Origin of the sequence: Leisingera thetidis (genome assembly GCF_025857195.1) — a bacterium.
Lineage (GTDB): Bacteria > Pseudomonadota > Alphaproteobacteria > Rhodobacterales > Rhodobacteraceae > Leisingera > Leisingera thetidis.
Genome location: NZ_CP109787.1, coordinates 1,411,040 through 2,305,188, shown reverse-complemented (window position 1 = coordinate 2,305,188; position 894,149 = coordinate 1,411,040). Strand labels below are relative to the sequence as shown.

Genomic DNA, 894,149 nt, shown 5'->3' with positions numbered 1-894,149 from the left:
TGGCTGAAAATTCGTACTCGTTCTCCGGATGCGGCGGGACGCCATGAGTGCGGTTCCAGAATGCCGGTCCCCCGCGGCGCAGCCACAGCGGCAGGCACAGGATCAGACCGACCGCAAAGCCGCCGGCATGGGCCCAATAGGCCACACCGCCCTGGTCGGGATCGGCGCCGAGGCCTCCGAAGAACTGCATCGCCAGCCACACGCCCAGCATGACAAAGGCGGGGATCGAGAAGATGCGGAAAAAGACGATCAGTATCAGCAGGATATCGACGCGCGCCTTGGGGAACATCAGCAGGTAGCCGCCCATCACACCGGCAATGGCGCCGGAGGCGCCGACCGTGGGCACCATGGAGCCGGGCGCCGACAGAACATGGATCAGCCCGGCGCCGATGCCGCTGGCGAGGTAGAACAGGAGGAAGGGGACATGGCCCATCTCGTCCTCCAGATTGTCGCCGAAGATCCACAGGAACAGCATGTTGCCGCCCAGATGCATCAGCCCGGCATGGATGAACATGGACGTGAACAGCGTGCCGTAGCCGTAGCCTTGGCTGACCTCGGCCGGAACAACGGCAAAGGCGTCATAGAAATAGGCCAGCGCGCGGGGCGAGGCGTAGCTGGCCGTGTAGTAGAAGTAGCCCAGGATATTCACCGCCATCAGCGCATAGACGACATAGGGCCTGCGGCCGGACGGGTTGTGGTCGCGGATCGGAAACATGGGGAAACGCTGGGCCGGAAAGGGCCCAGCGTCAAGCACTTATCCCCTGAGATTCAGGCGTTGCCGCCGAGCAGGTCTGCATTGCCGCCCGAGGCGGTGGTGTCGACGCAGACGTGGCGCTCGGCCAGGACGCGGGCGCGGTCGGGCTTGCCGGGGATCAGCGGGATGATCGGGCCGGCGCGCTTGGCCAGCCATTGCTCGATCTCGCGCCCCGTTGCCTCGCCGCCCCACCACAGCACGCCGGCTATGCCCTGGATCGCCTCCAGACGGTGCAGGTCGAACATGCCGTGCGCCTCGATCGCGGTGCCGCCGAGGCTGATCACCTCCTTGGCCTGTTCCGCGGCGGCCTCCGGTCCCGGCCCCATGCACAGGAGCGGCGGGCGTGCGGAAACTGTCAAGCGGTTCGATTCCCCGGTCGGGCCGGGCAGGGAGGTGGTGACGGGGCGCGCAGGCACGCCGCTGGCTCCCGGCAGCTCGGCAAAGGTGGTCTCCCACTCCCCGCTGACCTGCTGCCGGTCCGGCGCGCAGAACCGGCTGAGGTAATAGGGGCCGCCCGCCTTGGGGCCGGTGCCCGACAGGCCCTCGCCGCCGAAGGGCTGGCTGCCGACTATGGCGCCGATCTGGTTGCGGTTCACATAGATGTTGCCCGCGTGGAGCCGGTCGCAGACATGCTGCACCCGGTCGTCGATGCGGGTGTGCAGCCCGAAGGTAAGGCCGTAGCCGGTTGCGTTGATGTCGGAAATCACCTGATCCAGGTCCTGCGACTTGAACCGCGCGACATGCAGGACGGGGCCGAAGATCTCCTCCTCCAGCGCGCCGATGCCGGGAACTTCGATCATCGTGGGCGCAACAAAGGTGCCGGCTTGCGGCGCGCGCATTTCCTTCAGCACACGGCCTTTGGCGCGGGCCTTGTCGATATGGGCCAGGATGCCCGCACGGGCGCCTTCGTCGATGACCGGACCGCTGTCGGTGGACAGGTGCCAGGGATCATCCAGGTGCAGGCAGTCCATCGCGCCTTTCAGCATCTTCAGCACGGTATCGGCAATGTCGTCCTGCAAGTAGAGGCAGCGCAGCGCCGAACAGCGCTGGCCCGCCGACTGGAAGGCGCTTTCGATCACCGACTGCACGGTCTGTTCCGGCAATGCGGTGGAATCGACGATCATTGCATTCAGGCCGCCGGTTTCGGCAATCAGCGGCGCGCCCGGCTGCAGGTTGGCGGCCATCGCCTTGCGGATGCGCAGCGCGGTATCGGTGGAGCCGGTGAAGGCAACCCCGTTGACCCGCGGGTCCGAGGTGATGGCCGCGCCGACAACGCTGCCGCGGCCCGGCACCAGCTGCAGAGCGGCGCGCGGCACCCCGGCCTCATGCATCAGCTGCACGGCGCGATGGGCGATCAGCGGCGTCTGGTCGGCGGGTTTGGCCAGCACCGCATTGCCCGCAGCCAGCGCCGCCGAGACCTGGCCGCTGAAGATCGCCAGCGGGAAGTTCCAGGGCGAGATGCAGGAGAAGATGCCTGCCGCCGGCGCCTCCGGGATGCGGGCGGCGTAGTAGCGCAGGAAGTCCACCGCCTCGCGCAGTTCCGCCACCGCATCGGGAATGGTCTTGCCGGCTTCGCGGGAGAGGATCGCGAACATCTCGCCGAAGTTTTCCTCGTAGAGGTCTGCCGCCTTGTTCAGGACCGCAGTGCGCTCCGCTGCCGGGGCATCCCAGGGATCGGCCAGCGCCAGCGCTAGTTCGATATCCTCGGCGCTGCACTGGCTGACGGTTCCCACCACGCTCAGGTCGGAGGGGCTGGTCACGTCTTTTGCCGCCTCGGGCTGGGCATCGCCGGCCAGCAGCGGACCGGCCTGCCACTGATGCGTGCGCCAGGGCGCGCGGGCCTCCTCGATTTTTGCCAGCGTCGGTGCATGGCCAAGGTCGAAGCCCTTGGAGTTCGGGCGTTCCGGCAGGAACAGCTCCGGCCCGGTCGGGATCTTGCGGGTGATGCCGGCCACGGCGGCGAACGGGTCTGCCGCCACTGTTTCCGGCGGCACATTCTCGTCCACAATCTGGTTCACGAAGGAGCTGTTGGCGCCGTTCTCCAGCAGGCGGCGCACCAGATAGGCCAAGAGGTCGCGGTGGGCGCCCACAGGCGCGTAGATCCGGCAGTTGGTCTTGTTCTGCTCCAGCACCATCTGATGCAGCGTTTCTCCCATCCCGTGCAGGCGCTGGAATTCAAAAAGGCCCTTATCCATGCCCTCGGCCATATGCAGGATGGCAGAGACCGTATGCGCATTATGGGTGGCGAACTGCGGATAGATCCGGTCCGTCAGCCCCAGCAGCTTGCGGGCGTTGGAGATATAGGACACATCGGTCAGCGGCTTGGAGGTGTAGACCGGGAAGCCATCAACGCCCTCGACCTGGGCGCGCTTGATTTCGGTGTCCCAATAGGCGCCCTTGACCAGCCGAACCATGAAGCGGCGGTCGTATTTTTCGGCCATTTCATGCAGCGCGCCGATGGCCAGGCCGGTGCGGGGACCGTAAGCCTGCACCACCACGCCGAAACCGTCCCAGCCCGCCAGCGCCGGATCGGAGACCACGGCCTCGATCACCTCCAGCGACAGCGACAGGCGGTCGGCTTCTTCGGCGTCCACGTTGAGGCCCATTCCGGCGGCCTTGGCGAGCAGGGCCAGCGCCTTCAGGCGCGGCACCAGATGCTCCATCACGCTGTCGTCCTGCGCCAACTCATAGCGCGGGTGCAGCGCCGAGAGTTTCACCGAGATGCCGGGGTTCTTGCGGATGTCATCGCTGTTGCAGGCGGCGGCAATGGCCGAAATCGCCTTGGAATAGGACAGGTGGTAGCGGGCGGCGTCGGCCTCGGTGCGGGCGGCTTCGCCGAGCATGTCGTAGGAATAGGTATAGCCCTTGGCTTCCATCCCGGCGGCACGGTTCATGGCGCTTTCGATGGTTTCGCCGAGCACGAACTGGCGGCCCATCTCCTTCATCGCGCGGCTGACAGCGGTACGGATCACCGGCTCGCCCAGCCGTTTGATGGCGCCGCGCAGAGCACCGATCGGGCTTCGTTCCTCATCCAGCACCTTGCCGGTCAGCATCAAGGCCCAGGTGGAGGCGTTGACCAGCGGAGAGGTGGACTTGCCCAGGTGCTTGCCCCAGTCCGATGGCGCAATCTTGTCCTCGATCAGCGCGTCGATGGTGTCGGCATCCGGCACCCGCAGCAGTGCCTCCGCCAGGCACATCAGCGCCACGCCCTCTTCGGTCGACAGCCCGTATTCCGCCAGGAACACTTCCATCAGCCCCGGCGCCGAATGGCCGCGGATGTCGCGCACCAGCGCGGCGGCGTTGGCACAGATCCTGGCGCGGTCGGCCTCGGACAGGGCAGCTTGGGAAATCAGCTGGTCGCGCATGGCGGTCTGATCGGCATAGGTGCCGGCATCGATACGGTAGCGCAGCTTGGGTTGGGTGGTCATGCAGGGAACTCCACAGAAGGCATGCAGGGCTTTTGTCAAGGATACACCTTTTTGGGAGGGACAATTGCCTGAAAGTCTGCAATTGATAGTCCAAATGGGAGACGTGTCGACAGATGGCAGTCCAAATGAACTTTTCCGATCTCGACCGGTTCGACCGCGCGATTCTGAATGTGCTGGCCGAGGACGGCCGGATTTCCATTGCCGATCTGGCCCGCCGGATCGGCCTGTCGAAAACGCCGACCCAAACCCGGCTGCGGCGGCTGGAGGCGGAGGGCATCATCACCGGCTACCGCGCCCTGGTCGATCCGATCCGGCTGGGGCTGGACCACGTTGCCTTTGTCGAGGTGAAACTGGACGACACACGGCAGGCGGCGCTGGTCAAGTTCAACGCGGCTGTGGCCAAGCTGCCGGAGGTCGAACAGGCCTATATGATGGCCTCGCATTTCGACTATCTCCTGAAGGTGCGCACCCGCTCGATGACCGATTACCGGGCGGTGCTGGGCGAGAAGATCTCGTCGCTGCCGCATGTCTCCTCGACCTCCACTTATGTGGCGATGGAGGCGGTGAAGGAGGATGGCGCGCTGGGGCCGCTTTAAGGCGTTGCAGATGCGGCACGCGCGCAGTTGACTTGATCCTGACCATAAATGTGCCAGCATATATGGCATGCTGTACCCTGCGTTCCGAGCCCCGCATTTTCCGGTCAAGTGTGTTCTGGCGGCTGCTGCCTGCCTGCTCGCGGCCCCGGCCGGCGCGGCGGACTGCCCGGCCGCGCCGGACCACAGCACCCCGCTCGACGGGCTGCTGCGCCAGGTTCAGCAGGCCGATAGCGAGGCGCAAGCGCGCGAGATCGCCAACCTTATGTGGGAATTCTGGGCCGATGCCCCGGATGAGCGCGCGCAGGAGATCCTGAACCGCGGCATGACCCGGCGCTCGGCCTTTGATTTTCTCGGCGCGCTGGCAGATTTCGACCAGCTGATCGCCTATTGCCCGGACTATGCCGAAGGTTACAACCAGCGCGCCTTCGTGCATTACCTGCGCCGCGATTTTGCCGCGGCGCTGCGCGATCTGGACCGGGCGCTGGAGCTGTCGCCGCGCCATGTCGCGGCGATGAGCGGGCGGGCGCTGTCGCTCTATGGCCTGTCCCGGCTGGAGGAGGCGCGGGATGCGCTGGCCGAGGCCCTGGAACTGAACCCCTGGCTGCCGGAGCGCTATCTGGCCGACCCGGGCGGGCCGCTGGCGCCGCCGGGGGCCGGGGATGTTGAGCTGTAGCAGCGCGCTCAAGACCGGAAAAATTTGCCGCAAACACCGAAAAGCGATTGTCCGCCTGAAATCAGGAAGCTAGACCTGCTGTTGTGGCGCTGCCCGGCGGTGCCATTGGCGGACGTGGTGGAATGGTAGACACCGGAGACTTAAAATCTCCTGGCCTTTTGGCCGTGCGGGTTCGAGTCCCGCCGTCCGCACCAGCTTGGTTTCCTGCAGAAACAGCACCGTTGCAAGCTTGCCCTGTCCGGGCATGCGGCGATCCGCCTGCACGGCGGGATGTCCAGCGGAATCGCGCAAAGATTGCGTTGCTGTAACGGTGGTTTTGTGCAAGATATTGCGCGGAATGTGAAAGATCTTTGACATATGGCGCTGATCCACGAGAAAATTTCCGCCCTTCTTGCGGATATGAACCTGTCCAACCGGCAAGCGGCGCTGAAATGCGGTATTCCTTATGGCGCCTTCAACAGCGCACTGAAACATGAGCGTGAGATCGGCTGGAGCACGCTGGACGCGCTGTCGCGCGGACTGGGGGTGTCGTTCCGCTATTTCTCCTCCGATACCGCCGGGCTTGAGATGCTGCCGGACCGCCATGCCGGTGCAAACGGCAGCAAGGCCTTTGATATCCTGAACGCGCAGATGCAGGCCGCCGCCCGCACCCGCCAGTACCGCGGCTGCGATGTGTCGCTGCAGGATTTCCTGGACTGGTGGTTTGCCAACAGCGGCCGGCTGGAGGGCTTCGGCCAGCTGCAGCACACGGTGGATATGTTCGAGCCGCCGGACCCGGAGAAGAACCGCATCCAGCCGATCCAGTCCGGTCCGCACAGCCTGGCCTCCATCTGCTTCGAGGTGTCCAGCAGCGGCCAGCTGCGGGATACGCTGAACGGCTTCAGCGACAAGCTGAACGCCGATCTGGTGATGGCCCACAGCGAGGCGATCAGCCGGGGCGAACCGGTGATCACCCACCCCTCGATCGACGTGAAGCTCTTGAACGGCCGCCGCTTCACCCGCCAGTACCGCCGGGTACTGGCGCCGGTCTATCTGCCCGACGGCAAGCTGCTGGTGGTCAATTTCTCACAGGACATCAAAACCGGCTAGGTCGCTCTGCAGCATGTGCTCCATGTCCAGCCGCGAGGAGCCGACAAACCATTCGGAGCTGCTGCGCACCTCCGGTTCCGGGTCGCGCCATTTCTGGGCGCGCGGAATCGCCCGGGTGAAGCCATAGACCAGATCCAGCCGCGCCTGCATGTGGCGGTCGGGGATAAAGGCATAGATCCAGTCCACATCCCATTTCTGGATTGCCAGAATCTGGAAGATCCGCATGAAGGGCTCCAGCCGCTCCGCCCGTTTTCCGCGGCGGCCGGGCAGGAAATTCAGCTCGCCGATATAGGCCAGCCGCCCTGTGACTTCGCGGGCCAGCGGTTCGGCCACGCTTTCGACGCCGCCGCCCGCCTCATTGGGGAATTGGTGGCGGGAGGTGCGCAGCAGGAAGCCGGCCAGGGTTTCCCGGCCCAGGTCCTGCAGCATGGCCGCCGCGCCGCCGATATATGCGCCGTCTTCCTTGAGAAACAGCCAGAAGGCCGAGTTCTGGGTGTGGTCTGCGCGGTCGATGGCAAAACCCGGCATCTGGAACCGGCGGCCTGACAGGGCGGCGGTTTCCGGCACTCTTTCGAAATCCGTGAACATTTCAACCTGGAGGCCAGCCTGCGCAAGCGTATTCAGATACCCCGAAAGCGTTTTTCCCAAGTCCAGCGAATTCATTAAGGCCCCCGTCGCAATAGTTACACTTCGAATAGCCCGAAATGCTCCCTGGTGCCGCCAAAGAGTGCAGGTTGCATAAAATCTTAATTATTTTTACGGCAAATTAGCGGGATTTGCAGGTGCCTGGGAATGCACCTTTGGGGCGTGGCAGAACGGTCTGTACGCCCAAAAGGCGACTCCGCCCGGCAGCAGGAACTGCAGGGCGCAGTGCGCGGAAAAGTCGGGGCAAGCCGCGGTCAGCCGCGGCCGCGGTAGGGGGGCACGCCCTGATCCGGGATCCAGACGCCTTCGGGCATCGGGCCGGTCTGCCAGAACACGTCGATCGGGATGCCGCCGCGCGGGTACCAGTAACCGCCGATGCGCAGCCATTGGGGCTCCAGGAAATCCGCCAGGCGACGGGCGATGGAGACCGTGCAATCCTCGTGGAAGGCGCCGTGGTTGCGGAAGGAGGTGAGGAAGAGCTTCAGCGATTTGCTCTCCACCAGCCATTTGCCCGGCACATAGTCGATCACCAGATGGGCAAAGTCCGGCTGGCCGGTCATCGGGCAGAGCGATGTGAATTCGGGCGCGGTGAACCGCACGTTATAGGCAACGTCGGCCTGCGGGTTCTGCACCCGCTCCAGTTCCGCCTCTTCCGGGCTGCTCGGCACGATGGTATCGCCGCCCAGCTGTTTCAGGTTGCTGTAGATGCTGTCGGACATGTCAGGGTTCCTACTCTTCAGACGCCGCGCTTGTTGCCCCAGACCAGCACATGCAGCTGGGGCAGGACGCGGGGGGTGAACCAGCCGTCACCGGTCACTTTTTCAATCAGCCACAGCAGCCGGTCGGTGGCCTGCTGCAGATCAACCGGCTGCTCCGGGTCGACCTCCGGATTGCCGGGCTGCAGGTACAGCGGCAGGTCCGGGTGGCGTTCGGCGGCAGCCTTGGCCCAGGCGTAATCCTTGTCGTCAAAGATCACGATCTTCATCACCGCCTGGCCGCAGCCCCTGGCGGCCTCCAGGCACTGGTCGAACGCCTTCCAGTCCACCGTTTCCCCGCTTGAGGGCGGTTTCGGGCTCAGCACCAGGGTGTCGAGATCCGCAAACCAGGGCTTGCTGACCGACCCTTGCGTCTCGCAGGCAAAGCGGTAACCCTCGGCCTTGCCATAGGCGATCACCGGGGCGAAGTCCTGGATCGCCGGGTTGCCGCCGGAGATCGAGACGGTCAGCGGCTTGCCGCCGGACAGGCGGCGCACCTCCCCCATGACCTCCTCGGGCGCCATCACCGCCCAATCGTGGCGGTAGGCGCTGTCGACTGCATGCATGCTGTCGCACCAGGAACAGCGGTAATCGCAGCCGCCTGCGCGCACAAACACCGTGGGCTCCCCGATCAGGGCGCCTTCGCCCTGGATCGTGGGGCCGAAGATTTCCGCAATGCGCAAAGTCATGGCCGGTATTCCGCCCAGGTTTTGGGCGTCTCCGAGACTTTCACGGCGGACACTTCCGGCCAGCGCGCATGGCACCAGTCATAGAAGTGTTTCGCCATGTTCTCGGCCGTCGAATGCCCCTCCAGCACATCGTTCAGATGCCGGTGGTCGAAGGTATCATCTATATACGCCTTCAGCGGCTTCAGCTCGTGATAGTCGCGCACAAAACCGTCCGCGTTCAGCTCTTTGGCTGCCAGCTCCACCACCACGACATAGTTGTGCCCGTGCAGCCGGGCGCATTGGTGATCGGGGGGCAGGTGCGTCAGCTGGTGCGAGGCGGAGAAGTGGAACTCCTTGGTGATCCGGAACATCAGGCGCCGTCCTTCCCGGCGATGGCCTGCTGCCAGAAATCGGGATCAGCGTATTCTGTCGGATCCTCGACGCCCGCCAGATGGAAGGCCTCGCGCCGCTCCACGCAGGTGCCGCAGCGGCCGCAATGCTTGTCGCCGCCCTTGTAGCAGGACCAGGTCTCGGCAAAGGGGGTGTTGTGCTTGGCGCCCGCAGTGACAATGTCCCCTTTGGAGCGGTGCACAAACGGGGTGTAGAGCCGCACGTCGGCATAGCCGTCCAGCGCGGCGCGCTGCATGGCGTCAAATGCCTCGGTGAAGGCGGGGCGGCAGTCCGGATAGATGAAATGGTCGCCGCCATGCACCGCCGTGGCCACCGCCTCATCGCCGTTGGCGGCAGCAATGCCATAGGCGATGGCGAGCATGATGGCATTGCGGTTCGGCACCACGGTGACCTTCATGGTCTCTTCCTCGTAGTGGCCGTCCGGCACGTCGATGTCGTCGGTCAGGGCCGAGCCTGAAAGGGCTGCGCCGATACCCCTCATGTCGATGATGTCATGCGGCACGCCCAGACGGCGCGCGGCGGCGGCGGCATAGTCCAGTTCCTTCCTGTGGCGCTGGCCGTAATCGAAGGAGACAAGACGGGTCAGCTGATGTTCCTCAGCGACCATATGGGCAAGCGAAACGGAATCCAGCCCGCCCGAGCAGATAACGATAGTTTTCATTTTTGACCCTTGTTTTGGTGACCGGGTAGGCTGCGACCGGTGCCGCGCGTTTAGCAGCAAGCAGCAAATGGCGCAAGGTGCGGGCGTATTGCGAACATTCTGCAGGACTTGTCAGGAAAAGTTGAAAATAGTCATAGGGGCGGGCCAACGGCCCGGCCCGTGCCCGACCCTCCCCCCGGGAGGGCGCTTCGCACCCACCCAGGCTCAGGCGCGATCCTCATGTTTCGCTCTACACTGGCGGCAATTCACCCTCCAGCCACTCCAGGAACGCCCGCGCGGCAGGGGTGCTGGCATGGGTGGGCGGCGGCATCAGGAAATAGTTCTCCAAAAGCTCCGCCGAATGGCCGCTGGGTTTGACCAGCTGGCCGCTCTCCAGCAGCCCCTCCGCCAGCGTATCGTGCGACATCGCTATCCCGGCGCCATGCACCGCCGCGGTCATGGCAATCACGTAAGTGGAGGCTAGATTGATCTCGTGATTGCGCTCGAACGGCATCTCCTGCGACTTGAACCATGCCCCCCAAGAGTCTGTCACACCGCCGCAATCCAATAGGGTTGCGGTCTCAAAATCCACCGCGCCGCCTTGATAACCCGGCGCGCAGACCGGGTAGAAGCGGTCGCGGGTCAGCCGGATTGCAGCCGCTGACATGTCGTTTGGACGTCCAAAGCGGATTTCGGTCCCGGCATTGACTGCGTGCCGCTCAGGGTCCCAGATCGGCGTCACGATGTTCAGCACCAGCCAGGGAAACTTTTCATAAAGCCGGGGCAGGCGCGGCGACAGCCAGAACACCGAAAACGCCATATTGCATTGCAGCACCAGATGCCGCCCCTGATCGCCGCCGGTAAAGGCCTGGGTGCCGGCCGCAATCAGGTCAAAGGCTTCGCGCACGATGGGCATGTAATTGGCGCCTGCCTCGCTCAACTCCAGCGCGCGGGTTTTGCGGATGAACAGCTCGCGCCCTAAAAAGTTCTCCAGGCTGCGCACATGCTGGCTGATGGCTGATTGCGTCAGGTTCAATTCACCGGCGGCGCGGGTGAAGGACAGGTGCCGGGCGCTGGCCTCGAAGGCGCGCAGCCAGGTGAGCGGGGGCAGGGAGGTTGAGGACGGGCCGGGGGCTGACATGGACGCATGACCTATGCATTAATTCAACTAATGCATTACCGCTGAATCAATTGTTTGTCAGCTGACAAACCGGCTGGCACCAATAAAGAAACGACATTCCCGGAGGCGCCAGAATGAACAAGCAAGCGGATCTCAGCCCGAACCTCACCCATTGGCAGGAGCGCGTCGACATGGCCGCGGCGTTCCGCTGGACCGAACGGCTGAACATGCACGAGGCGGTGGCCAATCACTTCAGCCTGGCAGTGAACGAAGACGGCAGCCAGTTCCTGATGAACCCGAACCAAGTGCATTTTGCCCGGGTGAAAGCCTCGGACCTTCTGCTGCTGGACGCCAATGACCCCAAGACCATGGAGCGCCCGGACGCGCCGGACCCGACAGCCTGGGGGCTGCATGGCTCGATCCACCGGCTGTGCCCGCAGGCGCGCTGCGTGATGCATGTGCATTCGATCCACGCGACCGTGCTGGCCTGCCTGGCCGACAGCACCCTGCCGCCGATCGACCAGAACACCGCCACGTTTTTCAACCGCTATGTTGTCGACAATGACTTTGGCGGGCTGGCATTTGACGACGAGGGCGCGCGCTGCGCCGCGATGCTGACAGATCCCAAGGTCAAGGTAATGATCATGGGCAATCACGGCGTGCTGGTGATCGGTGACAGCGTCGCGGATACCTTCAACCGGCTCTATTACTTCGAACGCGCCGCCGAGACCTATATCCGCGCGCTGCAGACCGGCCGGAAACTGCGGGTGCTCAGCGATGAGGTCGCCGAGAAGACCGCGCAGGAGCTGGAGGATTACCCGGATCAGGCGGAGCGCCACCTGGCAGAGCTGAAGGCGATCCTGGACGACGAGGGCGCGAACTACGCAACCTGAAACCGGGGCAGGAGGCAGACCCATGGACGGCATGATCCGCGACCGCGAAGCCGAACGCTGGCATTACCACCCCAAGGGGCCGGTGCCGCTGAACCCGCTGTTCAGCTGGCCGCCGCGGCCTGCGGCTGTCTGGGCCTGGTACCGCGGCGCCTGGCTGGAGATCACGGCGCTGACCGTCTGCTTCCTGCTGGCGCTGGCCATTTATGCCTGGCTGCTGCCGCCGCTGGCGGCAATGGCCGCCTTCCGCCCCGGCTGGATGCTGCAGGTGTGGCTGGCCAACCTGCTGCCCCAGGCCGCAGTGGCCGGAGGGCTGCACTGGTGGCTCTACATGCGCAGGGGCCAGGGAATGCAGAAGAAGTTCGACAGGCGCGACCTGTCGCGCGGCAACGGCGCTTTCACGTTCAAGAACCAGGTGCTGGACAATATCTGGTGGACGCTCGGCTGCGCCATCACGGTGGCGACCGTCTATCAATGGGGCATCTACTGGCTGATGGCCAACGGCTGGGTGCCGGTCGTGACATTTGCCAGCGCGCCGGTGTGGTGTGTGGTCTGGATGCTGCTCATCCCGATGTGGTCCGGTCTGCATTTCTACTGGGTGCACCGGCTGGAGCACCACCCGCGGCTCTACCGCCATGTGCACGCGGTGCACCACCGCAACGTCAATACCGGACCGTGGTCGGGGATTTCCAACCACTGGTATGAAAACCTGCTCTACTTCACCACTTATTTCATCCATCTGATCGTGCCGTCGCATCCGCTGCACCTGGCGTTTCATGCGATGTTCCAGCAGATCAGCCCGGTTCTGTCGCACTGCGGATTCGAGCGGGTGATGGCCGGGGAAACCGAAGCCGCCAAGGCCGGGGATTTCTTCCACCAGCTGCACCACCGCTATTTCGAGTGCAACTACGGCACCTCGGAGATCCCCTTCGACAAGTGGTTCGGCACCTATCATGATGGGTCTGCGGCGGCGACGTACCGGACGCGGGCCTTCAAGAAGCAGATGTACACCCGCTAGCCCCGCCCGGCGGACCGGGCCAGGGTGCCGGACGGGGCCTTCAGGCGTTCAGGAAGACCCGCGCGGCGGCTTCGAACTCCCGCGGCTTCTCGGCGTGCAGCCAATGGCCGGCGCCGGGCAGCTTGGCAAAGCGGGCGGCGGGAAAACGCGCGCGGATTTCATCGCGGTGCCCGGGCAGCACATAGTCCGACTCGGAGCCTGACAGGAACAGCGCAGGCCCATCCCATGACGCGTCCGTCTGCGGGAAGGACATGATGTTGGGCATCTGCTCCGCCAGCGTGTCCAGGTTCAGTTTCCAGCGCTTGTTGGGGATGTCCAGCGACTGGGTGAAGAAGCTTTGCAACGCGGGCTCCACCCCGGCCTCGGCCAGCTGCGCGGCGGCCTCAGGGCGGCGCTGCAGCGTTTCCAGGTCAACCGACCGCATGGCGTGGATGTACTGGATCTGGGTGTGGCCATAGGCAACCGGCGCGATATCGGCAACCACCAGGCGGCGGACGGCGCCGGGGTGGTTCAGCGCCAGCATCATCGCAGCCTTGCCGCCCATCGAATGGCCGATCACATCCATTTGCCCGCCGTGCGCGGCGATCACCCCGGCCAGATCCTCCGCCAGCTCCGGGTAGGTGTGGCTGTCCGTCCGCGGGCTGTCGCCGTGGTTGCGCATATCGGCTGCCACCACCAGCCGCTCATCCGACAGGCGCTTGGCGATGACCCCCCAGTTGCGGGCCGAGCCATAGAGGCCATGAGCAATCAGAAGCGGCGGTTTGCCGGTGGCGGAGCCATGAGTGATCGTATTCAGCATGGCGCCTTGATAGCCGGGCAGGCGGAGGCTTGCCAGCCCCATTGAGGACACCAGGGCAGCAGGCTAGGGTGGCGGGCACAAGGCAGCTGAGGGGGAGTGCCGGAATGGCCGCCAGCCTGGACCAGGACATCGAAGAGATCCGCGCGCTTCTGAAGGAGCGCGAGCACGCTTCCGGCGACCTTGCCGCCGCGCTGAAACGCACCCGCCGCCGTCTGCCGCGCCGGATCTACAAGCAGGGCATGAAAATCGCCGACGCCCTGCCGCTGCTGGAACACCCCAAGCTGCGGCCGACGGTGGATGAAAAACCGCTGCGCGGCGCCGCCCGCGAGGTCAAGGCGCATCTGCAGAAGATCGACCTGGCCGACCGGCGCAAGGGCTTCTGGCTGGGGGTGCTGGGCAGCATGGGGTTTTCCGTGCTGATGGTGCTTATCCTGCTGATCGTGGTCCTGCGCTGGCGCGGCCTGGTCTGATTTCCCGCTTTACGCCGCTGCCGGCTGCAGTATTTTGAACGCGGTTCAAAACTGTTGGAGGCCCCATGGCAGGCAAGGCAGAAGCGCGCAAGGCGGCGCTGCGGGAAAAACTGGTGCAGGCGGCAGAGATCCGCATGGCCCGCGACGGGGCAGGGGCGCTGCGGGCCCGCGATCTGGCCCAGGATGCAGGCTGCGCGCTGGGGGCGATCTATAACGTCTTTGACGATCTGACGGCGATCATCATGGCGGTGAACGGCCGCACCTTCCAGAAACTGGGGGCGGCGGTCCAAGCTTCTGTCGCCGGTGCCGAAGCTGAGCCGCCAACCCGCCGCCTGATCCTGATGAGCAACGCCTACCTGCATTTTGCGGTGGAAAACACCAATCTGTGGCGGGCGATGTTCGACCTGAAAATGACGGCGGATGGGCCGGTGCCGGATTGGTATCTGGCGGCGCTGGAGGGGCTTTTTGCCAATATCGCCCGCCCGGTGGCAGAGCTGTTCCCGGACAAGAGCGCGGAAGAGGCCGGGCTGATGGTGCGGGCGCTGTTCTCCTCGGTGCATGGCATCGTGCTGCTGGGGCTGGAGCGGCGCATCTCCGGCGTGCCGCCGGAACAGATCGAACAGATGATCGCCCAGGTGCTGGGCCGGATCGGGCCGCGATAAGTGCTGTGAACACCGTTCATGATTTTTCTTGAACGGTGTTCAGTCAGGTGCTATACGATTCTTCATGAACAATGTTCAAGTTTGTGGAGGAAGAGATGTTCACCACTCTTAAGACCCTGATAACCGGCGCCAATGCCCGGGCGGAAGAACAGCTGCGCGAGACCTTCTCGATTGAGCTGATCACCCAGAAGATCCGCGAGGCGGACGGCAACCTGAAGGCGGCCAAGCTGACGCTTGCCGGCCTGATCCAGCGCCAGCGAAGCGAGCAGCGCCAGGTGGAGACCCTGGAAGCACGTATTCAGGACCTGATGGCCCGGGCCGGTGAAGCGCTGGAGGGCGGCCGCGAGGATCTGGCGCACAGTGCCGCCCAGGCGGTGGCCGACATGGAAAATGAGCTGGCAGTGCGCCGCCAGACCCTGGACCGGCTGGACACCCGCATCCTGCAGCTGCGCCAGTCGGTGGAGGCGGCCAGCCGCCGCCTCACCGATCTGAAGCAGGGCGCCATTGCCGCCCGCGCCACCCGGCGCGAGCAGGACATCCAGCGCGGCCTGCGCAAACATGCAGGCGGCGACAGTCCGGCGGAGGAGGCCGAGGCGCTGATCAGCGAGGTCCTGCAGCGCGGCGACCCGTTTGAACAGGGCGAGATCCTGCGCGAAATCGACAGTGAACTGACCAACAGCTCAATTGCCGATGACTTGGCCGACGCCGGTTTCGGCCCCCGCAGCCGCAGCACCGCCGCCGATGTGCTGAGCCGCCTGAAAGTCAAAAACTGACCGGGTTTTGCCCGAACTTGCCCGGCGCGCCGGGGAATGACGATCCATTTCAGAATACTGGAGACAAAACATGTTTACCGACAGCACAGACAACAAACTGATTATCCTGCTGAATGCCGCCGGCGTTGCCATCGCCTATGCAATGCTGGGCATTTCCCTCTGGCTTTCGACCGAAGTGCCGCTGGCCACCAAGGGATACTGGGGCATGGGCGTGCTCCTGCTGACACTGAGCCTGATCAACGTGGTGAAATACCGCTTCGACCACCGCTCCAGCGAGGACCGTATCCGCAAGATTGAAGACGCCCGCAACGAAAAGCTGCTGCAGGACGCGCTGCTGGACCCCAAGCTGGACCTCTGAAACTGCGCCCCCCTTACCCCGGCGCCCGCCCCTTACAGGCGGGCGCCTGCCAGGTGCCGGGCCGGCACCGCCGCAGGCGACAGCGCCTCGCGGAACACCAGCGTCACGGTCACGAAGCTGACATAAAGCAGCAGGTACCAGGATCCCATCTTGGCCAGGCTCACCCAGTCAGCGCTGCTCTGACCATTGTACAGCCAGGTTTTGGTGCTGGTGCCCACGTTCTCCGCCAGCCACAGAAAGAAGCTCGAAAAAAATGCCGCCAGCGGCAGCGGCATCCAATAATAACACTCGCCAATGCGGAACCAGATGCGGGTGCGCGCAAACAGCAGCACGGTAGCGGCAAACAACCCCAGCCGGATATCGGGCAGAAAGTGATGCGCAAAGAAGTTGCCATAGATGGCAATGGCCAGAAGCACGGAGGCCCAGAACGGCGGGTAGGGGGCAAACTGCATGTCGAACAGCCGGATCACCCGCGCCATGTAGGATCCGACCGCAGCGTACATGAAGCCGGAAAACAGCGGCACTTCGTACACTTTGATCAGGCCCGCACCGGGATAGGCCCAGCTGCCGGCCTGCACCTTGAAGATCTCCATCGCGGTTCCGGTCAGATGGAACAGCAGGATGACGCGCACCTCGCGCCAGCTCTCCATGCCGGAGGCCAGCAGCAGCACCTGCAGCATCAGGGCATAGGCCAGCAGCGCATCATAGCGGGCCAGCCCCCAGCCAGGCTGCCATATCCAGCCGGTGACGATCAGTCCGCCCAGAAGCAGGATTCCAAAGATTGCGGCCCATCCCTGTTTCAGGGTGAACATGATGAACCCGCTGAGTGCCGGCGGCAGCCGCCCGCGCATCCAGTCGCCCAGGCGGCGCTCCAGGCGCCGGGTGCGGTTTGGCAAGGGGCCGCTCATTGGCGGAGATACGCGGCGGAGGCGGCGCCGCCGGGCCGGACACGGTTTTCTGGCAGGAGGCCCGCATGCCCGTCCGCCTGCCTGCGCGCGGCGTCGATGCTGAGAACCACAGGTTTGCCTTGGCGCGTACCGGCCCTGCGGACGGTTCCGGCGTCTGGCGATAGACGGGCATGCTGACGCTGCATTGGCTTCAGCCCTTGGGCAAGGAGTGCTGCCTGCTTGTGTTCCGCTGACCCATGAGTCTGCATTTCAGGCGGCCGGCAGGGCGCCAGCGGCGGGCCGGCGGGGAACGAATGGCCCTGGCCGGCGCGGCTGCGGGGACCGCCGGTGGGAATGGAGAACCGCCGCTTACTGCTTGTCCGCACGGCTTTTTCGATCAGGTCGCGGGTGATGGGGGAAGCCGCCCCGGCTGCAATGCTTTCAACCGCCACCCAGCCTTGCGGATCCATTTCAAGGCCGAGGGCATCAGGAGTGTGCCGCGGAAGGCAACGGAGAAATTTGCTGAGCTGTATCAATTCATCTTTTGGCATGCTGCCAATATCCGCAATTAAGACCCACCCGTCCAGAAGCCGGGTTCTCCCGCCCCTTTGGGGCCTGCCTTGGCAGTCCCCAAAGCGTTGGGCGTGGCGCCGTGCGGGGGCACGGCGCGGGCAGCGCCCCGCAGGGGCGCTGCCGGGTCCAAGGCCCGTGCCGGGGCATCTTCGATGCACAGGCGGGGCGCGGGAGCTCCGCCTGTGCGGCAAAGGAAAACCGCCGCAGCCTCGCGGGCCGCGGCGGTGGTTCTTGCGCAGGCCGGAAGCGGCTTACAGGTTCGGGTACAGCGGGAAGCGGGCGCAAAGGTCCGCCACCTTGGCGCGCACCGCGGCTTCCACGTCCGCATTGCCCTCTTCGCCGTTGGCGGCCAGCCCGTCGATCACCTCGATGATCAGGTCCGCGATCTGGCGGAACTCAGCCTCGCCGAAGCCGCGGGTGGTGCCTGCGGGCGTGCCGAGGCGCAGGCCGGAGGTCACGGTGGGCTTTTCCGGGTCGAACGGGATGCCGTTCTTGTTGGTGGTGATATGGGCACGCCCCAGCGCCTTGTCGGCGATGTTGCCGGTGACGCCCTTGGGGCGCAGGTCGACCAGCATGACGTGGGTGTCGGTGCCGCCGGTGACGATGTCGAGGCCGCCCTGGATCAGCTGGTCCGCCAGCGCCGCCGCGTTCGCCCTGACCTGCTGCTGGTAGGCCTTGAACTCCGGCTTCAGCGCCTCGCCGAAGGCCGCCGCCTTGCCGGCGATCACATGCATCAGCGGGCCGCCCTGGATGCCCGGGAAGATCGCCGAGTTCACCTTCTTGGCGATCGCCTCGTCGTTGGTCACGATCATGCCGCCGCGGGGCCCGCGCAGGGTCTTGTGGGTGGTGGTGGTGGCGACATGGGCGTGCGGGAACGGCGAGGGGTGCTCGCCCGCAGCGATCAGGCCCGCGATATGGGCCATGTCGACCATGAAATAGGCGCCAACGCTGTCCGCGATTTCCCGGAACCTGGCAAAGTCGATCTGGCGCGGGATGGCCGAGCCGCCGGCGATGATCAGCTTGGGCTGATGCTCGGCCGCCAGTGCCTGGATCTGGTCGTAGTCGATCAGGTTGTCGTCGCGGCGCACGCCGTAGGCAACCGCGTTGAACCACTTGCCGGACTGGTTCGGCGCGGCGCCGTGGGTCAGGTGGCCGCCGGAGGCGAGATCCATGCCGAGGATGGTGTCGCCGGGCTGCAGCAGCGCCTGGAACACGCCCTGGTTGGCTTGCGATCCGGAGTTCGGCTGCACGTTGGCGAATTCGCAGCCGAACAGCTGCTTGGCGCGGTCGATGGCGAGGTTTTCGGCAACGTCGACATACTGGCAGCCGCCGTAGTAGCGGCGTCCCGAGTTCACCTTCTTGGCGATCGCCTCGTCGTTGGTCACGATCATGCCGCCGCGGGGCCCGCGCAGGGTCTTGTGGGTGGTGGTGGTGGCGACATGGGCGTGCGGGAACGGCGAGGGGTGCTCGCCCGCAGCGATCAGGCCCGCGATATGGGCCATGTCGACCATGAAATAGGCGCCAACGCTGTCCGCGATTTCCCGGAACCTGGCAAAGTCGATCTGGCGCGGGATGGCCGAGCCGCCGGCGATGATCAGCTTGGGCTGATGCTCGGCCGCCAGTGCCTGGATCTGGTCGTAGTCGATCAGGTTGTCGTCGCGGCGCACGCCGTAGGCAACCGCGTTGAACCACTTGCCGGACTGGTTCGGCGCGGCGCCGTGGGTCAGGTGGCCGCCGGAGGCGAGATCCATGCCGAGGATGGTGTCGCCGGGCTGCAGCAGCGCCTGGAACACGCCCTGGTTGGCTTGCGATCCGGAGTTCGGCTGCACGTTGGCGAATTCGCAGCCGAACAGCTGCTTGGCGCGGTCGATGGCGAGGTTTTCGGCAACGTCGACATACTGGCAGCCGCCGTAGTAGCGGCGTCCCGGGTAGCCCTCGGCGTATTTGTTGGTGAGCACGGAGCCCTGGGCTTCCATCACCGCGGCGGAGACGATGTTTTCGGAGGCGATCAGCTCGATCTCGTCGCGCTGGCGGCCCAGCTCGGCGGTGATCGAAGCATAAAGCTCGGGATCGCGCTCGGCGAGGGATTGGGTGAAAAAGCCGGGGTCACGGGTCGCTTCAGTCATGGTGGCTCCGTAAAGCAGGGGTCAGGTTCGAGCGATTTCCTATCGGAAACTTACTTGCGCCGGAAGCCTGTAAAGCGACATTTCCCTGCGACAGAACGGCAACTATGGTCTTTGCCGGAAAGCTGTGATTGTTTCGGAACCACATGCCTAATACCGGAAACAGATTTGATGGGTTTGAGAATCGCCTTTCTGGCCAGCGAGGTTGACGTCGCCCAGGAGGCCTTGGCCGAACTGAGCCGCCGCTACGGCCATGTGCCGCCTGAGAGCGCCGATATCGTCGTGGCGCTTGGCGGTGACGGGTTCATGCTGCGCACCCTGCACACCATGGTCGATCACCCGGCCCCGGTCTATGGCATGAACCGGGGCACGGTCGGCTTCCTGATGAACGAATACCGCGAGGACGGGCTGATCGAGCGGCTCGAGGAAGCGGTGCAGGAAATCATCAATCCGCTGTCGATGACCGCGATGGACCGGCGCGGCGCAGTCCACAAGGCGCTGGCCATCAACGAGGTGTCGCTGCTCAGGGCGGGGCCTCAGGCGGCGCGGCTGCGGGTGTCCGTGGACGGGCGGATGCGGATGGAGGAGCTGGTCTGCGACGGCGCGCTGGTCTCCACTCCGGCGGGGTCCACCGCCTACAACTATTCGGCCCACGGCCCGATCCTGCCGATCGGCGCCGATGTGCTGGCGCTGACCGCGATTGCCGCCTTCCGGCCGCGGCGCTGGCGCGGCGCGCTGCTGCCCAGCAACGCGATGGTGCGCTTTGACGTGCTGGAGGCGGACAAGCGCCCGGTGATGGCGGACGCGGACTCGGTTTCCGTGGCTGATATCGACTGGGTGGAGATCCGCACCAATCCGGAGATCCGCCACAAGATCCTGTTCGATCCCGGCCACGGGCTGGAAGAAAGACTTATTTCCGAGCAGTTTACGTAAGCGTTTTAACGGAAGGGTCACGTATTTGTGAACTTGCCGGTAACGATTCTGTGCGATGTTTTACCGGCAAGCAGATGCGGATGGCATCTGCCCGGGGGCAGATGTGCCAGAGCGCCGGACCGGCGTGTTTTGTAAGGTCTGTTAGTTGTTTTCTGCCGGTCATGCCCGCGGAACCTGCGCCAGCAAGGCAGGTGCACGGTTTGCGGCGGGGCGCGCGTGGTTTGTAGTGAGTGACCTGGTTTTGGAAGTTCCCCGGGGGCGGGTCGTTCCCTTCCCCGGGACCTTATGTGCGACCTGGCGGATGGCGGCGCCTGGCGGCGGCGATTGACCGGAAACATTGACCGGACACCCTGTCACGGTGATCCTTGCCCTTCGGAACCTGCGAGCATAGTCCTGTCTGCTGCGCGCAGTCCGGTTCGCGGAACAGCGGTGCGGCGGGCGGACCGGTCAGGACGTGCCGCCCGCCTGCATCTTCTCCCACAGCGGCAAGCACATGCGGCCTGCACGCGCTTCGATCGCAGCGCTGGCGTCCACAGCCAGATCCTCGCGCCAGCGGCGGGCAGCGATCTGCACATTGATCGGCTGCGGCCCGTCCGGCAGCTGCGCCAGCCGGGCCGGAACCGAGGCCGCGGGCAGGCCGAGGAAATTCATCGCATAGGAATAGACCGCGCAGCCCAGCACCTCATGCACGCCTGCCGCGCCTTCGGTGTCGCGGTCCGGCCGGAAGAAGGGCTGCGGCAGGAACGGGCTGAGAACCAGCGGATAGTCTTCCATGAACAGCGACCACTGCCGCGCGTAATGGGTGCGCCCGGCCATCACCTGCAGGAGCTCATCACCGGCAAACGGCGGGAACTCCTGAAAATAGACCGCAAAGATGTCGCGCACGGTCTGCGAGCCAGCGGCATCCACATCGGCCTTCATCAGCGCATAGATCTCGCCCATCAGGGCGCGGTAGCCGGCGCGCCCGGCCTCGAACACATGCGGCGGCTCCACCTCTTCGACGGAGTAGCCCGCATCCGACAGCGCATCCCGGGCGAAGTCCAGCGCTGCCTCGACCTCCGGATGCAGCTCATAGCCGTGGGTGTTTTTGGTGAAGGCCACCTTGATGGGGCCGTCCAGGGCCTCGCCGTACCAGGGCATCGGCACATGGAAGGGATCCCGCGGGTCGGGTGCAATCAGCGCGGGCATCGACAGGTGCAGATCCTCCGCGCAGCGCGTTATCAGCCCCTGCACCGACATCAGTTGCGCCAGCAGCCCGCGTTCGGCCGTTTGGCTGGGGTTCCAGGCCGGAACCCGCCCCAGCCCCGGCTTCACCGTTACCGCCCCATTGGCCGCCGCCGGAAACCGCAGCGAGCCGCCGATATCATTGCCATGCGCCAGCGCGCCGATCCCGACCATCACGGCGGCACCGGCCCCGCCGGAAGATCCCCCGGGCGAAATATGGCGTCCCCAGGGGTTATGGGTGCGCCCGAACAGCGGGTTGTCGGTGTCGGCGCGGAAGGAGAACTCAGGCGTATTGGTGCGTCCGATCACCACTGCGCCCGCCTTTTGCAGGTTCTCCACCACCGGCGCATCGCCCGGCGCAATCAGGTCCTTCAGCGCCGTGACGCCGTTGGAGGTCGCATGCCCCTGCTGATCAACGTTGATCTTGATGGTTACCGGGACGCCGTGCAGCGGGCCGGGCGCGGCACCGGCGGCGCGCGCCGTGTCCAGCGCGCGGGCGCGTTCCAGCGCTTCGGCGCTCAGATCCTCGACGACGGCATTCAGCGCCGGATTCACTGTGTTCATACGGGCGAGGGAGGCACTCACCGCTTCCTCTGCGCTCAGTTCCCCAGTGCGGGTCAGGGCGGTCAGCCCGGTGGCGCTGAGGCGCCAAATCTCATCCTGCGTCATTCTGGTTGCCTCCTGTGCAGCAGCCTAGGCGGGATGCCGGGGGATGCAAGCGGGATGTCGCGGATGCCGCGGTTTCGCGACGGCACGGCGGGCAGGCAAATGTGCTACAGTATCGGGCAGCAACCCGGGGGAGCGCGCGATGAGCAGCAATGACAAAGTGTTCCAGGGGGCAATTCCCGACTACTATGACACCTATCTGGTGCCCTTGATCTTTGAAGGATTTGCAGACGATCTGGCCCGGCGGGTTGTGGCGGAGCCGGTGGCCGATGTGCTGGAAACCGCCGCTGGAAGCGGTGTCGTGACCCGCGCTCTGGCGCCGCGGCTGCCTGCCGGAGCCAGCTACTGGGCGACGGACCTGAACCCGCCGATGCTGGACAGGGCCAGGGCCCGCCAGCCGGCGCGGCCGGAAATCAGATGGAAGCCCGCGGATGCGCTGCAGCTGCCCTTTCCGGATGGCAGTTTTGACGCAGTCTGCTGCCAGTTCGGCGTCATGTTCTTTCCCGACCGGGTGCGCGGCTATGCCGAGGCGCTGCGGGTGCTGCGTCCTGGCGGCCGGTTTCTGTTCAATGTCTGGGACAGCCTTGCCCACAACGAGTTTGCCGAAATCGTGACCCGTGCCGGACGGACAGTGCTGCCGCACAGCCCGCCCGGTTTTCTGGAGCGCACCCCGCATGGGCATGGCGACCCCGGCAGGATCAGGAGCGAGCTGGAGGCGGCCGGTTTCCGGTCGGTGGAGATTGAGAAGGTGACCGCTGCCAGCACGGCGCCGGATCCGTCGCATCCGGCGATTGCCTATGCGCGCGGCACTCCGATGCATGGCGAGCTGGCGCCGCACGGCGAAGACACCGTGCAGCGGGTGATTGAGGCCGCAGCGGAGGAAATACGGGCACGGTTCGGGCCCGGCGAGGTGAGCGGCAGGATCCAGGCCTATGTGATCTCTGCCCGCTGACCGCCGCGGGGAAGGTCGACCGGGCGGAACCCCGCCCGGCTGCGGCCTGTTACCGCGCGTAGCCGATGCTCTGCAGGGCTTCCCTGATCTCGTCCAGGACCGCCGGATCATCGATGGTGGCGGGCATTTTCCACGGCGTGCCGTCGGCGATGTTCACCATGGTGCCGCGCAGGATCTTGCCGGAGCGGGTCTTGGGCAGCCGGTCGACCACCACCGCCAGCTTGAAGGCGGCCACCGGGCCGATCTTCTCGCGCACCAGTTTCACCACTTCCGATACCACCTCGCCATGATCGCGGTCCGTACCCGCGTTCAGGCACAGGAACCCCACCGGCATCTGCCCCTTGAGGCTGTCCGCGACACCGATAACGGCGCATTCAGCGACATCCGGGTGGCCGGCCAGCACTTCCTCCATGCCGCCGGTCGACAGCCGGTGGCCCGCCACGTTGATCACGTCATCGGTGCGCGCCATGATGTAAAGGTATCCGTCCTTATCCTTCATGCCGGCATCGCCGGTCTCGTAATAGCCGGGGAAGGTGGTGAGATAGCTTTTCCTAAACCGCTCTTGCGCATTCCACAGCGTCGGCAGGGTGCCCGGCGGCAGCGGCAGCTTCACTGCAATCGCGCCCAGTTCTCCCGCTGGAACCGGATTGCCGCTTTCATCCAGGATATCCACTTCGTATCCCGGCATCGGCACCGCAGGCGAGCCAAGCTTGACCGGCAGTTCCTCGACCCCCAGCGGATTGGCCGCAATCGACCAGCCGGTCTCGGTCTGCCACCAGTGGTCGATGACCGGCACCTTCAGCTGTTCCTGCGCCCAGGTGATGGTGTCGGGATCGGCGCGCTCGCCCGCCAGATAGACCTGCTTGAGGCAGCTCAGGTCGTATTTCTTGACGAATTCGCCCTTGGGATCCTCCCGCTTCACCGCGCGGAAGGCGGTCGGGGCGGTGAAGAAGCTCTTGACCTTGTGCTCGGAAATCACCCGCCAGAAGGTGCCCGCATCGGGCGTGCCCACCGGCTTGCCCTCGAACACGATGGTGGTGTTTCCGTGGATCAGCGGGCCATAGCAGATATAGCTGTGGCCCACGACCCAGCCCACATCGGAAGCCGCCCAGAACACATCGCCGGGATCGACATTGTAGATGTTCTTCATGGTCCAGTTCAGCGCCACCAGCTGCCCCGCTGTGTGGCGGATCACCCCCTTGGGCTGCCCCGTGGTGCCGGAGGTATAAAGGATATAGGAGGGGTGGTTGCCCTCTACGGCGACGCATTCCGCCGGTTCCACACCATACTGAAAACCGTGCCAGTTCACGTCGCGGCCCGGGATCAGCTCCGCCACTTCCTGCTCGCGCTGGAAGATCACGCAGAACTCCGGCTTGTGCTCGGCCAGGTCGATGGCGCCGTCCAGCAGCGGCTTGTAATGCACGGTGCGGCCCGGTTCGATGCCGCAGGAGGCGGCGATGATTGCCTTGGGCTTGGCATCGTCGATGCGCACAGCCAGCTCGTTGGAGGCAAAGCCGCCGAACACCACTGAATGCACAGCCCCAATGCGGGCGCAGGCCAGCATTGCCTCCAGCGCCTCGGGGATCATCGGCATGTAGATGATGACGCGGTCGCCTTTCTCCACGCCCTTGGCGCGCAAGGCGCCGGCCAGGGTGGCGACACGGTTGCGCAGCTCGACATAGGAGATTTCACGCTTGGTCTGGGTGACCGGGCTGTCATAGATGATCGCGGTCTGCTCGCCGCGGCCCTGTTCGACGTGACGGTCCAGGGCATTGTAGCAGGTGTTCACCTTGGCATCGGCAAACCATTCATACAGGCCGTCCCCCTTGTCGAACAGCGCCTGCCTCGGGGCGTCGTCCCAGCTGATCGCCTTGGCGGCCTCCATCCAGAAACCTTCCGGGTCACGCTGCCAGCCGGCGTAAATGTCCTGATATCCCATGGTGTCTATCTCCTCCTGCCATCTGCGTAGGCGAGAAACTGGCAAACGGGCAAGTTTCCCGGCGTCTGCAGCCAAGGTTCGTCAAGAAGTTTACAGGTTTCAGGCAGGAATTCGGGGGTAATTTACAGAATTTACACGCCGCACACGATTTGCAGCCAAGCCGCTTTGCAAACAGCCCTTTGCCGCAGATTGTTCAGGAAATCCCTGCAGGAATTGCAAAACTGCAAACCATGATGCCTCAAGCCCGGGACCCGCGGGGAATCACCCGCCGGAGTATTTGGCGTAGCGGGGCAGGGTGTCTTTCAGCTCGAGCCAGGTCACGTGGTCGGAGTGGAAGACATGAAACTTCGGCGGCATGTCGCCCGGGCATTCCAGCGTTGCCGTGTAGAGGTGGATGTTGACCCGGTCCCGGGAGGTTCGATAGGCCATCTGGCTGCCGCAGGCGCCGCAGAACAGCCGGTCGACCCCCTCGGAAGAGTTGTAGACCTTCGGACTGGCGCCGGACCAGTCCACCGCCTCATGCGGCAAGGCGAAAAACGCGGTGACAGGTGCCGCGCAGATGCGGCGGCAGTCGGCGCAATGGCAATAGCAGCTCCAGGCCGCCTCGGCCTGGCTCTCCCAATGCACGGCGCCGCAATGGCAATGCCCTTTCATTCTGGCCTCCCTCTCCTGGCCTCCCTGGATGGGCGGCCAGCAAAGGAAGCCGCCGGGATTAACCGTAGTGTGCCACCGGGGTTCCGGCAATGGCGGCCATGTTCAAAAGCCCCCGCGCGGTGATCGAGGGCGACACGATATGGGCGCGGTTGCCCATGCCCATCAGGATCGGCCCCACCTCCAGCCCGCCGGCCCGCATCTTGAGGATGTTGCGCACCCCCGAAGCGGCATCGGCATGGGCAAAGATCAGCACGTTGGCCGGGCCTTCCAGCCGCGAGTTGGGGAAGATCCGCTCGCGCAGCTCCGGATCCAGCGCGGTGTCGATGTTCATCTCGCCCTCATAGGCAAAATCACGGCGCTTGCCATCGAGGATCTCCAGCGCATCCCGCAGGCGGCTGCCGGTGTCGCAGGCGATATTGCCGAACTGCGACTGCGAGCAGAGCGCGATCTTCGGCTCGATCCCGAAGCGGCGCACATGGCGGGCAGCGCCCATCACCGTTTCGGCGATCTGCGCGGGCGTCGGCTCGATCCGCACATGGGTGTCGGCGATGAACAGCGGCCCGTCCTCCAGGATCATCATCGACAAGGCACCGTGCGGCGCATAGCTGTTGCCGCCCAGCACCTGCTGCACATAGTTCATATGCCAGCGGTACTCGCCGAAGGTGCCGCAGATCAGGCTGTCGGCCTCGCCGCGGTGCACCATGATGGCGCCGATGGCGGTGGTATTGGTGCGCATGATCGCCTTGGCCAGATCCGGCGTCACCCCGCGGCGCTGCATCACCTTGTGGTAGCTGTTCCAGTAATCGTAATAGCGCGGGTCGTTTTCCGGGTTCACCAGCTGGAAGTCCCGCCCCGGCCGCACATCCAGCCCCAGCTTCTCGCAGCGCCGTTCAATGACTTCCGGGCGGCCGATCAGGAGCGGGGTTTCGGTGGTTTCCTCCAGGATCGCCTGGGCGGCGCGCAGCACCCGCTCGTCCTCGCCCTCGGCAAACACGATGCGGCGGGCGGCGGCGCGGGCGGCCTCGAACACCGGCCGCATCAGCAATGCTGACTTGAACACCGTCTGGTTCAGCTTTTGTTTGTAGGCGGCAATGTCCTCGATCGGCCGGGTGGCGACCCCGCTTTCCATCGCTGCCTTGGCGACCGCAGAGGACACCACCGCCACCAGCCGCGGGTCGAACGGCTTCGGGATCAGGTAGTCGGCCCCGAAGGTCAGCTGTTCGCCCTTGTAGGCCGCGGCGGCCTCGGCACTGGTGGTGGCGCGGGCCAGCTCGGCGATGCCGTCGACGCAGGCTATCTGCATCTGGTCGTTGATTTCGGTCGCCCCCACATCCAGCGCGCCGCGGAAGATGAAGGGGAAGCACAGCACGTTGTTGACCTGATTGGGGAAATCGCTGCGCCCGGTTGCGATGATCGCATCCGGCGCCACCTTGCGGGCCTGCTCCGGCATGATTTCGGGCGTCGGGTTGGCGAGCGCAAAGATGATCGGCCGCTTGGCCATCTTGCTGACCATCTCCGGCTTCAGCACGTTCGGGCCGGACAGGCCCAGGAACAGGTCGGCGCCATCCATCACCTCGTCCAGCGTGCGCTTGTCCGAGGCCTGGGCAAAGGCGGCCTTTTGCGGGTTCATGTCTTCTTCGCGGCCCTCGTAGACCAGCCCGTGAATGTCGCACAGCCAGATGTTCTCGCGCTTCACGCCCAGCTTCAGCAGCATGTTGAGGCAGGCAATCCCCGCCGCGCCGCCGCCGGTGGAGACGATCTTGATCTCCTCAAACGACTTGCCGGCCACATGCAGCGCGTTCTTGGCGGCAGCACCAACCACAATCGCGGTGCCGTGCTGGTCGTCGTGGAAAACCGGAATGTTCATCCGCTCGCGGCAGAGCTTCTCCACCACAAAGCAATCCGGCGCCTTGATGTCCTCGAGGTTGATGGCGCCGAATGTCGGCTCCAGCGAACAGACGATATCGGCCAGCTTCTCCGGGTCGCTTTCATTGACCTCGATGTCAAAGCAGTCGATGCCAGCGAAGTTCTTGAACAGGACCGCCTTGCCCTCCATCACCGGCTTGGAGGCCAGCGCGCCGATGTTGCCCAGCCCCAGCACCGCCGAGCCGTTCGTCACAACCGCAACCAGATTCCCGCGCGAGGTATAGCGGGCGGCATTGGCTTCATCCGCCTTGATCTCGATGCAGGCCTCCGCCACGCCGGGCGAATAGGCGCGGGCCAGATCGCGCCCGTTGGCCATCGGCTTGGTCGCCCGGATCTCCAGCTTACCGGGGCGGGGAAACTCGTGATAGTTGAGTGCGGCTTGGCGCAGGTTCTGTGAATCGGACATCTGGCGCTCCTGAAATTCGATATTGTTTAGTGTTAAACCATTTTTTTCGCCGGAAACATAGCTCAAACTGACGTAAATGGGCGCAGTGGCGGACGGGCGGCGGTTTCTTGCATGAATCCTGCACTGCGGCTTGAGTTCGCGCAAAATGAAAAGGGAGTGAAAAATCGCCGCCGCACGCTCAACGGGACATTCCTGCGAAAGAGTTTCGAAGGGATTTTCCGTTTTGTCCCAAATGCTTGGGGTAAAAAGGGAAGGACGCCGCGTGCAGGCGGTCTGCGTGTTGTTGTGCTTTCGGCCGGATCCTGCTGCTGCGGTTGCGCATGGCAATGGCACAAACTCCGGCACAATCCGCATTCTGACTGAAGGTGCTGATGGATTTGCCGAACGGCAGCGGCGGCTTGTCGTGCCGCCAGCGCGGAAACCACCGCCCGCCGCTTGAAAGAACAGCTGCCCTTGGCCACCGGCGGTGCGGGACTGAACGTCCGTGGCCTGCCGCGGTGGAGAACTGCCGGAGGTGTGCGGCAGGGGGGCTGGAGAGCGCCAGGGAATTGCACCCGGGGGCTTCCGCTGCCCCGTGCATATCAGCTAGGCTGCAGCATTCTGACCAGATGATCAAAAACCGGAAAAACGCACATGAGCCTGAAAACCGCCGCCGCTGCCGTCCGTGAAAACGCCCACGCGCCTTACTCAAACTTCAAGGTCGGCGCCGCTGTCCGCTCCGCCTCCGGCCAGATTTACGTGGGCTGCAATGTCGAAAACGTCGCCTACCCGGAGGGCACCTGCGCCGAGGCCGGCGCCATTGCCGCGATGGTGGCGGCGGGCGAGACCGAACTGGCGGAAGTCTATGTGATCGCCGACTGCCCCTCGCCGGTCCCGCCCTGCGGCGGCTGCCGTCAGAAGCTCAAGGAGTTTGGCGGCGGCGAGGTCAAGGTGACCATGGCCACAACCGATGGTGCAGAGACGGAAACAACCATCGGCGACCTGCTGCCGGGCGCCTTTGACGCGGACTATATGGAGCGCAGCTGATGGACGCCCGCGCCATCATCGCCAAGCTCCGGCGCGGAGAAACCCCCGGCGAGGCGGATCTGCGCTGGTTTGCCGAAGGGCTCGCCAGCGGCGCGGTTTCCGATGCACAGGCCGGGGCCTTTGCCATGGCCGTCTGCCTGCGGGGCCTCAGCGTTGAGGGCCGCCGCGCGCTGACGCTGGCGATGCGCGACACCGGCGATGTGCTGAAATGGGATCTGGACGGGCCGGTGCTGGACAAGCATTCGACCGGCGGGGTGGGGGATTGCGTCTCGCTGCTGCTGGCCCCGGCGCTGGCCGCCTGCGGTGCCTATGTGCCGATGATCTCGGGCCGCGGCCTGGGCCATACCGGCGGCACCCTGGACAAGCTGGAGGCGATCCCCGGCGTTTCCACCCAAGTCAGCGAAGACCATATGCGCCGGATGATGCAGGACATGGGCTGCGCCATTGTCGGCGCCACGGCGCAGATCGCACCTGCGGACAAGCGGCTTTATGCCATCCGCGATGTAACCGCGACGGTCGAAAGCCTCGACCTGATCACCGCCTCGATCCTGTCCAAGAAGCTGGCCGCCAGCCCGGATGCGCTGGTGCTGGACGTCAAGATCGGCTCCGGTGCTTTCATGAAAACGGCGGATGAGGCGCGCGCTTTGGCGCAATCCCTCTGCGATACCGCCAATGCGGCGGGCTGCCGGACCTCGGCGCTGATCACCGACATGAACCAGCCGCTGGCGCCCGCCCTGGGCAACGCGCTGGAAGTGGCAGAGGTGATGCGGGTGCTGACCGGCAGCGCATCCGGCCCGCTGGCGGAGATCTGCGCGGTGCTGGGCGGCGAGCTGCTGGCCCACGCCGGATTGGCCGCGGATGCCTCCGACGGCGCGTTCAGGATCACCGCCGCCCTCACCGATGGCCGCGCGGCGGAGCGTTTTGCCCGGATGATAACAGCCTTGGGCGGGCCTGCGGATTTTGCCGCCAAATGGCAGGATCATCTGCCCGGTGCCGAAGTCATCCGCGAGATCAAGGCGCCGTTAGCGGGTCATGTCTCCGCAATGAACGGCGAAGCGCTCGGGCTGGCTGTGGTCAGCCTTGGCGGCGGCCGCATGGTGGAAGGCGACCGCATCCACCCGGGAGTCGGGATCTCGGACATCGTCCGCCTGGGCCGGCAGGTCGGGGCAGGGGAAACGCTTGCCCGCATCCACGCGGCCAGCGATGATGCGGCAGAGATGGCGGAGGCGGCCTTCCTCGCGGCCGTCTCCATCGGCAAGGCGCCGGACACCCTGCCGCCGCTGGTTCACGAAAGGATCTCCTGATGCCCCGTGCCTTCCTTGTGGTGATGGACTCCGCTGGTATCGGCGGCGCGCCGGATGCCGGGAAATTCTTCAACGGCGACCTGCCCGACCTTGGCGCCAACACACTGGCCCATATTGCCCAGGCCTGCGCCGCGGGGGAGGCCGAAGCGGGCAGGAGCGGTCCGCTGCAGGTGCCCAGCCTGGAGCGCCTCGGCCTTGGCGCGGTGATGCGGCTGGCGTCCTCGGTGCCGTTCCCGGGGCTGGATACCGAACCGCAGGGCCTGTGGGGCTGCGCCCGCGAACTGAGCCGCGGCAAGGATACGCCATCCGGCCATTGGGAGCTGGCGGGCCTGCCGGTGCCCTGGGACTGGCATTACTTCCCCGATCAGGCGCCTTCCTTCCCGGAGGCGTTGACGGCTTTTGTTGCGGAGCAGGCCGGCACCGGCGGCATCCTGGGTAATTGCCATGCCTCCGGCACCGTGATCCTCAACGATCTGGGCGCCGAGCACATCCGGACCGGCCAGCCGATCTGCTACACCTCCGCCGACAGCGTTTTTCAGATCGCCGCGCATGAGGAGACATTCGGCCTCGACCGTCTTCTGAAACTCTGCGAGGCCATCGCCCCGCGCCTGCACGCGATGAAGGTGGGGCGGGTCATTGCGCGCCCCTTCCTGGGTTCGGCGGATCAGGGCTTCACCCGCACCGCCAACCGCCGCGACTATGCCATTGCCCCGCCCGCGCCGGTGCTGACCAACTGGGTGCGGGAGGCGGGCGGCAAGGTTCACGCCATCGGCAAGATCGGCGACATCTTCTCAATGTCCGGCATCGACACCCTGAAAAAAGGTCCTGATGCCAAGCTGATGGAGCATCTGTTTGATGCGGTGGACACGGCTGAAGAGGGCAGCCTGACCTTTGCCAACTTCGTCGAGTTCGACAGCCTGTACGGCCATACCCGCGACATTTCCGGCTATGCCCGCGCACTGGAGTGGTTCGACGGGGAAACCGGCCGCCTGCTGTCCAAGCTGCGCAAGGGCGACATGCTGGTGCTGACCGCCGATCACGGCAATGACCCGAGCTGGCCCGGCAGTGACCATACCCGCGAACAGGTGCCGGTGCTGATCGCAGGGCTTGACGCGGGCACCATCGGGCAGGTCAAATTCGCCGATGTGGGCGCCTCCATTGCGGCCCACTTGAACGTCCCGGCTGAAGGTCCGGGCAAGAGTTTTCTTTGACCTGTTGGTCAAAACCCGCTTGCCTGTCCCGGCCAAGCCCGTAAAAGCGCTGCAACCAAATCTGAGGAGTGCCCCATGACCGACCACCTGACCGTTGTTGATCACCCGCTTGTGCAGCACAAGCTGACCCTGATGCGGGACAAGGGCACGTCCACCGCGGGCTTCCGCCGCCTGCTGCGCGAGATCACCCAGCTGCTGGCCTATGAAATCACCCGCGAAATGCCGCTGACCACCACCAACATCGAAACCCCGATAGAGGAGATGGAGGCGCCGATCCTGGCCGGCAAGAAGCTGGCGCTGGTGTCGATCCTGCGCGCGGGCAACGGCATGCTGGACGGGGTGCTGGAGCTGATCCCCTCGGCCCGGGTCGGCTTTGTCGGCCTCTACCGCGACGAGGAAACCCTGGAACCGGTGCAGTATTACTTCAAGGCACCGGAAGGGTTGAAGGACCGGCTGGTGATCGCCGTCGATCCGATGCTGGCCACCGGCAACAGCTCCGCCGCCGCCATCGACCTGCTGAAAGAGGCCGGCGCCAACAATATCCGCTTCCTGTGCCTGCTGGCCTCGCCCGAAGGCGTCGAGCGGATGAAGGAAGCGCACCCGGATGTGCCGATTGTCACGGCTTCGCTGGACCGCCAGCTGAACGACAAGGGCTATATCCTGCCCGGGCTCGGCGATGCCGGCGACCGGATGTTCGGCACCAAGTAATGCGTTTGGCGCCAGGGCGGTGCTGAACGCCTTGGCGTCCCTTCGGCGGTACCTCCGAACAGGTGCCAAAAAATTTCAATTTGCGCAAAAGTTTCCCGGTTACGGCCTTATTGTTGCCGCAGAATCTTTACTCACAGGCCAGTTTCGGGCATCCTGCAGCCATATTTTGTGGGGCTCAGGAATGAAAATAACTAGAATTATTGCACTGGCCATCATCGCGGGGACAACTGGCGCAGCAGGTATACAGGCACAAACCCTGCGCCCGACCAGTCCGCCCGCCGAGTATCCGCCTGCCTCCTACAAGGGGCGGCAATTTGTCGACAGCCGCGGTTGCATCTATATCCGGGCAGGGATCGACGGCAATATCACCTGGGTGCCGCGGGTGACCCGGTCGCGCAAGCAGGTTTGCGGCTACCAACCGACCGAACTGGCCGGCGCAACCCGCCAGCAGCAGCGGGCCGCGGCGCCCGAACTGATCACGCTTGAGCCCAGTCAGCAGCCCGCGCAGACGGCGGCAGGCAAGCCGGCGCCGGCCCAGCCCGCTCCGGCCCAGACAGCGCCGGCGGCGGCCAGCCCTGCCCCCAAGGTGGTCACCACGGCCAAGCCGCGCCGCACACCGCAAACCACCAGCGCCCGGACTGCGCCGGCGGCGGCCGCCCCGGCGGCCAAACCCGCCGCCAAGCCGGCCGCCAAGAAGGTGGTGCGCACGGCTCCGAAACCGGGCCCGGCACCGGCTGCGGCCGCCCAGAAGCCGGCAGGCAACAGCGCCTGTGCCGGCCTCTCCGATATCAGCCGGCAATACACCAATTCCCCAGGTGTGCGCTGCGGCCCGCAGGACTCCTCGCCAGTGACCTTCGGCGGCCAGGACATCGGGCCGCAGTCCTCGGTCCGGCTCACCCCGAATACCCGTGTGGTGCAGACCCACATCTACCAGGACCGCCGTCTCAGCAACAGTTTCACGGTTCCGCAGGGCTACCGCCCGGTCTGGACCGATGGGCGGCTGAACCCGAAACGGGCGGTGCGCACGGTGCGGCCCGCGGTGGTGACCAGCTTTTCCCAGGCCCCGGCCGGTTATCTGCGGGTCGAGCGGGAAGACGGCCGTCTGAATCCGCAGCGCGGGCTGCGCACGCCGGAAGGCGACGCGCAGATGGCGCAGATCTGGACCAACGGCGTGCCGCGCCGCCTGGTGCAGCTGCCGCTGGACCGCCCCGCCGTGAAGCTGCCGCGCAACGTCCGCCGCAGCCCGGCCGAGGCGCATCCGTCCGGGCTGCACCTGTCCACCCGCTCTGCGCCTGACGCAGAGGCGCCGCAGCAGGCAGCGGCCCAGCGGTATGTCCGTGCCGCAACCTTTGGCGATGAGGGGCAGGCCAAAGCCGCCGCCCGCAGGCTTGCCGCCACCGGGCTGCCGGTGCGCCTTGGCACCGTCAGCCGCAAGGGGCAGCCTTACAAGGTGGTGCTGGCCGGACCGTTCCGCCAGCCCGCCGCGGCGGCCGCTGCGCTGGTCAAAGTGCAGAACGCGGGATTTTCAGGCGCCAAGCTGAGCAAATAAAGCCGGACCTGGCCAATTCGGAATAAGCCGGGGCTTGCCCCGGCTTATTCTGTTTGCAGCGCAGGCAGGTCAGCCGGCCTCAGCGGCGGAGGCGGAGCTGGAATGCGGAACCGGGAAAGCGATGTCATAGCCCCAGTTGAAGACGAAGGCATAGACGAGATAGAAACCGGCAAAGCCGACGTCCACCACAAAGGCCTCGTACAGGGAGATATCCAAGTACCAGGCGAGGAAAGGCATCAGCGCCAGCAGCAGGCCAAGTTCAAACACAACTGCGTGCAGCACGCGCAGGGAAATTGTTTTCCGCGTGCTGCCCGCCAGGTGCTGCAGGGTGCGGTCGAAAGCCATGTTGTACACATAGTTCCAAACAGTTGCGAGCGTGGCGCAGACCAGGGCAGCCACTCCGAAATGCTGCATCGGAATATCAAACAGCCAGGCGCCGATGGGCGTCGCAAGCAGCAGCCCGATGACTTCAAACGAAATTGCGTGACGGATCCGGTCTTTGGCGGTGCGCATGGCCCATCCCCTCAGATTTTTCCGGGCCGTCCCGGAGTGCAGTCCCTGAATGGGGGAGGCCGTCCTCGCTTCCCGGTCAAGATATTGAACTGTGCAGGGTTTTCAAGGGAGCACGTTCAGCTGCAGATGTTCTGCAGCTGCACCCAATCGCGGTCATTCAGCACCGGCTCCAGCTCGCGGCCTGCCATCGGGTCCGCCTCGATCAGCCCCAGCACCGTCTCGCCAGTGATGTCCAGCGCATAGGCATAGGGCGAGGAGGGCAGGGCGGCGCGGGCAAATTCCGCCAGCAGCTGCTGATCCGGCAGGGACGGGCGCGGGCTGGCCAATGTGGTCTCGGAGTAGGCATCCAATGCGGCCCGGTCCAGTTCGCCGGTTGTCAGCAGCTTGAAGGTGGCCAGGAACCCGCCGGCTTCCAGCAGCTCGGTCATCGGGTCGCGGGCGGCAGCGCGGGCGCGCTCGGCCAGGATTGCACCAGCCGCCACCGCCGGATCTTCGAAATCCTCCACAAAGCTGCGGTTCAGCAGCACGATGCCGCCGGGCAGATGCAGGCTGCCGGGGATGCCGGACCGCAGAACGGCCAGTTGCCGCACCCCGGTGCGCTGCGCCAGCTTTGTCAGGATCGGTGCGGCTTCGGGCGTGGCGCAGGCCGGGCCGGAAACCCGCTCGATCCGCCCCAGCAGTGCCTGGCCGATGGCTTTGCGCTTGATGTCAGGAACCACGCTCACCGCATGGCGGGTCACCGCCCCGGGCAGCCAGAGAACCAGCAGTGCCAGCACCAGCGCCAGCATGCCCAGGATACTGACGGCCCGCAGCCGTCCGGGGCGCGCCCGGGAGCGGCCGATGGCGGATTGCACGCGGGCAATTGCCTCCAGCATGGCGGTTTCGTCTTCGGCAATTTCCAGCGTTTCCCCGGGGTCGCCGTCAGGGTGGAACAGGGCCGGGAATTCCCCTGGATTGGCGCGTTCAACGGCAGCCAGCGACCAATGCGCCAGAGGCCGGTCATTCATGCTGGCAATGGTCAGCGTCGCATCCCCGAGCGAGATGATCACATCCCGCCGCTGCGCTTGCAGGTCCGCGCGCCACAGGCCCGCAGCCTCCAGCCGCTCGAATTCCCTCAATGCCGTCATGCAGCCAGCCCGGCTCCTGTTCTTATCGTTGCGGCCAGAATAATCACATAAAACAGGGGCAGCAAATTGCTTTGCCGCCCCCGGATGCTGATTCATCGTGAAAAGTCACAGGGTCTTGGCGATTTTCCTCAGCTCGAACTTCTGAATCTTGCCGGTGGAGGTTTTCGGCAGCTCCTGAAACACCACTTTCTTGGGCGCCTTGAAGCCCGCCAGCGTCTCGCGGGTGAAGGCGATCAGCGCTGCGGCGTCTTCCCGCGCGCCCGGTTTCAGTTCGACAAAGGCGCAGGGCACCTCGCCCCATTTCTCGTCCGGCATCGCGGCGACGGCGGCGAGCAGCACATCCGGATGCGCCATCAGCGCGCCCTCCACCTCGACCGAGGAGATGTTCTCGCCGCCCGAGATGATGATGTCCTTGGCCCGGTCGGCGATCTGGATATAGCCATCGGGATGCTGCACGGCGAGGTCGCCGGTGTTGAAGTAGCCGCCCTTGAAGGCCTCGGCCGTGGCCTCGGGGTTCTTCAGATAGCCCTTCATCACCACATTGCCGCGCAGCGCGATTTCGCCCTGGCTCTGGCCGTCCTTGGGCAGCACAGCGTGGTCGCTGCCGCGCACCACCACCGGCTCCAGCATCGGCATGGCAACGCCCTGGCGGGATTTCTTCGCAGCGATCCCGGCCTTGTCCAGCCCGTCCCACTGATCCGCGTTCCAGTAGCATTCCGTAACATGGCCAAAGGTCTCGGTCAGCCCGTAGACATGGGTGACGTTGAAGCCGAGGTCTTCGATCTTGGACAGCGTCGCCGGGGCGGGCGGGGCGCCCGCGGTGAAGACCTCCACCGTGTGGCCGAATGTGCGGCGTTCCTCATCCAGCGCGTTGACGATCATGTTCAGCACAATCGGCGCGCCGCCGAAATGGGTGACGCCCTCGTAATGGATGGCGTTGTAGATGTTCTGCGCGGTGATATCGCGGCAGCAGACCAGGGTGCCGCCGACCAGCGGCATCATCCAGGTATGGTTCCAGCCGTTGCAGTGGAACAGCGGCACGATGGTCAGATAGACCGGGTGCAGCACCATCCGCCAGGACACCACCGTGCCCATGGTCATCAGGTAGGCGCCGCGGTGGTGGTAGACCACGCCCTTGGGCCGCCCGGTGGTGCCGGAGGTATAGTTCAGCGCCAGGCTTTCCCACTCATCCTCGGGCATGATCCACTGGAACTCCGGATCGCCGCTGGCCAGCAGCGCCTCGTATTCCATGTGCCTGCCGGTGGCGTGCCAGCCGGCCTGATCATCCGCAACCTCGATCAGAACCGGGGCCGGGCCTTCCATCTCTTCAATGGCGGCTTCAGCCAGGTCCAGGAACTGCGGATCGACCAGCACCGCCTTGGCCTCGCCGTGGCCGAAAATGTAGGAGACCGTGCCCACATCCAGGCGGGTGTTGATGGTGTTCAGCACCGCGCCGCAGGCCGGCACGCCGAAATGCGCCTCGGCCTGGGCGGGGATGTTGGGCAGCAGGGTCGCGACCACATCGCCGGGCTTCACCCCCAGCTTGACCAGGCCCGAAGCCAGACGGGTGCAGCGCGCATGATACTCAGCATAGGTCTTGCGGTGCTTGCCATAGCTTACGGCCAAATGGTCCGGAAACACCTGCGCCGCCCGCTGCAGATGCGACAGCGGCGACAGCGGCACATAATTCGCGGCGGTCTTCTCCAGACCGGTTTCATCCGCCATCCACCCCATCAGTTTCCTCCCCTGAATCACTTTGGTGTCGCTTAGAGGACAGATATTGCGGAAAGTTGCGGGCAATGGAAAGGGCATGAAACATACAGCAACCTTTCCCGCGGATCACGGCCGCCAGACGGCTGCTGCGCAGTCCATGCTTGCTGCGATGCTGATTATCGGCATTACCGACAACGCCGTGCCGCTGATGGCCGAGAAGATCGGGCTGGGCCAGTTCTACCTGCTGCGCACATTTGTCGCGCTGCCATTCCTGTGGCTGATGGCGCGGGCGGGGCTTGGCGGGCTGGCACCGCGCCGGCTTGGCGCGGTGCTGCTGCGCGCGGTGCTGGTGGCGGTGTCGATGGTGTTCTATTTCTCCGCCGTCGCACTGATGCCGATTGCGCAGGCGCTGGCGGGGCTGTTCACCTCGCCCATCATCATCGTGGTCATTTCCGTGCTGTTTCTGAAGCTGCGGATCGGCTGGATCCGGATCGCGGCGGTGCTCTGCGGTTTTGCCGGGGTGCTGCTGGTGCTGCAGCCAAACCCTGCCGATTTCAACTGGCTGATTCTCGTGCCTGTCGCGGGCGGGCTGTTCTATGCGCTCGGTTCCCTGGCCACCGGCCTGTACTGCCAGGGTGAAAGCACCGTTGCCATGCTGTTCCTCTATCTGCTGGTCCAGGGCGGACTCGGCCTGCTGCTGCTGCTGGGGCTCGAAGTCTGGCCGCAGGCGGTGCCGGATGGCGCAGAGGGCTTTGTGACCCGCGGCTGGGTCTGGCCGCTCTGGGACATCACCCATCTGATCCTGCTGCAGGGCTGCGCAGCCGTAGGCGGCGTGTTCCTGATCACCAAGGCCTACCAGCTGGGCGAGGCGTCCTTTGTTGCGGTGTTCGAATATTCGGTGATGATCGTCGGCCCCGGCGTCGCCTGGGCCTACTGGGGGCAGGCGCTTGGCATCTGGCAGGTGCTGGGCATTGGCCTGATCATCGCGGCCGGCGCCACCATTGCTCTGCGTTCCCGGTAACCGGAGCAGGGGCGCTGCCCCGCTTGGCCCCGAAGGGCCAATTCACCCTGGAGTATTTTCAAAAAGCTGAAAGCGGCCGGGAGGCGCGCAGCAGCAGGCGGAACTCCCGCGTTTTCAACTGCGGAACAATATCCTAGGGTCGGCGCATGATCCTGTCGCAAGGCCGCCAATACGTCTTTATCCATATCCCCAAGACCGGCGGCACCGCGCTGGCGCTGGCTCTTGAGGCGCGTGCCATGGCGGATGACATGATGCTGGGCGACACGCCGAAAGCACGGAACCGCCGCCGCCGCCTGAAGGATGCTCAGACCCGCGGGCGGCTGTGGAAGCACTCGACGCTGGCGGATATCGAAGGGCTGGTGCCGGATGAGGAATTGCGTGCGCTGTTTGCCTTTACCCTGGTGCGCAACCCGTGGGACCGGGCGGTAAGCTACTATCACTGGCTGCGCGGGCAAAGCTTCAGCCACCCTGCGGTCGAATTGGCGCAGAGCCTTGAGTTCCGGAACTTCGTCCAGGATCCGCAAATCATCGCAGCCTTCCGCGGCAGCCCGGCTGCGTCCTACCTGCGCCATGCCGACGGTGCGGAGCAATGCCGGCTTTATATCCGGCTGGAACATTTCCAGGACGATGCCCAGCCCTTGTTTGCCCATCTCGGTTTCCCGCTTGATCTGCCGCGGGTGAATGAATCCGGGCGGCAGCGCGATTGGCGGCCCTACTACGATGATGCTGCTGCCGAAGCCGTCGCAGCGGCCTGCGCGCAGGATATCGGGCAATTTGAATACTCTTTTAACGATTTCCGCCTATCCAAGTGACATGAAGCAGCCCTGGTCTGCCCGTTCCGGCGACAATCCCGGCGCGGGTACAACGATTGGCGCGGCAATGTGAACAAAGATCATTTACTTGCCTTCGGCCGTGCCCGTACCGCCGTGGCCGACGGCAAAAGACGGAATTGGACCAAGGCTTCGCTGCCTGGGCCGCAGGAAAGGAACGCGGATGCTGGATTGGCTTCTGAAACGCTCGCAGGGTGCGCCGGGGCAGGCGATGAACAGCGGATTTTCCCTGGTCCCGGTGGGGCAGGGCGGGTTTCTGGCGGGCACCCATGTTGCCTCCAACCTCGGCTGGCGCCCGGTCGAATCGCTGGCCGCGGGCGACAAGGTGCTGACCTTTGATCATGGCATGCAGGTGATTCTGGAACTGCACCGCGAAACGCTTCTGCCCGGCGAAGGGGAGCTGGAACCGGCCCGCTGCCCGCTTTTGGTGCCGCGCGATGCGCTGATGAACCGGGTGCCCTTGTGGCTGATGCCGGACCAGGGCGTGCTGCTGGAGAGCGATCTGGTGGAGGACGCCCAGGGCGATCCTTTTGCAGTGGTGCCTGCCTGCGCGCTGGAGGGCTACCGCGGCATCCGCCGGATGCATCCGGGGGCGCAGCTGGATCTGGTGACGCCGCGTTTTGCCCAGGATGAGGTGATCTATCTGGAGGCCGGGATGCTGGGCTATGCCGCCGCGCCTAGCAATCTGATGTGCGGCCGCGTGTTCCAGGAGGAAGGCGCCTACAGGGTGCTGCCGCCGGAGGAGGCGCGCGGGCTGGTGCTGTCGATGATGGCCGAGGAAGAGCAATGGGCTGTCCCCGGTGCCGGCATGGCCCGGGCAGAGTGCCGGCCGCCGCTCAGCTGAGCCGCGGCACCTGCTGCTGAAATGAAAACGGCCGGGGCATGCTCCCGGCCGTTCTGTTTTTCCAGGGCAGCCGTCAGGCCGCTGCGGATTTTTCCGGCGCAAAGCGGCTGTAGAAGCTCTGGCCTTTTTCTGCCATCTCGCGCAGCAGCGCCGGGCAGGTGAAGCGGTCGCCGAATTTCGCCGCCAGACTGTCGCAGCGCTGCGCCGCATAAGGTGTGCCGAGGATGTCCAGCCAGCTGAGCGGCCCGCCGGACCAGGGCGCAAAGCCCCAGGCCAGGATCGCACCGACGTCACCCTCGCGGATGTCCATCAGCACGCCTTCCTCCAGCGCGCGCACCGCTTCCAGCACCTGCGCGAACATCAGCCGCTCCTGCACCTCGATCAGATCGGGCTGCTCATCCGCCACCGGGTATTTCTCCTGCAGGCCCTTCCAGTACTCGACGCGTTTGCCCTTGTCGTCATACGCGAAGAAGCCGGCGCCTGCCTTGCGCCCCAGACGGCCCTGTTCCTCCATCCAGAAGATCAGATCGTCCGCCGGGCTTTCCGGATAGGCATCGCCCATCGCCGCCTTGGTCGCCCGCGCGATCTTCGCGCCCAGATCGATCGAGGTCTCATCGGTCAGCTGCACCGGCCCCACCGGGAAGCCCAGCTGCCGCGCGGCATTGTCGATCAGCACCGGGCTGACGCCCTCGGTGATCATCCGCATGCCTTCGTTGATGTAGGGGATGATGCAGCGGTTGGCGTAGAAGAAGCGCGCGTCGTTCACCACGATCGGCGTCTTGCGGATCTGGCGCACGTAATCCAGCGCCTTGGCCACCGCGCGGTCCCCGGTTTCCTTGCCGTTGATGATTTCCACCAGGAACATCTTCTCGACCGGCGAGAAGAAATGGATGCCGATGAACTGCTCCGGCCGGCTGGAGGCCTTGGCCAGTTCGGTGATCGGCAGGGTGGAGGTGTTGGAGGCAAAGATGCAGTCCTCGGGGATGATCGCCTCGACCTTTCGGGTCATTTCGGCCTTGACGCCCGGATCCTCGAACACCGCTTCGATGATCAGGTCGCAGCCCTTCAGCGCGTCCAGATCCGGGGTGGCGGTGATCTGCGCCAGCAGCACCTCTTTCTTTTCCTCGGTCGCCTTGCCGCGCTTGATGCCCTTGTCCATATAGGCGGCGGAATAGGCCTTGCCCTTGTCGGCGGCGGCCTGATCCCGGTCGATCAGCACCACCTCCATGCCCGCCTGGGCCGACACCAGCGCGATGCCCGCACCCATCATGCCCGCGCCCAGAACACCGACCTTTTTGACCGACTGGTCCGGTACGTCCTTGGGCCGCACGGCACCCTTCTCCAGCGCCTGCTTGTTCAGGAACAGGCTGCGGATCATGGCAGAGGAAGACGGGTTCATCAGCACATGGGTGAACCAGCGCGCTTCGATCTTCAGCGCGGTGTCGAAATCGACCAGCGCGCCCTCATAGATCGACGACAGCAGCGCCTTGGCCGCCGGGAACGCGCCCTGGGTCTTGCCGTGCACCATGGCAGAGGCACCAACGAAGGTCATGAAACCTGCCGGGTGATAGGGCGCGCCGCCCGGCATCTTGTAGCCCTTGGCGTCCCAGGGCTTCACCAGATCCGCGGGTTTGGCGTTCAGCACCCATTCCTTGGCCGCGGCCAGCGGATCCTCAGACACCGCGTCGATCAGCTGCGCGCCCTTGGCCTTTTTCGGCTCCATCATCTTGCCTTCCAGCAGCACCGGTGCCGCCGCCATCGCGCCGACCATGCGCGAATAGCGGGTGGTGCCGCCGCCGCCCGGGAAGATGCCGATCATGATCTCCGGCAGGCCGATCTTGGCCTTGGGGTTGTCGGTCATCACCCGGTGATGGCAGGCCAGCGCGATCTCGGTGCCGATGCCCGCACAGGTGCCGTTGATGGCGCAGGCCACCGGCTTGCCGCCCTTCTTGGTCTTGAGGTCCATGCCTGCGAGCTCGAGTTTGCGCAGGATGCGGTGGCCGCCCATGGTGAAGTCGAACAGCCCCTGCGCCGGGTTGTCGCCGGACTCCTCGCGGATGGTCGCCAGCACATTGAGGTCCATGCCGCCGGCAAAATCCTTCTTGGCCGAGGTGATGACGATGCCCTTGACGGCGTCGTCCTCCAGCGCCCGGTCCACGTATTCCTCCACCAGGCCAAAGGCCTCGCGGGTGAGCACGTTCATGCTCTTGCCCTCGGCATCCCAGGTGATGATGGCGACGCCGTCCGCGTCCACGTCGTATTTGAAATCGCTCATGAGTTCTCTCCAGTCTGGTCAGCCGTCAGCGGGCTGCCGTCCTTGCGGGTGAAATCGAAGGTGCGGCCGGTCACGGTCACCTTCATGTCCATATCGCTGTAAAAGGCGGTGTCGGTCTCCGTGCGGGTGCCCACCACCAGAAAGGCGGCGGGCGCATCCGAGCGGTTCACCAGATGGTGGCCGTTCGCATCTCCCGCCGGAAAGGCGGCGCAGTCGCCGGGCAGCATCTCGTGGGCTCCCTGGTCGTCGATCAAGGTGCAGACGCCCGCAGTGACCATGACGAATTCGTCCTGCTCCATGTGGTAATGCCGCAGCGACGACATCGCGCCCGGCGCCAGATGGATCAGGTTCGCGCCGAACTGGGTCAGCCCGCCGGCATCGCCCAGCCGCTGGCCGGTGCGCCCTGCCATTGCGGCGGCCAGCCGGCCGGGGTAGCCCGAGCCGCCCCTGGCCTCGATGCGGGATAGGTCCAGCTTCGGCATCAGACCCGCTCGATGATGGTTGCCGCACCCATGCCGGAGGCGATGCACAGGGTGGCAAGACCGCATTGCTTGTCCTGCCGTTCCAGCTCATCCAGCAGCGTGCCGATGATGATCGCCCCGGTCGCGCCCAGCGGATGCCCCATGGCGATCGAACCGCCGTTGACGTTGACCAGCTCCGGATCCACATCGAACGCCTGCTGGAAGCGCAGCACGACAGAGGCGAAGGCTTCATTCACCTCGAACAGGTCGATGTCGCCGATGTTCATGCCATTGTCGGCCAGGATCTTCTCGGTCACCGGCACCGGGCCGGTCAGCATGATGGTGGGATCGGTGCCGATCTTGGCGGTGGCCTTGATGCGCGCGCGCGGCGTCAGCCCGTGGCGTTCGCCGAACGCCCTGTTGCCGATCAGCAGGGCGGCAGCGCCGTCCACGATGCCCGAGGAGTTGCCCGCGTGGTGGATGTGGTTGATCCGCTCCAAGTGCGGATACTTCAGCATCGCCACCTTGTCGAAGCCGGGCATCTGCTCGCCCATCATCTGGAACGCCGGGTTCAGCGATCCCAGCGCCTGCATGTCGGTGCCGGGGCGCATGTATTCGTCATGCTCCAGGATCGGCAGGCCGTTCTGGTCGCGCACGGTGATCACGGATTTGTCGAACCGCTTCTCTTCCCACGCCTTGGCGGCGCGGCGCTGGCTCTCCATCGCCAGCGCATCCGCCTGATCGCGGGTAAAACCGTATTCGGTGGCGATGATATCGGCCGAAATGCCCTGCGGCACGAAATAGGTCTCCATCGCGAGGGTCGGATCGACCGCGATCGCGGCACCGTCGCTGCCCATGGCCACACGGCCCATCATCTCCACGCCGCCGGCGATATAGCCGTCACCCGCGCCGCCCTTCACCTGGTTTGCCGCCAGGTTCACCGCCTCCATGCCGGAGGCACAGAAGCGGTTGATGGCGAGACCCGGAATGCGCTCGTCCAGATCGGAGGCGAGAACAGCGGAGCGCGCCAGGCAGCCGCCCTGTTCCATCACCTGGGTCACGTTGCCCCAGATCACGTCCTCGACGGCGTGGCCCTCCAGGCCGTTGCGCTCCTTGATCGCGTTCAGCGTCAGGGCGCTCAGCCGCACCGAGGTCACCTCGTGCAGGGCGCCGTCCTTGCGGCCCTTGCCGCGCGGCGTGCGCAGGGCGTCATAGATATAAGCTTCGGTCATCTTGGTCTCCTCAAGTCCGGTCCGACGGTTTGCCGGGCATCAGGTCATAGGGGTGTTTCCAGCCCGGCACTTCGCTGATGCGGGTGAGCCAGGCGTCGATATTGGGCCAGTCGGCGCGGTCAAAGCCGAAGGGTTCGGGATAATAGAGGTAGCTGCAGCAGCTGATGTCGGCGTTGGTCAGCCCGTCGCCGACCAGCCAGCCGCGTCCTTCCAGGTGCGTCTCCAGCGTCTGATAGGCTGCCTTCAGACGGCCCTGCATAAAGGCGATCACCTCCGGCGGCCGGTGCTTTTCCGGCAGGAAATTGATCAGGAACCGCGTCATGCCGGCCTGGCTGGACATCTTGTGATTGTCCCACAGCACCCAGCGCAGCACCTCGTACTTGTCCTGCGGCCGGCCGCCGAACCTGCCGGTCTTGTCGGTGATGTACTGCTGGATGGCGCCCGACTGGCTGAGCGTCACATCGCCGTCCACCAGCACCGGCGCTTCGGCCATCGGGTTGAAGCCGCGGAATGCATCGGAGCGCGCAGCGCCGCCGAAAAAGTCGACGAACACCGGCTCCCAGGCAAGGCCCGAGAGTTCCAGCGCCAGTGCTGCCTTGTAGGAGTTCCCGCTTTCTCCGAAGCAGTGGAGTTTCATGGTCATGTCCGGTTCCCTGTGTCTGGCGGAAGAGGGGGGGTTTCACACCCCCGCACCCCCGTGGAGTATTTTCGGCAAAGAAGAAGGGGCAGGTTCACTCTTTCTTAACCAAGTTCCGTTGCACTCGTCCTGCGGTACAGGCTGGAGAGCCGATGACCGCCAAAGGAGAAGCCCTGCTTTCCGGTCTGGCGCCGCCGGGCCGAGGCAGGGTGGATCTTGAGCTTCTTCTTTGTACAAATACTCAAAACCCATCATCAGCCTCCCGCGGTTCCTCTGCGGCTCCTGCGGCTACAGCGACCGCGCAATCAGCTCCTTCATGATTTCATTGGTGCCGCCGTAGATGCGCTGAACCCTTGCGTCGGCCCACATCTCCCCCACCGCGTATTCTTGCATGTAGCCGTAGCCGCCGTGCAGCTGCAGGCATTCATCCAGCACCTCGCCTTGGGTGTCGGTGAGCCAGTATTTTGCCATCGCTGCCTTTTCGACGGTCAGCTTGCCCTGCAGGTGTTCGGCGATGCATTCATCCAGGAAGGCGCGCGCGACCTTGGTCTTGGTCAGGCATTCGGCCAGTTTGAAACGGGTGTTCTGGAACTGCACCAGCGGCCCCCCGAAGGCTTCGCGCTCCTTGCAGTAGGCGATGGTGCGGTCCACCGCGCCCTCCATCGCGCCGACCGCTCCGCAGGCGATGATCAGCCGTTCCTGCGGCAGCTGCTGCATCATCTGGTAGAACCCCTGGCCCTCGGCACCGCCCAGGATGTTCTCCGGCGGGATCTCCACATCGCTGAAGAACAGCTCGGAGGTGTCCGCCGCATGGCAGCCGATCTTGTCGAGGTTGCGGCCGCGGCTGAAGCCTGCCGCGCCATCGGTCTCGATTGCCACCAGCGAGATGCCCTTGGCGCCTACCGCCGGGTCGGTCTTGGCCGCCACCAGGATCAGATTGGCGTGCTGGCCGTTGGTGATGAAGGTCTTCTGGCCGGTCAGCCGGTAGCCATTGCCATCCTTCACCGCCTTGGTCCTGATCGCCTGCACGTCCGAGCCGGTGGAGGGCTCGGTCATTGCCAGCGCGCCCACCAGCTCGCCTGTCACCATCTTCGGCAGCCAGCGCTGCTTCTGCTCTTCGGTGCCATAGGAAAGGATGTAATGTCCGACGATACCGGAATGGATGCCCTGGCCCCAGCTGGCCAGGTTGGCGCGGCTGCCCTCCATCAGGATCACAGCCTCGTGGCCGAAATCGCCGCCGGCACCGCCGTAAGCCTCGGGAATGGAGGGGCAGAGGAGGCCGAGGTCTCCTGCCTGGTTCCAGGTCTCCCGGTCCATCATGCCCTGCTTGCGCCAGGTTTCGAACTTGGGCGCCCATTCATTGGTGATGAACTGGGCGGTCATCTGGCTGAGCATCTGATGCTCATCCGTCATCCATGCGGACTGCGTGCTGGTCATGTCTCTCCCTTTGGCCGCGTGCGGGCCCTATCGCTTGCGCGCCTCCAACTCGGCGTTGAACAGCCGCAGCCGGTGGCTCAGGTTCTCGTGGTCTGTCACACTGTCGAAATGCTCGAACAGGAATGACAGCGCCTCTCCTTCATCCAGCCCCGCTTCCTGGGCAAACTTCTTCAGTCTGCGGTAGCCGTCCTCGGTCATCGCGACGGGGAAGCGGCGGGTCAGGCGGAAACGTTTCGGCATCAATCGGTCCTTTGCATGTTCAAAGCACCGGCCGGGGCTGCGCCGGGCGCCCCGCAACGGGGCGCCCGAGAGCATCAGAAGGCGTCCGCGTCTAGCGCCATCACCGGATCCGCCCCGCTTTCGATGCGGGCCAGGTGCAGTTTGGTCGCGGGCAGCCGCCGTGCCATATAGTACCGGCCGGTTGCGAGTTTCGTCTCATAGAACGCCGCGTCAGGGGACCCCGCGTCAAGCGCTTCCTGCGCCGCCTTGCCCATCTTTGCCCACATCAGGCCCAGGCAGACCTGCCCGAACAGGTGCATGAAATCATAAGACCCCGCCAGCGCATGGTTCGGGTTCTTCATGCCGCTTTGCATGAAGAACATGCCCGCCGCCTGCAGGTCCTTGGAGGCCGCCTGCAGGGGCTTGATGAAGTCCTTGGTGTAATCCTCGGAAATGTCCTTGTTTTCCTGACAGAAGGTTTTGACCAGATCAAAGAAGGCGAGGACGTATTTGCCGCCGTGCTGGCCCAGCTTGCGGCCCACCAGGTCCAGCGCCTGCACGCCGTTGGCGCCTTCGTAGATCATCGCGATGCGGGCGTCGCGGGTGTATTGCGACATGCCCGTTTCCTCGATGTAGCCGTGGCCGCCATAGATCTGCTGCGCCTGCACGGTCATGTCATAGCCCTGATCGGTCAGGAAGCCCTTGATCACCGGCGTCATCAGGGAGATCAGCCCGTCGGCGTCCATGTCGCCGGCACGGTGCGCCTGGTCGATCAGCGTGGCGCCCCACAGGAGGAACGCGCGCGCCCCTTCGGCAAAGCTTTTCTGATCCATCAGCGAACGGCGGATGTCGGGATGCACGATCAGCGGGTCGGCCGGGCCGTCCGGGTTTTTGGCACCCGTGACGTCGCGGCCCTGCAGCCGGTCCTTGGCGTATTCCACCGCGTTCTGATAGGCGGCGTCGGCCTGCGCCAGACCCTGCATGCCGACGCCGACACGCGCTTCGTTCATCATGGTGAACATGGCGCGCATGCCCTTGTGCTCCGCGCCCAGCAGCCAGCCGGCCGCGCCGTCATAGTCCATCACGCAGGTGGAGTTGCCGTGGATGCCCATCTTCTCCTCGATCTTGCCGACCGAGACGCCGTTGCGCGCGCCCAGGGAGCCATCCTCGTTCACCAGGAACTTGGGCACGATGAACAGGCTGACACCCTTGATGCCCTCCGGGCCGCCGGGGATCTTGGCCAGCACCAGATGCACGATGTTTTCGGCCATGTCGTGATCGCCGGAAGAGATGAAGATCTTCTGCCCGGTGATCCGGAAGCTGCCGTCGCCCTGCGGTTCCGCCCTGGTGCGCATCAGGCCCAGATCGGTGCCGCAATGGGGCTCCGTCAGGTTCATGGTGCCGGTCCATTCGCAGGAGACCATGTTGGGCAGATAGGCGGCCTTCTGCGCGTCCGTGCCATGCGTCAGGATCGCCGAGGCGGCGCCATGGGTCAGGCCCTGATACATGGTAAAGGCCTGGTTGGCGGCGGAGAAGAACTCGCCCACCGCGGTGCCGATCACATAAGGCATGTTCTGGCCGCCGAACTCTTCCGGCATGTCGATGCCCGGCCAGCCGCCTTCCTTGACCTGCTCGAACGCGTCCTTGAAGCCCTTGGGGGTGTAGACCACGCCGTTTTCCAGGCGGCAGCCCTCGGTGTCGCCCGCCACGTTCAGCGGGTGCAGCACTTCGCTGGCGATCTTGCCGGCTTCTTCCAGCACGGCGCCGGTGAACTCCGGCTCCAGTTCGCTGTATCCGGGGATGTCCCGGCCCGAGACCTTGAGGACATCATGCAGAATGAACTGGGCGTCTTTCGCGGGGGCTGTATAGGAAGGCATTGCGGTCCTCTTCAGGGGTCTTGTTGCACATGGTCATTGCCGGGCGGGCCGGCGGGAAGGGCGGGGCGGCGGCCTATTCGGCGGCCTCCTTTTTGGCCCGCATCGAGGCGATCATCTTTTCGCCCCAGGCCAGCTGGTCTTTCAGGTCCTCGATTGCCTCGGTCAGCTCTTCGCGCTGGCGCTCCATATCGGCGAGCCGCTCGCGGCCGACCTCATAGGTCTTGGTCAGCTGGGTCACCTGCTGGTCGCCGACATGGTAGAGATCCAGCAGCTGGCGGATTTCCTCGAGGCTGAACCCGAACCGCTTGCCGCGCAGGATCAGCTTCAGCCGGGCGCGGTCGCGTTTGGTGAACAGCCGCTTCTGGCCGTCGCGGATCGGGAACAGCAGTTCCTTGGCTTCGTAGAACCGGAGGGTGCGGGGAGTTACGTCATAAGCCTCGCACATCTCGCGGATGGTCATGGTTTCTTCGGTCATCGTCGTCACTCTTACGGCTTGGTGCAGGACCAAGCTGAGCGCATCCGGTTTTTCGATCAAGGCTGACTTTACGTTTACGTAAGTTGTACGTTGCGTCACTTTCGGATGCGTGAATGGTTCGCAAAACGCACGTTAAGTGACGCAACGTTACGATTTTGCCCGGTCATCCGGGGCAGCGTGCAGGTGCTTCTGGCGCATGATTTGGGAAGATTCCCGGAGCCCGGACTGCGGGCGGAGCCGCCGGGTCCGCACCTGCCGGCAGTGCATTGCAAAGCAATGCGCGCGGGACCGCCCGCCCAGGCGGCGCTCTGGAATCGGATTGGCAGGCAATTGTAATGAAAGTGCTTGGCGGGGATGACGCGGCCGGCACGGGGTTCCGGCACCGCCCGGCGGGCAGGTGCAGGCCCGGCATGCGCCGGGCGCGCGGGGAATGGTTATTTCAGCAGCGCCTTGGTGCTGGCGCGCAGGGCGGTCAGCTCTTCAATGGCCTCATTGATCTGCTGGCGCTGTTTTTCCAGTTCCACCAGCTGGCGGTCGGCCATCTCCATGAAGGCATGGTTCTGGGCGTCGTTGCCCTCTTTTTCATAGATCAGCAGCCACTGGCGGATTTCCTCCAGCTGAAAGCCGAACTTGCGCCCGCGCAGGATCAGCTTCATCCGGGCGCGCTCCCGCGCACCGTAGAACCGCGACCGGCCTTCGCGGTCCGGCTGCAGCAGTTCGATGTATTCATAGTAGCGCAGCGTCCGCGGCGTAACGTCGAACTCGGCGCACATTTCCTTGAATGACAATCTGTTGTCGGCCATCCGTCTTCTCCCTTGCCGGGAACCTATGCACTTGCAGCGAACAGTGCAACCTCCGCGGCGGCACACTTGCGCTTTCGCCGGGCCGGGGCCAAAGATGAGGGAGACATTTCAAAGGGACAGCCTCATGGCCGACAAGACCGACCTCGCGCGCCAGTTCATCGAAGCCATCCCCCATGCCAAGCAATTGGGCATGAAGCTGACGGAGATCGGCGATGGCACCGCCGAGATCCGCATGGCCTATGACAAGAAGCTGATCGGCGATCCGGCAACCGGGGTGATCCACGGCGGCGCGGTCTCGGCGCTGATGGACACGTGCTGCGGTGCGGCGGTGATGAGCCACCCCGCCGCCCCCGGCGGCACCGCCACCATCGATCTGCGCATCGACTACATGCGCCCGGCCACGCCGGGACAGGCGATCACCACCCGCGCCACCTGCCACCAGATCACCCGCAGCGTCGCCTTTGTCCGCGCGGTGGCGATGGACGAGGATACAGACCGCCCCGTCGCCACCGCCGCAGGCGCCTTTACCGTGGAGAAGAAGTTTTGAGCCGCCCCCGTCCAGAACCGGTCCAGGTGGTCAAGCAGCGCCGCGATGCGGCGCTGTCGGCATTGGTGGATTCGGTGCCCTACATCCGATTCCTGAACGTCACCTTCGAACGCCGCGGCGATGAGCTGACGGCGCAGCTGAATTTCGATGACAAGCTGATCGGCAACCCGTTCCTGCCTGCGATTCACGGCGGGGTAACGGCGGCGTTTCTGGAAATCACCGCGATGATCACGCTGAACTGGTCGCACCTGTGGCAGCGCATCGAATCCGGTGATCTGGACCCGGCGGAAATGGCCCGGGGCAACCTGCCGCGCCAGCCCAAGACCATTGACTTCACCGTCGATTACCTGCGCTCCGGCCTGCCGCGCGACGCCTATGCGCGGGCGCGGGTGAACCGCTCCGGCCGCCGCTATGCCTCGGTGCATGTGGAGGCCTGGCAGGACCACAAGGACAAGCTGTTTGCCCAGGCCACCGGCCATTTCCTGATGCCGCAGGACCAGAACGGCGAAGGCTGACACACGATGACCAGCGCGAATGCCGATATCACCCACGCCCGGGTGCTGAAGATCGCCTTGCCGATCGTCCTGTCCAACGCGACGGTGCCGATTCTGGGCGCCGTGGACACCGGCGTGGTCGGCCAGATGGGCGAGGCCGCCCCGATCGGCGCCGTCGGCATCGGCGCGGTGATCCTGGCGACGATCTACTGGCTCTTCGGCTTCCTGCGGATGGGCACCACCGGCCTGGCGGCGCAGGCGCGCGGCGCCGGGGACTGGGCCGAGACCGGCGCCCTGCTGATGCGCGGCCTGCTTCTGGCTTTTGCGGCCGGTGCGGTCTTCATCATTGCGCAGGGCGCGGTGTTCTGGGGCGCCTTCGCGCTGGCGCCGGCCAGCGCTGAGGTCGAAACCCTTGCCCGCGATTACCTGGAAATCCGCATCTGGGGCGGACCTGCCACCATTGCGCTTTATGCGGTCACCGGCTGGCTGATCGCGGTGGAGCGCACCCGCGGCGTGTTCCTGCTGCAGGTCTGGATGAACGGGCTGAACATCGCGCTGGACCTGTGGTTCGTGCTGGGTCTCGGCTGGGGTGTGGAGGGCGTCGCCATCGCCACGCTGATTGCCGAATGGACCGGGCTGGCGCTGGGGCTCTACCTGTGCCGCGATGCCTTTGCCGGCGATCAATGGCGGGACTGGGCTAGGGTGTTCGATCCGGCGCGGCTGAAACGGATGATGCAGGTCAACGGCGACATCATGGTGCGCTCGGTGCTGCTGACCGGGTCTTTCACCACCTTCCTGTTCATCGGCTCCGGCATCGGCGACGTAAACCTGGCCGCCAATCAGATCCTCTTGCAGTTTGTCGAGATCACTGCCTTTGCGCTCGATGGCTTTGCCTTCTCCGCCGAGGCGCTGGTGGGCGGCGCCGTCGGCGCCAGGGCGCGGGACCGGGTACGCCGGGCTGCGGTTGTCACGTCGCAATGGGGGGCGGGCGGTGCGGTTCTGCTGGGCATCGCCTTTGCTGCCGGAGGCCCCTGGCTGATCGACCTGATGTCGACCTCGGAGGATGTGCGCGAGGCCGGCCGGGTGTTCCTGATCTGGGCCGTAGCAATGCCGGTTCTGGGAATCGCCAGTTGGATGTTTGATGGCATCTACATAGGTGCCACCTGGACCCGTGCCATGCGGTGGGCGATGCTGCAATCAGTGGCCATTTACATAATGGCGCTGATGATCCTGGTACCGGCCTTCGGCAACCACGGTCTGTGGGCCGCCCTGATTGTCCTGAACATCGCCCGCGGTGTCACACTGGGCCTGCGCTACCCGCGGCTGGAGGCGCAGGTCGGCGTCTGAGCCAGCCGGAATTCTGCGAGAATTCCGGCCCGTTTTCCGCGCCGGAAAACGGTTACAGCAGTGCTTCAATCGCCTCGGTGGGACGGCCGATCACTGCCTTGCCGTCCCTGATGGCAATCGGGCGTTCGATCAGGATCGGATGCGCGGCCATCGCGGCCAGCAAGTCGGCCTCGGCGCTGTCCTTGCTCAGGCCCAGCTCCTTGAAAACCTTCTCACCCGTCCGCATCATCTCCACTGCGGAAACGCCAAGCGCCGCCTGCACTGCGCTCAGCTCCTCAACAGACGGAGCGTCCTCCAGATAAGCCCGCGTGTGAACTTCAGCGCCGCGTGCCTCGATCAGCGCGAGGCCTGCGCGGGATTTCGAGCATTTCGGGTAATGCCAATAGGTGATCACAGCCAGTCCTTCCGTTTGGTTCCAACAGCTTGCGCAACGCTGCTGAACCCGTCGTGGGCCAGCAGTTCATCCAGTCCGCGGGCAATATCGCCGGCCAGCGACAGGCCGCCATAGACCATCGCGGTATAGAACTGCACCGCAGACGCCCCGGCGCAGATCTTGGCATAGGCCTGTTCGGCGGTGCTGATGCCGCCGACGCCCACCAGCGGCACCCTGCCGTCCAGCAGTTCCGAAAGCTGCGCCAGAACCCGGGTGGATTTCTCGAACAGCGGCGCGCCGGACAGCCCGCCGGCCTCGCCCTTGTGGACGCTTTGCAGCCCGTCGCGCGACAGGGTGGTGTTGGTGGCAATCACCGCGTCGATGCCGCTCTCAATCGACACGGCGGCAATGTCCTCGATGCCGGCGCGGTCGAGATCCGGCGCGATTTTCAGGAACACCGGCACCCGGCGGCTGAGGCCGTCGCGGGTTTCGATGACGCCTGCCAGCAGCGCCGACAGTGCCGCCTTGCCCTGCAGATCGCGCAGTTTTTCGGTGTTGGGGGAGGAGACGTTGACGGTGGCAAAGTCCAGATGCGCGCCGCAATGGGCCAGCACCCTGGCAAAATCCGCGGCGCGGTCCTCGCTGTCCTTGTTGGCGCCGAGGTTGAGCCCGATGACCGCATCGCGCGGGCGCTGCGCCAGCCGGTCGCCGATTGCCTCCATGCCCTCGTTGTTGAAGCCGAAGCGGTTGATCGCGGCGCGGTCCTCGGTCAGGCGGAACAGGCGCGGCTTGGGGTTGCCGGGCTGCGGGCGCGGGGTGGCGGCCCCGACCTCGATGAAGCCGAAGCCGGATTTCGCCAGCGGCGCCAGCGCCTCGGCGTTCTTGTCATAGCCTGCGGCGAGGCCAACCGGGTTCGGCAAATCAATACCCGCCAGCGTGGTTTTGAGGCGCGCAGATGTCACCGGGCCGGGGGCAGGTGCCAGACCCATGCTCAGCGCCTTGACCGACAGCCCGTGCGCGGCCTCCGGATCGATCCGGTGCATGGCGGCCAGCGCCAGTTTCTCGGTCAGCTTCATGCCATATCCTCCGGGAACCGGTGCACGCCGCCCGCCAGCGGCAGCGGCTTGGCCCAGACCACGTCCGACATGCGGATAGTGCGGTAGAGATGCGGGAATTCTGCGCCGCCGCGGGAAACTTCCCATTTCAGGTCATCGCCCATCGCCGCTGCATCGCAGGCCAGAAGGGTCAGCCCCTCGGCGCCGGCAAAATGCCTGGCTGCGGTCTCAGCCGCCTGGGTTGCGGTGGAGAAGTGGACATAGCCGTCGGCCACATCGATCGGCGCGCCCCGGGTTTCGCCCGCGGCCTGCAGTGCGGCCCATTCGTCCGCCCGGAAAATCTTGTAAATCAGCATACCGGCCTGATGCCCTGCACCGTCAAATGAATCAAGGGGGATTGACGGGGGCGAAGCCGCCCAAGCTGACGCAAGGGGAGGCGGATGCGCGGCTTTTCCCCTTTGACCAGCGCGGGCATTGGGCGCAGGCTCTCACCAAAACAGCCCTATGGGAGACATCTTATGATTGCGCGGAATCTCACGCCGGTTGCAGTTCTTGCCCTGACGGCCGGAGCGGCTGCTGCGGATTTCAAACTGACCATCCTTCACACCAACGATTTCCATTCCCGGTTCGAGCCGATCAGCAAATACGACAGCACCTGCGATGCGGGGGACCAGGCCGAGGGCAAGTGTTACGGCGGCACCGCACGGCTGGCAACGGCGATAGCCGCAGCGCGCGACAGAGCGGAGAATGCGATCCTGGTGGATGGCGGCGATCAGTTCCAGGGCTCGCTGTTCTATACCTACTACAAGGGCAGGGCGGCGGCGGAGTTCATGAATCGGCTCGGCTATGACGGGATGACCGTGGGCAACCATGAATTCGACGACGGGCCGCAGGTGCTGCGGGGGTTCATGGATGCGGTGGGGTTTCCGGTGCTGATGTCCAACGCCGATGTCTCGAATGAGCCGGCGCTGGCGGATGTGCTGAAGAAGTCCGCGGTGATCGAGCGCGGCGGCGAGCGGATCGGCCTGATCGGCCTGACACCGGAAGACACGCATGAGCTGGCCAGCCCCGGCCGAAACGTCCATTTCTCCGATCCGGTGGCGGCGGTGCAGGCAGAGGCGGACCGGCTGACCGCGGCAGGGGTGAACAAGATCGTGGTGCTGAGCCACTCCGGCTATGGCGTCGACCAGCGGGTGGCGGCGGAAACCTCCGGGGTGGACGTGATCGTCGGCGGCCATAGCAATACCTATCTGTCCAACACTTCGGAGAAGGCCGCAGGGCCGTACCCGACCGTGGTCAACGGGGTGCAGATCGTGCAGGCCTATGCCTATGGCAAATTCCTTGGGGAGCTGAATGTCACCTTTGATGATGCGGGCAATGTGATCAGTGCGGAAGGGGAGCCGCTGATTATGGATGCCGCTGTCAGCCAGGACGCGGCAACTCTCAACCGGATTGCGGAACTGGCGCTGCCGCTGGATGAGATCCGCAACAGGGTGGTGGCAGAGGCGGCTGAACCCATTGAAGGCAGCCGCGATGTCTGCCGGGTGCAGGAGTGCCAGATGGGCAATCTGGTGGCGGATGCAATGCTGGAGCGGGTGCGGGACCAGGGGGTGACCATCGCCATCGCCAACGCGGGCGGTATCCGGGCCGGCCTGGATGCGGGGGAGGTGACCATGGGCGAGGTGCTGACCGTCCTGCCGTTCCAGAACACGCTCTCCACTTTTGAAATCGATGGCAAAACCCTGGTTGAGGCGCTGGAGAACGGCGTCAGCCAGATCGAGGACGTCAAGGGCCGCTTCCCGCAGGTGGCAGGGCTGAAATTCAGCTGGGACGGCTCCGTGCCGCCTAATGCAGGCCGCATCAAGGAGGTGATGGTGGCGGAGGGCGGAGGCTTTGTTCCCATTGATCCGGCAAAAACCTATGTGGTGGTCACCAATGATTACGTCCGCAATGGCGGTGACGGCTATGCGATGTTCGAAGGCAGCGATCGGAATGCCTATGATTTCGGGCCGGATCTGGCTGATGTGCTGGCGGAATACCTGGCGGAATATCTGGCGGCGCAAGGGCCTTACACCCCTTATACCGACGGGCGGATTTCCCAGGTGAAATAGACGGCCGGAATAGGTCATCGGTACTGACCCTATGTTTCGCGCGCGAAACATAGGGTCAGGGCTGCTTACATATTTTGTTTATTGAATATTAACCTCTTGGAGCGGGCGCTGCTGGGCGGGTGGTGCTGTGCGGCCTTGACCCGATGCCGCAATCCCATTATTTAACGATAATGTTAATTAATGGTGCCAGAGAGGTCTCCCCATGAAACTGCATGTATTTCCGCCGTCACCGAACTCCCGCAAGGTGTTGGTGGCAAACAGCCTTTTGGGGCTGAAACTGCCGGTTGAAATCGTTGACCTGCAAGCCGGGGACCAGTTTCAGGAGGCGTTTCTGGGCCTCAACCCCAACGCCAAGGTGCCGGTGCTGGAGGAAGACGACGGGTCATCGCTGTGGGAATCCAATGCGATCGTCAACCGGCTGTGCACCGATCAGGACACGCCGCTGTGGCCGCGCTCGAACCAGCGCTATGACATCATGCGCTGGCAGTTCTGGGAGGGCTGCCACTGGACACCGGCCTGCAGCAAATTCATCTCGCGCCATTTCTTCGGGCGCGAGGATATCGACATGGAGGCCGCGGCGGAGGACTTCCACAAATACGCCAAGGTACTGGACGGGCACCTGGAGGGGCGCGGCTGGCTGTCGGGGGAGGCCATGACCACGGCGGATCTCTCGGTCGCGGCGATCCTGTGCTACCGGGAGCCTTGCCAGTATCCGGTTGAGGGCTACGGCAATATCCTGCGCTGGATCGGCCGGATCGAGGCGCTGGAGGCCTGGCAGACGGCCAACCCGGCGCCGCAGGCGGCGGAATAAGGCAGCCCCGCCCGGTGCGGGAGCGGGCGGGCGCCTGCCGGCCATTCGGGCGCAAACTGCAAAGGGTTTTTCCCGCCGCGCAGACATGGCAAAATGCCCCTATGGACCACCCGCTGATCGACCTCATCAATGCCCGCATCGAAGCCGCCGAGAAGGACGGCGCCTTTGACAATCTGGCCGGCGCCGGCAGGCCGCTGCCGGACTGTGATGATCCGGAAAATGCGCTGCTCAACCGGCTGGTGCGCGAAAGCGGCGGGGTGCCGGAATTTGTCAGCCTGTCGCGCGAATTGCAGCGCCTGCGGGCGGAGCTGAGCGAGACCGGCGACCGGGTCCGCCGGCAGGAGATCCTGAAGGATATGTCGATGATGGATGCCCGCATCGAGCTGGCGCGCAAGGCTTACGCGAAGTAGCCCCCGTTACGTCTTGATTTCCGGCCAGATTTCCGGGTCCAGCCCGGCAATGAACGGCGCCAGGACATCGGCGTATTTCTCCCATTTGCCAACTGAGCGGGTATGCACTGTCTGCCGCAGCTGGGTGTTGGACAGCGTCAGTACCTGGCCCTCGTGGCGCTCGGGGTGGGCCATGTCCTCGACCCAGTCGAGACCGCAGAAGTCTGCCAGCCTGCGGCTTTCGGTTTCGATGTCCCCTACCAGATCCTCGTAGCGCAGGTCATGGATCCGCCCCGGCATCACCTGCCGCCAGTGCTGCATCAGCCGGCCATAGAGGTTGAACCGGTGCGCCATCGCCTCGAGGTCATAGGCATAGGTGAGCGAGCTGCCGGAGAAAAAGCCGCGCCAGATCGACAGCGCCACATCGCGCGGATCGCGGCACAGATGCACGAAACGGGCCTGCGGGTAGGCGGTCAGCAGGTAGCCCAGCAGCCGGTAATTGTCGGGCATCTTGTCGACATAGGCCGCCGTGCCCTCGGGCATTTCGGGCAGGCGGCTGATGTCCTCGGCCATGAAATCGCGGGCGGCCTCGGCGGTGAAGTCCTGGTCCTTGTCCAGATAGGGATGCAGCAGGAAGGCCGGCACGCCGCGCTCGCCCAGGGGGAAAACCTGCGGATGCGAGCCGATCACGGTTTCCGTCAGTGTGGTGCCCGAGCGCGGCATCCCCACCACATAGATCGGCCGCGGCCCGTTCTGTGCCGCCTCTGCCGGCCGGAGCATTTCCGGGAAGGCTGCCATGATCCGGCTGAACTGGCGTTCGGCCCCCTCATAGTCATAGGGGTTCTGCGCCGCCATACAGGCGTTGGCCTCGTCGTTATGGGCTGCGAACCCTGCCTTGTCGCCGGCCTGATCGGTGATCCGGGCCAGGGCAAAGGCGGCATTGGCGCGGTCCTGCGACCGGGGCGGCGCGGCCTTCAGAGCCTTTTGCGCAAGGGGCAGCAGCTCGGCATTCTGGTCGCGGCTGTTGAGCCGGGCAAGCATCTCCAGAACCTGGGTATCCCTGGGGTCAAGATCCAGGAGCGCCAGACACTGCTGGCGGGCTGCCGCGGGTTCGCCGTTGGAGATCAGCTGGCTGGCCAGCCGCCGCCGCGCCTCAAGGTTCTGCGGCGCCAGGGCAACCGCCTTCTGCGCGGCTTCGGTAGCCTCGTCCTGCCGCATCAGGCGGGCCAGCGGCAGGCTGATGTTTATCAGGGCGTCTACGTCGTCGGGGTTGAGCCGCAGCGTGGCGCGGTAGTCGTCCAGCGCCGCCTTTTCGTCGCCGAGGGTCTTCCAGGCCATTGCCCTGAGCCGCAGCATCCGCGGCTGTTTGCTGTCACCGGCAAGGGCACTGTTTGCGGTGGCGATGGCCGCTTCGGGATCGTTCTGCACCAGGTGGGCCTGCGCCTTCAGATACAATGCGCCCTGATCGCCCGGCTGATCCGCCAGCACCCGGTCCAGAAGTTTCATTGCGGTCTCGCCCTGCTCAAGGAACAGCAGCGTCTGCGCCAGATTCTTGCGCGCGTCGTGAAAGCCGGGTGCCAGGGCCAGCGCCTTCTTGAAATAGGGAACGGCATCGCGGTGCTTGCCCAGGCCTGACAGGGAAATCCCTGCGATATTGGGGAAGTCCGGGTGGATCTTGTGCCGTTTCATGCCGCCTTTGGACTGTTTCAGCGCCTGTTTGAATTTGCCCTGGTTCAGAAAGCCGAACGCTGCCTGAAGATCGTTCTGAAGTGTCATAAGGCCTATCCGTCTTTTTTGTCAGGGCAGCTGCTGTCCGGCCGTGCGCGGGAGCTATGCGCGGAAGCAGTCCTGGGTTAGAAATTCAGCATGTGCGGTCGATTTGCCATAACCCTGCCTGCAGATGCAATGGCGCAGCTGTTTGCAGCCCAGCCTGCAAACACCCTGCCGTCAGTGCCCAATTACAATGTTTGCCCGGCCACTGCCGTGCATGCGGTCCAGGCCGGCGGAACCGGGCGGCAATTGTCGGCCATGCGCTGGGGGTTCCTGCCGCATTGGTACAAAAGCAAAACCGCCGGGCCGCTGCTGATCAATGCGCGGGCGGAGACGATTGCGGAAAAGCCTGCCTTTGCCAAAGCCTGCCGCGACCGGCGCTGCCTGATCCCGGCCAGCGGTTTCTATGAATGGACCAAGGCGGAGGATGGCGCCCGGCTGCCCTGGTACATCCGCCGCAGCGACGGCGCGCCGCTGGCCTTTGCCGCCGTCTGGCAAAGCTGGGGCAGCGCGGACCCGGTCAAGACCTGCGCCATCGTCACCACCGCCGCCAATCAGGGGCTGTCGGCGATCCACCACCGGATGCCGCTGATCCTGGAACCGGAGGATTGGGGCAAATGGCTGGGCGAGGACGGGCATGGCGCCGCCAGGCTGATGCAGCCGGGGGCGGAGGGCCTGCTGGACTTCCACCGGGTGGATCCGGCGGTGAACTCCAACCGGGCTGAGGGGCCGGAACTGATCGAACCCTTCGGGGAAGAGGATATCCCGCGCGGTCGGCTGATCTGACGTTATTCGGCAGCGTGGCGGCCGGGCAGGTCGCGCTGCGGCGCCCGGCTGAGGTCGTTGGCGGCCAGGGTTGCCTTTTGCAGCAGTGCCACGAAGGTTTCCTGCTCCGCTTCCGTAAGGCCGGTCAGAATGCCGGGCTGCGAGGCGCGGACGATGGGCAGGATCCGGTCCAGAAGCACAGTGCCGCCGCGGGTCAGGCTGACCTCGCGGGCGCGGCGGTCGGCCTGGGACACGCGGCGTTCCACCAGCCCCTTGTCCACCAGCCGGTCCACCACCTTGCCCAATGTGGCGCGGTCATAGGCGATGAGGCCCGCGACTGAGGCCTGGTCGATCCCCGGATGGCGGTGGATGGCGGCCATGGCGGCAAACTGCACCGGCGTCAGGTCAATGCCCTCGGCCGCCATGCGGTCCATGAACTGGGCAACGGAGATCTGGTGCAGCCGCCGGATCAGGTGGCCGGGCAGGGTGTGGATGTCCAAAGGGTCGGTGGTCATGGCCGTCTGGTCCTTGGCGGTCTGGAGCGGCGGGGCATTCAGGGCCGCGCCGGTCTGTTTGCATTGATTGCCATAACGCCCCGTGCGCATTCCGCGCAAGACTTATCGCAGCAGCTGCGGCAATTGCGGCTTTTCCTTGCCCCGGGCGCACGGTAGAGCAGAGGGATGGCGCTGACATTTACATCCCTGCAAGAGTTCCATGCCCACGGGTTCGACACCGTGATCGACGTGCGCAGCCCGGCGGAATACGCCGAGGACCACGTGCCCGGGGCGATCAGCCTGCCGGTCCTGGACAACGAGGAGCGCGCGCAGGTCGGCACCATCTATGTGCAGGACAGCCCGTTCAAGGCGCGCAAGCTGGGGGCGGCGCTGGTGTTCCGCAATGCCGCCAACCACATCGAGCAGCATCTGAGCCACCATGAAGGCGGCTGGAAGCCCTTGGTCTATTGCTGGCGCGGCGGCCAGCGGTCGGGGTCGTTCACCTGGATGCTTCAGCAGATCGGCTGGCGCGCCGAAGTCGTGGAGGGCGGCTACCAAAGCTACCGCCGCCTGGTGCACAAGGCGATGTATGAGACCGCCCTGCCGCACCGGCTGGTGGCGCTGGACGGCTATACCGGCTCGGCCAAGACCGAGGTGCTGCAACGCGCAGGCGCCCTGGGCGTGCAGGTGCTGGATCTGGAAGGGCTGGCCAATCACCGCGGCTCGCTGCTGGGGGATATGGCCACGCCGCAGCCGTCGCAGAAAGGGTTCGAGTCCGCCGTGGCGGGGGCGCTGATGCGGCTGGATCCGGCCCGTGCGGTGCTGGTGGAGGCGGAGTCGAACAAGATCGGCCAGCGGATCATCCCGCCTGCGGTCTGGGACGCGATGAAGCAGGCGCCCCGGATTGAGCTGCAGGTGCCGGCAGCGGCCCGCTGCCGTTATCTGGTGCAGGCCTATGACGACATCCTGTCGGATGCGGACCGGTTGCGCGAGAAGCTAGGACCCTTGCGCGCCCACCGCTCCGGCGCGGTGGTGGACGGCTGGTTCGCCCGGATCGCCGAAGGCGACAAGGCCGGGCTGACCGAAGCGCTGATGGCAGAACACTATGATCCCGCCTACCGCAAATCCCGCGCCGCGATCGGGGCGGAGGTCATTGCCGCAGTAGAGGCCGAGGCGCTGGACGGGACAGGTCTGGATGCTGCGGCAGCACAAATTGCAGAGATCATGGCCGTCCGCTAAGCCGGCAACACAGAGGCTCCCGCCCGTCGCCAGTGCATCACAGATGCACCGCTTCCGTTGGGCGTGGCGCTGCGCTGGCGCGCAGCGCGCCTCCGGCGGAGCGGGGCCCGTCCAGGAAACCGCCCGGGACCCAGCAAGAAGCAGTGTCTTCGGCTTCTTGCTGGGTGAAAATACTCCGGGGTGAATTGGCCGAAGGCCAAGAGGGGCTGGCCCCTGTCCGCCAGGCCGGCCTAGGTGCTGAGGACAATGGTATCCGGGCTGGATGTGAACCGGCCAATGATGGCAGCCGGGAAGCCCTTTGAGCGGAGCTGGTCCAGCAGCGTGCCGGCCGCCGCCGCCGGGACCGCCGCCAGCAGCCCGCCTGCGGTTTGCGGATCGAACAGCAGCTCCTGCCAGCCGGAGGTCTTCAGCTCCGGCGCCGCGGCCTGGTTGGCGGGGAACAGCGAGGAGCGGATGCCGCGCTCCGCCAGTTCGGCGGCACCTTGCATCAGCGGCACCTGGCCGGTGAAGATTTCGGCGCCGGCACCCGAAGCCCCGCAAAGGCCGAGGAGGTGCCCGATCAGGCCAAATCCGGTGACGTCGGTCATCGCATGGGCGTCCTGCAGGATGCGGGCGGCGGCGCCTTGCGGCTGGCTCATCTGCGCGAGGGCGGCCGCCACCCAGTCTCCCTTGGCCTCGCCGGCCATTTCAGCCGCCATCAGCACGCCGGAGCCGATCGGCTTGGTCAGGATCAGCGCATCGCCGGGCCTGGCGCCTGCCAGAGTGATGGCGGGGCGCGGGCAGAGGCCGGTGACGGTGAAGCCCACGGTCAGCTCATCCCCCAGCGAGGTGTGGCCGCCCACGATGGCAGCGCCGGCCGCCTGCATGACCTCCGCGGCGGCGGCCATGATTTCCTGCAGCGTGCGGGCCTGCAGCTCCGGTGTCATGCGCGGCAGGATCAGGTTGGCGGTGGCGGCCTGCGGCTCGGCGCCCATCGCCCAGATGTCCCCCAGCGCGTGCACCGCGGCGATGCGGGCCATCATCACCGGGTCGTTGCAGAAGGCGCGCAGGTGGTCGGTCGAGATCACCTGGCGCGCGCCGCCGGTGGTCAGCAGCGCGGCATCGTCGCCCGGCAGCGGGGTGATGTCCGGGCGGGTCGCGCCGTTCAGCCCCGCCAGCGCCGGCAGCAGCGCGCCGCGGCCGACCTTGGCACCGCAGCCGCCGCACATGGGTTTGTCTCCCAGCGCCTCGTCCATGCCCAGCGTGTGTTCGGCGGGCAGCACCGGCGCCTCCATCGCGGGCAGATCGCGGAACTTGTCCATGAAGGCCTGGTCGATGCGGTCCTTCCAGGTCCACATCAGCGGACCCGAAAGGGTGGTGCCGAAGCGTTCGCCGAGTGCCTCGCGGGCGCCCATCGAGATCAGCTTGAGATAATCCTTCTGGGGCCGGTAGCCGCGCATCGGGTCGCCGGTCAGCAGGGCGCGCAGATTGTGCCACAGCACCGGCGCCTGGCGCACCGCGTAGACCCCGGCCTTGGGGCGCGGCGCAAACGCCATATGGGCGCAGTCGCCGGAGGCAAAGACGTTGGCGGCGGAGCTTTGCAGGGTCTCGCCGATGCTGATGAAGCCGTCCTGCAGCGCCAGCCCGCTGTCCGCGAGCCAGCCGTAGGGCCGCGCTCCGGCGGCGCCGGTGGTGAAGTCGGACAGGATCTCGCGGCCGTCCTTCAGCACGATGTAGCTGTCCTCTATCCGCTCGATGCCGGTGTTTTCCTCCAGCCGCACGCCTTGTCCCACCAGCGCGCGGCGCAGGGTGGCGCGGGCCTTGGGGCTGATGGCACGCAGGGCCTGGTCGCTGTCGATCAGCGTCGCCTGGGCCAGCCGCCCGCGGGATTTCAGCGCGTGGGCCATGGCGAGGATCAGTTCCACGCCGGCCACGCCGCCGCCGATCACCGCCACATGGGCGGGGCTGCCGCCCTCGCGGAAGGCGGCCCAGCGGGCGGCAAAGCGGCCCAGCGGCTTGGCCGGGATGCCGTGCTGTGCAAATCCGGGCAGGTCCGGCATCGCCGAGGTGACGCCGATATCGATTGAGGCCGCGTCATAGGCAACCGGCGGGCGGCCGGGCACATACACCTGCTGCGCCGCGGTGTCGATATGCTCTGCGCTGCCCAGGATCACCCGGGCGCCGGCAAAGCGGGCGAGGCGCACCAGGTCTATGTCGAGGTCTTCGCGGGCATAGTGGCCGGCCACGAAGCCCGGCAGCATCCCGGAATAGGGGGCGGAGGGGCCGGGGTTGATCAGGGTCAGCCGGGCGCCGGGCAGCGGCCGCATGCCCCATTTGCGCAGCACCAGCGCGTGGGTGTGGCCGCCGCCGATCAGCACCAGATCCCGGGTCAGCGGCAATCGCGGGGTGTCCATGTGATCTCCTGCCTGTGCTGCGGGCCGCTGCGGCGGCGGTTACTGGGCCGCGCCGGTGCGGTTTGCGTTTCGCTGTTCCTCGTCCTGCGGCGTGTCATGGGTGGCCCAATGGTCATCCTCGCCCGCCGGGGGCATGGTGTCGCGGCTTTCCTGCCGGTGGATATGCACCTTGGCAATGAAATTCGCGGTGATCGGCGCGGTCAGGAACAGGAACAGGGTGATCAGCAACTCGTGCACCGAGAAGTAGTCCTCGAAGGCGGCCGCGTGCAGCATCGAGGCCAGCAGCACCCCGCCGACGCCGAGGGTGGTGGCCTTGGTCGGCGCGTGCAGCCGCGACATCGGGTCGTTCAGCTTGATCAGCCCGAAGGAGCCGACGATGCCGAATATGCCGCCGATCACCAGGAAGGCCGCGACAAGGAATTCAAACAGGCTTGCCATCTTGCTTCCTCACTCGATGATGTTGCCGCGCAGGATGAAGCGCGCGTAGGCCACGGTGGAGACAAAGCCGAGCATAGCGATGATCATCGCCGCCTCGAAGAAGATTTCGGAGCCGAGCGCGAGGCCATAGAGCACCATCAGCGCGATGGCGTTGATGAACATGGTGTCGAGCGCCAGGATGCGGTCGGCCACCAGCGGTGCGGTGACGACCTTCCACAGGTTCATCAGCACCGCGATGGCGAAACAGGCAAAGGCAAAGGCGGCAGCACTTGCAATCATTCGAAGATCTCCATCAGCCGGCGCTCGTAGCGCTGTTTGATCTCGTCGCGCACCGCGTCCGGGTTGGGCGCGTCCAGGCAGTGCACCAGCAGCGCGTGGCCCTCGTCCGAGACATCTGCGGACAGGGTGCCGGGGGTCATGGTGATGGTGCCGGCCAGGGCGGTGATCGCCTCTGGCGTTTTCAGATCCAGCGGGATGGTGATCCAGTTGGGGCGGCGCTCGGCGTTGGGTTTGAACAGCACGATGCGGGCGACGATGATGTTGGCCTGGATAATGTCGGCCAGTACCACAAGGATGTATTCGGCCACTTTCAGCGGGCGGCTCAGCCGCGGCCGGTTGGGCCAGTAGGGCTGGGTCACAAAGGGGATCAGGACCCCCAGCACGAAGCCGAACACCAGGGAGTTCAGCGACCAGCGGTTGACCAGCAGCAGCCAGGTCAGGGTCAGCAGAAGCGTGAGCAGGGGGTGCGGGAACAGCCGCCGGATCAGTTTCATTCTGCCTCCTTCCCGAGCACGGTTTCAATATAGGCCGCGGGCGCGAACAGCTGCGCCGCGGTGGCCTCGGCGTAGCGGGTGGCGGGCCCCGCAAAGACGGTGAGCCCGACCAGCCCTGCCAGCAGGCTGAAACAGGCCGCAAAGGGCAGCGATGCGGGTCTGGCCGGGGGCTGCTCCAGCGGCGGCTCTTCGCTGGTGTCCAGGTTTTCGAGCGGCAGGCCGTGGCCTTTCCAGAACAGCAGCGAGCCTGCGCGCGCCATGCCGATGATGGTGATCAGCGAGCCGGAGAGGATCACCGCCCAGATCCAGGCGGCCAGCCCGGTGCCGCGGGTGGCGTCCAGCACCAGGAGCTTGCCCAGGAACCCCGACAAGGGCGGCATCCCGGCCAGCGCGATGGCAGCGGCAAAGAACAGCGCCGAGATCAGCCCGGTCTGCGGCATCGGCAGCTGCGGCAGGATCCACGGGCCCTGGCGCTCGATCACCAGGTCGGCGACCAGGAACAGGAGCGCCGCCGCCAGGGTGGAATGCACCAGGTAGTAGAGCGCTGCGGCAGTGGCGGTCTGGGTGAACAGCGAAATGGCGATCAGCAGCGTGCCCATCGAGGTGACGACGCCGAAGGCCGCCAGCCGGCCGAGTTTTTTCGAGCCCAGCACGCCGATGGCGCCGGCCGCCAGGGTCAGCAGCGCCGCGGGCAGCAGCCAGCTTTCGGTGAGGCCCGCGGTGGCGGCGACCTCGGGGCCGAACACCAGCGTGTACATGCGCAGGATTGCATAGGCGCCGACCTTGGTCATGATGGCAAACAGCGCCGCCACCGGCATCGGCGCATTGGCATAGGCCGAGGGCAGCCAGAAATGCAGGGGCAGCAGGGCGGCCTTGATGGCAAAGACCAGCAGCAGCATCACCGCGCCGGCCCGCAGCAGCGCGGTGTCTTCGGCGGGCAGCTGCGCGACCTTGACCGCGAGGTCGGCCATGTTGAGCGTGCCGGTCACCGAATAGAGCGTGCCGAGCGCAAACAGGAACAGGGTGGAGCCGAGGAGGTTGAACACCACATACTGCACGCCCGCCTGGAACCGGCGGGTGCCGCCGGAATGGATCATCAGCCCGTAGGAGGCGATCAGCAGCACCTCGAAGAACACGAACAGGTTGAAGGCGTCGCCGGTCAGGAAGGCACCCATGATGCCCATCAGCTGGAACTGGAACAGCGCGTGGAAGTTGCTGCCGCGGGTGTCCCAGCCCGATCCGATGGCATAAAGCACCACCGGCAGCGCCAGGACTGAGGTCAGCACCAGCATCATCGCCGACAGCCGGTCCGCCACCAGCACGATGCCGAAGGGCGCAGGCCAGTTGCCGAGCTCGTAGACATAAACTGTGCCGTCCGCGGCATGCGCGGCCAGGGTCAGCGCAATACCGGCCAGAAGCACGGTGCTGGCAACCGAAAAGATCCGCTGCAGGTCGAGGTGATGGCGCAGAACCATGATGATGAAGGGGGCAACAAGGGCCGGCAGAACCACCGGCGCGATCAGCAGGTGGTTCATGCGTCCTCTCCTGCGCCTTCGGCCTCTGCGGGCATGGCGGTGCGGTCATCGCGCGAGGACAGATAGGCCCCCAGCGCGATCATCACCACCACCGCGGTCATGCCGAAGGAAATCACGATGGCGGTCAGCACCAGCGCCTGCGGCAGCGGGTCGGTATAGACGGCCTCCTCATACTTGTTGAGGATCGGCGGCGCCGCGGTGGCCAGCCGCCCGGTGGCGAACAGGAAGACGTTGACCGCATAGGTCAGCAGCGACAGCCCCAGGATCACCGGGAAGCTGCGGCGGCGCAGGATCAGGTAGATGCCGGCCGCTGTCAGGATGCCCACGGCGGAGGCGACGAGAAGTTCCATTGTTATCCCTCCGTCCCGGTCTTGGCCGCTTCGTCGCGTGCCGGGTTGATGTCCATTGCGTGCTCCGAGCTCATCCCCGGCTGCCAGGCAAAGCGCGACAGGCTTTCCAGCGCCAGCAGCACCGCGCCGACCACCGCCAGGAAAACGCCGAGATCGAACAGCGCCGCGGTGGCCCATTCGAACTCTTCCAGCGGCGCCCAGTGGATGTAGCCGAAGGCGCTGGTCAGGAACGGCATGCCGCTGAACCAGGAGCCGATGCCGGTGGCGGCGGCGATCAGCACGCCGGAACCGATGAAGGCGTGATAGGGGTAGCGCTGCCGCTCGGTGGCCCAGGCAAAGCCCGAGGCCATGTACTGCATGATGATGGCGATCGCGGCGACCAGGCCGGCGATGAAGCCGCCGCCGGGCAGGTTGTGGCCGCGGAAGAAGATATAGGCCGCCACCATCAGCGCCAGCGGCATCATCACCCGGGTCGCCACCACCATCATCAGCGGATGCGCGTCCCCCGCCTGCGGCAGATCCGGCGTGCGGTTCAGCAGATAGGCGCGGACCTTGGAGCCCAGCACGGCCTCGGTCAGGGCAAAGATCACCATCGCGGCGATGCCCAGAACGATGATCTCGCCAAAGGTGTCATAGCCGCGGAAGTCGACCAGGATCACGTTCACCACATTGGTGCCGCCGCCGCCCTTGTAGGAATTGGCCAGGTGGAAACCCGAGATCGACGGGAAGGCGAAATCGCGCATCAGCAGGGCATAGATCAGCCCGCCCGCCCCCAGGCCCGCCACAACCGAGATGGCGCCATCGCGCAGGCGGGTCAGCACCGGGGTCTCGACCGGGGTTTCCTTGGGCATGAAGTTGAGCGCCAGCAGCAGCAGAATGATGGTGACCACCTCGACCGAGATCTGGGTCATCGCGAGGTCCGGCGCCGACAGGTAATTGAACGACAGCGAGACCACCAGCCCGACCACGCCGATCAGCACCAGCGACAGCAGCCGGTTGCGGTGCACGGCAACGATGAACAGCGTGGCCGCCACCAGCGCAAACCAGCCGACAATCGGCAGAAGGCCCGGCGCTTGCAGCGTGCGGGTCGCGGCGCCCAGCGTGCCGCCCTGGTAGGCAAGATAGGCGATGGCAACGGTGAAGGTGACCATCACCGCCGCATACCGGGTCAGAACCCCGTTGTGCAGCCCCTCGGTCGCCATCTGGCTGAACCGGGTGAAGGCGCCGATCAGGGCGTCAAAGATGGTCTTGGCCTCGGGGCGGGGCAGGGCGTTCCAGATCCGCTGCAGCGGCCGGAGCAGGAGCAGCAGAACGGCGCCGCCGGCAACCGCGAAGACCGACATATAGAGCGCGGGGGTCAGCCCGTGCCAGAGCTTGAGCGAGTAATAGGGCAGTTCCCCGCCGCCGATCACCGCACTGGCTGCGGTGGCCACCAAGGGGCCGGCAATCTTGGCCGAGGCGAGGCCGATCAGCACCACCAGCGCCACCAGGAAGGCGGGACCGATCCACATGCCGGTATTCGGGTCATGCGGGTGTCCGGGGTAGTCGTCGCGCTTGGGGCCGAGGAACACATGGGCGATGAACCGGAAGGAATAGGCCGCCGAGAACAGCGCCGCCACTGTGGCCAGCGCGGGCACCGCCAGGTGCGAGCCGTTCCAGAGGGTGTGCGCGGCCTCTTCCAGCATCATTTCCTTGGACAAAAAGCCGTTCAGCGGCGCGATGCCGGCCATCGACAGCGCGGCAACGGTGCCGATGGCAAAGGTGACCGGCATCAGGCGGCGCAATCCGCCCAGCCGCTTGATGTCGCGGGTGCCGGCCTCGTGGTCGACGATGCCCGCGGTCATGAACAGCGCCGCCTTGAAGGTGGCGTGGTTGATGATGTGGAAGACGGCGGCCACCGCAGCGATCTTGGTGCCGAAACCGAGGAGCATGGTGATCAGGCCGAGGTGGCTGACGGTGGAGAACGCCAGAAGCGCCTTGAGGTCGTCCTTGAACAGCGCGATCACCGCGCCGATGAGCATAGTCACGAGGCCGGTGGTGGCAACGATATAGAACCACTCGGGCGTGCCTGCGAGCACCGGCCACAGGCGGGCCATCAGGAACAGCCCGGCCTTCACCATGGTGGCGGAGTGCAGGTAGGCCGAGACCGGCGTCGGCGCGGCCATCGCGTGCGGCAGCCAGAAATGGAACGGGAACTGCGCCGATTTGGTGAAGGCGCCGATCAGGATCAGGATCAGCGCCGGCAGGTACAGGTGCGACGCCTGGATCGCCTCCTTGTTCTGAAGGATCACGCTGAGGTCATAGGAGCCCGCAATATGGCCCAGGATCAGCATCCCCGCGATCATCGCCAGCCCGCCGGAACCGGTCACTGCCAGTGCCATCCGCGCGCCCTGGCGGCCTTCGGGCAGGTGCTTCCAATAGCCGATCAGCAGGAAGGAACTGAGCGAGGTCAGCTCCCAGAACACCAGCAGAAGCAGGATGTTGTCGGACAAAACGATGCCGACCATCGCGCCCTGGAACAGCAGCAGATAGCTGTAGAACTGGCCCATCGGGTCTTCGCGCGACAGGTAGAAGCGGGCGTAAAGGATGATCAGCAGGCCGATGCCAAGGATCATTGCCGCAAACAGGAACCCCAGCCCGTCGAGAAAGAAATTGGCGTTGAGGCCAAGGCCGGGCAGCCAATCCACCGCGGCATGGACGGTCTCGCCGCGGAACACCGCGGGGATGTGCAGCATCAGCCCGGTGAAGGCGAGGAATGTGGTCAGCCCGGCTGCCGAAGCCGCGGCATTGCGGCCCGCGCGGATCAACAGCGCGGGGAAGACGGCTCCGAGAAAGGGCAGGGCCGCAATCAGGAATAGGGACACGTGCAGGTCTCCTGTCGGGTTGGCGCGTCGATTTTTGTTCAGTGCTAAGCAATTTTTCTGCCCAGAACCACCCCCGCCGCCCCGGTTGCGGCAAGAATGCCGCAGGCCGGAGCGGGGGGGTACGCTTGTTACGGGCATAATTGGGCAGCGGGCGCCCAATAACAAGAACTTGACCAGCGGAAACCGGCTGTTTCTGGTGATTGGCGGCAGCCAAGCTGCTAGATCTGTGGGCAAGCCCCGGTCGCGGGGTGCAAAGCGGAGTCGCGGAGACAGGATGCCCGGAGCACAGGCAGAACACCCACGGATCACGCGGCGGCGGATGCTGCTGGCGGGCGCGGCGGCTGCCGGCGGATTTGGCTACTGGTGGCAGCGCAGGCAGCCGCCCGGTCACGATCAGCCGCGGCTTACGGCGGCAGAGGCCTTTGCGGCGGCCCGGGAAGGCGGCATTGTCCTGGTGGACATCCGCACGCCGCAGGAATGGCGCGCATCAGGGGTGCCGGTGGGCAGCCATCAGATCGATATGCGCCGGGAGGACTTTGTTGCCGCACTGCAGGCCGTTGCCGGGCCGGACCGTTCGGTGCCGGTGGCGCTGATCTGCGCCCGCGGGGTGCGCTCGGCGCGGCTGACCCGGGCGCTGGCGGATGCGGGGTTCGTCAATGTGATCGACGTGCCCGAAGGCATGCTGGGCTCCGCCGCGGGCCCGGGCTGGATTGCGGGCAACCTGCCGGTGGCCCGATGGGAGGGATGATGGCGGGGCTGAAAACGGGTGCCGCCCTGGTGGTGCTGGCGGCGGTCTTGGGCAGCGGTGCCGCGGCGGGCTGCGCAGCGGCGCCGGAGGCCTGCGAGGTGGAAGAAGGCCGCTATCACATTGTCTTGCCTCAGGACCGTGGCGCGCCTGCTCCGGTGGTGATGTTCCTGCATGGCTATGGCGGCAGCGGCGCGCAGGTGCTGCGGAACACAGGCTTGGCTGAGGGGCTGACGGAGCGCGGCTATGCGGTGATTGCGCCCGAGGGCCGCAAGCGCAACGGCGCCGGGCCGCAGAGCTGGGGCTTCGGCCCCTTCGAGGAGGGCCGCGACGACGGCGCGTTCTTCGCCTCGGTGCTGGCGGATGCCTCGGACCGGTTCGGCACGTCCCGGGCGCAGACTGTTCTGGCCGGTTTCTCGGCCGGCGCCTTCATGGTGCACTACCTGGCCTGCCGCGATCCCGGGGCGTTTGCGGCTTATGCGCCGGTGTCAGGCGCGTTCTGGCGGCCGCAGCCGGAGACCTGCAAGGGACCGGTGCGGCTGTTGCAGGTGCATGGCTGGCGCGACGAGGTGGTGCCGCTGGAGGGCCGGATCCTGGGCGGCGGCCGCTGGGAGCAGGGCGATGTTTTTGCCGGGCTGGAGCTCTGGCGCGAGGCCAATGGCTGCGGCTCGCATGCGCCGGCCAAGGCTTGGGGCGGGGATGGCCTGCTGCATCGCCGCTGGCTGTGCGGTCCGGGCGCAGAGGTCGAACTGGTGCTGTTCGACGGCGGCCATGCGGTGCCCAAGGGCTGGGCCGGCTGGCTGGCGGACTGGTTCGAGGATGAACCGGCTGTGCGCTGACCGTCCGCAGGCCGCCGGGCATTGGGGGGAGGCGTCCGGCGGCGGCGCGGTGCTCCCGCCCCTTTGACCGTAAATCACAGATTTCCGCCAAAGCGTTGGGCCGGGCAGCGCGCCCGGAGGGCGCGCTGCCGCGGTTCTATGCAGGCAGTATAGTTTTTGGGGGCATGCCTTGGCGGTTTTGTGCAACCGCGCCGCGCGGCAGCGCGGCGCCGGGCCCAAGGCCGCCAGGGACGGTCCGGCGCAGCCGGGGCGTCCTGCGGGCGCGGGAGTGTTCCGCTTTACTCTGCCGGGGTGCCGCGGGCGGTGCTGCCGTCCAGCAGGGCTTTCAGATCGGCCCGCGCAACACGGGCGGCGCGGGTGATCTGGGGCTCGGTGAACTCCTCGCGGGTGGCCATCCAGTTGCGGATGCGGTTCACCGTCTTGACGCCGGACAGCGCCGACAGCGGCACCGCCAGCACCAGCGACAGCGCAATCGGCGCCAGCCACAGCGACACGGTGCCCGAGAGGATCCCGGCCCAGAGTGCGATGCCGCTGACGGTTTCCAGCGCGTGGCAGGCGATCAGCGTGCGCAAGGAATAGCTGCCGCCGTCGCGCGCCTGCGGCGCCCAGCCGCGCTGCAGGCCAAGTGCTGTGCGGAACACCGCGATCATCTGCTGCACCATCAGGATCGGCGCATAGAGAATGGCCAGCACCACTTCGGAAACGAAGGACAGCGCGAAATGCACCGGGCCGCCGTATTCCGAAAAGCGGCTGCCGGTCAGCGGCAGCGCTGCTGCTGCCAGCATCTTGGGCGCCAGCAGCATTGCGTAGATCAAGAGGATGACCAGCACATGCTTGGGCTCGGACATGTCCGGCCAGCTGGGGCGGAACGGGTTGGCCTCGCTGAAGTAGCTGATCACCGAGGCTTCCTCGCTGCGGCCGATGATGGCCCAGAGCACCAGCAGCGCAAACCACACCGGTGCCATCAGATAGCCGATCGCACCGGCAAACAGGTGAAAGCGCGAGATCGCGCGGAAGCCCTTGGCATGCAGCAGGTTGAGGTGCTGCAGGTTGCCCTGGCACCAGCGCCGGTCGCGCAGGATATGGTCGATCAGGGTGGCAGGCGTTTCCTCGTAGGAGCCGCGGATGCGGGGCAGGAAGCGCACCGACCAGCCGGCCCGGCGCAGCAGGCCCGCCTCGACGAAATCATGGCTCATGATCAGCTTGCCGCCGCCGCCGAAGCGCGAGCGCAAGAGCGGCAGGCCGGCGCAGGCGGCAAAGGCGCGGGTGCGGATGATGGCGTTGTGGCCCCAGTAGTTGCCCTCGTGGCCGGCCCAGCGGGCCAGCCCCTCGGCCAGGGCGAGGCCATAGACGCCGTTGGCGAACTGCTGCATGCGGCCAAAGACCGACTGGGCGCCGATCAGCTGCGGGTAGCTCTGGATCAGCCCGGCGCTTGGATCGCGCGCCAGCGCATCGGCCAGCCGCGCAATGGCGCGGCCGGTCATCAGGCTGTCGGCATCCAGCACCAGCATCGCCTCGTAATCCGCGCCCCAGCGGCGCACCCAGTCGGAGATGTTGCCGACCTTGCGGCCCTCATTGTCGGCGCGGCGGCGGTAGTAGAGCTCTGTGCCCTGCGGCAGCATCGTGCGCAGCGCCTCGACGCTGGCGCGCTCCTGTTCGGCAATCGCATCGTCGCGGGTGTCCGACAGGATGAACATCGCGTATTCGTGCTGGCCGCCGCGGCCGTGCAGCTCCTGCAGCATGGTCTGGGCGTTGCCCAGGACATACCAGGGCACCTCGTTGTAGACCGGCATCAGCAGCGCCACCTTCATCGGCCGCGCCGGGCCGCGGGCCAGGGTCCGTTCCCGCCGCGACAGGCCGTAGAGGCCCAGGAGCACGGTGGAGACGGTGAAGGCGATCCAGAAGAAGTTGAAGGCGATCAGCGCCAGCAGGATCAGCTCCAGCACCGAAAACCCGTCAGCGGTGAACCAGCCCTGCATCACCCAGGTGAGCACGCCGGTTGCCGCCATCGCCGGCGAAAAGGCCAGCAGGCGCCACAGCGCCACCTGGCGGGGCGCCGCATCGCCGGGGGCGGCTGCGTCCCTGAAATCCTTGCTGAAGTCCTGCTCCGGCATCGCCAGCGGCTGCTCCGGGGGCATCAGGTCACATGTGTTCATGCGGTCCACCTGTAAAGCCAGACCTCGGAAGCGGCATTGCCGTCCTTCCTGAGCTGGGCGCGAAGTTCAACGTGATCCTGCTCGCCAGGATCGAAGTAGAAGGCAAGCCGCAGGCCGCCGGTTTCCGGGTTGCGCTGCAGCACGCCTTCGCTCGTCGCCACATGGGGAGAGTGGATGTGCACGTCAAGGGTCTCCGGCCCGCCGTCGAACAGCGGGTGGGCGTCGAAGTCGATGGTGACGATCCGGCCCGGCCCGCCGAAGATCCGCGCGCCCTCGGCGGTGTCGATCACCCGCGGCATTGGCAGCACCGGTTCCTCGCCCCAGGTGAGACGGTAGTTCAGGCTGACCTCCGAGCCGGCGGCATAGGGTTCGCGCGGGCGCCAGTAGGCAACGATGTTGTCGTAGATTTCCTTGTCGGCGGGGATTTCCACCAGGGTGACCGCGCCTTGGCCCCAGTCCTCCTTGGGTTCCACCCACAGGCAGGGGCGGCTGTGGTAGAAGGCTTCGAGGTCGTTGAAATCCGACAGCTTGCGCGCGCGCTGCATCAGGCCGAAGCCGCGGGGGTTTTCGTCGATGAAGGAGGACACCTGCAGCCGGGTGGGGTTGGCCAGCGGTCGCCACAGGGTTTCGCCGTTGCCATTGACCACCAGCAGGCCGTCGCTGTCATGCACCGCAGGGCGGAAATCATCAAAGCGGTGGCGGTTGGTGGCGTCGAACAGGAACATCGAGGTGAGCGGCGCAAGGCCCGCGTGGTTCAGCTCCTCGCGGGCAAACAGCGTGGCCTCGACGTCCATCACCGCGCTGCTGCCGGGGGTGACAGTGAACTTGTAGGCGCCGGTGACGGAGGGCGAGTCCATCAGCGCATGCACCACCATGTGGCGCTGGCCTGGGGCCGGGGCCTCCAGCCAGAATTCGATGAACTCGGGGAATTCCTCGCCCTCGGGGTCGGCGGTCTTCAGCGCCAGGCCGCGGGCCGACAGCCCGTAGGCGTTGCCGATGCCGATGGCGCGGAAGTAGCTGGCGCCCTGGAAGACGCAGAATTCGGTCTTCTTGGTGGGGTCGTTCAGGTCGGTGCGCAGGCGCAGGCCGGAATAGCCGAGGTCGCCTTCGGACGTCAGATCCGGCGCCTTGCCGTTCTGGTCGAACAGCGACAGATCGAAGGGCACGCGCTCGGCCATGCCGCCCGTCACCGTGTTCACCTGGATGGCGCGCGGGAAGTAGAGGCCGGGCAGGAAGAAATCGACGTTGTAGCTGCGGTCCGTCTTGGACCACAGCGCATCAGAGGTGCGGAACCAGCGGGCCTTGTAGTCGTCGTAGGATTGGTCCAGCCAGTCCTGCGGCACCATCGGGCGCTCGGCAAAAGGTTTGGCGGCCAGGGCGCGGGCCTTGGCCACCACCGCATCGCGGCTGAAGGGTTCGGCTTCGCCGGCGGCCCCGGGCAGGGCAGACAGGGCGGTGCTGCCAAGCGCGGCAGCCAGGAAGGAACGGCGGGTCAAAGAGCTCATTTTTTGGCTCTCCAGGGCTGTGACTTGAACCAGGCAGCGCCGTAAGCGCAGCCAATGATTAGGAAAAAGCCAATCAGATTGGCGAATGCCGTGGTCATAACCGCGCGGTCGGTCTGGTCAAGCGCAAAGCCGATGAACCGGGCAAGCGCCATCGAGAAAACGAACACCGCAAGCGATTGCTGGCCGACTTTGGTGATCAGTTGCAGCAGCACCGCCCAGATGCGGGCGCCTGCAGACTGCCCGGAGGCGATCAGGCGCTTGCCGCCGGTCCCGGCCGCAACCCAGCCCAGGTAGGCGAGCGACAGGAAATGAGCATAGCGCAGCAGCCCGAAATCGGTCTTTTCGCGCCACTCGGCGGTGGTTTTCCAGGTCGGGCGTATGGTTTCGGCCAGGTCCATGTTCCAGGCTTCGACCCAGCCCAGAACCTTGCCGGAGCCGAAGGGGGCCGAGAAGATCAGGAATCCTGCGGCCAGAACAATCAGCGTCCTGGAGACCGGCGGCTTCGGCAGCCAGCCCTTCATGAAGGCAAAGCCGGTGAAGAACAAAAGCTGCCAGCCGAGCGGATTGAAGAACCATTCGCGGTCCGACCAGGGTTCAGCCGGGAAGGAGATGCCATTGGGGCCGAGGCCGATCATATAGGGGTTGGCGGTCAGCCAGATCAGCACAGAGACCGTTGCCACCGCCCACAGGCCGACCTTCTCCAGGCCCATCATCAGCGGCATCATCATCAGCACCACCAGGTACATCGGCAGGATGTCGAAATAGTTCGGCACATAGGTGAGGGTGAAGATGCCGACGATCTGCGGCATCGGATCCTTGAAGAAATGGCCAAGGTTCAGCGAGTTGACATAGCTTTTTTCAAAGCCGCCATGGAGATCGATCGCCGCCAGCGACATCGCCAGGAAGAAGAACAGGCCGATATGGGCCCAGAACACCTGCCAGCAGCGGAAGGCGACGCGGGCCGTGCCCAGCCACCACCCCTGGCGGGCAAAGGACCCGCCGAAGGCAATGGCCGACGCCATTCCGGAGCAGAAGACAAAGATCTCGGTTGCATCCGAGAACCCGAAGCGGGCCGGGATCCAGCCGGTCCAGCGGTTGCCCGGGATATGAGCCGCCAGGATGATGAACATGGCAATGCCGCGGTAAAAGTCGAGCCGCGGATCGCGCAGGCGCGGCTGGGCCGCGTCCGGCGGTGGGGCTGCGCGGTTGGCGGCACTTGGGTCTTTCTGAGGCCCGGGGAAGGGCGCAACGCTGGACATCTGTTGTCTTGGTCCTTGAGGTGTTACTCGGCGGGAACGCTTTTGGCGCTGGAGGGGTTCCGGCCTTCGGCGATCAGAATGCGGCGGGCGAGCGCATAATTGTCCTCGGTGCCGCCGCGGTTGCTTCGGCGGTCATCCAGTATTGCCTCGACCGCGTCAAGCTGGCCTGCACGCAGGCCGGCGTCGATGGTAATGCGTTCGAATACATCGCGTTGCGCATGGCTGCCGCCTGCCAGCTGCAGTGTGCCGCGGGCTGCCGACAAATGGGCGAAAGCAGCCTTGTAATTACCGTCTCCGAAGGCTTCCAGCCCGTCGGCGGCGGCGCAGCCGGGATCGGCCATGCGCGCGCAGGCCTCGGAACCGCCCCTTTCGGCGTCGGCGTGAATCCGCTGAACCAGCTTGTGCGCGTCTTCCTTGCGGTGGCCGGTCAGCGCCAATAGGTAGTGCAGATCGGCAAAAATCAGGCTGCCGTCTTCGGTGCGGCTGGCACAGAGATTCGACAATTCCTCCCAGCGGGTGCCGACGTCCACCCCCTCCAGCTCCAGCCGCACCAGCAGCGACGTGGCGTTGGAGATGTCGCGGTAGTCGTCGGTCTTGTCCTTGCGGATCTCGGTATCGTAAAGGGCGATGGCCTCGGCCATCTGGCCCAGGTCCAGATGCATCAGCGCCTTGTGCCACCAGACGTGATAGCGGAAGTTGTTGCAATGGGCCCAGGCCTGCTCGCGGCCCTCCAGCCAGTCGAGGCCGGATCTGGCGTTGCCGGTCATGTCATGCACATGCGCCACCGCGTGCAGGCCCCAGGCATCATCCGGCGCCATCCACAGCGCCTGGCGGCCGGTATTGGCGGCGCGTTCGTAGTCTCCGGTCTCCTCCAGCGCAAAGGAATGGCAGCCCAGCAGATATCCGCGTCCCGCGTGGTCCGGCTCATATGCCGGCATCACCCGTTCGATCGAAGCCCGCATCCCCCCGGGGTCGCCCAGGATGAAGCGGATGCCATGGCTCAGCTTCATCGCCAGAGTGTCCTGGGGGAACTCGTCCAGCACTTCCTCCATCCGGCGGACCGCCTGGCTGGCCCGGCCGGCCAGCCAGTTCTCCAGCGCATCGACATACTTGCGTTCGCGCGGCAGCGCGCCTTGGTACTGCGCCTTGGCGTCGCGCAATGCTTCGCGTGCGGCAGGCAGCAGTTCACGGCGGCCCAGCATCAGCAGCGACAGCCCTTTGATCGCATGGGCCAATGCAAAATCCGGCGCTGCCTTCAGCAGTGCGCCCAAGTGATCGGCGGTCACGGCGGCGTGGGCCAGGACGCCCATCTGCACGGCATTCCAATCCTGCAGCGCAGCTGCGTCAGTCAGGCTGCTGTCCTGGCCGAAAATATCATGCGTCATGAGTGTCCAATCATTTTCAGTTAAAGCGCGGGTCCCGTGCCCTGATGAAGAGTAGTTCATCGGGCTGGTCCGGGCGAACCCCGCTCGCGGTTTGGTGATGGCCTGTGTGCGTCCGGCTGTGAAATTTGCCGGATGTGTAAGATTTCCCGGGAAAATTCTGCAATAGGCAGGGCGGAGGAACGGCAAAAATACCGCCGGTTTGGCGGTGTTCTGCCAGAAACTGTAACACTTGGCGGAATGCCGCCGCGGATTTGCGCACTCAAGGCGGCCCGAAGGGAGTATCGGAGTCCAGAATCTCCGCTGTCCCCTCGCCGAAAACCGGCGGCGCATGCCGGTATGTCACGGGCGTGCGGGAGAAATTCAGCGGGTTGCCCAGCAGTTTGACCGGCCCGGCAGAGCTGTCCATGCCGATGGCCATGTTGCGGGCCTCGACCTGGGAGGTGGCAAACAGGGTCTCCAGGTTCTGCACCGGGCCTGCGGGCACCTTGCGCGCCTCCATGGCGGCCAGCACCTCATCGGTGGTGAACCGCTGCACTGACGGGATCAGGATCGCATTCAGCGCATCGCGGTTCTGCAACCGGGCGGGGTTGGAGGCGAAACGCGGATCTTCGGCCAGGCCCTCCAGCTTGAGGAACTCCATGAAGCGGCGGAACTGGCTGTCATTGCCCACCGCCAGGATCACATGGCCATCCGATGTCTCATAGACGCCATAGGGCATGATGCTGGGGTGTTCGTTGCCGCGCCGTTTGGGGACCTGGCCGGTGTTCAGATAGGCGACGCCCTCGTTGATCAGCCAGGCGACCTGGGCATCGACCAGCGCCAGATCGATCTGCTGGCCTTCGCCGGTCTTTTCCCGGTGGTGCAGGGCCGACAGGATGCCGATGCAGGCATACATGCCGCACATGACGTCGGCGATGCCGACGCCTGCCTTCATCGGCTGGCCCTCCGGCTCGCCGGTCAGCGACATGATGCCGCCGAACCCCTGCGCCATGATGTCATAGCCGGGTTTGTGGCTGTTGGGGCCGGTCTGGCCGTAGCCGGAGATAGAGCAGTAGATCAGCCCCGGCAGGCTGTGCTTGAGGCTGGCGTAATCCAGCCCGTATTTTGCCAGCCCGCCGGGTTTGAAATTCTCGATCAGGATGTCGGCCTCTGCCGCCAGTTTGCGGATCGCCTGCTGGCCGTCTGCGGTGGCGATGTCGATGGCGACGGAGCGCTTGTTGCGGTTGGCGGCCATGAAATAGGCCGAGAGATCCGAGCGGTTGCCTGCGGCATCGGTCGCATAGGGCGGCCCCCATTGGCGGGTGTCATCGCCGCCGGTCTTGGGGTTTTCCACCTTGATCACGGTGGCGCCGAGGTCGCCCAGCAGCTGGGTGCAGGTGGGGCCTGCCAGGATGCGGGAGAGGTCGAGAACCCTGACGCCCTTGAGGGCGCCGTGGGGCAGCATGTCAGATCCGGCCATCATATCCTCCGCGGGGGATTTCCGCCGCGATCACAGTGAACTGGGAAGCGCTGAGCGCCTGTTCAAGGGCTGCGCGCAATTCCTTTCGGCTGCGCACGGTGACACCGTTGCCGCCAAACGCCCGGCCCATTGCGGCAAAGTCATGGGGCGCAAAGTCGACGCCGCCATTGGCGAGCTGGCGCTGGCGCTGTTTGAGTTCGATCAGCGCCAGGCTGGCATCGGCAAAGACCACGAAGATCGGCGCCGCGCCCAGCTCGGCGGCGGTGGACAGCTCGCCCGCCACCATCAGGAAACCGGCGTCGCCCGAAAAGCTGACCACCGGGCGCCCGGGCTGCGCCAGCTTGCGGCCGATGGCCATCGGCACCGCGCAGCCCATGGTGCAAAGCGCCGAGGACTGGATCAGCCCGCGCGGCTCATGGCAGGTCCACATCTGGCTGAGCAGGATCCGGTGGGCACCGCTGTCGGCGGTGGCCAGGGTTTCGGGCGGCAGCGTGGCGCGGCATTCGGCGATGACACCCGCCGGGCCCCAGGCGTCGTCTTGCGGGAAGGCCCCGGCCAGCGCGGCCTTTGCCTGCTTGGGGCGGCCATTGTGCCAGGTCCGGCGCGGTTCAGTGCCCTCGGAAAGGACCGCCAGGGCGGGCGCAATGGCGGCCAGGACGTTCAGGCCTGCCTGGTGCATGTAATGGGTGTTGGCCTCGGGGGCGATGTCGATCACGTTCTGGGTCTCCGCGTCCCAGGCATTGCGCCAGCCGGGGCGCATCTCGATCGGGTCGTAACCGAGGGAGAGCACCAGATCGGCCTCCCGCACCAGGGGCAGCAGATGCCTGTCGGCCAGCGGCGACAGCCCGGCACCGCCTAAGGAAAGCGGATGGTCTTCGGGAATGATTCCCTTGGCCTTGTAGGTGGTTATGAACGGAATCCGGTGTTTCTCAACGAAGCTGCGGATGGCAGCACCTGCGTTTTCCTGCAGCGCATCCAGACCGATCACCGCCACCGGCTGTTCTGCCGCCGCCAGCCAGGAGCGCGCCTGCGCCAGGGCTGCGCCGCTTGGCGCGGTTTCACTTGCAGGCGCGCGGCGGATGCCGCGGTCCCTGGCCGGCGCATCGGCGGTGGAGATCGGCACATCGATATGCACCGGCCCGTTGCGCGGCGCCGTGGCTATGGCGACGGCTTTGTCGGCGATCAGATCCGCCGCCTCGGCGTCAAGCCGGAAGGTCGCCTTGGTGATGGGGGTGAACACCGCGCGGTGGTCAAGCACCTGATGGGTGTAGCTGTGCTCCTCTGCCGCGTCGACGCAGCCGGTCAGCACCAGCATCGGCACCCGGTCCTGGTGGGCATTGGCCACAACGTTGATGCCGTTCAGCGCGCCGGGCCCAAGCGTGGCGACCAGAATCACCGGCGCGCCGTCGGCGTGATGCACGCCCTCGCCGATGAAGCCTGCGCAGTTTTCGTGCTTGGCCAGGTGGAAACGGATGCCCGCCTTGGTCAGCGCATCGACCAGGGTCAGCACCTCGCCGCCGGGCATGCCGAAAGCGTGGCGGCAGCCTGCCTCATAGAACCGCCGGGCCAGAACGTCGGCTGCGCGCAGGGTTTCTGTCATCTTGTCTGTCCAATCCGTTGATTTGCCGCCAGATTGCCGAGGCAGCGCCGGCGCGCAAGCCCGCTCACGCCAGTGTGAGAAATGCTGCGGCGGATTTTGGCGCATTTCATGCGCATTGAGTATTTCGGACCAGAAAGAAGCCCGAAGCTCATTTCTGCGCCCGCTCGGCAATCCGCGCAAAGCGGTGATCAAGCTGGTCTGCCAGCGCCTGCAGCTCTGCGCCGCCCTCCTCGGCGTAGGGCGCGAAGACATGGGAGGGCAGCTTGTAGGAGAGGGTGGCGCGGCCGTCTTCTTCCTCTGTCACATACATCCGCACCGGCGCTTCGATCATCGCCGCGGTGGAAAGGGCGAGGATCTTCACCGCGAAATCATTGTTGAAGATGCCGATCACCCGGTTGCCCGGGATGGTGATGCCGCGGGCGGCGGCGGCCTGGGTGGGGCCTGCCTGGGTGACAACGCCCATGCCTTCGGCCTTGGCGGCGGTTTTCACGTCATCGATCAGCCGGCCGTAAGGTTTGGAGGTTTCATGCACCGCCCAGCCGTCCCGCGGCGCGATGCTTCCGGCGGTTGCGGCAGAGGCGGTGAGGAGCAGAGCGGCGGTCAGGCGTTTGACAAACATGGCAGGTCTCCAATTGATCGCGCCTTTTGTCCAGGCCAGGCAAGCCAGGCCAGGGCGGATGGCAGGGGGGCCGCCCTCCCTGAACGGCATCGCAATGCGCCAAGCACCTGGCCGCAGGCCGCAAACAGGAGAGGACGGCAGCTCTTGGATACGATGATTGGCGCAGATTTGGCAAAATCTGTTTTGCAACGGCACGGGGCGGCGGTGGCCGGCGAGGTCTTGTTCCGGAGGAAACTCACCCGTCCGTTGCCTGCTCAGTTCCTGTCTGAGCATCGCCGCGCGGTTGCGGCTATGGAATCCCGTGGAAGCTAACGACTGCGCGCGGGAGGTCCCGGGGACGGGGCGTGCGGTGGAACTGATTGCTCGCAAGTATGTCCGCCCTTTGCAAAGGGGCGGAAAGAGGATGCTGCGGAGGCGGATTTTGCGTCAGACGGCGATCCTGCCGCCGCCTTGCCGGGTTACCGCGACCACCGAGGGGCGCGGCGGCATGTTCGGGTCGAAATCCGGCCAGCGGGTGGCCGGATCCGCAAAGGTCGAGGCGCGCCCGAAGCCTTTCAGCGCCCTGGTGCCGTCGGTGCCGGGATGCTGCACCGCCAGGAACAGCGTCCCGCCATCCGGGGCGAAATACGGGCCGCAAAGCTCGCCGCCCATCGGACAGCGGAAGAACAGCTTGGAATGGCCGCGCAAATCGCCTTCGGTTTCCACCCCGTAGAGCCCGTCTGACTTGCCGGTCCTGTCCCATTTGCTGCCCTGGTCGGTTGCGACCCAAAGGCGGCCATCGGCGTCAAAGGCGCAGTTGTCCGGAGAAGCGAACCAGCCGTTTTCCGTGGTTTCAGGGTTCCATTCGGCGCCGACTTCGGCGATCCGCGGATCACCGCATTTCACCAGAATGGACCACGTGCCCTTGGCGGCGGCATGGTCGCCGCCGTCTTCCTTGATCTCGATGATATGGCCGAAACGAGATCCGGCCCGCGGGTTGGCGGCATCGGTCTGATCCGCTTTGCGCCGGGAGTTGTTGGTCAGCATGATGTAGGCGGTGCCGTCGCCGCGGGGCTGGGCGTCCTCGGGGCGGTCCATCGGGGTGGCGCCCAGCGCATCAGCTGCAAGGCGCGCGCCGATCAGCACATCCGCCTGGCTGGCAAATCCGTTCTCAGCGGTCAGGGGGCCTTGCCCATGCACCAGCGGCAGCCAGTGGAGCGTGCCGTCGTCGCCGAAGCGGGCCGCATAGAGCGTGCCGTCGCTCAGCAGCCGCGCATTGGCTGCGCGGTCATCCGACACCACGCCTCGGGAGACATATTTGTACTGGTAGTCGAAGCGCGCGTCGTCGCCCATATAGACCACCAGCTGGCCACCCCTGGCGACCGTGGTCTCAGCGCCTTCATGACAAAAGCGGCCAAGCGCCGTGTGCTTCACGGGCTTGGCATCGGGGTCGCGCGGATCCACTTCAACAACCCAGCCGAAGCGGTTGGCTTCATTGGGTTCCTTGCCGATATTGAAACGGTCGTAATGCTTGCCCCAGGCATACCACCGCCCAGGTACGCCATAGCGTTTCATCTGGGCGGCCTCGGGCTGGTCCGTCAGGTCCGGCTCGCCTTCCGCATCCAGCTTGTCGGTCCAGAAATAGCCGTGGAAGTTTTCCTCGGCCATCAGCCAGGTGCCCCAGGGGGTCATGCCGCCGGCGCAGTTGTTGAGGGTGCCGATAACCTCGGCGCCGCTTGGATCCGCGCTGGTCTGCATCCGCGGATGGCCTGCAGCGGGGCCGTCGATGGCCATCGCGGTGTTCAGCGGAGTGATCCGGCGGTTCAGCCTGCCGTCGCGCACCACCGTCCATTTGCCGTCCGCACCGCGGGCGATTTCCACGACTGAGCCGCCATGCGCGGCCATTTCGATGTCCACCAGCGCCTTGGTCATGCCGGTAAACTCCGCCTTGTCCTGGCGGTCCAGTCCCGGGAACATCAATTCTTCATTGGTGTATTCGTGGTTCACGCAGAGGAGCCCGCGGGAGCCTTCGGCGTTCAGCGGCAGGAAGCCGACATAATCGTTGTTGTAGCCGAACTGCTGCAGCTGGGCCTCGGCCGTCTGGTTCATCACGTCGAACTCCGGCGCCTCTGCCGTGATCGGGTCGCCCCAGCGCAATAGGACATCTGCGTCATAGCCCGCAGCCACGTGATGGGTTTCGTCATTGCCCCAGGCGGGCTCTTCAAAGACATACCGGCTTTGGGCCGGTGAGCCGGCAGCTGCGGCTTTGCGCGGTGCGGCCAGGGCCGAGGCACCGAACAGGGCCGCGGAGGCGGATACGCCCAGCATGCCCCCCAGCATGTCCCGGCGGCCGTAGCGGGCCGCGATCACATCGCCGATGGTGCGGGTGGGGTCCGGGTTGGCAGGAATATCGTCAAAGGCTTCAAAAGCTTCGGCCTTGTTGCCGGTCTCCGGGTCGTCAATGATCTGCTTGCGGTCCATGGCGGGCTCCAAAATCTCATCAGTCTGTACCGGCGGGCTGCCGCGCCATGCGCGGACCGGGATCATTCCGGGAAGAGGTGCAACAAAGGCTTAAAAGTTAACGCAGGATAGCCAATTTATCACATTCACCCGCAGGATCTTCAATTCCTTGCTGCCGCCGCGGGGGCAGCAGGTCATTCCGCCGGGCGGAAGCCCTCGATCAGCTGGCGCAGGCCGATGGCGGCGCCGGCAAAGATCGCCAGCATCGTGACCGGGGCGGAGACCGCCAGGAGGGAAAACGCACTGAGGCCCTGGCCGACAGTGCAGCCCATGGCAATCACCGCACCGGCCCCCATGATGGCGGCGCCGATGATCTGGCGGCGCAGCTCGCGCGGGTCCTCGCAGGCTTCCCAGCGGAAGTGCCCTTTGATCAGCGAGCCGATGAAGGCGCCGGTCCAGACCCCGGCGATGGAGCCGACGGCAAAGGACAAGGGCCGCAGGGAGCCTGTCATGGTCCAGAGGATGGTTTCGCCCAGCGGGGCGGAGAAAGAATGCGAGACCACAGGCAGGGCCTCGAACCCATTGGCGCTCAGATAGGTGGTGCCGGCCCAGCCGGAAGTGATGGCCAGCCCCACCACGGCAGACCAGACCAATGCCTGTTTGTCGCCGCGGATTTCCGCGTGGGTGAGCGAGGCCAGCAGGATAAGCACGCCTGCGGTCACACCAATCGCGGACAGCGGCAGTCCGCTCCGGGCGGCGGCGTAATGGGCCAGCCCCGGCGGGATGCCGGTGGTGACCTCCTGCTGCGCGAAGAACAGGTTGCGCATGGGGGCGAGGGGGCCGGCCAGAACGACATAGGTGGAGACGCCCATCACCAGAACGATCACAAAGCTGCGCAGATCGCCGCCGCCCAGCCGGGCGATGGCGCCGTAACCGCAATTGCCGCTGAGCGCCATGCCATAGCCGAACATCAGCCCGCCCAGGATCGAGGCCGCGGGCATCCAGCGGACCGAGAGGTAAACGGACTGGCCCGCATCCACCAGCCCCATCCCGGTCAGGGCAAAGCTGGCGGTGACAGCCACGCCGATGGCCACGCCCCACATCCGCATCCGCAGGGACGAGCCGCCGTAAAGCAGGTCCTCGATAGCGCCCAATGTGCAGAACCGTCCCAGACGCGCGGCAAGCCCCAGCAGCACTCCGCCGAACAGCCCGAAGCAGGCGGCCAGCTGGTGTTCAGTGAGGAGGTCAAGCATTGATTGGCTTCAGCAGGTCAGCTGCCGTCTTTGCAGAACAGGCCGTAGACCAATTCCAGCATCCGGCGGGGTTTGTCATCGGCCAGGCGGTAGTAGATCGCCTTGCCGTCGCGGCGGGGGATTACCAGCCCCTCGAGCCGCAGGCGCGAGAGCTGCTGGGAAACGGCTGCCTGGCGGGCCGACAGGAGCTCCTCCAGTTCGGTCACTGATTTCTCGCCGGAGACCAGATGGCACAGGATCATCAGCCGCCCCTCGTGGCTGATGGCCTTGAGGAAATTGGAGGCCCTGGTCGCGTTCTCGACCATTCTGTCCATCTCTTCCGGATCCATGTCAGCGGAAAATTGCGGTAGTGCCATGTGCCGTCTCCTGAGCGGCACCGCGGCGCCGCGCTCCTCTCTCTTGCCTCGTCCGGGCGGTCAGCTGCCGCCTTGAGTGTTCGTATTTTCAACAAACCCTGTATGGGCGGTTAGCAAATCTGCCAGCAAAGGCCAAAAGAAATCTTCGCCCGGATAGCCTTCGAGCCGGGCTTGTTCCTGGCCGTGTTCGACCACCAGGAAGGTGGGGGTGAACAGGACCCGGCGGGCGACCTGCAGGTCATCGGGCAGGGCGCGCAAGTCCACCCGGCGCAAGGGGGCGTGTCTGCCTTCGGCGGTCCTGGGGTAGATCGGGGCGATTTCCTCGTTCCAGCGGGCACACCATTCGCAGCCCGGCTGTTCGACCATCACCAATTCGGCCGCCCAGACGGCATGGGGCAAACAGACCGCGGCCGCGGCTGCAGCCAGTTGCCGGAGAGGGTGCATGCGTGTCATTCCATCTGTTGACGATGCCGTGTGAAACAACTTAATTCGAATATGTGAATGACACAAGCCGGACCCGGATAACGTTCATGTGGGGTCCGTTTGGGGGATTGGATGCTTGAAATTAGCCTGTTTGGCGCCCTGATCGCAGGTTTGCTGAGCTTTTTCACCCCCTGCATCCTGCCGATGGTGCCGTTTTACCTGTCCTACATGGGCGGGCTGTCGATGGCGGAGCTGCGCGCGGACGGGGCAATTGCCGCGGGCGCGCAGCGGCGGCTGCTGGTTTCCGCCTGCTGTTTTGCCGCCGGGGTCACCACCGTGTTCATGCTGATGGGCATGGGGGCAACTGCACTGGGGCAATTGTTCGGGCAGTATCTGGAGGTGCTGTCCTATGGTGCCGCGGCGCTCTTGCTGCTGTTCGGGCTGCATTTCCTCGGCGTGGTGAAGATCCCGCTCCTGTACCGCGAAGCACGGCTGGAAAGCCGCGCCGAGCCGTCGACGGTGCTGGGCGCGTATCTGATGGGGCTGGCGTTCGGCTTTGGCTGGACACCGTGCGTGGGGCCGGCGCTGGCGTCGATCCTGATGATTGCCTCCGGCATGGGCGATATCTGGCGTGGCGGGGTGCTGCTGCTGGTCTACGGGCTGGGCATGACCGCACCGTTTGTGGCGGCGGCACTGTTCGCCAGGCCGTTCCTGGCCTGGGTGGCGCGGCACCGCGGTGCTTTTGCCTGGGCGGAGAAGGGCATGGGGGCGATGCTGGTGCTGTTTGCGGTGCTGATCGCCACCGGCGGGGTGCGGCTGATCGCCGAGGCGATGATCCGCTGGGTGCCGGGTTTCACTGCAATCGGATAACTGAGGTATGGGAGGCAACATGTTGAGGAATATTGCAAAAGTGTTAATGGCCCTGGTCGTTGCCGCGCCGCTGGCGGCGGCAGAGCTGGGCGATGACGGGCTGCACAAGACGCCGTGGATGCGGGACACCTTCAAGGACCTGCGCGAGGATCTGGAAGAAGCCAGCGCCGAAGGCAAGCGGCTGGCGCTGATCTTTGAGCAGCGCGGCTGCATCTATTGCACCAAGATGCATGAGGAGGTCTTTCCCAGGCCGGACATCAGCCAGTACATCGAAGACAACTTCTTTGTCGTGCAGCTGAACTTGCATGGCGATATCGAGGTCACCGATTTCGACGGCGAGACGCTGCCGGAAAAGGAAATGGCACGCAAATGGGGGATGCTGTTCACTCCGACGATTCTGTTCCTGCCGGAGGAAGTGAGCACCACTGCAACAGCGCCCGGGGCGGCAGTTGCGGTGATGCCAGGCGCATTTGGCGCCGGAACCACGCTGGACATGTTTACATGGGTCAATGAAAAACGGTATGCGGCTGAAAATGACGAAGATTTCCAGCGATACCATGAACGCAGGATTCGCGAGCGCAACAATGGGTCCACGGACTAAGGGGCCGGCGCACGAAGTGCAAAAATTCACAATAATGAATTTGTTGTTGCGTGCCGGGGGCGCGGTCGCCTACGGTATGCAGCAGCTAAGCAAGCCGCCCGGAAAATGCGGCAGCCAATGGGAGGACACATGAAGCTTACATCTCTGACACTGGCGCTGAGCCTGGCCGGGGCTGCGGCTTGGGCCGGCGAGGTTGCTCCGAAAGCGGTGCAGTATGGCGAGCATGGCGAAGTGGCCGCCTCGCTGACCGGCGTTGCCGGCGACGCCGTTAGCGGAGCGCTGATTGCCGGCAACAAGTCCAAGGGCAACTGCGTGGCCTGCCATCAGCTGACTGCGCTGGCGGATGTGCCGTTCCACGGCGAGATCGGCCCGCCGCTGGATGGCGCCGGCGACCGCTGGAGCGAGGCGGAACTGCGCGGCCTGGTGGCCAATGCCAAGATGACCTTTGAGGGCACCATGATGCCGGCCTTCTACAAGGTCGACGGATTTATCCGACCGGGCGACGCCTATACCGGCGAAGCCGGGACGGAACCGCTGCCGCCGATCCTGACGGCGCAGGAAATCGAGGATGTGGTCGCGTTTCTTGCGACGCTGAAAGAAGAGTGAGGCGCGGGCGGGGCCGCTGGCGCCCCGTGCAGCAGCCGTTGTGAATTCAAAGGAGAGATATGATGGAGTTCTCACGCCGTGAGACCCTGGCCCTGGGCTTGGGCGCCGCCGTGGCAACCGTGCTGCCGTTCCGCGTGAGCGCGTCTGCAGAGGACCGGATCGCCGCCTTTACCGGCGGTGCCGAAGCGGCCGAGGGCGGCGTCACCCTGAACGCGCCCGAAATCGCCGAAAACGGCAACACCGTGCCGATCTCGGTGGAGGCGCCCGGCGCTGCCGAGATCATGGTGCTGGCCACCGGCAACCCGGAACCGGGGGTGGCAACCTTCAAATTCGGCCCCGCGGCCGCGCAGCAGACGGCGTCCACCCGGATCCGTCTGGCGTCTACCCAGGACGTGATCGCAGTTGCCAGAATGGCGGACGGGTCCTTTGCCAGGGCAAGCGCCACCGTCAAAGTCACCATCGGCGGCTGCGGCGGCTGAGGCTGCCTGCATCACTATCGGAATTCTTAAGGAGAATTAAAGACATGGCATCCGGAGTTAAACCCCGCGTCAAAGTCCCGAAAACGGCTTCTGCCGGTGAAGCGGTCACCATCAAGACCCTGATCAGCCACCAGATGGAAAGCGGCCAGCGCAAGGACAAGGAAGGCAATACCATTCCGCGTTCGATCATCAACCGCTTCACCTGCGCCTTCAACGGCGAGACGGTCCTGGATGTGGCGATGGAGCCCGCAATCTCCACAAACCCCTATTTCGAGTTCGAGGCCATCGTGCCGGAAGCCGGTGAATTCACCTTCACCTGGCATGACGACGACGGCTCGGTCTACGAGACCAGCAAAGAAATCGCCATCGGCTGATCCGTTCCGGATCTTCAGGCACGCGTCCTGTCCGGCAGGTCCGGACGGGGCAGGCACCCACGGGAGGAAATGGAATGAACAAAAAGGCACTTACGGCGCTGGTTGCCGTGCTGGCGCTGCCGATGGCCGCAGGCGCAGGCCCCGATGACGACAAGCTGGTGGTCAACGAGGAAATCGAGATGGTCACCAAGACAGCGGCACCCGCCCATGTGGCGGATGTGCTGGATGAGGTGATGTCGGGCTGGCACTACCGCTCGGACGAAACCCAGGCGCTGCAAATGGACGACTTTGAAAATCCGGCAATGGTGTTTGTCGATCAGGCGATGGATGCCTGGAACACCGCCGAGGGTTCCGAAGGCAAATCCTGTGCCTCCTGCCACGATGATGTCGAGGAAAGCATGGCAGGCGTGCGCGCAGTCTATCCGAAATGGAACGAGACCGCCGGTGAAGTCCGCACCCTGAACATGCAGATCAACGACTGCCGCGAAAACCAGATGGGCGCGGAGAAGTGGAAATACACCGGCGGCAAGATGGCCGCGATGGAGGCGCTGATCTCGGTTCAGTCGCGCGGGCTTCCGGTGAATGTGGCCATCGACGGCCCGGCCCAGTCCGCCTGGGAGCAGGGCCGCGAGATGTATTACACCCGCACCGGTCAGCTGGAGCTGTCCTGCGCGAACTGCCATGAGGACAACAATGGCAAGATGATCCGGGCCGACCACCTGAGCCAGGGCCAGATCAACGGGTTCCCGGTCTACCGCTTGAAGAACACCAAGCTGAACACCGCCCATGCGCGGTTCAAGGGCTGCGTGCGCGACACCCGCGCCGAGACCTACAAGCCGGGTTCGCCTGAGTTCGTGGCGCTGGAGCTTTATGTTGCCTCGCGCGGCAATGGGCTGTCGGTCGAAGCCCCCTCTGTCCGCAACTGATCTTTGCGCCCCGTGCCTGGCTTCAGGTGCGGGGCGCGTCTCTTTTGAAACATTCATCCGCGTGAATATATCGCGCGGGCAAAGAGGATACCGGTACTCATGATCTCGCGCCGCGATTTTCTGCAGGTTTCCATGGCTGCCTCGGCCATGGTTGGGGCGTCAGGCTTTGGCAACTGGGCACGGCTGGCTGCGCAGCAGTCATTGACCCAGGATCAGCTTCTGGAGTTTGACACCTTCGGCAACATCAGCCTGATTCATGTGACCGATATTCACGGCCAGCTGAAGCCGGTCTATTTCCGCGAGCCGTCGATCAATCTGGGGGTGGGGGCCAACAAGGGCCACGTGCCGCACATCACCGGCGCCGATTTCCGCAAGGCCTATGGCATCGCCGACGGCAGCCCCTCGGCCTATGCGCTGACCCATGATGATTTTGCGTCGCTCGCCAAGGGCTATGGCCGGGTCGGCGGGCTGGACCGCATGGCGACGATCATCAATGCCATCCGCGCCGACCGTCCCGATGCGCTGCTGTTTGACGGCGGCGACACCTGGCATGGCTCCTATACCTGCCATCACACGGCAGGGCAGGACATGGTCAACGTGATGAACGCGCTGAAGCCGGATGCGATGACCTTTCACTGGGAGTTCACGCTGGGCAGCGACCGGGTGAATGAGATTGTCGAAGGGCTGCCCTTTGCCGCGCTTGGCCAGAACATCTTTGACGCCGAATGGGACGAGCCGGCCGAGCTGTTCAAGCCCTACAAGTTCTTTGAACGCGGCGGCGCCAAGGTGGCGGTGATCGGCCAGGCCTTCCCCTATATGCCGATTGCCAACCCCGGCTGGATGTTCCCGGAGTACTCCTTCGGCATTCGGGACGAGAACATGCAGGCCATGGTGGATGAGGTCCGCGCGGCGGGGGCCGATCTGGTGGTGGTGCTCAGCCACAACGGCTTTGACGTGGACAAGAAGATGGCGGGCAAGGTGCAGGGCATCGACGTGATCCTGTCGGGCCACACCCATGATGCGTTGCCGGAGCCGGTGCTGGTGGGCAAGACGCATATCATCGCTTCGGGCTCCAATGGCAAATTCGTCTCCCGCGTCGATCTGGACGTGCGCGACGGCCAGCTGATGGGGCTGCGGCACAAGCTGATCCCGGTGTTCTCGGACGTGATCGCGCCGGATCCGGCGGTGGCGCAGCTGATCGAGGCGGAACGCGCGCCCTTCAAGGACCAGCTGGCAGAGGTGATCGGCCAGACCGATACGCTGTTGTACCGCCGCGGTAATTTCAACGGCACCTGGGACGACCTGATCTGCGACGCGCTGCTGAGCGAGCGGGAGGCGGATATCGCCATGTCGCCGGGCGTGCGCTGGGGGCCGTCGCTGGTGCCGGGCGACGACATTACGCGAGAGGACATCTGGAACGTCACCTCGATGTCCTATGGCGCCGCCTACCGGTCGGAGATGACGGGTGAATTCATCAAGGTCATTCTTGAAGATGTGGCCGACAACATCTTCAACCCGGACCCTTATTACCAGCAGGGCGGCGACATGGTGCGGATTGGCGGCATGGGCTACCGCATCGATATCACAAAGCCGCAGGGCGAGCGGATCAGCGAGATGACCCTTCTGAAAACCGGCGAGGCCATTGATCCCGCGAAATCCTATGTCGTGGCCGGGTGGGCCAGCGTGAACGAAGGCACAGAGGGGCCGATGATCTGGGATGTGGTCGAGGATCATATCCGCAAGCTGGGAACCGTCAGCCTGAACCCGAATACATCCGTAGAGGTGGCGGGCGCCTGACGGCGCCCGCTCCGCCGGGGCGAACAATACCCGCCGCGGCGGGATGCCGCAAAAAAATTTTACGCAAATAAATTCACGAACGTGAATTTATCTATGTGAGGAGGCAAAGAGACATGAGTGATGACTCCAACAGCCGGGCGCCTTCACGCCGCCAGTTCCTGACCGGGGCGGCGGCGGCCGGAGCAGGGGCGGTGGCGGCCACTGCAGCCAAGGCCGCCGCACCCGATCCGCTGATTACCGAGGTGCAGGACTGGGCCAGCGGCCTGGGCGAGGGCGTGGATGCCACGCCCTATGGCTTGCCGATCCAGTATGAAAGCGACGTGGTGCGCCGCAATGTGGAGTGGCTGACGGCGGACACCATCAGCTCGATTAACTTCACCCCGATCCATGCGCTGGACGGAACCATCACGCCGCAGGGCTGCGCCTTTGAACGCCACCATTCCGGCGCAATCGAGCTGCGCAAGGAAGACTACCGGCTGATGATCAACGGGCTGGTGGATACGCCGCTGGTTTTCACCTACGCCGATCTCGAGCGGTTCCCGCGCGAAAACCGGGTGTATTTCTGCGAATGCGCGGCGAATTCGGGCATGGAGTGGGCCGGCGCCCAGCTGAACGGCGCGCAGTTCACCCACGGCATGATCCACAACATGGAATATTCCGGCGTGCCGCTGCGGACCCTGCTGGAGGAAGCCGGAGTCAGCCCGGCGGGCAAATGGGTCTATGTGGAAGGCGCGGATGCCTCCTCGAACGGCCGGTCTATCCCGCTGGAGAAGGCGATGGACGACGTCTTGGTGGCCTTCAAGGCCAATGGCGAGGCGCTGCGCAAGGAACACGGTTACCCTGTGCGGCTGGTGGTGCCGGGCTGGGAAGGCAACCTATGGGTCAAATGGCTGCGCCGGGTCGAGGTGATGGACAGGCCGGTGGAGAGCCGCGAGGAAACCTCGAAATACACCGACACGCTGGCCAATGGCACCAGCCGCAAGTGGACCTGGGAGATGGATGCCAAGTCTGTCGTCACCAGTCCCAGCCCGCAATCTCCCATCAAACATGGCAAAGGGCCGCTGGTAATCACCGGTCTGGCCTGGTCGGGCCGCGGTGCGATCACCGGTGTGGATGTGTCGCTGGATGGGGGCAAGACCTGGCAGCAGGCGCGGCTGGCGGCTCCGGGTGCCGGCAAGGCGCTGACCCGGTTCTACCTGGATATCACCTGGGATGGCGCCGAAATGCTGCTGCAAAGCCGGGCCAGGGATTCAACCGGATACGTGCAGCCCACCAAGGCGCAGCTGCGCGCGGTGCGGGGGCTGAATTCGATCTATCACAACAACGCCATCCAGACCTGGTGGGTCAAGGCAAACGGGGAGGCGGAAAATGTCGAGGTTTCCTAAGTATATCGCTGCAACAGCAGTTGCGGCTGCATTTGCGCTTCCAGCCTATGCGGGCAAGTTCGGCCTGGGCCGCCCGGCGCTGCCAGAGGAAATCGCAGCCTGGGACCTGGACGTCGCACCCGATGGCACCGGCCTGCCCGCAGGCTCGGGCAATGCGGTCGCCGGCGAGGAGGTCTTTGCTGAAAAATGCGCCGTCTGCCATGGCGACTTTGCCGAGGGCGTCGGTAACTGGCCCAAGCTGGCAGGCGGGCAGGGCACGCTGGACCATGACGACCCGCTGAAGACGGTGGGCAGCTACTGGCCGCATCTGTCGACCGCCTGGGATTACGTCAACCGTTCAATGCCTTTCGGCAACGCGCAGTCCCTGACGGCGGACGAGGTTTATGCTATTGTGGCCTATATTCTCTATTCCAACGATCTGGTCGATGACGGGTTCGTGCTGTCCAAAGAGACCTTCATGGAGGTTGAGCTGCTGAATGCCGACGGGTTCATCCCGGACGACCGGCTGGAGGCGGAGAAGCATTTCTGGAACCCGGAGCCGTGCATGGAGAACTGCAAGGAGAACGTGGAAATTACTATGCGGGCCATGGTTCTGGATGTGACGCCTGAGGAAGAGAGCGCGGCATCCGGTGCCGGGGCAGTGCCGGTCGAGGCGGCGGCTGTCCAAGAGCCTTCCGCTGAACCGATTGAAGCGGCCGCCGCGCTGGATCCGGAACTGGTGGCGAAGGGCGAGAAGGCCTTCAGAAAATGCAAGGCCTGCCACCAGGTTGGCGACGGGGCCAAGTCCAAGACCGGGCCCATTCTGGACGGGATCGTCGGTGCACCCGCGGCGGCCGCGGAGGGCTTCCGATACTCCAAGGCGATGAAGGCCGCAGCGGACGGAGGGCTGGTCTGGGACGAGGCCGAACTGGCGGCGTTCCTGGCGAAGCCGAAAGCGTACATGAAAGGCACCAAAATGTCCTTTGCGGGCTTGAAGAAGGAGGGGGACATCGAGGCGGTGATTGCCTACCTCAAGTCTCATTCGCAGTAACATGCTGTCCCCCCCGGCAGCGGGCGTGGTGCTTTGGGGAGCGCTTGGCAGCGCGGCTTTGGCGGACGGAACCCCGGCACCGGATGAAGGGGCCGGGGAAACGGTGCTGCCGCCGGAGGTGCTGGCCATCCAGGGCGACCGGGATTTCGGTGCATATCTCTCCGGCGCCTGTACCGGCTGCCACCAGATCAGCGGCAGCCAGGACGGCATCCCGGCAATCGTCGGCTGGCCGGACGAGGATTTTGTCATCGCCATGCATGCCTACAAGCGGAAGATCCGCCCGCATCCGGTAATGCAGATGATGGCGGGGCGGCTCTCGGATGAGGAGATCGCCGCCCTGGCAGCATATTTTGGTGCGCTGGAGTGACCTTCCGGCGCTTTTTGTTGCAAGGGAGGAGAAGACAATGGCTGTAGACAGACGCAAATTCCTCGGCACCGGTGTTGCGGCAGCGGCGGCGTTGCAGACGCCGGCGGTGCTGGGTGCCGGCAAGCCGCGGGTGGTGGTGATTGGCGGCGGGGCCGGCGGAGCGACCGCGGCGCGCTATATCGCCAAGGACAGCGAAGGCGCCATTGACGTCACCCTGGTGGAGCCGACCCGGACCTATTACACCTGCTTCTTTTCCAATCTCTACATCGGGGGATTCCAGGAGCTTCCGGACATTGCTCACAGCTATGGCACGCTGGCCAGCCAGTACGGCGTCAACGTGGTGCATGACTGGGCCGTCGGCATCGACCGGGACGCGCGCACGGTCAGCCTGGCGGGCGGCGCGGTGCTGCCCTATGACCGGCTGATCCTGTCGCCGGGCATCGATTTTGTCGACGGCGCGGTGGAGGGCTGGGACATCACCGCCCAGAACAAGATGCCGCATGCCTATAAGGCGGGCTCGCAATCGGAATTGCTGAAGGCGCAGATCGAAGCGATGCCGGAAGGCGGCACCTTTGCCATGGTGGCGCCGCCCAACCCCTACCGCTGCCCGCCGGGGCCGTATGAGCGGGTCTCGATGGTGGCGCATGTGCTGAAACAGAAAAACCCGACGGCCAAGATCATCATTGCCGACCCCAAGCCGAAATTCTCCAAGATGGCGCTGTTCCAGGAGGGCTGGGGGCACCACTATGACGGCATGATCGACTGGATCGGCGAGGAGTTCGGCGGCGGCAATGTCTCGGTCGACCCGGAGGCGATGACCGTGACCATCGACGGCGAGGAAACCAAGGTCGATGCCTGCAACGTGATCCCGGCGATGAAGGCGGGGCGGATCTGCGAGCTGGCCGGGATCACCGAGGGCAACTGGGCGCCGGTCAGCGGCCACACGATGCAAAGCCGGGTGGATGAAAACATCCATGTGCTGGGCGATGCCTGCGCCCAGGGCGACATGCCGAAATCGGGCTTTTCCGCCAATTCCCAGGCCAAGGTGGCGGCGATGGCGGTGCGCGGAGCACTGCTGGACAGCAAGGTGTTTCCGGCACAGTTCTCCAACACATGCTGGTCGCTGATCGGCGAGAATGACGGCGTCAAGGTAGGGGCCACCTATCAGGCGACGGATGAAAAGATCGCCAAGGTGGACGGGTTCATCAGCCAGACCGGTGAAGACGCCCTGCTGCGCCAGCAGACCTATGAGGAAAGCATCGGCTGGTACGCGGGGATCACCGCCGACATGTTCGGGTAATTCCGCGCCGGCGCGGCAGGGGTGGCACCTTCCAGCAGGCGGTCAGCTCCAGCCCTTACGGAAGAAATGGGGGCTGGCGCCGAACTTGCGCTTGAACTGGCGCGAGAAGTGGGTGGCGCTGTTGAAGCCGGACGCCAGCGCGATTTCGGTCACCGACATCGAGGTTTCGTTCATCAGCGCAAAGGCATGGCTGAGCCGCATGTCGAAATAGACGTGCATCGGGCTCTGGTTCAAATAGCGCGAGAACAGCCGCTCCAGCTGGCGCCGGGAGATGTCGAGTCTGTCGCACAGCTCGCCGATCGACAGCGGTTCCTCGATCGATTCCTGCATCAGCTGCAGGGCGTTCAGCAGCCGCTGGTTGCGGCTGCCGATGGCCACCGCATAGTTCGATTTCTGCGGCGCCGCCTGGCCGCCGGACCGCACATGCAGGCACATGTCTGCAACGATGATCGCCAACTGCTTGCCGTGGCGTTCCTCGATCAGGTGCAGCATCATGTCGGTTGCGGCATTGCCGCCGCCGCAGGTCATCAGCGGGCCGGAGATCTCGAAGATATTGGGGGACGGTTCGAGGCTCGGGTAGCGTTCAAGGAAGCCGGGCTGGTTTTCCCAGTGCAGGGTGAACCTGTGGTTCTTGATCAGCCCCGCCTGGGCCAGCGAAAAGGCGCCGGTGCAGATGCCGCCGATGGAGCGGCCAAAGCGGCTTTCACGGCGCAGCCAGTTCAGCGTGACTTCGCTGGCCGCGTTCTGCGGTTCAACACCGGCGCAGACAAAGCCCAGCGAATCCGAAGGCAGCGGCTGCAGCGGCGTATCCGGCGTGATCACCATGCCGTTGGAGCAGCGCACAGGCTGGCCGTCCTCGGTCATGATGTACCAGCGGTAGAGCCTTGTGCCGGTCACCTGGTTGGCAATGCGCAAAGGCTCAATGGCGGCCGCCACCGGCAGCATTGTCGCCTTCGGCAGCAGCAGGAAATAGAAATCCTGGGGCTCGCCCTCGAACGGGACGGCAAGATTGGCGGCAGCGCCTTTCTGAACGAAACTGTCATCGGCCATGGCGGAATCCCAGCACGGCGCCCGGGATCTGGCACCCGGGCGGAATTCGGACTTGAGTGTGTTTCCTAAGGTGCCGCGGCGCGGCGCAGCCCGAGGATAGCGACAGCGTTCCGGCAGATTGCGACACCGGATGCAGGTTTGCGGCAGCGTAAAATGCCGCCCGCCCCTTGCAGGTCAAAAGTGGCGGGACTAAGACTCAGGTAACACACTGTCAGGTATGGTGCCGGACATAAATCAACGCAGGCAGGTCGAAATGATTGATCCCAGAGAAACGTACATGAATACCCTGGTCCCGATGGTGGTGGAGCAGACCAGCCGGGGCGAGCGGGCCTATGACATCTTTTCCCGCCTGCTGAAGGAGCGGATCATCTTCGTGAACGGTCCGGTGCACGACGGGATGAGCTCGCTGATCGTGGCTCAGCTGCTGCACCTTGAGGCGGAAAACCCGTCCAAGGAAATCTCCATGTACATCAACTCGCCCGGCGGCGTGGTGACCTCGGGCCTGTCGATCTATGACACCATGCAGTACATCAAGCCCAAGGTCTCGACCCTGGTGATCGGCCAGGCGGCGTCGATGGGCTCGCTGCTGCTGACTGCCGGTGAAAAGGGCATGCGGTTCAGCCTGCCGAACTCCCGGGTGATGGTGCACCAGCCCTCCGGCGGCTTCCAGGGGCAGGCGACGGATATCATGATCCACGCCGAAGAGACGCTGAAGCTGAAAAAGCGCCTCAACGAAATCTACGTCAAGCACACCGGCCAGGACTATGAGACCATCGTCGCCGCGCTGGAGCGCGACAATTTCATGTCGCCGGAAGAGGCCAAGGAATTCGGCCTGATCGACGAGATCGTCGAGAACCGCGCCAAGGGCGACGAGGAGCAGGCCTGACGCCTGCGGTTGCGAACCCCCGTGTGCCCTGCGTTTCGGATGGGGCACACTTTCACATTGTGGCGGCCTAAGCACTGGCTTAAGCTGGCCAAAAGTTGGATTGCCCCGCAGCGCGGGTGCAGCGGAACGGGCGGACTGAAAGGTAGACCATGGCGACGAATTCAGGCGGCGACAGCAAAAACACCCTCTATTGCAGCTTCTGCGGCAAGAGCCAGCATGAAGTGCGCAAGCTGATCGCAGGCCCCACCGTGTTCATCTGCGATGAATGCGTTGAACTGTGCATGGATATCATCCGTGAAGAAACAAAGGCCTCCGGGCTGAAGGCCACCGACGGGGTGCCGACCCCCAAGGACATCTGCCAGGTGCTGGATGATTACGTGATCGGCCAGGCCACCGCCAAGCGGGTGCTGTCGGTTGCGGTGCATAACCACTACAAGCGTCTGAACCACGCCCAGAAGGCAGGGTCGGACATTGAGCTGGCGAAATCGAACATCCTACTGATCGGCCCGACCGGCTGCGGCAAGACGCTGCTGGCGCAGACGCTGGCGCGGATTCTGGATGTGCCGTTCACCATGGCGGACGCGACCACGCTGACCGAAGCCGGGTATGTCGGCGAGGATGTCGAAAACATCATTCTGAAGCTGCTGCAATCGTCCGAATACAACGTCGAGCGGGCGCAGCGCGGCATCGTCTATATCGACGAGGTCGACAAGATCACCCGCAAGTCGGAAAACCCCTCGATCACCCGCGACGTGTCGGGCGAGGGCGTTCAGCAGGCGCTGCTGAAGTTGATGGAAGGCACTGTGGCAAGCGTGCCGCCGCAGGGCGGGCGCAAGCATCCGCAGCAGGAGTTCCTGCAGGTGGACACCACCAACATCCTGTTCATCTGCGGCGGCGCCTTTGCCGGTCTGGACAAGATCATTTCGGCCCGCGGCAAGGGGTCGGCGATGGGCTTTGGCGCGGATGTGCGCGACAATGACGAGCGCGGCGTCGGCGAGGTCTTCCAGGATCTGGAGCCCGAGGATCTGCTGAAATTCGGCCTGATCCCGGAATTTGTCGGCCGCCTGCCGGTGCTGGCAACCCTGGAGGATCTGGACGAGGACGCGCTGGTCACCATCCTGACCCAGCCCAAGAACGCCCTGGTCAAGCAGTACCAGCGCCTGTTCGAGCTGGAGGACACCGAGCTGGACTTTACCGAGGAGGCGCTGAAGGCGATTTCCCGCAAGGCGATCGAACGGAAGACCGGCGCCCGGGGCCTGCGCTCGATCATGGAGGATATCCTCCTGGATACCATGTTCGACCTGCCGGGCATGGACAGCGTGACCAAGGTGGTTGTGAACGAGGAGGCGGTGATCTCGGAGGCGCAGCCGCTGATGATCCACGCGGATGCCGAGAAGGAACCGGCCTCGGCCGGGTAAGCGGATGAGAGATTGATCAAGCGGCGCGGTTTTTCCGCGCCGCTTGTTTGTTGGGGGGCGGTTTGACAGGGGGCGCTGCCCCCGCAGCGGCAGGCCGCTGCGCCCCCGGGATATTTTTGGCAAGAGGAAAGTGAGCGATGATCAGGCGGATATCGTCCGGTGGAGAGTTCGAGGCCAGGATCGGCTATTGCCGCGCCGTTGTGGCGGGCGGATTTGTGCATGTGGCCGGCACCGTCGGCCAGGGCGCGGATGTGGTGGCGCAGTGCAAGTCGGCGCTGGATACCATCGGCGGCGCTTTGGAGAAGGCGGGTTCCAGTTTTGCGGATGTGGTGCGGGTGAACTATTACCTGCCGGATGCGGCGGAGTTTGAACCCTGCTGGCCGGTTCTGGCGGAGGCCTTTGGCGCCAACCCGCCGGCGGCGACAATGATCGAATGCAACCTGATTGATCCGAAGTTCCGGATCGAGATCGAGGTGACCGCGCTGGCAGCGGCGGACAGCTAAGCCTGCCAGTGGCCTGCAGGCAGGTCCGGGGCAAACTGCCATTTCCCGCCGGGAACGCCCGGATCAGGTGCAAGCCACTGGACCTTGGCGGGAAATTGGGCCATATCAAAAGCGGAAAAATCCGGAGGCACCCATGGGAATCCTGAACACTCTTCTGCGCGCTGTGACCTGGTGGAACGGCTCCACCCTGAACACCCGGATCTTCACCGCCCGCAAGGGGATCAAGGTGGGCGAGGATGACCAGGGCAATGTCTTCTACCGCAATGCGGATGACAGCAAGCGCTGGGTGATGTTCAACGGTGAAGTTGAAGCCTCGCGTGTCAGCCCCGACTGGCACGGCTGGCTGCACCGCACCTTTGACGAAGTGCCGAGCGAGAAGCCCCTGAAGCACAAGGCCTGGGAAAAGCCGCACCAGGAAAACCTGACCGGCACCATGATGGCCTATGCGCCGGCGGGCTCGATCCGGGCTGGCGGCGAACCCAAGGAACGCCGTGATTACGAGGCCTGGGTGCCCGAATAAACATCTGCCAGAAGGCTGGTTTCATGTCCCACAATCCTACTGAAGTTTTCGCCGGCGGTGTCGTGCTGGCCGCCGCGGTGGCGTTTGCCGTCTATGCAGGCCAAGCGGCGGGCCTGTCGCGCGGCGGCGACACCTATGATCTGAGCGCATCGTTCCGGTCGCTGGAAGGAGTCAGCGTTGGCACCGATGTGCGGCTGGCGGGCGTCAAGATCGGCACCGTGACCGGCGTGGGCCTGAACCCGGACACCTTTCGCGCCGATACCGTGTTTTCGGTGAAGGAAGGGATCGGGATACCCGATGACAGCGCTGTGGTGATCTCCTCCGAAGGCCTGTTGGGCGGCAATTTCGTCGAGATCATGCCGGGCGGCTCGCCTTTTGCCTTCGAGGCCGGGGATGAGATCGAGGATACCCAGGGAGCGGTCAGCCTGATCTCGCTGCTGGTCAAATTCGTGGCCGGCGGCGGAGAGGACTCGTGAAACGCTTCGCTGCCGTCCTGACGGCCGCGGTGCTGGCGCTGCCTGCCTGGGGGCAGGAGCAGGCGGCGCAGGGCAGTGCAGCCGTTCTCAGGGCGCTGGATAAGGTCAATGGCCATACCATGGACACCGAGGTGGCCATTGGCGCCAGCGCCGAGATGTTCGGCCTGCTGGTGACTGTGTCGGACTGCCGCTATCCGGCGGAAAACCCGACCGGGGATGCATTTGCCTACCTGTCCGTGCGCGATCCCAGCGATGGTGCAGTGCACTTTCAAGGCTGGATGGTCGCCTCAAGCCCGGCGCTGAGCGCGCTGGACCACAACCGTTACGACGTCTGGGTCATGCGCTGCAGCAGCAGCTGAGGCGCGGGTACGGCCGGGCGCGTGAAATCCGCATCCTTTGCCAGCGCCTGGCGCAGCAGCGCCCGGTAGCGCGCGCGGGTGACCTCGATCCCGCCGAGCGAGGCCAGGTGCGGGGTCAGGAACTGGGTATCGCACAGCATGTAGCCTGCCTGCAGCAGCCTGTCGGCCAGATAGGCCAGCGCCACCTTTGACGCGTCGCGGCAGCGCGAGAACATGCTTTCGCCGAAAAATGCGCCGCCCAGCGAGACACCATAGGTGCCGCCGGCCAGCGCGTCGTCACGCCAGACCTCCAGCGAGTGGGCATTGCCCATCAGATGCAGATCCAGGTAGCGGTCGCGGATCTCGGTGCTGATCCAGGTTTCCGTCCGGTCGGCGCAGCCCTCGACCACGCCGGCAAAGTCCCGGTTCACGGTGACTTCGAAGCCGCCGTTGCGGATGCGTTTGGCCAGCGAGCGGGAGATGCGGAAACCGTCCAGCGGCAGGATCCCGCGCCGCTTGGGATCGACCCAGAATACTTCCGGGTCGTCGCGGTGTTCGGCCATCGGGAAAACACCGGCGGAATAGGCGTGCAGCAGGAGGTCCGCAGTCAAGCTCATGGTGCTGGGCAGTATAAAGGAAAATGTCAGGCAAAAGTAGAACGGGGCGCAGCCTGGCGGCGCGCCCCGTTGAATGGTCCCGGTCAGCCGGGCTGGTTTTCTTCCAGCCAGCGCTCCAGCCAGTGGATGCCGTAGTCGCCGGTGTGGATGTCTTTTTCCTGCAGCAGCGCATGGAACAGCGGCACGGTGGTGTCGATGCCGTCGATGATCAGCTCGCCCAGGGCGCGGTTCAGGCGCGCCAGTGCCTCGGTCCGGTCGCGGCCGTGCACGATCAGCTTGCCGATCAGCGAGTCGTAGTAGGGCGGGATCGAATAGCCGTCATAAAGCGCCGAATCCATCCGCACGCCGAGACCGCCGGGCGCGTGGTACTGGGTGATCTTGCCCGGGCAGGGGGCAAAGTTCGGCAGCTTCTCGGCGTTGATCCGCACCTCGATGGCGTGGCCGTTGATCTCCAGGTCGTCCTGGGTAAAGGACATCGGCAGGCCTTCGGCGACCCGGATCTGCTCGCGCACCAGGTCGACGCCGAAGATGGCCTCGGTCACCGGGTGCTCCACCTGCAGGCGGGTGTTCATCTCGATGAAATAGAACTCGCCGTCCTCATACAGGAACTCGACGGTGCCGGCGCCGGAATAGCCCATCTTGCCGATCGCGTCGGCGCAGATCTTGCCGATCCGGGCGCGCTCTTCGGGGGTGATGCAGGGGCCGGGGGCCTCCTCGAAGACCTTCTGGTGGCGGCGCTGCAGGGAGCAGTCGCGCTCGGCCAGATGCACGCCGGTGCCCTTGCCGTCGCCAAAGACCTGGATTTCGATGTGACGCGGCTTCTGGAGGTATTTCTCCATGTAGACTTCGTCATTGCCGAAAGCGGCCTTGGCTTCGGAGCGGGCGGTGGAGAAGGCGGAGACCAGCTCTTTCTCGTTCTGGGCCACCTTCATGCCGCGGCCGCCGCCGCCGGCGGTGGCCTTGATGATCACCGGATAGCCCATGTCCGCCGCGGCCTTCTTGGCGGCCGCAATGTCCGGCACGCCGCCTTCGGAACCCGGCACCACCGGAATGCCGAGGTTCTTGGCGGTTTCCTTGGCGGTGATCTTGTCGCCCATGATGCGGATATGCGCAGCAGAGGGACCGATGAAGGTCAGCCCGTGGTCCTCGATGATCTGCACGAAATTGGCGTTTTCCGACAGGAAGCCATAGCCCGGGTGGATCGCCTGGGCGCCGGTGATCTCGCAGGCCGAGATGATGGCCGGGATCGACAGGTAGCTTTGGGTTCCGGACGGCGGGCCGATGCAGACCGATTCATCGGCCATGCGCACGTGCATCGCGTCCGAGTCGGCGGTGGAGTGCACCGCGACCGATTTGATGCCCATTTCCCGGCAGGCACGGATCACCCGCAGGGCGATCTCGCCGCGGTTGGCAATCAGGATCTTGTCAAACATGGCAGATCCTTACTCGATGATGGCCAGGGGGGTTCCGAACTCCACGGCGGCGCCGTCTTCGACCAGAATGCGTTTCACGGTGCCGGATTTCGGCGCCGGGATGTGGTTCATGGTCTTCATGGCTTCGACGATCAGCAGGGTGTCGCCTTCGCTGACCTGCTTGCCCACCGCGATAAAGGAGGGCGCGCCCGGTTCGGGCTGCAGGTAAACGGTGCCCACCATCGGCGAGGTCACGGCGCCGGGGTGGCTGGCCGGATCTTCGCTGGCGGCGGCAGGGGCCGCAGCGGCGGCAGCAGCCGGAGCGGGGGCGGCGGCGGCAGGCACGGCAACCTGCACCGGAGCAGCGGCCATGGCAGTCTGGCGCGAGACCCGGACATTGAGGCTATCGTCGTCGCCGTAGTCCCGCTTGACCTGCAGCTCGGTCAGATCGTTGTCGCGCAGCAGTTCCGCCAGCGCCTTGATGAATGCCACATCCGCTTCGTGAGATTTATTCGTCATTTTGTCCTCAAGCCGGTTCCGACATGCCCGCCCAAGCCCCGAAGACCCGGCAGGCAGGAAATTAGCGCGCTTATAGGGCAAGGATTACCGCAAGGAAAGCGCTGTCGATGCTTGCCGTAACATGGAGAAGGATTGACGGATTTGCAATTGCCTGCCGGTTTTTTGCATCACAGCGGCATTCCGGTCAGCTTGGCCACCAGTTCCGGCAGCTTGCGGGCGCCGAATTTCTGCAGCAGATGCGCGCGGTGGCTTTCCACCGTGCGGTAGGACAGGTCCAGCTGCTTGCCGATCTCCTTGGCCGACAGACCCTTGCAGGTCAGGATCGCCACTTCGCGTTCGCGCGGGGTGAGGCTGACCACCGGGCGGTCGTCGGAAATATCGGCAAAGGACCAGATGCCGGTCCGGAACGGCGCCTCCGGCGTTACCGAGCGGCCGCGCACCCGGCACCAGAACAAGGCGCCCGAACGGCGGCGCATGATACGCTCGTCATTGTAGCTGCCGGTTTGCGCCGCGGGCTGCTGCAGGACGGCGCCGATGCGGTGGTAGTCTTCCTGGCTGGGGTAGAGGTCAGCCACCGGCAGGCCGGTGTAATCGGCGGGCCCGCCGCCGAAGGTGGCGGCAAACTGCAGGTTGCACCGGGTGATGACGCGGCGTTCCAGCACGGCAAGGCCCACGGGGGCGTGGTCAAAGGCAATATCGCTCATATGGTACTCTTACCCCGGTAACTTCGCTGAGTTGAAGGGGGCAGAACGTGCGTGCCACGTTGCGCGCTGCGGGGCAAGCGGGAGAGGACACGGGAATGAACATAGCGGTGTGGCTGCAGCGGATGGCGGCGGCAGAAGGGGCGCGGCCTGCGCTGTATCTGGGGCGGGAACCAGTGGCGGATTATGCCACCTTCCAGGCGCGGGCGGCCTCGGTGGCAGGCTGGCTGCTGCAGCAGGGCATTCAGCCGGGGGACCGGGTTGGCATCTTCATGAAGAACTGCCCGGATTACCTGATCGCGCTTTACGGCATCTGGCATGCGGGCGCGGCGGCGGTGCCCATCAATGCCAAGCTGCACGGCAGGGAGGCGGAGTACATCCTGCAGAACTCCGGCGCGGGGCTGCTGTTCACCTCGCCCGGGCTGACAGAGGCTGTTGAGGCAAGCGGCGCGGCTGTCCGCTGCGTGGATATCTCCGGCGCGGAATATGCGGCGGCCTTGCAGGCGGCGCCGGTGGCAGGGCCCGCGTTCCGAGCGCCGGGGGATCTGGCCTGGCTGTTTTATACCTCGGGCACCACCGGGCGGCCCAAGGGGGTGATGATCACCCACCGGATGCTGATGACCATGGCGCTGGCCTATTTTGCAGATGTGGATCAGGTGAGCGCGGAGGATCACGCGCTGTATGCGGCGCCGATGAGTCATGGCGCGGGCATCTATGCAATCCAGCATGTGCTGGCAGGTGCTGCCCATGTCTGCCCGGAGTCGGGCGGGTTCGATGAGACGGAGATCTTTGATCTGGCCGCGCATTTCGGCCGCGTCCACATGTTTGCGGCGCCGACGATGGTCACCCGGATGACGGCGGCGGCCAAGCAGACGGGCCGCCGCGGCGAGGGGCTGCGCACCGTGGTCTATGCCGGCGGGCCGATGTATTTGGCCGACATCATCGAGGCGGTTGATCATTTCGGCCCGGTCTTTGTGCAGGTCTACGGCCAGGGCGAATGCCCGATGGCGATCACCGCGCTGCCGCGCCGCGACGTGCAGGACCGCGGCCACCCGCGCTGGCGTGAGCGGCTGGCCAGCGTCGGCAGGGCGCAAAGCGTGGTCGAGGTGCGCATCGGCACGCCGGAGGGGGAGTTCCTGCCAGCGGGCAGCCATGGCGAGATCATGGTGTGCGGCGAAGCGGTGATGCCGGGCTATTGGAATAACCCCGAGGCCACTGCCAGGACGCTGGTGAACGGCTGGCTGATGACCGGCGACATGGGGGTGCTGGACGCGGACGGCTACCTCACCCTGCAGGACCGCTCCAAGGACATGATCATCACCGGCGGTTCCAACGTCTATCCGCGTGAGGTCGAGGAAGTGCTGCTTATGCATCCGGGCGTGCGCGAGGTCTCGGTGGTGGGGCGGCTGCACGCGGACTGGGGCGAGGAGGTGGTGGCCTTTGTCGTGGGGGATGCCCCGGACGCCGAGCTGGATGATCTCTGCACCAGCCGGATTGCCCGGTTCAAGCGGCCCAAGGCCTATCTGCGCATCGATGCGCTGCCCAAGAACAACTACGGCAAGGTGCTGAAGACGGAACTGAGGAAGCGCCTGGCGGATATCAGTTGAGCGATCGGGACAAAAAGGGCCGGCCCTGAACAGAGCCGGCCCCAGTCTGCCGATGCAGGCCTGCGAAAGGCCTGCATGACGGAGATGAAGTTTCAGATCGCCAGGTACTCAGCACGCAGCTCTTCGTTCTCCAGAACCTCGGCGGCGGTGCCGTCAAAGACGATTCCGCCGGTGTCGAGGATCACTGCGCGGTCCGCCAGTTCCAGGGCGCGGACCGCATTCTGCTCGACAATGATGGTTGTCATGCCCTGTTCCTTGATGTGGGTGAGGGTCTTCTCGATCTCGTCCACGATCACCGGGGCGAGGCCTTCGTAGGGTTCGTCCAGCAGCAGGACCTTGATGTCGCGGGCCAGTGCCCGGGCAATTGCCAGCATCTGCTGCTCGCCGCCGGACAGGGTCACGCCCTCCTGCTTGCGCCGTTCGCCAAGGCGCGGGAACAGGTCGTAAAGACGGTCCAGCGACCAGCCGACGGGCGGCGCGATCTGCGCCAGCTGCAGGTTTTCCTCGACCGTCAGGCCGGGGATGATGCGGCGGTCTTCGGGCACCAGGCCCAGGCCTGCGGCGGCGGCCTCATAGGATTCCATTTGGTGCAGCGGCTTGTGATCCAGCCAGATCTCACCCTTGGTCACCATGGGCGAACCGGTGCGGGCGATCGAGCGCAGGGTGGAGGTCTTGCCGGCGCCGTTGCGGCCCAAAAGCGCCAGAATCTCGCCCTCGTGGACGTTGAAGCTGATGCCCTGCACGATGTAGCTCTCGCCGTAGTAGGCGTGCACATCCCAGACCGAAAGGAAGGCCGGCGCGGTGGTGGCCATATTGGCGTTCTTGGAGAAATCGGGTTTCACATTCATATCAATTTCCTTTCTCACTCATCTTGTCCGAAAACCGGTTTCCGTTCGCGGCTCTCTCGAACCAATGGCGTTCACCGCTCACTCGGGATGAGTGACGAACTCCTTTACGCGCTTTCGCCAAGGTAAGCTTCGCGCACCTTCGGGTTGCCGCGGATGTTCTGCGGGTCGTCCTCGACCAGCGGCGTGCCCTGGGCCAGCACGGTGATCCGGTTGGCAAGACTGAACACCACATGCATGTCGTGTTCGATGATGGCGATGGTGATGTCGCGCTCTTCCGAGATCTGTTTCAAGAGGTCGATGGTGTTGTTGGTGTCGGCCCGCGCCATGCCCGCGGTGGGTTCGTCCAGCAGCAGCAGACGCGGCTCCTGGCTGAGGCACATGCCGATCTCCAGCCGCCGCTTGTCGCCGCGGGACATGGCGGCGGCGTGCATGTGCCGCTTGTCGGCCATGTTCATCTCTTCCAGCATGTGCTCGGCCTTTTGCAGAATGTCCTTCTGGCGCAGCACGGCGGAGAGCGCATTCAGCTCAAACGCGCCGTCCCGTTTGGCAAAACAGGGGATCATCATGTTTTCCAGCACCGTCAGGTCGCCGAAGATCTCGGGCGTCTGGAACACGCGGGAAATGCCCATCTGGTTGATCTCGTAAGGCGCGCGGCCCAGCACCGACTGGCCGTCGAACATCACGGATCCGGTGTCGGGGATCAGCTTGCCCACCAGGCAATTGAGCAGGGTGGACTTGCCCGCGCCGTTCGGCCCGATGATCGCGTGGACCGAGTTTTCCTTTACGCTGAGGTTCACATCGGACAGCGCCTGCAGGCCGCCGAACCGTTTCCCCACGTCTTTGACTTCAAGGATACCCATGGTTCTGTCTCCTTATTCCGCGGGGTTGGTTTCGTGGGCGGCGCTGCCATCCTTGACCTTGCGGCGGCTGACCCAGCCCTTGATCCGCTGGCCGCCTTCGACCAGGCCGCCGGGCAGGAAGATCACCACCAGCATGAACAGGATGCCGAGCGTCAGGTGCCAGCCCTTGCCGATGAAGGGGTGGATCAGGAACACCACCGCGTCCTCCAAACCGTCCGGCAGGAAGCTGAACCAGCTGTGCAGCACGTAGTCGTTGATCTTGGAGAAGATGTTCTCGAAGTACTTGATGAAACCTGCGCCCAGCACCGGGCCGATCAGCGTGCCGGCGCCGCCGAGAATGGTCATCAGCACGACTTCGCCCGAGGCGGTCCACTGCATCCGCTCAGCCCCGGCCAGCGGGTCCATCGAGGCCATCAGCCCGCCGGCCAGCCCCGCATACATGCCGGAGATCACAAAGGCCGCCAGAGTGTAGGGCCTCGTGTTGAGGCCGGTGTAGTTCATCCGCTGCTGGTTCGACTTCACCGCCCGCAGCATCATGCCGAAGGGGGAGCGGAAGATGCGGATCGACAGATAGAAAGCGGCCAGCATGATCAGCGCGCAGAGGTAATAGCCCGCGTTGAACTGGAACGCCCAGGGGCCGAGCGCCATCTCGAAGGTGGAGCGCATTTCCAGCCCGAACAGGTTGGTGACCGGGATCGAGCCGTCCGCGGTGGCGGACACACCCAGGATGCGCGGGTCATCCAGCGTCAGCTGCAACCCGGTCTCGCCATTGGTGATCGGGGTCAGCACCGAATAGGCCAGGTTGAAGGACATCTGCGCAAAGGCCAGCGTCAGGATCGAGAAGTAGATGCCGGAACGGCGCAGGCTGACGAAACCGATGAGCAGCGCAAACAGGCCCGCCACGATCACCGACAGCAGAATTGCCGGGATCACGTTCATGCCCACCAGCTTGAACATCCAGACGGCGGAGTAGGACCCGGCGCCGAGGAATGCCGCATGGCCGAACGACAGGTAGCCGGTAAGGCCAAACAGGATGTTGAAGCCGATGGCGAAGATCCCGAAGATCACGAAGCGCTGCATCAGGTCCGGATAGCCCGCGTTGAACTGCGCCATGGCGCTGTCCGTCGGGAAGGGGTTCAGGATGAAGGGCGCCAGCAGCGCAAGGCAGGCGACGATGATCAGCTTTGATGTGTCTTTTTTGTCCAGTCCGAACATGTCTTAGTCCTCCATCACGCCTTTGCGGCCCATCAGGCCCCGCGGCCGGGTCAGCAGAATGATGATTGCGACCACATAGATGATGATCTGGTCGATGCCGGGGATCAGCGACTTGATCTCGTTCATCGAGGCAAAGCTTTCGAGAACACCCAGCAGGAAGCCGGCCAGCACCGCGCCGGGCAGCGATCCCATGCCGCCGACAACCACCACCACGAAGCTGAGGACCAGGAAATCCATGCCCATGTGGTAGTTGGGGGAGTTGATCGGCGTGTACATGACGCCGGCCAGGCCGGCGACGGCGGCGGCGATGCCGAACATGATGGTGAAGCGGCGGTCGATGTTGATGCCCAGAAGGCCCACGGTCTCGCGGTCGGCCATGCCCGCCCGCACCACCATGCCGAAGGTGGTGAATTGCAGGAAGGAGAAGATGCCGCCGATGATCAGCACCGCAAAGAAGAAATAGACCACGCGCCAGACCGGATAGATGATGTCCATGCCGAAAACGGCGCCGAGGTTCATCACCCCGTTCAGCGCATCCGGTGCCGGGGTTTGGATCGGGTTGGCGCCGTAGAAGTACTTGACCACCTCCTGCAGCACGATGGCGAGACCGAAGGTCACCAGGATCTGGTCGGCGTGGGGGCGCTTGTAGAAATGCTTGATCAGCCCGCGCTCCATCACATAGCCGACGCCGATCATGATCGGAATCGCGAACAGGATCGCCAGCGGCACCGCCCAGTCGATGATGGCACCGCCGAACTCGGGGCCGAACCAGGCCTCGACATAGGGGGTCTTCACCTTCAGCGGGTTGCCCAGGAAATCGGTCTGGGTTTCGTCCACGAACTCGAAGCTGAGGCTAAGGATCCGCTGCAGGGTGACGGCGCAGAAGGCGCCGATCATGAACAGCGCCCCATGGGCGAAGTTCACCACGCCCAGCGTGCCGAAAATGAGTGTCAGTCCCAGCGCGATCAGCGCATAGGCCGAGCCCTTGTCGAGCCCGTTCAGGATTTGCAGGAGAATGGCGTCCATGGGTCCCACCGTTCGTCAGGTCAGGGAAGGGTCTTCCGGCTGCGGCCGGAAGACCCGCGGTGCGGCGCAGCCGAATTCCGGTGCGGAATTCGGGCCGGAATTATTGCATAATTCCGGTGCCGGTGGCGGGGATCAGGCGCCCGGGTTGCAGGCGCCGAGGTTGCCGCCGGCGAACATCGGGTGATCGGGAGCGTATTCCACCTGCGCCCGCGGAGTGACTTCGACCACTTCCAAGAGGTCGAATTCCGAAGTCGGGTTTTCCTTGCCGCGCACCACCAGAACGTCCTTGAAGCACTGGTGGTCTTCGGCGCGGTACAAGGTCGGGCCGTTGCCCATGCCGTCGAACTCGAAACCTTCCAGCGCTTCGGCAACCGCACAGGGGTTGAAACTGCCGGCCCGTTCCACCGCATCCGCATAAAGCAGGGTCTGCACATAGCAGGTGTGCGCGGCCTGGCTCGGCGGGAAGCCGTATTTGGTGCCGAAGGATTTCACAAAGGCCTTGGAGCCCTCGTCCTGTAGCGTCCAGTGCCAGTTGGTGGAACCGTGGATGCCTTTCACGTTCTCGCCCGCACCCTTGGCCATCAGGCGGGAATATAGCGGCACCACGATTTCGAAGTTCTTGCCGTTCACCACCTTGTCGCGCAGGCCGAACTGCACCGCGTTGGTGAGCGAGTTCACCATGTTGCCGCCATAATGGTTCAGCACCAGCACGTCGGCGCCCGAATTCAGCACCGGCGCGATGTAGGAGGAGAAGTCGGTCGCCGCCAGCGGCGTGCGGACCTTGTTCACGGTCTGCCAGCCCAGGGCTTCAGTTGCGGCAGCGATCGACTCTTCCTGGGTCCAGCCCCAGGTGTAGTCGGCGGTCAGGTGGTACGCGGTGCGGTCGGTGCCGTAGAGGTTCTTGAGCACCGGCGCCAGCGCCGCGCCCGACATGTAGCCGTTGAAGAAGTGGCGGAAACCGTTGGCCTTCTTGTCCTTGCCGGTGGTGTCGTTGGAGTGGGTGAGACCGGCCATGAAGATCACGCCCGCCTCCTGGCACAGACCCTGCACGGCGATGGCAACGCCGGAGGAGGAGCCGCCGGTGATCATCACCGCGCCGTCCTTCTCGATCATCGACTTGGCAGAGGCGCGGGCGGCGTCGGATTTGGTCTGGGTGTCGCCGGTGACATATTCCACCTTCTTGCCCAGGATGCCGCCCCCTTGCAGCGCCTTGGAGCTGAAGGTGTTCATCATGCCGCCGTCGCCGCCGCCGTTCAGATGCTCGACCGCCAGCTCATAGGCGCGCAGCTCGTCGGCGCCTTCGTCGGCGTAAGGCCCGGTCTGGGGCACGTTGAAGCCCAGGGTCACGGTGCCGCCGGTCGGCTCATTGGTAAAGGCCGCGGCGGAAGAAGCAGTAAAGATCGTTGGCAGCGCCACACCGGCGCCTGCGATTGCGCCGGTCTTCAGGACTCTGCGGCGCGATGCGTCAAATTCAGACATGTATTCCTCCCTAATATGAATGGTGCCTTGCAGCTCCTCACTTCTGCGCGGTACCAGCACGATGCGTGCAAAATCAGTATGGGTGCGGTATGTAAAGTTAGGCAATAAATCCCTTTTATTGCTTGAAAATTCTGTAAATAACTGAACAGTATTCAGCGGTAGTATGTAAATTTTGTTATATTGCAATGCAGAAAGCTGTTGAAATGACAGTGTTTTGGGAGGCCTTCCGCAATGGCACGCGATACCCTGACCGGCAGCCGGATCCGCGAGCGCAGGCTGATCCTTGGAATGCGCCAGGCAGAGCTGGCGCGTGAGACGGGGATCTCCGCCTCCTACCTCAACCTGATCGAACACAACCGGCGCAGAATCGGCGGCAAGCTGCTGGTCGGTATCGCCGGGGTGCTGGGGGTGGAGCCGTCGATGCTGAGCGAGGGGGCGGAGGCGGCGCTGATCTCGACCCTGCGGGAGGCGGCGGCGGACAGCGGCGTGCCGGTGGCGGAGCTGGACCGGGTCGATGAATTCGCCGGCCGGTTTCCAGGCTGGGCCGAGGTGCTGGCAACCGGCCACCGCCGCATCGCCACGCTGGAACGCACGGTGGAAACCCTGTCGGACCGGCTGACACATGACCCCACCCTGGCAGCCTCCGTGCATGAGGTGCTGTCGACTGCTGCGGCGATCCGGTCCACCGCGTCGATCCTGGCGGAAACCGGCGGGCTTGAACCGGAATGGCGCGACCGCTTTCACAAGAACCTCAACGAGGATTCCCTGCGCCTGTCGGAGAGCAGCCGCGCGCTGGTAAGCTTGCTGGACGAGGACGACACCAGCGACCACCGCCGGGGCATGCCGCAGGAGGAGGCCGCAGTGTTCTTTCAGGAAAACGGGTTTCATTTCCCTGCGCTTGAGGCTGGGACCGCGGCGCCGGAGCTGCTGGTCCAGAATGCCACTGCCTTGACGAGCGCGGCAGCCCGCAGCCTGGCACAGGCTGCGCTGGAGCAATACCGGACGGATGCCCGGGCAATGCCGCTGCAGGAGCTGGTTCAGGAGATCCGGACGGGCGGGGTTGCCCCGGTGGCATTGGCGCACCGCTTCAATTGCGGGCTTCCCGCCGTGCTGCGGCGCCTGGCTGCGCTGCCGGAGGAGGTGCTGGGGCAGGAGGCCGGGCTGGTGGTCTGCGATGCTTCGGGCACGCTGTTGTTCCGCAAGCCGGTCACCGGATTTGCGATGCCGCGGTTCGGCGCGTCCTGCCCCCTGTGGCCGCTTTACACTGCGCTGGTGCACCCGAATGTCCCGGTGCGGCGCAATGTGGTGCAGCAGGGGCGCAATGCGGCGGCGTTTGACTGCATGGCGGTGGCCTGGCCGCAGGAAATGCCGGAGTTCGGCGCGGATCCGCTCTATCGGGCGGTGATGCTGATCCTGCCCGGTGCCCAGGATGCAGAGGACCCGCAGCCGGTGGGCGCCAGCTGCCGGATCTGCCCGCGCCAGGGCTGCCCGGCCCGGCGCGAGCCGTCGATCCTGAAGGAAGAGTTTTGACAGCCATGCGGGCACGGGGCTAACCTGCGCAAAAATGAACGCGTGACCGCACCGGCCTGGCCGGCGGGCCGCGACGGGAGGAAATTCTGCTGATGGGCAGGCATGTTGTTCTGATCGAAGATGAGCCGAATATCACTGAAGCCATCCGGTTTCTGCTGACCCGCGACGGCTGGAGCGTCGATGCGCATACCGATGGCGCCACGGCGGTGGAGGTGATCCGCGAGGCCAATCCCGATCTGGTGATTCTCGATCTGATGCTGCCGGGAAAAAGCGGCCTGGAAATCGTGCGCGCGCTGCGCGGCGAAAGCGGCATGGCGGCGCTGCCGGTGCTGATGCTGACTGCCCGGGGCCAGATGCGCGACCGGGAAATGGCGGAAAAGGCCGGGGTTACCCGTTTCATGACCAAACCCTTCTCCAATGCCGAGGTGCTGACGGCGGTGCGTGATCTGCACGCCCAGGCAGGCCAAGGATAACACGGGGATGAACCGGGGCGGCAGCGCAGAAGACCAAGCGGGCACCCGCGCGGAACGCCAGACCTACCGCCGCCGCAGGCTGATGGACATTGCCCGGCTGCTGCCGGTGCTGGGGGTGCTGCTGCTGGCACTGCCGCTTTTGTGGCCCGAAGCCGGCACCCATCCGGCCGCACGTTCGGGTGTGCCGATGTCCACTGCAATTATCTATGTCTTTGCAGTCTGGACCGCGCTGATCGGTGCCTGTTTCGCCTTCAGCCTGGCGGTCCAGCGATGGGCCGATCACTGGACCGGCGGGGGGCCGGACGGGGCTGAGCTGCCGGATGGCGCGGAGGAGAGCTGATGGCCTCGCTCAACCTGCTGGTCTTCGTCTGCCTGGCTTATGCGGCGTTTCTGTTCTTCATCGCCTTCTGGGCCGACCGGATGTCCACCCGCGGCAAAAGCGCCGCCTGGATGCGCTCGCCGCTGATCTACACGCTGTCGCTGTCGATCTATTGCACCGCCTGGACCTTTTACGGAGCGGTGGGGTACGCGGCGCGGTCCGGACTGGAGTTCGTGACGATCTACCTTGGTCCCTCGCTGGTGATGATCGGCTGGTGGTGGGGCCTGCGCAAGCTGGTGCGGATCGGCCGCAGCCAGCGGATCACCTCGATCGCCGACCTGCTGTCCTCGCGCTATGGCAAGTCGAACCTGCTGGCGGCCGGGGTGACCATTCTCGCGGTGATCGGCGTCACCCCCTATATTTCGCTGCAGCTGCAGTCGGTCACCCTGTCCTTTGCCATTTTTGCCGAAGCCGATCCGCTGCGCGGATACAACGGGACGTCAACTGTGTTCTGGGTGGCTGCCGGGCTGGCGGTGTTTGCCATCCTGTTCGGCACCCGCAACCTCAATGCCAATGAACGCCACCACGGGGTGGTGACCGCCGTGGCACTGGAGGCCATCGTCAAATTGGCGGCGCTGCTGGCAGTGGGGGTGTTTGTGGTCTGGGGCGTGGCCGGCGGGGTGGGAGAGACGCTGCAGCGCATCGATGCCTCGCAGATCGGCCAGTGGAATGTCGATGGCAGCCGCTGGGCCGCCATCACCTTCCTGGCCGCTGCCGCCTTTGTCTGCCTGCCGCGGATGTTCCAGGTGATGGTGGTGGAAAACGTGGATGAACGGCACCTGCGCATCGCCTCCTGGGCGTTCCCGCTCTATCTGCTGCTGATGTCGCTGTTTGTGGTGCCGATTGCCGCCGTCGGGCTCGAGCTGCTGCCCGCGGGCGCCAACCCGGATATGTTTGTGCTGACCGTACCGCTGCAGCAGGGCCAGCAGGGGCTGGCGATGCTGTCCTTCCTCGGCGGCTTTTCCTCGGCCACCTCGATGGTGATCGTCGCCGCCATGGCGGTGTCGACGATGGTGTCGAACCATATCGTGATGCCGGTCTGGCTGCGGCTGCAAAGCCGCCGCGCCTCGGTCTCGGGCGATGTGCGCGACGTGGTGCTGCTGTCGCGCCGGGTGTCGATCGCGGCGATCATGGGGCTGGGCTATTTCTACTATCACCTCTCCGGCGGCGCGGCGGCGCTGGCGGCCGTCGGCCTCATTTCCTTTGCCGGCGTGGCCCAGATCCTGCCCGCGCTGGTTGGCGGGCTGTTCTGGCGCGGCGCCACCCGGTCCGGTGCGCTGGCCGGGCTGACGGTGGGTTTTGCGATCTGGCTTTACACCATGCTGCTGCCGGCCCTTGGCGGCGGGCTGCTGCCGGAGCACATCCTGCGCGGGGGCCTCTTCGGGCTCAGCTGGCTGCGCCCGCAGGCGCTGTTCGGCATAGAGGGCATGGACCCGACCGTGCATGCGGTGATGTGGTCGATGAGCCTCAACGCGCTGGCGTTCTGCCTGGTGTCGCTGATGAGCTTCCCCAGCCCGCTGGAACGGCTGCAGGGGGCGCAATTCGTCAATGTCTTCGACCACTCCGCCGGCCCGCGCGGCTGGACCGGGTCGGTTGCGCAATGCGAAGATCTGATGATCATGTCGCAGCGGATCCTCGGCGCCGCCGAGGCACAGGCGTTCTTCCACCGCGAGCGGCTGCGACAGGGCGGCCGCGGGCCCCTGCCGGAGCCGACGCCCGCCTTCCTTGAGCGGCTGGAGCGCGAGCTCAGCGCCTCCATCGGCGCGGCGGCGGCACATGCAATGATCGGCCAGATTGCCGGCGGCTCGTCGGTGTCCGTGGCGGATCTGCTGGCGGTGGCGGATGAAACGGCGCAGATGCTGGAATATTCCAGCCGCCTGGAGATGCAGTCCGCAGAGCTGACGGCCACTGCCCGTAAGTTGCGGGAAACAAACGAGAAGCTCACCCAGATTTCCGAGCAGAAGGACGCCTTCCTCAGCCAGGTAAGCCACGAGCTGCGGACGCCGATGACCTCGATCCGTGCGTTCTCGGAGATCCTGCGGGATGATGGGCAGCTCAGCCCGCAGGACCAGCGCCACTATGCCGGTATCATCCATGACGAGACGCTGCGCCTCACCCGGCTGCTCAATGATCTTCTGGATCTCAGCGTGCTGGAAAACGGCCAGGTGAGCCTCAACATGACCGCGGGCACTCTGACGGAAGTCCTCGATCACGCAGTTGCCGCGGCGCTGGCCGGATCGGAGCGCCCGCTGAAGGTCCGCCGCACCACGGAAACCGAGACAGTCCGCATTTCCTCCGATCTCGACCGTCTGGCGCAGGTCTTTATCAACCTGATCGCCAATGCGCAGAAATACTGCGATGCGGAAAACCCGGAGCTGACCATATCAGCCACCGCGGCGGGCCGGCTGCTGCATATCGATTTCACGGACAATGGCAGCGGCGTGCCCACGGATTTCCAGCAAATGATTTTTGAGAAGTTTTCGCGTGTTAGCCCGGAACGTGCGGGCGGCGCCGGGCTGGGCCTTGCGATCTGCCGCGAAGTGATGCAGCGGCTGGGCGGGGATGTCGCCTACGTGCCGGGCGGCAGCGGCGGCGCGTTCCGGGTTTCCTTACCCGCAGCAGGCGAAAAGGCGGCCTGACCGGCTCCGAAGTACAGGAGTTGTTAACCTCCTTTCGGGTAAAACCGGGGAAACGGGACGTGCAAGGGGCAGGTAAAACAGCCTATGTCTGAAACAGAATCAGCAGAGGCGGGCAGCGGCAAGCAGGGTGTGCTTGCGCGCAAGCTGGCAGCGACAAAGGAAGGCGTCGGGGCGCTGGCCAGTTCCCTGACGCTGAAGGCTTTGCGACGCTCGGTTGCCCGCGCGGCTGCCGACCTGTGCGATCTGCCGATGGCCGTGCTGGCAGCGCGCCAGTCCAACCGCATTCCCGAAGATCTGGCAGAACGGCTGTCGGACAAGGATCTGCTGGTGGTGCTGGACTGCCCGCACGGGCGGACCGGGGCTGCCAGCATGGATGCGGCCACCGTGACCGCGCTGATTCAGCAGCAGACCATCGGTGCGGTGATCGGCAAGGCGCCGGATGAGCGTCACTACACGCCCACCGACGCGGCAATGACTGCCGAATTCCTGGAACGCACCTTCGCCAAGGTCGTGGCGATGCTGGAGGGCCACGCCGACCAGGCCATCTTCACCGGCTACCGCTTCGGCGCGCAGGTCGAAAATGTGCGCAGCCTTGTGCTGGGGATGGAGGCAGAGGATTACCGGGTGATCGAGCTGAACCTGGATCTTGCCTGCGGCGCCATGCAGGGCGTGATGCGGCTGATTCTGCCGGAACCGACCCCCGAAGAACTGCAGGACGGCCAGGGCGGCGGTGCCCAGGGCCCGTCGCTGGGCCGCAACCTGGGCTCGATCCGGGCGGAGCTGACTGCGGTACTGTGCCGGATGCGGGTGCCGCTCAGGGAATTCGCCGGGCTGAAAGTGGGTGATTCCCTGCCGCTGGATTCAGCCTTCCTGTATGAGACCGATCTGCTGACCATAGGCGGGCAGTCTGTCGCCCAGGGGCGCCTGGGCCAGATGAACGGCGCGCGCGCGGTCCGGCTGAACCAGTCCGGGGCCAGGCTGGCGGCCGGTTCCGGTACGGAGGATGTCGGGTTTGCTGACGGGGCGGGCATGGAAGCGCTGCCCGGCGGGCCGCCTGCAATCGATATGGGGATAGCGGCACAGGGCCTGCAGGATCCAATGGATGACATGGGGCTGCCCGCATTGGACGCGGCCCCCGGCCTCGATGGCGGCGGCTTCGATCTGGACGGCGGCGCCGACGGCGGATTGCCAGCGCTCCCCGGTGACGGTATGGGCGGCGGCCTCGATGGCGGACTGGACCCGATGGATTTGTCAGGCCTTGGCGCCGATGGCGGGCTGACTGATCTGCCTGATCTGCCCGACTTCCCGGCAGCGGATCTGGGTGACTTCGATGCAGGCGGTGCGGGCGATGCAGCGGCGGAAATCTCCCAGCTCGCGGGGCTGGACGCGGCTTTGCCGGAAAGCGGCTGACCGGTTGTCCCGGCGGTGCAGAACCGGCCGGGCAGCCCGGACTGCAAGCGGACGCACAAGCTGTGCCGTGCGGGGCGGTCGAAACAGGCTGGCGCAGCGGTCTGCGGCTTTCAGTCCGGGCCCCTGTTGCCTCGGCCTGAGGCGCTGCAATCTCTCCGAAGGGTGAAACCCCGCTGCTGGCAAACAGGAATTTGCCTGATCCAGGCACGGCGGTGTTTCCGACGCAACTCCGGCTGCTCTGCGGCGGCTGTTCAGGCCGTTTCCGGCAGGCTTCAGCTGCCTGCCAGCGCGTCCAGTGCCGGGCGCAGACCGTCCAGCTGATACCCTGCAGCCTGGGTCTTTTGCAGGATGTCGTCGGCGCTCATGTCGCAAGCCTGACTCAGCGCCCAGGCCACTGAACACCGTGTGCCGGAGGCGCAATATGCCAGCACGGGTCCTTCGCAGCCCTCATACAGCTCGCGCTGCAGCGCCACATTTTCAGGAGTCATGGTCTGATGGGTCAGCGGCAGCAGTTCGAACCGCAGTCCCGCGGTTTCGGCAGCCGCGCGGATGGCCTCTGCCTGGTGGCTGGGCGGCACTTCCTCGTCCGGACGGTTGCAGATCACCGTCTTGTAGCCGGCTGCGGCAATGGCAGGCAGGTCCTCAGCCGAGATCTGCGGCGAGACCGAATAGCGGGGGGTGATTACACGTGCATCCATAAGCGGTTCTTTACGCGTTTGCGGCGCGACGGTCCAGATGCCGGCTGAGCCTCGGCGCGGCCATCATGCCGCAGGCCATCGCCGCCAGAAACACCGCGCCCTGCCAGCCGCCGTAGCTGAGCGAGGCCATCGCCGGCCCGGGGCAGAGACCCGCAAGCCCCCAGCCGATGCCGAACAGCAAGGAGCCAAGAATGAGCCGCTGGTCCAGTTCCGCCCGCGGCGGGGCAGGGAAGCGGCCGCCGGCTGCAGGCCGCCGCCCTTCCGCCAGCCGCCAGGCCAGTGCCATCGGCAGCAGCGCCCCGCCCATCACAAAAGCCAACGTGGGATCCCAGCGGCCGAAGATATCCAGCCAGCCCTGCACCCGTGCAGTGTCGGTCATGCCCGACAGCATCAGCCCGCCGCCAAACAGGCCGCCGGCGGTCAGGGACAGCACAATCCGCAGCATCAGATCACCCCAAGCAGCCGGCGCATCACCGCCAGGGTCAGAATGCCTGCGAACATGAAGGCCGCTGTTGCCGCAATCCCGCGCAGGGACAGGCGGGAAATGCCGCAGACCCCGTGGCCCGAAGTGCATCCGTTGGCTGCACGGGTGCCGACGCCTACCAGCAGTCCGGCAAGGATCAGCACCGCTGCATTGCTGGTGATATGGGTCTCCGGCGTGCCGTCTGCGAATGTGCCGATCAGCAGCGGTACAGTAAACACCCCGGCCAGGAAGGCCAGCCGCTCAACGGCGGTGCTGCGGCCGCTGCCGTCCAGCAGCCCGCCCAGGATGCCGCTGGCCCCCATGATCCGGCCGTTTCCCAGCAGGTAGACCGCGCCGCCAAGACCGATCAGGATACCGCCGGCCAGCCCCCGAATCCATTCCGCATCCATCCGCCTGCCCGCCGCGTCCAGTTAAATCTTGTTGACCGGGATCTTCAGGAACACGTTGCCCTGATCATCCGGTTCCGGCATCTGGCCTGCCCGCATGTTCACCTGCAGCGATGGCAGGATCAGCCGCGGCATGCCCAGTGTCGCATCCCGGGCATCGCGCATCCGGGTGAATTCCTCGATGCTGCGGCCCGCACCGATATGCACGTTCAGCGCCTTCTGCTCGCCCACGGTGGTTTCCCAGGCATAAGCGTCACGGCCCGGCGCCTTGTAGTCATGGCCGACAAAGACGCGGGTGTCGTCCGGCAGTGCCAGGATCTTCTGAATCGAGTTGTAGAGGTCGGCTGAGGACCCGCCCGGGAAGTCGCAGCGCGCCGTGCCGAAATCGGGCATGAACAGGGTGTCGCCGACAAAGGCCGCATCGCCGATCACATAGGTGAGGCAGGCGGGCGTGTGGCCGGGGGTGTGCAGCACCTCGCCGCGCATCTGGCCGATCATGAACACGTCGCCCTCTCGGAACAGCCGGTCGAACTGGCTGCCGTCACGCTGGAACCTGGTGCCTTCGTTGAAGATCTTGCCGAAGGTGTCCTGGATCACGGTGATCCGGTCGCCGATGCCGATCCTGCCCCCCAGTTCCTCCTGCAGGTAAGGGGCTGCGGACAGGTGGTCGGCATGCACGTGGCTTTCGAGAATCCACTCCACCCGCAGGCTCTCGGCCTTGATCCATTCGATGATCCTGTCGGCCGAGGCAGTGCAGGTGCGCCCGGCCGCCTGGTCGTAATCCAGAACCGAATCGATGATGGCGCAGGCAGAGCCTTCGGGCTCGCGGACCACGTAGGAGACGGTGTTGGTGGCTTCGTCGAAAAAGGCCTGGACGGCGGGGGTCATCAGTCGCTCTCCCTTGGGTTTGGGAAATCATATATTGATTTGAGAATATGTTGCAAGCACGCCGGCGGCAAAACCGTTTGCACCGGAAAATCATCGCAGCCCCTTGATGGGAGTCAAGCCAGGCCAATGCTGCACTGCGGTATCGAGGGGAGCGTCAGGCGGCGCCTGCAAAACCGTCAGCCGGTCGAGAAATCTGCATAAATAAGCGGCGGAGCGCCCAAATTCCGCGGGTATTCGTACGCCTGTTGTGAAATACCGGCATAATCTCATCATGAGTTAGGGAGGACTGTTCATGACACATGAAGATCTGCTGCATACCGTTGAAAATCTGGAAACCAGGATCCTCGGAGAGACCGGTGCCGCCCGTCTTGCTATGCGGCCCGAGTTCATCCGGCTGCTTGATCATATGCGCAAGAAGGGTACCGAGGTTCCCGGCCGGTTCCGCCGCCTTGAAGCTGCGCTGTGCGAGGAAGCGGTGGAGGAGATGTTTGACAACATGCCGGTCTGACCGGCCTTCCGGGGCGGTGCGGCCTTTGGCGTCAGCCCAGGAAAATACCTGCCATCACCAGCATCAGCCCCAGAACCGACAGCAGAAGAGCGCCCAGATTGTAGGGCAGCACCGACTGCACCACTGCACGCAGCGCGTCGTCATCCAGATCCTGGCGGCGGGCGCGTGCAACCCGGACGATGCACCAGACCAGCCCGAGCAGCCCGGCAACGGACAGGGCGGCTCCGGTCCAGACGATGAGATCGAACATTTGCGTGCTCCTGCGGGTTTCGCTGCGCTGCGCCTAGCCGATCCGGCCCGCGCGTGCAAGCCGCCGGGCTGCGGGCGTCGGTTTTTGCCGCTCGGCGCGCTTGTGCGGCTTTCCCCGCTTGCGGCGCAGCGGGCGGGGCGCTATCCCCTTGCTCCGACAGCAATTGACAGCATGTGCCGACGGAGCCGCAGATGGATATCACCGAAGACGAAAAAAGCGAAAACTACCGTGTGACAGCCGGAGAACTGCGCCAGTTCATCGAACGGTTCGAGCGGCTGGACGAAGAGAAAAAGACCATCGCCGAGCAGCAGAAAGAGGTGATGGCCGAAGCCAAGGCGCGCGGCTATGACACCAAGGTGATGCGCAAGATCATCGCCCTGCGCAAGCGCGACCAGAATGACATCGCCGAAGAAGAGGCGGTGCTGGAAATGTACAAGGAAGCACTGGGCATGTGAGCCTGCCTGCCGCCTTGAATTGATGAGCCGCACAAGCCTTCCGGTCTGTGCGGCTTTGTTTTTGCAGCGGTCTCCTGCCAGGCAAGAAATTTTAAGCTTGAAATATCTCCCGTGGCAGCGGTATCTTTCCTGTGCAGGCAGTATCAGCAAAGGAGTCCCGCCATGCCGGCCATCAGCGTGCACCCCGAAGGGTGGAAGCCCGCCAAAGGCTATGCCAACGGCATGGTGGCCGAGGGACGGCTGCTGTTTGTCGGCGGCCAGATCGGCTGGACCGCGGACCAGGTGTTTGAAGCGCAGGATTTCATCGGTCAGATGAGCCAGGCACTGCGCAACATCCTGGCGGTCGTGGAGGCCGCAGGCGGAACAGCGCCGGACATCACCCGGCTGACCTGGTTCGTGACCGACAAGGCGGAATACCTCGCCCATCAGGCAGAGGTCGGCAAAGCCTACCGTGCGGTGATGGGCTATCACTTCCCGGCGATGACCATGGTGGTGGTCTCTGCGCTGGTCGAGGATGAGGCCAAGATCGAAATCGAAGCCACCGCAGTGCTGCCGGGCTGAGGCGGCGGCACAAGCACGGTTTCGTGAACGCTCTTTCCCTGGCTCCGCCCAGCCGCCACATTGCGTGAGGCAGCAGCGGGAGAGCCAGATGCGTATCAATGCCGATTTCAGCACACGCGCCGCGGTGCATTTCGAGGACACGCCCTGGGTGCCCAGCCCGGCACCGGGGGTAGAGCGCAAGATGCTCGACCGCATCGGCGGGGAAGTGGCCCGCGCCACCTCCATCGTCCGTTTTGCGCCGGGGTCCGCCTTTGATCCGCATGTGCACGACGGCGGCGAGGAGTTTCTGGTGCTGGAGGGGGTGTTTCAGGACGAGCATGGCGATTTCCCGGCAGGCGCCTACGTGCGCAATCCGCCCACCACCAGCCATACGCCCGCCGCGGCGGAGGGCGCGGTGATCCTGGTCAAGCTGCACCAGTTCGACCCCGCCGACCGGACCGAGGTCAAAACCCGCACCGGCGTCCCTGCGCGGGAACAGAAGCTGTTCCAGGACGCCGTTGAAACCGTGACGCTGCAATCCTGGGCGCCTGGGCAGGCGGTCAGTCTGGAGGCCTCTGGCGGGGCGGAAATCTTTGTGGTTGACGGCAGCTACAGTGAAAGCGGCGAGGAATTCCGCCGCTGGGATTGGCTGCGGCTGCCGCCCGGCAGCCGGTTCGACGCCACCGTTGGCGCAGAAGGCGCAAAAATCTGGATGAAAACCGGCCACCTAGCGCAATTGATCGTCTGAGTCGGCCCGAGGCTTCTTTCATGATATCAAACTGTTGCGGGCCGCTCCTTCGGGGCCGGTTATTTTTTTGCCGGGCTTAAAATTTTACCAGTTGATAAAAAATCAGACTGTGGCACTCTGAAAGGCAGAACAACCGAAAATCAGGGAGACACCCAATGGCGACCAGCCATCAGGCATCCGGCATCCGGGCGGCGCGTTTGGACGCCGCCGGGATCGCCGAGAACTTCTCGGACCTGCACCCGGCCTATGATGCGCATGAGGCTGCCGTGGCAGCGGACCGCTGCTATTTCTGCTATGACGCGCCCTGCATGACGGCCTGTCCGACCAGCATCGACATCCCCCAGTTCATCCGGGAGATCCAGGCGGGCCACCCCGAAAGCGCGGCCCGCACCATTCTGACGCAGAATATCCTTGGCGGCATGTGCGCCCGGGTCTGCCCGACCGAAACCCTGTGCGAAGAGGTCTGTGTGCGCGAAACCGCCGAGGGCAAGCCGGTCGAGATCGGCCGCCTGCAGCGCTATGCCACTGACACGCTGATGGAGAGGGGCGGGCATCCCTTCACCCGCGCCGAAGCGACCGGCAAGAAAATCGCTGTTGCAGGCGCCGGTCCGGCCGGCCTGGCTGCGGCGCACCGGTTGGCGATGCTGGGCCACAGCGTGGTTGTTTATGACGCCAAATCCAAGGCCGGCGGTCTCAATGAATTCGGGATTGCCGCCTATAAATCCACCAATGACTTTGCCCAGCGGGAAGTTGATTGGCTGCTGCAGATCGGCGGCATCACCATGGACTATGGCAAGAAATTGGGCGTTGACCTGTCTCTCGACGCGCTGAAAGAGGCCTACGACGCGGTCTTCCTCTCCATCGGCCTTGCCGGGGTCAATGCTCTGCGCGCTCCGGGAGAGGACAAGGATGGTGTGCGCGACGCGGTCGGCTTCATCGCTGATGTGCGTCAGGCCAGCGATCTGACCACGCTGCCGGTGGGCCGCAATGTGGTGGTGATCGGCGGCGGCATGACCGCGGTGGATGCGGCAGTGCAGTCCAAGCTGCTGGGCGCGGAAAACGTCACCATCGCCTACCGCCGCAGCCGAGAGGAGATGGGCGCCAGCCGGTTCGAACAGGATCTGGCGGCCTCGAAAGGTGTGAAGCTGATGTTCAACGTCATGCCCAGGGCGGTGCATGGCAATGGCGCAGCGGCCGAGATCGAATTGGAGTATACTGAGGTCACGGACGGCAAGGTCGCCGGCACCGGCGAGACCGTGCGGCTGGCCGCGGATCAGGTGTTCAAGGCCATCGGCCAGACGCTGGAGGGCCAGCCGGATGCGCTGGCGCTGGAGGGCCGCAAGATCAAGGTCGATGCCAACGGGCGCACCTCCGTGGCCGGGGTCTGGGCCGGCGGCGACTGTGCCTCGGGTGGCGAAGACCTCACCGTGACCGCCGTGGCCGAGGGCCGCGATGCTGCAATGGACATTCACTCCAGCCTGATGGGCTGAGCCAGCTGTGGAGCGCTTGCGCGCTCCAAGCTAGCCTTAAGAGGAGAGATCAAATGGCTGATCTGACAACAGAATTTCTGGGGATCAAATCCCCGAACCCGTTCTGGCTGGCCTCGGCGCCGCCGACCGACAAGGAATACAACGTCCGCCGCGCATTCGAGGCCGGCTGGGGCGGTGTGGTCTGGAAGACGCTGGGCGCCGAAGGCCCGCCGGTGGTCAATGTGAACGGCCCGCGCTATGGCGCGATCTGGGGCGCTGACCGGCGCCTGCTGGGTTTGAACAACATCGAGCTGATCACCGACCGTCCCCTGCAGACCAACCTCGCGGAAATCACCCGCGTCAAGAAGGACTACCCCGACCGGGCGGTGATCGTCTCGCTGATGGTGCCCTGCGAGGAGCAGGCGTGGAAGGACATCCTGCCGCAGGTCGAGGCCACCGGCGCCGACGGGATCGAGCTGAACTTCGGCTGCCCGCACGGCATGGCCGAACGCGGCATGGGGTCTGCGGTGGGTCAGGTGCCGGAGTACATCCAGATGGTCACCGAGTGGTGCAAGCAGTACTATTCCAAGCCGGTGATCGTGAAGCTGACCCCGAACATCACAGATATCCGCCACCCGGCCCGCGCGGCGCATGCGGGCAACGCTGATGCGGTCAGCCTGATCAACACCATCAACTCGATCACCTCGGTGGATCTCGACAATATGGCGCCGGAGCCGACCATCGCCGGCAAGGGCACCCACGGCGGCTATTGCGGCCCGGCGGTGAAGCCGATTGCGCTGAACATGGTGGCGGAAATTGCCCGTGACGCACAGACCCGCGGCCTGCCGATCTCGGCCATCGGCGGCGTCACCACCTGGCGCGACGCGGCGGAGTTCATGGCGATGGGTGCCGGCAACGTGCAGGTCTGCACCGCGGCGATGACCTATGGTTTCAAGGTGGTTCAGGAAATGATCTCCGGCCTGTCCGCCTGGATGGATGAGAAAGGTTATACCTCGACCCGGGATTTCATCGGCATGGCGGTGCCGAATGTGACCGACTGGCAGTATCTGGACCTGAACTATGTCACCAAGGCACGGATCAGCCAGGACGACTGCATCAAATGCGGCCGCTGCTATGCGGCCTGCGAGGATACCTCGCACCAGGCCATCGCGATGAGCGCGGACCGGGTGTTCACCGTGAAGGACGACGAATGCGTCGCCTGCAACCTCTGTGTGAATGTCTGCCCGGTCGAGGGCTGCATCACGATGGAAGAGGTGCCGGCGGGCCAGATTGACGAACGCACCGGCGAGGTGGTCTCGGGCGATTACGCCAATTGGACCACACATCCGAACAACCCGGCGGCAACAGCCGCCGAATAACCCGCACCGGCGGGCTGGGAAACAAGGAAACTCTCCCGCCCGTCGTCGGTCTCCGTTCCGGAGACACTCCTCCCGTTGGGCCCGGCGCCGCGCATTGCGCGGCGCCGGGCCCAAGGCCGCCAAGGGGGCATCAGCAACAGCTGATGGCACCTGCGGGCGCGGGAGGGCTTGGCTTTCCCGAAGCGTATCCGAAGGCGGGTGAAGGATCAGCTGCGCGGTGTAAGCATCCGGCGGTACAGGGTTTCCAGGTATTGCGGTGCGGCGTCGAAAGGGTCTTCGCCGCCCATCAGCGTGCGCACCTGGGCATCGAAATCCGCATAGTGCTGGGTCAGCGACCAGATCGAAAACAGCAGGTGCTTGGGATGTGCCCGGTTGATCCGCCCGGCATCCATCCAGCCCTGCAGCAGCTCCGCCTTCTCATCCACCAGCACTTTCAGATCCCCGGCAATAACCTCTTGCAGCCGTGGCGCGCCCTGCACGATCTCATTGGCATAGAGACGGCTTTCGCGCGGGAAGTCCCGGCTCATTTGCAGCTTGCGCTGCACATAGGCAAGGATTTCCTCCAGAGGCTCGCCATCGGGATTGAGGGCCCGCAGCGGATCCAGCCAGGTGTCCAGCAGCGCCGCCATCAGCTCGTTGAAGATCGCTTCCTTGGAGGGGAAATAATAGAGCAGGTTGGGCTTTGACAGCCCGGCCGCCTTGGCGATCTGGTCCACGGTCGAGCCGCGGAATCCATGGCTGGAAAACACGTCCAGCGCTGCCTCCAGGATGGCGGCGCGATTCTTCTTCTGAATGCGGGTGGGCGCGCGGTCTGCGGGCATGGTCGTCCTTGTCTGGTTCTGCCGCCTTCTGCCAGCGAAAGCGCGGAATTTCATCTGTTTCCGGCAAAAGGGCCGATTTTTTCAAGGGTCCTGCGGCAATTTCTTGACTGGTGGTGAACCCGTGATAGCGTGAGTTTGACCAGTTGGTCAAATCAAAGGCCGGCATCAAAAGGGCTGGCTTTGACGGAGACCGGCACTCGAAGCCACCTAAATACGGCGCCAAGCCGAAGGGAGCCCGCAAAGACGGGCGAACAGGGAAGGAAGCTCGTGATGACGTCGCTTGGACAAAATTTGAAGATCAATGGCGACAGGCTGTGGGACAGCCTGATGGAGATGGCCAGGATCGGGCCCGGTGTTGCGGGCGGCAACAACCGCCAGACCCTGACGGATGAGGATGGCGAAGGCCGCGCCCTGTTCCAGAAATGGTGCGAGGAGGCGGGCTGCACCATGGGGCTTGACCAGATGGGCAACATGTTTGCGCGGCGGGAAGGCACCGATCCGGAAGCACTGCCGGTCTATGTCGGCTCGCATCTCGACACCCAGCCGACCGGCGGCAAATATGACGGGGTGCTTGGCGTGCTCGGCGGGCTGGAGCTGATCCGTTCGCTCAACGACATGAACATCAGGACCAAACACCCGGTTGTGGTCACCAATTTCACCAATGAGGAAGGCACCCGCTTTGCCCCGGCGATGCTGTCGTCGGGTGTGTTTGCGGGTATCCATACCCAGGATTGGGCCTATGGCCGGGAGGATGCCGAAGGCAAAAAGTTCGGCGACGAACTGAAACGCATCGGCTGGCGCGGCGAAGAGGAAACCGGCGCCCGCAAGATGCACGCCTTTTTTGAGCTGCATATCGAACAGGGGCCGATCCTGGAGGCCGAAGGCAAGGACATCGGCGTGGTGACCCACGGCCAGGGCCTCAGCTGGACCCAGGTGACCATCACCGGCAAGGACGCCCATACCGGCTCCACCCCGATGCCGATGCGCCGCAATGCAGGTCTGGCGATGGCGCGGATCCTGGAGGCGGTGGACGAAATCGCCTGGAGCCATGCGCCGCATGCGGTGGGGGCGGCAGGCCATATCGACGTCTATCCCAACTCGCGCAACGTGATCCCGGGCAAGGCGGTCTTTACCGTCGATTTCCGCAGCCCGGACCTGGACGTGATCACCGATATGGAAAACCGCTTGCGCGAGAAGGCCACCCAGATTGCCGAGGCGATGGAGGTGGAGATCGCATATGAAAAGGTCGGCGGCTTTGATCCCGTGAGTTTTGACGAGGGCTGCGTGGCCGCGGTGCGCAATGCGGCGGAGCGGCTGGGCTATTCGCATCAGGATTTGATTTCCGGCGCCGGCCATGATGCCTGCTGGATCAACCGGGTGGCACCCACGGCGATGGTGATGTGCCCCTGTGTCGATGGCCTCAGCCACAACGAAGCGGAGGAGATCAGCAAGGAATGGGCCGAGGCTGGCGCCAATGTGCTGTTCCATGCGGTGGTCGAGACTGCGGAAATCGTGGAGTAAGGGGCGCTGCCCCCGCGGCCTTTCGGGCCGCTCCCCCGGGATATTTCCGGCCAGATGAACAAGGGATCTTGTTCTTCAAGACTAAGTGGAGGCGTGAAAATGCGCCCCGGTTCAGGGAGTTATAGCAATGAGTAAAGTCATCAGAAACGGCACCATCGTGACCGCCGATCTGACCTATAAGGCCGATGTGCTTGTTGAGAACGGAGTGATTGCCGAGATCGGCCCGAACCTGAAAGGCGATGAGGAGCTGGATGCCACCGGCTGCTATGTGATGCCGGGCGGGATCGATCCGCATACCCATCTGGAGATGCCCTTCATGGGGACTTATTCCTCGGATGATTTCGAGTCCGGCACCCGCGCGGGCCTGGCGGGCGGCACCACCATGGTGGTGGACTTTGCGCTGCCCAATCCGGGCGAGAGCTTGCTGGACGCCTTGAAGCGCTGGGACAACAAATCGACCCGGGCCAATTGCGACTACTCCTTCCACATGGCGGTGACCTGGTGGGGCGAGCAGGTCTTTGACGACATCAAGACCGTGATCCAGGAACGCGGCATCAACACCTTCAAGCACTTCATGGCCTACAAGGGCGCGCTGATGGTGAATGATGACGAACTGTATGCCTCCTTCAAACGTCTCTCGGAACTGGGCGGCATCGCGCTGGTGCATGCCGAAAACGGCGACGTGGTGGCCGAGCTGCAGGCCAAGCTGCTGGCCGAGGGCAATACCGGTCCTGAGGCGCACGCCTATTCCCGGCCGCCCCAGGTGGAGGGCGAGGCGACCAACCGCGCCATCATGATCGCCGATATGGCAGGCGTGCCGCTTTATGTGGTGCATACCTCCTGCGAGGACAGCCACGAGGCCATCCGCCGCGCCCGGATGCAGGGCAAGCGGGTCTGGGGCGAACCGCTGATCCAGCATCTGACCCTGGATGAAAGCGAGTATTTCAACAAGGACTGGGACCACGCCGCCCGCCGGGTGATGTCGCCGCCGTTCCGCAACAAGCAGCATCAGGACAGCCTGTGGGCCGGTCTGCAGTCCGGCTCGCTGTCGGTGGTGGCGACGGACCACTGCGCCTTTACCACCGAGCAGAAGCGCTATGGGGTCGGCGATTTCACCAAGATCCCGAACGGCACCGGCGGGCTGGAAGACCGGATGCCGATGCTGTGGACCCATGGCGTCGAAACCGGCCGCCTGACGCCGAACGAGTTTGTCGCAGTGACCTCAACAAACATCGCCAAGATCCTGAATTGCTACCCGAAAAAAGGCGCGGTTCTGGTCGGCGCCGACGCTGACCTGGTGGTCTGGGACCCGCAGAAGCGCAAGACGATTTCCGCCGCCAGCCAGCAGTCCTCGATCGACTACAATGTGTTCGAAGGGCATGAGGTGCAGGGGCTGCCGCGCTTTACCCTGACCCGCGGCCATGTGGCGGTGCATGACGGCGAGATCAAGTGCCAGGAGGGCCACGGCAAGTTCGTCTCGCGGGAGGCCAACACCACGGTCAACAAGGCGCTCAGCACCTGGAAAGAGCTGACCGCGCCGCGTCCCGTCGAGCGGACCGGCATCCCGGCAACAGGTGTTTGAAACCAGGAACGGGCTGCCGGTACCGGCGGCCCGTTTTCCTGTATGAAATCAAGGCGAAGATATGAATATGGAACCGACCACCCAGGCAATCCGACCCGAGGCCGCCGCTTCCGGCGCAGCCCCAGCCGAGACCGTGATCGAAGCCCGGAACCTGGATCTGACGTTTGAGACGAACGACGGGCCGGTGCATGCGCTGAAGGACATCAGCCTGGAGATCAGCAGAGGGGAGTTTGTCTCCTTCATCGGGCCGTCGGGCTGCGGCAAGACCACGTTCCTGCGCTGTATCGCGGCGCTGGAGACCCCCACCGGCGGCACACTCAGCGTCAACGGCATGACCCCGGACGAGGCGCGCCGCAACCGGGCTTATGGTTATGTGTTTCAGGCCGCGGGGCTGTACCCGTGGCGGACCATCGCCAAGAACGTCAAGCTGCCGCTGGAGATCATGGGATACTCCAGGGCGGAGCAGGAAAAGCGCGTAAACGAAGTGCTGGAACTTGTTGAATTGTCAGGCTTTGGCGGCAAGTTTCCCTGGCAGCTGTCGGGCGGCATGCAGCAGCGCGCCAGCATCGCGCGGGCGCTGGCATTTGATGCCGATATCCTCTTGATGGATGAACCCTTCGGGGCGCTGGATGAGATCGTGCGCGACCACCTGAATGAGCAGCTTTTGAAGCTGTGGGCGCGGACCAACAAGACCATCGGCTTTGTCACCCACTCGATTCCGGAGGCGGTGTACCTGTCGACCAAGATCGTGGTGATGTCGCCGCGGCCCGGACGCATCCATGACGTGATCGACAGCACATTGCCCCAGGAGCGGCCGCTCGATATCCGCGACAGACCGGAGTTTATCGAGATCGCCCACCGGGTGCGCGAAGGCTTGCGGGCGGGGCATGGCGATGACTGAGTTCGCCAGCCGGACCCGCCGGAACCGGAGGGCGGCATGCGTGCCCCCTCTGTACCTCCCCAGTGCACCGGGCGGCTGCCGTTTGCGGAGGGCGCAGCCATGAAAAGCCTTGTTGCTGTCCTGGCCGTTCTCGCCGCCATCATCGCCTTCTGGTATGCGGCCTGCGTGCCGATGAACATCAAGGGCGTGCTGGATTCAGCGGAGCGGGCAGGGGCCGAAGTCAGCCCGCCCAGTGCCAAGGTGCGCCGGGACATGAGTGAAATCGGGCTGGTGGCGAAGAACACATTTGCCGTTGGCGAAACCTGGATGCAGGAGCGCCCGCGGCTGCCGGCGCCGCATCAGGTGGCGGTGGAGCTGTGGCAGACCACGGTAGAGAAGAAGATCACCTCCAAGCGCAGCCTGGTCCATCACGCGCAGGTGACGCTGAGCGCCACTTTGCTGGGATTTGCCATCGGCACCGGACTGGGCATTCTGCTGGCGGTCGGCATCGTGCATAGCCGGGTGATGGATATGTCGGTGATGCCCTGGGCGATTGTCAGCCAGACCATCCCGATCATCGCGCTGGCGCCGATGATCATCGTGGTGCTCTATTCCATCGGGGTGCAGGGAATCATTCCCAAGGCAGTGATCTCGGCCTATCTGAGCTTCTTCCCTGTGGTTGTCGGCATGGTGAAGGGGCTGCGGGCGCCGGATGCGATGCAGCTGGACCTGCTCAAGACCTACAATGCCAATACGGCCCAGGGGTTCTGGAAGCTGCGGCTGCCATCCTCGATGCCCTATCTGTTTGCCTCGCTGAAGATCGGCGTTGCGGCGTCCTTGGTGGGGGCCATCGTCGGCGAGCTGCCGACCGGCGCGGTCGCGGGCCTGGGGGCGCGGCTGCTGGCGGGCAGCTATTACGGGCAGACCGTGCAGATCTGGTCGGCGCTGTTTGCAGCGGCAATTCTGGCCGCGGCGCTGGTGGCTTTGCTCGGATTGATCGAGAAGCTGGTGCTGAAGCGGATGGGGGTGCGGGCATGATTGATATTCGGATTGAGGCCTCTGCCCTCGCCGCTGCGCGGCTCAACCGGGATATTTTCAGCCAGAAGAACAGGGGGATCCTGTCATGATGATGGCGGTGCTTGCCGGTCTTGTCTGGTGCCTGGGCTGGTGGCTGAACAGCCGACTGGCAAACAGTCCTGCGTCTGGGACCCGCGCGGTGCAGTTGCTGGTGCCGGCCATCTTCGGGGTCACGGTGCTGGTGGTCTGGGAGCTTATGGTGCGCGGGCTGGAGGTGTCTCTGGTGATCCTGCCGGCGCCTTCCGTTATTGCGGCGCGGTTTGCTTCCAGCATTCCGATCTTGTGGGCGGACTTTGCCCAGACCATCCTGAAGGGCGCGCTTGGCGGCTATGCGATCGGTTGCGGCGCGGCGTTTCTGACCGCGGTTCTGGTGGACCGCAGCGATTTCCTGCGCCGCGGGCTGTTGCCGGTGGGGAACTTCGTGGCGGCGCTGCCGATTGTCGGCACCGCGCCGATCCTGGTGATGTGGTTCGGGTTCGACTGGCACTCCAAGGCCGCGGTTGTGGTGGTCATGGTGTTCTTTCCGATGCTGGTGAACACCGTGGCAGGCCTGCGCGAGACCTCGGCGATGCAGCGCGACCTGATGCAGACCTATGCGGCGAGCTACTGGCAGGCCTTTTTCAAGCTGCGGCTGCCTGCGGCGCTGCCCTTTGTCTTCAACGGGCTGAAGATTTCGACAACGCTGGCGCTGATCGGCGCGATTGTGGCGGAGTTCTTCGGCTCGCCCACGGTCGGCATGGGGTTCCGCATTTCCACCAGCGTCGGCCAGCTGGCGCTGGACATGGTCTGGGCCGAGATCGTGGTGGCGGCGCTGGCGGGCTCGGCCTTTTACGGGCTGGTGGCGCTGATCGAGAAGAGCTTTACCTTCTGGCATCCGTCACAACGGGGGTGAGCGGGCACACCGCATGCGGGAAACTGCGAAACAAAAAACGGACACGTGAAAACCAATAGGGAGACCAATCATATGAAACATACTCTGACAGCGGCGGCCCTGGCGCTGGGGGCAGCAGGCGCGGCGCAGGCGGCCGATGACGTGACGCTGCAGCTGAAATGGGTGACCCAGGCTCAGTTCGCCGGCTATTACGTGGCGCTGGACAAGGGCTTTTACGGCGAAGAGGACCTGAATGTCACCATCCTGCCGGGCGGCCCGGACATCGCGCCGACCCAGGTGATTGCCGGCGGCGGCGCCGATGTGACGGTGGAATGGATGCCCGCGGCGCTGGCGGCCCGCGAAAAGGGCCTGCCGCTGGTCAATATCGCGCAGCCGTTCAAGTCCTCGGGCATGATGCTGACCTGCTGGAAGGACACCGGCATTGCCGCACCGGAAGACCTGGCCAACCGCACCCTGGGCGTCTGGTTCTTTGGCAATGAATTCCCCTTCATGAGCTGGATGAGCCAGCTGGGGATTTCCACCGAAGGCAAGGGAGAGAGCGGCGTCGAGGTGCTGAAGCAGGGCTTCAATGTCGATCCGCTGCTGCAGCGCCAGGCGGACTGCATTTCGACCATGACCTATAATGAATACTGGCAGGTCATCGACGCAGGTGTGTCCCCGGACGAACTGATCACCTTCAAATATGAGGACCAGGGCGTCGCCACGCTGGAGGACGGCCTCTATGTGCTGGAGGAGAACCTCAGCGATCCGGAGTTCACCGGCAGGATGGAACGCTTTGTCCGGGCTTCGATGAAGGGCTGGAAATACGCCGAGGAGCACCCGGATGAGGCGGCGGAGATCGTGCTCGACAATGATGCCTCCGGCGCCCAGACCGAGACCCACCAGAAGCGGATGATGGGCGAGATTGCCAAGCTGACCGCAGGCAGCAACGGCGCGCTGGATCCGGCAGACTACGAGCGCACGGTATCGACGCTGATGGGCGGCGGCTCCGATCCCGTGATCACCAAGGAGCCGGAAGGCGCCTGGACCCATGCGATCACCGATGCGGCGCTGAACTAGCGTCAATCCCATGCGGCCCGCCGGACCTTTTGGTTCGGCGGGTTTTCTGCCTGGGTGTTCAGTCCCGGAGTGCAGCGCGGTCCGCGGCTCCAAGCCTGCAATCGCGCGCCGCTTGAAGCGGCTGAATGGCCCCCGCCGTGCGGATGCAAATGCGGCATCCGAACGAAGGAGCCGCAGCGGCTCGTCGCCGCTCCAGACCGCCGCGTTCCGGGGCGGAATGCCTGACTGTTTTGAAATATTGTTAAAATTGCAATAATTTTGGCGCAATTTTAAAATGCACGCCAAAGATGATTAATTTTGTGTTATGCTTTCCTTATGGGAGAGATGCGTGCTCATATCCCTGAACGGCAAAAGCAAACCGGCGTCGCGCCGCAATCCTTATGCCTTTGCCCTCAGCCAGACGGTTCCGGATGCCAGCCAAGGTTTGCGGTACGGGAGAGGCCTTCGCTGCTGGACGTGGCAAGCAGGAGCTGCGCACTGCCTCTGATGGCACTGTGCCAGGCAGCGCATGAGCGCAAGCAGACGTCCGGCCGGGCTCAGATCCTGGTGCTGTATGAAGTGGAGCCTGCTGGCCGGGAACCGCTGGAAACCGGGCAGGGGGACGTGATCCCGGTGGCTGTCTGCGGTCTGGAAAAGATCACCCATGCTGACCTGCTGCACGGGCTGGCGAGCGGCTTTGATGTCATTCACATGCAGGCCTGCAGCTCTCCTGCGGCCGTACAGCATCAGCAACAGGAGGTGGAACTGGTGCAGGTGCTGGGCGGGAGCGGCCGGATTCTGCTGTTTGACGGGGCGGCCTCCCTGATGCGGCGTCTGGCGGCGGGCATCTTCCCTTTTCCGTCCATTGCCCCCGAGGTGCTGGCGGTCGGCAGCCGAAGGGATACCGCACGGGCCAGCGCCGCAGCGCTGCTGCCCGCCAGCGCGGGCCGCATCGGACTGCCGGAACAGGCGCCTTACGGTGCCATCAGCGTTGATGAAAGCAGCTGCAACAACTGCAGCAGCTGCGTTTGGGTTTGCCCGTCAGATGCGCTGAGCCTGACGGAGAACGGCTGTGAACTGAGCTTTGTGGAATCCCTGTGCTTTCAATGCGGTTTGTGCATTTCCATCTGCCCGCAGCGGGCATTGAGCATGGCGCCCGGCATGGATCTGTCCGCCTCCGCGGTCCTGCCGCAGCGTCTGGCCGGGCAGGCGGCGCATGCGGAGGGAACGGCGCCGCCGGCAGCGGCGGCAGGTCCCGGGTCAGAGGACACCGCTGCCATTGCCGCCCCCCTTGCAGCCAGCGCCGCCGGTGCAAGTTTCCCGCCTGCGGATGCAGGGTTCAGCTTTGCTCCAGGAACCCGCCATACAGGCCGCGTTTGAAGATCAATCCCTTGCCCGGACGGGTGGTGACGCTGGCCACCTCGCCGACGACAATGGTGTGGTCCCCTGCCGGATGGGCGGCAAAACGGCGGCAGTCGAAGCGGGCGATCACCCCCTCCAGCGCAGGCGCGCCCAGGGTGTTGGGCCGCCAGGCCGCGGTGCTGAAATCCTCGCCATCGGCGGCAAAATGCTTGGCCAGGCCCAGCTGGTCCTCCGCCATCACGTGGATGGCGAAATTCTCAGCCGAAACAAAGGCATCATGGCGCAGTGACGCATGGGCCGGACACCACAGCAGCAGCGGCGGCTCCAGCGAGACGGACGTGAAGCTGTTGACGGTAATGGCCAGCGGTCCGCGCGCAGTCAGGGTGGTGACAACAGTCACCCCGGTGCCGAAGCAGCCCAGCGCTTCGCGGTAGGCCCGGACGGTCTGCGGCCCGGGGATGAAGCTTGTTTCGGCCATGTCGCGCGCCTTTTGTTCGTTCCGGCCAGTGACCTGCCACGCACGGGGGCGATTGTCTACCTAGTTCATGTCCTCAATGAGGCGCCCGTGCTTGCGGGTCTCCTCCAGCACCGCGCCAAAGGTGGAGAGGCCGCGGGCCTCCAGCATCTTCAGCATCTTGCAGAACACTTCCGCGGTGGCGCGCGCATCGCCCATTGCGGTGTGGCGCAGGGCCGGCGGGATGGCGACATCCAGCCGCTCGCACAGCGCGTCCAGCGTATGGGGCTGCGAGGCGCCGAACAGCACCGCGCTCAGCAGCACGGTGTCCAGCACCGGCTGCTCCCAGCTGATGCCCGCGCGGCTGGCGTGGCGGCGCAGAAAGGCCATGTCGAAAGGCGCATTATGGGCGACGATCACCGCGTCCGAGGCAAAGCGGTGCAAGGCGCGGGCGGCCTCGGCAATGCCCGGTGCACCCTGCACCATGGCGTCGCTGATCCCATGCACCCGGGTGGCCGCTGCCGGGATCGGGCTGCCGGGATCCACCAGGGTTTCGAATTGCTCAGCCTCGATGATGCGGCCGCGCACCACCCGCAGGGCGCCGATCTGCACGATCTCGTCCTTGTGCGGCAGCAGGCCGGTGGTCTCGGTGTCGAACACCACATAGCTGAGACTGGCCAGCTTGCGGCTGTCCAGCTCTGCATGCTCCGTGTCCAGCAGCGCAAAGTCATAGACCAGCGGCCGCGCCTCATCCGGGGCAAGCCCCGCATGGCTGCCCTCGAACAGGATGATATAGCCGGGCGCGCCGCCCAGCGGCTTCAGGCGCAGATCGAACACCTGGGCGCCGCTGGCGCTGGCGACCTCGGCCTTCACCTCCAGGCCGCTGCGCACCAGCCGGCCATAGGCAGCCTCCAGCCCGGTCAGGTCCAGGTAGTCGGACAGCGGCGCATTCAGCCGCGGCGGCGCCTCCTGCGCCAGCACAGCGGCGGCCTGGCCGTCATACAGCACGATCTGATGCGCAGGGCTCGCCATCACGGTGGCAATGGGGATGTCGGTCAGCAGCGCGGCGAGGCGGGTCTTCTCGGCCTCCAGGTGCTCGGTTTCGCGGGCGATGGCCTCTGCGGCCGACAGCGCCGAGGCGCCCAGCTGCCCGGCCAGCCCCTCGGCAGCGGCGGCGAGGTCGCCCAGATAACGCGCGCCATGGGTGTCCAGCCCGCGCGTGACCCCGGCGTGGGCCCGGGCCCGCATGCCGGCCGCCAGCCGCTCGATCGGCTTGGCGACGTTTTCATCGAACAGCAGCCAGACCGCGGCGCAGAGCCCCAGAATGGCAAAGCCGGCCAGCAGTCCGGAAAACAGAAAGGCGTCCATCAGCGCCGGCTGGCCCGCGCGGCTGTAGCCCAGCCACAGCGCGCCGCCGGTCACGGCAATGCCGCCAAGCGCCAGCAGGCAGAAGAACAAAAAGATCCGCAGGCGCAGGCTGAGGCGTGACCGCATTTCTATCCTCCGCAGGCCGTGGTCAGGATCGCATCGTCAGGGGCGCCTGCAACCCAGTCGAGGCCCTTGGGCAGGCTGCTGCCGGAAAAGACCACATTGCCCGCCACGAGCGCCCGGCGCCATTTGCCGCAGTCCAGTATAGCCGGCCGCTTGCTGACCGGTGCCCAGCGACCAAAGAAATAGAGCTCGGCAAGATAGACCTGTGGGTGGGCCTCGTGGCTTTTCATCGTGGTAGCATCAACAGCGGCAAAGCGGTCCACGTAAGGCACCAGATGGGTCCAGGGACGGTAAAAGCTCTGATTCTCCACCTTTTCCGCCACCACCAGCCCTTCAGGCAAGGCCGCGGCGGTGCGCCCGTACCAGCCGTATTCCGAGGCGAGGGTCACTCCGATCATCGCCAGCGCCGCCGCCACCGGCGCCATCCAGCGCGGCAGCCGCCCGCCAAGGGACTTGCTCAGCAGCATCACCACGCCCGCCGCGGCAATGCCTGCAAAGATCACCGCAATCAGTTCCAGAAACATTCCATCTCCCCGCAGGCCTCCGGCCTATTCATCTTTCTCAAAACACTCGCGCCGCAGGCTCCCGCACGCGCCGCAGGCGCAAGTGTCAGCTCAGCATGCCCTTACCGTGCCCAACTGCCGATTGCATTGTTTTTATCACAACAAAGGCGTCGCGCAGATGGCTTCGCTCAAAATCCGACAGGTCCGAGGGCGCCAGGTAGTTGTCCGGCGCGCCGCCGCTGCGGATCTGCGCCGCCTGATGCTCCAGCCGGGTCTGGGCAATCAGGTCATAGGCGTCCAGCAGGTCCCGCGCGCCGGAGGGGCTGAGCACGCCCGCGGCCTCCGCCGCTTCCAGCCGGGCGCGGGTGTTGACCCCGTCCAGCTGGCCTTGCAGGGCATAGACCCGGCCCAGGTCCACCACCGGCACCACGCCGTTGTGCTTCATGTCCAGCGTGTTGCGGTGCTCGCCCGAGCGGATGGTGGCCAGCCCGCGCAGCAGGCCCAGCGGCGGTGTGTGCTTCAGCGAATTCGAAATCATATGCGCGGTGAAGATCGAATTGGCGCCGGCCGCCTTCAGGGTTTCCTGCTGCAGGTCGGCAAACAGCCGGGCCTCGCCGCCGATGGGGCGCAGGTCGAACATCACCGAGGCCAGCATCTGCGCCTCCGGGTCCGGCTTGGCGATCCAGCCGCGGAAATAGCTGCGCCAGACGTGCAGCGGCTGCCGCCAGCGCGGATTGGAGGCCATCATGCCGCCGGGGCAATAGACATAGCCGCAACTGTTGAGCCCGTCGCAGACAATCTTGGCGAACTGCTCGAAATAAGCCTCATCGCCGGGGTTCAGATCATCGGACAGGATCAGGCAGTTGTCCTGATCCGAGACGCCGGTCTGCTCGCGCCGGCCCTGCGAGCCGCAGGCCAGCCACAGGTAGGAAACCGGAGGCGGCCCCAACGTCTCCTCCGCCAGCGCCAGCAGGCGGCGGGTCACGGTGTCGGCGATGTCGGTAATCAGCCGGGTCACCACCTCATGTCGGTTGCCGCCTGCCACCAGCTGCACCAGCAGGCGGGGGATTTCGGCGGTGACCTTGGCCATGTCTTCTGCCGTCCCGGCACGGGCGATGGCGGAGACCATCTCGCCGGAACTGACGGCCTGGAACCGGGTGAGGTCGGTTTGGGTGACGATGCCGGCGAGCTTTCCTGCCTCAACCACCGGGATGTGGCCGATGCCGTGCTCCATCATCAAATGCAGCACGTCGGAGCCGATAGCGGAGGGCGCCAGGGTCAGCGGGTCCGGGGTCATCACGGAATGGACCGGGGTGGAGATGGGCTTGCCCGCCGCCAGGATTCTGGCCGTCAGGTCGCGGGTGGTGAGGATGCCCTGCAAGGTGTCCCCGTCGGTCACGCACACGGAGGATATCCGGCGGTCCCGCATCAGCTGCGCAGCACTTTGGCAGGTGAGGCCGCCGGAGCAGGTGACGGGATCGCGCGCCATGATTGCCTCGACCCGGGTGGTGGCGAGACTGCTGGTCTCGCGGCTGCCGGGGCGGCGGCGGCCGAAGAACTTGGCGGCCTGCGGCTGGCTGGCCATCAGGGCGTGGAACTCTGCCTTGGGCAGCAGCAGCAGCAGCGTCTGCGCAGTGGACCGGGCCGAGGTCATCGCCCGGCCGCCGCGGGTCAGCCCGCGCTCGCCAAAGGAATTGCGGGGGCCGAGGATCGAGACCGGAATGCCGTTCTCATCCGTCACCTCCACTTCGCCGGTGTGGACGAGGTAGAGCCCCTGCAGCTCTTCGTTCAGCGCATAGACCGGGGCGCCTGCGGCGGCTTCGATCTGGCGGAACTTCGGCGCCAGCTCCTGCAGCGGCGCAGGGCCCAGGCTGTCGTAGGGGTGCACCGAGGCCAGAAAGCGGAGCAGGGCTGTTTCGGAGAGGGGCATGGGCATACCTGCATGAAATCAGAAAAAAAATGGCCCCGCCAAGTATGCACCGGACGGGACCATGAGGAAAGAGGCGGGCCGCCGTGGGACGGCCCGCCCTGGGGAGTTTAGTGGTCCTGCGCGGCGCCTGCACCGCGGGGGATGCGGACGCTTTCCACCAATTCTTCGATCTCGGCCGGGATCGCCTCGGTCGATTTCGACACGATGAAGGCCACCGCGAAGTTCACCATCGCGCCGATCGCACCGAAGGAGGTGGATTTGACGGTGCCCAAGAGCGGATCGGCATCGGTGAAGGCGTTGGTGTCCGGGATGAACAGCCAGCCCTTGTGCAGGAAGATGTAGACCAGGGTCACGATCAGGCCCGCCAGCATGCCGGCCACGGCGCCCTTGTTGTTCACCTTGGTGAAGATGCCCATCATCAGCGCCGGGAAGATCGAGGCGGCTGCGAGGCCGAAGGCCAGCGCCACGGTCTGCGCGGCAAAGCCCGGCGGGTTGAGGCCCAGGTAGGTGGCCACCGCGATGGCCACGGCCATGGCGATCCGGGCCGACAGAAGCTCGCCTTTTTCCGAAATGCTCGGGTTGATCGAGCCCTTGATCAGGTCGTGCGACACCGCCGAGGAGATCGCCAGCAGCAGGCCCGCCGCGGTCGACAGCGCCGCCGCCAGGCCGCCGGCCGCCACCAGGCCGATCACCCAGCTGGGCAGGTTGGCGATTTCCGGATTGGCCAGAACCAGGATGTCGCGGTTGAAGTTGGTCAGCTCATTGCCGGCCCAGCCGTTGGCTTCGGCCACGGCCTGCAGATCGGCGTTCTGATCGTTGTAGTACTGGATTGCACCGTCGCCGTTCTTGTCTTCCCAGCCCAGAAGGCCGGTTTTCTGCCAGGTCGCCATCCAGTCGTACTTGGGATCTTCCTCGATCTGCTGCACGGTCACGGCGCCGCCTTCGATGCCGCCGTTGGGCCACATCATCTCGGTGATGTTGAGGCGGGCCATGGCGCCGACAGCCGGGGCGGTCAGGTACAGAAGGGCGATGAACACCAGCGCCCAGCCGGCCGACCAGCGGGCATCCGCAACGCGCGGCACGGTGAAGAAGCGCATGATCACATGCGGCAGGCCGGCGGTGCCGATCATCAGCGACAGGGTGAACAGCACCATGTTGAAGGTGTCGGAATGATGCGCGGTGTACTCATTGAAGCCGAGCTCCCGGACAATGGCATCCAGCTTGGCCAGCAGCGGCTCACCGGAGGCCGCATGGTCGCCGAACAGGCCGAGCGCCGGAACCGGGTTGCCGGTCAGCTGCAGCGAGATGAAGATCGCCGGGATGGTGTAGGCCATGATCAGCACGCAGTACTGCGCCACCTGGGTGTAGGTCACGCCCTTCATGCCGCCGAACACGGCGTAGGCAAAGACCACGCAGGCGCCGATCAGGAGGCCGGTGGTGTTGGACACCTCGAGGAAGCGGCCGAAGGCCACGCCGACGCCGGTCATCTGGCCGATCACGTAAGTTGTCGAGGCAACGATCAGGCAGATCACCGCCACGATGCGCGCGGTCGGCGAATAGAACCGGTCGCCGATGAACTCGGAGACGGTGAACTTGCCGAACTTGCGCAGGTAGGGTGCCAGCAGCAGCGCCAGCAGCACGTAGCCGCCGGTCCAGCCCATCAGGAAGGTGGAGTTGTCATAGCCGGTAAAGGCAATGAGGCCCGCCATCGAGATGAAGGAGGCCGCCGACATCCAGTCGGCCGCAGTGGCCATGCCGTTGGTGACGGGGTGAACACCGCGGCCGGCGGCATAGAATTCCGATGTGGAGCCCGCACGGGCCCAGATCGCGATGCCGATGTAGAGCGCAAAAGACGCGCCCACAAACAGCAGGTTGATGGTGAACTGGTCCATCTTATTCTTCCTCCACGCCGTATTCGCGGTCCAGCTTGTTCATCCGGAACGCGTAGAAAAAGATCAGCCCCAGGAACACCAGGATCGAGCCTTGCTGGGCGAACCAGAAGCCCAGATCGCTGCCGCCGACGCGGATGCCCGAGAGCATCGGGCGCAGCAGGATGCCGAAGCCGAATGAAACAACAGCCCAGATCACCAGGCTGACGAGAATGATGCGCACGTTTGCCGCCCAGTAGCCCTTGTCGGCCTCGGCGGTTTTTGCCCCATTTGTGGTTTGTTCCGCCATGGCGGCTCCTCCTTCTTCCTCCTGAGCCGCCGCGCCTGACGGCGGGCAAACTCTCTCCGTTTGCCTGCCGCCGGGATCTCGGCGTGCAGGCATGACTCCTCCGGTCCGCCAAGGCGGTGCCGTCGGGTATTCCATTGTCCGGGGGACGGGGTCCTGCGGGTTCAGCGCAGGCCCCGTTTCTTGGTTGTTAGCTGGTGGCCCTGGTCACGATGGCCGCCATGTCACGGGCAATGTCATTGATACCGCCCATGGCATTCGTGGTCTGCAGCACGCCCTTGCCGCCGTAATAGGCAATCAGCGGCGCGGTCTGCGCGTGATAGGCCTGCAGCCGGCTGGCAACGGTCTCCGCATTGTCATCAGCGCGGCGCTGCATCTGCGCGCCGCCGCATTTGTCGCATTTGCCATCCACCTTAGGCTGCTTGAAGCTGTCGTGATAGCCCTCGCCGCAGCCGCCGCAGGTGTAGCGGCCGGAGATCCGGTCAACCATCGCCGCATCATCCACCTCCAGGCTGATCGCGGCGTTGATCTTCTGGCTGGTCTCCGCCAGCAATTCATCCAGCGCCTCGGCCTGCACGGTGGTGCGGGGGAAGCCGTCGAGGATCACGCCCTTGGTGCAATCGGGTTCCGCCAGACGGTCGCGCAGGATGTTGATCACGATCTCGTCGCTGACCAGCTGGCCTGCCTCCATCACCGCCTTGGCGGCGCGGCCCGCAGGCGTGCCCGCGGCAACCGCTTCGCGCAGCAGGTCGCCGGTCGACAGCTGCACATAGCCGAATTTTTCCTCCAGCATCCGCGCCTGGGTGCCCTTGCCGGCGCCCGGAGGCCCCAGCAGGATCAGAACGGCGGGACGGGTCATGACTGCCATGTTCATGTGTCTATCACCCCTTGTTCGCGCGGTTTTCGATCAGGTCCTCGACCACCGACGGATCGGCGAGGGTCGAGGTGTCGCCCAGGCTGCCGAAATCGTTCTCGGCGATCTTGCGCAGGATGCGGCGCATGATCTTGCCGGAGCGGGTTTTCGGCAGGCCCGGCGCCCATTGGATCACGTCCGGGCTGGCAATCGGGCCGATCTCGGTACGCACCCAGGCGCGCAGCTCCTTCAGCAGCTCATCCGAGGGCTCGCGGTCGTTCATCAGGGTGACATAGCAGTAGATGCCCTGGCCCTTGATGTCATGCGGGTAGCCAACCACCGCGGCCTCGGCCACGGCAGCGTGGGCCACCAGGGCGCTTTCGACCTCGGCGGTGCCCATGCGGTGGCCGGAGACGTTGATCACGTCATCGACGCGGCCGGTGATCCAGTAATCGCCGTCCTCGTCGCGGCGGCAGCCGTCGCCGGTGAAGTAATAGCCCTTGTAGTCGGAGAAATAGGTCTTCTCGAAGCGTTCATGATCACCCCAGACGGTGCGCATCTGGCCCGGCCAGCTGTCCTTGATGCACAGCACGCCCTCGACGCCGTTGCCTTCGATCTCGACGCCGCTGGCGGGGTCCAGAACCACCGGCTGGATGCCGAAGAAGGGTTTCATCGCGGCCCCGGGTTTGAGCGTGTGCGCGCCCGGCAGCGGCGTCATCAGGTGGCCGCCGGTCTCGGTCTGCCACCAGGTGTCGACGATCGGCACGGTGCCCTTGCCAACCACGTTGTGATACCACTCCCAGGCTTCCGGGTTGATCGGCTCGCCAACGGTGCCCAGCACCTTGAGGCTGCTCAGATCGCAGCCTTCGACCCATTTGTCGCCCTGGCCCATCAGCGCGCGCAGCGCGGTGGGGGCGGTGTAGAACTGGTTGACTTTATGCTTTTCGCAGACCTGCCAGAAGCGGCTGGCATCCGGGTAGGTCGGTACGCCCTCGAACATCAGCGTGGTGGCGCCATTGGCCAGCGGGCCATAGACGATATAGCTGTGGCCGGTGACCCAGCCCACGTCCGCGGTGCACCAGTAGATGTCGCCATCGTGGTAATCGAATGTGATTTCATGCGTCATCGCCGCATAGGCCAGATAGCCGCCGGAGGTATGCACCACGCCCTTGGGCTGGCCGGTGGAGCCGGAGGTGTAGAGGATGAACAGCGGATCCTCGGCGTTCATCTCGGCCGGAGCGCAGGTATCATCCGTTTCCAGCGCCATCTCCTTGTAGTCAAAATCACGCCCGTCGACCCAGGTGGTCTGGCCGCCGGTGCGCTTGACCACCAGGCATTTTACCGTGTCCTTGGTGTGCAGCAGCGCGGCGTCGGCGTTCGACTTCAGCGGCGTCTTGCGGCCGCCGCGCGGTGCTTCGTCTGCGGTGATGATCACCTTGGCGTCGCAGCCGTTGATCCGGGCCGCCAGCGCATCGGGGGAGAAACCGGCAAAGACAATCGAGTGGATGGCGCCGATGCGGGCGCAGGCCAGCATGGCATAGGCCGCTTCGGGGATCATCGGCAGGTAGATCACCACCCGGTCGCCCTTGCGCACGCCCATGTCCCGCAGGATGTTGGCCATCCGGCAGGTGCGGCGGTGCAGCTCGGTGTAGGTGATGTGCTGCGCGGCCTCATTGGGATCGTCCGGTTCCCAGATGATCGCGGTCTGATCGCCGCGGGTCTCCAGGTGGCGGTCGATGCAGTTGGCGGAGACGTTCAGGGTGCCGTCGCCGTACCAGTTGATCGCGACACTGCCGAAGGCGTAGTTCACGTCCTTCACCTGGGTGAAGGGCTTGATCCAGTCGATGCGCTTGCCCTGTTCGCCCCAGAACCCTTCGGGATCCTTCAGCGAGGCCGCGTACATTTCCTGGTATTTCGCGGCATTCACATGCGCGCGGGCAACGGTTTCATCCGATGGCGGATAGACAGCGTCTGCGTGCAGCGCGTTCATTCGGTTTCCTCCCAGAATTTCATTGGCAAGACAAACGACAACGCTGTGCCGTGGCTGTCAAACCGTTTCCTCCTGGGCACCGATAATAGGGCAGTCTGAAAATTTGTGAATAAAATGCGGTTATCAAAGGGTTTGTCTGTCAACGAATTTCGAAAATGTCCGAAAACTTGTAAATCAACTAAAGAAATGCATATGTGTATGCCTCTGTATTCAATGGTTTGGGTGTAAATTCTGCAACCCGGCCCCTGTACGACCAATGTCCCACAGGATGCTGCATTTGCAAAATGCGCCTGCCGCCGGACTGCGGCATATTGTTCCGCCGGGGCTGCGGGGCGGTCCGAACCTCTGCGCAAAGGGCATGCACGAGTCGCTGCGTCATCTTTCCCGCCGGGGGCTTGGCAGCGCGCACCGGTGCCGCTAGCCTGACCTGCAAGCGTCCAGGCCGGACCGGACCGGAATCCACAAGGGCGCAATTCGGGAGAGTTACATCATGAACAGATTTCTGACGGCCGCTGTGGCGGCAACTGCTGGCGTTGCAATGGCAGGCGAGGCTGCCGCCACCGAGTGGAACGTGTCCCTGTGGGGCAAGCGCCGCGCCTTTACCGAACATGTGGAGAAACTGGCCGAGCTGGTCAGCGAGAAGACCGGCGGGGAGTTCACCCTGAACATCAGCTATGGCGGCCTTTCGAAGAACAAGGAGAACCTCGACGGCATCTCCATCGGCGCCTTCGAGATGGCGCAGTTCTGCGCAGGCTACCACCGCGACAAGAACCCCTCGATCACCGTGCTGGAGCTGCCGTTCCTGGGCGTGAACACGCTGGAGGAAGAGGTGGCCGTGTCGCATGCGGTTTATGCCCACCCGGCGGTGCAGGAGGATCTGGCGCGCTGGAACGCCAAGCTGCTGATGACCTCGCCGATGCCGCAGTACAACATTGTCGGCACCGGCGAGCCGCGCGATGAGCTGGCCGAGTTCAAGGACATGCGGGTGCGCGCCACCGGCGGCATCGGCCAGGCGTTCTCGGCCGTGGGCGCGGTACCGACCTCTGTGACCGCGACCGAAGCCTACAACGCGATGGAATCCGGCGTCGTCGATACCGTCGCCTTTGCCCAGCACGCGCATCTGGCATTCGGCACCATCAACAAGGCCGACTGGTGGACCGCCAACCTCAATCCCGGCACCGTAAACTGCCCGGTGGTGGTCAACACCGATGCCTATGAGGCTCTCAGCGACGCCGAGCGCGAGGCTCTGGACAGCTCGGTAGACGAGGCAATCGCGCATTACCTCGAAAACTACGGCGCGCTGCTGACCAAGTGGGACAGCGTGCTGGACGAAAAGGGCGTCGAGAAAGTGATGATCTCCGACGACCAGCTGGCCGAGTTCCGCAAGGTTGCCGCCGATCCGATCCGCGAACAGTGGATCAAGGACATGAGCGCCCAGGGCCTGCCCGCCCAGGAGCTCTATGATCTGGTGCAGAAGACGCTGACCGACACGCGTTCGGGCAGCTGAGCCTGATGCAGCACGGAAGGGCCGGGCGGGACCGCACCGGCCCTTTCTGTCTTTGACGAAGCAACAGACGGGGGCAGGGCATGGCAGGCGGCGCAGCGGTGCTGGAAGACGGCAGCCTGATCAGCAGGCTGGACCGGGGGCTGTTGAAGCTCGAGCGGATACTGGCATTGCTGAGCGGCATTGCGGTGTTTTCGCTGATGATCCTGGCGGTGGTTTCTGTCGGCGGCCGCAATGCGATGAACGCGCCCTTGCCGGGCTATGTCGACTGGATCGAGCAGATCATGCCGCTGATTGCCTTCATGGGTATCGCCTATGTGCAGCGCAATGGCGGCCATATCCGCATGGACATCTTCATTGGCGCTCTCAGGGGGCGGGCGCTGTGGCTGTTCGAGCTGATCTCGGTGCTGCTGATCCTCCTGCTGATTGCGGCACTGGTCTGGGGCAGCTGGGCGCATTTCCTGCGCTCCTTCGACTTTGCCGCGCCGATGTGGAGCCGCGACAGCTCGATCGACATCGGCCTGCCGATCTGGCCTGCCAAGCTGCTGGCGCCGGTGGCCTTTGCGGTGCTGGGCCTGCGGCTGCTGCTGCAGATCTGGGCCTATGGCCGGGCGCTGGTGCTGGGGCTGCAAACACCGGTGGCCGTGCCGCTGGTGCAAAGCGCCGCCGAACTGGCGGCGGCAGAGGCCGGGCAGCTGGCCGGCCATGACAGCGGCAGCGGGCAGGAGTAAGCCGGATGGAACCCATTGAAATCGGCCTGTGGGTCACCGGCGGCCTGCTGGCGATGGTGGTGCTGGGGATGCGCGTGGCCTTTGCCGCCGGGCTGGCAGGCCTTGCGGGTCTGGTCTGGATCTTCTGGGCCAAGTTCGGCTATGACCCGGCCCGCTTCGGCAAGGCCGTGACGGTCTCGGTCAAGATTGCAGGCCAGGTGCCGCACTCCAAGGTTTCCAGCCAGGCGCTCAGCCTGATCCCGACCTTCATCCTGATCGGATACCTCGCCTATTACGCAGGTCTCACCCGCGCGCTGTTCACCGCCGCCAAACGCTGGATCGCCTGGCTGCCGGGCGGGCTTGCGGTCTCCACCGTTTTTGCCACCGCGGGATTTGCTGCGGTGTCCGGCGCAAGCGTGGCCACCTCCGCCGTCTTTGCCCGCATCGCCATCCCGGAGATGCTGGCGATCGGCTACAACAAGCGCTTCGCCGCCGGCGTGGTGGCTGCGGGCGGCACGCTCGCCTCGCTGATCCCGCCCTCGGCGATCCTGGTGATCTACGCCATCATCGTCGAGCAGGACGTGGGCAAGCTGCTGCTCGCGGGCTTCATCCCCGGCGCGTTTTCGGCGGTGATCTACGGCCTGCTGATCGTCGGCATCGCGGTGGTGTTCAAATCCGTCGGCCCGCCGGTCAAGGGCTTCACCTGGGGCCAGCGGTTCGCCTCGCTGCCCGGCGCGCTGCCGATCATTCTGGTGGTGCTGATCATCATCTGCTTTGTCTACAATCCCTTTGGCGAGCAGGCCTGGGGCACCCCGACCGAGGGCGGCGCAATCGGCGCCTTCATCGTGTTCCTTTATGCCCTGAAGGAGGGCATGAAGTGGGCAGAGCTGAAATCGGCGCTGCTGGAGACCGCCAAGCTGACGGTGATGATCTTCACCATCATCTGGGGGGTGCTGATCTATGTGCGGTTCCTTGGATTCGCCGACCTGCCCGGGGCCTTCTCGGACTGGATCACCAGCTTGCAGATGCCGCCGATGCTGATCCTGGTCTGCATTCTGCTGGCCTATGCGGTGCTGGGCATGTTCATGGACGCCATCGGCATGCTCTTGCTGACCCTGCCGGTGGTCTACCCGGCGGTGATGGCGCTGAACGGCGGCGAGAGCGTGGCTGCGGCCGACAGCGCCTTTGGCATGAGCGGCACCATGTGCGCGATCTGGTTCGGGATCCTGGTGGTGAAAATGGCCGAGTTCTGCCTGATCACCCCGCCGATCGGGCTGAACTGTTTCGTGGTCGCCGGGGTGCGCGATGACCTGTCTGTGCAGGACGTGTTCCGCGGCGTCATGCCGTTCTTCGTCGCCGATGCGGTAACGATTGCGCTGCTGGTCGCCTTTCCGGGGATTGTCCTCTACCTGCCGTCATTGGCGGGCTGAGAGGGGCGCGTCTGCAGCGCACGGGGGCGCAGAGCGCGCTTGGCACGCGGCGGCGCAGGGCCTATATGGCGCGGCATGACTGATTTTGCCCCCCTGCACCAGGCCGCCCGGCTGTCCGTCGCGCCGATGATGGACTGGACCGACCGGAATTGCCGCTACCTGCACCGGCTGCTGAGCCGCGAGACGCTGCTTTACACCGAAATGGTGACCGCGCCGGCGCTGGTGCGCGGCGGGGCGCTGCATCTGCTGGACTTCAACGCCGAAGAGCACCCGGTGGCCCTGCAGCTGGGCGGCTCTGACCCGCAGGAACTGGCCGCGGCGGCGCGGCTTGGCGCGCAAGCGGGGTATGACGAGATCAACCTCAACTGCGGCTGCCCCAGCGACCGGGTCCAGTCAGGGGCCTTCGGGGCGGTGCTGATGCAGACGCCGGAGCTGGTCGCGGACTGCGTTGCCGCCATGCGCGAGGCGGTGAAGGCCGAGGTCACCGTCAAATGCCGCATCGGGGTGGATGAGCAGGAGCCGGAGGAGGTGCTGCCGGACTTTCTGGACAAGATCCGCGCCGCAGGCTGCCGCCGGGTGACCATCCACGCCCGCAAGGCCTGGCTGCAGGGGCTGTCTCCGAAGGAAAACCGGGATATCCCGCCGCTGGATTACGATCTGGTGCACCGGATGAAGGCGGCGTTCCCGGATCTGCATATCTCGATCAACGGCGGCATTGCCACGCTGGGGGAGGCATCGGCGCACCTGGACCGCGGTCTGGACGGGGTCATGCTGGGCCGCGCGGCCTATCACCAGCCGGCCGATGTGCTTTGCGCGGCGGATCCGCAGATTTACGGAACCGGAGGCGTCAGCGACCCGGCAGAGGCGGTGCGGCAGATGCTGCCCTATATCGACGCGCGGCTGGGCGAGGGGGCCAAACTGAACCAGATCACCCGGCACATGCTGGGGCTGTTTGCCGGCAAGCCGGGCGCGCGCCAGTGGCGGCGGATGCTGTCCGAGGGCGCCTGCCGCGCCGGGGCCGGGCCGGAACTGGTGCAGGAGGCGCTGGCGCAGGTGGAGAACCGCGCCGCAGCGTGACGGCATGCCTCACGCGCTATGGCCTTGTGCATGCGGGGAGCGGCGGCTAACCCTTTGCCAAAGACGCAATTCCCGAGGTGCCCTGCATGACCGATCCCGCCCTGACCGCCGCCCTATGGCCGGAACCTGCGCTGCTGATGCAGATGGCAGCGCTGCTGGTGGTGATCGGGGCCTTTGCCGGGGTGCTGGCCGGCCTTCTGGGGGTGGGCGGCGGCATCGTGCTGGTGCCGGCGTTTTTCTATGCGTTTCAGACCCTCGGGTATGGCGGCGATCAGCTGATGCAGATCTGCCTCGCGACCTCGCTGGCGACGATTATCGTGACCTCGGTGCGCTCTGTCCTGAGCCACAACAAGAAGGGCGCGGTGGATTGGCAGATCCTGCGCGGCTGGGGGATCGGCATCGCGATCGGTGCCGTCATTGGCGTGCTGGCGGCCTCGGCGCTGCGCTCCACCGTGCTGCAGGGCGTCTTTGGCGGCCTGGCGCTGGTGATCGGCTGCTATCTGGGGCTGGGAAAGTCCGAATGGCGGCTGGCCCCGGCGATGCCCCGCGGTGCCAAACGGCTGGCGCTGTCGCCGGCGGTCGGCTTTCTTTCGGTGCTGATGGGCATCGGCGGCGGCAGTTTCGGAGTGCCGCTGATGACCCTGCACGGGGTGGCGGTGCACCGGGCGGTGGCAACCGCGGCCGGGTTCGGGGTGATCATCGCGGTGCCGTCGGTTGCAGGTTTCCTGCTGCTTGAGGTGGACCCCGCCGCGCGGCCGCCCTTTACCATCGGCGCGGTCAATCTGGTGGCGTTTTTCATCGTCATTGCGATGACGCTGATCACCGCGCCCTGGGGGGTGAAACTGGCCCATGCGATGGATCCGAAACCCTTGAAGCGGGTGTTCGGTGCCTTTCTGGTACTGGTGGCGCTCAACATGCTGCGCAAGGCCTTTGGTTACTGAGGGTATGAAGATGCAAGATCCGTTTGCACAGTATCAGGACAAGGGCTGGGTGCGGTTCGGCCATGACCCGCAGGTCGCGGCCTGGGCGGCGGATGCCCTGCCGCACGGGGTGGCCGCGCTGGACGATCCGGCCTGTGCCGAGTGGTTCCAGTGCGAGCGCACCTGGTTCATCGGCGTCGATGCCCTGCCCAATGACGCCGCAGGCCGCTTGCCCGAAGGGCCGCCGCTGGCGGGGGCGGTGATTGAGTTTATCACGCAGAACCACGGCCCTATTGCGGACCTGCACCGGGCGCAGGTGTCCTCGGTCTTTCCCGGCTATCCGCGGCCGCGCCCGGGCGAGGGCGAGGCCGCCTTCCGCTACCGCGTCAAGCGCGATGCGGCACATGTGGACGGGGTGAAGCTGTTTGGCGGGCACCGCCGCCGCAAGGTGGAGGAACCGCATGCCTGGGTGCTGGGCATTCCGCTCAACGAAAGCAGCCCCGATGCCGCGCCGCTGGTGATCTGGGAAGGCAGCCACAGGATCATGCGCCGCGCCTTTGCCGCCGCTTTCGAGGGCGTGCCGCAGGCAGACTGGGCGGAGACCGATGTGACCGACGCCTATACCGCCGCCCGCGCCGAAGTGTTCGAGACCTGCCCTCGGATCACGGTGCACGCAAAGCCCGGCGAGTCCTACCTGATGCACCGGCTGTGCCTGCACGGGGTGGCGCCCTGGGGCGAGGGGGCAAGCGCGCCGGAAGAGGGCCGGATGATCGCCTATTTCCGCCCGGAACTGGCGGATTGGACCTCAGGGTGGCTGGCGGAGGGGTAGGCTGCTTTTTCAAAGAGGATTTTCGAACTGATGCATAAAGCCGTTCTTTCACTGCTACTTTTCTTAGCCCTATTGCTCCTCGCTTATCAGTCTTTGATCGCCTGGGATGTTCGCGGCGTCAGGGCGTTTCAGTACTCTTACGGCAGGTTCCTCAAGGATGCTGCGGCAGCGGTGTGTCTCCAAAAAGAAGCAATTGTAAATTCTGCAAAGAAGAGAGGCTGGAAGATTGAAGAAAACGCGCAGCCTCCATACCGTTCTGGAGCACCAGACGGGTTTCTAGTCGCTGTCAAAGTTTTTGTAGAACCTCCACTGAACTTCTCAAAAGAACCCGGCGTCAAGTTCTTCTTTGATGAGGCAGGCTGCCTCATCTCTTAGCAGTGGCTAATGGCCTAAGTGCGATGCGATTTTCGTTGACGGAACTGGACCAGGCGAAGGCTCGGTGTCTGTGAATAGGTCAGCACTCCTGCCAAAATGTTTCGCGCGCGAAACATTGGGTCAGTGCTTATTCCGCATGATTGACAGGCGCTTACCTCACCGCGCGCCGCGTTAACCGCGCTTTAGCCTCGCGCTGCGGCCGCCGCGGCGCTTGACCAGTTTGCTGGCGCGCTCCGGCAGGTCGTTCATGATGCCGGCGCGTTCCTCGTTGGTCATTTTCGACCAGTCGCGGATCTCGTCGATGGAACGGTAGCAGCCGGTGCAGATGCGCGCCTCCGGGTGGACGACGCAGATCTTGATGCAGGGGGACTGGATTTCGTCCCGTTTCCATACGTCGTCCGTCATACTTCACCCGTTCTTCAAATGCCGCAACCGGTCCAATGCGCCTTGGAGGATATAGGAGGCCGCGACGTGGTCGATAACCTCTGCGCGGCGTTTGCGTGTCGTATCCGCCTCAAGAAGCGCTTTTTCTGCCGCAACGGTGCTGAGCCGCTCGTCCCAGAAACTGATCGGCAGATCGGTGAGCTGGCCGAGGTTGCGGGCAAAGGCGCGGGTCGACTGGCAGCGGGGACCCTCTGAGCCGTCCATGTTGCGGGGCAGGCCCAGAAGGATGCCGCTGATGTCGCGGTCCTTGATGATCTCCAGCAGCCGCGCGGCATCCAGCGTGAACTTCTTGCGCTTGACGGTCTCCAAGGGCGTTGCCACCGCGCCGATGCGGTCGGAGACGGCAACGCCGATGGTCTTGGTGCCAAGGTCCAGCCCCATCAGCGCGCTCATCGGCGGCAGGGCGGCGGCGAAGTCTTCAAACGCGTCGTGGATCATTCTGCAATCCCTGCCTGGGCGGCGATGGTGTCCAGAAGCGCCAGCGCTTCGGCGTCCGCCGCAAAGGCGCCGCGGGCCTCGTCATAGACGGTGCGGGCACGGTCCGTTTCGCCCAGAACCGACAGGGCGCCGATCAGGCGGGCCCATTCCTCGGCCGAGCCGCCCTCGGTGGCCAGCCGGTCCGACAGCCGGGTGACCATGCCGCGGATCATTTCCTGCTGTTCTTCGGGGCTGAGCTCACTGGCGGAGGACATCTCTTCGGTGCTGGGGCCGGGCAGGGCGGGGGCGGTGCCGCCGCCGGGGGGGATGGGCTGGTATTCGACACCGGCGCGGAAGGCCATCTCCTCGATCTGGCCCTGGATGCCCTTGATCCAGGGCGCGTCCGCCGGGCCGTCGCGCAGGGTGGCGGCCCATTCGCGGTAGGCCAGGTCCGGGCGGCCGATCTGGCCCAGCATCAGGCCCCAGTAATAGCGGGCAGGCCCGTGCGCGGGATCAATGGCGCGGGCCTTTTGCAGGTCGGTCTGCGCCTCGGGCGAGACATGGCCGCCGGCCGCCATGATCTTGAGCTCGGCCAGTTCGGTGAAGTCGCGCGCGTTGACCTGGCCTTCTGCCAGCCGGATGTAATTGGCCTTGGCCTCATAGGCGGGTTTGAAGTTGCCGAGGTTGGCCTCGTGCTGGGCCAGCAGCGCCTGGCCCTGAGCGTCGTTTTCGCGCTGGCCCGCGGTCTTGCGCAGCTGTTCGACCAGTTTGACGTAGCCTTCCTCCACCTGCGGTTTCGGCAGGGCGGCGACCTCGGCCTCGGCCTCCGCCTGCGAGGGGCGGTTTTCGGCGCGCTCGCCGGCCAGCTGGATGCGGGTTTCCAGGCCCAGGTCGCCATAGCCCGGCGCGCCCAGCTGCCAGTAGAGGCCCAGGGTGCCGCCAGTGACCAGCAGCGCGGTGGCAATGGCAAACCCCAGTGACAGGGCCCTGGGCTGAACGTGTCCGCCCTTGCGCTTTTGCAGCTGGGCGTCGGCGGCCAGGATGCGGCGGGAGATTTCGGTGCGGATGCGCTCGGCGTCACCCTCGTTGATGACGCCGCGGGCCAGATCCTTGCCGACCTCGCGCAGCTGCTGGCGGTAGACGCGCAAGTCGTAGGCCGCGGCGGGTTCGCCTTGCTCCCGGGCGCGGATGATGATCATTGCCAGCAGCAGGGCTGCCGAGAAAGCGATTAGGGCGGTGACTGTCCAGAAAACCATGCCGTCTCCGAAGTTTGGCTTTCATCTATAGGCGGGGGCGGATGAACAAAAGGGCCAATGTGCCGCGGCCCGTCGAAATGCCTCCGTTGCATATGTCGCAATAACGCATAAAGGGGACGATAAACGGCACGGGTCCGGCATGCGTTTCGGGCATACCCGCTAACAGACACGAACCATCGGATTCGCTCATGAAACGCTATTCAGTCTTTGCTGTTGCGCGGGAAGCCCTGCGCTATCACACCGGATGGGAGCGCGCCTGGCGCTCGCCGGAACCCAAACGCCACTACGATGTCGTCATCGTCGGGGCGGGCGGGCACGGCCTTGCCACCGCCTACTACCTGGGCAAGAATTTCGGCATCACCAATGTCGCAATTATCGAGAAGGGCTGGCTGGGTGGCGGCAATACGGGCCGGAACACCACCATCATCCGCTCGAACTACCTGCAGGATCCCTCGGCTGCGATCTATGAAAAGGCCCGCAGCCTGTATGAGACCATGTCGCAGGACCTGAACTACAACGTGATGTTCAGCCCGCGCGGCGTGATCATGCTGGCGCAGACCGAGCATGAGATCCGCGGCTACAAGCGCACCGCCCATGCCAACCAGCAGCAGGGTGTGCAGACCGAGTGGATCACCCCGGAACGGGTCAAGGAGCTGGTGCCGATCATCAACCTGCACGGCCCGCGCTATCCCGTGCTGGGCGGCCTGTGGCAGGAGCGCGGCGGCACCGCGCGCCACGATGCGGTGGCCTGGGGCTATGCGCGGGCCTGCTCCGACATGGGCATGGACATCATCCAGAAGTGCGAAGTCACCGGCGTGCGCACCGAAAACGGCCGCACCGTGGGCGTCGACACCACCAAAGGCCCGATCGATTGCGACAAGATCGGCATGATCGTGGCCGGCAACGCCTCGGTGCTGGCGGATATGGCGGGCTTCCGTCTGCCGATGGAATCCGTGGCGCTGCAGGCGATGGTTTCCGAGCCGATCAAGCCCTGCATGGACGTGGTCGTGATGGCCAACACCGTGCACGGCTACATGTCGCAGTCCGACAAGGGCGAGATGGTGATCGGCGGCGGCACCGACGGGTTCAACAACTACACCCAGCGCGGCTCCTTCCACCATATCGAGGAAACCGTGCGCGCCCTGGTCGAGACCTTCCCGATGGTGTCGCGCCTCAAGATGCTGCGCCAGTGGGGCGGCATCGTGGACGTGACCGGCGACCGCTCGCCGATCATCTCGAAAACCCCGGTGCAGAACTGCTTTGTCAACTGCGGCTGGGGCACCGGCGGCTTCAAGTCGATCCCGGGCTCCGGCTGGGCGATGGCAGAGCTGATGGCCACCGGCCATTCGCCGCTGACCGAGGAGTTCTCGATCAATCGCTTCAAGGAAGGCAAGTTCATCGACGAAAGCGTCGCCGCCGGGGTGGCCCACTGATGAACCGTCCTGCGACACAGCCAGGCATGTCCTTGCCGTGGCATGATCCGGCGGGGAACCTCTGCGCGGGGTCGGGCGTTGTAGCCCCGAACCGCAAAATGCACAGGAGGCTCTCATGTCTGATCAATCCCGCAACTCTTCCGGCTCCGGCCCTGGCACCGGCGCGCTCGCGTTCATCCTCGGCGGTGTCGTGGTCGCGGTCGTGGTCATCGGCTGGTTCGTCTTTGGCGGCGCAAACCCGGTGGATGAGCCTGACCTGCGCATCGAACTGCCGGACGGCAGCGCCATCGAAGGCGAAGTCGAAGGCTCCGGCCAATAACGCAATCGGGCGCGCCGCCCCTTGCGGCGGCGCGCCGGTTTCCGGCGGCACCGTTCCGGCCCGGATGGTGTCTGATGCCGATGGCCCTGCCGCAGTGCGGCAGGCAGCGGGTCCGTCCCGATATCTGAAGATCCGTGCCTCTGGCGCCGCATGTGCGGGCCGGGCTGCGCCTGCGCGCGCGGTCCCGGGTCTGCGCCGCGGCCCCGGCGCCGCTGAATTCCTCTCCATGGAGCACGCAAAATGCTGATCCTTGAATGCCCCTATTGCGGCGTCAAAGCCGAAGAAACCGAACTGGCCGCGGGCGGTGAAGCGCATCTGAAGCGCTTTGGCCCCGGCTCCAGCGACGATGAGTTCCATGACTACCTGTTCATGCGCGAAAACCCCAAAGGCGTTCACTTCGAACGCTGGCGCCATGCCAACGGCTGCGGCAAGTGGTTCCACGCCGCCCGCTGCACCATGACGCTGGAGGTCTTTGGCACCTACACCGCCCAGACCTCTGTGCCGACGCAGGAGATCATGGACAAGATCGCTGCCAAACGCCCGGGCTGGACCTGGCGCGAATTCTCGGACGGTCAGAAATGATCCGCCGCCTGACTGAAACATCCGCTTTTCTTTTGAAAGGTCTGCGCACATGAGCACGCGTCTTGCCAAGCACGGCCGGCTGATCGACCGCTCCAAACAGATCGCCTTCACCTTCAACGGCAAGTCCATGAAGGGCTTTGCCGGCGATACCCTGGCCTCCGCCCTTTTGGCCAATGGCCAGGTGATGATGGGCCGCTCGTTCAAATACCACCGCCCGCGCGGCGTTGTCGCATCCGGGTCCGAAGAGCCCAATGCGCTGATGCAGCTGGGTGTGGGCGACCGTTACGAGCCGAACCAGCGCGCCACCACCACCGAACTGTTCTCGGGGCTGACCGCGCAGTCGCAGAACCACTGGCCCAGTCTGGAGTTCGACGTCCTGTCGATCAACAACAAGCTGTCCCGGTTCCTGACCGCCGGCTTCTACTACAAGATGTTCATCCACCCGCGTCCGCTGTGGAAGCACGTCTATGAGCCGATCATCCGCAAGTCCGCCGGTCTGGGCGCAGCCCCCGACAAGGAGCTGAAGGACGCCGACACCTACGAGCACTTCTACTTCTTTGCGGATGTGCTGGTGATCGGCGGCGGCGTGGCCGGCCTGCAGGCGGCCAAGGCAGCTGCGGCGTCGGGCGCCAAGGTTCTGGTGCTGGAGCAGAACAGCCACTGGGGCGGCCGCGCGCCGGTCGACGGCGGCACCATCGACGGCGAGGCACCCGAGGTCTGGATCGAGAAGACCCTGGCTGAGCTGCGCGCGATGGACAACGTCACCCTGCGCGACCGCTGCATGGGCTCCGGCGTCTATGACCACGGCTATGCCCTGGGCTATGAGCGCTTGACCGACCACGCGCCGGGCCAGGGCGGCCCGCGCCACCGTCTGTGGCGGGTCCGTGCCAGCCAGATCGTCACCGCAACCGGTGCCATCGAGCGGCCGCTGTCCTTTGCCGGTAACGACGTGCCGGGCGTGATGCTGGCCGGTTCGATGCGCGACTATGTGGTGAACTGGGGTGTGAACCCGGGCCAGAAGGTCGTGGTCGCCACCAACAACGACGACGCCTACCGCACCGCGCTGGTGCTGCATGACGCCGGCGTCGAAGTGGTCCGCGTGGTCGATACCCGCGAAACCGGCGGCGGCGCGCTGATGGAAGCGGTCCGCGAAAAGGGCATCCGGGTCGAGCTGGGCCGCGCCATCGCCAAGGTGAAGGACGGCAAATGCGTGACCCAGGTCTCCATCTGCGCCCAGAACGGCGAAGGCGGAGCCCGCGAAGAGGTCGAGGCCGACGCGGTTGCCATGTCCGGCGGCTGGTCGCCGGTGGTGCACCTGTGGTCCCACTGCGGCGGCAAGCTGATCTGGGATGAGAAAAACGCCAACTTCCGCCCCGATGCCTCCCGTCCGCCGCTGGGCGACAACGGTCAGGGATTTGTGGTTCCGGCAGGCGCTGCGAACGGCGAGTTCGGCTTGGGCGCGCTGCTGGAAGACGCAGCGGCGGCTGGCGCCAAGGCGGCCGAAGCGGCTGGCTTCCCGGCGAAGTCCGTGGCGGCTGCCAAGGGCGAATCCGAGGACGAAGCGCAGATGGAAGCGGTCTGGCTGATGCCCGCCAAGGCGGACATCAAGCTGCGCATGAAGTCCTGGCTGGACTACCAGAACGACGTCAAGGTCTCGGACGTGCAGCTGGCGGCGCGCGAGGGCTATGAGAGCGTCGAGCACACCAAGCGCTACACCACGCTGGGCATGGCCACCGATCAGGGCAAACTGTCCAACATCAACGGCCTGGCCATTCTGGCTGACAGTCTGAACGCGGAAATCCCCTCGGTGGGCACCACGACGTTCCGGCCGCCGTACCACCCGATCTCGCTGGGCGCGATCGCTGGCGAGGCACGGGCCGAGATCTTCCAGCCGGTGCGCAAGACGCCGATCTACGACTGGATGGACAAGAACGGTGCGGATTGGGAGCCGGTCGGCCAGTGGCGCCGCCCGTTTGCCATCACCCGTCCGGGCGAGGACCGTCATGCCGCGGTGAACCGCGAGGTGAAGAACACCCGCGAGAACCTGGGCCTGCTGGACGCCTCGACCCTCGGCAAACTGGTCGTCAAAGGCCCCGACGCGGGCAAGTTTCTGGACATGCTGTACACCAACATGATGTCCACGCTGAAGGCCGGCAAATGCCGCTATGGCCTGATGTGCTCGGAGAACGGCTTCCTGATGGACGACGGCGTGGTGGCCCGCATCGACGAGGACACCTTCCTGTGCCACACCACCACCGGCGGTGCCGAGCGCATCCACGGCTGGATGGAAGAATGGCTGCAGACCGAATGGTGGGACATGAAGGTCTACGTCGCCAACGTGACTGAGCAGTATGCCCAGATCGCTGTGGTCGGCCCCAACGCCCGCAAGGTGCTGGAGAAGCTGAACGCGGCAGCCGGCGGCGGCATGGATGTCTCGAAAGAGGCGCTGCCGTTCATGGAGTGGCGTGACGGTCAGATCGGCGGCTTCGATGCCCGCGCCTACCGGATCTCCTTCTCGGGCGAACTGTCCTACGAGATCGCGGTTGCGGCCTCCGAGGGCCAGGCGTTCTGGGACGCGCTGATGGAGGCAGGCAAGGAATTCGGCGTCATGCCTTATGGCACCGAGACCCTGCACATCCTGCGCGCCGAGAAGGGCTTCATCATGATCGGCGACGAGACCGATGGCACCGTGATCCCGCAGGATCTGGGTCTGCATTGGGCGCTGTCCAAGAAGAAGGAAGACTATCTGGGCAAACGCGCGCAAGCGCGCTCGCACATGGTCGATCCGGAACGCTGGCAGCTGGTCGGCCTGGAAACCGTGGACGGTTCGGTGCTGCCCGACGGCGCCTATGCGGTGGGTGAAGGCGTCAATGCCAACGGCCAGCGCAACATGATCGGCCGGGTGACCTCGACCTATCACTCCGCGACCCTGGGCCGCGGCATCGCCATGGGCCTGGTCAAGCATGGTCCCAAGCGGATGGGGGAGGTGATCGAATTCCCGGGCACCGACGGCAAGACCTACAAGGCCAAGATCGTTGATCCGGTCTTCTACGACAAGGAAGGGGAGAAGCAGAATGTCTAAGGCTGTTTCCGTACTGAACGGCGCCCGGTATTCCGGGCTGGCCACCGTCGAGGATGCCGGCCTGCAGGGGATGATAACCCTGCGCGGCGATCTGGACTCCAAGGCGCTGAAGGCGGCTGTCAAAGCCGCCACCGGCGCCGATGTTCCGGCCCAGGGCACCGTCACCATTGCCGAAAACGGCGCCGCGGCCTGGATGTCCCCGGACGAGCTGCTGCTGCTGGTTCCCTATGAGGACGCCGTTGCCAAGACCGCGGAAGTGGCCGAGGCGCTGAAGGGCGAGCATGCGCTGGCAGTGAACGTCTCCGACGCCCGTGCCTTCTTCCGCCTGTCGGGCGAGGGCGCGCGCGAGGTGCTGGGCAAGGTGAGCCCGGTGGACTTCGACGGCGCGGCCTTCAAGCCCGGCCAGTTCCGCCGCTCGCGGCTGGCGCAGGTGGCCGGGGCCTTCTGGCTGAACGAGGACGGCAGCTTTTACATCGTCTGCTTCCGTTCGGTGGGTGAATATGTGTTCAAGCTGCTGAGCACGGCGGCGCATCCGCAAAGTAAGGTGGGTGTTTACTAGAATTTTCACTCTCTTTTTGCTTGTGACGCCATAACGCGTCACTTACGGTGCTCCGGAGTTCTTCCGGGGCACCGTTTATTTTTCGGACACCCCCTGGAAAGCGGAATATTGCAGGAATTGCAGCGGATTGATTTCATGGCGGATCTCCGGGCCGGGGATGCCGCCGTGCAAGTTGGATTTGGGGAACGGCTGATGTGTTTACGGAACGGCGGAATTCTGGCATTTGCTTTAACGCTGGTTTGCACAGGCGCGCTGGCGGGAACCAACTATCGCTGCACCGTGAAACCGCTGACCGCCGCCGCTTGGATTCCCAGCAGGTTCACCGTGGAATTCTCGGATGATTTCACCAGCGCCGAAGTCACCGATGCATCTTTCGGGGTTTCGGTGGCTGCCAAAGTGGCGCGGCACAGTGAACGTTCCTATGCGATCACCTGGTCGCTGCCCGGGCCGGCAGTTTCAACCGGAGCCAGCCGGACGGACCCGCGGTTCCGGGCGCTGCTGAACACGTACAATCAGAAGATGAGCATTCAGTCAGTCCCCGCCGGGGACCGGCCGCGGCTGCGGCGCGGGTCCGGATCCTGCCGGATTCAATGGGCTATGCCGCAATTGGCGCAGAATGAGGCCGGCTGAAAACGGGGGCTCAGCGGCAGGGGCGGCGCCTTCTGGCATCCGGGATTGCGCTTGAGCAGATGCCGTTATACTTGCATCAATGCATCGAACAGAAAGATGGAAGTTATTAATGAAGCGAATTGTATTGGCAGCGTCTGTTGTTTTTGCCGCTGCAGCATCGCCCGCCGCAGCTGAAAAGGGGGCGACCACTTTTGATTGCGAGATGAAGCGTTTCACCAACAATGGCTGGATCCCTCCGCGTGTGATTGTCACTTTGGCGGAAGGTGAAGAAAGCGCACAGGTATATGATGGAATCATTCATGAAGTGATCGGAAAACCGATCCCGGCAGATATCACGCCGCGTAATGAAACCATGGTGAACCTGGGCTGGCACGTGAAAGGGATTCCTGTTTCCAACCTCGGCGGGACAGCGGAAGTCCAGTATTTTGGTGTTCTCAACATGGCGAAACAAACCTTGTCGGTCCGTGGAATCGTTTCGGGTTTTGTCAACCAGCCGCGGGCACGCGGCAACTGCAAGGTCAAGAGAGGCTGATGCAACCGGGCCGGGCTGTGTGCAGCCCATCGCAGCTGCCGGCCAGGTCCTTGCCGGAAACGGATTGCCAGGCGAGCAGGCATTGAAACATCTGGCTGACCTGATGCCAGCTGCCGGAATGGTCCGGCCGGCGCAAAGCGGCAGTGACGCGCCTGCCGTTTCAGGAATAGTTGAAGGGTAAGGCGCTGGTGCAGCGCGGGACGGATTGCCGAAACCTGCACAGGACGGTTCCGGCCAAGTTGAAATCTGCACATGGCCCTTGCGCGGAAATGCAGCCTTGGCCCTTGACCTGATAGCGCGCACACAGCATGTATCTGCGCAGGAACGCAAACTTATTTCACAGGGGGCCCAAATGGCTTTTGAACTTCCCGATCTTCCTTATGCACATGACGCTCTGGCCGCCAAAGGCATGTCGGCTGAAACCCTGGAATACCACCACGACCTGCACCACAAGGCCTATGTCGACAACGGCAACAAGCTGATTGCCGGCACCGAGTGGGAAGGCAAGTCGCTGGAAGAGATCATCAAGGGCACCTACGACGCCAAAGCGGTCGCCCAGAACGGCATCTTCAACAACATCTCGCAGCTGTGGAATCACAACCAGTTCTGGGAGATGATGGGCCCGGGCGAAAACAAGATGCCGGGTGAGCTGGAAAAGGCGCTGACCGACAGCTTCGGCTCGGTTGACAAGTTCAAGGAAGAATTCTCGGCCGCGGGCGCAGGCCAGTTCGGCTCCGGCTGGGCCTGGCTGGTGAAAGACACCGATGGCGGCCTGAAGGTCACCAAGACCGAAAACGGCGTCAACCCGCTGTGCTTCAACCAGACCGCGCTGCTGGGCTGCGACGTGTGGGAGCATTCCTACTACATCGACTTCCGCAACAAGCGCCCGGCCTACCTGTCGAACTTCCTCGACAATCTGGTGAACTGGGAAAACGTCGCCTCCCGCCTGGGCTGAGGTCAGGCTTTTCCGTCCGGGGCCGGCCACGGCTCCGGGCCGCAGAATTTCCGCCCGCGCAGCCCCGCTGCGCGGGTTTCTTCATGCCCGCAACAGGAACCAAGCCCCTCGCTTGCGCGTTGGTCCCCTACACGCGCAATCAATGGAGGCTCCGATGGCTGAACGCAAACGATCGAAAGACGGGCGCCGCGAGACGGAAGATATACCCGGCGCAAAGGGAACCGTATCCCAGCAGGGCCGCGGCGGCGGCGGGCTGCAGCGGGATATCGCGTCCGAGGATGAGCTGAAGCGGGCAAAATCGCGCCCGGCAGGCGCCACCCGGGTAACCAAATCCAAAGAACGGGAGTAGCGCCATGACCATGCTGACGAAGGGCACCTGGGTGCTGGTTGCCGGCAGCGAAAAAGCGCTGTTTCTCGAAAACATCACAGACACGCAGGATCCGCATTTGCAGGTGCGCCGCAAGGATGAGCAGGACAATCCCCCGGACCGCGAGCAGTCGGCAAGCCGGCCGGGGCGGTTCAACGACGGGCCAAGCGTGCACCGGTCGGCGGTTGATGACACCGACTGGCACCAATTGGCCAAGGAACGGTTTGCGGCGGATCTGGCGGAGCGCCTGCACAAGATGGTCCAAGGGGGCCGGTTCGACCGGCTGGTCCTGGTTGCGGCGCCGGAGGTGCTGGGCGAGCTGCGCAAGAAACTGCACCAGGACGTTTCCGACCGTGTGGTTGGAGAAATTGCGAAGAACCTGATCAACCACGAGACCGGCAGGATCGAGGATCTGGTGAAAGAGGCGCTTGCAAACGCCTGAGGGGCGGCCCGGGGGCTTGACCATTCCCCCTATCCGGTGTCTGTCGGCAGATGCACGGGCAGGGGGCAATCATGCAGGAAGCACAAAAGGGCGTTATCGCACTGGTCGCGGCCTGCACCGTCTGGGGTCTGTCGGGGATCTACTACAAGGCACTGTCGCATGTGCCGCCGGAGCAGGTGCTGTCGCACCGTGCGTTGTGGTCATTTGTCTTCTTTGCCATCGTGTTGCTGTTCCAGGGGCGCATTGGCGCCTTGGCGGCAGCTCTGTCCTCCCGCCGCAGCGCCCTCCTGCTGGCGTTTGCCTCGGCGATGATTTCGCTCAACTGGTTCATTTTCATTACCGCGGTCCAGCTGGGCTATGCCACCGAGGCCAGCCTGGGCTATTATATCTTCCCGCTTCTGAGCGTGCTGCTGGGGCGGCTGGCGTTTGCCGAGCGCTTGACCCGGGCGCAGGGCGCGGCTGTCTTTCTGGCGGCGCTTGCGGTCGGCGTATTGTCTTTCGGGCTGGGAGCCGCCCCTTGGATTCCGCTGGTGCTGAGCCTTAGCTTTGCCCTTTATGGCGTTGTTAAGAAACAATTGCCTTTGGGGCCGGTGGTATCGGTGACGGCTGAAGTGGCGCTGATCCTGCCGGTGGCTCTGGCGGTGATCTGGCTGACCGGAGGGGCCGGGTTCCTGGGCGGTGTCCGGGATGCGGCGATGCTGATGTTCTCAGGGCTGCTGACCGGGCTGCCGCTGATCCTGTTCGCCTATGCCGCGCGCCGGGTGCGGCTGGGCACCGTGGGAGTTCTGCAGTACCTGAACCCGACGCTGCAGTTCCTGGTCGCGGTGCTGGTCTTTGAGGAGCCGTTCACCCCCTGGCACGGCGCTGCCTTTGCGCTGATCTGGGGCGCCGTTGCGGTGTTCTCTTTTTCGGCACTGCGTCAGGAGCGGGCATCGCGCAGGGCGGCGATGGCGGCCACCGGCGTGTCGGCCCAGATCAGGTAGCCGGCCGTTTCCGGGCCGGCAAATTCCTGACCGACGACATGGTCCAAGAGATCGCGCAGCCGGTCCCAGTAGCCAGCGGTGTTCAGGATCACGATCGGTTTCGAATGCAGGCCCAGCTGGCGCCAGGTGAGCGCTTCGAACAGCTCATCCAGTGACCCCGCGCCGCCGGGCAGCACCACGACGGCATCGGCATTCCACAGCATCACCTTCTTGCGCTCGTGCATGGTCTCGGTCACCACATAGGTGGTGAGATCCGACTTGCCGGCCTCGCGCCGCTCCAGGTGGCTGGGGATCACCCCGAAGGTCTCGCCGCCCGCCTTTTGCGCGGCGCGGGCGACCTCGCCCATCAGTCCGACATCGCCGGCGCCGTAAACCAGCCGCATGCTGTTGGCGGCCAGCGCCGTGCCCAGTTCGCGGGCGGCCTTGGCATAGGCGGGCTGCGCACCTGCGCGCGATCCGCAATAGACACAGACGGATTTGATGCTCATCGGCCAGCCTTTCCGTGGGATTTCAAGGTGAAACGCAATTGGTGTTTTGACCCGTGATAGCGGGATTGGTAAGTTTGCTCAACTAAGCGGAAGGGAACATTCCGCGATCGTCGAAGGGAAAGACATGGCGGATGCATCTGGAAGCGGGGGGCCGGGCGCCCTCACAATCGGCGGTATTGCTGGCTTGGCCGTGGTGCTGGGCGGCGTGGCGCTGTTCCAGCTGGGGGTTTTCGGCACCGGCCGGCCGGGCCAGGTGGCACCGGACCGGCAAATTGGCAGCCGGACGGAGAATGACAGTGGCGCGTTCAGCGGCAGTGGCGATGAATCCGGCCAGCCGCTGCAGAACCGCGCAGAGACCGGCAGCGCGCCGGCTGCCGGAGATGACGGAGCGGAGACGCCTGATGCAGCGTCCGGCGCGGACGCGGCGGCGGCGCAGGGTGAAGACCGGCAGACAGCAAACAGACCGGCGCCTGAACCTGCGCCGGAAGAAGCCGCGGCCGCTGACGAGGGGGCAGACGGCACAGCCTTGCCGGCACCTGCGGATCAGCCACAAGATTCGGCTGAGGCAACGGAGGCCGGCTTTGTGCTCAAGGCGCCAGAGCTGGATCTGGTGCGGGTGGACAGGGACGGTGCGGCGGTGATTGCAGGCCGGTCGCAGGAGGGAGTGCGTGTTTCGGTGCTGCTGGATGGAGAAGTGCTGGAACAGCTGGAGGTGCCAGCCGGCGGTGAATTTGTTGCGCTGACCACGATAGCGCCAAGCGCAGATGCGCGGGTGGTGACGCTGCTGGCGGAACATGGCGGCCGGCAGAGCGCCTCCGGCGCGTCCTTCATTCTGGCGCCGGTTGGTTCTGCGGCTCTTGCTCATGCGGAAGGGGCTGCTGAAGCAGCCGGCACCGGCGCAGCCGAGGGCACGGCGCCCGCAGAAGACCGGCTTGCCGCCTTGCAGGCGGTGGAGGGGGCGGCTGAGCCGCCGGCTGTTGCCGGACCGGGAACCGTAGCGGACGGCACTTCCGCGCCCGCTGATGAGGGGAGCGAACTCGGCACTGCTGGAGTGGAGGGGCCGGACACGGCGGAGCCCGCACCGGCTGCGCCGACCCCGGCGGTGGCCGAAGACCCGGCCGCGCCGCAGCTGCAGGGCCAGGCGGTTGCGGTTCTGCGTGCCGATCAAGACGGGATCGAAGTCGTGCAGCCGGCGCTTCCGGCCGACCCTGGGCTGAGCGACGAGGTTGCCTTGGATGCCATCAGCTACAACGGCACCGGCGGGGTGGAGCTGTCGGGCCGGGCCCGGCCGCAGTCGCGGGTGCGGATCTATGTCGACAACAAGCCGGTGGCCGAACTGGACGCGGCTGAGGATGGCCGCTGGAACGGGCGGCTGGAGAATGTGGCGCCGGGCCTCTACACGCTGCGCCTGGATGAGATCGAACCGGCCACCGGCGCGGTGGTGAGCCGCCTGGAGACCCCGTTCAAGCGCGAGGCGCCGGACGCGCTGCCGCAGCCGGGGGGCGATCCGGTCCCGGATCAGCCCGCGCCGCTGGTGCGGGCCGTGACGGTGCAGAAGGGCGATACGCTTTGGGCCATCTCGCAGGAGAAATACGGCAGCGGTTTCCTGTATGTGCGGGTGTTTGAGGCCAATAAGGGGGCAATCCGCGATCCGGATCTGATATATCCGGGCCAGGTCTTTACCATCCCCGAGTAATGGAGGGAAAACGCGCCCGGGCGGCGCGTTTTTTCTGCCACCCCCTCGCAATGGCGTGAACAGGTGAATATCTGGAGGGGTCTAGCCAGGAACAGCCATGACCCAGACAGACCAGGCCGCCGCGCCGCCGCACGCAGATACCGCCAAGGAAGAGCGCCGGTCCGGCCTGCGCACCCTGCGCAAGGTGGGGCCGTATCTGTGGCCCGCGGGCAACCGCGCGGTGAAGGTGCGGGTGGTGCTGGCGCTGGCGGTGCTGGTGCTGGCCAAGCTGATCGCGGTCTATACGCCGATGCTCTACAAGGGCGCGGTGGACAGCCTGGCGGGCGAGGGCGTGCCGCCGCTGGCGCTGGGGGCGGTCGGGCTGACTGTGGCATACGGCATGTCGCGGATCCTGACCACCGGCTTCCAGCAGCTGCGCGACGCGGTGTTTGCGCCGGTCGGCCAGCGGGCGCTGCGCCGCCTGGCGCTGGAGACCTTTACCCACATTCACCGCCTGTCGATGCGCTATCACATCACCCGCAAGACCGGGGGCCTCAGCCGGATCATCGAACGCGGGGTGAAGGGCGTCGAGTTTCTGCTGCGCTTCATGCTGTTTTCCATCGGGCCGCTGATCCTGGAGCTGACGCTGGTCGCGGTGATCCTGACGGTGCTGTTTGACGCCTGGTACCTGGTTGTGGTGGCGGTCACCATCGGGCTTTATGTCTGGTTCACCTTTGCGGTCACCGAATGGCGGGTGAAGCTGCGCCGGGAAATGAACCAGCAGGACACCGACGCCAACCAGAAGGCCATCGACAGCCTGCTGAACTTCGAGACGGTCAAGTATTTCGTCGCCGAGGAGCGCGAGGCGGCGCGCTATGACGGCGCCATGCGCGGCTATGCCGAGGCGGCGCTGAAGACCGCCTATTCGCTGGCGGCGCTGAACTTCGGCCAGAGCCTCATCATCACCGCGGGCCTGATCGGGGTGATGGTGATGGCGGCGGTCGGGGTGCAGCAGGGCGGCTTGACCGTGGGCGATTTCGTCATGGTCAACGCCTACATGATCCAGATCACCGTGCCGCTCAATTTCCTCGGCACCGTCTACCGCGAGATCCGCCAGAGCCTGGTGGACATGGGCGAGATGTTCGATCTGCTGGAACAGCCTGCCGATGTGAGCGACCGTCCGGGGGCGGGGGAGCTGCAGGTCAGCGGCGGGCGGGTCACGCTGGAGAATGTGCGGTTCTCCTATGACGCCGGGCGGGAAATCCTGAAGGGCATTTCGCTGGAGGCGGCGCCCGGCCAGACGGTGGCCATTGTCGGCTCCACCGGATCGGGCAAGTCGACCATCGGGCGGCTGTTGTTCCGCTTCTATGACGTGACCGGAGGGGTACTGAGGATCGACGGCCAGGACGTGCGCGGCGTGACCCAGAAAAGCCTGCACCAGGCTATCGGCGTGGTGCCGCAGGACACCGTGCTGTTCAACGACACCATCCGCTACAACATCGCCTATGGCCGCGCCGGCGCGACCCAGGAAGAGGTGGAGCAGGCGGCGCGCGATGCCCAGATCCATGACTTCATTGCGGCGCTGCCAGAGGGGTATGACACCCAGGTGGGCGAGCGCGGGCTGAAGCTTTCGGGCGGTGAGAAGCAGCGGGTGGGGATTGCCCGGACGCTTTTGAAGGACCCGCCGGTGCTGCTGCTGGACGAAGCGACCTCGGCACTGGACACCGATACCGAACAGGAGATCAAGGAGGCGCTGGCGCGGGCCGGGCGGGGGCGCACGGTCCTTACCATTGCGCACCGGCTGTCGACCATCGCCGAAGCCGACCGGATTGTGGTGCTGGAGGACGGCGAGATCGCCGAGACCGGCACCCATGAGGAACTGCTGGCCAGGGACGGCCGCTATGCCCGGTTGTGGCAGCGCCAGCAGGCGGACCAGGACGCGGCCTGACGGCTCCAGCGCATCTGCGGCAAAACAGGCCGGTCCCAGGACCGGCCTTTTCCGTTTTGTGCTTTTGGCAGGGGGTCAGAAGTCTTCCCAGCCGGCATTGGCCGTCTTGGCGGGCATCGGAACAGCCGTGCCGAATTCGATCTGTTCGCCGTGGGCACTTGGCGCGGCGGGCTCTGCCGGGGCGGCCTTGCGGACGATGGAAACCGCGGCCCCTGCTATTTTGAACTGGCCCATCAACTCTGCCAGCTTGCCCGCATCAGTGTGCAGCATGTGCCCCGCTGCGGTGGCCTCCTCGACCATGGCCGCATTCTGCTGGGTGACCTGATCCAGCTGGCTGACGCCGGTGTTGATCTCGCTGAGGCCGGTAGACTGTTCGGCGGCGCCTTCGGCGATGTTGGAGACCAGTTCCGAAATGGCGTTGACGCGGCCGACGATGCTGGTCAGCGCTTCGCCGGTTTCGCCCACCAGCTCGACCCCCTGCTTCACATGCTTGGAACTGTCGCTGATCAAGGTCTTGATCTCGGTTGCGGCATCGGCAGAGCGCTGCGCCAGTGCCCGCACTTCGCTTGCGACCACAGCAAAGCCTTTGCCGGCCTCTCCCGCCCGCGCGGCCTCGACGCCCGCATTCAGCGCCAGCAAGTTGGTCTGGAAAGCGATGTCGTCGATCACCGAGATGATCTGCGAGATCTTGACCGAGGACTGTTCGATTTCTGTCATCGCGGACACCGCATTGCGCACCACTTCGCCGCTGGATTCGGCCTCGTGGCGGGCTTCCTGCATGGTATGTTCGACATCTCGGGCACCATCAGCCGAGGATTTCACCGAGGCAGTCAGCTGTTCCAGCGCCGCGGCGGTTTCTTCCAGCGTGGCGGCCTGGCTTTCGGTGCGGTTCGACAGGTCGTCCGACGCCGTGCTGATCTCGGTTGCGCCGTTGTGGATGCTGCTGGTTGCCGCAATCACGTGTTCGATGGTCTCCTTCAGTGTCGCCACTGTGGTGTTGAAGCTCTGGCGCAGCTGCTCGTATTCCTCCGGGAAGGTCTCCTCGATCGTGCAGTCGAGATCGCGGCTGGAAAGGCGGGCGAGATGGTCGTCCAGCATGCCCACAACCGCACCGCGGTCGGCAATGCGACTGGCCTCGATGGAAGCCAGCTTTTCTTCGGCCGCCGCCAGCGCGGTGCGGGTCTGTTCCATTGCGCGGCTGAGCTCGCCAACTTCGGTTCTGGCCTCCAGGTAGGCCGGCTTGAAGTCGAATTCCTTGCGTGCCAGCCTGTTCAGATCGCCCTGCAGAGCGCCGAATTGCCTGGTGAAGGCGGTGATCAGGCGCAGGCCGATGAGACCGCTGGCAATCAGCGAGGCGGCCAGCGCGGCCAGCGTCACGATCAGTGCCTGCCGGGCCTCGCCTGCCTCTTCTTTTGCGATGGCAATCATCGTGCCTGTTACGGTGTTCTCAATGCCGTGCAGCGAGCCGACCCAGCGTGTTGCCCGGTCAAACCAGCCAGTGGCGGGATAGTCCGGCGCCGGGGTGCCGGGGCCGGCGTTCAGAACCTGCTCGCGGATGCCGGGCAGGCCGGTGGCGGCCAGGTCTGCGCGCAAGTCCAGTCCGGGAAGTGCCGGGCCGAAGGCCAGCGCTGCAATGTCGATAAGCTGCTTCTCAACCGCTCCCGTGCGGGTGAACCAGCGGTAGGTGTCCAGGCTGAAACTGCCCTGGCTGAATCCGGCGGCACCGGCGGCGCGCTGCTGGCCTGCGGCTTCCTTGGCATAGGCAAGATTGACGAGTCCGGAGCCGAGCTGCGCCAGCCCGGCGTTCTGCTGATGCAGCAGCTGTGCGCTGACATCGCGCAGGATGCCGGCGATTGTGCCGGAGTAACGGACGCCCATCTGGCCGGGCTCGAGGTTCAGGCTGGTCACGGCATCGCGCAAAGAGGCCAGCGGCTCCAGATGCTTGAGCGTGCCGGCCGCGGTGCCGGGGACATTCCGCACCGCTTCGTCCACCTTGGTGCGGGCGGCTTCCAGCTCTGCGGCGGCAGATTTTCCGCTGCTCGACAGGTAGACGGCAGACAGTCCGCGCTCGACCTGCATGTAGTGGACAACCTCCATCAGCGCCACGGATTCCTGCGTTTTGACCTGCGTGACCTGTGCACTTTGAAAGCGGCCCCAATCCGAATAGGCCTTGAAACCGCCGATGCCGGCCAGTGCGATGAACGGGACCGCGATCAGTGCAAGGATTTGTGAACGTAATGACATTTTTCTTTTCCCCAACCAGAAGGAGTACTTGGAGCGGGAAACCGGAAGCTCCGAATGCTGATTTGCATACAGAAAATAAGATTGCGTGAACTCATGTAGTGAATCTGGTCCGGCGGAATGGCGGGGCGCCGGTATTTTCCGGATGAGAATGCGCAAGATTTACGCGTTTTTCCCGTAACGTGCTCGCGGAATGGGCGCTGGAAGCGGATGAAGCGCTTCGAAGTCATACCGGGGGCTGGGGTGTTGTGTTTGTTTGCAAAGGTTTAGCTGCCTTCAGCCGGATACCGGATCCGGCGTCCGTTGAGGATGGGCACCCAAAAGGATTTTATGAATTACTGCGGTAAAAAGGGCCGGGTTCTGATCGGTCAGCTGATGGATCCAAGCACCCTTGGCTGGGGGCTGCGAATCAAATCTGCGGTTTTTCTGCATTTGCAACTTGAAGGGTTCACGTCCAACCTGGCGGGGTAAAAGCTGCCGCCCATAGATGCCGGAGGACTGCCGCGCGGGCCGGCCGGGCCGGGGAGGGCGCCCGGAGAAATCTGCCAGCCGGTTTCCCATTGACCGGTGGAAAGCTGGCTCTAGAGTGTCGGCACTCCAGGGAGCAGCGGCACCGGCGCCTGCCTGCCCGAAAGAAAAGGAAAACTAGATGAAGACACTTCTGACCGCCGCTGCTGCCGCTTTGCTCGCCTTGCAGGCCCCGGCCTTTGCCGAGGATTTGGATTTCCTGCTGATCAACGACAGCAGCGCCGATCTGGTTGAGTTCAACGTGTCTCCCGCCTCGTCGGGCAGCTGGGAAGACAACCTGATAGACGGCGGCTATCTGGCGCCGGGCTATGAAATCGGGGTGTTGATCGCCGATGGCGCAACGACTTGCGTTTACGACATCCGCGGCAGTTTTGCGGACGGGTCCGAGGCAGAGGACTACGGGCTCGATCTGTGCGACCTGGGCGAGTACACCTTTACCGACTGACGCCGCCCACAGCTTCGGCGGTTTGCGTAAGCCCCGCTTGCCGAGGGGCTTTTCATTGCCGGAGGTGGTGACGGATGAACGGTTCCACCGCATCAAAGAACTGGTCGAATCCCGGCTGGCCTTCGATACCGATGTGGTTGCTGCCCGGCAGCTCGGCAAAGCGCGCGCCTTGGATCAGCCTGGCTGTCAGCTGGCCCTGGCTGACCGGCACCACCCTGTCGCCGGTGAAATGCAGGACGAGGGTTGGCACCCTCAGCTGCCGGGCCAGGGCACAGACATCGATCCGGCTGTTCATCCGGTAGATCCGGGCTGCGTTCTCCGGGGTGACGGTGACTCTTTGCAATTCGTCGAAACTGTCCTGCACGGCAAGCGGCGCATCAGGCAGGAAGGCGGAGGTGAAGAAATTCCGGTAGACGGGCGTGTCCGACCCCCAGCCCTCGCGGATCATCATCAGGGCGGTTTCGTACATCTTCTTCTCTTCCGGAGTGTTGCGTGCAATGCGCCCCTGGACGTAGCCGCCGAACAGGACCAGGCAGGCCACCTGCTCCGGGTGCCTGCTGGCATAGTCGATGGCAAAGGCTGCGCCTTGGCTGATGCCGAAAAGCGCAAAGCGGCTGAGGCCCGCCGCCGCGGCAACTGCTTCCATGTCCTCGATCATGGCGGCGGCGCTGACGCGGCCGGTATCCCAATCCGACAGCCCGTTGCCGCGCTGGTCGAAACGCACCAGCCGGTGGTCGCGGGCAAAGCGGGTCAGAAAGGGCGACATGAAGGGGCTTTGCCATTCGTATTCGATATGGTTGAGCCAATGCGGTGCCCGCAGCACGGGCGGGCCTTCACCCACGCTGGCATAGGCGATATGGGTGCCGTCCGCGCTGACGCAGAAGGAGACCTGCTGACTGTGCGCCAGGTGGGATTTCGGATGTTCCGGCGCCTGGTCCGGAACCCACTGCCAGACCCGCACCGGGCGTGAGATGTTTTTGACCCGCTGGCTGCCGAGATCCCTGAAGCCGCTGGCGACCCGGGCCTGCACCGTCTGATAGACGATGTCGGAAATGCAGACACCGCCCGGCCGGGCCAGACCTTCCAGGCGTGCCGCGACATTGACGCCATCGCCGTACATGTCGGCCTCGTCAAAGATGACATCGCCCAGGCTGATGCCGACCCGGTACTTGATCTTCTGTTCGTCCGCCTGTGCAGTCTCGCGTCCGGTCATTTCCTGCTGGATGCCAAGGGCACATCGCACGGCGTCCTGGGCCGACACGAATTCGGCGATCAGCCCGTCGCCGGTGGTTTTGACAATCCGCCCCCGGTTCTGCGTGATCGCGGGATCGATCAATTCGCGCCGGTGCTGTTTCTGGCGGGCAAGCGTCGCCTCGTCGTCCATTTCCATCAGCCGGGAGTAGCCGACCATGTCCGATGCCAGTATTGCTGCAAGCCGGCGTTCCATCCGCATCCCCTCCTGCGGGCAGGGTAGCAGAAATCCCGTCCGGCTGCCTGCTTTATGGCAGCTTGCGCACCGGTCCCGAAGCGTGGCAGCCCGTCTGCCGGGGACTGACCCGGACCGGCGGCGCGTCAACGGTAACAAATTTCTGCCAGCCAGCCCAGGTGCCCGCGGCTGGCAGCCATTGAGCCGTGACCCGCCCGCGGCGGCAGCGCACCGGCACCTTTGCAACATGCGCCGGATGCTAAAGCGGACCTTCCCTCAGTGCCTGTGAAAGGCTCGTGTCGGTGTCAGCTGTGAGCTTTTCAGAGAAGGGAAATGCAGTCTGTCACCCCATGCCGTTCTTGAAAATGTCCTCAGGCGCTGCTGGATACCTTGAACATCGCAGACGGTATGCTGCCAGCCAACTCAGCCGGGCCGCCGAAAGCTTGTGGGTATTGCAGGATCCTGCACGCCGGGGAACCGGCCGGCGCGCCCTTTGCGACATGCGGCCAAGCTTTGCAGAACCTGATCGGTGCGCGCCGCCGCAGTTGCGGCCGGGCCAGGCAGGCCGCGCGTGCGGCAAAAGTCCGGTCTGTCACGCGCAGCAGAGTTGGCAGTTCACCGCGCTTGACACAACTGGCCCTGATAGAGAAATGCCCCGCCGGGCCGGGCGGGGCACTGATCATTCTGCTGCGCGCAGCGTGTCTTCGGCGGAGGGCAGAGAGGGCTCGGGGTCCCCGGAGGATCCGGCCTCTGCCGCTGCCTGCTGTTCGCCGCTGTCCCACTGAATTTCGGTTGTGGGCAGCTGGCGTGCCTTTCTGAACAGTCTGGAGTCCTGAGCGATGCGGCTGGAGCGGCCGCGGGTGATCCGCGACAACGCCTTGCCCAGCATCTGCATGTAGGTGGAGAACCACACCCGGATCGCCAGCAGCGAGGGTGTCACCACCAGGGTCAGCACGGTGGCGATGCCCAGGCCGAAGACCACTGCCGTGGCCAGCTGTTTCCACCACAGCGCGGTGGGGCTGTCGATCGAATAGCCGCCGTTGATGAAGTCGAGGCTGATGCCGAACATCATCGGTGTCAGGCCCGCCATCGTGGTGATGGTGGTCAGCAGCACCGGGCGGATGCGCGCCTCGGCGGTGCGGATGATGGCTTCGATCCGCGGCATCTGCTGGCTGAACTCCTGGTAGGTGTCGATCAGCACGATGTTGTTGTTCACCACAATCCCCGCCAGCGCCACGATGCCGGTGCCGGTCATGATGATCGAGAACGGCTGCTGCATCACCATCATGCCAATCAGCACGCCGGTGGTCGACAGCACCACCGCCAGCAGCACCAGCACCGAGTTGTAGAAGCTGTTGAACTGCGCCAGCAGGATCACGAACATCAGCGCCAGCGCGCCGGCAAAGGCCTTGGACAGGAAGGCACCGGATTCCGCCTGCTCCTCCTGGTCACCGGTCCATTCCCAGGAGATGCTGCGCGGCAGCGGGTCGGTCTCCAGCCATTCGGTGAGGACGGCTATCCGCTCGTTCGGGTTCACCGGGCTGACCCTGGCGCCGCCGTCCAGCGCAGCCTGGAGGGCGTCCAGGCTTTCAGCACCGGTCAGCTGCACCAGCTGCAGGGTCTTGCCGTTCGGCGCGGTCACAGTTTCTCCAGCCGCGGCAGTGCCGTCCGGCAGTTCCTTGAGCAGCGCGAGGCGGGTGCTGCTGCCGGTTTCCGGATCCACTGTCTCAGCCTTGCTGAGGCCCGGCTCCACGTCGGCCTTGACGTCATAGAACCGCTCCTGGCCGATGCGGTTGATCTGCGCCAGTTTCGGCACCGGCTGGCGGGTGATGAAATTCGACAGCGGCACCAGCCCGTCACTGGTGCGGACCTTGAGGTTGTCAAGCGTCGACAGCACCCGGTCCTGTTCCGGCAGGCGGACGCGGATGTCGATTTCCTCGTCCGAGCTGTCGACCCGCATGGTGTCCAGCAGGATGCCGCGGGTGACCAGCTGCACCATCGCACCCACGGTTGCCACATCGGCGCCGTAGCGGCCGGCCTTTTCGACATCGACGTCGATCTGCCAGTCTATGCCGGGCAGCGGCAGGCTGTCTTCGACCAGGATCAGGCCGGGGGTGTTTTCGAAATGCTCCCGCGCGGTGAGGGCGGCGGCGGTCAGATCCTCCCAGCCGTCGCCGCGCAGCCGCAGGTGGACTGGCTTGCCGGTGGCGGGACCCTGCGCCAGGGCGCGGACCTCAACCTCGAACCCGGGCAGCTTGGCCATTTCGGCGTTCAGCTCATCCAGAACGGTGTTGCCGTCGTACTCCGCGGCGATGATCTCTTTCTCAAAGCCCAGGTACTTGCTCATCAGCCCGCCGAACCAGCCGTCCAGCGGCTCGCTTTCGGTCGGGCGGTCTTCCCAGGGGATGATCTCGAACTGCACCTGGCCGATGGTGTCCGGCGGCAGCTGCGCGCCGGAGCTGTCGGTGTTGAGGCCGCCGTCACCGGCAAAGGAGAAGACGTTGATCACCGCATGGTGCTGCAGGATGATGTCTTCGGCGGCGCGGACCATCTCGTCCTTTTCGTGCAGCGAGATGTTGCCGCGGGCGCGGACATAGGCCGAGGCCTGCTCCGGTTCCGAATCCACGAAGAATTCGACGCCGCGGTTGTTCTCGCCGTAGGCGGAGAAAACAGCCGAGATGGCGACCACGACGGCGATAATGGTCACCACCGGCATCACCGGATTGCCGGCAATGAACTTGATCACATGGCCGAAGGGCGTGTGGTGATAGCCGGGCACGACCTCCTTCTGCTCCCGCTCGATCTTGACCGCGCTGAGGGTGATGGAAGCGGCGAAGGACGACAGCGTAAAGACCAGCCCGCCAAACAGCAGGGCGCCAAAACCGCCGGCGTTTTCGCCCAGCAGGTAGGCGGGATTCAGCATCTGCATGGCGCCGGCGAACATGCCCCACATGGAAACCGGCACCAGGGCGGCACGCAGCCACCAGGGCGCGATCGCGCGCAGCGCGCGGGAGGCGCCTTCGAAGGTGCGGCTGACGCGGCCGGTCACGCCGCCGATCACCGGCAGGTAGATCAGCGCAACCAGCAGCGAGGCCGAGAGCACGAAGATCATGGTGACCGGCAGCATGCCCATGAACTCGCCAGGCACACCGGGCCAGAACAGCATCGGCAGGAAGGCGCAGAGCGTGGTGGCGGTGGAGGACACCACCGGCCAGAACATCCGCTGTGCGGCCTCGACATAGGCGTGCATCGGGCCGGAGCCCTCGCGGATGCGCTTGTCGGCGTATTCAACGATCACGATGGCGCCGTCCACCAGCATGCCGACGGCCAGGATCAGGCCGAACATCACCATGTTGGAAATGGTCACGCCCATCAGTGCCAGGAAGGCAAAGCACAGCAGGAAGGAGGTGGGGATCGCAAAGCCCACCAGCAGCGCGGCCCGGCTGCCAAGCGCGGAGAGCACGACGATCATCACCAGCGCCACCGCCGTCAGAACCGAACCTTCGAGCTGGCTGACCATCGAGCCGACCACGCGGCTCTGGTCGTTGGAGGTGCCGACCTCAACCGCGGCCTGCAGTTCCGGCGGCCATTTTGCCTTGGATTCCTCCAGCGTCGCCTTCACCAGATTGACGGTGTCGATGACGTTGTAGCCCTTGCGCTTGACCACCTGCAGAGCGACCGTGTCCTCGCCGTTGAAACGCGCGGTGCCTTCGCGGTCCTCGAAGGTGAAGTTGATCTGCGCCAGTTCGCCAAGCGTCACCACCCGGTCGCCGTTGGTCTTGATGGGCAGCCGGTAAATGTCCTGCACCTCGTCAAAGGAGGAGGGGATCTTGACGGAAAAGGAGCCCTGGCTGGATTCCACCTCACCGGCTGCAATCAGCTGGTTGTTGTTCTGCACGACATTGATCAGTTCCAGCGCGGTGACGTTATAGGCCTCCAGCCGCAGCGGGTCGATCAGCACCTCGACCATCTCGTCGCGGTTGCCGGCGATGCCGGCCTCCAGCACCGCATCCAGCGCTTCAAGATCGTCCTGCAACTCCTTGGCGATGCGGGCCATCGTGCGCTCCGGCACGGCGCCGGTCAGGTTCACGATGACGATCGGGAATTCGGAGAAGTTGATTTCGGTGATCGAGTATTTCTCGGCGCCGTCGGGGAATTCCGCCTCGGCCTTGTCCATGGCGTCGCGCACGTCGGCCATGATCGCGGTCTTGTCCCAGCCGAATTCGAACTCCAGCGCCACCCCGGCATAGCCCTCGGCAGCGGTGGAGGTCATCTTGTCGAGCCCGTCGAGATCGGCCAGCTCGGTCTCCATCACCTTGACCATCAGGGTTTCGGCGTCCTCGGCCGAGATGCCGGGGAAGGGGACCGAGATGAACAGGGCGGGGATTTCGATGTCCGGCTCGCCCTCCTTGGGCAGCATCGAATAGGCAAAGCCGCCGACCAGCAGCGAGATTGCGATGAACGCAAGGACCATCCGGGCGCGGCCGGCGGCCCAATCGACGATGCCAATCACTGTTCACTCTCCCGGTAGGTGGCCGCCACGGCGACGCCTTCGGTTACAAAGTCCTGTCCCACGACAATCACATCCGCGGTTTCGGGCAGGCCGCCGAGCCAGACGCCGTCGGCCTCATCCCGCAAAAGCTGCACGGGGAAGAATACCACAGTGCTGTCAGCGCCGACAGCGCGCACGCCCAGCCGCCCCTCGTTGTTCAGGGTCAGCGCCGATTGCGGCAGCTTGTGGGCCAGCGAGCCGGCCGAGGAAATGGCGATGTCGGCGGTCTGGCCGTCGCGGATGCTGAGATCCGGGTTCGGCACGGTGATCTCCACCTCGAAGGTGCGGGTGCTGGGGTCGGCGGAGCGGCTGAGGAAGGTCACCTTGCCCTGCACCTGCTTGCCGGTGGCCAGCTCGGCGCCAGCGGTGGCGCCCAGCGTCACCTTGTTCACCTCGGCCTCGGGCACGTAGCCAACCAGCTTGATGGTATCAAGCTGGATCACGGTGGCGCAAAGGCTGCCGGGCTGCAGCAGGCTGCCGAGCTCGGCGGTGTCGCTTTCCAGGAGGCCGTCAAACGGCGCCGTGATGGCCAGGTTGCCGATTTCCCACTCGGCGGAGGCCACGGCTGCAAGGGCCGAACGCTCCGCCGCTTCGGCAGATGCCAGCCGGGTCTCGGACGCGTAGCCGCCCTCGGACAGTTTCGAAGCGGCGGTGAGATTGATCTTGGCCTCTTTCAGCTGCGCCTGCGCCTGCAGCAGCATTGCCGGGCGGGTGCCGGGGTCGAGCTCGCACAGCAGGTCGCCCTTCTTGACATGGGCGCCCTTGCGCAGCGGCTCGGAAATCACGGTGGAGGTGGTTTCCGCCCGCACTTCGACCTGGCGGATGGCCTGTGTCTGGCCGCGCAGGATCACCGCGCTGCCGATGGTGCGCGCCTTGCTCTGCAGCGCCACCACGCCGACGCGCGTCTCAGGCGTCTGTGCCGGCTCCGGGCCCGCCGGCGCCTCGGTGCCCTCGTGGGCGGTTTCGGGGGCTTTCTCGCCCCGGGCAAAGGCCATCAGTTCATCACGCTGAATGACCACCATAAAGAGGCTGGCGGTCACAGCCGCTGCGGTCAGTATCGGAATGATACGCATGTCGGGCCTTTCCTGTTTCCTGTCTGCTGCCTGCGCCGCTGGGCCTTGCCGGTGCGCGGCAAGGGCGGCAAGGCCTGATCGCAGAAGCGAGTCGCGCGTAATGTGATAGGGCTGATATAGGATATGTCCATTCTAAACTAAGTGGTTTAGTTCACATTTCTCGGTTTTCCGGCCTGAATGCCGGTGTTTCTGGTGCAAACGGGCCACTTGGCTTGGCGTTTGAGCCGGGGTAAGAGGGGCGCAACGCATTCAATACCGGCGCGGGCGCAGGCCCGGACCGTGCAGATCAGGGGCTTTTCATGAGCGATACCGACAGCTTTATCGATGAGGTGACCGAAGAGGTCCGCCGTGACCGGCTTTTCCTGATGCTCAAGCGCTGGGGCTGGGTTGGCGGTGCTGCGGTGGTGCTGATTGTCGGCGGCGCGGCGTTCCGCGAATACAGCAAGGCGCAGGACCGGGCCGCGGCCGAGGCCCTGGGCGACGCGATCACTGCGGCGCTGGAAACCGAAGGCGGCGCGGATCAGGCTGCGGCGCTGGCCGCGGTTTCGGCAGACAGTGCCGGCGGGGCGGCCATTCTGAAGATGCTGGAAGCCGGTGCGCTGGCGGAGGCCGGCAAGACCGGCGAAGCGGTTGCGCAGCTGGAGGCCGTGGCCATCAATGGCGAGCTGCCGCTGATCTACCGCCATATCGCCAGTTTCAAGGCGCTCACCCTGCAGGCCGGGACCCTGAGCCTGGCAGACCGCCGCCTGCAGTACGAGGCGCTGGCCCAGCCCGGCGCGCCGCTGGCGCTGCTGGCCTCGGAACAGCTGGCGCTGCTGGACATCGAGGAAGGCAACAGCGAGGCCGCTATCGGCCGTCTTCGCGGCATCGCCGCGGATGCGTCTGTCAGCCCGGACTTGAAAGACCGCGCAACTCAGGTGATTGTGGCGCTTGGCGGCTCCCTGGAGGATGCTGCTGCGCCAGAGGGGTAAGGCGCTCCGCGGAGGGGAACTTGCGGTACAGGAACGGCAGACAGGGCAGAGCAATGACAATAATCAAGACTTTCTCCCGGGCACGGGCTCTTCTTTGCACAACCGCGGCGGCGGCCATTCTGGCGGCCTGTGCGGAGGAAGAGATCATCCTGCGCGGCGCGCGCGAGGATATCCGCCCGGAGGCTGCCGTGGAGGTGGTGAACCAATCGCGGGCCATTTCCCTGCCGCAGCAGGTTGCCAACGCCGAATGGGCCCAGGGGCATGGCGCCGAGGCCGGGCGTACCGCGCATCCGGCGCTGTCGCCGGCGCCGCAGCGCATCTGGTCCGCCCCGATCGGGCAGGGCGACGGGCGCCGCCAGCGCATCACCGCGACCCCGGTTGCCGGCGGCGGGCGGATCTACACGCTGGACAGTGCCGCACAGGTTTCCGCGGTATCGCCGCAGGGGCAGGTCCTGTGGCAACGCGGGCTGATCCCGGCCGCGGATGATGAAGGCCAGGCGACCGGCGGCGGATTGGCCTATGACAATGGCGTTGTCTACATCTCTTCCGGCTTTGGCGTGCTGACGGCGCTGAATGCCGCCGATGGCAGCCTGATCTGGCGCCAGGAGCTGGAGGCCACCGGCTCCGGCCAGCCGCGCGTCAGCGGCGGGCTGGTGTATCTGGTGGCAGGTGACGACACCGGCTGGGCGGTGAATGCCAAGGACGGGCGCATCGCCTGGCAGATCGAGGCCTCGCCGTCGGCGTCGAATATTCTTGGCGCGCCGGCGCCCGTGGTCACAAATGACCTTGCCATTTTCGCCTTCGGCTCGGGCGACCTGATCGCCACCTTCCGCCGCGGCGGCCTGCGCCGCTGGAGTGCCTCTGTTTCCGGCAAACGCACCGGCCAGACGCTGTCGCGGATCAGCGACGTGACCGGCGCGCCGGTGGTGTCCGGAAAGCGGCTGTATGCCGGCAACAACTCGGGCCGCACCGTGGCGATCGATCTGGATACCGGCGACCGGCTGTGGACCGCGCGCGAAGGCGCCTCCGGCACCGCCTGGCCCGCGGGCGGCAGCCTGTTCCAGGTCAGCGATCTCAACCAGCTGCTGCGCCTGGATGCAGGCAGCGGCGAGGTGATCTGGGCGGTGGACCTGCCTGGTTTCCTGAAAGACAAGCCGGGCAAGCGCGGCCGGATCCATGTGCATTACGGGCCGGTGCTGGCCGGCGGGCAGATCATTGTCGCCTCCAATGACGGGCTGCTGCGTTTCTTCAATCCGCAGGATGGCAGCCTCGCTCGCACGGCCGAGGTGCCGGGCGGCGCCACAACAGCGCCGGTGGTCGCAGGACGCACGCTTTACGTGGTTTCCTCCAAAGGTGAATTGCTGGCATACCGCTGAACGGTGTTTCCGGGTGGCGGATGCCGCGCGGATGCGCTATGAGCCGCGTCTGAATCGCAGAAAGCTGGTCTGATGTCCTTTACCCTCGCCATCGTGGGCCGCCCCAATGTGGGCAAGTCCACCCTTTTCAACCGCCTCGTGGGCAAGAAGCTGGCGCTCGTCGATGATCAGCCCGGCGTCACGCGCGATCTGCGCGAGGGCGAGGCGCGGCTGGGAGACCTGCGGTTCACGGTGATCGACACCGCCGGTCTGGAGGATGCCACCGACAACTCGCTGGAGGGCCGGATGCGGCGGCTGACCGAGCGGGCGGTGGACATGGCCGACATCTGCCTGTTCATGATCGACGCGCGCACCGGGGTGACGCCAACGGACGAGATCTTTGCCGACATTCTGCGCCGCAAGTCCGCGCATGTGATCCTGGCCGCCAACAAGGCTGAGGGCAACGCAGCCGAAGCCGGGGTGCTGGAAGCCTACGGGCTGGGCCTGGGCGAGCCGCTGCGCCTGTCCGGCGAGCACGGCGAGGGGATGCCGGACCTTTATGGCATTCTGCAGCCGCTGGCGGAGAAATTCGAGGCGGAGGCCGTCGATCATTCGCCGGACACCGATGTCGAGGTCTATGAAGAGATCGGCGAGAACGAGGAAGAGGTCATCCCTGTTCCAACCGATGCCAAGCCCCTGCAGGTGGCCGTCGTGGGCCGCCCGAATGCGGGCAAGTCGACGCTGATCAACAAGATCCTGGGAGAGGAGCGGCTGCTGACCGGCCCGGAAGCCGGGATTACCCGCGATGCGATCTCGCTCAAGATCAACTGGAAAGACGTGCCGATGCGGGTGTTCGACACCGCCGGCATGCGCAAGAAGGCCAAGGTGCAGGAGAAGCTGGAAAAGCTCTCGGTTTCCGACGGCCTGCGCGCGGTGAAATTCGCCGAGGTCGTGGTGGTTCTGCTGGATGCGAGCATCCCGTTCGAGCAGCAGGACCTGCGGATTGCCGACCTGGCCGAGCGCGAGGGGCGCGCGGTTGTGGTGGCGGTCAACAAATGGGACGCCGAAGAGCACAAGCAGGAAAAGCTGCGCGACCTGAAAGAGGCCTTTGGCCGCCTGCTGCCGCAGCTGCGCGGCGCACCGCTGGTGACCGTGTCTGCCAAGACCGGCAAAGGGCTGGACCGGCTGCACGACGCGATCATGCGCGCCTATGCCACCTGGAACCGCCGGGTGCCGACCGCGGCGCTGAACCGCTGGCTGGTCGGCATGCTGGAACAGCACCCGCCGCCAGCGCCGCAGGGCAAGCGGATCAAGCTGCGCTACATGACCCAGGCCAAGAGCCGGCCGCCGGGGTTCGTGGTGATGTGCTCGCATCCGGACAAGCTGCCGGAGAGTTACACCCGCTATCTGGTCAACGGCCTGCGCGAGGATTTCGACATGCCCGGCACCCCGATCCGCCTGTACATGCGCGGGCAGGGCGACAAGAACCCCTATAAGGGCAAGCGGGCGAAGAATGCCGGCGCCCTGGCCAAGCATCTGAACAAACGCGGCAGCTGATCCTGGCCGCGGGCGGCGCGCTCCCGCCCGGCCCGGCACAGTCTGAAGACTGCATCGGCCCCGTTGGGCCCGGCGCCGCCCTGACGGGCGGCGCTTTGGCGTTTCGCGGGTCCTGGCGGCCGATGGCCTGTCCGGCGCCCGCATGGCAGGCCGCGCTGCCATTGCAGCGGCGGCCGTCCAACCCTATGGTTGCATCATTCGTTTTGCGGTAGCCTTGCCTTTGGGCCTGGCGGGATTATTTGGACCTTTACCTTGGATGGGCTGCGCCTTTTGCGCAGCTGTCACACACTGATTTTATGGACGGTTTCATGGATCTGAGGGCACATACGCGCAAGTTCACGGAAAAGGACAACCGGCTGGCGGCGCTCAGCTATTTCGGGACGTTTGCGGTCTATTTCGCAGCGCTCAGCCTTGCCATTGCCGGTGTGGACCGCTGGTATGTGATGCTGCCCGCAGGTGTCGTTTTTGCCTTTGCCGCAGTGCGGCTTTATGTGCTGCAGCATGACACCGGGCATCATTCGCTGTTCGAAACCCGGCTGCAGAACGAGCTTGCCGGCCATGCGCTGTCGCCCTTCACCTTTGCCCCGTTCGAGGTGATGAAGCAGAACCACAACCTGCACCATTCCAACATCGGCAATCTGGAGCACCGGGAGACCGGCGAGATCCACACCATGACCCTGCGGGAGTGGCGCGGGGCAGGGTTCTGGGAGCGGCTGGGCTACCGGCTGTACCGCAACCCGTTTGTGCTGGTGCCCCTGGGGGCGGCGTTCACTTATTTCATCCGCTACCGCTGGCCGAAGAACACGGTCCGGTTCGGCGTCTTGGGTGTGATCCTGCACAACATGGTGATCGTGGCGATGCTGGCGCTGCTCTACCGGGCAGCGGGGATGACCGGCATCTGGGTGTGGCTGGCGTTTTCCTTTCTTGGCGGCATGATCGGGGTGTTCCTGGTCTACCTGCAGCACAATTTCGAAGACACCTACTGGGACCGCCGCCCGGATCTGAACCCGCAGGTGGCAGCGCTGCAGGGCTCGTCCTGCCTGGATTTCGGCTGGTTTTTCGACATGGCGGTGGCCAATATCACCCTGCATGACATCCACCACTACAATGCCCGGATCCCCTCGTACCACTTGCGCCAGTGCCACTACAGCCTGCCGCCGGAAATGGGGCTGCGCCGGATCAGATTCCCGGAAGCGGTCCGGGCGCTGGCACTGAAGCTATGGGACGAGGAGAAAAAATGCCTTGTCCCCTTTCCCGGCTGAAAACAACTGTGCAAATCTTGGCCGGGATGCCGGTTAGCGGGCATTTGCGAGGAAGAAAGAACCGGCCATGATGCCTATTCGGAAAATGCGCGGGGTCGGGCCGGCATTGGCAAGGCATCTGCTGGCGCATGGTGTCGCCACCGTGGAAGACCTGGCCGGCATGGATGAGTCCGAATTGTGCAGCATCCCGAACATCGGAGCGAGCCGGGCAGCAGTGTTGAAGAAAGTTGCAAGAACGGAGACAGAAACTATGGCTGAATCCAAACCCGCGGCACAGGCGGCTGGAGGCGGGCGCGTGACACCGGAAACCCGGCACTCCGAAAAGGCTTCGGAGCAGAGCACGCCGCCTTCGCAGGACGAGATGAACGCAAGACTGGCCGAAGCCGAAGCTGCGCGTCAGGCCGCTGAGGGCAAGGCCGTAAAAGCCCAGGCCAAGGCGCGCAAGGCCAAGAGGATGGCAGCGCAGCTGGCTGAAGAGTTCGCGGTGGCCAGGGTAAAGGCCAAGAAGAAAGCGAAAAAGATGAAGGCGAAGGCAAAGAAAGCCATCGAGAAGGAAAAGGCCAAAGCCAAGGCCATTTTGGACGGCCAGGCTTCCGGAAAGAAAAAGAGCAAGTCGAAGAAGTGACTGTAAGTCTTTTATTTTAAAATAAAACTGACGCCGGTGGGGCGTCAGTTTCTGTTTCTCTGAGCCGTTGCTTCAGACCAGCTTGCCCTCGGCGGTCAGGGTCAGCTTGCCGCCCAGGTAAGGCGCCAGCGCTTCCGGCAGCTTGACCGAGCCGTCCGCCTGCTGGCCGTTTTCCAGCACCGCGATCAGGCAGCGGCCCACCGCCAGGCCGGAGCCGTTCAGGGTGTGCACGAACTGCGGCTTGCCGCCGTCCGCGGGCTTGAAGCGCGCATTCATCCGGCGGGCCTGGAAATCGCCGCAGACCGAGACCGAGGAAATCTCGCGGTAGGTGTTCTGGCCCGGCACCCAGACCTCGATGTCATGGGTCTTGCGGGCGCCAAAGCCCATGTCGCCGGTGCACAGCACGATGGTGCGGTAGGGCAGGCCCAGACGCTCCAGGATGTTTTCGGCGCAGCGGGTCATGCGCTCATGCTCTTCCAGGCTGGTGTCCGGGTGGGTGACCGAGACCATCTCCACCTTCTCGAACTGGTGCTGGCGCAGCATGCCGGCGGTGTCCTTGCCGGCCGAACCGGCCTCGGAGCGGAAGCACTGGGTGTGCGCCACATAGCGGCGCGGCAGGTAGCCTTCCTCGACGGTCATGCCGTTGACGATGTTGGTCAGCGTGACCTCGGCCGTCGGCACCAGCCACCAGCCGTTGGTGGTCTTGTAGCTGTCCTCGCCGAACTTGGGCAGCTGGCCGGTGCCGTACATCATCTCTTCGCGCACCAGCACCGGGGTCCAGGTTTCGGTCAGGCCGTTGTCGTCGACATGGGTGTTGATCATGAACTGCGCCAGGGCGCGGTGGATGCGGGCCACGGCGCCGGACAGCACCACGAAACGGCTGCCCGAAAGCTTGGCCGCAACCTCGAAATCCATGCCGGGCTTCACGCCTTCGATTTCGAAATGCTCCTTGGGCTCGAAATCAAAGGGTTTCGGCTCGCCCCAGCGGCGGATTTCGACGTTGTCGTCCTCATCCGCGCCCAGTGGAACATCCTCGAACGCCAGGTTCGGGATGGTGGACAGCATGTCATTCAACTGCTGGTCAAGGTCCTTGGCCTCGGTGTTCATCGCGGCCACTTCGGCCTTTTTCTCGGCCACCAGCGCGCGCAGGCGCTTGAACCCGGCCTCGTCGCCGCGGGCCTTGGCGGCGCCGACTTCCTTGGACGCCTTGTTCTGCTCGGCCTGGGCGGTTTCCGCGGCCAGGATCTTGGCACGGCGGGCCTCGTCCAGTGCCAGGATCTCGGATGACACGCCCGCGTCCCCGCGCCGCGCCACAGCGGCGTCGAAAGCGGCAGGATTTTCGCGGATAGCGCGGATGTCATGCATGAGAGTCTCTCCTAGCGTTGGAAGATGGTTTGAATCAGTAGAACCATCCTATGACGCAAGGGTGAACAAAGGGGAAGGGGGGCGTACGGTCTATGCTGCAAGTGGGATATTCGGGCACAGAAGCCGCATCCTGCCAGCGGCCGGAAATGCAAAGGCCGGGTTCTGCGCCCGGCCTTTTATGTCTTATTCCGCGGCCATCGCCATCATGTGGACCTGATGCCTGGGAGGCTGCATGCGAATCTCGCCGGTCAGGAAATCCGCATAGTCGAAGGTCAGCTCCGTTCCTGCGGGAATATTGGTCAGCGCCCGGCCCCAGACCCCGTCGGAGAAATCTAGGTTCGGGTACATCGAATGATTCAGGAAACGCCCTTCGTCGCATTGCAGGATCAGATAGCCAGGGCGGCAGGGATCGGGCACGCAGTAGCGTTCCAGAAACTCCTTCACATGCGGCTCGACATTGTCCAGCTTGTTTTCCGGGAAGGTGGTGTCGAGCATTCTGTCATACCGCCAGACGATGTCTCCCTTGGTTATGCTGTCATGGCAGAATACACCCAGCCCTTCGATGGCCGAGGGGGCGAGATAGCAGCGCACCATCATCATGCGCCTGTTCCTTCTCAATGGAATGGCCGGGCCGCCGTCCGGACCGGAAAGAGGGGCATGGCCCCGCGCCTGGCGGCTTGCGCAGGGTCAAGCAAAGCGCCGAATCGTGCCGTTTTGCAATCAAAATCGTCGCGGGGCGTGCGTCTCAGGGCCTGTACTTTCGAGGTCCGCCGGCCAGGCGGCGGCTGCGGAGCGGGTTCTGTGCAGCAGCACGGCAGCGCTCACTTGCAAACCCAGGGGCCAGCGCATAGGTTCCGCTGCAAAATTCCGGCGTGAACCCCATGCCGCTTTGACAGAAGGAATATCCCATGGACGGTGGCGCAATCGCCCAATTTCTCCCGCTTATCCTGATCTTCGCGATCATGTACTTCCTGCTGATCCGGCCGCAGCAGAAAAAGGTGAAAGAGCATCAGAAGATGGTCGACCAGCTGCGGGTGCGGGACCAGGTGGTGACCCAGGGCGGCCTGATCGGCAAGGTTTCCAAGGTCAAGGAAGATGGCGAGATCGAAGTCGAAATCGCAGAGGGAGTGAAAGTGCGCGTCGTCAAGGCGACCATTGCCCAGGTGCTGAGCAAGACCGACCCGGTGTCGTGAGCTTGCTGAACTAACAAACTGAAAAGGCAGGGCAATGCTGCAAATTGATCTCTGGAAGAGGGTGCTGATCTGGCTGGTATGTGCGGCCGGCCTGCTGCTTGCCCTGCCAAACGGGTTTTACACCCGCGTCGAACAGGCCAATGACGCCGCGGTGGATATCATCGCCAAGGGCGAAACGCCGGAACGGCTGGAAACGGCCGGCCAGTGGCCGTCTTTCCTGCCGTCGGGCCTGGTAAATCTCGGGCTTGATCTTCGGGGCGGCGCGCATCTGCTGGCCGAAGTGAAGGTGTCCGACGTCTATGAAGCCCGGATGGACGCGCTGTGGCCGGAAGTGCGCGACGCGCTGCGGGAAGAGCGCGGCACGATCGGCACATTCGGCCAGGTGAACAGTCAGAAGGATCAGCTGCGGCTGCGGCTGAAATCCAACCCTGAGGCCATGCCCCGGGCATTGGAAATTGTCCGCGGCCTGGCCAATCCGATCACCACACTGACCGGTGTGGGCGCCAACGATATCGAAGTGTCCGCCGAGGGCGACATCCTGGTGGTGCGGCTGAGCGAGGCAGAGAAGATCGCCTCGGACGACCGCACCGTGCGCCAGGCGCTGGAGATCGTGCGCCGCCGCATCGACGAGGTCGGCACCCGCGAGCCGACCATTCAGCGCCAGGGCACCGACCGGATCCTGATCCAGGTGCCGGGCATCGGATCAGCCTCGGAGCTGAAAGAGATCATCGGCACCACCGCACAGCTGACCTTCAACCCGGTTGTGGGCCGCGGCAGCGATCCGGATGCGTCAGCAGGTTTCGGGAACAAGATCATCCCGTCCCTTGATGAGCAGGGCGTCTACTACACCATCGAGGCCGCATCGGTTGTGACCGGCGAGGACCTGGTGGATGCGCAGCCCACGTTTGACCAGAACGGGCGGCCGGCAGTGACCTTCCGCTTCAACACCTCCGGTGCGCGCCGGTTTGGCGATTACACCGCCGAGAACATCGGCTCGCCGTTTGCCATCGTGCTGGATGACGAGGTGGTCTCGGCGCCGGTGATCCAGTCGCATATCCCGGGCGGCTCCGGCATCATCACCGGAAACTTCACCATCGAGGAAAGCACCAACCTGGCCGTGCTGCTGCGCGCCGGTGCGCTGCCCGCGGAGCTGGAGTTCCTGGAAGAGCGCACCATCGGCCCCGAATTGGGCCAGGACAGCATCGACGCGGGCAAGGTGGCAACAGCCGTGGCCTTTGCCGCTGTGCTTGTCTTCATGGTGGGCAGCTATGGCATGTTCGGCATGTTCGCCAATGTGGCGCTGGTGCTGAACATCGCCCTGATCTTTGGCGCGCTCAGCCTGATTGGCGGCACCCTGACCCTGCCGGGCATCGCCGGCATCGTGCTGACGGTCGGCATGGCGGTGGACGCCAACGTGCTGATCTTCGAGCGGATCCGCGAGGAGCTGAAAGCGGGCCGCGGCCCGGCCAAGGCCATCGACGAAGGCTACTCCAAGGCGCTGAGCGCCATTCTTGACGCCAACATCACCACATTCATCACCGCGGTGATCCTGTTCGCCATGGGCTCCGGCCCGGTGCGCGGCTTTGCGATCACTCTGGGGCTGGGCATTCTGACGTCGGTCTTTACCGCGATCTTTGTCACCCGCCTGATGATTATCATGTGGTTCGAACGGCGCCGTCCGAAAACGATTGAGGTGTAAGATGCGGCTGAGACTTGTTCCCGAGAAAACCTCTTTCGATTTCTTCAAGCGCGCCAAGCTTTGGCTGGGGATTTCGGCGCTGATGATGGTGGTGGCGCTGGCGTCCTTCCTGATGCAGGGGCTGAATTTCGGCATCGACTTCCGCGGCGGCACCACGATCCGGACCGAGGCCACCGAGGCCGTGGACACCGGCGCCTACCGCGATGCGCTGGCGGTGCATGAGCTGGGCGATGTATCGATCACCGAGGTGTTCGATCCGGCCTTCGATGAGGACCAGCACGTCGCCATGATCCGCATTCAGGCACAGGACGACGGCGAGGCGATCTCCGGCGAGATGACCGAAACGCTGAAGGCCTCGCTGGATGCGGTGGCGCCGGGCATTAAATTCGTGTCGGTCGAATCCGTCGGCCCGAAGGTCTCGGGCGAGCTGATCAAGACTGCGGTCTATGCCGTGGTGCTCGCCATTGCTGCGGTGCTGGTCTACATCTGGCTGCGGTTCGAATGGCAGTTTGCCCTTGGCGCGGTGGCAGCGCTGGTGCATGACGTGGTGCTGACCATCGGCGTGTTCTCCGAACTGCAGATAAGGTTCGACCTGGCAATCATCGCGGCGCTGCTGACCATCGTCGGCTACTCGCTGAACGATACCGTGGTGGTCTTTGACCGGGTGCGCGAGAACCTGCGCCGATACAAGAAGAAGGACCTGGCAGAGGTTCTGAACATCTCGATCAACGAGACGCTGAGCCGCACCATGATGACCTCTGTCACCACGCTGCTGGCGCTGGTTTCGCTCTATGTGCTGGGCGGCGACGTGATCCGCGGCTTTGTCTTTGCGATGATCTGGGGCGTTGTGGTCGGAACCTATTCGTCGGTCTTTGTCGCCTCCACCATCCTGCTGAAGCTGGGGGTGAAGCGCGATTGGTCCAAACAGGCAAACACCACCGGCAACCAGTTCTCGAATATCGATGCTTGAAGCCTTTCAGGCAGCCCTGGCCACACCGGGGCTGTTCTGGCTTCTGGTCACAATCGGAGCCGCGGGCCTGGTCCGCGGCTTCACTGGTTTCGGCACCGCGATGATCTTTGTCCCCGTCGGGGCACAGTTCCTGCCCGCGGCGGATGTGGTGTTCCTGATGGTGCTGATGGGGGTGTTCTCCACCATCACCCTGTTCCCGCAGGCCTGGCGCCAGGCCGACAAGGCTGAGGTCGGCGCTTTGGCGATGGCCGCTGCCGCGACCGTCCCGGCGGGTCTGTGGGTGATGTCGCAGATGGATCCGCTGACGCTGCGATGGCTGGCGGCAGGGGTGATCGGAGTGACATTGGCGGCGGTGGTTTCCGGCTGGCGTTGGCAGGGCCGTCTGGGCTGGCCGGGGCGGTTTGCCATTGGCGGCGCGGCGGGCATTGTTGGCGGCATGACCGGGCTGACGGGGCCGGTGGTCATCGTTTTTTATCTGGCCAATGTGCGGGACGTGGCACGGGTCAGGGCCAACACCATCGTGTTCCTGGCTGCCCTCGATGTGGTTATTGCGGTCAACCTGGTTTTTGGCGGTCTGGCCAGCCTGCAGGCGGTCGTTCTGGCTGCTTTGCTGGGGGTGCCATACGTGATCACCACATTGACCGGCAAGGCGCTGTTTGACCCCAAGCTGGAGAAGCTCTACCGCTTTGCCTCCTATTCCGTGATTGCGCTGGCCGTGCTATCCAGCCTCCCGGTATTCGACTGAAAGGACCGCGCATGCGCCTGAACGAAGTAAGCTATACTGACGCGCAGCCGATTGACGGCTACGGCGCCGGGTTTTTCCGCATCGGCGGGCAGGTGCATCAGGGCGCGGTTCTGACCTCGGCGGCGGGCACCGCGGCCTGGGGAGGTATGGCAGATGCCGGACCATTGCTGGCGCTGGCCGGGGAGATCGACGTGCTGTTCATCGGCACCGGCCCCGAGATCGCCCATATCCCGGCAGACCTCCGCAACACGCTGGAGGAGGCCGGGCTGGGGGTCGAGGCGATGAACTCGCCCGCTGCGTGCCGCACCTACAATGTGCTGTTGTCGGAAGGGCGCCGGATTGCCATGGCGGCGCTGCCGGTCTGATTTTCTGAAGATGTATTTGACCTGCCGCAAGGCGGGCCGCGGCCGAATGGTCTTTTCATGCGCAGGCACAATGGGATAAGCGGGCTTCATGACATTGACTGTGACGGATCTGAGCGTGGCCCGCGGCGGCATCCCGGTGCTGGAATCCTTGAGCTTTGCGCTTGAGCCCGGCCAGGCGCTGATCCTGCGCGGACCCAACGGGATCGGCAAGACAACCCTGCTGCGCACCGTCGCAGGCCTGCAGCCGCCGCTGAAAGGCCGGGTCGAGGGCGCCGAGGACCAGATCGCTTATGCCGCCCATTCCGACGGGTTGAAGCCGACGCTGACGGTGGCGGAGAACCTGACTTTCTGGGCCAGTGTCTTTGGCCGCAACGGCATTGAACAGGCGCTGGACGGGTTTGACCTGCAAGGACTGCGCGACCGGCAGGCGGGGGCGCTGTCGGCGGGGCAGAAACGCCGCCTGGGCCTCAGCCGGATGCTGGTGACTGGGCGGCCCATCTGGATCATGGATGAGCCGACAGTGAGCCTCGACAAGACCTCGGTCGCGATGTTTGCGGACGCGGTGCGGGCGCATCTGGGGCAGGGCGGCGCGGCGCTGATTGCCACCCACACCGATCTGGGGCTGGAGGCGGAGGTGCTGGATGTCGGCCCCTTCAAGGCCAAGCCGCTGGCGCTGGATGATTTCGACGGAGGCTTCCTGTGATTGCGCTGTTGCTGCGGGATCTGAAACTCGCCTTCCGGGCGGGCGGCGGCTTTGGTCTTGGCCTCGCGTTTTTTCTGATCGTGACCGTGATGGTGCCGTTCTCCGTCGGCCCGCAGTCCGAACTGCTGGCCCGCATCGCGCCGGGCGTGCTGTGGCTGGGGGCGCTGCTGGCGTGCCTCTTGTCGCTGGACCGGCTGCTGGCGCTGGATTGGGAGGACGGCTCGCTGGACCTCCTGGCCACCGCGCCGCTGCCCTTGGAAAGCACCGTTACGATCAAGGCGCTGGCCCATTGGATCACCACCGGGCTGCCGCTGGTGATGGCGGCGCCGGTGCTGGGGGTGCTGCTGAACCTGCCGGTTGCAGGCTTCCAGTGGCTGGTGATTTCGCTGCTGCTGGGCACCCCGGCGCTGAGCGTCATCGGCACCTTTGGCGCGGCGCTGACCGTGGGGCTGAAGCGCGGCGGCCTTTTGATGTCGCTGCTGGTGATGCCGCTCTATGTGCCGACGCTAATTTTCGGCTCCGAAGTGGCCCGCCGCGGCGCCGAGGGCATGGCGGTGCAGACGCCGCTCTTGCTGCTGGCCGGGATCTCCGCTGCCTCCATCGCCCTGCTGCCGTTCGCCAGCGCCGCCGTCCTGCGCGTCAATTTGCGCTGACCGAATGCCTGACCCGTGAATTGAGAAACCCGAGAACAAGAGCTAAATAGCCACCATGTCGATCTGGGAATACGCCAACCCGAAAAAGTTCCTGGCCACCACCGAAATGGTGATGCCGGCCTTATGGGCCGGCTCAGCGGTGCTGATTACCGTTGGCCTTGTCTGGGGCTTCTTCTTCACGCCTGACGATTACCGGCAGGGCTCCACCGTCAAGATCATCTTCCTGCATGTGCCCTCGGCGCTGATGGCGATCAATGCGTGGTTCATGATGCTGGTCACCTCGCTGGTCTGGGTCATCCGACGCCACCATGTCAGCGCGCTGGCCGCCCGTGCCGCAGCACCCGTGGGCGTGGTGATGACTGTGATCGCGCTGATCACCGGGGCGATCTGGGGCCAGCCGATGTGGGGCACCTGGTGGGCCTGGGACCCGCGGCTGACCTCTTTCCTGGTGCTGTTCCTGTTCTACCTCGGCTACATCGCCCTGTGGGAGGCGATCGACAACCCGGATACCGCCGCCGACCTCACTTCGATCCTGTGTCTGGTGGGGTCGGTCTTTGCGGTGCTCAGCCGCTATGCGGTGAACTTCTGGAACCAGGGGCTGCACCAGGGGGCGTCGCTGAGCCTCGATGAAAAGGAAAACGTGGCCGATGCGTTCTCCAACCCGCTTTATGTCTGCATGGCGGGGTTTGTGCTGTTGTTCATCGCCTTGGTGTTCTACCGCACCGGAACTGAAATCCGCGCCCGCCGCATCAAGGCATTGATGGCGCGCGAACGGCTGGAGGCTTGATGCCCGATCTTGGAAAATACGCCGATACGGTGCTGTCGGCTTATGGTGCCTCGCTGCTGCTGCTGCTGGCGCTGGTGGTGCTGACAATCCTGCGCGGCCGCAAGGTGCGCCGGGAAATGGAAACCCTGGAAACCCGGATGAAGCGCAATGGCTAAAATCTCTCCCTTGATGGCGGTTCCCGGTGTGGTGTTTGCAGGCTTTGTCGGCCTGGCGCTGGTGGGGATGTTCCGCGAGGACCCGGACAGCCTGCCGTCCGCCCGCGAAGGCCAGCCGGCACCTCCGGTGGTGCTGGATGAGTTTCCGGGCAAGGAGATGTTCAGCGACGAAACCCTGCGCGACGGCACCGTGAAGCTGGTGAACTACTGGGCCAGTTGGTGCGCGCCCTGCCGGGCGGAGCACCCGAATCTGGAGGCGCTGTCCAAGGAGGGCATCCCGGTTTACGGCGTCAACTACAAGGACCAGCTGGGGAATGCAGAGGCGTTCCTGAACGAGCTGGGCGACCCTTACACGGCCATCGGCCGGGATGAGAAGGGCCGGATGGCGATCGACTGGGGCCTGTACGGCGTGCCGGAAACCTATGTGGTGGATGGCGAGGGAAAGATCGTGCTGCGCTTTGCCGGTCCCATCACCCAGAGGGTGATCGAGAAAACGCTGCGCCCGGCCATGGAAAAGGCGGCCGGCCAGTAATCCGGCCGCCTGAGGGCGGCGGTGCATCGCGCTGTACTGTCAGGAGGCGCGGAACCTCCGGGTGGCGGCTGTGCTGCCAGCAGCTCAGTCAAAGATACTGAGATCCAGCGCCAGGCCCGTCCCCAGCCAGATCCCATGATCGCGGTGATCCGCCAGTTCGTCGCCGGTTTCCGGATGGGCAAAAACAATCAGCCCATCGCGGTTCAGCGCCAGCCAGGCCAGGAGCGCAGGGAATTGCTCCGGACGGGCGGCCAGCTGGCAGGACCACCGGGGATGCGGGCCGACGTTTTTCTCATGCACACGGCCCATCTGAACGCCAAAAAGATCCGCCGCCTGCCGGCAGAGGCTGCGGGCCTGCTCGACGGTGCTCCCGTCGAAATAGATATGGGCGTGATAGCCGGTGATGCTGTCTGTCTGTTTCATGTCTTCACTATCCCCGCGGCAGCGGTGCAGGGCAATCCGGCGTTTGCGAACAAAGCCTGTGCACACCCGGCCGGATGCCTGAGGGCCGGATGTCTTCAGGGAACCGAGAAGGTGCGGAAGTCCTGTTCCCGCCGCATCGTGGCGCTGCGGGCGTCCAAATCGCCGCGCTCCGCCCGCCAGGTCAGGTAGCGGTCCAGATGGCCGCTTGTTTCCCACAGATGGAAAACGGCGATTTCAAAACGCTCGCGGTTGATACCGGCGCGGGCTTCGAGGCAGCCGGGAAAGGCCCGGGTGTCCGCAAGCATCGCCACCACGGTCTGAGCGTGCTCTTCAAAGGTGTCCAGATCCGGATAGATAAAGGCAATTGCGGCTTCTTTCATGCTTCGGCGTCCGGCCTCCTTGTGCCCCGACAAGGGAAAAAGTGTTTTTCATCTGTATGTTTGCACGCCGCACGCGGAGGGTACAGCGGCAAACGCAGCGTGAAATGTACACAATTGGTTGTACTCGGCACCGGGTGTCCGGCCGAAACAGAAAGGGCGCCCGAAGGGGCGCCCTTGATGTATCGATTGCCGCTGGCTTTACGACTTGGCCAGGTTGCGCAGCACATAGTGCAGCACGCCGCCGTGTTCGATGTACTCGATCTCCGGCGCGGTATCGATTCGGCACTTCAGTGTGATGGTCTTGGCGGAGCCATCGGCAAAAGTGATGTCGCAGGGCACTTCCTGCTGCGGCTCGATGGTGTCCAGACCGCGGATCGAAACGGTTTCCTCGCCGGTCAGGCCCAGCGACTTGCGGGTGTCGCCGCCGGTGAACTCGAACGGAATCACGCCCATGCCGACCAGGTTGGACCGGTGGATGCGCTCGAAGCTTTCGGCGATCACGGCCTTGACGCCCAAGAGCGCGGTGCCCTTGGCAGCCCAGTCGCGCGAGGAGCCCGCACCGTACTGTTCGCCGCCGAACACCACCAGCGGGGTGCCGTTGGCCTGATGCGCCATGGAAGCGTCGTAGATCGAGGTCTGTTCGCCGTCGGGACCCTTGGTATAGCCGCCCTCGACGCCGTCCAGCATCTCGTTCTTGATGCGGATGTTGGCGAATGTGCCGCGCATCATGATCTCGTGGTTGCCGCGGCGCGAGCCGTAGGAGTTGAACTCGCGCGGCTGAACCTGACGCTCCAGCAGGTATTTGCCGGCCGGGGTGGTGGTGGCAAAGGAGCCCGCGGGCGAGATGTGGTCGGTGGTGACCATGTCGCCCAGCACCGCCAGAACCTTGGCATTCTCGATGTTCGAGATGGTGCCCGGCTCGGTGCCCATGCCCTGGAAATAGGGAGGGTTCTGGATGTAGGTCGAGGCAGCGGGCCAATCATAGGTCTCCGCGTCGGTGGTCTCGACCGCCTGCCACTTCTCGTCGCCCTTGAAGACGTCGGCGTATTTCGACTGGAACGCCTCGCGGGTCACGGTCTGCTCGACCAGATCGGCGATTTCCTTCTGGGTCGGCCAGATGTCCTTGAGGAAGACATCGTTGCCGTCCTTGTCCTGGCCCAGCGGCGCGGTGGTGATGTCGACGTTCATGTCGCCGACCAGCGCATAGGCCACCACCAGCGGCGGCGACGCGAGATAGTTGGCGCGCACATCCGGCGAGATCCGGCCCTCGAAGTTGCGGTTGCCCGACAGCACCGAAACACCGATCAGGTCATGATCGTTGATGCATTTCGAGATTTCCTCGGCCAGCGGGCCGGAGTTGCCGATGCAGGTGGTGCAGCCGTAGCCGACCAGGTTGAAGCCGATCGCGTCCAGATGCTGCTGCAGGTCCGCCGCTTCGAGATACTCGGACACAACCTGCGAGCCCGGCGCCAGCGAGGTCTTGACCCAGGGTTTGCGGGTGAGCCCCAGCGCGTGCGCCTTTTTCGCCACCAGGCCCGCACCGATCATCACGTAAGGGTTGGAGGTGTTGGTGCAGGAGGTGATGGAGGCAATCACGATCGAGCCGTCGTGCAGCTGGTAGTTATGCTCGTCCGTGGTCACAAAGCCTGCCTTGTGGTGGCCTTCGTTGCCCGGAATCTCCTGCGGCTCGGGCTGGCCGCCCTCGGCCTCCCAGCGGCCTTCGGCACGGGCGCTGGCGTCCTTGGCGCTGCGCTGGCCTTCCACGTATTTGTGGAAAGTCGCCGCGGCAGCGTCCAGCGCGATATAGTCCTGCGGCCGTTTCGGGCCGGAGATCGCGGGCACGATGGAACCCATGTCGAGGCTCAGGGTCTCGGTGTAGACCGGGTTGTAGCTCGCGTCGCGCCAGAAGCCGTTTTCCTTGGCATAGGCTTCGACAAGCGCGATGCGGTCCTCGTCGCGGCCGGTGTTGCGCAGGTAGCGGATGGTTTCGGCGTCGATCGGGAAGAAGCCGCAGGTGGCGCCGTATTCCGGGGCCATGTTGGCGATGGTCGCCCGGTCGGCCAGCGGCAGCTTATCGAGGCCAGAGCCGTAGAATTCGACGAATTTGCCGACCACGCCCAGCTCGCGCAGCATTTCCACCACTTTCAGCACCAGGTCGGTGCCGGTGGTGCCTTCGGTCATCTCGCCGGTCAGCTCAAAGCCGACAACCTCGGGGATCAGCATCGAGATCGGCTGGCCCAGCATCGCCGCTTCGGCTTCGATGCCGCCAACGCCCCAGCCCAGCACGGCGGCGCCGTTGACCATGGTGGTGTGGCTGTCGGTGCCGACCAGTGTGTCGGGATAGGCGACCTCATTGCCGTCCTGGTCCACATCGGTCCAGACGGTCTGAGCCAGGTACTCCAGGTTCACCTGGTGGCAGATGCCGGTGCCCGGCGGCACCACGCGGAAGTTGTTGAACGCGGTCTGGCCCCACTTCAGGAACTGGTAGCGCTCCATGTTGCGCTCGTACTCGCGGTCGACGTTCATCTGGAACGCGCGCGGGTTGCCGAACTCGTCGATCATCACCGAGTGGTCGATGACCAGGTCGACGGGGACCAGCGGGTTGATCTTGGCGGCCGAGCCTTTCAGGCCGACGATGCCGTCGCGCATGGCGGCCAGGTCGACCACGGCGGGAACGCCGGTGAAGTCCTGCATCAGCACGCGGGCCGGGCGGTAGGCGATTTCGCGCGGGTTCTTGCCGCCCTTTTCGGCCCATTCGCCGAACGCCTTGATGTCATCGGTGGAGACCGAAAAGCCGCCATCCTCGAAGCGCAGCATGTTTTCCAGCACCACCTTCAGCGCGGCGGGCAGCTTGGTGAAATCGCCAAAACCCGCTTCGGTGGCTGCGGGAATGGAGTAATAGGAGATCGACTTGCCGTTGACGCTGAGCGTTCTGCGCGCCTTGGCATTGTCCTGTCCGACGGTGATAGGCATGTTTGGCCTCCCTCAAGAATTTGAAATCGGGGAATTCGCTGCCAGCTAAATGCATGAGGAAGATCAAGCATTCAATAGCCCAAACGCCGCAGGGGGCACTTTTGTATGCAATAGTACACATTTTTTTGCGGTCCGGCCGCCCGCGCCGGGCTCAAAAATGATTGATTGGCGTATTTGCGGACACATCTTTAGACCGGATGCCTAAGAAACAGTGTGAGCGATTCATGAAACTTCTGGCGTCATTCGTGGCAGCTTTGAGCCTGGCCCTGCCGGTATACGGGCAATCCGCAGCGGAACCCGTGGTGGTCGAGCTTTATACCTCGCAAGGCTGCTCGTCCTGCCCGCCGGCCGATGCGCTGCTGCACGAGCTGGCGGGGCGCCGCGACGTGCTGCCTCTGGCGCTGCATGTGGACTACTGGGATTACATCGGCTGGAAGGACCAGTTCGCCAAACCCTCTCATACCAAGCGGCAGAAAGGCTACGCCCATGCGGGCGGGCGCCGGATGATCTACACACCGCAGATGATCATCATGGGGCAGGATGATGTGGTCGGGGCGGACGCAATGGAGGTGGCGGATGCCATCGGGAAGCACAAGGAGCAGCCCCGTCCTGTGTTGCTGTCCGTGACGCGGCAGGGCGGGGAGCTGGTGATCCGGCTGCAGCCCAGGGCGCAGGTGCCTGGCGGCAGACTGCTGGTGCAGGTGGTGCGTTACACCCCGGAACGGACCGTCAGCATCACCCGCGGCGAACTGGCCGGGAAGACCTTCACCTATGCCAATGTGGTGGACGGCTGGCAGACCGCCGCAGAGTGGGACGGGGCAGGGGAGCTGGAGATTTCAGTCCCCGCGCCCGGCAGCCAGCCAGCCGCAGTGCTGGTGCAGGAAGCGCCCTTCGGCCGCATTGTCGCGGCTGCGCAGGCGGATTGAGCTGCGGGATCAATCCTCTGCCTGCCCGGCCTGCCTGCCGGGCTTGGCAACTGGCACAAAGGGTTTCCAGCGGCGGTGTATCCAGAACCATTGCCCTGTGTGTCTGCGGACGATGGCCTCCAGGTCCGCACTCAGCGACTTTGTCATGGTGAGCGGGTCGGAGGGCGGGACCTCGGCACTCATCACGATCTCGAAATCCAACCCGTTCTCCTGGCGCACCGCGTAGACCGGTATCAGTGCGGCGCCGAATTTCAGCGCCAGCTCCGCCGGCACGGTGGAGGTAACGGCGGGCTTGCCGAAGAAATCGATCAGCTCGCCGCCCTGCGCGTGCAGGTCGGTGACGATGGCGGCGATGCCGCCTTTCTTCAGATGCCGGACCAGCTCGACCATGCCGCGCTTGCCCTGTTCGAACAGGGGTTCGCCATTGCCCTTTATCGCGGCCACGTAGTGTTCATTGAAATAGGGGTTTGCCATCCGGCGGTACAGTGCGCCCATCTCGAATCCGCGGGCGAACAGCGCCGCGCGGGCGGCGTCGTAATTGCCGAAATGAGCCGTTGCCAGCAAGACCGGGCGGCCCGCTGCACGGGCCTCTTCCAGCGCCTGCAGGCCCGGACCGGTGATCGGCGCCGCCTTTGCGCGGTCGTGGAATGGGCTGCCCGCGTAGATCTCGGCTATCATCCGGCCCGCATTGTCGCTGACGTTCCGGTAAAGCACACCGGGATCCAGCTCTGCCAGCTCGGGGCTGACAAGGTCCAGATTGCTGCGCACCCGTTTGTCGAACCCGGCCAGGCGGCCCATGGCCGTGACCAGCCGGCCCATCAACGGCACCCGCAGACGGTAGGGGATCAGCCGCGCTCCCAGCAGCAGACCGCGCAGGAACAGGTTGCTGCCAAAGTATTTGACATGGCTCCAGGTGGAGAGCTCGGAAGGATCTACGGGCATGGCGTCTGGATGGCTGCGGCGCGGGAATGCGCCCGGAAGCCCGCATCATACGCAGCCGCGGCGGCAGGTACAAGCCGCCCGCCGGTGCAGACTCCGGCAGCTGCCGCGGCGGTACTGCGGCGCTGAACCGGCCCGAGGGCTTAGCCGCCGCTTTCTTCTTCCTCGTCTGATTTCAGTTCAATCTCGCCGGTGGCGACGAGGTCGCGCATCGCCGAGATGATCATGCTGAACGCCGCTTCGCCGTCGCTGCGCTTGACCTTGCCGCGTTCGGCCACTTCCTCGCGGATGTTGTCGGCCATCCGGCTGGACATGTTCTTGAGCAGGAATTCGCTTGTAGCAACGTCTTCCTCATCGGTGGCAAAGGCCATGGCGGTGACCAGGTCAGGCTGGGACAGCACCCGTATCAGTTTGGGAACGTCGATCGGCTGCATGCGTTCGCCGATCAGCGCATAGGTGAAGATCGCCTTGCGCACCTTGACGGCAAAATCCTCATCCTGCTCGTCCAGTGCGGTCAGAACCTCGTCGCGCTTGGCAGCGGCGGCTTCGGTGAGGATCCCGCCAAGCCGCTGGCCCGGCGTCTGGTCGAAGGCAAGTTCGGGACGCGCTTCTACCTGGGCGGCCAGCGACAGGCCGATCCGGTCGACGGTTTCAGGCGTCACATTGGCCGTCTGGCTGACCGCATAGGTAATGCGGCGGGCCGTCGGGCCGGGCAGATGCACCAACATCTGGGCCGCCTTGGCGGTGTCCAGCTTGGACAGCAGCACGGCCGCCACTTCGGTGCTTTCGGCTTCGGCCAGTGACGCCAGATCCTCAGGCGGCAACAGCTTCAACCGCTCCCACGGATCGCCGAACTGGCGCACCCCGGCCTCCTTGCGCAGGCGGCTGTGGGTGTAGCGGCTGATCTTGCCCTGCATCGCATTGAGCGCGCCGGCCAGCCCGTTGGGGAAATGCAGGCCGACATTGTCCAGCAGATCGGCAAATTCGCCTGCCACCGCGTTCAGGGTGTTGCGGTCGACAATGCTCATCTTGCCCATTTGCTGGGTCAGTTCCAGCTGCAGGTCATCCGGCAGGTCCTCCAGCGGGATTTCGGCACCTTCATTCAGCAGCAGCCGGACAATGATCGCGGCCTTGGCCTTGCCGCTCAGCCCGCTGCTGCCGCCCGTCCCCATGGGAGCGGGGGCAGAAAACCCGCCCAGGTCCGGCCCGCCGGTTGCCATTGGAAGCGCCAGCATGTTGTCTTGAGGCATTCTCGCACCCTAGGAAAAGATTCTTCTCGATCGTGGAGGGCAGGATAGGCCGCAAGCTGTAAAGAAAGCCTGAAGCCTAATAGCTGTAGGAAGCCCCGGTTTCCAACGCGCTGCGCAGCGATGCTTCGGCCCATGTGCCGTCGCCGCCCCGTGCCTTGATCTCTTTCCACTGTATCAGGGCGGCGCCGTATTTGCCCTGTTCCACAAGGCCTTGGCCCATATACGAACGGGCAAGGACATTATCCGGATCGCGTGCCAGCGCCTGATCGTAATAGGCCTGCGCCAGTTCCAAATCGCCCAGTCTGCGGTGGGTGAAGCCCCAGTAGGTCAGCACCAGGGAATCCTGCTGGTCCGCCATCGCGCCGAGCACCGCCTGCGCATCCTCCTGGCGGCCCGCATAGGCCAGCTCGCGGGCGGCGCCCAGCAGCTGCTGCTGGTTCAGCGATGACTTGCGGGGCCGCACGCAGCGCTTCTTCTGTTCATCCCAAACCCGTTTGCCCTTGCAGGTCTTTGTCGTCTCGGTGGGCTTGGGCGGGTTCCAGTCGTTGCCGCTGGCGGCAAAGGCCGTCATTGGCAGGGTCAATGCGGCGGCCAGTGCAAAACAGCGCATGTCATCAGCTCCTGAATCGTAGTGTTATGATCAATGTACCCTGACAACGCGCGGGCCGGCGTTTTTTTCACACTCAAAAATGCGCGAGGTGAAAAACAGCTCACCCGGCCAGCGGCTGGTCAAACGCCAGGGAGAGCCGCGCAAGCCGGTTTTCGAACCGGGCTTTGATCCGGGGTTTGCGGATCACCGCGGAGTGCTGGAATTTCATCAGCTCAAGAAGCAGCTTGGACCGCAAATGGAAGTTCAGCAGCGGGCGGCTGACAGGGCGCCGGTAGGTTTTGAAAAAAAATTCGACGCTGGACTGCCGGACACCGCCCGGGCCGATGCCGTCTGCCGGGAGGGGATTGTCCATGTCGCTGGCCAGAAAATCCACCACATCGTAAATGGCCGGCTTTGTCTCGCTGTAGGCGAGGTCCAAGCCGCAGACGGATCCTTTGCCGAGAATCAGGTTGCCGCTGTGAAAGTCGCCATGAGAGAACACACTGCTGCACGGGCTGCCCTGGAACTGGTGCGACTGGCTGCGGAGCTGTTCCAGAAATGCGGCGTAGTGTTCCGGCTGGGCGTGAACATCTTCGCCGGCACGCAGCTTGTCAAACTCCTCGAAAATCCAGTTCATCCAGATCTGTCCCGGCTCGGCAGGCCCAAACTTGTGAAGGTGGTTCAGCCATCTGCCGGAACGCCGGAAGACCTGGTCGGCCTGAGCCTGCGACTGGGGGTTGCGCAGAACATCAGAGGCCGTCCGGCCCTTGGCAAACCCGGTGATGTGAAAGCTTTTGTCTGCGCCCAGATACACAGGTTCAACGACTTCGCAGCCCTCTGCGGCAGCGAAATGCGGGCGGAGCTGCTCAAAGCGGCGGAATTCGCGCTCGATCCACGGCGTCCCGGGTTTGAAATCTTTTTTCAGCACGAGGATCCGGCCGCTTTCATGCACAAGCGAAAACACCATCTGCTCCCGCCCCGCATCTTCGGCCTTGTGCATGCAGGTCACGCCAAAGCTGCCAGCCATGCCAGAGGCCGCCTGGAACTCCTCCAGGTGGCGTTGGATCACGGCCTCGTCAAATTCCGCAAATAAAATCATGATTGGAGCAAGCCGGGCCTCGGATAAGGGTTTTTGTCTCCTTTTCCATAACAGGTAAAGGATGAAGCCCAAACAAAAACACCCCGCCAAGCAGGCGGGGCGTTCAATTCTGGTTCAGAGCGCCGGCTTATTCGCCAAACACCCGCTTGAAGATCGTGCCGACGTGCTTGGTGTGGTAGCCCATGTCGAATTTCTCGTTGATGGCCTCTTCACCCAGCGCGGCAACCACATCGGCATCGGCCAGCAGCAGCTCGCGGAAATCGACGCGCTCCTCCCAGACTTTCAGCGCGTTGCGCTGCACCATGGCATAGGCGTCCTCGCGGCTGACGCCGGCCTGGGTCAGCGCCAGCAGCACCCGCTGCGACATCACCAGACCCGGGAACTTGTTCATGTTGTCCAGCATGTTCTCGGGGAACACCAGCATCTTGTCGACAACGCCGGCCAGACGGTGCAGGGCAAAGTCGAGGGTGACGGTCGCGTCGGGGCCGATGCCGCGCTCGACCGAGGAATGCGAAATGTCGCGCTCGTGCCACAGCGCCACGTTCTCCATCGCCGGGATCACCGCCATGCGGACGAGGCGGGCCAGGCCAGTGAGGTTTTCGGTCAGCACCGGGTTCTTCTTGTGCGGCATCGCCGAGGAGCCCTTTTGGCCCATCGAGAAGAATTCGGCGCCTTCCAGCACTTCGGTGCGCTGCATGTGACGGATTTCCACGGCAACGTTTTCAATCGACGAGGCAATCACGCCAAGGGTGGCAAAGAACATCGCGTGGCGGTCGCGCGGGATCACCTGGGTGGAGATCGGCTCGGGGCTGAGACCCAGCTGTTCGCAGACGTATTCCTCGATCGCCGGATCGATATTGGCAAAGGTGCCGACAGCGCCGGAGATCGCACCGGTCGCGACTTCCGCGCGGGCGGCAATCAGGCGCTGCTTGTTGCGGTCCATCTCGGCATAGAAACGGGCAAAGGTCAGGCCCATGGTGGTGGGTTCGGCGTGGATGCCGTGGCTGCGGCCGACGCGCACCGTGTCCTTATGCTCCAGCGCGCGTTTCTTCAGCGCGGCCAGCAGCTTGTCCATGCCGTCCAGCAGGATGTCGGCGGCGCGCACCAGCTGCACGTTCAGGCAGGTGTCGAGCACGTCCGACGAGGTCATGCCCTGATGCACGAAACGCGCTTCCTCGCTGCCCACATGCTCGGCCAGGTGGGTCAGGAAGGCGATCACGTCATGCTTCGTCACCGCTTCGATCTCGTCGATGCGGGCGACGTCGAATTCCACATCCTTGGCTTTCCACACCGCGTCGGCGTTCTCGCGCGGGATCACACCGAGGTTGGCCATGGCTTCGCAGGCATGCGCCTCGATCTCGTACCAGATCTTGAATTTGGTCTCGGGCGACCAGATGGCAACCATCTCGGGGCGGGAATAGCGGGGGATCATGGGCGAAAGCACCTTTATGTGATTGTGCAGCAGATGCCCGGCCTCTTAGATCAGCAGAGGCAAGACAGCAAGGCTGGCAGGCGGTCATGAGGCAGATTGCCCTGATGATTGCGGTATCATGTGCCGTTTCCCCGCTGGCGGCGGCGGAAACGCGGGTGCTGAGAGGCGCAGAGGTGCAGGCGGCGCTGGAGGGGCGCAAGCGGGTCCAAGGCAGCGGCGCCCGGCGGTAATGGGAGGTGCGGGACGGTAATTACTGCTCCGCTTGGCCGCCCTCGGACCTGTGGGCCCGTTATGCGCAGGAAGGCGGCGGCGCGGCCATCCGGTTTGTTTGAGGGCGGGGTGATATCACGGCAGGGCGGTATTCAGAAGAGTGACCGGAGGTGTGCTCCCGCCTGCGCTGCGGCCTTCCGGGGAAGGCCTGCCGCAGTTGGGCCCGGCGCCGCGCCAAGGCGCGGCGCCGGGCCCAAGGCCGCTGCCGTTGCAGGTTTCCTGCAGCGGCCGGGCGCGGGAGCACCGCCGGTTCCAGGCGTTCAGACGGCGGCTGGCAAAGCGGAGGTTTCCAGATGCGTCACCACCTTGGCGCCGCTTTCCAGGGTCCGGTGCACCGGGCATTTGTCGGCGATTTCCATCAGTTTGGTCCGCTGTTCATCGCTTAAGGGGCCGCACAGGTGGATCACCCGGGTGAACTGGTCGATCTTGGCCGGTCCGGTCGGCTGGGCATCCTGGGCGTGCACCTTGTCGTGGCTGACATCGACGCTGATCGCCTCCAGCGGCCAGCCCTTGCGGCGGGCATACATGCGCAGGGTCATCGAGGTGCAGGCGCCGAGCCCCGCAGCCACGAACCCGTAAGGCGACATGCCCCGGTTGGTGCCGCCATAGGCCAGCGGCTCATCCGCGAAAGCGTGGTGGTAGGGGCCGGACTGCACGTCCTGCAGGAAGCCGTCCGGGTCTGCTTCGCTGACCCGCAGAATGCCTTCCGGCGCGCCGGGCGGCGGTGCGGGCGGGGTCATGCCGATGTAGCGGGTGGCCCAGGCGGCGATGACTTCGGCGGCGTATTCCGCATCCGCGGCGCGGGAGATCAGGTGGTCGGCATCATCGAGCGTGACAAAGCTTTTGGGGTGTTTGGCAGCGGTGAAGATGGCGGCGGCGTTGCCGATGCCCACCGTTTCATCGCGCGGCGCGTGCAGCACCAGCAGCGCCGCCTTGAGCTCCGCGATTGCCGGTTCCAGGGCTTCGGCCTTGATGTCGTCGACAAATTCCTTGCCGATGACAAAAGGCCTGCCGCCCAGGCGCACCTCGGCATGGCCCTTTGCTTCGATCTCGGGCAGGGCGTCATCGAAATGGTGCGAGACATGGCCCGGATCAAACGGTGCGCCCAGGGTCGCCACACCCTTGACCGAGGGGATGCCGGCCCGCGCCCGCAGCACCGCGGCACCGCCCAGGGAATGGCCGATCAGCAGCGCAGGCGCCATGCCGCGCGCGGCCAGGTACTGCGCCGCGCTGACCAGGTCCGCGACGTTGGAGGTGAAGGTGGTATTGGCGAACTCGCCGCCGGAATGGCCGAGGCCCGTAAAATCGAAGCGCAGCACCGCAATGCCCATCGCCGCCAGCCGCCCGGCAATGCGCCGCGCTGCCGGGATGTCCTTGGAGCAGGTGAAGCAATGGGCAAAAAGCGCGCAGGCCAGCACCGGGCCTTCGGGAAGGTCGAGGCGGGCGGCAAGCGTGTTTCCGGCATGGCCGGGGAAGGAGATGCGTTCCATGGGCATGGGCGTGGCCTTTGTCTGCTGTTGCGCATAGAGTGAGCGCGCAACGCGGCCTGAACAAGGCAGCAGCCCGCCACGTCACGGGAAGGTGAAGGCAGATGAGCGGCAGTGCCGTACGGGGCATCGGATGCTGCATCCCGCAGGACGCGGGGGATTGGGGCAGCGCTTGCAGGTATTTTTGCGACCGCGGGCCGCGGGCCTTTGGCCGCAACCCGGCCATTTGGCCGGATCGGCTTTTGTGATGCCAGCGGATATGCAGAGCGTATTGCTGTATCACCACCGCAAGCGCGGCCGCAGGTTCCAGCTGGACGGCCATTGCGGCGGTATCGCCGCGGTGCCGTTTGCGGGCTTGTGGAAAGCCTGGGAGGAAAGCGGGCTGAGCCGCTTCCGGTCCCGGTGTCCGGCGCCGGCATTCACCGGATCCCCGAAAGCGCCTAGCAATGCGCTCATCTGCTTTCTGGCGGGCGCTGTCGGTTTCAGGCTGAGGCCGGGGGATTGCCGCCAGCGGGGACTCCCGCGCCTTGGCCTGGATGCCGCTGGATCAGCTGCAGCTGGTGCTAAGCCGAGGCGCCTGGCGGCGCCGCAGGATGTTCCGGCCCCTCCCTGCGGGAGGAACCGGCAGACAGGTGTCACGCGTCGCCCAGCAACTCCTTGTCGAACGGGTATTTGGTCAGGTTCTCATAGCCGTCCTCGGTGATCAGAACCTGGTCTTCCAGCTTGATTGAGAAGTCGCCGCCTTCGGGAGAGACCAGCGCCTCGACACAGAGCACCATGCCAGGCTCCAGCGCATAGTCGAAGGCGCCTTCGACCATCTGGTCCGGATAGGCGACCAGCGGCCATTCATCGCAGAGACCGACGCCGTGCATCATGCAGCCGTATTTCTGCTTCTGGAACTGCGCATCCAGCGGATGGCAGCCCTGGGACAGCTCCTGGATGTTCACGCCGGGCTTCAGCATCTCCATGTTGTGGCGGATGTGCTCCAGACCGTGCTGCATCGCATAGATCATATCGGGCCGCGGTTTTTCATCGCCGATCCACCAGCTGCGCGAGATGTCGATGCAGATGCCGTAGGACCCGACCAGATCGGTGTCGAAGCTGATCATCTCGTTGTTCTGGATGATGCGGGGGCCGCATTCCTGGAACCAGGGGTTGGTGCGCGGGCCCGAGGCCAAGAGGCGGGTTTCGATCCATTCGCCGCCGCGGCGGATGTTTTCCGCGTGCAGCACCGCCCAGACGTCATCTTCGGAGATATTGCCGCCGGGCACGTTTTCGCGGGCGAACCGCTCCATTTCCGCCACCGCGGTTTCGCAGGCGTGATGGGCGCAGCGCATCGCCAGGATCTCGTCCGGGCCTTTCACCGCGCGGCATTTCTCGGTCAGTTCCTCGCCTGGCAAGATCTCCAGCCCCTGCGCCTCCAGTGCGCGCAGGCCGTGCAGCATGATCTTGTCCACCGCCAGCCGCTTGTTGCTGCCGCTGTGCTCTTCCAGCAGCTTGCGCACCTCGTTGGAGAACACATCCGCCGCCACGTCCACCTTGTCGCCGCGGTCGAAGTAGAACAGGTCGGCGCCCGCCCGCTGTTCGCGCACCAGCGGGTTGAATTCGCTTAGGAACGGCGACTGCTTGTAGTCCCACAGCACCATATAGCCGTCGGCGCAGATCAAGAGCGCGCGGAACGGGTTGTGGGTGTTCCACAGCTGCATGTTGGTGGAATCGGTAGCATAGCGGATGTTGAGCGGGTCGAACACCAGCAGGCCTGCGTAGCCGCGGTCGTTGATGAACCGGGTCAGCCGTTCCCAGCGGAACTTGCGCATCGCCTGCAGGTCGGGCAGCTGCAGCCTGGCTTCGGCCCATTCGCCGAAGGCCAGCTGGGTCGGGCCGATCTCGACGCGGTTGTTGTCGTTGGGGGTGTTGTCGCCCAGGGCGGCGCCGCGGGTCGGGTCGATCTTGCGGATGTCGCGGTAATGCTCGTTCATGCGTGGCCTCCGTCGCTGCACAGTTCTGTCCAATGTGCCGCCGGCGGCCAAGGGAAGCGCTGCAGAAAACGACGGTTTCCCCAGTCGTTTCTGACCTATGATGCAGCGTTGCGGATGGATTCCGGCGCGCGGGGTGCTATCGGGAAAGGATGACGCCGATTCTGCAGAAAACCATCCCCTACAATCCGCTGGAGGAGAAGAAACTTCCCGGTATTCAGCCGCTGGCGCCGGGAAACTGGCTAACGGCAGATGACGCTTATGCGGCGCAGATGGCGGAGCGGGAACGCTTGCTGGCGGCCCGGCGGGAGGACGTTCTGCAGTTGGACGCCGGTGCGATGGCTGCGGCGCAGGAGCTGCTGCAGATGGCGCTGGACAGCGTTGATCCTGATGCCGGCGCCGCTGCCGTCCGGCCGGACGGTGTCAAGGTCGCGCTGGACTGGGAGGACCCGCTGGGCACCCTGGGGCGGGTTGCGCAGCAGGATTTCTGCATCCTGCAAAAGCCCGCGGGCGCGCAGGAGCATGTGCTGACGGGGGCGGTGCTGTGCTTTCCGGCAAGCTGGACGCTGGCGGAAAAATTCCTGCAGCCCTTGACCGGCATCCATCTGCCGGTGGACAGCTATGATGCCGGGATTGCGGCGCGGGTGCAGCGGCTGTTCGACGGGGTGCAGGCGGGGCGGCCCTTGTGGCGGTTCAACGCGCTTTGGTATCAGGACCCGGCGCTGTTCCAGCCGCGCAGCCAATATGCGCCGCGGGACAGATCACACGGCAGCCGGGCGGAGTTTCTGCGCAGCGAAAAGCAGGTGATCCTGCGCCTGCCGCAGACCCGGGCGGTGGTTTTTGCCATCCATACCCATGTGCTTGCGCGGTCCGATGCGATGCGCCAGTGGGGCAAGCCGCAGGAGAGGTCCGGAGGCTTGCCTTAGGGGACCAGCGGTCGGGCGGCCTGCACCATGCCGGCACTTTCCAGATAGAGGAACAGCGCGGTCAGCAGCAGCAGATGGCTGATGAAGCGCAGCCGGCGGGTGCCGGCAAGGGTGAACGCCGCGAAAGCAGAGGCCCGCAGCTGGCTGCCCCAGCCGCTCCGCATGTCTTCTGCCTGCACCGGTTTGCGAATACGGGACCGGGCCCGTTCGGCAGCTTTGGATGCATCTGCTGCGGTGGTGCGGTTCCCGGCTGCCTGAAAGGCGCGGTCGCAATGGGCCTCAAGCGCCTGAGCGGTTTGTTCCACGGGCGTGAAGCAATCCCTGCCGCGGGGCCGGGGAAGCGCGGATTGCTCCGGCCGGCAGGACCGGGGGGCAGCCGTGGCAAGGGCTGGCGGCATTGGCTGTTCCGCTGGCCCGGACCGAGGTTCGAACACGCCGAGGAATTGCTCGCAGGTCAGGGCAACGTCGGTGTCAAGCCATTCAACCGAGGTCGCTTCGACCGCAGGCAGCAGCCGCCGCAGCATTTCGGCCAGCAGCAGCTCGGAAATCTCTCGGTCGCAGTACCCGGGGGACACTGGAGACAGCGACAGTTCCAGCAGGGCCGCGGGCTGCAGCATTTGGCTGGTCAGCTTGCTGGAGCGCCGCAGCGGCACCCGGCGCAGCCGCACCGTCACCAGATAGTGGTCGCAATGCAGTTTGGCAGCATTCTCTGCGCGGGCCTGGATCGTCTCCGCCGGATGGCCAAAGTCCTCGAGCGTGTCCACAACTGCGGTCACCGCCGCGGAAAGGGTTCCTGCCTCCCGGCTTTCCAGCCCGAGCCTGCCTGTGAAATGCACGTTCTCTGCCACCTTTCGGATCCTCCATTCAGGGTGCCGATGGAAAAAGAATAAAATTTGAAGGAGTTGAAAGTGGGGCAGAAAAAGCGGCCGCCCGCAAAACTGTCCCGGCGGGGGAGGTTGAAATGGGGCAGGGCGCAAGCAATTGAAGAAAAACGAACTTTTTCGTCCGCTGCTGGGGTTGGAGGCCGGAATGCGGCTCAACTGTGGCAGCCGCCGGACACATTGATGCCCAAAGGCCTACAATGCCGCGGGAATCATCCGCACTGTTTTTGAGGCAACGTCCGGCCGCAGTTTGCCGCCGTCAGGACGACGGCCGCATATGGCGCGGCAAACCGGCGCATGAGAAGGGTTCAGCCGTCGATCTGCCGCCCCATAATCGCCAGTGACTGCTGGTAGACGCTGGCAGCATTCCATTCCTTCAGCACGCGGTAATTCGGCTCTCCGGGTTGATATCCCTTGCCGGGATTCCAGCCTTTCTGGCGCAGGTAATTGGCAGTGGAGGCCAGCGCATCCCCCATGTTGTAAAAGTCCACCCGCCCGTCGCCGTCCCAGTCACGCCCGTACTGCAATGCATTTCCGGGCAGGAACTGGGTATGGCCCAGCTCGCCATGCTTGGCGCCGAGGGTGGCGGGCGTGATGGCGCCCTGATCGACCAGTTTCAGCGCGCCCAGCGCATGCGGGCGGAAGAAATCCGAGCGGCGGCAGTCGTAGGTCAGCGTCACGATGGCCGAGACCACCTGGCTGTCGCCCATGTAGCTGCCAAAGGCGGTTTCCATGCCGTGAATGGCAATCAGCACCCCCGCAGGCACACCGTACTGGCGCTCCAGCGCGGCGTAGAAATCCGGGTTGCGCGCCTTGCGCTTGCGGCCCTGCGCCACGATTGTGGCAGAGCCGCGGATCTGCATGAATTTCTCCAGCGAGTACTTGAAGCTCTTCTGGTTGCGGTCGGCGGATATGGTGCGGCGGGCGTATTGCGCCGCGGCCAGCGCCTGCAGCCCCGCCTTGCGCACTCCCGCACGCTTGGCTTCGCTGCTGAACGCCTGCTTCCAGGTGTCAAACCCGGCAGAGGTATTGCCGCAAGTGGCGGCAAGGGCAGGGGAGGCAAGAAGGGCGGAAATCAGGGCAGGGACAATCAGCCGGCGCATGAGGAAAGCTCTCAAAATGTGACTCGGATCTGTGCAGCCTAACGCGCGGCTGCGCCATGTCTAACGGGAAAAGCAGCCATTGGTTCCAATTTGCTTATGCAAAGGCCGATCCGGCCGCAAGCGCCAGCCCCTCGGCCACCGCTGTCATGGCATTTCCCGTGTCGACGCGGGCGTTTGGGCAAAGCGCACGCATCTGCGCCTGAACAGCGGCCAGCAGCGAAGAGCCGCCGACCAGTACGATCCGGCCGACGCTGCCCGCAGCGATATCCGCCTGCATCAGTGTTTCCGCAGCGCAGGTCCGGATTGCCGCGGTCTGCTCTGCCAGCGCCAGCGTCATGTCCGCAGCAGGCAAAGGCACCGACAGGCCGCGCTGCAGAAGCTTCAGGTCAATTGCCGCGCCGCCGCCCTCGTTGTTGGCGCGGATCTTGCCGCGTTCGACCGCAAAGGCCAGTTCGTGCCCCAGCTCATCCTCCAGCACCGAAACCAGGCGGGCCAGTTTCTCCGGTTCCGCCGCATTGGCGGCAAGGTCCTGCGCCGCCCGGCGGCTTTCCGGGCTGTAGAGGAAGGGGATCATCTGCCAGGTGGCCAGATCGTTGAACAGCCGGTTCGGTGCGGGCAGGGAACTGCCGCCAAAGGTGTCGAGGATCCGGCTGCCGCGGCCCAGGAGCGGCATCACGTGGCGGATGCTCAGCTGCCGGTCGAAATCGGTGCCGCCCAGCCGTACCCCGTGCGAGGCGAGGATCCGGGTAGCGCCGCTTGCGTCCTGTTCAAAGGCGGTGAAGTCCGAGGTGCCGCCGCCGATGTCGACGATCAGCCCCAGACCCGGCGACGGGGCGGCGGCGCGCAGGGCGGCTTCGGGCTCATACATGAACAGCACGTCTTCGAACCCTGCTTCCAGATAGCAGGCGCGCAGATCCTTTTCTGCCTGCGCATTGCGGTCCGCGTCCTTGGAATGGAACCGCACCGGCCGGCCGGACAGCGCATGGGTGAACTGCATATGCGTGGCTTCCTCGGCGCGCCGTTTCATTTCTGCCAGGAAGCGGGCGATGACGGCGGCAAAGCTGATCCGCTCACCGCCCAGCCGCCGTTCCTCATGCAGCAGCGAGGTCCCGAGCAGGCTTTTCAGCGCCCGCATGAACCGGCCTTCCTCGCCGCCGGTCAGGGCGCGGGCCGCACTGTGGCCGATCCGCATGTTCCGGGTGCCCTCCTCAAAGAACACAGCGGTGGGCAGGGTCTGTTCGCCCGGCTCCATCTCCACCAGCCACGGACGGCCGGCCACCGCGATTCCGGCTGCCGAGTTGGAGGTGCCGAAATCGATGCCGAGGGTGTGGGGGACCGTCATGGAAAGGCTCCTGTGCTGCAGGTCGGCGGGCCTGACTACAGGCGGCGGCGCCGCGCGGCAAGAGGGCAGCAGCGCGGTTTCGCCTGCGCCCGTCTTCGGCTCGGCAGATGGCGGGCGGGCGGTACACCCGTGTCTCTGACTTTCCCGCAAGCGGTGGGAAGACCGCCCGCAAGCCGGGCACACCCAAACCGCTGCTTCTGGCTGTCCCGGTGCGAGGCAAGGCATTGCCAAGGCAGCCGGAACCTGGTGCGGGGCACAGCCGCGCAACAGACCGGAGCGCCCGCAATCACGCAGGCGCTCCGGAGGCTCGGGCCTCAACCGGCTTAGTAGGTGAGTTCGGGGCCGTCGTATTCGGTGGAGACCTCGATTTCGCCGCTGATGATCTTCTGGCGCAGCTCATCGACCTTGGCGCGCACGTCTTCCGGCACTTCCGGCGACAGGGCCAGCGATACGGCCTCCGGGTTGGACAGGCCGATCTTCACGATCCTGCCGCCTTCCCAATCGCCCTCGGCCAGGTCCCGCGCGGCCTCCAGCCCGGCAATGCTCACATTGGCGATGGCCGAGGCGACGAAGACATCGGGGTGGTCCGGATACCAGTCGCGCACATTGCCGATCTGATGCACGCCGTGTTCGCGCATCGCATCGATGGCGCCGGTGCGGCCTGCGTTCAGCATGGTAAAGATGATGTCGGCGCCCTTTTCGATCTCATCCGACGCCACCCGGTAGGACAGCTCGTTGTCGTCCTGATCGCCGGCAAAGGTGGTGAGGAAGGTGGCATCCGGGTTGGTGTGCATCAGCCCGTGGTAAAACCCGGCGCGTCCTTTCAGGCCCGGCGTAACCCGGATGCCCGAGATATGGCCAACGGTGCCGGTCTTGGTCATCAGCCCGGCGGCAGCGCCGGCCAGCCAGGCGCTTTCTTCCTGCAGCACCTCGTAGCTGGACAGGTTGGGGCCGGTGACGGCGCCCTGGACCACCACGAATTTCACATCCGGAAATTCCGCCGCCACGGTCTCGGCGGCCTGGTTGTTCTGGCCGCCGTGGGCAATGACCAGATCCGGCTTTTGCTCCGCCAGCTCGCGCAGGGCGCCGGCCAGCAGTTCGGGATCCGGCTTGATGCCGTCGATATAGCTGATCTCGGCACCCAGCTCGTCACGGATCGCGGTGAGCCCGTTGTAGCCGGCTTCCATGAAGCCCTTGTCGTCGATCTGCCCGGCCAGCAGCATCGACACCGTCAGCTTGCTGTCGTCTGCCAGTGCCGCCAGCGGTGCCCCGGCCAGCAGACCGGCTGCCATCAAGGTCCTGGTAAAAGTCCTTCTGCGCATCGGTTCATCCTTTGATCCCTGGTTTTGCGGTCAAAGGGTTGCATGGAAGTTGCTGAACGCCTTGCGCGGTTTTCCTGAAGCAGTTTCAAATAAAAGTTGACGCGGCGTAAAGCGGCGCGGTGCCGGCAGCCGGTTCCGCCGTGACCAAAAACAAGAAAAGGCGCCCGGTCCGGGGCGCCTTTTCCGTGTGTTTCGTGTCGCTTAGCAGCTGTAGTACATGCCGAACTCGACCGGGTGCGGGGTGTGCTCGTATTTGTGCACCTCTTCCATCTTCAGCTCGATGTAGCCGTCGATCTGGTCTTTGGTGAACACGTCGCCCTGCAGCAGGAAGTCGTGGTCGGCGGCCAGCGCGTCAACAGCTTCGCGCAAGCTGCCGCAGACGGTGGGGATGCCTTCCAGCTCTTCGGCCGGCAGATCGTACAGGTTCTTGTCCATGGCTTCGCCCGGATCGATCTTGTTCTTGATGCCGTCCAGGCCGGCCATCAGCAGCGCGGCAAAGCACAGGTAGGGGTTTGCCGCCGGATCGGGGAAGCGGGCCTCGACGCGCTTGGCTTTCGGGCTTTCGGTCCACGGGATCCGCACGCAGCCGGAGCGGTTGCGGGCCGAATAGGCGCGCAGAACCGGGGCCTCGAAGCCGGGGATCAGGCGCTTGTAGGAGTTGGTGGACGGGTTGGTGAAGGCGTTCAGGGTCTTGGCGTGCTTCAGGATGCCGCCGATGAAATACAGCGCTTCCTGGCTGAGGTCGGCGTATTTGTCGCCTGCGAACAGCGGCTTGCCGTCCTTCCAGATCGACATGTTGACGTGCATGCCGGAGCCGTTGTCGCCATAGATCGGCTTCGGCATGAAGGTCGCCGACTTGCCATAGGCGTGGGCCACGTTGTGGATCACGTATTTGTACTTCTGCAGCTCGTCGGCCTGTTTGGTCAGGGTGCCGAAGATCAGGCCCAGCTCGTGCTGGCAGGACGCAACCTCGTGGTGGTGCTTGTCCACTTTCATGCCCAGACGCTTCATGGTCGACAGCATCTCGGAGCGCAGGTCCTGGGCTTCGTCGGTCGGGTTCACTGGGAAGTAGCCGCCCTTCAGGCCCGGGCGGTGGCCCATGTTGCCCATTTCGAACTCGGCGTCGGTGTTCCAGGAGCCGTCGGTTGCGTCAACCTCGTAGGACACCTTGTTGATGGTGTTGGAGTAGCGCACGTCGTCGAACAGGAAGAATTCCGCTTCCGGGCCCATATAGGCCACGTCGCCGATGCCGGAGGACTTGAGGTAGGCTTCGGCCTTCTGGGCGGTGCCGCGCGGGTCGCGTTCATAGGCTTCGCCGGTGTCGGGCTCGACGATCGAGCAGTGCAGGCACAGCGTTTTTTCCGCATAGAACGGATCGATATAGGCGGACTCGGTGTCGGCCACCAGTTTCATGTCCGAGTTTTCGATCGATTTCCAGCCGGCAATTGACGAGCCGTCGAACATGAAGCCTTCTTCCAGAAAGTCTTCGTCAACCAGATCCACGTCCACGGTCACGTGCTGCAGGCGCCCGCGCACATCGGTGAAGCGGATGTCGACATAGGCGACGTCCTCGTCCTTGAGTGTCTTGAGAACTGCGTCTACGCTCATTCCCTCGGTCCTTTTTGTAGAGATGTAAGGCTATTCGTTGGTGATTTTACAGTGCGTCCGGGCCGGTCTCGCCGGTACGGATGCGGATCGCTTGCTCGACGGGCGAGACAAAGATCTTGCCGTCGCCGATCTTGTCGGTCTTGGCAGCGTCGACAATGGCCTCGATCGCCTGGTCGACCTGATCGTCGTCCAGCACAACTTCGACTTTCACCTTGGGCAGGAAGTCGACCACATATTCGGCGCCGCGGTAGAGTTCGGTGTGGCCCTTCTGACGGCCAAAGCCCTTGACCTCGATGACAGAAAGACCCTGGACGCCGACGTCCTGCAACGCTTCCTTCACCTCATCCAGTTTAAAAGGCTTGATGATGGCTTCGATCTTTTTCATCGGCATGGCTCCTCGCAAGCTTGTTGGGGGTGTCATTTCACTTCTAAATGAAGGCAGCAATGCGTGCCTGCGCGGCTGCGGCAATTGCGGGCAGAATTTGATCGTTGCTGCCTAAAAATTAGGCACTGCGCCCGGAAAATGCGCAGAATTGAATCGGGGAAGGACAAAAAGATGACCGTACTGCTGACCGCGGCCCAGATGCGGGCCATCGAGCAGGCCGCCATCGAGGCCGGCGAGGTGACCGGGCTGGAGCTGATGGAACGGGCCGGGCAGGGGGTGGTCGAGGCCATTTTCGAGGAATGGCCGGAGCTGGCAGAAGAGCGAGGGGCCGGCCCCTCGCGCTCCCCGGAGTATTTGGGCAAAGAAGAAGGGGCGCGCCGGGCGGTGGTTCTGTGCGGGCCGGGCAACAACGGCGGCGACGGCTTTGTGGTCGCGCGGCTGTTGAAGGAGCGCGGCTGGGAGGTGGATGTGTTCCTTTACGGCGATCCGGGCAAGCTGCCGCCGGATGCGAAGGTGAATTATGAGCGGTGGCGGGAGATCGGAGGTGTCAGTGAATGGGATGATAAAGGTATCCGGGATGCTTACGAAGGAGATGAAGTAAGCCAGTTTCTCGTGATTGACGCCTTGTTCGGAACCGGGTTGACGCGGAAAATGCCCGATGACACGGATGAAGCTTGGAATGGCTTTATGCCAACCCCACTGATTGTGGATGCCCATGAACCCGGCGAAGACCGTTTCGTGGCAATTGACTTTCCCAGCGGTATTTGCAGCGACAGCGGGCGAGACTTTGGCGCGCTTCCAACCCATCTAACCGTTACTTTTCATAGTGCCAAAATTGGCCATCATATGAGCCAGGATTGCGGTAATTACGGTGGGTCGAAGGGCTGCGGGAAGCTCAAAGTTATGCCACTAGGGTTGCCCCAAGTTTCCCCCAAAGGCTGCGTCGAGTTGCTTGACCGTCGAAAAGGCAATCTGCAAAAGAGATATACAGGCCACAAGTATTCCCACGGCCACGCCCTCATCCTCTCCGGCGGGGCGGGCAAAACCGGTGCCGCCCGGCTTGCCGCCCGCGGCGCGCTGCGGATTGGCGCCGGGCTGGTCACCGTCGGCTCGCCGCGCTCGGCGATGTTTGAGAACGCCGCCAACCTGACCGCCATCATGCTGCGGCAGATCGATGGCGCGCACGGGCTGGCGGAACTGCTGGAGGACGACCGGCTCAGCGCAATCTGCCTTGGCCCCGGCATGGGCCGCGGTGCGGATACCCAGGCGATGGTCTTTGCCGCGCTGAAAGAAAAGCGGGCAACGGTGCTGGATGCCGATGCGCTCACGCGGTTTGAGCTGAAGCCCGAGGCGCTGTTTGAGGCGCTGCACGAGAACTGCGTGCTGACTCCGCATGGCGGCGAATTCGCCAAGCTGTTTCCGGATTTGGCGGAGAAGCTCAACGCGCCCGCGGCCACCGGCTCCGCCTTTTCCAAGGTGGACGCCACCCGCGAGGCGGCCAAACGCGCGGGCTGCGTGGTATTGTTCAAGGGGCCGGATACGGTGATCGCCGCGCCGGACGGGCGCTGCTCGGTCAACTCGGCCCATTACGAGCGCTCCGCCCCCTGGCTGGCGACCGCCGGATCGGGTGATGTGCTGGCGGGCTTCATCACCGGGCTGATGGCGCGCGGGTTTTCCCCGATGCAGGCGGCGGAAACCGCTGCCTACATCCACGTGGAATGCGCATTGGAGTTCGGCCCCGGCCTGATTGCCGAGGACCTGCCGGAGCAGATCCCTGCCGTGTTCCGCAGGCTGGGACTGTAAAGGCTGGTCTCAGGCTGCCGGGCGCAAGTCTTCGTCCGGCGCAGCGGCTGCGGCCAGTTCCATGCCGCCGGCATAGATCACATGCGGGCGGGAGAATTCCAGGATGGTCAAATCCATCATCTGCAGCCCCAGGTCGCGGATGAATTCGCCATCCACCAGCTCATAGGCCGGCACCACGGCCTGCGGCTGGCCGAACATCGCCTTGGCCCGCCAGTCGCGGACCAGGATCCGCTGGTCCCAGGGAACAGTCAGGTCGCTGTCCGCCCGGGTGCCGCCAAGGGAGCCTGCACGGAAGCTGACTGCCTGCAGCATCGCCCGCCGGGACCTCACTGCCTCGATCCGGGCCATGCCCTGGGTGCGGGTGATGATGCTGTCACCTGCTGCCAGCGCCTGCGCCGCGCGCGCGCCCTCGCGGGTCAGCACCATGGTACCGCGCAAAAGACTGATGTTCTGGCTGCCCTGGTACAGCCGCCGGGGCTGTGCCTGGCCGCGCATTGCCAATTGCGCGCGCAGGGCCGCATTGCCAAACGGTTTCATATTGTTACTCGCTCTGTCTGCCTCAGACTTTTTTTGCGAGACTACGCCGGAACCGGATTCCAGGCCCAGCTTTTTTGCGCGGAAACCCGCTTATTGTTGCAAGTTCGGGGAGGGATTGTTGCCGTTTTGCACATCAGCGCCAGGGGAGCGATTTCCACTCGCATCCCTCGCAAAGCTTTGCTATTGAGCGCGGCACGCGAGGGCTGCGCCCTGGCGGGCCGTGCGGGTGTGGCGGAATTGGTAGACGCACCAGATTTAGGTTCTGGCGCCGCAAGGCGTGGGGGTTCAAGTCCCTTCACCCGCACCACTTTGATTTTAAAGAGAAATTCGTCTTGATGTTGGGCGGCGTTTCGCCCTTGGCCCTGAGTGTTTTACACTCTGAATCCTGTTTATTGTTCTGTTCCGGCGCAGCCGGGCTGTCCTTGAAAGCTGTTTTTGTCTGGCTTGCTGTCGGTACGTCTTCACCATTTTCAGCGATTTATGGCCCGTCACGGACTGAATTTCCGTGTCAGAGCAACCGGCCTCTGCCGTCGCTTTCGCGGCGGTGCAGCGCCAGCGCTGGATAACAAAGTCCTCCGCTTCGATCTTCCTGCGGACCTTGGCCTCAAGGCTCTGCACGCGCCTATGGCTGATGTGCTGCGGCAGTTCTTTGCCAGGATGCGCTGCCCGGTTCCAATGCAGAGGTCACAAATCGCGCGCTGAATCGTCAGTCCGTGCTGTTCGCAGTCATTCGTCCGGCCTGCTTATGCCGCAGCGCGGCCTTCGCCTTCCTGCCATTTGTGTGCCCTGCGGCATTTGCTAGTGCCAGCTGACCACGGTGCGGGACCAGCTGAACCATCGCTGCAAGCCAAAACCTCGATGCGGAAACGGCTGGCTTAGGCATAAGGGGCAGGAAGCCGGCTTTTATGACCTGCCCAGGGACGCCAAAGCTGCGTCCGTGGCTAGACCGCGAGATCGCGGTACTTGTTTGAAATCGCGGATATGGCTGCTTGAGTTTCCGGCGGAAGTTCAGGCTGCTCCAGCTCTGCCAGCATCTGCTTGAGGTCGTCGTCAATACGCTCCAGCAGGTCCTGATCCGCAAGCCCGGCGTTGCTGAGCGGGATGTTCGGGCCGAAATAGCGGGAATTCCAGACCTGCGTCCGGCAGTTGTCGACGGTGTGCTGATGGGCGAGGAAATTGCCGGTGGGGCCGACCTCGCGGATCAGGTCGACAGCCATTTGATCGGCCGAGATTTCCAGCCCCTGCCACATCTTGCGCAGCAGGTCGGCAAGGTCGTCGCACAGCAGCAGCGCATGCGGCGAGTAGGTCAGGCCCTGATCGAGTGAGCCCATGTAATCGATCGTGGCGGGGCGGTTGTAGAACATCTGGGTCATGTTTGAGGAGATTTCCCATACTGCATCTTGATTGAAGCGGCGGGCGACCGAACAGCCGCCGATGCCGGTCAGCGAGGGGAAACCCAGCGAGCGGCGCACCTGGCACATCGCCATGTCGGCGACCGAGGTCTGCGAGAAGCTGCCGATGGCACCGGTTGCCGGTTCCATGAAATTCACATCGGAGCAGCCGACGCAGAAACTGCCTTCGGCGGCCAGTTGGCCCAGCACGATGGCCGCGAAGTCCGTCATCAGCGCGTGTGTGATGCAGCCGGCCAGAGTGATGGGGGAGGACGCGCCGCCGATGGGCAGGGTGCCGACGCCAGCCGGGATGCCGGCACGGGCGGCGGTGATGATCTGTTCGGAGTGACTCCGCGCCAGGCTGACTGGCAGCGGCGTGATCAGATGCAGGAAGTAGGGCTTTTCCCTGAGTGCTTCCGGCGATCCGCGCAGGGCGGTGGCCATGCAGATCACCGCCTCCAGCGATGAGGGGTGCTCGCAGAGGTATTCCAGCGCCTTGATGGTATTTTCCATCATACAGGCGAATTCATCGATTTCGCCGAACTGGTTCGACTCCGCGACGTTCTTCACGGCGATGCAGACACCGTCGACATTCGGCAGCTTGTCCGCGATCCGGGTGATCAGGGCGAGGTCTTCCCGGGTGGACGGGCGCGGCTCGCCGGTGTCCTCGTCATAGACGGCGATGCAGGTCATGCCGGGCATGAACCAGGTATGGCTGCAGTCGATCGAAATGGGGTTTTCGCCGTTGCGGTCCCAGAGTTCGGTCTTGCGGGCCGCGGTGTCCAGCGCGCGGCGGGTCACGGATTCCGGAATTGTCACGATTCCATCGTCCGACTGGGTGCAGCCGGCGTTGTGCAGCAGGCTGTCGGCCTCGCCGCCCGGCTCGAACACCACGCCGGAGGTGGCCAGCAGTTCAATCGCGGTGTCCACGATCTTGTCCACCTGTGCCTGCGTCAGCGGCGTGTAAGCTGGCGTGGCCAGGGAGTGCGGGCCCTTGCTGGCGGGAATATCAGCTGAAAGGGGAGATCTTCTGCGGCTTCCGGCGCGGCGCATTGCTTCCATCCTGTGAGTTTGAGTGATCGCTCAAACGTGGCGCGGAAATCCGGGTTTGTCCAGCCGCCAGAGGGCGCCCGGATGAAATATTTTATTTGAGCGCTTAAATAAAAAATGCTATTGATTCCCGTCAGAGGGAAGGAGACCCGTATGAAGGACGAAGTGCTGATTCAGTCTGATCCCAGAGCCGGCCGTACCGGATTGCCCGCCTGGAGCTACTTCAATCCGGAACTGCTGGAGGAAGAGAAGGAGCATCTGTTCCGCCGGCATTGGCAGCTTGTGTGCCATGTGAATGACGTGCCGGAACCCGGCGACTACATCACCGCGGAATTCGTGGGCGAGCGGGCGCTGGTTGTGCGCGGCAAGGACGGCACTGTCCGCGCCTTTCACAACCTGTGCCGCCACCGCGGCAGCCGCGTGCTGGCCGAGGAAAAGGGGCAGTGCAAAAATGCGATCATCTGCCCGTTCCACGGCTGGGTCTACGATCTGGACGGCACACTGCGGGGCGCTGCCCGGCCCGAGACGCTGCCGGATCTGGACCCGGTGGAATGGGGCTTGAAGCCGGTGGAAATGGACATCTGGCAGGGGTTTGTCTTTGTCCGCTTCAAGCCCGGGCCGCAGCCCCCGGTCTCGGAGATCATGGCGCGTTTCGACGAAGAGACCGCGCCCTACGGCCTGGAGGCGATGCTGCCGGACGGGGCCGGTATCGGCTTGAGCGAAATCGGGGCGAACTGGAAATGCGTGCGCGACGTCGACAATGAGGGCTACCATGTGCCGCTGGCGCATCCCGGCCTGCACGACCTGTTCGGCGGCAACTACGCCGATGAATCCTTCAGCGAGGGTGTCGCGCGCTCCTACGGGGGCTTCCGCGGCGGTGACGGGCGCCTTTGGAGTGTGCAAAGGTACAAGTCGCTGCTGCCCCAGGCGGACATGCCCGACGGGGTTGCCGGGACGGCATGGATCTATCTCGCGCTGTTCCCGAACCTGGTGTTCGGGATCTACCCGGACTCGGTCATCTTCTACCATGAGTTCCCGGTCGAAAACGGCCGCACCATCCAGCGCAGCGCCTGCTACAAGCGGCCCGGGGAGGACCGCCTGATGCGCGCCGCGCGCTATCTCAGCGGGCGCATCGACCGGATCACCTCGAAAGAGGACGAGCAGTTGATCGAGTGGTGCTGGGAGGCGGCGTTCTCCAGTGCTTATGATGGGGTGATCCTTTCCGATCTGGAGAACGGCGTGCGCAGCTATCACGATGAATTGCGCAAGATCTTTCCGGTCCTCGACCATGACGAGCCGGAACCCGGGCAGCTTAGGGCCCGCAACGCGGAACTGCTTGCGCAGCTCGGCAAGACCTGAATGGAGGGCGCCGCCAATGCATTGGCGGCGCCCTATTAACGGGGCAGGAGGACCCAGGAATGTTAACAGGAGAGAGGCGCCAAGGCCTCGCATTGATCAGCCCGACATTGCTCTATTCGCTGCTGATGCTGGCCGCACCTCTGATTATGGTGCTGACGTTCAGCTTCTGGACCCAGAACTACCTGGAGCTCGACACCACTCTCACGCTGGATAACTACCGGGAGGCGTGGAGCAAGCCGATCTACAGCACCTTGATTTTCCGTTCGCTGAAGATATCGCTGATTGTCACGCTGGTGACCGTGGTTCTGGCCTTTCCAATTGCCTACTACCTGTCCTTTCACGTCAAGCGGCGCAAAGCGCTCTGGCTGTTCCTGATCACGGTTCCGTTCTGGACCAGCTATCTGCTGCGCGTGTTTCTTTGGAAGGTGATCCTGGGCTACAACGGTGTGCTTAACACCGCGCTGAAGGGGCTGGGCATCATCGAGGAGCCGCTGACCTTCCTGCTGTACAACGCCAATGCCGTAGTGCTGACCCTGGCCCACGCCTGGGCGCCGTTTGCAATCCTGCCGATCTTCGTGGCCCTGGAAAAAATCGACCGCTCTCTGCTTGAGGCGGCCGAGGATCTGGGCGACGGCCCGGTGCGGCGGTTCTTCCGGATCACTCTGCCGCTGGCAATGCCGGGCGTTGTTGCCTCTACCCTGATCGTATTGATCCCGACCGTTGGCGATTTCATCACCCCCAAGCTGGTCGGCGGCACCGACGGGCTGATGATCGCGAACATGATCCAGATCCAGTTCGGCAAGGCGAACAACGCGCCACTGGGCGCTGCGCTGGCCCTGTCCTCAATGCTGATCGTGGCGAGCATCAGCGCGGTGATCTTCCTGCTTGGCAAACGGTTTGGAGGCAAAGTCCAATGACGTCCGCACTGAAGTCTCTTCCGTCCAAATGGCTGGCCGTCTACGCCGTTGCCTACATGGTGTTTCTCTATGCGCCTGTAGTGCTGCTGCCGGTGTTCGCATTGAATGATGCCAAGGTCATCGCGTTTCCGCTGACCGGGTTTACGGCCAAATGGTTCGGCGTGCTGTGGCAGACCGAAGCGTTGCATGGCGCAGTGCGGAATTCGCTCGCCGTGGGCCTCTCGTCGGCGGTGCTGAGCACCGTGCTGGGCGCCTGTGCCGCACGGGCCGCCGCCCGCTACCGGTTTCCGCTCAAGCGCGGCATCATGAGCTTCATCATGCTGCCGCTGGTGCTGCCGGAAATCATCGTTGCGGTGGCGCTTCTGGTTCTCCTGATGCAGCTGGGCATGCCGCTGTCGCTTGTGACCGTGGTCCTGGGCCATGTGCTTATCTGCACGCCCTTTTCCATTGCAATCCTGAGCTCGGCCTTCCAGGGGCTGGACCAAAGCCTTGAGGAAGCCTCCTTCGATCTGGGCGAAACCCGCTGGGGCACATTCCGGCGCGTGATCCTTCCATTGGTAATGCCGGGGGTGGTGTCCAGCCTGCTGATCACCTTCACCATTTCGCTGGATGAGTTCATCATTGCGTTCTTCCTGACCGGGACCGAGGTCACCCTGCCGGTCTACATCTGGAGCCAGCTGCGCTTCCCTGGAAAGCTGCCGTCGGTGATGGCGCTGGGGACGATCCTGCTGGCCCTGTCCGTCCTGCTCCTGATCCTGGCCGAGTGGTTCCGCCGCCGGTCCGCCAGAAAACAGGGTATCGAAGCTTCAGCCACCGGAGGACTTGTCTGACATGACGACCCCGCTCCCTAAGCCTATCATCGATCTGACAGGCATCACCAAGTCATTCGGAACCTTTCAGGCTTTGAAAGGCATCGACGCAACCATCAACGAGGGTGAGTTCTTCTCTCTGCTGGGACCCTCGGGATGCGGCAAGACCACCCTGCTGCGGATGATTGCCGGGTTTGAGACGCCGTCAAGCGGCACCATTATGATCGGCGGCAGGAACATGGCGGGGGTGCCGGCCAACCGGCGCCCGACCAATATGGTGTTCCAGTCTTATGCCATCTTCCCGCATCTGAGTGTGGCGGAGAATGTCGGCTACGGCCTCAAGGCCCGCAAGATGCCAAAGGCAGAGATTGCCCGCGAGGTGGAGCGGGCGTTGAATATGGTGGACCTGGGCGGGCTGGGCGCCCGTGCTGCGCATGAACTGTCAGGCGGCCAGCGCCAGCGGGTTGCGTTGGCCCGGGCGCTGGTCATGAAGCCAAAGGTGGTGCTGCTGGACGAGCCGCTGTCGGCGCTGGACAAAAAACTGCGCGATCAGATGCAGATCGAGCTGCGCCAACTGCAGCAGAAGCTTGGCATCACCTTCATCCTGGTGACCCACGATCAGGAGGAGGCACTGACAATGTCCGACCGGATTGCGGTGATGTTCGAAGGCCGGATCGCCCAGCTGGCCACTCCGGAAGAGCTGTACCGCCGCCCTGTCGACCGGCGGGTCGCTTCCTTCATTGGGGTCATGAATTTCCTCGATGCCCGCGCCACCGGCCCGATCAACGGCCATCTGGCGCTTGATATTCCTGCGCTCGGCAGCATCGCTCTGCCATCGGCGCAGATCCCCGAGGGGCTGGATCCGGGACGGCTGAATTCAATCGGCATCCGTCCGGAGATGCTGACCATTCTGTTCGACGGCAATGAGCAGGCCGAACAGGTGGCCAGGGGAGAAGTGACCGGCACCGCCTATTACGGCGACATGACCTATTACAGCGTGCGCCTGCCCGGCCATGCCGAGGATGTGACCATCTCGATGCGCAACACCGCCGGCCGGTCCATTGTGCCTGCGGGCAGCACGGTCCCGGTCGGCTGGGGCGCGGAATCGATCGTGCTGTTCCAGTAGGGCAGGGCCCGTGCCGCCGCCGCGGCCGGGCAAATCCGGGCAGGCAGGAAGCAGCCGGAAAAAAGAGACGCCCCGCCGAACTGGCGGGGCGTTTTTCCACTTGCCGGCCGCGTGATGCCGGGATCAGAAGCCAGCTTTGATCAGCTCGAATTCGGCGATCATTTTCTCGCGCAATTCGGACGGCACCGGCGCTTGCCACAGGGTCTTGGTCTTCAGGTCTTCGCTGACCTCAAGCCCCATTGCCGTCAGGTCTTCGGCGTTCATTTCCGCCATCGCCTTGGCATTGCTGTGGCCATAGCCCCAGTTGGACACGAGGTAGTTTGCCGTCTTCGGCTCCAGCCAGGCGTTGATGAAGTCATAGAACTTGTCCTCGGACCCCGGCGCATCGGCTAGCCTCGCATAGCCGCAGACCCAGCTTGACGCGCCTTCATCGGTGTCGCGCTTGATCTCGATCGGGTGGCCTTCGAAGTGCATGGTTGAATAGGTTTCGTTCCAGGCCCAGGCCAGGTAGACCTCGCCGCTTTGCATCAGCTGCGCCAGCGAGGCGCCGTCGGACCAGTAGGTGCGCACGTTCTGATGGACGGTGCGCAGGAAATCCGAGGCCGCCTGGAACTGCTCATCGGTGGCATTGGTCCAGTCGTTGACGCCCGTGGCCAGGAACGCCAGCGCATAGGCGTCGTCGACGTTGTCTCCGATCGAGATACGGCCCTGGTGCTTGGGATCAGCGAAAGCCTGCAAGGAGGTTACGTCCGCGTCGCCCAGATGATCGCTGTGATAGGTGACCGCCGTGTTGCCCCAGTCTGCCGGGATGAAGTAGCTCTGTCCGTCCTTGGTGTAGGCCTTGATGTCGCGGAAGCTGGATTCAAGCTCATCCCAGCGTTCGATCCTGGATGTGTCCAGAGGCGCGAGCAGCCCCGCTTCGATCCATTTCGGCACGGATTGCGAACACGGATGCACTGCGTCGGCGCGGAACCCGGAGCGCAGTTTCTGAAAGGCTTCCTCCTCGTCTCCGAAGAAGGCGAAGGTCGGGCTGTCGCCGTGCTCGTCGATATAGGCGGCGAAGAATTCCGGGTCCTCGTAGCCGGCCCAGTCGAACACCGTCAGTTCCGCATCGGCGGCCAGGCCAGACCCTGCCTGAAGCGACAGAACCATGCCAACCGCAGTGGCTGTTTTCAAAATTTCCATGAAAGTCTCCCTGTTGCCGCGGCCCTGTTTTGCTGCCTTTTGCCTCTCGAGCACTGGCTTGGCCGTGATAGGGAAAAGGTTAGGAGGGAAACCGGCTTGACACAAGAATTATTTGAGCGCTCAATCAAACTGTGAAGCGAAACCTGCCTATCGAAGGGTCAAGACCGATGCGCGATCCCCGCCATGACATCCTGTTCCAGCCGCTGAGAATCGGGCCGGTGGAAACCAGGAACCGGTTTTACCAGGTGCCGCATTGCGCCGGCATGGGCTGGCGGCGGCCGCGAACGGCGGCGGCGATGCGCGGGATGAAGGCGGAAGGCGGCTGGGGGGTGGTGAACACCGAGTTCTGTTCGATCCACCCGACCTCGGACAATGACTATTACCCCTATGCGGCGCTGTGGGACGAGGATGACATCCGCGCCAACCGGCTGATGACCGATGCGGTGCATGAGCATGGCGCGCTGGCCGGGGTGGAGCTGTGGATCGGCGGCGGCATGGTGACCAATTTCGGCACCCGGCTGGCGCCGCTGGGCCTGCGCAACCGGCCGCAGACGGATTCCACAGTGCTGCACCCGGGGCAGGCCAGAAAGATCGGCCGCGAGGACATCCGCAACATCCGCAAATGGCACCGCGACGCCGCGCTGCGGGCGGTCGAGGCCGGGTTCGACATCGTCTATGTCTATGCCACCCACGGCTACCTGCTGTCAGAGTTCCTCGACCCGGTAAACAACACCCGCAGCGATGAATACGGCGGCAGCCTGGAAAACCGGGTGCGGCTGGTGCGGGAGCTGATCGAGGAAACCAAGGACGCCGTCGGCCACAAATGCGCCGTCGCCACCCGCTTCAGCGTCGGGCTGGGGGATGCGGAAAGCTATGACGCCTTTGCGATGCTGGCGGATCTGCCGGACCTGTGGGATCTGGTGGTGCCGGATTATGGCGTCGAGATGGGCGCGAGCCGGTTTGTGAAAGAGGCTTCTTTTACCGGCAGTATCGCGCAGGCAAAATTGCTGACCTCGAAACCGGTGGTGGCGGTGGGGCGGTACACCTCGCCCGACACCATGGCGCAGGTGATCCGCCAGGGCGGGCAGGACCTGATCGGCGCGGCGCGGCCGTCGATTGCCGATCCGTTCCTGCCGAAGAAAATCGAAGAGGGGCGCAGCGAGGACATCCGCGAATGCATCGGCTGCAACATCTGCTATGCGCATGACTCGCTGGGGGTGCCGCTGCGCTGCACCCAGAACCCGACCATGGGCGAGGAATGGCGGCAGGGCTGGCATCCCGAGAAAACCGGACGCAGCGAGGCGCCCGAGAAGGTGCTGGTGGTTGGCGCGGGGCCTGCCGGGCTGGAGGCCGCCCGGGTGCTGGGCGAACGCGGCCATTCGGTGCTGCTGGCCGAGGCGCGCCGTGTCCTTGGCGGCCGCGTCACCCGCGAATCCCGTCTGCCGGGGATGATGGAATGGGCCCGCGTGCGCGACTGGCGGGTCGGGCAGATCGAAAATCTGCCCAACGTGGAGGTCTACCTGGAAAGCCCGCTGGAGGCAGCGGATGTGCTGGATCTGGGTGTCTCGCATGTGATTGCCGCCACCGGGGCGGTCTGGGCAGCTGACACCATCGGGCGGCACTCCGATACCGGGCTGGAAGAAGAGGTGCCCGGCATGATCGTCCCGGCGGAGACCGTGCTGAACGGCGAGGCGCTCAATGCGGAACATGTGGTGATCTACGATGACGACCACTATTACCTCGGCTCTGTCCTGGCGCTGCAGCTGCGCAAGGAGGGGCACCGGGTCACTTTGGTGACACCGGCAGGCCGCCCCTGCGACTGGGGCCAGTGGACCACAGAGGTCTACCAGTCCAATGCCGCGCTGATCGAGGCAGGCGTTGCCGTGGTGCCCAACCGGATGCTGGTGGCCGCGCAGAAGGGAGAAGCGGTGCTGTCCTGCATGTTCTCAGGTGCGCGCAGCACCCTGGCCTGCGACGCCATCATCCCGCTCACCCGCCGTCTGCCGGTTCTGGGGTTGTACGACGGGTTGAAGGCAATGGGGAACGGGCTGCAGGAGGCCGGAATCAAATCTGTGACCCGGATCGGCGATGCCGAGGCCCCGCATATCATCGCTGCCGCCGTGCACAGCGGCTACCGCGCCGCGATGGACCTGGGGCAGGAGGTTGATCTGGCCGGGAAGTACGGGCGCCGCGAGCATACTGTGTAAGGGGGCAGCCCTCAAAAGACACCGGTTTCGCGGCAGCAGCCGCGGAACGGCGCCGTGTCCAATGCCAGAAGGGAGAGGAGTGGCGCCCCGCTTGTCCTGCGGTGTGCGAGGGCGGCCGCATGCCGGCGCCTGGGCAGCGCCAGGAACAAAAAGGGCGGGCGCCGGGACCACCGTTTGCGCCCGCCAGTCCGGGATAGGGTGACAGGAGCCTGTGCCACCCGCTCCAGCCTCAGGCTGCCAGCTGCGCCTCGACCTGCTGGATGGCACGCTCCAGGATGTCGAACATCTCGTCGATCTGGTCCAGGGTGATGATCAGCGGCGGCGAGAACACAGCCATGTTGATCAGCGGGCGCACGATCAGGCCCCTCTCTTCGCAGGCGGCATCGATCATCGAACCCAGCCTGCGTTCGGCCTCCAGGTCCTCGGCCTGGCACTCGATGCAGCCCAGCAGCCCCGCGCCGCGGGCGTCGCCGACGATGCCGAATTTCATCAGATCGCGCAGGCGGGCCTGGAAATGCGGGGTAACGGCGCGCACGTGTCCCAGAATATCTTCGCGTTCGATGATCTCGATGTTCTTCAGCGCCGCGGCGCAGGAGACCGGATGCCCCGAATAGGTATACCCGTTGGTGAAGGTGGAGGGGGTGCCCAGGCTGCTCATCCGCTCCATCACCTGGTCGGAGATGATGCATGCGCCAAGCGGCAGGTAGCCGGAAGTCAGCCCCTTGGCGCAGGTGATCATGTCGGGCTGGATGCCAAAGACCTCCTCGGACGCGAACCAGTGGCCAAGGCGGCCGAAGCCGGTCACCACTTCGTCGGAAATGTAGAGGATGTCATTGGCGCGGCACAGCTTCCAGGTGCGCTTGTGGTAGCCGGGCGCAGGCACGATGACGCCGCCGGAGGACAGGACCGGCTCGGCGATGAAGGCGCCGATGCTGTCCGCGCCGATCTCCGCGATGGCGTTCTCCAGATCCGCGACCTTGGCATCGCACCAGTCCCCGACGCTCATGCCGGCGGGGCGGCGGTAGGGGTTCACGTCGGGCAGGAAATGCACCAGCCGGGTTTCGAAATCGAACTGGCTCCTGTCGCGTTCCTTGCCGGTCACCGAATGGGCCAGATAGGTGGAGCCGTGGTAGCCCTTCTCGCGGGCGATGATCGTCTTCTTCTGCGGCTTGCCGCGGCGGTTGTTCAAGTACTGCATGGTGCGCAGTGCGGTATCCACCGCGGTCGAGCCGCCGGTGGTGAAGAAGACATTGTTCAAATCACCCGGCGCCATGTCCGCAAGCTTGCGGGCCAGCACCGCCGAGGGCTCTGTGGTGTTGGTGAAGGGGGAGGTATAGGGCAGCTTCATCACCTGCGCGGCGATGGCGTCGGCCATCTCCTGGCGGCCATAGCCGATCTGGGTGCACCACATGCCGCCCGGGCCGTCGATATAGCGCTTGCCGGCACCGTCCCACAGATGGATGCCGTCGGCGGTCTCCACCAGCATGTTGTCATAGCCGCGCCAGTCATCCATCGCCATCCAGGGATGCAGCTGGTGGGTGCGGTCCCATTCATGCAGCTTTTCCGGGCTGGGTTCGTTTGCGAACGTGTTCGGTTTCATCTTGGTCATGGAAGCACCTGATCCGGTTCAGAACGGGCGCGGCGGGGTCGCCCGCGCGCGGCTGTTGATGAAGAAGGGCTTGTCCTCAATGGTGACCGGCACCAGCCGCTTGTTCCATTGGCCTTCCTCGTTGACATAGATTTCGGCCCACAGGTCATCGGTGATGCCTTCGCCGAAGGGCGCCTTGAACTCGGCCAGCGCGATGTTGCGCTTGGTGGTGGGGGACCAGACGCCCGAGGTCACATGCCCCACCTCCTTCTTCTTCTTGTGGTAGATCAGCGCACCGTCTGCCGGTTTGAAACCGCCGATCTCGATCTTGCGCAGGTGGTACCGAAGGCCGTTCTTCTGCTGATCCAGCAGCGCGCGGCGGCCGTTGAAGTGGCCCTTGGTGAAATCCACCATCCTGCCGAACCCCAGTTCCAGCGGGCTGCGGCCGCGGCCCAGCCGCATGGCCCTGTGCACCGGCTGGAAGTCGAAGCCCGCGGCGATGAACCCGGCCTCGATCCGGCAGATGTTGAGCGCATCGAAGCCGATCGCCTTCAGGCCCCAGTGGCCGCCCTTGGCCCACAGCCGGTCCCACAGCTCCAGCGCCTTGCCGTTCGGTACCCAGAGTTCATAGCCGAGGTCGCCGGTGAAGCCGGTGCGGGAAATCCAGAGGTCAGGCTCGATACCGCGCCAGTCAAAAGGCTTCATATTGGCCACGGCGCCCAGGCCGGCGTCCTGCAGCAGCGAGAACGAGGTCGGTCCCTGCAGCGACAGGGCTGCGATCTCATGGCTCTCGTCAGTGATCACGGCGTCAAAGCCCCAGGCGGTATCAAGCAGCCACGTGTACATCGGCTCCTGGCAGCACAGGCGGAAGTCCGTTTCCGAAAACCGGAACAGGGTGCCGTCGTCGATCACCATGCCCTCTTCGTCGCACCACAGGACATAGCCGACCCGCCCGTCGCGCAGCTTGGCGGCGTCGCGGGTCACTAGCCGGTTCACCACCCGCAGCGCATCCGGCCCGGTGATGCGGTATTTGTGCATCGGCGAGATATCGAACAGGGTGGTCTGATTGCGGATGGCGAAATATTCGAACTCCACCGTGTCCAGCATCGCGGGTGACACATAGCCCGCCCAGTTGGTCCAGCTCTTGGCGGTGCCGTGCGTGTCCAGCCGTGGCTGGAACGGGGTTTCGATCAGGCCGATGGGCACATGTTTGGTCATCAGATCACCCCGTCTTTCAGAAGCTGCAAGGCGCTGTTGCGGCCGGCCAGCCCGGTCACATCGCCGCCCGGATGGGCGCCCGCGCCGCAGAGGTAATAGCCCTCTGGGCCAAAACGGTAATGCGCCATGCCGTTGGCGGGCCGCACCGTCAGGATCTGGTCGATGCCCATCTCCGCATGGTGCCAATGGCCGCCCGGCGCGCCCGTCCGGGCCTCGATGCAGGCGGGGCTGAGCACCTGACGATCCGTGACCAGCGCGCTGATCCCGGGGGCGTAGCTCTCCAGCGTTTCGAGCGTGATGGCTGCAAGTTCTTCGCGAGCCGCCTCATCCCAGCCGCCCTCCAGCGCATAGGGGACGGAACTGACGACGGCCGACAGCACATGCTGCCCGCCGCGGGCTAGCGCCGGATCGGTCAGGCTCGGGATGACGGCCTCGATCACCGGGTTTCCGGGTATTTCCCCGTATTTTGCCGGGTTGAATGCGCGTTCCACATAGGTTGCACCGGGTGCGATCAGCAGCCGGCCCGCCATCAGATCGCGGCTGAGGCCGGTGAACGCGGGCGCAGTGCTCAGAACCAGGTTCACCTTGGCGGCGGCGCCCTTGCAACGCTGGTTGCGCATCCGCCGCACCATTTCCACGTCGTAATGCCCGGCGCCTGCCAGATTCATTGCGGGCAGCGGGCCGGTGTTGCTCAGAACCGTTCGGGCGGACAGCCCGGTGCCGTCCTCCAGCACCACACCCGCCGCGCGGTCGTTTTCCACCCGCACCCGGGCCACGCCGGTGCCGGTGCGGATTTCGGCGCCGGCGGCGCGGGCCGCGGCCTCGAACGCTGCGGCAACTGCGCCCATGCCGCCCATCGGCAATTGCGCGCCGCCGCCCTGGCCCAGACGGTACATCAGGGTAAACACTGTTCCGGGCGAACGCGGCCCGGCATGGGCGCCGCGCACCGCATCCGCTGCCAGCGCACCGGCCAGCGGGCCGTCCTCAAGATCGTCCAGGATCAGGTCATAGGCATTGGACAGCAGCACGCGGAGAAACTCGCGCATGTCCTTCTTGCCCATCCGTTTCAGGTCCAGCCCCAGTTTGGCCAGCCCGGCAAGCTCCGTCAGCGTGTGCAGGCTGGCCAGGCCGCCCTCCAGCGAGGGCGGGGACTTGGTCGAAAGCTGCCCCAGCAGCCCGGCAAACAGCGTCAGGCGGCGCATCAGATCGGCAAAGGGCGCGGCCTCCGGGTGGGGCCGTCCGTCCGCCAGTTCTGCCTTGCCATTGCGGATAACCGCATGGTTTCCGTCCGCCGACAGCGAAACCGCCGACAGGTCCCGCACCTCCAGCGGCGCGCGGGCAGAGCCAAGGCCCAATTCCTTCTTCACCTTGGGGTGCAGGTTGTAGAGCAGATGCGCGATTTCCGGCGCCTGTATTCCGTTCGCAAGCGTGGTGTTGCGGGCCATGCCCCCTGTGGTTGCGTTCTTCTCGATCACGCAGACGGATTTGCCCTTGCGGGCCAATGTCGCCGCGGCGGCAAGCCCGTTGTGGCCGGCGCCGATAACAATTGCGTCGTAGGTTGGTGTGGTCATCTTCTGGTCCTCAGGCCGCATAGCCGGTCATGGCGCCGCCGCGGCCGATATTGCGCAGGATTTCCCGGGCGGCATTGGCGCCCGGCGCCGCCATCACCCCGCCGCCCGGATGGGCGGAAGAGCCGACGATATACATGCCGTTGATGGGGGTGTCGTATTGCGCATAGCCCGGCACCGGGCGGTTGAAGAGCAGCTGGTCGAAAGTCAGCTCGCCCTGGAAGATGTTGCCTTCGGTCAGGCCCACTTCCTGCTCGATGTCCCAGGGCGTGCGGACCTCGGCATGCAGGGTCTTGCTGCGGATGTCGGGGCAGGCCTGCTCCAGCTTGTCGAAGACGCAATCGGCAAAGGCGCCGCGGGTCTGGCCGTTCCAGTTGGTGCCCGCGCGCACCCCGCCCACTTCCAGGTCATAGGGCGCGTACTGCACGAAGACGGTCATCATGTGTTTGCCCGGCGGCGCCATGGTCGGGTCGATCTGGCTGGGGATCAGCATGTCGAAATAGGGATCGGACGACCAGCGGCCCTCCTTCCAGTCGTCATAGGCGCGTTCCAGCTCGTTCAGGCTTTCGGCGCAATGCAGATCGCCGCGCAGAAACGGTGCGCCCTTGGGGGCGGCGGGGAACTCGGGCAGGGCATCCAGCGCGATATTCAGCTTGCCCGAGGAGCCGCGGATCTTGAACCGCTTGACCGCCTTCACGAAGTCGCCGGGCAGGTGCTGCTGGCCGGTATGCTGCAGGAAGGTGCGTTTCACATCCATGTTGGAGGCGACGATGGGCGCGTGGTATTCGTCGCCGTTGTCCAGCGCCACGCCGGTGACCCTGCCATTGTCCACCAGAAACCGGTCGACGCCGGAACCGGTGACAATGGTGCCGCCTGCCTCCTCGAAACAGGCCCCCAATGCGTTGGAGATCGCGCCCATGCCGCCGCGGGCAAACCCCCAGGCCCCGATCGCGCCGTCCACATCGCCCATGTAGTGATGCAGCAGCACATAGGCGGTGCCGGGGGAGTAGACGCCCAGTCCGGTGCCGATGATGCCTGCGCCGGCGATGTGCGCCTTGATCAGATCGCTTTCGAAATGCTCGTCCAGAAAGTCGCCGATCGACATCGACCAGAACCGCAGCGTCTCGCCCAGTTCCTTCTTGCCCAGCCCGTGTGCTTGTTTGATCAGGAACAACAGCTCGCCAATGTCGCGCGGCTTCAGCGAGGTCGGGTCCGGCGCGTTGCGCAGCAGGAAGGGCCGGATGAAACGGCACTGGCGGATCACCGTCTGGCTGAAGCGGTCGTAAGCATCCGCATCATGGGCGCTGTGGCGGGAAATCTCTCTGCGCAGGGCATCATGGTCAGACATATACGCAAAGTAATCCCCATCGCTGCTGAAGCTGGCGCCGCCTTCGTAGGGGATCACCTGCAGCCCGTATTTCGGCAGTTCCAGGTCGCGCACAATCTCGCGCCGCAGCAGCGAGCAGACATAGGAGCAGTTTGAATAAGTCCAGCCTTCATGCAGCGACCGGCTCACTGCCGCACCGCCGATCCAATCGTTCTTTTCCACCACCAGAACCTTCAGCCCGGCCTTGGCAAGGTAGCAGGCCGCGGTAAGCCCGTTGTGCCCGGCGCCGGCCACGATGGCGTCATATCTGTCGTGCTGCCCCATGAGGTTCTCCAGGTTTCGCTGTTGCTGAGTGGAGCCTAGTAGAGAAGATTTTCCGCGTAAAGTTATTTTGAGCGCTCAAATAAAAATAATCGGGCTGACAGGCGCAGCGAATTGTGGAACAAGGAGGAAAATTGAAGTTTGGATTTCTTATGGTGGCATCGCAGGGCAGCGGCAGGAAGCCGCGCAAGGAGCGCAAGGAAAACGCCGACATGCGCCGGCGGCAGATTCTCGATGCAACGCTGAAATCGATTGTCGTCAACGGTCTTGCCAAGACGACGCTGGCCACTGTGGCCAACGAGGCCGGGCTGTCGCAGGGTGTTGCCGTCTTCTACTTCAAGTCCAAGACCGGCATCCTGACCGAGGCGCTGCGGGACCAGTATCAGACCTATGAGGCGCACTGGCAGGCGGCCCTGCAAAAGGCGCCTGAGGACCCCGCGGCCCGTCTGCGCAGGATCATCGAGGCGGATTTCAGCGCAAAGATCTGCAATCCCAGCGCGCTCGCCATCTGGTTTGCCTTCTTTGGAGAGCAGAACTTCGTCCCGCAGTATGCCGAGATCACTGGCGAGTTCGAGGAGAAGAGGTCTCAAATGCTCGCCGAGATCTGCCACAAACTGATGCCGGAGGACCCCGGCAAGGCGGACAGGGCCGGGGGTTGGATTGACTCACTGACCGACGGTTACTGGCAGAAGCTGCACTTGTTCCCGCACATCTACACCCGGGAAGGGGCGCTGGAGCAGACACTGAATTTCCTTCAGACATTGTTCCCGGGCCATGCCGGGGCTTTCCAGGCAAAGGGTGGCAACTAAGCCAGTCAGCAGCCTGGCAGGATTCCTCCGCGTTATCGAGCCACCGCTTGAAATTGCATGGGCTTCGGCCATTTGGCGGCGCTGAGCCTGCTTGCCGCGAAAGGGCGCTTTGTCCGACTGTGCGGTCCTTCGCTCTTCGGAACTGCTGCGCGATCCGCGAACGGCGGCAATGCCAAAGTTGCGCTTTGGCGTTCGGCCAGGCTTGCCGAGACTGATTTTCTCCCTGGTCGGCCTCAGCCGCAACAACTCCGTCAGGACCATGGCAGCATACCGGACAGCCGGAGCGATGAGATCGGGGGCCGGTGCCGAATGGGATCAGGCGAGTGCTGCCCCCGGGGGCAACTCCGGGCGGATGCAGGCTGGGACACCGCGCGGGGGAACGGATCGCTCAGCGCGCCGGCGGGAGTTCCGTTTGCGCCTCTCCTTGCCTGACTGCGGCCAGTCCGCGGCCTGACCGCATGGGGCGGTCGAATATGCCTGGGGCCGGTCAATGATTTCCCCGGTCCCGGCGGGATTATGCTATACTTCGGCCTGGCAGGCGGCGGGCAGCGGCTGCCATGTGTGTTCACCAGTAATCAGATATAGAGGAGGATGGTCGTGAATCGTCTTCTTTCGATCACCGCAATGGCTGCAGCCGGGCTGTGGGCCTTGGGGCAGCCGGCATCAGCCGAATTGAAATATTCCAACAACTCCGGCGGCTATGTCGAAATCTACGGCCAGTTCAACCCGGCCATCATTTCTGTCGATGATGGCCAGCAGACAGAAACGAACCTGCTGGACAATGACTTGTCCCGTTCCCGGGTCGGGCTGCGCCTGATGCAGCCGATCGGCAGCAACACCTTCGGCTTCCGCTTCGAGACCGGGCTGGGCTTCCCGAACTCCACCGAGGTCAGCCAGTTCGGCTCGAACTACAGCGGCTGGACGCGGGCGGACCTGCGGCATGTGGACTTCTGGCTGGAAGGGAACTGGGGCAAGCTGTCTGCCGGGCAGGGCAGCATGGTTGCCGACGGCGCGGCTGAGACCGACCTGTCCTATGTCGGCACGGCGCTTTATTCCTACACCGTTGATGCCAATGCCGGGTTTCTGATCCGTGACACGGCCGGCGCCCTGAGCGGGCCGGCGCTGGCAAACGCCGTTGACAATCTCGACGGATCCCGCCGCGGCCGCATCCGCTATGACACTCCTGATTTCAACGGCTTTTCTGCCGGGGCCGCCTGGGGCAAGAATGTCCTGTCGTCGGCGGATGACGCCGACTATTATGATATCGGCCTGTTCTACGGGCAGGAAATCGGCTCTGCCGCCTTCAATGCCTCTCTGGCCTACCAGGTTCGGGACAACGCGGGTGCCGAGCGGTCGGATGTGCTGGGGGCTGCCTCGGTCCTGTTGGGCAACGGCCTCAGCTTCACTGTTGCGGGCGGCACCAGGGACGATGACGCAGCCGGTGCCAGCGACCCCAGCTATTATTACGCCAAGATCGGTTATGAAAACGAATGGCTCGCCTGGGGCAAGACCGGATTCGGGGTGCATTACTACGACGGCGAGGACTTCAATGTCACCGGTTCCAGCACCAAGGGCTGGGGCATTGGCGCGGTCCAGAAGGTCGAACGCCTCAACACCGATATCTACCTGACCTATCAGGAGTATGAGTATGAGGATGCGGCAGCGTCTTATCAGGATCTGACCACCGTGGTTCTGGGCGCCCGCTGGCGGTTCTGACGGTCCGGTCCAGGGCAGCGGCCGTTGCGCGCTCCGGCCGGCGGGGCGCGTTTTTTTCTGCCGGGGCGGCAGTGGGCCTGTGCAGAATCTGACATTTGGATGCGCAGCAGTGCAGGGTTGCAGCAGGCGCATGGCGCCCCTGTGCGGAACGCCGCGCGATCTGTGATGAATGTCACGTAACTGCCGGTGATTAAGCGGAAATCCGCAGGCGAAAATCCGCCGTAAGCGGAGTTCCGCCCATTTCGCGCCGGCGGTAGGGCGCGCGGATTTCAAGTCTCCGGGGCGGAAAAAATGCCCGGTACTCCATGGCCCAGGCAGCGGTCTCAGGGATGGAGAGGCACGCTGCTGATGGAACAGGAGACTCAGGAAAATGAGCACGAAATTTGCCGTTCGCGCAGGCGCCGCCTCGCTGGCCGCCGCTCTGGCAGCCCCGGCTTTTGCGGGACCCGCGTACACCACCGACAACGGCGGCAGCTTCCGCTGGTACGGACAGTTCAACCCGGCCTTCCAGTCGTTCGATGACGGCCAGGAAGACTTCAACCGCCTGACCGACAACGCCGCGTCGAACTCGCGGATCGGCTTCTGGCTGGAGCAGGCCTATGGCGAAAACACCCTGCGCTTCAACTTCGAGACCGCTTTCGGGTTCCGGTCCTCGGACGGGGTCAGCCAGCTGACCACCGGCGACAACGTCAGCTGGGACCGCACCAACATCCGCCACGTCGACTTCCAGTTCGACACCGCCCGCTACGGCCGGTTCTCGGCAGGCCAGGGCTCGATGGCAACCGACGGCATCACCGGCGCGGATTTCTCGGGCACCGGCCTCGGCGCTTCCAACGCGGTGGCGGATTCCGCCGGCGGCTATGCCTTCCGCACCAGCGCGGGCGCTCTCAGCGGGATCGATATCAGCGATGCCTTCACCGATCTGGACGGCAGCCGTCTGGGCCGTATCCGTTACGACACGCCGGAGCTTGCAGGCTTTACCCTGTCGACCTCCTACGGCACCGATGTCCTGAAGGATGCGAATGACCGCGAAAGCTACGATGTGGCCGTGCGTTGGGCCAATGACGATGCTGCGGCCTTTGCGGTCGATGCCGGCATCGGCGCGTCCTGGACCGAAGAAACCGGCGAGCCCGACCAGCGCGATGTCTCCGGCTCCTTCGCAGTGCTGCACAAGGCAACCGGCCTGTCGCTGAACGTGGCTGCGGGCGAACGCGACATTGCAGGCACCTATGCCTATGCCAAGCTGGGCTACAAGACAGACCTGATTGCTGCGGGCTCCACCGCGTTTTCGGTCGACTACTACGATGGCTCGGACATGGTAACCGCTGGCGACAGTGCCGAGTCCTGGGGTGTGGCCGCAGTTCAGAATATCGACGCTCTGAACGTCGAGGCCTACCTCGCCTACCGCGACTACTCCTATGCGGACACCAGCGCCACCGCCTATCAGGACGCCAATGTGATCCTGGCCGGCGCCCGCTGGAAGTTCTGAAACCATTCCCTCGGATCCAGAACGGAAACACGCCCCTTTGCGGGCGTGTTTTTCGTTTGCGGCCTTGGAAATCCGCGCGATTGCGCAGGAATGGGGCAATGCCTCTTGCGCCGGGGCGCCGGGGGAAATAGAAGACCGCAAATTGTCTGGGGGCGCCTGCGCGCACGCGCCCCGAATCTCTATGGGGTATAGGATGCAGGTCACCGAGACGCTGAACGAAGGTCTGAAACGCGGCTACGCCATCACCGTCACGGCTGCCGAGCTGGACGAGAAGGTCAACGAAAAGCTCGTCGAAGCGCAGCCGGAAGTCGAAATGAAGGGTTTCCGCAAGGGCAAGGTTCCGATGGCGCTGCTGAAAAAGCAGTTCGGCCAGCGCCTGATGGGCGAAGCCATGCAGGAAGCCGTCGACGGCGCCATGAACAAGCATTTCGAGGACAGCGGCGACCGTCCGGCGCTGCAGCCCGACGTGAAGATGACCAACGAAGACTGGAAAGAAGGCGACGACGTCAACGTCGAGATGTCCTATGAGGCACTGCCGGAAATCCCCGAGGTCGACTTCTCCGGCGTCGAGCTGGAAAAGCTGGTGGTGAAGGCTGAAGAAGAAGCCGTCACCGAGGCGCTGGCCAACCTGGCGGAAACCGCGCAGGAATTCGAAGCCCGCGAAGACGGTGCTGCTGCGGAAGACGGCGACCAGGTCGTGATCGACTTTGTCGGCAAGATCGACGGCGAAGCCTTTGACGGCGGCGCAGGCGACGACTACCCGCTGACCCTGGGCTCCAACTCCTTCATCCCCGGCTTCGAAGAGCAGCTGGTCGGCACCAAAGCCGGTGAAGAAAAAGACGTGACCGTGTCCTTCCCCGAGGAATACGGCGCCGAGCACCTGGCCGGCAAAGAGGCCGTGTTCTCCTGCACCGTCAAGGAAGTCAAAGCCCCGAAAGCGGCTGAGATCGATGACGAGCTGGCCAAGAAATTCGGTGCCGACGACCTGGACGCGCTGAAAGCGCAGATCACCGAGCGCCTGGAAGCCGAATACGCCGGCGCCGCCCGCGCGGTGATGAAGCGTGCGCTGCTGGACAAGCTGGATACCCTGGTCTCCTTCGACCTGCCGCCGTCGCTGGTGGAAGCGGAATCCAAGCAGATCGCGCATCAGCTGTGGCACGAGGAAAACCCGGAAGTGGAAGGCCACGACCACGGCGAGATCGAAGCCACCGACGAGCACACCAAGCTGGCCGAGCGCCGCGTGCGCCTGGGCCTGCTGCTGGCCGAGCTGGGCCAGAAAGCCGAAGTCGAAGTGACCGACGCCGAAATGACCCAGGCAATCATGCAGCAAGCCCGCCAGTACCCGGGCCAGGAGCGCCAGTTCTTCGAGTTCATCCAGCAGAACGCCCAGATGCAGCAGCAGCTGCGCGCGCCGATCTTTGAAGACAAAGTTGTCGACCACATCGTTGGCCAGGCCAAAGTCACCGAGAAAGAGATCTCCAAGGACGAGCTGCAGAAAGCTGTCGAGGCGCTGGACGAGGAATAATCCCCGCCGCTGCCGAAGTTACGGAAAGGCCGCCCGCAGGGCGGCCTTTTTTGCTGCCGGCCCCGGCCGCCGGATCCTGAAAGAGACTCAGCGGGGCGGCCGGCCCCGGCGGCGTGTTCAGAACACCACCCGCTCCTGCAGCCACAGGAGGGAGGGGTAGGCCGCCAGCCAGATCCAGAAGAACCGGTTCAGCCCGAACACGCAGGCATTGGCAAGATGGAACAGCGCCGCGGTGAACAGAGCCAGGATCAGCGCCTCGCGGCTGAAAAGCGCCAGCGGAAACAGCACCTCGAACAGCATGACGGCCCAGCCCGACATCCACAGCAAACGCGGGCGGTCAGCAAAGGTGCGCAGCTCTTCGCTGACCGGGTAGGCCGAGAAGCGGAACACATCCTGCAGCGCCCGGCCGGAGCGCCATTCGGGGTTCACGATCTTGACCTGGCCGGAGATGAAATAGCAGATCACCAGCTGCCCGGCGAGATAGGCAAAGGCATACTCCTGCCACTGTTCGGACGGCAGCCAGCGGGCCGCGGCCAGGCAGCTGAGCACCAGCAGGCTCATCTTGTCGCTGCCGCCGTTGTAGGGGCCCTGAAAGCGCCGCAGGATCAGGAGCCCGAGGACCGCCAGCCCCAGCAGCACCCAGGGCGTGGCAATCCCGAACAGCAGCAGCCCGGCCAGCAGCAGGCGGGGCACATGCAGGATCTGCTCGTCCCGGAAGCCCGCCAGATGCTCGGCGCTTTGCTGCAGGAAGGCAAGCGCCAGCAGCACCTCGGTTGCGCGCAAGGCCAGCTCCAGGCTCATGCTGCGTCCTGTGCGGCCATCAGCTGCGGTTCTGATTGATAGGTGACAGCCTTGATCAGCGCCCCGTTCTCATCGCGGTCGATGAAGACGAGGCGGAACCGCAGGTAAGGCAGCCGGGCGCCCGGCGGCAGCGCGCGTTCCAGTTCGGCGGCGATCCTGCGCAGGATTTCCTGCAGGCTGTGGTCCGCAGGGTTCAGCGTCAGACGTTCGGCGCAGCTGACCAGGAACAGGCTTTCGTTCCAGCGCGGGTTCCACAGCATCCGCTGCGCCATGTCCAGCGGCGTCAGACGCTGCGGGCGCGGGCGGAACTCCTGCCATTGGACCGCCGCGCTGCCGGCACTGGCCGTCATGGCCCATTCAACCCGCGGCGACGGATCAACAGACTTGAAGAAACGCCAGGAAGGCATCAGCGCGGGCAGCAGCAGGTTCAACAGGCTCAGCATGGCGCCAGTAAAGCGCAGGACCGTTAGAATTCTGCTAAAATCCCGGCGGACCTGGCCCGGAAGGCCCCCGCCCGCCCTCGGCGCCGTCCTCGGGAAAGAGGAGCGGCCCGCCGGGCCGGGCTGCGCCGCTGCGGGGCGCGGCTGCCGCTCAGGCGGTCAGTGCCGCAGGCCGGTCTCCTGGAGCATGCCGCGGCGCTTAGCCTCGTAATAATAGCCGCGGGAATAATGCTTGACGGCCTGGTCCTGGCTTCCGTCGGAAATCAGCCAGGCGCCGCGCAGGTATTTCACCGCAAACTGCAGATTGGTATCGGCATCGAGCAGCTCCTTGGGTTTGCCATCGAAGCCCATCGAACGGGCGGTGGCGGGCAGGATCTGCATCAGCCCGTAATAGGGGCGGTTCACCGCATAGGGCCGGTGGGTGCTCTCGCGTATGACCAGCCGGTGCACCAGGCTGCGCGGCACTTCGTAGTGGTCGGCCCAGTAGTTGATCCGCTGCCGCAGTTCCGGCGTTTCATTGGGGTAGAGCGGCGGATTGTGCTTTGCCACCGCTGGGGGTGACGCGGTGGTTGAGCAGGCAGCCAGAACTGCGGCTGCGAAAAATAAGATCAGAGTTGTCCGGCGCGGCATGCGGCCTCCGAAAGTGGTTTCACGGCGGCAGCCTAGCTGCAATGCGGCCAGCTGCAATGCGCTCCGTTCCGCAGCTTTCGGGAACCGGCAGGGAACCGCCAGCCGCCGCGGGGGTTTCCGCCTGTGACAGGCGGTTCCGGGGGCTTTCGGCCGGTGCCGGCCATGTGATTCAAACTTTACGCATTAGGCAATTGTTTAGTATGTCATTCCACTACATGTTGGGGCTGCGCATTGAGGCAGAACAACCCTCAGGGCAGTTTGCCCCTCACGCCTGTGGGGCAGCTGACCATGTCGGGCAGAGGGGGCCGCGGCTGTTTCCCAAATTTCGCGGTCCCCATAACTGTCTTCTGCCGATGGCCGGCAGCTGGCCGCCAGCCTTGCCCTCCGCAGGCGCGACGGCCGAATCCGCTTTGCACGCCATCAGAATGGCGCGGGTGGAAACGGCACCTGAAAACACCCGGGGACGCATCGCCTGGCGTCTTTCCGAAACCCTTCCGGGCGGCAGTGCATCCCCGCCGGTGGCAGCAGGCGGGATGCGGATTTCGGGCGGTATGCCCGGTGCAATCAGGCGGTTTTCTGCGTGTTCCGGCGCGGCGGTTTGAACAGGCTGTCGCCGGGCGCGATCAATCCCTTTGGCACCGGATCGGAAATCGCCTCAGTGCTGAAGGCCGGGCGGTCGAACCTTTGGCCGCGCAGCAGACGGAACAGCAGCCGCCGGCGCAATGCCAGCTCCTCGCGCTCCAATGCATCTTGCATCGCACATCCCCTTGTACTTCGTACTTCTCCCGCGCTCATCCTGGCAGATGCGGACAAACAGGAGGTTTACGGGGGGATACCCATGTTCCTACAACTTAGATCATCTTTTCAAACTGTTAAGCCGGAAAAGAAAAGGCCGCCCGAAGATGGCGGCCTTTTCCGATCTTTTCCGGTCCAGAAGGATCAGTTGTTTTCTTCGCCAGCGGCCTCGGCAGCCGGTGCCTCGTCGTCGTCGGACGCTGCGGAGCCGATGTCGTCGAACAGTTCGGCGATCTCGTATTCAGCAGCGGCTTCCTCTTCGGCGGCCAGCTCCTGGATCGATTTGCCGGATGCCTGCAGTTCGGCTTCTTCAACCGAGCGGGCAACGTTCAGATTGATGACGGCTTCGACTTCCGGGTGCAGTTTCACGGAGACCGAGTGCAGGCCGAGGTACTTGATCGGAGCGATCAGGGCGACCTGTTTCTTGTCGACGGTGAAACCGTCCGCGGTTGCGGCCTCGGCGGCGTCGCGCGGGGTGACCGAGCCGTACAGCGCGCCCGCGTCCGATGCGGAGCGAATCACGACGAACTGCTGGCCGTCCAGTTTCGCGGACAGAGCCTCGGCCTCTTTCTTGGTTTCCAGGTTGCGCGCTTCCAGCTGCGCTTTCTGGTCCTCAAAGGCGGCGATGTTGGCGTCGGAGGCGGTCTTTGCCTTGCCCTGCGGCAGCAGGAAGTTGCGGGCGAACCCGGGCTTCACGTCGACGACGTCGCCCATCTGGCCCAGCTTTGCAACGCGCTCAAGAAGGATAACTTGCATCTGCCTATCTCCTTACTTCACGGCGTAGGGCAGCAGGGCGAGGAAGCGGGCGCGCTTGATAGCACGGGCCAGTTCACGCTGCTTCTTGGCCGAAACTGCGGTGATGCGCGACGGCACGATCTTGCCGCGCTCAGAGATGTAGCGCTGCAGAAGACGGGTGTCTTTGTAATCGATTGCCGGTGCGTTGTCGCCCGAGAAGGGGCACACTTTGCGGCGGCGGAAAAACGGTTTGGCTGCCATGATTTAGCGTCCTTTTCTCAAGCTACGATCAGCGGCGCTCGCGACGGGTGTCGCGTTCGTCGCGCTTCTGCATCTGGACCGAAGGGCCCTCGGCGTGCTCGTCGACCTTGATGGTCAGGACGCGCATCACGTCGTCGTGCAGACGCATCAGGCGCTCCATTTCCTGAACGGCGGACGCGGGCGCGTCGGTCTTCAGGAAGGAATAGTGGCCCTTGCGGTTCTTGTTGATCTTGTAGGCCATCGTCTTGACGCCCCAGTACTCCTGATCGACCAGCTTGCCGCCGTTGTCGGACAGAACAGCACCGAAGTGTTCGATGAGGCCTTCAGCTTGCGAGTTGGACAGGTCCTGACGCGCAATCATGACATGCTCATAGAGTGGCATGCGAACTCCTGTTTGTGTCTAGGCGCATTTCATAGACCGGGCATCATTGCTTCCGCTGCCTGGTCACGAGAGGCTGCGCGGATCGGAAATGCCGCGGAAGCAGGGCCTCCTATACAGGCTGAGGCTGAAAGAGCAAGGCAAAAGGCGGCGGCTGCGCGGGCAGCGGGCGCCGCGGCATTTCCGCAAGCCCGCCGCATTGATGCCCCAATGCAGGACTTCACTTCTTAATGGGATCTTAACGCGGACAGAAGCCGCAATGCCGGGTTCTCCGGCAGGGTCAGATTGGGAAAGGGCAGTCGAATGGCAGTGACAGATCAGAACCCGCCGCTGGTTTCCAAGGCGCCAGGCTCCAGTGCGCTCGGCGCGATTGCCGGCGCGGTGCCGCTGAGCCTGCGGCTGGAGGCGAACTGGAAGCTGCGGATTGTTGTGCTGCGCCTGCTGGGGGTGGCGATGATCCTCAGCTCCACCGGGCTGTGGCTGGTGCCCGGGGCCGGGGCGGACCCGGAGATGAACCTGATCCGGATGGGGGTGTCCATTGCCTTCCTGCTGGGCGGCCTGGTGCTGATGACGGCACATCAGCCCGGCAGCGGGCCGGAGGCCTGCTTTGATCCGGTGCGCCGGGAGCTGCGGGTTCTGCAGCGCGACAGCCGCGGCCGGCCGCGCACCGTCCTGCGCCGCAGCTATGACACCCTCGGCGGGGCCCGGCTGACCGCGTCCGCCGTGCAGATGCTGGAAACCGATGGCAGCCTGCTGATCGAGCTGCCCATCGGCTCCGCCGAGATGCGCAGCCATCTGCGCGACCAGCTCAGCGGCGCCGTGCGGATCCTCACCTGACTTCCAATCACATTCGCGCGAGGCGCGCCCGGCTGCCAGCCAGCCGGGTTTTGTGTTCGCGTGTTCACAGATAGTGTGGGTTTTTGCGGGCTTCCCAATCGGGGGGCAAACGCCACATCTGTTGCCACAAGATCAATTCAGACGGAGCCTTCCCCATGAAAAAGACCCTGCTTGCCGCCGCCCTGGCCGCTGCCGCTGCAACCGGTGCCGCTGCTGCCCCGGAAAAATATGTCCTGGATGCCGGCCACAGCCAGATCCTGTTCGATTACAACCACCTCGGCTATTCGACCACCTACGGCCTGTTTGCGGGCTTCGAGGGCGAGATCATGTTCGACCAGGAGGAGCCGTCCAACTCCAGCGTTTCGGTGTCGATGCCGCTCAGCAGCATGTTCACCGGCTGGCAGGCGCGGTTCGACCACCTGATGACCAAGGATTTCTTCGACGCCACCGAGGATGAGACCGTCAGCTTCACCTCCACCGCGATCGAGGTGACCGGCGAGGACACCGCCAGGATCACCGGCGACCTGAGCCTCAACGGCGTGACCAAATCGGTGGTGCTGGACGCCAAGCTGAACAAGGCCGGCGAGCACCCGATGGCGAAAAAGCCCTGGGCCGGCTTCGACGCCACCACCACCGTGCTGCGCTCCGACTACAACCTGGGCCAGTTCGCGCCCTTCGTCAGCGACGAAGTGAACATCAACATCTCCGTCGAGGCGATGAAGGCCGACAGCTGACACCGGTCCGAAGATCTGAATGGCATGCCGCCGGCTCTCAGGGCCGGCGGCTTTTTCATGCGCCGCCGCTGCGCTCCCCAAAGCGTGACAGGAGTTCATTGGCGTTTTGCGCTTCGGCGCAGCATCATGGCGCCGGCCTCTCCGGCCACCTCGGAAAGGAGGCACCATGATCCGCTTCGGCCATATTACCTCTGCCGCCGCGGCCCTGGCCCTTGCCGCAAACCTGGCTTTTGCGCCGCCTGCGGCTGCCCATGATTCCAATGCAGACGCGGCGCGGGCCATTGCCGGCATTGTCGCGCTCGGCATCATTCTCAAGAGTCTGGACAACGACCGGGACCGCCACCGCGGCCGCGTCCATTACCACCAGCCGCGCAGGGACTATTACTACCAGCCCAGAAAGCACTACGGCAACCACGGCTACCGCCGCCATCATGCCGGGCGCGACCGGCACCATCTGCGCCAGCGCGGCGGCCACCGCTACCGCCAGGGCTACCGCTACTGACAGGGGCGGGCGGCAGTGACGGGCAGGCCCGCACGGGCCGCCCGCGGGACATATGCACTGCAGGCTGAGCTGCGGACCCGGCACCGGTCCGCGGCGTCCGGCTGCGGCAGCCCGGCGGGCAAAAAAGCCCCGGCGCGCAGCCGGGGCTCTTTCTTAACGGGCAGGCGCGGGGCCGGATCACTCGGCCCGGCGCGCCTCCAGCGCCACCGGCACCTCCACCGCAAACGCCAGCGAGCTTTCATCCGCCAGACTCTTGCCGATGCCGAAATCCAGCCGGTTCAGGGTCAGCGCGCCGGTCATTTTCGCGCGGTCCCCCTCCAGCTCCAGGTCAAAGGGCAGGGTGACGGGCACGGTCTGGTCCTTGATGGTCAGGGTGCCCGCCGCCTGATAGCCGTCTTCCAGCTTTTCGATCTCCGCCTTGAACAGCGCGGTGGGGAAATTGGCGCTGTCGAAATAATCCGCACCCATCGCCTGCGCCGTCACCGAGCCCAGTTCCAGCGAGGCGATCGAGACCGTCACCTCGACATCCCCGGCCGGCCCCGGCGCTGCGGGCTCTTCAAAGTTTACCACCGCGGTCCATTCGCCGAAGCTGCCCGCAACCTGGCTGCCCATCTGGGTCACCGCAAGGCCCAGGGTGCCCGAGTCCACGGTCCAGCCGGTGGCCCCGGGGACGGTGGCGACCACCGGGGCGGCGGTGCCGCCGGCCTGCTCAGGCGCGGCCTCGCGGCTGCCGAACACGCCGATGGCCGCGCCGCCGCCCAGCGCGCCGGCCCAGACCAGCAGCGCCGCGAGCAGCGGCGCCAGGCTGTGCGCCTGCGCCGGCGGCTGCGGCAGCCGGCCGCGGCCCGGCAGCATCCTCCGCAGGGTGGCGTCACGGTCGATCACATGGTGCTTCAGCGCGCCGGCGGCATGCAGGCCCAGCGCCGCCGCCAAGGTCCAGACCAGCACCCAGTGCACCCCCGCGGTCAGCTCGGCCAGGGCTTCGGATTTCGGCACAAACGGCAGGGTCTGTCCGAACGGCCACCAGATCGGCGCAAAGCCGGTGGTGGCGGCATGGTGGATCCAGCCGCTCAGCGGCACCGCCACCAGCGAGCCGTACAGCAGCCAGTGCACCACCTCCGCCGCCAGCGCCTCGGCCTTGCGGTCCGGGTGCAGCAGGCCGGGCTTGGGCTGGCTCAGCGCCCAGAGAATGCGCAGCAGCGCGGTAAAGAACACGGTGACGCCCAGCGTCTTGTGCAGCGAGAAGAGCAGCGTGGCGCGTTCGATCACCGCCGGGCTGCCGTCGAAACCGGGGCTCTGGATCTGATGCGCCAGCCCGTTGGCGACATAGCCCAGCGGAAAGGCCGAGAAGATCAGCAGCGCGGTCAGCCAGTGGAAGGTCTTGGCGACGCTGCCGTAAGAGGAAAACGTGTTGGCACGGGACATGGGGCGGCATTTCCTGGTCAGTTTCCGGTTGTCCTATACCTAGCGAAGGCAGGCGCCGATGCAACGCACGCCTCTGTCATTGCGCGCACAGCTTTGGTGCGCAAAGTGCGGCTTTGCTTGTACGCAGGGGAAAGGGCCGCTAAATCAGGCCAAACGCTAAAACAGACGAGGTCTTCAATGACGATCGCATTCGTGTTTCCGGGGCAGGGTGCCCAGACCATCGGCATGGGCAAGGCTCTGGCCGACGCCTATCCGGCTGCCAGGGCCATCTTTGACGAGGTCGATGACGCCCTGGGCGAAAAGCTGAGCCAGCTGGTCTGGGAAGGGGACATCGAAACCCTGACGCTGACCCAGAACGCCCAGCCGGCACTGATGGCCGCCTCGATGGCGGCGATGCGGGCGCTGGAGGCCGAAGGCATCACCATCGGCAAGGCGGCCTGCGTGGCCGGCCACAGTCTCGGCGAATACTCCGCGCTGGCCGCGGCCGGGGCGATTTCGGTGGCCGATACCGCCCGCCTGCTGCGCACCCGCGGACTGGCGATGCAAAGCGCGGTGCCGGTGGGCCAGGGCGCGATGGCCGCGATCCTCGGCCTTGATCTGGACGCCGTGCGCGCGGTGGCGGACGAAGCCGCCCAGGGCGATGTCTGCCAGGCCGCCAACGACAACGACCCGACCCAGGTGGTGGTCTCCGGCACCAAGGCCGCGGTTGAGCGCGCCGCGGACATCGCCAAGGACAAGGGCGCCAAGCGCGCGGTGATGCTGCCGGTGTCCGCCCCCTTCCACTGCGCCCTGATGCAGCCCGCCGCCGATGCCATGGCCGAGGCGCTGGCAGGTGTGGAGATCTCCTCCCCGGCGGTGCCGCTGATCGCCAACGTGCGCGCCGATGCCGTCACCAGCCCGGACGAGATCCGCGCCCTGCTGGTCGAGCAGGTCACCGGCTCCGTGCGCTGGCGCGAAAGCGTGCAGGCGATGGCCGCCAGGGGCGTCACCGACTTCTGGGAAATCGGCGCGGGCAAGGCGCTGTCGGGCATGATCCGCAAGATCGACCGGGCGCTGGCCTGCCGCCAGATCGGCACCCCTGACGACGCCAAGGCCGCTTCCGAGGCATAATCCGATTTTCCCGGTGCGGCGCTGCTGCGCCGGGGTTCAGACATAAGGGACAAAAACATGTTTGATTTGACTGGCAAGAATGCGCTCGTGACCGGCGCATCCGGCGGCATCGGCGGCGACATCGCCCGCGCGCTCCACGCGGCCGGCGCCACCGTGGCGCTGTCCGGCACCCGCGAGGCGCCGCTGCAGGAACTGGCCGCGGAACTGGGCGAACGCGCCCATGTGCTGCCCTGCAACCTGTCCGACGCCGAAGCCGTCGAGGCGCTGCCGAAACAGGCGGCCGAGGCGATGGGCTCGGTGGATATCCTGGTCAACAACGCGGGCATCACCCGCGACAACCTGTTCATGCGGATGAAGGACGAGGAATGGCAGAGCGTGCTGGACGTGAACCTCACCTCGACCATGCGGCTGTGCCGCGGCGTGCTGCGCGGCATGATGAAGGCGCGCTGGGGCCGGATCATCAACATCTCCTCGATTGTGGGCTCCACCGGCAACCCCGGCCAGGGCAACTATGCCGCCTCCAAGGCCGGCATGGTCGGCATGTCGAAATCGCTGGCCTATGAGGTCGCCAACCGCGGCATCACCGTGAACGCGGTGGCGCCGGGCTTCATCGCCACCGCGATGACCGACAAGCTGAACGACAATCAGAAAGACGCGATCCTGAGCCAGATTCCGGCCGGCCGCATGGGGGAATCGAAGGAGATCGCCTCCGCTGTCCTGTATCTGGCCAGCCAGGAAGCGGGCTATGTCACCGGCACCACGCTGCATGTGAACGGCGGCATGGCCATGATCTGAGCACGGCGGCAGGCCGGGGCCGGCAAATCCCTGCAGCTTGCCTGCAGGGCGGTTTCCCGGCCCGGGCCCCGGCGGCGAAGCCCGGGAAGCCGGTCATCTATCGCAGCCAAGCGTTTGAAAAACGGCGGATTTGCCAAAAATTATGCGCCGCTCCCTTGCAAGGACTTGATTGCGGGGCCATCTGCACGCTTCATAGCTGGCGGATGCGGACTGCCCCGGCGGCTGTGACCAAGCGAAACCGTTTGCCTTGGCCGCGGTCTATGCTATAGGCGGCCCATATCCGCGCTGGTATTTCCTAATGGAAACGCCGCACTGTCCCCGCCCGGCGGGGATCACACCGCCCGCTCCGGGCACCAACCACGCCGCCCGCACGGGCAAGGGCAGAACCGGGCAGAGTGCCCTTAAAGACGAGGAAGAGACATGAGCGACGTCGCAGACCGCGTAAAGAAGATCGTTGTTGAGCACCTGGGTGTTGAAGAGGACAAGGTCACCGAAAACGCCTCCTTCATCGACGATCTGGGCGCAGACAGCCTGGACACCGTGGAACTGGTGATGGCGTTTGAAGAAGAGTTCGGCATCGAGATCCCGGACGACGCAGCCGAAACCATCCAGACCTTCGGCGATGCAGTCAAGTTCATCTCCGAAGCGTCCTGAACACCGCTTCCGGGGAACCGGACCAGACGGCGTCTTCCCATCGGGGAAGGCGCCGTTTTCTTTTGTCCGGCGGGTCCCGATTCCTTTTTGTCCGCGGCCGCCGGGAGGGCGCGTGTTTGCGCTATCGCGCCGTGCCCCCTGCACGCCGCAATTGTTCCGTAAATCGTTGCGATACGGCGTATCGCGCCGGGCGATCCGTGCTAAGATTTCCTCAAGAGGCAAAAAAACAGAGGAGATAGGCAAATGATGATTTACCCCACGATGGAGATTCAGAACGGCCGCTGCGTGACCCTCGAAAAAGGCCGCCTTGACGAGCCGCAGATCTGGCATGTGGACCCGGTTGAGACCGCCAAGGGCTTTGCCGCGGCAGGGGCGGAATGGATGCACCTGACCGACTTCAACGCCATTGAGGGCGACCACAGAAACGAGGAGCTGGTCTGCCGCATCATTCGCGGCGCAGGCATTCCGGTGCAGCTGGGCGGCGGCATGCGCTCCCGCGAGCATGTCGAGCATTGGATCGACAGGGGCGCGGGGCGCGTCGTGATCGGCACTCTGGCGGCGCGCGATCCGCACCTGGTCAAGGATCTGATCAACCACCATCCGGATCAGATTGTTCTGTCGGTCGACGTCTATGAGGGCCAGGTCATGACTGATGGCTGGCGCCACGCCGGGGCGATTTCGCCGGAAGATTTCATCGCCGCCTTCGATTCCCTGCCGATGGCGGGAATCATCGTCACCGATATCGACAGCGACATGACCGACCTCGAAGCACAGCTGGGCCTGATTTCCTCGCTGGCCAAGAAGTCACGGACACCGGTGATCGCCAACGGTGTGGTGCGCAATGCCGATGACATCTCGCGGCTGAAATACATCTACAACATTTCCGGCGCGATGGTGGGCCGGGCGCTGTACCGCAAAACCCTGACGGTGGAGAAAGCGCTGGCAGTGGCCCGTCCGGAACCGGAACAGGTGGCTGAGTTTCAGTAGCCTGGCCGGGCGGCACCGCAAGAGCCAAACAGCATGATGCCGGGCTGTCCTGCAGCAGGACGGCCCGGTGTTCCGCAGGTCGGCCGGCGGCCAGCCGGCTGCCACCCGTCCGCGGAGCGCCGCGCGGCCCGCCGGAGCTAGGCGCCGAGCCGGGGCGGCAGCGGCACCTCCCTGACGCCGGGATCGTCATCCTCCATTGGAAAGGCTTCCAGCAGCCGGTGCAATTGCAGGAAGTTGAAATCCTTTGCAAACTGCACGCCGATGTAATCCGCCGTCTGCCAGCGGATCTGCGCCGCCACGGTATGGCCGCCGAAGCGGAGGCTGACCCGGCCGGACACCACCAGGGGAACGTCGGGGTGCACCTTGGCTCCGGCCCGGCTCAGATCGACCAGGCGGCCCTGCAGCGTGCGGGAGCCGGCTTGCAGTTGGCAGGGAACCGAGCAGGGGTAGCGTTTGGTGCGGCGGATCCTGCGGATGCCGATCCGGTCGAGAAAATACAGGATGCTGCCGCCCAGCACCAGAAACGATATCCAGGCAATGCCGGCATGGATGATCTGCTGCCGCTGGTGCGCATCGGACGCCGCCACGGCGACCAGCTTGCTGCCGTACCCGTCCTCCTTGACCTGGTCGCAAGGCAGCGCCTCGACCTTGATTCCGACCTCCGCAGCCAGGTCCTGTACCCCCAGATGACGGGCGTTTTCGAGGGCGGCAGCACGCCCCTGGCTGGCGAGAATCTGCAGAAGCACCGTCTGCTTCTGCAGCAGTTCCAGCGCGCCGGCCTCCACCGATTGGATGCCGACCGCCCGCATCCGCTGGCGCAGCGGAGCAGGCGGGTTGGTGCTGATCCAGTTCTTCAGATCCTGAACGTGGTAGGCGCCCTGACCGGAGCTGAGGTAGGACAGAAAGCCCTTGGAGGCGCGGTGCAGGTTTGACAGGTCCTGATGCACGGGGCAGCCGGCGCCGGCCCGGCCCGGCGACAGGCCGGCCATCAGCAGGAGTGCAGCTATCGAAAGCCATTTTCTCATGGCGGGGTCGTTCCTTAAATCCTTCCAGGCTGAAGTGTGGCGCAAAGAAGCGAATTTGCGGTTAACGCCGCGGCCGCGGGCAGCGGTTCCGGGGGGCAGGAGCTGCGGCAGCCCCTGCCTTGGAAGGGCCGCGGCCCGGACGGTCAACTGCCGCGGCGAGAGCATGCCAAACAGCACTCTGCGGCGGCGGACAGGCGGAAACGGTTCCGCACCAGGCGCCCTGCCGGCTTGGCGCGGGCGGTGCGCCGGCGGGGGGCGGCAAGTTCCGGGCAGCGGGACAGGTGGCAGCGGGACAGGTGGCATTGGGACAGACGACGGAAAAAAGTCGGGCTGGAGACAAAATTGGCCCAGAGCTCCAGCCCGCTGTGGCATTCCTTGAGGACGGATGCCGAGTTGCTTCAATCGGAATAATCTCAACCTACGGGGGAAGGGTTAATGAAGTATTCCCGCCCCGTAAGATCTCCGCAAAAATCCGCCCGCCGCAGTGCGAAACCGCATCTGACCCCGCTCTTGCGCCCGCCGGCCATTCCAAGCTATTTGAACGGACGGATTGCCGAGGCAAAGGAGAGCAAGGAATGCGTCGAGTAGTTGTCACCGGACTGGGCCTGGTTACCCCTCTGGCCAGCGGAGTCGAGGAGAGCTGGACCCGGTTGCTGGACGGCCAGTCGGGCGCGGGCCCCATTACCAAATTTGACGCCGAGGCAAGCGGCGTGACCACCACCTACGCCTGCGAGGTTCCGCGCGGCGATGGTTCCGGCGGCACCTTCAACCCGGACGACTGGGTGGCCAAGAAGGACCAGAAGAAGATCGACGACTTCATCCTCTATGGCATCGCCGCCGCGGACATGGCCGTGCGCGACGCCGGCTGGACGCCCGAGGACGAAGCCAGCCGCCTGCGCACCGGCGTGATGATCGGCTCCGGCATCGGCGGCCTGTCGTCGATCGCCGACACCGCGGTGATGATCAAGGAGAAAGGCCCGCGCCGGGTGTCGCCCTTCTTCATCCCCGGCGCGCTGATCAACCTGATCTCGGGCCAGGTCTCGATCCGCTTCGGCTTCAAGGGGCCGAACCATTCGGTTGTCACCGCCTGCTCGACCGGCGCCCACGCCATCGGCGACGCGGCCCGGCTGATCAAGTCCGGCGACGCCGACGTGATGATCGCAGGCGGCGCCGAGGCGGCGATCTGCGAGATCGGCATCGCCGGCTTCAACGCCTGCAAGGCGCTGTCGACCAAATACAAGGACGACCCCACGAAGGCTTCGCGCCCCTATGACGCCGACCGCGACGGCTTTGTCATGGGCGAGGGCGCCGGCATCGTGGTGCTGGAGGACTACGAGCACGCCAAGGCCCGCGGCGCCAAGATCTATGCCGAGGTGCTGGGCTACGGCCTGTCGGGCGATGCCTACCACATCACCGCGCCGTCCGAGGATGGCGAAGGCGGCGAGCGGTCGATGAAAGCGGCGCTGGCCAACGCCGGGCTGGAGGCTTCGGCGGTCGACTACATCAATGCGCATGGCACCTCGACCATGGCCGACACCATCGAGCTGGGCGCGGTGGAACGGCTGCTGGGCGATCACGCGGGCAATGTCACCATGTCCTCGACCAAATCCGCCACCGGCCACCTGCTGGGCGCCGCCGGCGCGATCGAGGCGATTTTCTCGATCCTGGCAATCCGCGATCAGGTTGCGCCGCCGACCATCAACCTGGACAATCCGGCGGTGGACACCCCGGTCGACCTGGCCCCGAACGCCAAACGTGCCCGCAAGATCGAGGTGGCGCTGTCGAACTCCTTCGGCTTTGGCGGCACCAACGCGTCGGTGATCTTCGGGAAAGCGGGCTGATGTGGCGCAGCCTCGCCTCCAACATGCTGACGGTTCTGATCGCGGTGCTGTTCCTTCTGGGCGGTCTGATCCTGTGGGGCAAATCGCAATACACCGCTGAGGGCCCGCTGGAGACGGCGATCTGCCTGCGGGTGGAACGCGGCTCGAACATGGCCAGGGTGAGCGGCGACCTGGAAACCCAGGGCGCGGTGACCTCTGGCACCCTGTTCCGCCTCGGCGCCAAATACAGTGAGAAGACCGGCCAGCTGAAGGCCGGCAGCTTCCTGGTGGAACCGGGCGCCTCGATGGAGCAGATCGTTGCCGAGATCACCCATTCCGGCGCCTCCACCTGCGGCACCGAGATTGTCTACCGTGTCGGCGTCACCCGCACCCAGACCGTGGTGCGCGAACTGGATCCGGCGACCAGCAAGTTCGAGGAAATCGCTGATTTCATCCTCGGCGAGGATGAGGTTCCGGCGGCCTATACCGAAACCCGGCAGGACAGCGATACCCGCTACCGCATTGCCCTGGCCGAGGGCGTGACCAGCTGGCAGGTAACGGAAGCGCTGAAAGCAATGGACGTGCTGGCCGGGGAAACCGGCGAGCGCCCGGCAGAGGGGCTGCTGGCGCCGGACAGCTATGAGGTCACTCCCGGCACCGGGCGCGCCGCGGTGCTGGCAGAGATGCAGGAGCGGCAGCAGCTGCGCATCAACGCCGCCTGGGAGGGCCGCTCCGCGGAGGCCGCCGTCGCCACACCGGAGGAAATGCTGATCCTCGCCTCGATCATCGAGAAGGAAACCGGCGTGCCCGAGGAACGCGGCATGGTCGCCTCGGTGTTCACCAACCGCCTCAACCGCGGCATGCGGCTGCAGACCGACCCGACGGTGATCTATGGCGTTACCAAGGGCGAGGGAACCCTGGGCCGGGGCCTGCGCCAGAGCGAGCTGCGCAAGGCGACGCCCTGGAACACCTATGTGATCGAGGGCCTGCCGCCGACGCCCATCGCCAACCCCGGCATGGCCAGCCTCGAGGCCGCGGTGAACCCGCAAGCCTCGGACTATGTGTTCTTCGTGGCTGACGGCACCGGCGGCCACGCCTTTGCCGAGACACTGGAAGAGCACAACCGCAACGTCGCCAAATGGCGCGCAATCGAAGCTGAGCAGCAGCAAAGCAACTGAGCGCTGCAGGGCCAGCGTATGGCAACAGCGAAGGGCGCCCGCGGGGCGCCCTTTCTGTTTCTGCCGGGCTGCGCTTGCCTGCTGGCAAGCCGCCGGGGGACCGCCGTCAGCTATAGATGCAGATGTAGAAATTCGTGCCGCTCTGGTAGCCGCCGCATTTGTCGTAGAACTCGATCGTGGCCTTCACGGTCTTGCCGGCCAGCGCGCTGAACTGCGATGTCAGATCCACGGGCTGCATCGGCGTCACCACGCCGGAACAGCCGTTGCTGTAGTCATGCGAGTAGGTGCCGGTGTTTTGCGGGTCGCTCTGATCCGTCAGGGTCAGCTTGACCACATCATCAACCGATGTTTCGCCTTCCCCGTTCGGACCGCCGGACATCACGATTGTGGCGCCTGACGGAATGGTCACATAGTGGAGCGTGGCATCGTAAAAGATCTTTCCGGCATCGCCCGGCACGGGAGTCGACTCTTGCGCAGTGGCGATCTGGTAATTCTTCCAACCCATGGAGGGATCCTCGCTGTTGATGATGGCATGGACGCACGGCCTTGTGCGAAACTGACGCTACAACTATGAGTGGAATTTTGTGAAGACGCATTTCTCCAAAGATGTGCGCCATTTGATTTGCCTTTTGACTTGGAAGTCGATGGAAAACCAGCCCTCCATTGCCGATGGACCGTTCCAGGCCGGGGGAAGACCCATCCGCTCCGGCCCGCTCCGTTGCGTACCCACCGTACGCTGCTGCTGCCGAAACCCTTGACTTTTCCACGCTAATCGCGTATAGGTTGCATTGCAGCTGGAAGAAACATGGACGGCCCCGGACCCCTCCGCCGGCGGCCGTCCTGTCTTTCTCTCGTGCGGACAAAAACGCATGAGGCAGAACAACCCATGATAGAGCAAGCAACAGAGCAGGACGGTGCCGCCGTTCTGAAACGGCAGGTCCATTACACCGCGGATCTCCTGCGCTCGCTGCAGGAGTCCATTCACCGCCTGCGCAACGAGGCGGAGGAGCTGAGGGAGCAGCTCGCAACCGCCGGCGCCGAAGAGGCGGCGGGCGCCAATGCCCGGATCGGCAAACTGGAACAGCTGATCCGCGATTGCCAGAAAGTGGAGAGACTCCTTGCAGAACAAAGCACCGAATTCGCCCGCATGCTCAAATCCGAAAACGAACTCGATCTCGGCGCGGCGCGCGCGGCTGTCGAGCGCGGACTTTCTGGCCTGCGTGCCGCCCTTGCTCCGGAACTGGTTCTTGAATGAGCTGGACCGCAAAACCCTCTGCGCGCTGCCGCATCTGTTCGGCTTCTGGGCGCTCGACCATCAGCGCCCGCCGGACGGGGACTGGCGGGCCTGGGTGATCCTGGGCGGCCGCGGTGCCGGCAAGACGCGGGCCGGCGCCGAATGGATCCGCACGCTGGCCGAAGGGCCGCGCCCGCATGATCCCGGCACCGCAAGGCGCATCGCGCTGGTGGCTGAGACCTATGACCAGGTGCGCGACGTGATGATCCACGGCGACAGCGGCATCCTGGCCTGCTCGCCGCCCGACCGGCGGCCGAAGTGGAAGGCTTCGGAGCGCAAGCTGACCTGGCCCAACGGCGCCGAGGCGCAGGCGTTCTCGGCGCATGACCCGGAGGCCCTGCGCGGCCCCCAGTTCGATGCCGCCTGGGCGGATGAGCTGGCCAAGTGGAAGAAGGGGCAGGAGAGCTGGGACATGCTGCAGTTCGCCCTGCGGCTGGGCCGCGACCCGCGCGTCTGCGTCACCACCACGCCGCGCAATGCCCCGGTGCTGAAGCGGCTGCTGGCCTCCCCCAGCACGGTGCGCACCCACGCCCCGACCGAGGCCAACCGCGCCAACCTCGCGCCCTCCTTCCTGGCGGAGATGCGGGCGCGCTACGCGGGCACCCGGCTGGGGCGGCAGGAACTGGACGGGGTGCTGCTGGCCGATGTGCAAGGCGCGCTCTGGTCCACCGCCGGGCTGGAGGCCGCGCAGGTGCCCGAGGCGCCGCCGCTCGACCGGGTGGTGGTGGCCGTCGACCCGGCGGTGAGCGCCGGCAAGGGCTCGGACGCCTGCGGCATCGTCGTGGCGGGGGCGGTCACGCAAGGCAGGCCGCAGGACTGGCGCGCCTATGTGCTGGCGGACCGCACCGTGCAGGGCGCCGGCCCGCTGGCCTGGGCGCAGGCGGTGATTGCCGCCCGCGATGCCTATGGCGCCGAACGGGTGGTGGCCGAGGTCAATCAGGGCGGCGCACTGGTGGAAACCGTGCTGCGCCAGACCGACCCGCTGGTGCCGTTCCGGGCGCTGCATGCGGGCAAGGGCAAGGCGGCGCGCGCCGAGCCGGTGGCAGCACTGTATGAGCAGGGCCGGGTGCATCACCTGCCGGGCCTCGGCGGTCTCGAGGACCAGATGTGCCGGATGACGCCGCAGGGCTATCAGGGCAGCGGCTCTCCCGACCGGCTCGATGCGCTGGTCTGGGCGGTGCATGAGCTGATCATCGCCCCCGCCGCCAAGCTGCGGCTGCCGCAGGTGCGGGTGCTGTAAGCCTGCCGCCAGGCCAAAGCCCGGGCAGCGCCCGCCCGCCCGCGGACCGGCGCTGCCCTCTTTGAAATGCAAAACCCGCCCGGCCTGCAACGGGCGGGTTTTCTATCAAAAACAACAGCATATGGCAGGGTGTTGCGTCCCCTGCGTACGCCCCGCTCGGCAAATCTTCAGCTCTCTCTGCCATAAATCATCCTCAGCAAAGGCGCATCAGCCCCCGTGGCTCCGGCGCCGGACACCAGAAATTGAGGAGCGGACAATGGTCTTTGACCTGCTGCGGCGCAACACGCCCGACATCCCTGAGCAGAAAGCCAGCCAGACCGCCCGCGTGGTCTCCTGGCAGGGCGCGGGCCGCATCGCCTGGAGCCCGCGCGACAGCGTCTCCCTGACCCGCAGCGGCTTTGCCGGCAATCCGGTCGGCCACCGGGTGATCCGCCTGATCGCCGAGGCCGCCGCCGCGGTGCCGCTGGTGCTGCAGGACAGCCGCCAGCGCTATGACAGCCACCCCTGGCTGGCGCTGCTGGCGCGTCCCAACCCGGGCCAGGGCCAGGCCGAGCTGCTGGAGGCGCTGTACGGCCACCTGCTGCTGTCCGGCAACGCCTATATCGAGGCGGTGGCGGGCGGCGGCGCTGCCCCGGCGGAGCTGCATGTGCTGCGCCCGGACCGGATCAATGTGGTGCCCGGCCCGGACGGCTGGCCCGCCGCCTTTGAATATGCCGTCGGCGGGCGCAAGCACCGCTTTGCCGTCGAGACCGCGCAATCGCCGGTCTGCCACATCAAGAGCTTCCACCCGCAGGACGACCACTATGGCCTCTCTTCGCTGCAATCGGCGGCGATGGCGATCGACGTCCACAACGCCGCCACGCGCTGGTCCAAGGCGCTGCTGGACAACGCGGCCCGGCCTTCCGGCGCGCTGGTGTGGTCCGGATCGGACGGCCACGGCCGCATGTCCGAGGAACAGTTCCGCATCCTGAGCGAGGAAATCCAGGCGAATTTCCAGGGCGCCAGGAATGCCGGCCGGCCGATGGTGCTGGAGGGCGGCCTCGATTGGAAACCGATGGGGTTCTCGCCCTCCGACATGGAATTCCAGCAGACCAAGGACACCGCCGCGCGCGAGATCGCGCTGGCCTTCGGGGTGCCGCCGATGCTGCTCGGCATTCCGGGCGATGCGACCTATGCCAATTACCAGGAGGCCAACCGCGCCTTCTACCGGCTGACCGTGCTGCCGCTGGCGGCCAAGGTCGCGGGCGCGCTGGGTGACTGGCTGGCGGGCTGGACCGGCGAAGAGCTGACCCTGAAACCCGACCTCGACCAGCTGCCCGCATTGGCGGCAGAGCGCGAGGCGCAATGGCGCCGGGTGGCCTCCGCCAATTTCCTTACCACCGCGGAAAAGCGGCGCCTGCTGGGGCTGCCCGCAGAAGCCCCGGCCGCACCGCAGGCGGAGGGCGGACAGGATGACTGAGCACCCGATGCACGCTTTCGATTGTTCGCCGGGGTTGCGCCTGTCCGCCCATGAGCGGGTGGCCCAGATCCAGCATGAGGCGGTGAACCGCCGCCTGGATCGGATCGAACAGATGATGGAGCGGCTGGAAAAACGCCTCTGGCTCACCGTCTACGGTGTTGCCGCGGTGATCCTGGCGCAGGCCTTTCAATCCTTCCTGACGGTTCAACTGCCGTGAAATCAACCATTTGCGAGGAAGACATCATGCAGGGAGCTCCCCAGCTTGAACATAAATTCGCACGCTTCGGCGAGGATCTCTCGCTGAAGGACGCAAGCCAGATCAAAGGCTACGCCAGCCTGTTCGGCGAGACCGATCAGGGCGGCGACGTGGTGCAGCGCGGCGCCTATGCCGCCTCTCTCAAGGCGCTCAAGGCGCAGGGCCGCACCGTCAAGATGCTGTGGCAGCACGACCCGGCGCAGCCGATCGGCGTCTGGGACGAGGTGCGCGAGGACGCCCGCGGCTTGTACGTCAAGGGCCGCATCCTCACCGCCACCCCCAAGGGCGCCGAGGCCGCCGCGCTGATCGAGGCAGGCGCCATCGACGGGTTGTCGATCGGCTACCGGACCGTGAAATCCGCCCGCACCCGGGACGGCACCCGCCAGCTGACCCAGGTGGAGCTGTGGGAGGTGTCGCTGGTCACCTTCCCGATGCTGCCCGCGGCGCGGGTGGCGGGTAAATCCGCCGCCCCGGAGGCAGAGGCGGATGCCCTTCGCACGCTGGCCGCAGGCCTGCGCCAGATCACCCGTGACCTCAAGGCAGGACAGACATCATGAGCAACCAAGACCTCCCGGCAAACACCGGGGACGCAGCGCCCCTGACCCATGAAGTGAAACAGGCCGTCACCGGCTTTCTTCATGAATTCAAGGGGTTTCAGGACGACGTGCAATCAAGGCTGAAACAGGCAGAAGAGCGAGTGAACATGCTGGACCGTAAGACAATCTCTCAGAACCGCCCCCATCTGGCCGCAAGCCGGGACGCGGGCGCGCCGCACCACAAGGCGTTCAACGCCTACCTGCGCAGCGGCGACGACGACGGCCTGCGCGGCCTCGAGCTGGAAGGCAAGGCGATGTCCACCGCCGTCAACAGCGACGGCGGCTATCTGGTCGACCCGCAGACCGCGGAGACCGTGAAATCGGTGCTGCAGTCCTCCGCCTCGATCCGCGCCGTGGCCTCGGTGGTGCATGTCGAGGCCTCCTCCTATGACGTGCTGATCGACCACAGCGAAATGGGCGCCGGCTGGGCCACCGAAGCCGGCCCGGCCGCCGAGACCGGCACCGGCAGCATCGACCGCATCACCATCGCGCTGCATGAGCTGAGCGCGCTGCCCAAGGCGTCGCAGCGGCTGCTCGACGACAGCGCCTTTGACATCGAGGGCTGGCTGGCCGCCCGCATCGCCGGCAAATTCGCCCGCTCCGAGGCCGAGGCCTTCATCAACGGCGACGGCATCGACAAGCCCAAGGGCTTCCTGTTCCACCCGGTGGTCGACAACGGCAGCTGGAGCTGGGGCAGCCTCGGCTACATTCCCTCGGGCGCCGATGCCGACGTCGGCAACGGCGATGCGGTGATCGACCTGGTCTATGCGCTGGGGGCGGAATACCGCGCCAATGCCACCTTCGTCATGAACTCCAAGACCGCGGGGCTGCTCAGGAAACTGAAGGACGCCGACGGCCGCTTCCTGTGGTCCGACGGGCTGGCGGCCGGTGAGCCTGCGCGGCTGACAGGCTACCCGGTGCTGATCGCCGAGGACATGCCCGACCCGGGCTCCAACAGCTTCCCCATCGCCTTCGGCGACTTCCGCGCCGGCTACACCATCGCCGAGCGCCCGGACCTGCGGGTGCTGCGCGATCCCTTCAGCGCCAAGCCGCATGTGCTGTTCTACGCGACCAAGCGCGTCGGCGGCGATGTCAGCGACTTTGCCGCGATCAAGCTGATGAAATTCGGCGCGAGCTAAGGCTCAGCGCGGATGGCGGACCGGCAGCCCGGTCCGCCGGCAGGCATGCACCCCACAGTCTTTTGCCGTCCAGCTGCTCCCCTCCGTCCGAGCGGCAAGGGATGGTGCATGCCTGCCGAACCCCACCCGGACAGCAGATCAGGGCCGCAGCAGGGGACGGCCCGCAGGAGTGAGATGATGATGCTGAGCGAAGTGACCCCCGTGCCCGAGGCCGCCCTGCCGCTGGCCCAGTTCAAGGCGCATCTGCGTCTGGGCACCGGTTTCGGCGAGGACAGCCTGCAGGACGAGGTGCTGTTTGGCTTCCTGCGCGCTGCCCTGGCCGCGATCGAAGCAAGGACCGGCAAGGCGCTGATAACACGCGGTTTTGAGCTGGAAATACGGCACTGGCGCGACCGGGCCGGGATGGTTCTTCCGATTGCCCCGGTGCAGATCGTGACCGAGGTTGCGATGCGCGATGGCGGCGGCGGCGAGACGGTGCTGGATACCGCGCAGTACCGGCTGGAACGCGACTCCCAAAGACCGCGCCTGTGTGCCGCCGGCAGCCTGCTGCCCGCGATTGCGCCGGGCGGGTCTGTCCGGATCTCGCTGCAGGCCGGCATGGCCGCCGACTGGGGCGCGCTGCCGGCCGACCTGGGCCAGGCGGTGATGCTCCTGGCCGCGCATTACTACGAATACCGGGCCGACACCGGCCTGCACGGCGGCTGCATGCCCTTTGGCGTCACCAGCCTGATCGAACGCTACCGCAGCCTGCGGCTCAGCCTGGGAGGCTTGGCATGACACATCTGCCCAAGCTCTCCCGCCAGCTGGTTCTGGAAGACCCGCAGCGCACCTCCGACGGCGCCGGCGGCTATGCCGAGACCTGGGTGGCGCTTGGCACCCTCTGGGCTGAGGTCAAATCGCTCAGCGGCCGCTTGGCCGGGGACAGCCTGTCTTTGCAGAAATACCGGATTACCCTGCGCGCATCCCCTGATGGTTTTGCATCCCGTCCGCGGCCGGATCAGCGTTTCCGCGACAGCAACCGGATCTACCGCATTGATGCGGTTGCAGAAAGCGATCCGGGCGCCCGGTATCTCACCTGTTTTGCGGTTGAGGAGGTGAGCGGATGACCTATGCCATCGCAGGCGCGCTGCAATCCGCCGTCTACACGCATCTGACCGGAGACGCCGCGCTTGCCGCGCTGGTCGGCGGCGCGGTCTATGACGCGATCCCCGCGGGCCCCTTGCCGCAGACCTATGTGGCGCTGGGATCGGAGGAGGTGCTGGACCGTTCCGACAAGACCGCGGGCGGCGCCGAGCACCGGTTCTTCATCACCGTCACCACCGACACCGCCGGTTTTGCCGGCGCCAAGGCGGCGGCGGCTGCGGTCTGCGACGCGCTGGCCGGCGCCTCCGTGCCGCTGGCCCGCGGCCGGCTGACCGGCCTGTGGTTCGACCGGGCCAAGGCGGAGCGGCTGAATACCGGCGGCAGGCAGATCACCCTGCGCTTCCGGGCGCGGGTGGATGACGTCTAGGCCGCAGGACACTCTTCAATCCCATTGAAAAGCAGGGAGAAAACCCCATGACAGTTCAGAACGGAAAGGACCTTTTGGTCAAAGTGGACATGAACGGCGCCGGCCTGTTCGAAACCATCGCAGGGCTGCGCGCCACGCGGATCAGCTTCAACGCCGAAAGCGTCGATGTGACCAGCCTCGAAAGCCAGGGCGGCTGGCGCGAGCTGCTGTCCGGCGCCGGGGTGCGCTCGGCCAGTATTTCCGGCTCCGGCATCTTCCGCGACGAGGCGACGGACGAACGCGCCCGGCAATTGTTCTTTGAAGGGCTGATGCCGGAGTTTCAGGTGATCATCCCCGATTTCGGCATCGTCCAGGGGCCGTTCCAGGTGACGGCGCTGGAATACGCCGGCAGCCACAATGGCGAGGCCACCTATGAGCTGTCGCTGGCCAGCGCCGGCGCGCTCAGCTTCACGGCGGTCTGAACGATGGTGAACCCGCACGCAGGCGAGGCGGAATTGCTCGTGAATGGAACGCCTTACACGCTGAAGCTGACGCTTGGCGCGCTGGCGGGGCTGGAGGCCGCGCTGGAGGAAGGCACGCTGGTGGAGCTGGTGCAGCGGTTCGAACAGGGCCGGTTTTCCGCCCGCGACGTGCTGGCGCTGCTGGCCGCGGGCCTGCAGGGCGGCGGGCATGACCTGAGCCGCGAGGAGCTGGCCGCGGCCAGCATCGCCGGCGGCCCGCTGCAGGCGGCAAAGGTGGCGGCAGAGCTGCTGCTGCGCAGCTTCTCCGTGCCGGACGCCCCATGAGCGCGCTCGACTGGCCCGCGCTGATGCGCGCCGGGATGGCCGGGCTGAAACTGCTGCCGCGCGACTTCTGGCAGCTGACCCCGGCAGAGCTGCGGCTGATGCTGGGCGGGGCGGCGGCGCCGCAGCCCTTGGGACGCGACCGCCTCACCGCGCTGATGCAGGACTTCCCGGACCTGCTGCCGCCACAGGACAAGGAGACGACGGATGGCTGACACATCATCGATGGCAGAACTGGAACTGCAGGGCGAGGCGCTGGGAGAGGCGCTGGACGGCGCCTCGGACATGGCCGCAGCCTTTGCCGAGGTGCTGGGCCGGGTGAAACAGGGATTCTCGGAAACCGGGCGTGATGCGCAGATCCTGGACCGCAGTCTTTCCAAAGGCTTGCGGCGTGCTTTTGACGGGCTGGTCTTTGATGGAGACAGCCTGTCGGAGTCGATGGACACGCTGGCCCGCAGCATGGTCCGCACCACCTACAACGCCGCGATGAAGCCGGTGACCAACCATGTCGGCGGCATGCTGACCGACGGGCTGACCGCCCTGATCGGGAACATCCTGCCCTTTGCCGATGGCGCCGCCTTCAGCCAGGGCAAGGTGATGCCCTTTGCCAAGGGCGGCATCGTCACCGGGCCGGTCAGTTTTCCGATGCGCGGCGCCACCGGGCTGATGGGCGAAGCCGGGCCGGAGGCGATCCTGCCGCTGGCCCGCGGCGCCGATGGCTCGCTGGGGGTGCGCAGCCAGGGCGGCGGCGGGGTCCATGTGGTGATGAATGTCTCCACCCCCGACGTCAAAGGCTTTGAACGCAGCCGCAGCCAGATCGCCGCGCAGCTGTCGCGTGCCCTGTCGCGCGGCGGGCGCAACCGTTAAAGACGGAGGGTAACACCATGAATTTCCACGAAGTCCGCTTTCCCGCCTCGCTCAGCTTCGGCTCTGTCGGCGGCCCGGAGCGGCGCACCGATGTGGTGACGCTGGCCAATGGGTTCGAGGAGCGCAACACCCCCTGGGCGCATTCCCGGCGCCGCTATGACGCCGGGCTCGGCTTGCGCTCGCTGGAGGACATCGAGGTGCTGATCGCCTTTTTCGAAGCCCGCCAGGGGCAGCTTTACGGCTTCCGCTGGAAGGACTGGAGCGATTACAAATCCGCCCGCGCCAGCGCCGAGGCTGATTTCCGCGACCAGGTGATTGCAGAGGGCGACGGCAGCACGGTGACGTTCCAGCTGGCCAAAACCTACCGCTCCGGTCAATTCACCTATCAGCGCCCGATCACCAAGCCGGTGGCGGGCACGGTCCGGGTCGGGATCGATCAGGATGAGCTGCGCGAGAGCATCGACTATGACCTCGACCCCGCCACCGGCCTGATCACCCTGGCGCATCCGCCGGAACGGGGCCTCAGCATCCGGGCCGGGTTCGAATTCGACGTGCCGGTGCGCTTCGATACCGGCGGCATCCAGACCAGCGTCGCCTCCTTCCAGGCCGGCGAGGCGCCTGCGGTGCCGGTGGTGGAGGTGCGGGTATGAGCGGGCCAGGCGCAGAGTTCCGCACCCATGTGCAAAGCGGCATCACCACCCTGTGCCGGGCCTGGGCGCTGGCACGGCGCGACGGCGCGGTGCTGGGGTTCACCGATCACGATTGCGTCCTGAGCTTTGACGGGCTGGACTTTCAGCCCGGCAGCGGCCTGACCGCCCGGGCGGTGAGCCAGGCCACCGGCCTGTCGGTCGACAACACCGAGGCGCTTGGGGTGCTGAGCGATGCCGCGGTGCGCGAGGAGGATATCGAGGCGGGCCGCTTCGACGGCGCCGAGGTGCGCTGCTGGCTGGTCAACTGGCAGGATGTGTCGATGCGCTGGCTGCAGTTCCGCGGCTCGGTGGGCGAGATCCGCCGGGCCGGCGGTGCCTTTGAGGCAGAGCTGCGCGGCCTGACCGAGGCGCTGAACCAGCCGGTGGGGCGGATCTATCAGAAACCCTGCACCGCGGTGCTGGGCGATGCCGCCTGCCGGTTCGATCTGGAGACGCCGGGCTATGCGGCGGAGCTGGCCGCCGCGGCGGTGGAGCGCAACGAGGCTTTCCGCTGGGACGCCCTGCCGGGGTTTGAGCCGGACTGGTTCACCGGCGGGCGGCTGACGGTGCTGAGCGGCGCCGCGGAAGGGCTGTGGGCGGCGGTCAAGGCCGATCAGAGCCATGCCGGGGGCCGCAGGATCACGCTGTGGGAGCCGGTCCGGGCGCCGGTGGCGCCGGGGGATATGGTCCGGCTGGAGGCCGGCTGCGACAAGCGCATGGAAACCTGCCGGCTGAAATTCAACAACCTGCTGAATTTTCAGGGATTTCCCGACATTCCGGGCGAAGACTGGGTGATGGCGGTGCCGCGCCAGTCGGGCATGAACACCGGAGGCAGCAGGCGGTGAGCCGGGTGGTGGCAGCGGCGCGGGGCTGGATCGGCACGCCCTATGTGCATCAGGCCTCGCGCCGGGGCGCGGGCTGCGATTGCCTGGGCCTGATCCGCGGCCTGTGGCGCGAGCTGTGCGGGGCCGAGCCCGAGGCGCCGCCCGCCTATACGATGGACTGGTCGGAGCCGCAGGGCGCCGAGGCGCTGTGGCAGGCGGCGGCGCGGCATCTGGCGGCGAAGCCTCTGCGCGATGCCGCACCGGGCGATGTGATCCTGTTCCGGATGCGGGAGGGATCGGTGGCCAAGCATCTGGGGGTGCAGTCGGCGGTGGGCGGACACGCCCCAAAGGCTGCCGGGCGGGACGTTCTGAGAGCAGGCCCCGCCTTCATCCACGCCTATGCGGGCCACGGGGTTGTCGAAAGCCCGCTGAGCCCGCCCTGGCAGCGCCGCATCGTGGCGCGGTTTCAATTCCCGAAGGAGCTGATCTGATGGCAACCATTCTTCTCTCTGCCGCAGGCGCGGCCATTGGCGGCACGATCGGAGGCACCGTGGCGGGGCTGTCCTCGGCGGTGATCGGCCGGGCGGTGGGCGCCACCCTGGGCCGGGTGATCGACGAACGGCTGCTCGGCAGCGGTGCCGATCCGGTGGAGACCGGCAAGGTCGACCGCTTCCGCCTGACCCAGGCCAGCGAGGGCACGCCGGTGGCGCAGCTCTATGGCCGGATGCGGCTGGGCGGGCAGGTGATCTGGACCTCGCGGTTTCTGGAAACGGCGGCCGCCAGCGGCGGCGGCGGCAAGGGCCGGCCCAGCCAGCCGCAGGTGACCAGCTACAGCTACTCGGTCTCGCTGGCCATCGCGCTGTGCGAGGGCGAGATTGCCGGTGTCTCCCGGGTCTGGGCCGATGGCGGGGAAGTGGCGCCCAAGGATCTGAACATGACCGTGTACCGCGGCACCGCCGGCCAGCTGCCCGATCCGGTGATGGAGGCGATCGAGGGCGCGGGCCAGGTGCCTGCCTACCGCGGCACCGCCTATGTGGTGATGGAGAACCTGGACCTGTCCCGGTTCGGCAACCGGGTGCCGCAGTTCTCCTTCGATGTGCTGCGGCCCGAGCAGCCGGACAGCAGCACCCATGCGCAGGATCTGGGCCAGCTGGTGCAGGGGGTGGCGCTGATGCCGGGCACCGGCGAATACGCGCTGGCCGCCGACACGGTGCAGTATACCGGCGGGCCGGGGGACGCCAAACCGGCCAATGAGCATACGCCCTCGGGGCTGTCCGACCTCAAGACCTCTCTGAACGCGCTGGAGGCGGAGCTGCCCGCCTGCGGTGCCGCCTCGTTGATCGTGTCCTGGTTCGGCGGTGATCTGCGCTGCGGCGAATGCACCCTGAAACCCAAGGCGGAGCACACCGATGCCGAGGGAAACATGGTCTGGACGGTCAGCGGAGTGACCCGCGCCTCGGCGGAACGAGTGCTGATGCAGGATGGCACGCCGCTGTATGGCGGCACGCCGGCCGATGCCTCGGTGATCCAGTCGATCCGCGAGATGCAGGCGCGGGGCCTCAGGGTGATGTTCTACCCCTTCATCCTGATGGACCAGCCCGAGGGCAACGCATTGCCTGATCCCTGGACCGGCGGCGCCAGCCAGCCGCATCTGCCCTGGCGGGGGCGGATCACCCTGTCGGCAGCGCCCGGCCGGCCCGGATCTCCCGATGGCACGGCGGCGGCGGAGGCCGAGGTGGCGGCGTTCATTGGCACCGTCACGGCGGCGGATTTCACCGTCGGCGACGGTACTGTTGCCTACAGCGGGCCGGACGAGTGGAGCCTCAGCCGCTTTATCCTGCACAATGCCGCGCTGTGCGCGGCGGCGGGCGGGGTGGCGGCGTTCTGCATCAGTTCGGAAATGCGGGCGCTGACCCAGATCCGCGGCGCCGCGGGCTTTCCGGCGGTGGAGGCCTTGCGGGGCCTGGCCGCCGAGGCGCGCGCGCTGCTGGGGCCGGAGACCCGGATCGGCTATGCCGCCGACTGGTCGGAATACTGGGGCTATCAGTCGCCCGAGGGCGACCGCTATTTCCACCTCGACCCGTTGTGGGCGGATGCGAATATCGATTTCATCGGCATCGACAATTACATGCCGCTCAGCGACTGGCGCGAGGGCGAAGATCATCTGGATGCGCAATCCGGCGTGCCCGCGATCTATGACCCCGATTACCTGCGCGGCAATGTCGAGGGCGGCGAGGGCTATGACTGGTATTACCACTCGCCCGAAGCCGAGGCGGCGCAGATCCGCACCCCGATCACCGATGGCGCCCATGATGAACCCTGGATCTGGCGCTACAAGGACATCCGCAGCTGGTGGCTGAACGAGCATCACGAGCGGATCGGCGGGGTGCGGCAGGCGGCGCCGACGGACTGGGTGCCGCAAAGCAAACCCGTCTGGTTCACCGAACTGGGCTGTGCCGCCATCGACAAGGGCGCCAATCAGCCCAACAAGTTCCTGGACCCGAAAAGCTCTGAATCGAAATTGCCGAAATATTCCAACGGCCTGCGCGACGATCTGATGCAGATCCACTATCTGCGGGCGGTGCTGGGCTATTGGGGCGAGGCAGGCAGAAATCCCATCTCCGAGGAATACGGCGGGCCGATGCTGGATATGGCCAACGCCTATGTCTGGGCCTGGGACGCGCGGCCGTTTCCGGCGTTTCCGAGCCGGGTGGAGATCTGGAACGACGGCGGCAACTACCTGCGCGGCCATTGGCTGAACGGGCGCGCCGGCCAGCGCACCCTGGCCTCGGTGGTGGCGGAGGTGTGCCGCCGGGCGGGGCTGCAGGCGTTTGATGTCTCGCAGCTTTATGGCGTGGTGCATGGCTATGTGAACCCGGATGTGAGCGGCGCGCGCGCGGTGCTGCAGCCGCTGATGCTGCGGCACGGGTTCGACGCGATCGAGCGCGACGGGGTGCTGCAGTTCCGGATGCGCAGAGGCACCGGCGCCGAGGCGCTGGCGCTGGAGCATCTGGCCGACAGCGACGAGCTGGGCGGCACCACCGAGCTTGCCCGCGCCAGCGGGGCGGAGCTGGCGGGCCGGGTGCGGCTGCGGTTCACCGAATGGGGCGGCGATCATGCTGCCGGATCGGTCGAGGCGGTGCTGCCGGATGAAGCCACCCACAGCGTCAGCCAGAACGAGCTGCCGCTGGCGCTGACCCGGGCCGAGGCGCGCCAGACCGTCAGCCGCTGGCTGGCCGAAGCGCGGATTTCGCGCGATACTGCGCGGTTCCAGCTGCCGCCCTCGATGCTGCACCTCGGGGCCGGCGATGTGGTGTCGCTGCCGCTGGAAGGCGGCAGTCAGCTCTACCGCATCGACCGGGTGGAGCAGGCCGAGGCGCAGCTGGTGGAGGCGGTGCGGATCGAGCCCGGCGTCTATGACCTGGCGGCGGTGGCAGAGGAGCTGCCGGGGGTCAATGCCTTTGCCGCCCCCGGGCCGGTGCTGCCGCTGTTCATGGACCTGCCGCTGATGCGCGGCGATGAGCTGCCGCACGCGCCGCATCTGGCGGTCACCGCCGCGGCCTGGCCCGGCAGCGTGGCGGTCTACGGATCCGGCGAAGATGAAAACTATGCGCTGGAACAGGTGATTGCGGCGCGGCAGGTGATCGGGATAACGGAATCGCCGCTGTTTGCCGCCGGGGCCGGGCGCTGGGACCTGGGGGCGGATCTGCAGGTCAGGCTGATCTTTGGCGCCCTGGAAAGCCGCAGAGCGGAGGCGGTGCTGAACGGGGCCAATGCCGCGGCGATCGGCGATGGCACGCCCGGAAACTGGGAGCTGTTCCAGTTCCGCGAGGCGGAGCTGATCGCGCCGCGGACCTATCTTTTGCGGGGGCGGCTGCGCGGCCAGCAGGGGACCGATGCGCTGATGCCGCAGGTCTGGCCCGCGGGGGCGTTTGTGGTGCTGCTGGACGGCACGCCGGTGCAGATGGAGCTGGCGCCGGAGCAGCGGCGGCGGGCGCGGCATTACCGGATCGGGCCGGCACGGCGGGCGCTGGAGGATCCGTCTTATGTGCATCTGCAGGAAAGTTTCGACGGCAATGGCCTCAGGCCTTATGCGCCGGTGCATCTGCGGCTCAGCGGGGCGCTGGGGAGCGATCTGGCGGCGGCCTGGATCCGCCGCACCCGGGTTGAGGGCGACAGCTGGGAGCTGCCCGAAGTGCCGCTCGGCGAAGAGCTGGAGGCCTACCGCATCCGGGTGATGCGCGGCGGCACTGTCCTGCGGGAGGAGACCTCCGCCGCGCCGGGCTGGACCTATCCGGCGGCAGCGCAAGCGGCGGACGGGGTGCAGGCGGGCGATGTGCTGGAAGTGGCGCAGCTGTCGGCCCGGTTCGGCGCCGGGCCTGCGGCGCAGGCAGAGCTGGCATGAGGCGGCCGGTGCTGCCCGGCGATGTTGCCGCGCTGGCGCGGGCGCTGCTGGCGGCAAGCGACGGGGACCGGCCGCGGCTGTGCCGCCGGATCCTGGGCGGTGCGGCGGAGGCCGCGGCGCATACCGAGCTGTGCCGGCGGCTGCATCCGCGCTGGGGCGACGGCTCGCTGAGTGCGGCGGCCCGCCGGTTTCCGCTGGCGGATGAAGTGTTTCTGGATGATCCGGAATATCTGCGCTGCACCCGGCTGGCGCTGCGCGAGCTGGCGGCGGCGCTCGGCGGCGGCGGGGCGGCTCCCGCCCGCTGACCCCGCAGGATACCTGCAGGGCCCGCCGTTGGGCATGGCGCCGCAGGCCTGCGGCGCGGCGCGCGCGGATCCGACTCATTCAATCCGGAAATATCCCCCATCAAGGGTTTGCGTTTGCCGAAAAGACCCTTAGATGGGTAGTCTGAGCGGAGAAAGGGAGCAGATTCATGGCCAAAACCCAGCAAGCCGTTACTCCGGTGGATCCCGTATGGGACCGTATCACCCGCGAAGCTGAGGAGGCCGTCGCCACCCAGCCGCTGATGGGCGGGCTGATTCACGCCTGTATCCTGCACCACAAGACGCTGGAGAAGGCGCTGTCCTACCGGATTGCCGCCAAGCTCTGCTCGAACGAGATGTCGATGATGGTGCTGCGCGAAATCGTCGATGACGCCTATGCCGACAGCCCGGGCCTGCTGGAGGCGGCGCGCGCCGACCTGATGGCGATCAACGAGCGCGACCCGGCCAGCCACCGGCTGCTGCAGCCGATCCTCTATTTCAAGGGGTTCCAGGCGGTGCAGGCCTACCGGGTCAGCCATTGGCTGTGGGACCAGGGCCAGAAGGACCTGGCCTATTTCTTCCAGATGCGCACCTCGGAGATCTTCGGCATCGACATCCATCCCGGCGCCCGCATCGGCAAGGGGATCATGATCGACCACGCCCATTCCATCGTCATCGGCGAGACCGCGGTGGTGGGCGACAATGTGTCGATGCTGCATTCGGTGACCCTGGGCGGCACCGGCAAGGAAGAGCAGGACCGCCACCCCAAGATCGGCGACGGCGTGCTGATCGGGGCCGGCGCCAAGGTTCTGGGCAACATCAAGGTCGGCCATTGCAGCCGGATTGCCGCCGGTTCGGTGGTGCTGTCGGAGGTGCCGCCGTGCATGACCGTTGCCGGGGTGCCCGCGAAGATCGTCGGCGAGGCGGGTTGCGACCAGCCCTCGGTCAGCATGGACCAGCGGTTTCCGAACGGCTCCGGCACCGAGTGAGCCGCCCGGTGCGCGCCGGGAAGTATGAGTATTTCTGAAAAGAGGAAGGGGCGGTTGGCGCCCCTTTTCCGCGGCCCGGCGCCGGTGCTGGGAAATCTTCTTCAAAGAAGCGTTCGAGACCGGATTCCGGCCTGGCGGAGCAGGCTGCGGCAGCCTGTGGTTCCGGTTTTGCGCCGCGGAGGCGGAGCGCGGTCCTATGTGCGGCAACGGCGGGCGCAGCACCTTGCACCGGCGCATTGGCGCGCGCATATTCCTTTGGAAACATGGCAGAAACCGGCATTTGGAGCGGGGCAGGACGATGATTTACACAACGGAAGGCCGCGGGCGGCTGTATGGCTCGATCCTGGAGACGGTGGGCAATACGCCTGCGATCCGGCTGAACCGCATCGCGCCGGCGCATGTGCAGATGTATGTGAAATTCGAGGCGTTCAACCCGGCGGGGTCGGTGAAGGACCGGCTGGCGCTGAACATCATCGAGGCGGCCGAGCGCGACGGGCGGCTGCAGCCGGGCCAGACCGTGGTGGAAGCGACCAGCGGCAATACCGGCATTGGCCTGGCCATGGTCTGCGCCGCCAAGGGCTATCCGCTGGTGATCACCATGCACGACGGGTTTTCGGTCGAGCGGCGGCGGCTGATGCGGATGCTGGGCGCCAATGTGGTGCTGACCCGCAAGGAGGACAAGGCGGTCGGCATGGTGGTGAAGGCGCGCGAGCTGGCGGAGCGCAACGGCTGGTTCCTGGCGCATCAGTTCGAGACCAGGGACAACGCCGATATCCACGAGGCCACCACCGCGCGCGAGATCCTGGGCGATTTCGAGGGCGCGCGGCTCGATCACGTGGTGCTGGGCTATGGCACCGGCGGCACCGTGACGGGGCTGGGCCGGGTGCTGAAGGGCGCGCGGCCGGATCTGAAGATCACCCTCAGCGAGCCGGCCAATGCGGCGCTGGTGCAGTCCGGCGCAGCGCAGGCGCGCAACGGCGCGGGCGAGCCCGCGGCGACGCATCCGGCCTTCAACCCGCACCCGATCCAGGGCTGGACCCCGGATTTCATCCCGCTGGTGCTGCAGGAGGCGCTGGACAAGGGATACTTTGACGGGCTGGAGGTGGTGAGCGGCGAGGAGAGCATTGCCTGGGGCCGGCGGCTGGCGGCGGAGGAGGGCATCCTCGCCGGGATTTCCAGCGGCGCCAGCCTGGCGGCGGCGATGAAGGTGGCGGAGGCCGCGCCGGAAGGTTCGGTGCTGCTGGCGGTGCTGCCGGATACCGGCGAGCGCTACCTGTCGACGCCGCTGTTCGAGGGGATCGCGGCGGAGATGGATGAAGATGAGGCGGCACTGTCGGCCTCTACCCCGGGCTATCAGTACTGACCTGCGTGCCCCCGCAGGCCGGGCGTTGGCGGCGGCGGTTGCTGTTGAGTATTTAGGCAAAGAAGAAGGGGGCGGATGCGCTCCCTTTTTTCCGGCGCCGTCTCGGGCCGGCAAAGAAAAAGCCCCGGTTTCCGCCGGGGCTTTTGGTGTTTCTGCGGCGGCCCGTCAGGCCAGCATCACCATCGGGTTTTCCAGGTTGTCCTTGATCGCGTTCAAAAGCTCTGCCCCGAGCGCGCCGTCGATCACCCGGTGGTCGACCGAGAGGGTGACGGACATCACCGTGGCGACCGCCAGTTCGCCGTCCTTGCCGACGATGGGCTTTTTCACGCCGGCACCGACCGCCAGGATGGCGCCGTGCGGCGGGTTGATCACCGCGTCGAAGTTGTCGATGCCGAACATGCCGAGGTTGGAGATCGCGAAGCTGCCGCCCTGGTATTCATGCGGCGCCAGCTTGCGGTCGCGGGCGCGGGCGGCGAGGTCCTTCATCTCTGCCGACAGCGCCGACAGCGATTTGGTGTCGCTGTCCTGCAGCACCGGGGTGAACAGACCGCCCTCGATGGCGACGGCCACGGCCACGTCGGAAGCCTTCATCTTCAAGACCCGGTCGCCGGCCCAGACTGCGTTGGCGTCCGGCACCGCCTGCAGCGCCAGGGCGCAGGCCTTGATGATGAAGTCGTTGACCGAGAGCTTGACGCCGCGGCCCTCGAGCTGCTTGTTGAGGTCGCCGCGGAATTTCAAGAGCGCGTCCAGCTGGATGTCGCGGCGCAGGTAGAAATGCGGCACCTGCTGCTTGGCCTCGGTGAGGCGGGCGGCGATGGTCTTGCGCATGCCGTCCAGCTTGACCTCTTCGTAGGCGCGGCCTTCGTACATGCGGGCCACCTGATCGGCGGAGGGACCGGCCGGTGCTGCTGCGGCGGCAGGAGCAGACGCCGGGGCAGAGGCTGCTGCGGCCGGTGCCTGCGCCGCTGGCGCTTTGGCGTCGATCACGTCGGCCTTGACGATGCGGCCCTTGGGGCCGGAGCCGGTGATTTGGGTGAGATCCAGCCCCTTATCGGCGGCGATGCGGCGGGCCAGCGGCGAGGCGAAGATGCGGCTGCCGTCAGCGCCCTGCGGCGCGGCGGGGGCGGCCTTGGCTTCGGCCTTGGCGGCGGCGTCATCCTTGGGCGCTTCGCTTTTGGCGGCGGGCGCGTCCTTGGCCGCCTCTGCGGCGGGTGCGGGGGTGCCGTTGGCGGCGGCGGAGGGGATGTCATCGGCGCTTTCGCCGTCCTCCAGCAGCACCGCGATCGGGGTGTTCACCTTCACGCCCTCGCTGCCTTCGGCGATCAGGATCTTGCCGACCACGCCTTCGTCCACGGCTTCAAACTCCATGGTGGCCTTGTCGGTCTCGATCTCGGCGATCAGGTCGCCCGAGGAGACAGTGTCGCCTTCCTTGACCAGCCATTTGGCAAGGGTGCCTTCCTCCATGGTGGGAGAAAGCGCGGGCATCAGGATTTCGGTGGGCATGTCAGCGCTCCTCAATCAGAACAATTTGGTCATATGGCGCCTTGGGGCGCCGGCTGCCGCGGGCCAGCAGGGTGATCGCGGCTTCGATCTTGTCTTTGTATTCAGCCATCCAGACATAAGCCTCCTGATGGGAGGGCCGCGAACCGATCAGCCGGGTGTCCGCTGCCAGCCGTTCGGGCACCAGTGCGGTGACTGTGCGCCCGTCGACGGTGAGCGTGACGCGGTAGCATTCGGTTTCGGGATCGCGGCCCCTGATCTCCATCGGTGCCTCTAGCGGTAGGCCACTTGCCTGACCGCCTCGACCACCTCATCCGTGGTGATCAGCGCGTGGCGTTCCAGGTTGGCGGCATAGGGCATCGGCACGTCCTTGCCGGTGCAGGTGATGACCGGCGCGTCGAGATAGTCGAACGCTTCGCGCTGCACCTCGGAGGCGATGTAGCTGCCGACGGAGCCCTGCGGCCAGCCTTCCTCGACGGTGACCAGGCGGTTGGTCTTCTTCACCGATTCAATCACCGTGGGCAGGTCCATGGGGCGGATCGTGCGCAGGTCGATGACCTCGGCCGAGATGCCGTCCTGGGCCAGCTTGTCGGCGGCTTCCAGCGCGTACTGCATGCCGATGCCGAAGGAGACGATGGTGGCGTCCGAGCCTTCGCGCCAGATCCGGGCCTTGCCGAAGGGGATGGTGAAATCATCCAGTTTCGGCACGTCGAAGGCGCGGCCGTAGAGGATCTCGTTCTCGAGGAAGATCACCGGGTTGTTGTCGCGGATCGCGGTTTTCATCAGACCCTTGGCGTCGGCGGCGGAGTAGGGCATCACCACTTTCAGCCCCGGGATCTGCATGTACCAGGCGGCATAGTCCTGGCTGTGCTGGGCGCCGACGCGGGCGGCAGCGCCATTGGGGCCGCGGAACACCATCGGTGCGCCCATCTGGCCGCCGGACATATAGAGCGTCTTGGCCGCCGAGTTGATGATCTGGTCAATTGCCTGCATGGCGAAGTTGAAGGTCATGAACTCGACAATCGGGCGCAGGCCGCCAAAGGCCGCACCGGTGGCGATGCCGGCAAAGCCGTGTTCGGTGATCGGGGTGTCGATCACCCGCTTGGAGCCGAATTCATCCAGCAGCCCCTGGCTGACCTTGTAGGCGCCCTGGTACTCGGCGACTTCCTCGCCCATCAGGAACACGTCCTCGTCGCGGCGCATTTCCTCGGCCATGGCGTCGCGCAGGGCTTCGCGCACGGTGGTCTGCACCATCTCGGTGCCTTCGGGGTAGTCGGGTTCCAGCACCTTGGCGGGCATCGCCGGCGCTTTTTCGGGCGCGGCGGCGGCGGGTTCGTCCGTTGCCGGGGCCTCCGGCGCCTTGGCGGAGGCTTCGCTGCCGTTGGACGGCTGGTAGTCGTCGGCGCTTTCGCCGTCTTCGACCAGAACCGCAATCGGGGTGTTGACCTTCACGCCTTCGGTGCCTTCACCGATCAGGATCTTGCCGACGATGCCTTCGTCGACGGCTTCGAATTCCATCGTCGCCTTGTCGGTTTCAATCTCGGCCATGATGTCGCCGGAGTTCACGGTATCGCCCTCTTTGACCAGCCATTTGGCCAGGGTGCCTTCCTCCATGGTCGGCGACAGGGCGGGCATCAGGATTTCAGTTGCCATGTCTTGTTCTTCCCTCTCAGGCGTTTGCCTGCGGCACGTCGTCCGCATAGATGTCGGTCCAGAGTTCCTCCAGGGCGGGCTCGGGGCTCTCCTTGGCGAATTCTGCGGACTTGCTGACGATCTCCTTGATCTCCTTGTCGATCGCCTTGAGATCCTCCTCGGTGGCGTGCTTGCCGGTCAGCAGCATGTCGCGGACCTGCTCGATCGGGTCGCGCTCCTCGCGCATTTTCTGGACCTCTTCGCGGGTCCGGTACTTGGCCGGGTCCGACATCGAGTGGCCGCGGTAGCGGTAGGTCTTCACTTCGAGAATATAGGGGCCGTCGCCGCTGCGGCAGTGGGCCACGGCGCGCTCGCCCGCTTCCTTGACCGCCAGAACGTTCATGCCGTCGACCGCCTCGCCGGGAATGCCGAACGCCTTGCCGCGTTCCCAGATCTCGGCGCTGGAGGTGGAGCGCTGCTGGGCGGTGCCCATGGCGTACTGGTTGTTCTCGATCACGAAGACCACCGGCAGCTTCCACAGGGCGGCCATGTTGAAGGTCTCGTAGACCTGGCCCTGGTTGGCGGCGCCGTCCCCGAAATAGGTGAAGGTGACACGGCCGTTGCCCTTGTACTTGTCGGCAAAGGCGAGGCCGGCGCCGAGCGGCACCTGGGCGCCGACGATGCCGTGGCCGCCATAGAAATGCTTCTCTTTCGAGAACATGTGCATGGAGCCGCCTTTGCCCTTGGAATAGCCGCCCTCGCGGCCCGTCAGCTCGGCCATGACGCCGTCCGGGTCCATGCCGCAGGCCAGCATATGGCCGTGGTCGCGGTAGGAGGTGACGCGCTTGTCGCCTTCCTCGGCGGCGGCCTCGAGGCCCACAACAACCGCTTCCTGGCCGATGTACAGGTGGCAGAAGCCCCCGATCAGCCCCATGCCGTACAGCTGGCCCGATTTTTCCTCGAATCGGCGGATCAGCAGCATCTCGCGGTAGTAATTGGTCAGTTCTTCGGCAGAAACGTTTGGTTTCTTTACGCTTTTTCTAGCGGCCATGGTGGTCGGCTCCCCCTGCAGGCTAGATAGTTTAGTGTTAAACAAACTGATAATCGATTTTGCGGCGGCTGAATAGTGTTATTCTGCCGCGGGGGTGCGGGCGCGTAAAAATCCGCCCATCCCACGTAAAAAAGCCACGCAGGACCAAAGCCGGGCCGCAGGGCTGGAGTTCTGGGGAAGGGCAGGGCGCGCGGAGGGGCCGGCGAACGGCCTGCCGGCTGCGCAACCGGGGCGCCGGAAGCAGTGCCTAGCGGATGACGATTTCGTCGGCACGGACCAGGCCGAGAACAGAGCGGGCCTGTTCGTCGAGGAGGTCGAGATCGAGGTAATTGTCCGAGAGGCGGCGGGTGAGGTTTTCCATCTCGCCGATCCGGGACTGGAGACGGCCGAGATCCAGCCGCAGTTCTTCTGCTTCGGCCTGGATCTCGACCCTCCGGAACAGACCGAAGTCGCCCTGCACCGCCGCAAAGGTGAAATACGCGCTGAGCGCGAATGCGATGGCGAAAAAGGCGATGGCGCCAAAAGAGGGCCGGGGGCTTCGGGTCACGTTGGGAGTGCCTGTATGTTACTGCTCAAGTTTTTGTTTTTGCGCCGTTTCCCGGCGTCTGACATCACTATGCCACATGCGAATCGGCTTGTGAATCCCAAAACTGTCCACAGGGGGATTTTTTGCGCTCAAAGGCGCGGGCGGCGCCAACCTGGCAGGCAGGCGCCCGCCCGGCGGACCGGGCGGGAAACGGTTTTACTGGTCCAGCGCCGCGACGCCGGGCAGGGTCTTGCCTTCCATCCATTCCAGGAAGGCGCCGCCGGCGGTGGAGATATAGGTGAAGTCGCCGGCCGCGCCGGAGGCGTTCAGCGCCGCCACGGTGTCGCCGCCGCCGGCCACAGAAATCAGCTGGCCGGAGCGGGTCATGGCTGCGGCCTTGAGTGCGGCGGCGTTGGTGGCGGCGTCGAACGGCTCCAGCTCGAATGCGCCCAGCGGGCCGTTCCAGATCAGGGTCTTGCTGGCTTCGAACACCTTGGTGATGCGGGCGAGGCTTGCGGGGCCTGCATCGAGGATCATGCCGTCCTCGGGGCACTGGTCGGCGGGCAGGACCTCATGCGCGGCGTGGGCTTCGAATTTCTTCGCCACCACGATGTCGGAGGGCAGGATGATCTCGCAGCCCGCGGCCTCGGCCTTGGCGAGGATTTCGGCTGCGGTGTCCTTCATGATGCGTTCGGCCAGCGAGATGCCGACCGGCAGGCCCTTGGCGACCAGGAAGGTGTTGGCCATGCCGCCGCCGATCACCAGGTGGTCGACCTTCTCGATCAGGTTGCCCAGCAGTTCCAGCTTGGTGGAGACCTTGGCACCGCCGACAACGGCGGTGACCGGGCGCTGCGGCTGGCCGAGCGCGCTTTCCAGCGCCTGCAGCTCGGCCTGCATCAGGCGGCCGGCGCAGGCGGGCAGCAGCCGGGCGATCGCCTCGGTCGAGGAATGGGCGCGGTGGGCGGCGGAGAAGGCATCGTTGCAGTAGACCTCGCCGAGGCGCGCCATGCCGGCCGCCAGCTCCGGATCGTTCTTGGTCTCGGTGGCGTGGAAGCGGGTGTTCTCCAGCAGCAGGACCTCGCCCGGCTGCAGCGCGTCCGCCGCGGCCTCGGCGCCGGCACCGACGCAGTCGGCGGCAAACAGCACCTTGGTTTCAAAGGCGCGTTCCAGCGTCGGCACCAGCTGGTTCAGCGACAGGTTCTCGCGGCGCTCGCCGCCGGGGCGGCCGAAGTGGGCCAAGAGGATCGGCTTGCCGCCGGCCGCCAGGATGTCGCGCACGGTGGGCGCGATCCGGCGGATGCGGGTCGAGTCCGTCACCACGCCGTCAACGATCGGCACGTTGATGTCCACGCGCACCAGCACGCGCTTGCCGTTCAGGTCCATGTCGTCGAGCGTTTTCCAGCCCATGTGCGAGCCCCCTTGTGGTGAAAGTGCAGGTAAATCCGGCCGTTGTTTCGGGGGTTTTTGCGCATCAGTCAATGCTCCCTTGGCATTTCCGGGGCTTGGGCTTAGGTATCTGTGCAAATTTCGACGACAGGAGGGCCCGATGGCCGAGATTAAAGATCCCGAAAACACCATCATCATGGAACTGAAAGACGGCAATGTGGTGATCGAGCTGCTGCCCGACGTGGCGCCCAAGCATGCCGAGCGGATGAAGGAACTGGCCCGGGCCGGCGAATACGACAACGTCTGCTTCCACCGGGTGATCGACGGGTTCATGGCGCAGACCGGCGACGTGGCCAACGGCGACATGGAAGACGGCTTCAACATCCGCATGGCGGGCACCGGCGGCTCGGAGCTGCCGAACCTGCCGGCCGAGTTCTCCAAGCTGCCGCATGACCGCGGCACCCTGGGCGCGGCCCGGTCCGCGAGCCCGGATTCGGCCAACTCGCAGTTCTTCATCAACTTCAAGGACAACCACTTCCTGAACGGCCAGTACACCGTGTACGGCCGGGTGATCGAAGGCATGGAGCATGTCGACGCCATCACCCGCGGCGAGCCGCCTGCAAGCCCGGACCGGATGATCTCGGTCAAGGTGGCGGCGGATGCGTAAGGCACTGTGCGCGCTGGCCCTGCTGGCGGCGGGGCCTGCCTTTGCCACCGGCCTCGAGATCGAGGTCGCGGGCGAAGCCGAGGGCACCATCAAGATCGACCTGTTCGAGGATGTGGCGCCCAAGCATGTGGAGCAGATCACCGCGCTGGCCGGCGAAGGCCAGTATGACGGGGTGGTGTTCCACCGGGTGATCGAGGGCTTCATGGCGCAGACCGGCGATGTCGAGTTCGGCAAGGCCGGCGGCGACATGCGCCGCGCCGGGCAGGGCGGCTCGGGCCGTCCCGACCTGCCGGCCGAGTTCTCGGAGCTGGCATTCGACCGCGGCGTGGTCGGCATGGCCCGCGCCCAGGACCCCAACAGCGCCAACTCGCAGTTCTTCATCATGTTCGAGCCGGGCCATTTCCTGAACGGCCAGTACACGGTTGTCGGCGAAGTGACCGAAGGCATGGATGTGGTCGACGCGATCAAGCGCGGCGAAGGCCCGAACGGCGCGGTGATCGGCCAGCCCGACAGCATGGCCAAGGTGAGTGTCACCGAATAAGGCAGCCCGCTGCCCCGCATGTTGAGAAGGCCCGTTTCCCGGCGCGGGAAGCGGGCCTTTTCTGTCTGCGCTTCGGGGGGCGGTCAGCCGGCGTCGCATCCGCGTGCAGGCCCTCGGGTCAGCAGCCTGAAAGGCGCCAGAGCGGCAGAGACGCCGTGCTGGGACGGGAGATGCCGTGCGCGGCCCTGCGGCGTCCTGTGGCGGGCCGTCAGCCGGGCGGGATGCGGCGCGTGAGGTGATGTGCGCCTTTGCCGTCCGCGCCTTCTGGCGGGACGGCAAGTGGATGCTGAAAAAGCAGCAGGCGCGCCGCAGCGGGCGCGCCTTGGAAAGCTCAGAGCGGTCCGGGGGATCAGAACAGGAAGTTGTCGGCATCCTGCAGCTGGGCCAGGGTGATGTCCTCGACAAGGATGGTCACATCCGCAAAGGAGACCAGCACGTCGCCGCCCTGCCTTTGGAACTCGAGATCCGCGATGTCCGCAGCCCCGCGGCCGATCTGGATCCGGTCTGTTCCCGCCAGAAAATCCTGGATGGTATCGTTGCCGTGGCCGCTGCGGAAAGCGAAGATGTCTTCGCCGATGCCGCCAGTCAGAATGTCGTCGCCTTCCTCGCCCAGCAGGACATCGCGGCCGGTCTGGCCGTTGAGTACATCCTGGCCTTTGCCGCCCTTCAGCGTATCGCTGCCGCTGCCGCCGTCCAGCGTGTCAGCGTTCCTGCCGCCATCGAGGGAATCGGTCCCGCCATTGCCTGACAGATGGTCGCGGCCGTCATCGCCGGACAGGCCGTCATCGCCGGCGCCGCCGGTCAGGCTGTCATTGCCGGTGCCGCCTGAAAGCGTGTCGCGGCCGGTCTGGCCATTCAGAATGTCGTTGCCGGTGCCGCCGATCAGCTTGTCGTTTCCGTCGTTGCCGGACAGGCGGTCCGACGCATCGCCGCCATGCAGATAGTCGTGGCCGCTGCCGCCCTTCAGGGTGTCATTGCCGTTGTGGCCCTTGAGCTTGTCGTTGCCGGCTTCGCCGAGCAGAAGGTCCCTGCCGGAGAGGCCGGAAATGGAATCGTTGCCGCCGCCGCCGAGAAGGACATCGTTTGCGGTGGCGCTTCTTGTATCGCCATTCAGCGCGTTGGCGGACGCGGTGCCTGCTTTCAGGCTGACGGTGCGGTCGGTGAACTGCAAAAGCTCGATGGAGGTCAGGGAGTCGCGGCCGTCCGGCCCGTCCAAATAGACCCGGCTGTAACTGGTCGAGAAGCCGGTGCCGGCAAAGCGGCCGTCAACGATCAGCCGGTCAGTGCCGCTGCCGCCGTCGATGTGATCACTGCCGCTGCCGGCATTGATGGTGTCGTTGCCGGCGCCGAGCGACCAGGAGCTGCCGCGGCTCGAGGTGATGCTGAACAGGTCATTCCCGCCGGTGGCATCGCGTTCGAAAGAGCTGCTGTAGATGTTGGAATAGCTGGTGAAGGAAACATCCATGCCAGTTGCGGAGAACGCTGTGGAACCGTTTATCTGGAATGTGATGCTGGTGATCGTGCCATAGACTGACGACCCGAACACACTGAAGCTTCCCGTGAAGGAGGCCGAGAAAGGGCTGCCGCTGGAATTGCTTCCCTCAATGACCACGTGATTGCTGTTCACGGTGGTCGCAGTTGCATTGAGGATCCGATAGGTCTGGAGATCGCGGACGTCCCAGCTGTTGCTGGAATCGGTGACTGTGAATGTTGCCATTGCGCTTTTTCCCTTGCAGCAGCCGGTATCAGCAGGTTGATTTGGCGGGTGCCTGCTCAACTTGGGCGTCAGAAAGCAAAATGCGCCGGATATAGCAAGGCAAGGGAGGCCCCGGCGGCGGGAAACGTTGCGAAAATGCGGCTGTCTGGCGAATGCAAAAAACGCCGCAGGGTGTCACCTGCGGCGTTCCGAATGCGGGGCCGGGCCGGGCCCTTGGCCGCTGCGGCCGTTCAGCCTTCTGCTTTGTGGGCCTTGGTGGCGGCCTGAACCGCAGCCGACGGCGCGGGCGCGGCGGCGGGTGCGGCGGCGGCCGCCGGGGCGGATTTGCGGCCGCCCGGGTTCAGCGGGTCGTCCTGGCGCTGCACGGAGCCTTCGAAATGGGCGCCGCTCTCGATTGCGATGGTCTTGTGGATGATGTCGCCCTCGACGCGGGCGGTGGAGGTCAGGCGCACCTTGAGGCCGCGCACCCGGCCGACGATGCGGCCGTTGATCACCACGTCGTCGGCGGTGACTTCGCCCTTGATGGTGGCGGTCTCGCCCACGGTCAGCAGATGCGCGCGGATGTCGCCTTCGACGGTGCCTTCGACCTGGATGTCGCCGGTGGTCTTGACGTTGCCGGTGATGTGCAGATCCGAGCTCAGCAGCGATGCGGCGGGCTTGGCCTTGGGCGCGCTGGACTTGTAGTCGCTGGCTGCCGGTGCAGCCGGCGCCGCAGCGGGTGCCGGGGTTGCTTCGGCCTGCTTCGGCCCGGGCTCGTTGATTTTGCTCTTAGAAAACATTTCTCGCAGCCTTGATGTAGGTCATGGGGTTTACAGGTTGCCCGTTGACCCTGACCTCGTAATGGAGGTGGGTCCCGGTGGACCGTCCGGTGTTACCCATATCAGCAATGTGATCCCCGCGCGAGACCCTTTGGCCCACTGACACGCGGAGTTTCGAGTTATGGGCATATTTCGTTTCGATGCCAAAGGCGTGCCGGATGGTGACCAGCCGGCCGTAGCCCGATTGCCAGCCCGCATGGGTCACGACGCCATCGGCGGTGGCAAAGATATCGGTGCCGGTGCGGCCGGCAAAATCCGATCCCTTGTGCAGGCGGCGGCCGCCGGTCTTGGGATCGCGGCGGTAGCCGTAGCCGGAGGTCTGGCGCACCTGGCCGAGGTTGACCGGCGTCGCAAAGGGCGCCTGCTGGGCGGCCAGCCGGTACAGGTTCAGCTGATCCAGCTTGGCCAGGATGCTGTTGGCGCGCAGCTCTTCCGCGGTGGGTTCCTCGCCGCGGGTGGACATCGCCAGCGGCTCGAGCGGCCCGCCCTGGCCGTTGTAGCCGCGCCGCACCTGCTCGAGGATACGGTCCGGCGGCATGCCTGCGTTGCGGAACATCTTGTCGAGCGGGGTGACCGACACCTCTACCGCTTCCTCCAGCTGGCGGAAGATCTGGCTGTTGCGCTCGTCCATCAGCTGCAGTTCCAGCTCCAGCTCGTTGCGCTGGCTGATGGCGTCGTGCGCATCGGCCATGATCCGGTCGCGTTCCGCGGCGGTGTCGCTCAGCGCGCCTGCCAGCATGCCCATCTGCGCCGCGGCGCTGGCCATGGCGGCATGGGCGGCGTTTTCGTCCTGGGTCTCTTCCTTCAGCTGCGCCAGCGAGCTGCGGGCGGTGTCGCGCTGGCGCATGGTGTCGCGCAGGGTGGTCTGGATCACCTCGATGCCGGTTTCCAGCTCGCGGCGGCGGGTTTCCGAGGCCAGCAGCTCCGATTGCATCATCGAGATCTGCGCCAGCGCGGCGTTGAACCGCTCCTGCGCGGCCAGGGCCTCCTCGGCGCGGGCATCCCGTTCGTCGGAAATGGCATTGAGCCGCTCGCGGTAGGTCTGCTGGTCGCGCTTGGCCAGTTCGCGGAAATTGCCGGCGCCGATGCTGTCCATCAGCACGATGGCGGTGGCAACGATGCTCCAGGCGACAAACAGGGTGATGCCGGCCACCGCGATCAGCTGGGTTTCCGAGCGCAGCCGGATGAAGCGGGTGTCGCTGTCGGATTTCAGGAAGACCCGCCGCTCCGGGAAGCGGCGTTCGAGAAAGGCGTGAATTCTGATCGCGAGCCGTGTGCGCAATGTCCGTTCCCTGTCCCGTGTCGCGCCGGCGCCGCAGGGCGGATCCGGTGCCTTGGGCGAAGTGAATAGACAGGGCAGCCCGATTGGGCAAGCCTGTTGACCCATCGGGCGGGGATCGGCGGGGGCGGGTTCCGCAATCGGCAGGATCTTGCCGAAAGCAGGCGGAAACAGGCTGGCCGCTGGCCGCCGGCGCCTGCAGCGGCGCGGGGATCAGCCCTGCTGTTCGTCCAGCGCTTCCATCCAGCCGTTTTCCCAGGACAGGTGGTCGATGCTGTCAAAGGCATAGGGGTTGGCGGTGAAGCGCTGGCCGCTGCGCCGGGCCAGGTAGCCCTCATCATAGCTTGCGGGCCGCGGGTCCATGCCGCAGGGCTGGTGCGCGGTGGCCCGCAGGTGGGCGGCAAACTCGGGGTAGCGGGCAAGGTCGGTCTGGTCGAGCCCGTCGGGATGGCGCTGCAGCGCGGTGCGGCCGCGGCTGGTGAGCTGCCAGCTGCCGGGGCCGGCCGGTTCCAGGATTCGGGCGATTTCGAGATCCGACAGATGCCCGGCCAGGCGGCCGCGCAATGCCTCCGGCGGCAGGCCCGGGGTTTCGCCGGCCTGCCGGAACAGGGCCGCCAGGGCCTCTTCGCAGCTGTCCAGCGTGACCGGTCCGGTGCCGGCCCTGTGCAGGATCAATGCCACAAGGCTGGCGGTGCTCAGCAATGGAAAGTCGTTCTCGAACATCGGGCCGTATCCGCGCTGCCGGAAGTCCAGTCTACGGTGCAAGGCGGCGCAGGTAAAGACAGCAGTCAGCCGCCCGGGCGCGTCCCGGCCTCATCGGCCAGCGGCCAGTAGAAATCGGGCGGCAGGCCCGCGTCGGCGCGCTTTTCCTCGTTGAACGGCGGTTTCAGCGCGCCGCGGAAATACTTGCGCACCAGGGCGTGGAACACCTCCTTGGGGTCCAGGTTGCCGCGGCCGCAGAGGAAGTTGAACCACTTGGAGCCATAGGCGACATGGCCGACCTCCTCGGCATAGATCACCTCCAGCGCCTCGACGGCCTGGGTGACGCCTGCCTTGCGGAAGATCCCGATCATGCCGGGGGTCACGTCCAGCCCGCGGGCCTCCAGCACCATCGGCACCACCGCAAGGCGGCCCATCAGGTCCTCCGCCGTGTCCTCCGCCGCGCGCCACATGCCGGCATGGGCCGGCAGGGCGCCGTAAGAGCTGCCGAGCGCTTCAAGGCAGTCGCACATCAGGTTGAAATGCTTGGATTCCTCATCCGCGGCCTTCACCCAGTCGTCAAAGAAGCCGAGCGGCATCGGCACATGCGGGAACCGCGCGATGAGATCCCAGTGCAGGTCGACGGCATTGAGTTCGATATGGGCCACGGCGTGCAACAGCGCGATGCGGCCGGCCTCGGAGCCCGGCTTGCGCTTGGGCACGTCGCGCGGGTTCAGCAGTTCGGGTTTCGCAGGCCGGGCCGGGTGCTTCGGCGGCGCCGCGGTGCCGACCGGGATCTCCGGCGCGTCACCGTTTCTGAAGGCAAACCAGTCGGCCGCGTGGCGGCGCGACAGGGCGGTTTTCTCCCGCCCGTCTGCGGTGGTCAGCACCTCGGCGGCGCGTTCGGCTAGCGAAAGGGGCTGATTGGTCATGCTGGATCTCCTCAATCGGCGGGCTGCGCCGGGTTCACCTGATTTGACGGGGGAAGTCCAGTGCAGAAACCGGGGGCGCTCCCGCGCCTGCGGGGGATCAGCAGGCTGATCCCCCTAGCAGCCTTGGGCCCGGCAGCGCGCGGGCCGCGCGCTGCGCGCCGCCCCGGGGGCGGCGCCGGGCCCAACAGCGGCGGCTGCGCCCGGCAGGGCGCGGGCAGAGCTGGCGGGAGTGCTCTGCCAGACCCAGGCGGCGCGGGATCAGAGGGCGCGGACCGCTGCGAGCACCTCGTCGGCGTGACCGTCGACCTTGACCTTGCGCCACACCCTTGCAATCCGCCCCTCGGCATCGATCAGGAAGGTCGAGCGCTCGATCCCCCAATGTTTCTTGCCGTACATGCTCTTTTCCTTCCAGACGCCGTAATCCTCGCAGACCGTGCTGTCCGCATCGGACAGCAGCGGCGTCGCCAGCCCGTGTTTCGCGGTGAAATTCTCATGCTTCTTCAGGCTGTCCTTGGAAATTCCGAAAACCTGCGCACCGGCATCGGCAAAGGCCTGCAAAGCCTCTGAAAAGGCGATGGATTCTTTGGTGCAGCCGGGGGTATTATCGCGGGGATAGAAGAACAGCACCACGGGCGCGCCCCGGAGGCTGGACAAAGCGACCTCTCCGCCGCCGCCGCGGGGCAGGGTAAAGGAAGGGGCGGGATCTGAAACATCGGGCATCGGCCTGGCTCCGGTCTGTATTGCGCAATTCACTGCGCCGCATACTTAACCGATGAGCAGCAAAGGGAAAGCTGAGATCAAACCTGCCGCCGAGAATAACCGGGCCGCCGCTGAGGCGGTGCCCGTCCGCGGCCCGGAACCGGTTGCGGGTTCGGGCGGGGCGGCGGCGGCGTCCGCCGCGGCCGGGCCTGCGCGCCGCCGCTGGCGCTGGCGGCTGCTGCGCGGCCTGGTCTGGCTGCTGGCGCTGCTGAGCTTTCTGGGCGCCGGTGCCATCTATTTCGGGATCGGCACCCGGCTCGATGCGCCGCAGTGGCTGCGGCAGCGGGTCGAGACCCGGATCGAGCGGCACCTGAACGGGCTGCAGATCGAATTCGGTGCCATCCATGTGGTGATGGACGAGGGATGGCGGCCGCGGGTCAGCCTGAAGGACGTGGTGCTGCGCCATCCCGACGGCGCGGTGTTCGCGCAGCTCGCCGATGCCCAGGCCAGCCTGGCGATGCGGCCGCTGCTGCGCGGCAGGATCCAGCCCAAGCGGATCGTGCTGAACGGGCTGTTCGCGGCGCTGCGGCGCAGCAAGGACGGCAGTTTCGCCCTGAGTTTTGCCACGGGCGGGCTGCCGTACCGGCAGGCGGGCAACCTGGCGCAGCTGATCGAGCAATGGGACAGCCAGCTGCAGAAACCGGTGCTGGCGGCACTGGCCAGCGTCGAGACCAGCGCCCTGACGCTGTCGTACACCGATGACCGGCTGGGCCGCGCCTGGACCCTGGACGGCGGCGGCATCCGGCTGCAGCGCAGCGGCAGCGCGGTGTCGCTGTCGGCGGTGTTCTCGGTGCTGAGCGGACGCGGCGATGTCGGCACGCTGGAGGCCGGCTACAGTTCCGACGTCGGCAGCCCGGAGGCGGAGTTCGGGATCCTGGTCTCCGGCATCGCCAGCGAGGACATTGCCCTGCAAAGCCCGGCGCTTGGCTGGCTCGGGGTGCTGCGGGCGCCGATTTCCGGCTCCCTGCGGGGCGGCGTGCTCAGCAGCGGCGAAATCGCGCCGGTGCAGGCCAGCCTGCGGATCGGCGAAGGCGTGATCCAGCCTGCGGCGCAGACCCGGCCGGTGCCGATCACCGGCGCGCGCAGCTACTTCACCTATGACCCGGCAGCGCAGGTGCTGGAGTTCTCCGAGCTGAGCATCGAAAGCGGCTGGGGCTCCGGGGTGATGCGGGGCCAGGCCAGCCTGGCCGGGATCGAGAACGGGCAGCTGACCGGGCTGGCGGGCCAGCTGCGGTTTTCCGACCTCGAACTGAACCCGCGCCGCCTGTTCGAGACTCCGGTGGAATTTCCCGGCGTCGATGCGGATTTCGACCTGAGCCTGAAACCGTTCCGGCTGCGGCTGGGGGAGATGCTGGTGCGGGACGGGGACAGCCGGATCCATTTCGACGGGGTGATCGGTGCCGGGCCGGACGGCTGGGATTATGACCTGAACGGGCGTGTCGACCAGGCCTCCGTCCAGCGCGTCAAGGAGCTGTGGCCGGAGCTGCTGGCACCGAAACCGCGAACCTGGGTGCGTGAGAACCTGCGGTCGGGGCAAGTGCGCGATGTCGGGTTCCACATGCGCGGGCGCGGCAGCGGCAAGCCCTTCATTAGCCTGGACCTGGCTTTTGCAGAGGCGGAGGTTCTGTTCCAGAAGTTCATGCCGCCGGTCCGCGGCGCGTCCGGCCAGCTCAGCCTGTACGGGCAGCGCTTTGCCGTGACGGCCTCCGGCGGCACCGTCACCGCGGAGCAGGGCGGCGCAGTGGAGGTGGCGGGCACCTCTTTCATCATCCCGGATGTATCGGCCAAGGACGGGACTCCGGGGATCGCCCGGATCGCGGCGCGCGGCTCTGCGACCGCGGCGCTGTCGCTGCTGAACCGGGAACCGCTGCGGGTGATGGACAAGGCCGGGCTGCCGGTGGATCTGGCCGAGGGGCAGGTGGAGGCCGAGGGCACGCTGGCGCTGCCGCTGCAAAAAGACGTGCCGGCCGAGGACATCCTTTATCATTACCGCGGCCGGATCCGCGGGGTGGAGAGCCGGGAACTGGTGCCGGGGCATGTGGCAGAAGCGGCGCTGCTGGAAGTCGAGGGCGACCAGGGCCGCGTCCGCATTTTTGGCGACGGCAGCCTGTCGGGCCTGCCGCTGAGCGCCAGCTGGGCACAGCAGATCGGCAAGGATGCCAGCCCGGACAGCCGGGTCGAGGGCCGCATCGAACTGTCGGCTGCGGCGGTTGCGGCGTTCAACCTGGGCCTGCCGCGCGGCGCGGTTTCCGGCACCGGGCAGGGGCGCTACTCGGTGGACTTGCAGCCGGGCGCGCCGCCGCAGCTGGAACTGGAATCCGATCTGGCCGGGCTTGGCCTCAGTATTCCGGAAATCGGCTGGCGCAAGGGCGCGGCGGCGACGGGCAGGCTGGTGCTTTCGGCAGAGCTGGGCGAGACCGCGACGGTGGACAGGCTGGAGCTTCAGGCGCCGGGGCTGGCGGCCGCCGGCCGGGTGACCACGCGCAAGGGCGGCGGGCTGGAGCAGGCCGCGTTCTCCTCGGCGCGGGCCGGCGACTGGTTCCGCGGGTCTGTCACCTTCCGCGGGCGCGGCGCGGCGCCGCCTGCAATCGAGGTGACCGGCGGCAGGCTGGATCTGAACCGTTCGCCGTTTTCGGCAACCTCGGCCGGCGGCAGCGGCGGCGGCGGCGCGTCCGGGCCGATTACCCTGCGGCTGCAGAACCTGCAGGTCACCGACAACATCGGGCTGCAGAATTTCCAGGGCCGGTTTTCCAGCCGCGGCGGCATCAACGGCGAATTCACCGCCCGGCTGAACGGCCAGACCCCGGTGGCAGGCACCGTGGTGCCGCAGAACGGCGGCACCGCCGCGCGGATCCGGGCCAATGATGCGGGCGGCGTGTTCCGCTCTGCCGGGATGTTCGCGCATGGCCGCGGCGGCCGGTTCGACATGACGCTGGTTCCGGCAGGCAGGCCGGGCGAATATGACGGCAAGGTCAGCGTGCGCAACATCCGGGTGCGCAATGCGCCCTCGATGGCAGCGATCCTGAATGCCATCAGCCTGGTGGGCCTGCTGGACGAGATGACCGGCCAGGGCATCCTGTTCACCAGCATGGAGGGACGGTTCCGGCTGGGCGCCTCGCATCTGATCCTGCACCAGAGCAGCGCTGTGGGCCCGTCGATGGGGCTGTCTCTGGATGGCAATTACGATCTGAACAGCAGCCGCCTGAACATGCGCGGCGTGATTTCGCCGATCTACCTTGTCAACGCGATCGGCCGGATCCTGGCGCCGCGCGATGGCGAGGGGCTGATCGGCTTCACCTTCACATTGCGCGGCACGGCGGATGATCCCGCGGTTTCGGTGAACCCGCTGGCGGGGCTGGCGCCCGGCTTCCTGCGGGAAATTTTCCGCGGCCCGGCGCCGAAGCTGCCGGGCCAGCAGCGTGCCTTCACCACCGAAGAAGAGGCAGCACAGGAAGAGCGCGGGCAATCCCGGACATCCAGAGATGCCGACAAGTAGCCCCGGCGCGCATTGCAGCCCTGACAAACAGTGAAAAACACCATAGATTTCCAGTGCAGCACATCCTATAGCGCGCGCCATGAAACTCAGTGATTTCGACTTTGACCTGCCCGACGACCTGATTGCCACCCGGCCTGCCCATCCGCGCAGCTCGGCGCGGCTGCTGGTGGCCGCGGACGGCGGCCTGCATGACGGCCGGGTGACCGATCTGGTGCAGTGGCTGAACCCCGGCGACCGGCTGGTGCTGAATGACACCAAGGTGATTCCGGCGCGGCTCAGCGGGCAGCGCCACCGCGACAGCGCCCAGGGGCCGGTGGCGGCCAGGATCGAGGCCACCCTGCTGGAGCCGCGCGCCGACGGCAGCTGGGCGGCGCTGCTGAAGCCGCTGAAGAAGATCCGGGAAGGCGAGGAGATCATCTTCTCCGAGCATCTGAGCGCCCGGCTGGAGGCCATCGCGGAGGGCCAGGGGCATCTGCGCTTCAACCTCAGCGGCACCGATTTCGACGCGGCGCTGGCGGAGGCCGGCGCGATGCCGCTGCCGCCCTATATCGCCGCCAAGCGTCCGGCGGACGAGCAGGACAAGACCGATTACCAGACCGTCTGGGCGCGCAATTCCGGCGCCGTGGCGGCGCCCACCGCCTCGCTGCATTTCGACGCGCCGCTGCTGGCGGCGCTGGAGGCCCGCGGGGTGGAGATTTCCTATGTCACCCTGCATGTGGGCGCGGGCACCTTCCTGCCGGTCAAGGTCGAGGATGTGACCACCCACCGGATGCATGCCGAGTGGGGCCGGGTCGGCGAACAGGCCGCGGCGGAGATTGCCGCCACCAAGGCGGCGGGCGGCCGGGTGATCCCGGTCGGCACCACCGCGCTGCGGCTGATCGAAAGCGCCGCCAGGGACGGGCAGATCCATGCTTGGGAAGGCGATACCGATATCTTCATCTACCCCGGTTTCGCCTTCCAGGTGGCGGATGCGCTGATGACCAATTTCCACCTGCCGAAATCGACGCTGCTGATGCTGGTGTCGGCGCTGATGGGGCAGGAGGAGGTCCGCCGGATCTATGCCCATGCGGTTGAAAACCGCTACCGGTTCTTCTCTTACGGCGACGCGTCGCTTTTGATCCCGGCCAGGGCGGTTACACCGCAGAAAAGCGGCGCGAATCCATAGACAAGCGGCATCAGCTCAGGCTCTGATGGCAACCACGGGGTCATGAAGCCGCAACCATAACCGGCGATAGCGTCAGCGCGGCCTTGATCGCCCGTACAGAACAATCGAATGTGACGGCAGCCCATCCCCTGCGGAGGGCTGCTTTGCTGTCAAAGGAGGCATGAAAATGCTGCAGGTGCTGTCGAGCGCGTGGGCGCTGCTGCTGGGGGTTTGCTTGCTGATGGTGGGCAACGGCCTGCAGGGCACCATGCTGGGGGTGCGCGGCGAGCTGGAGGGGTTTTCGACCTTCGAGATGTCGATCGTGATGGCGGCCTATTTCGGCGGCTTCCTGGGCGGCTCGCGGCTGGCGCCGGAGATGATCCGGCGGGTCGGCCACGTGCGGGTGTTTGCGGCGCTGGCCTCGTTCATCTCGGCCGTGATGATCCTGTATCCGCTGCTGCCCAACACCGTGGCCTGGGCGCTGGGGCGGATGGTGATCGGCTTCTGTTTCTCGGGCGTGTATGTGACGGCCGAAAGCTGGCTCAACAATGCCGCCGACAACAGCAACCGGGGCAAGGCGCTGTCGCTTTACATGATCGTGCAGACCATCGGCATCATCACCGCGCAGGGGCTGATCCAGGTAGGCGACCCGCGCGGCTACGAGGCCTTCATCATCGCTTCGATCCTGGTTTCGGTCTCCTTTGCGCCGATCCTGCTGTCGATCTCGCCGACCCCGGCCTTTGACACCGCCAAGCCGATGACGCTGCGCCAGCTGTTCGATACATCGCCGCTGGGCTGTGTCGGCATGTTCCTGCTGGGCGGGGTGTTCTCGGCCCAGTTCGGCATGAGCGCGGTCTATGGCTCCGCCGCCGGGCTGACCCTGACGCAGCTGTCGATTTTCGTGTCGACCTTCTATGTCGGCGCGATGCTGCTGCAGTATCCGCTGGGCTGGCTGTCGGACCGGATGGACCGGCGGGTGCTGATCCTGTTCGTGGCGCTGGTGGGCGGCTGCGGTGCGGTGGCCGGGTTCCTGTTCGGCACCGATTTCCGGATGCTGCTGGTCGCGGCCTTCTTCATCGGCGGGCTGTCCAACCCGCTCTATTCGCTGCTGATCGCCTATACCAATGACTACCTGGAGCATGACGACATGGCGGCGGCCTCGGGCGGGCTGGTGTTCATCAACGGGCTGGGCGCCATTGCCGGGCCGCTGATCACCGGCTGGCTGATGGGCGATGCGGTGTTCGGCCCGGCGGGTTTCTTCACCTTCATCGCGGCGCTGATGTTCGCGATGGCCGTCTATGCCGCCTACCGCGCGACTCAGCGGGCATCGACCCCGGTCGACGAGACCGGCAGCTATGCGGTGATGTCGCCGGCCGCGACGCCGGTGGCGGTCGAGTTTGCCCAAGAATACGCCATCGATACCGAACTGGAGGAGCAGGAAACCGCCGCTTCGGAGCAGTGATTGCGCTAAACCTCGGGAATTGTGAGGATTATTTCACACAGCGGGGTTGCCTGTCGCAATTTGTGACCCAAGGTTACTTGTAAAGGGCACGTGAAATGGCCTGAAGATAGGGTCAGGAAAAACTTGGAGTTAAGACCGATGGCTGGTCCCGAAGAGATACTCGCATTCTGGCTCGACAAAGTCGGGGAGAAGGGATGGTATCTGCAGGATGACGCGCTGGATCAGGAGATCCGCACGAAGTTTCAAAAGACCTGGGAGCAGGCCTGCGAAGGCAGGTTCTCCTTCTGGCTGACCTACCCGAGCGGGACACTGGCCTACATCCTGCTGATGGACCAGCTGCCGCGCAATATGTTCCGCGGCGAGGGCAAGGCGTTTGCGTCCGACCGGGCGGCGCTGTCGGCGGCCAAGATCGCGATCAACAAGAAATGGGATCTGAAGATTGACGAGCCTGCGCGCCAGTTCTTCTACCTGCCGCTGATGCATTCGGAAAACCTGTGCGACCAGGAACGCTGCATCCGGCTGATGATGGAACGGATGCCGGTGACCGGCCCCAGCAACCTGCTGCATGCCCGCGCGCACCGCGAAGTGATCCGCCAGTTCGGCCGCTTCCCCTACCGCAACGAGGCGCTGCACCGCGCCAGCACCGCGCCGGAGCTGGATTATGTCATGGCGGGCGGCTACGGCGAGACCGTGCGGCAGATGCAAGCGGCTGGCTGAGCCGGCAGGCTGGACCAGAGTTACGCGCCGCGTCCCGGAAACCCGGGCGCGGCGCTTTCTTTTCGGGCCGGGGCTTGCGCAGGCCGGCGGGCTGCGGCACTGATAGGGCATTGCTTCTGTGTCCTGCCTGCTGATTTGAGGGATCCGTCTTGCCGCATGTGCCTTTTCCGCAGTCCGGCTGCTGCCGCTGCGGCGCCACCCGGTTTGAAGTTGCCGCTCCGCCGGTGCTGACCGCCGCCTGCCACTGCCGCGGCTGCCAGCGGATGAGCTCCAGCGCCTATTCGCTGACCGCGATGTTCCCGGCTGACGCGTTCCGTGTCACCAGCGGCAGCCCGGTCCGGGGCGGGCTGCAGGGCGGCCAGCTGACCCACTACTGCTGCCCCGCGTGCAAGAGCTGGATGTTCACCCGGATCACCGAGGTTCCGGATTTCGTCAATGTGCGGCCGACCCTGCTGGAGGACGCCGGCTGGTTCCGCCCCTATATCGAAACCATGACCGGGGCGCGGCTGCCCTGGGCTGAGGTGCCCGCGGAGCACAGTTACGAGGGGTTTCCGGACATGGAAGAGTTCGGGCGGCTGCTGCAGCAGTTCGGCGGCTGGTTCGACAGCCCGGAGCGGGCCGGGATGGGCTGATTTCTGCAAGGCCGCTATGCCGCAGCAGAGGATGATTGCAGTGCGGAAAAATATAGTTTAACGGTAAACTAGTTTTATGATCCTGTTCAAGGGCGAGGGAGCATCATGGCCGCACAATCTTATGACGTGATCGTAATCGGCGCCGGGCCGGGGGGCTATGTTGCCGCCATCCGCGCCGCGCAGCTGGGGCTGAAGACCTGCGTGGTCGAGCGCGAGCACATGGGCGGCATCTGCCTGAACTGGGGCTGCATCCCGACCAAGGCGCTGCTGCGCTCGTCGGAAGTGTTCCACCTGATGGAGCGGGCCAAGGATTTCGGCCTGAAGGCGGAGAACATCGGCTATGATCTCGACGCGGTGGTGAAACGCTCGCGCGGGGTGGCCAAGCAGCTCAGCTCGGGCATCGGCCATCTGATGAAGAAGAACAAGATCGACGTTGTCATGGGCGAGGCAGCGATCCCGGCCAAGGGCAAGGTCAGCGTCAAGACAGACAAGGGCACGCAGGATCTGACGGCCAAGAACATCGTGCTGGCCACCGGCGCGCGGGCCCGCGAACTGCCGGGGCTGGAGGCCGACGGCGATCTGGTCTGGACCTACAAGCACGCGCTGGATCCGGTACGGATGCCGAAGAAGCTGCTGGTGATCGGCTCCGGCGCCATCGGCATCGAATTTGCCAGCTTCTACAACACGCTGGGCGCCGAGACCACGGTGGTCGAGGTGATGGACCGGGTGCTGCCGGTGGAAGACGCGGAAATCTCGGCCTTTGCCAAGAAGGCCTTTGTCAAACAGGGCATGAAGATCATGGAGAAATCCATGGTCAAGCAGCTGGACCGCGGCAAGGGCAAGGTGACCGCCCATATCGAGACCGGCGGCAAGGTGGAGAAGCAGGAGTTCGACACCGTGATCTCGGCCGTGGGCATCGTCGGCAATGTCGAGGGTCTGGGGCTGGAAGGCCTGGGCGTCAAGATCGACCGTACCCATGTGGTGACGGATGAATACTGCCGCACCGGGGTTGATGGCCTCTATGCCATCGGCGACATCGCCGGGGCGCCCTGGCTGGCGCATAAGGCGTCCCACGAGGGCGTCATGGTGGCGGAACTGATCGCGGGCAAGCACGCGCATCCCGTAAAGCCCGAGAGCATTGCCGGCTGCACCTACTGCCAGCCGCAGGTGGCCTCCGTCGGCTATACCGAGGCCAAGGCCAAGGAACTGGGCTATGACATCAAGGTCGGCCGCTTCCCCTTTATCGGCAACGGCAAGGCGATTGCGCTGGGAGAGGCCGAGGGGCTGGTGAAAACCATCTTTGACGCCAAGACCGGCGAACTGCTGGGCGCCCATATGGTCGGTGCCGAGGTGACCGAGCTGATCCAGGGCTATGTGGTGGGCCGCCAGCTGGAGACCACCGAAGAGGACCTGATGAACACCGTCTTCCCGCATCCGACGCTGAGCGAGATGATGCATGAATCGGTGCTCGACGCCTATGGCCGCGTCATCCACATGTGACGCAGCATTTCCGCGCCGCCGCCCTTGCTGCGGGCGGCGCCAGCGGGCAGGAATTGCGGGGCAGGCACATCATGTGCCTGCCTTTGCTGTTTTGAGGGGCGCAGTGTGAGGGAAACCGGCAATTCCCGCTGGGGGCTGATCCTGGCGGTCTGGGCGGCGGGCCTGGGCGCCGCGGCGCAGTACGGCAAGATCTCGGTGATCTTCGGCCGGATGGGCGAGCTGTATCCGCAGGCGGGCGGCGCGCTCGGCTTTTCGGTGTCGCTGGTCGGCACGCTTGGCATTCTTCTTGGGGTGGTTGCGGGGCTGTATGTCGCCGCTTTCGGCTACCGGCGGACGCTGGTCTGGGCGCTGTGGGCGGGGGCGGCGATGTCGGCCCTGCAGGCGCTGCATCTGCCGTTCGGGCTGTTTCTGGCGTCCAGGGTAGCCGAGGGGCTGTCGCATCTGGGCATCGTGGTGGCCGGGCCGGTGCTGATTGCGCAGCTGAGCTCGGACCGGGGGCGGGGGCTGGCGATGACCCTGTGGAGCACCTTTTTTGCCGTCGCCTTCACCCTGCTGGCCTGGTTCGGCCTGCCGCTGGCGGATGCCTGGGGGCTGCTGGCCCTGTTCGGCGCCCATGCGGCGGTGATGGCGGGGCTGGCGCTGCTGCTGGGCTTTGCGCTGCGGTCCGTGCCGGTGCCGGAACGGGCGCCGCTGCCGCGGCCGGCCGAGCTGCCGGGGCTGCATCTGCCCATCTACCGCTCGCCCTGGATCGCGGCGCCGGCCGCGGGCTGGCTGTTCTACACCTGCTGCTTTGTGGCGGTGCTGACGGTGATCCCGCCTTATATCGCCGAGGACATGCGCGCCTTTGTGCTGGGCGCGATGCCGCTGGCCAGCATTGCCGTATCCATGACCCTGGGGGTGTCTCTGCTGCGGGTCCTGACCGCGGTGCAGCTGGCGCAACTGGGGTTCCTGGCCTGTGCCGGTGCCGCGCTGTGGCTGTGGGCGATGCCCGGCGCGCCGGCGGCCTGCATTGCCATGGCGGGTGCCATGGGGCTGGTGCAGGGCGGTTCCTTTGCCGCGGTGCCGCAGCTGAACGCAAGCGCTGCGGCGCGTGCCCAGGCGAGCGGCGCCATGGCGCAGACCGGCAATCTGGGCAACACCATCGGCACGCCCTTGATGGTTCTGGTACTGGCTGGCGGCGGCTTTGGCGGCATGATGGCGGTGCTGCTGGTCCTGTTCCTGAGCGGGGCCGCGGTGCATGTTCTGCTGGCCAAGCGGCGGCGCGCCCTGGTGTGAGGGGGGGCTCCCGCCCGTCATCGCCCTTCCTGGCGGAAGGCCTCTTCCCGTTGGGCATGGCGCCGCAAGCGGCGCGGCGGAGACCGAGCGGACTCCGGGCCGGGACCGCTGCGGGGTCAGGTTTTGCCGGGGCCGGTGTCAGAAGCTGTCAGCAGCTTTCGGCAAACTTCATCCTGTTCACCCTGTGTTCTCTTTTTGGGCTTGGCGTTTTCCGCAGCATTCCCTATCTGTAGGGCGGGCGTCCGCCGCCGGTTCGGCGGGCGCGGGTACGGGGGCACTATGGCTGAGCTGAAATCCATCGAGGTGCGCGGCGCGCGCGAGCATAATCTGAAGAACATCGACGTGGATATTCCGCGCGATGAGCTGGTGGTGATCACCGGCCTCAGCGGCTCGGGCAAGTCGTCGCTGGCGTTCGACACCATCTATGCCGAGGGCCAGCGCCGCTATGTGGAAAGCCTGAGCGCCTATGCGCGGCAGTTCCTCGACATGATGGAAAAGCCGGATGTGGACCACATCAGCGGCCTCAGCCCGGCGATTTCGATCGAGCAGAAGACGACCTCCAAGAACCCGCGCTCGACCGTTGGCACGGTGACCGAGATCTACGACTACATGCGTCTGCTGTTTGCCCGTGCGGGCACGCCCTACAGCCCTGCCACCGGCCTGCCGATCGAGGCGCAGCAGGTGCAGGACATGGTCGACCGGATCATGGAAATGGAGGAAGGCAGCCGCGGCTATCTGCTGGCGCCGATCGTCCGCGACCGCAAGGGCGAGTACAAGAAGGAATTCCTGGAGCTCAGGAAGCAGGGGTTCCAGCGGGTGAAGGTCGACGGCGAATTCTACGAACTGGACGAGCCGCCCGCGCTGGACAAGAAGTTCCGCCATGACATCGACGTGGTGGTCGACCGGTTGGTGGTGCGGGAAGGATTGGAGACCCGGCTGGCCGACAGCTTGCGCACCGCGCTGGACCTGGCCGACGGCATTGCCATTCTGGAAACCGCGCCCAAGGAAGGCGATCCGGAGCGGATCACCTTCAGCGAAAATTTTGCCTGCCCGGTCAGCGGTTTCACCATTCCGGAGATCGAGCCGCGGCTGTTTTCCTTCAACGCGCCGTTCGGGGCCTGCCCGGAGTGCGACGGGCTGGGGGTCGAGCTGTTCTTTGACGAGCGGTTGGTGGTGCCGGATCAGTCCCTGAAGGTTTACGACGGGGCGCTGGCGCCCTGGCGCAAGGGCAAGTCGCCCTATTTCCTGCAGACCATCGAGGCCATCGCCAAACATTACCAGTTCGACAAGAACACCGTCTGGAAGGACCTGCCCGAGAAGGTGCAGCAGGTGTTCCTGTACGGTTCCGGCGAGGAAGAGATCATGTTCCGCTATGATGAAGGCGGGCGGGTCTATCAGGTGGAACGCACATTCGAGGGCGTGATCCCCAACATGGAGCGGCGCTACCGCGAGACGGATTCGAACTGGATCCGCGAAGAGTTCGAGCGCTATCAGAACAACCGCCATTGCCACCACTGCGAGGGCTACCGGCTGCGCGACGAGGCGCTGGCGGTGAAGATCGCGGGCGTGCATGTGGGGCAGGTGGTGCAGCTGTCGATCCGCGAGGCGCTGGCCTGGATCGAGGATGTTCCGAACCATCTGAGCCCGCAGAAACAGGAGATCGCCCGCGCCATCGTCAAGGAAATCCGCGAGCGGCTGGGATTCCTGAATAACGTGGGTCTTGAGTATCTTACGCTGTCACGTTCATCCGGAACCCTGTCCGGCGGCGAAAGCCAGCGGATCCGCCTGGCGAGCCAGATCGGCTCCGGCCTGACCGGGGTTTTGTACGTTCTGGACGAGCCTTCGATCGGCCTCCATCAGCGCGACAATGACCGGCTGATCGGCACGCTGAAGAACCTGCGCGACCAGGGCAACACGGTGATCGTGGTGGAGCATGACGAGGACATGATCCGGCAGGCCGACTATGTCTTTGACATCGGTCCCGGCGCCGGGGTGCACGGCGGCGAGGTGGTGAGCCACGGCACGCCGCATGAGATTGCCGCCGACACCGGCTCGATCACCGGCCAGTATCTGGCGGGCACCCGGGAGATCGCGGTGCCGGCCAAGCGGCGCAAGGGCAACAAGAAGAAGGTCAAGGTTGTCAGGGCCACCGGCAACAACCTGAAAGAGGTGACGGCGGAGTTTCCGCTGGGCAAGTTTGTCTGCGTCACCGGCGTGTCGGGCGGCGGCAAGTCGACGCTGACCATCGAGACGCTGTTCAAGACCGCCTCGATGCGATTGAACGGTGCGCGCCAGACGCCGGCGCCCTGCGAAAGCATCAAGGGGCTGGAGCATCTGGACAAGGTGATCGATATCGACCAGCGCCCGATCGGGCGCACGCCGCGGTCGAACCCGGCGACCTATACCGGGGCCTTCACCCCGATCCGCGACTGGTTTGCCGGGCTGCCGGAAGCCAAGACGCGGGGGTATAAACCGGGGCGGTTCTCCTTCAACGTCAAGGGAGGCCGCTGCGAGGCCTGCCAGGGCGACGGGGTCATCAAGATCGAGATGCACTTTCTGCCCGACGTCTATGTGACCTGCGAAACCTGCAAGGGCGCGCGCTATAACCGCGAAACGCTGGAGATCAAATTCAAGGGCAAGAGCATCGCCGATGTGCTTGATATGACAGTGGAAGATGCGCAGCAGTTCTTTGCCGCCGTGCCGTCGATCCGCGACAAGATGGACGCGCTGATGCGGGTCGGCCTTGGCTATATCAAGGTGGGCCAGCAGGCGACGACACTGTCCGGCGGCGAGGCGCAGCGGGTGAAACTGTCCAAGGAGCTGTCGAAGCGCTCGACCGGGCGGACGCTGTACATCCTGGACGAGCCGACCACCGGTCTGCATTTCGAGGATGTGAAGAAGCTGTTGGAAGTGCTGCACGAATTGGTGGAGCAGGGCAATTCGGTGGTGGTGATCGAGCACAATCTGGATGTGATCAAGACCGCCGACTGGATCATCGACATCGGTCCCGAGGGCGGCGATGGCGGCGGCGAGATCGTGGCCGCGGGCACGCCCGAAGCAGTGGCGGATGAGCCGCGCAGCCATACCGGGCGGTATCTGAAGGATATTCTGGAAACGCGGAAAGTCGCGGCGGAGTAAGAGGGGCGCAGCCCGCTGCCGGGCGGGCGGCTGCTGCCGCTGGCTGCCGGCGGATCCCCGTTTCAGCCGCACCGGCGGTCCGGCGCAGTCCGGGGCGAGGAGAGTCCGGGCCGCAATGGCCGGTCCTGCCGCTGCGGCGGCGCAGGGTGCTGTGGAGGTTGTGGCCTGGCCTTGGACCCGGCGGTCAGTTCGACAGGTCGGCCATCGCGCCGATCAGCCGCAGAACCTTCTGGGTTTCGCGGTTCACCTGGTAGACATAACCGCCCGCCTGAACATAGCTGCCATAGGGATCAGGTGCCCAATGGCCCGGATCGCCGATCCAGATGTAATTGTCCAGAATATGGTCGCCGCGGCGGTAGAACCGCTTGGACGCGCCCGGCGGCACGCATTGCGAGGACTTCTTGGCCAGACCCGGCGGGCATTCGACCGCAGTGTGTTCAGGTTTGTCGTGGCCATTGCCTGCCGCCAGCGGAATCGCCAGCGCGCAGGCCGCGGCAAGAACGGTGATGGAAACAATGTGACGGCGTACCATTTACAGCGGGTCCTTTCTTCGCTGCCTCTGACATAACCGGCCGGGCGCAAAATCCAAGAGAGCCTGCAAACGGCGGCGGCAGCCTGCCAGTCTGCGGTTACGCGGCGGCAAGAACCCGCGCTTCATAGCTGCGCAGAGCCAGCCTTGCGGCATTTCCGTAACCGCGGCCGGTCGCGGTGCAGAGTTCCGGAAACAGGTCGCGGATTTCCGCCAGTGTGGCAGAATCAAAACCTGCAGCGGTTTCCGGGCCCGGCTGGTAGCTTTCGCTCAGCGCGCCGTCCGCCCAGAGGATCTGGTGGCGCCCGAACAGCAGGTGGAAGTATTCCGCCTCCTCCATCTCGAGCGCCGGGCGGATGGTTTTGTCGTTGACCAGATCCTTGGCCTTGACCAGCACCTCCGCCTCGCCGAACAGCAGCTCGGCCTGGCAGCCGGAGATCAGCATCCGGTGCTGCGGCGAGACATAGAGATCGCGGTGATTGCCGCAGCTGCCCCTGGCAAGCCGGATGGGGGTTGTCAGGGGGGTGCAGGCGACGCGGCGGCTGCCGGTCCACTGCAGGGTCTGGGGGCCGTTGTCATAGGTCAGGACCGTCATGCCGGGGCGCAGGTTCTCGACCGGCATTTCGCCGCCCGGCACCCGGATCATCGTGCCGCGCAGGAAACAGGGCACTGTCTGGGTGATTTCGACAAGGCCGGTGTCGGAGTTTCCAAGGCCATTGTCCGCGGTGTAGTTGAAATAGACAGTTTCCAGGTCGCCGTCGGTGACCACGGTGAAGGTGCCGTCTTCGTTCAGGGTGATCTGCTGGCCGGTGGCGAGGGTGACCGTGTCGCCGGCAAAGACCTCCTGGCCGTTGATATGGGTGACGGTCAGGGTGCCGCCTGTGGTGCTGTCGTTGTCCAGAACGTCCAGCACCCGGGTCTTGCCGATGGCGAATTCGGCCTGATCATCCTGGGCGACCACGGCGGTCTGGACCGAGCCGCCGGCGATCAGCAGGTTGGTGTCATAGCTGCTGTCGGCGGTGTCGGCGACGCCGATCTTCAGGGTGTTGACCTGGCCCGCGTTCACCGGTGCAACAAACGTCAGGGTGATGGTGAACCCGTCCATCTCGGTGTTGTACTGGTCGCCGGTATTGTCGACGTAGATGTTTTCGGTTTCGCCGCCGTTGATATTGCCGATCGAGGCGGTGCCGTTGCCGATGGAAACCTGCGCCTCAACCCCGTTCACCCAGACGCCGACCACATCATTGTACTGGGAATTGATGAACTCGGGGTATTCCTCCGAGGACAGCACGAAGTCGATGGTCAGGACATCGCCCTCGGGGGTGAAATCTATTTCCAGGAAAGAGGCATCGCGGGTCGCGGCACCGGCCAGCGCGTTGAAATCGGCGTCGTTGTTGGCGCCGGAGGTATTGGTGCTGGTGTTGCTGCGGACGTTGGTGTTGGTGGAGCCGTCGCTGTTGGTGAAGTCCCGGGCATATCCTGTCGACAGGATCACGCCGGAATCCGCAGGGGCGACACCAGGGGTTGTTGTGTCGGCACCGGAATAGATGCCGGAGGACAGGGCGTCGCCGCTGTAGCTGGCGCTTACAACCGTGACGCCGTCGCCAAAGATCTCCTCCGCCATCTGGGTGGCGGTGGCGGATGTGTTGATGTTCAGTTCCGTCGCCGTGGCCATTTCGGTCAGCCTGCCTCCGGGTGCGCAAAAGATTTACGGTTGCTTACCGGAATGGTGCTGAACTTGGACGGAACTGTGGCGGGGCGGTGCCGAAATCCGGGAGTTTATTCGAATTTTAGGGGTATTTTCGGCGGTTGACGGGAAAAAGGCAGCCGTGTCCGGGCTGCCTTTTTTGTTTCACTCGATCCTCTGAGGGGCCGGCCGCATCGAGAAATATTCTCAGCCCTTGCGGTGGCGCTTCTCGAACCGGGGCAGCATGGCCGAGAAGTCCATGCCCTTGCCGCCTTCGTCCTCGACAAACGTCTTGTAGAGCGCCATCGCCAGTTCGCCCATCGGGGTGTCGGCATCGGCGCTGATCGCGGCCTGCTGGCTGAGGCCGAGGTCCTTGAGCATCAGCTCGGCGGCAAATCCGGGCCGGTAGCTGTTGTCGGCGGGCGACTGCGGGCCGACGCCGGGAGCCGGGCAATAGGCGTTCATGCTCCAGCTGTAGCCGGAGGAGGTCGAGACCACATCGAACATTTTCTGGCGGTCCAGGCCCAGCTTGTCGGCCAGCGCAAAAGCCTCGCAGGTGGCGATCATGGTGACGCCAAGGATCATGTTGTTGCAGATCTTGGCGGCCTGGCCCGCGCCGGCCTCGCCGCAGTGCACCGCTTTCTGGCCCATGATATCGAACAATGGCTCCGCCGCGGCAAACGCTGCGGGCGAACCGCCGGCCATGAAGGTCAGCGTGCCGCCGGCGGCGCCGCCGATGCCGCCGGAGACCGGCGCGTCCACGGACAGCAGGTCCGCATCCGAGGCCTGTGCGGCCACCGCACGGGCGGACTCCACATCGACGGTGGAGCAGTCGATGAAAGCGGCCCCCTTGGTCATCGCCGGGATGATTTCGGCGGCAACAAGGCGCAGGATGGCGCCGTTGGGCAGCATGGTGATCACCGCATCGGCGCCCGCGGCGGCGTCAGGGCCGGAAGCGGCCATGGTGACGCCTTCGATGCTGACGTCGGCCATGTCAAAGCCGGTGACCTCATGGCCCGCCTTGGCCAGGTTGGCGGCCATCGGCCCGCCCATGTTGCCCAGCCCGATAAATCCGATCTTCATGACAGTTCCTCCTCAAATGTCAGCGCTGCCGCGCCGAGCGGCGCCAGCATCTCCTTGACCGCTGCCGCGGGGACATCCCGGCCGGCATGGTGCCACTGCGGATTGCGGTCCTTGTCGATGATCTGGGCGCGGATGCCTTCCAGGAAATCGCCCTTTTCCATCGCGCGGTAAGTAAAGCGGTATTCCAGATCCAGCGCGCGGCGGATGGCCGGACCGTCGGCACGCAGGCGGTGCAGCATCTCCAGCGTGCAGGCCATCGACAGCGGCGAATTCCGGTTCAGGGACTTCAGCGCGCCTTGGGCGAATTCATTGTCCGCTGCCTGCAGGCTTGCCAGGATTGCCTCCAGGCTGTCCTGGGCGAAGTGTGTGGCCGTCTCCTGGCGCAGACCGCGCAGCTTGCCTTCGGGGGCCGGTTCGGCGGCGTCTTCCACAAGGGCCGCGCGGCCGCTTTCCTCCAGTGCCGAGATCAGGGCGGGCCACTTGTCCTGCGGCACGAAATAATCGGCAAAGCCGGCGAGGATCGCATCATCCGCGCCCATCCGCGCGGCGGTCATGCCGAGGTATTCGCCCAGATGGTCCGGCGCCAGCGCCAGCATCAGCGAGCCGCCCACGTCCGGCACCAGGCCGATGCCGACCTCGGGCATGGCAATCTGGCTGCTTTCGCCGACCACCCGGTGGGTGCCGTGGCAGCCGATGCCGACGCCGCCGCCCATGGTGAACCCCTGCAGAAAGCTGATCACCGGCTTCTTGTACTCGAAGATACAGGCGTTCAGCCGGTACTCATCGCGCCAGAAGGTGCGGCCATAGCTGTAGTCGCCTTTGGTGCCGGTGTCATAAAGCTCGGCGATGTCGCCGCCGGCGCAGAAGGCCTTGTCGCCCTCGGCGTCGATCACCACCAGCCTGACGCTGTCATCCTCTGCCCAGCCGCGCATGGCGGCGTCGATGGCCATGCACATGTCATAGCTCATCGCATTGAGCGCCTTGGGGCGGGTCAGGGTGATGCGGCCGGCATGGCCTGCCTTGCGGATGTCAATGTCGCTCACGGCAAATGTCCCCTATTGAGGGTGCCCGGCAGCGGCGCCGGGCCTTCCCATGGAAAACCTTAGGCGCCCGCGGGTTAGCCCGCAATCATCTGGCGCGAGACGATCAGGCGCATGATCTCGTTGGTGCCTTCGAGGATCTGGTGCACGCGCAGGTCGCGGACGATCTTTTCCACCCCGTAATCGGCCAGGTAGCCGTAGCCGCCGTGCAGCTGCAGGCAGCCGTTGGCGACATCAAAGGCGGTGTCGGTCACCAGCAGCTTGGCCATGGCGCAGAACTTGCCGGCGTCAGGGGCGCCGGTGTCCAGCTTCCACGCCGCCTGGCGCAGGAAGGTGCGGGCGGCCTGCAGCTTGGTCTCATACTCCGCCAGCCGGAACTGCAGCGCCTGGAACTGGTTGATCGACTTGCCGAAGGCCTTGCGCTCGGACATGTATTGCACGGTCTGGTCCAGTGCCGTCTGGGCCCCGCCCAGCGCGCCGGCCGAGATGTTGAGGCGGCCGCCGTCGAGGCCCGCCATCGCGTAAGTGAAGCCCTTGCCTTCCTCGCCGATCAGGTTGTCTGCCGGGATCCTGCAGTCGTCGAACTGCACCTGCGAGGTGGGCTGTGCCTTCCAGCCCATCTTGTCCTCCAGCGCGCCGAAAGACAGGCCTTTGGCGCCGTCCTCGACCACCACGGTGGAGATCCCCTTGGGGCCGTCCTCGCCGGTGCGGCACATCACGACATAGGCATCGGAATAGGAGCCGCCGGAGATGAACGCCTTGGTGCCGTTCAGCGTGTAGCCGTCATTGCTGCGCTCGGCGCGGGTCTTCAATGCCGCCGCGTCGGAGCCGGAGCCCGGTTCGGTCAGGCAGTAGGAGAAGATCCTCTCCATCGTGCAGAGTGCGGGCAGCCATTTCTGCTTGGTCTCTTCCGAGCCGAACTTGTCGATCATGCCGCCGCACATGTTGTGGATCGACAGGAACGAACCGACCGCGGGGTCGGCCATCGCCAGCGCTTCGAACACCAGGGTGGCATCCAGGCGGCTGAGGCCCGAGCCGCCGTATTCCTCGGAGACGTAAAGCCCCCCGAAACCCAGCTCGGCCAGCTTGGGCCAGAGGGATTTGGGGATCGTGCCGTCCTTTTCCCATTGGCGGGAATGCGGCGCGATGTGTTCCTGCCCAAAGGCATGGGCCATGTCGAAAATGGCCGTCTGTTCCTCAGTCAGTGCGAAATCCATCAGCAGCTCCTCCCGCCAGCGCATGAATTGAACAGTTGTTTATTTAATAGCGCCAGCCGGAGCCTGAGGCAAGCTGCGCAAATGCAAAGCCGCCGTGCAGCAATGCCGCAGGCGGAGGCGGGCGGGGTGAGGAGAATATTAAGAAACTTCGGGGAAACTCGGTCCCAAACAGACAGACTGCAGGTGAATCCTGCGGCACGCATTCCAAAAGGAGTAGACGCAGTGTCGAATTCAGAGGCGCAGCATTTTCTGGCATCCGCAAAGAACGGGGGCGCGGTCGGCAATGGCCCGGCGCCGGATTTTTCGGCAGCCGTTGCCGGCAACGGGCGGGCCGATTTCGCCATGGCCATGCGCCACGGGTTGCTGAATGCCAGGAACGGCACGCCCCAGGAGCAGGCGCAGCAGCTGATGAAGCTTGCCCGCCACAAGGCAATTGAACGCAATCTGAACGATGCGATCTATCTGCTGAAGCTGGCGCTGAAACTGGATGACAGGAACCGCAAGATCCACACAACGCTTGGCGAGGTTCTGGAACTGATGGAATTGCCCGACCAGGCGATCCTGCACCACGTCGACGCGCTGCGCCTGGAACCCAGGAACCCGGAATGCCTCGCCTACATCGGCAGCTACCTGATGCGGATCGCGCAGGACGAGGAAGCGATCAACTATTTCCAGGACACGCTGAAATTCGATCCCTCCAATGAGGTCGTCTTTGCGCGCCTGATGCACCTCAAGCGGCGCAAATGCGACTGGTCCGAAGTCGGCCGGGCGAAAAGGAAGCTCAAGAAACAGTCCGACATCATGAAATCGGTCGACCCGTTCTCCTTCCTGAGCATCGTGGATGATCCCGCAATTCAGCTGAAGTATTCGATCCAGGCCGCCCGGACCAACAAAGTCTGCAAAAAGGAGACCGCCAGCTTCAGCGGGCCGCTGAAGCAATCCGGAAAAATCAGGATCGGCTATTTCTCCTGCGACTTCCTTGACCATGCGACCATGTATCTGATCGGACGGATGTTCGAACTGCATGACCGCGACAGGTTTGAGGTCTATATCTACGACTATGGCACGATGACCGAGCAGGAGGGCCGTGTCCGGGCGGAAAAATCCGCGGATGTGTACCGGCAGGTTGCCGGTGTTGCCAGCGAAACAATCGTCGAGCAAGCCCGCGCGGATTGCCTGGACATTGCCATCGATCTGAAGGGCCATACCAAGGGCAACCGGGTCAACCTGTTCGACCACCGGATGGCGCCGATCCAGATCTCCTACCTCGGATATCCGGGCAGCACCGGGGTCGATGCCATGGATTACATGATTGCCGACCCCGTCGTCCTGCCGCCGAAGTACCGCAAGTATTATACCGAAAAAGTACTGTATATGCCGGACTGCTATCAGTCGAATGATGACGGGCGGCAGGCCTCGGCAGTGAAGCCCACGCGCGCCGACGTCGGGCTTCCGGAAGAGGCGCTGGTGTTCTGCTCCTTCAACAACCCTTACAAGGTTTCGCCCGATGAATTCGAAGTCTGGATGAAACTGATGAAGCTGGTGCCGGACAGCGTGCTTTGGTTCTACGCAAACAATGGCGCGATCCATGAAAACATCCGCGCCGAAGCGAAGAAGCGCGGTGTCGCTCCGGAACGCATCGTCTTTGCCGGCTTTGCCTTGCAGGAGGACCATCTGTCCCGCCTGCCGCTTGCGGATATCTTCCTGGACACGTTCAACGTGAACGCCCACACCACCGCAAGCGACGCCTTGTGGGCGGGGGTCCCGGTGGTGACAAAAGCCGGCAAACAGTTTGCCGCGCGGGTTGCCGCCAGCCTGCTGCATTCGGTGGATCTGGACGAATTGATCGCCGCAACCCCCCAGCAGTACCAGGCGCTTGCCCTGAAACTGGCCCGCGACCCGGCGTATCTGGCTGACGTGAAGGCCCGGTTGCAGGAAAGCATCAAGTCAGGTCCGCTTTATGACACCAAGCGGTTCACCCGGAATTTTGAAGCGCTGATGGAAAAAACCGTGGAGCGGTTCGATGCGGGCCTGAAGCCGGATCACATCAGCCTGAAGTAAGGCAGAGGCGCAGAATCAGGAACGGGCACGGGCCATGCGCCGTGCCCGCTCCTGTTTGCCGCACCGCGCACCGCAGCGGCCGGTCTTGGTTACATCAGCCGGACCTGGGTGCCCACTTCGACCATCTCATAGAGCTCTTCAACGTGCTGGTTGTAGAGGCCGATGCACCCCGACGAGCTCTGCCGCCCGATCTTGCGGGTGTCATGGGTGCCGTGCACCAGATAGGCCGGCCAGTCCAGATACATGGCCCGGGTGCCCAGAGGGTTGCCTTCGACGCCGCCTTCGATGCGGACCGGCAGCGTCGGATCGCGCTCGCGCATCGATGCGGTGGGGGTCCAGCTTGGGTTCTCGCGCTTGCGCACAACCTTGGTGTAGCCGCGCTTGGTCAGATCTTCGGTCATCGGCACCGAGGAAGGGAACAGCCGGTAGGTTTCGCCGTCCGGCCCCCAGTAATGCAGCGCGCGGGAGCTGATGTCGGCCAGCAGGCAGCCGGAGCCCAGCGTGTCGAAATGGTCCTGCCAGTTCTGCTGGGCAAAGGCGGACACATTGCGCTGGACCGGCACTTCTTCGCGGATTGCCGGTTCATCCTGCGGAAAGGCGTCGGTGGACTGTGCGCGCAGAAGGGACGGGACGGCCAGGGTTGCGCCGGCCCCGGTCAGGACGGCACGGCGGGTGATGCGGAGTTTGGTCATGTTACCTCTGCCAAGCTGCTCGAAAACTCCGCCGCAACATAATCACCGGCGCAGGTTTTCCTAGGGGCCGGCATACCGGAAATGGCGCTTCTCACAAGCTTGTGTTGTCAGAGGTGGCGGAAGACCGCCGCCTGCGCCGTCAGCGGGGTCAGCTGTACAGGCTGCGGGCCTGGGCAAAGGACAGCAGGCGCTTGCTGTCTTCATCCCACAGGTGCAGCCGCGCATTGGCCAGGCTTTCGCGGATGGTCATCCGGTTGCCTTCTGCCAGTTCGGTGTGATCGCGCAGGACTTCGGTCAGCCGGTAGAACGGGATCCGGCTGTAGAGGTGGTGCACATGGTGGATGCCGATGTTTGCGCTCAGCCATTGCAGAACCGGCGGCAGTACATAGTGGGAGCTGCCGTGCAAGGCGGCGTCATGCAGCTGCCAGTCTTCTTCCTGCTCCCACTGGGTGGTTTCAAACTGGTGCTGCACATAGAACAGCCACAGACCGGCGGTTGCAGCGATCAGCGTTGCGGGCAGAAAGATCAGCAGCAGCGGCATCAGCCCGCCGAAATACCAGATCACCGCCAGCGCCGCGAAGATCACCGCATTTGTTCCCATGGCGCTGATCCAGTAGCGCATCTGGTTCATCAGCCCGTAGGGAATGCGGTTCTGCAGAAAGAAAAGGTAGCCGGGGCCGAGAACGAACAGCGTGACCGGGTGGCGGTAGATCCGGTACATCAGCTGATCCCAGCGCCCCAGCGCCCGGTATTCGGCCACGGTCAGGGTGTGGATGTCGCCCATGCCGCGCTTGTCCAGGTTGCCGTGGGTGCTGTGGTGGATTGAATGGGTGCGGCGCCAGACATCATACGGCGTCAGGGTCAGCACCCCGATGATGCGCCCGGTCCAGTCGCTGACATGGCGGTTCTTGAAGAAAGACCCGTGCCCGCAATCATGCTGGATGGTGAACAGGCGCAGCAGAAAAGCCGCGATGAGGACGGAAACCGCCAGCGTCAGCCAGTAGCTGACCGACAGCGACCACCAGGCCAGTGCCCACAGAAGCACAAAAGGCACCACCGTTACCGCCAATTCAAACACGCTGCGCAAATGGTCGGGTTCCCGGTAATGGGCCAGAAGCTTGACCCAGTCACGCGCGGTCTTTGCAGTTGCCTGCGGCTGAATTGGTTCGGGGGAGTTGCTCATGCGCCTGCCGTTTTCTGTCTCTTGTTGACCGGATAGACTACTGGCGGCGCGGAACAAGGGAAATTTGGCCACAGGGCGGTCAAATCCGGTCGCGATGCCGAAAAACCCAGTGATCTGGGCTGTCAGGAGGCCATTCCGCAGCGGCTGGCAACAGAAAAGGCCCCGGAACTCCGGGGCCTTTGATTGCGTGCGGCAGGGCTTGCCTCAGTCCATCGCTTTGAAGTTGAACTCGCCGCCTTCCTTGATGCCCGAGGGCCAGCGGGAGGTCACGGTCTTGGTGCGGGTGTAGAATTTGAAGCTGTCGGGGCCGTGCTGGTTCAGGTCGCCGAACATCGACTTCTTCCAGCCGCCGAAAGTGTGATAGGCCAGCGGCACCGGAATCGGCACGTTGATGCCCACCATGCCGATGTTCACCCGGCTGGCGAAATCGCGGGCGGTGTCGCCGTCACGGGTGAAGATCGCGGTGCCGTTGCCGTATTCGTGATCCATCGCCAGCTTCAAGGCTTCCTCGTAAGTGCCTGCACGGACAGTGGAAAGCACCGGGCCGAAGATCTCCTGCTTGTAGATGTCCATGTCGGGGGTGACATGGTCGAACAGATGCGCGCCGACAAAGAAGCCGTCCTCGTATCCCTGCAGTTTGAAGTCGCGGTTGTCGACCACCAGCTTGGCGCCCTGATCGACGCCGGACTGGATCAGGCCCAGGATCCGCTCTTTGGATGCCGCGGTCACGACCGGGCCCAGATCCACGTCGTCGCCGGCGGTGTAGGGGCCGACCTTCAGGGTTTCGATGCGCGGGATCAGCTTTTCGATCAGCTTGTCGGCGGTTTCCTCGCCCACCGGCACCGCAACCGAGATCGCCATGCAGCGTTCGCCGGCCGCGCCGAAGCCGGCACCCACCAGCGCGTCCGCAGCCTGGTCCAGATCGGCGTCGGGCATGATGATCATGTGGTTCTTGGCGCCGCCGAAGCACTGGGCGCGCTTGCCGTTGGCGGTGGCGCGCGAGTAGATGTACTGCGCGATCGGGGTGGAGCCGACGAAGGACACGCCCTGGATGATCTCGCTGTCCAGAATGGTGTCAACCGCCTCGCGGTCGCCGTTCACCACCTGGAACACGCCTTCGGGCAGGCCGGCCTCGACAAACAGCTCCGCCAGCATCAGCGGCACGGAGGGGTCGCGTTCGGACGGCTTCAGCACCACGGCGTTGCCGCAGGCCAGCGCCGGGCCGACGTGCCACAGCGGCATCATGGCGGGGAAGTTGAACGGCATGATCGAGCCGACAACACCCAGCGGCTGGCGCATGGAGTACATGTCGATGCCGGGGCCTGCGCTGTCAGTGAATTCACCCTTCAGCATCTGTGGCGCGCCGACGCAGTATTCGATCACTTCCAGGCCGCGCTGCAGGTCGCCCTTGGCGTCCGGGATGGTCTTGCCGTGCTCGCGGCTCAGCGCTTCGGCCAGCTTGTCCATGTCGCGGTTCATCAGGCCGACCATGGCCATCATCACGCGGGCGCGTTTCTGCGGGTTGGTGGCGCCCCAGGCCGGCTGCGCGGCGGCGGCCTTTTCGATGATCTCTGTGGTTTCAGCAGCGCTGGCCATCGGGCACAGGTACTGCACTTCGCCGGTTGCGGGGTTGAAGACATCGTCAAAGCGGCCCGAGGTGCCGGAAACGAGTTTGCCGTTGATAAAGTGACCGAGTTCTTTCATCGGATCCTCCTCTGTTCATCTTGCCGTCAATCCTAGGCTTGCAAAAATCATCGGAAAAGGGGAAAGATTTCAAAGAGGCTTTGCAGGAACGCAAAAGGTTAACGAAACGTTGGCAGGCAGACGGAGGACCCGTACCGATGGATCCGCAGTGGGATGATATGAAAGTGTTTTTGGCGGTGGCGCGGGAGGCGAGCCTGTCGGGGGCGGGCCGCATCCTGAAGATGGACCCGGCCACTGTGGGCCGCAGGATCGCCCGGTTCGAGGCCGCATTGGAAACCCCGCTGTTCGTGAAATCCCCGCAGGGCTATGCGCTGAGCGCGGCCGGCGACCGGTTGCTGGTCCATGCCGAAGCGGCCGAACAGGCCATGCGCGCCGGCACCGAAGCCCTGAGCGGGCCGAGCGATACGATGTCGGGACAGATCCGCATCGGCGCCCCGGACGGCAGCGCCAATTACATCCTGCCGCAGGTCTGCGTGCAGATCGCCGAGGAGAACCCGGATCTGGATATTCAGATCGTCGCGCTGCCGCGGGTGATCAACCTCAGCCGCCGTGAAGCGGATATGGCCGTCACGGTCAGCGCGCCCACGGCGGGCAAGCTGCTGGTGCAGAAGATCTGCGACTACAACCTGCATCTGGTGGCTTCGCGCCATTACCTGAAGGAGCACCCGCCGATCACCGGGCTGGAGGACCTGAAGGGCCACAAGATGATCGGCTATATCCCGGACATGATCTTTGACAAGGAACTGGATTACCTCAACGACATCGGCATCGAGCGGGTGGCGCTGGCCTCCAATTCGGTGTCGGTGCAGATCAAGATGGCGGCGCAGGGCACCGGGCTGTGCGTGGCGCATGACTTCAGCCTGCCGGCCCACCGGATGCTGCGCAAGATCCTGACCGACAAGGTGAGTCTGACCCGCAGTTTCCACCTGGTGCGCCATCAGGGCGACCAGCGCAGCGAGCGGCTGAACCGCTTTGCCCAGGCGCTGTCCAGGGGCATCCGCGACGAGGTGGCCCGGCTGGAAGCCTTGACTTAAAGCTGCGTTGCGGCAAACCTTGCTGTTACGCATTAAAATCACGGAGGTCTGCAGCGTGCTCGTTCAGGTCATTTTGAAGTCCAAGGCCACCAACGGCGTGGTCACGATCAAGCCGGATGCCAGCGTATCTGAAGCTGCCAAGCTTTTGGCCGCGAACAAATTCGGCTCCGTTGTCGTTTCGGCGGATGGAGAAAAGCCCGACGGTATCCTGTCGGAGCGGGACATCGTGCGGGAACTTGCCGCCACCGGGTCAGGCTGCCTGAGCAAGCCGGTCGGCGACTATATGACGCGCAAGCTGGTGACCTGCACCAGCCAGTCGAATGTCGGCGAGGTTCTGAAGCAGATGACGGACGGGCGTTTCCGCCACATGCCGGTTGTCGAGGGTGAAAAACTTGTGGGAATTGTGACACTTGGCGATGTCGTCAAGGCGCAGCTGGCACAGGTGGCGATGGAGAAGGATGCCCTGCAGGACATGATCATGGGGCACTGAGCCGCAACAGCGGTTCCGTATTTCTGCCCTCTTGCAATGCCGGCCGCATTTATGTTTGCGTGTGCAGAAATTCTGACAAGGCAGGAGGCCTCCCATGCGTGTGGGTCTGTATCCAGGCACTTTCGACCCGATAACCCTCGGGCATATCGACATCATCCGCCGCGCCAGCGCGCTGGTGGACAAGCTGGTCATCGGCGTGGCGATCAACCGTGACAAGGGGCCGCTGTTCAACCTGGAAGAGCGGGTGGAGATGATCGAGGCCGAATGCGCCAAGCTCAGCGCCGAGACCGGCACCGAGATCATCGCGCATCCGTTCGAGAACCTGCTGATCGATTGCGCCCGCGATGTCGGCGCCCAGATCATCGTGCGCGGCCTGCGCGCGGTTGCCGATTTCGAGTATGAGTTTCAGATGGTCGGCATGAACCGGGCGCTCGACAGTTCGATCGAGACCGTCTTCCTGATGGCCGAGGCGCGGCATCAGGCCATTGCCTCGAAACTGGTCAAGGAAATTGCCCGGTTGGACGGCGATGTCTCGAAATTCGTCACCCCGCTGGTCAAGGACAGGCTTCTGGGGCGGCTGGGCAAGGCCGGCTGAGATCTGCCGCAGTCCGGGCGGCAAACAGGCAAAGCCGGGCTGACGCCCGGCTTTGTGCTTTCGGCGGCGCGCTGCGCGCGCGGGCGGGGGCTGACGCCCCCGCAGGCTTTGGGGAAGGGACCTGGAGCTTTCGCAAGCAGCGCCGCGCGGGGATCAGCGCCAGAAGGCCACCCAGTCGATCAGGGCGAAGAACTTCTTGCCGAGGAAGATCATGTGCAGGTCACCGAACAGGGCGATGTCGGTCACGGCGGCGGCGATCAGGAACAGGCCGAGGAAAATCGCAATCCGGTTGGTCATCAAAGCTCCGCCGCAAAAGAATACGCCCGCCCAGATAACCTGAGCGGGCGTGGTTTCTCAAGGGGTTGGGCTGATTCAGCCCAGATTGCCCATGGCAACCGCAACGTCGGCCATGCGCACCGAGAAGCCCCATTCGTTGTCGTACCAGGCCAGCACCCGCACCATGCGGTCGTCGACCACGCGGGTCTGGTCGGGGGCAAAGATCGAGCTTTCCGGCGAGTGGTTGAAGTCAACCGAGACCAGCGGCGCCGGCTCATAGCCCAGCACGCCCTTCATCGGGCCTTCGGCGGCTTCCTTGACGGCGGCGTTGACCTGCTCGGCGGTTACATCGCGGCCGGCGCGGAAGGTCAGGTCGACGGCGGAGACATTCGGGGTCGGCACGCGGATGGCGGAGCCGTCCAGGCGGCCTTTCAGGTTCGGCAGCACTTCCCCCAGGGCCTTGGCGGCGCCGGTCGAAGTCGGGATCATCGACATGGCGGCAGCGCGGGCGCGGTAAAGGTCGCTGTGGCGGCGGTCCAGGGTCGGCTGGTCGCCGGTGTAGGCGTGGATGGTGGTCATGATGCCGTGCTCGATGCCAAAGGCCTCGTCCAGCACCTTTGCCAGCGGCGCCAGGCAGTTGGTGGTGCAGGAGCCGTTGGAGATCATGGTGTCGGTGGCTTCCAGCTGGTCGTGGTTGACGCCATAGACAATGGTCTTGTCGACGTTCTTGCCGGGTGCGGACAGCAGCACTTTCTTGGCGCCGCGCTCCAGATGCGCCTTGGCCTTCTCGCCGTCGTTGAACTTGCCGGTGCATTCCAGCACCACGTCGCAGCCGGACCAGTCCAGCTCACCCATGTCGTAGGTGGAGAACATCTGCATGTCGCCGCGGCCCAGGTTCATGGTGCCGTCGCCGATGGTCACTTCGCCGGGGAAACGGCCATGCACGCTGTCGTATTTGATCAGGTGCGCTGCGGTGTCCAGCGGGCCGGTGGCGTTCACCTTGATCACTTCGATGTCGTCGCGGCCGGAGGCGGCGATGTGCGACAGGGTGCAGCGGCCGATGCGGCCAAATCCGTTGATCCCGACTTTGATGGTCATGAGTTACGTCTCCAAGCGAGCAAATACCTTTGGCCGCCATATAGACCGGTGCAGATGTGGTCTAAAGGGGTAAAAGCGTCATTAAATGAAACTGTTAGCGCAAAATGCGGCTGGTGGCGTTAACGGTTTGCCCCGGTGGCGTTAACGGCGGTTTGCGGTTCCGCAGGCGGTGGCGCTAACGCTTGTGCTGCGGCGCGGAAGCGGGCAGATTGCCCGCAAACGCGGACAGGGATTGAGGGATTTGGCATGAGCGGTTTGCTGGCGCTTCTGGATGACGTGGCGGGGATTGCCAAGGTGGCGGCGGCCTCGGTCGATGATGTGGCGGCGGCGGCGGGCAAGGCCGGTGCCAAGACCGCAGGCGTGATCATCGACGATGCCGCGGTGACGCCCAAGTACCTGCAGGGCTTTGCGCCTGCGCGCGAGCTGCCGATCATCTGGCGCATCACCCGCGGGTCGCTGTTCAACAAGCTGATCCTGCTGCTGCCCGTCGCGATGCTGCTGGCCAATTTCGCGCCCTGGGCGATCACGCCTTTGCTGATGCTGGGCGGCTGCTACCTGTGTTTCGAGGGTGCCGAGAAGATCTTTCACGTGCTGTTTCCCCATGTCAGCCACGCGATCGACGAGGACATGAGCGTCAAGGATCCCGGCCATCTGGAGGAGGAGAAGATCAAGGGGGCGATCAAGACCGACTTCATCCTGTCGGCGGAGATCATGACCATTTCGCTGGCCGCGATCGAGGCGCCGAATGTCTGGATGCAGGCGGCAACCCTGGCGGTGGTTGCAATCGGCGTGACGCTGGCGGTCTACGGCTCTGTCGCGCTGATCGTGAAGATGGATGATGTCGGGCTGTATCTGGCCGAGAACGCCCGCACCGAGCTGGGCCGCGGGCTGGGGCGCGGGCTGGTCAAGTTCATGCCGGTGCTGATGAAGATCCTGTCGGTGGTCGGCACCGCGGCGATGCTGTGGGTCGGCGGCTCCATCATCATCCACGGGCTGGAGGTGCTGGGCTTTGGCTGGCTGGGCCAGTTGATCCACGACTGGGCCTATACCGCGGGCCACGCGGCGCCTGAGGGATGGATGGGTGCTACCGAATGGATTGCCAAGGCGGGCATGGACGGGGTGTTCGGCCTAGCGCTGGGGCTGCTGCTGATCCCGCTGGCGAGCAAGGTGATTGTGGCGGTATCAGGAAAAAAGAACGATCATTAGCTGCCTTTTGGGAGTCTAAGCAAAGCCAACAAGCCAGGGATCTGGTTCACCCTCTAAAAATATTACGCTGTCAATATTGAGGCATATTATGAATGATGACGCACCCAAAAAGTCAAAGCCATCGGTTCGAAAACGGGCGGATGCAATTAAGGCGTTTCGTTGCAAGAATTTGCTTGCTGTAATTGAAAATCCGGAAGACATCAAAAATATTGGGACTGTTATCCGGAACGTGAACGCTCTCGGTGTCGAAAAGTCTACGTAGTAGACCCTCGAAAGGCGCTCCCCGAGGATTGGGAGGATATGCGAGAGAGGAGGTCGCTCTCTAGAACATCCGTGTCTGCTGTAAAATGGACATTCGTAAAGCGCTTTGACAGCACGGCTGTATGCATCGAACATCTGGAGAAGAACGGGTTTGTTTCTATTGCGACCTCTCCACATGTGAAAGGTAAGACCAACGTGTATCTGCATGAGGGGGATTTTACCCATCATGCAAAGCTGGCTGTTTGGTTTGGGAACGAAAAGCACGGTATAAGCGAGCTTGCCGTTGAACACAGCGAAATGTGTGTCTCGATCCCGATGTTCGGCATGATCGAAAGCTTAAATCTTGGTACGAGCTCCGGCATTGTCTTGTATGAAGTCGCAAAACAGCGGCGCGAGTATCAGAGCAAATATCATAGCAGCAGAAAAATGAGGAAACGTTCCAAGCCCTTGCCAACTGTAATGCCCCGCGAGGACGATACGTCTTTAAGTTAAGCGTTTGGAATGTGAGAAACTGGTAAGCAAAAGAGCAATCAATTCGAAAGTGAGAATTGCTCGAACCAGAGGCAACGAAGGACACCCGATTGGGTGCCCTTTCTGTCTTATAGCCGCTTCGCTCAGCCCAGCAGCTCTTTCACCTTGGCCACTGTGCCCTCAGCGGTGATGCCGAAGCGCTCAAACAGCTCGCCTGCCGGGGCGGAGGCGCCGAAGCGGTCCATGCCGACGAAACCGGCTTTCTTCTCCTGGCCGCGCTCGCCCAAGAGCCAGCGGTCCCAGCCGCCGTCGCGCACGGCTGCCTCGATGCCCACGCGCACCGGGCCCGCGGGCAGGACCTTGCGGCGGTAGGCTTCGTCCTGCTGCGCAAACAGCTCCATGCAGGGCATGGAGACGACGCGGGTGCCGATGCCTTCCGCTTCCAGCTTGGCCTTGGCTTCCATCGCAACGGAAACCTCGGAACCGGTGGCGATCAGGATCACCTGGCGCTTGTTCTCGGCCTCGGCCAGCACATAGGCGCCTTTTTCGACCATGTTGCTGAGCTTGTGCTCGGTGCGCACGGTCGGCAGGTTCTGGCGGGTCAGCGCCAGCACCGAGGGGGTGTCCTTGGAGGTGATGGCGATTTCCCAGGCCTCGGCGGTTTCCACGGTGTCGGCGGGGCGGAACACATAGGTGTTCGGGGTCGCGCGGCAGATCGCCAGATGCTCGACCGGCTGGTGGGTCGGGCCGTCTTCGCCGACGCCGATCGAGTCGTGGGTCATCACAAACACGGTCGGGATTTTGGACAGCGCGGCCAGGCGCATCGCCGGGCGGGCATAGTCGGTGAAGCAGAAGAAGGTGCCTCCGTAAGCGCGCACGCCGCCGTGCAGCACCATGCCGTTCATCGCTGCGGCCATGCCGTGCTCGCGGATGCCCCAGTAGATGTAGCGGCCCTTGCGGTTGTCGGTGTCAAACACGCCGAGATCGCCGGTCTTGGTGTTGTTGGAGCCGGTGAGGTCGGCGGAGCCGCCCACGGTTTCCGGCATGATCGGGTTGATCACTTCCAGCGCCATTTCCGACGATTTGCGGGTCGCGACCTTGGGCTGCGTCTCGGACACCTGCTTTTTCAGCGCCTTGATGGCAGCCGACAGCTTCTTGGGCGCCTCCAGTGCATAGGCGCGGTTGAACCGGTCCTGCTTCTGCTGCGACAGCTCGGCAAAGCGGGCTTCCCAGGCTTCGCGCTCGGATTTGCCGCGGGCACCGATCTCTTCCCACTGGGATTTGATCGCGGCCGGGATCTCGAACGCACCGCCGGTCCAGCCATAGGCATCCTTGGCCGCCTGCAGCTGGTCCTTGTCGGTGAGCGCGCCGTGGCCCTTGGAAGTGTCCTGCGCGGCGTGGCCCAGGGCGATGTGCGTCTTGCAGGCGATCATCGACGGCTTCTTGGACTTCTTGGCGGCCTCGATGGCCTCGTCGATGGCCTTGGGGTCGTGGCCGTCGATTTCCAGCACCTGCCAGCCGGAGGCCTTGAAGCGCTGCACCTGGTTGGTGCGGTCGCTGAGCTCGACGCTGCCGTCGATGGTGATGTTGTTGTTGTCCCAGAACACAATCAGCTTGCCCAGGCTGTGGCGCCCGGCCAGACCAATGGCTTCCTGGCTGATGCCTTCCATCAGGCAGCCGTCGCCGGCGATCACATAGGTGTGGTGATCGACAACCTTGCGCCCGTAATGCGCGCGCTGCATTTCTTCTGCCATGGCAAAGCCGACGGCGTTGGACAGGCCCTGGCCCAGCGGGCCGGTGGTGACCTCGACCGCGTCGATCAGGAAGTTCTCCGGGTGGCCCGCGGTGATGGCGCCGGTCTGGCGGAAGTTCTTGATCTGGTCGAGCGTGACCTGGCGGTCGCCGGCCAGATACAGCAGCGCATAGATCAGCATCGAGCCGTGGCCCGCCGACAGGATGAAGCGGTCGCGGTCCGGCCAGGCCGGGTTGGATGCATCGAATTTGAGGTGCTTTTCGAACAGCACGGTCGCCACATCGGCCATGCCGATCGGCATGCCGGTGTGCCCGGAATTGGCGGCGGCGACGGCGTCCAGAGCCAGCGCGCGGATGGCGGCGGCCTTGTTCCAATGGTCGGGATTGGCGGTGCGCAGGGCTGTCAGGTCCACTTGGATCGTCCTTTGGCGTTAACAGGCAATTGCTGCGCTCAATAACAGCGATGCCGCAAAGATCAAGCACGGTTGCGCGCATGTCTGCTGGCGTGCGCGAAGTTGGCGCGGCAAGTGGTTGAAACACAAGGGGGGGTGATTTATTCCTGAAAGGGAAGAACTGGCCCATGTCGGCGGCAGATCTGCGATTCGTGCAGACACCGGAAAGAAAATGGAACTGATGTGGACGGGTGAGGGACAGGCATGAACCAGATTGAAGAATTGCAAGGCCGCATCCAGGCCGCGCTGGAGCGCATCGGCGCGGGCGCAGCTGCACTGCAGGAGGCCCGCGCCGCGGACAGGTCCAAGGCCGAAGAAGCGGCCGCCGAGGCGGTCAAGGCGGCGGAAGCCTCTGCGGCCGGCGCTGCCAATGCGGAGCTTGAGCAGGCGCTTGACGAGGAAAAGACCGCAAATGCCCAGCTCGAAGAACGGGTAAAGGTGCTGCATGCCCGGTTGCAGGAGGCCGAAAGCAAGCCGTCTGCCGGCATCGGGGATATCGCTGCAATGGAAGCGGAATTGCAGCTGCTGCGCAACGAAGCCGGCGATCCGGCCGAAAAAAAGGCGTTGCGGGCGGAAGTTGCCCGTCTCAAGGGAGAACTGGAAGCGGCGGCAAACACCTCAGCCAGCGAGAGGGAAGCGCTGGAAGACCAGCTTTCCGAAGCCCAGGCCGCCAATGACAGCCTGAAAGCGCAGCTGGAACAGGCACAATCGTCAGCCGGGGCGTCCGCGGATCCGGTTCAGGACATCGGCGCCGAAGCCGGGCAGCAGAACGAAACCCTGCTGCGGCTGGACGCCGAACTGCAGCACCTGCGCCAGGCAAATGAGGAATTGCGGGCCTCCAACACCGCGCTGCGCGAAGCCAACGCGCAAAGTCTCGGCGACGCCGGGCTGATCAATTCGGCAATGGAAGCCGAGATCGAAGGCCTGCGCGCCGCCCAAGCCAGTGACCAGGCCCAGGTCAATGCGGTGCTGGCCAAGCTGGAGCCGCTGCTGGCCAATGCCCGCAACCTGCCGGAAGGGGAGGAAGTGTGATGCCCGAAGTGACCATTCATATCGGCGGCCGCGGCTTTGAGGTTTCCTGCCAGGAGGGCGAGGAAAGCTATCTGCACTCCGCCGCAAAGATGCTGGATGACGAGGCCCAGGTGCTGTCGGACCAGATCGGAAGGATGCCCGAGGCGCGGATGCTGCTGATGGCCGGGCTGATGCTGGCCGACAAAACCGCCGCCGTCGAGGACCGGATCAAGGAAGTGGAGGCCACGCTGGCCGAACGCGAGCAGGAACTGGCGGAGCTGCGTGCCGCGCCCGCACCGGAGCCCGAGCGGATCGAGGTGCCGGTGGTGCCGCCGCAGATCACCGAGAGCCTGGCAGAGCTGGCGGCGCGGACCGAGGCATTGGCCCAGGAGATCGAAGAAAAGGCCGCCGCTGAATGAAACCGGGCGGGGCCGGACGGAGACGGCTGGCGGCTCCAGCGGGCAGCTGCGCTGACCGCCGAGTGGACATAGGGCAATAAAAAAAATGGCCTGCCGGATGCGGTTCCGGCAGGCCTTTTTCGTGTCAGCAGTCCGGCTCAGGCGTTGGCTTCGCGGATTTTGTCTGCGGCGTCTTTGTTGAAGGTGATGCCGTTTTCATCGAACAGGCTGTCCAGTTCGGACGACAGGGCCATCTCGGTGATGATGTCGCAGCCGCCGACGAATTCGCCCTTCACATAGAGCTGCGGGATGGTCGGCCAGTCGGAATATTCCTTGATGCCGGCGCGGATGTCCTCGTCGGCCAGCACGTTCACATCGGTGTAATCCACGCCGATGTAGTTCAGCACCGCCGCCACGCGCGAGGAGAAGCCGCACTGGGGCATTTCCTTGGTGCCTTTCATGAACAGCACCACGTCGCTGGCTTTGACGGTTTCGTCGATGCGGGTCTTTACGTCGGTCATTTATCCATTTCCTCCTGGCGTTTCAGCCGGTCGCGGTTTGTTTCGATATAGGGGAGAAGTTTGAAAAAGGTAAGCCCTGCCAGCAAGGCAATTGCAGCGATGGCGGTCAGGATGTCGGCCAAGGTCCTGCCTTTCAGCTATGGCTTCAGCCTTAGGAACCAGAACGGCGCCGGCTGCTGATTGCCGCAGCGCAAACTCTGCCGCGGTTTTGAGCGCGCGGTCAGGCCATGCGCTCTTGCTTTTCCAGCTCTGGTCCGACGTCCGGTTCAGGATGGTTTCCATCCAACGGCATGCAGGGCAGGCCCGGCGGTTTGGGCCCTTCTTTCCACGTGAGGAAAGCGGGACCCACGCGAAACCAGTCCCCCCGCAGGACCAAGCCGCCGCCAATGGCACAGGGGAGTTCTCTTTACTCCGGTGCCTTGGTGGTCAGCGCCAGCGCGTGCAGCTCACCGTCGGGGCCGTCCATCTTGCCTTTCAATGCGGCATAGACGGCGCGCTGCTGCTGGACGCGGTTCTTGCCGCGGAAGCTTTCGTCAACAACCATGGCGGACATATGCACGCCATCGCTTCCGGCCACCTGGATTTCGGCGTCGGGAAAGCTCTGGCGCAGCAGTTCTTCGATTTCGTGGGCTTGCATGGGCATCCGGGGAAGTCCTTTGTCTTGTTTGGTAAAAATGTAGGTGGGCACCGGAAGCTGTGCAAGCAGGATTAGCGGCTGCTTTGCGCAAAGGGCGCCAGTCTTTCCACAAATTCAGGCAGTTCTGCCAGGGCATCCTGCACGCTGTCTTCCGTGAAATCCCAGACAGACGTGGGGGCCGGCGGACACAGCGCGCGGGTCAGCGCGGCGCATCGGCTGCGCAGGCTGTCCGGCAAGTGCAGGGCGGCGGCTTCTTCCAGCACCAGCAGCGCCTCGTGGATGGGCCGCAGCACGCGCAGGGCATAGGTCATGTGCGGCAAAAGGTCGGGGTCGTCGCGCCAGGTTTCGCCGTCGAACAGAGCCTGCGTGACGCGCTGGCCCGCGCCGGCGCAGGAATACGCCACGCAGCCGCCGAAGCCGCAGGCGGCAAGGCCGCTGTGGATCGTGCAGCGGAAATCCGGGCCAAGGTTGGGGCAGGGCGTGTCCGCATCCTTGAGCAGGCCAAAGTCTTCATGCGCTTCAAACGGGTAGGCCACACAGCACAGGGCGGCGCAGCGGCTGCAGTCCTCTTTCAGTTCAGGAAGGGTCAAGGGCCGGTCCCCGGTTCGAATGAAAGGGCGGGATGACACTGCCATCCCGCCCTTGAGCATCTGCTTGCCGCGCCGCCCTGTAAAGGCGGTGCGTTTTTATCAGGCCACGGCTGCCGCAAAGCTGGAGCGGAAGACCTCCTTCAGCTCGGCCAGCGGGGCTTCGGAGCCGCCGATTTTCACCATGTCGCCGCCGAATTTGCCGACGGAGGTGATGGTGACACCGGCCTGGCCTGCGGCCAGCATCAGCGCCTCGGCCTGGTCGAAGTTGCAGGCGATCAGGTAGCGGGCCTGATCCTCGCCAAAGACGGTCGGGGTGTCGCCCGCGTCGATCTGCACGCCGACGCCGGCTTCCTCGGCCAGCTCGAACGCGGCCAGCGCCAGGCCGCCGTCTCCGAGGTCGGTGCAGGCCTTGATCAGCTCACGGTTGGCGCGGATGAATTCGCCGTTGCGTTTTTCGGCTTCCAGATCGACAGCCGGGGCGTCGCCGTCCTCGCGGTTGAAGACTTCCGCCAGCAGCGCCGACTGGCCCAGATGGCCCAGGGTTTCGCCCACCAGCAGGGCGACATGGCCGTCGCGGGCCTCGCCGATGATCGGCTCTTCGCCGGCCGCAATCAGGCCCACGGCGCCGATGGTCGGGGTCGGCAGAATGCCCTTGCCGTCGGTTTCATTATAGAGCGACACGTTGCCGGACACGATCGGCATGTCGAGCGCGGCAACCGCCTCGCCGATGCCCTTGATGGCGCCGACGAACTGGCCCATGATCTCGGGCTTTTCCGGGTTGCCGAAGTTCAGGTTGTCGGTGGTCGCCAGCGGCTTGGCACCCACGGCGGTCAGGTTGCGGTAGGCTTCGGCCACCGCCTGCTTGCCGCCCTCGAACGGGTTCGCCTTGACGTAGCGCGGGGTCACGTCGGAGGTGAACGCCAGCTTCTTATCGGTGCCATGCACCCGGATGATGCCGGAGCCTGCGCCCGGCCGGCGCTGGGTGTCGCCCATTACGGTGGTGTCGTACTGCTCGTAAACCCACTGCTTGCCGGCATAGTTCGGCGAGGACAGCAGCGCCTTGAGACCGTCGATCGGGTCGATGGTCGGCACGTCGGCGTCGGTCAGCGGTTCGGCCGCGGGGGTGGGGACCCAGGGGCGGTCGTATTCCGGCGCGGTGGAGGACAGCTTGGACAGCACCAGATCGGCCTTCACTTCGCCGTTGTGCATGATCAGGAAGCGGTCTTCGGCGATGGTCTCACCCACGATGGCGAAATCCAGGTCCCATTTCTCGAACACCGCGCGCGCCTCGGCTTCCAGCTCCGGCTTCAGCACCATCAGCATCCGCTCCTGGGATTCAGACAGCATCATCTCGTAGGCGGTCATGTTCTGCTCGCGCTGCGGCACCTTTTCCAGATCCAAACGCACGCCCAGTTTGCCCTTGTCGCCCATTTCCACGGCCGAACAGGTGAGGCCGGCCGCGCCCATGTCCTGGATCGAGATCACCGCGCCGGTCTGCATCAGCTCCAGCGTGGCTTCCATCAGCCGCTTTTCGGTGAAGGGGTCGCCGACCTGAACGGTGGGACGCTTTTCCTCGATGGTGTCGTCGAATTCGGCAGACGCCATGGTGGCGCCGCCAACCCCGTCGCGGCCGGTCTTGGCGCCGAGGTACACGACCGGCATGCCAACGCCGGAGGCGGCGGAGTAGAAAATCGAGTCGGTCTTGGCCAGGCCCGCCGCAAAGGCGTTGACCAGGCAGTTGCCGTTATAGGCGGGGTGGAAGCGGACTTCGCCGCCCGCGCAAGGCACGCCAAAGCAGTTGCCGTAGCCGCCGATGCCCTCAACCACGCCGTTGACCAGCTGGCGGGTCTTGGGGTGGGACGGCTCGCCGAAGGACAGCGAGTTCATCGAGGCGATGGGGCGCGCGCCCATCGTGAAGACGTCGCGCAGGATGCCGCCGACGCCGGTGGCCGCGCCTTGATACGGCTCGATGTAAGAGGGGTGGTTGTGGCTTTCCATCTTGAACACCACGGCGTCGCCGTCGCCGATATCCACGATGCCGGCGTTCTCGCCAGGGCCGCAGATCACCTGCGGGCCGTCGGTCGGCAGGGTGCGCAGCCACTTCTTGGACGACTTATAGGAGCAGTGCTCGTTCCACATCGCCGAGAAGATGCCCAGCTCGGTGAATGTCGGCTCCCGCCCGATGATTTCGAGGATCAGATCGTATTCCTCGGGCTTCAGCCCGTGATTGGCAATCAGTTCAGGCGTGATGGCGGGTTCCTGCATCCGTAAACGTCCCCAATGGCTGCGATTGCGCGCCTTTTAGGGCAAGGAACGGCGCGGGGGAAGCGGAATTAGGTGAATCCTTGGCAGATGCCGCCAGAGGCGTCTTTGCGCCGCAGAAGGCAGGCAGCAGGGCGCGGCAAAGCTGCAGGCTTTTCAAAGCGATGGATATTCCGGCACGTTGTGCAAAATGCGCCGGAAATGCAAGCATGGCGAAAGTACGCCCGGACAGGAAAAAAATTTCCGGTGGCGGGATTTGCGGCGGCTTCTTATCCAGGGACAAGCCCCGGCCGTGCGCAGAGGAACCCCGGCTGGCGCCGGCGGGCAGCATTGCGCCCGGAAGGCCCGCCGGGAAAACCGATTGTCCTGCAAGGGGTTGCGGCCAAAAAAAAGGCCGAGCACTAAGCTCGGCCGAAGTCCAACAGGGAGGTATGAAGGGGGGCAAGGCCGCCGCCTTCATGAGCTTCATTTAGGGTGGCAGGCCTGCCCCTTCAAGGGGATTAACGCGAAATGAACGTCAATGCTGCTATGCGGAAATTGCATGGCTTGGGCTGCGGTGTCAGTTTGCTCATTCCAAATCGGCGGCGCCACAGCCTGGCCGCTCCGGCCGGCACCGGGATTGGGACCTGAATGAGGCGGCAGCAGGCCCTCAGAGCTTGCCGAGCTCTTTCATATGCTTCCGGTGCGCCATGATTTCCGATTGCACGAAGTCGCGGAAAGCGCCGACCCGCTGCGAATGGCGCAGTTCCTCCGGGTAGGCGAGGTAAACCGGCACGCCGTTCTGGTCCTCTTCCGGCAGCATTTCGACCAGCTGGGGGAACTCCTCGGTCACGTAATCCGGCAGGATGCCGATGCCAATGTTGTGCAGCACCCCCTGCAGCACCCCGAAGTAATTGTTGACCGTCAGCAGCGAGCCCGGGTTGTGCGCCATCAGCTTCTTGCCAAGCACGGCGGCGGATCCGACCTGTGCCGACCGCTGGTTCTGGCAGATCAGGCGGTGCTGGGAAATGTCTCCGGCGGTTTCCAGTATGCCGCGCTTTTCCAGATAGGCCGGGGTCGCATACAACCCCATCCGCACCGTCATCAGCCGTTTGCGCACCAGATCCGCCTGGCTCGGCTCCTTCATGCGGATCGCCACATCGGCCTCGCGCATGGGCAGGTCCAGAACCCGTTCCTCCAGCATCAGGTCGACTTTGAGGTTCGGGTATTGCTCATAGAGCTTGCTCAGACGCGGCGCCAGCCACAGGGTGCCGAACCCAACTGTCGTGGTCACACGCAGTTCACCGAACACTTCCTCCTCGCTGTCGCGGATGCGGGCAGAGGCAGCTTCAAGGCGGGCAGACATGGATTGGGTGGCGTCAAACAGCAGCTCGCCCTGTTCGGTGAGAATCAGCCCGCGGGCATGGCGGTGGAACAGGGTGGCATTCAGGCTTTCTTCCAGCGCGCGGATCTGGCGGCTGACCGCCGATTGCGACAGATTCAGCTTGTCACCGGCATGGGTCAGGCTGCCCGCATCCGCCACCGCGTGAAATATTCTGAGCTTATCCCAATCCATATCCGTTACTTTCTGTGCGTTTGGGGCCGATTGTATGAAATCTTAGTTATGTATCAGTTTCCCTGACGCAAGCGAGCAAAAACGAAAAAAATCCGGCTATTCAGGTCAGCAATTATGACCTATTGTCGAGAACAGAAAGTGCAAGCTAATCCCGGTTGAGGAGGCCACGATGAGCACGCAGAAAATCTCACTCAACGACAAATACGACCTGAGCAAATCGCCGGTGCTGCTGAACGGCACCCAGGCGCTGGTGCGGCTGATGCTGATGCAGAAGCACCGCGACCAGGCGGCAGGTCTGAATACCGCCGGACTTGTCACCGGCTACCGCGGCTCGCCGCTGGGTGCGGTCGACATCCAGATGACCCGCGCGGCGAAACACCTGAAGGCGGCGGATGTCACCTTTCAATACGGGCTGAACGAAGACCTGGCGGTGACCGCCCTCTGGGGCGCGCAGCAGGCCGAGGTCCGCGGCGAGGGCCGATACGACGGTGTCTTCGGCCTGTGGTACGGCAAGGGGCCGGGTGTCGACCGTTCCGGCGACGCACTGCGCCACGCCAATATGGCGGGCTCCTCGAAGCACGGCGGCGTGCTGCTGGCGATGGGCGATGATCACACCGGCGAAAGCTCCACCGTGCTGCATCAGTCGGAATGGTCGCTCCTGGACTGCTACCTGCCGATCGTCAGCCCCGCGGGCGTGCAGGAGATCCTGGATTACGGCATCTACGGCTATGCGCTCAGCCGCTTCTCGGGCCTGTGGGTCGGCCTCAAGACCATGAAGGACACCATCGAGGTGACTTCGGTCGTCGATGCCCGCCCGGACCGGGTGCAGCTGACCGTCCCGGAATTCGACATGCCCGCGGACGGCCTCAACATCCGGCTGGATGACGACCGTTTCCGCCAGGAAAACCGCATCATCGATTACAAGCGCTTTGCGGCAGAGGCCTTCAGCCATGCCAACAAGATGGACAAGCGCATGTGGGGCAAGCCGGGCGCCAAGATCGGCTTTGTTGCCGCCGGCAAGAACTGGCTCGACCTGGTGCACGCGCTGAAGCTGTTGAACATCGACGAAAACATGGCCGACCGGCTGGGCATCACCACTTACAAGGTGGGCCAGACCTTCCCGATGGATATGAAGGGCTTTCACGACTGGGCCGAAGACCTGGACCTGATCGTGGTGGTCGAGGAAAAGCGCAAGCTGATCGAGATCCAGATCAAGGAAGCGATCTTTGACGACCGCCGCGGCCGCCGGGTCTACGGCTGGTACAAGGGCGGCGCCGGCGGCATGCACCGGGAGGAGCTGTTCCCGACGAAATACGCTCTGGACCCGATCATGATCGCCGAGAAACTGGGCGGCATCCTGATCGAGGAAGGCCGCGAGACCGAGGCAATCAAGGCCGGGCTTGAGGCACTGGCGGAGGCGCGCCGCGCCGACAACGCCGAGGAAATCGCAACCCGTCTGCCCTATTTCTGCTCGGGCTGCCCGCACAACTCCTCGACCAAGCTGCCGGAGGGCTCGCGCGCCTATGCCGGCATCGGCTGCCACTTCATGGTGCAGTGGATGGACCGCGAGACCACCGGTTTCACCCATATGGGCGGCGAAGGCGTCAACTGGGTGGGCGAGGCGCCGTTCTCCAAGCGCAAGCACGTGTTCCAGAACCTCGGTGACGGCACCTACAACCACTCCGGCGTGCAGGCCATCCGCGCAGCGCTCGCCGAAGGCACCAATATCACCTACAAGATCCTCTACAATGATGCGGTGGCGATGACCGGCGGGCAAACTGCCGAGGGCGGTCTGACGGCGCAGCAGATCGCGCATGAGCTGACCGCGATGGGCGTCAGGACCATGGCCGTGGTCTATGACGAGAAGGAAGATGTGGACGCCAAGCTGTTCCCGGCCGGCATCCGGATGCACGAACGCGCCGAAATGATGAAGATCCAGCGCGAGTTCGAGCAGGTCGAGGGCGTCTCGGCCATCATCTACATCCAGACCTGTGCTGCCGAGAAACGCCGCCGCCGCAAGCGGGGCCAGTTCCCGGACCCGGACCAGCGGGTGTTCATCAACAGTGATGTCTGCGAAGGCTGCGGCGATTGCGGGGTGCAGTCCAACTGCGTCTCCATCGTGCCCAAGGACACCGAACTGGGCCGCAAGCGCGCCATCGACCAGTCTTCCTGCAACAAGGATTTCTCCTGTGTGAACGGCTTCTGCCCGTCCTTCGTGACGGTCGAGGGCGCAAAGATCCGCAAGGAGGCGACGGCAGATATCGACCTGCCGCATCTGCCGCAGCCGGAATTGCCCGGGATCAACGGCACCCATAACGTGGTGATCACCGGCGTCGGCGGCACCGGCGTTGTGACCATCGGCGCGGTACTGGCGCAGGCGGCGCAGATCGACGGGCTGGGCGCCGGGCTGATGGAAATGGCCGGCCTCGCCCAGAAGGGCGGTGCGGTGCATATCCATTGCCGGATTGCGCAAAAGCCCGGTGATATCGCCGCCATCCGCGTCGCCACCGGCGAGGCGCATGCGCTGATCGGCGGCGACCTGGTGGTCAGCGCCGGGGCCAAGACCCTGGGGCTGACCGCCGCAGGCCGCACCGGAGCGGTGGTGAACAGCCATGAGATCATCACCGGCGAATTCACCCGCGACACCGAATTCGCCATCCCCACGGACCGCCTGCAGGTGGCGCTGCAGGCCCGGCTGCGCGACCGGCTGGACCTGTTCGATGCCTCGGAACTGGCACGCGCCACCATGGGAGATTCGATCTTCTCCAACATGATGGTGTTCGGCGGTGCCTGGCAGAAGGGCCTGATACCGGTCAGCCACGCGGCAATCGAGCAGGCCATTGAGATGAACGGCGCCGCGGTGGAGCGCAACAAGCGCGCCTTCGACATCGGCCGCTGGGCAGTGCTGCACCCGCAAGAGGCGGCAAAGCTGATCCAGCCCAAGGCGGCGGGCAAGCCAAAGACGCTGGAGGAGAAAATCGCCTTCCGGGCCGATCATCTGGTGGCCTACCAGGGCAAGGGCCTGGCCAAGCGGTACGCGAAACTGCTGGAGGGGATCACCGATCCGGCGCTGAAGGAAGCCGTGGCAAAAGGCTATCACAAGATTCTGTCCTACAAGGACGAATACGAGGTTGCGCGGCTTCTGCTGGACAGCCGGGCCAAGGCGGAGGCGGAGTTCGAGGGCGACCTCAAGCTCTCCTACCACCTGGCGCCGCCGATGCTGAGCGGAACCGATCCCGACGGGCGCCCGAAAAAGCGCAAGTTCGGGTCCGGCATGGAACGCTGGATGCGGCTGCTGGCCAGGTTCAAGGGGTTGCGCGGCACCCCGCTCGACATCTTCGGCTACACTGCCGAGCGCCGGATGGAGCGGGAACTGATCAAGCAGTATGAGGCCGACATGAAGCAATGGCTGCCAGAGGCCGGCACTGGCATCATGGAACCGCTGGTTGCTCTGGCCGCGCTGCCGCTGTCGATCCGCGGCTTCGGCCCGGTGAAAATGGCAAATGAGCAGAAGGCCGCCAAGCGCCGCGAGGAATTGCTGGCAGCGCTGCACCAGGGCGGTGTTCCGGCGAAGCAGGCCGCTGAGTAGCAGCCCGCAACGGGCGGGATCTCCCGCCCGCTTTGATCCCTTCAAAGAAGGGCCCAAAGCCGTTGGGCCGGGCGCCGCGCTGAGGCGCGGCGCAGCTGCGTTCCGGCAAAGCCCGCTGGGACCGCCGCTTCTTTCTGGTTGCAAATACTCCGGGGTCTGGGGCAGCGCCCCAGCCATCGGCCGCCCCGGATCGTCCCGCCGCTGCAGGCGCGCCCGCCCGTCGGTCAAAGCGGGTATTGGCGGGCCGAGGGGCGGCAGCGTTCCGGACCCGCCGGCCAAAGACGCAAAAGCAATGATGGATTTCCGGCGCAAAGCCACGTAAGAGCTGTCTCCAGGACCGCTCAACCCCAACGCTCATGGGGGCGAGTCCGAGGAAAATCACCGCGCTTGAGAGAGCAAAATGGCAGTAGGCATCTTTGATTCAGGTTTGGGCGGGCTGACCGTCCTTGACGCCGTGCAGAAACGTCTGCCGGATGTGGAATTCCTTTACTACGGCGACAACGCCCGCGCGCCTTACGGGGTGCGCGATGCTGAGGATGTCTATCAGCTGACCAAGGCGGCGGTCGAAGACATGTGGGGCAAGGGCTGCGATCTGGTGATCCTGGCCTGCAACACGGCCTCTGCGGCGGCCCTGCGGCGGATGCAGGAGGGCGGCCTGCCCAAAGGCAAGCGGGTGCTGGGTGTCTTCGTGCCGCTGATCGAGGCGCTGACCGAACGGCGCTGGGGCGACAATTCGCCGCCGCGCGAAGTCGCTGTGAAGCATGTCGCGCTGTTTGCAACACCGGCCACCGTCGCCAGCCGCGCCTTCCAGCGGGAACTGGCCTTCCGTGCGATCGGCGTGGATGTCGAGGCGCAAAGCTGCGGCGGTGTGGTCGACGCGATCGAAGACGGCGACATGATCCTGTCCGAAGCACTGGTGCGCTCCCACGTGGATGCCTTGATGCGCAAGATGCCAAACCCCGAAGCGGCCATTCTGGGCTGCACCCATTACCCGCTGATGGAGGAGACGTTCCAGGCGGCCCTGGGACCGCAGGTGAAGGTCTTCAGCCAGGGGAAACTGGTGGCTGACAGCCTTGCGGACTATCTGCAGCGGCATCCGGACATGCATGGCTCGGGCCCGGGCGGTTATTTCACCACCGGCAGCCCGGGACGCGTGAGCGACCGCGCAACCCAGTTTCTCCGACGGGAAATCATCTTTCAGGCCGCCTGAGCGCTGATACCCTTGGCACTTTGTGCCAGATCAAACAGCGCTGCGGCATTTCCATCTATCTCTTCCGCAGATGGCTGCGGAACCGGCATTCCATAGTGAAAGACGAGGTCTGACATGACCCATAAAGTGGCTATTCTGGGCGCTTCCGGCTACACCGGCGCCGAACTGGTGCGGCTGATTGCCCAGCACCCGAACATCAGCATCGCGGCCCTGTCCGCCGACCGCAAGGCCGGCATGACCATGGCCGAGGTGTTCCCGCATCTGCGCCATATGGCACTGCCGGTGCTGTGCAAGATCGATGAGATCGACTTTGCGGAGATCGACCTGTGCTTCTGCGCGCTGCCGCACAAGACCAGCCAGGAAGTGATCGCGGCGCTGCCGAAGGATCTGAAGATCGTCGACCTGTCGGCGGACTTCCGGCTGCGCGACCCGGCCGAATACCAGAAATGGTACGGCAACCAGCACGCCGCGCTGGAACAGCAGGAGGAGGCGGTCTATGGCCTCACCGAGTTCTACCGCGATGAAATCAGATCGGCGCGTCTGGTGGCAGGCACCGGCTGCAACGCCGCCACCGGCCAGTTTGCCCTGCGGCCGCTGATCGCCGCCGGAGTCATCGATCTGGACGAGATCATCCTGGATCTGAAATGCGCGGTCTCCGGCGCCGGCCGCTCGCTCAAGGAAAACCTGCTGCACGCGGAGCTGAGCGAGGGCTACAACGCCTATGCCATCGGCGGCACCCACCGGCACCTGGGCGAGTTCGACCAGGAGTTCAGCAAAATCGCCGGCCGCCCGGTCAAGGTGCAGTTCACCCCGCATCTGCTGCCCGCCAACCGCGGCATCCTGGCCACCGTCTATGTCAAGGGCGACGCGCAGACCATCCACGAGACCTTTGCCAAGGCCTATGCCGATGAACCGTTCATCGAGCTGCTGCCCCTTGGCGAAGCACCTTCGACCCATCACGTGCGCGGCTCCAACTTCTGCCATATCGGCGTGGCGCAGGACCGGATCGAGGGCCGCGCCATTGTCATCGCGGCATTGGATAACCTGACAAAAGGAAGCAGCGGCCAGGCCTTGCAGAACGCCAACCTGATGTTAGGTGAGGAAGAGACCGAGGGGCTGATGATGGCGCCGCTGTTCCCCTGATCCGGGGCGGCGCTGGCTTGGGCCTGATATGAGGACACCATGAAGAACCTGAAGAAACAGCGCCGGATCCAGGTCATCGCGGTTGCCGCGGTGGCGCTGGTGGTTGCAACCGCCCTGATCGGCTATGCGATGCGCGACGGAATCAATTACTTCCGCTCGCCCAGCCAGGTGGCCGAGGCGCCGCCGAAACCGTCCGAGGTATTCCGCATCGGCGGGCTGGTCGCCGAAGGCACGCTGCAGCGCGGCCAGGGCGAAACCGTGCGCTTTGCGGTGACGGATGGCGGCGCGACGGTTCAGGTTGCCTATACCGGGGTGCTGCCGGACCTGTTCGAGGAGAACCAGGGCATGGTCGGCACCGGCCGTTACGTGAACGGCGTCTTTGAAGCGTCTGAAATCCTGGCAAAACATGACGAGACCTATATGCCCAAGGAAGTCATGGATGCGTTGAAGGAACAGGGGGTCTACCAGGAGCCCGACTCCTGAACCCTGCCGCGGTTTTGACCGGAAAAAGCCCCGCGGGACTGGCGTCCTGCGGGCTTTTTTGCTTCGCCTCTTTGCGGGAAACGGGCCGGATGAGGCCGGTGTTGCGCGGGCGGCGTACGGCCGGCTTGTCAGTTCTTAGGGCTTTTCCGGCAGGGTTGCGAGGCAGGAAAAGGCGAGGTGCGACGATGAGTGTCAGGGAAATCGCGGCGGAAATCGTGGCGCGCGAAGGCGGCTTTGCAAACGATCCGGATGATCCCGGCGGCGCCACCAAATACGGGGTGACGCTTGGCACCCTGCGGCGGCTGAAGCTGGATCTGACCGGCGATGGCTCGGTCGGCATCGGGGATGTGCGGGCGCTGAGCCGGGAGCAGGCCATCGGCATTTTCATCCGGCATTATTTCGAGGCGCCGCGGATTTCCTGGCTGCCGGACTGCCTGCACGCCACGATGTTCGACATGTATGTGAACGCCGGCAGCAACGCGGTGCGGATTCTGCAGCAACTGCTGCGGGAGATGGGCTACAGGGTTGCGGCGGACGGGATTATTGGACCGCAAACGGCCGGTGCCTCCGCCGAAGCCGCAGCCATAGACGCCGAGGCCCTGTGCAATGCCTATGGGGTGGCGCGCCGGAATTACTATTTCCGTCTGGCGGACCGCCGTCCGGCCAGCCGCAAATACGCCCGCACCCGCGCAGGCGGCAAGGGCGGCTGGATCACCCGGGCCGAGGAATTCATCTCGCCGGACTACCATCTGAGCCGCCAGGCCTTTCAGCAGAGGATCGCAGCATGGGATTGATCTCCGACATCGTTGGTCTTGTTTTCGGGAGCAGCCGCAACGGTTTGCGGGAAACTGTGGAGGTGTTCCGCGAAAATGCCGAGGCCGGTGCCGCCCGGGCGCATGACGTGCAAATTGCAGCGCTCGGCCAGCTTGGCGCGGAGTTCCAGCAGCCGGCAAAAGGCTGGTTCGACCGTCTCATGGACGGGGTCAACCGGCTGCCGCGCCCGTTGCTGGCGCTGGGTACGCTGGCGCTGATGGGGGCGGCTCTCAGTGACCCTGTGTGGTTTGCCGCCCGGATGCAGGGGCTGGCCCTGGTGCCGGAGCCGTTATGGTGGCTGCTCGGGGTGATCGTGTCCTTCTATTTCGGAGCGCGGCACCAGGTGAAGGCGCAGGAATTCCAGCACGGGCTGGCGGCCAGCATGGCACGTGTCCCGCAGGCGGTGGAGAATATCGCGCAGCTGTACAGGCTGCGGGCAGAGTCTCCTGCCGCCGCGGCCACCGGCACCGATGCATCGGCGCGGCTGCAGGCCACGGCACCGGAGGAAAATCCGGCCCTGGAAGCCTGGAAAGCCCGGCGCGGCTGATCACAATTCGCACCCTGCGGCGGCTTGGCGCGGCGAATGCCATTGGCCCCCCAGGCAGACAGGCGTATAGGAAAACACATGATTACAGAACTTGGCCACTTCGCCCTTATCCTCGCCTTCATGATCGCCATCGTGCAGGCCGTCATCCCCCTGATCGGCGCCCATAAACGCTGGCCTGGCTGGATGGCGGTGGCAGAGCCGGCGGCGCAGGCGCAGTTCCTGTTCACCGCCTTCGCCTTTGGCGCGCTGATGTGGGGTTTCATCACCTCGGATTTCTCGCTGAAGCTGGTGACGCTGAACAGCCATTCGGCCAAGCCGATGCTGTACAAGATCTCCGGCACCTGGGGGAACCACGAAGGCTCGATGCTGCTGTGGGTGCTGATTGTCAGCCTGTTCGGGGCGCTGGCCTCGGTTTTCGGCGGCGGGCTGCCGCCGACCTTGAAGTCCCGTGTGCTGGCGGTGCAGGCAGCGATTGGCGTGGCGTTCTTTGCATTCATCCTGTTCACCTCCAACCCGTTCCTGCGCCTGACGGTGCCGCCGTTTGACGGCCAGGACCTCAATCCGCTGCTGCAGGACCCGGGCCTCGCCTTCCATCCGCCGTTCCTCTACCTCGGCTACGTGGGGCTTTCGATGGCCTTCTCCTTTGCGGTGGCGGCGCTGATCGAAGGCCGTATCGACGCTGCCTGGGGCCGCTGGGTGCGGCCCTGGACGCTGGCGGCCTGGATCTTCCTCACCATCGGCATCGCGCTGGGGAGCTGGTGGGCCTATTACGAGCTGGGCTGGGGCGGTTTCTGGTTCTGGGATCCGGTGGAAAATGCCTCCTTCATGCCCTGGCTGCTGGCGGCGGCGCTGCTGCATTCGGCCATCGTGGTGGAAAAGCGCGAGGCCTTGAAAAGCTGGACCATCCTGCTGGCGATCCTCGCCTTCGGCTTCTCGCTGATCGGCACTTTCATCGTGCGTTCCGGCGTCATCACCAGCGTGCATGCCTTTGCCAACGACCCGGAGCGGGGCGTGTTCATCCTGTTCATCCTGGCGGTCTTCACCGGCGGCGCGCTGACCCTGTTTGCCGCCCGGGCGCAGGCGATGGAGGCCAAGGGCGTCTTTGGCATGCTCAGCCGTGAAAGCGCGCTGGTGGCCAACAACATCCTGCTGGCGGTCAGCTGCTTTGTGGTGTTCTTCGGCACCATCTGGCCGATCGTGGCGGAAATGCTTCTGGACCGGAAGCTGAGCGTCGGCCCGCCGTTCTTCAATTCGGCCTTCACCCCCTTCATGGTGCTGCTGGGGCTGATCATGCCGGTGGGCGCCATGCTGCCGTGGAAGCGCGGCCGGATCGGGCGCACCGCCTGGCAGCTGCGCTATGTCTTCCTGCTGGCGGTGTCGCTGGGCGTAATGGCCTGGGCGATGCAGACCGGGCGGACGGCGCTGGGGCCGGTCGGTCTTTTCCTGGGGTCCTGGATGGTATTCGGCGCGCTGGCTGATTTGTGGCTGCGCAGCGGCAAGTCCGGGCGCCTGCAGCGGATGCTGCGGCTGCCGCGGGCGGATTGGGGCAAGGCTGCGGCGCATGCCGGGCTTGGCATCACCATCTTTGCCATTGCCGGGCTGACGGCCTGGGAGCAGGAGGATATCCGGGTTGCCCGCATTGACGAGCCGTTCCAGGTCGGGGCCTTTACCTTGGTGCTGCGGGACGTGAGCCGGGAGCAGGGGCCGAACTACTTTACCACCAAGGGCCGGGTCGAAGTTACCCGCAACGGCCGGCCCGAAGCGGTGATGTACCCGGAGAAACGCGACTATCCGGTGTCGCGGATGCCGACCACCGAAGCGGCGATCGACTACCGGGTGGCCCGTGATCTCTATGTGGTGCTTGGCGACCAGCAGGCCGATGGCGGCTGGACCATGCGCACCTATATCAAACCCTTTGCCAACTGGATCTGGGGCGGCTCGATCCTGATGGCGCTCGGCGGGCTGCTGAGCCTCAGCGACCGGCGGTTCCGGGTGGCGGCCGGGGCGCGCAAGACACCAGAAGCGGGAGTGCCTGCGGAATGAAACAGATGCGTCTGCTGATCCTGGCCCTCGCGGCGCTGATGGCGGTTGCCGTCTTTGCGCCGGCGCCTGTCCTGGCGGTGGAGCCGGATGAGGTGCTGGCGGACCCGGCGCTGGAGGCCCGCGCGCGGGAGCTGTCCAAGGATCTGCGCTGCCTGGTGTGCCGCAACGAAAGCATCGATGAATCCAATGCCGAGCTGGCGCGCGACCTGCGGGTGCTGCTGCGCGAGCGGCTGGTGGCCGGCGACAGCGACAAGCAGGCCATGGCGTTCCTCGTCGACCGCTATGGCGAATATGTGCTGCTGCGCCCCACCGCCAGCGGTGCCAACTGGCTGCTGTGGGCGGCGGGGCCGCTGATGCTTCTGGCGGCCCTGGTGATTGCGGTATTTTATGTGCGGGGACGCGCCCGGGCGCCCAGGGCCGCGGAACAGGGGCTAAGCGCGGAAGAGCAGGAACGGCTCCGGAAAATCCTCAAGGATTGACGCCGGGTCCGGCTTTCCGGCCGGGCCGCTTTGCGTCACCATACCCTCGAATGGGCAGGGGGGCGCGCCAGTGCCTTTGGTCGAAGATACGTGAGGCAAACCGATGGAATACAAGGAAATCCTGTTATCTGTGCAGGACGGGCTGGCCGTTGTCACCCTGAACCGCGAAGCGCGCAAGAACGCGCTGACCAGCCGGATGCGGTCGGAGATCACCCACGCGATGCGGATGGCCTCGGCAGAGGCGCGGGCGGTGGTGCTGACCGGCACAGGGGATGCGTTCTGTTCCGGCCAGGATCTGAGCGATGCCTCCGGCACCGGCGATCTGGATCTGGAGCGCACCCTGCGCGACGAATACCTGCCGATGCTGCAGGCGATCTATGACTGCCCGGTGCCGGTGGTGGCGGCCGTCAACGGGGCGGCGGCCGGGGCCGGGGCCAACCTGGCGCTGGCGGCGGATGTGGTGATTGCCTGCGAAAGCGCCTTTTTCATGCAGGCCTTCGCCCGCATCGGCCTGATGCCGGATGCCGGCGGCACCTGGTTCCTGCCGCGCCAGATCGGATTGGCCAAGGCGATGGGGGCGGCGCTGTTCGCCGACCGCGTCAGCGCCCGGCAGGCCAGCGACTGGGGCATGATCTGGGAGGCGGTGCCGGATGCGGAGTTCGACGCCCATTGGCGCGAACGCGCCGCCTATCTGGCCCAAGGGCCCAGCAAGGCCTTTGCCGCCACCAAATCCGCCCTGCGCGAAAGCTTTGGCCGCAGTCTTGCCGAACAGCTGTCGGAAGAGGCGCATCTGCAGGGGCAATGCGGCAAGACCCGCGACTTCCTGGAAGGGGTCACCGCCTTTATGGAAAAACGCCCCGCGGAATTCGAGGGGCGCTGAGCGGCGTTCAGGTTGGGCGTGTGCCGGAGGGAGAGCCTCCGGCAGCCCGCGCGTCAGCTCCGTTCGAGGACCCAGACGCTGTGCGGAGAGACCAGGCCGCCGGCCCCGTCGATCCGGGCAAAGACCTCGCCGTTGGCCAGCAGCAGGGCGTCGTCTTCATCACCAAACTCGTCCAGAGTGTTCTCGACGGTGATTTCCGGCGCCGCGGCGGCACCGTCATAGTAATAGACGATCATGTCTTCGAGCGGGCTGTAATCGGTCAGGACCACCGGTTCATCGCCGGTTTCGATCCAGTCGCCCAGCACCAGTTCATCGTAGCCTTCACCCAAAGCTACTGTATCGCCGCTGCCGGCATAGACTTCGTCATCGCCGCGGCCGGCCTGGATCACATCCGCATCATCGTCGGTATCCGGCGCGCCCAGGTCACGTTCCAGCTGCAAAGCTTCATCAGGGTCTTCATTTTCCAGCCAATCCCGGACCAGCTGCATGGCATCGTCCGGGTCAACCGCGCTGGTCGCAACAATCAGATCGCTGCCAAGATCGCCGATCAGCGTGTCGCTGCCTTGGGCATCAATGATAATATCCGACCCCGATCCGCCGCGCAGGAAGTCATCGCCTTCGCCGCCGGTCAGAAGATCTGCTCCATCCTGGCCGAACAAACGGTCGCCGCCGCCATTGCCGTCCACGATGTCGATGCCGTCCTTGGCAAAAATGGTGTCGCCGCCCGGGGCGCCGGCCAGATCATCATTGCCGTCGGTTGCGTCAGCAGTGGTGTCGCCCTGGATCTCATCGTCATCATCATCCAGCGCCATTGCCACGCCGCCAACGGTAAGGCCGATGCCGAGCAAGATCAAAAATTCCATGTCATAAATCCCCTGGCCCCCTGGCAGATGGCGGTTTGAAAGTGTGCAGGGAGGTGCTCTGCCAGTCTTAATAAAACTGAACAGTTCATTAATTGGTTGAGGTAGTATCGTCAAATACCACTAAACATTGAGAAATTTGGGGAAACAATCCGGCTGTTCAGTTCGGATTGCCACGGACATGCGGCTAGTGTTCGGCGCCGCTACATGCGGCACTTTGAATGAAAACACCGGGCAAGCCGCTGTCCGCAAAAGAAAACGCCCCGCAAATGCAGGGCGTTTCCAGAAACTTGGCGCTGACGCTCAGCGCTTTTCGATATCGACGTAGTCGCGCAGGGTCTCGCCCAGGTACAGCTGCCGCGGGCGGCCGATCTTGTTCTGCGGATCGGCGATCATTTCCTTCCACTGGGAAATCCAGCCGACGGTGCGGCTGACCGCAAAGATCGGGGTGAACATCGAGGTCGGGAAGCCCATCGCCTCGAGGATGATGCCGGAATAGAAGTCGACGTTCGGGAACAGCTTCTTCTCGATGAAATAGGGGTCGTTCAGAGCGGTCTGCTCCAGCTCCTTGGCGACCTGCAGCAGCGGGTTGTCCTCGACTCCCAGAAGCTCCAGCACCTCGTCCGCCGACTGTTTCAGCACCTTGGCGCGCGGGTCGGTGTTCTTGTAGACGCGGTGGCCGAAGCCCATCAGGCGGAACGGGTCGTTCTTGTCCTTGGCGCGTGCGATGAACTCGGGGATGCGGTCGACCGAGCCGATTTCCTTGAGCATTTCCAGGCAGGCCTGGTTGGCGCCGCCGTGGGCCGGGCCCCAGAGGCAGGCGATGCCGGCCGCGATGCAGGCAAACGGGTTGGCGCCGGAGGAGGAGGCCAGGCGTACGGTCGAGGTCGAGGCGTTCTGCTCATGATCGGCGTGCAGGATCAGGATCCGGTCCATGGCCCGGCTCAGGATCGGGTTCACGTGGTATTCCTCGGCCGGAACCGAGAAGCACATGTGCAGGAAGTTGGCGCCGTAATCGAGATCGTTGCGCGGATACACAAAGGGTTGGCCGATCGAGTATTTGTAGGCCATCGCGGCGATGGTCGGCAGTTTGGCGATCAGCCGGATGGCGGCAACCTCGCGCTGCCAGGGGTCCGTCACATCCAGCGAGTCGTGGTAGAAGGCCGACATCGCACCGACCACGCCGACCAGCGTTGCCATCGGGTGCGCGTCGCGGCGGAATCCGCGGAAGAAGTTGTGCATCTGCTCATGCACCATGGTGTGGCGGGTCACCCGGGTCTCGAAATCCTCGAGCTGGGTGGCGGTCGGCAGCTCGCCGTAGAGCAGCAGGTAGCAGACTTCGAGGAAATGCGATTTCGACGCCAGCTGGTCGATCGGGTAGCCGCGGTGCAAAAGCTCGCCCTTGCCGCCATCGATATAGGTGATGGTGCTGTCGCAGCTGGCGGTGGAGGTGAAGCCCGGGTCATAGGTGAACACACCTGCCTGCGCATAGAGCTTGCGGATGTCGAGAACATCGGGCCCGGCCGTTGGCGAGAAAATGGGCAGCTCGTAGGTTTCGCCTTTGAGGCTGAGCGTGGCAGATTTCTGTGTCTCGGTCATAGATGTCCCTTCCTGTTGCGGGCACGAAAGCTGCCGTGCCGGCGGTCTTCGTGCGGGGCAGCACCTGCGCTGAGTCGCGCAGGGGTTGTCGTATCATAACAGGCTTACCCGGGAGTGAAGACCGGTCTCAGCCCGTTGCGTCAGCGAGCCGGGCCAGCGTTTCCTCGCGGCCCAGAATCAGCATCATGTCGAACACCGAAGGCGTTACCGCCCGGCCTGCCAGTGCCGCCCGCAAAGGGCCCGCAAGCTTGCCGAACTTGGTATCATGGGCTTCTGCAAATGTGTTCAGAAGCGCCTCCAGATCGTCACGGACCCAGCTAGCATTTTGCAGCTGCGGCGTCAATTCGTCCAGTATACCATCGGATACTGAAGCCAGTGCCTTTTCTGCCTTTTCGTCCCGGTCAAGCGGCCGGGATGCCAGCACGAAATGCGCTTTTTCAAGCAGTTCCGGGAAGGTACGGGCCCGGTCCTTGAGGCAATACATCGCACGCTCCAGCCCTTGTGACTGCGCGTCAGTCAGATCAGGTTTTCCGGCAGCTGCCAGATAGGCGCTGATCTCTTGCCGCAGCGCAGCGTCACCGCTCACGGCAATATGCTGGCCGCAGAGGTTCTCCAGTTTCTTGGTGTCGAACCGGGCCGGGCTCTTGCCGATACCGTCGAAATTAAACCACTCTTTGGCCTGGCTGTCCGTAAAAAATTCGTCATCGCCGTGCGACCATCCCAGACGGGCCAGATAGTTGCGCATGCCGGCCGCCGGATAGCCCATTGCCTGGTATTCCTGCGCCCCCAGGGCCCCGTGCCGCTTGCTCAGCTTCTTGCCGTCCGGCCCGTGAATCAGCGGGATATGCGCCCAGACCGGCACATCCCAGCCCATTGCCTCATAGATCATCATCTGGCGGGCGGCGTTGTTCAGGTGGTCGTCGCCGCGGATCACATGGGTGACGCCCATGTCGCGGTCGTCGACCACAACCGCCAGCATGTAGACCGGGGTGCCGTCCGAACGCAGCAGGATCATGTCGTCAAGCTGATCGTTGCGGATGGTGACGCCGCCCTGCACCTCGTCGTTGATCACGGTCGCGCCGTCCTGCGGCGCCTTGATGCGGATCACATAGGGCGCATCGGGGTGGCTGGCCGGATCGGCGTCGCGCCAGGGCGAGCGGTAGAGGGTGGATTTGCCCTCGGCCTTGGCCTGGTCGCGGAAGGCGGCAATCTCGTCCTGGGTGGCAAAGCATTTGTAGGCCTTGCCTTCGGCCAGCAGCTGTTCGGCGACCTCGGCATGGCGGTCCGCGCGTTCGAACTGGCTGATCACCTCGCCGTCGTGGTCCAGGCCCAGCCACTCCATGCCCTGCAGGATGGCGGCGGTTGCTTCGGGCGTCGACCGCTCGCGGTCGGTGTCCTCGATGCGCAGCAGGAACTTGCCGCCGCGGCCGCGGGCATAAAGCCAGTTGAACAGCGCGGTGCGGGCGCCGCCGATATGCAGAAAGCCGGTGGGGGACGGCGCGAAACGGGTGACAACCGGTTGGGTCATGAGAAGGATTTACCTTTTGGAAACCATGTGAGGCCTAGAGTTGCAGCCTGTCTACCGGGCCAGAAGGCGGGGGGCAAGCATGCGGCTCAGCGCAGCCATCACAGACCAGCTGCAAGCGCAGCGGGGCCACCTGTTTCCCTGGACTCCAGTGTTTCTGGGCACCGGGATCGGGGCCTATTTCAGCTTGAAATCAGAACCCGGCATGACGGTGATTGCAGCTTTTGCCGTCCTGTCTGTGGTTCTGGCCTGCTGCGCGGTGCGGCCGCGGCCTCTCGCCTTTCTGTGCTGGGCGCCTGCTTTTGCGGCAGCGGGCCTGAGCCTTGCCGGGGTCCGGGCGCATCTGGTCGCGGCCCCGGTTCTGGATTTCCGCTATTACGGCCCGGTGGAGGGGCGGGTGGTGGCCGTGGACCGGTCTCCGACGGATGCGTTGCGGCTGACATTGGATCAGGTCCGGCTGGACCGGGTATCGCCTCGCAAGACCCCGGTCCGGGTGCGGATTTCGCTGAAAGGCCAGGAGCAGGTGCCGCCGCCCGGCGCGCGGGTGATGACAACCGCGCATCTGCTGCCGCCGCAGGGGCCGGCCGAGCCCGGCGGGTTCGATTTCCGCCGCCATGCCTGGTTCAAGCAGCTGGGCGGGCTGGGCTACACCCGCGCGCCGGTGCTGCTGGCGGAGGCGCCGGCCGGCGGGGTGCCGGTTGAGCGCCTGCGCAGCGTGCTGGCGCATTACCTGCAGCAGCGGATCCCGGGTGAAACCGGCGGGTTTGCCGCTGCCATCACCGCCGGGGACCGCAGCGGCGTCGGGCAGCGGACGCTGACTGCGCTGCGGCAGAGCAACCTGGCGCATCTTCTGGCGATCTCCGGGCTGCATATGGGGCTGCTGACCGGGTTTGTGTTTGCCGCCGTCAGGGTGCTGTTCTGCCTGGTGCCGTGGTGCGCGCTGCGCTGGCCGGTCAAGAAACTGGCAGCGCTGGCCGCCTTGGCCGCCGGAAGCGGCTACCTGCTGCTGTCCGGTGGCAATGTGGCCACCGAGCGGGCCTTTGTCATGGTGGCCGCGATGCTGGGCGCGGTGCTGCTGAACCGCCGCGCGATCACCCTGCGGGCGGTGGCGGTGGCGGCGCTGATCGTGCTGCTGCGGCGGCCGGAAAGCCTGCTGAGCCCGGGATTCCAGATGAGCTTTGCCGCCACTGCGGCGCTGGTCGCGGTGTTCGGGGCGCTGCGGGACGGCGGACCGGCAAAGGCGCCGCGCTGGCTGCGGCCGGTGCTGGCGCTGGTGATCTCCTCGGCGGTGGCGGGGGCCGCGACGGCGCCGGTTGCGGCGGCGCATTTCAACACGGTGCCGCATTACGGGCTGCTGGCCAATCTGCTGGCGGTGCCGGTGATGGGATCGGTGGTGATCCCCTCGGCGGTGCTGGCGCTGTGCCTGGCGCCGCTCGGGCTGGAAGGGATCGGGCTGACGGTGATGCGGTGGGGGCTGGACTGGATCCTGGCCGTCGCGCAAACCGTGTCGGGATTTGAGGGAGCGGTGTCAGCGGTGCCGGCGCCGGACGCCATGGTGCTGCCGCTGTTCGCCTCGGGCATGCTGTTTGCGGTGATCTGGCAGGGGCGGCTGCGGCTGGCCGGTTTCCTGCCTGCCGCAGCCGCGCTGATGGTCTGGACCGGAGCGGAGCGGCCCGCCGTCATCATTGCCGACTCAGGCGGGCTGATCGGCGTGATGCAGCCGGACGGGCGTGCCCTGTCGCGTGCCAAAGGGCAGGGGTTCACCGCCGGCATCTGGCTGGAGAATGATGGCGACCCGGCGGAACAGGCAATGGCGGCGGCGCGCTGGCGGGAGGAAGACCGCGGCCTGCCGGTGTGGCAGGGTCCGGGTTTCCGGCTGGTTCACGCGCCGGGGAAACGCAAGCTTGCCCAGGCCGGCGGCTGCAAAGACGGCGATATCGTCGTGTCCACAGTTGCTGCGGAACCGCCCGGCGGCTGCCTGCTGCTGACACCGCGCGCGATGCGGCAGACCGGCAGCATCGCCTGGTATGCCGGCGGCAGGCTGCGGACGGCCCGCAGTGCCGCCGGCGAGCGGCCCTGGAGCGGGTGGCGCCCGGAAGGGCCGGAAACCCTCCGCCTGCGCGGCCTGATGGGCCCGGGCGGCGCGGCTCAGTAGGTCCGGATCAGCCCGACCAGGCGGCCCTGGATCTGCACCTGGTCCTCCGGATAATGGCGGGTTTCATAGACCGGGTTGGCGGCCTCCAGCGCGATTGTCCGGCCGTGGCGGTGGAAATACTTGAGCGTGGCTTCCTGGCCTTCGACCAGCGCCACGACGATGTCGCCGTTGTCGGCCGCTTCGGTTTCGCGGATCACCACGATGTCGCCGTCATTGATGCCGGCCTCGATCATCGAATCGCCCTTCACCTCCAGCGCGAAGTGCTGGCCGTTGGGCGCGATCATGCTGCCCGGGACCGCCACCTGATGCGACACCTGGCTGATCGCCTCGATCGGCACACCGGCGGCAATGCGGCCCATCACCGGCAGTTCCACCGCGGCCTGGCGCATCGGATCCGCGGCGGCCGGCACCGGCACGGCGGCGGGAGCCTGGCCGCCGTCGATGACGTGCGGCGTGAACCCCTGCGGCTCGGCCGCGCCGCCAAGGCTTTCGGGCAGCCGGATGATTTCGATGGCGCGCGCCCGGTGCGGCAGGCGGCGGATGAAGCCGCGCTCCTCCAGCGCCGTGATCAGCCGGTGGATGCCGGATTTCGACCGCAGGTCGAGTTCCACCTTCATTTCATCAAAACTCGGCGGCACGCCATCGCGCTGCAGGCGTTTATGAATGAATTCCAGCAGTTGAAGTTGCTTTTTTGTGAGCATCGCCGCTCCCTCCGCGCCTCGTGTTTTCTTTTGTTCTACGCTTGTTCACGTTTTGTGTCAACAACGGCGGCTGCAGTTGCGCCAGCAGCGAAACGCGCCGGGGGCGCGTGCCTCCGGCGGGAGTATTTTTGCAAAGGTGAAAGCGCGCTAGAGCGGCATGTATTGCACGGTTTCGCCCGCCGTTCGGGCGCCGTCACCGGCTGGGCGGACCAGCAGGGCATTGGCTTCGGCCAGGACCGTGAGCAGCGAGCTGTCCTGATTTTCGAAGGCGCGGAGGCCGCCATTTTCCAACCGCGCACGCATGTAGTGTTCGCGCGGGCCGTTTGCGCGGAGCGGGGCAGCGAGCGGGGCGGACATCAGCGCCGGCCCGGCGGCGGGCAGGCCAAGCATGGCCCGGACCATCGGGGCGAGAAAGACGTGGCCGCAGACCATCGCCGAGACGGGGTTGCCGGGCAGTCCGGCCATGGCCGTGCCGTGCAGGCAGCCGGCCATCAGCGGTTTGCCGGGCCGCATCGCCACCTTGTAGAAGCGGCGTTCCATGCCGAGATCCGCGGCGACCTTGCCGACCAGATCGTGGTCGCCGACCGAGGCGCCGCCAATGGTCACAATCAGATCGGCGCCTTCGGCCAGTGCAAAGGCGGTGCGCAGGGAACTTTCGGTATCGCGGGCGATCGGCAGAATGCGGGCCTTGGCGCCGAGGCCCTCCAGCATGGCCTTGAGCCCGAAGGTGTTGGAGGCGATGATCTGATCCGGTTCCGGCGTGCCGCCCGGCATCACCAGCTCATCCCCGGTGGAGATCAGCGCGACCTCCGGCCGGCGGGTGACCGGCACCGCCGGGATATTCATCGCAGCCAGCAGCGCGATATCGGCCGCGTTCAGCAGTTTGGGTGCGCTGACAGTCTGGCCGTCTTTGAAATCGCCGCCGCGGGGGCGGATGTTGCTATTGCTGCCCGGCGCATCGGTGATGGTGATCAGATCGCCGCTGCGGCTGACATCTTCCTGAATGACAACAAAGCTTGCGCCTTCGGGCACCGGCGCGCCGGTGAAGATGCGCACCGCCTGGCCGGCACCGGTGCGGCCATTGAAGGCATGGCCGGCAGCTGCTTCGCCGATCACCTTGAACATGGCGTGCAGTTCGACCTCTGCCGCGTTGACCGCGTAACCGTCCATGGCCGAGGCGGCAAACGGCGGCTGGTCGCGGCGCGCCTGCACATCGCGGGCCAGCACCCGGCCTGCGGCTTCCGCCAGCGGAACCTCTTCGGTTTCCAGCTGGGAGACCAGTGACAGAAGATGCCCGCGGGCTTCGCTGACCGGGATCATTTACGCCTCGTACCTGCCTGATTTTCCGCCATCTTTCAGTGTCACGCGGATGCCGCCGATCTGCATCGCCTTGTCCACGGCCTTGGCCATGTCATAGACTGTGAGCGCGGCGGTGGAGACCGCGGTCAGCGCCTCCATCTCGACACCGGTCTGGCCGGTGGTCTTGACCGTGGCCTCGATCCGGACACCGGGAAGATCCGGGTCCAGCGTCAGCTCCACCGCGACCTTGGCGAGTGGCAGCGGGTGGCACAGCGGGATCAGGTCCGGTGTCTTCTTTGCGCCCATGATGCCGGCCAGCCGGGCAACCGACAGCACGTCGCCCTTCTTGGCCCGGCCTTCGGAAATGATCGTGAACGTTTCAGGCGCCATGGCGATGTGGCCCTCGGCGGTTGCGACCCGCGCGGTCACCGCCTTGTCCGAGACATCGACCATATGGGCATCGCCCTTGGTGTCGAAATGGCTGAGGCTCATGGCCGGTCTCCTTACATCATGCCGGGCGTCAGCGGATTGGCGAGCAGCGCACGGGTTGCGCCGGCCACGTCCTCCTGCCGCATCAGGCTTTCACCGATCAGGAAGCTGCGGGCGCCGTAGCGGGCCATGTCGGAGAGATCCTCCGGGGTCGACAGGCCGCTTTCGCAGACGATGGTGCGGTCCGCGGGCACCAGCCTGGACAGCTCGCGGGTGGTGTCCAGCGTGGTCTCGAAGGTCTTGAGGTTGCGGTTGTTGATGCCCATCAGCGGCGATTTCAGGCTGCAGGCGCGCTCCAGCTCCTCGGCGTCATGCACTTCGAGCAGCACGTCCATGCCCCAGTCGAAGGCGCATTGTTCCAGCTCCTGCGCCTGATCGTCGGACACGGATGCCAGGATGATCAGGATGCAGTCTGCGCCGAGCGCCCGGGCTTCGGCCACCTGGTAGGTGTCATACATGAAATCCTTGCGCAGCACCGGCAGCGCACAGGCGGCCCGGGCCGCCTTGAGGTAGTCCTTGGCGCCCTGGAAGCTGGGCGTGTCGGTCAGCACCGAGAGGCAGGCGGCGCCGCCGGTTTCATAGGCCTTGGCCAGTTCGGCTGGCTCGAAATCCGGACGGATCAGGCCCTTGGAGGGGCTGGCCTTCTTGATCTCGGCAATCAGCCCATAGCCCTCGCGGGCGGCCTTGATGAGGCTGTCGGCAAAGCCGCGCACCGGGGACGCGTTCTGCGCTTCGGCTTCAACCGCTTCCAGCGGTTTGGCGGCCTTGTCGGCAGCCACTTCCTCGAGCTTGTAGGCCTTGATCTTGTCCAGCACGTTTTGGGTCATACCGGTGCCTCCGTTCATGCGTTCCAGTCTATGCCGGCTTCGCCGCGGGCGGCGAGCCAATTGTTCACTTTTGAGAAGGGCCGGGACCCGAAGAAACCGCGCCGCGCCGACAAGGGCGAGGGATGGGCGGTTTCCAGGATCAGGTGATCGCCCGGTTTGATATGTTTTTCAAGCTTCTGCGCCGAATTTCCCCAGAGGATGTAAGCCGTCGGGCGTTCGGACGTCAGGTGCAGAACCTGGTGCACCAAATGATGCCAGCCCAAGAGTTTGTGGCCATTCGCCTCGCCGGCGGGAACGGACAGCGCTGTGTTCAGCAGCAGAACACCCTGGCGGGCCCAGCCGCGCAGGTCCGCGGTTGTGCGTGCCACACCAAGATCGGCGTGCAATTCCTTGTAAATATTGGATAAGGATCGGGGCAGCGGGCGCACATGCGGTTCCGCGGAAAAGGCCAGCCCGTGCGCGTGGCCTGGAGTCGGATACGGGTCCTGGCCGAGGATCACGACGCGGGTGTCTTCGGGCTGTGTCAGCTCAAGCGCCGCAAACCGCTGATGGGCGGGCGGCAGGATGTCGCGTGAGTCCTCCTGGAGCGCCGCCGCGATTGCGGGCCATGTGTCAGCAAAGAAAGGCAGGCTGGACCAGCCGCCCAGCCCGGCGGGACAATCCGTCATGCGGCGGAGGTGATGCGGGCCAGCGCCTCGACCTTGGATTTGGCGGCGCCGCTGTCGATCGAAGCCGCGGCCCTGGCCACACCGTCCTTGAGATCGGCGGCCAGTCCGGCAACCACAAGCGCCGCGGCCGCATTCAGCAGAACCGCATCGCGGTAGGCCGAGGGGGCGCCGTCAAGAAGGGCGCGGAAGGCGCGGGCGTTGTCTTCCGGGGTGCCGCCGACAATTGCCTCGAACGGGTGGACCGGCAGGCCGGCCTCTTCGGGGTGCAGTTCGGTGTCCCGGATGTCGCCGTTTTCCTCGAGCGCGGACACCCAGCTGATGCCGGTGATGGTCAGCTCGTCGGTGCCGTCGGATCCGTGCACCAGCCAGGCGCGTTCCGCGCCGAGCGCCTTGAGCGTTTCCGCCATCGGCCGGATAAGGTCGCGGCTGAAGGCGCCGGTCAGCTGGCGCTTGACGCCGGCCGGGTTGGTCAGGGGGCCGAGGATGTTGAAGATGGTGCGGGTGCCAAGTTCGGTGCGGGTCGGCATCACGTGGCGTGTCGCGGGATGGTGCATGGGCGCCATCATGAAGCCGATGCCGGCTTCATTGATCGCCTTTTCAACCACTTCCGGCCCGACCATCACCTTGATTCCCATCTGCGACTGCAGGTCGGCGGTGCCGGATTTCGAGCTGAGATTGCGGTTGCCGTGTTTGGCGACCACCACGCCGGCGCCGGCGGTGACAAAGGCGGTCGCCGTGGAGATGTTCAATGTGTTCTTGCCGTCGCCGCCGGTGCCGACAATGTCGATGGCGCCTGCAGGCGCCTTTACCGGGTGGCACTTGGCACGCATCACCGCGGCGGCGGCGGCATATTCATCGACGCTCTCGCCGCGGGTGCGCATCGCCATCAGGAGGCCGCCGATCTGGCTGGGCGTGGCCTCGCCCTCGAACAGCAGGGTGAATGCGGTCTCCGCTTCCGCGCGGGTCAGCGGGCGTACGGCGGCGGCTCCGATGAGCGGCTTCAGACGGTCGCTCATGCGGGCACCTTCATCACGTCCAGGAAATTCTTCAGCAGCGCGTGGCCATGCTCGGAGGCGATGGATTCCGGGTGGAACTGCACGCCATGGATCGGCAGCTCCTTGTGCTGCAGCCCCATGATGGTGCCGTCCTCCAGCTCTGCCGTGATTTCCAGGCAGTCCGGAAGGGTTTCACGCTCCACCACCAGGGAATGGTAGCGGGTTGCATCAAAGGGCGAGGGCAAGCCTTTGAAAAGGCCGGTATCCTTGTGGTGCATCCTGCCCATTTTCCCATGCACGATCTCGTGGCAGCGCACCACCTTGCCGCCAAAGGCCTGGCCGATGGTCTGATGACCGAGGCAGACGCCCATCAGAGGCGTCCCGGTCTCGGCGGCGGCCTCGGTCAGCGCCAGGCAGATGCCGGCCTGGTCCGGGTCGCAGGGGCCGGGCGACAGCAGGATTCCCGCGGGCTTCATCGCCATCGCCTCCTGCACGTTGATGGCGTCGTTGCGGTGCACTTCCATTTCCGCGCCCAGCTCGCCTAGGTAATGGACGAGGTTGTAGGTGAAGGAATCGTAGTTGTCGATCAGCAGCAGCATCGTAGCGGGCTCTTTTAAGGGTGGCGGGCGGGGGCCGCGCCGCAGTATAGTGGCTGCAACATACATGTTCAGGGATACGGGGCAGCGTCAAGGGCAGGAAAGGCGATAGCCGGGGAACAGAAACAAGGTTCACCAGGCACACCGCAACGGCGCAGCACCGCAAAACGGATTGAGAGGCAAAACAGGCATGCGTGGATTTCTGGGCGGCGTGAGTGTCGGGGCGTTGCTGGCCGCAGGCGGGCTGGCAATGCTGTCGTTGTCGGTGCCCCTGCCGGTTTCCGGACCCAGGGAAAAGCCGGTGGCAGACCCGGCGGCGGCGGTGCCGCAACCTGCCGAAGAGACGGCGGATGCGGCACCCGCGCCGGCGGAGCATGATCCCGGCAGCACGCCGCGGATGCCGAATGGCGGCGGGGAGGCGGTGGAAGTGCCGGGCAACGGCCGGGGGCGGGACGCGGATCTTGTCGAAGCGCAGCCAGCAGGCCCCGCCGCAACCGGCGGCAGCGACGATCTCAGCGCTCTGGCCGGAGCGGATACAGCTCCGGCCGGAAAACCGGAGGTTGGACTTGCCACCGCTGCTGCGGACGGCGGCAGCCCCGTGCCTGCTCAGGCGCCGGGGCTGGCGCAGGACAGGGCCGAAAGCCTGCCGCAGGCAGCCCAGCCGGCAGCGCCGCAGGCGCCTGGCAGCGAAAGTGCCGTGGTCGCCGCAACTGAGCCCGCGCCTGCGCCGCGGGAGCCTGCCGGGGAAGACGCGGCCGCCGCCACGGCGGCGATGCCGGAAACAGCGCCATTGCCAACGGTGCCGCAATCTCCTGAAACACGGGAAACCGCTTCGGTTCTGGCACCGGATATCGGCGCCGCGCCACAGGCAACGACGCTGCCGGTCATTGGCACCGCGCCCGGCTTGCCCGCCGCCGGAGACCGCACCGAAGGGGAAGAGACTGAAAACGGCCCCGACGATATTGCGGAACAGGAGCAGCAGCAGCAGGCCCTGGTGCCGGGTATCGGCAAGCCCGTGGTGCCGCTCACGGACCGGGACAAGCCGCGGGACTATGCCCTGGCCGCGGCAGGGCAGCCGGATCAGTTTCCGTTTGCGGCCCATGCCGAGCGTTTTGACAATCCGGACAACCGGCCTCTGATGTCGATTGTTCTGATCGACGGCGCTGGTGCTGTCGGCGCCGAAGCGCTGGCGGAGTTTCCCTATCCCCTGAGCTTTGCCATCGATCCTGATGACCCGGAGGCCGCGGCAAAAATGGCGGCGCGGCGGGCGGCCGGGTTCGAGGTGCTGATGCTGGCGGACCTGCCGCGCGAAGCCTCGCCGCAGGACGCCGAAACGGCGCTGGAGGTCTGGCGCGGCAAGCTGCCGGAGGCGGTGGCGATTCTCGAAGGCGTCGAGACCGGCGTGCAGGGCAACCGGCCGCTGGCGGATCAGGTGGCAGCAGCCGCGGCGTCGGCCGGATACGGGCTGGTCACGCAGAACAGCGGCCTCAACACGGTGCAGAAACTGGCGCTGCGGGACGGGGTTCCGGCCGGTGTGGTGTTCCGGGATTTCGACGGCGCGAACCAGGGCCCCCGGGCGATCCGGCGGTTTCTGGACCAGGCGGCGTTCCGGGCCGGGCAGGAGGGCGCGGTGATCATGCTGGGCCGCCTGCAGCCCGACACGATTTCCGCCCTGCTGCTCTGGGGGCTGCAGGACCGCGCAAACCGGGTGGCGCTGGCACCGGTCTCCGCCAGCCTGATCGCGCAGCTGCCCGCAAAGTGAAACGGCGCCCCGGGCGGGCGCCGTTGCCTCCGGCGGGAGTATTTCTGCAAAGGTGAAGCAGCCGGATTGCCGCCTTGGCGTCAGCCGTTGCCGTTGCCGGTGAACCGGGCGGCATCTGCCGCCGCGCGCCGGATGGCGTTGGATTTGTGGACCGTCTCCATGTACTCCGCCTCCGGGTCGCTGTCATAGACAACGCCGCCGCCGGCCTGGATATAGAGATTCTGATCCTTGACGATGGCGGTGCGCAGCGCGATGCACATGTCCATGTCGCCGCCGGCGCTGAAGTAGCCGACGCCGCCGCCGTAGATGCCGCGCTTTTCCGGCTCCAGCTCGTCGATGATTTCCATCGCGCGCACCTTGGGGGCGCCGGAGACGGTGCCTGCGGGCATGCCGGCAAAGAAGGCATCCAGCGCGTCCTTGTCCTCGGCCAGCTCGCCGACGACGTTGGAGACGATGTGCATCACGTGGCTGTAGCGCTCGATGATGAATTTCTCGGTCGGGCGCACGGTGCCGATTTTGGCAACACGGCCGGTGTCGTTGCGGCCCAGATCCAGCAGCATCAGATGCTCGGCCAGTTCCTTCTTGTCGGCCAGCAGATCGGCCTCCAGCGCCTTGTCCTCTTCGGGCGTGGCACCGCGCGGCCGGGTGCCGGCAATGGGCCGGATGGTGACTTCCTGACCGAACACGCGGACCAGGATTTCAGGGGACGCGCCAACCACCTGGAAGCCGCCGAAGTTGAAGTAGAACATGAACGGCGAGGGATTGGTGCGCCGCAATGAGCGGTAGAGGGCGAAGGGCGGCTGGCGGAACTCCTGCGTCCAGCGCTGTGCCGGCACCACCTGGAAGATGTCGCCGGCGCGGATGTACTCCTTGGCCTTCTCCACCGCGGCCATGTAGCCTTCCTTGGTGAAGTTCGACACCGGCGGCGCGGCCTCCTGCGCATCGCCGAGATCGCGGCTTTCGGCCGGCATGGCGCGTTCCAGATCGCGGACCGCATCCATCACCCGTTCCGCCGCCTGGGCATAGGCGGCCTTGGCGGTCTGGCGGTCGGTGGACCAGACCGGCGACACCACGGTGACTTCGCCCTTGACCCCGTCCAGCACGGCTATCACCGAGGGGCGCAGCATCAGCGCGTCGGGCAGGCCGAGAGGATCGGGGTTCACGTCCGGCAGGTGCTCGACCAGGCGGATCATGTCATAGCCGAGATAGCCGAACAGGCCGGCCGCAGCCTGCGGCAGATCCTCGGGCAGCTCGATCCTGCTCTCGGCGATCAGCGCCCGCAGGTTGTCCATCGGGTTGCCGTCCTGCGGTTTGAAGTCGTCGGCATCGAACCGCGCCGAGCGGTTCAGAGATGACTGTTCGCCGTGGCAGCGCCAGACCAGATCCGGCTTCATGCCGATGATCGAGTAGCGCCCGCGCACCTCGCCGCCGGTGACAGATTCCAGCATGAAGGCGTCCTTCTGGGCGCCGGTCAGCTTGAGCATCAGCGACACCGGCGTGTCGAGGTCGGCGGCAAGGCGGGTGTAGACGACCTGGTTTGCGCCGGCCTCGTAAGCCTTGGCGAAACTGTCGTAATCGGGGGTCAGGGCCATGGGTGCGTGCCTTGCTTACTGGAAGTTCGCCTGCGCCGCATTCAGCGCCTGCTGGTCGATACGGGGCTCGGCGCGGGTCTGGACGTCCTGCACATAGGCCTGGAACAGTTCCTGGGCCAGCGACTGATCCAGCTGCGCCTGCAGAGCCTGGGCGAGCATGGCCATGTCGTCGCTCTGCTCCGGCGGCAGGATGCCGTCAAGGCGGACGACGACGGCGGATTCGGCGTCCTGCACCAGGCGGAATTCGCCGACCTCCATTTCAAACACCTGGCTGAGCAGATCCGACGGAACCGTGTCGATATAGGCGGTGCGGGTCAGGGCGCTCTCGCTTTTGACCTCGGCCTCCTCGGCAAACCCGCCTGCCTCTTCGGCCGCGGCGCGCAGGTCTTCGGCCTGATCCTTCAGGGCCCGGGCCAGCCGGTCGGCCTGCCAGGCCGCGAGAACCTTGTCCCTGGCTTCGGCAAAGGGTTCCGGGCGTTCCGGCAGGGTTTCGTCCAGGCGCAGGGCAAACAGGCTGCCGTCCTCGAGGAATTCGACCGCCGGGTAATCTTCGGCGGTGACGGCGGCGGCGGCGGCGCGGAAGCCTTCGTAGGCGGCAATGCCGTCGCTGACCTCGTCCGTCCAGTTGATCTGAACCAGCTCGAGCCCGTTGCCGGTGGCCAGCTCTTCCAGCGTGGCGCCGCCTGCAAGCAGATCGTCGATGTCTTCGGCCCGTGCTTCGACCAGGCGGCGGGCGCGGTCGGCGGCTAGTTCCTCGCGCAGCTCCGGCTCAGCGTCCTCAAAGCTGGTGGTCTGTGCCTCAAGCAGGCCGTTCACGCGGTAAAGCGCCGGGCCGAGATCAGAGGGCAGGGGGCCGGCCACTTCGCCGGGTTCAACAGCAAAGACACCGTCAGCGGCGGCGCCCAGATCTTCCCTGGTGACGTCGCCCATGTCGATGTCCTGCAGCGCCAGGCCGCGGGCATCCACCAGGCTTTCAAAGGTGGCGCCGCCGGCTTCGAGCTGGGCCTTGGCGCTGGCAGCAGCGTCCTGATTGGCAAACACCAGGCGCTCGACCAGGCGGCGTTCGGGCTGCTGGTACTGGTCCGCACGGTCCTCGTACAGCCGGTTGAGCGCGGCCTCGTCGATCTCGACCTCGTCCACCAGCGAGGCGGGGCGCAGCGCGGCGTAGGTGATCACCTTGGTTTCCGGCAGCATGAACTGGTCCTGGTGCGCCTCAAAGAAGGCCTGCAGGTCCTCGTCAGCCGGCACATCCGCGGTCAGCACGGCGTCAGCGGCATTCAGCTGCACATAGGAGAAGCTGCGGCGGGCGCCGATGTAGCCGGTGAGGGTTTCGGTCAGGGTCTGCGGCATCGCGGCGCCGGCCAGCACTGCGTTCTGCACGATGGTGCGGGCGGCCTCGCGGCGCAGGTCGTCCTCGAATTCCTTCTCGGACAGCCCGGCATTTCTGAGGGCAAAGCTGTAAGCCTCGCGGTCGAAGGCGCCGTTCACGCCTTGGAAGGCATCGATGGCGGACAGCTCATCGATCAGGTTTTCATCGCCAATCGACAGGCCCAGCTTCGTGGCCTCGTGGTCCAGAGCCGCAAGGGAGATCAGCCGGCCCAAAACCACCCGGTCCATGCCAAAGGCGGTCATTTGCGCCATCGACACCGCCTGACCGGTCTGCGCCTGCAAGGCGCGCTGTTCCCGCTGCAGTTCACGCACGTAATTGCCGATGCTGACTTCCTCATCGCCAACCTGGGCAACGGAGGAGGCAGAGCTGGTGAAATTCACCGCGCCGAATCCGGCAAGGCCGACGATCAGCATCCCCATCAGGATCCAGACAAAGGTTTTGGATAGATGTTTCATGCCTGCGGCCATGATGCCCTCTTTATTGTTCTGCGGCCCAATTTTGCAGGCCGCGGGTAATGCCGCTGACTGAATACGCGGCTGCCCGCAGAGGAGCAAGATGATTGCGGATCAAACTGCCGGAAGATCAGGGCTCAAAGGCCGCCAGACGGGCGAACAGCGTCCGGATGCCTGCCCGGTCCACGTTGGCGAAGGCGATGCGGAACTGGCGCGCGCCGTCCGGGTCGCCGGCCGGCATGAACATGGAGCCCGGCAGCATCAGGACGGATGCCTCTGCCACCAGCTTTCTGGCGATTTCTTCGGACGGCTGATCGAAAGGGTGCGCGACATAGGCGAAGTAGGCGCCGCATCCGAGCAAGCGCCAGCCCTTTGCGGCCAGCACCGGAAAGCCGTCCTCGATTGCCGCGCGGCGGTCGAGAATCTCCTGCCGTTCGCCAGCCAGCCAGTCCTGCAGGTTTTCAAGTCCCCAAAGCGCACCGGCCTGTCCCAGCTGCGACGGGCAGATTGTGACAGTATCAAGAAACTTCTCCATTTCGAACATCGCATCCGGCGCGGCGGCAATCGCCCCGACCCGGTGGCCGGTCAGCCGGTAGGCCTTGGAGAAGGAGTAAAGATGGATCAGCGTCCGGTCCCAGTCTTCGGTCTGGAACAGGCCGTGCGGGGCACCGCTGCGGCTGTCGAAATCGCGGTAGGTTTCGTCCACGAGCAGGGCCAGGCCGCGGTCGCGGGCCAGATCGAAGAAGGCGCGCACCAGCCCTGCGGGGTATTCGACGCCGCAGGGGTTGTTGGGGGTCACCAGCACGATGGCGCGGGTACGGGGGCCGATCAGCGCCGCCGCCGCGGCCGGATCCGGCAGCATGCCCGCGCCGGCATGCAGCGGGACGGCGGTGACGCCGGCCATATCCAGCCACATCTTGTGATTGAAGTACCAGGGCACCGGGATGATCACCTCGTCGCCTTCGCCGCAGAGGGCGGAAATGGCGGCGGCGAAAGCCTGGTTGCAGCCGGACGTGATCGCAACCTGTTCCGGGCCGACCGCGGCCTGGTAATGGGCGGAAATCTGGCGGGCCAGGGCCTGCCGCAGCGCATCGTTGCCCAGGACCGGCCCGTACAGATGTGCTGCGGTGTCGTTCAGGGCCGCATCCGCCAGGGCGCGCCGCAGGCCTTCGGGCGGGGCTTCGGCCGGAGCGGCCTGGCTGACGTTCAGCAGCGGGCGTTCGGGCGGAAACTCGGCGCCGGCCACCCAGCGGCGCGATTCGACGATGGGCGAAACAAACGTGGATTGGGTGCGGGTGGGGGGCATGCAAAGCTCCAGACGCCGGAAGGGAAACAGGGGCGGGCGCAACCGGTGGCGCGCCGGAGACATGTCTGGCACGGGTGATTTGGCAGCTCAAGTGGGGAAAGCGTCAGTGCCGCCGCGCCGCGGCAAAGAAAAAGGCGCGCAGAAATTGCGCGCCTTATACCGGATGCAGCCAGCCTCGGGATCAGTCCTTGCCGCGGTAGGGTTCCACATACTGCAGCGCCATGTCCCAGGGGAAAAAGATCCAGGTGTCCTGGCTCACTTCGGTGATGAAGGTATCCACCATCGGGCGGCCCTTGGGCTTGGCGTAGACGGTGGCGAAATGCGCCTTGGGGTACATGTCGCGCACCAGTTCCAGGGTCTTGCCGCTGTCGACCAGGTCGTCGATGATCAGCACGCCCTCGCCATCGCCCATCAGCTTGGCGTCCGGGGCTTTCAGCACTTCGGCCTGGCCCTGGGCCTGGTGGTGGTAGGATTTCACCGAGATGGTATCGACGGTGCGGATGTCCAGCTCGCGGCTGACAATCATCGCGGGCGCCATGCCGCCGCGGGTGATCGCCACAACGGCGCGCCATGCGCCATCATCGGGGCCTTGCCCGTCCAGGCGCCAGGCCAGCGCGCGGCTGTCGCGGTGGATCTGGTCCCAGCTGATGTGAAAGCCTTTTTCGTGCGGCAGACGATCGGTCATGTTCTTGCTCCCCGCGAGGTCGCGTCAGCTTGCAAGGGCCCGGACGGATGGCCGGACCCTATTGTTTTCCGTTACTTGGAGATGTCCGGCGCATCCACCGCCTTCATGCCGACGACATGATAGCCGGCATCGACATGCAGGTTCTCGCCGGTGACGCCCGAGCTGAGATCGGACAGAAGGTACAGCGCCGACTTGCCGACATCATCCGTGGTCACGTTGCGGCGCAGCGGCGAGTTGTATTCGTTCCACTTCATGATGTAGCGGAAATCGCCGATGCCGGAGGCGGCCAGCGTCTTGATCGGGCCGGCCGAGATCGCGTTGACGCGGATGCCGTCCTTGCCCAGATCCTCGGCCAGATACTTGACCGAAGCCTCCAGCGCCGCCTTGGCCACGCCCATTACATTATAATGCGGCATCACCTGCTCGGCGCCGTAATAGGTGAGGGTCAGCAGCGAGCCGCCTTCGCCCATCATCTTTTCGGCGCGGTTGGCCACGGCGGTGAACGAGAACACCGATATGTCCATGGTCATCTGGAAATTGCTGCGGCTGGTGTCGACATAGCGGCCGCGCAGCTCGTTCTTGTCGGAAAAGCCGATGGCGTGAACGACGAAGTCCAGCTTGCCCCATTTGGCTTCCAGCTCGGCGAACAGGGCATCGATCGACGCCTCGTCCGAGACGTCGCAGGGCAGGACGATCGCGCTGCCCAGCTGCTCCGCCAGCGGCCCGACGCGCTTCTTCAGCGCTTCGCCCTGATAGGAAAAGGCAAGCTCGGCGCCGGCATCGGCGCAAGCCTTGGCAATCCCCCAAGCAATGGATTTGTCGTTGGCCAGGCCCATGATAAGGCCGCGCTTACCGGCCATCAGTTGACTAGACATGCAGGTTCTCCGCCTGTGATCTGTGAATTATGCGGTGTTTAGTATGCCGGGCGGGCCGCTTCAAGTGCGCTCGCCCTTGCCGAGGGCCGGGAAGCTGCATAGGTTGCGGGCAAAATCCGACAAGAGGTGTCCGATGTCCGACCGTTCCGGTATTTTTGCAGGTGAGGATCCGTTCGCCATTGCCCGCGCGTGGCTGGCCGAGGCAGAGCGGAGCGAACCCAATGATCCCAATGCCATAGCGCTGGCCACGGTGGATGAAACCGGGCTGCCCAACAGCCGCATGGTGCTGCTCAAGGAGATCGAGGACGGCGCCTTTGTGTTTTACACCAATTACGAAAGCGCCAAGGCGCGGGAACTGGATCAGGCCGGCAAGGCCGCCTTTGTGATGCACTGGAAGTCGCTGCGCCGCCAGATCCGGGTGCGCGGCACCATCACCCGCGAGGACGGGCCGCAGGCGGATGAATATTACAAATCGCGCTCGCTCAAGAGCCGGCTGGGGGCCTGGGCCTCGAAGCAATCGCAGCCGCTGGACAGCCGCGGCACCCTGATGGCGGAGGTGGCCAGGATCACCGCCATGAAAGGCCCCAACCCGGACCGGCCGCCGTTCTGGGGCGGCTACAGGCTGGTGCCGGTTGAGATCGAATTCTGGGCCGACGGCGCCTTCCGGTTGCATGACCGGTTCCGATGGTGTCGCAAAGAGGGCACCGCAGAATGGGACATCCTGCGGCTCAACCCGTGACGGGAAATGGCTGAACTTTCCCTAGGGTCAATAGAAGTTTCACGACAATTTCAAGACTTTTTAGCTTGAAATCCAAGGTCAGAATCGCGCATCAGAGCATCATCAAAATAAAAAAAACGCGGTAGGGATAAGTAAGTGGCAGAAGATCTCAGCAGCTTGCAGCAGATTCAAGGGCTGGTGAAGTGGTTCGACCCGGCAAAAGGGTACGGATTTGTCGTATCTGACGAGGGCGGCGCGGACATTTTGCTCCATGTGAATGTCCTGCGCAATTTCGGCCAGAGTTCTGTCGCGGACGGTGCCCGGATCGAGATTGTCACCCATCAGACCGACCGCGGCGTTCAAGCGGTTGAAGTGATCTCCATCCAGCCGCCGGAGCGGGATGATGCCCCGGTGCTGAGCGATTTCGCCGAGCTGGACATGGACAGCCTGCAGAATGAGCCGCTGGAGCCTGCGCGGGTCAAATGGTTCGACAAGGGCAAGGGGTTCGGGTTTGCCAACATCTTTGGCCGCGGCGAGGATGTTTTCCTGCATGTCGAGGTGCTGCGCCAGTCCGGGCTGGCGGATCTGCAACCGGGCGAGGCCCTGGCGATGCGGGTGATCGACGGCAAGCGCGGCCGCATGGCGGTGGAAGTGCTGGCCTGGGAGGCTGCAATGCTTCCGGGCGATCAGGGCTGAGACCATGATGCGGCGCCTGCTTCCTTGGAGCTTGGGCGCTTGCATGTCTGTTGCCGCAGGAACCGCGCTGGCGTCCGAATGCCGCCCAGGCCATGCCGAACTGCGCGGCGACTGGGGGCAGGCGGGATTTGCCGTCGAAATCGCCGCCAGCGAGGAAACCCGCGCCCGCGGGCTGATGTTCCGGGAAAGCCTGCCGCGCGGGGCAGGGATGCTGTTTGTCTATGAGCGCCCGCAGACCGCGGCATTCTGGATGAAGAACACGCTGATTCCGCTCGACATCATTTTCCTCGATCAGCGCGGGCAGGTGACATCGGTCCATGAGAACGCCGTGCCCGGCGATCTGACGCCAATCCCGGGCGGTGACCAAGTGTTTGCAGTGCTGGAAATCAATGGCGGGCTGGCCCGCCGTTACGGCATTGCGGCGGGCACTCAGATGCGGCACGAAGTTTTTTCCCGCACCGGAGCAGTTTGGCCCTGTTAGGGGTTTTCAAATCCATCCGGCGGAGATAGGAAGGCGCACGGTCCGGGGCGTGGCGCAGTCTGGTAGCGCACCTGTTTTGGGTACAGGGGGTCGTGAGTTCGAATCTCGCCGCCCCGACCATTCCACAACATGAAGTTGAAACGAATCCCTGCCGCAGTTTCGCGCCGGAGATTCGTTTTCGCGTGTTTGGGGAGTTTTATACCTCTTTCGCAACCAGGAGTGTTAATGTCTCCCTAACCTCCTGTTAAGAAATCTTTAACCAATTGCCGCCGAGACGCGTCAGAAGCTTAAGGCTCCAAGTGCCGAAGCCAGTCTTCCGCCGTGAAACAGCGGCAAGGCCAGCGTTAACGTGCGGCAGGCGGATTCTGCTTTCGCGATGCTGCAGTTTTGCACAACAAGGGCAGGGTGCGCATCCTAACCCATTCCTTCGCACTGGCAGCAAGCCTTTAGGGGAGCGAAAGAAAATCCAAGTTGCTTCAACAGCGCCCGAGGGGGCCGGAAAGCCCGCGGGCTGTGGATGAATCAACGCCCTGCCGCCGACCCTTCAAACCGCTGAAAGCGTCAACAGCAAAGATCGTTGCCAAGGTGTAAATTTTACGTTGACCCTTTGTGTCCGAATACGCCAAATTGTGGACACCGGTTGCGACGGCACTAGATCTGGTGGGTAACAGAGCCGAAGCAACAACGCTGAAAACTGCAGACAGTCCTGTGAGAATGGCCGGCGAGGGCCGCAAGTGCGCCATTTGCGGCGCGCGCCGGGTGTTTGTGTGATCCGTGGCCGGAGCTGACTGGTGCTTGGGGGCACCGCGACAATTAAACGACGAGTGCTTGAAAAGGGGCTGAGCATGAAGATCGAACGGAAATTCACAAAACCCGGACAGGATGCTTATGCCGACCTGGCCTTTGTCTCTGCCACTTCGGAGATCCGCAACCCGGACGGGACCATTGTTTTCCGGCTCGACAACATCGAAATCCCCGCGTCCTGGAGCCAGGTGGCCAGCGACGTCATCGCGCAGAAGTATTTCCGCAAGGCCGGGGTGCCGTCACGGCTGAAGAAGCTGCGCGAAAAGGGCGTGCCGGAGTTCCTGTGGCGCTCGGTCCCCGAAGAGGGCGCTGATTTTGGCGGCGAGACCTCCTCGAAACAGGTGTTCGACCGCCTGGCCGGCGCCTGGGCCTATTGGGGCTGGAAGGGCGGCTATTTCTCCACCGAGGACGACGCGCGCGCCTATTATGACGAGATGCGCTACATGCTGGCGACCCAGCGTTCCGCCCCCAATTCGCCGCAGTGGTTCAACACCGGCCTGCACTGGGCCTACGGCATCGACGGTCCGGCGCAGGGCCATCACTATGTCGATTACAAGACCGGCAAGCTGACCAAGTCCGACAGCGCCTATGAGCACCCCCAGCCGCACGCCTGCTTCATCCAGTCGGTCTCCGACGATCTGGTCAAGGACGGCGGCATCATGGACCTGTGGGTGCGCGAGGCGCGGCTGTTCAAATACGGCTCCGGCACCGGCACCAATTTCAGCCATTTGCGCGCCGAGGGCGAGCCGCTGTCCGGCGGCGGCAAATCCTCGGGGCTGATGGGCTTCCTCAAAATCGGCGACCGCGCGGCGGGCGCCATCAAATCAGGCGGGACAACCCGTCGGGCAGCAAAAATGGTGATCGTCGACGCCGATCACCCCGATATCGAGCAGTTCATCCAGTGGAAGGTGATCGAGGAGCAGAAGGTCGCCTCCATCGTGGCCGGCTCCAAAATGCACGAGAAGATGCTGAACGGTCTGTTCGAGGCGATCCGCAGCTGGGACGGAGCGGAGGCGGATGCCTATGACCCGGCGGTCAACGGCGGGCTGAAGACGGCAATCCGCGAAGCCAAGAAAGTGGCGGTCCCGGAAACCTACATCAAGCGGGTGCTGGATTACGCCAAGCAGGGCCATACCTCGATCGAATTCCCGACCTATGACACCGACTGGGACTCCGAGGCCTACAGCTCCGTTTCGGGGCAGAACTCGAACAACTCGATCCGGGTGACCAACGCCTTCCTGCATGCGGTTGATAAAGACGCCGACTGGGAACTGTTCAACCGCACCGACGGCAAGGTTGCCAAGGTGGTGAAGGCCCGCGATCTGTGGGAGAAGGTCGGCCACGCGGCCTGGGCCTGCGCCGATCCGGGCATCCAGTTCCACGACACCGTGAACGAGTGGCACACCTGCCCGGAAGACGGTGAGATCCGCGGCTCAAACCCTTGTTCGGAATACATGTTCCTGGACGACACCGCCTGCAACCTGGCGTCGCTGAACCTGCTCAGCTTCCTCAAGGACGGGCTGTTCCAGGCGGATGACTTCATGCATTCCTGCCGCCTGTGGACGCTGACGCTGGAAATCTCGGTGATGATGGCGCAGTTCCCGTCCAAGGAAATCGCGCAGCGCTCCTATGACTTCCGCACCCTGGGCCTGGGCTATGCCAACATCGGCGGGTTGCTGATGAACATGGGCTATGGCTATGACTCGGATGAGGGCAGGGCGCTGTGCGGGGCGTTGACTGCGCTGATGACCGGTGTTGCCTATGCCACGTCGGCCGAGATCGCCGCGGAACTGGGACCGTTCCCGGGTTATGCAAAAAACGCAGACCACATGCTGCGGGTGATCCGCAACCACCGCAACGCTGCAAAGGGCAACGCGGACGGCTATGTGGCCCTGTCGGTCAAGCCGGTGCCGCTGGACATTGGCAACTGCCCGGATGCGCTGCTGGCGGATCTGGCCGCCAGCGCCTGGGACGAGGCGCTGGAGCTGGGCGAAAAGCACGGCTACCGCAACGCCCAGACCACGGTGATTGCGCCGACCGGCACCATCGGCCTGGTGATGGATTGCGACACCACCGGAATCGAGCCGGACTTTGCCCTGGTGAAGTTCAAGAAACTGGCGGGCGGCGGCTACTTCAAGATCATCAACCGCTCGGTGCCGTCGGCGCTGGAGGGGCTGGGCTACAGCTCCGCCCAGATCGAGGAGATCGTTTCCTACGCGGTCGGCCACGGCTCCATCGGCAACGCGCCGGGGATCAACCACACTTCGCTGGCGGGCCACGGCTTTGGCCCCAATGAGCTGGCCAAGGTGGAGGCCGCGCTGGAATCGGCCTTTGACATCCGGTTCGTGTTCAACCAGTGGACCCTGGGCGAGGATTTCTGCACCGGCGTGCTGGGCATCCCGGCGCCCAAGCTGAATGATCCGACTTTCGACCTGCTGCGCCACCTGGGCTTTACCAGGGCGGACATCGACGCGGCCAACGACCACGTCTGCGGCACCATGACCCTGGAAGGTGCGCCGCATCTGCAGGAAGAGCATTACGCGATCTTTGACTGCGCCAATCCCTGCGGCAAGAAAGGCAAGCGTTTCCTGAGTGTTGACAGCCACATCTACATGATGGCGGCGGCGCAGAGCTTCATCTCCGGCGCGATCTCCAAGACCATCAACATGCCGAACTCGGCTACCATCGAGGACTGCCAGAAAGCTTACGAGCTGAGCTGGAGCCTCGGCGTCAAGGCCAACGCGCTGTACCGCGACGGCTCCAAGCTGAGCCAGCCGCTGGCGTCGGCGCTGGTCGAGGATGACGACGATGCGGCGGAGGTGCTGGAAAGCGGCTCGCCCCAGGAAAAGGCCGCGGTTCTGGCCGAAAAGATCGTCGAAAAGGTGGTGATCAAGGAGGTGCTGAAATCGCACCGCACCAAGATGCCGCAGCGGCGCAAGGGCTATACCCAGAAGGCGGTTGTCGGCGGCCACAAGGTGTACCTGCGCACCGGCGAATACGAGGACGGCAATCTCGGCGAGATCTTCATCGACATGCACAAGGAAGGCGCAGGCTTCCGGGCGATGATGAACAACTTCGCCATCGCTGTGTCGGTCGGCCTGCAGTACGGCGTGCCGCTGGAGGAGTTTGTCGACGCCTTCACCTTCACCAAGTTCGAGCCTGCGGGCATGGTCCAGGGCAATGACTCGATCAAGAACGCGACCTCGATCCTTGATTATGTGTTCCGCGAACTGGCGGTGTCTTATCTCGACCGCACCGATCTGGCGCATGTGAAGCCCGAGGGCGCCACCTTCGACGATCTGGGCCGCGGCGAGGAAGAAGGCGTGTCGAACGTCTCCGAGCTGAGCGAAAGTGCTGCCACGCGGTCGCTGGAAGTGCTCAAGCAGATCTCCTCGACCGGCTATCTGCGCAAGCGGCTGCCGCAGGAACTTGTGGTGCTGCAGGGGGGCCAGACCGAGGCGGGTGCGCTTGGCACCGGCACAGATCCAATTGCTGTGCTGCAGACGCTGGTGCCGGAGACCGGGGATGCAACCGTGCAAGGAAGCAACGGCATGGACGCGCGCACCAAGGCGAAGATGCAGGGCTACGAGGGCGAAGCCTGCGGAGAATGCGGCAACTACACTTTGGTGCGCAACGGCACCTGCATGAAGTGCAACACCTGCGGCGGAACCTCTGGCTGCAGCTGACGATTACCGCTTGCGCCGCTGGATTTCCCAGGGCGGCGCAAGCGGAAACAGGAAGCAGGATTGGCGGCTTCCGACACTATCCGGAACGGGTGCGCCCGTTCTGAACATCGGGATGGCCCAGGTAAGAAAAAACTTTCGGGCAGTCAATGAAGGAGCCTGACCGGTGATAACTGGCTTCCTCTGTAACGGAGGGAGCCATTTTCTTTGCCTGATCCTGCGTCAGTTTGGCAAATCCGATAGTCTTATAATCAGAATTATGTTAAGTGTATTGGCATGCAGATGCTGCCACCGTATGCATGCCGAACTTCATTTCACCGTAAATTCAATGCCTAAATGGCCGAAGCAAACCTTCCTGTGCGACACTGGCAACCAATTGGCCGTCTTCCGCGTAAATGGCGCCCCGGTTGAAGCCGCGGCCATTGCCGGTAAACGGCGCGTCCATCGTGTAGAGATGCCAGTTCTGGAACTGCACGGGCGCATGGAACCACATCGCATGGTCGAGGCTGGCGGTCATGGCGCCGGGTTTGTGGAATGTCAGCCCGTGCGGCCGCATCGAAGAGCCCAGCAGTCCGAAGTCCGACGCATAGGCCATCAGTATGTGCTGCAGTTCCGGTCCGGCGCCTTTGGCGGCTTCCATCCGGATCCACATGTGATTGACGTCGCTGGTTTCCCCGGGTGTCAAAGGATCGCGCGGCTCCACCTCGCGGATTTCAAATGGCCTTGGCCGGGTGAATTCACCGCGCTTGCCCGGATCAACCCGCAACGCATTGCGCAAAAGAACCTCGTGGCGCGACTCCAAGCCGCCGGGGCCCGGCACAGCCGGCATGCCGTGCTGATGATGCCAGCCGTCTTCCTGCGCGTGAAAGGAAGCCGCCAGATTAAGGATCTGCTTGCCATTCTGCATCGCAACCACCCGGCGGGTCGTGAAACTGCGGCCGTCCCGCGCCGGGTCCACCTCGTAGATGACCGGCCGCGACGGGTCTCCGGGACGGATGAAATACGCATGAAGGGAATGGCATAACCTGCCGGAAACACTGGCGTAAGCCGCAGCCAGCGCCTGCGCGATCACCTGGCCGCCGTAAATCCGCGTGGGAGTTTCCCCGCCGGATCCGGAGCCGCGGTAGAGGTTGGTGTCCAACGTCTCCAGGTCGAGAAGATCGAGGAGCACTTTGGCGGTGTCGGTCATGGGCAGCGGATCCTATGGTCTGGCCGTTCGCAGGCTGTTCATCTTAACCGGAACCCCGGCAGTTGGAAGTCATCCCGATACCGCGCCATGCACCAGTGCCTTAAGCTCCGGCCGCGACGGGTAGGAACTGGAGGGCGCCAGCTGGGTCAGGAATACCACCGAGATGTCCAGTGTCCTGTCCACCCAGAAAAACGTCGACGCAATGCCGCCCCAGCTGAAATCCCCGGCTGATCCCGGGCAGCGCGCCTGCGCCGGGTCCAGTACCACAGCACCGCCGAGGCCGAAACCCATTCCCTCCATCGGCTGTTCCGCAAAGCTTTGCGGCCCCAATGAGGCGATGTCGCCCTTGAGGTGATTTTTCATCATGAAATCAGCAATTTGAGGGCTGATGATCAAGCCTTCTCCATAGCGGCCGCGGTGCCTGAGCATCTCGGCGAATTTCATGTAGTCGTCGATTGTACCGATCAGCCCGCCGCCGCCGGACTGCATATCTGCCTGCGCAAAAGGAGAGCCGGCATAACTGTCTGTCAGGCGCAGGCTTTCCGTGGAGGGTTCGGCGGCGCCGAGCACCATCGCGTCGCCGGCCAGAGGCGTGTAGAGAGAGGCAAACCGGTTCCCTGCCCCGCCTGGCACCCTGAACCCGGTTTCCTTCATGCCCAAGGGCTCAAAGATTTCCGCAGTCAGAAACTGCTCCAGCGTCCTGCCCGAGACAACTTCGATGACACGGCCCAGCACATCGGTTGCAACGGAATATTCCCAACGTGATCCAGGCTGAAAGGCCAGCGGCAGCTCTGCCAGCCGCGAAACCATCCCGGCCAGCGGCCCCTGATCCGGTCTGAACAGCAGGCCTTCCTTGTCCATGGCCTCCGGCACAAAACCTGGATTGAACGGGTAGCTCAGCCCGCTGGTGTGGGTCAGCAACTGGTGCAGCGTCGGGCTGCGGCTCGGCTCTGTCTGGTCAATCGAGGTGGCGCCCGGCACCAGTGCCTGCATGTTGCTGTACCCGGGAATAAATTCGCTGACGGGAGCATCCAGATGGAATAGCCCGCGCTCCAGCAGGATCATCATGGCAACCGATGTCACAGGTTTGGTCATCGAAAAAAGCCGCACCAGCGTGTCGCGGGTGAAGGGCAGGTTTTCTTCAATGTTCCGCAGGCCGGCGCTGTGAAAGTACATTTCCGAGCCGCCGGAATGAAGCAGCAGCACGCTGCCGGGGTATTTTTTCTGATTCACGTAACGCTGCTGCCACGTTCTCATCCGTTCCAGACGGTCCAGCTCCATCCCGGCCTCCTTCAATCTGGCAGGCCGGCCTGCCGCGCCGCGCCTTTCCGGCATATTGCGGTGCGGTGATGGCAAGGTCGAGCAAAATACGTGCGATTGCAAAGCCATTGCCGAGTGTGAATTGGCATCTCGCCCGGAGCTGTTTTGCGAATGTTTTACTCCGGAAACGGGCGCCGGGAAATTCCGGGGCTGCCGGATTAATATTTGTGCCGCCGGTCCGCTTCCGCATCCGCCGGCTCCGCAACCCTATTTCCCGAAACCGGAATTTTTCCCAATCACCTGTTTTTGTGTATTCGCTTTCGGAATGGAATTGCCTTAGAAGTTTATGCCGAAGGACAGCAAGGACATATGCCTGATGACGAGTATTCTGGTTTTGAACGGCCCCAATTTGAACCTGCTTGGCACCCGGCAGCCAGAGATCTACGGGTCGGTCACACTGGCAATGGTGGAACAGGCCTGTGCCGCCCACGCCAAGAGGCTTGGCTTGGACGCAACCTGCCTGCAATCAAATCATGAAGGTGCTTTGATCGACGCGATTCATGCGGCCAAGGGACAGCATCAGGGTATCATCCTCAACGCCGGCGCCTATACCCACACGTCCATTGCGCTGATGGATGCGCTGATTTCCGTTGAAATTCCGTCGGTTGAAGTGCATCTCTCCAACATTCATGCCCGCGAGCCATTCCGCCATGCCTCTTATATCGCCAAGGTGGCGCTGGGGCAGATCTGCGGCTTCGGGCCGCAAGGCTATCTGCTGGCACTGGATGCGTTGGCGGCCCATCTGAAAGAGGCCGGCGCGGCATGAAGGTGAAGAAGTACCTGAACTTTGTGTGCGGCGCGCAAAGCCTTGAGGAGCTGTGGCACGGGCATGTTCAGCAAATGGCCGAATTCGGGTTTGACAGGCTGATCTACGGCTACACCCGATACAAGACGGAAACGTCGCTGGGGGATCCGGAGGATTTTGTCATCCTGTCCAACCACAAAAGCGAATATCTGAACGGCTTTCTGCACAAGGGGCTTTATTTGTCGGCGCCGATGCTCCGCTGGGCGCTGGAGAATGAAGGCGCTGGAAGCTGGCGCATTGTCCAGGAGATGGCGGCCACCGGAACCCTGACGCCGGAGGCCCAGAAGGTCCATGAGTTCAACCGCCAGCTGGACATGAACGCAGGCTATACCATCAGCTTCTATTCCGCATCCAACCGGTACAAGGGGGCAATCTCGCTGGCGGCACAGGCTGGCATCAGCCAGGAAAAGGTGGATGCGCTGTGGCAGGAATGCGGTGATGACATCGTGCTGATGAACAATGTCGCCCATCTGAAAATCCTCACCCTGCCCTACACCGCGCCGAACCGCAGCCTCACCAAACGCCAGCGCGAAGTGCTGCAATGGGTCGGCGACGGAAAAACCACTCAGGACATTGCGCTGCTGATGGAATTGACACCCGCAACGATTGAAAAACATTTGCGCCTGGCCCGTGAATCCCTCGCTGTCGAGACCACTGCGCAGGCCGTTCTGAAAGCCGCGCTGCACAATCAGATGTATGTGATGGACACATAGGACAGCCGCGGATCCTCTCTTAAGTATCCGAGATAGGTTACTGAATATTACTCACTTTTCAGTTTCTGGCAGTCTTGTTCCGGCGCATGTCCATGCGGCCACTGCACAGGCTGCCGGCAGATATCAAGGCGCGTCGAAAGTATGGAATTCTATACTACCGCTCAGGGAGAATTAAATGCATGTTGCACATGTTCCGTGAGTGGTGGCTTTGGCCAAGGAACTTTGGGTAACGACCCTTGCGATTTCAAGGCTCTCCTGCCCGGTCGGGAATAGGCGCGTATTGATCCGCGCCCTGTTCCGATATCAGAGGGGCTCCATCCATCCCCATCAATGGGGCCCCTCGTATTTCTCCTTGCAACGCACCTCTGACTCAATGGCCGGTTCATATTGCGGCATCTGGCATCAGCTTCAGCAGCAGGCCGGGCACGGGACAGAAAAAAACCGGCGGGCATAACCCGCCGGTTTTCACATTGCATTGCAGGACACGTCAGCCCTGAGCGGCCTTGGCCACTTCTGCTGCAAAGTCTTCTTTCTCGACTTCGATGCCTTCGCCGACTTCCACGCGGACAAAGCCGGTGATGGTGGCGCCGGCTTCCTTGGCTGCCGCTTCGACGGTCAGGTCCGGGTTCACCACGAACTGCTGGTTAAGCAGGGTCGACTCGGCCACGAATTTCTTCATGCGGCCTTCGATCATTTTCTCGATCACCTGCTCCGGCTTGCCGGATTCACGGGCGATGTCCATCTGGACCTGCTTTTCCTTCTCCACCACAGCAGCATCCATGTCTGCTTCGGAGAGCGCGGCCGGGTTCACGGCTGCGATGTGCATGGCTACCTGCTTGCCGATGGTTTCGTCGCCGCCGTTCATTGCAACCAGAACGCCGATCTTGCCCATGCCTGCGGTGGCCGCATTGTGGACGTAGGAGACCACGGTCTCGCCTTCCAGTTTCTCCATGCGGCGCAGCGACATGTTTTCCCCGATGGTGGCGATCTTGTCGGTCAGGGTCTCGGCAACGGTCTTGCCGCCCAGATCGGCTGCGTTCAGCGCGTCGACATCTGCGGCGCCCAGGGCGGCAGTGGCGATGCTGCCAACCATCTTCTGGAAGTCGGCATTCTTGGCAACAAAGTCGGTTTCCGAGTTCACTTCGACGGCAACGCCCTTGTTGCCCTCGACAACAACGGCCACCAAGCCTTCGGCGGCGGTGCGGCCGGATTTCTTGGCCGCCTTGGCCAGGCCCTTGGTGCGCAGCCAGTCAACCGCGGCCTCCATGTCGCCGCCGGTTTCGGTCAGGGCTTTTTTCGCGTCCATCATGCCCGCGCCGGTGGAGTCGCGCAGTTCTTTCACGAGTGCTGCAGTGATTGCCATCTTAGGCTCTCCTCAATTCAAAAACGGATTTGGGGCAGGTGATACCCTGCCCCGCATGCCAGTTCCGTGACAGGACGGATCAGGCTTCGGCGGCTGCTTCTTCAGCAACGGCTTCTTCTGCCGGTGCTTCTTCCAGCGCGCCCAGGTCAACGCCTGCGGCACCCAGCTGGGCCGACATGCCGTCCAGGGCTGCACGGGCAACCAGGTCGCAGTACAGCGAGATGGCGCGCGATGCGTCGTCGTTGCCGGGGATGATGAAGTCGACGCCGTCGGGGGAGCAGTTGGTGTCGACCACAGCCACAACCGGGATGCCCAGTTTCTTGGCTTCGGCGATGGCCAGCGCTTCTTTTTTCACGTCGATGACGAACAGCAGGTCCGGCACGCCGCCCATTTCGCGGATGCCGCCCAGGGAGGCCTGCAGCTTCTCCTGGTCGCGTTCCATGCCCAGACGCTCTTTCTTGGTCAGGCCTTCGGCGCCGCCCGCCATTTTCTCATCGATTTCCTTCAGGCGGTTGATCGACTGGGAAACGGTTTTCCAGTTGGTCAGGGTGCCGCCGAGCCAGCGGTGGTTCATGAAGTACTGAGCGGATTTCTCAGCCGCTTCGGCGATCGGGCCGGCTGCCTGGCGCTTGGTGCCGACGAACAGGACGCGGCCGCCTTTGGCGACGGTGTCACGGACAACCTGCAGCGCCTGGTCCAGCATCGGAACAGTCTGGGTCAGGTCCATGATGTGGATGCCGTTGCGCGCGCCATAGATGAACGGCGACATGCGCGGGTTCCAGCGCTGAGTCTGGTGGCCGAAGTGAACGCCAGCTTCCAGCAGCTGACGCATGGTGAACTCGGGAAGAGCCATGCTATTCTTTCCTTTTCCGGTTTCTATCCTCGGCGGGGGTTATCTAGAGCGGATGCTCCAACCGGCGGTCCGTCAGGGATGTCTCCCCTGATCAGGCCAAACCCCGCCTGCGGGTTCGTAGGCGCGCTCATAGAGCAGTTATTGCCGGCTGACAAGAGCAGATCAGGAGAAAACGCGCGCGCCCGCCGCTTTCAGGCCTTCAATGCGTTCTGGTGTCCTGTGCGCACCGCCTGTTCGGCCCGGGCGGCCAGGGCTTTGCGGTCCGGGAAATCCGCCGCTTTCAGCGGCTGGTGATAGATCAGTTCAACCGATCCCTGCCGGCGGATGGAAAGGATCTTGAGGAGATGCGGGCCGAAGTCCATGTCTCCCCACCAGCCATACAGGCGGGCGGGAGCTCCCTCGGGGGCATGATAGACGACCGAAACTGGCTGAACATGCAGCTGCTCCCGCAGCCCGTCAGTGAAGAGAGCCGCGAATAGCGTTGTTTTAAAAGGTAAAACCCGCAAACCATCGGTGGACGTGCCTTCCGGGAAGAACAGCAGTTTGTGCCCGGCGAGCAGCCTTTGCTCGAAAAGGGCTGCCTGCTCCCTGGCCTTCTTGGGGTTCCGTTCGATGAAGACCGTGCCCGTGGCGCGGGCCAGCCAGCCGATACCCGGCCATGCCGCGACCTCGGCCTTGGACACGAAATAGATCCGCTTGCGCGCGTTCAAGGCAAAAATGTCCAGCCAGGAGGAATGATTGGCGACCACCGGCCCGTGCCGGCGCATCAGCGTTCCTCGGACCCTGTATCTGATGCCGAGAATGCGGAACGCGTTTCGGCAGACGAACTGGGTGATGAACGGCGTGACCGGACGCTGCACCCCGCACATCGGCTTCTCCACCAGCCGCAAGGACAGCAGAACCAGCAGCCCGCCGAAAACCAGCACCGCCAGCGGCAGCCCGCGCAGCAGCACCAACCCCCAGCCCAGGGCATCGATACGGATGCGATCAGGCGCTTCGTCACTTTGCCAGCTGACACTCATTCCCGGCCGCGCCCTCCGGCATAAATCCTGCGCTGCCGCGCGTTCATCCGCGCGGTATCCAGGATCAGGCAGACATCCGTGGTATTGAAATCATGGTCGACAAAGGCACCTTCACCGACAAAGCCGCCAAGCCGCAGATAGGCTTTGATCAATGCGGGGGTGTCCACCATGGCGCGCTTGCGGTCCAGATCGCCTTCTCCGATCAAATCCATGTTTTGAAACACTTTTGACCGCACTCTCAATTCCCGCGGCGCCAAGTGGTTGTGATGCAGCATTGCCAGCGGGTTGGTCAGCGCCTGCAGGTCGGTGCCATGAAAACTGGCCACCCCGAACAGCACTTCGATCCGGTGCTGTGCCACATATTCTGCCAGCCCGGACCACAGGTGGAACATCGCAGTCCCGCCCCGGTAGTCAGCATGCAGGCACGACCGCCCCAGCTCCAGCAGCTTGCGGCCCGAGGATTTCAGAACACTCAGATCGTATTCGTCTTCGGAATAGAACTGCCCGGCCCTGGCCGCCTGGTCATCCCGCAGCAACCGGTAGACGCCCGCCACCTGGCGATTGGTCTCATCGGTCACCAGCATATGATCGAAATACCGGTCGAACCGGTCTTGCTCCAGCCCCGCTTCGTGATCAACCATTTCGCCGCCGCCGCCAAGCTCCCGCACAAACACATCATAGCGCAGGGCTTGCGCGGCGCGCAGTTCAGCTTCCGTTTCGGCAATTTTCACGGAAAATTCCGGAGGGCGGTCAGGCATTCAGTCACCTTTGCGTCGTTCAGGCTTGAGCGCATCCCGGCAATAGGGCAAAGAACGCGCAGCAATTCAGGCAAATTTGAGGGAGTACGTTAACCCTTCATAAACCGTTATGGATCAAAGACGGGAATAAGGGAGACACGCGCTCCGTCAATCACAAGCTTTCCCTGATCCGGGAAATTTACGGTGATCTTGCCGCCCGCGTTCGACTGCACCTGACCGACGCCCCATTCAGGGTGATCAGGGTGCCGCACGAACATGCCGGGGGCCAATATAGCGTTGAGGTCATTCATTTGCGGATGGCCCAGTTCGGAGGAAGTATTAGTTATGGGTGTAGATAACGCCAATCTGGCCGCATTGGTAGGGTCTCGGATCTGCCATGATTTGATCAGCCCCGTCGGTGCCATCAACAACGGGTTGGAACTGCTTGGAATGGCAGGCAGCATGTCCGGACCGGAGCTGGAACTGATTTCTGACAGTGTGGCCAATGCCAACGCCCGCATCCGTTTCTTCCGCATTGCCTTCGGGGCTTCAGGCGACCAGCAGATGGGCCGCGCCGAAGTGATGTCGGTGCTGGAGGACATCAGCAGGGGCGGCCGGATCAAGTACCAGTGGTCGCCGCTTGAGGGCTGCACCCGCAGCGAGGCGCGCCTGTCGCTATTGGCGGCGCTATGCCTCGAATCCGCCCTGCCCTATGGCGGAACAATCAAGATTTTCTGTGCCGGCGGCAAGTGGACCGTGATGGGCGAAGGCAGCAAGCTGAACGTGGATGACGAGCTCTGGGCGCGGGTCAGCGGCGGCACCTCGAACGCCGAAATCACCCCGGCACTGGTCCAGTTCGCGCTGCTGCCGGAGGCCGCCAGGGAAGCGGACCGTACCGTCCGGCTGGAGCAGAACCTGGAGAAGATTACGCTGCAGTTCTGATCTGCAGCAGCATCTGCCAAGAAACGCCGGGCAAAATGCCCGGCGTTTTGCATTGCGGCTAGTCAGGCGCGGGTGGTGCCGTTGCCGCGCACCAGGTATTTGAAGCTGGTGAGCTGGGTGGCGCCGACGGGCCCGCGCGCGTGCATCTTGCCGGTGGCAATGCCGATTTCCGCGCCCATGCCGAATTCACCGCCGTCGGCAAACTGGGTCGAGGCATTGTGCATCAGGATGGCGCTGTCGAGTTCCGCAAAGAACTTCTGCACCGCGGCCTCGTCTTCGGTGATGATGCAATCAGTGTGCTGGGAATGATGCGTGCGGATGTGCCGGATCGCCTCGTCAATGTCCGCGACCTGTTTGGCCGCAATGATCGAATCCAGGTATTCCTTGCCCCAATCCTCAGCGCTGGCCGCAACCATGCCACCAGGCCCGGGCAGGCCCGCTTCTGCGCGGATTTCCACGCCGGCGCCGGACAGCATCTCCAGCACCGCCTTGCCCAGGGTGTCTGCGATATCCTGATGGATCAGCAGGCATTCCGCCGCACCGCAGATGCCGGTACGGCGGGTCTTGGCGTTCAGCACCACGTCCAGTGCCTTTTGCGGATCGGCAGCCTTGTCGAGGTAGATGTGCACGATGCCCTCCAGATGGGCAAAGACCGGCACCCGTGCCTCGCGCTGCACCAGCCCGACGAGGCCTTTGCCGCCGCGCGGCACTATGACGTCGACATACTCCGTCATGGTCAGCAGCTCCTGCACCGCGGCACGGTCCCGGGTCGGCACCAGCTGCACGGCCTCTTCCGGCAGGCCGGCGGATTTCAGGCCCTCGGCCAGGCAGGCATGGATCGCCTGGCTGGAATGGAAGCTTTCGGAGCCGCCGCGCAGGATCACCGCATTGCCGGATTTCAGGCACAGCGCGCCGGCGTCGGCGGTCACGTTGGGGCGGCTTTCATAGATCACGCCGATCACGCCAAGCGGCGTGCGGACGCGCTGGATCCTGAGGCCGCTGGGCTGTACCCACTCCTCCATCACCTCGCCGACCGGGTCGCCCTGCTCAGCCACCGCGCGCAGGCCGTCGACGATGCCCTGGATGCGGGATTCGTCCAGCATCAGCCGGTCCATCATCGCGTCCGACAGCCCCTTGCCGCGGCCGAATTCAAGGTCCTTTTCGTTTGCGGCGATGATCTCCGCCCGGCGGCTCCAGACCGCATCGGCAGCGCCGATCAAGGCGGCATGTTTGCGCTCAGAACTGGCCGTGGCCAGTGTTTGCGCCGCTTGCTTTGCACGTTTGCCAAGCTCCGCCATCACGGCGGGGATGTTTTCATTGTCTTTCATATGTCTCGCGCCCTTGCCGGTCCCTGTGCGGCACCTCAAATGCCTGCCGGCTGGAATAAACTATCGGATGCTCCGCTCAAAGCGCCATATCATCGCGGTGGATCAGCGCAGCGCGGCCGGGATAGCCCAGCGTGGCCTCGATCTCCTGCGATTGGCGCCCCTGGATGGCACGGGCCTCGTCGGCGGTATAGCGCGACAGCCCCTGCCCCAGTTTGCGCCCGTCTGGGCCGAGGATGGCCAGCGGATCGCCGCGGCCGAAGTCACCCTCCACATGACGCACACCTGCGGGCAGCAGGCTTTTGCCGGACATCAGCGCCCTTGCGGCGCCTTCGTCAATCGTCAGAACACCGCGCGTCTTCATTGCGCTGATCCAGCGTTTACGGGCGGCTTGCGGGTCTCCCTGCCCGGAAAACCAGGTGCAGGCCGCGCCCTCTTCAAGCGTTTTCAAAGGGTTCAGCGGAGAACCTTCAGTGATGGCCATGGCGCAGCCGGCCGCCGTGGCCATCTTGGCCGCCAGCAGTTTGGTGATCATGCCGCCCTTGGACAGACCGGAAACGCCATCGCCGGCCATCGCCTCGATCTCGGGCGTGATCTCGTCTATCCGGTCAAAGCGCCTGGCCCCGGGATCCAGCGCCGGATTGGCGCTGTAGAAGCCATCGACATCGGACAGCAGGATCAGGCAGTCGGCGCCAACCGTCACTGCCACCTGCGCTGCCAGCCGGTCATTGTCGCCATAGCGGATCTCGTCGGTGGCGATGGTATCGTTCTCGTTGACGATCGGAACGGCGCCCATGCTCAGAAGTGTTTCCAGCGTTGCGCGGGAGTTCAGGTAGCGGCGGCGGTTTTCGCTGTCTTCCAGCGTCACCAGCACCTGCGCGGTGGTGATCCGGTGCGGCGCCAGCGCTTCCTCATAGGCGCGTGCCAGGCGGATCTGGCCGACTGCGGCGGCGGCCTGGGATTGCTCCAGCGGCAGGTCGGCGCGCGGCAGCCCCAGCACGCCCCGGCCCAGGGCAATCGAGCCGGAAGAGACCAGCACCACATCGGTGCCGCTCGCCTTCAGCCAGGCAACGTCATTGGCCAGCGAATGCAGCCAGCCTGCCCGCAGCTCGCCGGTGTTCCGATCGACCAGCAGCGCCGAGCCGATCTTGACGACAATCCGTTTCGCCGATTTCAGGGCTGCCAAGGCGCTTCCTCCTCGGCGGGTTTCATGCGCACACGGTCATCATTGATTTCCGCCCGCACCGCGCGGAGCACCTCGTTCAGCCCCTCGCGGCTGACGCCGGACATCATCAGAACAGGGCCGCCAACGGCTGCTTCCAGGGCGGCACGTTTCTCGTCGCGCTCCTCCGGGTCGATCGCATCCACCTTGTTCAGCGCGGTGATCCGGGGTTTGGTGGCCAGAACGCCGCCATAAGCCTCCAGCTCCCCGATGATGGTCTCATAGTCCTCGACCACGGTGTCAGAGGTGCCGTCCACCAGATGCAGCAGCACCGCGCAGCGCTCCACATGGCCCAGGAAGCGGTCGCCGATGCCCTTGCCCTCATGGGCGCCTTCGATCAGGCCGGGAATGTCGGCAACCACAAATTCGGTGTTGTCGATGCCGACCACGCCAAGGTTCGGGTGCAGCGTGGTGAACGGGTAATCCGCAATCTTGGGGCGCGCGTTGGAGGTGGCCGACAGAAAGGTGGACTTGCCGGCGTTGGGAAGCCCCAGCAGGCCGGCATCGGCAATCAGCTTGAGACGCAGCCAGATGGTGCGGTCGATCCCCTCCTGGCCCGGATTGGCCCGCCGCGGCGCCTGGTTGGTGGCAGATTTGAAATGCAGGTTGCCAAAGCCGCCATTGCCGCCCTTGGCCAGCAGCACGCGCTGCCCGACCTCGGTCAGGTCTGCCAGCACGGTTTCCTGATCCTCATCCAGGATTTCGGTCCCCACCGGCACGCGCAGCACGATGTCGTCGCCGTCCTTGCCAGTGCGCTGGCGGCCCATGCCGGACTGGCCGTTATTGGCGAAGAAATGCTGCTGATAGCGGAAATCGATCAGCGTGTTCAGCCCGTCGGTGACCTCGGCCCAGACCGATCCGCCCTTGCCGCCATCACCCCCGTCCGGCCCGCCGTATTCGATGTACTTTTCGCGGCGGAAGCTGACGCAGCCGTTCCCGCCGGAACCCGAGCGGATATAGACCTTTGTCAGATCGAGGAATTTCATGACAGCTCCTTAATGCGGCTGGGCTGCCAGCCCCGTCCGCGCAGTACACGTGCTCCCGCAAGAGCATGAGACTCCTGCGGGAAGTTTGGGATTGCCTTACCGCAAAGCGCACGCCGCGCCAATCACAGTTTTCGGCTGTAAGTCCAGGTCGGGACGGAGGCATCGCGGGCCACCGAATAGCTTTCGGCGTCACCGAGATAATCAAAGCCGCAGTGGATCAGCACCCGGGCCGAAGCCGGGTTGTCCTGGAACACCGAGGCAAACATCGCCGCGTTGCCCTTGGGGTTTGCATCGACAAGCGCCTTCAGGGCCGCCGAGGCCAGCCCGGTGTTCCAGAACGGCGGCGCCGTCCAATAGGAGACTTCTGACTGGTTGCGGTCCATCCTCTTGAGGCCGATCAGGCCTTTCAGCTCGGAATCGCCCTCGGCGGTGCCGTCGATCACCCAGACATCCTCGTCGCGTTCTTCCGCCATGGCACGGGCCACAAAGGCCTCGGCAGCACCGGGCGGCAGCGGATGCGGCACCGAACGCGTCATGCGGGCAACGCGCTCGTCGCTGACATAATGCGCGATCAGCCCGGCATCGGATTTCCGCAATGGCCGCAAGATAAACCGGTCTGTTTCGATTACCTGCTGGCACACGATCTGTTCCAAATTCATGGATGTGCTCCTCCCCTGCCATAGCGTTTCCGGCGGCAGATGCCCTTGTTGTTCCGGCGGTGAATTTCAGATGTGCTCGCCCTGCCCCGACGGCAAGCCCCAAGGTCTTCAAATAGAGCAAAACTTCCTGTTGGCCCGGCGTGAATGCCAGGCTGCCGGAGCGCAAGAAACCGGGCGGCGGTGCAAACAGGGACACTCATTAACAAACTCGCAGATGCAAAACGGAAAGGGGACCGGCCTTTTAGCCGATCCCCCTAAAGATTTCTTCACCCTTCGGGTCGGCTTACTCAGCGGCCTCCGCCACTGGGAGAACCGATACAAAGGTGCGGCCTTTCAGGCCCTTGCGGAAGGATACAGCGCCCTCGGCAGTTGCAAACAGGGTGTGGTCCTTGCCAATACCCACGCCTTCGCCCGGCCAGAACTTGGTGCCGCGCTGGCGAACGATGATGTTGCCTGCGATGGCCGCCTGGCCGCCATAGAGTTTCACGCCAAGACGGCGGCCCGCGGAGTCGCGGCCGTTACGTGAGGAACCGCCAGCTTTTTTATGTGCCATTCTCTCTCTCCTTAGCCTTTAGCCAGCTCTTTGGCCTGCTCAACCCACTCGGGCTTCACTTTGATTGCCTCGATACCAGCAATGTCGTCTTCGGACAAGGCTGCGATCTGGGCAAAGCTGGTGAGGCCTGCTTCTGCCAGTTTCTTGGCAGCTGCGGGGCCGACGCCGGTCAGCTGGGTCAGGTCGTCCGAACCTGCAGCAGCGTCAGCGGCCGGAGCAGCTTTGGCAGCAGCTTTCGGAGCGGCTTTGGTTGCGCCCGATGCCAGGATCTCGGTGATCCGGACCAGGGTCAGTTTCTGACGGTGGCCTTTGGTGCGCTTGGAGGAGTGCTTCCGGCGGCGCTTCACGAAGTTGATCAGCTTCTCGCCTTTGATCTGGTCGATCACTTCTGCCTTGACGGCAGCGCCTTCCACCAGCGGAGCGCCCACAACGGGTGCGTCGCCGCCAAGCATCAGAATTTCGTCGAACTGGATGGTGTCGCCAGCATCTGCAGCAAGTTTCTCAACGCGGAGCACGTCGCCCGCCTGAACCTTGTACTGCTTGCCGCCAGTCTTGAGGACCGCAAACATATGCGTCTTTCCTTCTCTCACCGCGTCCTACGGCCCCCTTGCGGGCGTTCCGGCCGAAGCCGCCTCGAACAGCGCGCCCTTTTGCAGGGCGTATTGCAAATAAACCCCGGCACGCGGAATCCGGGCCGGGATGCGGGCTTATGGTTCGGAATACACTGGCTGTCAACCGGATTTCACAGGTTTTGCAGAACCTGCCGCGGCTTCAGATATCCTGGCCCGGTGTCAGCTCCGCCATGCGGTGCGCCAGTTCCTCGAAACGGTTGGCGGTGATTTCATACTGGACGGCATTCAGCAGCTCGTAAACCCGCTGCATCGGCGCCTCCTCCAAAGCCTCGACATAGGCCTGCACTTCCGCGTCGGTGAACTCCTGATAGGTATAGGCGGAGGCCGCCAGGCTGGACGCCTGCAGGCTGAGCCTCAGCCCGCCCTCCTGTTCCTTCATCAGCGCGCGCAGCCCGTCAGCGTCCAGTTCAAGCTCGATCACACCGGCGGCGGCGGCGGCCATGAGGAAGCGGAACTGAATCTGCTGCAGGGCGCGGACGCCGGTGCCTGCGGCATCAATTGCCGATCCCATCCGCCGGTACATCGCAACACGGTTGCTGCCGGCTCTGACCAGATCCGAGACGATCCGGTTGCCAGCCTGCTGTTTGACCTCGTCGTCCTCAACCCTGTGCGAGGCGTTTTCCGCCCGCACCAGACGTTTTCCCAAATCGCTGGCGTAGAAATCCGCCGCATGGTCCAGTGCTGCGTCATCCAGAGTGTTTTCCAGAATATCCAGAGCCAGACCGCGCATTTCCGCGGTGTCAAAGACATCCTCTGACAATCGGGCCCACTGGCTGCCGAACGCGCCGGCATCAATACCCAGCATGTCCGGAGCGCTGGACGCGGACAGGGCGATACTGTCGAGCGCCACATCAAAGCCGGTCACCTCCAGGAACGCCTCGACTCGGTCACGGTCTGCCGCCAATGCGGGCTGCCCGAAGGCACCCGAGAGCAAACACAGCACAGCAAGGAAACGCGCAAGCAGGGCGGGGATTTGAAAGGTCATCTGCATACGGCAAATCTAGGCAAAAACCGTTGGCTGGCAACGGAAAACCGGCTTTTTTTATCAAACCGGCATTTCGCCCTTGCGCCTGTCCGGAATCAACATTAAACCGCGCCTCACCCCCCGCGGAGAGGTGCCGGAGTGGTCGAACGGGGCGGTCTCGAAAACCGTTGTGGGTGCAAGCCCACCCAGGGTTCGAATCCCTGTCTCTCCGCCATTTCACCCTTGCAGACCGCTTCCGGAACTGACGGCGTGCCGCCCTGCGGACACCCGCAGCGCAAGGCACCCCTGCCGATCCCTCCAGTATGCCGCGTTCCTTCCGGTGAATGCCCGGCAGTGCAGACTGGCCGGATAACCTGCCGTAAATACTGAAAAAGCCGGGCAGTCCTGCCCGGCTTCCGGTCTCTTCTGATGCGCTGATCAGGCGCGGCGGCGGCGTCCGGCGGCCCGGCCGCCACGGCCGCGGCCTTCGCCTTCGCCCTCAGCTGCCGGGGCCTTGTTGAACTTGATCCACTCGCCGCCATGCGCATCGTTGTTGGTCAGCAGGTTGGCGGCGCGGATGGCCTCCATTTCCTTGCCGGGGCGCGGCTTGGTCGAGCCGAGACCGAACAGGGTGACAAAGGTTTCGTCGTCCATGCCGTCGGGCAGAACGATGCCGGAAGCTTCGACCTGCGCCTTCTTTTCGGCAATCGCTTTCTGCGTCACCGGCAGCGCCACCGGGTTCATGATCGCCGAGGTCATGCCGGCGCCCATCGCCATCGGCAGGAAGGCGTTGTTGATGCCGTGGCGGTTCGGCAGACCGAAGGAGACGTTGGAGGCGCCGCAGGTGGTGTTGACGCCCAGTTCTTCGCGCAGGCGGCGGACCAGGGCAAACACCTGCTGGCCTGCGGTTGCCATGGCGCCGATCGGCATCACCAGCGGGTCGACGACGATGTCATGCGCCGGGATGCCGAAATCGGCGGCGCGCTGGACGATCTTCTTGGCAACGGCGAACCGCACGTCCGGGTCTTCCGAGATGCCGGTGTCGTCATTGGAGATCGCCACAACCGGCACGTTGTACTTCTTGACCAGCGGCAGCACCATTTCCAGACGGTCTTCCTCGCCGGTGACCGAGTTCAGCAGCGGACGGCCCTGAGCGGCGGCCAGGCCGGCTTCGAGTGCGCCCGGAACCGAGGAGTCGATGCACAGCGGCACATCGGTCAGGCCCTGCACCAGCTCGACGATCTTGGTCATCAGCGGCGGCTCGGTCTCGTTCGGGTTGGGGTTGGAGTTGTAGACAACGCCCGCATTGATATCGAGAATGTTGGCACCGGCCATCACCTGTGCCAGCGCGTCTTTCTCGACAGTGGAGAAATCACCGGCTTCCAGCTCGGCCGCCAGCTTCTTGCGGCCGGTGGGGTTGATGCGCTCACCGATCACGCAGAACGGCTCGTCAAAGCCCAGGATCGCGGTTTTGGTTTTTGATTCGACGACTGTACGGGTCATTGTGGATCCTTAGGAATTGACCGGCTTCGCCGAGGCGCCGCCGTTGTTGATGGCCCAGGTGGCATTGGTCTTGATGCCGCCCAGCGGGAAGAAATGCACGTTGGTGATGTTGAAGTCCGGGTTTTCCGCCTTGTAGGCCGCCAGTTCGGCCACAACATCGTTGGGCTCGTAGGGCAGCAGCAGCTTGGACACGTCCATCGCGCGCTTCTGCAGCACCTTCAGCGACGGGCCGACGCCGCAGGCGATGGCGAACTTGATCAGGGTCTGCAGCTTGGCCGGGCCGGCGATACCGATGTGGATCGGAATGTCGACGCCGGCGTCCTTGACGCTGTTTGCCCACTCGATGATCGGCTTGGCTTCAAAGGCGAACTGGGTCGCCAGCGCCATCTTGGCGTCGGTGCGCTCGGAGAATTTCTGTTTCCACTGCAGCGCTTCGGCGACGTTTTTGGTCGAGCCGTCGGGATCGATGTCCTTGTTGCCTTCCGGGTGGCCGGCCACGTGCAGGCTGGTGAAGCCCGCCTTGTCGAACAGGCCGGTTTCCAACAGCTGCATCGAGCTGTGGAAATCGCCATGCGGCTTGGCGACGCCGCCGGCCAGCATCAGCGCCTGCTTGACGTCGGCCTCGCCCTGGTAGCGGGCGATCCAGTCGGCCAGGGTGGACTCGTCCTTGATGATGCGCGCCGGGAAGTGCGGCATCACCGGGAAACCTTCGGCGTTGATGCGCTTGGCAGTGGCGACCATGTCCTCGATCGGGGTGCCTTCGATGTGCGCGATGTAGACGCGGGTGCCTGCGGGCAGCAGGTCGCGGAAGTCGGCGACCTTTTCAGCGGTGCGCGGCATCACTTCGATCGAATACCCCTGCAGGAAGGCCTCGACTTGCGGGTTGACGGGCTGGCCTGCGCCAGAATCGCGTTTTTTAAAGTTCAGCAAAGCCATCACGGCCTCCCATAGTGGTGTCAGGCTCACGCCCATCCGTCATTCGCAATCAGGGCCTTCAGGCGTTCCTGATCGTATTCTGCTTCCAGGCGGGTCGCCTCGGCCTCGGCAATATCGGCAGCTTCGCCCTCGGCGGCAAAAGGTGCGGCTTTGCGCCATTCGGCAAGATAGGCGTCGGCGTCCTTGGCGTTCACCTTCATGGCCGCGCGGTCGATGGCCTGCTCGAACCGTTCCTCGAGCTGGCGCTTGGTGCCGCGGCGGCCCTTGCCAACGATGACCTGCGCGGGGATATCGCGCCAGTATACGATCGTAACGTCGGGCATGCCCTGATTTCCTCCTAGCCTGGATAGACCACCTTCTAGAGCGGCAGCGCTCAGCAGGTTGGTCGATTTTCGACAACACGATGGGTTTGAGCGACGTTTTGCTGCCGGGACCCTAGCTTTGTGCACCTGCGAACGCCACAGGGGTTTTCCGCAAAAATTTTCATGTGGATTATGAGATTTCCATTACACAGCGGAAATTCCACCACTTCCGGTGCCGGGTGCTTGCGCCGGCGCACCGGCGCACCTATTGTCATTCTTAACACGATAATCGGAGGGCGTGAATCATGGCGCCCAGGCGCTCGAAAGGTGCGGGCGCGTTTCCCAAGGCGGTTGAGACCCCTGCACCGGCCCGTCCCGATCCTGATGCGCTTTATGCGGCGCTGGATTTGGGAACAAATAGCTGCCGCATGCTGATCGCCCAGCCCAAGGGCAGCGGCATTCATGTGGTCGACAGTTTCTCCAAGTCGGTGCAGCTCGGCGCCGGGCTGGAGCGGACCGGACGGCTGTCGCGGTCCTCGATGGCGCGCACCATTCAGGCGCTGCGGATCTGCCAGCAAAAGCTCAAACGCAACAGGGTCAGACGGATGCGGCTGGTCGCAACCGAGGCCTGCCGCCGGGCCAAGAACGCCCGCGATTTCATCCGCCAGGTGAAACGCGAGACCGGCCTGACATTGGAAATCATCCAGCCGGAGGAAGAGGCGCGGCTGGCAGTGATCTCCTGCGCGCCGCTGGTCTCCATCATGACTGAGCAACTGCTGGTGGTGGATATCGGAGGCGGCTCGACAGAACTGGTGTGGATCGACATCTCCTCGGTGCCGCGGCGCGACCGTCCTGCCGCCATCATGCGGCTGCACAACGGATTTCACTCCACCGAAAGCCCTTTCCCAGCGGCCAAGGTGGTGGACTGGATCTCGGTGCCGCTGGGGGTTGCCACCTTGCGCGACCAGTTCAACGACGTCGAGGATGACGCCGCCCGTTTTGCGCTGATGAGCTGGTTTTTCGAAGAAAACCTGGCTGATTTCGCCCCCTACAAGGATGAGCAGACGCGCGCAGGGTTTCAGATCGTCGGCACCTCGGGCACGGTCACAACCGTTGCGGCGTCGCACCTGGGACTCAAGCGCTATGACCGCACCAAGGTCGACGGGCTGCGGATGACCAGCGACCAGATTGACAAGGTGATACGCGGTTATCTAGAACTCGGCCCTCAGGGCCGCCGCCGCGACCCCCGCATCGGCGAGGACCGGCAGGCGCTGATCATGTCCGGATCCGCCATCCTGCAGGCGCTGCTGCGCTGCTGGCCGACCGACCGGCTGTCGGTGGCAGACCGCGGGCTGCGCGAGGGCCTGCTTTATGCGCAAATGAGCGCGGACGGCGTCCTGGAGGACGGCCCCTACTAGGCGGGCCGGAAATATGAACTTTTGCGGGCCGGAATTGCTGTAAGATTCCGCGCACCGGTACAGATGGCGGCAATGATGGCAAAGACACCGACTGGCAAAAACACTTCCGGGCGCGGACAGCGTGATCTGAAAGTCAAGGTGAAGTCCGCACGCGGACGCAAGCTCAGCTCAACCCTCTGGCTGCAGCGGCAGCTGAATGATCCCTATGTCAAACGCGCCCAGGCCGAGGGCTACCGCGGCCGTGCCGCGTATAAAATCATGGAACTGGACGATAAATACCGCTTTCTGGTGCCCGGTGCGCGGATCGTTGATCTGGGCTGCGCTCCCGGCGGCTGGGCGCAGGTGGCGGTCAAGCGCATCAACGCGCTCGGCGAAAAGCAGGGCAAGGCCGTTGGCCGCATCATCGGCGTGGACCTGCAGCAGGTCGAGCCGCTGGCCGGTGCCGAATTCCACCAGCTCGACTTCATGGATGATGGCGCCGACGACAAGGTCAAGGAATGGCTTGGCGGCAAGGCCGATGTGGTGATGTCCGACATGGCGGCGGCCAGTTCCGGCCACAAGCAGACCGACCACATGCGGATCATCTCTCTGTGCGAAACCGCTGCTTATTTTGCCTTTGACGTGCTGGAGGATGGCGGAACCTTTGTTGCCAAGGTTCTGGCAGGCGGCGCCGAAGGGGAACTGCAGAAGCTGCTGAAGCAGAAATTCACCAAGGTGATGAATATGAAGCCGCCCTCCTCGCGGTCGGACAGCTCCGAGAAATTCGTGGTGGCAACAGGGTTCCGGGGCTGAAGCCCCGTCAGATCCGGCGGCTATGCGGTGCGGTCAGCGACCGGGCCGCCTGGGTGCGCAGCAGCAGCGCCTCCTCGCCTTCGCCGTCGGTCAGCCGGGACACCCGCAGCTTGCGGCTCACGTGGCTGGCCATTTCGCGCTGGCGCATCAGTTCAAACAACCGCATGTGGCGCAGCTTGTTTTGCAGTTTCGTCATGGTGGCCCCTTCTGGATCCGCTGCTTTCCTGCAGATCTAAAAGGCGATTGGGCCGGAAGCGGGGCTCAATTGTGGCGGTGCTGCCTTATTGTTGAACAATTGGAAACAGTTGCAGAAAATCCGCAGTGTTCAATTGCGCCCCATTCTCTTTGCTTCATCGATCAGCGCACCGTTGAATTCCGCCCCCAGGATCAGGATGGCAGAATTCAGGTAGAGAAAGATCATGGCTGCCATGGCGCCGGCAAGGCCCGCATATGTGGCTGAATATTGTGCAAAGGAACGGACGTAAACGGCAAAGCCGCTGCCTGCAGCCAGCCATAGGAACAGAGTCAGCACAACGCCGGGCAGGATACGGCGCAGCCTGTGTATCCGGCCAGGCAGCACGACATGAAACGCGAGCACCGCGCCGGTCGGCAGCAGCAGCGCGAATATGCCGCTCAGCCCTTGTTCCCATTGTCCGGGCACCTGGGCAAACGGCAAAAGTTCCGCAAGGTGGCGCGCGTAGAGCGGCAGGAGCAGCTCAAAGACAGCGGCGGCGAGGATGCCTGCACCGCCCAGTATCACCAGCGCCAGGCACAGGCCGCGGGATTTCCAGAAGGGCCGTGTGTCTGTGTCATGATAGGCCTGGACCAGGGCGACCCGGACCGCATCGACACCGTTAGAGGCAAAATAGAGCGCAAAAAGCCCGCCCAGGGTTGCAAGCTGAGTGCTGGAGGCCTGAAGCACAGCCTCCAGTTCCGCAACAATCGGCTTGGCCACCGGTTCCGGCCAGGCCCCGAAAACCAGCCCGGTCATGCTGTCCATGTCCACATCCTGCGACAGGATGCCGGCAACCGTGCCCGCCAGCGCCACAGTGAACAGAACAAACGGGAACAAGGCCAGCATCATCGACATGGCGATATGGCTGCTCATCACCCAGCCGTTCTTTCTGTTGAAACGGCAGGCGGCGGTTTTCAAGGCGGCAGGCCACAGGCGGAAGGGCGGCAGGATCGGCATAGCGGCAAGGTTCCACAACAGCAGGGGAAATGCCAGCCGCAATACAGGTTTAGCCCGATTTGCCCCCGCCTGCGTCAGCCCGGGCTATGGCGGGCCGCCCTGTTCGGCACTAGTCTCAGTCCGGAACAGCTTTTCGGGACTCGTGAATGTTCTGGATCATTCTCAGCACAGCCGCGCTGGCTGCAACATGGACCGCCGCAGGCCTGGCCGCGCTCAGCGCAGCCCGTACCGCGCGCACACCGCAGGGGGCGATTGGCTGGGTTGTGTTTCTGCTGGCAGCGCCGGTCGCCGCCCTGCCCGCCTACATGATCTTTGGCCATCACCGGTTCAAGGGCTACTGGAAGGCCCGGCGCGGCGCCGAACAAGCGGTGATACCCACACGCAACTATACCACCGCCCGGTCGCAGGACGCGCCGGAGGTGGCCGTCAACACGGCGCCCTTTGAGGCAATTGCGGGCATGAATGTCAGCCGCGGGAACGGCATGACGCTATTGATAAACGGTCAGGAAACGTTCAGCTCTATCTTTGAAGCCATTGAAAATGCGCGTGAATACATTCTCGTGCAGTATTACATTCTGCGTGCGGACAGTCTTGGCAGGCAACTGCAGGCCAGGCTGATTGCCGCTGCCGGACGCGGGGTCACGGTCTGGTTCATGACCGACAGCATCGGCAGCCGGAAGCTGCCCCGCGGTTACACGCGCGCGCTGGAAGCTGCCGGCGTCAAGCTGATAGACGCCTCGGTCCGGCGGGGGCCGTGGCACCGGCTGCGCATAAATTTCCGCAATCACCGCAAGACCGTCATTGCCGACGGCCGCATCGGCTTTACCGGCGGATTGAACATCGGCGAGGAATATATCGGGCTGAGCCCGGCCTTCGGGCCGTGGCGGGACACGCATGTGCGGCTCACCGGACCGGTTGTCCAGCAGCTTCAGCTTGCCTTTGCGGAGGATTGGCACTGGCGCACCCAGAAACCGATCCTGGATTTGCTGAACTGGGAATCGGAACAGTCTTTGCAGGACCGGCCCGCGGTGATTGCCGCCACGGGGCCTGGCGACGGTACCGGCGACGGATCGATGCTGTATTTTTCCGCCATCACCGCCGCGCAGCACAGAGTCTGGCTGGCCTCGCCCTATTTCGTTCCGGATCAGGATGTCTTTGCGGCGTTGAAACATGCCGGGTTGCGCGGCCTGGATGTGCGGATCCTGTTGCCGGAAACCATTGATCACTACCTGCCCTGGCTGGCTTCCTTTGCCTATTTTGACGAACTGCGGGACGCTGGTGTGCGTATCCTACGTTACCAGGGCGGCTTCATGCATCAGAAGTGCTTTGTCATCGATAACACGATTGCCGGCGCCGGAACCGCCAATCTCGACAACCGGTCTTTCCGGCTGAATTTCGAGACCATGGTACTGTTCTTCGATCAGGAGTCCGCTGCGGAGGTTGCCGCAATGCTGGCCGGGGATTTCCGGCGCGCAACGGAACTCAGCCTGCCCTTGGACCGGCAGAAACTGTCCATCCGGCTGCTGGCTCCGGTGGCACGGCTGCTGTCGCCAGTGCTTTAGCTTCGGACGCTGAACCTGCCTTCGTTCAGGGAAAACAGGCGCCCCATTGCGCTGACCAGAAACGCCGTGCTGATTCCGAAGCCGAACAGGCCGGTCACCGCGGCAAAAGCGGCAAAGATCCTCAGCGCCGGGCCCAGAACCACATCGCCGTAGCCGAGCGTGGTATAGGTTGCCAGGGAGAAATAAACGGATGTGTTCCAGTCCGCTATCGCGCCAACCAGAACAAAGGCCGCCGACCAGATCCAGACCTGCGTGGTATGGCCGCCAAGGATGGTGAAGATCGCCGCCACCAGCATCAGGCCGATCTGCCAGGGGCGGTATGGTTTGGAAAACCGCCCGGACAGTCTGTTCAGCACAGCCGCACACCAGACAAGGACCGTGATCTCAAGGATCAGGCAGATGCTCAAATAGACTGAGCCCCACAGCAGCTGGTTCCACAGGGTCATCTCTGCTCTCCTGTCCTCTTGAAGCCATTGCAAGTTGCAGCAGCAGCTTAGAAATCGGTACAGCCCGGCACAATCTGGAATGCGCAGGCCATCTGCACCCTGCGCCACTGGACAACCCCTGACCAGAGGTATTGAGTGCATTTGCGGGGAATGAACACAAAAGCACCGGAGGTTTCTGAAGGATGGTTCTGACGATCCGCAACGTCGCCAAGGCCTACTCCGGACAGACAGCGGAGACCGCGGTTCTGCGCGGAGTGTCGCTGGATCTGGAGGCCGGGGCCAGTCTGGCGCTGACCGGTGACAGCGGCTCCGGGAAAAGCACGCTGCTTCATCTGGCTGGGGCGCTGGATCATTTCGACAGCGGCGAGGTCGAGATCGCGGGAACCGCCCTGTCCAAGCTGGGCGACCGGCAGCGCGCCGCCCTCAGACGCCGCGACGTGTCTCTTATTTTCCAGCAGTTCAACCTGATACCTTCACTTCCTGTGCGGCAGAATGTTTCGCTTCACGCGCGGCTGGGCGGCAGGTGGGACGCGGATTGGGGGCGCCAGCTGACAGATCGCCTCGGACTGTCGGATTTGCTGGACCGGTATCCCGAGCAGCTATCGGGCGGCCAGCAGCAGCGGGTGGCCATTGCACGGGCGCTGGCCCTGCGCCCCAAGCTGCTGCTGGCGGATGAACCGACCGGCAACCTGGATGAGACAGCCAGCGCGGCAGTGATGGCGCTGATGCTGGAGCTGGTCCGTGAAAGCGGCACGGCGCTGTTTCTCGTCACGCACTCCGCTGCCATCGCCCGGATGCTGGACCGGCGCCTGCATCTGCAGCACGGCCAGGCCGCATGATCCGCGCGGCGCTGGGAGCCATTCTGTCCCATTGGCGGCGCCATCCGCTGCAGCTGGCGACGGTCATGATCGGCCTGGCGCTGGCCACCGGGCTGTGGTCCGCGGTTCAGGCGATCAACGGTGAAGCCCGCGCCAGCTACGCCCGCGCCGCGGAACAGCTTGGCACCGCAGGCGCCGACCGGCTGGTTCCCGCCAACGGGTCCATCTCTCTCCGCCAGTACGCCGCCCTGCGCCGGGCCGGCTGGCAGCTTGCGCCGGTGCTGGAGGGAACGGTCAGGTTCGGGCGGCAAAGCTTTGATATAATGGGGATCGACCTTCTCAGCCACCCGCTGGTGCCAGCCCTGGAAGAGGCCGCCGGGAAGGAAGGCGCGCCGCCATTGGATGCGTTGCTTCCGCCGGGCCGGATTTTTGCCCATCCGGAAACTGCCGCCACGCTTGCTGCCCTTCAAAACCGGCACCCGGTGACCCGCACTGCGTCACTGCCCCGCGGTGTGCTTGTGGCTGACATCAGCCTGGCCAGCCGCTTGCTGAGACAGCCGGACAGGCTGAGCTACCTGTTGATCCTGCCTGATCAGATCCCCGGGCTGAAACCGCTGCAGCAGCTTGCGCCCGCCCTCGCCCGGCTTCCGGCCGGCACTGCATCGGATGATACCGCGCGGCTCACCGACAGCTTCCACCTCAACCTGACAGCCTTCGGGCTTTTGTCCTTTGCCGTCGGCCTGTTCATCGTTCAGGGGACCATAACGCTCAGCCTGGAACAGCGCCGGGGGCTGATCCGGACCTTGCGCGGTCTTGGAGTACCGATGCGGGTGCTGGCTGGGGTGTTTGCCGCGGAACTGGCCGCTATCGCCCTGGCTGGCGGCACGGCCGGGTTGGCGGGTGGCTATTTCGTGGCGGCGGCGCTGTTACCCGATGTCAGCGCAACACTTGCCGGGCTTTACGGCGCCCCCGTGGACGGCAGCCTGTCCTTGCGCCCGGGCTGGGCGGCATCCGGGCTGGCCATGGCGCTTGGCGGCACATTTCTTGCCGGGGCGCAGGCGCTCTATGCGCTGGGACGGATGCCATTGCTTGCGGCCCCGGCAACCCATGCCCGCGGACAGCAGGCCGGCCGGGTGCATTTATACTCTGCCGCCGCCGGCTTGGCCTGCATCCTGGCCGGGGTTGCCGTTCTGATGACGTTTCAAGGGTTGGTCTCGGGGTTTGTATTTCTTGGCGGCCTGATGCTGGGGGCAGCCCTGCTGCTGCCCCTGCTGATTGCCTGCGGGCTCCGCCTTGGCGCACGGTTCGCGCAAAACCCTTTTGCGGAATGGCTTTGGGCCGATACCCGTGCGCAATTGCCGGGAATGTCGCTGGCCCTGATGGCGCTGCTGCTGGCCCTCGCAACAAATATCGGCGTTGGGACAATGGTTTCCAGCTTCAGGCTCACCTTCATTGGCTGGCTCGACCAGCGGCTGTCCGCCGAGGTCTACGTCACCGCCAGCAGTGATCTCCAAGGGGCCGAGCTTGAAACCTGGCTGACGGAACACGGGATCACGGTCCTGCCGATCCGCCGCAGCGACATCCGCTACAAAGGCGCGCCCTTACGGATTTACGGGGTGGTCGATGATGAGACCTACCGGCAGAACTGGCCGCTGCTGGAAGCCCGGCCGGATGTGTGGGACCAAGTGGCCAACGGGGAAGCTCTGCTGATCAATGAACAGTTCGCCCGCCGCCACGGTCTGGCACCCGGCGGAAAATTTCAGCTGGCAGCCGGCTGGGAGCTGACAATCGGCGGGATCTATTCCGACTATGGCAACCCGAACGGCCAGGCAATCGTTTCATTGCAAGAGCTGCTTATCCGCGCGCCGGACATTCCCCACCGCCAGTTCGGGCTGCGGCTGCCGCCGGAAAACGTGCCTGAACTCATTAGCGCCATCCGAGAAAGGTTTGAAATTCCTAGGGAAAACATCATCGACCAGGCCAGGATCAAAGCCCGGTCGCTGGCTGTTTTCGACCGCACATTTGTCATCACGGCGGCGCTCAACCTGCTGACGCTGGGCGTAGCCGGCTTTGCCATGCTGACCAGCCTGTTGACATTGTGGAGCCATCGGCTGCCGCAATTGGCGCCAGTCTGGGCAATGGGGCTGACCCGCCGCCAGCTGGCCGGCGCCGAGCTGCTGCGCAGCCTGCTGCTGGCGGCCATCACAGCGGTTCTGGCGCTGCCGCTCGGACTGGTGCTGGCATGGGCACTGCTGGCCGTCATCAACGTCGAGGCGTTCGGCTGGCGGCTGCCCATGCACCTGTTTCCCGGTGATTGGCTGCGCCTGTTCCTGCTGGCACTGCTGGCCGCTGTGGTGGCCGCCGCCCTGCCTGCGCGGCGGCTCAGCCGCCTGGACCCTGCAGATTTGCTCAAGGTGTTTGCCAATGAACGCTAGTTCCCTGTTCCCGCTTCTCCTCGCCACCTGGGGCACGGTGGTGCATCCGCAGGGCTATGCCGGGCTGGGAACCGAGGCTGAGGGGTTTGCCCTGCCTCAGCGCGGCCACCGGCTGTCGTTCCCGGATGATCATGGCCCTCATCCGGATTTCCGCATTGAATGGTGGTACTTGACTGCCAATCTTGAAGGCGGCGACGGACGGGACTACGGCATCCAATGGACCCTGTTCCGCTCCGCTCTGGCACCGGGCGAGGCCGAGGGCTGGCAGAGCCCGCAGATCTGGATGGCCCATGCGGCGGTGACGGCCGCGGACCAGCATCTGTATGCCGAACGGATCGCCCGCGGCGGTACTGGCCAGGCTGGGGTCATGCCCGAGCCGTTTGAGGCCTGGATCGGCAATTGGCAGATGCGCGCCACCGGAGACGCGCTTGAGACTTTGCAGCTGACCGCCGCCGGCAACGCGTTTTCCTATGCTCTTGAGCTCGCCGCAGACGGGCCCATGGTGCTGCATGGCGAGGACGGTTATTCCGTGAAATCCGCCAGCGGCCAGGCCAGCTATTATTACTCCCAGCCGCATTACCGGGTGTCGGGCACACTCCATTTTCCGGACGGGCCGGTTGAGGTCACTGGCCATGGCTGGCTGGATCGGGAATGGTCGAGCCATCCGCTGGCCGGGGATCAAAGCGGCTGGGACTGGTTCTCGCTCCGCTTTGACAGCGGCGACAAGCTGATGGGGTTTGTGCTGCGCGGGGAAAGCGGAGATTTTTCATCAGGCACCTGGATCCCGGAGGATGGCGCGGCCGAGCCGCTGCCGCCGGGGGCGTTCCGGGCCGAGCCGTTGGAGACCACTGACGTACAGGGCCGCGAGATTCCGATCCGCTGGAAAGCCGTCCTGCCTGACAAGGGTGTTTCTATTGAAATACAGGCGCTTAATCCGCAAAGCTGGATGGGGACCTCGTTTCCCTACTGGGAGGGGCCAGTGTCTGTCACCGGCACTCACAGCGGCAAGGGCTATCTGGAAATGACCGGATACGAATAAGGGCGCCCGCAGGCGCCCTTATTATTGTCAGCGGACAACAAAGACCGAACAGTCCGAATGCCGGATCACCCGGGCGGCATTCGGCCCCAGCAAGTAATCCTTCAGATCCGGCTTGTGGGCGCCTATGACAATCAATCCGCTGCCGGCTTTTTCCGCAACTTTTAGGATCTCCTGATAGGCCGTTCCGGTGGCCACCAGATGGCGCACTTTGGCATTGCGCTCTGTGCCCAGAACTTTTTTGCAAAGATCCTCCAATCGCCGGGTGGTGTCTTTCACCGCCTTCTGGTGGTGGTGCTCCTCGAAAAAGCCCGAAACCCAGCTTTCGCCGAAGTCCGGCAGGACGTTGACCACATCCAGCTGGGCCCCCTCAAGGTCCGCAAGCCGTGCAGCCTGGGCCAGCACTTTTTCATCGGACGCCTGATCGCTCAGCTCAAGGGCGCAAAGAACGGGCTTGCTCATGCCGGTACTCCTTCCTGTTCACGTGCGCGGCCGCGCTGCAGCAATGCGACCAGCGCCACCAGCAGCAGTGCCGGGAGGAACATCAGCTCCTTGGGCAGCTGGCTGGCCGGGGCCTGGATCGCAGAAATCCGCACCGGTTCATCGGCGTAGAAGTCAAAGCTCTCCAGTTTGGGTGCGGCTGGCGAGCCGAACATCGGCTCATCCAGTTTGACCACGCCATCTTCTTCCAGCAGCAGCAAGCCATAGGCATCCACTGCCTGCTGGCCGCCCGCGCCATCGGCGGTCAGGATCATCGTTGTGTTCTTGAGTTCGGAGGTATCGAAATCAAGGCCTTCGACCGTGATCCTGAACTCCGCCCCCGGCTCTGCCTCATCCAGTGCCTGAACCAGCTGGGCCGGCGGCACCTCGGCATAGGGCGGCATCACCCGGTCCATGAAGAAATCCGGCCGGAACAGCGCGAAGGCGGCAAAGATCAGCAGGACGCTTTCATAAATCCGGTTGCGGCTGACGAAATATCCCATTGTGCCGGCGGTAAAGACCAGGATCGCGATGGTGGCCGAAATGGCAACAAGGATGCCTTGTATCCAGTTCACATCGATCAGCAGAAGATCGGTGTTGAAGATGAACACAAACGGCAGCGCCACGGTCCGCAAGGAGTAGAAGAAAGCGGTGAAGCCGGTGCGGATCGCGTCGCCGCCCGACACCGCCGCGGCGGCAAAGCTGGCGAGCCCCACAGGCGGCGTCACATCGGCCATGATCCCGAAGTAGAACACGAACAGATGCACGGCAATCAGCGGCACGATCAGCCCGGACTGGGCGCCCAGCTCCACCACCACACCGGCCATCAGCGAGCTGACGACGATGTAGTTGGCGGTGGTTGGCAGCCCCATGCCCAGCACCAGCGACAACAGGCCGACCATTATCAGCATCAGAATCAGGTTGCCGCCCGAAACAAACTCCACCAGTTCCGACATCACCTGCCCGACACCGGTCAGCGTCACGGTGCCGACGATCACGCCGGCAGTGGCGGTGGCCAGCGCGATGCCGATCATGTTGCGCGCGCCGTCGATCAGACCGTTCCACAGATCGGAGACACCTTCCATGAAGGCATTGGCCATGCCGCTCTGGCCGCGGAAAATCGCCTTGAGCGGCTTCTGCGTCAGCAGGATCACGAACAGAAGCGCTGTCGCCCAGAACGCCGACAGCCCCGGAGATTTCTGTTCGATCATCAGGAAGTAGACGAGCACGATGATCGGCAGCAGGTAATGCAGACCTGCCTTGTAGATCTCCGCCACCACCGGCAGTTCGACTTCCTCGGCATTGGGGTCGTCCGGCACCAGGTCCTCCACACCGGCGGCCAGCCACAGCAGCGCAGCATAGGCCGCCACAACCAGGGCCGACAGCGTCAGCCCGGAGGCGTCCGGCATCGCCGAGACTATCCATTTCACCGGATACTGGACACCATAGCAGAGCGCCGCGAAGCCCGCGAAGAACAGCGCCATGCCGCCAATCGTGCGGCCCATCGACACCACCCGGTTGCCCAGCGTCGGCATGTTCCGCTTCACCGCCTCCAGATGCACGATATAGACCAGCGCGATGTAGGAAATCGCTGCCGGCAGGAAGGCATGGGTGATCACCTCGACGTAGGAGATGCCCACATATTCCACCATCAGGAAGGCCGCAGCGCCCATCACCGGCGGCATGATCTGGCCGTTCACCGAGGACGCAACCTCAACCGAGCCTGCCTGCTCCGACGTGAAGCCCACCCGCTTCATCAGCGGGATGGTGAAGGTGCCGGTGGTGACCACATTGGCAATCGACGACCCGGAAATCAGGCCGGTTGCAGCAGAGCCGACCACCGCCGCCTTGGCCGGGCCGCCGCGCAGGTGGCCAAGCGCGCCGAAGGCCATCTTGATGAAGTAATTGCCGGCCCCCGCCTTATCCAGCAGGGCACCGAACAGAACAAAGAGGAAAACGAATTTGGTCGAAACCCCCAGGGCAATGCCGAACACGCCCTCGGAGGTGATCCACATATGGCTCATCGCCTTTTTCAGGCTGGCGCCTTTCCAGCGGATGACTTCGGGCACGTAGTCGGATGAGCCGAAGAACACATAGAGAAGGAAGATGGTCGCGATGATCGCCATCGCCGGGCCCAGGGCGCGGCGCGCAGCCTCGAACAGCAGGACAAGGCCCGCCAGTGCAAACCATTTGTCCATGTCATCGGCAAGACCGCCGGAATCGACGATTTTCTGATAGAAAACATAGCCGTACATAGCGATCGCAGTTCCGGCCAGCGCAAAAACCCAGTCCTGCACCGGAATAAAGTTACGCGGGCTGGATTTCAGCGCCGGATAGGCGGCATAGGCCAGGAATATGGCAAAAGCCAAATGGATTTGCCGGGAATTGTTGATCACGCTGCCGGGCAGCAGCAGGTTGGCCAGCGGCGAGGCCAGCACGACTTGGAAAACAGACCAGATGACTGCGACAATTGCCAGGAACAGTCCCACACTCCCCACCGGGCTGCGGGCGCCGGCGTCTGAGGACGCGACCAGTTCCTGAAGCTCTTCTTCGCTGAGCGGCCGATTTCCCTGAGCATCGGATGCCATGGATAATCTCCCCTGAGGCCGCTGTTTCTCCGCGGCCTGAAACTTTTATGCCCGGGCCTTGGCCGCAGGCGAAAACGGGGCGCCCGATGCGCCCCGTTCTGAAATCCGCCGGATTATTCGATCCAGCCTTTTTCCTTGTAGTATTTGGCGGCGCCAGGGTGCAGCGGCGCCGACAGGCCATCTGCGATCATCTCTTCCGGCTTCAGGTTGGCAAAGGCCGGGTGCAGCTTCTGGAACGCCTCGAAGTTTTCGAAGACCGAGCTGACAACCGCATACACGGCATCATCGGACACGTCAGCCGAGGTCACGAAAGTGGCGCCCACACCAAATGTCTGGGTGTCGTTGTCCGACCCGCGGTACATGCCACCCGGAATGGTGGCGGTGCGGTAGAAGGAATTGTCGCCGACCAGTTTTTCAACCTCTGCGCCGTCCACCGTCACCAGCACCGAGTCACAGGCGGTGGTGGCTTCCTGGATCGACCCGGACGGGTGGCCGACGGTATAGATCATCGCGTCGATCTGGTTGTCGCACAGCGCTGCCGACTGTTCCGCCGCCTTCAGCTCGGTTGCCAGGGCGAAATCTTCCATGCCCCAGCCCTTGGCTTCCATCAGCACTTCCATGGTGCCGCGCTGGCCGGAGCCCGGGTTGCCGATGTTCACGCGCTTGCCCTTGAGGTCGTCAAAGTTCGAAATGCCGGCGTCGGCGCGGGCCACCACAGTGAACGGTTCCGGGTGAACCGAGAAAACGGCGCGCAGGCCTTCGAACGGGCCCGCTTCCTCGAATTTGGAGGAGCCGTTATAGGCATGGTACTGCCAGTCGGACTGGGCCACGCCGAACTGCAGCTCGCCTTCACGGATGGTGTTAATGTTGTAGACCGAGCCGCCGGTGGATTCGACGGCGCATTTGAAGCCATGCTCCTTGCGGCCCTTGTTCACCAGACGGCAGATGGCGCCGCCGGTCGGGTAATACACGCCGGTCACGCCGCCAGTGCCGATGGTGATGAATTCCTGCGCAGATGCCGCCGGAGCCGTAAAGGCCGCGGCCACCAATGCACCGATCGCCAGCTTGGTGTGTTTCATGATCAAGTCTCTCCCACTTGTCTTATGATTTGCAGCCAGGCCCGGACGGCAGCGAAAGCAGTATTGCATTCGTTGCACGGCCAGAAATTTCAGCCTCCGGACATGGCGCATGCAGTCTATTTTGCACGCGCAGAAGGGTTTCACCGGCACCCCAGCAAGTCAAGGGTGCTATTTATTGCCGCACCCCTTCAGCCTGCTTTTTTCATGATTTTGACGCAGGTTAGCTACTTTTCCCCGTCAGGCCGGCGGATTTTCCGGCAGCTCTGCGCAAAGTTTTTTCTTGAAAGGAAAGCCAACCGCAGCGCGATTCTTCCTGCGGCCCGGTTTCTTCAGCGCCGCAAGTCCATGCGCCGGGCGCTGCGGCGGAATTGCGCAGTTTTACCGCTGTCCGGAAAACACGCTGGTGACAAATCCGCGTGATGACGCTAATAAGCACCGCATAAAAAATTGATCCACGGTTCAAAAAACCAACGCCGCGGATAACATTGACAGGGAGCTTGCGGCAATGCTGCTGAGCCAAGTGATTTATGACAACCCGTCCTTGACGGACTTTTGGGCCTTGGAGCGCTGTGTCTCCGCCGAGGCCCGCAAAATCCCCCGCGAGACCATCGCGCCGCTGACCTGCGATGTGGAGCCGGAATTCCGCTGCACGCCGCGGAAATGGGACCTGATCCTGACCGCCGCCCATGAGCGCGGCTTGCGGGCGCGCCAGTCCTGACCTCCAGGCATCCGAGCCTCTGCGGTCCCGCGGGCAGAGCCGCCCGCGGGGCCGGTTCAATCATTCCGCCGGGCTGGCTGCCGGCGCGCCTTTGACGCGTTCGCGCAGGCCCTGCATCATCGCGTAAAGCACCGGCACCACAATCACGCCAACCACGGTTGCCGCCAGCATGCCGCCAAACACCGCGATGCCGATGGCGCGCTGGCTGGCAGCCCCGGCGCCGGAGGCAACCATCAGCGGCACCACCCCCAGCAGGAAGGACAGCGCGGTCATCATCACCGCGCGGAACCGCTGCTTGGCCGCCTCCTGCGCGGCGTCGCGGATGCTCAGACCCGCCGCGCGCTGCTCCATTGCAAATTCGACGATCAGGATGGCGTTCTTCGACGCCAGGCCGATCAGCATGATCATCCCGATCTGGGTATAGAGGTTGATGTCATTGCCTGCGATGGCCACCGCCGCGACGGCGCCGAACAAGGCGACGATCACCGACAGCAGGATCGCCACCGGCATGGTCCAGCTTTCGTACTGCGCCACCAGGAACAGGTAGCCGAACAGCACCGCCATCGCCAGGATTACCGTCACCAGCCCGGCTGAGTCCAGCTGCTGCTGGGCGGTGCCGGTCCATTCAAAGGCATAACCCGGCGGCAGCGCCGTGGCGGCCTCCTCCTGCAGCACCCGGATCGCGTCGCCGGTCGACAGGCCGGGCGCCGGTACGGCGGTCACGGTTGCCGAGCGGAAGATGTTGTGGCGTTTCAGCAGCACCGGCCCCAGCACGTTCTCGACGTCGATCAGGGTGGACAGCGGCACCATCTCCCCCGACTGCGCCCGCACATAGAGGCCGCCGATATCCTCGATCTTGTCGCGGTAAGAGCCCTCGGCCTGCAGCATCACCTTGTAAACACGTCCGAACAGGTTGAAATCGTTGACATAGTACGAGCCCAGATAAGCCTGCATGGTCTGGAACACCTCGGCGATCGGCACGTTCAGCGTCTTGGCCTTTTCCCGGTCCAGATCGACAAACACCTGTGGAACATTGGCCCGGAAAGTGGTGTAGGACTGGGCAATCTCAGGCCGCTGGTTGGCGGAATAGACCAGCGAGCCGACCGACTGCGCCAGGTCTTGCGGGGTGCCGCCCGCGGTCTGCTGCACCGCCATTTCGACGCCTGCAGACATGCCCAGGCCGGAGATCGGCGGCGGGTTGAAGGCAACGATGCTGGCCGCCGCCTCGCCATTGGCGATGCCGTAGATCTGGCCAAGGATGGCATTGGGGTGCAGCGCCCCGGTCTGCCGTTCATCCCAGGGAGCCAGGTTGGCGATGATCATCGCGCCGTTGGCACCGGCGCCGTTCAGCAGGCTGAATCCGTTGACCAGAACGGTGCCCCGCACGCCGGGGATCTGCCGGATCTGCGCGTCAATCCGTGTGGTCACGGTCTCGGTCCGCCCCAGTGCCGCCGCATCAGGCAGCTGGACATCGACAAACAGATAACCGTTGTCCTCGGCCGGCAGGAATCCTTTGGACGTGGAAGTGAAGATGCCGCCAACCCCCAGGGCAACGGCGGCGATGATGGCCAGTCCGATCACCGGCAGCCGCAAGAGGCGCGTGACGATGCTCAGATAACCGGTCCGCACGCCGCCGATCATGGACTCGAACATCGCCACCAGCCCCTTGGGCGGCCCGGAGCGCGCCTTGAGCACGATGGCGCATAGCGCAGGCGACAGGGTCAGTGCATTGACCGAGGAGATGACCACCGCGACCGAAATCGTCACCGCAAATTGCGAGTAAAGCCGTCCGGTGATCCCGGGCATGAAGGTGACCGGCACAAACACCGCCAGCAGAACCAGCGTGGTCGCGATGACCGGGCCGGTGATCTGGCCCATCGCCTTGCGGGTTGCCTCAGCCGGGGGCAGCCCTTCTTCGGCGATGATCCGTTCGACGTTCTCCACCACCACGATGGCGTCATCCACCACGATGCCGATCGCCAGCACCAGCGCAAACAGCGAGATGGTGTTGAGCGACATGCCAAGCGCCAGCAGGAACGCAAAAGTGCCGATCAGCGACACCGGGATGGCCACCGCCGGAATGATGGTTGCCCGCAAGGAACCCAGGAAGATGAACACCACCGAGATCACCAGCGCAAAGGTCATCATCAGGGTGGAGATCACGTCATTCAGCGATTGCTCGACAAAATCCGTGGTGTTGAAAGGCACGGAATAGGACACGTCCTCGGGGAAGTCCTGCGCCAGCCGTTCCATCTCTGCCAGCACCGCTTCGGACACCGCCAGCGCATTGGCGCCCGGCGCCTGGTAGACGGCCAGAATGGTGGCCGGCACGCCGTCGTAATAGCCGGAGGAGCTGTAGTTCGAGGCGCCCAGTTCCACCCGCGCGATATCGCTCAGCCGGACGGTACTGCCGCCGTCACCGGTGCGGATCACGATATTCTCGAATTCGCTGACTTCGGTCAGCCGGCCTTTGGATTTGATCGTGTACTGGAACACCTGATCGCCGGGCACCGGCGGTGCGCCCACCTGCCCCGCCGAGACCTCGATATTCTGTTCGCGCACCGCGTTGATCACATCCCCGGGCGAGATGCCAAGGCCCGCCATCTTGTTCGGGTCCAGCCAGACCCGCATGGCGTATTCGAAATTGGTCAGAATATCCGCCTTGCCGACACCCTGGACCCGCGCCAGCGCGTCCTTGATGTTGATCGCGGCATAGTTCGACAGGAACACATTGTCATATGAGCCATCGGGCGACGTCAGCGCCGTCACCAGCAGCATGTTGGAGGAGCTCTTCTGCGTTACCACCCCATTGGCGGTGACTTCAGCGGGCAGCGCGGCCACGGCCTGCGCCACCCGGTTCTGCACGTTGACCGAGGCAATGTCCGGGTCGGTGCCGACCTCGAACGTAACCGACAGCGAGTAGCTGCCATTGTCGGCTGAGTTGGAGGACATGTAGAGCATCCCGTCCACCCCGTTGACCTGCGCCTCGATCGGCGCCGCGACGCTCTTTTCAACGGTTTCGGCATTGGCGCCGGGGTAGCTGGCAGTGACATTCACCACTGGCGGGGTGATTTCCGGGAACTGCGCCACGGGCAGCGCGAAATAGCCGATCACCCCCATGACCGTCAGCACCAGGGAGATGACAATCGCGAATTTGGGGCGCGAGATGAAGATGGAAGAGAACATCGCTTAGTCTCCAGCCTGCGCGGCCGGCACCGGATCCACCTCGACGCCGGGACGGATCTTCTGCAGGCCTTGAACCACAACGGTTTCCCCCTGGACCAGCCCGTCCAGAACAATGATGCCGGTGCCCTGAACGTCGCCGGTCACGATATAGCGCTGCTGCACCTGGTTCTGATCATCCACCACCAGCACAAACGGCCCCTGCTGGTCGCGCTGGATCGCGGCCTGGCTGATGATGATCCGGTCGACGGCCTCCTGCGATTGCAGGCCAACCGTTAGGAACGCACCATCCAGGATCAACCGGTGACCGTTTTCGAATTTTGCCCGAACGGTGACGGCACCGGTGGCCGGGTCAACCCGGTTGCCGGCAAAGGCGATGCGGCCTTTTTCTTCCAGCTCCTCGCCATTGGGCAGCACGACAAACACTTCCGGCGCGGTTCCGGTATCGGCGCGGTCGATGCCTTCGGCCTCAAGCTGCTGCAGGATTTCGACAAATTGTTTCTCGTTCAGCGAGAAGGATACATAGACCGGCGCCTCCCGCACGATATTGACCAGAGCCGAGCCGCTGGGGCTGACAACATCGCCGGTACTCACCTCGATACGACCCAACCGGCCGGAGAACGGCGCGTGTACCGCAGTATAGCTCAAATCCAATTCCGCCTGCCGGATCGCAGCCTGCGCGGCACGCACCTGAGCCTCGGCCACCAATTCGTTGGCACGGGCGGTGTCGCGGTCGGCCTCGGGCACCGAGCCGCGTTCGAACAACTCCTGCTTGCGGGCCAGATCCAGCGAAGCAAGCTCCAAATTGGCTTCCGCCTGGGCCAGTTCCGCCCGGCGGCTTTCCAGCACTGCCTCATAGGCGCTGCGTTCGATGCGGAACAGCAGATCGCCCTTCTGGACCTCTGCACCGTCCTGCACCAGCACCTCCTCCAGATAGCCGCTGACCCGCGCCATGATATCGGCCTTGTCGATGGCCTCGCCCCGCCCGATGAATGCCGCGGTATCCTTGACCGGCTTGATCACAGCCTCAGCCACTGAAACCTTTGGCGCTGCCCCTTGCTGTGCCAGCGCTGCGCCGGGTGCTGCAAAACCTATCGCTGCGATCACTGCAAGCCCGGCCTTTCCGGCAAGACCCCTGTTCCAATACCGCTTCATTTCCGAGCCTTTCAATTTGCCAGAAAAATCCGGGCAGCCTGCCAGCCGGCACCTTGCCCCTGTCCAAAAAAGATTGCCTGCATTGAATACTGCAGGGGTGCCATCTGCAAGCAGCTCAGGCTGCGCTGCAATATTTCCGGCGCAAAAGACTGTGCCTTACAGGCGTCCGGCCGCATCCAAAGCTTGCGTGCGGCGCGCATTTCAGGAAAACCGGGACCCAGCCCGGCACGTGCCGGACCCTGCGGGACCCACAGCCGGATCAATACGGGAAGGAGATTCTCCGATGAAAGTGAATGGCACCCATTACCGTTCCCTCTGGTGGGATCATGACCAGGACGCACTGCAGATCATCGACCAGCGCTGGCTGCCGCATGACTTCCGCATTCAGCAGGTGAACACACTGCAGGAGTTTGCCGACGCAATTGTCGAAATGCGGGTGCGCGGCGCGCCGCTGATCGGCGCGACTGCAGCGTATGGCATGGCGCTGGCGATGCGGCTGGACCCGTCGGACCCGGCGATGGACCAGGCCTGGAGCTTCCTGAACGCCACCCGGCCCACTGCCATCAACCTGCGCTGGGCGCTGGACCGCTGCCGCAACCGCTTGCGGCCCCTGGCCGAAAGCGAGCGGGCGGCAGCTGCGCTGTCGCTGGCCCATGAAATTGCTGACGAAGATGTCGGCATCAACCGCAGCATCGGCTCGCACGGGCTGGAGCTAATCAGGCAAATCGCTGCCCGGAAACCCGCCGGGGAACCGGTCCGGCTGCTGACCCACTGCAATGCCGGCTGGATTGCCACGGTTGACTGGGGCACCGCCACCAGCCCGATGTACCAGGCCCATGACGCCGGCATCCCGATCCATGTCTGGGTGGACGAAACCCGGCCGCGCAACCAGGGCGCGCTGACCTCCTGGGAGCTGGGCAGCCACGGCATCAGCCACAGCTACATCACCGACAATGCCGGCGGCCACCTGATGCAGCACGGCCAGGTCGACCTGGTGATCACCGGCACCGACCGCACCACCCGCCGCGGCGACGTCTGCAACAAGATCGGCACCTATCTCAAGGCGCTGGCCGCCAAGGACAACGGCGTGCCCTTCTATGTCGCCCTGCCCTCGCCAACCATCGACTGGACCGTCTTGGACGGGGTTGCCGAAATCCCGATCGAAGAGCGCAGCGCCCGCGAGATCACCCATGTGCAGGGCAAGACGGAGAGCGGTGAAATCGGCGTCGTGCAGGTCACCCCCGATGGCACCCCCGGCGGCAACCCGGCCTTTGACGTGACTCCGAACCGGCTGGTGACCGGGCTGATCACCGAACGCGGCATCTGCGAAGCCTCCGAGGAAGGCCTGGCCGGGCTGTTCCCGGAAATGGCCGCCGCTGAATCCGCCTGAGCCGGGGTCCCGCCAGTGACATCTCCCTATCAGGACAGCATAGAACTTCGGCAGGCGGTGATCGACGCCTGCCTTGAGATGAATGCCTCCGGCATCAACCAGGGCACCTCGGGCAATATCTCGGTGCGGGCCGGTGATCAGATGCTGATCACCCCATCAGGCGTGGCTTACGGCAAGATGACGCCGGAGGATTTGGTGCAAATGCCGCTCGACGGCAGCGCCCCGCCGGGCGGTCAGCTGAAGCCATCGACCGAATGGCCCTTTCACCTGGCGATCCTGCAGGCCAAGCCTGCGGTCAATGCCGTTGTTCATGCCCATCCCGTCTACTGCAGCGCCTTGGCAATGAACCGCCAGGTGATCCCCGCCTGCCACTATATGGTTGCCGCCTTTGGCGGCAGCGATGTCCCGGTCGCGGATTACGCGCTGTTTGGCAGCCGTCAGCTGTCAGGCAACATCACCCGCGCCCTGCAGGAGCGCAGTGCTTGCCTGATGGCCAACCACGGTGCGGTTGCAACCGGCGAGAGCCTGCCCCGCGCCCTTTGGCGCATGGTGGAATTGGAAACACTGGCAAAGGGTTATGCAACAAGCCTCACCCTCGGAAAACCGCACGTCCTGAGTGACGCTGAAATGGCCGAGGTCATCGCTGCATTTGCTGACTACGGGCTGAAAGACAGCCGCTGATGTTGTAACGACGCAAAAGGACAGCCTGGATGCAGCACCCGCTGGTTTTTGACGGCCACAATGATCTGCTGCTGCAGATCCAGTCCGGCACTGTTGCCGCTGATGCCTCCGGGTTCCTGGGGGACGGCGGCCATCACATCGATCTGGACAAGGCCAAGGCGGGCGGTTTTGCCGGCGGCTTCTTTGCCATTTACGTGCCGGATGAAGGCGGCGCCTCCTTCATGGCGGAGATGATGGCAGAGAGTTATGATCTGCCGCTGCCACCTGCGGTAGGCTGGCCGCGCGCCGCGCGGATTGCACTGGCCCAAGCGTCGATCCTGATCAGCCTCGATGCACAGGGCGCAGTTGATATCTGCCGCAGCACGGCCGGCATCCGCAGCGCCATGAACAACGGCACCATTGCCGCGGTGATGCACATGGAAGGCGCAGAGGCAATCGATCCGGGTTTTCACATGCTGGATGTCCTGTATGCGGTCGGCCTGCGGTCCCTGGGCCCGGTCTGGAGCCGTCCGACGATTTTCGGCTATGGCGTGCCGTTCCGTTTTCCCGCCAGTCCCGACACAGGACCCGGCCTGACGCCCGACGGCATCCGCCTGGTGAAAAAATGCAATGACCTCGGGGTGATGATCGACCTTTCCCACCTGAATGAGGCCGGTTTCTGGGACGTTGCCCGCAACAGTTCGAAACCTCTTGTCGCCACTCATTCCAATGCACATGCGCTGTGCCCGCACAGCCGCAACCTGACCGGCCGGCAATTGCACGCAATCCGTGACAGTGACGGCATGGTGGGCCTGAACTTTGCGGTTGCCTTTCTCCGCGAGGACGGGCGAATGGATGAGGAAACGCCCATCGCCCGCATGGTTGAGCATCTCGATTACCTGATGGAAGAGATCGGCGAAGACCGGGTTGGATTTGGCTCCGACTTTGACTGTGCCACCGTGCCGGCGGAAATCAGGGATATCGCGGGTCTGCCTGCATTGCGTGACGCGATGAGAGCACGCGGGTATAATAAGGCGCTGATGCAAAAGCTTTGCCACGGCAACTGGCTTCGCGTTCTGAACCAGACCTGGGCCTGACGCCGGAAGCAGTTCAGCATAACACTGGAAGTGATTGATTGAATGCGGAAAAACCTGGTGCCCAAGGAGAGACTCGAACTCTCACGATGTTGCCATCGGGGGATTTTGAATCCCCTGCGTCTACCATTCCGCCACTTGGGCCACGTCCTGTTCCTAGCCAAGCGAGCCACCGAGGTCCAGAGGCAAATCGGTTCTCATCGGGTGAATTTTCAACCTGTGGCACTTTCACCGGCAGCAACGGTTGACGGGGCGCGGTCCGCATGCCACCTCCCTGTGCAATTGCCGTTGAGGACGCAGGGCGCAGAATGCTGAAACCGCTATACGGCCGGACGATGGCCCTGGCTGACCACCCGAAAGCGCTTTGGTGCCTGGCCGCTGTGGCCTTTGTGGAAAGTTCGGTGTTTCCGATTCCGCCGGACGTGCTGATGATCCCGATGATCCTGGCCCGCCCGTCCCGCGCCTGGCTGGTTGCGCTGGTGGCGCTGGCAGCGTCCGTGGCAGGCGGCATTCTTGGTTATGCAATTGGCGCGTTCTTTTATGACAGCATAGGCCAGCCGGTGCTGGAGGCGATGGGCAAAGGCGGCGCCATGGAAGAGTTCAACACCCGCTTCAACGGCTTCGGTTTCTGGGCGGTGCTGGGCGCCGGGATCACGCCGTTCCCGTACAAGGTGATCACCATCATGTCAGGTTGGACCGGAATGCCGATCGGCACGTTCATTGCCACCTCTATCCTTGCACGCGCATTGCGCTTTTTCATCGTCGCAGGTCTGCTCTGGCAATTCGGAGCCCCGATCCGCAACTTTATTGAACAACGCCTGGGACTGGTATTCTCCGCCTTCATGGTGATCCTGTTCGGCGGCTTTCTTTTGGTGAGGTTCATCTGATCATGCACCGGTTTCTAATTGCAATTGCCGCCTGCGGCTCGGCTGCGCTGCTGCTTGGGGCGCTGGGGTTCCAGTATATTGGCGAAATGGCGCCCTGCAAACTGTGCTACTGGCAGCGCTACCCGCATGCGGCTGCCGCCGGCATCGGCATCCTGGCCCTGTTCATTCCCGGCGCGCTGCTGCCGTATCTGGGGGCGCTTGCGGCGCTTGCGACCGCGGCCATCGGGACCTTTCATACCGGCGTCGAGCGCGGCTGGTGGGAAGGCCCCTCCACCTGCACCTCCGGCCCGATTGAAGGTTTGTCTTCCGATCAGCTGTTGGAGCAGATCATGGCGGCACCGCTGGTGCGCTGCGATGAGGTGCCGTGGGAATTGTTTTCCCTGTCCATGGCCAGCTGGAATGCAATTGCCTCCTTTGGCCTGGCGCTGATCTGGATTGCGGCCGCCAACCATGCCCGCAAGCAGGGCTAACCCGCTGGCAAGCCGGGATGCGGCCGCGAACCTGCTGGCCGCATTGCAAACCAGCGCTGAACTCAGGTGTCCTTTTTGGTTGCCAGAAGCAGATTGGTTTCGCTGCTCACCACGCCTTCGAATGTGCGGATTTTGGCAAGGGCGGTGTCCAGGGTCTCCAGCGTCTCGGTTCCCAGCTCCACAATCAGGTCCCAGCGTCCGTTGGTCGTGTGAATCGCCCGCACCTCGGGCAGCCCCTGCAATTGCCGGGTGATCCGGCTGGTGCCGCGGCCCTCGATCCCGATCAGCATCAGACCGCGCACCGGATCGCGCAGCACATCTTCCTTCAAAACCACGGTAAAGCCCAGAATGTCCCCGCGCGCCTGCAGCCGCTCGATGCGCGCCCGCACCGTGGTGCGCGACAGGTTCAGCTCCAGCGCCAGATCCGACAGCGATGCCCGCGCGTTGTGCCGCAGCGCTGACACCAGGCGCTCATCCGTATTGTCCATTTAACCCCTCGATACGATCAATCAGCAACCAACATGCGCAAAATGTCAGCTGGAATCCACCTCATTTCGGAGGTTTCTAGTAAGAAAGCTGATTTTTCAAGAGGCCAGAACAGTGACATCGCAACATTGCATCCTCATTGGCGCCCCAGTCGACAGCGGCAAGCGCAGGGCCGGCTGTCTGATGGGTCCTGACGCTTACCGCACTGCCGGGCTTGCCGCCGCCATGGAAAGCCTTGGCCACACCGTTGAGGATCTCGGCAACCTGGCGCCGGACACCCATGCGCCGGACCGCAACGACGGGCTTCTCTTTGCCCGCAACGAGACCATCGGCTGGACCTCGCGCCTGGCCCAGGCGGCAGAGGACGCGCTGGAGTGCGGCCTGCCGGTTTTCCTGGGCGGCGATCACTCGCTGTCGCTGGGATCGGTGGCTGGCGCCGCAAACTACGCCGCCAAGACAGGCCGCCCGCAGTTTGTCCTGTGGCTGGACGCGCATACCGATTTCCACACGCCGGAAACAACTGACAGCGGCAACCTGCATGGCACGCCGGTTGGATATTTTACCGGGCGCAATGGGTTCCAAGGCTTTCCGGAGGTGGTTAACCCGGTGCCGCAGGAGAATGTCTGCATGATTGGGCTGCGCTCAGTCGATGCTCAGGAAAGGCTTGCTCTGGAGGGCAGCAGAATCCTCACCCACGATATGCGCCACATTGACGAAAACGGCATTGCCGGGCCGCTGAACCGGTTCCTGGAACAAGTTGCGCAGGCGAATGGCATGCTGCATGTGTCGCTTGATGTGGATTTTCTGGACCCCTCGGTAGCCCCGGCGGTGGGCACCACGGTGCCCGGCGGCGCCACAGTGCGCGAGGCGCATCTGGTCTGCGAAATCCTGCATGATTCCGGCCTGATGACCTCTCTGGACCTGGTGGAACTGAACCCCTTCCTGGACGAGCGCGGCCGCACTGCGCATCTGATGGTGGACCTCTGCGCCTCCGCCCTTGGACGCCGCGTCTTTGACCGCCCGACGCGGAGCTTTCAGTGACCAGCCTGCAAGCCCCTTCTGCGGTGGTGATGGTCCGGCCGCATCACTTCCGTCCGAATCCTGAGACAAAGGGCGATAACGCCTTTCAATCCTTGGCAGATGCGTCATCCGCACCGACCGCGGCGCAGGCTCTGTCTGAATTTGACAGCGCTGTGGAAACGCTGCGCGGAGCCGGTGTGGCTGTTCATGTGTTTGACGACACCGGCACCGAAACCCCGGACAGCGTATTTCCCAACAACTGGTTTTCCACCCATGCCGGCGGGCATGTTGCGGTCTATCCGATGTTCGCCGGCAACCGGCGCAAGGAACGGCGCTGGGACGTGATAGAAATGCTGAAACGGGTGTACCGGGTTCAGGATGTGATCGACTATTCCGGCTTGGAACAGGACGGGCTGTCGCTGGAAGGCACCGGGGCGATGGTGCTGGACCATATCACCCGCATCGCCTATGCGGTGAAATCCAACCGGGCCGATCCGGTCCTGCTGGAACGCTTCTGCACCCATTTCAACTTTGAGCCCATGGTATTCGAGGCCAAAGATGATGCAGGCCGCGACGTCTACCACACCAATGTTCTGATGGGCATCGGCACCGAATTTGCGCTGATCTGCCTCGACATGATTGTCGATCCCAACCGCCGCGCCGAAGTTGCCGCGCGGCTGGAGGAAACCGGGCGCCGGGTCATTGACCTCACGCCGGAACAGATCGCCGGTTTTGCCGGCAATGCGCTGGAACTCACCGGCCGCAAGCGCCTTCTGGCTCTTTCCGTCAAGGCGCTGCAAGCGCTGCGGCCCGATCAGATTGCGGTCATCGAACAAAGCGCAGAGCCGCTGCCGCTGACAATTCCCACCATCGAAACCGCCGGCGGGTCGGTGCGCTGCATGCTCGCAGGCATCCACCTCAGCCCCCGTGAAAGGATATCCGCATGACACAGCCTTCGGACAAGGCGCTGGTGCCTTTTGTCAGCGTCGACAACATGATGCGCCTCATTCATCACACCGGGATCGAGCAGATGCTGCGGGATCTGGCAGAGTATGTCGAAGAGGATTTCAAGCGCTGGGAGCTGTTTGACAAGACCCCGCGCGTTGCCAGCCATTCGGACGTTGGCGTGATCGAGCTGATGCCAACCTCGGATGGCGAGGCTTACGGCTTCAAATATGTGAATGGCCACCCCAAGAACACCTCGGAAGGCCTGCAGACCGTGACTGCATTTGGCCTATTGGCGGATGTCTACACCGGATACCCGGTGCTGCTGACCGAGATGACCATGCTCACGGCGCTGCGCACGGCCGCAACTTCAGCAATGGCCGCCAAGTATCTGGCGCCCAAGGGCGCGACCACGATGGCGATGATCGGCAATGGGGCGCAGTCCGAATTCCAGACACTGGCGATGAAGGCAATCATCGGCCTGAAATCCGTACGGCTTTATGATAAAGACGCTGCGGCGACTGAAAAATGCGCCCGCAATCTTCAGGGGCTGGGGCTTGAAATTGTCCCGTGCAAAACCCCGGAAGAGGCCATCGAAGGCGCGCAGATCCTCACCACTTGCACCGCGGATAAGCAGAATGCCACCATCCTGACCGACAACATGGTCGGCAGCGGCGTGCACATCAACGCAATCGGCGGTGATTGCCCCGGCAAGACCGAACTGGCCGCGGGGATTCTCACGCGCTCCGACGTCTTTGTCGAATACCCGCCGCAAACCCGGATCGAGGGCGAGATCCAGCAGATGCCGGAGGACTTTGCCATCACCGAGTTGTGGGAAGTCATCACCGGTCAAAAGCAGGGCCGCACCGGCGACCGGCAGATCACCCTGTTTGACAGCGTCGGCTTTGCAATCGAGGATTTTTCGGCGCTGCGCTACATCCGCGACCGCATCAAGGGCACCGACTATTTCATCGACCTGGACATGCTCGCCGATCCGGACGATCCGCGCGATCTCTTCGGCATGCTTCAGCGCGCCAAACCCTGACACACTACGCCAGCACACTATGCAAAGGCGGCCCGCTCAACAGAGGCCGCCGGCACCTCCGGCCTCCTAGTCTGCTTGCCGCATTCAGCGGCGCCTGCCGGCACTGTTCATGGGGATCTGAGCAGCTGTTCCCTTTGGGGACAGGCACACAGGCAAAGAGGCCGGAAACCTTATCTTTCAGACAGTTGAACCGTTTGGCTCAAGCGTCCAGTTCGGTATCCCAATACAGGAAGTCCATCCAGCTTTCGTGAAGATGGTTGGGCGGGAACTTGCGCCCGGTGTTGCGCAGCTCTTCTGCACCCGGACGGCGCGGCGGCTTGCGCAAGGACATGCCGGCCCGGTGCAGCGACTTGGATCCCTTCTTGAGGTTGCACGGGCTGCAGGCCGCAACCACGTTTTCCCAGCTGGTGACCCCGCCGGCTGCGCGCGGCACAACATGGTCGAACGTCAGGTCTCCCTTGCTGCCGCAGTACTGGCAGCGGAACTCATCCCTCAAGAACAAATTAAAGCGCGTGAAGGCCACGCGCTTTTGAGGTCTTACATAATCTTTCAGAACCACCACGGAGGGTATTCGGATCTCGGTGCTCGGACTGTGAACAACCTCGTCGTATTCGGCCACGATAGCCACCCGGTCAAGCCAGGCCGCCTTCACCGCATCCTGCCACGACCACAAGGACAACGGGTAATAGGATAAAGGCCGGTAGTCCGCATTCAGCACCAGCGCGGGATGCTGTTTCAGCGCCCCTGGAGATCTGACAAACTCTGCCCTGAAATCACCATCCATCGTGAACGTCTTCCTCGCCCTGACCTTCCGTTTTCCGGAACCAGAGCGGGGAACCCGCCCCAGCCTAACTTTGACTATATATCGTGGTTGGCAGCTGGCAAGCCCCCATGATCCACAATATGTCGCGAGAATTCTGGCGTGATTCCGTGACAGGCCGGTGACAGTTATCCACAGGCGGCCCGCCTGCGGCGCCCTTGCCCCCGCGCGCCTGCGCAACTATTGCCGGAGCATGACCCTTTTGATCCGCTTCAACAAACCTTATGACGTGCTGCCGCAATTCACCGATCGCGGCAGCGAGGACAGCCCGCGTCTCACGCTCAGCCGCTATATCGACTGCCCCGGCGTCTATCCCGCCGGACGGCTGGACCGCGACAGCGAAGGGCTGATGCTGCTGACCGACAGCGGCCGCCTGCAGGCCTGGATCAGCGACCCCAAGCACAAGATGGACAAGACATATTGGGTGCAGGTCGAAGGCATCCCGGATGCCGCAGCACTGGAAAGCCTGGCCAAAGGTGTCGAGCTTAAGGACGGCATGACCCGCCCGGCCAAGGTCAGCCGCATGGACGAGCCGCCGGGGCTCTGGGCGCGCACCCCGCCGGTGCGGGTCCGAAAAACCGTGCCCGACAGCTGGATCGAACTGACCATCCGCGAGGGCCGCAACCGCCAGGTGCGGCGAATGACAGCCGCGGTGGGCCATCCCACCTTGCGGCTGATCCGCTACAGCATCGGTGCCTGGACGCTGGATGGATTGGCGCAGGGCGCGTGGCAGGATGTTGAGCCGCCGCGGATTCCCGGCCCGCCGAAACCGTCGCTCAAACCACCGCGCAAACCCAAGGCGGCAGCAGCCCGCAAACCCCCGGGTGACAGACCGCGGCGGCGCTGATAGCCTAAGGACATGCTGCCGCAAGCCACTGCACCCCAAGCCATTCTCGAAGCCTCCCTATACGCGGAGGACCTGGATGCGGCCGAAGATTTTTATGGCCGGATACTGGGGTTGGAGTGCATTCAGCGGGTCGGCGGAAGGCACGTGTTTTTCCGCTGCGGCGCCTCGGTTCTGCTGCTGTTCAACCCGTTGCAGACCATCAAGCCCCCTGGGAACCCGCGGCTGCCGGTGCCGCCGCATGGCGCCCATGGACCCGGGCACGTCTGTTTTGCCCAGCACCGCGAGGACCTGTTGCGGATGCGCAGCCGGCTGGCGACTGCGGGGATCGGAATAGAAGCGGAGTTCGATTGGCCCAGCGGTGCGCGATCGATCTATTTCCGCGACCCTGCCGGAAATTCCGTCGAGATCGCCGAACCCCGCCTGTGGGACGGGTGAAATCCGGCGCCGCACCTTTCATCAAAGGCTGAGCTTGTCCCGCATGAAGGCAAGCGCAACGCTCAGCCCGTCAGGCGCAATGCCGTGCGCGGTGCCCTTCTGGATATGGGCAAAAACGTCCTGAAATCCCGCTTCCTGCAGCGCTTCGGCAGCCTCGGGCAGCGATTGCACCGGCACCACATCATCCTGATCTCCATGCACCAGCAGAACAGGCATTTTGGACACCAGTTCGTCCTTCAGCAGTTCCGGCGCCAGCAGCCGCCCCGAGAAAGCAACAATTCCCGCCACCGGGTCTTCGCGCCGCGGAGCCACATGCAGGCTCATCATCGTGCCCTGCGAAAAGCCGAACAGGACCACCTGCTCGGGCAGCACATCTTCATCGACCATCAGCGCATCAAGGAAAGCATTCAGATCCTCGACAGCCGCCTGCATGCCGCGCATGCTTTCTTCTTCGGATGAGTTGTCGATCCAGGGAATCGGAAACCACTGAAAGCCGAACGGGGCTCCGGCACAGGCCTCTGGCGCATCCGGAGCAACAAACAGCGTATCCGGCAGATGCTCGCCGAGAGGGTCGGCCAGCCCCAGCAGGTCAGCCCCGTTTGCTCCGTAGCCATGCAGGAACACAACAATCGAACGGATATCGCCGGAAACAGGTTCTTTCCTGCCGGCATTGAGTACACGAGTCATCGGATTCCTTCCCTGTCCTTCGCCACCCGGTAATAGGCCCAGAGGATGCGCGCCGCAACCGACCGCCAGGGCGACCAGGCATCGGCCATTTGCCGCAGTTCGCGTTCATTTGGGCGGGCGGGCAAGCAGAACAGCACCCGTGCCGCTTCCTGCAGGGCCAGATCGCCATGGGCGAACACATCGGCACGGCCCAGCGAAAACATCGCATAAATCTCCGCCGTCCAGACACCGATCCCCGGCACTTGCACCAGCGTGGCAATCACCTCCTCATCAGGCGCATCCCGCAAAGCCTTATAGTCGATGCGAGCCTCCGCCAGCGCTCGGGCATAGCGGATTTTCTGACGGCTGAGGCCGGCGGCGCGCAGTTCCTCATCCGCAGCCCGCAGGATCTTGCGCGGACCGGTGAGCCTTGCCTCCTTCATCCGTTTCCAGATCGCATTGGCCGAGGCCACGCTCACCTGCTGACTGACAATCGCGCTCAGCAATTCGGCAAACCCGTCGGGCTTGCGGCGCAGGGGCAGCGGCCCGGTCAGTTCCAGCGCACGGGCGAACCGGCTGTCCCGTTCGGCCAGCCAATTGGCGCCTTCGGTCACGCAGGCGTCATGCTGAATGATCCGGCCCGCGCCCGGACGCAAGGTCTGCACTTCTGACGCCACGTCACCCCCTGATTGGCCGCTGTTGAAAGAAACCGTGATCGAAGGGCCTGCCTGGCTGGCTTGCCCCGTCCCGGGTTCACCGCTACGCATCCCATATGAGCATGACCATGACCACCCCCGGCGATGCGGTCGCCAAGAAAAACGTCGCCATCCTGGTGCTGGCCCAAGCGATTCTCGGGGCGCAGATGCCGATGATTTTCATCGTTGGCGGTCTGGCGGGCCAATCCCTGGCGTCAAACCCTTGCTTTGCGACGCTGCCGATCTCGCTGATCGTGGGCGGTTCGATGCTGGCAGCCACGCCGGTTTCAGCCATCATGCAGCGCTGGGGCCGCCGGGCCGGCTTCTTTGCCGGCGCCGCCTTCGGTGCCGTTGGCGGGCTGGTCGGCGCTTACGGGCTGTACCTCGGCTCTTTCCCTGTTTTTCTGCTCGGCAGCCTGCTCACTGGTGTTTACATGAGCGCGCATGGCTTTTACCGCTTTGCGGCCGCCGATACCGCATCCGAGGCGTTTCGGCCCAAGGCAATTTCCTACGTGATGGCGGGCGGGCTGGCCGCTGCTGTTATCGGCCCGCAGATTGTAAAGGCGACCAGCCAAGCCTTTGTTATTCCGTTCCTGGGCACTTATCTGGCGGTGATCGCACTCAACGTGTTCGGGGCCGCGCTGTTCCTGTTTCTGGACATCCCCAAACCGCCCGCTCCCAGCGCAGACAGCCCCAAGGGCCGCAGCCGCCTTGAGCTTCTGAAGACGCCGGTTATTGCCGTTGCAGTGATCTGCGCCATGGTCTCTTACGCGCTGATGAACCTGGTGATGACCTCCACGCCGCTGGCAGTGGTCGGCTGCGGCTATAGCGAAGGCAATGCCGCGGATGTGGTCACGTCGCACGTGCTGGCGATGTATGTGCCCTCATTTTTCACAGGCCATCTGATTGCCCGGTTCGGCGTGGAAAAGATCGTCGCTGCAGGCCTGGTGATTCTTGCCGGCGCTGGTGCAGTCGCGCTGCAAGGCGTTGACCTGGAGAACTTCTTTGCCGCTCTGGTTCTGTTGGGCGTGGGCTGGAACTTCGGCTTCATCGGCGCCACCACAATGCTGGCCGGCGCTCATCAAAGCTATGAGCGCGGCCGGATGCAGGGCCTGAACGACCTTTTGGTCTTTGGCGGGGTGACCATGGCCTCGCTGGCGTCGGGCGGTCTGATGAATTGCTCCGGCGGCAGCCCGGTGGACGGCTGGAGCGCGGTGAACATGGCGATGGCCCCGTTCCTGGTTCTGGCAGGCGGCGCGCTGCTATGGCTGGTGCTGCGTCCCAGGACAGTCTGAGCCCCCCCGATAATGACACAGGCGCCGCGACGGGCGCCTGTGTCATTGCGGCAGTCCTACCAGCGCCCGGAGGCAGCCCTCCACATCAACCCGGTCCTTCGCCGGAATTCGCTTTGTCCGAGCGTGCCTTGAGCGACCCGCTCGGGCTGCCAGATCACCTGCTTCAGAAGAGCCTCAGCCTGCCATCCGGACAACAGAGCCACACGCGCCTGCTTGGAAACCGATCTGGAGTTCCGTCTTGCTTTTTCGATATTTTCCAATCCCTTGCGCGCCAAAGCCTGCACACCCTCCAGGGTGCCATCTACTAGCGGTATCCGTTTCTGGGCCTCCAGCCCGGGTATCGCCCGCAACCAGCCGGCGATGCCCGCACCATAAGCAAAGCCGCGTACCACGGCCTCCTCCGCAGGCCCAAGCGACGCCGCCGCCATCCACATGAGCGATCCGCTGGTCCGGTCGATATAGCTGTCGAAGGCGGCCTCATCTTCAAAGCCGTCCTTATAAATATCCCAGCGCCGCGCTTCGGCCATACCGTCAATGCAGCCAGCCAGCTCCGGCTTGAGCATCCGCGCCAGGGGGGTTGCCACGAAATGGCGGCGGACTGGTCTGCCCGCGGCAATTTCAGCCCCAACGTCACGCCACCATTGCACCCGCATTTCGGCAATCATGCTCTCCTGGCTGGCCCAGGGCGCGCGTGCCAGTTCGATATTGAAGGCATAAAGCACAAACAGCAGCGGCCGCGCCTCGGCCGGTGCCGCCATGGTGGCCAGAAACCTGTCCGGGTCGCCTTTCTGCACCAGTTCCGCGCAAGCGGTCAGGTCTGCGTCAAACTGCATCGGCCTGCCCGGCCCCGGCATCGTGGATCAGTTTCCAGCGGATCGCATCCAGCAGCGCCTCAAAGGAAGCGTCGATGATGTTCGCACTGACGCCAACGGTGGACCAGCGGTGGCCCTGGCTGTCCTCGCTATCAATGATCACCCGGGTTACAGCCTCGGTGCCGCCCTGGGTGATGCGCACCTTGAAATCGACCAGCCGCATATCCTCCAGCTGGACGGAGTAGCGCCCCAGATCCTTGCTCAGCGCCCGCGCCAGCGCGTTGACCGGGCCGCGGTCACTGCCGGTGTCATCCAGCGACTCACTGACCGACAGCCGTTTTTCCCCATCAACTTTTACCACGACAACCGCCTCGGACAGGCTGACCATCCGGTTGTACTTGTTCTTGCGCCGTTCCACGGTGACCTTGTAGCGCTTGACCTCAAAGAACTCCGGCAGCTGGCCCAGCTCTTCGCGCGCCAGCAGCTCAAACGAAGCCTGTGCAGTATCGTAGGAGTACCCGTCGGTTTCCCGCCGTTTGATCCGTTTTAGGATCCGCACCAGTGCCGGGTTGCCTTTTTCAACGCTCAGGCCTGCATCCGTCAGCCGCTTGCGCAGGTTCGACTGGCCCGCCTGGTTGGACATCGGGATAACCCGCGCATTGCCGACCTTATGCGGCTCAATGTGCTCATAGGTCGAGGGATCTTTGAGGATCGCACTGGCATGCAGCCCCGCCTTATGGGCAAAGGCCGAAGCCCCCACATAGGCCGCCTGCCGCACCGGAACCCGGTTCAGGATGTCGTCCAGCATCCGGCTGATCCGGGTCAGTCCGGCCAAGGCCTTCTGGCTCACTCCGGTTTCGAACTGGCTGGCATAAGGTTCCTTCAGCAGCAGCGTCGGAATCAGCGCGGTCAGGTTGGCATTGCCGCAGCGCTCGCCCAGCCCATTCAGCGTGCCTTGGATCTGCCGTGCCCCGGACTCCACCGCCGCCAATGAGCAGGCAACAGCATTTTCCGTGTCGTTATGAGTGTGTATGCCAAGTTTCTCACCCGGAATGCCTGCTGAGATCACCTCAGAGACGATCCGCTTGACTTCCGACGGCAGCGCGCCGCCATTGGTATCGCACAACACAACCCAGCGCGCCCCGGCCTCCAGTGCGGCGCGGCAGGCCGCCAGCGCATAGTCCGGATTATCCTTGTAGCCGTCAAAGAAATGCTCGGCGTCAAACAGCGCCTCGCGCCCCTGCGCCACGATATGGGCGACCGACGCGCGGATGTTGCCGAGGTTTTCCTCCAGCGTGATCCCCAGCGCTTCGGTCACGTGGTAGTCGTGGCTTTTACCGACCAGGCAGACCGCCGCAGTGCCCGCATTCATCACCGCCGCCAGAACGTCGTCATTCCCGGCGGAGCGCCCGGCCCGCTTGGTCATGCCAAAGGCGGTCATCGTGGCACGGGTCATTGGCGCTTCCGCGAAAAACGCGCTGTCGGTCGGATTGGCGCCTGGCCAGCCTCCCTCAATGTAATCGACTCCCAGGCCGTCCAGCGCCTGGGCGATCTGCTTTTTTTCCGCGGTCGAGAATTGCACCCCCTGGGTCTGCTGCCCATCCCGCAGGGTGGTGTCGTAGAGGTAGAGGCGTTCCCTGGCCATCAAAGCGCCTCCAGCTTGGCCGGATCGAAACCGGCGCCCGGCACCAGTTCGACACCGGCCTTGCTCATCCGCACTTCCAAACCGGCCTCCACAAAGGCTGCCTTCATTCTGTCGACTTCGGAAAAATCTTTGCTTTCCATTGCCTTCTGGCGTGTTTCGAAGAGCTTTTCCGCAAAGGCCGAAAGGTCGATGGAAGGTCCCGTTGCCCAAGCGCCCATCTCTGCCGTCAACAGCCCCAGCATTCGGGCCGAAGCCAGCAGCCCGGCCGCATCCCCGGCTGCCGCCAGCTTGTGCAGCTCGGCGATGGCGCCAGCGGAATTAAGGTCATCCGCCAGTGCCCCCAGGACCGCGGCAGCAGCGCTGGACGCGGGCTCGATGCCCGCGGTCAGCGCCCGCCACTTGCGCAGCGTCGCCTCGGCCTCCTTGGCCTTCTTGTCGGTCCAGTCCATCGGCTTGCGGTAATGGGTCTGCAGGAACACCAGCCGGATCACCTCGCCGGGATAGCCCTGGTCCAGCAGGTCGCGCACGGTGAAGAAGTTGCCCAGCGATTTGGACATCTTCTTGCCTTCCACCTGGAGCATCTCGTTGTGCAGCCAGAAACGTGCAAACTCCCCCTCCGGATGGGCGCAGCAGCTTTGCGCAATTTCATTCTCGTGATGCGGGAACATCAGGTCGTTACCGCCACCGTGAATGTCAAAGGTCTCGCCCAGAAGCTCATAGGACATCGCCGAGCATTCGATATGCCAGCCCGGCCGCCCGCGGCCCCAGGGGCTGTCCCAGCCCGGCAGATCCTCGGTGGAGGGTTTCCACAGCACAAAATCCATCGGATTCTTCTTGTAAGGCGCCACTTCAACTCTTGCGCCGGCGATCATGTCATCGACGGAGCGGCCCGACAGATTGCCATAGAGCTGCTTCCAGCTGTCAACTGCAAACAGCACATGGCCCTCGGCCGCATAGGCATGGCCCTTGGCGATCAGATCCTCGATCATTGCCACCATCTGCGGGATGTATTCGGTGGCGCGCGGCATGTGGCTGGGCTCAAGCGCGCCAAGCTCGCCCGTGTCGTCCAGGAACCACTGGGTGGTCTCGGCAGTAATATCTCCGATCGGGCGCCCGCTCTCGGCGGCGCGGGCGTTGATCTTGTCGTCAACGTCGGTGAAGTTCCGGGCGTAAACCACTTGATTTACGCCATAAACTTCGCGCAGAAGCCGGTAAAGAACATCGAACACCACCACCGGCCGGGCATTGCCCAGATGCGCCCGGTCATAGACGGTGGGGCCGCAGACATACATCCGCACGTTGCTGGCCTCGATCGGCTCAAAGACCTCTTTCCTGCGGGTCTTTGTATTGTGCAGCTTGATCTTTATGTCCTTGGTTCCCATGCCCGGTTCCTTTCCCATGCCCGGCTCAATTCGGCCGGCATCACCCATTGCGCGCAGCGCGGGCTTAGCAACTTGTCAGGGAAATGAAAACGACAGAAACCAGCCCGCTGTTATGTCAGCAGGTAATGCAGCAGATGATGGCGGTGCATTTACGGTTCATGAGAGCTGCATAGCACGGCTGGAAAATCCCGCCAAGCGGTTCGCCGCCGAAAAAGGCAAAAGGCCGCCCCGTCCGCCTTGGGTACGGACCGGGCGGCTGGGGGCGCGGCAGAACAGGCTGCCGCGCCCGCGCCTGTGTCAGGCTTAGAACTTGAAGGACGCGCGCAGCGCCACCGACGTGGCATCCGCGCCCACGCCCGAGTTACCGAACTGGTCGAACTCATGCTCCAGCACTTCGCCGCCGATCTGCCACTGATCAGTCACCTGATAGGCAACACCGACACCATAGAATTCACCGGTCTCGCTGCCGAGCGAGCTGTCCGCTTCGGCCACACCGCCGGTAACATAAGCCAGCACGTTTCCGAAGTCGTAACCGGCCTTCACTTTGGCGCGGGCCACCGAGTCGATGGTTGCACCACCGCCCAGGCTCAGGTCGGTGGTGTCATAATCCAGCTCGCCGCCTAGTACGAAACGGCCGAAATCATGGTTGTAGCCGCCGTGGATACCATAGGCAGTATCATCACCCGATGTACCGTTGCTTGCGTCGGCATCCAGCTGGCCGACCTGGCCGCCCAGGTAGAAACCGGTCCAGTCGCCGCCATCATTGCTCACCACGACCGGCGCCGGAGCGGGCGCGGGTTCAACCACCGGCTCACTGATGTTGCCGGCAAAGGCCGCGCTGCCCATTACAGTGGCGATGGCTGTCATAGCTACGAAACGAGTCATTCAGACTTCTCCTTTTGCAGTACCGGCGCAAGCTGTGCGCCGTTGAACGCTACAAAAGGATTCCTGACGGGAACTTCCAGAGCCGCACGGCCCACGCTCCCCGAATTGGCAGCGTCTGGCCGAAAGCTGCCCGGCGCCTGCGCCTTTCCGCCGGAATCCGCAGGCGGAATTCTGCCCGCCCATTGAATTCCGGCGCAGCTGCGCCTAGCGGCTGCCGGCACAGTCAAGAACGTGGAAAGGCGGATTAAAACCGGAAAGCTGCACTCAGCGACAGGGTTTCCCCGCGCGGGCTGGCGCTGCCGTCTTTTGGCCCGGCCTCATGATGCAGCAGCTCTCCGGTCAATTGCAGCGCGCGGTTGAGCGAGACGCGCATACCCAGCCCGATAACCGGCCCCTGCCGTGCGCCGCCGGCAGCTTCAGCCTGCACGCCGCCAAAAGTCACAAAGCCGGCAGCCTGTCCAAATTCGTATCCGGCCTGGAGCCGCAGCTGATGGGTTTCATCCGCCTGAACCGCACGCGTCAGCAAACCCGTTTGTCCCGCCGCCACCGAACCTCCAAGAAAAACACCGCCGAACTCGCGGCCGTAGGCCAATTGAAAAGAGCGCGTCCCGCCGCTGAATGCCCCGCTCCAAACCTCCGCCGCATCGGCCGTGAGCGGCTGCCCCCAATCTTCTGCCTGTGCCATTTGGCACTGTGCAATGGACACCGCGAAAGCTGCAGCGAAAGTCAAAGAAAGTTTGGTCTTCCTAACCAGCGGCATGTGGCTTTGCCTTCTTCGAAATGCGCCGTTTCAGCGCGTCATCCCCAAGGACACCAGTATCGCAATTAATGCTTAATATTTGGTTCCTCCAGCCAGCTTGCCAACAACGGAGAGCGCCGCACAGCGTAAAAAATAGAGATTAAACCATTAAAACTAATCGGATTTTAGTGATCCGCGGCGCGAGCGGCCGCCTGCCCGGGCAACACCCGCGAATGAAAAATATGTCGTTTTTTTCACCGCAGTCGTTTATGTGCTAGAATCGACGCGCAAGCATGCCATTTTGCGGTGAAAGAAACAGGAGTCCGCATGCAGGGAGAACGCAGCTTCGTCAGCCTCATCCACCGCACCATTGGTGCGGCCCGAGGCCGTGCCGCCAGGGGGCGGCCGCACTGAGTTGAAATTCCGGAAATTTCCACTCACACCTCCTGAAAGGCTCAACATGAACGATCAAGCCTCCCCGTCCCGTGCCACCCGCAGTGGCGGCCGGAATGCACGCCGTGCCGCCCGCGCTGCCGCACTGCCAGAACACCTTCGTCCGGTCCGTCCCGGCATGGAATCCACTGCTCTGAAGGTGCTGAGCCAGGCTGACATGGAGAAAATCCACGAAGCCGCGCTGACAGCTCTGGAAGAGATCGGCCTCGCTGACGCCCCGCAAAGCGGTATCGACTACCTGACCGCGGCGGGCTGCATCCCCGGCGACGACGGCCGCATCCGCTTCCCCCGCGCCCTTGTCGAGGACACCATCGCCAAGGCCAACCGCTCCGTCACGCTGTTCAGCCGCGACGGCAAAACAGATCTTCAGCTGTCTGGCGGCCGCGTGCATTACGGCACCGCAGGCGCTGCGGTAAGCGTTGTGGACGTGCATGGCCGCGAATACCGCGACTCCACCGTGCAGGATCTGCACGATGCCGCCCGCATCTGCGACCAGCTGGACAACATCCACTTTGTCCAGCGCCCGATGGTCTGCCGCGACATCGCCGACAATTGCGAAATGGATCTGAACTCCATCTACGCCACCACGGCCGGCACAACCAAACATGTGGGCGTCTCCTTCACGGAACCCGGGTTCGTGAAACCTGGCCTGGAGCTTTTGCACATGATTGCTGGCGGCGAGGACAAGTGGCGCGAACGTCCTTTCGTGTCCAACTCCAACTGCTTTGTGGTTCCGCCGATGAAATTCGCGACCGAATCCTGCGAAGTGATGGAGGAATGCATCAAGGGCGGCATGCCGGTGCTGCTGCTGTCGGCGGGCATGGCTGGCGCCACTGCCCCTTCCACCATCGCCGGAGCCATTACCCAGGCGGTGGCCGAATGCCTGGCCGGCCTGGTTTATGTAAACGCCGTAAAGCCTGGCGCCCCCGCGATTTTCGGCACCTGGCCCTTTGGCCTGGATCTGCGCACGGGCGCCATGTCCGTGGGGTCTGGCGAACAGGCGCTGCTGACCGCAGGCTGTGCCCAGATGCACAAATTCTACAACCTGCCAGGCGGTGCGGCTGGCGGCGCGTCAGACTCCAAACTGCCCGACATGCAGGCAGGCTGGGAGCAGATGTGTTCTGCCGTCATGGCCGGGCTTTCCGGTCTCAACATGGTTTATGAAGCAGCCGGCATGCATGCCTCGCTGCTGGGCTTCTGCCTTGAGTCGCTGATCCTGGACAATGATCTGCTTGGCCAGGCGCAACGCTGTGTCCGCGGCATCGAGGTGAATGACGAGACCCTGGCGCTGGACCAAATGCGCGCGACCTGCCTTGGCGGGCCGGGACATTACCTGGGGACGGATCAGACCCTCAGCCGGATGCAGGTGGACTATGTCTACCCTGAATTGGGAGACCGGACCTCTCCCAAGGAATGGGCAGAACGCGACAAACCCGACCTGATCCAAAAGGCGGTTGCGAAAAAGGAGCAGATCCTGTCCCAGCGCGCCGCCGCCCGGTTCGATGCCGCAACCGACATGGCAATCCGGGAAAAGTTCAACATTCACCTCCCGGCTTAAACGCCTTTGATCAATCGCAACGGGCCGGTCATCTCCGGCCCGTTGTTTTTCCTTTGGCGGCACATGGTTTCGCCCCTCTGCCCGGCCTGCCGGAGACGCCGCACCTCCGCTGCGACGCTGATCAAACGCCCTGCACACATGCCAGGCTCGCAGCAAGCAGTGGATTGGGCGTTCCTTCCCCGGGCGTCCCAATTGCGTTCCAAAGTTTGAAAAAGTGCAAAAGACAGCTTCCCCTACCTCAACGCCCATGGTAACCTATTGTTAAGACGAGAACTTATGCAAAACTCTGAGCCCCCTTGACGCGGAGCTTTGCAGTTTTGCCCCGGGATATACGCAATACGATTTTGCGAAAACGCAGTGCATTGCACTTCCGGGAGTTCGCTCCAATGAGCATCCCGACAAGATTGCACTACGCGCAGGCAATGCGGGACCAGCAGCCTTGGTATGAATTTTTGCAGTGCTTGCGCTCTAAATGCCCGCCAGTTCCTGCTGGCGTGCAAGCGAATCTGAAACCCGATTAACTATTCTGAATAGCAGCCTGAGGCTTTCTAGTTGATTCCGCCCGTGCCCGGCCGTCGCGGATTAAGCGTTTTGGATCCATAATCGAGGCATTTTTCAGATCCTTGCTCGTGCAAGTCTTTGCAAAACCTCAGACCCGGCCCCAGCTGCAGGAATGCAAATCCGAAATGCGGAAATGCAGCACAAGACACTGTCCTGTGCTGCAGTGCCCCTTCAGAAGAACGCCTGCAATCCGGTCTGAGCCCTGCCCAGGATCAGCGCATGAACGTCGTGCGTGCCTTCATAGGTGTTCACCGTTTCAAGGTTCACCATGTGGCGGATCACGTCGAACTCGAGGCTGATGCCATTGCCGCCGTGCATGTCGCGCGCCATCCGGGCAATCTCCAGCGCCTTGCCGCAATTGTTACGCTTGATGATGGAAATCATCTCTGGTGCAGCATTGGCCTCATCCATCAGCCGGCCGACCCGCAAGCTTGCCTGCAAGCCCAATGTGATTTCTGTCTGCATATTCGCCAGTTTCAACTGGAACAGCTGTGTGTTTGCCAGCGGACGGCCGAACTGAACGCGGTCCAAACCATACTGGCGCGCCGCGTGCCAGCAGGCTTCAGCCGCCCCCATCGCGCCCCAGCTGATGCCGTAGCGGGCGCGGTTCAAGCAGCCAAACGGCCCTTTCAGCCCCTCGACATGCGGCAGCAGCGCATCTTCGCCAACCTCAACGCCCTTCATCACGATCTCGCCGGTGATTGAAGCACGCAGACTTGCCTTGTTCTGAATTTTCGGCGCGCTCAGGCCTTTCAGGCCCTTGTCCAGCACAAAGCCGCGGATCTTGCCGCCATGGGCTTCGGATTTGGCCCAAACGACAAAGACATCGGCGATCGGCGCATTCGAGATCCACATCTTGGATCCCGTAAGCTTATAGCCACCCTCGGTTTTCTCTGCCCGGGTCTTCATGCTGGCAGGGTCGGAACCTGCGTCCGGCTCGGTCAGCCCGAAGCAGCCGATCCATTCGCCGGTGGCCAGTTTCGGCAGGTATTTCTGGCGCTGCGCTTCACTGCCATATGCATAGATGGGATACATCACCAGCGAGCTTTGCACCGACATCATCGAACGGTAGCCGCTGTCGACCCGCTCCACCTCGCGGGCAACCAGGCCATAGGAGACATAACCGCCGCCCAGCCCGCCGTACTCCTCTGGGATGGTGGTGCCAAGGAGGCCCATTTCCCCCATCTCGCGGAAGATTTCCGGGTCGGTTTCCTCGTTTTCATAAGCATTTAGCACGCGCGGCTGAAGTTTTTCCCGGGCATATGCGCGGGCCGAGGCGGAGATCATCCGCTCATCCTCAGTCAGTTGGTCTTCCAGCCGCAGCGGGTCTTCCCAGTTAAAACGGCCCAGATCCGGGGCATCCTTGGCGCGCAGGGCGGGTTTGTCGGTCATCTTGTCACCTCAGTGGTTCGCGAATTAAGCAAACCCTAACGGGAGGTGAACGGAAAAAACAGCGAGACTTTGGCAACAAAGCATGACAAACACTCATACATGACTGTGCCACGCAAATTCTTGCCCTCGATCTCCTCCCTGCGCGCACTGGAGGCGCTGGACCGGCTTGGCAGCGCCTCAGCCGCCGCCGATGAACTGGCCCTGACGCAAGGCGCCGTCAGCCGCCAGCTGCAAACGCTCGAGCGGCAATTGGGGATGGAACTGGTGCAGCGCGACCAGAAGCGGCTGGCGCTGACAACGGAGGCGCAGGATTACGCCGCAGAAATCCGCCAGGCATTGAACCAGATCGTGCAATCAACGCTGCGTTTGCAGGCCGCTCCGCTGGCCGGGACGCTCAATCTGGCCATTCTTCCGGCGTTCGGCATGCGCTGGCTGATGCCGCGGCTGCCGGAGTTCGCCCGGCTGCATCCGGATGTGACGATCAACATGGCCACCCGGCTTGAGCCATTCAACTTCGCCACCGAACCCTTTGATGCTGCAATTCATTTTGGCAATGCAGAGTGGCCGGGCACGCAATCGCTGCTGCTCAAGCACGAACAGCTGCTGCCGGTCTGTGCGCCACAGCTTCTGGATGGCCGGACAGTCGCAGGTCCCAAGGACATTTTCAAGCTGCCGCTGCTGCATATCCAAACCCGGACCACCGCCTGGCGCGACTGGTTCGACCGGCACGGCATCGCCGCCGGAGATGGTTTGAGCGGCACGATCTATGACCAATTCGCAACCATCTCGCAGGCCGCTCTGCATGGGCTTGGGGTGGCGCTGATGCCGGATTACCTGGTGGAACAGGACCTGGCGACAGGACGTCTGGTGGCGCTTCACCCCGAGCCGCTGGAGTCAGCCGGCGCCTATTACCTGGTCTGGCGGGAGCGGAAATCACAGGCGCCTGCGCTGCTGAAATTCCGCGGCTGGCTGGCGGGGAAAGCGCAGCCGGAAGATCCGCTGCCGCGCTGAGTGGCAAGAGCAAAACGGGGGGACAGGCGTGCAACCCCTGCGCACTGCCTGACTCCCCCTGATGCCGCTTCAGCCGAGCGCGTAGCCCGCACCGCGCACGGTGCGTACCGGGTCGTTGCCGCCGAACTGGGTCAGCGCCTTGCGCAGCCGGCCGATGTGAACATCGACGGTGCGGGTGTCGACATAGATGTCGCGGCCCCAGACCCGGTCCAGCAGTTGCTCGCGGCTCCACACCCGGCCTGGCTTCTCCATGAAGGTGGAGAGCAGGCGGAACTCGGTGGGGCCCAGTTTCAGCGGATTTTCCGCGCGGCTGACCTTGTGGGTTTCCGCATCCAGCACGATATCGTCATATTCCAGCCGCACCCCCACGGTGGAGGGCCGCACCCGCCGCAGCTGGGTACGCACCCGGGCCATCAGCTCGATCACCGAATAGGGTTTCACCACATAATCGTCGGCCCCGGTTTCCAGCCCGCGCACCTTGTCAACCTCCTCGGAGCGCGCCGACAGCATGATGACCGGAATATTGCGGGTTTCCGCGCGTGTCTTGAGCCGGCGGCAGACTTCGATGCCGCTTAGGTTGGGCATCATCCAGTCGAGGATGATGATGTCGGGCATGTCCTCCTCGACCACCAGCAGCGCTTCCTCGCCATGTTCGGCGCGCAGCACTCGGAAGCCGTCGGCCTCGAGGTTGTAGGCCAGCACTTCCCGCTGGGCCATTTCGTCTTCAACCACCAGAACGGTGGGCTGATCGGCAGCCATCGGTCAGATCTCCTGCGGCGTGGTCGAGGTTGTGTCGGCTTTCTTGCGGTCTTCCTCCGGCTTTTCGCCGGTCACCAGATAGATCACCTGTTCGGCAATGGAGGTCACGTGGTCGCCCATGCGTTCGGTGTTTTTTGCGATGAAATGCAAGTGCATACAGGCCGAAATGTTGCGCGGATCCTCCATCATGTGGGTCAGGAATTCGCGGAACAGGGCGTTGTACATCTGGTCCACATCGCGGTCGCGCTCGATCACGTCGCGGGCCAGTTCCACGTCGCGCTGGATGTAGGAATCCAGCGCATCCTTGAGCATCCGCTCCACCTCGCGCGCCATCCGGCGCAGCGCCGCGGCGCCTTCGCTGGTGTTGGGGCCCTGGGCCAGGACGCCGGTGCGCTTGGCCATGTTTTTTGCATAGTCGCCAATGCGTTCCAGGTTGCCGGCGATCTTCATCACCGAGAGCACCAGCCGCAGATCCGACGCCGCAGGCGCGCGCAGTGCGATCAGGCGGGCGGTTTCCTCGTTGATCAGTTCTTCGAGCCCGTCGATTGCCTTGTCACCCTGGCGCACGGTCAGCGCCAGTTCCTCATCCCGGGTTTCCAGAGCGCGGGCGGCTTCGCGGATGGCGTCCTCGACCAGGCCGCCCATTTTCATGATCCGGGCCTGGATGGCCTCCAGGTCGCGGTCGAAAGCGGATGCAATATGCTGTTCAGCCATGTTGATTTTCCTTGAAATCAGCCGATCCGGCCGGTGATGTAGCTTTCGGTGCGCGGATCTTCGGGGTTGGTGAAGATCTGGCCGGTGAGACCGAATTCCACCAGGTTTCCAAGATGGAAAAAGGCGGTTTTCTGGCTGACCCGGGCGGCCTGCTGCATCGAGTGGGTGACAATCACCACCGAGTAGCGGCTGCGCAGTTCGTCGATCAGTTCCTCCACCTGGGCGGTGGCGATTGGATCCAGCGCCGAGCAGGGTTCGTCCATCAGCAAGACTTCGGGTTCGGTGGCGACGGCGCGGGCGATGCACAGGCGCTGCTGCTGGCCGCCGGAGAGACCGGTGCCGGGGGCTTCCAGGCGGTCCTTCACCTCATCCCAGATGGCACCGCGGCGCAGGGATTTTTCAACAATTTCATCCAGTTCCACCTTGTTCCTCGCTAGACCGTGGATGCGCGGGCCATAAGCCACATTGTCATAGATCGACTTGGGGAACGGGTTCGGCTTCTGGAACACCATGCCAACCTTGGCGCGCAGCTGCACCGGGTCGACGCGCTTGTCATAGATGTCCTCGCCATCCAGCAGGATGTCGCCCTTTACGCGGCAGGTGCCGATGGTGTCGTTCATCCGGTTCAGGCAGCGCAGGAAGGTCGACTTGCCGCAGCCCGAAGGGCCGATGAAGGCGGTGACGGTCTTGTCCTCGATCTCGACATTCACGTCTTTGATCGCGTGGCTGTCGCCGTAGTAGACGTTCACGTCCTTGGCGGCGATTTTGATGTTCTGTGTGTCCACGGTGTTATCCATCAAGGTCATGTCGTTCATTGCACTATGCCCCTTTTACCAGCGGCGTTCAAAGCGGCGGCGCAGGATCACCGCGAGGGTGTTCATGGTCACCAGGAAGATGAGAAGGATGATGATGCCGCCCCAGGCGCGCTCGTAGAAGGCCGGGTCGGCGCGTTTGGCCCATTCGTAGATCTGCGCGGGCATCGCCGAGTTCGGGGCCAGCAGGCCGTCGGCCAGGCTCTCCGGCGGGTTGGAGGCGATGAAGCCGACCATGCCGATCAGCAAGAGCGGCGCGGTTTCCCCCAGCGCCTGCGCCAGGCCGATGATGGTGCCGGTCAGAATGCCGGGCGCGGCCAGCGGCAGCACGTGGTGGAACACCGCTTGCATTTTCGATGCCCCCACCCCGAGGGCCGCGTCGCGGATCGACGGCGGCACCGATTTCAGCGAGGCGCGGGTGGAGATGATGATGGTCGGCAGCGTCATCAGCGTCAGCACCAGCCCGCCCACCAGCGGCGCCGAGGTCGGCAGGTGCATGTAGTTGATGAACACCGCGAGGCCGAGAATACCGAACACGATCGACGGCACCGCGGCGAGGTTGGAGATATTCACCTCGATCATGTCGGTGAGCCAGTTTTGCGGTGCGAATTCCTCCAGATAGATCGAGGCGGCGACGCCAATCGGCAGCGCCAGCGCCAGCACCACCAGCATCATGAACAGCGAGCCCAGCATCGAGACCCCCATGCCGGCCGCTTCGGGGCGGGCGTCGGAGGCATCTGCACCGGTGATAAAATCGAGGTTGAAGGTCTTCTCCAGCACCCCGGCGGCGGCCAATGCATCAACAAGATCAAGCTGTTCGGCGGATATGTTCTTGTCGTTGACGATGCTGCCGCGGGTCACGCGCCCCTTCAGGTAACCGTCGACCCGGCTGGAGGCGAGGAAGCGGAACTCTACCGTCTGACCGATTTTATCAGGGTTGGCGATCACGAAATCGCGCAGCTGGGCGGCGACGTCCTTGGACAGGATGCCAGCCAGCTCCTTGGATTTGAGCCCGGTCTCGATGCCCAGCTCTGCAACTGCGGCCTCCATCGCGCCCTTGATGATCGGGGCGTAGCCGAAGGTGGTGACCTTCTTGATATCCTCGATGTTGCGGCTGCCCTTCTTGTCGAGCTTGGCTTCCACCAGCTCCACATTCAGCGTCACAAAAGTCTGCTGGAAGGCACCGGTGCCCCTGCCGACGATGGTGGTCACCAGGATGACCAGCATGACCAGGCCGGCCGCGATCGCAGCAACACCATAGGCGCGAAAGCGTTTCTCGGCGGCGTTCCGCTTCTTGGTGTGTGCGGTCTGCTGCAGCAGCGAGCCGCCGTGTCTTCGGGGCGCGGCACTTGCAGGGGTTTGGCTGAGGTCAGTCATTATTCGTACTGCTCCCGGTATTTGCGCACGATAAACAGCGCCAGGACGTTCAGGCCGAGGGTCAGGACAAACAGGGTCAGGCCCAGGGCAAAGGCAACCAGCGTTTCGGGGCTGGCAAAATCGGTGTCGCCAGTCAGCTGGCTGACGATGCGGGTGGTGATGGTGGTCATCGACTCCAGCGGATTGGCGGAGAACTTGGCAATTGCCCCTGCCCCCATCACCACGATCATGGTCTCGCCGATGGCGCGCGAGGCGGCCAGCAGCACCGCGCCGACGATCCCCGGCAGCGCCGCCGGCATCACCACCTGGCGCACGGTTTCGGATTTGGTGGCGCCCAGGCCCAGCGAGCCGTCGCGCATCGCCTGCGGCACCGCGTTGATGATGTCGTCGGACAGCGAGGACACGAAGGGGATCAGCATGATGCCCATCACCAGCCCCGCGGTCAGCACCGAAGTGGCGCCTGCCATCCATTCCACGCCCAGCAGACCGCCCTTGGCAAAGAGATTGGCCAGCGCCGGACCGACGGTCAGCAGCGCAAACAGGCCGTAGACAATGGTCGGGATGCCCGCGAGGATCTCCAAAAGCGGCTTGGCAAAGGCGCGCACCGCGTTGCTGGCGTATTCGGACAGGTAGATAGCCGCAAACAGCCCCACAGGCACCGCCACCAGCAGCGCGATGAAGGAGATGTAGAGCGTGCCCCACAAGAGCGGCAGGATCGACAGGTCACTGCCGCCGCGGAAGTTCGGCGCCCAGGTGCTGCCAAAGAAGAAGTCGGTCCAGCTGTGCAGGCCGAAGAAGTTCCTGGTCTCGAACAGCATCGACAGGACGATGCCGACCGTGGTCAGGATCGCCAGCGAAGCGGCGAGGATCAGCAGCGCCAGAACGCCGCGCTCGACCACGTTGCGGGCGCGGAAATCCTTGTGGGTGCGGCTGTAGGCCCAGGCAAAGCCGCCAAGCGCCAGCAGCGCAACAACGACGGTCATTGCAGTTTTGCCGGTATGCGACAGGTTGCGGTAGGTCTGGGCCGCGGTCAACACCTCCGGCCGCACATCCGAGCCGAGGGCGACACCCACCTCGCCCAAGAGGGCGCGCAGGTCCTGCTCGCCACTGGAGGCTTCGCGCGCCTGACGGCGGGTCAGCACCTCCTGCTCCACCGCCAGATCCAGCCCTTCGGCAACCCGGCGCACGTCGCTCATCACCAGGCCGAGGGTCGCGTTTTCCGGAACCGCCTCAGCCGGGATCATGCCGGACACGCGGTTCTCGATGACCAGCGGCTGTGCCAGCAGCCAGATCGCCAGCACCGCGATGGCGGGCACAAACGACGCCAGCGCGACGCAATAGCCATAGTAGGAGGGCAGCGAATGCAGGTCTTTTACATCGCCCCCGGCGGTTCTGAGCGCGCGGCTGCGCCCTAGGTAGAAACCCGCTGCGGACAGCGCAAGCAGGAGAGCAACGAGCCAGAAAGTGGGCATGGAGGGCTCCGTTAGGCGGTGACGGAAAGGGAAACGGTGTCGGGGACCGGAAGAAACAGGGCCGGGGCAGAAGGATCCGCCCCGGCAAAACTCACGTTAGGGCAAAGGCTTAGGAGTTGCCGCCCATGACAGCTTCGCTGGCGACGGTTTCCTGGGTGTCGGCCAGTTCCGGATCAGCCACCAGGCCGTATTCCGCCAGCGGCCCATCTTCGCCTGCGACTTCGTCAGCCACAAAGAACTCGGCATATTCCTTCAGGCCCGGGATCACGCCGATGTGGGCTTTCTTCACGTAGAAGAACAGCGGGCGGGAGACCGGGTACTCACCGGTTGCGATGCTTTCGGTCGAGGGGACAACGCCGGACATGGTGGCAACCTGCAGCTTGTCGGTGTTGTTTTCGTAGAACGCCAGGCCAAAGACGCCGATGCCGTCCTTGTTGGATTCAATCCTGGCCAGGGTCTCGGTGTAGTCGCCGTCGATGTCGACCGACTTGCCGTCGGTGCGCAGGGCGATACAGGCTTTCTCGGCTGCTTTCTTGTCGCCGCCGTTGGCTTCCTTGAAAGCGTCAAAGGCGCCGGTGGCTTCGCAGCCCGCCAGGATCACCTTGTCTTCGAACACTTCGCGGGTGCCATGCTTGGTGCCCGGCACAAAGGCCTGGATGTCAACAGCCGGGAAATCCGGGCTCACATCGGCCCAGGTGGTGTTCGGGTTATCCACCAGCTGACCGTCAGCAACGATCTTGTCGGACAGTGCCAGGAACCAGTCGGAGGGCGTGAATTCAAAACCGTTGGCGTTGATGTCGGAGGCAAAGACAATACCGTCATAGCCGATGCGGACCTCGATGATGTCGGTCACGCCGTTTTCGGCACAGGCGGCGATTTCCTTTTCCTTGATCTGGCGCGAGGCATTGGCGACGTCGATGGTGTTCTCGCCGACGCCCTCGCAGAACCGCTTGAGGCCCGCGGAGGAGCCGCCGGACTCCACAACCGGGGTCGGGAAGTCGAAGTTCTCGCCAAAGGCTTCTGCCACGATCGAGGCATAGGGCAGAACAGTCGACGAACCGGCAACCTGCACCTGGTCGCGCGCGGCGGCTGTGGTGGCGGATACGGCGGAAATTGCCAGGGCGGAAGCGGTCAGTTTCACAAAGGACATCTTTTGTCTCCATGAGATTTCAAGGTTCGATCACCCCCTCGATGATCTTGGGTCATCACCTAGAGGCCGCTGATGAGGCTTTTGTGACACCAGTGTAACAGCTTCATGACAAACCGGGTTCAGGCAGCAGAAAAGAGACATGAATCAGCAAGCCGCCGCCGGGAAATTCCGGCGGCGGCTTGCTTGCAAAGGTCATGCGGCCGGCGTCTACTCTGGCAGTATCACAGTGAAAACAGAGCCTTGGCCCAATTCGCTTTCGACCCGCAGCCGCCCGCGGTGGCGGTTGATGATGTGTTTTACAATTGCCAGGCCCAGACCAGTGCCGCCCATCTCGCGCGAACGGTGGCTGTCGGCGCGGTAGAAGCGCTCGGTCAGCCGCGGCAGGTGGACAGGGTCGATGCCCGGTCCGTTGTCGATCACCTGGACGCGGGCGGCAGGCGCGCGCACCGCCGGATCCCGGCCGGAGAAACTCAGCACCACCTGGACTTCGTCGCCGCCGTATTTCACCGCGTTTTCCACCAGGTTGAGGAACACCTGCCGGAGCTGGTCCGCGTCGCCGGTGACCGTGATGCCCTCTTGCGGCGCGTCCAGCTTCACAGCAACGCCACGGGCCTCGGCCACCGGCAGCAGCGTCTTGAGAGTCGACGCCAGATGGCCGGTCAGATCGACTTTCTCCTTGGGCCGCACCCGCTCCTCGCTTTCCACCCGGTTCAGGGACAAGAGATCTCCCACCAGGCGGTTCATGCGGCTGGCCTCACCCTCCATGATCGACAGGAACCGGTCCCGGGCCGGGGCGTCGTCCTTGGCCGGGCCGCGCAGGGTATCGATGAATCCGATCAGTGCGGTCAGCGGTGTGCGCAGCTCGTGGCTGACATTGGCGACAAAATCGCGCCGCATCTGGCCGGCCTGCTCGCGTTCGGTCACATCGTCGAAACAGGCCAGCACCGCGCCGCCGCCGACCGCACCGATTCCGGGCACATAACGCAGGGTGACGGCAAAGGTTGTGTCCTGTGCGCCGTCGTTGGCGAGGTGCCGGGCGGTGCGGGACTCGCGGTCGCGCAGGCAGCCTTCGATGGCGGTGGCGACGCTGGGCTGGCGCAGGATGGTGGCGAAATGGCGCCCCTTCACTCCCTGCCCCAGCAGCGTTGCCGCCTCAGCATTTACCGCGATGAACCGCTCCGTCTGGTCCACCAGCACCGCAGGCCGCGGAATGGCGGCCAGAAATCCGTCGATCAGCTCCGTCGTCATCAGATCCCCGCAGTTGAATGTCCGGCCTGCCTAGCGCTGCCATGTAAACCTGATGTGGCAGCAACCGTTCAGGCCGCGCAAAATGTTCAGGGGCCAGACCCGTTACAGCGGTTTCAGCTCCGCCCGGAAACGGCGCATGTTATCCTGGTAGAGCAGCGCGCTCCGGGTGAGCTTTTCGGCCAGCGCGGCGTCGACCTCCCGCACCACCTTGCCGGGGCTGCCCATGACCAGAGAGTTGTCGGGGATTTCCTTGTTCTCGGTGATCAGAGCACCGGCGCCGATCAGGCAGTTCCTGCCGATCCTGGCGCCATTCAGGATCGTTGCCCCCATGCCTACCAGGGTATTCTCCCCGATGGTGCAGCCATGCAGCATTGCCTTGTGGCCGATGGTGCAGTTCCTGCCGATGGTCAGAGGATAGCCCGCGTCGATGTGCATCACCACATTTTCCTGCACGTTGGAGCCTTCGCAGATGCGGATTTCCTCGTGGTCGGCGCGGATGGTAACGCCGAACCAGACAGAAGAGCCCGCCTCCATCACCACTTTGCCAATCAGATTGGCATCAGGGGCGACCCAGGTGTCGTCGTGGATCCGCGGTTGGCTGTCCCCAAGGGCAAAGAGAGTCATGACTGTTCCTCGAATTGGGTTTGCAGGGCGCGCACATGCTCCTGCAGCTTGGGCTGCTGGATCCGGCGCATCCGTTCGGCCTCGACAATGGTCTTCAGCCGGGCTTCGGTCTCGTCCAGGTCGTCGTTGACCAGAACGTAATCGTAATAGCCCCAGTGGCTGATCTCATCCCAGCTTTTCTGCATCCGTTTGCCGATCACTTCGTCGCTGTCCTGGGCGCGGGTTTCCAGGCGGCGGCGCAGTTCGGGGATCGAGGGCGGCAGGATGAAGATCGACAGCGCGTGCTTGCCCAGGTCCGAATTGCGGATCTGGATTTCGCCCTGCCAATCGACGTCGAACAGAACATCCTGGCCCGCCTCGATGGTGTCCTTCACCGGACCGGCCGGAGAACCGTAGAAGTTGCCGAACACGTGGGCGTGCTCCAGCATGCCGCCTTCCGCCACCTTCTGGCGGAATTCGTCCTCGGACATGAAGTAGTACTCGCGTCCGTGCTCCTCGCCCGGGCGCGGCGCGCGGGTGGTGGCCGACACCGAGAACTTGAGCCCCGGGTCCCAGGCCATCAGCCGCCGGGCCAGCGTGGATTTGCCGGCGCCCGAAGGCGATGAGAGGATGATCAAAAGGCCGCGGCGGTCCGCCATCTGGCACTCCTTTTCTTATTCTATGTTCTGCACCTGCTCGCGCATCTGGTCGATCACGGTTTTCAGCTCAAGCCCCACCGCCGTCAAGGCGCTGTGCTGGGCTTTTGAACAGAGCGTGTTGGCCTCGCGGTTGAATTCCTGCATCAGGAAGTCGAGCTTGCGCCCTACCGCCCCGCCCTTGGCCAGCAGGTCGCGGGCCGCGGTGACATGGGCGCCAAGCCGGTCCAACTCCTCGGTCACATCGGCCTTCACGGCGATCAGCGCCAGTTCTTGTGCCACCCGGTCCGGATCGGCGCCATCGGCATTGTCCAGCACCCGGGCCAGATTGGCCTTGAACGTCTCCGCCATCTTCTCCCTGCGCTCTTCGGCACGCTGCCCGGCCTGGGCGGTCAGCGCCGCCACCTGCTTCAGCTGGGCGTTAAGGATTTGGGCAAGCGCAGCGCCCTCGGCCTCGCGCATCTGCACGAATTCCGCCACAAGGGTTTCCAGTTCCTTGCTCAGTGCCTTGACCAGCGGCGCCGGATCGTCGTCGCCTGCGGACTGTTCCAGCACCCCCTTGAAGCCGAGGACCTCAGCAGCGGAGGCCGGGCGGATGTCGACCCGGTTCTGCCTGGCGACCGACTGCGCCTCGCCCAGGGCCTTGATCACCGATTGCAGCACGGCACCGTTGATCTGCACCTGTCCGGCACTGTCTTCGATGCGGGAAATCCGCAGGGTGAGCGAGACATTGCCCCGCGCCAGCGCCTTGGCCAGCGCCGAACGGGTATGGTTTTCAAGGCCTTCCAGCCAGTCCGGCACCCTTAAGCGAAGATCCAGGCCCTTAGCATTGACCGAGCGGAGCTCCCAGCTCCAGCTGTGCTGTTCGGAGCTGCCCTGCGCTGAGGCAAAGGCGGTCATGCTGCGGATGGTCATGCGGGATGCCCTCTTATCTCTGGTGATTGATCAGCTCTACTGTCTCGAAAGTATAGGGTGCAAGCGCAATCGCATAAACGCGGCCCGCCCATCGCGTTAACCATTGCTTAAAGAAGTAGTCCAAATTTGAATTAGATTGTGTCATCTTAACTTCAGGGTAACCAATCCGGCCCTAAGTCTTAATGCAGCAAGGAGCTGCACAGGACGGACGGGATATCCGGCATTGCAGGGGATAATGAGATGATGTTTGGCAGCCGCAGCGGAACTGAAGCGACGACGGGTCAAGACAAAGTTGTTTCCATGAACCATTTCCGCAAAGGCGGGACGCGGTCGCCGCTGCGCCAGGCGGAGGCCTACTGGACGGCGCTGCGCCGCGGCGACGATGTGCCGAGCCGCTCGCAAATCGATCCTCGCGGCCTGGAGAACATCCTGAGCAACACTTTCATTCTCGAACGGATCGCACCGGGCATCGCCCGCTTCCGGCTGGCAGGGTCGCTGATCAATGAGATGGCCGGAATGGAAGTGCGCGGCATGCCGGTGACGGCGTTCTTCACCACCGAGGCGCGCAAGCAGCTGAGCGCAGCGATGGAGCACATGTTCGAAACACCCGCCATTGTGGAGCTGGAGCTGCAAATCGAGGCCCCGCGCCAGCGCACGCCGCGCGAGGCGAGAATGCTCCTGCTGCCGCTGCGCAGTGATCTGGGGGATATCAGCCGGGTCCTGGGAGTGCTGGTGGCGGATGAAAGCACCGCCTCCTCCACCTCGCAGCGGTTTTCGATCTCCTCGATTGAGATGCGCGCCGTCGGTAAGGCGCCCGGTTCCGCCGGCTTCAAGGCCAAGCCGCGCCCCGCCGCCAAGGACGAGCGCCGCGACGTGAACCATCCCAACCCGGGCTTTGCCGAAACCCAGGCGCGGTTCCAGCCGGAGCGCTCCCTGATCGAAGAAGCCAAAGCGCTGCTGGAGCGCAGCCGGGCGGGCAGACCCGCGGCAACGGCAGAGGCATCCGGGGCCGCACCGGCCAAGCCCAAAGGCGCTGCGCATTTGCGCCTGGTGGTCAGCCGCGACTGAGCGCCATCCGCGCCAGGCCGCCCGCGGCGGGAAATTATCTTTTCAAGTACAAGGTCATAGCACTTGAATTGACTGCGCCCCGAGGGAGAAACCCCGGGGCGCCTTTTTTCTGTTTGAAGAAACGGCAGGCCGCGAACCTGCGGCCCTTCCCGGCGTCAGCCAGCCTCGCGGGCGGATTGAGCCGCACGAAGAGCGGACAGTTCCTCCGCCACGAGGAAGGCCAGTTCCAGCGACTGGCTTGCGTTCAGGCGCGGGTCGCAGGCGGTGTGGTAGCGGTCGCTCAGGTCCTCGTCAGTCACCGCGCGCACACCGCCGGTGCATTCGGTCACATCCTGGCCTGTCATCTCGAAATGCACGCCGCCGGGGACGGTGCCCTCGGCCTTGTGGACGCCGAAGAAGTCGCGCACCTCGCGCAGCACGCTGTCGAAGGGGCGGGTCTTGTAGCCGGTGGAGGACTTGATGGTGTTGCCATGCATCGGATCGCAGACCCAGGTGACATTGGCACCCTCTTCCTTCACGGCCTGGATCAGCCGCGGCAGATGCTCGCCCGCCTTGCCGGCGCCGAAGCGGGCGATCAGGGTCAGCTTGCCCTGTTCGTTGTCCGGATTCAGCCGCGACATCAGCACCTTCAGATCCTCGGCTGTGGTCGTCGGGCCGCATTTCAGGCCGATCGGGTTCAGCACGCCGCGGCAGAATTCCACGTGGGCGCCGTCGGGCTGGCGGGTGCGGTCGCCGATCCAGATCATGTGGCCGGAGCCGGCAAGCCATTTGCCGGAGGTTGAATCGAGCCGTGTCAGCGCCTCTTCGTACTCCAGCAGCAAGCCTTCGTGACTGGTGTAGAATTCCACGGTGGAGAATTCATGAGTGGTTTCGGCGGTGATTCCCGCCGCACTCATGAAATCGATGGAATCCTGAATGCGGTTGGCAATCTCGCTGTACTTCTGAACTTCCTGTTCATCGGTGAAGCCAAGTGTCCAGGCATGAACCCGGCTCATGTCGGCAAAGCCGCCGGTCGAAAACGCCCGCAGCAGGTTCACTGTGGCCGCCGCCTGGGTGTAGGCCTGCAGCATTTTCTGCGGATTCGGGATGCGGGCCTCCGCGGTGAAGGCCAGCTCGTTGATGATGTCACCGCGGTAGCTGGGCAGCTCCACGCCATCCAGGGTTTCAGTCGGTGCGCTGCGCGGTTTGGCGAATTGGCCGGCCATGCGGCCCAGCTTCACCACCGGCACCTTGGCGCCGTAGGTCAGCACCATTGCCATCTGCAGCATCACCTTGAAGGTGTCGCGGATGCCATCGGCGCTGAACTGGTCAAAGCTTTCGGCACAATCACCGCCTTGCAGCAGGAAAGCTTCGCCGCGCCCCGCAGCGCCCAAATGCTGCTTGAGACGGCGCGCCTCGCCGGCAAAAACCAGCGGAGGATACTTGGAAAGCTGAGCCTCGACAGCATTCAGCGCTGCTGCATCGGTGTAGTCCGGCATTTGAACCCGCGGCTTCTGGCGCCAGTCCGATTTTTGCCATTCGCTCATGACTTTAACTCCGCTCAAGGGGGCTTTTAGGTATAATGGGTGCTCTCTATACAAAATCCGCACCGGGGTGGCCAGTTTAGAATTGCGTGCTCTTGACCCCGGCTCCAAGCTGTGAGCACGGTTTCCGGACCTGCCGCGGAGCGTGCTGCCGCGGCCCGACTTGTTTCTTGAAGGACGCGCGCCATGCAGACCACACGCAAGCCTGCTGATTCTGGAGTAGACGCCGGCCAGCCGAAGAGGTTCGTATTCGTGCTGCTCGACAAGTTCACGATGCTGTCTTTTGCATCGGCTGTCGAATGCCTGCGGATCGCCAACCGGATGAACGGCGCGGACACGTATTCCTGGACCCTGATCGGCGAAGGCGGCGAAAACGTAACCTGCTCTGCCGGCACCACCTTCCATCTGGACGACGACCTGGTCGAGCTGCGCCGCGATGACGTGGTGATGCTGTGCTCCGGCATCGACGTGCAGGAGGCCACCACCAAGAAGCTTTTGGCCTGGCTGCGCCGCGAGGCCCGCAAGGGGCTGACCGTGGGCGGGCTGTGCACCGCGTCCTATACACTGGCCAAGGCCGGGCTGCTGGACGGCAAGCGCGCCACAATCCACTGGGAAAACGCCGACAGCTTTGCCGAGGAGTTCGACGAGGTCGACCTGACCAAATCGGTGTTCGTGATCGACGGCAACCGGGTGTCCACCGCCGGCGGCACCTCCTCGATCGACCTGATGCTCAAGCTGATTGCCAATGACCACGGCGAGGAGCTGGCCAATGCGGTGGCGGATCAGCTGATCTATTCCTCGATCCGCACCGACCAGGACACCCAGCGGCTGTCAATCCCGACCCGCATCGGGGTGCGCCATCCCAAGCTGTCGATGGTGATCCAGATGATGGAGGCCAATATCGAGGAACCGATCAGCCCGTCGGTGCTGGCGCAGGACGTCGGCATGTCGACCCGCCAGCTGGAGCGCCTGTTCCGGCGCTACCTGAACCGCTCGCCCAAGCGCTATTACATGGAACTGCGGCTGCAGAAGGCGCGCAACCTGCTGATGCAGACCGACATGAGCGTGATCAACGTGGCCTTGGCCTGCGGCTTTGCCTCGCCGTCGCATTTCTCCAAATGCTACCGGGCGCATTACGACACGACGCCCTACCGCGAACGCGGCAGCAAGGCGGCCACCTACAAGGCCTGAAGGGAGCGTTCTACCGGGCCAGCCGGAATATTGCGCCCTCTGTTTCCGAAGCAAACCAAATGCTGCCGTCCGGTGCCTCCTGCACGTCGCGGATGCGGCCGGTCTCGCCGCTGCGCAATTGCTCCACCTCCTTGAGAGCGGTTCCGGACAGGCGGGAAATGTAGTCGAACTTGAGCGAGCCCACAAAAATATCGCCACGCCACGCAGGCCACATCCTGCCGGAGTAGATCATCATGCCGGACGGTGCGATGGAGGGGTCCCAGTACCACTCCGGCTGTTCCATGCCAGGTTTCGCGGAGCCCTCGCCGATCCGGGCGCCGGAGTAATGGCGCCCGTAGGAGATCACCGGCCAGCCGTAATTGGCGCCCTTGCGGACCCGGTTGACCTCATCGCCGCCTTTGGCGCCGTGTTCTGCGACCCAGAGGTTGCCTTGCAGATCCAGCGCCATGCCTTGCGGATTGCGGTGCCCGTAGGACCAGATCTCCGGCTGGGCGCCCTGCGTGCCGATGAACGGATTGCTGGCAGGGACCGTGCCATCACGGTTGATCCGCACCACTGATCCCTGATGCAGCCGCAGGTCCTGCGCGCTGGGGCGGTCGCCGCGCTCGCCCAGCGAGAGAAACAGGGTGCCGTCCCGCGCCTCGACCACGCGGGCGCCGAAATGCCGGCCGCCCCGCGCGCCGGGGGCGGCTTCGAACAACACCCTGACATTGACCAGCCTGGTGTTGTCCGGGTTGAGCTGCCCGGCGGCCAGCGCCGTGCCCGCCCCGCGCCCCTGGCGTTTTGCATAGGTGAGAAACACTTCCCGGCTTTGGGCAAAGTCCCGCGGCACCATCACATCGAGCAGCCCGCCCTGCCCTTCGGCGGCCACCTCAGGGGTGCCGCTGACCCGTTTCTTTTGTCCGCCGCGGACATGAAACAGGTGCCCGCCACGCTCGGTCACCAGCACACCGCCATCCGGCAGGAAGCCAAACGCCCAGGGCACATCGAACCCTCCCGCCACACGGGTCAGGCTAAGCTCTCCCTGGCTGGTTGCGAGATTTTCAGCCAGCGCAGGCGAGAAAACCGGCAGGAGAGTCACGGCGGCTGCCAGACGGCGGATAAACTGCAACATGGAGGTCTTTTCCTTCTGCTGATTCCACGGTAAATCCGCGCCGGCGCTGCATCCGGGGATCCTGAAGACGCGCAGCCTGGACCAAGCGGCCTTAGGAAAACTGTTCCGGTTCAATAGGACTTTCCTTTTTCAACCGGCTTGCCTAGGGTCCGATGTGAACATTTTTGTTCCAACAATGGGAGTTTTCAAATGAAGAAACTGCTGATGGCCACCGCGGCCGCTGCGCTGACGGCTGGCACCGCATATGCCGGCGGCCACGCCAAGGAAGTGAAACTGGGAATTCTGTTCGGATTCACCGGCCCGATTGAATCGCTGACGCCTGCAATGGCCAGCGGCGCGGAACTGGCCATGGAAGAAGTCACCAAGTCCGGCAAGCTGCTGGACAGCGCAACAGTCACCTCCGTGCGTGCCGACAACGGCTGCGTCGACAACGGTCTGGCTGTGGCAAACGCTGAGAAGATCATTTCTGAAGGCGTGAACGGCATTGTCGGCGGTGACTGCTCGGGGGTGACAGGCGCAGTTCTGCAGAATGTGGCTATTCCGAACGGCATGGTGATGATTTCGCCGTCGGCCAGCTCGCCCGGGCTGAGCACGATGGAAGACAACGGCCTGTTCTTCCGCACGACCCCGTCTGATGCGCGCCAAGGCCAGATCATGGCCGACGTCCTGAACGAGCGCGGCGTGTCCTCGATCGCCTTGACCTATACCAACAACGACTATGGCAAGGGCCTTGCGGATTCCATTCAATCCGCGTTTGAAGCCTCCGGCGGCACAGTCACAATCGTTGCGGCCCACGAAGACGGCAAAGGCGACTATTCCGCCGAAGTCGGGTCCCTGGCCTCGGCTGGCGGCGACGTTCTGGTCGTGGCCGGCTATTTGGATCAGGGCGGTCTGGGCATCATTCAAGGCGCGCTCGACAGCGGTGCCTTTGACAAATTCGGGCTGCCTGACGGCATGATTGGCGACTCCCTGCCCGCAAACGTCGGCCCGGACCTTGATGGCTCGTTTGGCCAGATTGCGGGATCGGACAGCGAAGGGTCCAAGATCTTCGCTGAAATGGCCAAGGAAGCGGGCTTTGACGGCACGTCGGCCTATGCCCCGGAATCCTATGACGCAGCTGCGTTGTTCCTGCTGGCCATGCAGGCTGCCAACTCCACTGACGCGGCAGATTACATGGGCAAGATCCTTGACGTTGCCAATGCCCCCGGCGAGCCGATCAACCCCGGCGAGCTGGGCAAGGCACTGGAAATTCTCGCCGCCGGCGGTGAGATCGACTATCAGGGCGCGACCGGCGTTGAGCTGATCGGCCCCGGTGAGAGCGCTGGCTCCTACCGTGAAGTCGAAGTTCAGGGCGGAAAAATCGAAACCGTCAAGTTCCGCTGATAAGAAACTGAAAAGACACGCGAAAGATCAGCCCGGGTTCCGCCCGGGCTGTTCCAAATTTAAAAACGCCGCAAAACTGCGGCAGGGGATGAAATGACATGATCGTCGTCGAGGACTTGCATAAGCACTTCGGCGGGTTCCAAGCGGTGGACGGCGCTTCGCTGGAAATCGCTAAGGGCTCCATAACCGGTTTGATCGGCCCGAACGGCGCCGGCAAGACCACTTTGTTCAATGTAATCGCGGGTGTTCTGCCGCCGACCTCCGGCCGTGTCACCATGGACGGCGAAGATATCACCGGCCTGCCCCCGCACCAGCTGTTCCACAAGGGGCTGCTGCGCACCTTCCAGATCGCGCATGAGTTCTCCTCGATGACCTGCCGGGAAAACCTGATGATGGTGCCGGGCGCGCAATCGGGCGAGTCGCTGTGGAACACCTGGTTCGGCCGCAAGCGGATCGCCGAAGAGGAACGCGCGCTGCGCGCCAAGGCGGATGAGGTGCTGGAATTCCTGACCATCAGCCATATCGCCGATCTGAAGGCGGGCGAGATCTCGGGCGGCCAGAAAAAGCTGCTGGAACTGGGCCGCACCATGATGGTGGACGCCAAGATCGTCTTTCTGGACGAGGTCGGCGCCGGCGTGAACCGCACCCTGCTTTACACCATTGCCGATGCCATCAAGCGCCTGAATGAAGAGCGCGGCTATACCTTTGTGGTGATCGAGCACGACATGGAATTCATCGACCGCCTGTGCGACCCGGTGATCTGCATGGCCGAGGGCAAGAAGCTGGCCGAAGGCACCCTGGATGAGATCAAGGCGAATGAGCAGGTGATCGAAGCCTATCTGGGCACCGGCCTGAAGAACAAAGACAAGCTGGAAACCGCAGGATGAGCGGCACGGTGAGCGTTGAGGGCCAGCCCCCGAACCCCCGGGATATTTTCAGCCAGATGAACAAGGGAGGCCTTTGATGTCTGAACCCTTTTTGATTGGCGACGGCATGACAGGCGGGTACGGCAAGGGGCCGGATATCCTGCATGACTGCACCATCGCCGTGAACCCCGGCGAAATCGCCGTGATCGTCGGCCCGAACGGGGCCGGCAAGTCCACCGCCATGAAGGCGGTGTTCGGGATGCTGAACGTGCGCTCCGGATCGGTGCGGCTCGGCGGTGAGGATATCACCGCGCTCAGCCCGCAGGACCGGGTTGTCAAGGGCATGGGGTTTGTGCCGCAGACCAGCAATATCTTCACCTCGATGACGGTGGAGGAAAACCTGGAGATGGGCGCCTTCATCCGCACCGATGATTTTGCGGACACGATGGAGCAGGTCTATCACCTGTTCCCGATCCTGAAGGAAAAGCGCAACCAGCCGGCAGGCGAGCTGTCCGGCGGTCAGCGCCAGCAAGTGGCCGTGGGCCGCGCGCTGATGACCAAGCCCAAGGTTCTGATGCTGGACGAACCCACCGCAGGTGTTTCCCCTATCGTGATGGATGAGCTGTTCGACCGCATCATCGAGGTCGCCCGCACCGGGCTGCCGATCCTGATGGTGGAGCAGAACGCCAAGCAAGCGCTTGAGATCGCGGACAAAGGCTATGTTCTGGTGCAGGGGCGCAATGCCTATACCGGCACCGGCAAGGAGCTGCTGGCCGATCCCGAAGTGCGCAAGTCGTTCTTGGGGGGGTGAGGTATGAAGATCGCTATACCAATATACCTCGCGCTGTCTTCTGGTGTTTCAGCCGAGCCCTGTCTGCTCAAAGAAGTTTGTACAGCCGAAACTGTATGTGCAAACGAGAGCCTCAGCTTGGAATTTTCGGGGCAACCGCCGCAAAAAGTTGAAACAAATTTTGGAATTTTCGCCGTCGAGCACGTTTCCGAAGCTGGCCAAGTACTGGACAAGATCGACGTGTCTGGAGCCGAATGGACAATCAAGTCCCCGCAGAAAATGCTTACGGCGCGTAGTGAAGACGAAGCATCTCACCGATCCTTGTTTTTGACAACAAACAAAGAAAATGAGTTTTCGGCGACGCTCTGGACCCAGCCTCGACGATACACGGAATACGAGCAAGCAAGGCGCGTGTTCACTGGACCTTGCGAAAAGGTGTTCTAATGGATCTTCTCAACGCCCTTGTGGCGCTTACCAACTATGTTGTTGTCCCCGGGCTGGCCTATGGCAGCCAGCTGGCGCTTGGCGCGCTGGGGGTGACGCTGATCTACGGGATCCTGCGGTTCTCGAACTTTGCCCATGGCGACACCATGGCGTTCGGCGCGATGGTGACGATCCTCTTCACCTGGTGGTTCCAGGCGATGGGTCTGAGTGCAGGCCCGCTGCCGACGGCGCTGCTGGCGCTGCCGTTTGGCATTCTGGGCACCATCGGCCTCGCGCTGTTCACTGACCGGACCGTCTATAGGTTTTACCGGCAGCAAAAGGCGAAGCCGGTGATCTTCGTCATGGTTTCGCTCGGGGTGATGTTCATCATGAACGGCATCGTGCGTTTCATCATCGGTCCCGGCGATCAGCGTTTTACCGATGGCGAACGTTTCGTGATTTCGGCGCGGACCTTCAAGGAACTGACCGGGCTGCAGGAAGGCCTGGCCATCAAGACCACCGAGGCGCTGACGGTGATCACCGCGGTGATCGTGGTGGCGCTGCTGTTCTGGTTCCTCAACAAGACCCGCACCGGCAAGTCGATGCGCGCCTATTCGGACAACGAGGATCTGGCGCTGCTCTCGGGCATCAATCCGGAACGGGTGGTGATGTACACCTGGATGATCGTCGCGGCGCTGGCGACCATTGCCGGGGTGCTTTACGGCCTCGACAAGTCATTCAAACCCTTCACCTATTTCCAGCTTCTGCTGCCGATCTTCGCCTCGGCCATCGTCGGCGGTCTCGGCAATCCGCTGGGCGCGATTGCCGGCGGGTTCATCATCGCCTTCTCCGAGGTGACAATCACCTATGCCTGGAAAAAAGTACTGACCTACGGGCTGCCCGACAGCCTGGCCCCCGACGGGCTGGTTCAGCTCCTCAGCACCGACTACAAGTTCGCGGTTTCCTTTGCGATCCTGGTTGTCGTCCTCCTGTTCAAGCCCACCGGCCTCTTCAAAGGGAAAGCGGTATGAGCGACACCATGAAACATTCCCTTCTCTTTGTCTTTGTCGGCGTGCTGATCCTGCTGGAAGGTGCCACGGATTTCCTGTTCTTCTCCGGCTCCTGGAACTCGGCGCTGGTGATCCTGAACATGGGGCTGATCTCGGCCATCATGGCGATCGGCGTGAATATACAGTGGGGCTTTGCCGGCCTGTTCAACGTCGGCATCATGGGCTTTACCGCGCTTGGCGGGCTGGCCGTGGTGCTGACCTCGACTCCGGTGATCCCCGAGGCCTGGTCCTCGGGCGGGATCGGCATCCTGATGGCGCTGGTTCTGGGCGCGCTGACGGTTGTGGCTGCGGTGATGATCACCAGGAACATGCCCGCGGGGAAAGCAAGAACGCTGGTGCTGCTGGCTGTTATGGCCTCGGGCTTTTTCGTTTACCGGGCCATTTTCGACCCGGCAGTGGGCCGCGTCGAGGCGATCAACCCGGCGCTGCAAGGCAATATCGGCGGCCTCGACCTGCCGGTGCTGCTGGCCTGGCCCGCGGGCGGTCTGCTGGCGGCTGGAGCTGCCTGGCTGATCGGCAAGACGGCTCTGGGCCTGCGCTCGGACTATCTGGCAATTGCCACGCTGGGGATTGCAGAGATCATCATCGCGGTGCTCAAGAACGAGGACTGGCTGTCGCGCGGCGTGAAGAACGTGGTCGGCCTGCCCCGTCCGCTGCCCTATGAGGTGGATCTGCAAAACGATCTGTCCTTTGTGGAGCGCGCTGCCAGCTGGGGCATGGACCCGGTCACCGCCTCGACCGTTTATGTAAAGGCGGGCTATGCGGTGATGTTCGCCGCGGTGCTGCTGGTGATTTTGTGGATGGCGCAGATGGCGTTGAAAAGCCCCTGGGGCCGGATGATGCGCGCGATCCGCGACAATGAGGTCGCCGCCGAAGCCATGGGCAAGGATGTCACCCGCCGCCATTTGCAGATCTTCGTGCTGGGCTCTGCGATCTGCGGCATTGCCGGGGCCATGATGACCACGCTGGACAGCCAGCTGACGCCGGGCACTTACAACCCGCTGCGCTTTACCTTCCTCATCTGGGTGATGGTGATCGTGGGCGGTTCCGGCAACAACTTCGGCGCGGTTCTGGGCGGCATGCTGATCTGGTTCTTCTGGATCAAGGTGGAGCCGATGGGCATTCTGCTGATGGAGGTTGTCACCTCCGGCATGGCCGAAGGCAGCCCACTGAAATCCCACTTGCTGGAAAGTGCCTCGCACATGCGTTTGTTCACCATGGGGCTGATCCTTCTGCTGGTGCTGAGATTCAGCCCGCGCGGGCTGATTCCGGAGAAGTGATGCATATGCTAGCGCGCAAGCAGCCAAAAAACTGAAACGAAAGCCTGCCGCTCGGAAAATTCTGAGCGGCAGTTTTTTCGGGAGGGCATAGGGGGGAATGCGCGGGGGCACGCGCGGAACCCACGGTCTTTAATGACTTATTTCCACCTATGTGATAGCCGGAAAGTAACAGATTGAGGTGAGACAGCTATGGTAATCAACCACAAGATTCTGATTTTCGCAGGTTTTGCGACAGCGCTGGGCGGTTGTGTCAGCCCGGAAAATTACGAAACCGAGCCGGTGCAGATCCAAACCAGCGCAGGGGTTGTCGTCTGTCAGCTGTACACGAAAGACCGGGTCTTGTGGGACCGCTCCATTCTGCGCCCGGACAGCATGAGCGTCGAGCAGGCTGATGCCATCTGCAGGAACGAAGGCCTGCGCCAGAAAAACGGCGGCTGAGCATTGGCGGCCGCCGTCCTAATTGGATCAGCGCCCCTTGAACAGGCTGCCAAGAATGCCGCGGACGATACGGCGGCCGGTGGTGCCTTTCAGTTCCTTGATAACCGCCTCGGACATTGCGGAAGTGAAACTATCCCTTTGACGGTGGGCCTTTGAGGTCGACCGGCTGACCCGTGCCCCGGAGTACCGGCGCGCGGCGTTGAATTCCCGCGCCATCGGCTGCGGCGCCTGCTCCGCCTCTGTTTCGGCAGCTTCAGCCTGCTGTGCCGCAGCCAGGGCCCGCTGCCCCAGGATCTCATAAGCCGAACGCCGGTCCAGCGGCTTGTCGTATTTGCCCGCCATGTCAGAGGCCTTCAGCATGGCAGACCGTTCTGCCGCCGTGATTGGCCCCAGCTGAGAACTCGGCGGACGGATCAGGGTGCGCTCCACCACGCCCGGCACGCCCTTTTTCTGCAGCATGGAGGTGACCGCCTCGCCGACGCCAACTTCCCGGATGGCCTCTTCGGTCGGGAACCGCGGGTTTTCGCGGTAGGTCTCCGCGGCCAGTTTCAGATTCTTGCGGTCCTTGGCCGTAAAGGCGCGCAGCGCGTGCTGGATGCGGTTGCCGAGCTGACCCAGGATATCCTCCGGCACATCCGCCGGGTTCTGGGTGATGAAATAGATCCCTACCCCTTTGGAGCGGATCAGCCGGGCCACCTGCTCGACCTTGTCGACCAGCGCCTTGGGCGCGTCTTCGAATAGCAAATGCGCCTCGTCAAAGAAGAACACCAGCCGCGGCTTGTCCGGATCGCCCACCTCGGGCAGTTCCTCGAACAGCTCGCTGAGCAGCCACAAGAGGAAAGTCGAATAGAGTCCCGGTGCGGCCATCAGCTTGTCCGCCGCCAGGATATTGACCATGCCCTTGCCTGCAGCGTCACAGCGCATCAGATCGCTGAGCGCCAGCGCGGGTTCTCCGAACAGACCAGCTCCGCCTTGGTTCTCCAGCACCAGCAGACGGCGCTGGATGGCGCCGATCGACGCGGGTGAGACGTTGCCGTAGCGCAGCGACAGCTGGGCGCGGTTCTCGCCGATCCAGACCAGCAGGGCCTGCAGGTCCTTGAGGTCCAGAAGCGGCAGCGCTTCCTCGTCGGCCAGCCGGAAGGCAATGTTGAGGATCCCCTCCTGAGCCTCGCTCAGCTCCAGCAGCCGGGACAGCAGCAAGGGGCCCATCTCGGCAACGGTGGTGCGCACGGGATGGCCCTGCTCGCCATAGAGATCCCAGAACGTGACCGGGCAGGCATGATAGCGGTAATCCGCAAAGCCGATCTTGTGCGCCCGCGAACTGAAGGCATCGTGCAATTTGTGAGTCCCGGAACCGGGCTTGGCCAACCCCGAAAGATCGCCTTTCACGTCTGCCAGTATCACCGGCACGCCGGCATTGGAAAAACCCTCGGCCAGGATCTGCAGCGTCACGGTCTTGCCGGTTCCGGTCGCCCCCGCGATCAGCCCGTGCCGATTGGCATAATTGAGTCTAAGTCCCTGGGGCGTGCCGTATTCCTCACCGCCGCCGCCAAGAAAGATGCTGTCCGCCATGCCTGCTCCCCGCCTGTTCTTTTCCGCCTGGGGAACAATACAATGTTAACTTGTGCATGCGATAGTCAATGTTGCCCGCCCCTGCACATGCGGTTGCCGTGGCGGACATTTCCTCCCTGTCAGACTGGCCGTGCCTCGTGCACGGCCTTCTTTTTCGGCCGCAACTGCCTGTTATTCAGGCACCCGCGGCCGACGGAGTGCCGGTCAACCGGCAATTTCCACCAAATCCGGGCCGCCTGGCATTTTTTTGAACTTGCATGTTGACCGGCCGCCAGCCCTTTCGTAACGTCCTACGCAATAACTAAGTCGGCCAGTCCGACGGGGAGACGCAAACACGAAAAAGGGGGCCATCGGGTTCCCTTTTTTGTTCTGTTACAGAAGCTTCCGGCTTTGAATGGTTTTGCGCGGTTTTCCCCTCAGATCATTTGTTATTGACCTGACACTGCCCGGACGGCGTGCTAAACGCTGCAGCAGCGTCTTTAGAAAAACGAGGCATTCATGTTGAAGTCCCTGACCCCGATCACGCTTGCCGCGGTGCTGGCCATGACCATGCCGCTGGCGGCGCAGGAAACGACTGCGGAAGACACCGACGGGGCGGAAACCGCAGAGCAGGCAGAACAACCGGAAACGACCGCAGACCAGCTGCTGGATCTGGGACAGCCTGTCAGTGACGGCCCGCAGCTTGGCGCCCGCTATTCCAAGGAAAAGCACGGCGACTGGGATTTGGCCTGTGTCAAGACCGAGAGCGAATCCGACCCCTGTTCGCTGCTGCAGGTGCTGGCCGGCCCGCAGGGCAATCCGATCGCCGAGGTTTCGCTGTTCCGGATCGAACAGCAGGGCGGCCAGGCCGTTGCCGGCGCCACCGTGATTGTACCGCTGGAAACCCTGCTGCCCGCCGCTCTGACCATTTCGATCGATGGCGCCCCGGCGAAACGATACAATTATTCCTTCTGCAACCAGCTGGGCTGCGTGGCGCAGATCGGCCTGACCCAAGGCGATATTGATGCCCTCAAGAAGGGCAAGGAGGCCGTGCTGTCACTGCGGCCCGCCCCGGCGCCTGAGCAGGTGGTGCAGATGAAACTGTCTCTGAACGGGTTCACCGCGGGCTATGATGTGGTTGACGTGGTCCAGCAGTAAACGACGCCCCGGCCCCAGGTAAAAGAGAAACGCCGCGCGCCCCCTTGGCCGCGGCGTTTTGATTTGAGCGGGTCAGATCTTGCGCAACGCCAGCACCGCGTTCAGGCCGCCAAATGCAAAAGCGTTGGACAGCGCCACATCAACCTTTGCCTCGCGGGCCTCGTTCGGAACCACGTCCAGCGCGCATTCCGGGTCTGGTTCCTGGTACCCGATTGTTGGCGCAATCACCCCGTCACGCAGCGCCATGATGCAGGCCAGAACCTCCACCGCGCCGGTGCCGCCGATCAGATGGCCATGCATGGATTTGGTGGAGGAAATCATCAGACTGTCCGCATGCGGGCCGAAAACATCCGCCACCGCGGCGCATTCGGTCTTGTCGTTGGCTGCGGTGCCGGTTCCGTGGGCGTTGATGTAGCCGACCTCGGCTGCATTGACCCGGGCATCCTGAAGCGCGCCTGAAATGGCCCGCGCCGCCCCCTGTTTGCTCGGCATCACGATGTCGGCAGCATCGGAAGACATCGCAAATCCGATGACTTCGCACAGGATTTCCGCCCCGCGCGCCCTGGCGTGCTCATATTCCTCGAATACGAAGATGCCGGCGCCTTCGCCCTGCACCATGCCATTGCGGTTTGCGCTGAACGGGCGGCAGGCGTCCTTGGACATGACCCGCAGCCCTTCCCAGGCCTTGACGCCGCCAAAGCAGAGCATGGATTCGGAGCCGCCAGTGACCATCACCGGGCTCATGCCCGAGCGCACCATCTGGAACGCTTGCGCCATCGCATGGTTGGAGGAGGCGCAGGCCGTGGAAACGGTGAAGCTGGGGCCCTTGAGGTTGAACTGCATCGACACATGGCCGGCCGCGGCATTGTTCATCAGCTTGGGCACAACAAAGGGATGCACCCTGTTCTTGCCGTCCTCATAAACGCTGCGGTAATTCTCATCCAGCGTCTGCATTCCGCCGCCGGAATTGCCCAGAACAACCCCGGCTTGAGCGGACAGCTCGCCATGGAATTCCAGGCCCGACTGCGTGATTGCCTCCCTGGCTGCAGTCAGGGTGAACTGGGTAAACCGATCATAAAGGCTCATCTGCTGGCGGTTGAACCGGCCTTCGGCTTCAAACCCGCGGACCTGGCCGCCGATGCGGATTGCCAGCCGTTCGACATCGCGGAATTCCAGCTCGCCGATGCCGCAGCGGCCCTCGCGCATGGCGGCAAGGGTGGCGGGCACCGAATGGCCGAGGGCATTGATTGTTCCGGCCCCGGTAATGACAACGCGTTTCATCAGCGGTCTTACGCTTTTTCGGTGATCAGCTTGTCGATCCCTGCAATGATCGCGGACACGTTGGAAATGTCGAAATCGCTTTGCTCGGGTGCGTTGGCATTGAAGGGGATCGTGATATCGAATTCCTCTTCAATGGCAAAAATGCTTTCGACCAGACCGAGGCTGTCGATGCCGAGATCTTCCAGTGTGCTGTCAAGGGTCACATCCGACGGTTCCAGAACCGCCTGCTCAGCAATGATTGCAATGACCTTGTCCTGCGTACTCATGTAGCGACCCCCGACGTTTTGGCTGAGGCAGATGTAGTAATTCCGCCGTTACTTGAAAACAGCCTTTTTTAACAATTCGATGTCACGCATCAAACGCGGCAGCCGGCGCTGTGCCTTATACATCTCGGTGTGGGTTTCCATCTTGACGCCCGGATAGCCCATGATCACCCGGCCTGCCGGCACATTGGACAGGATCTTGGTGCCGCCGCCGGCGATCACACCGTCGCCGATGAAAATATTGTCGACCACGCCGCACTGGCCGCCCAAAACCACATTATTGCCGATATCAACCGAGCCAGAGACACCGGTCTGGCCGCAGAGCAGGCAATCATTGCCGACCCGGGTGTTGTGGCCCACATGCACAAGGTTGTCGAGCTTGCTGCCATTGCCGATTACGGTGTCGCGGATGGTGCCGTTGTCGATGGTGCAGTTTGAACCGATTTCCACGTCATCGCCAATGGTGACTGCCCCCAGCGAATGGATCCGCACCCAGGATTGCGCTTGTGCTTCGCCCTGGTCCCCCATGGTCTTGCGGGCATTTTCGGCACCGGAAACCTCGGGCGTGACATAGGAGAAGCCATCGCCGCCAACTCTGGCACCGGGCTGAGCGCGGAACCGGTTGCCGATGGAGGCACGGGCGCCGATCGAGACCATCTCGCGCATCCGGGCATCTTCGCCGATCACCGCATCAGCCCCGATGTAGCAATGCGGGCCGATCACGGAGCGTGCGCCGATCTTTGCGCCTGCAGCAATAACCGTCAGCGGACCGACCGAGACGCCCTCGGCCAGTTCTGCGCTGGGATCAATGACAGCAGAGGGATGGATACCGGACGGGAAGCCCTGCCCGCGGTCCAGCATCGCGGTCACACCGGACATGGTCATCCGCGGGCGCGGTGCAAAGATCGCGGCCTTGAGCCCGAAGGACTGCCAATCCGCACCTTCCCACAGCACCGCCGCCTGCGCCTTGCCTGCCTGCAGGCTGTCCGCGTATTTCGGCGCCATCGCCATGGCGATCTGGTCCGCCTTGGCATCCTGCGGCTCAGCCGCGCCTGCGATTTGCAGGTCCAGGTCGCCCTGGGCTTCAGCCCCGAGGGACTCAGCGATCTGGCGGATAGTGAACATGGCAGGCCCTTTCAGATTTATCCTGTATGGGCCCGGTATTTATCCTTGAACGCTGGGCAGCGCCACCCCTGCCCGTTCCAGCGCCGCCCAGATCTTGGCGTCGCGTCCATAGACATCGCGGCGGAACTCGGCCCGGCCTTTGGCCGAAACGATCGCGGTCCGGTAGATGATGTGCACCGGCACCTTCTGCTCCAGTTCGACCTTGGTTTCCCTGCCGCTGCTCAGCACACGATGGAAAAAGGCTTTCGGATCCTCGGTCTGCCGGGCGAGCAGCGCATAGGCAAACTCAAACGGCTGTGCCAGCCGGATGCAGCCATGCGAGAAGGCACGCACCTCGCGGGCAAACAGGCTCTTCTGCGGTGTGTCGTGCAGGTAGATATTGTATTTGTTCGGGAACATGAACTTGACCAGTCCCAGCGCATTGCTGCGGCTCGGCGGCTGGCGCATGGAGTAAGGGAAGTTCCGCGCGGTGTATTGCGAGAAATCCGCAGATCCCCGGTTCACCACCCGGCCGCGCCGGTCAGTGATCTGAATATGGCCGACCGCGTTGGGGTTGCTCTGCAGCTTGGGCAGATACTCCTTGGTGATGATCGAGCGCGGCACGTACCAGCTCGGGTTGATCACCATATGCTCCATCTCGTCGGAGAATTCCGGGCTGCGGCGGTCATGGGTGTTCTTGCCGATGACCGAGCGGGTTTCAAACGTCACATCGCCATTGTCGACGATCTTGGCGGTGAAATCGGTCTGGTTGACCAGGATATGCCGCTCTCCGCGGTCCGGGCTCAGCCAGCGTTCGCGCTCCATCGCGATGATCACGGATTTCAGGCGGTCCGTGACCGGTTTGTTGACCTCCGCAATTGTGCCGGCACCGGCCACACCGTCGGTTTCCAGGCCATGATCGGATTGGAAGCTTTGCACCGCCGCAACCAGCGCGGAGTCGTAGCTGCGCGCGGCGCTTCGCTGCAGGTAGCCCATCGCCATCAGCCGGTTGCGCAGCGCGATCACCGCGGCCCCCTGATCCCCGGGTTCCAGTTTCTTGGCGTCAACCTCCGGGCCCCAACCGCCGGCTTCCAGGACCTGCTCCAGCCGCAGTTTTTCGCGCATCAGACCACGGTATTGCGGCGATGCCGGCACCAGGCTGCGCATATAGGCATAAGGCTGTTCATCCCGGATGCCGGCCAGAAAGCCTGCCCCGTCCACGGTATGTTTCTTGCGCACCATGCCATCGTCGATCCGGGACGGCACCAGCAGACCGGTCTGCAGATCCGTGGCGTAATCAACCAAAGCCTGGCTCAGCGCGGCCTCGATGGTGCCGATGTCACGGGTGGTGCGCACCGCGCGCATCTGCTGCATCAGTTCGTTGACCTCGGCCGAGCGGTCCGGCAGCCCGTGGGCGCCGGTTTCACTCAAGGCCGCCAACAACGCGCTGCGGCGCAGACGGGACGCCTCATCGGTTCCGGTCCAAATCGCCTGATAGCCGTTTTCGCGGTAAAATCCGGCCACCGCATCGCTGCCGGAGGCCGCCTCAGCCACCGCCTGGCGGAAAGCCGCCGAAATTTCGGCCTGAGCCGGGCTGGAAATTGTTCCGGCTGCCAAGCCGCCCAATGCCAGGGCAAACAGCCCTGCTTTGATCCCCGGCAAGAGGTTTCCAGCGGATGCGCGCGTCATAATTTCCGGTCCTTGAGCCGTTTTTTTCCAATTCTGGCAGTGCCTATCTGAAATTCTGGTAAAAGCCAGCCGGTGTTGTCCATTCACAATCGCGAAATGTTAACATTGATGCACCGATGCCGCGTCTATGAAACTCAGCTGCAACAGTCGCGGGGAAAAGTTCCCGCCGCCTCCCCTTTTGCGCAAGAAATTGCCGAAAACGGGCCTATCCGTTGCAGTGCGGCAAAGAAATGTTGGAACACGATTCAGGCTGTGCCATACAAGCCGCACGTTAACTAAGACAGTTAACGAGCTCGTAACATCGGGCGACTAGGCAGGATTATAAGCGTACGGGACGGCGCAGTGACAATGGCAGAAACCACGGGCACGGGGATATCCCGGCGTTCTCTTTTGGGTGTATTTGCTGCAACCGCAGTGGCAGCAGCCCCGACATTCTCCAATGCAGCAGGCTTCCTGCGCGGCGGCGGCGACATCCGCCGGATCCGCATGTACTCGGGGCGCACGGGCGAGCGTCTGGACATGGTGTATTGGATCGATGGCCAGTACATCAAAGACGCCGTCAAAGAGGTCAACCATTTCATGCGCGACTGGCGCACCGATCAGGTCAAGGAAATCGACCTGCGCACCATCGACATCATGGCCGCCTCGCACAACCTATTGGATGTGAACGAACCCTATATGCTGCTGTCAGGCTACCGCAGCCCCAAAACCAATGCGATGCTGCGCAGCCGTTCGCGCGGAGTGGCGAAGAACTCCCTGCACATGCGCGGCCAGGCCGCCGATCTGCGGCTGGCATCGCGCTCGGTTTCGCAAATGGCCAAGGCCGCCGAGGCCTGCCACGCCGGCGGCGTCGGCAAATATCAGCGTTCCAATTTCGTTCATATGGATTGCGGGGTCGTCCGCTCCTGGCGCGGCTGACTTATCCTTCATTGCGAAACTGCAAGCCTGCACACACTGGTGCGGGCTTTTTCATTTTCCGCCCCAGTTGCGCCCGGGCTGTTTCACCTTGGGGCCATGAAATTGGAAACAGGCAGTTTTTCCCGTTGCAGAGGTAGCGAAGCACGGGTATACCCCGGCTTAACGACGCACCTGTAGCTCAGCTGGATAGAGCGCTGCCCTCCGAAGGCAGAGGCCAGAGGTTCGAATCCTCTCAGGTGCGCCATTTCCCCCCGACTTGCAAAAGCGTTTTACGAACCTTTCACGCTTTCGAAAGAGTTGCCGCCTATCAGTTCCTGAATTGACGGCAATTTTACGGTGCGATGGCATGGCAGTTTCCAGTTCCTACCCACGGACCCCGATTGAGACGGCGCCCCGCCTGCATCGGGATCTGCCCTGCGTGATCAACTTTGCTGACGCGCAGGAAGAGGCGCACGTTATCAACATCAGCTACCACGGGGTTGCCGTCCGTCTCCTGGACGGACAGGCAAATTTCGGGCGGGCGAAATTGCGATCCGTCACGATTTCCGGAATGGGAGAGTTTGCTGTGCAACCGCGCTGGCGCAAGGACGGGAAACTTGGCCTCGCCTTTCTCAGCAAACGAGAGGCCAGGCCTCTGCTGGATGCCTATTTTGCGAAGATCGGTGAATATCCGGTCTGAAAGGGCTGTCTTTCCGTCCCAGCGGCAGCGCGGTTTTCACCCCTTCAGAGAAGCGGTCAAAGCTGCCAGAACTTCGCTTTGCCGCCTGGATTTTCCCAAACTAGGCGGCCAGGACAGCCAATAGCCATCGATTGTCGGCAATTCCGGTGCCGCAGCACACTCCAGTTGCCCGGTCTGCAGAAGGTTCGCAGCCAAAACCTTGGATCCAAGCACGACCCCCAGACCGAGACGCGCCGCCCGAAGAGCATGCGCCATGGAATCAACGGAAACCGGCCCGGCTTCCGGTTCAGCCTCGCCCGTCACCCGGGACCATTCCGCCCAGCCCGGCCGCTCGCCGCGCAGTTCGATTGCCGGAAGAGTCCGCCAATCCCCAGCCCGCCCCGGCACGGTCATCGGCTGCAGCACTTCATTCGCCAGAAGAGCCTCCTCCCGGCCCTTCCAGCCGCCGCGGCCGTATCTTAAATGCAGGGCACCATCGGCGGTTTCGAAATCCAGCCGCTTGGGCACGGTTTCGATGACCAGCCGCAGGTCCGGGCAAGCGATTGAAAACGCCTCAATCCGCGGCAGCAGCAGCATTTCCAGATGAGATGGCAGGCCCGCGATCCGCAATTCACGGACGGTTTGGCCAAACAGGTTTTCGGTTCCCTGCTCCAGTGCGCGCAGGGAATCATGCACGAGAGGCAGGTAGCTTTCACCGTCCACCGTTAGCGCAACTCCGCGCGCCGAACGGATGAACAGCTGGCGGCCCAGCCAGGATTCGAGATTGCGGATTCGCTGGCTGACCGCGGCCTGGGTGGCGCCGAATTCCTCAGCTGCAGCGGTGAAACTGCCGTGCCGGCCCGCCGCCTCAAATACCTTGAGCCAGTCGAGCGGCGGCAAGCCCTGCTTGGTCACCTTCTTTGCCATTAGAAAACCTAACTCTCAAACCCCGGTTTACGTCGTTCTCTTGATGGCTCACGCGCGTTAGCAAGACAAGCAAGAACCAGGCCAACCGGAGAGACTCTCATGCCCCGTTCCGTAACCGCCGACGCATCCGGCAGCTTTCTGACCCTGACATTCGAAAATGGCCGCGACAGCCGCTTCCACGCGATCTGGCTGCGCGATAACGCGCTGGATCCCGAGACCCGCGCCCCCGGCAACGGCCAGCGGCTGATTACAATCGGAGACATTCCGGCAGATACCCGGATCAGCACGGCACTGGTGCAGGACGGTTCCCTGACCGTGACTTTCGCACCTGAAGGCAAGACCGTCACCTATCCGGGCGCATGGTTGAAGTCCAACGCCTATGATGTTGACCGATCAACCGAATTTGGCCGTATGGCACCGGGCATTGAAACCTGGAACAGCAGCCAGCCAGCTCCGGCTTTTGACTGGAATGAGGTTCAGTCCGACCCAAAGATCAAGCGCGACTGGCTTGATGCGATTGCCCGCCTCGGCTTTGCCAAGCTGGTGAACGGCCCCGTAAAAGAAGGCGCGCTGATCGACTGCGCCGGGATATTCGGATATGTGCGCGAAACCAACTACGGCCGGCTTTTTGAAGTCCGTACCGAGGTAAACCCGACCAACCTCGCCTATACAGGTCTGGGCCTGCAGGCGCACACCGACAACCCCTACCGCGATCCGGTTCCCAGCTTGCAGATCCTCTACTGTCTGGAAAATTCGGCCGAAGGCGGCGACAGCATCGTGGTGGACGGTTTCCGGGCGGCGGAACGCCTGCGTGACGAAAACCCCGAAGGCTTTGCCTTGCTGGCCGGCTACCCGGCGCGGTTCGAATACAAGGGTTCTGACGGGGTGCATCTGCGTTCGCGGCGCCCGATGATCGAGCTGTCACCGGATGGCGAGATGACCGGCATGCGGTTCAACAACCGCTCGTCAGCGCCGTTTGTGGACATCCCGTTCGAGAAGATGGAGGCCTACTACGCTGCCTACCGGCGCCTGGCCGAGTTCATTGATGACCCCGACATGGGCGTTTCGTTCAAGCTGGAGCCGGGGGAGAGTTTCATCGTCGACAATACCCGCGTGATGCACGCGCGGCTTGGCTACTCCGGCTCCGGATCGCGCTGGCTGCAGGGCTGCTACGCCGACAAGGACGGGCTGCTGTCGACCCTGAATGTGCTGAACGCCCAGTTGGAGGGGTGAGACATGAGCAAGCCGGATTTCAGCGAGCTGACCCAGAACAATATTGTCGCCTTCATAGGTGACATCTTTGACCGCCGCGGCGATGAGGAATACCTGGGCGAGCCCGTCACCATGACCGAGCACATGCTGCAGGGAGCAACCATCGCGGAAGCAAACGGCCAGCCGGAGGAGATCATCGTGGGGGCGCTGCTCCATGATATCGGCCATTTCACCAGCGAATTCGGCACCTTCTCCATGGACGACACCGAAGACCGCTTTCACGAAGAGGCCGGCGCCGAGGTTCTGGAGCAGTTCTTCCCGTCGGTGATCACCGACTGCGTGCGCTATCACGTGGCGGCGAAACGTTATCTCTGTGCCACCAAGCCGGAGTATTTCAACCGGTTATCCGAGGCTTCCATCCATTCCCTGAACCTGCAGGGCGGGCCGATGAATGCCGCGGAAGTGGCGGAGATGGAGAAGAACCCGAACCTCAGGCAGATCATAGCGGTGCGCTATCTCGACGAAGCCGGCAAGCGGGCGGATATGGAAACGCCGGACTACTGGCACTTTGCGCCGATGGTGCAACGGATGGTCGACAAGCACATGGATACCAGAGAGTCCGCAAAATGAGCGCGCCGGAGTATATCTTTGAGGCCAGTTCCAAACCCTCGCTGCCTTGGCATGAGGTGCCGCTTATCCGGGCGACCGAGGACAGCGTCAAGGGCTACGGCTGCCTGGTCGACGACCCGGACAGATTCGAGATCGAAATCGTGCAGTGGCCCGCCCAGGGCTGGCGCCCGATTGATGAGGGCACCGGTGATGAGGCTGGCTGGGTCGAGGGCACTTTCCGCGGCGATTGGCGCGGCGATGTGCTTTATGGCGAGAACGAAGCGGTCAACGGCAACTACGTGCTGGGCTGGTCAACAGACCCGCAGAAGGCGCAGGTACAGCAGCAGACCGCGCCGCGGGATCAGGTGCTGCTGTGGCACATGAACTATCATCCCGACGGCGGCCAGCTGTTCTTTCCGCTGGACAACAAACCGTTCATCGTGCCAGCGGCCCTTCCGGGGGATGACCTGACCCCGGAGAAGGTCGTGGCGTTCTGGTGCGACGGGTCCAAGGGGCTCTATATTCACCCGAACATCTGGCACGAGGGCATTTTCCCGGCGGAAGACAGCCAGCGTTTTCTGGACCGCCAGGGCAAGGTGCATGCCCGGGTCAGCTGCGATGTGGGCCAGGAGTTTGCCGTCTACCTGTCCTGCCCTCTGCGCGAGGACAAGATCCAAGGGTAACCACCTGTTCCCAAACAAGAAACGGCGCCTCAAGGGGCGCCGTTCTCGTTTGGTTTGCGATTGTGTTCAGGCGAACAATTCATGCGCCAGTTCCAGCGCGTCAATCAGCGTATCGACCTCTGCTTTGGTGTTGTAGAGGCCAAAGGACGCGCGGCAGGTGGCGGAAACACCCAGGTGATCCATCAGCGGCCCGGCGCAGTGGTGGCCGGCGCGCACCGCGACCCCCTTCTTGTCGAGGATGGTAGAGATATCATGCGCATGCGCTGCACCCTCCATGGTGAAGCTGAAAATCGCTGCTTTGCCAGGCGCTTGCCCTTGAACGTTGATCCAGTTCAACCCGGTCAGCCGCTCCAGCGCATAGTCGCGCAGATCGCCTTCGTGCTTGGCGATGTTGTCCATGCCAAGCTCCATCATGTAGTCCAGCGCAACACCGAGGCCGATGGTCTGCACGATGCCCGGCGTGCCGGCTTCGAACTTCATCGGCGGATCATTGTAGATGATCTGATCCTTGGAGACTTCCTTGATCATGTCTCCGCCGCCGATGAACGGGCGCATTTCAGCCATCCGCTCGGGCTTGATGTAGATCGCGCCGGAACCGGAGGGGCCATAGAGCTTGTGGCCGGTGATCGCATAGAAATCACAGCCGATATCCTGAACATCCACCGGCATATGCACCGCGCCTTGCGAGCCGTCGACCAGCACCGGCACGCCCTTGGCATGGGCGCCTTGGGTGATCGCCTTGACATCCACCACGGTGCCCAGCACGTTGGAACACTGGGTGACCGCAACCAGCTTGGTCCTGGGGGTGATCGCATCGATCACCTTCTGCGGATCCAGGCTGCCGTCATCCGCCACATCGACCCATTTCAGCACCACGCCCTGGCGTTCGCGCAGAAAGTGCCAAGGCACGATGTTGGCGTGGTGTTCCATCACCGACAGCACGATCTCGTCACCGGCTTCGAACCGCGGCATGGCCCAGCCGTAGGCAACCAGATTGATGCCTTCGGTGGTGCCGGAGTTGAGCACGATGCTGTGTTCATCGCCTGCGTTCAGGAAGCGTGAAATGATGCCGCGGACGGCTTCGTACTTCTCGGTCGAGAGGTTGGAAAGGTAGTGCAACCCTCTGTGAACGTTGGAGTATTCCTCAGCATATGCTTTGGTCACCGCGTCAATCACCGCCTGCGGCTTCTGAGCTGAAGCGCCATTGTCGAGATAGGTCAGCGGCTTGCCGTTCACCTCCCGCGAGAGGATCGGGAAATCAGCACGGATTTTATCCACGTCATACATTTTCGGGCAGTCCCAGATTTGCTGGGCCGATCAGACCCACGATGAAGAGAAGGGCAAACACCAGGATCATGCTGGCCATCAAGACCACCCCGAGCGAGCGCCACACGGAGCCGAACCTGTGCGCCGCGTTGACGAAGTGCAAGAGGATAAAGAACACCACAATGTTCGCCGCAATATTGAGCAGTGCCGCCAGGGCCGGCAGAACCAGAAACACGGCAACAATAGCGCCATTCAGACCGGCCTGCAGCAGCTGCAGCCAGGTCACAAGCGCCAGCAGAGAGGCGAGACTGCCCTGTCCGCCCAGCCAGCGGCCGGTGGTGGACAGCATCGCAATGAAGCTGAGCTGCAGAACCAAAACGACCGCGAAATAGGCGCCTGGCGCAAACCGCGGCAACAGGACTTCCGGCGGCAGCGGGAACAGCACCTGCTGCAGAGTGTAAACGCAAGTGTTCAGCACCACAGAGAGCAGGAACGCCGTCCACAAGGCTTCGCGCGGCCAATTCTGCGCCAGAATCCGCTGCGCGGCGTCCCGCGGTGACTTGATTGTCAGCAGGGCAAAGGCGGCAAGCGTGTTCATGGCTTGGCCCAATAGCCCTGGATCATGCCTGCCACCCAGAACCACAGGAATACGGCGCACCAAAGCGCCCCCACCAGATTCAGCGCAGCACCGGCGCCGATAAATCCAGCCACCAGGCCGTTCAGCAGCATCAGCGGGCTGGCGGCCAGAAATGCCCAGAACAGTGCAAGCCGGGCCCGGTAAGCGTCACCCTGCCCGCCCGCAGCCCGGGCGATCCAGTGCGAGGCAAGCGCCAGCATGTAAAGCAGCAGCGGCGCAATGAAGACCAAAGCCAACAGCGAGCCGCCCAGCAGCATGTTCAGCTCCTGGCCCGTCAGATACGCCTCTCGCGCAAGTTTCGGCATCTGCGCCACAAACGCCAGCACGCAGCCGCTGATCAGAAACACCAGCAGCCGGTCTTCGCGGGCCCCCATGTCCAGAAGCCGCGCAAACACCCTGCGCGGCCCCTTGTAGGTTGCCGGGATATCCGTGGTGACGGACATCAGCGGCGCCGGGCCAGCCAGCCTTCGAGACGGGAGACGATGTCGGCAGCGATCTCCGCGTCTTCGATCTCGTCGACCGCTTCGGCTAGAAAGGCCAGCGTCATCAGGTCAGTTGCCTCGGCTTGCGGCACGCCGCGCGACCGCAGGTAGAACAAGCCGTCCTCGTCGATCGCGCCAGAAGTCGAACCATGCGAGCAGGCCACGTCATCAGCATAGATCTCCAGCTCCGGCTTGGCCAGGAACTGGCTGTCGCCGTCCAACAGCAATGACTGGGAAATCTGATATCCGTCAGTCTTTTGCGCGCCTTCCTTCACCAGGATTTTGCCCTGGAACACACCGGTGGCACCATTGCGCAGCACCTTCTTGAACACCTGGCGGCTTTCGCAATTGACCGCGTCATGGGTGATGAAGACGGTGTCGTCGTGGTGGAAATCGCCATCGCCGACGCAGGCGCCCGCGATATGGGCCACTGCATCGTCGCCGGTCAGCTCGATCACCGCCTCGTTGCGGGTCAGCACACCGTTCACGGTCAGGGTGAAGGATTTGAACACCGACTCGGCACCCAGCCGCGCGAACAGATGGGTCGCGGCGCGGCGCTCATGGTCGCGGCCCTGGGCGCGCACCAGATGCATCTTACCGCCGTCCGCAATGTCGATCTCCATGCACTTATTAAAGCGCGAGGCGGCCGGGCCGCTCTCGAGAATGGTCACTTCAGCGCCGGATTCCACACGGATCACGTGATGCAGGATCGCGTCGGAGTTTTCGTCCGAATGCACATAGGAGAAGTTGATCGGCTTGGAGACCTTGCCAGTCACCCGGATCGCCACGCCATCAGTGGCAAAGGCGGTGTTCAGCGCTGCCAGCGGGCGTTCCACCGGAGTCTGGCCGCGCGCCTCAAGAACGCCGTACAGATCCTTGGCCCAATGGATATCCTTGCAGCAGATGTCCTCGATCCGGTCGATGGCCACACCTTCCAGAGACAGATCGTCCGACGCTTCGGCATCGAACACACCATCGACAAACACGATGTTCAGACGCTCGAACGCGTTGAACATCGGCGTCTCTTCCGCAGCAAAGACAGCAGCCTTGGGGGCCACCGCCTGAACCAGCGTTTCGGGGCGGGTGTATTTCCAGTACTCATCCCGGCGGCTGGGCAGGCCCATGGTCTGCACCCGCGACAGGGCTGCCTGGCGGGCCGCCTTGAGGCAGCCGCTTTCCGGCAGGGTCAGCGCGGACAGCCGCGCCTCGGTTGCGGTTTGCTTTACTTCCGGCAGGGCCATTTATGCCTCCTCTGCCAGGATGCCGGCATAGCCGTTGTTCTCGACTTCCAAAGCCAGCTCGGGGCCGCCGGTCTTGACGATGCGGCCATCCGCGAGGATGTGCACCACGTCCGGTTTGATGTGGTCCAACAGGCGCTGGTAGTGGGTGATCACCAGGAAACCGCGGCCTTCATCGCGCAGCGCGTTCACGCCCTCGGCCACCAGTTTCATCGCGTCCACGTCGAGGCCGGAGTCTGTTTCGTCCAGGATGCACAGCTTGGGCTCCAGCATCGCCATCTGCAGGATCTCGTTGCGCTTCTTTTCGCCGCCGGAGAAGCCGACGTTGACCGGGCGCTTCAGCATCTCTGCGTCGATCTTGAGGGTCTTGGCCTTGGCGCGGATGATCTTCAGGAAGTCGGAGGCCGACAGCTCTTCCTCGCCGCGGGCTTTGCGCTGTGCATTCACCGCGGTGCGCAGGAAGGTCATGTTGCCGACGCCGGGGATTTCGACCGGGTACTGGAACGCCAGGAACATGCCCGCTGCGGCGCGCTCTTCCGGCTCCATGTCCAGGATATTTTCGCCTTCCAGCTCCGCAGAACCTTCAGTCACCTCATAGCCGTCACGGCCAGACAGGACATAAGACAGGGTGGATTTGCCCGAACCGTTCGGCCCCATGATGGCGTGCACCTTGCCGGCTTCGACCTTCAGGTCGACGCCTTTCAGGATCTGCTTATCTTCGTCTTCAAGTTTGACGTGCAGGTTTTTGATTTCGAGCATTTTTTCCTCGTCTCACATTCTCTGGCAGGCACCGGGGCCTGCGGTATTCCCTGGCTCCAGCGGAGCCGTTTCATTTCTATCCGGGCACTACTGAGATGCCGCAGGCCGACCCAGGGGCCGCCTATCAGCCGACAGACCCTTCCAGCGAAATCGCAACCAGCTGCTGGGCTTCCATGGCGAACTCCATCGGCAGCGCTTGCAGCACGTCCTTGCAGAAGCCGTTGACCACCAGGGCCACCGCCTCCTCCTCATCCATGCCGCGCTGGCGGCAGTAAAACAGCTGGTCGTCATCGACCTTCGATGTCGTGGCCTCATGCTCCACGCGGGAGGAGTTGTTCTTGACCTCGATATACGGAACCGTGTGCGCCCCGCATTTGTCACCGATCAGCAGCGAGTCGCACTGGGTGTAATTGCGGCTGTCCTTGGCCTTGGGGTGCATCGACACCAGACCGCGGTAAGTGTTCTGCGCCTTGCCGGCCGAAATCCCCTTGGACACGATACGCGACTTGGTGCGCTTGCCCAGATGCACCATCTTGGTGCCGGTGTCGGCCTGCTGCATGTTGTTGGTGATCGCGATCGAGTAGAACTCGCCCTGGCTGTCGTCGCCGCGCAGGATGCAGGAGGGGTATTTCCAGGTCACGGCGGAGCCGGTTTCGACCTGGGTCCACATCACCTTGGCGCGGTCGCCGCGGCAGTCGGCGCGCTTGGTCACGAAGTTGTAGATGCCGCCCTTGCCGTTCTCGTCGCCGGGATACCAGTTCTGGACGGTGGAGTATTTCACCTCGGCGTCTTCCTCGACGATGATTTCCACCACGGCGGCATGCAGCTGGGCGATATCGCGCGCCGGTGCAGTGCAGCCTTCCAAGTAGCTGACATAGCTGCCTTTATCGGCAATGATCAGCGTGCGTTCAAACTGACCGGTGTTTTCCGCATTGATGCGGAAATAGGTCGACAGCTCCATCGGGCAGCGCACGCCCGGCGGCACATAGACAAAAGAGCCGTCCGAGAACACGGCAGAGTTCAGCGTGGCGTAAAAGTTGTCGGAAACGGGAACCACCGAGCCGAGGTACTTTTTGACCAGTTCAGGATGCTCGCGGATGGCTTCGGAGATCGAGCAGAAGATGACGCCCGCTTGCTTCAGCTCTTTCTGGAAGGTGGTGCCCACGGACACTGAGTCAAAAACCGCATCCACAGCCACTTTGCGGCCCTCGGCGGGCGCATTTTCAGCGCCTTCGACGCCAGCCAGAATCATCTGTTCTTTCAGCGGGATACCCAGCTTTTCGTAGGTCGCCAGCAGTTTGGGGTCGACCTCATCCAGCGACTTGGGCTTTACTTCCATCGATTTGGGACGGGCATAGTAGTACTGATCCTGGAAATCGATTTCCGGGTAGTCGACCATCGCCCAGGCGGGCTCTTCCTTCTGCAGCCAGCGCTCGTAGGCTTCCAGCCGCCAGTTCAGCATCCATTCCGGCTCTTCGTTCTTTTCCGAAATCAGCCGGACAATATCCGTGGTCAGCCCCTTGGGAGCGTATTCCATCTCGATATCGGTTTCCCAACCGTATTTGTAAGCACCGCCAACCTCGCGGACTGCGTCCACGGTTTCCTGGTCAACACCTTCCTTGACTTGGGTCTGGTCCAAAGCGGCCATTGTCATCTCCTCACTCACGCCGCGCGGGCGCGATGTTTCTTTTCTTTTTGCAGCCACGCCTCGGCAAAGCGCAGCACATCTTCTTCCGTTGTCTCGGGCCCCAGCGACACGCGCACCGCGCCTTGGGCTGTGGCCTCGTCATATCCCATGGCGGTCAGCACCGCGCTGGCGCGCACCTTGCCGCTGGAACAGGCGCTGCCCGCGCTGATGGCAAAGCCCGCGAGGTCCATCTGCATGACCTGGGTCTCGCCTTTCCAGCCCGGCGTTGCAAAACACAGGGTGTTCGGCAACCGCTTCTGATCCTTCCCGACAAAAATAGTATGGTTTGCGCCAGACACAAGCGCCTTCTCTAGAATATTTCTAAGTTCCGCAACCCTGTCCCAGACACCATTTGCCAGATCATTGACCGCTGCTTCAGCTGCGGCCCCGAAACCCGCGATTCCAATGACATTTTCGGTTCCGGACCGGCGGCCCATTTCTTGCCCGCCGCCCTTGATCCGCGCCTGCAAATCGGTGCCGCGCTTCATCACCACAGCCCCAATGCCCTTGGGGCCGCCCAGCTTGTGGGCCGATACAAGGGCCATTCGGGCACCCAGCCAGTTGAACGCAACCGGCAGTTTGCCAAATGCTTGCGTTGCATCTGTGACGGCCAGCCCCTCAGGCAGGCGCTGCACAATGCCGGTTTCGGAGTTGGCCAATTGCACAGTGGACCGAACAGGATCCGCAATCTGCACGGCCCCCTCGGGACTGACGGCCAGATCCTCGACAGTCCAAGCCCGCACCGCATCATGCTCCACCGGCGCGCCATGCAAACCGCGGTCCGCCAGCGCCAGCGACGCGCCCTCCGTGGAGCCGGAGGTGAACACGATATCCGCCCCGTCCGCCCCAAAGGCAGCAGCGACCTGTGCCCGCGCCTTTTCGACCAGCGCCTTGGCGGCGCGGCCCTCGGCATGCACCGAAGACGGGTTGCCGCAGACCTCCATCGCCGCAATCATCGCGGCCCGCGCCTCGGGGCGCAGGATGGCGGTGGCATTATGATCGAGGTAAACACGAGTCATGGAGTCATCTTTTTGCGGAACGTTGCCGCCTCATAAGCGGTTTTGCACAAATCTGCAAAGGCCCTGGCGCCTTGCGCGGGCCGGCCGGTTCCACTCAATCCGAAAATCTCGGGATTATTGCTGAAGTCCGAGAGCACAGTCAGTCATCCACCACCGCAAACAGGCTGGGCACAGCCGGACATGGCGCCAGGTCGTTCCTGATCACATCCGACAGGCGGGTCTGGTGCAGGAACACATAGACATGCGCGCTGAGACCTTCCCACAGGCGGTTGGTCAGCGATTGCGCCCGGCTGCCGGACAGCGCTCCGGAAGCCCCTGCGCCCTTATGCATGGCATCAACGGTTTCATCGACAGCAGAGAGCACGTCAACGATGCGGATCTCGGACGGCGCCATCGCCAAGCGGTACCCGCCGCCCGGCCCGCGCACGGACTCAACCAGCCCCGCCCGGCGCAGCTTGACGAACAGCTGCTCCAGATAGGGCAGCGAAATGTCCTGGCGTTTGGAGATATCGCCCAGCGGAACCAGATTGCCCTGTGTCTGCAGCGCGATATCCGCCAGCGCGACCATCGCATAGCGCCCTTTGGTGGAAAGCTTCATAATTTACCCCTCGAAACCAGCGCGCCCCTGCGAAAACATTGACCTCGCTGGCGTCTGTGCGTATCTCAGCCTGACGGTGTATGGCTTGGCCTGCGCCCTTGATTAGAACTGTTCTAAGATGCCTGACGGAACTCGTCAAGTTTTCTGCCGGCAGACCCGAAAACGAGAGTAGGATTAAACCGCCCATGCCCGAGGTCATCTTTCCTGGACCCGAAGGCCGCCTCGAAGGCCGCTATCACCCGCAAAAAGAAAAAGACGCCCCGATCGCCATTGTTCTGCACCCGCATCCGCAGTTCGGCGGCACCATGAACAACAAGGTGGTCTACAACCTGCACTATGCGTTCTACAACATGGGTTTCACCGTTCTGCGCTTCAATTTCCGCGGCGTCGGCCGCAGCCAGGGCGAATACGACCAGGGCGTGGGCGAGCTGTCGGATGCGGCCTCGGCGCTGGACTACCTGCAATCGATGAACTCCAACTCCAAGCATTGCTGGGTTGCGGGCTTCTCGTTCGGCGCGTGGGTCGGCATGCAGCTTCTGATGCGCCGCCCGGAGATCACCGGCTTCATCTCGGTGGCGCCGCCGGCCAATATGTATGACTTCTCCTTCCTGGCGCCCTGCCCGTCCTCCGGGCTGATCATCAACGGCACTGCCGACCGTGTGGCGCCGCCTGCGGACACTGCCAGCCTGGTCGGCAAGCTGCATGAGCAGAAGGGCATCACCATCACCCACACCGAGGTCGAGGGCGCGGATCACTTCTTCCAGGAGCCGCACATGGACAGCATGATCGGCAATGTGACCGACTATGTGAAGCGCCGCCTGACGGAGAATACCCGCTGATGAGCACAATCGAGACGCTGGCCCAAAAACTGGCGGTCGATACGCTCAAGGTTCAGGACGCAACCGGTGAAGAGCGGCTGTATGTGGAGGTCGGCCAGGTGCTGGGTGCGGCCTCCCAATCGCTGGAAGAGGCCTTCCTGACCGAAATGCGCGTGCGCCTCGCCGAACGCAAGGCGCGCGACTTCCTGAACAGGAGAATCCAGCAGGCCCAGGCGCAGCTCGACGCAAAAGGTGACGCTTGAGCACCCGGCTGGAGGCCCAATTCGCCTTCCTTCTGGAAGCCGACAAGCTCCGCCGCATCGACCGCCAGAACCTGATACTGGATTGCAGCCGCCGGGAAAACTCGGCCGAGCACAGCTGGCATCTGGCGCTTTATGCGCTGGTTCTGGCGCCGTTTGCTTCGCCGGAAGTCGATGTTTTCCGGGCCATCCGGATGCTGCTGCTGCACGACCTGGTTGAAATCGACGCAGGCGACCACCCGATCACTGATAACGTTGACTGGGCAGCCGTGGCAAAGGCCGAACAAGCCGCCGCCCAACGTCTGTTCGAACTTCTGCCCAAGGATCAGGGCGCAGAATTCCTGGCCCTGTGGCAGGAATTTGAAGCGGCAGACAGCCCCGACGCGCATTTTGCCAAGCGGGTTGACCATTGCCAGCCGATCTTTCAGACGCTCTATGGTGTCAAACCTCTCGACTGGCATGTTGATGTGGTCCGCAGCAATCTGAACGGCGGACGTGCAGCTGCACTGGAGCAGGATTTCGCGGAAGCGTTTCACCACGCGTTTTCGCTGCTGGGCGAAGACACCGGCTTTGACTGCAGCCGGCTGACAGCGCGGCTGCCTTTCCTGAATGAGGCAGACAAGCTCAAGCTGGTCACCCGCGCGTCCAAGCTGGGCGATGGCTCCCGGCACGAGAATTCGGCCGAACACAGCTGGCATATCATGCTCTATGCTTGGGTTCTGGCCGAACACAGCACGAACGCGGTCGATGTGGATCGGGTGCTGCAAATGCTGCTGCTGCATGATCTGGTCGAAATCGATGCCGGCGATTCGCCGATCCACGGGGTGACCGACGCCGCTGCTCTCGCGGCCCTGGCCGCCAGGGAAGAGGCCGCCGCAGACCGCCTGTTCGGCCTGCTGCCCGCCGCCCAAGGTGAAGTGATGCGGAGCATCTGGGAAGAGTTTGAGGCCGCGGAGAGCGCAGACGCCATTTTTGCCAAATCCATCGACCGGGTGCAGCCGGTCCTGCTCAACCTGCTAAACGGCGGCGGCAGCTGGGTGGAATATGACGTGAGCCTGCCGCAACTGGACGCCCGTGTCGGAGGCAAGGTCATCCGTGGCGCACCCGATGTCTGGCACCACGTGCGGGCACAGGTCGAACCCTGGTTCCGGAACGCCGGACGAATGTGACAGTGTGCGGCGGGGACACCCCCGCCGCACTCATTCACACATCCGCAAGGAACGGTTGAAACGGCTGCGTTTCCGCGCCTTTCGATGTAAGCGTCAGGAATTCTCCCGGCCGCAGCTTGCTCCATGCCTCGCCAGTGTGCTCAAAAGGTTCCGAGACCACGGCCCAGCCGTTCAGACTGCGGCTCCAGCGGTAGTAGACCGAGGGTGCAATAGCATCCGAAGAATAGCGCGCCGCAAAAAGTGTCTGCCCGTCGGACATGGCCACGGAGAGGCGCATATGCGGTGCCGTCCCCCGCGCCCGCGACAAGGCCTCCATACGCCCCACCGCCCGCTCCAGCGCGGCTTTCGGGTCCGCATCCAGATCCTCCTGCAAGGCCAGCAGGAACAGCACCTCGCTATCAGTTGCGCCTCTGCGGTGCTCATAAAGCTCATCCGGGATGGACATGTCGGCATGCCGGCGGAACTTCTCGAACCCGCCGACCTGCCCGTTGTGCATGAAGCTCCACTTGCCGGCCGTGAAAGGATGGCAGTTATTGCGGCTGGTGGCGGACCCGGTGGACGCCCGGACATGGGCCAGAAAAAGACCGGATTGCACCTGATGCACCAGCGCCCGCAGATTGCAGTCCGACCACGCCGGGTAGACATCGCGGTACAGCCCCGGCTCCGGCCGCTGCCCGTACCAGGCAATGCCGAACCCGTCGCCGTTTGTCGCAGTCTTGCATTCGACTGCTTTCTGGCTTTGCGCGATCAGTGAATGCGCAGGGGTGGAAATGATGTCTTCCAAAAAGACTTCGGCACCCGTGTAGGCGGCCCAGCGGCACATATGTCAGCCCCTCGCTCTTATTCAGGAATCAGATCAGTGTTTCCGACTGCTCAGAATTATCGGAACAATCCTCTAAGAAGTTCCCAATTTTCAGTCCAGTGTTTCCGCGCACAATCATCTGTTCATTGAAGCGGCGGGCGGAAAACCGGCAACCAGCGACGCATCGGGACTTCCTCCGGCGCACCGGATGCGGTACCCGGAACAGACAGAGGCCCGGCGGGCGAAGCGGAGCGCGCAAAACGGAGGCGATGATGCCTGTACATTACTTCTACCTGATCATTGCCGTGGCGGCGGAAACCATCGGCACCACCGCCTTGCAGGCCAGCCAGCAGTTTTCCCGTCTCGGGCCATCTCTGATCGTGCTGGTCGCTTATGCGTTTTCCTTCTACATGATGGGGCTAACGCTCAAGTTCATGCCGGTGGGCATCGTCTATGCCATCTGGTCAGGTCTCGGCATTCTGCTGATTGCGGTGATTGCGTTCTTCGTCTTCGGCCAAAAGCTCGATTTGCCTGCGGTCATTGGAATGCTGCTGATCATGTCAGGCATCGTCATCATCCATGTGTTTTCGAAAAGCTCGGGCCACTGATCCGCCATAGAAAGCGGCTCAGGACGGTTTTCCTCTGGCCTTTGCACCGGGATCGGGCTATGCGCGGCCCAACTTCCTTACAAAGGCACACGTCATGGACTTGCGCAACATTGCGATCATTGCTCACGTTGACCACGGCAAAACCACACTGGTCGACGAGCTGCTGAAACAATCCGGCGCCTTCCGCGAAAACCAGGCTGTGGCGGAACGCGCCATGGACAGCAACGACCTGGAGCGCGAGCGCGGCATCACCATTTTTGCCAAGCCGACCTCGGTCGAGTGGAACGGCACCCGGATCAACATCGTCGACACTCCCGGCCACGCCGACTTTGGCGGCGAGGTGGAGCGGATCCTGTCGATGGTCGATGGCGTGGTGCTGCTGGTGGACGCCGCCGAAGGCCCGATGCCGCAGACCAAATTCGTGACCTCCAAGGCGCTGGCCCTGGGCCTGCGCCCGATCGTGGTGCTGAACAAGGTCGACAAGCCGGACGCAGAACCCGACCGGGCGCTGGACGAATGCTTTGACCTGTTTGCATCGCTCGAGGCCAACGAGGACCAGCTGGATTTCCCGCACATGTACGCCTCCGGCCGCTCCGGCTGGGCCGACGCCGAACTGGACGGTCCCCGCAAGGACCTGCACGCGCTGTTCAACCTGATCGTCAACCACGTGCCCAAGCCGAAACAGATCAAGCGCCAGGGCGAAGACTTCCGGATGCTGGCCACCACCCTCGGGAGCGACCCCTTTGTGGGCCGCCTCCTGACCGGCCGGGTCGAATCCGGCAAGCTGAAGGTTGGCGCCACCGTGCAAGCGCTGACCCGCATCGGCCAAAAAATCGAACAGTTCCGCGTCACACGCATCCAAGCCTTCCGCGGTCTGGCCCAGCAGGACATCGAGGAAGCGCAGGCAGGCGACATCGTCTCCATCGCCGGCATGTCCAAGGCGACTGTGGCCGATACCATCTGTGCGCTGGCCGTGGATGAGCCGCTGGACGCCCAGCCGATCGACCCGCCGACCATTACCGTAACCTTTGGCATCAACGACAGCCCGCTGGCCGGCCGTGACGGCAAGAAGGTACAGTCACGCGTCATCCGCGACCGGCTGATGAAAGAGGCCGAAAGCAACGTCGCCATCAAAATCCAGGACACCCCCGGCGGCGAGGCTTTTGAAGTCTCCGGCCGCGGCGAACTGCAGATGGGCGTTCTGATCGAAAACATGCGCCGCGAAGGCTTCGAGCTGTCAATCTCCCGCCCGCAGGTGATCATGAAGGAGGTCGATGGCGTCCGCATGGAACCCATCGAAGAAGCCACCATCGATGTTGATGACGAATACTCCGGCGCGGTGATCGAAAAGCTGACCGGCACCCGCAAGGGGGAACTGGTCGAGATGAAACCGGCAGGCGCCGGCAAGACCCGTATCATCGCGCATGTTCCCTCGCGCGGCCTGATCGGCTATCACGGCGAGTTCCTGACCGACACCCGCGGCACCGGCGTGCTGAACCGCGTGTTCCACGGCTGGGCGCCGCACAAGGGTTCCATCCCCGGCCGCCGTGCCGGCGTGCTGATCTCGATGGAGAACGGCCAGTCCGTGGCTTATGCCCTGTGGAACCTGGAAGAGCGCGGCAAGATGATGATCGGCGCCCAGGCCGAGATTTACACCGGCATGATCATCGGTGAGCACTCGCGCGACAACGACCTGGAAGTGAACCCGCTGAAGGGCAAGAAGCTGACCAACGTGCGGGCCTCCGGCACCGACGATGCGGTCCGCCTGACCACCCCGATGACGCTGTCTCTGGAAGAGGCCATCGCCTATATCAACGATGACGAACTGGTCGAGGTGACACCGAACAACGTGCGCCTTCGCAAGCGTTATCTGGACCCGCATGAGCGCAAGCGGATGTCCAAGGCTGCAAGCTGATCTCGAAAAGGCGCCTCCGGGCGCCTTTTTCATGGCCCGCCGCAGCCCCACGAACCGGCGCCGCAAAAAGAAAGGCGCCCTGCGGCGCCCCTCATCTTACCTGAAACACGCGGGCGGCTAGGGCGCCGCCCGATACGCAGCGCCCTACTCGCTGGTCTCCACCACCATCAGCTCACGCTCTGAGGCGCCGCGCGCATGGTCAAGCGCTTCCTGGTATTCCGGGCTGTGATAGCAATCGACAGCAGCCTCAACGCTGGGAAAACGGGCCACTACATTGCGCGGCCGCTCCTTGCCCTCCAGCTGTACAAACCGGCCGCCGCGGGCGATGAACTCCCCGCCATGCTTGGCGATGGCCGGACCGGCCAGTTCGGCATATTTGCCATAGGCCTCGGCGTCGGTGACGGTCACATGTGCAATCCAGAGTGCGGGCATCGGAGCCTCCCAGAGTTATTGTGTTTCCAGCAGACCAGGCGGTCTGCCGGAAAGACCAAGCATTTTTTGACCAAATGGTCAACCTGCCAGCACGGCCTCTGCTGCCTTGATGGCCGCTTCAGCGCCGGAGAAATCCTTGCCGCCGCCCTGAGCCATATCCGGTCGGCCGCCGCCGCCCTTGCCGCCCACGGCAGGAACCGCCGCTTTCAGCACGTCCACGGCAGAGATGTCACCGGTCAAATCATCGGTCACGCCAGCGGCCACGGCCACCTTGCCGTCGTCCTCTGCGATCAGCAGGATCACACCAGAACCGATCCTTTGCTTATGGGCGTCAATCAGACCGCGCAGGTCCTTGCCGGACACGCCCTGCAGCGCCTGGGCCAGGAACTTCCTGCCGTTGACCTCCCTGGCCTCCGCGCCGCCGCTGGAACCGCCGCCCATGGCGACCTGCTGTTTGAGGCTGGAGATCTCGTTCTGCAGCGCCTTGCGCTCATCCATCATCGCCTTGAGGCGGTCCATGACATCCGCAGGCTGCGCCTTCAGAGCCGCTGCAATTTCTGCCATGCGGCCGGCTTCACGTTCCAGATGCTCGAACGCCGCGGCGCCGGTCAGTGCCTCGATCCGGCGAACGCCAGCCGAGGACGCGCTGTCGCCCAGGATCACGAAAGTGCCAATGTCGCCGGTCTGCTTCACATGGGTGCCGCCGCACAGCTCAATCGAATAAGTCTCGCCATCGTGGCCCTTGCCAGTGGGCGCCCGGCCCATGGAGACCACACGCACTTCATCGCCATACTTCTCGCCGAACAAGGCCTGCGCACCCAGTCCGCGCGCATCATCCGGGGTCATGATCCGCGTCGACACCGGCGTATTCTGGCGAATGAAATCGTTCACCTCGGCACCGACCTTGGCCAATTCTTCGGCACTCATCGCCTTGTTGTGGCTGAAATCGAAGCGCAGACGGTCGGCAGCATTAAGCGAACCCTTCTGCGCCACATGCTCACCCAGCGCGTTGCGCAGCGCTTCGTGCAGCAGGTGGGTGGCAGAGTGGTTGGCGCGGATCTTGCCGCGGCGCGCGTGATCCACTTCCATCGCGGCCCCCTTGCCAACGGAAATTTCGCCCGCTGTCACTTCGGCAATGTGCAGGAACAGCCCTTCCACTTTCTTGGTATCGGTGATGCGGGCAGTGCCGCCCTCGCTGGTCAGCACTCCGGTGTCGCCAACCTGGCCGCCGCTTTCTCCATAAAACGGCGTTTGGTTCAGGATGATCTGAACCGTGTCGCCCTTGGCCGCGGATTGCAGCTGCCCGCCATTCTTGACGATTGCCACGATCTGGCCTTCGGCCCGTTCGGTCTCATAGCCGAGGAAATCCGTCGGCCCCGCTGAGTCGAGAATATCGAAGTAAACCTTCACATCTTCGGCTTCGCCCAGACCAATGCCTCCAGCGCGGGATTTCTCCTTTTGCGCTTTCATGGCGGCGTCGAAACCCTCGGTGTCGACCTCGATCTCCTTGGCACGCAGGGCATCCTGGGTCAGGTCCAGCGGGAAACCATAGGTGTCATAGAGCTTGAACGCAGTCTCGCCCGGCAGCACATCGCCCTTGTCCAGATCGGCGGAGGCGTCATCCAGAAGCTTCAAGCCGCGGTCCAATGTCCGGAGAAAACGGGTTTCCTCCTGCTCGAAAGTCTCTTCGATCAGCGCTTGGCCCTGGCCGAGCTCCGGATAGGCCGCGCCCATTTTCTGAACCAGCGCCGGCACCAGCTTGTGCATCACCGGATCGGTGGCACCCAGCAGCGAGGCGTGGCGCATCGCGCGGCGCATGATCCGGCGCAAGACATAGCCCCGGCCTTCGTTCGACGGCAGCACGCCCTCGGCGATCAGGAAGGAGCAGGACCGCAGGTGATCGGCGATCACCCGGTGGTGCACGTTCTGAGCCCCGAACGGGTCGGAATTGGTCACATTCGCCGAGGCTTCGATCAGCGATTTGAACAGATCGGTTTCATAGTTGTCGTGCGTGCCCTGCAGCAGCGCCGCAATCCGCTCCAGCCCCATGCCGGTGTCGATGGACTGCATCTCCAGATCGACCATCGAGCCGTCGGCGAACTTCTCGTTCTGCATGAAGACGAGGTTCCAGATCTCGATGAACCGGTCGCCATCTTCCTCAGGCGAGCCCGGCGGGCCGCCCCAGATATGGTCGCCGTGGTCATAGAAGATCTCGGTGCAGGGGCCGCAGGGGCCGGTATCGCCCATCTGCCAGAAGTTGTCAGAGGTCGCGATGCGGATGATCCGGTCCTCCGGAACGCCCATCTTCTTCCAGATCTCAAAGGCTTCGTCGTCGGTGTGATAGACGGTGGTATAGAGCCGGTCCTTGGCAATACCGAATTCCTTGGTGATCAGTTCCCAGGCAAAGGGGATCGCCTCATGCTTGAAATAGTCGCCAAACGAAAAGTTTCCGAGCATCTCGAAGAACGTGTGGTGGCGCGCGGTGTAGCCGACGTTGTCGAGGTCGTTGTGCTTGCCGCCGGCGCGCACGCATTTCTGCGATGTCGTCGCGCGTTTGTAGTCGCGGGTCTCCACTCCGGTGAAACAGTTCTTGAACTGGACCATGCCCGAGTTGGTGAACATCAGGGTCGGGTCGTTGCGCGGCACCAGCGGGCTGGAGTCGACCACCTCATGCCCCTGTTTGGCAAAGTAGGTCAGAAAGGTTGAGCGGATATCGTTGAGCGTCGGCATATGCGGGATCTCTTGCGGGCTTAAAACAAGCGTTCCGGGCAGGTTTAACCGTCAGCCTGCGCACTGTCCACAGCGGGAAGCGGCGTGCGCCAAGGAAAAAGGGCGCAGCATCCGCCACGCCCCCGTATCCGCAGGTTTTGATCAGACGACCCGGCGCTTAGGCCTCAAGAATATCATCCGCATCGTCCAGATCCGGACGTTCGAATTCCAGCCCGTGGGAAGCCCGGATCTTATCCTCGATGTCAAACGCAATCGACGGGTTTTCGCGCAGGAATGTCTTGGCGTTTTCCCGCCCCTGGCCGATCCGTTCATCCCCGTAAGAGAACCAGGCCCCGGACTTGTTGACGACACCCGCCGCCACGCCCAGGTCCAAAAGCTCACCCATTTTGGAAATACCTTCGCCATACATGATGTCGAATTCCACCTGCTTGAACGGCGGCGCGACCTTGTTCTTCACCACCTTGACGCGTGTCGCGTTGCCCACCACTTCATCCCGGTCCTTGATCGCGCCGATGCGGCGGATATCCAGCCGGACGGAGGAGTAGAACTTCAGCGCATTGCCGCCGGTGGTGGTTTCGGGGGAGCCGAACATCACGCCGATCTTCATACGGATCTGGTTGATGAAGATCACCATGCATTTGGAACGGCTGATGGAGCCGGTCAGCTTGCGCATCGCCTGACTCATCAACCGGGCCTGCACACCGACACTGCTGTCGCCCATGTCGCCCTCAAGCTCCGATTTCGGCGTCAGCGCCGCCACAGAGTCGACGATCACCATGTTCACGGCACCCGAACGTACCAGCGTATCGGTGATTTCCAGCGCCTGTTCACCGGTGTCGGGCTGCGAGATCAGCAGCTCGTCCAGGTCGACGCCCAGCTTGGCCGCATACTGCGGGTCCAGCGCGTGCTCCGCATCGACAAAGGCGCAGACGCCGCCCTTTTTCTGCTGTTCCGCAATGCAATGCAGTGTCAGCGTGGTCTTGCCGGAGCTTTCCGGGCCGTAGATTTCAATGATCCGCCCCATCGGCAGGCCGCCGATCCCCAGCGCAATGTCCAGGCCCAAGGAGCCGGTCGAACTGGCCTCGATCTCCTGCAGCGCGGTGCCATCGCCGAGTTTCATGATGGAGCCCTTGCCGAACTGCCGCTCAATCTGAGCAAGCGCGCTGTCGAGCGCCTTTTGCTTGTCACCGCTTACTTTATTTTTCATGGTCAAAAGATCCGCCATAGTCCCTTGTCCCTCTCTATGTGTCACACACCGGGGCGTGCGGCAATCACTGCTTTGTTCACCTCTTGTTCCTTATGAGATCAAAAAGAGAACATTGCAACAGAAAACTGGTGTACCCACCTCACGGCACGGATGTTAAAGAAGGGTTTATGGTTAACCGACAGCAAGAAATTTTACCGGGCAGTTAACGGAATGATGATATTTTTCAAGGAACGGCTGGCGCTTCTCTCCGTTCCCAAAACCGGCACCACCGCGTTTCAGGCCGCATTGCGCAACCGCGCGGATCTGGTGATGTCAGACCCGCCGGAACTGAAACATGCGCCGGTTTACCGCTACAACCGCTGGATACGCCCGATGTTCGAAAAGGTGTGCGGTGCCGAACTGGAGGTCGTGGCGGTAATGCGCGAACCTGTCAGCTGGCTTGGCAGCTGGTACAGGTACCGGCAGCGGCCCCTTCTGGACGGCAAACCCAACTCAACCAAGGGTGTCAGCTTCGATGATTTTCTGCATGCCTACTGCAAGGGCAAGCCGCCTGCCTTTGCCAATGTGGGCAGCCAGGCGAAGTTCCTGGAAGCACAACCAAACGGCTGCAAGGTCAACCATCTGTTTCGCTATGAAGATCAGGACGCTTTAAGGCGTTTCCTGGAACAGCGCCTGGAGATGGATATCCGGCTTGAGCGGCTGAATGTCAGCCCTCGGGCAAGTCTGGCGCCAAGCCCGGATGCAGCGTGCCATCTACGGCGCAAGCGCGCGGCTGAATTCGAACTTTACGAGTCCATTCCAGCCTTATGAACGCGGAAAGCCGCCGGTTCCGGCGGCTTTCCCTGCTGCAATTCGTCCGTGTCAGTGCAATTGCGCGTGCACCGTTTCCGTCAGCTGGTTGAGAGAGAACGGCTTGGGCAGGAAAACCGAGTTCGGCACATCGGGATCAGCCTCGCCAAAGGCGCCTTCGGCATAGCCGGAGACAAAGACCACGCGGGTGTCGGGACGCTCTTTCAATGCTTCGCGCACCCAGCTGGGACCGTCCATTCCTGGCATGACGACATCGGTCACAAAAACATCCACCGTCAGGCCGGGGTCTTCCAGCGTCCGCAGCGCATCCTCAGCGGATTCCGCTTCCAGAACCGTGTAGCCGCGCATTCTGAGGGCGCGGGACGCAAAGGCGCGCACCGGGGCCTCGTCCTCGACCAGCAGCACCACGCCCTCGCCATGCTGAGCGGCGGCAGCATTTTCGGCTGCATCTGCCGGCTTGTCCGCGGCCAGCGGTTCCGCCTGCTGTTTAAAGACCGGGAAAAACAGAGTGAACTGGGTTCCGTGCCCTTTGACCGAGTCGACAAAAATGTAGCCGCCGGTCTGCTTGATAATCCCATAGGCCGTTGACAGACCGAGTCCGGTACCCTCGCCCGTGCGTTTTGTGGTGTAGAACGGTTCAAATACCTTCTGCAGTTTGTCCGGCGCAATGCCGACGCCTTCATCCGACACTTTCACCGTTACCCAATCGCCGGAGGGAACGGTGGCCCGGTCACGCTCCAGCGGTTTGTCCAGCGCAATGACCTCGGTCTCGACCCGGATTTCCCCGCCCTGCGGCATCGCATCGCGCGCATTCACCACCAGGTTCATCAGCACCTGTTCCAGCTGCCGCTTGTCGGCACGGATCGACTTCATCACCGGATCGTGGCTGAGGGTCAGGGTAACCTTTTCGCCAACCAGGCGGTTCAGCAGATGGGTCAGATCCGACAGCGTGTCCCGCACATCCAGGGTTTCCGGCTGCAGGGTCTGCTTGCGCGAGAACGCCAGCAGCTGGCTGACCAGCGAGGCCGCCCGGTTGGCATTCTCATGGATCTGGATCAGGTCGCCATAGTCCTGGTCGCCCTGGTCATGGCGCAGCAGCAGCAGGTCGCAATGGCCGGAAATCGCCGTCAGCAGGTTGTTGAAGTCATGCGCCACCCCGCCGGCCAGCTGGCCGATTGCCTGCATCTTCTGGCTTTGCACAAACTGCGCTTCCAGTGTCTTCAGCTCGGTCGCGTCATTCAGTACGGCGATCAGGACCGGCGTGCCCTCTTCCACCACCCGGGTCAGGGTCACCTGGACAAAGACCTCCTTGTCCGAGCGCGACAGGCGCAGGAATTCGGATTTGTTCGGTGCCAGCCCGTCTGCGGTATCGCGCAGCCAGTCCGCCATCGGGCGGCCCAGCCCTTCCATCAGCTGGCCCAGTTTCAGGCTGGCGCAGCTTTTCACGCCCAGCAGCCGCAGCGCCATGCGGTTGGTGGTCAGGATTTCCCCCGTCGGGGCAACCTTGAGGAAGGGGACCGGCAGCGCTTCCAGCCCGGCCTGGGCAGAGTCAAAGCCGCTTTCGTCCACTTCCATCAGGAACAGCTCGCTGCGGCCCTGGGTGCGGTTGGTCTCGCTGATCAGCACCTGAACCGGACCGGATTTGGTGCTGAGCGTGTTGATCTGCCCCGGCATGACAGGCAGCGAAGGAAACAGGCGGTCAGTGGATTTCACCCGCTCGCCGATCAGAGTGCGGGCGGCCTCGTTCATAAACAGGACGGCGCCGGTACGGCCGACGGTAATCATCGGCACCGGCATCGCATCCGCGCCGCGGCCGTTGCCGCCGCGGTCGAGGATATCCTCGACCCGCCACAGGAAGCTGCCGCCGTTCATCTGATGCACCGCCAGCCGCACATGGCCGCGCCGGGTGACGATGTCCTCGCGCGCGGCGCCATCGACCCGGGCCCGGCTTTGCAGCCGGTAAAGGACCGCAGACGGGTTGGCCAGGATCGAGCGCAACGTGCCGGACAGCGTGTCCCGGCTGGCATCCTGGAACCGCTTCACCGCGGCGCCGTTGCAGGCGTGGATCACCCCGTCATCGTCGGTGACAAAGCTGGGCGTGGCATCCTTTTCGATAAAGCCGGTCAGCAGTTCCGCCGCCATGGCCCGCGCATTCAGCCGCATCCGGGTCTGCACAACCATCAGCACCGCAACCGCCATCAGGGTCAGCCCCACCATGATGAAGCCGCGGCTCATCCAGTCCGGCAGCGGGATCAGCCAGGGGCCGGACATCAGCATCAGCGCCAGCAGCAAAGTTGCCGCAAGCCTGGCGTGCTCAGGCGCGTAAACCCGCAATTCCGGAACGGAGGTTTCTTGGCGAGCGGACATCACGGCTCCATCGATCGTGCTTGGTGCCGCCATAACGCGGCCGTTTCGGTTAAAACCACGTTAAGAAACACCTAAGTTTTCCAGCGTGGACCCTAACAACCGCCATTCGCACGCGTCAACACGGCAACATAGAAACCATCGGTGCCATCCTGCACCTGCCAGCTTTTCTCCGCTGCCAGGGACCACGCCGGGTTTTGGCGCATAAAGCCTTGAACCTGAACAGAGTTTTCCCGATCCAGCATAGAGCAGGTTGCATAGGCCAGGAAGCCGCCCGGGGCGGTCAGGCCAGCCGCCTTGCACAGTATCTCCGACTGGGTCTGCTGCAGCGCCTGCAGGCCGTCCGCCGTCAGCCGCCATTTGCCCTCAGGCGCGCGCCGCCAGGACCCTGAACCGGAACAGGGCACGTCACACAGAACCAGATCAAACGGGCCGTGACGCTCCAGGTCCGCTGAGGACAGAACCGAAACCGGCGCCCCCGCCCGCGCCGCCCGCGCCGGGAGGTCCTTCATCCGCCTGGCGTCGGCGTCATGGGCGAAAAGCCGGATCCCGGCCTGTGCCACCATGGCAAGGCTTTTTCCGCCGCCGCCCGCGCAGAAGTCCAGCACCTTCATGCCATCCTCCAGCGGCAAGTGCGCCACCACAGCCTGGCTGGCCGCATCCTGCAGCTCAACCAGCCCGTCCTGATAGGCCTCGGCATTGCGCAGCTTGCGGGCGCCTTCAATCACTTCCAGCGCCGTTGCGGCAGCCGGGTGCGGCCGGGTGGTGATCCCCTCGGACGCAAGAGCCTCTTGTGCCGCGCCAATTGTGCCCCGCACCGTGTTCACCCGAAGATGCACCGGCGCCCGGCTGCGCAGGGCACGCGCGGCGGCTTCGGCCTGTAGTCCCAGGCTGGTGCTGAATTCGGGCCAAAGCCAGTCGGGGATATCCACAGCGCCCGCGCCTTCGGGAAGCGGCGGCAGCAGACGTTCGGCGTCTGTCAGCGGCGCAGGCGCATGGCCTTGCCCGTTGAACATCTCATCGGGGTCCCGGCCTGCCTCGCGCAGCGCGCCCAGGATCAGCCCCCGTCCGCTGCGGGCGCCGCCCATGGCCGCATGCGAACGCAGGCAGCGCAGCGCGGTGAACACATGGTCGCGCACGGCGGCACGGTCCTTGGAGCCGGCGAACCGGCTGCGGCGCCCCCAGGAGGTCAGCGCCTTTTCGGCAGGGTCCCCTGCCAGTATCAGGTCGAGGATCTCGATGGCCGCCTGCAGGCGGGCGGCGGGGGTCACGCCCCTGCCCTTTTCATGCGCGCGGCCATCATGATTCTTACCCCACCCGGTAGTTCGGCGCTTCGCGGGTGATCTGCACGTCGTGCACGTGGCTTTCCTTGAGCCCGGCACCGGTGATGCGGACAAAGTTGCAATTCTTGCGCATCTCATCGACGGTGGCACAGCCGGTGTAGCCCATCGCCGCGCGCAAGCCGCCCACCAGCTGATGGATCACCGCGTTTGCGCCGCCCTTGTACGGCACCTGGCCCTCGATGCCTTCCGGCACCAGCTTGTCGCTGGCCGCATCCTTCTGGAAGTACCGGTCAGCCGAGCCGCGCGCCATCGCCCCCATCGAGCCCATGCCGCGGTAGGATTTGTAGGACCGGCCCTGATACAGGATCACTTCACCCGGGGACTCGTCAGTGCCGGCAATCATCGAGCCCACCATCGCGCAGGACGCGCCTGCCGCTATCGCCTTGGCGAAATCGCCGGAGAACTTGATGCCGCCATCAGCGATCACCGGAGTGTCGCCAGCAGCACCGGCGCAATCCATGATCGCGGTCAGCTGCGGCACGCCAACGCCCGCCACCATGCGTGTGGTGCAGATCGAGCCCGGGCCGATGCCGACCTTGACCGCATCCGCCCCTGCGTCGATCAGCGCCATGGTGGCCTCGGCGGTGGCCACGTTGCCGGCAATCACCTGAACCTTGTTCGACAGCGCCTTGACCCGCTTCACGGCCTCGATCACGCCAGCGGAATGACCGTGCGCCGTGTCGACGACGACAATATCGACCCCCGCGTCGATCAGCGCCTCGGAACGCTCAAAACCGCTGTCGCCGACCGAGCTGGCGGCAGCCACACGCAGGCGGCCCAGTTCATCCTTGCAGGCGGTGGGGTTCAGAACCGCCTGTTCAGTGTCCTTCAGGGTCAGCAGACCGGTCAGCTTGCCATTCTTGTCAGAGACCAGCAGCTTTTCGATCCGGCGCGCCTTCATCAGCGACTTGGCCTCTTCCAGCTCCGCAGGCTCCTGCAGCATCGCCAGATTGTCGGAGGTCATCATCACCGATACCGGCGTGCTGTCATCGGAGGCAAACCGCATGTCGCGGTTGGTAACGATGCCGACGACACGGCCGGAGCCGTCCACCACCGGGAAACCGGTGACCCGGTAGCGTTCCTGCAGTGCCTTGGCATCTGCCAGGGTCTGGTCCGCCGTCAGGGTGATGGGGTTGTAGACAATGCCGGAGACAAAACGTTTCACCCGGCGCACTTCCTGCGCCTGCTCTTCCACGTTCAGGTTCTTGTGGACCACGCCCATGCCGCCGGCCTGCGCCATCGCAATCGCCATGCGGGACTCGGTCACCGTGTCCATCGCCGAGCTGAGCAGCGGAATGTTCAGCGACACCGACCGCGTAACCCGGGTGCGGGTATCGGCAGTGTTGGGCAGCACGCTGGACGCGCCCGGCACCAGAAGAACGTCATCAAAGGTAAGAGCCTCACGAATCTGCATTTGTCATCCCCATGCATAACCCCGTTTGGCGGTGACCCTATGGCACAGAACCGGCCGGGGGAAAAGAGGCCCGGCATAAGAATTCCTGCAGTGCAGAAAAACTCTGCCCGGCGGCTGATCTGGGTCAAGGCGGACCGCGCTCCGGAGCGTATCAGGAAACCTGCGCAGATTATGCAGGATTCTGAAATGCCCGGCCCTTTGGATGACATCACCATTCTGGACCTCACCCATGTTCTGGCAGGTCCATACTGCTCGATGATCCTGTCGGATCTGGGCGCCAGGGTGATCAAGGTGGAACGTCCTGGCAGCGGCGACGACACCCGCGCCTTTCCGCCGTTCAAAGGAGACGAAAGCGCCTATTTTGCCGCCATCAACCACGGCAAGGAAAGCATTGCACTGGACCTGAAGGCCCCGCGGGACCGCGCCATTTTCGAGCGGCTGCTGGCGCAGGCCGATGTGCTGCTGGAGAACTATCGCCCCGGCGTGATGCAGCGGCTGGGATATGGCTGGGAGGACCTTCACGCAAAACACCCCCGGCTGATCTATGGTGCGGTGTCCGGCTTTGGCCATACCGGCCCCGATGCCCTGCAACCGGCTTATGACATGGTGGTGCAGGCCCGCGGCGGGGTGATGTCGGTTACCGGCGAAATGAACCGCGAGCCGGTGCGCGCCGGGGTCTCGATCGGCGACATCGCGGCGGGCATGTTCCTGGGGCATGGGATCCTCGCCGCTCTGCTGGATGTCCAGAAATCCGGCAAAGGCACATTTGTCGACGTGGCCATGCTGGACAGCCAGCTGGCGCTGCTGGAACATGCCATTGCCATCACCACGGTCACGGGCGTGGCACCGCAGCCGTCCGGCGCGCGGCACCCCTCGATCACCCCGTTTGAAACCTTTCACGCAGCGGACGGGCTGTTTGTGATCGCGGCAGGCAACGACACGCTGTTTGCCCGGCTCTGCGATGCGCTGCAGCTGCCGCTGGGCGGCGACCCGCGCTTTGCCACCAACCCTGCCCGGTGCGAAAATGCCCGCCTTTTGAAGCGTTTGATCGAGGCTGTCACGCTGGACAAACAAAAGCACCATTGGATCGCGCTGCTGACAAAAACAGGCATTCCAACCGGCCCGATCCAGACCGTGGACCAGGTGCTGCAGGACCCGCAGATCCTGGCCCGCAACATGGTGGTGGATGTGCTGGGGGAGGACGGCCGCCCGGCTTTCACCGCGGCAGGCAACCCGATCAAGATGAGCAGCCTGCCGGATCCCGCGACCCGCGCCCCTGCCCCGCAGTTGAACGGAAACCGGGAAAAGATTCTGGCGTGGCTGAAAGAGGTTGAGCGGCAGCAGGCCCCCTGACCGCCGTGCGCCTTAAATCCGCATCCGAAAGTCATGAAATCTTCAAAAATGGCGCCCGCAGACGGGAAAATGCCGCCCTTTGCCTTTCGCCTGCCGCAAAAGCCCATATGCTCCGCCTAAATTGCGGAATGAGAAGGCCACAGGCATGACTGACGAACCCCTCGTTGTGTTTACCCCCTCCGGCAAGCGCGGACGTTTCCCCGCGGGCACGCCGATCCTGACAGCTGCCCGGCAGCTCGGAGTCGACCTCGACTCGGTCTGCGGCGGCCGCGGGATCTGCTCGAAATGCCAGATCACTCCTTCCTATGGCGAGTTCTCCAAACACGGCGTGACCGCCGAAGAAGGCGCGCTCAGCGAGTGGAACAAGGTCGAGCAGCGCTACAAGGACAAGCGCGGCCTGATCGACGGCCGCCGCCTGGGCTGCCAGGCCACCGTGCAGGGCGACATCGTGATCGACGTGCCGCCGGAAAGCCAGGTCCACCGCCAGGTAGTGCGCAAGCGTGCCGAGGCCCGCGAAATCACCATGAACCCCTCCACCCGCCTGTACTATGTCGAGGTCGAAGAGCCCGACATGCACAAACCGACCGGCGACATGGAGCGGCTGATCGAGGCGCTGGAGACCCAGTGGGAGCTGAAAGGCGTCAAGACCGACCTGCATATCCTGAGTGTGCTGCAGCCGGCGCTGCGCAAGGGCAACTGGAAGGTCACCGTCGCCGTGCATCAGGGTGACGCAAACCATCCGCCCAAGATCATGCACATCTGGCCCGGCTATTACGAGGGCACGATCTACGGACTGGCTGTGGACCTTGGCTCCACCACCATTGCCGCGCATCTGTGCGACCTGCAATCGGGCGAGGTGGTTGCCTCCTCCGGCATCATGAACCCGCAGATCCGCTTTGGCGAAGACCTGATGAGCCGGGTGTCCTACTCGATGATGAACAAGGGCGGCGACCAGGAGATGACCCGCGCGGTGCGCGAAGGGATGAACGCGCTGTTCACCCAGATCGCCGCAGAAGCAGGAATCGACAAGGCGCTGATCGTTGACGCGGTGTTTGTCTGCAACCCGGTGATGCACCATCTGTTCCTCGGAATCGACCCGTTTGAACTGGGCCAGGCGCCATTTGCGCTGGCAACCTCCAACGCGCTTGCCTTGCGCGCCGTAGAGCTTGACCTGAACATCCACCCGGCCGCCCGCGTCTATCTTCTGCCCTGCATTGCGGGCCACGTTGGTGCGGACGCCGCCGCCGTCGCACTGTCGGAAGCGCCCGACAAATCCGAAGACCTGGTGCTGGTTGTCGACGTGGGCACCAACGCGGAGATCCTGCTGGGCAACAAGGAAAAGGTACTGGCCTGTTCCTCGCCCACCGGCCCGGCCTTTGAAGGCGCACAGATCTCAAGCGGCCAGCGCGCTGCACCCGGCGCCATCGAACGTGTCGAGATCAATCCGGAGACCAAGGAACCCCGCTTCCGCGTCATCGGGTCCGAGATCTGGTCGGACGAGGCAGGTTTTGCCGAATCCATCGCCACCACCGGCATCACCGGCATCTGCGGCTCCGGCATTATCGAGGCGATTGCGGAAATGCGCATGGCCGGCGTGCTGGATGCCTCCGGCCTGATCGGCTCGGCCGAGCAGACCGGCTCCGCCCGCTGCATCCAGGATGGCCGGACCAACGCCTATCTGCTGTGGGACAGCTCCGCCGAGGGCGGCCCGACCATCACCGTCACCAACCCCGACATCCGCGCCATCCAGATGGCCAAGGCGGCGCTGTACTCCGGTGCGCGCCTTTTGATGGACAAATTCGGCGTCGAGAACGTCGACCGCGTGGTGCTGGCCGGTGCGTTTGGCGCGCATATCTCGGCCAAACACGCGATGGTGCTGGGCATGATCCCCGACTGCGTGCTGGGCAAGGTGACTTCGGCAGGCAACGCCGCTGGAACAGGCGCCCGCATCGCGCTGCTGAATACCGAAGCACGCGGCGAGATCGAAGAAACCGTCCGCAGAATCGAGAAGATCGAAACCGCCGTGGAACCGCGCTTCCAGGAGCATTTCGTGAACGCATCGGCGATCCCCAATTCGGCCGAGCCTTTCCCGATCCTGGCAACTGTCGTGACCCTGCCGCAGGTGAATTTCAACACCGGCGGCGGTGATGGCGACGGCGCCGGCGGAGGCCGTCGCCGCCGCCGGCGCGGCTGACCCCGGGACGGATCCGGAAACGCCCGAAATTCCGCTGCAGCGCTATTGACCTCCTTGGCGCTGCAGCATAATCCTGCTCATCACAGGCGGGTATGATGTAATGGCAGCCTGTCAGCTTCCCAAGCTGAACGCGCGGGTTCGATTCCCGCTACCCGCTCCAAAACTCCTCACATGTCCCAACAACCGGCGCAGCGCCGCCGGGCCGGCCCCAGCGGAACCAGGCCTGCTGGTTCTGAACCGCGCGGATGTGGCCGAAGTGTGCTAAGCTCTGACCGCACGCCTGAAAGGTACGGGCGGCGATGTTGGGAGGGTATCTGTATGACACATCATTTCTTAATCGCGGCACTGGTTTGCGCATTCAGCGCGGGAAGTGCAGCGTCCGCTTCAACCTGGGACCAGGGCGGCACAGGGACCGGCACCTCAACCAGCTCGGTCACGCAAATTTCCGAAGGCCATATGGTGATGCAGATCAGCAGTTCCTATGAGAACGTCGAAATGGAGGACGCGGATCACCCGATGAATGGCGCCGCCGGGCCATGCTTTGGCGCGGTTGAGATTGCAGCCGGCACAGTCGACGGCGGCGGGTTCTGCGCCTTCACTGATAGCGCCGGTGGCAAGGTCGTTCTGCATTGGAGCGCCGAAGCAATGGATCCGTCCGGCGCCTTGACCGGCAGCTGGAACCTGACGGGCGGTACCGGGCAATGGGCCGACGCCGAAGGGGGCGGCAGCTTCTCATCGCTAACGGATCCGGAAACCGGAACATTCGTCAATACCATCACCAGCAGTGTGACAATGCCGTGAAAACCCGGGCGGGACAGGCGAGGCCCGCCCGCAAACACTCAGGCGGAGCCCCGGGCGCCGGTCTGGCCGGCATCCTGAACAAATGCAAGGAGCGCGCGGGTGGACCCGTCCTTATGCGCCGCTGACCCTTCACGGCGCAGCAGCGGCAGCAGGGAATTCGCCAGCTCCTTGCCGAGTTCCACGCCCCATTGGTCAAAGGAGTTGATGCCAAGTATCACGCCTTCGACAAATACCCGGTGCTCATAAAGCGCAATAATCTGGCCCAGCACATAGGGAGTCAGCTGCGGATAAATCAGCGTCGTTGAAGGCCGGTTGCCCGGAAACACCCGATGCCGGGCCTGCCGTTCCAGTTCGGCTCCCTCATAGCCTGCGGCCTGCATCAGCGCCCGGGCTTGTTCCAGGCCGCGCCCGCGCATCAGCGCCTCGGACTGGGCCAGGCAATTGACCACCAGCAGCTGATGGTGCTGGTCCAGTTCCGGCTCATGCCCCTTGGCTGCAACCAGGAATTCCGCAGGCACGACCGACGTGCCCTGATGCAGCAGCTGATAGAAGGCATGCTGCCCATTGGTTCCGGGTTCGCCCCAGACAATGGGTCCTGAAGCGTACGGCAATGGCGATCCGTCCATGGCAACCGACTTGCCGTTCGATTCCATTTCAAGCTGCTGCAGATAGGCAGGCAAGCGCCGCAGCCGCTGGTCGTAAGGCAGCACGGCGCGGGTTGGGTGTCCGCAAACCTGATTGTGCCAGATGCCGGACAAGGCCAGCATCACGGGCATGTTCCGCTCCCAGGGCGCCTGCTGAAAATGGCTGTCCATCGCCCGGCCGCCTGCCAGGAACGCGCGGAAATTCCCGGGACCGACGGCCAGCATGACACTCAGTCCGATCGGCCCCCAGACCGAGTAGCGGCCCCCGACCCAATCCTCGAAACCAAAAACATGCTCCCGCGGGATGCCAAAGGCAGCGGTTTCCTCCTCCGAAGTGGATAAAGCCAGGAATTGGCGGGCGGGATCGCCACCGCCGCCTTCGACCCAGCGCCGGGCGGTGGCGGCATTGGTCATTGTTTCAACCGTGGTAAACGTCTTGGATGCCACGATGATCAAAGTTGTTTTCGGATCAATCCGTTGCAGGATATCGTGAATGTGCGCGCCATCTGCATTGGAGACAAAATGGCAGCGTGGCCCGTCATGATACGGCGCAAGTGCAAGTGTCGCCATCACCGGCCCCAGATCGGAGCCGCCTATACCGATATTGACCACATCGGAAAACGCACCGCCCGGTCCGGCCAGTTCCCCCGAACGGATACGGCGCGCAAGATCCTCCATCCGTTCCAAGGTCTGGCGCAGCGGTGCGCGGATATCCTCACCATCGACCACAAGCGGCGGCCCGTCCGGATCCCGCAAGGCAGTATGCAGAACTGCGCGGCGCTCGGTCTCGTTGATCAGACCGCCCTGAAACATCGCCGTGCGCCTGCCCGCAACATCCCTCTCGTCGCACAAGGCGGTCAGGCCCGCTCGCACTTCGGCGGTGATCTGCGTCTTGGAGTAGTCAAACAAAAGTGTTTCGTACCGAACGCTGAAACCGCTGGCACGCTGTGGGTCTTCTTCGAACAAATCAACAATGTTTCCGCCGCATTTCTGTGAATGCAACGTCTTCAAAGCAGTAAACATCTGTATCTTTCCTGAATTCAAGGTGCCCAATGGACCGACACCTCGGACAAGACAGCCTGGATCGGCGCATTTTCCGGCGGCAGCGCCATCGCCCGCTCTAACGCCTGTCGCTTGGCATTGCCAAAAATAACCAAATGCTTGGCAATTGCGGCGTCCAGCACCCGCGCCGTCAGGCTGATCCGCGCTTCGGGCTGGCTGTCCGGCCGCATGACGGTGAATGCCGGCGCATCCGGCGCCAGAGCAGCCTCGATCCCATCGGCACCGGGGAACAGCGAGGCTGTGTGCATGTCCTCACCCATGCCAAGAAGCAGAACCGACAAGGGCAGGTTCGGCTCCACCTGGTCTTCGAGTTCCGCCAGCACATCTTCCGGCTGCTGGTTCAGCACGTGGAACGGCAGGAACTGCGCCGATGCTGCCCGGTTCTGCAGCAGCCGCGCACGGATCATCGCGGCATTGGAGCGGGCGTTGTCCGCAGGTACCCAGCGCTCGTCAGTCGCCATGACATGCACCCGGTCCCAATCAATATCCGCAGCGCAAAGATCGTCAAAGATCAGCCCGGGCGTGGTGCCGCCCGCAACCGCCAGGGACGCTGTATCGTGATGCAGCAGATGGGTCTTCAGATCCCCGGCAATTTCATTTGCCACTTCTATCGCCAGCATCTCCTGGTCAGGGTATTCGTGGAATTTCATGGGTTTATCCCTCTCCATTCACGCCCGTCGCGGCGCATCAGCAAATCGGCGTCGCCGGGTCCGGTGCTGCCGCTTTCATAGGGTTTAGGCACATCGCCGCGGGACTTCCAGCCCGCAATCACAGGATCCGTCCAGGCCCAGGCCGCCTCGACCTCGTCGCCTCTCATAAACAACGTCTGGTTGCCGCGCACAACATCCATGATCAGCCGCTCGTAAGCGTCCGGCGGATCGCCGCCTTCGGGTCCCAGCGCCTCGGCAAAGCTCATGTCCAAGGGCACGTCGACCAGCCGCATGCCGCCCTGCCCGGGTTCCTTGATGGTCACGCTCAGGGTGATGCCCTCATTCGGCTGCAGGCGGATTTTCAGGTGGTTGGCATGGCGGCCCGCCTCAGCGCCGAAAATTGAATGCGGCGCATCCTTGAACATCACGTTGATGACCGAAGACCGGTTCACCAGCCGCTTGCCGGTGCGCAGGTAGAACGGCGTGCCCGCCCACCGCCAGTTGCTGATATGCGCCTTCAGCGCCACATAGCTTTCGGTGGTGCTGCGCGGGTTGCCGACCAGTCCGCGGTAGGAGGGATGCGGTGCCTCGGGGTCCAGCCGCGCCTGATACTGGCCGCGCACGATGTGATGCGGCTCCACCGGGTCCAGCGCCCGGATGACTTTCAGCTTTTCGTCGCGCACCGCGTCAGGATCGAACTTGGCCGGCGGCTCCATCGCGATCAGGCACAGAAGCTGCATCAGGTGGTTCTGCATCATGTCGCGCATGGCGCCCGCGCGCTCGTAATAGTCCTCGCGCCCCTCGACGCCGACCGTTTCCGCAACGGTGATCTGGATGTGATCGACATACTGGCTGTTCCACAGCGGCTCGAACAGCATGTTGCCAAAGCGGACCGCCATCAAATTCTGCACCGTCTCCTTGCCCAGATAATGATCGATCCGGTAGATCTGGCTTTCATCGAAGTGGCTGGCGAGCGTCCGGTTCAGCTCCCTTGCGGTTTCCAGATCCCGGCCAAAAGGTTTTTCCACCACAATCCGGGTGTCCGGATTGGCCAGCTCATGGCGGTGAAGCCGCTCGGCCAGCGGCCCGAACAGACCGGGGCCCACCGAAAAATAGAACATGCGGACCGGCGCCTCGTCCGCAGGACGCAGATGAGTCGCCAGCTCGGGCCAGCCCTCCTCCCCCTTGGCGTCAAGCGCCACGTAGCGGACCCGTTCCAGAAAGGAGTTGAGCGCGCCTCCCCCGCACGCCTTGAGACCTGCATGCGCGCGCACCGCTTCGGCGACGATAGTCCGGTACTCCGTATTGGAAAGTGCCGTGCGTGCGGCCCCGATGATCCGCTCGCCGCCCGGCAGCTGGCCGGCGCAATGGCGGCGGAACAAAGCCGGCAGGATCTTGCGCTGTGCAAGATCGCCGGTACCGCCGAAAATCACCAGGTCAAACGGATCGACCGGTATCACACGCGAAACCATTGTTGTTCTTCCTGTCTACGCCGGTTCAGGCGCGGCACACCGCCGCTCACATCCCTGTCATGTGACTGCCCGGCTGCTTTCATTTCCTGCCCAGTATAAGGTAGCTTCCGGCGAAAGGAACTGCCCCAAAGGACATCCGCATGAAAGACCTGCAAAAACCCGTCGCGAACCTGGGCAAATTTGAAGACGCCTATGTGACGGCCGAGGGTCAGGAGCGCGCTTCGGTTCCGCTCAGCCATCCGGAAACGCTTTGGTTCAATACAGGCACCCTGTGCAACATCGAATGCAGCAACTGCTACATCCTGAGCTCCCCCACCAATGACGCGCTGGTTTATCTGACAGAAGCGGAGGTTCAGAGCTACCTGGACCAGATCGCCGATCGCGGCTGGCCGGTTCGGGAAATCGGGTTTACCGGCGGCGAGCCTTTCATGAATCCCGAAATCACCGCCATGGCGCGGGCCGCATTGGAACGCGGCTATGAGGTGCTGATCCTCACCAACGCGATGCGGCCGATGATGCGCAAGTCAGTGCAGGCGGCGCTGCTGAAGCTGCGGGACGATTTCGGGGACGGGCTGCTGACCCTGCGGATCTCGGTTGACCACCACAGCAGGGAATTGCACGACAAGGAACGCGGTGCGGGCAGTTTTGCCAAGACCATTGAAGGCATGGAATGGCTGCGCGACCACGGCTTCCGCATTGCGGTGGCCGGCCGTACCGTCTGGGGCGAAAGCGAAGCGGAAGCCCGCGCCGGCTATGCCGCTTTGTTTGCCTCCCATCGCTTTGCCATTGACGCACAAAACCCCGGTCAAACCGTATTGTTCCCGGAAATGGACGAAACCGTGGAAGTGCCGGAAATCACAACATCTTGCTGGGATATCCTCAACAAGGCTCCGGACAGTGTGATGTGCGCGTCCTCCCGAATGGTCGTCAAACGCAAAGGTGCAAGGAATCCCGCCGTTCTTGCCTGCACCCTGCTGCCCTATGCTCCGGAATTCGAATTGGGCGAAACCTTGGCTGAGGCCGAACATCCGGTGCAACTGAACCATCCCCATTGCGCCAAGTTCTGCGTTCTCGGAGGGGCCAGCTGCTCAGCCTGACAGCTTCCGGCAGGAGTCAGAACTCCCAGGTTCCGACTGTGAAATTGTCGGCGGTCAACTCTACGTCGGTGGTGAACTCCACCAGAATGTTGTCGCCATAGAACAGCTTGTCCTTGGCGTTGTTCATGTACAGACGGTCTTCGTCGGAGTTTTTCCACACAGACCGCTTGAAGGTCACATCCGTGTTGCGCGGGACCGACACGGTTGCTTCCTCCGCGTCGAAGACAAACACGTCGTCGGCCGCCGAGAAATCGTCAAGAATTGCCACCGTGGAATAGGCGTCCAGCTCCAGAAACAGCTGATCCTTGCCCGCGCCAGTACTGATTGAGTCCGCGGCGTTGGTAAAGTTGCCAGTCAGCACATAGATATCGTCAGCGCCTGAACCTGCATCCAGGCGTTCCGCGTGCATCCCTTCCAATACGATGGTATCCGCACCGCTCCCGGTACTGATGGTTGCGGTGAGACTGTCCGGAGTGGCGAGTGTCGATCCGTTGATGATAACTGTGTCTTTGCCCTTGCCGGTGAACACGCGAAGACCGGCTGACACGGTCCAATCGCCGTTGAACTCAAAATAGTCGTGTCCAACGCCTGTCTTCACCAACAGGTCATCAACATCCTGGTAAGCGGTGTAAAAGACCTTGTCGTCCCCTCCCAGTGTCCTGACCTGGACATCATTTCCCGCAGCGGACGCCAATTGCTGAATTTCCAGCGTGTCGTCTTTCTTGCCCGACCGGACAACAAAATCTCCGCTCCCGGTACTGGTGAGAAGCGCGATGTCATAGTCCCAATGCTCGACCGAAGTTACACTTGTCTTGATCTGGCCAAGATCCAGCGTGAACCCGCCGGTCATCTGTACGTTCACATCCGAGGACACCGTGTCGTAGCCCTTGCCACCATCGAAGCTAAGTCCGCGGTAGTCGTTCAGCTGGCCGTCGGCGGTCAGATCGAAGCTGAGGGAACCCAGCCAATCGCTACCGCCGCCGCCGAAAAACCGGTCTGAAAGATCGGGAACCGTACTGGACCCCGCATCGTGGTGGTATAGCGAAAATGTGTCATTCCCGCCCAGACCGTATAGGCTCTCGCGGATGGTGCTTGTGGCCTTAAGAACGTTATCAAACTGATTTCCCAAGATATTTGTGCGCATAAATCCCCGCCGTGCCCCCTGCTCTCTGGCTGCCTGCCATTGCCTGATGCTGCCCGAATCCGATGGGCAGCACCAGAAGCCCTGACACGCATAGGATTAAGGCCGCCCCTGAGCTCCCGCAACAGGAAAGGGTTTCCCGCACCGCTGCAGGTTCACCCGCAGCACGCCGAATGGGACCTGTTTAATGAATCTGGAATTCGCCGACCACGTTGCGCCATTCGCCCGGGCCGATCATCTTGCGGTGATTGAAACGCACCGAGTGAAGCGGCCCGTCGATCTCGCGGTGCCAGAACTCGATGAATTCGAACAGCCGCGGGTGATCCGGTGCCAAATCGTATTCCTGCCAGACAAATGTATTCAGAACGTGGATATGGTCCGGCATATGGTAGGTGAATTCTGCCGTGGTCAGCCCGTATCCTTTCAGCATCAGCTCGGTCTCACTGGTCGCCATTTCAAGCCTCCAAATCTTGCCCCCTTCTAATGATGCTAGGCTGCAAATAGTTAATTTCTCCAAAAACAGTGCGTTACCGATACGTGAACGGCCTGCTTGCGCCTTTCCGGGCTGTTTGCTTGCGCCCCATATACGGTATCTGATAGGGTGCGAACACAATATATAGAGCCATAAGAAAGAGCGGGCAGCCAACGTGAGCGATACGCCGGAAACTCCTGAAAATATGGAAGAAAACCTGCCGGAACGTCCGGTGTACGATGGGCCGACGGTTTCGATCGAGTCCGAGATGCGCACCTCCTATCTGGACTATGCGATGTCCGTCATCGTGAGCCGCGCCATCCCGGACCTGCGGGACGGGCTGAAACCGGTTCACCGGCGCATTCTTTATGCAATGCACGAATCCGGCAACACCCATGACAAGTCCTACCGCAAGTCGGCCCGCCCGGTCGGCGATGTGATGGGTAAATACCACCCGCACGGCGACAGCGCGATCTATGACGCGCTGGTGCGGATGGCGCAGGACTTCTCGATGTCGCTGCCGCTGCTGGACGGCCAGGGCAACTTCGGCTCGATGGACGGCGATAACCCGGCGGCCATGCGCTACACCGAGGTGCGGATGGACAAGCCCGCCGCGGCGCTGCTGGCGGATATCGAAAAAGAGACCGTCGATTTCCAGGACAACTACGACGGCAAGGACCGCGAACCGACGGTACTGCCGGCCCGGTTCCCGAACATGCTGGTCAACGGCGCGGGCGGCATCGCCGTCGGCATGGCCACCAACATCCCGCCGCACAACTTGGGCGAAGTGGTGGACGCCACCCTGGCGCTGATCGAGGATCCGGATCTGACCAGCGAACAGCTGATCGAATACATCCCCGGCCCGGACTTTCCGACCGGCGCTGTGATGCTGGGCCGCTCCGGCGCCCGCAAGGCCTATCTTGAGGGCCGCGGCAGCGTGATCATCCGCGCCAAGACTCGTGTCGAGGAGATCAGGAAAGACCGCTATGCCATTGTCGTGGACGAGATTCCCTATCAGGTGAACAAGGCCGCGATGATCGAGAAGATCGCCGAGCAGGTCCGCGACAAGAAGATCGAGGGCGTCTCCCACGTTCAGGACGAATCGGACCGCAACGGCGTGCGGGTGGTGGTGGAGCTCAAGCGCGACGCAACACCCGAGGTGGTGCTGAACCAGCTGTTCCGCTTTACCCCGATGCAGACCTATTTCGGCTGCAACATGCTGGCGCTGAACGGCGGCCGGCCCGAGCAGCTGACATTGCGCCGGTTCCTGACCTCCTTCATCGACTTCCGCGAGGACGTGGTCGCACGGCGCACTGCGCATCTGCTGCGCAAGGCGCGCGAGCGCAGCCACATCCTGTGCGGCCTGGCGGTTGCGGTCACCAACATCGACGAGATCGTGACCACCATCCGGCAGTCCGCCGACGCGGCTGAAGCGCGCGAGAAGCTGATGACCCGGCGCTGGCCGGCCCAGCCGATCCTTGAATACATCAAGCTGATCGACGATCCGACCCATACCGCCAACGAGGACGGGACCTACAACCTCTCGGAAACCCAGGCCCGCGCCATTCTGGAGCTGCGGCTGCAGCGTCTGACCCAGATCGGCGTCAAGGAAGTCACCGACGAGCTGGAAGAACTGGCAGGCAAGATCAAGGAATACCTTGAGATCCTGTCCTCGCGCGAGCGCATCATGGGCATCATCGGCGACGAGCTGCGCGAAGTGCGCGACAATTTCGCCGTGCCGCGCCGCACCGAGATCGTCGACTGGTCCGGCGACATGGAGGACGAGGACCTGATCGAGCGCGAGGACATGGTGGTGACCGTGACCTCCGGCGGCTATATCAAGCGCACCCCGCTGGCCGACTTCCGCTCGCAGAAGCGCGGCGGCAAGGGGCTGTCGGGCATGCAGACCAAGGAAGAGGATGTGGTGACCACGCTGTTCGTGGCCAATACCCACACCCAGCTTCTGTTCTTCACCACCGACGGCATGGTCTATAAGCTCAAGACCTGGCGCCTGCCGCAGTCGGGCCGCACCGGCAAGGGCAAGGCCATCGTCAATATCCTGCCGATACCGCCAGGCGTCTCCATTGCCGCCATCATGCCGGTCGATGTGCCGGACGAGGAATGGGAAAACCTGCAGGTGGTGTTCGCGACCAGCGGCGGCGACGTGCGCCGCAACCGGCTGTCGGATTTCACCAACGTGCGCCGCAACGGCAAGATTGCCATGAAGCTGCCCGAGGACGGCTCGGTGCAGCTGGTGAACGTGCGGATCTGCTCGGAAGACGACGATGTGATGCTGTTCACTGACTCGGGCCGCGCGATCCGCTTCCGTTCCACTGATGTGCGGGTGTTCAACTCGCGCGAATCCACAGGTGTGCGCGGCATCAGATTGAGCGGCGAGGACAGGGTTGTTTCCATGTCGGTCATCCGGCACTCGAAATACAGGCCTGAACAGCGTACCGCTTACCTCAAGATGCGCCGTGCGATGGCCGGATTGACGGACGATGCCGAAACCTCGGATGAGGACGCCGTTGAGGATCCGAATTTCTCCACCGAGCTTTATGCCGAGATGTCGGCAGCGGAAAACCTGATCCTGACGATCACCTCCGGCGGCTCGGGCAAACTGTCGTCCTCGCATGACTATCCGGTCCGCGGCCGCGGCGGCATGGGTGTGACCGCGATGGACAAGGCGATGCGCGGCGGCGAGATCGTTGCCTCCTTCCCGGTGGAGATGGATGACCAGATCATGCTCGCCACCTCCAAGGGCCAGTCGATCCGGGTGCCGGTGGAGGGGATCTCCTTCCGCTCGCGGTCGGCCGGCGGGGTCCGGGTGTTCAACACCGGCAAAGGCGAGGAAGTGGTCTCGGTTGCCTGGATCGCGGAGAACGGTGAGGAAGAAGAGGACAGCTAAGCCACTCGCTTCCTGACAGAATTCAAACGCCGCCCCGAAATTCCGGGCGGCGTTTTGCTGTTTAACCGCCGCCTAATCTTTCTGTGTCAGACTGCCCTTGAGTTGTTTCTTGCCAAGGGGTTGCCCCATGAACCTGTATCACTGCTCCATTGACCTGCATCACGAAGCCAAGGCGCTCAGCTTCGCCAGCGCGGTTGAGCAATGGATGAGCTACCTGCAGGAGCGCGGCGTCGTGCTGGGCTGGCGCCTGCTGCGGCGCAAATTGAATCTCGCCAGCGACAACTGCCGTGATTTTCTGCTGGAGATCGAATTCAAGGACATGACCCAGCTGGATCAGGCCTTCCGTGTTCTGGGCGAACATGACGAGGAGGTCGATAAACTCTACTCACATGTCACCGCGCTGATCGCCACGGCCGAGATCGGCCTTTACCGCCCCTTCCCGGATCCCGAGCGGGCCGAACGGATGGCATTGATCTGAAGGCGCCCGCCTCAGATCAGGCTTGGCGCCAGAACAAAGCTGGCAAATATCAGATAGGCTACGGCTGTATGCATCAGACTACTCTCTTACTCACATCCCCATGAGCCACCGAGAATATCCTTAAAATACGGCATTTCCGGGGCAGCGGAATTCCCGCTTCCCCGCAATGGGGTTAGGCCGGAACCCGGGCTGAATCAAAGATCATAGAGCAGGCTGAATTTCTCTTCGAGATAGGCCAGCAGCGGCTCGTGCCCAGGCTCCATACCGGCCGCATGAACGATGGTTTCGCGCGGGGTGCGCACCCCGCCGTGCTGCTGCAGGTTCTCCTTCAGCCAGCCGGTTGCGCCTGAGGTATCGCCCTCAGCCAGCTGCGCATCCAGCCCCGGCACATCCCGGCGCAGCGCCTGGTACAGGCAGCCGGCATAGACGTTGCCCAGCGAATAGGTGGGGAAATAGCCGAACAGCCCCACCGACCAATGCACATCCTGCAGGCAGCCATTGGACGGCTTGTCCACCGCATAGCCGAAGTCGGCTTCAAACCTGTCATTCCAGGCGGCCTCCAGATCCTTCACCGCCAGATCGCCGCTCATCAGCGCCCGCTCCAGGCCGAAGCGCAGCATGATATGCAGGTTGTACTGCAACTCATCCGCTTCGGTGCGGATATAGCCCTTATGCACGGCATTCACCGCCGCATAAAACGCATCGGCGTCCGCCACGCCGAAATCACCAAAAGCCTGCTTCATCTCTTCAAACAGCCAGCCGGCAAAGGCGCGGCTGCGGCCGATCTGGTTTTCGTAGATCCGGCTCTGGCTTTCATGCACGCCCATCGACACGCCGCTGCCCAGCGGGGTCAGAAGGAAATCGCGGCGGATATTCTGCTCATAAGCGCCGTGACCAACTTCGTGGATGGTCGAATAGAAGCAGTTGAACGGGTCGGTTTCACTGGTCCGCGTGGTGATCCGAACATCCAGGCCGGACCCGGAGCTGAACGGGTGCACCGCCTTGTCGACGCGGCCATGCGCCATGTCATAGCCGAACACCTTGGCAATCTTGCGTGTCAGCTTCATCTGCGCGGCTTCGTCAAAGGTGCCCCTCAGCCCCTCCGGCGCGGGTTTCTCCAGCACCTTGGCGCGCAGCGCCACCAGTCCCGGGCGCATGGCATCGAAGATCGCCGCGATCCCTGCCCCGGTCATGCCGTGCTCATAATCCTCGACCATGGCGTCATAGACGTCGCCGCCCGCCGCCAGCGCCTGGCCTTCCTCGCGCTTCAGGGCGACGACTTCCTCCAGTACCGGCAGGAAAGCGGCCACATCCTCATCTGCCCGTGCGGCTGCCCATTTGCCTTGCGCCTCCGAGGTGACTTGCGCGATCTTCTTGGCCAGATCCGCGGGCACCTTGACGGTGCGCTCATAGCTGCGGCGGATTTCGCGCAGCTGGGCAGCGCCTGGCTCATCCGGCGCCTCGGCCTGCTCCAGCCATTCTGCCACCCGCGGGTCGCTGCGGCGGGCGTGCAGCACCGCTTCGATCGCGGCCATCTCCTCGCCCCGCTGCGGCGCCGCCCCGCGCGGCATCACAGTTTCCTGATCCCAGCCCAGCCGGCCCGCAATCTGCCCCAGCGCCTGGGTCTCGCGCTGGAAGGCCATCAGTTCGTCAAATGCGCTCATGGGGTCAGTGATCCTTGATCGAAGTTGCAATGGGATAGGCAGACAGGAAACGCGCGCGCAGGATCAGCACCCAAACGGCAATGGCCATCAACTGGTGCGTGATGGCCGCGTGCAGAGGGGCCGCATAAAGCACGGTCACGATTCCCAGCAGGACCTGGACCATCAGCGCTGCAAAAACAGCGTTAAAGGCAAAGCGGGTCCGGGCATGCGCGCTGCCGCGCCCGCGCAGCCAGGCAACAACGCCAAAGGCAAACAGCAAATAGCCCGCCACCCGGTGAATGAACTGCACCAGGCCCGGGTTTTCAAAGAAATTCTTCCACACGGGCTCGATCATGAAGGGGTTTGGCGGCATCACCTGCCCGCCCATCAGCGGCCAGTCGGTATAGGAGCGGCCCGCGTCGATCCCCGCCACTAGCGCGCCCAGCAGGATCTGCAGGAAAGCGAAATGCATGAGACCAGTGGACAGGCTGAACAGCTTGGCTTCCTTGGCGCGCCGCGCCTGCATCAGTTCCCGTTCCTCGCGGCCCAGCATCAGCACATACCACGCGATGAAGCCGAGGATCACGAATGCCAGCCCCAGATGCACCGCCAGCCGGTAGGAGGCGACCGCAGTCATTCCCTCGCCCTGGGTGACGCCCGAGGCCACCATCCACCAGCCGATGGCACCCTGCACACCGCCCAGCACGCCGGGCAGCAGCAGCCGGCCGGTCCAGCCCGCCGGGATCTTGCGCGCCACCAGGAAACCGAGGAAACCAGCTGCCCAGACAACACCGATGACCCGGCCCAGCTGGCGGTGGCCCCATTCCCACCAGTAGATCGATTTGAAATCGGACAGCTCCATCCACTGGTTCTGGATGCGCCACTGGTCGATCTGCTGGTACTTCTCGAATTCCGCCTGCCAGTCGGCTTCGGACATCGGCGGGATGGCCCCGGTGACGGGCCGCCATTCGGTGATCGACAGGCCGGAGTCCGTCAGCCGGGTCAGCCCGCCCACCACGATCATCACCACCACCAGCGCAAACAGCACCATCAGCCAGGCGCGGATCGCCTTGCGGGCGCCGCCGCGGCCGCGGTCTATCAGCCCCGGCTGCACTGCGGGCGCATCCGATTTTTCACCCTCAACTTCTTCGAAAATGCTGCGCTTGCTCATGCTTGCCTCTTCACCTTTGCTGCCAAGCTAGGGGCGGAATATGTTAAGGTCCAGTGCGGCTCACGCGCCGCCGCGCTCTTTCCAGCGGACCATCTGCCGCATGATCCCATGCAGCATCTGCACGTCCGCGCGGGTCATCCGCATCCGGCTCCACAGGTTGCGCAGGTTGGTCTTCATGCTGTCCGCCTTTTCCGGCGGGAAAAAGAAACCCGCTGCTTCCAGCCGGTCCTCGTAATGCTCCACCAGTTTCTCAACCTCAATGCCGGTCGCCCAGTCGCCCTTGCTGCCGAGGTCTGTGGTTTCATGCACCACTTCGGCGGACTGGCGCATCCATTCATAGCCGGTCAGCAGCACGCACTGCCCCAGATTCAGCGAGGCATAAAGCGGGTTCACCGGCACCGAGATGATGGCATTTGCCTTGGCAATGTCCTCGTTTTCCAGCCCGGCGCGTTCGGGGCCGAACATCACCGCGACCTTTTCGCCCGCCGCGATCTTTTCTGCCGCAATCTGCATCGCGCGTTCCGGGCTGTAGACGGGCTTGGTCAGCCCGCGCTGCCGGGCGGTGGTGGCAAACACATAGGTGCAGTCGCCCAGCGCCTCGGGCACATCGGCGCACAGCTGCGCCTCGTCCAGCAAGCGGCCCGCGCCCGAGGACATCGCCACCGCCTTGGGGTTCGGCCAGCCGTCGCGCGGCGCCACGATCCGCATCCGGTCGAGCCCGAAATTCCACATCGCCCGCGCGGCTGCACCGATATTCTCGCCCATCTGCGGGCGGACAAGGACAAAGGCGGGCTGAGGGGTGTCGGTCGGCATGGCTGCGGGCATCCGTCTGTTGCGCGTGAAATCCGTAGTGCTGTAATCCCCGGGCGCGCCGGGGGCAAGGTCCGGCACCTGCAAAGCCGGTATTTACCGGGGTTCCCTCGCGCGCAAATCCTTGCGTCCCGCAGCAGATACGGTAAACACCGGCAAATGCCTGAATAATGGAGCGCCGCCATGGAAAGCCCTTCTGACGCACCGGAGCAGCCGCAGATCTACCTGATCTCCCCGCCCAGTTTCGAGCTGGGCAAGTTTCCCGGCCAGCTGGCGCGAGTGCTGGACGCGGTCGACGTGGCCTGCGTGCGCCTGGATCTTGCCAGCCGCGACGAGGACACGCTGAGCCGCGCGGGCGATGCGCTGCGCGAGGTGACCATGGAACGCGACGTTGCGCTGGTGATTTCGGATCACCAGATCCTGGCGGAGCGGCTGGGGCTGGACGGGGTGCACCTGACCGACGCCTCGAAATCCGTGCGCGCCGCGCGCAAGGCACTGGGTCCGGATGCGATTGTCGGCTCTTTCTGCGCCGCGTCGCAGCATGACGGCATGGTCGCAGGCGAAGCCGGCGTGGACTACGTGAGCTTCGGCCCCGTCGGCACCTCCGGCCTGGGCGATGGTGCGCAGGCGGAGGCGGACCTGTTCCAATGGTGGTCGCAGATGATCGAGGTTCCAGTTGTCGCCGAAGGCGGACTGACCGAAGACCTGATACGCGGCATCGCCCCCCATACCGATTTCTTCGGCATCGGAGACGAGATCTGGCACGCCGAAAACCCGCTGGCGGCGCTCAAGTCCCTGATGAGGGCAATGGGCTGACCTATTGGCGGGCGTTCATAGGAACACCCGCTCCACAAACCAGTAGCCGCCGATCATCGCGATGGTCACAGAGGCCGGGATCGCCACCCGGCCGCGGTACTTCGGGTGCCGCCCGAACCAAAGCCGCACCCCGAGGTAAGCGGCGGCAACCACCGCCAGCTGACCCAGCTCAACGCCCGCATTGAAACCGATCAGCGCGGGCAGGAACTGGCTGGCAGGCAGTCCGAATTCCCCCAGCACCGTGGCAAAGCCCAGCCCGTGCAGCAGCCCGAAGCCAAAGATCACGAAGGTGCGCCAGCTGTGCAGCTTGCGGGCAAAGATGTTCTCGACTGCAACAAAGACAATCGACAGGGCAATCAGCGGCTCGACGATGGCCGAGCTGACCGAGACTACCCCCAGCGCGCCCAGCGCCAAAGTGATGGTGTGCGCAACGGTAAAGACGCTCACCTGCAGCAGCAGCGGTCGCACACGCGGGCTGAGAAAGAACAGCCCCAGCACAAACAGGATGTGATCCAGCCCTTTCGGCAGGATATGAGTAAAGCCGACAGGGATATATTCCAAGAACGCTTCAACCGGCGTCTTGGCTGCGCCGCCTGCCAGCGGGATCGGCGGCGAGATCTCCCCCCCTCGCAGGTAGCCGGTATAAGGCTCTTCGACTCCGTTCTGCCGCAGCACCACCCCGCCAGAGCCCGCAGGCCAGGCAATGCGCAGGCTGCGGGCCGCTGGCGAGACGTCACCAGCCAGCTCCAGAACGGAGGCCCGCGGCAGGCCGGCATCGCCAACCTCCGGGATCGTGATCCCGGTGACGCGCAGATCGACCGGGCCGCCCGCCTGCACCTTGACCGTCTCCAGCCATTCCTCGGCAAAGAGCTGCACCATCGGCTCAAGCTCCTCAGCGCCCAGTGCGCGCAGTTCGTCATAGTCGCCGGCCTGTGCGGTCTGGTTGGTGTCTGACAGACCGTCCAGATCAATCCCGGCCACGAATGCCTCGACGTTCAGCCGCAGCTCCAGCCTGACCTGCCCCTCCTCGATCTGGAAATCGGCAATCGCCGGGGTGACCTCATGCGCGCCTGCGCCTGCGGCGGCTATTGCAACCACGCTCGACACCAGCGCAAATAGGATCCGCAGCCAAGTGGCTCCACGCCTGACAGCCAAGGACAATCTCATGCAAATCCGCCTGTTCTGCTCAATTCTCTGTACCGGGCTGACATTCGGGCCTGCCCAGCTGTTATCCCACGAGTTTTGGATTGAGCCGGAGAAATATCAAGTGTCTTCTGGCGATCCGGTGGCCGCACGGCTGCGCAACGGGCAGCAATTCAAAGGCGCAGAGCAACCCTATCTGGACCATCGTATCGCCCGGTTCGAGGTATTGCGGAATGGGTCCACGGCGCCCTATCAGGGCCGGATGGGCGATATGCCGGCCTTTACCGCAGAAATGGCGCAGGATGGGCTTGCCGTTCTCATTCACCAAACGCAGCCGCAGACATTGACCTATGACAGCTGGGAAGACTTCCAGGCCTTCATAGATCACAAGGGCTTTGGCGATATCCGGCCCCGCCACCTCGCCCGCGGACTGCCGGAGGCGGGTTTCACCGAGCAATACACCCGCTACGCCAAGTCGCTCGTGGCAATCGGAGAGGGCAGCGGATCAGATCGGGCCGCCGGGCTTGAGACTGAGATCGTCGCCCTGGCCAACCCTTATACGGACACTCTGGAACAGGGGTTTCCGGTCCGGGTGCTGTATCAGGGCCGCCCGCGCCCGCGGGCACAGGTTGAAGTCTTTTCACAAGCACCGGATGGCACTGTCACCATCACCACTCAGCTGACGGACGCGCAGGGCGAGGCTGCCATTTCCGTGACCCCAGGGCATCGGTACCTGCTTGATGCTGTGGTGCTGCGCCCGGCTTCCGGCGGCGCGGGTTATGTTTGGGAAAGCCACTGGGCTGCCCTGACCTTTGCTGTGCCTGCGCGGTGAAGCCGCTTGCACGGGCTCCGCAAAGGCGGCAATAGGTCATTATGACACAAGCCTCCGCCCCTCAGTCTCCCGGCATTCTGTGCATAGGCTCGGTCCTCTGGGACATCATCGGCCGCTGCAGAACGGAAATGCGGCGCGGCTCGGACATGCCGGGGCGCATCACCCGTCTGCCCGGCGGCGTGGCGATGAACATCGCCATGACCCTGTCGCGCTTTGGCATGACGCCTGCGCTGCTGACTGCTGTCGGCCGCGATCCGGAAGGAGACGAGCTGATCGATGCCTGCGTCCATTTCGGTCTGATCACAGATCACATCTACCGCTCCGAGGATCTGCCCACCGACCGCTACATGGCGGTGGAAGGCGCCAACGGGCTGATTGCCGCCATTGCCGATGCCCATTCGCTGGAGGCAGCGGGCAGCAAGATCCTGCGCCCCTTGTCCGACGGATCGCTGGGCACCGAAGACGCGCCTTATCAGGGACAGGTCGCATTGGACGGCAACCTGACCCTGTCACTGCTCGACGACATCGCCTCCAGCCCCGCCTTTGCCAAGGCAGACCTGAGGGTGGCGCCCGCCTCGCCTGGCAAGGCAGAGCGTTTGCGCCCGTTCCTGGCCCGCACCCGCGGCACGCTGTACGTGAACCTGGAAGAGGCCGGCATCCTGTGCCAGGCCGAGTTCACCGGCAGCGAAACCGCCGCCCGGGCGATGCTGGACCGCGGTGCTGCCCGGGTGCTGGTCACCGATGGCGGCCGCTCTGCCACCGTTGCTGACGCCCAGGGCGCCATTACCCTTGTCCCGCCCCGCGTGGCGGTCGCCCGGGTGACAGGCGCGGGCGACACCTTCATGGCTGCCCATATCGTTGCCGAGGCACGCGGGGCAGACCGCAAAACCGCTTTGGCCTCGGCCCTCAAGGCCGCCGCAACTTATGTATCAGGAGAACCCCCGCTGTGATCGGCATTCAGTATTCGTCCGAGGTCCAGGCTGCCAAGGCTGAAGGCCGCGCCATTGTTGCGCTGGAAAGCACCATCATCACCCACGGCATGCCCTACCCGCAGAACGTCGAAGTCGCGGCGCAGGTGGAACAGGACATCCGCGAGGCCGGCGCCGTGCCCGCCACCATGGCAGTGATGAATGGCATCCTGCACGTCGGGCTGGAGCCGGAGCAGCTGCAATCGCTGGGCCAGGCCACCGGCGTCGCCAAAATTTCCCGCGCCGACATGGCCGCCTGCATCGCAACCGGCGGCACCGGCGCCACCACGGTTGCGGCCACCATGATTGCCGCGCGCCTAGCCGGGATTGAAGTCTTTGCCACCGGCGGCATCGGCGGCGTGCACAAGGGGGCAGAAACAACCTTCGACATTTCCGCCGACCTGATGGAACTGGCGCAAACCCCGGTCACTGTGGTGGCAGCCGGTGCCAAGGCCATTCTCGACCTGCCCAAAACGCTGGAAGTTCTGGAGACCCAGGGCGTGCCGGTGATTGCCTACCGCCAGGACAGCTTCCCGGCCTTCTGGTCGGCGCAGTCAGAGCTGAAGGCGCCCTTGCGCATGGATGACCCTGCCCGGATCGCCCGCGCCCACGCCACCCGCCAGGCGATGGGGCTGCCCGGTGGCCAGCTGGTCGCCAACCCGATACCCGCCGAGGACCAGATTGCCGCCGATGAGCTGGCCCCGGTGATTGCCAAGGCGCAGTCCGAAGCAGACGCTCAGGGCATTTCCGGCAAGGACGTAACCCCGTTCCTGCTGCGCCGCATCTTCGAATTGACCGAGGGCCGCTCCCTCACCGCCAACATCGCGCTGGTGCGCAACAACGCCCGGCTCGCGGCAAAGATCGCACAGGAACTGAACAAACTGACGCAATAACCTGAATTTAGGGGCGCACCCCATTGCTCCGCCCCTGCACAGTACCTAGGTTCCACTCGACATTTCCGCAAAGCAGACCAATGACCACGCCCTTCGACGAAGAACCTCAACGCCGCCGCGGCCTGTTTGCCAGTCTGCGCGCCTCCTTCTTTACCGGTATCGTCGTCATCGCGCCGGTGGGGCTCACCATCTGGCTGTTGTGGTCGGTGATGGGCTGGATCGACAGTGTGGTGCTGCCGCTGGTGCCGCATACCTTCCGCCCCGAGCAGTACATCGGCATCAACCTGCGCGGCGTCGGGCTGATCATCTTCCTGTTGTTCACCATCGTCGTGGGCTGGATTGCCAAAGGCATCATTGGCCGGTCGCTGATCACTTTTGCCGAAAGCCTGGTGGAGAGGATGCCGGTGGTGCGCACCGTATACTCCGGTATCAAGCAGATTTCCGAGACCGTCTTTGCCCAGTCCGAGCGCAGTTTTGAGAAAGCCTGCCTGGTGCAGTACCCGCGCAAAGGCATCTGGGCGATCGGGTTCATTTCCACCAATGCCAAGGGCGAAATTGCCAAGCGCGCCGAAACCAGCGGCGGTCTGGTGAGTGTCTTTCTGCCAACCACCCCGAACCCGACATCAGGGTTCCTGCTGTTTGTGCCGGAGGAGGATGTGATCGAACTGGAGATGTCAGTGGAAGACTCCGCCAAGCTGGTGATCTCGGCAGGCCTGGTCTACCCGAACCCCAAGGATCCCGCAAAACCGGTCGAAAACGGCAAGAAGCCCGCGCTGAAAGAAAGCGCCTGACCTAGCCTGACCTAGCCGAACATCGCCGGCAGATCCGCCGAGGACCGCTCCCCCAGGTTTGCCCGGTCGCGCGCCAGAAATCCCTCTGCCGCGTCCCGCCCTGCCTGCTTCAGCCGCGCCAGGATCTGCGGCACCGGAAACAGCTTGGTGGTGACTGACAGCTGCGTCATCAGATCATCATCCGCGATCATGTGAATCCGCACCTGTTTCATCCGCCCGGGTTCCAGCGTGCCATCCGCAAGCAGCCGCTGCACAAAGCTGATTGCCCGAAGCTCCCGCAGAAGCGACGAGTTGAAGCTGATCTCATTCACCCGGTTGCGGATCTGCTGCGGCGTCTTCGGGATTTCCGCGCGCTCCAGCGGGTTGATGTTCACGATCACCACATCGCCCGGCAGCGCCTCGCGGAACAGCGGGAACAAGGCCGGGTTGCCGGTGTAACCGCCATCCCAATAGGCTTCCATGCGGCCGGTGTCCGGATCCTCGATCTCCACCGCCTGAAACAGATCCGGCAGGCAGGCGGAGGCAAGGATCGCCTCGGTGCTGATCTCCTGCCCCTCGAAAATGCGGATCTTGCCGCTGCGCACGCAGGTGGCGCAAACAAACAGCTCCGGGCCGTCCTCCGCGCAGACTTCTGAAAAATTGAACGCCTCCACCACCTCCCGCAACGGGTTCCGGTAGAACGGACCATAATGATAGGGTGAAATCGCCTGGCTCATGGTTTCCATCGGGGAAAACGGCACGGCCGCCTCCCAGGCGCCTGCCCAGGCGACCGCATCAAACCGTGTCAGCCAATGGGCGAACCGCATATCCCCCACGCCCCCCATCCGCCGCCACAGGCTGTCCAGCGCCGCCTTGGCGCCGGGGCGCCCGCCCTGCACCATGCCGGATTTAAACGCCGCCCCATTGAGCGCGCCGGCCGAGGTTCCGGTGATCCCGGCCACCTCGATCCCCTCGTCCTCCAGCAGCCGGTCCAGCACGCCCCAGGTAAACGCCCCGTGCGCGCCGCCGCCCTGCAGGGCCAGATTGATCTTTACAGTCATGCCGGGCTCCGCTTCTTCATCTGGCTGAAAATATCCCGGGGGTGAATTGCCCCGGAAGGGGCAAGAGGGGGCCGGCCCCCTCTGACGTCCTCATAGGGCCGTTACAGCGCGGTCCAGCCGCCATCGACACTCAGCGTGGTCCCGGTGATCTGCGCTGCCGCGTCCGAGCACAGGAACACAGCGGTGCCGCCCAGTTGCTCCACCGTGGCAAATTCCCGGCTTGGCTGGCGTTCCAGCATCACCTTCTTGATCACCTCTTCCCGGCCCATGCTGTATTTCTCCATGGTATCGGGGATCTGCGCCTCCACCAGCGGCGTCAGCACATAACCCGGGCAAATCGCATTGCAGGTGATCGGCTCCTCCGCGGTTTCCAGCGCCACCGTCTTGGTCATGCCCACCACCCCATGCTTGGCCGCCACATAGGCCGCCTTGAAGGGCGAAGCCGTCAGCCCGTGCGCCGAGGCAATGTTGACGATCCGCCCCCAGCCCGCCGCGCGCATCTTCGGCAGGGCGGCCGCCATGGTGTGGAAGTTGGAGGTCATGTTGATCGCAATAATCGCGTCCCATTTGTCTTGCGGGAATTCGTCAATCGGCGCCACATGCTGAATGCCCGCATTGTTCACCAGGATATCACAGGCCCCGGCTTTTTCGATCAGCGCGCGGCAATCGGCGCCGTTGGACATATCGGCCTGGATGTACTGGGCCTTGACGCTGAATTCACGGGCGAGAGCTTCCGCCAGCGCGTGATCCTCCTCCCGGTCGGTGAAGGAATTCAGCACCACATTGGCGCCTGCCCGCGCCAGTTCGCGTGCAACCCCCAGGCCAATGCCTGAATTCGACCCGGTGATAACGGCGGTCTTCCCCTGCAAGGACATCGGTCTCTACCTCTTGGATGACTGAAACTGCCGCCACTCTGGCATGCTGCAGATGCAAAAGAAACGCGTAAGACTACGGACTCCGCAGCCGGAACGCAGGGGCATTTCCATCACCAGACCGCAGGGAAGCGCCCAGAAAAAAACGCCCGCACAAGGCGGGCGTTAGTTATTGAGGCAGGTTTCATACAGGCAAGAAACCTATCGAGCAGTGATCTCTTTATAAGCAATTTCCGGCTTTCATCCAAGCTAAAAGTTTGAAAAGACGAAAAAGCGCACGTAGCGTGCAGAGGCAAGAAAATAAGGGCAGAGCGGGATTGTTGTGAAACTGCGAAAAGAAAATTTCCTGAATCTTCGCATGGCACTGGCTGGAATCACCTTGGCTTTTGCCGCGAATTCCGCACAAGCAGAATCGGTGCATGGCATAGCTATGTACGGCGCCCCTGCCCTGCCACCGGATTTTGTGTCTCTGCCCTATGCCAACCCCGATGCCCCCAAGGGCGGCAAGGTGGTCTTCGGCAACACCGGCGGCTTTGACTCTTTGAACCCGTTCACCCTTAAGGGGACCTCTCCGTGGCAGCTGAGGTTCTGGGGATACGAGAGTCTGATGGGCCGTTCCTGGGACGAGCCCTTCACCCTTTACGGGCTTCTGGCCGAATCGGTTGAGGTGCCGGAGGACCGTTCCTGGGTGGAATTCACCCTGCGGGAGGAGGCGCGATTCTCCGATGGCAGCCCGGTGACCGTCGAAGATGTGATCTGGTCCTATGAAACACTCGGCACCAAGGGCCACCCCCGCTACCGCGGCTTCTGGACCAAGGTGGAGCGGATTGAACAGACCGGACAGCGCAGCCTGCGCCTGACCTTCAACACCGAAGACCGCGAGCTGGCGCTGATCGCCGGCATGCGCCCGATCCTCAAGAAGGCGCAATGGGAGGGCAAGGATTTCGCCAGCGATACGGTCGAAGGCGCCCCGATCGGCACCGGCGCCTATGTGGTGACCGGTTTCGAACCCGGCCGCTTCGTCACCCTGACCCGCAACCCCGACTACTGGGGCCAGGACCTTCCGCTGCGTCGCGGCACCCAGAACTTTGACGAAATGCGCATCGACTTCTTCGGTGACGGAACGGTGCTGTTCGAGGCCTTCAAAGCGGGCGAGCTGAGCGCGGTGCGCGAGTTCAACGCCGACAAATGGGACAGCGTCTATAATTTCCCGGCGGTCACCCGCGGCAATGTGGTCAAAAGCGAGATCCCGCATCAGCGCCCGTCCGGCATGACCGGGCTGGTGATGAACACCCGGCGCGCGCCGCTGGATGACTGGCGCGTGCGCGAGGCGCTCATTCTGGCTTTCAACTTCGAATACATCAATGGAACGGTCACCGGCGGCGTACAGCCGCGGATCAGCTCTTACTTCTCCGGATCGGCGCTGGGGATGCAGCCGGGCGCAGCCACAGGCAAGGTCCGGGACCTTCTGGCCCCATATGCAGACACGCTGCTGCCGGGCACGCTGGACGGCTACACCCTGCCTCAGAGCGATGGCAGCAAGCGCAACCGCGGCAACCTGCGCAAAGCAATGAACCTGCTGGAAGACGCGGGCTGGACTGTCACGGACGGCGAACTCCGCAACGGCCAAGGCACGCCGTTCAGCATCAATGTACTGATCCGGCAGGGCGATGGCGAGATGAAGACCGTCGCCGAAATCTATGCCCGAGCGCTGGAGAGGCTCGGCATCACCCTGACGGCGGAAACCGTTGACAACGCTCAGTATGCCGAACGGGAAAACGCGTACGATTTTGACCTGACACGCTACCGCCTGGAGCTATCGCTGAGCCCAGGCAACGAACAGCGTTATTATTGGGGCAGCGAGGGCGTCTCCCAGCCCGGCAGCCGCAACCTGATGGGCATGGACAGCCCCGCGGCGGACGCGATGATTTCTGTGATGCTCACAGCGACCGACACAGAGGAGTTCACGGCTTCAGTGCGGGCGCTGGACCGGGTGCTGACGGCTGGACGTTACGTGATCCCGTTCTGGACTTTCGACGCAGGCCGGATCGCCCATATCAAGGAAATGCGCTTCCCTCAGGCATTGCCGCTTTATGGCGACCGGACCGAATTCATGCCCGACGTGTGGTGGTACCAGGAAGACTGAACCGCTGACGCCGGCCCCCGAAGCCGATCCCCTTACTCACCCGCACAGCAAATTCCATATTTCGATAAATATGGATAAATAGATTTCAGAAAAACTGGCCGCGCTGGCGCTTCCCAACCGCCTGGCACCGTTCCGGCTGCTGATGCGCCGCCACCCGGACGGTGTTCCAGCCGGCGAGATCGCCTCAGCGCTGGGCTTCAAGCCCGACACTGCCTCAGCCAATCTGCCTGCGCTGAGGCAGGCCGGGCTGATCAGCCAGGACCGGATCGGCACCTCTCTGATGTATACTGCCGACCTGCCGGGCTTGCGCGGCATGTTCGACGGCCTGCCGTCCCGCCCGGTCTGGTCAGCCTACGAGCGCGCATTGGGGGCCGGCCAACCCAGTCAAGGCAGCAGGCACCGACGCCGAGCGCCACCTCGTCTTTCAGCAGGCCTATGGACTGCTGCGCAACAGGATCAAGGCCTTCGCTGCGCTTCCTTTCGAAACCCTCAACCGCCTGTCGCTCCAGCATCAGCTTGACGATATCGGCCGGCTGAACTTTTCCGGCTGACCCTCCAGAATGGTCTGCTTCCATGCACATTCTCGTCCTTTGCACAGGCAACTCCGCGCGTTCCATCCTGCTGGCGTCGGTTTTCAATACCCTAGGGGCCGGCCGCATCCGTGCTAATTCGGCCGGATCCAGCCCAACAGGCAAGGTGCATCCGCAATCCCGGGTGCTGCTTGGCATGCTAGGGCATGATACCTCTGAGGCCCGGTCCGAGAGCTGGGACGAGTTTACCGCCCCCCGGAGCACCGGAGATGGGCATGGCAATCACTGTCTGCGCCTCAGCCGCGGGAGAAACATGCCCGCTCTGGCCCGGCGCGCCGGTGCGGGCCCATTGGGGGGATGACGCCCCGGGCGCCGCCGCGGAACCGGAATGGGATACCGCCTTCCGCACCGCCTTCACCACTCTGGCAAAACGCGCCGCGGAGCTGCTGGATCTGCCTTTCGAATCCATGCGCCCGGAAGAACTGCCGCAGCAGCTCAAGCGGATTGGAGAGAACGCATGACCGCCCCAAAAATTGCTCGCCGAGGGCCTGGGCACCGCCATGCTGCTGATCGGGGCGGCCGGATCCGGCATCATGGCCGAAACCCTCGCGGACGGAAACGCGGTGCTGGCACTGCTGGCCTATTCAATCGCCACCGGCTGCATGCTGTACGTGATCACCACCACGCTTGGCCCGATATCCGGCGCCCATTTCAATCCGGCTGTGGCCCTGGCCTTTGCGCTGCGGGGAGGGCACCCCTGACGGGCAGCGGCTCCCTATATCCTGGTGCAGATCACTGGCGGCATCCTCGGCAACCGGGCCTGCCATGCGATGTTCGATCTTGCAAATCTGCAAAGCTCCACCACCATGCACCGGACCGGGACCGGCCAGTGGTTCTCTGAAACCCTGGCCACGTTCGGCCTGCTGTTCGTGATCTTCGGCGGGCTGCGCGCGCGTCCCGAAGCGGTACCTGCGCTGGTCGGCCTCTGCATCACCGGCGCCTATTGGTTCACCTCCTCCACCAGCCTTGCCAACCCGGCCGTGACAAGTGCCCGCGGCTTCAGCAACACCTTCGCCGGCATCTATCCGGGCCACATTCCGGTGTTCTTTGCAATGCAGCTGATAGCAGTGGGAATCGGCCATATGGTACCGTCGAAACTGTTTGCAGCCCCCAGCCTCCCGGCGGAATCCCGCCAAGCGCGGCAGACCGGATACCGGGGCTCAGGGCTGGCGTTACATACTGGCCGAAAAAATGCTACCATGGGGGGCCAAGACCCCAAAAAAACCGTTTGTCAGGGAGTGCCCCCCAATGCCTGTACAAGCAGCAGCTGCCAGCTGGATTGACAGGATGCCCCGCATCAAACAGCGCTTTCCGCATCTGAAAGCCAGCAATGCGCCATCGATACTGGATGACCGGGACAGATTCGTTGCCTATCTGGCCCGCACCCATCACCTCACCTTGAATGAAGCCAAGGAAGAGGTGGACGATTTCCTCTATATCGAAAGCCTGCTGAGAGAGCTGGACGGACGCCCGCACTAGCTCCCCGCCTTAGGCCAGCGACGTCACCCAGAGGATCATTGCATCTTCGGGGCTGACGGAAATGACGTTATGCCCCATGGCCGCGTCGTAATAGGCGCTGTCGCCGCGGCGCATCTCGACCGGCTCGTAGAATTCCGTATAGAGCTTGACCACCCCGGTCAGCACATAGAGGAATTCCTCGCCGTCATGGCGCACCCAGCCGTCAAATTCCTCCATCGACCGCGCCCGCACCCGCGCCCGGTAAGGCAGCATCTGCTTGCGCGACAGACCGTCGGCCAGCAGCTCGTGCTCATATGTCGCGGTGGCATGGGCTGATCCGTCACCGGATTTGGTCACCGTCATCCGGCCGTTCACCTGGTCCCGCTGCGGCGGGGTAAACAGCTGAGGCACCGAGATCTGCAAGCCCACGGCCAGCTTCTTCAATGCCTCGTAAGTCGGTGACATCTGGCCATTTTCGATCTTGGACAGGGTCGAACGCGCCAGCCCGGCCTGATTGGCCGCATGCTCCAGAGTCCAGTCCCGCGCCTTGCGCAGCTCGCGCACGCGGGCGCCCAGGTCCAATGGTTCTGCGTCGTCTTCGCCGCCATTGGCGCGGGCGATGGTGATCAGGGATTTCGGGTCGCGGCCAGTCATAGCCACTCTATAAGCCGCCGCCGCGCCGCTTGCAACGCAGGACAGTGCAGGCTAGCCAATGGCCATGCTGTCGATTTTTGATCAGGGGCCGTTTGCGCCCTGCCCCGCCCCCTTCAATCTCGCCGCCCATGTGCTGCGCCATGCCGGAAGGCTGCCGGACAAAACCGCACTGATGGTCCTTGAGGGTCAAGCGAGCGAGGAGTGGAGCTATGCCCGGCTGGAGGCCGCCGTCCGCGGCACCGGATCCGGGCTGCTGGCAGCGGGGCTGAATCCCGGCGACATCGTGCTGATGCGGCTGGGGAACACGGTGGAGTTTCCCATCGCCTACCTGGGCGCCATTGCCGCGGGGCTGGTGCCGGTGCCCACCTCGGCCCAGCTGACGGAACCGGAGACCGCCCGGATCATCGCCGATCTGAACCCCGCGGCGGTATTGTGCGATCCGGCAGTGGCCTGTGCGAGTCACCCGTTGCAGATCAGCACTGCGGAGCTGCTGAAGATGCAGGATCTGCCTCTTTGTGAGTACGCCGTTGGAGACCCTGACCGGATGGCCTATGTGGTCTACACATCCGGCACCAGCGGAAATCCGCGCGCCGTGGCGCATGCCCACCGCGCCGTCTGGGCACGGCAGATGATGGTGGAGGGCTGGTACGGCCTGGCGGAGAATGACCGGCTGATGCATGCAGGCGCCTTCAACTGGACCTACACGCTCGGCACCGGGCTGATGGACCCCTGGGCAGCAGGCGCCACCGCGCTGATCCCGGCCCCGGGAACACCGCTTGAAGACCTGCCGGATCTCCTGCGCCGGCACCAGGCGACGATCTTTGCAGCCGCCCCTGGCGTCTACCGCAAGGTCCTGCGCGGCGGTCCGCTGGATTTGCCGGACCTCCGGCATGGGCTTTGCGCAGGTGAAAAGCTCTCACGCCACCTTCACGAGGCCTGGGATGCAGCAACCGGCTGCAGCCTGTATGAGGCATTCGGCATGTCGGAATGCTCCACTTTCATCTCCTCCTCGCCTGCAAGCCCGGCGCAGGACGGCACTCTGGGCCAGCCGCAAAGAGGCCGCAGGGTGGCCATACTGGGTGCGGACGGACCGGTCGCGTTGGGCGAAGAGGGCACCATCGCCATCCACCGGTCCGACCCGGGGCTGATGCTCGGCTACCTGAACGCGCCAGAGGAAACCGCGGCCCGTTATCAGGGGGACTGGTTCCTGACCGGTGATCAGGGGGCAATGTCGGCGGACGGCCAGATCCGCTACCTGGGGCGCAGCGACGACATGATGAACGCGGGCGGCTACCGGGTGTCGCCGATCGAGGTAGAGACCGCGCTGGCCGCCCATCCCGGCATCACCCAAGCCGGCGCTGCCGCGGTAGAGGTGAAGCCGGACACCTATATCATCGCCGCCTTCTACACCGGTCCCGAAGAGTTGACCCGCCAGGAGCTGGAGGCCTTTGCATCCGAACGCCTGGCCCGCTACAAGCAGCCCCGCGCCTATGTCCGTCTCGACGCCCTGCCAACGGGCGCCAACGGCAAGCTGCTGCGCCGCGCCCTGCCTGCCCTGTTAAAAGGATGACCCACATGGCCCCCGTCAAGCTCGATATCCTGTCGGATCCGATCTGCCCCTGGTGCTATATCGGCAAGACCCATCTGGACAAGGCGCTGGCCGAGGTGCCGGATCATCCCTTTGTCATCGAATGGCACCCGTTCCAGCTGAACCCGGACATGCCGCGCGAGGGCATGGACCGGCGTGACTACCTGGAGCGCAAGTTCGGCGGCAAGGAAGGCGCGGTCAAAGCCTATGCGCCGGTCGTGGAGCACGCCGAAAAAGCCGGGCTGACGATCAATTTCGAGGCCATGCAGCGCACCCCCAACACTTTGGACGCGCACCGGCTGATCCATTGGGCCGGGATCGAGGGCAAGCAGACCGAGGTTGTGGACGCCCTGTTCAAAGCCTATTTCGTAGACGCCAAGGACATCGGAGACCACACGGTTCTGGCGGAGGTCGCAGGCGGGGCCGGAATGGAAGCGGGCGTGGCCGCGCGCCTGCTGGAAGGCGACAGCGATGTGCAGACCATCCGGGACCGCGACGCCCATTCCCGCAAGATGGGCGTAAGTTCGGTGCCGACCTTCATCGTCGCCAGCCAGCACGCAGTACCCGGTGCCCAGCCGCCGGAGTTGTGGAAGCAGGTCATCGAAGATATCCAGCTGCAGCTGAAGGCGGGCGAACCCGGGTAAGGCTGCCTGCCCGGAGGCAAATTACTTAGCATCGCAACAATGCACAGATATCTGTGCAGCCGGGCTTCTGGCCCTGTTGCGGAATTCGTGCTAGCGGAACCGGACGGCTCCCAGACCGGCCCCGATCCCCGGGTCCGCCTGCAGTGCCGTTAGAGGTTCCGAATGACACAATCCCCTGCACACGGCATGGGAAAAGGTGAGTTCGTCGCGCTGATCGCGATGATGTTTGCCACCATCGCCTTTTCCATTGACGCAATGCTGCCCGCCCTTCCCGAAATCGGTCAGGCGCTGAGCCCGGACGAAATCAACCGTGCCCAGCTGGTGCTGACTTCTTTTGTGCTAGGAATGGGGATCGGCACCTTCTTTACCGGCCCGCTGTCCGATGCCTTTGGCCGCAAGCGGGTCATTGCCGGCGGCGCGGCGCTTTACATCATCGCGGCTGCTGTCGCCTGGCGGGCGCAATCTCTGGAGCTGCTGCTGGCCTCCCGCATGGTCATGGGGCTGGGTGCGGCTGGTCCGAGAGTTGTTGGCATTGCCATCGTGCGAGACCTTTACGCTGGCCGGGAAATGGCACGGCTGATGTCGATTGCGATGATGATCTTCACACTGGTTCCAGCCTTTGCCCCTATGCTGGGGGCGGGCATCATTGCTTTCTCCAACTGGCGCAGCATCTTCCTTGCCTTCGCCGTCTTCGCCATCATTGTCGTTATCTGGATGGGTCTGCGCCTGCCGGAAACTCTGGCCGTGGAGAACCGCCGCCCCTTCCGCCTGCCTCTGCTGCTTGGCGCCGTAAAGGAGATGTCTGCCCATCCGGCCGTGCGCCTGTCGATTTTGGTGCAGACCCTGTGCCTGGGGATGCTGTTCACCATGCTGACGATGGTACAGCAGGTCTATGACGTGATCTTTGACCGCGCCGAAAGCTTCCCGATCTGGTTCGGTTTTGTCGCCTTGATGGCCGGCAGCGCAAGCCTGCTGAATGCGGCGATCGTTGTCCGGGTCGGCATGCGCCGTATTGTGACCTGGTCCCTGGCAGCGCAGGTGTGCATTTCTGCCATGATGCTGGTGCTCAGCAGCCAGGCACTGCCCGAAACGCTGCTGTTCGGCCTGTTCGTTGCCTGGCAGACCAGCGTGTTCTTCCTGGCCGGTACCACGCTTGGCAATCTCAACGCCATCGCGTTGGAACCCATGGGACATATCGCAGGCATGGCCGCTTCGGTGATCGGTGCGATTTCGACCGTGCTGGCCGCCGCGATCGCCGCTCCAGTGGGCCTGTTGTTCGACGGCTCGCTGCTGCCGCTGGCAGCCGGGCTGCTGACGATGGCGGGCCTTGCATTCCTCCTGATGCTGCAGATGGCACGGGCCGAAGCCCGGTTGCCCGCCGAATAACCGCCTTGCCCGACCGGCAGTGCAACCCTAACCTCTCCAATCACTTGGGGAGGTTTTTTTATGAGCTACGATTATGATCTCGGCCGCTATTCCTGCCCGGTGACCACCTCTTCGCCCGAGGCACAGCGCTGGTTTGACCGCGGCCTGGTGTGGACTTACGGCTATAACCACGAGGAAGCCATCAAGTGTTTCCAGCAGGCGCTGGCATATGACCCTGGCTGCGCCATGGCCCATTGGGGCGTCGCCTATGCGGCCGGCCCGAACTACAACCTGCCTTGGGCCCTGCGCGACGACAAGGGCCGGGCCAAGGCGCTGGCCGAGGCCCATGATGCGGCGCAGTCCGCCCTGGCCTGCATCAAGGGCTGCACGGAACCCGAACAGCAGCTGATCCGCGCCCTGCAGGCCCGCTATCCCCAGCGCGAAGCGGTGGAGGACATGCACGCCTGGGACTATGCCTTTGCCGAGGCGATGCGCGCGGCCTTCGCCGCCTGCCCGGACCACCTGGACCTGCGCACGGTCTACGCCGAGAGCCTGCTGAACCTGACACCCTGGCAGATGTGGGACCTGAAGTCCGGCCAGCCTGCCGAGGGCGCCGCCACGCTGGAAGCGCAGGAGGTGCTGGAATGGGCGATGGAACATGCTCCCGGTGCCATGCAGCATCCCGGCCTTCTGCATCTTTACGTGCATCTGATGGAGATGTCGCCCGCGCCGGAGAAAGCCCTGAAGGCCGCGGATGTGCTGCGCACGCTGGTGCCGGATGCCGGCCACCTGGTGCATATGCCCACCCATATCGACGTCTTGTGCGGCGACTATCACAGTGTGGTGCATTGGAACCAGAAAGCGATCGAGGCGGATCTCAAGTATTACCAGCGCGAAGGCGCCTTCAACATCTACACCGGCTACCGCCAGCACAATTATCACTTCGTCATTTACGGCGCCATGTTCCTGGGCCGGATCGAACCGGCACTGCAGGCCAATCAGGGCATTCTGGACACCACGCCAGAGGACTTTCTGCGGATAGAAAGCCCGCCGATGGCGGATTATTTCGAGAGCTACATGGCGATGCTTCCGCATATCCTGGTGCGTTTCGGCCGCTGGGAGGAGGCGATGGCGCTGGAACTGCCCGCGGACCCGGACCTGTACCTGACCCTTGCAGCCAATACCCGTTATGCCCGCGCCATCGCCTTTGCCGCGACGGGCCGCGTGGAACAGGCCGAGGCTGAGGAGTTGCTTTTCCTCGCCGCCAGGGCCCGGGTTCCGGAAACCCGCCTGCTGCACAATAACCGGGTGGTTGATCTGCTGGACATTGCAGCCGAAATGCTGCGGGGCGAGATCGAATACCGCAAGGGCAACCATGACACGGCATTTGCCCATTTGCGGCGGTCTGCCGAATTAGACGACACGCTGCCCTATGATGAGCCCTGGGGGTGGATGCAGCCGGCCCGCCACGCCCTGGGGGCGCTGCTGTTTGAGCAGGGGCAAACGGACGAAGCCGAGGCCGTCTACCGCGCCGACCTCGGGCTGGACGCCAGCCTGCCGCGCGCGTCAATCCATCCGGACAATATCTGGAGCCTCAAGGGGCTGCACGATTGTCTGAAGGCCCGCAGCGAAACTGTTGAGATCAAACACATAAAACAGAAACTCGACATCGCTCTTGCCCGCGCTGACCGTGCAGTCGGAGCCTCCTGTTTCTGTGCCCAGGCGGCCATGGTGCCGGACCGCTGCTGCGGCTGAGAAGACTTCGGCACATGCATTTACTAGGGAAATTTGCTTTCCCTGGCCCTGCTTACCCGGCCTTGGCCTTCTTCTTCTCCGCCACGACTTTCTCCGCCAGATCGCGGGCAATGGCGAACGCCCCCTTGATCTTGTCGCTGTCCTTCTTCCAGTCGCGGCGCACGACGATCTTGTTGTCCTTGACCTTGGCCAGCCCATTCTGCGCCTGGATGAACTCTACCAGCCCCTGAGGGGAGGCGAACTTGTCGTTGTGGAACTGGATCGTCGCGCCCTTGGGCCCGCCGTCCATCTTGGCAATCCCGGCCCGTTTGCACATTGCCTTGATCCGCACCACCAGCATCAGGGTGTTCACCTCCTTCGGCAGCTTGCCAAAGCGGTCGATCAGCTCAGCCGCAAAGCCCTCCAGCTCCACCTTGGTGCTGAGCGACGACAGACGCCGGTACAGGCCCAGCCGCACGTCCAGATCCGGCACGTAATCCTCGGGGATCAGCACCGGAACGCCGAGGTTGATCTGCGGTGCCCACTGGTCGTCGGCGTCGCTGAGGCCCTCCATCCCGCCGGCCTTGATCTTGGCAATCGCCTCTTCCAGCATCGACTGGTACAGTTCATAGCCGACATCGCGCATCTGGCCGGACTGCTCCTCGCCCAGGAGGTTGCCGGCGCCCCGGATATCAAGGTCTTGCGAAGCGAGGGTAAAGCCCGCGCCCAGCGTATCCAGCGACCCCAGCACCCGCAGGCGTTTCTCGGCCGCCGGCGTCAGCCGCTGGCGCGGCTTGGTGGTGAGATAGGCATAGGCGCGGGTTTTCGAACGCCCGACCCGGCCGCGGATCTGATAAAGCTGCGACAGGCCGAACATGTCGGCGCGGTGCACTACCATCGTATTGGCGGTCGGGATATCCAGCCCGCTTTCCACGATCGTCGTCGCCAACAGCACATCATACTTGCCGTCGTAGAAAGCATTCATCCGGTCATCAAGCTCGCCCGCCGCCATCTGCCCGTGCGCCACCACGTAAGTGAGTTCCGGCAGCTGCGCCTTGAGGAATTCCTCGACCTCCGGCAGGTCGGTGATGCGCGGCACCACGTAAAAGCTCTGGCCGCCGCGGTAATGCTCGCGCAGCAATGCCTCGCGGATGGTGACGCTGTCGAATTCGCTCACATAGGTGCGGATGGCCAGCCGGTCGACCGGCGGCGTGCCGATGATGGACAGATCGCGCACGCCAGTCAGCGACAACTGCAGCGTGCGCGGTATCGGAGTTGCCGTCAGGGTCAGCACGTGAATGTCGCTGCGCAGCTGCTTCAGCCGTTCCTTGTGGGCGACCCCGAAATGCTGCTCTTCGTCGATGATCAGCAGGCCAAGGTTCTGGAACTTGATGTTCTTGGCCAGAACCGCGTGCGTACCGACCACGATATCGACCGTTCCCTTGGCCAGCCCTTCGCGGGTCTGGCTGGCTTCCTTGGCGCTGACGAAGCGGGACAACTGCCTGACGTGCAATGGAAAACCACGGAAACGATCCTTGAAGGACGCCGCGTGCTGGCGGGCCAGCAGCGTGGTCGGCGCCACCACCGCCACCTGCAGCCCCGACATGGCGGCGACAAAGGCCGCGCGCATTGCCACCTCTGTCTTGCCAAAGCCCACGTCGCCGCAGATCAGCCGGTCCATCGGCAGGCCGGAGTGCAGATCCTCCATCACGTCTTCGATCGTGCGCAGCTGGTCATCCGTTTCCTGATACGGGAAGCGTGCCGAAAACTCCTCCCAGGCATGCGGCGGCGGGTCCATCACCGGCGCCTTGCGCAGGGCGCGCTCGGCGGCGATGCGGATCAGCTTGTCCGCCATCTCGCGGATGCGTTCCTTGAGCTTGGCTTTCTTCGCCTGCCAGGCGCCGCCGCCCAAGCGGTCCAGCAGCCCCTCTTCATGGCCGTATTTCGACAGCAGCTCGATGTTTTCGACCGGCAGATACAGCTTCGACTGTTCGGCATATTCCAGCAGGATGCATTCATGTGCCGCACCCGCGGCAGTCACCACCTCCAGCCCCTTGTAGCGGCCAATGCCGTGGTCCACATGCACCACCAGATCGCCGGGGCTGAGCGACTGGGTTTCGGTCAGGAAGTTCTCCGCCTTGCGGCGTTTCTTCAGCGCGCGGATCAGCCGGTCGCCCAGAACATCCTGTTCCGAGATTACCGTCATGTCCGGCGCCTCGAACCCGTGCTCCAGCGCCCAGACCGCCAGATGCAGTCCGGATTTGCCGATACGGGTGCCATCCATGACCGGGATCGCTTCGGCTAGGCCCTCGTCCTCGATCAGGCCGGTCAAACGTTCGCGCGCGCCTTCGGAATAAGAGGCGATCAGTACCGGACCCTCTTGCATCCGCGCTTTAATATGATCCGCCAAGGCACCAAACAGGCTGATGTTTTCCTGCTGCCGCTCCGGCGCGAAGTTGCGGCCGATCCGCCCGCCGGCATCCACGGTGCCAGGTCCAGACGCCTGCGGCAGCGGATGGAGCTGCACCACGCGGTGCTCTGCTGACGCCGCCTCCCAAGCCGCTTCATCCAGGTACAAAAGCCCCGGCGGCGCCGGTTTGTAAACAGTATCGATCCGCCCTTTCTGCGCCATCGCATGCTTGCGGGTCTCATACTGGTCCTTGATGGTCTCCCAGCGCGCCAGCCGGGCCGGTGTCACCTGGTCGTCCAGCGTCACGGTGGCCTGCGGCAGGTAATCGAACAGCGTTTCCAGCTTTTCGTGAAAGAACGGCAGCCAGTGTTCGATGCCCTGATGCTTGCGCCCGGCACTCACCGCCTCATACAAGGGGTCGTCAGTACCGGCTGCCCCGAACTCGATCCGGTAGTTCTGCCGGAACCGGGTGACTGCCGCCTCGTCCAGAATGACCTCCGAGACAGGCGCCAGTTCCACCACCTCGAGCTTCTCAGTCGTGCGCTGCGAGCCCGGATCGAACCGCCGCGCGCCATCCAGCACATCGCCGAACAGGTCCAGCCGCACCGGGCCGCTTTCGCCCGGCGGGAAGATGTCGATGATGCCGCCGCGGATCGCATAGTCGCCCGGCTCCATCACCGTCGGGCTTTGGGTAAACCCCATGCGCACCAGGAAGCTGCGCAGCGCGCTTTCATCAATCCGGTGATCCACACGGGCGGTAAAGGCAGCCTCGCGCAGAACCCACCGGGCCGGCACCCGCTGGCTGGCCGCGTTGAGCGTGGTCAGCAGCACGAACTGGCTGGGCATCTGATGCACCAGTGCTGCCAGCGTTGCCATCCGCGCCGCCGAGATATCGGCGTTGGGCGACACCCGGTCATAGGGCAGACAGTCCCAGCCCGGGAAGATGAACACCGGCATGTCCGGGGCGAAAAAGGCCAATGCGGCCCGCATCGCTTCCATCCGCTTGTCATCGCGCGCCACATGCAGCACCGGCGCGCCGGATGTCTGCGCTTCCTTCAGGATCAGCCGGGCATCGAACCCTTCGGGCGCGCCGCCCATAGTGATTGCACGCTGTGCCATGCCTTATCCTTTCCAGAAGCCCTTAACGGGGTCCGCCCGTCTGTCACAATGCCCCGATCATGAGGTTCTGGTACATTCCCCAGAACGCTGTGACCAGAATTGAGACCATGCCGACGAATTGGATGTACAACCGGCAAAACGCCAGCCGCTTCCGCAAAACTTCGCCCGAGGCCCCCTCCTGCGCGATCCGGCGCGCGGTGAAAAAGCTGATCAGCCCGACCACGGACATCGGAAAGGCCAGCATGAACACCGCCTGCGCAATCTCCAGCAGATAGACAAACCCGAGCGTCGCAAGAGCCGACAGCAGGAAACACGCCGAGGCAACAACCCAAGGGCCGGACACTTCGGCGATGTACAGCATCCGGTTCACGTTGACCCGGGCGATATCTTCCAGGTCCTGTTCCGCCTGGCCGCCCTTGCGCCGCGCCCGGTAGACCATGTCGTAAGGGACCCCCAGGATCCAGTGGCTGGCGGACGACCAGAGAACCGCCAGCGAAATCCAATACCACAGGTTGGAGAAAGACCGCAGGTCAATCATCTCATAGATAATATGAAGCAGGTCCAATCCAGCCCCCGTCTTGCCGCTGCCGGCCCGCTGGGCCTGTGTTGTGTAACCGGCCCTATATCAACCGGGAATCCTCCGCAGGCAAGCCCGCAGGGCACACAAGTTTTCCGGCGCGGCGAATGTGCCTCTTGTTCCCGGGGCGGCTTGTGTGCCACCCATTGGCCAGCCCAAACGAGAGACCGCCATGAAGCCCACCGTCGCGCCCTTTCCCGCCGCCCGCCTGCGCCGCACCCGTGCCAGCCAGTCCATCCGCAATCTGGTCCGGGAAAACACCCTGACCGCAGCCGATTTGATCTGGCCAGTGTTTGTCCGCGAGGGCGAAGGGATGGAAGAACCGGTCGCCTCGATGCCCGGCGTGCTGCGCCGCTCGGTGGACAGGATTGCCGAAGCGGCTGTTGAGGCCCAGGCCCTGGGAATCCCGGCCATCTGCCTGTTTCCCTACACCGATGCGTCGCTCAAGACCGAGGATTGCGCCGAGGCCTGGAACCCGGACAACCTGACCAACCGGGCTATCCGGGCGATCAAGCAGGCGGCGCCGGACATCGCGGTGATGACGGACGTGGCGCTCGACCCCTACAACGTCAACGGCCATGACGGATATGTCGTTGACGGCGAGATCGTCAATGACGCGACTGTCGAGGCGCTGGTCAAGATGACTCTGGCCCAGGCCGAAGCAGGCGCCGACATCATCGGCCCGTCCGACATGATGGACGGGCGCATTGGCGCCATGCGCAGCGCGCTGGAACAGGCGGGCCACCACAATGTGGCGATCCTGTCCTACTCGGCCAAATATGCCTCTGCTTATTACGGGCCGTTCCGCGATGCGGTCGGAGCAACCGGCGCGCTGAAAGGCGACAAGCAGACCTACCAGATGGACCCCGGAAACAGCGACGAATCCCTGCGGCTGATCGAGCGTGACCTGCAGGAAGGCGCTGACATGGTAATGGTCAAACCGGGGATTGCGTATCTGGACATCTGCCAGCGGGTGAAATCCGCCTTTGGGGTGCCGACCTATGCCTATCAGGTCTCCGGCGAATACGCGATGATCCAGGCGGCAGCCCAGAATGGCTGGATCGACGGCGAAAAAGTGATGATGGAAAGCCTGATGGCCTTCAAACGGGCGGGCTGCAACGGGGTGCTCACCTATTTCGCACCTGCTGCGGCACGGCTTCTGAACGGCTGACGCCGCTGGCGCATCTGCGCCGGATCGATTCAGCGGGAAGCCGCCAATGTCCGCCTTGCAGCGGATGACAGGCAGCGGTTTTCCGCGTATACAAAGGCCAGAGCCGGACCAAACCGGCCTTGGAGCAAATCATTACAGGCACCTGAAATATGAGCGATATTTCCTCTTCACGCATGACCCGCCGCGGCTTTGCCTTGACTGCTTTGGCCGGCGCGGGCGTTACCGCCGCTTGCGGCAATGGCGTCGGCAACAGCAACGCCGCCACAATCGATGCCCGCGTCGACGCCACGCTGAACCAGATGTACAGCCAATACCCCAACACCCGCACCTTGGCCGAAAAATCAACCGGCATGCTGGTAATGCCGCTGGTAACCGAGGCGGGATTCGTCTTCGGCGGCGCCTACGGCCGCGGCGCGCTGCGGATCAATGACGTCACGGTCGACTATTACGCCACCTACAAGGGCAATGCCGGCCTGCAGATCGGCGCCCAGCAATATGCCCATGTGCTGTTCTTCATGACCGAAGGCGCGCTGGCGGGCTTCCGCCGCTCCTCCGGCTGGGCGGCAGGCGCCGATGTGGAATATGTGATCAAGGACGAAGGCAACGCGCTGACAGCCGACACCAACACCCTGACCTCGCCGGTTCTGGCAGTGGTCTTCGGCCAGGCGGGCCTGCGCGTCGGCGCCACATTGGAAGGCACCAAATACACCCGCATCATCCCCTGATCATGCCGGCCCAAGCGGCGGTCCGGCCACCGCTTCTTCCCGGACACAAACACCCCTGCCCAAGGCATGGCCTTTCCCCCGCGGGAAAGGCCATTTTTCCGCTGCCGGTCAGTCCAGCGCGCGCAGCCGCTTGACCAGCGACGAGGTGTCCCAGCGCCCGCCGCCCATCTTCTGCACATCCTTGTAGAACTGGTCGACCAGCGCGGTCACCGGCAGGCTGGCGCCGGTTTCATCCGCGGCATCCAGGCAGATGCCCAGGTCCTTGCGCATCCAGTCCACCGCAAAGCCGTGCTCGAAGTGGTCGTCGAGCATGGTTTCATAGCGGTTGGCCATCTGCCAGCTGCCGGCCGCGCCCTGGCTGATCACCTCAACAACCGCACGCCCGTCCAAACCGGCCTTTTCGGCGAAATGCAGCGCTTCGCTCAGGCCCTGGACCAGCCCGGCAATGGCGATCTGGTTGCACATTTTGGTCATCTGACCGGCACCGCTGCCGCCAATCCGGCGGCAGATCCGGGCATAGGCATCCATCACCGGCTCTGCCTTGGAATAGGCGTCGCCATCGCCGCCGCACATGACCGACAGAACGCCATTCTCCGCCCCGGCCTGGCCGCCGGAGACCGGCGCATCCACAAAGGCGGCCCCGTGCGCCTGCGCTGCAGCGTAAAGTTCGCGCGTCACCTTGGCCGATACCGTGGTGTGGTCGACAAACACCGCGCCCTTGCCGATGCCGGCAAAGGCGCCATCCGGCCCCAGGCAGACCGAGCGCAGGTCATCATCGTTGCCGACACAGGCCATCACGAATTCGGCCCCGGCAGCGGCAGCGCGCGGGGTGGCCGCAAACCGCCCGCCATGCTCACGAACCCAGGCGTTGGCCTTGGCTTCGGTGCGGTTGTAGACGGTGACGTCATGGCCCGCGGCCTGCAGGTGCCCGGCCATCGGATAGCCCATGACCCCGAGCCCCAGAAACGCGATTTTTGCCATCTGCTTTTCCCCTGATCTGTCTTCGCATATGTTGGCGCCAACCCTACCACCGCCGCCGCCGGGCGCAATCTGCCTGGCAATGGAAATGACAAAAACCCAAGGGAAAACAACCGCTGATGGGACATCTTTTCCGCTGGCTTCTGCGTCTTGCTGCGGGCCTGATTCTGCTGAGCGTTCTGGCCGCCCTGCTGGTCTATTACCTCGCCTCGCAGTCGCTGCCCGAATACAACAAGCAGCTTGCCCTGCCCGGCCTCTCCTCCCCGGTGGAGATTGTCCGCGACAACGCCAACGTGCCGCATATCTTCGGCAGTTTCGGCGCCAGCGACGAGGATGTCTATTTCGGCCTTGGCTATGCCCATGCCCAGGACCGGCTGTGGCAGATGGCGGTGATGCGCCGCACCGCCCAGGGCCGCCTGTCGGAAATCTTCGGCACCCGCACGGTCGAAACCGACACCTACCTGCGCCGCCTGGACATCTACCGGCTGGCGCAGCAGTCGGTCGCGGTGCAATCGCCGGAAGCCATGGCGGCGCTCAAGGCCTACGCCGCCGGCGTCAACGCCCGGCTGCAAGAAATCAACGAAGACGCGCTTGGCCGCGGCGCGCCGGAGATGTTCCTGTTCAACATGCCGGTCGCCCCCTGGCAGCCCGCCGACAGCATCGCCATCATGAAGCTGATGGCGCTGCAGTTCTCCGGCCACATGAAGGAAGAAATCCTGCGTGCCCGCACCTCGCTGGCTCTGAATGACTCCGCCCGGATCAAGGACATCCTGCCGGATGCGCCAGGCACGGGCCTAGCCGCCCTGCCCGAATATGCCGAGCTTGTGCCCGGAGCCCGGCAGTTTGCGACTGCGGACAGCACCGAAGCGGACAGCCTGCTGTTCCCGGTTGCCCCGCGCGGGCTGGCTGGGGCCTCCAACGCCTGGGCCGCGGCACCCAGCCGCTCGGCGGCGGGCGGCACGCTGCTGGCCAATGACCCGCACCTCGGCCTTAGCGCGCCGGGCGTCTGGTACCTGGCGCGGCTGGAGCTGGGCACCGGCGGGGTGATCGGCGGCACCATCCCCGGCATCCCGGCGGTGATCACCGGCCGGTCCGACACCCTGGGCTGGGGCGTCACGTCTTCCTACCTCGATGACCAGGACCTGTTCATCGAACGGCTCAACCCGGAAAACCGCCAGGAATACCTGGGGGTTGACGGATACAAGGAGTTCATCTCCCGCCCATCGATCATCACGATCAAGGATGAGCCTCCCGTCACCCTGACGCTGCGCTGGACCGACAATGGCCCGGTGCTGCCCGGCTCCATGTTCAACCTTGCGGAGATCACTCCGCCCAGCCACGTCGTGTCGCTCAGCTGGACCGTGCTCAGCCCAAACGACACCTCGATGAGCGCGGCGATAAACCTGATGCGCAGCACCTCGGTGCAGGAGGCCATCGCCGCCGGCGAGGAGTTCGTCGCGCCCTCGCAGAACCTGACGCTGGCGGACAGGGACACCATTGCGCTCAAGACCGTCGGCGCCTTCCCGCTGCGTGACGCGGCCCATCAGAGCAAGGGCCGCATGCCAAGCCAGGGCTGGCGGCCGGAAAACCGCTGGCAGGGCCGCACGCCCTATTCCGGAAATCCAGAGTTCCTCCGCCCCGCCGGCGGCATTTTGGGCAATACCAACAACAAGGTCCTCGACCGGCCCTTCCCCAATCATGTCTCCTTTGACTGGGGCGACACCCAGCGCATCCACCGCTGGCAGAAACTGATGCAGAACCGCGAGGTGCATACCCGCGACAGCTTCATCGAGGCGCAGCTGGACACGGTGTCATACACTGCCCGCACCCTCTTGCCGCTGATTGGTGCAAACCTGTGGTTCACCGGCGAGGCCGCCGCCGCCGGCACCCGCGAGCGCCAGCGCCAGATTGCCCTGACCCTGCTGTCTGAATGGAACGGCGAGATGAACGAGCACCTGCCGGAGCCGCTGATCTACGCCGCCTGGGTCCGGGCGCTGCAAAACCGGCTGATTACCGATGAGCTGGGACCGGTTGCCAAATCCTTCCGCCATGTGGAGCCATTGTTCATCGAACGGGTTTACCGCGATGTGGAAGGCGCCTCTGCCTGGTGCGACGTGCGCCAGAGCGCACCGGAAGAAAGCTGCACCGACATGGCCCGGCTGGCGCTGGACGATGCACTGATCTGGATCGAAGAACGCTATGGCGACGCGCTGGAATCGCTGCGCTGGGGCGACGCGCATCAGGCCGCTCAGGACCACCCCGTGCTGGGTGATGTGCCGCTGCTGCGCTATTTCGTGAATATCCGCCAGTCCACCAGCGGCAGCGACAACACCCTGCAGCGCGGCAAAAGCTCGGGCAAGGACCCGGATCCGTTCCAGAACGTGCACGCCGCCGGCTACCGCGGGGTCTATGATTTTGCCGATCCGGACAGTTCTGTCTTCATCGTTTCGACCGGCCAGTCCGGCCACCCCTTGTCGCGCTATTACGACGACATGGCGCAGCTCTGGCGGCGCGGTGAATACATCCCGATGTCGCTGGACGAGGAACTGGCCCGCGCCGCCGCCGTCGGCATCACCCGGATCATCCCCAGGCAATAAAAAACGGGCGCATCTGCGCCCGTTTCCTTTTGTGCCAATTGCCGGAACTCACAGTTTCTCGAACTTGGCCTTCTGCCGGTCAGTCCACAGCACCGTGATGTCAAACCCGGTTTCGGTCTGTTCCTCACTCTGCACAAGGTCTTCCTTGAACAGCCAGGCGCGCTGCTTGCCCTGGGCAAAGCTGAGGTTCAGCAACTCCTCATGCCGCACCCCCTGCAGCTTCTCGGCGATATCCGCCAGCAGCCGCTCCAGCCCTTCACCGCTCAGCGCCGAAATCGCATGAATGCCGTCCTCGCGCCCGGCACGCTGGCGTCGGGCCTCGGCCTCTTCCTGCGGCAGCTGGTCGAGCTTGTTCCAGACCTCGATCCGGACGCGGTTTCCATCCACCCCCAGCGAGGCCAGGATCGCCTCCACATCCTTGGCCTGCTGCTCGCTCTCCTCATGGCTGATGTCGCGTACATGCAGGATCACATCCGCCGCCAGCACCTCTTCCAGCGTCGCCCGGAAAGCGGCCACCAGCTCGGTCGGCAGATCCGAGATGAATCCCACCGTGTCGGACAGGATAATCTCTGGACCGTCCGGCAGCTCGACCCGGCGCATGGTCGGGTCCAGGGTGGCAAAGAGCATGTCCTTGGCCATCACCTCGGCCCCGGTCAGCCGGTTGAACAGGGTGGACTTGCCGGCGTTGGTGTAGCCCACCAGCGCCACAATCGGATACGGCACCTTGGCGCGCGAGGCGCGGTGCAGCGTCCGTGTCTTCACCACCTTGTCGAGCTGGCGGCGCAGCCGCACCAACTGGTCGTCGATGGCGCGGCGGTCGGCCTCGATCTGGGTTTCGCCGGGTCCGCCGACAAATCCCAGGCCGCCGCGCTGGCGCTCCAGGTGGGTCCAGGCCCGCACCAGCCGGGTCCGCTGATAGCTGAGCGCCGCCATTTCGACCTGCAGCACGCCTTCGCGGGTCGCCGCCCGGTCCGAGAAAATCTCAAGGATCAGCCCGGTCCGGTCGAGGATCTTGACCTTCCAGGCCTTTTCCAGATTGCGCTGCTGCACCGGGGACACCGGCCCGTCGATCAGGACCAGTTCGATCTCATTCGCCTTCAGGACGCCCGCCAGCTCCTCGATCTTGCCGGAGCCGAACAGCATCCCCGCATGCGCCTTGGGCAGCCGCACCACGTTGGAGCCGATCACGTCAAGATCGGGCAAAGCCGCTGCCAGCGCAACGGCCTCCTCAAGCGCGGGGGCTGCGTCGCGGCGCCCGCTGTCGGATTTGATTTCCGGATGCAGGACCCAGGCGCGGGTCTGCTTCCTGTCATGCTCCATCAATTGGAGTCTTCACCCTCATAGAGACTGATCGGCTGGGCCGGCATGATGGTCGAAATCGCGTGTTTGTAGACCAGCTGCGACTGTCCGTCGCGGCGCAGCAGCACGCAGAAATTGTCGAACCAGGTGATCACACCCTGCAGTTTGACCCCGTTGATCAGAAAGATTGTAACCGGAACCTTGGTTTTGCGAACGTGATTCAGGAAGGCATCCTGAAGATTCTGTCTGTCCGAAGCCATTTTTTATTATCTCGCCTTTGTTCTTGCCACGCGCTGCGGACCAGCACGCACGTTAAAGACCAGTATGGACGGAGAAAAAACAAGTTTCCAGCTGAAAAACACTTTTTACCAGCAAGGGCAGTCAGCTGCGCCAGAGGTTGGGCGACAGCAGCGCGATGAAGGCCAGGGTTTCCAGCCGCCCCAGCACCATGGCGATGCACAGGATCAGTTTGGCCGGCGCCGCCAGCTGATTCAGCACGATCGGTGTGCTGCTGGCGCTTTCGGTCAGCGGCCCGGTGGTGGCCAGCGAGGCCACCGCCAGGACAAGCGACTGCTCGAAATCAGTGCCGACCGCCGCCAGCGCGGTGCTGACCAGCGCCAGGGACAGGGCAAACAGCATGAAGAACACCCAGGCCACAAAGGCACCGTTCTTCTGCAGCCGCTTGGTGCGGTCGCCGCCGCCGCTGACCGAATGGGGATGCACCAGCCGCTCCATCTCGCGCAGCCCGTTGAGATACAGCGCATAGACGCGCAGAAGTTTCACCCCGCCCGCGGTGGTGGCCACACCGCCGCCGAACACTGCCAGCCCCAGCAGGATCATCCCCGGGGTTTCAAGTCCCGACCAGGCCTGTGCAGCCTCCCAGTGAACGCTCTCAAAGCCGGTGGTCGACAGAAAGGACATCACTGTGAACACGGTGCCCCACAACGCCTTCAGCGCAAGCAGAAAATCCTCGCCCGCATTGACCTCGTAGGCGGCAACCCAATGGCGCAAAAACAGCAGCAGCGGCACCCCGAAGACGATCAGCAGCCCGGTGCGGAATTCCGGATCCTTGTCCAGGCGCCCCTGCCCCGCGGTCACCGTGTCGCTGGAAAAGGTCAGCCGGGACAGCGCAAAGAACATGAACAGGAACATCACCATCTCACCGGCAATGCCGCTGGAGGCATATTCCACCCCGCCGGTTGCGGAAATGCCCGAGGTTGCCATCACCGACATGGCGTGGCTGAGCCCCGCCAGCGCCTGCTCGCCGGTGATCATCAGCAAAAGCCACAGCACCAAGGTCAGCCCCGCGTAAACCGGCGCCAGCGTTCGGGTGACTTCCACCAGCTGGCGGCGGGGATCGGCTTTTTCCATATGTGCCGGCGCTGCCGTGCCGCCGCCGGGTTCGCCTTTGGCGGTGACCTCGAAACCGCCCAGCGACATCGGCGCCAGCACGGCCGAGGCGGCAACCCACATCAGCAGCCCGCCCAGCCAGCCGACAATGGCCCGCCACAGATGCACGCTTGGCGGCAGCCGCGCCGGGTCGCCCCAGATGTCGGCACCGGTGGTTGTGATCGCGCTGACCATGTCGAAATAGGCATTCAAATACCGGGTGCTGACCAAAGCGTCCTGCACCGGCACCGCCAGAAACAGCGGCAGCACGGTGAAGGTTGCCAACAGGGAAAGCAGCTGCCCCGGCATCCCGTAGCGCGGCACCCGGTTGCCCATCGACAGGCCGATCAGCACCACCAGCATCAGCCCGGCGACACCGGAATAAAAGAAACTTTGCGAGGTGTGGTGATCGTCCAGCACCAGCGCATGGATGGCCGGCACCCACATCGCCAGCGAACCGATGCCCCAGATCAGCAGGAACAATGGCAGGCGCAGCACGCCAAGGGGGGCTTTGACCACGCGGCGCATCTTAGAAATAGTCGATCGACACCTGCAGCAGGCGCTCGACCTCCGGCACATCTGCGGCCACAGCAAAAAGCGCGATCACGTCGCCCTCCTCAATCCGCATATGGCCCGAGGGGCGCAGCATTTCGCCGTTTTTCAGCACCCCGCCGACCAGCACGCCTTCGGGGAAATCCGTTTCCCGGATCATCTGGCCGGCAATCGGCGAGGTCGACAGCACCTCGGCCTCGATCATCTCTGCCTCGGCATCGCCCAATGAGTAGACCTGCCGCACCCGGCCATAGCGGATGTGGCGCAGGATAGAGCTGACCGTGGTGGACCGCGGATTGATGTAGGCATCGATCCCCAGGTGCGGCAGCAGCGGCACCAGTGTCGGGTCATTGATCAGCGCAATCGCCAGCGGGCAGCCTTCGGCCTTGGCGCGCACTGCGGCCAGCATGTTGGTCTTATCATCATCCGTCACCGCCAGCATGGCATCGGCCTTGTCGATGCCCGCCTCGATCATCAGCGCCCGGTCCAGACCGTCGCCGTGCAGCACGATCGTGCGCTCCAGTTCCTCGGCCGCGCGCTCGGCGCATTTGCGGTCGCGCTCGATCATCTTGGCGCGGATCCGCCCGGTACCGGCCTCCAGCGCCTTGGCCACTTCCAGCCCGACATTGCCGCCGCCGACCACAACCACCCGGTCCTGGCGCTTTTCCTTCTTGCCGAAAACTTCGATTGTGCGGGGCACGTCATCGGAATGGCTGAACACATAGCAGCTGTCGCCCACAAACAGCTGGTCACCCGGCTCAGGCGCGAACAGCGTGCCTTCGCGGCGCACCCCGACCACGATGGCCCGCAGGGTGGAGAACAGGTCGGTCAGCTGACGCAGCGGCGTATTCACCACCGGGCAATGTTCGTCGATCTGGATCCCCAGCAGCTGCGCCTGCCCGCCCATGAAGGTTTCGGTGTCAAACGCTGCCGGGGCCGAAAGCCGCTGCATCGCTGCCGCAGCCACTTCGCGTTCCGGGCTGATCACCACGTCGATCGGCAGATGCTCGCGCTGATAAAGGTCGGAATAGATCGCGGTCAGATAGCTCTTGGCCCGCAGGCGGGCAATCTTGCGCTGGATCTTGAACACCGAATGCGCCACCTGGCAGGTCACCATGTTGACCTCGTCCGAATGGGTGGCAGCGATGATCATGTCGGCATCCCGCGCCCCGGCCCGCTCCAGCACATCCGGATAAGAGGCAAAGCCGTGGATCCCCTGCACGTCCAGCGTATCGGTGGCCCGCCGCACCAGCTCCGGGTTGTTGTCAACAACGGTGACATCATTGTGCTCGCCGGACAGGTGCCGGGCGATCTGCCAGCCGACCTGGCCCGCACCGCAGATAATGACCTTCATTTGCGCATCCCTTGGCGGAATTTCGGGCAGAGTTTCGCCCGACGTGAATGACAGAAGCCGCTTTCACGGTCAATTTAATTGTAACATGCTCTGATTGCAGCCATTCTTGCCTCATGTTCAAGCCGCTGAAGTTCCTTTGCGGATCCCTGCTGCTGCTCGGCGCGGCAGCCTGCGGGCCGCTTCCGGTCTACTACAAACCGGGAACCGAGACCGCCCGCCTGCAAACCGACGAGCTCGGCTGCCAGGCGGCGGCCTTGAAAGACGCGCCGGTCGCCAATGAAATCCGCCAGAATCCGCCAATCTTCTACCCCGGGCGCAAAGTCTGCCACAGCGGCGGTTGCTATTACCGCCCCGGCTATTGGGTGGACGGCAGCATCTACACGGTGGACGTGAACAAGCCGCTGCGCCAGCGTCTGGAAAAGTCCTGCATGGCCGCCAAGGGCTATCAGCAGATCACCCTGAAACGCTGCACGCAGCGCAGCGCTTCGGCTCCCGCGGGTCCGTATCTGGAGCCGTTGACCGAAGCCTCCTGCGCGCAGCGCAACCGGGATGGCAGCATCAGCATCCGCACCGGCGGCTGAGCCATTGGCCGGTTCCGGCCCCGCTGCCGCCCGTTTTGCGGCGGGTTGGCTTTGATTTGCGGCGCCGGATCAAGTAAGCTGGTTACCGGATTGTTTGTTGATCAGTATTCTCCAAAGAGAAAGGTACCCGATGCGGATACACTTCCTGTTTGCCGCGCTGCCTCTTGCCGCTGTGACAGCAGCCTGCGAGCCGGTGGCCCCCATTGCCCCCCCGCCCGCCGCGGCCCCCGCACCAGCTTCTGCGACCTACCGGGCGCCAGCTCCTGTAACCGCCACCCGGGCTCCGGTCATTCCGGCGGAAGAAGCGCCTGAGCCTGCCAGCCAGGGCGGCGGCGGTGGATCCGGCGGCGGCGGCGGTGGATCTGGCGGTGGCGGCGGTGGATCTGGCGGCGGCGGCGGGTCCGGTGGCGGCGGAGGCTGGGGTTAAGCCCAGGCAATCAAATGAAACCCCTGCAATCTTCCTGCACCTCGCTTGCGGCAGCACTTCTGGCCAGTGCAGCCCTGCTTCCTGCAAACGCCGCACTTGCGGCCTATGAAACCAGTGAACGGGGCACTGCCCCGGAAACCGCCATCGTGATCGGCATCCAGGATTACGACCATGTCACCGACCTGACCAACACCCGCCAGGATGCCGAGGCAATGGCGGCGATGCTCAAGTCCTTCGGCTATACGGTTTATGAAGGCTATGACCTGGACAAGCGCGGGTTTGAGGCGCTGCTGCGACAGGCTGCCCTCAATATCCGCGACGGCAGCCAGGTGTTCTTCTATTACGCCGGCCACGGCATCCAGCTGGGGCGGCGCAACTACCTGCTGACCAGCGACGCGGAACTGTCGGGCATTCACGACCTGCCGTTCCAGTCAGTCACCCTTGACCGGGTGTCGGCCATTCTTGGCGGCAAGGCGGGCAGCCAGATCCTGATGCTGGATTCCTGCCGCGACAACCCGGTGCCCGACGCCAGGCTCAATGCCGAAGTCGGTGCCCAGCTTTATGAGGCGCGCGAAGGGTTCGACGTGTTCCGCCCGCCCCTCAACACGCTGGTCGCCTTCTCCACCTCGCCCGGCGCCACTGCTCTGGATGGCGAGCCGGGCAGCAACAGCCCCTACACCGCCTCGGTTGTGCGGCATTTTCCGGACCGGCCCGACGAGGACGCGATGACCGTTCTCGCTGCCATCCGCGGCGACGTCTACAGCGCGACCGGCAACACCCAGGTGCCCTGGGAAAGCTCGACGCTGATGCAAAAGATCTACCTGCGTCCGGCAGAGCGGTCCCTGAACGTTGCCAAGGCAGAGACGGAAACCACCCTGGTCAGCCTGGATCAACTGCCTGCCGAGCTGTCGGTCAAGGTGCCGCTAGGCCGCTCGCTGGAACTGGCGCCGGAGATCAGCCCCTATGTCCGCGCAGGCACGACGGTGACGATTGTCGAAACGCCCGCGGCAGGTGTCACCTCGCTGCAATCGGGTGACGGCAGCGCACTCAGCCTCAGCTACGCGCCCAAGCTGGCGGAACTGCCGGCCCGCAAAGACGGCGGCCAGGTGCGCAAGGACCGCATGGTGCTGCGCCTGGCGCAGGCCGGGACCGTGCGGAATGTCACAGTGAACCTCGAAATGATTGCCCGTCAATGCGATCTGGAAGCCGGAGATCTGCTGGATCCGCAAGGGGTCGGCCTTTACCGTTATCCCAATGAGATCAATCTCAAAGCGGCTGAGGCCGCCTGCCGCGAGGCGGTGCAGACCGCGCCGGATATCGGCCGGCTGCACTACCAGCTGGGCCGGGCTCTGCAGGGCCAGGGCCGCCTGATCGAAGCCTACGAAGCCTTTGGGAAAGCTGCGGAACTGAACCATACCCGCGCCTATAATGCCGTGGCCTATCTGCATATCACCCCGAATGTCGATCGCGAGACCGTGCCCATCCCCTACGACCCGGGAAAGGCCTTTGCCCTCTGGGACAAGGGGATCGAGGCAGGCGACCCCTTCTCGATGCACGCCCGCGGCAAACGGCTTTTGCGCAAAAGCAGCACCGCCGAGGAAAAACAGCGCGGTTTTGACCTGCTCAGCCGGGCGGTGGAGCTTGGGCATACCTATTCGATGAACGAACTGGGCGTGTTCTTCCTGTGGAGCGGCGATGAGCTGGCGCAGCCGGAACGCGGGCTGTCCTATCTCGAAGCCTCTGCCGGACGCGGCGATATCTACGGCACCGCCAACCTGGGCTATGTCTACCGTGATGGCGGAGCGGGCCAGCCCGTGGACAAGGAAAAAGCCCGCGCGCTGTTCGCCGAAGCCGCCCAGCTGGGCCACCCCCATGCTCCGGGCGAGATCGGTCGGATGATCATGAATGGAGATCTGCCCGGCAGTGACGCTGCCGAAGCGCTGGAATGGTATGATATGGGGCTATCGCGCGGCGACGCCTGGGGCGGTGCCAATGGCGCCTGGGTCGCGCTGAACCAGCTTTCAGACCGCATCCCGGTTCATGCCGCTGCCGCCAGGGCAGGCAAGGCGATGGCGCTGAATGATCCCGACGCACGCGCCGCCGCACGGGATCTGCTGTCCGGCATGGCTGAAACGGACGTTTCTGCCGGCACCCAATACGTCCTGCGCCAGCTTGGATCGGGGATTGCCATTGACGGCCAGTTCGGCCCCGAGTCCCGCAAACAGCTGGCCAATTGGGCCCGGGAGGCAGGGTTGCCTGCAATCGTCCCGGAAGACGCCATCAGCCAACTGCAACTGGCCGCGCAGGTTCATTTTGCGCTGAACCCGATCCGGCAGGACCTGTTCTGATCCCCGGGCTCTGCAGTCCCTGCACCCGGACGGGCGCAGGGACTGAATGATCAGGCCTGCTCTTCCTCGGTTTCCACATGCGCCACCCGGGCTCCTGCCTTGTTCGAGGTCACAACCCCCAGCGACTTCAGCTTGCGGTGCAGTGCCGAGCGCTCCATGCCGACAAAAGACGCCGTACGGCTGATATTGCCGCCAAAACGGTTGATCTGGGTCAGCAGGTATTCCCGCTCGAATGCCTCGCGCGCCTCGCGCAGAGGCAGCGTTGCCAGCGCGCCGGACAGCACCACCCGGCCCTCCTCCTGCGGCTTGTCCTCCTCGCGCGGCAGGTCCCTGGCCTCGATCGGGCCGCTGCCGTCACCGAGGATCAGCACCCGTTCCACCAGGTTTTTCAGCTGGCGCACGTTGCCCGGCCACAGCATGGTTTGCATCAGCGCCACCGCTTCATCCGTCAGCTCGCGCAGCGGCAGGCCCTGGGCCTCGTTGAACTGGGCGATGAAATGGCCCGCCAGCAGCGGAATATCCTCGCGCCGGTCCGCCAGCGACGGCACCGCAACCGGAACCACGTTCAGGCGGTGATACAGCTCCTCGCGGAATGTGCCGGACTCAATCTCGGCGTCCAGATCCTTGTTGGTCGAGGAGACCACCCGCAGGTCCACCCGGATCTTGTCCGATCCCCCGACCCGCTGGAACTGCTGGTCCACCAGCACCCGCAGGATCTTGGACTGGGTGCCCAGCGGCATATCGGCGACCTCGTCAAAGAACACCACCCCGCCGTGCGCCTGCTCCAGCAAGCCGGGTTCCACCCCGCGCTCGGAGGTTTCGCGGCCGAACAGCACCTCTTCCATCCGGTCAGGCTCGATGCTGGCGCAGTTCACGGTAATGAACGGCGCCGAGGCCCGGTTCGAATTGGCGTGGATGTAGCGGGCCGCAATCTCCTTGCCGCTGCCTGCGGGACCGGTCAGCATCACCCGGCCGTTGGATTTGGTCACCTTGTCCAGCTGGCTGGTCAATGTCCGGAAAGCCGCGGAGGTGCCGATCATTTCCGCCGCACCCGTGTCCTTGCGCTTCAGATCCGAGTTTTCCCGGCGCAGGCGCGAGGTTTCCATGGCGCGGCGGATCACCACCATCAGCTGGTCGATGTTGAAGGGCTTCTCGATGAAGTCATAGGCGCCCTGCTTGATCGCCGCCACGGCAATTTCGATGTTGCCATGGCCCGAGATGATCACCACCGGAATATCCGGCGTGTCGCGCTTGACCGTCTTCAGGATGTCGATTCCGTCCATCTGGCTGTCCTTCAGCCAGATATCCAGGATCATCAGCGCCGGCTGCGATTCCTCCAGCCGGGCCATGCATTCATCGGAACTGCCGGCCTTGCGGGTGGCATAGCCTTCGTCCTCCAGAATGTCCGAGACCAGCTCGCGGATATCGCGCTCGTCATCTACAATCAGAATGTCACTCATGTCAGACCTGCTTTCACTGTGCTCTTGTTTGGCGCCGCCGCCCGGTTTGCGGCGGGCAGGCGGATCACCGCCATCGCGCCGTAATGCGCGTGTCCCTCGAACACCGGGGCATCTTCCAGCGTCAGCGTGCCCCCATGCTCTTCGATGATTTTCTTGACGATCGGCAGCCCCAGCCCGGTGCCCGCATCGCGCGTGGTCACATAAGGCTCGAACAGCCGTGCCCGGTCTTCCGGCAGGCCGATGCCATTGTCGGCGATGCGGACTTCATAGAAGTGTCCCGCTTTTGCCGCCGCCACACGGATTTCCGGCACCAGGCCTTGCGGGTTTTTCTTTTGCTGCAGGCTTTCAATGGCTTCGCCTGCGTTCTTGATCAGATTGGTCAGCGCCTGGCCAATCATGGTGGCGTCCAGATCCGACGGCATCGCTGCCTGCGGCAGCTCCGCCCTGATCCGGACACCGGGCTGGCCCTGCTGCTGCAGGATCACTGCGTCCCGCACCAGTTTGGCCAGATCTTCTTCGCGCCTCTCCGGTTCCGGCATGCGGGCGAATTTCGAGAATTCATCGACAATCCTGCGCAGATCATTGGTCTGGCGCACGATCACATCGGTCATCGATTGCAGCTGATCGCTGTTCTCCTCGCCCAGCTTGGGGGCGAACTTGCGCTTGATCCGCTCCGCACTCAGCTGGATCGGGGTCAGCGGGTTCTTGATCTCATGGGCAATCCGCCGGGCCACATCGCCCCAGGCCGCCAGCCGCTGGGCACTGACCAGATCGGTCACATCGTCAAAGGCCACCACATAGCCTTCCAGCCCGCCCTCCCCGGAGCGGCGCGGAGACATCCGCACCAGCAGGTTTTCCAGCTGGCCCTGGCGGGTCACCTTGATCTCCTCCTGCACCACCTCGGCACCGGTTTCGATCAGCTCGGCAAACAGCGGCCCGAACTCCGGTACTGCCACCGCCAGCGCCAGCGACTGCTGATCCTCCTGCCAGTCCAGCAGCCGCTCAGCCGAACGGTTGACGAATGTCACCCGCCCGTCCGCGTCCAGCCCCACAACCCCGGATGTCACCGAAGACAGCACAGAGTCGAACAGGCGGCGGCGGCGTTCGATCTGCCGGGTGTTGTCCAGCAACCGCCCGTGCTGCGCCTTAAGCTCCCGGGTCATCTGGTTGAAATACTGGCCCAATTGGGAAATTTCGTCGCCGCCATCATCAATCGGCACCTGCACGTCCAGATTGCCGGAACCAACCCGCTGCGCCGCTACCGTCAGCCGTCCGACGGGCCGCGACAGCCGTTCGGCGAACCACATGCCCAGCCACATCGCCGCCAGGATCAGGATCACCGCAAAACCGATGTAAAGCAGCGCAAATTCAAACAGAACCCGGCCGCGCTCGCTTTCCAGCTGCTGGTAGAGATGCGCGGTTTCCTGGGTGTCATCGAGCAGGTTCAGCAGCTCGCCGTCCACGTCCCGGCTGATGTACAGGAACCGGTCGACAAAAGCCTCCAGCTGCACCAGGGCACGGAATTCGCTGTTGTCCCAATCCTCGATCAGCAGGAATCCATCGGAGCGGGCAACTCCGATCTGGCGGTCGTTCGGCTTCTCGAAATCGAACTCGTATGAACGTTCCCCGCGCGCCCGGATCAGCCCGGCGCTGTCGACGATATAGGCTTCGCGCAGACCCCTTTGAATCTGCAGCTGGCCTTGCGCCAGAACCAGACGCAGCTCGGCGTCGTTGATAAAGAAACTGCGGGCTCGGCTGTTGTCCAGGTATCGCGCCAGCGCATGCGCGTCTTCGGTCAGATCGTTTTTCTGCTGCGCCTGATAAGCCTCGGCCGCCGCCAGCGAGCTGCCGATCACTTGCCGCACGCGCTGCGAGAACCAGCCCTCAAGTCCCACATTCACCGTCAGCACCGCAAACACCGCAACGATGACGGTCGGGATCAGCGCCAGAAACCCGAACGCCCCGATCAGCCGCAAATGCAGGCGGGATCCGGCGGATTTCGAGCGGCGTGCCATAAACAGCCGCACGATCTGGGTCATCACCAGCGCCGCGATGGTCAGGATATAAACCAGATCCGCCAGCAGAATCAGCCGCAGCGGTCTGGAGGATGCGCCCTGCCCGAACGGTCCGATAATGAGGAAAGTAGCCAGCGCCAGTACCGGCCCCAGCAGCACCAGCCCGATTGTCCCGATATTGCGGGCGCGGCGGGTCCTCCGCCACCGGTCAAAGGCTGCAAATGGCCCGTATGCCGCCCTCAGATGTGACTTATGCGCCACTGACTGCCCTCATTCTGATGTGCGACTCTTTGCGAGTCACCGCCATATCTCGTGGCCCAGCCTAGGAAATTCATAGCCAAGCCACATTTCTGTGGCGATATTACATCAGTTTGCGGCGGCGTGTCACCTCAATATCCAGATCCGTAATCTTCTTACGCAGGGTATTCCGGTTTATCCCCAGAAGTTCGGCGCATTTTGCCTGGTTGCCGCCGGTCGCCGCCAGGGCGATTTCGATCAAGGGCGTCTCCACCTCGCGCAGCAGCCGCATGTACAGCCCCGGCGGCGGCAGCAGGTCGCCATGCAGGTCGAAGTAGCGCTGAAGGTGGCGGGCGACCGCTTCCGAAAGCTTCTCGCTGGCAAGCCCCGCCACGGCCGGTTCCGGTCCGGACTGCGGCCCCAGCACGGAAGCGGCATCAGCCTGGCTGATGTCTTCGCTGCGCGCGGTCAGCGCCAGCCGCCGCACGGTGTTCTCCAGCTGCCGGACATTTCCAGGCCAGCCGAAATGGCGCAGCACCTCGCGCGCGCCCTCGCTCAGCACGCGGTGCGGTGCGCCGTCATTCTCGGCCCGGATCAGGAAGTGCTCCGCCAGAAGCAGAATATCCTCCACCCTTTCCCGCAACGCAGGCACATGCAGCGCCGAGCCGCAGATCCGGTAGTACAGATCCTGGCGCAGGTCCCCGGCCTCCATGACCACGGCAAGGTCTTTCTGACTGGAGGCGATGAAACGGGGCGCATGATCACCCGGCGCATCCATCATCCGCACCAGCCGTGCCTGCGCCTCTTCCGGAAGATCGGCCAGCTCATCAATAACCAGCGTGCCCCCTTTTGCTTGCGCCAGCAGCCGTGACGGGCCTTCCAGCTCGATCAATGCCGCAGCGTCCGCCTGCACAAAAGGTAACGTCCGCCGGTCTGAAAAGTCATGTATAGCCCGGGCAATCAACGACTTTCCGGTCCCGCTTTCGCCGGTAATCAGCAGCGGCAGATCGGTGTTCATCACCCGGGCGATCAGCCGGTACAGCGTCTGCATCACCTCGCTGCGGCCGATCAGCGGCAGCTCCTCCGGGTGCTCCGGCGCATCCGTTCGAGGCGCAGAAGGGGCCACCCGCTTTGCCGCCAGCGCCTTGGCGGTGCGCTTCATCAGTTCCGGCAGGTCAAAGGGTTTCGGCAGGTAATCATACGCCTCGGCCTCTTCCGCCTTGATCGCCGTCATGATGGTGTTCTGCGCCGAGATCACGATCACCGGCAGCCCGGGCCGGTCGGCCTGGATCTTGGGCAGCATCTCCAGCCCGTTGCCATCCGGCATCATCACATCCGAGATGATGACATCGCCCTTGCCCTCAGCCACCCAGCGCATCAGCGTGGTCAGCGAAGAGGTCGCATGCACCTTGCAGCCGGCGCGGGTCAGCGCCTGGGTCAGTACGGTGCGGATGGTGCGGTCGTCGTCAGCGACCAGAACGGTGCCGTCCATGGATCAGCTCTCCTGCGGTTTTCCGTCGCGCGGCACGCGCGACAGCGACAGCCGGAACACAGTGCGCCCGGGAACCGAGCTTACCGAGATCCAGCCATTATGCTCCGAGAGGATCTTGCTCACCAATGCAAGGCCCAGCCCGGTGCCATTCTCCCGGCCCGACACGAACGGGTCGAAAATGTCATCCCTGATGGTCTCCGGCAGCCCCGGCCCGTCATCGCAGATCTCGATCTGCAAGGGCAGCAGCTTGCCGGTGCCGTCGCTGCGGCGCAGCCGGAAGGAATGTTCATAAAAGGTGCGGATGTGGATGTTTCCGCCTTTCCGATCAGCCGCTTCTGAGGCGTTCCTCAACAGGTTCAGCACCACCTGCAGCAGCTGGTCCGCATCGCCCCAGGCCAGCGGAAGCGAGGGATCGTATTCTTCAGTGATGGTCATATGGGCGCCGAACCCCAGCAGCGCGGAACGGCGCGCCCGGTCCAGCACGTCATGCAGGTTCACCGGCTGGAAGGACGGTTCCGTCAGATTGCCGAACTGCTCCACCTGCTCCAGAAGCTTCACGATGCGGCGGCTTTCGCTGACGATCAGATCGGTCAGCTCCAGGTCGTCCGCCGTCAGGTTCATACTGAGAAGCTGCGCCGCGCCGGTGATCCCTGCCAGCGGGTTCTTGATCTCATGCGCCAGCATCTCCGCCATGCCAATGGCTGAGGCGGCGGCGGATTTGGCGGAATGGGTCTGCGTCATTCGCCCGGCCAGCTCCCGCGGGGTGACCATCAGCAGCATCACCCCTTCCTGCCCCTGCAGCGAGGCAATCTGCACCCCGCACTGCAAGGGCGCCCGGCTGCCGGAGCCCACATCGATATCATTCACAAACAGCGGCGTGCCCTGCACCCGGGCGCGGGCAAAGGCCTCCTCGATCGGTGCATCGATTGCCAGCGTGTCCCAGACCGGCTGCCCCAGCAGCGCCTTGCGGGAAGTGTTGAGGAACCCCTCTCCGGCCGCGTTCACATCGGCGATATTGTCCCCGGCATCGATCAGGAAGGCCGGCACCGGCAGGGAGGCCCAGAGGGCAGAACTGTCCATCATGCGGCGGCCTCCGGACTTTGCATGCTCAATGCCTCCGGCAGCAGCGCCAGCACCTGCTGCGGCGTCTTTTCGGTCAGCACCGCCCGGCGCATGGCAGGACCGGTGCCGGCCTCATCCATGTACCAGCCCAGATGCTTGCGCGCGACACGCACCCCCAGCTCCGGCCCGTAAAAGTCGAGCATCGCCTTGTAATGCTCTGAAACCATTGCGATCAGCGCATCACCCTCCGGCACATCCGGAGCCGGCGTGCCCCACAGATGGTGCGCCACCTCGGCCAGCAGCCAGGGCTTGCCTTCAGCCCCGCGCCCGATCATCACGCCGTCCGCACCGGACAACTCCAGCGCCTTGCGGGCAGAGGCGGTGTCCACAATGTCGCCATTGGCCAGCAGCGGCACATTCACAGCGTCTTTCACCCCCCGGATGGCAGCCCAATCCGCCGAGCCCTTGTAGAACTGGCAGCGCGTGCGGCCGTGGATCGTCACCATCTGCACCCCGGCCTCCGCCGCGCGGCGGGCCACATCCGGGGCATTCAGGCAGTTTTCGTCCCAGCCCAGCCGGGTTTTCAGCGTGACCGGCACATCCACTGCGCCCACCACCGCCTCGATCAGCTTCAGCGCATGATCCGGCGTTTTCAAAAGCGCCGAGCCGGAATAGCCGTTTGTCACCTTCTTGGCGGGGCAGCCCATGTTGATATCGATGATCCGCGCGCCCTGCCCGGCAACCTGCCTGGCGGCCTCTGCAATCCAGTATTCCTCGCGCCCGGCCAGCTGCACCGCGGTGTTCTCAACATCGGCGCTCAGCTCGGCGCGCTCCCGCACGCCGGGTTTCGCCTGCACCATCTCCTGGCTTGCCACCATTTCGCTCACCATCAGCCCGGCCCCAAAGGAGCGGACCAGATCCCGGAACGGACGGTCGGTGATTCCGGCCATCGGCGCCAGGGCGATCGGCGGGGACATGGAGGTGGTTCCAAGCGTGAAAGACAACTGCCTAATCCTTGTGCAACTGAAGCGTTTTTATCCGAAGTCCCTGCTATGCAGCAATGAAACTGCCCTCTGCAAGGCACAGCCAGCCGCCATTTGCCTATCTTTTAAGCATATTCCCCCAGGTGATTGCCTATCGCCGCGCCACCTCATAAACAAAACCCGGATTTGCAATGAGGCTTTCATGACCACAGCCGCCCTGATCGTCGCCGCCGGCCGCGGCACCCGCGCAGGCGGCGGCATGCCCAAGCAGTGGCGCCCGCTCAAGGGCCGCCGGGTGATCGACTGGACGCTGGAAGCCTTTGCAAAGGCTGGCGTGGACCTCACTGTGCTGGTTCTCTCCCCTGATGATGAAACCGCGTGGGAGGAATTCTCCGGAACGCCCGGCCTGAGTCTGGCCAAGGGCGGCAGCGAGCGTGCAGCTTCGGTCCTGAACGGGCTGCAGGCGCTGGAACAGCAAGGCGTCGACAAGGTGCTGATCCACGACGCCGCCCGCCCCTGTGTCAGCCCCGCTCTGATCAACAGCATTCTTGATGCCTTGGATGAAACGGCTGCGGCAGCCCCGGCACTTGCCGTGACCGACGCTCTGTGGACTGGCGCCGAGGGCACCGTGACCGGCACCCGGGACCGCAGCGGGCTCTATGCTGCGCAGACCCCGCAGGGGTTCCGCTATCAGGACATCCTCGCCGCACATCTTGCCCATCCGGGCGGCGCAGCCGACGACGTGGAGGTTGCGCGCGCCGCAGGGCTTGACGTCGCCATCATTCCGGGCGAGCCGGACAACATCAAAATCACCCGGCCTGAGGATTTCGCCCGGGCCGAACGCATTCTGGGAGCAGAAATGGATATCAGGCTTGGCAATGGCTACGACGTGCACCGCTTCGGCCCCGGCAGCAGCGTGATCCTCTGCGGTGTCGAAATCCCGCATGAGAAATCCCTGCAAGGCCATTCCGACGCCGACGTCGGCATGCACGCGGTGACCGACGCGATCTATGGCGCGCTGGCGCAGGGCGACATCGGCCAGCACTTCCCGCCGTCCGACCCGCAGTGGAAAGGCGCCGCCAGCGAGATTTTCCTGCGCCACGCCGCCGACCTGGCGCGGCAGATGGGCTTCACCCTGTCCAACATCGACTGCACCCTGGTCTGCGAATATCCCAAGGTCGGACCGCACGCCGCCAAGATGCGCGACGTGATGGCAGAAATCCTGGGCATCGGGGCTGACCGGGTGTCGATCAAGGCCACCACCTCGGAACGCCTCGGCTTTACGGGACGCGGTGAGGGCATCGCCGCGATTGCCACCGCCGCGCTGGTGAAGTCATGAGAATCGCGACGCTGATCGGCACCGTCTGCGGCGTCGGCTATCTCAGGCCGGCGCCCGGCACCTGGGGATCGCTCGCAGCACTGCCTTTGGCCTATGGGCTGCACCAGCTCGGCGGCTTCCTGCTGCTGGCCGCGGCCACGCTGATCTCAGTCGGCGCCGGCGTCTGGGCCGCCGAGGTAATGACCCGCGGCAAGGAGGACCTGGATCCTTCCGAATTTGTGATGGATGAGGTTGCCGGCCAGTTCACAGCACTTTGGGCGATCTCCTATCCCGCCTGGGCACATGATATCGACATCACCGCCCTGTGGCCGGGCTGGATCGCCGCCTTTGTGCTGTTCCGCCTGTTCGACGTCTGGAAACCCGGCCCGGTGGGCTGGGCCGACCGGCAGAAAGGCGCAACCGGTGTGATGATGGATGACCTGATCGCCGGGATCATGGCCGCCATCGGAGTGGGCCTGCTTGCCTTCCTGTCGCACCGCGTGCTGGGGTTCTGATCATGGACACCGCAGAGATCATCCGCCGCGCCGCCGCCGCAAGCATCACCATCGCCACCGCCGAAAGCTGCACCGGCGGCATGATCGCGGCCGCGCTGACGGATATCCCCGGCTCCTCCGCCGTGGTGGACCGGGGGTTTGTCACCTATTCCAACGCCGCCAAGATGCAGATGCTGGGCGTGCGTGCGGAAACCCTGGACGCTGTGGGCGCCGTCAGTGAAGAGGTGGCTGCGGAAATGGCCGCAGGCGCACTGAACAACGCAGGCGTCACGCTGGCGGTCTCCGTCACCGGCATCGCCGGCCCCGGCGGGTCGGAGTTCAAACCCGAGGGCCGCGTCTGCTTTGGCCTCGCGCGCACCGGCCGGGAGCCCCTTACCGAGACGGTGGACTTCGGCGCCATCGGGCGGGACAAGGTCCGCGCCGCCACCCGGGACCACGCGCTGGAACTGCTGGCCGGGGCGATTTCCCGAATCGAACGCGAAACGGGCAGCTGACCCGCCACAGCGCTCAATTTTTCAGCACTTGCAGAAAAGCCCCGTTTTTGGGCGCCTTCCGCGCCTCTGCCGCTTTTTTCTGCGCAGGCTTTCCGCTTTTTCCTGACCCACCGTTTTAAGAGGGGAAGGAACAGACGGATGAACGGAGCGGATACAGCATGGATCATTGTGGCCACGGCCCTGGTCCTCTTCATGACACTGCCGGGACTGGCGCTGTTCTACGGCGGGCTGGTGCGTGCCCGCAATGTGCTCAGCGTGTTCATGCATTGCTACGCCATTGCCTGTTTGATGAGCGTACTGTGGCTGGCTTTCGGCTACACCGTCGCCTTCGGCAGCGGCACGTCCGGCCTGTGGGGCGGATTGGACAAGATGTTCCTCAATGGCGTGACCGCGGACAGCCTCTCCGGCACCCTGCCCGAGGTGCTGTTCTTTGCCTTCCAGATGACATTCGCCATCATCACGCCCGCGCTGATCGTCGGCGCCTATGTGGAGCGGGTGGGCTTTGGCTTTGTCCTGGTGTTCTCCGGCCTCTGGATGCTCTTGTGCTATGCGCCGGTGGTGCATTGGATCTGGGGCGGCGGTTTTCTGGCTGATGGCGGCATCTTCGGTGACACCGGGGTCAGGGACTTTGCCGGCGGCATCGTGGTGCATGAGACCGCAGGCCTGGCCGCGCTGATCATCGCCTTCTTCCTCGGCCCGCGCAAAAACCGCAGCATCCCGCCGCACAATCCCGGCTATGTGATGATTGGTGCGGCGATGCTGTGGGTCGGCTGGTTCGGCTTCAACGGCGGCTCGCAGCTGGCGGCGGACGGAGGTGCTGCTATGGCGCTGACCGTGACCCATCTCTCCGCCGCAACCGCCTCGCTCAGCTGGGCGCTGTGGGAAAAGATCAAATACGGCAAGGCCTCCCTCGTCGGCCTGGTGACCGGCACCATTGCAGGGCTGGCCTCGATCACTCCGGCCTCCGGATTTGTCGGCCCGGTGGAAGCGCTGATCATCGGTGCCATCGCCGGTGTGCTGTGCCAGGAGATGGTCAACCTGATCCGCAACAGGATGCAGATCGACGACACGCTGGATGTTTTCGCAGTTCACGGCGTCGGCGGCATCTTCGGCACTATCATGATCGCCGTCTTCGGCGCCGGCGCCTGGGCCGCGCAGCTGGGCGCCCTGGTCATCGTCGGCGTCTTCACCGTGGTGGTGACCATCGTGCTGGTGAAAGTTGCGGCCGCGATCACATCCCTGCGGGTGGATCTTGAAAGCGAGACCAACGGCCTCGATCTGTCGGTTCATGGCGAGCGGGCATATGACATGAACAGCTGACCCCCCATAACGCATGCCACCACTCACGGCAGACGGTGCCTGTTGCGCACCGCGCGGGTCCCTTCGGGGACCCGCTTTCGTTTCACCCCTTAGGTGCCAGCAGCCAGGCCTGCTCCAGCGCATTGCAGCGCTCGCCGATCCGGCCATCGGCTGCGCGTTCTTCGATCAGGGTGATGGCATGGGTGTCCTGATAGAGCGCCTGAACGGTTTCCCCCGGCACCGAAAACGGCGGCCCCTGCATCAGCGACTGGTCATAGTCGAACCCGATCAGCAGCTGTTTGGCAGTACCGGCAATCCGGTTGAGATGCGCCGCATATGCCCTTCGATCTTCAGGTTTGACCGCAACCAGCGCAGCCCTGTCGTAGACTGCATCGACCGGCGCAATATGCTCCTCTGTCAGCGCAAAGAAGTCCCCGGCGTACAGGGTCAGCGTTCCGGCCTGATACCGTGTGAGGGCACCCGTCTTCGCCACCTGCGGTGCCAGCCCCTGGCGCGCAAACACCTCTTCCACCGCTCCCTGGTTGAACTCGACGCCTGTCACCCGCAAACCCTTGCCAACCAGCCAGTCCAGATCCAGCGCCTTGCCGCAGAGCGGCACAAAGACCGACTGCCCGGCCTGCAGACCAAGCCGGGTAAAATGTTGTGCCAAAAGGGAGTTGGGCGCCGCTTCATGAAAGCCGATGCGGTTATCGCGCCACCGCGCCTGCCAGAAATCCTGATCCATCACGAGCCGTTCCTTCCATTGCAAAATCGCAAGCCCCGCCAGTGATACAGCTTGAAGCCGGCTTTGGGTCAAGAGGGGGCCGGCCTGCCCGGCCTTACCTGTACAGGTCCGCCGCGCGGCGCTCGAACGCGCGCACGATGCGCTGCATCGCCTCGTTGAAGACCACGCCGATAATGCTTTGCAGCACCGCATTCTTGAATTCGAAATCGACAAAGAAGGACACGTCGCAGGTGCCGTCTTCCCGCGGCGCGAAGATCCAGTGGGATTTCATGTAGCGGAACGGGCCGTCCAGATACTCGGTGTCGATCTTTTTTTCGCCAGGATACAGAGTTACCCGGCTGCCGAACCGCTCGCGGAAGACCTTGAAGGAGATCACCAGATCCGCCTCCATCACCTCGGCTTCGCCCAGGACTGCGCGGCTGCGGATGCGGGCGGCGGCGCACCAGGGCAGGAACTGGGGGTATTGCGCGACATCGGCCACCAGATTGTACATCTGCTGCGCCGTATAGGGCATCTGGCGGGTTTCCGAGTGTGTGGGCATGACCTGCTGATTTTCTGCTACAATTGTCGGGCGTCATGTCCTATGTACGCGCGGGAAATTCAAGGGGGCAGCCATGTCACAGCGTCCATATGTCATTGATGTGATGATCTCGGCCAAGGCGATTGCAGCACGGATCGAGGAGCTTTGCGCGGAAATTCAGCGTGAATTCGAGGGCACCGACAAGCTGGTCGTGGTTGGCCTGCTGCGCGGTAGTTTCGTGTTCATCGCCGATCTGGTGCGTGAGCTGGACCTGCCGATCGAGGTCGATTTCCTCGAGGCGTCCTCTTATGGCGATGCGATGGAGAGCAGCCGGGAAGTGCGCATTCTCAAGGACTTGCGCGGCGCCATTGAAGGGCGCGACGTGCTGGTGGTGGAAGATATCGTCGACACCGGCCACACGCTGAACCACGTTATCCACCTGCTGCAAAGCCGCAACCCTGCCCGGCTGAAGTCCATCGCCCTGCTCGACAAGCCGTCCCGGCGCGAGGTGGATTTCCGCTCAGACTGGATCGGCTTCGAGATCCCGGACGAGTTTGTCGTGGGCTACGGCATCGACTATGCGCAGCGCAACCGCAACCTGCCGCATATCGGCAAAGTGCGGTTCACCGACGAAGGCTGATCCGGTCCGAACAGGGCGGCACCCCGCGAACACCCCCTCCTGTGCCCCCCCGTACACCCCCTGAGCACCGGCCAAACAGCCGGCCGCCGGTTTCGTGCGAAAAAGCCACAGATTACAGAAACCTGCGCGCAACCGGGAACCGGCGCCAGTCCGCCGGTTTCCGCCCGCCGCCGGCGCATTCCGGCGCAGCGGATTTGCCTTTTCTGCCTGGCTCGCTCATCTGAGATCCAAACGCAGAGATCACAGGAGATCCGCAATGCAAAAGATTCTGATGGCCGCAGCCGCGGCTGCGAGCCTCACCCTTGCCCCCGCGGCCTCCCATGCCGGGCCGCCGAAATGGGCGCCGGGCCACAAGAACAGTGCCGCCCATTACGCCCCGGGCCAGGTCAAGAAACGCCACGGCGCCAAACACAGCCACAGCCATGACCATGATCATGACCGCTACGACGGCCGCATCCGCGGTGACGACTGGGTCTATGTGGATGACTACGGCCGCTGGGGCCTGAACCCGCCGCGCGACGGCCACCGCTATGTGCGCAAGGACAACCAGATCTTTGAGGTCGTCAAGGGCACCCTCGCGATCATCGGCGCAGTGGCCGTTGTCGATGCGCTGACCAAGTGACGGTCAGCCCAGCAGGTTTCTGACCGTATGCAGAAATATCCCGGCCCCGACCGGGATCGCTGCGTCCGGGAAATCGTAATCCGGGTTGTGCAGCTGCGGCTGGTCCGCGCCGGAGCCGAGCCAGAACATCGCCGCCTTTGCCTCCTGGCCGAACTGGCCGAAATCCTCGGACCAGCGTTGGGGCAGGTCCCGCATCTGCATCGGATGGCCCGCCTCAGCTGCCGCTGCGCGCAGTACTTCCACCGCTTCCGGGTGGTTGGTGCAGGCGTCAAAGACGTCGTCGAATTCGATTGCGACGCCCAGCCCCTCGGCTGCGCAGACCTGCTCCGCCAGCGCCGTGCCAGCAGCAATCAGCTGCTCCATGCGGCTGTTGGTGACGGTGCGCAGGGTGGCCCAGACCTCTGCCTGGCCGGGCGCGATGCCGAAGGTGGCCTCGCCCAGCCGGGCATGGGTCAAAGTGACCAGAGCAAACTCCGGCCCCAAATCCCCGCCGCTGCCCAACGCCACCAGCCCCGGCAGCAGCTGGGAGATGGCACCGGCGGGAGACACCCCGTCCTGCGGTGCCGCAGCGTGGGAGGTCTTGCCGGTGAGCCGGATCCGCATTCCGCGCGACGCGCAGTTGGCAGCCCCCGCGCACAAAGCCGCCTGCCCCACCGGCAGCCCCGGCAGGTTGTGCAGCGAGAAGGCATAGTCCGGGGCAATCCGGGAAAAGGCGGGATCAGCGATCACCGCTGCCGCGCCCTTGCCGGTTTCCTCGGCCGGCTGGAACAGCAGCACCGCGCGGCCCCGTGCGGGGCGGGTGGCGGCCAGATCCTCCGCCAGCGCCGCCACCATGGCCATATGGCCGTCATGGCCGCAGAGATGGCCGCGGCCCGCATGGGTGGAGCGGTAGGGCTGGTCCGAGAGTTCCTCGATCGGCAGCCCGTCCAGCTCGCAGCGGATCAGCACGGCGGGGCCTTCTGCCCTGCCCTCAAAGACCGCGGCAACCCCATGCCCGCCGAGGCCTGTCAGCAGCTGATCGGGTTCATGCTGGCGCAGGTATCCTGCCACCATGGCGGCGGTCTTTTCCTCGGCGCCAGACACTTCGGGGATCTGGTGCAGGGCGTGGCGCAGCCGGGTGAGCCGCGCCAGACGCTCTGGTGTCACGCCAGGCCCAGCTTCTTGTTCCGCGCCTCGCGCAGGCGGGCAAAATCATCACCCGCGTGGTAGGAGGAGCGGGTCAGCGGCGTGGCGGAGACCATCAGGAAGCCCTTGCCATAGGCGGCTTTCTCGTAGGTCTTGAATTCCTCGGGCGTCACGAACCGGTCGACCGCGTGGTGCTTGGGCGTCGGCTGCAGGTACTGGCCGATAGTGAGGAAGTCGATGTCTGCGGCGCGCATGTCGTCCATCACCTGTTTCACCGCCTGCGCATCCTCGCCCAGGCCGACCATGATGCCGGATTTGGTGAAGATCGACGGGTCCAGTTCCTTGACCCGCTGCAACAGGCGCAGGGAGTGGAAGTAGCGGGCGCCGGGGCGGACCTCGGGGTACAGGCCGGGCACGGTTTCCAGGTTGTGGTTGAACACATCCGGCTTGGCCTCGGCCACCAGTTCCAGCGCGCTGTCATCGCATTTGATGAAATCGGGCGTCAGGATTTCGATGGTGGTTGACGGGCTGCGGTGGCGCACGGCGCGGATGGTCTGGGCGAAATGCTCGGCGCCGCCATCTTCCAGATCGTCGCGGTCGACGGAGGTGATCACCACGTGATTGAGGCCCAGTTTCTGCACCGCATGGGCGACCCGGCCCGGCTCGAACGCGTCCAGCGCATCGGGGCGGCCGGTGGCGATGTTGCAGAAGGTGCAGCCGCGGGTGCAGATCTCGCCCATGATCATCATGGTGGCGTGGCCCTGGCTCCAGCATTCGCCGACGTTGGGGCAGCCGGCCTCTTCGCAGACGGTGGTCAGGTTGTTGTCGCGCATGATCTTATGCGTCTCGGCATAGCCTTGGCCGCCCGGCGCCTTGACCCGGATCCAGCTTGGCTTCTTGGGCTGAGCATTGTCGGGACGATGCGCCTTTTCGGGGTGGCGCTGCTCCGGGATCTTAAGGTCTCTCACGTGGGTTTCCCTTCCGGCCTTTGGCGTTCTGAGCGGGTTTAACACAGCTGATCTGGCTTGGCACGGTCATATCGTCAACCCTGTCCTGCGGCTTTGTCATGGCTCAAACTCGGGAAATGCGCCGTTTTCTTTTGCCAAAACGCCGCAACAGGACACATAATCCGCTCAAGCCAATCAATCACGCCGTTGACACGTTCAGGGAGGGACCCATGGCCAAGGAGCTGGAGAAGTTCAAGACAGAACACAAGAAGCTGGCCGCAGCCACCAAGAAATACACCGCCGCCGAGGGCGACAAGCTGAAAAAGCGGATCGGGATTTCGCTGGGCAATGCCTGGGAGGGCGAAGACTATTTCCGCGAGAGCCTGGCCAAGGCGCGGGCCGACGGGGTGACCTCCGGCAAGATGGCCGATTTCCAGAAGAACAAGCATTTCAAGGATGGCATGGCCACCTGGAACAAATCGGTGGACATCCATCAGCAGGAAGTCGACGCGATGAAAGGCTTCTGCACCGAGGCCAAGGCGCATATGGCCAAGATGAACAAGCTGGCCGGCGACATCGAGAAAGACCTGAAGAAACGGTCGAAAACCTCTGCCTCCAAGAAGGACATCGAGGGGCTGCAGGGGACGCTGGCCAAGGAGATTGCCGAGGTGAAGAAGGCCTCGGAATACGAAGGCAAGCTGAATGCGGCGCAAAAACTGTATGCGGCGAATTTCCAGAAAACCGTCGCCAGGATCATGAAGGAAAACCCGGAAGGCCACGACAAAAAGCTGGACGCAACCGAGCTGCCGCAGCTTCTGGTGGACCGGAATCTGAAGAAATACACCAATCAGGTCGGCATCCTGGTGAAGGCAATCAACGCCCATTGCATCGCGGCCATCGACAAGGCCGGAAAGGATCTCAAGGCCGCGGCGCCGGACCTCAAGGCGGCGGCGGCGAAGTTCAAGGATCTGAAGAAGATCAACGACCAGTACCAGACCGTGAAGAAGAAGTTCCCGGGCGCGATCGACGATTCGAAGGACAAGAAGAAGCTGCTGGCCACATTGAAGAAATTCAATGACCTCACCGCCGCGGCCGAGCGCAAGCTGCGCGGCACCACGGTGACGATCAAAAAGGCCGCGGCCTAGCAGCTGCCAGCCTCCTGACGGAATAAAAAACGGGATCCCGGCGCCGTATCCGGCCGCCCGGGCGGCGCATCTGCGGCGTCTTGTCCGGAACCTTTGCCTCCGGCGCACGCGGTTGTTGCCCCCAGCTTAGAATCATTTTAAGCCTGCGCGCCGAACGAACACTCACCTTCAGGAGCATTCCGAAATGAAAGCTGGCGTTAAGCTGCCCGACGTGACCTTCCACACCCGCGTCCGTGACGAAGCGGTCGAAGGCCCGAACCCCTTCCGCTGGGAAGACAAGACCACCGCCGACTATTTTGCAGGCAAGCGCGTTGTGCTGTTCTCGCTGCCCGGCGCCTTTACCCCGACCTGCTCCACCTACCAGCTGCCGGGCTTTGAAAAAGGCTTTGCCGATTTCCAGGCCGAAGGCATCGATGAAATCTACTGCATGTCGGTGAACGACAGCTTCGTGATGAACAAATGGGCCGAAGCGCAGAACCTGGTAAACGTCAAGGTGATCCCGGACGGCTCCGGCGAGTTCACCCGCAAAATGGGCATGCTGGTCGACAAGGCCAACCTCGGCTTCGGCGCGCGCTCCTGGCGTTATGCCGCCATCATCAACGACGGTGTGGTCGAGGCATGGTTCGAAGAGCCGGGCCTGTCCGACAACCACCCGGAAGACCCCTATGGCGTCTCCTCGCCGGAGACCGTGCTGAAGCACCTGACCGAAGCCAAGGCAGAAGTCGCCGCCTAAGGCTTTGCCGTTTCAGGCATTTTCACGGGCCCGCCAGGTGCGGGCCCGTATTCGTTTGCATTGCGGCATGCTCAGCCGATCAGCTCCGCTTCCTGCTCCCTGCCCTCGCCGTAATATTCCGCGAGATGCTGCAGGGCGATCCGCAGCACCACCTTGCCGGAGCGGGCCGGCCAGCCCAGGTTGCGCTCGGCGGTTTCCAGCCCTTCCAGATGGCAGCAGCAGCGCAGGGCAATATCGCTGAGCCCCGCGCCCAGTTTCTGCAACGCATCAGTCATCCTCTCGCGCGCGGCCGCGCCGGCTTCCTGGCTGCTGCTGCGCATCGCTCGGCTTGCCTGGGTGAAGTAAAGCTTTTCCTGCCTCAGATGACCGCTGATCTGGGCCAGCTCGAAGTCTTCCCGCAGCCGTTTTCCGGCCGTGACCATGCCCGGACTCAGAAATGGATTTCCGTCCTTGTCCGCCAGCCGGGCCAGCATTTCCAGCGGCGTCTCCGAGCTGCCATAGCGTGGTTTGCGGCCATAACCGCCGCCGCCGGGGGCTTCGTGGGCGGCAAAGGGGATCTGCGCCTCGGCAAAACCGCCCTCCAGCCGCGCCCGGGCGCGGTTTTCCTGATCGGCAATGATCCGGTTCAGCGCGGCACGGCCTGCAGTGGTGATGGAGTAGCGGCTGATCCGCCCCTGCCGCGAGCAGGCAATCCATCCGGTCAGGGCCAGCGCCCCGGCGAGCGGGCGCGAAACCGCCACCTTCTGGCCATCCGCCTCGGCACCTTCGCGCACGACAACCGCCATTTCCATGCCCTCGGCCGCAGCCAGCACCGCACCGCCGCGGCTGAGCAGCGTCAGCACGCTGGCCGCTTCCTGCTCGAACCCCGCCGACAGGCCGCGGGGGGCCGCCTGCTTGCCGGCGGCAGGACCAGGTTTCAGGGCAGCCGCCTGATAGCGCCCGGCCAGATAGGTCAGCACTTCGTCGATCAGCGGATCGTCCCGCAGCGTCTCTACCCGCCGCACCTGGCGCAGTATGGTGGAGGGATGGCATCCCGCCTTGCGGGCCAGTTGCCGGATCGGCCTCCCCGCCTCCGTGTGCTGAAGGTAGCGGCATGTCTCAAGCGGGACCCAGCCAGGCAAGGGCGCCTGCGGTATGTTTTGCATATATCAACCCCCGGTCGTCAGTCGGGTCCGCCTGCCGGCTGCAATATGACGCCTACGGCCTTTCCACGAACACCCGACTGCATGTGAACAAAAATCGCGGATCAGGCGTCATTGTTTCCCGAAAATAAATAATCATCACAAAACGTACCGTTCGCCGGTAGCTACCCATCCGCAACACTACGTAAGGTTGTGGTATAGCAGAGCCGGTACTGAGAATGGAAAGGAGAGGACAATGCAGGATGTATTCAGCCGGCTTACCTTGCTCCGGCGCCCGCGGATCCTGGCACGGGCGGCCCGCCTTGGGGCACAGAACTATTGCCGCAAGCGCGACTTGCGCCGGATACTGGGCTACGGGGCGGTCCCCAAGCCCGCTGCCGCCGTGATGCGGCTGCTGGAAATAGAAAGCGCCTTCAACGCCGCGCGTCTGGCGGGAGAAGCCGGGTATTCGCTGATCCGCCATGTGGATGTGCTGATCGCGCTGGCTGGCGAAGCGGGTTACCTGCACAGGCCGGAGCACCTGCGGGATGCAGGAACGGCGGCCCATGCGGACCGCCGTTCCGATGCGGCAGAGAGCGCAGCCCCCTGCCCCTGAGCTGTCGCAGGCGCGCTTACATGAAGGCGTCGGGCATCGAGGCTTTCTTCTCGGCCACGTACTCTTCAAGCGCCTGCTTGACCGCCGGATCCATTGCGGGCTGCTCATAGGTGGCCAGCAGCTTCTCGACCCGGTTGGAGGCCAGCGCGTAGGTGTCGCGCGCGCCTTCCTCTTCCCATTGTTCAAACGGCTTGTAGTCCAGCAGCTCGGACTTCCAGAAGGCCGATTTGAAGTTGGCCTGGGTATGCTCGCAGCCCAGGTAGTGGCCGCCGGGGCCGACCTCGCGGATGGCTTCCATCGCCTGGCCGTTCTCGTCGACGGAGACGCCCTTGGCAAGGCCATGCAGCACGCCCAGCTGGTCGGCGTCCATCACGAACTTCTCAAAGTCGGCGACCAGGCCGCCTTCGAGCCAGCCGCAGGAGTGCAGCATGAAGTTGACGCCGGACAGCAGGCCCATGTTGAGCGAGTTGGCGGTTTCATACGCGGCCTGCGCGTCGGGCAGCTTGGAGCCGCAGAACGAGCCGGCCGAGCGGAACGGCACACCGAGGCGGCGGGCCAGCTGGCCTGCGCCATAGGTGACAAGCGACGCCTCGGGGGTGCCGAAGGTCGGCGCGCCGGAGTTCATGTCGATCGAGGACACGAAGGCGCCGAAGATCGCGGGCGCGCCGGGGCGGCACAGCTGGCTGTAGGCGATGCCGGCCAGAACCTCGGCCAGAACCTGCGTCAGGGTGCCGGCAACCGACACCGGCGCCATGGCGCCGCCGACGATGAACGGCGAGATGATACAGGCCTGCATGTTCTGGGCATAGACTTCCAGCGAGCCCATCATCACATCGTCGAAGGTCATCGGCGAGTTGATGTTGGTCAGCGAGGTCATCACGGTGTTGTTCTGCACGAACTCCTGGCCGAACAGGATGCCGGCCATGTCGACCGAGTCCTGGGCGCGGCTGGGTTCGGTGACCGAGCCCATGAACGGCTTGTCGCTGAGGGTCATGTGGGCCATCAGCATGTCCAGATGGCGCTTGTTCACCGGGATGTCGGTCGGCTCGCAGACGGTGCCGCCGGAGTGGTGCAGCCACTTCGACATATAGGCCAGCTTCACGAACTTGTTGAAGTCGTCCATGGTCGCATAGCGGCGGCCGCCGTTGCGGTCGCGCACGAAGGGCGGGCCGTAGACCGGCGCCAGAACCAGGTTGCGGCCGCCGATGACCACCGATTTCTCGGGGTTGCGGGCGTGCTGGGTGAATTCCGCGGGCGCGGTTCCGCACAGCTTGCGGGCCAGGCCGCGGGGGATGCGCACGCGCTCGCCCTGCACATCCGCACCGGCTTCGCGCCAGCGCTCCAGCGCCGCCGGGTTGTCAACGAAGTTGACGCCGACCTCTTCCAGAATGGTGTCGGCGTTATGCTCGATGATCTCCAGCGCTTCCGCGTTCAGGATCTCGAAGTTCGGGATGTTGCGCTCGATGTACTTGGCGGTCTCGATCTTGACGCTGGTGCGTTCTGCGCGGCGGGCGGCGCCTCCGCCACCCCGGGCGCGACGGCGCGGTGCTGCTTCTGTCATGGTTTATCCTCACCACAGGCATTTCATTGCGAAGGGTATTATAGCCAGTGCGTGCGCCGCCGCCGCAGGATTACGGCCATTCAAGTTGAAAAGCGACATTGCCGGGGCATTTTGCACCGCGGCGGTGGACTTTGGCATACCTTTCCGCATTCCGCACCGGCCCGCCGTGAAAAACCGGGCCGCGCGCCGCCGCGGGGCCAAACCCCCTTGCAGAAACCGCTTTCCTGCCCTATGGCGCGTGCATGACAGAGACATCCCATGACCGCCTTCTCATCATCGACTTTGGCAGCCAGGTCACGCAGCTGATTGCGCGCCGCCTGCGCGAGCTGAACGTCTATTGCGAAATCCACCCCTATCAGAATGTCACCATGGACTTTGTGCGCCAACTGGCGCCCAAGGCGGTGATCTTCTCCGGCGGGCCGGACAGCGTGACGCGCGAGGGATCTCCGCGGGCGCCGCAGGAGATTTTCGACTATGGCGTGCCGATCCTCGGCATCTGCTATGGCCAGCAGGTGATGATGCATCAGCTGGGCGGCAAGGTGGAAAGCGGCCACGGCACCGCCGAATTCGGCCGCGCCTATGTCACCCCCACCGTGGAGACCCCGCCGCTGCTGGAAGGCTGGTTCGCCAATGACGCCGACCGCGAGCAGGTCTGGATGTCCCACGGCGACCACGTCAGCCAGATCGCGCCGGGGTTCGAGGTCTATGGCACCTCCCCCAATGCGCCCTTTGCCATCACCGCCGATGTCAGCCACAATTTCTATGCGGTGCAGTTCCACCCCGAGGTGCATCACACCCCGAACGGCGCCAAGCTCTATGAGAACTTCGTGCGTCTGGCGGGTTTCAAGGGCGACTGGACCATGGGCGCCTACCGCGAGCAGATGATCGAGAAGATCCGCGCGCAAGTCGGCGAAAAGAAGGTAATCTGCGGCCTGTCCGGCGGCGTCGATTCCTCGGTTGCGGCGATCCTGATCCACGAAGCGATCGGCGACCAGCTCACTTGCGTCTTTGTCGACCACGGGCTGCTGCGCAAGAACGAGGCGGAAGAAGTCGTCAAGATGTTCCGCGACAACTACAACATCCAGCTGATCCACGCGGACGAAAGCGAGCTGTTCCTGGGCGAGCTGGATGGCGTCTCCGACCCGGAGACCAAGCGCAAGATCATCGGCAAGCTGTTCATCGACGTGTTCCAGAAACACGCCGACACCATCGACGGCGCCGAATTCCTGGCGCAGGGCACCCTGTATCCGGATGTGATCGAGTCGGTCTCTTTCTCCGGCGGCCCCTCGGTCACCATCAAGTCGCATCACAATGTCGGCGGCCTGCCTGAAAAGATGGGCCTGAAACTGGTCGAGCCGCTGCGCGAGCTGTTCAAGGACGAAGTCCGCGCCCTGGGCCGCGAACTGGGTCTGCCGCAGTCGTTCATCGGCCGCCACCCCTTCCCCGGACCGGGGCTGGCGATCCGCTGCCCCGGCGAGATCACCCGCGAGAAGCTGGAAATCCTGCGCGAGGCGGACGCGGTCTATATCGACCAGATCCGCCGCCACGGCCTGTACGACGAAATCTGGCAGGCCTTCGTGGCCATCCTGCCGGTCCGCACCGTCGGCGTGATGGGCGACGGCCGCACCTATGACTACGCCTGCGCGCTGCGCGCGGTGACATCCGTGGACGGCATGACGGCGGATTACTACCCGTTCAGCCATGACTTCCTGGGTGAGACCGCCACCAGGATCATCAACGAGGTCAAGGGCATCAACCGCTGCACCTATGACATCACCTCGAAGCCTCCGGGCACCATCGAGTGGGAATAACCCCGTTTTTTAAAGCCCCCCGGCCCAGTGGCCGGGGGTTCTGTTTGTCCGGGCCGGTTAACCAATCCGTCAGGTGTTAATGAAATAGTTCCCCAAACACCGCCGGTTTGGAGAATCCAATGATCATTTGCCACCCGCTGAAACTTATCTTCATCAAGACCAAGAAGGTTGGCGGCACATCTTTTGAAATCGCCCTGTCCAGTTTCTGCGACGAAACCAGTGTCATCACCCCGATTTCCCCCGACGACGAAAAGACCCGTGCCGACTTGGGCTATCCCGGAGCGCAGAATCACGAGCAGCAGGCCTGGCCCGACGGCACTGAGACAGCTGCGCTGTTCTTTAACCACATCCCCGCGGCCCAGGCCAAAGCCAGCATCCCGCAGGATATCTGGGACAGCTACACCAAGGTCACCATCTGGCGGGATCCCTATGATGCCATCATCTCCCGCTACTACTGGGAGAAAGCCGACGTTGCCGGCATTCCGTTCGGAAAATTCGTGCGCGAATTCAAGGGAATGCTGACCGAGAACTGCCGCATCGCCCCGCTGGAGGGGCCGGATGCGATGGACGTCTACCTGCGCTACGAGCATCTGGAGGACGATATCGCCGCGCTTGGCATTGACGGGCTGTGGGAGCGGTTCTGCGGACTGCGCGCCAAAGGCGCCTTCCGGCCGCGCAGCGGGGCCGATCCGGACACGCTGTACACCCGGCACCCGGGGGCGGCCGATACCGTGGCAGAACAATGCGCAGCCGAGATCCGCAAATTCGGCTACACCCGCCCTGGCACAGTGCCCGCCATGGCCAGGGCGGAGCCGGCCGGCAAAAACGACTTTATCTTTACCCTGTCCGCCGGGCGGACCGGCACAGCCTGGCTGGCGCAATTCCTGGGGGACAACCTGCAGATACGCTCCGTGCACGAACCCCTGGGCGTCGAGGATTTCGGCACGGCAATGCCGGAAATCCGCCATATGCGCAGGTTCAATACCCTGGGCATGGACGGGGTGATGCGGGACTTCTGGCACAACAAGCTGGGCTCGCTCCAGGCGCCATATGCCGAGTCCAACCACACGCTGGGCAAATGCGGGCTGATCGAGGCGCTGGCGGACAGCAGCATCTGCAGCCGCACCGCTGTCATCGTCCTGCGCCGCGACCTGGCCAAGCAATGCGCCAGCTACGTCGGACGCAATGACTTCCAGAACATCACCATCCCCTGGCAATGGTACCTGGACATGAGCTACCGCAACGTGATCGTGAACCCGTCCGTCTTCCACCAGATGGGGCAGATCGGCTGGGCCATCTGGTACGCGCTGGAAATGGAAGCGCGCTATGCCTACTACCAGATCAAATACGCCGGCCGGGTCAATTTTGTCGAAGCCAGGCTGGAAGAGGCCACCAAGCCGGAGGGCGCTGCCAAACTGCTGGCCGCCCTGGGCTGCGGCGGCGCGCCGGTGCTGCCTGAGAAGAAGAACGCCACCCGCAACCAGTCCGAGGTCACCGAAGCGCTGACCGCCGAAATCCGGATCCTGCTGGACCGGCTGGATTTCGACCCGGTGGCCACAGCGACCGCCTACATCAACGCGGGCCGCGCCCTGGACGCTCCGGCACAGCGCAGCGCCGCGGCCTGATCTCCGCATCTCCGGCGGCAGCGGCACGGCGGAACCTGCTGCCCGGCCCTGCTGCGCTCCTGCTGCAGCCGGGCCTATCTTGTGCTTGACCCCCGGCACGGAATCCCTGTCTGGTCCTGCCGGAACAAACGGGGAGACGCCGGCATGGCAGATGGTGAAGCGCGCACGGGACTGGCGGCCCTGTGGATGGTCGGCGCCATCATCTCCTTTTCCGCCATGGCCATTGCCGGCCGCGAGGCCGGGCTGACGCTGGACACCTTCGAGATCATGACCTACCGCAGCCTGGTGGGCCTGCTGATCGTTGCGGTGGCGCTGACCGCCACCGGGCGCTGGCACCAGGTGCAGCGGGACCGGCTGGGCGTGCATCTGATGCGCAACATGTTCCACTTCACCGGCCAGAACCTGTGGTTCTTGGCGGTGACACTGGTGCCGCTGGCGCAGGTCTTTGCGCTGGAATTCACCTCGCCCTTGTGGGTCATAATCCTGTCGCCGCTCCTGCTGGGCGAGATCCTGACCCGGCGGCGGATGCTGGCGGTGTGCCTGGGCTTTGCCGGCATTCTGATCGTGGCCCGCCCCAGTCCGGACACGCTGAATCCGGGTCTGGTGGCGGCGGCCAGCTGCGCGATCTTCTTTGCGCTCACCGCGATCCTGACCAAACGCCTGACCCGGCACGAGAAAACCGGCTCGATCCTGTTCTGGCTCACGTCGATGCAGTTGGTGATGGGCCTGCTGGCGGCGGGCTGGGACGGCGACATGGCGCTGCCGGGTGCCGCCACCCTGCCCTGGCTGGTGCTGATCGGCATTGCCGGCCTCACTGCGCATTTCTGCCTGACCACCGCGCTGTCGCTGGCCCCCGCCAGCGTGGTGGTACCGGTCGATTTTGCCCGCCTGCCGGCCATCGCGATCCTAGGCATGGTGATCTATGGTGAGGCGCTGGATGCCTGGGTGCTGAGCGGTGCGGCCATCATCTGCATAGCGAATTATCTCAATATAGTTGCAGGAAAGCCCGTCCATTCCACCCCGAATTGATTGAATCCGGCTAGTTTCCGCGCGGTTAATGTTGATTTGCGGAAATCCCGCCGATTACGTTCGCGTAAAGCGGCACTCATCAGCCGCAATTCAGGGAGGAACAATGAAACGCTATCTTGCAACGCCGGCGGCTTTGGCGCTGGTATCCGGCTCAGCCATGGCGAGCGGCCTGGACCGCACCGGCCAGCCGATCGGCATCATCTTCGAGGAAGGCACCTACGCGGAATTCTCGTTTGCGACCACATCCGTGGACCTGTCGGGCAACGACCGGACAGTCCTGAACCCGCTTGGCTCTGCCACCGGAGATGTCGGCGACCGCTTCAGCATGTTCGGCGCGGGTTACAAACGGGACCTCAGCGAGCAGCTGTCCTTTGCCCTGATCTTCGATCAGCCCTGGGGTGTGGATGTCGACTATCCGGCGGGCGGGTCCGTGCTGCTTGGCGGCACGACCGCGCAGGCGGATTCGAACGCTGTCACCGCCCTTCTGCGCTACAAGTTCAATGAACGCTTCAGCGTTCATGGCGGTCTCCGCTACCAGGAGATCGATGGCCAAATCAATCTGGCCGGCGCTGCCTACGCCGCAATTCCCGGGGGCACCTACAACGTGCGGGTCAACAAGGACGGCGCCTTTGGCTGGGTGGCTGGTGCCGCCTACGAGATCCCCGAAATCGCCCTGCGTGCAGCGCTGACCTACAGTTCGGAAATCGAACATGATCTGAACCTGAACGAAAGCTTTGCCGGCTTCCCCGCCGCGAACGCCACGACGTCGACCAAGACCAAGACGCCGCAATCGGTGAACCTGGACTTCCAGACCGGCGTCGCCAAGGACACGCTGCTGTTTGGCAGCATCCGCTGGGCCGAACACAGTGTGACCGACCTGGCTCCCACGGTTCTGGGCCGCGACCTGATCGACCTGGATGATTCCTTCACCTACACGCTGGGTGTCGGCCGCCGCTTCAACGAGCAATGGTCCGGCTCGCTGGCGCTGATCTATGCTGATGTTGACGGGGATGATCTGGTGTCGCCGCTGGCGCCGACGCACGGCTACGAGGCGATCCGCCTTGGCGTGCAGTACAAGCAGGACAGGATGACGATCTCGGCCGGCATCCGCTACACCCAGCTGGGCGATGCGGTCGCCTCTCCCGGCGGCAACCCGGTCACCAACTTCCAGGACAATGACGCCGTCAGCTTTGGCCTGAAGGTCGGCTACAACTTCTGATCCTCCGGCAGGCAGCTGCCTGTGCAGAAACTGCTTCCGCCCCGCCCCGTTTCCGGGCGGGGTTTTCTTTTGCCGCAAGAAACGGGTCGCTTGGCGCCGGCCTGGGCATTACCTGCCCCCCATGACCCCGCAAAAGACCATATCGCCCCGCGCCTGGGCCGAGCTGATCCTGCTCGGCGTGATCTGGGGCGGATCGTTCCTGTCGATCCGCATCGCCCTGGATGAAATCCCCGTAGCCACCCTGGTGCTGCACCGCTGCGGCTGGGCCGCGCTGTTTTTGTGGGCCGTGGTGCTGATGATGCGGCTGCCGGTGCCCAAGGACCCGCGGATCTGGGGCGCCTTCCTGGTGATGGGGCTGTTGAACAATGTGATCCCCTTCGGGCTGATGGCCTGGGGACAGCTGCATATCGAAACCGGCCTCACCTCGATCCTGAATGCGGCGACGGCAATTTTCGGAGTGATCGTGGCGGCCCTGGTCTTTGCCGATGAGCGGCTGACGGCGCGCAAGGTGCTGGGAGTGGGGATTGGCTTCCTGGGGGTGGCCACGGCCATCGGCCTGGAGCAATTTGCCGCTTTCGACATCCGCAGCACCGCGCAGCTGGCGGTGCTGGCGGGCACGGTGTCCTATGCCTTTGCCAGCGCCTGGGCGCGGCTGAACCTGTCCGGCCTGCCGCCGCAGGTGGCGGCGGCGGGAATGCTGACCGGCTCCACCCTGTGCCTGGCTCCGGCAGCGCTGGTGATCGACGGTCCGCCCGCGCTGGCGCTGGAGGCAAGCACCTGGATCTCCATCGCCTATTTCTCGCTGGTCGCCACCGCCGGGGCCTATCTGCTGTACTACCGGGTGCTGGGGCTGGCGGGCAGCGGCAACCTGATGCTGGTGACGCTGATCATCCCGCCGGTCGCCATCGGACTGGGCGCGCTGGTGCTGGGGGAGGCTTTGCGGCCGCAGGCCTACGCCGGTTTTGCGCTGCTGGCGGCGGGACTGGCGGTCCTGAACGGCAAGAACGGATTGCGGCGCAAGCGCGCACGGAATTGACCAGGCCCGCGCAGGTGATTAGCAAGGCGTGAAACCTTCAGGGACTTGGGATCTCATGCTTTACTCTTCCGCACAGGACTGGCGCGACGCCCGCAGCAAACGGGTGCTGTTCTTTGGCATGTCCGGGCTTGGCAAAACATATGTCAGCAACGTCCTGCGCGGCGCGGGCAGCTGGTTCCACTACTCGATCGATTACCGCATCGGCACCCGCTACATGGGTGAGTACATCGCTGACAACGCCAAGGCGGAGGCGATGAAGGTGCCGTTCCTGCGCGAGCTGCTGCTGACGGATTCGATCTTCATCGGCTCCAACATCACCTTTGAGAACCTGCGGCCGGTCTCTGCCTACCTGGGCAAGCCTGGCGATACCGCCAAGGGCGGGCTTCCGATTGCTGAATACAGGCGCCGGCAGGAGCAGTTCCGGATTGCCGAGATCCGCGCGCTGCTGGATACGGAATATTTCGCAGGCCGGGCGCAGCAGCTGTATGGCTATCCCAATTTCATCTGCGACACCGGCGGGTCGATCTGCGAATGGGTGGATGCAAACGATCCCAACGACCAGATCCTGACCGAACTCAGCAAGCACACGCTGATGGTCTGGATCAAGGGCAGCGACGAACACACCGCCGAACTGGTGCGCCGCTTTGACCGCGCGCCCAAGCCGATGTCCTATCAGCCCGAGTTCCTGAACCGGGTCTGGCAGGAGTACCTCAAGGAAAACGGCATAGCTGAGGCGGATGTGGACCCCGACGCCTTTATCCGCTGGACCTATGCCCAGGCGCTGGCGCACCGCCAGCCGCGCTATCAGGCGATGGCGGACAATTGGGGCGTTACCGTCACCGCCGACCAGATTTCCGCCGTCAGGGATGAGGCCGGTTTCGTGGATTTGATCGCCTCGGCTCTTGAGGCCCGCGGCTAAGCCGCTTATCTGTCGGCTTCCGCTATATCGCACATTTTTCCGCAAATCAGGACAGTGACATGCCCATCAAGATCCCCGCAGACCTCCCCGCCTATGACGTTCTGACGAACGAAGGCGTGATGGTCATGTCGCCGGATCAGGCGGCGCGTCAGGACATCCGGCCGATCCGCATCGGCTTGCTCAACCTGATGCCCAAGAAGATCCAGACCGAGAACCAGTTTGCCCGGCTGATCGGGGCAACCCCTCTGCAGATCGATCTGAGCCTGATCCGGATGACCGAGCATCAGACCAAGAACACCGCGGCGGAGCATATGGAGGAGTTCTACCACTCCTTCCAGGAAGTGAAGCACGAGAAGTTCGACGGGCTGATCATCACCGGCGCGCCGATCGAGCATCTGGAGTTTCCGGAGGTCACCTATTGGGACGAAATGCGCGAGGTGTTCGAATGGACCCAGACCAACGTGCATTCGACCTTTGGCGTCTGCTGGGGCGGCATGGCGATGATCAACCATTTCCACGGCGTGAAAAAGCACATGCTGGACCACAAGGCGTTCGGCTGCTTCCGGCACCGGAACCTGGCGCCGGCCTCGCCATACCTGCGCGGCTTCTCCGACGATTTCGTGATCCCGGTCAGCCGCTGGACCGAGATGAAACAGGCGGAGGTCGACGCGGTTGCCGGACTGAAAACGCTGCTGGGCAGTGACGAGGTCGGCCCCTGCCTGATCGAGGATAAGGCGCACCGGGCGCTCTATATCTTCAACCATTTCGAATACGACAGCGATACGCTGAAGCAGGAATACGACCGCGACGTGGCCAATGGCACGCCGATCAACGTGCCGGGCAACTACTACCCGAACGATGATCCCAGCCGACAGCCGCAGAACCGCTGGCGCAGCCACGCGCATCTTCTGTATGGCAACTGGATCAACGAGATCTACCAGACCACGCCATATGAAATGGAGCAGATCGGCCATTAGGAGGCTGATCTGACAAGCATGTTCCGCGTCCGGCTGTGCATTTCCGCTTGCAGCCTCCCGTTCCGCTGCAAGCGGATTCCGCCGGAAACCTGTCTCCAGGTCTCCGGCCTGCGCCCTGCCTGCTCGCAAATTGGCGCGTGAGCAGCAGCTACGCCCTGTTGAATGGAATCCCGGACGCTCAACTCAGGCGGAAAATTACCGCAAATTGTGTTATACTATCCTTCTGGTAATGGAGGGAAAAATGAAGCCATTCAAACTCGCCATCAGTGTAACGATTACTGGCACATTTTTGTTTGCGGCCGGCGCCTTTGCAGATCCGAAGCCAAGGAATGCATCGGTTACTGGCGGACAGGCGCTTGCGGCCCTGTACGGCGGCAAAACCCAGATATGGAAGAAATGCCAGGGGGGAATATACTACGGGCCCCGCTGGGAAGCGCAGGCCTATTGCGCCCAGCACCCGAACAGCGTTGGCGTCGGTACGTGGCGTATCGACGGAAAAGGCCGCGTTTGCCAAAACTTGACCTGGTACTGGTCCGTGGACGGCCAGCTCACATCCAAAGAGGGTGAGGAAGAATGCATTTCTCATCTGACAGCTGAGGATGGCATCGTTTGGCGAAGCTGGCCCAAGGACCGGGAATGGTGGAAGGCAACCAACAGCGCCAGCCTGGAAAAGGGATTCAAGCTGAAATCGAAAATCAGGCGGCTGCGCAAAAAACTCAAAGTATAAGGCAATCCCGGCTTGCAGCCCCGGCCAGGCCCGGGGCTGCAACGGGCCCCGCCGCCGGCGCGCTTTTGTCAAAGCGTGCAGGCGGAGCACGGGCACATTTGCGTCAAAGCGATTCACATTCCATACTCTCTTCCCGTATAAGGGATTGAGGACAGAAGGGTTTTGCACATGCCGCTGCCGTTTGACGGGGCCATCAGCCGCTATTTCCAGAACGGCGCACCGAAGGACGTCCGCAAGGCCATCCGGGGCGCGGGCGAGGATGACATCCTCAGCCCCAGCTATCCGCACCGGGAGCGGATGAAACGCAAGGCCTATGAGGCGGAACTGGAAGCGCTGCAAATAGAACTGGTGAAGCTGCAATCCTGGGTCAAATCCAGCGGTGCCCGCATTGCCCTAGTCTTTGAGGGCCGCGATGCGGCAGGCAAAGGCGGCACCATCAAGCGGTTCCGGGAAAACCTGAACCCGCGCGGCGCGCGCGTTGTGGCGCTGCCCAAGCCCACTGAGACGGAACAAGGCCAGTGGTATTTCCAGCGTTATGTCCAGCATCTGCCGGGCGGCGGAGAGATCGTGTTTTTCGACCGCAGCTGGTACAACCGCGGCGTGGTGGAGAAGGTTTTCGGCTTTTGCACGGACGCGCAGCGCGAGCGGTTTTTCCATCAGGTTCCGGGATTCGAACGGGCGCTGGCCGAGGACGGCATCCACTTGTTCAAATTCTGGCTGAATGTCGGCCGGGCCGAACAGCTGCGCCGGATCCTGGCGCGGGAATCCGATCCCCTGAAGCAATGGAAGCTAAGCCCGATTGACGTGAAGGGGCTGGAAAAATGGGACGATTACAGCTCCGCCATTGCAGAAACCTTTGCGCGCAGCCATAGCACTGAGGCGCCCTGGACCATCATTCGGTCGGATGACAAAAGGCGCGCTCGGCTGGCAGCGATGCGCACCGTGCTGCACGCCATCAGCTATGGCAACAAGGACACCCGGGCCATCGGCGCTCTGGACACCAAGATTTGCGGAGGCCCGGATATCTGGGATGCCTAAACGCGGTTATCATCACGGCAACCTGCGCCAGGCGCTGGTCGAAGCCGCCCTGCAGCTGATCGAGGCCAAGGGCCCGGCCGGGTTCACCCTGTCGGAAGCGGCCAAGCAGGCGGGTGTTACCCCGGCGGCGGTCTACCGCCATTTCGAAGGGCGCGAGGACCTGATCGCCGAGGCCTCGCGGCAGGGCTATGTGATGTTTGCCGACCTGATGCGGCACGCCTATGACAAGTACCAGCCCTCGGCGCTGGCGGCGTTCGAGGCGACGGGACGCGCCTATCTCGCCTTTGCCCGCAAACATCCCGGCCACTACATCGCCATGTTCGAAAGCGGCATTTCAGTGAACCGGACGCCGGAGCTGGCCGATGCCGCCGCCCGTGCCCGGGCGATCCTTGAGCGTGCCGCCGCGGACCTGAGCCAGCATATCCCGGCGGACAAACGCCCGCCGGCCTCGATGTTCTCGGCCCATGTGCTGGCCATGAGCCACGGGGTGGTGGAGCTTTATGCGCGCAATTCCCCCGGCGCCGCCTCGCCTTTCCCGCCCGAAGACCTGCTGGAAAGCGGCATCGGCATCTACCTGCGCGGGCTTGGGCTGATTGCGCCGGACGGCTAGGCCTGCCCCCTAGAACCGGCTGGCCGGCTGCGGCGTGCTCAGTTCGCCGCCGACATTGACCAGATGAACCTCGCCAATGCCCTTGATGTCCTCGGGTCCGATGTCGGTGACGCGGAATTCCTCCGAAAGTGCCTCCTTCATCTCTGCTGGTGCCACAATTTTCATGGGATTGGCAAAGACCTGCAGGCGTGAGGCCAGGTTCACCGCCGGGCCGAAAACGTCATAGACGTATTTCTGGATCCCCACCACCGAGCCGACGGCGGAGCCGGTGCCCAGCCCGATCCGCGCCTGCCACTTGTGCTGATGGCTTTGATTGCGCCGGTCCAGGTAGCGCAGGAAGCGGGTGGCGCAGTGGGCGACCGCGGTGGCGTGCTCCGGCACCGGTTCCGGCATTCCGGACACCGCCAGATAGGCATCGCCGATGGTCTTGATCCGCTCGCAGCCGAATTGCTCGACGATGCGGTCGAAGGCGGTGAAGATGTCGTTCAGCTCTCCAAGGGTTACGGTCGGATCGGTGCGGGAGGCGAAGTCGGTGAAATTGACAAAATCCAGCATCACCACCGACACTTGCGGATACAGCTGCGGGGTCACCACGCCGAAGGTCTTGAACTCCTCATAGACCTGGCGCGGCATCAGGTTCAGCAGCAGCCGCTCCACCCGTTCCTTTTCGCGCTCCAGTTCGCGGGTGTTGCGCTCGACCATGGCGGAATAGCTGTCGATCATGCTCTCCAGCTCGCGGATGCGGGTGATGTTCTGGCATTCCACCACCAGAAGCGCCTCGTCCAGATGGCTGGCTAACGAGATGTTGATGGCAAAGACCAGGGTGCGGCGCTTGCGCTTGATTTTCAGTTCCGCCGAATAGCGCAGACCTTCCTCGCACAGCGGACCAAGATCCTCCGGGCTCAACCCCTCGATAGCGTCGGTCAGGGCGGCGTGCGGGCCCGGGGTGCCGAACCATTCCGCAAAGGGCTGGTTGTGGAAAACAAAACCGAAGTCCGAGGCCCGCACAACCGCCACCCCGACGCCAATCGCCCGGAGCAGCTGCTCGTTGATGGCGGCAATGCTCATGCGGCAGTCCTGGCAACGATGATATTCCGTTTGGCCTCGATCGCCGAGAGTGTGGTCCGCACATCCGGTTCGGACAGGCCATGCTGCTCCAGCGCCGCCTTGAGCAGCGCCCCCATTTCATCGAAATCCTCATGGCTGATGGCCAAGGCCCGGTGCACCGCCTCCAGCCTTTCGTCGCTGAATGATGCAGGCCCGCCCAGCAGCGAGGAAATGAATTTGGTCTGGTGATCGATCAACCGCGCCATATCGACATCGGCGAAGTAGTCTCCGATCTGATCGGACTCGAGCGCCATCTCGTAAAAGGTCATCACCACACGGCTTATGGCACTGAATCCGCCGTATTTCTCGTAGATGGATTGCGGCATAGCAGCGTTCCCCCAACAGGAAGCAGTGCAGCCCATGTTACGCCACTTTTGCAGAAAAGTTAACGGCCCAGGGATCCGGCGGGGCCGCGGGCCGGTGTTCCAGCCGGGTTGGCGGGGGCAGCAGCCCTGCCCCGCGTCAGGCTGCGCTGCCGTCCGCGCTGCCGCCGGTGAAGGTGACAAGGTCACTGACGATCCCCTGCAGCCCCTCGATCAGCTCTACCGTGGGCTGCGCCGACAGCAAAGGCGCCATTTCCTGGATCAGCGGCAGCGGCAGGTCCCACCAGCGCAGCTCCTGCAGTTTTTCACAGACCGCATTGTCAAAACGTTTGCTCACCAGCCGGGCCGGGTTGCCCGCCCAGACCTCATAGGCGCCCACATCGCCCGCCACGGTGGCATTCGGGCCGATCACCGCGCCATTGCCGATGGTCACCCCTGCGAGCAGGGTGGCATTGGCCCCGATCCACACGTCATTGCCGATCGTTACATCGCCGCCGCGCTGCTGCGGCACATGCACGTCGGCGCCGCCCAGCTCCTCGGTGAACACCTCGCCAAAAGGGAAGGCCGTAATCCGGTCCAGCAGCGGCGAGGCATCCAGCATCACCCGCACGCCCCGCCCGATCGAGCAGAAGGAGCCGATTGCCACGTTGGAACCACCGCCCTGTTCCTGGATATCCATTGCCTCATACCCGTAGGTAAAGCGGCCGATTTCCAGCTGCCCGTTGCCAATGGGAGCAGTCTTGAAGTTCTCCGGTGTCGCCATGGTCTGTCCTGCCTTCGCTTTCTGGTTCCTCGAATCCCGGAACAAACTAGAAAATCTTTCTAAAAGAACCCTGAAAATCTTCGGAGAAAACCCGGGGCTGGCGGCTCAGCGGGGTTCACCATGCCGGCTGGCGCAGCGGATCGCCACCGCAATGCCGGAGGATTCCGGGCCGAGGATATCCCGGCTCCGCCGAAGACGGCCCGGTGCCGTGCGGCTGGCGCTCCGGCTGGAACTGGGGAGAGAAACTGCAACGCCCGGAGCAGCCCCTGCGCCGCATTTTCGGGAATTCCTTGGCCTCGAACAAGGGGCAACGGCAGTGGCCGGCGCGTTGCCGCAGCGCACAAACGCTCTTCACGGTTCGGCCAAAGGCTGAAAATTCAGCGCGCTGCGCCCCCCGCGGATTGGTGCAACGCGCGCACAAGGCCGCAATGGACGTCCCGCGAAACAGGAAGCCACCAACAAAAAAGGCCCGCCGGCGGCGGACCTTTCCAGTACACAGTGTGTCCCGAATTAACGCTTCGAGAACTGGAACGAACGGCGGGCTTTGGCCTTGCCGTATTTCTTACGTTCCACAACGCGGCTGTCGCGGGTCAGGAAGCCGGCGGCTTTCAGAGCGCCGCGCAGCGACGGGTCGAACAGCTGCAGCGCTTTGGAGATGCCGTGCTTGACCGCGCCGGCCTGACCGGACAGGCCGCCGCCCTTGACGGTGGCGTAGACGTCGAACTGGTCTTCGACGCCGGCCACCTGGAACGGCTGGCGCAGGATCATCTGCAGCACCGGACGGGCAAAGTACTTGTTGATTTCCTTGCCGTTCACCTCGACCTTGCCGGAGCCCGGCTTGATCCAGACGCGGGCAACAGCGTCTTTACGCTTGCCGGTGGCATAGGAGCGGCCCAGTTCGTCACGAACCGGCTCACGCGCGATGGTTTCTTCAGCCACTGCTTCCACACCGGTTGCAGCTGCGAGCTCTTCGAGAGTGTTGATCTGATCAGCCATCGATATCAGCTCCGGGTGTTTTTCTTGTTCATGGATGCAACATCCAGAACTTCAGGTGCCTGGGCTTCATGCGGGTGCTCGGCACCGGCATAGATACGCAGGTTGGTCATCTGCTGGCGCGATAGGCGGTTGCCCGGCAGCATGCGCTTGACGGCCTGGAACACAACGCGCTCCGGGTGTGCACCTTCCAGGATTTCCTGTTTGGTGCGCGACTTGATGCCGCCCGGGTGGCCGGTGTGCCAGTAGAAGTGCTCGTCGCGCTTCTTGCCGGTCATCTGCACCTTGTCGGCGTTGATGATGATGACGTTGTCGCCCATGTCCATATGCGGAGTGAAGGACGCTTTGTGCTTGCCACGCAGGCGCATGGCAACAATCGAGGCCAGGCGGCCCAGAACAACGCCCTCGGCGTCGATCAGGATCCACTTCTTCTCGATATCTGCCGGAGTAGCAGAGAAGGTTTTCATGGCAGGTCAATCCTGTTTGTCGTGAAGGCAGAATCCCAATGAACGCTGCCTGAATGCGATGGAGGGGGTTTACGGGGATCACATAGCCACGTCAACACGTGCAAACAACAATAAATACAGTGAAAACAAATGCTTAAAAATTAGGTATTATAATACCTCAGAAATTCTCATGCCCCCGGCCAAGCGGCGGGCTGAATTGGCAACACTTTCCATTGCTCTGCGCCGCCATCTTGCACCGGCACAGCCGCCTCCGCTAGTCCCGCGGCAGAAATTCAACCACGGGAACACTCAATTGAAACTGTCCAATTTCACCCTGCTGCCCCTGGCCCTGCTGGCTGGCGGCTGCATGCAGTATGCGCCGGTCGAACAGCCGCCGGTCACCGTAGCCTTCAAGGCAGCCCATACGGCCAGCCGCGTTACCGGCTATTCCGAGCCGGTCATGCGCACGTTCATCAACGTCATTGACGAAGAGGCCAAAAAACGGGCCGATCATGCCAGCGTCAACCGGGCCACCGCCGGTGTCGAGCGCAAGGAAGTGACGGGCGCGGCCTGCACCCTGGATTCCGCCGAAGTCTCGGCCTCCTTCACAACTCCGGCCATCGTCCGGCTGCCGAAGTTCAAGGGCCGGCCGACGCCTCTGCGGGTCACCTGCAGAACCCCTGACCAGAAAGCGGAGTTCAAATTTGGCCCGTCGCTGGATGGCGTGGTCGTCGGCGGCGGTTCTGTTGCCGGGCTGGTCGCGGCCGCAGTCACCGCAGGCATTGCCGCCAGCAAGGACAACTGGTCCTATGGCGTCAATGAAGTCCCGGTCTGGATCCCGCTGGAAGACCAGTAACTATCCGCCCGCGGTCCGCGCAGACGGCCCCCCGCAGCGGGGGGCCTTCCTTTGGTCATACGCTGATCTGCTCCGGCGGGTTGTCCAGCAGCGCGCGCAGCCGCAGCATCGCCTCCTCAAACTGCTTCAGAGACACATGCGCATTGATGGCAATGCGCACAGCGTGCGGCGCGCGGCCGTCACGCAGCGCGAATTCATCGGCCGAACGGATCTGCACCCCGTTTGCCTCCGCCGCCCGGGTAAAGGCCGCCGCCCGCCAGCCGGAGGGAAGCCGCAGCCAGACAAAGGGCACATCCGGATTCCAGGTCAGGTCAAATCCGCCGAGCGCATTGACCGCCACCCGCACATAGCGCGCCATTTCGGCACGCACGTTTTCGACCAGTTCCGGCAGCCGGGGGTCGCTCAGCAGGATGCGGACCAGTTCCGCCAGCGGCTGCGCCAGCCCGAAGTAGCCGTATTCCGCCACCCGCCGCAGATCCGCGGCGCGGCCTTCAGGCGCCAGCGCAAAGCCGACCCGCAGGGCCGGTGTCAGGATCTTGGAGATCGACGACACATGCCACGCCAGTTCCGGCGCCAGTGCCCGGTAGCTGGGCGCCCGGGACTCTCCCAGGCGGTAGCAGTCGTCCTCGACGATCTGCACCCCGTGGCGGCGGGCAATTGCAACGATCTGCTTGCGGCGCTCCAGCGGCGTGTATTGCCCGGTCGGGTTATGCACCTCCGGACTGGTGCATAGAACGGTTGCACCGGTTTTGCGGATCGCAAGCTCCATCGAATCCGGCCGGATGCCATGCGCGTCCATCGCCACCTCGACCACTTGCGCCCTCAGCAGTTCCGCCGCGCGGCGGAAACCGGCATAGGTGAGATCCTCGACCATGATCACGGGCTGGGCCCCCTCCAGGATCGCCTGCAGCACCACCATCAGCCCGTTCTGGCCGCCATGCGTCAGCACAACGTCATTTTCGGTGACAGTGCCGACCGGGGATTGCGCCAGCCAGGCGGCAGCGGCCTGGCGCACAGGCAGATAGGCATCGCGGGTCGGGTAATTCAGGAACTTGCGCGCGTCGCCCTCAGCCACTTTGCGCAGCGCCTCGCGCACTGCAGCCACCTGCCCCATGTCGGCAATCCGCGGGCTGAACAGGCTGACATGGCCGGGATCGCGCGCCTCCAGAAGATGCAGCTGCCGCGACCATACGTCATCGGGCACCGGGGTTTTCTTTTCGGCTACAAAGGTGCCGCGCCCGACCTCGGCCTCCAGCACCCCCTCATCGGTCAGAATGCTGTAGGCACGGGCAACGGTGCCGGGCGTGATGCTCAACTGGTACGCGAGATCGCGCACCGGCGGCAGCTTTGTACCAGTTTTCAAACTGCCCGTTTCGACAGCAGAGCGGATTGTATCCGCCACTTTTTTGTACTTCGGACCCTTGGCCTCATCCAGGCTCTGCGGCCAAATTGTACCCATTACAATCCATCCTTGGACAATATGCCCGCCCCTTTGTATCAGAACACTACGACAAATCAACAGGATTGTATCAACACAATACAGGATATCTCCCATGGTACAGCACTCTCAAACGGCACAAACGAACATGTCCTATCTGATCAGCCGCCCGGGCCTTCCGGTGCTGGCGCAATGGGCCGTCCTCTTTGCCGTGCTGGTGACCAAGTGGAGCCTGCGCCGCCGCACCCGCAGCCATCTGAAACACCTGAGCGAGGCACAGCTGAAAGACATCGGGCTGAGCCGTGCCGACGCCCATTATGAAGCCACTCTTCCGTTCTGGCGCCCATGATCCCCAGGGCAATAGAACAACCTGACGGCCGGGGTTCGCCCCGGCCTTTTTTTTGCCCGCAGGCCGCAGCGGCTGCTGTGTTACCGGCTATGCAGAAATTAAAGGTTGAACGAATCTCTCAGCCCGCCTAGATGCGCCTGACTTTCGGCACCGATCCCAACCCCGGACTCTTATCCGGGGGGGCGCTAAGGGCCGTCTGGATTGTCATCTACTGGAACGAAGGGGAGCGCCATGAAAGACGCCAACCTCTTCCAACTGGGGATCGGTCTGGAGACAGGCGCCCATGAGGAAGATACCGCCCGCGGTGTAACTGCCGCGAACATTGACTCCATTGTGGATTCGGACCGCGAAGACCATTTCATCCGCAAGGATGGAAAGGTGTTTGCCGGCACCCACTTGATTATCGAAGTCATGAAAGGCACCGGCCTGGACTGCGAAGAGCGCATCCAGAACGCCTTCCGCAAATGCGTGGACGTCTGCGGCGCCACCTTGCTGCACATCCACACCCACAAGTTTTCGCCCCAGGGCGTCTCCGGCGTGGCTGTGCTGGCAGAAAGCCACATCTCGGTCCACACCTGGCCGGAAATCGGCTATGGCGCTTTTGACGTGTTCATGTGCGGCGACGCCGAGCCGTGGAAAGCCGTCGACGTGCTGAAAGAGGCTTTCTCCACCGACATGGTGGAAGTGCGTGAACTGCTGCGCGGGGAGGAGCTGATCGCCAAAGAGGTGGCGGCATGAGCAATGAATGGGTGACGGAAAGCCTGCACGCGCATTACGCCCAGCGTCTGCGCGTGGACGAGATGCTCTATGACAGCAACACCGAGCACCAGCGCCTGAAAGTGTTCCAGAACGGCCAGTTCGGCCGCATTCTGACGCTGGACGACGTGGTGCAGACCACCGAAGGCGACAACTTCATCTACCACGAGATGCTGACCCATGTGCCGATTCTGGCGCATGGGAACGCCAAGCGCGTGCTGATCATCGGCGGCGGCGACGGCGGCATGGCCCGCGAAGCGCTGCGCCACGCCTCGGTCGAGCACGTGACGATGGTAGAGATCGATGGCGGCGTGGTGGATTTTTCCAAACAGTATCTGCCGATGCTGAGCAATGGCGCCTTTGATGATCCGCGCCTGAACCTGGTGATCAACGACGGTGCGCTCTTCATGAAAGAGAACACCGGAAAATTTGATGTCATCATCGTTGATTCGACCGACCCGATCGGCCCCGGCGAAGTGCTGTTCACCGACACCTTCTATGGCCACGCGGCGCGGTCGCTGACCGAGGACGGCATCATCGTGACCCAGAACGGCGTGCCGTTCATGCAAGGCGACGAGCTGACCGGCACCCTGCACGCCTTCCAGGCCTTGTTTGCCGATGCCTCCTGCTATCTGGCGACGGTGCCGACCTATGCCGGCGGGCCGATGGCGTTCGGCTGGGGCAGCCACTCGGACAAGGCCCGCAATGTGACCCTTGGCGATCTTGAAACGCGCTTTGCCGCTGCCGGGATCGACACCGGCTATTACAATCCGGAGGTTCACAAGGGCGCGTTTGCCTTGCCGAACTACGTGAAAAAGCTGTTCCCCTGAGGAACAGCCGGGACAGGGGGCCGCGGCCCCCTTTTTCATGTCTGCAATCTGCTTCCCGCCGGGCAGCACTGTGTGCGCTTCCAGGTGTGCAAGGCCACCCCCGCTGTTGCAGGTCATTTCCGCTCTTGGCGCGGGCTCCGCGCTTTGCTAGGCGCAGCGGGACGAAATCAGACATGGCGGAACTGATGCAGCGCGACCCCATCCTTGTTGTTGACCGCGACACCGGCAAGACTTTCGAAGAGGCGGTGCTGGGCGAAAAGTGGATCCGCTGGGCCTATCAGAACGCCAGCGCGCGGCCCATCGAGAAACTGCTGTTCCACTCTTCCCTGATCAGCCGGCTGATGGGCGCCTGGTTCGACTCGCGGCTGTCCAAGGGCAAGATCAAGGCAGTGATCGAAGACCTGTCCATCGACATGTCCGAAGCGTCTGCCGACACTGAGAGTTTCTCCTGTTTCAATGACTTCTTTGTCCGCCATCTGAAACCCGAAGTGCGCCCCTTCAGCGCCGATCCGCATGAGATCGTCTCCCCTGCCGATGGCCGGGTGCTGGTGTTCCCGGAGCTTGCAGAAGACACTTTTGTGCCGGTCAAAGGGCATCCGATGTCGGTGTGCACCATGCTGCCGGGGATTGCGGAGCGGTTCGTTGGCGGCGCGCTGGCCATCGCGCGGCTGTGTCCGGCGGACTACCACCGCTACCACTTCCCTGCCGCCGGCCGGATCATCGCGGCGCAGGACATTCCCGGTGCGCTGCATTCGGTCAACCCGATTGCGCTGGGGGCCGGGCCGGACGTTTTCGGGGAAAACAAACGCAGCTGGACGCTGGTTGAGACCGAAACGCTAGGCACCTATTGTTTTGTCGAAGTCGGGGCCTTTGGCGTCGGCAGCATCATCAACACCCGCACGACAGGCGCGGTGCAGAAAATGGACGAAAAGGGCTACTTCAAGTTCGGCGGCTCCACCGTGGTGGTGGTGTTCGAGCCGGGTAAGATCCGCTTTGCCGATGATCTCATGGAAAACAGCGCCAAGGGCCGGGAAACACTGGTGAAGGTTGGCCAGCCGCTGGCCACCGCGCTTTAACGCCCGGGCGGAATGGAATAGGTCATCGAGGCCCGCGCCACCGGCGCGTCCTGCCCCTCGGAATACATCAGCACATCGGCCACCGCCAGAACCCGGCCCAGCTTCAGCAGCCGCGCCTCGGCGATCACATCCGCCCCCGCCACGGGTTTTCGCATGAAGTCGAGCGAGCAATTTGTGGTCACCGCCAGCGCCTCGCGCCCCAGCCGTGACAGGATCAGCGCATAGATCGCGCAGTCGGCCAGCGCGAACATCGACGGCCCCGATACCGTTCCACCCGGCCGCAGGTGCCGTTCCGCCGTCAGCAGGCGCATCCGCAGGCCCTGCTCATCCATCGCGTCGATGGCAAAATCATCCTTCACCTGCGGAAAGATCTCGTGCAGATAGTCCGTCAGACCTGCGACATCAAATGCCAGTGCCATGCTTTTCCTTTCCCTTCGCGCTGACTAGAGTTGCCGCAACCCTTGATAGGAGAGCAAGATGGCAATTCTGGAACGTTGCGACACGGGGGCAATTGCCCGGCTGACCATGAACACGCCGGAAAAGCTGAACGCCCTGTCGGACGAAATGCTGGCGGCGCTGCAGGAACAGATCGAATCCTTGCGCGAAGACAGCAGCATAAAGGTGGTGATCCTGTCCGGCACCGGCAAAGGCTTCTGTGCCGGTCATGACATCAAACAGATGACTGCGGGCCGCAACGCGGAGGACGGCGGCAAGGCCTATTTCCAGGATCTCTTTGCCCGCTGCACCAGCGTGATGACGGGGCTGCAGTCCCTGCCCCAGCCGGTGATTGCCCAGGTCCACGGCATCGCCACGGCGGCGGGCTGCCAGCTGGTGGCCTCCTGCGATCTGGCGGTGGCGGCAGAGGGCACCAAGTTTGGCGTCAATGGCGTCAATATCGGCCTCTTTTGCTCCACCCCGATGGTGGCGCTGTCGCGCAACATCCCGCGCAAACAGGCGTTTGAGCTGCTGACCACCGGCGAGTTCATCGACGCCGCCCGCGCGGTGGAGCTGGGGCTGGCCAACCGCGCCGTGCCGCTGGACCAACTGGAGCCGGAAACCAACCGGCTGGCCGAAACCATCGCGTCGAAACTGGGGTCCGCGGTGAAGATCGGCAAACAGGCGTTTTATGAGCAGCTGCAAATGTCGCTGGATCAGGCCTATGCCTACACCAGCGGGGTGATCGTCGAGAATCTGATGTACCGCGACACCATCGAAGGCATGGCCGCTTTCATCGAAAAACGCGCCCCCGATTGGCAGGAAAGCTGAGACGGCAGAAAATTTCCGGCTGCCGCCGGAATTTTCCGAAAATTTTAGGCTTTGTTTACCAATCGGGATTTATTGTTTCCTTAAGACGCCGGTCAAACGCCTTTCAATAAGGGCGGAAAGATGGCAAAGATTGGGCAAGGCCGAGAGCCTGCACAATTTGGGCCGCGGCTGCGGAAGGGTCCCTCCAACCGGTTCTCTCTCACCGGTCGATCATTCCCGCAGCGGCGGCCCCAAATTCCCCTCCTCCCCGGACAGACCGCACCGACCTGGCCAGCGCCGTCGGAATTGCGGCAGCTCTGCGGCCGGCCTTGGACCGCCAAGCCTGTTGCACCGGCTCTCCCCCTGCCCTATGTGGCGGGCATGACAGATCATTCGGCACAGACATTGCATATCGTGGGCGGCGGCATGGCCGGGTCCGAAGCGGCCTGGCAAGCGGCAAACATGGGCGTATCGGTGGTGATCCACGAAATGCGCCCCAAGGTGGAGACCTTTGCCCATCAGACCGGCAACCTGGGCGAGATGGTCTGCTCCAATTCCTTCCGCTCGGATGATGACGAGCAGAACGCCGTCGGCCTGCTGCACTGGGAAATGCGCGCCGCAAACGGGCTGATCATGGCGACTGCGGATGAGCACCGGCTGCCCGCCGGCGGCGCCCTGGCGGTGGACCGCGAGCCCTTTGCCGAAACCGTGACCGCCAAGCTGAAGGCGCATCCGAATGTCACGGTCTCATATGAGGAAATCACCCAACTGCCCGCGGACGGCCACTGGATCTTTGCCACCGGCCCGCTGACGTCGCCGGAGCTGGGCAAGGCGATCCAAGCCGAAACCGGCGCCGAGGCGCTGGCGTTTTTCGATGCCATCGCGCCGATTGTTTATGCGGAAAGCATCGACATGTCGCAGGCCTGGATGCAGTCACGCTATGACAAGGGCGAAACCGAGGAAGAGCGCACCGCCTACCTCAACTGCCCGATGGACAAGGACCAGTACGAGGCCTTCATCGACGCGTTATTGTCTGCTGACAAAACCGAGTTTCACGAGGGCGAAACCGCCGGTTATTTCGACGGCTGCCTGCCGATCGAGGTGATGGCCGAGCGCGGCCGCGAAACCCTGCGCCACGGGCCGATGAAGCCGGTGGGCCTCACCAATCCGCATCAGCCTGAGGTCAAGGCCCATGCGGTGGTGCAGTTGCGCCGCGACAACGCGCTGGGAACGCTGTTCAACATTGTCGGTTTCCAGACCAAGATGAAATACGGCGCCCAGACAGAGGTGTTCCGGATGATTCCGGGGCTGGAGAACGCCAGCTTTGCCCGGCTTGGCGGCATCCACCGCAACACATTCATCAATTCACCCACCCTTCTGGATGCGCAGATGCGGCTGAAATCAAAGCCTAACATCCGCTTTGCCGGCCAGATCACCGGCGTCGAGGGCTATGTCGAAAGCGCCGCCATGGGCCTGCTGGCAGGGCGTCTGGCGGCGGCGGAAATCCTCGGGCAGGACCTCGCCCCGGTGCCGCAGGACAGCGCCATGGGCGCGCTGATCCACCACATCACCGGCGGCGCCGAGGCCAAGACCTTCCAGCCGATGAACGTGAACTTCGGCCTGTTCCGCCCTGTGGATGGCCTCAAGGGCGGCCGCCGCGGCCGCAAGGACCGCTACAAGGCCTACACAGACCGCGCCAAGGAAGCCTGGCAGGAGTGGCTCAGCAAATTTCCCTAGACGCTGCGCAAACCGCGGGTCTAGGATTATCCCATGAGCAACAAATTTCTCGATAAATCCTACGGGATTGAAGGCCCGGAGGCGACCCGCAAGCACTATGACAGCTGGGCCGCCACCTATGACGCGGAAATTGCGGAAAACGGCTATGCAACGCCGGGGCGGATTGCTGCGGCGCTGTGGAAATACCTGCCGGAAGCCGAAACGCCCGTCCTCGACTTCGGCTGCGGCACCGGCCTCTCCGGCCTGGCGCTGCGGGCCGCCGGATTCAACGTGGTGGACGGGCTGGAACCTTCGCCCGAGATGCTGGCCCAAGCCCGCGCCAAGGGCGCCTACCGGCAGCTGACGCAGCTGGATGTCGCCGACAAGGCCCCGGTGAAACCTGGCAGCTACCGCGCCATCGTCGGCTGCGGGCTGCTGACCAAGGGCGCGGCACCGCCCGCGACTTTCGACGTGATCATGCGCGCCTTGGACCGCAAAGGTCTGTTTGCCTTCTCCTACAACGACCACGCGCTGGAGGACCGCGCCTATACCGGCAAGCTCAATGACTGGCTGGACTGTTCGGCCGCACGGCTGCTGTTCAGGGAATACGGCGACCACCTGCCCGGCATCAACCTCAAGTCCACCGTCTATGTAATTGAGAAAGCGTGACATTCACCACACGTTTCGCGCCCTCGCCAACCGGACCGCTGCACCTTGGCCACGCCTATTCCGCACTGCTGGCGCATGATATGGCCATGGCCAAGGACGGCCGCTTCCTGCTGCGCATCGAGGATATCGACCAGTCCCGCGCCCGGCCCGCCTGGGAGGTGCAGATCTATGAGGATCTGCAATGGCTGGGCCTCGCCTGGCCGCAGCCGGTGATGCGCCAATCGGACCGGATGCCCCGCTACCGCGCCGCGCTGCGTCAGCTTTCGGCAATGGGCCTCACCTACCCCTGCCGCTGCAACCGCGCCGATATCGAGGCCGCCGCCGGCGCGCCGCAGGAAGGGGTGCCGCAATTCGGCCCCGACGGGCGCATCTACCCCGGCATCTGCCGCGGCCGCCTGCCATCCGATGCAACGGACAAAGACGTGATCCGGCTGAACATGGAGAAAGCCGTCCAAGCCGCGCGGCTGCGCAGTTTCACCGAGACCGGACCGGGCTTCGCAGGCACCCGCCAGCTGGACCCGGAGCAGCTGATCTCAACTGTCGGCGACATCATCCTGGTGCGCCGCAGCATGGGCAGCTCCTACCACCTGTCGGTGGTGGTGGATGACGCGGACCAGGGCATCAGCCATGCGGTGCGCGGCGCCGACCTGTTCGAGGCGACGCAGATCCACGTGCTGCTGCAAAGCCTGCTGGACCTGCCGACGCCCGTCTACCACCATCACCGGCTGATCCGGGACGATGCGGGCAAACGCCTCGCCAAACGCGACGACGCCCGCGCCATTGCCAAGTACCGCACCGAGGGCGCCACCCCGCGGGACATCCGCAAAATCGTGGGCTTGCCCGCTTCTTCTGGCTGAACATATCCCCGCCGGAGGCACGGCCCGCCAGGGCCGTCTCCCCGTCATCCGATCACCCCATCGGCTGCATCAGCTCGACCTCGCCTTCCTCCCGTACCGCGGTGTAGAAACAGGTCCGACGGTTGGTGTGGCAGGCCGCACCGGTCTGGCGCACCAGCGCCAGCAGGCAGTCGCGGTCGCAATCGACCCGCAGGTCCGCCAGCTCCTGCACATGGCCCGAGGTCTCTCCCTTCACCCAGAACGCCTGGCGCGAGCGCGACCAATAGGTGACCCGGCCGGTCTCCAGCGTACGGGCGACGGCATCGGCATTCATCCAGGCCATCATCAGCACCTCGCCGGAGGTTTCGTCCTGCGCAATGCAGGGGATCAGCCCGGCGTCATTATAGGTCAGGCTGGCGGGATCAAAGGACATGGGAAAAACCTTTTGCATCTGCTGTTCGGCTCCCTATGTATGGGGAACCAGCAAAATGGGAAAGACCGGGAAAGCGATGTCTGGCGATAGTGATCTGATCAAGCTGTATTCCTCGCGCATTCTGGCGCTGGCTGCGGATATCCCGCATCTGGAGCGGCTTGCGGATCCGGATGCCACCGTCAAGAAGCGCTCGCCGCTCTGCGGCTCCACAGTCACCGTCGATATCAACGCTGCGGACGGCCGGATCACCGGGTTCGGCCAGGACGTGAAGGCCTGTGCGCTGGGACAAGCCTCGGCAGCGATCGTCGGGGCCAATGTGGTCGGGCGCACACTGGCGGAGGTTGAAACCGCCCGCGACCAGCTGAAGGCCATGCTGACCCAGGGCGGCCCGGTGCCAGACGCTCCCTTTGACGGGTTGGAAGTGCTGCAGCCCGCACGGGACTTCAAGAACCGCCACGCCTCGATCATGCTGGCGCTGGAGGCAACGCTGGAGGCGATGCAGACCGCCGCCAAGGAGCAATGCGCCTGACAGCGCGCGTTGCGTTTCCGCACCCCCTTCCCTAGCCGAACCTAAGCTGCCCTGCACTTCTGCACGGCCTGATGACGCTCACCGCGCCCCAGAACCTAAAAAACCGCCGCGCATCCGGGCAGGATGGCGGCGGCAGGCATGCTCTGCTGTGCGGGACCCGGGCGGGCCAGGCTGGATCTTGAGGCAATCCATTCGGGGATCGGGACAGGCGGTTGATCCCTTGAGCAGTCCGGGACAGGAAAGGGCCGGCCCGGCACAGCAGTGCAATCAGGAAAAGGAACGGCTTACAGGAGCCCTGGAAGATGCAGCGCCGCCACCAGCATCACCATCAGAGAGGCCGCACCAATGGCGTCCTGCAGCAGTGTCGAATGGGCATTCTGAATGGTGGTTTTGATCTGTGCAATCATGGCTCGGGCCTCCTCCAGTCTGTCTTGTTGCTCTCTGGCAATTTTGTTGCCCCTTTGTTCTCATTTTCAGACCGCCCTGTAAAGAACTTTTTGAGAACATTTGCGAACAGAGTGGAACATCACCGGGGGATACCCGCCGGAACGCGGGTTAACCCACTGTAATCAAACGGATTGCCTGGTCCTGCTTCATCAGCCACAGAAGCACCCGCGCCGCCTTGCCGCGGGGACTCTCCAGCTTGGGATCTGCCGCCAGGAGCGCCCGTGCATCGCTTTGCGCCACCGCCATCAGCCCGGCCTGGCGCTCCAGATCGGCAATCCGGAACTTCGGCAGCCCGGATTGCGCGGTGCCGATCACATCGCCCGCGCCGCGCATCTGCAGGTCGGTTTCCGAGATCCGGAACCCGTCCTCTGTTTCGCGCAATACTTCCAGCCGCTTGCGGCCGCCTTCGGTCAGCGGTGGCTGGTACATCAGCAGGCAGGTCGACTCAGCGCTGCCGCGCCCGACCCGGCCGCGCAGCTGGTGCAACTGCGCCAGCCCGAAAATCTCTGCCCGCTCGATCACCATGATCGAGGCATTGGGCACGTTCACCCCCACCTCGATCACCGTGGTGGCAACCAGAACCTTGGTCCGGCCCGCCTGAAACGCCGCCATGGCGGCATCTTTTTCGGCGGGCGGCATCTGGCCATGCACCAGGCCCACGGTCCCCTCACCCAGCAGCGCGCGCAGGTGCTTGAAGCGTTCCTCCGCCGCGGTCAGGTCGCTCAGCTCGGATTCGTCGACCAGCGGGCAGACCCAGTAGCACTGCCGTCCCTCGCCAATCGCCTTGCGCAGGTGGTCCACCACCTCCTGCATCCGTTCGGTGCTGATGACCGCGGTCTTGACCGGCTTGCGCCCCGGCGGCTTCTCATCCAGCACCGAGACATCCATGTCCCCGTATTGCGCCAGCGCCAGCGAGCGCGGGATCGGCGTCGCGGTCATCACCAGCACGTCGGCGCCCTTGCCCTTTTCCGCCAGCTCCATCCGCTGGCGCACCCCGAAACGGTGCTGTTCGTCGACAATGGCGAGTCGCAGGCCGCAGAACTCCACGTCCTGCTGGAACACCGCATGGGTGCCGACCAGGATCTGAATATCCCCGCGTTTGAGCGCCGCCAGCTTGGCCTTGCGCTCGCTGCCCTTATCGCGGCCTGTCAGGATCTCGATCACCACCCCGGCATCCTCGGCAAGCGGCGCAAGACCCTCCATGTGCTGCTGCGCCAGAATCCCGGTCGGGGCCATCATCACCCCCTGCCCGCCCGCTTCAACTGCGACCAGCAAGGCCATGAAAGCAACCAGGGTTTTCCCGGACCCCACATCGCCCTGCAACAGCCGGTTCATGCGTTTGGCCGAGGCCATGTCGGCGGAAATCTCCTCGATCGCCCGGGCCTGGGCATTGGTGGGCTTATAGGGCAGCGCCTTCAGAACGCGCGACTGCAGGCGGCCGGTGGCCTGGCTTTCGATCCCGCGGGCCTTGCGCTCGGTCTGCCGCGCCAGCGCCAGGGTCAGCTGATGGGAAAACAGCTCATCATAGGCCAGCCGCGCCCGGGCGGGAGCCTGCGGGCTCAGATCCTCCGGGCCTTGCGGAGCGTGGGCAGTGCGCAGCGCATCATGCCAGGCGGGCCAGTTCTCCCGCAGCGCCTGCGCCGGGTCGATCCATTCCGCCAGCTCCGGCATCCGCGTCAGGGCGCTTTGCGCCGCCTTGTACATGGTTTTCTGCGTGACCCCGTGGGTCAGGCTGTAGACCGGCTCATATTCCGGGATCTCATGCGCCTCTTCCACCGGCAGCATGTGATCCGGGTGCACCATCTGGGCCAGGCCGTCAAACAGCTCCAGCTTGCCCGAGACCACCCGCCGCGATCCCTCCGGCAGCTGCGCCTCCAAGTAGCGGCTGCGCCCGTGGAAAAAGACCAGCTGAAACTCGGTCTCCGAATCCTGCACATGGATCCGGTACGCACCGCCCCGGCTGCGCGCCGGGCGGTGGCGGCCAATGGTCACCTCAACCGTCACCGTTGCGGGCAGATCCACCCCGCGGATGGTCTGGCGCCGCCGCCGGTCCACCACCGAATACGGCAGCGAAAACAACAGGTCCCGCGGCGTTTCTATTTCGATCTGAGCCAGATTCTGCGCGGTTTTCGGGCCGACGCCCTGCAGGGTCTCGGCGCCGGCAAACAGCGGAAACAGGATCTCCGGACGCCCGCTCATGCCCCTGCGATCAGCTCCAGCCAGCCGTCTTCATCCATGGTCCGGATCCCCAGCTCTGCCGCCTTCTTGGCCTTGGAGCCCGCCCCCGGACCAGCCACCAGAATGTCGGTCTTCTTGGAGACGGAACCGGAGACCTTGGCCCCCAGCGCCTCGGCCCGCGCCTTGGCCTCGGCCCGGGTCATCTTCTCCAGCGTGCCGGTGAAAACAACGGTCTTGCCGGCCACCGGGCTGTCGGCGGCCGGTGCATCGGGCGGCACGATGGTCAGTTTCACCACCAGCCGGTCGATGGCCGCGCGCTCCTCCGGGTTGGCAAAGGCATCCGACAGCGACAGGCCCAGCACCGCGCCGATGCCGTCCACGCCGATCAGATCCGCCCAGGCAGCAGCGGCCTCTTCCGGAACCTCGCAGGCGGCAATGGCTGCGGCCCGGGTTTCCGAAATCCGGGCCCGGCGGCCTTCGTCCGCGGCGGCCTGGCGCTCAGCCTCCTCCGCCTCATCGGCGGCGCGGTGCGCCAGGGCTGCCGGGCGGGCAGTGTCAATCGCATCCGCCATCACCTGCCAGTCCCGGTAATGCAGCGCCAGATCGCGGCCCGCAACTTCCCCCGCATGACGGATGCCGAGGGCAAAGATCAGCTTGGCCAGAGGGATCGTGCGCTTTTCCTCGATGGCGGCAAAGAGATTGTCGGCGGATTTCTCTCCCCAGCCCTCGCGGTTCTTCAGCTGCTGCAGGCCGGAGCCGTAGTTTGCTTGCAGATCAAATATATCCGCGGGTTCCTTGATCCAACCGTCGCTGTGGAACTGCTCTGCCTGCTTGGCGCCCAGCCCTTCGATGTCGAAGGCCGAGCGGGAAACAAAATGCTTGAGCTTCTCCACCGCCTGCGCCGGGCAGATCAAACCGCCCGAGCAGCGCCGGACGGCGTCGCCTTCCTCCCGCACTGCAGGGCTGCCGCATTCCGGGCAGGTCTGCGGGAATTGGTAAGCCTCCGCACTTTCCGGGCGCTTTGACAAATCCACTTCGGCCACCTTGGGGATCACGTCCCCGGCCCGGTAGATCTGAACCCAGTCGCCGATGCGGATATCCTTGCCGCCGCGGATTTCCTCGCCCTTGGAATCGCGCCCCTGGATGTAATCCTCATTGTGCAAGGTGGCATTGGAGACCACCACGCCGCCGACAGTGACCGGCGTCAGCCGCGCCACCGGGCTCAGGGCGCCGGTGCGTCCCACCTGGATGTCGATGGCTTTCAGCCGGGTCCAGGCGAGCTCTGCCGGGAATTTATGCGCAATCGCCCAGCGGGGCGTGGTGGAGCGGAAGCCCAGCCGCCCCTGCAGCGCCAGATCATTGACCTTGTAGACCACCCCGTCGATGTCATAGCCCAACGTTGCGCGCTGCTCTTCGATGCTGCGGTAATGGGCAACCATGTCGCCAACGCCGGTGCACAGCTTGGTCAGCGGGTTGGTCTGAAACCCGAGAGACTGCAGCCGCGCGATCGCCTCCATCTGCGTTTCTGCCAAGGCTTCGCTCAGTTCGCCCCAGCTGTACGCGAAGAACCGCAAAGGCCGGGCCCGGGTGATTTCCGCATCCAGCTGCCGCAGCGAGCCGGCGGCGGCGTTGCGCGGGTTGGCAAAGACCTTGCCGCCGCGCTCAGCATGGCGGGCGTTCAGCGCTTCGAAATCCGCGTGGCTCATATAGACTTCGCCACGCACTTCCAGCACATCCGGCGCGTTTTCAAGATGGTGCGGAATATCGTTAATGGTCAGGGCATTGGCGGTCACGTTCTCGCCGACACTGCCGTCGCCGCGGGTGGCGGCCTGCACCAGTTCGCCCTGCTCATAGCGCAGCGACAGCGACAGCCCGTCGATCTTGGGCTCCGCGGTATAGCCAAGCGCGGCCTCGGCACCCAGGCCGAGATATTTCCGGATGCTGCGGTCGAAATCGGCGACATCCTCCTCCTCGAAGGCATTGCCCAGGGACAGCATCCGCACCGAATGGGCGATCTTGCCAAAGCCGGAGGCCGCCGGCGCACCCACCGCGTCAAGGTGGGCCGCCGCATCGGCGAGCTCGGGATGTGTCTCGGCCAGCGCGTGGTAGCGCCGCTTCAGCGAATCATACTCGGCGTCGCTGATTTCCGGCGCATCGGCCTGATGATAGGCCAGATCCGCCGCCCGCAGCTGCTCTTCCAGTGCCAGAAACTCTGCCCGGGCGGCTTCCGCCGTCCGGCTGGCCATTTTTTTTTCCGAATTCTCTGCCACGCGCGGTCCCTCTTCGTTCTCACCCTTGGTGATAAGACGCCGCGCGCGCCGCGTCCAGCGCATCCGTCAGCAGGGCTGTCCGGTCCGCCGAATGGCAAAAAGACCCGCCATCAAGCAGGTCCTTGCAACCGGCGGCACGTGTACGCGTGCCGCCCAGGTCATTGGTCTTTCAGGCGCCGACCGCCAGCCGCTGGCCGCCAGCCAGATGATCCTCCTGCGGATCGCGCAGCACATAGCCGCGGCCCCAGACGGTCTCGATGTAATTCTCGCCGCCTGTCGCGTTGCTGAGCTTCTTTCGCAACTTGCAGATGAAGACGTCGATGATCTTCAGTTCCGGTTCGTCCATGCCGCCGTAAAGATGATTGAGGAACATCTCCTTGGTAAGCGTGGTGCCCTTGCGCAGGGACAGAAGCTCCAGCATCTGGTATTCCTTCCCGGTCAGATGCACCGCCTTGCCTTCCGCCTCGACTGTCTTGGCATCCAGGTTGACCGAAATCTTGCCGGTCTTGATGATCGACTGCGAATGGCCTTTGGAACGGCGGATAATGGCATGGATCCGCGCCACCAGTTCCTCGCGGTGGAAAGGCTTGGTCAGGTAATCATCCGCGCCAAAGCCGAAGCCCTTGATTTTATTGTCGGTATCATCGGCACCGGACAGGATCAGAATGGGGGTTTCGATGCGGGACATGCGCAGCTGGCGCAGCACCTCATGGCCGTTCATATCCGGCAGCCCCAGATCCAGCAGGATCAGGTCGTAGTCATAGAGTTTGGCCAGATCGATCCCTTCCTCACCCAAATCCGTCGTGTAGACGTTCAGGTTCGCATGGGTGAGCATCAGCTCAATGCTTTTTGCTGTGGTCGGATCATCCTCAACCAAAAGAATGCGCATATTTTTTTCTCCGCCTGTACACTGTTTCCCTCAGGTCGCGTTAACCTTGGTGGAAAAAAGTTAATGCCTCGTTACCATGATGGTTAATTTAGAAATGCAACTCAAGGGCGGCCCAGGTTATTTTCCATCCGGGACGCGGAATTTCTTGAGCCGTGTGGTTTTCAGCGCCTCTTCGCCATGGTCGGCCACGGCGGCAACCCAGCTGCGGAACTCCTCCTCGCTGAGGCCATAGCGGCGCATCGCCTCTTTCTGCGGCAGAAGGCCGTAGAGCACCCCGCGCACCACCGCCGCTTTGCGCGAGGCCACCCAGCGCTTGGTGGTTTCCGGCGGCAGATCCGCGCGGGTCATGATGGTGCCATCCGGCAGGGTGACTGCCCGCGGCCCGTCGACTTTCTTCAAAAACATCTTTCTTCCCTCTGAAGATCTTGTTCGTTGAGGTCTGGCAAAAGAATTTCCGATCAGGCTTAACGGCACGTGAACCACGCCCCTTGAGAGTCTGTAGGATTTTCCTATATTCTGCGGCGCCTGCCCCCTTGCCTTCAGGAGCTGCCCCATGGCGCTGGACCACCCCACCACTTTGAACTCGCTCGGCTTTGCCAAACCGCCCTCGGAGACCCGGGTGGTGGTGGCCATGTCCGGCGGCGTCGACAGCTCTGTTGTGGCTGCATACTTGGCCGATCAGGGCTATGACGTGGTCGGGGTGACGCTGCAGCTCTATGATCACGGCGCGGCGCTGGCCAAGAAGGGCGCCTGCTGCGCGGGCATCGATATCCATGATGCGCGCCGGGTGGCGGAGGAGCGCGGCTTCCCGCACTACGTCCTGGATTATGAGAACATTTTTAAGGATGCGGTGATTGACGAGTTCGCCGACAGCTATCTGGCCGGCGCAACCCCGGTGCCCTGCATCCGCTGCAACGAGCGGGTGAAGTTCAAGGACCTGCTGGAAACCGCCCGCGACCTGGAGGCCGACTGCATGGCCACCGGCCATTACATCCAGCGCAAGATGGGGGACCAGGGGCCGGAATTGCACTCAGCCGAGGACGCCAACCGCGACCAGAGCTATTTCCTGTTCTCCACCACGCCGGAGCAGCTGGATTACCTGCGCTTCCCGCTGGGGCATCTGCCGTCCAAGGACGCCACCCGCGAGATGGCGGCGCAATACGGACTGGCGGTGGCGGACAAGCCCGACAGCCAGGACATCTGCTTTGTGCCCAATGGCGACTACGCCAGCGTGATCGAGAAGCTGCGTCCGGGCGCCGCCGAGCCGGGCGAGATCGTGCATGCGGACGGCCGGGTGCTGGGCAGCCACGAAGGGGTCATCCACTACACCATCGGCCAGCGACGGGGCCTCGGCATCGGCGGCCTCAGCGAGCCTCTCTATGTGGTGAAACTGGACGTGGACAAGAAACAGGTGGTGGTCGGCCCCAAGGAGCTGCTGGCCACACGCACCATTCCCGTGCGCGAGATCAACTGGCTGGGCGATGCGCCCTTTACCAGCCGGGACGAATGGCATCTGAAGGTCAAGGTCCGCTCCACCCGCCCGCCGCGCGAGGCGATCATCCGCCCGCTCAGCGGCACCACCGCCGAGGTGGAGCTGCTGACACCGGAGGAAGGCGTCTCCCCCGGCCAGGCCTGTGTTTTCTATGCCGGTGAAGGCAGCCGCATCTTCGGCGGCGGCTGGATCTGGCGCGGCTGCTGATCTCCTGCCCGCCGGGTCAAGGAAGGCGCAGCCTCCGCGCGCCAGCGCGGCTTGTCCTTGACGCGGCAGCCTTGCATCAGAATCGAAAAAGCGCCTAAGGGCAGACCTGCCCTTAGGCGCTTCTCAGCAAATAGCCTCGGGCATATCGTCTTGACCTGAACACAAGCGTTCTGCGCCTCCGCCGCGGCTTGCCCCGCGCGGGTGCGCAAGCGCCCGCGCCACCAGCAGCCGCGCGCCGGAGGCTTTGGCATCCGGCGCGCTCCGGCGTCACTTCCCCGGCAAACGTTCAAGAACAGCGCGGGCCGCCCGCAGCCCGGGCGCCTCGCCGCCCTGGCCCAGGCGCTGCATGGTCAGCTGCATGGCCGCCAGCTGCGCGCCGGGGTCTGCGGCCAACGCCGCGAGTTGCCCGGCAATGTTTTCCGGCGTGCACTCCGGTCCCAGGCACTCCGGCACCACCCGGGTATCGCTCACCAGGTTGACCAGCGTGACGGTGTCGATCAGCGCCATCCGCTTCATGATCTGCCAGGTCAGCCATTGGAACTTATAGGCTATCACCATCGGCGTGGCCGCTGCTGCCAGCTCCAGCGAGACGGTGCCGGAGGCGGCCAGTGCCAGATCCGCCGCGGCAAAGGCGGCGCGCTTATGGGCTTTGGCCGCCGCAGCCTCAATTTTGTTCGGGTCGACCAGCACAGTGCCCGCAGGCCAGCTTTGCAGGGCCTCCTGGACCAGCCCGGCCACCGGTGCGGCGGCCGGCACCACAATCCGGAAATCCGGGTGCGCCGCCGTGAACCGGTGCAGCGCAGCACCGAAATCCGGCGCCAGCCGTGCTACTTCGGAGCGCCGCGAGCCGGGCAGTGCCAGAACGAAAGGCGCCGCTCCCAGGCCGAATTCGGCCCTGAAGGCAGCGACTTCGGCATCCGTGGCCCGCGGCTCGGCCACCACCGGGTGGCCAACGAAATCGCAGGCCATTCCTGCCGATTCCATATAGGGCGGCTCAAACGGCAAGAGCGCCAGCACATGGTCGATCACTTCGGCCATCCTAACCGCCCGCTTCGGCCGCCAGGCCCAGACCGAGGGCGCCACATAATGCACCGTGCGGATGCTGCTTTGCGCCTTGACCAGCCGCGCAACGCGCAAGCTGAAATCCGGGCTGTCGATGGTGATCAGCACATCCGGGCGGGTGTCCAGCACGGCATCTGCCGTTTCCCGGATGCGGCGCTTCAGGTGGCGGTACTTGGGCAGCACCTCGGCCAGCCCCATCACCGACAGCTCGTCCATCGGAAACCGCGAGACCAGCCCCTGCTCCGCCATCAGCGCGCCGCCAATGCCGTCAAAGGTGACACCTGGCTGCAGCTGTTTCAGCCCCGCCATCAGCGCCCCGCCCAGCCGGTCGCCCGAAGGCTCGCCGGCCAGGATGAACACCCGCAGGCTCATGCCTCACGCAGCCACAGGAACAGGCCCAGCCGGTCACAGGCCGCGATCACCGCGTCCTGGTCCAGCACGATCACCCCGCCCGCCTCCAGCACGATGCCGGAAAGGCCGGCCTTGGCGGCGGCCTCGACGGTTTCGACACCGATCGCGGGCAGGTCAGCCCGCCGGTCCTGAGCAGGCTTGGGCGCCTTGAACAAGAGCCCCCCCTGCCCGTCCGGCCGCTGCAGCAGCGAGGCCAGCATCCAGTCGGTGCCAAACAGGTTCTCGACCGCAATCGCCTGCCGCCCGCGCACCGCGCAGGACTGGCCAACGTCGGCAGCAGACATCGCGGCAACGATCTCAGCCCCGCGGGCAGCATCCGATTTGTCCAATTCACCCGGCTGCACCTTGGTCGGCACACCTTCAGCCATCAGCAGGTCCGGAGCCACCTCATGAGCCGCACGCACGGCAAAACCGGCCTGTTCGAATATACCGATGATGGCCCGCAGAGCGCCATCATCGCCCGCCGCCAGCGCCCCCTGCAGAACCGGCACCAGCGGCATCGTGGCCGTATCAATGGCAGAAGGGTCGATATTCGGGCGGCGCACCGCGCCTGCCATGCAGATCTCGGTCACCTCAGCCGCTTTCAGCCGCTCCAGGAAGGTGCCGAGCTGTTCGAAACGGAACGTGATCTCGGGATCCACTGCATCCGGCTCGGACCCTGCCATCGCGCAGATCAGCGGACGGCCTGCCGCACGGGCCGCCACTTCGGCCGGCAGCGCTCCGCTGCCTGCAATAATCGCCAGCATGGCTTCAGCCTCCCGGCGTCAGGAAGGACCGGTCGCTGCCGCCGGTGATGAAGGCGACGATCCGCTGCACATATTCGCTGTCGGCCTCATCCCCCAGCCGCTTGGCGCGTTCCTGAAAGGTGCCCTCGCCCTGCGCCAGCATCTGGAACGCCGCCCGCAAGGCGGTGATGTCGCTGCGGGCCACGCCGCGGCGCTTGAGGCCGACCAGGTTCAACCCGTCCAGCTCCCCGCGCTGCGCCTGCACCAGGCCGTAGGGGATCACATCGTTGGTCACCATGGTGACGGCACCAATGATCGCGCCCCTGCCGATGCGGACCCACTGGTGGATGCCGGACAACCCGCCGATGATCACCTCATCCTCCAGCACGCAATGGCCTGCCACAGCAGCAGAATTCACCACGATCACCCGGTCGCCGACCTGCGCATCATGGGCGATGTGGCAGCCCGCCATGAACAGCCCGTCATCGCCGATGCGGGTAACGCCGCCGCCGCCTTCGGTGCCGGCATTCACTGTCACATGCTCGCGGATGCGGTTGCGCTTGCCGATCACGGTGCGGCATTTCTCGCCCTTGAACTTGAGGTCCTGCGGGATCTCGCCCAGCACCGCAAAGGGGAAGACAACCGTCTCGTCACCGATTTCGGTATCGCCGGTGACAACCACATGGGACTTCAGAACAACCCGATCCCCCAGCACCGCATCGGGGCCAACCACGCAGAACGGGCCGATTTCACAGTCCTTTCCAAGCCTGGCGCCCTTTTCGATCAGGGCACTGGGGTGAATCCGGCTCATCTTCATCCGTCCTTCTGCACGTCGACCATCGCCGAAAATTCAGCTTCTGCCGCCACTTCGCCATCGACGGTCGCCCGGCCGGAGAACTTGAAGATCTTGCCGCCGGGCTTGCCGCGCAGGGTCTCCACATGCATCTCCAGCACATCGCCCGGCACCACCTTGCGGCGGAACTTGCACTTGTCGATGTTCATGAAATAGATCAGCAGATCGGTGTCGACCATATCCATGCCAACCCCCAGCATCACGCCCGCGGTCTGCGCCATCGCCTCGATGATGGTGACGCCGGGCATGATCGGCGTGCCCGGGAAATGGCCCTGGAAATGCGGCTCGTTCATGGTGACATTCTTGATGCCGCGCGCCGATTTGTAGCTGTCGATGTCAACCACCTTGTCGACCAGCAGGAACGGGTAGCGGTGCGGCAGAATCCGCTGGATCAGTTGAATGTCAGCGCTTTGCAGCTCGGTGGTCATGCTTGGTTTCCCATATTCGTCAAATGTGCTGCGCCGTCCCTAGCAAGCAGGCGGCGATTGGGCAAGCTGGCGCGGCCTAAGGCTCGCCGTATTCATCCGCCGTGCCGTCGCCCAGAACCTCGTCGATCCGGGTGATCGCCAGGCTGGTGATATCGGCCGCATCCGCGCTCAGAAATACCGATGCATGATCCAGGATCGCCCCCGCCCCGGTTTCCCGCATGATCTGCTGCAGCACCGGCAGCGAGGCGGCAATGAATTCCCGCCGGGCTTCTTCGCCCATCAGGTTGATTTCACGCAGTTTCTGATCCTGCCGCCTGCGGGTTTCCTGAACCTTCTGGTCAAAAGCATTGGCCAGGGCCCGGAACGCTTCCGGCTCCATCCCGCTGCGGCGCCCGGTCAGTTCCAGCTCTTCGGCACGCAGTTCGGCCTCGATGCGGCGGTTCTCCGCGGTCAGCACCGCGCCTTCGGCCTCGATTTCGCGTTCGGCCCGCTGGCCAAATGCGCTTTCGGAGAACAACCGGTCGGGCTGGATGGTGAGGATGCCGCTCTGCGGCAGCCCCAACTGGAATTCAGCACCGGTATTCGGCGCCTGCGGAGCCGCCTCCTGGGCAGAGCCAGGAGCGGCCGCAAAGCAGGCCAGCGCAACTGCAACGCCGCTTAATGCCCGTTTGCAAAGCGCCGCCCGCAGCACCAGATCAGAACCTCGCCTGCAAGGTCAGGTCAAAGCTCTGCTCCTGGTCAAAGTCCTCTTTCTTGAGGGCTTTGGAGAAGTTGAACCGCAGCGGGCCGATGCCCGTGGTCCACAGCAGCGAGACACCAACGACGTGCCGGAAGGACCGGTCCCGGCCAACAACGCCGTTACCGCTGGTCCCGGACGTATCTGCATTCTGCAGCCCCCATAGGCTGCCGACATCATAGAACAGGGCGCCGCGCATCCCCAGTTCTTCAGGCAGGCCAAGCGGGAATTCCGCGTCAAAGCGGGCCACAGCATAGTAGTTGCCGCCGAGGAAGTCATTGTAGGTGCCGTTGCCGGGCGCGCCGTTGGACTGGTCCCGCGGGCCAATGCCCCCGGGTTCAAAGCCGCGCATGATCGACGGCGCCAGGACAAAACGGTCAATCGAACGGCTGGAACCGCTGCCTTCCCACTGGAACGCGCCGGCTTCGACTGTGGCGCGCAATGTCACTTCCTCGTTCAGGATCTTCTTCTGCGCGACAACTTTCGTCGTGGTCTTGATGTACTCGGAATCGCCGCCCAGGCCCGCATAGTCAGCCCCCACTTCCACCAGGAAGCCTGCATTCGGGTCAAGTCCGGTCAGACGGCTGTCGTAACGGTAGGTGAAGCCGACAGCGCTGGCCGTGCGTTCCCCTTGTGCAATTTCGTTCCGGATAACGGGGCCAGCCAGGAACGTGGTCGGATCGTCATCTTCGTTTTCATCGAAGAGCATCTCGTCCGAATCCCACGTGTAACGGACCTGCAGCGTGGTATCTTCGCCGGTATTGAAGGTCAGTGCCGGGCGGAAGAAGATGCGTTTGGTGCGGTACTCGGAAAAGCTGGAGTCGGTTTCATTCAGCCCCAGATCCAAATCGAACTTCAGATCCCGGCCCAGCAGAAACGGCTCGGTAAAGCCCAGAACATAGGAATCGGATTCCGTCGCCGTGGCGACCTGGAACGACAGCCGCTGGCCGCGGCCCAGGAAGTTGTTCTCCGAAAGGCCGATACTGACCCCGAAACCGTCTTCAACGGAATAGGCACCGCCAAGGTTCAAGGAACCGGTCGGCTGCTCTTCGACATCGACATCAACAACCACCTGGTCGGAGGAGCTGCCTTCGCGGGTGTCGACATCCGCGGTGGCGAAATACCCCAGCGCCCGGATCCGCTCGGCGCTGTTGCGGATCGAGCGCGGGTTGAACGGGTCGCCTTCCACCGAGCGGAACTGCTGGCGGATCACCCGGTCCAGGGTTGTGGTGTTGCCTTCGATGTCGATGCGCTCGACAAAGACCCGCGGCCCGCGGCGGAGCACAAACTCGAGATCCAGTGTCAGGTCCCGGTCGTTGCGGGTCACCCGCGGCTCGACCCGCAGAAAGTCGATCTCGTTCTTGACCGCAAGGCCCTCCAAACGGTCGATCGAATTCTCCACCAGGGTCGGAGAATAAACCACTCCGGGCTTGATTTTCAGCACCGAGCGGAACAGGTCGGCGTCCGCCTCGGGCATTTCGCTGGTGACAGAAATGCTGCCGAACCTGAACTGCCGGCCTTCGGTCACATCGACGACCAGAAAGACCGCATCGCGTTCCTGGGTCACTTCCGCATTGGAGCTGTTGACCCGGAAATCCACATAGCCGCGCGACAGGTAGAAATCGCGCAGCACCTGCTTGTCGAATTCCAGCCGGTCCTCGATCAGCGTGTCGGCATTGATGAAGGCACGCAGGAACCCGGCCTGCTTGGTTTCCAGCACCCGGCGCAGACGGCGGTCTGAGTAAACCCGGTTGCCGGTGAACGAGACCCGCTCCACCTCGATGGTGTCGCCTTCGGAAATCTCGAACACCAGATCGACGCGGTTGTTGCTGCGCCGGATGATACGCGGGGTCACGCGCGATGCCAGACGCCCTTGCACGCTGTAGGCATCTGCAATCAGCGCGGCGTCCCGCTCCGCCTGCGACGGGCTGAACACCCGGCGCGGGGCGGATTCGATCACCTCGCCCAAGGTGTCATCCTTGATCCGGCGGTTGCCCTCGAAACTGATCTGATTGATGGTCGGGAACTCGGTGACCTTGATCACCAGCGTATTGCCGCGCGGCACCAGTTCGACTGTCTCAAATACGCCACTGTCAAGAATGCGCTGATAGGCGTCGTTCAGCTCGCCCGCGCTGACCGCCTGGCCGCGTTCGATGCCGGTATAGGCCACAACAGTGGATGTCTGAATCCGCTGGTTGCCCTCGACCTGGACTGAATTGAAGCGGTAGCTCTGCGCCTCTGCGGGCAGCGGCAACAATGCATATCCCAGCGCAACTGCCAGAGATATAGCCGAAACTTTCCGATACAAGATATTGATGCCCGACGTGCGCTCACCACAGGACTTGCCTGCGACTTTCCCCCAAACCATTTTTTCAGAACCCGATTATTATAGCAGCTTTGGCATGTGCGTAGCGGGTTTGAAAGCGCTTGTCAAAACCAACAAAGCGCATTCTGGCAGCAACCGGCGCGACGGGATTGCGCACCGGTTGCGGGAATCACAAGGTGGCCAGCCAGGTCCCAGCGGTCAGCGCGCCCAGGACGGCAAACCCGGTCAGAGCCCGGTCCCAGTTCAGCCGGACCAGCAGCCCGAGGCCACGGTAAGATTGCGAGAGTGTCTGCATCGGTCGTTCCCCAGTGTTCGTCCACCCGTCCGCGGATGCGCTGCACGGCGCATTCCGCGGATTGATAAAAAGTTAACAAGGGATTGTGGCAGCAGTTGGGCGGCACTATGGCCGCCCTAAGCCGTCACATCTGTCCGGAGTTGTCAGCAGAACAGGTCATTGCCAAGCGCAAACACCATCAGCGACAGCACTATGGCTATGCCAAGCGACATCAGCACCCGCACCGCCCGGTCGCTGGGCGGGCGGCCTGCCACCGCCTCATAGGCGTAAAACATCAGATGGCCGCCATCCAGCGCGGGCACCGGGAACAGGTTCAAGAGCCCCACCGCCGTGGACAGCACCGCAATGAAGCGGATGAAGCTTTCGGCGCCCTGGCTGGCCATCGCGCCGGAGGTCTCGGCAATGCCGATCGGACCGGACAGGTTGCAGGTGCTGATGGCGCCGGTGATCATATGTTTCAGCCCCGACAGAGAGGTGTCGACCACCGCCCAGACCTGATAGGCACCCGCCGCCAGAGACTCGCCGATTCCGGCCGCGTCGGTGGCCGGCTCGAACGCCAGCCCGCCGATGATGCCGATCCGCCAGCGGGTGGCAAAGCTGCCGTCCGGCTGCGGCTCATCCGTGCGCCGGGGCGCCAGCGCCATCTCAACCTTTTCACCGCCGCGCCAGACCTCCAGCACAAGCACCTTGCCGTCCGCGGATTCGACATGCGCCTTCAACTGATCAAAGGACACCAGCGGCGCGCCATCGACCGCGACAATCACGTCTTCCGGCTGCAGCCCGGCATCCGAAGCGGCGCTGCGCGGCACCACACCGCGCACATAAGGCGGGTACAGATACGGCCCGCTGACACTGACCTCGGCCCCGTCGCGGCGCACCCGGTATTCCAGCGGCTGCTGCTGCGGCAGTTCCGTGCGGAAGCGTTCCCAGGCCTCGGCGTCCAGATAGTCCGGCACCGCAAGGCCGCCCGCGGTGATCAGCTCATCGCCCTGCTGCAGGCCGTTCTCGACACCGGGCAGCGGCGCCAGCTCCCCGACCGTCAGCGGATCGCGCATCACCCCTTGCGACATCGCCACGGCGGCAAAAATGATGGCCGACATCACGAAGTTGAAGACAGGCCCGGCCGCAACGGTTGCAGAGCGGGCCCACAGGGGGGCGCCATGCATGGTGCGGCGCAGGGCCGCCGGATCGTCCGCGGCTGCATGCATCGCCTGCGCATCCTTGCCCGAGGCCGCATCAGCGTCGCCAAGGAACTTCACGTAACCGCCAAAGGGCAGTGCCGCGACCTGCCAGCGGGTGCCGCGCCGGTCCACCCGGCTCCACAGCACCGGACCGAAGCCGATCGAGAACACCTCTGCGTGAATGCCCGACCAGCGGCCGACGATGTAATGGCCGTATTCATGCACGGCCACGATCACCGACAGCGCGATGACAAAGCTGGCGATTATGTAAAGGAAACCGCCGAACTGCGGGACAAAAGCAAAAATGTCCAAAGATCTACCCTATGCGTTCTTCGGCGGCTTGTGCCGCCTGTTGCCGGGCGAGATGGTCAACCCGGGTCACGTTATCAAGTGTCATTGCAGCATCAATAAGGCCGCTCTCCGCCGCAAGGCGCTCCAGCACGGTCTCGGTGACTGCCGCCATATCGGTGAACCGGATGCGGCCGGCGATGAAGTCATCCAGCGCCTGTTCCTTGGCGGCGTTGAAGGCCGCCCCCATCATTCCGCCGCGCTCCATCACCTCATAGGCCAGCCGCAGCGCCGGATAGCGGGCGGGGTCCGGAGCCCGGAAATTCAGCTGGCCGATGCGGGCCAGATCCAGCCGTTCCACCGGCAGATGCTGGCGGTCCGGCCAGTGCAGCGCGTAGCCGATGGCGTGCCGCATGTCCGCGGCCCCCAGATGCGCCATCAGTGCGCCGTCGTTGAAGCCGACCAGCGCATGAACCAGCGACTCGGGATGCACCAGCACCTCGATCTGGTCCGGACGGACACCAAAGTATTCCCGGGTTTCAATGACTTCCAGCGCCTTGTTGAACATGGACGCGCTATCGATGGTAATCCGCTGCCCCATGTCCCAGTTGGGGTGCGACGACGCCTGCGCCAATGAGGCATTGGGCAAGTCTTCCAGCGGCCAGTCGCGGAACGCCCCGCCCGAGGCGGTGATGATGATCCGCTCGACCGCGTTGATGTCCTCGCCCGCCAGGCCCTGGAACACCGCCGAATGCTCGCTGTCCACCGGCAGCAGCCGGGCGCCATGCTTCTCAGCCGTCTGCAACAGCAGCTTGCCCGCGCAGACCAGCGATTCCTTGTTGGCCAGCGCCAGGGTGCTGCCGTGCTTCAGCGCTTCCAGACCGGGCGCCAGCCCCGCCGCGCCGACAATCGCCGACATGATCCAGTCGGCAGGCCGCGCCGCGGCTTCGGTCAGGGCTGCCTGCCCGGCCGCGGCTTCCACGCCCGACCCCGCCAGCGCCGCGCGCAGCTCCGGCAAGCGGTCCTCATAGGCGGTGACCGCCACCTCTGCCCGCAGCGCAATCGCATCTTCCGCCAGCCGCGCGATATTGGCGCCGCCGGTCAGGGCCACCACGCCATAAGCCTCCGGCACGCGCCGGATCAGGTCGATGGTGTTCTGGCCGATCGACCCGGTGGCGCCGAAGATCGAAACTTTCCGCATGGTACTTCCTGACTGGTTATCCCCAGATGGCGGTCACGGCCAGGAACATGGCCGCCGCACCCAGCATCCCGTCAAAGCGGTCGAACAGCCCGCCATGGCCGGGAATGAGCGCACTGGAATCCTTGACGCCCGTCATCCGCTTCAGCGCGCTTTCCGCCACGTCGCCCGCCTGGCTGGCCATCGACAACAGCACCGACAGCACCACGATGCCGAAACCCAGCCCCATCTGGGAGGCAAAGACCGCGCCCAGAAAGGCGGCCGCCAGCCAGCCGGAAGCAGTGCCGCTCCAGGTCTTCTTGGGGCTGACCCGCGGCCAGAACTTCGGCCCGCCGATGATCTTGCCCGCAAAATAGCCCGCCACATCGGTCACCACCACAATGCCGATCAGCCACAGCATCCACGGCAGGCCCATTTCAGGCTGGCCGCGCAGCCAGATGAAGCCAAAGCCGGCCAGCAGCACCCACAGGGCAAAGCCGGTGAAATACTGCCGCCGATCACTGATCTGGCCGAACCCGGCCGCCACAGGCGCCGCCAGCACCGGCAGCACCCAGAAAACCGGCAAGAGCGACGCCAGCAGCACCGCCGCGCCCGAGACCGCGCCCAGCTGCAGCGCGGTGCCGCTGCGCGCAGGTTCCAGCATCCGCACCAGTTCCCAGACCATGCCGCCGCAGCACAGCGCGATCATCACGTCAAAGACCAGCCCGCCGGTCCAGACCGCATAGCCGCCGACCGCCACCATGACCACGGCGGACAGCACCCGCGGCAGCAGATCGGCCCAGCGGCCCCTGGCAGCGCTCATGTCTTGACGGCCCCGAAGCGGCGGTCGCGGCGGCCATAGCTGTTGCACAGCCGCGCCAGCTCCTCACCGGAGAAATCCGGCCACAGCGTGTCGATGAACTCATACTCCGCATAGGCCGACTGCCACAGCAGGAAGTTCGAGATCCGCGCCTCGCCGCTGGTGCGGATCACCAGGTCCGGGTCCGGCAGCACATGGGTGTCCAGGTAGCGCGGCAGGGTTTCCTCATCGACGTCATCGGGGTTGAGCCGCCCGTCGGCCACATCCCGTGCCAGCCGCTTGGTGGCGCGTGCCACCTCGTCGCGGCCGCCGTAATTCAGCGCGATGGTCAGCTGGGTGCCGTCGTTGCCTTCGGTCTTCAGCTCCAGCTTGTCCATCAGGTCGATCAGCTTGGCATCCAGCCGCACCCGGTCGCCGATAAAGCGCACCCGGACGTTCTTCTCGGCCAGCGCGTTCATTTCCTTGGAAATATAGCGCCGGAACAGGCTCATGAGGCCAGCGACCTCGGTCTGCGTCCGTTTCCAGTTCTCGGTCGAGAAGGCAAAGATGGTCAGATATTCGACGCCCAGACCCGGGCAGCACTCGACAACTTCACGAACCCGGCGCGCACCGGCATGGTGGCCGAACAGCCGCGGCCGCCCGCGGGCCTGCGCCCAGCGGCCATTGCCGTCCATGATGATGGCCACATGGCGCGGGCCGGAGCGGACCGCCGGCGCTTCTCCGGCGGTGCTCATGTGCGGATTTGCATCTCCCGGCATGATGCGCCGTCAGACCTGCATGATTTCGGCTTGCTTGTGCTCAAGCGCGTCATCCACAACCTTGATCATCTTGTCGGTCAGCTCCTGCACCTCGGCTTCCCAGAACTTCTGATCGTCTTCCGACATGCCGTCGGCCTTGGCCTTCTTGATCTGGTCCATGCCGTCGCGGCGCACGTTGCGGATCGACACACGGGCGTGCTCGGCATACTGGCCGGCCACCTTGGTCAGCTCGCGGCGGCGTTCCTCGTTCAGCTCCGGGATCGGCAGCATGATGATGGTGCCGTTGAGCTGCGGGTTGATGCCGAGGCCGGATTCGCGGATTGCCTTCTCGACCTTTCCGACCAGGCCCTTGTCCCAGACGTTGATGGTGACCATGCGCGGTTCCGGCACGTTCACGGTGCCGACCTGGTTGATCGGAGTCGGCGATCCATAGGCATCGACCATCACCGGCTCCAGCATCGAGGCGGAGGCGCGGCCGGTGCGCAAGGAGGCAAATTCGGTGCGCAGATTGGCCATCGCGCCGTCCATGCGGCGTTTCAGATCATCGGTATCCAGTTCAAATTCATCAGACATGCTGCTCTCTCCCCTTATCTGAGGCGGTCTTCTTCTGGCTCATAAGCCATTGGAAGGCTGATGTATAGCGATCATGGGGAGGATTTACCGCGGCGCCCTGTGCACAGCGGCGCACGGGTTCCTGCTCCCGCATTCAAGAACTTAGTCCGCCCGCCGCGGTTTTCCTGCAATTGCTGCGGCGGCGCGGAAACAGAAAGCGGCCTGCGCAAGCCGGCGGACAGGCAGTCTCCGACGGCCGCGCAAAAACCGCGGGCCCCGGATCAGGCCCGCGCGCATTCCGCATGCCTGGCCGGCGCTCATCCCTGAACCTTGGTGTAGGTCCCCTTGCCAGACAGGATGCCGCGGAAGCCGCCCGGCTCATCCAGCGGAAAGACGATCAGCGGCAGGTTGTTGTCGCGTGCCAGGGCAATGGCGGAGGCATCCATCACCTTCAGCCGCTTGGCAAAGACATCGTCATAGCTGATCTCGTCATAGCGGACCGCATCGGCGTGGACCTTCGGGTCCTTGTCATAGACGCCGTCGACGCCGTTCTTGCCCATGAAGATCGCCTCGCAGGCCATCTCATTGGCCCGCAGGGTCGCCGCGGTGTCGGTGGTGAAATAGGGGTTGCCGGTGCCGGCCGCAAAGATGCAGACCCGCTTCTTCTCCAGGTGGCGCACGGCGCGGCGGCGGATGTAGGGCTCTGCCACCTCATCCATGCGGATCGCGGAAATCACCCGGGTGAACACGCCCAGCCCTTCCAGCGCCGACTGCATCGCCAGCGCATTCATCACTGTTGCCAGCATCCCCATGTAGTCTGCGGTGGTGCGCTCCATCCCCTGCGCCGAGCCCGAGAGCCCGCGGAAGATGTTGCCGCCGCCGATCACCATGCAGATCTCGACACCCATTTCCTGCACGGACTTCACTTCGCGGGCGATGCGCTGCACGGTCGGCGGATGCAGGCCGTACCCCTGATCCCCCATCAGCGCCTCGCCGGAAATTTTCAGCATGACGCGTTTATAGGCGGCGGCCGGATGCAGCTCCGGCTTGTCTTGCGGTTGAGGCATGTTGCGCTCCAGAAGATGTGAGGGTTAGTTTGCGCGCAAAATGAAGCAATTCGCTGCCGGTTTCAATCCGCGCAGCGCGGTTTCCGCCGAGATTTGCGGAACTGGCCTTGGAGACGGATCAAACCCGCATGAACCTGCCTGACATCGACCCGGATCTGCCTGTGCTGATTGCAGGCCCCACCGCCTCGGGAAAATCGGCGCTGGCGCTGGAGATAGCCGAGCGCCAGGGCGGGATCATCGTCAATGCCGATGCCAGCCAGGTCTACAGCTGCTGGCGGGTGATCACCGCCCGCCCCTCGGCCGAGGAAGAGGCCCGGGCGCCGCATGCGCTCTATGGCCATGTTGCTTTTGACGCCGAATACTCCGCCGGCCATTGGCTGCGCGAGGTGCTGCCGCTGCTGAACGGACCGGAGCGGGTGATCATCGTTGGCGGCACCGGCCTCTATTTTACCGCGCTGACCGAAGGCATGGCCGAAATCCCGCCCACCCCGCCTGCGGTCCGGGCCGAGGGAGACCGGCTTTCGCTTGAAGCGCTCAAGGCCGGGCTCGATCCGGAAACCGCCGCCCGTATCGACTTGCGGAACCGTGCCAGGGTGCAGCGGGCCTGGGAAGTGCTGAAAGCCACCGGCCGCCCGCTGGCCGGCTGGCAGGATGGCACGCCAGCACCGGCACTGCCGCTGAAAAACTGTACCGCTATGGTTCTGAATTCGGAGAAATCCTGGCTCGAGGCCCGCATCCGCAAACGCTTCGGCCTGATGCTGGACCTGGGCGCCATGGCCGAGATCGAGGCGATGCGGGACCGCTACGACCCCGCCCTGCCCTCCTGCAAGGCGATCGGCGTGCCGGAACTGATGGACTATGCCACCGGCCGGTCGACGCTGGAGGAGGCGGAAGAACGCGCCGCCATCGCCACCCGGCAGTTTGCCAAACGGCAGCGCAGCTGGTTCCGCGCCCGCATGAAGGATTGGCACCAGGTGGACCTGGCCTGAGAACCCGCGCCGCCATTCCGGGATACATCTGGTCCGGGATACATCTGGAAAAGTTTAAGCCTTTTCCGCTTTGCTCGGCAAAAACTTGCCAGAATCAGCGTTTCATGCGCTGGTGCGGCAATATTTTTGTTCCCTGCGGCCCAAGTCAGCTGATGCCATTTGACCAAAACCTTGCCGTCGAAATACAAGCCGCCCCATTGTCCAGGCTTGCCCCCGACGGCGTCTGGCAGACCAGGCTGGCGCATACTCGCCGCGAACATCTGCTGATCTGGATCACGCGCGGCCAGGGCCGCATCAGCCTCAATGGCGAACAGCGCGGCTTTGGCCTGCACAGTGCGATCTTCATTCCGGCCGGAACGCTGTGGTCCGCTGATTTCACCCGCCAGTGCCTGGGCCAGGTGCTGACGATGACTGGCCCCCTGCCGCAGCCCTTTCCCGGCGCGCCCGTTCAGAAACGGTTTGCCAGCCTGCAGGACCAGGCTGCCCTGACCGCTTTGTTTGAAGCCATCAGCCGCGAGCAGAATGCGCAGGCGCCGCTCTGGCGCCGCTCCGTTCAAGCCCATTGCGAGCTGGCCGCCATCGCGTTGCACCGGCAATCTGAAACACCCGTCCGGACTGGCCGGCCGACTGCCGCGCGGCGTTTGTGCCAGGCCTACTGCCTGCGCATCGCCGAATTGCACAGCCCCCAGTCCAGCATGGCCGATCATGCCGCCGCCCTGAAGGTGACGCCGACCCATCTGACGCGGGTCTGCAAGGCCGAGACCGGCAAGACCGCCGCATCCCTGCTGACCGAGCGCCAGCTGCATGCCGCGCGCACGCTGCTGATCTCGTCCGAGCTGCCCATTCGCGACATCGCCGCCCAGTTGGGGTTCGGCAGTGCCGCCTATTTCACCCGGTTCATCAGCCAGCACACCGGGCTGACCCCGAGCGGACTGCGCAAGATGGCTCGGTCCAGATCGCAATAGATTGATCCGCCAGCAGTTTCTTGCCGTCACCCGGTGCGCCGCACGAATCCGCCCGATTACTGGGCAGTTTTGAACAGTATGCCGCTGCATTCCATTTTGATTTGAAAAATCGAGCGTGAAAATGTCGTATTTTTACCTCCAAACGCCGAAACTGTGCATTGACGAAATGCTTTATCTCTGCCCGAATGAGGGCATGGGGAAACTTTAATCCGAAACACCAATGACAAGCGCCCGGCCAGCCGCTGGGCCAATACCCGTTTCGCAAGACAATAATACCGAACGGTACAACAGGGAGACCTACATGACCAAAGACACCATCAATGGAGCACCGGTACACTGGGCCGCCAAGATGCACGCCAAGGAAGTGCTGGACGGCAAGCTCGACCGCCGGGAGTTCCTGACCCGCGCCACCTCACTCGGTGTCACCGCCGCAGCCGCCTATGGCATGATCGGCATGGCTGCCCCCGCAAAGGCCGCTGAGGAAAAGAAGCAGGGCGGCACCCTGCGTGTTCAGACCGAAGTCCGCCCGCTGAAGGACCCGCGCACCTTTGACTGGTCGCAGATGGCCAACAAGACCCGCGGCACCATCGAATACTTGGTGGAATACAACAACGACGGCTCCTTCACCGGGATGCTGCTGGAAAGCTGGGAAATCAACGAAGACGCCACCGTTTACACCCTGAATGTCCGCCAGGGCGTGAAATGGAACAACGGCGACGATTTCACCGCTGAAGACGTGGCCCGCAACATCGCGGGCTGGTGCGACAAAAGCCTGGAAGGCAATTCCATGGCCGGCCGTTTCGCAACGCTGATTGATACCGAAACCGGCCAGGCTGTGGAAGGCGGCATCGAAGTTGTCGACAGCCACACCGTGAAACTGAACCTGCCGGTCTCCGACATCTCGCTGATCGCAGGCATGTCGGACTACCCGGCGGCCATCGTTCATTCCTCCTTCCAGACCAACGACTTCACCCAGAACGTCGGCACCGGCCCCTTCCTGCTGACGGAACTGGAAGTCGGCGTGCGGTCTGTGCTCGAACGCAATGACGACCACACCTGGTGGGGTGAGGCGATTTACGGCAAGCCCGCGCTGGACCGCATCGAATATGTCGATTTCGGCACCGACCCGTCGTCCTGGCTGGCAGCGCTGGAATCCGATGAAGTCGACATGCTGTATGAATCGGTTGGCGAATTCATCGATGTGATGGACGGGCTCGGCTACAAGAAATCCGAAGTTGTGACCATGTCCTCGATCGTCATCCGCACCAACCAGCTGGCGGAAATCGACGGCAAGCAGCCCTATGCCGACAAACGTGTCCGCAAGGCGATCCAGATGGCCGTCGACAACTCGGTCTGCCTGGAGCTCGGCTATGGCGGCCGCGGCGAACCGGCTGAAAACCACCATGTCGGCCCGATCCACCCGGAATACGCCGAACTGCCGCCGCAGAAGGTCGATCCCGAAGGCGCCCGCGCGCTGATGGAAGAAGCCGGCATGATGGATTTCGAGCATGAGATCCTGTCGATCGACGACGACTGGCGCCGCAACACCACCGACGCTGTCGCGGCGCAGATGCGGGACGCGGGCTTCAAGGTGAAGCGGACCGTTCTGCCCGGCTCCACCTTCTGGAACGACTGGGCGAAATATCCGTTCTCCTCGACCAACTGGAACCACCGCCCGCTGGGCGTGCAGATCTGGGCGCTGGCCTACAAGTCGGGCGAGGCCTGGAACGAATTCGGCTGGTCGAACCCGGAGTTCGACGCCCTTCTGGAAGAGGCCCTGTCGATCGCTGACGCCGACAAGCGCCGGGAGATTTCCGCCAAGGGCCAGGCACTGATCCAGGAAGAAGGCGTAACCATTCAGCCCTACTGGCGTTCGCTGTACCGCCACATGCGCGAGGGCGTTGTTGGTGCGGACATGCACGTCTCCTTCGAGCACCACCACTACAAATGGGGCTGGGCCGCCTGAGCAGCGGCGTTTTCAGGCTCCCGGCATACGCACCGCCCCCGTCCGGGGCGGTGCACTCCAGCACCGACGATAAGAGACCCGCAGCTGCAACCGGGTCCGTTCCGCCAGACTGACAGGGGACCCCATGGGACTTTTCATTCTCCGACGCTCGGGCGTGATGCTGCTGACGGCCCTGTGCCTGACGTTCATCGTGTTCTTCCTGACGAACCTCTACCCAAACCTTGAGAAACTCGCCAAAACCCAAGGCAACTTCCGGATGTCGGACGAAGCCGTGGCCAGCTGGCTGGATGCCAATGGCTATGGCGGATCCATGGTTTCGAAATACGGCCAATGGCTGGGTGTCCTGCCCGGCTGGACCCGCGAGACCGATGACGGCGTTTCCGGCCGCTGCATGACCGGCACCGTTTCGCCCGAAACGGCGGCTGAGGCCGCCACCTTCTGCGGCATTCTGCAGGGCGACTGGGGCTATTCCACCCGCTTCAAGGACGACGTTTCCACCATCGTCGCAGAGCGTCTGGGCAATACCGGCCGCCTGATGTTCTGGGTGCTGGTGCTGATGATCCCATCGGCGCTGCTGATCGGTGTCCTGGCGGGGATGCGCGAAGGCTCGGTGACGGACCGAAGCCTGTCGACAGCCTCAATCCTGACCACGGCAACGCCCGAATATGTGTCCGGTGTTATCTTCATCGCGGTTTTCACCTCCTCCACCGTCGGGCTGAAATGGTTCAAGGGCACCGCCACATCGGCGATGGACAACCCGAACTTCGAGAACTTCTTCCTGCCGGTGCTGACCATTGCGCTCTACGGCATGGGCTATATCGCCCGGATGACTCGCGCCTCGATGACCGAGGTGATGACGGCGCAATACATCCGCACCGCGCGCCTCAAGGGGGTGAGCTTTCACAACATCGTTCTGAAGCATGCGCTCAGGAATGCGCTGATTGCGCCTTTCACCGTCATCATGCTGCAGTTCCCCTGGCTGCTGAACGGTGTGGTGATCGTCGAGACCCTGTTCAACTACAAGGGCTTCGGCTGGATCCTGGTGGAAGCTGCCGGCAATAATGACATTGAACTGCTGCTGGCCGTCTCTGTGGTCTCAGTTGTTGTGGTGCTGGTCACCCAGCTGATCTCGGATATCGGCTATGTGTACCTGAACCCGCGTATCCGCATTTCGTAAGGGAGAATGATAACAATGGAACCCCTTGCTTGGACTGGATCAATCAGCTTTCTGAATCCCGTTCTGATGATCGTTGCAGGCCTGCTGGCCGTCGCAATCGCAATCTGGATCTTGATTGGCCTGCTGGAAATGGTGTCAGCGATCAACGTCGAAGGCGATACCGCCTCGATGTCCGGCCCTGCTGCCTTTAACGCAATAATAAAATCAGCGGTCGTGTACATTTTCTACGCGCTTGTCGCCGTTGTCCTGGCCTATGCTGTCCTGGGCCTCTTTTTGGGGACAAGGGCAGGCATTGTCGGCGGCGTGTCGCATCAGCTGTCTCCGGTCTGGATCTCGCTGGTGATCCTCTACGCCTTCTCCATCGGCTTCAAACGGCGGCTTGGCCTTTATGGCAAGCTGTTTGACAGCCCCATCGGCATGATCGGCTTCGGCCTGGTGATGTTCTGGGTGTTCACCGGCATCTACGGCGCCATGGACATGATCATCACCCATGACCCGCTGGCCCAGATCTCGGGCATGAAGAACAAGATCCCCGGAACCCCGGTGCGCGGTGCCGCCGAAGCGGACTACCCCTATTACCTTCTGGGCGGCGACAACCTGGCGCGCGACGTCTTCAGCCGCCTGGTCAAGGGCGCCTGGGAAGTCATCAAGATTGCTCCGATGGCCGCGGTGTTCGCCTTCATGGTCGGCATCACCCTGGGCCTGCCCGCGGGCTATTACGGCGGCAAGCTGGACACCGTGCTGTCCTTTGCGGCGAACCTGATCCTCGCTTTCCCGGTGATCCTGCTGTTCTACCTGCTGGTCACCCCGGAAATCGTCGCCACCGGCGTGCCGAACTACATGGCGATCGTGCTGTTCGTGTTCCCGATCATCTTTGTCGGGGTGCTGCTGAACTCGCGCTACTACACCCGCCCCAAGCTGCGCAACTGGCTGCTGCCGGTTGTGCTGGGAACCATCATCTGGTTCTACCTGCAGCTGGTCTCCAACGGCGGCTACCTGATCAACACCAATACCGGCTTCAAGATCCCGGGCCTGCCCAGGGCAATGGATATGTTCGACATTCCCGGCGGTATCCTGGTGGTGTTCGTCTCGGTGGTGTTCGTCAACTCGCCGACGGTGTTCCGGATCGTGCGCGGCCTGACCCTCGACATCAAGACCCGCGACTATGTGGCTGCCGCCCAGACCCGCGGCGAAGGCCCCTGGTACATCATGCTGTGGGAGATCCTGCCCAACGCACGCGGGCCGCTGATCGTCGATTTCTGCCTGCGCATCGGCTATACCACCATCCTCCTGGGTACGCTGGGCTTCTTCGGCCTCGGCCTGCCGCCGGAAAGCCCGGACTGGGGATCGACCATCAATGACGGGCGCAAGCTGTTGTCGATCTATCTGCACCCGGCGCTGCCGCCTGCCTTTGCCCTCCTGACGCTGGTTCTGGGTCTGAACCTGCTGGCCGACGGCCTGCGCGAAGAGAGCCTGAAGGATTGATCCGAACCGGCGGGACCGGGGGGCCAGCCCCCGGCCCCCCGGGATATTTGGAGCAAGAGGAAGCAAGGCTTTCCGCTCCAGCAGGGAGAGTAAACTATGAACAAAGTGGCAGAATACGACGGCCCGATCCTGGAGATTAACAAGCTGTCGATCTCCTTCTTCACCCGCCTGCGCGAAATTCCCGCGGTGATGGATTTCTCGGTCACCGTGCAGCCGGGCGAGGCGGTCGGCCTGGTCGGTGAATCGGGCTGCGGCAAATCCACCGTGGCGCTGGGTGTGATGCAGGACCTTGGCAAGAACGGCCGCGTTGTCGGCGGCACCATCAAGTTCAAGGGCCGCGATCTGGCCGAAATGAGCAGGGAAGAACTGCGCGACATCCGCGGCAATGAGATCGCGATGATCTATCAGGAGCCGATGGCCTCGCTGAACCCGGCGATGAAGATCGGCAAGCAGCTGATGGAAGTGCCGATGATCCACGAGGGCGTGAGCGAAAAGGAAGCGTTTGCCCGCGCGCTGGAAGTGGTCACCGACGTGCGCCTGCCCGACCCGGAGCGGATGCTGAATTCCTTCCCGCACCAGCTGTCGGGCGGCCAGCAGCAGCGCATCGTGATCGCGATGGCGCTGATGTCGAAACCATCGCTGCTGATCCTCGACGAGCCCACCACCGCGCTGGACGTGACGGTGGAGGCCGCGGTGGTCGAGCTGGTCAAGGACCTGGGCAAGAAATACGGCACCTCGATGCTGTTCATCAGCCACAACCTGGGCCTGGTGCTGGAAACCTGCGACCGGCTCTGCGTGATGTATTCCGGCGAGGCGGTGGAGCGCGGCTCGATCCACGACGTGTTCGACGAGATGCAGCACCCCTATACCCAGGCGCTGTTCCGCTCGATCCCGCTGCCGGGCGCTGACAAGAACGCCCGGCCGCTGGTGGCGATCCCGGGCAACTTCCCCCTGCCCCACGAGCGCCCGCCCGGCTGCAACTTCGGCCCCCGCTGCGATTATTTCGAGGCCGGGCGCTGCGACGAGGACCGGGTCATCCCGATGAGCCCGGTGCATGGCGATGACCGGCATGAAACCCGCTGCCTCAGGTTCCAGGAAATCGACTGGAACGCACCGCTGACGCTGGCCGAAAAGAAGGAAAAGACCGCCCCCGGCAAGGTGATCCTGAAGATGGAGAACCTCAAGAAATACTATGAGGTGGCCGCCAATGCGCTGTTCGGCGGCGGCGACAAGAAGGTGGTGAAGGCCAACGAGACGCTGAGCTTCGAGGCGCGCGAATCCGAAACCCTCGCCATCGTCGGCGAATCCGGCTGCGGCAAATCCACCTTTGCCAAGGTGCTGATGGGTCTGGAAACCGCGACCGAGGGCCAGATCCTGCTCGACAACCGCAACATCGAGCAGATCCCGATCGAGGAGCGCGACACCAAAACCATCTCCGACGTGCAGATGGTGTTCCAGAACCCGTTCGACACGCTGAACCCGTCGATGACAGTCGGCCGCCAGATCATTCGGGCGCTGGAGATTTTCAAGGTCGGCAATTCCGAGGCCGAGCGCAGAAAGCGGATGCTGGAGCTTCTGGATCTGGTGAAGCTGCCGCGTGCCTTTGCCGACCGGATGCCGCGGCAGTTGTCGGGCGGCCAGAAACAGCGTGTCGGCATCGCCCGCGCCTTTGCCGGCGGCGCCCGCATCGTGGTGGCGGACGAGCCGGTCTCGGCGCTGGACGTGTCGGTGCAGGCGGCAGTGACCGACCTGCTGATGGAGATCCAGCGCAAGGAAAAGACCACCCTGCTGTTCATCTCCCACGACCTCAGCATCGTGCGTTACCTCTCTGACCGGGTGATGGTGATGTATCTCGGCCATGTGGTGGAACTGGGCACCACCGACCAGGTGTTCGCGCCGCCCTACCACCCCTATACCGAGGCGCTGCTGTCGGCGGTGCCGATTGCCGATACTTCGGTCCAAAAGGAACACATCGTGCTGGAGGGCGACATCCCTTCGGCGATGAACCCGCCGCCGGGCTGCCCGTTTCAGACCCGCTGCCGCTGGAAGTCCGAAGTGCCGGGCAACCTCTGCGAGCGCGAGGTGCCGCCGCAGCGCCAGCTGGGCGATGGCCATCAGGTGAAATGCCACCTCAGCGACGAGATCCTGGCCCGGATGACCCCGGTGATCAAGATCGCCGCGGAATAACCCCTGCCGGTCTGGCAAGACACACGAAATGACGCCGCCGCCTGTCACAGGCGGCGGCGTATTTCATTTGCGGCCAGGCAGCGGCCCGCGGTTCCCTCAGCGCGGATCCGGGGCGAACCGGCCGGTTTCCGCGGCATGGCGGTCCCAGTGCTGCCATTGCGCAATCCACTCGTCCCCGCCCAGAGCCGCCTTGAGCGGTGCCAGCTGCGCCTCGTAGCGCTGCCATTTCCCCAGAGCCCCGGTATTGATGCTCTCCCGCACTTGCATCAGCGAGGCCGTCCTGACGCTGCGCGCATTCTTCTCCGGGCTGAGGCAGCCTTTGTCCCATGACAGACCGGCATGCGTCAGCATCCCCCGGATCTGCTCCTCCGGTGCAGTCACCAGAGCCTCATAGGATTGCACCCGCATCGCCTCCCCCAGCTTCGCCTGGTAATCCCGCGCCGACCTGTACACGCAGCGGGTCATGTGACCGATCCAGTCCAGCTGGCAGGAAAACCTGTTGCCGGCTGCAAAATTCGTCGTGAAATTGGACAGCCCCGTATCCAGCGGATGCCGTGACAGAAACAGGAACCTTGCGTTGGGCAGCAGCAGATGCGCCAGCCCCATCTCGAAACAATTGAGCGGCATCTTGTCGATGACAACCGGCGCCTGCGGCCGAGCCTGGCCAAAGGCACACTGCCAGAACAGCCTGCGGAACTGCTGCAGTTCCTCGGGTTCCAGCCGCCCCAGCCAGTTCCACCAGCCGGTGTCCCCATGCATGGCGGCGGCATGGCGGCGGACCGCAGCCGCGGTTTTGGACAGCGCTTCGCTTTCGCCGATGCTGGCAACATCCGGGTGCTGCGTCAGACAGGTTTCCACCAATGTCGTTCCGCTCCGCGGCAGACCGGTCACAAACAGCAGGCGCGGGCTGCCCGGCACCTCACCGCCCCGGGTTTCCGGCCAGTCGGCCTCCAGTTGCGCACGCACCTTCGCCTCCTGGAACGCCGGATCATACCCATCCGCCTTCAATTTGTTGGCCAGCGCAAAATAATCAAAAGCCGTGGCGGCATCTCCAGCCTTGCCCTCGATTTTGCCCAAGGCAAAAAGCGCCTGTATCTTTTGCGGTTTGGGTGTGCCGTCTTCCTGCGCAGCCGCCCGCAGGAAATCCGCGTTGGCGCTGTCTTGGCCAAAAGGCTCCAGGTGGTTGAACGCTGCCAGCAGCCCGACATCATCCGGTTGCAGACAAAGCGCCTGCCGGTAGGCCTGCGCAGCCCCCTCGATGTCGCCGGATGTGGCCCGCACAGCTGCCAGCTTTCCCCAGGCCTTCGGCAAGCCGGGGTCGTGTTCCAGCAGCATTTCCAGAATCTTGGCCGCCGACCTGCTGTCTCCCACCTGCACAAGGCAGGTTGCCGTCAGATCGAGCACCGGGATGTCGGAGGGGTCCTGCCGCAGCAAGGGCAAAAGCAGCCTCAGCGCTTTGCCGAACTTGCCTGCCTTGACAAACTCCCCTGCAGCTGCGGCCGCATCAGCGGGCGGCTGCCCCGGTTCTTCCCGTAACTGGGAGTGTTGCATGGTTTCTCCACGGTTCCCTCGTTTCACGGCAGACCATAAGAAACCGGGCTGAAAATCCGGTAAATGGGGACCTCCGCCGGGGAACGCAAAAGCCCCATGCGCCGCGCGTCCGCAGCACATGGGGCTCCACGCCAGTCCCCCACTCCCACGGGGGCAGCCGATCTCAGCTCAGCAGCACAACAACGATCATCAAAAGGTTCATCGAGGCAAACTGCATCAGCCGCGGGGCCTGATTTCCCTTGGCCGCGGCCATCAGGGCCGCGGGCACCGAAGCCGCAAGCCCGGCCAGCGCCAGGCTGCCGCCAATGGCACCCGCCAGCCCGGTTTCCGGACCCCAGGGAGAGCCGGGCAGAACCATTCCCTTGAGACCGAAGCCGATCAGAATACCCGTCACCGCGCCCGCCAGGCTCAGCGCCGCACTACGCGGCTGCCGCTGCAGGCGGCTGCCCAGCACGCTGTCGATCATCTGCCGGGTCGGCACCTCGCTCGGCTGCCAGTGAAGCCGGTCAATGCGCTCGTCGAAGCTGTTGATAAACAAGGCGTGCCCTCCTGAATTCGGATCCAGATTCACGAAAAATTAAGGCAAATACGTGACACCTTGGCGGAGTTAACGGGGCATTAAGGAAGGTTACCTGGAGATTGACAGGCCCGGCGTGCTGCCGCGGCAGGCCGCGATCCGGCCGGCACAGCCAAGAGGCCCGCGTCAGCTGCCCCAGATCTTCTTCACATAGTTCTGGGTTTCCTTGTAGGGCGGCACCCCGCCGTACTTCACCACCGCTTCCGGCCCGGCGTTATAGGCTGCCAGCGCCAGCCGCCAGGACCCGAACTTCCGGAACTGCCGCGCCAGGTAGCGCGCGCCGCCCTCCAGATTCTGCCGCGGCACATCCGGGTTGACCCCCAGCGCCCGCGCAGTGGCAGGCATCAGCTGCGCAAGCCCCAAAGCCCCCTTGTGCGATTTGGCTTTCGGGTTCCAGTTGCTCTCCTGCTGCACCAGGCGCAGAAACAGTTCCTCGGGCACACCGTGCTGGCGCGCCGCGTCCCGCGCCATCTGCAGGTACTGGCCCCGGTATTTGCCGCTGTAGGGCAGCGCGCCCGCAGCGGAAGGGATCTGATAGGTCTTTGGCTGAAGCCGGGCAGAGTTCTTGTACTGGGCCGCCGCACGCCCATCCAGCACCCTGGTATGGGCGGCAAACAGATCCCGCCGGTTCTTTGTACTGAACACATCGGCTGCGGCAGGCTGACCAGCCCCCACAACCGCAATCACCAACCCCGCAACGGCATTGCGCATTTCCGCTGTCCTGACACTGTCCCACTCCGCGCAAATATACCTAATGCGGAACAAAATTAAAGCAACACAGGCATGACCAGCCGTGCCGGCCGCCGAAAATGCGCCGAAAGCATCCACAGATGCCTGCTTTTCACGCTAGTCGCAGGACGATACTGTGCCTGAAACGCGGCGCGGCCGGATTCGCGCCCTTCCGCTGCTGGACAAGAAAATCACAGGAAAAAAGGACGGACCCCATGGCCGGCTCACTCAACAAAGTCATGCTCATCGGCAATCTGGGCCGCGACCCCGAGGTACGCAGCTTCCAGAATGGCGGCAAGGTGTGCAACCTGCGCATCGCCACCTCGGAAACCTGGAAGGACCGCAACACCGGCGAACGCAAGGAACGCACCGAATGGCATTCGGTCGCCATCTTCAGCGAAGGCCTGGTGCGCGTGGCGGAGCAATATCTGCGCAAGGGCTCAAAGGTCTATGTCGAAGGCCAGTTGCAGACCCGCAAATGGCAGGACCAGAGCGGCCAGGACCGTTATTCGACCGAAATCGTGCTGCAGGGCTTCGGCTCCACCCTGACCATGCTTGACGGCCGCGGCGAAGGCGGCGGCGGGAGCGGCGGCGGCCAGGGCGGCGGCTATGGCGGTGCCGGCCAGGGCGGCGGTTACGGCGGCGGCTATGACAGCGGCTCGCAAGGCGGCGGCGGAAACTTCGGCGGCGGCGCATCGCACAATATCGACGACGACGAAATCCCGTTCTGAGCCACCTGGTCCGGCCCGTTCTCCTGATAGCCTTAAAGGCAAGCCCCCAAGGTTCGAAACCTTGGGGGATTTTCCGTTCTGCCGCCATATTTGCTGCTGATTTCACGGTTCGCCCTGCACTGGAAAGCAGCCCTCAAGGAAGCTTGCCCGCGACTGGACTCTTGGGGTTCCGCTACCGGGAATACTCACCCAGAATTATAAATTCACAAACTATTTCAACTAGTTAAGAAGAAATCCTCACCTCCGGCCGGCCGCCCTCCTGTGCACGGGGAATCGCCGCATCCGGGCGCGGGCCGGGGTATGGCCGGGGTAGGCGAATATTAAGAGACCTTGTGCAAGCTGCAATACAACCAAAACGGTATCAGTACAGCAAGGGTTCATAATATGGGTATGCGAGTTATGCAGCATCTCTCGATCAAGGTGAAGATAACCATGCTTCTGGCGGCTCCACTGCTTCTCAGCCTCTGGTTCATGGGCGCAAAGCTGATCGAGCTGTATCAGCGGGCACAGGTGAATACCGTGCTGGCCGGGGAACTGCTGGAAAGCACCAGTAGCCTGGTGCACTCATTGCAGGTGGAGCGCGGGATGAGCGCGGGCTTCCTGGGCAGCGGGGCCACGGTGATGCCGGAGGCGCTGGTCAAGATCCGTCAGCAGAATGACGCCGCCATGACAGACTTCCTTTCCCGGCTTGAGGGAGTTGACCGCGACCGGTTGAGCGGCGAAGCCGCGCAGGCCATCCGCGTCGCGCAGGCCGAGCTGGCCCGGAAAACCGAAATCCGCCAGCAGATTGCCAGCCGCTCCCTGCCGGTGGGCGCTGCCGTCGGCTACTACACCGACCTCAACACAGCACTGATCCAGACGGGGCTGTCCGTTGCCCAGACGATCGACAATCCCGGGATCGCCCAGAAGGCCATTGCCCTGTCGATATTCCTGCGCACCAAGGACGCCGCAGGGCTGGAGAGGGCCGCCGGTGCGGTTGGCTTTGCCAACAATTGGGATCCGGCCAGCTTCCAGACCTATGTTGCGGCCAACGAACGCTACAAGGAGCGCATGCGCCGCTACCTGGATTTCGCCACCACCGAAGAACGCAATGCCGTCACCGCACTGAACGCGCTGCCCGAAGTCAAGCGTTTCAACACGCTGCAGGAAGCGGTTCTGAGCGGCGGCGATACATCCGGAGAGGATTCCAAATCCTTCTTTGCCAAGGCGACCGGCCTTCTCAAGGTCCTGCGCAGCCAGGAGACCCAGCTGACTGCGGCGTTGAAGGCGGACATGGCTGCCTATGATGCCAGCAACAAACTACTGCTCACCGAGATGGCAATCTTTACGGCTGTACTGATGGCCGGCGTCCTGATCCTGAGCCTGGTGATTGCGCGCGACATGACCAAGGGCCTGTCGGTGCTGAACAACGCCCTGAAGCAGCTCGCCAGCGGCGACACCAGCGCCGAGGTGCCCGGCTCGGACCGCCGTGACGAGATCGGCTCAGTTGCCCGCAATGTCGTCGATCTGCGCACCGTGACCCAGCAGAAGCAGGAAGAGGAAACCCGGATCGAGGAAGAGCGCCGCGAAGAAATCGTCTCGATCGCCCGCCGGATCGGCAGCGCGCTGCTGGACCTGCAGAACATGCGCCTGAACAACCCCATCGTCGAGTACTTCCCGGAAGAGTTCAAATCGATCCGGATGGACTTCAACGACTCCTTGAAGGCGTTGAGCAATTCGGTGTCCTCCATCGGCGAGCTGACCAGCAGCGTCGATGAAAGCACCAAGTCGATTGCCGAGGCATCAATGGATCTGGCCCACCGCACCGAAGCGGAATCGGCGACGCTGGAAAAGACAACCCAGTCGATCAATGTGCTGACCGGCAATGTCCAAAGGTCGGCTGAAAATGCCGGCCGCGCCGAACGCCTGGCGGACAGCGCCCAGGACGAAGTCAAATCCTGCGACCAGGTGGTGAAGAACACCATTGTCGCCATGGACAAGCTGCAGGAATCCTCCCAGGAGATCTCCCAGATCACCAAGGTGATCCAGGACATCGCCTTCCAGACCAACCTTCTGGCGTTGAATGCCGGGGTCGAGGCCGCCCGGGCCGGCGAGGCGGGCCGCGGCTTTGCGGTGGTCGCCAGCGAGGTGCGCATGCTGGCCCAGCGGTGTGCCGATGCGGTTCAGCAGATCGACGAACTGACGGCCCGCAGCTCCGAACAGGTCAAGAACGGCGCCACGCTGGTTGACCAGGCAGGCCAGGCCATGGCCCGCGTGAATGAGCAGGTCGGTGAGATCTCCACTCTGGTGGTGGAGATTGCCGGCAACATCAAGGAGCAATCCGTGCAGATGAGCGACGTCAACACGGCTATCGGCGAACTGGAAATGATGGCGCAGCAGAATGCCGCCATGGCGGAACAAACCACCGCCGCAACCACCTCCTTGTCGGAGCAGGCGCAGGAACTGCGGGCACAGGTGCAGAAATTCAGCGTCGGTGAGTTTTCCGAAGTCGGCCCGGGCCGGCCTGCGCCGGTTGCCGCGGCGGCGGAACCACTTGCAATAAGCTTCGACGACGAGGCGCCGGACCCGCAGGCGTTCGGCTCCGGCAGCGCGGCAGCCTGAGCCAGCGGCATTTCTCACCGGAAAACTCAAGGACAGGGCAGCCTCAGCGGCTGCCCTCCCTGATTTCCGGCCCTACGCCCCGCCGCCGCGCAGGACCGACAGAACAGCTTCCGGAGGCACGTCCGCGGTCACAAATGCCTCGCCGATGCCGCGCGCCAGGATGAACCGCAGCTGGCCGGCCACAACCTTCTTGTCCTGGCCCATCAGCTCCAGCAGCGCCTCCGCACCGGGCAGATCGCCCGGGATGTCCGCCAGATCGGTCTTCATGCCCATCGCCTTCAGGTGCGCCCGCACCCGGCTCGGCTCCTCCTGGGCGCACAATCCCAGCCTCGCCGACAGCTCAAACGCCAGTGCGCAGCCGATGGCCACCCCTTCGCCGTGCAGCAGCCGGTCAGAATAGCCGGTCGCCGCCTCCAGCGCATGGCAGAAGGTATGGCCCAGGTTCAGCAGCGCCCGGTCGCCCTGCTCGGTCTCGTCGCGCACCACGATATCCGCCTTCATCTGCACCGATCGCGCCACCGCCTCGACCCGCGCGGCCACGTCGCCTGCAGCCAGCGCCGGGCCGTTCTCTTCGAGCCAGGCAAAGAACTCTGCATCGCCCAGCAGACCGTATTTCACCACCTCGCCATAGCCGGACAGGAAATCGCGCGGCTGCAGCGTTTCCAGCACCGTGGTATCGGCCAGCACCAGCGACGGCTGATGGAAGGCGCCGATCAGGTTCTTGCCCTGCGGCGCGTTGATGCCGGTCTTGCCGCCGACCGAACTGTCGACCTGCGCCAAAAGCGAGGTCGGGATCTGCACAAACCGCACCCCGCGGCGCAGCACCGCGGCGGCAAAGCCTGCCAGGTCGCCGATCACCCCGCCGCCGAAGGCAACGACGACATCATTGCGCTCGACCTTCTGCTCCAGCAGCCACTCCACCGCGCGGCTGAACTGCGGCCAGCCCTTGGTCGCTTCGCCCGGCGGCAGCGCCAGTGCCGTCATCTCGATTCCCGCGGCGGCCAGCCCGGCCCGCAGGCCCTCCAGGTGCTTCTCCGCCACGGTCTCGTCGGTCAGCACTGCCACCTTCGGCCGCTTCAGCAACGGCCTGATCCGGCTGCCTGCCTGCGCCAGCAGGCCGGGGCCGATCAAAACGTCATAGGCCCGGCTGCCCAGAGGCACGTGAACCGTGCGTTCCATCATTTCCACTCCAATACATCGGGGCGTGCCTTCAGCGCTTCCAGCACGCGGTCCACCATCGTCTCAATCGCCGCCTGCCCGTCGGAGGCAACCGCCAGATCGGCCTTGGCATACAGCGGCACCCGGGCGCGGTACAGGTCGCGGAGCGTCGCACGCGGGTCCGCCGTGCGCAGCAGCGGCCGGGTGTCGCGGTGGCGCACCCGGTTCCACAGCACCTCGAGATCGGCATCCAGCCAGACCGACACCCCCATAGCGGTGATCACGGCGCGGTTTTCCGGCGCCAGAAAAGCGCCGCCGCCGGTCGACAGCACGCCGCGCTCCTCCTCCAGCAGCCGCGCAATCACCTGCCGCTCCTTCTGGCGGAAGAACGGCTCGCCGTCGCGCGCGAAAATCTCCGGAATCGTCATGTTGGCAGCGGCCTCGATCTCGTGGTCGCTGTCCAGAAAGGGCACATCCAGCCGGGCCGCCAGGGCGCGGCCCACGGCAGTCTTGCCTGCCCCCATCATGCCCACCATCACGATGGTCTTCTTCAGTTTCCCCGGCACCGGGCCTGCGGCCTCCTGGCCGCTGCTTTGCTCTTTTTCGCTCATTCTTCAGTGAATGACGTGATCTTGCGGAAAAGGGAATATATAACTTGGGCAAAAGAGCAGGAAACAGGCATTGGATACACCATGGGGCGATTGATTAAGTATTTGGTCTATTTAGCGGTTCTCGCCGGGATCGGACTTGTCTGTTATGCCTATGTGGGGCCGTGGTTCGGCGCTGATTTCCGGGCGCCCAGCACCGAGGTGCGCAAGCCGGTGGTGCTGAATGCGGATTAAGGCGGCTGCCGCCGGGGTGATGCTGGCAGGCAGTGCATTTGCCAATGAACCCCTCGCGGCAATCGACTGGCTGAACCAACCGCAGCCGCGCAGCGGGCTGCCCGGCACCGTGCTGCTGGAGCCGCCGGTCACCGGCACGGCGGCCCTGCCGCCGATCTCGGTCACCCCGCTGGAAACCCTGCTGCCACCGGTCGGGCTGGTGCCCGCCGCGGCCACCGGCCTGCCCGCCGATCTGTGGCGCGGCAGCAGCGCGGATGACGTCGCGCGCCTGATCGAATCGGTGCCGGTGCGCGGCAATCCCGCCATGCAGGCGCTGCTGTTCACCCTGCTGTTGTCAGAATCCCGCCCGCCCGCCGCAACCGGCGACCGGATCCTGCTGGCACGCCTTGACCGGCTGCTGGCTCTGGGGGCCACGGATCCCTCCCAGGCTCTGGCAGAGCACGCAGGCCCCACGGACAGCAAGGCGCGCTTTGCCCGCTGGCTCGACGCCACCCTGCTCACCGGCAGCGAGGACGCCTCCTGCGCGGCGCTGACCGCCTCGCCGCATCTGTCGGACAGCTACGCCGCCAGAATCTTCTGCGCCGCACGGCGCAGCGACTGGCCGACCGCGGCGCTGATGCTGGAAACCGCCCACGCGCTGGAACTGCTGCCAAAGAACCAGATGGAGCTGCTCGACCGGTTCCTGAACCCCGACCTGTTCGAACTGGCGCCGCCGCTGCGCCGCCCGCAGGACCCCGATCCGCTGACCTTCCGCCTGTTCGAAACCATCGGCGAGCCGATGCCCACCGCATCGCTGCCGCCCGCCTTTGCGGCTGCGGATCTGCGCGACATTTCCGGCTGGAAGGCGCAGCTCGAAGCGGCGGAGCGGCTGGCCCGCGGCGGTGCGCTCAATCCCAACCAGTACCTCGGCCTGTTCAGCGCCCGCAAACCCGCGGCTTCGGGCGGCATCTGGGACCGGGTCGCGGCGGTGCAGCAGCTGGAAAGCGACCTCGCTGCCGGCGATCCGGATGCGCTGGCCCGCTCCCTGCCCCGCGCGTGGGACGCGATGCAGCAGGCAGGCACCGAAACCGTCTTTGCCGATCTCTTTGCCGAACCGCTGGCCCAGGCCAAGCTGACCGGTCCGGCCGCCGCACTGGCCTGGCGCATCCGCCTGCTGTCGCCGCTGTACGAGCTTGCCGCGCATGACGCCCCGGAGGCCGGCGCCGGGGTTCATTTCCTGGCAGAACTGGCCCAGGGCCGCCCCGGCAGCAGCACCGCGCCGTCGCCGGTGGCCGAAGCCATTGCCCTGGGCTTTGCCGCGGACGCGCAGGTGCCGCAGGCGATCCGGCAGATGCTGGACGACGGCCAGCTCGGCGAGGCGATTCTGCGCAGCATGGTGCTGTTTGCCCAGGGCGCCGACGGCAACCTGGGCGACCTGACCGCAGCGCTGGCGGCCTTCCGCGCCGTCGGGCTGGAGGACACCGCGCGCCGGGCCTCGCTGCAGCTGATGCTGCTGGAGCACCAGTGACATGATGGCACCCCGCGACAATTTTCAGTGGATCTCCACCTTCCTGGACGCCCAGGCGGCCGAAACCGGCGCCTCGCAGAACACGCTGCTCGCCTACGGCCGCGATCTCAAGGACCTGACCGCCTGGCTGGAGCACCGCGGCCAGGGTTTCCTGACGGCCGAACAGGACGACATCGAGGCTTACCTGATCAATTGCGACGCCCAGGGGCTGGCCCGCTCGACCCGGGCGCGGCGGCTGTCTGCGGTCAAGCAGATCTACCGTTTCGCCTTCGAAGAAGGCTGGCGCCAGGACAATCCCGCAATCCAGATCCGCGGCCCCGGACGCGACAAACGGCTGCCGAAAACGCTGGAGGTGATCGAGGTCGACCGCCTGCTGGACGCCGCCCGCAAGACCGGCCGCAGCCTGTCCGACCGGCTGCGCAACACCTGCCTGATGGAGCTGCTCTATGCCACCGGCATGCGGGTGACCGAACTGGTCTCGCTGCCGGTTTCCGCCGCGCGCGGCGATCCGAGGATGCTGCTGATCCTGGGCAAGGGCGGCAAGGAACGCCTGGTGCCGCTGTCGCCTCCCGCCCGCGAAGCGCTGGCCGCCTATTTGATCGCCCGCGACGATACCGACGCCGCACGCGAAGCAGAGGGCCATCCGCCCTCCCGCTTCCTGTTTCCTTCGCGCGGCAAATCCGGCCACCTGACCCGCCACCGCTTCTATCTGCTGATCAAGGAGCTGGCGGTCACCGGCGGCATCTCGCCGGACAAGGTCACCCCGCACACCCTGCGCCACGCCTTTGCCACCCACCTGCTGGCCAATGGCGCCGATCTGCGGGCGATTCAGGCGCTTCTGGGCCACGCCGACATCGCCACCACCGAGATCTACACCCATGTGCTGGACGCCCGCCTGCAGGAACTGGTGCTGGAGCACCACCCGCTGGCAAAGGATATGCGCTGAACGCCGCTGGAACTTGAAGCGCGGCGGCCAAACCCCCATAAATACGGCGAACATTCAACAGACCGGATCTCTGGACCCCTCATGGACACTGCCTCCACCGTACTCGACAGCGCCTTCTGGATCACTGCCGGGGCCATCGTTCTGCTGCTGGTCCTGTCAGCCTTCTTCTCCGGCTCCGAAACCGCCCTGACCGCTGCTTCGCGCGGCAAGCTGCGCAGCCAGGCCGACAAGGGCTCGCACGGGGCGCAAAAGGCGCTGGCCCTGACCGAGGACAGCGAACGGCTGATCGGCTCGGTGCTCTTGGGCAACAACCTGGTCAACATCCTCGGCACCTCGCTGGCGACCGCGCTGTTCACCCGGGCGCTCGGCGAGGGCGGCGTGGCGATGGCGACCCTGGTGATGACCCTGCTGGTGCTGATCTTCGCCGAGGTGCTGCCCAAGACCTATGCCATCTCCAACGCCGAAAAGGCCGCATCTGCCGTGGCACCATTGATCACGCTGCTGGTCAGGCTGCTGTCCCCGGTCGTCGATACCGTGCGGCTGCTGGTGCGCGGCGTGCTGCGCGTCTTCGGCGTCCGGATCGACCCGGACAGCCACATCATGGCGGTGCGCGAGGAAATCGCCGGCGCGCTGCACCTCGGCCATTCCGAAGGCGTGGTGGAAAAGGAAGACCGCGACCGTATCCTTGGCGCGCTCGACCTGTCCGACCGGTTTGTCGAGGAGATTATGCTGCACCGTTCGAACATCGCGATGATCGACGCGGACGCGGATCCCGAAGTCATCCTCGAGCAGTGCCTGCAAAGCCCGCACACACGCCTGCCCGTATTCCGCGGCGAGCAGGAGAACATCATCGGCGTTGTGCATGCCAAGGACCTGTTCCGGTCGATGTACAAACAGGCCGGAGGCGCCGGAGGCGACGCCAGAAAGCTCAAGTCCTTCGACATCTCGGAAATCGCCAACGCCCCCTATTTTGTGCCGGAAACCACCACCCTGGACGAGCAGATGCGCCAGTTCCTGCGGATGCGGTCGCATTTTGCGCTGGTGGTGGATGAATACGGCGCGCTGCAGGGCCTGATCACGCTGGAAGACATCCTGGAAGAGATCGTTGGCGAGATCACCGACGAATTCGATCCGGACGAGGAACACATCGTCAAGAAGACGGCGGACGGCTCTTTCCTGGTCGAAGGCGCCACCACCATCCGCGATCTGAACCGCGCCACCGATTGGAACCTGCCGGACGACGAGGCCAATACAATTGCCGGCCTGGTGATCCACGAGGCGCAGATGATCCCCACCAAAGGCCAGGTGTTTTCGTTCCACGGCTTCCGGTTTGAGGTCACCGAACGCGAAGGCAACCGCGTCACCGGGCTCAAGATCCGGCCATTGGCATGACTGGAAACCGGTCATGAGCCGTGCGGCGGTGCTGGCCTGGAGCTGGTTCGACAACACCATCCTTGAGCTGTTCCGCCAGCTGCGCTGGACCTTCCTGCCGCCGCTGCTGATCTATTTTGCTTATGGCACGCAGGGCATCACCACCGTTGCAGCGTCGTTTTTCGTCAAGGAATACCTGGACCTCTCCGCCGCCTTTCTGGCCGGGCTGGCGTTCTGGGTGGGTCTGCCCTGGGCGCTGAAAATGCCGCTGGGACATTTGGTCGACCTGATCTGGCGCTGGAAATACCTGCTGATCCTTTTGGGCGCCGGTCTGATGGCCGGCAGCTATGGCATCCTCGCGGCCATCGTGCTGGAGCCTGCCATGATGAGCGCGGCAATGCCGCTGGGCGCCTGGTATGTCACCGCCGCACTGCTGGCGCCATGCGGGTATGTCCTGCAGGACGTGGTTGCCGACGCCATGTCGGTAGAGGCCGTGCCGCACACCGACGGCCAGGGGAACCCGCTGCCCGAATCCGAGACCAAATCGCTGCACACCACCATGCAGACCTTCGGCCGCATCGCGCTGATCGGCGGCTCCAGTGCCGCCGCGGCCCTCAACGTCGCCCTGTTTGACGGCGCCGGTGCGCTGCCGCAGCCGGACAAAGGCGCGCTCTACGGCTTGGTCTTCACCCTTGCCCTGCTGATCCCGGCAATCTCGCTCTCCGGCGTGGCGCTGGCGATCTGGCAGAAATGGCGCAAGGCCGCCCGGCTGCGCTGGGCCGGCGTGTCCGAGGCAGAGATCCGCAGCCGCATTGAACTCCCCCGCGAGCCGGTGGCCCCGAACCACTGGTACTTCATCGGCGGCGGCGCCTTTGTCGCCCTGTCGCTGGCCGTGGGCCTGGGCGATATGCCCTACTCGCAGGAGATCGTCTTCGCCGGATCCATGGCCATCGTGCTGTTTCTGATGCGCCAGCTGGTGTCGGTGCTGCCCACGGACCAGGCCCGCGCCCTGATCGGCACCGCCATCATCATCTTTGTCTACCGCGCGACGCCCCTGCGCGGCCCCGGAGCCACCTGGTTCGAAATCGACGTGCTGGGGTTTGATCAGCAGTTCCTGTCGGTCCTCTCGCTCATCACCTCGCTGCTGACGCTGGCCGGCATGCTGGTCTTCCGCCCGATGATGGCCAGCCGCCCGATTGCCTGGATCGTCGCCTTCCTGGCGATCACCGAAGCCGTCCTCAGCCTGCCCAACATCGCGCTTTACTACGGCGCCCACCACTGGACCGCGGCAATGACCGGCGGCGTCGTCGACGCCCGCTTCATCGCCATGGTCGACACCGCCGTCGAATCGCCGCTGGGCCAGGTCGCGATGATCCCGATGCTCGCCTGGATCGCCCGCAACGCGCCCTCGGGGCTCAAGGCCACTTTCTTTGCCGTCATGGCCTCCTTCACGAATCTGGCACTGTCGGCCTCCAGCCTCGGCACCAAATACCTGAACGAAATCTTCGTGGTGACGCGCGAAGTGACAGATTCGGCCGGCAATATCACCACCCCTGCCGACTACTCCCAGCTCGGCATGCTGCTGATCACCGTCGGCGTGATCCTCCTGGCCGCCCCGCTGACAGCGATTTTCATCATCCAGAACAGCCGATTCCGCACATCTGAATAAAGTTCCCCTGCCCTGACGCCCTGAATACGGCACGCCTTGCCGTTTTTCTGCTGGACTACTGTTCACTTCTGTACAGAATGCAGGCAACACCAATTCAGGGAGGCCCTCATGAAAACCACCACCCGCGTGGCAGTGATCGGCGGCGGCGTCGTCGGCTGCTCTGTCCTCTACCACCTGACCAAGCTCGGCTGGTCCGACGTCATGCTGATCGAACGCTCGGAACTCACTTCCGGCTCCACCTGGCATGCCGCGGGCGGCTTCCATACGCTCAACGGCGACACCAATATGGCCGCTCTGCAGGGCTACACCATCAAGCTTTACCGGGAGCTGGAAGAGATCACCGGCATGTCCTGCGGCCTGCACCACGTCGGCGGCGTCACCCTGGCCGAAACCCAGGAACGCTTCGACATGCTGAAGGCCGAGCGCGCCAAGCATCGCTTCATGGGACTGGAGACCGAAATCGTCTCCCCCGAAGAGATCAAGAAAATCGCCCCGGTCACCAACGTGGACGGCATCATCGGCGGGTTGTACGACCCGCTGGACGGCCACCTCGACCCCTCCGGCACCACCCACGCCTACGCCAAGGCCGCGCGCATGGGCGGCGCCACGATCGAGACCCACTGCAAGGTGATCGAAACCAACCAGCGCCCCGACGGCACCTGGGACGTGGTAACGGAAAAAGGCACCATTCACGCCGAACATGTCGTCAACGCTGGCGGCCTCTGGGCGCGCGAAGTCGGCGCCATGGCCGGCGTCTACATGCCCCTGCACCCGATGGAGCACCAGTACATCGTCACCGACGAGGTGCCGATGATCGCCGAAATCATCGACGGCGGCGGCGAGCACCCGCATGTGATGGACCCGGCCGGCGAAAGCTACCTCAGGCAAGAGGGCCGCGGCCTCTGCATCGGATTCTACGAACAGCCCTGCAAACCCTGGGCGGTGGACGGCACGCCGTGGAATTTCGGCCACGAACTGCTTCCCGATGACTTCGACAAGATCGAGGACTCAATTGCCTTCGCCTACAAACGCTTCCCGGCGCTGGAGGCCGCGGGCGTCAAATCGGTGATCCACGGCCCCTTCACCTTTGCCCCCGACGGCAACCCGCTGGTCGGCCCGGTGCCGGGGATGCGCAACTACTGGTCGGCCTGCGCCGTGATGGCCGGCTTCTCCCAAGGCGGCGGCGTCGGCCTGATGCTGGCCCAGTGGATGGTCGAAGGCGAATGCGAACGCGACACTTTCGCGATGGACTGCGCCCGCTTCGGCGGCTGGATCACCCCGGGCTACACCCGCCCGAAAGTCATTGAAAACTATCAGAAACGCTTCTCCATCGCCTACCCGAACGAGGAGCTGCCCGCGGCCCGTCCGTTCCGCACCACCCCGATGTACGACGTCTTCGATGGCATGGGCGCGGTCTGGGGCGCGCAATACGGGCTTGAGGTCCCGAACTACTTCGCCGAAGGGACCGAGCCGCGTTTCGAAACCCCGTCCTTCCGCCGCTCCAACGCCTTCGAGGCGACCGCGCGCGAGGTCAAAGCCGTGCGCGAAAACGCGGGCATCAACGAGGTCCACAACTTCGGCAAATACCTGGTCAAAGGCGCCGACGCCCGCGCCTGGCTCGACCGCATCATGGCCGGCCGGGTGCCCCAGCCTGGCCGCCTGTCGCTGACCCCGATGCTGTCGCCCAAGGGCCGCCTGATCGGCGATTTCACCATCTCCTGCCTGTCTGAGGAAGAATTCCAACTCACCGCGTCTTATGGCTCGCAGGCCTACCACATGCGCTGGTTCCTGCAGAACCTCGATGACGGTGTCAGCCTCGAGAACATTTCCGACACCCGCAACGGCTTCCAGATCGCAGGCCCCAAGGCCCGCGAGGTGCTGCAAGCCTGCACCAGGACCGACATCTCGGACATGCGCTTCATGGATGTGCGACGCCTGACAGTGGGCATGGCCGACTGCATCGTGCAGCGCGTCAGCTATACCGGCGACCTCGGCTATGAAATCTACTGCGACCTGCTCTCCCAGCGCGCCCTGTGGGATGCGCTCTGGACGGCCGGCCAGCCGCTGGGTATGAAGCCTTTTGGCATGCGGGCGATGATGTCGCTGCGGCTGGACAAGTTCTTCGGCTCCTGGCTGCGCGAGTTCTCGCCCGACTACACGGCCGCCGAAACCGGGCTGGACCGCTTCATCTCCTTCAAGAAACCCGTTGATTTCATTGGCCGCGCCGCCGCCGAGACCGAACGCGACGCAGGTCCCGCCCGCCGGCTCTGCGCCTTTGAGGTCGATGCAGACGACGCCGATGTGGTCGCCTATGAGCCGATCTGGCTGGACGGCGCCGTGGCGGGCTTCTGCACCTCCGGCGGCTATTCGCACCACTCGCAGAAATCCATCGCCCTGGGCTTTGTCCCCACGGACCGCGCCAGCGAAGGCCTGGAAGTTGAGATCGAAATCCTCGGCAGGATGTACAAGGCCCGCCTGATCACGGAACCGCTCTTTGACGCCGACAGCGCCCGGATGCGCGGGTGAGCCTGAACAGGCCAGGTTTCAGGTCAGCATCCCTGACCTGAAACCGCCCCGTTGCCCCGGCAGCGCACGCTGCCGCCGGGGAAGCCGCGCAACATATAGGTCAGCCTCTCCCGCCAAATGTTTCGCGCGCGAAACATTTGGTCAGCATTAATGACCCATTGCGGCCCCAGATCCACCGGCCCCGCATTTTTTTCAGACTCTTGATCTTCTTCTTTGTAAAAATACTCCCGCCGGAGGCATCCGGCCTCGCGGCCCAGAGCAGGAGACCGGATTTCCATGACCGCCATAGCCATTCTGCTGCTCGCCGCCGGCGCGTCGTCCCGGATGCAGGGCCGCGACAAGCTGATGGAGGATGCGGGCGGCCAGCCCCTGCTGGCTCTCATGTGCCGCCGCGCTGCGCTGACCGGGCTTCCGGTCTACGTGACCCTGCCCGGCACAACCCACCCGCGCGCCACTGCCACCGGCGCTGCGGCCCTGGTGCCGGTTCCTGATGCCGCTGAGGGGATGGCGGCGTCGATCCGCCGCGGAGTGATGGCCTTGCCGGCAGAAACCGAAGCGGTGATGATCCTGCCGGCTGACATGCCCGATGTTGAAGCTCAGGACATGCTGCATCTTGCCGCGCATTATCATGGAAAAGAGGGGCCAATCCTGCGCGCCACGGCTGAGGACGGCACCCCCGGCCATCCGGTGATCTTCCCAAGCCGCTGCTTTGAAGCCCTGAAAACGCTTTCCGGCGACCAGGGCGCGCGCAGCATCCTCAGATCCGAGACCGTCCAGGCGGTGGCATTGCCGGGGCGCCGCGCCCTGACAGACCTGGACACGCCCGCCGACTGGGCCGCTTGGCGCAGCCGCCGCTGACAGCCCCCGAAACAGAGAAGGCAGGACACAAGGTCCTGCCTTCCTGCGCATTGCCCGCTGCTGCCGCCTCCCCCAAAACGGCAACTGCATCAGTCAGTGCACAAGCAGATGCGCCTCGTGTTTGCGCAGCGAACGGCGGGCCGCGGTATAGGCCGCGCGGCCCTGCTGCGACTTCAGTTCCGGGAACAGTTCGAACAGCTCGTTGCGCTGCGCGTTGTCCAGGCCCCGCAGGCTCTGGTCACCGGGCTGGAAGCTTTCTGTCCAAGCGCCGTCCGACAGAACAACCTCGTGCTGGTCGAACATGAAGTGGATGTAGGTGACCCGGGAGGTCTCCACCACGTCAACGCCCGCCAGCCCGGTCAGATGCTTGGCCGCCACCAGAACCTCACGGTCCTCGAAATAAAGCGCGGTCTTGTCGTTGGCGACCAGCACCCGGTGGTTGGGACTGACCATCATGTCGCGCTCGGGCAAGCCATTGCCCAGGGCGCCCTGGCGGATCAGCACCGGCTGCAGATGCGAGGCCCCGGCCAGATCCCGGCCTTCCAGCGTCCGCATGCCGATCCAGCGGATTTCCTGGATGCCGTTGTCTCGGGTGATCACCCGGTCGCCGGCCTTCAGATCCTCGACCCGGCATTCGCCCAGCGGGGTCGCAATCAGCGTGCCCGGCGTGAAGCAGGGAATGATCTGCTCAATCTCGCCAAAACTCATGGAGCCGGTTACCGTGCCATCGCCGTCCAGGAAGTTGACGGTGCCCGAGATGCTGTTGCCGTCCGCATCCACGGTGACGCCGCTCAGCTCGAACGGCCCGGTGCCGGTCAGGTCCAGGGTGTCGAAGTCATCGCCGCCGGAGCCGCCGTCGACAACATCGCCCGCCGTGGCTCCCAGGAAGATGTCGCGGTCGTCGCCGCCCGACAGGGTGTCGGCGCCGTGGCCGCCGGTGATCACGTCGTTGCCGGCGCCGCCATCGACCAGATCGTCGTCGATGCCCGCATCGATGGTGTCATCGCCATCGCCGCCGCTGATGACGTCGTCGTCATCCTGGCCGAATATCAGGTCATTGCCGGCGCCGCCGTCAATGGTGTCCATCCCGTTGGTGGGATCCGGGTCCGCCGGGCGGCCGTCGCTTCCATCATCGGTGATGTTCAGCCCGTCCGGGAAGGCCGGGTTCAGCCCGCCGAAAATGGTGTCATCGCCGCCGCCGCCCAAAAGGATGTCGGAGCCTTCGCCGCCGACCAGCACATCCGCGTCGTCGCCGCCGTCAATGGTGTCATCGTCGATGCCGCCATCGATCACATCCATGCCGGCGCCGCCCTCGATCAGGTCGGCGTCGTCGCCGGTCGAGATGGTGTCATTGCCCGCACCGCCCAGGACGGTGTCCATGTCGTCAAAGGGATCCGGGTCGGCCGGAATGAACGGAATGTCCGGATCGGTGCCGGTATAGCCGGGGAAACCGCGGTCCGGCAGCGGCACGCCGCTGTCCTTGGAGGTATCGATCAAATCGTCACCGTCGCCGCCGTCGACCGCGTCCGCGCCGTCGCCGCCATCGATGGTGTCATCGCCGCCGCCGCCGAGAATGGTGTCATCGCCCTCACCGCCGATCAGCAGGTCATCACCCGGCACAACCGGGTCCGGAGAGCTGGAGTGGTAGTCGAAATGCGCGTTGTCGAAGGAAGCGCCCGAGGTGCCGAGATCCACGGTCAGCTTGACGTCGTTGAAGTCCCGGTCACCCAGATTCCGCAGATCCTCGAAGCCAAGCTTCACAGAGCCGTCCGGGTTCTGGCCGAAGCCCTTGGTGTGGACCAGCCCGTCAGGGTTCAGGCCAACGTTGCTGCCATGGCCGGAGGAGAAGAAGGTGCCTTGCGGGCTGATGATGCCCACCCCGACCACGGCGCCTGCCGGCGCGTCATAGGTGAAACTGTCGCCGACGCTGTCCTTGGCGTTTTCGGTCAGCACGACAACATTGCTGATTTCGCCGGTGTCCGGGTTGATCGTGTAGGCAAAGACCTGGTTCTTGAAGGCGGCACTGGTCGAGTCGATGGTAATGGTCACCGGTTTGGAGGCGCCGGACACGCCGTCGCCCAGGATCAGGTCGTCGCCGCTGCCGCCATCCACGGTGTCGTCGCCCGCGCCGGCAAAGATGCTGTCATTCCCCGCGCCCGCAACAATGACGTCATCATCCGGCCCTGCCGCCGGGTCGATGGCATCCGCGTTGTCGACCCTGTCGCCTTCCGGGTCGCCGGTGTAAGCGGCGTCGATCAGGTCATCGCCCGCGGTGCCTTCAACGATTCCGTCCAGCGCCGGGTTCGGCTTTTCGTAACTCTTTGTCATTACCCTCTCCTCACCGGTCAGGCGATAAGCCCCATCTGCCGGGTCAGCCGGGCAGCCGCACAGCCATGCGGTCTGCCACAGTCAAAAACACCAGCCCAAGCGGGACGGGGGCCAGAACACGCACGCGTCCTGGTTTGCGCGCAAATGCAGCGCGCAGCCGGATAGCAGAAGCATTCGGATCAGTGGTGTGCCCGTAAACTCGGCACCGGGACCTGTTTCAGAAATTGGCAGTCCACCACAGTCCAGCAGCTCGCAGAACTCGCCCCCCCAAATGGGCTAATCCATGCATACTTTAGGCGCTTCCGGCCACAAAGCCAAAAAATTGCCTAAAATTCCCCGCATTGAGCCGGCGCGGCACCCAAACGCAGCCTTCCTGGAGCCTGGCCGCCCGCCTATTGTTTCCGAAAAACGGCGCAATTCACCGCACAGACGGATGAAACATGCCCATTGCCATGTGAAAACACAGGTTTTGCACTGGAATAGTTTCCGATTTCGAAACATGGAAACTTTGTGGCCTTGCCGCGCGTTTCAGCCACCGCGCCTGGCTTGTCCGCCGGGAAATAGGCTGAATATGCTTCCAATCCTTACATTTTTCAGAGTTTGTTTCCCGGAAAACCAGCAAGCGCCGGAAAACTTTCGAATCAGAGCACCTGACCGGAAGGTCATCGCAGGCTGACCGGAAAGTAAATAACGCTGAAGAGTTTATTCAAACCGGCCGCACCCAGGCCGCAGCGTGCGGGCGGCGGGCTTGATGCCCGTGGCGGGCACCCCCTGGCCGCATCAGAACCGGCCGCAGCTGCCTCAAGAGCGGCGCAATCCATTCTGGCGAGCGTGTGAAAATACGGACCCATTTGAATGTGTCTTGAATAGAGTGAAGGCCGGGGGAAAGCAGCCGCGGGGCGTTCAGAGACCGATTTCGGGCCCACGGCCAGTCCTTGAAAATCGGATCGCTCCGCCAACCCCGTTGAACCGAAAAGAAAAAAGGCCCGCAATGGGGCCTCGTCCGGGGGTCGCGACTGGTTTGTGGCGGAGGGAATGGGACACCCGTCGAACCTTCTCCATCTTGCGCGCCTTCGAAGATGATCGGCGGCCCCGTTAAACTGACAGTTCTGCTGTCAACTCGCTGGAGAGAAGCAGACTTTGAAGCCGATCAATTATGTTTCCACCATTCGCTACATCGATGCTGGCGATCTCCAAGATTGTCGCGTGACCGGTTATTCGATGTCTAGCGTGGATAAGCTCTGTTGCACCCAGCCCTGAATGATGTGGATAAAGAAGCGTAAGCCGAGGTGCGCGATAAAGCTGTGCATAGGCCATCATCTGATAGACGTCGCCTTGAGCAACCCCTTGTTTTCGATTGTCGATACGCGACGAAATTCGCTTCCACTTCGTGTCGATCACATGGACAACCCGCCCATCACGCCAGATCAGGATATCGGGCTTCGTCTGGAACACAGCGCGTTCATCATCGAGCGATTTCAGGCAGAACAGTCTCCCGCCCTGTAGAGAGACCCGATACTCCGTGCGTGCCAAAGCGCGTGTGATCAGCCGGCCGACATATTCCTCGAAAAGTGTATTCATCTCAAAGAGAAGCGCAGTACCTCGCCCCGCCCCGGCACTCGTCGTTTGGTAGCGACTACGCAGAAAAAGTTGCGCCATCCCGAACAATTCCTGCCAAGCTCGGTTGGTCCGGTCGATAACGACCTCGTCCCATTTCAGCGAAGACACAGCGACTTCGGCAATATCAGCGTAGACGAAAGCCAATTCGCGCAAGCGCTGTTGGTTGGACGGGCTACGGGACATTCTGAAGAGATGTGCGACCGTGGCTTTCATGATGCGGTTCAGAGCGATGTCCTCAGAGAGCTCATCGAACTTGCAGGCAAGCCGTGAGGGGGTCGCGGCGTGGCGTGTGAATTGACGTGGAAGGTCGAGCGTCCCGCGCAAAGCCGCAAGGTCATCCTCTTGGACCATGTATCGTCTCGGCATGCCGCGACGAACGGCATCGATCAGCTTACTGCAGAAAATTCGGATGAGAATTTCGAGAAGCGTTTCGCGCTGCCAGTCAAGCTCTGTGATTTGGCCTGTCTCTATCTTTAGGTCGAGCGCGACAGCAAGCATGTGAACAAGGCGTTTGCGAATGGCAGCGTTTTGCATTGCTTCACCACCCTGCACCTCGACGTCGATCTTAGGAAGGATCTCGAGACTGCACTCGTCGGTCGCCAAGACGCCGACGACACCACGCGCTCGCAGGTCATGGCGCCGATCCTCAAGCACTCCGCCGCCGCTGCTGCCGACAAAGGTAGATTTCTTGGCGAGCGCCGCGAGACGCTCGGCAAAGTGTTCGGGAATGCAGCCGTCCCCTTCGCCGTGGGGCAACGTTTCCCATTCGCGCAGGGTGAAGGCCGACATCAGGCCGCAAACTCTGAGAAGTCGAATTTGTCTTTGACCGTCCACCGCAGTTTTTCGCTAGAAAAGTCGTCTTCAGTCATGCCTCCGGGTACAGCAATTCGATTGGCATCGAGGAAACGGGCGGGACCGTGAGCAGAGTCGCCAAGAACAGCTGCGACCTTGGACCAATCCTCATAGAAATACTCAGCCAGAAGAGGGATCACCTTGTCTCGCATGACGCTCTCGATATCCGACCGCGTCTGGCAGCCTGTGAAGTAGGCGTGCCCGACTTGATGCTCCCGGTCGAACAGATACTCGATCCGCTCGTTGATCGTAGACAGCAGCTTTTGCAGATCGACCCCCTCAACGTTGTCCGACAGAACTGAAGGGTCGGGCATCAGTTCCTTGAAAGAGAACCGGCGGCGTAGTGCTGTATCCAAGAGCGCGATGGAGCGATCGGCTGTGTTCATCGTACCGATGACATGGAGGTTTTGAGGTACCCCAAAAGACTTCTTGGAATAGGGAAGCGTGAGGCGGATTTCGTTGGCCATCCCGAGCCGCTTATCGGGCTCGAGAAGCGTGATCAATTCGCCGAAGACCTTGGAGATATTCGCCCGGTTGATCTCGTCGATGATAAGGACATGCGGTCTTGCCTCGCGATGCACCGGATCGCCGCCGCTATTCATGTAGCTTTCGAGGGCAACGGTATCGAGGCGGGCCCGATCGAGAGCATAGATCGACCTCATGGTGAAGTTGCCATCGTAGATCTCGGAGGCAGAAACCCCATCTCTGTCGACCCAGAGCCACCGCACGGACCGCCGGTGGCAGTACTTCCGGTTGTCCCGCTGCCGGTATTCGTACTCGCCCGTGACCTCGCCGATGGCCCGGAATAGTCGGTTGCCCTTGGTGACGACGATGATGTCTCCGACGTCCAACTGGTTGCGGAAAACGTCCACTTGGCTCACTTGGCCCGACTGGAGAGTGACCTCGCCTTCGCGCTCGCCCTGGGTACGACAAGTCTCCAGTATTTCCTCGACATCGGAAAACCTGTCGTCGGAGAAGTCGATGTCCTCCCAGCCGAGGAGCGTGTGCCCCTCGGAGATGGCCTCCTCGAACAGGTAGTCCTCCGCGGCCACGTTGGCGCGCGGGATCGACATCTTGAAGACCTGCCGCCCTTCGAGGGAAACGACGTTCTCTCGCGGTACAGTTGCCACGCCCTTCTCCGCACGCTCCGAGATGCGCCTGAATATCCCGGGTGCCGGCTCCAGCCGGAACCCGGTGCCCGCCGAGCTGTCTTCGGACTGATCCGTGGTCGGTCGCAGCCCCTCGATGAACTCCTCGTAGGACATCGACTGGTGGAAGGTCACGAATTCGATGCGCCCCTCGCTCACGAGGCTGCGGTACGTGCTCATGAGCTCTGCTCGGCTATCCTGTCCATTTAAGAAAGCGGCAGCCTCGTCTCCCAAGCACAGCCGTACTGCTTCCCATGCCGTCTGATACGTCTTGCCCGTGCCAGGCGGGCCATAGAGGATCAAGTTTACGGCGGATGGCGAGGGCGCTTTTCTTGTGTCGGTCACGGTGTCCGCCTCCGGTTGGGAATTGAGCGTATATGTGAAAACGGTCGAGCTGCTTGGATTCGGTTCGGTGCTCGTGGGCGGCGGTACTTGCGCAAGATTCTGGAACTTCTCACCGCCAAGGGCCTGGCAGATGTTCGGGAATGCGTCTTTCAGCCCGATCGCCGTAGCCAAGTCTCCTGCGCGGATGGAGACCTCGCTGGCCGCCTTTTCCCGGGCAGGTTCTATGTAATAATTCAGGGCGCAAAGCCTGGTCCGGTCGGCACCTTCAATCAGGTGTTCGTAGCGTTTTGGGGGCTCGATGGGCTGATCGTTTTGGTCGACAATGATAAATCCGGCGTTGTGAAGACGCGCAGCAGCATCTGCCTTCTGTCCCCAACCACCGTTTAGTTCTGTCTTGCCCAGAATGAAGCCAATCACCGGTTTGGTGGGATAGACGCGATTTTCGCGCTCACGCGATGACCGGACCCAATAATCGCGTGGTTCTCCGAAGGCACCAAAGATTTCGCCATGCGCCCCTGTCGTACGGTAGCTGTCGAGTGCGTCCATCGCGGCTTCGACGCTTGTGCGGCTCAGCGTTTCGTCATCGCGGTCCAACTCATACCCAAGTTCTTCGAGACGCGCGAAGGCCTTCTTTTCGCCGAACCCGTTGAAAAATGTCTTGGCGGAGAACCTAGGACCGGCAGGCAAATACTGAATTGCAACAGCAACAGTCGCCTTTGCAGGATAGCGGTGATTGTTGCGCAATGCCCATACACGAGGTTTACCGAATTCATGTTCGGCAAGAAAGGCACTCAAGCCCTTCCTATCGCACTCATCCATCGCCAGTTCGATATGGCGCCTCGTTACCTGCGCGACCAAAGCAACCAGCGACGGCGAGCCCCCAGCTTCCTTCCAATGGTCGCCATTGCTGTTTCCGTCAATGACAACGCCCGCTGCTGTACTCTTGCTTGAAAAAACATGGTCCTGAGAAAAGCGGAACAGCGCGACATTGGCATCTGGAACCAAAATCCCTTGCTGAACCAAACGATCACGCTCTGGACGATTGCGTTTCACCTTTGGGGTGCCTTCGCGCATGGCGGTTGAGCCAGCCCTGACCAAGAATTCCGCCTCGGACAATTTCTTTCCGTAGGCTTCCGCCTGCTCTTTGCGGATGACAAGCCAGCCGCTTTCGCTTGCCATATTATCCATACCTTCTAGTTCCTTATATCAAAATGCCGACAATGCGCAGAGCGTATTCACCAGCTGCATTTGCTCAACAGTATTGCACTTCGCCTCACGCAATCGCGGGGCTCCAAATACCAATGCGAGTCCCTTGGCGCGGGAGACCGCTACATTGATGCGGTTCAGAGAAAACAGAAACTCCATCCCGCGCGAGGTTTCTTCGGCGGAAGATGCGGTCATGGAAACCAGGCAGACCGGCGCCTCTTGCCCCTGAAACTTGTCCACGGTTCCGACGCGAACGCCCAACGGAAGGGCATCCCGCAAAGCGTTTACCTGTGCGTTGTATGGGGCGACGACGATGATGTCCGTATCGCGCATCGGCCGCGTGCTGCCGTCCTTCTCCGTCCAGCTGCCGTCAAGGAGGTCAGTGACGGTTTTGCCAATAGCGTCGACTTCTTCCTGTGCGATCTGGGCATTACCCTCATGCGGGACCGGCACCCAGAAAGCTCCGGCTTCGGGGAGCGCCGTGCCTGTCACGCACTGGTTAGCCGTATCAGGATGGCTGGTCAGTCGGCCTTCATACACCTGTTCTGAGACAAACCGACAGACGTCAGGGTGCATGCGCCGTGAAGTGGGAAGGAAAATGCCCCGGTCGGCTGGAACCGTCGCATGCTCACCGAGCATCCAATCCAGGCACGACAGGTTCGCAGGCTCGGGATGCGCTCCCTGAATGACTTGCGGCAACTGGCGTGGGTCGCCCACAAGGACGATGTTTCGCGCGGCACGCCCCATGGCAGCCATGTTGGCAAGTCCGACCTGACCTGCCTCGTCCACGAACAGCCAATCAAAGGCCTGAACATTTTCGTCGCGCGAAAAGAACCACGCGGTGCCGCCCACGACATGCCCGGTTTTCGCGGCTTCTGCGTTGTCAGTCGTACGATGTACAGGGCAGCCTTCGGGATAACCATCCTCGATGCTGGAAACCTTGTGGACGAGATCAAGATTGATCGGCAGGTCTTCGTCTTCCAAAGCTGAAAGACAGCCCATCAGCACATTCCTGATAGCCTCGTGGCTGTTGGATGCGACGCCGACGCGATGGCCCTTGCGCACCAAAGACAGGATCGCGCGCGCGCTCACATAGGTCTTGCCGGTACCAGGTGGCCCCTGGATCGGCAGGACCGTTCCATCCATGTCATTCACCACGGCAATAGTGCCCGCTACAGGGTCTGCCCCGCCCAAAAGATCGCCCCGCGGGCCAGAGCGCAGACGCGGTGCAGCGCGCGAGAGCAGGTCATCCACGGCCGTATATTGGCCCGCGCCGCATTGATCATCGATCACATCACGCAAAGCACTGGCAATGACGCCTGTCTGGATCGGCCAGTCCGGATGCAGCGTCAGCTGTTCCGTCAGTAGGTCGGCCTTGCCCGGGCCTGCTTTGACGGTGATCTGACGAGCGCGGCGATCCATAGACTCGATCCCAACCGTTGTAGGTGGGCTATCGAATACGGGAACCGTCGCCTTCTTGCCGCTCCGCAGTTTCGTCTCCTGTTCGGGATAGGTGTATCGGCGCGCGAAGGATCGCTTGACGGGTTCGACAGGACCCGCTGCCTCAAGCCCGCCAAGTGCATCGAGATCGTCGAGCAGATCATCCTCGTCCTTTGCGGTGCTATCGAATACGGCCCATTGCGCGGGCTTTAACTCGCGGTTGTGAAAGACGCCGAGGTTGAACAGCATATCCTGCCGCGCCTCGGGCAAGCCTGATGTTGCTAGCAGGTTGCGCAGAGCTTGCGTGTCGGCGTCCTCTTCGACTTCTTTATCGCCTGCATCCGGGGCAAGTTTTGGCCAAGGGCCGACAGGTCGGATGCCTACCAGCCAGTCGCGCAATTCCTCGGTCGAGATGCAATCGACGCGGTTGTAATCCTCGATCTCGTCCAGAATCTGCTGGTCTTGCGTTTTACGCCAACGCTCATAGGCCACGACCGAGCCACCCGCTGTCTTGACCTCACCGTCCCGCTTGCGGTCGTAAAATGCTTCCATCGATTTGATGGAATAGTTTGGTTCCGACCCGATCAGCCCGCCGCGGACCACGGCGAACAAGTCGACGAAGCGTCGTTCCCGGAGCAGCCGGTCGAGGAAAGCTTCACCGATACCATATTTCGCGGTCAGGCGTTTCAGCGCGGTGATCTCGTATGGCGCGTAGTGATAAATGCGCGCAGTGGGGTATTGCGAAATCCGCGCGCGAAAGAACGCCAGCAAGTCCGACAATGCCCGCGCTTCTGTGTCGTGGTCATGGGCCCAGAACGCCTGGAACTGCCCGTCGAACCAGATGCCGTGCAGATATTCGAGGCCGCCTTCATAGTGAGGATCGCCTTCGATGTCGTAGAACAGGTCGCCCGTCTGGGGTTCCGGCAGGAGGTCGAAACCTTTGCCAGGCTCCAGTGCCCGCAGTTCAAAATCTGGCTCCCCGGTTTTGCGGGCCTGTTGCAGGCGGGCCTGAGTGACCAATCGGGCCTGGGTGTTTTCGGCCATTCCGCGCACCGGGTGATCCAGCGTCGAGAGAGCCTCCAATGTGTTAACACCCGCTGCTTCTAGCTTTTTCACCTGACCACGACTGATGTTGGCGACATTGAACAAGCTGTCTTCGGCGTGCCAGACGCTGTTGCAATGTTCGACCCAGCGGCACAGACCGCAATCCGCACATGGCACCGGGCGTGTTGGCTGCGGATCGGCGACGAAGGCTTCCAACCGTTGTCGCGCCATCCGAGCATAGGAAGAGTAGTCTGCCAGGCGCAGCGTAGCGCGGGTGCCGTCTCCCAATTCGACATGCGCGAACTCGGGCACCACCCCCTGAATTTCCGCCAACAGATCGGAATACAGAACCAGCTGAAGCACATGTTTGGGATCGGCCCGACGTTTCAGCTTGGTGTCGGCCACCTCGTAGCTGAACGGTCCGAGCGCTGAGGGTGTCTCAACACGCTCCAGGAAGTCGGACCAGCCGCCCCAGTTCCCCGACAGAAACGCGCCCTGAAACACGACGTCCGGACCAGTAGTGAGCGCCGCGCGCGTGGTTTCAGCGTTTTCGCCAAGTTTGCCGCGCGCGATTTCCATGACCGTGCGCCCGCCCTTTTTGAGGCGAGCCAAATGCGCGGCCTCGTGGGCATCGCCCTGCTTTTGCAACAGTGCTGCGTCTTCGGTGTCGTCGCCCGGCTCCGGGCCCGTTCCCCGCATATGTGCCAGATCAAGGGTGGTCGCATGTGCGCAGCCTGTGAAGCGCATGAGATCCGTTGCGGACAGAAAGATGCGACCGTCGAGATCCCTCATGGCTACTCCATTACCTTTGCAAATCAATCTCCAAGGGAATCACCTCGACAGACCGCAAGGTCATCAATACCGTTTGAGGGTGTCAATTTCTGGCATGGAGATCAAATGTCTTTTGCAAAAGCGCAGGATTTGCTTCGGCTTGCCCAGATGGCGGCGTCCCGCCGGGGAGGTGTCAGCCTTGAGGACATCTGCGCCGAGTTCGATGTGTCGCATCGCACCGCTCAACGGATGACCGAGGCTCTCGAAGCAACTTTCGTGAATGTTTCGACCACAGACGATGCCGAAAGGCGGCGTTACTGGCGGATGGACGCACCCTTGCCAGACCGACTGCAGCCCCGGCAGGAAACGGCGATCGAGGCGCTGGAAATTGCGGCACGTACCGCGCGCGACGAAGGGCGAATAAGGCACTCACGCGCTCTGGAGGATCTCCGCGACGGGCTGCTGGCGCGTTTGAATCCAAGGGATGCGCTTCGGTCGGAAGCCGATGCAGAAGCGGTGCTGGCTGGATTAGGCCAGGTCACGCGCCCAGGCCCTACCGTCACACTTAAGCCTGCAGTGACAGATGCTGTCATCGAAGCGCTGCGCGGTCCGTTCCGGCTGCGCGTCTGCTATGGCGCTCAGGGTGCTGCGCCGCGCGTGATCGAACCGCATGGCATGCTGCTGGGGCACCGCAGTTATCTCGTCGCACGCCAACCCGCGCGTGGAGAAGACATCCTGAACTTCCGCATGGATCGGATTTATGAGGCGGAGGTTCTGAACGAGAGCTTTCAGCTGGCCTCGGGTTTCTCCCTAGAGACCTATGCCGCTCAGGCGTTTGGTGTCTATCAAGACCCTGAACAATATAGCGAAGTCGTGTGGCGCTTCTCGACGGAAGCCGCTGAGCGTGCCGCCGAATTCCGTTTTCACCCGACCCAAGTTGTCGAGCCTCAGGACGATGGCAGCCTGATCGTCAGGTTCAAGGCGGCGGGCTGGCTGGAAATGGCATGGCACCTTTATCAATGGGGCGACAAGGTGGACGTGTTGGCGCCTGCGGGCTTGCGCGAATTGATTGCGGGCCACCAGAGGTCGGATTTCGACGCTCTGCCATGACGATATCGAACAGGAATGAGTTATGAACAACGGTCTTGAGCATGCAGCCTTGAAAGCAAAACAACGCGCTATTCGCGAAGGCTTCCCCGAAACCATGGGACTGCGCGCCCATCGCGCCATCAGTTGGATCGGCCGTGCAGAAGCTTGCGGCGAGGACGATGATGCGCGTTTCATTTTCCTTTGGATCGCATTCAAAGCGCCTTTGTTGCGCAAATCTGTTGATAGGCAGGCTTCCGCCTTCCCCGGGCGGACTTATCCTACGGGCTCTGTGACTGGTGTGCCCAGAGCGGTGTAGCGATTTTGCGCGGCGACGCGGATTTGGATTTCCGCAACTTGTCTGTCGAAGTCGCGTGCCGTGAGTAACTGCCCAAGAAGTGTCACACAGTTCACCTTGCTCTCAACACGGCTTCTGCGGTGGTATCCGCTCCATCGCCGCCACAGGGCACGGCCCAGGTATCGCGACGCGTTGACCGCTTATTTTCGGGCGGTGGCCCCGGCGCTTGTGGGCTTCCAGGGTTTTGCGTTCTTGCGAGGCGGAATGACGGCGTCGGCACCACGGGCAGCAATCGCGTCGTGACATTTGCGCGTGCCATAAGCTCCGTTGGCGGTCACTGATCCGATGTCCTGATCAGACGGGATTTAGGCGAGCAGTTCCGGCAGCATCGGCGCATCACCAACATTGCTGGTGGTGATCTCGACCGCCCGAACTTCTAGCGTTACTTCGTCGATCCGCATATGAATTTCTCGCCAAATCCGGCGTTTGGGGCCACCATGCTTGCGGGCGTTCCACTCCCCTTCACCCTCGGCCTTGATGCCGGTGTTATCGATAAGAAGATTCAGCGGGCCGGTTCCACCGCGATACGGCAGGCTCACGTTCAGTGTCTTCTGACGGCGGCAAACTGTGCTGAAATCGGGCACGACCCAATCCCGTCCAACGAGCCGCAGCAGACTTTCGACAAACCCGGTCGCCTGTCGCAGCGGCCTGCCGAACAACACCTACAAGGTCAGGCAGGTCTGAATCGCAGCGTCGCTGAATTACTGTTGTCGGCGCCGCTTGTCGCTCTGCGGTGGCACCCAGACCATCTCAGGATCAATTCAAACCGAAAGTGATCCGCGCTGCCTTAGTGCTGTGTTGTACGAAGGCCAGTTCCTAGTTTTGTACTACCTAGGGACCCAACTTCTTATGCTGTTTCAGCTATCATACTGTATTCACGTAGTGAATTCCCAGCCGTCTTTTTGGCAACAAAGCCGCTTCCGTCTACGCTCTCGTTGAAGCCGAACTGCAAATTTGTGAATCACCTTCACTACCTGGACCGCCGAAACTTTTCGATGAGAACATCAGTAACTAAGCGCGCGGCCCGGCTGGTGGGACGCTGCTGGGTGGTCGTAAGTGCGACTGAACGAAGGAGTTGTGGGCTTTCTATGCGTGCAGAATGAAAAATACCTGAACGCAGTTCATCCTCGACTGCGGTTCGAGCGACCACCGAGAAGTACAGGCATTCCTGGATGATAGTCTTCTGCAGCTCGATGGCTTCAGCTTCCACCACTACATTGAGGGTGCTGCCGACTGATCTGGCCGCATCGCGCAAAAGCAATCTCAGTCCGTTGGGCTCAGGCGCGATCACCAACGGATACTCTGACAGCTGCTGCATGTTTACCACCTCGGGCAAACAGCGATGCCGCGCAGACCCGATGAGAAGTAGCTCGGAGCGAAACAGAACCGTTTCCCCCCCCTCGTCGGATCCCTTGTAAAAACCAAGCAGCCCGATATCGACACGGCCTTCGGACACCCAGCGATCTACCTGATCGCTGGATCCGACACGAAAGGACAGAAAAATCTCGGGCGCGTGATTTATCACATGTTTGGTGAGATCCGCTGCCACATGCTGGGCGACCGAGGGCAGCAAGCCGACGATTACCTTGCCTGATGGGTTGTCTGAAGCATTCCTTAGGTCGACCATCATCTGATCTGCCTCGAGCAGTAAGCGTTCTGCCCGTTCGAATGCTACCTCGCCAACTTCGCTGGGTACTACCCCCCGACCGGTTCGCAGGAACAGCGGCGATCCGACAGCCTCTTCGAGTTCACGAACAATTCGGCTGATGCTCGGCTGTGCCATGCCCAGAGCAACCGCGGCTTTCGAGAAGCTGCCCAGTCGGCAGATTTCGGAAAAAACGCGCAAGGCGCGGAGATCATTCATCCTTAGTCATCCGAAATTTGGATACCTGATATCTACTCTGACCGACTTTCTGATACCTTACCGGGCTTCTAACCTGACTGCATGTCAAAAATTCACATAGATGAAATCGTCCTACCTGCGCGCGAAGTTCCCGTTTGGCGTGAGGTGGATATTGTGGTCGTCGGCGGCGGGCTTGCGGGCGTCGGAGCGGCGATCGCTGCAGGCCGCGCAGGAGCACGCGTTCTGCTCGTCGAAGCCCAGGGATTTCTGGGCGGAACCATGACCGCGGTGACGGTCGGCTCCATTTGCGGCGAATACGTGCTTGAGAATGGGACACCCCGGCGCATCGTCGGCGGTCTGATCGAGGAACTGGTAAACAGGCTCATGGCACGTGGTGAAGCACGCGGTCCGGAGTGCTGGCTGCAAACCGCGACGACGATCTACGACCCCTTTGCGATGCGCTGCGTGCTTGACGAAATGATACATGAAGCCGGTGTCGAGACCTTGATGCACACCCGCTGCATTGACCTGGACCAGAAAGAGAACCGCATCACCGGCCTTGTCCTCGGCTTTCGATCCCAGCTTTTCGCGGTGCGCTGCCGACAGATTATCGACTGCACCGGCGATGGCGAAGTCGCGGCGCTGGCCGGAGTTCCCTGGGAGTGCGATCTTGAGCACCTGCAGATGCCTTCGGCCATGTTCCGGTTCGGCGGGGTGGCCCCTGGCACCCTCGACACGCTGGACCGCGCCGCGCTGCGCGCGCGGCTGGAGCTTGCGGTCGCCGAAGGAATGGATCTGCCCCGGACCGCTGGCGGTCTGTTCTCGCTGCGCGATGGGATGGTGCACGCCAATGTCACTCGGCTGGAACATGGAGCCCGCTCGCCCGATCCGCTGTCCGCCGAGGAGATGACGGCCACTGAGATCGAAGGGCGCCGTCAGGTCAAGCTGTACGAGTCCGCATTCCGCCGCTTCGTGCCTGGGTTCGAAAAGGCCTTCGTCGCCGACGCCGGCAGCCTGGCTGGGATTCGCGAAAGCCGCCGCATCTGCGGTCGGCACGTGCTGACCGCAGATGAAGTGCTGCGCGGTGCCAAGAGCGACACCGCCATCGCCTGTTCCGCCTGGCCGGTGGAGGATCACGGCGCCGATCGCAAGACCCGCTGGGTCTGGCTCGAGCCCGGCTCCTACTACCAGGTGCCGTTCGGCTGCCTGGTGCCGGAACGCGGCCCCGGCAACCTTCTGATCGCCGGGCGCTGCGTGTCGGCCGAGCATGATGCCCATGCCTCGCTACGGGTGGGCGCGACCTGCATGGCGATGGGCCAAGCGGCGGGCCTCGCCGCAGCGATTGCCATCGACGACAGCATCGCCGCGGTGGGCGCCATTGCGATCGACAAACTGCAGGCGCGGCTAACCGCTGACCAAGCTTTTTTGGGCTGAGACATGACTGACACTACCAAAAAAACACTCCGCAGCAATTTCGACCCGGGCAGCACGCGCTGGGCCGTCAGGCGGGCGCAATGGCGCGCCCTAGGCATCCCTCCAGAGGACCTGGAAAAGCCTAAGGTGGCGATCGTCAACACCTCGTCGGAGCTGTCGATCTGCTTTGCACATCTCGACGGAATCGTAGCTGAGTTGAAGGCAGCGATCCGCGCCGCCGGCGGCGTGCCCTTCGAGATCAGGACCACTGCACCCTCGGATTTCGTCACCGGCGCTGCCCGCGGCGGGCGCTACCTGATGCCGGCGCGGGAACTCGTCGCCCATGACATCGAGGTCAGCGTCGAGGGCGCGCAGCTCGACGGCATGATTTGCCTCGCCTCCTGCGATAAAACCGCACCGGCGCAGATGATGGCGATGGCACGTCTCGACATTCCGGCGCTGATCCTCGCCTGCGGCTACCATCGGAGCGGCCATATCGACGGCACGGCACTCGACATCGAAGATGTCTTTGAAGGCGTCGGCGAATATCTGTCCGGCAAGATCACGCTGGCGACGCTGACCGCCATGACCGACCGCGCGATCACCGGGCCGGGCGTCTGTGCTGGCATGGGTACGGCCAACAGCATGCATATCATGGCCGAGGCGCTGGGCCTCGCCCTGCCAGGCACCACTCCCGTGGCGGCGGCCGGCGAGGCGCTGCGGCACAACACCCAGAGCGCCGGCCGCCGCATCGTCGAGATGATCGCAGAGGATTTGCGGCCCTCCTCCATCCTGAGCCGCGGCGCATTCCGTAACGCGCTTGCGGTGTCATTGGCGGTCTCGGGATCGGTCAACGTATTGCGCCATCTGGCGGCGGTAGCGGCTGAGGCCGGGCTTGACCTCGACCTCTACGAGATGATCTCGGAGCTGGGCGAGCGCGTGCCGCAGCTGGCCGGGGTAAAGCCCTGCGGTCCGCATCGGATCGAAGACCTCGAGGCCGCCGGAGGCACCCGCGCGGTGATGCAGGCGCTGGCGCCCCTGCTAGACTTGAGTTGCCTGGGCGCGAGCGGGCAATGTCTGACAGACGAGATGCAGGCGGCCCCGAGCGCGCCGCCCCATCCAGCGCTGGGCAGCCTCGACAACCCGTTCCGCCACGGCCCGTCGGTCATGGTCCTGAGGGGTACGCTTGCGCCTGAGGGCGCCATCCTGAAATCCGGGGACGGCAGCGCGCCCGAGCGGTTCTCCGGCCCGGCGCAGGTGTTCTCATCGCAGGAGGAGGCGCTCGACGCCCTAACTGGCAATGAGATCGCCCCCGGCTCCGTTGTCGTCCTGCGCGGGCTCGGCGCGCGCGGCGGGCCAGGCGTCGCTTCGGCCTCCTGGTTTGTCGCGGCGCTCAGCGGATCGGGCTTAGCCTCACAGGTCTGCGTGGTGACCGATGGCCAGCTCTCGGGGTTGAACCACGGGCTGGTTGTCGGACAGGTCTGCCCGGAAGCCTCAGACCTCGGCCCCCTCGCCGCAGTGCGGGATGGCGATAGGATTTCGCTCGATCTCGGCGCACGGCGCATTGATCTCGATCTGGCGCCGGAGGTGATCGCCCGGCGCATTTCCGAAGCGCCGAAGCTGCGCCTGGCAGAGCCCAAAGGGTGGCTCGCGCTCTATCAGCGCAATGTCGGCCCGCTGCCAAAGGGCGCGACCACCGGCGCCCCTATAAACTTCTCAGACTCATCCGAATAACGAATATCTCATATTTCCGAAATCCAAATTCCGGAATTCAAGCAATGCTGTCACCTTGGGGATAGCAACAAGGGGAGGAAACATGCTGCAAGTACTTGCCGACCACGATCCGGTCCTTAACCCACGGAGCGTGGCCATATTGGGCGCCAGCGACGATCCCGACAAGGTCGGCGGGCGTGCCATTCGATATATGCTGGAATTCGGCTTCGACGGCACGATCTTCCCGGTCAACCCGAAGCGGTCGCAGATTCAGGGCTTGAGCGCCTATGCCAGCGTAGCCGATCTTCCCGCCGCGCCCGACCTCGGCGTTGTCTGCCTGCCTGCCAAGCTGGCGGCGAGAGCGGTCGCGGAGCTGGCCGAGATAGGCACCGCCGCCGCAATCGTCATGACCTCCGGCTATGCGGAAACCGGCGAGGCAGGGGCCAGCGCGCAGAAGGAGCTGACCCGGATTGCCGCAGCCACTGGCATGCGCATCATCGGGCCAAATGCCCAGGGGATCGCGAATTTCGCCACCGGCGCAGTGGCCAACTTCTCGACCATGTTCACCTCGGTCGCGCCGCAGGACGGGCCGGTCGCGGTCATCAGCCAGAGCGGCGCCGCCAGCGTGATGCCTTTTGCCCTGCTACGCGAGACCGGGATCGGCGTGCGCTACCTGATGGCGACGGGCAATGATGCCGACCTCTCGGCGCCGGAGCTGCTGACCCGGGTGCTCGAAGATGACGAGATCCGCGTCGTGTTGCTCTATCTCGAAGCGATCCGCGACCGCGAGACGCTGATCCGCGCCGGTGGCATGGCGCGCGAACGCGGAGTGACGCTGCGGGTGCTCAAGCCGGGCACCAGCGCCAAGGGCGCGGCCGCCGCCGCTTCGCACACCGGCGCGCTCGCCACCGAGGACAGGTCGGTTTCGGCCTTCTTCGACCGCCACGGCTATCAGCGCGCGACCAGCCTGCGCGACTGGCTGCGCCCGGTGCCGCTGCTGCTCGGAGCGCGGGGCGTGGGCCGCGGCCGCATCGCGGCGCTCAGCCACAGCGGCGCCGTGGGGGTGATGATCGCCGATCACGCCGCCGCCGCCGGGCTTGAACTGCCGGATTTCGCCGAGGAGACCCGCCGTGCGCTGCACGATATCCTGCCCAGCTTCGGCACCGTGGGAAACCCGGTGGACCTGACCGCCGGGCTGCTCGGCGACAATGCCATGTTCGGCCGCGCGCTCACCGCGATCGCAGCCGACCCCAACATCGACGTGCTGCAGGTCTCGATCCCGGTCGCGGGCGACGGCTATGACGTCCCAGCGCTGGCGGAGGCAAGCGCGGCGGCCGCAGCAGCCTCCGGCAAGCCGGTGGTCATGGCCGGCCCGCAGGCCGAAGTCCGCGCGGTCTTTCGCGCCAGGGGCATCCCCACCTATGACGAGGATCTCGACGTGGTGCGCGCCATTGCGGCGGCCGCCGCCCGACCTGAGCCATTGCCGATTGTCGCCGGGACCGCCCCGACGCTGCCCCCCCGGTCCGGCCCGCTTGACGAGGCCAAGAGCCTGTCGGTTCTAGCCGCGGCAGGGATCCGCTGCGTCGAGCATCGGGTCTGCGTGACGCCGGAGCAGGTGCTGGCCGCCTTTGATGAGATCGGCGGGCCGGTGGTCCTCAAGGGCTGCGCGGCGGAAGTGGCGCACAAGAGCGATCACGGGCTGGTGCATCTGGGACTCACTGACAGCGACGCGGTGCAGGCGGCAGTCACTGCGCTTGGCGATGGCCTCACCAGTCTCGGCCTGCCCTTCAAGGCCCTCGTCGCCCGCATGGAGCGCGGCAGCCGCGAGCTGATGGTCGGCGCGCGCCGCGACCCCGTGCTCGGACCGATGGTGGTGGTGGGCGACGGCGGCGTCTTTGTCGAGGTGCTGAAGGATGTCGCCACCCTGGCCGCCCCGGTCGACGCGGCCGCCGCCCGCCGCGCCCTGCAGGAGCTGCGCATCTGGCCAATCCTTCAGGGCGCGCGCGGCGCGCCGCCGATGGATGTAGTGGCGGTCTGCCAGGCCGTGGTCGGCCTCTCCGGACTGATGGAGGCCAACCCCTGGATCGAGAGCGTCGATGTGAACCCGCTGCTCGTCAAACCCGAGGGGCAAGGGGCCGTCGCGCTCGACGCGCTGGTGGTGCCGGCGCAACCGGAGGGTCTGGCATGAGCGTCGTGAGTGAGCGTCATGGCGCGGTGGAGGTCATCACGCTGAGCCGGCCCGAGCGGATGAACGCGGTCAACGGCGCGCTGCGCGACGGGCTGATCGCCGCCCTCCGGGCTGCCAATGACGATCCGCAGGTCGGCGCAATCGTGCTGACCGGGGCCGGCGATCGGGCCTTCTGCGCCGGGCAGGACCTTGAGGAGAGCCGGGCCGTCGCCCATGCGGATCTGCCGCGCTGGCTGTCGCATCAGCGCGCGATGTACCAGGCGGTGCGCGACCTCGACAAGGGCTGTGTCGCGGCGCTGAACGGTGTGGCGGCCGGCGCCGGGTTTCAGTTAGCGCTCTGTGCCGATCTGCGGATCGGCCATGCCGGCATCCGTATCGGTCAGCCGGAGCTCAAGGCCGGTCTGGCGAGCATCGTCGGCTCCTATCTCATGACGCTGCACGTAGGCCTCTCGGTCAATACACAGCTGTCGCTGGCAGGCGATCTGATCACCGGCACCGAGGCACATCGCCTGACGCTGATCAACGAGCTGGTCGCCCCCGAGGCGGTGCTCGAGACCGCGCTCGCGCGCGCCGAGGCCATGGCTGCCCTGCCCCGCACCGCGATGCGCGTGTCGAAGGCGCGCTTCCGCTCCCTCACCCAGCCTGGGTTCGACGCCGCCTGCGACGCGGCTGTCGGGCTGCAAATGGAATGCTACGCCAGCGGCGAGCCTCAGGCGGCCCAGGAGGCCTTTCTGGCCCGGCGCACCAGGAAAGAACTGACAGGAAAGACGCAATGATCGAGAAAACCGACCTTTACATCGACGGCGCATGGGTCGCGGCCGGGGACGTTCCCCTGGCCGAGGTAACCGATGCCGGCACCGGTGAAACCTTTGCCACAGTGCCGCTGGCCGATGCCGCTATGGCCGACCGCGCCGCCGAGGCCGCCGCGCGCGCCTTTCCCGCCTGGGCCGCCCTGCCCCCGGCCGAGCGCGCCGCCCATATCACCCGCCTGCGCGAGGCGCTGAAGGCGCGTCACGAGGCGCTGGTTGAGTTGATCTCGCGCGAGACCGGGATGCCCCGCAAGCTGACCGGTATGATCCAGGTCGGCGGCCCGCTGGCGGCGTGGAAATTCTATGCCGCGTTGGCGGCTGAGCCGCAGGTCCCGGAGGTCATCGGCAACTCGCGGGTGTACCGCGAACCGGTTGGGCCGGTCGCCTGCATCACGCCCTGGAACTACCCGTTGCACCAGGTCACCTCGAAGGTGGCCGCAGCGCTGGCCGCCGGGGCCACAATGGTGCTGAAACCCTCGGAAGTGGCGCCGCTCAGCGCCTTTGCTCTGGCGGAGGCGGCCGAAGAAGCCGGGCTTCCGGCGGGTGTCTTCAACCTCGTAACCGGCACCGGCCCCGAGGTGGGCGAAGCGCTGGTGCGACACCCGGCGATTGCCGCGGTGTCCTTCACCGGATCGACCGCGGCGGGCAAGCGCGTGGCGGCACTGGCGGCGGAAGGCGTCAAGCGGGTCTCGCTGGAGCTTGGCGGGAAATCCGCCGCCGTGGTGCTCGAAGGCGCGGACCTGGCGGCGGCGGTCAAGGCGACGCTCGGCTCCTGCCTGCTCAACTCCGGCCAAACCTGCAACGCGATGACCCGGCTGATCGTGCCTGAGGCGCGGCTCGACGAGGTGGCTGAATTGCTCCGGACGGGGCTGTCGAAATTCACCCTCGGCGCGCCCGACGATCCGGCAACGCGGCTCGGACCGTTGGCCTCCGCCGAGCAGAAGACGCGTGTCTCGGCGATGATCGCCCGGGCCGAGGCGGCGGGTGTGCCGGTGATCGCGCGCGGCGAGGACGCCGGTGACCGGCCCGGGTTCTTCGTGACGCCGGTGGTCTTCGGCCCGGTGCCGGAGGATGCCGAGATCGCCCGAGAGGAGGTCTTCGGCCCGGTGCTCTCGGTGCTGGTGCACCGCGGGACCGAGGATGCCCTGCGCATTGCCAATGACACCGCTTACGGGCTGGCGGCCGCGGTCTGGGCCGCGGATGACGCCGCGGCCGAGGACGCCGCCCGCGGCATTCGGGCCGGGCAGATCGACCTGAACGGCGCGCCCTTCAACCTCAGGGCGCCCTTCGGCGGCTTCGGCCAGTCCGGCATCGGCCGGGAGAACGGACCCTACGGGCTCGAGGAATTCCAGGAACTCAAATCGGTACAGTACAAGGAGGTCTGAGCATGGACGGCTCACGTTACGATTTCAGGACGCTCGCGGTCTCGCAGACCGGCCATGTGGCGACCGTCACCTTGGCCCGGCCAGACCGGATGAACGCCGTCACCCGGCGCATGGAGCACGAGCTTTTCGACGCGATGCGCTCGCTCGATGCAGACAGCTCGGTGCGGATCATCGTGCTGACCGGCGAGGGCCGCGCCTTCTGTGCCGGCATGGACATGGAAGAGCTCGAGGGCCTGCCGCCAGAGGACATCGACGATCCGGCGATGACCCGGCCCTACCGCATGTCGACCCGCCCGGACTACCAGTCGCGCTACGGCTATTTTCCCGGCTTCGACACGCCGATCATCGCCGCGATCAACGGCGCGGCAGCCGGGCTCGGGCTGATCTTCGCGCTTTACTCCGACATTCGCATCGCCTCGGAGAACGCCAAGTTCGTCACAGCCTTCGCCGGGCGCGGGCTGGTGGCCGAGCATGGAATCTCTTGGATACTGCCGCGTGTGGTGGGCCAAGCCCATGCCACCGAGATGCTGTTTTCCTCGCGCAAGGTGAGCGCGCAGGAGGCGCTGGCGATGTCGCTGGTGCACCGGGTGCTGCCCTCCGAGGGCTTTGCCGAAGCGGTCGCGGAGTATGCACGGGGGCTGGCCGAAGAGGTTTCGCCCCGCTCGCTGCGGGTGATGAAGCGCCAGGTTTGGGAGGCGCCCTTCGAAACCCTGGCCGAAGCCACGACCCGGGCCAACCGCGAAATGGTCGCCTCGATCCGGAGCGAGGACTTCAAGGAGGGCGTGGCGCATTTCCTCGAAAAGCGCCCCCCCGCCTTCACCGGCAGATAAGCCCCGGACCAGCCATTGAGGGAGGAGAACATGGCGACAATCGAACAGATCTACGCAACGGTGCATTCATGCCAATTTGACGGCGTGGCGGTGACCCAGGGCGTCGGCAACATGGTCAAGCGTGACCTCGTGCTGGTGCGCGTGGTGGCCAGCGACGGCACGGTGGGCTACGGCGAAGCGCATATGGGGCTGAACCCCACGGCCATCGCCGAGGTTATCAACCATTCCATCGCGCCACAGCTGGTCGGGCGCGACTCGCATGACGTGGAAGGCTGTTGGCAGGCGGTCTATCGCCATCAAATTGTGACCCACGGACTGGGCGCCGGCAGCGTCATCGCCATGAGCGGTGTTGACATCGCGCTCTGGGACCTACGCGGCAAGCTTCTGGGCTTGCCGGTCTACAAGCTGATGGGCGGCTCGAAAAAGCGACTGCGGGCCTATGCCGGGGGCATGGGACTGGGCTGGCAGCCCGATACCGACCTCGAGCGCGAAATCGGCAAACTCGTTGATCAAGGCTATACCGCCGTAAAGCTGCGGATCGGTCAAGGCATCGGACCCGATTCTTCAAAGGTGCGCCATATCCGCAAGGTCTTCGGCGACACGCTGGACATCGCGGTCGATGCCGCCACCCGCTATACCCAGAGCGATATCGCGGCGGTCACCCGGTTTTGCGAGGACGGCCAAGTGCTCTGGCTTGAGGAACCTTTCGCGCCGGATGATCTGCACGCCTATGCCGAGCTCCGCCAGGCGACGCAGGTGCCAATCGCGGCTGGCGAGAACCACTTCACCAAACATGCCTTCCGCGACCTGCTGGAGCGCCGTGCGATCACTATCTTGCAACCCGACAGCGCCAAGGCTGGCGGTCTGACCGAGACCAAGAAGATCGCGGACATGGGCGCCGCCTGGCACCTGCAAGTCGCACCACACACCAGTCAAAGCGTGATCGGCACGGCCGCCAACGTTCACCTGCTTTGCGCGATCTCTAACGGGTTGATCTACGAGGCCGATATTTCGGCCAGGAACCCGTGGCGCGACGATCTCGCAACGAACCCCCTGAAGGTAGAGAAAGGGTTCATCGAACCCAACGACCTTCCGGGATTGGGCTTGGAAATCGACGAAGCCATGCTCGAAGCCTACCCGGCAATCCCGGGCGCTTCCTATGTGCCGCCTGCCCGAACGGCCGCGGCTTAATCAATCAACCTTGGGAGGAGAAATCATGAAAGACATCATCAAATCCGGTCTCGCCGTCGCGTCGACGGTCGCGCTACTGTCCAGCGTCATGCCTGCGCAGGCAGTGGAACAAAAAGATGTAACTGTGTCGGTAGGTTCCATCGGCGGCGGCTGGTTCGTGCTGATGACCACCTTATTCGAAACCTATCAGAAAGAAATCGAAGGACTGCGTTACAACACCGTTCCAGGCGGCGGCGTCGCGAACCCGATCGCGGTCTCGGGCGGCAGCACGCAGTTTGGGCTGTCCTATTCGACCAACCTCTTCGCCGCCTCCGAAGGCAAGGACCCCTATGACAACAAGATGGAGAACCTGCGCGCCATCGCGAACCTCGAAATCACCGCTTATATCCACCCCTTCGTCAAGGATGACGTGGGCATTTCGAGCCTGAGTGAGATCGCCGAGAAGCAGATCCCCATCAAGATCGACACGGGCCCGCGCGGCACCGGCGGCGAACTGGCGGCCAGCCGAGTGATCGAGGCACATGGTGCGTCTTACCACAAGATCGAGGAATTCGGCGGCGCGATCACCCACAGCCCCTACCGTGAAGCCATCGACCGGGTGCGCGACGGTCATATCGACGCATTCATGAACGACGAACTGCTGGGCCAGCCGCTGTTTGCCGAGTTTGCCTCGGACGAGAACATCACGCTGCTGCCCCAAGACGAGGCGGCCATCCAGTACCTTAAGGAGACCTACGGCTATACACCGGCCGTGATCCCGGCAGGCACCTACGAAGGCCAGGATGCGGATCTGCCGACCACGCTGCAAAGCGTCGTCTTCTTCACCAATGCCGACACGCCCGAAGAGACCGTCTATCAAATGACCAAGCTGCTCTTCGAGAAGAAGGAAGACCTCGTGGCCGGGCATGCCTCCTATGGCAACCTCGACCCGCAGGCAGGCTCCAAAGGTGTGCAGATCCCTCTGCATCCGGGCGCGGAACGGTTCTACCGCGAAATCGGCGCGATCGAATAATTGCGCTGGGCTCCGCCAAGCGGCGGGGCCCGACCATCCGTGAGTGAGGACACGGATACCATCTGGGAGGAACATAAATGACCGTCCAAGTGACCGGACAACGCGATGGCGTTGGAAATCAACGACTTGTCCTGAAGGTTTTCGCGCTCTGCGTCGTCGCTTACCATCTTTATGCAGTCCAGTTCGGCGCGCCGAGCGTCATGCTGTTCCGCTCGTCCCACGTGTCGATGTACGTGGCCCTGATATTCCTGGCCTACAACGCCTTTCTAGGGCGCGAGGATGGCCGCATTCCCTGGCTCGACTTCGGGTTGGCGTTTCTGGCAATCCTGCCTGCCGCCTACATCCACCTCGAGCATGACAGGCTGCAGGATCGTTATCCCTACATCACCGCGCTCGAGCCGCTGGACTGGGCCATGGGCATTCTCATGCTGGTTCTCGTCGTCGAAGCCTGCCGCCGGGCGCTCGGCTGGACGCTGCCGATCATGCTGGCGGTTTTTGTCCTGCATGCTTTCTTCGGCCCTTACTTCCCCGGCGTGCTGCAACAGCCCGCAATCACGCCCGAGCGGTTCCTCGACCACAGCTTCCTGACCACCGCCGGGCTCTACGGTTCAATCACCGGGCTGTCGGCAACATACGTGCTGATGTTCGTGATGTTCGGCGCGGTACTCGACAAGGCGCGCGGTGGCGAGTTGTTCATGCATCTTTCCGCCCTGCTGACCGGCAAGATGCGTGGCGGGCCCGGCAAGGCAGCAGTGATCTCCTCCGGCCTCTTCGGCTCACTCTCGGGCTCGGCGGTGGCCAATGTTTATGCCACCGGCAGTTTCACCATCCCGCTGATGATCCGCAACGGCTTCAACCCGCGCTTTGCCGCCGCAGTCGAGGCCGTGGCCTCCTCCAGCGGCCAGCTGGTTCCACCCATCATGGGATCGGCCGCATTTCTGATCGCCGATTTCACTTCGACGCCTTACGTTGGTGTTCTGTCAGCGGCGCTGATCCCGGCAATACTCTATCTCTTTGCGGTCTTCCTGATGGTCCATCTCGAAGCCCTGCGTATGGGACTGGCTGCGATGGAGCCGTCTTTGGTGCAGCGTGCCCGCGAGGAGGTACTGGACTACATTCATATGCTTCTGCCGCTGGCCGTCATCATCTATCTGCTGCTGGAGCGGCATTCGCCCTTCAACGCCGCCTATTGGGCGATGCTGACCACCTTTGTTCTGGCGCAGCTACGGGCGCGTACCCGGATGTCCCTACGGGATATCTCAGATGCGCTGGAATTCGGCGGACGTACCATCGCCCCGATCGCCGCCGCCCTGTTCATCGCCGGTCTCATCATCAGCACCATCGAACTGACCGGGCTCGGTCTACGGTTTACCTCGCTGCTGCTGTCGATCAGCGGCGGAGAGCTAACTATCACCCTGATCCTGGTCATGATCAGCTGCATCATCATGGGCATGGGCCTGCCTACCGCGGCAGCCTATACCATCGTGGCAATTTTTGCGGCGCCAGCGCTGATCAAACTGGGGGTGCAACCGTTGGCCGCGCATTTCTTCGTGTTCTACTACGCGATCCTGTCAGCAATCACCCCGCCGATCGCGGTCGCCGCCTATGCCGCGGCCAGCATTGCCGGTGGCACGTCACTACAGGCGACAGGCTTCACGGCGATGCGTCTCGGCGCCGCGGCCTACCTCACTCCCTTCGTGATCGTGGCCAATCCGGCGCTGCTGATGATCGGTGATCCGCTTCAAATCGTGCTGGCCGCGGCGACCGCCATTATCGGCATCGTTTCGCTCGCCGCCTGCGTCCAGGGCTGGCTGATCGGCGCGCTGACCGTGATCCAGAGGGGACTGCTGGCGGTCTCAGCAGTGCTGCTTTTGCTAGGTAGCTGGGAAACCGACCTGGCAGGCATCGCGCTCCTGGCCGGCATCGCCGCTTGGCAGAAGGTGCGCAGCCCACGCCAAATCGAAAAATCCAACCGGGGAGCACACGCCTATGATGGCTAACGTCTCGACGCCGCAAGAGAAGCCGATAGCAGATCCGCTCTGGGTTCCCATACTCACCCACTATCAAGCCAACGCGCCCTCGCGCCTCGACGCAGAGTGTGCCGCGGATCACATCGCCCAGATCGCGCCGCACGTCCGTCAATTGCTGATCGCCGGCACCACTGGCGACGGCTGGTCCATGCCGCAGGCGTTGCTTGCCGACTGGCTCGATCTTCTACGCTCTGAAGACATGCCGCGCGGGCAAAAGCTGATGCTCGGCGTGCTTGAGCCGAACACCGAGGCGGTGGTGGCGCGGGCGCGCTGGATTGAGGGCCAGATCGGCAAGCGCCCATTGTCAGGCGAGGTCGTCGCGTTGACCATCTGCCCGCCGGTCGATCCGGCGGCGACCCAGGAGCGCATCCTCTCGCACTTTGAGCGTGTAATGGAGGCCACCGAGCTGCCACTGGCAGTCTACCAACTGCCGCAGGTCACCGGATGCACCCTGTCAGCCGAAAGCTTTGACAAGCTAGTGGAAAGCGGCCGCATCGCCTTCTTCAAGGACACCAGCGGAACCGACGCAATCATTTCCGAAAGTCTGCGGGCGTCAGAAGTGACCATGCTACGCGGCGCCGAAGGTGACTATGCCCGTTGGATCGCGCCGGAGGGGCCCTACGACGGGTGGCTGCTTAGCACCGCGAACGGCCTTGCCCCCGAACTGCGGCAGATCGAGCGGGCCGTTCGACAAGGGGACAGGCAGCGGGCGCAAGCTTTAAGTGGTACACTGACCGAGGTCGTTGAAAGCCTTTTCGAGATTGCAAGCCGCTGGCCGTCCGAAAACACATTTGCGCTTGCCAATCGCGGCGTGGACGTAATTAGGCGGGGGGGAGCCGCCAAACACTTGAGCGGCACCGGGTCTCCAATTGACCAGGACCTGCTGAAAGAAACTAGAGTTCTTTTGCGCTCTAAGCTTATGCCCCATTGATTTCAGCCGGGCTACATAATTCACCGCGTGTAACAGAGCGGTGAATTATTTCTTACTCTCACTGGCTGAGCGAAGTTCGTCTACTGCCCCCGCCCCGAAATTCGAACACTGCTGCACCGCTTCGACTTCCTCGACTGTACACAGTATTGTCCTGATCGGAAGGTCGGGAACGAGCAAAAGCCTTATCGCCACCGCCACCGGCGTGCAAACCATTGAGCACCATCGCAAATAAGTCCGCTTTTTCTAGACCGTCAAGCTGGTCAACGCCTTTGAACAGAAAAAGCCGCCGGCAAGGCGGGCGAGATTGTCGAAAGCCTACTGAGAACCGATTTGGCGGTCCGTGATGAGTTGGCCTAAGCGTTCATGTCCCCCTCATTCAACACGTGCGCCGATCAGTCGCTCTTTACGGAGACCGACATGATCACCTGTCAATGGAAATTGAGCTGGCCAAAGCTGCTCACCACCAGCGGCACCAAAAGCGCGCAGACCGCAGGAGAACGCCTGTTTGCTGTCTTGCTAATCGTCGCTTTCCCCTGCTCAGGAATCAAAGCCTCTGGCACACCCGGCACGGTTCACGAGGACTGCGCCGGTAGGTCGCCGGTGAAGAAGAAGCGGCAAGAAGATCTGAATAGCCCCCATAGAATCGCCCAGCGCAATGCACCAAACCAGTGTCAAGGCGTGCTTAGGCATTGGAATTTCATATACGACCCGAACAAAAAGAACACTCTGTGTTTCGTCTAACGGCAACCCTTCCCTTCTTGAAGCCACGAACAACAGGCAGAACAACTAAGATTATATTTCAAAACCTTAGGAACTTCAGGCGTTACAGCACTTATTCCGCGCCTAAGCCCGCCTACGTCCCCTCGAAGGACACATGCCAAGTTTCTCCTGCGTCAAAACACAGGAGCAAACCATGCATGCAAGCCTTCAACTGCGAACCGACCACTTGGTTCCAATCGCCAATACGGTACGCCTAAGAAGCAACGCTCGTCGCAGGATAGAAGACACAGGCCGAAGACAGGAGTGTCGCAGCCCGGGTTACCGGACCTCAGCCAGAAAAGTATTTCGGACCATAGTCGCCCTCAACCGATCATCTTTCGAGGTGCGCTCATGAGAACCGCGCAAGACATCACAAAGGCGCTGGGCGGGAAATGGTACGGTCGTTACGGCACTGCCCCTTGCCCTGTTTGCCAGCAGGATGCCGACAAGTCTCACAACGCGCTTACGATAAGCGACGGCGACTATCGTCTCCTGATGCATTGCAAGAAGTCCAATTGCGCCTTCAAGGATTTGGCGGTTGCCTGCGGGCTCGATTGGCAACGTTCAAAACCCGCATCGGCACAGTCTAATGCGTCACGCCGCCTCCCGAAACCCACTTACGATCGTTATGCAAAGAAGGCTTGGCACGAAGGCTGCTCGATTACCGGCACGCCCGCAGAAACCTACCTCCGCGTGGCTCGCGGCCTGAAAGGACCTTATCCGGACAGCTTGCGATTTCATCCCTCTCTTTGGCTTGGCCCCCTGCGTCGCAATCTGCCCGCCATGATCGCACGTATCGACGGGGGCTCGGGCTTCTCTATCAACCGGACATTCCTCCGCCCTGACGGTCATGGGAAAGCAGATATTGGCAAAGGCTTGCAAAAAGCGCGCCTGGGAACCACCGAAGGGGGACACGTCAGACTCTCGGACGGTGGAGGCACCCTGGTCGTTGCCGAGGGCATTGAGTCAGCCATGTCGTATCTTCAGTTCTGCAGGCCGCCCGCAGCGATGACGTGGGCCTCACTAGGCACAGCGGCAATGAGCAGCCTGAACCTCCCGCCCGAACCTAAGACGCTTATCATAGCAGCCGACGGAGACCGGGAAGGACACGCCGCCGCCCTCACACTGGAAGCGCGTGCAGCAGACCTCGGATGGGAGGTGGAGATCGACGCCGCGCCCTCCGGTCTGGATTGGAACGACGTGCTCCTGCGAACGCAGACCTGAGAGTGCTTTCGCCTCATCCCCCCTCACCTGTCTCTCCCCTTCCACTGAAAAGGAGACCAAATATGTCTTACTCGGCAATGCAATGGGCATTCGAGCAAACCGATCTCAACACGACGACAAAGCTCATTCTGATCGGCCTAGCCTATCACAGAAACGACAAGGACTACCGATGCTACCCCAGCCAGTCCCTTCTGGCCAAGGAGGTGGGCGTTTCGGTTTCCACGATCAACAAAGGGTTGCACGCGCTAGAACAGCGAGAGCTCATATCCCGTATGCGGCACTGTCACCCCGGCCACGGAGGAAGCATTTCGTCGTCTTACACCTTCCCGGCTTTAGACGGACCCCATGCAGCTGAGCGGCACACCCCCTATCAACGGCGCCTAACCGCCCTGCGCCCCATCAACCAATAAACAGGGGAGGAAACAGGGAAATGAACAAGACCGTAAAAAGAAGCGCCGCGAAAGAAGAAGGTGCGCTCCGAAAAAAAGCTGATGCGCCTGGATCTGCGAACACTTCCGAAAAGGACTGCGCGGACTGCCAATCTGCGATTGCGCCTTCCTCTTTCACGGAAAAATGCGCCTCAAGCATGGGGGCCGGAGATGGCACCCAGAGCGCAGTGCCTCACAGCCCGCCTTTTGGGTCCTTCCGTGGCACTTCCCTATGCGGGGGGCGAAAGCGCGCGAACTCGCTAGTTCCAGCGATTTTTTTTGGGTGCGCACCCGGGTTCGCAGGTGCGCACACACTCTGGTGCGCACCTATGCAAAACGATCTCGGGTATCAAACCCGCCGAGCGGTTGGTCCACTCACTTCCATTTTGCGGCACCGCATATCCCGCCGGTCCGTCGCAGATTTCGCGACCTCAATCCAGCAGCTCTCGAAGCGGCTCCGATTGGAACGGACTGTCCGCCTCTTCTCCCCTGTGCGGAGCATCGACCGATGAAGCGTCCTAACCCTATCTCTCCTGGCCACCTCGCACCTCACGAGCGTTTGCATGAGCTCTGCCGCTTGCTGGCGCTGGGCGTCCTGCGGCTCCGCCTGCGCAATAGCGACCAATATGAGACACGCAACGGGAAGAGAGATCGTTCGACTACACAAAGCCTCGCCGACGAGCAGCACTGGCATGGCTAGACTGGAGAACCGAAAATGACCGACACAATCCCTGCGCGTCTCGCCGCGCTGAAGACAACCCCGACGCCGGAATTGAAGGCGCAGTGGCGCACCCTGTTTGACAGCGAACCGCCAGCATTTAATCGCCGCTATCTCGAGAGCCGGTTGGCCTACCGCATCCAGGAGCTGGCCTATGGAGGCCTCAAGTCCCAGACCATCCGTCGGCTGGAGCGGATCGGTAATGACCTCGACGGCGGTGACCGCAAGAAGAGCCGCGTCCGCGCGAACCTCAAACCCATCGTCGGCACGCGGCTTGTGCGCGAATGGCAGGGTGTCGAGCACGTTGTCACGGTCACCACCGACGGGTTTGAATGGCAGGGCAGACCCTACAAGTCCCTCTCCGCCATCGCCCGCGGCATCGCCGGCACTCGATGGAACGGCTGGGTGTTCTTTGGCCTCAAGAGCCGGAGGAGCGCATGATCGAGCCTTCTCCGCGAAAACTTCGTTGCGCGATCTACACCCGGAAGTCCTCCGAAGAAGGGCTAGAACAGGAGTTCAACTCCCTCCACGCACAGCGCGAAGCCTGCGAGGCTTACATCGCCAGTCAACGCTCCGAGGGCTGGGTCCTTCTTCGTGACCACTACGACGATGGAGGTATCTCCGGGGGCACCTTAGATCGCCCTGCCCTGCACCGCCTTCTGCAGGACATCGAGGACGGGCTGATCGATGTCGTGGTCGTCTACAAGATTGACCGCCTTAGCCGTGCACTCACGGACTTCACCAAGCTGGTAGAGGTCTTCGATCGGACCGGAGTGACCTTTGTCAGCGTGACGCAGTCCTTCAACACCACGACATCCATGGGACGGCTGACATTAAATATCCTGCTCAGCTTCGCACAGTTTGAACGTGAGGTCACCGCCGAACGCATTCGAGACAAATTCGCCGCCAGCCGAAAAAAAGGCATCTGGATGGGGGGCATGACGCCCTACGGCTATCGCGTTGAGAACCGCAAGCTTGTTCCAGACGGCGAGCATGTCGAACACGTCCGCTGGATCTTCGAACGGTTCATAGAGATCGGCTCGGGAACAGAGCTGGCCCGCGAAGTTTGTAAGCGTGGCATTCGCACGCCAAAGGGCAACCGGATCGACAAGAAATTCATCTATCGCTTGCTGAACAACCGCACCTATATCGGCGAAGTTGCCTACAAAGGGAACGTTTATCCCGGCGAGCATGACGCGATCATCGATCGTACGACCTGGGACAAGGTCCATGCGATCCTTCAGGAAAGCCCGAGAAAGCGTGCGGCCCGAACCCGTGCCGAGACCCCCGCACCGCTGAAGGGACTGTTGTATGGCCCTGACGGCGCCGCATTCTCGCCGTCCCATACGCGGAAAGGCGCAAGGCTCTACCGATACTACGTGAGCCAAACCGTTCTGAAGCATGGCGCCGGCACGTGTCCCATAGGTCGTGTCCCCGCGGGAGAGATCGAGGCCGCGGTCATCGAGCACCTTCGCAAGGTGTTCCGCCAACCCGAGATCATCGCGGGGACTTGGAAAGCTGCAAAGACGCGGGATGGGGCCGTATCCGAGGCCGAGGCTCGTACGGCACTCCAGCAGCTCGATCCACTTTGGGATGAGCTCTTCCCGACCGAGCAGGCCCGTATCCTGGCGCTGTTGGTCGAGCGGATAGACATTGGCCCGGAGGGCCTGAACATCCGTCTCCGGATCAACGGGCTAACCTGTCTCGCCCGCGAGATGTTGTCTGGCGACAACGGAGTAGCGGCATGAGCCAACTCCGCGCCTCCCCCGAAACCCTGACCGTCCATGTGCCATTCCGATTGAAAAAGCGCGGCGGGCGAAAGGAAATACAACTCCCAGCGGATGCACCGCCGCAACCGGCGACCGACAACGCACTCATAAAGGCGCTGGGCAGAGCGTTTCGGTGGAAACGGATGTTGGACACTGGCGACTTCACAACCATCAATGAACTCGCCCGTCACGAGAACATCGCCCCCTCCTACATGACGCGCGTACTCCGCCTCACTCTGCTGGCCCCTGACATCGTCGAGGCCATCCTGGACGGCCGACAGGGCCCAGAGGCCACTTTGGCGCGGCTAATGCAACCATTCCCCCTGGAGTGGTGCGAGCAGGCGGACCACTTCAGTCAGTTGGGTGCGACGCTTTGAGAACATTCCACCCTACTGTCGCTCCTGTTCGTGCCCTCACTCTTCGGCGTGATCGAGGCGCTGCGACATCGCTACGGATGCGGAACGCAGTCCACGTCCAAGCCAGGAGGCGCGGCTTGTTGGCGTGCTCCGTCACTTGCGGCCGAGGCCCAGCGCATACCGCAGTTCCCTGATGTGATGCGCCGGTTCCAGTTTGCCGGTCTTCTTGTCGGTTTCGCGTCTAATGTCCGTGCCGCCTTTCATTTTCCAATAGGAATTGTGGGTCATTACGCGGCGGCGGTGGTTCGGGTCGCGCGCTCCAGTCTCCGGCACCAGTTGCGGCATCACAGCGATGTCGCGGATGCCGCAAAAATGCCCCTCGCCCTTGCCGATCCCGAATACCGATCCCAGCGGGCCGGAGATTAGGTCACCGGTCACCACGGCCTTGTGCGGCGAATAGATATTGGTCCAGCGAGTGTAGCCGAAGACCGCGGCATGATGCGGCCAGCGCGGCATCTTGACCTCGCTGGAAAGGTCGTCCTTTTCCTCGTCGGTCAGCTTGCCGATGCCGGCGATGGCGCCACGGCGGAAGGTGAAATGACACAGTTTGGTTTCGCCGTCATATTCGAGCGTTGGCGGGCAGGTCGCCAGCAGGCGTTCCTTCTTCCGGGCGTCGAGGTCTTCGCGGCTTTCGGCAAGCAGGAATTCAGCGTGGGTCAGCGGCGAGCCGAGGGTCACGAAATCGGTGACCTGCCAGGTGGCGCCAAGCTGGTTCAGCTCCTCTCGGGCGGCGTCCTGTAGCTGCTGGTAGCGCTCTGGTGTCAGCTTTTCGGGGAGTTCGCCAAGTGACGAGAGACCCAGTCGGTGGCGGACGGCATCTTCGAGCGCGGCGCGGGCCGGCTGCCTTGTATCTGCGTCTAACTCCTTGCGCAGTCCACGGCAGTTATAGGCGAAGCAGACTGACAGGATGTCATAGGCCACGATCGTGCCCAGCGAATGGGCCACAACGATGATCCGGTCGAAATGCGGCTCTTCGGGATGGGTCGTGTCCCGCTGGGCGATCAGCGCATTCAGGAAATCCACGCCCGTGCGGCGGATTTCCTCGCGCCGGGCGATGTTGGGCGGGTCGGCCTTGGTGTAGCGGACCACGTCGCCGAAGCGCGCGACCATGACGTTGGCCACCACCCAAGCGGTGGCCGCGCTGACCCCGGCCATCAGCAGCGACCATGCCGGCGCGACGGTTGCGTCCGGCGCCTTAGGCCAGGCCGCCCAGATTGCCAACCCAGCGATGACCAGCGTGATGATCCATAGTACGATCCATGCCGTGCGCACGTTGCGGGGCACACGGGTGAACGGGTTGCGAAACAGCAGGCCGAATATCCAGTCGCGGACCTGTTCCCAGGTGGTGCCGTGGACCAGATGCGCCCAGTAGAATTCGAAGAAGTCGGTGTAGTAGCCGTTGTTGCCCTTCTCGGTGGTGATCCGGCGGGTTTCGTACAGACCGGTGCGGTCGTCCGGACGGGTCCATGTCGGGTTCGTCGAGCGTTTCTCATCGTCGCCCTGAACCGGACGGTCCCTGTCGATGACATTCGGGTTCTCGCGCCAGACGGAGTCCACGAAGCCGCGCACGGTCTCCATCGGGACCTGTTCGCCCATGCCGTGCATGATTACCACGGCCTGCCGCAACTGTTTCTTGGTCATCGTCACCGCCCCGCTGAAATACAATCCTGAAATCCATTAGCAGAGTGAACTGCTGCGGCGATCCCGTCAAAAGCGAAGCCGATTTTGTGCTTTTACTTGCGAAAACCCCCTTCAATAGGGTCAATTCAAGCAAATCCCGTTTGGATAGCCCATGATTCTCGTGAACCGAAGCCGCGCGCCGAATCCGCTTGATCCGTCGACCAAGCTTGGCGAAGCCGCCATAGCCGAGATTGACCGGATCAGGCAGGAGCTGGAGAGCGGCGAGGCGCGGCAGCGCAGGCTGGTGTTTAAGGTCTACAGGGACAAACGGGTCCGGGAAGCCCTGGAAGAGTTGTTTCATGGCAAATGCGCCTATTGCGAAACCTCGATTTCTGCTAATCAGCCGATCGAGATCGACCAGTTCAGGCCCAAAGGCGGCGTGACCGAGGCGCCCAATCATCCGGGCTACTGGTGGCTGGCTAATAGCTGGGACAACCTGCTGGCGGCCTGCATCGACTGCAACCGGCAGCGCAACCACTTGTCGAAGATGGAGCCCTCGGTCCAGACCAGCGGCAAGGGCAACCGGTTCCCGCTTGTCGACGAGGCGCAGCGTGCCTGCAGCCCGTCAGACGATATCGGACGGGAACAGCCGCTGCTGCTGAACCCGACCATGGACGAACCTTCCAATCACCTTGTCTTCGATGCCGATGGCATGGTGCACAGCGACACCGAGCGAGGCAATGCCACGATTGCCGTGCTGGGGCTGAACCGTGTCGGTCTGGTTCAGGCGCGTCAGCGAGTGATGACCACGTTCAAAGCTTTGGCAGAGCCGTTTATGGCGGGACGGGATACCTCGGACGAGAACCTGGACCGGCTGATGAAGATGGCCGAGGACGATGCGCCTTATGCCGGCATGATCCGCCAAGCGTTGTCGCGGGAAGAGGAAATGCGCGCTCTGCTGGATTCGCTTGAGGCCGTCGCGCCCGCCAGAAAACCGGGCAAGGTCACCAAGTCGCGGCTGAAACGGGCGAAAGCGGAGTCGAAGAGCTACACCAGCCGGATGTCGGACTATTCGCTGGACACCCAAGAGGGCCGGCAGAAGTTCAAGTCGCAGCAACGTTTCATCGAACGGATGACGATCCACAATATCCGGGCGATCCGCGATCTGGAGATCGATTTCGGCCAGCAGTCGCACGGACCGACTCCCTGGCTGATGCTTCTGGGCGAGAACGGCACCGGCAAGAGTACCGTTTTGCAGGCCATCGCGCTGGTGGTGTCGGGCCACGACCAGGTGCACAACCTGCTGAAAAGCGGGCGGCTTGATCCGGCAACGCTGGTGCGCTACCGCTGCCAGTCGGGCCGGGTCACGGTCAAGCTGAGCGGATTTCCCAAGCCCCATGAACTGATCGTCTATCGCGACCGGCTGGAATTCCACAGCCCGCACGGACAGGTCATGACCCTGACGGCTGACGGTTCGGCCTCAGGCGAAGGCTGGGAGGCGCAAACGCTGGTCCTGGGCTACGGCGCGACGTGTCTGCTGCCGCGAAAGGAGAGGTCCGAGACGGGGGAGAAGTTTTCGCGGGTCGAGAACCTGTTCGACGCCTTTGTCCCACTGATCGACGCGCAGACATGGCTGATGGGGCTGGACGGCAAGACCTTTGACGAAACCGCAATTGTGCTGAAGGATCTGCTGGCGCTCGATGAGGCGTCGGAGCTGATCCGCGACCAGGGGCAAGTCTGGGTGCGTGATGGCAACAGCAAGACCGCGCTGAAGGACCTGAGCGACGGTTACCAGACCATCGTGGCGGTCACCGTCGATCTGCTGGAGGTATTGTCGCGGATCTGGCCCAACCTGACAGAGGCGGAAGGCGTCGTTCTGATCGACGAGATCGACGCCCACCTGCACCCGACCTGGCAGATGGAGATCGTCGGCAGCCTGCGCAAGGCCCTGCCCGGCGTGCAATACATCACCACCACGCATCAGCCGCTCTGCCTGCGCGGTCTGACCAGGGGCGAAGTGGTGGTCATGCAGCGCGGTGAAGACGGGCTAGTCGAGCCGCTGACCGACCTGCCCTCGCCGGAGGATTTCCGCGTCGACCAGCTGCTGACCTCGGATTTTTTCGGGCTGCGCTCGACCGTGGACCCCGAGGTCGAGGCGCTGTTCGACACCTATTACGCGCTGCTCGCGCTCGACACGCGCACGCCAGAACAGGAGGCCGAACTGGCCCGGTTGCAGGACGAACTAAAAGACCGCCGCTACCTGGGCAATACCCAGCGCGAGACCCTGTTCTACGAGGCTATCGACGCGATGCTGGCCAAACGGAAAACTGGCGAAAGGCGATCCCCGGAAAACCTGCGCAGCGAGGCGGTCGAACAGGTCAGCAGCATGTGGAAGCAGGTCCTGGCCGAGGAGGAGGGCGGGAAACCGTTATGATCAAGGTGCCGCGCGATCCGACACTGCCCGATCTGCCGGTCTACACCCGGCAGAATTCAAAGGCGCTGGATGGCACCAAGATCACCAAATACGACCAGGAAAAGGAAAAGGCGATTGCCTTCTTCACCGACCCGGCCAACTACGAAAATGACGAGAAGAAGACCAAGAAGTCGTTCAAGTTCGTGGTCTACAAGAACGACGGGCTGGTGGCGCTTCTGGAAAAGACCTTTGGCAAGAAGTGCGCCTACTGCGAAAGCAATTTCGCCGCGGTTACGCCGAGCGACATCGAACATTTCCGCCCGAAATCGGCAATCAAGATCGACGCCGGAGAGCTGAAACCCGGCTATTTCTGGTTGGCCGGAGACTGGACGAACTTGTTGATTTCCTGCCCCGATTGCAACCGGTCGCGCACCCATGAGGTGCCGGGGCAAAGCGCCGGGGTTGTGCTGGGCAAGGCCACGCAATTTCCGCTGGCGGACGAGGCCACGCGGGTACGCGCCCCCGCGGATTCACTCGCCGCAGAGGAGGCTGTGCGGCTGTTGATTGACCCCTGCGTCGAAGATCCCGAGGATCACCTGGAATTCGACCTGGACGGCAATGTCCGGGCGCGGATCAGGAACGGCGTGCCGAGCGACAAGGGCGCGGTGTCAATCGATGTCTACGCGCTGCGCCGCAAGGCGCTGGTAGAGGCGCGGAAGGCGGCGCTGCTCGATCTGGAGTTCTCGATAGAAGAACTGACCGACCTGGTGATCCAGAACAACCGGATGCACGAAGATGGCGTTGCCCCCGATATGATCGAGCGCAACAAGACCCAGATTGCTCGATGCATGAAGCGGCTGGCGGGCCTGTTCGATGACAATGCGGAGTACCTGGCGGCGAAGCATGATTGGCTGCGCGCACGGAACGAGGCCGGGGCATTTGCCCTGCTCGGCGATTTCGGGATCGACCCGATGGACCTGATCGCCGCCTGAGGCCCGCGTTTCAAGGTGGCCAGTCAGGCAAATGCGCCTGTCAATACGCGGTGCAGGCAGCTCCACCGGGCCACCGGAACTCTGAAAGGGACCAAGACCAAAACGATTGCGTGAAGCTGGTAGTTTTGGCGCATCTCGCGGTGGCCTTTGCCCCCCTCATCACCTTCCTGCTGAAGCTAGGGGTCGAGGACATCAATTCCGATTTTGACGCCCTGATCCAGACCGCGGTGGTTCTGGTGGCCCTTTCCGTTCTCGTTGGCGCGACCGGCAAGTTCCAAAGCCTCAGATCCGTCGGGCCGGGGACGTGGGTGTTCCTCATCCTGTCCGAGCTAGCGACGAGCGTGTCGTGGCTGTGCCATTCCCGCGCAATGCATTTGGGCGAGGCGTCGCGGGTCGCGCCGGCGGACAACCTGAGCGTGGTCTTCGGGGCGCCGATCGCGGCGGTGTTGCTGGGCGAGCGGCTGTCGGCCATGGGTTGGTTGGGCGCGGGGCTGATCGCGGCCAGTGCGGTGCTGGTTGCGGCAGCGCCATGAACGGCCCGCATCTGATCGTAGCAGGCCGCTTCAGATCAGCCCCCGTGGCGACAAAGTTCATATGCCGTGACGATATCGGCAGCGGCGGTGACTTTTTTCATCACCGACCAACAAGAACCACTGGGGTGATTTGGTGAGCGCGGTGCGCAACAAATAGCATCAAACCCCAGTAGGCTCTTGCCGTTACCGTCTTCGAAGCGCTTGATGACGTGTCCCGTTTTGAAGTCCGCAGCGCTGCCTTCCTGCCAAATGGCCGTTTGCCGAACTGGAACGGCCATCTGACAATTTTGCTTAGATGTCTCCATTGAGCGCGGACTTGCCCTCGCGGGGGTCGCGCCTGGTCTGCGAGTACATTCGACCGGTGCCAGCCCTAAGCGGTCGCAGACAACTGGTGCCACACCGACGATGCTGCTGGTGCGAAATTTCATGGTCAATTTCCCGGAAGCGGACGCTCGGCAGGGCCGAGCTGCTTCACGGGATGCTGCGGGTTGCACCGGGGGCAGCGGAGCTGCAGATAGCGACATTTGCAAAGTTGAGCGCACCGGCCGGAGCGGACATTCGCGGAGCAACTAACCGAAGGCGTGACGGCCAAAGTTTTGGCTGAATTGTCCACTGTCGCCTTTCTACTTCTCAAAAGCGATATTCCGCAGTGCAACCGAGCGGTCAGCGCGGCGGCGTTCCATGGCAAGCTGGTTGTTCGCGGAATTGATGAACCTCGCGGCAAAAGCTCGTACCGCCTCATTCTCGTCTGTCTCCCATTCGGCGACCAATGCCTTGCGCGCCTCCTGCGCTTCGACGCTGCCATATTCGCCTACGAGTACGCCGCTCGAATCGATGACGATATGGACGATCCCTAGCAACTCGTCTTCGGCCGTCAGGGAACCGACGATCTTCCGCAGCAGCGGGTGCAGAAACTTCTCACCCTCATATGCCCGCAGAACCGACAGCACGAATTGGATGCCTTCTCGGCTTTCTTCGATCTGACTGTTAAGCAGCGAGGAAATCGGATTTTCGAGATTTGGGAACAGCTGTGCAATCAGGCGGCCGCCACGAAACTCAGAAAAACTGGGGTCGGCATCGAACCAACTCCGAGCTGCAGCAACAACTTGGGTCGGCACAGCGGCAAGCGGCGCTCGCAGATAGTGGAGTGTATGCGGCAGGTCAACGTACCTGAGATCACCGTTGTCCCGCTCATGCAAGAAGCGCCGGCCAATGAGATCGATCACGGCTTGGACGTGCTCGTGCGCCACAACAGCCAGCAGCGCTTCGCCACCGGTGGTGAGTCGGGGCAATTCAACTAGGAGGTCGAGTAGAGGCTCGACCTGTTCCGATGATAATCCCTTGAGCAACCCCAGCTGATCCCAATTGAGCATGTCGTCAACCCAAGCGAACGACCTACGGGCCGACAGCGACTGAACCGCCGGGAGGAAAATAGTGTCGAACAGTCCGTCCGGACGCTTGGTGGACTGCCGCGCGGCGGCCACCACGACGTTGTGGAGGATCTGATCGTCTTCTGCCGCCAGACCTTTGGCTGTGATGGTCGCGAGCAGGTCCAACCGGAACGCCTCGGCGAATTGGAAATACCAGGCGATCGACGAGAGATGCTTGTCCTCCGCGACCCAGGTCTCGATCAGCGGATCGACCGCCGCGCCATGACCCGCGTCCGACAGACCATGTAGCATGCCAGGCAGCCAGTTGGCGAGGCGGTTGCTCAGTCGCGGCATCCAGTTGAGCATGATGTCAGGCTGAGCTGCGGCGAGCTTTTTTATGAATTCCTGAAAGCCCAAGAACGCCGCCCCATCCTCGTTACGGGTTTCGACAAACCGCTCGAGTCGCGCGAGCCAGTCACCGGCGCTTGCCGCATCGAAGCTCGCCACCAAGGCGTCGATCCCGGCGGAGCGCTCTTTTGCCGCCGCTTTATAATCGAACCCGGGCTTTGCCCACATGATCGGAGTCACGCTGTCGTGCCCGACGAGCAACCGGTAGCGGACGAAGTCGGGATCGCATTCGATCACTGCGCGGCACTCGGTAATCGCGTCAACCAACCGGCCCTGAGCGGCAACGAGTTCGGGCTTGTCTGCCATCCCCGGCGGAAGGGCGTGATACGCGTAGAATTTACGGTGCAGGTCGACCTCGAGTTGTCGCCTCGCTTCGAGGCCTAGGTCGGGCACCACAGCGGTGAAAAAGTCGATGACTTGCGCGAGATCGTCCATGATGACTTCGCCCAACAGGTCAGTATAGCCGACGTTGCTCGGCGTATCGCCTGCCGCGAGCATGGCGCGGCGGACATCCTTAAGCGCGTCATACTCGCTGAGCAGGGCATGCAAGCGTTCGAGCTGGTGCAGTGCGTCACGCCGCATCGCCTTTAAGTCTTCGGTCACCGTGACCGACCCTCTATGCCACGTAATCGATTCAGCCTGCCAGTTCGTCCCAGTCACCGTGCTCGACAGAGCCTCACGCAACACGATGGTAGCGCTCGGCGCCGCTGCGACGAGCGCTGCATCCTCAAGGCCTGTGATGCGGTCGACCAGCAGTCGCTGGAACCCCGGTCCGACCTCCTGCCAAGCGCGCCGGTCGTGCTGCGCGAAACGCCGGGTGAGATCGTCTATAGGCTTGCGCTCCTCCTCGGCCACCGCCGCCTGGCGCATCGCGATCAGCGCATCGAACATCTGCTCAGGGCTCGCATAAAGGAGATAGCCGCTCTCGAGAATGCGGCAAATCTTGGCGATCACCGAGTCGCTCTTCGTCCCGGGGTATTCGCCGAAATAGCTCTGGTGCGGTACGTCGGGCATCGCAGGTGCACGGATCACGGCATCCGACAGCGTGTCGATTATCTCGGGAGCGGCTGCGATATAGTCGTCATAGTTGGGCAGCACATAGTTCGAGAAATTCTCGACGGCATCGTCGAGGCAATTGCGATCAGTGCAGGCGCGGATCACGCCAAGCGCGTCGCTGTCGAACATCGCCTTGCCGTCACGCAATTGCGCATAGTCACTCGCGATCTTATCGAATGCATATCCTGCCGGCTGAAGGAACTCCTGCATCGTTTTGCGCAGCCGCTTGCGCATCGCCTCGACCTTGGCGGCCCCGAACCCGACATCGGTCATCGGCTTATAGATTGTGTCGTGAGCCATCTCCGCCCAGGCATGATCGAGGATCGTCTGAACCTGGATCTCGCAGCGCAGCCCAGCGAACCTGCGATACTCGGGAAGCGCACAGCGAGCATCGCTTAGCGTAACCACCCAGTTTTCGGAGATGAAAAACTCGGCGCCGTCTTCCCTGCTGTCGGGGTAGTGGATTTTCGAGCGATCATAATCGACCATAAAATTCTCGCGCAGAATGCGGCTCTGGCCGAAGCGGTGTACATCGCCATTGGTGTAGAAGATGAGACGGCAGCCCGAGACGTCCTTGGCGACATCACTGATTGCCGCATCCACTGCCGCCTCGGCCTTGACGAGCTTAGCGCGCAGCGAGTCTACCGTCTTGGCGCGGTGCTGGATGTTTTGCAGTCGCAGGTCGTTGTGCTCGGCGACCGCTGCCTTGAGGATCGCCGCTACCGCCTCCGCGAAGTCAGCGTAGAGCGCGCGGCCGCCATTCTTATATTCGTCGATGTCCATGCGACGCTCCTGTCCTCTTGTGACGCGATGGCATGATGCCTACCGCAATGTTCGCCCCTATCTCTAGTTCAGAAACACAACTGCGCACCTGACCGGCATCTGCCAACTTTAAGCCGTCGCATCTCGCAGTCCACCCATCTGGCGGTGTACCTGACTCTGCATTTCTCGGGGCGAGGACGTCCTTGCTTAGAGGCTAAACACCGAACGCGAAGAGCTTGCCCATATCGTATCAGGCATTTCGACGGGGCTATTCGTGTCGGAGAGCTTGATACCCCCAGAGATCCGGAAGCGCCAGGCGGTCAGCAAACGGCCCAGGACTGGTCATTCGTTCAATCCGCTGTGAATGTCCGTTTTCCGCCCGACGTGTTGGAAGGCCATGTCCGGTTTGGGCTGGCTTGAGCCGATCACAACTGGCCTGGAGCAGGCTGGTGCTGGATTCTCGGTGCTGTGCCGCCGCATGGCGGCAGAGAGCCCTCTCCGGACTTTGGACGAAGTCTTGAACTTCGCTTCTGCAGCATGCCGTAATGCGCCGACAGCGGGCATTGCATATCTGATCTAATGGCTAGCTGTTTCAGAGCTTTGAACGTAAATTGTGCGAATGGAAAATGTGTTTAACATTGCCTTGGCTTCGGAAGCTTTCAAGAAGCCCTCAGACCCAGGCTACATATACTTGTTGAGGGACAGAGGCCGATACAAGGTTGGGCGAACTAAATCACCCGAGCACAGGCTTAGTGTTGCGAAAACCTGGATCCCTGATGTTGAGGTGATCGGTATGAAGCCCTTTTGGTTTCACAGCGAACTCGAGTCGTACATGCATGTTGGGCTAGCTACGTTTGCTTACAAAGGGGAGTGGTTCGACTTCGAGGGTGATGATTTCGAAGAAGTATTCATAGATGAGTTTAGGTTCTTTACGGACGACAACCCAATCCGAAACACTCGATCATTCGTTTACTTTGTGAACGGAACCGGTATGAGCGAGCTCACTCTAGAGTGGTCTCGTCAAGGGGTTTCAAAGCGTAGGTTCCTAAGAGAAACTTCGTTTTCACAGCTCTCACGGATAGGCCGTTTCGAGCCAATGTGCATGTAGAGCCCTCAGCTGGTCATTGTCCTTGGTGCGGCCCTTCTCTGGCGCAGCACGTCGGTGACAGCCCGAAGCGGTCAGTCTCACTGAGCAAGGCTGCTGCCGCACTCAGGCCGAAAGGGGCGGGTAGCCCCCGCAAAAATGGGGGGACAACCGGGCGTACGAGCACTTTCGGTAGCGAATGGCTACCACGTGCAGCATATGCCTGCAGGTCGCCCTTTCCTACGCCCTAATCTCCGAAAGCTTCAGCTGTTAGCTCGGTCGCCTGAATCCAAATTTTGCATGGGCACAAGCAATCAAGAAAAAGATGCGCCAACGAAACCGAGTTGCCTTTGGGCGCGCGCAATGGCAACCAAGTCTTCTGATGCATCCCTGCCGCTTGACTTCAGTAGTTCAGATACGCGATCAAGCTTTCTTATGTTGTTGGCAATGATTTCCCTCTCGGCTTCGTCCATAACAGCCTTTTTTCTGACCTCTTCAGACCAGACGGTTAGACCATCACAAATAGCCCGAACAGCCTCTTTAGTTTGAACCTTTCGATCGAATAGTTCAAATCCGAGATCAGCGATGCGCAAGTTGTCGCGCGGTCTTTCAATGGACAATCGACAGTACTTGATCGAAAGATCGGCCAATTGATTTTGGTCCCGCACCAGGCTGCTAAATAGATCTGGGTCCAAATAGCTGTTTTGAATTTTTTCAGATAGCTTGCGGGTTCCGTCTTGGGCGTGCTTGGACGCCTCCAGATAGCTCCCTCGCTGGTTTGCAAGATCAACTAGATTTCGAACGGCAGTTAAATATGCGTCTAGGCCCGGATCTCTTTTGTTCGATTTGAAACGCTTCTTCTCGGCGTACGTTTTCAATCCCTGCCAGTCGCCCACCCCTGTCTTGGCGGCCACAACATACTCAAAAAGCTCGCTGCGGGTACATGAGGTGTTCAACGCGTTGGTACAGGCGTCATCAGCCTCTGCATACTTGGACGGCTTCACGCTTAGGTATGTCCTGGCAAGCATACACCACGCGTCCCCATTTCTTGGGTTCCGCTGAACCAAATCTTTGGCAAACAGCAAAGCCTTTCCAGTCTCCCCCTCATCAAGACAGCGGATAATGCTCCGAATGGTCCTCCCAATTTCACGCGCTTGCTCACCTTCACTTTTGCGCATGATTGCGCATCGCCTCTCGATTTCGTTGGCTCTCTCGCCCAGCTTTCTTTTCAAAATTCCCGCTGATGCGACCAACTCTTTCGAGGTTGAAAAAATAAAGTCACCTTGCGCATTTTCCTTTTTCCCCAAAAGGTGAAACGACTGGAGTTCGTTTATGCAGTCAAACAGTGACCTTTTTGTTGCCTCGACAACCTCAAGCAACTCTTCCGACGTCACCTCGCCTAGCTTGACCACGGCAAACAATACTGCCGCACTCGCGTTGGTAAGACGATCCAGCTCTCTTTTGAATGCAAATTCTCTGACGTCCTCGCCATCATGGGAAGACCATCTTTCACAAATCTCTTTAGGTTTCTCGCCTAGGCTGGCCATCCTAACGATGGCACTCGCGAAGAGTGGTGAACCAGATGATGCCGAATATATTTGCCGTGAAAGGCGAGGTTTAAATTTCTCTAAATCGAACTGCTCGCATAGGTTGCGGATATGAAGGTTGAAGGCCTCTTCGTCCAGTCCAGATATTTTTACGACTGACGTTGGGGAGAGCCCCTGATCAAGGCGGGATGTGAGTAGAAATTTGCTGCCAGCATGCTCCCGATCGACGGTCCTAAATCCAACCTCCTGCAACACAGTCGCACATTTTCGTTGTTCGTCAGGTGAAAGACTGTCTAAGTCATCCACAACGATGAACGACGGACTGTAGGTTAGCGCGTCAACTAGTATGTCCGCGTACTCCTCTTCATCTGCGTCCTCGTCCACCGAACTTTGCCCCGCCAAAATCCAAATCAGCCTTTGAAGAAGCTCCTCAACGGTCGAGAAATCGTGGCGAGTTGTCTTAACCATCGCGCCGCGTAGCGCAGCGTAAGTTGTTCTCTTGGCAGATACCCAAGCAACATACTCGAACTCTCCGGCACCAGAAGAAGCTAGCTCCTCGCAGAACCGATAGGCTACTGAGGTCTTTCCTAGCCCACCAATGCCGGAAATCATCTTAACTGGGCTTCGACGATCAAGTAGCCAGGTTCGGAGAATCGATAGCTCTTTCTCTCTCCCTACGAACTTAACCATGTCTGGGTCTCTCGGAGGGAGATTAGATGGAATTGCGTCTCTTACGGGCGTAGATTTTTGCGCGGAAATAATTCTGTCCGAGAATAGAAACGCCCAATCTTCAGGAGAGTTCTCTGCAGGGCGGCACTCATCAAGTTTCCGTATATAGACCGAGCCTTTTTGATAAGAAGGTTTTTTATTAGGAGTGCTCGGGGCTTGTTTCGTAAATTTAACAGGTTCATCAACGCGACGTCTTCTCGGCACAAGAAGCAGGAGAATATTTATTCCCCCTATGCTCAAAGTATTCTGAAAGAGTTCTATATCTCTTCCTGTGTGCGACTTAATCCGCCTCGAGATGTCACCAAGGTCCAGAGTTTGGTTGCAACCTACGACTCTATCCTCGCCAGAATCCTCGACTCCGAAGACGATATAACCACCGAAGGAGTTGTGAAAAGAGACGACGTCTTTGATCAGCTCGTGCATCTCTAACTTGTGACACAGCCGAGCATCATCATCTGGCTTCTCATCAAGAGAGGGGGGCTTTCTCTTGAAGTCCCACAGCTCTGTTTCGAAAGAAAGCGGTTTCCCCTCCGGGAAAAGGTACGACCCAACAGCTTCGCTAATATCTGTATCTCTTACGAGCTGAAACAGGTTGTTCTTAATGGTCTCTGCTTGCAAGGTGCCGCCCTCTTTTTTGCGCCTGCATCCTGACGTACCTAGCTCCAGAAAGAATCTCAATCGATATCGCCTTAATGTTCCCTTGGGCTCACGAGCGGATATGTGTCGCGTTAGGTACGAATGTCCGCAGAGGGCCGGTCGGGCCGGTTGTCCCCCAGTGGCAAGGTCCGGTTCCTGCGCAGTGCGACCGCCCTAGGTCGTTATTGCTGCGCCTGCAGCGAACGGCAGCAAGGTCCGGCACTGTGTGCGTTCACCGGCTTCAAATCCTCGCAGTCGCAGCGAACGGCAGAAACGGCGGGCTGCGCTGCAGCACAAAACCTCGGCTGGTTGCGTCAAACGGCCAAGTTTGCAAATGGCGCTTCCTGCGCTTTGCTGACGGCCACCTGCAGATTCTGATGCGTCGTGAGGGGTAGTTCCAGCTGAGCCTGACGGATCGAGCCACAGGCGCCGTTCGTCTCAGGACAATCGAACAGCGAACTATACTCCATCGGAGGCCTCCCGCACGCGCGCCCAGAAGGCTGCCTTTCGCTGATGCGCCTTTCGCAGGCCCTGAATGAAAGCGTCGTGCTCGGGGCGGCCCTGATAGTTCCCGATCGCCGCATCCGCATCGGCGCAAGAGGCTAGATGACGGGCGGCGTGGCCGTAGCGGCTCGATCGTGCGCGCTCTAGTGCGAACTCGATCATCGAGCGCCAAATCAGAACTGCGGCCAGCGGTTGCGCGGACGACAGCGCCTCCGCAGCCGGTGTGAGGATCTCGTAAGCGTCCCCATCAATCTCTTCGGTTCGGCTCAGCACCAACTGCGCCGCCAACGTAAGGTCCGGCCGGGCAAAACAGAACGCCAGGCCTGCTTCGATGGGCGAGAACAACAAGACCACCTCGCGGGCGCGGTCTTCGGTCTCGACATCATCGAAGTCCGGTAGGCGCTTCAACAGGCGACGAAGCGCACCACGGCAGAGGCATCGCTCGAAGCGAGCCCATAGCGAACGCCGCAGGCCCTCTTCGCGTCCCAGAGCTTCAAGGCAAGCGAAGTGGGCATCGTCCAACTCCGGCGGGTCGCACCACGCGCTATCGCGCGTTTCGCGGCTCAGTGCGATTTCCACGACCTGGAGGGCCTCCTCCGCACGCCCTGCGGCGAGCAGGCGCCCCGCGGCGTCCTGCGCGATAGTGTGATAGGTTAGCTGCTCGGCCAAGAGGTTCGGACAGAGCCGGCACGACACGATCGAATTCGCCATAGCCATTGCCCCGTAGCGCGTCGCAAATCATCTCCGCGAGTTCGAACGGGTGTTTGCTGATCTTGGGGGAAAGCCGTGCGATGGCCTCCTTCGCGTCATCCATGACGTCACCGATCAACCCGTTGCTGCCATCGGTCCGCTCATGGATGCCGGGCGCGAGATGCAGCAGCTCCCACAGGAGCTCGAAAGCTAGATCCGGGCTGTCGAATCCGATCCGCGTTTCGATCAGAGTGACCAGATCGCTGAGCTCTTTCACGAACTTCCTCTGGGTCTTCAGAGAGATGAAGCTGCCGGTTCGCCGGATCGACGCAAACCGCTTCCGAACATCCGCCGTCGCTTCCTGAGGGCTCTGATCCGCGGACAGCACCATGCGAACGCGTCGCTGTCGCGCGGCGTCGCCCTTCACGGCCTCGAGCAGAAGCTCCGCCAACACGTCCGTTCCAAGCTTGAAGAGGTTTTTTTGTCTAGGGCTCTCCGGGCCATGGGCTCTCCATTCTTCCAGCGTCAGTGCTAGCGCCAATGACATCGGACAGAAACCACTGCATCGGCAGCTCCTGCCCTGCCCCGCATTATCGACGTCGGCAGACGGCACCCTTCGCCGGTCCGCAAGGATGCTGCGTGCCTGGCACTTCGATGCGCGACACCTCTCGCGACCGAGTTTCAATCCACAAGTAACGCTCGTTCGACCCGAGTACCATTTGCGCGATCGCGACCGGCACCGAACACAAGAGCTACACAGGCAACAAAATCCATTTTTTCAGCTAGTTAAAAATCCATTCACCAAACAAGAACAGTCATCAGCTTGAGAGAAGACAGCGGTAGAGAGAGCACAGGCGCAGTACTTGGCGCTGGACACAGTCAACAGCTGGCCGCCTACAACAATCGAAAATATCGCTGATTTTGACCGCCAGACACGACCGGAGAACCATTCCTATCGGGCAAGTGGCGGAGAGACAGGGATTCGAACCCTGGAGACGGTTTCCCGCCTACACACTTTCCAGGCGTGCGCCTTCGACCACTCGGCCACCTCTCCGTGAGGGGGCTTTTGAAGGATCGGAGGGTGAAATGCAAGGGCCGAAACGGGAAAAAATGCATCCCGGCCCGCATTCTTTTTCAGGGCTCCAGATGCAGGTAGACCCGGCGGTTCTGCTGGCCCTTTTTCTCCACCTTGCCAAGGCGGATTTTGCCGATTTCGCCGGTGCGCCTGACATGGGTGCCGCCGCAGGGCTGCAGATCGATCTGCTCATCAGCGGTGCCGATGCGGACAAGGCGCACCTGCCCTGCCCCGCGCGGCGGCGAGACGGACATGGTTTTCACCAACTGCGGATTGGCCTCCAGTTCTTCGTCGGAGATCCAGTCCTCAGTCACTTCCAGATCGCGGTCAATCAGCGCCTGCAGCTGGTCCTGCAGCGCCTGTTTGTCTTCCGGCGCTTCCGGCATGTTGAAATCCAGCCGCCCTTTTTCGGCGCTGACCGAGCCGCCGGTCACCTCCAGCGGAATGACCACCGACAGCAGGTGCAGCGCGGTGTGCACCCGCATGTGGCCATACCGGCGGTCCCAGTCGAGCACCTGGGTGACCGGAGTTCCGGCCGGCGGCAGAGTTTCGCCCTCATGCGGGACCAGAACAACCGCGCTGTTTTCGCCTTTGACAGTGGTGGCAATGGTGCATTGGCCATCGCCCCAGAGCAACTGGCCGCTGTCGCCGGGCTGGCCGCCGCCCGTGGCGTAGAACAGGGTTCGGTCCAGGATGATGCCGCCCCGTTCTGTATGGGCCAGCACCTCCGCTTCGGTCATCCGGGCATAGGCGTCCTTGCGGAACAACGGTTCACTTGTCGGCATCGGCATCTCCATCGGAATCTTCATCGGGGTCCTGCTGCAGATCGTCCAGATCCGGCTTCAGCGGTGCCCGCGCAGGCGCGGCAGCGGGTGTTTCGGCAGCTGCTGCCGGTTTTGCCGGGGTCAGCGCCTCGGGATTGCGGATCCAGATGTCGCGCTGCATGAAGGGGATCTCGATCCCTTCTTCGCCGAACCGTTTGGAGATTTCATAGTTCATGTCGGATTTCACCGACAGAACCCAGTTCACGTCGCGCAATATCGCCCGGATCTCGAAATCCAGGCTGTCGGCGCCGAAACCCTGAAACACCACGCTGGGCGCCGGATTGAGCAGCACCATCGGATGCGCCTTGGCAACCTCGTTCAGGATCGCCTCCACCTTGCGCGGGTCGGTGCCGTAGGCGACACCCACCGGCACGATGACCCGGCCCACGGTGTTGCCGCGGGTATAGTTGGTGACGGTGCCCGAAATCAGGTCCGAGTTCGGCACGATCACGTCGGTGCGGTCGAAAGTCTCGATCCGTGTTGAGCGCACCGAGATGTCGCGCACGTAGCCCATCAGCCCGCCAACCTCGATCCAGTCACCCTTGGAGACCGGGCGTTCGATCAGCAGGATGATGCCGGAGACGAAGTTCGACACGATGGTCTGCAGGCCGAAGCCGATGCCGACCGACAGCGCACCGGCGACGATGGCCAGCGACGAAAGGTCCAGCCCGGCCATGGAGATCGCCACCACCGCGGCGAGGAATATGCCGACATAGCCAAGCCCCGAGGTGATGGCGTTCTGGCCGCCAGGGTCGATCTTGGTCTTGGGCAGCAGCGAATTGCGCAGCGAGCCCTGGATCAGCCGGGTCATCGCGTAGCCGACGGCAAAGACCACCGCAAAGGTCAGGAAAGCGGTGGGTGAGATCCGCGTCTCGCCAAAATGGAAGCCCTCGAGGAACTGCGACCACAGCTCTGTCAGGTCGGCCACGCGGGCGCCCCAGATCAGCGCCAGCGGCGGCAGCGCCAGCAGCGCCAGCACAAAGCCGATCAGCACCGAGAACAGCGACTCGCGCGCCTCGCTGCCCTTGCCTGAAAGCCAGCCGTAAAGGTCGCCGCAGAAGCGGTGCAGCACCAGAAGCGTCGCCAGCAGCGCCAGCGTCGTTGCGGCCGGGTAGACCAGCGCCTCGGCGGCGTTGACATAGCCGAACGCGGCCAGCAGCGGCGAGATGAAGCCAAGCAGGTAAATGGCGCGGCGCACCAGGGTGAACACATGTCCGGCGCCGGCCGCGATGGCCCCGTCGTCGCTTTCCCCGTCCTGTCCGCTCTGTTCCTGGCGCCGCTGGACGCCGATCCTGTGCAGCCGCAGCAGCACCAGCGCAGTGGCCAGAATGAGCGGGAAGCTGAGGACCGCGTGGGCGCGGTCCGAGACGTTTTCGAATTCCTCAAGCTGCCGCAGCGCGTCCTGCAGCACCAGCAGGACGGCCAGGACATCGACCATCAGCCGGGTGACGTTGCGGCGTCCCTCCTTGACCGGAATCAGGTCGTTGTCGATCTTGCTGGCAAACAGCTGATTGCCGAGCCAGTGGAAGGACAGGATCAGAAAGGCCCAGCCCGGCACGAAATCCAGCAGCAGCGACCCGCGGGAGCCGGTAAGACCGGCAAGGTTCACCGCAGCCACTGCAAAGACGATCCCGAGCAGCGGCAGGCCGACCTGCAGCAGTGACACGATGAACCCCCAGACGCCGCGGCCGCTGCTGCCGAACTGGCGCAGGTAGTCGCCTGCGCGGTGGGCCCAGGGGCGGCCGCGGAAGATCAGCAGGCCGGCAAACAGCAGCAGGAAGAGGATCGCGGGCAGGTTTCTGCGCACCCGCTCGTGGGTGGTGGCGCTGCTGATCTGTGCCAGGGTTTCGTTCCACAGCGCCTGCCCGGCCCGCACCAGCGTGCGCGCCGCCAGCCCCCAGTGCTCGGGGTTGAGCGGCGACGGGCCGCGTTCGAGCAGGGTTTCGGTGCGGCGTTCGCGGATGATCTTGTCAATTTCGCCGATCAGCCCGTCGGCCCGGTTGTAGGCCACCTGCGACACCATGCGCGGCACCCGAAGCTGGTCCAGCTCGCTGCTCAGGGCATCGCGCAAGGCGGCGATGTCCTCAGGCTCGGCATCGCCCTCGCCCGGCGCCTCGCCGAGCACGTCAAGCTGGCCCTGCAGTGTCTGGATGCGGTCGCTGTTGCCGTCCCGCTGCGCCAGGAAGGTTTGCCGGTAGTCGGTCAATTCCTTGCGCAGCTGCTCCAGCGCGGCGCTGGAGGCGCGGCGGGCGTCGATCACCTGCTCGGCGCGGTCAGCTGTCTTGAGCCACTGCTGAAAATAGGCGCGGTGTTCGGAATTGAGTTGTGCAATAGCAGGCAAAGCGAGGCTGGCCACGAAGGCCAGCCCCAAAATCAGGCTCCGAAGAGCAGTCATAACAGGGGTCATACGTCCTCAAAAACGCCTGGGATCGATGCGGGCGTGTGGGTCATCCACTCCGGCACCGGCAGATTTTTCTCGCGCAGGAAGTCCGGGTTGAACAGCTTGGACTGGTAGCGGGTGCCATAGTCGCACAGGACGGTGACGATGGTGTTGCCCGGCCCCATGTTCTTGGCCATGCGCACAGCGCCGGCAATGTTGATGCCGGAGGAGCCGCCCAGAACCAGGCCTTCCTCGTGCAGCAGGTCGAAGACATAGGGGACCGCTTCGTCATCGGGCACCTGATAGCTGAAATCAGGCGTGAAGCCTTCCAGGTTCCTGGTGATCCGGCCCTGTCCGATGCCTTCGGTGATCGAGCTGCCCTCGGCCTTGAGTTCGCCCTCGGTGTAGTAGGAATAGAGCGCCGCGCCGAGCGGGTCGGCCAGGGCGATCTTGACGCCCTTGGGCTGCAGCGCCTCGGCCACGCCGGCCAGGGTGCCGCCGGAGCCGACCGCGCAGACAAAACCGTCGACCTTGCCGCCGGTCTGTTCCCAGATTTCCGGGCCGGTGGTTTCCACATGGGCCTGGCGGTTGGCGACATTGTCGAACTGGTTGGCCCAGACGGCGCCGTTCGGCTCGGTCTGGGCCAGTTTTTCCGCCAGGCGCTGGGAATAGCGCACGTAGTTGTTGGGGTTCTTGTAAGGGGCCGCCGGAACCTGGACCAGCTGGGCGCCGGCCAGGCGCAGCATGTCCTTCTTTTCCTCCGACTGGGTTTCCGGGATCACGATGACCGTCTTGAAACCCATCGAGGCGCCCACCAGCGCCAGGCCGATGCCGGTGTTGCCGGCGGTGCCTTCGACGATGGTGCCGCCGGGCTTCAGCTCGCCGCGGGCCACTGCATCCTTGATGATGTAGAGCGCGGCGCGGTCCTTGACCGACTGGCCCGGATTCATGAATTCCGCCTTGCCCAGGATCTCGCAGCCGGTCTCTTCGCTGACACGGTTCAGGCGGATAAGAGGAGTGTGGCCGATGGCATCAGCCAGATCGCGTGCAATGCGCATGGTATCCCTTTCGATCGTTCCCCCAAGGTGTACCCAAGCGCCCCGGGGTTCACAAGGCGGGAAGCGGCTCAGGACGAAGCGTTGCGCAGCCGGCCGCGGTGGCGTGACAGCCACAGCGCCGCAGTCACCAGCGGCATGTCCTGATAGGCTTGCGCATCAACGCCCGCCATCAGTTCGTCATAGCTGAGGATCCTGCTGCGGATGTCCTCGCCCTCGCCTGCAACGCCGCCGCCGCCATTGACATCAGAAAGGTCTGCTATACCGATGAAAACATGTATGAATTCTGCCAGCGCGCCGCTGGAGGGATAAACCTGCGCCACCGGCTCCAGCCGTTGCACGGTGACGCCGGCCTCCTCCTGCGCCTCGCGGATGGCGGTTTCCTCAGGGCTTTCGCCCGGGTCGATCACACCCGCCACCGGCTCCCACATCCAGGGATGCGCTTCGCCCATGATGAAGGGGGGTGCGCGGAATTGCTCCACCAGCAGCACCTGATCGCGGACCGGGTCATAAGGCAGCACCACCGCCGCGTGGCCCGCCATCGCGGCGGAGCGCTCCATCACCGGGCTCATGCTGCCGTCATAGCGGCGGAACTGCAGCTCCATCTCTTCCATCGCGAAGAAGTTCAGATAGGCGCGGGTGTGGCTGTGGACGATCACGTCCTTGGAGAGATCATGGTGCGCATCGCCCGGACGGGCCTGCGCCTGCAGCCAGGCGGCGGCGCGGCGGCGGACCGAAGGGAAACAGCGGGCCACCTCGGCGGCGGTCATGCGGCCGTGGTAGGCCATCACCTCTTCGGCGGCACGCAGGGACAGCGCGCCCCATTTCTGCACCCAGGCGGCCAGGTCCCAGGGCTCCGCCGTCTGCCACAGGCCGGGTTCGGGGAAATAGACTTCGGCCGGGGCGGTGCTGCCGTCCTCCAGCTGCACGGAGACCGGTTTCAGCGCATAGCCAAAGCCGCCCTCGTAGAAGTTGAGCGCATCCAGGTCGGCGGGGGACAGCGCCTGCACCAGAACACCGTCGGCGGTGGCGCCCGGCCGCGCCTCGATCGACGGGAACGGCTGCCCCACGACCTGATAAACCCCATGCCCGGGCAGTTTCGCCGTCTGCGCGTTCAGCGCTGACCCGCTGCGGCCCAGCACCAGTTCAAGCAAAGGAAGATGGCGCAGCGTGCCAAAGAAAAAGAGATCAGCCACGGATGATAACCTGTTGTAAAAGAGTGCTTGTCAGCGCCAGCGGCGGGACGCGTTTTCGGTCACGAGCCCGGCCAGCACCCCGCCGGCCACCAGCGGCACCAGCACGGTTGGCACAGCGATAACAAAGAAATAGTCCAGTGCAATGACAAAGATGGCCGACAGCGCCTCAAACGGGCCGTCGTAGCGGTGGCGCATGGCCAGGCGGAACATTTCCCAGGCGCCCTGGATGAACAGAGCCCACAGCACCATCACCGCCATGCCGGTGAGGCCGTTGTTGATGGCCGGCACCAGGCCGCGGCCCGCGCGCTTGCCCATGAACACCCAGCCGCAGAGCAGCCCCAGCGCCACGTTCACGTACACGAAATAGCCGAAATCGGTGCCCTCGGGCATCAGCGGCATGACCAGGAATGACACAAAAAACGCCACCAGGCCCAGGCAAATAGCGGCAGTCAGTCGGGCTCCGGTGGGCATGTCTGGTCAATATCCGTGCGGGCAGTTCACTCAGCGATGCGCAACTGTAATCTGCGTCACATCGCAATTTCCAGTCTTAAAGGCTGCCGCGCAGGAAGTGAGGTAAAAGTTCCACATCTTGTGGAAGCGCTCGTCAAAGCCGAGGGTGGCAATCTGGTCCCAGCGGGCGTTGAACGTGTCGTGCCAGCGCCGCAGGGTCTGGGTGTAGCTGTCGCCGAACTCGATCGAGCGGACCACGCCGAGGCCCGCCCTTTCCACCTGCTCGCGCAGCACCTGCGGGGACGGCAGCATGCCGCCCGGGAAGATGTGCTTCTGGATGAAATCGACGCCCTTGCGGTAGACCTCCCAGCGCCGGTCGGCGACGGTGATGATCTGCAATGTCGCTTTTCCGCCGGGTTTCAAACGGTCGTGGATGGTGCCGAAATAGGCGGGCCAGTATTTCTCGCCCACCGCCTCGAACATCTCGATCGAGGCGATGCCGTCAAACTGGCCGCGGCAGTCGCGGTAATCCTGCAGGCGAAGCTCCACCTGCCCGGAAAGCCCTGCCTTTTCAAGACGCTGCCGGGCAAACCTTAACTGTTCCTTGCTGATTGTCAGGCCGGTGACCTTGAGCCCGCGCTGACCTGCGGCATATTCGGCAAAACCGCCCCAGCCGCAGCCGATCTCCAGCACGTGGTCGCCGGGCTTTACCCCCATCTGGTCCACCAGCGAGGCGTATTTGGCGGTCTGCGCCTTTTCCAGGCTGTCCTGGCCGCTCTGGAACAGGGCGCTGGAATAGGTCATCGTGTCGTCCAGCCAAAGCCGGTAGAAATCATTGCCCAGGTCGTAGTGATAGGAGATGTTCTTTTTTGCCTGGCGGCGATGGTTGCGCTGCAGCCAGAAACGGAAGCGTTCATAGGCCCGCGCCAGGCCGCGGCCCGGGAAGCCGTCATAGACGGTGTTGGCGCCCATATGCACCAGATCCATGAAGGCCTGCAGATCCGAGGTGCTCCACCAGCCTTCCAGATAGGCGTCGGAAAAGCCAAGGTCGCCTTCGCGGATCAGCCGGGCAAAGCATTCCGGATTGTGGATGTGCAGATCGGCCACCGGACCGGGATTGCGTCCCTTGGCCGAAAACACGCGCCCGTCCGGCAGATGGATGTCCAACTGCCCGACCTCCATGGCCTTGACCCTGGCAAACACCGCTGCGAAGTAGCGCGGCAGATTTTCCTGCCCCTCAACGGATGTGAGCTTCATACGCTTCCCCCTATACGTAAAACGGATGTTCTACTGGGAAAAAGCTAGGCCGCAGGGGGCTTTCTGCAAGACAACTGTGCGTCAGCGGGTTTCGCGGGCCGCGTGATAGGCCGCGAGCGCGCGTTCGCGGCCTGCCTGCAGGCTGACAACCGGGTCCGCGCGCGGCATGTCCGGGGCAAGGTCCCAGGAGAAGGGCGCAGCGTCGAAAAAGTCCAGCGCGGTCGGCGGCGGGCTGCCTTGGCCTTCGGCAATCCAGCGGCGGGTGTAGGTGCCTTCGGGGTCGAATTTCTCCAGCTGGCCGCTGGGGTTGAAGACGCGGAAGAAGGGGGCCGCGTCGGGGCCGGAGCCTGCCACCCACTGCCAGCCCATGGCGTTGGAGGCCGGGTCCCAGTCCACCAGCGTGTCAGAAAACCAGTCCATGCCGATTTTCCAATGTGTCATCAAGTGCTTGGTGAGGAAACTTGCAACAATCATCCGGGCGCGGTTGTGCATCGTGCCGGTCACATAAAGCTCCCGCATGGCGGCATCAACAAAGCCGTAGCCGGTCTGCCCGCGCTGCCAGGCCTGCACCTGCGGAGTGATGTCCTGCGACCAGGGGAAGGCCTGCCATTCCTCGCGCCAGCTGCCGGTCAGGATTTGCGGCGAGTTGTACATCAGGTGATAGGCAAACTCGCGCCAGGCGATCTCTTTCAGGAAGTGCTCGACGCCCTGGCTGCCGCGTTCCATTGCGGCGCGGCCCTGATGCCACATCCGGTGCGGGCTGATTTCCCCCCAGGCGAGGTTTTCCGACAGGCCGGAAGTGGCGTCCTCTCCCGGGAAGTCTCGGCGGGCCTTGTAGGCGTCCACCGCGTGTTCCAGGAATTCGTCCAGCCGGGCCTGCGCCGCTGCCTCGCCCGCCCGGCAATAGCGCTTCACCACATCCGCGCCGCGGCGCATGGCGGCATCCATGTGCCAGCTGGCCAGATCCTCGCTGGCGGGCCAGCTGTCTGGTGCCGATAGTTTGGCGGGAGCTGGCAGCAGGCTGGCCACATCCCGGCCCCGCACCGCCTTCCAGAACGGCGTGAAGACCTTGAACATCCCGTCGGCCTTGGTCCTTGCCGTCCAGGGTTCGAACAGCAGGCGGCCGCCGTGGGATTCGGCCTTGATGCCCTGTGCCTTGAGCTGCTGCTTGATGTCCGTGTCGCGAGTGATGGCCTGCGGGTCATAGAGGCGCGACCAGAACACGGCCCCTGCCCCGGTGTCCTTGATCAGCGCCTGCAGCACGGCACGCGCATTGCCGCGGCGCAGGATCAGGCGGGAGCCGGCCTTGGCCAGGTCCTGCCCGAAGTGCTCCAGCCCCAGGCCAAGGCGGAACTTTGGCGCGGCGCCCAGCGCCTCTTCCTGTTCGTCCAGGATATAGACAGGCAGGACCGGAGCGCCGCTGTTCACGGCAGCCGTCAGGGCCGGGTTGTCACCCAGGCGGAGATCCCGCCTGATCCACCAGATCACCGGGGGACGGCTGCTCATGTCGCTTTCCTTGTCCTGTCTGCGTTACAGCACCCGGTCCAGGGCCTCGATCAGCTTTGCGACCTCAGCCTCGGAGGTGTAATGCGTGAAGCTGAGGCGCAGCACGCCTTCGCTCGGATCAATGCCCATCGCTTCCAGCGCGCGCACGGCGTAGAAATCGCCGCCGCCTGCCATGATGCCGAATTCTGCCAGCTGGGCCGCCACCGGTTCCGCGGCGCGGTTCAGGGCCAGGGCAACCGTCGGTGCGCGGCTCTCGGCCGTGGACGGCCCCAGCAGGCGGACGTTGCTGCGGTCCTTCACCGCGTCCAGCAGCGGCTGCAGCAGGGTGATCTCATGCCTGCGCATCAGGTCATGCACAAAGGCGCCGGTTTCCGCCGCGGTGCCGGTGTGGCCGTGGCGGGCGGCCAGCGCTTCGAAGTAGTCCGCCATGCCGGCCGAAGCTGCCACCTGGGCGTGGTCCGGCCCTGCCGGGGTGAAGCGCTTGTAAAGGTCGCCTGCGTTGAAGTAATGCGCCTGGTTCGGCAGCAGTCCGCCCAGCGCATTGCGGATCACCATGACGCCCTGATGCGGCCCGTAAGTCTTGTAGGCGGAGAACAGGTAGATATCGGCGCCCAGGTCATCCACGTTCGGCAGCCCGTGCGGCGCATAGGAGACGCCATCAACACAGACAAAGGCGCCCGCGGCATGGGCCATGGCGGTGATCTCGGCCACCGGGTTGATCTCCCCCACCACGTTGGAGCAATGCGGGAAGCAGACCAGGCGCACGTTTTCGTCCAGCAGGGTTTCCAGTTGCGCGGGGTCCAGATGGCCGGACTGCGGGTCGATCTGCCATTCGCGCACCTCGATCCCCTCTTCCGCCAGCCGCCGCCAGGGGCCGCTGTTGGCCTCGTGGTCCTGGTTGGTGACAACAATGGCCTCACCCGGTTTCATGAGCTTGCGGAAGGCCTGGGCCAGCACATAGGTGTTCTGGGTGGTCGAGGGGCCAAAGCTCAGCTCTTCGGTGGCAACTCCCATCAGGGCGGCCAGACGGGCGCGGGCCTCGTCCATTTCGGCGCCTCCGAGGCGGGAGGCCTCATAAGGCGCATAGGGCTGCACCTTGCGCTGGGTGTAAAAGCGGGTCAGCCGGTCAATCACCTGGCGGCAGGTATAGGACCCCCCTGCATTCTCAAAAAACGCCTGCCCCGCAAGGCTGGGCTCGGCAAAGGCCGGAAACTGGGCCCGGACGAAATCGATATCCAATGCAGTCATTACAGATCTCTCCTCAATCGCTGCGGTCCGATGGGGAGGCCGGCACATGCCAGGGATCTCCCCGAACATGGCAGGTCTTCCAGCCGAGCCGCGCTCCCGCACAAGGATTGAGGGATCGCAGGCAGCCCTGCAAGCCGGAATTCCCGGCGCAGGACCCAAGCGTGATAGCGCCCCGGGGCCAGAGCGGTCAAGCCCCCGGACTGATGACAGAAACTGGCAACAGGCCGTGGCAGGCTGCTGCCAGGCAAACATGGAGGATATGACATGGCCTTTACTCCCAAGGATTTCCTGGTCTGGGGCGAGCTGCCGGTCAGCGACCTGGACGCGGCAGTGACGTTTTACTCCAAGGTCACCGGAGCCAGTTTGAGCATCGACACCAGCGGCCCCAACCCGATCGCGATGTTCAAACCCGCGGATGAGGCGGCAGGCATCGCGCTGCACCTCTACCCCGGCAGGCCCGCGGGCGACGGCCGCGGCCCGACCCTGCACCTGACCGCAGAAGGCGAACTGGAGGATGTGATGGAACGGATCACGGATGCCGGCGGCAAGGTGGTCTCGGAAACCATCGCCATCCCGCCCGGGCGGTTCTTCTATGCCACCGATCCGGACGGCAATTCACTGGGTTTCTTCAAATACAACAGCTGAAACGTAAAAGGCCCCGGGGGGAGTCCCGGGGCCTTCGTCTTTGGCAGGCTGCGGCGCGCTCAGTCGCCGCGCCGTTCCCGGGCCAGGCCGATGAAGACCGACACACACATCAGCACCAGCACGATGGCAAACGGGAAGCCGGTGGCAATCGCCGCCGCCTGCAGCGCCCCCAGGCCGCCGCCCAGCAGCAGAACGATGGCAATGGCACCTTCGAGGATGCACCAGAACACACGCTGTGCAGTCGGCGCATCGGTCTTGCCGCCTGCGGTGATGGTGTCGATCACCAGCGAGCCGGAGTCCGAGGAGGTGACGAAGAAGACCACCACCAGGATAATGCCGACAAAGGACAGGATGCCGGTCAGCGGAAAAGTCTCGAACATCTTGAACATCTTCAGCTCCAGCGCCGCCTCCTGCAGCGCCTGGCCGGTTTCTCCTGCCACCAGATCCAGCGCCGCGCCGCCAAAGACACTCATCCACAGGGCGCCGACAACGGTCGGGATCAGCAGCACGCAGGTCACGAATTCGCGCACGGTGCGGCCGCGGGAAATGCGGGCAATGAACATGCCGACAAAGGGCGACCAGGAAATCCACCAGGCCCAGTAGAATGTGGTCCAGCCCTGCAGAAAGTTGGTGTCCTCGCGGCCCACCCAGTTGGCCAGCTGCGGCAGGGTCACCACATAATCGGCAAGATTGGTGAAGAAGCCGGACAGGATCGCCACAGTCGGGCCAACGATCAGCACCAGAAGCAGCAAGGCGGCGGCCAGAATCATGTTGGCCTCGGACAGGCGCTTCACGCCCTTTTCCAGCCCGGCCACAACCGAGATCAGCGCAAACAGGGTGATGGCAACGATCAGGAACACCTTCATGCCGTCGGTGACGGGCACTCCGAACAGATAGTTCAGACCTGCCAGCGCCTGGGTCGCGCCCAGGCCCAGCGAGGTTGCCAGGCCAAAGATAGTGGCAAAGACCGCCAGCACGTCAATGATATGCCCCAGCACGCCCCAAGTCGCATTGCCGAACAGCGGAAAGAACACCGAGCGCATGGTCAGCGGCAGGCCGCGGTTGAAGGAGAAGAAAGCCAGCGCCAGTGCCACCACCGCATAGACCGCCCAGGGATGCAGGCCCCAGTGGAAGATCGTCGCGGCCATTGCCAGTCTCTGCGCGGCGGCATCATCGCCCGCGGCGGCCCCCAAGGGCGCCCAGTCAGTGCGCACCCCATCCCCGCCGGCAGCGGTGCCGCCCAGCGATGCGCCGAAATGCGAAATCGGCTCAGCGACGCCCCAGAACACCAGGCCAATGCCCATGCCGGCGGCAAACAGCATCGCAAACCAGCCGGCATAGGAATAGTCCGGCCGCGCATCGCTGCCGCCCAGGCGGATCGAGCCATAGGGCGAAACCACCAGGAACAGCGAGAACAGCACAAAGATGTTGGTCGAGATCATGAAGACCCAGTCGAATTTGCTGGTCAGCGCCGGACGCAGCCAGCCAAAGAACGCCGCTGCCTGCTCCTTGAACACCAAGGATACGACCACAAAGGCAACGATGGTCAGCGCCGAGATTGCAAAGACAGGATTGTGGACGTCCAGGCCCATCACCTGGATATTGTCCTGGCCGACCTCATAGTCCGCCTCGGGTTCGTTGGATTCTGTAGTCATGACGTGTCTCCCCGAATAGTCAGTGGGCTTTTCATCAGCGGGAATGGCGCCCGGAGGATTTGCAATTTGGACCCCTCATCGGCGGAAAGCGACATTGCAACGGATTTATGACAGGGGCGTCCAGCGTGAGCTGCGCAAATATCAACCGGAATGCCGCATTGCAAACATGTCTCCAGACCGCCGGTTTGCAGACGCCCCCGGGACCCGGTCCGGCGGTCCGGAACAGGAAAAGGGCCGGAAGAACCGGCCCCTTCCTATGCTGTCGTTCCAAGCTGGCTCAGCCGTTCACATCGACCACAACCCGGCCCTTGACCTGGCCCTTGAGAATATCCGCCCCCAGCCGCGGCAGGTCGCCGAGCGCCGCGGGCTGGATCATCGCCTCCAGCTTCTGCATCGGCAGATCCCTGGCAATCCGCTGCCAGGCGCGGAGACGGTTGTCATAGGGCTGCATCACCGAGTCGATGCCCAACAGGTTCACACCGCGCAAGAGGAACGGGATGACGGTGGCCGGCAGCCCGGCGCCGCCGGCAAGGCCGACGGCCGCAACCGAGGCGCCGTACTTCATCTGCCCCAGCACCCGCGCCAGCATGGCGCCGCCAACGGCATCCACGCAGCCGGCCCAGTTTTCGCTTTCCAGCGGCCGCTTGGTGGTCTCGTTGATCTCTTCGCGGGGCACAATCCGGGTGGCGCCGAGCGATTTCAGATAGTCCGCGGTTTCCGGGCGGCCGGTCACCCCGGCCACCTCATAGCCGAGATTGGCCAGGATCGCGGTGGCCACCGAGCCGACGCCGCCAGCAGCGCCTGTCACCAGAACCGGCCCGTGGCCGGGTTCCAGCCCGTGGTCCTCCAGCGCCATCACCGCCAGCATTGCGGTGAAACCGGCGGTGCCGACCGCCATTGCCTGGCGGGTATCCAGCCCCTCGGGCAGCGGCACCAGCCAGTCGGCGCGCACATTGGCCTTTTGCGCATAGCCGCCCCAATGGGCCTCGCCGACGCGCCAGCCGGTCAGCACCACCATGTCGCCGGGCTTGTAGCGGTCATCCGAGGAGGCCTCGACCGTGCCGGCAAAATCGATCCCCGGCACATGCGGATACTTGCGCACCAGCCCGCCGCCCGGCCCGATGCACAACCCGTCCTTGTAGTTCACGGTGGAATAGTCCACGGCCACGGTCACCTCGCCCTCGGGCAGCTGATCCAGGCTGATCTGCTCCACTGCGGCGGAGGTCTTGCCGCTGTCCTCGTCCTTGTTCACGACCAATGCATTGAACATCTCGCATTCCCTTTCCTCTGAACCCTGACCAGATCCCTTGTTCATCTGGCCCCAAATATCCCGGGGGAGCCGCGGCCTGCCGCGGCGGGGGCAGCGCCCCCTGCCCGCCCCGCCTCAGCGCCAGAACCGCTCCTGCACCGTTGCGGGCCGCATCCCTGCCGGCGTCTCCACTTCCATCACGGTGCCGGGCGCCCAATGGGACCGGTCCACCATTCCGATTGCCGCGTTCACCCCGAACTCAGGCGAAAACACCGCTGAGCCGGCTTGTCCCACCTGGCGCCCATCCGCGTAGAGCGGCCAGGCGTCCTGGCACGGCGGGATCTCTCCGCCGATCTCCAGCGGGCGGATCTGGCGGGACGGCCCGTTTGCCGCCTGTTCCGCCAGTGCTGCCCTGCCGATGTAGTCCTCGGGCGAGTTGCAGAACTTGCCCAGACCGCATTCATAAGGCGTGTTGTCGCGGGTCATGTCATTGCCGTAGCTGAGCAGCCCGCTTTCGACGCGCTCAATGGCGTTCGGGCAGCCTGCCCGCACATGCATGTCTTCGCCGGCAGCAAACAGCGCATCCCACAGCGGCATGCCAAGATCCGACCCTTCAACATAGATCTCGAAGCCCCCCTGCTTGGACCAACCGGAGCGGGCGACCACCAGTTCCACGCCCTCAAAGGCCAGCCGCTTGTAGCGGAAGAAGCGGATATCCCGCACCGCATCGCCGAACACCCGCGCCATCAGATCGTCCGCTTTCGGCCCCTGCACCGCCAGCGGCGAGACGTCCGGTTCTGCGATCTCGGCATCAAAGCCCTTGGCGATGGCAATGCCGAGCACGAACTGCAGCAGATCGCCATCGGCCAGCGACAGCCAGTAGTGATCCGCTGCCAGCTTGACCGCAACCGGGTCATTCAGCATGCCGCCGTTTTGATCCACCGCAGGCACATAATAACACTGATCGTCCGCCATCCGGTCCATGTCGCGCGGACTGATCAGCTTCATCAGCCGCAGCGCATCCGGCCCCTTGATGCTGACCTGCCGTTCGCAGGACACATCCCAGACCTGCACATGCTGCTTGAGGTGTGCGCAGTCATATTCCAGGCTGTCAAACACCGTTGCCAGCAGCATGTGGTTATAGACGGTGTATCCCTTGACGCCTGCGGCCTCGACACCCTTGGAAAAGGGCGTGCGCCGGATGCGGCGGGACGGAAAGATATTCGCCATGCTCAAGTCTCCGCATGTGTGTTACGCATTGCAATTCGCCTACGGCGGTGCCGGTCAGAGCCGCCCTGCGCCGTTACTTGGAGCCGGACCAGTCGATCGGGCAGATTTCAGCGGATTTGCCGCCGAAATCCCAGACCCGGCCGAAGTCGCGCACACGGGACTTGAGCCCCTTCGCCGCAATGATGTCCGGCCCCATCCAGTATTTCGAATTGGTGATCATCACCGGGTGATCCTCGCTGGCGCCCTCGATCATCTCGATCTCCCCCTGGATCTTGCGGCCGATCCTGATCACCCGGCGCCGGCCGTCGCGCTCGATCAGGACCTCGGTGCGCTCGGCGCCGATGATCTCGCTCACCAGCATGGTGAACAGACCGGTGGTGCCGCCCGCCTGGCCGCTGAAGATCTGCAGCAGGCCTTCGTAAGCCTTGTCCGAAGCGTTGTCGTCCACATAGGCCGCAACCTTCCAGTTGCCTTCCCCCATCCGGCCCGGGATATCCACCAGCAGGCCGACGTTCAGGCCGGACAGGCTCTCGCCTTCGAAATGGCCTTCCTCGATCGCGATGCCCATCCAGGCGTGGCAATGGCCTTCGGTCGGCGGGTGCGCGCCCAGCGACACAACGCAGGGGCAGAACACTTCGCAGGAGCAGTTCAGGAACAGCTCGCCCTTGACCGCCCAATCAGCAGGCGTGACCTGCGGACGCTGATAAGATGCCATTTGGTTATCCTCCGACAAAGACCGGGTAGGCGATCACAATGATCCCTGCGGCGGCAAGCGCGCCTCCCAGCGGTTTCATGATCAGGTGGCCGATCTGCGGCAGTTTTTCGAGCACCATGAAAAATGTGGCCAGCCCCATCCACAGCAGGCTCATGACGCCGCCGGCAAAGCCCAGCGCCATGAAACCCCAGCAGCAGCCGGCGCAAAAGACGCCAAGTCCCAGCCCCATCCGCAGACCGCCGCCGAACCCGGTTCTCCAGCGGGTCAGGAAATAGGTCATCGGGCTGTGGCAGACGCCGTGGCACAGTTCCTTGGCACGGGTGAACTGGAACACTCCGACGCCAATCAGCAGCCCGGCGGCAAAGAACCGGGACTTGGCGATGCCGAGCATGTCGACCATCCCGGCGAACAGCAGCACCAGCTGCAGCCCGGCAATGACCGCTGCAAACAGGATCCAGACCAGCAGATACCCCAGCAGCAAGCCGAGCCAGCCGGCACGGGTGCCGTTGGCGCTGGCGATCAGATCATCGTAGCTGCGCAGGGCTGGCACCATGGTTGGCAGCATCATTGCTGCCATCATGACCGCCCACATGGCAAAAACCGGACCAAAAGAGGCCATCGGCATATCCATGTCCATGCGCGGATCCATGCTGCGCATGGCCTCGGCCACCGGGCCGGGACGGCCGATCAGGTCCAGCCCCATGCCGGTGCTCATGGAATACAAACTCCACCAGGACGCCAGAATGGCCGCAAAGAAACCAAGCCACAGAACGTTGCGCATGGATGATCTGAGCATCGCCTTCTCCCGACTCAAGCCTTGCAATTTAAATGTCAGACTTTTAAATGTCAGACAAATGATTTTTTGCCGGAGCGCTTCCGGCGAACCGCTGCATCGGGGCCACCAGCATGAAGATTGATCCCAATAGTTCCGCCGACCTCTCGGTTCAGATAGCCCAGGCGATCAAGGACGCCATCATTTCCGGTGCGCTGATTGTCGATGAGCGCCTGCCGTCCGAGAGCGAACTGTCCGATCAGTTTCAGGTCTCCCGCTCCACCGTCCGGGAAGCGCTGAAACGGCTGGCCGCGCAATCTCTGATCCGAACTCAGCGCGGCGCGTCGGGGGGGGCATTTGTCAATCGCTTGAGCTTTGAAGACGCCTATTCGCAGCAGATCACCACCTCGACGCTGCTGCTCAGCATGAACGCGGTGAGCTTTGATACCGCCTGCGAGGCGCGCTATGCGCTGGAGCGCGCCTGTGCACCCTTGTCGGCGGAGCGGCGCAGCGCCGATCACCTGGCCACCATGCGGGCGGAGATTTTCCGCCAGGGCCAGCCCGGGCTGACCGACGTGGCGTTTTGCGCCTCCGACGTGGCCTTTCACCGGGCACTGGTGGATGGGGCTGGCAATCCGGTGCTGTCCTATCAGCTGGCCGGCGCGGTGGAAGCGATGCAGCCCCTGATGAACATGATCACCTTTACCGCCCGCGACCGCGAAGCGATCACCGGCCTGCATTCCCGCATTGCCGACGCCATCGAGGCCGGCGACGGCAGTGCAGCCGTATCCCGCTTGCAGGATCTGGAAGGCGAAACCCGCAAGCTGGCCTCCGATGTTTTCGCGGCACGGGCGCAGAAGTAAGACGTCAACGTTTTGTCAACTCTGAGCCGGAACACTCCGGGCATGGTCAAACCCGGCTCCGCCCTGTCTCCTGATATCTGGCTGCGCGATATCTTCGCCTGCAAGGCGGTTCAGAACGGCCAAGTGCTGCGCCGCAAAACCCGCGATATCGAGCGGTATGCCGGGATGGATGCCTTTCTGGCCGAAGTCCGCGCCCGCGGGTTTCAGGCGGTGCTGAACCGCGAGCAGATTGTCGTGTTTTGCAACAGCGCTCCGATCCGCAAACTGGTGTAGCGCAGCCGTTTTCCGGCGCGGAAAACGGCCAGAAATCCTGCGAGGATTTCTGGCGGCTCGGCTGGCGGCACAGCGCCGGTTTTCCGCGCAGGATTTCTGGCCGGAATCTTCGAAGGAGTCCGGTTGCCCCTTTGCAACCGCAAAGAAGCGCACTATATAGCTCCTGTTCCCTTGCGGAACTATGGACATAAACGCGCTCGTAATAAGCGGATCGGACCCGGGGGCGGTACCCGGCGGCTCCACCAACATCCTTCGTTTGGGGATCATGGGGCCGAAACAGGATCGACGGACGTCTAAAGGGGTTTGCTTTGTCTCGGCTGTCTGCCACCGTTACCGGCGAAAATAGTACAATTGCAAACGACAATCGTGCTCCGGTTGCTCTGGCTGCGTAAGCAGTTCGAGGAATCGAAATCTAAGCCCTTGCGCCTAGCCGTGTAAGGCGGGGTCCGCAGGTACCTGGCAACAGAAACCTGCACTTTCCGCACCGCGCATGCGATTCCGTCGCGTCACCCTGCTGCATCACTCGGATTGGAGGTTCAAATCCGGCCGCCGCGGCGGTACCAAGGATGCCTGAACCGAAACCGGTCTGCGGAAAGCTTGCCCTTGCCGTCTGTCTGTCCAGACAAGAACACCCTCGGGGTCAAAATGTCCAAATCCATCAGTATGCCCGGGAACAGCACTATGTCCCAGCGCCGGGCCGCGCCAGCGCACAGCCAGCCGATGCAGGCTGCGGAATGCATGCCCGCCATGGCGGCCCCGTTTGATCCGGCCGGCACTGACCGCATGCCGCTGACCCGGCTGCTGCACTACTGGTTCGAGGAGGTCTGGTGCAAAGGCAATCTGGCCGCCGTTGCCGAGGTGATGACCGCGGATACGCTGATTACCGGCGCAGTCTCTGCCCTCGCCGAGCCGGAATGCGACTATGGCGAGGTGGTCGCGGCGCTGCGCAACCTTCTGGGCCCGATCACTGTCACTTTTACACATGCAATGGAAACCCGGGACTGGGTGTCTGTCCGGCTGCTGGCCAGCACCAGCGATCCCAGGAACGGCACGCCCTTTGAGATTTCCGGCCAGGTCATGGCGCGCGTGGCAGAGGGCAGGATTTCCGAACTGCACTCCAACATGGATTACTTCCGGATGTTCGAGCAGCTGGGCCAGCTGCCGCCGGAGGCGCTGGCCATCTGCATGACCGGCGAGCGGCTGAAGTAGCCAGCGGCCCGCGGCCATTGCACAGCCTTGACAATGCCGGTGCAAATGCGCTTGTAAGAGGTATGGGGAAAACCGCGGACGCCCCGTGAGGCGACAGCCCAAGGTTCGCATGTTAACCTTGCTCGCGAGGAGACATGCCCATGGCTGCCCCGAATGAAATTACCCCTCTCCAGTTGTTGCGTCTGATTGGCGTGCCGAATGCGCCGGTGCTGGCGGATATCAGCATTGACGAAGACTTTGCTGCCGATCCCTATCTGATCCCCGGCTCCTTCCGGCATCCGCACACGGATATCGAAGGCCTCAAAACCCGCCTTGAGGGTCGGCGCTGCGTTGTGATCTGCCAGAAAGGCATCAAGCTGTCGCAAGGGCTGGCGGCCTGGCTGCGAAATGACGGGATCGAAGCGGAGTACCTGCAAGGCGGCATGCATGGCTGGCGCGACCTGAAGGGGGCGCCGCGCCTGCCCTTCAGCGCCCTGCCTGCACCGGCGGGCGGCAGCACTCTGTGGGTGACCCGGCACCGTCCCAAGATCGACCGCATTGCCTGCCCCTGGCTGATCCGCCGCTTTGTGGATCCTGACGCCCGCTTTCTGTTTGTGTCGCCCTCAGAGGTCGCGGGAGTTGCGGACCGCTTCGGCGCCACGCCTTTTGATGTCGAGGATGTGTTCTGGTCGCACCGCGGGGAACTCTGCACCTTTGACACCATGCTGGATGAGTTCGGCCTCAGAACCCCGGCGCTTGACACCCTGTCCCGGGTTGTGAGAGGCGCCGACACCAACCGGCACGATCTGGCACCCGAGGCGGCAGGGCTTCTGGCCCTTTCGGTGGGGCTGTCGCGCCAGTTCAAGGACGACCATCAGCAGCTTGAGGCAGGCATGACCCTTTATGACGCGCTGTACCGCTGGGCCCGTGACGGCCAGGGCGAAGGCCACGACTGGCCCGCGGACCGCAGGGCATGAGCCAGCCTTCCTGGCCGGAGATGTTCCGTGTGTTCGGGCGCATCGGGGTGCTGAGCTTTGGCGGCCCCGCGGCGCAGATTGCCGTGATGCACAAGGAGCTGGTCGAGGACCGCCCCTGGCTGAGCGAGGAAAGCTTCCTGCGCGGCCTGTCCTTCTGCATGCTGCTGCCGGGACCGGAGGCGATGCAGCTGGCGACCTACACCGGCTGGCGGATGCGCGGCACTCCGGGCGGGCTGCTGGCGGGGCTGCTGTTTGTGCTGCCGGGCGCGGCGGTGATTTCGCTGCTGGCCTGGCTCTATGCGCAATACGGCACCCTGCCTGCGGTGCAATCCGCTTTTCTGGGCATCAAGGCCGCCGTTGTCGTCATCATCCTGCAGGCGCTGCGGCGGCTGGCGGGCAAAGCGCTGCATGACACGCTGGACTGGATGCTGGCCGGCTTCGGCTTTGCCGCGCTGTTCCTGTTCAATCTGCCTTTCCCGGTGGTTGTTCTGGCGGCGGCCATCACAGGATATATGCGCAAGGCGGCTGTTTCAGAACGGCCTGCCTCCGCAGCCCCCTTCCGAGCCGCCGGCACGCTGCAGACCATTGCGGTCTGGGGCAGCCTGTGGCTGCTGCCGCTGATTGCGCTCAGCCTGTCCGGCGCGGGTTTCCTGGCCGACGCGGGATGGTTCTTTTCCAAGCTGGCGGTGGTCACCTTTGGCGGCGCCTATGCAGTGCTGGCCTATATCAGCCAGACCGTGGTGAGCCAGTTCGGCTGGATCACCGCCGGGCAGATGATCGATGCGCTGGGGCTGGCGGAAACCACGCCCGGCCCGCTGATCCTGGTCACACAGTTTGTCGCCATGCTGTCGGGTCTTTTGCAGGACGGCTTGGGGCTGTTCCTGGCGGCGGGTGCGGTGGCGCTTTGGGCAACCTTCATGCCCTGTTTCCTATGGATCTTTGCCGCAGCCCCCTATGTCGAGCGCATTGCGGCGCACCCTCGGCTGGGCATGGCTCTGAAGGCCGTGACCGCAACCGTTGCCGGTGTTATTCTGAACCTGTCGGTCTGGTTCCTGATACATGTAGGGTTTGCCGAAACGCAGGTGTTTGAGGCAGGTATTCTGCACCTTCCCCTGCCCCTCTGGAACAGCACGAACACCACCGCAGTGTTTCTGGTTCTTCTGGCGCCGCTTGCGGCCTGGATGGTACGCGGCAATATGCTGCTGCTGCTGGCAGTGATGGCGGCCGCCGGTTTGGCGATTGCGGAATTCCCGTTTGCAATCAGCTGACTGCCTCTGCCGCCGGATCGCCGCCGGCGGCAATAATTTTTGGTTCAGGCAAAAGGCTGCCCTTTTGTTTCCGGCAGAATCTCTTATGCTTGGGGGCAAATGAATAAAGGGTGACTGCATGTCCCGTGAAATCGACTATGGCAACCTGATGCATTCTGCGATGCGCGGCCTGATCCGGACCGTGCTGCAGGATATTTCCGAAAACGGATTGCCAGGTAACCACCACTTTTTCATCACTTTCGATACTGCCCATCCCGATGTCGAACTGGCAGATTGGCTGTCCGACCGCTACCCGGGTGAAATGACTGTGGTCATGCAGCATTGGTTCGACAATCTGACCGTTGATGAGGACGGTTTCGCCGTCACCCTGAATTTCGGCGACTCGCCGGAGCCGCTTTATATCCCCTATGATGCGATCCGCACCTTTGTGGATCCGTCGGTGGAATTCGGGCTTCGGTTCGAGTCAGCCGATGAAGAGGCAGAAGATTACGATGCGTTGCCGGAGGACGAAGGTGAACCCGACAGCGCCGAAGCGCCCGCTGAAAAGAAGAAAGACGCGGATGTCGTATCGCTGGACAGCTTCCGCAAATAATCCGCAAGACATCCTGAAACGCCAAAGGCGGCCGGACCGGCCGCTTTTTTAACGCCGGGCATGCGGCCGCTCACTGCTTCGTCAGGAAAGTTGCCAGTTCACGCCGGGGCTTGCCGTTCAAACGCGAAATATAGACCAGATCCAAGCCGCCGTCAGCCAAAGTGCGGTCATACTGCTGCATCTCGTAATCACCGTTAGGGTGAATGAACAGTGAAAACACCGTCAACGTTCCATTGGTGATGCGCCCCCAGACAAACGGTTCTCCCTCCATCGGATTCAGCGGCACCGAATGTCCGAACACATTGCGTGTCATTGCTGCGGAAAAGACGCCATTGCGGCCGCTGGGCAGGAATTCGACCTCGTAGGCCTTTGTTTTTCTGCGCCCGTCGTCCTTTTCCGTCGTCGCCGTCCACTTGATCGTGAAACCCTTCTTCATTGCACGGATTTCAACACTCATATCTCTGGGGTCGGTGTCGCCATCGTCTTTGACGATCTCGACGCTGCCGGTGTACTTGCCGGCAAATCGGGAAATATCCGCAAGCGCCTGCAGCGGCAGCAGCATGAACGCTCCTGCAGCCAGCAATAGTGCGGCACCCGTCTTGAACGCTCGGAATTTTCGCAAACGGATTGGCACGTGTTCTTCCTTTCCAGACCCCAAGGCCCGTCCCCCGCACTGTAACCATAGCATGGTTCAAGGCAATGGCATGGGCCGGATTGCGCCAATTCGGCACTATACCTGACCGTCCGAATGGCTATGCTGCGCGCAACTGGCCGATTGCACCGCATTTGCGCAGCGGCTAAACGGCATACAACCGCATACTTTACGGAGAGAAGACGGATGTCCGGAACCCGCACCGAAACCGACAGCTTTGGCCCGCTCGAGGTCCCCGCAGACAAATACTGGGGCGCTCAGACCCAGCGTTCGATCATGAATTTCCCGATTGGCTGGGAAAAGCAGCCTGTCGCCATCGTGCGTGCACTTGGCGTGATCAAGCAGGCCTGCGCCATGGCCAACAAAGCCTCGGGCAAGCTGGACACGGAAATCGGCGACGCCGTTATTCAAGCGGCCAGCGAGGTGGTCGCGGGCCGGTTCGACGACAACTTCCCTCTGGTGGTCTGGCAGACCGGTTCCGGCACCCAGTCGAACATGAACTCCAATGAGGTGATCGCCAACCGCGCAATCGAAATCCTGGGCGGCGTCATCGGCTCCAAGGACCCGGTGCATCCGAACGATCACTGCAACATGGGGCAGTCCTCCAACGACACCTTCCCCACGGCAATGCATATCGCCACCGCGATGTCGGTGCGCGACGTGCTGGTCCCGGGCCTGACCAAGCTGGCCGAAGGGCTGGAAGCCAAGGCCGAAGAATTCAAGGACATCATCAAGATCGGCCGCACCCATACCCAGGATGCGACCCCGCTGACGCTGGGGCAGGAGTTCGGCGGCTACGCCCATCAGATCCGCCAGGGCCTGGCGCGTGTCGAGGCGGCGATGCCCGGCATTTATGAGCTGGCGCAAGGGGGCACCGCCGTGGGCACCGGCCTCAACACTCAGAAGGGCTGGGGCGAGACCGTGGCTGCCAACATGGCGGAAATCACCGGCCTGCCCTTTGTCACCGCCCCGAACAAGTTCGAGGCGCTGGCGGCGCATGACGCCATGGTCTTCCTGTCCGGCGCTTTGGCGACGATTGCGGGCAGCTGCTACAAGATCGCCAACGACATCCGCTTCCTCGGCTCCGGCCCGCGTTCCGGCCTGGGCGAGCTGATCCTGCCGGAGAACGAGCCCGGCTCCTCGATCATGCCGGGCAAGGTGAACCCGACCCAGGCCGAGGCGCTGACCCAGGTGGCCGCGCATGTGATGGGCAATGACGCGGCGATCAAGTTCGCAGGCTCGCAGGGCCACTTCGAACTGAACGTCTACAACCCGATGATGTCCTACAACCTGCTGCAGTCGATCCAGCTCCTGGGCGATGCGGCGGACAGCTTCACCGAGCGGATGCTGAACGGCATCCAGGCCAATGAGCCGCGCATCGAAAAGCTGATGAAGGAAAGTCTGATGCTGGTCACCGCGCTGGCACCGACCATCGGCTATGACAATGCCACCAAGGTTGCCAAGACAGCGCACAAGAACGGCACCACGCTGAAAGAAGAGGCGGTTGCCCTCGGTTTTGTCGATGAGGCAACCTTCGAAGCGGTTGTCCGTCCCGAGCAGATGATCGGACCCAAGGGCTGATGGCCAAGCCGGTCAATCTGAACCGGATCCGGAAGGAAAAGGCGCGGGCGGAGAAAAAGGCCCGCGCTGACCAAAACGCGGTGACTTTCGGGCGCACCAAGGCGGAAAAGGACTTGGACAAGGCACGCAACGCGCAGCAGGCCCGGCACCTCGACGATCACAAGCGGGACAAATGAACGGGCGCCCCAAGAAGCATTCCCTGACCTTGCGCGGGCACCGCACCTCGGTGTCGCTTGAGGATGACTTCTGGAATGCATTTCGCGAGATTGCTGCGCAGGAAGACCGTGCAATCAACGACCTGGCGGCCGAAATCGATGAGGGCCGCGGGGAGGACTGCGGGCTGGCATCGGCCATCCGGCTGTTTGTGCTGCGCCGGTTAAGAGCACGTTAACCAGGATCCTGGACACTTGCCGCATGGCACATGTGTTCCGCACTGTTTCCCCCGAACTATGGATGCAGCAGATTTTCGACGTGAAATCTGCCCGCCAAGGCGGTGTCGTGCGGCGCAAGCTGCGGGACGTTGAACGCAACATTGGCCTGGCCCGGCTGCAAAACGAGCTGCAACGCCGGGGCTATCATGCGGTATTGAACGGCGAACAGGTCGTCATCTTCTGCAACAACCAGGCTGTCCGGCTGCTGTGCTGACGCCAAAGTTTTCTGAAAACTTTGGCCAAAACTTTTCATAAAAGTTTTGGCTGCCGCGGTGTCAGCTGCAGCCAGATCCCGTTCTTCGACCGCACCGTCAGATGCGCCACCGGCACCGGCACCTTGCCTGCTACCGGTGCAATGCGGAACTGGCGCAGGATCATGGACAGGATCAGCGGCCCCTCCACCATGGCAAATCCAGCACCGGTGCAAACCCTGGATCCCGCTGAAAACGGGATATAGGCTTCGCGCTGGCACTGCTTGCCGTTTTCGGTCCCCCAGCGCGATGGGTCGAACCGGTCCGGGTTCTCCCACAACCGCTCGTGCCGGTGCAGGTGCCAGGGGCTGAGCACCACCTGCGCGCCCTTGGGCACCTGGCGGTTGCGGAAGTGCTCGGGGCACGCGGCTTCGCGCACCATCATCGGCACCGGCGGGTAGAGACGCAGGGTCTCGCGGAACACATCCCGGCTGATTTTCAGTTTCGAAACCGCCGCAAAGCTCTCATCCTCCAGCGCGGCGGCCTCTGCCGCCATTTTCTCCTGCCATTCGGGGTAAAGCGCCGCCAAGTACAGCGCCCAGGCCAGCGCCGAAGCGCTGGTCTCATGTCCCGCGAGAAAAAAGATCGCCACCTGATCCACCATCTCGGCGGTGTCGAAAGAGCTGCCTGTTTCCGGATCCCGGGTTGTCATGATCTTGGTCGCCAGATCATCCGGCGCCCGGCCGGCCCTGATCGCCGCCATGCGCTCTGCCGTCAGCTGGGCAATCAGCGCCCGGATCGCTTTTGCGTTCTGGCGGGTGCCGCGGCGGAAGAACCGCGGCATCCAGCGCGGAAGCGGTACAAAGGCGGCCAGATTCAACAGCGGCTGGCTGCGCTGGTAATCGCGGAAGCGGGTAAAGACTTCGCCGGCAACCTCATGCTCGATCGGAATCGAGAACAGCGTGCGGAAAATCACATCTGCCGCCGCGTGCGAGGTCTCCTCCTCGATCTCCACCGGCCCCTGCCGGCCTTTAAGCCGCTCAACCGCCGCCTCCGCCGCAGCGCGCATCGCCGGGTAGGTATCCTTCAGCCGCCCGCCTTCAAAGGCCGGGTCGATGATCCGCCGCTGCCGCTTCCAGACCTCGCCGTTGGTCAGGAACACCGATTGGCCCAGCAGGGGCTTCAGCCCCTCGGCAATGCGGTCCGATTTCGGGAAATCCTCCGGGCGGTCCTTCAGCAGTGTTTTCACCAGATCGGGCTGATTGATCAGGAACGAGCGGAAGAACGGCGTGCGGAACTCAGCCATCCAGGCCCGGTAGAGCCGCGCGGGCTGCGCCGACAGGATATCCTGGCGGAACAGCTTCACATAACGCCACAGCGACACCCTGTCCGCGCGTGCAGGCGGTTTCGGCGGCCTTTCGTATGTCATCCAGCGACCACTGAGGTGAATTTCGACACTGGCACGTCGATCCTGGAATGCGAGGGGCTGCGGTCTTTGTAGCGATCCGCCAGTGTCAGCGGCCCGGCCGTGATGCGGAAGTAATCGTAGTCGCCAGGGCGGTCGAAGGCACAGAGATACTGGAAATGAAGCCGGAAGAACCGCCAGCGCAGCTGCTGCCAGCGTTCCGGGCTGAGCGTCTGGGTAAAGGCTGCGGAAAACACCAGCGGCCAGCGCTTGCCGTCCGGGGCCACGCCGCTGACGGCAACCGGATCGCACAGCGCAAAGGCGCAGCCGTCACCCGGGGCGGTGACATCGATCCAGGCAAGTTCATCCCGCAGAGAAAGGTATTTCAGATCCGCCCGCAAGCGGTCTGCCCGAGGCAGAAAAGACACCATGGGCACCACCTGCCCCAGCGTGAGGAACCCGAGCGCCGGACGGTCTGCAGGCAAACCCTCACGAACCAGATCCGCCAGCACCGACACCCCGACATGCGCGCCGGAGGAATGCCCCACGACCAGCACCTCATCCAGGCTTGGGTCCCGCATCGCCCCGGCTATCAACGCGCGGAACTCACGCATCCGGGCCTCCATTTCCGGCGGAACGGCCCCGCGGGAGGCCGCGGAATGGGCATAGTCGTGCATCAGGTAATAGGCGAAAATCCTGCCGTCCCGTTTCTTGAACCAGCGCAGCAGCGCATAGCCGCAGCCAAGACCCAAGGCCCAGCCGGTTGCGGCTGCCGTCTGCCCGCCCAGACCTCCGAACCTGGCCGCAACGCCAAAGGCATGCGCAACGCCCCAGGCCAGCAAGAACGCCAGCAGCGCCTGGAGGAGGAGCATCCCAACCGGGTAGAGCGCGGCTATCACCGGCCCCTTGCGCAGCCGCATCAGCCGTCTGAGCGCGCCTGTCGTGATATAGATCCAGGCGGTCCGCGCCAGCTGCCAATAGGTTGCGGGGATTGTCGCCTCCATGCTGCCGCGAACGATGTCGGACCAGACCAGCACGTCAATATCCGCTTCTGACTGAACCCCATCCATCACGGCGGCGGCATGCCAGCCGTAGGCCCCCTTGGTCCGCTTGGGAGACAAGGACAGGCTGTAGCCGGAAATCTCCGCCTGCGCGGCGCCTTCCTTGCGGTACAGCTCGCGGTAGCGGCGCGGATGAATCGGATCATAGCCGGGTATGTAGAATACCCGCCGCCTGCGTACCTGCTGGGAGTTTGAACCGGCTTGATCCACGTTGACCTGCTCTGAGTTTCTGAGGGCAGACTAGCAGCGCAATCCGGCAAGAGTAAGGCCGGATCAGGCAAAGAAAGAGGGCCCGGAGGCCCCCGAAGCATCCTGTCTCAGCCCAGCGTTGCCAGCGCCGGGAAGGTCTCCAGCAGCCACCAGGAGAATGTGGTGAACAGACCGGTGACCAGCATGATCCCGACAAGCAGCAAGAGGCCGCCCATCACCTTTTCGATCAGCCCCATGTGGCGCTTCATCTTGTTCATCAGCGTCATCGAGCGGTTGAGGAACATCGCCGCCAGAAGGAAGGGCACGCCCAGCCCCGCGGCATAAACGCCCAGCAGCAGGGTGCCGCGGCTGACCGAGGCCTCGGAGGCCGCCAGCGACAGGATCGCGCCCAGCTGCGGGCCGATGCAGGGGGTCCAGCCAAAGGCGAAGGCCAGACCCAGCACATAGGCCCCCAATGCGGAACCACCGGATTCGCCCGCTTCCATCCGCGCCTCGCGGTCCAGCAGGGGAATTCGGAAAACCGACAGGAAGTGCAGGCCGAAGATGATCACCACGACACCTGAGACCTGGGCGAAAAGCTCCTGATTCTGCAGCACAAAGGCGCCAAAGGCCGAGGCGGTGAAGCCCAGCAGCAGAAACACCGTGGACAGCCCCATGACAAAGAACAGCGCCGCAATGATTGCCTTGCGCCGTGCCGCTGATGTGCCCTGCATCTCGCCTATGGTAACGCCGCTCATATAGGCCAGATACGGCGGCACGATCGGCAGTACGCAAGGCGACAGAAAGCTGATCACACCGCCCAGCAGCGCCACCAGCATGGCAGGGAGCAGCCCTGCGTCGATAATCTCGATTCCAAACATGTCCCAACACTTATGCCAGCAACTGACCAACGTCACGGGGACGGCTGGTCACATCCTTGTGGACAGCATGAAACATCCCGCTTATCTGCACACCATGACCGAGATCAAAGAGACATTGGACGCCATTGGGCTGCTGTGCCCCCTGCCCGTCCTGAAGGCCCGCAAGCGGCTGAAACCGCTGCAACCCGGCCAGGTGCTGCAACTGCTGGCGGATGACCCGGCGGCAGTGATCGACGTGCCGCATTTCTGCAATGAAGCGGGGCATGAGTTCCTCGGCTGCCGTGACGGCTGCGGCCATCAGATATACCTGATCCGCAAGGGCGGCGGCCTCTGAAACCGAGCGCCGGAACGGCCAGCGCAGTAGTGATCTGAAAAGAAAAAAGCGGGCCATCCGGCCCGCTTTATCATTTGTCAGCCGCCCATCGACCACCAGCCGCGGCGTTTGGGCTTGGGCGGGGCCGCCTGTTCAGGCTCAGCGTCTGCGCCGGCCATGGCAGGTTCCGGCTGGTTCTCTGGTTCAGATGGCTTCGGGCCAGCTTCCGCAGCTTCTTCTGCTGCGGGCTTTTCCGCCCCTGTTCCGGCGGCGGGTTCCTCAGCAGCTTTTGCAGGCTCTTCCGCCGGTGCGGCGTCCTCTTCTGCCGCGGTTTGCTCCGCTGGAGCCGTATCTTCGGCTTCAACGGCAGGTTCAGCGGCGGCGCCAGCTGCCTCTTGCGCAGTGTCTTCCTGCACAGTGTCTTCCGCCTCTGCCGCAACCGGTTCCGCTGCCGCTTCAGCCGGGGCATCTGCCGCAGCCTCTGCTGCAGGCGCATCCGCAGCTTCAGCTGCAACCGGTTCGTCCGGAGCACTTTCCTTGACGCTGTCAGCGGGGGCAGCAGCCTCTTCCTGGGCTTCTGCCTCGGTGTCCGCCGGTTTGGCTTTCGGCTTGCGCGACCGGGTGCGGGTGCGGGACGGCTTCTTCTTTTCCTTCACCTCTTCCGCAGCGGCGTCGCCTCCTTCGGGCGCAGCCTCTGAATCCTCGGCAGCCTCTTCCTGCGGCTGTTCCTGGTCCTCGGATGCGTCGTCACCGTTTTCGCCCGCCTGCGGCTGATCGCCAGACCCGGGCTTCCGGCGGCGGCGGCGGCGGCGTTTTCGCTTTGGCTTGTCGTCCTGAGCTGCATCCTCGGCGGCATCAGGCGCGGCAGCGGTCTCGTCCTCGTCAACGTCCTGACTGGCCTCTTCGGCGTCCACCTGATCCATGATCGACGTGTCCACCGACACCACCGGAGCGGTGACAGCAGGCACATTCCGCGACGCGGTCTTGAATTTCTCCAGAACGAAGTCCGGGCTGACCAGATGCGGATCCCCTTCGATGCGCACGGACAGGCCGTAGCGCGCCTCGATCTGGGCAATATGCTCGCGCTTCTGGTTCATCAGGAAGTTGGCGATGGAGACCGGGCAGCGCACCAGCACCTCGCGGGAGCGGCGGCGGGTGCCCTCTTCCTCGATCTGGCGCAGGATCGATAGCGCCATCGAGTCGTCCGAGCGGATCAGGCCGGTGCCATGGCAATGCGGGCACGGCGCGGTGGTGGCCTCGATCATGCCGGGGCGCAGGCGCTGGCGCGACATTTCCATCAGGCCAAAGCCCGAGATCCGGCCCACCTGAATGCGGGCGCGGTCGGTCTTCAGCTTGTCCTTCATGCGCTTTTCGACAGCAGCGTTGTTCTTGCGCTCGTCCATGTCGATGAAGTCGATGACGATCAGGCCGGCAAGGTCACGCAGGCGCAACTGGCGGGCGACTTCTTCAGCCGCCTCCAGGTTGGTGTTGAGCGCGGTTTCCTCGATCGAGCCCTGTTTGGTGGCGCGGCCGGAGTTCACGTCGATCGCCACCAGGGCTTCGGTCACGCCGATCACGATATAGCCGCCGGATTTCAGCTGCACGGTCGGGTTGAACATCCCGCCCAGGTAGCTTTCGACCTGGAACCGGGCGAACAGCGGCAGCCCTTCCTGGTAGTTCTTCACGTTCTTGGCATGGGACGGCATGATCATCTTCATGAAGTCCTTGGCGATGCGGTAGCCGCGCTCGCCTTCGACCAGAACCTCGTCGATCTCGCGGCTGTAGAGGTCGCGGATCGAGCGTTTGATCAGGTCGCCCTCTTCATAGATCTTGGCCGGCGCGATGGACTTCAGCGTCAGCTCGCGGATTTGCTCCCACATCCGCTGCAGATATTCGTAGTCGCGCTTGATCTCGGATTTGGTGCGTTTGGCACCCGCAGTGCGCACGATCAGGCCTGCGCCGGTGGGCACGTCCAGTTCGGTGGCAATTTCTTTCAGCTTCTTGCGGTCGGCAGCGTTGGTGATCTTGCGGGAGATGCCGCCGCCGCGGGCGGTGTTGGGCATCAGCACGCAGTAGCGGCCGGCCAGCGACAGATAGGTGGTCAGCGCCGCCCCTTTGTTGCCGCGTTCCTCCTTGACGACCTGCACCAGCAGAACCTGGCGCACCTTGATCACTTCCTGGATCTTGTAGCGGCGCGGGCGCGGCTTGCGCGGCGGGCGGATATCCTCGCTGTCGTCCTCTTCGGCGACGGATTCAATGCTTTCATCCTTGGTCGCGGCATCAGCCCGGCTGACGTCCCGGTCGTCGTCTCCCTCAGCGGCTTCAGCCTCTGCGGCTTCGGCCTCAGCGGTTTCAGCGCTTGCTGCCTTGGTGCCGGTTTCCGCAGCCTCGGTCTCCGCAGCGGCCTCTGCCGAAACGTCTTCTTCCTTGGCTTCGGCCGCCTGTTCCGCAGCCTCGGCAGATGCATCCGCCGACTCAGCCGCTGCGGCATCCCCGTCAGGGGCTTCGGCATCTGCTGTTTCTGCAGCCTGGGGCTCTTCAGCAGGCTGAGCCGCCGCGGCATCCTCAGGCACCTCGGCCAGTTCCGCCGGTTCTTCCACGGCTTCAGCGCTGTCGCTCAGATCGATGGTTTCCATCCCGGCGATTTCGGCGGGCTTTTCTTCCGCAGAGTCCAGCTCTTTGGTTTTCACCGCATCACTGGAAGACGCCTTGGCCGCCTTGGCTGCGGACTTGGGCTTGCGCGAACGCTTGGGCTTGGCCGGTTTTTCGTCCTCTTCCTCGTCACGGGCGCGCAATGTTTCCGCATAGGCCCGCTCTTCTTCCATCAGCGCTTCGCGGTCGGCCACCGGGATCTGGTAATAGTCCGGGTGAATTTCGGAAAACGCCAGAAAGCCATGGCGGTTGCCGCCATAGTCCACAAAGGCCGCCTGCAGCGACGGCTCGACCCGGGTTACTTTTGCGAGGTAAATGTTGCCAGCAAGCTGGCGTTTGTTTTCGGATTCAAAGTCGAATTCCTCAACCTTGTTTCCATCGACCACCACAACGCGGGTCTCTTCCGCGTGGGTGGCGTCAATAAGCATCTTCTTTGCCATGTGTCCTTGGTGCACCTGCCCTGTGCGCCCGCAAGCCTCCTGCTTCCAGGCGGCCGCGCGCGTTTCGGGTGGTGTCTTGTCAGGGCGATCTGGGACGGCGCGGTGCAGCAGGTGGTCCCGGGTTTCATGCCCGGCCTTCCTGCCTCAGTGCTCTTCGCTCTCGCGCGCGTCATCGCGGTTCTTCTCCGGCAAGCGGGACGCACCCACTCCTGCCTTGTTATCCCTGCACCGGCTGCAATTCCGGTTTGGGCGCTAAACTGCCCCCTTGGTTAAGAGGGCCAATCGGTCTGACTGCAGCTTTCTCGGATCATGCCGGACAAAAGCCAGAGCCAGCGAAACTCATCGGAACGGGGGAAACCAGAAGCCGGTTTCCGGCCCGTTGGGTCAGCATAAGGCCTGTGGATAGGTAATGACAATGGCCATTCGTCACCCCAGAGCCTGAAAATGAATCCAGCCGCCCTTAGCAGGCAGGTTGTTAATTTCCCGTAAGTTTCCGGTGCAGCCAAGCCCGGTTCCGCGCCCGCCCGATGCAGTTTCGCGCTGCTGATCCAGCACGGGCATTGGCCGGTCCGCCCTGCGGCTCCGGCAGCCTGCAAGCAATCCGGAGCCGGGCATGAGATGTTTTCCAGGCCGTTTCCCGCATCGGGGAGCGGCCTCCGGAAGGCTTACGCCAGGTAATCCGAGCGCTGCAGGCCGTATTTCGCCATTTTCTCGTTCAGGGTGCGGCGCGGCAGGCACAGCTCATCCATGACGCTGGCGATCGAGCCCTTGTGGCGGCGCATGGTGTTGTCGATCAGCATCCGCTCGAAGGCTTCCACATATTCCTTCAGCGGCTTGCCTTCGGTGGTCATCACCGGCTGCATCTCCTCGTGATCGGACATCAGCAGCGAGGCAATTGTGCCGGAGCCGCGGCGCGACTGCAGCACCGCACGTTCCGCGATGTTGATCAGCTGGCGCACATTGCCCGGCCAGGGCGCCTGCAGCAGCTGCGCCGCTTCCTGGGCGCTGACCTGCGGCGCGTCGCAGCCGTATTCCTCGGAAAACTGCTCGCTGAGCCGGGTGAACAGGGTCAGGATGTCCTCGCCGCGCTGGCGCAGCGGCGGCACGGTGATGCGCAGCGCCGCCAAGCGGTAGAACAGGTCCGGGCGCAGGGCGTCCTCGCAGGTCTTGCCCGCTTCCTGCAGGTTCGAAATCGCAATGATCCGGGTTTCGGCCGGCGTCCCCTGCTCGTTGATCACGCTCAGCAGCTTGGCCTGCAGGGTTTCGGACAGCGCATCAATGTCTTCCAGCACCAGGGTGCCGCCGCGGGCATCCTCGACAGCGGGCAGCATGCTGTCTTCCGGCAGCATCGGGCCGAACAAGCGTTTGGCCAGCGCCTCTTCCTCCAGCGCGGCGCAGGAGATCAGCACGAATTTCTTGCCCGCGCGGCTGCCAACCGCATGCAGCGCATGCGCCACCAGCGTCTTGCCGGTACCGGTTTCACCATCGATCAGCACGTGGCCGTCGGCCTGGCCGAGATCCAGGATATCCTCGCGCAGGCGCTCCATCACCGGGCTTTGGCCGATCAGCTTTTTCATGATCTGGCCGCCGTCGGACAGCTCCCGCCGCAGCGCCCGGTTGTCGAGCGTCAGGCGGCGCGCACCGGTGGCGCGCTTGGCCAGCTCCGACATGCGGTCCGGGTTGAAGGGTTTTTCCAGGAAGTCGAAGGCGCCCACGCGCATCGCCTCAACCGCCATCGGCACATCGCCGTGGCCGGTGATCATGATCACCGGCAGCGCACTGTCGCTGCCCATCAGCTTTTTCAGGAACTGCATCCCGTCCATGCCGGGCATCTTGATGTCCGAGATCACGATCCCCGGGTAATCCGGCCCCAGAACCTTGAGCGCCTCTTCGGCGCTGGAGAAGGTCTCGGTGTCGTATCCCGACAGTGCCAGCCACTGGCTGATCGACTGCCGCATATCCTGTTCGTCGTCCACGATCGCGATCTTCATAGCCTGGGCCATGCGCGTTCACTCCTAATCTTCTGGGGCTGCCTCATTCCGCAGCCTCGATGCCGTCCACCAGGACCGGCAATTGCATCTCAAAGACCGCGCCGCCGTTCTGGCCGTTGCGGGCGGTCAGCCGTCCCCCAAGGTCGTTGACGATCCCCGAGGAGATGGCAAGACCCAATCCAACTCCGTCTCCGGGCTGCTTGGTGGTGTAGAATGGCTCGAACAATTCATCGAAGTCCTTGATCCCCACTCCATTGTCGCGCACCGACAGGGTTGCCGTCTCACCGGCCGCCAGCAGCACTTCCACCTCCGGGTCCGCCACTGACTTGGTGGCGTCCAGCGCATTGCGCAAGAGGTTGACCATGACCTGTTCCAGCCGCATCCGGTCGCCCATCACCATAACAGGTTCTTCGGGCAAAATCCGGGTGATTTTCACATGCCGCTGACGCAGTTGCGGCTCCATCATCGAGAGACTGGAAGCCAGCGCATCGCCCAAGTTTACAGGGCTGAACGCGTCGCCGCCCTTGCGCGCGTAGGATTTCAGCTGGCGGGTGATCGCCCCCATCCGCTCGATCAGGTCGTCGATCCGGCCAAAGGAGGCCAGCGCCTCGTCCGGGCGGTTCCGGTTGAGCAGCAGCCGGGCGCCGGCCAGATAGGTTTTCATCGCCGCAAGCGGCTGGTTCAGCTCGTGGCTGACGGCCGCCGACATCTCGCCCAGTGCGGCCAGCTTCGAGCTTTGCGCCAGGCTTTGCTCGGCCACGGCCAGGGTCTTTTGCATCCGTTCGCGCTCGGCAATTTCCCGCTGAAGGCGAGCGTTCAATACGCGAAGCTCTGCCGACTCGCGCTGGAACAGCGCCATCCGCAGCGCCGTCTTGCGGCTCAGCGCATAAAAGGCCAGCGCCAGCAGGATGGCGAATCCCATGATCTCCAGCGCCAGCACCGCATTCACCTTCTCGCGGACCGAGGAGTAAGTGGTGAATGACGCCATCCGCCAGCCCTGGAACGGCACCCTTGTCTCCAGCCGCATCACCGCCTCGCCCTGCAGATAGGCATCCGGCGGCAGCGCGGTCCAGTCGGTGGTGGCGCGGATCGCCCGCTGGATCGCGCCTTCAGGCGTCTGCAGGGTCAGCGCATCGCTCTCCTTCAGACCGCGCCAGCGGGCCTCGGTGGCCAGAATGATATTGCCGGTGCTGTCGGTGACCAGCACCGCATCGGAAATGCCCGCCCAGGCGCGCTCGAATTTCTGCAGGTCCACCTCGACCACAATCGCGCCAAGAACGCCTGTGGCGTCGATCATCCGCCGCGAATAGGTGAACCGGTAGCCGCCGACCTCGCGCGGGATCACCGAGAACACGGTCGACTTTGCCCGCACCGCATCGACAAAATAGGCAGCATTGCGATGGCTCTCGCCCAGCCGGTTTCGATCGGTTGCCGCCACCGTGCGCCCGTCCTGTGCCAACAGCATGATCGAGGCGGCGCCGATCTCATCGACAAAGGAGATAAGCCGCTGTGTTGACAGCGAGAAGTCATTGGATTGCAGCGCCGAGATCAGCGTCTGGTCGCGCGCCAGCAGCTGCGGCACAATGGCGTGCTGGCGCAGTTCGCTGAGGAGGTTGCCGGAATAGAGCGCCAGCCGCAGCTCGGCCCGGTTGCGGGTGCTTTCGGTGAAGCGGTGGGTCAGCGCCCGGTTGGTGGTCCAGACGGTAACCGCCGCCGCGGCCATGAACAGCACAAGCGCCAGCCGCGCCCGCCACGAAATGGTGCGCGAGCGTGTCTTGGATCCGCTGGTGTTCAAATCAGTGCGCGGGGCGGTCATAACCCATACCTATTGCGGCCGCCCCGCTTCCTCAAGTCACGCCGCGGCGACCATGCCCGCCAATGCGCGGAACACTGCCGTCCCGTCGGTGCCGCCGTGGCCCTCGTCCGCGGCCCGCTCCGGATGCGGCATCATGCCGAGAACACGGCGGTTTTCCGACAGGATGCCAGCAATGTCCGCGACCGACCCGTTGGGATTGTCCTCATAGGTGAAGGCCACCCGGTCCTGGTCCTGCAGCGCCTTGACGGTGTCCGCGTCGGCAAAATAGTTGCCATCATGATGGGCAATCGGCACGCCGATCACATCGCCCGCGCTGTAGCCCCGGGTAAAGACGCTGTCAGCGGTCGCCACCTTCAGGTCCACCGTGCGGCAGATGTATTTCAGACCAGCATTGCGCAGCAGCGCCCCCGGCAGCACGCCGGTTTCGGTCAGGATTTGAAAACCGTTGCAGACGCCGACCGCATAACCGCCGCGGCCGGCATGTTCGATCACCGCCTTGCAGATCGGCGACTGCGCCGCAATGGCGCCGCAGCGCAGGTAGTCGCCATAGGAGAAGCCGCCCGGCACCCCGACGATATCCACGCCTGCAGGCAGCGCGCTGTCCTTGTGCCAGACCATCGACACATCGAAACCGGCCTGCTCGAACGCCACCGCCAGGTCGCGGTCGCAGTTCGACCCCGGGAAAACAACAACCGCCGCCTTCATCACTGCATCTCGATGCTGTAGGATTCGATCACGGTGTTGGCCAGAAGCTTTTCGCACATCGCGGTCACGTCTGCCTCGGTTGCGCCGGCGGCCAGATCCAGATCGATCACCTTGCCCTGGCGCACGCCTTCGACCTTGTCAAAGCCCAAGGCTCCCAGCGCGTGGCGCACGGCCTCGCCCTGCGGATCCAGAACCCCGTTCTTCAGCATCACATGCACCCGTGCCTTCATCGCATCATCCCTCAGGTTTTCGATGGCGAAGCCCCATCCTGGGCTTCTTCTTTGCAAAAATACTCAAAGACCCGCGGCGCGGCAGGCGCAGCGGTCCCTCTGTCAGTTCACCAGCGTCGGCTTGCCCGGCGCAGGCGGGTTGTTCGGCATCACGCCCAGACGCCGCGCCACTTCGGAATAAGCATCCGTGAGGCTGCCAAGATCACGCCGGAAAACGTCCTTGTCCAGCTTCTGGCCGGTCTTGATATCCCACAGGCGGCAGCTGTCGGGGCTGATCTCATCGGCAATCACCAGGCGCTGGAAGTCGCCCTCGTAGACCCGGCCGATCTCGATCTTGAAGTCGACCAGGCGGATGCCGACGGCAAGGAACACGCCGGACAGGAAGTCATTCACCCGCAGTGCCAGGCTGAGGATGTCGTCCATATCCTGCTGGCTGGCCCAGCCAAAGGCCGCAATGTGCTCTTCGGTGACCAGCGGGTCGCCCAAGGCGTCGTCCTTGTAACAGTATTCCACCACCGGACGCGGCAGCTGGGTGCCTTCGTCGATGCCCAGACGCTTGGAAATCGAGCCCGCGGCGTAATTGCGCACGATGACTTCCAGCGGAATGATCTCGCAGCTGCGCACCAGCTGCTCGCGCATGTTCAGCCGTTTCAGGAAATGGGTCGGCACGCCGATCTGCCCGAGGCCCAGCATGAAGAACTCGCTGAGGATGTTGTTCAGGACACCCTTGCCCTCGATCACGTCGTGCTTTTCGGCATTGAAGGCGGTGGCGTCATCCTTGAAATACTGCACGATGGTGCCCGGCTCGGGGCCTTCATACAGTGTCTTGGCCTTGCCTTCGTAGATTTTCTTGCGACGCGCCATTGGGAACCTTTCGGGTCAATGCCGGGAATCCGGCCCTGCGATGTGCCGCTCTCATAGTGCAAGGGGGCTTCAGCCGCAAGCTTGCTGCACGGGGCCAGCACGCCGCCGTTTGCCCAGCCCCGGCAGCGGCTGCCTGCCGGCACGGGGAACACATTGCCCGGCCCGGTATGGACAGCTGCACAAAGGCTTTCACAGGCACAATTTTTTCTTGCCCTGGACTGTTATCATGCTCCTATCATTACTGAGGTGCAAACGTTAATGAGGATCAGCCATGACAACATTTGACGAGCGCGAACAGGCGTTTGAAGCCAAATTCGCGCATGACGAGGAGATGCAGTTCAAGGCACGGGCACGGCGCAACAAACTGCTCGGTCTCTGGGCCGCGGAGCTTCTGGGGAAATCCGGTCTGGCAGCCGACGACTATGCCCGGTCCATCGTCGCTGCCGATCTCGAGGAAGCCGGCCACGAGGACGTCGTGCGCAAGCTGACGGGCGACTTGGGAATCCAGGCCAGCGAAGAGCAGATCCGCCGTAAACTGCTGGAACTGATGCCGCAGGCACAGGCGGAGATCCTGCGGGAAGCCGGGTAACAGACTGGCCGGACCAGCCCGCCCGGAAAACCCCGGGGCTGATCCTGACCGCGATGCCCGGCGGCAGCGCTGATTGCCTGTGCCGGCCCTTCTGCGGTCCGCCGGAGCCTCCTCCCTGACGGCCGAAGCCCGCCGGGCCACCTTGGAAGAAGGGGGCGCCTTGCGGGTTAACCGATCCGAAAACCGCTTCATCTAGACTGGCGGAAAGGGCCTTGTGCGCTGCCAGTCAAGGATTGCCATGCTGTTTTTGAAATCCCCGGCCCTGAGACCTGCCGCACGGCGGATCCGGCTGGCCGCGCCGTTCCTGATCATGGCCGTCTGCCTTTGGCTGCTGCAGGCGCAGACGGATCTGCCGCTGCCGGGGGAACTTGGCGCCGCTCTGATCAGCCTGCCGGCCTGGAAATGGGCGGGCGCCGCGCTGGCGACCTGCATCAGCTTCTGGGCGCTTGGCCGCTATGATTCCGTTGCCCACCGCCATCTTGGCACCGGGTTTGACGGGCCTGCCGCGCGCCGCGCGGGGATGGCCGCGATTGCCTTTTCGCAGACCACCGGCTTTGGCCTGATCACCGGCACCTATGCCCGCTGGCGCCTGCTGCCCGGCCTGTCTCCGCTGCAGGCCGGACAGCTGACGGCGCTGGTTGCCGCAACCTTTCTCAGCGCGCTTTTGGTGATCTGCAGCGCTGCTCTGATCGCTGCGCCACCGTCACCGGGGCTGGCCGGAGCCGGCATGCTGATCCTGATTGCCGCAGCGGGTCTGGCGGCATTCAGCTTCCTGCACCCGGAAACATCCTTGTTCCGGCTGAAACTGCGCTGGCCGTCCCTGACCGCAATGGCGGCCTTGGGGTTCTGGGCAATGGCCGATGTGACCGCCGCGGCAACTGCCCTTTGGCTGCTGCTGCCCGCCGCTGCCGATGCCGCCTGGGCGCAGCTTCTCGCGGCCTACGCCATTGCCCTGGGGCTCGCCGTGGTCTCCTCGGCGCCCGGGGGCGCCGGGCCGTTTGAACTGGCCTTGTGCGCGCTGCTGCCTGCAGCCCCGCACAGCAGCCTGATTGCCGGGCTGCTGGCCTTCCGCCTGATTTACTACGCGGTCCCGGCTGCGATATCCGGACTGCTGCTGCTGTTCCCCGGCCTGATCGCTGCGCGCGCGGCGCCGGTGCAAGACGCGGAACTGCTGGGCAGCCGCAGCCTTCCGGCGGCCGCCCTGCCCCGCAACCGGCCGTGCTCCGAAGCCGGGATCATCCGGCAGAATGGCGGCCAGGTGCAGGCTTTCGGGCTGTCCCGGGTTGCGCTTCTCGACAGCCCGCAGGCGTCGATTGCGCTATTTGACCCGCTGTCGGGATTCGCCTCGGAAACCTTTGCCCCGCTGGCCGGTCATGCCCGCGGCCGGAACGCCGCCGCCTGCTACTACAAATGCAGCGGGCGCACGGCGCTGCTGGCCCGCATGTCCGGCTGGCGGGTGCTGCGGATCGCCGAGGAGGCCGTGCTGAACCCGCTTGAGTTCTCTGCTGGCGGAGCCGCCCGCCGCCAGTTGCGCCGGAAGCTGCGCCATGCGGAAAACGCCGGACTGGATGTCCGCCCCGCCGGCCCCGGCCTGCCTTTCGATCAAATGGCGACCGTGGATGCCAGCTGGCAAACCGCCCATGGCCCCGCCTACGGCACCACCATGGGCCGGTTCGAGCCGCACTATCTTTCCGGACAGGAAATTGTCCTTGCCTGCCGGGAGGGACGGCTGATCGGCTTCGCCAGCTTCCATGCCGCGTCGCGCGAATGGTGCCTGGACCTGATCCGCATACTGCCGGGGGCACCGGACGGGACCGGCCATGAGCTGGTTTTCGCCGGGATCAAGGCTGCGGCTGCTAGGGGCATCCCCCGCCTGTCTCTGGCCGCTGTCCCCGATCGCCGCCTGGCCAGGAGCACAGAGCGCGGCCTGCGCCGGTTCAAGACAAGTTTCGCGCCTGACTGGGAGCCGCGCTACATCGCAGCTCCGGATTGGCTGCAGATGGCGGTCTCGATTGCCGAACTGCTGCGGCTGGTTCACCGCCCTCCGGCAGTGCTGCCGGCCACGGCTGAAGCACAAACTCATAATGAAGATGAAGAAAATGAAATTGCCCTTGCCCGCCCGGCGTGAGACAGGGGAGAAAGACCCATTGACCGCCCGCCCCGCCGGAGCGGCCTGCTGACTCGGGACAGAACGCATGACAAACAACTTCAAACGGCTGCTGGAAACCAAAGACGTGCTGCTGGCCGATGGCGCAACCGGCACCAACCTGTTCGCCATGGGGCTGCAGTCCGGCGATGCGCCGGAACTGTGGAACGTGGACGAGCCGAAAAAGATCCTGGCGCTGTACCAGGGGTCGGTCGATGCCGGCAGCGACCTGTTTCTGACCAACAGCTTTGGCGGCACCGCCGCGCGGCTGAAACTGCATGACGCGCAGAACCGTGTACGCGAACTGAACCGCATCGCCGCCGAACTGGGCCGCGAGGTCGCCGACAAGGCCGGCCGCAAGATTGCCGTGGCAGGCTCCGTCGGCCCGACCGGGGAGATTTTCGAACCCGTCGGAGACATGTCCCACGCCGTGGCAGTGGAGATGTTCCACGAACAGGCCGACGCGCTGAAAGAAGGCGGCGCAGACGTGCTGTGGCTGGAGACCATTTCCGCACCCGAGGAATTCCGCGCCGCGGCTGAGGCTTTCAAGCTGGCGGACATGCCCTGGTGCGGCACCATGAGCTTTGACACAGCGGGCCGCACCATGATGGGGGTGACCTCGGCAGACCTGGCCCAGCTGGTGGAGGACTTTGACAACGCGCCGCTGGCCTTCGGCGCCAACTGCGGCACCGGCGCTTCCGACATTCTGCGCACCGTGCTGGGCTTTGCCGCGCAAGGCACTGAACGCCCGATCATTTCCAAAGGCAATGCCGGCATTCCGAAGTACGTTGATGGCCACATCCACTATGACGGCACCCCGGAGCTGATGGGCGAATATGCGGTAATGGCGCGCGACGCCGGCGCCAAGATCATCGGCGGCTGCTGCGGCACCATGCCCGATCACCTGCGCCACATGCGCGCCGCCCTGGACAGCCGCCCGCGCGGCGACCGCCCGGCGCTTGAGAAAATTGTCGAAGTGCTGGGGCCTTTCACCTCCGACGGCGACGGCACCGGAGACGATGCAAATACGGGCAATGAGCGCCGCTCCCGCCGCCGCCGCCGCGCCTGAAGGCCGCAACCTGCGGGCCCTCAAATTGGAAACGGTGCCGCATGCCTTCATGCGGCACCGTATTGCGTTTTGGCCCAAGCCCCCCGACGTCAGCTGTCGTCAGCTATTGCGGCGGCCTGCAGTATGCCATCCAGCCTGGCCTAACCGACAATCCTGAAGCCGCTGACGCCCGGTTCGGGGTCCGTCCGCTCCGTCTGGACATCCTTGACCGAGGCCGCGCCGGGGCCGCGCCCCATTCTGCGCACCATATCGGCAACGCCGGAAGCCGGCCCCATCAGCAAGGCCCGCACGGATCCGTCCGGCTCATTGCGGATCCAGCCGGACAGTCCGTGGCGCAGCGCTTCCGCCCTTGCCCAGGTGCGGAAGGCCACGCCCTGCACGTGTCCGGTCACACGTGCTGTCACAGCGACAGAAGTCATAGCACACCTTCCTTTCCGTTGCATACGGCCTCAGCATAGCACAAAAGCCCGGCCGGCTGATCAAGAATGGGTCAGAACAGCGCCAGCTGATCGCCCGGCTGCGGCGGGCGGGCAAACTGCTCGCAGCGCAAGTCCGCGGTCCGCTCCTGCAGCCCCAAGCGCCGGCAGGCCGCCCTGAACCGCTGCGCGATCATTTCGGCATAGCGCCCCTCGCCGCGCATCCGATGGCCCCAGCGCGGATCGTAATCGCGTCCGCCGTGCATCTCGCGCAACCGCGCCATCACCTTGGCCGCACGGTCAGGCGCGTGCTCGGCCAGCCATTGCTGCCACAGCTCCGACACCTCCCGCGGCAGCCGCAGCATGATCCAGCTGGCAGCGTCCGCCCCGGCCTCCGCCCCGGCCGCCAGCAGCGCCTCCAGTTCATGATCGGTGAGCCCTGGCACAATCGGGGAGGTCATCACCCGCACCGGCACGCCCGCCGCCGTCAGCCGCCGGATGGCAGCCAGGCGCCGGGCAGGCAAAGGCGCCCGCGGCTCCATCCGGCGTGACAAGTCCGGGTCCAGCGTGGTGACAGAAATCCCGGCCCGCACCAGGCCCTTGGCCGCCATCGGCGCCAGAATATCCAGGTCGCGCTCCACCATCGCCCCTTTGGTCACAATCGCCACCGGGTGGTTGAAATCGCGCAGCACCTCCAGGCAGGCCCGGGTGATGCCGTAGTCCCGCTCGCACGGCTGGTAGGGATCGGTGTTGGTGCCAAGCGCAATCGTGGCCACCTTATAGCACGGCGCCGACAGTTCCCTGCGCAGCACCTCCGCCGCGTTGGGCCGTGCCACCAGCCGGGTTTCGAAATCCAGCCCGGGCGACAGACCCAGATAGGCATGGGTCGGGCGGGCGAAACAGTAGATGCAGCCATGCTCGCAGCCGCGATAGGGATTGATCGACCTGTCAAACGGCAGGTCAGGCGACCGGTTATAGGTGATCAGCGTGCGCGCCGCCTCCTGGCGGACCTCGGTGGGAATCACCGCAGGCGGAACCTCCTGAAACCAGCCGTCATCAACTGGATCGCGCGCCATGTCATAGCGGCCTGCCGCATTGCTGAGACTGGCGCGCGCTTTGCGGCGCATTTGATTTGGCGTGAAATCCGGTGGCATAGGCGCAAAGTAACCCCCGCGAAGGAACAAATAAAGAACAAATGGGCAATTTCGAAGATTTCCATGTGGAATCTTCATTATTCTTGCGGGGAAATTGTCTCTATACGTCGGTTAGAACAGCGGCAATGTCGCAAATAATGCAGTCCGCGGACGGCATTCTGTCACAAAAGCTTCTGAAATAGGCCAACACCGGGGACTCCCCCGTCAGCAAGGATTAGGCGCATGTCGGACGAAGAAGACATCATCCTCTCGGAACTCGATGACGAGGAACTTGTTCAGCAGATGTTTGACGACCTCTATGATGGTCTCAGAGAGGAAATCGAAGAAGGCGTGAACATCCTTCTGGAGCGCAAGTGGACTCCCTACGACATCCTGACCAAAGCGCTGGTGGGCGGCATGACCGTGGTCGGCGCCGACTTCCGCGACGGCATCCTGTTCGTGCCGGAAGTGCTGCTGGCGGCCAACGCGATGAAGGGCGGCATGGCCATCCTGAAGCCGCTGCTGGCTGAAACCGGCGCCCCGCGCGTCGGTTCCATGGTGATCGGCACTGTCAAGGGCGACATCCACGACATCGGCAAGAACCTGGTCTCCATGATGATGGAAGGCGCGGGCTTTGAGGTTGTCGACATCGGCATCAACAACCCGGTCGAAAACTACCTGGAAGCGATGGCAGAGCATAAGCCCGACATCCTCGGCATGTCGGCTCTGCTGACCACCACCATGCCCTACATGAAAGTGGTGATCGACACGATGGTCGAACAGGGCCTGCGCGACGACTACATCGTGCTGGTGGGCGGCGCGCCGCTGAACGAAGAGTTCGGCAAGGCAATCGGCGCCGACGGCTATTGCCGTGACGCAGCCGTGGCCGTGGAAATGGCCAAGGACTTCGTTGCGCGCAAGCACAACTCGATGAGCGCCTGATTTGGCACGCAAAGGACGCGCAGCCCGCCTGACAGAGCGGGCTGCCTTCCGCCCGCCCACCGGGCGGACGCTTGAGGAAAGCTCCCTCACCGAACAGGGCCTGGCCGCCCCTGAAAAGAAGACCGGCCGCATCCTGCTGATCGCCTGCGGCGCGCTTGCGCGTGAAATCCTTGATATCAAGGAGAAAAACGGGCTGGATCACATCGACCTCACCTGCCTGCCCGCCAAGCTGCACCTGTATCCCGAGCAAATCACCGACGCCATCGACGGCGCCGTGGCGAAGCATTCAGCGGTCTACGACAAGATCTATGTGGTCTATGCCGACTGCGGCACCGGCGGCGCGCTGGAACGCAAATGCGCCGAGCTTGGCGTCGAGATGGTGGCGGGCCCGCATTGCTACTCCTTCTTCGAGGGCAATGACACCTTTGCCCGCCATGCCGATGAAGGCGAAATCACCGCCTTCTACCTGACCGACTTCCTGGTCAAGCAGTTCGACGCCTTCGTCTGGCGGCCGATGGGGCTCGACAAGAACCCGGAGCTCAGGGACATGGTGTTCGGCAATTACACCAAACTAGTCTACCAGTCGCAGATCAGCGATCCCAAGCTGGTGGAAAAGGCCAGGGACTGCGCCGACCGGATGGGGCTGGAATTCGAGCACCGCCATACCGGCTACGGCGATCTGGAAACCGCCATTTCCGGCTGGGCACGCTAGCCTCTTCATCTTTCTGGAAATACTCCGGGGAGCGCGCGGGGCCGGCCCCTCGCCCGGCAGCTTCAGACCTGCGCCATTGCCGTTTCGCGGATCCGTTCGATCATCGCGCGCAAGCCGTTGGAACGCTGCGAGGACAGATGCTCATTGAGCTCCAGCCGCCCCAGTTCCGCCTTGGCATCCACCACCGGCACCGCCTTGACCGGCAGCCCGTTGTACAGGCGGCGCAGAACCGCGATCAGACCGCGCACAATCATTGCGTCGCTGTCGCCGTCGAAACGGAATTCACCGCCCTCGACCGTGGCATGCAGCCAGACCTGGCTGGCGCAGCCGTCAACTTTGGTTGCAGGCACCTTCAGCGCATCGTCCAGGGGCTCCATCGCCTTGCCCAGATCAATCACATGCCGGTAGCGGTCCTCCCAGTCCTCCATGAACTCGAAGTCTTCCACGATCTCTTCAAAGGCGGCTGTGGCCATCGTCGGTCCATCCTCAAAAGCGCTATCCGGTGCTGTTCAGCACCTAAGCCCCTGCCCGACCCATTTCAACCGCTTTTCAAGCGGATGCCAATCGGGTAATCCGATGCAAAGACAATTTGAATGGGCGGGGACAGATGCACAAACCATTGGCTCTTACATTGGCCTGCGCGCTGGTGCTGGCTGGCTGCGGCGGTTGGCAACAGTCGCGGATCAACCCGTCCAACTGGTTTGGAGGCTCCGAACCCGCCGAGACAGCCGCAGCGGCGAATTCCAACCCTCTGCTGCCGCAGGACAGCAACGCCCGCGGAATCTTCGCCCGCCCCGAGCCCAAGGACAACACAGTGCTGGTCACCCGGGTCTCGGAGCTGCGGATCGAACGCACCGCATCGGGCGCCATCATCCACGCCACCGCAATCGCCGGCCGCCAAGGCGCCTATGACGTGGAGCTGCGCCCGGCCGAGACCCCGGAAGACGGCGTGCTGGCCTATGATTTCCGGGTGGTCTATCCGGAATTCCAAACCGGCACCGGAAGCGAGTTCAGCCGGACGCTCCATGCGGCGCGCACGGTATCATACCAGGATCTTGAGGGCATCCGTACCGTTCGGGTGAATGCCGCCCAGAACGCCCAGGAAAGCCGCCGCCGCTGAACCAGCCGCAGCCGAAAAAGGAAAACGCCCGCAGATGCAGGCGTTCCTCTTGTCCGTCAAAAGCCCTGCAGTGACTAAAGCTCCACAACCTGTACAGCCTGGCCGTCGGCTGCCAGGCCGATTTTGCCTTCGCACAGCCGCAGCGCATCGGCGCCGAAGACTTCCCGCCGCCAGCCGCTGAGCGCGGGAACATCGCGCAGGCCCGCCGCAATAGCATCCAGATCGGCGCTCGGGGCAATCAGCTTGGCCGCGACTCCTTCCGCCTCGGTCTTGGCCTTCAGCAGCACCCGCAGCAGGTCCGCCAGCGCCGGGTTCACCTGCAGCTTCTCCTTGCTGCGGTCCATCTTGGGATGGTTTTCCGCCGGGCAGGCGACGCCTTTGGCCACGGCCTCCAGAATACCTTCGGCAATCGCCCCCTTGCGCGCCTCGCGCAGCAGCAGGCGGGAGCCGCCCAGCTCGCCGCCCGTGCGCGGCTTGGTCGAGGCCAGCTCTACCAGCGCGTCATCCTTGAAGACCCGGTTGCGCGGCACGTTGTTGGTTTGCGCATAAACTTCGCGGAATGCCGCAAGCTCGCGCACGACTGCCAGAAACTTGCCCGAGGTGGTGCGTGTCTTGACTCGTTTCCAAGCCTCTTCCGGCTGGAGATCATAGGTTGCCGGATCTGTCAGCACCTGCAGTTCTTCTGTGACCCAATGGGCGCGGCCGCTCTTTTCCAGCTCCGCGGCCAGGAACTCATAGATCTTGCGCAAATGGGTCACATCCGCCAGCGCGTATGTCTTCTGCGCCTCGCTCAGCGGGCGGCGCGACCAGTCGGTAAAGCGCGAAGTCTTGTCCAGCCCCTGCTTGACGATCTTGCGCACCAGCGTCTCATAGCCCGCCTGCTCGCCGAAGCCGCAGACCATTGCCGCCACCTGGGTGTCGAACAGCGGCTTGGGGAATACCCCGGCATCAACCCAGAAGATTTCCAGATCCTGGCGGGCAGCGTGGAACACCTTGACCACGGTCTCATCGCGGAACAACGCATAAAGCGGCTCCAGCGAGATGCCATCGGCCAGCGGATCGACCAGAACCGCATCGGTCTCGCCATCGCCGGCAAAAGCCAGCTGGATCAGGCAGAGCTTGGAGTAATACGTCCGCTCCCGCAGAAACTCGGTATCCACCGTGACATAAGGATGCTGAGCGGCTGTTTCGCAAAAGGCCTGCAGTTCTTCGGTGGTGGTCAGAGTTTTCATCAATTACGGCTTTTCAATCTCGTGTGGGCCGGGACGTGATACGCGCTTGTCCCCGGCAATGCAAACAGCCGGGCTTCAGCCCAGCAGAACCGGCGTCTTGTGTCCCCCGGCAAAGCGGCGCAGCACCGCCGGATAGAGGTTGTGTTCTTGAACCAGAACACGTGCAGCCAGCGCCTCCGGCGTGTCATTCTCAAGTACCGGCACCCGGGCCTGGCCGAGGATGGGGCCGTCATCCAGGCGCGGCGTCACCTCGTGCACGGTGCAGCCATGCTCGGCATCCCCTGCCTCCAGCGCGCGCGCGTGGGTGTTCAGGCCCTTGTATTTCGGCAGCAGAGAGGGGTGGATATTCAGCATCCGGCCTTCGAACTGCGCAACAAACCCCGCGGTCAGCACCCGCATGAAACCGGCCAGGCAGACAATGTCGGCCCCGGCTTCGAAAATCGGCTTCACCAGCTCCGCCTCAAAGGCTTCGCGGTCGCCCCTGTACGGGCGGTGATCCACCACAGCGGTCGCCACGCCTGCGGCGGCCGCCTTGACCAGCCCGCCGGCATCGGCGTTGTTGGACAGAACCAGGCAAGGCCGCGCCGGATGGTCGCCGGTCATGCTCTCCAGCAGCGACACCATGTTGGAGCCGCCGCCGGAGATCAGGATGGCAACCTTCTTGTGGCTCACAGCAGCTTGCCCGCATAGCGCATGCCGGCGCCTTTGGTCACGGTGCCCAGGCGGGACACGGTCTCGCCCTCGGCCTGCAGCACTTCGGTCAGCGCATCGGCGCGGTCTGCAGAGACTGACAGGATCATGCCGATGCCGCAGTTGAAGGTCTTCAGCATTTCCGCTTCGGCAATGCTGCCGGTGGCTGCCATCCACTTGAACACGGGCGGCAGTTCCCAGGCGTTCAGGTCGATGTCGGCGCCCAAGTCTTCGGGCAGCACCCGCGGCAGGTTCTCGGTCAGGCCACCGCCGGTGATATGGGCCAGCGCATGCACGCCCCCTGCCCGCACCGCGGCCAGGCACTGTTTTACATACAGGCGGGTCGGGGTCAGCAGCGCTTCACCCAGGGTGCCCTCGCCAAACGGGCAATCCGCATCCCAGCCCAGGCCGGAAACCTCGACCAGCTTGCGCACCAGCGAGTAGCCGTTGGAGTGCACACCGTCAGAGGCCAGCCCCAGCAGCACGTCGCCTTCCGCCACGCCTTCGGGCAGCGCCGAGCCGCGCTCCATCGCGCCAACCGCAAAACCCGCGAGGTCGAAATCGCCTTCCGGATACATGCCCGGCATTTCCGCAGTCTCGCCGCCGATCAGCGCGCAGTCGGAGCGCACGCAGCCCTCGGCGATGCCTTCAATGATGCGGGCGGCGGTTTCGGTTTCCAGCTTGCCGGTGGCAAAATAGTCGAGGAAGAACAGCGGTTCGGCGCCCTGGCAGACCAGGTCATTGACGCACATCGCCACCAGGTCGATGCCAACGCCGTCCACCACGCCGGTGTCGATGGCAATCCGCAGCTTGGTGCCGACACCGTCGGTGGCGCCGACCAGGATCGGATCGCTGTAGCCAGCGGCTTTCAGATCGAACAGGGCGCCGAAACCGCCCAGCCCGCTCATCACGCCGGAGCGGTTGGTGCGCTTGGCGGCCGGCTTGATCCGGTCGACCAGGGCGTTGCCCGCATCAATGTCCACACCTGCGTCTGCATAGGTCAAGCCGTTCTTGCCGCTGGTCATCACTTGGCTCCTTCAAATCGGTTGCGCAGCCTTTAGCGCAAGGCGCATCAGAAGGGAACTAGGGAATCAGCTGCGCCATCCCGGACAGCGCAGCAGGGTGGTTTTCACGACAGGACCGCCGGTCTCAGATACCAAACTGCCAGGGGGCCGCCTGATAGGCGTAGGCTTCGCCTTGGCGCAGCACCCGGCCCAGCGCCGGAAAGTCCAGATGCGCACCTGTGACCAGCAGATTGTCCGCCGCCGCCCGGTCCAGCATCCGCCGCCGGGTGGCCGCCGTCTGGGCCGGATCGGTATCAAAGGCGATGGTCCAGTCCGGCAGGGCAAACTGCAGCGCGGCGCTGTGGATCAGGTCGCCCCAGAACAGCAGCCCCTCACTGCCCGCGTCCAGCATGAACCCGGTGTGGCCCGGTGTATGGCCCGGCAGTTCCAGCGCGGTGAAGCCGGCAGCGGCCTCCTCTTCTCGCTGCAGCAGTTTCAGGCGGCTGGCATACGGCGCGACCGAGTTGCGGGCGATGTCAAAGAAGCCACGGCTGCTCTCGGGCACACCGGCAAGGACCGCGTCGTCATGCCAGAAGTCCCACTCCCGCTGCGCAACCACCAGTTCGGCATTGGCAAAGACAGCCGTACCCTCCGGTGTGATCAGCCCGCCGGAGTGGTCCGGGTGGATATGGGTCAGCAGCACCGTATCGATACTTTCGGGTGCCGCTCCTGCTGCTGCCAGCCCTGCGCCCAGCGCGCCAAGGCCCGGCCCCATCAGCTGGGCAGTGCCGGTGTCGATGAGCAGCTTCTGCCCGGCACGCTCAATCAGGTAACCATTGACCGGGATCTGCAGCCCGCCGTCCTGCAGCCGGTGCAGCCCCTGCGCCAGCACAGTTCCGGCTTTGGCCGCGTCATAGCCGTTGAACAGCTGCGTCCCCAGGGGAAGATGCCCATCCAGAAGCACGGTGATTTTTGCATCTCCCAATGTGAAAGAATGGGTGACAGCCGCAGCCGTCCCCGCCGCGGCCCATGCCCAGCCAGTGCCGGCAAACCCGCTTCCCAGTGCCGCGGCCGGGGCAGCTGCCAGCCCGCTCAAAAACACCCTGCGATTGATTGTCATAAGAAACTCCGATATCCAATTGAGGCGATTTTTCCTGTGAGCCGGAAATAACCCCGCCAATCCGGCGATAGCAGCCCCGCAGATCCGATAACGGTTATAAGCAATACTGATAGGAAGATGATGGACAGGCTGACTCTTTTGGAGACCTTCACCCTGGCACTGGATGAAGGCAGCCTGAACCGGGCCGCTCAGCGCCGCGGCATCACGCAGTCCGCAGTCAGCCAGCAGGTAAAGCAACTGGAAACCCTGACCGGCCAGCAGCTGCTGCACCGGACCGCCAAAGGCATCCACGCAACCCGTGCAGGGGATCTGGTATACAGCCACGCCCAGACCCTTCTTACTGGCTACAACCGGATGACGGCAGAGCTGGACGCACTCGAAGGCAGCGTGTCAGGCACCTTCCGCATCAGCGTGAATTCCTTTCTGGGGCGCAGCGTGATCGGCCCGATGCTGCTGGATCTGAACCGCGAGCACCCGGATCTGAACGTCGTGATGCGCCTGGAGGACCGGCTGGTCGATGTGGTGCGCGAGGGCTACGACCTGGCGATCCGGACCGGGCGGCTGGGCGACACAGACGGATTCGGGCGCCGGATTTCCACCCTGGAAACCGTCCTGTTCGCCACACCGGCCTACCTGGACCGGGAAGGCCGCCCGCAAACACCGGAAGAGCTGCAGCGGCTCAAATTCATTCAGCATCACGAGGATCAGACCCGCGGTTTCTTCCCGCTGCGCCGCGGCGGGCAGGAATATCCCGCGCCGGTCCAGGTCGGCTTTACTGCCGACGACCCCGACCTGATCATGCGCGCGGTCAGCAGCGGCTCCGGCTATACCCGCGCGCCCCGCTTCATGATCGAAGAACAACTGGCCTCCGGCGAATACGAACTGGTGCTGCCAAGCTACGAGGCGCCGCTGAAAGCGGTCTTCGCTGTCTACCCCTCCCGGCGCACGCCGGACCGGCGCCGGGATCTGACCATTGAGCACACGGTTGCGCGGCTGGAGGCCCTGCACCGGAGCAGGCATGCGGATTCGCCTGTCCTCCCTGCAATCACCGCTTGACCTTATCCGCCCCATTTTCTAACCACATTGGCAATGGCGGGCCTGTAGCTCAACGGTTAGAGCAGAGCGCTCATAACGCTTTGGTTGCAGGTTCGAATCCTGCCGGGCCTACCAATTCCCCCGCCAAACAGCCGCCGCAATTTGGCCCGCGCGCAGCTTTGCCTCGCGGCGCGGCGCGCACCCGGGAAAGCGCTCCCATTGCCCCCAAGGCGCCTATAGCAATGCTCAACCGGCTGGGCTGCGGCGTGGCCGCAGGCTGACGCAAGGCTTTCTGGGGAAAACACCCTTCAAACCGCGCCAAGCTTTTGCTTTCCTAAAGCCCGCTGTCCGGTAGAGTAGCCCGAGAGCAGGCCCTTTCATTTGTTCCGTAGCGATTTCGACACGTTTCCAGGCCCCGCATTCCGCTGGAAAACCAACTTTGAGGCACGAGATATCATGGCGACCGAAAAACTTACCATTATCAAAGCGGACGTGAAGAATGAGGTCACCAAAGCGGTGAAGCCCAAGTTCGTCCAGCTCGGCAACATGAACTTCGCGGCAACCGTGGAAGTAGACAAGACGGCAGCCGCAGAGCTGGATACCGACGCCCGTTTTGTCGCCAAGCTCTATGATGACGCCACCAAGGAATACAAGAAATTGCTCACCGAGTGCAGCCTGCGTGTCAAGGCGGCCAATGATCTGGGTTCCGTGCTGCCGCTGAGCGACAAGGAGTGCAAGGAGCTTGACGATGACATCAAGAAGATCTTTGCAAAATACGAAAAGTCGATCGAACAGGTCGCGACCAAGCATTTCGACAAGTGGAAGCAGGCCAACAAGGACCGCAAGAAATACCGGGTCAAGGTGGTCAGTTCCATTGTCCTCGGCAGTGCCTGTGCCATCGGCAGCACCGCCTCACTGGCGGCTGGCGCGGTGACCGGCGGCGTGTCGATTGCAGCAAGCATCTATGGAATCGCACAAAGCATCGTTTCGGTCGCCCGGGCGGTTCAGAAGGTGACCTCGGACATCGTCAAAATCCACGGCGAACTGGAAAAGGCGCTGAAGCAGCTGGTTGCGGACTATGAGAAACAGTCCAAGGCCAAGGTGAAAGCCAAGGAGATCGGCAAGGAATTCCTTGCTGACTTTCTGATGATCGAAACAGCCGGCTTCAACCGGGTCGACAAGCATCTGGAAACCTACAAGGCCAAACTCAAGAACATCGACCTGGAAATTGCAGCACTGGGCAAGAAGCTGAACAAACTGCTGGACAAACAGGGCAAGCTCGACAAGGAGATCGAGAAAAAGCTGGGCAAGATGGCCAAGGACCGCAAGTACAAGAGCAAGAAGCTCGACGGGCTGTTTGCCGCCATGGAAGCAGCCCGCAAGGCCACTGCCAAGCTGATCAAGGATATCGAAGCCTATCACGTCAGCATCAAGCCTGCTGAGAAGTTCCGAGACAGCTCCCAGAAAGCGGTTGATGCGCTGCGCCACAAGGATCCGGTCTGGACCAAATGGGCAATCTGGATCGGCAGTCTGGGGCTGTCCACCGCTGTGACAAGCATCGCATCTGGCGGCGAAAACCTGGTCAAGGCCGCCTCGGCTATCGAACAGGGGTTCACCGCACTGTCCAAGGAACTCGCGTAGGCAGGAAGGGCCGCTCTGGCCCGCAGAATCCAGTCTGCCAAGCAATGCCATTTGCCTGGCGCGAAGGCGGCTCCCTGCCCGGGGCCGCATTTTGATTTTCCGGTGCCTCGGGACTGGACCGGCTCAGCGGGCAATCACGATATCTGCCTTCAGCCCGCCCAGATCAGTGCTTTCGCCCAGCCGCAGGGTCCCGCCGTGGGCACGCGCGGTATCGGCCACGATTGCCAGCCCCAATCCGACGCCGGAGCCGCGGTCCTGGTTTCGGGCCGGATCCAGCCGGGTGAAGGGGCGGATCGCGTCGCCGCGCTGTTCCGCCGGGATGCCCGGCCCGTCATCCTCGACCCGGATACGCATCGACCGGTCGGTCACCGCCACCGACACACGCGCCTTTGTGCCATAACGCACTGCGTTTGAAATCAGGTTCTCCACCGCCCGCCGCATCGGCTGCCGCCGCAGCATCACTTCCCCTGCTCCGGTCACCTCGCCCAGCGTCACCTGCTTTTCCTGGCGCTGCCAGTCGCTGATGATGGTCCGGACCAGCTCTTGCGGTTCCACCGGTTCAGGCTCGCTGACCGCAGCACCGCGGGTGAAATCCAGAAACGCATCCAGCAGCGCCTGCATTTCGTCAACGTCGCGCAGCATCGGCGCCGCGTCCTCTTCGTCCAGCATCGCCAGCTCCAGCTTCATCCGGGTGAGCGGCGTGCGCAGGTCATGGCTCACCCCCGACAGCATCAGGGTGCGCTGCTCGATCTGCCGCTCGATCCGTGCCCGCATGTTCAGAAAAGCGCTGCCCGCCGCCCGCACTTCAGTCGCTCCGGCAGGCGAATACGGCACCGCGCGCCCGCGCCCGAACGCCTCGGCCGCATTGGCCAGCCGCTTGATCGGACGCAGCTGGTTGCGCATGTAGAGGAAAGAGATCAGCATCATCAGAAAGCCGAACAGCAGCATGGTGACAATCAGCTGATGCGGCGCGGCGGCGGTCACCCGGCGCCGGTCGAAGCTCAGCTCCACCAGACCGTGCGCACTGCCGAAATAGACCTGCACCGTGCGGTCCGGGAGAAACCTGGCCGCCAGAAATCCCGGGAAGGTTTTTTCCAGCTCTTCACGCACCACCCGGCCGGAGAACTCGATCAGGCTGAATTGATCCTCCGGCAGCGGAGCGCCAGGCGGCAGAAACCTTGCCTGCATGTTCAGCGGCTGCAGCAGCGGCGTGATCTGCACCAGTGCCGTTTCCTGGTCCGGCGCCGCGTCCGCAACCTGGCGCAGCAGCTCGAACTCCCGCTGGATGGTGGCCGTCATCTGCACGGTCACATCCTCAAGATCCCGCTTGATAAACACCACGGACACCACGATTTGCAGCGCCACGATGGGCACCACCAGGATCAGAGCCGCCCGGGCATAGAGGCTGCGCGGCATATATCGTTTGAGCCATTTGAAGAACATGGGCTAAGCCTATAGGGCGTCAGGAAAAGAGGAAAGACAGTCCGGACGCGCATCGGCGCAGGACTGCAGCAACGGGGGCAAGACCATGCAGGCACCAGATGATTTCAACCCGCAACCCGGACCGGCCGAGGAACTGGAGCCCGGCCTGCGCCGAATCCTGGCGCCGAATCCCTCACCGATGACCTATCGCGGCACCAACACCTATGTGATCGGCACCAGCGGGCTTGCCGTAATTGATCCGGGGCCGGACTCAGCCGCGCATCTGGCGGCGATTCTAGCAGCGGTGCAGCCCGGCCAGCTGATCACCCACATCATTGTGACCCACAGCCACCTTGATCATTCACCGCTTTCCCGCGCCCTCAGCACAGCCACCGGCGCACCCGTCTATGCCTTTGGCGGGCCCGAAGCGGGGCGCAGCGGCGTCATGTCCCGGCTGGCAGTGCGCGGGCTGGCCGGCGGCGGCGAGGGCATCGACACAGCATTTGTCCCGGAGATCACCGTGTCCGATGGCGAGATCGTGCACGGGAACGGCTGGCAGATGGAAGTGATTCACACGCCCGGCCACCTCGGCAATCATATTGCGCTGGCGTGGGGCGACGCCTGCTTCACTGCCGATCACGTGATGGGCTGGGCCAGTTCGCTGGTCTCGCCGCCGGATGGCGACCTGACCGACTTCATGGCCTCCTGCCGCCGCTTGCGCCAGCGCAGCTGGCGGGTCTTTTATCCCGGCCACGGCGCGCCGGTCGGAGATCCCGCCGGCAGGCTCGATTGGCTGATCGCCCACCGCGAATCCCGCGAAGCAGCGATTCTGGAGGCCCTGGCCCGGGCTCCGGCTACCGCCCGCACCCTGGCAGAGCAGATCTACACCGACACCCCGCCCGCATTGCTGAAAGCCGCCGAGCGCAACGTCTTTGCCCATCTTGTGGATCTCACCGGCAGATCGCTGGCGGCGCCGCAAGGCCCTCTGTCTGCCTCCGCCGTTTTCGAGCCGCGCGGCGGCTGAACTTTTTTGAGAAATCTTCCTCCGCCCTCTGGACGCCTGTTTCAGGGGGCGCTATACGGCACGGACCGTTCCGGCGTAGCTCAGCGGTAGAGCAGTTGACTGTTAATCAATTGGTCGTAGGTTCGATCCCTACCGCCGGAGCCAACTTCAAAACACCTTATAGATCAGCCCATTAGGCTGACTTCCGCCAGATGCGGCCCGCGACGGTTTTCCTGATTGCGGGCTGGTGCTGTGCCGGTTTCCCCACCGAAATCTGAGCTGCCCCGCACCGGCTTCCGGACACAGGCAAGCCGCCGCACAGCAGTATCGGCCTGCCGTGCTGCTCCGCTCTGTTCCCCTGGACCGCTACCGCAAAATAATCGCCTGAAAAGCGAATTTTTCTCTGGACGCCACAGGTCGGAAATCCTATACGACGCCTCACATTCCGGCGTAGCTCAGCGGTAGAGCAGTTGACTGTTAATCAATTGGTCGTAGGTTCGATCCCTACCGCCGGAGCCAACCCTTCTTCAAGGTGTTGGCAGAAAACAAAAAAGCGCTCCATCTTGGGGCGCTTTTGTCGTTCTGGGCACATTCTCTGTCACATCCGGCTGCACACACCGCCTGCAGGTGTTGGAGCATTGAGAAGGCCGAAAACATGCCTGCATCGTCAGCGCCCAAACTGGGTCGATTTGCCAGAACCCCTTTCACAGGCGACGCCCGGGCTACGGCCCTTTTGCAGCGAGAAGGAAGCCCATTTTACCGCCTGGACGGGGCCGTAGCGGACGGCAAGGTCCTGCAGGCCGAGAAGTGCCTCAACCAAGGCTCAGCCCTTTCCGCCAAGTCGCGGCTCGAAAGCATCGCGCGCCGCGCTTCGCCAAGAAAGGTGATCCCAAGCAGCGCCAGCACCAGCGGGATACCCCCGACTCCGCCGGCCAGGGCGCGAGGCCGGCAAAATCGAAACCCTCCTGCAGCATCAGCCTCCGGCATGACGCCCACGACAAGGACGCAGAGAACCGCTTCGGCGGCGATCAGCAGGACGCAGGAAACCTGAACCCACCCAGTGTCACCGGATATGTGCGCAGAATTACCGTGTCATACATCAGCTTTCCGATGGCGGACCTGGCAAAGAGGATTTGCGCAACGACCGCGCCGCCCCGCATGTAGCCGACCCCGGCCCCAGCACAGTGATCGTTGGTGCCACCGCCATCCGCTGTGCATACCGGGAGATGATGCACGGCTCGCTCAGGCCAAAGGAACGGGCATTGCGGATACAGTTCGCCGTCCCCCCCTCGATCATCGAGGCCCGCACCAGCCGGCCCGGATAACCGGCCCGCCCGAGGCCAACCGCAGCAGCCGGAATGATCAGATGATGAAACGCCGGCCCGACCCCGCCCTCTCCTGCACCAATTGCTGGCTGCCGACCCTGTTGGGCAGAGAACAACAGAATTCCATAGATTGCGATGACGACCGAGGGGACAGCGGTCACACTGACAGAAAGCACCCCAAGGAACCTGTCAAACGCCCCGTTGCGGCGCACTGCCGCCAGACAGAAGCGGAATGCCCAGCCCCAGCCGCCCTGCGAATTCTGCCTTTGCCGCGCAGGCCGCCCGCGGCTCAATCATGGCGCTGGCCGGGCCGTCCGCCTCCACCATGAGTTCCTGCATCTTTTGGTTTGGCTTTCCGCGCTCCGTTTCATCAGTGCTGGTGCGCCCCTTCTGGACCCAGGCGTCACATTCCGGATTGCTCGGCCCTTCCCGGTTCCAGGCGCCAATCTGGTCCAAAGCGAAATACTGCATCGTGCAGATGCCGCCGGAACTGCCGGTCCAGGATTCCACATGCAGCTCCAGGTCGGCAGCGCGGGATGCATCGGCGCTCCAGAACGTGCCTTCGTCCTGACCGTTCAATCCGGCAACCAGGCCAATTTCAGCGGCATTGGCCTGAAGGATCTGGGCGACCATTGCCCGGTTGGCATTATTGACTAAATCCAGGCGCAACACAGTGCCTGCCGCACCGTCATCTGCAACCAGCGCGCGGGCGGCATCCACATCACGCGCGGATCGGTCGGCAAATATGCGGACACGTATGCCTTTGTGGATGGCCGGTTCGAGCTGCGTTTCAAAGGCCGCGCCCTGCCCTGCAAAACCTTCAACAGGATCAGCGCGTCACCCATGCCGCAATCACAGAGAACAAGCGCCTGAGCGCCGTTCCCGAACATATCAAAGAGATGCAGGACGCCGCGCCAGCCTACCCCAAGGTGAGGACAAACCCGGAGAAGATGGGATATGAGCCGAATGGCAGTCGGCAAGGCCGGCCGCCAGGGTCACGGACAGAGAGGCAACAGCGTGAAGCAAGTCAAACTGCGAGTAGTATCTGACGAAGGTGTCGAGGCGACAATTTCGACCGATGGCAGCCAGGGCGGCGCTGAAGACTACTAAGCTGTTGTTTCAGTGGACGGCTTTATCAAGGACAAGAAAGTCTATGGCATCGATCCAATCCAATCTTTCCAACTGGGTCTCCAGCTGATCGGGCAGCTCACCGAAGACAAGCGCACCGGCGATGACGATGAAGCGTCTGTCACGCCCGGCGCGTCATGGCCTATCGAAGTTATCGAGGGCTGACTCCGCAAGGCGCCATCGGTGACAGTCCTGTTTTGCGCAGCCGGTGACATTTCTGGATGGTTGCAACCTTGGAAACTCACCTCTCGGAGAGTCTCAGGCTGCTGTGCTGATATGGGTGTTCTGTCTCGGATAGCTGCCGGCATTTCAGCATTAACCGGCAGCAGTTCAGCAAATGCCTCACCGGCAGCGCCGCCCGCTGCCGTGCCGGAACAATCGAACACACTCCTCTCAATAGACGCAGCGGAACTGGTTCAGCCGGGCTGGACGTACCGGGTTCAGTTGCGCCGGCCAAGCCCTTCTGCTGGCTTTGCGGCAAGCACCCCTTTTCGCGGCCTCATACCGTCAGCAGTTTCTTATACATCTCGAAGAGGAACACTTCTGCCTCGGCAAAGCGGTCCTGCGCCTTGCCCGGGGCGATTTCCTCGATCTGGACGTCGAAGTCGGCATAATGCTGGGTGGTGGCCCAGATCGAGAACAGCAGGTGATGCGGATCAACTGCAGCCATCCGCCCGTCGCGCATCCAATCCTCCAGCACCATGATCTTGGCGTTGTACAGCTCTTTCAGCGGGCCGAAGATCTCGCTGCGGGACCGCGGCAGGCCGCTCAGGATCTCGTTGGCGAAGAACTTGCTTTCTTTGGGAAAATTCTGCGAGATCTCCAGCTTGCGGCGGATGTACTGGCAGATTTCCTCGATCGGGTCGCCGTGCGGGCTCAGCATGTTCAGCGGCGCCATCCACAGCTGCAGGGTGCGGCCCAGAAGCTCGCGGCGGATCGCATCCTTGCTTTCGAAATAATACAGCAGGTTGGGCGTGGTCAGCCCGGCGGTCTTGGCAATCAGGTTGATCGACGCGCCCGAGGATCCATGCTGGGCAAACACCTCCAGCGCGGCGGCCAGGATCTGCTCCGTCTTCTGCCGCTGGATCCGGGTCTTCGGCTTCTCAGCTGCCATGCGCGCCATGCGTAATCCGCCATTTCCGTTTCAAATACATTCTGGCGCCCTATTGGCACAAGTCAAAGGCGGAGGCCAGCGGCGCCGTGCAAATGCTGGTGGTTCAAAATGTCCTGTGGGGCCGGGAAAATGCCGCGGCCGAAAGGGATGCGGCGGGCAGCAAAGGCTGCCCGCCGGCTGGCGGTGTCCCTCGGGGAGAAGATCAGGACGCAGCCATCATCGGGGCGCGGGCCGCCTGCTCTTCGCGGAAGGCCGGGATGATATGGTCGCCGTAGTCGGCGATGATCTTCTCCTCGTCGCCGCTGTCCAGATAGATGTTGAACTGGGTGGTGCCGGCGGCTTCGAGATCGCGGATCTTGGCGATATGCTCATCCGGAGTGCCCAGAACGCAGAAGCTCTTGATGATGTCCTCGGTGATGAAATCGAGATAGGGGTTATCGCTCTGGCCGTGCTTGGAATAGTCATAGCCTTTGCGGTTCTTGATGTAGTCGGTCAGGCTGGAGGGCACCTGATCGCTGTCTGCACCGTATTTCTCGACGATGTCGGCGACGTGGTTGCCGACCATCGCCGGGAACCATTTCACCTTTTCGATTGCTTCGTCGATCGGGCCGGTGTGGGCGGGGGCGGCGGCCATCACCTTGTAGCCCGACATGTCGAGCCCGGCCTCGGCGCCCGCGTTCTTGGCCTGGTCCGCCAGCCATTTGATGATCTTGGGTTCCGCGATCTGCAGCACCACGCCGTCGCCCACCCGGCCGGCCGAGGCCAGCGCCTTGGGGCCGTAGGCGCCGATCCAGACCGGCAGCTCATAGCCGTTGGCCCAGGGGAATTTCACCGGCTCGGGGCATTCGCCGTATTGCACTTCCTCGCCGCGGATCAGCGATTTCACCACATGGGTGAACTCTTCCAGCCGCTTCAGCGTGGAGGGCTTCTTGCCCATCACCCGCACCGCGCTGTCGCCGCGGCCCAGGCCGATGTCGAAACGGCCGCCGGACTGTTTTGCCAGCGAGCCGAACAGCGAGGCCGCCACCGACCATTCGCGCGAGTTGGGGTTGGTCACCAGCGGGCCGAAGCGCATGTTGGTGGTGTGCTCCATGCACATCGCCATCGCGACGAAGCTTTCGCGCCACAGGATGTGGCTGTCGTAGAACCAGCAGTAGGTGAAGCCAGCGTTCTCGGCCTGGCGGACCAGAGCGCGGGCGCGTTCCGGTTCAACGAAGCCTTTGAAGCAAATACCGAATTCCATGTGTGTTTCCTCCTCTATTGGAATATCAGTGATCGGGAGCCCAGATGCGGATGCCCGCATGGGTGAAGGGCACCGCCTTGGAAATGTTCTGGCGGATCAGGATCGGGGTGATCGCCTCGATGCAGCGGGCGGCCTCGGCGTCGCCGGCGTTGTAGGCCTGCACGTCCAGCGCGCCGACCAGCTCGATCACCTTCTTGCGGGCGGGCAGGCTGTTGCCGCAGACCAGGATGTCGCAGTTGATCGGCCAGTCGAGATTGTTCAGCGTCGTGGCCGACACATTGTGCAGCGCGCCGATCACCGGGATCCCGTCGCCCAAGAGCGCCTGCGCGGCCTCGGTGGCGGAGCCTTCGGGCGGCATCTCCACCTTTTTGGGGTCGCCCTCCTTCAGCGGCACCACGATATCGACCAGGATCTTGCCCGCCAGATGCGGCTTCAGCGCCTCCAGCGTGGCGTTATGGGCCGAGAACGGCACCGCCAGCACCACCATCTCATCGGCGGCCTTGGTCGCGGCCTCGTTGTCCAGCCCTTCGATTTTCGCGGCGCCTGCCGGCAGTTTTGCCATCAGATCCGCGGCGATGCCTGCACTGCGGCCGCCATCGCGCGAGCCCAGTGCCACGGCGATCCCCGCGCGGGCAAACCGCAGCGCCAGCCCCTGTCCTTGCGGCCCGGTGCCGCCAATGATTGCGATCCTCATCGGAACATATCCTCCTGTTTTTTCCGTAGAATGTCGGCGCCGCGGCTGTCGGCGGGCTGCCAGTCGAGCCCGCGCAAGAGCACCGCCGGGGTTTTTCCGTTCTTGCGCACCACCAGCCCGGAGGCGGCGGCGATCTCATCGGCCAGCGCCGGTTCGGTCACCTGCAGGGGCCGGCCCCAGGCGTCCAGGTTGCCTTGCTCGCGGATGGTGGCCGGCACCTTGGACAGGCCGATGGCGACATTGACCTGCCCCAGCCGCCAGGGGCGTCCGAAAGTGTCGGTCATCACCACGCCGATTCCGGCATCAAAACGGCGCGACAGCGCCTGCTGCAGGCGGGCGCAGCTGGCATCCGGGTCGGGCGGCAGCACCATCGCCGCGTCTTCCTCGCCGAAGTTGGATTCATCGACCGCCGCATTGGCGGAGATGAAGCCAAGCCGGTGCTCGCAGATCATCGTGCCCTCGTTCTGGTCGGGGCGGCGGAAGGCCCGCACCACGCGGGTGCTTTCGCGCAGCACGATTTCGACCTTGCGCGGGTCCTTGTTCAGCTCCTCGCTGTATTTGATGGCTTCTGCCGATGGCGTGACCGAGGCGAGCGGGATGATGCAGTCCTCGGCCTTGGAGAACACCTTTTGCGCGACGCAGAGGATGTCGCCGGTTTGCAGGCCGAGACCCGATGCCTGCAGGCAATCGCCCAGAATGGCGGCCAGATCGTCGCCGTTGCGGATTTCCGGCACGCCGGGGATGGCGGCGAGCGATACAGAGAGGCTCATAGCGCGCCCTCCCGCGCGAGGACCCGGGGGTTCTGTTCCAGCAGATGGTCCAGATCCTCCGCGGTGTCGACGTCGGTGCGCAGGCTGTTCAGCGGCAGGACCACCGGGCAGAGCCCGGCCGCCTCCGCCGCGTGCAGATGGGCGATCAGCGACTTCTGCCCGTAGCGGAACGGAAAGGGACAGGGCAGCGGCGTCAGCAGCGCGTTGGTGCCGAGGTCGGCGGCCGGGCACAGCACCGCGCGGGTGCCGTCCAGCGGATGCGCCAGCAGCCGGGCGAGATCCGCCGGGGACGGGTCCGCCAGGTCGCCGGGCAGCACGCACAGTGCCTCATACCCCTGCACCGCCGCCCAGGCAGACGCCGCCTCTACCGCCAGCGACAGTGTTCCCGGATCGTTGTCGTCAATGCAGATCAGCCCGGCCCGCCGGGCGATGCGCGCGATCACCGGGCTGTGCGAAACTACGGCGATGTCAACGGTGCCTTCCGGCAGGGTTGCCGCGGCAGACTGCAGCCGGGCGATGGTGGCCCGGAACAGGCATCTGGCCAGCGCCTCGCGCTCTTTCGGCGGCAGGGCGATGCCCAGCCGGGTCTTGGCCTTTGACGGGTCCTTCATCGGGATCACGGCCAGCCGCTTGCCGGCGCCTGCCAGCGCGGTCATGCGCCTGCCTCCGCCGGAACCCCGGCAAAAGCCAGATCCAGAATTTCGCGCGCGAGGCGGGTCTTGTCCTCCAGCGATTGCATCAGGATCGCGCTGCAGGCAGGTGTCATGCCTTGGGCACGGATGCTGTCGGCCAGCGCGGCGTCCGCGTGGTCAATGACCAGCCTGCCGGCGAGGCCGCTGTAGCGTTGCGCCACCCCGGCCGCGTCGGCGCGTTCGCCAAGCGCCGTCATCATCCGGTCGGCGGGCCCCTTGACCACCTTGCCCGCGATGAAGGGGCTGACGGCAATCTTTTGCGCCGGGGACTGGCGCAGGGCCTCTGTGATGCCGGGCACGCCAAGGATCGGAGCGATGCTGACCAAGGGGTTGGACGGGGCGATTACAATCAGATCGGCAGCAGCCAGCACCGCCAGGGCTTCGGGCGCGGGGCGGGCCTGCTCCAGGCCGTGAAAGGCCAGCTCCCGCACCTCGGGCGCGCAGCGTTCGCGCACGAAATACTCCTGAAAGCTGAGCCATCCTGCATCGGTGCGCACCCGGGTCTGCACGGTGTCGTCCGTGGGCAGCAGGATCTCGGCCTTGATGCCGAATGCGCGCGCGGTGTCGCGGGCAATCAGGCTGGGCCGGTCGCCGCGGCGGCGGCGCATGGTGCGGTAGATGTGCAGGCCGAAGTCGCGGTCGCCCAGGGACATCCAGGTGTCCGCGCCCAGCCGGGCCAGCGTGTCCAGCGCGCGGTGGCCTTCGTCTGCAACACCCCAGCCCTGGTTGCGGTCGATCACATCCGCCAGGCTGTAGGTCAGCGTGTCGATGTCGGGGGAGACCCAAAGGCCGTGAAAATCGTCGTCATCCGCGATGTTGCCAATGACCGACAGCGCCACGTCCGGGAGTGCCGCCAGGCCTTCCGCCATCTTGGCACCGCCGACGCCGCCGGCCAGCAGGGTCACCTTGCGTGTCACCGCGCCGCTCATTCCGCTGCCTCCAGCACGGTGCCGCGCTCCGGGAACATCTGGAGAAATTCCAGCGGATCGCGCCCCTGCCGGTCGACCAGCGGCGCCAGCTCATCGGGGTCGTGATGCTCGTAGACTTCGCGCACCTCGTAGACCGTGCTGCGGCGCACCGGCACCCGGTCTGCGGCACGGATGATCTGCGCCAGCTCGCGCGCGGTGATTTCCTGGCCGTGGGCCGCACCGGCCGCGCGGGAGATGCTTTCGTTCATCAGCGTGCCGCCAAGGTCGTTCACCCCGCGTGACAGCATCTGCTGCGCGCGTGCCGCGCCCAGCTTGGTCCAGCTCACCTGGATGTTGTCGATCCAGCCGTGCAGCATGATGCGCGAGACTGCGTGCATCAGGTCCACCTCCAGCGCGGTGGGGCCGGGGCGCACCTTGTCCGGGTTCTGCGCCCACAAGGGCGATTCCGTGTGCACGAAGGAGAGCGGCACCAGTTCGGTGAAGCCGCCGGTGTCCTTTTGAATGTCGCGCAAGAGGCGGATATGCGCCGCCCAATGCTCCGGCCCGTCGATATGGCCATACATGATGGTCGCGGTGGTCGGGATGCCGGTCTCATGCGCCGCGCGGATGATCTCCACCCATTTCTCGGCGCTCAGCTTGTTCTTGGTGAGCTGCATCCGCACTTCGGTGTCGAGGATCTCCGCCGCGGTGCCGGGCATCGAGCCGAGGCCCGCGTCCTTCAGATCGGCCAGGAAGTCGTGATAGGACATCTTGGTCTTGGACGCGCCGTACCAGATCTCAAACGGCGAGAAGGCGTGGATGTGCATGTCCGGCAGCGCCGCCTTGATGGCGCGGATGATGTCGCGGTAATAGGTGCCTTCCATCTTGGGGTGCAGGCCGCCCTGGATGCAGACCTCGGTCGCGCCGCGGTCCCAGGCCCGCTGCGCGCGCTCGACGATCTGCGCAGGTTCCAGCCACTCGGCGCCCTTGTCCTCGCTGCGCTTGGCAAAGCCGCAGAAACGGCAGCCCATATAGCAGATGTTGGTGAAGTTGATGTTGCGGTTCACCACAAAGGACACGCGGTCGCCATTGGCGCGGCGGCGCAGCGCGTCCGCGACGGCATAGACCGCTTCGGCGTCGGCGCCGGTTGCGCGGAACAGCTCGGCGCCTTCGGCTTCGGACACCTCTCCGCCCTCCAGCGCCATCTCCAGGATGGCGCGGACCGGGGCGGAGGCGGCGGCGACGGCAGCCGGGACCGCGGCAAAATTCTCTGCGGATTGCTGGATGGTCATGCTGTCTCTCCGATGTGGCGCTGCTCGCGGGCCAGCCCGTTTTCCTGGGCCATGCCGGCCGCGCGGGCCAGCACGCCGGGGTTGATGAAGCCGCTGTCCCCGGTCAGGTAGCGGGGGTAAACGGTGAGCCGCTCGCGCAGCTCGAACCCGGCCCCGGCGCAGGAGCGTGCCAGCGCCCGGATCTCCGGCCATTCGTGCTGCGGGTTGATGAAGTCGATGGTGACGGGCGAGATGCCGCCCCAGTCATTGATGCCCGCCTCCAGATAGGCGATGTGGCGGGCGCTGAGGTTCGGCGGCGCCTGCAGGCTGATCTCCGGCGCGAGGATGATGCGGGCGGCAGAGATGGTGCGCAGCATGTCCTCCAGCGCCGGTTCCGGGTGGTTTGCCATCTCTATATCCGGCTTGCGCTGGAAGTTCTGGATGATGACTTCCTGGATGTGGCCATGGCGGGCGTGGGCGGCGTTGATCGCGTGCAGCGCCTCGATCCGCTCGGCAAATGTCTCGCCGATGCCGATTAGCAGGCCGGTGGTAAAGGGAACCTGCTTCTGGCCCGCGCGCTCCAGCGTGCGCAGCCGCTGCACCGGCACCTTGTCGGGGCAGGCATGGTGCGGCTGGCCCTTGCGGGTCAGGCGGCGGCTGACGGTTTCCAGCATCATCCCCATCGAGGCGGAGACCGGGCGCAGCACGTCGATCTCGTCGTCCGTAAGGGTGCCCGCGTTCACATGCGGCAGCAGGCTGGTTTCCGTTAGCACCAGCTCGCACATGTCGCGCAGATAATCTGTCAGGCGGGAATACCCCAGCCGTTCCAGACCCTTGCGGGCCTTCTCATAGCGCAGCTCCGGCTTCTCGCCGAGGCTGAAGAGGAGTTCTTTGCAGCCCTCGCGCTCGCCTTTCTGCGCCACCGCCAGCACCTGCTCCGGCGTCATGATATTGGCCTCCGGCGAATCCGGATGCTTGACGAAGGTGCAGTAGCCGCAGGTGTCGCGGCACATGTTCGTCAGCGGCACGAAGGCCTTGCGGGAATAGGTGACGGTGCGCCCCCAGCGGGCGTCGCGGATCCGGCGGGCACGGGCCATCAAGGCATGCAGATCTCCCGTCTCCGCCCAGGCCGCACCTGAGCTGAGCAATTGAATATTCATGGTCTCCTCCTGCCGCCAAGACTGTGGAAGATGCCGCGGCCTGTCAAATAGTTTTTATCACTAAGTCAAAAAATGAAGGGCGTTTCGAGATTATCTCCTTGGTAAAATAAAGAGAAATTCCAATGATGGAGAGGTTTCGAATAAAAATATTGACTACTAGATAAAAGATTCAAATACTCTCCGGCAACGCCAGGACCTGCAGCAACGGGCAGGCCGGGCGCAAAGGGAGGACAGAACCGTGCGAATTGGAACGCCCAGAGAATTGGCGGACGGCGAGAACCGTGTTGCGATGACGCCGGAGTCGGCGCGTCAGCTGCAGAAGCTGGGGTATGACTGCGCGATCGAGGCGGGGGCCGGGGCGGCGGCGGGGTTTGCGGACGCCGCCTATGAGGCCGCAGGCGTTGAAATCATCAAAACGCCGGCCGCCTTGTGGAAGGCCTGCGACATCGTCGCCAAGGTGCGCCAGCCGGACGAGACCGAGCTGAAGCGGCTCGCCAGGGGCAAGACGCTGATCTCCTTCTTCAACCCGGCCGGCAACGAGGCCGGGATGGAGGCCGCCAAATCCAAGGGCGCCAATGTGATCGCCATGGAAATGGTGCCGCGGATCTCCCGCGCCCAGAAGATGGATGCGCTGAGTTCGATGGCCAATATCGCGGGCTACCGCGCCGTGATCGAGGCGGGCAACAACTTCGGCCGCTTCTTCACCGGCCAGATCACCGCCGCAGGCAAGGTGCCGCCCGCCAAGGTGCTGGTGGTCGGCGCCGGCGTCGCGGGCCTGGCCGCCATCGGCACCTCGACCTCGCTCGGCGCCGTCACCTATGCCTTCGACGTGCGCCCCGAGGTGGCCGAGCAGGTGGAATCGATGGGCGCCGAGTTCGTCTATCTCGATTTCGAGGAGGAGCAGCAGGACGGCGCCGCCACCGGCGGCTATGCGGCTGTTTCCTCGCCGGAATTCCGCGACGCGCAGCTGGCCAAGTTCCGCGAGCTGGCGCCGGAGATGGACATCGTCATCACCACCGCGCTGATCCCGGGCCGCGAGGCGCCCGAGCTGTGGACCGAGGACATGGTTGCGGCGATGAAGCCCGGCTCGGTCATCGTCGACCTTGCGGCGGAAAAGGGCGGCAACTGCAAGCTCACGGTGATGGACGAGAAGATCGTCACGGAAAACGGCGTCACCATCATCGGCTACACCGACTTCCCCAGCCGGATGGCGGCGCAGGCCTCGACGCTGTACGCGACCAACATCCGCCACATGATGACCGACCTGACCCCCGGCAAGGACGGCCAGGTGGTGCATGACATGGAGGACGACGTGATCCGCGGCGCCACCGTGGCGTTCGAGGGCGGGATCACCTTCCCGCCGCCGCCGCCGAAAGTGCAGGCAATTGCGGCCAAGCCCAAGGAAACCGTGCCGGAGCTGACGCCGGAGGAAAAACGCGCCCGGGAGGTTGCGGCCTTCAAGGCGCAGACCAGGAGCCAGGTCACCCTGCTGGCGGGCGGCGGCGCGCTGCTGCTGCTGGTCGGGCTGTTTGCGCCGGTCAGCTTCATGCAGCATTTCATCGTCTTTGCGCTGGCCTGCTTTGTCGGCTTCCAGGTGATCTGGGGCGTCGCGCACTCGTTGCACACGCCGCTGATGGCGGTGACCAACGCGATCTCCTCGATCATCATCCTCGGCGCGCTGATGCAGATCGGTTCGGGGTCCTGGCTGGTGATCCTGCTGGCGGCGCTTTCGGTCTTCATGGCCGGGATCAACATCTTCGGCGGCTTCCTCGTCACCCGGCGCATGCTCGCCATGTTCCAGAAATCCTAAAGCGAGGCAGAACAGATGGATTACGGGTTCACCACCGCCGCCTATGTTGTTGCGGCTGTTCTTTTCATCCTGTCGCTCGGCGGCCTGTCGAACCAGGAAAGCGCCAAGCGCGCGGTCTGGTACGGCATCGCGGGCATGGGGCTGGCGGTGTTCGCCACCCTGATCGGCCCCGGCTCCGGCCTGTGGCTGTTGTCGCTCTTGCTGATCGCGGGCGGCGGCATCATCGGCACCTATGTGGCCAAGAAGGTGCAGATGACCGAAATGCCGCAGCTGGTGGCGGCGATGCACTCGCTGGTCGGCCTGGCGGCGGTCTTTGTCGGCTTCATCGCCCATTTCGAGATCGGCAATGTGGCGGCCGCCGCGGCGGCGGGCAGCACCGAGGAGCTCGGCACCTTTGCCAAGCTGATTGCCAAGAAGACCCCGGCCGAGATCGCCTTTCTGCGCGTCGAGCTGTTCCTCGGCATCTTCATCGGTGCCATCACCTTCACCGGCTCGGTGATTGCCTTCGGCAAGCTGGCGGGCAAGGTCACCTCGGCGGCGACCAAGCTGCCGGGCGGCCACGCGCTGAACGCCGGTGCCGCGGCGCTGTCGTTCATCTGCCTGATCTGGTACTTCAACTCCGGCGGCTTCCTGCCGCTGCTGCTGATGACGCTGGCGGCGCTGTTCATCGGCTACCATCTGATCATGGGCATCGGCGGCGCCGACATGCCGGTGGTGGTGTCGATGCTCAACAGCTACTCCGGCTGGGCCGCGGCCGCCATCGGCTTCAGCTTGGGCAATGATCTCCTGATCGTGGTCGGCGCCCTGGTGGGCTCCTCCGGTGCGATCCTCTCCTACATCATGTGCAAGGCGATGAACCGCTCTTTCGTTTCCGTGATCCTCGGCGGCTTCGGCGGCACCGCGGGCCCGGCGATGGAGATCGACGGCGAACAGATCGCCATCGACGCCGACGGCGTGGCGGCGGCACTGGACGAGGCCGATTCCGTGGTGATCATCCCCGGCTACGGCAGGGCGGTGGCGCAGGCGCAGCAGAACGTCGCCGAGCTGACCCGGCGCCTGCGGGCGAAAGGCAAGACCGTGCGCTTTGCCATCCACCCGGTGGCGGGCCGGCTGCCGGGGCACATGAACGTGCTGCTGGCGGAGGCCAAGGTGCCTTACGACATCGTGCTGGAGATGGACGAGATCAACGAGGACTTCCCGCAGACGGATGTGGCGATCGTCATCGGCTCCAACGACATCGTCAACCCGGCGGCGCAGGAGGACCCGAACTCGCCGATCGCCGGCATGCCGGTTCTGGAATGCTGGAAGGCGAAACAGGTGTTCGTCTCCAAACGCGGCCAGGGCACCGGCTATTCGGGCATCGAGAACCCGCTGTTCTTCAAGGAAAACACCCGCATGTTCTATGGCGACGCAAAGCAGAGCCTGGATACCCTGCTCAGCCTCTCCGCCGCCTGACCCCCGCAGATCAATGGAAAAGGAAATCACGTCATGACTGCAGCCCCGGCACTAAAGAATGACCTTGGCGCCTATTGGATGCCCTTCACCTCCAACCGGCAATTCAAGGAAACCCCCCGTATGGTCGCTGCCGCGGAGGGCATGTATTACACCACCGCTGACGGGCGGAAGGTGATGGATGGCACCGCCGGCCTGTGGTGCGTCAATGCAGGCCACGGTGCGCCGCGCATTACCGAAGCGGTGCAGAAGCAGGTGGCGGAACTGGACTACGCGCCGGCCTTCCAGATGGGCCATCCCAAGGCGTTTGAGCTGGCAAACCGGCTGGCCGAACTGGCGCCGGGCGATCTGAACCACGTGTTCTTCACCAACTCCGGCTCGGAATCGGTGGAAACCGCGCTGAAGATTGCGCTGGCCTATCACAAGGCCAAGGGCGCGGCGGGCCGCACCCGGCTGATCGGCCGCGAGAAGGGCTATCACGGGGTGAACTTCGGCGGCATCGCGGTGGGCGGCATCGTCAACAACCGCCGCTATTTCGGCAGCCTGCTGACCGGCGTTGACCATCTGCGCCACACCCATGATCCCGAACGCAACGCATACAGCCAGAGCGAGGCGGAGCATGGCGTGGAGCTGGCCGAGGATCTGGTGCGGCTGATCGAGCTGCACGGGGCGGAAACCATCGCCGCGGTGATCGTAGAGCCGATGGCGGGGTCGGCCGGGGTGATCCTGCCGCCCAAGGGCTATCTGAAGCGGCTGCGCGAAATCACCCGCGAACACGGCATCCTGCTGATCTTTGACGAGGTGATCACCGCCTACGGCCGTTTGGGACGCGCCTTTGGTGCCGATTACTATGGCGTGGAGCCGGACATGATCACCACCGCCAAGGGGCTGACCAACGGGGTGATCCCGATGGGCGCGGTGATGATCAGCAGCGAGATCCACGACGCCTTCATGACCGGTCCCGACCATATGATCGAGCTGTTCCACGGCTATACCTACTCGGGCAACCCGGTGGCCTGCGCGGCGGCGCTGGCCGCACTCGACACCTACCGCGAGGAAGAGCTGTTCGAGCGCGCCGCCTCGCTGGAGGGTTACTGGGCGGAGGCGATGTTCAGCCTCAAAGGTCTGCCGCATGTGAAGGACATCCGCTGTGCGGGCCTCGTTGGCGCGGTGGAGCTGGAGCCGGTTGCGGGTGTGCCGACCAAGCGCGCCTTCGACACTTACCTCAGGGCCTGGGACAAGGGGGCGCATCTGCGCACCACCGGCGACATCATCGCCATGTCGCCGCCGCTGATCATCGAAAAATCCGAAATCGACGAGCTGATCGGCATTCTGGCCGAGTCGCTCATCGCATGAGCAACCGGCAGCAGGCCTGGCGCAGTGGAGTGTGCGGGCCGGCAGCCGCCAAGGGAGAGAATACATGAAAGACGTGCAAAGCAACGCCCGCATCAACGGCAGCCGCCTGTGGGATACGCTGATGGAAATGGCCAAGGTCGGCCCCGGGCTGCGCGGCGGCAACAACCGCCAGACGCTGACAGATGCCGACAAGGAAGGCCGCGACCTGTTCAAGCGCTGGTGCGAAGAGGCCGGCATGACGGTCGGCGTCGACAGCATGGGCAACATGTTTGCCCGCCTTGAAGGCGCCGAGCCGGATCTGGATCCGGTGATGATGGGCAGCCATCTGGATACCCAGCCCACGGGCGGCAAGTACGACGGGGTGCTGGGCGTACTGGCCGGGCTCGAGGTCGTGCGTTCGATCCGCGATCAGGGGATCACCCCGCGCCGCCCCATCGTGGTGGTGAACTGGACCAATGAGGAAGGCACGCGGTTTGCGCCTGCCATGCTGTCCTCGGGCGTGTTTGCCGGTGTCCACACGCAGGACTGGGCCTACGATCGCGAAGATGCCGAGGGCAAGACATTCGGCGAGGAGCTGGCCCGTATCGGCTATGCCGGTGACGAGCCCGTGGGCAGCCGCAAGATGCACGCCATGTTCGAGCTGCATATCGAGCAAGGTCCGATTCTGGAGGCCGAAGGCAAGGATATCGGCGTCGTCACTCACGGCCAGGGCCTGAACTGGCTGCAGGTGACGCTGACCGGCCAGGAGGCGCACACCGGCTCCACCCCGATGCCGATGCGCCGCAACGCAGGGCTGGGTGCTGCGCGGATCACCGATCTGGTGCATGAGATCGCCATGAGCCACCAGCCCGATGCGGTCGGCGCTGTGGGCCACTGCGACTACTACCCCAACAGCCGCAACATCGTGCCAGGCAAGGTGGTCTTTACCATCGACTTCCGCTCGCCCAGCTTTGACACGCAAACGGACATGGAACGCCGCCTGCGCGAAGGCGCCGCCAAAATCGCTGAGGAGCTGGAGCTGGGTCTCGAGATCGAGCAGGTCGGCCATTTCGACCCCGTCACCTTTGACGAAAGCTGCGTCACCGCCGTGCGCCGGGCGGCGGAAAAGCTGGGCTATTCGCACCGAAGCATCATCTCGGGCGCGGGGCATGATGCCTGCTGGATCAACAAGGTGGCGCCGACCGCCATGGTGATGTGCCCCTGTGTCGATGGCCTGAGCCACAACGAGGACGAGGAAATCAGCCGCGAATGGGCGGCGGCGGGCACCGATGTGCTGCTGCATGCCGTGCTGGAAACCGCAGAAATCGTGGAGGGGCAGGCATGAGCCAGAGAACCGTAATCAAAGGCGGCACCGTTGTGACCGCCGACCGCAGCTACGAAGCCGACGTGGCCGTCGAAGGCGGCAAGATCGTGCAGATCGGCGCAAACCTCAGCGGCGGCAAACTGCTGGACGCGGCGGGATGCTATGTCATGCCCGGCGGCATCGATCCGCATGTGCATCTGGAAATGCCCTTTATGGGCACCCATTCGGCAGACGATTTTGAATCCGGCACCCGCGCGGGCCTTGCAGGCGGCACCACCATGGTGGTGGACTTCTGCCTGCCCAGCCCCGGCCAGTCGATGCTGGAGGCGCTGGAGGCTTGGCACGCCAAGTCGAAACGCGCCTGCGCCGACTACTCCTTTCACATGGCGGTGACCTGGTGGAGCGAGCAAGTGTTCGACGAGATGCAGGTGGTGGTGGACCACGGCATCAACTCCTTCAAGCACTTCATGGCCTACAAGGGTGCGCTGATGGTGGACGATGACGAGCTGTTCGACAGCTTCCGCCGCTGTGCGGCCCTTGGCGCGCTGCCGATGGTGCATGCGGAGAACGGCGACGTGGTTGCCACCATGCAGCAGAAGCTGCTGGCCGACGGCATCACCGGGCCGGAGGGCCACGGCCTTTCGCGCCCGCCCGAGGTCGAGGGCGAAGCCACCAACCGCGCCATTATGATTGCCGACATGGCGAGCGTGCCGCTCTATGTGGTGCATACTTCCTGCGAGCAGGCGCATGAGGCGATCCGCCGGGCGCGCCAGAAGGGCATGCGAGTTTACGGCGAGCCGCTGATCCAGCATCTGGTGCTGGACGACAGCGAATACCGCAACCCGAACTGGGACCATGCCGCGCAGCGGGTGATGTCGCCGCCGTTCCGGGACAAGGCGCATCAGGACAGCCTGTGGGCCGGTCTGCAGGCAGGCTCCTTGCAGGTGGTGGCGACGGACCATTGCGCCTTTTCGGTTGAGCAGAAACGCTTTGGCATCGAGGATTTCACCAGGATCCCGAACGGCACCGGCGGCCTGGAGGACCGGATGCCGGTGCTGTGGACCGAGGGGGTGGGCACCGGCCGCCTGACCCCGAACGAGTTCGTGGCGGTGACCTCGACGAACATTGCCAAGATCCTGAACATCTACCCGCAAAAGGGTGCGGTGCTGGAAGGCGCGGATGCGGATCTGGTGGTCTGGGATCCGGATAAGACCAAGGTGATCTCGCCCGAGACCCAGCAATCAGTGGTTGAATACAACGTCTTTGCCGGCCGCGAGGTCAAGGGCCTGCCGCGCTATACGCTGAGCCGCGGCGAGGTTGCCGTGGACAATGGCACCGTCTGCGCGACGCCGGGTCACGGGAAGTTCGTCAAACGCGCGCCTTATCCCGAAGTGAACAAGGCGCTGTCCAAGTGGAAAGAGGTGACAGCGCCGCGCAAGGTTGTCCGCGATCCGGACAACATGCCGGCCTGCGTCTGAAAACGATCCCCGGCCCCGGCCGGGGGCTTTGCCTTTTGCCGCCGGAGAGGAGCTGGCGGCAAACAACCAGAAAAACAATAAAAGCCATACCTTAGGGAGGAAACAAATCATGGCCGATATCACATCAGGATTCAGCTCAGGGGGCGCACAGGCGCCACAGCGGGCGGATCTGCCGGGGATCGACCCTGCGCTCTACAACGAGGACCAGCTGCCGACCACGGCGGCCCAACGCACCTGGGACTGGGTGGCGATCTCGGCTCTTTGGGTCGGCATGGTGGTCTGCATCCCGACCTACCTTCTGGCCTCCTACCTGATCGGCTCGGGGATGAGCTGGGATCAGGCGGTGATGACCATTCTGGTCGCCAACGCGATCGTGCTGATCCCGATGGTGCTGGTGGGCCATGCCGGCACGAAGTACGGAATCCCGTTCCCGGTGCTGCTGCGCTCTTCCTTCGGGCCCACCGGCGCCAAGATCCCCGCAGTGGCCCGCGGCATCGTGGCCTGCGGCTGGTTCGGCATCCAGACCTGGGTCGGCGGCTCGGCGATCTTCGTGATCCTCAACAAGCTCACCGGCGGCGCGCTGATGGGCGAGGCACTGCCGGTTCTGGGCATCAGCCTGGGCGAGTTCGTCTGCTTCCTCGCCTTCTGGGGGCTGCATCTCTACTTCATCCGCAATGGCACCGAGTCGATCCGCTGGCTGGAAACCTATGCCGCACCGTTCCTGCTGGCGATGGGACTGGCCCTGCTGGGCTGGGCCTATGTCAAGGCCGGCGGCTTTGGCGAGATGCTGTCGACCCCCAGCGCGTTTGACGCAGGCCAGCCCAAGGAGGGCCAGTTCTGGTCCGTGTTCTGGCCCAGCCTGACCGGCATGATCGGTTTCTGGGCGACGCTGGCGCTGAACATCCCCGACTTCACCCGACACGCCAAAAGCCAGAAGGACCAGTTGCTGGGCCAGCTTGTCGGCCTGCCCATCCCGATGGCGCTGTTCGCCTTCATCGCCTCGGCCGTAACCTCGGCCACTGTGGTCATTTACGGCGAAGCGATCTGGGACCCGATCCAGCTGTCCGAGAAAATGGGCGGCGTTTCGGTGATCATCGCCCTCTTTGCGCTGATCGTGGCCACGCTGACCACCAATCTCGCGGCAAACGTGGTGGCGCCCGCGCATGGGTTCGCCAACCTGGCTCCGAGCAAGATCAACCTCAAGCGCGGCGGCTACATCACGGCGGGCATCGGCATCGCCATGTTCCCCTGGATCCTGGTCAACCACATCGTCGGCTGGCTGATCGCCTATTCGGCGCTGCTGGGCCCGATCGCAGGCGTGATGCTGGCGGACTACTACCTGCTGCGCAAGACCAAGCTGGAGGTCGCCGACCTGTTCAAGATGAACGGCATCTATTCCGGCAGCAACGGCACCAACTGGGCCGGTGTCTGGGCGCTGGTGATCGGTATCCTGCCGAACCTGCCGGGCTTTCTGGCGGGTGTCGGGATCACCGGCGGCACCTCGGATTTCTTTGCGACGATCTATACTTACGCGTGGTTCGTCGGATTGTTCGTTGCCGGGGCTGCCTATCTGGTGCTGGCGAAAGTGATGAACAAGTGACCCTTGCCCCGGAGCGGCCCGCCTGCTCCGGGGTTCTCACCGCTGTGAGGCGGCGGCATGTCCAGATGACCAAAACCTGTTGGTTTGCCCATCTGACGGTGACCGACCCGGAGCCGTAGGCGCTTTATGCTGCCGGCGCGACCGAGGCCCTTGGCAAATTCAACGCCCGCATGCCGGCGCGCGGCAGCCCTTTCGAGCGGCTCGAAGGCATAGCCCTCCCGCAACACCGTCATCGAATTCGATCCGCTGAACGCGGGGTTGTCCTGCTGCAACCCGCAGGAGTACCAAGCAGCAAAGATCCTCCGCGAGAGCGGCCTCCGGGGGGCTCGTTTTCGTCCTCGCGGCCGCCACAGAACCACTCGCGATCGCATAACCGGTCCACCTCCAATTCCAGGAAGTCAGGGGAAGTACAAACCTGCGGCTGCGTCGCCTCGGTCAATCCGTCCGGCAAGACGGTGTTGTCCGCCACGGCGGCCAGAAGCGCGTCAACTGTATTGCGGGGGGCATTCCTGGCCTCCCCTGGCATGTGGAAGAACGCACGCACCCAATCCAGCCGCATTGCCCGGCACCGGATTGCGATGGATGCAGCCGCCGGGTTCCTTCATTGACTGCCCCTTTGCGGGCGGCGTGCTTCAATTGACGTGTGGGGCGCCTTCACTGTCCCCAAGGAACCTCAGGCGGTGTTTTTCCAGAATTCTGCCAGGGTGTTTGACGGCCTGGCGGAAACATCAGAGAAGAACCTCCTCCACAGATTTCGGATGCCGGGTGAGCGGCTCCCAGCCGTCCCCGGTGATGATGAAGCTGTCCCCCACCTGGGCGCGGAAGGTCTCGACCGAAACGGAACCGTCCACCGCCAGAACCATGCCCGGCTGCAGGACAGTCTTATCCCCGGTCACCAGCTGCGGCGCCTCCAGAAAGCTGAAGCCGGTCGCCCGCCCGCAGCGGAAGGGATATTCATAACCCGCGCTCTGAATGACCTCGGCATAGGCCGCGTGCACGCTTTCCGCGGTCACGCCGGGTTTCAGCGCATCAAGAGCCGCCTTCTGGCTTGCGACCGCCACTTCATAGACGGCAACTTGTTCCGGGTCAGCCTCACCAATCCAGAAGGTGCGGTCAAAGCCCAGCTTGAAGCGGTGGAAATTGGTCATGCCGCAAAAGCACAGGAACACCGGTTCTCCCCGGCGCATGATCCTGGTGGACGCGCGGTGATGAGTCTTCACGATATCCCGGCCTGAAGCCATGATCTGCAGGAAATGGGTGTTGGGCGACATGTCGCCATCGTCGTAATGCGCGGCCAGCAGCTCTGCAGCCTTGCGGGTGCCCGCTTGGCTGGTGGCAATCGCCACCTCGTACTCGGGCACCCCGTCGCCGATGGCAGCGCGCCCCGCCTGCATCATTGCCGTTGCCACCTGGCCGGCATGGCGGGCCAGCTGCAGTTCCTCCGCCGATTTGATCATCCGCATTTCCGCCAGGATCGGCGTGGCGCTGGCAATCCTTGAAGCATCCACCAGATCATCGACACAGGCCCGGACCGGCGGTGGCATATGGCCTGGCTCTATCGCCACCAGGCCTGCCTTGCGGACCGCCCTGGGCAGTTCCTCGCGCCACTCGTTGCCCATGCCGTCGTTCCAAGGCGCAATCCGGCCCACCCGCGCTGACGCCTTGGCGCTGTTGAGGTCGATGGCCGGGGTGATCAGCAGCGTATCGCCGTCCCTGGGCACCACCAGAATGGTCGGGCGGCCGAAATCCATATGCAGGTAATCGTAATAACCGGTCAGGTAATAGACGTTGTCGTCATCGGTGATCAGCGCCACGTCAATTCCGGCCTCGGCCAGTCTGGTCTGAAATCGGGACAGTCGTTCGGTGAACATGCGGTTTCCCTGCTGCTGGTTTGCGGAATCCTCTGGCGTCCGGCCATAGCTGCCGTTGGCAGAATGCTACGTCCAACACCCGACGTCTCAAAGTGGCATCTTGTCTGGAAGTGCAAAGACTGCAGGTGATGAAAACAACCGCCGCGACCTGCCTCCATTCGGCTATCTTCTGTTTTCCGAGGCCATTGCCCGGCCCGGCAGCTTCACCGGTTCCCCGGAAGAGCTGAATGCCCCCAGGCCGCTGTCCGCAAGCGCATCGCAGTGCTGGAAGACCGGCCGGGCGGCCCCTTGCGAACCGGCAAGGGCGCGGCCTTGCCCTTGGCTGCCCGGACGTGCCGCGGTTTGAGATCGATGCCGGGCGGCTGGTGCCGTTCACGGGCTATCAGCGGGTTACCGGCCGCAGTTGCTTTGTGATCCGGCGATCAGGCCTGCTCAGCGAACAGGCCTGCCAAGGTCTCAATCATGCGAAGGTTCCGGTCCGACTGCGGTCAGACCGCTTCGCGCACCGCGCTCAGGAACTGCTGCGTGCGCTCCCGCTGCGGGTTGCCGAACAGCTGGGCCGGCGGGCCCTGCTCCTCGATCTTGCCGCCATAGAAGAAGCACACCCGGTCGGAGATATCGCGGGCAAACCCCATCTGGTGGGTGACCATGAGCATGGTCAGATTGTGCTCGGCCACCAGTTTGCGGATGACGGTGGTGACCTCGCCGATCACCTCGGGGTCGAGGGCCGATGTCACCTCGTCAAACAGCATCACCTTGGGCCGCATCGCCAGCGCCCGGGCAATCGCCACCCGCTGCTGCTGGCCGCCCGACAGGCGCGAGGGATGCTGATCCTTCTTGGAGATCATGCCGACCATTTCCAGCAGCTCCTCCGAACGGTCGCGGGCTTCGGCCTTGGACAGGCCCAGCACCTGCACCGGCCCTTCCATGCAGTTCTCCAGCGCCGTCATGTGCGGAAACAGGTTGAAGTGCTGGAAGCACATGCCGATGTCGGCGCGGCGGCTGCGCAGATGGCGCTCGCTGGCAGGAACCAGCTGGCCGCCTTTGGGCATATGCGTCAGCGGCTTGCCGTCCACATAGATCACCCCGCCATTGATCTGCTCCAGCGTCATCAGCATCCGCAGCACGGTGGTCTTGCCGGATCCCGACGGGCCGATGATGGACACCATCTCGCCTGCGGCAATGTCGAGGTCGAGGTCATCAAGGACGGTCAGCGGGCCATAGGATTTGCGCACCTTGCGAAAGCTCACCATCGGTGTGTCTTCACCGGTCATTTCAAGCGGAAGGCCAGTCTTGTCCAGCATAGTTACAGTCCCAGTTTGCGGCGCACATACCCTTCGAACAGCCGGATCAGGCCCGCTGCCGGCAGGGAGATTGCCAGAAAGATGATGCCGACCATCGTGTAAGGCTCCAGAAAGCGGTAGTTTTCCGAACCGATGGCATTGGCGGTATGGATCAGCTCGGCAACCCCGATCACCGAGAGCATCGGCGTGTCCTTGAAGATGCCGACCAGATAGTTTCCCATGCCCGACAGCGCAGGCGGGATCGCTTGCGGGATGATCACCCGGAGGTATTTCTGCGCCGTTGTCATGTTGAGCGCGGTTGCGGCCTCCCACTGGCCTTTCGGCACGCTTTCAATGCCGCCGCGGAAGACTTCCGACAGGTAGCAGGCATAATGCAGGCCGATGGCGATCATGCCGGACATCCACGGGCTGAGCCGGATGCCGAACTGCGGGCCGACGTAGAATACAAAGAAGATCTGCAGGATCAGCGGCGTGGAGCGGATGAACTCAACCACTTCCCGCACCGCAAAGGCTGCGGCTTTAGAAGGTGTCCGCTGCGCCAGTGCCAGCGCCATGCCCAGCACCACGGCAATCGCATAACCCGCAAGAGCCGCAACCAGCGTGTTGCCGGTGGCCGTGATCAGACGCGGCAGGATTTCCCAGGTGAAGTCCCATTGCCAGTCAAACATTGCTCACGCCCTCCCCATCTTGCGCGCCATATGGCGTTCCAGCCAGCGCATGAACGGCGTCACGAAAAAGCGGGCCAATATGTAGTAGATGACCAGCGCCGCACCAAAGACCTGCGCCGACAGGAAGGTCGAGGCGTTGATCTGGCGGGATTCGAACATCAGATCGGCCACCGAGATCAGCGAAACCAAGGCCGTGCCCTTCAAAAGCTCGATCATCAGGTTGCCCCAGGGCGGCAGCATGCTGACCAGCGCCTGCGGCAGGATGATCCGCCGCATCCGCTGGGCCGGGCTCATGTTGATGGCCAGTGCTGCCTCCCATTGGCCCTTGGGCACAGACAGGATGCCGCCGCGCACCAGTTCGGCCCCGTAAGCGCCGATATTCATGCCAACCGCCAGATACCCGGCAGTGAATTTTTCGATCGTCAGCCCGAACAAAGGCAGGACGAAGAAGATCCAGTAGAGCTGGACGACAAGCGAGGTGCCGCGGAAGATTTCGATGTAGGTGACGGCCGCACCATGCAGCAACCGGTTCTGCGAGAGCTTCATCAGGCCCATGCAGAGCGCGATCGCAATGCCGATTGCCGCCGCGAGCAGGAACTGGACGACGGTAACGCCCATCCCCGACATGAGCCGCGGCCAGTACTGGACCAGGAATTCGTAGAAACCCATCAGTAATCCGTATTGCATAAGAAGTAGATTATGCGGCGGAACCTATGGCCCCGCCGCGCTGCCGGATCAGCGGTTGCTGCAGGTCCATTCGGTGGTCTTGCCACCAGGCAGGGTGCTTTTGGTGTAGCCGTACTGCGCGACCGCCTGCATCATCTCCTCGGAGCCGACGTATTCCGCCAGCGCCTTGTTGAACTCGGCCAGGAAATCGCCATCCGTATCCCGGAAACCGACGCCAACCCAGTTCAGCGTCCATTCCGGCAGTGCGCTGGGATCGGTCACATCGACGGCCGCGTCGCTGTTCGCCAGATGCGCGGCTTCGAAATAAGTCATGCCGGCGGCATCCGCGCGGCCGGCCTTGACGGCTGCCAGCATTTCGGTGGGTCCGGGCACCTGCATGATCATGGCGTCGGTCAGCCCTTCCTTCTTGGCGGCTTCGACGGTGTTGTAGCCGGAACCGGCAGCCAGAACCGCTTCTGCAGCCAGGATGTCCTGATAGGTCTGGATACCCTTGGGATTGCCGGCCGGAACGATGAAGGCGTCACCGGACTGGGCAATCGGCTCGGAAAAGGAGATGTTCTCGCAGCGGCTGTTGAGGATATAAAGCCCGCCGGTGATCAAATCATAGCGGTTCGCCTGCAGCCCCGGGATCAGCCCGCCCCAGTCGGTCACGGTGGCTTCGACGTTGTCGTGGCCCATCTTCTTCAGAATGCCGATGGCGATCTCGTTCACGAAGCCCTTGGCGTCGCCGTTCTCGTCCGGGTAGCCCCAGATCGGAATGTTGGAGAAGCCGATGCGGAGCGGCTCGCCTGCGGCTATCCGGTCATCAATCGGCCCGGCCAGCGCTGCTGCCGAACTGGCCACGGCTGCAACCGCCGCTGCGCCCAGAGTGTTGAGTAGTTTGAAAGTCATGGTTTCCTCCCTGAATTTAACCTGTCGTCGATATGGATCACGCGCCTGCCGATCGGCTGGGTCTGCCGCTCCATCGCCACGGTCCTGAACCCGGCCCGATGATGAGAGCGGGACATCGGGCATATGCTCCAGGACCGTGAACGCCTCCCTGATGCCGGGCGCCGCTAGGCGCCGGACAGCATCCGTTTGCTTTGCGGGTCATAGAACGGGGTCAGGCTGACATCGGCCTCAACGCTCTTGCCTTCCACCAGCACCGTGAACCCGCCGTTTTCCACGGCTGCCTTGTCTGTTTCGCCGTCCGGCAGAGTCAGCAGGCACAGGCCGACAGCCGCCCCGACCGCCTGCCCCCAGGCGCCGGCGGTCACATAGCCTGCAATCTTGCCATCCCGCAGCACCGGCTCGTTGTGATGCAAGAGCGGCCCGGCATCGCGCAGCTTGACCGAGCACAGGAACGGACCCTTGTTTTCCGCCTTGCGCGCCAGATAGGCGTCGCGGCCAATGAAGGGGATGGGCTTCTTGGTCTTGCAGACAAACTCCATGCCCATCTGATGCGGCGCCTCGGTATAGGCCATGTCGTGGCCCCAGTGGACAAAGCCCTTTTCCAGCCGCAGCGCATTCAGCGCCTCGCCGCCGATCAGGCGGATGCCGAACTGCTCGCCGGCCTGCATCAGCACCTCGAACACGTGTTCGGCAAAATCCGGGGTAATGAAAATCTCCCAGCCCAATTCGCCGGAATAGGACAGGCGCTGCGCGAACACCGGGGCGTGGCCGATATGGAAATGCCGCAGGCTGTTGAACGGGAACGCCGCATTTGACAGTTCCGCATCGCTGACCATCTGCAGCAGCTCGCGGCTGTTCGGCCCCATGATCCCCAGCACGCCATAGGCGGTTGTCGCATCGCGCAGGCGCACATCCTCATCCTCGCGGATCAGGTCGCGCAGGTGCAGGTAGTCGCGCCGGGTGTGCGAGATCGAACTCATCACCATGAAGCTGTCATCGCCGTGACGGGCAACCGTGACATCGCTCTCGATACCGCCGCGTTCGTTCAGCATCAGCGTATAGGCGACGCGGCCATTGACCATCGCCATATTGTTGGTGCAGGCCCGCTGCAGGAAGCTCTCGGCGTCGCGGCCCTCGACCATCAGCTTGCCCAGCATGGTGTAATCGATCATGGCAACAGCTTCACGCGCTGCTTTCTGTTCTTCCTGAACGTGCGGAAACCAGTTCTGGCGGCCAAAGCTGTATTCGTACTTCGGCTCAACGCCCTCGGGCGCGAACCAGCCGGGGCGTTCCCAGCCCTGGGCCTCGGTGAAACAGGCGCCGCGGGCCTTCATCGGATGATAGAACGGTGTGCGCCGCAGGTTGCGGACGGTCTCGCGCTGGTGGTTCGGCCAGTGCATTGCATAGGTCAGCACCAGGGTCTCCGGGCAGCGTTCCTGCAGATAGGGATCGCGCGCCTGGAATTCCTCGCAGCGCTTGGGGTCCATTTCGCTGAGGTCGATCGGCGCATGACCGTCAATGATCCATTGCGCCAAGGCCCGCCCTGCCCCGGAGCCCGACTGGATACCGGTGGAGTTCACCCCGCCCAGCACGAAATAGTTCGGGATGTCCGGTGCCTGCCCCAGGATGAAGCGGCCATCGTAGGAATAGCTCTCCGGCCCGTTGAAGAAGGTGCGGATGCCGGTGTCCTGCAAGAGCGGCACCCGGTTCATCGCCAGTTCCAGCACCTCCATCACGTCGTCTTCGACAAACGGCAGGCTGTCGAATTCGAAGTCCTCCGAAATCCCCCTCATGCCCCAGGGTTTGGCCTGGAAATGAGCAAAGCCGAACAAGAGCTTGCCGGCGTCTTCCTTCCAGTAGGTGCCATCGCAATAGGAGCGCAGCACCGGCAGGTCGCTGGGCAGATTATTAATCGCCTCGGTCACCAGGTAGTAATGCTCGCAGGCATGCAGCGGCACGCCGACACCGTTCTGGCGGCCCAGCTCGCGCGCCCACATGCCGCCGCAGTTCACCACGTAATCCGCACTGATGGTTTCCTGCCCGGTGCGCACGCCCACCGCCTTGCCGTCGCGGGTCAGCACCTCTTCGACCTTGATGTTCTCCAGGATCTTCGCGCCGCGCATCCGCGCGCCCTTGGCCAGCGCCGTGGTCAGATCCACCGGGTTGGCAGAGCCGTCGCTGGGCATGTAGATGCCGCCCAGCACGCCCGCGGGGTTCATCAGCGGCCAGCGCTCCTGGATCTCGGCAGTTTCCAGGTAGTGCGCCTCCACCCCGAACAGCGCTGCAAAATCCGCCTTGCGCTTCAGTTCTGCCATCCGTTCATCGTTGACGGCGATGGAAATCGACCCCGACCGCCGGTAGCCCGGGTTCTGGCCGGTCTCCGCCTCGATCTCCTGCAGCAGCTCAATGCCGTATTTGGCAAAGGCGGTGGTGGCGTGGCTGCCCTGCAGCTGCCCCACAAGACCGGCCGCGTGCCAGGTGGTGCCGCTGGTCAGCTGCTTGCGCTCCAGCAGCACAACATCGGTCAGCCCCTGTTTGGCCAGGTGATAGGCCACCGAGCAGCCGTGGATGCCGCCGCCGATGATGACAACCTGTGCGTGGGACGGGAGTTGTTTGGTCATTCTGGTGAAACCCGTGGCTTATGTGATGATCGGAAGCTCGCGCGCAGCACGGCGCGACAGCAGTTCGGCGCCATCCTCATGGATGACGATATTTTCCTCGTGCAGCATCATCTTGCTGCCGCCAAAGGCGAAACCGGGTTCAAGCGTCAGCACCATGCCGGCCTCGATCACCGTATTGTCGCCGGGCATCAGCGAGGGCCATTCGGTCACCTGCATCCCCAGCCCGTGACCCATCCGGCCGATCTGATGGCCGCTGCAGCCGCCCTCCTCCAGCACCTTGGCCATCGCGCCCCACAGATCCGCGGTGGTGATGCCGGGCCGTGCGGCCTGCAGGCCGGCTTCTGTCGCCCGCCAGGCCAGGTCATAGGCGGATTTGGCCTCGTCCGAGGCATGGCCGAATGCAAAGTTCCGGTCGAAGTCGCAGCTGTAGCCGCCCCACAGTGAACCGGTGTCCAGCAGCAGCATGTCGCCGTCTGCAATCACCCGGTCCGTGGGACGGTTGATCACGTCCGCAACCCCGCCGGGACCGGAACTGCCCACCAGATACGGCACGTCATCGGCGCCCTTCTGCAGCAGGTCGATCTTGAACTTGGCAAAGGCCTGACGCTCGGTATCGCCTGCCCGGATATGGCTCGGCAGATCCTCGAACGCGGCGGAGGCGATGCTGCAGATCCGTGCGATCTTGGCAATTTCAGAAGGTGATTTCACCATCCGCAACCGGCGCACCACTTCGGTGCCATCGGAAAAACTGATGCCGCCCAGCATGCCGCGCAGCGTCTGAAAGTCGGCCGCCGGCATCCGCACATGGGTTTCATGCCCCATCGGAACGCCCAAAGTGCCGCCACCCGGCAGCACCTCGCGCAGGGTGTCCGCCAGCAGGGAAATGCCGTCATCTTCCGGCTGCGGCGCCAGCCAGGTGCGGATATCGGAAATCCAGGTCAGCGACATGCTGGGACCGCCGATTTCCGGAATAACCGCAATCGGCGCGCCGCTGGCCGGGATTACCACAAACCAGGGCCGCGTCGGGCTGAGCCAGAAGATGGTGTCGAACCCGGTGAAATAGCGCACTTCGGGTTCCGTGGTCAGCAGCAGGGCGTCCAGCCCGAGATTTGCCATGATCCTCTGCGCCGCCGCGGTCCGCTGCTCGAATTCGCTGGTGGAGAAGCCGCGTTCGGCGGCGGGGTGCAAGTCCGTCATCATCTTAATCCTGAGGCTTCAGTTGAGTGTGAAAAAGCATGCCTGCCCCCGCGATGCTGTCGCGAAGCCCTGCCAGCCGGGCCAAGTGCCAGGCGGTGACCTGGTTGCTGGACAGAACCGGCTTGCCCAGCGCTTCCTCTGCCTCGGCGATGATGGGCATGGCGCGCAGGCTGGTGCAGGACACAAACACGCCATCGCAGTCAGCGCGCTGGCCGATTTCCTTGACCGCGGCCAGAATGCTTTGCGAGGAAATCCGGGCGACCTTGAAGTCGTCCGATTGATTGAAGGTGCCGATCGCATTCACCTCAAACCCGGCCTCAGCCAGATTGTCCCGCAATTCAGTCGTCACTTCAGCAGCATAAGGCGTGACGAGCGCGACCCGTCTGAGCTTCAGCGCCTTCAGAGCGGCTTTGCAGGCGGTCAGCGGATTGGTGGTTTTTGCTTGGGGATGCGCCCTGCGAAGGATTTCATCTACCCGTGCCTCGCCAATCAGTGTGGCGCCGGAAGTGCAGCAGTAGCCAATCGCGTCCAGCCCAAAGGCCGCAGGCAGCAGCGCGGCAGCGGCCGGAAGATCAGCCTCCATCTGCTGAAGCGTGCCGCAGGAAACCTCCATCTCGTTCGGGATGCGGGCATGGTACAGCGCAACCCCGTTGCGGCGGAGCAGCATGGAAAGCTCATGTTCGATGGTCTGATCCGACTGCAGCACAATCAGCCCGATCCTGGCCGTTTCGCCCAGCCCGCCGTCAGCTGTGAACTCAAGAGCCTGAATGTCCGGCACCATGTTCATATCCTGTCTCCAGAAATTCGCGGGCCAATGCCCTTCCTCCCCCTGCTCCATCGCCTTGCATTTCATGGGCGCCCCATGCAGTCAGGTAGTGGAACTCTCGATAGCTGGTATATACCAATTATCTGGTATATACCAAATAAAAACTGTGGGAGCAAAGCACATGACCGCGGCCAACTCGAGCGAAGAGAAAAAAATACCTGTTTTTCAAAAAGTTATAGACCATATGCGTCATCAGATCCGCAGCGGGGAACTGCCGGAACATGCGGCTCTGCCCTCGGAAAGGGCCATCGGAGAGCAGTTCGGCATCAGCAGAATGACCGCCCGCCGCGCACTTTTGGCAATTGAAATGGAAGGTCTGGCCTACAGTTCCGGGCGCCGGGGCCGATTCGTCTCTCCGCGGCGGCTGACGTACGACATCAGCAAGACGGTCAGCTTTTTTGCACATGCCGAGAGCGGCGAGCTTGGCCTGAAGATCAAGTTGATCTCAAAACAGATGACGCAGGCCAACGCTGCCCTGGCCGCCAGGCTGGCCGTTGGCGAAGGTGAAGCGCTCTACAAATACACCCGTCTGTTTCTGCTCAAGGGGCATCCCGCCTTCATCGAAGAGGAGTTTGCAGTGGCGCATCTGTTCCCGGATCTCTTCAGTCATGACCTGCAGCAATCGACAACCCTGCTCATGGAGCGGGAGTACGGCATGCCGCCGCACTCCGGCGACATCTCCATCCGCATGCGCGCCTTGAACGAGGAAGAGGCCGGCTTGCTTGGCCTGCCCACCTACAATGCCGGGATCGAACTGGAGCAGGTGATCTACAGTGCAGACGGACAGCCGTTCTGCTTTGGCCGCCAGATCTGGCGCGGCGAACTGGCCGAATTCACCGCCCATGCCATTGTCCGGGACCGCAAAATGCCATCGCCAGACAAAACCTGAACGTCCAGAACGTTTGCGGTGCATGACGCGGCGTCCGCAGACGACTGGCACCGCCGTTTTGCTGCCCGATGCTCAAATCTGAGCAACCGGCTTCAAATGACGGCCGCGAAGTCGGCCGCACTGCTGGACCAGCAGCGCGCAGTCCGGACCGGGTGCAATACCCGAAACAGTCTGTGCGGCCTGGCCCCGCCAGCTTTCCCAAGCGCTTTGCCATCGCGGCGGACTTTTTGCACCGGGCGCACTGTCCGCCGGACTGCGGCCGGACAGGGATTGAGCGCGGCCAGCCCCAAACACAGCACTTTCTTACTTGAAAGAGCGCGGAAATCCCCAGTTAGCGGCTTCATTCTGTGACGCTGATCTGCGCAACTTCTGGATGCTCTCCCAGCTGCGCCCTCCGAACCATACAGATCCGGGATCGCGCCCCTGATGGCCAGCCGGCAGCCATGCGCAAAGCCGCAAATAGGCCCCGGAGGAACGCCGCCGCGTGATCACCGAAGAGGAAACATGACGTGTCCCGTCCCGCGATGGCCCCCGCCAGTCCCGCGCGGCATAATACCGAGGGCTGATGCGGGTCCCGGCACAATCGCCGCACTGAATTCATTGCTTTAGCCAGCCCGCATGAATAATGCCGCCCGGCCCGACCGGGGCCAGGGCGCCAAAAGCCGTTGCAGCGATGCGTTGGCGCCTTTGATTTCCGACGTCTCAGCAGGCCTTCACGCCCGCGCCTGACGGCGGTCAGGAATGCAGATGCGGTGCCAGAACCATGGCAGCGCTGGACCAGGCCTGCTGGAACGGCACTACCGGCGGCGGCTCTCCCGCCTCCGCGGTTTCGATCGCCAGCATCGCCTTCCGCAGATCTGACAGTCCCAGCACAGCCGCCGAGCCTGCCAGACGGTGGGCCTCCTTGCGCTGGCCGTCTTCCAGCACCGCGCAGCCGTGCAACCCGTCCTGCAATTCATTCACCTCGTCGCAGAAGGCAATCAGGAAACCACGCGCCCGGTCCTGTCCCAAAGCCTCGAAGAACTGGTGGATGTCCGACTCGGTGCTGGGCAGCACCTTGACGCCGCCGCCGGCCCGGCGGGCAATTACATCGGCAAGTTCTGCCTTGTTGACCGGTTTGGTCAGCACTTCGGCAAAACCGGCCTGCAGAATGCGGGCATGATCCTCTGCCGCGGCATGGGCGGTCAGCGCCACGATATCGGTGCCCTCGGCCAGCTGTCCGGCGCGGATCCGGCGCAGCGCTTCGATGCCGTCCACCTGCGGCATGCTGATATCCATCAGGATCAGATCGAACCGCTCCTCACCGGCCGCCTGGACCGCCTCGGCGCCGCCGGGCACGGCCGTGACGTGGTGCCCTTCCTGGCGCAGCATGGTGGCCAGGAGCTCGCGGTTGATGTCGTTATCTTCGGCAATCAGCAGCCGGCAGGCGCCGTTCTGCCTGGGCTTGTCCTGCTCGGCCCGCAACGGCGGTGCCTTCGCCGCGGGCAGCGCCAGGGATATTGTGAACAGGCTGCCCTCGCCCGGCTCGCTTTCGCAGGTGACTGTCCCGCCCATCGCCTGGACCAGCCGCTTGGTGATCGAAAGGCCCAGTCCGGTCCCCTCGCTGCCACGGCCGTAGCTGGCATCCAGGGTGATGAAATCCTCGAAGATCCGCTCAATATCCCCGGGCGCGATGCCCTGGCCGGTATCAGCCACGTTGAATTCCACCGTTTCGCCGTCCGGCAGGCGCATGACATCCACATTCACGGCGCCTTCGCTGGTGAATTTTATCGCGTTGCCAATCAGGTTCAGCAGCACCTGCTGCACGGCACGGGGCCGGCCGGCGACCACGGGTTTGCCGCCCAGGCTGCAATGCAGCGACAGATCAATTCCGCGGCCGCGGGCACTGGGCTGCTGGCTTTCCACCAGTCCGCTGACCAGCTCTTCCAGATCGAAGATCCGCAGTTTCTCCGAATCCGCGCCGGACTCCAGCCGCGACAGCTCCAGCACATCGTTCACATGATGCAGCAGCAGCTCCCCTGAAACCCGCATTGCCTGCAGGTAGCGGCGCTGCTCCGCTGTCGGGCCGGTGCCTTCGATCAGGTCGATGGCGCCCAGCACCCCGGTCAGCGGCGTGCGCATCTCGTGGCTCATCACCGTGAGAAGGTTCTGCTTGGCCCGCGCGCCCGCCAGGGCATCGTCCCGGGCCCGGCGCAGTTCCTCCTCCGCCGCGATCCGCTCGGAGATATCGCGCAGAAAGCCGACAAAGACCGTATCGGTTCCCGATTGGCTGACAGAGACCGACAGCTCCACCGGGAACAGCTCGCCTGACTTGCGCCGCGCCTCCAGCTGCAGCCGCCCCTTGCCGGCCACGCGGGCCGTGCCGGTCTGCAGAAACCGCTTCATCCCGGCCTTGTGGGCCTCCTGCAGATGGTCCGGCACGATCAGGTTGACCATCTGCTGGCCCATAGCTTCGCTGCGGCTGTAACCGAACACCGATTCCGCCGCGCCGTTGAAAGCCTGGATCCGGCCGTCCGCGCCAACCACCAGGATCGCATCCAGCGAAGAGGCGATCATCGCCTCCATCCGCGCCGCAGCCCGGCTGCGCTCCATCGCCAGTCTGCGGCCCTTGCGGTAGAGGCGCCCGAGCATCAGCGCCGCCAGTGCCAGCGCCAGCACCAGGGCCAGAACCACCCAGCCCAAGCGGGTCAGGATCGTGAACAGTTTCAACCGCTTGTCCATGGTGTCCTCGACCTGCAGCACAACACCGAACAAGGCCAGGTCGCGCACATCAGCGCTGTTTTGCTCCAGTTCTCCGGCGAGCTCCGGCAGGCGGGCAAGCAGCGCCTGGTCCCCGCTATCGGCAACCGCCGCCATACGGTCCAGCCGGGCGTGCATCTGCTGCAGCAGTCTCGCGCCAGGCTCACTCTGGCGCAGGTCTGCAAACAGCGGGCTTTCGCGGAAAGTGGCAACCCGGCTGTAGTAGATATCGAACTGGCGCCGCAGCCGCCGCAGATCACCGGGCACCCGGGCCGTGAGCACGGCGGTTTCCAGTTTCAAATGCTCAACCTCGGCCTGGGACAGGTTCCACTGCATATTGTCGGTGGCCGCCGTCGACAGCCCGCCCAGATGCTGCAGCACCTGGTGGCCCAGACGCACCGACTGCGCGGCCAGCGCGGCCGCAATCGCCAGCACCAGCGCCAGAACCCAGCGCGGCACGGCGGGAAACCCGCGAAGCATCAGCTGCCTGCCCCCTGCCTGCCTGTCACTGCCGGATCACGATCCGGTCGAGCTGCCAGATGCTGCGCGAGTATACCTCCTCGGTCTGATAGGCTGGATTGCTGTCATAGGGGTAGACCACCCACAGCGGTCCCTTGTTGCGCAATGACATTTCCGCGCCGTTGCGTTCAAAGGCAACGATGGGCCCGCCTTCGACTGCATCCGCAACCGGAATCTCCACCGAATAGTCATTCACCGCATGTGCCACCAGCTGGCCGCTGCTGACGCCGGCCCGCGCCATCAGAACCGCCAGCGGCACGCCGGTGAACTGCTGGCGTCCCGTGGTCCAGATGGTCTCCGTTTCGATGGTGACTGGCGCCAGGGCGCGCAGATCCTCGATTGTGTAGTGCGCGGCAGGTTCCGTCCCGTCCGCCATGCGCACGGACAGCAGCACCGGCGGCTCCTCGCCAGCCATGACCGCAGCGGCGAGGAGGGTGCAGACAGCAGCCCCCAGCGCCGTGGCCCGCGAAATCAATCCGTTCATTCCAGCTCTCCTTTCCTCAGGCATTTGCATGGCACCCGGACGCAGGATGCCATATCCGCGCGCCCCGGCAACCGGCACCAGCGGATAGGCTCCTGACCTTCCGTATAGGGCGCACAACCAAAAGAGTATCATCAGCACCCTAATGCAGGCTTACCAGACTCCGCCCGGCGCGCATAAAATCATCGGAATTCCGGCGAATTCACAGGAGCTGCAGACCATGTCCCTTCCTCTGACCAGACCGCAATCTACGGTTGACAGTTTTGAAACCCTTGTGGCTGTAGACTGGGATCGGGAAGTCAGGAACAGGTCTAGGGGCATCATGCGAATATTGCTGGCAGACGACCATGATATGGTCCGCGAAACGATCTCCGCCTACCTGCGCTCCGAGGGCGGCGCGGAGGTCTCCTTGGCCACCGATCTGCCTGCGGCGATTGAAGAAATCTCAGACCAGGGTCCCTTTGACCTAGTGCTGCTCGACTACAACATGCCGGGCATGATGGGACTGGATGGCCTGTCAAAGGCGCTGGCGGCCAACGGCGGCAAGGGCGTGGCCATCCTGTCGGGCAGCGCCCCCGCACGCACGGCGCAGGAGGCCCTGGATGCGGGCGCAATCGGCTTCATCCCCAAGACGATGGGCGCGCAGTCGCTGCTGAACGCGGTGCGTTTCATGAGCGCAGGGGAAATCTACGTGCCCGTCAACCTGATGCGCGAGCAAGCGGCCGCAAACACCCACCCTCTCGCCGAAAAGCTCACCCCCCGGGAGCTGGAGGTGCTGGACGGGCTGTGCCGCGGCCAGTCAAACAAGGAAATTGCCCGCGATCTGGATCTGCAGGAGGTGACCATCAAGCTGCACGTGCGCACGCTATGCCGCAAGCTGGATGCCAAGAACCGGACCCAGGCGGCACTGACAGCCAAGGAGGCCGGCCTGTTCTGATCCGGCCGCCGGCGCCATTTAACCTTGCCATCACCTCAGCCTGGCCGGCAGGGACGCATATCCCCGGAAGCGGATCCGCCCGCCCGGCACCCGGCCCGCCAGCACCTGGTACTCCGGAAACCGGCGCAGGAAACGTTCAATCGCAATTTTTCCCTCCATCCGCGCCAGCGTCAAACCGACGCAGACATGCGGACCTCCGGCAAAGGCGAGATGCCGGTTCGGAGTCCGGGAAATGTCGAAACGACCCGGATTCTCGAACACCTCATGGTCGCGGTTGGCGGCACCGATCATCAAGTGCAGGTTGGTTCCCGCGGGAACCGCGACGCCGCCGATCTCAACCTCAGCCGTGGTTTCCCGGTTGCCCAACTGGTTCGGTGAGCGGAACCGAAGCATCTCCTCGACGGCGGGTTTGATCAGTTCCGGATTGTCCAGCAGCCGCTGTTTCTGCTCCGGATGATCGTGCAGCAGCGCCAGCCCGTTGCCGATCAGATTGGTGGTCGTCTCGTGTCCTGCATTCAGGATGAAAATGCAATTCTGGATCAGTTCAGTCTCGCTGAGCGCCCCTTCAGCCCCTTCCCCGCGGATCAGCCGGGTCAGAACGTCGGTTTCGGCATCTCCTGGCCTGGCACGGCGCCGCGCGGTCAGATCCTGCAGATACGCCTTGAACTCACTCACCGCCCGGTGGCCCGCGGCCAGTTGAGCGCTGCTCAGCGCAGGCTCCAGCGCGCCCAGGATGGCCAGCGACCAGTCCCGCAGCGGCGCCCGTTCGGCTACCGGCACATCCAGCAGGTTGCCGATGATCTGGATCGGAATGGAAGCGGCAAAATCCTCGATCAGATCGGCCTGGTCCCGGCCCGCCATCCCGTCAAGCAAGTGATCGACCGTTTCAATCAGCCCCGGTTCCATCTTGGCAATTGCCCGCGGGGCCAGCGCCGAGGTCATGATCCTGCGCACCCGCGTGTGCAGCGGCGGATCAGAAAACACCAGGGAGGTTGTATGATGCTCAAACAGCGGGGAGCCCGGGCCGAACTTGGGCGCAAACACCCGTTGCTTGTCCGAAGAAAACAAAGTGGTGTCGCGGTATACCCGGTCCAGATCCGCATGGCGGCAGACCAGCAGCGACCCGTCCGGCTGCGGCAGCACCGGTGCATCGCGAAGGAGCGCGTCGTAATAGGGAAACGGATCGGCTGCAAACCCCTCAGGCGGGTTTGCCAGGTCGAAACCCGCAATATTCACGGACGTTTGCTGGCTTGTTCTCATCGGTTTCTCCGTTCGGCTGCACCGGACAGGGTTCCTGCCGGAAATGCGACTGTCAATCTGCCAAAACGGCCGGCGCCGCGGCGTCAGGGGGCGGCCCCGGCATTAACGGACCTGGCAGATTGAAGCGTGACAACGGCGGCTGGAACAGATAGAAACAAATCATGAACACAGCCATTTCCTCCATCCGCAACCTTGGCCCCGCTTACGAGGAAGCCTGCCTGCGCGCAGGGATCACGTCAGCCGAGGAATTGCGCGCCATTGGCGCCGACAGCGCTTATGCCAAACTGCTTCAGACCGGCACACGGCCGCACTTCATTGGCTATTACGTGCTGGTGATGGCCTTGCAGGGGCGGCCCTGGAATGACTGCAAGGGCAAGGAGAAAGAGGAACTGCGCAAGCGTTTTGACGCGATCAAGGCTGAGGCCCGGCCGCAGCACAGCTCAAAACTCCTGGCAGAACTGGACGCAATCGGCGTGCGCGCAACGCCTGCCGACCTGCAGGTAACGGATCCCGCCCGGCGCTGACCGGGTCCCCTGCCCCAAAAAAAGGACCGCCCCGGCACTGCGGAGCGGTCCATGCATTGCGGTAAGCCTATGGCTTAGCCGACCAGCTCGATGCCGGAGAAAAAGTAAGCGATCTCGACTGCCGCGGTTTCCGGTGCGTCGGAACCGTGGACCGAGTTTTCGCCAACCGATTCAGCAAATTCGGCGCGGATGGTGCCGGCGGCGGCATCTGCCGGGTTGGTGGCGCCCATCACTTCGCGGTTCTTGGCAATGGCGTTTTCACCTTCCAGAACCTGCACGACAACCGGTGCGGAGGACATGAACTCGCACAGTTCGTCGTAGAACGGGCGCTCGGCGTGCACTTCGTAGAACTTGCCTGCCTGGGCTTTGGTCATGTGAATGCGCTTTTGCGCCACGACGCGCAGGCCGGCGTCTTCGAACTTGGCGTTGATCTTGCCGGTCAGGTTGCGGCGGGTTGCATCGGGCTTGATGATCGAGAAAGTGCGTTCCAGAGCCATTTGGCATTCTCCTGATTGATGGGCCGCGGGGGGTGCCCCGGGCCGGAAACTCCGCGCGCCGGGTAACATGGCCAAGGCCGCATGGGAAGCCCCTGAATAGCGGCATCCGGGATCGTGCCCGACTGTCCCGGCGCAGCCCAGCCGTCATCCAGCGCGCCGGTGCGCATGCCATCCGGCTGTTCTGCCGAAGCTGCCGGTACGGGCCATTTCACCGCTCCCGCGGATCGGCCTGAACATCGCAGGTTCCCGCAGCAGGACAAGGAGGCAAGCACGCAGTTTTGCCGCAGGGTCGGATTCAGGGCTTGCAATTACCTGACAATTTAAGTCAGTTAGGCCTGCGCGAACAGGGTTGAAACTTGAAACAAGGTTGAACAATGAACCCCGTACCCGCTCTGATTGCCTGCCTCTTCGCAGCACCGGCTTTTGCTGCCGACATACCTCTGCCGTTGACCTACCAGCTTTTCGAAACGGCCGTTGCCCACACCGATCTGGACAGCTGCCCCGGCGACCTCGCCCAGGACGGCGTGTTCTGCCGCGCCACCCTGCGCCATGACGAGCTGCACGTCTTTGCCTTCAGCAGAGACGGAGAAAACCCGCTGGTCGGCTTTGCCTCTTATTCCTTTGATGATCTGGCCGCGCATCTGAAATAAGCCGGCCACAGCCAGCCGCCGCCAGCTTCCGCACCGGGCCTACCCCATTGACAAGGGGCAGGCAGTGCCGCAGTGCTCGGCTTATGTTACGTATCAGCGATATATCCTATGCGGTCGAAGGCCGCCTTTTGTTTGATGGCGCCAGCGCCACCATCCCCACCGGCCACAAAGTTGGATTGGTCGGCCGCAACGGCACCGGCAAAACCACGCTGTTCCGCCTGATCCGCAATGAGCTGTCGCTGGAATCCGGCAGCATTTCCCTGCCCAGCCGGGCCCGGATCGGCGGCGTCGCACAGGAGGCGCCGGCCTCGGATGTTTCGCTGATCGACACGGTCCTGGCAGCGGATACCGAACGCGCCGAACTGATGGCCGAATCCGAGACCGCGCAGGATCCCCACCGGATCGCCGAGATTCAGACCCGGCTGACAGATATCGACGCCTGGTCGGCCGAGGCGCGCGCCGCCTCCATCCTCAAGGGTCTCGGATTTGATTACGAGGCGCAGCAGCGCCCCTGTTCCGACTTCTCGGGCGGCTGGCGGATGCGCGTGGCCCTGGCTGCAGTGCTGTTTTCCCAGCCCGACCTCCTGCTGCTGGACGAACCGACCAACTACCTGGACCTTGAGGGCGCGTTGTGGCTCGAGGCCTATCTGGTGAAATATCCGCACACCGTCATCATCATCAGCCACGACCGCGAGCTGCTGAACCGCTCGGTGAACGGCATTCTGCATCTCGAAGACCTTGGCCTGACCTTCTATTCCGGCAACTACGACCAGTTCGCCCGCCAGCGCGCCGCCAACCGCGCCAATCAGGCAGCACTGGCCAAGAAACAGGACGCCCGCCGCGCCCATCTGCAGGCGTTTGTCGACCGGTTCAAGGCCAAGGCCAGCAAGGCCAAGCAGGCGCAAAGCCGGGTGAAGATGCTGGAAAAGATGGAAACCATCCGCGCGCCCGAAGATGCCGCGCGCACCGTCTTCACCTTCCCGGAGCCGGAGGAACTGTCGCCGCCGATCATCGCCACCGAAGGCGCCTCGGTCGGTTATGACGGCACCGCGGTCCTCAGCCGGCTGGACCTGCGCATCGATCAGGACGACCGCATCGCCCTGCTCGGCAAGAACGGCGAAGGCAAATCCACCCTGTCCAAGATGCTGTCCGGCCGCCTCGATGTGATGGCGGGCAAAATGACCCAGTCCGGCAAGCTGCGGATCGGCTTCTTTGCCCAGCACCAGGTGGATGAGCTGCACATCGACGAAACACCGCTGCAGCACTTGCAGCGCGAACGCCCGAATGAAGGCCAGGCCCGCCTGCGTGCCCGGCTCGCCGGATTCGGCCTTGGGTCGGATCAGGCCGATACCGAGGTCGGGCGCCTTTCCGGCGGCCAGAAGGCGCGGCTGTCGCTCCTGCTGGCCACCCTGCCCGCACCGCACCTGCTGATCCTCGACGAGCCGACCAACCACCTCGATATCGAAAGCCGCGAAGCCCTGGTCGAGGCGCTGACCGCCTATTCCGGCGCGGTCATTCTGGTCAGCCACGACATGCATCTGCTCAGCCTGGTCGCGGACCGGCTGTGGCTGGTGTCCGGCGGCACGGTGAAACCGTTCGAGGGCGACCTGCCGGCCTACCGCGACCTGCTGCTGACGCGGGACAAACCCGCAGGCAAGTCCAAGGCCGCCAAGCCCAAACGCCCCTCCCGCGATGCCATCCTGGCGCTGCGCGCCGAGGTCCGCAAAGGCGAAGCGCGGCTCGAAAAAGTGAGCGAGATGCGCGACAAGCTGGCCAAGAAGCTGGCGGACCCAGCCCTCTACGAAGATGGCCGCAAGGACGAAGCCATTGTCTGGCAGCGCAAATATGCCGAAGTGATGGAAGCGCAGGACCGCGCCGAGGATCTTTGGCTGAAAGCCGTGGAGAAACTGGAAAAAGCTGAGGCGCAATGATCGACACAGGCATTCTGATCACCTCTTTTGTGACGCTGTTTGTCATCGTCGATCCGATCGGGCTGACGCCGATCTTCCTGGCGCTGACCCAGGGCATGAGCCCGGCCCGGCGCCGCTCCATCGCCCTGCGCGCCACCGTCACCGCCGCCATCCTGCTGGCGCTGTTTGCAGCGCTTGGCGAGGCCGTGCTGGGTTTCATCGGCATCTCCATGCCCGCCTTCCGGGTGGCCGGCGGCGTGCTGCTGTTCCTCACCGCGCTTGATATGCTGTTCGAGCGCCGCAACAAGCGGCGCGAGGACCGCAGCGAGGAAGACGGCGTCGACGACCCCTCGATCTTCCCCCTGGCGATCCCGCTGATTGCCGGGCCTGGCTCAATCGCCACCGTGATCCTGCTGACGGGCCAGCAGCCGGGTTTCGCCGGCTTTGCCATGGTCATGGGAGTGGTGTTTGCGGTGCTCTCGATTCTGCTGGTGATGTGCCTGTTTTCCGGCCTGTTCGAACGGCTGCTGGGCAAGACCGGCATCACCGTTGTCACCCGTCTTCTGGGCATGCTGCTGGCGGCGCTGTCGGTGCAGTTCGTTCTGGACGGCCTGCGCGCGTTTGGCTTTGCAGGCTAGCATAACGCCCCGGCCCGCCTACTTTATATGCAGGAGGTGAGCAGATGGGCGACTATGAAATCGGACGTTTTCTTTACCTGGTGCTGCTGCTGATTGCGGTGGGCTCCTGGGTGTTTGTGCAAAACCGCCGGAGCCTCGGCAAAACCTTGCAGATGTTCGCCGTCTGGGGGTTCATTTTCCTCGGTGTCATCGCCTCTTACGGGTTGTGGGAGGACATCCGCCAGACCGTGCGCCCGCAGCAAAGCGTCGCGGTTGAGGACGGCCGGGTCGAGGTTCCGCGCGCACCGGACGGGCATTATTACCTGACATTGGATGTCAACGGCGCGCCGATCGAGTTTCTGGTCGATACCGGCGCCAGCCAGGTCGTGCTGAATGCAAGCGACGCCCGTCTCGCCGGGATCGATACGGACAGTCTCGCCTATCTCGGCCGGGCCCGCACCGCCAACGGCGAAGTGCGCACAGCCTCGGTCTGGATCGACAAGATCTCTCTGGGCGGCATTACCGACACCGATGTCCGCGTCTGGGTGAATCAGGGAGAACTGGAGCAATCCCTGCTTGGCATGGGCTATCTGCAGCGCTGGTCCAGCATCGAAATCCGCAACGGCGCACTGGTCCTGGTGCGATAGCCAGAAGACCGCCCGGCAAGTCCCGCTAGCGCATTGCACCTCCTCCCTTTATAATTGCGCTTCGTACAGAAAGTCAGCCTGAGGTGTATCAGCGTGCCCAATATCACCGGCAATTCCCTTGGAAACATTTTCACCTCGACAGACACTGAAGACGAATTCTTTTTCGGCCTGCGCGGCGACGACATGCTGCTGTTCAACGGTGATCTCACAGACCGTTTCTTCGGCGGGCGCGGCGATGACACATTTGTGTGGAATACCCGGCGCCTCTACGAAGGGGATGCCCCATCCGCACTGTTCGACGTCATCGAGTTCCAGGGCGGCCGCGGGATCGATACAGTCGAATTCCGGCTGGAGATAGCCACGGAGGTCAGCAGCCTCCGCCTTTCGCCGTTTCATGACCTCTTCACCGGGGCCGAAGCCGCTGCCGTGAACCTGACGTTCCGGGCAGGCAGCCCCCAGACCGCACCGCGGGATTTCGAAATCTCCGGAAGCCGCTTCGCAGATGGTGTTCAGGTCCAGAACCGCTTGGGGGATAATTTCCATGTGAACACAAAAGGCGGGCACGACACTGTCGCAATCTATCTGTCGGACCAAACCGAAAGCCTGGTCATCAGAACCGGAAAGGGAAATGACACGGTCCGCAACACGTCCGGTGCGGATGGCGCCAGAATATTCACGGGGCCTGGACAGGACAGCGTCACTGCGGACGGCGAGACCTCCGGCACCTACCATCTTGGCAAGGGGGCCGACCGCATCACATTTTCCTATGCCACAAGATTTGCCCCGGACACGGTTCTGACAGGCGGCGGCCGGGATGTGATCGAATTCACCCGGCTGCCAACAGGGCTGGTGTCGGCAAAGGTGCTCGATTTCGACCCTGCAAAAGACCGGATCAAACTGAGCTTCGATAATTTCGATCGCGGTATTTTCTTCCCGTGGAACGCGGAGGACGCCAGTCAGAGAGATGCCGTCGTCACCTTTGCTTCCGACAACAGCGCGGTGTTCGTCAATGGAAGCCAGTTCATCTCGTTCGAGCAGCCCGTCAGCCTGACCGAAGACAATTTCCTGCTCGCCTGAAGTGTCTGTGACGCATTCGGGCCGCCGCCCCGGCTGAGCTGTGGCCGTGCATGCGGCGGCCAGCCGTGCAGAAACCTGTTTGCGGCAAACAGCGGCCCACCTCTGTCCGGCCGGGACAGCTCCGGAGGGCATTCGCCGCCAGCCCGATCGGGGCGGCGCCCCTATTACAGCGCTTCAGCCTTCAGCCGGTACGGGCAGAATGAACCCGTTGACCGGATAGACGCGTCCGAAGGCGCCGGGATTGCTCTCCAGGCGCACGGCGGACCAGTCATTTTGCGCCGACACGTCTATGACCGCCATTCCCAGGGAGACCTTGTTGCGGTGCCAATTGGCGTGATTGACCCGGATCCTGCGCGAATCCTCAACCCTCGATACCACAGCCACATGCCCCAGCGGGTTGGACCGGGTCGCCCGGAATGCCATCACAGCGCCCGGCAGCGGCTCCTGGCCGCGGCTGAACTGGCCCTTGGCCTGTTCCCACCAGGTCTTTGCATTGCCGAAGATCTCGATCCCGCTGGCATTGCGGGCAAACGGCACGCACCAGACCCGCCGCCCCTTGGATTGCAGGGTCTGGACTTCCTGCACCGCATATTCCAGCCGCGCAGCCTCAACCTCCGCCCGGGCAACCGATCCGCCCTCGGTCGCGGCACAATTTGCCAGAATTAACAATCCCGCGCCTGCCAAGACCAGACGCCGCACCCGCCTTGCAACCTGCCCTGATGTCATTCAGTTCCTCACTGTCCCTTGTTTTGGGCAGGAGCAGTAATGCGGGAATGCGTTTCGCGCGAGCAATTCCTGCACAATTGAAACAAATCCGGAGGGAACCGGCGAAATCCCGCCGAAACGTCCGGCAGCGGCAGCGGAAACCTGCATATGCAAGAGGCTTGGAGCGCGGGTTACTTTTCCGCCTTTTTCTCCCAGCGGCCGCCCTCCTCGGACCAGTATTGGGCAGAGCAGCCTGCATCCGTCAGGCTCTTCCATTGCCCGCGGGCGTGCTGCACCGCTTCGGGATCGGTGCCGTCAAACAGGATGCAGACCCGCTGCAGCGCCTGCACCTCTTCTGCGTTGACGGCAGCGCCATCCACCGTCATCACGCAATCCGGGCTGTTGGCCGCCTCCGGCCCTGCCGTCAGCAGGACCGGCTGCAATGCATCATGGGGGCCGCCCGCCAGGCCGTGCGGCAGAAAGCTGTCCTCCGGCCCCTGCCACAGGCGGTCATCCAGCCAGGCCATGCGCTCGGGATCACGGCCGCGCACCGCGATGCGCCAGCCCGCCCCGCGCGCCTTGTCCAGCAGCACCGGCAGGGTTTCCTCCAGCGGCCTGCGGGTCAGATGATAGAAATAGGCAGCCCCCATAAACCCTTATTCCGCCTCGAACTTATCCGCGACCAGCCGGTTCAGCGCCATCACGCCCCAGCCGGTGGCCCCCTTCGGCGCGTATGCGGTATCCGCGCTGACCGAGGCGACCCCGGCGATATCCAGGTGAATCCAGGGCATGCCGTCCTTGATGAACCTTGCCAGGAACTGCGCCGCGGTAATCGAGCCCGCCGGGCGCCCGCCCACGTTCTTCATATCGGCAATGCGCGACTTCAGCTGCTCGTCATAGGCCTTGCCCAGCGGCATCCGCCAGGCGCCCTCATCCTCGGCCCTGGCAGCCTTCAGGAAGGCATTGCACAGCTCGTCATCGTTCGAGAACACCCCGGCGTTTTCATGCCCCAGCCCGATGATGATGGCGCCGGTCAGGGTCGCCAGGTCGATCACGCCCGCGGGCTTGAACCGCTCCTGCGCGTACCAGAGCACATCGCACAGCACCAGGCGGCCTTCGGCGTCGGTGTTGATGATCTCCACCGTGTCGCCCTTCATCGACTTCACCACATCGCCGGGACGGGTGGCATTGCCCGAAGGCATGTTTTCCACCAGCCCGACCAGCCCGACCACATTGGCCTTGGCCTTGCGCAGCGCCAGCGCCTTCATGACACCGGTCACCACGCCGGCACCGCCCATGTCCATGGTCATGTCTTCCATGCCCGCTGCCGGCTTCAGGGAGATGCCGCCGGTGTCGAACACCACGCCCTTGCCGACCAGCGCCAGCGGGGCCGCATCCTTGGCGCCGCCCTGCCACTGCATCACCGCCACCTTGGACGGGCTGTCAGAGCCCTGGCCGACGCTCAACAGCGTGCGCATGCCCAGCTTTTCCAGATCCGCCTCTTCCAGGATCTCGACCTCCAGACCGATTGCCGTCATCTCTTCGATGCGGCGGGCGAAGTCCGTGGTGGTCAGCACGTTGGCCGGCTCATTGACCAGATCACGGGTCATGTGCACGCCCTCGGCCACGGCCAGCAGCGGCGCGCAGGCGGCCTCCAGATCGGCCGGCGCCTTGGCGGCGATCACCACCTCCCCGTCGGACTTGTCCTCTTTCGGCGACTTGTGGTTGTCGAAATCATAATCGCGCAGGGCAATCCCCAGGGTCAGATCGGCGGCCTTGCTCATGCTGCCGGCCATCACCGTCAGCCGCTTGCCTGCCGCGCCCTTGGCCAGCTTGGCCCCTGCCTGGCGCGCCTCCACCGGGGTCAGCTTGCGCGGCAGCACCAGCACGTCCAGCGCCTCGGCCTGCATGCCCGCGGGCCAGTTCAGCGAAATCACGTCGCCCGCCTTGGCCTTCTTGAACCCCTCCGATTCGATCAGCCGGGCAATGGCGCCCTTGGCCAGACGGTTGGCGCTGCGCGCCGCTTGGTCCATGCTGCCCTCCGGCGTCACCATCACCGCCACGCGGCCGGTCATGTCCGGCAAGGACTTGGGGTCGTATTCGGTAAACCGGACCGGGGTTAGGCTGCTCATTGCGCACTCTCCTGCTGGTATCGCTTGGTTGCTGGCTAAAGAGGTATCCTGCGCAAGCGGGCTTGGCCAGACCCGCCTTTGCGCCCGCGCCGTCTGCGGTCAGCCGCCGGTCGCAGGCCGCTGGTGAGAATGCAGTTTTCCCCGCCCTGCAAATCCACTAAGGTCCGGCAAAATAACAATGGCAAGGTCTGGGGGGATCGGGTGTCACGCTACGACAGATATGTGTTGTCGCAATATCTGCTCTTCTTCGGCTTTTTTGCGCTGATTCTGGTGGCCGTGTTCTGGGTCAACCGGGCCGTTGTGCTGTTCGACCGTCTGATCGGCAACGGCCAGTCCGCTTTGGTGTTCCTGGAATTCACCGCCCTCACCCTGCCGAACCTCATTCGCATGGTGCTGCCGATTGCCGCCTTCGGCGCCTCGGTCTGGGTCACCAACCGGCTGAACAGCGAGAGCGAACTGACCGTGCTGCGCGCCACCGGCACCAGCCCCTGGCAGATGGCCCGCCCGGCGCTGGCCTTTGGCGTGATCACCGCGCTGATGATGTCGGCGCTGACCCATTACCTGCTGCCGGCCTCGATCAGCCAGCTGGAAGTGCGCGAAAGCGAGGTCTCCCGCAACATCACCGCCAAGCTCTTGAGCGAGGGCGACTTCCTGCACCCGGCCGACGGCGTCACCTTCTATATCCGCCAGATCGACCCGGACGGCACCCTGAACGATGTCTTCCTGTCGGACCGCCGGGATCCCGGGACGACGGTGACCTACACCGGCGCCCGCGCCTTTCTGGTGCGCAATGAGGCCAGCGCGCATCTGATCATGGTCGAAGGCATGGCGCAGCGTCTGGACCACAAGACCCAGCGGCTGTCGACCACGTTCTTTTCAGATTTTTCATATGATATCAGCGCCCTGGCCCGCAAAGCTGAGAACCCGGTCCGCAATATCCGCGCCATCCCGAGCCTGGAACTGCTGACCGCCTCCGACGCCGTCACCCGCACGGACGGCTATTCCGCCGGCGCCCAGGCCGAAGAGGTGCACCTGCGCTTTGCCCGTGCCCTGGTCTGCGTGGCGGTGACGCTGATCGGCTTCTCCGCGCTGATGCTGGGCACGTTTTCGCGCTTCGGGGTCTGGCGCCAGGCGTTTCTGGCCTTTGTGGTGCTGATCTTTGTCGAAGGCCTGCGCGGGGTTGTCTCCGAGCCGGTGCTGGAAAACGCCAGCCTGTGGCCGCTGATCTACGTGCCCACCCTGCTGGGGCTTGCGGTTGCCTTGATCTTCCTGATTTTGTCCGCCCGCCCGAAACAGGTCCGGGCACATGCGCCGGAGGCGCCCGCATGAAGCTGGACTTCTATTACGCCCGCCGCTTCCTGCAGTGGTTCCTGGTGATCTGTGCGGTTCTGATGACGCTGGTGGTGCTGATCGACCTGAACGAGCAGATCCGCCGCTTCGAGGCAATCGATCTCAGCCTGGCCCAGCTGCTGGGGCTGACCCTGCTGAACATCCCGGCGGCGCTCTCGGAGTTCCTGCCGCTGATCATGATCCTGTCGACCATCGTGCTGTTTGTCGGCCTCGCACGCAGCAGCGAGCTGGTGGTGACCCGCGCCATCGGGCGCTCCGGCATCCGGGCGCTGGCGGCCCCGGTGCTGGCGGCGGCAGGGATCGGCGGCCTGACGGTCACCATGCTCAACCCGATCGCGGCGGCCACTGCCAACCGTTACCAGGACCTGGCCGAAACGTATCACAACGGCGGCCCTTCCGCCCTGTCGCTCAGCGGCGAGGGCCTGTGGCTGCGCCAGGGCGGCCCCCGCGGCCAGTCGGTGATTCACGCCAAGGGCTACAGCGGCGACGCGGCTGAAATCACCCTGTTTGACGTCTCCATCCACAGTTACACCATCGCGGGCGGACCGGTGCGCCGGATCACCGCCGAAACCGCCCGGCTCGACGGCAGCAACTGGATCCTGTCGAACGCCAAGGCCTGGCCGCTGGCCGCGGGCATTAACCCCGAAGCCGGGGCCGCCCAGCATGACGAGCTGCAGCTGCCAACCACCCTCACCACCGACCGCATCCGCGACACGCTGGGCACCGCCAAGGGCATCTCGATCTATGACCTGCCCGCCACCATCCGCGAACTGTCCGCCGCGGGGTTCACCACCAAACGCTATGAGGTCCGCTACCAGGCCGAGCTGGCGCGGCCCCTGTTCCTGATCGCCATGGTGCTGGTCGGCGCCTCGTTCACGATGCGGCATACCCGCTTTGGCGGCACCGGGCTGGCGGTGCTGATGGCGGTGCTGCTGGGATTCGGGCTTTATTTCATCCGCAATTTCGCGCAAATCCTTGGCGAGAACGGGCAAATCCCGGTGGCGCTGGCCGCCTGGGCACCGCCCGCTGCCGCAATATTATTGACTTTGGGACTGCTTCTCCATGCCGAAGACGGGTAACTTGCGCCGGGCGCTGCTTCTTTCCGCCGTGCTGCCCTGGCTGGCGCTGGCAGCCCCGGCGCCGCAGGCGCAAACCGCCGCGCCGCCGGATCCGGCGCAGCCCGCGATGCTGGTGGCCGACCAGGTCTTCATAACCCCCGACCGCACCCTGGTGGCCGAAGGCAACGTCGAGGCGTTTCAGGGCAACATCCGGCTGCGCGCCGAAAAGATCACCTTTGACCAGTCCACCGGCACCCTGCAGATCGAAGGACCGATCCGCATCGACCAGGAGGGCGATATCACCATCCTGGCCAATGCCGCGGAACTGGACCGCGATCTGCGCAATGGCCTGCTGACCGGCGCCCGCATGGTGTTCCAGCAGCAGCTGCAGCTGGCCTCGCTGCAGATGACCCGGGTCAGCGGCCGCTACACCCAGCTGTATAAAACCGCCGTCACCTCCTGCCATGTCTGCGAGGACGGCCGGCCGCCGCTGTGGCAGATCCGCGCCGAGCGCGTCACCCACGACCAGCAGGAGCGCCAGCTCTATTTCGAGGGCGCCCAACTGCGTGTTCTGGACGTGCCGGTCTTCTACTTCCCGGCCCTCCGCCTGCCGGACCCCTCTCTGGAGCGCGCCAACGGCTTTCTGATCCCGTCGCTGCGCTCGACCTCGAACCTGGGCACCGGGGTCAAGGTGCCCTATTTCTTCACCCTCGGCCCGCATAGGGACCTGACACTTGCGCCCTATCTGTCGTCCAGCACCCAGACGCTGGATGTGCGCTACCGCCAGGCCTTCCGCCGCGGCCGGATCGAGTTCAACGGCGCCTATACCCGCGACGACCTGTTTTCCGGCGAGGACCGCGGCTACATCTTCGGCGAAGGCCGTTTCGAACTGCCGAACAGCTTCCGCCTCACCTTTGACGTCAAGGCGGTCTCGGATGATGCCTATCTCGAAGACTACGGCCTGCCGGAACTGGACCGTCTGCGGTCCGAGGCGGTGCTCACCCGGGCCAAGCGCGACAGCCTGTTCCGCACGTCGCTGACCCATTACAAGACCCTGCGCGTCAGCGAAGACCAGGCAGACATTCCCTCCGGCATCGCAGAAGCCTTCTACCAGACCCGCCATTATCCCGGCCTCACCGGAGGCGAGCTGCGGCTGACCCTGCAGGGCCACGGCCACCACCGCAACTCCAGCATTGACGGCACCGCAACCGACAGCAACGGCCGCGACCTGGCCCGGCTCACCGCGGATATCGACTGGCGCCGCAGCTGGCGGCTGGGCTACGGCATCCTGGCGGAATGGGAACTCGGCGCCGCGGCAGACGCCTTCCGTGCCTATGACGACAGCGTCTTCAACGAAGATATCACCCGCCTGACCCCGCGCACCGCGCTGACCCTGCGCCTGCCGATGAGCCGCCGCGAGGCAGGCGGCGCCACCCAGTACCTGGAGCCGATCCTGCAACTGGGCTGGCGCGACGAAGGCGGCGGCAATGTGGTCACTGAGGAAAGCCGCTTTGTCGAGTTCGACCAGGGCAATCTCCTGTCGCTGTCACGGTTTCCCTCCACCGACGCCCGCGAGGACGGCCTGACCCTGGTCTACGGCGCCAACTGGGCGCGTTATGCGCCCACCGGCTGGCAGGCCTATGCCACAGCCGGCCAGGTGCTGCGCAGCGACGGCGACGACCGGTTCACCAAAAGCTCCGGCCTCAGCGGCACCACTTCCGACTTCCTGCTGGCCGGCCAGATCAAATTCGGCGACGGGCTGGCGCTCTCCAGCCGCGGCCTGCTGAACGGCTCGCTGAATTTTTCCAAGGCGGAGCTGCGCGGCGACTGGCGCACCAGCCGCTCCAGCCTCTCCGGCACCTATCTGTGGCTCGGCACCGACCCCGATGAAGACCGGGCGGAGGAAAGCTCGGAGCTGTGGGTGGACGGCAGCTATGACCTCAACCCCAGCTGGTCCGCCAGTGCCCGGCTGCGCTATGACATTTCCGGCGCCCGCGCCACCCGCGCAGGCCTCGGCGTGGCCTACAGCAACGAATGCGTGACGGTCGACCTTTCGGTCAACCGCCGCTATACCTCAACAACAAGTGTTGAGCCGACAACCGATTTCGGCTTTACCATCTCGCTGAGCGGATTTTCCGTGAACAGCGGCAACAAACAGTACAGGCGGTCATGCAGCAAGACGTGAAAACCCGGTTCCCGGCTCCCTTCCTTACCCGCGCCCTCAAAACCGCAGCCGCGCTGGTGCTGGCCGCCGGCCTTGGCTGGGCCGGCCTGCCCGCCGCCGCGCAGAACCTCTTTGCCCCGGCGATCACCGTCAATGACGAGGTCGTCACCCGCTACGAGCTGGAGCAGCGCGCCCGTTTCCAGGCGGCGCTGCGGGTGCCGGGCGATCCGCTGGAAACCGCCCGCGAGGAACTGATCAACGACCGTCTCAAGCTGGCGGTGCTGAAACAGGCCGGGATCGAACTGTCCGAGGAAGACGTCACCGCCGGCATGGAAGAACTGGCCGGACGCGCCAACCTGTCGCTGAACGACTTCCTGACCGCGCTGCAGCAGCAGGGGGTCGAACCGCAGACCCTGCGCGACTTCGCCAGGGTCGGCCTCGGCTGGCGGGAATACACCCGCGCCCGCTTCCTGTCCCGCGCCCGCCCCACGCCGGAGGAGATCGACCGCGCCATGGGCGCCTCAGGCACTGGCAGCGTCCAGGTGCTGCTGAGCGAATTCATCGTGCCGATCAACGAGCAGAACGCGGCCCAGGTCGAGGAACTGGTGGAGCAGGTCGCCCGGCTCAAGGGCTATGACAGCTTCTCTGCGGCCGCAGCCCAGTACTCCGCCGCGGCCACCCGCAACGACGGCGGCCGGCTGCCGTGGATGCCGCTGACCAAACTGCCGCCGCAGCTGCAGGAGATTGTGCTGGCGCTGAAGCCCGGCGAGATTTCCGAGCCGCTGCCGCTGCAGAGTGCCGTCGCCCTGTTCCAGATGCGCGGCGTGCGCGAAGTGGACGGTGCCGCCGCGCGCTATACCGCAATTGAATACGCGGCCTATTACGTGCCCGGCGGACGCACCCCCGAGGCCCTGGCCGCAGCGCAAGGCGTGGTCGACAGCGTCGACACCTGCGATGATTTCTATGGCCTTGCCCAGGGCCAGGATTCGTCCGTCCTGGACGTGCAAAGCCTGCCGCCGTCGGACATTCCCCGCGATATCGCGCTGGAACTGGCCAAGCTTGACCCGGGCGAAACATCCACAGCACTCACCCGCAGCAACGGCCAGACCCTGATGGTGCTGATGCTCTGCGGCCGCACGGCCGATCTGGGCGAAGGCAGCTCGCGCGAAACGGTGGCCAATGCGCTCACCGCCCAGCGGATGACCTCGCTGACCAACAGCTACCTGGAGCAGCTGCGCGCGGATGCGCGGATCGACATCAAATGAACCGGCCCGGGCCGGTTGCGCTGAGCTGCGGCGAGCCCGCCGGCATCGGCCCGGAAATCGCTGTCAAGGCCTGGGACAGGTTGCGCGCCGCCTGCCCGTTCTTCTGGATCGGCGACCCGCGGCACCTGCCCGCCGGCACGCCGGTCACCGAAATCGCCGCCCCGGCTGAGGCCGCGGCGGCCTGCGCCGGCAGCTTTCCGGTGCTGCCGCTCACCTTCGGCGGCAGTGCTGCCAAGGGCACCGCCGACCCCAATAACGCCGCCGGGGTGATCCAATCGATCGAAACCGCGGTGCGGCTGGTCCAGGCAGGCGAGGCCGCCGCCGTCTGCACCGCGCCGATCCACAAGAAGGCGCTGATCGACGGCGCCGGCTTTGCCTATCCCGGCCATACCGAATTCCTGGCCGCACTCGCGGGCCGCAGCCGCGTGGTGATGATGCTGGCCAGCGACCGGCTGCGGGTGGTGCCCGCCACCATCCACATCGCCCTGGCCGATGTTCCGCAGGTCCTGACCCCGGATCTGCTGCGCGAGACCATCGAAATCACCGCTGCGGGACTGCGCAGCCAGTTCGGCATCGCACAGCCGCGGATTGCCGTGGCCGGCCTCAACCCGCACGCGGGCGAAGGCGGTGCCATGGGCCGGGAGGAGCTGGCCTGGATCAACGCCCTGATTGCCCAGATGCAAGGCGAAGGGCTGGCTGTCACCGGCCCGCACCCCGCCGACACGATGTTCCACGCCGCCGCCCGCGCCCGCTATGACGCGGCTGTCTGCATGTATCACGACCAGGCGCTGATCCCGATCAAGACGCTGGACTTCGACCGCGGCGTCAACGTGACCCTGGGCCTGCCCTTCATCCGCACCTCGCCCGATCACGGCACCGCTTTCGACATCGCGGGCACCGGCCAGGCCAATCCGGCCAGCCTGATCGAGGCGCTGAAGCTGGCACAGGCCATGGCTGCCGGCCCTTGATTCTTCTTCTGGCGGGAAATATCCCCGCCGGAGGCATGAAAATTCCGGCGCCCCGCCCGCGCCATGTCCCAAGGTCCAGATGATATGAGCGCTATCGACAGCCTTCCCCCCTTGCGTGAAGTGATCGCGGCGCATCAGCTGTCGGCCCGCAAGTCGCTGGGCCAGAACTTCCTGCTGGATCTGAACCTCACCGCCAAGATCGCCCGCCAGGCGGGCGACCTCACAGGCTGCGACGTGCTGGAGATCGGCCCCGGCCCCGGCGGCCTTACCCGCGGCCTGCTGGCCGAGGGCGCCCGCCGGGTGCTGGCGGTGGAAAAGGACAGCCGCTGCCTGCCCGCGCTGCAGGAAATCGCCGACGCCTACCCCGGCCGGTTCGAGGTGATCAACGGCGATGCGCTGGAAATCGATCCGCTCGCGCATCTGACGCCGCCGATCCGCATCGCCGCCAACCTGCCCTACAATGTCGGCACCGAACTGCTGGTGCGCTGGCTCACCCCCAGGGACTGGCCGCCGTTCTGGCAGAGCCTCACCCTGATGTTCCAGCGCGAGGTCGCCGAACGCATCGTGGCGCAGCCCGGCTCCAAGGCCTATGGCCGCCTGGCGATCCTGGCCCAGTGGCGGGCCGATGCCCGTATCGTGCTGTCGCTGCCGCCCGGCGCCTTCACCCCGCCGCCCAAGGTCTCCAGCGCCGTGGTGCATCTGGATGCCCTGCCCGAGCCGCGCTTTCCGGCCGATGCCGCGGTCCTGTCCCGCGTGGTCGCCGCCGCCTTCAACCAGCGCCGCAAGATGCTGCGCGCCTCGCTCAAGGGCATCTCGCCGGATATCGAGACGCATCTGACCGCCGCAGGCATCCCGCCCACCGAACGCGCCGAGCAGGTGAGCCTGGAGGCCTTCTGCGCGCTGGCCCGCGCGCTGGCCAAGGCCTGAGCCCCTTCCTGAATTCCCCGACGGAGCCCGATTTCCAGATGACCCAAGCCGCTGCCCCCCGCCCGACCCTGCTTTCGGTCAACGTCAACGCCGTTGCCTATCTGCGCAACCGGCGCGAGGTGCCCTGGCCCGACCTCATCGGCATTGCCCGCGCCATTCTGCAGGCGGGCGCGCACGGCATCACCGTGCATCCCCGCCCGGACGAGCGCCACATCCGCTTTGCCGACCTGCCCGCCCTGTCGCGGCTGATCGCCGAGGAATTCCCGCAGGCCGAGTTCAACATCGAAGGCTACCCGACCCGCCGCTTCATCGACCTGGTGCTGGAAAACAAGCCGCATCAGGTCACGCTGGTGCCCGACACGCCGGAACAGTCCACCTCCGACCACGGCTGGGACTTTGCGGCCGACGGCGCCATGCTGCTGCCCGTCGCCGAGGAGTTCAGGGCCGCGGGCATCCGGGTCTCCTATTTCGTCGACGCCAACCCTGTCGCCCCCGCACTGGCGCGGCAGGCGGGCGCGGATCGGATCGAATTCTATACAGGCCCCTATGCGGAACAGACAACGCCGGACGCGGTCTCGCAGGAGCTTGGCAAGATCAGGAACACCGCCGATGCTGCCCGCGCTTTGGCCGCGGACGGCAAGGGCAGCCTGAGGATGAACGCAGGCCATGATCTGACGGTGGACAACCTGCCCGCCCTGCGCCGGGCGGTCCCCGATCTGGCCGAAGTCTCCATCGGCCACGCCCTGACGGCAGACGCGCTGATGCTGGGCTTCCCCGAAGCGGTGCGCCGCTACCTGCGGGTGCTGGGCCACGATGCCTGACCCGCCTCTGCACCGGCCTTCCCCGACCAGAAAAAGACCCCCGGACCATTGGTGCCGGGGGTCTTTTTTACTGATCTGCTACCGCATGGCCTGTTCGGCGGCTGCCGCTTACTCAGCGGCTTCCGCGGGGCCTTCCTCAGCCTTGGGCTTGGGCTTGGCCCGCGAGCGGGTGGTTTTCTTCGGTGCAGGCTTGGCTTCGGCATCGCCGCCGCCCTCCGCCGCCGCAGCGGCATCCTCTGCCTTGTCCGCGGGCTTGCGGGCACGGGGCTTGCGGGCCGGTGCCTTTTTCGCAGGTTCCGCCGGGGTCTCGGCAGGCGCTGCCGTCCGGCTCTCCGGCGTTTCGACCAGGCCGCTGTCCTGGCCATTGCCGTTGTCGCCGCGCGGATCGATCACCTCGGGCTGCGGCGCGGCTGCCGGGTCACCTGCCGGTGCCCCTGCTGCAGCGGACGCTTCCCGCTCCTGGCGCTCCAGCCGCTCGGCCCGCTCGCGGTCGCGTTCGGCCTGGCGTTCGCGGTTCTGCCGCTCCTGCTCCTCGCGGCGCGCGTCGATCTCGCGCTGCGCTTCATTCAGCATCCGCAGGTAATGCTCGGCGTGCTGCTGGAAGTTCTCCGCCGCAACCCGGTCATTGCTCAGCTGCGCATCCCGCGCCAGCTGGTTGTACTTGTCGATGATCTGCTGCGGGGTCCCGCGCACTTTGCCTTCGGGACCGGAGCTGTCGAACACCCGGTTGACCACATTGGCGCCATTCGGGCGGTTCCGGTTCGACTTGGAACGTGAACGTGATTTTGACGATCTCATATGCCTAACGTAAGCCTTGAGTTAATGCGCCGTAGACCCTGTGCAGCGCGCCTCAGCGCCGGATCGCTAGCTTTTTTGGGCTTGATGCCGCGGGAAGGCCTTGGAAGCGTTCTCCTGAAGCGGCTCCTCTTGAGTAACCATGTTACGAAACCGCAGACAAGGGGTACAATAGGGTTTTCTATGATTTTTCTTTCGAAAAGACGAATTTCCGTGCTAGAAACCGCTCTTTGCGCCGGAATGCGCCCGCACCACCCGGTCGCGCCCGTCCAGATCCGGCAGCACCGCAATGCCGCTCAGCCCTGCCGCTTCCAGCAGCGCGCCCACCGCAGCCCCCTGCGCCGGGCCGATCTCCAGCAGGACACGCCCGCCGGGCGCCAGATGCGCTGCTGCCTCCGCCGCAATCCGCCGGTATGCGCCCAGCCCGTCGCCGCCATCGGTCAGGGCAATTCCGGGCTCATGCCCGCGCACCTCTGCTGACAGCCCCTCCATCTCGTCCAGCGCGATGTAAGGCGGGTTCGAGACGATCAGGTCAAACGTGCCTTCGACGGCCTCGAACCAGTCCGATTGCTGGATATCCGCACGCGCTTCGACCCGGTGCAGAACCGCATTGGCGCTGGCCTGCAGGCAGGCCGCCGCGCTGATATCGACACCCAGCCCCGTGGCCTCCTGCCGCTCCGCCAGAAGCGTCACCAGGATGCAGCCGGAACCGACCCCCAGATCCAGCACCCGCGCGTAGGGGTCTGCCAACGCAGCTTCGATCAGGATTTCGGTTTCGGGCCGCGGGTCCAGCACATCGCGCGAGACCTTGAACCGGCGCCCGTAAAACTCCCGTTCGCCGATCAGATGCGACACCGGCACCCGCACCGCCCGCAGGGAAATCAGCTGCTCATAGCGTTCGGAAATTTCCGTTGCCAGTTCCTCGGGCGCAATCAGCGTCACCCGGCTGGCTTCGATGCGGGCGGCATGGGCCAGCAGCACCCGCGCATCCCGCGCCGGGTCCTGCACCCCCGCCGCCAGCAGCCGTGCCGTTGCTGCCGCCATTGCCTGTGCCGCCGTCTCCGCCATCTTCACTGCCCCATCTCGGCCAGAAGCCGCGCCTGGTTGTCCGCGGTCAGCGCCTCGATGATCTCCTCCAGATCGCCGCCCATCACCTGATCCAGCTTGTAAAGCGTCAGGTTGATGCGGTGATCGGTCATCCGCCCTTGCGGAAAATTATAGGTGCGGATCCGTTCCGAACGGTCTCCCGAGCCGACCTGGCTCGCCCGGTCCGCCGAGCGCTCGCTGTCGATCCGCTGCCGCTCCAGATCATAGAGCCGCGTCTTCAGCACCTGCATGGCGATCTCGCGGTTGCGGTGCTGCGATTTCTCCGAGCTGGTCACCACCAGGCCGGTCGGCAGGTGGGTGATCCGGACGGCGGAATCGGTGGTGTTCACATGCTGGCCGCCCGCGCCGGACGCCCGCATGGTGTCGATCCGCAGATCACCCGCATCAATGTGGATATCCACATCCTCGGCTTCCGGCAGAACCGCCACGGTGGCGGCCGAGGTATGGATCCGCCCGCCGCTCTCGGTTGCCGGCACCCGCTGCACGCGGTGGACCCCGGATTCATACTTCAGCCGGGCAAAGACATTTTCGCCCTTGATATGGGCCACCACTTCCTTGATGCCCCCCAGCTCGGTGGCCTGCTCCTCGATGATGTCGAACTTCCAGCCCTGCGCTTCGGCATAGCGCTGATACATGCGCAGCAGGTCGCCGGCAAACAGCGCCGCCTCGTCGCCCCCCGTTCCGGGGCGGATCTCCAGCATCGCCGGGCGGCTGTCGGCGGCATCCCGCGGCAGCAAGGCCAGCTGCAGCGCCTGTTCGGCTGCCGGCAGCGCGGCCTTCAGCACGGGGATCTCCTCCGCCGCCAGATCCTTCATATCCGGATCCGCCAGCATCAGCTCCGCCTCCTCCAGATCGCTCAGCAGCTTGCGGTAGGCGCCGATCTGCTCCGCCACCGGGCGCAGGCCCGAATATTCCTTGGCCAATGCAGCAATATCCCCGCCCCCGGCACCATCCGCCATCGCGGCTTCAAGATACTGAAACCGCTGCAGGATCTGTTCCAGCCGTTCTTCGGGGACCATGGGTGCGCCTATTGCTGTTCATGTTTTGGCCAAGTGACCCCCATGTGATATGCTAGAGCCATGAAACATGCCAGTGCCCTTGTCGTTTCCATTTTCATGGCTGCTTCCGAAAGCGCCCTGGCAGATGTGGCCGGCCCGGGCGGCAAGACCATCGACTGCTACTGCACCGACAAATCCGGCGCCCGGGTGGAACTGGGCGAGTTGCGCTGCCTGCAGGTCGACGGGCGCATGTTCATGGCGCAATGCCAGATGTCGCTGAACGTGCCGATGTGGCGCGAGGTGCAAAGCAGCTGCCTGTCGGCCTCGCTGCAGCCGCTGCCGCACTCACCCGGCGGCACATCGGACCTGCCGGAACTCTGACTCCACAGCCGCCGGGTCAAGGGGGGCGCAGCCACCGCGCGGCCACGCGCGGCCTGCCCTTGACGCGGCATGGATGAACACAATTGAACAGGCGTCTTCCGGGGCCGACCTTGCCCCCGGAAGCGCTTCTCTGCAGATCCAAGGCTTTTCCGCCCCGGCGGAAAAGCCCGCGCCGCGCTTTGCGCGGCGCCCGGCCCAACTGCGAGGGGCTTTTCCAAAGACCCGCGAGCAGGCGGGAGCCTCTGGCTACTCCTCTGCGGCAGCGGCCCGCGGGGCGGAGCCGTCCAATTCAGCCAGCCAGGTGTTGATCCGCTCCCTGTTGGCGCCCAGATCGGAGCGCCCGAACCGCAGCCGGGCGTAGACTTTCAGCAGATCCCCGTCCTGCGCCGCGGTGGTGTAGTCGGGAAAGCCCAGCACCTGTGTGCGGGTGATATAGGTCACCATGCCGTCCTCGGGCCCGCCCGCCAGCACGCTGGTGCGCGGCGCGGTGCTGGCAATCCGGTGGAACCGCTCCAGCCCGTCCGGCCCGCTGCGCACCACCCGGAACACGCCGCCGCGGAATTCCTTGTCCTCGGTGAATTCCGGCTGGGTATTCCAGTCCAGCGGATCGCTCGGCGCCAGCCGGATGAATCCCAGCACGGCGACCACGGCGGCCAGCACCAGCCAGCCGAACAGCATCAGCCGCTTCATTGCGGTTTCAAGGTCACCCCTTGCCTCCTCCCTGCGCGCGGCCCTCCGCCGGCCTTCTGCTCGAGGCCGGACCGCTTATTTCATTACCACGCCCGGCAGCACGCACAGCAGCTCATAGAGCAGGTTGGCCCCCACCAAAGCGGTGTTGCCCGAGGGATCATAGGGCGGCGACACCTCCACCAGGTCGCAGCCGACGATATTGACCCCCTTCAGCGCCCGGATCAGTTCCAGTGCCTGCGGCGTTGTCAGCCCGCCGATTTCCGGCGTGCCGGTGCCCGGCGCATAAGCCGGGTCAAGACTATCGATATCATAGCTGACATAGACCGGCCTATTGCCGATATCGCGACGAATTTCCGCACCCATCTGATGCAGCTGCCGCCCCCACAGCTCCGCCGCCGGGAAATGCTGGAAGCCCCAGCTCTGCGCCTCCGTGAAATCGGTGGCCGCATAGCCGGTGCCGCGGATGCCGATCTGATAGGTCTTGTCGGGAACGATCAGCCCTTCCTCATAGGCGCGGCGGAACACGGTGCCGTGGGTCTCGCGCTCGCCGAACATCTCGTCGTTCACATCCGCATGGGCATCCACATGCACCAGTGCGACGGGGCCGTATTTCTTGGCAATCGCGCGCAGCACCGGCAGGGTGATCGAATGATCGCCGCCCATCGCCACCGGAATCACCCCGCCGGACAGGATCGCCTCATAGCTGTCCTGAATGATCCTGAGCGAATCCGGCAGCGAAAACGTGTTGATCGCCAGATCGCCGATATCGGCAATGTTCAGGCTGTCGAACGGCGCCGCCCCGGTCGCCATGTTGTAGGGCCGCAGCATCGCGCTTTCGGCCCGGATCTGCTTGGGGCCGAACCGTGTGCCGGACCGCCAGGACGTGCCGATATCCATCGGAACCCCCAGAACCGCCACATCCAGCCCCTCCAGGGAGGTCGCCTGCGGCAGCCGCATAAAGGTGTTCGGGCCCGAGAACCGGGCCAGGTCATTGCCGCTGATCGGTTGATTGAACTCAGTCATTGTCTCTCATGTTCCAGCCCAGAAGGCAGATGATCTCCGTCGCCACATGTGCCCCGGCAATAGCAGTTGCGCCACTTGTGTCAAAGGGGGGAGAGACCTCCACCACGTCACCGCCCTTGATATTGATGCCGGCGGTCTCCCGCAGGATGCGCGCCGCTTGCGCCGAGGTCAGCCCGCCCCAGACCGGCGTGCCGGTGCCCGGCGCATAGGCCGGGTCCAGGCAATCGATGTCAAAGGTCAGGTAAGCGGGCCGGTCGCCCAGGATCGCCTTGATCCGCTTTGCTGTCTCGACGGGTCCGATCTCATGCACCGTGGGCGCATCGATGATATTGAACCCCAGCGTGTCTTCATTGGTGGTGCGGATGCCCACCTGCACCGATGTCGCGGGATCCACGATCCCCGTCTTCACCGCCTTGTAGAACATGGTGCCGTGATCCACCCGGTCCATGTTGTCGTCCGGCCAGGTGTCGGTATGGGCATCGAACTGCAAGAGCGAGATCGGCCCGTATTTCTCGGCATAGGCCTTCAGGATCGGAAAGCTGATGTAGTGATCGCCGCCCAGCACGACCGAGGCGGTGTCCGCCGCCAGAATGCCGCGGATATGGTCTGTCAGCGCTGCCGGAAACTCCGGCACATTGGCGTGATCAAAGGCCAGATCGCCGTAATCGGCAATTGCCAGCGTGCTCAGCGGCTTATGCGGCCAGCCATAGGGCTCGTCCGGGCTTTGCAGGGCAGATGCCTCGCGGATCGCCCGCGGCCCCAGCCGTGTGCCGGGCCGGTTGGTCACCGCCTGGTCAAACGGCACGCCGGTCACGGCAATATCCACCCCGGCCAGGTCCTTGGTGTATTTGCGGCGCAAAAAGGACGTGGCCCCGCCAAAGGTGATCTCGAAACTCAGCCCCTTCAGATCCTCGCGGGTGAAGGCGTGATCGATCATGTGTTTTGCGTCTTCCAGTGCCATGGCGGTGCATCCCTGTTCTGCGGCTTTATCTTTTGATCAAATACCCGCTTTGCCAGGTCCTGTCATCCGTGCAGCCCCTTAGCTGCCCGCAGGCTGCGCCCGCTCCACCAGCCGGGCAAAGAACGACGCCCCCACCGGGGCGATCTCGTCATTGAAGTCGTACTTCGGGTGATGCAGCCCGGCAGACTCCCCCTGCCCCAGGAACAGATAGGATCCGGGCCGGGCCTGCAGCATATAGGCGAAATCCTCCGCCCCCATCTCGCGCCCGCCGTCCGCCTCGACATTGCCCTCGCCCGCGATTTCCCTGGCAACCTCCACCGCAAAACCGGTCTTCTCCGCATCATTGAATGTCGCCGGATAGCCGACCTCATAGTCCAGCTCTGCCGTGACGCCATAGCTGGCCGCCTGCCCCGCCACGATCTCCGTCATCCGCCGCCTCACCATCTTCTGCACCTCCGGATTGAAGGTGCGCACGGTGCCGTTGATATAGGCGGTGTCCGGGATCACGTTGTCGGTGGTGCCGGTGTGGATCTGGGTGACGGAGACCACCAGATCCTCCAGCGTATGGTGGTTGCGGCTGACGATGGTCTGGATCGCCTGCGCCATGCCGCAGGCCGCCATCACCGGATCGCGGGTCTCATGCGGCATGGCACCATGGCCGCCCAGCCCTTTGATATGGATGTGGAAGGTATCCACCGCCGCCATCAGGGCGCCGGGCGTGGTCAGGAAATGCCCCGCCGGCAGGCCGGGCGCATTGTGCAGCGCATAGACCTCGCCGATATCGAAGCGGTCCATGATGCCTTCCTCGACCATGATGCGCGCACCGCCGATCGCCTCCTCGGCAGGCTGAAAGATCAGCGCCGCCCGGCCCTTGAAATTGCGCGTCTCCGCCAGGTATTTCGCCGCCCCCAGCAGCATCGCGGTGTGGCCGTCATGGCCGCAGGCATGCATGTTGCCCGCGTGGCCCGAAGCATACGCCGCCCCGGTCTCCTCCGGGATCGGCAGCGCATCCATATCGGCGCGCAGGCCGATGGTGGGGCCCGCCCCCTGCCCGTTGATGATCGCCACCATGCCGGTCCTGGCAATCCCCTCGTGCAGCTCATCCACGCCGAACTCCCGCAGCCGCTCCGCCACGAATGCCGCGGTCTTGGGCAGATCCAGCGCCAGCTCCGGGATCTGGTGCAGATGCCGCCGCCAGGCCTTCATCTCTTCGGCATAATCGGCAATACGGTTCACGACCGGCATGGGGTGGACTCCTGCTCCAGACTCGGGATGATGCATCTGACACCGGAACAAGCTGAGCCGCAATGCCCGAAACAGATCTGATTCACGACGAAACCGCAGGCATCGAGCGTCTGCTGGAAATCATGTCCCGCCTGCGCGACCCGCAGACCGGCTGCCCCTGGGACATCGAACAGGATTTCGCCAGCATCGCCCCCTATACCATTGAAGAGGCTTACGAAGTTGCCGACGCCATCGACCGCGGCGCCTGGGAGGAGCTGAAGGGAGAGCTGGGCGACCTGCTGTTCCAATCCGTCTTCCACGCCCAGATGGCGCAGGAGGCCGGCCATTTCACCTTCCAGGACGTGGTCGCCACCATGTCCAACAAGATGGTCTCCCGCCACCCGCATGTGTTCGGGGAGGAAAGCCGCGAAAAATCCGCCGAACAGCAGACCCGCGACTGGGAGGCGATCAAGGCCGCCGAACGCGCGGACAAGGCGCAAAAGGGCACCCTCGACGGCGTCGCCATCGGCCTGCCCGCGCTGCTGCGCGCCTACAAACTGCAGAAACGCGCCGCCCGCGTCGGCTTTGACTGGCCCTCCGCCGCCAACGTCATCGCCAAGATCCACGAGGAATGCGCCGAACTGGTCGAGGCCCGCGACAGCCTCTCCCACGCCGAAGTCGAGGAGGAATTCGGCGACCTCCTGTTTGTGATGGCCAACCTCGGCCGCCACCTGGGAGTCGAACCCGAAGCCGCCCTGCGCGCCGCCAACGCCAAGTTCACCCGCCGCTTCGAAGGCGTCGAGGCCAAGCTTGCCGCCCGCGGCAAACGCCCCGAAGACAGCGATCTGGCGGAAATGGACGCCCTCTGGGACGACGTCAAAGCAGACGAGCGCGCCTGAACGCGCCGCCCGCGGCTTCATCTATCCCCAACTGCTCAATCCCCGGCGGCCCCGCCGCCGGGCAACAGCTTCAGGCTTCAGGCCAGCCCGGCCTTTTTCAGGTTCCCCATGATGGTCTTGAAGTCCTGGATGATCTTTTCCTTCTTCATCAGGTCCTTCCACAGCTTCTCGGCGGCTTTCTTGTCGTCCACCGCGATATTGACCATCACATCCTTCAGCTTCTTCACATCGGTGATTCCCAGCAGCTTGGCCGCCTTCTTGGGATCGCCCATCCGGTTTTCGGCCACGTATTTCTTGTATTCGTCGCTGCCGGTGAAGCCCATGACATCCTTGTTGAGCATAAGAACGACCTCTTTCTTGCCGGTCTCGATGATCTTCTTCCAGTCACCGCTCTTGAAGTCGCCCTTCTCTGCCAGCACCTTGGCCGCATTATAGGTCTTCGAGGTGATATTGACCGGCTCCTTGCCCTTTTTCTGGTCCATGTAACGGGTCCAGAGCGATTCCGGATTGCCCTTGTTCTGGGTGAACATGAACTCGTTCAGGCAATAGCGCCGCTTGCAGTAGTCCATGTAGGCGGCAGTCATCTTCTTGTCTTTCAGGATGTCTCCGACAACTTTGGGATCATTGCCCATGCTTCATATTCCTCATGAAAATCAAAAATTTGCGTCTTCCGGCAAAACACCGCTGCACCAATACCGCCCGTTCCGGACCCAAACCCCGCCGCGCGCCCGGACCATCCCGCCTCAGCTGCCGCCACGTAAACAGACCATAGAAAGCAAACGCCGTCCCGGCAAATGTCCGTCGCAGAAAATTTCCGGAAATCTGCACCGGTCTGCGCGGCAGCGGTTCAATCCCGGCTGTTCTGGGCGTAGTCTCGTGGCTCACCACCAGCGGAGAGTGCCATGCGCGCCAGGAAAATCATCATCGACACCGATCCGGGCCAGGATGATGCGGTGGCCATCCTGCTGGCGCTGGCCAGCCCGGAGGAACTGGATCTGCTCGGCATCACCTGTGTGGCCGGCAATGTGCCGCTGCCGCTCACCAGCAGGAACGCCCGCATTGTCTGCGAGGCCGCGGGCAAAACAGATGTGCCCGTTTACGCCGGCAGCAAGGCGCCGCTTGCCCGCCCCCTGATCACCGCCGAACATGTGCATGGCCAAACCGGCCTCGACGGCCCGGACCTGTGGGAGCCGCAGATGCCGCTGGCCAGGGAGCACGGTGTGGATTTCATCATCGACACCCTGCGCGCGCAGGAACCGGGCACCGTCACGCTCTGCGCGCTGGGCCCGCTCACCAATATCGCCGCCGCCTTCAACACCGCGCCCGACATCATCGAGCGGGTGCAGGAAATCGTGATGATGGGCGGCGCCTATTTCGAGGTGGGCAACATCACCCCGGCGGCCGAATTCAACATCTACGTCGACCCGGAAGCCGCTGAAATCATTTTCAGATCCGGCGCACCGATCACCGTGATGCCGCTGGATGCGACGCATCAGGTGCTGGCCACCAAACCCCGCGTCGACGCGATCCGTGCCCTGAACAGCCGCGTCGGCCAATTCACCGCCGACATGCTCGGATTCTTCGAACGTTTCGATGTGGAGAAATACGGCTCCGAAGGCGGCCCGCTGCACGACCCCTGCGTCATCGCTTGGCTGCTGAAGCCCGCGCTGTTCTCCGGCCGCCGCGTGAATGTCGAGATCGAAACGCAGTCGCCGCTCACCCTCGGCATGACCGTCGCCGACTGGTGGGGGGTCACGGACCGCGCGCCCAACGCCTTGTTCATCGGCGATGCCGATGCGGACGGTTTTTTCGACCTTCTGACCGAAAGGCTTGCCCGCCTATGAGCGCCGCCCTGCATCTCGCCAAGCCCGAACACCTGGATCAGGTGCTGGCGCTGGTGGCCGCCTTCCACGCCGAAACCGGGCTGGACAGCACTGAAGACCACCGCCGCGCCGGGATCGAACCGCTCTTGAACGGCCACCCTTATGGCGCGGTCTACCTGATCGGCCCGGCGCGCGCACCAATCGGCTATATCGTGATCACCTTCGGCTGGTCCGTCGAGTTCGGCGGCATGGACGGCTTTGTCGACGAACTGTACATCCGCCCCGCGGTGCGCGGCCGCGGCATTGCCACCGAGGTGCTGACCGAACTGCCGAAATCGCTGGCCGGTGCCGGCATGCGCGCGCTGCATCTGGAGGTCGACCGCACCAACGAGACCGCCCAGCGGCTCTACCTGCGCACCCGCTTTCAGCCGCGCAAGAACTACATCCTGATGACCAAGGATCTGTAACGCCGCGCCGGCCAGCCGTTTCCCGGCGCGGGAAACGATCCGGAAATCACCTGATTTCCGGGCCGGAATTTTCGCAAAATTCCGGTACCCTGCCGCGCCCCCGGCGGAAGCCTGCCGCCGGGCGGCCTGCGCGGGCGGAACTGCGCCGCGGCCGCAAGGTCATGCAACAATGCGGAACCATCCGCCAGCGGCAGGCGTTATAGTGCCATCCGCGGCCGGAAAACCAAACCGTCCCGCACCCACTTGAATGGAGCAACACCATGAATTTCCGCTGGATCCCTGTCCTTGCAAGCACCGCCGCATTGGGCCTGGGCGCCTGTACCAACCTGACCCCGGAACAGCGCACAGTTGCCGGCGTGGCAGGCGGCGCCGCTGCAGGCCTGATTGCGGCTGACGCTCTCAAGGCCGATGACGACTGGCGCCTGATCGCAGCCCTGGGCGGCGCAGCGGCCGGCACGATGGTTGCGCAAAACAACCAGACCCGGCAGTGCGCCTATTCCCGTGGCGACGGCACCTATTACACCGCCGCCTGCTAAGGCCCCCGTCAAAACGTCACTCTGGCGCCCTGCCCCGGCCAGGGCGCCAGCTGCACTGGACGGATCCGTCCGGCAGATCACATCCCCGGCGGCAGTGCATGTCCGGCCATCATGTTCATCCGCATCACCGGGTCGCCGGCAGCGGCCGCCTGCCCGCTGAAAGGATAGGTGCCCGCTCCGCTGCACCCCAGAAGCGTTGAAAGAATTGCACAGATAGCCACTGTGCGCAGAACCCGCGTCGTCATGACCTGTTCCCCTTTCCTGCAGCGCCCATCGCGCTGTGCAAAAAAATTTAACATAACACTGACGTGAGCGTCTGTGATCCGGGCCACACATGCGGAAAACGGCGTATGACAGGTCAGATAGCCGCCTGCTCCCGGCAAGCGGCCGCCCGGCTGCGGCTGGCGCCAAGGAGAACAGGCGCAGCTTGGCATGGGCAGAGTGCCGGCGGTCTTCCGGCGCAGGGGCCTGCACTTGTTACGGCCCCTCATTGCCGCGGGCCATCAGGCCCGGCCCATGCCACCGCGCGCCATGCGGTCTGTGGTACAGTGAACCCGGGAAACACAAGGAGGGAAGCGCCATGCCTAGGCACACAGGCTCATGTTTTTGCGGTGCGGTGGAAATTGAAGCAACTGGCAAGCCCGAGGCGATGGGCTATTGCCATTGCAGCTCCTGCCGTTCGTGGTCTGCCGGTCCGGTGAACGCCTTCACCCTGTGGAAGCCCGAAGCGGTCCGCGTCACCAGGGGACAGGACAAGATCGCCACCTTCATCAAGGCACCCAGCAGCGAGCGGCAATTCTGCACGGACTGCGGCGGGCACCTGATGACCAACCATCCGGGTCTCGGGGTCGTGGATGTGTATGCCGCGGCACTGCCATCACTGGACTTTTCGCCGGCCGTGCATGTCAACTACGCCGAAACGGTTCTGCCGATGAAGGACGGCCTGCCCAAGTTCAAGGATTTTCCGGCGGATTTCGGCGGCAGCGGCGAGACGATGGAGGAATGACCCCGCCAGCGCCGGTTCCGCGCCCCGAAACGCAAGAAGCCCCGCCAACAGGCGGGGCTTCGTCCCGGCGCCAGGAAAATGTCCCGGCGTTCCGGCTGTTTACTTCAGGATCGAGCGGCCTGCGTATACCGCCACTTCGCCCAGCATTTCCTCGATCCGGATCAGCTGGTTGTATTTCGCCAGCCGGTCGGATCGCGCCAGCGAGCCGGTCTTGATCTGGCCGCAGTTGGTCGCCACGGCGAGGTCGGCAATGGTGGCATCCTCGGTCTCGCCCGAGCGGTGCGACATCACGTTGGTGTAACGCGCGCGGTGCGCCATATCGACCGCCTTCAGGGTCTCGGTCAGGGTGCCGATCTGGTTCACCTTCACCAGCATCGAGTTGGCGCAGCCGCGCTCGATGCCAGTCGCCAGACGCGCCGGGTTGGTCACGAACAGGTCGTCGCCCACCAGCTGCACCTTGCCGCCCAGCTCGTCGGTCAGCGCCTTCCAGCCGTCCCAGTCATCCTCGCCCATGCCGTCCTCGATGGAGATGATCGGGTAATCCTTCACCAGCGCCGCCAGATAGGCCACGTTTTCCGCGCTGGACAGGGTCTTGCCCTCGCCCGCCAGCACGTATTTGCCGTCCTTGTAGTATTCGGTCGCGGCACAATCGAGCGCCAGATAGATCTCTTCGCCGGGCTTGTAGCCGGCCTTCTCGATCGACTTCAGCACGAAATCCAGCGCCTCGCGGGTGGAGGCGATGTTGGGGGCAAAGCCGCCCTCGTCGCCGATCCCGGTGGACAGGCCCGCCGCCGACAGCTCTTTCTTCAGGGTGTGGAACACTTCGGAACCCATGCGCACCGCGTCGCGGATGTTCTCCGCGGCCACCGGCATGATCATGAATTCCTGGATGTCGATCGGGTTGTCGGCATGCTCGCCGCCGTTGATGATGTTCATCATCGGCACCGGCAGAACCCGCGCCGAGGTGCCGCCGATATAACGGTACAGCGGCTGCGAGGTAAAATCGGCCGCCGCCTTGGCCACCGCCATCGACACACCCAGAATGGCGTTGGCACCCAGGCGGCCCTTGTTCTCGGTGCCGTCCAGCTCGATCATCACCTGGTCAACGGCGACCTGCTCGCAGGCGTCAAACCCGACCAGCTCTTCGGCGATCTCGCCGTTCACCGCGGCCACCGCTTCCAGCACGCCCTTGCCCATGTAGCGGGAGGTGTCGCCGTCGCGCTTTTCCACCGCCTCATAGGCGCCGGTCGACGCCCCCGACGGCACCGCTGCACGGCCCATGGTGCCGTCTTCCAGGATCACGTCGACCTCAACCGTCGGGTTGCCCCGGCTGTCGAGGATTTCACGGGCGTGAATGTCGATAATGGTGCTCATCTGTCCGTCCTTGGTTTGGCCTGAAAGCGGCGCGTTCCGTTGCCAGCGTCATACCAGCCGCGGCGGAAATGTAAACCGGGATCGTTATCGCTAACACGCATGAAAGCGGCGGGTTAGGGCTAACATTGCCCTGTTTGCGCCAACAGCTTTGCGGAAAGGCGCCCGCCGGGACCTCAGGCCGCAGCCGCCGCAGCCGCCCGGCGGGCCTGCCGCGCCAGCCGCTGCTCGCGCACAAAGGTGTAAAGCCCGGAACAGATGATCAGCGCCGCCCCCGCCAGCGTCAGCGTATCAGGCCGCTCGCCAAAGACGATGATGCCCACCAGAATCGAAAACAGCAGCCGGGTATAGCGGAACGGCGTCACCGCCGAGGCATCACCGACCCGCATCGCCACCACGATCCCGTAATAGCCCAGAACGCCGAACAGCACCCCGCCCGCCATCATCAGGTATTCGCCGCGCGCCAGCATCTGCGCATCGCCCGGCGTGAACAGCAGCAGCAGAACGCCGGCCGGGACAACCGCCAGGAAGGCCTGGAAGCTCAGCACGGCAGAGGGCACCCCACTGTCCATCGTCCGGGTCATCAGATCGCGCGCCGCAACGCCCAGAACCGCAACCACCACCAGCAGCGCCGCCGGTTCGAACCCGTCCAGCCCCGGCCGGATGATCAGCAGAACCCCCAGGAAGCCGGCACAGATCGCCAGCCAGCGCCGCCAGCCCACGTCCTCTTTCAGGAACAGCGCGGCCCCCATGGTGATCACCAAGGGCGTTGCCTGAAACACCGCGGCAACCGTGGAGATATCGACCAGCGCCAGCGCCGAGGCAAATGCCATCGCCGAAACCGCCTCCGAGGCGGCCCGCAGCACCGGCTTTCTGCGCCAGGCCCGCGCCGCCAGCAGCCGGTGCCCCTGCAGCCTGGCCATCACCGCAAAGACCAGCCCGCTGCCCAGCCCCAGGCAGATCAGGATCTGCCCCACCGGCACGGTGCCCGACAGGCGCTTGATGAACATGTCCTCAAGGGTGAAAAACGCCATCGAGGCGATGACCAGCAGAATGCCGTGCAGGTTGTTCATGAGCGCGCGCCCCTCTTTGCGGCCGGCGGACCGCCGGGTTTACCGTGTAAAGACCGGCAAAGCAGCGCCGCGGCAACTCCGTTTCCGACCCGCCGTCATGACAAGTCGTGAGCACGCACATCAATTTCCGTGATATGAGCCGCTGCCCGCGGCACGCCCCCGGCCGCCTACTCCGGCTTGCGCGGCACCCCGTAAAGCTCCAGCTTGTGGCCGCGCAGCTCATAGCCCAGCTTGCGGGCGATCCGTTCCTGCAGCACCTCGATCTCCGGGTCGCAGAACTCGATCACCTCGCCCGAGTTCATGTCGATCAGATGGTCGTGATGCTCGCGATCGGCATCCTCGTACCGCGCGCGTCCGTCGCCGAACTCCAGCCGTTCCAGAATGCCCGCTTCCTCGAACAGCTTCACCGTGCGGTAGACGGTGGCAATCGAAATCGCCGCATCGCGGGCGCTGGCCCGGGCGTAGAGCTCCTCCACATCCGGGTGATCATCGCTGTCCTGCAGCACCTGGGCGATCACCCGGCGCTGGCCGGTCATGCGCAGCCCCTTGCGCTCGCAGCGGGCGATAATCGTCTTTGCCATCGGCGTCCTCGCGGTTTTCTGGTCTTCCTCTTTAGCGGAAGCAATCTGCATCGAAAACAGGCTTTTCATCTGCATCAACAGTTGACAAACGGCTTATCCACAGCCATTTGGCGTGCAGGCATCCCTCCCTGCCGCGTGAGCAGAGACCAAACCCGGCCGCGCCGCATGCGCAACCAGACGCCGGGGGTCAAGTGATATGCCGCCATTCCCAAAATCACGCGTGGGGATTGCAGAGGCCAGCGGCCTGGCATCCGGCCAGCGCGCGCCCGAGGTCCCTGCCCCGCAAGACACCGCTGCTTTGCGGCGGATCCGGCCCGTGCCGAGTGCAGGGCTGTGAAAGGATGATACGTGACTGAATTTTCGACCATGGGGCTGCCTGAAAAGCTCCTTTCCCGTCTCCAGGACATGGGCCTCAACGATCCCACCCCGATCCAGGCCCGCGCGATTCCGCATGCCCTGAACGGCCAGGATGTGCTGGGTCTCGCGCAGACCGGCACCGGCAAGACCGCCGCCTTCGGCGTGCCGCTGATCGCGCAGATGATGCAATACGGCCGCAAGCCCGCCGCCAACACCGTGCGCGGCCTGGTGCTGGCACCGACCCGCGAGCTGGCCAACCAGATCGCCGACACGCTGAAGGGCCTCACCGAAAACACCCCGATGAAGGTCGGCCTGGTGGTCGGCGGCGTCTCCATCAACCCGCAGATTTCCCGCATTGCCAAGGGCACCGACATCCTGGTCGCCACCCCGGGCCGCCTGATCGACATCCTCGACCGCGGCGCGCTGGATCTTGGCTCCTGCGACTTCCTGGTGCTGGACGAGGCCGACCAGATGCTGGATCTCGGCTTCATCCACACCCTGCGCAAGATCGCGGCGCTGCTGCCGACCGAGCGCCAGACCATGCTGTTCTCGGCCACCATGCCCAAGCAGATGAACGAGATCGCCAACTCCTACCTGCAAAGCCCGGTCCGGATCGAGGTCTCGCCCCCGGGCAAGGCCGCCGACAAGGTCACCCAGTCGGTGCATTTCATCGCCAAGGCGGAAAAGCTGAGCCTGCTGAAGGAACTGCTGGCCGACCACAAGCACGAGCGCGCGCTGGTCTTCGGCCGCACCAAGCACGGCATGGAAAAGCTGATGAAGGTGCTGGACAAGGCAGGCTTTGCCGCCGCCGCCATCCACGGCAACAAATCCCAGGGCCAGCGCGAACGCGCCCTTGCTGCCTTCAAATCCGGCGACATCAAGGTTCTGGTGGCCACCGATGTGGCCGCCCGCGGCCTCGACATCCCCGACGTGAAGCACGTCTACAACTACGAGCTTCCGAATGTGCCTGACGCCTACGTCCACCGCATCGGCCGCACCGCGCGCGCAGGCAAGGACGGCGCCGCCATCGCGTTCTGCGCGCCGGATGAGATGGATGAGCTGAAGGCGATCCAGAAGGTGATGAAGATCACCATCCCCGTGGCCTCCGGCCGCGCCTGGGAAGCCATGCCCGATCCCGCCGCGCCCTCCGGCAAACCGGGCGGCCGACCCAACGGCCGCCGCGGCGGCGGCGGTTTCGGCGGCGGCAAACCCGGCGGCCAGCGCCGCCGCGGCGGCGCTGGCGCCGGCAAGGGCAAACCCCAGGGCGCCAGCGCCGGCGGCGGGACCCCTGGCGGCGCCCAGCGCAGCGGCCAGAAACAGCGCGCGCGCTGACCTCCTCCCGCCGGCACCGGGTCAAGGGTCCCGCAGGGACCGCGCGGCACGCGCGGCCTGCCCTTGACGCGGTGACGGCGGGCAGCACACTTGAAACGGCGCCCAAGGGCACACCTGCCCTTGGGCGCCTCTCAGCAGCAAGATGCGCTGCGCAGCAGCGCTAGGCCCAAGGCCGCCAAGGGGGGGCAGGCGCCGCCTGCCCCCCCTGCGGGCGCGGGAGCCCCTCTGCCCGGCCTCACTCCGCCTGCAGATCCGCCCAGACCGGCAGATGGTCCGAGGCGATATGCGCAGGCCGCGCGCCATGCACCCCGTGCGCCACCGCCTTCAGCCGCTTGCAATGGGCAATCCGGTCCAGCGCGCCAAGGGGCCTGAGCGCCGGAAAGCTGGCTTTCGGCGGCAGAAAGGTCAGCGCCGGGGCGATATGCTCCAGCACCGGCGTGCGCGACCATTCATTGAAATCCCCCGCCAGCACCACCGCCGCGTCCTGCGCCTTGCAGGCGCGCGCCAGCGCATGCATCTGCTCGCGCCGGGCGCGGCCGGTCAGCCCCAGATGCGCGCCGATCACCCGCACCGGGCCCACCTCCGTCTCCAGCAGCGCCCAGACCGCGCCGCGCGGCTCCAGCCCCGGCAGCGCGATATGCCCCTTTGCCCGCAGCTGCACCCCGTTGCGGAACAGCACCGCATTGCCATGCCAGCCCAGCGATCCCGCCCCGCCCAGGTCCGCCGCCTGCCAGCCGGTCTCCTCGATCAGAAAATGCGGCAGCGCCGCGGGCCGCGGCGGCAGCCGCTTGTCCGCTTCCTGCAGCACCACGACGTCCGCATGCAGCCCGGCGATCACCTGCAGGATGCGCTCCGGCCTCCGGCGCAGGTCCAGGCCGACGCATTTTTGAATGTTGTAGCTGGCAATCCGCAGCGTGTCCGGCGGTGATTTCTTCAGCATCTGGTCTTCCCGCGGCTAGACCCCAAGTGTGGCGCACATTGCGTTTCCATCTCAACAGGCAATCAGAACGCGGCCGGCACAGGGGGCTGCCTGCCCCCTCTTGAGCTTTCAGCCAGAAGAACAAGGGATCAGGTGCCGCAGAAGGTTGCCTGCACCACTTCCTCCGGCAACGGCGGGCGCTGCAGATCGCCATGCTCCGGCTGGTCCTCGTAAGGGCGCGCCAGCACCGCGTTCAGCCGGTGGAACAGCGCATAATCCCCCGCCACGGCGCCCGCGATCATCTCCTCGATCCGGTGGTTGCGCGGGATGAACGCCGGATTGGCGGCGCGCATCACCGCCTTGGGGTCCGGCTCGCCCTCCAGCCGCGCCTGCCAGCCCTCCGCCCAGCCGTCAAACACCGCCGGATCGGTGAACTGGTCCCGGGCGGTGCCCGCGGCCAGTGCCCGGAAGGTGTTGGTGAAATCGCTCTGGTTCTCGGCCATCCGCGTCAGCAGGCCGGTGACCAGCTCCAGATCGCTCTCCCGCGCCGAGGTCAGCCCCAGCTTGGCCCTGAACCGCCGCAGCCAGGCCGCCTCGGTCAGCCCCGGCATCGCGTGGACAATCCCGGTGGCCTCTGCGACAGCGGCCTCCGGGTCATCCAGCTGCTGGATCAGCGCGGTGGCCAGCTGCGCCAGGTTCCACACGGCTATATTCGGCTGGTTGGCATAGGCATAGCGCCGCCCGCGGTCGATCGAGGAAAACACCGTGTGCGGGTGATAGACATCCATGAAGGCGCAGGGCCCGTAATCGATCGTCTCGCCCGAAATCGAAGAATTGTCGGTGTTCATCACCCCGTGGATGAACCCCACCGCCATCCAGACGGCAATCAGCTCCGCCTGGGCATCGCGCACCGCCTTCAGCAGCCCCATCGGCCCCTCGGCCTCCGGAAAATGGCGGGCAATCGCATAGTCCGTCAGCTGCCTGAGGCTCTGCTTGTCGCCGCGCGCCGCAAACACCTGGAAGGTGCCCACCCGCAGATGGCTCGCCGCCACCCGGGTCAGCACCGCACCGGGCAGCCCGCCTTCGCGCCAGACGGTTTCGCCTGTTTCCACGGCGGCAAGAGCGCGGGTGGTGGGAATGCCCAGCGCGTGCATCGCCTCGCTGACCACATATTCGCGCAGCACCGGCCCCAGCCAGGCCCGGCCGTCGCCGCCCCGCGAATACGGCGTGCGGCCCGACCCCTTCAGCTGGATATCGCGACGCTTGCCATCGGTGCCCACCGTCTCGCCCAGCAGAATCGCCCGCCCGTCGCCCAGCTGCGGATTGTAGGTGCCGAACTGATGCCCGGAATACAGCTGCGCCAGCGGATCGGCGCCATCCGGCTGCACATTGCCGCCAAAGACCTCGGCCATTTCCGCCGGCCCGCCGGGAGTGATCCCCATGATCCGGGCCAGATCCTCGTTGACGGCGATCAGCCGCGGCGCCTTCACCGCCTGCGGCGCCAGTTTGGAGTAGAACTGCCCCGGCAGGGCAGCATAGGTGTTGTCAAAGGGGATCGTGAATGCCATGGCCCAAACATATGCTTGCGATGGAGATTTACCAGCGCCAATGCGGAGAGAACAGACATGACCGCCGATCAGATCATCCGGCACCTCGGCCTGCAGCAGCACCCCGAAGGCGGCTGGTTCCGGGAAACCTGGCGGGCAGAGAACGAAGGGCGGCCCACAGGCACCTGTATTTACTTCCTGTTGCAGCAGGGCGAGCGCAGCCACTGGCACCGTGTCGATGCCACCGAGATCTGGCTTTACCACGCGGGTGCGCCACTGGTGCTGTCGATGGCAGCGTCAGAGGAAGGCCCGGCAGCAGACCGCCTGCTCAGCCCGGACCTGGCCAATGGCGCGCCGCAGCTGATCGTGCCCAAGGGGCACTGGCAAGCCGCCCGTAGCACCGGCGGCTTCACGCTGGTGAGCTGCACTGTCTCCCCCGGTTTCCAATTCGACGGATTCGAGCTGGCGGAACCCGGCTTCGAGATCCCGCACGGCTGACTCCGGGCCTTGCGCCGCACCGGCCGGCCGGGCCATTCTATCCATATGCCTGCACCTTCGGATCACACCTCTGTCGTCACAGCGCTGGCGCCGGATACCAGGGCGGCGCTGACGGCGCGCTCCAATACTGCCGGGCTCAGGCATCTGGCGCTTTACCTCGGTGCCCTTGCCGCCTGCACGGCAGGCATCGCGCTGCAAGCGCCGTTATGGCCGCTGCTGATGCTGCCGCAGGGGGTGCTGCTGGTGTTCCTGTTCACGCTGAGCCACGAATGCACCCACCAGACGCCGTTCCGCAGCAGATGGCTGAACGAGGCTGCGGGCCATGTCTGCGCATTGGCCATCGCCCTGCCTTTTGTCTGGTTCCGCTATTTCCATCTGGCGCACCACAAATTCACCAATGACCCGGACCGCGATCCGGAACTGGAGCATGGCCCCCGCCCGGAGACCCTGCCGCAATGGCTGCGGTATCTCAGCGGCTGGGGCTACTGGCGCGGCATGGCGCTGACGCTGTGGCGCAACGCCTTTGGCACCATGGACGCGCCGTATCTGCCGCAGCGCCGCCACGCAGCGATGCGGCTTGAGGCACGGGTGCTGCTGGCGGTCCATGCAGCCGCGCTGCTGACGCTGCTGGTGTCGCCGCTGGTCCTGTGGCTGTGGCTCCTGCCGCTGCTGATCGGCCAGCCGTTCCTGCGGGCGTATCTCCTGGCCGAGCACGGCCTTTGCCCGCCGGTTGCCAACATGCTGGAAAACTCCCGCACCACGCTGACCAACCGGCTGGTGCGTTTTCTGGCCTGGAACATGCCCTATCACGCCGAGCATCATGCCTTCCCGGCCGTGCCCTTCCACCAGCTGCCCGCCTTCCATGCCATCACCCGGGCCCATCTGGCATCGATGTCGCACGGCTATGGCGCCTTCACCGCAGATTACCTCCGCCAGCTTCCCCGCTGACCCGCCCGCCGCAGGCGGCAAATTTCTTGCTTAAGAAATTTGGCAAGAATTTTCTGAAAATTCTTGCGCTTGCAGCCGGGTGAGGCGCAGACGGTCAGCCTTCGGCCGCCCATGCAAGCGGTGCAGGCAAGGCGCTGTTTGCGTAGTCCGCCCTGATCACCCTCCGGGGCTGCTGCGACTGCGCCGGCAAAGACCTGTGCACCAGCAGCATGTCCATGACCAGCATGTCACCGCGCCGGGCCTGTTCAGTTTCCTGATTGCAACCTGCTGCCAGCGCCTGCACCTCTTTCTTCTTCAGAACACCCCTTTTGTGGCTGCCCAGCGCCATTTGCATGCCGCCGGTCTGTTCCGAGACGTCATCCAGATACAGGCGGACAAATAGCATTCTTCCAAGGACAGCGTCCTGCGGTTCGCAGTGCCAGACTCCCCCCTTGCAGGACCAGTTCCGGGCCAAGGGCGTTTCCAGCTTCTCCTTCACCGCGATGACCCGGTCCTGATGCCAGGGCAGCGACCAGTTCCGGCCCTCTGCCTTGTCAAAGGCCACCGCCCGGGTGGCAAAGGGATCCGGCCGCATCCAGTGCAGGGCCTGCCGGATCTCCGGCGCATTAAACGGCGCCAAGTCTGAAATCCGCGCTCCGGCCTCGCCGAAACCGGAATAGCACATGTCCAGCCGGGCAAGAGTCGCAGGTGTCAGTACCTGCCTCAGCCAGCAGCGGCCCAGAGTGTCCAGTTCGCTGTGCCCCGGCACCGCGTCACACCCCCGGCACGCTCACCACGCCGCCGCCGACACAGGCGCGCACCCCGGTGGTGCCGGGCGCCGATGTGGGCAGCCCGCGGGCCACCCGCACTGCCAGATGGGCAAAGGCCTGCGCCTCCAGCATGTCGCCGTCCAGACCCGCATCCTCCACCGGCTTCACCTCGCAGTCGAGCGAGACCCGCAGCATCTGCATCAGCACCGGATTGTGCCGCCCGCCGCCAGTGGCCAGAACCACTTCCGGCGGCTCCGGGCAATGCTCCATCCCCTGGGCCACGCTGGCTGCGCACATTGCCGTCAGCGTGGCGGCAGCATCGGCATTGTTAAGCTCGCGCACCAGCGTCACCATCTCGGCAAAATCGTTCCGGTCCAGCGATTTGGGCGGCATTCTTGCAAAATACGGCTCCGCCAGGAACAGCTCCAGCGCACCGGTTTCCACGGTGCCCGACCGCGCCACCCTGCCGTCCGCATCCCAGGGAATGCCCAGCCGCTCCTGCACCAGATCGTTGACCGGCGCATTGGCCGGGCCGGTGTCGAACGCCAGCAGTGCGCCGGGCTCTTCGGGGCGGTCAAAGCGCGGATCCGCATAGGTCAGATTGCCGACCCCGCCGAGGTTGAGGAAGCACAAGGGGCGCGTGGCGCCGATGTATTTCGCGCAGGCAAAATGAAAAAACGGCGCCAGCGGCGCGCCCTCGCCGCCCATCGACACATCGTCGGAGCGGAAGTCCCACACCACCGGCTTGCCCAGCCGCTCCGCCAGCGCCGCCCCGTCGCCCACCTGCAGGGTGCCCTGCCGCCGCGGCGCATGGGCCAGGGTCTGGCCGTGAAAGCCGATGATCTCGGCCTCCGGGAACCCGGCCAGTACCTCGGCATGGGCGGCATCGCAGACCTCTGCCGCAGCGTCCACCTCCGGTCCGGTCCACTTGCCCAGCCCGGCCCGCAGCACGCTGCGCTCCGCAGCGGTATATTCGCGGTAACTGCTCTCGCCAAACCCGTGAATGCGCGCGCCGTCTGTCACCACCACGGCGGCATCCACCCCGTCCAGCGAAGTGCCGCTCATCGCTCCCAGCGCCCGCACTGCACCCGTTTTTGCAATGGCCTTGCTCATCGCCCCCGCCCCTTCCAAGGATCCGGGCCGTGCCGCCCGTTCGGCGTGATACTACAGCGCATCATTTGCCGGGAAAACAGGTTCCAACCGGCACAAATGCGATTTATAGGAGCAAGGTGCAAAACCTAGAAACCGAGGCATGTTATGACCTACACTCCCAAATCGGATTTCATCGCAGTGATGATGGAACGCGGCTATCTGGCCGACTGCACCGATTACCAGGGCCTGGACGAGGCGCTGCTGAAGGGGGTTCAGCCTGCCTATATCGGTTATGATGCCACCGCGCAGTCGCTGCATGTCGGGCATCTCCTCAACATCATGATGCTGCGCTGGCTGCAAAAGACCGGCCATAAACCGATCACCCTGATGGGCGGCGGCACCACCAAGGTGGGCGACCCCTCGTTCCGCTCGGACGAGCGCCCGCTCTTGGGCCCCGAACAGATCGACGCCAATATCGCCGGCATGCGCAAGGTCTTCGCCAACTACCTCACCTACGGCGCGGGCGAAAACGACGCCATCATGCTCAACAACGCGGAATGGCTCGACAACCTGAACTACCTCGAATTCCTGCGCGATATCGGCCGCCATTTCTCGGTGAACCGGATGCTGTCGTTTGAGTCCGTGAAATCGCGCCTCGACCGCGAGCAGTCGCTGTCGTTCCTCGAATTCAACTACATGATCCTTCAGGCCTATGACTTCATGGAGCTGAACCGCCGCTACGGCTGCGTCCTGCAGATGGGCGGTTCCGACCAGTGGGGCAACATCGTCAACGGCATCGACCTCACCCGCCGGGTGATCGACCATGAGGTCTACGGCCTCACCTCGCCGCTGCTGACCACCTCGGACGGCCGCAAGATGGGCAAGTCCCAGGGCGGCGCGATCTGGCTCAACGGCGAGATGCTTTCCCCGTATGAGTTCTGGCAGTTCTGGCGCAACACCACCGACGCCGACGTCGGCCGCTTCCTCAAGCTCTACACCGAGCTGCCGGTCGACGAATGCGAGCGCCTCGGCGCGCTGCAGGGCTCCGAGATCAACGAGGGCAAGGTGATCCTCGCCAACGAGGTGACCAAGCTGCTGCACGGCGCCGACGCGGCGGCAGCAGCCGAGGCCACCGCCCGCGAGGTGTTCGAGAAAGGCGGCGTCGGCGACGACCTGCCCACCCTGACCCTGTCGCCTGCGGATCTCGGCGACGGCATCTCGATCGTGCAGCTGATCGTGAAATCGGGTCTGGCCAAATCCGGCAAGGACGCCAAGCGTCTGATCGCGGAAAACGGCGCCCGCCTGGACGACCAGCCGCTGACCGACGCGGGCCTGATGATCGACGCGGGCGCGCTGTCCTCGCCGATCAAGCTGAGCGCAGGCAAGAAACGCCACGCGCTGGTGCAGCTGGCCGGCTGACGGGCCGCGAAAAGGGCAGCCTCCGGGCCAAGCCCCCGAGGATAAACATTGACTGCACGGCTCCCTGCGGAGCCGTGCAGTCAGATCTTCGCCATCCGGTCGAGAATCCAGTCAATCCTGACTGCGTAATCGTCTAGGGAAAGCGAGCGGTCCGGGTCGGCCGCTGCCGCAAATGCAAACCCGTGCGTGTAATCGACGATCAAGTCCAGAACGGCATCTGCTTCTGCGCCGTCACCCCCCGCCGCCAGGATTTCGAGCTTCAGCTTTTCAGTCAGCGCCTGCACGGAGCCGCCGAACAGGCCGGGATTTTCCAGAATGGACGTCACCAATGCAGGATGGCGGATCACGCGCGCGCAATACCGATGTGCAAGCTCTCGAATGCGAAGGGCTGGCGTTGCAGCCTCCGGCTGCGCCTCGACGCCCTCGAAAACCATCTTTACAAGCAATTCCATCATGTTCTGGCGGCTGCCCACATGATGAGCAACCGCCATGGGGGTGATCTCCAGCGCTGCGCCGAGGGCTTTGAAGGTCAGCGCTGACTGGCCGCCCGTATCGAGCAGCCGCAAGGCCTCAGCCAAAACATCCGCCCTGCTGAGCGTTCTTCCCGCTTTGGGCGGGCGCCCCATCCGTCCGCCCATGTGTCACACTACGCGATAAGTTGTTTGAATCATGCTGGTTGCAAGCTGCCGCGAGTGCATCAGCTCAAGATCAATATCCGCCTCGACAGTGCCGAACAGCGGGATTCCCTCTCCGATCAGAATCGGAACCGATGTGATTGTCAGATCGGAAATCAGCCCCTCCCGAAGGAACGATTGCACAATCTTGCCGCCATCGACATAGGCGCGCTTCCACCCTTCCTGATCAAGTTCCTGCATCAGCGCCTTGGGTGAGGAACGGCTCAAGCGAACCTTGGTCTGCAGGTGCTTTGGAATATCCGCGCCGGTCAAACTGCTGCTCAGAACAATGACCGGTTTGGTGTAAACCCACTGCTCAAACCCAAGCAAGGTGCGGAACGAGCCGGACCCCATGATCAGCCCGTCAACGCTGTCCATGAAATTGGCAAAGCCGCCATCCTCGCCTTCGACGCCAGGCTTTTTGGCCAGCCAGTCAAGCGTATGGTCTTTTCTGGCCACAAATCCATCCACGCTTGTCGCAATAAACACATGCCCGGTAGTCATTCACACCTCCTTGCTCTAAAACTATACGGCATATAGTTTCAGCCGTTGGCAATGGCAAGAAAGAAGAGCCTCCCGAAGGTATCTTCTGGAGGCAATCAGCCTGAACTTTCGTAGCGAACCATGCGCGCTGCCTGACCAGCAGGGGAGCCGCCCCAAGGACAACCCCGCCCTTCACCGCTCCTCAAAAACGATGCGTGCTAAGCAGCCGCCCCTCCCAGGGCGCTGCCTGCCCCGCACTTGCGCGCGCGGTTCACGGGCCGCCACACCTGTGAGCAGTTCCTGGGACGAGTTCCGATCCGTATGCGCCACGCCTGCGCACAGCCCGGCAGCGCGCCGCGCAGCGGCGCCCAGCCCAAGGCCGCCAGGGTTCAGCGGCGCAGCCGCTGCATCTGCGGGCGCGGGAGTCGTCCCGGTTTCAGAAGGCCAGCGTGTCCAGCAGCGTCAGCAGCGCAAATACCGGCACCGACAGGCCGGTTGCGATCAGCAGGGCCGCCGCTTTGGTCATCCGGGGGGCGGCCGCCGCCTGCCCCATGATCTGTTTTGTCTGTTTCATGGCTCCATTAACCCTCATTTAGGTTTCCAGCGTGTTAATAGGAAACATGTTTGATGCCTCTCCGGTTCCCTCCCCGCCCTGCGGCAATGCCGCCCTGCGCCCCCGCGCGCTGCAGCAATCGGACGAATTCGCCCGCGCCCTGCGCGCTTGCGGGCAGTCTCCGGTGACGCTGCCGCAGCTGCAGGACATGCTGGTGCTGCGCCGCCGCCTGCCGGGCGGGCTGCCGCTGGCGATGGTGAACCGCGCCGCCATTGCGGACCCCGCCGCCCTGCGCGCGGCTCTGCAGGACCACGGGCTGGGCCGCACCCCGCTGATCCTGTCGCCCGAAACACCGGAGCCTGCGCTGGCCCGCAGCGGCGCGGTGCCGCTGATGAGCCCGGCGCATGCGGCGCTGCTCGACCTCACCGGCGGCCCGGACCAGCGCCGCGCCGCATTGCACCAGAAATGGCGCAACCGGCTGACGCACGGCGAGGCCCAGTCCCTGCGGCTCAGCCGCCAGAGCCTGCCCGCCGATCCGCGGCACTGGCTGTTCCAGGCCGACGCCCGGCAGCAGTCCGGCCGCGGCTACCGCAGCTGGCCCATCGGCCTGACCCTGGCCTACGCGCAGCAGAACCCGGGCAAGGCCAAGCTGTTCCAGGCCTTTGCAGGCAAGGAGCCGGTGGCCGCCATCCTGATCCTGCTGCATGGCACCGGTGCCACCTACCACATCGCCCACACCACCCCGCGCGGCAAACAGCTCAGCGCCCAGAACCTGCTGTTGTGGCACGCCGCCTGCTGGCTGGCGGCCAAGGGCATCCGTCAGTTCGACCTCGGGCTGATCAACACCGAGGACGCCGCAGGGCTGGCCCGGTTCAAACTCGGCACCGGCGCCCGGCTGCACCGCCTGGGCGGCACCTGGGGATGGTGGCCGCCGCTGGGCCGCCTGCTGCGCCCTCTGGCAGCGCTCGACCGCCGCCTGATGTCCGGCTGACATCCGCGCGCGCCCCTGCCGCGACGCCCCGTCCCGCTGGACAGGCGCAGCCTGCCCGCCTTATATGAACGCATGTTCATATAACCGGGAGGAGCCCCGCTCATGAAACTTGCTCAGACAGCTGCCGTCATCACCGGCGGCGCCTCCGGCCTCGGCGAGGCCACCGCGCGCTACTTTGCCGAACAAGGCGCCCAGGTGACGATCCTGGACCGCGACGCCGAACGCGGCGCCGGGGTGGCGCAGGAGATCGGCGGGCATTTTGCCCGGACCGATGTGACCAGCGAAGAGTCGGTCTCCGCCGCCATCGCCCACGCGGTTCAGCAGATGGGCCGGATCACCGCCTGCGTGAACTGCGCCGGCATCGCCATCGGCGCCAAGACCGCAGGCAAGGACGGCCCGCATCCGCTCGACGCCTTCCAGCGCACCATCGACATCAACCTCGTCGGCACATTCAACGTTGCCCGCCTCGCCGCGGTGGAGATCGCCAGAAATGACCCCGAAGAGGACGGCGCCCGCGGCGTGATCATCAACACCGCCTCCATCGCCGCTTTCGACGGCCAGAAGGGCCAGGCCGCCTATGCCGCCTCCAAGGGCGGCGTCGCGGGCATGTGCCTGCCGATGGCCCGCGATCTCGCGTCCTCCGGCATCCGGGTGATGACCATCGCGCCCGGCATCTTCATGACTCCGATGCTGGCCGGCCTGCCGGAAGAGGTGCAGCAGCAGCTCGCCGCCGATGTCCCCAACCCGGCCCGCCTGGGCGACCCGCGCGAATACGGCCGCCTGGCCGGTTTCATCGTCGAGATGGGCTACCTCAACGGCGAAGTCATCCGCATCGACGGCGCTCTGCGGATGCGCTGACACCCCGCCGCTGATTGCGGGTCAAGGGGTAAGCAAGCTCCCTGGAAACGCTCCGGGGGAGCGTTTCGCTTGCGAACCGGCGGAGCCCCGAACCGCCATGCGCCGCACGGGTTCATCCTTGACGCGCAAGCGGCGGCAAGCACGCTGGACATGGCGTCTTGCGGGGCACACCTGCCCCTCAAGCGCTTCTCAGCAAAACCCTTGGCACGGGCTGCAAGCCCGGGCCGCGCCCGACCCTCCCCACGGGAGGGCGCATCCGCCCCCTCCTCGGCTCGGGCGCGCCCCTCAGCGTTCTGCAGCGGAGCGGATGCCACTGTTGACAGCCGGCCCGCTCCGCCGTCCACTTCTTCGCAGGAGGCTCCGATGACCCGATCCGAACGGCAGAAAATGCAGGCAGGCGGCTGGTACTGTTGCCTGGACAGCGAACTGGAGGCGTTGCGCCACCAGGCCCGTCTCGCGGTGCACCGGCACAACACGGCCCCCCCCGATCCCGCCGGCCGGTTCAGCCCGGCGCTGGCCCGGCTGTTCGCAGGCCACGGCGAAAACTGCTTTGCCGAGGCCCCCTTCCACTGCGCCTACGGCATCCACATCACCCTCGGCAGCAACGTCTACCTGAACGCGGGCTGCACCATCCTGGACAGCGCGCCCGTCACCATCGGCGACGGCACCCTGCTGGGGCCGAATGTGCAGATCTACTGCGCCCGGCACCACAAGGACAGGGATTTGCGCGCCAGGGGGCTGGAGATTGCTCTCCCTGTCACCCTTGGCAAGGACGTCTGGATCGGCGGCGGCGCGATCATCCTGCCGGGTGTCACCATCGGCGACGGCGCCATCGCCGGCGCGGGCGCGGTCGTGACCCGCGATGTTCCGGCAGGGGCCACCGTGGCAGGCAACCCGGCCCGGCCTCTGAACGGGTAAACAAACGATGGGGGCAGCGCCCGTCGCGTAAACCCGCAACTCACATTTCCTGATGAATTCCAAAGTTTTACGGCAGTGTCTTTGACCAAATGTTTCGCGCGCGAAACATTTGGTCAGCCTTGCTGCCCTGACTGGACCGGCCGCTTCAGGCCTCTGCCTTTTCCTCCAGCAGCAGCCATTCCTCTTCGGCCGCCGCCAGTTTCTCCTGCCGCTCCACCAGCGCTTCGGTCGCCTTCTTGAACTTGACCGGCTCGCGGGTGAACAGCTGCGGATCCGCCATCAGCTCCTGCAGCTTGCCGATCTCCGCCTCCAGCCGCTCGATCTCCGCAGGCAGCGCCTCCAGCCGGTGCTTTTCCTTGAAGCTGAGGCCGTCCTTCGGCGCCGCCTCCTGCTTGGACTTCGGCTTGGCAGCCTTGGCCTTCTCCGGCTTCGCGCCGCCCTCCAGCGGCCCGCGCTGCGCAAGGTAATCGCTCCAGCCGCCGGCATAGGCGGTGGCCTTGCCGTCGCCTTCCATCGCAATCGTGGTGGTGGCCACCCGGTCCAGGAAATCGCGGTCGTGGCTCACCAGCAGCACGGTGCCGTCGTAATTGTCCAGAAGCTCCTGCAGCAGGTCCAGTGTTTCCACATCCAGATCGTTGGTCGGTTCGTCCAGCACCAGAAGGTTCGAGGACCGCGCCATCAGCCGCGCCAGCAGCAGCCGCGCCTTCTCGCCGCCCGAGAGCGAGCGCACAGGTGCGCGCGCCTGGGCGTCGTCGAACAGGAATTCCTTGAGGTAGCCCACCACATGCTTGGGCTGGCCGCGCACCATCACCTGATCCGCCTTGCCGGAAATCCCCAGCAGGGGATCGGCGGTCAGGTTCTCCCACAGGGTCGAATCACCGTCCAGCTGCTCGCGGGTCTGGTCGAACAGCGCGATCTCCAGGTTGGTGCCCAGCTTCACCGCGCCCTGATCCGGCGCGTCCATGCCCAAGAGCATTTTCAGCAGCGTCGTCTTGCCCGCCCCGTTGGGGCCGACAAAGGCCACCCGCTCGCCGCGCTGCACCTTCAGCGAGAAATCGCGCACGATCTGCTTGCCGCCGAACGCCTTGCTCAGCCCCTCGGCTTCAATCACCTTGCGGCCGGATTTCGGCCCGGATTCCAGCGCCATCTCGGCGGTGCCCTGGCGCTTGATCTGGCCCGCGCGTTCCGCCTTCAGGTCCTGCAGCGCGCGCACCCGGCCCATGTTGCGCTTGCGCCGGGCCGAGATGCCCTCCACCGCCCAGCGGCTCTCGGATTTGATCAGCCGGTTCAGCTTGTGGCGCTGCTGGTCTTCCTCGTCCCACAGCTTGTCGCGCCAGGCCTCGAAATGCTCAAACCCCTTTTCCTGCCGCCGCACCTCGCCGCGGTCCACCCACAGGGTGGCGCGGGTCAGCGCCCGCAGGAACGCGCGGTCGTGGCTGATCAGCACAAACGCAGCCCGGGTCGCCTTCAGCTCGTCTTCCAGCCAGGTGATCGCCTCGATGTCCAGATGGTTTGTCGGCTCGTCCAGCAGCATCAGGTCCGGCGCCTCGGCCATCAGCTTGGCCAGCGCCGCACGCCGCCGTTCGCCGCCCGATGCGGTCCCGACGGGCCGCGCGGGATCGAACTTCAGCCCCTCGCCCGCGCGCTCGACCTTGTACATCTCGCCCGGATCCAGCGCGCTGGCGGCAAAATCGCCAAGCGTGGCAAAGCCTTCCATCTTCGGGTCCTGCTCCATGTAGCCGACGGATTTGCCCGGCGGCACCACGATCGCGCCCTGATCGGCTTCGACAATCCCCGCCATCACCTTCATCAGCGTGGATTTTCCCGAGCCGTTGCGGCCCACCAGCGCCACCCGGTCGCCGGGCTGCACCACCAGATCAAGATTGGCGAAAACCGGATCGCCCCCAAAGGTGAGGGAAATGCCGGACATCTGCAAAAGAGGAATACGTGCCATGACAGGCTGCTACCCCGGCGGCAGAATCGCGTCAACGCCGCATCTTCTTCTTTGCAAAAATACTCATTCCCCGCCGGCCACCGCCCGCAGCAGCCGTTTGCGGGCGTCCGGGATGGCGCCGGTTTCCAGCCCGGTGAACACATGCAGCGTGTTCATACCGGCATCAACCACCGCATGGTCGCTGACCCAGCCGCCCATCATCAGATAGGTGCGCAGCAGCGGCGGCATGTGCCGCATCGCCTTCTTCGCATCCGGCTTGCGCCGCAGCCGGGCGGCAAAGCGGAACACCTCGGGCGCCTTCACCCGCGGCCGCCAGCACACCGGCGCCAGGTGCCGGTGCTTGAGCAGGGCAAAGGCGTCCAGGTAACGGTCCGGCGACGTGCCCGCAAAGGAGGAGCAGCCGAACAGCATCCGCACCCCGTGCCCGTCGACAAAGACGGCCATCGCGCCCCAGGCGATGCGCAGGATGTCCGGGTCGGTCCAATCCGGGTGGATGCAGAACCGGCCCATCTCCGCCATCCGCCCCTGGAACCCCTGCAGCCCCGGCAGACCGTAGAACTGCGCCGAATAGCTGCGCTCCAGCTCGGCGCCGCCCTCCAGCAGCAGCAGCCGGCAGCAGCAGACCAGCGCGCCGCTGGCCAGATCCTCCACCAGCATATGCGCGCAAGCCGCATCAAAGACATCGCAATCCGCGGCAGCAGTCTGAAAACACAATGCGCGCAGGTCCTGCGCCGCGGCCACATCCGCCGCCGCCGCCGCCAGGCGGGCGCGGTAGCGCCCCTTGCGCAGAAGCATGCCCGGCTCCGCCATCGCGGCCTCCCCGTTCTCCGGCCCGCCCTTCAGCACACGCGCCGCGGCAGCCCGGTGAAGCGCCGCGGATCCAGTCTTACTGGTCCTGCAGGAACTGGTCGGGGCCAAAATTGCCCAGGCTGCCCAGCAGCTGGCGCAGGAACGTGTTGTCCTGCACGCTGGAGCTGGTCACCCGGCGTTCCAGCGGCACCACCTTGCCGTCTTCCAGGCTGTAGCGCTCGATCCCCTGCACCACCCCGGCCGCGTCAAAGCTGATCGCCACCAGATCGCGCGCCACCGGCCTGGGCGCAGCCGCGCCGTAATGGCGGAACCGGGTTGCGACGTAATAATAGCCGCTCTCGTTCAGCACCCCGGTCGAGGATGGAATGCCGATGGTTTCAGCGACGGAATCCCGGGTGTCGATGCCCGGCACCACCTCGGCCAGCTGGCCGGGTGTCGGCACGTAGCCATGCTTGCGGTAGACCGACGAACAGGCCGCCAGCGCCAGCCCGGCGGCTGCGAATACCGCGCCGCGCAGAACGGACTTGTAGTGAAACGCCTTTGCAAACATGGGGGCCCCCCGAGCCTCGCCGCAATGTGCGGCTTGAATACGTCTTTGAACCCGATTACCTAATGACCGCCTCCGGTTCAAGAAACGAAAGTTCCCGATTATGTCTGAGAGCACCGCTTTGCGGGTGGCGGATCTGCCGCAGAACACCCCGACCGCCTTTGAAATCGTTCCGGGCAAGGAGGAACTGGCCGCGCTGGCGGCAGAGCTGGGGGTGACCGCCCTGCGCAAACTGCGCTTTTCCGGCGCCATCACCGCGCGCGGCAAGCGCGACTGGCAGCTGAAGGCGGACCTGGGCGCCACCGTGGTGCAGGACTGCGTGGTGACGCTGGAGCCGGTGACCACCCGGATCGACGAGAAAGTGGCGCTCACCTACCTGGCCCGCTTTGAAACCCCTGACGAGGCGGAGGCGGAAATGCCCGAGGATGACAGCATCGAAGCGCTTGGCAGCCATATCGATCCGGGCGCGGTGATGGCCGAGGCGCTGGCGCTGCATATCCCCGCCTACCCGCGCAAGGACGGCGCCGAACTGGGCGAAGCGGTCTATACCAGACCCGGCGCGGCGCCGATGCGCGACGAGGACGCCAGACCGTTTGCCGGGCTTGCCGCCCTGCGCGGTCAGCTGAAGGATGAGGACTGAACGCGGATTCTCGGCAGCCCGGAAAATTGCATCTGGAACCGGCGGCGGCGCTGCCCTAAAAAACACCTTGCGCCGCCGGAGATTCGCAGTATTTTCGCGCGCTCATCGGAATTTTTGGTTGGACAATGCTCGGGCAGCCGCCTAAACGCACGTCAGACTGATCGAACAGAACGCAATCGCGCCGCGGGGCTGCCCCCAAGGCCCAAACAGACAAAGGTTGAGACATGGCCGTCCAACAGAACAAAGTATCCAAATCGCGCCGCAACAACCGCCGCGCGCACGATGCACTGGTTGCTGCAAACCCGAACGAATGCGGCAACTGCGGCGAGCTGAAGCGCCCGCACCACGTGTGCCCGTCCTGCGGCCATTACGACGACAAGGAAATCGTCGCGGCAGCTGACGAAATCGAGATCGACGAGGACGCGGCATAAGCCACGGACAGGATCCTGATGCCAGGCAGGCTTTCGCATGACGGGTAAACCCGCGCAAAATCAGGCAGAAGCCGGCCGCATCACCATTTCTGTTGACGCCATGGGCGGAGACGCCGGCCCCGCTGTTGTGGTGGCCGGCATTGCCATGTCGGCGCAGAAGAACCCGGATATCGGGTTCATCCTGCACGGTCCTGCCGAGCAGCTGAAACCTCTGGTTGCCAAAAGGCGCGCCCTCAGGGGCCGCGTCGAGATCCGCGACGTCCGCGACGTGGTGACGATGGAGGACAAGCCCTCCCAGGTGATGCGCAACGGCAAGGGCACCTCGATGTGGTCGGCGCTGGATGCGGTCAAAAACGGCGAGGCGGCGGGCGCCGTCTCCTGCGGCAACACCGGCGCGCTGATGGCGCTCAGCATGCTGCGGCTGCGCAAGCTGCCCGGCGTCAACCGGCCCGCCATCGCCATCCTGTGGCCGTCGCTCAATCCGCAGGGCTTCAACGTGATGCTGGATGTCGGCGCCGACGTGAAGGCGGATGCCGAGGACCTGCTGCAATATGCGCTGATGGGCACCTCCTACGTGCGCAACTCGATGGATATCGCCCGCCCGCGGGTGGGGCTGCTGAACGTCGGCACCGAAGAGCACAAGGGCCGCGCCGAGCTGAAGGAGGCCTACGGGCTGATTGCGGAACACGCGGCACAGGCAAGCTATGAGTTCGTCGGCTTTGTCGAAGGCAGCGACATTCCCGGCAATGCCGTAGATGTGATCGTGACCGACGGCTTCACCGGCAATGTGGCGATCAAGACCGGCGAAGGCACCGCCCGGGTGATGCGCACCGCGCTGCGCGAGGCGTTCCAGTATTCGTTCCTGTCGAAAATTGCAGCACTGCTGGCGGTTACCTCGTTGAAACGGCTGTCAAAACGCATGGACCCGCGGCGCGTCAACGGCGGCGTGTTCCTCGGCCTCAACGGCACCGTGGTGAAATCCCACGGCGGCGCCGATGCCACCGGGGTCTCTGCCGCGGTCAAGCTGGCCTACCGGCTGGCTCAGCACGGATTCGCCGAAAAGCTGGCGGCGCGGGTTGCATCTGCCGGCGCGCTTACCCAAGATGAACCTGCCCCCCGCGCCCTGCGGGCGGCCACTGATAAAGATTAAAATAAGGCAGGCACCGGATGACGCGACGTGCGGTAGTTGTTGGCACTGGCCACTATCTCCCCGAACGGGTGGTTGAGAACGCGGAATTCGAAGCCACGCTGGATACCACGGATGAGTGGATCCGCAGCCGGTCTGGCATCGAACGCCGCCATTTCGCCGCCGAGGGGGAGACCACCTCGGATATGGCCGCCAAGGCTGCTGAACGCGCTTTGGCCGCTGCCGGCCTGACGGCCGATGATGTGGACGCCATCATCGTGGCGACCTCCACCGCCGACCTCACCTTCCCCTCCGCCGCCACCATGGTGCAGTCCAAGCTGGGCATGACGCGCGGCTTTGCCTTTGACGTGCAGGCGGTCTGCGCGGGCTTTGTCTATGCGCTCAGCAATGCCAATGCGCTGATCGCCTCGGGCCAGGCCGAGCGGGTGCTGGTGATCGGTGCCGAAACCTTCAGCCGGATCATGGACTGGACCGACCGCAGCACCTGCGTGCTGTTCGGCGACGGCGCCGGCGCGCTGCTGCTGGAGGGCCAGGAGCTGGCGGGCACCAACAAGGACCGCGGGATTCTCTCGACCGACCTCAATTCGGACGGCCGCTACAAGGACCTTCTGTATGTGGATGGCGGTGTGTCCACCCAATCCACCGGCCATCTGCGGATGCAGGGCAACCAGGTGTTCCGCCACGCGGTCGAGAAACTCGCCTCCACCGCCAACACCGCGCTGGATCGGGCCGGCCTCACCGCCGGCGACGTGGACTGGATCGTGCCGCATCAGGCCAATATCCGCATCATCCAGGGCACCGCCCGGAAAATGGGCCTCAGCATGGACAACGTGGTGGTAACCGTGCAGGATCACGGCAACACCTCCGCCGCCTCCATTCCGCTTGCCCTGTCCGTCGGCAAAGAGCGCGGCCAGATCAAGGAAGGCGACCTGATTGTGACCGAAGCCATCGGCGGCGGTCTCGCTTGGGGGGCTGTTGTGCTGCGCTGGTAACCTTCCCGCGCGAATAGCCACCCGAAACACCCTGTGCAATTCATTGATATTGACAGGGAATTTCCCCGCACCCTATGCTTTGCAAAACAACGGGGAATGGTATGGGCGAAAAAACACTGACACGAATGGATTTGAGTGAAGCAGTTTTCCGCGAAGTCGGGCTGTCGCGCAACGAAAGCGCCCAGCTGGTGGAAAGCATGCTGCAGCATATGTCGGACGCCCTGGTGCGCGGTGAACAGGTGAAGATCTCCTCGTTCGGGACATTCAGCGTGAGGGACAAGTCAGCCCGGGTCGGGCGCAACCCGAAGACCGGCGAAGAAGTGCCGATTCAGCCGCGCCGCGTGCTGACCTTCCGGCCCTCCCACCTGATGAAAGACCGCGTGGCAGACGGCAACCGTAAATAACGGGACCAATTGAGCCATGTCGAAATCACCGGACGCCTTCCGCACCATCAGCGAAGTTGCGGAATGGCTGGGCGTGCAGGCGCATGTCCTGCGCTTCTGGGAAAGCAAGTTCACCCAGGTGAAGCCGGTGAAGCGCGCCGGCGGGCGGCGCTATTACCGGCCCGCGGACATGCAGCTGCTGGGCGGCATCAAGAAGCTGCTGCATGACGACGGCCTGCCGATCAAGGAGGTGCAGGCGCTACTGCGCGAGCATGGCGCAGCCCATGTCGCCGGTTTCTCGCATCCGCTTGATGCCGCGGCCGAGGAACGCCCCGCCGATGTGCCCCCGGCCGACAAGCTCGGGGATGACTGGCAAAGCTCGCTGGATCTGACCCCAGAACCGGACGCGCAGGACGCGGCTTTCCCGGCGGCTGACGGCGGCAATGTCGTCGGCTTTCCGCAGCCGCCCGCCGCGCAAGGGTCCCGGCCCGGCAGCCCGGCGGAGGGTGCCGCGCCGCAGATGCGGATGGATCTGGATGCGCCGGCGGCGCAGGAGCCCGCCGCCGAGGACACCTCGGAGCCCGCCGCGGATGCCGCAGCCGGCGCAGAGCCGGCCTCGCCCTGGCAGGACAGCCTCCGGGACGACGCTCCGGAAGACGGCGCGCCGCCGCCGGAACCGCCGCCAGCCGCCGCCCGGGATACCGCCCCGGAGCCTGCGGAGGCCCCCGCGCAAGAGCCGCTCCCGGCAGACGGCCTGCTGCCGCCCGGCCCCCCGCCTGCGGCTGCGGAGGCAGAACCGTCTCCGGACGCTGCACCGGTGGAGGATGACGGGGCGGAGCCCGCCGCCGAAGCCCCCCCTGCCTTCGCCCCCGAAAGCGAGCCGGCAGCGGTGCAGGACACCCGGCCCGCCGCCGCGGAGGCTGCCGCAGAACCAGCGGACCGCGCGGACCGGCCGGACGCCGGACCCGGTCAGGATCTGGCGCCGGCGCCCGCTGCCGCCGCAGATCCGGCCCCGGCGGCAGAGCAGCCTGCCCCGGAACCGGCAGACACGGAAGCTGGCCTAGAGGCTGGCCCGGAGCCGGCGGACGAGCCGCTTCTCGAAGCTGAACTGGCGCCTCTTGGGGAACACGGCCCCGAGCCGCTGGCAGACACCGGGACCGAATCCGGGCCTTTTGCAGACCTGGAGCCGCTGGCGGAGACCGCGCCTGCAGCCGGCCCGGCGTTGGCGGACACCCCCGGTGCTGCGGCGGAACCTGTTGCCTTTGATGCGCCGGACCTGGCAGGACCGGACTCCGCACCCGAAGCGGAGCCGGCCGCCGCCCAGGACACGCTGGTGGCCGCGGCCGGCCTGCAGCCCGAAGAGCCGCTGGACTTTGGCAGCCCTGCCGACCCCTTGGCCGGACACCCGCCCCACGGCCAGGCTGACGGCGCGCAGGACGCTCTGGAGGATGCTTTGGAGGACCCGGCGGCCGACCCTGCGGTCTCCTTCCCGCCGCACGACCTGGACGCGGCAGCCCGGCAGGTGGATGCGCTGGAGTTCGCCTCCGGCTTCAATGGCCCCGGCGGCGCGCAGCCCGCGCCGGAAGCCGCCGAAGCCGCGCCGGAAGTCCCCGAGGCGGCGGAACCAGAGGCGGAGGAGGCCCCTGCTGCCGCGCCGCACCCCGGAATCCTGGCCCATCTTGCCGCCATCCGCAGCCTGCCGCCGCAGTCCGTGGCCGCCATTCAAGCCTGCGCCGAAGAGCTGCGGGCACTGGCCTCGAACCGCTAACCGCCTCGCCCGGCAGGTTTTCTGCGCGGCAGCAGAAAAAATGTTGCCGCCCCCTCTTGCCCCTGCCGCCAAAACGGTTAGAAGGCTTTTCAACGGGCTATGGCGCAGCCTGGTAGCGCGTCCGTCTGGGGGACGGAAGGTCGCAGGTTCGAGTCCTGCTAGCCCGACCATATGAAAAACGCCCGGGTGTTCACGCACCCGGGCGTTTTCGCATCCGGGCCCGGCTGTGCCGATGGCGCACGGGGATTGCGAACCGCGGCCGATTGGGCCAGCATCGCCGCAAAGACGGCGCGGAGGGGGACATAGGATGACAGGCGTTTTGCCCAGCCAAACCATTGAAAAAATGCTGGATCGCGGCGAAATCGCGGTCAGCGTGCCGCTGGTGGAGGGCCAGGTGCAGCCTGCCAGCCTCGATTTGCGGCTGGGCACTGTGGCCTACCGGGTGCGCGCCTCGTTTCTGGCCGGCCAGGGCCGCAGCGTCTCCGACCGGCTCAGCGAGTTCGAGATGCACCGGATCAGCCTCGACGGCGGCGCGGTGCTGGAAAAGGGCTGCGTCTACGTGGTGCCGCTGATGGAAGGCCTGGCGCTGCCCAGGGATGTCTCGGCGGTGGCCAATGCCAAAAGCTCGACCGGGCGGCTGGACCTTCTGACCCGCACCATCACCGACGGCGGCGAGGAATTCGACCGCATCAAGCCGGGCTACACCGGCCCGCTTTATGCCGAGATCTGCCCGCGGTCGTTCTCGGTGCTGGTGCGGCCGGGAATGCGGCTCAACCAGATCCGCTTCCGCACCGGCCAGGCGGTGCTGTCGGATGCCGAACTGAAGATGCTGCACGCAGGCTCCCCGCTGGTTGATGGCGAGGCGGTGATCGAGGACGGGCTGGGCTTTTCCGTCGACCTCAAGCTGCCGGGCACCGATCTGGTCGGCTACCGGGCCAAGCCGCACACCGGGGTGATCGACCTGGACCGGATCGGCGAATACGACCCGCAGGAATACTGGGAGGAGGTGCGCACCGGCGACGGCCGCATCATCCTGGACCCCGGCGCGTTCTATATTCTGGTCAGCCGCGAGGCGGTGCACATCCCGCCCGCCTTTGCCGCCGAGATGGCGCCCTATCTGGCGATGGTGGGCGAGTTCCGGGTGCATTACGCCGGCTTCTTCGACCCCGGTTTCGGCCATGACGCGGCCGGCGGCACCGGCTCGCGCGGGGTGCTGGAGGTGCGCTGCCACGAGGCGCCCTTTGTGCTGGAGCACGGCCAGATCGTGGGGCGGCTGGTCTATGAGAAGATGGCCGAGGTGCCCGAGCAACTCTATGGCGCCGGGATTGCCTCCAATTACCAGGGCCAGGGGCTGAAGCTGTCAAAGCATTTCAAGACGCCCGCCTGACCGCGGTCAGGACCGAAACGAAGTGCCCGCCCGTGGGGGCGGACGGGCCTTCGGCCAGGCGGAAGATCAATTACTTCACCGGCCCGCCCGCGGCCAGCGCCTCTGTCGTGCCCGCCTGCACCGGCCGGTCCAGATGCGTCGACAGCACCGTATAGGTGCGGGTGGCGCGCACGCAGCCGACCTCATAGATCCGCGCCAAGAGCCCCTCCAGCGCCCGCGGCGACGCCACCCGCACCTTCAGAATCAGGTTGGTGTCCCCGGCCGAGCTGTGCACCTCCTCCAGCTCCGGCATTTCCTGCAGCGCCAGCAGATCCGTGGTCACCCCCCAGCCTTCGGTATCCACATGGATGAAGGCCAGCAGCGGCTTGCCGACCGCGGCGCCGTCCAGCCGCGCCACCGTCGCCTCGATGGCGCCGGAGGCGCGCAGCCGCTTGACCCGCTCATGCACCGCCGGCGCCGACAGGCCGGCCACCTGCCCGATCGCCGCATAGGACAGCGTCGCGTCGGCGCTCAGCGCGCCTAATATCTTTCGGTCCAAAGCGTCCGGCACCCGCTCCGCCCCGGCGCTTTTCCGAACCCCATCTGTTTTTTCCTCCGCCATATCCGCCCGCTCTTCACAGAATTATGTTCAGCACATACCAAATGTATCCGAACATCATTCGAGAGCAACCCCATGCGAACCCCCATCCTTATCCTGATGAGCGCCATCGGCGTGATTGGCGCCAACTCCCTGCTGCTGGCGCCGGTGGTGACGGCCGTCAGCGAGACCCTGAATGCCGCCGCGGCGGAGGTGATGCGGGCCGCCAGCGCCTATGGGCTGGGGGTGGCGGCGGCGGCACTGCTGCTGGCGCCGCTTGGCGACCGCATCGGTGCCGGACGGCTGCTGCGGGCCGCCCTCCTGCTGCTGGCCGCCGGTCTGGCCGCCAGCGCCGCGGCGCCGGATGTTTGGATGCTGATGGCGGCGCAGGCGGTATGCGGGCTGGCGGCGGGGGCGGCGCTGCCGTCGATCTACACGCTGGCGATGGTGATTGCCCCCAAGGGCCGCGAGGCGCGGGTGCTGGGCTATGTGCTGGCGGGCTGGACGGTGTCGATGGTGCTGGGCGTCAGCGTCAGCGCCTGGGCCACCGATCTGGCGGGCTGGCGCGCGGTCTATGCGGCGCTTGCCGGCGTTGCCGTGCTGCTGTGGGGCGGCTCGGCGCCTTTGCGCGGCGCGGGCAGCCCCAGCGGCCGGGCGACCTCGCCGCTGACCGCGCTGCGGGTGCCGGGGATCTTCCGCGGTCTATTGGCCACCGCGCTGATGATGCTGGGGTTCTACAGCAGCTATTTCTTCACCGGCGCCCACATCACCCAGGCGCTGGGGCTGAGCACCACCCGGGCCGGGCTGCTGCCGCTGTTCTATGGCGTCGGCTTCGGCTTGGCGGTGCTGCTGGATCCGCTGCTGGACCGGCTGGGCCAGGCCCGCGCGGCGCCGCCGGTGTTCCTCTGCGTCACTGCCAGCTATTTGCTGATGATGGGCTGGGCGGACAGCTATGCGCTGCTGCTGGGTCTGGCCGTGCTGTGGGGGATCACCCAGCATCTGGCGCTGAACCTGGTGGTGGCGCGGGTGACGCAGCTGGACCCGCACCAGCGCGGCGCCATCATGGGGCTGTTCAGCACCGTGACGTACCTGTGCGTGTTTGCAGCACCGTTTGCGGGCGCCGCCGCCTATGCCGGCTGGGGGCTGGCGGGGTGCATGGCCGTGTCGGCGCTGCTGTCGGCCAGTGCCGCGCTGGAGGCACTGGGACTGAAACCTGAGGCGCCTAGCTCCGGCGGCGCCCCGGCTTGACCGAAGGAATGCGGGTGCGTCCGGCCTGCGGGGCGGCCCCGGGCTGCCGCTTGCTGCGCTTGGCAACCGCGCTGATGCCGGCATTCACACCTGCACTGACGGCCCGTCCGACCAGCCGCCGCAGCACCATGTTGATGATCCAGTTGATGTTCATGGCCTTGGCCCCCTGTCTGCTCCGACTGCCATCTTAAGCGCAAATTAAGACAATTCCGGGGCGTCCAGGCCGGGAACCGGCAGATAAACCCCGGGCGCAGCGCCGGGCGCGCTATTCCTCGAACAGTTCCGCCTGCTCTTCCGGCTCCTCGCCGTCCTCGCTGCCGTCCTGGCCCATCGACAGGGCCCCCGGCGGCGGCCGGTTCTCCAGCAGCCCGGCGGCGCGCAGCTCCTTCAGGCCCGGCAGGTCGCGGGCGCTCTCAAGCCCGAAGTGGTCGAGGAAAACCGGCGTCACCACAAAAGTCACCGGGCGGCCCGGCGTCATCCGGCGGCGGCCGAGGCGGATCCAGTCCATCTCCATCAGCTGGTCGATGGTGCCGCGCGACACCGACACGCCGCGGATCTCCTCGATCTCGGTGCGGGTCACCGGCTGGTGATAGGCAACAATCGCCAGCGTCTCGATCGCGGCGCGGCTCAGCTTGCGCAGCTCGGTGGTTTCCTTCTGCATCAGGAAGCCCAGATCGGGGGCGGTGCGGATCGCCCAGGCATCGCCCAAGCGCACCACCCGCACGCCGCGCCCCTCGTAGCGCTTGCGCAGATGCTCCACCGCCTCGCGCGGGTTGCAGCCATGCGGCATGCGGCCTTCCAGATCGCGCAGGGTCACAGGCTCGGCGCTGGCAAACAGCACCGCCTCCACCATCCGCTCCTGCTCTGCCATCGGCGGCGCATCGAACAGCGTGTCGTTGCCGTCGCGGATCGGAGCGCCGTGGCCGTCCATGATCTGGTCTTCCATCAGGTATCCTCGTTCAGGCTGCGCAGCTGGATCGGCGCAAAGGTGTCGCTCTGGCGCAGTTCAAGCCTGCCTTCCTTGACCAGCTGCAGCGAGGCGGCAAAGGTCGCCGCGGTGGCCGACCGCCGCTTGACCGGGTCGCTGTGCCAGCCGTCGGGCAGATAGCTGATCAGATCGGTCCAGTCGCCGGTAAAGCCCAAGAGGTGGCGCATCCGGTCCAGCGCCTCCTCCATGGTGAAGACGGACTCCCGGTCCATCACGAAGGGGCGGAAATCATCCTTGGTGCGGATGCGGGCATAGGCCTGCATCAGGTCCAGCAGATTGGCGGTATAGGTGACGGTCTTGATCCGGGCGACGCTCTCCTCCTCGCCGCGGCCAAAGAAGTCGCGGCCCAGCCGGTCGCGGCCCATCAGGCGCGCGGCCGCGTCGCGCATCGCCTGCAGCCGCTCCAGCTGGAACGCCAGATGCGCGGCCAGCTCCTCGCCCGACGGCCCCTCTTCCTCGGGGTCCGGCGGCAGCAGCAGGCGCGATTTCAGATAGGCCAGCCAGGCCGCCATCACCAGATAGTCGGCCGCCAGCTCGATCCGCAGCTCCTTGGCCTTGTCGACAAAGGTCAGGTACTGGCGCGCCAGCTCCAGCACCGAGATCCTGCGCAGATCCACCTTCTGGGTGCGCGACAGCGTCAGCAGCAGGTCGAGCGGGCCTTCGAACCCGTCCACATCCACGATCAGGGCCTCGGCCGCCAGCCGTTCCTCCACGCTCGTGTCCGCTTCTGAAAAAAGTGTCTGCTCAGCCATACACCTGCCCGCCCATGAAGGCGGCAAGTTCGTCTTCGGCGGCCTGAATGTCAAGATCCGCAGGGGGTTTGCGGGCTGCCAGCGCCCGCTCTGCGCGGCTTTGCGCCGCCTCTGTCATGGCACCTGCGGCCTCTGCCACCGCGATGCGGTCCTTGAGCGCGGCGTTGCACAGCAGCACCACGTCGCAGCCCGCCGCGATGGAATCGCGGGCAATATCCGTCAGCGATCCCTTGAGCGCCTTCATCGAGATATCGTCGGTCATCACCAGCCCGTCAAAGCCGATTTCTTCGCGGATCAGCTGCATCATCCTGGGCGACGTGGTGGCCGGGCGGCTGTCATAGGCGTCATAGACCAGATGCGCGGTCATCCCCAGCGGCAGGTCGTTCAGCGCCCGGAAGGCGGCAAAATCCGTCTGCTCCAGCGCCTCGGCCGGGGCGCCGACCCGCGGCAGGTCCAGGTGGCTGTCGGCGGTGGCGCGGCCGTGGCCGGGGATGTGCTTCAGCACCGGCAGCACGCCGCCGTCCAGATGCCCCTGCGCCACTGCGCGGCCCAGCCGGGCGACGGTGGCCGTGTCCGTGCCATAACAGCGGTTCTTGAGGAAGTAATGGGTCGCGGCACAGGCCACATCGGCAATCGGCGCGCAGTTGCTGTCCACCCCGAGGCCGTGCAGCTCATGCGCGATCAGCCTATAGCGCAGGTACATGGCGCGCTCCGCGTTTTCCCCGGCCCGCTGCACATGCTCCAGCGGCGCCAGCCACTCGCGCGCCAGCGGCCGCCGCAGCCGCTGCACCCGGCCGCCCTCCTGGTCGATGGTAATCGGGCAATCGCGGCCCACCGCCTCGCGGAAGTCGCCGCACAGGGCGCGGACCTGATCCGCGGTTTCGATGTTGCGGGCAAACAGGATGAAGCCGAACGGATCGGCATCGCGGAAAAACGCCTTTTCGTCCGCGCTCAGGCGCAGGCCGTCTGCGTCGAGGATGGTGGCTCCGTAGGTCATGATCGCCCTCTGCAATGCCCCCTGTCTGCGGCGCGGACAGGGCTGGGCCCGGCCGCGGGTGGGTGCAAAGCGCCCGCCCTGGGGGGCGGACGGGCGCTGCCCGGCCTCGCGGCCGGGCGGAACATCAAGCCGGTGCGCGGCTTAGCGGGTGGTTACCGGAATGCAGTCGGCATTGCCAGCCACCAGCGCCGAGCAGAAGCGGCGGGCGTCGGACAATCCGTCAAAGCCCATCGCCCGCAAGCGGTAGAAGGTGCGGCCGCCGCTTTCGGCGCGCTGGATCACCCGCTGCTTGCCCTCCAGGAAATCCGCAAAACGGGCATGGATGCGGTCCCATTCGGCGCGCGCCACTTCCGGGCTTTCATAGGCGCCCAGCTGCGCCAGCCTTGTGCCGGCCGCCAGTGCGGCCGGGTCGACATCGACGGTGGCGGCACGCGCTGCCGGTGCGGCTGCGGCCGGAGCCGGGCTGAACCGCGCGGGCCGGGCCGAGGGCCGCAGCGACTGCTTGACGCCGGGCGCATTCAGCAGCGCCGGGGCGGGCGCGGCGGCGGCGGCGGCAGGCCGCAGCGGTTCCGGCTGCACGATGGCAGGCGCCTGGGCGGACGCGGGCACCGCGGCGGACAGCGATTCTGCCTCGCGCGCCAGCTCCGCCACCAGCGCATCGATATCGCCGTTCCGGAACGAGGCCACCGCGTCTTCGCTGACCTCCGCGCCGGCGGCGCCGGGGGCCGCAGGGGTTTCAGGATCTGCCGGGGCTGCGGGCACCTGCGCCGCCGGCGCGGCCTCGGCGGCCAGCTCGGGCAACGGCTTGTCATCTTCGGTCAGCTCGATGGCTGCGGGGGCCAGGGTCAGCCGGTCGGCGGGGGCCTCGGCGCTGCCGCGGGCGGCAACGGCATTCACCGCCAGCCCCTGGTGATCCGCCTGGGAGCCGCCCGGGTTCGCCGGCTGCTCGCGCATCGGGCCTTCCGCCGCGCGCACCACCGGCACGCCGCTGACGTCGCGCATCACCAGCTTGTAGCCCCAGAAGCCGACGCCGGCGACCAGCGCAACCGACGCCACCGCGCCCAGGATGCTCAGCGTTTTCGAGAACCGCGCCCGCAGCGAGGCCGCCGCGGCATAGCCGCCGCGGTCATGGCTGCCGCCGAAGCTGTCATAGTCCTGCCCTTCGGGCTGATAGCCATAGGCCGGGTCCTCATAGCCATAAGCCGGCTCGGCTCCCGGACCTGAATAGGGCTGATCGGAGTACTGCTGTCCGTAAGAACTGCCAGAGGCGGACTCCTGCTGCCGTCCGCCGTCCTGTGTAAAGGCGCGCCCCTGGCCCGCCTGCGCAAAATACGCCATCTTCCGCCTCACTGCCCGGTTCGGCGGCACGAGAATCAGCGCCGCGCCCCAGGTCTCTTGAACTGCCTCAGCCCGGCGGATGTGCAATTTTGACCGCAGGGGCTGGTGCCCCTTCTGGTTATCGCATCTCTTCTGCCGGTTTCACGCCAAGAATACCAAGACCTGCGGAAATGACAACGGAAACGGCCCGGGCCAGCGCCAAATTCGCATGTGTTGCCGATTGGCTGCTCTCCTTAACAAACCGTAAATCTTCATTCGATTTGCCAAGATGGTAGAGCCCGTGCAGCTCCGAAGCCAGGTCATAAAGGTAGAAGGCCACCCGGTGCGGCTCATGGGTGCGGGCGGCGATTTCCACCTGGCGCGGCCATTCGGCCAGCTTCCGGGCCACTGCCAGCTGCGCCGGGTCGGCAATCAGCTCCAGATCGGCGCCCGCCAGGGTCGCATCATCCGCCGCGATGCCCTGCTCTGCCGCCTTGCGCAGGGTCGAGCAGATCCGGGCGTTGGCGTATTGCACATAGAACACCGGGTTGTCCTTGGACTGCTCCAGCGCCTTGTCGAGGTCGAAGTCGAAGCCCTGGTCGTTCTTGCGGGTCAGCAGCATGAAGCGGGTCACATCCGCGCCCACCGCATCGACCACGTCGCGCAGGGTGACAAAGGTCCCGGCGCGCTTGGACATCTTGAATTCCTGGCCGTCCTTGAACAGCTTGACCAGCTGGCACAGCTTGATGTCGAGCGGCACCCGGCCGTCCGACAGCGCCGAAACCGCCGCCTTCATCCGTTTGACATAGCCGCCGTGATCGGCGCCGAAGATGTCGATCAGCTCGTCAAAGCCGCGCTCCACCTTGTCAAAGTGATAGGCGATATCGGGCGCGAAATAGGTCCAGGAGCCGTCCGATTTCTTCACCGCCCGGTCGACGTCGTCGCCGTGATCGGTGGATTTGAACAGCGTCTGCTCGCGCGGCTCCCAGTCGTCGGGCTTCTTGCCCTTCGGCGGCTCCAGCACGCCCTGGTAGATCAGCCCCTTGGCCTCCAGCGCCTTCAGCGCCGCCTCGATCTTGCCGGTGCCGTACAGCGATTTCTCGGAATAGAACACATCCATTTCGATGCCGAGCTGGGCCAGATCCTCGCGGATCAGCGCCATCATCGCATCGGTGGCGAATGCGCGCACCTCGGCCAGCCAGACGTCCTCGCCCTTGCCGACATAGGCATCGCCCGCCTTGTCCTTCAGCGCCTGCCCCACCGGCTTCAGGTAGTCGCCCGGATAGGTGCCATCGGCAAAGGCAACCTCCTGGCCGTGCGCCTCCAGGTAGCGCAGGTAGACCGAGCGCGCCAGCACATCGACCTGGCCGCCGCCGTCGTTGATGTAATATTCGCGGGTGACGTCATAGCCGGCATAGGCCAGGAGCGACGCCAGCGCATCGCCGAACACCGCGCCGCGGGTGTGGCCCACATGCAGCGGCCCGGTCGGGTTGGCCGAGACATATTCCACGTTCACCCGCTTGCCCGCGCCCATGCCCGAGCGGCCGAAATCCGTGCCTGCGTCCAGGACCGATTTCAGCACCCGCTGCCAGACGCCGGGCGCAAGGCGCAGGTTGAGAAAGCCGGGACCCGCAACCTCTGCCGAGGTGACCCGCGCGTCCGCGGCCAGTTTGGCCGCCAGCGCTTCGGCAATGTCGCGCGGCTTCATCCTGGCGGGCTTGGCCAGCACCATCGCCGCGTTGGTCGCCATGTCGCCATGGGCGGCATCGCGCGGCGGCTCCACCGCCACATTGGCAAAATCGAGCCCCCCGGGCAGCACGCCGTCCGCGGTCATCGCGGTCAGGCTGTCAATCACAAGCGAGCGGATATCGGTAAAGAGGTTCATATCTGGCGTCCCATATGTTCAACAGAGCGGATACCGAGGGCCAGAGGCAGGGTCAACAGGGATGCGTCAGATGGCCATGCCCGCGGCGCGGGCCGCCGGATGCGCCGCCGCCGCGGCGGTCAGGACAGAATCTGCTGGATGGCAGAGGCGGTGCCCCATTCGGTGATCGTGTAGCGGCGCAGCGCGGCCACGTAATAGGGGTCCTGCAGGATCAGCCGCTCGACGTCCTGGCGGGTCTCCGCCTCGACATTCCAGATCGCGCCGGGGAAATCCTGCATCGGCCGCATCGCCAGCGCGCCGCCGATCTGCAGTTCGGGCCGCGAGCGCACAAAGGCGATATGCGCCTCGCGCCGCGCCTTGTCGCCGCGCACCCGGTCCATTTCGGGTTGATCCGTGAATGTGACGGTCCAGCGTGCCATGGCTTTTCCCTTTGCTGCCCTCCCCGGGGCTTACCGTCAATGCGCAAATGCATCATAGGGCCAGATGATAGCACGGATTAGGACCAAACTGGAAAATCAGAGCGTAGGCAGGGCGGGCCATCCGCCCTGCGTCCCTCCCTATCTAGGCCGGATGCCCCTGCGACTGCTTGGCACCGTCGCAGATCCCGTACCAGCCGGGCTTTTCGCCGACGAATTCATGGAAGCTGTTCCCGGCCTCCAGTTCCCCGTCCAGCGCATTTGCGGCGATGGGGAAGCTTTTCTCCTCCGACAGGATTTCCCCCAGGGAGCTGCCGCAGTTCCGGCAGAAGCAGCGGCCGTACTTATAGGGCGGCGCGGGCTGGTACAGCGCCACCTCCTCCTTGCCCGCAATCCAGCGCAGGTCTTCCTTTTTCACAAAGACAATGGTGCTGGCCCCGGCCTTGCGGCAGCGGGAGCAATGGCAGGTGCCCATCAGTGCGGGCTGCGCCAGCAGTTCAAACTTCACCGCGCCGCAGCAGCAGCTTCCTTCAATCATTCCGGTCATCCTCCAAGTTACATGATCCCGATGAGAACATTACGGGAACATCTACCCCGGCACAAGCCACCGCACGGCGTTGCGCCAAAGCCCGCCGCAGCGCACGCCCCGCTTGCGCGGCCTTAACCGGGATCTGCGATAGTCATTTCCGCTGCAGCACATGGCGCGGGTCTGGCACCCCGTGCGCACAGGAGACCAGGCCCCCCAAGACCACCTCCACAAAAGGTGCAGGGGCGTCACATGGCTGAAGCTTCTGACCGGACCCGGAGCGCGCTGGCGTTCCGGCCTGCCCTCCGCCCCTGTTGGCGGCGCCGCCATCTCTAACCGCCCTTCTGACAGGCACAGCACGCAAGGACATCAGCACAGACCGCAGGCAACCAAGCCCTCAGACCTCGACCTTCACCCCGATCAGCCGCTCATGCTGCTGCAGGGCGAAACGGTCGGTCATGCCGGCGATATAGTCCGACACGATCCGCGCCAGCGCGGTGCGGCCCTGTGCCGCCGCGATATCGGCGTGCCAGCGCTGCGGCATCTCCAGCGGGTTGTCCAGGAAATAGGGAAACAGCGCCTCCACCACCTTGGCGACCTTGGCGCGCTTCTCCATCACCGAGGGCGCCCGGTACATGCGGGTGAACAGGAAGGCGCGGATCTCCTTCAGGTCGCGCCACAGGGGATCGGAGAATTTCACCACCGGCTGCCCCAGCGCGCGGACCTCCTCGACGCTCTGCACGCCGCTCTCCGCCAGCAGGCCGCGGGCGGTGGCGATCACGTCGCTCACCATCATGCCGAAGAACCGGCGCAGCGCCTCGTGGCGGCGGCGGTTGGGGTCAAGCCCGGGATAGCGCCGGTCCACCGCGCCGTAGGCCGCATCCAGCAGCGGCAGCCGGGCCAGATCATCGTCGCTGAACAGCCCTGCCCGCAGCGCGTCATGCAGGTCGTGGTTGTTGTAGGCGATGTCATCCGCCAGCGCCGCCACCTGCGCCTCGGCGCTGGCGTGGGTGTGCAGCTCCAGGTCGATCTCGGCGTTGCATTCGGCCAGCGCCCAGGGCAGCTCCCCCACCACCGGACCGTTGTGTTTGGCAATCGCTTCAAGGGTTTCCCAGGTGAGGTTCAAGCCGTCGAACTCGGCGTAATGCCGCTCCAGCCGGGTCACGATGCGGATCGCCTGGGCATTGTGGTCAAAGCCGCCGTAGGGCGCCATCAGCGCATGCAGCGCGTCCTCTCCGGTGTGGCCGAACGGGGTGTGGCCCAGATCATGCGCCAGCGCCACCGCCTCGGTCAGCTCCTGGTTCAGCTCCAGCGCGCCGGCAATGGTGCGCCCCACCTGCCCCACCTCGATCGAATGGGTCAGCCGGGTGCGGTAATTGTCGCCCTCATGCTCGACAAACACCTGGGTCTTGTGCTTCAGGCGCCGGAAGGCGCTGGCGTGGATGATCCGGTCGCGGTCGCGCTGATACGGCGAGCGGAAGGAGCTTTCCTCCTCCGCAACCTGCCGCCCGCGGCTGCGGTCCGGCATCGTGGCATAAGGTGCATGCATCAGAAATCTTTTCCTTCACCAATCTTGCCGCCTGAATTGCACCTTCATATATAATAAGTTGCGCCGCAACCTGAGCTTTGGAGATCCGTAATGAACCTGCCCCCGAAAGTCACCGACCGTGCGTTTGCCCGGCTGGCCGAGATCGGCGCTGCGGATCAGGGCCAGGCGCTGCGCGTCGCGGTCGAAGGCGGCGGCTGCTCCGGCTTTCAGTACGAGATCGCGCTGGACGGGGCGAAACCGGATGATCTGGTGCTGGAGGGCCAGGGCGAGAAAGTGGTCGTCGACGCGGTCTCCCTGCCCTTCCTGGAAAACGCGGTGATCGATTTCACCGAAGAGCTGATCGGCGCCCGGTTCACCATCGAGAACCCCAACGCCACCTCCAGCTGCGGCTGCGGCACGTCCTTCTCGATCTGATCCCGCCGCTTCCCGGCAAGGAAAACGGACCGGAAGACACCTGTCCTCCGGCCCGGATCCATCGCTTGTTTCCGGCGCCCCTGCGGAGCGCGGCAGGCGCGGTTCAGTTCAGGCGCAGCCGCTAAGGATCGGTCTGCAGCCGCCCGGCACTGCGCAGGCGCGGCATCGCGGGGGCGAACTGGTCCCAGACCAGATATAGCCCGGAGGCGATCACGATCGCGCCGCCGATATACGTTGTGCCGGACGGCAGCTCGCCAAAGAATGCCGCCCCGATGAAGGCCATCCAGATGAACTGCAGGTTCATCAGCGGGGTGACCGCATAGGACGCCAGCAGCCGCAGCGCCACCACCAGCAGCCAGCGCGCTCCGAACAGCAGCAGCGCATAAGCCGCGGCCCAGGCCAGATCCGCCAGCGGCATCGGCATCCAGACAAACGGCAGCACCAGCAGCATGGCCGCACAAAGTGTCAGGTTGGGATAAAACACCTGCGCCAGCGCGTTGCTTTCATAACGGCCGATAAGCCGCGCCATAGTCATGGAAAATGTGCCGGACACCGCAGCCCCCAGGGCCACCAGATGCCCCGGCGACACCGCCGCGACCCCGTCCGGAAACAGGAACAGGACCCCGGCAAAACCGGCCCCAAGCGCCGCCCAGGACGCCGGGCGCACTGGCTCTCCCAGCAGCAGCCCGGACATCGCCCCGGCCAGCAGCGGCATCAGCCCGATGAACACGAACACTTCGGCAAAAGGCAGCAGACGGAAGGCGTGGAAAAAACAGACCGCAGCAATCAGCGTCGCCACGGAGCGCAGCGCCATCGCCCGCGGGCAGCTGGTGCGGAACCCGCGGCGCTGGGACGGCAGGCGGTCCGCCAGCAGGCAGAAGCCCGCCACCAGGGCGCCGGAGAGCGCATAGAGCTGGGCCGCGGCATACTGGCCCGCCAGCAGCTTGGTGATCCCGTCCGCCGAAGCAATCAGCCCGGTATAGGCCACCGCCAGCAGCGCGCCGCCCAGGGCCTGGCTGCGGGCGCCGGCCATCACGCCGCCCCCGCGCTGCCTGCGCGGGCAAAGCCCTCGAAGAAGCCGGCAAACCCGGCACAGCTGCGTTCCGCCGCGGCGAGCAGCCCATGCTCCTCCTCGCTCAGAACCGCCTCGGCGCGCAGCTTGACCGCGCTCCAGCTGGCACGTGCCGTCCCGGCGTCGAATACGGCTTCTGACAGGCGCCTCAAAATGCTCCCTCCCGGCTGCGCCGACACATGCACGGCCCCTTCGGGGACCGCCTGCCGGAAGGCACACCGTCCGGACAGCAGCATGAGCCAGTTGACCACAAAATACTCGTGATACGCATCATGAAGTCCAGAGAATTCATCTTTAGCGAGCATATAGGCGGAAACCTGCCTGTCCAGCCAGGCCTCCCATGCGGCGGGCGGCTGCCGCCCGGAAAACCGCAGGGCGATGCAGATCTCCGCCAGCAGGTCGGCATTCTGATCCAGGAAGGCCACCAGGCCGGCAAATTCCAGACTGGTGACGGCGGCCTCCGGCAGCTCCGGGTCCCGGCGCCCGTATTCGGACAGGTAAAAGACGATATGAGTCAGCTCATAGGCCGCTTTTTTGTTGGGAATGGCAAAGGTTTGCGGGTTTGAAATGAAGCCGCGCAGCCGGTCGTCGAGTCCGTCGCAGCGCATGTTCACACCGCGCCGCGCCAGCAGGCGGCGGGCCTCCGCGCGCTGCAGATCGGACAGTTCCGCCTGCGCCAGCCCCTGCTCCGACACCCAGCCGGCCAGCTGCATCCCGGTCTGCCCCGGCAGGCCCAGATCCTCCAGATCCAGGCAGATCGACAGGATGAAGCGGTAATATTGCCGGAAGAAGCTGATATGGCGCGCCGCACCCTCGTAGAACTGCTGCAGGGGCTGCAGGGCGTCAGCGGCAACATCCGCCCCGGTGCATTCCAGAATATTCAGCAGTTCGGCGTTCTCCTTGAGCCAGAACACGTCCTCCCGGCTGCGCCGGTGCGACGCAAAGCCGGTAATCAGCGCCTCTTGCGCACAGGCCCGGGACTGGCGGGCGGCAGGAGAGAAGAACGGGATGATCTGGGCCATGGAAACCTCGTACAGAGTGATGCGGCGCGATGTCGGCGGCCCCGGCTGCAGGGCCGCGCAAGGTCAGGGTCCGGGCCGGATCAGCTGCCCGAGGAGAACAGCCGGGTGGCATCGCCGGCGCAGGTCCGCGCCCCGGCTGCCGGGGCGGAACCGGACGAGAACAGATGCGTCCCCTCGCCCGCCTCCGCCTGGGCCGACGCGGCCGGAGCCGAACCGGAGGAGAACATTTCCGTCAGATCGCCGGCACCGGCGTCCGCCTGCGCCGCCGGGGCCGAACCGGAGGAAAACATTTCCGTCCCCTCGCCGGCCGCCGTTTCGCGCAGCCCGGCCGGGGCCGAGCCGGAGGAAAACATTTCCGTCAGCCCCCCTGACGCAATCTCAGATTGTCCGGCCGGCGCCGAGCCGGACGAAAACATCTGCACCAGATCGCCTGCGCCGCAGTCGGAGCGGGCGGCGGGGGCCGAGCCCGAGGAGAACATCTCCACCAGGTCGCCGGCCGCGGTTTCGCTGCGGGCCGCCGGCGCCGAGCCGCTGGAGAACAGCCCGGTTGCCCCGCCGGTCCAGTGTTCGGCCTTCTGCGGCATCGACCCGGAGGAAAACAGCGAAACGCCCTCTCCGGCCATCAGATCCGCGGTGCATTCAGGCGCCGAACCCGAGGAGAACATCTCTGCCCCTTCGCCCCCGAACAGGCTGGCGCCTGCGGTGCGGCCGGTTGCGCGGGACGTCTGGATTTTGTGCTGAGCAGTCATTTGGAACCCCATTCGTTTGAGACAAAAGGCTCCCTGACGCTGGCACGGTCTCCGCGCAGCGCAAATAGAAAATGCAATTTCACATTGTATTTTCTAGCGCCGGCAACATTAACTTCAACTCGCTGTTTTTTGCGCAATTACAATTATTTCAATTCATCCACAGCTTATTCACCGCGTTATTCACACGCATATTACTGCAAAATAAAATAACTCAACCTGAGGGATATTTTTCACCCATGCAAAACAGCCCTGATTCGCTGCGCTGCCAGTGATTCGCGAGTCGCGCATCGGGCTTGCCCCGGGACGCTGATTCAGCGATAGATCGGCTTCGAATAAAGCAATCTGTGCCGGAGGCAAGCCATGAAAATCGCCACATTCAATATCAATGGCATCAAGGCCCGGGCCCAGGCGCTGCCGGACTGGCTGGATGACGCCCGGCCCGACGTGGTGCTGCTGCAGGAAATCAAATCGGTGGACGAGGCGTTCCCGCGCGAAATCTTCGAAGAGCGCGGCTACAATGTCGAAACCCACGGCCAGAAAAGCTTCAACGGGGTGGCGATCCTGTCAAAGCTGCCGCTGGAGGATGTGCGCCGCGGGCTGCCCGGCGACGACAGCGACGAACAGGCGCGCTGGATCGAGGCGACGGTGACCGGCAAGCAGGCGATCCGCATCTGCGGCCTGTATCTGCCGAACGGCAACCCGGTGCAGCTGGAGGCCGACGGCCGCCCGGCGGCGGGCGGCAAATACGCCTATAAACTCGCCTGGATGGAGCGGCTGAAGGCCCGCGCCGAGGCGCTGCTGGATGACGAGATGCCGGCGCTGATGGCGGGCGATTACAACATCATCCCGCAGGCCGAGGACGCCAAGCGGCCGGAGGCCTGGCTGGAGGACGCGCTGTTCCGCCCCGAAAGCCGCGCCGCGTTCCAGCGGATCGTCAACCTGGGCTTCACCGAGGCGTTCCGCGCCCGCCACCAGGGACCGGGGCATTATTCCTTCTGGGACTACCAGGCCGGCGCCTGGAACCGCGACGACGGCATCCGCATCGACCATGTCCTGCTGACGCCGCAGGCCGCCGACCTGTTGCTGGACTGCCAGATCGACAAGGATGTGCGCGGCCGCGAGAAACCGTCCGACCACGTGCCGGTCTGGGTCGAGCTGGACATCTGACACCCAGCGCCGCCCGCGCCGCGCATCGGCGCGGCGCCACGCCCAAGGTTTTCAGGGTCATTTCCAATGATCCGGAAAACGGCGGGAGCCCCCCTTTTTCCGCGGCCGTTCAGGCGGTGACGTCGTGGCGGTAGATCCAGTCGAACCGGCCCGTCATCCTGCCCGGCGCATAGCGGCCGCCCAGCTTCAGGACCTGATGCGCCGGCCAGCTGAGCGGTGCGCGCAGGTGGTATTTCCAGGCGTTGCCGCTGGCTGCCTGCACCACTTTCTCCGCCCGCCCGCGGCGGCGGGACTGGTACAGCGCCAGGCCGCGCTCCATATCCGGCGCCTCCTGCAGCGCGCGGGCCAGAACCCAGGCATCCTCCAGCGCCAGATTGGCGCCCTGCGCCATGAACGGCAGCGTCGGATGCGCCGCATCGCCCAGAACCGCCGTATGGCCCTGATGCCAATGGGTTGCCACCGAATGGCGGAACAGCCCCCACAGCAGCACGTCGTCCACCGCCTCCAGCAGGGCCGCGGCGGCGCCGCCGAAGCGCGAGAAGGCGGCGCGCAGATTGGCCGGGTCGTCCTGGAAATGCCAGCCCTCCTCGGCCCAGGCGCGGCGCTCCTGCACCGCGACCAGGTTGACCAGGCTGCCGTCCCGCAAGGGGTAGGCCACCAGATGCCGCCCCGGCCCCATGAACACCTGCGCCTCGGGCGGCAGGCCAAGGCGGTTCGGCACGATGGCGCGCCAGGCCACTTGGCCGGTGAAGAAGGGGGTGCTGGCGCCGTTCAGCGCCAGCCGGGTTTTCGAATGCAGCCCGTCGGCGCCGACCACCAGATCGCCGCCGCATTGCGCGCCGTTGCTGAGATGCACAACCGGCTGCGGCCCGGGCTCGACCCGCTCGGCCCTTTGCAGCAGCCGCACCTGCACGCCTTCGCGGCGCGCCGCCCCGGCCAGGATGCCGATCAGGTCGGAACGGTGCGCGAAGTAATAGCGCAGGCCCGCGGCGTGCTCATCCAGGTCCAGCCGCAGCACCTGGCCGCCGCGGCGGTGGCCGCGCAGCACCACGGCGCGCGCCCGCTGCGAACACCAGGCCAGATCGTCGGCCAGCCCCAGCGCCTTCAGCACCGCCACCCCGTTGGGGGTGATCTGCAGGCCCGCGCCCACTTCGGAAATCGCCTCGGCCTGTTCCAGCACGGTGACGGATGCGCCAAGGCGGCGCAGCGCCAGCGCTGCGGTCAGGCCGCCGATGCCGGCGCCGATGACAGTGATTTTCAGGCCTTTGAGTTCCATGGGCTCCCGCAGATTCTCCGTCCGCCCCCAATGGAACAAAAAACGCCGGAGCAAAAGGCCCCGGCGTCATGAATCCGCGCGTTTTCACCGCCACGGCCGGCGGTCAGTCGTCGCGGTGGACTTTCTCGCGGCGCTCGTGGCGCTCCTGCGCCTCCAGGCTCATGGTGGCGATCGGACGTGCATCCAGCCGTTTCAGCGAGATCGGGTCGCCGGTCACTTCGCAGTAGCCGTATTCGCCCTCGTCGATGCGGCGCAGCGCCGAGTCGATCTTGGCGACCAGCTTGCGCTGGCGGTCGCGGGTGCGCAGCTCCAGGGCGCGGTCGGTCTCTTCGCTGGCGCGGTCGGCGACATCCGGGATGTTGCGGGTGTTGCCCTGCAGCCCTTCGATGGTCTCGCGGCTGCCGGACAGCAGTTCCTGTTTCCATTCCAATAGTTTGCGTCGGAAATACTCAAGCTGCCGTTCATTCATGAACGGCTCATCTTCGGCCGGTCGGTAATCGTCCGGCAGAAACACTTCTTGCTTCATTTCGGCTCCTTCGGTCTGGCCCATAATGTTGGTCATAATTTGCACCTGAACATTTTGGCTACCCCCTCTGCCGCAGCGTTTATCCCTATCGGAAAGGAATGTCACTACACAATAGTGGCGCTGTTTGGTTAAAACCGTGATAACAACAGGGCGCTGCGGCGCCAAACCGGACCGGAACAGGAAAGATATGCAATTTCAGGGCACTAAGGAATATGTCGCAACAGATGACTTGAAAGTTGCGGTGAACGCGGCGGTGACGCTGGAGCGGCCATTGCTGGTCAAGGGCGAGCCCGGCACCGGCAAAACCGAGCTCGCCAAGCAGGTGGCCAGCGCCCTGGGGCTGCGGATGATCGAGTGGAATGTGAAATCCACCACCCGCGCCCAGCAGGGGCTGTATGAATACGATGCCGTCAGCCGGCTGCGCGACAGCCAGCTGGGCGAAGAGCGGGTGCATGACGTCAAGAACTACATCCGCAAGGGCAAGCTGTGGGAGGCCTTTGAGGCCGATGAGAAGGTGGTGCTGCTGATCGACGAGATCGACAAGGCCGACATCGAGTTCCCCAACGACCTGTTGCAGGAGCTCGACAAGATGGAGTTCCACGTCTACGAGACCGGCGAGACCATCAGGGCCAGGCACCGCCCGGTGATGATCATCACCTCCAACAACGAAAAGGAGCTGCCGGACGCGTTTCTGCGCCGCTGCTTCTTCCATTACATCCGCTTCCCCGATGCCGAGACCATGCGCAAGATCGTCGCCGTGCACCACCCGGGCATCAAGGAGGCGCTGCTGACCGCGGCGCTGACCCAGTTCTACGAGATCCGCGAGACGCAAGGGCTGAAGAAAAAACCCTCCACCTCGGAAGTGATCGACTGGCTGAAACTGCTGCTGGCCGAGGATCTGAGCCCGGAGGACATCGCCCGCGACGGCGCCAGCGCGCTGCCCAAGCTGCACGGCGCGCTTTTGAAGAACGAGCAGGACGTGCATCTGTTCGAACGGCTTGCCTTCATGGCCCGCGGGCGGCGCTGAGCCGGGCACCGCGGACACACCGGACAGGCAGCGCCGCGGCCCTGCCTGTTTCGCTTCAAATTGCTGCCGCATTCCCCTATCAGAGGAAACGGAGCCGGGCTGCTAGGGCCGGGCTGATAGGAGACGCCTGTATTGCCCGCTGACGCTGCTGCACCGGATTCACATCGTATTGCCCGGCAGCCCCGGCGGCGGCTGCTGCGGGCGGCCGCGGCGGCCCTGGCGGCGCTGGCGCTGACCGCCTGCACTGCGCCGCTCCACCGCGCCGAGGCCCCGACCCGGGCCGCTGCCGCCCCTGCCGCCCTGCCCCCGGTCAAGGTCTTCACCGCCCGGCGGCCGCCGCGGCCGCAGCGGTCCAACGCCAGCATCGCGCGGGATTTTCTGGACCTGCACTTCCAGCTGGAGGGCGGCACCACCCTGCCCCAGTTCACCCGCTTCGAGGCCCCCATCACCCTGCGCGTGACCGGCGCCCCCGCGCCCGGCTTCAACCGCGACCTGACCGCGCTGCTGGCGCGGCTGCGCGATGAGGCCGGGATTCCCATCCGCCGCGTGTCCGGTGACGCTGCCAGCATCACCATCCAGTCGGTGCCGCGCGCCGAGATCCGCCGGGCGCTGCCCAAGGCGGCCTGTTTCGTGGTGCCCAATGTCTCCTCGCTGGCCGAGTACCGCCGCAGCCGCCGCAGCCCGCGCACCAACTGGTCGCTGCTGCGCAGCCGCGAAAAGCTGGCGGTGTTCATCCCCAACGACACCAGCCCGCAGGAGGTGCGCGACTGCCTGCACGAGGAGCTGGCGCAGGCGGTCGGGCCGCTGAACGATCTGTACCGGCTGCCGGATTCGATCTTCAACGACGACAATGTCCACGCGGTGCTGACCGGGTTCGACATGCTGATCCTGCGCGCCACCTATGCGCCGGAGCTGCGCACCGGCATGAGCCGGGCCGACGTGGCCGCCCGCCTGCCCGCGGTGCTGGCGCGGCTGAACCCGGCCGGTGTGCGGGCGGCAGCCGGCTGGCTGCCGGAAACCCCGCGGGCCTGGATCACCGCCTATGAGCAGGCGCTGGGGCCAAGCACCGCCCTGCGGGAGCGGCTGCGGGCCGCCAACAGGGCGGCGGCGATTGCCCGCGACCTGGGCTGGCAGGACCACCGCCGCGCGATGAGCCATTACACCCTGGGCCGGATGCTGCATGTGCGCGAGCCGGAGCTGGCGCTGCAGCATTTCCGCACCGCGATGACCTATCTGCAGGGGCTGCCCGGCACCGCGATGCACCAGGCCAGGCTGGCGGTGCAGCTGGCCGCCTATGAGATCGCCTCCGGCAACGGCGCCGCGGCGCTGGCGCTGCTGGAGCCGGCGGCGGCGGCGGCGGCGGCGCATGAGAACGCGGCGCTGCTGTCGACGCTGCTGATGCTGCAGGCCGAGGCGCTGGACCTGGAGCACCGCACCGCCGAGGCGCGCCGGGTCAGGCTGGACAGCCTGGGGTGGGCGCGCTACGGGTTCGGCCCGGATTGGGTGGTGGAGGCGCGGCTGGAGGAAATCGCCGCGCTGCGCCCCTCGGCCCCCTGATCCGGCGCAGATGAACTGGTCCTGAAAGACTGGCCCTGAAAGACAGGAAACGGAACACACCATGATCGTAATCGCCGGCTTAGTGCTGGGCGCCCTCACCGGCGCCATGAAGGCCCGCAAACGTGGCGGCAACAAACTGGACATGCTGCAATACGGGGCTGTCTATGCCATCGTTTTTGGTATTGTCGGCCTGCTGGCAACCATCCTGATGCACCGGGTGCTGGCGTAACCCTGCCGGAGGCCCGCGATGTTCCAGCCGTTCTTTGAAAACCTGCGCAAGGCGGCGGTTCCGGTCAGCCTGCGCGAGTATCTGACCTTTCTCGAGGGCATGAAGGCGGGGCTGGCCACCTATGACATCGAGGCGTTCTATTTCCTCGCCCGCGCCGCGATGGTGAAGGACGAGCGCAACATCGACAAGTTCGACCGCGCCTTTGCCGCCACCTTCGAGGGGCTGGAGGCGATCCCCGCCGAGGCGGTGATGGAGGCGGTCGACATCCCCGAAGAGTGGCTGCGCAAGATGGCGGAAAAGCATCTGTCGCCTGAGGAAAAAGCCGAGATCGAGGCGCTTGGCGGCTTCGAGGCGCTGATGGAGACGCTGAAGGAGCGCCTGAAGGAGCAGCAGGGCCGCCACCAGGGCGGCAGCAAGTGGATCGGCACCGCCGGCACCTCGCCCTTCGGCGCCTATGGCTACAATCCCGAGGGCGTGCGCATCGGCCAGGACAAGAGCCGCCACCAGCGCGCGGTCAAGGTCTGGGACAAGCGCGAGTTCAAAAACCTCGACGGCGATGTGGAACTCGGCACCCGCAACATCAAGGTCGCCCTGAAGCGGCTGCGCCGCTGGGTCCGCGAAGGCGCGCGGGAGGAGCTGGACCTTGACGGCACCATCCGCGCCACCGCCGAGCACGGCTATCTGGACGTGAAGACAAGGCCCGAGCGGCACAATGCGGTGAAGGTCCTCTTGTTCCTGGACGTGGGCGGCTCGATGGATCCGCATATCCAGGTGGTGGAGGAGCTGTTCTCGGCCGCGCGCGCCGAGTTCAAGCACCTGGAATACTACTATTTCCACAACTGCCTTTATGAGGGCGTGTGGCGCGACAACCGGCGGCGCTGGGGCGAGAAGATCCCAACCCATGAGGTGCTGCGCACCTACGGGCCGGATTACAAGTGCATCTTTGTCGGCGATGCCTCGATGAGCCCTTACGAGATCGCCTATCCCGGCGGCGCCAACGAGCACTGGAACGAGGAAGCGGGCCAGGTCTGGCTGCAGCGCGCGCGCGAGGCCTGGGCGGCGCATCTGTGGATCAACCCGGTGCCGGAGACATACTGGGACTACACCCATTCGATCGGCATGATCCGCGAGATCTTCGAGAACCGCATGGTGCCGATGACGCTGGACGGGCTGGAGCGCGGCATGCGCGAGCTGAGCCGCTAGCCGCCGCACAGCCGGCAGCCCGCCCGGGCCGGGCAGCGAAGCCCTCCCGCACCCGCAGGCGCGCCGGCTTGCGCCGGCACGCCCTGGCGGGTTTGGGCATGGCATCCTGCCAAGGCAGGATGCGCGCCGGACCTGAAGGTCCGGCGCCGGGCCCAACCGGCAGGCCGGCATTTTCAATGCGGGCCGGACGGGCGGGAGCCCTGCCCTGCCTGCTCCCCCCCGCGTCCTCGGCTGCCCCGTTCGCCCCCCTCGGCCCTGCTCCCCCTGAGCGGTTCTGCTTGCGGGCCCTGCCGGCACCCCGGTCTTGTCTTGCCCGCGCGGTTCCGCCGGCCTCCGGCCGGTGTCCGGGCCGCCTGCGTTCCAGCCGGTGCGGATGCCGCCGGGGCAATCCCTTTCTGCACAACCAAAAGCAGTTTGCCTGCGGAAATCCGCCGCCGCGCCCGGCCACCGGCGCAAGTCCGCCGAAGCCGCTGTCCCATGGTTGAACAGCCGCCCCGCCGGGGGCTACCCAAGAGGATAAAGGCGCGGCGACCAGACCCGCCAATCCCCGAGCAGGAGCATCGCGTGAGCGTGCCGCATCAAGACACAAAACCCCGTGGCGGCGCCCCCGCCGCCGCCGTGAAGCCGTTCCAGATCCGCGGCCGCTACTTCACCGCCGTTGCGCTGCGCCCGGAGGACGGGCCGCTGGATCAGGCGTTTTATGCCGCGCTTGACGCACAGCTGCGCTGGAGCCCGCATTTCTTTGACGGCGCGCCGCTGATCCTGGATCTGGCCCAGGCGCCGGGGCTGACCCGCCCGGCCGAGCTGCGGGCCCTGGCCGACAGCCTGCGCAGCCGCGGCCTGGCGGTGTTCGGGGTGCAGAACGCAACGCCGCTGCAGACCGCCGCGGCCGAGGACGCCGGGCTGATCACCATCGCCAGCGGCAAGGATGCGCCGCTCAACACCGAAGGGCCGTCGCGGCCGGGTACCCGCCGGGAACTGCCCAAGAAATTGCGACCGCCGCAGAACCGGCTGATCACCCAGCCGGTGCGCTCGGGGCAGACGGTGGTGGCCGAGGGCGGCGATCTGGTGGTGGTCGGGCCGGTCAGTTCCGGCGCCGAGCTGATTGCCCGCGGCAGCATCCATGTCTACGGCCGCCTGCGCGGCCGCGCCATGGCCGGGGCCGAAGGCGACGAGAGCGCCCGCATCTTCTGCCACAGCCTGGACGCCGAGCTGCTGGCGGTCGCGGGGCTGTACAGAACCAGCGAGAATTTGGAGCCGGAGCTTTTGAACCGGCCGGTGCAGGTGTTCCTGCAGGACGGACGGCTCTGTGTGGAAGCCCTGGGATGAGAGCAGGGATAAGGAAGGCAGGACGATGAGCAAGGACCTGAAACTGGAAGAGCCGCTGGGCCGGGTGATCGTGGTCACCTCGGGCAAGGGCGGCGTCGGCAAGACCACAACCTCGGCGGCGGTGGGTGCCGAACTGGCGCGGCGCGGCCACAAGACGGTGGTGATCGATTTCGACGTCGGCCTGCGCAACCTGGACATGATCATGGGCTGCGAGCGCCGGGTGGTGTTCGACTTCATCAACGTCATTCAGGGCGATGCCAAGCTGAAGCAGGCGCTGATCCGCGACCGGCGGCTGGAGACGCTGTCGGTGCTGCCGACGTCGCAGACCCGCGACAAGGACGCGCTGACCCGCGAGGGCGTCGAGAAGGTGCTGGACGAGCTGCGCCAGGAGTTCGATTACATCATCTGCGACAGCCCGGCCGGCATCGAGCGCGGCGCCCAGATGGCGATGCATTTTGCCGACGAGGCGATTGTGGTGACCAACCCCGAAGTCTCCTCGGTGCGCGACAGCGACCGGGTGCTGGGACTGCTCAACAGCATCACCGAACGGGCCGGCAGGACCGGCGCCGAGCCGGTGAAGGCACAGGTGCTGATCACCCGCCACGACAAGTCCCGCATCGACAGCGGCGAGATGATGACCGTCGAGGATGTGCTGGAAGTGCTGGCGGTGCCGCTGCTGGGCATCATCCCGGAAAGCACCGCGGTGCTGCGCGCCTCCAACCTCGGCGTGCCGGTGGTGCTGGATGACCCATCGGCGGCCGGAGCCGCCTATGAGGATGCGGTGGGCCGGCTGATCGGCGAGCAGATCGAGATGCGGATTGCCGCCGATCCCCGCCGCGGGCTGCTGCAGCGGCTGTTCCGGCGGGCGGTGTAAGCGGATGTTCGGTTTTTCCCTGCGTCCCCGCAAAGCCTCGGCCAGCACCGCCAAGGAGCGGCTGCAGATCCTGCTGGCGCATGAGCGCAGCGGCAGCGGCGGCGCCCGCCCCGACTGCCTGCCGCAGCTGCAGCGTGACATCCTGGAGGTGATCCGCCGCCACATGCAGATCGGCGATGAGGCGATCGACATCCGCATGGAACGCGGCGACGAGCTGTCGAGCCTTGAAATCAATATAGAATTTCCCGGAAAACTGGGCGTGAACTAGGGCCGGGGCCCCCGGGGCCGCCGTCCGGCGGCTCCGGAAATTACGTCAAATCAGCGCAAAACAAATCCTCGCAACCCGCGGCCCGGTAATCCCCGGTTAAGCCGCCGCTGTCCAGCATGGCATTCACCGTTTCCTGCGATGAGTGCCCATGACGCCTGCCATTCCGACCGATTCCGCCGCCCCCGGCACGCTCCGCCTTGGCGAGCTTCTGGGGGCGTTCAGCCATGCGCTGGACCTGACCGAAGGCCAGCCCAAGGGGCATTGCCTGCGCTGCTGCTGGATCGGGATGCAGGCGGCGGCCGCGCTGGGGCTGCCGCAGCAGGCGCGCTCGGGGCTGTATTTCACGCTGCTGATGAAGGACCTGGGCTGCAGCTCCAACGCGGCCCGGATCTGCCAGCTGTACCTGACCGACGACCTGAACTTCAAACGCAATTTCAAGACCGTCAGCGGGGCCCGCCAGGGCATCGGGTTCCTGTTCCGCAACACCGGCCTTGGCAGCGCGCCGCTGCAGAAGCTGAAGACGCTGGGCCATGTCATCGCCAGGAACGGCAGCCTCTCCGGCGAGCTGATCGAGACCCGCTGCAACCGGGGCGCCGCCATCGCCCGGCAGATGCGGTTTTCCGAGGATGTCGCCGCCGGCATTGCCGCGCTGGACGAGCATTGGGACGGCGGCGGCCGGCCGCAGGGGCTGCGCGGCAGCGCGATCCCGCTTTATGCGCGGATTGCGCTGATGGCGCAGGTGGCGGATGTGTTCACCGTCTCCCTCGGGGCCGGCGCCGCCGCGGCCGAGCTGGAGCGGCGCGCGGGCAGCTGGTTCGACCCGGAACTGGTGCCGGTGTTCACCGCGCTGATCCGCCGCCCCGGCTTTGCCCGGGCGCTGATGGATCCCGGCCTGGAGGCCGAGGTCTTTGCCGCCGAGCAGGCGCAGCACAGCCGCCCGGTGGACGAGGATTACCTGGATGAGATCAGCGAGGCGTTCTCGCTGGTGATCGACGCCAAGAGCCCCTTTACCCACGGCCATTCCCGGCGGGTGGCGCGCTATACCGGCATGATCTGCGATCAGCTGGGCTATGCGCCGGCGCGGCGGCGCTGGATGGTGCGCGGCGCGCTGCTGCATGACATCGGCAAGCTGGGGATCTCCAACACCATCCTCGACAAGCCCGGCCGGCTGACCGGCGGGGAGCTTGCCCGGATGAAGCTGCATCCGGTGCTGGGCCATGAGGTGCTGAGCCGGATTCCAGTGTTCCGGGAGCTGGCCGATGTCAGTGCCGCCCATCATGAGCGGCTGGACGGCAAGGGATATCCTTACGGGCTGGGCGCCGATCAGCTGACCACCGATATGCGGGTCCTGGCGGTTGCCGACATCTTTGACGCGCTGACCGCCGACCGCCCCTACCGGGCGGCGCTGCCGCTGGAGGAGGCCTATGCCATCATGGACGGACTCGCCGGCCCCGGCATCGATCCGGACTGCTATGCCGCGCTGCAGGACGCGGTGACGGCCAGCGGCTGGCCCTCGAGCCGGGAGAGGCTGGCGGAGGCATCCGGATGGGACAGCGGGGATCTGGCAGAAACCGCTTGAGACTGGCGCCGCCAGCCCCCATATCTGAGCCATGCTGCGCCTCATGCCGATCCTGCTGGCCCTGCTCTATGGCCTTGTGATGTACCGGATTTCCATCTGGCGCACCCATCGCGAGCTGGACCAGCGCTCGACCGAGCTGGCGGACCCGCGGCTGAAGCGGCTGACCGACCGGCTGGCGGCGGCGCTGAACATCGCCCGCATCCCGGTGCATATCTACGAGGTGGACCCGGTGAACGGGCTGGCGGCCGCCGACGGACGGATCTTCATCACCCGCGGGTTCTACCGCAAATACCAGAACGGCGAGGTCAGCGCCGAGGAGCTGGCCTCGGTGATCGCGCATGAGCTGGGCCATGTGGCGCTGGGGCATGCCAGGAAGCGGATGATTGATTTTTCCGGCCAGAATGCGCTGCGCACGGCGCTGATGCTGATCCTGGGCCGCTATATCCCGATCGTGGGCCCGTGGATTGCCGGCGTGCTGACCGGCCTGATTGCCGCCCGGCTGTCGCGCGGCGACGAGTATGAGGCGGATGAATATGCCGCGGCGCTGCTGACCAAGGCGGGCATCGGGCTGGCGCCGCAGAAGAGCCTGTTTGCCAAGCTGGAAGCGCTGACCCAGCAGCGCGCCGGCATGGCGCCGGCCTGGCTGATGAGCCATCCGAAAACGGATGAGCGCATTGCCGCGCTGGAGCGGCTGGAAGACAAATGGGCCAAGGGGTGATATGGCTCAAGGCTTGAGGGGCCGGCCCCTCAAACTCCCCGGAGTATTTTTACAAAGAAGAAGAGAGGGCCTTGGCGAGCCTTGGCAGGCGGGCTTTCTTGAGCAGCGGACGGATTTCCCAGCCGCCGCCGGAGAGGCGGTTGGCCTCGGCCAGGATCCGTGCGCCAAGGGTGTCCATGCCAGTGCCGTCTGCGAGCCAGAACCGGTAGAGGAGTTCATCGGGGCCGAAGCGCTCCAGCCCTTCCTCGGCCAGGGTGTGGCGCGGGAAGTCCTTGTTATTCAAAGTGACAATGCCGTCGGCGTGGCCGGTGACGGCGGCGGCCAGCACATGGATGTCGGCGCTGTCGGGCAGCCAGAGGCGGGCCTCGGTGCCCGGCGCCGGGGCCACTTCGGCCTTTGGCCAGGCGGCGCGGGCCAGGGCGATCTCGGCCCTCGCCTGGGCGGTGCCTTGGGGGCCGAGTTTCTGGGCGGCGCGCGCCCATTCCTCGAGAATGCGGGCGGACCAGAGCGGGGTGAAATGGCCCAGTCCGGCGGCGCCCAGCAGCATCTCGCGCATCACCGTCGGGTAGAGGACGCAGGTGTCCAGAAGCAGCTTCACCTGGGTCAGTCCAGCCGGAAGAAGACAGCTTTGAGATAGCCGCTTTCGGCCAGCTGCGGCAGCTGCGGATGGTCGGGGCCTGCGTAGCCGGTGTGGATCAGGGTGCTGCGGCGGCCCGCCTTGCCGATGCCGCGCGCCGAGGCGTTGCGGAACCTGGCCAGGTCGGCCGCATGCGAGCAGGAGCACAGGCCGAGATAGCCGCCCGGTTTCACCAGCGGCGCCGCCAGTTTGGCCACCCGCTCATAGGCGCGCAGGCCCGCCTCCAGCGCCTGTTTCGAGGGCGCAAAGGCGGGCGGGTCGCAGATCACCGCGTCAAAGCTCTCGCCCGCTTCGCCGAGGGCCGTCAGCACCTCGAAGGCGTCGCCCTGGCGGGCGGTGAACTTGTCCTGATGGCCGCTGGCGGCGGCGCCCTGCGCGGCCAGCTCCAGCGCCGCGGCGGAGCCGTCGATGCAGGTTGCGTGCCCGGCCCCGCCCGCCAGCATCGCCAGGCCGAAGCCGCCGGCGTGGGAGAACACGTCCAGCACCCTGGCGCCGGGTGCGGTGAGGCGGGCGGCAAAGGCATGGTTTTCGCGCTGGTCATAGAACAGGCCGGTTTTCTGGCCGCCGGTGAGGTCGGCCATGTAGGTCGCACCGTTCATCATCACCGGCACCGGCGCGGCGGGGGCCGCGCCCAGCAGGGTCTGGTTCCGGTCGTCCAGCCCTTCCAGCGCGCGGGTGCGGCCGGCGGCGTTTTTCAGGATCACTTCGGCGCCGGTCACTTCGGCCAGCGCCGCGGTGAGCGCCTCCAGATGGGTTTCGGCCCAGGCGGCATTGGGCTGCACCACGCAGGCGGCGCCGAAGCGGTCGATCACCACGCCGGGCAGACCGTCGGATTCGGCATGCACCAGCCGGTAGAAGGGCGCATCATAAAGCTGCGCGCGCATTTCCTGCGCCCGCGACAGGCGGGCGGCGAACCAGGCCTGATCGATCACCGCCTCCGGGTCGCGGTCGAGCATGCGGGCGATGATCTTGCTTTCGGGGTTCACCGAGACCAGCCCCAGCGGGCGCTGCGCCTCGTCCTCGAGCACCGCCAGGGTGCCGGGCGCCAGCTTGCGGGTGCGGCGGTCGGTCACCAGTTCATTGGCGTAGACCCAGGGAAACCCGTGCCGGATGGCGCGGGCGTTCGACTTGGGCTTCATTTTCACGCGGGGGCGCTGGAGCGCATCTGAGGAGGCTGTCATGCCTCCTCATATCGCTGTCGCCCGGGCAAGGGAAGAGGCGCTGCGGCCCCCTGCCCCGGCAGATTACTGCAGCATCTGCAGCAGGCCGAGCCGGGGGGTGCGGTAGCTGCCGGGCCGGGTCAGCTCCTGGCGGATCACATTGGCGAGATGGCCGGTGATGCGCACCTTCTGGGTCTGGCCGCGGGCCATGGCTTCCAGCGCACGGGCGCCGCCGAAGGCCTTGAGGTCGGCCTCTACGGTCCGCTCTGGGCGCAGCAGCGCGCCGGTGGCCGGATCGGTCAGCCGCATCCGGAAGGTGATGGCGTGGATGCCGCCGGTGGTATAGCGGGCTTTCTGGGTCAGCGCGTGGAAGCGCAGCACCTCGACATGCAGATGGGCACCGATCGGACCGTCCAGCCCGGCGCTGCCTGCGGTCATGGCGTGCTGAACAATGGCCTGCACCTGGGCATAGCGGTCGCCCAGCGGGTCCTCGCGCCAGACGATGTCCCCCTTGGGCAGGTAGCTGTTGGTCTCCGAAACGGTCAGGCTGCGCGGCACCTCCACGGTCACGCCGCTGATCCGCAAGGCCGGCACCGGGTCGGCCTGCGGCAGCGGCTCATAGCCTTCGGGCACGCGCACCGCGGCATCGGGGGCCGGCTCGAACGGCAGGTTGCGCGACGGCATGTCGACCGAGGCGCAGGCCGAGGCCATCAGCCCGAGGGAGACAAGTGCGAGGCTGCGGATGATCTTCATGGCTCTGCTCCTTACCGTATTGTGCTGCCGCCGGGCGGGGTCCGGCTGGCGGGGTCAAGGGCAGGATGCGCGCCAAACAGGGCGGAATTGGGACAATTTATCGAAAAATTAACGAATGTTGATGGCCGGGTAACATTTGCCCCGGCCAGGCCCGCTGCTGCACCGCCGCAGGGGTCAGCGCGGGCGCGAGCGCCAGCCGCCGCGGCGGCGCGGGGCGGCGCCGGCTTGCAGCCCGTCGCGCAGCACCGCGGTCATCGGATGGTCCGGATTGGCGTTGCCGTAGATCTCCAGCAGGGTGCGGATGTCTTCCCGGCTGTCGCGGGCCGCGTCCATGCCCAGCGCCCAGTCAAAGAAGATGCTGCGGCATTGCGCATCCGAAATGCCGTCGATCCGGTAGGATTCGTAGATCAGACCGCGCGGGTCCTGTTCAGTGCTGCCCTTCATCCGCCCCCTCCGTTGCCAAGGCTTCCGCTATGATCGCGGCGCAGCGGGTGTAGCGGGCCTGCAGCTCCTGCTCCAGCGTCTCCAGCCGGGCAAATCCGGTGGTGCGGCAGAGGAACTGCGCCCCGCCCTCGCCAACCGTTTCGGCCGCGGAGGCCTTGCCGGACAGCAGCTGCGCTGCGCATTGCACCGACCAGAATAGCCGGTAACCGGCCGCCAGGTATTCTGCATCCGCGTCATTCAGCCATCCGGCAGCGACAGCACCGCCCAGTCCCGTGGCCACATCGCGGGCCACGGTGTCCGAAGTGAGCGCTCCCGCCTGCGACAGGAGTTCGATGTCCATCATCCGCCCGGCGCCGTTCTTGGCGTCCCAGACGCCCGCGGGCACCTTGGCCGCGGCAAGCCGCGTGCGCATCTGCGCCACTTCGCGCAGCACCTTGTCCTGCTGCCGCGGCTCCGACAGGAAACCGGTGCGGAAATCCTCGATTTCCGCCGCCAGGCCGGCATCCCCGGCAACCACGCGGGCGCGCGTCAGCGCCAGATGCTCCCAGACCCAGGCCTCGTTCTGCTGGTAGAGGGTGAACCCCGCCAGGCTGACCGCCACCGGCCCCTGGGTGCCGGAGGGGCGCAGGCGCATGTCGACCTCATAGAGGCGGCCCTGCGCCATCGGTGCCGACAGCGCGGTGACAAACGCCTGGGTCAGGCGGGCGTAATAGGGGCGCGTGGCCAGCGGCCGTTTCCCTTCGGACATCTCGGCATCGCCCGGATCGTAGATCACGATCATGTCGAGATCGGATTGCGAATGGATCTGCCCTGCCCCCAGCGAGCCCATCGCCAGAACCGCGGCGCCGCGGCCCGGAGGGGGGCCGTGCTTGCGGGCGAACTGGGCCACCACCTCCGGGGCGATCCCGGCAATCACCACCTCGGCCAGCTCGGCATATTGGGCGCCGGCCTGCTGGCCGTCGATCAGCCCGCGCAGGTGATGCACGCCGATGCGGAAATGCCATTCCTTGCACCAGCGGCGGGTGCCATCCAGCCGGGCCTCGTAGTCGCTTTCCTGCGACAGCCGGTTTTGCAGTTCCGCCCGCAGCCTGTCCGCTCCCGGCCAGGGGTCGAAGAAGGAGCCGCCGATCACCGCATCGAACACCCCGGAATTGCGCGACAGGAAACTGGCAAGCTCGCGCGAGGTGCCGGCAATGTCGACCAGCAGATCGATCAGCTGCGGATTTGCGCCGAACAGCGAGAACAGCTGCACCCCCGCCGGAAGCCCGGCCAGGAAACCGTCCAGCGCCACCAGGGTTTCGGCCGGTTTGGCGGTCTTGGCGACGCGCGCCAGAAGCTCCGGCTTCAGCCGTTCGAAAATCCGCGCGCCGCGGGAGGAGCGCAGCGCCGGATAGGTCGGCCAGCGGGCGATGACGGCACCGTCCAGCTCGGCGCTCGCGGCCGGCAGCGCCGCAGGCGCCGCAGCGGCGCCGGGGGAAAAGAAGCCCTCGGTCAGCGCATGGACCTCTTCCAGCCGCCCCCTGATGCCCGTCAGCAGGTCCTCCGGGTTCCGGTCCATCAGGCAGGCGATCCGGGCGATGCCGTCCGCGGACTTCGGCATCTGGTGGGTCTGTGCGTCATGCACCATCTGGATGCGGTGCTCGACCTCGCGGTGGGCGCGGTAGTGGGCGGTGAGGGTTGCTGCCGTGTCCGGCGGCACCCAGCCCTTGGCGGCCAGCGCGGCCAGCCCCTCGACGGTGCCGCGCAGGCGCAGGGTTTCATCGCGCCCGCCCGCGATCAGCTGCCGGGTCTGGGTGAAGAACTCGATCTCGCGGATGCCGCCGCGGCCCAGCTTCATGTCGTGGCCCGGCACATGCAGCGCGCCGCCGGTGCCCTTGTTCTCGCGGATGCGCAGGCGGATGTCATGGGCGTCCTGGATGGCGGCGAAATCCAGATGCCGCCGCCAGACGAAGGGGCGCAGGGTGTTCAGGAACCGCTCCCCCGCGGCAATGTCGCCCGCGCAGGGGCGCGCCTTGATGTAGGCGGCGCGCTCCCAGGTGCGGCCCAGGCTTTCGTAGTAGCGCTCGGCCGCTTCCATGGCGAGGCAGACCGGGGTGACCGCCGGGTCGGGCCGCAGCCGCAGGTCGGTGCGGAACACGTAGCCGTCGCCGGTGCGGTCGCTGAGGGCGGCGCACATGTTCTTGGTCGCGCGCACCATGCCCTGGCGCGCGTCATAGAAATCATCCGGGTCGAACCGGGTTTCGTCGAACAGGCAGATCAGGTCGATGTCGGAGCTGTAGTTCAGCTCATGCGCGCCCATCTTGCCCATTGCCAGGATGGTGAGCCCGCCCGCGGTCTCCACGTCGTCTTCGGTCAGGCCGGGCAGTTTTTTGCGCCGGATCAGGGCGGCGATTTCCGCCTTGATGGCCACATCCGCGCACAGCGCGCCGAAATCCGTCAGCGCCCCGGTCACCTGCTCCAGGCTCCAGCCGCCGGACAGGTCGCAGAGCGCCGTCAGCAGCGCCAGCCGCCGCTTGGCCTGGCGCAGGCCGGGCTTCAGGCGGCTGCCCTCCAGCGCCCGGCAGTCCGCAAATACGCCGTGCAGCGCGGCTGAGGGATCGTGCAGCGCTTGCGGCAGCCAGCCGGCCTCGCGCGCCGTCAGTTCCTTGAGGTACGGGCTGGAGCCGCAGGCGCCCGCAACCAGCGCGGCCGGATCGCCGGACAGCTCCGGCACCAGGCTGCGCGCCTCGGCGCCGAGCTCGGGGTCGAAGGGACGGGGTATGCGGGAGATTGTCAGGCCGGTGCTCATGCTACCGACACTGTTCCGCCTGCCTGAGCGCGTCAATGGCCGAATGCCGCGTGGATTGACCTGAAGTCAGGAAAACCCGCCTGTCTATTGCTCTGCATTCAACTTACTGTTTGCGGTACGGTTATGCTCCCGTTCCAGGGCCATTTCGAAGTAAAGAGTATGTTGTTGACAGGGGACGCCCGGGCCAGGCTGCTTTTCCGGCAGCACCGCCGGGCATGATACGGCTGCCGCTGCAGCGTCCCCAGCCCGGCCAGGGGGCCGGAGCATGACCGCGCTTCCCTTCTCCTCCCCCCTGCGCGTTTCACGGTTCGGGCGGCGGAGTTCCCGGCCCTGCAATGCGAAGCGTCCCGCCCCGCTGTTAGGAGACACTTCATATTGCAGTAACCGGAAGAGGCCGGAAGACCCCGGAAGAACCCGGATAGGGTCATACAAAAAAGGGCTTTCAGGCAGGCTTGAACCTGGAATGAGGCCCGGAGTGTTTGTCCTTCAATACCTGGCAAAATGGCTGATATGGTGCTTGAAGGCAAATCTGGGACACTTCCCGTTGCAAACTCCCCCCCCCTGAAAGGCCCGTAAAACAGGGTTTTAACGCGAATGCGGCGGCAAGAAGTCTGCTGAAATCGCGTTCCCGAACTTGGAACTAGCCCTAAAACTTGCGGACATTTCCAAGAACGAGATTACCGATGGAAAAACATGCCCTTAGGAATAACAACGGAAGAAATCGGGAGGGGCGAACTTGGAACCGATTTGTCATCCGAACAGGCCTGAGCTTTGCGCACAAGTCAAACTGCGGCGTGAAAAATCAAATATCCTCAAAATCGTCGTCAGTGTCTGGCGCTGGATTGAAGTTTTCGAAGTTCTGCTGCCTGTATAGGTGAATGTTGATCCTGGCTGCCGCCGCTTTCTTGGGGTGCCCAATCAAAGAAGCATCTTTCGGATCAAACGCTTCGCTTTGAGCGGTCGAGGCTATTAGGTACGTTCCCCAGATATCTACGCCGTGGGGGTAACTTGGGCTCGCAAGCGCTTGTGTTGCAGCCTGGCGGTAGCCTCCATCATCCCGCCTATAGCGGAAAAACTCCCAACCATTCGCATAAGGAAGATCTATGCGTGGTGGGATTTCAGCTTTGATAGGAAGACTTTCCCCCGGAGGGCGGCTGCTTGCCCAATCGCCGTAGATCAGCCTCGCCTGGTTGTTGTTGGAAACCAAGTTCTGAAAGGCAAGCCGTTCCAGCAATGGAGCAGTTCCCCCGTCTTCGAATTGAGTAAAACTGTTCGGGAAACTACTTCCATTAACGCAGACGGGAATGCCGTCACCTCGGTTAGCAACTACCCTTTTTACAATTCTGTCAGCCCATTCAATACGGCTTAGAAGATCCTTACTCCACTCCAGATCGATCACAAAGCCAAAGTTCGAATGATCGGTCTGACAAACCAAGTCTACAATTTCTGACCAGTCACGGCCGTTTCCGCCTCCGTGATTCAGCCGAATAAGAAAGGGTCTGTCCATCTCAGTGAACGCTTGGATCTGTTGCCCAACGCTTTCAAGCGTAGAATTGTGCATTTGAATACAGGGGGAAGCATTCGGGTAACCTTCCAGAAATTCGATCCAGTTTTGCACCGCATTCTCTTCATCCACCAGCGCCAAGAACTCCTCTTGCGCTTCGCGCTTCACTTCCTCAACTTCATAAAATGGATCAATGTCCAAAAAATACTTTCGGTTGGCACCAAATACCGCCTCAATTTTGTCAACGGCCTGAGAAAGGAACTTGCATGTTGCCCATGGCTTCAAGCAAAAAATTGGGCAGAGGGATTCCTTAGTGGCTTCTGGAAGCTCAGATACCGCTTGAAGTTCAGATTGCCTCAAAAAAATTGTGGGAATATACTTTGCTTCAAATAGATCTATAGCCAATCAACTAAGCCCCAGTCTGATCTTCATCGCAGCTTCCGAAACTTCGAATCTTGCTGCCATTACCTTCACCACTTCGCTTGTAACGCTGCCGCCAAGTTCCCGCAAGAGTTGACGCACTAGGTGCTGAGGTAGGATCAGATCTGCGGCCAAGCGGTTAGCCTCGGCCTCGCGAGCGTCTGAAAGTGTCGAACGGTATAGTATCGTGTCTTCTAAGCCATCACCGATATACTCTCTATGAAGCAAGTAGTGGCCAACCTCATGAGCGACCGTAAACCTCTGCCTAACTTTAGGTTCGTGACGATTGATACGAATTCGAAATCCTGACACGCTGGTAGCAGAAGGTTGAATTTGACCTGAAATTCTAGGCTTCAACGTAGCCGATTTGACCTCGAGACCAAGAGCACGAGCTATACCTGCCACTTTAACAGGTACGTGTTGCAAGAACGGTAAAATAACGGCCCTCTCAGGTTCCGAAATCCTCTCCCACTCACGCCCCATTCTCTTCTCCGTTCTCATCAAACTCCGTGTCGACAGCTTCAATGCCATGATACTTAAAGATGTCTCGGACTTCCTTTCTTACCGCCAAGTCCAACTCACCTCCGCTCAGGAGGGAGTTTTTCACCACTTCTTGAGCTGATGCGGCGGCGATAGAGCTAATCGACTTCCAACCAACGATGGCCAAGACCGCAACTACAAAACCCAACGCCGCTAGAATCACCGTTACTCCGGTCAACATCAGCGAGATCATATCGATGTAACTTACTGTGACCGAATGGGTATCTAGGTGCGGCGAAACAGCTTTACCAACGATGGTGAGAGGCACCATGTGCTTAGCAACGCTCCACAATGCTCCGCCCAAAAAGACCCCAACAGCCACCGAAAGAAAGAGCTTCATGAATCACCAAACTTATACTTTGGGTTGAACGTCGCACTATTGTAGCAGGAGCGCAAGCTTTTCGGAACATTAAGAGAACACAAGGATAAAAACGCTCACATTTCATAGTCGTGCCACATACTTCTCGTTGTGCGATTGAACAGGGCTCAGGAGAAAGGCAAGAGTTCATAGGCCGATGGCTCGAACCTTGGTTCCACATTCACATCACAAGCACGCTTATGTTCTCTCCGGCGCCGACTCGAGAACGGTGCTACAAGGGCCAATATGTGAACACTGTTCAGGGCACCAAAGGCGCGCCTATACTGGAAGTTTGGCAAGAAAAGACATACTTCTGGGATCATGACTGATGCCAGAAAATTTAACGATGAAATAGTCGAACCGACACTTGCCGAGTTTGGTGCAGATTTTTCCTGCCTACGGCGAGCCTTCTTGGCTGTGGCTGTAGTTGATGCTCTTGCGGCGCAAATCTATGCACAGGCTGTAGAGAACCGCATGAATCCATTCGACCTGCTGGGATGGCACCAATCTGGTGATCCGTCAGCCCCAAATGACAGCGTTTTCAGGCACCGCATTGCTGAGAATTGCACCGGCTTCGGGATTATCCTCGACGTAGCAAAGGCTAACAAGCATGCGGTTCTGACGCGTGGAACACCCATAGTAAAACGATCAGATCAGATCGTATCACAATCCAAGGGTTTTGGCCTTGGACGGTTCGGAGAAGGCAGATTTGGCGGAGTTGACCAGATAATTGTTAAGTTTGGTGGCGGCGAAGAAATTTACCTAGAACATCAGCTTCTTGAAGCGCACAGCACGCTATTGAATCTAGTTGATCTGCTAGAACAACGCTTGGCCTAACCCCACGCACCTTCAGGCCTAAGATCTGAAGTGGACTACGAGCGGTTTACAGCGCGCGCAGCATTCACGCCAGGAGACCTCTGCAACCAATAGCATGTTCACCCAGGCACCGCCTCACAGCGGCACCATAAGCGCCCTTATGTTCACTTTGGCGGCCCGAGTGACCGCCAAAGAAAAAGACGGGTTATGCGACCTGCCTTAGTTCGCGCAGCAAAGACGCGGAACCAGGCGAAAGATAGCGAGCTGCCAAACTCCGATTTACACTGGCCTCACACATCATCCGAAATACTCTGTACTCTCGCCCGTCATCTTCGCAAGTGTAGCGTGCCGCCTCTCTTCTAACCTTGTAACCGAACCGCCTGAGCAGAGCCCCCAGTCCTGGAGGCGACAGCGATATCAGTTCAGATGCTTCAAGACGGAAGCTCGCCAAGCACAGGCCCGCAACGACCAGCTTAGTTTCGACAGAACGTTGGCTTGCATCGGCGCGGGTTTCATCCATGACAAAGCGCGTGCATTCCCATGTTTCGCTCGTTCCCGGATAATCGCTAAGTAGGGTCCCAGGGATGCCAGGGATCTTACCGTCCTCTGCATCCTTCAACATGTAGGACCACTGCCCATCACTGCCGCCGCAGGACACAGCGCGTGCGCCGGCAATCACCCTTCCGCACCGCGTAACGATGGAATAAACCGCACCAACCCGGTCGTACTGGTCCTTTTCATAGGTCCCATCATGGGCCAAACCCCAACCAAGTTCGTCTACCAGCTTCAGCTTACGGAGGGCAAGGAACCCTTTGTATTCCGCCTCAAATGCGGAGCGTTGTTCGAAAGAAAAGACATGTAGTTGCATGGCGCTCTCCAAGTTGAAGCGCCATGATCAAAGAGCCTGATTTGAATGGAATCCTTGGCCTTTAGATGAGCCCGAATTTTATCACTAATGATACTAGTTGCGCGGTGGAGGTAGCATCGACAGCCTGCATCGCTCCTCTTCGGCGCTGCCTTACAGTTTCCAACTTCACTCCGAGCCGTACCGCAATTTCTTGATCTTTGAACCCAGCACACATCAGGCGAAGCACATCTTGGGCTTGCGGTGTGATCGAATAATGGCGCGTCTGCTCGTGATGTAAGCAGTGAACGGTGTAGAGAGCCGCTTTCCCGCCTGGCTGTCCGCAGGCGAGAGCGTCATCACCGCCAAGGCCACCCGGCGCTACCGGCCGCTGCTGCAGGCGATGAATGACGGCGTGGAAATCCCCGGCTTTGCGGGCGGGTTCCTCCCTGCCAGCGCCACCGGCGCCTCTTTGGCCGCTGCCCAGGGCGGTCAAGGAACATCCCATGTAACGCTGCGCATTCTGCCTTCACCGATGTTCGAGGCGGTGGTGGACGAACGCGCCACCGAGATCGGGGTGGATCTGATCCAGGACTATGACCGAGGTCCGGCACGATCCACCGTCAAAGACACGCTGGAAGATCCATACAAGGTTTAATCATGGCACTGGCTTGGCCCCTCCCTCTCGACAAATTCTTCGATGATCTGCCTATCGCCCGGTTCACGGCACGGCCTGGCGACGCAAGCACCCTTTCCGAAACCTACGGCGGCGAGGTGATCAAGCACCGGCACGGCAGCCGCCTCTGGGCTGGCCGCATTGTCCTGGACAAGGACTACCACCACGTCCTTGCCGCCATAGAGGCGCGGCTTGCTCTGCTGGAAGAACCCGGCGCATCGTTTCTCCTCACGGATCCCCGGCAACCAGATCCAATTGCCGATCCCGGAAAGGTCATTCTTGGTGGCGCATCCCCGGTTATCGAAAGCCTGACTGCGAACAACCGCGAACTGAAGCTGTCCGGCCTGCCTGCAGGATATGTGGTCAGCCGCGGCGACCTGCTGGGCTTCACCTATGGGGACAACCCTGCCCGCTACGCCTATCACCGGGTTGCAACAGGCAAGACCGCAGACGGCTCCGGAGTAACCGGAAACATCGAAGTGACGCCGTTCATCCGCCCCGGCGCCGAAACCGGCGCGGCTGTCACGCTGGGAAATCCGGTTCTGAAGGCCGTCCTCACCACCTCCCAGTACGGCGAAGGCCGCTCGAAGGTCAGCGACGGCCTTTCCTTCAATTGGCAGCAGACACTGAGGTAACGATGGCTTACTCAGCAGAGGCACAACAGCAGTTCGAAGAACGCCGCGGCACTGCCGCCCACGTCCTGTTGTGGTTTCAGGCCAGGAACCGAACCACCGGTGCCCCGGAAACATTGGGGTTCTGGACCGGTGACGATCATCAGGAGTTCCTGATCGATGGCGGGATCCGCACATACTTTGGTGCGGGCAGCGTGATTGATGTTCCCCCCATCATTGCCGCACCCGGCTTTCAGGTGCGGCAATACCGGGTCAAGCTGCCGCCCATGCTGGATGAAGTGAAGCAGCTCCTGCAGCAGTATGAACCCCGCCACGCCGAAGTGCAGATCCATTCCGCCGTCTTTGACATCGACACCGGCAACCTGATGCCCCCTGTTAAACGCAAGTTCAAGGGCGTGTTGAACGAGGCGCCGGAAGAGCTGGGGGCCAAGGGCCAGCCCAGTTTCACCCAGCTTGTCCTGGTTTCCCCCGCGCGGAAGCTGACACAGGGTCTGCCCCTGAAACGCTCCAACGCCGAACTCAAGCGCCGCAACGCGAACGATCGGGGCCGCGAGTACAGCGACGTCGCCGGGGAATGGCCCGTGCCGTGGGGGACCTGATGCAGAGCCGGGCAGAACTCCTCCTCGACTATCTGAACGCCATCCGCGCCAGAAAACGCCTGCTGCGGCCGTCGCATTTCGACTGCGCTCATTTCGCGGCCGGATGGGTGAAGGCATGCACCGGCGTTGACCTGGCCAGCGCCTGGCGGGGCCAATACCGCAGCTTTGAAGAAGGCCGGGCAAAGCTGCAGGACGCCGGCTTTCCTGACCTGGCAGACCTTGCCGCTGCCCGCTTGCAGGAAATCAAAGGCTGGACCTGTTCGGCGCCGGGCGACATCGCCGCGATCCGTGAGGAAGGCCATACCGCGCTGGGGATCATCGGCGGGCCGCAAATCCATGTTCTGGGCCTCAAAGAGCTGGACTATGTCCGGCTGGACCGGGCGGAAAGGGTGTTCCGGCCATGAAAATGCTCGCCTATGCCTTTCTGTTCTTGCTGGCGCTGAGCCAGCCTGCCGCCGCCGACCCTGTAACGGCCACTATCGCCGCGCTTGGCACCGCTTTTAAAGCAGCTATTGCGTCCATCACCATCAAGTCGCTGACAACTTTCGCCCTTAGGACGCTGATATCCACCGGCGTCTCGCTGCTGATGAAAAAGTTCAAGCAGCGCAAACAACGCCGTCCGGGCATTCAAACTTCAGCAACGACGTCTGGCGGAACCGACCCGCAAGGCTCAGTGGTTGGCCGCTACGCCACGGCAGGCCACCTTGTCTACCAGAACAGCCACGGCGAGAACCGCGTTTACCTCACGCATGTGATTGAGCTGGGCGACATTCCCGGAGCAAACCTGCGCCGCCTGATCATCGATGGTGAATATTCGGATATTGGCACCGAGTGGGATCCGAACGTTGGCTACCAGATCCTGAGCAAGGCAACTGAAGAGTGGGGCTATGGCTGGATCCGGTTTTTCGACGGCAGCCAGCTGGCCGCAGATCCCCGCATGGTGGAACTCTACGGAGATGACCCTGACCGGCCGTGGACTGCAAACCACATTCTTACCGGTCTCAACTATGCTGTGCTGACCTTCCACCGCAGCGACAAGATGTACCCGAATGGCCGGCCGCAAGTCCGGTTCGAGCTGGACGGGCCGGGTTTCTATGATCCACGCCAGGACAGCACCGCCGGGGGTGCCGGGCTGCAGCGCTGGGATGATCAGTCCACCTGGCAGCCAACCGAAAACCTGATGGTCATCGCCTATACCGTCATGCGCGGCATCACCCTGCCCTGCGGCAGTGTCTGGGGCGGCGGCTTTCCGGCGGAGGATCTTCCCTACGCCGAATGGGCGGCGGCATTGGATGCCTGCGACCTGGGGGTGGGCGGCAATAGTCGGCCGCAATTCCGCGGCGGCATGGAAGTCCGGTTTGAAGAACCTCCGGCTGATTTCCTTGAGGAAGTCTTTGCCTCCGCAAATGCCGAGATTGTCGAACTGGGCGGCTATTGGTATCCGCTGGTGGGATCTGCCGACGCCTATGCGGCCGATCTGACCGAAGACGATCTGCTGGTGTCTGAAGGCTGGAAGCAGGACCCGTTCCCCGGCCTTGAAAAGGCCTACAATGCCGTCACGATAACCCACCCGTCTCCAAATGCACTTTGGAACCCTTCTGCCCCGATTACGCTGACCAAACCGGACTGGGAGGCGGAAGACGGCGGGGAGCGGGTCTTCGACCTGAAGCTGCCGATGGTGTTCAACGCCCAGCAAGCGCGGCAGCTCGGCAACGCGCTGCTGAAGGAAAACCGCCGCTTCAGGTCGCACCGTCTGCCGCTCCCGCCAGAGTATTCAAGCTTGCGCCCCTTGCAAAAGCTCCGCTTCACCTCTGAATGGTACGGCTACATCAGCAAGGGGTTCACCATCACTGAGATGGCGTTTGACCTGCTGAAGCTCAATGTTTCGGTGAGCCTGCGGGAGTGGGACCACAGTGACTTCGATCCGGATCCGGCTCTTGAAATCCCGGACGCAACGCAGGTCACCACGCCCATCGTGACACAGGACGCCGGCGTGCCTGGCTTCGGGGTGTCTGGCATCGAGATAAAGGATGCCGGCGGTGTGGTGCGCGGGGTCGGCGTCCGCACGGTCTGGAACCCCTCTCTGGCGTCCACCGCCGACGGCATTTCCTTCCAGGCGCGTGTGAAGGACGGCGATGATGACAGGTTCAGTGCCAGTGCTGCGGATCTGGAGCTGGGTTCCTTCCGCCTCGAACCCATGCAAAGTGAAACCGAATACGAGGTGCGTGCCCGGGCACTCTCCCGCTCCCGCGATACGGTCTGGACCGCTTGGCTGCCCGTCACCACCCCTGAATTCCTGCTCCGGCCCGACATGCTGGCCAGCGAGATCACCGACAGCATTGACGCGGCTCAAAACGCCGCCGATGCAGCCGCCGATGAGGCGGCCGCAGCGCAGGCCGGAGCGGCGGCCGCCCAGGCTCAGATCGACGCGGTGCGGGAACAGCTGATCCCGGCCGATTTCAGCCAGGACGGCACCTACTGGACCAGTGAGGAAGACGGCGCACCCGGTGCTCACCTCCTCGATGCCCGCTGGACCTTTGCCGATGACCCAGGCGAGGGCAGGATTGCCCGGATCGCGGATCTGCAAACCGCCCAGGAGGATCGTCTCTACAGCCGCGGGGTGTTCGCTCCGCGGGTGGGCCGGACCTACCGGGTGACCGCACGGGTGCGGGTTGCGGGGGCGGTTTCCGCAGGCACGAACTTCAACATCACCCGGCGCAGCCTAGACGCGGGCTATGCCAAGATCGACAATGCCGGAAGCCAGTTCACTGCGACCGATACCTGGGCGGATTATTCCGAGGAATGGCTCTGCACTGCGGGAAATGTTTCGGCGTTCTGGCGGGCGGGGATTTACCGCCGGAGTTCCGCAGTCGGCACCGGCAGCTTTGAGGTCGCCTATGTGCGGATCGAGGACGCAACCGGGGAGAGCCGGCTGTCCGGCGAAATTGAAACCATCCGCACTTTGGATACCAGCGGGCTGACCGGCAGCGCTCTGGCAGGGTTGATTACTCAGCTGGATGTGGATGCGGGCGGCAACTCTGCCACCATCACCGATCACGCCACTGCAGTTGCGGACATGGACGGGTTCGCGGCCGCCCATGCGGGTGTGACGGTTGAGACCAGCGGCGGCAAGATTGCCGGTTTCAAGGCCACCAGCTGGCAGAACCCGGACGGCACTGGCGGCGGCACCCTGGAATTGCTGGGCGATGTAGTGGCCGAGGGCAGCATGGCTGCCAGCAAGTTCGTGTCCGGCTTCGGGCGCAACCTGCTGGAAAACCCGGACCTGTCGCATGGTGAAACCGCGATTGCCAAAACCTCCAGCAGCACAATCGGCAGCGGTGCCGATTTCATCGTGCGCGGGGATGGAAGTTACAGCGATGCCTATAACAGGACCATCCGCCTGCGCACCTATGCGGCGGCCACCACCAGCGGGTATATCGGGGCGGAGTTCCGGCCGCCGGATGGCAACGCGGGCGCTCTGGCGCCGGGCTACCTTGTGGAGCCGGGCCGGTTTTATGAGTTCTCCGCCCAGCTGGCGGTGCGGCGGGTGCGGGTTGCCATGCGGCTTTACTGGCTGGACAGCAGCGGTAACGGCATTTCGAATGATGATGTCCTGGACAACAACTGGGGAATGTCTCTGGAGGGGGACGGCACTGACATTGGCAGCTGGGTCCGTTATGGTGGCATCGGCCAGGCTCCGGCGGGTGCCAAGTATGTGCGGCCGGAAATCCGCATTATCGGCACGGATGCGGACGGCGGCAGCCAGAATTGCGACGTGCATATCCTGCGGCCGATGCTGGCGGTGGCGGAAAGCGCCGATGTCCCTCTGTCGGAATACGCCCCTGGCGGAACCACCCTGATGGATGGCGGCCGGGTTGTGACGGACAGCCTGTTTGCGGAAGCCATCAATACGGCTTCCTTTGCCGCGGCCGGGCTTGCCGTTTTTGGCAACGCGCTGAAATCCAGCAATTTCAACGGCACCATCGACGGCAGCGGCGATATTACCGACGAGGGAAGCGCAGGCTGGGCGATCAGCAAAGGCGGCACCATGGTGCTGAACAACCTGGTGGCCCGCGAGTGGGTCAGGGTGGGGGCTGTATCGGATGGCGGGGACTATTCCAGGTCTTCCACCATCGGCCTGGATGGTGGAGACGTGCTGACCACACTTCCGCTCGGAGCCTTCAATCTGGGGCAGTTCTGGCAGATTGCCTGCCAGGTAAAGTTCCGCAGCCGCAGCGTGTCCAGTGTCTACAATGACGGGGGCAAGGGCGATCCCTTCCATGCCGTCACCTGGACACGAACACAGGTTAAGCTGGAGTGGCGCACGAAAAACGGCAGCTGGTCTTCCTGGTCAGATCTGCATGACTTTGGCACCACCGGCAACAACAACAGCTGGACCACAGCGAACGTGGTCATCCCGAAGCATGGCGACTACGACGACGTTGAGCTGCGCTTAAAAATCTACACCAACACCGACAGTTATCCTTCAAGCGATGAAGGTAACAGCACCTGGAACAATGTGGATGACACCTCTCTTGTAGCAAGGGCACTGGTAAGATGAGCTTTCCCTATTTGGAACTGGACCCCAGCGGCGTTTACGTCACCGGCGCAGGGCATGCACCCCGGCTGTCTGAGCGCATGATTGAAGTCCCGGCCGGAATGGAGCCGTCCCGGTTCATGACTTCATACATCCAGGATGGGGTCCTCGTTCCCCGCCCGGTGCCGCCGTCGCCGGTGCCGGTAGATGGCGGCTGGGAAATTACCGGCTGTCCGGTTGGCACCCAGGTGATGGTGTTTGATGTGATCGGGGGTGAGCTTCTGGATCAATTCACGGCGGCGGCTGGCAATCAGGATTATGCCTTCAGCTTTCCCGACCCCGGCACATACCGGGTGGAGGTGGATGCGCCGCTTCCCTTCACGGATACGAAAACGGTTATCGAGGTGCCGGAATGAAGCAGCTGGGACGGTCACAGGCCAGCCTGGAGGCGCCTTTGCGCCGGGCAAAGGAAATGGCTCGGCAAGAAGTGATCGGGATCACGGAGGCAACGCGCCGCAGGTATCTCACTCCAATCACCGGGCAGGAACTGACCTACGACGAGAAAAAGCATCAGGCTATCGCCTTTCTCGCGGCTGACCCGGAACCGTCCGAACCGGGGGAGGATTTCACCTTCATTTTCGGGGAGGTCGGGATCACTGCAGACACTCCCTATGAAGTGGCCCAGGTGGTCGTCAACATGGCGCACACCTACAAGACATCCTTGGGTCCGATGATCGAGCGGCTGCGGCTTCTGGCCGGGAAACGGATCAGTGAGGCGGCCACCGTTCTCGAAGTGGAGCAAGCGCTGGCCGAGTTCGCAGAAGATATTGGGGAAATCTGATGCGCTACAGTTGCCACCCGCTTGCTGAACTGCGTCACCGCTTCCGGGAACTGGCCGCGATTGCCGGCGGCCGGGATCGGGTGGAATACCGGGGCTTCCTGCGCCGCATGGCCAATGCCGGGCTGCATATCTGGATTGCCGAGGAAAAGGGCTGGATCACCGGTTCGCTCGGTTTCACACCTGAACCGGGGCGCATCGGTTTTGGCATTGATCCGCAGCTGGCAGCGGCGGTGAACGAGGCCGGTGGAGACATGAATGCGGTCCAGGTGCGAACCCTGATCTATGTCGCCCCGCAAAACCGGGGCCGGGGCATTGCCAGCTCACTGGAGGACCGCGCAGATGCCCAGGCCGTGGAAAAAGGTTTTTGCCACGTCCTGGCGTATGGCTTTGACACCCCGGAAATCAGCACGTGGCTGGCCCGCCACGGAAACGGGATAGAACTGGGTTTGCAAGCCCCCAACGGCCTCCCTTGCAGGCTTATCCCCATACGAAATCAATCAATCCGGTAAGGAGACTGCAAAAATGCCGTATTCCCAAGAACCTATCCAAGTTCCCAAGGACGAATGGGTCGAACTGACCGCAAACGACATCACCCAAATCAGCTTTCAAGTTCTGGACGGCGAAGTCGAAATCCGGCGTGGCGGCACTGACGCGCCGGCGCCTGCCAGCAGAGGGTGGATCTACCCGGGCGGAAGCGGAGAACAGCAGGCTAGCCTGTCTTCCATCAGCGCAGCATCTGGCGACCGTGTTTGGGCAAAAGGCCGCCGCGGTCCCGGCTCAACCGTTCTGGTGGATCATGCGTAGCCCGTTCAGCTCTGGCCCGTTCAGCCTGCGCACACCGCTGTCCGCCAGGCTGGTGCCACAACTCCCGCCAGGCCTTGGCTGGGACGATGAACAGTTTCCCCTGCCGTTGCACCCCGCGGCGCAGGGCTACGCGGTGGATCTGGACCCGCGGGCGCTGGTAGATCCGGCGGTCTGGTCAGGGCCTGCAATCCATGTGGATATTGCCACCGGCGATGACGGCAACAGCGGCCTGGGCGCGCAGGATGGTGATTTCTCCGCCGCGGTGAAGACGATCCACGCAGCCTTCACCGCGGGAAACGCCACCGGCGGCGCCTACCGTGTCCTGGTCAAAAGCGGCTTCTACAAGGAAAACCATTTCACCAACAACGGCGCGGTGGAGCCGGATCAGCCGGTCGCGCTGGTGGCCTGGGGCGGCAGGGTCCTTTACCGCACCGGGCCGGAAAACCCCGCCTTTGCGTTCGATCAGGGCACGACCTATTCAACCTCCCTCAGCTCCACCCAGCGGGTGTTCCGCACCGATGTCACTGACGCGCAGGGCCGTTACCAGGAACTCTCAGCCGCAGCGGATCTGGCGGCCTGCCGCGCGACGGCGGGAACCTTCTTCAAGGACGGCAGCACGGTCTATGTCAACATCGGCGCTGATCCGGATGGCAAGATCGCTCTGATCCGCAGCATTCACGGGGCGCGTTTCCTGACCCATGCCGAGGATTTCTATATCGAGGGCTTCGACATCGAGGGCGGGATCACCGGTGCCTTCCACATGGACGCTGCAGCTGCCCGCAACGTGATCTGCGACGGCTGCACCTTCCGCTATTCCGCCACTGGCACCCCCGGCGCCCAACAGGATGCGTTCCGCGTATTGCGCACCAACGGGCTGGTCTGGGCGCGCGGTTGCGATGCGGCCTATGGGGCCAAGGACAACTGGAATTTTCATGAAAACGGAACGCCCGGAATGCACGTCCTGCTGGAGGCCTGCACCGGTGGCAGGCCGGGCTGGGATGCGGCCGCGTCCTGCAACGACTTCACCACGCACGACGGGGTGACGGCGGCAGCCATCAGTTGCAGCTTCGAAGGCGGCGGCCCGCGTCCCGGCAGCACAGTGCATTGCATTGAAACCGCCCGCAGCTGGCTGCTGGACTGCCGCATCCAGGCCGACGACAGCGATGGCGATGGCCAGGCAATCGCGCTGTCCTGTTCCAACGACGCTTCTATGTGGCTGGAAGGCTCCTCTCTGCAGGCCCTGGGAGCGGCGCAGGACAATATCGCACTGCGGGCCAATGGCGGCCAGATCTTCCTGCGGCGCAGCACCGAGGCCGGAACGCGGGACATTTCGGCGGGCGGATCGATTTCCGGCTACTGACCTGCTGCCAGCCGGACAGGAGCCAAATCCATCGAAAACCGTTCACCCGCCGTTGAAGAGGCGTTTAAAGCCTCCTCCGCCCGGCATTTTTAAACGGTTTGGGCGGCGGGTGTCCCGGATTTGAAACGGGAAGTGTCCTAATAAACTGCCGCGTCAAATCGCGGTGCCGGTGCCGATCCCGGCCGGATAAGCCACGGATTCACGCTTAGAAATCAGGGGAAACACAAAATGAGTTGCTGCAACGGGAAGTGTCCCGCACTGCAAAACGAAGTGTCCCGCTACACCCGCACATTCATTCCCCCGGACATTCCCCCGGATCCCGGCCGCCCCTGCGTCTGCGCACCGTAAAAATGTGAAAAAGATTTACATAGGGCTTGAAAGCCTGGCGGCGGCTCCCGATATGCATTCATGTGAAAGGCATTTACATTGACTTGGAACCAGGAGGACCCCGATGACGAGTTTCACCCAAACCCACCCCGCTGCACCGGTGCAGGGCTGGTTTTCCCGCAGCGAAGCCTGGCTGGACAGCAAGGGCAAAGGCGCCTGGATCGCCGCCATGGTGCTGGGCTTCGTGTTCTTCTGGCCGCTGGGCCTGGCCCTTCTCTTCTACATGATCTGGAGCAAACGCATGTTCAGCAAATTCTCCTGCCGCCACCGCAAATCCTGGGCCCATCACGGCTATTCGGCGATGAAACCGTCGGGCAACAGCGCCTTTGACGCCTACAAGGCCGACACCCTGCGCCGTCTCGAACAGGAACAGCACGACTTCGAGGCCTTCCTGCAGCGCCTGCGCGAAGCCAAGGACAAGGCCGAGTTCGACGAATTCATGGAGGAACGCGCCGGTGCCGCATCCAGCGACGAACTGGAGGACGGGGAAGACGGCAGCGATGACCGCGGCGGACCCAAGCGCCACTGACCCCCGGTTGCCTCCGGCTGCCCCGCCCGTCCCGGGCGGGGCTTTGCGCCCTCATGCCTGTCACTTGAAAAGGACCCCCGTACATGACCGCCCTGCCCGATCCCGACTACCAGGCGGAGTTCTATGCCTCCGTGCCCGCCAAGCGGCTGCTGGCCTGGATCATCGACAGCATCCTGATCTTTGCCCTCAGCGCGGGTGCGGTGGTGCTGACCGCCTTTACCGGGCTGCTGATCTGGCCGCTGCTTTTTCTTGCGGTGGGCTTTGCCTACCGGACCGCGACCATCGCCGGCGGCTCCGCCACCTGGGGGATGCGCTTTGCCGGGATCGAGCTGCGCGACGGCGCCGGACGGCGGCTCGGCACCGGCCTGGCGGCGCTGCACACCGCGGGCTATACGCTGTCGCTGGCGTTGCCGGTGCTGCAGGCGGTCTCGGTGATCCTGATGCTGGTGTCGCCGCGCGGCCAGGGGCTGACCGACCACGTTCTGGGCACCGTGATGCTGAACCGGCGCAGCTGAAACCTCGGATTCGGGGAAAACCGGAAAGATGCCGTTAAACCATTTTCCACAACGCTACTTGGCGCACCGGGACCGCGTTGCTATCATTCTGGGGACCACTTGCCGCCTGTTCCGGTTGCCCCGTAAAACTGCTGAAGAGTTCCGATGCGCCATACCCTTCCCATTGCACCGCAGTTCTATGTGACAGCGCCGCAGCCCTGCCCCTATCTGGAGGGCAGGATGGAACGCAAGCTGTTCACCGCCCTGCAGGGCGACGGGGTCGAGCAGCTCAACAACAGCCTCAGCCAGCAGGGCTTCCGGCGCTCGCAGAACGTGCTGTACCGGCCGTCCTGCTCGGAATGCTCGGCCTGCCTGTCGGCGCGGATCGACGTGGCCGCCTTTGCCCCGACCCGCAGCCAGAAGCGCACCCTGAAACGCAACGCGCATCTGGAGCGCCGCGCCACCTCGCCCTGGGCGACCGAAGACCAGTTCGCCCTGTTCCGCAGCTATCTCGACAGCCGCCACGCCGATGGCGGCATGGCCGACATGGATGTCTTCGAATACGCCGCCATGATCGAGGAAACGCCGGTGCGCAGCCGGGTGGTGGAATATGCCGGGGCAGGCAGCAGCAAGCTGACCGCGGTGTCGCTGACCGACGTTCTGGAGGATGGCCTCAGCATGGTCTATTCCTTCTACGCGCCGGACCAGCCGCAGAACTCGCTCGGCACCTTCATGATCCTCGACCACATCAGCATCGCGCGCGAAGCCGGGCTGCCCTATGTCTACCTCGGCTACTGGGTGCCCGGCAGCACCAAGATGGGCTACAAGGCCAAATTCTCCGGCCTTGAGATCTATCACCAGAGCGAATGGAAGAAGATGACCGACCCGTCCGAGTTCGAGGCCGCCGGCCATCCGCTGTCGACCGATCCGATTGCCGAACAGGTCGCCAACATCCAGCTGCCCGAACAGCCGATCCACCGCAGCCGCTGATGCAATACCTTCACGCCGTCTCGCTGGTGGTGCCGGATTACGATGCCGCCATCGCCTTCTATTGCGGCCGGCTCGGCTGGCACCTGGCCGAGGACATTGATCAGGGCCGCAAGCGCTGGGTGCGCATCCTGCCGCCCGGTGCTGCGCAGGGCGGCCTGATCCTGGCCCGGGCCGAAGGGGCGGATCAGCAGGCCGCCATCGGAAACCAGTTCGGCGGCCGCGTCGGCCTGTTCCTGGCCACCGACGGCTTTGCCCGCGACCACGCCGCGATGCTGGCCCAGGGCGTCCCCTTCGAAGAGGAACCGCGGCACGAGCCTTATGGCACCGTCGCGGTCTGGCGCGATCCCTTCGGCAACCGCTGGGACCTGATCCAATTCGCCTGAGCCGCCCGCCCCGCCTGACGGTCCCGGCAAGGATCCCCTATTCATCTGGCTGAAAATATCCCGGGGTGAAGGCGCGCGCCGCGCGCAGAGGGGCAGCGCCCCTGCCCTGGCAAGACCTGCAAAGGGGCCCGCTCGGGGCCCCTTTGCCGTTTTCTTGTCCTGTATCCGTATCCCGGATCAGTTCGGGATCAGCGCCGGAACGATGGTCACAATCGACGGGAAGGCCCAGAGAATGGCAATCCCCACCACCTGGATCAGCACAAACGGCACGATCCCGCGGTAGATATGCGCCGTCGTCACCTCCTTGGGCGCAACCCCGCGCAGGTAGAACAGCGCAAACCCGAACGGCGGCGTCAGGAACGAGGTCTGCAGGTTCACCGCAACCATGATGGTCACCCATTTCGGATCGAACGAGCCGCCATAGATCACCGGCCCCACGATCGGGATCACGATGTAGATGATCTCCAGGAAGTCGAGCACGAAGCCCAGGAAGAACAACACCAGCATCACGATCAGAAACACCGTCATCTCGTTGTCGAAGCTCTTCAGGAACTGCTGGATGTAATGCTCGCCGCCAAAGGAGATCACCACCAGGTTGAGCAGCTGCGAGCCGATCAGGATGGTGAACACCATCGAGGTCACCTTGGCGGTTTCCCGCACCACCGGTGTCAGCACGCCCGACCTGAACAGCACCCAGCAGCCGTACAGCAGCCCGAACAGCGCATAGAGATACAGGCCATAGGCCGCGATGAAGGCGATCCAGCTTTCCAGGGACACCCCGCCCTGGTTGACGCGCAGATCGAAGTTGATGCCGATCAGGATGCACAGCATCACCGCAAAGGTGGACCAGATGATGATCCTGCCGGAACGCCCTTCATCCTGCAGCTTGCGGTAGGCCGCCAGCATGATGGCGCCGCCCGCCCCCAGCGCCGCGGCGGGCGTCGGGTTGGTGATGCCGCCCAGGATCGAGCCCAGCACCGCAACGATCAGCACCAGCGGCGGGAACACCACCCGGATCAGATCGTTGCCGGCGCAGCGGATGGCGGCCTCGCGGCAGCCCCACAGCGCCAGCAGCAGCGGCAGCGCGATCCACAGGACGGTCACGCCTGCCGATGTGGCCGGCGCAATCGCCACAATATCCACCAGCGCAACCAGCAGCAGGCCGACCGCCCCCAGGATCAGCGGCTTGGCATCGCGCGACGGCGCCACGCCGCGGCCGAACGCCAGCACCAGGCCCAGCAGAACCATGATCACGGCGATGCCGGTGCCGATGGGAGCGGCGGCTGCGGTCTTGGCCTCGACAGCGGCGGCGATTTCCGCCTCGCTCAGCCTTGCCGCCAGGGCAACACCGCCTGCGGCGTTGATGGCCTGCTGTTCTGCCACCGCGGCGTCCCAGGCCTCCTGCCCGTGCAGCTCGATCATCGAGGCCTTGCACTGTGCCCGCACGCTGGTGCGCAGGGAGGCGGTCTCGCCGGCGTCCGAGAAGGTCGAAACGGTGATGTTCTGGCTGCCGATCACGTTGAAGCTGCCCAGCAGGATGGCGCCGCCGATCAGCGCCGCCGGCACCGCCAGGAACCAGGTCAGGCCTTCGCCGCGGGTGATCACGTCGCCGGTGCCGGGCTCCATCGCCACGGCCGGCGCCTTATGCGGGTTCAGCAGCGCATAGCCAAAGGCATAGAGCGCATACAGCAGCGCCAGCAGGATGCCCGGCAGCAGGGCCGCCTGGAACAATGTGCCGACCGAGACCACCGCCGGTTCGCCCAGATAGGTCAGCGCGTCGGAGCAGCCTGCCTCCATCGCGCGGGTTTCCTGCGCAGTGGAGTAAATGTCGCCCGCCAGCGTGCCCAGCAGAACGATCACGATCGACGGCGGGATGATCTGGCCCAGGGTTCCGCTTGCCGCGATCACCCCGGTTGCCAGCTCCGGCGAATAGTTGTTGCGCAGCATGGTCGGCAGCGCCAGCAGGCCCATGGTCACCACGGTTGCGCCGACGATGCCGGTGGAGGCCGCCAGGAAGGCGCCCACGACGACGATCGACACCGCCAGACCGCCCGGCAGCGGGCCGAACACCCGTGCCATCGTGGTCAAGAGGTCATTGGCGATCTTGGAACGCTCCAGGGTGATGCCCATCAGCACGAACATCAGCACCGCCAGCAGGGTTTCGATCGACGCCCCGGCCAGCACCCGCTCGTTCATCCGGTTGACGATGAAGGAGATGTTGCGGTCCAGCGCCACTTCCCAGCCCTGCAGGAACACGGGCTCGGCGATCCTGGGCAGGTCCGGATAGCGGAAGGTGGATATCGTGTCGGGCCTGACGCCCGAGTTCAGCAGCTCGCGGTAGGCCTGCGACGAGGAGTCGATGGCCTGGTGCACCAGGATGCCGGCGCTGTCCAGCGCGGCGATGATCCCGAAGGAGATGATCCCGGCACCGCCGATGGCAAAGGCCACCGGAAAGCCGGAGAGGATGCCCCCGAAGAGGCAGAAGAAGACGATGAGCAGGCCGATTTCGACGCCATCAAGTCCAAATAGCATTTTTTGACGTCCCTTTAGTGCGTGCCTTCGTAGGCTTCTTCACCCTCGCCAAGACTGTCCTTGTCGAGATATTTGTTTTCGCTGTCCGGCCCTTCGCTGAACTCGAGGAACGAGCGGTAGAAGAAGGCGATGGCGTGCAGGAACACGAGGCCCGCAAACAGCACCAGCAGGATCTTGAACAGGAAATAGGCGTTGAACCCGTTGGGGCTGAAGCCGATGGTTTCCACGTTCCAGCGCAGGGCGCGCGCCTTCATCACCAGCCGGTCGAGGCTGTCCGAGGCCGAGGGTTTCGGCACGATCAGGTGGCGCCACAGGAAGAACCAGCCGTACATCCAGGTCAGCACCGCGGCGGGCATCATGAACAGCAGCGAGCCGAGCATGTCGACCACCCGCTTGGCGCGGAAGCTGATGCCGGAATAGATCAGGTCCACCCGCACATGGCCGCCCTGCACAAACGTGTAGGTCACGCAAAGACAGACGACCAGGGCATTGTAGAACTTCAGTTCTTCGGCAAACCAGCTGATGTCCTGGTTGAACGGGATGCCGAAACCGAAACTGATGTCGGGCCGGGCAAACACGCGCTGCATGAACACGATGATGATCTGCTGCACCACCATCAGAAGCCCCGCCCAGGCAAAGAAGCGGCCGGTTGTGTTGGCCAGCCCCTCGAGCCCCCGCACCACGCCCCACATGACATTGCGGAAATAGAGGCCGATGGCGGTCAGCACCAGGAAGGCGGTGAAGACGACAAAGAAGAACTCGACCGAGCCGCCGTAGTAGACAAAGCGCATGATCGAGGCCTTGTCGGACCAGTCGAGCCAGAGCTGCGGATGGGTGACGGCGTAGCCGAAATTGTAAAAGGCGCCGGCGATGTTCTGGATCAGCCAGACCAGCCCGCCCCAGATTGCGCCAAAGAAGGTGATGCCACTCTCTTCCTGCATGTTTCCCCCGGGAAGATTGCTGCGAAGCTGCGGCGGCGGGTTGGGCACACGGCGCTTCCGGCCGGCCGTCCCGCGCTGTCTGCAACTGCATGTGGACCCCCCGCGCGGCGGCGGAGGATCCGGTTAAGTCCAGTCAGACGGATCAGCCGAGAACGCGGTCACGCTGGGTGCGGTAGGCGCCTTCGGATTTGGTGATCCAGCCGGAAGAGGCCTTCATCGAGGATTCGACGCTGTTGCGGATCTTGGCAAACAGCTCGTCGCCCATGAACTCGTCCAGGGTTTCCTTGGTCGCGGTGCCGAAGGCATCCCAGACACTGTCCGGGAATTCCAGGGTCTTGACGCCGCCGGACTGCAGACGCTGCAGCGCGGCGCCGTTGTTGTTCATGAACTGCGCCAGGCTCCACTGGTGGCCGGCCGCGGATGCGGTTTCGATGATTTTCTGATGGGCCGGCGACAGGCCTTCAAAGACATCGCGGTTGGTGGCAACCGACAGCGCCGCACCCGGCTCGTGGAAGCCCGCGGTGTAGTAGGTCTTGGTGATTTCCTGGAAGCCGGCCTTCTCGTCCGCCCAGGGGCCGATCCACTCGGTGCCGTCGATGGCGCCGGAGGACAGCGCCTGGTACACTTCGGAACCCGGAATGTTCTGCACCGAGGCGCCCAGCTTGCCCAGCGCCTTGCCGCCCAGGCCCGGCATCCGGAATTTCAGGCCATTGAAATCCTCGGGGCCCTTGATCTCCTTGTTGAACCAGCCGCCGGACTGCGGGCCGGTGTTGCCGCCGATGAAGGACTTCAGGCCGAAAATCTGGCCCAGTTCGTCATGCAGCGCCTGGCCTTCGCCGTGGTAGTACCAGTTCACCAGCTCCTGCGCGGTCATGCCGAAGGGCACCGCGGTGAAATAGGCATAGGCGGGGTGCTGGCTGACGAAGTAATAGTCAGCGGCGTGGTACATGTCGGCCTGGCCTGCGGTCACGGCGTCGAACACTTCGAACGCGCCGACCAGTTCGCCGGCCGCCTTGAGGTCGACGGTCAGGGCGCCGTCGGACATGGCGGTGATGGTGTCGGCCACATACTGTGCGGAATCATGCACACCGGCCAGACCGCGGCCCCAGGTGGTGACCATCGTCAAGGTGCGGTTGCCCTGGGCATAGGCCGGAGCCGCCAGGGTGCCGGCGGCTGCTGCGGACCCGCCCAGTGCGGATGTCTTCAGAAAAGAACGGCGATCCATTTATTATTCCTCCCATTATCAATTCGGATTGCCCGGGTGTTCCCCCCGGGCGGATCGGTTCGAGTGCGGCCAGCCTAGCGGCGGCGGATTTTATGTGAATACCTACTACTGCGTAGAACGGCACGTTTTTCCGGGCTGCACGGGGAAAGTTGGCGCATTTCTGGCGCGAATCGTCAATTGGCAGGACACGCCAAGGGCGCAATCGTGTCGTGCCACTTTGATTCCTCTGGGCGGCTGCGCAATGATTCGGTACAAGAATCTGACCAATTCCGGGGCCCTGCCGATGCGCCTGTTCCAACCTCTTCTGCGTCCCACTTATGCGCAGAAACTCTCGCTCTTGATGACCCTGCCGCTGATCGTGGCGGGCACCGCGATTGCGGTTCTGGTGGGCTACCAGTCGCGCGCGCTGGCGGAACGCGAGATCCAGGCGCTGGAGCTGCAGCTGCTGGAGGCCAAAAAAGCGGAGCTGCGCAACTACGTGACCCAGGCGCGCAACGGCTTTGCCCATATCTACGGCCTGGCCGCGCCGGATGATGCCGAGGCCAAGGAGCGGGTCACCCAGATCCTCAGCGCGATGATCTACGGCAAGGACGGGTTCTTCTTTGTCTACGACTATGACGGCATCAACCTGGTGAGCCCGCGGCAGACCGAGTTCATCAACCGCAACTGGGCGGGCCTGACCGACAGCGCAGGCGTGCCGGTGGTGGATGAGTTCATCCGCCTCGCCCGCGACGGGGCCGGCTGGCACAGTTTCACCTGGGAAAAGCCCTCGACCGGGGAAGAGGCGCAGATGATCGCCTATGTGCTGGGCCTGCAGGACTGGCAATGGGCGATCGGCACCGGCGTGTTCATCGACGACGTGCTGGCCACGGTGGCCGCCTCGCGCGCCGAGGTGGAGGCGCGGGTACGGCGCACGTTCCTCTATATCGGCGGCATCACCCTGATATCGCTGGGGCTGGTGTTTGCCTCCGGCATGTTCCTGAACATCCGCGAGCGGCGGCTGGCGGATGCCAAGCTGAAGGAGCTGACCCAGCGGGTGTTCGACGCCCAGGAAGAGGAGCGCGGCCGGGTGGCGCGCGAATTGCATGACGGCATCAGCCAGCTTCTGGTCGGCGTGCGCTATGCGCTGGACAACACCCGCCGCCGCCTGGCCCGCGGCGACGGCGACGGTGCCGCGGCGCCGCTGGAGAAAGGCACCGAAAGCCTGCTCACCGCCATCACCGAAGTGCGCCGGATCAGCCGCGACCTGCGTCCCGGGGTGCTGGACGACCTCGGCCTCGGCCCGGCGCTGAAGGCGCTGACGGATGATTTTGCCGCCCGCACCGGCATCGAGACGGCGTTCTCCACCGTGGTGTTCCGCAACCGGCTGGACCAGGACGCCAAGATCGCGCTGTACCGCATCGCCCAGGAGGCGCTGACCAATATCGAGCGCCACGCCGAGGCGACCAAGGTCAGCATCGACCTGCGCGGCCATACCAAGGGCGCCACCATGCGGATCACCGACAACGGCCGCGGATTGCCGCCGCGCGATGCCCGCTCCGGCCCCGGGATCGGGCTGCGCAACATGCAGGAGCGGATCGAGCAGCTTGACGGCACGCTGCGCATTCTGTCATCACGTGGCACCCAAAGCGGCACCGTGATCGAGGCAAGCCTGCCTCTGAGCCACCTGCTGCCGCCTGGCGAGGAGGGAACGCCTGCGCAATTGCCGTGACCGGGGGAGGATGCGGCGGCTTGCGGGGTCTCTTGGAAATGGAAGGCTGTCTTGAGGGGGAATATGGCTGATCCGGTGAAAGTTCTGATCGTGGATGACCACCCGATGGTGGCCGAGGGCATCCAGTCGATCCTTGAAAACTATGACGATATCGAGGTTGTCGGCTCCTTGACCGACGGGCGCGATGCCGTGGACCGGATGGGCGCACTGGCGCCCGATGTGGTGCTGATGGATCTGAACATGCCCAAGCTCGGCGGTCTCAGCGCCACCGAGATCATCCTGGAGCAGCACCCTGGCACCCGCATCCTGATCCTGTCGATGCATGACAGCGCCGAATACATCTCCACCGCGCTCAGCCATGGTGCCATGGGCTATGTGCTGAAGGATGTGCCGACGGAAGAGATCAAACAGGCGATCGACGCGGTGATGGAGGGGCAGACCTATCTGTGCACCGGCGCGGCCGGCTCCTTGAAGCCCAAGGGGGACGAGGCCCGCGAGGCGCTCACCGGGCGCGAGCAGACCATCCTGCTGGAGCTGGCGCAGGGCAAGTCCAACAAGGAAGTCGCATTGGCGCTGGATATCTCGGTCCGGACCGTCGAGACGCACCGCAAGAACATCAAGCGCAAGCTGGGCATCTCCTCCACCGCCGGGCTGACGCGCTATGCGCTGGAGCATGGCGTGCTGCAGGGGACCGGCGCCGGGTTCTGACCCTTTGCCCCGGTATTTTCTTGGTGATCCGCGGCCCCTGCCCTAGCCTTCCGGGCCAAGGAGCCGTGCCATGACAACAGACAAGCCCCCGATCCCGCCGGACACCCAGGCCAAATGGCAGCGGGTGGTGGACCTGGTGGCGGAACTCACCGATGTGCCTGCCGCGCTGATCATGGCGACGGTGGACAGGGATCACCGGGTGAAAGTGTCGAACTCGGCCGGGAACACCCCCTATTACCCGGGCCGCACATACCACCTGAATGAAAAGCTCTATTGCTTCGGCGTGATTGAGGCCGACGGCGAACTGGTGGTCGAGGACGCCCGGTGCGAGCCGCGCTGGCGGGACAACGAGGACATGGAGCATGCCATGTCCTTTTACATCGGCTATCCGATCAAATGGCCCGACGGGGAGGTCTACGGCACCATCTGCGTGCTGGACACGCGGCGCAACAAGCGCGCGCTGATGTTCCGCAAGGGGTTGCAGGAGTTCTGCCGCGTGGTCGAGGGCGATCTGGCGCTGCTGCTGGAGGTTGCCCAACGCAAGCAGGCCCAGGCAGAGCTGCGCGAGACCGTGCGGGCGCGCGAGGACACCATAAGGCGCCGCACCGAGGCGCTGGAGGATGCCAATACCGCACTGCGGGTGCTGATCGACAATGTGGAGGCCTCCCGCCACGAGACCGAGCAGCAGATCGTGCAGCAGATCAAGGGGATGGTGCTGCCCTATATCGCCAAGCTCCGCCATCTGGATGCGGATCGGGACCTGCAGAGCGCCTATCTCATGATGATCGAGGACAACCTGAAAAACATCACCTCGGCCCTCTCCTCCAGGCTGGCGGAGACGCTGGAACGGCTGACGCCTGCGGAGACCGAGATCATGCAGCTGATCATGATGGGCCGCACCACCAAGGAGATCGCCGCCGCCCTCGGGCGCGGGACCAGCACCATTGACTTCCACCGCAACAACATCCGCCAGAAACTGGGGCTGAGCCGCCGCGAGAACCTGCGCCAGCATCTGATTGCGCTGAGTTCGGCGGAGCAGCACCCGGCGCGCATCCGCTCCGAATGAGCTGAGCCCGCGCGGCCGGGGCCGGGCAGCGCCTTTATCCGCAGCGTTTCCCGAGGTGCCGCCGCCTAGAGGAGACTGTTCAGCAGCGCCTGGGACGGCTCTCCGGTGGCGGGCACTCCGCGGCTGGACTGGTAGGCGCTGATCGCGGCGCGGCTCTTTGGCCCCAGCACCCCGTCGGCGCCGCCGGTGTCGAAACCCTTGGCGGTCAGGCGCTTTTGCAGCGCGATGCGGTCATTCTTGGTCAGCCCGTACTGATCCGGCGGAAAACCGGCCCGCAGCGGACCGCCGCCGGCGATGCGGTCGGCCAGATGGCCCACCCCGATCGCGTAGGAATCGGAATTGTTGTAGCGCTTGATGGCGTTGAAGTTGCCGGTGACGGCAAACTGCGGCCCGCCCGGCTGCGGCTGGATGATGCGGCCCGCGGGGGTGCCGGGCGCGCCGGCCTCGCCGCCCCATTTGACGCCGCGCGCCCAGCCGTTGCGCTGCAGGTAGGCGGCGGTGGAGGCGAGCGCGTCGGCGGGATCCTCCGACCAGATGTCGCGGCGGCCATCGCCGGTGAAATCCACTGCAAACGCCTGGTAGGAGGTCGGGATGAACTGGGTGTGCCCCATGGCGCCGGCCCAGCTGCCGGTCATCCGCGCCGGCGTGATGTCGCCGTTCTGCAGGATCCTGAGCGCCGCCAGCAGCTGTTTTTCGAAAAACGCCCCGCGCCGCCCGTCATAGGCCAGCGTCGAGGTGGCTGAAATCACCGGCACATTGCCGCGGCGCTCGCCGTAAAAGCTTTCCAGCCCCCAGATCGCGCAGATGATTTCCGCATCGACGCCATAGGCGCGCTCCAGCGCCCGCAGCGTGGACTGGTGGCGGGCAAAGGCGGCGCGGCCCTTGGACAGCCGCTCGTCCGAGACCGCGATGGACAGGTAGTCCTCCAGGCTGCGCTTGAATTCCGTCTGGTTGCGGTCGCGCTTGACGACACCCGGCAGATAGCCCGCACCGCGGAACGCCGCGCGCAGGGTGGCCTGGGAAATGCCTCTGGCCTCCGCCCGGGTGCGGAAGCCGGCGACCCAGGCGTCATAGCCCGCATTGGCCGCGGGGCGCAGGTCTGCGGGCAGGCCGGCGGCCCCGCTGGAGCCGCTGGTGCCGCTGCCCGAAGGGACAGCCCCGCTGCAGGCCGTGAGCCCGAAGGCCGCAAGACCAAATCCGAAGTGACGCCGTGTGATGCTCATGCCGCTGCCTGTTCCGCTGAGTGCTGTGCTGCCCGTTGCTGCCGGGTCGTTTGCAGACAGGCTGCCAGAATCCGGCACCGCCGCCAAGGCCCGGAAATCCGCCACAGCGGAGACCTGCCGCCGTGCCCCTGCGCCTCGAATAGGGGGGCTGCCCCCCTGTTTTCCCCATAAACTTCCGGGGCACCCCTTGGGCCCGGCCTCGCCTAGCCTGTCTGCAGCCCCGCCAGTGCGGGCAAGGCATCAAAACAGGGAGGCAAGACCAATGGATGAGAAAAGGAACAACCTGAAACCGGCCCGGCTGGACGGGCGCCGCGACGACCTTGCACCGGGGCTGTCGCGGCGCAGCTTCTTCAGGGCGGCGGGCGCTGCCGGGGTCGGATCTGCCGCCAGCCTGCTGGGCAGCGCCAGCGCCCAGGCGCAATCGACCGACTGGCTGCAGCCCGGCAACAACAACCATGTGATCGGCCTGCAGAACGCGGGGACTTTCCCGGATGGCGAGGTGAAGATCGATTTTTACGGCCACTGCGCCATCAAGATCACCTCGCCCGGCGGCGCGTCGGTGCTGTTTGATCCGTGGCGCGATGACCCCTCCGGCGCCTGGGGGCTGTGGTTCAAGCAGAAGTTCCCGGAGACGCTGGTGGATATCACCATGTCCACCCATACCCATTTCGACCACGACGCCATCGACCGGCCGCAATCGACCATGGTGCTGGACCGGATGGCCGGCACGTTCGAATTCGCCGACCTCAGGATCACCGGCTACGCCGACAAGCATGCCTGCGTGGCGCCGGGCTGGTATCCTTGGACCGACGCGCTGGCGGAATTCGGCGTGGACGCCTGCCCGCCCAACAATCCGGGCCACATGGACATGGTCACCTACGTGGTGGAGACCGGCGGCATCCGCACCCTGATCTGGGGCGACAACCGGCCCGATCCGGCCGACGGGTTCTGGGAGGCGGTCGGACGGATCGACGTGCTGACCCTGCCGGTGGACGGCTCCGAGCACATCCTGTCCTATGACCAGGCCAACGCGCTGGTCGCGCGGATCCAGCCCAAGGCGGTGATCCCCACCCATTACCTGTCCGAGGCCACCACCTATACGCTGTCGACCCTGCAGCCGGCGGACGCCTGGGTTCAGGAGCAGAAGAGCTTCAGCATGCTGGAGGGCGCCTCGCTCACGCTGGCGGCAGCCGATGTGCAGGGGATGGACAAGGAGTTCCTCTATTTCGGGCACAACGCGCTGACGGAGTGATCCCCACATCGCCGCAGCAAAGCTGTGCCCGGCCCGCCGGGCGCCCTCCCCCGGGGCGTCCGGTTTTTGCAGCCGCTGGCCGCTCAGCCTGCGGCAAACCGCTGCCGCGGGAAACCGGCGCCGGCGAAGATCTCCCAGATTTTCTGCTCCAGGCCGGGTGCTCCGATTTCGAGGCAGTTGTTGCGGAAATACCAGGTCAGGAACTGGGCATAGCCGCCGGTGCGGGCCTGCGCGCGGTCCAGCGCACCGGCGAACTGCCCCGGCCCAGTGATGGTTTCCGCGAAGTGATGAAAGTCCGACACGCCGTAGAGAACAGCCGGCGTGCGGTGCAGGAACCCTTCGATGGCCACCGAGGAGTTCACCGAAACCGTCGCGCAGCTGGCCGCCACAATGTCGTGTATGTTGGCCCCGGTGATCACCACCCGGCTGTCCCGGGCAGCAATCTCCGCAAGCTCGGTCATGGTTCCGATATCCGCCAGCCTTGGGTGCGGCTTGACCAGCACCGGCCGCCCGCCAGCCCCCTGCAGGACATCCTGCAGCATGGAAATGTCGGTGAATGATGTCGCCCCTGTCCGGTACGGGTGCGCCCCCTGGAAAAAGACCGAAATGCACCCCGGGGGAATGGTCTCCCTCTCGCGGGGCGGACTGTAGCGGGTCCGGCGCGTGTCCTTCCATTTTGCCTGCAGCTTGCCATAGAACTGCGCCGCGTATCTGTAGGGGATCATGTCCGCGCGGAACGGCTTGCCGCCGATGGAGCTGAACCCCCGGGTGCCTTTGGGATCCAGGTGCCAGTACCCCTCCAGATAGGCCATCGACCCGTTCAGCACATTGGGCATCTGCAAGTGCTGGTCATCCAGAATGTGCAGGTTGCCGTCCTCGAACCGCCGGTCGCCGGTATGCCGCAGACCGCTTTTGATATCGGGATCCATCACCCGGCTTTCCGCCTGCAAGCCCTGCTCCCGGAACATCCGCACAATGATGCCGTAAAGCTCAAGAAAGCTGCGGGACAGATCGCAATCGGCGTGCTGGCGCCGCACATGGACAATCACTTTGGGCAAATGCGGCCTTCCTGCACAGACTTTCTGCCGGTCAATTATCCCATTCGGCCGCATCAGGTCCAGCCATTCCGCCCGGCCGGTCAATCCCGCAGGGCGTCGGCCCGCAGCCCCTCGCGCTCGTAGTGGCAGGGCAGCACCCGCCCGTAGAGCTGCCGGGTGCGCTCCACCCCGCCGCACATGCCCGCCTTCTCGACAAAGGAGAAGATGCCGACATAACGCCGCCGCGCGCCTTCGACCGGCGCCACCCGGTGCAGCGAGTACCGTCCGCGGAAAATCTGCAGGTCGCCCGGCTGCAGCATCAGCCTGCGCACCAGCGGCGAGCCGCCGGCCAGCACCCGCGCCACCCCGTCGTAATTCTCGTCGCACGGGGTGCGCAGCATCGGCGCATATTCGAATCCGCCGCCTGCTTCGCCGTTCTGGATCGCCAGCGTCACGGTGTAATTGTTGGTGTCGAAATGCCAGGGAAAGCCCTGCCCCTCCTCGACCATGTTGATGATCACATCAGCCAGCGGATCATCATAGCGGAAAAACCTGTCCTCCGGCTCTCCCAGGGCCTCGCGGATAAAGGGCATGAACCCGGCAAATTCGTAAATCGCCCGCAGCGGGCTGCCGGCGCCGAAATTGTCGGCCGGAATGAAGGCGTTGGAGCGGTCATAGAACCGGCGCACCGGATGGGTCTGCGGCAGCGTGCTGTCATCCTGGCTGAAATAGGCATTGGTGCGGCTGAAGGACCTGTGGCCGTTGTCCGCCACGGCATCGGCCTCGGCCGCCAGCCTGGCAATGCCGTCCTGATGCACGAACCCGGGCAGCACAGCGCAGCCGTCGGCCTGCAGATCCCGCTGCAGATCCGCCAGCAGCCGCGCATACGCCTTGGAGCCGGGCCGGTCGATCGGATAGCGGCCCAGATCCACCAGATCACTGAGTTGAACCATGCATGCATCCTTCCCTGCGAACTCTTTTGGGTTGAGCTTGCCCGCTGAGAGACAGCCGATCTGGCACAAACGGGACACGCCCGTGCCGGTTTTGAACGATTCCGGCCCGCAGCGGCGGCGCATTTTCGCGGAAATTTCGCCGCACCCCCGGGTGCGAGCAAGAAAATGTCCCCGTGCGGCCCTTTTTTGACACGTTTGCAGGTTGACGCCCCTGTCCGGCGACCATAATGTCGCCCGCAACGCAAAAAGGAGCCTGTGGCCGTGACCACCCTAGTCGTAATCGTAGGAACCAAGCGCATGGGCCGGTAACGGTAGACCATAATCGAACCCATGCGCCTCCGACTTGAAATCGGGGGCTTTTTTTATGCGTAACGGACGATGCCGCCAATTGGAGCAAAAAGCAGATGACACGTGAAATGACCGGCGCGAAAATGGTTGTTCAGGCCCTGAAGGATCAGGGGGTGGATGTGGTCTTCGGATACCCGGGCGGCGCCGTGCTGCCGATCTATGACGAGATCTTTCTGCAAAACGACATCCGCCACGTGCTGGTACGCCACGAGCAGGGCGCGGTGCATGCCGCCGAAGGCTATGCCCGCTCCACCGGCAAGCCGGGTGTCGTGCTGGTGACCTCCGGCCCCGGCGCCACCAATGCGGTGACCGGCCTGACCGACGCGCTGCTGGACTCGATCCCGATTGTGGTGCTGACCGGCCAGGTGCCGACCTTCATGATCGGCTCGGACGCCTTCCAGGAGGCCGACACCGTCGGCATCACCCGCCCCTGCACCAAGCACAACTGGCTGGTCAAGGACACCGACGCGCTGGCCGCCACCCTGCATGAGGCATTCCATGTCGCCAAATCCGGCCGCCCCGGCCCGGTTCTGGTCGACATCCCCAAGGATGTGCAGTTCGCCAGCGGCGCTTACAACGGCCCCAAACCCGCGGCCTCGCATTACCAGCCGCAGCTCAAGGGCGACATGGAGGCGATCACCGAACTGGTCGAAGCGCTGGAAACCGCCAAGCGCCCGGTGTTCTATACCGGCGGCGGCGTGATCAACTCCGGCACTGCTGCCAGCCAGCTGCTGCGCGAGCTGGTGGATGGCACCGGCATCCCGGTCACCTCGACCCTGATGGGCCTGGGCGCCTACCCCGCGTCCGGCAAGAACTGGCTGGGGATGCTGGGGATGCACGGGCTTTATGAAGCCAACATGGCGATGCACGGCTGCGACCTGATGATCAACATCGGCGCCCGTTTCGACGACCGCATCACCGGCCGCATCGACGCCTTCAGCCCGAAGTCGAAAAAGGCGCATATCGACATCGACCCCTCCTCGATCAACAAGGTGATCCGGGTCGATATCCCCATCGTCGGCGACGTCGCGCATGTTCTGGAGGACATTCTGAAGGTCTGGAAATCGCGCGGCCGCAAGGTGAACCGCGAAGCGCTGGCCAAATGGCAGAAGCAGATCAGCGAATGGCGCGCGGTGAACTGCCTGAACTTCAAGAACTCGGAAAAGACCATCAAGCCGCAATACGCGCTGCAGCGGCTCGAGGAACTGACCAAAGGCATGGACCGCTATGTCGCCACCGAGGTGGGCCAGCACCAGATGTGGGCGGCGCAGTACCTGGGCTTTGAGGACCCGAACCGCTGGATGACCTCCGGCGGCCTGGGCACCATGGGCTATGGCTTCCCGGCCTCGATCGGGGCGCAGATGGCGCATCCGGACGCGCTGGTGATCAACGTCGCGGGCGAGGCGTCCTGGCTGATGAACATGCAGGAAATGGGCACCGCGGTGCAGTTCCGCCTGCCGGTGAAGCAGTTCATCCTCAACAACGAGCGCCTGGGCATGGTGCGCCAGTGGCAGGAGCTGCTGCACGGCGAGCGCTACAGCCACAGCTGGTCCGAGGCGCTGCCCGATTTCGTCAAGCTCGCCGAGGCCTTCGGCTGCAAGGGCATCTGCATCAGCGATCCCAAGGACCTGGATGACGCGATCATGGAGATGATCGAATACGACGGGCCGGTGATCTTCGACTGCCTGGTGGAAAAGCATGAGAACTGCTTCCCGATGATCCCGAGCGGAAAGGCCCACAACGAGATGCTGCTGGGCGAGGCGGAGACGCAGGGGGTGATCCAGGCCGGCGGCGCGGTGCTGGTGTAACGCGGCCGGGCCGCAAAATTCTTATGAAGAATTTTGCCAAAAGTTTTCAGAAAACTTTTGGCAGCGACAAACGAAAGGACGGCGACCGATGTCTGCCCTGCATATCAAAAAAGGCTCCAACCGCCATTCCGCCTACAATCTGCGCCCGACGTTTTCGGATGTGCAGGAGCGGCACACCATCGCGGTGCTGGTGGAAAACGAACCCGGTGTTCTGGCCCGCGTCATCGGCCTGTTCTCGGGCCGCGGCTACAATATCGAAAGCCTGACCGTGGCCGAGGTGGACCACACCGGCCATCTATCGCGCATCACCATCGTCACCACCGGCACTCCGCAGGTGATCGAGCAGATCAAGGCGCAGCTGGGCCGCATCGTCTCGGTCCGCGACGTGCATGACCTGACCGTCGAAGGCGTTGCGGTGGAGCGGGAACTGGCGATCCTGAAGGTGGCCGGCGAGGGCGACAAGCGCGTGGAAGCGCTGCGGCTGGCGGATATCTTCCGCGCCAATGTGGTCGACAGCACGCTGAACAGCTTTGTGTTCGAGATCACCGGCGCGCCGGACAAGATCGACGCCTTTGCCGATCTGATGCGCCCGCTCGGCCTGGCCGAGATCGCCCGCACCGGCGTCGCCGCGCTGCTGCGCGGCAACTGATAAGGCGCCGGCCCGGCGGCGGGCCGGCGCTCAGCCCCGGCCGGCCTGAAGCGGTGCGGGAACACACCGCTTTTTCGATGCCTGCAGCGGAAAGGGAACCACCGTGCCGCCGTCCGGCCCGCCTGCGGCGGGTTCAGCGCCGCAGCAGGCCGCTTCCGACAGCTGCTCTGCCAGACCGGGGCTGCCCTGTTCAAGCACAACGGCAAGATTTTCCGCAATTCTGAAATTACCGCTCAAGGTTAAGTCGAACTCAACCCAGTCTCCCGGGTTCAGTTCCTGGAACCCTGTTTCTGCCTTGTTTGTGTAAAAAGCGAGATCCCCCTGATCGTCGCACCAGATTACGGCTTTGTTCAGGGGTTCATCACTCCATAAGACAACTCCAATCATACCAGTCCTCGCATTGCCGCATACCAATTCTGGAACAATTGATGTGACGCCAACATGACAAAATCAGTGCTGGCCTATTGCATTTTGTGTCGGTTTGATTAGCCTGCTGACGTGGATTAGCGCCAGCCCTGACGCTACCGGGCGGCAAAACCCGGGATCTTTCGGCCGGACTCTGGCACAAATCGCGCGCGGGCGGCGCAAATTCACCGCAAAATATCAAGCCACCAGGGGCAAAGATGACCAGCCAAAGCCGCTCTCCAGCTGATTTGAGGAACATGTTTGGCGCCAATTTGCGTCAATTGTCCCGGCAATACCCGTCAATTTCGGAATTATCGCGCCAGCTGGGCATCAACCGGACCCAATTCAACCGGTATTTGTCCGGCGAAAGCTTTCCGCGCCCGGACGTGCTGGACCGCATCTGCCGTTTTTTCGAAGTGGACGCCCGTATTCTGCTGGACCCGGTTGAAAAACTGTCCAAGGCCGGGCAGGTCGTGAACGGCCCGTTTCTGGCGGATTTCCTGGGCCGCGGCGTGCAGCAGCTGGGGGAGGAGTTTTTTCCCTCCGGGTTCTACCGCTTTACCCGCCGCAGTTTCATCAATGACGAGAAGTTCGTGATCGGCGTGGTCTATGTGTTCCGCGATGCAGGCGTGACCTATATCAAGGGGTTCGAGGCCAAGGAGGCGATGTACAGCCAGGGCCTGCCGGCCAGCCCGGGGGTGCGTGAGTTCCGCGGTTATGTCAGCGGCCACGAAGATGGCGTCGCCTTTGTCATCGCCCGCCGCAAGGCAATGACCTATTCCTTCAACTACCTGGCCCGGGTAGCCTCGCTGGAGAACAACTTCTGGTCCGGATACGTGGCCCGCACGGTCCGCGAGAACAATACCGGCGAGCGCGTCACGCGGATGGTCTACGAACACCTGGGCCGCGACACGAAACAGGTTCTGGCCGCCGCGCGCAGTGCCGGATTTGCGGACGAGGACGCGCTCCTGCCCTTCCACCGCCGTCTGCTGCACACCGGCCAGCCCTTCCGCTGACGCTAACCGGCGGCAGCCTGGCGGTAGATGTGCCAGGTGGCGTGGCCCAGCAGCGGCAGCACCAGGAACAATCCCAGGAACCAGGGCAGCAGCGCCGCAAACGTCACCGCCGCAATCAGCCCGGCCCAGGCCATCATCACCAGGAAGTTCTGCTGCACATACTGGAAACTGGCGATCATCGCGGTGACAAAGTCCACCTCCCGGTCCAGCAGCAGCGGCAGCGAGATCACCGTGATCATGTAGAGCAGCAAGGCAAACAGCGCCCCCGCAGCGGTGCCGACCGCCAGCATGGCCAGCCCGTTTGCAGTCAGGAACACCCCGGCTGAACTGGAGATATTGGTCATTGTCGCATGGCCCATGAACAGCGCAAAGATCATGTGGCCGAGGAAGAACCAGAACAGGAACACAACGACAATGATCGCGCAGATCGAGGGCAGCTGGCGGCGGCTTTGCTGCAGCACCACCCCAAGGATGCCGCCAAAGGCAATCGGCTGCCCCTGTTCCAGCCGGTGCGACACTTCATAAAGCCCGACGGCCGCAAAGGGGCCGATCAGCGGGAACCCGATTGCGGCCAGCACCAGCCAATAGGTGGTGCCGGTCCGCACCGTGATCCAAGCCATCGCCCAGCCTGCCAGCACGTAGAAGCCGGCAAAGAACAGCCCGTACAAAGGCTTGGCCCGGAAATCGGCCCAGCCCCGGCGCAGCGCCTCGGACAGCATCGGCATCGAAGCGGGCCGCAGCTCGGGCACTCCAAAGGGCTTTTCAGTGGTCATTGCGGTATGATCTCCCGGTTAGCTCGTCCGGGCAGACTAGCCGCGAATCCGGGCTGAAAAAATGCCCTGCAGATACATATTAAGGCGGCCCCTGCGATTTTCGCCGCCCGCCCCGGTGCGGGTGATGGCCACAGCACAGGTCCCGATGGCGGCGGCATCGCTGCTGCTGACCGGGCAGTTATCTGCCGCATCGCCGAAGCGGGCAGTCCTGGCCGTCCAGCCGTCTGCGGTGGGATCGGTATCCGCAGCCAGGCATTTGCCCGCACCCGCTTCAAAGCCATTGCAGGTGGTCATAAACCGGCCGGACCATGCAATGCCGTTCTCCCCGCCGGGCCGGAGCGATTTCCCCCTCAACGGTGAGAGTCAGCTCTGCCTTGGCCATGGCAGCGATCTTCTTTTCCAGCAATCGAAATCGATGGCACGGGTTTCGCTACCGGAAACAATGCGCGGGAACCGCAGGTTTAGTTTGCCAAAAGCCGGCTAATGAATGCATCAATACCGCAAAAGAGCCTTGAAGCGCGCACCTCAAGGCTCTTTTGACTGAAGCGGGGAAATTCCCGGAATGCGGGCGGGGCTGCCTGCCGGCTCAATCCTCGCCCTGGGCCTCCGAGCGGCTCTTGCCGGAGACGTTGAGCGCCAGCGTTGCCGCCATGAACCCGTCCAGATCGCCGTCCAGCACGCCCTTGGTGTCGGAGGTCTCGTGCTGGGTGCGCAGGTCCTTCACCATCTGGTAGGGCTGCAGCACGTAAGAACGGATCTGGTTGCCCCAGCCGGCATCGCCCTTGGCCTCGTGGGCGGCGTTGATCTCGGCGTTGCGGCGGTCCAGCTCCTGCTGGTAGAGCCGCGATTTCAGCGCCTTCATGGCGATATCGCGGTTCTGGTGCTGCGATTTCTCGGAGGAGGTCACCACGATGCCGGTCGGGATGTGGGTGATCCGCACCGCCGAGTCGGTGGTGTTGACGTGCTGGCCGCCCGCGCCCGAGGAGCGGTAGGTGTCGACGCGGATATCCGAAGGGTTCACGTCGATCTCGATATTGTCGTCGACCACCGGATAGACCCAGACCGAACTGAACGAAGTGTGCCGCTTGGCCGCCGAGTCATAGGGCGAGATCCGCACCAGCCGGTGCACGCCGCTTTCGGATTTCAGCCAGCCATAGGCGTTGTGGCCGGAGATCTTGTAGGCGGCGGATTTGATGCCCGCCTCGTCGCCGGCACTTTCCGACTGCAGCTCGACCTTGTAGCCCTTCTTCTCGGCCCAGCGGACGTACATCCGCGCCAGCATCGAGGCCCAGTCGCAGCTCTCGGTGCCGCCCGCACCTGCGTTGATCTCGAGGAAGGTGTCATTGGCGTCGGCCTCGCCGTCCAGCAGCGCTTCCAGCTCCTTCTCGGCGGCCTTGTCCTTCAGCGCGGCCAGCGCCGCCTCGGCGTCCTTGATGACTTCGGCGTCCTCTTCCATCTCACCGAGCTCGATCAGCTCGATGTTGTCGGAGAGGTCCTGCTTGATGCCCTTGTAGGTATCAATGGAATCGACCAGCGCCTGACGCTCGCGCATCAGCTTCTGGGCGGCTTCCGGATCGTCCCACAGGTTCGGATCCTCGACCCGCGCGTTGAATTCCTCGAGGCGGAATTCGGCGGTTTCCCAATTCAGCCGCTGGGCCAGCAGCTCCAGCGATTTCTCGATCTCCGCCACGATGTTCTGGGTTTCCGCGCGCATGGGGTGTCCTTGCAATATCCGGGCAATCTCAGGTCAGGCCTGCGTGATAAACCACCCGTGCGCCGCTAGCAAGCCGCCACCCCCTGCGCCGCCGCCGCGGGTGCTGCAGAAAAACCCCTTAAAATGCCGGGCAGATTGCGGGGCGGGAAAACGCGGTCTTAACGCCGTCTGCCTATTGCTTGAAGCCGGACCAACTGCCGGCGGGCGGCCGCCAATGAAACCGGGGAAAGGGGATCATGCCAACCGGGTATCTCGTCAATCTGGGCGACGGGTCGCTTGACGCGGGCGACTCGATCAGTGGCAACTCCAGCAGTTTTACCACCGACTCTTCTCTGGGCACCGGAGAATGGACCTGGTCGGGCTATTACACCGGCAACAACAATTACTATTCCAACGTAACCGACACCGGCACCTATTACCTGGGCACCGACGGCAACGTCTATTTCGTGCCCGACACCTGGGATATCTACAACGGTTCCGCACAGGCCGCATCGGCCCCGGCTTACAGCGAGAGCGATGGCAGCGTCGAGGGCACCGCGGCCGGGGACGTGATCGACAGCAGCTACGGCGACGGCGATGGCGACCGCATCGACAGCGGCAGCGGCGGCGGCGCCTCGGGCAATCAGGACACGGTGGAGGCCGGCGGCGGCGACGACACGGTGGATGCCGGCGCCGATGACGACCTGGTGCTGGGCGGCGAAGGCGGCGACAGTCTCGAGGGCGGCGCCGGCGATGACACCATCTATGGCGACAGCAGCACCGAAGCGGGGCTGGGCAGTTCGCAGGAAACCATCGACGATTCAAACGTCACCGATACCAGCAGCGGCTTCACTGTCACCGCCAGGGATCTGTCGGGCACCGCCAGTGCGGCCAACATCTCGTACTACAGCGATGCCTTCGGTGTTGCCGGGGCGGTCTCTGATTCCGACAGCGGCGTCGACGCGCAGATCGGCTACGACAAGGCCTCGGGCGTTTCCGAAGAGCTGATCATAGATTTCGACCAGGACACCACGGACGCCAGCTTCTCCTTCAAGCACCTGTACACGGACGGGTACGGCGAAGAAGGCCATTGGGCGGTCTACAAGGACGGGGTGCTGGTTGCCGAGGGCGATTTTACCGAAGATGGCGCCGGAACCGGCGCCGGCACCGTTGACATCAGCGGCTATGGCGCGTTTGACCAGCTGGTTCTGTCCGCCAACCTGCAGACCGATGGCACCGACGGCTCCGACTATGTCGTTACGGACATCACCTTCACGGTGCCGCCGGAGGACCCCGCAGACGGCGACGACAGCATCTCCGGCGGCAGCGGCGACGATGTGATCTACGGCCAGGGCGGCGACGACACGCTGGAGGGCGGCAGCGGTGCTGACACGCTGGAGGGCGGCAGCGGCGATGACAGCCTGATTGTCGGCGAAGGCGATTCAGCCTCCGGCGGCGCAGGCGACGACTATTTCACCATTGCCGATACCGGCGACAGCGGCAGCAGCAGCATCACCATCGCGGGCGGCGACGATGGCGAAACCGCAGGCGACACGCTGGACTTCAACGGCCAGCTCGACAAGGGCACGCTGACCATCACCGACAGCACCGGCGGCAGCCTCACCGGCACCGCAACGCTGCTGGACGGCAGCGTGGTCAGCTTTTCCGGCATCGAAAACATCATCTGCTTCACCGCCGGCACACAGGTCGCCACCACCGCCGGGCTGCGCGCCATCGAAACGCTGGAGCCGGGCGATCTGGTGATTACCCGCGACAATGGCCTGCAGCCGGTGCGCTGGGTCAGCTGCTCCACCGTGCCCGCCGAGGGCAGCCTGGCGCCGGTGCGGATCCCGGCGGGCCTGTTCGGGGCCGAGCGGGATCTGCTGGTCTCGCCACAGCACCGGATGCTGTTCACCGGCGCCCGCGCAGCCCTGCTGTGCGGCGAGTATGAAGTGCTGGTCTCCGCGGTGCATCTGGTCAATGGCGGCAGCATCCGCCAGCAGACCGGCGGAACCGTCACCTATGTGCATCTGCTGTTCGACCGGCATGAAATCATCTATGCCGAAGGCGCCCCGTCGGAAAGCTTCCACCCCGGCGCCCAGGCGGTGTCCGCGCTGGAGGCGCCGGTGCGGGATGAGCTGTTCCGGATCCTGCCGGACCTGCGCTGGTGCCCCGGCACTTACGGCGACACGGCGCGCCAGTGCATGGCGCGCCACGAGACGGCGCTGCTGGTTCAGGCCGCCCGGCCGGGCGGTCCGGCCCCTAGTACAGCCCGCCCGAACTGATCGTGCCAAAGGTCGCCTTGGGCCCCAGCACCGCGGTGCCGCCGCTGGAGGTGGTGACCTTGCGGCCCGATTCCTGCACCTCTTCGATCAGCGGCAGGTTCGAGCCCATGGCAAAGCCGCCATCATAGGTCAGGCCGAAGATCGGCTCGGCACCGTCGCGGAAATACTCGGCCACCACATAGGCGCCGGAGGCATCATCGGGCAGCCGCGCGCCGGTATAGCGGTCGATCTTGATGAAATGGCCGCCTTCCGGCACGTCGAACGGGCCGCCGCCGAATTTCTCCACTGCCTTGGTCATGAACTGCTGGAACACCGGCCCGCACATGGTGCCGCCATAGGCGCCGCGGCCCATCGGGCGGGGCTGGTCAAAGCCCATGTAGCAGCCCGCCACGATGTTGGAGGTGAAGCCGACAAACCAGACATCGCGGGAATCGTTGGTGGTGCCGGTCTTGCCCGCGGTGGGCACCGGCAGGTTGATCACGCTGGAGGCGGTGCCGCGGTCGACCACGCCCTTCATCATCGAGGTCAGCTGATACGCGGTGATCGGGTCCATCACCTGCTCGCGGTCGGTGACAATGCGCGGCGCCTGGCCGGGAGCCAGCTCCGGATCGGCACAATCCACGCAGTCGCGGTCGTCATGGCGGTAAATCGTCTGCCCGAAGCGGTCCTGCACCCGGTCGACCAGTGTCGGCTGCACCCGCTCGCCGCCGTTGGCGAACATCGCGTAGGCCGCCACCATCTTGTAGAGCGTGGTCTCCTCCGCGCCCAGCGAGTTGGCCAGGAAAGTGCCCATGTTGTCATAGACGCCGAACCGTTCGGCATAGCCCGCAACCACCGGCATCCCGACCTCCTGCGCGAGGCGGATGGTCATCAGGTTCCGGCTCCGCTCGATGCCGGTGCGCAGCGGCGTCGGCCCGTAGAACTTGTTGGAGGAGTTCTTGGGCCGCCACAGGCCCTGCGGCGTGTTGATCTCGATCGGGGCATCGACCACGATGGTCGCCGGGCTGTAGCCGCTGTCCAGCGCCGCCGCATAGACAAACGGCTTGAAGCTGGAACCCGGCTGGCGCAGCGCTTGCGTCGCGCGGTTGAACACTGAATGCTGGTAGGAGAAGCCCCCCTGCATCGCCAGGACCCGGCCGGTGTTCACATCCATCGCGACAAAGCCGCCCTGCACTTCCGGCACCTGGCGCAGCGACCAGTGGCTGAAGGCGCCGTCCTTTTCCTCGGCCCGCACCAGCACCACGTCGCCGCGGGCGAAGTTTTCGGCAAAACCGCCCCTGATCCATTTGATGTCGGAACGCGGCACACTGCCGGTGCCGGCGCCATGTTCGACCCCGACGGTCAGCGCCTCGCCGCCGACCTCCAGCACCACCGCCGGATACCAGCGGCCGCCCAGAACGATATCGCGGGGCACGTCAGCCCTGGCCAGTGCCGCGCGCCAGGCGGCTTCATCCGCCAGCTGGTCTTCCTCCAGCGCAATCCCGGTGCCGCGCCACTTGCCGCGGGAGCGGTCGTATTTCTCCAGCCCGCCGCGCATCGCCAGCGCCGCCTCGGCCTGCATCTCGTGGTCGATGGTCGCCCGCACCGTAAAGCCGCCGGTGAAGAACTCGCCCTCGCCGAAGTCCTGGGTCAGCTGGCGGCGGATTTCATCGGTGAAGTAGTCGCGCGGCGGCAGCGTGGTGCGGAAGCCCTCGAAATCGCCGTTCTGCACCGAGCGCAGCGGCTGCGCCACCTCGACGTCGTAGACATCCCGCGAGATATAGCCGTTCTCGCGCATTTCCCGCAGCACGTAGTTGCGCCGCGCCAGCAGCCGCTCCTTCTGCCGCACAGGATGGTAGTCCGACGGCGCCTTGGGCATCGCGGCCAGTGTTGCCGCCTCATGCGGGGCCAGATCGCCCAGCGTCTTGTTGAAATAGGTCTGCGCCGCAGCGGTCACGCCATAGGAGTTCTGGCCGAGGAAGATCTCGTTCAGGTACAACTCCAGAATCCGTTCCTTATCAAGCGTCTCCTCCAGCCTTGTGGCGAGGATGATCTCCTTGATCTTGCGCTCGGCGCGGCGGTCGCCGGACAAGAGGAAGTTCTTCATCACCTGCTGGGTGATGGTGGAGGCGCCGCGCACGTTCTCCCCGCGCGAGCGCACCGCTTCGATCGCGGCGGCGGCAATGCCGCGCGCATCATAGCCGGCGTGGCTGTAGAAATTCTTGTCCTCGGCCGAGATGAAGGCCTGTTTCACCAGATCCGGGATCTCATGCGAGGGGGTGAACAGGCGGCGTTCCTTGGCGAATTCATCGATCAGATGGCCCTCGCCCGAATAGATCCGGCTGATGGTCGGCGGCTGGTACTGGGCCAGCGATTCATGGCTTGGCAGGTCGCGCCCGTAGATCCAGAACACCGCCCCGATGGTCAGCGCCACCATCGCCACCCCAAGGGTGATGGTGCTGAAAATGGAACCGAAGAAGGAGAGTATGAACCTGAGCACGGGTTTGGCCTTTCTCGCGAGGTGCCGCCTATATAGGGGCGGCGGTCCCCCGGGTCAAAACAGGAAACAGCGGATATATGCCAGAGAGATGGGAGAATCCTAGCACAATTCCCCGCCTTTTGCGGCGTCTTACGCGGCGGGACCGCCCAGGCCGGAACTGCAGAACTGGCAGTGCTGCAGGATCAGCCCCTCCGCCGTGCCTTCCAGCACCGTCAGCGCCGGGGCTTCGGCGGCCGGCCGGAAGCTGTCCCAATCCCATGCGGGATGCGGCGGCGGCGCCTGGTAAAGCACCGATTTCGCAGTGGCAAAGGGGATGCCCCGCGCGGTGCCGGAACAGGGCCGGTGCACGTGGCCTGCCAGCAGGTGCAGCACGTTGGGGTAGCCGGCCAGCAGCTCCAGCAGCGCGTCCCCGTTCTTCAGATTGTCCGGGTCCTGCATCGGCAGCCCCAGCTTCATCGGCGGATGGTGCAGGGCCACGATGGCGGGGCGGCCGTTCAGCGCCTCCAGCCCGGCTTGCAGCCAGGCCATCCGGTCCGGGCACAGAACGCCTGCCGCCCGGCCCGGAATGAGCGTATCCAGACACAGGACGGAAAGCGCCCCGAAATCCGCCCGGTACTGGATGAAACCGGCCATCGCGCTGTCCGGCACGGGCAGTGTCTCCCGCAATGCCTTGCGGTCGTCATGGTTTCCGGCCATCGGCAGGACCGGCATCGGCAATTGGTCAAGAACCCCTTTCAATGCCCTGTAATTCAGCACAGTTCCTGTCTCCACCAGGTCGCCGGTGATCAGGCAGGCGGCAGCATCGGCGTGGTGCTGCGCGATGAAATCAACCGCCGCCTGCAGCCGCAGGCGCGGGTCATGGCCCAGCACCAGCCCTTCCGCCTCGAAATGCAGGTCCGACATCCAGATGAGTTTCATCTGCGCTCCCTACTGGCGCACCAGCGCGCGGCGGGCGTCATCCTCGGCCCGCCAGGTGATCAGCCCGTTCAGGATGCCGCGCGCGGCCTTGGTGCGCCAGTCCGGATCCACCAGATTCTTCAGATCGCGCTTGCTGGACAAAAAGCCGATCTCCACCAGCACCGAAGGGATATCCGCCGACTTCAGCACCGAAAACCCGGCCGAGCGCAGCGGCCGGTTGTTGATCGGCCTGCCCTGTGCGCGCAGGCCAGCAATCAGCGCAACCGCCAGCGCATCGCTGCGCGGCTGGGTTTCCTGCCGGGCCAGGTCCAGCATCACGCCCGTCACCCGGTCGTCCGCTTCGCTCAGGTCGGTGCCCGACAGCAGATCACCGCGCAGATGCCGCTCCGCCAGTTTGGCAGAGGCCACGTCGGAGGCCTCCTTGGACAGGGTATAGACCGTGGACCCATGGGCGCGGCCCTCGGAGATCGTATCGGCATGCAGCGAAAGGAACACATCGGCGCCCGCCTGATGCGCCATCGCGATGCGCCGTTCCAGCGACACGAAATAGTCGTCGTCCCGGGTCATCATCACGGTGAACTGGCCCGAGCGCACCAGCGCCTCGCCCAGCTCGCGGGCAAACTGCAGCATCAGGTGTTTTTCGACGACATGCTCCGTCTCCGCCCCCGGGTCGATGCCGCCGTGGCCGGGATCCAGCATCACCAGCAGCGGCGCGTTTTCATCCCGCGCCGCCTTGCCCGGCATCGGCTCCGGCGCGGGCAGGTCCCAGCGCGGATCCTGCGGCGCGCCGGCCTTGGCGGTGAATTCCGCCGCCGTGGCCGGTTCCAGCGATACCGCCAGTTGCGCAGCAGCGGTTACCTGATCGATGGCCATTGCGGCACGGGACACCTTCATCGGCGCCGCCAGCTGCAGCACCAGCCGCGACCAGCCGGGCACATAGGTGCCGAACTTCGCCGCGGTGATCTGCTCCCCTTGCACAAGCTTCTCTGCCGTCAGCCCGGTCCAGTCGACCTCCTGGAAGTCCAGCACCAGCCGCGGCGGGCCGTCCAGGGTGAACAGCCGGTAAGGCACCCCCTGGCTCAGCCCCAGCGTCACCTCGGCCCCCTGCCCGGCATCGCGGACCTGGCTGGCATCCGCATCGATGCGCGCCAGCCCGCTGAAGCCGCTGCCGCTGTTTTGCGCCCAGGCGCCCGCGGCCAGCAGCCAGATCAATGCGGTAAAGGAAATCAGTCTGCCCATGCTCGTCTCTTGGTGTTTTGCGGGCAGACTAGGCAATTCCGGCCGGATTGGAAATCCGCCTTCTGCCGCTGCCGCCGGTCAGCCCCTGGACGCCATGAACAGTTCCAGCCGCGCCAGCCCCTCCTCGATATCGGCGGTGGAGCGGGCATAGGAAAACCGCAGCGTGGTGGCGCCGCGGACGGGGTCGAAATCCAGCCCCGGCGTCACCGCAACGCCCGCCTTGTCAAGGATTTCGGCGGCAAAACTGCGGCTGTCACCGGTCAGGTCCGACACATCGGCATAGACATAGAACGCCCCGTCCGGCGGCGCGATTCTGGTGAAACCTGCCTTGGGCAGCCCGTCCAGCATCAGCTGGCGGTTCCTTGCATAGACGGCCAGGTTTTCGCGCATCTCGTCTTCGCAATCGAGCGCCGCCAATGCCGCCACCTGGCTGGCGTGCGGAGCGCAGATGAACATGTTCTGGGCAATGCGCTCCACCACCCGCACGTGGTCCTCGGGCACCACCATCCAGCCGGCCCGCCAGCCGGTCATCGAGAAGAACTTGGAAAAAGAGTTGATGACATAGCATTCATCGGTCAGCTCCAGCGCGGTCACCGCCTTGGCCTCGTATTCCAGCCCGTGGTAGATCTCGTCCGAGATGAAGCTGGCGCCCTCGCCCCGCGCCGCATCGATCAGCGCGCCCATCGCGGCGCGGTCCAGCATGGTGCCGGTCGGGTTGGCGGGCGAGGCCACCATGAGCCCCGACAGCTCCAGCCCCTTGAGATCCGCCGCCACCGGCTGCAGCCGGTTTTCCGGCGCCGTTTGAATATCCACCGGGGTCAGCCCCAGCGCCTTCAGGATCTGCCGGTAGGAGGGATAGCCCGGCGCGCCGATGCCGACCCGGTCGCCGCTGTCGAACAATGCGGTGAAGCTGAGCAGGAAAGCGCCGGAGGAGCCCGGCGTCACGATCACCCGCTCCGGGTTCAGATCGACATTGTACCAGTCGCCGTAAAGCCGCGCGATGCGCTGGCGCAGTTCCGGCAGGCCAAGCGCAACAGTGTAGCCCAAGGCATTGTTTTCCAGCGCATTCCCCAGCGCCTTGAGGGCCCCCGACGGCGCCCCGGTGGAGGGCTGGCCCACTTCCATGTGGATGATGTGGCGGCCGGTCTCCTCCGCCTTGCGGGCGGCCTCCATCACATCCATCACAATAAACGGATCAACGCTGGATCGGCTTGAGTTTCGCATTCTGATCTCCCATGGTGCGCGCATGAGTTTTGACCGTTTCTTCCGGCTGGCGTCAATCCCGGCACTTGTGGTTTGCGCGCTGTTCACCTTTGCGGCCGCAGCGGCGCAGGCGGCGTCGGTTTCGCTGCTGCGGGACCCGGATATCGAACATGGGCTGAACAAGCTGTCGGCCCCCGTCCTGCGCGCCGCCGGATTGAACGCGAACCGGATGCGGATCCTGCTGGTCAATGATTCCTCCTTCAATGCCTTTGTCTTGGATTCCCGAACGATTTTCGTGCATTACGGGCTGATCCTGAAGGTCACCAGCCCCGAGATGCTGCAGGCGGTAATCGCCCATGAGGCCGCCCATATCACCAATGGCCACCTGGCGCGGCGGATGCAGAACCTGCGTTCGGCCAACAGCGCCGCGGGCCTCGGCCTGGCGCTGTCGGTCCTGGCCGCCGCCGCTGGCGCCAGCGAGGCGGCGGGCGGCATTGCCATCGGCACGCAAAGCTCCGCCCTGCGCAGCTTCCTGGCCCATACCCGGGCCGAGGAAAGCTCCGCCGACCGCTCGGCCGCCGATTTCCTGAACCGCGCCGGCATCAGCCCGCAGGGCCTGGTCGACCTGCACCGCGCCTTTGCCGGCCAGGAGGTGCTGAGCGCCTCCAGCCAGGATCCCTACACCCGCTCCCACCCCTTGAGCCGGGACCGCATCCGCGCCGCCCAGGCCTATCTGGCGGCGCATGGCGACAAGGGCCAGGCCAGCGCCGAGGCGCACTACTGGTTTGCCCGGGTGCGCGGCAAGCTGTCGGGCTTTACCCGGGCGCCGAAATGGACCCTGCGCCGGGTCCGCGAAGAGCAGTACAAGGACGTGCGGCTGATGCGCGAAGCCGCCGCCTATCACCGGCAGAACAACTTGAAAAAGGCGCTGACGGCGGTGAACGGCGCGCTGGCGGCCCGGCCTTCGGACCCGTTCTATCACGAACTGAAGGGCCAGATCCTGATCGAGAACCGGCAATGGAGCGCCGCCCTTGCGGCCTATGGCAAGGCGGTGAGCCTGGCCCCCGAAGACCCGCTGATCCTGGCCGGCTACGGCCGGGCGCAGCTGGCGGCGGACCAGCCCAAGGCGGCGCTGGCGAGCCTGGAGCGCGCCCGCGCCATCGATTTCCGCAACCCGGTGCTGCTGCGCGACATGTCGCTGGCCTATGCCCGGACCGGGCAGACCGGCATGGCCGCGCTGGTCACGGCCGAACGCTATGCCTTGCAAGGGCGTCTGGATGACGCCGGCATTCACGCCAAACGGGCCGTTGCCCAGCTGCCTGCAGGATCGCCCGCCGCGCGGCGGGCGCAGGATGTGCTGACGGCCCATGAACAAGACCAAAAGAGAAAGAGACGAAAATGACCCCTTTCATCCGCACCGCCACGGCGGCTGCCGCCGCTCTTGCCCTGCTGGGCGGACCGGCCCGGGCCTTTGACATCAGCAATATGTCCGACGCCGAGCGCGAGGCCTTCGGCGGGCAGGTGCGCGCCTATCTGCTGGAGAACCCGGAGCTGATCCTGGAGGCCGTCGACCTGCTGGAGCAGCGCCAGCAGCAGGCCGAAGCGGCGCGCGACGAAACACTGGTCGCCGGCAATCTGGACGAGCTGGAGAACGACGGCTATTCCTGGGTCGGCGGCAACCCGGAAGGCGACATCACCCTGGTCGAATTCATGGACTACCGCTGCGGCTACTGCCGCCGGGCCGCCCCCGAGGTGGCCAAGCTTCTGGAAAGCGACGGCAATATCCGGCTGGTGATCAAGGAATTCCCGATCCTGGGCGACGCCTCGGTGCTGTCCTCGCGCTTTGCCGTCGCGGCCAAGCATGTGGCCGGCGATGACGCCTACAAACAGGTGCATGACGCGCTGATCGCGTTCGGCGGCGAGCCCAATGAGGTTGCGCTGCGCCGCCTGGCCGAGGAGCTGTCGCTGGACGCGGACGCGGTGTTTGCCGGGATGGACAGCGAGGAGGTGACCGCCGAGCTGCGCCGGACCCGCGAGCTGGCGCAGAAACTGGCGATTTCCGGCACCCCGACGTTTGTGCTGGGCGGCGAGCTGCTGCGCGGCTACCTGCCTGCCGACCAGATGGAGATCATGGTGGCGGAGATCCGCGACCAGCAGAGCTGATCCGAAAGGTCCGGACCGGGGCCTTGCCCCGGACCCCAGAGTATTTTCACAAAGAAGAAGCCGGTTCGGCGCTTGAGGCGCCTTACTCCGCCGCCTCTTGGGCCGCCTCGATCCGGGCGGCCTTTTTCTCGACCTCCTCGACGATGTGGTCGACCATCTGTTCGTTGGACATCTTGTGGCTGGCCTTGCCCGCCAGGTAGACCATGCCGGAGCCCGCGCCGCCGCCGGTGAAGCCGACATCGGTCATCAGCGCCTCGCCGGGGCCGTTGACCACGCAGCCGATGATGCTGAGGCTCATCGGGGTGTGGATATGCGCCAGCCGCTGCTCCAGCGTTTCCACCGTCCTGATCACGTCGAACCCCTGCCGCGCGCAGCTGGGGCAGGAGATGATGTTGACGCCGCGGTGGCGCAGGCCGAGGGATTTCAGGATCTCGAAGCCGACCTTCACCTCCTCGACCGGATCGGCGGAGAGGCTGACGCGCAGGGTGTCGCCGATGCCCATCCACAGCAATTGGCCGAGGCCGATTGCCGATTTGATGGTGCCGGAGACAAAGCCCCCCGCCTCGGTGATGCCGAGGTGGATCGGCGCGTCGGTGGCCTCGGCCAGCTGCTGGTAGGCGGCGGCGGACATGAACACGTCGGAGGCCTTCACCGAGATCTTGAACTCGTGGAAATCATGGTCCTGCAGGATGCGGATATGGTCCAGGCCCGACTCCACCATCGCCTCCGGGCAGGGCTCGCCGTATTTTTCCAAGAGATGCTTTTCCAGGGAGCCCGCATTGACCCCGATGCGGATCGAGCAGTTGTGGTCGCGCGCCGCCCGGATCACCTCGGCCACGCGTTTCTCGTCACCGATGTTGCCCGGGTTGATGCGCAGGCAGGCCGCGCCCGCCTCGGCGGCCTCGATGCCGCGCTTGTAGTGGAAATGGATGTCGGCGACGATCGGCACCGGGCTTTCGCGCACGATCTCCTTCAGCGCCCTGGAGGACGCCTCATCCGGCACCGAGATCCGCACCAGGTCGGCCCCCGCCTCGGCCGCGGCCTGCACCTGCGCCACCGTCGCCGCCACATCAGTGGTCAGCGTGTTGGTCATGGTCTGCACCGCGATCGGGGCGTCGCCGCCGACCGGCACATTGCCGACATGGATCTGGCGGCTCTTGCGGCGCTCGATATGGCGCCAGGGGCGGATGTGGTTGATCGACATGGCGGCTGGTGTCCCGGCTGGTCCTGGTTAGCCGTTAGATACGCGCTGACAGGCGGCGCTGCAATGGCAGGCGCCGGTCCCGTGCCCGGATTTCCGCAAAGGTCATTCCGCGGCGGGCGGTTCCGCCTGCAGCTGCGCCACCAGGGTGGCCAGCGCCTCGTTGCGGCCGTCCTGCAGATCGGCGAGTTCGAACCGGCCGGTGATCGCATCCACCGACAGCTCGATGTTCTTGGTCACCTGGCCGCGCTTGCCGACGGGGCCGAAATGCGCGCCGTTAACCGCGAAATAGATGGCGCTGCTTTCGCCGGTGCGCAGTTTCGGCGCCTCCTCGGTCAGCGGCACTTGGAACCGCTGGCCCGCGTCCATGATGGTTTCCAGGATCACGCTGCCGTCCGCCGCGGTGACCTGAACCCAGGACGGGCGCACCGCCACCATTTCGACGCCCGGCTCGATTTCGGCGACGACTTGCGGCACCGATTGCAGCGGGCCCTCGCCCTCGTAAGGCCGGCTGGCCTCCGCCAGGGCC

General features: G+C 64.1%; 830 protein-coding genes, 12 tRNA genes, 1 other RNA gene and 6 pseudogenes (2 of these 849 running past the window's edge). 423 read left to right on the top strand and 426 right to left on the bottom strand.

The features are described 5' to 3' along the window. Window positions 1-715, bottom strand: partial view of a rhomboid family intramembrane serine protease gene (locus OKQ63_RS11000; protein ID WP_264210118.1) — the 5' portion only. The gene continues 56 nt to the left of window position 1, outside the view; the window shows 715 of its 771 coding nt (coding positions 1-715); its start codon is at window positions 713-715; the stop codon falls past the left edge of the window. 53 nt (window positions 716-768) lie between these two features. Next, the gene (putA, locus tag OKQ63_RS10995; protein ID WP_264210117.1) at window positions 769-4,182 is read right to left on the bottom strand and encodes a bifunctional proline dehydrogenase/L-glutamate gamma-semialdehyde dehydrogenase PutA; all 3,414 of its coding nucleotides are present in this window, start codon (window positions 4,180-4,182) and stop codon (window positions 769-771) included. Between the two features lie 125 nt (window positions 4,183-4,307). Here putA and OKQ63_RS10990 point away from each other — a divergent pair, with 125 nt between their 5' ends. From OKQ63_RS10990 to OKQ63_RS10975, 4 genes are all read left to right on the top strand, one after another. Next, window positions 4,308-4,778, top strand: coding sequence for an Lrp/AsnC family transcriptional regulator (locus tag OKQ63_RS10990; RefSeq protein WP_264213908.1), 471 nt, complete (start codon window positions 4,308-4,310; stop codon window positions 4,776-4,778). A 67-nt stretch (window positions 4,779-4,845) separates the two neighbouring features. Further along, window positions 4,846-5,451 carry a tetratricopeptide repeat protein gene (locus OKQ63_RS10985; protein WP_264210116.1) on the top strand — a complete coding sequence of 202 codons (606 nt, stop codon included), beginning with the start codon at window positions 4,846-4,848 and terminating at the stop codon, window positions 5,449-5,451. A 108-nt stretch (window positions 5,452-5,559) separates the two neighbouring features. Then, window positions 5,560-5,645, top strand: a tRNA-Leu gene (locus OKQ63_RS10980). A 163-nt stretch (window positions 5,646-5,808) separates the two neighbouring features. Next, the gene (locus OKQ63_RS10975) at window positions 5,809-6,540 is read left to right on the top strand and encodes a helix-turn-helix domain-containing protein (protein ID WP_264210115.1); all 732 of its coding nucleotides are present in this window, start codon (window positions 5,809-5,811) and stop codon (window positions 6,538-6,540) included. Here OKQ63_RS10975 and OKQ63_RS10970 read toward each other — a convergent pair. The 6 genes from OKQ63_RS10970 to OKQ63_RS10945 all read right to left on the bottom strand — a co-directional run bounded on the left by OKQ63_RS10970 (window position 6,517) and on the right by OKQ63_RS10945 (window position 10,800). After that, window positions 6,517-7,203: a hypothetical protein gene (locus OKQ63_RS10970; RefSeq protein WP_264210114.1), complete on the bottom strand. Its 687-nt coding sequence runs from the start codon at window positions 7,201-7,203 to the stop codon at window positions 6,517-6,519. The genes OKQ63_RS10975 and OKQ63_RS10970 overlap by 24 nt on opposite strands. A gap of 236 nt (window positions 7,204-7,439) precedes the next feature. Further along, on the bottom strand, window positions 7,440-7,904 hold the full coding sequence (gene queF / locus OKQ63_RS10965; RefSeq protein ID WP_264210113.1) for a preQ(1) synthase: 465 nt from the start codon (window positions 7,902-7,904) through the stop codon (window positions 7,440-7,442). Between the two features lie 17 nt (window positions 7,905-7,921). Then, entirely contained in the window at window positions 7,922-8,629 is a 708-nt protein-coding gene (gene queE, locus OKQ63_RS10960; protein ID WP_264210112.1) for a 7-carboxy-7-deazaguanine synthase QueE, read from the bottom strand. Next, entirely contained in the window at window positions 8,626-8,979 is a 354-nt protein-coding gene (gene queD / locus OKQ63_RS10955; RefSeq protein ID WP_264210111.1) for a 6-carboxytetrahydropterin synthase QueD, read from the bottom strand. Before queD ends, queE begins: the two co-directional genes overlap by 4 nt. Continuing rightward, window positions 8,979-9,680 (bottom strand): 7-cyano-7-deazaguanine synthase QueC, encoded by a 702-nt coding sequence (gene queC, locus OKQ63_RS10950; protein WP_264210110.1) that lies wholly within the window; start codon window positions 9,678-9,680, stop codon window positions 8,979-8,981. The genes queD and queC overlap by 1 nt, the downstream gene beginning before the upstream one ends. A 229-nt stretch (window positions 9,681-9,909) precedes the next feature. Beyond that, window positions 9,910-10,800: a LysR family transcriptional regulator gene (locus tag OKQ63_RS10945; RefSeq protein ID WP_264210109.1), complete on the bottom strand. Its 891-nt coding sequence runs from the start codon at window positions 10,798-10,800 to the stop codon at window positions 9,910-9,912. A gap of 113 nt (window positions 10,801-10,913) precedes the next feature. On the opposite strand from OKQ63_RS10945, the gene OKQ63_RS10940 reads away from it, so the two are divergent. Both OKQ63_RS10940 and OKQ63_RS10935 read left to right on the top strand, forming a co-directional pair. Continuing rightward, the gene (locus tag OKQ63_RS10940; RefSeq protein WP_264210108.1) at window positions 10,914-11,672 is read left to right on the top strand and encodes a class II aldolase and adducin N-terminal domain-containing protein; all 759 of its coding nucleotides are present in this window, start codon (window positions 10,914-10,916) and stop codon (window positions 11,670-11,672) included. Between the two features lie 22 nt (window positions 11,673-11,694). Then, window positions 11,695-12,687, top strand: coding sequence for a sterol desaturase family protein (locus tag OKQ63_RS10935; RefSeq protein WP_264210107.1), 993 nt, complete (start codon window positions 11,695-11,697; stop codon window positions 12,685-12,687). 40 nt (window positions 12,688-12,727) lie between these two features. Here the strand turns inward: OKQ63_RS10935 and OKQ63_RS10930 are convergent, their stop codons facing one another. After that, a complete protein-coding gene (locus OKQ63_RS10930; protein WP_264210106.1) occupies window positions 12,728-13,486 on the bottom strand; it encodes an alpha/beta fold hydrolase in 759 nt (252 codons plus the stop codon). Window positions 13,487-13,590: 104 nt separating this feature from the next. On the opposite strand from OKQ63_RS10930, the gene OKQ63_RS10925 reads away from it, so the two are divergent. The 4 genes from OKQ63_RS10925 (at window position 13,591) to OKQ63_RS10910 (ending at window position 15,749) form a co-directional block, all read left to right on the top strand. Then, complete coding sequence (locus OKQ63_RS10925) at window positions 13,591-13,956, top strand: hypothetical protein (RefSeq protein WP_264210105.1); 366 nt, start codon at window positions 13,591-13,593, stop codon at window positions 13,954-13,956. A 65-nt stretch (window positions 13,957-14,021) separates the two neighbouring features. After that, a complete protein-coding gene (locus tag OKQ63_RS10920; RefSeq protein ID WP_264210104.1) occupies window positions 14,022-14,618 on the top strand; it encodes a TetR/AcrR family transcriptional regulator in 597 nt (198 codons plus the stop codon). A 95-nt stretch (window positions 14,619-14,713) separates the two neighbouring features. Then, window positions 14,714-15,391 (top strand): PspA/IM30 family protein, encoded by a 678-nt coding sequence (locus OKQ63_RS10915; protein WP_264210103.1) that lies wholly within the window; start codon window positions 14,714-14,716, stop codon window positions 15,389-15,391. A 70-nt stretch (window positions 15,392-15,461) separates the two neighbouring features. Next, window positions 15,462-15,749: a YiaA/YiaB family inner membrane protein gene (locus tag OKQ63_RS10910; RefSeq protein ID WP_264210102.1), complete on the top strand. Its 288-nt coding sequence runs from the start codon at window positions 15,462-15,464 to the stop codon at window positions 15,747-15,749. 32 nt (window positions 15,750-15,781) lie between these two features. Here OKQ63_RS10910 and OKQ63_RS10905 read toward each other — a convergent pair whose 3' ends face one another. The 4 genes and pseudogenes from OKQ63_RS10905 to glyA (OKQ63_RS10890) all read right to left on the bottom strand — a co-directional run. Continuing rightward, window positions 15,782-16,600: a DUF817 domain-containing protein gene (locus OKQ63_RS10905; RefSeq protein WP_264213907.1), complete on the bottom strand. Its 819-nt coding sequence runs from the start codon at window positions 16,598-16,600 to the stop codon at window positions 15,782-15,784. A 53-nt stretch (window positions 16,601-16,653) separates the two neighbouring features. Continuing rightward, window positions 16,654-17,187: an RNA 2'-phosphotransferase gene (locus tag OKQ63_RS10900; RefSeq protein ID WP_264210101.1), complete on the bottom strand. Its 534-nt coding sequence runs from the start codon at window positions 17,185-17,187 to the stop codon at window positions 16,654-16,656. A gap of 273 nt (window positions 17,188-17,460) precedes the next feature. Further along, a pseudogene (glyA, locus tag OKQ63_RS10895) lies at window positions 17,461-18,558 on the bottom strand (serine hydroxymethyltransferase); the annotation flags it as partial. Between the two features lie 57 nt (window positions 18,559-18,615). Beyond that, a pseudogene (gene glyA, locus OKQ63_RS10890) lies at window positions 18,616-19,335 on the bottom strand (serine hydroxymethyltransferase); the annotation flags it as partial. Between the two features lie 168 nt (window positions 19,336-19,503). Between glyA (OKQ63_RS10890) and OKQ63_RS10885 the strand changes: the two are divergent. Beyond that, a complete protein-coding gene (locus OKQ63_RS10885; protein WP_264210100.1) occupies window positions 19,504-20,265 on the top strand; it encodes an NAD kinase in 762 nt (253 codons plus the stop codon). A gap of 447 nt (window positions 20,266-20,712) precedes the next feature. Here OKQ63_RS10885 and OKQ63_RS10880 read toward each other — a convergent pair whose 3' ends face one another. Beyond that, entirely contained in the window at window positions 20,713-22,158 is a 1,446-nt protein-coding gene (locus OKQ63_RS10880; RefSeq protein WP_264210099.1) for an amidase family protein, read from the bottom strand. Window positions 22,159-22,297: 139 nt separating this feature from the next. On the opposite strand from OKQ63_RS10880, the gene OKQ63_RS10875 reads away from it, so the two are divergent. After that, the gene (locus tag OKQ63_RS10875) at window positions 22,298-23,107 is read left to right on the top strand and encodes a class I SAM-dependent methyltransferase (protein ID WP_264210098.1); all 810 of its coding nucleotides are present in this window, start codon (window positions 22,298-22,300) and stop codon (window positions 23,105-23,107) included. A 49-nt stretch (window positions 23,108-23,156) separates the two neighbouring features. On the opposite strand, the gene prpE is transcribed toward OKQ63_RS10875, so the two are convergent. The 3 genes from prpE to OKQ63_RS10860 all read right to left on the bottom strand — a co-directional run bounded on the left by prpE (window position 23,157) and on the right by OKQ63_RS10860 (window position 28,032). Beyond that, complete coding sequence (gene prpE, locus OKQ63_RS10870) at window positions 23,157-25,046, bottom strand: propionate-CoA ligase PrpE (protein ID WP_264210097.1); 1,890 nt, start codon at window positions 25,044-25,046, stop codon at window positions 23,157-23,159. Between the two features lie 261 nt (window positions 25,047-25,307). After that, window positions 25,308-25,700, bottom strand: coding sequence for a GFA family protein (locus OKQ63_RS10865; protein WP_264210096.1), 393 nt, complete (start codon window positions 25,698-25,700; stop codon window positions 25,308-25,310). A gap of 58 nt (window positions 25,701-25,758) precedes the next feature. After that, the gene (locus OKQ63_RS10860; protein WP_264210095.1) at window positions 25,759-28,032 is read right to left on the bottom strand and encodes an NADP-dependent malic enzyme; all 2,274 of its coding nucleotides are present in this window, start codon (window positions 28,030-28,032) and stop codon (window positions 25,759-25,761) included. Between the two features lie 633 nt (window positions 28,033-28,665). On the opposite strand from OKQ63_RS10860, the gene OKQ63_RS10855 reads away from it, so the two are divergent. From OKQ63_RS10855 to OKQ63_RS10835, 5 genes are all read left to right on the top strand, one after another. Continuing rightward, entirely contained in the window at window positions 28,666-29,058 is a 393-nt protein-coding gene (locus tag OKQ63_RS10855; protein WP_264210094.1) for a cytidine deaminase, read from the top strand. Then, window positions 29,058-30,362, top strand: coding sequence for a thymidine phosphorylase (locus OKQ63_RS10850; protein ID WP_264210093.1), 1,305 nt, complete (start codon window positions 29,058-29,060; stop codon window positions 30,360-30,362). Before OKQ63_RS10855 ends, OKQ63_RS10850 begins: the two co-directional genes overlap by 1 nt. Further along, window positions 30,362-31,573, top strand: coding sequence for a phosphopentomutase (locus OKQ63_RS10845; RefSeq protein ID WP_264210092.1), 1,212 nt, complete (start codon window positions 30,362-30,364; stop codon window positions 31,571-31,573). The genes OKQ63_RS10850 and OKQ63_RS10845 overlap by 1 nt, the downstream gene beginning before the upstream one ends. A gap of 75 nt (window positions 31,574-31,648) precedes the next feature. Continuing rightward, window positions 31,649-32,281: a uracil phosphoribosyltransferase gene (gene upp, locus OKQ63_RS10840; RefSeq protein WP_264210091.1), complete on the top strand. Its 633-nt coding sequence runs from the start codon at window positions 31,649-31,651 to the stop codon at window positions 32,279-32,281. 181 nt (window positions 32,282-32,462) lie between these two features. Further along, window positions 32,463-33,830 carry an SPOR domain-containing protein gene (locus OKQ63_RS10835; protein WP_264210090.1) on the top strand — a complete coding sequence of 456 codons (1,368 nt, stop codon included), beginning with the start codon at window positions 32,463-32,465 and terminating at the stop codon, window positions 33,828-33,830. 69 nt (window positions 33,831-33,899) lie between these two features. Here the strand turns inward: OKQ63_RS10835 and OKQ63_RS10830 are convergent, their stop codons facing one another. From OKQ63_RS10830 to OKQ63_RS10820, 3 genes are all read right to left on the bottom strand, one after another. Continuing rightward, on the bottom strand, window positions 33,900-34,343 hold the full coding sequence (locus OKQ63_RS10830) for a PACE efflux transporter (RefSeq protein ID WP_264210089.1): 444 nt from the start codon (window positions 34,341-34,343) through the stop codon (window positions 33,900-33,902). A gap of 116 nt (window positions 34,344-34,459) precedes the next feature. Beyond that, a complete protein-coding gene (locus OKQ63_RS10825) occupies window positions 34,460-35,470 on the bottom strand; it encodes a hypothetical protein (RefSeq protein ID WP_264210088.1) in 1,011 nt (336 codons plus the stop codon). Window positions 35,471-35,575: 105 nt separating this feature from the next. After that, a complete protein-coding gene (locus OKQ63_RS10820; RefSeq protein WP_264210087.1) occupies window positions 35,576-37,204 on the bottom strand; it encodes an AMP-binding protein in 1,629 nt (542 codons plus the stop codon). Between the two features lie 76 nt (window positions 37,205-37,280). Here OKQ63_RS10820 and OKQ63_RS10815 point away from each other — a divergent pair, with 76 nt between their 5' ends. The 3 genes from OKQ63_RS10815 to OKQ63_RS10805 all read left to right on the top strand — a co-directional run bounded on the left by OKQ63_RS10815 (window position 37,281) and on the right by OKQ63_RS10805 (window position 39,878). Further along, window positions 37,281-38,204, top strand: coding sequence for a DMT family transporter (locus OKQ63_RS10815; RefSeq protein WP_264210086.1), 924 nt, complete (start codon window positions 37,281-37,283; stop codon window positions 38,202-38,204). A gap of 146 nt (window positions 38,205-38,350) precedes the next feature. Beyond that, window positions 38,351-39,016 carry a sulfotransferase family 2 domain-containing protein gene (locus OKQ63_RS10810; RefSeq protein WP_264210085.1) on the top strand — a complete coding sequence of 222 codons (666 nt, stop codon included), beginning with the start codon at window positions 38,351-38,353 and terminating at the stop codon, window positions 39,014-39,016. A 181-nt stretch (window positions 39,017-39,197) separates the two neighbouring features. Beyond that, window positions 39,198-39,878 carry a Hint domain-containing protein gene (locus tag OKQ63_RS10805; RefSeq protein ID WP_264210084.1) on the top strand — a complete coding sequence of 227 codons (681 nt, stop codon included), beginning with the start codon at window positions 39,198-39,200 and terminating at the stop codon, window positions 39,876-39,878. 73 nt (window positions 39,879-39,951) lie between these two features. Here the strand turns inward: OKQ63_RS10805 and OKQ63_RS10800 are convergent, their stop codons facing one another. From OKQ63_RS10800 to OKQ63_RS10760, 9 genes are all read right to left on the bottom strand, one after another. Then, window positions 39,952-42,153, bottom strand: coding sequence for a 3-hydroxyacyl-CoA dehydrogenase NAD-binding domain-containing protein (locus OKQ63_RS10800; RefSeq protein WP_264210083.1), 2,202 nt, complete (start codon window positions 42,151-42,153; stop codon window positions 39,952-39,954). Then, window positions 42,150-42,635 carry a cupin domain-containing protein gene (locus OKQ63_RS10795; protein WP_264210082.1) on the bottom strand — a complete coding sequence of 162 codons (486 nt, stop codon included), beginning with the start codon at window positions 42,633-42,635 and terminating at the stop codon, window positions 42,150-42,152. Before OKQ63_RS10795 ends, OKQ63_RS10800 begins: the two co-directional genes overlap by 4 nt. Next, on the bottom strand, window positions 42,635-43,846 hold the full coding sequence (locus OKQ63_RS10790) for an acetyl-CoA C-acetyltransferase (RefSeq protein ID WP_264210081.1): 1,212 nt from the start codon (window positions 43,844-43,846) through the stop codon (window positions 42,635-42,637). Before OKQ63_RS10790 ends, OKQ63_RS10795 begins: the two co-directional genes overlap by 1 nt. 10 nt (window positions 43,847-43,856) lie before the next feature. Then, window positions 43,857-44,489: a glutathione S-transferase family protein gene (locus tag OKQ63_RS10785; protein WP_264210080.1), complete on the bottom strand. Its 633-nt coding sequence runs from the start codon at window positions 44,487-44,489 to the stop codon at window positions 43,857-43,859. Between the two features lie 282 nt (window positions 44,490-44,771). Beyond that, entirely contained in the window at window positions 44,772-45,920 is a 1,149-nt protein-coding gene (locus tag OKQ63_RS10780; RefSeq protein ID WP_264210079.1) for an acyl-CoA dehydrogenase family protein, read from the bottom strand. A 27-nt stretch (window positions 45,921-45,947) separates the two neighbouring features. Continuing rightward, window positions 45,948-46,160 (bottom strand): hypothetical protein, encoded by a 213-nt coding sequence (locus tag OKQ63_RS10775; protein WP_264210078.1) that lies wholly within the window; start codon window positions 46,158-46,160, stop codon window positions 45,948-45,950. A gap of 74 nt (window positions 46,161-46,234) precedes the next feature. Continuing rightward, a complete protein-coding gene (locus OKQ63_RS10770) occupies window positions 46,235-48,016 on the bottom strand; it encodes an acyl-CoA dehydrogenase C-terminal domain-containing protein (RefSeq protein WP_264210077.1) in 1,782 nt (593 codons plus the stop codon). A 73-nt stretch (window positions 48,017-48,089) separates the two neighbouring features. Continuing rightward, window positions 48,090-48,491 carry a MerR family transcriptional regulator gene (locus tag OKQ63_RS10765; RefSeq protein ID WP_264210076.1) on the bottom strand — a complete coding sequence of 134 codons (402 nt, stop codon included), beginning with the start codon at window positions 48,489-48,491 and terminating at the stop codon, window positions 48,090-48,092. Window positions 48,492-48,925: 434 nt separating this feature from the next. Then, on the bottom strand, window positions 48,926-49,294 hold the full coding sequence (locus OKQ63_RS10760; RefSeq protein WP_264210075.1) for a MerR family transcriptional regulator: 369 nt from the start codon (window positions 49,292-49,294) through the stop codon (window positions 48,926-48,928). Between the two features lie 124 nt (window positions 49,295-49,418). Between OKQ63_RS10760 and OKQ63_RS10755 the strand changes: the two genes are divergently transcribed. From OKQ63_RS10755 to OKQ63_RS10745, 3 genes are read left to right on the top strand one after another with little or no spacing between them, the layout of a single operon-like run. Continuing rightward, entirely contained in the window at window positions 49,419-49,841 is a 423-nt protein-coding gene (locus tag OKQ63_RS10755; RefSeq protein WP_264210074.1) for a PaaI family thioesterase, read from the top strand. Next, window positions 49,838-50,356 carry a PaaI family thioesterase gene (locus OKQ63_RS10750; protein ID WP_264210073.1) on the top strand — a complete coding sequence of 173 codons (519 nt, stop codon included), beginning with the start codon at window positions 49,838-49,840 and terminating at the stop codon, window positions 50,354-50,356. The genes OKQ63_RS10755 and OKQ63_RS10750 overlap by 4 nt, the downstream gene beginning before the upstream one ends. A gap of 6 nt (window positions 50,357-50,362) precedes the next feature. Next, window positions 50,363-51,682, top strand: a complete 1,320-nt coding sequence (locus OKQ63_RS10745; protein ID WP_264210072.1) for an MATE family efflux transporter — start codon at window positions 50,363-50,365, stop codon at window positions 51,680-51,682. Window positions 51,683-51,734: 52 nt separating this feature from the next. On the opposite strand, the gene arsC is transcribed toward OKQ63_RS10745, so the two are convergent. From arsC to OKQ63_RS10730, 3 genes are read right to left on the bottom strand one after another with little or no spacing between them, the layout of a single operon-like run. After that, window positions 51,735-52,076: an arsenate reductase (glutaredoxin) gene (arsC, locus tag OKQ63_RS10740; RefSeq protein WP_264210071.1), complete on the bottom strand. Its 342-nt coding sequence runs from the start codon at window positions 52,074-52,076 to the stop codon at window positions 51,735-51,737. Beyond that, window positions 52,073-53,131 (bottom strand): quinone-dependent dihydroorotate dehydrogenase, encoded by a 1,059-nt coding sequence (locus OKQ63_RS10735; RefSeq protein ID WP_264210070.1) that lies wholly within the window; start codon window positions 53,129-53,131, stop codon window positions 52,073-52,075. Before OKQ63_RS10735 ends, arsC begins: the two co-directional genes overlap by 4 nt. Then, window positions 53,128-53,466, bottom strand: a complete 339-nt coding sequence (locus OKQ63_RS10730; RefSeq protein WP_264210069.1) for a DUF952 domain-containing protein — start codon at window positions 53,464-53,466, stop codon at window positions 53,128-53,130. The genes OKQ63_RS10735 and OKQ63_RS10730 overlap by 4 nt, the downstream gene beginning before the upstream one ends. 162 nt (window positions 53,467-53,628) lie before the next feature. Here OKQ63_RS10730 and OKQ63_RS10725 point away from each other — a divergent pair, with 162 nt between their 5' ends. From OKQ63_RS10725 to OKQ63_RS10715, 3 genes are all read left to right on the top strand, one after another. Beyond that, on the top strand, window positions 53,629-55,221 hold the full coding sequence (locus tag OKQ63_RS10725; RefSeq protein ID WP_264210068.1) for a bifunctional metallophosphatase/5'-nucleotidase: 1,593 nt from the start codon (window positions 53,629-53,631) through the stop codon (window positions 55,219-55,221). 202 nt (window positions 55,222-55,423) lie between these two features. Beyond that, on the top strand, window positions 55,424-56,032 hold the full coding sequence (locus tag OKQ63_RS10720) for a glutathione S-transferase family protein (protein WP_264210067.1): 609 nt from the start codon (window positions 55,424-55,426) through the stop codon (window positions 56,030-56,032). A 101-nt stretch (window positions 56,033-56,133) separates the two neighbouring features. Continuing rightward, complete coding sequence (locus tag OKQ63_RS10715; protein WP_264210066.1) at window positions 56,134-56,442, top strand: DnaJ family domain-containing protein; 309 nt, start codon at window positions 56,134-56,136, stop codon at window positions 56,440-56,442. Window positions 56,443-56,448: 6 nt separating this feature from the next. Here OKQ63_RS10715 and OKQ63_RS10710 read toward each other — a convergent pair whose 3' ends face one another. Then, the gene (locus OKQ63_RS10710; RefSeq protein WP_264210065.1) at window positions 56,449-58,197 is read right to left on the bottom strand and encodes a tetratricopeptide repeat-containing sulfotransferase family protein; all 1,749 of its coding nucleotides are present in this window, start codon (window positions 58,195-58,197) and stop codon (window positions 56,449-56,451) included. Between the two features lie 90 nt (window positions 58,198-58,287). Here OKQ63_RS10710 and OKQ63_RS10705 point away from each other — a divergent pair, with 90 nt between their 5' ends. Further along, window positions 58,288-58,977, top strand: coding sequence for an SOS response-associated peptidase (locus OKQ63_RS10705; protein ID WP_434086008.1), 690 nt, complete (start codon window positions 58,288-58,290; stop codon window positions 58,975-58,977). Window positions 58,978-58,979: 2 nt separating this feature from the next. Here the strand turns inward: OKQ63_RS10705 and OKQ63_RS10700 are convergent, their stop codons facing one another. Next, complete coding sequence (locus OKQ63_RS10700) at window positions 58,980-59,471, bottom strand: MarR family winged helix-turn-helix transcriptional regulator (RefSeq protein ID WP_264210063.1); 492 nt, start codon at window positions 59,469-59,471, stop codon at window positions 58,980-58,982. 165 nt (window positions 59,472-59,636) lie between these two features. Between OKQ63_RS10700 and mnmH the strand changes: the two genes are divergently transcribed. After that, a complete protein-coding gene (gene mnmH / locus OKQ63_RS10695) occupies window positions 59,637-60,689 on the top strand; it encodes a tRNA 2-selenouridine(34) synthase MnmH (protein WP_264210062.1) in 1,053 nt (350 codons plus the stop codon). Between the two features lie 230 nt (window positions 60,690-60,919). On the opposite strand, the gene selD is transcribed toward mnmH, so the two are convergent. Genes selD through OKQ63_RS10660 form a run of 7 tightly spaced genes read right to left on the bottom strand, consistent with a single transcriptional unit; the run spans window position 60,920 to window position 69,042 of the window. Further along, window positions 60,920-63,082: a selenide, water dikinase SelD gene (gene selD, locus OKQ63_RS10690; protein WP_264210061.1), complete on the bottom strand. Its 2,163-nt coding sequence runs from the start codon at window positions 63,080-63,082 to the stop codon at window positions 60,920-60,922. Between the two features lie 39 nt (window positions 63,083-63,121). Next, a complete protein-coding gene (locus OKQ63_RS10685) occupies window positions 63,122-63,520 on the bottom strand; it encodes a Na+/H+ antiporter subunit G (protein ID WP_264210060.1) in 399 nt (132 codons plus the stop codon). Between the two features lie 9 nt (window positions 63,521-63,529). Next, window positions 63,530-63,799, bottom strand: coding sequence for a K+/H+ antiporter subunit F (locus OKQ63_RS10680; RefSeq protein ID WP_264210059.1), 270 nt, complete (start codon window positions 63,797-63,799; stop codon window positions 63,530-63,532). Continuing rightward, window positions 63,796-64,293, bottom strand: coding sequence for a Na+/H+ antiporter subunit E (locus OKQ63_RS10675; RefSeq protein ID WP_264210058.1), 498 nt, complete (start codon window positions 64,291-64,293; stop codon window positions 63,796-63,798). Before OKQ63_RS10675 ends, OKQ63_RS10680 begins: the two co-directional genes overlap by 4 nt. Continuing rightward, window positions 64,290-65,828 (bottom strand): monovalent cation/H+ antiporter subunit D, encoded by a 1,539-nt coding sequence (locus OKQ63_RS10670; RefSeq protein WP_264210057.1) that lies wholly within the window; start codon window positions 65,826-65,828, stop codon window positions 64,290-64,292. The genes OKQ63_RS10675 and OKQ63_RS10670 overlap by 4 nt, the downstream gene beginning before the upstream one ends. Next, entirely contained in the window at window positions 65,825-66,178 is a 354-nt protein-coding gene (locus tag OKQ63_RS10665; protein ID WP_264210056.1) for a Na+/H+ antiporter subunit C, read from the bottom strand. Before OKQ63_RS10665 ends, OKQ63_RS10670 begins: the two co-directional genes overlap by 4 nt. A gap of 2 nt (window positions 66,179-66,180) precedes the next feature. Continuing rightward, on the bottom strand, window positions 66,181-69,042 hold the full coding sequence (locus OKQ63_RS10660; protein WP_264210055.1) for a monovalent cation/H+ antiporter subunit A: 2,862 nt from the start codon (window positions 69,040-69,042) through the stop codon (window positions 66,181-66,183). Window positions 69,043-69,316: 274 nt separating this feature from the next. Here OKQ63_RS10660 and OKQ63_RS10655 point away from each other — a divergent pair, with 274 nt between their 5' ends. After that, a complete protein-coding gene (locus OKQ63_RS10655) occupies window positions 69,317-69,790 on the top strand; it encodes a rhodanese-like domain-containing protein (protein WP_264210054.1) in 474 nt (157 codons plus the stop codon). Beyond that, a complete protein-coding gene (locus OKQ63_RS10650; protein WP_264213906.1) occupies window positions 69,787-70,626 on the top strand; it encodes a CE1 family esterase in 840 nt (279 codons plus the stop codon). The genes OKQ63_RS10655 and OKQ63_RS10650 overlap by 4 nt, the downstream gene beginning before the upstream one ends. 278 nt (window positions 70,627-70,904) lie before the next feature. Here the strand turns inward: OKQ63_RS10650 and mdoH are convergent, their stop codons facing one another. The 11 genes from mdoH to OKQ63_RS10595 all read right to left on the bottom strand — a co-directional run bounded on the left by mdoH (window position 70,905) and on the right by OKQ63_RS10595 (window position 85,101). Next, a complete protein-coding gene (mdoH, locus tag OKQ63_RS10645) occupies window positions 70,905-72,782 on the bottom strand; it encodes a glucans biosynthesis glucosyltransferase MdoH (protein WP_264210053.1) in 1,878 nt (625 codons plus the stop codon). Continuing rightward, a complete protein-coding gene (locus tag OKQ63_RS10640; protein ID WP_264210052.1) occupies window positions 72,779-74,287 on the bottom strand; it encodes an OpgD/OpgG family glucan biosynthesis protein in 1,509 nt (502 codons plus the stop codon). The genes mdoH and OKQ63_RS10640 overlap by 4 nt, the downstream gene beginning before the upstream one ends. After that, on the bottom strand, window positions 74,284-75,546 hold the full coding sequence (locus OKQ63_RS10635; protein WP_264210051.1) for an OpgC family protein: 1,263 nt from the start codon (window positions 75,544-75,546) through the stop codon (window positions 74,284-74,286). The genes OKQ63_RS10640 and OKQ63_RS10635 overlap by 4 nt, the downstream gene beginning before the upstream one ends. A 23-nt stretch (window positions 75,547-75,569) precedes the next feature. Continuing rightward, window positions 75,570-76,931, bottom strand: a complete 1,362-nt coding sequence (locus tag OKQ63_RS10630; protein WP_264210050.1) for a tetratricopeptide repeat protein — start codon at window positions 76,929-76,931, stop codon at window positions 75,570-75,572. Window positions 76,932-77,190: 259 nt separating this feature from the next. Next, complete coding sequence (locus tag OKQ63_RS10625; protein ID WP_434086007.1) at window positions 77,191-78,393, bottom strand: CaiB/BaiF CoA transferase family protein; 1,203 nt, start codon at window positions 78,391-78,393, stop codon at window positions 77,191-77,193. After that, entirely contained in the window at window positions 78,377-79,990 is a 1,614-nt protein-coding gene (locus OKQ63_RS10620; RefSeq protein ID WP_264210048.1) for a thiamine pyrophosphate-binding protein, read from the bottom strand. Before OKQ63_RS10620 ends, OKQ63_RS10625 begins: the two co-directional genes overlap by 17 nt. Window positions 79,991-80,138: 148 nt before the next feature. Next, a complete protein-coding gene (locus tag OKQ63_RS10615) occupies window positions 80,139-80,609 on the bottom strand; it encodes a DUF302 domain-containing protein (RefSeq protein ID WP_264210047.1) in 471 nt (156 codons plus the stop codon). Between the two features lie 426 nt (window positions 80,610-81,035). Then, window positions 81,036-83,069 (bottom strand): PhoX family protein, encoded by a 2,034-nt coding sequence (locus OKQ63_RS10610; RefSeq protein WP_264210046.1) that lies wholly within the window; start codon window positions 83,067-83,069, stop codon window positions 81,036-81,038. A 173-nt stretch (window positions 83,070-83,242) separates the two neighbouring features. After that, window positions 83,243-84,301: a YeeE/YedE family protein gene (locus OKQ63_RS10605; protein ID WP_264210045.1), complete on the bottom strand. Its 1,059-nt coding sequence runs from the start codon at window positions 84,299-84,301 to the stop codon at window positions 83,243-83,245. A gap of 17 nt (window positions 84,302-84,318) precedes the next feature. Continuing rightward, entirely contained in the window at window positions 84,319-84,657 is a 339-nt protein-coding gene (locus tag OKQ63_RS10600) for an ArsR/SmtB family transcription factor (RefSeq protein ID WP_264210044.1), read from the bottom strand. Window positions 84,658-84,717: 60 nt separating this feature from the next. Continuing rightward, window positions 84,718-85,101, bottom strand: coding sequence for a thioredoxin family protein (locus OKQ63_RS10595; RefSeq protein ID WP_264210043.1), 384 nt, complete (start codon window positions 85,099-85,101; stop codon window positions 84,718-84,720). A 111-nt stretch (window positions 85,102-85,212) separates the two neighbouring features. On the opposite strand from OKQ63_RS10595, the gene OKQ63_RS10590 reads away from it, so the two are divergent. The 11 genes from OKQ63_RS10590 to OKQ63_RS10540 all read left to right on the top strand — a co-directional run bounded on the left by OKQ63_RS10590 (window position 85,213) and on the right by OKQ63_RS10540 (window position 94,815). Beyond that, window positions 85,213-85,950, top strand: coding sequence for a cytochrome c biogenesis CcdA family protein (locus tag OKQ63_RS10590; RefSeq protein ID WP_264210042.1), 738 nt, complete (start codon window positions 85,213-85,215; stop codon window positions 85,948-85,950). 46 nt (window positions 85,951-85,996) lie between these two features. Next, a complete protein-coding gene (locus OKQ63_RS10585) occupies window positions 85,997-86,551 on the top strand; it encodes a thioredoxin family protein (protein ID WP_264210041.1) in 555 nt (184 codons plus the stop codon). A gap of 129 nt (window positions 86,552-86,680) precedes the next feature. Further along, entirely contained in the window at window positions 86,681-87,157 is a 477-nt protein-coding gene (gene soxX / locus OKQ63_RS10580; RefSeq protein WP_264210040.1) for a sulfur oxidation c-type cytochrome SoxX, read from the top strand. A gap of 62 nt (window positions 87,158-87,219) precedes the next feature. Next, the gene (soxY, locus tag OKQ63_RS10575; protein ID WP_264210039.1) at window positions 87,220-87,636 is read left to right on the top strand and encodes a thiosulfate oxidation carrier protein SoxY; all 417 of its coding nucleotides are present in this window, start codon (window positions 87,220-87,222) and stop codon (window positions 87,634-87,636) included. Between the two features lie 44 nt (window positions 87,637-87,680). Continuing rightward, complete coding sequence (gene soxZ, locus OKQ63_RS10570; protein WP_264210038.1) at window positions 87,681-88,010, top strand: thiosulfate oxidation carrier complex protein SoxZ; 330 nt, start codon at window positions 87,681-87,683, stop codon at window positions 88,008-88,010. Window positions 88,011-88,084: 74 nt separating this feature from the next. Continuing rightward, entirely contained in the window at window positions 88,085-88,936 is an 852-nt protein-coding gene (gene soxA, locus OKQ63_RS10565; protein WP_264210037.1) for a sulfur oxidation c-type cytochrome SoxA, read from the top strand. A 99-nt stretch (window positions 88,937-89,035) separates the two neighbouring features. Beyond that, window positions 89,036-90,733: a thiosulfohydrolase SoxB gene (gene soxB / locus OKQ63_RS10560; protein WP_264210036.1), complete on the top strand. Its 1,698-nt coding sequence runs from the start codon at window positions 89,036-89,038 to the stop codon at window positions 90,731-90,733. A 113-nt stretch (window positions 90,734-90,846) separates the two neighbouring features. After that, window positions 90,847-92,118 carry a sulfite dehydrogenase gene (gene soxC / locus OKQ63_RS10555; protein WP_264210035.1) on the top strand — a complete coding sequence of 424 codons (1,272 nt, stop codon included), beginning with the start codon at window positions 90,847-90,849 and terminating at the stop codon, window positions 92,116-92,118. Continuing rightward, on the top strand, window positions 92,102-93,148 hold the full coding sequence (locus OKQ63_RS10550) for a c-type cytochrome (protein ID WP_264210034.1): 1,047 nt from the start codon (window positions 92,102-92,104) through the stop codon (window positions 93,146-93,148). The genes soxC and OKQ63_RS10550 overlap by 17 nt, the downstream gene beginning before the upstream one ends. Window positions 93,149-93,173: 25 nt before the next feature. Continuing rightward, window positions 93,174-93,515 (top strand): c-type cytochrome, encoded by a 342-nt coding sequence (locus OKQ63_RS10545; RefSeq protein WP_264210033.1) that lies wholly within the window; start codon window positions 93,174-93,176, stop codon window positions 93,513-93,515. 37 nt (window positions 93,516-93,552) lie between these two features. Then, window positions 93,553-94,815, top strand: coding sequence for an NAD(P)/FAD-dependent oxidoreductase (locus OKQ63_RS10540; RefSeq protein WP_264210032.1), 1,263 nt, complete (start codon window positions 93,553-93,555; stop codon window positions 94,813-94,815). Window positions 94,816-94,857: 42 nt separating this feature from the next. Here OKQ63_RS10540 and OKQ63_RS10535 read toward each other — a convergent pair whose 3' ends face one another. Then, complete coding sequence (locus tag OKQ63_RS10535) at window positions 94,858-95,865, bottom strand: GlxA family transcriptional regulator (RefSeq protein ID WP_264210031.1); 1,008 nt, start codon at window positions 95,863-95,865, stop codon at window positions 94,858-94,860. Window positions 95,866-96,118: 253 nt separating this feature from the next. Between OKQ63_RS10535 and OKQ63_RS10530 the strand changes: the two genes are divergently transcribed. The 6 genes from OKQ63_RS10530 to OKQ63_RS10505 all read left to right on the top strand — a co-directional run bounded on the left by OKQ63_RS10530 (window position 96,119) and on the right by OKQ63_RS10505 (window position 100,027). Further along, complete coding sequence (locus OKQ63_RS10530; protein WP_264210030.1) at window positions 96,119-96,751, top strand: ATP-dependent Clp protease proteolytic subunit; 633 nt, start codon at window positions 96,119-96,121, stop codon at window positions 96,749-96,751. A gap of 149 nt (window positions 96,752-96,900) precedes the next feature. Next, window positions 96,901-98,169 carry an ATP-dependent Clp protease ATP-binding subunit ClpX gene (gene clpX, locus OKQ63_RS10525; RefSeq protein ID WP_264210029.1) on the top strand — a complete coding sequence of 423 codons (1,269 nt, stop codon included), beginning with the start codon at window positions 96,901-96,903 and terminating at the stop codon, window positions 98,167-98,169. A 137-nt stretch (window positions 98,170-98,306) separates the two neighbouring features. Next, the gene (locus OKQ63_RS10520; protein WP_264210028.1) at window positions 98,307-98,672 is read left to right on the top strand and encodes a RidA family protein; all 366 of its coding nucleotides are present in this window, start codon (window positions 98,307-98,309) and stop codon (window positions 98,670-98,672) included. A 133-nt stretch (window positions 98,673-98,805) separates the two neighbouring features. Then, a complete protein-coding gene (locus OKQ63_RS10515) occupies window positions 98,806-99,192 on the top strand; it encodes an NADH:ubiquinone oxidoreductase subunit NDUFA12 (RefSeq protein ID WP_027237966.1) in 387 nt (128 codons plus the stop codon). A 23-nt stretch (window positions 99,193-99,215) separates the two neighbouring features. Next, window positions 99,216-99,668, top strand: coding sequence for an outer membrane lipid asymmetry maintenance protein MlaD (gene mlaD, locus OKQ63_RS10510; protein ID WP_264210027.1), 453 nt, complete (start codon window positions 99,216-99,218; stop codon window positions 99,666-99,668). Continuing rightward, window positions 99,665-100,027, top strand: coding sequence for a DUF2155 domain-containing protein (locus OKQ63_RS10505; protein WP_434086006.1), 363 nt, complete (start codon window positions 99,665-99,667; stop codon window positions 100,025-100,027). The genes mlaD and OKQ63_RS10505 overlap by 4 nt, the downstream gene beginning before the upstream one ends. On the opposite strand, the gene aat is transcribed toward OKQ63_RS10505, so the two are convergent. From aat to OKQ63_RS10485, 4 genes are all read right to left on the bottom strand, one after another. Next, window positions 99,991-100,623 carry a leucyl/phenylalanyl-tRNA--protein transferase gene (gene aat, locus OKQ63_RS10500; RefSeq protein ID WP_264210026.1) on the bottom strand — a complete coding sequence of 211 codons (633 nt, stop codon included), beginning with the start codon at window positions 100,621-100,623 and terminating at the stop codon, window positions 99,991-99,993. The genes OKQ63_RS10505 and aat overlap by 37 nt on opposite strands. An 83-nt stretch (window positions 100,624-100,706) precedes the next feature. Beyond that, on the bottom strand, window positions 100,707-102,056 hold the full coding sequence (accC, locus tag OKQ63_RS10495) for an acetyl-CoA carboxylase biotin carboxylase subunit (protein ID WP_264210025.1): 1,350 nt from the start codon (window positions 102,054-102,056) through the stop codon (window positions 100,707-100,709). A 9-nt stretch (window positions 102,057-102,065) separates the two neighbouring features. Next, window positions 102,066-102,554: an acetyl-CoA carboxylase biotin carboxyl carrier protein gene (gene accB / locus OKQ63_RS10490; RefSeq protein ID WP_264210024.1), complete on the bottom strand. Its 489-nt coding sequence runs from the start codon at window positions 102,552-102,554 to the stop codon at window positions 102,066-102,068. 167 nt (window positions 102,555-102,721) lie between these two features. Beyond that, complete coding sequence (locus OKQ63_RS10485; protein ID WP_264210023.1) at window positions 102,722-103,258, bottom strand: PAS and helix-turn-helix domain-containing protein; 537 nt, start codon at window positions 103,256-103,258, stop codon at window positions 102,722-102,724. Window positions 103,259-103,353: 95 nt separating this feature from the next. Here OKQ63_RS10485 and OKQ63_RS10480 point away from each other — a divergent pair, with 95 nt between their 5' ends. Continuing rightward, window positions 103,354-104,862 carry a class I adenylate-forming enzyme family protein gene (locus tag OKQ63_RS10480; RefSeq protein ID WP_264210022.1) on the top strand — a complete coding sequence of 503 codons (1,509 nt, stop codon included), beginning with the start codon at window positions 103,354-103,356 and terminating at the stop codon, window positions 104,860-104,862. Window positions 104,863-104,954: 92 nt separating this feature from the next. Here OKQ63_RS10480 and OKQ63_RS10475 read toward each other — a convergent pair whose 3' ends face one another. From OKQ63_RS10475 to OKQ63_RS10455, 5 genes are all read right to left on the bottom strand, one after another. Beyond that, window positions 104,955-105,710 carry an ABC transporter ATP-binding protein gene (locus tag OKQ63_RS10475; RefSeq protein WP_264210021.1) on the bottom strand — a complete coding sequence of 252 codons (756 nt, stop codon included), beginning with the start codon at window positions 105,708-105,710 and terminating at the stop codon, window positions 104,955-104,957. 104 nt (window positions 105,711-105,814) lie between these two features. Continuing rightward, window positions 105,815-106,570 carry an ABC transporter ATP-binding protein gene (locus tag OKQ63_RS10470; RefSeq protein ID WP_264210020.1) on the bottom strand — a complete coding sequence of 252 codons (756 nt, stop codon included), beginning with the start codon at window positions 106,568-106,570 and terminating at the stop codon, window positions 105,815-105,817. Window positions 106,571-106,582: 12 nt separating this feature from the next. Then, window positions 106,583-107,785, bottom strand: a complete 1,203-nt coding sequence (locus OKQ63_RS10465) for a branched-chain amino acid ABC transporter permease (protein ID WP_264210019.1) — start codon at window positions 107,783-107,785, stop codon at window positions 106,583-106,585. Between the two features lie 3 nt (window positions 107,786-107,788). Further along, window positions 107,789-108,811: a branched-chain amino acid ABC transporter permease gene (locus OKQ63_RS10460; RefSeq protein WP_264210018.1), complete on the bottom strand. Its 1,023-nt coding sequence runs from the start codon at window positions 108,809-108,811 to the stop codon at window positions 107,789-107,791. A 132-nt stretch (window positions 108,812-108,943) separates the two neighbouring features. Next, complete coding sequence (locus tag OKQ63_RS10455) at window positions 108,944-110,290, bottom strand: substrate-binding protein (RefSeq protein WP_264210017.1); 1,347 nt, start codon at window positions 110,288-110,290, stop codon at window positions 108,944-108,946. Window positions 110,291-110,521: 231 nt separating this feature from the next. Here OKQ63_RS10455 and OKQ63_RS10450 point away from each other — a divergent pair, with 231 nt between their 5' ends. The 5 genes from OKQ63_RS10450 (at window position 110,522) to OKQ63_RS10430 (ending at window position 116,721) form a co-directional block, all read left to right on the top strand. Then, window positions 110,522-111,820, top strand: a complete 1,299-nt coding sequence (locus OKQ63_RS10450; protein WP_264210016.1) for a short-chain fatty acyl-CoA regulator family protein — start codon at window positions 110,522-110,524, stop codon at window positions 111,818-111,820. 92 nt (window positions 111,821-111,912) lie between these two features. Beyond that, window positions 111,913-112,293: a response regulator transcription factor gene (locus tag OKQ63_RS10445; RefSeq protein ID WP_264210015.1), complete on the top strand. Its 381-nt coding sequence runs from the start codon at window positions 111,913-111,915 to the stop codon at window positions 112,291-112,293. A 7-nt stretch (window positions 112,294-112,300) separates the two neighbouring features. Continuing rightward, window positions 112,301-112,633 carry a hypothetical protein gene (locus OKQ63_RS10440; protein WP_264210014.1) on the top strand — a complete coding sequence of 111 codons (333 nt, stop codon included), beginning with the start codon at window positions 112,301-112,303 and terminating at the stop codon, window positions 112,631-112,633. After that, a complete protein-coding gene (locus OKQ63_RS10435) occupies window positions 112,633-115,311 on the top strand; it encodes an ATP-binding protein (protein ID WP_264210013.1) in 2,679 nt (892 codons plus the stop codon). The genes OKQ63_RS10440 and OKQ63_RS10435 overlap by 1 nt, the downstream gene beginning before the upstream one ends. A gap of 84 nt (window positions 115,312-115,395) precedes the next feature. Continuing rightward, on the top strand, window positions 115,396-116,721 hold the full coding sequence (locus tag OKQ63_RS10430; protein ID WP_264210012.1) for a FliM/FliN family flagellar motor C-terminal domain-containing protein: 1,326 nt from the start codon (window positions 115,396-115,398) through the stop codon (window positions 116,719-116,721). 272 nt (window positions 116,722-116,993) lie between these two features. Here the strand turns inward: OKQ63_RS10430 and OKQ63_RS10425 are convergent, their stop codons facing one another. From OKQ63_RS10425 to OKQ63_RS10410, 4 genes are read right to left on the bottom strand one after another with little or no spacing between them, the layout of a single operon-like run. Then, complete coding sequence (locus OKQ63_RS10425; protein WP_264210011.1) at window positions 116,994-117,419, bottom strand: protein tyrosine phosphatase family protein; 426 nt, start codon at window positions 117,417-117,419, stop codon at window positions 116,994-116,996. Between the two features lie 10 nt (window positions 117,420-117,429). Beyond that, window positions 117,430-117,864 (bottom strand): DUF6691 family protein, encoded by a 435-nt coding sequence (locus OKQ63_RS10420; protein ID WP_264210010.1) that lies wholly within the window; start codon window positions 117,862-117,864, stop codon window positions 117,430-117,432. Continuing rightward, window positions 117,864-118,292: a YeeE/YedE family protein gene (locus OKQ63_RS10415; RefSeq protein ID WP_264210009.1), complete on the bottom strand. Its 429-nt coding sequence runs from the start codon at window positions 118,290-118,292 to the stop codon at window positions 117,864-117,866. The genes OKQ63_RS10420 and OKQ63_RS10415 overlap by 1 nt, the downstream gene beginning before the upstream one ends. Window positions 118,293-118,313: 21 nt before the next feature. Continuing rightward, window positions 118,314-119,177: an MBL fold metallo-hydrolase gene (locus OKQ63_RS10410; protein WP_264210008.1), complete on the bottom strand. Its 864-nt coding sequence runs from the start codon at window positions 119,175-119,177 to the stop codon at window positions 118,314-118,316. Between the two features lie 292 nt (window positions 119,178-119,469). Between OKQ63_RS10410 and OKQ63_RS10405 the strand changes: the two genes are divergently transcribed. Then, complete coding sequence (locus OKQ63_RS10405; RefSeq protein ID WP_264210007.1) at window positions 119,470-119,685, top strand: hypothetical protein; 216 nt, start codon at window positions 119,470-119,472, stop codon at window positions 119,683-119,685. A 31-nt stretch (window positions 119,686-119,716) separates the two neighbouring features. On the opposite strand, the gene OKQ63_RS10400 is transcribed toward OKQ63_RS10405, so the two are convergent. Beyond that, on the bottom strand, window positions 119,717-119,935 hold the full coding sequence (locus tag OKQ63_RS10400) for a hypothetical protein (RefSeq protein ID WP_264210006.1): 219 nt from the start codon (window positions 119,933-119,935) through the stop codon (window positions 119,717-119,719). Between the two features lie 191 nt (window positions 119,936-120,126). On the opposite strand from OKQ63_RS10400, the gene OKQ63_RS10395 reads away from it, so the two are divergent. The 5 genes from OKQ63_RS10395 to preA all read left to right on the top strand — a co-directional run bounded on the left by OKQ63_RS10395 (window position 120,127) and on the right by preA (window position 124,526). Continuing rightward, complete coding sequence (locus OKQ63_RS10395; protein ID WP_264210005.1) at window positions 120,127-120,390, top strand: DUF2312 domain-containing protein; 264 nt, start codon at window positions 120,127-120,129, stop codon at window positions 120,388-120,390. A 162-nt stretch (window positions 120,391-120,552) separates the two neighbouring features. Beyond that, the gene (locus OKQ63_RS10390) at window positions 120,553-120,951 is read left to right on the top strand and encodes a RidA family protein (RefSeq protein ID WP_264210004.1); all 399 of its coding nucleotides are present in this window, start codon (window positions 120,553-120,555) and stop codon (window positions 120,949-120,951) included. 88 nt (window positions 120,952-121,039) lie between these two features. Continuing rightward, the gene (locus OKQ63_RS10385) at window positions 121,040-121,678 is read left to right on the top strand and encodes a cupin domain-containing protein (RefSeq protein ID WP_264210003.1); all 639 of its coding nucleotides are present in this window, start codon (window positions 121,040-121,042) and stop codon (window positions 121,676-121,678) included. 155 nt (window positions 121,679-121,833) lie between these two features. Continuing rightward, the gene (locus tag OKQ63_RS10380) at window positions 121,834-123,168 is read left to right on the top strand and encodes an NAD(P)-dependent oxidoreductase (protein WP_264210002.1); all 1,335 of its coding nucleotides are present in this window, start codon (window positions 121,834-121,836) and stop codon (window positions 123,166-123,168) included. 53 nt (window positions 123,169-123,221) lie between these two features. Next, entirely contained in the window at window positions 123,222-124,526 is a 1,305-nt protein-coding gene (preA, locus tag OKQ63_RS10375; protein WP_264213853.1) for an NAD-dependent dihydropyrimidine dehydrogenase subunit PreA, read from the top strand. Between the two features lie 206 nt (window positions 124,527-124,732). Here preA and OKQ63_RS10370 read toward each other — a convergent pair whose 3' ends face one another. Beyond that, window positions 124,733-125,347, bottom strand: coding sequence for a TetR family transcriptional regulator C-terminal domain-containing protein (locus OKQ63_RS10370; protein WP_264213852.1), 615 nt, complete (start codon window positions 125,345-125,347; stop codon window positions 124,733-124,735). Window positions 125,348-125,617: 270 nt separating this feature from the next. Here OKQ63_RS10370 and OKQ63_RS10365 point away from each other — a divergent pair, with 270 nt between their 5' ends. From OKQ63_RS10365 to OKQ63_RS10335, 7 genes are all read left to right on the top strand, one after another. After that, window positions 125,618-126,868, top strand: coding sequence for a Zn-dependent hydrolase (locus tag OKQ63_RS10365; RefSeq protein WP_264213851.1), 1,251 nt, complete (start codon window positions 125,618-125,620; stop codon window positions 126,866-126,868). A 127-nt stretch (window positions 126,869-126,995) separates the two neighbouring features. Then, window positions 126,996-128,450, top strand: a complete 1,455-nt coding sequence (gene hydA, locus OKQ63_RS10360; protein ID WP_264213850.1) for a dihydropyrimidinase — start codon at window positions 126,996-126,998, stop codon at window positions 128,448-128,450. Between the two features lie 61 nt (window positions 128,451-128,511). Next, window positions 128,512-129,351: an ABC transporter ATP-binding protein gene (locus tag OKQ63_RS10355; protein WP_264213849.1), complete on the top strand. Its 840-nt coding sequence runs from the start codon at window positions 128,512-128,514 to the stop codon at window positions 129,349-129,351. Between the two features lie 99 nt (window positions 129,352-129,450). Continuing rightward, on the top strand, window positions 129,451-130,368 hold the full coding sequence (locus OKQ63_RS10350) for an ABC transporter permease (protein ID WP_264213848.1): 918 nt from the start codon (window positions 129,451-129,453) through the stop codon (window positions 130,366-130,368). Window positions 130,369-130,453: 85 nt separating this feature from the next. Further along, complete coding sequence (locus OKQ63_RS10345; protein WP_264213847.1) at window positions 130,454-131,299, top strand: ABC transporter permease; 846 nt, start codon at window positions 130,454-130,456, stop codon at window positions 131,297-131,299. Window positions 131,300-131,371: 72 nt separating this feature from the next. Further along, a complete protein-coding gene (locus tag OKQ63_RS10340) occupies window positions 131,372-132,358 on the top strand; it encodes an ABC transporter substrate-binding protein (RefSeq protein WP_264213846.1) in 987 nt (328 codons plus the stop codon). 486 nt (window positions 132,359-132,844) lie between these two features. Continuing rightward, entirely contained in the window at window positions 132,845-133,717 is an 873-nt protein-coding gene (locus tag OKQ63_RS10335; RefSeq protein ID WP_264213845.1) for a 4Fe-4S dicluster domain-containing protein, read from the top strand. Here the strand turns inward: OKQ63_RS10335 and OKQ63_RS10330 are convergent. The 8 genes from OKQ63_RS10330 to acs all read right to left on the bottom strand — a co-directional run bounded on the left by OKQ63_RS10330 (window position 133,677) and on the right by acs (window position 143,095). Further along, the gene (locus OKQ63_RS10330) at window positions 133,677-134,177 is read right to left on the bottom strand and encodes a flavin reductase family protein (RefSeq protein ID WP_264213844.1); all 501 of its coding nucleotides are present in this window, start codon (window positions 134,175-134,177) and stop codon (window positions 133,677-133,679) included. The genes OKQ63_RS10335 and OKQ63_RS10330 overlap by 41 nt on opposite strands. A 60-nt stretch (window positions 134,178-134,237) precedes the next feature. Then, the gene (locus OKQ63_RS10325; RefSeq protein ID WP_264213843.1) at window positions 134,238-135,647 is read right to left on the bottom strand and encodes a 3'-5' exonuclease; all 1,410 of its coding nucleotides are present in this window, start codon (window positions 135,645-135,647) and stop codon (window positions 134,238-134,240) included. Window positions 135,648-135,649: 2 nt separating this feature from the next. Then, window positions 135,650-136,168, bottom strand: coding sequence for a hypothetical protein (locus OKQ63_RS10320; RefSeq protein ID WP_264213842.1), 519 nt, complete (start codon window positions 136,166-136,168; stop codon window positions 135,650-135,652). A gap of 85 nt (window positions 136,169-136,253) precedes the next feature. Further along, the gene (locus OKQ63_RS10315) at window positions 136,254-138,077 is read right to left on the bottom strand and encodes a DUF294 nucleotidyltransferase-like domain-containing protein (protein WP_264213841.1); all 1,824 of its coding nucleotides are present in this window, start codon (window positions 138,075-138,077) and stop codon (window positions 136,254-136,256) included. 107 nt (window positions 138,078-138,184) lie between these two features. Then, the gene (locus tag OKQ63_RS10310; protein ID WP_264213840.1) at window positions 138,185-139,969 is read right to left on the bottom strand and encodes a sodium:solute symporter family protein; all 1,785 of its coding nucleotides are present in this window, start codon (window positions 139,967-139,969) and stop codon (window positions 138,185-138,187) included. Between the two features lies 1 nt (window position 139,970). Next, a complete protein-coding gene (locus tag OKQ63_RS10305) occupies window positions 139,971-140,255 on the bottom strand; it encodes a DUF4212 domain-containing protein (RefSeq protein ID WP_264213839.1) in 285 nt (94 codons plus the stop codon). Between the two features lie 187 nt (window positions 140,256-140,442). Continuing rightward, the gene (locus OKQ63_RS10300; protein WP_264213838.1) at window positions 140,443-141,126 is read right to left on the bottom strand and encodes an adenylate kinase; all 684 of its coding nucleotides are present in this window, start codon (window positions 141,124-141,126) and stop codon (window positions 140,443-140,445) included. A gap of 7 nt (window positions 141,127-141,133) precedes the next feature. Further along, complete coding sequence (gene acs / locus OKQ63_RS10295) at window positions 141,134-143,095, bottom strand: acetate--CoA ligase (RefSeq protein WP_264213837.1); 1,962 nt, start codon at window positions 143,093-143,095, stop codon at window positions 141,134-141,136. 490 nt (window positions 143,096-143,585) lie between these two features. Between acs and OKQ63_RS10290 the strand changes: the two genes are divergently transcribed. The 7 genes from OKQ63_RS10290 (at window position 143,586) to OKQ63_RS10260 (ending at window position 149,940) form a co-directional block, all read left to right on the top strand. Then, on the top strand, window positions 143,586-144,602 hold the full coding sequence (locus OKQ63_RS10290; RefSeq protein ID WP_264213836.1) for a C4-dicarboxylate TRAP transporter substrate-binding protein: 1,017 nt from the start codon (window positions 143,586-143,588) through the stop codon (window positions 144,600-144,602). 80 nt (window positions 144,603-144,682) lie between these two features. Beyond that, a complete protein-coding gene (locus OKQ63_RS10285) occupies window positions 144,683-145,330 on the top strand; it encodes a TRAP transporter small permease subunit (protein WP_264213835.1) in 648 nt (215 codons plus the stop codon). A gap of 5 nt (window positions 145,331-145,335) precedes the next feature. Beyond that, window positions 145,336-146,739 carry a TRAP transporter large permease gene (locus tag OKQ63_RS10280; RefSeq protein ID WP_264213834.1) on the top strand — a complete coding sequence of 468 codons (1,404 nt, stop codon included), beginning with the start codon at window positions 145,336-145,338 and terminating at the stop codon, window positions 146,737-146,739. A 75-nt stretch (window positions 146,740-146,814) separates the two neighbouring features. Then, entirely contained in the window at window positions 146,815-147,816 is a 1,002-nt protein-coding gene (gene dusA, locus OKQ63_RS10275) for a tRNA dihydrouridine(20/20a) synthase DusA (RefSeq protein ID WP_264213833.1), read from the top strand. 86 nt (window positions 147,817-147,902) lie between these two features. After that, the gene (locus OKQ63_RS10270; RefSeq protein ID WP_264213832.1) at window positions 147,903-148,757 is read left to right on the top strand and encodes a sulfite exporter TauE/SafE family protein; all 855 of its coding nucleotides are present in this window, start codon (window positions 147,903-147,905) and stop codon (window positions 148,755-148,757) included. A gap of 10 nt (window positions 148,758-148,767) precedes the next feature. After that, window positions 148,768-149,565 carry a hypothetical protein gene (locus OKQ63_RS10265; RefSeq protein WP_264213831.1) on the top strand — a complete coding sequence of 266 codons (798 nt, stop codon included), beginning with the start codon at window positions 148,768-148,770 and terminating at the stop codon, window positions 149,563-149,565. 30 nt (window positions 149,566-149,595) lie between these two features. After that, complete coding sequence (locus tag OKQ63_RS10260) at window positions 149,596-149,940, top strand: hypothetical protein (RefSeq protein ID WP_264213830.1); 345 nt, start codon at window positions 149,596-149,598, stop codon at window positions 149,938-149,940. A 171-nt stretch (window positions 149,941-150,111) separates the two neighbouring features. On the opposite strand, the gene OKQ63_RS10255 is transcribed toward OKQ63_RS10260, so the two are convergent. The 3 genes from OKQ63_RS10255 to ccmI are packed head-to-tail and all read right to left on the bottom strand — an operon-like array spanning window position 150,112 to window position 152,057. Continuing rightward, window positions 150,112-150,345, bottom strand: a complete 234-nt coding sequence (locus OKQ63_RS10255) for a DUF1289 domain-containing protein (RefSeq protein WP_264213829.1) — start codon at window positions 150,343-150,345, stop codon at window positions 150,112-150,114. Window positions 150,346-150,348: 3 nt separating this feature from the next. Beyond that, window positions 150,349-150,822 carry a Holliday junction resolvase RuvX gene (ruvX, locus tag OKQ63_RS10250; protein ID WP_264213828.1) on the bottom strand — a complete coding sequence of 158 codons (474 nt, stop codon included), beginning with the start codon at window positions 150,820-150,822 and terminating at the stop codon, window positions 150,349-150,351. Next, on the bottom strand, window positions 150,819-152,057 hold the full coding sequence (ccmI, locus tag OKQ63_RS10245; protein WP_264213827.1) for a c-type cytochrome biogenesis protein CcmI: 1,239 nt from the start codon (window positions 152,055-152,057) through the stop codon (window positions 150,819-150,821). The genes ruvX and ccmI overlap by 4 nt, the downstream gene beginning before the upstream one ends. 188 nt (window positions 152,058-152,245) lie before the next feature. Between ccmI and OKQ63_RS10240 the strand changes: the two genes are divergently transcribed. The 10 genes from OKQ63_RS10240 (at window position 152,246) to rarD (ending at window position 161,941) form a co-directional block, all read left to right on the top strand. Further along, a complete protein-coding gene (locus OKQ63_RS10240; protein ID WP_264213826.1) occupies window positions 152,246-153,490 on the top strand; it encodes a sarcosine oxidase subunit beta family protein in 1,245 nt (414 codons plus the stop codon). Window positions 153,491-153,605: 115 nt separating this feature from the next. Further along, the gene (locus OKQ63_RS10235; protein WP_264213825.1) at window positions 153,606-153,809 is read left to right on the top strand and encodes a hypothetical protein; all 204 of its coding nucleotides are present in this window, start codon (window positions 153,606-153,608) and stop codon (window positions 153,807-153,809) included. Between the two features lie 240 nt (window positions 153,810-154,049). Beyond that, window positions 154,050-154,391: a sarcosine oxidase subunit delta gene (locus OKQ63_RS10230; protein WP_264213824.1), complete on the top strand. Its 342-nt coding sequence runs from the start codon at window positions 154,050-154,052 to the stop codon at window positions 154,389-154,391. A gap of 49 nt (window positions 154,392-154,440) precedes the next feature. Next, a complete protein-coding gene (locus OKQ63_RS10225) occupies window positions 154,441-157,473 on the top strand; it encodes a sarcosine oxidase subunit alpha family protein (RefSeq protein WP_264213823.1) in 3,033 nt (1,010 codons plus the stop codon). After that, complete coding sequence (locus OKQ63_RS10220) at window positions 157,466-158,032, top strand: sarcosine oxidase subunit gamma (RefSeq protein WP_264213822.1); 567 nt, start codon at window positions 157,466-157,468, stop codon at window positions 158,030-158,032. Before OKQ63_RS10225 ends, OKQ63_RS10220 begins: the two co-directional genes overlap by 8 nt. Before the next feature lie 739 nt (window positions 158,033-158,771). Further along, window positions 158,772-159,194, top strand: a complete 423-nt coding sequence (locus OKQ63_RS10215) for a hypothetical protein (protein ID WP_264213821.1) — start codon at window positions 158,772-158,774, stop codon at window positions 159,192-159,194. A gap of 352 nt (window positions 159,195-159,546) precedes the next feature. After that, entirely contained in the window at window positions 159,547-160,149 is a 603-nt protein-coding gene (locus OKQ63_RS10210) for a superoxide dismutase (protein ID WP_264213820.1), read from the top strand. A gap of 154 nt (window positions 160,150-160,303) precedes the next feature. Next, a complete protein-coding gene (locus tag OKQ63_RS10205; RefSeq protein WP_264213819.1) occupies window positions 160,304-160,498 on the top strand; it encodes a hypothetical protein in 195 nt (64 codons plus the stop codon). A 4-nt stretch (window positions 160,499-160,502) separates the two neighbouring features. Then, window positions 160,503-160,958, top strand: coding sequence for a host attachment family protein (locus tag OKQ63_RS10200; RefSeq protein ID WP_264213818.1), 456 nt, complete (start codon window positions 160,503-160,505; stop codon window positions 160,956-160,958). A 71-nt stretch (window positions 160,959-161,029) separates the two neighbouring features. After that, window positions 161,030-161,941 carry an EamA family transporter RarD gene (rarD, locus tag OKQ63_RS10195; protein ID WP_264213817.1) on the top strand — a complete coding sequence of 304 codons (912 nt, stop codon included), beginning with the start codon at window positions 161,030-161,032 and terminating at the stop codon, window positions 161,939-161,941. Here the strand turns inward: rarD and OKQ63_RS10190 are convergent. Then, on the bottom strand, window positions 161,878-162,429 hold the full coding sequence (locus OKQ63_RS10190; RefSeq protein WP_264213816.1) for an LOG family protein: 552 nt from the start codon (window positions 162,427-162,429) through the stop codon (window positions 161,878-161,880). The genes rarD and OKQ63_RS10190 overlap by 64 nt on opposite strands. Window positions 162,430-162,553: 124 nt before the next feature. Between OKQ63_RS10190 and OKQ63_RS10185 the strand changes: the two genes are divergently transcribed. Together OKQ63_RS10185 and OKQ63_RS10180 are read left to right on the top strand one after the other, a co-directional pair. After that, the gene (locus OKQ63_RS10185) at window positions 162,554-164,125 is read left to right on the top strand and encodes a LysM peptidoglycan-binding domain-containing protein (protein ID WP_264213815.1); all 1,572 of its coding nucleotides are present in this window, start codon (window positions 162,554-162,556) and stop codon (window positions 164,123-164,125) included. Between the two features lie 97 nt (window positions 164,126-164,222). Continuing rightward, window positions 164,223-166,052 carry an ABCB family ABC transporter ATP-binding protein/permease gene (locus OKQ63_RS10180; RefSeq protein WP_264213814.1) on the top strand — a complete coding sequence of 610 codons (1,830 nt, stop codon included), beginning with the start codon at window positions 164,223-164,225 and terminating at the stop codon, window positions 166,050-166,052. Between the two features lie 75 nt (window positions 166,053-166,127). On the opposite strand, the gene OKQ63_RS10175 is transcribed toward OKQ63_RS10180, so the two are convergent. Beyond that, the gene (locus tag OKQ63_RS10175; protein ID WP_264213813.1) at window positions 166,128-168,296 is read right to left on the bottom strand and encodes a methyl-accepting chemotaxis protein; all 2,169 of its coding nucleotides are present in this window, start codon (window positions 168,294-168,296) and stop codon (window positions 166,128-166,130) included. Between the two features lie 646 nt (window positions 168,297-168,942). Here OKQ63_RS10175 and OKQ63_RS10170 point away from each other — a divergent pair. Then, window positions 168,943-169,266 (top strand): hypothetical protein, encoded by a 324-nt coding sequence (locus OKQ63_RS10170; RefSeq protein WP_264213812.1) that lies wholly within the window; start codon window positions 168,943-168,945, stop codon window positions 169,264-169,266. Between the two features lie 52 nt (window positions 169,267-169,318). Here OKQ63_RS10170 and OKQ63_RS10165 read toward each other — a convergent pair whose 3' ends face one another. The 3 genes from OKQ63_RS10165 to OKQ63_RS10155 all read right to left on the bottom strand — a co-directional run bounded on the left by OKQ63_RS10165 (window position 169,319) and on the right by OKQ63_RS10155 (window position 176,317). Further along, window positions 169,319-170,713 (bottom strand): alpha/beta fold hydrolase, encoded by a 1,395-nt coding sequence (locus tag OKQ63_RS10165; RefSeq protein WP_264213811.1) that lies wholly within the window; start codon window positions 170,711-170,713, stop codon window positions 169,319-169,321. Between the two features lie 658 nt (window positions 170,714-171,371). Continuing rightward, on the bottom strand, window positions 171,372-175,205 hold the full coding sequence (locus OKQ63_RS10160; RefSeq protein WP_264213810.1) for an efflux RND transporter permease subunit: 3,834 nt from the start codon (window positions 175,203-175,205) through the stop codon (window positions 171,372-171,374). Next, window positions 175,202-176,317: an efflux RND transporter periplasmic adaptor subunit gene (locus OKQ63_RS10155; RefSeq protein WP_264213809.1), complete on the bottom strand. Its 1,116-nt coding sequence runs from the start codon at window positions 176,315-176,317 to the stop codon at window positions 175,202-175,204. The genes OKQ63_RS10160 and OKQ63_RS10155 overlap by 4 nt, the downstream gene beginning before the upstream one ends. A gap of 299 nt (window positions 176,318-176,616) precedes the next feature. On the opposite strand from OKQ63_RS10155, the gene OKQ63_RS10150 reads away from it, so the two are divergent. From OKQ63_RS10150 to OKQ63_RS10130, 5 genes are all read left to right on the top strand, one after another. Beyond that, window positions 176,617-177,288, top strand: a complete 672-nt coding sequence (locus OKQ63_RS10150) for a hypothetical protein (RefSeq protein WP_264213808.1) — start codon at window positions 176,617-176,619, stop codon at window positions 177,286-177,288. A 53-nt stretch (window positions 177,289-177,341) separates the two neighbouring features. Beyond that, the gene (locus tag OKQ63_RS10145) at window positions 177,342-178,664 is read left to right on the top strand and encodes a PQQ-like beta-propeller repeat protein (RefSeq protein ID WP_264213807.1); all 1,323 of its coding nucleotides are present in this window, start codon (window positions 177,342-177,344) and stop codon (window positions 178,662-178,664) included. A 72-nt stretch (window positions 178,665-178,736) separates the two neighbouring features. Next, window positions 178,737-180,200, top strand: coding sequence for a ribosome biogenesis GTPase Der (gene der, locus OKQ63_RS10140; protein WP_264213806.1), 1,464 nt, complete (start codon window positions 178,737-178,739; stop codon window positions 180,198-180,200). 308 nt (window positions 180,201-180,508) lie between these two features. Further along, on the top strand, window positions 180,509-181,462 hold the full coding sequence (locus OKQ63_RS10135) for a fatty acid desaturase (RefSeq protein WP_264213805.1): 954 nt from the start codon (window positions 180,509-180,511) through the stop codon (window positions 181,460-181,462). A gap of 67 nt (window positions 181,463-181,529) precedes the next feature. Then, complete coding sequence (locus OKQ63_RS10130; RefSeq protein WP_264213804.1) at window positions 181,530-182,087, top strand: helix-hairpin-helix domain-containing protein; 558 nt, start codon at window positions 181,530-181,532, stop codon at window positions 182,085-182,087. Between the two features lie 72 nt (window positions 182,088-182,159). On the opposite strand, the gene serS is transcribed toward OKQ63_RS10130, so the two are convergent. After that, entirely contained in the window at window positions 182,160-183,452 is a 1,293-nt protein-coding gene (gene serS / locus OKQ63_RS10125) for a serine--tRNA ligase (protein WP_264213803.1), read from the bottom strand. A 183-nt stretch (window positions 183,453-183,635) separates the two neighbouring features. Then, window positions 183,636-184,052, bottom strand: coding sequence for an SET domain-containing protein (locus OKQ63_RS10120; protein WP_264213802.1), 417 nt, complete (start codon window positions 184,050-184,052; stop codon window positions 183,636-183,638). 308 nt (window positions 184,053-184,360) lie between these two features. Here OKQ63_RS10120 and yajC point away from each other — a divergent pair, with 308 nt between their 5' ends. The 10 genes from yajC to OKQ63_RS10070 all read left to right on the top strand — a co-directional run bounded on the left by yajC (window position 184,361) and on the right by OKQ63_RS10070 (window position 191,254). Then, window positions 184,361-184,645 (top strand): preprotein translocase subunit YajC, encoded by a 285-nt coding sequence (gene yajC, locus OKQ63_RS10115; RefSeq protein WP_264213801.1) that lies wholly within the window; start codon window positions 184,361-184,363, stop codon window positions 184,643-184,645. A gap of 34 nt (window positions 184,646-184,679) precedes the next feature. Continuing rightward, on the top strand, window positions 184,680-186,344 hold the full coding sequence (gene secD, locus OKQ63_RS10110) for a protein translocase subunit SecD (RefSeq protein WP_264213800.1): 1,665 nt from the start codon (window positions 184,680-184,682) through the stop codon (window positions 186,342-186,344). 1 nt (window position 186,345) lies between these two features. Continuing rightward, on the top strand, window positions 186,346-187,314 hold the full coding sequence (gene secF / locus OKQ63_RS10105) for a protein translocase subunit SecF (protein WP_264213799.1): 969 nt from the start codon (window positions 186,346-186,348) through the stop codon (window positions 187,312-187,314). Beyond that, the gene (locus OKQ63_RS10100) at window positions 187,307-188,059 is read left to right on the top strand and encodes a TSUP family transporter (RefSeq protein ID WP_264213798.1); all 753 of its coding nucleotides are present in this window, start codon (window positions 187,307-187,309) and stop codon (window positions 188,057-188,059) included. The genes secF and OKQ63_RS10100 overlap by 8 nt, the downstream gene beginning before the upstream one ends. A gap of 11 nt (window positions 188,060-188,070) precedes the next feature. Next, on the top strand, window positions 188,071-188,424 hold the full coding sequence (locus OKQ63_RS10095; protein WP_264213797.1) for an Mth938-like domain-containing protein: 354 nt from the start codon (window positions 188,071-188,073) through the stop codon (window positions 188,422-188,424). 88 nt (window positions 188,425-188,512) lie between these two features. Further along, entirely contained in the window at window positions 188,513-189,127 is a 615-nt protein-coding gene (gene ccmA, locus OKQ63_RS10090; RefSeq protein WP_264213796.1) for a heme ABC exporter ATP-binding protein CcmA, read from the top strand. After that, window positions 189,124-189,780: a heme exporter protein CcmB gene (ccmB, locus tag OKQ63_RS10085; RefSeq protein ID WP_264213795.1), complete on the top strand. Its 657-nt coding sequence runs from the start codon at window positions 189,124-189,126 to the stop codon at window positions 189,778-189,780. Before ccmA ends, ccmB begins: the two co-directional genes overlap by 4 nt. Before the next feature lie 55 nt (window positions 189,781-189,835). Further along, complete coding sequence (locus tag OKQ63_RS10080; RefSeq protein ID WP_264213794.1) at window positions 189,836-190,567, top strand: heme ABC transporter permease; 732 nt, start codon at window positions 189,836-189,838, stop codon at window positions 190,565-190,567. Beyond that, window positions 190,567-190,722 (top strand): heme exporter protein CcmD, encoded by a 156-nt coding sequence (gene ccmD, locus OKQ63_RS10075; RefSeq protein ID WP_035920135.1) that lies wholly within the window; start codon window positions 190,567-190,569, stop codon window positions 190,720-190,722. Before OKQ63_RS10080 ends, ccmD begins: the two co-directional genes overlap by 1 nt. Further along, entirely contained in the window at window positions 190,715-191,254 is a 540-nt protein-coding gene (locus tag OKQ63_RS10070) for a DsbE family thiol:disulfide interchange protein (RefSeq protein ID WP_264213793.1), read from the top strand. Before ccmD ends, OKQ63_RS10070 begins: the two co-directional genes overlap by 8 nt. Window positions 191,255-191,338: 84 nt before the next feature. On the opposite strand, the gene OKQ63_RS10065 is transcribed toward OKQ63_RS10070, so the two are convergent. From OKQ63_RS10065 to acnA, 3 genes are all read right to left on the bottom strand, one after another. Beyond that, entirely contained in the window at window positions 191,339-191,677 is a 339-nt protein-coding gene (locus OKQ63_RS10065) for a DOPA 4,5-dioxygenase family protein (RefSeq protein ID WP_264213792.1), read from the bottom strand. A 95-nt stretch (window positions 191,678-191,772) separates the two neighbouring features. Beyond that, on the bottom strand, window positions 191,773-192,057 hold the full coding sequence (locus tag OKQ63_RS10060; RefSeq protein WP_264213791.1) for a hypothetical protein: 285 nt from the start codon (window positions 192,055-192,057) through the stop codon (window positions 191,773-191,775). 198 nt (window positions 192,058-192,255) lie between these two features. Next, window positions 192,256-195,030, bottom strand: a complete 2,775-nt coding sequence (acnA, locus tag OKQ63_RS10055) for an aconitate hydratase AcnA (RefSeq protein WP_264213790.1) — start codon at window positions 195,028-195,030, stop codon at window positions 192,256-192,258. Between the two features lie 224 nt (window positions 195,031-195,254). On the opposite strand from acnA, the gene OKQ63_RS10050 reads away from it, so the two are divergent. Beyond that, on the top strand, window positions 195,255-195,956 hold the full coding sequence (locus OKQ63_RS10050; RefSeq protein ID WP_264213789.1) for a DUF1223 domain-containing protein: 702 nt from the start codon (window positions 195,255-195,257) through the stop codon (window positions 195,954-195,956). A gap of 9 nt (window positions 195,957-195,965) precedes the next feature. On the opposite strand, the gene OKQ63_RS10045 is transcribed toward OKQ63_RS10050, so the two are convergent. The 5 genes from OKQ63_RS10045 to purB all read right to left on the bottom strand — a co-directional run bounded on the left by OKQ63_RS10045 (window position 195,966) and on the right by purB (window position 201,265). Beyond that, window positions 195,966-196,898 (bottom strand): lysophospholipid acyltransferase family protein, encoded by a 933-nt coding sequence (locus OKQ63_RS10045; protein ID WP_264213788.1) that lies wholly within the window; start codon window positions 196,896-196,898, stop codon window positions 195,966-195,968. Window positions 196,899-197,038: 140 nt separating this feature from the next. Further along, a complete protein-coding gene (locus OKQ63_RS10040) occupies window positions 197,039-198,145 on the bottom strand; it encodes a flagellar motor switch protein FliG (RefSeq protein WP_264213787.1) in 1,107 nt (368 codons plus the stop codon). A 76-nt stretch (window positions 198,146-198,221) separates the two neighbouring features. Further along, window positions 198,222-198,755, bottom strand: a complete 534-nt coding sequence (locus OKQ63_RS10035; RefSeq protein ID WP_264213786.1) for a tetratricopeptide repeat protein — start codon at window positions 198,753-198,755, stop codon at window positions 198,222-198,224. A 100-nt stretch (window positions 198,756-198,855) separates the two neighbouring features. Further along, the gene (locus tag OKQ63_RS26115) at window positions 198,856-199,701 is read right to left on the bottom strand and encodes an aminoglycoside phosphotransferase family protein (protein WP_350356308.1); all 846 of its coding nucleotides are present in this window, start codon (window positions 199,699-199,701) and stop codon (window positions 198,856-198,858) included. A gap of 259 nt (window positions 199,702-199,960) precedes the next feature. After that, on the bottom strand, window positions 199,961-201,265 hold the full coding sequence (gene purB, locus OKQ63_RS10025) for an adenylosuccinate lyase (protein ID WP_264213784.1): 1,305 nt from the start codon (window positions 201,263-201,265) through the stop codon (window positions 199,961-199,963). Window positions 201,266-201,351: 86 nt separating this feature from the next. On the opposite strand from purB, the gene OKQ63_RS10020 reads away from it, so the two are divergent. Further along, window positions 201,352-201,495, top strand: a complete 144-nt coding sequence (locus OKQ63_RS10020; RefSeq protein WP_264213783.1) for a hypothetical protein — start codon at window positions 201,352-201,354, stop codon at window positions 201,493-201,495. Between the two features lie 300 nt (window positions 201,496-201,795). Here OKQ63_RS10020 and OKQ63_RS10015 read toward each other — a convergent pair whose 3' ends face one another. Both OKQ63_RS10015 and dddP read right to left on the bottom strand, forming a co-directional pair. Further along, window positions 201,796-203,031 (bottom strand): bifunctional alpha/beta hydrolase/OsmC family protein, encoded by a 1,236-nt coding sequence (locus OKQ63_RS10015; protein ID WP_264213782.1) that lies wholly within the window; start codon window positions 203,029-203,031, stop codon window positions 201,796-201,798. A gap of 626 nt (window positions 203,032-203,657) precedes the next feature. Beyond that, the gene (gene dddP, locus OKQ63_RS10010; RefSeq protein ID WP_264213781.1) at window positions 203,658-205,001 is read right to left on the bottom strand and encodes a dimethylsulfonioproprionate lyase DddP; all 1,344 of its coding nucleotides are present in this window, start codon (window positions 204,999-205,001) and stop codon (window positions 203,658-203,660) included. A 149-nt stretch (window positions 205,002-205,150) separates the two neighbouring features. On the opposite strand from dddP, the gene OKQ63_RS10005 reads away from it, so the two are divergent. After that, a complete protein-coding gene (locus OKQ63_RS10005) occupies window positions 205,151-205,924 on the top strand; it encodes a heme-dependent oxidative N-demethylase family protein (protein ID WP_264213780.1) in 774 nt (257 codons plus the stop codon). Here the strand turns inward: OKQ63_RS10005 and OKQ63_RS10000 are convergent. From OKQ63_RS10000 to OKQ63_RS09975, 6 genes are all read right to left on the bottom strand, one after another. After that, complete coding sequence (locus tag OKQ63_RS10000; protein ID WP_264213779.1) at window positions 205,921-206,772, bottom strand: hypothetical protein; 852 nt, start codon at window positions 206,770-206,772, stop codon at window positions 205,921-205,923. The two genes, OKQ63_RS10005 and OKQ63_RS10000, sit on opposite strands and share 4 nt — an antisense overlap. 341 nt (window positions 206,773-207,113) lie before the next feature. Continuing rightward, window positions 207,114-207,908 carry a lytic murein transglycosylase gene (locus OKQ63_RS09995; protein WP_264213778.1) on the bottom strand — a complete coding sequence of 265 codons (795 nt, stop codon included), beginning with the start codon at window positions 207,906-207,908 and terminating at the stop codon, window positions 207,114-207,116. 94 nt (window positions 207,909-208,002) lie between these two features. Next, window positions 208,003-209,250, bottom strand: coding sequence for an Hsp70 family protein (locus OKQ63_RS09990; RefSeq protein ID WP_264213777.1), 1,248 nt, complete (start codon window positions 209,248-209,250; stop codon window positions 208,003-208,005). A 323-nt stretch (window positions 209,251-209,573) separates the two neighbouring features. Then, on the bottom strand, window positions 209,574-210,572 hold the full coding sequence (locus OKQ63_RS09985; protein WP_264213776.1) for a BMP family protein: 999 nt from the start codon (window positions 210,570-210,572) through the stop codon (window positions 209,574-209,576). A gap of 201 nt (window positions 210,573-210,773) precedes the next feature. Further along, the gene (glnA, locus tag OKQ63_RS09980) at window positions 210,774-212,180 is read right to left on the bottom strand and encodes a type I glutamate--ammonia ligase (RefSeq protein ID WP_264213775.1); all 1,407 of its coding nucleotides are present in this window, start codon (window positions 212,178-212,180) and stop codon (window positions 210,774-210,776) included. A gap of 46 nt (window positions 212,181-212,226) precedes the next feature. Continuing rightward, on the bottom strand, window positions 212,227-212,565 hold the full coding sequence (locus tag OKQ63_RS09975) for a P-II family nitrogen regulator (RefSeq protein ID WP_008554830.1): 339 nt from the start codon (window positions 212,563-212,565) through the stop codon (window positions 212,227-212,229). Window positions 212,566-212,736: 171 nt separating this feature from the next. On the opposite strand from OKQ63_RS09975, the gene OKQ63_RS09970 reads away from it, so the two are divergent. Next, a complete protein-coding gene (locus OKQ63_RS09970) occupies window positions 212,737-214,368 on the top strand; it encodes an NAD(P)H-hydrate dehydratase (protein ID WP_264213774.1) in 1,632 nt (543 codons plus the stop codon). 9 nt (window positions 214,369-214,377) lie between these two features. Here OKQ63_RS09970 and OKQ63_RS09965 read toward each other — a convergent pair whose 3' ends face one another. Next, the gene (locus OKQ63_RS09965; RefSeq protein ID WP_264213773.1) at window positions 214,378-214,905 is read right to left on the bottom strand and encodes a Hint domain-containing protein; all 528 of its coding nucleotides are present in this window, start codon (window positions 214,903-214,905) and stop codon (window positions 214,378-214,380) included. Window positions 214,906-215,127: 222 nt separating this feature from the next. Between OKQ63_RS09965 and OKQ63_RS09960 the strand changes: the two genes are divergently transcribed. Beyond that, window positions 215,128-215,212: transfer RNA gene (locus OKQ63_RS09960), tRNA-Leu, on the top strand. Between the two features lie 634 nt (window positions 215,213-215,846). Here OKQ63_RS09960 and OKQ63_RS09955 read toward each other — a convergent pair. After that, window positions 215,847-217,238 (bottom strand): trimethylamine methyltransferase family protein, encoded by a 1,392-nt coding sequence (locus tag OKQ63_RS09955; protein ID WP_264213772.1) that lies wholly within the window; start codon window positions 217,236-217,238, stop codon window positions 215,847-215,849. 261 nt (window positions 217,239-217,499) lie between these two features. Between OKQ63_RS09955 and OKQ63_RS09950 the strand changes: the two genes are divergently transcribed. Genes OKQ63_RS09950 through OKQ63_RS09935 form a run of 4 tightly spaced genes read left to right on the top strand, consistent with a single transcriptional unit; the run spans window position 217,500 to window position 221,557 of the window. Further along, window positions 217,500-218,705: an aromatic ring-hydroxylating oxygenase subunit alpha gene (locus tag OKQ63_RS09950; RefSeq protein WP_264213771.1), complete on the top strand. Its 1,206-nt coding sequence runs from the start codon at window positions 217,500-217,502 to the stop codon at window positions 218,703-218,705. Window positions 218,706-218,764: 59 nt separating this feature from the next. After that, window positions 218,765-219,622, top strand: a complete 858-nt coding sequence (locus tag OKQ63_RS09945; protein ID WP_264213770.1) for an ABC transporter permease — start codon at window positions 218,765-218,767, stop codon at window positions 219,620-219,622. Beyond that, window positions 219,619-220,452, top strand: coding sequence for an ABC transporter permease (locus OKQ63_RS09940; protein WP_264213769.1), 834 nt, complete (start codon window positions 219,619-219,621; stop codon window positions 220,450-220,452). The genes OKQ63_RS09945 and OKQ63_RS09940 overlap by 4 nt, the downstream gene beginning before the upstream one ends. A gap of 1 nt (window position 220,453) precedes the next feature. Next, window positions 220,454-221,557, top strand: coding sequence for an ABC transporter ATP-binding protein (locus OKQ63_RS09935; protein ID WP_264213768.1), 1,104 nt, complete (start codon window positions 220,454-220,456; stop codon window positions 221,555-221,557). A gap of 123 nt (window positions 221,558-221,680) precedes the next feature. Here OKQ63_RS09935 and OKQ63_RS09930 read toward each other — a convergent pair whose 3' ends face one another. Continuing rightward, entirely contained in the window at window positions 221,681-222,742 is a 1,062-nt protein-coding gene (locus OKQ63_RS09930) for an extracellular solute-binding protein (protein WP_264213767.1), read from the bottom strand. A gap of 167 nt (window positions 222,743-222,909) precedes the next feature. Here OKQ63_RS09930 and OKQ63_RS09925 point away from each other — a divergent pair, with 167 nt between their 5' ends. Next, a complete protein-coding gene (locus OKQ63_RS09925; protein ID WP_264213766.1) occupies window positions 222,910-224,949 on the top strand; it encodes an oxidoreductase in 2,040 nt (679 codons plus the stop codon). Window positions 224,950-225,178: 229 nt separating this feature from the next. On the opposite strand, the gene OKQ63_RS09920 is transcribed toward OKQ63_RS09925, so the two are convergent. Genes OKQ63_RS09920 through OKQ63_RS09905 form a run of 4 tightly spaced genes read right to left on the bottom strand, consistent with a single transcriptional unit; the run spans window position 225,179 to window position 230,974 of the window. Next, window positions 225,179-226,549, bottom strand: coding sequence for an aminotransferase (locus OKQ63_RS09920; protein ID WP_434086060.1), 1,371 nt, complete (start codon window positions 226,547-226,549; stop codon window positions 225,179-225,181). Window positions 226,550-226,576: 27 nt separating this feature from the next. Then, a complete protein-coding gene (locus OKQ63_RS09915; RefSeq protein WP_264213764.1) occupies window positions 226,577-227,755 on the bottom strand; it encodes an aminomethyl transferase family protein in 1,179 nt (392 codons plus the stop codon). Beyond that, a complete protein-coding gene (locus OKQ63_RS09910) occupies window positions 227,755-229,326 on the bottom strand; it encodes a phytoene desaturase family protein (RefSeq protein ID WP_264213763.1) in 1,572 nt (523 codons plus the stop codon). Before OKQ63_RS09910 ends, OKQ63_RS09915 begins: the two co-directional genes overlap by 1 nt. 10 nt (window positions 229,327-229,336) lie before the next feature. Then, window positions 229,337-230,974 carry a phytoene desaturase family protein gene (locus OKQ63_RS09905; protein ID WP_264213762.1) on the bottom strand — a complete coding sequence of 546 codons (1,638 nt, stop codon included), beginning with the start codon at window positions 230,972-230,974 and terminating at the stop codon, window positions 229,337-229,339. Window positions 230,975-231,105: 131 nt separating this feature from the next. Here OKQ63_RS09905 and OKQ63_RS09900 point away from each other — a divergent pair, with 131 nt between their 5' ends. The 4 genes from OKQ63_RS09900 to tig all read left to right on the top strand — a co-directional run bounded on the left by OKQ63_RS09900 (window position 231,106) and on the right by tig (window position 236,510). Then, window positions 231,106-231,780, top strand: a complete 675-nt coding sequence (locus OKQ63_RS09900; RefSeq protein WP_264213761.1) for a TetR family transcriptional regulator C-terminal domain-containing protein — start codon at window positions 231,106-231,108, stop codon at window positions 231,778-231,780. A gap of 591 nt (window positions 231,781-232,371) precedes the next feature. Then, window positions 232,372-233,496, top strand: coding sequence for a porin (locus OKQ63_RS09895; protein WP_264213760.1), 1,125 nt, complete (start codon window positions 232,372-232,374; stop codon window positions 233,494-233,496). Between the two features lie 370 nt (window positions 233,497-233,866). Then, window positions 233,867-234,985, top strand: a complete 1,119-nt coding sequence (locus tag OKQ63_RS09890; RefSeq protein ID WP_264213759.1) for a porin — start codon at window positions 233,867-233,869, stop codon at window positions 234,983-234,985. A 193-nt stretch (window positions 234,986-235,178) separates the two neighbouring features. Beyond that, complete coding sequence (gene tig / locus OKQ63_RS09885; protein ID WP_264213758.1) at window positions 235,179-236,510, top strand: trigger factor; 1,332 nt, start codon at window positions 235,179-235,181, stop codon at window positions 236,508-236,510. Between the two features lie 117 nt (window positions 236,511-236,627). On the opposite strand, the gene OKQ63_RS09880 is transcribed toward tig, so the two are convergent. The 7 genes from OKQ63_RS09880 to rpsF all read right to left on the bottom strand — a co-directional run bounded on the left by OKQ63_RS09880 (window position 236,628) and on the right by rpsF (window position 240,554). Beyond that, a complete protein-coding gene (locus tag OKQ63_RS09880) occupies window positions 236,628-237,311 on the bottom strand; it encodes an HTTM domain-containing protein (RefSeq protein ID WP_264213757.1) in 684 nt (227 codons plus the stop codon). Continuing rightward, the gene (locus OKQ63_RS09875) at window positions 237,308-237,754 is read right to left on the bottom strand and encodes a hypothetical protein (protein WP_264213756.1); all 447 of its coding nucleotides are present in this window, start codon (window positions 237,752-237,754) and stop codon (window positions 237,308-237,310) included. The genes OKQ63_RS09880 and OKQ63_RS09875 overlap by 4 nt, the downstream gene beginning before the upstream one ends. A 156-nt stretch (window positions 237,755-237,910) precedes the next feature. Further along, complete coding sequence (locus OKQ63_RS09870; protein ID WP_264213755.1) at window positions 237,911-238,381, bottom strand: lytic transglycosylase domain-containing protein; 471 nt, start codon at window positions 238,379-238,381, stop codon at window positions 237,911-237,913. A 564-nt stretch (window positions 238,382-238,945) separates the two neighbouring features. Then, the gene (locus tag OKQ63_RS09865; protein WP_264213754.1) at window positions 238,946-239,137 is read right to left on the bottom strand and encodes a hypothetical protein; all 192 of its coding nucleotides are present in this window, start codon (window positions 239,135-239,137) and stop codon (window positions 238,946-238,948) included. Between the two features lie 183 nt (window positions 239,138-239,320). Continuing rightward, on the bottom strand, window positions 239,321-239,932 hold the full coding sequence (gene rplI / locus OKQ63_RS09860) for a 50S ribosomal protein L9 (RefSeq protein ID WP_264213753.1): 612 nt from the start codon (window positions 239,930-239,932) through the stop codon (window positions 239,321-239,323). Window positions 239,933-239,944: 12 nt separating this feature from the next. Further along, window positions 239,945-240,172 carry a 30S ribosomal protein S18 gene (gene rpsR / locus OKQ63_RS09855; RefSeq protein WP_005852865.1) on the bottom strand — a complete coding sequence of 76 codons (228 nt, stop codon included), beginning with the start codon at window positions 240,170-240,172 and terminating at the stop codon, window positions 239,945-239,947. Between the two features lie 28 nt (window positions 240,173-240,200). Continuing rightward, entirely contained in the window at window positions 240,201-240,554 is a 354-nt protein-coding gene (rpsF, locus tag OKQ63_RS09850) for a 30S ribosomal protein S6 (RefSeq protein ID WP_264213752.1), read from the bottom strand. 300 nt (window positions 240,555-240,854) lie between these two features. Here rpsF and OKQ63_RS09845 point away from each other — a divergent pair, with 300 nt between their 5' ends. The 3 genes from OKQ63_RS09845 to OKQ63_RS09835 all read left to right on the top strand — a co-directional run bounded on the left by OKQ63_RS09845 (window position 240,855) and on the right by OKQ63_RS09835 (window position 242,624). After that, the gene (locus OKQ63_RS09845; protein WP_264213751.1) at window positions 240,855-241,388 is read left to right on the top strand and encodes a hypothetical protein; all 534 of its coding nucleotides are present in this window, start codon (window positions 240,855-240,857) and stop codon (window positions 241,386-241,388) included. A 155-nt stretch (window positions 241,389-241,543) separates the two neighbouring features. After that, the gene (locus tag OKQ63_RS09840; RefSeq protein WP_264213750.1) at window positions 241,544-242,122 is read left to right on the top strand and encodes a YceI family protein; all 579 of its coding nucleotides are present in this window, start codon (window positions 241,544-241,546) and stop codon (window positions 242,120-242,122) included. 166 nt (window positions 242,123-242,288) lie between these two features. After that, window positions 242,289-242,624 (top strand): hypothetical protein, encoded by a 336-nt coding sequence (locus OKQ63_RS09835; RefSeq protein WP_264213749.1) that lies wholly within the window; start codon window positions 242,289-242,291, stop codon window positions 242,622-242,624. A gap of 177 nt (window positions 242,625-242,801) precedes the next feature. Here the strand turns inward: OKQ63_RS09835 and OKQ63_RS09830 are convergent, their stop codons facing one another. Continuing rightward, window positions 242,802-244,049 (bottom strand): cytochrome b/b6 domain-containing protein, encoded by a 1,248-nt coding sequence (locus OKQ63_RS09830; RefSeq protein WP_264213748.1) that lies wholly within the window; start codon window positions 244,047-244,049, stop codon window positions 242,802-242,804. 177 nt (window positions 244,050-244,226) lie between these two features. Between OKQ63_RS09830 and fabD the strand changes: the two genes are divergently transcribed. From fabD to OKQ63_RS09810, 4 genes are all read left to right on the top strand, one after another. Further along, the gene (gene fabD, locus OKQ63_RS09825) at window positions 244,227-245,159 is read left to right on the top strand and encodes an ACP S-malonyltransferase (protein ID WP_264213747.1); all 933 of its coding nucleotides are present in this window, start codon (window positions 244,227-244,229) and stop codon (window positions 245,157-245,159) included. A gap of 57 nt (window positions 245,160-245,216) precedes the next feature. After that, on the top strand, window positions 245,217-245,954 hold the full coding sequence (fabG, locus tag OKQ63_RS09820; protein ID WP_264213746.1) for a 3-oxoacyl-ACP reductase FabG: 738 nt from the start codon (window positions 245,217-245,219) through the stop codon (window positions 245,952-245,954). 420 nt (window positions 245,955-246,374) lie between these two features. Continuing rightward, window positions 246,375-246,608 carry an acyl carrier protein gene (locus OKQ63_RS09815; protein ID WP_005982462.1) on the top strand — a complete coding sequence of 78 codons (234 nt, stop codon included), beginning with the start codon at window positions 246,375-246,377 and terminating at the stop codon, window positions 246,606-246,608. 243 nt (window positions 246,609-246,851) lie between these two features. Next, window positions 246,852-247,595 carry a 1-(5-phosphoribosyl)-5-[(5-phosphoribosylamino)methylideneamino]imidazole-4-carboxamide isomerase gene (locus OKQ63_RS09810; protein ID WP_264213745.1) on the top strand — a complete coding sequence of 248 codons (744 nt, stop codon included), beginning with the start codon at window positions 246,852-246,854 and terminating at the stop codon, window positions 247,593-247,595. A gap of 137 nt (window positions 247,596-247,732) precedes the next feature. Here the strand turns inward: OKQ63_RS09810 and OKQ63_RS09805 are convergent, their stop codons facing one another. After that, window positions 247,733-248,620 carry a PilZ domain-containing protein gene (locus tag OKQ63_RS09805; RefSeq protein ID WP_264213744.1) on the bottom strand — a complete coding sequence of 296 codons (888 nt, stop codon included), beginning with the start codon at window positions 248,618-248,620 and terminating at the stop codon, window positions 247,733-247,735. Window positions 248,621-249,195: 575 nt separating this feature from the next. Between OKQ63_RS09805 and fabF the strand changes: the two genes are divergently transcribed. Both fabF and mltG read left to right on the top strand, forming a co-directional pair. Continuing rightward, a complete protein-coding gene (fabF, locus tag OKQ63_RS09800) occupies window positions 249,196-250,461 on the top strand; it encodes a beta-ketoacyl-ACP synthase II (protein ID WP_264213743.1) in 1,266 nt (421 codons plus the stop codon). Further along, entirely contained in the window at window positions 250,461-251,618 is a 1,158-nt protein-coding gene (mltG, locus tag OKQ63_RS09795; RefSeq protein WP_264213742.1) for an endolytic transglycosylase MltG, read from the top strand. Before fabF ends, mltG begins: the two co-directional genes overlap by 1 nt. Before the next feature lie 106 nt (window positions 251,619-251,724). On the opposite strand, the gene OKQ63_RS09790 is transcribed toward mltG, so the two are convergent. Further along, a complete protein-coding gene (locus tag OKQ63_RS09790; protein WP_264213741.1) occupies window positions 251,725-252,123 on the bottom strand; it encodes a hypothetical protein in 399 nt (132 codons plus the stop codon). A 300-nt stretch (window positions 252,124-252,423) separates the two neighbouring features. On the opposite strand from OKQ63_RS09790, the gene OKQ63_RS09785 reads away from it, so the two are divergent. The 20 genes from OKQ63_RS09785 to cysK all read left to right on the top strand — a co-directional run bounded on the left by OKQ63_RS09785 (window position 252,424) and on the right by cysK (window position 269,333). Continuing rightward, window positions 252,424-252,873, top strand: coding sequence for a hypothetical protein (locus OKQ63_RS09785; protein WP_264213740.1), 450 nt, complete (start codon window positions 252,424-252,426; stop codon window positions 252,871-252,873). Continuing rightward, on the top strand, window positions 252,866-254,152 hold the full coding sequence (locus OKQ63_RS09780) for a DNA-packaging protein (protein WP_264213739.1): 1,287 nt from the start codon (window positions 252,866-252,868) through the stop codon (window positions 254,150-254,152). The genes OKQ63_RS09785 and OKQ63_RS09780 overlap by 8 nt, the downstream gene beginning before the upstream one ends. Window positions 254,153-254,408: 256 nt before the next feature. Further along, window positions 254,409-255,611 (top strand): phage portal protein, encoded by a 1,203-nt coding sequence (locus OKQ63_RS09775; RefSeq protein ID WP_264213738.1) that lies wholly within the window; start codon window positions 254,409-254,411, stop codon window positions 255,609-255,611. After that, window positions 255,604-255,828, top strand: a complete 225-nt coding sequence (locus tag OKQ63_RS09770) for a GTA head formation protein, RCAP_rcc01685 family (protein WP_024090123.1) — start codon at window positions 255,604-255,606, stop codon at window positions 255,826-255,828. Before OKQ63_RS09775 ends, OKQ63_RS09770 begins: the two co-directional genes overlap by 8 nt. A gap of 26 nt (window positions 255,829-255,854) precedes the next feature. Further along, entirely contained in the window at window positions 255,855-256,424 is a 570-nt protein-coding gene (locus OKQ63_RS09765) for an HK97 family phage prohead protease (RefSeq protein ID WP_264213737.1), read from the top strand. After that, entirely contained in the window at window positions 256,421-257,602 is a 1,182-nt protein-coding gene (locus OKQ63_RS09760) for a phage major capsid protein (RefSeq protein ID WP_264213736.1), read from the top strand. Before OKQ63_RS09765 ends, OKQ63_RS09760 begins: the two co-directional genes overlap by 4 nt. 177 nt (window positions 257,603-257,779) lie before the next feature. Beyond that, on the top strand, window positions 257,780-258,379 hold the full coding sequence (locus OKQ63_RS09755) for a head-tail connector protein (protein ID WP_264213735.1): 600 nt from the start codon (window positions 257,780-257,782) through the stop codon (window positions 258,377-258,379). Then, complete coding sequence (locus tag OKQ63_RS09750; protein ID WP_264213734.1) at window positions 258,376-258,708, top strand: head-tail adaptor protein; 333 nt, start codon at window positions 258,376-258,378, stop codon at window positions 258,706-258,708. The genes OKQ63_RS09755 and OKQ63_RS09750 overlap by 4 nt, the downstream gene beginning before the upstream one ends. Further along, on the top strand, window positions 258,705-259,112 hold the full coding sequence (gene gp17, locus OKQ63_RS09745) for a DUF3168 domain-containing protein (protein ID WP_264213733.1): 408 nt from the start codon (window positions 258,705-258,707) through the stop codon (window positions 259,110-259,112). Before OKQ63_RS09750 ends, gp17 begins: the two co-directional genes overlap by 4 nt. Window positions 259,113-259,159: 47 nt before the next feature. Further along, window positions 259,160-259,573, top strand: coding sequence for a phage major tail protein, TP901-1 family (locus tag OKQ63_RS09740; RefSeq protein ID WP_264213732.1), 414 nt, complete (start codon window positions 259,160-259,162; stop codon window positions 259,571-259,573). Between the two features lie 3 nt (window positions 259,574-259,576). Further along, a complete protein-coding gene (locus OKQ63_RS09735) occupies window positions 259,577-259,897 on the top strand; it encodes a gene transfer agent family protein (RefSeq protein ID WP_264213731.1) in 321 nt (106 codons plus the stop codon). Further along, the gene (locus OKQ63_RS09730; RefSeq protein WP_264213730.1) at window positions 259,894-260,109 is read left to right on the top strand and encodes a rcc01693 family protein; all 216 of its coding nucleotides are present in this window, start codon (window positions 259,894-259,896) and stop codon (window positions 260,107-260,109) included. Before OKQ63_RS09735 ends, OKQ63_RS09730 begins: the two co-directional genes overlap by 4 nt. Then, the gene (locus OKQ63_RS09725) at window positions 260,102-260,761 is read left to right on the top strand and encodes an RcGTA-type gene transfer agent tail tape measure protein (RefSeq protein WP_264213729.1); all 660 of its coding nucleotides are present in this window, start codon (window positions 260,102-260,104) and stop codon (window positions 260,759-260,761) included. Before OKQ63_RS09730 ends, OKQ63_RS09725 begins: the two co-directional genes overlap by 8 nt. A 17-nt stretch (window positions 260,762-260,778) precedes the next feature. Then, on the top strand, window positions 260,779-261,411 hold the full coding sequence (locus OKQ63_RS09720) for a DUF2460 domain-containing protein (protein WP_264213728.1): 633 nt from the start codon (window positions 260,779-260,781) through the stop codon (window positions 261,409-261,411). Then, window positions 261,408-262,295 (top strand): phage/gene transfer agent baseplate hub protein, encoded by an 888-nt coding sequence (locus tag OKQ63_RS09715; RefSeq protein WP_264213727.1) that lies wholly within the window; start codon window positions 261,408-261,410, stop codon window positions 262,293-262,295. Before OKQ63_RS09720 ends, OKQ63_RS09715 begins: the two co-directional genes overlap by 4 nt. Then, window positions 262,292-262,765 (top strand): NlpC/P60 family protein, encoded by a 474-nt coding sequence (locus OKQ63_RS09710; RefSeq protein ID WP_264213726.1) that lies wholly within the window; start codon window positions 262,292-262,294, stop codon window positions 262,763-262,765. Before OKQ63_RS09715 ends, OKQ63_RS09710 begins: the two co-directional genes overlap by 4 nt. Further along, entirely contained in the window at window positions 262,765-266,679 is a 3,915-nt protein-coding gene (locus tag OKQ63_RS09705; RefSeq protein WP_264213725.1) for a baseplate multidomain protein megatron, read from the top strand. Before OKQ63_RS09710 ends, OKQ63_RS09705 begins: the two co-directional genes overlap by 1 nt. After that, entirely contained in the window at window positions 266,676-266,984 is a 309-nt protein-coding gene (locus OKQ63_RS09700) for a DUF7742 family protein (protein WP_264213724.1), read from the top strand. The genes OKQ63_RS09705 and OKQ63_RS09700 overlap by 4 nt, the downstream gene beginning before the upstream one ends. A gap of 167 nt (window positions 266,985-267,151) precedes the next feature. After that, window positions 267,152-267,970, top strand: a complete 819-nt coding sequence (gene cysE / locus OKQ63_RS09695) for a serine O-acetyltransferase (protein WP_264213723.1) — start codon at window positions 267,152-267,154, stop codon at window positions 267,968-267,970. Between the two features lie 298 nt (window positions 267,971-268,268). Continuing rightward, window positions 268,269-269,333: a cysteine synthase A gene (gene cysK / locus OKQ63_RS09690; protein WP_264213722.1), complete on the top strand. Its 1,065-nt coding sequence runs from the start codon at window positions 268,269-268,271 to the stop codon at window positions 269,331-269,333. Between the two features lie 165 nt (window positions 269,334-269,498). Here the strand turns inward: cysK and OKQ63_RS09685 are convergent, their stop codons facing one another. The 6 genes from OKQ63_RS09685 to OKQ63_RS09660 form a co-directional block, all read right to left on the bottom strand. Then, window positions 269,499-270,836: a pyruvate dehydrogenase complex dihydrolipoamide acetyltransferase gene (locus OKQ63_RS09685; RefSeq protein WP_264213721.1), complete on the bottom strand. Its 1,338-nt coding sequence runs from the start codon at window positions 270,834-270,836 to the stop codon at window positions 269,499-269,501. A 1-nt stretch (window position 270,837) separates the two neighbouring features. Next, a complete protein-coding gene (locus OKQ63_RS09680) occupies window positions 270,838-271,098 on the bottom strand; it encodes a hypothetical protein (RefSeq protein ID WP_264213720.1) in 261 nt (86 codons plus the stop codon). Window positions 271,099-271,106: 8 nt separating this feature from the next. Further along, the gene (locus OKQ63_RS09675) at window positions 271,107-272,486 is read right to left on the bottom strand and encodes a pyruvate dehydrogenase complex E1 component subunit beta (RefSeq protein WP_264213719.1); all 1,380 of its coding nucleotides are present in this window, start codon (window positions 272,484-272,486) and stop codon (window positions 271,107-271,109) included. 16 nt (window positions 272,487-272,502) lie between these two features. Continuing rightward, a complete protein-coding gene (gene pdhA, locus OKQ63_RS09670) occupies window positions 272,503-273,516 on the bottom strand; it encodes a pyruvate dehydrogenase (acetyl-transferring) E1 component subunit alpha (protein WP_264213718.1) in 1,014 nt (337 codons plus the stop codon). A 247-nt stretch (window positions 273,517-273,763) separates the two neighbouring features. Beyond that, window positions 273,764-274,063: an FtsB family cell division protein gene (locus tag OKQ63_RS09665; protein ID WP_264213717.1), complete on the bottom strand. Its 300-nt coding sequence runs from the start codon at window positions 274,061-274,063 to the stop codon at window positions 273,764-273,766. 195 nt (window positions 274,064-274,258) lie between these two features. Continuing rightward, the gene (locus OKQ63_RS09660) at window positions 274,259-275,449 is read right to left on the bottom strand and encodes a phosphoglycerate kinase (protein ID WP_264213716.1); all 1,191 of its coding nucleotides are present in this window, start codon (window positions 275,447-275,449) and stop codon (window positions 274,259-274,261) included. A gap of 139 nt (window positions 275,450-275,588) precedes the next feature. Between OKQ63_RS09660 and OKQ63_RS09655 the strand changes: the two genes are divergently transcribed. After that, complete coding sequence (locus tag OKQ63_RS09655) at window positions 275,589-276,095, top strand: peptidylprolyl isomerase (RefSeq protein ID WP_264213715.1); 507 nt, start codon at window positions 275,589-275,591, stop codon at window positions 276,093-276,095. Then, window positions 276,088-276,636, top strand: coding sequence for a peptidylprolyl isomerase (locus tag OKQ63_RS09650; protein ID WP_264213714.1), 549 nt, complete (start codon window positions 276,088-276,090; stop codon window positions 276,634-276,636). The genes OKQ63_RS09655 and OKQ63_RS09650 overlap by 8 nt, the downstream gene beginning before the upstream one ends. Before the next feature lie 349 nt (window positions 276,637-276,985). Here the strand turns inward: OKQ63_RS09650 and OKQ63_RS09645 are convergent, their stop codons facing one another. The 6 genes from OKQ63_RS09645 to OKQ63_RS09620 all read right to left on the bottom strand — a co-directional run bounded on the left by OKQ63_RS09645 (window position 276,986) and on the right by OKQ63_RS09620 (window position 282,801). Beyond that, window positions 276,986-278,353, bottom strand: coding sequence for a calcium-binding protein (locus OKQ63_RS09645; RefSeq protein WP_264213713.1), 1,368 nt, complete (start codon window positions 278,351-278,353; stop codon window positions 276,986-276,988). 230 nt (window positions 278,354-278,583) lie between these two features. Beyond that, on the bottom strand, window positions 278,584-279,132 hold the full coding sequence (locus tag OKQ63_RS09640) for a bactofilin family protein (RefSeq protein ID WP_264213712.1): 549 nt from the start codon (window positions 279,130-279,132) through the stop codon (window positions 278,584-278,586). Then, window positions 279,122-280,453 carry a M23 family metallopeptidase gene (locus OKQ63_RS09635; RefSeq protein ID WP_264213711.1) on the bottom strand — a complete coding sequence of 444 codons (1,332 nt, stop codon included), beginning with the start codon at window positions 280,451-280,453 and terminating at the stop codon, window positions 279,122-279,124. The genes OKQ63_RS09640 and OKQ63_RS09635 overlap by 11 nt, the downstream gene beginning before the upstream one ends. A 210-nt stretch (window positions 280,454-280,663) precedes the next feature. Further along, a complete protein-coding gene (locus OKQ63_RS09630) occupies window positions 280,664-281,173 on the bottom strand; it encodes a ribosome modulation factor (RefSeq protein ID WP_264213710.1) in 510 nt (169 codons plus the stop codon). 65 nt (window positions 281,174-281,238) lie between these two features. Beyond that, window positions 281,239-282,081, bottom strand: coding sequence for a ferritin-like domain-containing protein (locus tag OKQ63_RS09625; protein WP_264213709.1), 843 nt, complete (start codon window positions 282,079-282,081; stop codon window positions 281,239-281,241). 258 nt (window positions 282,082-282,339) lie between these two features. Beyond that, the gene (locus tag OKQ63_RS09620) at window positions 282,340-282,801 is read right to left on the bottom strand and encodes a peroxiredoxin (protein WP_264213708.1); all 462 of its coding nucleotides are present in this window, start codon (window positions 282,799-282,801) and stop codon (window positions 282,340-282,342) included. Between the two features lie 52 nt (window positions 282,802-282,853). Here OKQ63_RS09620 and OKQ63_RS09615 point away from each other — a divergent pair, with 52 nt between their 5' ends. From OKQ63_RS09615 to uvrA, 8 genes are all read left to right on the top strand, one after another. Beyond that, a complete protein-coding gene (locus OKQ63_RS09615) occupies window positions 282,854-286,336 on the top strand; it encodes a YhdP family protein (protein ID WP_264213707.1) in 3,483 nt (1,160 codons plus the stop codon). Window positions 286,337-286,415: 79 nt separating this feature from the next. Further along, window positions 286,416-287,501 carry a tRNA preQ1(34) S-adenosylmethionine ribosyltransferase-isomerase QueA gene (gene queA, locus OKQ63_RS09610; RefSeq protein WP_264213706.1) on the top strand — a complete coding sequence of 362 codons (1,086 nt, stop codon included), beginning with the start codon at window positions 286,416-286,418 and terminating at the stop codon, window positions 287,499-287,501. Window positions 287,502-287,667: 166 nt separating this feature from the next. Further along, window positions 287,668-288,942 carry an MFS transporter gene (locus OKQ63_RS09605; RefSeq protein WP_264213904.1) on the top strand — a complete coding sequence of 425 codons (1,275 nt, stop codon included), beginning with the start codon at window positions 287,668-287,670 and terminating at the stop codon, window positions 288,940-288,942. A gap of 138 nt (window positions 288,943-289,080) precedes the next feature. Beyond that, the gene (locus tag OKQ63_RS09600; RefSeq protein ID WP_264213705.1) at window positions 289,081-289,659 is read left to right on the top strand and encodes a DUF924 family protein; all 579 of its coding nucleotides are present in this window, start codon (window positions 289,081-289,083) and stop codon (window positions 289,657-289,659) included. Between the two features lie 158 nt (window positions 289,660-289,817). After that, window positions 289,818-290,291: a GFA family protein gene (locus OKQ63_RS09595; protein ID WP_350356307.1), complete on the top strand. Its 474-nt coding sequence runs from the start codon at window positions 289,818-289,820 to the stop codon at window positions 290,289-290,291. 105 nt (window positions 290,292-290,396) lie between these two features. Next, entirely contained in the window at window positions 290,397-291,791 is a 1,395-nt protein-coding gene (gene lpdA / locus OKQ63_RS09590) for a dihydrolipoyl dehydrogenase (RefSeq protein WP_264213703.1), read from the top strand. 105 nt (window positions 291,792-291,896) lie between these two features. Further along, window positions 291,897-293,066, top strand: coding sequence for an MFS transporter (locus OKQ63_RS09585; protein ID WP_264213702.1), 1,170 nt, complete (start codon window positions 291,897-291,899; stop codon window positions 293,064-293,066). 279 nt (window positions 293,067-293,345) lie between these two features. Beyond that, window positions 293,346-296,204, top strand: a complete 2,859-nt coding sequence (gene uvrA / locus OKQ63_RS09580; RefSeq protein WP_264213701.1) for an excinuclease ABC subunit UvrA — start codon at window positions 293,346-293,348, stop codon at window positions 296,202-296,204. A 184-nt stretch (window positions 296,205-296,388) separates the two neighbouring features. Here the strand turns inward: uvrA and OKQ63_RS09575 are convergent, their stop codons facing one another. From OKQ63_RS09575 to OKQ63_RS09555, 5 genes are all read right to left on the bottom strand, one after another. Further along, window positions 296,389-296,736, bottom strand: a complete 348-nt coding sequence (locus OKQ63_RS09575) for a carbohydrate porin (RefSeq protein WP_264213700.1) — start codon at window positions 296,734-296,736, stop codon at window positions 296,389-296,391. A gap of 97 nt (window positions 296,737-296,833) precedes the next feature. After that, on the bottom strand, window positions 296,834-298,408 hold the full coding sequence (locus OKQ63_RS09570; RefSeq protein ID WP_264213699.1) for a Hint domain-containing protein: 1,575 nt from the start codon (window positions 298,406-298,408) through the stop codon (window positions 296,834-296,836). A 219-nt stretch (window positions 298,409-298,627) separates the two neighbouring features. After that, entirely contained in the window at window positions 298,628-299,503 is an 876-nt protein-coding gene (gene mmsB, locus OKQ63_RS09565) for a 3-hydroxyisobutyrate dehydrogenase (protein ID WP_264213698.1), read from the bottom strand. Then, window positions 299,500-300,546, bottom strand: a complete 1,047-nt coding sequence (locus OKQ63_RS09560; protein WP_264213697.1) for an enoyl-CoA hydratase/isomerase family protein — start codon at window positions 300,544-300,546, stop codon at window positions 299,500-299,502. The genes mmsB and OKQ63_RS09560 overlap by 4 nt, the downstream gene beginning before the upstream one ends. 74 nt (window positions 300,547-300,620) lie before the next feature. Then, entirely contained in the window at window positions 300,621-301,760 is a 1,140-nt protein-coding gene (locus OKQ63_RS09555) for an acyl-CoA dehydrogenase family protein (protein ID WP_264213696.1), read from the bottom strand. A gap of 222 nt (window positions 301,761-301,982) precedes the next feature. Here OKQ63_RS09555 and OKQ63_RS09550 point away from each other — a divergent pair, with 222 nt between their 5' ends. Next, window positions 301,983-303,821 carry an O-linked N-acetylglucosamine transferase, SPINDLY family protein gene (locus tag OKQ63_RS09550; RefSeq protein ID WP_264213695.1) on the top strand — a complete coding sequence of 613 codons (1,839 nt, stop codon included), beginning with the start codon at window positions 301,983-301,985 and terminating at the stop codon, window positions 303,819-303,821. Between the two features lie 89 nt (window positions 303,822-303,910). On the opposite strand, the gene OKQ63_RS09545 is transcribed toward OKQ63_RS09550, so the two are convergent. The 3 genes from OKQ63_RS09545 to OKQ63_RS09535 all read right to left on the bottom strand — a co-directional run bounded on the left by OKQ63_RS09545 (window position 303,911) and on the right by OKQ63_RS09535 (window position 307,400). Next, window positions 303,911-304,513, bottom strand: coding sequence for a L,D-transpeptidase (locus tag OKQ63_RS09545; protein WP_264213694.1), 603 nt, complete (start codon window positions 304,511-304,513; stop codon window positions 303,911-303,913). A gap of 148 nt (window positions 304,514-304,661) precedes the next feature. After that, entirely contained in the window at window positions 304,662-305,696 is a 1,035-nt protein-coding gene (locus OKQ63_RS09540; RefSeq protein WP_264213693.1) for a fatty acid desaturase, read from the bottom strand. A gap of 204 nt (window positions 305,697-305,900) precedes the next feature. Beyond that, the gene (locus OKQ63_RS09535) at window positions 305,901-307,400 is read right to left on the bottom strand and encodes a CoA-acylating methylmalonate-semialdehyde dehydrogenase (protein WP_264213692.1); all 1,500 of its coding nucleotides are present in this window, start codon (window positions 307,398-307,400) and stop codon (window positions 305,901-305,903) included. Window positions 307,401-307,537: 137 nt separating this feature from the next. Between OKQ63_RS09535 and OKQ63_RS09530 the strand changes: the two genes are divergently transcribed. The 3 genes from OKQ63_RS09530 to coaD all read left to right on the top strand — a co-directional run bounded on the left by OKQ63_RS09530 (window position 307,538) and on the right by coaD (window position 309,519). Continuing rightward, entirely contained in the window at window positions 307,538-308,434 is an 897-nt protein-coding gene (locus OKQ63_RS09530; protein ID WP_264213691.1) for a LysR family transcriptional regulator, read from the top strand. 55 nt (window positions 308,435-308,489) lie between these two features. Then, window positions 308,490-308,924: a CBS domain-containing protein gene (locus OKQ63_RS09525; RefSeq protein ID WP_264213690.1), complete on the top strand. Its 435-nt coding sequence runs from the start codon at window positions 308,490-308,492 to the stop codon at window positions 308,922-308,924. Between the two features lie 94 nt (window positions 308,925-309,018). Beyond that, window positions 309,019-309,519, top strand: a complete 501-nt coding sequence (gene coaD / locus OKQ63_RS09520; protein WP_264213689.1) for a pantetheine-phosphate adenylyltransferase — start codon at window positions 309,019-309,021, stop codon at window positions 309,517-309,519. Between the two features lie 153 nt (window positions 309,520-309,672). On the opposite strand, the gene OKQ63_RS09515 is transcribed toward coaD, so the two are convergent. Together OKQ63_RS09515 and gap are read right to left on the bottom strand one after the other, a co-directional pair. After that, complete coding sequence (locus OKQ63_RS09515) at window positions 309,673-309,816, bottom strand: hypothetical protein (protein WP_264213688.1); 144 nt, start codon at window positions 309,814-309,816, stop codon at window positions 309,673-309,675. Between the two features lie 75 nt (window positions 309,817-309,891). Further along, window positions 309,892-310,893 carry a type I glyceraldehyde-3-phosphate dehydrogenase gene (gap, locus tag OKQ63_RS09510; protein WP_264213687.1) on the bottom strand — a complete coding sequence of 334 codons (1,002 nt, stop codon included), beginning with the start codon at window positions 310,891-310,893 and terminating at the stop codon, window positions 309,892-309,894. A 246-nt stretch (window positions 310,894-311,139) separates the two neighbouring features. On the opposite strand from gap, the gene OKQ63_RS09505 reads away from it, so the two are divergent. Together OKQ63_RS09505 and OKQ63_RS09500 are read left to right on the top strand one after the other, a co-directional pair. Further along, window positions 311,140-312,099, top strand: coding sequence for a DUF808 domain-containing protein (locus OKQ63_RS09505; RefSeq protein WP_264213686.1), 960 nt, complete (start codon window positions 311,140-311,142; stop codon window positions 312,097-312,099). Window positions 312,100-312,432: 333 nt separating this feature from the next. Continuing rightward, window positions 312,433-312,852, top strand: coding sequence for a TrmH family RNA methyltransferase (locus OKQ63_RS09500; protein ID WP_264213685.1), 420 nt, complete (start codon window positions 312,433-312,435; stop codon window positions 312,850-312,852). A gap of 122 nt (window positions 312,853-312,974) precedes the next feature. On the opposite strand, the gene tkt is transcribed toward OKQ63_RS09500, so the two are convergent. Beyond that, entirely contained in the window at window positions 312,975-314,996 is a 2,022-nt protein-coding gene (gene tkt / locus OKQ63_RS09495) for a transketolase (protein ID WP_264213684.1), read from the bottom strand. A 243-nt stretch (window positions 314,997-315,239) separates the two neighbouring features. Between tkt and OKQ63_RS09490 the strand changes: the two genes are divergently transcribed. Then, window positions 315,240-316,067, top strand: a complete 828-nt coding sequence (locus OKQ63_RS09490) for a coiled-coil domain-containing protein (RefSeq protein WP_264213683.1) — start codon at window positions 315,240-315,242, stop codon at window positions 316,065-316,067. Then, on the top strand, window positions 316,067-316,465 hold the full coding sequence (locus tag OKQ63_RS09485) for a cell division protein ZapA (RefSeq protein ID WP_264213682.1): 399 nt from the start codon (window positions 316,067-316,069) through the stop codon (window positions 316,463-316,465). The genes OKQ63_RS09490 and OKQ63_RS09485 overlap by 1 nt, the downstream gene beginning before the upstream one ends. A gap of 137 nt (window positions 316,466-316,602) precedes the next feature. On the opposite strand, the gene grxD is transcribed toward OKQ63_RS09485, so the two are convergent. The 7 genes from grxD to OKQ63_RS09450 all read right to left on the bottom strand — a co-directional run bounded on the left by grxD (window position 316,603) and on the right by OKQ63_RS09450 (window position 322,009). Continuing rightward, a complete protein-coding gene (gene grxD, locus OKQ63_RS09480) occupies window positions 316,603-316,965 on the bottom strand; it encodes a Grx4 family monothiol glutaredoxin (protein WP_264213681.1) in 363 nt (120 codons plus the stop codon). After that, window positions 316,962-317,087, bottom strand: a complete 126-nt coding sequence (locus OKQ63_RS09475; protein WP_264213680.1) for a hypothetical protein — start codon at window positions 317,085-317,087, stop codon at window positions 316,962-316,964. The genes grxD and OKQ63_RS09475 overlap by 4 nt, the downstream gene beginning before the upstream one ends. 284 nt (window positions 317,088-317,371) lie before the next feature. Beyond that, on the bottom strand, window positions 317,372-317,608 hold the full coding sequence (locus OKQ63_RS09470; RefSeq protein WP_264213679.1) for a BolA family protein: 237 nt from the start codon (window positions 317,606-317,608) through the stop codon (window positions 317,372-317,374). Between the two features lie 65 nt (window positions 317,609-317,673). After that, on the bottom strand, window positions 317,674-318,192 hold the full coding sequence (locus OKQ63_RS09465) for a hypothetical protein (protein ID WP_264213678.1): 519 nt from the start codon (window positions 318,190-318,192) through the stop codon (window positions 317,674-317,676). A gap of 99 nt (window positions 318,193-318,291) precedes the next feature. Beyond that, the gene (gene purL / locus OKQ63_RS09460; RefSeq protein ID WP_264213677.1) at window positions 318,292-320,457 is read right to left on the bottom strand and encodes a phosphoribosylformylglycinamidine synthase subunit PurL; all 2,166 of its coding nucleotides are present in this window, start codon (window positions 320,455-320,457) and stop codon (window positions 318,292-318,294) included. Further along, window positions 320,432-320,737, bottom strand: coding sequence for a hypothetical protein (locus OKQ63_RS09455; RefSeq protein ID WP_264213676.1), 306 nt, complete (start codon window positions 320,735-320,737; stop codon window positions 320,432-320,434). Before OKQ63_RS09455 ends, purL begins: the two co-directional genes overlap by 26 nt. A gap of 366 nt (window positions 320,738-321,103) precedes the next feature. Further along, window positions 321,104-322,009: a LysR family transcriptional regulator gene (locus OKQ63_RS09450; protein WP_264213675.1), complete on the bottom strand. Its 906-nt coding sequence runs from the start codon at window positions 322,007-322,009 to the stop codon at window positions 321,104-321,106. Window positions 322,010-322,178: 169 nt separating this feature from the next. On the opposite strand from OKQ63_RS09450, the gene OKQ63_RS09445 reads away from it, so the two are divergent. From OKQ63_RS09445 to OKQ63_RS09405, 9 genes are all read left to right on the top strand, one after another. After that, window positions 322,179-325,598 carry an indolepyruvate ferredoxin oxidoreductase family protein gene (locus tag OKQ63_RS09445; protein ID WP_264213674.1) on the top strand — a complete coding sequence of 1,140 codons (3,420 nt, stop codon included), beginning with the start codon at window positions 322,179-322,181 and terminating at the stop codon, window positions 325,596-325,598. A 400-nt stretch (window positions 325,599-325,998) separates the two neighbouring features. Further along, entirely contained in the window at window positions 325,999-326,808 is an 810-nt protein-coding gene (locus tag OKQ63_RS09440; RefSeq protein WP_264213673.1) for a glutamate racemase, read from the top strand. Between the two features lie 114 nt (window positions 326,809-326,922). Next, window positions 326,923-327,951 carry an N-acetyl-gamma-glutamyl-phosphate reductase gene (gene argC / locus OKQ63_RS09435; protein ID WP_264213672.1) on the top strand — a complete coding sequence of 343 codons (1,029 nt, stop codon included), beginning with the start codon at window positions 326,923-326,925 and terminating at the stop codon, window positions 327,949-327,951. 39 nt (window positions 327,952-327,990) lie between these two features. Continuing rightward, window positions 327,991-328,434, top strand: a complete 444-nt coding sequence (gene ccmE / locus OKQ63_RS09430) for a cytochrome c maturation protein CcmE (protein ID WP_264213671.1) — start codon at window positions 327,991-327,993, stop codon at window positions 328,432-328,434. Between the two features lie 185 nt (window positions 328,435-328,619). Further along, window positions 328,620-329,228 carry a holin-associated N-acetylmuramidase gene (locus OKQ63_RS09425; RefSeq protein WP_264213670.1) on the top strand — a complete coding sequence of 203 codons (609 nt, stop codon included), beginning with the start codon at window positions 328,620-328,622 and terminating at the stop codon, window positions 329,226-329,228. Next, complete coding sequence (locus OKQ63_RS09420) at window positions 329,219-329,794, top strand: holin family protein (protein ID WP_264213669.1); 576 nt, start codon at window positions 329,219-329,221, stop codon at window positions 329,792-329,794. The genes OKQ63_RS09425 and OKQ63_RS09420 overlap by 10 nt, the downstream gene beginning before the upstream one ends. A 78-nt stretch (window positions 329,795-329,872) precedes the next feature. Continuing rightward, window positions 329,873-331,837 carry a heme lyase CcmF/NrfE family subunit gene (locus OKQ63_RS09415; RefSeq protein ID WP_264213668.1) on the top strand — a complete coding sequence of 655 codons (1,965 nt, stop codon included), beginning with the start codon at window positions 329,873-329,875 and terminating at the stop codon, window positions 331,835-331,837. A gap of 5 nt (window positions 331,838-331,842) precedes the next feature. Continuing rightward, entirely contained in the window at window positions 331,843-332,316 is a 474-nt protein-coding gene (locus OKQ63_RS09410) for a cytochrome c-type biogenesis protein (protein ID WP_434086059.1), read from the top strand. 103 nt (window positions 332,317-332,419) lie between these two features. Beyond that, on the top strand, window positions 332,420-333,196 hold the full coding sequence (locus tag OKQ63_RS09405) for an enoyl-CoA hydratase-related protein (protein WP_264213666.1): 777 nt from the start codon (window positions 332,420-332,422) through the stop codon (window positions 333,194-333,196). Between the two features lie 53 nt (window positions 333,197-333,249). Here the strand turns inward: OKQ63_RS09405 and OKQ63_RS09400 are convergent, their stop codons facing one another. The 3 genes from OKQ63_RS09400 to gltX form a co-directional block, all read right to left on the bottom strand. After that, entirely contained in the window at window positions 333,250-334,059 is an 810-nt protein-coding gene (locus OKQ63_RS09400; protein WP_264213665.1) for a calcium-binding protein, read from the bottom strand. A gap of 300 nt (window positions 334,060-334,359) precedes the next feature. Then, complete coding sequence (locus OKQ63_RS09395) at window positions 334,360-335,655, bottom strand: citrate synthase (protein ID WP_264213664.1); 1,296 nt, start codon at window positions 335,653-335,655, stop codon at window positions 334,360-334,362. Window positions 335,656-335,782: 127 nt separating this feature from the next. Beyond that, the gene (gene gltX, locus OKQ63_RS09390; protein WP_264213663.1) at window positions 335,783-337,183 is read right to left on the bottom strand and encodes a glutamate--tRNA ligase; all 1,401 of its coding nucleotides are present in this window, start codon (window positions 337,181-337,183) and stop codon (window positions 335,783-335,785) included. A 79-nt stretch (window positions 337,184-337,262) separates the two neighbouring features. Between gltX and OKQ63_RS09385 the strand changes: the two genes are divergently transcribed. Continuing rightward, entirely contained in the window at window positions 337,263-339,335 is a 2,073-nt protein-coding gene (locus tag OKQ63_RS09385; protein WP_264213662.1) for a ComEC/Rec2 family competence protein, read from the top strand. Here the strand turns inward: OKQ63_RS09385 and lexA are convergent. The 7 genes from lexA to OKQ63_RS09350 all read right to left on the bottom strand — a co-directional run bounded on the left by lexA (window position 339,329) and on the right by OKQ63_RS09350 (window position 344,913). Continuing rightward, entirely contained in the window at window positions 339,329-340,036 is a 708-nt protein-coding gene (lexA, locus tag OKQ63_RS09380; RefSeq protein ID WP_264213661.1) for a transcriptional repressor LexA, read from the bottom strand. The genes OKQ63_RS09385 and lexA overlap by 7 nt on opposite strands. Window positions 340,037-340,183: 147 nt before the next feature. Then, a complete protein-coding gene (locus OKQ63_RS09375; RefSeq protein ID WP_264213660.1) occupies window positions 340,184-341,356 on the bottom strand; it encodes a molybdopterin molybdotransferase MoeA in 1,173 nt (390 codons plus the stop codon). After that, window positions 341,357-341,827, bottom strand: a complete 471-nt coding sequence (moaC, locus tag OKQ63_RS09370) for a cyclic pyranopterin monophosphate synthase MoaC (RefSeq protein WP_264213659.1) — start codon at window positions 341,825-341,827, stop codon at window positions 341,357-341,359. Between the two features lie 11 nt (window positions 341,828-341,838). After that, window positions 341,839-342,651 (bottom strand): indole-3-glycerol phosphate synthase TrpC, encoded by an 813-nt coding sequence (trpC, locus tag OKQ63_RS09365; RefSeq protein ID WP_264213658.1) that lies wholly within the window; start codon window positions 342,649-342,651, stop codon window positions 341,839-341,841. A gap of 14 nt (window positions 342,652-342,665) precedes the next feature. Beyond that, window positions 342,666-343,319, bottom strand: a complete 654-nt coding sequence (locus OKQ63_RS09360; protein WP_264213657.1) for a uracil-DNA glycosylase — start codon at window positions 343,317-343,319, stop codon at window positions 342,666-342,668. Next, window positions 343,316-344,335 (bottom strand): anthranilate phosphoribosyltransferase, encoded by a 1,020-nt coding sequence (gene trpD / locus OKQ63_RS09355; RefSeq protein ID WP_264213656.1) that lies wholly within the window; start codon window positions 344,333-344,335, stop codon window positions 343,316-343,318. Before trpD ends, OKQ63_RS09360 begins: the two co-directional genes overlap by 4 nt. Next, on the bottom strand, window positions 344,332-344,913 hold the full coding sequence (locus OKQ63_RS09350) for an anthranilate synthase component II (RefSeq protein WP_264213655.1): 582 nt from the start codon (window positions 344,911-344,913) through the stop codon (window positions 344,332-344,334). Before OKQ63_RS09350 ends, trpD begins: the two co-directional genes overlap by 4 nt. 187 nt (window positions 344,914-345,100) lie before the next feature. Here OKQ63_RS09350 and OKQ63_RS09345 point away from each other — a divergent pair, with 187 nt between their 5' ends. Beyond that, window positions 345,101-346,672, top strand: a complete 1,572-nt coding sequence (locus tag OKQ63_RS09345; protein WP_264213654.1) for a divergent polysaccharide deacteylase family protein — start codon at window positions 345,101-345,103, stop codon at window positions 346,670-346,672. Window positions 346,673-346,752: 80 nt separating this feature from the next. On the opposite strand, the gene trpE is transcribed toward OKQ63_RS09345, so the two are convergent. The 5 genes from trpE to fabI all read right to left on the bottom strand — a co-directional run bounded on the left by trpE (window position 346,753) and on the right by fabI (window position 352,972). Continuing rightward, window positions 346,753-348,264 carry an anthranilate synthase component I gene (gene trpE, locus OKQ63_RS09340; RefSeq protein ID WP_264213653.1) on the bottom strand — a complete coding sequence of 504 codons (1,512 nt, stop codon included), beginning with the start codon at window positions 348,262-348,264 and terminating at the stop codon, window positions 346,753-346,755. Window positions 348,265-348,279: 15 nt separating this feature from the next. Further along, entirely contained in the window at window positions 348,280-350,121 is a 1,842-nt protein-coding gene (locus OKQ63_RS09335; RefSeq protein WP_264213652.1) for a peptidyl-prolyl cis-trans isomerase, read from the bottom strand. 115 nt (window positions 350,122-350,236) lie between these two features. Beyond that, complete coding sequence (locus OKQ63_RS09330) at window positions 350,237-351,412, bottom strand: aminotransferase (RefSeq protein ID WP_264213651.1); 1,176 nt, start codon at window positions 351,410-351,412, stop codon at window positions 350,237-350,239. Between the two features lie 181 nt (window positions 351,413-351,593). Next, the gene (gene gpt, locus OKQ63_RS09325; RefSeq protein ID WP_264213650.1) at window positions 351,594-352,097 is read right to left on the bottom strand and encodes a xanthine phosphoribosyltransferase; all 504 of its coding nucleotides are present in this window, start codon (window positions 352,095-352,097) and stop codon (window positions 351,594-351,596) included. 71 nt (window positions 352,098-352,168) lie between these two features. After that, window positions 352,169-352,972, bottom strand: coding sequence for an enoyl-ACP reductase FabI (fabI, locus tag OKQ63_RS09320; protein ID WP_264213649.1), 804 nt, complete (start codon window positions 352,970-352,972; stop codon window positions 352,169-352,171). Window positions 352,973-353,105: 133 nt separating this feature from the next. Here fabI and pdxH point away from each other — a divergent pair, with 133 nt between their 5' ends. The 5 genes from pdxH to OKQ63_RS09295 all read left to right on the top strand — a co-directional run bounded on the left by pdxH (window position 353,106) and on the right by OKQ63_RS09295 (window position 359,357). Further along, entirely contained in the window at window positions 353,106-353,711 is a 606-nt protein-coding gene (gene pdxH, locus OKQ63_RS09315) for a pyridoxamine 5'-phosphate oxidase (RefSeq protein ID WP_264213648.1), read from the top strand. Window positions 353,712-353,846: 135 nt separating this feature from the next. After that, entirely contained in the window at window positions 353,847-354,386 is a 540-nt protein-coding gene (locus OKQ63_RS09310; RefSeq protein WP_264213647.1) for a cold-shock protein, read from the top strand. 43 nt (window positions 354,387-354,429) lie between these two features. Next, window positions 354,430-354,867, top strand: coding sequence for a DUF192 domain-containing protein (locus tag OKQ63_RS09305; RefSeq protein ID WP_264213646.1), 438 nt, complete (start codon window positions 354,430-354,432; stop codon window positions 354,865-354,867). Window positions 354,868-354,910: 43 nt separating this feature from the next. Beyond that, a tRNA-Pro gene (locus OKQ63_RS09300) sits at window positions 354,911-354,987 on the top strand. A 725-nt stretch (window positions 354,988-355,712) separates the two neighbouring features. Continuing rightward, window positions 355,713-359,357, top strand: a complete 3,645-nt coding sequence (locus OKQ63_RS09295) for a vitamin B12-dependent ribonucleotide reductase (RefSeq protein WP_264213645.1) — start codon at window positions 355,713-355,715, stop codon at window positions 359,355-359,357. A gap of 322 nt (window positions 359,358-359,679) precedes the next feature. On the opposite strand, the gene OKQ63_RS09290 is transcribed toward OKQ63_RS09295, so the two are convergent. Both OKQ63_RS09290 and OKQ63_RS09285 read right to left on the bottom strand, forming a co-directional pair. Next, a complete protein-coding gene (locus tag OKQ63_RS09290) occupies window positions 359,680-360,543 on the bottom strand; it encodes an acyl-CoA thioesterase (protein WP_264213644.1) in 864 nt (287 codons plus the stop codon). A gap of 69 nt (window positions 360,544-360,612) precedes the next feature. After that, window positions 360,613-361,824, bottom strand: a complete 1,212-nt coding sequence (locus OKQ63_RS09285) for a serine hydrolase domain-containing protein (RefSeq protein WP_264213643.1) — start codon at window positions 361,822-361,824, stop codon at window positions 360,613-360,615. Window positions 361,825-362,179: 355 nt separating this feature from the next. Between OKQ63_RS09285 and aroQ the strand changes: the two genes are divergently transcribed. Both aroQ and OKQ63_RS09275 read left to right on the top strand, forming a co-directional pair. After that, the gene (aroQ, locus tag OKQ63_RS09280) at window positions 362,180-362,629 is read left to right on the top strand and encodes a type II 3-dehydroquinate dehydratase (protein WP_264213642.1); all 450 of its coding nucleotides are present in this window, start codon (window positions 362,180-362,182) and stop codon (window positions 362,627-362,629) included. Then, window positions 362,626-363,381, top strand: coding sequence for a helix-turn-helix transcriptional regulator (locus OKQ63_RS09275; protein ID WP_264213641.1), 756 nt, complete (start codon window positions 362,626-362,628; stop codon window positions 363,379-363,381). Before aroQ ends, OKQ63_RS09275 begins: the two co-directional genes overlap by 4 nt. A 487-nt stretch (window positions 363,382-363,868) precedes the next feature. On the opposite strand, the gene tsf is transcribed toward OKQ63_RS09275, so the two are convergent. From tsf to OKQ63_RS09250, 5 genes are all read right to left on the bottom strand, one after another. Continuing rightward, window positions 363,869-364,744, bottom strand: coding sequence for a translation elongation factor Ts (gene tsf, locus OKQ63_RS09270; RefSeq protein ID WP_264213640.1), 876 nt, complete (start codon window positions 364,742-364,744; stop codon window positions 363,869-363,871). A 79-nt stretch (window positions 364,745-364,823) separates the two neighbouring features. Beyond that, the gene (rpsB, locus tag OKQ63_RS09265) at window positions 364,824-365,597 is read right to left on the bottom strand and encodes a 30S ribosomal protein S2 (RefSeq protein WP_264213639.1); all 774 of its coding nucleotides are present in this window, start codon (window positions 365,595-365,597) and stop codon (window positions 364,824-364,826) included. A 191-nt stretch (window positions 365,598-365,788) separates the two neighbouring features. Then, window positions 365,789-366,619, bottom strand: a complete 831-nt coding sequence (gene olsA, locus OKQ63_RS09260; protein ID WP_264213638.1) for a lyso-ornithine lipid O-acyltransferase — start codon at window positions 366,617-366,619, stop codon at window positions 365,789-365,791. Then, a complete protein-coding gene (gene olsB / locus OKQ63_RS09255; protein WP_264213637.1) occupies window positions 366,616-367,377 on the bottom strand; it encodes an L-ornithine N(alpha)-acyltransferase in 762 nt (253 codons plus the stop codon). Before olsB ends, olsA begins: the two co-directional genes overlap by 4 nt. Window positions 367,378-367,484: 107 nt before the next feature. After that, window positions 367,485-367,667: a DUF3553 domain-containing protein gene (locus OKQ63_RS09250; protein WP_039145992.1), complete on the bottom strand. Its 183-nt coding sequence runs from the start codon at window positions 367,665-367,667 to the stop codon at window positions 367,485-367,487. Between the two features lie 34 nt (window positions 367,668-367,701). Between OKQ63_RS09250 and OKQ63_RS09245 the strand changes: the two genes are divergently transcribed. Continuing rightward, a complete protein-coding gene (locus OKQ63_RS09245) occupies window positions 367,702-368,298 on the top strand; it encodes a histidine phosphotransferase family protein (protein ID WP_264213636.1) in 597 nt (198 codons plus the stop codon). A gap of 62 nt (window positions 368,299-368,360) precedes the next feature. Here OKQ63_RS09245 and OKQ63_RS09240 read toward each other — a convergent pair whose 3' ends face one another. The 7 genes from OKQ63_RS09240 to OKQ63_RS09210 form a co-directional block, all read right to left on the bottom strand. Then, window positions 368,361-369,626 (bottom strand): glutamate-5-semialdehyde dehydrogenase, encoded by a 1,266-nt coding sequence (locus OKQ63_RS09240; RefSeq protein ID WP_264213635.1) that lies wholly within the window; start codon window positions 369,624-369,626, stop codon window positions 368,361-368,363. Window positions 369,627-369,702: 76 nt separating this feature from the next. Further along, entirely contained in the window at window positions 369,703-370,809 is a 1,107-nt protein-coding gene (gene proB, locus OKQ63_RS09235; RefSeq protein ID WP_264213634.1) for a glutamate 5-kinase, read from the bottom strand. Then, window positions 370,797-371,831, bottom strand: a complete 1,035-nt coding sequence (gene obgE, locus OKQ63_RS09230) for a GTPase ObgE (RefSeq protein WP_264213633.1) — start codon at window positions 371,829-371,831, stop codon at window positions 370,797-370,799. Before obgE ends, proB begins: the two co-directional genes overlap by 13 nt. A 122-nt stretch (window positions 371,832-371,953) precedes the next feature. Next, entirely contained in the window at window positions 371,954-372,490 is a 537-nt protein-coding gene (locus OKQ63_RS09225) for a GNAT family N-acetyltransferase (RefSeq protein ID WP_264213632.1), read from the bottom strand. A 283-nt stretch (window positions 372,491-372,773) separates the two neighbouring features. After that, a complete protein-coding gene (gene rpmA / locus OKQ63_RS09220; RefSeq protein ID WP_264213631.1) occupies window positions 372,774-373,043 on the bottom strand; it encodes a 50S ribosomal protein L27 in 270 nt (89 codons plus the stop codon). An 11-nt stretch (window positions 373,044-373,054) separates the two neighbouring features. Further along, the gene (rplU, locus tag OKQ63_RS09215) at window positions 373,055-373,612 is read right to left on the bottom strand and encodes a 50S ribosomal protein L21 (RefSeq protein ID WP_264213630.1); all 558 of its coding nucleotides are present in this window, start codon (window positions 373,610-373,612) and stop codon (window positions 373,055-373,057) included. 202 nt (window positions 373,613-373,814) lie between these two features. Next, window positions 373,815-374,660 carry a DUF2059 domain-containing protein gene (locus OKQ63_RS09210; protein ID WP_434086048.1) on the bottom strand — a complete coding sequence of 282 codons (846 nt, stop codon included), beginning with the start codon at window positions 374,658-374,660 and terminating at the stop codon, window positions 373,815-373,817. A gap of 124 nt (window positions 374,661-374,784) precedes the next feature. Here OKQ63_RS09210 and OKQ63_RS09205 point away from each other — a divergent pair. Continuing rightward, window positions 374,785-374,874, top strand: a tRNA-Ser gene (locus OKQ63_RS09205). Between the two features lie 203 nt (window positions 374,875-375,077). On the opposite strand, the gene OKQ63_RS09200 is transcribed toward OKQ63_RS09205, so the two are convergent. From OKQ63_RS09200 to OKQ63_RS09190, 3 genes are read right to left on the bottom strand one after another with little or no spacing between them, the layout of a single operon-like run. Further along, entirely contained in the window at window positions 375,078-376,142 is a 1,065-nt protein-coding gene (locus OKQ63_RS09200) for a methyltetrahydrofolate cobalamin methyltransferase (protein ID WP_264213628.1), read from the bottom strand. 9 nt (window positions 376,143-376,151) lie between these two features. Next, window positions 376,152-377,078 (bottom strand): methylenetetrahydrofolate reductase, encoded by a 927-nt coding sequence (locus OKQ63_RS09195; protein WP_264213627.1) that lies wholly within the window; start codon window positions 377,076-377,078, stop codon window positions 376,152-376,154. A 26-nt stretch (window positions 377,079-377,104) separates the two neighbouring features. Further along, entirely contained in the window at window positions 377,105-377,401 is a 297-nt protein-coding gene (locus OKQ63_RS09190) for a virulence factor (RefSeq protein WP_264213626.1), read from the bottom strand. Between the two features lie 284 nt (window positions 377,402-377,685). Between OKQ63_RS09190 and OKQ63_RS09185 the strand changes: the two genes are divergently transcribed. Both OKQ63_RS09185 and OKQ63_RS09180 read left to right on the top strand, forming a co-directional pair. After that, window positions 377,686-378,798, top strand: coding sequence for a Ppx/GppA phosphatase family protein (locus OKQ63_RS09185; RefSeq protein ID WP_264213625.1), 1,113 nt, complete (start codon window positions 377,686-377,688; stop codon window positions 378,796-378,798). A 75-nt stretch (window positions 378,799-378,873) separates the two neighbouring features. Next, window positions 378,874-379,590: an RlmE family RNA methyltransferase gene (locus OKQ63_RS09180; protein WP_264213624.1), complete on the top strand. Its 717-nt coding sequence runs from the start codon at window positions 378,874-378,876 to the stop codon at window positions 379,588-379,590. Between the two features lie 7 nt (window positions 379,591-379,597). Here the strand turns inward: OKQ63_RS09180 and OKQ63_RS09175 are convergent, their stop codons facing one another. Both OKQ63_RS09175 and OKQ63_RS09170 read right to left on the bottom strand, forming a co-directional pair. Next, complete coding sequence (locus OKQ63_RS09175) at window positions 379,598-379,786, bottom strand: hypothetical protein (protein WP_264213623.1); 189 nt, start codon at window positions 379,784-379,786, stop codon at window positions 379,598-379,600. A gap of 129 nt (window positions 379,787-379,915) precedes the next feature. Further along, complete coding sequence (locus OKQ63_RS09170) at window positions 379,916-380,782, bottom strand: YihY/virulence factor BrkB family protein (RefSeq protein WP_264213622.1); 867 nt, start codon at window positions 380,780-380,782, stop codon at window positions 379,916-379,918. A gap of 146 nt (window positions 380,783-380,928) precedes the next feature. Here OKQ63_RS09170 and cls point away from each other — a divergent pair, with 146 nt between their 5' ends. Next, window positions 380,929-382,344 carry a cardiolipin synthase gene (cls, locus tag OKQ63_RS09165; protein ID WP_264213621.1) on the top strand — a complete coding sequence of 472 codons (1,416 nt, stop codon included), beginning with the start codon at window positions 380,929-380,931 and terminating at the stop codon, window positions 382,342-382,344. On the opposite strand, the gene OKQ63_RS09160 is transcribed toward cls, so the two are convergent. Then, window positions 382,341-382,790 carry a potassium channel family protein gene (locus tag OKQ63_RS09160; RefSeq protein ID WP_264213620.1) on the bottom strand — a complete coding sequence of 150 codons (450 nt, stop codon included), beginning with the start codon at window positions 382,788-382,790 and terminating at the stop codon, window positions 382,341-382,343. The genes cls and OKQ63_RS09160 overlap by 4 nt on opposite strands. 182 nt (window positions 382,791-382,972) lie before the next feature. On the opposite strand from OKQ63_RS09160, the gene OKQ63_RS09155 reads away from it, so the two are divergent. Genes OKQ63_RS09155 through OKQ63_RS09145 form a run of 3 tightly spaced genes read left to right on the top strand, consistent with a single transcriptional unit; the run spans window position 382,973 to window position 387,082 of the window. Then, window positions 382,973-383,629: an ABC transporter ATP-binding protein gene (locus OKQ63_RS09155; protein ID WP_264213619.1), complete on the top strand. Its 657-nt coding sequence runs from the start codon at window positions 382,973-382,975 to the stop codon at window positions 383,627-383,629. Continuing rightward, window positions 383,626-386,043 (top strand): ABC transporter permease, encoded by a 2,418-nt coding sequence (locus OKQ63_RS09150; protein ID WP_264213618.1) that lies wholly within the window; start codon window positions 383,626-383,628, stop codon window positions 386,041-386,043. The genes OKQ63_RS09155 and OKQ63_RS09150 overlap by 4 nt, the downstream gene beginning before the upstream one ends. After that, window positions 386,033-387,082, top strand: coding sequence for a lipocalin-like domain-containing protein (locus tag OKQ63_RS09145; RefSeq protein ID WP_264213617.1), 1,050 nt, complete (start codon window positions 386,033-386,035; stop codon window positions 387,080-387,082). Before OKQ63_RS09150 ends, OKQ63_RS09145 begins: the two co-directional genes overlap by 11 nt. 27 nt (window positions 387,083-387,109) lie before the next feature. Here the strand turns inward: OKQ63_RS09145 and OKQ63_RS09140 are convergent, their stop codons facing one another. The 3 genes from OKQ63_RS09140 to OKQ63_RS09130 form a co-directional block, all read right to left on the bottom strand. Continuing rightward, window positions 387,110-387,541 carry a universal stress protein gene (locus OKQ63_RS09140; RefSeq protein ID WP_264213616.1) on the bottom strand — a complete coding sequence of 144 codons (432 nt, stop codon included), beginning with the start codon at window positions 387,539-387,541 and terminating at the stop codon, window positions 387,110-387,112. Beyond that, the gene (locus OKQ63_RS09135; RefSeq protein ID WP_264213615.1) at window positions 387,538-390,147 is read right to left on the bottom strand and encodes a TRAP transporter permease; all 2,610 of its coding nucleotides are present in this window, start codon (window positions 390,145-390,147) and stop codon (window positions 387,538-387,540) included. The genes OKQ63_RS09140 and OKQ63_RS09135 overlap by 4 nt, the downstream gene beginning before the upstream one ends. Before the next feature lie 113 nt (window positions 390,148-390,260). Beyond that, the gene (locus OKQ63_RS09130; RefSeq protein ID WP_264213614.1) at window positions 390,261-391,226 is read right to left on the bottom strand and encodes a TAXI family TRAP transporter solute-binding subunit; all 966 of its coding nucleotides are present in this window, start codon (window positions 391,224-391,226) and stop codon (window positions 390,261-390,263) included. 102 nt (window positions 391,227-391,328) lie between these two features. Here OKQ63_RS09130 and OKQ63_RS09125 point away from each other — a divergent pair, with 102 nt between their 5' ends. Together OKQ63_RS09125 and OKQ63_RS09120 are read left to right on the top strand one after the other, a co-directional pair. Then, window positions 391,329-391,646 (top strand): hypothetical protein, encoded by a 318-nt coding sequence (locus OKQ63_RS09125; protein ID WP_264213613.1) that lies wholly within the window; start codon window positions 391,329-391,331, stop codon window positions 391,644-391,646. 85 nt (window positions 391,647-391,731) lie between these two features. Then, the gene (locus tag OKQ63_RS09120; RefSeq protein ID WP_264213612.1) at window positions 391,732-391,944 is read left to right on the top strand and encodes a hypothetical protein; all 213 of its coding nucleotides are present in this window, start codon (window positions 391,732-391,734) and stop codon (window positions 391,942-391,944) included. Window positions 391,945-392,004: 60 nt separating this feature from the next. Here OKQ63_RS09120 and OKQ63_RS09115 read toward each other — a convergent pair whose 3' ends face one another. Beyond that, on the bottom strand, window positions 392,005-395,130 hold the full coding sequence (locus OKQ63_RS09115) for an efflux RND transporter permease subunit (RefSeq protein WP_264213611.1): 3,126 nt from the start codon (window positions 395,128-395,130) through the stop codon (window positions 392,005-392,007). 3 nt (window positions 395,131-395,133) lie between these two features. Then, the gene (locus tag OKQ63_RS09110) at window positions 395,134-396,162 is read right to left on the bottom strand and encodes an efflux RND transporter periplasmic adaptor subunit (RefSeq protein WP_264213610.1); all 1,029 of its coding nucleotides are present in this window, start codon (window positions 396,160-396,162) and stop codon (window positions 395,134-395,136) included. A gap of 403 nt (window positions 396,163-396,565) precedes the next feature. Between OKQ63_RS09110 and mtnA the strand changes: the two genes are divergently transcribed. Genes mtnA through OKQ63_RS09095 form a run of 3 tightly spaced genes read left to right on the top strand, consistent with a single transcriptional unit; the run spans window position 396,566 to window position 399,429 of the window. After that, window positions 396,566-397,672 (top strand): S-methyl-5-thioribose-1-phosphate isomerase, encoded by a 1,107-nt coding sequence (mtnA, locus tag OKQ63_RS09105; protein WP_264213609.1) that lies wholly within the window; start codon window positions 396,566-396,568, stop codon window positions 397,670-397,672. A 15-nt stretch (window positions 397,673-397,687) separates the two neighbouring features. Beyond that, window positions 397,688-398,353, top strand: a complete 666-nt coding sequence (locus OKQ63_RS09100; RefSeq protein ID WP_264213608.1) for a class II aldolase/adducin family protein — start codon at window positions 397,688-397,690, stop codon at window positions 398,351-398,353. A 29-nt stretch (window positions 398,354-398,382) separates the two neighbouring features. Continuing rightward, a complete protein-coding gene (locus tag OKQ63_RS09095) occupies window positions 398,383-399,429 on the top strand; it encodes a dipeptidase (RefSeq protein ID WP_264213607.1) in 1,047 nt (348 codons plus the stop codon). Between the two features lie 55 nt (window positions 399,430-399,484). On the opposite strand, the gene OKQ63_RS09090 is transcribed toward OKQ63_RS09095, so the two are convergent. Next, window positions 399,485-399,570, bottom strand: a tRNA-Leu gene (locus tag OKQ63_RS09090). Window positions 399,571-399,734: 164 nt separating this feature from the next. Between OKQ63_RS09090 and OKQ63_RS09085 the strand changes: the two genes are divergently transcribed. Together OKQ63_RS09085 and OKQ63_RS09080 are read left to right on the top strand one after the other, a co-directional pair. Next, complete coding sequence (locus OKQ63_RS09085; protein WP_264213606.1) at window positions 399,735-400,313, top strand: YqaA family protein; 579 nt, start codon at window positions 399,735-399,737, stop codon at window positions 400,311-400,313. A gap of 2 nt (window positions 400,314-400,315) precedes the next feature. Beyond that, entirely contained in the window at window positions 400,316-400,783 is a 468-nt protein-coding gene (locus tag OKQ63_RS09080; RefSeq protein ID WP_264213605.1) for a disulfide bond formation protein B, read from the top strand. A gap of 62 nt (window positions 400,784-400,845) precedes the next feature. Here the strand turns inward: OKQ63_RS09080 and OKQ63_RS09075 are convergent, their stop codons facing one another. Further along, window positions 400,846-401,271 carry an Lrp/AsnC family transcriptional regulator gene (locus tag OKQ63_RS09075; protein WP_264213604.1) on the bottom strand — a complete coding sequence of 142 codons (426 nt, stop codon included), beginning with the start codon at window positions 401,269-401,271 and terminating at the stop codon, window positions 400,846-400,848. A gap of 112 nt (window positions 401,272-401,383) precedes the next feature. Here OKQ63_RS09075 and rocF point away from each other — a divergent pair, with 112 nt between their 5' ends. Genes rocF through ocd form a run of 3 tightly spaced genes read left to right on the top strand, consistent with a single transcriptional unit; the run spans window position 401,384 to window position 404,279 of the window. Then, on the top strand, window positions 401,384-402,310 hold the full coding sequence (gene rocF / locus OKQ63_RS09070; protein ID WP_264213603.1) for an arginase: 927 nt from the start codon (window positions 401,384-401,386) through the stop codon (window positions 402,308-402,310). Next, window positions 402,307-403,236: a citrulline utilization hydrolase CtlX gene (gene ctlX, locus OKQ63_RS09065; RefSeq protein ID WP_264213602.1), complete on the top strand. Its 930-nt coding sequence runs from the start codon at window positions 402,307-402,309 to the stop codon at window positions 403,234-403,236. The genes rocF and ctlX overlap by 4 nt, the downstream gene beginning before the upstream one ends. Beyond that, the gene (ocd, locus tag OKQ63_RS09060; RefSeq protein ID WP_264213601.1) at window positions 403,233-404,279 is read left to right on the top strand and encodes an ornithine cyclodeaminase; all 1,047 of its coding nucleotides are present in this window, start codon (window positions 403,233-403,235) and stop codon (window positions 404,277-404,279) included. Before ctlX ends, ocd begins: the two co-directional genes overlap by 4 nt. 199 nt (window positions 404,280-404,478) lie before the next feature. On the opposite strand, the gene OKQ63_RS09055 is transcribed toward ocd, so the two are convergent. Next, window positions 404,479-405,063: an HNH endonuclease gene (locus OKQ63_RS09055; RefSeq protein WP_264213600.1), complete on the bottom strand. Its 585-nt coding sequence runs from the start codon at window positions 405,061-405,063 to the stop codon at window positions 404,479-404,481. Between the two features lie 229 nt (window positions 405,064-405,292). Here OKQ63_RS09055 and OKQ63_RS09050 point away from each other — a divergent pair, with 229 nt between their 5' ends. Together OKQ63_RS09050 and OKQ63_RS09045 are read left to right on the top strand one after the other, a co-directional pair. Further along, window positions 405,293-405,946 carry a pseudouridine synthase gene (locus tag OKQ63_RS09050; RefSeq protein ID WP_264213599.1) on the top strand — a complete coding sequence of 218 codons (654 nt, stop codon included), beginning with the start codon at window positions 405,293-405,295 and terminating at the stop codon, window positions 405,944-405,946. A 12-nt stretch (window positions 405,947-405,958) separates the two neighbouring features. After that, window positions 405,959-406,381: a VOC family protein gene (locus tag OKQ63_RS09045; RefSeq protein WP_264213598.1), complete on the top strand. Its 423-nt coding sequence runs from the start codon at window positions 405,959-405,961 to the stop codon at window positions 406,379-406,381. Window positions 406,382-406,402: 21 nt separating this feature from the next. On the opposite strand, the gene OKQ63_RS09040 is transcribed toward OKQ63_RS09045, so the two are convergent. Together OKQ63_RS09040 and OKQ63_RS09035 are read right to left on the bottom strand one after the other, a co-directional pair. Next, complete coding sequence (locus OKQ63_RS09040; RefSeq protein WP_264213597.1) at window positions 406,403-407,068, bottom strand: alpha/beta hydrolase; 666 nt, start codon at window positions 407,066-407,068, stop codon at window positions 406,403-406,405. Further along, window positions 407,065-407,724, bottom strand: coding sequence for a DNA-3-methyladenine glycosylase family protein (locus OKQ63_RS09035; protein ID WP_264213596.1), 660 nt, complete (start codon window positions 407,722-407,724; stop codon window positions 407,065-407,067). The genes OKQ63_RS09040 and OKQ63_RS09035 overlap by 4 nt, the downstream gene beginning before the upstream one ends. Before the next feature lie 95 nt (window positions 407,725-407,819). On the opposite strand from OKQ63_RS09035, the gene OKQ63_RS09030 reads away from it, so the two are divergent. After that, window positions 407,820-409,037 carry an MFS transporter gene (locus OKQ63_RS09030; RefSeq protein WP_264213595.1) on the top strand — a complete coding sequence of 406 codons (1,218 nt, stop codon included), beginning with the start codon at window positions 407,820-407,822 and terminating at the stop codon, window positions 409,035-409,037. 56 nt (window positions 409,038-409,093) lie between these two features. On the opposite strand, the gene OKQ63_RS09025 is transcribed toward OKQ63_RS09030, so the two are convergent. From OKQ63_RS09025 to OKQ63_RS09005, 5 genes are all read right to left on the bottom strand, one after another. Beyond that, entirely contained in the window at window positions 409,094-409,870 is a 777-nt protein-coding gene (locus OKQ63_RS09025; protein ID WP_264213594.1) for a squalene/phytoene synthase family protein, read from the bottom strand. Next, window positions 409,860-411,494 (bottom strand): citramalate synthase, encoded by a 1,635-nt coding sequence (gene cimA / locus OKQ63_RS09020; RefSeq protein WP_264213593.1) that lies wholly within the window; start codon window positions 411,492-411,494, stop codon window positions 409,860-409,862. Before cimA ends, OKQ63_RS09025 begins: the two co-directional genes overlap by 11 nt. Next, entirely contained in the window at window positions 411,494-412,876 is a 1,383-nt protein-coding gene (cysS, locus tag OKQ63_RS09015; RefSeq protein WP_264213592.1) for a cysteine--tRNA ligase, read from the bottom strand. The genes cimA and cysS overlap by 1 nt, the downstream gene beginning before the upstream one ends. Before the next feature lie 303 nt (window positions 412,877-413,179). After that, window positions 413,180-413,761, bottom strand: a complete 582-nt coding sequence (locus OKQ63_RS09010; RefSeq protein WP_264213591.1) for an outer membrane protein — start codon at window positions 413,759-413,761, stop codon at window positions 413,180-413,182. Window positions 413,762-414,005: 244 nt separating this feature from the next. Continuing rightward, the gene (locus OKQ63_RS09005; protein ID WP_264213590.1) at window positions 414,006-414,521 is read right to left on the bottom strand and encodes a hypothetical protein; all 516 of its coding nucleotides are present in this window, start codon (window positions 414,519-414,521) and stop codon (window positions 414,006-414,008) included. Window positions 414,522-414,960: 439 nt separating this feature from the next. On the opposite strand from OKQ63_RS09005, the gene OKQ63_RS09000 reads away from it, so the two are divergent. Further along, window positions 414,961-416,511 carry a trimethylamine methyltransferase family protein gene (locus OKQ63_RS09000; protein ID WP_264213589.1) on the top strand — a complete coding sequence of 517 codons (1,551 nt, stop codon included), beginning with the start codon at window positions 414,961-414,963 and terminating at the stop codon, window positions 416,509-416,511. Window positions 416,512-417,243: 732 nt separating this feature from the next. Here OKQ63_RS09000 and OKQ63_RS08995 read toward each other — a convergent pair. Further along, entirely contained in the window at window positions 417,244-418,464 is a 1,221-nt protein-coding gene (locus OKQ63_RS08995; protein ID WP_264213588.1) for an acyl-CoA dehydrogenase, read from the bottom strand. A gap of 99 nt (window positions 418,465-418,563) precedes the next feature. Between OKQ63_RS08995 and OKQ63_RS08990 the strand changes: the two genes are divergently transcribed. After that, window positions 418,564-419,475 carry a LysR family transcriptional regulator gene (locus OKQ63_RS08990; RefSeq protein WP_264213587.1) on the top strand — a complete coding sequence of 304 codons (912 nt, stop codon included), beginning with the start codon at window positions 418,564-418,566 and terminating at the stop codon, window positions 419,473-419,475. Between the two features lie 69 nt (window positions 419,476-419,544). Here the strand turns inward: OKQ63_RS08990 and phoB are convergent, their stop codons facing one another. From phoB to OKQ63_RS08940, 10 genes are all read right to left on the bottom strand, one after another. After that, a complete protein-coding gene (gene phoB / locus OKQ63_RS08985; RefSeq protein ID WP_264213586.1) occupies window positions 419,545-420,234 on the bottom strand; it encodes a phosphate regulon transcriptional regulator PhoB in 690 nt (229 codons plus the stop codon). Between the two features lie 3 nt (window positions 420,235-420,237). Next, on the bottom strand, window positions 420,238-420,948 hold the full coding sequence (gene phoU / locus OKQ63_RS08980) for a phosphate signaling complex protein PhoU (protein WP_264213585.1): 711 nt from the start codon (window positions 420,946-420,948) through the stop codon (window positions 420,238-420,240). 17 nt (window positions 420,949-420,965) lie between these two features. After that, window positions 420,966-421,763 (bottom strand): phosphate ABC transporter ATP-binding protein PstB, encoded by a 798-nt coding sequence (pstB, locus tag OKQ63_RS08975; RefSeq protein WP_264213584.1) that lies wholly within the window; start codon window positions 421,761-421,763, stop codon window positions 420,966-420,968. Window positions 421,764-421,778: 15 nt separating this feature from the next. Next, window positions 421,779-423,137, bottom strand: a complete 1,359-nt coding sequence (gene pstA, locus OKQ63_RS08970) for a phosphate ABC transporter permease PstA (RefSeq protein WP_264213583.1) — start codon at window positions 423,135-423,137, stop codon at window positions 421,779-421,781. Further along, window positions 423,137-424,609: a phosphate ABC transporter permease subunit PstC gene (pstC, locus tag OKQ63_RS08965; RefSeq protein ID WP_264213582.1), complete on the bottom strand. Its 1,473-nt coding sequence runs from the start codon at window positions 424,607-424,609 to the stop codon at window positions 423,137-423,139. The genes pstA and pstC overlap by 1 nt, the downstream gene beginning before the upstream one ends. A 109-nt stretch (window positions 424,610-424,718) precedes the next feature. After that, complete coding sequence (locus OKQ63_RS08960) at window positions 424,719-425,759, bottom strand: substrate-binding domain-containing protein (protein ID WP_264213581.1); 1,041 nt, start codon at window positions 425,757-425,759, stop codon at window positions 424,719-424,721. Window positions 425,760-425,966: 207 nt separating this feature from the next. Continuing rightward, the gene (locus OKQ63_RS08955; RefSeq protein WP_264213580.1) at window positions 425,967-427,007 is read right to left on the bottom strand and encodes a sensor histidine kinase; all 1,041 of its coding nucleotides are present in this window, start codon (window positions 427,005-427,007) and stop codon (window positions 425,967-425,969) included. A 102-nt stretch (window positions 427,008-427,109) separates the two neighbouring features. Next, the gene (locus OKQ63_RS08950) at window positions 427,110-427,631 is read right to left on the bottom strand and encodes a gamma carbonic anhydrase family protein (protein WP_264213579.1); all 522 of its coding nucleotides are present in this window, start codon (window positions 427,629-427,631) and stop codon (window positions 427,110-427,112) included. Beyond that, a complete protein-coding gene (gene gmk / locus OKQ63_RS08945; RefSeq protein WP_264213578.1) occupies window positions 427,628-428,269 on the bottom strand; it encodes a guanylate kinase in 642 nt (213 codons plus the stop codon). The genes OKQ63_RS08950 and gmk overlap by 4 nt, the downstream gene beginning before the upstream one ends. Before the next feature lie 15 nt (window positions 428,270-428,284). Further along, entirely contained in the window at window positions 428,285-429,181 is an 897-nt protein-coding gene (locus tag OKQ63_RS08940) for a YicC/YloC family endoribonuclease (protein WP_264213577.1), read from the bottom strand. A gap of 240 nt (window positions 429,182-429,421) precedes the next feature. Between OKQ63_RS08940 and OKQ63_RS08935 the strand changes: the two genes are divergently transcribed. Continuing rightward, complete coding sequence (locus OKQ63_RS08935; RefSeq protein WP_264213576.1) at window positions 429,422-430,249, top strand: PAS domain-containing protein; 828 nt, start codon at window positions 429,422-429,424, stop codon at window positions 430,247-430,249. Between the two features lie 155 nt (window positions 430,250-430,404). Here OKQ63_RS08935 and OKQ63_RS08930 read toward each other — a convergent pair whose 3' ends face one another. Continuing rightward, on the bottom strand, window positions 430,405-431,775 hold the full coding sequence (locus OKQ63_RS08930; RefSeq protein WP_264213575.1) for a class II 3-deoxy-7-phosphoheptulonate synthase: 1,371 nt from the start codon (window positions 431,773-431,775) through the stop codon (window positions 430,405-430,407). 183 nt (window positions 431,776-431,958) lie between these two features. Here OKQ63_RS08930 and OKQ63_RS08925 point away from each other — a divergent pair, with 183 nt between their 5' ends. Further along, the gene (locus OKQ63_RS08925) at window positions 431,959-432,963 is read left to right on the top strand and encodes a GlxA family transcriptional regulator (protein WP_264213574.1); all 1,005 of its coding nucleotides are present in this window, start codon (window positions 431,959-431,961) and stop codon (window positions 432,961-432,963) included. A gap of 10 nt (window positions 432,964-432,973) precedes the next feature. On the opposite strand, the gene OKQ63_RS08920 is transcribed toward OKQ63_RS08925, so the two are convergent. Next, complete coding sequence (locus OKQ63_RS08920; RefSeq protein WP_264213573.1) at window positions 432,974-434,077, bottom strand: PQQ-dependent sugar dehydrogenase; 1,104 nt, start codon at window positions 434,075-434,077, stop codon at window positions 432,974-432,976. A gap of 189 nt (window positions 434,078-434,266) precedes the next feature. On the opposite strand from OKQ63_RS08920, the gene OKQ63_RS08915 reads away from it, so the two are divergent. The 7 genes from OKQ63_RS08915 (at window position 434,267) to OKQ63_RS08885 (ending at window position 440,327) form a co-directional block, all read left to right on the top strand. Next, window positions 434,267-435,460, top strand: a complete 1,194-nt coding sequence (locus OKQ63_RS08915) for an ABC transporter substrate-binding protein (RefSeq protein WP_264213572.1) — start codon at window positions 434,267-434,269, stop codon at window positions 435,458-435,460. Between the two features lie 98 nt (window positions 435,461-435,558). Further along, entirely contained in the window at window positions 435,559-436,347 is a 789-nt protein-coding gene (locus tag OKQ63_RS08910) for an ABC transporter ATP-binding protein (RefSeq protein WP_264213571.1), read from the top strand. A 76-nt stretch (window positions 436,348-436,423) separates the two neighbouring features. Then, a complete protein-coding gene (locus tag OKQ63_RS08905; protein ID WP_264213570.1) occupies window positions 436,424-437,137 on the top strand; it encodes an ABC transporter ATP-binding protein in 714 nt (237 codons plus the stop codon). A 3-nt stretch (window positions 437,138-437,140) separates the two neighbouring features. After that, window positions 437,141-437,560: a hypothetical protein gene (locus tag OKQ63_RS08900; RefSeq protein ID WP_264213569.1), complete on the top strand. Its 420-nt coding sequence runs from the start codon at window positions 437,141-437,143 to the stop codon at window positions 437,558-437,560. After that, complete coding sequence (locus OKQ63_RS08895; protein ID WP_264213568.1) at window positions 437,560-438,570, top strand: branched-chain amino acid ABC transporter permease; 1,011 nt, start codon at window positions 437,560-437,562, stop codon at window positions 438,568-438,570. The genes OKQ63_RS08900 and OKQ63_RS08895 overlap by 1 nt, the downstream gene beginning before the upstream one ends. Beyond that, window positions 438,567-439,889: a branched-chain amino acid ABC transporter permease gene (locus tag OKQ63_RS08890; RefSeq protein ID WP_264213567.1), complete on the top strand. Its 1,323-nt coding sequence runs from the start codon at window positions 438,567-438,569 to the stop codon at window positions 439,887-439,889. Before OKQ63_RS08895 ends, OKQ63_RS08890 begins: the two co-directional genes overlap by 4 nt. Before the next feature lie 189 nt (window positions 439,890-440,078). Further along, a complete protein-coding gene (locus OKQ63_RS08885) occupies window positions 440,079-440,327 on the top strand; it encodes a hypothetical protein (protein ID WP_264213566.1) in 249 nt (82 codons plus the stop codon). Window positions 440,328-440,354: 27 nt separating this feature from the next. On the opposite strand, the gene OKQ63_RS08880 is transcribed toward OKQ63_RS08885, so the two are convergent. Beyond that, complete coding sequence (locus OKQ63_RS08880) at window positions 440,355-441,899, bottom strand: helicase HerA-like domain-containing protein (RefSeq protein ID WP_264213565.1); 1,545 nt, start codon at window positions 441,897-441,899, stop codon at window positions 440,355-440,357. Window positions 441,900-442,397: 498 nt separating this feature from the next. Between OKQ63_RS08880 and OKQ63_RS08875 the strand changes: the two genes are divergently transcribed. Next, on the top strand, window positions 442,398-443,036 hold the full coding sequence (locus OKQ63_RS08875) for an invasion associated locus B family protein (protein WP_264213564.1): 639 nt from the start codon (window positions 442,398-442,400) through the stop codon (window positions 443,034-443,036). A gap of 72 nt (window positions 443,037-443,108) precedes the next feature. Here the strand turns inward: OKQ63_RS08875 and OKQ63_RS08870 are convergent, their stop codons facing one another. Genes OKQ63_RS08870 through OKQ63_RS08855 form a run of 4 tightly spaced genes read right to left on the bottom strand, consistent with a single transcriptional unit; the run spans window position 443,109 to window position 447,373 of the window. Next, on the bottom strand, window positions 443,109-444,317 hold the full coding sequence (locus OKQ63_RS08870; RefSeq protein WP_264213563.1) for a beta-ketoacyl-[acyl-carrier-protein] synthase family protein: 1,209 nt from the start codon (window positions 444,315-444,317) through the stop codon (window positions 443,109-443,111). An 8-nt stretch (window positions 444,318-444,325) separates the two neighbouring features. Beyond that, the gene (locus OKQ63_RS08865; protein ID WP_264213562.1) at window positions 444,326-444,583 is read right to left on the bottom strand and encodes an acyl carrier protein; all 258 of its coding nucleotides are present in this window, start codon (window positions 444,581-444,583) and stop codon (window positions 444,326-444,328) included. Between the two features lie 48 nt (window positions 444,584-444,631). After that, a complete protein-coding gene (gene lpxD, locus OKQ63_RS08860) occupies window positions 444,632-445,705 on the bottom strand; it encodes a UDP-3-O-(3-hydroxymyristoyl)glucosamine N-acyltransferase (protein WP_264213561.1) in 1,074 nt (357 codons plus the stop codon). A gap of 39 nt (window positions 445,706-445,744) precedes the next feature. Then, the gene (locus OKQ63_RS08855) at window positions 445,745-447,373 is read right to left on the bottom strand and encodes a L,D-transpeptidase family protein (protein WP_264213560.1); all 1,629 of its coding nucleotides are present in this window, start codon (window positions 447,371-447,373) and stop codon (window positions 445,745-445,747) included. A 348-nt stretch (window positions 447,374-447,721) separates the two neighbouring features. On the opposite strand from OKQ63_RS08855, the gene mepK reads away from it, so the two are divergent. The 3 genes from mepK (at window position 447,722) to OKQ63_RS08840 (ending at window position 448,970) form a co-directional block, all read left to right on the top strand. Beyond that, complete coding sequence (gene mepK, locus OKQ63_RS08850) at window positions 447,722-448,291, top strand: peptidoglycan L,D-endopeptidase MepK (RefSeq protein ID WP_264213559.1); 570 nt, start codon at window positions 447,722-447,724, stop codon at window positions 448,289-448,291. Between the two features lie 167 nt (window positions 448,292-448,458). Further along, window positions 448,459-448,535 (top strand) — tRNA-Arg (locus OKQ63_RS08845). 174 nt (window positions 448,536-448,709) lie between these two features. Then, a complete protein-coding gene (locus OKQ63_RS08840; protein WP_264213558.1) occupies window positions 448,710-448,970 on the top strand; it encodes a hypothetical protein in 261 nt (86 codons plus the stop codon). 36 nt (window positions 448,971-449,006) lie between these two features. Here the strand turns inward: OKQ63_RS08840 and OKQ63_RS08835 are convergent, their stop codons facing one another. After that, window positions 449,007-449,876: a LysR family transcriptional regulator gene (locus OKQ63_RS08835; protein WP_264213557.1), complete on the bottom strand. Its 870-nt coding sequence runs from the start codon at window positions 449,874-449,876 to the stop codon at window positions 449,007-449,009. A gap of 99 nt (window positions 449,877-449,975) precedes the next feature. Between OKQ63_RS08835 and tmpA the strand changes: the two genes are divergently transcribed. Genes tmpA through OKQ63_RS08820 form a run of 3 tightly spaced genes read left to right on the top strand, consistent with a single transcriptional unit; the run spans window position 449,976 to window position 452,380 of the window. Next, window positions 449,976-451,109: a 2-trimethylaminoethylphosphonate dioxygenase gene (gene tmpA, locus OKQ63_RS08830; RefSeq protein ID WP_264213556.1), complete on the top strand. Its 1,134-nt coding sequence runs from the start codon at window positions 449,976-449,978 to the stop codon at window positions 451,107-451,109. Between the two features lie 3 nt (window positions 451,110-451,112). Further along, the gene (tmpB, locus tag OKQ63_RS08825) at window positions 451,113-451,718 is read left to right on the top strand and encodes a (R)-1-hydroxy-2-trimethylaminoethylphosphonate oxygenase (protein ID WP_264213555.1); all 606 of its coding nucleotides are present in this window, start codon (window positions 451,113-451,115) and stop codon (window positions 451,716-451,718) included. Next, window positions 451,715-452,380, top strand: coding sequence for an ureidoglycolate lyase (locus tag OKQ63_RS08820; protein ID WP_264213554.1), 666 nt, complete (start codon window positions 451,715-451,717; stop codon window positions 452,378-452,380). Before tmpB ends, OKQ63_RS08820 begins: the two co-directional genes overlap by 4 nt. A gap of 66 nt (window positions 452,381-452,446) precedes the next feature. Here OKQ63_RS08820 and OKQ63_RS08815 read toward each other — a convergent pair whose 3' ends face one another. The 8 genes from OKQ63_RS08815 to iscR all read right to left on the bottom strand — a co-directional run bounded on the left by OKQ63_RS08815 (window position 452,447) and on the right by iscR (window position 460,066). Then, a complete protein-coding gene (locus tag OKQ63_RS08815; RefSeq protein WP_264213553.1) occupies window positions 452,447-453,667 on the bottom strand; it encodes a cysteine desulfurase in 1,221 nt (406 codons plus the stop codon). Continuing rightward, window positions 453,660-454,244: a YIP1 family protein gene (locus OKQ63_RS08810; protein WP_264213552.1), complete on the bottom strand. Its 585-nt coding sequence runs from the start codon at window positions 454,242-454,244 to the stop codon at window positions 453,660-453,662. The genes OKQ63_RS08815 and OKQ63_RS08810 overlap by 8 nt, the downstream gene beginning before the upstream one ends. Beyond that, a complete protein-coding gene (locus OKQ63_RS08805) occupies window positions 454,241-454,726 on the bottom strand; it encodes a YIP1 family protein (RefSeq protein WP_264213551.1) in 486 nt (161 codons plus the stop codon). Before OKQ63_RS08805 ends, OKQ63_RS08810 begins: the two co-directional genes overlap by 4 nt. Then, window positions 454,726-456,006, bottom strand: a complete 1,281-nt coding sequence (locus OKQ63_RS08800) for a SufB/SufD family protein (RefSeq protein WP_264213550.1) — start codon at window positions 456,004-456,006, stop codon at window positions 454,726-454,728. Before OKQ63_RS08800 ends, OKQ63_RS08805 begins: the two co-directional genes overlap by 1 nt. Further along, a complete protein-coding gene (sufC, locus tag OKQ63_RS08795) occupies window positions 456,007-456,762 on the bottom strand; it encodes a Fe-S cluster assembly ATPase SufC (RefSeq protein ID WP_264213549.1) in 756 nt (251 codons plus the stop codon). It lies immediately after the preceding gene. 124 nt (window positions 456,763-456,886) lie between these two features. After that, window positions 456,887-458,410, bottom strand: a complete 1,524-nt coding sequence (sufB, locus tag OKQ63_RS08790) for a Fe-S cluster assembly protein SufB (protein WP_264213548.1) — start codon at window positions 458,408-458,410, stop codon at window positions 456,887-456,889. 14 nt (window positions 458,411-458,424) lie between these two features. Continuing rightward, a complete protein-coding gene (locus tag OKQ63_RS08785) occupies window positions 458,425-459,468 on the bottom strand; it encodes a cysteine desulfurase family protein (protein ID WP_264213547.1) in 1,044 nt (347 codons plus the stop codon). A 139-nt stretch (window positions 459,469-459,607) separates the two neighbouring features. Continuing rightward, window positions 459,608-460,066: a Fe-S cluster assembly transcriptional regulator IscR gene (gene iscR, locus OKQ63_RS08780; protein ID WP_264213546.1), complete on the bottom strand. Its 459-nt coding sequence runs from the start codon at window positions 460,064-460,066 to the stop codon at window positions 459,608-459,610. Between the two features lie 185 nt (window positions 460,067-460,251). On the opposite strand from iscR, the gene OKQ63_RS08775 reads away from it, so the two are divergent. Genes OKQ63_RS08775 through OKQ63_RS08765 form a run of 3 tightly spaced genes read left to right on the top strand, consistent with a single transcriptional unit; the run spans window position 460,252 to window position 462,313 of the window. After that, window positions 460,252-460,905, top strand: a complete 654-nt coding sequence (locus tag OKQ63_RS08775; RefSeq protein ID WP_264213545.1) for an alpha/beta hydrolase — start codon at window positions 460,252-460,254, stop codon at window positions 460,903-460,905. Next, window positions 460,905-461,147 (top strand): hypothetical protein, encoded by a 243-nt coding sequence (locus OKQ63_RS08770; protein ID WP_264213544.1) that lies wholly within the window; start codon window positions 460,905-460,907, stop codon window positions 461,145-461,147. Before OKQ63_RS08775 ends, OKQ63_RS08770 begins: the two co-directional genes overlap by 1 nt. Further along, window positions 461,144-462,313 carry an HD domain-containing protein gene (locus OKQ63_RS08765; RefSeq protein WP_264213543.1) on the top strand — a complete coding sequence of 390 codons (1,170 nt, stop codon included), beginning with the start codon at window positions 461,144-461,146 and terminating at the stop codon, window positions 462,311-462,313. The genes OKQ63_RS08770 and OKQ63_RS08765 overlap by 4 nt, the downstream gene beginning before the upstream one ends. Before the next feature lie 34 nt (window positions 462,314-462,347). Here the strand turns inward: OKQ63_RS08765 and OKQ63_RS08760 are convergent, their stop codons facing one another. Next, window positions 462,348-463,136 (bottom strand): class II glutamine amidotransferase, encoded by a 789-nt coding sequence (locus tag OKQ63_RS08760; protein WP_264213542.1) that lies wholly within the window; start codon window positions 463,134-463,136, stop codon window positions 462,348-462,350. A 251-nt stretch (window positions 463,137-463,387) separates the two neighbouring features. On the opposite strand from OKQ63_RS08760, the gene OKQ63_RS08755 reads away from it, so the two are divergent. Next, window positions 463,388-463,723: a DMT family transporter gene (locus tag OKQ63_RS08755; RefSeq protein WP_264213541.1), complete on the top strand. Its 336-nt coding sequence runs from the start codon at window positions 463,388-463,390 to the stop codon at window positions 463,721-463,723. Between the two features lie 94 nt (window positions 463,724-463,817). Then, window positions 463,818-465,638, top strand: a complete 1,821-nt coding sequence (gene typA, locus OKQ63_RS08750) for a translational GTPase TypA (protein ID WP_264213540.1) — start codon at window positions 463,818-463,820, stop codon at window positions 465,636-465,638. A 144-nt stretch (window positions 465,639-465,782) separates the two neighbouring features. On the opposite strand, the gene OKQ63_RS08745 is transcribed toward typA, so the two are convergent. The 3 genes from OKQ63_RS08745 to recA all read right to left on the bottom strand — a co-directional run bounded on the left by OKQ63_RS08745 (window position 465,783) and on the right by recA (window position 470,025). After that, entirely contained in the window at window positions 465,783-466,070 is a 288-nt protein-coding gene (locus OKQ63_RS08745; protein ID WP_264213539.1) for a DUF1330 domain-containing protein, read from the bottom strand. 78 nt (window positions 466,071-466,148) lie between these two features. Next, window positions 466,149-468,800, bottom strand: a complete 2,652-nt coding sequence (gene alaS, locus OKQ63_RS08740) for an alanine--tRNA ligase (RefSeq protein WP_264213538.1) — start codon at window positions 468,798-468,800, stop codon at window positions 466,149-466,151. A 157-nt stretch (window positions 468,801-468,957) separates the two neighbouring features. Continuing rightward, window positions 468,958-470,025: a recombinase RecA gene (gene recA / locus OKQ63_RS08735; RefSeq protein ID WP_264213537.1), complete on the bottom strand. Its 1,068-nt coding sequence runs from the start codon at window positions 470,023-470,025 to the stop codon at window positions 468,958-468,960. A gap of 192 nt (window positions 470,026-470,217) precedes the next feature. Here recA and OKQ63_RS08730 point away from each other — a divergent pair, with 192 nt between their 5' ends. Continuing rightward, a complete protein-coding gene (locus OKQ63_RS08730; RefSeq protein ID WP_264213903.1) occupies window positions 470,218-470,817 on the top strand; it encodes a gamma-glutamyl kinase in 600 nt (199 codons plus the stop codon). 51 nt (window positions 470,818-470,868) lie between these two features. On the opposite strand, the gene OKQ63_RS08725 is transcribed toward OKQ63_RS08730, so the two are convergent. From OKQ63_RS08725 to guaB, 3 genes are all read right to left on the bottom strand, one after another. Continuing rightward, window positions 470,869-473,184, bottom strand: a complete 2,316-nt coding sequence (locus OKQ63_RS08725) for a hybrid sensor histidine kinase/response regulator (protein WP_264213536.1) — start codon at window positions 473,182-473,184, stop codon at window positions 470,869-470,871. A gap of 92 nt (window positions 473,185-473,276) precedes the next feature. After that, on the bottom strand, window positions 473,277-474,452 hold the full coding sequence (locus OKQ63_RS08720) for an RsmB/NOP family class I SAM-dependent RNA methyltransferase (RefSeq protein WP_264213535.1): 1,176 nt from the start codon (window positions 474,450-474,452) through the stop codon (window positions 473,277-473,279). Between the two features lie 37 nt (window positions 474,453-474,489). Further along, window positions 474,490-475,938 (bottom strand): IMP dehydrogenase, encoded by a 1,449-nt coding sequence (gene guaB, locus OKQ63_RS08715; protein WP_264213534.1) that lies wholly within the window; start codon window positions 475,936-475,938, stop codon window positions 474,490-474,492. A 186-nt stretch (window positions 475,939-476,124) separates the two neighbouring features. Between guaB and OKQ63_RS08710 the strand changes: the two genes are divergently transcribed. The 4 genes from OKQ63_RS08710 to OKQ63_RS08695 all read left to right on the top strand — a co-directional run bounded on the left by OKQ63_RS08710 (window position 476,125) and on the right by OKQ63_RS08695 (window position 480,286). Further along, complete coding sequence (locus tag OKQ63_RS08710) at window positions 476,125-477,291, top strand: CaiB/BaiF CoA transferase family protein (RefSeq protein ID WP_264213533.1); 1,167 nt, start codon at window positions 476,125-476,127, stop codon at window positions 477,289-477,291. A 145-nt stretch (window positions 477,292-477,436) separates the two neighbouring features. Beyond that, on the top strand, window positions 477,437-479,485 hold the full coding sequence (locus OKQ63_RS08705) for an ASKHA domain-containing protein (RefSeq protein ID WP_264213532.1): 2,049 nt from the start codon (window positions 477,437-477,439) through the stop codon (window positions 479,483-479,485). 86 nt (window positions 479,486-479,571) lie between these two features. Further along, window positions 479,572-479,645, top strand: a tRNA-Gly gene (locus OKQ63_RS08700). A gap of 302 nt (window positions 479,646-479,947) precedes the next feature. Then, window positions 479,948-480,286, top strand: a complete 339-nt coding sequence (locus OKQ63_RS08695; RefSeq protein ID WP_264213531.1) for a hypothetical protein — start codon at window positions 479,948-479,950, stop codon at window positions 480,284-480,286. A gap of 38 nt (window positions 480,287-480,324) precedes the next feature. Here the strand turns inward: OKQ63_RS08695 and pgi are convergent, their stop codons facing one another. From pgi to zwf, 3 genes are read right to left on the bottom strand one after another with little or no spacing between them, the layout of a single operon-like run. After that, the gene (pgi, locus tag OKQ63_RS08690) at window positions 480,325-481,953 is read right to left on the bottom strand and encodes a glucose-6-phosphate isomerase (protein WP_264213530.1); all 1,629 of its coding nucleotides are present in this window, start codon (window positions 481,951-481,953) and stop codon (window positions 480,325-480,327) included. 17 nt (window positions 481,954-481,970) lie between these two features. Next, window positions 481,971-482,642, bottom strand: coding sequence for a 6-phosphogluconolactonase (gene pgl, locus OKQ63_RS08685; protein ID WP_264213529.1), 672 nt, complete (start codon window positions 482,640-482,642; stop codon window positions 481,971-481,973). Beyond that, window positions 482,639-484,114 carry a glucose-6-phosphate dehydrogenase gene (zwf, locus tag OKQ63_RS08680; protein WP_264213528.1) on the bottom strand — a complete coding sequence of 492 codons (1,476 nt, stop codon included), beginning with the start codon at window positions 484,112-484,114 and terminating at the stop codon, window positions 482,639-482,641. Before zwf ends, pgl begins: the two co-directional genes overlap by 4 nt. A gap of 140 nt (window positions 484,115-484,254) precedes the next feature. Between zwf and OKQ63_RS08675 the strand changes: the two genes are divergently transcribed. Then, window positions 484,255-485,211 (top strand): radical SAM protein, encoded by a 957-nt coding sequence (locus OKQ63_RS08675; protein ID WP_264213527.1) that lies wholly within the window; start codon window positions 484,255-484,257, stop codon window positions 485,209-485,211. Between the two features lie 16 nt (window positions 485,212-485,227). Here OKQ63_RS08675 and OKQ63_RS08670 read toward each other — a convergent pair whose 3' ends face one another. Continuing rightward, window positions 485,228-486,355, bottom strand: coding sequence for a hypothetical protein (locus tag OKQ63_RS08670; RefSeq protein ID WP_264213526.1), 1,128 nt, complete (start codon window positions 486,353-486,355; stop codon window positions 485,228-485,230). A gap of 181 nt (window positions 486,356-486,536) precedes the next feature. After that, complete coding sequence (locus tag OKQ63_RS08665) at window positions 486,537-486,806, bottom strand: usg protein (RefSeq protein WP_264213525.1); 270 nt, start codon at window positions 486,804-486,806, stop codon at window positions 486,537-486,539. Between the two features lie 193 nt (window positions 486,807-486,999). On the opposite strand from OKQ63_RS08665, the gene gyrA reads away from it, so the two are divergent. Then, a complete protein-coding gene (gyrA, locus tag OKQ63_RS08660; protein WP_434086047.1) occupies window positions 487,000-489,732 on the top strand; it encodes a DNA gyrase subunit A in 2,733 nt (910 codons plus the stop codon). A 127-nt stretch (window positions 489,733-489,859) separates the two neighbouring features. Beyond that, on the top strand, window positions 489,860-490,210 hold the full coding sequence (locus OKQ63_RS08655; RefSeq protein ID WP_264213524.1) for a DUF6614 family protein: 351 nt from the start codon (window positions 489,860-489,862) through the stop codon (window positions 490,208-490,210). Window positions 490,211-490,404: 194 nt separating this feature from the next. Here the strand turns inward: OKQ63_RS08655 and OKQ63_RS08650 are convergent, their stop codons facing one another. Genes OKQ63_RS08650 through OKQ63_RS08640 form a run of 3 tightly spaced genes read right to left on the bottom strand, consistent with a single transcriptional unit; the run spans window position 490,405 to window position 493,837 of the window. Then, on the bottom strand, window positions 490,405-491,874 hold the full coding sequence (locus OKQ63_RS08650; protein WP_264213523.1) for a carboxypeptidase M32: 1,470 nt from the start codon (window positions 491,872-491,874) through the stop codon (window positions 490,405-490,407). Window positions 491,875-491,878: 4 nt separating this feature from the next. Beyond that, complete coding sequence (ctaA, locus tag OKQ63_RS08645) at window positions 491,879-493,024, bottom strand: heme A synthase (RefSeq protein ID WP_264213522.1); 1,146 nt, start codon at window positions 493,022-493,024, stop codon at window positions 491,879-491,881. 60 nt (window positions 493,025-493,084) lie between these two features. Further along, window positions 493,085-493,837 (bottom strand): RNA methyltransferase, encoded by a 753-nt coding sequence (locus OKQ63_RS08640; protein ID WP_264213521.1) that lies wholly within the window; start codon window positions 493,835-493,837, stop codon window positions 493,085-493,087. Between the two features lie 180 nt (window positions 493,838-494,017). Here OKQ63_RS08640 and OKQ63_RS08635 point away from each other — a divergent pair, with 180 nt between their 5' ends. Beyond that, window positions 494,018-494,650, top strand: a complete 633-nt coding sequence (locus OKQ63_RS08635; protein ID WP_264213520.1) for a thiamine phosphate synthase — start codon at window positions 494,018-494,020, stop codon at window positions 494,648-494,650. Between the two features lie 15 nt (window positions 494,651-494,665). On the opposite strand, the gene OKQ63_RS08630 is transcribed toward OKQ63_RS08635, so the two are convergent. Further along, complete coding sequence (locus tag OKQ63_RS08630) at window positions 494,666-495,817, bottom strand: HupE/UreJ family protein (RefSeq protein ID WP_264213519.1); 1,152 nt, start codon at window positions 495,815-495,817, stop codon at window positions 494,666-494,668. 100 nt (window positions 495,818-495,917) lie between these two features. Between OKQ63_RS08630 and OKQ63_RS08625 the strand changes: the two genes are divergently transcribed. The 4 genes from OKQ63_RS08625 to OKQ63_RS08610 all read left to right on the top strand — a co-directional run bounded on the left by OKQ63_RS08625 (window position 495,918) and on the right by OKQ63_RS08610 (window position 499,277). Next, complete coding sequence (locus OKQ63_RS08625) at window positions 495,918-496,625, top strand: DUF4198 domain-containing protein (RefSeq protein WP_264213518.1); 708 nt, start codon at window positions 495,918-495,920, stop codon at window positions 496,623-496,625. A 41-nt stretch (window positions 496,626-496,666) separates the two neighbouring features. After that, window positions 496,667-497,575, top strand: coding sequence for a PfkB family carbohydrate kinase (locus OKQ63_RS08620; RefSeq protein WP_264213517.1), 909 nt, complete (start codon window positions 496,667-496,669; stop codon window positions 497,573-497,575). Beyond that, on the top strand, window positions 497,572-498,486 hold the full coding sequence (locus OKQ63_RS08615) for a pseudouridine-5'-phosphate glycosidase (RefSeq protein WP_264213516.1): 915 nt from the start codon (window positions 497,572-497,574) through the stop codon (window positions 498,484-498,486). The genes OKQ63_RS08620 and OKQ63_RS08615 overlap by 4 nt, the downstream gene beginning before the upstream one ends. Before the next feature lie 80 nt (window positions 498,487-498,566). Continuing rightward, the gene (locus tag OKQ63_RS08610; RefSeq protein WP_264213515.1) at window positions 498,567-499,277 is read left to right on the top strand and encodes a DUF502 domain-containing protein; all 711 of its coding nucleotides are present in this window, start codon (window positions 498,567-498,569) and stop codon (window positions 499,275-499,277) included. Window positions 499,278-499,288: 11 nt separating this feature from the next. On the opposite strand, the gene OKQ63_RS08605 is transcribed toward OKQ63_RS08610, so the two are convergent. Together OKQ63_RS08605 and OKQ63_RS08600 are read right to left on the bottom strand one after the other, a co-directional pair. After that, window positions 499,289-500,317, bottom strand: a complete 1,029-nt coding sequence (locus OKQ63_RS08605; protein WP_264213514.1) for a patatin-like phospholipase family protein — start codon at window positions 500,315-500,317, stop codon at window positions 499,289-499,291. A gap of 101 nt (window positions 500,318-500,418) precedes the next feature. Then, a complete protein-coding gene (locus tag OKQ63_RS08600) occupies window positions 500,419-501,192 on the bottom strand; it encodes a 3-hydroxybutyrate dehydrogenase (RefSeq protein WP_264213513.1) in 774 nt (257 codons plus the stop codon). 355 nt (window positions 501,193-501,547) lie between these two features. Between OKQ63_RS08600 and OKQ63_RS08595 the strand changes: the two genes are divergently transcribed. The 5 genes and pseudogenes from OKQ63_RS08595 (at window position 501,548) to OKQ63_RS08575 (ending at window position 505,404) form a co-directional block, all read left to right on the top strand. Next, entirely contained in the window at window positions 501,548-503,335 is a 1,788-nt protein-coding gene (locus OKQ63_RS08595) for an extracellular solute-binding protein (RefSeq protein ID WP_264213512.1), read from the top strand. 82 nt (window positions 503,336-503,417) lie between these two features. Beyond that, a pseudogene (locus OKQ63_RS08590) lies at window positions 503,418-503,886 on the top strand (hypothetical protein). A gap of 22 nt (window positions 503,887-503,908) precedes the next feature. Further along, window positions 503,909-504,386, top strand: a pseudogene (locus OKQ63_RS26230) (arsenate reductase ArsC). Window positions 504,387-504,425: 39 nt separating this feature from the next. After that, window positions 504,426-505,028 (top strand): annotated as a pseudogene (locus tag OKQ63_RS08580) (aquaporin); the annotation flags it as partial. A 184-nt stretch (window positions 505,029-505,212) separates the two neighbouring features. After that, window positions 505,213-505,404 carry a hypothetical protein gene (locus OKQ63_RS08575; RefSeq protein ID WP_434086046.1) on the top strand — a complete coding sequence of 64 codons (192 nt, stop codon included), beginning with the start codon at window positions 505,213-505,215 and terminating at the stop codon, window positions 505,402-505,404. Between the two features lie 9 nt (window positions 505,405-505,413). On the opposite strand, the gene OKQ63_RS08570 is transcribed toward OKQ63_RS08575, so the two are convergent. Continuing rightward, entirely contained in the window at window positions 505,414-506,037 is a 624-nt protein-coding gene (locus tag OKQ63_RS08570) for a helix-turn-helix domain-containing protein (RefSeq protein WP_264213511.1), read from the bottom strand. A 64-nt stretch (window positions 506,038-506,101) separates the two neighbouring features. Between OKQ63_RS08570 and OKQ63_RS08565 the strand changes: the two genes are divergently transcribed. The 4 genes from OKQ63_RS08565 (at window position 506,102) to OKQ63_RS08550 (ending at window position 511,389) form a co-directional block, all read left to right on the top strand. Next, a complete protein-coding gene (locus OKQ63_RS08565; RefSeq protein ID WP_264213510.1) occupies window positions 506,102-507,607 on the top strand; it encodes a class I adenylate-forming enzyme family protein in 1,506 nt (501 codons plus the stop codon). Between the two features lie 5 nt (window positions 507,608-507,612). Next, window positions 507,613-508,269, top strand: a complete 657-nt coding sequence (locus OKQ63_RS08560) for a DsbA family oxidoreductase (protein ID WP_264213509.1) — start codon at window positions 507,613-507,615, stop codon at window positions 508,267-508,269. A gap of 162 nt (window positions 508,270-508,431) precedes the next feature. Continuing rightward, window positions 508,432-509,655, top strand: coding sequence for a multidrug effflux MFS transporter (locus OKQ63_RS08555; protein ID WP_264213508.1), 1,224 nt, complete (start codon window positions 508,432-508,434; stop codon window positions 509,653-509,655). 60 nt (window positions 509,656-509,715) lie between these two features. Beyond that, on the top strand, window positions 509,716-511,389 hold the full coding sequence (locus OKQ63_RS08550; protein ID WP_264213507.1) for a tetratricopeptide repeat protein: 1,674 nt from the start codon (window positions 509,716-509,718) through the stop codon (window positions 511,387-511,389). A gap of 52 nt (window positions 511,390-511,441) precedes the next feature. On the opposite strand, the gene mfd is transcribed toward OKQ63_RS08550, so the two are convergent. Both mfd and OKQ63_RS08540 read right to left on the bottom strand, forming a co-directional pair. Continuing rightward, window positions 511,442-514,897 carry a transcription-repair coupling factor gene (mfd, locus tag OKQ63_RS08545; RefSeq protein ID WP_264213506.1) on the bottom strand — a complete coding sequence of 1,152 codons (3,456 nt, stop codon included), beginning with the start codon at window positions 514,895-514,897 and terminating at the stop codon, window positions 511,442-511,444. Window positions 514,898-514,940: 43 nt separating this feature from the next. After that, window positions 514,941-515,462, bottom strand: coding sequence for a component of SufBCD complex (locus tag OKQ63_RS08540; protein WP_264213505.1), 522 nt, complete (start codon window positions 515,460-515,462; stop codon window positions 514,941-514,943). A gap of 184 nt (window positions 515,463-515,646) precedes the next feature. On the opposite strand from OKQ63_RS08540, the gene hemB reads away from it, so the two are divergent. Both hemB and OKQ63_RS08530 read left to right on the top strand, forming a co-directional pair. Further along, the gene (gene hemB / locus OKQ63_RS08535; protein ID WP_264213504.1) at window positions 515,647-516,645 is read left to right on the top strand and encodes a porphobilinogen synthase; all 999 of its coding nucleotides are present in this window, start codon (window positions 515,647-515,649) and stop codon (window positions 516,643-516,645) included. A 149-nt stretch (window positions 516,646-516,794) separates the two neighbouring features. Continuing rightward, entirely contained in the window at window positions 516,795-517,370 is a 576-nt protein-coding gene (locus tag OKQ63_RS08530) for a lipid-binding SYLF domain-containing protein (RefSeq protein WP_264213503.1), read from the top strand. Between the two features lie 108 nt (window positions 517,371-517,478). Here the strand turns inward: OKQ63_RS08530 and OKQ63_RS08525 are convergent, their stop codons facing one another. After that, complete coding sequence (locus OKQ63_RS08525) at window positions 517,479-518,351, bottom strand: NAD(P)-dependent oxidoreductase (protein WP_264213502.1); 873 nt, start codon at window positions 518,349-518,351, stop codon at window positions 517,479-517,481. A gap of 116 nt (window positions 518,352-518,467) precedes the next feature. Between OKQ63_RS08525 and OKQ63_RS08520 the strand changes: the two genes are divergently transcribed. Then, window positions 518,468-520,945 (top strand): penicillin acylase family protein, encoded by a 2,478-nt coding sequence (locus OKQ63_RS08520; RefSeq protein WP_264213501.1) that lies wholly within the window; start codon window positions 518,468-518,470, stop codon window positions 520,943-520,945. Window positions 520,946-520,993: 48 nt separating this feature from the next. Here OKQ63_RS08520 and hflX read toward each other — a convergent pair whose 3' ends face one another. From hflX to trkA, 4 genes are all read right to left on the bottom strand, one after another. Further along, the gene (gene hflX, locus OKQ63_RS08515) at window positions 520,994-522,265 is read right to left on the bottom strand and encodes a GTPase HflX (RefSeq protein WP_264213500.1); all 1,272 of its coding nucleotides are present in this window, start codon (window positions 522,263-522,265) and stop codon (window positions 520,994-520,996) included. After that, window positions 522,265-522,504, bottom strand: a complete 240-nt coding sequence (hfq, locus tag OKQ63_RS08510) for an RNA chaperone Hfq (protein ID WP_005611588.1) — start codon at window positions 522,502-522,504, stop codon at window positions 522,265-522,267. The genes hflX and hfq overlap by 1 nt, the downstream gene beginning before the upstream one ends. Before the next feature lie 121 nt (window positions 522,505-522,625). After that, window positions 522,626-524,161 carry a TrkH family potassium uptake protein gene (locus tag OKQ63_RS08505; protein ID WP_264213499.1) on the bottom strand — a complete coding sequence of 512 codons (1,536 nt, stop codon included), beginning with the start codon at window positions 524,159-524,161 and terminating at the stop codon, window positions 522,626-522,628. A 1-nt stretch (window position 524,162) separates the two neighbouring features. Beyond that, on the bottom strand, window positions 524,163-525,539 hold the full coding sequence (gene trkA, locus OKQ63_RS08500; protein ID WP_264213498.1) for a Trk system potassium transporter TrkA: 1,377 nt from the start codon (window positions 525,537-525,539) through the stop codon (window positions 524,163-524,165). 47 nt (window positions 525,540-525,586) lie between these two features. Here trkA and OKQ63_RS08495 point away from each other — a divergent pair, with 47 nt between their 5' ends. Beyond that, window positions 525,587-526,120, top strand: coding sequence for a hypothetical protein (locus OKQ63_RS08495; protein WP_264213497.1), 534 nt, complete (start codon window positions 525,587-525,589; stop codon window positions 526,118-526,120). A gap of 441 nt (window positions 526,121-526,561) precedes the next feature. Next, a complete protein-coding gene (locus OKQ63_RS08490) occupies window positions 526,562-528,895 on the top strand; it encodes a caspase family protein (protein WP_264213496.1) in 2,334 nt (777 codons plus the stop codon). 50 nt (window positions 528,896-528,945) lie between these two features. On the opposite strand, the gene ntrX is transcribed toward OKQ63_RS08490, so the two are convergent. The 5 genes from ntrX to dusB form a co-directional block, all read right to left on the bottom strand. Next, on the bottom strand, window positions 528,946-530,355 hold the full coding sequence (ntrX, locus tag OKQ63_RS08485; RefSeq protein WP_264213495.1) for a nitrogen assimilation response regulator NtrX: 1,410 nt from the start codon (window positions 530,353-530,355) through the stop codon (window positions 528,946-528,948). Further along, window positions 530,352-532,631 carry a sensor histidine kinase gene (locus OKQ63_RS08480; protein WP_264213494.1) on the bottom strand — a complete coding sequence of 760 codons (2,280 nt, stop codon included), beginning with the start codon at window positions 532,629-532,631 and terminating at the stop codon, window positions 530,352-530,354. The genes ntrX and OKQ63_RS08480 overlap by 4 nt, the downstream gene beginning before the upstream one ends. A gap of 100 nt (window positions 532,632-532,731) precedes the next feature. Then, window positions 532,732-534,099, bottom strand: coding sequence for a response regulator (locus OKQ63_RS08475; RefSeq protein ID WP_264213493.1), 1,368 nt, complete (start codon window positions 534,097-534,099; stop codon window positions 532,732-532,734). A 3-nt stretch (window positions 534,100-534,102) separates the two neighbouring features. Next, complete coding sequence (locus OKQ63_RS08470) at window positions 534,103-535,182, bottom strand: two-component system sensor histidine kinase NtrB (protein ID WP_264213492.1); 1,080 nt, start codon at window positions 535,180-535,182, stop codon at window positions 534,103-534,105. After that, window positions 535,179-536,165, bottom strand: a complete 987-nt coding sequence (dusB, locus tag OKQ63_RS08465) for a tRNA dihydrouridine synthase DusB (protein ID WP_264213491.1) — start codon at window positions 536,163-536,165, stop codon at window positions 535,179-535,181. Before dusB ends, OKQ63_RS08470 begins: the two co-directional genes overlap by 4 nt. Before the next feature lie 181 nt (window positions 536,166-536,346). On the opposite strand from dusB, the gene OKQ63_RS08460 reads away from it, so the two are divergent. The 4 genes from OKQ63_RS08460 to OKQ63_RS08445 all read left to right on the top strand — a co-directional run bounded on the left by OKQ63_RS08460 (window position 536,347) and on the right by OKQ63_RS08445 (window position 539,791). Further along, the gene (locus OKQ63_RS08460; RefSeq protein WP_264213490.1) at window positions 536,347-537,483 is read left to right on the top strand and encodes a bifunctional 2-C-methyl-D-erythritol 4-phosphate cytidylyltransferase/2-C-methyl-D-erythritol 2,4-cyclodiphosphate synthase; all 1,137 of its coding nucleotides are present in this window, start codon (window positions 536,347-536,349) and stop codon (window positions 537,481-537,483) included. Continuing rightward, complete coding sequence (locus OKQ63_RS08455) at window positions 537,480-537,977, top strand: phosphatidylglycerophosphatase A family protein (RefSeq protein ID WP_264213489.1); 498 nt, start codon at window positions 537,480-537,482, stop codon at window positions 537,975-537,977. The genes OKQ63_RS08460 and OKQ63_RS08455 overlap by 4 nt, the downstream gene beginning before the upstream one ends. A 2-nt stretch (window positions 537,978-537,979) precedes the next feature. Further along, on the top strand, window positions 537,980-538,471 hold the full coding sequence (locus OKQ63_RS08450; protein WP_264213488.1) for a CinA family protein: 492 nt from the start codon (window positions 537,980-537,982) through the stop codon (window positions 538,469-538,471). 138 nt (window positions 538,472-538,609) lie between these two features. Further along, complete coding sequence (locus OKQ63_RS08445; protein WP_264213487.1) at window positions 538,610-539,791, top strand: ammonium transporter; 1,182 nt, start codon at window positions 538,610-538,612, stop codon at window positions 539,789-539,791. Window positions 539,792-539,873: 82 nt separating this feature from the next. On the opposite strand, the gene tmpT is transcribed toward OKQ63_RS08445, so the two are convergent. Next, window positions 539,874-540,515, bottom strand: a complete 642-nt coding sequence (gene tmpT / locus OKQ63_RS08440; RefSeq protein WP_264213486.1) for a thiopurine S-methyltransferase — start codon at window positions 540,513-540,515, stop codon at window positions 539,874-539,876. Between the two features lie 94 nt (window positions 540,516-540,609). Next, window positions 540,610-541,056: a type II toxin-antitoxin system RatA family toxin gene (locus OKQ63_RS08435; RefSeq protein ID WP_264213485.1), complete on the bottom strand. Its 447-nt coding sequence runs from the start codon at window positions 541,054-541,056 to the stop codon at window positions 540,610-540,612. Window positions 541,057-541,129: 73 nt separating this feature from the next. On the opposite strand from OKQ63_RS08435, the gene hpt reads away from it, so the two are divergent. Then, complete coding sequence (gene hpt, locus OKQ63_RS08430; protein WP_264213484.1) at window positions 541,130-541,675, top strand: hypoxanthine phosphoribosyltransferase; 546 nt, start codon at window positions 541,130-541,132, stop codon at window positions 541,673-541,675. 256 nt (window positions 541,676-541,931) lie between these two features. Beyond that, window positions 541,932-542,297: a hypothetical protein gene (locus OKQ63_RS08425; RefSeq protein ID WP_264213483.1), complete on the top strand. Its 366-nt coding sequence runs from the start codon at window positions 541,932-541,934 to the stop codon at window positions 542,295-542,297. Window positions 542,298-542,300: 3 nt separating this feature from the next. Here the strand turns inward: OKQ63_RS08425 and OKQ63_RS08420 are convergent, their stop codons facing one another. Next, window positions 542,301-543,443: an amidohydrolase gene (locus tag OKQ63_RS08420; protein ID WP_264213482.1), complete on the bottom strand. Its 1,143-nt coding sequence runs from the start codon at window positions 543,441-543,443 to the stop codon at window positions 542,301-542,303. Further along, on the bottom strand, window positions 543,440-544,390 hold the full coding sequence (gene lipA / locus OKQ63_RS08415) for a lipoyl synthase (RefSeq protein ID WP_264213481.1): 951 nt from the start codon (window positions 544,388-544,390) through the stop codon (window positions 543,440-543,442). The genes OKQ63_RS08420 and lipA overlap by 4 nt, the downstream gene beginning before the upstream one ends. 209 nt (window positions 544,391-544,599) lie before the next feature. Between lipA and OKQ63_RS08410 the strand changes: the two genes are divergently transcribed. Next, window positions 544,600-545,514 (top strand): hypothetical protein, encoded by a 915-nt coding sequence (locus tag OKQ63_RS08410; RefSeq protein WP_264213480.1) that lies wholly within the window; start codon window positions 544,600-544,602, stop codon window positions 545,512-545,514. A gap of 184 nt (window positions 545,515-545,698) precedes the next feature. Beyond that, the gene (locus OKQ63_RS08405; protein WP_264213479.1) at window positions 545,699-546,247 is read left to right on the top strand and encodes a peroxiredoxin; all 549 of its coding nucleotides are present in this window, start codon (window positions 545,699-545,701) and stop codon (window positions 546,245-546,247) included. 71 nt (window positions 546,248-546,318) lie between these two features. Here the strand turns inward: OKQ63_RS08405 and OKQ63_RS08400 are convergent, their stop codons facing one another. Next, a complete protein-coding gene (locus OKQ63_RS08400) occupies window positions 546,319-547,392 on the bottom strand; it encodes a helix-turn-helix domain-containing protein (protein ID WP_264213478.1) in 1,074 nt (357 codons plus the stop codon). Window positions 547,393-547,624: 232 nt separating this feature from the next. On the opposite strand from OKQ63_RS08400, the gene OKQ63_RS08395 reads away from it, so the two are divergent. Further along, window positions 547,625-547,984 carry a DUF6477 family protein gene (locus OKQ63_RS08395; protein WP_264213477.1) on the top strand — a complete coding sequence of 120 codons (360 nt, stop codon included), beginning with the start codon at window positions 547,625-547,627 and terminating at the stop codon, window positions 547,982-547,984. Between the two features lie 16 nt (window positions 547,985-548,000). Here the strand turns inward: OKQ63_RS08395 and OKQ63_RS08390 are convergent, their stop codons facing one another. Continuing rightward, window positions 548,001-549,545 (bottom strand): trimethylamine methyltransferase family protein, encoded by a 1,545-nt coding sequence (locus tag OKQ63_RS08390; RefSeq protein WP_264213476.1) that lies wholly within the window; start codon window positions 549,543-549,545, stop codon window positions 548,001-548,003. Window positions 549,546-549,787: 242 nt separating this feature from the next. On the opposite strand from OKQ63_RS08390, the gene guaA reads away from it, so the two are divergent. From guaA to OKQ63_RS08340, 10 genes are all read left to right on the top strand, one after another. Then, window positions 549,788-551,356, top strand: a complete 1,569-nt coding sequence (guaA, locus tag OKQ63_RS08385; protein WP_264213475.1) for a glutamine-hydrolyzing GMP synthase — start codon at window positions 549,788-549,790, stop codon at window positions 551,354-551,356. A 119-nt stretch (window positions 551,357-551,475) separates the two neighbouring features. Then, window positions 551,476-552,981, top strand: a complete 1,506-nt coding sequence (locus OKQ63_RS08380) for a hypothetical protein (protein WP_264213474.1) — start codon at window positions 551,476-551,478, stop codon at window positions 552,979-552,981. Window positions 552,982-553,125: 144 nt separating this feature from the next. Next, on the top strand, window positions 553,126-554,010 hold the full coding sequence (locus OKQ63_RS08375) for a DMT family transporter (RefSeq protein WP_264213473.1): 885 nt from the start codon (window positions 553,126-553,128) through the stop codon (window positions 554,008-554,010). 103 nt (window positions 554,011-554,113) lie between these two features. Further along, entirely contained in the window at window positions 554,114-555,229 is a 1,116-nt protein-coding gene (locus OKQ63_RS08370) for an OmpP1/FadL family transporter (RefSeq protein WP_264213472.1), read from the top strand. A 121-nt stretch (window positions 555,230-555,350) separates the two neighbouring features. Further along, window positions 555,351-556,265 (top strand): DMT family transporter, encoded by a 915-nt coding sequence (locus tag OKQ63_RS08365; RefSeq protein ID WP_264213471.1) that lies wholly within the window; start codon window positions 555,351-555,353, stop codon window positions 556,263-556,265. Window positions 556,266-556,320: 55 nt separating this feature from the next. Then, complete coding sequence (locus tag OKQ63_RS08360) at window positions 556,321-557,184, top strand: ATPase (protein ID WP_264213470.1); 864 nt, start codon at window positions 556,321-556,323, stop codon at window positions 557,182-557,184. Window positions 557,185-557,243: 59 nt separating this feature from the next. After that, window positions 557,244-558,161 (top strand): homoserine O-acetyltransferase MetA, encoded by a 918-nt coding sequence (gene metA, locus OKQ63_RS08355; RefSeq protein WP_264213469.1) that lies wholly within the window; start codon window positions 557,244-557,246, stop codon window positions 558,159-558,161. A gap of 241 nt (window positions 558,162-558,402) precedes the next feature. Next, a complete protein-coding gene (locus OKQ63_RS08350; protein ID WP_264213468.1) occupies window positions 558,403-558,888 on the top strand; it encodes a DUF995 domain-containing protein in 486 nt (161 codons plus the stop codon). Between the two features lie 168 nt (window positions 558,889-559,056). Beyond that, the gene (ppk2, locus tag OKQ63_RS08345) at window positions 559,057-559,926 is read left to right on the top strand and encodes a polyphosphate kinase 2 (RefSeq protein ID WP_264213467.1); all 870 of its coding nucleotides are present in this window, start codon (window positions 559,057-559,059) and stop codon (window positions 559,924-559,926) included. Beyond that, entirely contained in the window at window positions 559,919-560,536 is a 618-nt protein-coding gene (locus OKQ63_RS08340) for a TetR/AcrR family transcriptional regulator (protein WP_264213466.1), read from the top strand. The genes ppk2 and OKQ63_RS08340 overlap by 8 nt, the downstream gene beginning before the upstream one ends. A 9-nt stretch (window positions 560,537-560,545) precedes the next feature. Here the strand turns inward: OKQ63_RS08340 and OKQ63_RS08335 are convergent, their stop codons facing one another. The 5 genes from OKQ63_RS08335 to rplM form a co-directional block, all read right to left on the bottom strand. Beyond that, window positions 560,546-561,604, bottom strand: a complete 1,059-nt coding sequence (locus OKQ63_RS08335; RefSeq protein WP_264213465.1) for an adenylate/guanylate cyclase domain-containing protein — start codon at window positions 561,602-561,604, stop codon at window positions 560,546-560,548. Beyond that, complete coding sequence (locus tag OKQ63_RS08330; RefSeq protein ID WP_264213464.1) at window positions 561,601-561,969, bottom strand: group I truncated hemoglobin; 369 nt, start codon at window positions 561,967-561,969, stop codon at window positions 561,601-561,603. Before OKQ63_RS08330 ends, OKQ63_RS08335 begins: the two co-directional genes overlap by 4 nt. A 136-nt stretch (window positions 561,970-562,105) precedes the next feature. Beyond that, window positions 562,106-562,729, bottom strand: coding sequence for a CatB-related O-acetyltransferase (locus tag OKQ63_RS08325; protein WP_264213463.1), 624 nt, complete (start codon window positions 562,727-562,729; stop codon window positions 562,106-562,108). A 510-nt stretch (window positions 562,730-563,239) separates the two neighbouring features. Continuing rightward, window positions 563,240-563,725, bottom strand: coding sequence for a 30S ribosomal protein S9 (gene rpsI / locus OKQ63_RS08320; RefSeq protein ID WP_264213462.1), 486 nt, complete (start codon window positions 563,723-563,725; stop codon window positions 563,240-563,242). Window positions 563,726-563,730: 5 nt separating this feature from the next. After that, window positions 563,731-564,189 carry a 50S ribosomal protein L13 gene (gene rplM, locus OKQ63_RS08315; protein ID WP_264213461.1) on the bottom strand — a complete coding sequence of 153 codons (459 nt, stop codon included), beginning with the start codon at window positions 564,187-564,189 and terminating at the stop codon, window positions 563,731-563,733. A 292-nt stretch (window positions 564,190-564,481) separates the two neighbouring features. Between rplM and OKQ63_RS08310 the strand changes: the two genes are divergently transcribed. Beyond that, a complete protein-coding gene (locus tag OKQ63_RS08310) occupies window positions 564,482-565,024 on the top strand; it encodes a hypothetical protein (RefSeq protein WP_264213460.1) in 543 nt (180 codons plus the stop codon). A gap of 55 nt (window positions 565,025-565,079) precedes the next feature. On the opposite strand, the gene OKQ63_RS08305 is transcribed toward OKQ63_RS08310, so the two are convergent. Further along, the gene (locus OKQ63_RS08305; RefSeq protein ID WP_264213459.1) at window positions 565,080-566,483 is read right to left on the bottom strand and encodes an aminotransferase-like domain-containing protein; all 1,404 of its coding nucleotides are present in this window, start codon (window positions 566,481-566,483) and stop codon (window positions 565,080-565,082) included. A gap of 94 nt (window positions 566,484-566,577) precedes the next feature. Between OKQ63_RS08305 and OKQ63_RS08300 the strand changes: the two genes are divergently transcribed. The 4 genes from OKQ63_RS08300 (at window position 566,578) to asd (ending at window position 569,473) form a co-directional block, all read left to right on the top strand. Next, window positions 566,578-566,811: a DUF1127 domain-containing protein gene (locus OKQ63_RS08300; protein WP_264213458.1), complete on the top strand. Its 234-nt coding sequence runs from the start codon at window positions 566,578-566,580 to the stop codon at window positions 566,809-566,811. A 231-nt stretch (window positions 566,812-567,042) separates the two neighbouring features. Then, on the top strand, window positions 567,043-567,549 hold the full coding sequence (speD, locus tag OKQ63_RS08295; RefSeq protein WP_264213457.1) for an adenosylmethionine decarboxylase: 507 nt from the start codon (window positions 567,043-567,045) through the stop codon (window positions 567,547-567,549). After that, entirely contained in the window at window positions 567,546-568,397 is an 852-nt protein-coding gene (gene speE / locus OKQ63_RS08290; protein ID WP_264213456.1) for a polyamine aminopropyltransferase, read from the top strand. Before speD ends, speE begins: the two co-directional genes overlap by 4 nt. A gap of 185 nt (window positions 568,398-568,582) precedes the next feature. Next, on the top strand, window positions 568,583-569,473 hold the full coding sequence (asd, locus tag OKQ63_RS08285; protein ID WP_264213901.1) for an archaetidylserine decarboxylase: 891 nt from the start codon (window positions 568,583-568,585) through the stop codon (window positions 569,471-569,473). Here the strand turns inward: asd and OKQ63_RS08280 are convergent. Next, entirely contained in the window at window positions 569,470-569,892 is a 423-nt protein-coding gene (locus OKQ63_RS08280) for a PaaI family thioesterase (RefSeq protein ID WP_264213455.1), read from the bottom strand. The two genes, asd and OKQ63_RS08280, sit on opposite strands and share 4 nt — an antisense overlap. Before the next feature lie 58 nt (window positions 569,893-569,950). Between OKQ63_RS08280 and OKQ63_RS08275 the strand changes: the two genes are divergently transcribed. From OKQ63_RS08275 to gluQRS, 4 genes are all read left to right on the top strand, one after another. Further along, the gene (locus OKQ63_RS08275) at window positions 569,951-570,739 is read left to right on the top strand and encodes an enoyl-CoA hydratase (protein ID WP_264213454.1); all 789 of its coding nucleotides are present in this window, start codon (window positions 569,951-569,953) and stop codon (window positions 570,737-570,739) included. Between the two features lie 360 nt (window positions 570,740-571,099). Next, a complete protein-coding gene (gene trmFO, locus OKQ63_RS08270) occupies window positions 571,100-572,455 on the top strand; it encodes a methylenetetrahydrofolate--tRNA-(uracil(54)-C(5))-methyltransferase (FADH(2)-oxidizing) TrmFO (protein ID WP_264213453.1) in 1,356 nt (451 codons plus the stop codon). Window positions 572,456-572,488: 33 nt separating this feature from the next. Then, window positions 572,489-573,103 (top strand): class I SAM-dependent DNA methyltransferase, encoded by a 615-nt coding sequence (locus OKQ63_RS08265; RefSeq protein WP_264213452.1) that lies wholly within the window; start codon window positions 572,489-572,491, stop codon window positions 573,101-573,103. Continuing rightward, window positions 573,100-573,960: a tRNA glutamyl-Q(34) synthetase GluQRS gene (gene gluQRS, locus OKQ63_RS08260; protein ID WP_264213451.1), complete on the top strand. Its 861-nt coding sequence runs from the start codon at window positions 573,100-573,102 to the stop codon at window positions 573,958-573,960. The genes OKQ63_RS08265 and gluQRS overlap by 4 nt, the downstream gene beginning before the upstream one ends. A 52-nt stretch (window positions 573,961-574,012) precedes the next feature. Here gluQRS and hisI read toward each other — a convergent pair whose 3' ends face one another. Further along, the gene (gene hisI, locus OKQ63_RS08255) at window positions 574,013-574,390 is read right to left on the bottom strand and encodes a phosphoribosyl-AMP cyclohydrolase (RefSeq protein WP_264213450.1); all 378 of its coding nucleotides are present in this window, start codon (window positions 574,388-574,390) and stop codon (window positions 574,013-574,015) included. A gap of 58 nt (window positions 574,391-574,448) precedes the next feature. Here hisI and OKQ63_RS08250 point away from each other — a divergent pair, with 58 nt between their 5' ends. Beyond that, complete coding sequence (locus OKQ63_RS08250) at window positions 574,449-574,901, top strand: iron-sulfur cluster assembly scaffold protein (RefSeq protein WP_264213900.1); 453 nt, start codon at window positions 574,449-574,451, stop codon at window positions 574,899-574,901. A gap of 284 nt (window positions 574,902-575,185) precedes the next feature. Here the strand turns inward: OKQ63_RS08250 and OKQ63_RS08245 are convergent, their stop codons facing one another. The 5 genes from OKQ63_RS08245 to sciP all read right to left on the bottom strand — a co-directional run bounded on the left by OKQ63_RS08245 (window position 575,186) and on the right by sciP (window position 581,090). Continuing rightward, entirely contained in the window at window positions 575,186-575,308 is a 123-nt protein-coding gene (locus OKQ63_RS08245; protein ID WP_024090279.1) for a hypothetical protein, read from the bottom strand. A 148-nt stretch (window positions 575,309-575,456) separates the two neighbouring features. Further along, complete coding sequence (gene recG, locus OKQ63_RS08240; protein ID WP_264213449.1) at window positions 575,457-577,547, bottom strand: ATP-dependent DNA helicase RecG; 2,091 nt, start codon at window positions 577,545-577,547, stop codon at window positions 575,457-575,459. Next, window positions 577,544-579,772 (bottom strand): NAD-dependent DNA ligase LigA, encoded by a 2,229-nt coding sequence (ligA, locus tag OKQ63_RS08235; RefSeq protein WP_264213448.1) that lies wholly within the window; start codon window positions 579,770-579,772, stop codon window positions 577,544-577,546. Before ligA ends, recG begins: the two co-directional genes overlap by 4 nt. Window positions 579,773-579,965: 193 nt before the next feature. Continuing rightward, on the bottom strand, window positions 579,966-580,685 hold the full coding sequence (ctrA, locus tag OKQ63_RS08230) for a response regulator transcription factor CtrA (protein ID WP_264213447.1): 720 nt from the start codon (window positions 580,683-580,685) through the stop codon (window positions 579,966-579,968). 117 nt (window positions 580,686-580,802) lie between these two features. Beyond that, entirely contained in the window at window positions 580,803-581,090 is a 288-nt protein-coding gene (gene sciP, locus OKQ63_RS08225; RefSeq protein WP_264213446.1) for a CtrA inhibitor SciP, read from the bottom strand. 148 nt (window positions 581,091-581,238) lie between these two features. Between sciP and mnmA the strand changes: the two genes are divergently transcribed. Next, window positions 581,239-582,384 (top strand): tRNA 2-thiouridine(34) synthase MnmA, encoded by a 1,146-nt coding sequence (mnmA, locus tag OKQ63_RS08220; RefSeq protein ID WP_264213445.1) that lies wholly within the window; start codon window positions 581,239-581,241, stop codon window positions 582,382-582,384. Window positions 582,385-582,651: 267 nt separating this feature from the next. Here the strand turns inward: mnmA and lpxB are convergent, their stop codons facing one another. From lpxB to pyrH, 13 genes are all read right to left on the bottom strand, one after another. Further along, entirely contained in the window at window positions 582,652-583,818 is a 1,167-nt protein-coding gene (gene lpxB / locus OKQ63_RS08215) for a lipid-A-disaccharide synthase (protein ID WP_264213444.1), read from the bottom strand. Then, window positions 583,815-584,603 carry an LpxI family protein gene (locus tag OKQ63_RS08210; RefSeq protein WP_264213443.1) on the bottom strand — a complete coding sequence of 263 codons (789 nt, stop codon included), beginning with the start codon at window positions 584,601-584,603 and terminating at the stop codon, window positions 583,815-583,817. Before OKQ63_RS08210 ends, lpxB begins: the two co-directional genes overlap by 4 nt. Window positions 584,604-584,607: 4 nt before the next feature. After that, window positions 584,608-585,393 carry an acyl-ACP--UDP-N-acetylglucosamine O-acyltransferase gene (gene lpxA, locus OKQ63_RS08205; protein ID WP_264213442.1) on the bottom strand — a complete coding sequence of 262 codons (786 nt, stop codon included), beginning with the start codon at window positions 585,391-585,393 and terminating at the stop codon, window positions 584,608-584,610. Between the two features lie 2 nt (window positions 585,394-585,395). Then, on the bottom strand, window positions 585,396-585,863 hold the full coding sequence (fabZ, locus tag OKQ63_RS08200) for a 3-hydroxyacyl-ACP dehydratase FabZ (protein WP_264213441.1): 468 nt from the start codon (window positions 585,861-585,863) through the stop codon (window positions 585,396-585,398). Between the two features lie 76 nt (window positions 585,864-585,939). After that, complete coding sequence (locus OKQ63_RS08195; RefSeq protein WP_434086057.1) at window positions 585,940-586,503, bottom strand: OmpH/Skp family outer membrane protein; 564 nt, start codon at window positions 586,501-586,503, stop codon at window positions 585,940-585,942. Between the two features lie 55 nt (window positions 586,504-586,558). Then, on the bottom strand, window positions 586,559-588,967 hold the full coding sequence (gene bamA, locus OKQ63_RS08190; RefSeq protein WP_264213439.1) for an outer membrane protein assembly factor BamA: 2,409 nt from the start codon (window positions 588,965-588,967) through the stop codon (window positions 586,559-586,561). A 127-nt stretch (window positions 588,968-589,094) separates the two neighbouring features. Then, window positions 589,095-589,220 carry a nucleolar protein 16 gene (locus OKQ63_RS08185; protein ID WP_264213438.1) on the bottom strand — a complete coding sequence of 42 codons (126 nt, stop codon included), beginning with the start codon at window positions 589,218-589,220 and terminating at the stop codon, window positions 589,095-589,097. Between the two features lie 143 nt (window positions 589,221-589,363). Beyond that, window positions 589,364-590,713 carry an RIP metalloprotease RseP gene (gene rseP / locus OKQ63_RS08180; RefSeq protein WP_264213437.1) on the bottom strand — a complete coding sequence of 450 codons (1,350 nt, stop codon included), beginning with the start codon at window positions 590,711-590,713 and terminating at the stop codon, window positions 589,364-589,366. Between the two features lie 4 nt (window positions 590,714-590,717). Continuing rightward, on the bottom strand, window positions 590,718-591,890 hold the full coding sequence (gene dxr, locus OKQ63_RS08175) for a 1-deoxy-D-xylulose-5-phosphate reductoisomerase (RefSeq protein WP_264213436.1): 1,173 nt from the start codon (window positions 591,888-591,890) through the stop codon (window positions 590,718-590,720). 16 nt (window positions 591,891-591,906) lie between these two features. Further along, window positions 591,907-592,689 (bottom strand): phosphatidate cytidylyltransferase, encoded by a 783-nt coding sequence (locus tag OKQ63_RS08170; RefSeq protein ID WP_264213435.1) that lies wholly within the window; start codon window positions 592,687-592,689, stop codon window positions 591,907-591,909. Then, window positions 592,686-593,444 (bottom strand): undecaprenyl pyrophosphate synthase, encoded by a 759-nt coding sequence (uppS, locus tag OKQ63_RS08165; protein ID WP_264213433.1) that lies wholly within the window; start codon window positions 593,442-593,444, stop codon window positions 592,686-592,688. The genes OKQ63_RS08170 and uppS overlap by 4 nt, the downstream gene beginning before the upstream one ends. A gap of 9 nt (window positions 593,445-593,453) precedes the next feature. Further along, window positions 593,454-594,017: a ribosome recycling factor gene (frr, locus tag OKQ63_RS08160; RefSeq protein ID WP_264213432.1), complete on the bottom strand. Its 564-nt coding sequence runs from the start codon at window positions 594,015-594,017 to the stop codon at window positions 593,454-593,456. A 296-nt stretch (window positions 594,018-594,313) separates the two neighbouring features. Further along, on the bottom strand, window positions 594,314-595,063 hold the full coding sequence (pyrH, locus tag OKQ63_RS08155) for a UMP kinase (protein WP_264213431.1): 750 nt from the start codon (window positions 595,061-595,063) through the stop codon (window positions 594,314-594,316). A 128-nt stretch (window positions 595,064-595,191) separates the two neighbouring features. On the opposite strand from pyrH, the gene miaA reads away from it, so the two are divergent. The 6 genes from miaA to OKQ63_RS08125 all read left to right on the top strand — a co-directional run bounded on the left by miaA (window position 595,192) and on the right by OKQ63_RS08125 (window position 603,832). Continuing rightward, window positions 595,192-596,052: a tRNA (adenosine(37)-N6)-dimethylallyltransferase MiaA gene (miaA, locus tag OKQ63_RS08150; protein WP_264213430.1), complete on the top strand. Its 861-nt coding sequence runs from the start codon at window positions 595,192-595,194 to the stop codon at window positions 596,050-596,052. A 152-nt stretch (window positions 596,053-596,204) separates the two neighbouring features. Then, on the top strand, window positions 596,205-597,017 hold the full coding sequence (locus OKQ63_RS08145; protein ID WP_264213429.1) for a helix-turn-helix transcriptional regulator: 813 nt from the start codon (window positions 596,205-596,207) through the stop codon (window positions 597,015-597,017). A gap of 301 nt (window positions 597,018-597,318) precedes the next feature. Next, the gene (locus OKQ63_RS08140) at window positions 597,319-598,983 is read left to right on the top strand and encodes an ABC transporter substrate-binding protein (RefSeq protein ID WP_264213428.1); all 1,665 of its coding nucleotides are present in this window, start codon (window positions 597,319-597,321) and stop codon (window positions 598,981-598,983) included. A 124-nt stretch (window positions 598,984-599,107) separates the two neighbouring features. Next, window positions 599,108-600,160, top strand: coding sequence for an ABC transporter permease (locus OKQ63_RS08135; RefSeq protein ID WP_264213427.1), 1,053 nt, complete (start codon window positions 599,108-599,110; stop codon window positions 600,158-600,160). A gap of 15 nt (window positions 600,161-600,175) precedes the next feature. After that, a complete protein-coding gene (locus OKQ63_RS08130; protein ID WP_264213426.1) occupies window positions 600,176-601,645 on the top strand; it encodes an ABC transporter permease in 1,470 nt (489 codons plus the stop codon). Window positions 601,646-601,741: 96 nt separating this feature from the next. Then, window positions 601,742-603,832, top strand: a complete 2,091-nt coding sequence (locus OKQ63_RS08125) for a dipeptide ABC transporter ATP-binding protein (protein WP_264213425.1) — start codon at window positions 601,742-601,744, stop codon at window positions 603,830-603,832. Window positions 603,833-603,928: 96 nt separating this feature from the next. Here OKQ63_RS08125 and OKQ63_RS08120 read toward each other — a convergent pair whose 3' ends face one another. From OKQ63_RS08120 to OKQ63_RS08110, 3 genes are all read right to left on the bottom strand, one after another. Then, on the bottom strand, window positions 603,929-605,383 hold the full coding sequence (locus OKQ63_RS08120) for a tetratricopeptide repeat-containing sulfotransferase family protein (protein ID WP_264213424.1): 1,455 nt from the start codon (window positions 605,381-605,383) through the stop codon (window positions 603,929-603,931). A gap of 163 nt (window positions 605,384-605,546) precedes the next feature. Continuing rightward, on the bottom strand, window positions 605,547-605,921 hold the full coding sequence (locus OKQ63_RS08115) for a hypothetical protein (protein WP_264213423.1): 375 nt from the start codon (window positions 605,919-605,921) through the stop codon (window positions 605,547-605,549). Window positions 605,922-606,086: 165 nt separating this feature from the next. After that, window positions 606,087-606,671, bottom strand: a complete 585-nt coding sequence (locus OKQ63_RS08110; RefSeq protein ID WP_264213422.1) for a lytic transglycosylase domain-containing protein — start codon at window positions 606,669-606,671, stop codon at window positions 606,087-606,089. 233 nt (window positions 606,672-606,904) lie between these two features. Here OKQ63_RS08110 and ssb point away from each other — a divergent pair, with 233 nt between their 5' ends. Together ssb and OKQ63_RS08100 are read left to right on the top strand one after the other, a co-directional pair. Next, window positions 606,905-607,420, top strand: coding sequence for a single-stranded DNA-binding protein (gene ssb, locus OKQ63_RS08105; RefSeq protein WP_264213421.1), 516 nt, complete (start codon window positions 606,905-606,907; stop codon window positions 607,418-607,420). Between the two features lie 384 nt (window positions 607,421-607,804). Beyond that, window positions 607,805-610,021, top strand: a complete 2,217-nt coding sequence (locus tag OKQ63_RS08100; protein ID WP_264213420.1) for a methyl-accepting chemotaxis protein — start codon at window positions 607,805-607,807, stop codon at window positions 610,019-610,021. A gap of 72 nt (window positions 610,022-610,093) precedes the next feature. On the opposite strand, the gene aroB is transcribed toward OKQ63_RS08100, so the two are convergent. Together aroB and OKQ63_RS08090 are read right to left on the bottom strand one after the other, a co-directional pair. Beyond that, window positions 610,094-611,200, bottom strand: coding sequence for a 3-dehydroquinate synthase (gene aroB / locus OKQ63_RS08095; RefSeq protein WP_264213419.1), 1,107 nt, complete (start codon window positions 611,198-611,200; stop codon window positions 610,094-610,096). Then, a complete protein-coding gene (locus tag OKQ63_RS08090) occupies window positions 611,200-611,790 on the bottom strand; it encodes a shikimate kinase (RefSeq protein ID WP_264213418.1) in 591 nt (196 codons plus the stop codon). Before OKQ63_RS08090 ends, aroB begins: the two co-directional genes overlap by 1 nt. A gap of 81 nt (window positions 611,791-611,871) precedes the next feature. Between OKQ63_RS08090 and OKQ63_RS08085 the strand changes: the two genes are divergently transcribed. The 6 genes from OKQ63_RS08085 (at window position 611,872) to OKQ63_RS08060 (ending at window position 620,040) form a co-directional block, all read left to right on the top strand. Continuing rightward, window positions 611,872-612,021, top strand: coding sequence for a hypothetical protein (locus tag OKQ63_RS08085; protein ID WP_264213417.1), 150 nt, complete (start codon window positions 611,872-611,874; stop codon window positions 612,019-612,021). After that, window positions 612,011-613,528 carry a hypothetical protein gene (locus OKQ63_RS08080; protein WP_264213416.1) on the top strand — a complete coding sequence of 506 codons (1,518 nt, stop codon included), beginning with the start codon at window positions 612,011-612,013 and terminating at the stop codon, window positions 613,526-613,528. Before OKQ63_RS08085 ends, OKQ63_RS08080 begins: the two co-directional genes overlap by 11 nt. Before the next feature lies 1 nt (window position 613,529). After that, complete coding sequence (locus tag OKQ63_RS08075) at window positions 613,530-614,474, top strand: site-specific tyrosine recombinase XerD (RefSeq protein ID WP_264213415.1); 945 nt, start codon at window positions 613,530-613,532, stop codon at window positions 614,472-614,474. An 81-nt stretch (window positions 614,475-614,555) separates the two neighbouring features. Then, window positions 614,556-615,866: an HlyC/CorC family transporter gene (locus OKQ63_RS08070; RefSeq protein WP_264213414.1), complete on the top strand. Its 1,311-nt coding sequence runs from the start codon at window positions 614,556-614,558 to the stop codon at window positions 615,864-615,866. 13 nt (window positions 615,867-615,879) lie between these two features. Next, entirely contained in the window at window positions 615,880-617,514 is a 1,635-nt protein-coding gene (locus OKQ63_RS08065; protein WP_264213413.1) for an MFS transporter, read from the top strand. A 108-nt stretch (window positions 617,515-617,622) separates the two neighbouring features. Then, window positions 617,623-620,040: a GcvT family protein gene (locus tag OKQ63_RS08060; RefSeq protein WP_264213412.1), complete on the top strand. Its 2,418-nt coding sequence runs from the start codon at window positions 617,623-617,625 to the stop codon at window positions 620,038-620,040. Between the two features lie 23 nt (window positions 620,041-620,063). On the opposite strand, the gene OKQ63_RS08055 is transcribed toward OKQ63_RS08060, so the two are convergent. Next, window positions 620,064-620,327 (bottom strand): hypothetical protein, encoded by a 264-nt coding sequence (locus OKQ63_RS08055; protein ID WP_264213411.1) that lies wholly within the window; start codon window positions 620,325-620,327, stop codon window positions 620,064-620,066. Here OKQ63_RS08055 and OKQ63_RS08050 point away from each other — a divergent pair. Next, the gene (locus OKQ63_RS08050; protein ID WP_264213410.1) at window positions 620,317-620,898 is read left to right on the top strand and encodes a nucleotidyltransferase family protein; all 582 of its coding nucleotides are present in this window, start codon (window positions 620,317-620,319) and stop codon (window positions 620,896-620,898) included. The two genes, OKQ63_RS08055 and OKQ63_RS08050, sit on opposite strands and share 11 nt — an antisense overlap. A 93-nt stretch (window positions 620,899-620,991) precedes the next feature. Here the strand turns inward: OKQ63_RS08050 and OKQ63_RS08045 are convergent, their stop codons facing one another. The 4 genes from OKQ63_RS08045 to OKQ63_RS08030 form a co-directional block, all read right to left on the bottom strand. Then, window positions 620,992-623,226 (bottom strand): Hint domain-containing protein, encoded by a 2,235-nt coding sequence (locus OKQ63_RS08045; protein ID WP_264213409.1) that lies wholly within the window; start codon window positions 623,224-623,226, stop codon window positions 620,992-620,994. Window positions 623,227-624,321: 1,095 nt separating this feature from the next. Next, a complete protein-coding gene (locus tag OKQ63_RS08040; protein ID WP_264213408.1) occupies window positions 624,322-625,635 on the bottom strand; it encodes an McrC family protein in 1,314 nt (437 codons plus the stop codon). Beyond that, window positions 625,635-628,379: a DUF4357 domain-containing protein gene (locus OKQ63_RS08035; protein ID WP_264213407.1), complete on the bottom strand. Its 2,745-nt coding sequence runs from the start codon at window positions 628,377-628,379 to the stop codon at window positions 625,635-625,637. The genes OKQ63_RS08040 and OKQ63_RS08035 overlap by 1 nt, the downstream gene beginning before the upstream one ends. Before the next feature lie 18 nt (window positions 628,380-628,397). Further along, entirely contained in the window at window positions 628,398-631,673 is a 3,276-nt protein-coding gene (locus OKQ63_RS08030) for a TM0106 family RecB-like putative nuclease (RefSeq protein ID WP_264213406.1), read from the bottom strand. A gap of 105 nt (window positions 631,674-631,778) precedes the next feature. Here OKQ63_RS08030 and OKQ63_RS08025 point away from each other — a divergent pair, with 105 nt between their 5' ends. Together OKQ63_RS08025 and OKQ63_RS08020 are read left to right on the top strand one after the other, a co-directional pair. Beyond that, window positions 631,779-632,762: a helix-turn-helix transcriptional regulator gene (locus OKQ63_RS08025; protein WP_222507906.1), complete on the top strand. Its 984-nt coding sequence runs from the start codon at window positions 631,779-631,781 to the stop codon at window positions 632,760-632,762. Between the two features lie 22 nt (window positions 632,763-632,784). Further along, on the top strand, window positions 632,785-633,057 hold the full coding sequence (locus OKQ63_RS08020; protein WP_222507907.1) for a hypothetical protein: 273 nt from the start codon (window positions 632,785-632,787) through the stop codon (window positions 633,055-633,057). Here the strand turns inward: OKQ63_RS08020 and OKQ63_RS08015 are convergent. Both OKQ63_RS08015 and OKQ63_RS08010 read right to left on the bottom strand, forming a co-directional pair. After that, window positions 633,015-633,947: pseudogene (locus tag OKQ63_RS08015) on the bottom strand (IS5 family transposase). The gene OKQ63_RS08020 and the pseudogene OKQ63_RS08015 overlap by 43 nt on opposite strands. A gap of 119 nt (window positions 633,948-634,066) precedes the next feature. Next, window positions 634,067-634,960 carry a LysR family transcriptional regulator gene (locus tag OKQ63_RS08010; protein WP_222507908.1) on the bottom strand — a complete coding sequence of 298 codons (894 nt, stop codon included), beginning with the start codon at window positions 634,958-634,960 and terminating at the stop codon, window positions 634,067-634,069. Between the two features lie 81 nt (window positions 634,961-635,041). On the opposite strand from OKQ63_RS08010, the gene OKQ63_RS08005 reads away from it, so the two are divergent. The 16 genes from OKQ63_RS08005 to OKQ63_RS07930 all read left to right on the top strand — a co-directional run bounded on the left by OKQ63_RS08005 (window position 635,042) and on the right by OKQ63_RS07930 (window position 653,716). Continuing rightward, entirely contained in the window at window positions 635,042-636,373 is a 1,332-nt protein-coding gene (locus OKQ63_RS08005; protein ID WP_264213405.1) for an FAD-dependent oxidoreductase, read from the top strand. Between the two features lie 3 nt (window positions 636,374-636,376). Beyond that, complete coding sequence (gene ilvD, locus OKQ63_RS08000; protein WP_264213404.1) at window positions 636,377-638,086, top strand: dihydroxy-acid dehydratase; 1,710 nt, start codon at window positions 636,377-636,379, stop codon at window positions 638,084-638,086. A gap of 82 nt (window positions 638,087-638,168) precedes the next feature. Further along, window positions 638,169-640,253 carry an acetate--CoA ligase family protein gene (locus tag OKQ63_RS07995; protein WP_264213403.1) on the top strand — a complete coding sequence of 695 codons (2,085 nt, stop codon included), beginning with the start codon at window positions 638,169-638,171 and terminating at the stop codon, window positions 640,251-640,253. Beyond that, window positions 640,250-641,029, top strand: coding sequence for an enoyl-CoA hydratase/isomerase family protein (locus OKQ63_RS07990; RefSeq protein WP_264213402.1), 780 nt, complete (start codon window positions 640,250-640,252; stop codon window positions 641,027-641,029). The genes OKQ63_RS07995 and OKQ63_RS07990 overlap by 4 nt, the downstream gene beginning before the upstream one ends. Next, on the top strand, window positions 641,026-642,447 hold the full coding sequence (locus OKQ63_RS07985) for an aldehyde dehydrogenase family protein (protein ID WP_264213401.1): 1,422 nt from the start codon (window positions 641,026-641,028) through the stop codon (window positions 642,445-642,447). Before OKQ63_RS07990 ends, OKQ63_RS07985 begins: the two co-directional genes overlap by 4 nt. Window positions 642,448-642,449: 2 nt before the next feature. Next, on the top strand, window positions 642,450-643,277 hold the full coding sequence (locus OKQ63_RS07980; RefSeq protein ID WP_222507914.1) for an enoyl-CoA hydratase: 828 nt from the start codon (window positions 642,450-642,452) through the stop codon (window positions 643,275-643,277). A 30-nt stretch (window positions 643,278-643,307) separates the two neighbouring features. Then, window positions 643,308-644,468 carry a mandelate racemase/muconate lactonizing enzyme family protein gene (locus OKQ63_RS07975; RefSeq protein ID WP_222507915.1) on the top strand — a complete coding sequence of 387 codons (1,161 nt, stop codon included), beginning with the start codon at window positions 643,308-643,310 and terminating at the stop codon, window positions 644,466-644,468. A 25-nt stretch (window positions 644,469-644,493) separates the two neighbouring features. Continuing rightward, window positions 644,494-645,480, top strand: a complete 987-nt coding sequence (locus OKQ63_RS07970) for a TAXI family TRAP transporter solute-binding subunit (RefSeq protein ID WP_264213400.1) — start codon at window positions 644,494-644,496, stop codon at window positions 645,478-645,480. A 77-nt stretch (window positions 645,481-645,557) separates the two neighbouring features. Further along, window positions 645,558-647,480 carry a TRAP transporter permease gene (locus OKQ63_RS07965; RefSeq protein WP_264213399.1) on the top strand — a complete coding sequence of 641 codons (1,923 nt, stop codon included), beginning with the start codon at window positions 645,558-645,560 and terminating at the stop codon, window positions 647,478-647,480. After that, complete coding sequence (locus OKQ63_RS07960) at window positions 647,470-648,441, top strand: dihydrodipicolinate synthase family protein (protein ID WP_264213398.1); 972 nt, start codon at window positions 647,470-647,472, stop codon at window positions 648,439-648,441. Before OKQ63_RS07965 ends, OKQ63_RS07960 begins: the two co-directional genes overlap by 11 nt. A 417-nt stretch (window positions 648,442-648,858) precedes the next feature. Beyond that, entirely contained in the window at window positions 648,859-649,182 is a 324-nt protein-coding gene (locus OKQ63_RS07950) for a hypothetical protein (RefSeq protein WP_222507919.1), read from the top strand. 369 nt (window positions 649,183-649,551) lie between these two features. Then, complete coding sequence (locus tag OKQ63_RS07945) at window positions 649,552-650,424, top strand: DUF7146 domain-containing protein (RefSeq protein ID WP_222507920.1); 873 nt, start codon at window positions 649,552-649,554, stop codon at window positions 650,422-650,424. Beyond that, a complete protein-coding gene (locus OKQ63_RS26105; protein ID WP_350356301.1) occupies window positions 650,352-650,834 on the top strand; it encodes a helix-turn-helix domain-containing protein in 483 nt (160 codons plus the stop codon). The genes OKQ63_RS07945 and OKQ63_RS26105 overlap by 73 nt, the downstream gene beginning before the upstream one ends. A gap of 733 nt (window positions 650,835-651,567) precedes the next feature. Next, a complete protein-coding gene (locus OKQ63_RS07940; protein ID WP_222507922.1) occupies window positions 651,568-652,011 on the top strand; it encodes a DUF2924 domain-containing protein in 444 nt (147 codons plus the stop codon). Beyond that, window positions 652,008-653,318 (top strand): recombinase family protein, encoded by a 1,311-nt coding sequence (locus OKQ63_RS07935; protein WP_222507923.1) that lies wholly within the window; start codon window positions 652,008-652,010, stop codon window positions 653,316-653,318. The genes OKQ63_RS07940 and OKQ63_RS07935 overlap by 4 nt, the downstream gene beginning before the upstream one ends. Further along, window positions 653,315-653,716: a hypothetical protein gene (locus OKQ63_RS07930; RefSeq protein WP_222507924.1), complete on the top strand. Its 402-nt coding sequence runs from the start codon at window positions 653,315-653,317 to the stop codon at window positions 653,714-653,716. The genes OKQ63_RS07935 and OKQ63_RS07930 overlap by 4 nt, the downstream gene beginning before the upstream one ends. A 132-nt stretch (window positions 653,717-653,848) precedes the next feature. Here OKQ63_RS07930 and OKQ63_RS07925 read toward each other — a convergent pair whose 3' ends face one another. Next, a complete protein-coding gene (locus OKQ63_RS07925) occupies window positions 653,849-655,396 on the bottom strand; it encodes a hypothetical protein (protein WP_264213397.1) in 1,548 nt (515 codons plus the stop codon). A gap of 151 nt (window positions 655,397-655,547) precedes the next feature. Here OKQ63_RS07925 and OKQ63_RS07920 point away from each other — a divergent pair, with 151 nt between their 5' ends. From OKQ63_RS07920 to OKQ63_RS07910, 3 genes are all read left to right on the top strand, one after another. Next, window positions 655,548-657,809: an AAA family ATPase gene (locus OKQ63_RS07920; protein WP_264213396.1), complete on the top strand. Its 2,262-nt coding sequence runs from the start codon at window positions 655,548-655,550 to the stop codon at window positions 657,807-657,809. After that, window positions 657,806-658,780 carry an HNH endonuclease family protein gene (locus OKQ63_RS07915; protein ID WP_222507927.1) on the top strand — a complete coding sequence of 325 codons (975 nt, stop codon included), beginning with the start codon at window positions 657,806-657,808 and terminating at the stop codon, window positions 658,778-658,780. The genes OKQ63_RS07920 and OKQ63_RS07915 overlap by 4 nt, the downstream gene beginning before the upstream one ends. Window positions 658,781-658,890: 110 nt before the next feature. Further along, complete coding sequence (locus tag OKQ63_RS07910; protein WP_222507928.1) at window positions 658,891-659,313, top strand: EamA family transporter; 423 nt, start codon at window positions 658,891-658,893, stop codon at window positions 659,311-659,313. 35 nt (window positions 659,314-659,348) lie between these two features. On the opposite strand, the gene OKQ63_RS07905 is transcribed toward OKQ63_RS07910, so the two are convergent. The 14 genes from OKQ63_RS07905 to OKQ63_RS07840 all read right to left on the bottom strand — a co-directional run bounded on the left by OKQ63_RS07905 (window position 659,349) and on the right by OKQ63_RS07840 (window position 679,090). Beyond that, window positions 659,349-659,741 carry a hypothetical protein gene (locus tag OKQ63_RS07905; RefSeq protein ID WP_264213395.1) on the bottom strand — a complete coding sequence of 131 codons (393 nt, stop codon included), beginning with the start codon at window positions 659,739-659,741 and terminating at the stop codon, window positions 659,349-659,351. A gap of 195 nt (window positions 659,742-659,936) precedes the next feature. Continuing rightward, on the bottom strand, window positions 659,937-662,930 hold the full coding sequence (locus tag OKQ63_RS07900; RefSeq protein ID WP_264213394.1) for a RelA/SpoT domain-containing protein: 2,994 nt from the start codon (window positions 662,928-662,930) through the stop codon (window positions 659,937-659,939). A gap of 1,377 nt (window positions 662,931-664,307) precedes the next feature. Beyond that, window positions 664,308-666,947, bottom strand: coding sequence for an RNA-binding domain-containing protein (locus tag OKQ63_RS07895; protein ID WP_264213393.1), 2,640 nt, complete (start codon window positions 666,945-666,947; stop codon window positions 664,308-664,310). A 417-nt stretch (window positions 666,948-667,364) separates the two neighbouring features. Next, window positions 667,365-668,027, bottom strand: coding sequence for a DUF6880 family protein (locus OKQ63_RS07890; protein ID WP_350356306.1), 663 nt, complete (start codon window positions 668,025-668,027; stop codon window positions 667,365-667,367). Next, entirely contained in the window at window positions 667,954-668,550 is a 597-nt protein-coding gene (locus OKQ63_RS07885; protein ID WP_264213391.1) for a DUF6880 family protein, read from the bottom strand. Before OKQ63_RS07885 ends, OKQ63_RS07890 begins: the two co-directional genes overlap by 74 nt. Window positions 668,551-669,063: 513 nt before the next feature. Then, window positions 669,064-669,153 (bottom strand) — tRNA-Ser (locus OKQ63_RS07880). 80 nt (window positions 669,154-669,233) lie between these two features. After that, complete coding sequence (locus OKQ63_RS07875) at window positions 669,234-669,959, bottom strand: alanyl-tRNA editing protein (RefSeq protein WP_264213390.1); 726 nt, start codon at window positions 669,957-669,959, stop codon at window positions 669,234-669,236. Beyond that, window positions 669,946-672,393 (bottom strand): DUF3772 domain-containing protein, encoded by a 2,448-nt coding sequence (locus tag OKQ63_RS07870; RefSeq protein WP_264213389.1) that lies wholly within the window; start codon window positions 672,391-672,393, stop codon window positions 669,946-669,948. Before OKQ63_RS07870 ends, OKQ63_RS07875 begins: the two co-directional genes overlap by 14 nt. An 8-nt stretch (window positions 672,394-672,401) precedes the next feature. Continuing rightward, window positions 672,402-673,436, bottom strand: a complete 1,035-nt coding sequence (locus OKQ63_RS07865; RefSeq protein WP_264213388.1) for a cysteine synthase A — start codon at window positions 673,434-673,436, stop codon at window positions 672,402-672,404. A 68-nt stretch (window positions 673,437-673,504) separates the two neighbouring features. Further along, window positions 673,505-674,629: an NUDIX domain-containing protein gene (locus tag OKQ63_RS07860; protein ID WP_264213387.1), complete on the bottom strand. Its 1,125-nt coding sequence runs from the start codon at window positions 674,627-674,629 to the stop codon at window positions 673,505-673,507. Between the two features lie 30 nt (window positions 674,630-674,659). Further along, window positions 674,660-675,100: a TrgA family protein gene (locus OKQ63_RS07855; protein ID WP_264213386.1), complete on the bottom strand. Its 441-nt coding sequence runs from the start codon at window positions 675,098-675,100 to the stop codon at window positions 674,660-674,662. A 30-nt stretch (window positions 675,101-675,130) separates the two neighbouring features. Next, entirely contained in the window at window positions 675,131-676,336 is a 1,206-nt protein-coding gene (locus OKQ63_RS07850) for an SAM-dependent methyltransferase (protein ID WP_264213385.1), read from the bottom strand. 81 nt (window positions 676,337-676,417) lie between these two features. Then, window positions 676,418-677,842 carry a cryptochrome/photolyase family protein gene (locus tag OKQ63_RS07845; protein ID WP_264213384.1) on the bottom strand — a complete coding sequence of 475 codons (1,425 nt, stop codon included), beginning with the start codon at window positions 677,840-677,842 and terminating at the stop codon, window positions 676,418-676,420. 24 nt (window positions 677,843-677,866) lie between these two features. Beyond that, window positions 677,867-679,090 carry an aminotransferase class V-fold PLP-dependent enzyme gene (locus OKQ63_RS07840; protein ID WP_264213383.1) on the bottom strand — a complete coding sequence of 408 codons (1,224 nt, stop codon included), beginning with the start codon at window positions 679,088-679,090 and terminating at the stop codon, window positions 677,867-677,869. A 264-nt stretch (window positions 679,091-679,354) separates the two neighbouring features. On the opposite strand from OKQ63_RS07840, the gene OKQ63_RS07835 reads away from it, so the two are divergent. Then, entirely contained in the window at window positions 679,355-679,735 is a 381-nt protein-coding gene (locus tag OKQ63_RS07835) for a VOC family protein (RefSeq protein WP_264213382.1), read from the top strand. Between the two features lie 59 nt (window positions 679,736-679,794). Here OKQ63_RS07835 and OKQ63_RS07830 read toward each other — a convergent pair whose 3' ends face one another. From OKQ63_RS07830 to OKQ63_RS07810, 5 genes are all read right to left on the bottom strand, one after another. Continuing rightward, window positions 679,795-681,390 (bottom strand): BCCT family transporter, encoded by a 1,596-nt coding sequence (locus OKQ63_RS07830; protein WP_264213381.1) that lies wholly within the window; start codon window positions 681,388-681,390, stop codon window positions 679,795-679,797. A 277-nt stretch (window positions 681,391-681,667) separates the two neighbouring features. Next, a complete protein-coding gene (gene acuI / locus OKQ63_RS07825; protein ID WP_264213380.1) occupies window positions 681,668-682,660 on the bottom strand; it encodes an acryloyl-CoA reductase in 993 nt (330 codons plus the stop codon). 114 nt (window positions 682,661-682,774) lie between these two features. After that, complete coding sequence (locus OKQ63_RS07820) at window positions 682,775-683,869, bottom strand: dimethylsulfoniopropionate demethylase (protein ID WP_264213379.1); 1,095 nt, start codon at window positions 683,867-683,869, stop codon at window positions 682,775-682,777. Between the two features lie 73 nt (window positions 683,870-683,942). Next, on the bottom strand, window positions 683,943-684,584 hold the full coding sequence (locus tag OKQ63_RS07815; protein ID WP_264213378.1) for a DUF1326 domain-containing protein: 642 nt from the start codon (window positions 684,582-684,584) through the stop codon (window positions 683,943-683,945). Window positions 684,585-684,588: 4 nt separating this feature from the next. After that, window positions 684,589-685,380, bottom strand: a complete 792-nt coding sequence (locus tag OKQ63_RS07810) for a DUF2182 domain-containing protein (RefSeq protein WP_264213377.1) — start codon at window positions 685,378-685,380, stop codon at window positions 684,589-684,591. A 110-nt stretch (window positions 685,381-685,490) separates the two neighbouring features. Here OKQ63_RS07810 and OKQ63_RS07805 point away from each other — a divergent pair, with 110 nt between their 5' ends. From OKQ63_RS07805 to OKQ63_RS07775, 7 genes are all read left to right on the top strand, one after another. After that, window positions 685,491-686,219: a FadR/GntR family transcriptional regulator gene (locus OKQ63_RS07805; RefSeq protein WP_264213376.1), complete on the top strand. Its 729-nt coding sequence runs from the start codon at window positions 685,491-685,493 to the stop codon at window positions 686,217-686,219. A gap of 42 nt (window positions 686,220-686,261) precedes the next feature. After that, complete coding sequence (locus OKQ63_RS07800) at window positions 686,262-686,492, top strand: aspartate aminotransferase (protein WP_264213375.1); 231 nt, start codon at window positions 686,262-686,264, stop codon at window positions 686,490-686,492. Window positions 686,493-686,618: 126 nt separating this feature from the next. After that, window positions 686,619-686,969: a transfer-messenger RNA gene (ssrA, locus tag OKQ63_RS07795) on the top strand. Window positions 686,970-687,173: 204 nt separating this feature from the next. Next, window positions 687,174-687,701 (top strand): nuclear transport factor 2 family protein, encoded by a 528-nt coding sequence (locus OKQ63_RS07790; RefSeq protein WP_264213374.1) that lies wholly within the window; start codon window positions 687,174-687,176, stop codon window positions 687,699-687,701. A 140-nt stretch (window positions 687,702-687,841) separates the two neighbouring features. Next, window positions 687,842-688,657: a chromate resistance protein ChrB domain-containing protein gene (locus tag OKQ63_RS07785; RefSeq protein WP_264213373.1), complete on the top strand. Its 816-nt coding sequence runs from the start codon at window positions 687,842-687,844 to the stop codon at window positions 688,655-688,657. Continuing rightward, on the top strand, window positions 688,654-689,925 hold the full coding sequence (chrA, locus tag OKQ63_RS07780; RefSeq protein ID WP_264213372.1) for a chromate efflux transporter: 1,272 nt from the start codon (window positions 688,654-688,656) through the stop codon (window positions 689,923-689,925). Before OKQ63_RS07785 ends, chrA begins: the two co-directional genes overlap by 4 nt. 118 nt (window positions 689,926-690,043) lie before the next feature. Then, window positions 690,044-690,517, top strand: coding sequence for an SspB family protein (locus tag OKQ63_RS07775; protein ID WP_264213371.1), 474 nt, complete (start codon window positions 690,044-690,046; stop codon window positions 690,515-690,517). A gap of 70 nt (window positions 690,518-690,587) precedes the next feature. On the opposite strand, the gene OKQ63_RS07770 is transcribed toward OKQ63_RS07775, so the two are convergent. Continuing rightward, window positions 690,588-691,079: a hypothetical protein gene (locus OKQ63_RS07770; RefSeq protein ID WP_264213370.1), complete on the bottom strand. Its 492-nt coding sequence runs from the start codon at window positions 691,077-691,079 to the stop codon at window positions 690,588-690,590. Between the two features lie 276 nt (window positions 691,080-691,355). On the opposite strand from OKQ63_RS07770, the gene fumC reads away from it, so the two are divergent. From fumC to OKQ63_RS07750, 4 genes are read left to right on the top strand one after another with little or no spacing between them, the layout of a single operon-like run. Beyond that, window positions 691,356-692,750, top strand: coding sequence for a class II fumarate hydratase (gene fumC / locus OKQ63_RS07765; RefSeq protein WP_264213369.1), 1,395 nt, complete (start codon window positions 691,356-691,358; stop codon window positions 692,748-692,750). Next, on the top strand, window positions 692,750-692,926 hold the full coding sequence (locus tag OKQ63_RS07760) for a DUF4169 family protein (protein WP_264213368.1): 177 nt from the start codon (window positions 692,750-692,752) through the stop codon (window positions 692,924-692,926). The genes fumC and OKQ63_RS07760 overlap by 1 nt, the downstream gene beginning before the upstream one ends. Beyond that, complete coding sequence (locus OKQ63_RS07755) at window positions 692,923-693,141, top strand: ribbon-helix-helix domain-containing protein (RefSeq protein WP_264213367.1); 219 nt, start codon at window positions 692,923-692,925, stop codon at window positions 693,139-693,141. The genes OKQ63_RS07760 and OKQ63_RS07755 overlap by 4 nt, the downstream gene beginning before the upstream one ends. Before the next feature lie 23 nt (window positions 693,142-693,164). Next, a complete protein-coding gene (locus OKQ63_RS07750) occupies window positions 693,165-693,395 on the top strand; it encodes an N-(5'-phosphoribosyl)anthranilate isomerase (protein ID WP_264213366.1) in 231 nt (76 codons plus the stop codon). 35 nt (window positions 693,396-693,430) lie between these two features. Here the strand turns inward: OKQ63_RS07750 and OKQ63_RS07745 are convergent, their stop codons facing one another. The 3 genes from OKQ63_RS07745 to OKQ63_RS07735 form a co-directional block, all read right to left on the bottom strand. After that, window positions 693,431-694,801, bottom strand: a complete 1,371-nt coding sequence (locus tag OKQ63_RS07745) for a cytochrome P450 (RefSeq protein WP_264213365.1) — start codon at window positions 694,799-694,801, stop codon at window positions 693,431-693,433. Next, a complete protein-coding gene (locus tag OKQ63_RS07740) occupies window positions 694,798-696,048 on the bottom strand; it encodes a hypothetical protein (RefSeq protein WP_264213364.1) in 1,251 nt (416 codons plus the stop codon). Before OKQ63_RS07740 ends, OKQ63_RS07745 begins: the two co-directional genes overlap by 4 nt. A 107-nt stretch (window positions 696,049-696,155) precedes the next feature. Continuing rightward, window positions 696,156-696,908 carry a cytochrome c biogenesis CcdA family protein gene (locus OKQ63_RS07735; RefSeq protein WP_264213363.1) on the bottom strand — a complete coding sequence of 251 codons (753 nt, stop codon included), beginning with the start codon at window positions 696,906-696,908 and terminating at the stop codon, window positions 696,156-696,158. Between the two features lie 94 nt (window positions 696,909-697,002). On the opposite strand from OKQ63_RS07735, the gene OKQ63_RS07730 reads away from it, so the two are divergent. Continuing rightward, on the top strand, window positions 697,003-697,242 hold the full coding sequence (locus OKQ63_RS07730) for a sulfurtransferase TusA family protein (RefSeq protein ID WP_264213899.1): 240 nt from the start codon (window positions 697,003-697,005) through the stop codon (window positions 697,240-697,242). 77 nt (window positions 697,243-697,319) lie between these two features. Here the strand turns inward: OKQ63_RS07730 and OKQ63_RS07725 are convergent, their stop codons facing one another. The 6 genes from OKQ63_RS07725 to purC form a co-directional block, all read right to left on the bottom strand. After that, complete coding sequence (locus tag OKQ63_RS07725) at window positions 697,320-700,313, bottom strand: Rne/Rng family ribonuclease (RefSeq protein ID WP_264213362.1); 2,994 nt, start codon at window positions 700,311-700,313, stop codon at window positions 697,320-697,322. A gap of 665 nt (window positions 700,314-700,978) precedes the next feature. Continuing rightward, window positions 700,979-702,316: a sigma-54-dependent transcriptional regulator gene (locus OKQ63_RS07720; RefSeq protein WP_264213361.1), complete on the bottom strand. Its 1,338-nt coding sequence runs from the start codon at window positions 702,314-702,316 to the stop codon at window positions 700,979-700,981. Between the two features lie 31 nt (window positions 702,317-702,347). Next, complete coding sequence (locus OKQ63_RS07715) at window positions 702,348-704,120, bottom strand: ATP-binding protein (RefSeq protein ID WP_264213360.1); 1,773 nt, start codon at window positions 704,118-704,120, stop codon at window positions 702,348-702,350. Window positions 704,121-704,156: 36 nt separating this feature from the next. Further along, window positions 704,157-704,825 (bottom strand): phosphoribosylformylglycinamidine synthase subunit PurQ, encoded by a 669-nt coding sequence (gene purQ, locus OKQ63_RS07710; protein WP_264213359.1) that lies wholly within the window; start codon window positions 704,823-704,825, stop codon window positions 704,157-704,159. Then, window positions 704,825-705,055 (bottom strand): phosphoribosylformylglycinamidine synthase subunit PurS, encoded by a 231-nt coding sequence (gene purS, locus OKQ63_RS07705; RefSeq protein WP_264213358.1) that lies wholly within the window; start codon window positions 705,053-705,055, stop codon window positions 704,825-704,827. Before purS ends, purQ begins: the two co-directional genes overlap by 1 nt. A gap of 102 nt (window positions 705,056-705,157) precedes the next feature. Further along, window positions 705,158-705,919 carry a phosphoribosylaminoimidazolesuccinocarboxamide synthase gene (purC, locus tag OKQ63_RS07700; protein WP_264213357.1) on the bottom strand — a complete coding sequence of 254 codons (762 nt, stop codon included), beginning with the start codon at window positions 705,917-705,919 and terminating at the stop codon, window positions 705,158-705,160. Between the two features lie 271 nt (window positions 705,920-706,190). On the opposite strand from purC, the gene OKQ63_RS07695 reads away from it, so the two are divergent. The 3 genes from OKQ63_RS07695 to bmt all read left to right on the top strand — a co-directional run bounded on the left by OKQ63_RS07695 (window position 706,191) and on the right by bmt (window position 709,723). Next, window positions 706,191-706,508, top strand: coding sequence for a DUF1476 domain-containing protein (locus OKQ63_RS07695; protein WP_264213356.1), 318 nt, complete (start codon window positions 706,191-706,193; stop codon window positions 706,506-706,508). A gap of 238 nt (window positions 706,509-706,746) precedes the next feature. Continuing rightward, window positions 706,747-708,636 carry a phosphatidylglycerol lysyltransferase domain-containing protein gene (locus tag OKQ63_RS07690; RefSeq protein WP_264213355.1) on the top strand — a complete coding sequence of 630 codons (1,890 nt, stop codon included), beginning with the start codon at window positions 706,747-706,749 and terminating at the stop codon, window positions 708,634-708,636. 67 nt (window positions 708,637-708,703) lie between these two features. Next, on the top strand, window positions 708,704-709,723 hold the full coding sequence (gene bmt, locus OKQ63_RS07685; protein WP_264213354.1) for a betaine--homocysteine S-methyltransferase: 1,020 nt from the start codon (window positions 708,704-708,706) through the stop codon (window positions 709,721-709,723). 140 nt (window positions 709,724-709,863) lie between these two features. Here the strand turns inward: bmt and OKQ63_RS07680 are convergent, their stop codons facing one another. Beyond that, window positions 709,864-710,142: an acylphosphatase gene (locus tag OKQ63_RS07680; protein ID WP_264213353.1), complete on the bottom strand. Its 279-nt coding sequence runs from the start codon at window positions 710,140-710,142 to the stop codon at window positions 709,864-709,866. A 71-nt stretch (window positions 710,143-710,213) separates the two neighbouring features. Beyond that, window positions 710,214-711,266 (bottom strand): PA0069 family radical SAM protein, encoded by a 1,053-nt coding sequence (locus OKQ63_RS07675; protein WP_264213352.1) that lies wholly within the window; start codon window positions 711,264-711,266, stop codon window positions 710,214-710,216. Window positions 711,267-711,515: 249 nt separating this feature from the next. Here OKQ63_RS07675 and OKQ63_RS07670 point away from each other — a divergent pair, with 249 nt between their 5' ends. Next, the gene (locus OKQ63_RS07670; protein WP_264213351.1) at window positions 711,516-712,214 is read left to right on the top strand and encodes a corrinoid protein; all 699 of its coding nucleotides are present in this window, start codon (window positions 711,516-711,518) and stop codon (window positions 712,212-712,214) included. 1 nt (window position 712,215) lies between these two features. After that, on the top strand, window positions 712,216-712,926 hold the full coding sequence (locus OKQ63_RS07665) for a DUF1638 domain-containing protein (RefSeq protein ID WP_264213350.1): 711 nt from the start codon (window positions 712,216-712,218) through the stop codon (window positions 712,924-712,926). A gap of 62 nt (window positions 712,927-712,988) precedes the next feature. Here OKQ63_RS07665 and OKQ63_RS07660 read toward each other — a convergent pair whose 3' ends face one another. Next, a complete protein-coding gene (locus OKQ63_RS07660; protein WP_264213349.1) occupies window positions 712,989-713,399 on the bottom strand; it encodes a SufE family protein in 411 nt (136 codons plus the stop codon). A gap of 134 nt (window positions 713,400-713,533) precedes the next feature. Here OKQ63_RS07660 and OKQ63_RS07655 point away from each other — a divergent pair, with 134 nt between their 5' ends. Next, window positions 713,534-714,046 carry a hypothetical protein gene (locus OKQ63_RS07655; protein ID WP_264213348.1) on the top strand — a complete coding sequence of 171 codons (513 nt, stop codon included), beginning with the start codon at window positions 713,534-713,536 and terminating at the stop codon, window positions 714,044-714,046. Window positions 714,047-714,120: 74 nt separating this feature from the next. On the opposite strand, the gene rnd is transcribed toward OKQ63_RS07655, so the two are convergent. The 4 genes from rnd to OKQ63_RS07635 form a co-directional block, all read right to left on the bottom strand. Continuing rightward, window positions 714,121-715,278, bottom strand: coding sequence for a ribonuclease D (gene rnd, locus OKQ63_RS07650; protein WP_264213347.1), 1,158 nt, complete (start codon window positions 715,276-715,278; stop codon window positions 714,121-714,123). Window positions 715,279-715,353: 75 nt separating this feature from the next. Then, on the bottom strand, window positions 715,354-715,950 hold the full coding sequence (gene purN, locus OKQ63_RS07645; protein ID WP_264213346.1) for a phosphoribosylglycinamide formyltransferase: 597 nt from the start codon (window positions 715,948-715,950) through the stop codon (window positions 715,354-715,356). After that, window positions 715,947-716,993, bottom strand: coding sequence for a phosphoribosylformylglycinamidine cyclo-ligase (gene purM / locus OKQ63_RS07640; protein WP_264213345.1), 1,047 nt, complete (start codon window positions 716,991-716,993; stop codon window positions 715,947-715,949). Before purM ends, purN begins: the two co-directional genes overlap by 4 nt. 124 nt (window positions 716,994-717,117) lie before the next feature. After that, entirely contained in the window at window positions 717,118-718,092 is a 975-nt protein-coding gene (locus OKQ63_RS07635) for an MBL fold metallo-hydrolase (RefSeq protein WP_264213344.1), read from the bottom strand. Window positions 718,093-718,212: 120 nt separating this feature from the next. Here OKQ63_RS07635 and OKQ63_RS07630 point away from each other — a divergent pair, with 120 nt between their 5' ends. The 3 genes from OKQ63_RS07630 to OKQ63_RS07620 all read left to right on the top strand — a co-directional run bounded on the left by OKQ63_RS07630 (window position 718,213) and on the right by OKQ63_RS07620 (window position 720,768). Then, window positions 718,213-719,148: a LysR family transcriptional regulator gene (locus OKQ63_RS07630; RefSeq protein ID WP_264213898.1), complete on the top strand. Its 936-nt coding sequence runs from the start codon at window positions 718,213-718,215 to the stop codon at window positions 719,146-719,148. Between the two features lie 38 nt (window positions 719,149-719,186). Then, window positions 719,187-719,262: transfer RNA gene (locus OKQ63_RS07625), tRNA-Ile, on the top strand. A gap of 321 nt (window positions 719,263-719,583) precedes the next feature. Further along, complete coding sequence (locus OKQ63_RS07620; protein ID WP_264213343.1) at window positions 719,584-720,768, top strand: hypothetical protein; 1,185 nt, start codon at window positions 719,584-719,586, stop codon at window positions 720,766-720,768. A gap of 123 nt (window positions 720,769-720,891) precedes the next feature. On the opposite strand, the gene OKQ63_RS07615 is transcribed toward OKQ63_RS07620, so the two are convergent. Further along, window positions 720,892-722,211, bottom strand: a complete 1,320-nt coding sequence (locus OKQ63_RS07615; RefSeq protein WP_264213342.1) for an ATP-binding protein — start codon at window positions 722,209-722,211, stop codon at window positions 720,892-720,894. An 85-nt stretch (window positions 722,212-722,296) separates the two neighbouring features. Between OKQ63_RS07615 and OKQ63_RS07610 the strand changes: the two genes are divergently transcribed. From OKQ63_RS07610 to OKQ63_RS07600, 3 genes are all read left to right on the top strand, one after another. Continuing rightward, entirely contained in the window at window positions 722,297-723,214 is a 918-nt protein-coding gene (locus tag OKQ63_RS07610; protein ID WP_264213341.1) for an MBL fold metallo-hydrolase, read from the top strand. A 69-nt stretch (window positions 723,215-723,283) separates the two neighbouring features. Next, window positions 723,284-723,358, top strand: a tRNA-Asn gene (locus OKQ63_RS07605). A 279-nt stretch (window positions 723,359-723,637) separates the two neighbouring features. Beyond that, window positions 723,638-723,712, top strand: a tRNA-Asn gene (locus OKQ63_RS07600). A 580-nt stretch (window positions 723,713-724,292) separates the two neighbouring features. On the opposite strand, the gene OKQ63_RS26095 is transcribed toward OKQ63_RS07600, so the two are convergent. The 3 genes from OKQ63_RS26095 to OKQ63_RS07590 are packed head-to-tail and all read right to left on the bottom strand — an operon-like array spanning window position 724,293 to window position 725,363. Further along, on the bottom strand, window positions 724,293-724,679 hold the full coding sequence (locus OKQ63_RS26095) for an ABC transporter permease subunit (protein ID WP_350356305.1): 387 nt from the start codon (window positions 724,677-724,679) through the stop codon (window positions 724,293-724,295). Window positions 724,680-724,707: 28 nt separating this feature from the next. Continuing rightward, a complete protein-coding gene (locus tag OKQ63_RS07595; protein ID WP_264213340.1) occupies window positions 724,708-725,151 on the bottom strand; it encodes a periplasmic substrate-binding domain-containing protein in 444 nt (147 codons plus the stop codon). Between the two features lie 20 nt (window positions 725,152-725,171). Then, complete coding sequence (locus tag OKQ63_RS07590) at window positions 725,172-725,363, bottom strand: hypothetical protein (protein ID WP_264213339.1); 192 nt, start codon at window positions 725,361-725,363, stop codon at window positions 725,172-725,174. A 277-nt stretch (window positions 725,364-725,640) separates the two neighbouring features. Here OKQ63_RS07590 and OKQ63_RS07585 point away from each other — a divergent pair, with 277 nt between their 5' ends. Then, the gene (locus OKQ63_RS07585) at window positions 725,641-725,811 is read left to right on the top strand and encodes a hypothetical protein (protein WP_264213338.1); all 171 of its coding nucleotides are present in this window, start codon (window positions 725,641-725,643) and stop codon (window positions 725,809-725,811) included. Between the two features lie 334 nt (window positions 725,812-726,145). Here OKQ63_RS07585 and OKQ63_RS07580 read toward each other — a convergent pair whose 3' ends face one another. The 8 genes from OKQ63_RS07580 to cofG form a co-directional block, all read right to left on the bottom strand. Beyond that, on the bottom strand, window positions 726,146-726,769 hold the full coding sequence (locus OKQ63_RS07580; protein WP_264213337.1) for a TetR family transcriptional regulator C-terminal domain-containing protein: 624 nt from the start codon (window positions 726,767-726,769) through the stop codon (window positions 726,146-726,148). Between the two features lie 193 nt (window positions 726,770-726,962). Beyond that, window positions 726,963-728,003 carry a TIGR03842 family LLM class F420-dependent oxidoreductase gene (locus OKQ63_RS07575; protein WP_264213336.1) on the bottom strand — a complete coding sequence of 347 codons (1,041 nt, stop codon included), beginning with the start codon at window positions 728,001-728,003 and terminating at the stop codon, window positions 726,963-726,965. Between the two features lie 25 nt (window positions 728,004-728,028). Beyond that, window positions 728,029-728,697, bottom strand: coding sequence for an NADPH-dependent F420 reductase (npdG, locus tag OKQ63_RS07570; RefSeq protein ID WP_264213335.1), 669 nt, complete (start codon window positions 728,695-728,697; stop codon window positions 728,029-728,031). Continuing rightward, window positions 728,694-729,467: a coenzyme F420-0:L-glutamate ligase gene (gene cofE / locus OKQ63_RS07565; protein ID WP_264213334.1), complete on the bottom strand. Its 774-nt coding sequence runs from the start codon at window positions 729,465-729,467 to the stop codon at window positions 728,694-728,696. The genes npdG and cofE overlap by 4 nt, the downstream gene beginning before the upstream one ends. Then, window positions 729,464-730,123, bottom strand: a complete 660-nt coding sequence (gene cofC / locus OKQ63_RS07560; RefSeq protein ID WP_264213333.1) for a 2-phospho-L-lactate guanylyltransferase — start codon at window positions 730,121-730,123, stop codon at window positions 729,464-729,466. The genes cofE and cofC overlap by 4 nt, the downstream gene beginning before the upstream one ends. Beyond that, a complete protein-coding gene (cofD, locus tag OKQ63_RS07555) occupies window positions 730,120-731,088 on the bottom strand; it encodes a 2-phospho-L-lactate transferase (RefSeq protein WP_264213332.1) in 969 nt (322 codons plus the stop codon). Before cofD ends, cofC begins: the two co-directional genes overlap by 4 nt. After that, window positions 731,085-732,359, bottom strand: a complete 1,275-nt coding sequence (gene cofH / locus OKQ63_RS07550) for a 5-amino-6-(D-ribitylamino)uracil--L-tyrosine 4-hydroxyphenyl transferase CofH (RefSeq protein WP_264213331.1) — start codon at window positions 732,357-732,359, stop codon at window positions 731,085-731,087. The genes cofD and cofH overlap by 4 nt, the downstream gene beginning before the upstream one ends. Continuing rightward, window positions 732,356-733,498: a 7,8-didemethyl-8-hydroxy-5-deazariboflavin synthase CofG gene (gene cofG, locus OKQ63_RS07545; RefSeq protein ID WP_264213330.1), complete on the bottom strand. Its 1,143-nt coding sequence runs from the start codon at window positions 733,496-733,498 to the stop codon at window positions 732,356-732,358. Before cofG ends, cofH begins: the two co-directional genes overlap by 4 nt. 238 nt (window positions 733,499-733,736) lie before the next feature. Between cofG and OKQ63_RS07540 the strand changes: the two genes are divergently transcribed. From OKQ63_RS07540 to OKQ63_RS07515, 6 genes are all read left to right on the top strand, one after another. Continuing rightward, window positions 733,737-735,308 (top strand): Re/Si-specific NAD(P)(+) transhydrogenase subunit alpha, encoded by a 1,572-nt coding sequence (locus OKQ63_RS07540; RefSeq protein WP_264213329.1) that lies wholly within the window; start codon window positions 733,737-733,739, stop codon window positions 735,306-735,308. Between the two features lie 15 nt (window positions 735,309-735,323). Beyond that, window positions 735,324-736,763, top strand: a complete 1,440-nt coding sequence (locus OKQ63_RS07535; RefSeq protein ID WP_264213328.1) for an NAD(P)(+) transhydrogenase (Re/Si-specific) subunit beta — start codon at window positions 735,324-735,326, stop codon at window positions 736,761-736,763. 33 nt (window positions 736,764-736,796) lie between these two features. After that, complete coding sequence (aptA, locus tag OKQ63_RS07530; protein WP_264213327.1) at window positions 736,797-738,116, top strand: omega-aminotransferase AptA; 1,320 nt, start codon at window positions 736,797-736,799, stop codon at window positions 738,114-738,116. Between the two features lie 64 nt (window positions 738,117-738,180). Then, window positions 738,181-739,440, top strand: a complete 1,260-nt coding sequence (locus OKQ63_RS07525) for a Zn-dependent hydrolase (RefSeq protein WP_264213326.1) — start codon at window positions 738,181-738,183, stop codon at window positions 739,438-739,440. Beyond that, the gene (gene hydA, locus OKQ63_RS07520; protein WP_264213325.1) at window positions 739,437-740,897 is read left to right on the top strand and encodes a dihydropyrimidinase; all 1,461 of its coding nucleotides are present in this window, start codon (window positions 739,437-739,439) and stop codon (window positions 740,895-740,897) included. The genes OKQ63_RS07525 and hydA (OKQ63_RS07520) overlap by 4 nt, the downstream gene beginning before the upstream one ends. 109 nt (window positions 740,898-741,006) lie before the next feature. Then, a complete protein-coding gene (locus OKQ63_RS07515) occupies window positions 741,007-742,497 on the top strand; it encodes an NCS1 family nucleobase:cation symporter-1 (RefSeq protein ID WP_264213324.1) in 1,491 nt (496 codons plus the stop codon). Window positions 742,498-743,225: 728 nt separating this feature from the next. Here OKQ63_RS07515 and OKQ63_RS07510 read toward each other — a convergent pair. The 8 genes from OKQ63_RS07510 to OKQ63_RS07475 form a co-directional block, all read right to left on the bottom strand. Then, window positions 743,226-744,368, bottom strand: a complete 1,143-nt coding sequence (locus OKQ63_RS07510; protein WP_264213323.1) for a M24 family metallopeptidase — start codon at window positions 744,366-744,368, stop codon at window positions 743,226-743,228. A gap of 488 nt (window positions 744,369-744,856) precedes the next feature. Then, complete coding sequence (gene ehuA, locus OKQ63_RS07505; RefSeq protein ID WP_286672691.1) at window positions 744,857-745,672, bottom strand: ectoine/hydroxyectoine ABC transporter ATP-binding protein EhuA; 816 nt, start codon at window positions 745,670-745,672, stop codon at window positions 744,857-744,859. A gap of 2 nt (window positions 745,673-745,674) precedes the next feature. Next, complete coding sequence (gene ehuD / locus OKQ63_RS07500; RefSeq protein ID WP_264213322.1) at window positions 745,675-746,340, bottom strand: ectoine/hydroxyectoine ABC transporter permease subunit EhuD; 666 nt, start codon at window positions 746,338-746,340, stop codon at window positions 745,675-745,677. 3 nt (window positions 746,341-746,343) lie between these two features. Then, window positions 746,344-747,009, bottom strand: coding sequence for an ectoine/hydroxyectoine ABC transporter permease subunit EhuC (gene ehuC, locus OKQ63_RS07495; RefSeq protein ID WP_264213321.1), 666 nt, complete (start codon window positions 747,007-747,009; stop codon window positions 746,344-746,346). A gap of 66 nt (window positions 747,010-747,075) precedes the next feature. Next, complete coding sequence (locus tag OKQ63_RS07490) at window positions 747,076-747,918, bottom strand: transporter substrate-binding domain-containing protein (protein WP_264213320.1); 843 nt, start codon at window positions 747,916-747,918, stop codon at window positions 747,076-747,078. Between the two features lie 164 nt (window positions 747,919-748,082). Then, a complete protein-coding gene (locus tag OKQ63_RS07485; protein ID WP_264213319.1) occupies window positions 748,083-750,539 on the bottom strand; it encodes a GcvT family protein in 2,457 nt (818 codons plus the stop codon). Window positions 750,540-750,557: 18 nt separating this feature from the next. Next, window positions 750,558-751,739 carry a M24 family metallopeptidase gene (locus tag OKQ63_RS07480; RefSeq protein WP_434086041.1) on the bottom strand — a complete coding sequence of 394 codons (1,182 nt, stop codon included), beginning with the start codon at window positions 751,737-751,739 and terminating at the stop codon, window positions 750,558-750,560. A gap of 1 nt (window position 751,740) precedes the next feature. Then, a complete protein-coding gene (locus OKQ63_RS07475; RefSeq protein ID WP_264213317.1) occupies window positions 751,741-752,523 on the bottom strand; it encodes a maleate cis-trans isomerase family protein in 783 nt (260 codons plus the stop codon). 160 nt (window positions 752,524-752,683) lie between these two features. Between OKQ63_RS07475 and OKQ63_RS07470 the strand changes: the two genes are divergently transcribed. Further along, window positions 752,684-753,451 carry a GntR family transcriptional regulator gene (locus tag OKQ63_RS07470; protein WP_264213316.1) on the top strand — a complete coding sequence of 256 codons (768 nt, stop codon included), beginning with the start codon at window positions 752,684-752,686 and terminating at the stop codon, window positions 753,449-753,451. Window positions 753,452-754,186: 735 nt separating this feature from the next. On the opposite strand, the gene OKQ63_RS07465 is transcribed toward OKQ63_RS07470, so the two are convergent. Then, window positions 754,187-756,670, bottom strand: coding sequence for a hybrid sensor histidine kinase/response regulator (locus OKQ63_RS07465; RefSeq protein WP_264213315.1), 2,484 nt, complete (start codon window positions 756,668-756,670; stop codon window positions 754,187-754,189). Between the two features lie 25 nt (window positions 756,671-756,695). Beyond that, a complete protein-coding gene (locus OKQ63_RS07460) occupies window positions 756,696-757,193 on the bottom strand; it encodes a putative pterin-binding protein (protein ID WP_434086040.1) in 498 nt (165 codons plus the stop codon). Window positions 757,194-757,512: 319 nt separating this feature from the next. Here OKQ63_RS07460 and OKQ63_RS07455 point away from each other — a divergent pair, with 319 nt between their 5' ends. Further along, entirely contained in the window at window positions 757,513-758,127 is a 615-nt protein-coding gene (locus tag OKQ63_RS07455; RefSeq protein WP_264213314.1) for a response regulator, read from the top strand. A gap of 30 nt (window positions 758,128-758,157) precedes the next feature. Here the strand turns inward: OKQ63_RS07455 and OKQ63_RS07450 are convergent, their stop codons facing one another. After that, the gene (locus tag OKQ63_RS07450; RefSeq protein ID WP_264213313.1) at window positions 758,158-759,387 is read right to left on the bottom strand and encodes a cytochrome P450; all 1,230 of its coding nucleotides are present in this window, start codon (window positions 759,385-759,387) and stop codon (window positions 758,158-758,160) included. Between the two features lie 161 nt (window positions 759,388-759,548). On the opposite strand from OKQ63_RS07450, the gene OKQ63_RS07445 reads away from it, so the two are divergent. Next, the gene (locus OKQ63_RS07445; RefSeq protein ID WP_264213312.1) at window positions 759,549-759,911 is read left to right on the top strand and encodes a TfoX/Sxy family protein; all 363 of its coding nucleotides are present in this window, start codon (window positions 759,549-759,551) and stop codon (window positions 759,909-759,911) included. A gap of 74 nt (window positions 759,912-759,985) precedes the next feature. Here the strand turns inward: OKQ63_RS07445 and ndk are convergent, their stop codons facing one another. Continuing rightward, window positions 759,986-760,408, bottom strand: coding sequence for a nucleoside-diphosphate kinase (gene ndk, locus OKQ63_RS07440; RefSeq protein ID WP_264213311.1), 423 nt, complete (start codon window positions 760,406-760,408; stop codon window positions 759,986-759,988). 374 nt (window positions 760,409-760,782) lie between these two features. Between ndk and OKQ63_RS07435 the strand changes: the two genes are divergently transcribed. From OKQ63_RS07435 to OKQ63_RS07415, 5 genes are all read left to right on the top strand, one after another. Further along, window positions 760,783-761,058 carry a hypothetical protein gene (locus OKQ63_RS07435; protein ID WP_264213310.1) on the top strand — a complete coding sequence of 92 codons (276 nt, stop codon included), beginning with the start codon at window positions 760,783-760,785 and terminating at the stop codon, window positions 761,056-761,058. An 83-nt stretch (window positions 761,059-761,141) separates the two neighbouring features. Continuing rightward, complete coding sequence (locus OKQ63_RS07430; protein ID WP_264213309.1) at window positions 761,142-762,989, top strand: ABC-F family ATP-binding cassette domain-containing protein; 1,848 nt, start codon at window positions 761,142-761,144, stop codon at window positions 762,987-762,989. Further along, complete coding sequence (locus tag OKQ63_RS07425) at window positions 762,986-763,606, top strand: MarC family protein (RefSeq protein WP_264213308.1); 621 nt, start codon at window positions 762,986-762,988, stop codon at window positions 763,604-763,606. The genes OKQ63_RS07430 and OKQ63_RS07425 overlap by 4 nt, the downstream gene beginning before the upstream one ends. 44 nt (window positions 763,607-763,650) lie before the next feature. After that, window positions 763,651-764,232 carry a retropepsin-like aspartic protease family protein gene (locus OKQ63_RS07420; protein ID WP_264213307.1) on the top strand — a complete coding sequence of 194 codons (582 nt, stop codon included), beginning with the start codon at window positions 763,651-763,653 and terminating at the stop codon, window positions 764,230-764,232. Window positions 764,233-764,286: 54 nt separating this feature from the next. Then, window positions 764,287-765,309: a hypothetical protein gene (locus OKQ63_RS07415; protein WP_264213306.1), complete on the top strand. Its 1,023-nt coding sequence runs from the start codon at window positions 764,287-764,289 to the stop codon at window positions 765,307-765,309. A 174-nt stretch (window positions 765,310-765,483) separates the two neighbouring features. Here OKQ63_RS07415 and OKQ63_RS07410 read toward each other — a convergent pair whose 3' ends face one another. From OKQ63_RS07410 to OKQ63_RS07400, 3 genes are all read right to left on the bottom strand, one after another. Then, on the bottom strand, window positions 765,484-766,035 hold the full coding sequence (locus tag OKQ63_RS07410; protein WP_264213305.1) for a CHAP domain-containing protein: 552 nt from the start codon (window positions 766,033-766,035) through the stop codon (window positions 765,484-765,486). Window positions 766,036-766,205: 170 nt separating this feature from the next. Further along, window positions 766,206-766,664 (bottom strand): DNA polymerase III subunit chi, encoded by a 459-nt coding sequence (locus OKQ63_RS07405; protein WP_264213304.1) that lies wholly within the window; start codon window positions 766,662-766,664, stop codon window positions 766,206-766,208. Window positions 766,665-766,670: 6 nt separating this feature from the next. After that, on the bottom strand, window positions 766,671-768,146 hold the full coding sequence (locus OKQ63_RS07400) for a leucyl aminopeptidase (protein ID WP_264213303.1): 1,476 nt from the start codon (window positions 768,144-768,146) through the stop codon (window positions 766,671-766,673). Between the two features lie 201 nt (window positions 768,147-768,347). Between OKQ63_RS07400 and lptF the strand changes: the two genes are divergently transcribed. From lptF to OKQ63_RS07365, 7 genes are all read left to right on the top strand, one after another. Next, window positions 768,348-769,475, top strand: a complete 1,128-nt coding sequence (gene lptF, locus OKQ63_RS07395) for an LPS export ABC transporter permease LptF (RefSeq protein ID WP_264213302.1) — start codon at window positions 768,348-768,350, stop codon at window positions 769,473-769,475. After that, window positions 769,472-770,575 carry an LPS export ABC transporter permease LptG gene (gene lptG / locus OKQ63_RS07390; protein ID WP_264213301.1) on the top strand — a complete coding sequence of 368 codons (1,104 nt, stop codon included), beginning with the start codon at window positions 769,472-769,474 and terminating at the stop codon, window positions 770,573-770,575. Before lptF ends, lptG begins: the two co-directional genes overlap by 4 nt. Beyond that, on the top strand, window positions 770,559-772,739 hold the full coding sequence (locus OKQ63_RS07385) for an LPS-assembly protein LptD (protein WP_264213300.1): 2,181 nt from the start codon (window positions 770,559-770,561) through the stop codon (window positions 772,737-772,739). The genes lptG and OKQ63_RS07385 overlap by 17 nt, the downstream gene beginning before the upstream one ends. Then, window positions 772,724-773,983, top strand: a complete 1,260-nt coding sequence (locus tag OKQ63_RS07380) for a peptidylprolyl isomerase (protein WP_264213299.1) — start codon at window positions 772,724-772,726, stop codon at window positions 773,981-773,983. The genes OKQ63_RS07385 and OKQ63_RS07380 overlap by 16 nt, the downstream gene beginning before the upstream one ends. Next, window positions 773,980-774,951 carry a 4-hydroxythreonine-4-phosphate dehydrogenase PdxA gene (gene pdxA / locus OKQ63_RS07375; RefSeq protein WP_264213298.1) on the top strand — a complete coding sequence of 324 codons (972 nt, stop codon included), beginning with the start codon at window positions 773,980-773,982 and terminating at the stop codon, window positions 774,949-774,951. Before OKQ63_RS07380 ends, pdxA begins: the two co-directional genes overlap by 4 nt. 84 nt (window positions 774,952-775,035) lie before the next feature. Then, window positions 775,036-775,878, top strand: coding sequence for a 16S rRNA (adenine(1518)-N(6)/adenine(1519)-N(6))-dimethyltransferase RsmA (rsmA, locus tag OKQ63_RS07370; RefSeq protein ID WP_264213297.1), 843 nt, complete (start codon window positions 775,036-775,038; stop codon window positions 775,876-775,878). Between the two features lie 38 nt (window positions 775,879-775,916). After that, window positions 775,917-776,699: a pyridoxine 5'-phosphate synthase gene (locus tag OKQ63_RS07365; protein ID WP_264213296.1), complete on the top strand. Its 783-nt coding sequence runs from the start codon at window positions 775,917-775,919 to the stop codon at window positions 776,697-776,699. A 108-nt stretch (window positions 776,700-776,807) separates the two neighbouring features. On the opposite strand, the gene OKQ63_RS07360 is transcribed toward OKQ63_RS07365, so the two are convergent. The 3 genes from OKQ63_RS07360 to prfA form a co-directional block, all read right to left on the bottom strand. Continuing rightward, on the bottom strand, window positions 776,808-777,497 hold the full coding sequence (locus tag OKQ63_RS07360; protein WP_264213295.1) for a DUF4167 domain-containing protein: 690 nt from the start codon (window positions 777,495-777,497) through the stop codon (window positions 776,808-776,810). A 213-nt stretch (window positions 777,498-777,710) separates the two neighbouring features. Beyond that, complete coding sequence (gene prmC / locus OKQ63_RS07355; RefSeq protein ID WP_264213294.1) at window positions 777,711-778,562, bottom strand: peptide chain release factor N(5)-glutamine methyltransferase; 852 nt, start codon at window positions 778,560-778,562, stop codon at window positions 777,711-777,713. A 2-nt stretch (window positions 778,563-778,564) separates the two neighbouring features. Beyond that, entirely contained in the window at window positions 778,565-779,620 is a 1,056-nt protein-coding gene (prfA, locus tag OKQ63_RS07350) for a peptide chain release factor 1 (protein ID WP_264213293.1), read from the bottom strand. A gap of 60 nt (window positions 779,621-779,680) precedes the next feature. On the opposite strand from prfA, the gene OKQ63_RS07345 reads away from it, so the two are divergent. After that, window positions 779,681-779,980, top strand: a complete 300-nt coding sequence (locus OKQ63_RS07345) for a hypothetical protein (protein ID WP_264213292.1) — start codon at window positions 779,681-779,683, stop codon at window positions 779,978-779,980. A gap of 246 nt (window positions 779,981-780,226) precedes the next feature. Here the strand turns inward: OKQ63_RS07345 and OKQ63_RS07340 are convergent, their stop codons facing one another. The 4 genes from OKQ63_RS07340 to OKQ63_RS07325 all read right to left on the bottom strand — a co-directional run bounded on the left by OKQ63_RS07340 (window position 780,227) and on the right by OKQ63_RS07325 (window position 783,899). After that, window positions 780,227-780,670, bottom strand: coding sequence for a DUF1499 domain-containing protein (locus tag OKQ63_RS07340; protein ID WP_264213291.1), 444 nt, complete (start codon window positions 780,668-780,670; stop codon window positions 780,227-780,229). Between the two features lie 75 nt (window positions 780,671-780,745). Further along, window positions 780,746-781,693 carry an agmatinase gene (gene speB, locus OKQ63_RS07335; RefSeq protein WP_264213290.1) on the bottom strand — a complete coding sequence of 316 codons (948 nt, stop codon included), beginning with the start codon at window positions 781,691-781,693 and terminating at the stop codon, window positions 780,746-780,748. Continuing rightward, window positions 781,686-782,654 carry an agmatinase gene (speB, locus tag OKQ63_RS07330; protein ID WP_264213289.1) on the bottom strand — a complete coding sequence of 323 codons (969 nt, stop codon included), beginning with the start codon at window positions 782,652-782,654 and terminating at the stop codon, window positions 781,686-781,688. The genes speB (OKQ63_RS07335) and speB (OKQ63_RS07330) overlap by 8 nt, the downstream gene beginning before the upstream one ends. A 78-nt stretch (window positions 782,655-782,732) precedes the next feature. Then, on the bottom strand, window positions 782,733-783,899 hold the full coding sequence (locus tag OKQ63_RS07325; RefSeq protein ID WP_264213288.1) for a M20 aminoacylase family protein: 1,167 nt from the start codon (window positions 783,897-783,899) through the stop codon (window positions 782,733-782,735). Between the two features lie 62 nt (window positions 783,900-783,961). Between OKQ63_RS07325 and mazG the strand changes: the two genes are divergently transcribed. Next, window positions 783,962-784,777 carry a nucleoside triphosphate pyrophosphohydrolase gene (gene mazG, locus OKQ63_RS07320; protein WP_264213287.1) on the top strand — a complete coding sequence of 272 codons (816 nt, stop codon included), beginning with the start codon at window positions 783,962-783,964 and terminating at the stop codon, window positions 784,775-784,777. 77 nt (window positions 784,778-784,854) lie between these two features. On the opposite strand, the gene OKQ63_RS07315 is transcribed toward mazG, so the two are convergent. Continuing rightward, a complete protein-coding gene (locus OKQ63_RS07315) occupies window positions 784,855-785,409 on the bottom strand; it encodes a hypothetical protein (RefSeq protein ID WP_264213286.1) in 555 nt (184 codons plus the stop codon). 270 nt (window positions 785,410-785,679) lie between these two features. Between OKQ63_RS07315 and OKQ63_RS07310 the strand changes: the two genes are divergently transcribed. The 4 genes from OKQ63_RS07310 to OKQ63_RS07295 all read left to right on the top strand — a co-directional run bounded on the left by OKQ63_RS07310 (window position 785,680) and on the right by OKQ63_RS07295 (window position 788,609). Then, window positions 785,680-786,621, top strand: coding sequence for a nucleoside hydrolase (locus tag OKQ63_RS07310; RefSeq protein WP_264213285.1), 942 nt, complete (start codon window positions 785,680-785,682; stop codon window positions 786,619-786,621). Next, window positions 786,618-787,067 (top strand): GNAT family N-acetyltransferase, encoded by a 450-nt coding sequence (locus tag OKQ63_RS07305; RefSeq protein WP_264213284.1) that lies wholly within the window; start codon window positions 786,618-786,620, stop codon window positions 787,065-787,067. Before OKQ63_RS07310 ends, OKQ63_RS07305 begins: the two co-directional genes overlap by 4 nt. A 260-nt stretch (window positions 787,068-787,327) precedes the next feature. Continuing rightward, window positions 787,328-787,603, top strand: a complete 276-nt coding sequence (locus OKQ63_RS07300) for a glycine zipper 2TM domain-containing protein (RefSeq protein ID WP_264213283.1) — start codon at window positions 787,328-787,330, stop codon at window positions 787,601-787,603. Window positions 787,604-788,183: 580 nt separating this feature from the next. Further along, window positions 788,184-788,609, top strand: coding sequence for a GFA family protein (locus OKQ63_RS07295; RefSeq protein ID WP_264213282.1), 426 nt, complete (start codon window positions 788,184-788,186; stop codon window positions 788,607-788,609). Window positions 788,610-788,708: 99 nt separating this feature from the next. On the opposite strand, the gene eno is transcribed toward OKQ63_RS07295, so the two are convergent. The 3 genes from eno to OKQ63_RS07280 all read right to left on the bottom strand — a co-directional run bounded on the left by eno (window position 788,709) and on the right by OKQ63_RS07280 (window position 791,634). Then, window positions 788,709-789,983: a phosphopyruvate hydratase gene (gene eno / locus OKQ63_RS07290; RefSeq protein WP_264213281.1), complete on the bottom strand. Its 1,275-nt coding sequence runs from the start codon at window positions 789,981-789,983 to the stop codon at window positions 788,709-788,711. A 173-nt stretch (window positions 789,984-790,156) separates the two neighbouring features. Continuing rightward, complete coding sequence (locus OKQ63_RS07285; protein ID WP_264213280.1) at window positions 790,157-791,053, bottom strand: DMT family transporter; 897 nt, start codon at window positions 791,051-791,053, stop codon at window positions 790,157-790,159. A gap of 167 nt (window positions 791,054-791,220) precedes the next feature. Continuing rightward, complete coding sequence (locus OKQ63_RS07280; protein ID WP_264213279.1) at window positions 791,221-791,634, bottom strand: Fur family transcriptional regulator; 414 nt, start codon at window positions 791,632-791,634, stop codon at window positions 791,221-791,223. Window positions 791,635-791,982: 348 nt separating this feature from the next. Between OKQ63_RS07280 and OKQ63_RS07275 the strand changes: the two genes are divergently transcribed. After that, window positions 791,983-793,323, top strand: coding sequence for a DEAD/DEAH box helicase (locus OKQ63_RS07275; RefSeq protein ID WP_264213278.1), 1,341 nt, complete (start codon window positions 791,983-791,985; stop codon window positions 793,321-793,323). A gap of 235 nt (window positions 793,324-793,558) precedes the next feature. Here OKQ63_RS07275 and OKQ63_RS07270 read toward each other — a convergent pair whose 3' ends face one another. Continuing rightward, window positions 793,559-794,263 (bottom strand): endonuclease/exonuclease/phosphatase family protein, encoded by a 705-nt coding sequence (locus OKQ63_RS07270; protein ID WP_264213277.1) that lies wholly within the window; start codon window positions 794,261-794,263, stop codon window positions 793,559-793,561. Between the two features lie 128 nt (window positions 794,264-794,391). Then, window positions 794,392-795,810: a protein adenylyltransferase SelO gene (locus OKQ63_RS07265; RefSeq protein ID WP_264213276.1), complete on the bottom strand. Its 1,419-nt coding sequence runs from the start codon at window positions 795,808-795,810 to the stop codon at window positions 794,392-794,394. 57 nt (window positions 795,811-795,867) lie between these two features. Here OKQ63_RS07265 and OKQ63_RS07260 point away from each other — a divergent pair, with 57 nt between their 5' ends. Continuing rightward, window positions 795,868-796,287, top strand: coding sequence for a cupin domain-containing protein (locus tag OKQ63_RS07260; protein ID WP_264213275.1), 420 nt, complete (start codon window positions 795,868-795,870; stop codon window positions 796,285-796,287). A gap of 45 nt (window positions 796,288-796,332) precedes the next feature. After that, complete coding sequence (locus OKQ63_RS07255) at window positions 796,333-797,235, top strand: fatty acid desaturase (protein ID WP_264213274.1); 903 nt, start codon at window positions 796,333-796,335, stop codon at window positions 797,233-797,235. A 94-nt stretch (window positions 797,236-797,329) separates the two neighbouring features. Here the strand turns inward: OKQ63_RS07255 and OKQ63_RS07250 are convergent, their stop codons facing one another. Next, complete coding sequence (locus OKQ63_RS07250) at window positions 797,330-797,983, bottom strand: phytanoyl-CoA dioxygenase family protein (RefSeq protein WP_264213273.1); 654 nt, start codon at window positions 797,981-797,983, stop codon at window positions 797,330-797,332. A 4-nt stretch (window positions 797,984-797,987) separates the two neighbouring features. Then, complete coding sequence (locus OKQ63_RS07245) at window positions 797,988-799,097, bottom strand: anhydro-N-acetylmuramic acid kinase (protein ID WP_264213272.1); 1,110 nt, start codon at window positions 799,095-799,097, stop codon at window positions 797,988-797,990. Window positions 799,098-799,241: 144 nt separating this feature from the next. Between OKQ63_RS07245 and tyrS the strand changes: the two genes are divergently transcribed. After that, complete coding sequence (gene tyrS, locus OKQ63_RS07240) at window positions 799,242-800,495, top strand: tyrosine--tRNA ligase (RefSeq protein WP_264213271.1); 1,254 nt, start codon at window positions 799,242-799,244, stop codon at window positions 800,493-800,495. Window positions 800,496-800,575: 80 nt separating this feature from the next. On the opposite strand, the gene OKQ63_RS07235 is transcribed toward tyrS, so the two are convergent. From OKQ63_RS07235 to OKQ63_RS07225, 3 genes are all read right to left on the bottom strand, one after another. Further along, entirely contained in the window at window positions 800,576-801,073 is a 498-nt protein-coding gene (locus OKQ63_RS07235; protein ID WP_264213270.1) for a hypothetical protein, read from the bottom strand. Window positions 801,074-801,136: 63 nt separating this feature from the next. Further along, a complete protein-coding gene (locus OKQ63_RS07230; RefSeq protein ID WP_264213269.1) occupies window positions 801,137-801,673 on the bottom strand; it encodes a dihydrofolate reductase family protein in 537 nt (178 codons plus the stop codon). 415 nt (window positions 801,674-802,088) lie between these two features. Beyond that, window positions 802,089-802,226, bottom strand: a complete 138-nt coding sequence (locus OKQ63_RS07225; RefSeq protein WP_264213268.1) for a hypothetical protein — start codon at window positions 802,224-802,226, stop codon at window positions 802,089-802,091. A 46-nt stretch (window positions 802,227-802,272) separates the two neighbouring features. Between OKQ63_RS07225 and OKQ63_RS07220 the strand changes: the two genes are divergently transcribed. From OKQ63_RS07220 to OKQ63_RS07210, 3 genes are all read left to right on the top strand, one after another. After that, on the top strand, window positions 802,273-803,196 hold the full coding sequence (locus OKQ63_RS07220) for a GNAT family N-acetyltransferase (protein ID WP_264213267.1): 924 nt from the start codon (window positions 802,273-802,275) through the stop codon (window positions 803,194-803,196). Window positions 803,197-803,298: 102 nt separating this feature from the next. After that, window positions 803,299-804,054: an SDR family NAD(P)-dependent oxidoreductase gene (locus tag OKQ63_RS07215; protein WP_264213266.1), complete on the top strand. Its 756-nt coding sequence runs from the start codon at window positions 803,299-803,301 to the stop codon at window positions 804,052-804,054. Between the two features lie 363 nt (window positions 804,055-804,417). Further along, the gene (locus OKQ63_RS07210; RefSeq protein WP_264213265.1) at window positions 804,418-804,972 is read left to right on the top strand and encodes a sugar O-acetyltransferase; all 555 of its coding nucleotides are present in this window, start codon (window positions 804,418-804,420) and stop codon (window positions 804,970-804,972) included. 145 nt (window positions 804,973-805,117) lie between these two features. Here OKQ63_RS07210 and OKQ63_RS07205 read toward each other — a convergent pair whose 3' ends face one another. From OKQ63_RS07205 to OKQ63_RS07195, 3 genes are all read right to left on the bottom strand, one after another. Next, complete coding sequence (locus OKQ63_RS07205) at window positions 805,118-806,926, bottom strand: ABC-F family ATP-binding cassette domain-containing protein (RefSeq protein WP_264213264.1); 1,809 nt, start codon at window positions 806,924-806,926, stop codon at window positions 805,118-805,120. A 63-nt stretch (window positions 806,927-806,989) separates the two neighbouring features. Further along, window positions 806,990-807,736 (bottom strand): GNAT family N-acetyltransferase, encoded by a 747-nt coding sequence (locus OKQ63_RS07200; protein ID WP_264213263.1) that lies wholly within the window; start codon window positions 807,734-807,736, stop codon window positions 806,990-806,992. Between the two features lie 76 nt (window positions 807,737-807,812). Further along, entirely contained in the window at window positions 807,813-808,286 is a 474-nt protein-coding gene (locus OKQ63_RS07195; RefSeq protein WP_264213262.1) for an outer membrane protein assembly factor BamE, read from the bottom strand. Between the two features lie 100 nt (window positions 808,287-808,386). On the opposite strand from OKQ63_RS07195, the gene OKQ63_RS07190 reads away from it, so the two are divergent. From OKQ63_RS07190 to OKQ63_RS07155, 8 genes are all read left to right on the top strand, one after another. Next, a complete protein-coding gene (locus OKQ63_RS07190; protein WP_264213261.1) occupies window positions 808,387-808,923 on the top strand; it encodes a YceD family protein in 537 nt (178 codons plus the stop codon). A 224-nt stretch (window positions 808,924-809,147) separates the two neighbouring features. After that, on the top strand, window positions 809,148-809,354 hold the full coding sequence (gene rpmF / locus OKQ63_RS07185) for a 50S ribosomal protein L32 (RefSeq protein ID WP_008558107.1): 207 nt from the start codon (window positions 809,148-809,150) through the stop codon (window positions 809,352-809,354). 37 nt (window positions 809,355-809,391) lie between these two features. Beyond that, window positions 809,392-810,504 carry a phosphate acyltransferase PlsX gene (plsX, locus tag OKQ63_RS07180; protein WP_264213260.1) on the top strand — a complete coding sequence of 371 codons (1,113 nt, stop codon included), beginning with the start codon at window positions 809,392-809,394 and terminating at the stop codon, window positions 810,502-810,504. A gap of 17 nt (window positions 810,505-810,521) precedes the next feature. After that, window positions 810,522-811,493, top strand: coding sequence for a beta-ketoacyl-ACP synthase III (locus OKQ63_RS07175; RefSeq protein WP_264213259.1), 972 nt, complete (start codon window positions 810,522-810,524; stop codon window positions 811,491-811,493). Window positions 811,494-811,594: 101 nt separating this feature from the next. After that, on the top strand, window positions 811,595-811,897 hold the full coding sequence (ihfA, locus tag OKQ63_RS07170) for an integration host factor subunit alpha (RefSeq protein ID WP_008207184.1): 303 nt from the start codon (window positions 811,595-811,597) through the stop codon (window positions 811,895-811,897). A 16-nt stretch (window positions 811,898-811,913) separates the two neighbouring features. Further along, window positions 811,914-813,644: a MerR family transcriptional regulator gene (locus OKQ63_RS07165; protein WP_264213258.1), complete on the top strand. Its 1,731-nt coding sequence runs from the start codon at window positions 811,914-811,916 to the stop codon at window positions 813,642-813,644. Between the two features lie 93 nt (window positions 813,645-813,737). Next, a tRNA-Pro gene (locus tag OKQ63_RS07160) sits at window positions 813,738-813,814 on the top strand. 137 nt (window positions 813,815-813,951) lie between these two features. Next, window positions 813,952-815,031 (top strand): 2'-deoxycytidine 5'-triphosphate deaminase, encoded by a 1,080-nt coding sequence (locus OKQ63_RS07155; RefSeq protein ID WP_264213257.1) that lies wholly within the window; start codon window positions 813,952-813,954, stop codon window positions 815,029-815,031. A gap of 70 nt (window positions 815,032-815,101) precedes the next feature. Here the strand turns inward: OKQ63_RS07155 and OKQ63_RS07150 are convergent, their stop codons facing one another. After that, window positions 815,102-815,632 (bottom strand): Lrp/AsnC family transcriptional regulator, encoded by a 531-nt coding sequence (locus tag OKQ63_RS07150; protein ID WP_264213256.1) that lies wholly within the window; start codon window positions 815,630-815,632, stop codon window positions 815,102-815,104. A 72-nt stretch (window positions 815,633-815,704) separates the two neighbouring features. On the opposite strand from OKQ63_RS07150, the gene OKQ63_RS07145 reads away from it, so the two are divergent. Beyond that, a complete protein-coding gene (locus OKQ63_RS07145) occupies window positions 815,705-816,856 on the top strand; it encodes an MFS transporter (RefSeq protein ID WP_264213255.1) in 1,152 nt (383 codons plus the stop codon). Here the strand turns inward: OKQ63_RS07145 and OKQ63_RS07140 are convergent. From OKQ63_RS07140 to OKQ63_RS07100, 9 genes are all read right to left on the bottom strand, one after another. Beyond that, window positions 816,831-817,010, bottom strand: a complete 180-nt coding sequence (locus OKQ63_RS07140) for a hypothetical protein (protein ID WP_264213254.1) — start codon at window positions 817,008-817,010, stop codon at window positions 816,831-816,833. The two genes, OKQ63_RS07145 and OKQ63_RS07140, sit on opposite strands and share 26 nt — an antisense overlap. 111 nt (window positions 817,011-817,121) lie before the next feature. After that, window positions 817,122-817,802 carry an SMC-Scp complex subunit ScpB gene (gene scpB, locus OKQ63_RS07135; protein ID WP_264213253.1) on the bottom strand — a complete coding sequence of 227 codons (681 nt, stop codon included), beginning with the start codon at window positions 817,800-817,802 and terminating at the stop codon, window positions 817,122-817,124. Next, entirely contained in the window at window positions 817,802-818,596 is a 795-nt protein-coding gene (locus OKQ63_RS07130; RefSeq protein ID WP_264213252.1) for a segregation and condensation protein A, read from the bottom strand. Before OKQ63_RS07130 ends, scpB begins: the two co-directional genes overlap by 1 nt. Further along, complete coding sequence (gene nagZ / locus OKQ63_RS07125; protein WP_264213251.1) at window positions 818,589-819,593, bottom strand: beta-N-acetylhexosaminidase; 1,005 nt, start codon at window positions 819,591-819,593, stop codon at window positions 818,589-818,591. Before nagZ ends, OKQ63_RS07130 begins: the two co-directional genes overlap by 8 nt. Before the next feature lie 141 nt (window positions 819,594-819,734). Further along, a complete protein-coding gene (locus OKQ63_RS07120) occupies window positions 819,735-820,931 on the bottom strand; it encodes an SPOR domain-containing protein (protein ID WP_264213250.1) in 1,197 nt (398 codons plus the stop codon). A 118-nt stretch (window positions 820,932-821,049) separates the two neighbouring features. Further along, the gene (gene argS / locus OKQ63_RS07115; RefSeq protein WP_264213249.1) at window positions 821,050-822,795 is read right to left on the bottom strand and encodes an arginine--tRNA ligase; all 1,746 of its coding nucleotides are present in this window, start codon (window positions 822,793-822,795) and stop codon (window positions 821,050-821,052) included. A 119-nt stretch (window positions 822,796-822,914) separates the two neighbouring features. Then, window positions 822,915-823,214, bottom strand: a complete 300-nt coding sequence (locus OKQ63_RS07110) for a YciI family protein (protein ID WP_264213248.1) — start codon at window positions 823,212-823,214, stop codon at window positions 822,915-822,917. Between the two features lie 142 nt (window positions 823,215-823,356). Further along, window positions 823,357-823,749 (bottom strand): GFA family protein, encoded by a 393-nt coding sequence (locus OKQ63_RS07105; protein ID WP_264213247.1) that lies wholly within the window; start codon window positions 823,747-823,749, stop codon window positions 823,357-823,359. Between the two features lie 385 nt (window positions 823,750-824,134). Continuing rightward, window positions 824,135-825,286, bottom strand: a complete 1,152-nt coding sequence (locus OKQ63_RS07100) for a deoxyguanosinetriphosphate triphosphohydrolase (RefSeq protein ID WP_264213246.1) — start codon at window positions 825,284-825,286, stop codon at window positions 824,135-824,137. A 90-nt stretch (window positions 825,287-825,376) separates the two neighbouring features. Between OKQ63_RS07100 and OKQ63_RS07095 the strand changes: the two genes are divergently transcribed. After that, a complete protein-coding gene (locus tag OKQ63_RS07095; protein ID WP_264213245.1) occupies window positions 825,377-825,700 on the top strand; it encodes a HesB/IscA family protein in 324 nt (107 codons plus the stop codon). A gap of 121 nt (window positions 825,701-825,821) precedes the next feature. On the opposite strand, the gene OKQ63_RS07090 is transcribed toward OKQ63_RS07095, so the two are convergent. The 3 genes from OKQ63_RS07090 to OKQ63_RS07080 form a co-directional block, all read right to left on the bottom strand. After that, complete coding sequence (locus OKQ63_RS07090; RefSeq protein WP_264213244.1) at window positions 825,822-826,733, bottom strand: DMT family transporter; 912 nt, start codon at window positions 826,731-826,733, stop codon at window positions 825,822-825,824. Then, window positions 826,733-827,794 carry a DUF6902 family protein gene (locus tag OKQ63_RS07085; protein ID WP_264213243.1) on the bottom strand — a complete coding sequence of 354 codons (1,062 nt, stop codon included), beginning with the start codon at window positions 827,792-827,794 and terminating at the stop codon, window positions 826,733-826,735. The genes OKQ63_RS07090 and OKQ63_RS07085 overlap by 1 nt, the downstream gene beginning before the upstream one ends. A gap of 80 nt (window positions 827,795-827,874) precedes the next feature. Continuing rightward, window positions 827,875-828,543: a DUF6749 family protein gene (locus OKQ63_RS07080; RefSeq protein WP_264213242.1), complete on the bottom strand. Its 669-nt coding sequence runs from the start codon at window positions 828,541-828,543 to the stop codon at window positions 827,875-827,877. Between the two features lie 360 nt (window positions 828,544-828,903). Between OKQ63_RS07080 and xth the strand changes: the two genes are divergently transcribed. Next, window positions 828,904-829,710 carry an exodeoxyribonuclease III gene (gene xth, locus OKQ63_RS07075; RefSeq protein ID WP_264213241.1) on the top strand — a complete coding sequence of 269 codons (807 nt, stop codon included), beginning with the start codon at window positions 828,904-828,906 and terminating at the stop codon, window positions 829,708-829,710. Window positions 829,711-829,819: 109 nt separating this feature from the next. Here the strand turns inward: xth and OKQ63_RS07070 are convergent, their stop codons facing one another. Next, window positions 829,820-830,986 carry an FAD-dependent monooxygenase gene (locus OKQ63_RS07070; RefSeq protein WP_264213240.1) on the bottom strand — a complete coding sequence of 389 codons (1,167 nt, stop codon included), beginning with the start codon at window positions 830,984-830,986 and terminating at the stop codon, window positions 829,820-829,822. Between the two features lie 103 nt (window positions 830,987-831,089). Further along, window positions 831,090-831,512 (bottom strand): RNA polymerase-binding protein DksA, encoded by a 423-nt coding sequence (gene dksA / locus OKQ63_RS07065; RefSeq protein ID WP_264213895.1) that lies wholly within the window; start codon window positions 831,510-831,512, stop codon window positions 831,090-831,092. A gap of 187 nt (window positions 831,513-831,699) precedes the next feature. On the opposite strand from dksA, the gene OKQ63_RS07060 reads away from it, so the two are divergent. From OKQ63_RS07060 to OKQ63_RS07020, 9 genes are all read left to right on the top strand, one after another. Then, the gene (locus OKQ63_RS07060; RefSeq protein WP_264213239.1) at window positions 831,700-832,539 is read left to right on the top strand and encodes an AAA family ATPase; all 840 of its coding nucleotides are present in this window, start codon (window positions 831,700-831,702) and stop codon (window positions 832,537-832,539) included. 132 nt (window positions 832,540-832,671) lie between these two features. Further along, entirely contained in the window at window positions 832,672-834,096 is a 1,425-nt protein-coding gene (locus OKQ63_RS07055; RefSeq protein WP_264213238.1) for a DUF2927 domain-containing protein, read from the top strand. 61 nt (window positions 834,097-834,157) lie between these two features. Then, entirely contained in the window at window positions 834,158-834,325 is a 168-nt protein-coding gene (locus OKQ63_RS07050) for a hypothetical protein (protein WP_264213237.1), read from the top strand. A gap of 18 nt (window positions 834,326-834,343) precedes the next feature. After that, the gene (locus OKQ63_RS07045) at window positions 834,344-835,528 is read left to right on the top strand and encodes a vWA domain-containing protein (RefSeq protein WP_264213236.1); all 1,185 of its coding nucleotides are present in this window, start codon (window positions 834,344-834,346) and stop codon (window positions 835,526-835,528) included. Between the two features lie 564 nt (window positions 835,529-836,092). Further along, entirely contained in the window at window positions 836,093-836,857 is a 765-nt protein-coding gene (gene minC / locus OKQ63_RS07040; RefSeq protein ID WP_264213235.1) for a septum site-determining protein MinC, read from the top strand. A 25-nt stretch (window positions 836,858-836,882) separates the two neighbouring features. Further along, window positions 836,883-837,731 (top strand): septum site-determining protein MinD, encoded by an 849-nt coding sequence (gene minD / locus OKQ63_RS07035; protein WP_264213234.1) that lies wholly within the window; start codon window positions 836,883-836,885, stop codon window positions 837,729-837,731. A gap of 4 nt (window positions 837,732-837,735) precedes the next feature. Continuing rightward, complete coding sequence (minE, locus tag OKQ63_RS07030) at window positions 837,736-837,999, top strand: cell division topological specificity factor MinE (RefSeq protein ID WP_264213233.1); 264 nt, start codon at window positions 837,736-837,738, stop codon at window positions 837,997-837,999. Window positions 838,000-838,147: 148 nt separating this feature from the next. Then, the gene (locus OKQ63_RS07025; protein ID WP_264213232.1) at window positions 838,148-839,578 is read left to right on the top strand and encodes an HD-GYP domain-containing protein; all 1,431 of its coding nucleotides are present in this window, start codon (window positions 838,148-838,150) and stop codon (window positions 839,576-839,578) included. 31 nt (window positions 839,579-839,609) lie between these two features. After that, window positions 839,610-840,296: a M48 family metallopeptidase gene (locus OKQ63_RS07020; RefSeq protein ID WP_264213231.1), complete on the top strand. Its 687-nt coding sequence runs from the start codon at window positions 839,610-839,612 to the stop codon at window positions 840,294-840,296. A gap of 49 nt (window positions 840,297-840,345) precedes the next feature. On the opposite strand, the gene OKQ63_RS07015 is transcribed toward OKQ63_RS07020, so the two are convergent. From OKQ63_RS07015 to OKQ63_RS06985, 8 genes are all read right to left on the bottom strand, one after another. Beyond that, complete coding sequence (locus OKQ63_RS07015; RefSeq protein ID WP_264213230.1) at window positions 840,346-840,894, bottom strand: RSP_2648 family PIN domain-containing protein; 549 nt, start codon at window positions 840,892-840,894, stop codon at window positions 840,346-840,348. A gap of 5 nt (window positions 840,895-840,899) precedes the next feature. Then, window positions 840,900-842,114 carry an RSP_2647 family RNA methyltransferase gene (locus OKQ63_RS07010; RefSeq protein WP_264213229.1) on the bottom strand — a complete coding sequence of 405 codons (1,215 nt, stop codon included), beginning with the start codon at window positions 842,112-842,114 and terminating at the stop codon, window positions 840,900-840,902. A gap of 63 nt (window positions 842,115-842,177) precedes the next feature. Beyond that, entirely contained in the window at window positions 842,178-842,846 is a 669-nt protein-coding gene (locus OKQ63_RS07005) for a DUF6778 family protein (RefSeq protein ID WP_264213228.1), read from the bottom strand. 174 nt (window positions 842,847-843,020) lie between these two features. Beyond that, window positions 843,021-843,290, bottom strand: a complete 270-nt coding sequence (locus OKQ63_RS07000; protein ID WP_264213227.1) for a hypothetical protein — start codon at window positions 843,288-843,290, stop codon at window positions 843,021-843,023. Then, complete coding sequence (locus tag OKQ63_RS06995) at window positions 843,274-846,078, bottom strand: [protein-PII] uridylyltransferase family protein (RefSeq protein ID WP_264213226.1); 2,805 nt, start codon at window positions 846,076-846,078, stop codon at window positions 843,274-843,276. Before OKQ63_RS06995 ends, OKQ63_RS07000 begins: the two co-directional genes overlap by 17 nt. An 802-nt stretch (window positions 846,079-846,880) precedes the next feature. Continuing rightward, window positions 846,881-847,987 carry a beta family protein gene (locus OKQ63_RS06990; protein ID WP_264213225.1) on the bottom strand — a complete coding sequence of 369 codons (1,107 nt, stop codon included), beginning with the start codon at window positions 847,985-847,987 and terminating at the stop codon, window positions 846,881-846,883. Further along, complete coding sequence (locus OKQ63_RS26090; protein WP_350356299.1) at window positions 847,988-848,485, bottom strand: ImmA/IrrE family metallo-endopeptidase; 498 nt, start codon at window positions 848,483-848,485, stop codon at window positions 847,988-847,990. Next, entirely contained in the window at window positions 848,475-848,882 is a 408-nt protein-coding gene (locus OKQ63_RS06985; protein ID WP_264213224.1) for a hypothetical protein, read from the bottom strand. Before OKQ63_RS06985 ends, OKQ63_RS26090 begins: the two co-directional genes overlap by 11 nt. A gap of 339 nt (window positions 848,883-849,221) precedes the next feature. On the opposite strand from OKQ63_RS06985, the gene OKQ63_RS06980 reads away from it, so the two are divergent. Continuing rightward, window positions 849,222-849,737, top strand: a complete 516-nt coding sequence (locus OKQ63_RS06980) for a hypothetical protein (protein ID WP_264213223.1) — start codon at window positions 849,222-849,224, stop codon at window positions 849,735-849,737. A gap of 184 nt (window positions 849,738-849,921) precedes the next feature. Here the strand turns inward: OKQ63_RS06980 and OKQ63_RS06975 are convergent, their stop codons facing one another. Then, window positions 849,922-850,584: an acyl-homoserine-lactone synthase gene (locus OKQ63_RS06975; RefSeq protein WP_264213222.1), complete on the bottom strand. Its 663-nt coding sequence runs from the start codon at window positions 850,582-850,584 to the stop codon at window positions 849,922-849,924. A 61-nt stretch (window positions 850,585-850,645) separates the two neighbouring features. Beyond that, window positions 850,646-850,798 carry a helix-turn-helix transcriptional regulator gene (locus OKQ63_RS06970; RefSeq protein WP_264213894.1) on the bottom strand — a complete coding sequence of 51 codons (153 nt, stop codon included), beginning with the start codon at window positions 850,796-850,798 and terminating at the stop codon, window positions 850,646-850,648. Window positions 850,799-850,864: 66 nt separating this feature from the next. Here OKQ63_RS06970 and OKQ63_RS06965 point away from each other — a divergent pair, with 66 nt between their 5' ends. The 14 genes from OKQ63_RS06965 (at window position 850,865) to OKQ63_RS06900 (ending at window position 862,792) form a co-directional block, all read left to right on the top strand. Beyond that, the gene (locus OKQ63_RS06965) at window positions 850,865-851,218 is read left to right on the top strand and encodes a hypothetical protein (RefSeq protein WP_264213221.1); all 354 of its coding nucleotides are present in this window, start codon (window positions 850,865-850,867) and stop codon (window positions 851,216-851,218) included. 2 nt (window positions 851,219-851,220) lie between these two features. Next, complete coding sequence (locus OKQ63_RS06960; RefSeq protein ID WP_264213220.1) at window positions 851,221-851,871, top strand: hypothetical protein; 651 nt, start codon at window positions 851,221-851,223, stop codon at window positions 851,869-851,871. Window positions 851,872-851,873: 2 nt separating this feature from the next. Further along, window positions 851,874-852,467 carry a hypothetical protein gene (locus OKQ63_RS06955; RefSeq protein ID WP_264213219.1) on the top strand — a complete coding sequence of 198 codons (594 nt, stop codon included), beginning with the start codon at window positions 851,874-851,876 and terminating at the stop codon, window positions 852,465-852,467. After that, window positions 852,467-852,871: a DUF6950 family protein gene (locus OKQ63_RS06950; protein WP_264213218.1), complete on the top strand. Its 405-nt coding sequence runs from the start codon at window positions 852,467-852,469 to the stop codon at window positions 852,869-852,871. Before OKQ63_RS06955 ends, OKQ63_RS06950 begins: the two co-directional genes overlap by 1 nt. Further along, window positions 852,868-857,028, top strand: a complete 4,161-nt coding sequence (locus OKQ63_RS06945) for a phage tail protein (RefSeq protein ID WP_264213217.1) — start codon at window positions 852,868-852,870, stop codon at window positions 857,026-857,028. The genes OKQ63_RS06950 and OKQ63_RS06945 overlap by 4 nt, the downstream gene beginning before the upstream one ends. Before the next feature lie 11 nt (window positions 857,029-857,039). After that, complete coding sequence (locus OKQ63_RS06940) at window positions 857,040-857,420, top strand: hypothetical protein (RefSeq protein WP_264213216.1); 381 nt, start codon at window positions 857,040-857,042, stop codon at window positions 857,418-857,420. 56 nt (window positions 857,421-857,476) lie between these two features. After that, window positions 857,477-857,845 carry a hypothetical protein gene (locus OKQ63_RS06935; RefSeq protein ID WP_264213215.1) on the top strand — a complete coding sequence of 123 codons (369 nt, stop codon included), beginning with the start codon at window positions 857,477-857,479 and terminating at the stop codon, window positions 857,843-857,845. A gap of 107 nt (window positions 857,846-857,952) precedes the next feature. Continuing rightward, window positions 857,953-858,354, top strand: coding sequence for a GNAT family N-acetyltransferase (locus OKQ63_RS06930; RefSeq protein WP_264213214.1), 402 nt, complete (start codon window positions 857,953-857,955; stop codon window positions 858,352-858,354). A gap of 13 nt (window positions 858,355-858,367) precedes the next feature. After that, the gene (locus tag OKQ63_RS06925; RefSeq protein ID WP_264213213.1) at window positions 858,368-858,649 is read left to right on the top strand and encodes a hypothetical protein; all 282 of its coding nucleotides are present in this window, start codon (window positions 858,368-858,370) and stop codon (window positions 858,647-858,649) included. Beyond that, window positions 858,642-860,009, top strand: a complete 1,368-nt coding sequence (locus tag OKQ63_RS06920; protein ID WP_264213212.1) for a hypothetical protein — start codon at window positions 858,642-858,644, stop codon at window positions 860,007-860,009. The genes OKQ63_RS06925 and OKQ63_RS06920 overlap by 8 nt, the downstream gene beginning before the upstream one ends. A gap of 451 nt (window positions 860,010-860,460) precedes the next feature. Next, a complete protein-coding gene (locus OKQ63_RS06915; protein ID WP_264213211.1) occupies window positions 860,461-860,925 on the top strand; it encodes a DUF2852 domain-containing protein in 465 nt (154 codons plus the stop codon). Between the two features lie 83 nt (window positions 860,926-861,008). After that, the gene (locus tag OKQ63_RS06910; protein WP_264213210.1) at window positions 861,009-861,440 is read left to right on the top strand and encodes an RDD family protein; all 432 of its coding nucleotides are present in this window, start codon (window positions 861,009-861,011) and stop codon (window positions 861,438-861,440) included. A 144-nt stretch (window positions 861,441-861,584) separates the two neighbouring features. Further along, on the top strand, window positions 861,585-862,409 hold the full coding sequence (locus tag OKQ63_RS06905; protein WP_264213209.1) for an arginyltransferase: 825 nt from the start codon (window positions 861,585-861,587) through the stop codon (window positions 862,407-862,409). Further along, on the top strand, window positions 862,409-862,792 hold the full coding sequence (locus tag OKQ63_RS06900; RefSeq protein WP_264213208.1) for a VOC family protein: 384 nt from the start codon (window positions 862,409-862,411) through the stop codon (window positions 862,790-862,792). Before OKQ63_RS06905 ends, OKQ63_RS06900 begins: the two co-directional genes overlap by 1 nt. 177 nt (window positions 862,793-862,969) lie before the next feature. Here the strand turns inward: OKQ63_RS06900 and OKQ63_RS06895 are convergent, their stop codons facing one another. From OKQ63_RS06895 to OKQ63_RS06885, 3 genes are all read right to left on the bottom strand, one after another. Continuing rightward, on the bottom strand, window positions 862,970-865,324 hold the full coding sequence (locus OKQ63_RS06895; protein ID WP_264213207.1) for a TRAP transporter large permease: 2,355 nt from the start codon (window positions 865,322-865,324) through the stop codon (window positions 862,970-862,972). A 14-nt stretch (window positions 865,325-865,338) separates the two neighbouring features. After that, complete coding sequence (locus tag OKQ63_RS06890; RefSeq protein ID WP_264213206.1) at window positions 865,339-866,265, bottom strand: TRAP transporter small permease subunit; 927 nt, start codon at window positions 866,263-866,265, stop codon at window positions 865,339-865,341. 142 nt (window positions 866,266-866,407) lie between these two features. Further along, window positions 866,408-867,490, bottom strand: a complete 1,083-nt coding sequence (locus OKQ63_RS06885) for a TRAP transporter substrate-binding protein (protein WP_264213205.1) — start codon at window positions 867,488-867,490, stop codon at window positions 866,408-866,410. Between the two features lie 283 nt (window positions 867,491-867,773). On the opposite strand from OKQ63_RS06885, the gene OKQ63_RS06880 reads away from it, so the two are divergent. The 3 genes from OKQ63_RS06880 (at window position 867,774) to OKQ63_RS06870 (ending at window position 870,975) form a co-directional block, all read left to right on the top strand. Beyond that, the gene (locus OKQ63_RS06880) at window positions 867,774-869,201 is read left to right on the top strand and encodes a cache domain-containing protein (RefSeq protein WP_264213893.1); all 1,428 of its coding nucleotides are present in this window, start codon (window positions 867,774-867,776) and stop codon (window positions 869,199-869,201) included. 63 nt (window positions 869,202-869,264) lie between these two features. After that, the gene (locus OKQ63_RS06875; RefSeq protein WP_264213204.1) at window positions 869,265-869,909 is read left to right on the top strand and encodes a response regulator transcription factor; all 645 of its coding nucleotides are present in this window, start codon (window positions 869,265-869,267) and stop codon (window positions 869,907-869,909) included. Between the two features lie 70 nt (window positions 869,910-869,979). Next, a complete protein-coding gene (locus OKQ63_RS06870) occupies window positions 869,980-870,975 on the top strand; it encodes a LuxR C-terminal-related transcriptional regulator (protein ID WP_264213203.1) in 996 nt (331 codons plus the stop codon). A gap of 65 nt (window positions 870,976-871,040) precedes the next feature. On the opposite strand, the gene OKQ63_RS06865 is transcribed toward OKQ63_RS06870, so the two are convergent. Next, a complete protein-coding gene (locus OKQ63_RS06865; RefSeq protein ID WP_027258546.1) occupies window positions 871,041-872,198 on the bottom strand; it encodes a lytic murein transglycosylase in 1,158 nt (385 codons plus the stop codon). 262 nt (window positions 872,199-872,460) lie between these two features. On the opposite strand from OKQ63_RS06865, the gene OKQ63_RS06860 reads away from it, so the two are divergent. After that, entirely contained in the window at window positions 872,461-873,450 is a 990-nt protein-coding gene (locus OKQ63_RS06860) for an MBL fold metallo-hydrolase (RefSeq protein ID WP_027258545.1), read from the top strand. Between the two features lie 83 nt (window positions 873,451-873,533). Here the strand turns inward: OKQ63_RS06860 and OKQ63_RS06855 are convergent, their stop codons facing one another. Both OKQ63_RS06855 and OKQ63_RS06850 read right to left on the bottom strand, forming a co-directional pair. After that, complete coding sequence (locus OKQ63_RS06855; RefSeq protein WP_264213202.1) at window positions 873,534-874,508, bottom strand: hypothetical protein; 975 nt, start codon at window positions 874,506-874,508, stop codon at window positions 873,534-873,536. Window positions 874,509-874,588: 80 nt separating this feature from the next. After that, the gene (locus OKQ63_RS06850; protein ID WP_264213201.1) at window positions 874,589-875,440 is read right to left on the bottom strand and encodes a HalD/BesD family halogenase; all 852 of its coding nucleotides are present in this window, start codon (window positions 875,438-875,440) and stop codon (window positions 874,589-874,591) included. 404 nt (window positions 875,441-875,844) lie between these two features. On the opposite strand from OKQ63_RS06850, the gene OKQ63_RS06845 reads away from it, so the two are divergent. Together OKQ63_RS06845 and ilvN are read left to right on the top strand one after the other, a co-directional pair. Continuing rightward, window positions 875,845-877,596, top strand: coding sequence for an acetolactate synthase 3 large subunit (locus OKQ63_RS06845; RefSeq protein ID WP_264213200.1), 1,752 nt, complete (start codon window positions 875,845-875,847; stop codon window positions 877,594-877,596). Between the two features lie 88 nt (window positions 877,597-877,684). Next, window positions 877,685-878,245, top strand: coding sequence for an acetolactate synthase small subunit (ilvN, locus tag OKQ63_RS06840; RefSeq protein WP_264213199.1), 561 nt, complete (start codon window positions 877,685-877,687; stop codon window positions 878,243-878,245). 30 nt (window positions 878,246-878,275) lie between these two features. Here the strand turns inward: ilvN and OKQ63_RS06835 are convergent, their stop codons facing one another. Continuing rightward, window positions 878,276-878,632 (bottom strand): S1 domain-containing protein, encoded by a 357-nt coding sequence (locus OKQ63_RS06835; protein ID WP_264213198.1) that lies wholly within the window; start codon window positions 878,630-878,632, stop codon window positions 878,276-878,278. Window positions 878,633-878,907: 275 nt separating this feature from the next. On the opposite strand from OKQ63_RS06835, the gene OKQ63_RS06830 reads away from it, so the two are divergent. Continuing rightward, window positions 878,908-879,666, top strand: a complete 759-nt coding sequence (locus OKQ63_RS06830) for a helix-turn-helix domain-containing protein (protein WP_264213197.1) — start codon at window positions 878,908-878,910, stop codon at window positions 879,664-879,666. A gap of 2 nt (window positions 879,667-879,668) precedes the next feature. On the opposite strand, the gene OKQ63_RS06825 is transcribed toward OKQ63_RS06830, so the two are convergent. Next, window positions 879,669-880,439, bottom strand: coding sequence for a DUF2189 domain-containing protein (locus tag OKQ63_RS06825; RefSeq protein WP_264213196.1), 771 nt, complete (start codon window positions 880,437-880,439; stop codon window positions 879,669-879,671). Window positions 880,440-880,563: 124 nt separating this feature from the next. Here OKQ63_RS06825 and OKQ63_RS06820 point away from each other — a divergent pair, with 124 nt between their 5' ends. Further along, entirely contained in the window at window positions 880,564-880,923 is a 360-nt protein-coding gene (locus tag OKQ63_RS06820) for a hypothetical protein (protein ID WP_264213195.1), read from the top strand. Between the two features lie 102 nt (window positions 880,924-881,025). On the opposite strand, the gene prfB is transcribed toward OKQ63_RS06820, so the two are convergent. Then, on the bottom strand, window positions 881,026-882,153 hold the full coding sequence (gene prfB / locus OKQ63_RS06815) for a peptide chain release factor 2 (RefSeq protein ID WP_264213194.1): 1,128 nt from the start codon (window positions 882,151-882,153) through the stop codon (window positions 881,026-881,028). Window positions 882,154-882,389: 236 nt separating this feature from the next. Here prfB and OKQ63_RS06810 point away from each other — a divergent pair, with 236 nt between their 5' ends. Continuing rightward, the gene (locus OKQ63_RS06810; protein ID WP_264213193.1) at window positions 882,390-884,417 is read left to right on the top strand and encodes a Hint domain-containing protein; all 2,028 of its coding nucleotides are present in this window, start codon (window positions 882,390-882,392) and stop codon (window positions 884,415-884,417) included. Here OKQ63_RS06810 and OKQ63_RS06805 read toward each other — a convergent pair. The 4 genes from OKQ63_RS06805 to OKQ63_RS06790 form a co-directional block, all read right to left on the bottom strand. Beyond that, window positions 884,395-886,896: a penicillin-binding protein 1A gene (locus OKQ63_RS06805; RefSeq protein WP_264213192.1), complete on the bottom strand. Its 2,502-nt coding sequence runs from the start codon at window positions 886,894-886,896 to the stop codon at window positions 884,395-884,397. The genes OKQ63_RS06810 and OKQ63_RS06805 overlap by 23 nt on opposite strands. Window positions 886,897-887,025: 129 nt before the next feature. Continuing rightward, window positions 887,026-887,814: a phosphodiesterase gene (locus OKQ63_RS06800; RefSeq protein ID WP_264213191.1), complete on the bottom strand. Its 789-nt coding sequence runs from the start codon at window positions 887,812-887,814 to the stop codon at window positions 887,026-887,028. Between the two features lie 9 nt (window positions 887,815-887,823). Then, the gene (locus OKQ63_RS06795) at window positions 887,824-889,053 is read right to left on the bottom strand and encodes an N-acetylmuramoyl-L-alanine amidase (RefSeq protein WP_264213190.1); all 1,230 of its coding nucleotides are present in this window, start codon (window positions 889,051-889,053) and stop codon (window positions 887,824-887,826) included. A 78-nt stretch (window positions 889,054-889,131) separates the two neighbouring features. Further along, on the bottom strand, window positions 889,132-890,277 hold the full coding sequence (locus OKQ63_RS06790; RefSeq protein WP_264213189.1) for a pyridoxal phosphate-dependent aminotransferase: 1,146 nt from the start codon (window positions 890,275-890,277) through the stop codon (window positions 889,132-889,134). A gap of 22 nt (window positions 890,278-890,299) precedes the next feature. Between OKQ63_RS06790 and OKQ63_RS06785 the strand changes: the two genes are divergently transcribed. Together OKQ63_RS06785 and OKQ63_RS06780 are read left to right on the top strand one after the other, a co-directional pair. After that, window positions 890,300-891,658, top strand: coding sequence for a M48 family metalloprotease (locus OKQ63_RS06785; RefSeq protein ID WP_264213188.1), 1,359 nt, complete (start codon window positions 890,300-890,302; stop codon window positions 891,656-891,658). Then, the gene (locus OKQ63_RS06780) at window positions 891,655-892,419 is read left to right on the top strand and encodes a DsbA family protein (RefSeq protein WP_264213187.1); all 765 of its coding nucleotides are present in this window, start codon (window positions 891,655-891,657) and stop codon (window positions 892,417-892,419) included. Before OKQ63_RS06785 ends, OKQ63_RS06780 begins: the two co-directional genes overlap by 4 nt. Window positions 892,420-892,501: 82 nt before the next feature. Here the strand turns inward: OKQ63_RS06780 and ispG are convergent, their stop codons facing one another. Further along, entirely contained in the window at window positions 892,502-893,623 is a 1,122-nt protein-coding gene (gene ispG / locus OKQ63_RS06775) for a flavodoxin-dependent (E)-4-hydroxy-3-methylbut-2-enyl-diphosphate synthase (protein ID WP_264213186.1), read from the bottom strand. A 102-nt stretch (window positions 893,624-893,725) separates the two neighbouring features. After that, a protein-coding gene (locus OKQ63_RS06770; protein ID WP_264213185.1) for a helix-turn-helix domain-containing protein crosses the window boundary here: on the bottom strand, window positions 893,726-894,149 show its 3' end. Its footprint extends 785 nt past the window's final position; 424 of the gene's 1,209 nt are visible here — the last part of the coding sequence; its start codon lies beyond the right edge, outside the window; its stop codon occupies window positions 893,726-893,728.

What these genes read in the sequence shown, in the direction of transcription:
- putA (WP_264210117.1), bottom strand. Translation starts at nt 4,182, where the DNA reads ATGACCACCCAACCCAAGCTGCGCTACCGTATCGATGCCGGCACCTAT.
- OKQ63_RS10990 (WP_264213908.1), top strand. Translation starts at nt 4,308, where the DNA reads ATGAACTTTTCCGATCTCGACCGGTTCGACCGCGCGATTCTGAATGTG.
- OKQ63_RS10985 (WP_264210116.1), top strand. Translation starts at nt 4,846, where the DNA reads ATGCTGTACCCTGCGTTCCGAGCCCCGCATTTTCCGGTCAAGTGTGTT.
- OKQ63_RS10975 (WP_264210115.1), top strand. Translation starts at nt 5,809, where the DNA reads ATGGCGCTGATCCACGAGAAAATTTCCGCCCTTCTTGCGGATATGAAC.
- OKQ63_RS10970 (WP_264210114.1), bottom strand. Translation starts at nt 7,203, where the DNA reads ATGAATTCGCTGGACTTGGGAAAAACGCTTTCGGGGTATCTGAATACG.
- queF (WP_264210113.1), bottom strand. Translation starts at nt 7,904, where the DNA reads ATGTCCGACAGCATCTACAGCAACCTGAAACAGCTGGGCGGCGATACC.
- queE (WP_264210112.1), bottom strand. Translation starts at nt 8,629, where the DNA reads ATGACTTTGCGCATTGCGGAAATCTTCGGCCCCACGATCCAGGGCGAA.
- queD (WP_264210111.1), bottom strand. Translation starts at nt 8,979, where the DNA reads ATGTTCCGGATCACCAAGGAGTTCCACTTCTCCGCCTCGCACCAGCTG.
- queC (WP_264210110.1), bottom strand. Translation starts at nt 9,680, where the DNA reads ATGAAAACTATCGTTATCTGCTCGGGCGGGCTGGATTCCGTTTCGCTT.
- OKQ63_RS10945 (WP_264210109.1), bottom strand. Translation starts at nt 10,800, where the DNA reads ATGTCAGCCCCCGGCCCGTCCTCAACCTCCCTGCCCCCGCTCACCTGG.
- OKQ63_RS10940 (WP_264210108.1), top strand. Translation starts at nt 10,914, where the DNA reads ATGAACAAGCAAGCGGATCTCAGCCCGAACCTCACCCATTGGCAGGAG.
- OKQ63_RS10935 (WP_264210107.1), top strand. Translation starts at nt 11,695, where the DNA reads ATGGACGGCATGATCCGCGACCGCGAAGCCGAACGCTGGCATTACCAC.
- OKQ63_RS10930 (WP_264210106.1), bottom strand. Translation starts at nt 13,486, where the DNA reads ATGCTGAATACGATCACTCATGGCTCCGCCACCGGCAAACCGCCGCTT.
- OKQ63_RS10925 (WP_264210105.1), top strand. Translation starts at nt 13,591, where the DNA reads ATGGCCGCCAGCCTGGACCAGGACATCGAAGAGATCCGCGCGCTTCTG.
- OKQ63_RS10920 (WP_264210104.1), top strand. Translation starts at nt 14,022, where the DNA reads ATGGCAGGCAAGGCAGAAGCGCGCAAGGCGGCGCTGCGGGAAAAACTG.
- OKQ63_RS10915 (WP_264210103.1), top strand. Translation starts at nt 14,714, where the DNA reads ATGTTCACCACTCTTAAGACCCTGATAACCGGCGCCAATGCCCGGGCG.
- OKQ63_RS10910 (WP_264210102.1), top strand. Translation starts at nt 15,462, where the DNA reads ATGTTTACCGACAGCACAGACAACAAACTGATTATCCTGCTGAATGCC.
- OKQ63_RS10905 (WP_264213907.1), bottom strand. Translation starts at nt 16,600, where the DNA reads ATGCGCGGGCGGCTGCCGCCGGCACTCAGCGGGTTCATCATGTTCACC.
- OKQ63_RS10900 (WP_264210101.1), bottom strand. Translation starts at nt 17,187, where the DNA reads ATGCCAAAAGATGAATTGATACAGCTCAGCAAATTTCTCCGTTGCCTT.
- OKQ63_RS10885 (WP_264210100.1), top strand. Translation starts at nt 19,504, where the DNA reads ATGGGTTTGAGAATCGCCTTTCTGGCCAGCGAGGTTGACGTCGCCCAG.
- OKQ63_RS10880 (WP_264210099.1), bottom strand. Translation starts at nt 22,158, where the DNA reads ATGACGCAGGATGAGATTTGGCGCCTCAGCGCCACCGGGCTGACCGCC.
- OKQ63_RS10875 (WP_264210098.1), top strand. Translation starts at nt 22,298, where the DNA reads ATGAGCAGCAATGACAAAGTGTTCCAGGGGGCAATTCCCGACTACTAT.
- prpE (WP_264210097.1), bottom strand. Translation starts at nt 25,046, where the DNA reads ATGGGATATCAGGACATTTACGCCGGCTGGCAGCGTGACCCGGAAGGT.
- OKQ63_RS10865 (WP_264210096.1), bottom strand. Translation starts at nt 25,700, where the DNA reads ATGAAAGGGCATTGCCATTGCGGCGCCGTGCATTGGGAGAGCCAGGCC.
- OKQ63_RS10860 (WP_264210095.1), bottom strand. Translation starts at nt 28,032, where the DNA reads ATGTCCGATTCACAGAACCTGCGCCAAGCCGCACTCAACTATCACGAG.
- OKQ63_RS10855 (WP_264210094.1), top strand. Translation starts at nt 28,666, where the DNA reads ATGAGCCTGAAAACCGCCGCCGCTGCCGTCCGTGAAAACGCCCACGCG.
- OKQ63_RS10850 (WP_264210093.1), top strand. Translation starts at nt 29,058, where the DNA reads ATGGACGCCCGCGCCATCATCGCCAAGCTCCGGCGCGGAGAAACCCCC.
- OKQ63_RS10845 (WP_264210092.1), top strand. Translation starts at nt 30,362, where the DNA reads ATGCCCCGTGCCTTCCTTGTGGTGATGGACTCCGCTGGTATCGGCGGC.
- upp (WP_264210091.1), top strand. Translation starts at nt 31,649, where the DNA reads ATGACCGACCACCTGACCGTTGTTGATCACCCGCTTGTGCAGCACAAG.
- OKQ63_RS10835 (WP_264210090.1), top strand. Translation starts at nt 32,463, where the DNA reads ATGAAAATAACTAGAATTATTGCACTGGCCATCATCGCGGGGACAACT.
- OKQ63_RS10830 (WP_264210089.1), bottom strand. Translation starts at nt 34,343, where the DNA reads ATGCGCACCGCCAAAGACCGGATCCGTCACGCAATTTCGTTTGAAGTC.
- OKQ63_RS10825 (WP_264210088.1), bottom strand. Translation starts at nt 35,470, where the DNA reads ATGACGGCATTGAGGGAATTCGAGCGGCTGGAGGCTGCGGGCCTGTGG.
- OKQ63_RS10820 (WP_264210087.1), bottom strand. Translation starts at nt 37,204, where the DNA reads ATGGGGTGGATGGCGGATGAAACCGGTCTGGAGAAGACCGCCGCGAAT.
- OKQ63_RS10815 (WP_264210086.1), top strand. Translation starts at nt 37,281, where the DNA reads ATGAAACATACAGCAACCTTTCCCGCGGATCACGGCCGCCAGACGGCT.
- OKQ63_RS10810 (WP_264210085.1), top strand. Translation starts at nt 38,351, where the DNA reads ATGATCCTGTCGCAAGGCCGCCAATACGTCTTTATCCATATCCCCAAG.
- OKQ63_RS10805 (WP_264210084.1), top strand. Translation starts at nt 39,198, where the DNA reads ATGCTGGATTGGCTTCTGAAACGCTCGCAGGGTGCGCCGGGGCAGGCG.
- OKQ63_RS10800 (WP_264210083.1), bottom strand. Translation starts at nt 42,153, where the DNA reads ATGAGCGATTTCAAATACGACGTGGACGCGGACGGCGTCGCCATCATC.
- OKQ63_RS10795 (WP_264210082.1), bottom strand. Translation starts at nt 42,635, where the DNA reads ATGCCGAAGCTGGACCTATCCCGCATCGAGGCCAGGGGCGGCTCGGGC.
- OKQ63_RS10790 (WP_264210081.1), bottom strand. Translation starts at nt 43,846, where the DNA reads ATGACCGAAGCTTATATCTATGACGCCCTGCGCACGCCGCGCGGCAAG.
- OKQ63_RS10785 (WP_264210080.1), bottom strand. Translation starts at nt 44,489, where the DNA reads ATGACCATGAAACTCCACTGCTTCGGAGAAAGCGGGAACTCCTACAAG.
- OKQ63_RS10780 (WP_264210079.1), bottom strand. Translation starts at nt 45,920, where the DNA reads ATGACCAGCACGCAGTCCGCATGGATGACGGATGAGCATCAGATGCTC.
- OKQ63_RS10775 (WP_264210078.1), bottom strand. Translation starts at nt 46,160, where the DNA reads ATGCCGAAACGTTTCCGCCTGACCCGCCGCTTCCCCGTCGCGATGACC.
- OKQ63_RS10770 (WP_264210077.1), bottom strand. Translation starts at nt 48,016, where the DNA reads ATGCCTTCCTATACAGCCCCCGCGAAAGACGCCCAGTTCATTCTGCAT.
- OKQ63_RS10765 (WP_264210076.1), bottom strand. Translation starts at nt 48,491, where the DNA reads ATGACCGAAGAAACCATGACCATCCGCGAGATGTGCGAGGCTTATGAC.
- OKQ63_RS10760 (WP_264210075.1), bottom strand. Translation starts at nt 49,294, where the DNA reads ATGGCCGACAACAGATTGTCATTCAAGGAAATGTGCGCCGAGTTCGAC.
- OKQ63_RS10755 (WP_264210074.1), top strand. Translation starts at nt 49,419, where the DNA reads ATGGCCGACAAGACCGACCTCGCGCGCCAGTTCATCGAAGCCATCCCC.
- OKQ63_RS10745 (WP_264210072.1), top strand. Translation starts at nt 50,363, where the DNA reads ATGACCAGCGCGAATGCCGATATCACCCACGCCCGGGTGCTGAAGATC.
- OKQ63_RS10735 (WP_264210070.1), bottom strand. Translation starts at nt 53,131, where the DNA reads ATGAAGCTGACCGAGAAACTGGCGCTGGCCGCCATGCACCGGATCGAT.
- OKQ63_RS10730 (WP_264210069.1), bottom strand. Translation starts at nt 53,466, where the DNA reads ATGCTGATTTACAAGATTTTCCGGGCGGACGAATGGGCCGCACTGCAG.
- OKQ63_RS10725 (WP_264210068.1), top strand. Translation starts at nt 53,629, where the DNA reads ATGATTGCGCGGAATCTCACGCCGGTTGCAGTTCTTGCCCTGACGGCC.
- OKQ63_RS10720 (WP_264210067.1), top strand. Translation starts at nt 55,424, where the DNA reads ATGAAACTGCATGTATTTCCGCCGTCACCGAACTCCCGCAAGGTGTTG.
- OKQ63_RS10715 (WP_264210066.1), top strand. Translation starts at nt 56,134, where the DNA reads ATGGACCACCCGCTGATCGACCTCATCAATGCCCGCATCGAAGCCGCC.
- OKQ63_RS10710 (WP_264210065.1), bottom strand. Translation starts at nt 58,197, where the DNA reads ATGACACTTCAGAACGATCTTCAGGCAGCGTTCGGCTTTCTGAACCAG.
- OKQ63_RS10705 (WP_434086008.1), top strand. Translation starts at nt 58,288, where the DNA reads ATGTGCGGTCGATTTGCCATAACCCTGCCTGCAGATGCAATGGCGCAG.
- OKQ63_RS10700 (WP_264210063.1), bottom strand. Translation starts at nt 59,471, where the DNA reads ATGACCACCGACCCTTTGGACATCCACACCCTGCCCGGCCACCTGATC.
- mnmH (WP_264210062.1), top strand. Translation starts at nt 59,637, where the DNA reads ATGGCGCTGACATTTACATCCCTGCAAGAGTTCCATGCCCACGGGTTC.
- selD (WP_264210061.1), bottom strand. Translation starts at nt 63,082, where the DNA reads ATGGACACCCCGCGATTGCCGCTGACCCGGGATCTGGTGCTGATCGGC.
- OKQ63_RS10685 (WP_264210060.1), bottom strand. Translation starts at nt 63,520, where the DNA reads ATGGCAAGCCTGTTTGAATTCCTTGTCGCGGCCTTCCTGGTGATCGGC.
- OKQ63_RS10680 (WP_264210059.1), bottom strand. Translation starts at nt 63,799, where the DNA reads ATGATTGCAAGTGCTGCCGCCTTTGCCTTTGCCTGTTTCGCCATCGCG.
- OKQ63_RS10675 (WP_264210058.1), bottom strand. Translation starts at nt 64,293, where the DNA reads ATGAAACTGATCCGGCGGCTGTTCCCGCACCCCCTGCTCACGCTTCTG.
- OKQ63_RS10670 (WP_264210057.1), bottom strand. Translation starts at nt 65,828, where the DNA reads ATGAACCACCTGCTGATCGCGCCGGTGGTTCTGCCGGCCCTTGTTGCC.
- OKQ63_RS10665 (WP_264210056.1), bottom strand. Translation starts at nt 66,178, where the DNA reads ATGGAACTTCTCGTCGCCTCCGCCGTGGGCATCCTGACAGCGGCCGGC.
- OKQ63_RS10655 (WP_264210054.1), top strand. Translation starts at nt 69,317, where the DNA reads ATGCCCGGAGCACAGGCAGAACACCCACGGATCACGCGGCGGCGGATG.
- OKQ63_RS10650 (WP_264213906.1), top strand. Translation starts at nt 69,787, where the DNA reads ATGATGGCGGGGCTGAAAACGGGTGCCGCCCTGGTGGTGCTGGCGGCG.
- mdoH (WP_264210053.1), bottom strand. Translation starts at nt 72,782, where the DNA reads ATGAACACATGTGACCTGATGCCCCCGGAGCAGCCGCTGGCGATGCCG.
- OKQ63_RS10640 (WP_264210052.1), bottom strand. Translation starts at nt 74,287, where the DNA reads ATGAGCTCTTTGACCCGCCGTTCCTTCCTGGCTGCCGCGCTTGGCAGC.
- OKQ63_RS10635 (WP_264210051.1), bottom strand. Translation starts at nt 75,546, where the DNA reads ATGTCCAGCGTTGCGCCCTTCCCCGGGCCTCAGAAAGACCCAAGTGCC.
- OKQ63_RS10630 (WP_264210050.1), bottom strand. Translation starts at nt 76,931, where the DNA reads ATGACGCATGATATTTTCGGCCAGGACAGCAGCCTGACTGACGCAGCT.
- OKQ63_RS10625 (WP_434086007.1), bottom strand. Translation starts at nt 78,393, where the DNA reads ATGATGGCCGGATCTGACATGCTGCCCCACGGCGCCCTCAAGGGCGTC.
- OKQ63_RS10620 (WP_264210048.1), bottom strand. Translation starts at nt 79,990, where the DNA reads ATGACAGAAACCCTGCGCGCAGCCGACGTTCTGGCCCGGCGGTTCTAT.
- OKQ63_RS10615 (WP_264210047.1), bottom strand. Translation starts at nt 80,609, where the DNA reads ATGTTTGTCAAACGCCTGACCGCCGCTCTGCTCCTCACCGCCTCTGCC.
- OKQ63_RS10610 (WP_264210046.1), bottom strand. Translation starts at nt 83,069, where the DNA reads ATGGACCGCAAGCAGATCATTGACGACCCGGAGACCGGCAACAAGGCC.
- OKQ63_RS10605 (WP_264210045.1), bottom strand. Translation starts at nt 84,301, where the DNA reads ATGCTTGACCTCCTCACTGAACACCAGCTGGCCGCCTGCTTCGGGCTG.
- OKQ63_RS10600 (WP_264210044.1), bottom strand. Translation starts at nt 84,657, where the DNA reads ATGGCACTACCGCAATTTTCCGCTGACATGGATCCGGAAGAGATGGAC.
- OKQ63_RS10595 (WP_264210043.1), bottom strand. Translation starts at nt 85,101, where the DNA reads ATGCACCCTCTCCGGCAACTGGCTGCAGCCGCGGCCGCGGTCTGTTTG.
- OKQ63_RS10590 (WP_264210042.1), top strand. Translation starts at nt 85,213, where the DNA reads ATGCTTGAAATTAGCCTGTTTGGCGCCCTGATCGCAGGTTTGCTGAGC.
- OKQ63_RS10585 (WP_264210041.1), top strand. Translation starts at nt 85,997, where the DNA reads ATGGCCCTGGTCGTTGCCGCGCCGCTGGCGGCGGCAGAGCTGGGCGAT.
- soxX (WP_264210040.1), top strand. Translation starts at nt 86,681, where the DNA reads ATGAAGCTTACATCTCTGACACTGGCGCTGAGCCTGGCCGGGGCTGCG.
- soxY (WP_264210039.1), top strand. Translation starts at nt 87,220, where the DNA reads ATGGAGTTCTCACGCCGTGAGACCCTGGCCCTGGGCTTGGGCGCCGCC.
- soxZ (WP_264210038.1), top strand. Translation starts at nt 87,681, where the DNA reads ATGGCATCCGGAGTTAAACCCCGCGTCAAAGTCCCGAAAACGGCTTCT.
- soxA (WP_264210037.1), top strand. Translation starts at nt 88,085, where the DNA reads ATGAACAAAAAGGCACTTACGGCGCTGGTTGCCGTGCTGGCGCTGCCG.
- soxB (WP_264210036.1), top strand. Translation starts at nt 89,036, where the DNA reads ATGATCTCGCGCCGCGATTTTCTGCAGGTTTCCATGGCTGCCTCGGCC.
- soxC (WP_264210035.1), top strand. Translation starts at nt 90,847, where the DNA reads ATGAGTGATGACTCCAACAGCCGGGCGCCTTCACGCCGCCAGTTCCTG.
- OKQ63_RS10550 (WP_264210034.1), top strand. Translation starts at nt 92,102, where the DNA reads ATGTCGAGGTTTCCTAAGTATATCGCTGCAACAGCAGTTGCGGCTGCA.
- OKQ63_RS10540 (WP_264210032.1), top strand. Translation starts at nt 93,553, where the DNA reads ATGGCTGTAGACAGACGCAAATTCCTCGGCACCGGTGTTGCGGCAGCG.
- OKQ63_RS10535 (WP_264210031.1), bottom strand. Translation starts at nt 95,865, where the DNA reads ATGGCCGATGACAGTTTCGTTCAGAAAGGCGCTGCCGCCAATCTTGCC.
- OKQ63_RS10530 (WP_264210030.1), top strand. Translation starts at nt 96,119, where the DNA reads ATGATTGATCCCAGAGAAACGTACATGAATACCCTGGTCCCGATGGTG.
- clpX (WP_264210029.1), top strand. Translation starts at nt 96,901, where the DNA reads ATGGCGACGAATTCAGGCGGCGACAGCAAAAACACCCTCTATTGCAGC.
- OKQ63_RS10520 (WP_264210028.1), top strand. Translation starts at nt 98,307, where the DNA reads ATGATCAGGCGGATATCGTCCGGTGGAGAGTTCGAGGCCAGGATCGGC.
- OKQ63_RS10515 (WP_027237966.1), top strand. Translation starts at nt 98,806, where the DNA reads ATGGGAATCCTGAACACTCTTCTGCGCGCTGTGACCTGGTGGAACGGC.
- mlaD (WP_264210027.1), top strand. Translation starts at nt 99,216, where the DNA reads ATGTCCCACAATCCTACTGAAGTTTTCGCCGGCGGTGTCGTGCTGGCC.
- aat (WP_264210026.1), bottom strand. Translation starts at nt 100,623, where the DNA reads ATGAGCTTGACTGCGGACCTCCTGCTGCACGCCTATTCCGCCGGTGTT.
- accC (WP_264210025.1), bottom strand. Translation starts at nt 102,056, where the DNA reads ATGTTTGACAAGATCCTGATTGCCAACCGCGGCGAGATCGCCCTGCGG.
- accB (WP_264210024.1), bottom strand. Translation starts at nt 102,554, where the DNA reads ATGACGAATAAATCTCACGAAGCGGATGTGGCATTCATCAAGGCGCTG.
- OKQ63_RS10485 (WP_264210023.1), bottom strand. Translation starts at nt 103,258, where the DNA reads ATGAGCGATATTGCCTTTGACCACGCCCCCGTGGGCCTTGCCGTGCTG.
- OKQ63_RS10480 (WP_264210022.1), top strand. Translation starts at nt 103,354, where the DNA reads ATGAACATAGCGGTGTGGCTGCAGCGGATGGCGGCGGCAGAAGGGGCG.
- OKQ63_RS10475 (WP_264210021.1), bottom strand. Translation starts at nt 105,710, where the DNA reads ATGAATGTGAAACCCGATTTCTCCAAGAACGCCAATATGGCCACCACC.
- OKQ63_RS10470 (WP_264210020.1), bottom strand. Translation starts at nt 106,570, where the DNA reads ATGGGTATCCTTGAAGTCAAAGACGTGGGGAAACGGTTCGGCGGCCTG.
- OKQ63_RS10465 (WP_264210019.1), bottom strand. Translation starts at nt 107,785, where the DNA reads ATGTTCGGACTGGACAAAAAAGACACATCAAAGCTGATCATCGTCGCC.
- OKQ63_RS10460 (WP_264210018.1), bottom strand. Translation starts at nt 108,811, where the DNA reads ATGGACGCCATTCTCCTGCAAATCCTGAACGGGCTCGACAAGGGCTCG.
- OKQ63_RS10455 (WP_264210017.1), bottom strand. Translation starts at nt 110,290, where the DNA reads ATGTCTGAATTTGACGCATCGCGCCGCAGAGTCCTGAAGACCGGCGCA.
- OKQ63_RS10450 (WP_264210016.1), top strand. Translation starts at nt 110,522, where the DNA reads ATGGCACGCGATACCCTGACCGGCAGCCGGATCCGCGAGCGCAGGCTG.
- OKQ63_RS10445 (WP_264210015.1), top strand. Translation starts at nt 111,913, where the DNA reads ATGGGCAGGCATGTTGTTCTGATCGAAGATGAGCCGAATATCACTGAA.
- OKQ63_RS10440 (WP_264210014.1), top strand. Translation starts at nt 112,301, where the DNA reads ATGAACCGGGGCGGCAGCGCAGAAGACCAAGCGGGCACCCGCGCGGAA.
- OKQ63_RS10435 (WP_264210013.1), top strand. Translation starts at nt 112,633, where the DNA reads ATGGCCTCGCTCAACCTGCTGGTCTTCGTCTGCCTGGCTTATGCGGCG.
- OKQ63_RS10430 (WP_264210012.1), top strand. Translation starts at nt 115,396, where the DNA reads ATGTCTGAAACAGAATCAGCAGAGGCGGGCAGCGGCAAGCAGGGTGTG.
- OKQ63_RS10425 (WP_264210011.1), bottom strand. Translation starts at nt 117,419, where the DNA reads ATGGATGCACGTGTAATCACCCCCCGCTATTCGGTCTCGCCGCAGATC.
- OKQ63_RS10420 (WP_264210010.1), bottom strand. Translation starts at nt 117,864, where the DNA reads ATGCTGCGGATTGTGCTGTCCCTGACCGCCGGCGGCCTGTTTGGCGGC.
- OKQ63_RS10415 (WP_264210009.1), bottom strand. Translation starts at nt 118,292, where the DNA reads ATGGATGCGGAATGGATTCGGGGGCTGGCCGGCGGTATCCTGATCGGT.
- OKQ63_RS10410 (WP_264210008.1), bottom strand. Translation starts at nt 119,177, where the DNA reads ATGACCCCCGCCGTCCAGGCCTTTTTCGACGAAGCCACCAACACCGTC.
- OKQ63_RS10405 (WP_264210007.1), top strand. Translation starts at nt 119,470, where the DNA reads ATGACACATGAAGATCTGCTGCATACCGTTGAAAATCTGGAAACCAGG.
- OKQ63_RS10400 (WP_264210006.1), bottom strand. Translation starts at nt 119,935, where the DNA reads ATGTTCGATCTCATCGTCTGGACCGGAGCCGCCCTGTCCGTTGCCGGG.
- OKQ63_RS10395 (WP_264210005.1), top strand. Translation starts at nt 120,127, where the DNA reads ATGGATATCACCGAAGACGAAAAAAGCGAAAACTACCGTGTGACAGCC.
- OKQ63_RS10390 (WP_264210004.1), top strand. Translation starts at nt 120,553, where the DNA reads ATGCCGGCCATCAGCGTGCACCCCGAAGGGTGGAAGCCCGCCAAAGGC.
- OKQ63_RS10385 (WP_264210003.1), top strand. Translation starts at nt 121,040, where the DNA reads ATGCGTATCAATGCCGATTTCAGCACACGCGCCGCGGTGCATTTCGAG.
- OKQ63_RS10380 (WP_264210002.1), top strand. Translation starts at nt 121,834, where the DNA reads ATGGCGACCAGCCATCAGGCATCCGGCATCCGGGCGGCGCGTTTGGAC.
- preA (WP_264213853.1), top strand. Translation starts at nt 123,222, where the DNA reads ATGGCTGATCTGACAACAGAATTTCTGGGGATCAAATCCCCGAACCCG.
- OKQ63_RS10370 (WP_264213852.1), bottom strand. Translation starts at nt 125,347, where the DNA reads ATGCCCGCAGACCGCGCGCCCACCCGCATTCAGAAGAAGAATCGCGCC.
- OKQ63_RS10365 (WP_264213851.1), top strand. Translation starts at nt 125,618, where the DNA reads ATGACGTCGCTTGGACAAAATTTGAAGATCAATGGCGACAGGCTGTGG.
- hydA (WP_264213850.1), top strand. Translation starts at nt 126,996, where the DNA reads ATGAGTAAAGTCATCAGAAACGGCACCATCGTGACCGCCGATCTGACC.
- OKQ63_RS10355 (WP_264213849.1), top strand. Translation starts at nt 128,512, where the DNA reads ATGAATATGGAACCGACCACCCAGGCAATCCGACCCGAGGCCGCCGCT.
- OKQ63_RS10350 (WP_264213848.1), top strand. Translation starts at nt 129,451, where the DNA reads ATGAAAAGCCTTGTTGCTGTCCTGGCCGTTCTCGCCGCCATCATCGCC.
- OKQ63_RS10345 (WP_264213847.1), top strand. Translation starts at nt 130,454, where the DNA reads ATGATGATGGCGGTGCTTGCCGGTCTTGTCTGGTGCCTGGGCTGGTGG.
- OKQ63_RS10340 (WP_264213846.1), top strand. Translation starts at nt 131,372, where the DNA reads ATGAAACATACTCTGACAGCGGCGGCCCTGGCGCTGGGGGCAGCAGGC.
- OKQ63_RS10335 (WP_264213845.1), top strand. Translation starts at nt 132,845, where the DNA reads ATGGCACTGTGCCAGGCAGCGCATGAGCGCAAGCAGACGTCCGGCCGG.
- OKQ63_RS10330 (WP_264213844.1), bottom strand. Translation starts at nt 134,177, where the DNA reads ATGGCCGAAACAAGCTTCATCCCCGGGCCGCAGACCGTCCGGGCCTAC.
- OKQ63_RS10325 (WP_264213843.1), bottom strand. Translation starts at nt 135,647, where the DNA reads ATGCGGTCACGCCTCAGCCTGCGCCTGCGGATCTTTTTGTTCTTCTGC.
- OKQ63_RS10320 (WP_264213842.1), bottom strand. Translation starts at nt 136,168, where the DNA reads ATGTTTCTGGAACTGATTGCGGTGATCTTTGCAGGCATTGCCGCGGCG.
- OKQ63_RS10315 (WP_264213841.1), bottom strand. Translation starts at nt 138,077, where the DNA reads ATGCCCCTCTCCGAAACAGCCCTGCTCCGCTTTCTGGCCTCGGTGCAC.
- OKQ63_RS10310 (WP_264213840.1), bottom strand. Translation starts at nt 139,969, where the DNA reads ATGGACCAGTTCACCATCAACCTGCTGTTTGTGGGCGCGTCTTTTGCG.
- OKQ63_RS10305 (WP_264213839.1), bottom strand. Translation starts at nt 140,255, where the DNA reads ATGGCGGAACAAACCACAAATGGGGCAAAAACCGCCGAGGCCGACAAG.
- OKQ63_RS10300 (WP_264213838.1), bottom strand. Translation starts at nt 141,126, where the DNA reads ATGAACATGGCAGTCATGACCCGTCCCGCCGTTCTGATCCTGCTGGGG.
- acs (WP_264213837.1), bottom strand. Translation starts at nt 143,095, where the DNA reads ATGAACGCGCTGCACGCAGACGCTGTCTATCCGCCATCGGATGAAACC.
- OKQ63_RS10290 (WP_264213836.1), top strand. Translation starts at nt 143,586, where the DNA reads ATGAACAGATTTCTGACGGCCGCTGTGGCGGCAACTGCTGGCGTTGCA.
- OKQ63_RS10285 (WP_264213835.1), top strand. Translation starts at nt 144,683, where the DNA reads ATGGCAGGCGGCGCAGCGGTGCTGGAAGACGGCAGCCTGATCAGCAGG.
- OKQ63_RS10280 (WP_264213834.1), top strand. Translation starts at nt 145,336, where the DNA reads ATGGAACCCATTGAAATCGGCCTGTGGGTCACCGGCGGCCTGCTGGCG.
- dusA (WP_264213833.1), top strand. Translation starts at nt 146,815, where the DNA reads ATGACTGATTTTGCCCCCCTGCACCAGGCCGCCCGGCTGTCCGTCGCG.
- OKQ63_RS10270 (WP_264213832.1), top strand. Translation starts at nt 147,903, where the DNA reads ATGACCGATCCCGCCCTGACCGCCGCCCTATGGCCGGAACCTGCGCTG.
- OKQ63_RS10265 (WP_264213831.1), top strand. Translation starts at nt 148,768, where the DNA reads ATGCAAGATCCGTTTGCACAGTATCAGGACAAGGGCTGGGTGCGGTTC.
- OKQ63_RS10260 (WP_264213830.1), top strand. Translation starts at nt 149,596, where the DNA reads ATGCATAAAGCCGTTCTTTCACTGCTACTTTTCTTAGCCCTATTGCTC.
- OKQ63_RS10255 (WP_264213829.1), bottom strand. Translation starts at nt 150,345, where the DNA reads ATGACGGACGACGTATGGAAACGGGACGAAATCCAGTCCCCCTGCATC.
- ruvX (WP_264213828.1), bottom strand. Translation starts at nt 150,822, where the DNA reads ATGATCCACGACGCGTTTGAAGACTTCGCCGCCGCCCTGCCGCCGATG.
- ccmI (WP_264213827.1), bottom strand. Translation starts at nt 152,057, where the DNA reads ATGGTTTTCTGGACAGTCACCGCCCTAATCGCTTTCTCGGCAGCCCTG.
- OKQ63_RS10240 (WP_264213826.1), top strand. Translation starts at nt 152,246, where the DNA reads ATGAAACGCTATTCAGTCTTTGCTGTTGCGCGGGAAGCCCTGCGCTAT.
- OKQ63_RS10235 (WP_264213825.1), top strand. Translation starts at nt 153,606, where the DNA reads ATGTCTGATCAATCCCGCAACTCTTCCGGCTCCGGCCCTGGCACCGGC.
- OKQ63_RS10230 (WP_264213824.1), top strand. Translation starts at nt 154,050, where the DNA reads ATGCTGATCCTTGAATGCCCCTATTGCGGCGTCAAAGCCGAAGAAACC.
- OKQ63_RS10225 (WP_264213823.1), top strand. Translation starts at nt 154,441, where the DNA reads ATGAGCACGCGTCTTGCCAAGCACGGCCGGCTGATCGACCGCTCCAAA.
- OKQ63_RS10220 (WP_264213822.1), top strand. Translation starts at nt 157,466, where the DNA reads ATGTCTAAGGCTGTTTCCGTACTGAACGGCGCCCGGTATTCCGGGCTG.
- OKQ63_RS10215 (WP_264213821.1), top strand. Translation starts at nt 158,772, where the DNA reads ATGAAGCGAATTGTATTGGCAGCGTCTGTTGTTTTTGCCGCTGCAGCA.
- OKQ63_RS10210 (WP_264213820.1), top strand. Translation starts at nt 159,547, where the DNA reads ATGGCTTTTGAACTTCCCGATCTTCCTTATGCACATGACGCTCTGGCC.
- OKQ63_RS10205 (WP_264213819.1), top strand. Translation starts at nt 160,304, where the DNA reads ATGGCTGAACGCAAACGATCGAAAGACGGGCGCCGCGAGACGGAAGAT.
- OKQ63_RS10200 (WP_264213818.1), top strand. Translation starts at nt 160,503, where the DNA reads ATGACCATGCTGACGAAGGGCACCTGGGTGCTGGTTGCCGGCAGCGAA.
- rarD (WP_264213817.1), top strand. Translation starts at nt 161,030, where the DNA reads ATGCAGGAAGCACAAAAGGGCGTTATCGCACTGGTCGCGGCCTGCACC.
- OKQ63_RS10190 (WP_264213816.1), bottom strand. Translation starts at nt 162,429, where the DNA reads ATGAGCATCAAATCCGTCTGTGTCTATTGCGGATCGCGCGCAGGTGCG.
- OKQ63_RS10185 (WP_264213815.1), top strand. Translation starts at nt 162,554, where the DNA reads ATGGCGGATGCATCTGGAAGCGGGGGGCCGGGCGCCCTCACAATCGGC.
- OKQ63_RS10180 (WP_264213814.1), top strand. Translation starts at nt 164,223, where the DNA reads ATGACCCAGACAGACCAGGCCGCCGCGCCGCCGCACGCAGATACCGCC.
- OKQ63_RS10175 (WP_264213813.1), bottom strand. Translation starts at nt 168,296, where the DNA reads ATGTCATTACGTTCACAAATCCTTGCACTGATCGCGGTCCCGTTCATC.
- OKQ63_RS10170 (WP_264213812.1), top strand. Translation starts at nt 168,943, where the DNA reads ATGAAGACACTTCTGACCGCCGCTGCTGCCGCTTTGCTCGCCTTGCAG.
- OKQ63_RS10165 (WP_264213811.1), bottom strand. Translation starts at nt 170,713, where the DNA reads ATGGAACGCCGGCTTGCAGCAATACTGGCATCGGACATGGTCGGCTAC.
- OKQ63_RS10155 (WP_264213809.1), bottom strand. Translation starts at nt 176,317, where the DNA reads ATGCGTATCATTCCGATACTGACCGCAGCGGCTGTGACCGCCAGCCTC.
- OKQ63_RS10150 (WP_264213808.1), top strand. Translation starts at nt 176,617, where the DNA reads ATGAGCGATACCGACAGCTTTATCGATGAGGTGACCGAAGAGGTCCGC.
- OKQ63_RS10145 (WP_264213807.1), top strand. Translation starts at nt 177,342, where the DNA reads ATGACAATAATCAAGACTTTCTCCCGGGCACGGGCTCTTCTTTGCACA.
- der (WP_264213806.1), top strand. Translation starts at nt 178,737, where the DNA reads ATGTCCTTTACCCTCGCCATCGTGGGCCGCCCCAATGTGGGCAAGTCC.
- OKQ63_RS10135 (WP_264213805.1), top strand. Translation starts at nt 180,509, where the DNA reads ATGGATCTGAGGGCACATACGCGCAAGTTCACGGAAAAGGACAACCGG.
- OKQ63_RS10130 (WP_264213804.1), top strand. Translation starts at nt 181,530, where the DNA reads ATGATGCCTATTCGGAAAATGCGCGGGGTCGGGCCGGCATTGGCAAGG.
- serS (WP_264213803.1), bottom strand. Translation starts at nt 183,452, where the DNA reads ATGCATGACATCCGCGCTATCCGCGAAAATCCTGCCGCTTTCGACGCC.
- OKQ63_RS10120 (WP_264213802.1), bottom strand. Translation starts at nt 184,052, where the DNA reads ATGATGATGGTGCGCTGCTATCTCGCCCCCTCGGCCATCGAAGGGCTG.
- yajC (WP_264213801.1), top strand. Translation starts at nt 184,361, where the DNA reads ATGGACGGTGGCGCAATCGCCCAATTTCTCCCGCTTATCCTGATCTTC.
- secD (WP_264213800.1), top strand. Translation starts at nt 184,680, where the DNA reads ATGCTGCAAATTGATCTCTGGAAGAGGGTGCTGATCTGGCTGGTATGT.
- secF (WP_264213799.1), top strand. Translation starts at nt 186,346, where the DNA reads ATGCGGCTGAGACTTGTTCCCGAGAAAACCTCTTTCGATTTCTTCAAG.
- OKQ63_RS10100 (WP_264213798.1), top strand. Translation starts at nt 187,307, where the DNA reads ATGCTTGAAGCCTTTCAGGCAGCCCTGGCCACACCGGGGCTGTTCTGG.
- OKQ63_RS10095 (WP_264213797.1), top strand. Translation starts at nt 188,071, where the DNA reads ATGCGCCTGAACGAAGTAAGCTATACTGACGCGCAGCCGATTGACGGC.
- ccmA (WP_264213796.1), top strand. Translation starts at nt 188,513, where the DNA reads ATGACATTGACTGTGACGGATCTGAGCGTGGCCCGCGGCGGCATCCCG.
- OKQ63_RS10080 (WP_264213794.1), top strand. Translation starts at nt 189,836, where the DNA reads ATGTCGATCTGGGAATACGCCAACCCGAAAAAGTTCCTGGCCACCACC.
- ccmD (WP_035920135.1), top strand. Translation starts at nt 190,567, where the DNA reads ATGCCCGATCTTGGAAAATACGCCGATACGGTGCTGTCGGCTTATGGT.
- OKQ63_RS10070 (WP_264213793.1), top strand. Translation starts at nt 190,715, where the DNA reads ATGGCTAAAATCTCTCCCTTGATGGCGGTTCCCGGTGTGGTGTTTGCA.
- OKQ63_RS10065 (WP_264213792.1), bottom strand. Translation starts at nt 191,677, where the DNA reads ATGAAACAGACAGACAGCATCACCGGCTATCACGCCCATATCTATTTC.
- OKQ63_RS10060 (WP_264213791.1), bottom strand. Translation starts at nt 192,057, where the DNA reads ATGAAAGAAGCCGCAATTGCCTTTATCTATCCGGATCTGGACACCTTT.
- acnA (WP_264213790.1), bottom strand. Translation starts at nt 195,030, where the DNA reads ATGCCTATCACCGTCGGACAGGACAATGCCAAGGCGCGCAGAACGCTC.
- OKQ63_RS10050 (WP_264213789.1), top strand. Translation starts at nt 195,255, where the DNA reads ATGAAACTTCTGGCGTCATTCGTGGCAGCTTTGAGCCTGGCCCTGCCG.
- OKQ63_RS10045 (WP_264213788.1), bottom strand. Translation starts at nt 196,898, where the DNA reads ATGCCCGTAGATCCTTCCGAGCTCTCCACCTGGAGCCATGTCAAATAC.
- OKQ63_RS10040 (WP_264213787.1), bottom strand. Translation starts at nt 198,145, where the DNA reads ATGCCTCAAGACAACATGCTGGCGCTTCCAATGGCAACCGGCGGGCCG.
- OKQ63_RS10035 (WP_264213786.1), bottom strand. Translation starts at nt 198,755, where the DNA reads ATGCGCTGTTTTGCACTGGCCGCCGCATTGACCCTGCCAATGACGGCC.
- OKQ63_RS26115 (WP_350356308.1), bottom strand. Translation starts at nt 199,701, where the DNA reads ATGGTGTTTTCGCTTGTGCATGAAAGCGGCCGGATCCTCGTGCTGAAA.
- purB (WP_264213784.1), bottom strand. Translation starts at nt 201,265, where the DNA reads ATGATCCCCCGCTATTCCCGCCCCGAGATGGTTGCCATCTGGTCGCCC.
- OKQ63_RS10020 (WP_264213783.1), top strand. Translation starts at nt 201,352, where the DNA reads ATGAGGCAGATTGCCCTGATGATTGCGGTATCATGTGCCGTTTCCCCG.
- OKQ63_RS10015 (WP_264213782.1), bottom strand. Translation starts at nt 203,031, where the DNA reads ATGCCCATGGAACGCATCTCCTTCCCCGGCCATGCCGGAAACACGCTT.
- dddP (WP_264213781.1), bottom strand. Translation starts at nt 205,001, where the DNA reads ATGAACGAGCATTACCGCGACATCCGCAAGATCGACCCGACCCGCGGC.
- OKQ63_RS10005 (WP_264213780.1), top strand. Translation starts at nt 205,151, where the DNA reads ATGACGCCGATTCTGCAGAAAACCATCCCCTACAATCCGCTGGAGGAG.
- OKQ63_RS09995 (WP_264213778.1), bottom strand. Translation starts at nt 207,908, where the DNA reads ATGCGCCGGCTGATTGTCCCTGCCCTGATTTCCGCCCTTCTTGCCTCC.
- OKQ63_RS09990 (WP_264213777.1), bottom strand. Translation starts at nt 209,250, where the DNA reads ATGACGGTCCCCCACACCCTCGGCATCGATTTCGGCACCTCCAACTCG.
- OKQ63_RS09985 (WP_264213776.1), bottom strand. Translation starts at nt 210,572, where the DNA reads ATGCGCAGAAGGACTTTTACCAGGACCTTGATGGCAGCCGGTCTGCTG.
- glnA (WP_264213775.1), bottom strand. Translation starts at nt 212,180, where the DNA reads ATGAGCGTAGACGCAGTTCTCAAGACACTCAAGGACGAGGACGTCGCC.
- OKQ63_RS09975 (WP_008554830.1), bottom strand. Translation starts at nt 212,565, where the DNA reads ATGAAAAAGATCGAAGCCATCATCAAGCCTTTTAAACTGGATGAGGTG.
- OKQ63_RS09970 (WP_264213774.1), top strand. Translation starts at nt 212,737, where the DNA reads ATGACCGTACTGCTGACCGCGGCCCAGATGCGGGCCATCGAGCAGGCC.
- OKQ63_RS09965 (WP_264213773.1), bottom strand. Translation starts at nt 214,905, where the DNA reads ATGAAACCGTTTGGCAATGCGGCCCTGCGCGCGCAATTGGCAATGCGC.
- OKQ63_RS09950 (WP_264213771.1), top strand. Translation starts at nt 217,500, where the DNA reads ATGAAGGACGAAGTGCTGATTCAGTCTGATCCCAGAGCCGGCCGTACC.
- OKQ63_RS09945 (WP_264213770.1), top strand. Translation starts at nt 218,765, where the DNA reads ATGTTAACAGGAGAGAGGCGCCAAGGCCTCGCATTGATCAGCCCGACA.
- OKQ63_RS09940 (WP_264213769.1), top strand. Translation starts at nt 219,619, where the DNA reads ATGACGTCCGCACTGAAGTCTCTTCCGTCCAAATGGCTGGCCGTCTAC.
- OKQ63_RS09935 (WP_264213768.1), top strand. Translation starts at nt 220,454, where the DNA reads ATGACGACCCCGCTCCCTAAGCCTATCATCGATCTGACAGGCATCACC.
- OKQ63_RS09930 (WP_264213767.1), bottom strand. Translation starts at nt 222,742, where the DNA reads ATGGAAATTTTGAAAACAGCCACTGCGGTTGGCATGGTTCTGTCGCTT.
- OKQ63_RS09925 (WP_264213766.1), top strand. Translation starts at nt 222,910, where the DNA reads ATGCGCGATCCCCGCCATGACATCCTGTTCCAGCCGCTGAGAATCGGG.
- OKQ63_RS09920 (WP_434086060.1), bottom strand. Translation starts at nt 226,549, where the DNA reads ATGAAACCGAACACGTTCGCAAACGAACCCAGCCCGGAAAAGCTGCAT.
- OKQ63_RS09915 (WP_264213764.1), bottom strand. Translation starts at nt 227,755, where the DNA reads ATGACCAAACATGTGCCCATCGGCCTGATCGAAACCCCGTTCCAGCCA.
- OKQ63_RS09910 (WP_264213763.1), bottom strand. Translation starts at nt 229,326, where the DNA reads ATGACCACACCAACCTACGACGCAATTGTTATCGGCGCCGGCCACAAC.
- OKQ63_RS09905 (WP_264213762.1), bottom strand. Translation starts at nt 230,974, where the DNA reads ATGGGGCAGCACGACAGATATGACGCCATCGTGGCCGGCGCCGGGCAC.
- OKQ63_RS09895 (WP_264213760.1), top strand. Translation starts at nt 232,372, where the DNA reads ATGGTCGTGAATCGTCTTCTTTCGATCACCGCAATGGCTGCAGCCGGG.
- OKQ63_RS09890 (WP_264213759.1), top strand. Translation starts at nt 233,867, where the DNA reads ATGAGCACGAAATTTGCCGTTCGCGCAGGCGCCGCCTCGCTGGCCGCC.
- tig (WP_264213758.1), top strand. Translation starts at nt 235,179, where the DNA reads ATGCAGGTCACCGAGACGCTGAACGAAGGTCTGAAACGCGGCTACGCC.
- OKQ63_RS09880 (WP_264213757.1), bottom strand. Translation starts at nt 237,311, where the DNA reads ATGAGCCTGGAGCTGGCCTTGCGCGCAACCGAGGTGCTGCTGGCGCTT.
- OKQ63_RS09875 (WP_264213756.1), bottom strand. Translation starts at nt 237,754, where the DNA reads ATGCTGAGCCTGTTGAACCTGCTGCTGCCCGCGCTGATGCCTTCCTGG.
- OKQ63_RS09870 (WP_264213755.1), bottom strand. Translation starts at nt 238,381, where the DNA reads ATGCCGCGCCGGACAACTCTGATCTTATTTTTCGCAGCCGCAGTTCTG.
- OKQ63_RS09865 (WP_264213754.1), bottom strand. Translation starts at nt 239,137, where the DNA reads ATGCAAGATGCATTGGAGCGCGAGGAGCTGGCATTGCGCCGGCGGCTG.
- rplI (WP_264213753.1), bottom strand. Translation starts at nt 239,932, where the DNA reads ATGCAAGTTATCCTTCTTGAGCGCGTTGCAAAGCTGGGCCAGATGGGC.
- rpsR (WP_005852865.1), bottom strand. Translation starts at nt 240,172, where the DNA reads ATGGCAGCCAAACCGTTTTTCCGCCGCCGCAAAGTGTGCCCCTTCTCG.
- rpsF (WP_264213752.1), bottom strand. Translation starts at nt 240,554, where the DNA reads ATGCCACTCTATGAGCATGTCATGATTGCGCGTCAGGACCTGTCCAAC.
- OKQ63_RS09845 (WP_264213751.1), top strand. Translation starts at nt 240,855, where the DNA reads ATGGCAGTGACAGATCAGAACCCGCCGCTGGTTTCCAAGGCGCCAGGC.
- OKQ63_RS09840 (WP_264213750.1), top strand. Translation starts at nt 241,544, where the DNA reads ATGAAAAAGACCCTGCTTGCCGCCGCCCTGGCCGCTGCCGCTGCAACC.
- OKQ63_RS09835 (WP_264213749.1), top strand. Translation starts at nt 242,289, where the DNA reads ATGATCCGCTTCGGCCATATTACCTCTGCCGCCGCGGCCCTGGCCCTT.
- OKQ63_RS09830 (WP_264213748.1), bottom strand. Translation starts at nt 244,049, where the DNA reads ATGTCCCGTGCCAACACGTTTTCCTCTTACGGCAGCGTCGCCAAGACC.
- fabD (WP_264213747.1), top strand. Translation starts at nt 244,227, where the DNA reads ATGACGATCGCATTCGTGTTTCCGGGGCAGGGTGCCCAGACCATCGGC.
- fabG (WP_264213746.1), top strand. Translation starts at nt 245,217, where the DNA reads ATGTTTGATTTGACTGGCAAGAATGCGCTCGTGACCGGCGCATCCGGC.
- OKQ63_RS09815 (WP_005982462.1), top strand. Translation starts at nt 246,375, where the DNA reads ATGAGCGACGTCGCAGACCGCGTAAAGAAGATCGTTGTTGAGCACCTG.
- OKQ63_RS09810 (WP_264213745.1), top strand. Translation starts at nt 246,852, where the DNA reads ATGATGATTTACCCCACGATGGAGATTCAGAACGGCCGCTGCGTGACC.
- OKQ63_RS09805 (WP_264213744.1), bottom strand. Translation starts at nt 248,620, where the DNA reads ATGAGAAAATGGCTTTCGATAGCTGCACTCCTGCTGATGGCCGGCCTG.
- fabF (WP_264213743.1), top strand. Translation starts at nt 249,196, where the DNA reads ATGCGTCGAGTAGTTGTCACCGGACTGGGCCTGGTTACCCCTCTGGCC.
- mltG (WP_264213742.1), top strand. Translation starts at nt 250,461, where the DNA reads ATGTGGCGCAGCCTCGCCTCCAACATGCTGACGGTTCTGATCGCGGTG.
- OKQ63_RS09790 (WP_264213741.1), bottom strand. Translation starts at nt 252,123, where the DNA reads ATGGGTTGGAAGAATTACCAGATCGCCACTGCGCAAGAGTCGACTCCC.
- OKQ63_RS09785 (WP_264213740.1), top strand. Translation starts at nt 252,424, where the DNA reads ATGGACGGCCCCGGACCCCTCCGCCGGCGGCCGTCCTGTCTTTCTCTC.
- OKQ63_RS09775 (WP_264213738.1), top strand. Translation starts at nt 254,409, where the DNA reads ATGGTCTTTGACCTGCTGCGGCGCAACACGCCCGACATCCCTGAGCAG.
- OKQ63_RS09770 (WP_024090123.1), top strand. Translation starts at nt 255,604, where the DNA reads ATGACTGAGCACCCGATGCACGCTTTCGATTGTTCGCCGGGGTTGCGC.
- OKQ63_RS09765 (WP_264213737.1), top strand. Translation starts at nt 255,855, where the DNA reads ATGCAGGGAGCTCCCCAGCTTGAACATAAATTCGCACGCTTCGGCGAG.
- OKQ63_RS09760 (WP_264213736.1), top strand. Translation starts at nt 256,421, where the DNA reads ATGAGCAACCAAGACCTCCCGGCAAACACCGGGGACGCAGCGCCCCTG.
- OKQ63_RS09755 (WP_264213735.1), top strand. Translation starts at nt 257,780, where the DNA reads ATGATGCTGAGCGAAGTGACCCCCGTGCCCGAGGCCGCCCTGCCGCTG.
- OKQ63_RS09750 (WP_264213734.1), top strand. Translation starts at nt 258,376, where the DNA reads ATGACACATCTGCCCAAGCTCTCCCGCCAGCTGGTTCTGGAAGACCCG.
- gp17 (WP_264213733.1), top strand. Translation starts at nt 258,705, where the DNA reads ATGACCTATGCCATCGCAGGCGCGCTGCAATCCGCCGTCTACACGCAT.
- OKQ63_RS09740 (WP_264213732.1), top strand. Translation starts at nt 259,160, where the DNA reads ATGACAGTTCAGAACGGAAAGGACCTTTTGGTCAAAGTGGACATGAAC.
- OKQ63_RS09735 (WP_264213731.1), top strand. Translation starts at nt 259,577, where the DNA reads ATGGTGAACCCGCACGCAGGCGAGGCGGAATTGCTCGTGAATGGAACG.
- OKQ63_RS09730 (WP_264213730.1), top strand. Translation starts at nt 259,894, where the DNA reads ATGAGCGCGCTCGACTGGCCCGCGCTGATGCGCGCCGGGATGGCCGGG.
- OKQ63_RS09725 (WP_264213729.1), top strand. Translation starts at nt 260,102, where the DNA reads ATGGCTGACACATCATCGATGGCAGAACTGGAACTGCAGGGCGAGGCG.
- OKQ63_RS09720 (WP_264213728.1), top strand. Translation starts at nt 260,779, where the DNA reads ATGAATTTCCACGAAGTCCGCTTTCCCGCCTCGCTCAGCTTCGGCTCT.
- OKQ63_RS09715 (WP_264213727.1), top strand. Translation starts at nt 261,408, where the DNA reads ATGAGCGGGCCAGGCGCAGAGTTCCGCACCCATGTGCAAAGCGGCATC.
- OKQ63_RS09705 (WP_264213725.1), top strand. Translation starts at nt 262,765, where the DNA reads ATGGCAACCATTCTTCTCTCTGCCGCAGGCGCGGCCATTGGCGGCACG.
- OKQ63_RS09700 (WP_264213724.1), top strand. Translation starts at nt 266,676, where the DNA reads ATGAGGCGGCCGGTGCTGCCCGGCGATGTTGCCGCGCTGGCGCGGGCG.
- cysE (WP_264213723.1), top strand. Translation starts at nt 267,152, where the DNA reads ATGGCCAAAACCCAGCAAGCCGTTACTCCGGTGGATCCCGTATGGGAC.
- cysK (WP_264213722.1), top strand. Translation starts at nt 268,269, where the DNA reads ATGATTTACACAACGGAAGGCCGCGGGCGGCTGTATGGCTCGATCCTG.
- OKQ63_RS09685 (WP_264213721.1), bottom strand. Translation starts at nt 270,836, where the DNA reads ATGCCCACCGAAATCCTGATGCCCGCGCTTTCTCCCACCATGGAGGAA.
- OKQ63_RS09680 (WP_264213720.1), bottom strand. Translation starts at nt 271,098, where the DNA reads ATGGAGATCAGGGGCCGCGATCCCGAAACCGAATGCTACCGCGTCACG.
- OKQ63_RS09675 (WP_264213719.1), bottom strand. Translation starts at nt 272,486, where the DNA reads ATGGCAACTGAAATCCTGATGCCCGCCCTGTCGCCGACCATGGAGGAA.
- pdhA (WP_264213718.1), bottom strand. Translation starts at nt 273,516, where the DNA reads ATGGCCGCTAGAAAAAGCGTAAAGAAACCAAACGTTTCTGCCGAAGAA.
- OKQ63_RS09660 (WP_264213716.1), bottom strand. Translation starts at nt 275,449, where the DNA reads ATGGGCTGGAAAACGCTCGACGACATGGACCTGAACGGCAAGCGCGTG.
- OKQ63_RS09655 (WP_264213715.1), top strand. Translation starts at nt 275,589, where the DNA reads ATGGCCGAGATTAAAGATCCCGAAAACACCATCATCATGGAACTGAAA.
- OKQ63_RS09650 (WP_264213714.1), top strand. Translation starts at nt 276,088, where the DNA reads ATGCGTAAGGCACTGTGCGCGCTGGCCCTGCTGGCGGCGGGGCCTGCC.
- OKQ63_RS09645 (WP_264213713.1), bottom strand. Translation starts at nt 278,353, where the DNA reads ATGGCAACATTCACAGTCACCGATTCCAGCAACAGCTGGGACGTCCGC.
- OKQ63_RS09640 (WP_264213712.1), bottom strand. Translation starts at nt 279,132, where the DNA reads ATGTTTTCTAAGAGCAAAATCAACGAGCCCGGGCCGAAGCAGGCCGAA.
- OKQ63_RS09630 (WP_264213710.1), bottom strand. Translation starts at nt 281,173, where the DNA reads ATGTTCGAGAACGACTTTCCATTGCTGAGCACCGCCAGCCTTGTGGCA.
- OKQ63_RS09625 (WP_264213709.1), bottom strand. Translation starts at nt 282,081, where the DNA reads ATGACCAATCAGCCCCTTTCGCTAGCCGAACGCGCCGCCGAGGTGCTG.
- OKQ63_RS09620 (WP_264213708.1), bottom strand. Translation starts at nt 282,801, where the DNA reads ATGCCCGATGTTTCAGATCCCGCCCCTTCCTTTACCCTGCCCCGCGGC.
- OKQ63_RS09615 (WP_264213707.1), top strand. Translation starts at nt 282,854, where the DNA reads ATGAGCAGCAAAGGGAAAGCTGAGATCAAACCTGCCGCCGAGAATAAC.
- queA (WP_264213706.1), top strand. Translation starts at nt 286,416, where the DNA reads ATGAAACTCAGTGATTTCGACTTTGACCTGCCCGACGACCTGATTGCC.
- OKQ63_RS09605 (WP_264213904.1), top strand. Translation starts at nt 287,668, where the DNA reads ATGCTGCAGGTGCTGTCGAGCGCGTGGGCGCTGCTGCTGGGGGTTTGC.
- OKQ63_RS09600 (WP_264213705.1), top strand. Translation starts at nt 289,081, where the DNA reads ATGGCTGGTCCCGAAGAGATACTCGCATTCTGGCTCGACAAAGTCGGG.
- lpdA (WP_264213703.1), top strand. Translation starts at nt 290,397, where the DNA reads ATGGCCGCACAATCTTATGACGTGATCGTAATCGGCGCCGGGCCGGGG.
- uvrA (WP_264213701.1), top strand. Translation starts at nt 293,346, where the DNA reads ATGGCTGAGCTGAAATCCATCGAGGTGCGCGGCGCGCGCGAGCATAAT.
- OKQ63_RS09575 (WP_264213700.1), bottom strand. Translation starts at nt 296,736, where the DNA reads ATGGTACGCCGTCACATTGTTTCCATCACCGTTCTTGCCGCGGCCTGC.
- OKQ63_RS09570 (WP_264213699.1), bottom strand. Translation starts at nt 298,408, where the DNA reads ATGGCCACGGCGACGGAACTGAACATCAACACATCCGCCACCGCCACC.
- mmsB (WP_264213698.1), bottom strand. Translation starts at nt 299,503, where the DNA reads ATGAAGATCGGATTTATCGGGCTGGGCAACATGGGCGGGCCGATGGCC.
- OKQ63_RS09555 (WP_264213696.1), bottom strand. Translation starts at nt 301,760, where the DNA reads ATGGATTTCGCACTGACTGAGGAACAGACGGCCATTTTCGACATGGCC.
- OKQ63_RS09545 (WP_264213694.1), bottom strand. Translation starts at nt 304,513, where the DNA reads ATGACCAAACTCCGCATCACCCGCCGTGCCGTCCTGACCGGGGCCGGC.
- OKQ63_RS09540 (WP_264213693.1), bottom strand. Translation starts at nt 305,696, where the DNA reads ATGAGCAACTCCCCCGAACCAATTCAGCCGCAGGCAACTGCAAAGACC.
- OKQ63_RS09535 (WP_264213692.1), bottom strand. Translation starts at nt 307,400, where the DNA reads ATGAAAGAACTCGGTCACTTTATCAACGGCAAACTCGTTTCCGGCACC.
- OKQ63_RS09530 (WP_264213691.1), top strand. Translation starts at nt 307,538, where the DNA reads ATGGATCCGCAGTGGGATGATATGAAAGTGTTTTTGGCGGTGGCGCGG.
- coaD (WP_264213689.1), top strand. Translation starts at nt 309,019, where the DNA reads ATGCGTGTGGGTCTGTATCCAGGCACTTTCGACCCGATAACCCTCGGG.
- OKQ63_RS09515 (WP_264213688.1), bottom strand. Translation starts at nt 309,816, where the DNA reads ATGACCAACCGGATTGCGATTTTCCTCGGCCTGTTCCTGATCGCCGCC.
- gap (WP_264213687.1), bottom strand. Translation starts at nt 310,893, where the DNA reads ATGACCATCAAAGTCGGGATCAACGGATTTGGCCGCATCGGCCGCTGC.
- OKQ63_RS09505 (WP_264213686.1), top strand. Translation starts at nt 311,140, where the DNA reads ATGAGCGGTTTGCTGGCGCTTCTGGATGACGTGGCGGGGATTGCCAAG.
- OKQ63_RS09490 (WP_264213683.1), top strand. Translation starts at nt 315,240, where the DNA reads ATGAACCAGATTGAAGAATTGCAAGGCCGCATCCAGGCCGCGCTGGAG.
- OKQ63_RS09485 (WP_264213682.1), top strand. Translation starts at nt 316,067, where the DNA reads ATGCCCGAAGTGACCATTCATATCGGCGGCCGCGGCTTTGAGGTTTCC.
- grxD (WP_264213681.1), bottom strand. Translation starts at nt 316,965, where the DNA reads ATGACCGACGTAAAGACCCGCATCGACGAAACCGTCAAAGCCAGCGAC.
- OKQ63_RS09470 (WP_264213679.1), bottom strand. Translation starts at nt 317,608, where the DNA reads ATGCCCATGCAAGCCCACGAAATCGAAGAACTGCTGCGCCAGAGCTTT.
- purL (WP_264213677.1), bottom strand. Translation starts at nt 320,457, where the DNA reads ATGCAGGAACCCGCCATCACGCCTGAACTGATTGCCAATCACGGGCTG.
- OKQ63_RS09450 (WP_264213675.1), bottom strand. Translation starts at nt 322,009, where the DNA reads ATGGATTGGGATAAGCTCAGAATATTTCACGCGGTGGCGGATGCGGGC.
- OKQ63_RS09445 (WP_264213674.1), top strand. Translation starts at nt 322,179, where the DNA reads ATGAGCACGCAGAAAATCTCACTCAACGACAAATACGACCTGAGCAAA.
- OKQ63_RS09440 (WP_264213673.1), top strand. Translation starts at nt 325,999, where the DNA reads ATGGCAGTAGGCATCTTTGATTCAGGTTTGGGCGGGCTGACCGTCCTT.
- argC (WP_264213672.1), top strand. Translation starts at nt 326,923, where the DNA reads ATGACCCATAAAGTGGCTATTCTGGGCGCTTCCGGCTACACCGGCGCC.
- ccmE (WP_264213671.1), top strand. Translation starts at nt 327,991, where the DNA reads ATGAAGAACCTGAAGAAACAGCGCCGGATCCAGGTCATCGCGGTTGCC.
- OKQ63_RS09425 (WP_264213670.1), top strand. Translation starts at nt 328,620, where the DNA reads ATGAGTGTCAGGGAAATCGCGGCGGAAATCGTGGCGCGCGAAGGCGGC.
- OKQ63_RS09420 (WP_264213669.1), top strand. Translation starts at nt 329,219, where the DNA reads ATGGGATTGATCTCCGACATCGTTGGTCTTGTTTTCGGGAGCAGCCGC.
- OKQ63_RS09415 (WP_264213668.1), top strand. Translation starts at nt 329,873, where the DNA reads ATGATTACAGAACTTGGCCACTTCGCCCTTATCCTCGCCTTCATGATC.
- OKQ63_RS09410 (WP_434086059.1), top strand. Translation starts at nt 331,843, where the DNA reads ATGCGTCTGCTGATCCTGGCCCTCGCGGCGCTGATGGCGGTTGCCGTC.
- OKQ63_RS09405 (WP_264213666.1), top strand. Translation starts at nt 332,420, where the DNA reads ATGGAATACAAGGAAATCCTGTTATCTGTGCAGGACGGGCTGGCCGTT.
- OKQ63_RS09400 (WP_264213665.1), bottom strand. Translation starts at nt 334,059, where the DNA reads ATGGAATTTTTGATCTTGCTCGGCATCGGCCTTACCGTTGGCGGCGTG.
- OKQ63_RS09395 (WP_264213664.1), bottom strand. Translation starts at nt 335,655, where the DNA reads ATGACCGAGACACAGAAATCTGCCACGCTCAGCCTCAAAGGCGAAACC.
- gltX (WP_264213663.1), bottom strand. Translation starts at nt 337,183, where the DNA reads ATGACCCAACCGGTTGTCACCCGTTTCGCGCCGTCCCCCACCGGCTTT.
- OKQ63_RS09385 (WP_264213662.1), top strand. Translation starts at nt 337,263, where the DNA reads ATGCGGCTCAGCGCAGCCATCACAGACCAGCTGCAAGCGCAGCGGGGC.
- lexA (WP_264213661.1), bottom strand. Translation starts at nt 340,036, where the DNA reads ATGCTCACAAAAAAGCAACTTCAACTGCTGGAATTCATTCATAAACGC.
- OKQ63_RS09375 (WP_264213660.1), bottom strand. Translation starts at nt 341,356, where the DNA reads ATGATCCCGGTCAGCGAAGCCCGCGGGCATCTTCTGTCACTGGTCTCC.
- moaC (WP_264213659.1), bottom strand. Translation starts at nt 341,827, where the DNA reads ATGAGCCTCAGCCATTTCGACACCAAGGGCGATGCCCATATGGTCGAT.
- trpC (WP_264213658.1), bottom strand. Translation starts at nt 342,651, where the DNA reads ATGACCCAAAACGTGCTGGACAAGATCAAGGCCTACAAGCTCGAGGAA.
- OKQ63_RS09360 (WP_264213657.1), bottom strand. Translation starts at nt 343,319, where the DNA reads ATGACGGATTGTCCCGCCGGGCTGGGCGGCTGGTCCAGCCTGCCTTTC.
- trpD (WP_264213656.1), bottom strand. Translation starts at nt 344,335, where the DNA reads ATGAGCGACCGTCTGAAGCCGCTCATCGGAGCCGCCGCCGTACGCCCG.
- OKQ63_RS09350 (WP_264213655.1), bottom strand. Translation starts at nt 344,913, where the DNA reads ATGCTGCTGCTGATCGACAACTACGATTCCTTCACCTACAACCTCGTC.
- OKQ63_RS09345 (WP_264213654.1), top strand. Translation starts at nt 345,101, where the DNA reads ATGCGTGGATTTCTGGGCGGCGTGAGTGTCGGGGCGTTGCTGGCCGCA.
- trpE (WP_264213653.1), bottom strand. Translation starts at nt 348,264, where the DNA reads ATGGCCCTGACCCCCGATTACGACAGTTTCGCCAAGGCTTACGAGGCC.
- OKQ63_RS09335 (WP_264213652.1), bottom strand. Translation starts at nt 350,121, where the DNA reads ATGGCCGCAGGCATGAAACATCTATCCAAAACCTTTGTCTGGATCCTG.
- OKQ63_RS09330 (WP_264213651.1), bottom strand. Translation starts at nt 351,412, where the DNA reads ATGCCCCCCACCCGCACCCAATCCACGTTTGTTTCGCCCATCGTCGAA.
- gpt (WP_264213650.1), bottom strand. Translation starts at nt 352,097, where the DNA reads ATGACCGATCGTCTGCCGCACGAAAAAGGCTTTCACATCAGCTGGGAC.
- fabI (WP_264213649.1), bottom strand. Translation starts at nt 352,972, where the DNA reads ATGTCTAGTCAACTGATGGCCGGTAAGCGCGGCCTTATCATGGGCCTG.
- pdxH (WP_264213648.1), top strand. Translation starts at nt 353,106, where the DNA reads ATGTCCGACCGTTCCGGTATTTTTGCAGGTGAGGATCCGTTCGCCATT.
- OKQ63_RS09305 (WP_264213646.1), top strand. Translation starts at nt 354,430, where the DNA reads ATGTCTGTTGCCGCAGGAACCGCGCTGGCGTCCGAATGCCGCCCAGGC.
- OKQ63_RS09295 (WP_264213645.1), top strand. Translation starts at nt 355,713, where the DNA reads ATGAAGATCGAACGGAAATTCACAAAACCCGGACAGGATGCTTATGCC.
- OKQ63_RS09290 (WP_264213644.1), bottom strand. Translation starts at nt 360,543, where the DNA reads ATGACCGACACCGCCAAAGTGCTCCTCGATCTTCTCGACCTGGAGACG.
- OKQ63_RS09285 (WP_264213643.1), bottom strand. Translation starts at nt 361,824, where the DNA reads ATGGAGCTGGACCGTCTGGAACGGATGAGAACGTGGCAGCAGCGTTAC.
- aroQ (WP_264213642.1), top strand. Translation starts at nt 362,180, where the DNA reads ATGACGAGTATTCTGGTTTTGAACGGCCCCAATTTGAACCTGCTTGGC.
- OKQ63_RS09275 (WP_264213641.1), top strand. Translation starts at nt 362,626, where the DNA reads ATGAAGGTGAAGAAGTACCTGAACTTTGTGTGCGGCGCGCAAAGCCTT.
- tsf (WP_264213640.1), bottom strand. Translation starts at nt 364,744, where the DNA reads ATGGCAATCACTGCAGCACTCGTGAAAGAACTGCGCGACTCCACCGGC.
- rpsB (WP_264213639.1), bottom strand. Translation starts at nt 365,597, where the DNA reads ATGGCTCTTCCCGAGTTCACCATGCGTCAGCTGCTGGAAGCTGGCGTT.
- olsA (WP_264213638.1), bottom strand. Translation starts at nt 366,619, where the DNA reads ATGAGTGTCAGCTGGCAAAGTGACGAAGCGCCTGATCGCATCCGTATC.
- olsB (WP_264213637.1), bottom strand. Translation starts at nt 367,377, where the DNA reads ATGCCTGACCGCCCTCCGGAATTTTCCGTGAAAATTGCCGAAACGGAA.
- OKQ63_RS09250 (WP_039145992.1), bottom strand. Translation starts at nt 367,667, where the DNA reads ATGAATGACCTCAACGCTATATTGGCCCCCGGCATGTTCGTGCGGCAC.
- OKQ63_RS09245 (WP_264213636.1), top strand. Translation starts at nt 367,702, where the DNA reads ATGGGTGTAGATAACGCCAATCTGGCCGCATTGGTAGGGTCTCGGATC.
- OKQ63_RS09240 (WP_264213635.1), bottom strand. Translation starts at nt 369,626, where the DNA reads ATGAAAGACAATGAAAACATCCCCGCCGTGATGGCGGAGCTTGGCAAA.
- obgE (WP_264213633.1), bottom strand. Translation starts at nt 371,831, where the DNA reads ATGAAATTCCTCGATCTGACAAAGGTCTATATCCGCTCGGGTTCCGGC.
- OKQ63_RS09225 (WP_264213632.1), bottom strand. Translation starts at nt 372,490, where the DNA reads ATGAATTTGGAACAGATCGTGTGCCAGCAGGTAATCGAAACAGACCGG.
- rpmA (WP_264213631.1), bottom strand. Translation starts at nt 373,043, where the DNA reads ATGGCACATAAAAAAGCTGGCGGTTCCTCACGTAACGGCCGCGACTCC.
- rplU (WP_264213630.1), bottom strand. Translation starts at nt 373,612, where the DNA reads ATGTTTGCGGTCCTCAAGACTGGCGGCAAGCAGTACAAGGTTCAGGCG.
- OKQ63_RS09210 (WP_434086048.1), bottom strand. Translation starts at nt 374,660, where the DNA reads ATGACCTTTCAAATCCCCGCCCTGCTTGCGCGTTTCCTTGCTGTGCTG.
- OKQ63_RS09200 (WP_264213628.1), bottom strand. Translation starts at nt 376,142, where the DNA reads ATGACCCGTACAGTCGTCGAATCAAAAACCAAAACCGCGATCCTGGGC.
- OKQ63_RS09195 (WP_264213627.1), bottom strand. Translation starts at nt 377,078, where the DNA reads ATGGCTTTGCTGAACTTTAAAAAACGCGATTCTGGCGCAGGCCAGCCC.
- OKQ63_RS09190 (WP_264213626.1), bottom strand. Translation starts at nt 377,401, where the DNA reads ATGCCCGACGTTACGATCGTATACTGGCGCGATATCCCCGCGCAGGTC.
- OKQ63_RS09185 (WP_264213625.1), top strand. Translation starts at nt 377,686, where the DNA reads ATGGCGCCCAGGCGCTCGAAAGGTGCGGGCGCGTTTCCCAAGGCGGTT.
- OKQ63_RS09180 (WP_264213624.1), top strand. Translation starts at nt 378,874, where the DNA reads ATGGCAAAGACACCGACTGGCAAAAACACTTCCGGGCGCGGACAGCGT.
- OKQ63_RS09175 (WP_264213623.1), bottom strand. Translation starts at nt 379,786, where the DNA reads ATGACGAAACTGCAAAACAAGCTGCGCCACATGCGGTTGTTTGAACTG.
- OKQ63_RS09170 (WP_264213622.1), bottom strand. Translation starts at nt 380,782, where the DNA reads ATGCCGATCCTGCCGCCCTTCCGCCTGTGGCCTGCCGCCTTGAAAACC.
- cls (WP_264213621.1), top strand. Translation starts at nt 380,929, where the DNA reads ATGTTCTGGATCATTCTCAGCACAGCCGCGCTGGCTGCAACATGGACC.
- OKQ63_RS09160 (WP_264213620.1), bottom strand. Translation starts at nt 382,790, where the DNA reads ATGACCCTGTGGAACCAGCTGCTGTGGGGCTCAGTCTATTTGAGCATC.
- OKQ63_RS09155 (WP_264213619.1), top strand. Translation starts at nt 382,973, where the DNA reads ATGGTTCTGACGATCCGCAACGTCGCCAAGGCCTACTCCGGACAGACA.
- OKQ63_RS09150 (WP_264213618.1), top strand. Translation starts at nt 383,626, where the DNA reads ATGATCCGCGCGGCGCTGGGAGCCATTCTGTCCCATTGGCGGCGCCAT.
- OKQ63_RS09145 (WP_264213617.1), top strand. Translation starts at nt 386,033, where the DNA reads ATGAACGCTAGTTCCCTGTTCCCGCTTCTCCTCGCCACCTGGGGCACG.
- OKQ63_RS09140 (WP_264213616.1), bottom strand. Translation starts at nt 387,541, where the DNA reads ATGAGCAAGCCCGTTCTTTGCGCCCTTGAGCTGAGCGATCAGGCGTCC.
- OKQ63_RS09135 (WP_264213615.1), bottom strand. Translation starts at nt 390,147, where the DNA reads ATGGCATCCGATGCTCAGGGAAATCGGCCGCTCAGCGAAGAAGAGCTT.
- OKQ63_RS09130 (WP_264213614.1), bottom strand. Translation starts at nt 391,226, where the DNA reads ATGAAACACACCAAGCTGGCGATCGGTGCATTGGTGGCCGCGGCCTTT.
- OKQ63_RS09125 (WP_264213613.1), top strand. Translation starts at nt 391,329, where the DNA reads ATGGCGCATGCAGTCTATTTTGCACGCGCAGAAGGGTTTCACCGGCAC.
- OKQ63_RS09120 (WP_264213612.1), top strand. Translation starts at nt 391,732, where the DNA reads ATGCTGCTGAGCCAAGTGATTTATGACAACCCGTCCTTGACGGACTTT.
- OKQ63_RS09115 (WP_264213611.1), bottom strand. Translation starts at nt 395,130, where the DNA reads ATGTTCTCTTCCATCTTCATCTCGCGCCCCAAATTCGCGATTGTCATC.
- mtnA (WP_264213609.1), top strand. Translation starts at nt 396,566, where the DNA reads ATGAAAGTGAATGGCACCCATTACCGTTCCCTCTGGTGGGATCATGAC.
- OKQ63_RS09095 (WP_264213607.1), top strand. Translation starts at nt 398,383, where the DNA reads ATGCAGCACCCGCTGGTTTTTGACGGCCACAATGATCTGCTGCTGCAG.
- OKQ63_RS09085 (WP_264213606.1), top strand. Translation starts at nt 399,735, where the DNA reads ATGCTGAAACCGCTATACGGCCGGACGATGGCCCTGGCTGACCACCCG.
- OKQ63_RS09080 (WP_264213605.1), top strand. Translation starts at nt 400,316, where the DNA reads ATGCACCGGTTTCTAATTGCAATTGCCGCCTGCGGCTCGGCTGCGCTG.
- OKQ63_RS09075 (WP_264213604.1), bottom strand. Translation starts at nt 401,271, where the DNA reads ATGGACAATACGGATGAGCGCCTGGTGTCAGCGCTGCGGCACAACGCG.
- ocd (WP_264213601.1), top strand. Translation starts at nt 403,233, where the DNA reads ATGACACAGCCTTCGGACAAGGCGCTGGTGCCTTTTGTCAGCGTCGAC.
- OKQ63_RS09055 (WP_264213600.1), bottom strand. Translation starts at nt 405,063, where the DNA reads ATGGATGGTGATTTCAGGGCAGAGTTTGTCAGATCTCCAGGGGCGCTG.
- OKQ63_RS09050 (WP_264213599.1), top strand. Translation starts at nt 405,293, where the DNA reads ATGACCCTTTTGATCCGCTTCAACAAACCTTATGACGTGCTGCCGCAA.
- OKQ63_RS09045 (WP_264213598.1), top strand. Translation starts at nt 405,959, where the DNA reads ATGCTGCCGCAAGCCACTGCACCCCAAGCCATTCTCGAAGCCTCCCTA.
- OKQ63_RS09040 (WP_264213597.1), bottom strand. Translation starts at nt 407,068, where the DNA reads ATGACTCGTGTACTCAATGCCGGCAGGAAAGAACCTGTTTCCGGCGAT.
- OKQ63_RS09030 (WP_264213595.1), top strand. Translation starts at nt 407,820, where the DNA reads ATGAGCATGACCATGACCACCCCCGGCGATGCGGTCGCCAAGAAAAAC.
- OKQ63_RS09025 (WP_264213594.1), bottom strand. Translation starts at nt 409,870, where the DNA reads ATGCAGTTTGACGCAGACCTGACCGCTTGCGCGGAACTGGTGCAGAAA.
- cimA (WP_264213593.1), bottom strand. Translation starts at nt 411,494, where the DNA reads ATGGCCAGGGAACGCCTCTACCTCTACGACACCACCCTGCGGGATGGG.
- cysS (WP_264213592.1), bottom strand. Translation starts at nt 412,876, where the DNA reads ATGGGAACCAAGGACATAAAGATCAAGCTGCACAATACAAAGACCCGC.
- OKQ63_RS09010 (WP_264213591.1), bottom strand. Translation starts at nt 413,761, where the DNA reads ATGACTCGTTTCGTAGCTATGACAGCCATCGCCACTGTAATGGGCAGC.
- OKQ63_RS09005 (WP_264213590.1), bottom strand. Translation starts at nt 414,521, where the DNA reads ATGCCGCTGGTTAGGAAGACCAAACTTTCTTTGACTTTCGCTGCAGCT.
- OKQ63_RS09000 (WP_264213589.1), top strand. Translation starts at nt 414,961, where the DNA reads ATGAACGATCAAGCCTCCCCGTCCCGTGCCACCCGCAGTGGCGGCCGG.
- OKQ63_RS08995 (WP_264213588.1), bottom strand. Translation starts at nt 418,464, where the DNA reads ATGACCGACAAACCCGCCCTGCGCGCCAAGGATGCCCCGGATCTGGGC.
- OKQ63_RS08990 (WP_264213587.1), top strand. Translation starts at nt 418,564, where the DNA reads ATGACTGTGCCACGCAAATTCTTGCCCTCGATCTCCTCCCTGCGCGCA.
- phoB (WP_264213586.1), bottom strand. Translation starts at nt 420,234, where the DNA reads ATGGCTGCCGATCAGCCCACCGTTCTGGTGGTTGAAGACGAAATGGCC.
- phoU (WP_264213585.1), bottom strand. Translation starts at nt 420,948, where the DNA reads ATGGCTGAACAGCATATTGCATCCGCTTTCGACCGCGACCTGGAGGCC.
- pstB (WP_264213584.1), bottom strand. Translation starts at nt 421,763, where the DNA reads ATGAACGACATGACCTTGATGGATAACACCGTGGACACACAGAACATC.
- pstA (WP_264213583.1), bottom strand. Translation starts at nt 423,137, where the DNA reads ATGACTGACCTCAGCCAAACCCCTGCAAGTGCCGCGCCCCGAAGACAC.
- pstC (WP_264213582.1), bottom strand. Translation starts at nt 424,609, where the DNA reads ATGCCCACTTTCTGGCTCGTTGCTCTCCTGCTTGCGCTGTCCGCAGCG.
- OKQ63_RS08960 (WP_264213581.1), bottom strand. Translation starts at nt 425,759, where the DNA reads ATGTCCTTTGTGAAACTGACCGCTTCCGCCCTGGCAATTTCCGCCGTA.
- OKQ63_RS08955 (WP_264213580.1), bottom strand. Translation starts at nt 427,007, where the DNA reads ATGACGACGGAGCTGATCGACGGATTTCTGGCCGCCATTCCGCGGCCT.
- OKQ63_RS08950 (WP_264213579.1), bottom strand. Translation starts at nt 427,631, where the DNA reads ATGACTCTCTTTGCCCTTGGGGACAGCCAACCGCGGATCCACGACGAC.
- gmk (WP_264213578.1), bottom strand. Translation starts at nt 428,269, where the DNA reads ATGGCGGACCGCCGCGGCCTTTTGATCATCCTCTCATCGCCTTCGGGC.
- OKQ63_RS08940 (WP_264213577.1), bottom strand. Translation starts at nt 429,181, where the DNA reads ATGACCATCCGCAGCATGACCGCCTTTGCCTCAGCGCAGGGCAGCTCC.
- OKQ63_RS08935 (WP_264213576.1), top strand. Translation starts at nt 429,422, where the DNA reads ATGATGTTTGGCAGCCGCAGCGGAACTGAAGCGACGACGGGTCAAGAC.
- OKQ63_RS08930 (WP_264213575.1), bottom strand. Translation starts at nt 431,775, where the DNA reads ATGAGCGAATGGCAAAAATCGGACTGGCGCCAGAAGCCGCGGGTTCAA.
- OKQ63_RS08925 (WP_264213574.1), top strand. Translation starts at nt 431,959, where the DNA reads ATGCAGACCACACGCAAGCCTGCTGATTCTGGAGTAGACGCCGGCCAG.
- OKQ63_RS08920 (WP_264213573.1), bottom strand. Translation starts at nt 434,077, where the DNA reads ATGTTGCAGTTTATCCGCCGTCTGGCAGCCGCCGTGACTCTCCTGCCG.
- OKQ63_RS08915 (WP_264213572.1), top strand. Translation starts at nt 434,267, where the DNA reads ATGAAGAAACTGCTGATGGCCACCGCGGCCGCTGCGCTGACGGCTGGC.
- OKQ63_RS08910 (WP_264213571.1), top strand. Translation starts at nt 435,559, where the DNA reads ATGATCGTCGTCGAGGACTTGCATAAGCACTTCGGCGGGTTCCAAGCG.
- OKQ63_RS08905 (WP_264213570.1), top strand. Translation starts at nt 436,424, where the DNA reads ATGTCTGAACCCTTTTTGATTGGCGACGGCATGACAGGCGGGTACGGC.
- OKQ63_RS08900 (WP_264213569.1), top strand. Translation starts at nt 437,141, where the DNA reads ATGAAGATCGCTATACCAATATACCTCGCGCTGTCTTCTGGTGTTTCA.
- OKQ63_RS08895 (WP_264213568.1), top strand. Translation starts at nt 437,560, where the DNA reads ATGGATCTTCTCAACGCCCTTGTGGCGCTTACCAACTATGTTGTTGTC.
- OKQ63_RS08890 (WP_264213567.1), top strand. Translation starts at nt 438,567, where the DNA reads ATGAGCGACACCATGAAACATTCCCTTCTCTTTGTCTTTGTCGGCGTG.
- OKQ63_RS08885 (WP_264213566.1), top strand. Translation starts at nt 440,079, where the DNA reads ATGGTAATCAACCACAAGATTCTGATTTTCGCAGGTTTTGCGACAGCG.
- OKQ63_RS08880 (WP_264213565.1), bottom strand. Translation starts at nt 441,899, where the DNA reads ATGGCGGACAGCATCTTTCTTGGCGGCGGCGGTGAGGAATACGGCACG.
- OKQ63_RS08875 (WP_264213564.1), top strand. Translation starts at nt 442,398, where the DNA reads ATGTTGAAGTCCCTGACCCCGATCACGCTTGCCGCGGTGCTGGCCATG.
- OKQ63_RS08870 (WP_264213563.1), bottom strand. Translation starts at nt 444,317, where the DNA reads ATGAAACGCGTTGTCATTACCGGGGCCGGAACAATCAATGCCCTCGGC.
- OKQ63_RS08865 (WP_264213562.1), bottom strand. Translation starts at nt 444,583, where the DNA reads ATGAGTACGCAGGACAAGGTCATTGCAATCATTGCTGAGCAGGCGGTT.
- lpxD (WP_264213561.1), bottom strand. Translation starts at nt 445,705, where the DNA reads ATGTTCACTATCCGCCAGATCGCTGAGTCCCTCGGGGCTGAAGCCCAG.
- OKQ63_RS08855 (WP_264213560.1), bottom strand. Translation starts at nt 447,373, where the DNA reads ATGACGCGCGCATCCGCTGGAAACCTCTTGCCGGGGATCAAAGCAGGG.
- mepK (WP_264213559.1), top strand. Translation starts at nt 447,722, where the DNA reads ATGGCAGAAACCACGGGCACGGGGATATCCCGGCGTTCTCTTTTGGGT.
- OKQ63_RS08835 (WP_264213557.1), bottom strand. Translation starts at nt 449,876, where the DNA reads ATGGCAAAGAAGGTGACCAAGCAGGGCTTGCCGCCGCTCGACTGGCTC.
- tmpA (WP_264213556.1), top strand. Translation starts at nt 449,976, where the DNA reads ATGCCCCGTTCCGTAACCGCCGACGCATCCGGCAGCTTTCTGACCCTG.
- tmpB (WP_264213555.1), top strand. Translation starts at nt 451,113, where the DNA reads ATGAGCAAGCCGGATTTCAGCGAGCTGACCCAGAACAATATTGTCGCC.
- OKQ63_RS08820 (WP_264213554.1), top strand. Translation starts at nt 451,715, where the DNA reads ATGAGCGCGCCGGAGTATATCTTTGAGGCCAGTTCCAAACCCTCGCTG.
- OKQ63_RS08815 (WP_264213553.1), bottom strand. Translation starts at nt 453,667, where the DNA reads ATGTATGACGTGGATAAAATCCGTGCTGATTTCCCGATCCTCTCGCGG.
- OKQ63_RS08810 (WP_264213552.1), bottom strand. Translation starts at nt 454,244, where the DNA reads ATGAACACGCTTGCCGCCTTTGCCCTGCTGACAATCAAGTCACCGCGG.
- OKQ63_RS08805 (WP_264213551.1), bottom strand. Translation starts at nt 454,726, where the DNA reads ATGTCCGTCACCACGGATATCCCGGCAACCTACAAGGGGCCGCGCAGG.
- OKQ63_RS08800 (WP_264213550.1), bottom strand. Translation starts at nt 456,006, where the DNA reads ATGGCCCTGCCGGAAGTAAAGCAAACCGCAACCGAGGCGCGGCTGTCC.
- sufC (WP_264213549.1), bottom strand. Translation starts at nt 456,762, where the DNA reads ATGCTCGAAATCAAAAACCTGCACGTCAAACTTGAAGACGAAGATAAG.
- sufB (WP_264213548.1), bottom strand. Translation starts at nt 458,410, where the DNA reads ATGGCCGCTTTGGACCAGACCCAAGTCAAGGAAGGTGTTGACCAGGAA.
- OKQ63_RS08785 (WP_264213547.1), bottom strand. Translation starts at nt 459,468, where the DNA reads ATGACTCGTGTTTACCTCGATCATAATGCCACCGCCATCCTGCGCCCC.
- iscR (WP_264213546.1), bottom strand. Translation starts at nt 460,066, where the DNA reads ATGAAGCTTTCCACCAAAGGGCGCTATGCGATGGTCGCGCTGGCGGAT.
- OKQ63_RS08775 (WP_264213545.1), top strand. Translation starts at nt 460,252, where the DNA reads ATGCCCGAGGTCATCTTTCCTGGACCCGAAGGCCGCCTCGAAGGCCGC.
- OKQ63_RS08770 (WP_264213544.1), top strand. Translation starts at nt 460,905, where the DNA reads ATGAGCACAATCGAGACGCTGGCCCAAAAACTGGCGGTCGATACGCTC.
- OKQ63_RS08760 (WP_264213542.1), bottom strand. Translation starts at nt 463,136, where the DNA reads ATGTGCCGCTGGGCCGCCTACACGGGTGCCGAAGTCTTTTTGGAAGAC.
- OKQ63_RS08755 (WP_264213541.1), top strand. Translation starts at nt 463,388, where the DNA reads ATGCCTGTACATTACTTCTACCTGATCATTGCCGTGGCGGCGGAAACC.
- typA (WP_264213540.1), top strand. Translation starts at nt 463,818, where the DNA reads ATGGACTTGCGCAACATTGCGATCATTGCTCACGTTGACCACGGCAAA.
- OKQ63_RS08745 (WP_264213539.1), bottom strand. Translation starts at nt 466,070, where the DNA reads ATGCCCGCACTCTGGATTGCACATGTGACCGTCACCGACGCCGAGGCC.
- alaS (WP_264213538.1), bottom strand. Translation starts at nt 468,800, where the DNA reads ATGCCGACGCTCAACGATATCCGCTCAACCTTTCTGACCTACTTTGCC.
- recA (WP_264213537.1), bottom strand. Translation starts at nt 470,025, where the DNA reads ATGGCGGATCTTTTGACCATGAAAAATAAAGTAAGCGGTGACAAGCAA.
- OKQ63_RS08730 (WP_264213903.1), top strand. Translation starts at nt 470,218, where the DNA reads ATGATGATATTTTTCAAGGAACGGCTGGCGCTTCTCTCCGTTCCCAAA.
- OKQ63_RS08725 (WP_264213536.1), bottom strand. Translation starts at nt 473,184, where the DNA reads ATGTCCGCTCGCCAAGAAACCTCCGTTCCGGAATTGCGGGTTTACGCG.
- guaB (WP_264213534.1), bottom strand. Translation starts at nt 475,938, where the DNA reads ATGCAGATTCGTGAGGCTCTTACCTTTGATGACGTTCTTCTGGTGCCG.
- OKQ63_RS08710 (WP_264213533.1), top strand. Translation starts at nt 476,125, where the DNA reads ATGCCCGGCCCTTTGGATGACATCACCATTCTGGACCTCACCCATGTT.
- OKQ63_RS08705 (WP_264213532.1), top strand. Translation starts at nt 477,437, where the DNA reads ATGACTGACGAACCCCTCGTTGTGTTTACCCCCTCCGGCAAGCGCGGA.
- OKQ63_RS08695 (WP_264213531.1), top strand. Translation starts at nt 479,948, where the DNA reads ATGCAGATCAGCAGTTCCTATGAGAACGTCGAAATGGAGGACGCGGAT.
- pgi (WP_264213530.1), bottom strand. Translation starts at nt 481,953, where the DNA reads ATGTTTACTGCTTTGAAGACGTTGCATTCACAGAAATGCGGCGGAAAC.
- pgl (WP_264213529.1), bottom strand. Translation starts at nt 482,642, where the DNA reads ATGAAATTCCACGAATACCCTGACCAGGAGATGCTGGCGATAGAAGTG.
- zwf (WP_264213528.1), bottom strand. Translation starts at nt 484,114, where the DNA reads ATGGTTTCGCGTGTGATACCGGTCGATCCGTTTGACCTGGTGATTTTC.
- OKQ63_RS08675 (WP_264213527.1), top strand. Translation starts at nt 484,255, where the DNA reads ATGAAAGACCTGCAAAAACCCGTCGCGAACCTGGGCAAATTTGAAGAC.
- OKQ63_RS08670 (WP_264213526.1), bottom strand. Translation starts at nt 486,355, where the DNA reads ATGCGCACAAATATCTTGGGAAATCAGTTTGATAACGTTCTTAAGGCC.
- OKQ63_RS08665 (WP_264213525.1), bottom strand. Translation starts at nt 486,806, where the DNA reads ATGGCGACCAGTGAGACCGAGCTGATGCTGAAAGGATACGGGCTGACC.
- OKQ63_RS08655 (WP_264213524.1), top strand. Translation starts at nt 489,860, where the DNA reads ATGAACCTGTATCACTGCTCCATTGACCTGCATCACGAAGCCAAGGCG.
- OKQ63_RS08650 (WP_264213523.1), bottom strand. Translation starts at nt 491,874, where the DNA reads ATGAGCGCATTTGACGAACTGATGGCCTTCCAGCGCGAGACCCAGGCG.
- ctaA (WP_264213522.1), bottom strand. Translation starts at nt 493,024, where the DNA reads ATGAGCAAGCGCAGCATTTTCGAAGAAGTTGAGGGTGAAAAATCGGAT.
- OKQ63_RS08640 (WP_264213521.1), bottom strand. Translation starts at nt 493,837, where the DNA reads ATGCCGACCGACACCCCTCAGCCCGCCTTTGTCCTTGTCCGCCCGCAG.
- OKQ63_RS08635 (WP_264213520.1), top strand. Translation starts at nt 494,018, where the DNA reads ATGGAAAGCCCTTCTGACGCACCGGAGCAGCCGCAGATCTACCTGATC.
- OKQ63_RS08630 (WP_264213519.1), bottom strand. Translation starts at nt 495,817, where the DNA reads ATGAGATTGTCCTTGGCTGTCAGGCGTGGAGCCACTTGGCTGCGGATC.
- OKQ63_RS08620 (WP_264213517.1), top strand. Translation starts at nt 496,667, where the DNA reads ATGACACAAGCCTCCGCCCCTCAGTCTCCCGGCATTCTGTGCATAGGC.
- OKQ63_RS08610 (WP_264213515.1), top strand. Translation starts at nt 498,567, where the DNA reads ATGACCACGCCCTTCGACGAAGAACCTCAACGCCGCCGCGGCCTGTTT.
- OKQ63_RS08605 (WP_264213514.1), bottom strand. Translation starts at nt 500,317, where the DNA reads ATGACTGTAAAGATCAATCTGGCCCTGCAGGGCGGCGGCGCGCACGGG.
- OKQ63_RS08600 (WP_264213513.1), bottom strand. Translation starts at nt 501,192, where the DNA reads ATGTCCTTGCAGGGGAAGACCGCCGTTATCACCGGGTCGAATTCAGGC.
- OKQ63_RS08595 (WP_264213512.1), top strand. Translation starts at nt 501,548, where the DNA reads ATGGCACTGGCTGGAATCACCTTGGCTTTTGCCGCGAATTCCGCACAA.
- OKQ63_RS08575 (WP_434086046.1), top strand. Translation starts at nt 505,213, where the DNA reads ATGCCCCGCATCAAACAGCGCTTTCCGCATCTGAAAGCCAGCAATGCG.
- OKQ63_RS08570 (WP_264213511.1), bottom strand. Translation starts at nt 506,037, where the DNA reads ATGACTGGCCGCGACCCGAAATCCCTGATCACCATCGCCCGCGCCAAT.
- OKQ63_RS08565 (WP_264213510.1), top strand. Translation starts at nt 506,102, where the DNA reads ATGCTGTCGATTTTTGATCAGGGGCCGTTTGCGCCCTGCCCCGCCCCC.
- OKQ63_RS08560 (WP_264213509.1), top strand. Translation starts at nt 507,613, where the DNA reads ATGGCCCCCGTCAAGCTCGATATCCTGTCGGATCCGATCTGCCCCTGG.
- OKQ63_RS08555 (WP_264213508.1), top strand. Translation starts at nt 508,432, where the DNA reads ATGACACAATCCCCTGCACACGGCATGGGAAAAGGTGAGTTCGTCGCG.
- OKQ63_RS08550 (WP_264213507.1), top strand. Translation starts at nt 509,716, where the DNA reads ATGAGCTACGATTATGATCTCGGCCGCTATTCCTGCCCGGTGACCACC.
- mfd (WP_264213506.1), bottom strand. Translation starts at nt 514,897, where the DNA reads ATGGCACAGCGTGCAATCACTATGGGCGGCGCGCCCGAAGGGTTCGAT.
- hemB (WP_264213504.1), top strand. Translation starts at nt 515,647, where the DNA reads ATGAAGCCCACCGTCGCGCCCTTTCCCGCCGCCCGCCTGCGCCGCACC.
- OKQ63_RS08530 (WP_264213503.1), top strand. Translation starts at nt 516,795, where the DNA reads ATGAGCGATATTTCCTCTTCACGCATGACCCGCCGCGGCTTTGCCTTG.
- OKQ63_RS08525 (WP_264213502.1), bottom strand. Translation starts at nt 518,351, where the DNA reads ATGGCAAAAATCGCGTTTCTGGGGCTCGGGGTCATGGGCTATCCGATG.
- OKQ63_RS08520 (WP_264213501.1), top strand. Translation starts at nt 518,468, where the DNA reads ATGGGACATCTTTTCCGCTGGCTTCTGCGTCTTGCTGCGGGCCTGATT.
- hflX (WP_264213500.1), bottom strand. Translation starts at nt 522,265, where the DNA reads ATGGAGCATGACAGGAAGCAGACCCGCGCCTGGGTCCTGCATCCGGAA.
- hfq (WP_005611588.1), bottom strand. Translation starts at nt 522,504, where the DNA reads ATGGCTTCGGACAGACAGAATCTTCAGGATGCCTTCCTGAATCACGTT.
- OKQ63_RS08505 (WP_264213499.1), bottom strand. Translation starts at nt 524,161, where the DNA reads ATGCGCCGCGTGGTCAAAGCCCCCCTTGGCGTGCTGCGCCTGCCATTG.
- trkA (WP_264213498.1), bottom strand. Translation starts at nt 525,539, where the DNA reads ATGAAGGTCATTATCTGCGGTGCGGGCCAGGTCGGCTGGCAGATCGCC.
- OKQ63_RS08495 (WP_264213497.1), top strand. Translation starts at nt 525,587, where the DNA reads ATGACAGAAGCCGCTTTCACGGTCAATTTAATTGTAACATGCTCTGAT.
- OKQ63_RS08490 (WP_264213496.1), top strand. Translation starts at nt 526,562, where the DNA reads ATGAAACCCCTGCAATCTTCCTGCACCTCGCTTGCGGCAGCACTTCTG.
- ntrX (WP_264213495.1), bottom strand. Translation starts at nt 530,355, where the DNA reads ATGAGTGACATTCTGATTGTAGATGACGAGCGCGATATCCGCGAGCTG.
- OKQ63_RS08475 (WP_264213493.1), bottom strand. Translation starts at nt 534,099, where the DNA reads ATGGACGGCACCGTTCTGGTCGCTGACGACGACCGCACCATCCGCACC.
- OKQ63_RS08470 (WP_264213492.1), bottom strand. Translation starts at nt 535,182, where the DNA reads ATGATGGACAGTTCTGCCCTCTGGGCCTCCCTGCCGGTGCCGGCCTTC.
- OKQ63_RS08460 (WP_264213490.1), top strand. Translation starts at nt 536,347, where the DNA reads ATGACCACAGCCGCCCTGATCGTCGCCGCCGGCCGCGGCACCCGCGCA.
- OKQ63_RS08455 (WP_264213489.1), top strand. Translation starts at nt 537,480, where the DNA reads ATGAGAATCGCGACGCTGATCGGCACCGTCTGCGGCGTCGGCTATCTC.
- OKQ63_RS08450 (WP_264213488.1), top strand. Translation starts at nt 537,980, where the DNA reads ATGGACACCGCAGAGATCATCCGCCGCGCCGCCGCCGCAAGCATCACC.
- OKQ63_RS08445 (WP_264213487.1), top strand. Translation starts at nt 538,610, where the DNA reads ATGAACGGAGCGGATACAGCATGGATCATTGTGGCCACGGCCCTGGTC.
- tmpT (WP_264213486.1), bottom strand. Translation starts at nt 540,515, where the DNA reads ATGGATCAGGATTTCTGGCAGGCGCGGTGGCGCGATAACCGCATCGGC.
- OKQ63_RS08435 (WP_264213485.1), bottom strand. Translation starts at nt 541,056, where the DNA reads ATGCCCACACACTCGGAAACCCGCCAGATGCCCTATACGGCGCAGCAG.
- hpt (WP_264213484.1), top strand. Translation starts at nt 541,130, where the DNA reads ATGTCACAGCGTCCATATGTCATTGATGTGATGATCTCGGCCAAGGCG.
- OKQ63_RS08425 (WP_264213483.1), top strand. Translation starts at nt 541,932, where the DNA reads ATGCAAAAGATTCTGATGGCCGCAGCCGCGGCTGCGAGCCTCACCCTT.
- OKQ63_RS08410 (WP_264213480.1), top strand. Translation starts at nt 544,600, where the DNA reads ATGGCCAAGGAGCTGGAGAAGTTCAAGACAGAACACAAGAAGCTGGCC.
- OKQ63_RS08405 (WP_264213479.1), top strand. Translation starts at nt 545,699, where the DNA reads ATGAAAGCTGGCGTTAAGCTGCCCGACGTGACCTTCCACACCCGCGTC.
- OKQ63_RS08400 (WP_264213478.1), bottom strand. Translation starts at nt 547,392, where the DNA reads ATGCAAAACATACCGCAGGCGCCCTTGCCTGGCTGGGTCCCGCTTGAG.
- OKQ63_RS08395 (WP_264213477.1), top strand. Translation starts at nt 547,625, where the DNA reads ATGCAGGATGTATTCAGCCGGCTTACCTTGCTCCGGCGCCCGCGGATC.
- OKQ63_RS08390 (WP_264213476.1), bottom strand. Translation starts at nt 549,545, where the DNA reads ATGACAGAAGCAGCACCGCGCCGTCGCGCCCGGGGTGGCGGAGGCGCC.
- guaA (WP_264213475.1), top strand. Translation starts at nt 549,788, where the DNA reads ATGACAGAGACATCCCATGACCGCCTTCTCATCATCGACTTTGGCAGC.
- OKQ63_RS08380 (WP_264213474.1), top strand. Translation starts at nt 551,476, where the DNA reads ATGATCATTTGCCACCCGCTGAAACTTATCTTCATCAAGACCAAGAAG.
- OKQ63_RS08375 (WP_264213473.1), top strand. Translation starts at nt 553,126, where the DNA reads ATGGCAGATGGTGAAGCGCGCACGGGACTGGCGGCCCTGTGGATGGTC.
- OKQ63_RS08370 (WP_264213472.1), top strand. Translation starts at nt 554,114, where the DNA reads ATGAAACGCTATCTTGCAACGCCGGCGGCTTTGGCGCTGGTATCCGGC.
- OKQ63_RS08365 (WP_264213471.1), top strand. Translation starts at nt 555,351, where the DNA reads ATGACCCCGCAAAAGACCATATCGCCCCGCGCCTGGGCCGAGCTGATC.
- OKQ63_RS08360 (WP_264213470.1), top strand. Translation starts at nt 556,321, where the DNA reads ATGCTTTACTCTTCCGCACAGGACTGGCGCGACGCCCGCAGCAAACGG.
- metA (WP_264213469.1), top strand. Translation starts at nt 557,244, where the DNA reads ATGCCCATCAAGATCCCCGCAGACCTCCCCGCCTATGACGTTCTGACG.
- OKQ63_RS08350 (WP_264213468.1), top strand. Translation starts at nt 558,403, where the DNA reads ATGAAGCCATTCAAACTCGCCATCAGTGTAACGATTACTGGCACATTT.
- ppk2 (WP_264213467.1), top strand. Translation starts at nt 559,057, where the DNA reads ATGCCGCTGCCGTTTGACGGGGCCATCAGCCGCTATTTCCAGAACGGC.
- OKQ63_RS08340 (WP_264213466.1), top strand. Translation starts at nt 559,919, where the DNA reads ATGCCTAAACGCGGTTATCATCACGGCAACCTGCGCCAGGCGCTGGTC.
- OKQ63_RS08335 (WP_264213465.1), bottom strand. Translation starts at nt 561,604, where the DNA reads ATGAGCATTGCCGCCATCAACGAGCAGCTGCTCCGGGCGATTGGCGTC.
- OKQ63_RS08330 (WP_264213464.1), bottom strand. Translation starts at nt 561,969, where the DNA reads ATGCCGCAATCCATCTACGAGAAATACGGCGGATTCAGTGCCATAAGC.
- OKQ63_RS08325 (WP_264213463.1), bottom strand. Translation starts at nt 562,729, where the DNA reads ATGGCGACACCGGAGAACTTCAAGACTGCTCCCATTGGCAACGGGCAG.
- rpsI (WP_264213462.1), bottom strand. Translation starts at nt 563,725, where the DNA reads ATGGCTGATCAGATCAACACTCTCGAAGAGCTCGCAGCTGCAACCGGT.
- rplM (WP_264213461.1), bottom strand. Translation starts at nt 564,189, where the DNA reads ATGAAAACCTTCTCTGCTACTCCGGCAGATATCGAGAAGAAGTGGATC.
- OKQ63_RS08305 (WP_264213459.1), bottom strand. Translation starts at nt 566,483, where the DNA reads ATGGGTACAATTTGGCCGCAGAGCCTGGATGAGGCCAAGGGTCCGAAG.
- OKQ63_RS08300 (WP_264213458.1), top strand. Translation starts at nt 566,578, where the DNA reads ATGGTACAGCACTCTCAAACGGCACAAACGAACATGTCCTATCTGATC.
- speD (WP_264213457.1), top strand. Translation starts at nt 567,043, where the DNA reads ATGAAAGACGCCAACCTCTTCCAACTGGGGATCGGTCTGGAGACAGGC.
- speE (WP_264213456.1), top strand. Translation starts at nt 567,546, where the DNA reads ATGAGCAATGAATGGGTGACGGAAAGCCTGCACGCGCATTACGCCCAG.
- asd (WP_264213901.1), top strand. Translation starts at nt 568,583, where the DNA reads ATGCAGCGCGACCCCATCCTTGTTGTTGACCGCGACACCGGCAAGACT.
- OKQ63_RS08280 (WP_264213455.1), bottom strand. Translation starts at nt 569,892, where the DNA reads ATGGCACTGGCATTTGATGTCGCAGGTCTGACGGACTATCTGCACGAG.
- OKQ63_RS08275 (WP_264213454.1), top strand. Translation starts at nt 569,951, where the DNA reads ATGGCAATTCTGGAACGTTGCGACACGGGGGCAATTGCCCGGCTGACC.
- trmFO (WP_264213453.1), top strand. Translation starts at nt 571,100, where the DNA reads ATGACAGATCATTCGGCACAGACATTGCATATCGTGGGCGGCGGCATG.
- OKQ63_RS08265 (WP_264213452.1), top strand. Translation starts at nt 572,489, where the DNA reads ATGAGCAACAAATTTCTCGATAAATCCTACGGGATTGAAGGCCCGGAG.
- hisI (WP_264213450.1), bottom strand. Translation starts at nt 574,390, where the DNA reads ATGCAAAAGGTTTTTCCCATGTCCTTTGATCCCGCCAGCCTGACCTAT.
- OKQ63_RS08250 (WP_264213900.1), top strand. Translation starts at nt 574,449, where the DNA reads ATGTCTGGCGATAGTGATCTGATCAAGCTGTATTCCTCGCGCATTCTG.
- OKQ63_RS08245 (WP_024090279.1), bottom strand. Translation starts at nt 575,308, where the DNA reads ATGATTGCACAGATCAAAACCACCATTCAGAATGCCCATTCGACACTG.
- recG (WP_264213449.1), bottom strand. Translation starts at nt 577,547, where the DNA reads ATGAGCGGGCGTCCGGAGATCCTGTTTCCGCTGTTTGCCGGCGCCGAG.
- ligA (WP_264213448.1), bottom strand. Translation starts at nt 579,772, where the DNA reads ATGGCCAGCCGGACGGCGGAAGCCGCCCGGGCAGAGTTTCTGGCACTG.
- ctrA (WP_264213447.1), bottom strand. Translation starts at nt 580,685, where the DNA reads ATGCGCATTCTTTTGGTTGAGGATGATCCGACCACAGCAAAAAGCATT.
- sciP (WP_264213446.1), bottom strand. Translation starts at nt 581,090, where the DNA reads ATGTTTTTGAAGAAAGTCGACGGGCCGCGGGCAGTCACCCTGCCGGAT.
- mnmA (WP_264213445.1), top strand. Translation starts at nt 581,239, where the DNA reads ATGGCGCTGGACCACCCCACCACTTTGAACTCGCTCGGCTTTGCCAAA.
- lpxB (WP_264213444.1), bottom strand. Translation starts at nt 583,818, where the DNA reads ATGAGCCTGCGGGTGTTCATCCTGGCCGGCGAGCCTTCGGGCGACCGG.
- OKQ63_RS08210 (WP_264213443.1), bottom strand. Translation starts at nt 584,603, where the DNA reads ATGCTGGCGATTATTGCAGGCAGCGGAGCGCTGCCGGCCGAAGTGGCG.
- lpxA (WP_264213442.1), bottom strand. Translation starts at nt 585,393, where the DNA reads ATGAGCCGGATTCACCCCAGTGCCCTGATCGAAAAGGGCGCCAGGCTT.
- fabZ (WP_264213441.1), bottom strand. Translation starts at nt 585,863, where the DNA reads ATGACCACCGAGCTGCAAAGCGCTGACATTCAACTGATCCAGCGGATT.
- bamA (WP_264213439.1), bottom strand. Translation starts at nt 588,967, where the DNA reads ATGGTTTGGGGGAAAGTCGCAGGCAAGTCCTGTGGTGAGCGCACGTCG.
- OKQ63_RS08185 (WP_264213438.1), bottom strand. Translation starts at nt 589,220, where the DNA reads ATGCAGACACTCTCGCAATCTTACCGTGGCCTCGGGCTGCTGGTCCGG.
- dxr (WP_264213436.1), bottom strand. Translation starts at nt 591,890, where the DNA reads ATGCGGAAAGTTTCGATCTTCGGCGCCACCGGGTCGATCGGCCAGAAC.
- OKQ63_RS08170 (WP_264213435.1), bottom strand. Translation starts at nt 592,689, where the DNA reads ATGAGCGCTGCCAGGGGCCGCTGGGCCGATCTGCTGCCGCGGGTGCTG.
- uppS (WP_264213433.1), bottom strand. Translation starts at nt 593,444, where the DNA reads ATGCCGGGAGATGCAAATCCGCACATGAGCACCGCCGGAGAAGCGCCG.
- frr (WP_264213432.1), bottom strand. Translation starts at nt 594,017, where the DNA reads ATGTCTGATGAATTTGAACTGGATACCGATGATCTGAAACGCCGCATG.
- pyrH (WP_264213431.1), bottom strand. Translation starts at nt 595,063, where the DNA reads ATGCCTCAACCGCAAGACAAGCCGGAGCTGCATCCGGCCGCCGCCTAT.
- miaA (WP_264213430.1), top strand. Translation starts at nt 595,192, where the DNA reads ATGAACCTGCCTGACATCGACCCGGATCTGCCTGTGCTGATTGCAGGC.
- OKQ63_RS08145 (WP_264213429.1), top strand. Translation starts at nt 596,205, where the DNA reads ATGCCATTTGACCAAAACCTTGCCGTCGAAATACAAGCCGCCCCATTG.
- OKQ63_RS08140 (WP_264213428.1), top strand. Translation starts at nt 597,319, where the DNA reads ATGACCAAAGACACCATCAATGGAGCACCGGTACACTGGGCCGCCAAG.
- OKQ63_RS08135 (WP_264213427.1), top strand. Translation starts at nt 599,108, where the DNA reads ATGGGACTTTTCATTCTCCGACGCTCGGGCGTGATGCTGCTGACGGCC.
- OKQ63_RS08130 (WP_264213426.1), top strand. Translation starts at nt 600,176, where the DNA reads ATGGAACCCCTTGCTTGGACTGGATCAATCAGCTTTCTGAATCCCGTT.
- OKQ63_RS08125 (WP_264213425.1), top strand. Translation starts at nt 601,742, where the DNA reads ATGAACAAAGTGGCAGAATACGACGGCCCGATCCTGGAGATTAACAAG.
- OKQ63_RS08120 (WP_264213424.1), bottom strand. Translation starts at nt 605,383, where the DNA reads ATGCAACACTCCCAGTTACGGGAAGAACCGGGGCAGCCGCCCGCTGAT.
- OKQ63_RS08110 (WP_264213422.1), bottom strand. Translation starts at nt 606,671, where the DNA reads ATGCGCAATGCCGTTGCGGGGTTGGTGATTGCGGTTGTGGGGGCTGGT.
- ssb (WP_264213421.1), top strand. Translation starts at nt 606,905, where the DNA reads ATGGCCGGCTCACTCAACAAAGTCATGCTCATCGGCAATCTGGGCCGC.
- OKQ63_RS08100 (WP_264213420.1), top strand. Translation starts at nt 607,805, where the DNA reads ATGGGTATGCGAGTTATGCAGCATCTCTCGATCAAGGTGAAGATAACC.
- aroB (WP_264213419.1), bottom strand. Translation starts at nt 611,200, where the DNA reads ATGGAACGCACGGTTCACGTGCCTCTGGGCAGCCGGGCCTATGACGTT.
- OKQ63_RS08090 (WP_264213418.1), bottom strand. Translation starts at nt 611,790, where the DNA reads ATGAGCGAAAAAGAGCAAAGCAGCGGCCAGGAGGCCGCAGGCCCGGTG.
- OKQ63_RS08085 (WP_264213417.1), top strand. Translation starts at nt 611,872, where the DNA reads ATGGGGCGATTGATTAAGTATTTGGTCTATTTAGCGGTTCTCGCCGGG.
- OKQ63_RS08080 (WP_264213416.1), top strand. Translation starts at nt 612,011, where the DNA reads ATGCGGATTAAGGCGGCTGCCGCCGGGGTGATGCTGGCAGGCAGTGCA.
- OKQ63_RS08075 (WP_264213415.1), top strand. Translation starts at nt 613,530, where the DNA reads ATGATGGCACCCCGCGACAATTTTCAGTGGATCTCCACCTTCCTGGAC.
- OKQ63_RS08070 (WP_264213414.1), top strand. Translation starts at nt 614,556, where the DNA reads ATGGACACTGCCTCCACCGTACTCGACAGCGCCTTCTGGATCACTGCC.
- OKQ63_RS08065 (WP_264213413.1), top strand. Translation starts at nt 615,880, where the DNA reads ATGAGCCGTGCGGCGGTGCTGGCCTGGAGCTGGTTCGACAACACCATC.
- OKQ63_RS08060 (WP_264213412.1), top strand. Translation starts at nt 617,623, where the DNA reads ATGAAAACCACCACCCGCGTGGCAGTGATCGGCGGCGGCGTCGTCGGC.
- OKQ63_RS08050 (WP_264213410.1), top strand. Translation starts at nt 620,317, where the DNA reads ATGACCGCCATAGCCATTCTGCTGCTCGCCGCCGGCGCGTCGTCCCGG.
- OKQ63_RS08055 (WP_264213411.1), bottom strand. Translation starts at nt 620,327, where the DNA reads ATGGCGGTCATGGAAATCCGGTCTCCTGCTCTGGGCCGCGAGGCCGGA.
- OKQ63_RS08045 (WP_264213409.1), bottom strand. Translation starts at nt 623,226, where the DNA reads ATGACAAAGAGTTACGAAAAGCCGAACCCGGCGCTGGACGGAATCGTT.
- OKQ63_RS08040 (WP_264213408.1), bottom strand. Translation starts at nt 625,635, where the DNA reads ATGTCGGCCTTCACCCTGCGCGAATGGGAAACGTTGCCCCACGGCGAA.
- OKQ63_RS08035 (WP_264213407.1), bottom strand. Translation starts at nt 628,379, where the DNA reads ATGGATAATATGGCAAGCGAAAGCGGCTGGCTTGTCATCCGCAAAGAG.
- OKQ63_RS08030 (WP_264213406.1), bottom strand. Translation starts at nt 631,673, where the DNA reads ATGAGGGATCTCGACGGTCGCATCTTTCTGTCCGCAACGGATCTCATG.
- OKQ63_RS08025 (WP_222507906.1), top strand. Translation starts at nt 631,779, where the DNA reads ATGTCTTTTGCAAAAGCGCAGGATTTGCTTCGGCTTGCCCAGATGGCG.
- OKQ63_RS08020 (WP_222507907.1), top strand. Translation starts at nt 632,785, where the DNA reads ATGAACAACGGTCTTGAGCATGCAGCCTTGAAAGCAAAACAACGCGCT.
- OKQ63_RS08010 (WP_222507908.1), bottom strand. Translation starts at nt 634,960, where the DNA reads ATGAATGATCTCCGCGCCTTGCGCGTTTTTTCCGAAATCTGCCGACTG.
- OKQ63_RS08005 (WP_264213405.1), top strand. Translation starts at nt 635,042, where the DNA reads ATGTCAAAAATTCACATAGATGAAATCGTCCTACCTGCGCGCGAAGTT.
- ilvD (WP_264213404.1), top strand. Translation starts at nt 636,377, where the DNA reads ATGACTGACACTACCAAAAAAACACTCCGCAGCAATTTCGACCCGGGC.
- OKQ63_RS07995 (WP_264213403.1), top strand. Translation starts at nt 638,169, where the DNA reads ATGCTGCAAGTACTTGCCGACCACGATCCGGTCCTTAACCCACGGAGC.
- OKQ63_RS07990 (WP_264213402.1), top strand. Translation starts at nt 640,250, where the DNA reads ATGAGCGTCGTGAGTGAGCGTCATGGCGCGGTGGAGGTCATCACGCTG.
- OKQ63_RS07985 (WP_264213401.1), top strand. Translation starts at nt 641,026, where the DNA reads ATGATCGAGAAAACCGACCTTTACATCGACGGCGCATGGGTCGCGGCC.
- OKQ63_RS07980 (WP_222507914.1), top strand. Translation starts at nt 642,450, where the DNA reads ATGGACGGCTCACGTTACGATTTCAGGACGCTCGCGGTCTCGCAGACC.
- OKQ63_RS07975 (WP_222507915.1), top strand. Translation starts at nt 643,308, where the DNA reads ATGGCGACAATCGAACAGATCTACGCAACGGTGCATTCATGCCAATTT.
- OKQ63_RS07970 (WP_264213400.1), top strand. Translation starts at nt 644,494, where the DNA reads ATGAAAGACATCATCAAATCCGGTCTCGCCGTCGCGTCGACGGTCGCG.
- OKQ63_RS07965 (WP_264213399.1), top strand. Translation starts at nt 645,558, where the DNA reads ATGACCGTCCAAGTGACCGGACAACGCGATGGCGTTGGAAATCAACGA.
- OKQ63_RS07960 (WP_264213398.1), top strand. Translation starts at nt 647,470, where the DNA reads ATGATGGCTAACGTCTCGACGCCGCAAGAGAAGCCGATAGCAGATCCG.
- OKQ63_RS07950 (WP_222507919.1), top strand. Translation starts at nt 648,859, where the DNA reads ATGATCACCTGTCAATGGAAATTGAGCTGGCCAAAGCTGCTCACCACC.
- OKQ63_RS07945 (WP_222507920.1), top strand. Translation starts at nt 649,552, where the DNA reads ATGAGAACCGCGCAAGACATCACAAAGGCGCTGGGCGGGAAATGGTAC.
- OKQ63_RS26105 (WP_350356301.1), top strand. Translation starts at nt 650,352, where the DNA reads ATGGGAGGTGGAGATCGACGCCGCGCCCTCCGGTCTGGATTGGAACGA.
- OKQ63_RS07940 (WP_222507922.1), top strand. Translation starts at nt 651,568, where the DNA reads ATGACCGACACAATCCCTGCGCGTCTCGCCGCGCTGAAGACAACCCCG.
- OKQ63_RS07935 (WP_222507923.1), top strand. Translation starts at nt 652,008, where the DNA reads ATGATCGAGCCTTCTCCGCGAAAACTTCGTTGCGCGATCTACACCCGG.
- OKQ63_RS07930 (WP_222507924.1), top strand. Translation starts at nt 653,315, where the DNA reads ATGAGCCAACTCCGCGCCTCCCCCGAAACCCTGACCGTCCATGTGCCA.
- OKQ63_RS07925 (WP_264213397.1), bottom strand. Translation starts at nt 655,396, where the DNA reads ATGACCAAGAAACAGTTGCGGCAGGCCGTGGTAATCATGCACGGCATG.
- OKQ63_RS07920 (WP_264213396.1), top strand. Translation starts at nt 655,548, where the DNA reads ATGATTCTCGTGAACCGAAGCCGCGCGCCGAATCCGCTTGATCCGTCG.
- OKQ63_RS07915 (WP_222507927.1), top strand. Translation starts at nt 657,806, where the DNA reads ATGATCAAGGTGCCGCGCGATCCGACACTGCCCGATCTGCCGGTCTAC.
- OKQ63_RS07905 (WP_264213395.1), bottom strand. Translation starts at nt 659,741, where the DNA reads ATGAAATTTCGCACCAGCAGCATCGTCGGTGTGGCACCAGTTGTCTGC.
- OKQ63_RS07900 (WP_264213394.1), bottom strand. Translation starts at nt 662,930, where the DNA reads ATGGACATCGACGAATATAAGAATGGCGGCCGCGCGCTCTACGCTGAC.
- OKQ63_RS07875 (WP_264213390.1), bottom strand. Translation starts at nt 669,959, where the DNA reads ATGCCGACAAGTGAACCGTTGTTCCGCAAGGACGCCTATGCCCGGATG.
- OKQ63_RS07870 (WP_264213389.1), bottom strand. Translation starts at nt 672,393, where the DNA reads ATGACTGCTCTTCGGAGCCTGATTTTGGGGCTGGCCTTCGTGGCCAGC.
- OKQ63_RS07865 (WP_264213388.1), bottom strand. Translation starts at nt 673,436, where the DNA reads ATGCGCATTGCACGCGATCTGGCTGATGCCATCGGCCACACTCCTCTT.
- OKQ63_RS07855 (WP_264213386.1), bottom strand. Translation starts at nt 675,100, where the DNA reads ATGCCCACCGGAGCCCGACTGACTGCCGCTATTTGCCTGGGCCTGGTG.
- OKQ63_RS07850 (WP_264213385.1), bottom strand. Translation starts at nt 676,336, where the DNA reads ATGAAGCTCACATCCGTTGAGGGGCAGGAAAATCTGCCGCGCTACTTC.
- OKQ63_RS07845 (WP_264213384.1), bottom strand. Translation starts at nt 677,842, where the DNA reads ATGAGCAGCCGTCCCCCGGTGATCTGGTGGATCAGGCGGGATCTCCGC.
- OKQ63_RS07840 (WP_264213383.1), bottom strand. Translation starts at nt 679,090, where the DNA reads ATGACTGCATTGGATATCGATTTCGTCCGGGCCCAGTTTCCGGCCTTT.
- OKQ63_RS07835 (WP_264213382.1), top strand. Translation starts at nt 679,355, where the DNA reads ATGGCCTTTACTCCCAAGGATTTCCTGGTCTGGGGCGAGCTGCCGGTC.
- OKQ63_RS07830 (WP_264213381.1), bottom strand. Translation starts at nt 681,390, where the DNA reads ATGACTACAGAATCCAACGAACCCGAGGCGGACTATGAGGTCGGCCAG.
- acuI (WP_264213380.1), bottom strand. Translation starts at nt 682,660, where the DNA reads ATGTTCAATGCATTGGTCGTGAACAAGGACGAGGACAGCGGCAAGACC.
- OKQ63_RS07820 (WP_264213379.1), bottom strand. Translation starts at nt 683,869, where the DNA reads ATGGCGAATATCTTTCCGTCCCGCCGCATCCGGCGCACGCCCTTTTCC.
- OKQ63_RS07815 (WP_264213378.1), bottom strand. Translation starts at nt 684,584, where the DNA reads ATGGCATCTTATCAGCGTCCGCAGGTCACGCCTGCTGATTGGGCGGTC.
- OKQ63_RS07810 (WP_264213377.1), bottom strand. Translation starts at nt 685,380, where the DNA reads ATGCTCAGATCATCCATGCGCAACGTTCTGTGGCTTGGTTTCTTTGCG.
- OKQ63_RS07805 (WP_264213376.1), top strand. Translation starts at nt 685,491, where the DNA reads ATGAAGATTGATCCCAATAGTTCCGCCGACCTCTCGGTTCAGATAGCC.
- OKQ63_RS07800 (WP_264213375.1), top strand. Translation starts at nt 686,262, where the DNA reads ATGGTCAAACCCGGCTCCGCCCTGTCTCCTGATATCTGGCTGCGCGAT.
- OKQ63_RS07790 (WP_264213374.1), top strand. Translation starts at nt 687,174, where the DNA reads ATGTCCCAGCGCCGGGCCGCGCCAGCGCACAGCCAGCCGATGCAGGCT.
- OKQ63_RS07785 (WP_264213373.1), top strand. Translation starts at nt 687,842, where the DNA reads ATGGCTGCCCCGAATGAAATTACCCCTCTCCAGTTGTTGCGTCTGATT.
- chrA (WP_264213372.1), top strand. Translation starts at nt 688,654, where the DNA reads ATGAGCCAGCCTTCCTGGCCGGAGATGTTCCGTGTGTTCGGGCGCATC.
- OKQ63_RS07775 (WP_264213371.1), top strand. Translation starts at nt 690,044, where the DNA reads ATGTCCCGTGAAATCGACTATGGCAACCTGATGCATTCTGCGATGCGC.
- OKQ63_RS07770 (WP_264213370.1), bottom strand. Translation starts at nt 691,079, where the DNA reads ATGCTGCTGCCGCTGCAGGCGCTTGCGGATATTTCCCGATTTGCCGGC.
- fumC (WP_264213369.1), top strand. Translation starts at nt 691,356, where the DNA reads ATGTCCGGAACCCGCACCGAAACCGACAGCTTTGGCCCGCTCGAGGTC.
- OKQ63_RS07760 (WP_264213368.1), top strand. Translation starts at nt 692,750, where the DNA reads ATGGCCAAGCCGGTCAATCTGAACCGGATCCGGAAGGAAAAGGCGCGG.
- OKQ63_RS07755 (WP_264213367.1), top strand. Translation starts at nt 692,923, where the DNA reads ATGAACGGGCGCCCCAAGAAGCATTCCCTGACCTTGCGCGGGCACCGC.
- OKQ63_RS07750 (WP_264213366.1), top strand. Translation starts at nt 693,165, where the DNA reads ATGGCACATGTGTTCCGCACTGTTTCCCCCGAACTATGGATGCAGCAG.
- OKQ63_RS07745 (WP_264213365.1), bottom strand. Translation starts at nt 694,801, where the DNA reads ATGACATACGAAAGGCCGCCGAAACCGCCTGCACGCGCGGACAGGGTG.
- OKQ63_RS07735 (WP_264213363.1), bottom strand. Translation starts at nt 696,908, where the DNA reads ATGTTTGGAATCGAGATTATCGACGCAGGGCTGCTCCCTGCCATGCTG.
- OKQ63_RS07730 (WP_264213899.1), top strand. Translation starts at nt 697,003, where the DNA reads ATGACCGAGATCAAAGAGACATTGGACGCCATTGGGCTGCTGTGCCCC.
- OKQ63_RS07725 (WP_264213362.1), bottom strand. Translation starts at nt 700,313, where the DNA reads ATGGCAAAGAAGATGCTTATTGACGCCACCCACGCGGAAGAGACCCGC.
- OKQ63_RS07720 (WP_264213361.1), bottom strand. Translation starts at nt 702,316, where the DNA reads ATGGCCCAGGCTATGAAGATCGCGATCGTGGACGACGAACAGGATATG.
- OKQ63_RS07715 (WP_264213360.1), bottom strand. Translation starts at nt 704,120, where the DNA reads ATGACCGCCCCGCGCACTGATTTGAACACCAGCGGATCCAAGACACGC.
- purQ (WP_264213359.1), bottom strand. Translation starts at nt 704,825, where the DNA reads ATGAAGGCGGCGGTTGTTGTTTTCCCGGGGTCGAACTGCGACCGCGAC.
- purS (WP_264213358.1), bottom strand. Translation starts at nt 705,055, where the DNA reads ATGAAGGCACGGGTGCATGTGATGCTGAAGAACGGGGTTCTGGATCCG.
- purC (WP_264213357.1), bottom strand. Translation starts at nt 705,919, where the DNA reads ATGGCGCGTCGCAAGAAAATCTACGAAGGCAAGGCCAAGACACTGTAT.
- OKQ63_RS07695 (WP_264213356.1), top strand. Translation starts at nt 706,191, where the DNA reads ATGACAACATTTGACGAGCGCGAACAGGCGTTTGAAGCCAAATTCGCG.
- OKQ63_RS07690 (WP_264213355.1), top strand. Translation starts at nt 706,747, where the DNA reads ATGCTGTTTTTGAAATCCCCGGCCCTGAGACCTGCCGCACGGCGGATC.
- bmt (WP_264213354.1), top strand. Translation starts at nt 708,704, where the DNA reads ATGACAAACAACTTCAAACGGCTGCTGGAAACCAAAGACGTGCTGCTG.
- OKQ63_RS07680 (WP_264213353.1), bottom strand. Translation starts at nt 710,142, where the DNA reads ATGACTTCTGTCGCTGTGACAGCACGTGTGACCGGACACGTGCAGGGC.
- OKQ63_RS07675 (WP_264213352.1), bottom strand. Translation starts at nt 711,266, where the DNA reads ATGCGCCGCAAAGCGCGCGCCAGTCTCAGCAATGCGGCAGGCCGCTAT.
- OKQ63_RS07670 (WP_264213351.1), top strand. Translation starts at nt 711,516, where the DNA reads ATGTCGGACGAAGAAGACATCATCCTCTCGGAACTCGATGACGAGGAA.
- OKQ63_RS07660 (WP_264213349.1), bottom strand. Translation starts at nt 713,399, where the DNA reads ATGGCCACAGCCGCCTTTGAAGAGATCGTGGAAGACTTCGAGTTCATG.
- OKQ63_RS07655 (WP_264213348.1), top strand. Translation starts at nt 713,534, where the DNA reads ATGCACAAACCATTGGCTCTTACATTGGCCTGCGCGCTGGTGCTGGCT.
- rnd (WP_264213347.1), bottom strand. Translation starts at nt 715,278, where the DNA reads ATGAAAACTCTGACCACCACCGAAGAACTGCAGGCCTTTTGCGAAACA.
- purM (WP_264213345.1), bottom strand. Translation starts at nt 716,993, where the DNA reads ATGACCAGCGGCAAGAACGGCTTGACCTATGCAGACGCAGGTGTGGAC.
- OKQ63_RS07635 (WP_264213344.1), bottom strand. Translation starts at nt 718,092, where the DNA reads ATGACAATCAATCGCAGGGTGTTTTTGAGCGGGCTGGCAGCTGCCCCG.
- OKQ63_RS07630 (WP_264213898.1), top strand. Translation starts at nt 718,213, where the DNA reads ATGGACAGGCTGACTCTTTTGGAGACCTTCACCCTGGCACTGGATGAA.
- OKQ63_RS07620 (WP_264213343.1), top strand. Translation starts at nt 719,584, where the DNA reads ATGGCGACCGAAAAACTTACCATTATCAAAGCGGACGTGAAGAATGAG.
- OKQ63_RS07615 (WP_264213342.1), bottom strand. Translation starts at nt 722,211, where the DNA reads ATGTTCTTCAAATGGCTCAAACGATATATGCCGCGCAGCCTCTATGCC.
- OKQ63_RS07610 (WP_264213341.1), top strand. Translation starts at nt 722,297, where the DNA reads ATGCAGGCACCAGATGATTTCAACCCGCAACCCGGACCGGCCGAGGAA.
- OKQ63_RS07595 (WP_264213340.1), bottom strand. Translation starts at nt 725,151, where the DNA reads ATGGTCGCCCAGATCCTTCAGGCCAATGCCGCTGAAATTGGCCTGGTT.
- OKQ63_RS07590 (WP_264213339.1), bottom strand. Translation starts at nt 725,363, where the DNA reads ATGGGTGACGCGCTGATCCTGTTGAAGGTTTTGCAGGGCAGGGCGCGG.
- OKQ63_RS07580 (WP_264213337.1), bottom strand. Translation starts at nt 726,769, where the DNA reads ATGGCGCGCATGGCAGCTGAGAAGCCGAAGACCCGGATCCAGCGGCAG.
- OKQ63_RS07575 (WP_264213336.1), bottom strand. Translation starts at nt 728,003, where the DNA reads ATGGAATTCGGTATTTGCTTCAAAGGCTTCGTTGAACCGGAACGCGCC.
- npdG (WP_264213335.1), bottom strand. Translation starts at nt 728,697, where the DNA reads ATGAGGATCGCAATCATTGGCGGCACCGGGCCGCAAGGACAGGGGCTG.
- cofE (WP_264213334.1), bottom strand. Translation starts at nt 729,467, where the DNA reads ATGAGCCTCTCTGTATCGCTCGCCGCCATCCCCGGCGTGCCGGAAATC.
- cofC (WP_264213333.1), bottom strand. Translation starts at nt 730,123, where the DNA reads ATGACCGCGCTGGCAGGCGCCGGCAAGCGGCTGGCCGTGATCCCGATG.
- cofD (WP_264213332.1), bottom strand. Translation starts at nt 731,088, where the DNA reads ATGAGCGGCGCGGTGACACGCAAGGTGACCCTGCTGGCCGGCGGCGTC.
- cofH (WP_264213331.1), bottom strand. Translation starts at nt 732,359, where the DNA reads ATGACCATCCAGCAATCCGCAGAGAATTTTGCCGCGGTCCCGGCTGCC.
- cofG (WP_264213330.1), bottom strand. Translation starts at nt 733,498, where the DNA reads ATGAATATTCAATTGCTCAGCTCAGGTGCGGCCTGGGCGGAGACGGGA.
- OKQ63_RS07535 (WP_264213328.1), top strand. Translation starts at nt 735,324, where the DNA reads ATGGATTACGGGTTCACCACCGCCGCCTATGTTGTTGCGGCTGTTCTT.
- aptA (WP_264213327.1), top strand. Translation starts at nt 736,797, where the DNA reads ATGACTGCAGCCCCGGCACTAAAGAATGACCTTGGCGCCTATTGGATG.
- OKQ63_RS07525 (WP_264213326.1), top strand. Translation starts at nt 738,181, where the DNA reads ATGAAAGACGTGCAAAGCAACGCCCGCATCAACGGCAGCCGCCTGTGG.
- hydA (WP_264213325.1), top strand. Translation starts at nt 739,437, where the DNA reads ATGAGCCAGAGAACCGTAATCAAAGGCGGCACCGTTGTGACCGCCGAC.
- OKQ63_RS07515 (WP_264213324.1), top strand. Translation starts at nt 741,007, where the DNA reads ATGGCCGATATCACATCAGGATTCAGCTCAGGGGGCGCACAGGCGCCA.
- OKQ63_RS07510 (WP_264213323.1), bottom strand. Translation starts at nt 744,368, where the DNA reads ATGTTCACCGAACGACTGTCCCGATTTCAGACCAGACTGGCCGAGGCC.
- ehuA (WP_286672691.1), bottom strand. Translation starts at nt 745,672, where the DNA reads ATGCTGGACAAGACTGGCCTTCCGCTTGAAATGACCGGTGAAGACACA.
- ehuD (WP_264213322.1), bottom strand. Translation starts at nt 746,340, where the DNA reads ATGTTTGACTGGCAATGGGACTTCACCTGGGAAATCCTGCCGCGTCTG.
- ehuC (WP_264213321.1), bottom strand. Translation starts at nt 747,009, where the DNA reads ATGGGTTTCTACGAATTCCTGGTCCAGTACTGGCCGCGGCTCATGTCG.
- OKQ63_RS07490 (WP_264213320.1), bottom strand. Translation starts at nt 747,918, where the DNA reads ATGACTTTCAAACTACTCAACACTCTGGGCGCAGCGGCGGTTGCAGCC.
- OKQ63_RS07485 (WP_264213319.1), bottom strand. Translation starts at nt 750,539, where the DNA reads ATGACCAAACAACTCCCGTCCCACGCACAGGTTGTCATCATCGGCGGC.
- OKQ63_RS07480 (WP_434086041.1), bottom strand. Translation starts at nt 751,739, where the DNA reads ATGATGACGGACTTGCACCCCGCCGCCGAACGCGGCTTCTCCACCAGC.
- OKQ63_RS07475 (WP_264213317.1), bottom strand. Translation starts at nt 752,523, where the DNA reads ATGAACATGGTGCCGGACATTCAGGCTCTTGAGTTCACAGCTGACGGC.
- OKQ63_RS07470 (WP_264213316.1), top strand. Translation starts at nt 752,684, where the DNA reads ATGACCGCGGCCAACTCGAGCGAAGAGAAAAAAATACCTGTTTTTCAA.
- OKQ63_RS07465 (WP_264213315.1), bottom strand. Translation starts at nt 756,670, where the DNA reads ATGCTTCGCGGGTTTCCCGCCGTGCCGCGCTGGGTTCTGGCGCTGGTG.
- OKQ63_RS07460 (WP_434086040.1), bottom strand. Translation starts at nt 757,193, where the DNA reads ATGAACGGATTGATTTCGCGGGCCACGGCGCTGGGGGCTGCTGTCTGC.
- OKQ63_RS07455 (WP_264213314.1), top strand. Translation starts at nt 757,513, where the DNA reads ATGCGAATATTGCTGGCAGACGACCATGATATGGTCCGCGAAACGATC.
- OKQ63_RS07450 (WP_264213313.1), bottom strand. Translation starts at nt 759,387, where the DNA reads ATGAGAACAAGCCAGCAAACGTCCGTGAATATTGCGGGTTTCGACCTG.
- OKQ63_RS07445 (WP_264213312.1), top strand. Translation starts at nt 759,549, where the DNA reads ATGAACACAGCCATTTCCTCCATCCGCAACCTTGGCCCCGCTTACGAG.
- ndk (WP_264213311.1), bottom strand. Translation starts at nt 760,408, where the DNA reads ATGGCTCTGGAACGCACTTTCTCGATCATCAAGCCCGATGCAACCCGC.
- OKQ63_RS07435 (WP_264213310.1), top strand. Translation starts at nt 760,783, where the DNA reads ATGAACCCCGTACCCGCTCTGATTGCCTGCCTCTTCGCAGCACCGGCT.
- OKQ63_RS07430 (WP_264213309.1), top strand. Translation starts at nt 761,142, where the DNA reads ATGTTACGTATCAGCGATATATCCTATGCGGTCGAAGGCCGCCTTTTG.
- OKQ63_RS07425 (WP_264213308.1), top strand. Translation starts at nt 762,986, where the DNA reads ATGATCGACACAGGCATTCTGATCACCTCTTTTGTGACGCTGTTTGTC.
- OKQ63_RS07420 (WP_264213307.1), top strand. Translation starts at nt 763,651, where the DNA reads ATGGGCGACTATGAAATCGGACGTTTTCTTTACCTGGTGCTGCTGCTG.
- OKQ63_RS07410 (WP_264213305.1), bottom strand. Translation starts at nt 766,035, where the DNA reads ATGACATCAGGGCAGGTTGCAAGGCGGGTGCGGCGTCTGGTCTTGGCA.
- OKQ63_RS07405 (WP_264213304.1), bottom strand. Translation starts at nt 766,664, where the DNA reads ATGGGGGCTGCCTATTTCTATCATCTGACCCGCAGGCCGCTGGAGGAA.
- OKQ63_RS07400 (WP_264213303.1), bottom strand. Translation starts at nt 768,146, where the DNA reads ATGAGCAGCCTAACCCCGGTCCGGTTTACCGAATACGACCCCAAGTCC.
- lptG (WP_264213301.1), top strand. Translation starts at nt 769,472, where the DNA reads ATGAAGCTGGACTTCTATTACGCCCGCCGCTTCCTGCAGTGGTTCCTG.
- OKQ63_RS07385 (WP_264213300.1), top strand. Translation starts at nt 770,559, where the DNA reads ATGCCGAAGACGGGTAACTTGCGCCGGGCGCTGCTTCTTTCCGCCGTG.
- OKQ63_RS07380 (WP_264213299.1), top strand. Translation starts at nt 772,724, where the DNA reads ATGCAGCAAGACGTGAAAACCCGGTTCCCGGCTCCCTTCCTTACCCGC.
- pdxA (WP_264213298.1), top strand. Translation starts at nt 773,980, where the DNA reads ATGAACCGGCCCGGGCCGGTTGCGCTGAGCTGCGGCGAGCCCGCCGGC.
- rsmA (WP_264213297.1), top strand. Translation starts at nt 775,036, where the DNA reads ATGAGCGCTATCGACAGCCTTCCCCCCTTGCGTGAAGTGATCGCGGCG.
- OKQ63_RS07365 (WP_264213296.1), top strand. Translation starts at nt 775,917, where the DNA reads ATGACCCAAGCCGCTGCCCCCCGCCCGACCCTGCTTTCGGTCAACGTC.
- OKQ63_RS07360 (WP_264213295.1), bottom strand. Translation starts at nt 777,497, where the DNA reads ATGAGATCGTCAAAATCACGTTCACGTTCCAAGTCGAACCGGAACCGC.
- prmC (WP_264213294.1), bottom strand. Translation starts at nt 778,562, where the DNA reads ATGGCGGAGACGGCGGCACAGGCAATGGCGGCAGCAACGGCACGGCTG.
- prfA (WP_264213293.1), bottom strand. Translation starts at nt 779,620, where the DNA reads ATGGTCCCCGAAGAACGGCTGGAACAGATCCTGCAGCGGTTTCAGTAT.
- OKQ63_RS07345 (WP_264213292.1), top strand. Translation starts at nt 779,681, where the DNA reads ATGAAACATGCCAGTGCCCTTGTCGTTTCCATTTTCATGGCTGCTTCC.
- OKQ63_RS07340 (WP_264213291.1), bottom strand. Translation starts at nt 780,670, where the DNA reads ATGAAGCGGCTGATGCTGTTCGGCTGGCTGGTGCTGGCCGCCGTGGTC.
- speB (WP_264213290.1), bottom strand. Translation starts at nt 781,693, where the DNA reads ATGACTGAGTTCAATCAACCGATCAGCGGCAATGACCTGGCCCGGTTC.
- speB (WP_264213289.1), bottom strand. Translation starts at nt 782,654, where the DNA reads ATGGCACTGGAAGACGCAAAACACATGATCGATCACGCCTTCACCCGC.
- OKQ63_RS07325 (WP_264213288.1), bottom strand. Translation starts at nt 783,899, where the DNA reads ATGCCGGTCGTGAACCGTATTGCCGATTATGCCGAAGAGATGAAGGCC.
- mazG (WP_264213287.1), top strand. Translation starts at nt 783,962, where the DNA reads ATGCCCGAAACAGATCTGATTCACGACGAAACCGCAGGCATCGAGCGT.
- OKQ63_RS07315 (WP_264213286.1), bottom strand. Translation starts at nt 785,409, where the DNA reads ATGGGCAATGATCCCAAAGTTGTCGGAGACATCCTGAAAGACAAGAAG.
- OKQ63_RS07310 (WP_264213285.1), top strand. Translation starts at nt 785,680, where the DNA reads ATGCGCGCCAGGAAAATCATCATCGACACCGATCCGGGCCAGGATGAT.
- OKQ63_RS07305 (WP_264213284.1), top strand. Translation starts at nt 786,618, where the DNA reads ATGAGCGCCGCCCTGCATCTCGCCAAGCCCGAACACCTGGATCAGGTG.
- OKQ63_RS07300 (WP_264213283.1), top strand. Translation starts at nt 787,328, where the DNA reads ATGAATTTCCGCTGGATCCCTGTCCTTGCAAGCACCGCCGCATTGGGC.
- OKQ63_RS07295 (WP_264213282.1), top strand. Translation starts at nt 788,184, where the DNA reads ATGCCTAGGCACACAGGCTCATGTTTTTGCGGTGCGGTGGAAATTGAA.
- eno (WP_264213281.1), bottom strand. Translation starts at nt 789,983, where the DNA reads ATGAGCACCATTATCGACATTCACGCCCGTGAAATCCTCGACAGCCGG.
- OKQ63_RS07285 (WP_264213280.1), bottom strand. Translation starts at nt 791,053, where the DNA reads ATGAACAACCTGCACGGCATTCTGCTGGTCATCGCCTCGATGGCGTTT.
- OKQ63_RS07280 (WP_264213279.1), bottom strand. Translation starts at nt 791,634, where the DNA reads ATGGCAAAGACGATTATCGCCCGCTGCGAGCGCAAGGGGCTGCGCATG.
- OKQ63_RS07270 (WP_264213277.1), bottom strand. Translation starts at nt 794,263, where the DNA reads ATGCTGAAGAAATCACCGCCGGACACGCTGCGGATTGCCAGCTACAAC.
- OKQ63_RS07265 (WP_264213276.1), bottom strand. Translation starts at nt 795,810, where the DNA reads ATGGCATTCACGATCCCCTTTGACAACACCTATGCTGCCCTGCCGGGG.
- OKQ63_RS07260 (WP_264213275.1), top strand. Translation starts at nt 795,868, where the DNA reads ATGACCGCCGATCAGATCATCCGGCACCTCGGCCTGCAGCAGCACCCC.
- OKQ63_RS07255 (WP_264213274.1), top strand. Translation starts at nt 796,333, where the DNA reads ATGCCTGCACCTTCGGATCACACCTCTGTCGTCACAGCGCTGGCGCCG.
- OKQ63_RS07245 (WP_264213272.1), bottom strand. Translation starts at nt 799,097, where the DNA reads ATGAGCAAGGCCATTGCAAAAACGGGTGCAGTGCGGGCGCTGGGAGCG.
- tyrS (WP_264213271.1), top strand. Translation starts at nt 799,242, where the DNA reads ATGACCTACACTCCCAAATCGGATTTCATCGCAGTGATGATGGAACGC.
- OKQ63_RS07230 (WP_264213269.1), bottom strand. Translation starts at nt 801,673, where the DNA reads ATGACTACCGGGCATGTGTTTATTGCGACAAGCGTGGATGGATTTGTG.
- OKQ63_RS07225 (WP_264213268.1), bottom strand. Translation starts at nt 802,226, where the DNA reads ATGAAACAGACAAAACAGATCATGGGGCAGGCGGCGGCCGCCCCCCGG.
- OKQ63_RS07220 (WP_264213267.1), top strand. Translation starts at nt 802,273, where the DNA reads ATGTTTGATGCCTCTCCGGTTCCCTCCCCGCCCTGCGGCAATGCCGCC.
- OKQ63_RS07215 (WP_264213266.1), top strand. Translation starts at nt 803,299, where the DNA reads ATGAAACTTGCTCAGACAGCTGCCGTCATCACCGGCGGCGCCTCCGGC.
- OKQ63_RS07210 (WP_264213265.1), top strand. Translation starts at nt 804,418, where the DNA reads ATGACCCGATCCGAACGGCAGAAAATGCAGGCAGGCGGCTGGTACTGT.
- OKQ63_RS07205 (WP_264213264.1), bottom strand. Translation starts at nt 806,926, where the DNA reads ATGGCACGTATTCCTCTTTTGCAGATGTCCGGCATTTCCCTCACCTTT.
- OKQ63_RS07200 (WP_264213263.1), bottom strand. Translation starts at nt 807,736, where the DNA reads ATGGCGGAGCCGGGCATGCTTCTGCGCAAGGGGCGCTACCGCGCCCGC.
- OKQ63_RS07195 (WP_264213262.1), bottom strand. Translation starts at nt 808,286, where the DNA reads ATGTTTGCAAAGGCGTTTCACTACAAGTCCGTTCTGCGCGGCGCGGTA.
- OKQ63_RS07190 (WP_264213261.1), top strand. Translation starts at nt 808,387, where the DNA reads ATGTCTGAGAGCACCGCTTTGCGGGTGGCGGATCTGCCGCAGAACACC.
- rpmF (WP_008558107.1), top strand. Translation starts at nt 809,148, where the DNA reads ATGGCCGTCCAACAGAACAAAGTATCCAAATCGCGCCGCAACAACCGC.
- plsX (WP_264213260.1), top strand. Translation starts at nt 809,392, where the DNA reads ATGACGGGTAAACCCGCGCAAAATCAGGCAGAAGCCGGCCGCATCACC.
- OKQ63_RS07175 (WP_264213259.1), top strand. Translation starts at nt 810,522, where the DNA reads ATGACGCGACGTGCGGTAGTTGTTGGCACTGGCCACTATCTCCCCGAA.
- ihfA (WP_008207184.1), top strand. Translation starts at nt 811,595, where the DNA reads ATGGGCGAAAAAACACTGACACGAATGGATTTGAGTGAAGCAGTTTTC.
- OKQ63_RS07165 (WP_264213258.1), top strand. Translation starts at nt 811,914, where the DNA reads ATGTCGAAATCACCGGACGCCTTCCGCACCATCAGCGAAGTTGCGGAA.
- OKQ63_RS07155 (WP_264213257.1), top strand. Translation starts at nt 813,952, where the DNA reads ATGACAGGCGTTTTGCCCAGCCAAACCATTGAAAAAATGCTGGATCGC.
- OKQ63_RS07150 (WP_264213256.1), bottom strand. Translation starts at nt 815,632, where the DNA reads ATGGCGGAGGAAAAAACAGATGGGGTTCGGAAAAGCGCCGGGGCGGAG.
- OKQ63_RS07145 (WP_264213255.1), top strand. Translation starts at nt 815,705, where the DNA reads ATGCGAACCCCCATCCTTATCCTGATGAGCGCCATCGGCGTGATTGGC.
- OKQ63_RS07140 (WP_264213254.1), bottom strand. Translation starts at nt 817,010, where the DNA reads ATGAACATCAACTGGATCATCAACATGGTGCTGCGGCGGCTGGTCGGA.
- scpB (WP_264213253.1), bottom strand. Translation starts at nt 817,802, where the DNA reads ATGGAAGACCAGATCATGGACGGCCACGGCGCTCCGATCCGCGACGGC.
- OKQ63_RS07130 (WP_264213252.1), bottom strand. Translation starts at nt 818,596, where the DNA reads ATGGCTGAGCAGACACTTTTTTCAGAAGCGGACACGAGCGTGGAGGAA.
- nagZ (WP_264213251.1), bottom strand. Translation starts at nt 819,593, where the DNA reads ATGACCTACGGAGCCACCATCCTCGACGCAGACGGCCTGCGCCTGAGC.
- OKQ63_RS07120 (WP_264213250.1), bottom strand. Translation starts at nt 820,931, where the DNA reads ATGGCGTATTTTGCGCAGGCGGGCCAGGGGCGCGCCTTTACACAGGAC.
- argS (WP_264213249.1), bottom strand. Translation starts at nt 822,795, where the DNA reads ATGAACCTCTTTACCGATATCCGCTCGCTTGTGATTGACAGCCTGACC.
- OKQ63_RS07110 (WP_264213248.1), bottom strand. Translation starts at nt 823,214, where the DNA reads ATGGCACGCTGGACCGTCACATTCACGGATCAACCCGAAATGGACCGG.
- OKQ63_RS07105 (WP_264213247.1), bottom strand. Translation starts at nt 823,749, where the DNA reads ATGATTGAAGGAAGCTGCTGCTGCGGCGCGGTGAAGTTTGAACTGCTG.
- OKQ63_RS07100 (WP_264213246.1), bottom strand. Translation starts at nt 825,286, where the DNA reads ATGCATGCACCTTATGCCACGATGCCGGACCGCAGCCGCGGGCGGCAG.
- OKQ63_RS07095 (WP_264213245.1), top strand. Translation starts at nt 825,377, where the DNA reads ATGAACCTGCCCCCGAAAGTCACCGACCGTGCGTTTGCCCGGCTGGCC.
- OKQ63_RS07090 (WP_264213244.1), bottom strand. Translation starts at nt 826,733, where the DNA reads ATGGCCGGCGCCCGCAGCCAGGCCCTGGGCGGCGCGCTGCTGGCGGTG.
- OKQ63_RS07085 (WP_264213243.1), bottom strand. Translation starts at nt 827,794, where the DNA reads ATGGCCCAGATCATCCCGTTCTTCTCTCCTGCCGCCCGCCAGTCCCGG.
- OKQ63_RS07080 (WP_264213242.1), bottom strand. Translation starts at nt 828,543, where the DNA reads ATGACTGCTCAGCACAAAATCCAGACGTCCCGCGCAACCGGCCGCACC.
- xth (WP_264213241.1), top strand. Translation starts at nt 828,904, where the DNA reads ATGAAAATCGCCACATTCAATATCAATGGCATCAAGGCCCGGGCCCAG.
- OKQ63_RS07070 (WP_264213240.1), bottom strand. Translation starts at nt 830,986, where the DNA reads ATGGAACTCAAAGGCCTGAAAATCACTGTCATCGGCGCCGGCATCGGC.
- dksA (WP_264213895.1), bottom strand. Translation starts at nt 831,512, where the DNA reads ATGAAGCAAGAAGTGTTTCTGCCGGACGATTACCGACCGGCCGAAGAT.
- OKQ63_RS07060 (WP_264213239.1), top strand. Translation starts at nt 831,700, where the DNA reads ATGCAATTTCAGGGCACTAAGGAATATGTCGCAACAGATGACTTGAAA.
- OKQ63_RS07050 (WP_264213237.1), top strand. Translation starts at nt 834,158, where the DNA reads ATGATCGTAATCGCCGGCTTAGTGCTGGGCGCCCTCACCGGCGCCATG.
- OKQ63_RS07045 (WP_264213236.1), top strand. Translation starts at nt 834,344, where the DNA reads ATGTTCCAGCCGTTCTTTGAAAACCTGCGCAAGGCGGCGGTTCCGGTC.
- minD (WP_264213234.1), top strand. Translation starts at nt 836,883, where the DNA reads ATGAGCAAGGACCTGAAACTGGAAGAGCCGCTGGGCCGGGTGATCGTG.
- minE (WP_264213233.1), top strand. Translation starts at nt 837,736, where the DNA reads ATGTTCGGTTTTTCCCTGCGTCCCCGCAAAGCCTCGGCCAGCACCGCC.
- OKQ63_RS07025 (WP_264213232.1), top strand. Translation starts at nt 838,148, where the DNA reads ATGACGCCTGCCATTCCGACCGATTCCGCCGCCCCCGGCACGCTCCGC.
- OKQ63_RS07020 (WP_264213231.1), top strand. Translation starts at nt 839,610, where the DNA reads ATGCTGCGCCTCATGCCGATCCTGCTGGCCCTGCTCTATGGCCTTGTG.
- OKQ63_RS07010 (WP_264213229.1), bottom strand. Translation starts at nt 842,114, where the DNA reads ATGACAGCCTCCTCAGATGCGCTCCAGCGCCCCCGCGTGAAAATGAAG.
- OKQ63_RS07005 (WP_264213228.1), bottom strand. Translation starts at nt 842,846, where the DNA reads ATGAAGATCATCCGCAGCCTCGCACTTGTCTCCCTCGGGCTGATGGCC.
- OKQ63_RS07000 (WP_264213227.1), bottom strand. Translation starts at nt 843,290, where the DNA reads ATGAAGGGCAGCACTGAACAGGACCCGCGCGGTCTGATCTACGAATCC.
- OKQ63_RS06995 (WP_264213226.1), bottom strand. Translation starts at nt 846,078, where the DNA reads ATGAGCACCGGCCTGACAATCTCCCGCATACCCCGTCCCTTCGACCCC.
- OKQ63_RS26090 (WP_350356299.1), bottom strand. Translation starts at nt 848,485, where the DNA reads ATGGGGCGTGAGTGGGAGAGGATTTCGGAACCTGAGAGGGCCGTTATT.
- OKQ63_RS06985 (WP_264213224.1), bottom strand. Translation starts at nt 848,882, where the DNA reads ATGAAGCTCTTTCTTTCGGTGGCTGTTGGGGTCTTTTTGGGCGGAGCA.
- OKQ63_RS06980 (WP_264213223.1), top strand. Translation starts at nt 849,222, where the DNA reads ATGACTGATGCCAGAAAATTTAACGATGAAATAGTCGAACCGACACTT.
- OKQ63_RS06975 (WP_264213222.1), bottom strand. Translation starts at nt 850,584, where the DNA reads ATGCAACTACATGTCTTTTCTTTCGAACAACGCTCCGCATTTGAGGCG.
- OKQ63_RS06970 (WP_264213894.1), bottom strand. Translation starts at nt 850,798, where the DNA reads ATGTGTGCTGGGTTCAAAGATCAAGAAATTGCGGTACGGCTCGGAGTG.
- OKQ63_RS06960 (WP_264213220.1), top strand. Translation starts at nt 851,221, where the DNA reads ATGGCACTGGCTTGGCCCCTCCCTCTCGACAAATTCTTCGATGATCTG.
- OKQ63_RS06955 (WP_264213219.1), top strand. Translation starts at nt 851,874, where the DNA reads ATGGCTTACTCAGCAGAGGCACAACAGCAGTTCGAAGAACGCCGCGGC.
- OKQ63_RS06950 (WP_264213218.1), top strand. Translation starts at nt 852,467, where the DNA reads ATGCAGAGCCGGGCAGAACTCCTCCTCGACTATCTGAACGCCATCCGC.
- OKQ63_RS06945 (WP_264213217.1), top strand. Translation starts at nt 852,868, where the DNA reads ATGAAAATGCTCGCCTATGCCTTTCTGTTCTTGCTGGCGCTGAGCCAG.
- OKQ63_RS06935 (WP_264213215.1), top strand. Translation starts at nt 857,477, where the DNA reads ATGGCTCGGCAAGAAGTGATCGGGATCACGGAGGCAACGCGCCGCAGG.
- OKQ63_RS06930 (WP_264213214.1), top strand. Translation starts at nt 857,953, where the DNA reads ATGGCCAATGCCGGGCTGCATATCTGGATTGCCGAGGAAAAGGGCTGG.
- OKQ63_RS06925 (WP_264213213.1), top strand. Translation starts at nt 858,368, where the DNA reads ATGCCGTATTCCCAAGAACCTATCCAAGTTCCCAAGGACGAATGGGTC.
- OKQ63_RS06920 (WP_264213212.1), top strand. Translation starts at nt 858,642, where the DNA reads ATGCGTAGCCCGTTCAGCTCTGGCCCGTTCAGCCTGCGCACACCGCTG.
- OKQ63_RS06915 (WP_264213211.1), top strand. Translation starts at nt 860,461, where the DNA reads ATGACGAGTTTCACCCAAACCCACCCCGCTGCACCGGTGCAGGGCTGG.
- OKQ63_RS06910 (WP_264213210.1), top strand. Translation starts at nt 861,009, where the DNA reads ATGACCGCCCTGCCCGATCCCGACTACCAGGCGGAGTTCTATGCCTCC.
- OKQ63_RS06905 (WP_264213209.1), top strand. Translation starts at nt 861,585, where the DNA reads ATGCGCCATACCCTTCCCATTGCACCGCAGTTCTATGTGACAGCGCCG.
- OKQ63_RS06900 (WP_264213208.1), top strand. Translation starts at nt 862,409, where the DNA reads ATGCAATACCTTCACGCCGTCTCGCTGGTGGTGCCGGATTACGATGCC.
- OKQ63_RS06895 (WP_264213207.1), bottom strand. Translation starts at nt 865,324, where the DNA reads ATGCTATTTGGACTTGATGGCGTCGAAATCGGCCTGCTCATCGTCTTC.
- OKQ63_RS06890 (WP_264213206.1), bottom strand. Translation starts at nt 866,265, where the DNA reads ATGCAGGAAGAGAGTGGCATCACCTTCTTTGGCGCAATCTGGGGCGGG.
- OKQ63_RS06885 (WP_264213205.1), bottom strand. Translation starts at nt 867,490, where the DNA reads ATGGATCGCCGTTCTTTTCTGAAGACATCCGCACTGGGCGGGTCCGCA.
- OKQ63_RS06880 (WP_264213893.1), top strand. Translation starts at nt 867,774, where the DNA reads ATGCGCCTGTTCCAACCTCTTCTGCGTCCCACTTATGCGCAGAAACTC.
- OKQ63_RS06875 (WP_264213204.1), top strand. Translation starts at nt 869,265, where the DNA reads ATGGCTGATCCGGTGAAAGTTCTGATCGTGGATGACCACCCGATGGTG.
- OKQ63_RS06870 (WP_264213203.1), top strand. Translation starts at nt 869,980, where the DNA reads ATGACAACAGACAAGCCCCCGATCCCGCCGGACACCCAGGCCAAATGG.
- OKQ63_RS06865 (WP_027258546.1), bottom strand. Translation starts at nt 872,198, where the DNA reads ATGAGCATCACACGGCGTCACTTCGGATTTGGTCTTGCGGCCTTCGGG.
- OKQ63_RS06860 (WP_027258545.1), top strand. Translation starts at nt 872,461, where the DNA reads ATGGATGAGAAAAGGAACAACCTGAAACCGGCCCGGCTGGACGGGCGC.
- OKQ63_RS06850 (WP_264213201.1), bottom strand. Translation starts at nt 875,440, where the DNA reads ATGGTTCAACTCAGTGATCTGGTGGATCTGGGCCGCTATCCGATCGAC.
- OKQ63_RS06845 (WP_264213200.1), top strand. Translation starts at nt 875,845, where the DNA reads ATGACACGTGAAATGACCGGCGCGAAAATGGTTGTTCAGGCCCTGAAG.
- ilvN (WP_264213199.1), top strand. Translation starts at nt 877,685, where the DNA reads ATGTCTGCCCTGCATATCAAAAAAGGCTCCAACCGCCATTCCGCCTAC.
- OKQ63_RS06835 (WP_264213198.1), bottom strand. Translation starts at nt 878,632, where the DNA reads ATGATTGGAGTTGTCTTATGGAGTGATGAACCCCTGAACAAAGCCGTA.
- OKQ63_RS06830 (WP_264213197.1), top strand. Translation starts at nt 878,908, where the DNA reads ATGTTTGGCGCCAATTTGCGTCAATTGTCCCGGCAATACCCGTCAATT.
- OKQ63_RS06825 (WP_264213196.1), bottom strand. Translation starts at nt 880,439, where the DNA reads ATGACCACTGAAAAGCCCTTTGGAGTGCCCGAGCTGCGGCCCGCTTCG.
- OKQ63_RS06820 (WP_264213195.1), top strand. Translation starts at nt 880,564, where the DNA reads ATGGCCACAGCACAGGTCCCGATGGCGGCGGCATCGCTGCTGCTGACC.
- prfB (WP_264213194.1), bottom strand. Translation starts at nt 882,153, where the DNA reads ATGCGCGCGGAAACCCAGAACATCGTGGCGGAGATCGAGAAATCGCTG.
- OKQ63_RS06810 (WP_264213193.1), top strand. Translation starts at nt 882,390, where the DNA reads ATGCCAACCGGGTATCTCGTCAATCTGGGCGACGGGTCGCTTGACGCG.
- OKQ63_RS06800 (WP_264213191.1), bottom strand. Translation starts at nt 887,814, where the DNA reads ATGAAACTCATCTGGATGTCGGACCTGCATTTCGAGGCGGAAGGGCTG.
- OKQ63_RS06795 (WP_264213190.1), bottom strand. Translation starts at nt 889,053, where the DNA reads ATGGGCAGACTGATTTCCTTTACCGCATTGATCTGGCTGCTGGCCGCG.
- OKQ63_RS06790 (WP_264213189.1), bottom strand. Translation starts at nt 890,277, where the DNA reads ATGCGAAACTCAAGCCGATCCAGCGTTGATCCGTTTATTGTGATGGAT.
- OKQ63_RS06785 (WP_264213188.1), top strand. Translation starts at nt 890,300, where the DNA reads ATGAGTTTTGACCGTTTCTTCCGGCTGGCGTCAATCCCGGCACTTGTG.
- OKQ63_RS06780 (WP_264213187.1), top strand. Translation starts at nt 891,655, where the DNA reads ATGACCCCTTTCATCCGCACCGCCACGGCGGCTGCCGCCGCTCTTGCC.
- ispG (WP_264213186.1), bottom strand. Translation starts at nt 893,623, where the DNA reads ATGTCGATCAACCACATCCGCCCCTGGCGCCATATCGAGCGCCGCAAG.